General features: G+C 58.5%; 897 protein-coding genes and 16 tRNA genes (2 of these 913 running past the window's edge). 431 read left to right on the top strand and 482 right to left on the bottom strand.

Annotation, left to right across the window (positions count from 1 at the left end):
• Positions 1-266, top strand: partial view of a thiol peroxidase gene (gene tpx / locus GBK02_RS10825; RefSeq protein WP_203466685.1) — the 3' portion only. 238 nt of this gene lie to the left of the window's left edge; only the last 266 of its 504 coding nucleotides appear in the window; its start codon lies beyond the left edge, outside the window; it ends in the stop codon at positions 264-266.
• Between the two features lie 43 nt (positions 267-309).
• Here the strand turns inward: tpx and GBK02_RS10820 are convergent, their stop codons facing one another.
• On the bottom strand, positions 310-1,209 hold the full coding sequence (locus GBK02_RS10820) for a LysR family transcriptional regulator (protein WP_203466684.1): 900 nt from the start codon (positions 1,207-1,209) through the stop codon (positions 310-312).
• Positions 1,210-1,301: 92 nt separating this feature from the next.
• Between GBK02_RS10820 and GBK02_RS10815 the strand changes: the two genes are divergently transcribed.
• A complete protein-coding gene (locus GBK02_RS10815; protein WP_203466683.1) occupies positions 1,302-2,075 on the top strand; it encodes a sulfite exporter TauE/SafE family protein in 774 nt (257 codons plus the stop codon).
• A gap of 88 nt (positions 2,076-2,163) precedes the next feature.
• Here GBK02_RS10815 and fabI read toward each other — a convergent pair whose 3' ends face one another.
• Complete coding sequence (gene fabI / locus GBK02_RS10810; RefSeq protein ID WP_203466682.1) at positions 2,164-2,961, bottom strand: enoyl-ACP reductase FabI; 798 nt, start codon at positions 2,959-2,961, stop codon at positions 2,164-2,166.
• Positions 2,962-3,004: 43 nt separating this feature from the next.
• A complete protein-coding gene (locus GBK02_RS10805) occupies positions 3,005-4,651 on the bottom strand; it encodes an electron transfer flavoprotein-ubiquinone oxidoreductase (RefSeq protein ID WP_203466681.1) in 1,647 nt (548 codons plus the stop codon).
• Positions 4,652-4,740: 89 nt separating this feature from the next.
• On the opposite strand from GBK02_RS10805, the gene GBK02_RS10800 reads away from it, so the two are divergent.
• The 3 genes from GBK02_RS10800 (at position 4,741) to GBK02_RS10790 (ending at position 7,087) form a co-directional block, all read left to right on the top strand.
• On the top strand, positions 4,741-5,151 hold the full coding sequence (locus tag GBK02_RS10800; RefSeq protein ID WP_203466680.1) for a thioesterase family protein: 411 nt from the start codon (positions 4,741-4,743) through the stop codon (positions 5,149-5,151).
• A gap of 21 nt (positions 5,152-5,172) precedes the next feature.
• On the top strand, positions 5,173-6,516 hold the full coding sequence (gene dgt / locus GBK02_RS10795; protein WP_203466679.1) for a dGTP triphosphohydrolase: 1,344 nt from the start codon (positions 5,173-5,175) through the stop codon (positions 6,514-6,516).
• A gap of 112 nt (positions 6,517-6,628) precedes the next feature.
• On the top strand, positions 6,629-7,087 hold the full coding sequence (locus tag GBK02_RS10790; protein ID WP_203466678.1) for a DUF1178 family protein: 459 nt from the start codon (positions 6,629-6,631) through the stop codon (positions 7,085-7,087).
• 44 nt (positions 7,088-7,131) lie between these two features.
• Here GBK02_RS10790 and GBK02_RS10785 read toward each other — a convergent pair whose 3' ends face one another.
• Positions 7,132-7,404: a GIY-YIG nuclease family protein gene (locus GBK02_RS10785; protein WP_203466677.1), complete on the bottom strand. Its 273-nt coding sequence runs from the start codon at positions 7,402-7,404 to the stop codon at positions 7,132-7,134.
• Positions 7,405-7,611: 207 nt separating this feature from the next.
• On the opposite strand from GBK02_RS10785, the gene GBK02_RS10780 reads away from it, so the two are divergent.
• Both GBK02_RS10780 and phnD read left to right on the top strand, forming a co-directional pair.
• Positions 7,612-8,466 (top strand): hypothetical protein, encoded by an 855-nt coding sequence (locus GBK02_RS10780; RefSeq protein ID WP_203466676.1) that lies wholly within the window; start codon positions 7,612-7,614, stop codon positions 8,464-8,466.
• Positions 8,463-9,314 (top strand): phosphate/phosphite/phosphonate ABC transporter substrate-binding protein, encoded by an 852-nt coding sequence (phnD, locus tag GBK02_RS10775; protein WP_203466675.1) that lies wholly within the window; start codon positions 8,463-8,465, stop codon positions 9,312-9,314. Before GBK02_RS10780 ends, phnD begins: the two co-directional genes overlap by 4 nt.
• A gap of 12 nt (positions 9,315-9,326) precedes the next feature.
• Here the strand turns inward: phnD and GBK02_RS10770 are convergent, their stop codons facing one another.
• From GBK02_RS10770 to GBK02_RS10760, 3 genes are read right to left on the bottom strand one after another with little or no spacing between them, the layout of a single operon-like run.
• Positions 9,327-9,854, bottom strand: coding sequence for a hypothetical protein (locus GBK02_RS10770; protein ID WP_203466674.1), 528 nt, complete (start codon positions 9,852-9,854; stop codon positions 9,327-9,329).
• Between the two features lies 1 nt (position 9,855).
• Entirely contained in the window at positions 9,856-10,155 is a 300-nt protein-coding gene (locus GBK02_RS10765; protein WP_203466673.1) for a cytochrome c, read from the bottom strand.
• Between the two features lie 33 nt (positions 10,156-10,188).
• Positions 10,189-11,199 carry an MBL fold metallo-hydrolase gene (locus GBK02_RS10760; RefSeq protein ID WP_203466672.1) on the bottom strand — a complete coding sequence of 337 codons (1,011 nt, stop codon included), beginning with the start codon at positions 11,197-11,199 and terminating at the stop codon, positions 10,189-10,191.
• 159 nt (positions 11,200-11,358) lie between these two features.
• Here GBK02_RS10760 and GBK02_RS10755 point away from each other — a divergent pair, with 159 nt between their 5' ends.
• Positions 11,359-11,976, top strand: a complete 618-nt coding sequence (locus GBK02_RS10755) for a cytochrome c (protein WP_203466671.1) — start codon at positions 11,359-11,361, stop codon at positions 11,974-11,976.
• A 63-nt stretch (positions 11,977-12,039) separates the two neighbouring features.
• Here the strand turns inward: GBK02_RS10755 and GBK02_RS10750 are convergent, their stop codons facing one another.
• Positions 12,040-13,320, bottom strand: a complete 1,281-nt coding sequence (locus GBK02_RS10750) for an NAD(P)/FAD-dependent oxidoreductase (protein WP_203466670.1) — start codon at positions 13,318-13,320, stop codon at positions 12,040-12,042.
• Between the two features lie 12 nt (positions 13,321-13,332).
• Positions 13,333-13,638 carry a c-type cytochrome gene (locus tag GBK02_RS10745; RefSeq protein WP_203466669.1) on the bottom strand — a complete coding sequence of 102 codons (306 nt, stop codon included), beginning with the start codon at positions 13,636-13,638 and terminating at the stop codon, positions 13,333-13,335.
• A 182-nt stretch (positions 13,639-13,820) separates the two neighbouring features.
• Here GBK02_RS10745 and GBK02_RS10740 point away from each other — a divergent pair, with 182 nt between their 5' ends.
• From GBK02_RS10740 to GBK02_RS10690, 11 genes are all read left to right on the top strand, one after another.
• The gene (locus GBK02_RS10740; RefSeq protein ID WP_203466668.1) at positions 13,821-14,153 is read left to right on the top strand and encodes a helix-turn-helix transcriptional regulator; all 333 of its coding nucleotides are present in this window, start codon (positions 13,821-13,823) and stop codon (positions 14,151-14,153) included.
• 45 nt (positions 14,154-14,198) lie between these two features.
• Positions 14,199-15,536 (top strand): sulfite dehydrogenase, encoded by a 1,338-nt coding sequence (gene soxC, locus GBK02_RS10735; RefSeq protein WP_239002974.1) that lies wholly within the window; start codon positions 14,199-14,201, stop codon positions 15,534-15,536.
• On the top strand, positions 15,520-16,569 hold the full coding sequence (locus GBK02_RS10730) for a c-type cytochrome (protein WP_203466666.1): 1,050 nt from the start codon (positions 15,520-15,522) through the stop codon (positions 16,567-16,569). The genes soxC and GBK02_RS10730 overlap by 17 nt, the downstream gene beginning before the upstream one ends.
• A 23-nt stretch (positions 16,570-16,592) precedes the next feature.
• On the top strand, positions 16,593-17,060 hold the full coding sequence (gene soxY, locus GBK02_RS10725) for a thiosulfate oxidation carrier protein SoxY (RefSeq protein WP_203466665.1): 468 nt from the start codon (positions 16,593-16,595) through the stop codon (positions 17,058-17,060).
• 34 nt (positions 17,061-17,094) lie between these two features.
• Positions 17,095-17,406, top strand: coding sequence for a thiosulfate oxidation carrier complex protein SoxZ (soxZ, locus tag GBK02_RS10720; RefSeq protein ID WP_203466664.1), 312 nt, complete (start codon positions 17,095-17,097; stop codon positions 17,404-17,406).
• 69 nt (positions 17,407-17,475) lie between these two features.
• On the top strand, positions 17,476-18,288 hold the full coding sequence (gene soxA, locus GBK02_RS10715) for a sulfur oxidation c-type cytochrome SoxA (protein WP_203466663.1): 813 nt from the start codon (positions 17,476-17,478) through the stop codon (positions 18,286-18,288).
• 14 nt (positions 18,289-18,302) lie between these two features.
• Positions 18,303-18,947: a sulfur oxidation c-type cytochrome SoxX gene (gene soxX / locus GBK02_RS10710; protein WP_203466662.1), complete on the top strand. Its 645-nt coding sequence runs from the start codon at positions 18,303-18,305 to the stop codon at positions 18,945-18,947.
• A gap of 57 nt (positions 18,948-19,004) precedes the next feature.
• Entirely contained in the window at positions 19,005-20,726 is a 1,722-nt protein-coding gene (gene soxB, locus GBK02_RS10705; protein ID WP_203466661.1) for a thiosulfohydrolase SoxB, read from the top strand.
• A gap of 83 nt (positions 20,727-20,809) precedes the next feature.
• The gene (locus GBK02_RS10700; RefSeq protein WP_203466660.1) at positions 20,810-21,415 is read left to right on the top strand and encodes a rhodanese-like domain-containing protein; all 606 of its coding nucleotides are present in this window, start codon (positions 20,810-20,812) and stop codon (positions 21,413-21,415) included.
• A gap of 165 nt (positions 21,416-21,580) precedes the next feature.
• Complete coding sequence (locus GBK02_RS10695; RefSeq protein ID WP_203466659.1) at positions 21,581-22,096, top strand: RNase H family protein; 516 nt, start codon at positions 21,581-21,583, stop codon at positions 22,094-22,096.
• A complete protein-coding gene (locus GBK02_RS10690) occupies positions 22,090-22,797 on the top strand; it encodes a hypothetical protein (RefSeq protein WP_203466658.1) in 708 nt (235 codons plus the stop codon). The genes GBK02_RS10695 and GBK02_RS10690 overlap by 7 nt, the downstream gene beginning before the upstream one ends.
• Before the next feature lie 14 nt (positions 22,798-22,811).
• On the opposite strand, the gene GBK02_RS10685 is transcribed toward GBK02_RS10690, so the two are convergent.
• Genes GBK02_RS10685 through mltG form a run of 6 tightly spaced genes read right to left on the bottom strand, consistent with a single transcriptional unit; the run spans position 22,812 to position 27,251 of the window.
• Positions 22,812-23,471 (bottom strand): ankyrin repeat domain-containing protein, encoded by a 660-nt coding sequence (locus GBK02_RS10685; protein ID WP_203466657.1) that lies wholly within the window; start codon positions 23,469-23,471, stop codon positions 22,812-22,814.
• On the bottom strand, positions 23,468-24,250 hold the full coding sequence (locus GBK02_RS10680) for a TatD family hydrolase (RefSeq protein WP_203466656.1): 783 nt from the start codon (positions 24,248-24,250) through the stop codon (positions 23,468-23,470). Before GBK02_RS10680 ends, GBK02_RS10685 begins: the two co-directional genes overlap by 4 nt.
• Positions 24,251-24,259: 9 nt before the next feature.
• On the bottom strand, positions 24,260-24,622 hold the full coding sequence (locus tag GBK02_RS10675; RefSeq protein ID WP_203466655.1) for a PilZ domain-containing protein: 363 nt from the start codon (positions 24,620-24,622) through the stop codon (positions 24,260-24,262).
• Between the two features lie 6 nt (positions 24,623-24,628).
• Positions 24,629-25,648 (bottom strand): DNA polymerase III subunit delta', encoded by a 1,020-nt coding sequence (holB, locus tag GBK02_RS10670; RefSeq protein WP_203466654.1) that lies wholly within the window; start codon positions 25,646-25,648, stop codon positions 24,629-24,631.
• The gene (gene tmk / locus GBK02_RS10665; RefSeq protein WP_203466653.1) at positions 25,645-26,259 is read right to left on the bottom strand and encodes a dTMP kinase; all 615 of its coding nucleotides are present in this window, start codon (positions 26,257-26,259) and stop codon (positions 25,645-25,647) included. The genes holB and tmk overlap by 4 nt, the downstream gene beginning before the upstream one ends.
• A complete protein-coding gene (mltG, locus tag GBK02_RS10660) occupies positions 26,256-27,251 on the bottom strand; it encodes an endolytic transglycosylase MltG (RefSeq protein ID WP_203466652.1) in 996 nt (331 codons plus the stop codon). The genes tmk and mltG overlap by 4 nt, the downstream gene beginning before the upstream one ends.
• Before the next feature lie 91 nt (positions 27,252-27,342).
• Between mltG and GBK02_RS10655 the strand changes: the two genes are divergently transcribed.
• The gene (locus tag GBK02_RS10655; protein ID WP_203466651.1) at positions 27,343-28,362 is read left to right on the top strand and encodes a folate-binding protein YgfZ; all 1,020 of its coding nucleotides are present in this window, start codon (positions 27,343-27,345) and stop codon (positions 28,360-28,362) included.
• Between the two features lie 12 nt (positions 28,363-28,374).
• A complete protein-coding gene (locus GBK02_RS10650) occupies positions 28,375-29,124 on the top strand; it encodes an NRDE family protein (RefSeq protein WP_203466650.1) in 750 nt (249 codons plus the stop codon).
• Here GBK02_RS10650 and GBK02_RS10645 read toward each other — a convergent pair.
• Genes GBK02_RS10645 through guaB form a run of 4 tightly spaced genes read right to left on the bottom strand, consistent with a single transcriptional unit; the run spans position 29,094 to position 33,241 of the window.
• Entirely contained in the window at positions 29,094-29,576 is a 483-nt protein-coding gene (locus GBK02_RS10645; RefSeq protein ID WP_203466649.1) for a L,D-transpeptidase, read from the bottom strand. The two genes, GBK02_RS10650 and GBK02_RS10645, sit on opposite strands and share 31 nt — an antisense overlap.
• On the bottom strand, positions 29,573-30,088 hold the full coding sequence (gene tadA, locus GBK02_RS10640) for a tRNA adenosine(34) deaminase TadA (RefSeq protein WP_203466648.1): 516 nt from the start codon (positions 30,086-30,088) through the stop codon (positions 29,573-29,575). The genes GBK02_RS10645 and tadA overlap by 4 nt, the downstream gene beginning before the upstream one ends.
• The gene (gene guaA, locus GBK02_RS10635) at positions 30,085-31,719 is read right to left on the bottom strand and encodes a glutamine-hydrolyzing GMP synthase (RefSeq protein ID WP_203466647.1); all 1,635 of its coding nucleotides are present in this window, start codon (positions 31,717-31,719) and stop codon (positions 30,085-30,087) included. The genes tadA and guaA overlap by 4 nt, the downstream gene beginning before the upstream one ends.
• A 58-nt stretch (positions 31,720-31,777) precedes the next feature.
• A complete protein-coding gene (gene guaB, locus GBK02_RS10630; RefSeq protein WP_203466646.1) occupies positions 31,778-33,241 on the bottom strand; it encodes an IMP dehydrogenase in 1,464 nt (487 codons plus the stop codon).
• Positions 33,242-33,304: 63 nt separating this feature from the next.
• On the opposite strand from guaB, the gene GBK02_RS10625 reads away from it, so the two are divergent.
• Positions 33,305-33,799 carry a DUF4124 domain-containing protein gene (locus tag GBK02_RS10625; RefSeq protein ID WP_203466645.1) on the top strand — a complete coding sequence of 165 codons (495 nt, stop codon included), beginning with the start codon at positions 33,305-33,307 and terminating at the stop codon, positions 33,797-33,799.
• 21 nt (positions 33,800-33,820) lie between these two features.
• On the opposite strand, the gene GBK02_RS10620 is transcribed toward GBK02_RS10625, so the two are convergent.
• Together GBK02_RS10620 and GBK02_RS10615 are read right to left on the bottom strand one after the other, a co-directional pair.
• Entirely contained in the window at positions 33,821-34,147 is a 327-nt protein-coding gene (locus GBK02_RS10620) for an RnfH family protein (protein ID WP_203466644.1), read from the bottom strand.
• Positions 34,140-34,583, bottom strand: a complete 444-nt coding sequence (locus GBK02_RS10615) for a type II toxin-antitoxin system RatA family toxin (protein WP_203466643.1) — start codon at positions 34,581-34,583, stop codon at positions 34,140-34,142. Before GBK02_RS10615 ends, GBK02_RS10620 begins: the two co-directional genes overlap by 8 nt.
• Before the next feature lie 58 nt (positions 34,584-34,641).
• Here GBK02_RS10615 and smpB point away from each other — a divergent pair, with 58 nt between their 5' ends.
• The 3 genes from smpB to GBK02_RS10600 are packed head-to-tail and all read left to right on the top strand — an operon-like array spanning position 34,642 to position 36,398.
• Complete coding sequence (gene smpB, locus GBK02_RS10610; RefSeq protein WP_203466642.1) at positions 34,642-35,091, top strand: SsrA-binding protein SmpB; 450 nt, start codon at positions 34,642-34,644, stop codon at positions 35,089-35,091.
• A 1-nt stretch (position 35,092) separates the two neighbouring features.
• A complete protein-coding gene (locus GBK02_RS10605; protein ID WP_239002973.1) occupies positions 35,093-35,719 on the top strand; it encodes a trimeric intracellular cation channel family protein in 627 nt (208 codons plus the stop codon).
• A gap of 31 nt (positions 35,720-35,750) precedes the next feature.
• A complete protein-coding gene (locus GBK02_RS10600; protein WP_203466641.1) occupies positions 35,751-36,398 on the top strand; it encodes a DsbA family oxidoreductase in 648 nt (215 codons plus the stop codon).
• Between the two features lie 50 nt (positions 36,399-36,448).
• On the opposite strand, the gene GBK02_RS10595 is transcribed toward GBK02_RS10600, so the two are convergent.
• A tRNA-Asp gene (locus GBK02_RS10595) sits at positions 36,449-36,525 on the bottom strand.
• Between the two features lie 121 nt (positions 36,526-36,646).
• Between GBK02_RS10595 and menD the strand changes: the two genes are divergently transcribed.
• From menD to GBK02_RS10580, 3 genes are all read left to right on the top strand, one after another.
• Positions 36,647-38,260: a 2-succinyl-5-enolpyruvyl-6-hydroxy-3-cyclohexene-1-carboxylic-acid synthase gene (gene menD / locus GBK02_RS10590; protein ID WP_203466640.1), complete on the top strand. Its 1,614-nt coding sequence runs from the start codon at positions 36,647-36,649 to the stop codon at positions 38,258-38,260.
• A 95-nt stretch (positions 38,261-38,355) separates the two neighbouring features.
• Positions 38,356-40,899 carry a DNA mismatch repair protein MutS gene (gene mutS / locus GBK02_RS10585; RefSeq protein WP_203466639.1) on the top strand — a complete coding sequence of 848 codons (2,544 nt, stop codon included), beginning with the start codon at positions 38,356-38,358 and terminating at the stop codon, positions 40,897-40,899.
• Positions 40,896-41,813: a hypothetical protein gene (locus GBK02_RS10580; protein ID WP_203466638.1), complete on the top strand. Its 918-nt coding sequence runs from the start codon at positions 40,896-40,898 to the stop codon at positions 41,811-41,813. The genes mutS and GBK02_RS10580 overlap by 4 nt, the downstream gene beginning before the upstream one ends.
• Here GBK02_RS10580 and GBK02_RS10575 read toward each other — a convergent pair.
• The 7 genes from GBK02_RS10575 to GBK02_RS10545 form a co-directional block, all read right to left on the bottom strand.
• The gene (locus GBK02_RS10575) at positions 41,807-42,307 is read right to left on the bottom strand and encodes a peptidylprolyl isomerase (protein WP_203466637.1); all 501 of its coding nucleotides are present in this window, start codon (positions 42,305-42,307) and stop codon (positions 41,807-41,809) included. The two genes, GBK02_RS10580 and GBK02_RS10575, sit on opposite strands and share 7 nt — an antisense overlap.
• A gap of 394 nt (positions 42,308-42,701) precedes the next feature.
• Positions 42,702-43,184 carry a peroxiredoxin gene (locus tag GBK02_RS10570; protein WP_203469363.1) on the bottom strand — a complete coding sequence of 161 codons (483 nt, stop codon included), beginning with the start codon at positions 43,182-43,184 and terminating at the stop codon, positions 42,702-42,704.
• Between the two features lie 99 nt (positions 43,185-43,283).
• Positions 43,284-43,568 (bottom strand): cell division protein FtsB, encoded by a 285-nt coding sequence (ftsB, locus tag GBK02_RS10565; protein ID WP_203466636.1) that lies wholly within the window; start codon positions 43,566-43,568, stop codon positions 43,284-43,286.
• Positions 43,569-43,574: 6 nt separating this feature from the next.
• A complete protein-coding gene (gene eno, locus GBK02_RS10560; protein ID WP_203466635.1) occupies positions 43,575-44,858 on the bottom strand; it encodes a phosphopyruvate hydratase in 1,284 nt (427 codons plus the stop codon).
• Between the two features lie 36 nt (positions 44,859-44,894).
• Positions 44,895-45,203, bottom strand: coding sequence for a DUF1330 domain-containing protein (locus GBK02_RS10555; RefSeq protein WP_203466634.1), 309 nt, complete (start codon positions 45,201-45,203; stop codon positions 44,895-44,897).
• A complete protein-coding gene (gene kdsA / locus GBK02_RS10550) occupies positions 45,200-46,036 on the bottom strand; it encodes a 3-deoxy-8-phosphooctulonate synthase (protein WP_203466633.1) in 837 nt (278 codons plus the stop codon). The genes GBK02_RS10555 and kdsA overlap by 4 nt, the downstream gene beginning before the upstream one ends.
• Positions 46,033-47,673 (bottom strand): CTP synthase, encoded by a 1,641-nt coding sequence (locus tag GBK02_RS10545; protein WP_203466632.1) that lies wholly within the window; start codon positions 47,671-47,673, stop codon positions 46,033-46,035. Before GBK02_RS10545 ends, kdsA begins: the two co-directional genes overlap by 4 nt.
• Before the next feature lie 158 nt (positions 47,674-47,831).
• Here GBK02_RS10545 and GBK02_RS10540 point away from each other — a divergent pair, with 158 nt between their 5' ends.
• The 27 genes from GBK02_RS10540 (at position 47,832) to GBK02_RS10410 (ending at position 78,583) form a co-directional block, all read left to right on the top strand.
• A complete protein-coding gene (locus tag GBK02_RS10540) occupies positions 47,832-48,776 on the top strand; it encodes a dialkylrecorsinol condensing enzyme (RefSeq protein ID WP_203466631.1) in 945 nt (314 codons plus the stop codon).
• Complete coding sequence (locus tag GBK02_RS10535) at positions 48,766-49,920, top strand: beta-ketoacyl-ACP synthase III (RefSeq protein ID WP_203466630.1); 1,155 nt, start codon at positions 48,766-48,768, stop codon at positions 49,918-49,920. The genes GBK02_RS10540 and GBK02_RS10535 overlap by 11 nt, the downstream gene beginning before the upstream one ends.
• Positions 49,910-50,305 carry a hypothetical protein gene (locus GBK02_RS10530; RefSeq protein ID WP_203466629.1) on the top strand — a complete coding sequence of 132 codons (396 nt, stop codon included), beginning with the start codon at positions 49,910-49,912 and terminating at the stop codon, positions 50,303-50,305. Before GBK02_RS10535 ends, GBK02_RS10530 begins: the two co-directional genes overlap by 11 nt.
• Positions 50,305-51,297, top strand: a complete 993-nt coding sequence (locus tag GBK02_RS10525; protein WP_203466628.1) for a BtrH N-terminal domain-containing protein — start codon at positions 50,305-50,307, stop codon at positions 51,295-51,297. The genes GBK02_RS10530 and GBK02_RS10525 overlap by 1 nt, the downstream gene beginning before the upstream one ends.
• On the top strand, positions 51,297-52,208 hold the full coding sequence (locus GBK02_RS10520) for an ABC transporter ATP-binding protein (RefSeq protein ID WP_203466627.1): 912 nt from the start codon (positions 51,297-51,299) through the stop codon (positions 52,206-52,208). Before GBK02_RS10525 ends, GBK02_RS10520 begins: the two co-directional genes overlap by 1 nt.
• A gap of 3 nt (positions 52,209-52,211) precedes the next feature.
• Positions 52,212-53,444, top strand: coding sequence for an ABC transporter permease (locus GBK02_RS10515; RefSeq protein WP_203466626.1), 1,233 nt, complete (start codon positions 52,212-52,214; stop codon positions 53,442-53,444).
• Positions 53,441-53,710, top strand: coding sequence for a phosphopantetheine-binding protein (locus GBK02_RS10510; protein WP_203466625.1), 270 nt, complete (start codon positions 53,441-53,443; stop codon positions 53,708-53,710). The genes GBK02_RS10515 and GBK02_RS10510 overlap by 4 nt, the downstream gene beginning before the upstream one ends.
• A complete protein-coding gene (locus GBK02_RS10505) occupies positions 53,707-54,795 on the top strand; it encodes a beta-ketoacyl synthase N-terminal-like domain-containing protein (protein ID WP_203466624.1) in 1,089 nt (362 codons plus the stop codon). Before GBK02_RS10510 ends, GBK02_RS10505 begins: the two co-directional genes overlap by 4 nt.
• A complete protein-coding gene (locus tag GBK02_RS10500) occupies positions 54,792-55,466 on the top strand; it encodes a hypothetical protein (protein WP_203466623.1) in 675 nt (224 codons plus the stop codon). The genes GBK02_RS10505 and GBK02_RS10500 overlap by 4 nt, the downstream gene beginning before the upstream one ends.
• Before the next feature lie 18 nt (positions 55,467-55,484).
• On the top strand, positions 55,485-56,342 hold the full coding sequence (locus GBK02_RS10495; protein WP_203466622.1) for a tetratricopeptide repeat protein: 858 nt from the start codon (positions 55,485-55,487) through the stop codon (positions 56,340-56,342).
• A 71-nt stretch (positions 56,343-56,413) separates the two neighbouring features.
• On the top strand, positions 56,414-57,313 hold the full coding sequence (locus GBK02_RS10490; protein ID WP_203466621.1) for a histone deacetylase: 900 nt from the start codon (positions 56,414-56,416) through the stop codon (positions 57,311-57,313).
• Between the two features lie 170 nt (positions 57,314-57,483).
• On the top strand, positions 57,484-59,739 hold the full coding sequence (locus tag GBK02_RS10485) for a TonB-dependent hemoglobin/transferrin/lactoferrin family receptor (RefSeq protein WP_203466620.1): 2,256 nt from the start codon (positions 57,484-57,486) through the stop codon (positions 59,737-59,739).
• A gap of 81 nt (positions 59,740-59,820) precedes the next feature.
• The gene (locus GBK02_RS10480; protein ID WP_203466619.1) at positions 59,821-60,084 is read left to right on the top strand and encodes a hypothetical protein; all 264 of its coding nucleotides are present in this window, start codon (positions 59,821-59,823) and stop codon (positions 60,082-60,084) included.
• Between the two features lie 27 nt (positions 60,085-60,111).
• Positions 60,112-64,068, top strand: coding sequence for a cobaltochelatase subunit CobN (gene cobN, locus GBK02_RS10475; protein ID WP_203466618.1), 3,957 nt, complete (start codon positions 60,112-60,114; stop codon positions 64,066-64,068).
• On the top strand, positions 64,065-66,191 hold the full coding sequence (locus tag GBK02_RS10470; RefSeq protein WP_203466617.1) for a TonB-dependent siderophore receptor: 2,127 nt from the start codon (positions 64,065-64,067) through the stop codon (positions 66,189-66,191). The genes cobN and GBK02_RS10470 overlap by 4 nt, the downstream gene beginning before the upstream one ends.
• A 38-nt stretch (positions 66,192-66,229) precedes the next feature.
• Positions 66,230-66,712 carry a MotA/TolQ/ExbB proton channel family protein gene (locus GBK02_RS10465; protein ID WP_203466616.1) on the top strand — a complete coding sequence of 161 codons (483 nt, stop codon included), beginning with the start codon at positions 66,230-66,232 and terminating at the stop codon, positions 66,710-66,712.
• Positions 66,709-67,038: a DUF2149 domain-containing protein gene (locus GBK02_RS10460; protein ID WP_203466615.1), complete on the top strand. Its 330-nt coding sequence runs from the start codon at positions 66,709-66,711 to the stop codon at positions 67,036-67,038. Before GBK02_RS10465 ends, GBK02_RS10460 begins: the two co-directional genes overlap by 4 nt.
• A gap of 32 nt (positions 67,039-67,070) precedes the next feature.
• On the top strand, positions 67,071-67,838 hold the full coding sequence (locus tag GBK02_RS10455) for an EAL domain-containing protein (RefSeq protein WP_203466614.1): 768 nt from the start codon (positions 67,071-67,073) through the stop codon (positions 67,836-67,838).
• A gap of 319 nt (positions 67,839-68,157) precedes the next feature.
• The gene (rpsD, locus tag GBK02_RS10450; protein WP_203466613.1) at positions 68,158-68,775 is read left to right on the top strand and encodes a 30S ribosomal protein S4; all 618 of its coding nucleotides are present in this window, start codon (positions 68,158-68,160) and stop codon (positions 68,773-68,775) included.
• 14 nt (positions 68,776-68,789) lie between these two features.
• Complete coding sequence (hemP, locus tag GBK02_RS16985) at positions 68,790-69,008, top strand: hemin uptake protein HemP (RefSeq protein ID WP_203466612.1); 219 nt, start codon at positions 68,790-68,792, stop codon at positions 69,006-69,008.
• A gap of 75 nt (positions 69,009-69,083) precedes the next feature.
• Entirely contained in the window at positions 69,084-71,006 is a 1,923-nt protein-coding gene (locus GBK02_RS10440) for a TonB-dependent siderophore receptor (RefSeq protein ID WP_203466611.1), read from the top strand.
• 178 nt (positions 71,007-71,184) lie between these two features.
• A complete protein-coding gene (locus GBK02_RS10435; protein ID WP_203466610.1) occupies positions 71,185-73,242 on the top strand; it encodes a TonB-dependent receptor in 2,058 nt (685 codons plus the stop codon).
• Positions 73,243-73,263: 21 nt separating this feature from the next.
• On the top strand, positions 73,264-74,256 hold the full coding sequence (locus GBK02_RS10430) for an ABC transporter substrate-binding protein (RefSeq protein WP_239002972.1): 993 nt from the start codon (positions 73,264-73,266) through the stop codon (positions 74,254-74,256).
• Complete coding sequence (locus tag GBK02_RS10425) at positions 74,253-75,068, top strand: ABC transporter permease (RefSeq protein WP_203466609.1); 816 nt, start codon at positions 74,253-74,255, stop codon at positions 75,066-75,068. Before GBK02_RS10430 ends, GBK02_RS10425 begins: the two co-directional genes overlap by 4 nt.
• Complete coding sequence (locus GBK02_RS10420; protein WP_239002970.1) at positions 75,038-75,796, top strand: ABC transporter ATP-binding protein; 759 nt, start codon at positions 75,038-75,040, stop codon at positions 75,794-75,796. The genes GBK02_RS10425 and GBK02_RS10420 overlap by 31 nt, the downstream gene beginning before the upstream one ends.
• The gene (locus GBK02_RS10415; protein WP_203466608.1) at positions 75,793-77,043 is read left to right on the top strand and encodes an NnrS family protein; all 1,251 of its coding nucleotides are present in this window, start codon (positions 75,793-75,795) and stop codon (positions 77,041-77,043) included. The genes GBK02_RS10420 and GBK02_RS10415 overlap by 4 nt, the downstream gene beginning before the upstream one ends.
• A 46-nt stretch (positions 77,044-77,089) precedes the next feature.
• On the top strand, positions 77,090-78,583 hold the full coding sequence (locus GBK02_RS10410; protein WP_203466607.1) for an NAD(P)H-hydrate dehydratase: 1,494 nt from the start codon (positions 77,090-77,092) through the stop codon (positions 78,581-78,583).
• Here GBK02_RS10410 and GBK02_RS10405 read toward each other — a convergent pair.
• Complete coding sequence (locus GBK02_RS10405; protein ID WP_203466606.1) at positions 78,549-80,030, bottom strand: FMN-binding glutamate synthase family protein; 1,482 nt, start codon at positions 80,028-80,030, stop codon at positions 78,549-78,551. The genes GBK02_RS10410 and GBK02_RS10405 overlap by 35 nt on opposite strands.
• A gap of 54 nt (positions 80,031-80,084) precedes the next feature.
• On the opposite strand from GBK02_RS10405, the gene nadC reads away from it, so the two are divergent.
• Complete coding sequence (gene nadC, locus GBK02_RS10400; RefSeq protein ID WP_203466605.1) at positions 80,085-80,948, top strand: carboxylating nicotinate-nucleotide diphosphorylase; 864 nt, start codon at positions 80,085-80,087, stop codon at positions 80,946-80,948.
• Between the two features lie 81 nt (positions 80,949-81,029).
• Here nadC and GBK02_RS10395 read toward each other — a convergent pair whose 3' ends face one another.
• Complete coding sequence (locus GBK02_RS10395; protein ID WP_203466604.1) at positions 81,030-81,512, bottom strand: bacteriohemerythrin; 483 nt, start codon at positions 81,510-81,512, stop codon at positions 81,030-81,032.
• 204 nt (positions 81,513-81,716) lie between these two features.
• Between GBK02_RS10395 and GBK02_RS10390 the strand changes: the two genes are divergently transcribed.
• Entirely contained in the window at positions 81,717-82,850 is a 1,134-nt protein-coding gene (locus GBK02_RS10390; RefSeq protein WP_203466603.1) for a PleD family two-component system response regulator, read from the top strand.
• A gap of 32 nt (positions 82,851-82,882) precedes the next feature.
• On the opposite strand, the gene thrC is transcribed toward GBK02_RS10390, so the two are convergent.
• The 3 genes from thrC to GBK02_RS10375 all read right to left on the bottom strand — a co-directional run bounded on the left by thrC (position 82,883) and on the right by GBK02_RS10375 (position 85,869).
• A complete protein-coding gene (gene thrC / locus GBK02_RS10385) occupies positions 82,883-84,310 on the bottom strand; it encodes a threonine synthase (RefSeq protein WP_203466602.1) in 1,428 nt (475 codons plus the stop codon).
• 32 nt (positions 84,311-84,342) lie between these two features.
• The gene (locus GBK02_RS10380; RefSeq protein WP_203466601.1) at positions 84,343-85,476 is read right to left on the bottom strand and encodes a hypothetical protein; all 1,134 of its coding nucleotides are present in this window, start codon (positions 85,474-85,476) and stop codon (positions 84,343-84,345) included.
• Between the two features lie 123 nt (positions 85,477-85,599).
• Complete coding sequence (locus tag GBK02_RS10375) at positions 85,600-85,869, bottom strand: DUF2249 domain-containing protein (protein WP_226409180.1); 270 nt, start codon at positions 85,867-85,869, stop codon at positions 85,600-85,602.
• A gap of 218 nt (positions 85,870-86,087) precedes the next feature.
• Between GBK02_RS10375 and GBK02_RS10370 the strand changes: the two genes are divergently transcribed.
• Positions 86,088-86,327: a hypothetical protein gene (locus tag GBK02_RS10370; protein WP_203466600.1), complete on the top strand. Its 240-nt coding sequence runs from the start codon at positions 86,088-86,090 to the stop codon at positions 86,325-86,327.
• A gap of 48 nt (positions 86,328-86,375) precedes the next feature.
• Here GBK02_RS10370 and GBK02_RS10365 read toward each other — a convergent pair whose 3' ends face one another.
• Positions 86,376-86,705 carry a hypothetical protein gene (locus GBK02_RS10365; protein ID WP_203466599.1) on the bottom strand — a complete coding sequence of 110 codons (330 nt, stop codon included), beginning with the start codon at positions 86,703-86,705 and terminating at the stop codon, positions 86,376-86,378.
• A 186-nt stretch (positions 86,706-86,891) separates the two neighbouring features.
• Between GBK02_RS10365 and GBK02_RS10360 the strand changes: the two genes are divergently transcribed.
• A complete protein-coding gene (locus GBK02_RS10360; protein ID WP_203466598.1) occupies positions 86,892-88,334 on the top strand; it encodes a PLP-dependent aminotransferase family protein in 1,443 nt (480 codons plus the stop codon).
• A 109-nt stretch (positions 88,335-88,443) separates the two neighbouring features.
• Positions 88,444-89,214, top strand: coding sequence for an ABC transporter substrate-binding protein (locus GBK02_RS10355; RefSeq protein ID WP_203466597.1), 771 nt, complete (start codon positions 88,444-88,446; stop codon positions 89,212-89,214).
• Positions 89,215-89,261: 47 nt separating this feature from the next.
• On the opposite strand, the gene GBK02_RS10350 is transcribed toward GBK02_RS10355, so the two are convergent.
• A complete protein-coding gene (locus tag GBK02_RS10350; protein ID WP_203466596.1) occupies positions 89,262-89,789 on the bottom strand; it encodes a hypothetical protein in 528 nt (175 codons plus the stop codon).
• Between the two features lie 189 nt (positions 89,790-89,978).
• On the opposite strand from GBK02_RS10350, the gene GBK02_RS10345 reads away from it, so the two are divergent.
• The gene (locus GBK02_RS10345) at positions 89,979-90,224 is read left to right on the top strand and encodes a hypothetical protein (protein ID WP_203466595.1); all 246 of its coding nucleotides are present in this window, start codon (positions 89,979-89,981) and stop codon (positions 90,222-90,224) included.
• A 168-nt stretch (positions 90,225-90,392) separates the two neighbouring features.
• Here GBK02_RS10345 and GBK02_RS10340 read toward each other — a convergent pair whose 3' ends face one another.
• Positions 90,393-90,836: a DUF2846 domain-containing protein gene (locus tag GBK02_RS10340; RefSeq protein ID WP_203466594.1), complete on the bottom strand. Its 444-nt coding sequence runs from the start codon at positions 90,834-90,836 to the stop codon at positions 90,393-90,395.
• Positions 90,837-91,145: 309 nt separating this feature from the next.
• Between GBK02_RS10340 and GBK02_RS10335 the strand changes: the two genes are divergently transcribed.
• The 3 genes from GBK02_RS10335 (at position 91,146) to GBK02_RS10325 (ending at position 92,617) form a co-directional block, all read left to right on the top strand.
• Positions 91,146-91,871, top strand: coding sequence for a hypothetical protein (locus tag GBK02_RS10335; RefSeq protein WP_203466593.1), 726 nt, complete (start codon positions 91,146-91,148; stop codon positions 91,869-91,871).
• A 62-nt stretch (positions 91,872-91,933) separates the two neighbouring features.
• Positions 91,934-92,113 (top strand): hypothetical protein, encoded by a 180-nt coding sequence (locus GBK02_RS10330; protein ID WP_203466592.1) that lies wholly within the window; start codon positions 91,934-91,936, stop codon positions 92,111-92,113.
• A gap of 297 nt (positions 92,114-92,410) precedes the next feature.
• Positions 92,411-92,617 carry a hypothetical protein gene (locus GBK02_RS10325; protein ID WP_203466591.1) on the top strand — a complete coding sequence of 69 codons (207 nt, stop codon included), beginning with the start codon at positions 92,411-92,413 and terminating at the stop codon, positions 92,615-92,617.
• 550 nt (positions 92,618-93,167) lie between these two features.
• On the opposite strand, the gene GBK02_RS10320 is transcribed toward GBK02_RS10325, so the two are convergent.
• On the bottom strand, positions 93,168-93,437 hold the full coding sequence (locus GBK02_RS10320) for a hypothetical protein (protein ID WP_203466590.1): 270 nt from the start codon (positions 93,435-93,437) through the stop codon (positions 93,168-93,170).
• Between the two features lie 364 nt (positions 93,438-93,801).
• On the opposite strand from GBK02_RS10320, the gene GBK02_RS10315 reads away from it, so the two are divergent.
• Together GBK02_RS10315 and GBK02_RS10310 are read left to right on the top strand one after the other, a co-directional pair.
• Positions 93,802-94,032 carry a hypothetical protein gene (locus tag GBK02_RS10315; protein WP_203466589.1) on the top strand — a complete coding sequence of 77 codons (231 nt, stop codon included), beginning with the start codon at positions 93,802-93,804 and terminating at the stop codon, positions 94,030-94,032.
• The gene (locus tag GBK02_RS10310; protein WP_203466588.1) at positions 94,029-94,364 is read left to right on the top strand and encodes a hypothetical protein; all 336 of its coding nucleotides are present in this window, start codon (positions 94,029-94,031) and stop codon (positions 94,362-94,364) included. Before GBK02_RS10315 ends, GBK02_RS10310 begins: the two co-directional genes overlap by 4 nt.
• Before the next feature lie 80 nt (positions 94,365-94,444).
• Here the strand turns inward: GBK02_RS10310 and GBK02_RS10305 are convergent, their stop codons facing one another.
• The 9 genes from GBK02_RS10305 to GBK02_RS10265 all read right to left on the bottom strand — a co-directional run bounded on the left by GBK02_RS10305 (position 94,445) and on the right by GBK02_RS10265 (position 99,571).
• Positions 94,445-95,659: an integrase arm-type DNA-binding domain-containing protein gene (locus GBK02_RS10305; protein ID WP_203466587.1), complete on the bottom strand. Its 1,215-nt coding sequence runs from the start codon at positions 95,657-95,659 to the stop codon at positions 94,445-94,447.
• A 206-nt stretch (positions 95,660-95,865) separates the two neighbouring features.
• Positions 95,866-95,951: transfer RNA gene (locus GBK02_RS10300), tRNA-Leu, on the bottom strand.
• A 75-nt stretch (positions 95,952-96,026) separates the two neighbouring features.
• Positions 96,027-96,102 (bottom strand) — tRNA-Gly (locus GBK02_RS10295).
• Between the two features lie 51 nt (positions 96,103-96,153).
• Positions 96,154-96,229 (bottom strand) — tRNA-Gly (locus GBK02_RS10290).
• 7 nt (positions 96,230-96,236) lie between these two features.
• Positions 96,237-96,310 (bottom strand) — tRNA-Cys (locus GBK02_RS10285).
• A gap of 49 nt (positions 96,311-96,359) precedes the next feature.
• Positions 96,360-96,435, bottom strand: a tRNA-Gly gene (locus GBK02_RS10280).
• 54 nt (positions 96,436-96,489) lie between these two features.
• The gene (pgsA, locus tag GBK02_RS10275; RefSeq protein ID WP_203466586.1) at positions 96,490-97,068 is read right to left on the bottom strand and encodes a CDP-diacylglycerol--glycerol-3-phosphate 3-phosphatidyltransferase; all 579 of its coding nucleotides are present in this window, start codon (positions 97,066-97,068) and stop codon (positions 96,490-96,492) included.
• Positions 97,069-97,072: 4 nt separating this feature from the next.
• A complete protein-coding gene (uvrC, locus tag GBK02_RS10270) occupies positions 97,073-98,884 on the bottom strand; it encodes an excinuclease ABC subunit UvrC (protein WP_203466585.1) in 1,812 nt (603 codons plus the stop codon).
• Positions 98,885-98,896: 12 nt separating this feature from the next.
• A complete protein-coding gene (locus GBK02_RS10265) occupies positions 98,897-99,571 on the bottom strand; it encodes a uracil-DNA glycosylase (RefSeq protein ID WP_239002968.1) in 675 nt (224 codons plus the stop codon).
• Here GBK02_RS10265 and earP point away from each other — a divergent pair.
• The 4 genes from earP (at position 99,570) to GBK02_RS10245 (ending at position 102,598) form a co-directional block, all read left to right on the top strand.
• Positions 99,570-100,652: an elongation factor P maturation arginine rhamnosyltransferase EarP gene (gene earP / locus GBK02_RS10260; protein ID WP_239002966.1), complete on the top strand. Its 1,083-nt coding sequence runs from the start codon at positions 99,570-99,572 to the stop codon at positions 100,650-100,652. The two genes, GBK02_RS10265 and earP, sit on opposite strands and share 2 nt — an antisense overlap.
• A 39-nt stretch (positions 100,653-100,691) precedes the next feature.
• The gene (efp, locus tag GBK02_RS10255; RefSeq protein ID WP_203466583.1) at positions 100,692-101,249 is read left to right on the top strand and encodes an elongation factor P; all 558 of its coding nucleotides are present in this window, start codon (positions 100,692-100,694) and stop codon (positions 101,247-101,249) included.
• Between the two features lie 142 nt (positions 101,250-101,391).
• Positions 101,392-102,342 (top strand): N-acetyl-gamma-glutamyl-phosphate reductase, encoded by a 951-nt coding sequence (gene argC / locus GBK02_RS10250; protein ID WP_203466582.1) that lies wholly within the window; start codon positions 101,392-101,394, stop codon positions 102,340-102,342.
• A 64-nt stretch (positions 102,343-102,406) separates the two neighbouring features.
• Positions 102,407-102,598, top strand: a complete 192-nt coding sequence (locus GBK02_RS10245) for a hypothetical protein (RefSeq protein WP_203466581.1) — start codon at positions 102,407-102,409, stop codon at positions 102,596-102,598.
• Position 102,599: 1 nt separating this feature from the next.
• Here the strand turns inward: GBK02_RS10245 and nagZ are convergent, their stop codons facing one another.
• Genes nagZ through rpoE form a run of 13 tightly spaced genes read right to left on the bottom strand, consistent with a single transcriptional unit; the run spans position 102,600 to position 112,741 of the window.
• Entirely contained in the window at positions 102,600-103,619 is a 1,020-nt protein-coding gene (gene nagZ, locus GBK02_RS10240) for a beta-N-acetylhexosaminidase (RefSeq protein ID WP_203466580.1), read from the bottom strand.
• Entirely contained in the window at positions 103,616-103,993 is a 378-nt protein-coding gene (gene acpS / locus GBK02_RS10235; protein ID WP_203466579.1) for a holo-ACP synthase, read from the bottom strand. Before acpS ends, nagZ begins: the two co-directional genes overlap by 4 nt.
• Positions 103,990-104,745, bottom strand: a complete 756-nt coding sequence (locus GBK02_RS10230; RefSeq protein WP_203466578.1) for a pyridoxine 5'-phosphate synthase — start codon at positions 104,743-104,745, stop codon at positions 103,990-103,992. The genes acpS and GBK02_RS10230 overlap by 4 nt, the downstream gene beginning before the upstream one ends.
• Entirely contained in the window at positions 104,742-105,470 is a 729-nt protein-coding gene (gene recO, locus GBK02_RS10225; protein WP_203466577.1) for a DNA repair protein RecO, read from the bottom strand. The genes GBK02_RS10230 and recO overlap by 4 nt, the downstream gene beginning before the upstream one ends.
• The gene (era, locus tag GBK02_RS10220; protein WP_203466576.1) at positions 105,467-106,351 is read right to left on the bottom strand and encodes a GTPase Era; all 885 of its coding nucleotides are present in this window, start codon (positions 106,349-106,351) and stop codon (positions 105,467-105,469) included. Before era ends, recO begins: the two co-directional genes overlap by 4 nt.
• Positions 106,348-107,016, bottom strand: coding sequence for a ribonuclease III (gene rnc, locus GBK02_RS10215; protein WP_203466575.1), 669 nt, complete (start codon positions 107,014-107,016; stop codon positions 106,348-106,350). Before rnc ends, era begins: the two co-directional genes overlap by 4 nt.
• A 3-nt stretch (positions 107,017-107,019) precedes the next feature.
• Complete coding sequence (locus tag GBK02_RS10210; RefSeq protein WP_203466574.1) at positions 107,020-107,373, bottom strand: DUF4845 domain-containing protein; 354 nt, start codon at positions 107,371-107,373, stop codon at positions 107,020-107,022.
• A gap of 8 nt (positions 107,374-107,381) precedes the next feature.
• On the bottom strand, positions 107,382-108,170 hold the full coding sequence (lepB, locus tag GBK02_RS10205) for a signal peptidase I (protein WP_203466573.1): 789 nt from the start codon (positions 108,168-108,170) through the stop codon (positions 107,382-107,384).
• An 11-nt stretch (positions 108,171-108,181) separates the two neighbouring features.
• Positions 108,182-109,972, bottom strand: coding sequence for a translation elongation factor 4 (gene lepA, locus GBK02_RS10200; RefSeq protein WP_203466572.1), 1,791 nt, complete (start codon positions 109,970-109,972; stop codon positions 108,182-108,184).
• A gap of 60 nt (positions 109,973-110,032) precedes the next feature.
• Entirely contained in the window at positions 110,033-110,278 is a 246-nt protein-coding gene (locus GBK02_RS10195) for a glutaredoxin family protein (protein WP_203466571.1), read from the bottom strand.
• Entirely contained in the window at positions 110,268-111,686 is a 1,419-nt protein-coding gene (locus tag GBK02_RS10190) for a DegQ family serine endoprotease (protein ID WP_203466570.1), read from the bottom strand. Before GBK02_RS10190 ends, GBK02_RS10195 begins: the two co-directional genes overlap by 11 nt.
• 21 nt (positions 111,687-111,707) lie before the next feature.
• Positions 111,708-112,145: a SoxR reducing system RseC family protein gene (locus tag GBK02_RS10185; protein WP_203466569.1), complete on the bottom strand. Its 438-nt coding sequence runs from the start codon at positions 112,143-112,145 to the stop codon at positions 111,708-111,710.
• Positions 112,142-112,741, bottom strand: a complete 600-nt coding sequence (gene rpoE, locus GBK02_RS10180) for an RNA polymerase sigma factor RpoE (RefSeq protein WP_203466568.1) — start codon at positions 112,739-112,741, stop codon at positions 112,142-112,144. The genes GBK02_RS10185 and rpoE overlap by 4 nt, the downstream gene beginning before the upstream one ends.
• A 170-nt stretch (positions 112,742-112,911) precedes the next feature.
• On the opposite strand from rpoE, the gene nadB reads away from it, so the two are divergent.
• Positions 112,912-114,489 (top strand): L-aspartate oxidase, encoded by a 1,578-nt coding sequence (gene nadB / locus GBK02_RS10175; protein ID WP_203466567.1) that lies wholly within the window; start codon positions 112,912-112,914, stop codon positions 114,487-114,489.
• Here nadB and GBK02_RS10170 read toward each other — a convergent pair.
• The 9 genes from GBK02_RS10170 to GBK02_RS10130 all read right to left on the bottom strand — a co-directional run bounded on the left by GBK02_RS10170 (position 114,464) and on the right by GBK02_RS10130 (position 121,038).
• A complete protein-coding gene (locus GBK02_RS10170; protein ID WP_203466566.1) occupies positions 114,464-114,901 on the bottom strand; it encodes a protein YgfX in 438 nt (145 codons plus the stop codon). The two genes, nadB and GBK02_RS10170, sit on opposite strands and share 26 nt — an antisense overlap.
• A gap of 26 nt (positions 114,902-114,927) precedes the next feature.
• Positions 114,928-116,163, bottom strand: a complete 1,236-nt coding sequence (fabF, locus tag GBK02_RS10165; protein ID WP_203466565.1) for a beta-ketoacyl-ACP synthase II — start codon at positions 116,161-116,163, stop codon at positions 114,928-114,930.
• 72 nt (positions 116,164-116,235) lie between these two features.
• Complete coding sequence (gene acpP, locus GBK02_RS10160; RefSeq protein WP_203466564.1) at positions 116,236-116,472, bottom strand: acyl carrier protein; 237 nt, start codon at positions 116,470-116,472, stop codon at positions 116,236-116,238.
• A 73-nt stretch (positions 116,473-116,545) separates the two neighbouring features.
• The gene (fabG, locus tag GBK02_RS10155; protein ID WP_203466563.1) at positions 116,546-117,286 is read right to left on the bottom strand and encodes a 3-oxoacyl-ACP reductase FabG; all 741 of its coding nucleotides are present in this window, start codon (positions 117,284-117,286) and stop codon (positions 116,546-116,548) included.
• 2 nt (positions 117,287-117,288) lie between these two features.
• On the bottom strand, positions 117,289-118,215 hold the full coding sequence (gene fabD, locus GBK02_RS10150; RefSeq protein WP_203466562.1) for an ACP S-malonyltransferase: 927 nt from the start codon (positions 118,213-118,215) through the stop codon (positions 117,289-117,291).
• A gap of 16 nt (positions 118,216-118,231) precedes the next feature.
• Positions 118,232-119,191, bottom strand: a complete 960-nt coding sequence (locus GBK02_RS10145; RefSeq protein ID WP_203466561.1) for a beta-ketoacyl-ACP synthase III — start codon at positions 119,189-119,191, stop codon at positions 118,232-118,234.
• On the bottom strand, positions 119,192-120,223 hold the full coding sequence (plsX, locus tag GBK02_RS10140; RefSeq protein WP_203466560.1) for a phosphate acyltransferase PlsX: 1,032 nt from the start codon (positions 120,221-120,223) through the stop codon (positions 119,192-119,194).
• Between the two features lie 53 nt (positions 120,224-120,276).
• Positions 120,277-120,456 (bottom strand): 50S ribosomal protein L32, encoded by a 180-nt coding sequence (rpmF, locus tag GBK02_RS10135; protein WP_203466559.1) that lies wholly within the window; start codon positions 120,454-120,456, stop codon positions 120,277-120,279.
• 18 nt (positions 120,457-120,474) lie between these two features.
• Positions 120,475-121,038 (bottom strand): DUF177 domain-containing protein, encoded by a 564-nt coding sequence (locus GBK02_RS10130; protein ID WP_203466558.1) that lies wholly within the window; start codon positions 121,036-121,038, stop codon positions 120,475-120,477.
• Between the two features lie 36 nt (positions 121,039-121,074).
• Between GBK02_RS10130 and GBK02_RS10125 the strand changes: the two genes are divergently transcribed.
• Together GBK02_RS10125 and GBK02_RS10120 are read left to right on the top strand one after the other, a co-directional pair.
• Positions 121,075-121,656 carry a Maf family nucleotide pyrophosphatase gene (locus GBK02_RS10125; protein WP_203466557.1) on the top strand — a complete coding sequence of 194 codons (582 nt, stop codon included), beginning with the start codon at positions 121,075-121,077 and terminating at the stop codon, positions 121,654-121,656.
• Positions 121,656-122,363: an SAM-dependent methyltransferase gene (locus tag GBK02_RS10120; protein WP_203466556.1), complete on the top strand. Its 708-nt coding sequence runs from the start codon at positions 121,656-121,658 to the stop codon at positions 122,361-122,363. Before GBK02_RS10125 ends, GBK02_RS10120 begins: the two co-directional genes overlap by 1 nt.
• 4 nt (positions 122,364-122,367) lie before the next feature.
• On the opposite strand, the gene GBK02_RS10115 is transcribed toward GBK02_RS10120, so the two are convergent.
• The 4 genes from GBK02_RS10115 to GBK02_RS10100 are packed head-to-tail and all read right to left on the bottom strand — an operon-like array spanning position 122,368 to position 125,324.
• A complete protein-coding gene (locus tag GBK02_RS10115) occupies positions 122,368-123,330 on the bottom strand; it encodes a S49 family peptidase (protein ID WP_203466555.1) in 963 nt (320 codons plus the stop codon).
• A complete protein-coding gene (locus GBK02_RS10110) occupies positions 123,323-123,682 on the bottom strand; it encodes a Rieske 2Fe-2S domain-containing protein (RefSeq protein WP_203466554.1) in 360 nt (119 codons plus the stop codon). The genes GBK02_RS10115 and GBK02_RS10110 overlap by 8 nt, the downstream gene beginning before the upstream one ends.
• A complete protein-coding gene (locus tag GBK02_RS10105; protein WP_203466553.1) occupies positions 123,661-124,311 on the bottom strand; it encodes an HAD family hydrolase in 651 nt (216 codons plus the stop codon). The genes GBK02_RS10110 and GBK02_RS10105 overlap by 22 nt, the downstream gene beginning before the upstream one ends.
• Positions 124,308-125,324 (bottom strand): RluA family pseudouridine synthase, encoded by a 1,017-nt coding sequence (locus GBK02_RS10100; protein ID WP_203466552.1) that lies wholly within the window; start codon positions 125,322-125,324, stop codon positions 124,308-124,310. The genes GBK02_RS10105 and GBK02_RS10100 overlap by 4 nt, the downstream gene beginning before the upstream one ends.
• Before the next feature lie 398 nt (positions 125,325-125,722).
• Between GBK02_RS10100 and GBK02_RS10095 the strand changes: the two genes are divergently transcribed.
• A complete protein-coding gene (locus tag GBK02_RS10095; protein WP_203466551.1) occupies positions 125,723-128,419 on the top strand; it encodes an Rne/Rng family ribonuclease in 2,697 nt (898 codons plus the stop codon).
• Between the two features lie 68 nt (positions 128,420-128,487).
• On the opposite strand, the gene GBK02_RS10090 is transcribed toward GBK02_RS10095, so the two are convergent.
• Positions 128,488-128,970: a low molecular weight protein-tyrosine-phosphatase gene (locus GBK02_RS10090; protein WP_203466550.1), complete on the bottom strand. Its 483-nt coding sequence runs from the start codon at positions 128,968-128,970 to the stop codon at positions 128,488-128,490.
• Between the two features lie 105 nt (positions 128,971-129,075).
• Here GBK02_RS10090 and GBK02_RS10085 point away from each other — a divergent pair, with 105 nt between their 5' ends.
• The 14 genes from GBK02_RS10085 to GBK02_RS10020 all read left to right on the top strand — a co-directional run bounded on the left by GBK02_RS10085 (position 129,076) and on the right by GBK02_RS10020 (position 140,391).
• Positions 129,076-130,110, top strand: a complete 1,035-nt coding sequence (locus GBK02_RS10085; RefSeq protein WP_203466549.1) for an integrase family protein — start codon at positions 129,076-129,078, stop codon at positions 130,108-130,110.
• Between the two features lie 327 nt (positions 130,111-130,437).
• Entirely contained in the window at positions 130,438-130,704 is a 267-nt protein-coding gene (locus GBK02_RS10080; RefSeq protein WP_203466548.1) for a hypothetical protein, read from the top strand.
• On the top strand, positions 130,701-133,334 hold the full coding sequence (locus GBK02_RS10075) for a DUF5906 domain-containing protein (protein ID WP_203466547.1): 2,634 nt from the start codon (positions 130,701-130,703) through the stop codon (positions 133,332-133,334). The genes GBK02_RS10080 and GBK02_RS10075 overlap by 4 nt, the downstream gene beginning before the upstream one ends.
• A 343-nt stretch (positions 133,335-133,677) precedes the next feature.
• On the top strand, positions 133,678-134,169 hold the full coding sequence (locus tag GBK02_RS10070) for a DUF1441 family protein (protein WP_203466546.1): 492 nt from the start codon (positions 133,678-133,680) through the stop codon (positions 134,167-134,169).
• 122 nt (positions 134,170-134,291) lie between these two features.
• Positions 134,292-134,717: a hypothetical protein gene (locus GBK02_RS10065; RefSeq protein ID WP_203466545.1), complete on the top strand. Its 426-nt coding sequence runs from the start codon at positions 134,292-134,294 to the stop codon at positions 134,715-134,717.
• 16 nt (positions 134,718-134,733) lie between these two features.
• Positions 134,734-135,225 carry a hypothetical protein gene (locus GBK02_RS10060; protein ID WP_203466544.1) on the top strand — a complete coding sequence of 164 codons (492 nt, stop codon included), beginning with the start codon at positions 134,734-134,736 and terminating at the stop codon, positions 135,223-135,225.
• A 10-nt stretch (positions 135,226-135,235) separates the two neighbouring features.
• Positions 135,236-135,664, top strand: a complete 429-nt coding sequence (locus GBK02_RS10055) for a hypothetical protein (protein ID WP_203466543.1) — start codon at positions 135,236-135,238, stop codon at positions 135,662-135,664.
• The gene (locus tag GBK02_RS10050) at positions 135,657-135,896 is read left to right on the top strand and encodes a hypothetical protein (protein WP_203466542.1); all 240 of its coding nucleotides are present in this window, start codon (positions 135,657-135,659) and stop codon (positions 135,894-135,896) included. The genes GBK02_RS10055 and GBK02_RS10050 overlap by 8 nt, the downstream gene beginning before the upstream one ends.
• Complete coding sequence (locus GBK02_RS10045) at positions 135,889-136,110, top strand: hypothetical protein (RefSeq protein WP_203466541.1); 222 nt, start codon at positions 135,889-135,891, stop codon at positions 136,108-136,110. The genes GBK02_RS10050 and GBK02_RS10045 overlap by 8 nt, the downstream gene beginning before the upstream one ends.
• A 38-nt stretch (positions 136,111-136,148) precedes the next feature.
• Entirely contained in the window at positions 136,149-136,388 is a 240-nt protein-coding gene (locus GBK02_RS10040; protein ID WP_203466540.1) for a hypothetical protein, read from the top strand.
• 10 nt (positions 136,389-136,398) lie between these two features.
• On the top strand, positions 136,399-139,524 hold the full coding sequence (locus GBK02_RS10035; RefSeq protein WP_203466539.1) for a tape measure protein: 3,126 nt from the start codon (positions 136,399-136,401) through the stop codon (positions 139,522-139,524).
• 2 nt (positions 139,525-139,526) lie between these two features.
• The gene (locus GBK02_RS10030) at positions 139,527-139,853 is read left to right on the top strand and encodes a hypothetical protein (protein ID WP_203466538.1); all 327 of its coding nucleotides are present in this window, start codon (positions 139,527-139,529) and stop codon (positions 139,851-139,853) included.
• A 132-nt stretch (positions 139,854-139,985) separates the two neighbouring features.
• Positions 139,986-140,186 (top strand): hypothetical protein, encoded by a 201-nt coding sequence (locus tag GBK02_RS10025; protein ID WP_203466537.1) that lies wholly within the window; start codon positions 139,986-139,988, stop codon positions 140,184-140,186.
• Positions 140,179-140,391 (top strand): hypothetical protein, encoded by a 213-nt coding sequence (locus GBK02_RS10020; protein ID WP_203466536.1) that lies wholly within the window; start codon positions 140,179-140,181, stop codon positions 140,389-140,391. The genes GBK02_RS10025 and GBK02_RS10020 overlap by 8 nt, the downstream gene beginning before the upstream one ends.
• Positions 140,392-140,469: 78 nt before the next feature.
• Here the strand turns inward: GBK02_RS10020 and GBK02_RS10015 are convergent, their stop codons facing one another.
• Together GBK02_RS10015 and GBK02_RS10010 are read right to left on the bottom strand one after the other, a co-directional pair.
• Positions 140,470-141,177 (bottom strand): hypothetical protein, encoded by a 708-nt coding sequence (locus GBK02_RS10015; RefSeq protein WP_203466535.1) that lies wholly within the window; start codon positions 141,175-141,177, stop codon positions 140,470-140,472.
• A 248-nt stretch (positions 141,178-141,425) separates the two neighbouring features.
• Complete coding sequence (locus tag GBK02_RS10010) at positions 141,426-141,833, bottom strand: hypothetical protein (protein WP_203466534.1); 408 nt, start codon at positions 141,831-141,833, stop codon at positions 141,426-141,428.
• A gap of 112 nt (positions 141,834-141,945) precedes the next feature.
• Here GBK02_RS10010 and GBK02_RS10005 point away from each other — a divergent pair, with 112 nt between their 5' ends.
• Positions 141,946-142,344, top strand: a complete 399-nt coding sequence (locus GBK02_RS10005; protein ID WP_203466533.1) for a bacteriohemerythrin — start codon at positions 141,946-141,948, stop codon at positions 142,342-142,344.
• 150 nt (positions 142,345-142,494) lie between these two features.
• On the opposite strand, the gene uvrB is transcribed toward GBK02_RS10005, so the two are convergent.
• Positions 142,495-144,558 (bottom strand): excinuclease ABC subunit UvrB, encoded by a 2,064-nt coding sequence (gene uvrB, locus GBK02_RS10000; RefSeq protein WP_203466532.1) that lies wholly within the window; start codon positions 144,556-144,558, stop codon positions 142,495-142,497.
• Between the two features lie 75 nt (positions 144,559-144,633).
• On the opposite strand from uvrB, the gene GBK02_RS09995 reads away from it, so the two are divergent.
• Positions 144,634-145,839, top strand: coding sequence for an amino acid aminotransferase (locus GBK02_RS09995; RefSeq protein ID WP_203466531.1), 1,206 nt, complete (start codon positions 144,634-144,636; stop codon positions 145,837-145,839).
• A gap of 58 nt (positions 145,840-145,897) precedes the next feature.
• Here the strand turns inward: GBK02_RS09995 and GBK02_RS09990 are convergent, their stop codons facing one another.
• Positions 145,898-147,376, bottom strand: coding sequence for a hypothetical protein (locus GBK02_RS09990; RefSeq protein WP_203466530.1), 1,479 nt, complete (start codon positions 147,374-147,376; stop codon positions 145,898-145,900).
• A gap of 234 nt (positions 147,377-147,610) precedes the next feature.
• On the opposite strand from GBK02_RS09990, the gene GBK02_RS09985 reads away from it, so the two are divergent.
• Positions 147,611-147,686, top strand: a tRNA-Asn gene (locus GBK02_RS09985).
• Positions 147,687-147,776: 90 nt separating this feature from the next.
• On the opposite strand, the gene GBK02_RS09980 is transcribed toward GBK02_RS09985, so the two are convergent.
• Positions 147,777-148,304 carry a superoxide dismutase family protein gene (locus tag GBK02_RS09980; protein WP_203466529.1) on the bottom strand — a complete coding sequence of 176 codons (528 nt, stop codon included), beginning with the start codon at positions 148,302-148,304 and terminating at the stop codon, positions 147,777-147,779.
• A 210-nt stretch (positions 148,305-148,514) separates the two neighbouring features.
• Between GBK02_RS09980 and moaA the strand changes: the two genes are divergently transcribed.
• The gene (gene moaA / locus GBK02_RS09975) at positions 148,515-149,486 is read left to right on the top strand and encodes a GTP 3',8-cyclase MoaA (RefSeq protein WP_239002964.1); all 972 of its coding nucleotides are present in this window, start codon (positions 148,515-148,517) and stop codon (positions 149,484-149,486) included.
• Positions 149,487-149,502: 16 nt separating this feature from the next.
• On the top strand, positions 149,503-151,404 hold the full coding sequence (locus GBK02_RS09970; RefSeq protein ID WP_203466527.1) for a bifunctional diguanylate cyclase/phosphodiesterase: 1,902 nt from the start codon (positions 149,503-149,505) through the stop codon (positions 151,402-151,404).
• Positions 151,405-151,571: 167 nt separating this feature from the next.
• On the opposite strand, the gene typA is transcribed toward GBK02_RS09970, so the two are convergent.
• The 3 genes from typA to GBK02_RS09955 all read right to left on the bottom strand — a co-directional run bounded on the left by typA (position 151,572) and on the right by GBK02_RS09955 (position 156,091).
• A complete protein-coding gene (gene typA / locus GBK02_RS09965; protein WP_203466526.1) occupies positions 151,572-153,413 on the bottom strand; it encodes a translational GTPase TypA in 1,842 nt (613 codons plus the stop codon).
• A 70-nt stretch (positions 153,414-153,483) separates the two neighbouring features.
• Positions 153,484-153,873, bottom strand: coding sequence for a group II truncated hemoglobin (locus tag GBK02_RS09960; RefSeq protein ID WP_203469358.1), 390 nt, complete (start codon positions 153,871-153,873; stop codon positions 153,484-153,486).
• A gap of 91 nt (positions 153,874-153,964) precedes the next feature.
• A complete protein-coding gene (locus tag GBK02_RS09955) occupies positions 153,965-156,091 on the bottom strand; it encodes a YgiQ family radical SAM protein (RefSeq protein WP_239003279.1) in 2,127 nt (708 codons plus the stop codon).
• A 164-nt stretch (positions 156,092-156,255) separates the two neighbouring features.
• Here GBK02_RS09955 and GBK02_RS09950 point away from each other — a divergent pair, with 164 nt between their 5' ends.
• Genes GBK02_RS09950 through GBK02_RS09940 form a run of 3 tightly spaced genes read left to right on the top strand, consistent with a single transcriptional unit; the run spans position 156,256 to position 159,691 of the window.
• Positions 156,256-156,603, top strand: coding sequence for an STAS domain-containing protein (locus GBK02_RS09950; RefSeq protein WP_203466524.1), 348 nt, complete (start codon positions 156,256-156,258; stop codon positions 156,601-156,603).
• Positions 156,600-157,562 carry an MBL fold metallo-hydrolase gene (locus GBK02_RS09945; protein WP_203466523.1) on the top strand — a complete coding sequence of 321 codons (963 nt, stop codon included), beginning with the start codon at positions 156,600-156,602 and terminating at the stop codon, positions 157,560-157,562. Before GBK02_RS09950 ends, GBK02_RS09945 begins: the two co-directional genes overlap by 4 nt.
• Complete coding sequence (locus tag GBK02_RS09940) at positions 157,559-159,691, top strand: CHASE2 domain-containing protein (RefSeq protein WP_203466522.1); 2,133 nt, start codon at positions 157,559-157,561, stop codon at positions 159,689-159,691. The genes GBK02_RS09945 and GBK02_RS09940 overlap by 4 nt, the downstream gene beginning before the upstream one ends.
• On the opposite strand, the gene GBK02_RS09935 is transcribed toward GBK02_RS09940, so the two are convergent.
• The 6 genes from GBK02_RS09935 to GBK02_RS09910 all read right to left on the bottom strand — a co-directional run bounded on the left by GBK02_RS09935 (position 159,678) and on the right by GBK02_RS09910 (position 166,657).
• Complete coding sequence (locus tag GBK02_RS09935) at positions 159,678-160,262, bottom strand: OmpA family protein (RefSeq protein ID WP_203466521.1); 585 nt, start codon at positions 160,260-160,262, stop codon at positions 159,678-159,680. The genes GBK02_RS09940 and GBK02_RS09935 overlap by 14 nt on opposite strands.
• On the bottom strand, positions 160,255-160,713 hold the full coding sequence (locus tag GBK02_RS09930; RefSeq protein WP_239002962.1) for a FecR domain-containing protein: 459 nt from the start codon (positions 160,711-160,713) through the stop codon (positions 160,255-160,257). The genes GBK02_RS09935 and GBK02_RS09930 overlap by 8 nt, the downstream gene beginning before the upstream one ends.
• A gap of 65 nt (positions 160,714-160,778) precedes the next feature.
• Positions 160,779-163,265 carry an ABC transporter permease gene (locus GBK02_RS09925; RefSeq protein WP_203466520.1) on the bottom strand — a complete coding sequence of 829 codons (2,487 nt, stop codon included), beginning with the start codon at positions 163,263-163,265 and terminating at the stop codon, positions 160,779-160,781.
• Between the two features lie 39 nt (positions 163,266-163,304).
• On the bottom strand, positions 163,305-164,663 hold the full coding sequence (gene radA, locus GBK02_RS09920) for a DNA repair protein RadA (RefSeq protein ID WP_203466519.1): 1,359 nt from the start codon (positions 164,661-164,663) through the stop codon (positions 163,305-163,307).
• Positions 164,664-165,758, bottom strand: a complete 1,095-nt coding sequence (gene alr, locus GBK02_RS09915) for an alanine racemase (protein ID WP_203466518.1) — start codon at positions 165,756-165,758, stop codon at positions 164,664-164,666.
• Positions 165,755-166,657 (bottom strand): LysR family transcriptional regulator, encoded by a 903-nt coding sequence (locus GBK02_RS09910; RefSeq protein ID WP_203466517.1) that lies wholly within the window; start codon positions 166,655-166,657, stop codon positions 165,755-165,757. Before GBK02_RS09910 ends, alr begins: the two co-directional genes overlap by 4 nt.
• A 293-nt stretch (positions 166,658-166,950) precedes the next feature.
• Between GBK02_RS09910 and lplT the strand changes: the two genes are divergently transcribed.
• Positions 166,951-168,216 (top strand): lysophospholipid transporter LplT, encoded by a 1,266-nt coding sequence (lplT, locus tag GBK02_RS09905; protein WP_203466516.1) that lies wholly within the window; start codon positions 166,951-166,953, stop codon positions 168,214-168,216.
• 26 nt (positions 168,217-168,242) lie between these two features.
• Here the strand turns inward: lplT and GBK02_RS09900 are convergent, their stop codons facing one another.
• The 4 genes from GBK02_RS09900 to GBK02_RS09885 all read right to left on the bottom strand — a co-directional run bounded on the left by GBK02_RS09900 (position 168,243) and on the right by GBK02_RS09885 (position 170,671).
• Positions 168,243-169,049, bottom strand: coding sequence for a uracil-DNA glycosylase family protein (locus GBK02_RS09900; protein WP_203466515.1), 807 nt, complete (start codon positions 169,047-169,049; stop codon positions 168,243-168,245).
• Positions 169,046-169,507: a ribosomal protein S18-alanine N-acetyltransferase gene (gene rimI / locus GBK02_RS09895; RefSeq protein ID WP_203466514.1), complete on the bottom strand. Its 462-nt coding sequence runs from the start codon at positions 169,505-169,507 to the stop codon at positions 169,046-169,048. The genes GBK02_RS09900 and rimI overlap by 4 nt, the downstream gene beginning before the upstream one ends.
• Positions 169,504-170,193 carry a tRNA (adenosine(37)-N6)-threonylcarbamoyltransferase complex dimerization subunit type 1 TsaB gene (gene tsaB, locus GBK02_RS09890; protein WP_203466513.1) on the bottom strand — a complete coding sequence of 230 codons (690 nt, stop codon included), beginning with the start codon at positions 170,191-170,193 and terminating at the stop codon, positions 169,504-169,506. Before tsaB ends, rimI begins: the two co-directional genes overlap by 4 nt.
• 148 nt (positions 170,194-170,341) lie before the next feature.
• Positions 170,342-170,671, bottom strand: coding sequence for a DUF3106 domain-containing protein (locus tag GBK02_RS09885; protein ID WP_203466512.1), 330 nt, complete (start codon positions 170,669-170,671; stop codon positions 170,342-170,344).
• Between the two features lie 159 nt (positions 170,672-170,830).
• Between GBK02_RS09885 and ompR the strand changes: the two genes are divergently transcribed.
• The gene (gene ompR, locus GBK02_RS09880; RefSeq protein WP_203466511.1) at positions 170,831-171,559 is read left to right on the top strand and encodes a two-component system response regulator OmpR; all 729 of its coding nucleotides are present in this window, start codon (positions 170,831-170,833) and stop codon (positions 171,557-171,559) included.
• Complete coding sequence (locus GBK02_RS09875; RefSeq protein ID WP_239002961.1) at positions 171,556-172,860, top strand: ATP-binding protein; 1,305 nt, start codon at positions 171,556-171,558, stop codon at positions 172,858-172,860. Before ompR ends, GBK02_RS09875 begins: the two co-directional genes overlap by 4 nt.
• Here the strand turns inward: GBK02_RS09875 and GBK02_RS09870 are convergent.
• The 6 genes from GBK02_RS09870 to ispD form a co-directional block, all read right to left on the bottom strand.
• A complete protein-coding gene (locus GBK02_RS09870; protein WP_203466510.1) occupies positions 172,850-173,692 on the bottom strand; it encodes an HDOD domain-containing protein in 843 nt (280 codons plus the stop codon). The two genes, GBK02_RS09875 and GBK02_RS09870, sit on opposite strands and share 11 nt — an antisense overlap.
• Positions 173,689-174,009: a hypothetical protein gene (locus GBK02_RS09865; RefSeq protein WP_203466509.1), complete on the bottom strand. Its 321-nt coding sequence runs from the start codon at positions 174,007-174,009 to the stop codon at positions 173,689-173,691. The genes GBK02_RS09870 and GBK02_RS09865 overlap by 4 nt, the downstream gene beginning before the upstream one ends.
• The gene (locus tag GBK02_RS09860; protein ID WP_203466508.1) at positions 174,006-176,927 is read right to left on the bottom strand and encodes an EAL domain-containing protein; all 2,922 of its coding nucleotides are present in this window, start codon (positions 176,925-176,927) and stop codon (positions 174,006-174,008) included. The genes GBK02_RS09865 and GBK02_RS09860 overlap by 4 nt, the downstream gene beginning before the upstream one ends.
• Positions 176,928-176,951: 24 nt before the next feature.
• Entirely contained in the window at positions 176,952-178,178 is a 1,227-nt protein-coding gene (locus GBK02_RS09855; RefSeq protein WP_203466507.1) for an HD-GYP domain-containing protein, read from the bottom strand.
• Between the two features lie 110 nt (positions 178,179-178,288).
• The gene (gene ispF, locus GBK02_RS09850; RefSeq protein ID WP_203466506.1) at positions 178,289-178,777 is read right to left on the bottom strand and encodes a 2-C-methyl-D-erythritol 2,4-cyclodiphosphate synthase; all 489 of its coding nucleotides are present in this window, start codon (positions 178,775-178,777) and stop codon (positions 178,289-178,291) included.
• Positions 178,774-179,460 carry a 2-C-methyl-D-erythritol 4-phosphate cytidylyltransferase gene (ispD, locus tag GBK02_RS09845; protein WP_203466505.1) on the bottom strand — a complete coding sequence of 229 codons (687 nt, stop codon included), beginning with the start codon at positions 179,458-179,460 and terminating at the stop codon, positions 178,774-178,776. The genes ispF and ispD overlap by 4 nt, the downstream gene beginning before the upstream one ends.
• Before the next feature lie 41 nt (positions 179,461-179,501).
• On the opposite strand from ispD, the gene GBK02_RS09840 reads away from it, so the two are divergent.
• Together GBK02_RS09840 and GBK02_RS09835 are read left to right on the top strand one after the other, a co-directional pair.
• Positions 179,502-180,758 carry an MgtC/SapB family protein gene (locus tag GBK02_RS09840; RefSeq protein WP_203466504.1) on the top strand — a complete coding sequence of 419 codons (1,257 nt, stop codon included), beginning with the start codon at positions 179,502-179,504 and terminating at the stop codon, positions 180,756-180,758.
• A gap of 22 nt (positions 180,759-180,780) precedes the next feature.
• Entirely contained in the window at positions 180,781-181,374 is a 594-nt protein-coding gene (locus GBK02_RS09835; RefSeq protein WP_203466503.1) for a hypothetical protein, read from the top strand.
• A gap of 12 nt (positions 181,375-181,386) precedes the next feature.
• On the opposite strand, the gene GBK02_RS09830 is transcribed toward GBK02_RS09835, so the two are convergent.
• Positions 181,387-181,575, bottom strand: a complete 189-nt coding sequence (locus GBK02_RS09830) for a hypothetical protein (protein WP_203466502.1) — start codon at positions 181,573-181,575, stop codon at positions 181,387-181,389.
• A 15-nt stretch (positions 181,576-181,590) separates the two neighbouring features.
• Positions 181,591-181,782 carry a hypothetical protein gene (locus tag GBK02_RS09825; RefSeq protein ID WP_203466501.1) on the bottom strand — a complete coding sequence of 64 codons (192 nt, stop codon included), beginning with the start codon at positions 181,780-181,782 and terminating at the stop codon, positions 181,591-181,593.
• Between the two features lie 141 nt (positions 181,783-181,923).
• On the opposite strand from GBK02_RS09825, the gene mfd reads away from it, so the two are divergent.
• The 4 genes from mfd (at position 181,924) to serB (ending at position 188,130) form a co-directional block, all read left to right on the top strand.
• Positions 181,924-185,361, top strand: coding sequence for a transcription-repair coupling factor (gene mfd, locus GBK02_RS09820; RefSeq protein ID WP_203466500.1), 3,438 nt, complete (start codon positions 181,924-181,926; stop codon positions 185,359-185,361).
• Positions 185,362-185,364: 3 nt separating this feature from the next.
• Entirely contained in the window at positions 185,365-186,438 is a 1,074-nt protein-coding gene (locus GBK02_RS09815) for a 3-deoxy-7-phosphoheptulonate synthase (protein ID WP_203466499.1), read from the top strand.
• Positions 186,439-186,528: 90 nt separating this feature from the next.
• Positions 186,529-187,257, top strand: coding sequence for a hypothetical protein (locus tag GBK02_RS09810; RefSeq protein ID WP_203466498.1), 729 nt, complete (start codon positions 186,529-186,531; stop codon positions 187,255-187,257).
• Positions 187,258-187,290: 33 nt separating this feature from the next.
• Positions 187,291-188,130: a phosphoserine phosphatase SerB gene (serB, locus tag GBK02_RS09805; protein ID WP_203466497.1), complete on the top strand. Its 840-nt coding sequence runs from the start codon at positions 187,291-187,293 to the stop codon at positions 188,128-188,130.
• 46 nt (positions 188,131-188,176) lie between these two features.
• Here the strand turns inward: serB and GBK02_RS09800 are convergent, their stop codons facing one another.
• The 12 genes from GBK02_RS09800 to cysE all read right to left on the bottom strand — a co-directional run bounded on the left by GBK02_RS09800 (position 188,177) and on the right by cysE (position 197,917).
• Complete coding sequence (locus GBK02_RS09800) at positions 188,177-188,827, bottom strand: ribonuclease HI family protein (RefSeq protein WP_203466496.1); 651 nt, start codon at positions 188,825-188,827, stop codon at positions 188,177-188,179.
• A gap of 112 nt (positions 188,828-188,939) precedes the next feature.
• The gene (locus GBK02_RS09795) at positions 188,940-190,274 is read right to left on the bottom strand and encodes an FAD-dependent oxidoreductase (protein ID WP_203466495.1); all 1,335 of its coding nucleotides are present in this window, start codon (positions 190,272-190,274) and stop codon (positions 188,940-188,942) included.
• Between the two features lie 260 nt (positions 190,275-190,534).
• Positions 190,535-190,729 carry a Fe-S cluster assembly protein IscX gene (gene iscX / locus GBK02_RS09790; protein ID WP_203466494.1) on the bottom strand — a complete coding sequence of 65 codons (195 nt, stop codon included), beginning with the start codon at positions 190,727-190,729 and terminating at the stop codon, positions 190,535-190,537.
• The gene (fdx, locus tag GBK02_RS09785; protein WP_203466493.1) at positions 190,726-191,070 is read right to left on the bottom strand and encodes an ISC system 2Fe-2S type ferredoxin; all 345 of its coding nucleotides are present in this window, start codon (positions 191,068-191,070) and stop codon (positions 190,726-190,728) included. The genes iscX and fdx overlap by 4 nt, the downstream gene beginning before the upstream one ends.
• Positions 191,067-192,947 carry a Fe-S protein assembly chaperone HscA gene (gene hscA / locus GBK02_RS09780; RefSeq protein ID WP_203466492.1) on the bottom strand — a complete coding sequence of 627 codons (1,881 nt, stop codon included), beginning with the start codon at positions 192,945-192,947 and terminating at the stop codon, positions 191,067-191,069. The genes fdx and hscA overlap by 4 nt, the downstream gene beginning before the upstream one ends.
• Before the next feature lie 3 nt (positions 192,948-192,950).
• The gene (hscB, locus tag GBK02_RS09775) at positions 192,951-193,475 is read right to left on the bottom strand and encodes a Fe-S protein assembly co-chaperone HscB (protein ID WP_203466491.1); all 525 of its coding nucleotides are present in this window, start codon (positions 193,473-193,475) and stop codon (positions 192,951-192,953) included.
• Positions 193,475-193,798: an iron-sulfur cluster assembly protein IscA gene (gene iscA / locus GBK02_RS09770; protein WP_203466490.1), complete on the bottom strand. Its 324-nt coding sequence runs from the start codon at positions 193,796-193,798 to the stop codon at positions 193,475-193,477. Before iscA ends, hscB begins: the two co-directional genes overlap by 1 nt.
• A gap of 2 nt (positions 193,799-193,800) precedes the next feature.
• The gene (iscU, locus tag GBK02_RS09765; protein WP_153149973.1) at positions 193,801-194,184 is read right to left on the bottom strand and encodes a Fe-S cluster assembly scaffold IscU; all 384 of its coding nucleotides are present in this window, start codon (positions 194,182-194,184) and stop codon (positions 193,801-193,803) included.
• Positions 194,185-194,195: 11 nt separating this feature from the next.
• Positions 194,196-195,407 (bottom strand): IscS subfamily cysteine desulfurase, encoded by a 1,212-nt coding sequence (locus tag GBK02_RS09760; RefSeq protein WP_203466489.1) that lies wholly within the window; start codon positions 195,405-195,407, stop codon positions 194,196-194,198.
• 25 nt (positions 195,408-195,432) lie between these two features.
• Positions 195,433-196,590, bottom strand: coding sequence for a cysteine desulfurase family protein (locus GBK02_RS09755; protein WP_203466488.1), 1,158 nt, complete (start codon positions 196,588-196,590; stop codon positions 195,433-195,435).
• 8 nt (positions 196,591-196,598) lie between these two features.
• Positions 196,599-197,105 carry a Fe-S cluster assembly transcriptional regulator IscR gene (gene iscR, locus GBK02_RS09750; RefSeq protein ID WP_203466487.1) on the bottom strand — a complete coding sequence of 169 codons (507 nt, stop codon included), beginning with the start codon at positions 197,103-197,105 and terminating at the stop codon, positions 196,599-196,601.
• A 56-nt stretch (positions 197,106-197,161) separates the two neighbouring features.
• On the bottom strand, positions 197,162-197,917 hold the full coding sequence (gene cysE / locus GBK02_RS09745) for a serine O-acetyltransferase (RefSeq protein ID WP_203466486.1): 756 nt from the start codon (positions 197,915-197,917) through the stop codon (positions 197,162-197,164).
• A gap of 140 nt (positions 197,918-198,057) precedes the next feature.
• On the opposite strand from cysE, the gene GBK02_RS09740 reads away from it, so the two are divergent.
• Positions 198,058-199,824, top strand: a complete 1,767-nt coding sequence (locus GBK02_RS09740) for a serine hydrolase (protein ID WP_203466485.1) — start codon at positions 198,058-198,060, stop codon at positions 199,822-199,824.
• A 3-nt stretch (positions 199,825-199,827) separates the two neighbouring features.
• Positions 199,828-200,097 carry a phosphopantetheine-binding protein gene (locus tag GBK02_RS09735; protein ID WP_203466484.1) on the top strand — a complete coding sequence of 90 codons (270 nt, stop codon included), beginning with the start codon at positions 199,828-199,830 and terminating at the stop codon, positions 200,095-200,097.
• Between the two features lie 39 nt (positions 200,098-200,136).
• Here the strand turns inward: GBK02_RS09735 and lexA are convergent, their stop codons facing one another.
• Positions 200,137-200,742, bottom strand: a complete 606-nt coding sequence (lexA, locus tag GBK02_RS09730; RefSeq protein ID WP_203466483.1) for a transcriptional repressor LexA — start codon at positions 200,740-200,742, stop codon at positions 200,137-200,139.
• Positions 200,743-200,864: 122 nt separating this feature from the next.
• Between lexA and GBK02_RS09725 the strand changes: the two genes are divergently transcribed.
• From GBK02_RS09725 to GBK02_RS09695, 7 genes are all read left to right on the top strand, one after another.
• Positions 200,865-201,170 (top strand): hypothetical protein, encoded by a 306-nt coding sequence (locus GBK02_RS09725; RefSeq protein ID WP_203466482.1) that lies wholly within the window; start codon positions 200,865-200,867, stop codon positions 201,168-201,170.
• A 106-nt stretch (positions 201,171-201,276) separates the two neighbouring features.
• The gene (locus GBK02_RS09720; RefSeq protein ID WP_203466481.1) at positions 201,277-201,723 is read left to right on the top strand and encodes a universal stress protein; all 447 of its coding nucleotides are present in this window, start codon (positions 201,277-201,279) and stop codon (positions 201,721-201,723) included.
• Positions 201,723-204,500: a phosphoenolpyruvate carboxylase gene (gene ppc / locus GBK02_RS09715; RefSeq protein WP_203466480.1), complete on the top strand. Its 2,778-nt coding sequence runs from the start codon at positions 201,723-201,725 to the stop codon at positions 204,498-204,500. Before GBK02_RS09720 ends, ppc begins: the two co-directional genes overlap by 1 nt.
• A gap of 107 nt (positions 204,501-204,607) precedes the next feature.
• Positions 204,608-206,152 (top strand): CHASE2 domain-containing protein, encoded by a 1,545-nt coding sequence (locus GBK02_RS09710; RefSeq protein WP_203466479.1) that lies wholly within the window; start codon positions 204,608-204,610, stop codon positions 206,150-206,152.
• Positions 206,131-206,496, top strand: coding sequence for a hypothetical protein (locus tag GBK02_RS09705; RefSeq protein WP_203466478.1), 366 nt, complete (start codon positions 206,131-206,133; stop codon positions 206,494-206,496). Before GBK02_RS09710 ends, GBK02_RS09705 begins: the two co-directional genes overlap by 22 nt.
• Positions 206,493-207,941, top strand: coding sequence for a M48 family metallopeptidase (locus GBK02_RS09700; protein WP_203466477.1), 1,449 nt, complete (start codon positions 206,493-206,495; stop codon positions 207,939-207,941). The genes GBK02_RS09705 and GBK02_RS09700 overlap by 4 nt, the downstream gene beginning before the upstream one ends.
• Before the next feature lie 54 nt (positions 207,942-207,995).
• Positions 207,996-208,808, top strand: a complete 813-nt coding sequence (locus tag GBK02_RS09695; RefSeq protein ID WP_203466476.1) for a pyruvate, water dikinase regulatory protein — start codon at positions 207,996-207,998, stop codon at positions 208,806-208,808.
• Between the two features lie 66 nt (positions 208,809-208,874).
• On the opposite strand, the gene GBK02_RS09690 is transcribed toward GBK02_RS09695, so the two are convergent.
• From GBK02_RS09690 to rfbD, 17 genes are all read right to left on the bottom strand, one after another.
• Positions 208,875-209,645 (bottom strand): RNA methyltransferase, encoded by a 771-nt coding sequence (locus GBK02_RS09690; RefSeq protein ID WP_203466475.1) that lies wholly within the window; start codon positions 209,643-209,645, stop codon positions 208,875-208,877.
• Positions 209,642-210,232 (bottom strand): ribonuclease HII, encoded by a 591-nt coding sequence (rnhB, locus tag GBK02_RS09685; protein ID WP_203466474.1) that lies wholly within the window; start codon positions 210,230-210,232, stop codon positions 209,642-209,644. The genes GBK02_RS09690 and rnhB overlap by 4 nt, the downstream gene beginning before the upstream one ends.
• Positions 210,220-211,368 (bottom strand): lipid-A-disaccharide synthase, encoded by a 1,149-nt coding sequence (gene lpxB, locus GBK02_RS09680; protein WP_203466473.1) that lies wholly within the window; start codon positions 211,366-211,368, stop codon positions 210,220-210,222. Before lpxB ends, rnhB begins: the two co-directional genes overlap by 13 nt.
• Positions 211,368-212,138, bottom strand: coding sequence for an acyl-ACP--UDP-N-acetylglucosamine O-acyltransferase (gene lpxA / locus GBK02_RS09675; RefSeq protein ID WP_203466472.1), 771 nt, complete (start codon positions 212,136-212,138; stop codon positions 211,368-211,370). Before lpxA ends, lpxB begins: the two co-directional genes overlap by 1 nt.
• Before the next feature lies 1 nt (position 212,139).
• Positions 212,140-212,574, bottom strand: a complete 435-nt coding sequence (gene fabZ, locus GBK02_RS09670; protein WP_203466471.1) for a 3-hydroxyacyl-ACP dehydratase FabZ — start codon at positions 212,572-212,574, stop codon at positions 212,140-212,142.
• 4 nt (positions 212,575-212,578) lie between these two features.
• Entirely contained in the window at positions 212,579-213,622 is a 1,044-nt protein-coding gene (gene lpxD, locus GBK02_RS09665) for a UDP-3-O-(3-hydroxymyristoyl)glucosamine N-acyltransferase (RefSeq protein WP_203466470.1), read from the bottom strand.
• A complete protein-coding gene (locus tag GBK02_RS09660; RefSeq protein WP_203469355.1) occupies positions 213,622-214,092 on the bottom strand; it encodes an OmpH family outer membrane protein in 471 nt (156 codons plus the stop codon). Before GBK02_RS09660 ends, lpxD begins: the two co-directional genes overlap by 1 nt.
• Before the next feature lie 48 nt (positions 214,093-214,140).
• The gene (gene bamA, locus GBK02_RS09655; RefSeq protein ID WP_203469354.1) at positions 214,141-216,423 is read right to left on the bottom strand and encodes an outer membrane protein assembly factor BamA; all 2,283 of its coding nucleotides are present in this window, start codon (positions 216,421-216,423) and stop codon (positions 214,141-214,143) included.
• A 3-nt stretch (positions 216,424-216,426) separates the two neighbouring features.
• Positions 216,427-217,794, bottom strand: coding sequence for an RIP metalloprotease RseP (gene rseP, locus GBK02_RS09650; protein ID WP_203466469.1), 1,368 nt, complete (start codon positions 217,792-217,794; stop codon positions 216,427-216,429).
• Positions 217,791-218,981, bottom strand: a complete 1,191-nt coding sequence (gene ispC, locus GBK02_RS09645) for a 1-deoxy-D-xylulose-5-phosphate reductoisomerase (RefSeq protein WP_203466468.1) — start codon at positions 218,979-218,981, stop codon at positions 217,791-217,793. Before ispC ends, rseP begins: the two co-directional genes overlap by 4 nt.
• Positions 218,978-219,817 (bottom strand): phosphatidate cytidylyltransferase, encoded by an 840-nt coding sequence (locus GBK02_RS09640; RefSeq protein WP_203466467.1) that lies wholly within the window; start codon positions 219,815-219,817, stop codon positions 218,978-218,980. The genes ispC and GBK02_RS09640 overlap by 4 nt, the downstream gene beginning before the upstream one ends.
• Complete coding sequence (gene uppS, locus GBK02_RS09635) at positions 219,810-220,571, bottom strand: polyprenyl diphosphate synthase (protein ID WP_203466466.1); 762 nt, start codon at positions 220,569-220,571, stop codon at positions 219,810-219,812. Before uppS ends, GBK02_RS09640 begins: the two co-directional genes overlap by 8 nt.
• Positions 220,572-220,602: 31 nt before the next feature.
• The gene (gene frr / locus GBK02_RS09630) at positions 220,603-221,160 is read right to left on the bottom strand and encodes a ribosome recycling factor (protein WP_203466465.1); all 558 of its coding nucleotides are present in this window, start codon (positions 221,158-221,160) and stop codon (positions 220,603-220,605) included.
• A gap of 11 nt (positions 221,161-221,171) precedes the next feature.
• Positions 221,172-221,888 (bottom strand): UMP kinase, encoded by a 717-nt coding sequence (pyrH, locus tag GBK02_RS09625; protein ID WP_203466464.1) that lies wholly within the window; start codon positions 221,886-221,888, stop codon positions 221,172-221,174.
• A gap of 15 nt (positions 221,889-221,903) precedes the next feature.
• The gene (gene tsf, locus GBK02_RS09620) at positions 221,904-222,803 is read right to left on the bottom strand and encodes a translation elongation factor Ts (protein WP_203466463.1); all 900 of its coding nucleotides are present in this window, start codon (positions 222,801-222,803) and stop codon (positions 221,904-221,906) included.
• A 55-nt stretch (positions 222,804-222,858) separates the two neighbouring features.
• The gene (rpsB, locus tag GBK02_RS09615; RefSeq protein ID WP_203466462.1) at positions 222,859-223,608 is read right to left on the bottom strand and encodes a 30S ribosomal protein S2; all 750 of its coding nucleotides are present in this window, start codon (positions 223,606-223,608) and stop codon (positions 222,859-222,861) included.
• 188 nt (positions 223,609-223,796) lie between these two features.
• On the bottom strand, positions 223,797-224,708 hold the full coding sequence (gene rfbD, locus GBK02_RS09610) for a dTDP-4-dehydrorhamnose reductase (RefSeq protein WP_203466461.1): 912 nt from the start codon (positions 224,706-224,708) through the stop codon (positions 223,797-223,799).
• Positions 224,709-224,826: 118 nt separating this feature from the next.
• Between rfbD and map the strand changes: the two genes are divergently transcribed.
• Both map and GBK02_RS09600 read left to right on the top strand, forming a co-directional pair.
• Positions 224,827-225,627 carry a type I methionyl aminopeptidase gene (map, locus tag GBK02_RS09605; protein WP_203466460.1) on the top strand — a complete coding sequence of 267 codons (801 nt, stop codon included), beginning with the start codon at positions 224,827-224,829 and terminating at the stop codon, positions 225,625-225,627.
• The gene (locus GBK02_RS09600) at positions 225,627-228,185 is read left to right on the top strand and encodes a [protein-PII] uridylyltransferase (protein WP_203466459.1); all 2,559 of its coding nucleotides are present in this window, start codon (positions 225,627-225,629) and stop codon (positions 228,183-228,185) included. Before map ends, GBK02_RS09600 begins: the two co-directional genes overlap by 1 nt.
• 105 nt (positions 228,186-228,290) lie before the next feature.
• Here GBK02_RS09600 and GBK02_RS09595 read toward each other — a convergent pair whose 3' ends face one another.
• From GBK02_RS09595 to smc, 10 genes are all read right to left on the bottom strand, one after another.
• On the bottom strand, positions 228,291-228,854 hold the full coding sequence (locus GBK02_RS09595) for a transposase (protein WP_203466458.1): 564 nt from the start codon (positions 228,852-228,854) through the stop codon (positions 228,291-228,293).
• 643 nt (positions 228,855-229,497) lie between these two features.
• Entirely contained in the window at positions 229,498-230,349 is an 852-nt protein-coding gene (locus GBK02_RS09590; protein WP_203466457.1) for a hypothetical protein, read from the bottom strand.
• Between the two features lie 133 nt (positions 230,350-230,482).
• Positions 230,483-231,541, bottom strand: coding sequence for an ATP-binding cassette domain-containing protein (locus tag GBK02_RS17015; protein ID WP_305852111.1), 1,059 nt, complete (start codon positions 231,539-231,541; stop codon positions 230,483-230,485).
• Positions 231,542-231,808: 267 nt separating this feature from the next.
• Complete coding sequence (locus tag GBK02_RS09580) at positions 231,809-232,579, bottom strand: S-methyl-5'-thioinosine phosphorylase (protein WP_203466456.1); 771 nt, start codon at positions 232,577-232,579, stop codon at positions 231,809-231,811.
• Position 232,580: 1 nt separating this feature from the next.
• On the bottom strand, positions 232,581-233,282 hold the full coding sequence (locus GBK02_RS09575) for a bifunctional 2-polyprenyl-6-hydroxyphenol methylase/3-demethylubiquinol 3-O-methyltransferase UbiG (RefSeq protein WP_203466455.1): 702 nt from the start codon (positions 233,280-233,282) through the stop codon (positions 232,581-232,583).
• A complete protein-coding gene (locus GBK02_RS09570) occupies positions 233,282-233,827 on the bottom strand; it encodes a hypoxanthine-guanine phosphoribosyltransferase (protein WP_203466454.1) in 546 nt (181 codons plus the stop codon). The genes GBK02_RS09575 and GBK02_RS09570 overlap by 1 nt, the downstream gene beginning before the upstream one ends.
• Entirely contained in the window at positions 233,828-234,697 is an 870-nt protein-coding gene (gene galU, locus GBK02_RS09565) for a UTP--glucose-1-phosphate uridylyltransferase GalU (protein WP_203466453.1), read from the bottom strand.
• Positions 234,694-237,081, bottom strand: coding sequence for an NAD-dependent DNA ligase LigA (ligA, locus tag GBK02_RS09560; RefSeq protein WP_203466452.1), 2,388 nt, complete (start codon positions 237,079-237,081; stop codon positions 234,694-234,696). Before ligA ends, galU begins: the two co-directional genes overlap by 4 nt.
• Positions 237,081-238,334, bottom strand: coding sequence for a cell division protein ZipA C-terminal FtsZ-binding domain-containing protein (locus GBK02_RS09555; RefSeq protein WP_203466451.1), 1,254 nt, complete (start codon positions 238,332-238,334; stop codon positions 237,081-237,083). The genes ligA and GBK02_RS09555 overlap by 1 nt, the downstream gene beginning before the upstream one ends.
• Complete coding sequence (gene smc / locus GBK02_RS09550) at positions 238,335-241,844, bottom strand: chromosome segregation protein SMC (RefSeq protein WP_203466450.1); 3,510 nt, start codon at positions 241,842-241,844, stop codon at positions 238,335-238,337. It abuts the gene before it with no gap.
• A gap of 139 nt (positions 241,845-241,983) precedes the next feature.
• Here smc and GBK02_RS09545 point away from each other — a divergent pair, with 139 nt between their 5' ends.
• Positions 241,984-242,457: a nucleoside deaminase gene (locus GBK02_RS09545; RefSeq protein WP_203466449.1), complete on the top strand. Its 474-nt coding sequence runs from the start codon at positions 241,984-241,986 to the stop codon at positions 242,455-242,457.
• Between the two features lie 30 nt (positions 242,458-242,487).
• On the opposite strand, the gene phaR is transcribed toward GBK02_RS09545, so the two are convergent.
• The 4 genes from phaR to phaC all read right to left on the bottom strand — a co-directional run bounded on the left by phaR (position 242,488) and on the right by phaC (position 246,444).
• The gene (gene phaR / locus GBK02_RS09540) at positions 242,488-243,039 is read right to left on the bottom strand and encodes a polyhydroxyalkanoate synthesis repressor PhaR (RefSeq protein ID WP_203466448.1); all 552 of its coding nucleotides are present in this window, start codon (positions 243,037-243,039) and stop codon (positions 242,488-242,490) included.
• Between the two features lie 124 nt (positions 243,040-243,163).
• Positions 243,164-243,907 (bottom strand): acetoacetyl-CoA reductase, encoded by a 744-nt coding sequence (gene phbB, locus GBK02_RS09535; RefSeq protein WP_203466447.1) that lies wholly within the window; start codon positions 243,905-243,907, stop codon positions 243,164-243,166.
• A gap of 44 nt (positions 243,908-243,951) precedes the next feature.
• Complete coding sequence (gene phbB / locus GBK02_RS09530) at positions 243,952-244,692, bottom strand: acetoacetyl-CoA reductase (protein WP_203466446.1); 741 nt, start codon at positions 244,690-244,692, stop codon at positions 243,952-243,954.
• Between the two features lie 24 nt (positions 244,693-244,716).
• A complete protein-coding gene (gene phaC, locus GBK02_RS09525) occupies positions 244,717-246,444 on the bottom strand; it encodes a class I poly(R)-hydroxyalkanoic acid synthase (protein ID WP_239002960.1) in 1,728 nt (575 codons plus the stop codon).
• A gap of 357 nt (positions 246,445-246,801) precedes the next feature.
• On the opposite strand from phaC, the gene GBK02_RS09520 reads away from it, so the two are divergent.
• Positions 246,802-247,032: a hypothetical protein gene (locus tag GBK02_RS09520; RefSeq protein ID WP_203466444.1), complete on the top strand. Its 231-nt coding sequence runs from the start codon at positions 246,802-246,804 to the stop codon at positions 247,030-247,032.
• Positions 247,033-247,041: 9 nt separating this feature from the next.
• Here GBK02_RS09520 and GBK02_RS09515 read toward each other — a convergent pair whose 3' ends face one another.
• From GBK02_RS09515 to rluD, 3 genes are read right to left on the bottom strand one after another with little or no spacing between them, the layout of a single operon-like run.
• Positions 247,042-247,809, bottom strand: coding sequence for a ZIP family metal transporter (locus GBK02_RS09515; protein ID WP_203466443.1), 768 nt, complete (start codon positions 247,807-247,809; stop codon positions 247,042-247,044).
• 30 nt (positions 247,810-247,839) lie between these two features.
• Complete coding sequence (gene pgeF / locus GBK02_RS09510) at positions 247,840-248,583, bottom strand: peptidoglycan editing factor PgeF (protein WP_203466442.1); 744 nt, start codon at positions 248,581-248,583, stop codon at positions 247,840-247,842.
• Complete coding sequence (gene rluD / locus GBK02_RS09505) at positions 248,576-249,532, bottom strand: 23S rRNA pseudouridine(1911/1915/1917) synthase RluD (RefSeq protein ID WP_203466441.1); 957 nt, start codon at positions 249,530-249,532, stop codon at positions 248,576-248,578. Before rluD ends, pgeF begins: the two co-directional genes overlap by 8 nt.
• Between rluD and GBK02_RS09500 the strand changes: the two genes are divergently transcribed.
• Complete coding sequence (locus GBK02_RS09500) at positions 249,531-250,358, top strand: outer membrane protein assembly factor BamD (protein WP_239002959.1); 828 nt, start codon at positions 249,531-249,533, stop codon at positions 250,356-250,358. The two genes, rluD and GBK02_RS09500, sit on opposite strands and share 2 nt — an antisense overlap.
• Here GBK02_RS09500 and GBK02_RS09495 read toward each other — a convergent pair whose 3' ends face one another.
• The 4 genes from GBK02_RS09495 to GBK02_RS09480 are packed head-to-tail and all read right to left on the bottom strand — an operon-like array spanning position 250,359 to position 257,841.
• On the bottom strand, positions 250,359-252,740 hold the full coding sequence (locus GBK02_RS09495; RefSeq protein WP_203466440.1) for a serine/threonine protein kinase: 2,382 nt from the start codon (positions 252,738-252,740) through the stop codon (positions 250,359-250,361).
• Positions 252,737-253,168, bottom strand: a complete 432-nt coding sequence (locus GBK02_RS09490; protein WP_203466439.1) for a DUF3293 domain-containing protein — start codon at positions 253,166-253,168, stop codon at positions 252,737-252,739. Before GBK02_RS09490 ends, GBK02_RS09495 begins: the two co-directional genes overlap by 4 nt.
• On the bottom strand, positions 253,152-254,486 hold the full coding sequence (locus tag GBK02_RS09485) for a DNA recombination protein RmuC (RefSeq protein ID WP_203466438.1): 1,335 nt from the start codon (positions 254,484-254,486) through the stop codon (positions 253,152-253,154). The genes GBK02_RS09490 and GBK02_RS09485 overlap by 17 nt, the downstream gene beginning before the upstream one ends.
• 7 nt (positions 254,487-254,493) lie before the next feature.
• Complete coding sequence (locus tag GBK02_RS09480) at positions 254,494-257,841, bottom strand: DUF748 domain-containing protein (RefSeq protein ID WP_203466437.1); 3,348 nt, start codon at positions 257,839-257,841, stop codon at positions 254,494-254,496.
• Positions 257,842-257,915: 74 nt separating this feature from the next.
• Here GBK02_RS09480 and GBK02_RS09475 point away from each other — a divergent pair, with 74 nt between their 5' ends.
• Entirely contained in the window at positions 257,916-258,314 is a 399-nt protein-coding gene (locus GBK02_RS09475; RefSeq protein ID WP_203466436.1) for a hypothetical protein, read from the top strand.
• Positions 258,315-258,379: 65 nt separating this feature from the next.
• Positions 258,380-258,739, top strand: a complete 360-nt coding sequence (locus tag GBK02_RS09470) for a response regulator (protein ID WP_239002958.1) — start codon at positions 258,380-258,382, stop codon at positions 258,737-258,739.
• A gap of 9 nt (positions 258,740-258,748) precedes the next feature.
• Here GBK02_RS09470 and gloB read toward each other — a convergent pair whose 3' ends face one another.
• Positions 258,749-259,507: a hydroxyacylglutathione hydrolase gene (gene gloB / locus GBK02_RS09465; protein ID WP_203466434.1), complete on the bottom strand. Its 759-nt coding sequence runs from the start codon at positions 259,505-259,507 to the stop codon at positions 258,749-258,751.
• Here gloB and GBK02_RS09460 point away from each other — a divergent pair.
• The 6 genes from GBK02_RS09460 to GBK02_RS09435 are packed head-to-tail and all read left to right on the top strand — an operon-like array spanning position 259,488 to position 264,155.
• A complete protein-coding gene (locus tag GBK02_RS09460) occupies positions 259,488-260,252 on the top strand; it encodes a class I SAM-dependent methyltransferase (protein WP_371810487.1) in 765 nt (254 codons plus the stop codon). The two genes, gloB and GBK02_RS09460, sit on opposite strands and share 20 nt — an antisense overlap.
• Complete coding sequence (rnhA, locus tag GBK02_RS09455; protein WP_203466433.1) at positions 260,242-260,700, top strand: ribonuclease HI; 459 nt, start codon at positions 260,242-260,244, stop codon at positions 260,698-260,700. The genes GBK02_RS09460 and rnhA overlap by 11 nt, the downstream gene beginning before the upstream one ends.
• The gene (gene dnaQ / locus GBK02_RS09450) at positions 260,697-261,410 is read left to right on the top strand and encodes a DNA polymerase III subunit epsilon (RefSeq protein WP_203466432.1); all 714 of its coding nucleotides are present in this window, start codon (positions 260,697-260,699) and stop codon (positions 261,408-261,410) included. Before rnhA ends, dnaQ begins: the two co-directional genes overlap by 4 nt.
• Positions 261,411-261,413: 3 nt before the next feature.
• Positions 261,414-262,304 (top strand): triacylglycerol lipase, encoded by an 891-nt coding sequence (locus GBK02_RS09445; RefSeq protein ID WP_203466431.1) that lies wholly within the window; start codon positions 261,414-261,416, stop codon positions 262,302-262,304.
• Positions 262,301-263,602 carry a M18 family aminopeptidase gene (locus GBK02_RS09440; protein WP_203466430.1) on the top strand — a complete coding sequence of 434 codons (1,302 nt, stop codon included), beginning with the start codon at positions 262,301-262,303 and terminating at the stop codon, positions 263,600-263,602. The genes GBK02_RS09445 and GBK02_RS09440 overlap by 4 nt, the downstream gene beginning before the upstream one ends.
• 1 nt (position 263,603) lies before the next feature.
• Positions 263,604-264,155 (top strand): isoprenylcysteine carboxylmethyltransferase family protein, encoded by a 552-nt coding sequence (locus tag GBK02_RS09435; protein ID WP_239002957.1) that lies wholly within the window; start codon positions 263,604-263,606, stop codon positions 264,153-264,155.
• Here GBK02_RS09435 and GBK02_RS09430 read toward each other — a convergent pair.
• Together GBK02_RS09430 and GBK02_RS09425 are read right to left on the bottom strand one after the other, a co-directional pair.
• On the bottom strand, positions 264,148-264,498 hold the full coding sequence (locus GBK02_RS09430; RefSeq protein WP_203466429.1) for a hypothetical protein: 351 nt from the start codon (positions 264,496-264,498) through the stop codon (positions 264,148-264,150). The two genes, GBK02_RS09435 and GBK02_RS09430, sit on opposite strands and share 8 nt — an antisense overlap.
• Positions 264,495-265,157, bottom strand: coding sequence for a c-type cytochrome (locus GBK02_RS09425; RefSeq protein ID WP_203466428.1), 663 nt, complete (start codon positions 265,155-265,157; stop codon positions 264,495-264,497). The genes GBK02_RS09430 and GBK02_RS09425 overlap by 4 nt, the downstream gene beginning before the upstream one ends.
• Positions 265,158-265,243: 86 nt before the next feature.
• Between GBK02_RS09425 and GBK02_RS09420 the strand changes: the two genes are divergently transcribed.
• Together GBK02_RS09420 and GBK02_RS09415 are read left to right on the top strand one after the other, a co-directional pair.
• Positions 265,244-266,503, top strand: coding sequence for an ATP-binding protein (locus GBK02_RS09420; RefSeq protein ID WP_203466427.1), 1,260 nt, complete (start codon positions 265,244-265,246; stop codon positions 266,501-266,503).
• Entirely contained in the window at positions 266,500-267,033 is a 534-nt protein-coding gene (locus tag GBK02_RS09415; RefSeq protein WP_203466426.1) for a response regulator transcription factor, read from the top strand. Before GBK02_RS09420 ends, GBK02_RS09415 begins: the two co-directional genes overlap by 4 nt.
• 16 nt (positions 267,034-267,049) lie before the next feature.
• Here the strand turns inward: GBK02_RS09415 and GBK02_RS09410 are convergent, their stop codons facing one another.
• The 15 genes from GBK02_RS09410 to GBK02_RS09340 all read right to left on the bottom strand — a co-directional run bounded on the left by GBK02_RS09410 (position 267,050) and on the right by GBK02_RS09340 (position 279,525).
• A complete protein-coding gene (locus tag GBK02_RS09410) occupies positions 267,050-267,760 on the bottom strand; it encodes an ABC transporter ATP-binding protein (RefSeq protein ID WP_203466425.1) in 711 nt (236 codons plus the stop codon).
• Positions 267,757-268,512 carry an ABC transporter ATP-binding protein gene (locus GBK02_RS09405; protein ID WP_203466424.1) on the bottom strand — a complete coding sequence of 252 codons (756 nt, stop codon included), beginning with the start codon at positions 268,510-268,512 and terminating at the stop codon, positions 267,757-267,759. The genes GBK02_RS09410 and GBK02_RS09405 overlap by 4 nt, the downstream gene beginning before the upstream one ends.
• Complete coding sequence (locus GBK02_RS09400; protein WP_203466423.1) at positions 268,505-269,452, bottom strand: branched-chain amino acid ABC transporter permease; 948 nt, start codon at positions 269,450-269,452, stop codon at positions 268,505-268,507. The genes GBK02_RS09405 and GBK02_RS09400 overlap by 8 nt, the downstream gene beginning before the upstream one ends.
• Positions 269,453-270,385, bottom strand: coding sequence for a branched-chain amino acid ABC transporter permease (locus GBK02_RS09395; RefSeq protein ID WP_239002956.1), 933 nt, complete (start codon positions 270,383-270,385; stop codon positions 269,453-269,455).
• A 113-nt stretch (positions 270,386-270,498) separates the two neighbouring features.
• Positions 270,499-271,665, bottom strand: coding sequence for an ABC transporter substrate-binding protein (locus tag GBK02_RS09390; protein WP_203466422.1), 1,167 nt, complete (start codon positions 271,663-271,665; stop codon positions 270,499-270,501).
• A gap of 167 nt (positions 271,666-271,832) precedes the next feature.
• Positions 271,833-271,909, bottom strand: a tRNA-Pro gene (locus tag GBK02_RS09385).
• Between the two features lie 35 nt (positions 271,910-271,944).
• Entirely contained in the window at positions 271,945-272,322 is a 378-nt protein-coding gene (locus tag GBK02_RS09380; protein ID WP_203466421.1) for a MerR family transcriptional regulator, read from the bottom strand.
• Entirely contained in the window at positions 272,306-272,608 is a 303-nt protein-coding gene (locus GBK02_RS09375) for an integration host factor subunit alpha (protein WP_203466420.1), read from the bottom strand. Before GBK02_RS09375 ends, GBK02_RS09380 begins: the two co-directional genes overlap by 17 nt.
• A 14-nt stretch (positions 272,609-272,622) precedes the next feature.
• The gene (gene pheT / locus GBK02_RS09370) at positions 272,623-275,007 is read right to left on the bottom strand and encodes a phenylalanine--tRNA ligase subunit beta (protein ID WP_203466419.1); all 2,385 of its coding nucleotides are present in this window, start codon (positions 275,005-275,007) and stop codon (positions 272,623-272,625) included.
• On the bottom strand, positions 275,004-276,050 hold the full coding sequence (pheS, locus tag GBK02_RS09365) for a phenylalanine--tRNA ligase subunit alpha (protein WP_203466418.1): 1,047 nt from the start codon (positions 276,048-276,050) through the stop codon (positions 275,004-275,006). The genes pheT and pheS overlap by 4 nt, the downstream gene beginning before the upstream one ends.
• Positions 276,051-276,189: 139 nt before the next feature.
• Positions 276,190-276,549 carry a 50S ribosomal protein L20 gene (rplT, locus tag GBK02_RS09360; RefSeq protein ID WP_203466417.1) on the bottom strand — a complete coding sequence of 120 codons (360 nt, stop codon included), beginning with the start codon at positions 276,547-276,549 and terminating at the stop codon, positions 276,190-276,192.
• An 11-nt stretch (positions 276,550-276,560) separates the two neighbouring features.
• Entirely contained in the window at positions 276,561-276,758 is a 198-nt protein-coding gene (gene rpmI / locus GBK02_RS09355; protein WP_203466416.1) for a 50S ribosomal protein L35, read from the bottom strand.
• Positions 276,759-276,848: 90 nt separating this feature from the next.
• Positions 276,849-277,370 (bottom strand): translation initiation factor IF-3, encoded by a 522-nt coding sequence (infC, locus tag GBK02_RS09350; protein WP_203469348.1) that lies wholly within the window; start codon positions 277,368-277,370, stop codon positions 276,849-276,851.
• Positions 277,371-277,396: 26 nt separating this feature from the next.
• The gene (gene thrS, locus GBK02_RS09345) at positions 277,397-279,313 is read right to left on the bottom strand and encodes a threonine--tRNA ligase (protein ID WP_203466415.1); all 1,917 of its coding nucleotides are present in this window, start codon (positions 279,311-279,313) and stop codon (positions 277,397-277,399) included.
• A gap of 135 nt (positions 279,314-279,448) precedes the next feature.
• Positions 279,449-279,525: transfer RNA gene (locus tag GBK02_RS09340), tRNA-Val, on the bottom strand.
• A 268-nt stretch (positions 279,526-279,793) separates the two neighbouring features.
• On the opposite strand from GBK02_RS09340, the gene GBK02_RS09335 reads away from it, so the two are divergent.
• Positions 279,794-279,997 carry a SlyX family protein gene (locus GBK02_RS09335; protein ID WP_203466414.1) on the top strand — a complete coding sequence of 68 codons (204 nt, stop codon included), beginning with the start codon at positions 279,794-279,796 and terminating at the stop codon, positions 279,995-279,997.
• 2 nt (positions 279,998-279,999) lie between these two features.
• Positions 280,000-280,998, top strand: coding sequence for a DHHA1 domain-containing protein (locus GBK02_RS09330; protein ID WP_203466413.1), 999 nt, complete (start codon positions 280,000-280,002; stop codon positions 280,996-280,998).
• A gap of 15 nt (positions 280,999-281,013) precedes the next feature.
• Here the strand turns inward: GBK02_RS09330 and GBK02_RS09325 are convergent, their stop codons facing one another.
• Positions 281,014-281,940, bottom strand: coding sequence for a bestrophin family protein (locus GBK02_RS09325; RefSeq protein WP_203466412.1), 927 nt, complete (start codon positions 281,938-281,940; stop codon positions 281,014-281,016).
• Between GBK02_RS09325 and GBK02_RS09320 the strand changes: the two genes are divergently transcribed.
• The 4 genes from GBK02_RS09320 (at position 281,917) to GBK02_RS09305 (ending at position 283,443) form a co-directional block, all read left to right on the top strand.
• A complete protein-coding gene (locus GBK02_RS09320; RefSeq protein ID WP_203466411.1) occupies positions 281,917-282,219 on the top strand; it encodes a hypothetical protein in 303 nt (100 codons plus the stop codon). The genes GBK02_RS09325 and GBK02_RS09320 overlap by 24 nt on opposite strands.
• Before the next feature lie 41 nt (positions 282,220-282,260).
• Positions 282,261-282,680 carry a hypothetical protein gene (locus GBK02_RS09315; RefSeq protein ID WP_203466410.1) on the top strand — a complete coding sequence of 140 codons (420 nt, stop codon included), beginning with the start codon at positions 282,261-282,263 and terminating at the stop codon, positions 282,678-282,680.
• Between the two features lie 104 nt (positions 282,681-282,784).
• Complete coding sequence (locus GBK02_RS09310; protein WP_203466409.1) at positions 282,785-282,976, top strand: hypothetical protein; 192 nt, start codon at positions 282,785-282,787, stop codon at positions 282,974-282,976.
• Complete coding sequence (locus GBK02_RS09305) at positions 282,904-283,443, top strand: DUF1870 family protein (protein ID WP_371810486.1); 540 nt, start codon at positions 282,904-282,906, stop codon at positions 283,441-283,443. Before GBK02_RS09310 ends, GBK02_RS09305 begins: the two co-directional genes overlap by 73 nt.
• Here the strand turns inward: GBK02_RS09305 and GBK02_RS09300 are convergent, their stop codons facing one another.
• The 32 genes from GBK02_RS09300 to GBK02_RS09145 form a co-directional block, all read right to left on the bottom strand.
• Positions 283,444-283,926 (bottom strand): hypothetical protein, encoded by a 483-nt coding sequence (locus tag GBK02_RS09300; RefSeq protein ID WP_203466407.1) that lies wholly within the window; start codon positions 283,924-283,926, stop codon positions 283,444-283,446. It abuts the gene before it with no gap.
• A complete protein-coding gene (locus GBK02_RS09295) occupies positions 283,923-284,414 on the bottom strand; it encodes a TIGR02594 family protein (protein ID WP_203466406.1) in 492 nt (163 codons plus the stop codon). The genes GBK02_RS09300 and GBK02_RS09295 overlap by 4 nt, the downstream gene beginning before the upstream one ends.
• Positions 284,404-284,748: a hypothetical protein gene (locus tag GBK02_RS09290; RefSeq protein ID WP_203466405.1), complete on the bottom strand. Its 345-nt coding sequence runs from the start codon at positions 284,746-284,748 to the stop codon at positions 284,404-284,406. Before GBK02_RS09290 ends, GBK02_RS09295 begins: the two co-directional genes overlap by 11 nt.
• Entirely contained in the window at positions 284,738-285,118 is a 381-nt protein-coding gene (locus tag GBK02_RS09285; protein ID WP_203466404.1) for a hypothetical protein, read from the bottom strand. The genes GBK02_RS09290 and GBK02_RS09285 overlap by 11 nt, the downstream gene beginning before the upstream one ends.
• On the bottom strand, positions 285,111-285,515 hold the full coding sequence (locus GBK02_RS09280) for a transglutaminase domain-containing protein (RefSeq protein WP_203466403.1): 405 nt from the start codon (positions 285,513-285,515) through the stop codon (positions 285,111-285,113). Before GBK02_RS09280 ends, GBK02_RS09285 begins: the two co-directional genes overlap by 8 nt.
• On the bottom strand, positions 285,505-285,672 hold the full coding sequence (locus GBK02_RS09275; protein WP_203466402.1) for a hypothetical protein: 168 nt from the start codon (positions 285,670-285,672) through the stop codon (positions 285,505-285,507). Before GBK02_RS09275 ends, GBK02_RS09280 begins: the two co-directional genes overlap by 11 nt.
• Complete coding sequence (locus GBK02_RS09270; protein WP_203466401.1) at positions 285,669-286,028, bottom strand: hypothetical protein; 360 nt, start codon at positions 286,026-286,028, stop codon at positions 285,669-285,671. Before GBK02_RS09270 ends, GBK02_RS09275 begins: the two co-directional genes overlap by 4 nt.
• A gap of 7 nt (positions 286,029-286,035) precedes the next feature.
• The gene (locus tag GBK02_RS09265) at positions 286,036-287,544 is read right to left on the bottom strand and encodes a hypothetical protein (RefSeq protein ID WP_203466400.1); all 1,509 of its coding nucleotides are present in this window, start codon (positions 287,542-287,544) and stop codon (positions 286,036-286,038) included.
• Positions 287,541-287,834, bottom strand: a complete 294-nt coding sequence (locus tag GBK02_RS09260) for a hypothetical protein (RefSeq protein ID WP_203466399.1) — start codon at positions 287,832-287,834, stop codon at positions 287,541-287,543. The genes GBK02_RS09265 and GBK02_RS09260 overlap by 4 nt, the downstream gene beginning before the upstream one ends.
• Positions 287,834-289,348 (bottom strand): phage portal protein, encoded by a 1,515-nt coding sequence (locus tag GBK02_RS09255; protein WP_203466398.1) that lies wholly within the window; start codon positions 289,346-289,348, stop codon positions 287,834-287,836. Before GBK02_RS09255 ends, GBK02_RS09260 begins: the two co-directional genes overlap by 1 nt.
• Positions 289,345-289,578 carry a hypothetical protein gene (locus GBK02_RS09250; protein ID WP_203466397.1) on the bottom strand — a complete coding sequence of 78 codons (234 nt, stop codon included), beginning with the start codon at positions 289,576-289,578 and terminating at the stop codon, positions 289,345-289,347. Before GBK02_RS09250 ends, GBK02_RS09255 begins: the two co-directional genes overlap by 4 nt.
• A 76-nt stretch (positions 289,579-289,654) precedes the next feature.
• The gene (locus GBK02_RS09245) at positions 289,655-293,482 is read right to left on the bottom strand and encodes a host specificity factor TipJ family phage tail protein (RefSeq protein WP_203466396.1); all 3,828 of its coding nucleotides are present in this window, start codon (positions 293,480-293,482) and stop codon (positions 289,655-289,657) included.
• A complete protein-coding gene (locus tag GBK02_RS09240; protein WP_203466395.1) occupies positions 293,470-293,859 on the bottom strand; it encodes an NlpC/P60 family protein in 390 nt (129 codons plus the stop codon). Before GBK02_RS09240 ends, GBK02_RS09245 begins: the two co-directional genes overlap by 13 nt.
• Before the next feature lie 11 nt (positions 293,860-293,870).
• Positions 293,871-294,371 (bottom strand): DUF1833 family protein, encoded by a 501-nt coding sequence (locus GBK02_RS09235; RefSeq protein ID WP_203466394.1) that lies wholly within the window; start codon positions 294,369-294,371, stop codon positions 293,871-293,873.
• Positions 294,368-294,823 (bottom strand): hypothetical protein, encoded by a 456-nt coding sequence (locus GBK02_RS09230; protein WP_203466393.1) that lies wholly within the window; start codon positions 294,821-294,823, stop codon positions 294,368-294,370. Before GBK02_RS09230 ends, GBK02_RS09235 begins: the two co-directional genes overlap by 4 nt.
• Positions 294,820-297,516: a phage tail length tape measure family protein gene (locus GBK02_RS09225; RefSeq protein ID WP_203466392.1), complete on the bottom strand. Its 2,697-nt coding sequence runs from the start codon at positions 297,514-297,516 to the stop codon at positions 294,820-294,822. Before GBK02_RS09225 ends, GBK02_RS09230 begins: the two co-directional genes overlap by 4 nt.
• Positions 297,506-297,751, bottom strand: a complete 246-nt coding sequence (locus tag GBK02_RS09220; RefSeq protein ID WP_203466391.1) for a DUF1799 domain-containing protein — start codon at positions 297,749-297,751, stop codon at positions 297,506-297,508. Before GBK02_RS09220 ends, GBK02_RS09225 begins: the two co-directional genes overlap by 11 nt.
• 104 nt (positions 297,752-297,855) lie before the next feature.
• Complete coding sequence (locus tag GBK02_RS09215) at positions 297,856-298,164, bottom strand: phage tail assembly chaperone (RefSeq protein ID WP_203466390.1); 309 nt, start codon at positions 298,162-298,164, stop codon at positions 297,856-297,858.
• 1 nt (position 298,165) lies between these two features.
• A complete protein-coding gene (locus GBK02_RS09210; protein ID WP_203466389.1) occupies positions 298,166-299,131 on the bottom strand; it encodes a phage tail tube protein in 966 nt (321 codons plus the stop codon).
• 113 nt (positions 299,132-299,244) lie between these two features.
• On the bottom strand, positions 299,245-299,634 hold the full coding sequence (locus GBK02_RS09205; protein ID WP_203466388.1) for a DUF3168 domain-containing protein: 390 nt from the start codon (positions 299,632-299,634) through the stop codon (positions 299,245-299,247).
• Positions 299,631-299,915, bottom strand: a complete 285-nt coding sequence (locus tag GBK02_RS09200) for a hypothetical protein (protein WP_203466387.1) — start codon at positions 299,913-299,915, stop codon at positions 299,631-299,633. The genes GBK02_RS09205 and GBK02_RS09200 overlap by 4 nt, the downstream gene beginning before the upstream one ends.
• Positions 299,916-299,918: 3 nt before the next feature.
• Positions 299,919-300,245: a DUF2190 family protein gene (locus GBK02_RS09195; RefSeq protein WP_203466386.1), complete on the bottom strand. Its 327-nt coding sequence runs from the start codon at positions 300,243-300,245 to the stop codon at positions 299,919-299,921.
• 52 nt (positions 300,246-300,297) lie between these two features.
• Positions 300,298-302,346 (bottom strand): ClpP-like prohead protease/major capsid protein fusion protein, encoded by a 2,049-nt coding sequence (locus GBK02_RS09190; protein ID WP_203466385.1) that lies wholly within the window; start codon positions 302,344-302,346, stop codon positions 300,298-300,300.
• A 70-nt stretch (positions 302,347-302,416) separates the two neighbouring features.
• Entirely contained in the window at positions 302,417-302,728 is a 312-nt protein-coding gene (locus tag GBK02_RS09185) for a Mor transcription activator family protein (RefSeq protein WP_203466384.1), read from the bottom strand.
• Positions 302,725-304,689, bottom strand: a complete 1,965-nt coding sequence (locus GBK02_RS09180) for a phage terminase large subunit family protein (protein WP_203466383.1) — start codon at positions 304,687-304,689, stop codon at positions 302,725-302,727. The genes GBK02_RS09185 and GBK02_RS09180 overlap by 4 nt, the downstream gene beginning before the upstream one ends.
• Positions 304,689-305,174: a DUF1441 family protein gene (locus GBK02_RS09175; RefSeq protein ID WP_203466382.1), complete on the bottom strand. Its 486-nt coding sequence runs from the start codon at positions 305,172-305,174 to the stop codon at positions 304,689-304,691. The genes GBK02_RS09180 and GBK02_RS09175 overlap by 1 nt, the downstream gene beginning before the upstream one ends.
• Positions 305,171-306,055 (bottom strand): hypothetical protein, encoded by an 885-nt coding sequence (locus GBK02_RS09170; protein ID WP_203466381.1) that lies wholly within the window; start codon positions 306,053-306,055, stop codon positions 305,171-305,173. Before GBK02_RS09170 ends, GBK02_RS09175 begins: the two co-directional genes overlap by 4 nt.
• Positions 306,052-306,255 (bottom strand): hypothetical protein, encoded by a 204-nt coding sequence (locus tag GBK02_RS09165; RefSeq protein WP_203466380.1) that lies wholly within the window; start codon positions 306,253-306,255, stop codon positions 306,052-306,054. Before GBK02_RS09165 ends, GBK02_RS09170 begins: the two co-directional genes overlap by 4 nt.
• Entirely contained in the window at positions 306,256-306,606 is a 351-nt protein-coding gene (locus GBK02_RS09160; RefSeq protein WP_203466379.1) for a hypothetical protein, read from the bottom strand.
• 272 nt (positions 306,607-306,878) lie between these two features.
• Positions 306,879-309,491: a DUF5906 domain-containing protein gene (locus GBK02_RS09155; RefSeq protein ID WP_203466378.1), complete on the bottom strand. Its 2,613-nt coding sequence runs from the start codon at positions 309,489-309,491 to the stop codon at positions 306,879-306,881.
• A 185-nt stretch (positions 309,492-309,676) separates the two neighbouring features.
• Positions 309,677-310,240, bottom strand: coding sequence for a hypothetical protein (locus GBK02_RS09150; protein ID WP_203466377.1), 564 nt, complete (start codon positions 310,238-310,240; stop codon positions 309,677-309,679).
• 138 nt (positions 310,241-310,378) lie between these two features.
• Positions 310,379-310,603: a helix-turn-helix domain-containing protein gene (locus GBK02_RS09145; protein ID WP_203466376.1), complete on the bottom strand. Its 225-nt coding sequence runs from the start codon at positions 310,601-310,603 to the stop codon at positions 310,379-310,381.
• A 78-nt stretch (positions 310,604-310,681) separates the two neighbouring features.
• Between GBK02_RS09145 and GBK02_RS09140 the strand changes: the two genes are divergently transcribed.
• Complete coding sequence (locus tag GBK02_RS09140; protein WP_203466375.1) at positions 310,682-311,176, top strand: hypothetical protein; 495 nt, start codon at positions 310,682-310,684, stop codon at positions 311,174-311,176.
• Between the two features lie 604 nt (positions 311,177-311,780).
• The gene (locus tag GBK02_RS09135) at positions 311,781-312,128 is read left to right on the top strand and encodes a hypothetical protein (protein ID WP_203466374.1); all 348 of its coding nucleotides are present in this window, start codon (positions 311,781-311,783) and stop codon (positions 312,126-312,128) included.
• A 10-nt stretch (positions 312,129-312,138) separates the two neighbouring features.
• Here the strand turns inward: GBK02_RS09135 and GBK02_RS09130 are convergent, their stop codons facing one another.
• Entirely contained in the window at positions 312,139-313,293 is a 1,155-nt protein-coding gene (locus tag GBK02_RS09130) for a type I restriction endonuclease (RefSeq protein WP_203466373.1), read from the bottom strand.
• A 207-nt stretch (positions 313,294-313,500) separates the two neighbouring features.
• Here GBK02_RS09130 and GBK02_RS09125 point away from each other — a divergent pair, with 207 nt between their 5' ends.
• From GBK02_RS09125 to GBK02_RS09020, 22 genes are all read left to right on the top strand, one after another.
• The gene (locus tag GBK02_RS09125) at positions 313,501-313,674 is read left to right on the top strand and encodes a hypothetical protein (protein ID WP_203466372.1); all 174 of its coding nucleotides are present in this window, start codon (positions 313,501-313,503) and stop codon (positions 313,672-313,674) included.
• A 12-nt stretch (positions 313,675-313,686) separates the two neighbouring features.
• On the top strand, positions 313,687-314,304 hold the full coding sequence (locus GBK02_RS09120) for a DUF1566 domain-containing protein (RefSeq protein WP_203466371.1): 618 nt from the start codon (positions 313,687-313,689) through the stop codon (positions 314,302-314,304).
• Between the two features lie 80 nt (positions 314,305-314,384).
• Positions 314,385-314,951, top strand: coding sequence for a hypothetical protein (locus tag GBK02_RS09115; RefSeq protein WP_203466370.1), 567 nt, complete (start codon positions 314,385-314,387; stop codon positions 314,949-314,951).
• A 109-nt stretch (positions 314,952-315,060) separates the two neighbouring features.
• Positions 315,061-315,330, top strand: coding sequence for a hypothetical protein (locus GBK02_RS09110; protein WP_203466369.1), 270 nt, complete (start codon positions 315,061-315,063; stop codon positions 315,328-315,330).
• Positions 315,331-315,379: 49 nt separating this feature from the next.
• Complete coding sequence (locus GBK02_RS09105; protein ID WP_203466368.1) at positions 315,380-315,556, top strand: hypothetical protein; 177 nt, start codon at positions 315,380-315,382, stop codon at positions 315,554-315,556.
• A gap of 149 nt (positions 315,557-315,705) precedes the next feature.
• Positions 315,706-316,305 (top strand): hypothetical protein, encoded by a 600-nt coding sequence (locus tag GBK02_RS09100; protein WP_203466367.1) that lies wholly within the window; start codon positions 315,706-315,708, stop codon positions 316,303-316,305.
• Positions 316,302-316,568, top strand: a complete 267-nt coding sequence (locus tag GBK02_RS09095; protein WP_203466366.1) for a hypothetical protein — start codon at positions 316,302-316,304, stop codon at positions 316,566-316,568. The genes GBK02_RS09100 and GBK02_RS09095 overlap by 4 nt, the downstream gene beginning before the upstream one ends.
• Positions 316,565-316,882 carry a hypothetical protein gene (locus GBK02_RS09090; protein ID WP_203466365.1) on the top strand — a complete coding sequence of 106 codons (318 nt, stop codon included), beginning with the start codon at positions 316,565-316,567 and terminating at the stop codon, positions 316,880-316,882. Before GBK02_RS09095 ends, GBK02_RS09090 begins: the two co-directional genes overlap by 4 nt.
• On the top strand, positions 316,879-317,409 hold the full coding sequence (locus tag GBK02_RS09085) for a hypothetical protein (RefSeq protein ID WP_203466364.1): 531 nt from the start codon (positions 316,879-316,881) through the stop codon (positions 317,407-317,409). Before GBK02_RS09090 ends, GBK02_RS09085 begins: the two co-directional genes overlap by 4 nt.
• Positions 317,406-317,687, top strand: a complete 282-nt coding sequence (locus GBK02_RS09080) for a hypothetical protein (protein WP_203466363.1) — start codon at positions 317,406-317,408, stop codon at positions 317,685-317,687. Before GBK02_RS09085 ends, GBK02_RS09080 begins: the two co-directional genes overlap by 4 nt.
• A gap of 21 nt (positions 317,688-317,708) precedes the next feature.
• Entirely contained in the window at positions 317,709-318,068 is a 360-nt protein-coding gene (locus GBK02_RS09075) for a DUF1566 domain-containing protein (RefSeq protein ID WP_203466362.1), read from the top strand.
• 27 nt (positions 318,069-318,095) lie between these two features.
• On the top strand, positions 318,096-318,572 hold the full coding sequence (locus GBK02_RS09070; RefSeq protein WP_203466361.1) for a DUF1566 domain-containing protein: 477 nt from the start codon (positions 318,096-318,098) through the stop codon (positions 318,570-318,572).
• A 17-nt stretch (positions 318,573-318,589) separates the two neighbouring features.
• Positions 318,590-318,964 (top strand): four helix bundle protein, encoded by a 375-nt coding sequence (locus GBK02_RS09065; RefSeq protein WP_203466360.1) that lies wholly within the window; start codon positions 318,590-318,592, stop codon positions 318,962-318,964.
• A 104-nt stretch (positions 318,965-319,068) separates the two neighbouring features.
• Positions 319,069-319,362 (top strand): hypothetical protein, encoded by a 294-nt coding sequence (locus tag GBK02_RS09060; RefSeq protein ID WP_203466359.1) that lies wholly within the window; start codon positions 319,069-319,071, stop codon positions 319,360-319,362.
• A gap of 41 nt (positions 319,363-319,403) precedes the next feature.
• Positions 319,404-319,670: a hypothetical protein gene (locus tag GBK02_RS09055; protein ID WP_203466358.1), complete on the top strand. Its 267-nt coding sequence runs from the start codon at positions 319,404-319,406 to the stop codon at positions 319,668-319,670.
• A gap of 71 nt (positions 319,671-319,741) precedes the next feature.
• Positions 319,742-320,446 (top strand): hypothetical protein, encoded by a 705-nt coding sequence (locus tag GBK02_RS09050; RefSeq protein WP_203466357.1) that lies wholly within the window; start codon positions 319,742-319,744, stop codon positions 320,444-320,446.
• Positions 320,447-320,471: 25 nt separating this feature from the next.
• The gene (locus GBK02_RS09045) at positions 320,472-320,825 is read left to right on the top strand and encodes a hypothetical protein (RefSeq protein ID WP_203466356.1); all 354 of its coding nucleotides are present in this window, start codon (positions 320,472-320,474) and stop codon (positions 320,823-320,825) included.
• 75 nt (positions 320,826-320,900) lie between these two features.
• Positions 320,901-321,110, top strand: a complete 210-nt coding sequence (locus GBK02_RS09040) for a hypothetical protein (RefSeq protein ID WP_203466355.1) — start codon at positions 320,901-320,903, stop codon at positions 321,108-321,110.
• 87 nt (positions 321,111-321,197) lie between these two features.
• Entirely contained in the window at positions 321,198-321,440 is a 243-nt protein-coding gene (locus tag GBK02_RS09035; protein ID WP_203466354.1) for a hypothetical protein, read from the top strand.
• A complete protein-coding gene (locus GBK02_RS09030) occupies positions 321,440-321,622 on the top strand; it encodes a hypothetical protein (protein ID WP_203466353.1) in 183 nt (60 codons plus the stop codon). The genes GBK02_RS09035 and GBK02_RS09030 overlap by 1 nt, the downstream gene beginning before the upstream one ends.
• 72 nt (positions 321,623-321,694) lie before the next feature.
• Positions 321,695-321,979: a hypothetical protein gene (locus tag GBK02_RS09025; protein WP_203466352.1), complete on the top strand. Its 285-nt coding sequence runs from the start codon at positions 321,695-321,697 to the stop codon at positions 321,977-321,979.
• 73 nt (positions 321,980-322,052) lie between these two features.
• Positions 322,053-322,352: a hypothetical protein gene (locus tag GBK02_RS09020; protein ID WP_203466351.1), complete on the top strand. Its 300-nt coding sequence runs from the start codon at positions 322,053-322,055 to the stop codon at positions 322,350-322,352.
• 29 nt (positions 322,353-322,381) lie between these two features.
• On the opposite strand, the gene GBK02_RS09015 is transcribed toward GBK02_RS09020, so the two are convergent.
• Together GBK02_RS09015 and GBK02_RS09010 are read right to left on the bottom strand one after the other, a co-directional pair.
• Positions 322,382-323,380 (bottom strand): site-specific integrase, encoded by a 999-nt coding sequence (locus GBK02_RS09015; protein WP_203466350.1) that lies wholly within the window; start codon positions 323,378-323,380, stop codon positions 322,382-322,384.
• Positions 323,381-323,518: 138 nt separating this feature from the next.
• A tRNA-Leu gene (locus GBK02_RS09010) sits at positions 323,519-323,603 on the bottom strand.
• A 53-nt stretch (positions 323,604-323,656) separates the two neighbouring features.
• Here GBK02_RS09010 and hpnC point away from each other — a divergent pair.
• The 3 genes from hpnC to hpnE are packed head-to-tail and all read left to right on the top strand — an operon-like array spanning position 323,657 to position 326,544.
• On the top strand, positions 323,657-324,466 hold the full coding sequence (hpnC, locus tag GBK02_RS09005) for a squalene synthase HpnC (protein ID WP_203466349.1): 810 nt from the start codon (positions 323,657-323,659) through the stop codon (positions 324,464-324,466).
• A gap of 4 nt (positions 324,467-324,470) precedes the next feature.
• Positions 324,471-325,304, top strand: a complete 834-nt coding sequence (hpnD, locus tag GBK02_RS09000; protein WP_203466348.1) for a presqualene diphosphate synthase HpnD — start codon at positions 324,471-324,473, stop codon at positions 325,302-325,304.
• Positions 325,305-325,311: 7 nt separating this feature from the next.
• Positions 325,312-326,544 carry a hydroxysqualene dehydroxylase HpnE gene (hpnE, locus tag GBK02_RS08995; protein ID WP_203466347.1) on the top strand — a complete coding sequence of 411 codons (1,233 nt, stop codon included), beginning with the start codon at positions 325,312-325,314 and terminating at the stop codon, positions 326,542-326,544.
• A 24-nt stretch (positions 326,545-326,568) separates the two neighbouring features.
• Here the strand turns inward: hpnE and GBK02_RS08990 are convergent, their stop codons facing one another.
• A complete protein-coding gene (locus tag GBK02_RS08990; RefSeq protein WP_203466346.1) occupies positions 326,569-326,733 on the bottom strand; it encodes a hypothetical protein in 165 nt (54 codons plus the stop codon).
• A gap of 165 nt (positions 326,734-326,898) precedes the next feature.
• Between GBK02_RS08990 and GBK02_RS08985 the strand changes: the two genes are divergently transcribed.
• Positions 326,899-327,111, top strand: a complete 213-nt coding sequence (locus GBK02_RS08985) for a hypothetical protein (protein ID WP_203466345.1) — start codon at positions 326,899-326,901, stop codon at positions 327,109-327,111.
• A 55-nt stretch (positions 327,112-327,166) separates the two neighbouring features.
• Positions 327,167-327,739: a DUF2242 domain-containing protein gene (locus GBK02_RS08980; protein ID WP_203466344.1), complete on the top strand. Its 573-nt coding sequence runs from the start codon at positions 327,167-327,169 to the stop codon at positions 327,737-327,739.
• Here GBK02_RS08980 and GBK02_RS08975 read toward each other — a convergent pair.
• Positions 327,728-328,402 (bottom strand): ABC transporter ATP-binding protein, encoded by a 675-nt coding sequence (locus GBK02_RS08975; RefSeq protein ID WP_203466343.1) that lies wholly within the window; start codon positions 328,400-328,402, stop codon positions 327,728-327,730. The genes GBK02_RS08980 and GBK02_RS08975 overlap by 12 nt on opposite strands.
• Here GBK02_RS08975 and GBK02_RS08970 point away from each other — a divergent pair.
• Both GBK02_RS08970 and mnmH read left to right on the top strand, forming a co-directional pair.
• Positions 328,401-329,003 (top strand): arylesterase, encoded by a 603-nt coding sequence (locus GBK02_RS08970; protein ID WP_203466342.1) that lies wholly within the window; start codon positions 328,401-328,403, stop codon positions 329,001-329,003. The genes GBK02_RS08975 and GBK02_RS08970 overlap by 2 nt on opposite strands.
• A 4-nt stretch (positions 329,004-329,007) precedes the next feature.
• Positions 329,008-330,069, top strand: a complete 1,062-nt coding sequence (mnmH, locus tag GBK02_RS08965; protein WP_203466341.1) for a tRNA 2-selenouridine(34) synthase MnmH — start codon at positions 329,008-329,010, stop codon at positions 330,067-330,069.
• On the opposite strand, the gene GBK02_RS08960 is transcribed toward mnmH, so the two are convergent.
• Positions 330,042-330,569 (bottom strand): class I SAM-dependent methyltransferase, encoded by a 528-nt coding sequence (locus GBK02_RS08960; RefSeq protein WP_371810485.1) that lies wholly within the window; start codon positions 330,567-330,569, stop codon positions 330,042-330,044. The genes mnmH and GBK02_RS08960 overlap by 28 nt on opposite strands.
• A gap of 10 nt (positions 330,570-330,579) precedes the next feature.
• Here GBK02_RS08960 and GBK02_RS08955 point away from each other — a divergent pair, with 10 nt between their 5' ends.
• Positions 330,580-330,987, top strand: a complete 408-nt coding sequence (locus GBK02_RS08955) for an OsmC family protein (RefSeq protein WP_203466339.1) — start codon at positions 330,580-330,582, stop codon at positions 330,985-330,987.
• Between the two features lie 90 nt (positions 330,988-331,077).
• Positions 331,078-333,771 (top strand): bifunctional acetate--CoA ligase family protein/GNAT family N-acetyltransferase, encoded by a 2,694-nt coding sequence (locus tag GBK02_RS08950; RefSeq protein WP_203466338.1) that lies wholly within the window; start codon positions 331,078-331,080, stop codon positions 333,769-333,771.
• A gap of 62 nt (positions 333,772-333,833) precedes the next feature.
• Here the strand turns inward: GBK02_RS08950 and GBK02_RS08945 are convergent, their stop codons facing one another.
• The 3 genes from GBK02_RS08945 to GBK02_RS08935 all read right to left on the bottom strand — a co-directional run bounded on the left by GBK02_RS08945 (position 333,834) and on the right by GBK02_RS08935 (position 336,178).
• On the bottom strand, positions 333,834-335,597 hold the full coding sequence (locus GBK02_RS08945; protein ID WP_203466337.1) for a tetratricopeptide repeat protein: 1,764 nt from the start codon (positions 335,595-335,597) through the stop codon (positions 333,834-333,836).
• Positions 335,598-335,685: 88 nt separating this feature from the next.
• Positions 335,686-335,895: a DUF3460 family protein gene (locus GBK02_RS08940; protein WP_203466336.1), complete on the bottom strand. Its 210-nt coding sequence runs from the start codon at positions 335,893-335,895 to the stop codon at positions 335,686-335,688.
• 49 nt (positions 335,896-335,944) lie between these two features.
• Positions 335,945-336,178: a DUF3567 family protein gene (locus GBK02_RS08935; protein WP_203466335.1), complete on the bottom strand. Its 234-nt coding sequence runs from the start codon at positions 336,176-336,178 to the stop codon at positions 335,945-335,947.
• 224 nt (positions 336,179-336,402) lie between these two features.
• Here GBK02_RS08935 and GBK02_RS08930 point away from each other — a divergent pair, with 224 nt between their 5' ends.
• From GBK02_RS08930 to GBK02_RS08915, 4 genes are all read left to right on the top strand, one after another.
• Complete coding sequence (locus GBK02_RS08930; protein WP_203466334.1) at positions 336,403-337,053, top strand: sigma-70 family RNA polymerase sigma factor; 651 nt, start codon at positions 336,403-336,405, stop codon at positions 337,051-337,053.
• Between the two features lie 38 nt (positions 337,054-337,091).
• Positions 337,092-338,219, top strand: a complete 1,128-nt coding sequence (locus GBK02_RS08925; protein WP_203466333.1) for an aminotransferase class V-fold PLP-dependent enzyme — start codon at positions 337,092-337,094, stop codon at positions 338,217-338,219.
• A 96-nt stretch (positions 338,220-338,315) separates the two neighbouring features.
• Positions 338,316-339,512 (top strand): efflux RND transporter periplasmic adaptor subunit, encoded by a 1,197-nt coding sequence (locus tag GBK02_RS08920; RefSeq protein ID WP_203466332.1) that lies wholly within the window; start codon positions 338,316-338,318, stop codon positions 339,510-339,512.
• A 10-nt stretch (positions 339,513-339,522) separates the two neighbouring features.
• Positions 339,523-342,606 carry an efflux RND transporter permease subunit gene (locus GBK02_RS08915; RefSeq protein WP_203466331.1) on the top strand — a complete coding sequence of 1,028 codons (3,084 nt, stop codon included), beginning with the start codon at positions 339,523-339,525 and terminating at the stop codon, positions 342,604-342,606.
• Here GBK02_RS08915 and GBK02_RS08910 read toward each other — a convergent pair.
• Positions 342,603-343,829 (bottom strand): threonine/serine exporter family protein, encoded by a 1,227-nt coding sequence (locus GBK02_RS08910; RefSeq protein WP_203466330.1) that lies wholly within the window; start codon positions 343,827-343,829, stop codon positions 342,603-342,605. The genes GBK02_RS08915 and GBK02_RS08910 overlap by 4 nt on opposite strands.
• Positions 343,822-344,604: a DUF1684 domain-containing protein gene (locus tag GBK02_RS08905; RefSeq protein WP_203466329.1), complete on the bottom strand. Its 783-nt coding sequence runs from the start codon at positions 344,602-344,604 to the stop codon at positions 343,822-343,824. The genes GBK02_RS08910 and GBK02_RS08905 overlap by 8 nt, the downstream gene beginning before the upstream one ends.
• 106 nt (positions 344,605-344,710) lie before the next feature.
• On the opposite strand from GBK02_RS08905, the gene GBK02_RS08900 reads away from it, so the two are divergent.
• Positions 344,711-345,010: a DUF2502 domain-containing protein gene (locus tag GBK02_RS08900; RefSeq protein WP_203466328.1), complete on the top strand. Its 300-nt coding sequence runs from the start codon at positions 344,711-344,713 to the stop codon at positions 345,008-345,010.
• 65 nt (positions 345,011-345,075) lie between these two features.
• Here GBK02_RS08900 and clpB read toward each other — a convergent pair whose 3' ends face one another.
• Positions 345,076-347,667, bottom strand: a complete 2,592-nt coding sequence (gene clpB / locus GBK02_RS08895) for an ATP-dependent chaperone ClpB (protein ID WP_203466327.1) — start codon at positions 347,665-347,667, stop codon at positions 345,076-345,078.
• Between the two features lie 160 nt (positions 347,668-347,827).
• Here clpB and GBK02_RS08890 point away from each other — a divergent pair, with 160 nt between their 5' ends.
• A complete protein-coding gene (locus GBK02_RS08890) occupies positions 347,828-349,462 on the top strand; it encodes a methyl-accepting chemotaxis protein (protein ID WP_203466326.1) in 1,635 nt (544 codons plus the stop codon).
• Between the two features lie 59 nt (positions 349,463-349,521).
• On the opposite strand, the gene moaE is transcribed toward GBK02_RS08890, so the two are convergent.
• The 16 genes from moaE to GBK02_RS08810 all read right to left on the bottom strand — a co-directional run bounded on the left by moaE (position 349,522) and on the right by GBK02_RS08810 (position 365,190).
• A complete protein-coding gene (gene moaE, locus GBK02_RS08885) occupies positions 349,522-349,983 on the bottom strand; it encodes a molybdopterin synthase catalytic subunit MoaE (protein WP_203466325.1) in 462 nt (153 codons plus the stop codon).
• Positions 349,984-349,985: 2 nt separating this feature from the next.
• On the bottom strand, positions 349,986-351,560 hold the full coding sequence (locus GBK02_RS08880) for a peptide chain release factor 3 (RefSeq protein ID WP_203466324.1): 1,575 nt from the start codon (positions 351,558-351,560) through the stop codon (positions 349,986-349,988).
• 63 nt (positions 351,561-351,623) lie between these two features.
• A complete protein-coding gene (locus tag GBK02_RS08875) occupies positions 351,624-352,355 on the bottom strand; it encodes a DUF2189 domain-containing protein (protein ID WP_203466323.1) in 732 nt (243 codons plus the stop codon).
• A 67-nt stretch (positions 352,356-352,422) separates the two neighbouring features.
• Entirely contained in the window at positions 352,423-352,791 is a 369-nt protein-coding gene (locus tag GBK02_RS08870; protein WP_203466322.1) for a hypothetical protein, read from the bottom strand.
• Positions 352,792-352,798: 7 nt separating this feature from the next.
• A complete protein-coding gene (locus GBK02_RS08865) occupies positions 352,799-353,281 on the bottom strand; it encodes a DUF411 domain-containing protein (RefSeq protein ID WP_203466321.1) in 483 nt (160 codons plus the stop codon).
• Between the two features lie 15 nt (positions 353,282-353,296).
• On the bottom strand, positions 353,297-353,680 hold the full coding sequence (locus GBK02_RS08860; RefSeq protein WP_203466320.1) for a hypothetical protein: 384 nt from the start codon (positions 353,678-353,680) through the stop codon (positions 353,297-353,299).
• 53 nt (positions 353,681-353,733) lie between these two features.
• The gene (locus tag GBK02_RS08855) at positions 353,734-356,862 is read right to left on the bottom strand and encodes an efflux RND transporter permease subunit (protein ID WP_203466319.1); all 3,129 of its coding nucleotides are present in this window, start codon (positions 356,860-356,862) and stop codon (positions 353,734-353,736) included.
• Between the two features lie 10 nt (positions 356,863-356,872).
• Positions 356,873-357,979 (bottom strand): efflux RND transporter periplasmic adaptor subunit, encoded by a 1,107-nt coding sequence (locus GBK02_RS08850; RefSeq protein ID WP_203466318.1) that lies wholly within the window; start codon positions 357,977-357,979, stop codon positions 356,873-356,875.
• Entirely contained in the window at positions 357,976-358,470 is a 495-nt protein-coding gene (locus GBK02_RS08845) for a hypothetical protein (protein ID WP_203466317.1), read from the bottom strand. The genes GBK02_RS08850 and GBK02_RS08845 overlap by 4 nt, the downstream gene beginning before the upstream one ends.
• Before the next feature lie 11 nt (positions 358,471-358,481).
• On the bottom strand, positions 358,482-359,690 hold the full coding sequence (locus GBK02_RS08840; RefSeq protein ID WP_203466316.1) for a TolC family protein: 1,209 nt from the start codon (positions 359,688-359,690) through the stop codon (positions 358,482-358,484).
• 101 nt (positions 359,691-359,791) lie between these two features.
• On the bottom strand, positions 359,792-360,172 hold the full coding sequence (locus GBK02_RS08835; RefSeq protein WP_203466315.1) for a hypothetical protein: 381 nt from the start codon (positions 360,170-360,172) through the stop codon (positions 359,792-359,794).
• 84 nt (positions 360,173-360,256) lie between these two features.
• Positions 360,257-362,449: an OsmC domain/YcaO domain-containing protein gene (locus tag GBK02_RS08830; protein WP_203466314.1), complete on the bottom strand. Its 2,193-nt coding sequence runs from the start codon at positions 362,447-362,449 to the stop codon at positions 360,257-360,259.
• Positions 362,450-362,607: 158 nt separating this feature from the next.
• Complete coding sequence (locus GBK02_RS08825; RefSeq protein ID WP_203466313.1) at positions 362,608-363,072, bottom strand: hypothetical protein; 465 nt, start codon at positions 363,070-363,072, stop codon at positions 362,608-362,610.
• Between the two features lie 7 nt (positions 363,073-363,079).
• On the bottom strand, positions 363,080-363,916 hold the full coding sequence (locus tag GBK02_RS08820) for a pentapeptide repeat-containing protein (RefSeq protein WP_203466312.1): 837 nt from the start codon (positions 363,914-363,916) through the stop codon (positions 363,080-363,082).
• A gap of 67 nt (positions 363,917-363,983) precedes the next feature.
• Positions 363,984-364,832 carry a D-hexose-6-phosphate mutarotase gene (locus tag GBK02_RS08815; RefSeq protein WP_203466311.1) on the bottom strand — a complete coding sequence of 283 codons (849 nt, stop codon included), beginning with the start codon at positions 364,830-364,832 and terminating at the stop codon, positions 363,984-363,986.
• A complete protein-coding gene (locus GBK02_RS08810; RefSeq protein WP_226408816.1) occupies positions 364,816-365,190 on the bottom strand; it encodes a DUF3301 domain-containing protein in 375 nt (124 codons plus the stop codon). The genes GBK02_RS08815 and GBK02_RS08810 overlap by 17 nt, the downstream gene beginning before the upstream one ends.
• On the opposite strand from GBK02_RS08810, the gene GBK02_RS08805 reads away from it, so the two are divergent.
• Positions 365,189-366,034, top strand: coding sequence for a 23S rRNA (adenine(2030)-N(6))-methyltransferase RlmJ (locus tag GBK02_RS08805; protein WP_203466310.1), 846 nt, complete (start codon positions 365,189-365,191; stop codon positions 366,032-366,034). The genes GBK02_RS08810 and GBK02_RS08805 overlap by 2 nt on opposite strands.
• A 62-nt stretch (positions 366,035-366,096) precedes the next feature.
• On the opposite strand, the gene GBK02_RS08800 is transcribed toward GBK02_RS08805, so the two are convergent.
• Together GBK02_RS08800 and GBK02_RS08795 are read right to left on the bottom strand one after the other, a co-directional pair.
• Positions 366,097-367,830, bottom strand: coding sequence for a cation:proton antiporter (locus tag GBK02_RS08800; RefSeq protein WP_203466309.1), 1,734 nt, complete (start codon positions 367,828-367,830; stop codon positions 366,097-366,099).
• A gap of 61 nt (positions 367,831-367,891) precedes the next feature.
• Entirely contained in the window at positions 367,892-368,248 is a 357-nt protein-coding gene (locus GBK02_RS08795; protein ID WP_203466308.1) for a nucleotide pyrophosphohydrolase, read from the bottom strand.
• Positions 368,249-368,350: 102 nt separating this feature from the next.
• On the opposite strand from GBK02_RS08795, the gene GBK02_RS08790 reads away from it, so the two are divergent.
• Complete coding sequence (locus GBK02_RS08790) at positions 368,351-369,598, top strand: dicarboxylate/amino acid:cation symporter (RefSeq protein ID WP_203466307.1); 1,248 nt, start codon at positions 368,351-368,353, stop codon at positions 369,596-369,598.
• Here GBK02_RS08790 and GBK02_RS08785 read toward each other — a convergent pair.
• A complete protein-coding gene (locus GBK02_RS08785) occupies positions 369,595-369,963 on the bottom strand; it encodes a hypothetical protein (RefSeq protein WP_203466306.1) in 369 nt (122 codons plus the stop codon). The genes GBK02_RS08790 and GBK02_RS08785 overlap by 4 nt on opposite strands.
• 59 nt (positions 369,964-370,022) lie before the next feature.
• On the opposite strand from GBK02_RS08785, the gene dapC reads away from it, so the two are divergent.
• The 6 genes from dapC to GBK02_RS08755 are packed head-to-tail and all read left to right on the top strand — an operon-like array spanning position 370,023 to position 376,164.
• Positions 370,023-371,213 (top strand): succinyldiaminopimelate transaminase, encoded by a 1,191-nt coding sequence (dapC, locus tag GBK02_RS08780; protein ID WP_203466305.1) that lies wholly within the window; start codon positions 370,023-370,025, stop codon positions 371,211-371,213.
• A 14-nt stretch (positions 371,214-371,227) separates the two neighbouring features.
• Positions 371,228-372,046 (top strand): 2,3,4,5-tetrahydropyridine-2,6-dicarboxylate N-succinyltransferase, encoded by an 819-nt coding sequence (gene dapD / locus GBK02_RS08775; protein WP_203466304.1) that lies wholly within the window; start codon positions 371,228-371,230, stop codon positions 372,044-372,046.
• 30 nt (positions 372,047-372,076) lie between these two features.
• Positions 372,077-373,246 (top strand): PilT/PilU family type 4a pilus ATPase, encoded by a 1,170-nt coding sequence (locus GBK02_RS08770; RefSeq protein ID WP_203466303.1) that lies wholly within the window; start codon positions 372,077-372,079, stop codon positions 373,244-373,246.
• 9 nt (positions 373,247-373,255) lie between these two features.
• Positions 373,256-374,389 carry a succinyl-diaminopimelate desuccinylase gene (gene dapE, locus GBK02_RS08765; RefSeq protein ID WP_203466302.1) on the top strand — a complete coding sequence of 378 codons (1,134 nt, stop codon included), beginning with the start codon at positions 373,256-373,258 and terminating at the stop codon, positions 374,387-374,389.
• On the top strand, positions 374,386-375,285 hold the full coding sequence (gene prmB, locus GBK02_RS08760; RefSeq protein ID WP_203466301.1) for a 50S ribosomal protein L3 N(5)-glutamine methyltransferase: 900 nt from the start codon (positions 374,386-374,388) through the stop codon (positions 375,283-375,285). The genes dapE and prmB overlap by 4 nt, the downstream gene beginning before the upstream one ends.
• A 9-nt stretch (positions 375,286-375,294) precedes the next feature.
• Positions 375,295-376,164 (top strand): spermidine synthase-like protein, encoded by an 870-nt coding sequence (locus tag GBK02_RS08755; RefSeq protein WP_203466300.1) that lies wholly within the window; start codon positions 375,295-375,297, stop codon positions 376,162-376,164.
• Here the strand turns inward: GBK02_RS08755 and GBK02_RS08750 are convergent.
• Positions 376,161-377,642: an aminoacyl-histidine dipeptidase gene (locus tag GBK02_RS08750; protein WP_203466299.1), complete on the bottom strand. Its 1,482-nt coding sequence runs from the start codon at positions 377,640-377,642 to the stop codon at positions 376,161-376,163. The two genes, GBK02_RS08755 and GBK02_RS08750, sit on opposite strands and share 4 nt — an antisense overlap.
• A gap of 168 nt (positions 377,643-377,810) precedes the next feature.
• Here GBK02_RS08750 and GBK02_RS08745 point away from each other — a divergent pair, with 168 nt between their 5' ends.
• Positions 377,811-378,458 (top strand): hypothetical protein, encoded by a 648-nt coding sequence (locus GBK02_RS08745; protein WP_203466298.1) that lies wholly within the window; start codon positions 377,811-377,813, stop codon positions 378,456-378,458.
• Positions 378,459-378,534: 76 nt separating this feature from the next.
• Here the strand turns inward: GBK02_RS08745 and GBK02_RS08740 are convergent.
• A tRNA-His gene (locus tag GBK02_RS08740) sits at positions 378,535-378,610 on the bottom strand.
• 165 nt (positions 378,611-378,775) lie between these two features.
• Between GBK02_RS08740 and tig the strand changes: the two genes are divergently transcribed.
• The 6 genes from tig (at position 378,776) to GBK02_RS08710 (ending at position 385,985) form a co-directional block, all read left to right on the top strand.
• The gene (tig, locus tag GBK02_RS08735; RefSeq protein ID WP_203466297.1) at positions 378,776-380,080 is read left to right on the top strand and encodes a trigger factor; all 1,305 of its coding nucleotides are present in this window, start codon (positions 378,776-378,778) and stop codon (positions 380,078-380,080) included.
• A 72-nt stretch (positions 380,081-380,152) separates the two neighbouring features.
• The gene (gene clpP / locus GBK02_RS08730; RefSeq protein WP_203466296.1) at positions 380,153-380,782 is read left to right on the top strand and encodes an ATP-dependent Clp endopeptidase proteolytic subunit ClpP; all 630 of its coding nucleotides are present in this window, start codon (positions 380,153-380,155) and stop codon (positions 380,780-380,782) included.
• 15 nt (positions 380,783-380,797) lie between these two features.
• Positions 380,798-382,060: an ATP-dependent Clp protease ATP-binding subunit ClpX gene (gene clpX / locus GBK02_RS08725; RefSeq protein WP_203466295.1), complete on the top strand. Its 1,263-nt coding sequence runs from the start codon at positions 380,798-380,800 to the stop codon at positions 382,058-382,060.
• A 67-nt stretch (positions 382,061-382,127) separates the two neighbouring features.
• Positions 382,128-384,542 carry an endopeptidase La gene (lon, locus tag GBK02_RS08720; protein WP_203466294.1) on the top strand — a complete coding sequence of 805 codons (2,415 nt, stop codon included), beginning with the start codon at positions 382,128-382,130 and terminating at the stop codon, positions 384,540-384,542.
• Between the two features lie 164 nt (positions 384,543-384,706).
• Positions 384,707-384,979 carry an HU family DNA-binding protein gene (locus GBK02_RS08715; RefSeq protein WP_203466293.1) on the top strand — a complete coding sequence of 91 codons (273 nt, stop codon included), beginning with the start codon at positions 384,707-384,709 and terminating at the stop codon, positions 384,977-384,979.
• A 127-nt stretch (positions 384,980-385,106) separates the two neighbouring features.
• Positions 385,107-385,985 (top strand): HDOD domain-containing protein, encoded by an 879-nt coding sequence (locus tag GBK02_RS08710; RefSeq protein WP_203466292.1) that lies wholly within the window; start codon positions 385,107-385,109, stop codon positions 385,983-385,985.
• Positions 385,986-385,990: 5 nt separating this feature from the next.
• On the opposite strand, the gene GBK02_RS08705 is transcribed toward GBK02_RS08710, so the two are convergent.
• On the bottom strand, positions 385,991-386,752 hold the full coding sequence (locus GBK02_RS08705) for an RNA methyltransferase (protein ID WP_203466291.1): 762 nt from the start codon (positions 386,750-386,752) through the stop codon (positions 385,991-385,993).
• Between the two features lie 66 nt (positions 386,753-386,818).
• On the opposite strand from GBK02_RS08705, the gene GBK02_RS08700 reads away from it, so the two are divergent.
• On the top strand, positions 386,819-387,631 hold the full coding sequence (locus tag GBK02_RS08700; protein WP_203466290.1) for an inositol monophosphatase family protein: 813 nt from the start codon (positions 386,819-386,821) through the stop codon (positions 387,629-387,631).
• A 72-nt stretch (positions 387,632-387,703) separates the two neighbouring features.
• Here GBK02_RS08700 and GBK02_RS08695 read toward each other — a convergent pair whose 3' ends face one another.
• Positions 387,704-388,150, bottom strand: coding sequence for a cytochrome c (locus GBK02_RS08695; protein WP_239002954.1), 447 nt, complete (start codon positions 388,148-388,150; stop codon positions 387,704-387,706).
• A gap of 127 nt (positions 388,151-388,277) precedes the next feature.
• Here GBK02_RS08695 and GBK02_RS08690 point away from each other — a divergent pair, with 127 nt between their 5' ends.
• Positions 388,278-389,279: a diguanylate cyclase domain-containing protein gene (locus GBK02_RS08690; protein WP_256435904.1), complete on the top strand. Its 1,002-nt coding sequence runs from the start codon at positions 388,278-388,280 to the stop codon at positions 389,277-389,279.
• 44 nt (positions 389,280-389,323) lie between these two features.
• Here GBK02_RS08690 and GBK02_RS08685 read toward each other — a convergent pair.
• The 11 genes from GBK02_RS08685 to acs all read right to left on the bottom strand — a co-directional run bounded on the left by GBK02_RS08685 (position 389,324) and on the right by acs (position 403,419).
• Positions 389,324-389,414: transfer RNA gene (locus tag GBK02_RS08685), tRNA-Ser, on the bottom strand.
• A 303-nt stretch (positions 389,415-389,717) separates the two neighbouring features.
• Positions 389,718-389,969, bottom strand: coding sequence for a DUF4212 domain-containing protein (locus tag GBK02_RS08680; protein WP_203466288.1), 252 nt, complete (start codon positions 389,967-389,969; stop codon positions 389,718-389,720).
• Positions 389,966-391,993 carry a sodium:solute symporter family protein gene (locus tag GBK02_RS08675; protein WP_239002952.1) on the bottom strand — a complete coding sequence of 676 codons (2,028 nt, stop codon included), beginning with the start codon at positions 391,991-391,993 and terminating at the stop codon, positions 389,966-389,968. The genes GBK02_RS08680 and GBK02_RS08675 overlap by 4 nt, the downstream gene beginning before the upstream one ends.
• A 19-nt stretch (positions 391,994-392,012) precedes the next feature.
• Positions 392,013-392,708 carry a PolC-type DNA polymerase III gene (locus GBK02_RS08670; RefSeq protein ID WP_203466286.1) on the bottom strand — a complete coding sequence of 232 codons (696 nt, stop codon included), beginning with the start codon at positions 392,706-392,708 and terminating at the stop codon, positions 392,013-392,015.
• Positions 392,709-392,710: 2 nt separating this feature from the next.
• Positions 392,711-394,651 carry a DUF294 nucleotidyltransferase-like domain-containing protein gene (locus tag GBK02_RS08665; RefSeq protein WP_371810516.1) on the bottom strand — a complete coding sequence of 647 codons (1,941 nt, stop codon included), beginning with the start codon at positions 394,649-394,651 and terminating at the stop codon, positions 392,711-392,713.
• Between the two features lie 44 nt (positions 394,652-394,695).
• The gene (locus GBK02_RS08660) at positions 394,696-395,757 is read right to left on the bottom strand and encodes a DUF294 nucleotidyltransferase-like domain-containing protein (RefSeq protein WP_203466285.1); all 1,062 of its coding nucleotides are present in this window, start codon (positions 395,755-395,757) and stop codon (positions 394,696-394,698) included.
• A gap of 1 nt (position 395,758) precedes the next feature.
• Positions 395,759-397,921 (bottom strand): exonuclease domain-containing protein, encoded by a 2,163-nt coding sequence (locus GBK02_RS08655; RefSeq protein ID WP_203466284.1) that lies wholly within the window; start codon positions 397,919-397,921, stop codon positions 395,759-395,761.
• 68 nt (positions 397,922-397,989) lie between these two features.
• Complete coding sequence (locus GBK02_RS08650) at positions 397,990-398,361, bottom strand: response regulator transcription factor (RefSeq protein WP_203466283.1); 372 nt, start codon at positions 398,359-398,361, stop codon at positions 397,990-397,992.
• Positions 398,362-398,378: 17 nt separating this feature from the next.
• Entirely contained in the window at positions 398,379-401,090 is a 2,712-nt protein-coding gene (locus GBK02_RS08645) for a sensor histidine kinase (protein ID WP_203466282.1), read from the bottom strand.
• A 1-nt stretch (position 401,091) separates the two neighbouring features.
• Positions 401,092-401,286 carry a hypothetical protein gene (locus GBK02_RS08640; RefSeq protein WP_203466281.1) on the bottom strand — a complete coding sequence of 65 codons (195 nt, stop codon included), beginning with the start codon at positions 401,284-401,286 and terminating at the stop codon, positions 401,092-401,094.
• A 171-nt stretch (positions 401,287-401,457) separates the two neighbouring features.
• Positions 401,458-403,419, bottom strand: coding sequence for an acetate--CoA ligase (gene acs / locus GBK02_RS08635; RefSeq protein ID WP_203466280.1), 1,962 nt, complete (start codon positions 403,417-403,419; stop codon positions 401,458-401,460).
• A 253-nt stretch (positions 403,420-403,672) separates the two neighbouring features.
• On the opposite strand from acs, the gene GBK02_RS08630 reads away from it, so the two are divergent.
• The 7 genes from GBK02_RS08630 to menC all read left to right on the top strand — a co-directional run bounded on the left by GBK02_RS08630 (position 403,673) and on the right by menC (position 412,589).
• Positions 403,673-404,209, top strand: a complete 537-nt coding sequence (locus GBK02_RS08630) for a TIGR00645 family protein (RefSeq protein ID WP_226408763.1) — start codon at positions 403,673-403,675, stop codon at positions 404,207-404,209.
• A gap of 13 nt (positions 404,210-404,222) precedes the next feature.
• The gene (locus GBK02_RS08625; protein ID WP_203466278.1) at positions 404,223-405,755 is read left to right on the top strand and encodes a fumarate hydratase; all 1,533 of its coding nucleotides are present in this window, start codon (positions 404,223-404,225) and stop codon (positions 405,753-405,755) included.
• Between the two features lie 167 nt (positions 405,756-405,922).
• Positions 405,923-408,430 carry a diguanylate cyclase domain-containing protein gene (locus GBK02_RS08620; RefSeq protein ID WP_203466277.1) on the top strand — a complete coding sequence of 836 codons (2,508 nt, stop codon included), beginning with the start codon at positions 405,923-405,925 and terminating at the stop codon, positions 408,428-408,430.
• 307 nt (positions 408,431-408,737) lie between these two features.
• Positions 408,738-410,408 carry an acetolactate synthase large subunit gene (gene ilvB, locus GBK02_RS08615; RefSeq protein ID WP_203466276.1) on the top strand — a complete coding sequence of 557 codons (1,671 nt, stop codon included), beginning with the start codon at positions 408,738-408,740 and terminating at the stop codon, positions 410,406-410,408.
• A 1-nt stretch (position 410,409) separates the two neighbouring features.
• Positions 410,410-410,721, top strand: a complete 312-nt coding sequence (ilvN, locus tag GBK02_RS08610) for an acetolactate synthase small subunit (protein WP_203466275.1) — start codon at positions 410,410-410,412, stop codon at positions 410,719-410,721.
• 75 nt (positions 410,722-410,796) lie between these two features.
• A complete protein-coding gene (menB, locus tag GBK02_RS08605; RefSeq protein WP_203466274.1) occupies positions 410,797-411,624 on the top strand; it encodes a 1,4-dihydroxy-2-naphthoyl-CoA synthase in 828 nt (275 codons plus the stop codon).
• Positions 411,621-412,589, top strand: coding sequence for an o-succinylbenzoate synthase (gene menC, locus GBK02_RS08600; RefSeq protein WP_203466273.1), 969 nt, complete (start codon positions 411,621-411,623; stop codon positions 412,587-412,589). The genes menB and menC overlap by 4 nt, the downstream gene beginning before the upstream one ends.
• Positions 412,590-412,645: 56 nt before the next feature.
• On the opposite strand, the gene GBK02_RS08595 is transcribed toward menC, so the two are convergent.
• Genes GBK02_RS08595 through GBK02_RS08580 form a run of 4 tightly spaced genes read right to left on the bottom strand, consistent with a single transcriptional unit; the run spans position 412,646 to position 420,074 of the window.
• On the bottom strand, positions 412,646-414,763 hold the full coding sequence (locus GBK02_RS08595; RefSeq protein ID WP_203466272.1) for an EAL domain-containing protein: 2,118 nt from the start codon (positions 414,761-414,763) through the stop codon (positions 412,646-412,648).
• The gene (locus tag GBK02_RS08590; RefSeq protein WP_203466271.1) at positions 414,760-417,486 is read right to left on the bottom strand and encodes an ATP-binding protein; all 2,727 of its coding nucleotides are present in this window, start codon (positions 417,484-417,486) and stop codon (positions 414,760-414,762) included. The genes GBK02_RS08595 and GBK02_RS08590 overlap by 4 nt, the downstream gene beginning before the upstream one ends.
• The gene (locus tag GBK02_RS08585; RefSeq protein ID WP_203466270.1) at positions 417,483-418,025 is read right to left on the bottom strand and encodes a YfiR family protein; all 543 of its coding nucleotides are present in this window, start codon (positions 418,023-418,025) and stop codon (positions 417,483-417,485) included. The genes GBK02_RS08590 and GBK02_RS08585 overlap by 4 nt, the downstream gene beginning before the upstream one ends.
• Before the next feature lie 6 nt (positions 418,026-418,031).
• Positions 418,032-420,074, bottom strand: a complete 2,043-nt coding sequence (locus tag GBK02_RS08580) for a TonB-dependent siderophore receptor (RefSeq protein WP_203466269.1) — start codon at positions 420,072-420,074, stop codon at positions 418,032-418,034.
• Positions 420,075-420,280: 206 nt separating this feature from the next.
• Here GBK02_RS08580 and GBK02_RS08575 point away from each other — a divergent pair, with 206 nt between their 5' ends.
• The 3 genes from GBK02_RS08575 to ppk1 all read left to right on the top strand — a co-directional run bounded on the left by GBK02_RS08575 (position 420,281) and on the right by ppk1 (position 425,142).
• Positions 420,281-421,573, top strand: coding sequence for a class I adenylate-forming enzyme family protein (locus GBK02_RS08575; protein WP_203466268.1), 1,293 nt, complete (start codon positions 420,281-420,283; stop codon positions 421,571-421,573).
• Positions 421,570-422,910, top strand: coding sequence for an isochorismate synthase MenF (locus GBK02_RS08570; protein WP_203466267.1), 1,341 nt, complete (start codon positions 421,570-421,572; stop codon positions 422,908-422,910). Before GBK02_RS08575 ends, GBK02_RS08570 begins: the two co-directional genes overlap by 4 nt.
• A gap of 150 nt (positions 422,911-423,060) precedes the next feature.
• Complete coding sequence (gene ppk1 / locus GBK02_RS08565) at positions 423,061-425,142, top strand: polyphosphate kinase 1 (protein WP_203466266.1); 2,082 nt, start codon at positions 423,061-423,063, stop codon at positions 425,140-425,142.
• 75 nt (positions 425,143-425,217) lie between these two features.
• Here ppk1 and GBK02_RS08560 read toward each other — a convergent pair whose 3' ends face one another.
• On the bottom strand, positions 425,218-426,555 hold the full coding sequence (locus GBK02_RS08560; RefSeq protein ID WP_203466265.1) for a DEAD/DEAH box helicase: 1,338 nt from the start codon (positions 426,553-426,555) through the stop codon (positions 425,218-425,220).
• 103 nt (positions 426,556-426,658) lie between these two features.
• Complete coding sequence (locus GBK02_RS08555) at positions 426,659-427,069, bottom strand: bacteriohemerythrin (protein WP_203466264.1); 411 nt, start codon at positions 427,067-427,069, stop codon at positions 426,659-426,661.
• 201 nt (positions 427,070-427,270) lie between these two features.
• Between GBK02_RS08555 and GBK02_RS08550 the strand changes: the two genes are divergently transcribed.
• Together GBK02_RS08550 and GBK02_RS08545 are read left to right on the top strand one after the other, a co-directional pair.
• A complete protein-coding gene (locus GBK02_RS08550; protein WP_239002951.1) occupies positions 427,271-427,879 on the top strand; it encodes a cytochrome c oxidase subunit 3 family protein in 609 nt (202 codons plus the stop codon).
• A gap of 3 nt (positions 427,880-427,882) precedes the next feature.
• The gene (locus tag GBK02_RS08545; RefSeq protein WP_203466263.1) at positions 427,883-428,188 is read left to right on the top strand and encodes a hypothetical protein; all 306 of its coding nucleotides are present in this window, start codon (positions 427,883-427,885) and stop codon (positions 428,186-428,188) included.
• A gap of 3 nt (positions 428,189-428,191) precedes the next feature.
• Here GBK02_RS08545 and GBK02_RS08540 read toward each other — a convergent pair whose 3' ends face one another.
• On the bottom strand, positions 428,192-430,414 hold the full coding sequence (locus tag GBK02_RS08540; RefSeq protein WP_203466262.1) for a bifunctional (p)ppGpp synthetase/guanosine-3',5'-bis(diphosphate) 3'-pyrophosphohydrolase: 2,223 nt from the start codon (positions 430,412-430,414) through the stop codon (positions 428,192-428,194).
• A 106-nt stretch (positions 430,415-430,520) separates the two neighbouring features.
• Here GBK02_RS08540 and GBK02_RS08535 point away from each other — a divergent pair, with 106 nt between their 5' ends.
• Positions 430,521-431,405 carry a DMT family transporter gene (locus GBK02_RS08535; RefSeq protein WP_203466261.1) on the top strand — a complete coding sequence of 295 codons (885 nt, stop codon included), beginning with the start codon at positions 430,521-430,523 and terminating at the stop codon, positions 431,403-431,405.
• Positions 431,405-432,184, top strand: a complete 780-nt coding sequence (locus tag GBK02_RS08530) for a zinc-dependent peptidase (RefSeq protein ID WP_203466260.1) — start codon at positions 431,405-431,407, stop codon at positions 432,182-432,184. The genes GBK02_RS08535 and GBK02_RS08530 overlap by 1 nt, the downstream gene beginning before the upstream one ends.
• Here the strand turns inward: GBK02_RS08530 and GBK02_RS08525 are convergent.
• Genes GBK02_RS08525 through GBK02_RS08505 form a run of 5 tightly spaced genes read right to left on the bottom strand, consistent with a single transcriptional unit; the run spans position 432,118 to position 439,202 of the window.
• Positions 432,118-432,891 (bottom strand): alpha/beta fold hydrolase, encoded by a 774-nt coding sequence (locus GBK02_RS08525; protein WP_203466259.1) that lies wholly within the window; start codon positions 432,889-432,891, stop codon positions 432,118-432,120. The two genes, GBK02_RS08530 and GBK02_RS08525, sit on opposite strands and share 67 nt — an antisense overlap.
• The gene (locus GBK02_RS08520) at positions 432,888-433,742 is read right to left on the bottom strand and encodes an alpha/beta fold hydrolase (RefSeq protein ID WP_203466258.1); all 855 of its coding nucleotides are present in this window, start codon (positions 433,740-433,742) and stop codon (positions 432,888-432,890) included. Before GBK02_RS08520 ends, GBK02_RS08525 begins: the two co-directional genes overlap by 4 nt.
• Before the next feature lie 37 nt (positions 433,743-433,779).
• The gene (locus GBK02_RS08515; protein WP_203466257.1) at positions 433,780-436,101 is read right to left on the bottom strand and encodes a DNA internalization-related competence protein ComEC/Rec2; all 2,322 of its coding nucleotides are present in this window, start codon (positions 436,099-436,101) and stop codon (positions 433,780-433,782) included.
• Positions 436,102-436,158: 57 nt separating this feature from the next.
• A complete protein-coding gene (locus GBK02_RS08510) occupies positions 436,159-438,450 on the bottom strand; it encodes a response regulator (RefSeq protein ID WP_203466256.1) in 2,292 nt (763 codons plus the stop codon).
• Positions 438,451-438,452: 2 nt separating this feature from the next.
• Positions 438,453-439,202 (bottom strand): PhnD/SsuA/transferrin family substrate-binding protein, encoded by a 750-nt coding sequence (locus GBK02_RS08505; protein WP_203466255.1) that lies wholly within the window; start codon positions 439,200-439,202, stop codon positions 438,453-438,455.
• Between the two features lie 354 nt (positions 439,203-439,556).
• Between GBK02_RS08505 and GBK02_RS08500 the strand changes: the two genes are divergently transcribed.
• Complete coding sequence (locus tag GBK02_RS08500) at positions 439,557-440,090, top strand: DUF2062 domain-containing protein (RefSeq protein WP_203466254.1); 534 nt, start codon at positions 439,557-439,559, stop codon at positions 440,088-440,090.
• Here GBK02_RS08500 and GBK02_RS08495 read toward each other — a convergent pair.
• From GBK02_RS08495 to GBK02_RS08480, 4 genes are all read right to left on the bottom strand, one after another.
• Complete coding sequence (locus tag GBK02_RS08495; protein WP_239002950.1) at positions 440,080-442,095, bottom strand: methyl-accepting chemotaxis protein; 2,016 nt, start codon at positions 442,093-442,095, stop codon at positions 440,080-440,082. The two genes, GBK02_RS08500 and GBK02_RS08495, sit on opposite strands and share 11 nt — an antisense overlap.
• Before the next feature lie 121 nt (positions 442,096-442,216).
• Entirely contained in the window at positions 442,217-444,232 is a 2,016-nt protein-coding gene (locus tag GBK02_RS08490) for a methyl-accepting chemotaxis protein (RefSeq protein WP_203466253.1), read from the bottom strand.
• A 37-nt stretch (positions 444,233-444,269) separates the two neighbouring features.
• Positions 444,270-444,950: a lipoprotein-releasing ABC transporter ATP-binding protein LolD gene (gene lolD / locus GBK02_RS08485; RefSeq protein ID WP_203466252.1), complete on the bottom strand. Its 681-nt coding sequence runs from the start codon at positions 444,948-444,950 to the stop codon at positions 444,270-444,272.
• Positions 444,943-446,190: a lipoprotein-releasing ABC transporter permease subunit gene (locus tag GBK02_RS08480; protein ID WP_203469342.1), complete on the bottom strand. Its 1,248-nt coding sequence runs from the start codon at positions 446,188-446,190 to the stop codon at positions 444,943-444,945. Before GBK02_RS08480 ends, lolD begins: the two co-directional genes overlap by 8 nt.
• Positions 446,191-446,265: 75 nt before the next feature.
• On the opposite strand from GBK02_RS08480, the gene GBK02_RS08475 reads away from it, so the two are divergent.
• Positions 446,266-447,303 (top strand): hypothetical protein, encoded by a 1,038-nt coding sequence (locus GBK02_RS08475; RefSeq protein ID WP_203466251.1) that lies wholly within the window; start codon positions 446,266-446,268, stop codon positions 447,301-447,303.
• Positions 447,300-448,988 (top strand): single-stranded-DNA-specific exonuclease RecJ, encoded by a 1,689-nt coding sequence (recJ, locus tag GBK02_RS08470; protein WP_203466250.1) that lies wholly within the window; start codon positions 447,300-447,302, stop codon positions 448,986-448,988. Before GBK02_RS08475 ends, recJ begins: the two co-directional genes overlap by 4 nt.
• A gap of 60 nt (positions 448,989-449,048) precedes the next feature.
• On the opposite strand, the gene GBK02_RS08465 is transcribed toward recJ, so the two are convergent.
• Both GBK02_RS08465 and GBK02_RS08460 read right to left on the bottom strand, forming a co-directional pair.
• A complete protein-coding gene (locus tag GBK02_RS08465) occupies positions 449,049-449,525 on the bottom strand; it encodes a VF530 family DNA-binding protein (protein ID WP_203466249.1) in 477 nt (158 codons plus the stop codon).
• 103 nt (positions 449,526-449,628) lie between these two features.
• On the bottom strand, positions 449,629-450,600 hold the full coding sequence (locus tag GBK02_RS08460) for an AraC family transcriptional regulator (RefSeq protein WP_203466248.1): 972 nt from the start codon (positions 450,598-450,600) through the stop codon (positions 449,629-449,631).
• Between the two features lie 215 nt (positions 450,601-450,815).
• Here GBK02_RS08460 and GBK02_RS08455 point away from each other — a divergent pair, with 215 nt between their 5' ends.
• Genes GBK02_RS08455 through GBK02_RS08440 form a run of 4 tightly spaced genes read left to right on the top strand, consistent with a single transcriptional unit; the run spans position 450,816 to position 455,131 of the window.
• Positions 450,816-451,274 carry a (2Fe-2S)-binding protein gene (locus GBK02_RS08455; RefSeq protein WP_203466247.1) on the top strand — a complete coding sequence of 153 codons (459 nt, stop codon included), beginning with the start codon at positions 450,816-450,818 and terminating at the stop codon, positions 451,272-451,274.
• A gap of 11 nt (positions 451,275-451,285) precedes the next feature.
• A complete protein-coding gene (locus GBK02_RS08450) occupies positions 451,286-453,544 on the top strand; it encodes a xanthine dehydrogenase family protein molybdopterin-binding subunit (RefSeq protein ID WP_203466246.1) in 2,259 nt (752 codons plus the stop codon).
• A gap of 1 nt (position 453,545) precedes the next feature.
• Complete coding sequence (locus tag GBK02_RS08445) at positions 453,546-454,544, top strand: XdhC family protein (protein WP_203466245.1); 999 nt, start codon at positions 453,546-453,548, stop codon at positions 454,542-454,544.
• Positions 454,541-455,131, top strand: coding sequence for an NTP transferase domain-containing protein (locus tag GBK02_RS08440; RefSeq protein ID WP_203466244.1), 591 nt, complete (start codon positions 454,541-454,543; stop codon positions 455,129-455,131). The genes GBK02_RS08445 and GBK02_RS08440 overlap by 4 nt, the downstream gene beginning before the upstream one ends.
• 30 nt (positions 455,132-455,161) lie before the next feature.
• On the opposite strand, the gene GBK02_RS08435 is transcribed toward GBK02_RS08440, so the two are convergent.
• The 5 genes from GBK02_RS08435 to GBK02_RS08415 form a co-directional block, all read right to left on the bottom strand.
• Positions 455,162-456,172 carry a dihydroorotate dehydrogenase-like protein gene (locus GBK02_RS08435; protein WP_203466243.1) on the bottom strand — a complete coding sequence of 337 codons (1,011 nt, stop codon included), beginning with the start codon at positions 456,170-456,172 and terminating at the stop codon, positions 455,162-455,164.
• Positions 456,165-459,788 (bottom strand): pyruvate:ferredoxin (flavodoxin) oxidoreductase, encoded by a 3,624-nt coding sequence (gene nifJ, locus GBK02_RS08430; RefSeq protein WP_203466242.1) that lies wholly within the window; start codon positions 459,786-459,788, stop codon positions 456,165-456,167. Before nifJ ends, GBK02_RS08435 begins: the two co-directional genes overlap by 8 nt.
• A gap of 192 nt (positions 459,789-459,980) precedes the next feature.
• Positions 459,981-462,116 carry a bifunctional diguanylate cyclase/phosphodiesterase gene (locus GBK02_RS08425; RefSeq protein WP_239002949.1) on the bottom strand — a complete coding sequence of 712 codons (2,136 nt, stop codon included), beginning with the start codon at positions 462,114-462,116 and terminating at the stop codon, positions 459,981-459,983.
• A gap of 19 nt (positions 462,117-462,135) precedes the next feature.
• Positions 462,136-463,035 carry a nitrate- and nitrite sensing domain-containing protein gene (locus tag GBK02_RS08420; RefSeq protein ID WP_203466241.1) on the bottom strand — a complete coding sequence of 300 codons (900 nt, stop codon included), beginning with the start codon at positions 463,033-463,035 and terminating at the stop codon, positions 462,136-462,138.
• 7 nt (positions 463,036-463,042) lie between these two features.
• On the bottom strand, positions 463,043-464,044 hold the full coding sequence (locus tag GBK02_RS08415) for a methyl-accepting chemotaxis protein (protein ID WP_203466240.1): 1,002 nt from the start codon (positions 464,042-464,044) through the stop codon (positions 463,043-463,045).
• 447 nt (positions 464,045-464,491) lie between these two features.
• On the opposite strand from GBK02_RS08415, the gene prfB reads away from it, so the two are divergent.
• Positions 464,492-465,596, top strand: a protein-coding gene (gene prfB / locus GBK02_RS08410) for a peptide chain release factor 2 (protein ID WP_203466239.1) whose coding sequence is annotated in 2 segments (ribosomal slippage) — positions 464,492-464,572 and positions 464,574-465,596 — 1,104 coding nt in all. Because the reading frame shifts where the segments join, the coding sequence is not laid out codon by codon here.
• On the top strand, positions 465,593-465,931 hold the full coding sequence (locus GBK02_RS08405; RefSeq protein ID WP_203466238.1) for a cupin: 339 nt from the start codon (positions 465,593-465,595) through the stop codon (positions 465,929-465,931). Before prfB ends, GBK02_RS08405 begins: the two co-directional genes overlap by 4 nt.
• Here GBK02_RS08405 and GBK02_RS08400 read toward each other — a convergent pair.
• On the bottom strand, positions 465,919-468,216 hold the full coding sequence (locus GBK02_RS08400; RefSeq protein ID WP_203466237.1) for a response regulator: 2,298 nt from the start codon (positions 468,214-468,216) through the stop codon (positions 465,919-465,921). The two genes, GBK02_RS08405 and GBK02_RS08400, sit on opposite strands and share 13 nt — an antisense overlap.
• A gap of 171 nt (positions 468,217-468,387) precedes the next feature.
• Between GBK02_RS08400 and lysS the strand changes: the two genes are divergently transcribed.
• From lysS to GBK02_RS08375, 5 genes are all read left to right on the top strand, one after another.
• Positions 468,388-469,893: a lysine--tRNA ligase gene (gene lysS / locus GBK02_RS08395; protein WP_203466236.1), complete on the top strand. Its 1,506-nt coding sequence runs from the start codon at positions 468,388-468,390 to the stop codon at positions 469,891-469,893.
• A 110-nt stretch (positions 469,894-470,003) separates the two neighbouring features.
• Positions 470,004-470,804 (top strand): hypothetical protein, encoded by an 801-nt coding sequence (locus tag GBK02_RS08390; protein WP_203466235.1) that lies wholly within the window; start codon positions 470,004-470,006, stop codon positions 470,802-470,804.
• A 1-nt stretch (position 470,805) separates the two neighbouring features.
• The gene (locus GBK02_RS08385; protein WP_203466234.1) at positions 470,806-471,306 is read left to right on the top strand and encodes a hypothetical protein; all 501 of its coding nucleotides are present in this window, start codon (positions 470,806-470,808) and stop codon (positions 471,304-471,306) included.
• The gene (mnmC, locus tag GBK02_RS08380) at positions 471,306-473,204 is read left to right on the top strand and encodes a bifunctional tRNA (5-methylaminomethyl-2-thiouridine)(34)-methyltransferase MnmD/FAD-dependent 5-carboxymethylaminomethyl-2-thiouridine(34) oxidoreductase MnmC (RefSeq protein ID WP_203466233.1); all 1,899 of its coding nucleotides are present in this window, start codon (positions 471,306-471,308) and stop codon (positions 473,202-473,204) included. Before GBK02_RS08385 ends, mnmC begins: the two co-directional genes overlap by 1 nt.
• Positions 473,205-473,287: 83 nt before the next feature.
• Positions 473,288-474,571, top strand: a complete 1,284-nt coding sequence (locus tag GBK02_RS08375; RefSeq protein ID WP_203466232.1) for an O-acetylhomoserine aminocarboxypropyltransferase/cysteine synthase family protein — start codon at positions 473,288-473,290, stop codon at positions 474,569-474,571.
• A gap of 63 nt (positions 474,572-474,634) precedes the next feature.
• On the opposite strand, the gene GBK02_RS08370 is transcribed toward GBK02_RS08375, so the two are convergent.
• The 15 genes from GBK02_RS08370 to GBK02_RS08300 form a co-directional block, all read right to left on the bottom strand.
• Positions 474,635-476,362, bottom strand: a complete 1,728-nt coding sequence (locus GBK02_RS08370) for a bifunctional diguanylate cyclase/phosphodiesterase (RefSeq protein ID WP_203466231.1) — start codon at positions 476,360-476,362, stop codon at positions 474,635-474,637.
• A 101-nt stretch (positions 476,363-476,463) separates the two neighbouring features.
• Positions 476,464-476,709, bottom strand: a complete 246-nt coding sequence (locus tag GBK02_RS08365; RefSeq protein WP_203466230.1) for a hypothetical protein — start codon at positions 476,707-476,709, stop codon at positions 476,464-476,466.
• Positions 476,706-477,521 carry a hypothetical protein gene (locus tag GBK02_RS08360; protein WP_203466229.1) on the bottom strand — a complete coding sequence of 272 codons (816 nt, stop codon included), beginning with the start codon at positions 477,519-477,521 and terminating at the stop codon, positions 476,706-476,708. Before GBK02_RS08360 ends, GBK02_RS08365 begins: the two co-directional genes overlap by 4 nt.
• 10 nt (positions 477,522-477,531) lie before the next feature.
• Positions 477,532-478,650, bottom strand: coding sequence for a cell division protein ZapE (gene zapE, locus GBK02_RS08355; RefSeq protein WP_203466228.1), 1,119 nt, complete (start codon positions 478,648-478,650; stop codon positions 477,532-477,534).
• 85 nt (positions 478,651-478,735) lie between these two features.
• Positions 478,736-480,955, bottom strand: a complete 2,220-nt coding sequence (locus GBK02_RS08350; protein WP_203466227.1) for an EAL domain-containing protein — start codon at positions 480,953-480,955, stop codon at positions 478,736-478,738.
• Between the two features lie 105 nt (positions 480,956-481,060).
• Positions 481,061-482,485, bottom strand: a complete 1,425-nt coding sequence (lpdA, locus tag GBK02_RS08345; RefSeq protein WP_203466226.1) for a dihydrolipoyl dehydrogenase — start codon at positions 482,483-482,485, stop codon at positions 481,061-481,063.
• 76 nt (positions 482,486-482,561) lie between these two features.
• Entirely contained in the window at positions 482,562-483,788 is a 1,227-nt protein-coding gene (gene odhB, locus GBK02_RS08340; protein ID WP_203466225.1) for a 2-oxoglutarate dehydrogenase complex dihydrolipoyllysine-residue succinyltransferase, read from the bottom strand.
• A gap of 24 nt (positions 483,789-483,812) precedes the next feature.
• Positions 483,813-486,650 (bottom strand): 2-oxoglutarate dehydrogenase E1 component, encoded by a 2,838-nt coding sequence (locus tag GBK02_RS08335; protein WP_203466224.1) that lies wholly within the window; start codon positions 486,648-486,650, stop codon positions 483,813-483,815.
• Between the two features lie 105 nt (positions 486,651-486,755).
• A complete protein-coding gene (gene gltA, locus GBK02_RS08330) occupies positions 486,756-488,054 on the bottom strand; it encodes a citrate synthase (RefSeq protein ID WP_203466223.1) in 1,299 nt (432 codons plus the stop codon).
• A gap of 84 nt (positions 488,055-488,138) precedes the next feature.
• Positions 488,139-488,381: a succinate dehydrogenase assembly factor 2 gene (locus GBK02_RS08325; protein WP_203466222.1), complete on the bottom strand. Its 243-nt coding sequence runs from the start codon at positions 488,379-488,381 to the stop codon at positions 488,139-488,141.
• A complete protein-coding gene (locus GBK02_RS08320; RefSeq protein WP_066882612.1) occupies positions 488,381-489,091 on the bottom strand; it encodes a succinate dehydrogenase iron-sulfur subunit in 711 nt (236 codons plus the stop codon). The genes GBK02_RS08325 and GBK02_RS08320 overlap by 1 nt, the downstream gene beginning before the upstream one ends.
• Positions 489,092-489,103: 12 nt before the next feature.
• Positions 489,104-490,888, bottom strand: a complete 1,785-nt coding sequence (sdhA, locus tag GBK02_RS08315) for a succinate dehydrogenase flavoprotein subunit (protein ID WP_203466221.1) — start codon at positions 490,886-490,888, stop codon at positions 489,104-489,106.
• A 2-nt stretch (positions 490,889-490,890) separates the two neighbouring features.
• Positions 490,891-491,238, bottom strand: coding sequence for a succinate dehydrogenase, hydrophobic membrane anchor protein (sdhD, locus tag GBK02_RS08310; RefSeq protein ID WP_203466220.1), 348 nt, complete (start codon positions 491,236-491,238; stop codon positions 490,891-490,893).
• A complete protein-coding gene (gene sdhC, locus GBK02_RS08305) occupies positions 491,235-491,621 on the bottom strand; it encodes a succinate dehydrogenase, cytochrome b556 subunit (protein ID WP_203466219.1) in 387 nt (128 codons plus the stop codon). Before sdhC ends, sdhD begins: the two co-directional genes overlap by 4 nt.
• Before the next feature lie 138 nt (positions 491,622-491,759).
• Positions 491,760-492,515, bottom strand: a complete 756-nt coding sequence (locus GBK02_RS08300; RefSeq protein ID WP_203466218.1) for a GntR family transcriptional regulator — start codon at positions 492,513-492,515, stop codon at positions 491,760-491,762.
• A gap of 199 nt (positions 492,516-492,714) precedes the next feature.
• Between GBK02_RS08300 and GBK02_RS08295 the strand changes: the two genes are divergently transcribed.
• The 3 genes from GBK02_RS08295 to GBK02_RS08285 all read left to right on the top strand — a co-directional run bounded on the left by GBK02_RS08295 (position 492,715) and on the right by GBK02_RS08285 (position 495,500).
• On the top strand, positions 492,715-493,701 hold the full coding sequence (locus GBK02_RS08295; RefSeq protein ID WP_203466217.1) for a malate dehydrogenase: 987 nt from the start codon (positions 492,715-492,717) through the stop codon (positions 493,699-493,701).
• An 88-nt stretch (positions 493,702-493,789) separates the two neighbouring features.
• Positions 493,790-494,773, top strand: coding sequence for a CoA ester lyase (locus tag GBK02_RS08290; RefSeq protein WP_203466216.1), 984 nt, complete (start codon positions 493,790-493,792; stop codon positions 494,771-494,773).
• Positions 494,766-495,500: a tRNA pseudouridine(65) synthase TruC gene (locus GBK02_RS08285; protein ID WP_239002947.1), complete on the top strand. Its 735-nt coding sequence runs from the start codon at positions 494,766-494,768 to the stop codon at positions 495,498-495,500. The genes GBK02_RS08290 and GBK02_RS08285 overlap by 8 nt, the downstream gene beginning before the upstream one ends.
• On the opposite strand, the gene GBK02_RS08280 is transcribed toward GBK02_RS08285, so the two are convergent.
• The 5 genes from GBK02_RS08280 to GBK02_RS08260 form a co-directional block, all read right to left on the bottom strand.
• Positions 495,494-495,934, bottom strand: a complete 441-nt coding sequence (locus GBK02_RS08280; protein WP_203466214.1) for a cyclic nucleotide-binding/CBS domain-containing protein — start codon at positions 495,932-495,934, stop codon at positions 495,494-495,496. The genes GBK02_RS08285 and GBK02_RS08280 overlap by 7 nt on opposite strands.
• A 172-nt stretch (positions 495,935-496,106) precedes the next feature.
• A complete protein-coding gene (locus tag GBK02_RS08275; protein ID WP_203466213.1) occupies positions 496,107-496,538 on the bottom strand; it encodes a hypothetical protein in 432 nt (143 codons plus the stop codon).
• 4 nt (positions 496,539-496,542) lie between these two features.
• The gene (locus GBK02_RS08270) at positions 496,543-497,697 is read right to left on the bottom strand and encodes a porin (protein ID WP_203466212.1); all 1,155 of its coding nucleotides are present in this window, start codon (positions 497,695-497,697) and stop codon (positions 496,543-496,545) included.
• 138 nt (positions 497,698-497,835) lie between these two features.
• Positions 497,836-498,324, bottom strand: a complete 489-nt coding sequence (locus GBK02_RS08265) for an ankyrin repeat domain-containing protein (protein ID WP_203469248.1) — start codon at positions 498,322-498,324, stop codon at positions 497,836-497,838.
• A 128-nt stretch (positions 498,325-498,452) separates the two neighbouring features.
• The gene (locus GBK02_RS08260) at positions 498,453-499,706 is read right to left on the bottom strand and encodes a nitronate monooxygenase (RefSeq protein WP_203469247.1); all 1,254 of its coding nucleotides are present in this window, start codon (positions 499,704-499,706) and stop codon (positions 498,453-498,455) included.
• A 185-nt stretch (positions 499,707-499,891) separates the two neighbouring features.
• Here GBK02_RS08260 and GBK02_RS08255 point away from each other — a divergent pair, with 185 nt between their 5' ends.
• The 5 genes from GBK02_RS08255 to GBK02_RS08235 all read left to right on the top strand — a co-directional run bounded on the left by GBK02_RS08255 (position 499,892) and on the right by GBK02_RS08235 (position 503,894).
• On the top strand, positions 499,892-501,043 hold the full coding sequence (locus GBK02_RS08255; protein ID WP_239003227.1) for an NnrS family protein: 1,152 nt from the start codon (positions 499,892-499,894) through the stop codon (positions 501,041-501,043).
• The gene (locus tag GBK02_RS08250) at positions 501,043-501,495 is read left to right on the top strand and encodes a YaiI/YqxD family protein (RefSeq protein WP_203469245.1); all 453 of its coding nucleotides are present in this window, start codon (positions 501,043-501,045) and stop codon (positions 501,493-501,495) included. The genes GBK02_RS08255 and GBK02_RS08250 overlap by 1 nt, the downstream gene beginning before the upstream one ends.
• A gap of 52 nt (positions 501,496-501,547) precedes the next feature.
• A complete protein-coding gene (rlmF, locus tag GBK02_RS08245; RefSeq protein WP_239003226.1) occupies positions 501,548-502,645 on the top strand; it encodes a 23S rRNA (adenine(1618)-N(6))-methyltransferase RlmF in 1,098 nt (365 codons plus the stop codon).
• 84 nt (positions 502,646-502,729) lie between these two features.
• Entirely contained in the window at positions 502,730-503,581 is an 852-nt protein-coding gene (gene asd, locus GBK02_RS08240) for an archaetidylserine decarboxylase (RefSeq protein ID WP_203469244.1), read from the top strand.
• Positions 503,582-503,588: 7 nt separating this feature from the next.
• A complete protein-coding gene (locus tag GBK02_RS08235; RefSeq protein ID WP_203469243.1) occupies positions 503,589-503,894 on the top strand; it encodes a hypothetical protein in 306 nt (101 codons plus the stop codon).
• On the opposite strand, the gene GBK02_RS08230 is transcribed toward GBK02_RS08235, so the two are convergent.
• Together GBK02_RS08230 and GBK02_RS08225 are read right to left on the bottom strand one after the other, a co-directional pair.
• A complete protein-coding gene (locus GBK02_RS08230; RefSeq protein WP_239003225.1) occupies positions 503,891-505,126 on the bottom strand; it encodes a GGDEF domain-containing protein in 1,236 nt (411 codons plus the stop codon). The two genes, GBK02_RS08235 and GBK02_RS08230, sit on opposite strands and share 4 nt — an antisense overlap.
• A 13-nt stretch (positions 505,127-505,139) precedes the next feature.
• A complete protein-coding gene (locus GBK02_RS08225; RefSeq protein ID WP_203469242.1) occupies positions 505,140-506,234 on the bottom strand; it encodes an ABC transporter substrate-binding protein in 1,095 nt (364 codons plus the stop codon).
• A gap of 256 nt (positions 506,235-506,490) precedes the next feature.
• Between GBK02_RS08225 and GBK02_RS08220 the strand changes: the two genes are divergently transcribed.
• The gene (locus GBK02_RS08220) at positions 506,491-506,871 is read left to right on the top strand and encodes a cupin domain-containing protein (protein WP_203469241.1); all 381 of its coding nucleotides are present in this window, start codon (positions 506,491-506,493) and stop codon (positions 506,869-506,871) included.
• 153 nt (positions 506,872-507,024) lie between these two features.
• Here GBK02_RS08220 and acnB read toward each other — a convergent pair whose 3' ends face one another.
• Positions 507,025-509,613 (bottom strand): bifunctional aconitate hydratase 2/2-methylisocitrate dehydratase, encoded by a 2,589-nt coding sequence (gene acnB, locus GBK02_RS08215; protein ID WP_203469240.1) that lies wholly within the window; start codon positions 509,611-509,613, stop codon positions 507,025-507,027.
• Positions 509,614-510,027: 414 nt separating this feature from the next.
• On the opposite strand from acnB, the gene GBK02_RS08210 reads away from it, so the two are divergent.
• The 10 genes from GBK02_RS08210 to GBK02_RS08170 all read left to right on the top strand — a co-directional run bounded on the left by GBK02_RS08210 (position 510,028) and on the right by GBK02_RS08170 (position 517,933).
• Positions 510,028-510,423 carry an HPF/RaiA family ribosome-associated protein gene (locus tag GBK02_RS08210; protein ID WP_203469239.1) on the top strand — a complete coding sequence of 132 codons (396 nt, stop codon included), beginning with the start codon at positions 510,028-510,030 and terminating at the stop codon, positions 510,421-510,423.
• Positions 510,423-510,551, top strand: coding sequence for a hypothetical protein (locus tag GBK02_RS16975; protein WP_256435919.1), 129 nt, complete (start codon positions 510,423-510,425; stop codon positions 510,549-510,551). The genes GBK02_RS08210 and GBK02_RS16975 overlap by 1 nt, the downstream gene beginning before the upstream one ends.
• 7 nt (positions 510,552-510,558) lie before the next feature.
• A complete protein-coding gene (gene can / locus GBK02_RS08205) occupies positions 510,559-511,194 on the top strand; it encodes a carbonate dehydratase (protein WP_203469238.1) in 636 nt (211 codons plus the stop codon).
• 422 nt (positions 511,195-511,616) lie between these two features.
• Positions 511,617-512,390: an ABC transporter substrate-binding protein gene (locus GBK02_RS08200; RefSeq protein ID WP_239003224.1), complete on the top strand. Its 774-nt coding sequence runs from the start codon at positions 511,617-511,619 to the stop codon at positions 512,388-512,390.
• 13 nt (positions 512,391-512,403) lie between these two features.
• Entirely contained in the window at positions 512,404-513,162 is a 759-nt protein-coding gene (locus GBK02_RS08195; protein ID WP_203469237.1) for an amino acid ABC transporter permease, read from the top strand.
• A gap of 36 nt (positions 513,163-513,198) precedes the next feature.
• Positions 513,199-513,930, top strand: coding sequence for an amino acid ABC transporter ATP-binding protein (locus tag GBK02_RS08190; RefSeq protein WP_371810515.1), 732 nt, complete (start codon positions 513,199-513,201; stop codon positions 513,928-513,930).
• A gap of 52 nt (positions 513,931-513,982) precedes the next feature.
• Positions 513,983-515,383, top strand: a complete 1,401-nt coding sequence (locus GBK02_RS08185; RefSeq protein WP_203469235.1) for a DcaP family trimeric outer membrane transporter — start codon at positions 513,983-513,985, stop codon at positions 515,381-515,383.
• Positions 515,384-515,450: 67 nt separating this feature from the next.
• Positions 515,451-516,047, top strand: a complete 597-nt coding sequence (locus tag GBK02_RS08180; RefSeq protein WP_203469234.1) for a MarC family protein — start codon at positions 515,451-515,453, stop codon at positions 516,045-516,047.
• 16 nt (positions 516,048-516,063) lie between these two features.
• The gene (gene rocF / locus GBK02_RS08175) at positions 516,064-516,999 is read left to right on the top strand and encodes an arginase (RefSeq protein WP_203469233.1); all 936 of its coding nucleotides are present in this window, start codon (positions 516,064-516,066) and stop codon (positions 516,997-516,999) included.
• A 34-nt stretch (positions 517,000-517,033) separates the two neighbouring features.
• Positions 517,034-517,933 (top strand): DMT family transporter, encoded by a 900-nt coding sequence (locus GBK02_RS08170; RefSeq protein WP_203469232.1) that lies wholly within the window; start codon positions 517,034-517,036, stop codon positions 517,931-517,933.
• A 36-nt stretch (positions 517,934-517,969) separates the two neighbouring features.
• Here GBK02_RS08170 and GBK02_RS08165 read toward each other — a convergent pair whose 3' ends face one another.
• The 3 genes from GBK02_RS08165 to GBK02_RS08155 all read right to left on the bottom strand — a co-directional run bounded on the left by GBK02_RS08165 (position 517,970) and on the right by GBK02_RS08155 (position 519,905).
• Positions 517,970-518,173, bottom strand: a complete 204-nt coding sequence (locus GBK02_RS08165; RefSeq protein WP_203469231.1) for a 4-oxalocrotonate tautomerase family protein — start codon at positions 518,171-518,173, stop codon at positions 517,970-517,972.
• Between the two features lie 309 nt (positions 518,174-518,482).
• On the bottom strand, positions 518,483-518,653 hold the full coding sequence (locus GBK02_RS08160) for a hypothetical protein (protein WP_203469230.1): 171 nt from the start codon (positions 518,651-518,653) through the stop codon (positions 518,483-518,485).
• A 28-nt stretch (positions 518,654-518,681) separates the two neighbouring features.
• A complete protein-coding gene (locus GBK02_RS08155) occupies positions 518,682-519,905 on the bottom strand; it encodes a porin (RefSeq protein WP_239003223.1) in 1,224 nt (407 codons plus the stop codon).
• Between the two features lie 567 nt (positions 519,906-520,472).
• Between GBK02_RS08155 and GBK02_RS08150 the strand changes: the two genes are divergently transcribed.
• The 7 genes from GBK02_RS08150 to GBK02_RS08125 all read left to right on the top strand — a co-directional run bounded on the left by GBK02_RS08150 (position 520,473) and on the right by GBK02_RS08125 (position 526,022).
• Positions 520,473-521,084, top strand: coding sequence for a hypothetical protein (locus tag GBK02_RS08150; RefSeq protein WP_203469229.1), 612 nt, complete (start codon positions 520,473-520,475; stop codon positions 521,082-521,084).
• Between the two features lie 108 nt (positions 521,085-521,192).
• Positions 521,193-521,630 (top strand): T6SS immunity protein Tdi1 domain-containing protein, encoded by a 438-nt coding sequence (locus GBK02_RS08145; RefSeq protein ID WP_203469228.1) that lies wholly within the window; start codon positions 521,193-521,195, stop codon positions 521,628-521,630.
• A gap of 114 nt (positions 521,631-521,744) precedes the next feature.
• Entirely contained in the window at positions 521,745-523,511 is a 1,767-nt protein-coding gene (locus GBK02_RS08140; RefSeq protein WP_203469227.1) for a hypothetical protein, read from the top strand.
• Positions 523,512-523,611: 100 nt separating this feature from the next.
• On the top strand, positions 523,612-524,088 hold the full coding sequence (locus tag GBK02_RS08135; RefSeq protein ID WP_203469226.1) for a hypothetical protein: 477 nt from the start codon (positions 523,612-523,614) through the stop codon (positions 524,086-524,088).
• Between the two features lie 536 nt (positions 524,089-524,624).
• A complete protein-coding gene (gene yidD / locus GBK02_RS08130) occupies positions 524,625-524,957 on the top strand; it encodes a membrane protein insertion efficiency factor YidD (protein WP_203469225.1) in 333 nt (110 codons plus the stop codon).
• The gene (locus GBK02_RS17060; protein WP_371810511.1) at positions 524,921-525,025 is read left to right on the top strand and encodes an excalibur calcium-binding domain-containing protein; all 105 of its coding nucleotides are present in this window, start codon (positions 524,921-524,923) and stop codon (positions 525,023-525,025) included. Before yidD ends, GBK02_RS17060 begins: the two co-directional genes overlap by 37 nt.
• Positions 524,979-526,022, top strand: coding sequence for a dienelactone hydrolase family protein (locus tag GBK02_RS08125; protein WP_203469224.1), 1,044 nt, complete (start codon positions 524,979-524,981; stop codon positions 526,020-526,022). The genes GBK02_RS17060 and GBK02_RS08125 overlap by 47 nt, the downstream gene beginning before the upstream one ends.
• 140 nt (positions 526,023-526,162) lie before the next feature.
• Here the strand turns inward: GBK02_RS08125 and GBK02_RS08120 are convergent, their stop codons facing one another.
• The gene (locus GBK02_RS08120) at positions 526,163-528,292 is read right to left on the bottom strand and encodes a TonB-dependent receptor (protein WP_239003220.1); all 2,130 of its coding nucleotides are present in this window, start codon (positions 528,290-528,292) and stop codon (positions 526,163-526,165) included.
• A 245-nt stretch (positions 528,293-528,537) separates the two neighbouring features.
• Here GBK02_RS08120 and GBK02_RS08115 point away from each other — a divergent pair, with 245 nt between their 5' ends.
• Positions 528,538-528,939, top strand: coding sequence for a hypothetical protein (locus GBK02_RS08115; RefSeq protein ID WP_203469223.1), 402 nt, complete (start codon positions 528,538-528,540; stop codon positions 528,937-528,939).
• Positions 528,940-529,020: 81 nt separating this feature from the next.
• Entirely contained in the window at positions 529,021-529,497 is a 477-nt protein-coding gene (locus GBK02_RS08110) for a GNAT family N-acetyltransferase (RefSeq protein WP_203469222.1), read from the top strand.
• A gap of 33 nt (positions 529,498-529,530) precedes the next feature.
• Here the strand turns inward: GBK02_RS08110 and GBK02_RS08105 are convergent, their stop codons facing one another.
• The 6 genes from GBK02_RS08105 to GBK02_RS08080 are packed head-to-tail and all read right to left on the bottom strand — an operon-like array spanning position 529,531 to position 536,292.
• Positions 529,531-530,178, bottom strand: a complete 648-nt coding sequence (locus GBK02_RS08105; protein ID WP_203469221.1) for a response regulator — start codon at positions 530,176-530,178, stop codon at positions 529,531-529,533.
• Complete coding sequence (locus GBK02_RS08100) at positions 530,175-531,539, bottom strand: HAMP domain-containing protein (RefSeq protein WP_203469220.1); 1,365 nt, start codon at positions 531,537-531,539, stop codon at positions 530,175-530,177. The genes GBK02_RS08105 and GBK02_RS08100 overlap by 4 nt, the downstream gene beginning before the upstream one ends.
• Positions 531,539-533,845 (bottom strand): TonB-dependent receptor, encoded by a 2,307-nt coding sequence (locus tag GBK02_RS08095; RefSeq protein WP_203469219.1) that lies wholly within the window; start codon positions 533,843-533,845, stop codon positions 531,539-531,541. The genes GBK02_RS08100 and GBK02_RS08095 overlap by 1 nt, the downstream gene beginning before the upstream one ends.
• A complete protein-coding gene (locus GBK02_RS08090) occupies positions 533,842-534,609 on the bottom strand; it encodes an energy transducer TonB (RefSeq protein ID WP_203469218.1) in 768 nt (255 codons plus the stop codon). Before GBK02_RS08090 ends, GBK02_RS08095 begins: the two co-directional genes overlap by 4 nt.
• Positions 534,587-535,525 (bottom strand): quinoprotein relay system zinc metallohydrolase 1, encoded by a 939-nt coding sequence (locus GBK02_RS08085; protein ID WP_203469217.1) that lies wholly within the window; start codon positions 535,523-535,525, stop codon positions 534,587-534,589. The genes GBK02_RS08090 and GBK02_RS08085 overlap by 23 nt, the downstream gene beginning before the upstream one ends.
• Positions 535,522-536,292, bottom strand: a complete 771-nt coding sequence (locus GBK02_RS08080) for a quinoprotein dehydrogenase-associated SoxYZ-like carrier (protein WP_203469216.1) — start codon at positions 536,290-536,292, stop codon at positions 535,522-535,524. Before GBK02_RS08080 ends, GBK02_RS08085 begins: the two co-directional genes overlap by 4 nt.
• A gap of 422 nt (positions 536,293-536,714) precedes the next feature.
• Between GBK02_RS08080 and GBK02_RS08075 the strand changes: the two genes are divergently transcribed.
• Positions 536,715-538,499 (top strand): PQQ-dependent methanol/ethanol family dehydrogenase, encoded by a 1,785-nt coding sequence (locus GBK02_RS08075; protein ID WP_203469215.1) that lies wholly within the window; start codon positions 536,715-536,717, stop codon positions 538,497-538,499.
• A 73-nt stretch (positions 538,500-538,572) separates the two neighbouring features.
• Positions 538,573-539,424, top strand: coding sequence for a cache domain-containing protein (locus GBK02_RS08070; RefSeq protein ID WP_203469214.1), 852 nt, complete (start codon positions 538,573-538,575; stop codon positions 539,422-539,424).
• Positions 539,425-539,532: 108 nt separating this feature from the next.
• Here the strand turns inward: GBK02_RS08070 and GBK02_RS08065 are convergent, their stop codons facing one another.
• From GBK02_RS08065 to GBK02_RS08055, 3 genes are all read right to left on the bottom strand, one after another.
• Entirely contained in the window at positions 539,533-542,181 is a 2,649-nt protein-coding gene (locus GBK02_RS08065) for a response regulator (protein WP_203469213.1), read from the bottom strand.
• The gene (locus tag GBK02_RS08060) at positions 542,181-543,293 is read right to left on the bottom strand and encodes an ABC transporter substrate-binding protein (RefSeq protein ID WP_203469212.1); all 1,113 of its coding nucleotides are present in this window, start codon (positions 543,291-543,293) and stop codon (positions 542,181-542,183) included. The genes GBK02_RS08065 and GBK02_RS08060 overlap by 1 nt, the downstream gene beginning before the upstream one ends.
• Positions 543,294-543,368: 75 nt before the next feature.
• Positions 543,369-543,740 carry a hypothetical protein gene (locus GBK02_RS08055; RefSeq protein ID WP_203469211.1) on the bottom strand — a complete coding sequence of 124 codons (372 nt, stop codon included), beginning with the start codon at positions 543,738-543,740 and terminating at the stop codon, positions 543,369-543,371.
• On the opposite strand from GBK02_RS08055, the gene GBK02_RS08050 reads away from it, so the two are divergent.
• The 4 genes from GBK02_RS08050 to GBK02_RS08035 all read left to right on the top strand — a co-directional run bounded on the left by GBK02_RS08050 (position 543,739) and on the right by GBK02_RS08035 (position 546,418).
• Positions 543,739-545,259 carry an aldehyde dehydrogenase family protein gene (locus GBK02_RS08050; protein WP_203469210.1) on the top strand — a complete coding sequence of 507 codons (1,521 nt, stop codon included), beginning with the start codon at positions 543,739-543,741 and terminating at the stop codon, positions 545,257-545,259. The two genes, GBK02_RS08055 and GBK02_RS08050, sit on opposite strands and share 2 nt — an antisense overlap.
• A 78-nt stretch (positions 545,260-545,337) precedes the next feature.
• Positions 545,338-545,709: a DUF779 domain-containing protein gene (locus GBK02_RS08045; protein WP_203469209.1), complete on the top strand. Its 372-nt coding sequence runs from the start codon at positions 545,338-545,340 to the stop codon at positions 545,707-545,709.
• Between the two features lie 14 nt (positions 545,710-545,723).
• Positions 545,724-546,050, top strand: a complete 327-nt coding sequence (locus GBK02_RS08040; protein WP_203469208.1) for a c-type cytochrome — start codon at positions 545,724-545,726, stop codon at positions 546,048-546,050.
• A gap of 185 nt (positions 546,051-546,235) precedes the next feature.
• Positions 546,236-546,418 (top strand): hypothetical protein, encoded by a 183-nt coding sequence (locus GBK02_RS08035; protein ID WP_203469207.1) that lies wholly within the window; start codon positions 546,236-546,238, stop codon positions 546,416-546,418.
• 21 nt (positions 546,419-546,439) lie between these two features.
• Here GBK02_RS08035 and GBK02_RS08030 read toward each other — a convergent pair whose 3' ends face one another.
• From GBK02_RS08030 to GBK02_RS07995, 8 genes are all read right to left on the bottom strand, one after another.
• Positions 546,440-546,655 (bottom strand): hypothetical protein, encoded by a 216-nt coding sequence (locus tag GBK02_RS08030; RefSeq protein WP_203469206.1) that lies wholly within the window; start codon positions 546,653-546,655, stop codon positions 546,440-546,442.
• A gap of 42 nt (positions 546,656-546,697) precedes the next feature.
• On the bottom strand, positions 546,698-547,474 hold the full coding sequence (locus GBK02_RS08025; RefSeq protein ID WP_203469205.1) for a ferredoxin--NADP reductase: 777 nt from the start codon (positions 547,472-547,474) through the stop codon (positions 546,698-546,700).
• Positions 547,475-547,500: 26 nt separating this feature from the next.
• Complete coding sequence (locus tag GBK02_RS08020; RefSeq protein WP_203469204.1) at positions 547,501-548,193, bottom strand: response regulator; 693 nt, start codon at positions 548,191-548,193, stop codon at positions 547,501-547,503.
• Complete coding sequence (locus GBK02_RS08015) at positions 548,190-549,677, bottom strand: DUF4118 domain-containing protein (RefSeq protein WP_239003216.1); 1,488 nt, start codon at positions 549,675-549,677, stop codon at positions 548,190-548,192. The genes GBK02_RS08020 and GBK02_RS08015 overlap by 4 nt, the downstream gene beginning before the upstream one ends.
• A 151-nt stretch (positions 549,678-549,828) precedes the next feature.
• Positions 549,829-550,116: a DUF3325 domain-containing protein gene (locus GBK02_RS08010; RefSeq protein ID WP_203469203.1), complete on the bottom strand. Its 288-nt coding sequence runs from the start codon at positions 550,114-550,116 to the stop codon at positions 549,829-549,831.
• Positions 550,098-551,561 carry a PepSY domain-containing protein gene (locus GBK02_RS08005; protein ID WP_203469202.1) on the bottom strand — a complete coding sequence of 488 codons (1,464 nt, stop codon included), beginning with the start codon at positions 551,559-551,561 and terminating at the stop codon, positions 550,098-550,100. Before GBK02_RS08005 ends, GBK02_RS08010 begins: the two co-directional genes overlap by 19 nt.
• Complete coding sequence (locus GBK02_RS08000; protein WP_203469201.1) at positions 551,558-551,830, bottom strand: hypothetical protein; 273 nt, start codon at positions 551,828-551,830, stop codon at positions 551,558-551,560. The genes GBK02_RS08005 and GBK02_RS08000 overlap by 4 nt, the downstream gene beginning before the upstream one ends.
• Positions 551,831-551,907: 77 nt before the next feature.
• A complete protein-coding gene (locus tag GBK02_RS07995) occupies positions 551,908-553,902 on the bottom strand; it encodes a TonB-dependent receptor domain-containing protein (RefSeq protein WP_203469200.1) in 1,995 nt (664 codons plus the stop codon).
• Positions 553,903-554,086: 184 nt separating this feature from the next.
• Here GBK02_RS07995 and GBK02_RS07990 point away from each other — a divergent pair, with 184 nt between their 5' ends.
• Positions 554,087-555,043, top strand: a complete 957-nt coding sequence (locus GBK02_RS07990; protein WP_203469199.1) for an AraC family transcriptional regulator — start codon at positions 554,087-554,089, stop codon at positions 555,041-555,043.
• Between the two features lie 56 nt (positions 555,044-555,099).
• On the opposite strand, the gene GBK02_RS07985 is transcribed toward GBK02_RS07990, so the two are convergent.
• From GBK02_RS07985 to pedF, 4 genes are read right to left on the bottom strand one after another with little or no spacing between them, the layout of a single operon-like run.
• Positions 555,100-555,633 (bottom strand): cytochrome b, encoded by a 534-nt coding sequence (locus tag GBK02_RS07985; RefSeq protein WP_203469198.1) that lies wholly within the window; start codon positions 555,631-555,633, stop codon positions 555,100-555,102.
• Positions 555,630-556,568, bottom strand: coding sequence for a beta-propeller fold lactonase family protein (locus tag GBK02_RS07980; RefSeq protein WP_203469197.1), 939 nt, complete (start codon positions 556,566-556,568; stop codon positions 555,630-555,632). The genes GBK02_RS07985 and GBK02_RS07980 overlap by 4 nt, the downstream gene beginning before the upstream one ends.
• 7 nt (positions 556,569-556,575) lie before the next feature.
• Complete coding sequence (locus GBK02_RS07975; protein WP_203469196.1) at positions 556,576-557,421, bottom strand: ABC transporter substrate-binding protein; 846 nt, start codon at positions 557,419-557,421, stop codon at positions 556,576-556,578.
• A complete protein-coding gene (pedF, locus tag GBK02_RS07970; protein ID WP_239003215.1) occupies positions 557,411-557,839 on the bottom strand; it encodes a cytochrome c-550 PedF in 429 nt (142 codons plus the stop codon). Before pedF ends, GBK02_RS07975 begins: the two co-directional genes overlap by 11 nt.
• A 266-nt stretch (positions 557,840-558,105) precedes the next feature.
• Between pedF and GBK02_RS07965 the strand changes: the two genes are divergently transcribed.
• Positions 558,106-560,091, top strand: coding sequence for a sigma-54-dependent Fis family transcriptional regulator (locus tag GBK02_RS07965; RefSeq protein ID WP_203469195.1), 1,986 nt, complete (start codon positions 558,106-558,108; stop codon positions 560,089-560,091).
• A gap of 60 nt (positions 560,092-560,151) precedes the next feature.
• On the opposite strand, the gene GBK02_RS07960 is transcribed toward GBK02_RS07965, so the two are convergent.
• The 3 genes from GBK02_RS07960 to GBK02_RS07950 are packed head-to-tail and all read right to left on the bottom strand — an operon-like array spanning position 560,152 to position 562,096.
• Positions 560,152-560,466, bottom strand: a complete 315-nt coding sequence (locus GBK02_RS07960) for a YkgJ family cysteine cluster protein (RefSeq protein WP_239003214.1) — start codon at positions 560,464-560,466, stop codon at positions 560,152-560,154.
• On the bottom strand, positions 560,463-561,140 hold the full coding sequence (locus GBK02_RS07955) for a tRNA (guanosine(46)-N(7))-methyltransferase TrmB (protein ID WP_203469193.1): 678 nt from the start codon (positions 561,138-561,140) through the stop codon (positions 560,463-560,465). Before GBK02_RS07955 ends, GBK02_RS07960 begins: the two co-directional genes overlap by 4 nt.
• Entirely contained in the window at positions 561,137-562,096 is a 960-nt protein-coding gene (locus tag GBK02_RS07950; protein WP_203469192.1) for a tRNA-dihydrouridine synthase, read from the bottom strand. The genes GBK02_RS07955 and GBK02_RS07950 overlap by 4 nt, the downstream gene beginning before the upstream one ends.
• Before the next feature lie 51 nt (positions 562,097-562,147).
• Between GBK02_RS07950 and GBK02_RS07945 the strand changes: the two genes are divergently transcribed.
• Together GBK02_RS07945 and GBK02_RS07940 are read left to right on the top strand one after the other, a co-directional pair.
• Positions 562,148-562,567 carry a putative toxin-antitoxin system toxin component, PIN family gene (locus GBK02_RS07945; RefSeq protein ID WP_203469191.1) on the top strand — a complete coding sequence of 140 codons (420 nt, stop codon included), beginning with the start codon at positions 562,148-562,150 and terminating at the stop codon, positions 562,565-562,567.
• Positions 562,568-562,575: 8 nt separating this feature from the next.
• Positions 562,576-562,932 (top strand): hypothetical protein, encoded by a 357-nt coding sequence (locus tag GBK02_RS07940; protein ID WP_203469190.1) that lies wholly within the window; start codon positions 562,576-562,578, stop codon positions 562,930-562,932.
• A gap of 50 nt (positions 562,933-562,982) precedes the next feature.
• Here the strand turns inward: GBK02_RS07940 and GBK02_RS07935 are convergent, their stop codons facing one another.
• On the bottom strand, positions 562,983-563,300 hold the full coding sequence (locus tag GBK02_RS07935; protein WP_203469189.1) for a YggL family protein: 318 nt from the start codon (positions 563,298-563,300) through the stop codon (positions 562,983-562,985).
• Here GBK02_RS07935 and GBK02_RS07930 point away from each other — a divergent pair.
• Both GBK02_RS07930 and GBK02_RS07925 read left to right on the top strand, forming a co-directional pair.
• Positions 563,299-563,556, top strand: a complete 258-nt coding sequence (locus GBK02_RS07930; RefSeq protein WP_203469188.1) for a hypothetical protein — start codon at positions 563,299-563,301, stop codon at positions 563,554-563,556. The two genes, GBK02_RS07935 and GBK02_RS07930, sit on opposite strands and share 2 nt — an antisense overlap.
• A gap of 475 nt (positions 563,557-564,031) precedes the next feature.
• Complete coding sequence (locus GBK02_RS07925) at positions 564,032-564,256, top strand: hypothetical protein (protein ID WP_203469187.1); 225 nt, start codon at positions 564,032-564,034, stop codon at positions 564,254-564,256.
• A gap of 41 nt (positions 564,257-564,297) precedes the next feature.
• Here GBK02_RS07925 and GBK02_RS07920 read toward each other — a convergent pair whose 3' ends face one another.
• The 19 genes from GBK02_RS07920 to GBK02_RS07830 form a co-directional block, all read right to left on the bottom strand.
• Entirely contained in the window at positions 564,298-564,984 is a 687-nt protein-coding gene (locus GBK02_RS07920) for a hypothetical protein (RefSeq protein WP_203469186.1), read from the bottom strand.
• Positions 564,985-565,473: 489 nt separating this feature from the next.
• Positions 565,474-565,884: a hypothetical protein gene (locus GBK02_RS07915; RefSeq protein ID WP_203469185.1), complete on the bottom strand. Its 411-nt coding sequence runs from the start codon at positions 565,882-565,884 to the stop codon at positions 565,474-565,476.
• Positions 565,885-565,897: 13 nt separating this feature from the next.
• Positions 565,898-566,122: a hypothetical protein gene (locus GBK02_RS07910; RefSeq protein ID WP_203469184.1), complete on the bottom strand. Its 225-nt coding sequence runs from the start codon at positions 566,120-566,122 to the stop codon at positions 565,898-565,900.
• A gap of 70 nt (positions 566,123-566,192) precedes the next feature.
• On the bottom strand, positions 566,193-566,759 hold the full coding sequence (locus tag GBK02_RS07905; protein ID WP_203469183.1) for a hypothetical protein: 567 nt from the start codon (positions 566,757-566,759) through the stop codon (positions 566,193-566,195).
• Between the two features lie 18 nt (positions 566,760-566,777).
• A complete protein-coding gene (locus tag GBK02_RS07900) occupies positions 566,778-567,680 on the bottom strand; it encodes a hypothetical protein (RefSeq protein ID WP_203469182.1) in 903 nt (300 codons plus the stop codon).
• A 203-nt stretch (positions 567,681-567,883) separates the two neighbouring features.
• A complete protein-coding gene (locus GBK02_RS07895) occupies positions 567,884-568,231 on the bottom strand; it encodes a hypothetical protein (RefSeq protein WP_203469181.1) in 348 nt (115 codons plus the stop codon).
• A 105-nt stretch (positions 568,232-568,336) separates the two neighbouring features.
• Positions 568,337-568,684 (bottom strand): hypothetical protein, encoded by a 348-nt coding sequence (locus GBK02_RS07890; RefSeq protein WP_203469180.1) that lies wholly within the window; start codon positions 568,682-568,684, stop codon positions 568,337-568,339.
• A gap of 115 nt (positions 568,685-568,799) precedes the next feature.
• Positions 568,800-569,933 (bottom strand): tetratricopeptide repeat protein, encoded by a 1,134-nt coding sequence (locus GBK02_RS07885; RefSeq protein ID WP_203469179.1) that lies wholly within the window; start codon positions 569,931-569,933, stop codon positions 568,800-568,802.
• 90 nt (positions 569,934-570,023) lie between these two features.
• On the bottom strand, positions 570,024-570,701 hold the full coding sequence (locus GBK02_RS07880) for a hypothetical protein (RefSeq protein ID WP_203469178.1): 678 nt from the start codon (positions 570,699-570,701) through the stop codon (positions 570,024-570,026).
• 107 nt (positions 570,702-570,808) lie between these two features.
• Positions 570,809-571,951, bottom strand: coding sequence for a DUF4189 domain-containing protein (locus GBK02_RS07875; RefSeq protein WP_203469177.1), 1,143 nt, complete (start codon positions 571,949-571,951; stop codon positions 570,809-570,811).
• Positions 571,952-572,008: 57 nt separating this feature from the next.
• Complete coding sequence (locus GBK02_RS07870) at positions 572,009-572,500, bottom strand: hypothetical protein (RefSeq protein WP_203469176.1); 492 nt, start codon at positions 572,498-572,500, stop codon at positions 572,009-572,011.
• Positions 572,501-572,594: 94 nt separating this feature from the next.
• A complete protein-coding gene (locus tag GBK02_RS07865) occupies positions 572,595-573,950 on the bottom strand; it encodes a caspase family protein (RefSeq protein WP_203469175.1) in 1,356 nt (451 codons plus the stop codon).
• Positions 573,938-575,053 (bottom strand): hypothetical protein, encoded by a 1,116-nt coding sequence (locus GBK02_RS07860; RefSeq protein ID WP_203469174.1) that lies wholly within the window; start codon positions 575,051-575,053, stop codon positions 573,938-573,940. Before GBK02_RS07860 ends, GBK02_RS07865 begins: the two co-directional genes overlap by 13 nt.
• Positions 575,053-575,811, bottom strand: coding sequence for a hypothetical protein (locus tag GBK02_RS07855; RefSeq protein ID WP_203469173.1), 759 nt, complete (start codon positions 575,809-575,811; stop codon positions 575,053-575,055). Before GBK02_RS07855 ends, GBK02_RS07860 begins: the two co-directional genes overlap by 1 nt.
• 30 nt (positions 575,812-575,841) lie before the next feature.
• Complete coding sequence (locus tag GBK02_RS07850) at positions 575,842-576,117, bottom strand: hypothetical protein (protein ID WP_203469172.1); 276 nt, start codon at positions 576,115-576,117, stop codon at positions 575,842-575,844.
• Positions 576,118-576,713: 596 nt separating this feature from the next.
• Positions 576,714-577,637: a hydrolase or metal-binding protein gene (locus GBK02_RS07845; RefSeq protein WP_203469171.1), complete on the bottom strand. Its 924-nt coding sequence runs from the start codon at positions 577,635-577,637 to the stop codon at positions 576,714-576,716.
• Positions 577,638-577,721: 84 nt separating this feature from the next.
• Positions 577,722-578,729, bottom strand: a complete 1,008-nt coding sequence (locus GBK02_RS07840) for a YqaJ viral recombinase family protein (RefSeq protein ID WP_203469170.1) — start codon at positions 578,727-578,729, stop codon at positions 577,722-577,724.
• A gap of 99 nt (positions 578,730-578,828) precedes the next feature.
• On the bottom strand, positions 578,829-579,797 hold the full coding sequence (locus tag GBK02_RS07835; RefSeq protein WP_203469169.1) for a DUF932 domain-containing protein: 969 nt from the start codon (positions 579,795-579,797) through the stop codon (positions 578,829-578,831).
• A gap of 128 nt (positions 579,798-579,925) precedes the next feature.
• On the bottom strand, positions 579,926-580,300 hold the full coding sequence (locus GBK02_RS07830; protein ID WP_203469168.1) for a hypothetical protein: 375 nt from the start codon (positions 580,298-580,300) through the stop codon (positions 579,926-579,928).
• Between the two features lie 746 nt (positions 580,301-581,046).
• Here GBK02_RS07830 and GBK02_RS17055 point away from each other — a divergent pair.
• Both GBK02_RS17055 and GBK02_RS07820 read left to right on the top strand, forming a co-directional pair.
• Positions 581,047-581,283 (top strand): AlpA family phage regulatory protein, encoded by a 237-nt coding sequence (locus tag GBK02_RS17055; protein WP_203469167.1) that lies wholly within the window; start codon positions 581,047-581,049, stop codon positions 581,281-581,283.
• A 177-nt stretch (positions 581,284-581,460) separates the two neighbouring features.
• The gene (locus GBK02_RS07820) at positions 581,461-582,561 is read left to right on the top strand and encodes an inovirus-type Gp2 protein (RefSeq protein ID WP_203469166.1); all 1,101 of its coding nucleotides are present in this window, start codon (positions 581,461-581,463) and stop codon (positions 582,559-582,561) included.
• Between the two features lie 8 nt (positions 582,562-582,569).
• Here the strand turns inward: GBK02_RS07820 and GBK02_RS07815 are convergent, their stop codons facing one another.
• The 4 genes from GBK02_RS07815 to GBK02_RS07800 form a co-directional block, all read right to left on the bottom strand.
• Positions 582,570-583,181 (bottom strand): hypothetical protein, encoded by a 612-nt coding sequence (locus GBK02_RS07815; RefSeq protein ID WP_203469165.1) that lies wholly within the window; start codon positions 583,179-583,181, stop codon positions 582,570-582,572.
• A gap of 37 nt (positions 583,182-583,218) precedes the next feature.
• Positions 583,219-584,430: an integrase arm-type DNA-binding domain-containing protein gene (locus tag GBK02_RS07810; protein ID WP_203469164.1), complete on the bottom strand. Its 1,212-nt coding sequence runs from the start codon at positions 584,428-584,430 to the stop codon at positions 583,219-583,221.
• A gap of 164 nt (positions 584,431-584,594) precedes the next feature.
• Positions 584,595-584,679, bottom strand: a tRNA-Leu gene (locus GBK02_RS07805).
• Between the two features lie 4 nt (positions 584,680-584,683).
• Positions 584,684-584,759, bottom strand: a tRNA-Val gene (locus GBK02_RS07800).
• Positions 584,760-584,902: 143 nt separating this feature from the next.
• Between GBK02_RS07800 and GBK02_RS07795 the strand changes: the two genes are divergently transcribed.
• Positions 584,903-585,577 carry a hypothetical protein gene (locus tag GBK02_RS07795; RefSeq protein WP_203469163.1) on the top strand — a complete coding sequence of 225 codons (675 nt, stop codon included), beginning with the start codon at positions 584,903-584,905 and terminating at the stop codon, positions 585,575-585,577.
• A 24-nt stretch (positions 585,578-585,601) separates the two neighbouring features.
• Complete coding sequence (locus GBK02_RS07790; RefSeq protein ID WP_203469162.1) at positions 585,602-586,009, top strand: flagellar protein FlaG; 408 nt, start codon at positions 585,602-585,604, stop codon at positions 586,007-586,009.
• Between the two features lie 67 nt (positions 586,010-586,076).
• Here GBK02_RS07790 and yaaA read toward each other — a convergent pair whose 3' ends face one another.
• The gene (gene yaaA, locus GBK02_RS07785) at positions 586,077-586,850 is read right to left on the bottom strand and encodes a peroxide stress protein YaaA (protein ID WP_203469333.1); all 774 of its coding nucleotides are present in this window, start codon (positions 586,848-586,850) and stop codon (positions 586,077-586,079) included.
• Positions 586,851-586,928: 78 nt separating this feature from the next.
• Here yaaA and GBK02_RS07780 point away from each other — a divergent pair, with 78 nt between their 5' ends.
• From GBK02_RS07780 to bioD, 7 genes are read left to right on the top strand one after another with little or no spacing between them, the layout of a single operon-like run.
• Positions 586,929-588,101 carry a DUF2863 family protein gene (locus GBK02_RS07780; protein ID WP_203469161.1) on the top strand — a complete coding sequence of 391 codons (1,173 nt, stop codon included), beginning with the start codon at positions 586,929-586,931 and terminating at the stop codon, positions 588,099-588,101.
• A complete protein-coding gene (bioA, locus tag GBK02_RS07775; protein ID WP_203469160.1) occupies positions 588,101-589,450 on the top strand; it encodes an adenosylmethionine--8-amino-7-oxononanoate transaminase in 1,350 nt (449 codons plus the stop codon). The genes GBK02_RS07780 and bioA overlap by 1 nt, the downstream gene beginning before the upstream one ends.
• A 30-nt stretch (positions 589,451-589,480) precedes the next feature.
• On the top strand, positions 589,481-590,350 hold the full coding sequence (locus tag GBK02_RS07770; protein WP_203469159.1) for a putative RNA methyltransferase: 870 nt from the start codon (positions 589,481-589,483) through the stop codon (positions 590,348-590,350).
• A 40-nt stretch (positions 590,351-590,390) separates the two neighbouring features.
• Positions 590,391-591,557 (top strand): 8-amino-7-oxononanoate synthase, encoded by a 1,167-nt coding sequence (gene bioF, locus GBK02_RS07765; protein ID WP_203469158.1) that lies wholly within the window; start codon positions 590,391-590,393, stop codon positions 591,555-591,557.
• Positions 591,554-592,267: an alpha/beta fold hydrolase gene (locus tag GBK02_RS07760; protein WP_203469157.1), complete on the top strand. Its 714-nt coding sequence runs from the start codon at positions 591,554-591,556 to the stop codon at positions 592,265-592,267. The genes bioF and GBK02_RS07760 overlap by 4 nt, the downstream gene beginning before the upstream one ends.
• Positions 592,260-593,051 (top strand): malonyl-ACP O-methyltransferase BioC, encoded by a 792-nt coding sequence (gene bioC / locus GBK02_RS07755; RefSeq protein ID WP_203469156.1) that lies wholly within the window; start codon positions 592,260-592,262, stop codon positions 593,049-593,051. The genes GBK02_RS07760 and bioC overlap by 8 nt, the downstream gene beginning before the upstream one ends.
• Positions 593,048-593,716, top strand: a complete 669-nt coding sequence (gene bioD, locus GBK02_RS07750) for a dethiobiotin synthase (RefSeq protein ID WP_203469155.1) — start codon at positions 593,048-593,050, stop codon at positions 593,714-593,716. The genes bioC and bioD overlap by 4 nt, the downstream gene beginning before the upstream one ends.
• On the opposite strand, the gene GBK02_RS07745 is transcribed toward bioD, so the two are convergent.
• Genes GBK02_RS07745 through GBK02_RS07735 form a run of 3 tightly spaced genes read right to left on the bottom strand, consistent with a single transcriptional unit; the run spans position 593,699 to position 598,244 of the window.
• Positions 593,699-594,052, bottom strand: coding sequence for an Hpt domain-containing protein (locus tag GBK02_RS07745; protein WP_203469154.1), 354 nt, complete (start codon positions 594,050-594,052; stop codon positions 593,699-593,701). The two genes, bioD and GBK02_RS07745, sit on opposite strands and share 18 nt — an antisense overlap.
• 25 nt (positions 594,053-594,077) lie before the next feature.
• Complete coding sequence (locus tag GBK02_RS07740) at positions 594,078-597,176, bottom strand: PAS domain-containing hybrid sensor histidine kinase/response regulator (RefSeq protein ID WP_203469153.1); 3,099 nt, start codon at positions 597,174-597,176, stop codon at positions 594,078-594,080.
• 15 nt (positions 597,177-597,191) lie between these two features.
• Positions 597,192-598,244 carry an HD-GYP domain-containing protein gene (locus GBK02_RS07735; protein ID WP_203469152.1) on the bottom strand — a complete coding sequence of 351 codons (1,053 nt, stop codon included), beginning with the start codon at positions 598,242-598,244 and terminating at the stop codon, positions 597,192-597,194.
• Positions 598,245-598,298: 54 nt separating this feature from the next.
• Here GBK02_RS07735 and GBK02_RS07730 point away from each other — a divergent pair, with 54 nt between their 5' ends.
• The 5 genes from GBK02_RS07730 (at position 598,299) to nosD (ending at position 601,662) form a co-directional block, all read left to right on the top strand.
• Positions 598,299-598,907, top strand: coding sequence for a septation protein A (locus tag GBK02_RS07730; protein ID WP_203469151.1), 609 nt, complete (start codon positions 598,299-598,301; stop codon positions 598,905-598,907).
• Positions 598,907-599,209 carry a YciI family protein gene (locus GBK02_RS07725; RefSeq protein WP_203469150.1) on the top strand — a complete coding sequence of 101 codons (303 nt, stop codon included), beginning with the start codon at positions 598,907-598,909 and terminating at the stop codon, positions 599,207-599,209. The genes GBK02_RS07730 and GBK02_RS07725 overlap by 1 nt, the downstream gene beginning before the upstream one ends.
• A complete protein-coding gene (locus tag GBK02_RS07720) occupies positions 599,206-599,472 on the top strand; it encodes a BolA family transcriptional regulator (protein WP_203469149.1) in 267 nt (88 codons plus the stop codon). The genes GBK02_RS07725 and GBK02_RS07720 overlap by 4 nt, the downstream gene beginning before the upstream one ends.
• A 37-nt stretch (positions 599,473-599,509) precedes the next feature.
• Complete coding sequence (locus tag GBK02_RS07715) at positions 599,510-600,301, top strand: peptidyl-prolyl cis-trans isomerase (protein WP_203469148.1); 792 nt, start codon at positions 599,510-599,512, stop codon at positions 600,299-600,301.
• Positions 600,302-600,501: 200 nt separating this feature from the next.
• Positions 600,502-601,662, top strand: coding sequence for a nitrous oxide reductase family maturation protein NosD (gene nosD / locus GBK02_RS07710; RefSeq protein ID WP_239003213.1), 1,161 nt, complete (start codon positions 600,502-600,504; stop codon positions 601,660-601,662).
• Here nosD and GBK02_RS07705 read toward each other — a convergent pair.
• Positions 601,654-602,499, bottom strand: coding sequence for an HDOD domain-containing protein (locus GBK02_RS07705; protein WP_203469146.1), 846 nt, complete (start codon positions 602,497-602,499; stop codon positions 601,654-601,656). The genes nosD and GBK02_RS07705 overlap by 9 nt on opposite strands.
• Positions 602,500-602,564: 65 nt before the next feature.
• Positions 602,565-603,506 carry a CysB family HTH-type transcriptional regulator gene (locus GBK02_RS07700; RefSeq protein WP_203469145.1) on the bottom strand — a complete coding sequence of 314 codons (942 nt, stop codon included), beginning with the start codon at positions 603,504-603,506 and terminating at the stop codon, positions 602,565-602,567.
• An 81-nt stretch (positions 603,507-603,587) separates the two neighbouring features.
• Here GBK02_RS07700 and GBK02_RS07695 point away from each other — a divergent pair, with 81 nt between their 5' ends.
• From GBK02_RS07695 to GBK02_RS07670, 6 genes are all read left to right on the top strand, one after another.
• A complete protein-coding gene (locus GBK02_RS07695; protein ID WP_203469144.1) occupies positions 603,588-604,364 on the top strand; it encodes a sulfite exporter TauE/SafE family protein in 777 nt (258 codons plus the stop codon).
• A 9-nt stretch (positions 604,365-604,373) separates the two neighbouring features.
• Entirely contained in the window at positions 604,374-606,047 is a 1,674-nt protein-coding gene (locus GBK02_RS07690; protein ID WP_203469143.1) for a nitrite/sulfite reductase, read from the top strand.
• Complete coding sequence (locus tag GBK02_RS07685) at positions 606,047-606,559, top strand: DUF934 domain-containing protein (RefSeq protein WP_203469142.1); 513 nt, start codon at positions 606,047-606,049, stop codon at positions 606,557-606,559. The genes GBK02_RS07690 and GBK02_RS07685 overlap by 1 nt, the downstream gene beginning before the upstream one ends.
• A 9-nt stretch (positions 606,560-606,568) precedes the next feature.
• Positions 606,569-607,294 carry a phosphoadenylyl-sulfate reductase gene (locus tag GBK02_RS07680; protein ID WP_203469141.1) on the top strand — a complete coding sequence of 242 codons (726 nt, stop codon included), beginning with the start codon at positions 606,569-606,571 and terminating at the stop codon, positions 607,292-607,294.
• Between the two features lie 110 nt (positions 607,295-607,404).
• The gene (locus GBK02_RS07675) at positions 607,405-608,700 is read left to right on the top strand and encodes a porin (protein ID WP_203469140.1); all 1,296 of its coding nucleotides are present in this window, start codon (positions 607,405-607,407) and stop codon (positions 608,698-608,700) included.
• Positions 608,701-608,702: 2 nt separating this feature from the next.
• Entirely contained in the window at positions 608,703-609,137 is a 435-nt protein-coding gene (locus GBK02_RS07670; RefSeq protein ID WP_203469139.1) for a hypothetical protein, read from the top strand.
• Here the strand turns inward: GBK02_RS07670 and GBK02_RS07665 are convergent.
• On the bottom strand, positions 609,113-611,377 hold the full coding sequence (locus GBK02_RS07665) for a response regulator (RefSeq protein WP_203469138.1): 2,265 nt from the start codon (positions 611,375-611,377) through the stop codon (positions 609,113-609,115). The genes GBK02_RS07670 and GBK02_RS07665 overlap by 25 nt on opposite strands.
• 271 nt (positions 611,378-611,648) lie before the next feature.
• Here GBK02_RS07665 and GBK02_RS07660 point away from each other — a divergent pair, with 271 nt between their 5' ends.
• The 3 genes from GBK02_RS07660 to GBK02_RS07650 all read left to right on the top strand — a co-directional run bounded on the left by GBK02_RS07660 (position 611,649) and on the right by GBK02_RS07650 (position 617,658).
• On the top strand, positions 611,649-613,970 hold the full coding sequence (locus GBK02_RS07660; protein ID WP_203469137.1) for an acetate/propionate family kinase: 2,322 nt from the start codon (positions 611,649-611,651) through the stop codon (positions 613,968-613,970).
• 225 nt (positions 613,971-614,195) lie between these two features.
• Positions 614,196-617,102, top strand: coding sequence for an ATP-binding protein (locus tag GBK02_RS07655; protein ID WP_203469136.1), 2,907 nt, complete (start codon positions 614,196-614,198; stop codon positions 617,100-617,102).
• Between the two features lie 16 nt (positions 617,103-617,118).
• Entirely contained in the window at positions 617,119-617,658 is a 540-nt protein-coding gene (locus tag GBK02_RS07650) for a M48 family metallopeptidase (RefSeq protein WP_203469135.1), read from the top strand.
• A 4-nt stretch (positions 617,659-617,662) separates the two neighbouring features.
• Here the strand turns inward: GBK02_RS07650 and GBK02_RS07645 are convergent, their stop codons facing one another.
• Both GBK02_RS07645 and GBK02_RS07640 read right to left on the bottom strand, forming a co-directional pair.
• Positions 617,663-618,154 carry a hypothetical protein gene (locus GBK02_RS07645; protein WP_203469134.1) on the bottom strand — a complete coding sequence of 164 codons (492 nt, stop codon included), beginning with the start codon at positions 618,152-618,154 and terminating at the stop codon, positions 617,663-617,665.
• 86 nt (positions 618,155-618,240) lie between these two features.
• Positions 618,241-618,837 carry a hypothetical protein gene (locus tag GBK02_RS07640; protein ID WP_203469133.1) on the bottom strand — a complete coding sequence of 199 codons (597 nt, stop codon included), beginning with the start codon at positions 618,835-618,837 and terminating at the stop codon, positions 618,241-618,243.
• Between the two features lie 163 nt (positions 618,838-619,000).
• Here GBK02_RS07640 and GBK02_RS07635 point away from each other — a divergent pair, with 163 nt between their 5' ends.
• The 4 genes from GBK02_RS07635 to GBK02_RS07620 are packed head-to-tail and all read left to right on the top strand — an operon-like array spanning position 619,001 to position 624,690.
• The gene (locus GBK02_RS07635; protein WP_203469132.1) at positions 619,001-620,077 is read left to right on the top strand and encodes an efflux RND transporter periplasmic adaptor subunit; all 1,077 of its coding nucleotides are present in this window, start codon (positions 619,001-619,003) and stop codon (positions 620,075-620,077) included.
• Positions 620,077-623,163, top strand: a complete 3,087-nt coding sequence (locus GBK02_RS07630) for an efflux RND transporter permease subunit (protein ID WP_203469131.1) — start codon at positions 620,077-620,079, stop codon at positions 623,161-623,163. Before GBK02_RS07635 ends, GBK02_RS07630 begins: the two co-directional genes overlap by 1 nt.
• Entirely contained in the window at positions 623,156-623,458 is a 303-nt protein-coding gene (locus tag GBK02_RS07625) for a DUF3240 family protein (RefSeq protein ID WP_203469130.1), read from the top strand. The genes GBK02_RS07630 and GBK02_RS07625 overlap by 8 nt, the downstream gene beginning before the upstream one ends.
• Positions 623,455-624,690: a TolC family protein gene (locus tag GBK02_RS07620; protein WP_203469129.1), complete on the top strand. Its 1,236-nt coding sequence runs from the start codon at positions 623,455-623,457 to the stop codon at positions 624,688-624,690. The genes GBK02_RS07625 and GBK02_RS07620 overlap by 4 nt, the downstream gene beginning before the upstream one ends.
• Here GBK02_RS07620 and pcaC read toward each other — a convergent pair.
• The gene (gene pcaC / locus GBK02_RS07615) at positions 624,687-625,079 is read right to left on the bottom strand and encodes a 4-carboxymuconolactone decarboxylase (protein ID WP_203469128.1); all 393 of its coding nucleotides are present in this window, start codon (positions 625,077-625,079) and stop codon (positions 624,687-624,689) included. The genes GBK02_RS07620 and pcaC overlap by 4 nt on opposite strands.
• Before the next feature lie 190 nt (positions 625,080-625,269).
• Between pcaC and GBK02_RS07610 the strand changes: the two genes are divergently transcribed.
• The 7 genes from GBK02_RS07610 to GBK02_RS07580 all read left to right on the top strand — a co-directional run bounded on the left by GBK02_RS07610 (position 625,270) and on the right by GBK02_RS07580 (position 630,422).
• Complete coding sequence (locus GBK02_RS07610) at positions 625,270-626,526, top strand: SpoIIE family protein phosphatase (protein WP_203469127.1); 1,257 nt, start codon at positions 625,270-625,272, stop codon at positions 626,524-626,526.
• 127 nt (positions 626,527-626,653) lie between these two features.
• Positions 626,654-627,058, top strand: coding sequence for a DUF1924 domain-containing protein (locus GBK02_RS07605; RefSeq protein ID WP_203469126.1), 405 nt, complete (start codon positions 626,654-626,656; stop codon positions 627,056-627,058).
• Position 627,059: 1 nt separating this feature from the next.
• A complete protein-coding gene (locus tag GBK02_RS07600; RefSeq protein WP_203469125.1) occupies positions 627,060-627,521 on the top strand; it encodes a diheme cytochrome c in 462 nt (153 codons plus the stop codon).
• A gap of 3 nt (positions 627,522-627,524) precedes the next feature.
• Positions 627,525-628,130 carry a cytochrome b/b6 domain-containing protein gene (locus GBK02_RS07595; RefSeq protein ID WP_203469124.1) on the top strand — a complete coding sequence of 202 codons (606 nt, stop codon included), beginning with the start codon at positions 627,525-627,527 and terminating at the stop codon, positions 628,128-628,130.
• 14 nt (positions 628,131-628,144) lie between these two features.
• A complete protein-coding gene (locus GBK02_RS07590; protein WP_203469123.1) occupies positions 628,145-628,804 on the top strand; it encodes a response regulator transcription factor in 660 nt (219 codons plus the stop codon).
• On the top strand, positions 628,801-630,141 hold the full coding sequence (locus tag GBK02_RS07585; protein ID WP_203469122.1) for an ATP-binding protein: 1,341 nt from the start codon (positions 628,801-628,803) through the stop codon (positions 630,139-630,141). Before GBK02_RS07590 ends, GBK02_RS07585 begins: the two co-directional genes overlap by 4 nt.
• A 44-nt stretch (positions 630,142-630,185) precedes the next feature.
• Positions 630,186-630,422, top strand: coding sequence for a VF530 family DNA-binding protein (locus tag GBK02_RS07580; protein ID WP_203469121.1), 237 nt, complete (start codon positions 630,186-630,188; stop codon positions 630,420-630,422).
• A 3-nt stretch (positions 630,423-630,425) separates the two neighbouring features.
• Here the strand turns inward: GBK02_RS07580 and GBK02_RS07575 are convergent, their stop codons facing one another.
• A complete protein-coding gene (locus GBK02_RS07575) occupies positions 630,426-630,659 on the bottom strand; it encodes a hypothetical protein (RefSeq protein WP_203469120.1) in 234 nt (77 codons plus the stop codon).
• A 92-nt stretch (positions 630,660-630,751) separates the two neighbouring features.
• On the bottom strand, positions 630,752-631,162 hold the full coding sequence (locus tag GBK02_RS07570) for an FKBP-type peptidyl-prolyl cis-trans isomerase (protein WP_203469119.1): 411 nt from the start codon (positions 631,160-631,162) through the stop codon (positions 630,752-630,754).
• 135 nt (positions 631,163-631,297) lie between these two features.
• On the opposite strand from GBK02_RS07570, the gene GBK02_RS07565 reads away from it, so the two are divergent.
• Entirely contained in the window at positions 631,298-631,939 is a 642-nt protein-coding gene (locus GBK02_RS07565; protein ID WP_203469118.1) for a TetR family transcriptional regulator C-terminal domain-containing protein, read from the top strand.
• A 30-nt stretch (positions 631,940-631,969) separates the two neighbouring features.
• Positions 631,970-632,953 (top strand): MDR family oxidoreductase, encoded by a 984-nt coding sequence (locus GBK02_RS07560; protein WP_203469117.1) that lies wholly within the window; start codon positions 631,970-631,972, stop codon positions 632,951-632,953.
• Positions 632,954-632,996: 43 nt separating this feature from the next.
• Here the strand turns inward: GBK02_RS07560 and GBK02_RS07555 are convergent, their stop codons facing one another.
• Together GBK02_RS07555 and GBK02_RS07550 are read right to left on the bottom strand one after the other, a co-directional pair.
• Entirely contained in the window at positions 632,997-635,756 is a 2,760-nt protein-coding gene (locus tag GBK02_RS07555; protein ID WP_203469116.1) for a PAS domain-containing sensor histidine kinase, read from the bottom strand.
• Positions 635,731-636,798, bottom strand: a complete 1,068-nt coding sequence (locus tag GBK02_RS07550; protein ID WP_256435922.1) for an ABC transporter substrate-binding protein — start codon at positions 636,796-636,798, stop codon at positions 635,731-635,733. The genes GBK02_RS07555 and GBK02_RS07550 overlap by 26 nt, the downstream gene beginning before the upstream one ends.
• Positions 636,799-637,065: 267 nt before the next feature.
• On the opposite strand from GBK02_RS07550, the gene GBK02_RS07545 reads away from it, so the two are divergent.
• The 3 genes from GBK02_RS07545 to cysN all read left to right on the top strand — a co-directional run bounded on the left by GBK02_RS07545 (position 637,066) and on the right by cysN (position 641,131).
• Entirely contained in the window at positions 637,066-638,715 is a 1,650-nt protein-coding gene (locus tag GBK02_RS07545; protein ID WP_203469114.1) for a methyl-accepting chemotaxis protein, read from the top strand.
• Positions 638,716-638,918: 203 nt separating this feature from the next.
• A complete protein-coding gene (cysD, locus tag GBK02_RS07540; RefSeq protein WP_203469113.1) occupies positions 638,919-639,848 on the top strand; it encodes a sulfate adenylyltransferase subunit CysD in 930 nt (309 codons plus the stop codon).
• Positions 639,848-641,131 (top strand): sulfate adenylyltransferase subunit CysN, encoded by a 1,284-nt coding sequence (gene cysN / locus GBK02_RS07535; RefSeq protein ID WP_203469112.1) that lies wholly within the window; start codon positions 639,848-639,850, stop codon positions 641,129-641,131. Before cysD ends, cysN begins: the two co-directional genes overlap by 1 nt.
• An 87-nt stretch (positions 641,132-641,218) precedes the next feature.
• Here the strand turns inward: cysN and GBK02_RS07530 are convergent, their stop codons facing one another.
• A complete protein-coding gene (locus GBK02_RS07530) occupies positions 641,219-643,228 on the bottom strand; it encodes a TonB-dependent siderophore receptor (protein ID WP_239003211.1) in 2,010 nt (669 codons plus the stop codon).
• 225 nt (positions 643,229-643,453) lie between these two features.
• Between GBK02_RS07530 and GBK02_RS07525 the strand changes: the two genes are divergently transcribed.
• The gene (locus GBK02_RS07525) at positions 643,454-644,128 is read left to right on the top strand and encodes a DUF4124 domain-containing protein (RefSeq protein ID WP_203469111.1); all 675 of its coding nucleotides are present in this window, start codon (positions 643,454-643,456) and stop codon (positions 644,126-644,128) included.
• On the opposite strand, the gene GBK02_RS07520 is transcribed toward GBK02_RS07525, so the two are convergent.
• Complete coding sequence (locus GBK02_RS07520) at positions 644,129-644,443, bottom strand: hypothetical protein (RefSeq protein WP_203469110.1); 315 nt, start codon at positions 644,441-644,443, stop codon at positions 644,129-644,131. It abuts the gene before it with no gap.
• A 130-nt stretch (positions 644,444-644,573) separates the two neighbouring features.
• On the opposite strand from GBK02_RS07520, the gene GBK02_RS07515 reads away from it, so the two are divergent.
• Positions 644,574-650,258, top strand: coding sequence for an MG2 domain-containing protein (locus tag GBK02_RS07515; RefSeq protein ID WP_203469109.1), 5,685 nt, complete (start codon positions 644,574-644,576; stop codon positions 650,256-650,258).
• A 133-nt stretch (positions 650,259-650,391) separates the two neighbouring features.
• A complete protein-coding gene (locus tag GBK02_RS07510) occupies positions 650,392-651,171 on the top strand; it encodes a DnaJ domain-containing protein (RefSeq protein ID WP_203469108.1) in 780 nt (259 codons plus the stop codon).
• Between the two features lie 24 nt (positions 651,172-651,195).
• Here the strand turns inward: GBK02_RS07510 and GBK02_RS07505 are convergent, their stop codons facing one another.
• On the bottom strand, positions 651,196-651,579 hold the full coding sequence (locus tag GBK02_RS07505) for a DUF302 domain-containing protein (RefSeq protein WP_239003210.1): 384 nt from the start codon (positions 651,577-651,579) through the stop codon (positions 651,196-651,198).
• Between the two features lie 109 nt (positions 651,580-651,688).
• On the opposite strand from GBK02_RS07505, the gene GBK02_RS07500 reads away from it, so the two are divergent.
• Both GBK02_RS07500 and GBK02_RS07495 read left to right on the top strand, forming a co-directional pair.
• Positions 651,689-653,152 carry a leucyl aminopeptidase family protein gene (locus GBK02_RS07500; protein ID WP_203469106.1) on the top strand — a complete coding sequence of 488 codons (1,464 nt, stop codon included), beginning with the start codon at positions 651,689-651,691 and terminating at the stop codon, positions 653,150-653,152.
• A 109-nt stretch (positions 653,153-653,261) separates the two neighbouring features.
• Complete coding sequence (locus tag GBK02_RS07495) at positions 653,262-653,834, top strand: DUF1415 domain-containing protein (protein WP_203469105.1); 573 nt, start codon at positions 653,262-653,264, stop codon at positions 653,832-653,834.
• Here the strand turns inward: GBK02_RS07495 and GBK02_RS07490 are convergent.
• On the bottom strand, positions 653,826-655,052 hold the full coding sequence (locus GBK02_RS07490) for an MFS transporter (RefSeq protein ID WP_203469104.1): 1,227 nt from the start codon (positions 655,050-655,052) through the stop codon (positions 653,826-653,828). The two genes, GBK02_RS07495 and GBK02_RS07490, sit on opposite strands and share 9 nt — an antisense overlap.
• 88 nt (positions 655,053-655,140) lie before the next feature.
• Between GBK02_RS07490 and GBK02_RS07485 the strand changes: the two genes are divergently transcribed.
• The 7 genes from GBK02_RS07485 to GBK02_RS07455 all read left to right on the top strand — a co-directional run bounded on the left by GBK02_RS07485 (position 655,141) and on the right by GBK02_RS07455 (position 663,502).
• Entirely contained in the window at positions 655,141-656,778 is a 1,638-nt protein-coding gene (locus tag GBK02_RS07485; RefSeq protein WP_203469103.1) for an NAD(P)/FAD-dependent oxidoreductase, read from the top strand.
• Between the two features lie 47 nt (positions 656,779-656,825).
• Entirely contained in the window at positions 656,826-659,057 is a 2,232-nt protein-coding gene (gene pbpC / locus GBK02_RS07480) for a penicillin-binding protein 1C (RefSeq protein WP_203469102.1), read from the top strand.
• 72 nt (positions 659,058-659,129) lie between these two features.
• Complete coding sequence (locus GBK02_RS07475; RefSeq protein WP_203469101.1) at positions 659,130-660,068, top strand: chromate resistance protein ChrB domain-containing protein; 939 nt, start codon at positions 659,130-659,132, stop codon at positions 660,066-660,068.
• Entirely contained in the window at positions 660,065-661,441 is a 1,377-nt protein-coding gene (gene chrA / locus GBK02_RS07470) for a chromate efflux transporter (protein WP_203469100.1), read from the top strand. The genes GBK02_RS07475 and chrA overlap by 4 nt, the downstream gene beginning before the upstream one ends.
• A gap of 35 nt (positions 661,442-661,476) precedes the next feature.
• On the top strand, positions 661,477-661,836 hold the full coding sequence (locus GBK02_RS07465; protein WP_239003209.1) for a hypothetical protein: 360 nt from the start codon (positions 661,477-661,479) through the stop codon (positions 661,834-661,836).
• On the top strand, positions 661,833-662,288 hold the full coding sequence (locus GBK02_RS07460) for a chromate resistance protein ChrB domain-containing protein (RefSeq protein ID WP_203469098.1): 456 nt from the start codon (positions 661,833-661,835) through the stop codon (positions 662,286-662,288). The genes GBK02_RS07465 and GBK02_RS07460 overlap by 4 nt, the downstream gene beginning before the upstream one ends.
• On the top strand, positions 662,285-663,502 hold the full coding sequence (locus GBK02_RS07455) for an MFS transporter (protein ID WP_203469097.1): 1,218 nt from the start codon (positions 662,285-662,287) through the stop codon (positions 663,500-663,502). The genes GBK02_RS07460 and GBK02_RS07455 overlap by 4 nt, the downstream gene beginning before the upstream one ends.
• Before the next feature lie 182 nt (positions 663,503-663,684).
• Here GBK02_RS07455 and GBK02_RS07450 read toward each other — a convergent pair whose 3' ends face one another.
• From GBK02_RS07450 to GBK02_RS07430, 5 genes are all read right to left on the bottom strand, one after another.
• Complete coding sequence (locus GBK02_RS07450) at positions 663,685-664,311, bottom strand: LysE family translocator (RefSeq protein ID WP_203469096.1); 627 nt, start codon at positions 664,309-664,311, stop codon at positions 663,685-663,687.
• Positions 664,312-664,412: 101 nt separating this feature from the next.
• Positions 664,413-665,168, bottom strand: a complete 756-nt coding sequence (gene modA, locus GBK02_RS07445) for a molybdate ABC transporter substrate-binding protein (RefSeq protein WP_203469095.1) — start codon at positions 665,166-665,168, stop codon at positions 664,413-664,415.
• Between the two features lie 24 nt (positions 665,169-665,192).
• Entirely contained in the window at positions 665,193-666,005 is an 813-nt protein-coding gene (locus GBK02_RS07440) for a TOBE domain-containing protein (RefSeq protein WP_203469094.1), read from the bottom strand.
• 2 nt (positions 666,006-666,007) lie between these two features.
• Positions 666,008-666,634: a nitrogen fixation protein NifQ gene (locus GBK02_RS07435; RefSeq protein WP_203469093.1), complete on the bottom strand. Its 627-nt coding sequence runs from the start codon at positions 666,632-666,634 to the stop codon at positions 666,008-666,010.
• Positions 666,635-666,723: 89 nt separating this feature from the next.
• Positions 666,724-668,190, bottom strand: a complete 1,467-nt coding sequence (locus GBK02_RS07430; RefSeq protein WP_203469092.1) for a PLP-dependent aminotransferase family protein — start codon at positions 668,188-668,190, stop codon at positions 666,724-666,726.
• Between the two features lie 94 nt (positions 668,191-668,284).
• Here GBK02_RS07430 and GBK02_RS07425 point away from each other — a divergent pair, with 94 nt between their 5' ends.
• Entirely contained in the window at positions 668,285-668,956 is a 672-nt protein-coding gene (locus GBK02_RS07425) for a pyridoxamine 5'-phosphate oxidase family protein (RefSeq protein WP_203469091.1), read from the top strand.
• Between the two features lie 4 nt (positions 668,957-668,960).
• On the opposite strand, the gene GBK02_RS07420 is transcribed toward GBK02_RS07425, so the two are convergent.
• Positions 668,961-669,185, bottom strand: a complete 225-nt coding sequence (locus GBK02_RS07420) for a DUF3079 domain-containing protein (RefSeq protein WP_203469090.1) — start codon at positions 669,183-669,185, stop codon at positions 668,961-668,963.
• 237 nt (positions 669,186-669,422) lie between these two features.
• Here GBK02_RS07420 and GBK02_RS07415 point away from each other — a divergent pair, with 237 nt between their 5' ends.
• From GBK02_RS07415 to GBK02_RS07390, 6 genes are all read left to right on the top strand, one after another.
• Positions 669,423-670,271 (top strand): DMT family transporter, encoded by an 849-nt coding sequence (locus GBK02_RS07415; protein ID WP_203469089.1) that lies wholly within the window; start codon positions 669,423-669,425, stop codon positions 670,269-670,271.
• Between the two features lie 48 nt (positions 670,272-670,319).
• Complete coding sequence (locus tag GBK02_RS07410; protein ID WP_203469088.1) at positions 670,320-671,006, top strand: DUF599 domain-containing protein; 687 nt, start codon at positions 670,320-670,322, stop codon at positions 671,004-671,006.
• Between the two features lie 12 nt (positions 671,007-671,018).
• Positions 671,019-671,906: an EamA family transporter RarD gene (gene rarD, locus GBK02_RS07405; protein ID WP_203469087.1), complete on the top strand. Its 888-nt coding sequence runs from the start codon at positions 671,019-671,021 to the stop codon at positions 671,904-671,906.
• Positions 671,906-673,243: a fused MFS/spermidine synthase gene (locus GBK02_RS07400; protein WP_203469086.1), complete on the top strand. Its 1,338-nt coding sequence runs from the start codon at positions 671,906-671,908 to the stop codon at positions 673,241-673,243. Before rarD ends, GBK02_RS07400 begins: the two co-directional genes overlap by 1 nt.
• A 110-nt stretch (positions 673,244-673,353) precedes the next feature.
• Positions 673,354-674,160 (top strand): ABC transporter substrate-binding protein, encoded by an 807-nt coding sequence (locus tag GBK02_RS07395; protein WP_239003207.1) that lies wholly within the window; start codon positions 673,354-673,356, stop codon positions 674,158-674,160.
• 7 nt (positions 674,161-674,167) lie between these two features.
• Positions 674,168-676,114 (top strand): GGDEF domain-containing protein, encoded by a 1,947-nt coding sequence (locus tag GBK02_RS07390; RefSeq protein WP_203469085.1) that lies wholly within the window; start codon positions 674,168-674,170, stop codon positions 676,112-676,114.
• Position 676,115: 1 nt separating this feature from the next.
• On the opposite strand, the gene GBK02_RS07385 is transcribed toward GBK02_RS07390, so the two are convergent.
• Positions 676,116-676,733 carry a TetR family transcriptional regulator gene (locus tag GBK02_RS07385; protein WP_203469084.1) on the bottom strand — a complete coding sequence of 206 codons (618 nt, stop codon included), beginning with the start codon at positions 676,731-676,733 and terminating at the stop codon, positions 676,116-676,118.
• Between the two features lie 131 nt (positions 676,734-676,864).
• Here GBK02_RS07385 and GBK02_RS07380 point away from each other — a divergent pair, with 131 nt between their 5' ends.
• Genes GBK02_RS07380 through GBK02_RS07370 form a run of 3 tightly spaced genes read left to right on the top strand, consistent with a single transcriptional unit; the run spans position 676,865 to position 682,599 of the window.
• A complete protein-coding gene (locus tag GBK02_RS07380) occupies positions 676,865-678,034 on the top strand; it encodes an efflux RND transporter periplasmic adaptor subunit (protein WP_203469083.1) in 1,170 nt (389 codons plus the stop codon).
• Positions 678,035-678,043: 9 nt separating this feature from the next.
• Positions 678,044-681,178: an efflux RND transporter permease subunit gene (locus GBK02_RS07375; protein ID WP_203469082.1), complete on the top strand. Its 3,135-nt coding sequence runs from the start codon at positions 678,044-678,046 to the stop codon at positions 681,176-681,178.
• Entirely contained in the window at positions 681,175-682,599 is a 1,425-nt protein-coding gene (locus GBK02_RS07370) for an efflux transporter outer membrane subunit (RefSeq protein WP_203469081.1), read from the top strand. Before GBK02_RS07375 ends, GBK02_RS07370 begins: the two co-directional genes overlap by 4 nt.
• Positions 682,600-682,671: 72 nt before the next feature.
• Here the strand turns inward: GBK02_RS07370 and GBK02_RS07365 are convergent, their stop codons facing one another.
• The 4 genes from GBK02_RS07365 to GBK02_RS07350 form a co-directional block, all read right to left on the bottom strand.
• On the bottom strand, positions 682,672-683,424 hold the full coding sequence (locus tag GBK02_RS07365; protein ID WP_203469080.1) for an ABC transporter substrate-binding protein: 753 nt from the start codon (positions 683,422-683,424) through the stop codon (positions 682,672-682,674).
• Between the two features lie 99 nt (positions 683,425-683,523).
• Entirely contained in the window at positions 683,524-684,447 is a 924-nt protein-coding gene (locus tag GBK02_RS07360) for a DMT family transporter (protein WP_203469079.1), read from the bottom strand.
• The gene (rlmB, locus tag GBK02_RS07355) at positions 684,422-685,153 is read right to left on the bottom strand and encodes a 23S rRNA (guanosine(2251)-2'-O)-methyltransferase RlmB (RefSeq protein ID WP_203469078.1); all 732 of its coding nucleotides are present in this window, start codon (positions 685,151-685,153) and stop codon (positions 684,422-684,424) included. The genes GBK02_RS07360 and rlmB overlap by 26 nt, the downstream gene beginning before the upstream one ends.
• 75 nt (positions 685,154-685,228) lie before the next feature.
• Complete coding sequence (locus tag GBK02_RS07350) at positions 685,229-685,537, bottom strand: hypothetical protein (protein WP_203469077.1); 309 nt, start codon at positions 685,535-685,537, stop codon at positions 685,229-685,231.
• A gap of 453 nt (positions 685,538-685,990) precedes the next feature.
• On the opposite strand from GBK02_RS07350, the gene GBK02_RS07345 reads away from it, so the two are divergent.
• A complete protein-coding gene (locus GBK02_RS07345; protein ID WP_203469076.1) occupies positions 685,991-686,782 on the top strand; it encodes an HDOD domain-containing protein in 792 nt (263 codons plus the stop codon).
• A 14-nt stretch (positions 686,783-686,796) separates the two neighbouring features.
• Here GBK02_RS07345 and rnr read toward each other — a convergent pair whose 3' ends face one another.
• The gene (gene rnr, locus GBK02_RS07340; RefSeq protein ID WP_203469075.1) at positions 686,797-689,202 is read right to left on the bottom strand and encodes a ribonuclease R; all 2,406 of its coding nucleotides are present in this window, start codon (positions 689,200-689,202) and stop codon (positions 686,797-686,799) included.
• A gap of 38 nt (positions 689,203-689,240) precedes the next feature.
• Between rnr and GBK02_RS07335 the strand changes: the two genes are divergently transcribed.
• From GBK02_RS07335 to GBK02_RS07325, 3 genes are all read left to right on the top strand, one after another.
• Positions 689,241-689,325 (top strand) — tRNA-Leu (locus GBK02_RS07335).
• Between the two features lie 196 nt (positions 689,326-689,521).
• Positions 689,522-689,606 (top strand) — tRNA-Leu (locus GBK02_RS07330).
• Positions 689,607-689,794: 188 nt separating this feature from the next.
• Positions 689,795-690,184: a hypothetical protein gene (locus tag GBK02_RS07325; RefSeq protein ID WP_203469074.1), complete on the top strand. Its 390-nt coding sequence runs from the start codon at positions 689,795-689,797 to the stop codon at positions 690,182-690,184.
• A gap of 44 nt (positions 690,185-690,228) precedes the next feature.
• Here GBK02_RS07325 and GBK02_RS07320 read toward each other — a convergent pair whose 3' ends face one another.
• From GBK02_RS07320 to GBK02_RS07215, 22 genes are all read right to left on the bottom strand, one after another.
• Positions 690,229-691,536: an adenylosuccinate synthase gene (locus GBK02_RS07320; RefSeq protein ID WP_203469073.1), complete on the bottom strand. Its 1,308-nt coding sequence runs from the start codon at positions 691,534-691,536 to the stop codon at positions 690,229-690,231.
• Positions 691,537-691,541: 5 nt separating this feature from the next.
• Positions 691,542-692,696 (bottom strand): ATP phosphoribosyltransferase regulatory subunit, encoded by a 1,155-nt coding sequence (locus tag GBK02_RS07315; protein ID WP_203469072.1) that lies wholly within the window; start codon positions 692,694-692,696, stop codon positions 691,542-691,544.
• Entirely contained in the window at positions 692,693-692,878 is a 186-nt protein-coding gene (locus tag GBK02_RS07310; RefSeq protein ID WP_203469071.1) for a DUF2065 domain-containing protein, read from the bottom strand. The genes GBK02_RS07315 and GBK02_RS07310 overlap by 4 nt, the downstream gene beginning before the upstream one ends.
• Complete coding sequence (gene hflC, locus GBK02_RS07305) at positions 692,875-693,762, bottom strand: protease modulator HflC (RefSeq protein WP_203469070.1); 888 nt, start codon at positions 693,760-693,762, stop codon at positions 692,875-692,877. Before hflC ends, GBK02_RS07310 begins: the two co-directional genes overlap by 4 nt.
• On the bottom strand, positions 693,759-695,057 hold the full coding sequence (gene hflK, locus GBK02_RS07300; RefSeq protein ID WP_203469069.1) for an FtsH protease activity modulator HflK: 1,299 nt from the start codon (positions 695,055-695,057) through the stop codon (positions 693,759-693,761). The genes hflC and hflK overlap by 4 nt, the downstream gene beginning before the upstream one ends.
• Positions 695,058-695,094: 37 nt before the next feature.
• Entirely contained in the window at positions 695,095-696,252 is a 1,158-nt protein-coding gene (gene hflX, locus GBK02_RS07295) for a GTPase HflX (protein WP_203469068.1), read from the bottom strand.
• A 63-nt stretch (positions 696,253-696,315) separates the two neighbouring features.
• Entirely contained in the window at positions 696,316-696,552 is a 237-nt protein-coding gene (gene hfq / locus GBK02_RS07290; RefSeq protein WP_203469067.1) for an RNA chaperone Hfq, read from the bottom strand.
• Positions 696,553-696,629: 77 nt separating this feature from the next.
• Positions 696,630-697,961: a ribosome biogenesis GTPase Der gene (gene der / locus GBK02_RS07285; RefSeq protein ID WP_203469066.1), complete on the bottom strand. Its 1,332-nt coding sequence runs from the start codon at positions 697,959-697,961 to the stop codon at positions 696,630-696,632.
• Positions 697,958-699,118, bottom strand: a complete 1,161-nt coding sequence (gene bamB / locus GBK02_RS07280; protein ID WP_203469065.1) for an outer membrane protein assembly factor BamB — start codon at positions 699,116-699,118, stop codon at positions 697,958-697,960. Before bamB ends, der begins: the two co-directional genes overlap by 4 nt.
• Entirely contained in the window at positions 699,118-699,756 is a 639-nt protein-coding gene (locus GBK02_RS07275) for a tetratricopeptide repeat protein (RefSeq protein ID WP_203469064.1), read from the bottom strand. The genes bamB and GBK02_RS07275 overlap by 1 nt, the downstream gene beginning before the upstream one ends.
• A gap of 4 nt (positions 699,757-699,760) precedes the next feature.
• Positions 699,761-701,059 carry a histidine--tRNA ligase gene (gene hisS, locus GBK02_RS07270; protein WP_203469063.1) on the bottom strand — a complete coding sequence of 433 codons (1,299 nt, stop codon included), beginning with the start codon at positions 701,057-701,059 and terminating at the stop codon, positions 699,761-699,763.
• On the bottom strand, positions 701,056-702,285 hold the full coding sequence (ispG, locus tag GBK02_RS07265) for a flavodoxin-dependent (E)-4-hydroxy-3-methylbut-2-enyl-diphosphate synthase (protein WP_203469062.1): 1,230 nt from the start codon (positions 702,283-702,285) through the stop codon (positions 701,056-701,058). The genes hisS and ispG overlap by 4 nt, the downstream gene beginning before the upstream one ends.
• A 3-nt stretch (positions 702,286-702,288) precedes the next feature.
• Positions 702,289-703,218, bottom strand: a complete 930-nt coding sequence (locus GBK02_RS07260) for a helix-turn-helix domain-containing protein (RefSeq protein ID WP_203469061.1) — start codon at positions 703,216-703,218, stop codon at positions 702,289-702,291.
• Complete coding sequence (gene pilW / locus GBK02_RS07255) at positions 703,218-704,015, bottom strand: type IV pilus biogenesis/stability protein PilW (RefSeq protein WP_203469060.1); 798 nt, start codon at positions 704,013-704,015, stop codon at positions 703,218-703,220. Before pilW ends, GBK02_RS07260 begins: the two co-directional genes overlap by 1 nt.
• Positions 704,012-705,106 (bottom strand): 23S rRNA (adenine(2503)-C(2))-methyltransferase RlmN, encoded by a 1,095-nt coding sequence (rlmN, locus tag GBK02_RS07250; RefSeq protein ID WP_203469059.1) that lies wholly within the window; start codon positions 705,104-705,106, stop codon positions 704,012-704,014. Before rlmN ends, pilW begins: the two co-directional genes overlap by 4 nt.
• Before the next feature lie 10 nt (positions 705,107-705,116).
• Positions 705,117-705,545, bottom strand: coding sequence for a nucleoside-diphosphate kinase (gene ndk, locus GBK02_RS07245; RefSeq protein ID WP_203469058.1), 429 nt, complete (start codon positions 705,543-705,545; stop codon positions 705,117-705,119).
• Between the two features lie 72 nt (positions 705,546-705,617).
• Positions 705,618-706,304 carry a hypothetical protein gene (locus GBK02_RS07240; protein ID WP_203469057.1) on the bottom strand — a complete coding sequence of 229 codons (687 nt, stop codon included), beginning with the start codon at positions 706,302-706,304 and terminating at the stop codon, positions 705,618-705,620.
• A gap of 63 nt (positions 706,305-706,367) precedes the next feature.
• On the bottom strand, positions 706,368-707,183 hold the full coding sequence (locus tag GBK02_RS07235; protein WP_203469056.1) for a type IV pili methyl-accepting chemotaxis transducer N-terminal domain-containing protein: 816 nt from the start codon (positions 707,181-707,183) through the stop codon (positions 706,368-706,370).
• A 156-nt stretch (positions 707,184-707,339) separates the two neighbouring features.
• Complete coding sequence (locus tag GBK02_RS07230; RefSeq protein WP_203469055.1) at positions 707,340-708,623, bottom strand: TRAP transporter large permease; 1,284 nt, start codon at positions 708,621-708,623, stop codon at positions 707,340-707,342.
• Positions 708,620-709,330, bottom strand: coding sequence for a TRAP transporter small permease (locus GBK02_RS07225; protein ID WP_371810510.1), 711 nt, complete (start codon positions 709,328-709,330; stop codon positions 708,620-708,622). Before GBK02_RS07225 ends, GBK02_RS07230 begins: the two co-directional genes overlap by 4 nt.
• Positions 709,331-709,389: 59 nt before the next feature.
• A complete protein-coding gene (locus tag GBK02_RS07220; RefSeq protein ID WP_203469054.1) occupies positions 709,390-710,394 on the bottom strand; it encodes a TRAP transporter substrate-binding protein in 1,005 nt (334 codons plus the stop codon).
• 176 nt (positions 710,395-710,570) lie between these two features.
• Positions 710,571-711,920 carry a dicarboxylate/amino acid:cation symporter gene (locus GBK02_RS07215; protein WP_203469053.1) on the bottom strand — a complete coding sequence of 450 codons (1,350 nt, stop codon included), beginning with the start codon at positions 711,918-711,920 and terminating at the stop codon, positions 710,571-710,573.
• A gap of 154 nt (positions 711,921-712,074) precedes the next feature.
• Between GBK02_RS07215 and GBK02_RS07210 the strand changes: the two genes are divergently transcribed.
• The 6 genes from GBK02_RS07210 (at position 712,075) to GBK02_RS07185 (ending at position 718,532) form a co-directional block, all read left to right on the top strand.
• Positions 712,075-714,060, top strand: coding sequence for a PAS domain-containing sensor histidine kinase (locus GBK02_RS07210; RefSeq protein ID WP_203469052.1), 1,986 nt, complete (start codon positions 712,075-712,077; stop codon positions 714,058-714,060).
• Positions 714,057-714,659 (top strand): response regulator transcription factor, encoded by a 603-nt coding sequence (locus GBK02_RS07205; RefSeq protein ID WP_203469051.1) that lies wholly within the window; start codon positions 714,057-714,059, stop codon positions 714,657-714,659. Before GBK02_RS07210 ends, GBK02_RS07205 begins: the two co-directional genes overlap by 4 nt.
• Positions 714,660-714,763: 104 nt before the next feature.
• Positions 714,764-715,090, top strand: coding sequence for a thioredoxin TrxA (gene trxA, locus GBK02_RS07200; RefSeq protein ID WP_203469050.1), 327 nt, complete (start codon positions 714,764-714,766; stop codon positions 715,088-715,090).
• A 153-nt stretch (positions 715,091-715,243) separates the two neighbouring features.
• The gene (gene rho / locus GBK02_RS07195) at positions 715,244-716,503 is read left to right on the top strand and encodes a transcription termination factor Rho (RefSeq protein ID WP_203469049.1); all 1,260 of its coding nucleotides are present in this window, start codon (positions 715,244-715,246) and stop codon (positions 716,501-716,503) included.
• Between the two features lie 112 nt (positions 716,504-716,615).
• Positions 716,616-716,837, top strand: coding sequence for a 50S ribosomal protein L31 (gene rpmE, locus GBK02_RS07190; protein WP_203469048.1), 222 nt, complete (start codon positions 716,616-716,618; stop codon positions 716,835-716,837).
• A 60-nt stretch (positions 716,838-716,897) separates the two neighbouring features.
• Positions 716,898-718,532, top strand: coding sequence for a glycosyltransferase family 39 protein (locus tag GBK02_RS07185; protein WP_203469047.1), 1,635 nt, complete (start codon positions 716,898-716,900; stop codon positions 718,530-718,532).
• Between the two features lie 65 nt (positions 718,533-718,597).
• Here GBK02_RS07185 and orn read toward each other — a convergent pair whose 3' ends face one another.
• Positions 718,598-719,158: an oligoribonuclease gene (orn, locus tag GBK02_RS07180; RefSeq protein WP_203469046.1), complete on the bottom strand. Its 561-nt coding sequence runs from the start codon at positions 719,156-719,158 to the stop codon at positions 718,598-718,600.
• A 56-nt stretch (positions 719,159-719,214) separates the two neighbouring features.
• Here orn and GBK02_RS07175 point away from each other — a divergent pair, with 56 nt between their 5' ends.
• The 6 genes from GBK02_RS07175 (at position 719,215) to GBK02_RS07150 (ending at position 731,157) form a co-directional block, all read left to right on the top strand.
• Entirely contained in the window at positions 719,215-720,459 is a 1,245-nt protein-coding gene (locus GBK02_RS07175) for a M48 family metallopeptidase (RefSeq protein WP_203469045.1), read from the top strand.
• Entirely contained in the window at positions 720,456-721,325 is an 870-nt protein-coding gene (rsgA, locus tag GBK02_RS07170) for a ribosome small subunit-dependent GTPase A (protein ID WP_203469044.1), read from the top strand. Before GBK02_RS07175 ends, rsgA begins: the two co-directional genes overlap by 4 nt.
• A 117-nt stretch (positions 721,326-721,442) precedes the next feature.
• Entirely contained in the window at positions 721,443-722,528 is a 1,086-nt protein-coding gene (locus GBK02_RS07165; protein WP_203469043.1) for a two-component system response regulator, read from the top strand.
• A gap of 30 nt (positions 722,529-722,558) precedes the next feature.
• On the top strand, positions 722,559-726,194 hold the full coding sequence (locus tag GBK02_RS07160; protein ID WP_203469042.1) for a PAS domain S-box protein: 3,636 nt from the start codon (positions 722,559-722,561) through the stop codon (positions 726,192-726,194).
• Complete coding sequence (locus GBK02_RS07155) at positions 726,191-729,508, top strand: ATP-binding protein (RefSeq protein ID WP_203469041.1); 3,318 nt, start codon at positions 726,191-726,193, stop codon at positions 729,506-729,508. The genes GBK02_RS07160 and GBK02_RS07155 overlap by 4 nt, the downstream gene beginning before the upstream one ends.
• The gene (locus GBK02_RS07150; protein ID WP_203469040.1) at positions 729,499-731,157 is read left to right on the top strand and encodes a bacteriohemerythrin; all 1,659 of its coding nucleotides are present in this window, start codon (positions 729,499-729,501) and stop codon (positions 731,155-731,157) included. The genes GBK02_RS07155 and GBK02_RS07150 overlap by 10 nt, the downstream gene beginning before the upstream one ends.
• Here the strand turns inward: GBK02_RS07150 and GBK02_RS07145 are convergent.
• The 6 genes from GBK02_RS07145 to GBK02_RS07120 all read right to left on the bottom strand — a co-directional run bounded on the left by GBK02_RS07145 (position 731,124) and on the right by GBK02_RS07120 (position 743,287).
• Complete coding sequence (locus GBK02_RS07145) at positions 731,124-732,032, bottom strand: response regulator (protein WP_203469039.1); 909 nt, start codon at positions 732,030-732,032, stop codon at positions 731,124-731,126. The two genes, GBK02_RS07150 and GBK02_RS07145, sit on opposite strands and share 34 nt — an antisense overlap.
• Positions 732,033-732,039: 7 nt before the next feature.
• Entirely contained in the window at positions 732,040-733,260 is a 1,221-nt protein-coding gene (locus GBK02_RS07140; protein WP_203469038.1) for a TIGR03862 family flavoprotein, read from the bottom strand.
• Entirely contained in the window at positions 733,260-734,213 is a 954-nt protein-coding gene (locus GBK02_RS07135; RefSeq protein ID WP_203469037.1) for a transglutaminase family protein, read from the bottom strand. Before GBK02_RS07135 ends, GBK02_RS07140 begins: the two co-directional genes overlap by 1 nt.
• A gap of 2 nt (positions 734,214-734,215) precedes the next feature.
• The gene (locus GBK02_RS07130) at positions 734,216-736,735 is read right to left on the bottom strand and encodes a circularly permuted type 2 ATP-grasp protein (protein WP_203469036.1); all 2,520 of its coding nucleotides are present in this window, start codon (positions 736,733-736,735) and stop codon (positions 734,216-734,218) included.
• 78 nt (positions 736,736-736,813) lie between these two features.
• On the bottom strand, positions 736,814-740,131 hold the full coding sequence (locus GBK02_RS07125) for a DUF2126 domain-containing protein (protein ID WP_203469035.1): 3,318 nt from the start codon (positions 740,129-740,131) through the stop codon (positions 736,814-736,816).
• A 156-nt stretch (positions 740,132-740,287) separates the two neighbouring features.
• Positions 740,288-743,287 (bottom strand): HD domain-containing phosphohydrolase, encoded by a 3,000-nt coding sequence (locus tag GBK02_RS07120; protein ID WP_203469034.1) that lies wholly within the window; start codon positions 743,285-743,287, stop codon positions 740,288-740,290.
• Positions 743,288-743,459: 172 nt separating this feature from the next.
• Here GBK02_RS07120 and GBK02_RS07115 point away from each other — a divergent pair, with 172 nt between their 5' ends.
• The gene (locus GBK02_RS07115; RefSeq protein WP_203469033.1) at positions 743,460-745,616 is read left to right on the top strand and encodes a CHASE2 domain-containing protein; all 2,157 of its coding nucleotides are present in this window, start codon (positions 743,460-743,462) and stop codon (positions 745,614-745,616) included.
• A 44-nt stretch (positions 745,617-745,660) separates the two neighbouring features.
• Here GBK02_RS07115 and GBK02_RS07110 read toward each other — a convergent pair whose 3' ends face one another.
• On the bottom strand, positions 745,661-746,254 hold the full coding sequence (locus GBK02_RS07110; RefSeq protein WP_203469032.1) for an OmpA family protein: 594 nt from the start codon (positions 746,252-746,254) through the stop codon (positions 745,661-745,663).
• A gap of 3 nt (positions 746,255-746,257) precedes the next feature.
• Positions 746,258-746,695, bottom strand: coding sequence for a FecR domain-containing protein (locus tag GBK02_RS07105; RefSeq protein WP_203469031.1), 438 nt, complete (start codon positions 746,693-746,695; stop codon positions 746,258-746,260).
• 168 nt (positions 746,696-746,863) lie between these two features.
• On the opposite strand from GBK02_RS07105, the gene queF reads away from it, so the two are divergent.
• Entirely contained in the window at positions 746,864-747,706 is an 843-nt protein-coding gene (gene queF / locus GBK02_RS07100; RefSeq protein WP_203469030.1) for an NADPH-dependent 7-cyano-7-deazaguanine reductase QueF, read from the top strand.
• A 48-nt stretch (positions 747,707-747,754) separates the two neighbouring features.
• On the opposite strand, the gene GBK02_RS07095 is transcribed toward queF, so the two are convergent.
• The 7 genes from GBK02_RS07095 to GBK02_RS07065 form a co-directional block, all read right to left on the bottom strand.
• Positions 747,755-748,702, bottom strand: coding sequence for an alpha-E domain-containing protein (locus GBK02_RS07095; protein ID WP_203469029.1), 948 nt, complete (start codon positions 748,700-748,702; stop codon positions 747,755-747,757).
• A 2-nt stretch (positions 748,703-748,704) separates the two neighbouring features.
• Positions 748,705-750,117, bottom strand: coding sequence for a circularly permuted type 2 ATP-grasp protein (locus GBK02_RS07090; protein WP_203469028.1), 1,413 nt, complete (start codon positions 750,115-750,117; stop codon positions 748,705-748,707).
• Positions 750,118-750,320: 203 nt separating this feature from the next.
• Positions 750,321-751,502, bottom strand: a complete 1,182-nt coding sequence (locus GBK02_RS07085) for an acetyl-CoA C-acyltransferase family protein (RefSeq protein ID WP_203469027.1) — start codon at positions 751,500-751,502, stop codon at positions 750,321-750,323.
• Positions 751,503-751,525: 23 nt separating this feature from the next.
• A complete protein-coding gene (locus GBK02_RS07080) occupies positions 751,526-752,449 on the bottom strand; it encodes a CobD/CbiB family protein (RefSeq protein WP_203469026.1) in 924 nt (307 codons plus the stop codon).
• A gap of 62 nt (positions 752,450-752,511) precedes the next feature.
• On the bottom strand, positions 752,512-753,105 hold the full coding sequence (locus tag GBK02_RS07075; protein ID WP_203469025.1) for a CoA pyrophosphatase: 594 nt from the start codon (positions 753,103-753,105) through the stop codon (positions 752,512-752,514).
• Positions 753,102-753,359 (bottom strand): hypothetical protein, encoded by a 258-nt coding sequence (locus GBK02_RS07070; protein ID WP_203469024.1) that lies wholly within the window; start codon positions 753,357-753,359, stop codon positions 753,102-753,104. Before GBK02_RS07070 ends, GBK02_RS07075 begins: the two co-directional genes overlap by 4 nt.
• A 9-nt stretch (positions 753,360-753,368) precedes the next feature.
• Entirely contained in the window at positions 753,369-754,004 is a 636-nt protein-coding gene (locus tag GBK02_RS07065; protein WP_239003206.1) for a TIGR02281 family clan AA aspartic protease, read from the bottom strand.
• 25 nt (positions 754,005-754,029) lie between these two features.
• Between GBK02_RS07065 and GBK02_RS07060 the strand changes: the two genes are divergently transcribed.
• Entirely contained in the window at positions 754,030-754,752 is a 723-nt protein-coding gene (locus GBK02_RS07060; protein ID WP_203469023.1) for a type 1 glutamine amidotransferase, read from the top strand.
• Between the two features lie 66 nt (positions 754,753-754,818).
• Here the strand turns inward: GBK02_RS07060 and GBK02_RS07055 are convergent, their stop codons facing one another.
• From GBK02_RS07055 to GBK02_RS07030, 6 genes are read right to left on the bottom strand one after another with little or no spacing between them, the layout of a single operon-like run.
• Positions 754,819-755,313 (bottom strand): YajQ family cyclic di-GMP-binding protein, encoded by a 495-nt coding sequence (locus tag GBK02_RS07055; RefSeq protein WP_203469022.1) that lies wholly within the window; start codon positions 755,311-755,313, stop codon positions 754,819-754,821.
• A 5-nt stretch (positions 755,314-755,318) separates the two neighbouring features.
• Positions 755,319-755,636: a pyrimidine/purine nucleoside phosphorylase gene (locus tag GBK02_RS07050; RefSeq protein ID WP_203469021.1), complete on the bottom strand. Its 318-nt coding sequence runs from the start codon at positions 755,634-755,636 to the stop codon at positions 755,319-755,321.
• On the bottom strand, positions 755,637-755,861 hold the full coding sequence (locus GBK02_RS07045; protein WP_203469020.1) for a DUF2788 domain-containing protein: 225 nt from the start codon (positions 755,859-755,861) through the stop codon (positions 755,637-755,639).
• 3 nt (positions 755,862-755,864) lie between these two features.
• A complete protein-coding gene (locus GBK02_RS07040; RefSeq protein WP_203469019.1) occupies positions 755,865-757,100 on the bottom strand; it encodes an argininosuccinate synthase in 1,236 nt (411 codons plus the stop codon).
• A gap of 10 nt (positions 757,101-757,110) precedes the next feature.
• A complete protein-coding gene (argF, locus tag GBK02_RS07035; protein WP_371810509.1) occupies positions 757,111-758,034 on the bottom strand; it encodes an ornithine carbamoyltransferase in 924 nt (307 codons plus the stop codon).
• Positions 758,035-758,036: 2 nt separating this feature from the next.
• Positions 758,037-759,209, bottom strand: coding sequence for an aspartate aminotransferase family protein (locus GBK02_RS07030; RefSeq protein ID WP_203469018.1), 1,173 nt, complete (start codon positions 759,207-759,209; stop codon positions 758,037-758,039).
• Positions 759,210-759,346: 137 nt separating this feature from the next.
• On the opposite strand from GBK02_RS07030, the gene GBK02_RS07025 reads away from it, so the two are divergent.
• Positions 759,347-760,108, top strand: coding sequence for a ParA family protein (locus tag GBK02_RS07025; RefSeq protein WP_203469017.1), 762 nt, complete (start codon positions 759,347-759,349; stop codon positions 760,106-760,108).
• 1 nt (position 760,109) lies between these two features.
• Here the strand turns inward: GBK02_RS07025 and GBK02_RS07020 are convergent, their stop codons facing one another.
• Positions 760,110-760,340, bottom strand: a complete 231-nt coding sequence (locus GBK02_RS07020) for a hypothetical protein (RefSeq protein WP_203469016.1) — start codon at positions 760,338-760,340, stop codon at positions 760,110-760,112.
• Between the two features lie 181 nt (positions 760,341-760,521).
• On the opposite strand from GBK02_RS07020, the gene GBK02_RS07015 reads away from it, so the two are divergent.
• Positions 760,522-760,830, top strand: a complete 309-nt coding sequence (locus tag GBK02_RS07015) for a DUF3579 domain-containing protein (RefSeq protein ID WP_203469015.1) — start codon at positions 760,522-760,524, stop codon at positions 760,828-760,830.
• A 91-nt stretch (positions 760,831-760,921) separates the two neighbouring features.
• Here the strand turns inward: GBK02_RS07015 and rpsT are convergent, their stop codons facing one another.
• From rpsT to GBK02_RS06985, 6 genes are all read right to left on the bottom strand, one after another.
• Positions 760,922-761,191, bottom strand: coding sequence for a 30S ribosomal protein S20 (gene rpsT, locus GBK02_RS07010; RefSeq protein ID WP_203469014.1), 270 nt, complete (start codon positions 761,189-761,191; stop codon positions 760,922-760,924).
• A gap of 136 nt (positions 761,192-761,327) precedes the next feature.
• Positions 761,328-762,254, bottom strand: coding sequence for a 4-hydroxy-3-methylbut-2-enyl diphosphate reductase (gene ispH / locus GBK02_RS07005; protein WP_203469013.1), 927 nt, complete (start codon positions 762,252-762,254; stop codon positions 761,328-761,330).
• Positions 762,255-762,683 carry a peptidylprolyl isomerase gene (locus tag GBK02_RS07000; protein ID WP_239003205.1) on the bottom strand — a complete coding sequence of 143 codons (429 nt, stop codon included), beginning with the start codon at positions 762,681-762,683 and terminating at the stop codon, positions 762,255-762,257.
• Complete coding sequence (gene lspA / locus GBK02_RS06995; RefSeq protein WP_239003204.1) at positions 762,683-763,168, bottom strand: signal peptidase II; 486 nt, start codon at positions 763,166-763,168, stop codon at positions 762,683-762,685. Before lspA ends, GBK02_RS07000 begins: the two co-directional genes overlap by 1 nt.
• Positions 763,161-765,959 (bottom strand): isoleucine--tRNA ligase, encoded by a 2,799-nt coding sequence (ileS, locus tag GBK02_RS06990; protein ID WP_203469011.1) that lies wholly within the window; start codon positions 765,957-765,959, stop codon positions 763,161-763,163. The genes lspA and ileS overlap by 8 nt, the downstream gene beginning before the upstream one ends.
• Before the next feature lie 9 nt (positions 765,960-765,968).
• Positions 765,969-766,889, bottom strand: a complete 921-nt coding sequence (locus GBK02_RS06985; RefSeq protein WP_203469010.1) for a bifunctional riboflavin kinase/FAD synthetase — start codon at positions 766,887-766,889, stop codon at positions 765,969-765,971.
• Between the two features lie 153 nt (positions 766,890-767,042).
• Between GBK02_RS06985 and GBK02_RS06980 the strand changes: the two genes are divergently transcribed.
• Positions 767,043-768,095, top strand: a complete 1,053-nt coding sequence (locus tag GBK02_RS06980) for a GGDEF domain-containing protein (protein WP_203469009.1) — start codon at positions 767,043-767,045, stop codon at positions 768,093-768,095.
• Positions 768,096-768,101: 6 nt separating this feature from the next.
• On the opposite strand, the gene GBK02_RS06975 is transcribed toward GBK02_RS06980, so the two are convergent.
• Complete coding sequence (locus tag GBK02_RS06975) at positions 768,102-769,454, bottom strand: N-acetylmuramoyl-L-alanine amidase (RefSeq protein WP_203469008.1); 1,353 nt, start codon at positions 769,452-769,454, stop codon at positions 768,102-768,104.
• Positions 769,388-769,903 carry a tRNA (adenosine(37)-N6)-threonylcarbamoyltransferase complex ATPase subunit type 1 TsaE gene (gene tsaE / locus GBK02_RS06970; protein ID WP_239003203.1) on the bottom strand — a complete coding sequence of 172 codons (516 nt, stop codon included), beginning with the start codon at positions 769,901-769,903 and terminating at the stop codon, positions 769,388-769,390. Before tsaE ends, GBK02_RS06975 begins: the two co-directional genes overlap by 67 nt.
• Here tsaE and queG point away from each other — a divergent pair.
• A complete protein-coding gene (gene queG, locus GBK02_RS06965) occupies positions 769,898-770,959 on the top strand; it encodes a tRNA epoxyqueuosine(34) reductase QueG (RefSeq protein ID WP_203469007.1) in 1,062 nt (353 codons plus the stop codon). The two genes, tsaE and queG, sit on opposite strands and share 6 nt — an antisense overlap.
• 54 nt (positions 770,960-771,013) lie before the next feature.
• On the opposite strand, the gene GBK02_RS06960 is transcribed toward queG, so the two are convergent.
• The 4 genes from GBK02_RS06960 to GBK02_RS06945 all read right to left on the bottom strand — a co-directional run bounded on the left by GBK02_RS06960 (position 771,014) and on the right by GBK02_RS06945 (position 774,287).
• Entirely contained in the window at positions 771,014-771,853 is an 840-nt protein-coding gene (locus GBK02_RS06960) for a sulfurtransferase (RefSeq protein ID WP_203469006.1), read from the bottom strand.
• Positions 771,850-772,197 (bottom strand): STAS/SEC14 domain-containing protein, encoded by a 348-nt coding sequence (locus GBK02_RS06955; protein WP_203469005.1) that lies wholly within the window; start codon positions 772,195-772,197, stop codon positions 771,850-771,852. Before GBK02_RS06955 ends, GBK02_RS06960 begins: the two co-directional genes overlap by 4 nt.
• Before the next feature lie 39 nt (positions 772,198-772,236).
• Positions 772,237-773,088: a DMT family transporter gene (locus GBK02_RS06950; protein WP_203469004.1), complete on the bottom strand. Its 852-nt coding sequence runs from the start codon at positions 773,086-773,088 to the stop codon at positions 772,237-772,239.
• Between the two features lie 65 nt (positions 773,089-773,153).
• A complete protein-coding gene (locus GBK02_RS06945; RefSeq protein ID WP_203469003.1) occupies positions 773,154-774,287 on the bottom strand; it encodes an aromatic ring-hydroxylating dioxygenase subunit alpha in 1,134 nt (377 codons plus the stop codon).
• Between the two features lie 105 nt (positions 774,288-774,392).
• Here GBK02_RS06945 and xseB point away from each other — a divergent pair, with 105 nt between their 5' ends.
• From xseB to GBK02_RS06895, 10 genes are all read left to right on the top strand, one after another.
• The gene (xseB, locus tag GBK02_RS06940; protein ID WP_203469002.1) at positions 774,393-774,632 is read left to right on the top strand and encodes an exodeoxyribonuclease VII small subunit; all 240 of its coding nucleotides are present in this window, start codon (positions 774,393-774,395) and stop codon (positions 774,630-774,632) included.
• Entirely contained in the window at positions 774,629-775,522 is an 894-nt protein-coding gene (locus GBK02_RS06935; protein WP_203469001.1) for a polyprenyl synthetase family protein, read from the top strand. The genes xseB and GBK02_RS06935 overlap by 4 nt, the downstream gene beginning before the upstream one ends.
• Before the next feature lies 1 nt (position 775,523).
• Positions 775,524-777,377, top strand: coding sequence for a 1-deoxy-D-xylulose-5-phosphate synthase (gene dxs / locus GBK02_RS06930; RefSeq protein ID WP_203469000.1), 1,854 nt, complete (start codon positions 775,524-775,526; stop codon positions 777,375-777,377).
• Between the two features lie 18 nt (positions 777,378-777,395).
• On the top strand, positions 777,396-778,193 hold the full coding sequence (folE2, locus tag GBK02_RS06925) for a GTP cyclohydrolase FolE2 (RefSeq protein ID WP_203468999.1): 798 nt from the start codon (positions 777,396-777,398) through the stop codon (positions 778,191-778,193).
• Positions 778,194-778,362: 169 nt separating this feature from the next.
• On the top strand, positions 778,363-779,805 hold the full coding sequence (locus GBK02_RS06920) for a hypothetical protein (RefSeq protein ID WP_203468998.1): 1,443 nt from the start codon (positions 778,363-778,365) through the stop codon (positions 779,803-779,805).
• A gap of 137 nt (positions 779,806-779,942) precedes the next feature.
• Entirely contained in the window at positions 779,943-782,072 is a 2,130-nt protein-coding gene (locus GBK02_RS06915; RefSeq protein WP_203468997.1) for a TonB-dependent siderophore receptor, read from the top strand.
• Between the two features lie 8 nt (positions 782,073-782,080).
• Complete coding sequence (locus tag GBK02_RS06910) at positions 782,081-783,490, top strand: hypothetical protein (protein WP_203468996.1); 1,410 nt, start codon at positions 782,081-782,083, stop codon at positions 783,488-783,490.
• An 81-nt stretch (positions 783,491-783,571) separates the two neighbouring features.
• Entirely contained in the window at positions 783,572-785,176 is a 1,605-nt protein-coding gene (locus GBK02_RS06905; protein WP_203468995.1) for a ShlB/FhaC/HecB family hemolysin secretion/activation protein, read from the top strand.
• A gap of 10 nt (positions 785,177-785,186) precedes the next feature.
• Positions 785,187-786,689: a filamentous hemagglutinin N-terminal domain-containing protein gene (locus GBK02_RS06900; protein WP_203468994.1), complete on the top strand. Its 1,503-nt coding sequence runs from the start codon at positions 785,187-785,189 to the stop codon at positions 786,687-786,689.
• Positions 786,690-786,742: 53 nt separating this feature from the next.
• Complete coding sequence (locus GBK02_RS06895) at positions 786,743-787,270, top strand: hypothetical protein (RefSeq protein WP_203468993.1); 528 nt, start codon at positions 786,743-786,745, stop codon at positions 787,268-787,270.
• A 104-nt stretch (positions 787,271-787,374) separates the two neighbouring features.
• Here the strand turns inward: GBK02_RS06895 and rplS are convergent, their stop codons facing one another.
• From rplS to rpsP, 4 genes are read right to left on the bottom strand one after another with little or no spacing between them, the layout of a single operon-like run.
• Positions 787,375-787,755, bottom strand: a complete 381-nt coding sequence (gene rplS, locus GBK02_RS06890; protein WP_203468992.1) for a 50S ribosomal protein L19 — start codon at positions 787,753-787,755, stop codon at positions 787,375-787,377.
• Between the two features lie 26 nt (positions 787,756-787,781).
• Positions 787,782-788,546: a tRNA (guanosine(37)-N1)-methyltransferase TrmD gene (gene trmD, locus GBK02_RS06885; RefSeq protein ID WP_203468991.1), complete on the bottom strand. Its 765-nt coding sequence runs from the start codon at positions 788,544-788,546 to the stop codon at positions 787,782-787,784.
• On the bottom strand, positions 788,543-789,055 hold the full coding sequence (gene rimM / locus GBK02_RS06880) for a ribosome maturation factor RimM (RefSeq protein WP_239003202.1): 513 nt from the start codon (positions 789,053-789,055) through the stop codon (positions 788,543-788,545). Before rimM ends, trmD begins: the two co-directional genes overlap by 4 nt.
• A gap of 12 nt (positions 789,056-789,067) precedes the next feature.
• Positions 789,068-789,322 (bottom strand): 30S ribosomal protein S16, encoded by a 255-nt coding sequence (gene rpsP, locus GBK02_RS06875; protein WP_203468990.1) that lies wholly within the window; start codon positions 789,320-789,322, stop codon positions 789,068-789,070.
• Between rpsP and GBK02_RS06870 the strand changes: the two genes are divergently transcribed.
• On the top strand, positions 789,321-790,994 hold the full coding sequence (locus GBK02_RS06870; RefSeq protein WP_203468989.1) for a hypothetical protein: 1,674 nt from the start codon (positions 789,321-789,323) through the stop codon (positions 790,992-790,994). The two genes, rpsP and GBK02_RS06870, sit on opposite strands and share 2 nt — an antisense overlap.
• Here the strand turns inward: GBK02_RS06870 and GBK02_RS06865 are convergent.
• The gene (locus GBK02_RS06865) at positions 790,966-791,799 is read right to left on the bottom strand and encodes a YihY family inner membrane protein (protein WP_203468988.1); all 834 of its coding nucleotides are present in this window, start codon (positions 791,797-791,799) and stop codon (positions 790,966-790,968) included. The genes GBK02_RS06870 and GBK02_RS06865 overlap by 29 nt on opposite strands.
• Before the next feature lie 21 nt (positions 791,800-791,820).
• On the opposite strand from GBK02_RS06865, the gene wrbA reads away from it, so the two are divergent.
• Both wrbA and GBK02_RS06855 read left to right on the top strand, forming a co-directional pair.
• Positions 791,821-792,417: an NAD(P)H:quinone oxidoreductase gene (gene wrbA, locus GBK02_RS06860; protein ID WP_203468987.1), complete on the top strand. Its 597-nt coding sequence runs from the start codon at positions 791,821-791,823 to the stop codon at positions 792,415-792,417.
• Positions 792,414-792,785: a DUF2069 domain-containing protein gene (locus GBK02_RS06855; RefSeq protein WP_203468986.1), complete on the top strand. Its 372-nt coding sequence runs from the start codon at positions 792,414-792,416 to the stop codon at positions 792,783-792,785. The genes wrbA and GBK02_RS06855 overlap by 4 nt, the downstream gene beginning before the upstream one ends.
• A 28-nt stretch (positions 792,786-792,813) precedes the next feature.
• Here GBK02_RS06855 and GBK02_RS06850 read toward each other — a convergent pair whose 3' ends face one another.
• The 5 genes from GBK02_RS06850 to ilvB (GBK02_RS06830) all read right to left on the bottom strand — a co-directional run bounded on the left by GBK02_RS06850 (position 792,814) and on the right by ilvB (GBK02_RS06830) (position 798,536).
• Entirely contained in the window at positions 792,814-794,355 is a 1,542-nt protein-coding gene (locus GBK02_RS06850; protein WP_203468985.1) for a 2-isopropylmalate synthase, read from the bottom strand.
• A 16-nt stretch (positions 794,356-794,371) separates the two neighbouring features.
• Positions 794,372-795,124 carry a CDP-diacylglycerol--serine O-phosphatidyltransferase gene (gene pssA, locus GBK02_RS06845; RefSeq protein ID WP_203468984.1) on the bottom strand — a complete coding sequence of 251 codons (753 nt, stop codon included), beginning with the start codon at positions 795,122-795,124 and terminating at the stop codon, positions 794,372-794,374.
• Positions 795,125-795,281: 157 nt separating this feature from the next.
• Entirely contained in the window at positions 795,282-796,298 is a 1,017-nt protein-coding gene (gene ilvC / locus GBK02_RS06840; RefSeq protein ID WP_203468983.1) for a ketol-acid reductoisomerase, read from the bottom strand.
• A gap of 24 nt (positions 796,299-796,322) precedes the next feature.
• A complete protein-coding gene (ilvN, locus tag GBK02_RS06835; protein ID WP_203469324.1) occupies positions 796,323-796,814 on the bottom strand; it encodes an acetolactate synthase small subunit in 492 nt (163 codons plus the stop codon).
• A gap of 21 nt (positions 796,815-796,835) precedes the next feature.
• On the bottom strand, positions 796,836-798,536 hold the full coding sequence (gene ilvB / locus GBK02_RS06830) for a biosynthetic-type acetolactate synthase large subunit (RefSeq protein ID WP_203468982.1): 1,701 nt from the start codon (positions 798,534-798,536) through the stop codon (positions 796,836-796,838).
• Positions 798,537-798,610: 74 nt separating this feature from the next.
• Between ilvB (GBK02_RS06830) and GBK02_RS06825 the strand changes: the two genes are divergently transcribed.
• From GBK02_RS06825 to GBK02_RS06810, 4 genes are read left to right on the top strand one after another with little or no spacing between them, the layout of a single operon-like run.
• Positions 798,611-799,219, top strand: a complete 609-nt coding sequence (locus tag GBK02_RS06825) for an RNA polymerase sigma factor (RefSeq protein ID WP_319002849.1) — start codon at positions 798,611-798,613, stop codon at positions 799,217-799,219.
• Positions 799,216-799,602, top strand: coding sequence for a DUF3619 family protein (locus GBK02_RS06820; RefSeq protein ID WP_203468981.1), 387 nt, complete (start codon positions 799,216-799,218; stop codon positions 799,600-799,602). The genes GBK02_RS06825 and GBK02_RS06820 overlap by 4 nt, the downstream gene beginning before the upstream one ends.
• Positions 799,572-800,105, top strand: coding sequence for a DUF3106 domain-containing protein (locus GBK02_RS06815; RefSeq protein WP_239003201.1), 534 nt, complete (start codon positions 799,572-799,574; stop codon positions 800,103-800,105). Before GBK02_RS06820 ends, GBK02_RS06815 begins: the two co-directional genes overlap by 31 nt.
• Complete coding sequence (locus tag GBK02_RS06810; protein ID WP_203468979.1) at positions 800,106-800,528, top strand: RDD family protein; 423 nt, start codon at positions 800,106-800,108, stop codon at positions 800,526-800,528.
• 2 nt (positions 800,529-800,530) lie between these two features.
• Here the strand turns inward: GBK02_RS06810 and lptG are convergent, their stop codons facing one another.
• Positions 800,531-801,616 carry an LPS export ABC transporter permease LptG gene (gene lptG / locus GBK02_RS06805; protein WP_203468978.1) on the bottom strand — a complete coding sequence of 362 codons (1,086 nt, stop codon included), beginning with the start codon at positions 801,614-801,616 and terminating at the stop codon, positions 800,531-800,533.
• Positions 801,616-802,698: an LPS export ABC transporter permease LptF gene (gene lptF / locus GBK02_RS06800; protein WP_203468977.1), complete on the bottom strand. Its 1,083-nt coding sequence runs from the start codon at positions 802,696-802,698 to the stop codon at positions 801,616-801,618. The genes lptG and lptF overlap by 1 nt, the downstream gene beginning before the upstream one ends.
• Positions 802,699-802,769: 71 nt before the next feature.
• Here lptF and GBK02_RS06795 point away from each other — a divergent pair, with 71 nt between their 5' ends.
• From GBK02_RS06795 to GBK02_RS06775, 5 genes are read left to right on the top strand one after another with little or no spacing between them, the layout of a single operon-like run.
• Positions 802,770-804,266: a leucyl aminopeptidase gene (locus GBK02_RS06795; protein ID WP_203468976.1), complete on the top strand. Its 1,497-nt coding sequence runs from the start codon at positions 802,770-802,772 to the stop codon at positions 804,264-804,266.
• Positions 804,263-804,685: a DNA polymerase III subunit chi gene (locus GBK02_RS06790; RefSeq protein WP_203468975.1), complete on the top strand. Its 423-nt coding sequence runs from the start codon at positions 804,263-804,265 to the stop codon at positions 804,683-804,685. The genes GBK02_RS06795 and GBK02_RS06790 overlap by 4 nt, the downstream gene beginning before the upstream one ends.
• A 10-nt stretch (positions 804,686-804,695) precedes the next feature.
• Positions 804,696-805,055 carry a hypothetical protein gene (locus GBK02_RS06785; protein WP_203468974.1) on the top strand — a complete coding sequence of 120 codons (360 nt, stop codon included), beginning with the start codon at positions 804,696-804,698 and terminating at the stop codon, positions 805,053-805,055.
• A gap of 52 nt (positions 805,056-805,107) precedes the next feature.
• Complete coding sequence (locus GBK02_RS06780; protein WP_203468973.1) at positions 805,108-807,948, top strand: valine--tRNA ligase; 2,841 nt, start codon at positions 805,108-805,110, stop codon at positions 807,946-807,948.
• Positions 807,949-807,963: 15 nt separating this feature from the next.
• Positions 807,964-808,440 carry a hypothetical protein gene (locus GBK02_RS06775; RefSeq protein ID WP_203468972.1) on the top strand — a complete coding sequence of 159 codons (477 nt, stop codon included), beginning with the start codon at positions 807,964-807,966 and terminating at the stop codon, positions 808,438-808,440.
• Positions 808,441-808,500: 60 nt separating this feature from the next.
• Here the strand turns inward: GBK02_RS06775 and pabB are convergent, their stop codons facing one another.
• The 3 genes from pabB to GBK02_RS06760 form a co-directional block, all read right to left on the bottom strand.
• Positions 808,501-810,081, bottom strand: a complete 1,581-nt coding sequence (gene pabB, locus GBK02_RS16845) for an aminodeoxychorismate synthase component I (protein WP_239003198.1) — start codon at positions 810,079-810,081, stop codon at positions 808,501-808,503.
• 158 nt (positions 810,082-810,239) lie between these two features.
• Complete coding sequence (locus GBK02_RS06765; RefSeq protein WP_203468971.1) at positions 810,240-810,467, bottom strand: sulfurtransferase TusA family protein; 228 nt, start codon at positions 810,465-810,467, stop codon at positions 810,240-810,242.
• Positions 810,468-810,505: 38 nt separating this feature from the next.
• Entirely contained in the window at positions 810,506-811,954 is a 1,449-nt protein-coding gene (locus tag GBK02_RS06760) for a M48 family metalloprotease (RefSeq protein ID WP_203468970.1), read from the bottom strand.
• 66 nt (positions 811,955-812,020) lie between these two features.
• On the opposite strand from GBK02_RS06760, the gene moaC reads away from it, so the two are divergent.
• The 3 genes from moaC to soxZ (GBK02_RS06745) are packed head-to-tail and all read left to right on the top strand — an operon-like array spanning position 812,021 to position 813,306.
• Positions 812,021-812,503, top strand: a complete 483-nt coding sequence (gene moaC / locus GBK02_RS06755; RefSeq protein WP_203468969.1) for a cyclic pyranopterin monophosphate synthase MoaC — start codon at positions 812,021-812,023, stop codon at positions 812,501-812,503.
• Positions 812,504-812,517: 14 nt separating this feature from the next.
• Positions 812,518-812,988 (top strand): thiosulfate oxidation carrier protein SoxY, encoded by a 471-nt coding sequence (gene soxY, locus GBK02_RS06750; protein WP_203468968.1) that lies wholly within the window; start codon positions 812,518-812,520, stop codon positions 812,986-812,988.
• 6 nt (positions 812,989-812,994) lie between these two features.
• Positions 812,995-813,306: a thiosulfate oxidation carrier complex protein SoxZ gene (gene soxZ, locus GBK02_RS06745; RefSeq protein ID WP_203468967.1), complete on the top strand. Its 312-nt coding sequence runs from the start codon at positions 812,995-812,997 to the stop codon at positions 813,304-813,306.
• Between the two features lie 72 nt (positions 813,307-813,378).
• On the opposite strand, the gene GBK02_RS06740 is transcribed toward soxZ (GBK02_RS06745), so the two are convergent.
• Positions 813,379-813,582: a cold-shock protein gene (locus GBK02_RS06740; protein WP_203468966.1), complete on the bottom strand. Its 204-nt coding sequence runs from the start codon at positions 813,580-813,582 to the stop codon at positions 813,379-813,381.
• Positions 813,583-813,821: 239 nt separating this feature from the next.
• On the opposite strand from GBK02_RS06740, the gene clpS reads away from it, so the two are divergent.
• From clpS to rraA, 3 genes are all read left to right on the top strand, one after another.
• Complete coding sequence (gene clpS / locus GBK02_RS06735; protein ID WP_203469322.1) at positions 813,822-814,130, top strand: ATP-dependent Clp protease adapter ClpS; 309 nt, start codon at positions 813,822-813,824, stop codon at positions 814,128-814,130.
• Entirely contained in the window at positions 814,130-816,388 is a 2,259-nt protein-coding gene (gene clpA / locus GBK02_RS06730; RefSeq protein WP_203468965.1) for an ATP-dependent Clp protease ATP-binding subunit ClpA, read from the top strand. Before clpS ends, clpA begins: the two co-directional genes overlap by 1 nt.
• 65 nt (positions 816,389-816,453) lie before the next feature.
• Complete coding sequence (gene rraA, locus GBK02_RS06725; RefSeq protein WP_203468964.1) at positions 816,454-816,945, top strand: ribonuclease E activity regulator RraA; 492 nt, start codon at positions 816,454-816,456, stop codon at positions 816,943-816,945.
• 33 nt (positions 816,946-816,978) lie between these two features.
• On the opposite strand, the gene GBK02_RS06720 is transcribed toward rraA, so the two are convergent.
• Positions 816,979-818,775 carry a methyl-accepting chemotaxis protein gene (locus GBK02_RS06720; RefSeq protein ID WP_203468963.1) on the bottom strand — a complete coding sequence of 599 codons (1,797 nt, stop codon included), beginning with the start codon at positions 818,773-818,775 and terminating at the stop codon, positions 816,979-816,981.
• Positions 818,776-819,101: 326 nt separating this feature from the next.
• Here GBK02_RS06720 and aceA point away from each other — a divergent pair, with 326 nt between their 5' ends.
• A complete protein-coding gene (gene aceA / locus GBK02_RS06715; protein ID WP_203468962.1) occupies positions 819,102-820,400 on the top strand; it encodes an isocitrate lyase in 1,299 nt (432 codons plus the stop codon).
• Between the two features lie 255 nt (positions 820,401-820,655).
• The gene (locus GBK02_RS06710) at positions 820,656-821,750 is read left to right on the top strand and encodes an alkene reductase (RefSeq protein WP_203468961.1); all 1,095 of its coding nucleotides are present in this window, start codon (positions 820,656-820,658) and stop codon (positions 821,748-821,750) included.
• Positions 821,751-821,841: 91 nt separating this feature from the next.
• Here the strand turns inward: GBK02_RS06710 and GBK02_RS06705 are convergent, their stop codons facing one another.
• The gene (locus GBK02_RS06705) at positions 821,842-822,195 is read right to left on the bottom strand and encodes a YbaN family protein (protein ID WP_203468960.1); all 354 of its coding nucleotides are present in this window, start codon (positions 822,193-822,195) and stop codon (positions 821,842-821,844) included.
• Positions 822,192-823,094, bottom strand: coding sequence for a LysR family transcriptional regulator (locus tag GBK02_RS06700; protein WP_203468959.1), 903 nt, complete (start codon positions 823,092-823,094; stop codon positions 822,192-822,194). The genes GBK02_RS06705 and GBK02_RS06700 overlap by 4 nt, the downstream gene beginning before the upstream one ends.
• A gap of 103 nt (positions 823,095-823,197) precedes the next feature.
• On the opposite strand from GBK02_RS06700, the gene aceB reads away from it, so the two are divergent.
• The 7 genes from aceB (at position 823,198) to GBK02_RS06665 (ending at position 832,404) form a co-directional block, all read left to right on the top strand.
• A complete protein-coding gene (gene aceB / locus GBK02_RS06695) occupies positions 823,198-824,796 on the top strand; it encodes a malate synthase A (RefSeq protein WP_203468958.1) in 1,599 nt (532 codons plus the stop codon).
• Between the two features lie 147 nt (positions 824,797-824,943).
• Entirely contained in the window at positions 824,944-825,879 is a 936-nt protein-coding gene (locus tag GBK02_RS06690) for a nucleoside recognition domain-containing protein (RefSeq protein WP_203468957.1), read from the top strand.
• A gap of 15 nt (positions 825,880-825,894) precedes the next feature.
• Entirely contained in the window at positions 825,895-826,254 is a 360-nt protein-coding gene (locus tag GBK02_RS06685) for a CidA/LrgA family protein (RefSeq protein ID WP_203468956.1), read from the top strand.
• Positions 826,251-826,976 carry an LrgB family protein gene (locus GBK02_RS06680; RefSeq protein ID WP_203468955.1) on the top strand — a complete coding sequence of 242 codons (726 nt, stop codon included), beginning with the start codon at positions 826,251-826,253 and terminating at the stop codon, positions 826,974-826,976. The genes GBK02_RS06685 and GBK02_RS06680 overlap by 4 nt, the downstream gene beginning before the upstream one ends.
• Before the next feature lie 105 nt (positions 826,977-827,081).
• Positions 827,082-829,322: an EAL domain-containing protein gene (locus GBK02_RS06675; protein ID WP_203468954.1), complete on the top strand. Its 2,241-nt coding sequence runs from the start codon at positions 827,082-827,084 to the stop codon at positions 829,320-829,322.
• Positions 829,323-829,451: 129 nt separating this feature from the next.
• A complete protein-coding gene (locus GBK02_RS06670) occupies positions 829,452-831,803 on the top strand; it encodes a PAS domain S-box protein (RefSeq protein ID WP_203468953.1) in 2,352 nt (783 codons plus the stop codon).
• Positions 831,796-832,404, top strand: a complete 609-nt coding sequence (locus tag GBK02_RS06665) for a response regulator transcription factor (protein WP_203468952.1) — start codon at positions 831,796-831,798, stop codon at positions 832,402-832,404. Before GBK02_RS06670 ends, GBK02_RS06665 begins: the two co-directional genes overlap by 8 nt.
• A gap of 6 nt (positions 832,405-832,410) precedes the next feature.
• On the opposite strand, the gene GBK02_RS06660 is transcribed toward GBK02_RS06665, so the two are convergent.
• A complete protein-coding gene (locus tag GBK02_RS06660) occupies positions 832,411-832,692 on the bottom strand; it encodes a hypothetical protein (protein WP_203468951.1) in 282 nt (93 codons plus the stop codon).
• Between the two features lie 162 nt (positions 832,693-832,854).
• Here GBK02_RS06660 and GBK02_RS06655 point away from each other — a divergent pair, with 162 nt between their 5' ends.
• A complete protein-coding gene (locus GBK02_RS06655) occupies positions 832,855-834,171 on the top strand; it encodes an MFS transporter (RefSeq protein WP_203468950.1) in 1,317 nt (438 codons plus the stop codon).
• Here the strand turns inward: GBK02_RS06655 and GBK02_RS06650 are convergent.
• Positions 834,165-835,148: an ankyrin repeat domain-containing protein gene (locus GBK02_RS06650; RefSeq protein ID WP_203468949.1), complete on the bottom strand. Its 984-nt coding sequence runs from the start codon at positions 835,146-835,148 to the stop codon at positions 834,165-834,167. The genes GBK02_RS06655 and GBK02_RS06650 overlap by 7 nt on opposite strands.
• A 94-nt stretch (positions 835,149-835,242) precedes the next feature.
• Here GBK02_RS06650 and GBK02_RS06645 point away from each other — a divergent pair, with 94 nt between their 5' ends.
• Together GBK02_RS06645 and GBK02_RS06640 are read left to right on the top strand one after the other, a co-directional pair.
• Complete coding sequence (locus GBK02_RS06645; protein ID WP_203468948.1) at positions 835,243-835,770, top strand: energy transducer TonB; 528 nt, start codon at positions 835,243-835,245, stop codon at positions 835,768-835,770.
• Between the two features lie 102 nt (positions 835,771-835,872).
• On the top strand, positions 835,873-837,501 hold the full coding sequence (locus GBK02_RS06640) for a methyl-accepting chemotaxis protein (protein ID WP_203468947.1): 1,629 nt from the start codon (positions 835,873-835,875) through the stop codon (positions 837,499-837,501).
• Positions 837,502-837,517: 16 nt separating this feature from the next.
• On the opposite strand, the gene GBK02_RS06635 is transcribed toward GBK02_RS06640, so the two are convergent.
• The 5 genes from GBK02_RS06635 to GBK02_RS06615 all read right to left on the bottom strand — a co-directional run bounded on the left by GBK02_RS06635 (position 837,518) and on the right by GBK02_RS06615 (position 843,949).
• Positions 837,518-838,777, bottom strand: coding sequence for a CaiB/BaiF CoA-transferase family protein (locus GBK02_RS06635; RefSeq protein ID WP_203468946.1), 1,260 nt, complete (start codon positions 838,775-838,777; stop codon positions 837,518-837,520).
• Positions 838,719-839,504, bottom strand: coding sequence for a glutamate racemase (gene murI, locus GBK02_RS06630; RefSeq protein ID WP_239003193.1), 786 nt, complete (start codon positions 839,502-839,504; stop codon positions 838,719-838,721). The genes GBK02_RS06635 and murI overlap by 59 nt, the downstream gene beginning before the upstream one ends.
• 123 nt (positions 839,505-839,627) lie before the next feature.
• On the bottom strand, positions 839,628-840,131 hold the full coding sequence (locus GBK02_RS06625) for a hypothetical protein (RefSeq protein ID WP_203468945.1): 504 nt from the start codon (positions 840,129-840,131) through the stop codon (positions 839,628-839,630).
• Positions 840,132-840,227: 96 nt separating this feature from the next.
• Complete coding sequence (gene icd / locus GBK02_RS06620) at positions 840,228-841,469, bottom strand: NADP-dependent isocitrate dehydrogenase (protein ID WP_203468944.1); 1,242 nt, start codon at positions 841,467-841,469, stop codon at positions 840,228-840,230.
• Between the two features lie 239 nt (positions 841,470-841,708).
• Positions 841,709-843,949 (bottom strand): NADP-dependent isocitrate dehydrogenase, encoded by a 2,241-nt coding sequence (locus GBK02_RS06615; protein ID WP_203468943.1) that lies wholly within the window; start codon positions 843,947-843,949, stop codon positions 841,709-841,711.
• Positions 843,950-844,168: 219 nt separating this feature from the next.
• Between GBK02_RS06615 and aceK the strand changes: the two genes are divergently transcribed.
• The 5 genes from aceK (at position 844,169) to GBK02_RS06590 (ending at position 850,077) form a co-directional block, all read left to right on the top strand.
• Positions 844,169-845,941, top strand: a complete 1,773-nt coding sequence (gene aceK, locus GBK02_RS06610; protein ID WP_203469320.1) for a bifunctional isocitrate dehydrogenase kinase/phosphatase — start codon at positions 844,169-844,171, stop codon at positions 845,939-845,941.
• Positions 845,942-846,007: 66 nt separating this feature from the next.
• On the top strand, positions 846,008-847,135 hold the full coding sequence (locus GBK02_RS06605; protein WP_203468942.1) for an NAD(P) transhydrogenase subunit alpha: 1,128 nt from the start codon (positions 846,008-846,010) through the stop codon (positions 847,133-847,135).
• The gene (locus tag GBK02_RS06600) at positions 847,135-847,419 is read left to right on the top strand and encodes an NAD(P) transhydrogenase subunit alpha (protein WP_203469319.1); all 285 of its coding nucleotides are present in this window, start codon (positions 847,135-847,137) and stop codon (positions 847,417-847,419) included. Before GBK02_RS06605 ends, GBK02_RS06600 begins: the two co-directional genes overlap by 1 nt.
• Entirely contained in the window at positions 847,419-848,789 is a 1,371-nt protein-coding gene (locus GBK02_RS06595) for an NAD(P)(+) transhydrogenase (Re/Si-specific) subunit beta (protein WP_203469318.1), read from the top strand. The genes GBK02_RS06600 and GBK02_RS06595 overlap by 1 nt, the downstream gene beginning before the upstream one ends.
• 58 nt (positions 848,790-848,847) lie before the next feature.
• The gene (locus GBK02_RS06590) at positions 848,848-850,077 is read left to right on the top strand and encodes a methyl-accepting chemotaxis protein (RefSeq protein WP_203468941.1); all 1,230 of its coding nucleotides are present in this window, start codon (positions 848,848-848,850) and stop codon (positions 850,075-850,077) included.
• Positions 850,078-850,124: 47 nt separating this feature from the next.
• On the opposite strand, the gene dut is transcribed toward GBK02_RS06590, so the two are convergent.
• Both dut and coaBC read right to left on the bottom strand, forming a co-directional pair.
• The gene (gene dut, locus GBK02_RS06585; RefSeq protein WP_203468940.1) at positions 850,125-850,574 is read right to left on the bottom strand and encodes a dUTP diphosphatase; all 450 of its coding nucleotides are present in this window, start codon (positions 850,572-850,574) and stop codon (positions 850,125-850,127) included.
• Positions 850,574-851,764: a bifunctional phosphopantothenoylcysteine decarboxylase/phosphopantothenate--cysteine ligase CoaBC gene (gene coaBC, locus GBK02_RS06580; RefSeq protein ID WP_203469317.1), complete on the bottom strand. Its 1,191-nt coding sequence runs from the start codon at positions 851,762-851,764 to the stop codon at positions 850,574-850,576. Before coaBC ends, dut begins: the two co-directional genes overlap by 1 nt.
• A gap of 47 nt (positions 851,765-851,811) precedes the next feature.
• On the opposite strand from coaBC, the gene radC reads away from it, so the two are divergent.
• From radC to rpmG, 3 genes are all read left to right on the top strand, one after another.
• Positions 851,812-852,492, top strand: a complete 681-nt coding sequence (radC, locus tag GBK02_RS06575) for a DNA repair protein RadC (RefSeq protein ID WP_203468939.1) — start codon at positions 851,812-851,814, stop codon at positions 852,490-852,492.
• Between the two features lie 84 nt (positions 852,493-852,576).
• Positions 852,577-852,810 (top strand): 50S ribosomal protein L28, encoded by a 234-nt coding sequence (rpmB, locus tag GBK02_RS06570; RefSeq protein ID WP_203468938.1) that lies wholly within the window; start codon positions 852,577-852,579, stop codon positions 852,808-852,810.
• A 19-nt stretch (positions 852,811-852,829) separates the two neighbouring features.
• The gene (gene rpmG, locus GBK02_RS06565; protein WP_066883653.1) at positions 852,830-852,997 is read left to right on the top strand and encodes a 50S ribosomal protein L33; all 168 of its coding nucleotides are present in this window, start codon (positions 852,830-852,832) and stop codon (positions 852,995-852,997) included.
• A gap of 77 nt (positions 852,998-853,074) precedes the next feature.
• Here rpmG and GBK02_RS06560 read toward each other — a convergent pair whose 3' ends face one another.
• Positions 853,075-853,569, bottom strand: a complete 495-nt coding sequence (locus GBK02_RS06560; protein WP_203468937.1) for a disulfide bond formation protein B — start codon at positions 853,567-853,569, stop codon at positions 853,075-853,077.
• Positions 853,570-853,691: 122 nt separating this feature from the next.
• Between GBK02_RS06560 and GBK02_RS06555 the strand changes: the two genes are divergently transcribed.
• The 4 genes from GBK02_RS06555 to GBK02_RS06540 all read left to right on the top strand — a co-directional run bounded on the left by GBK02_RS06555 (position 853,692) and on the right by GBK02_RS06540 (position 858,337).
• Positions 853,692-854,396: a winged helix-turn-helix domain-containing protein gene (locus GBK02_RS06555; RefSeq protein WP_203468936.1), complete on the top strand. Its 705-nt coding sequence runs from the start codon at positions 853,692-853,694 to the stop codon at positions 854,394-854,396.
• Complete coding sequence (locus tag GBK02_RS06550) at positions 854,383-855,819, top strand: ATP-binding protein (RefSeq protein WP_203468935.1); 1,437 nt, start codon at positions 854,383-854,385, stop codon at positions 855,817-855,819. The genes GBK02_RS06555 and GBK02_RS06550 overlap by 14 nt, the downstream gene beginning before the upstream one ends.
• Before the next feature lie 255 nt (positions 855,820-856,074).
• Complete coding sequence (locus tag GBK02_RS06545; protein WP_203468934.1) at positions 856,075-856,254, top strand: hypothetical protein; 180 nt, start codon at positions 856,075-856,077, stop codon at positions 856,252-856,254.
• 196 nt (positions 856,255-856,450) lie between these two features.
• Entirely contained in the window at positions 856,451-858,337 is a 1,887-nt protein-coding gene (locus GBK02_RS06540) for a methyl-accepting chemotaxis protein (RefSeq protein WP_203468933.1), read from the top strand.
• Between the two features lie 27 nt (positions 858,338-858,364).
• Here GBK02_RS06540 and GBK02_RS06535 read toward each other — a convergent pair whose 3' ends face one another.
• Positions 858,365-858,934, bottom strand: coding sequence for a sigma-70 family RNA polymerase sigma factor (locus GBK02_RS06535; RefSeq protein WP_203468932.1), 570 nt, complete (start codon positions 858,932-858,934; stop codon positions 858,365-858,367).
• 119 nt (positions 858,935-859,053) lie between these two features.
• On the opposite strand from GBK02_RS06535, the gene GBK02_RS06530 reads away from it, so the two are divergent.
• The 6 genes from GBK02_RS06530 (at position 859,054) to GBK02_RS06505 (ending at position 861,976) form a co-directional block, all read left to right on the top strand.
• On the top strand, positions 859,054-859,233 hold the full coding sequence (locus tag GBK02_RS06530) for a zf-HC2 domain-containing protein (RefSeq protein WP_203468931.1): 180 nt from the start codon (positions 859,054-859,056) through the stop codon (positions 859,231-859,233).
• A 33-nt stretch (positions 859,234-859,266) separates the two neighbouring features.
• Entirely contained in the window at positions 859,267-859,578 is a 312-nt protein-coding gene (locus GBK02_RS06525; protein WP_203468930.1) for a hypothetical protein, read from the top strand.
• A 68-nt stretch (positions 859,579-859,646) separates the two neighbouring features.
• On the top strand, positions 859,647-860,483 hold the full coding sequence (locus GBK02_RS06520; protein WP_203468929.1) for a DUF692 domain-containing protein: 837 nt from the start codon (positions 859,647-859,649) through the stop codon (positions 860,481-860,483).
• Positions 860,470-861,213, top strand: coding sequence for a DUF2063 domain-containing protein (locus GBK02_RS06515; RefSeq protein ID WP_203468928.1), 744 nt, complete (start codon positions 860,470-860,472; stop codon positions 861,211-861,213). Before GBK02_RS06520 ends, GBK02_RS06515 begins: the two co-directional genes overlap by 14 nt.
• Complete coding sequence (locus GBK02_RS06510) at positions 861,210-861,704, top strand: DoxX family protein (protein WP_203468927.1); 495 nt, start codon at positions 861,210-861,212, stop codon at positions 861,702-861,704. Before GBK02_RS06515 ends, GBK02_RS06510 begins: the two co-directional genes overlap by 4 nt.
• A gap of 125 nt (positions 861,705-861,829) precedes the next feature.
• A complete protein-coding gene (locus GBK02_RS06505) occupies positions 861,830-861,976 on the top strand; it encodes a hypothetical protein (RefSeq protein ID WP_203468926.1) in 147 nt (48 codons plus the stop codon).
• A 47-nt stretch (positions 861,977-862,023) separates the two neighbouring features.
• Here GBK02_RS06505 and GBK02_RS06500 read toward each other — a convergent pair whose 3' ends face one another.
• The 6 genes from GBK02_RS06500 to GBK02_RS06475 are packed head-to-tail and all read right to left on the bottom strand — an operon-like array spanning position 862,024 to position 867,553.
• Positions 862,024-863,292, bottom strand: a complete 1,269-nt coding sequence (locus GBK02_RS06500) for a mechanosensitive ion channel family protein (protein WP_203468925.1) — start codon at positions 863,290-863,292, stop codon at positions 862,024-862,026.
• Positions 863,289-864,551 (bottom strand): RsmB/NOP family class I SAM-dependent RNA methyltransferase, encoded by a 1,263-nt coding sequence (locus GBK02_RS06495; RefSeq protein ID WP_203469316.1) that lies wholly within the window; start codon positions 864,549-864,551, stop codon positions 863,289-863,291. The genes GBK02_RS06500 and GBK02_RS06495 overlap by 4 nt, the downstream gene beginning before the upstream one ends.
• Before the next feature lie 49 nt (positions 864,552-864,600).
• Positions 864,601-865,554: a DUF3108 domain-containing protein gene (locus tag GBK02_RS06490; protein ID WP_203468924.1), complete on the bottom strand. Its 954-nt coding sequence runs from the start codon at positions 865,552-865,554 to the stop codon at positions 864,601-864,603.
• A 6-nt stretch (positions 865,555-865,560) separates the two neighbouring features.
• Entirely contained in the window at positions 865,561-866,208 is a 648-nt protein-coding gene (purN, locus tag GBK02_RS06485; protein WP_203468923.1) for a phosphoribosylglycinamide formyltransferase, read from the bottom strand.
• A complete protein-coding gene (locus tag GBK02_RS06480) occupies positions 866,205-866,912 on the bottom strand; it encodes a hypothetical protein (protein ID WP_203468922.1) in 708 nt (235 codons plus the stop codon). Before GBK02_RS06480 ends, purN begins: the two co-directional genes overlap by 4 nt.
• On the bottom strand, positions 866,912-867,553 hold the full coding sequence (locus GBK02_RS06475) for a DedA family protein (RefSeq protein WP_203468921.1): 642 nt from the start codon (positions 867,551-867,553) through the stop codon (positions 866,912-866,914). Before GBK02_RS06475 ends, GBK02_RS06480 begins: the two co-directional genes overlap by 1 nt.
• Positions 867,554-867,608: 55 nt before the next feature.
• Between GBK02_RS06475 and mutL the strand changes: the two genes are divergently transcribed.
• A complete protein-coding gene (gene mutL, locus GBK02_RS06470; protein ID WP_203468920.1) occupies positions 867,609-869,462 on the top strand; it encodes a DNA mismatch repair endonuclease MutL in 1,854 nt (617 codons plus the stop codon).
• 40 nt (positions 869,463-869,502) lie between these two features.
• Entirely contained in the window at positions 869,503-869,895 is a 393-nt protein-coding gene (locus tag GBK02_RS06465) for a hypothetical protein (protein ID WP_203468919.1), read from the top strand.
• Positions 869,896-869,903: 8 nt separating this feature from the next.
• On the opposite strand, the gene GBK02_RS06460 is transcribed toward GBK02_RS06465, so the two are convergent.
• From GBK02_RS06460 to GBK02_RS06450, 3 genes are read right to left on the bottom strand one after another with little or no spacing between them, the layout of a single operon-like run.
• Positions 869,904-870,401: a TPM domain-containing protein gene (locus GBK02_RS06460; protein WP_203468918.1), complete on the bottom strand. Its 498-nt coding sequence runs from the start codon at positions 870,399-870,401 to the stop codon at positions 869,904-869,906.
• The gene (locus tag GBK02_RS06455) at positions 870,402-871,277 is read right to left on the bottom strand and encodes a YgcG family protein (RefSeq protein ID WP_203468917.1); all 876 of its coding nucleotides are present in this window, start codon (positions 871,275-871,277) and stop codon (positions 870,402-870,404) included.
• 7 nt (positions 871,278-871,284) lie between these two features.
• On the bottom strand, positions 871,285-871,896 hold the full coding sequence (locus tag GBK02_RS06450) for a LemA family protein (protein ID WP_203468916.1): 612 nt from the start codon (positions 871,894-871,896) through the stop codon (positions 871,285-871,287).
• 194 nt (positions 871,897-872,090) lie between these two features.
• Here GBK02_RS06450 and GBK02_RS06445 point away from each other — a divergent pair, with 194 nt between their 5' ends.
• Positions 872,091-873,179 (top strand): calcium:proton antiporter, encoded by a 1,089-nt coding sequence (locus tag GBK02_RS06445; RefSeq protein ID WP_203468915.1) that lies wholly within the window; start codon positions 872,091-872,093, stop codon positions 873,177-873,179.
• Between the two features lie 66 nt (positions 873,180-873,245).
• On the opposite strand, the gene GBK02_RS06440 is transcribed toward GBK02_RS06445, so the two are convergent.
• Positions 873,246-874,109, bottom strand: coding sequence for an MBL fold metallo-hydrolase (locus GBK02_RS06440; RefSeq protein WP_203468914.1), 864 nt, complete (start codon positions 874,107-874,109; stop codon positions 873,246-873,248).
• A gap of 106 nt (positions 874,110-874,215) precedes the next feature.
• Here GBK02_RS06440 and GBK02_RS06435 point away from each other — a divergent pair, with 106 nt between their 5' ends.
• A complete protein-coding gene (locus GBK02_RS06435) occupies positions 874,216-875,118 on the top strand; it encodes a LysR family transcriptional regulator (protein ID WP_203468913.1) in 903 nt (300 codons plus the stop codon).
• On the opposite strand, the gene GBK02_RS06430 is transcribed toward GBK02_RS06435, so the two are convergent.
• Positions 875,112-875,345: a hypothetical protein gene (locus GBK02_RS06430; protein ID WP_203468912.1), complete on the bottom strand. Its 234-nt coding sequence runs from the start codon at positions 875,343-875,345 to the stop codon at positions 875,112-875,114. The genes GBK02_RS06435 and GBK02_RS06430 overlap by 7 nt on opposite strands.
• 71 nt (positions 875,346-875,416) lie before the next feature.
• Between GBK02_RS06430 and miaA the strand changes: the two genes are divergently transcribed.
• Complete coding sequence (miaA, locus tag GBK02_RS06425; protein WP_203468911.1) at positions 875,417-876,361, top strand: tRNA (adenosine(37)-N6)-dimethylallyltransferase MiaA; 945 nt, start codon at positions 875,417-875,419, stop codon at positions 876,359-876,361.
• Here the strand turns inward: miaA and GBK02_RS06420 are convergent.
• The 4 genes from GBK02_RS06420 to GBK02_RS06405 form a co-directional block, all read right to left on the bottom strand.
• On the bottom strand, positions 876,351-877,478 hold the full coding sequence (locus tag GBK02_RS06420; protein WP_203468910.1) for a PleD family two-component system response regulator: 1,128 nt from the start codon (positions 877,476-877,478) through the stop codon (positions 876,351-876,353). The genes miaA and GBK02_RS06420 overlap by 11 nt on opposite strands.
• Before the next feature lie 111 nt (positions 877,479-877,589).
• The gene (locus tag GBK02_RS06415; protein ID WP_203468909.1) at positions 877,590-878,249 is read right to left on the bottom strand and encodes a septal ring lytic transglycosylase RlpA family protein; all 660 of its coding nucleotides are present in this window, start codon (positions 878,247-878,249) and stop codon (positions 877,590-877,592) included.
• Between the two features lie 4 nt (positions 878,250-878,253).
• Entirely contained in the window at positions 878,254-879,294 is a 1,041-nt protein-coding gene (gene purM, locus GBK02_RS06410; protein ID WP_203468908.1) for a phosphoribosylformylglycinamidine cyclo-ligase, read from the bottom strand.
• Positions 879,295-879,412: 118 nt separating this feature from the next.
• The gene (locus GBK02_RS06405) at positions 879,413-880,336 is read right to left on the bottom strand and encodes a LysR family transcriptional regulator (RefSeq protein ID WP_203468907.1); all 924 of its coding nucleotides are present in this window, start codon (positions 880,334-880,336) and stop codon (positions 879,413-879,415) included.
• Between the two features lie 98 nt (positions 880,337-880,434).
• Here GBK02_RS06405 and GBK02_RS06400 point away from each other — a divergent pair, with 98 nt between their 5' ends.
• The 4 genes from GBK02_RS06400 to tyrS all read left to right on the top strand — a co-directional run bounded on the left by GBK02_RS06400 (position 880,435) and on the right by tyrS (position 884,881).
• A complete protein-coding gene (locus GBK02_RS06400; RefSeq protein WP_203468906.1) occupies positions 880,435-881,739 on the top strand; it encodes an MFS transporter in 1,305 nt (434 codons plus the stop codon).
• Positions 881,740-881,783: 44 nt separating this feature from the next.
• The gene (ttdA, locus tag GBK02_RS06395) at positions 881,784-882,683 is read left to right on the top strand and encodes a L(+)-tartrate dehydratase subunit alpha (protein WP_203468905.1); all 900 of its coding nucleotides are present in this window, start codon (positions 881,784-881,786) and stop codon (positions 882,681-882,683) included.
• Positions 882,680-883,288 (top strand): L(+)-tartrate dehydratase subunit beta, encoded by a 609-nt coding sequence (gene ttdB / locus GBK02_RS06390; protein WP_203468904.1) that lies wholly within the window; start codon positions 882,680-882,682, stop codon positions 883,286-883,288. Before ttdA ends, ttdB begins: the two co-directional genes overlap by 4 nt.
• A gap of 318 nt (positions 883,289-883,606) precedes the next feature.
• A complete protein-coding gene (gene tyrS / locus GBK02_RS06385; protein WP_203468903.1) occupies positions 883,607-884,881 on the top strand; it encodes a tyrosine--tRNA ligase in 1,275 nt (424 codons plus the stop codon).
• Positions 884,882-884,922: 41 nt separating this feature from the next.
• On the opposite strand, the gene GBK02_RS06380 is transcribed toward tyrS, so the two are convergent.
• A complete protein-coding gene (locus tag GBK02_RS06380; RefSeq protein ID WP_203468902.1) occupies positions 884,923-885,570 on the bottom strand; it encodes an SOS response-associated peptidase in 648 nt (215 codons plus the stop codon).
• 134 nt (positions 885,571-885,704) lie between these two features.
• On the opposite strand from GBK02_RS06380, the gene hda reads away from it, so the two are divergent.
• The 10 genes from hda to GBK02_RS06330 all read left to right on the top strand — a co-directional run bounded on the left by hda (position 885,705) and on the right by GBK02_RS06330 (position 893,592).
• Positions 885,705-886,394, top strand: a complete 690-nt coding sequence (gene hda, locus GBK02_RS06375) for a DnaA regulatory inactivator Hda (RefSeq protein ID WP_203468901.1) — start codon at positions 885,705-885,707, stop codon at positions 886,392-886,394.
• Positions 886,394-887,068, top strand: a complete 675-nt coding sequence (locus tag GBK02_RS06370) for an HAD family phosphatase (RefSeq protein ID WP_203468900.1) — start codon at positions 886,394-886,396, stop codon at positions 887,066-887,068. The genes hda and GBK02_RS06370 overlap by 1 nt, the downstream gene beginning before the upstream one ends.
• Complete coding sequence (locus GBK02_RS06365; protein WP_203468899.1) at positions 887,068-888,591, top strand: mechanosensitive ion channel family protein; 1,524 nt, start codon at positions 887,068-887,070, stop codon at positions 888,589-888,591. The genes GBK02_RS06370 and GBK02_RS06365 overlap by 1 nt, the downstream gene beginning before the upstream one ends.
• An 83-nt stretch (positions 888,592-888,674) precedes the next feature.
• Positions 888,675-890,018 carry a polynucleotide adenylyltransferase PcnB gene (gene pcnB / locus GBK02_RS06360; protein ID WP_203468898.1) on the top strand — a complete coding sequence of 448 codons (1,344 nt, stop codon included), beginning with the start codon at positions 888,675-888,677 and terminating at the stop codon, positions 890,016-890,018.
• Complete coding sequence (gene folK / locus GBK02_RS06355; RefSeq protein ID WP_203468897.1) at positions 890,015-890,491, top strand: 2-amino-4-hydroxy-6-hydroxymethyldihydropteridine diphosphokinase; 477 nt, start codon at positions 890,015-890,017, stop codon at positions 890,489-890,491. Before pcnB ends, folK begins: the two co-directional genes overlap by 4 nt.
• Positions 890,488-890,850, top strand: a complete 363-nt coding sequence (locus GBK02_RS06350; protein WP_203468896.1) for a DMT family protein — start codon at positions 890,488-890,490, stop codon at positions 890,848-890,850. Before folK ends, GBK02_RS06350 begins: the two co-directional genes overlap by 4 nt.
• A complete protein-coding gene (gene panB / locus GBK02_RS06345; protein ID WP_203468895.1) occupies positions 890,851-891,669 on the top strand; it encodes a 3-methyl-2-oxobutanoate hydroxymethyltransferase in 819 nt (272 codons plus the stop codon).
• An 18-nt stretch (positions 891,670-891,687) separates the two neighbouring features.
• Positions 891,688-892,512: a pantoate--beta-alanine ligase gene (panC, locus tag GBK02_RS06340; protein ID WP_203468894.1), complete on the top strand. Its 825-nt coding sequence runs from the start codon at positions 891,688-891,690 to the stop codon at positions 892,510-892,512.
• 90 nt (positions 892,513-892,602) lie between these two features.
• On the top strand, positions 892,603-892,986 hold the full coding sequence (gene panD, locus GBK02_RS06335) for an aspartate 1-decarboxylase (protein ID WP_066882792.1): 384 nt from the start codon (positions 892,603-892,605) through the stop codon (positions 892,984-892,986).
• 96 nt (positions 892,987-893,082) lie between these two features.
• Positions 893,083-893,592 (top strand): hypothetical protein, encoded by a 510-nt coding sequence (locus GBK02_RS06330; protein ID WP_203468893.1) that lies wholly within the window; start codon positions 893,083-893,085, stop codon positions 893,590-893,592.
• A 37-nt stretch (positions 893,593-893,629) separates the two neighbouring features.
• Here GBK02_RS06330 and GBK02_RS06325 read toward each other — a convergent pair whose 3' ends face one another.
• Entirely contained in the window at positions 893,630-894,997 is a 1,368-nt protein-coding gene (locus tag GBK02_RS06325; RefSeq protein ID WP_203468892.1) for an NYN domain-containing protein, read from the bottom strand.
• Positions 894,998-895,190: 193 nt separating this feature from the next.
• Here GBK02_RS06325 and GBK02_RS06320 point away from each other — a divergent pair, with 193 nt between their 5' ends.
• The 9 genes from GBK02_RS06320 (at position 895,191) to GBK02_RS06280 (ending at position 902,760) form a co-directional block, all read left to right on the top strand.
• Entirely contained in the window at positions 895,191-895,619 is a 429-nt protein-coding gene (locus tag GBK02_RS06320; RefSeq protein ID WP_203468891.1) for a cytochrome c, read from the top strand.
• Between the two features lie 19 nt (positions 895,620-895,638).
• Positions 895,639-897,015, top strand: a complete 1,377-nt coding sequence (locus GBK02_RS06315) for a cbb3-type cytochrome c oxidase subunit I (RefSeq protein WP_203468890.1) — start codon at positions 895,639-895,641, stop codon at positions 897,013-897,015.
• A 113-nt stretch (positions 897,016-897,128) separates the two neighbouring features.
• The gene (locus GBK02_RS06310) at positions 897,129-897,731 is read left to right on the top strand and encodes a cytochrome c oxidase subunit 3 family protein (protein ID WP_203468889.1); all 603 of its coding nucleotides are present in this window, start codon (positions 897,129-897,131) and stop codon (positions 897,729-897,731) included.
• A complete protein-coding gene (locus GBK02_RS06305) occupies positions 897,731-898,000 on the top strand; it encodes a cytochrome C oxidase subunit IV family protein (protein WP_203468888.1) in 270 nt (89 codons plus the stop codon). The genes GBK02_RS06310 and GBK02_RS06305 overlap by 1 nt, the downstream gene beginning before the upstream one ends.
• Positions 897,997-898,779, top strand: coding sequence for a CbbQ/NirQ/NorQ/GpvN family protein (locus GBK02_RS06300; RefSeq protein ID WP_203468887.1), 783 nt, complete (start codon positions 897,997-897,999; stop codon positions 898,777-898,779). The genes GBK02_RS06305 and GBK02_RS06300 overlap by 4 nt, the downstream gene beginning before the upstream one ends.
• Positions 898,760-899,179, top strand: a complete 420-nt coding sequence (locus GBK02_RS06295) for a hypothetical protein (RefSeq protein ID WP_203468886.1) — start codon at positions 898,760-898,762, stop codon at positions 899,177-899,179. The genes GBK02_RS06300 and GBK02_RS06295 overlap by 20 nt, the downstream gene beginning before the upstream one ends.
• On the top strand, positions 899,176-900,147 hold the full coding sequence (locus GBK02_RS06290) for a 4Fe-4S binding protein (RefSeq protein ID WP_203468885.1): 972 nt from the start codon (positions 899,176-899,178) through the stop codon (positions 900,145-900,147). Before GBK02_RS06295 ends, GBK02_RS06290 begins: the two co-directional genes overlap by 4 nt.
• A 3-nt stretch (positions 900,148-900,150) precedes the next feature.
• On the top strand, positions 900,151-901,992 hold the full coding sequence (locus GBK02_RS06285; RefSeq protein WP_203468884.1) for a nitric oxide reductase activation protein NorD: 1,842 nt from the start codon (positions 900,151-900,153) through the stop codon (positions 901,990-901,992).
• A 72-nt stretch (positions 901,993-902,064) separates the two neighbouring features.
• On the top strand, positions 902,065-902,760 hold the full coding sequence (locus GBK02_RS06280; RefSeq protein WP_203468883.1) for a Crp/Fnr family transcriptional regulator: 696 nt from the start codon (positions 902,065-902,067) through the stop codon (positions 902,758-902,760).
• A gap of 119 nt (positions 902,761-902,879) precedes the next feature.
• Here the strand turns inward: GBK02_RS06280 and GBK02_RS06275 are convergent, their stop codons facing one another.
• Positions 902,880-914,543, bottom strand: the 3' portion of a protein-coding gene (locus tag GBK02_RS06275) for an Ig-like domain-containing protein (protein WP_203468882.1). The gene runs 6,420 nt beyond the window's last position; only the last 11,664 of its 18,084 coding nucleotides appear in the window; the start codon falls outside the window, past its right edge; it ends in the stop codon at positions 902,880-902,882.

Raw genomic sequence — 914,543 nt, 5'->3', positions numbered from 1 at the left:
TCCTTTGTATTTCTGCCGATCTGCCATTTGCCCAGAGCCGGTTTTGTGGTGCCGAGGGGTTGGCCAATGTCCAGACGCTGTCAACCATGCGCGGCGCCGATTTTTTACAAGCCTACGGCGTAGCAATCGCAACCGGGCCGTTAGCTGGCCTGGCTGCGCGTGCCGTCGTTGTTCTCGATGAAAACAACCATGTTTTGCACAGCGAGCTGGTCGGTGAAATCAAGAGTGAGCCGGATTACGCCGCTGCATTGAATGCGCTTGCCTGATTGAGGGCTGTGCTCTGGATAAACGGGCCCGGGTGGCCCGTTTTTATTTTGTTTCCGGTTTCCAGTAATTTAGGGCGAGATCGATGAAGCGTTGTGCCAGGGGAGTTGGCGTGCGGGCGGTCACCAGGGCGCTGGCCGCATCAGCATCTTCGTCGGTGAGTTGAATACAGGTCAGGCCGGGGATTTTTTGGCGTGCTATTCCTTCGGGGATGACCGCAATCCCAAAGCCTGCCGCAACCAATGCAAGCATCGAGGTTTTTCTTGAAATAACGGCGGCTAGCTGCGGAACAAATCCGCGGGCCAGGCAGAGATCGGTGACTCGCCGCGCCAAGCCTCCACGTTCGCGGTGGACGGCTGATACAAAGCGAAAATCAGCGAGCTGCTGCAAGGTCGTGGTTTCACTTCCGGCCAACTGATGGTTTTCAGGCACCGCAACCCAGAGGCGTTCAGGTGGCAATGGAATGATTCGGACATCGGGATCACGCCGTAGCACCGGTAAGCGAATCACACCGGCATCGGCTTTGCCCTGCGCAATTTCGCTGATTTGCAACTCGGATGAAATTCGATCCAGATCGATTCGTGCTTGTGCTGCTTCCCCGGTAAATTGGTGAATTATCGGGAGTAATGAATCCATGGGGATTGAGCTTGAGTGAAGGAGACGCAGAACACCGGATTGTCCCTGGTCGAGTTGCTTGCCTTCTTCTATGGCTGAGGCGATGGTTTTTTCGAGACTGGAAAAGCGTTCGTAAAGCAGGGCGCCGGAGGGCGTCAGGCTGACACCACGCGGTTCTCGCTTGAAGAGCAGGAAGCCGACAGTTTCTTCAAGCAGGGCAATTTGGCGGCTGAGTGCCGGCTGGGCAACAAATAGGGTGTTTGCGGCTGACGTGAAACTGCCGAGTTCGGCGACAGTCAGGAAGTAGCGAATCTGGCGTTGGCTTGGCATGCTTTTTATGTATGGTAAGTTAATTAATTTGATATTTGTTGTATAGCTTACGCCAAATCACAATCATCGCCTTACTTCGATGAGATCGTGACATGCCATTTTTACCCATCAATCCTGATGTTGACCCGCTGCTTGCCATTGGACTGGCTGGGCTTGCCGTTATCGTCGCCTATACCTTATTTACGCTGGTCGGCTTTGGCTCAGCATTGCTGGCCAGTCCGCCATTGGCGCAAATAATGCCGGTGGCCAGCGTGATTCCCTTGCTCGCATTGCTTGATTGCGGAGGTTCAATTGTTCGTGCGTGGAATTCGCGGCGAGAGGTTGCAATCTCCGAACTTTATCTTCTGGTGCCGGGAATGCTGATCGGGCAGGTGCTGGGTGTGAGTATCCTGGCCATGCTTCCTGCAGCGATCATGGGCGTGTTGCTGGGCTGTTTTGTGATTGGCTACGGTGTGCGCAATCTTCTGTTGAGCTGGAAACCTGTTCAGCGTCCTGTCAGGGCAATGCATGCCATTCAGCACGGTATTTTTGGCGGCCTCCTGGGTGGTGCTTTTGGCAGTGGCGGTTTTATCTATGCCAGTTATCTGCAAAGCAAGCTGGAAAGTCGTTCGGCATTTCGTGCGACTCAGGCGGTGATGATCGGGTTATCAACCGCCTGGCGTCTGGGGCTTTGCGCTGTGGGCGGATTGCTAAACGGCAAGCTCTTCCTGATGGCGCTGCTGATGTTGCCGGCCGCATTACTTGGTGGTGTTCTCGGTCGACACATCGACCTTCGGCTATCGCGCGAGGGGCTCGGGCTAGTGTTGAACTTTCTGCTCTTGCTGGGCGGGGTACTCTTGGTTGTACGTCATGTTCCACAGTTCTGAGTGACAGAAAAGCAGGATGAAAAAAAGCCGACCCGTTGTTTTGGTCGGCTTTTTCGCGTAGACCGCGAAATCTCTCGGTATCGAAAGCTTAGGCGGGCAAGGGGTCGGCGTTGCCGAGGGCAACCGTATTCATGCCGCCATCGACGTACATGATTTCACCGGTAACACCGCTGGCCAGATCGGACAGCATGAAGGCGGCGGCGTTGCCAACTTCCTCGATGGTCACGTTGCGGCGCAACGGGGCATTGTGGGAGTTGTAAGCCAGCAGCTTACCAAAGTTACCAATGCCGGAGGCAGCCAGGGTCTTGATCGGGCCGGCCGAAATGGCGTTGGCACGAATGCCTTCAGGGCCGAGGCAGAAAGCCAGGTAGCGTGTTGCAGCTTCCAGGCTGGCCTTGGCCAGACCCATGGTGTTGTAGTTCGGCATGGTGCGTTCGGCGCCAAGGTAGGAGAGGGCCAGCGCGGCGCTCTTGCGACCTTGCATCATCGGACGTGCTGCCTTGACCAAGGCCGGATAGCTGTACGAAGAAATTTCGTGGGCGATACGGAAGGCGTCACGTGTGATGCCCTCAAGGAAGTCACCTTCAATGGCTTCAGTCGGTGCGTAGGCGATGGAGTGAACCAGGCCATCCAGACCATCCCAGCGTTTGGCCAGTTCGGTGAACAGATTGTTGATCTGCTCATCGCTGCTGACGTCGACCGGAATGGTGATGTCGCTACCGAATTCGGCAGCAAATTTTTTGATGCGGTCTTCAAAACGCTCGTTCTGGTACGTGAAGGCAAGTTGAGCGCCTTCACGATGGCAGGCCTTGGCAATGCCGTAGGCAATGGAGTGCTTGGAAAGCAGACCGGTGATCAGAATTTTTTTGTCGGCGAGAAAGCCCATATATTGTTCTCCCTAAGGGGTTTAGCCTCAGGATTATAAAGCATCACATGTTCGGATAGGTTGGTCCTTCGCCACCTTGTGGCACCACCCAGTTAATATTTTGTGTCGGATCCTTGATGTCGCAGGTTTTGCAATGCACACAATTTTGGGCATTAATCTGCAATCGCGCGTTGTTACCCGACTCGTCACGCAGGATTTCATAAACGCCTGCCGGACAGAAACGCTGTTCCGGGGCGTCATAGCGCGCCAGGTTAATGCTAATCGGCACACTGGCATCCTTGAGCTGCAAGTGGCAAGGCTGGTCTTCCTCGTGATTCGTGCTCGACAGGAAAACCGAGGACAGGCGATCGAAGGTCAGTACGCCATCCGGTTTCGGATAGCTGATCGGCTCGCATTCAGACGCTGGCTTGAGTTTGGCGTGATCAGGTGTCGTGTTGCGCAGCGTCCATGGTGCCTTGCCGCCGAGAATCAATTGGTCGATGCCGAACATGATTGAACCCAGTTTCAGGCCCTTGCTCATCCATGGCTTGAAATTGCGGGCCTGATGCAATTCTTCGTGCAGCCAGCTGTTCTTGAAGGCGCTTGGATAGGCCGCCAGTTCATCGTGTTGCCGCTCGGTGCTCAGCGCTTCGAAGCAGGCTTCGGCTGCGAGCATGCCGGACTTGATGGCGCAGTGCGAGCCCTTGATGCGTGCTGCATTGAGGAAGCCTGCATCATCGCCAACCAGGACGCCGCCCGGGAAGGCAAGCTTGGGCAGAGACTGGATGCCACCAGCGGTAAGCGCCCGTGCGCCATAGGCGACGCGTTTGCCTCCCTCAAGAAACTTGCGGATCTCAGGGTGTGTCTTGAAGCGCTGGAATTCTTCGTAGGGTGAAAGATGCGGATTGCTGTAGCCCAGGCCGACGACAAAGCCCACGGCAACCTGGTTGCCTTCAAGGTGATAAAGAAAACCGCCACCGTAGGTATCAGGCTGCATCGGCCAGCCTCCGCTATGGACGACCAGGCCGAGTTGGTGTTGCTCGGGCTTGATTTCCCAGAGTTCTTTGAGACCGATGCCGTAGGTTTGTGGATCTACGCCATCGCGCAGATTGAATTTTTCTTCGAGTTGTTTACCCAGGTGGCCGCGGCAGCCTTCGGCAAAAAAGGTGTATTTGCCGTGGAGCTCCATACCCATCTGAAAATTGGGGCCTTCGGAGCCATCGTGCAAACGGCCCATGTCGCCTGTCGCCACGCCCTTGACCGAGCCATCATCGTTGAACAGGACTTCCGAACCGGCAAACCCCGGATAGATTTCGACACCCAGTGCTTCTGCCTGCTCGCCTAGCCACCGACAGACGTTGCCCAGTGAAATGACGTAATTGCCTTCGTTGTGGAAACATTTGGGCAATAGACTGTTCGGAACCTTGGTTGAGCCTGTTTCTGAAAGAATGAAGAAACGGTCTTCGCTGACGGGGGCATTGAGGGGCGCACCATCTTCTTTCCAGTTGGGAAATAGTTCGGTCAGTGCCCGGGGATCCATGACAGCGCCGGAGAGAATGTGGGCGCCAATTTCTGCGCCTTTCTCGATCAGGCAGACCGAAATTTCCTGTCCTTTTTCGGCGGCAAGCTGTTTGAGTCGAATGGCCGAGGCCAGCCCGGCCGGGCCGCCGCCAACGACGACGGCGTCAAATTCCATGGCTTCGCGTTCCATGATGTCTCCTTGGTTTTATATTGTGACGTTGTAAACAATACGGTACAGTATGGAATAACTTAGATCAACCCCTTCGAATTATCAAGGATATGGAACACAGCAAGAAACTTATTCACGTCACGAAAATGCCAATTCGCTGGGGCGACATGGATGCTTACGGGCACGTTAACAACACGGTCTATTTTCGTTACATGGAGCAAGCCCGGGTCGAGTGGCTGGAAGATTTGAAGGTCGAAGTACGTCCAGGTGGGTTGGGGCCAGTCATTATCAATGCCAGCTGTACCTTCCTTGTGCCGCTGAATTATCCGGGCATGGTCGAGGTTCGTACCTTTGTTGGCGTACCGGGGCGATCCAGCGTCCAGACTTATGTCGAGATGCGACTCGAAGGCAATGAAACCCTGTATGCCGAAGGGGCTGCCAAGGTCGTCTGGATGGATACGCAAACCGGCAAATCGGCGCCGATTCCGGATCATGTCAGAGCGGTGATCGAAGCAGCCTGAAGCTCAGGTAAACTGGCGCTCATGAGCCAAAGAAAAATCTGGGAAAAACTTTTGTCTGCTGATCGTCCAGGGGCTGGAAAAGCACCTGGAACGCCTGAGCGTACCCCGTTTCAGCAGGATTATGATCGCATCGTCTTTACCTCGGCCTTCCGGCGCATGAAGGACAAGACGCAGGTTTTTCCGCTGTCCAAGAGCGATTATGTCCGGACCCGGCTGACGCACAGCCTTGAAGCCAGTTGTGTCGGGCGTTCGCTGGGGGCTGTGGTTGGTCGCGAGATCATCGCCCGGCATGGCCTGCAGCATGTCGAATCAGGCGACTTCGGGGCGATTGTTGCCGCCGCTTGTCTGGCGCACGATATTGGTAATCCGCCTTTTGGCCATGCCGGCGAAGACGCCATCCGCGAGTGGTTTCGAACCTCCGGGTTGCTTGAGCGCCATCCTTTTACGCCTGCCCAGCGCGCTGATTTCGAGCTTTATGAAGGTAATGCGCAGGGGTTCCGGATCGTGACCCGTCTTCAGAACCCGGCGAACCCGGGGTTGCAGTTGACGAGTGCGGTTCTGGCGACATTTACCAAATATCCACGGCCATCACATCTTGAAACATCGCTGGATGGGAAAAGCAGCAAGAAATTCGGCTTTTTCCAACAGGATGCGGCTGCTTTTGAAGGCGTTGCGCGGTCGACGGGGCTGGTTGAGCGAATTCCAGGACAAGCCTGGCGGCGCCATCCCCTGGCTTTCCTTGTCGAAGTGGCTGACGATACCTGTTACCTGATTGTCGATCTTGAGGATGCTGCCAAGCTTGGTTTCGTGCCTTATCGCGATGCCGAGTGCTTGCTGGCCGATCTGGCAGGTAACTCGGTCAGCGGTGGCCGGATGGATCGCTTGCATGACCCGAAAGAAAGGCTTGAGTATTTGCGTGCCAAGGCGATTGGTCGCTTGCTCGACAGTGCGGCCGCTGTGTTCCTTGAAAATGAGGAGGCTATCCTGAATGGTCGGTTTGATGATGAATTGCTTGAGCAATCCCCGATCGCCATTCCGCTTCAGGCCGTGCTGAAGCTGGCCAAGGAAACCATTTATACCGCGCGACCTGCGCTGGAAATTGAAACGGCTGGTTTTGAAGTGCTGGGTGCCTTGCTTGGCTTGTTCAGCAATGCGGTAGAGGCGAAGGCCGGGCATGCCCGATTTACCACGCGCGAACGAATGCTTCTTAAACTCCTGCCGGCCCAGTTCCTGGGGCACGGTGGCGAGCCGGATGCAGACCCGTATGTCCGTCTGCTGCAAGTTGCCGATTTTGTGGCCGGCATGACCGATTCGTATGCGGTCGACATGTACCGGAAATTGAAGGGCTTTGCGCTGCCCAGCTGAATCTCGGAGCATGAGTGCTATGATCGCGCCCCCCGCCTGAAGGTGGGGGCCTTTGCGGTGCATGATGTTTGCCCCGGAGAGCGCCTGAACTCCCGATTTAACTGCCGACCACATGATTATTTACGATTTGAGCTGTTCCAACGACCATCGTTTCGAGGGGTGGTTTCAAAGTGCCGATGATTTTGTTTCGCAACAAAATCGCCGACTGGTGACCTGTCCTTGCTGCGATAGCCACGATGTACGCCGCCTGCCATCGGCTGTTGCAATAGCGACGCATCGTTCCACGCCGGTCGAAGCACCTGTTTCTTCGCCCAAGAGTGCGCCAAGCTCCGCGATGATGCCTGCCGGTGCGCAGGCCATGGCCTTGTATCAGCAACTTGTTCAAGCCATGGCTGCCGAGAGCGAGAATGTCGGGACGGCTTTTGCTGAAGAGGCGCGAAAAATCCATTACAACGAAGCTCCTGAACGTGCAATTCGCGGTCAGGCTACCGAGGATGAGTGCGAAGCTTTGCGTGATGAGGGAATTCCGGTGCTTCGCTTGCCGACCGTCAAGGATGAGGACTTGAACTGAGCCGCACAGGCTTTGCTGCGGTCAACTTCCCGTAGAAGGGAAAATCAATCGGCTGGCAACGTCAGTCGATCTGCGTATTTACGCTTCTCTGTCGCCGAGAGTTTCTTGATCCGGTATTCCGCTTTCGATGCGGATGAGCGGTCCGGGTGTGATTCGTAGCCGAGGAGTCTGAGCGGCGGGTGCGCACGTGTATAGCGAGCCCCTTTTCCTTGTGCATGCGCAGCGTACCGTGCAGCAATATCAACGGTAATTCCCGTGTAGATACTGCCATCGACACATTCGATCAAGTAGAGAAACCAGGGCTTGGCAGCTTTCATGCAAGGGGCCGCGTTTGACTGGCTTCCAATGGATTGCCGTTCACCATCCAGTGCAAAAGAGCGTGCATCCGATCGACCGCCAAGTCGGTGCTGTCGATGTTCAAACGACGGTGTCTTTCATTTGACGATTTCATAAATCGATCTTGACCATGCCAGCCTGTTTGTCTAACGTGGAAGCACTTATGCATTTATCAAATCGAGTTGCTCATGGCCGACAAGCTTGCTTTGCAGGAAAGTAAAGAATTTCAATTGAAGGTTCTGTGGTCTGGGACAGAGGGTGTTCCCGGTGTGACGGATCGTGAAATATTCATGCGGGTGACTCAGGTGATTGCCGAGTGTGTACTTCGCCTGGCGAGGGGAGGGGAAACCACCCTGGCGTTCAATGAAACTTCCTGGCTGCGCGAGGGTATCCGTTTCGATACGGCAGGGAAAGCATTTAAGCAGCAGAATCTGACGCTGGCCATTGAAGCGACTGACCAACAGACCAAGCTCAAGTGCAAGCAACATCAATTTGTCCCTGAGCTGTTATTCGACAAGCCCAAGCATTCCGCCTGCTTTCCGAACCTTGTGGCGGCTGCCCAATACAAAAAGCACGCGACAAAATTCAAGCTTGAGCAGGATCTGCATTTCAGCAACCTGAAATACTGTGCATCCGGCTCGCTGTTTCTTAAAGGACGTCAGACGAACGTCAAAAAAATGGGGTTCTTTGCCGATTATTTTCCAGCACTTGCTCAGATAGCCTCGCCACAAACCAAACTCGAAGAAGTTTCCCATTGGGATGAGTTTGTCTTTGATGACATGCGTACAGCGTGGGGCGGTGCGGATCTGACCTCCTGGATGCTGGTTAATCGCTGGCAACACAACAGCAGCAAGTTACTGGAGTCGGAACTATCCTTCAAGGTCGAAAAAACAATGCAGGGTAATTGGGATTACAAGCTTCTCAAGCAGGCTTCTACGCTTTATCTCGCACTGCAACAGTCCGGCATTTTCCAAGCTGTGCCGCCGATATTTTTCTACGACGATCCGGTTTCATCACGGCCCATCATGCTGGTCGAAGCATGATCACCCAGGCTTTCCGACGAATTGATGCAGTCCTGGCCTTACTTTTTTGCCTGACGGCAGTGCCTGCAACTGCAGCTGAATTTGTGCTGCGTTTTGCCAGCTACGCTACGGAGCGTCCGTCGGAGGAGTTGCGCAAAATGGAGCCGTTCCAGAAGGAGGTCGAGCGTGGCTTGCGGGAGAGGGGCGTGACTGCGAAGGTCGAAGTACGGATTTACCCGACGTACGATGAGGCGATTCAGGCCCTGCATCTGGGCGAGGTTGATTTTTCCCGTCTGGGGCCGGTCAATTACGTCCTGGCAAAACAGAAAGCGCCAAAACTGATCTTGTTGGCATGCGAAGGCCATGGCGGAGACAAAGCGTTTTCTGGTGTCATCGTTGTGTCGAATACTTCAAACATTCATTCGATTGCCGATTTGCGAGGCAAAAAATTTGCTTTTGGCGATCCAACATCAACGACTGGGCGTTATTTACCTCAGGCCGAACTGGTCAAGGCGGGCTTGACCATTCGTGATCTGGCCTCCCATGATTATTTGGGGCGTCACGACAAAGTGGTTTTTGCCGTTGCAGCGGGTGCGTTCGATGCTGGTGCAACCAATGAGCGAACCTTTCAAAAATATGCGGTCGACAAGGGATTGCGCGAACTCGTCCGCTTTCCATCGCCAACCCAGGCCTGGGTTGCACGGGGGGAGCTGGATCGCGAGGTCGTCAAGGCATTGCGGTCTACCCTTTTTTCGATGAAAGGAGCAGCCTTGGAATACATTGACCGCAATGGTTTTTTGCCAAGCAACGATAGCGACTACGATGAATTGAGGAAGACGATGAAGCTCGTTCGGGCTTTTGGAGGGTAAAAGCGCTGTTGTTCAGCGGCTTCGGGACAGATCCCGACTGATGGCGCCAAGCATGTCTGCTGATTTGTCGATCGCATCTTCAAGATAGCCTTGATAAAAATCGGGCAAACGCAATCCGACGATCGGTGTAGCAAGCGGCTCGCCACCGGGGCCATAAAAAGCCACCACCGGGACAAAACCTATTTTTTCCTGGCGGGTAAATGTGGCGTGAGTCGATGATCGACCGTTGAAATCCGTCAGTGGCATCCCGCTGCCCTGGTCTATTTGCCGGATGACAATCCTGTTTTTATAACGGGGGTCCTGCAACAGTGGTTTCAAGTGATCTCGCCTGACAATCTCGCAAAACTTGCAGTCCTGGCGACTGAACAGAATGATGAGTGGCCCTCTTTTTTGGTAGGCAAGGCGAGATTCACTTTGCAGATCATGTGCTTTGTCGATTTGAGTTACCTGCGCAAAAGCCGAGCAGAGGCCGGCTGTCAGGCAACAGAACAACAAAGAACAGATCAGGAAGTGCCGAGGCTTGCAGGGCTTTTGCAGCATTTCAGTTGTCGAACCGGTAGTAGTGCTTGTTTAACCAGTCTGCGACGCTTTCTTCCTCTTCCGGGAACCAGCCGGCGTTGACCGTGGCATTGCATGAAGCAACCCGTTGTTGTATCTCCAGTTTATTGGAGAGCAGACGACCGTCACGGGTGTACATCTTGCTGCCATCCTGACCATACATGCGGATGTGGCAACTGGTACAGGATTTGTCATGAAGTAGTTTGGCAGCCTGTAGTTTCGGGGTTTCGGCCTGTGCGCCGAAGGTGGTCATCAAGGCGATCAGCAAGGTTATCAATCGCATGTGTTTTCTCTTTGAGGATGAATAAGGGAAGGGTCAAAATCCGGCAGCTTCTGCTTCAAGGTAGGCCAGGCTCACATATTTTCCGATGTTGCTGTCAAAACCTTTGGTGTCGAGCGAGCGGCTGGCAACACGCGAATCCTTGAGAACCAGTTTCTTGGCTTCTTCAAGTCCCAGGCCATCCTTGATGGCTTGCTCGCACGGACGATAAATGCCCTCGAATAATTCGCGATTCCATTGCAGAACCTGGGCGCTGGCTTTTCCATGCCCGGGAAGCCAGAGATTGGCGCCTGTCTTTTCCAGTCCTTCGTAGGCTTTCAGCGTACCGAGATAAGAGCCATCGTCCATGTTGGCAATTCGCCGGTCCATTGCGACATCACCCACCAGTACCAGTTTGTCCTCCAGCACCTCGACACACAGATCATAGGGGGTGTGCACGGTTCCGAAGTGATGCATGCGCAGCGTTACGTCACCGTATTTCAATTCGCTGCCATGTTCCAGAGGATGAGTTGGTGGCACCACGCGTGTACCCAAGGTGGCCTGGTTCGTCCATTGCTCCATCAAAGTTCGCCACATGTTGCCTTGAACCCCTTGTACCGCCTTGATTGTTCCTGGATGGGCGTAGATCGGGAGGCTTTCACCGTAAGTTTCAACGTAAGCGTGATTGCCGAGCCAATGATCGCCGTGGTAATGGGTGTTGATGATTGCCACGACAGGCTTCTTGAAGGCCTGCCGAGCTTGCCTGATGGCCATCTCGCCGATTTGTACCGAGGCCCCGGAGTCCACGACGATCAACCCTTTGGCGGTATTCACAAAAGTGATGTTGCACATCATCCCCTGGTTTTCCGGGGTAGGGAAACCATCGGGTGAGTGGATCATCCAGACATGTTTCGAGACTTGCACGAGCGGATGGTCTTTCACGACCGGACCGCGGACAAAATCATCAACCTCCCTGGCAAATGCACTGATTGTTTGCCAAGGCGTGAATTCAATCGTTGAGAGGGTTGAAAAAGCAGCTGTACTTTGAAGAAAACGACGGCGGTTCATCAATGTCTCCTGGCAATCGCAGCGTAAAATTCGTACTTGATTGTCTGAATGGTATTTTTGCTGGTAGCGGAAGCTTTTTCCGTATTCGATTGAAAGCTAAGTGTAAGCGAATTATTATTTAATAATAAACAACTAATATTTAATCAATGGGGTGGCTGCATGGGAAATAAAAAAACTCTTCTGTTATGTGCAGGGGCCTTGCTCTCCGTACTGAATGCCCCTGTTTTTGCTGATGCAAAGGCGGACCAGGCAAGGGCTACGGAGATCGTTTCCGGGCGCTGTTTTCTTTGTCACGGACTCGAAGGTGAGTCTGCCAGCGCGGTTTTCCCGAGACTGGCCGGACAGCACTCCGAGTACATTGCGAAGCAATTGGGCGACTTCAAGTCCGGCAAGCGCAAGAGCGACACGATGAAGCCGCAGGCTGACGAACTGACGCCGGAGGAAATGAAGTCACTCGGTGCTTTTTTTGAAGGCAAGACAGCCAAGCCCAGGCAAGGTAAGGATGCCGAATTGCTTGCCGTCGGAAAATTCATCTTTACCCGCGGCAACCAGTTTTCCGGTCTGCCTTCCTGCGCCAGTTGCCATGGTGCCAAGGGCTACGGTACGCCGCTGTTGCCACGCCTGGCTGGGCAGCACCCACGTTACATCGAAGACCAGTTGAAGCAGTTCAACAAGCGGGAACGCACCAACGACAATGCGGTGATGCACACCATTGCATCCAAACTCTCGGAACTCGAAACGCATGCTGTTGCCGAGTACATCGCAACGCTGGATTGAGATTCAAGACAGTCGACAAAAAAGGCCGCATTTGCGGCCTTTTTCAATGGCTGCGACCCGCGTTCAGGTCAGCATGTCAGCCCAGATATTTTTTGCCCAACCCATGGCAACCTTGCCTTCCAGTTCGTTGCGTGCCGCAGAGACTCCACCGGCTCCCTTGACTGGTTGCACGGTCTTGGTCGCAGCGTCGTACTGGTGCACGGATGCAACGTGAATCACGTTTTTGGCATCGACGAAGCTGTAGCAGGTATTCATCACCACGGGGGCCGGATTAGGTTCCAACCCGGCCATCAGGTTAAGGATGGCTGCAGCAGCCAGCTTGCCGTGTTGATTTGCCATGTGGCCGGATTTCGGCATCGTTGGGGCAGGGAAGATGGCATCACCCAGGACATGAATTCCTGGCGTACTGGTGGACTCCATGCTCAGCCAGTTGATATCGACCCAGCGATTGTTGATCAGCTTGATGCCTGATTTGTGGGCGATATCGCCAGCACGGTGCGGTGGGATGACGTTCAGCACATCCGCCTTGAACTTGTCGAATTCAAGGATTGCGGTGTTGCTGGCCACTTCAACGTCTTTCACCTCACTGTTGTTGCGATACTCGATCATGCCTTTGTAGAGATCGCCCCAGGCCTTGGTGAACAGGGCCTTTTTGGACATGACGTCCTCATTGGCGTCAAGAATGACAACCTTTGATTTGGGTTTGTTCTTTTTGAAATAATCGGCAACCAGGCAAGCGCGCTCGTAGGGGCCGGGCGGGCAACGGTAGGGTGCTTTGGGAATGGAGATGGCGTAGGTGCCGCCATCTTTCATCGATTCCAGCTGTTTGCGCAGGGCAACTGTCTGCGGGCCAGCTTTCCAGGCATGCAGAATTTGGGCTTGAGCATCCGCGCCTTTGAGGCCGGGGATTTCATCACACATGAAATCGACCCCCGGTGAGAGTACGAGGCGATCGTAATTCAGGGAGGCGCCGGATTTGAGCGAAACCGTGCGTTTTGCCGCGTCGACCGCGAGAACCTCATCCTGGACGACACGTACGCCCCATTTGCTTTTGAGGTTTTCGTAACTGACGGTGATGTCTTCCATCGTTTTTGTGCCACCGATGACCAGATTGGAAATCGGGCATGAAATAAACGTCGGATTACGTTCGATCAGCGTGACGTGCACGCCGCCCTCGCTCCACATGCGCAGATACTTGGCGACAGTTGCACCGCCATAGCCCCCACCTACCACGACTACATGACCGTTTGCCTTGCCACCCATGGCGCCGCAGCCGTACATCGAGGCCATCGCGCTGGCTGCTGCCCCCATTTTCAGGAAATCACGTCGTTTCATCAGCATCATTTTGTTCTCCCCTTATTTTTGTGCGGCGAAATAGGTGGCAATCAGGTCCAGTTGCTCGTCGGTGTAACCCTTGGAAATCTGGTGCATGATCGATGCGGGTTTGTCGCCATTCTTGAAATCAGCCAGTTTCTGGAGAGTCTTGTCTTTGGGGATGCCGGCCAGAGAATCCAGTCCGGCGCCCTTGACTGCGTTGCCGTTGGTGCCATGACAATTTGCACAGGTGGCAGCCAGATTGCGACCAAGGTTGGGATCAGCAGCGTATGCCACGCTACTTGTGGCAATCAGGCACACCGCAGCGGCGGTAGATAGCAGTTTCATCGAGACATCTCCTCTGAGTGATGGTGACAGGGTTTATAGCCGATTTTTGTTTTTCTGGATCAGCACAGGCTCAAGGGTAAAGCCCTTTAGCCCAAATTGCATGCTACATCGCAACATATTAGTAGTTGACTATATAAGTATGCAGTTATACATTGATTGTTAATCTAAATCAAAAAAACGGCATGGACGAAGCTCTTCAGGTCTACGAACAGGTGGCGCATTACTTTGGATTGCTGGCCGATCCGACGCGTCTGCGCATCCTTTCCTGTCTTTGCATGGAGGAGCGGCCGGTTCACGAAGTCGTTGAAAAAATCGGTCTGACGCAAGCCAACATTTCTCGCCACCTGAACATTCTTTATCGCGCCGGCGTGGTTGAACGGCGGCGGGAAGGAAGTTCAGTTCTGTACCGCGTGATCGATCCAAATTTTGTTGATATTTGCCGGACGGTCAGCATCACGGTGGCAAGTCGGGACCTGGGCGAACAGATGGGATTGAGCAGCCGCAACAAGCGGTAATTCAAATTCAATAAACGGAGGGGGATCAACTCTATGGTCGATATAGTGAAACAACCTGGGCGCCTGAAGCATGCCCCGGAAAACTTTCTGTCGGAGGCGCAGGTCAAGGCTGTGGCTGCGGGGCGACGTGATTTTCTGCGCAAAAGTTTTATGGCTGCAGGGGCAACCCTGGCCATGCCGCTGGCGGCGCGTGCGGCCAGCGAAGGGGATCGCAATATCCTGGAGCTGCCGGAATGGTCCACGACTCTTGGCAAACCGGTAGCAACCAATCCTTATGGCATGCCGTCGAAATTTGAAAGCCAGCTTCTGCGTCGTGAGTCTCCCGGATTGGCACGAGTGGGCGGTGCTTCGGTTTCATTTGCACCGCTACAAGGGCTGTTTGGCATCATTACACCGTCTGGACTGCATTTTGAGCGCCATCACCAGGGCTGGCAGGATGTCGATCCGGCCCGGCATCGCCTGATGATCAATGGTTCTGATGATTCGCTGCTGAAAAAGCCCAAGGTTTACACGATGGATGAACTGATGCGCCTGCCTTCGGTATCGCGCATTCACTTTATCGAATGCGGCGCGAATACCGGGTTGGAGTGGGGCAATGTTGCCGTTCCGACCGTGCAATACACCCATGGCATGCTGTCCTGTTCAGAGTTTACCGGGGTGCCGCTCAAACTGCTGCTCGAAGACTGTGGCGTCGATTACAAGAAAGCCCGCTATGTGCTGGCCGAAGGCGCCGATGGCTCGTCGATGACGCGGACCATTCCGATGGAAATGGTCGAGTCCGGTGAGGTTTTCGTTGCTTATGGTCAGAATGGTGAAATGCTGCGGCCGGAAAACGGTTATCCGCTGCGCCTCATCGTGCCTGGCGTTCAGGGGGTTTCCTGGGTCAAATGGCTGCGTCGCATCGAAGTCGGTGACAAGCCGTATGCGACCAAGGATGAAGCTGTGCATTACATCGACCTGCAGCCGAATGGCCTGCATCGTCAGTACAGTTCCATCCAGGAAGCCAAGTCGGTGATTACCTCGCCATCGGGCGGTCAGACGCTGCTCGACAAGGGGTTCTACAACGTCACCGGTCTGGCCTGGTCGGGCCGCGGTCGCATCAAGCAGGTTGATGTTTCTTTCGATGGCGGCATCAACTGGCAGACCGCACGGATCGAAGGTCCGGTGCAAAACAAGGCGCTGACCCGCTTCAACATCAACTGGGTGTGGGATGGTAAACCGGCGATCTTGCAGTCGCGGGCAATCGATGAAACCGGCTATGTCCAGCCGAGTTATGGCCAGCTTCGCAAGGTACGCGGGACCAAGTCGATTTATCACAACAACGCCATCCAGTCCTGGAAAGTCATTGAAAGCGGGGAGGTCACCAATGTCCAGGTTCTCTAAATCGGTTCTCGTTTTAGCCATTTTCGGGGTGTCGACCGCAGCATTGCCTTTCGATAACTTCAAGGGAGTCGGGCGCCAGGCGACGCCGGCTGAAGTCAAGGCTTGGGACATCGACGTACGCCCAGACTTCAAGGGCTTGCCGAAGGGCAAGGGTAATGTCGAGCGCGGCCAGGAGGTTTTCGAAGAAAAATGTGCTTCGTGCCATGGTTCGTTCGGTGAGTCGAACGAGGTATTCACGCCGCTGGCCGGCGGCACGACCAAGGACGATATCAAGACCGGCCGGGTCAAGGGGCTGTCTTCCGGTGAGTTGCCGCAGCGTACGACGTTTACCAAGGTGGCTACCATTTCAACCGTTTTCGACTATATCCAGCGCGCCATGCCCTGGACGGCACCGAAGTCGCTGAAACCGGACGATGTCTACGCCATCCTGGCTTACTTGCTGAATTTGCAGGAAATCGTCCCCGGCGATTTCGAGTTGTCCGACAAGAATATGGGCGATGTGCAAAAGCTGCTGCCCAACCGTAACGGCATGACGACCGACCACGGCATGTGGCCGGGTGCTTCGGCCCAAAAAGGCGGTATCGGCAACGGCGGCACGCCGGACGTCAAGAACACGGCCTGCATGAAGAACTGCAAGAGCGACGTGCTGATCGGTTCCACCTTGCCGGATTATGCCCGCACAGCCCACGGCGAACTGGCCGATCAATACCGCTCCTTCGGCCCGGTGCGTGGCACCCGCACGCTTGGTTCGCCGGCAGCGACAACCAAACCGGCGGCCAATCCGGCGATGGAAATAGCGACCAAGAACGGCTGCATGGCCTGCCATGGCGTCAATAACAAGATCGTTGGTCCTGGCTACAACGAAGTGCTGGCCCGCTACAAGGACCAGCCCGATGCAGAGGATCGCCTGGTGGCCAAGGTCAAGGCTGGCGGGCAGGGCGTCTGGGGGGCGGTCCCGATGCCGCCGAATGGGCACCTGAAGGATGAGGACTTGAAGACACTGGTCAAGTGGATTCTGTCCGGCGCGAAGTAAATCAATTTCTGAGAGGAGAAGTTATGAACAAGCAACGTCGCAATGTATTGAAGGCTGGTTCGGGCGCTGCCCTGATGAGCATTCTCGCCGCCGCAGGCATCATCACTCCGGGCATGGCTCTGGCTGACTGGAACAAGGCGGCTTTTGACGCCAAGAGCATGGCCGATACGCTGAAGGCGCTGGGTGCCGGTGCGCCGGCCGATAGCAAGGATGTCCAGGTGACCGGCCCGGATATTGCCGAAAACGGTGCTGTCGTACCGGTTGGCGTGGCGTCCACGCTGCCCAACGTGACCATGGTTGCCATCCTGATCGAAAAGAACCCGAATGCGCTGGCCGCCAGCTTCAATCTGCCGGAAGGCACCGAAGCCAATGTCCAGACCCGCGTCAAGATGGGCCAGACGTCGAACATCTATGCCCTGGTCAAATCGGATGGCAAGTTCTTCATGGCGACCAAGGAAATCAAGGTCACCCTGGGCGGCTGCGGCGGCTGATCGGTAACGACATTTAAAAATTTAGGAGATCGATATGGCAAATCCAATGAAAATCCGCGCCGCCAACAAGGATGGCGTGACCGAAGTCAAGGTACTGATCAGCCACGAAATGGAAACCGGCCAGCGCAAGGATGCCGCCGGGGCCATTGTGCCGGCCTGGTTCATTACCGAACTGACGGCCAAGCATAACGACAAGGTCGTGCTGTCCAGTGAGTTTGGCCCATCCGTATCCAAAAATCCGTACATGGCATTCAAGTTCAAGGGCGGCGCCAAGGGCGACAAGATTGTTGTTTCCTGGAAGGACAACAAGGGCGATAGCCGGACAGATGAGGCAGCGATCAACTGATTGCAGCAAAAATGGCAGCTAAACGGCGTAGACCGTAGCTGCCCGTTTTATCCCCACGGAGGAGTGAAAATGATCCGTCGATTACTTGCTTATTCGGTTGGAGTGGCACTTTCTGCCTGTTTTTCGGGGCCGCTGATGGCCCAGGACAGAGTTGCCGATGAACTGGCCAAATATCGTGAAGCGCTGGCCGATGGCAATCCGGCTGATTTGCTCGAAGTGAAAGGCGAGGGCTTGTGGTCCGAAAAGCGCGGGCCAAGGAATGCTTCGCTCGAACAATGCGACATGGGCCTTGGTCCAGGCAAGCTGGATGGTGCTTATGCCCAGTTGCCCAAGTATTTCAAGGATACCAACAAGGTGATGGACGTCGAATCCCGTCTGGTGCATTGCATGGTCACCTTGCAAGGATTCAAGCAGGAGGAGGTGACAAGAAACTGGTATTCAAAGCCGGGGACTGAGTCGGATATCGAGGCGCTAGTGACTTTCATCGGGGCAAAATCGAATGGCAAGCCGATCAATGCCCCTGCCATGCATCCCGCTGAAGCAAAGATGGCCAAGATGGGCGAGTATATTTTTTACCGTCGCGCCGGGCCGCAGGATTTTTCCTGCGCAATCTGCCATGGTCAGGAAGGCAAGCGTATTCGATTGCAGGAACTCGGCAACCTGACCACCCAGGAAGGCGCCGGCACGGCAATGAAGACATGGCCATCCTATCGCGTCTCCCAGGGGGCGGTGTGGACCATGCAGCGTCGGCTGATCGACTGCATGCGTCAGGCTCGCTGGCCGGAGCCCAATTATCTGGCTGATTCGGTCATCGCCCTGGAAACCTATCTGCAAAAAACGGCGACTGGCACGGTCATGGAAACGCCGGGCATCAAGCGTTGAAAAGGGAGATGACCATGAAATTGAAAATTGCCATTTTTTCCTTGTTGACCGCAGCAGTCACCCCCGTTTTTGCTGGCAGTCCAGCGGATGCTCCTGGGGGCAAGCATGCCGGGGAGGCTGAGCGGATGTTCCTGGGTTCGTTCCGGGCCGACAATCCAAAATACTGGATGACGCGCCTGGTGCAGGATGAAACGATGAAAACCTGTGGTGAGTATCGCGATAATCCGCCTCGAAAAATCGGCGAGAAGCTTGAGAAACTCAACAAAGCCACAATTCGCTACCCGGTCGATGGCAAGTTGATTGGCGACTGGAAAGAGGGCGAAAAGCTGGCAGCCGTCGGTACCGGCGGGCACATTGGTTTTATCCAGCCTGATCCTGCTGACCGTGTGCGAGGCGGGAATTGCTACGCTTGCCATGCGTTGGCCAAGAAAGAAGTGGCCTACGGGACGATAGGCCCGAGCCTGCACCATTTCAGCAAACTGCGCGGCACCTCCGACGAAATCGTCAAATACGCCTACGACAAAATATACAACTCGAACTCGTTCACGGCTTGTACCAACATGCCCCGTTTCGGCCTGCACAGCTGGCTGACACCGGAGCAGATCACTCACCTCGTGGCTTTCCTGGTTGATCCGGAATCGCCGGTCAATAAAGACTGAGACTTGTGTCGTTAGCCTGGCCGGTACTTCGGCCGGGCGTTTTTCAAGGATAAGAAAATGAGCATGAATCGTCGGGAGTTCCTGCAGGTCATGGCCGTCGCTGCGGCCGGTGGCATGAGCCTGCACAGTGATTTCGCCCTGGCCGAGAAGGGCGCGGCCAAGTTGTACGACCTGCCCAAATTTGGCAACGTCAGCCTGCTGCACATTACCGACTGCCACGCCCAGCTATTGCCGATCTATTTCCGTGAGCCGAACGTCAATCTCGGCTTTGGCGATCAGTTCGGCAAAGTGCCGCATCTGGTTGGGGACCATTTGCTCAAGCACTTCGGCTTTAAACCGAACAGCATCGAGGCGCATGCCTACACTTATCTGAATTTCGAAAAAGCCGCCCAGACCTATGGCAAGGTCGGCGGCTTTGCGCATCTCGCCACCTTGGTCAAGCGCATGAAGGCAACCCGGCCTGGGTCGCTGCTGCTTGATGGTGGTGACACCTGGCAAGGTTCCGGCACCGCCCTGTGGTCGAATGCCCAGGACATGGTCGATGCCTGCAAGGCGTTGGGCGTCAACGTGATGACCCTGCACTGGGAATCGACCTATGGCGAGGAGCGGGTCAAGGAAATCGAGGAAAAGGATTTCGCCGGTCAAATTGATATCGTTGCCCAGAACGTCAAAACGACTGATTTTGGAGATCCGGTTTTCAAGCCATTCGTGATGAAGAACATGAACGGCGTGCCGGTGGCAATCATCGGCCAGGCTTTTCCCTATACACCGATCGCCAATCCGCGCTGGCAGACGCCCAATTGGAGCTTCGGCATCCAGGAAGATAACATGCAGAAAACGGTTGATGCCGCTCGTGCTGCCGGAGCCCAGGTTGTTGTCGTGTTATCGCATAACGGCATGGACGTCGATTTGAAGATGGCTTCGCGCGTGCGCGGCATCGACGCCATCATGGGCGGCCACACCCATGATGGCATGCCGGCGCCAGTCGTCGTGAAGAACCCCGGCGGCCAGACGCTGGTGACCAATGCCGGCTCCAATGGGAAGTACCTTGGTGTGCTCGATTTCGATGTCAAAAACGGAAAAATTGCTGATTTCCGTTACAAATTGCTGCCCGTCTTCGCCAATCTGCTGCCAGCGGACAAGGAAATGCAGGCGCTGATCGACAAGGCGAGGGCGCCTTATCTTTCTAAACTGGGTGAGAAACTGGCGATTACCGAAGGCACTTTGTATCGCCGGGGGAATTTCAACGGCACTTTCGACCAGCTGATTCTTGATGCGCTGATGAAGGTAAAAGATGCTGAAATTGCCTTCTCTCCCGGTTTTCGCTGGGGAACCTCATTATTGCCGGGACAACCGATCCTGATGGAGCATGTCCTGGACCAGACGGCAATTACCTACCCGTGGACAACCGTCACCAACATGAGCGGGGCGATGATCAAGACCGTGCTTGAAGATGTTTGCGACAACTTGTTCAACCCCGATCCTTATTACCAGCAGGGCGGTGACATGGTTCGCGTGGGCGGCCTGCAATATACCTGTGATCCAACCGGGAAAATGGGCAGCAGAATCCAGAACATGATGTTGCGCGGTCAACCGGTAGATCCGGCCAAAATCTATAAAGTTGCCGGCTGGGCACCTGTCTCGGAAGAGGCCAAAAATTCTGGTGAACCAATCTGGGATGTGGTGGCGACCTATCTTCGTGACATCAAGACCGTCAAGCCAGTGCACTTGAATCTACCGTCACTTAAAGGCGTCGTGAACAATCCGGGAATGGTCTGATGGGGCGATTGATCTGAGTCAACCGGCTGCTGGTGGCATCTGTTTAGCATGTCGCCTCAGCCTTTTAATCTTCAGGGACATTCATGAAACGTACGCTTTGTATTCTTTCGCTGGCTTGTCTGGCCACGGTTTCCCACGCCCAGGAATGGAAGCAGGGCGCAAGCGACTGGGCCAATCTGCCGACCGTCAAACAATCCCGACAGGGGCTTTACCTGACACCGCAGCAAGCCTATGAAATGGTTCAGAAGGAAGGAAAAAACACGCTTTTTCTGGATATACGCACGCGTGCAGAAGCCATGTATGTTGGTATGCCGAGCGCCGTTGATGCCTTGGTTCCTTACGTCGAGCATCAGGAAATCATGGGTGAATGGGATGACAAGCGGAATATTTATGTGCTCGAACCGAATGTCGATTTTCCCAAAGAGGTTGAACGTCGTCTGACAGATAAAGGACTCAACAAACAATCGCGCATCATTCTGATCTGCCGTTCCGGTGATCGGAGTGCCAAAGCATCTGACTTGTTGGCCATGAGCGGCTTCTCGTCGGTTTACAGCATTGCCGAAGGATTTGAAGGCGACATGGGCAAAGAAGGCCCATCCGCCAACCGCCGTACGGTCAACGGCTGGAAGAACACCAATCTGCCGTGGTCCTACAAGCTGGATAAGACAAAAATGTATTTTCCGAAATAGACCGGATGGCAAACTGGTGTGCTCAAGAGGAAATCAAAGATCGAATTTGATTTCTTTTTGTTTTAATAATTTTACATAATACAAATTATACGAAGTTATAAAGACAAGCTTCCAAAGGATTTGCACGCGGCAAAACAAGAAGTCAGTTTAAGATTCGGGCATCTTGTGATCCACCTTCATCCGGCTGAAATGTCGCGCAGAAAACCGAAGAAGAAAATACGCGTCATTTATCAGTCGGCTGGCCCGTTACCGCAGCGTATTGCTCATCTCTACGCTGGACAGTTGCTTGTTTTTACCGATGCCAGTCATCAACGGCACGGCGGTCTGGCTGCCGTACTGTTCTCCAGCCCGGAGGCTGAGCCAATTATCGAAACTCGCACGGTTCCAGCTCTTGGAAGCAGTACCTTGGAGTTGCATGCCGTCCTGTTCGGCTTGCTTCAGGCCGAGATCCATTGCCCGGAAAGTCCGCTGACGGTGTTCAGCGATAACCTTGATGCGGTCAACGCCTTGAAACAAGCAAAAACCAACGGCGTTCAAAACTTGGATGCGCTGCCTGCCGAGTTTTCTCTGTCGATTATCGAGATGGTGTTGAGTCGTGCGGAGTTCCGCTGGGTCAAAGGCCATTCGTATTGCCGAGGCAATACGCTCGCTGATCTGCACGCAGGAAATGCCGCATGCTGAATGGTCTGCTGCGCTTGATCCGCTTACTTGCGCTTGCCGGATTATGGGTTCGGATAGCTGTTGTCACGATCGGATTTTCTCCAGCCGGATTGCTGGCTGATGAGTGTGAAAAACTGCCGGCTCCGGCGGTCGTGATCAAACGTCTTGAAGAAAAAATATCGCTCAATTTCCAGTATGGCTACCGGTCATTGACCAATATTGGCGCGGGATCGATGAAGCCTGGCAGTCTTGTGTTGGGGCTGACTCGTGGCAATGCCAGTGTTCAGTTTTCAAGCCAGACACCGGGATATGTCGACCAAAGCGGGCGCTGGGAATGCATCAGCCCGCAAATTACGCTGACCTATGGATTCAGCCCCATGACAGTCTATGTGGCGCGTGAGTTTCCCGAAGGTAGTTGTGCCTACAAGGAAATTTATGAACATGAATTACGCCATGTGAAGGCCTACCAAAGCCATATTGCCGCTATTGAGAAGGATGTCGGCGAGATGCTTACCCGCCGGTTTGCGACGGGTGATGTTTGGCGCGGTCCGGTTGGCTTGGCACGAACGCGTCTGCAACAGGAGTTGGAGGAGCGTTGGGTGCCCTATGTCCAACGTGAGATCAAGCGAGTCGATGCTGCACAGGCGCTGATAGATACGCCGGAAGAATACGAGCGGCTGGCCAATAGCTGCGATGGCGCGGTGAAAAAAGCAACGCGCTGAAGATACAGATCTGCTTATTTGACCTGAATAGTTACGCTGCGCCCGGAATGCCCCCCTACTCCTCTCAGCAGTTCAGCGATATCCGTATTTTGGGTTTTCAGCGCGAAATCGATCGCCGTTTCCCCTGACTCAACGGTTTTGTTGGGTTCGGCATTGTTGGCCAGGAGGAGTTTGACGATTTCAATATGCCCACCACGTGCAGCAGCAATCAACGGCGTTGTTCCGTTTTCGCTGGCGGCATTGATGTTGGCGCCGGACTTGATGAGCAGGCGGGCAACCTCGGTTTGGCCGTTGAAAGCTGCGTAGGCTAGCGGTGTCCAGCCCGGCATATTAACGTTCGCGCCGCCGGCAATCAGCAACTCTGCCGCTTTCAGGTGTCCACGAAAGGCTGCCAGGCGCAATGCGGTATCACCGGCAGCATTGCGTGCATTGACCTTGGCGCGTTGCTTGATCAGAAAATCGACCAATTCGTTATGACCATCCCGGGCGGCAAGCATGAGCAGCGTGTTCCCGTCGATATCCGTGGTGTCTACCGAAGCGCCTTTGTTGACGAGTGCGGCGATATCCCTGGTGTCGCCCAGCTTGGCTGAACTGATCAGGTCATCATAGGTGCCGGCACTGGCGATGAGTGGAAAACAAGCGGCAAATACTACGGTCAACAGTCGTTTTTTCATGATTCCCACGGCCGGCTGGCATGTTTGAACAGCGTAAAGAAATTGTTGCTGGTTGCTTCGGTGACGGCTTCGGAAGAAATGGAACGCAAGCGGGCTATTTCTTCTGCCACGTGGCGAACGTAGGCCGGCTGATTTTGCTTGCCGCGATACGGAGCCGGCGCCAGATAAGGCGAATCGGTTTCGACCAGAATGCGGTCAAGGGGGCATTTTTGGGCCACTTCCTTGACGATGTTGGCGTTCTTGAAGGTGACGATCCCGGAAAATGAAAGATGAAATCCGAGATCCAGGGCGTCGCGGGCGATATCCCAGTTTTCGGTAAAGCAATGCATGACCCCGCCGACCGTATCGGCCCCCTCCTCCCGCATCAGGCGCAGCGTGTCGGCGGCAGACTCACGGGTATGGATGATCAGGGGTTTGCCGCAGGTCTTCGCAGCCCTGATGTGCGTACGGAAACGTTCGCGCTGCCATTCCGGTTTGTCTTTTTGCCAGTAGTAATCCAGCCCCGTTTCACCGATTCCGATCACTTTGGGGTGTGCCGCCAGCTTGAGCAATCCTGCTTCGGTGGGTTCTTCGACATCCGTGTATTCCGGATGGACGCCAACCGTGGCGTACAACTGATGATGTGCTTCAGCCAGGGCGAGAACCTTTGGAAAGTCCTCAAGATTGACGCCAATGCAGACCGCGCAACCGACCGCATTTTCCTGCATACGCTGCAGGATGTCCGACACTTGGCTGGCCAGGTCGGGAAAATCGAGATGACAGTGGGAGTCGACCAGCATCGGGGTCGTTTACAGCGTGTGCGTCGGACGGGCAGACTGCATGACGCCGCCGAGCAGGCCTTCAATTTTGCGGCGAGCTTCTTGTCCGCTTTCGTCATTATTGAAGTGCACGCCGATGCCCTGTGCTCGCCCATTTTGGGCGCCTGCCGGTGTGATCCAGATGACGGTGCCGGCGATCGGCAGTTTGGCCGGGTCGTCCATCAGCGAAAGCAGCATGAAAACTTCGTCACCAATGTTGTAACCGCGCGTTGTTGGAATGAAAATCCCGCCGCAGCGCAAATGGGGCATGTAGGCAGCGTAGAGCGCAGACTTCGAGTTGATGTTCAGCGAGAGAACGCTCGGACGTTGCGGAGCGGATTTAACTTCACTCATCGTTGATCAATTGGCAAACAGGGCTCGATAGTCAAGAAAGATACCTTCCAGAAAAAGACGCGCGTTCAGCGGCTGCTCGGCTTCCTGGCGGCGTGAAATCATGTGGCGGTAACAATGTAATAAACGCACAGCAGGAATCATATCAGCCAAGCCGGTCATTGTGGCCTGCTGAGGTAGAAAATATCGAGTCGGCATGCCGTTTTTGGCCAGGTTCAAATCGATCAGCCACTTTTGCAGTGCTTCAACTACGGTTTTGAGTAGCAGCTTGCCCTTGCTGTCCTTGACTGCTTTTTCCAGTTCGGCCGCCATGGCCAACGGATCAGCATGGCGACCTGCGGACAGTCGTTTGACCAGCAGTTCCAACCATGCCCCTTGCCCTGATGTTGCCAGTTCAATTGCCAGGCTGGGCGAACCTCCTGCCAGGGCCAGCCAGCGCGCTGCATCGGGAATGCCATCGTCGGCCAGTACTTGTGCCGCAACCTTGCTTGATGGAAGGGCGACCGGCATTGTCTGGCATCGGCTCCTGATGGTTGGTAACAAGCGAAGCGGTTCGCTTGAAACCAATAAAAACAATGTATTTGGCGCAGGTTCTTCGAGTGTTTTGAGAAGTGCGTTTGCGGTGTTTCGATTCATTGCTTCTGTCGGGTTGACCACGACAATACGCAATCCGGCCCGATGGGTGCCGACAATCAGGAAGTCATCAAGGCCCCGAACCTGGTCGATGGTGATCTGCTGGCTGGGTTTCTTTTTACCCTCTTCCGCTTCCAGGTCCGCCGAGAGCGCTTCGGGTTGCAGCAGGCGAAAATCAGGATGGTTGCCTTGGCTGTACCAGTTGCACGCGAGACAGGCGCCACACGGAATACCTGTGTGCTGCGGTTGTTCGCAAAGCAGGCTGGCAGCAAACAGCTTGGCGAGTTCAAATTTGCCGATCCCTTTTTGACCGACAAGGAGTAGTGCATGGGGAAGCTTTTGACGCCTGCCCTGAAGATCGCTCCAGACTTGTTCGTGAAGTTTTAATATGTTCATAAACAGGCTTCTAGAACTGTTTTCTCAATTTTTACTTTAATTTCTTCAAGGCTGTGGCTGGCGTCAATGGTGCGAATCCTGAGCGGGTTTGTGCTGGCCCTCTCGAGATAGGCCTGGCGGACTCGTTCGTGAAAATCGGCGCGTTCCTGCTCGAAACGATCGAGTACCCGACTTGCCCGGGCAATGCGTTCACGTGCAACATCGAGCGGCAGATCGAACAGCAAGGTCAGGTCAGGTTGCACATGTTCGTGAACCCAGTGTTCCAGCGCCAGGAATTTGGCACGATCCAGTCCTCTGCCGCCGCCCTGGTAGGCATACGTGGCATCGCTGAAACGGTCGCAGACAACCCACTCGCCGCGCGCGAGTGCAGGTTCGATCAGGCGTGCAAGATGTTCGCGACGTGCGGCGAACATTAATAGCGTTTCTGTTTCGAGGTGCATCGGGTCGTTGAGCAGCAATGTGCGCAGCTTTTCGCCGAGTTCGGTACCGCCGGGCTCGCGGGTGACATGAACCGTTTTCCCTTGGGTGCGCAGCCAGTCGGCCAGCCATTCAACATGACTGCTTTTGCCGGCACCATCGATGCCTTCGAAAGTGATGAATTTACCTTTCACTTCCCACCTCTCTGATATTTATTGACGGCCCGATTGTGTTCGTCGAGCGTCCGTGAAAATTCGCTGCTGCCGTCGCCGCGAGCAACAAAGTAAACAGCGTCGCTTGCCGCCGGATGCAGCGCTGCATGCAGTGAAGCAAGGCCTGGCATGGCTATGGGTGAAGGCGGCAAGCCGGCGCGCGTGTAGGTATTGTACGGTGTATCCGTTTGCAGATCGCGCTTGCGCAGATTGCCATCAAACGCTTCGCCGATGCCGTAGATGACGGTCGGGTCTGTTTGCAGCAAGATTCCCTTGCGCAGGCGATTGACGAATACCGCCGCGACCAGTGAGCGATCTGCTTCCCGGCCCGTTTCCTTTTCGACGATCGAGGCCATGACGAGTGCCTCGTCGGCATTTTTGTAAGGCAATCCAGAGGTCCGCCCAGCCCATTCGCTATCAAGCTTGCGTTGCATTGCCCGGGCTGCCCGGGCGATCAGTTCCAGGTCGCTGGATTGCTTGTCGAACAAATAAGTATCGGGAAACAGCCGGCCTTCGAGTTGGGTGGTTGTCAAGCCGAGGCGTTCAATGATCTGGCTTTCAGTCAGGCCACGCGTCTGGTGATCGAGGTCCGGGTGCTTGTCGAGGCGGGTGCGCCACTGCTTGAAGGTCCAGCCCTCAACCAATGTCAGTTCGCCTTGTGTTACCTCGCCGCGTGTCAGTTTACCGAGTAATTGGATCGGCGTTATGCCTTGGCTGATCGAGTAGCTGCCAGCCTTGATGCCGGTTTCCTGCTTGTTGATCCGGGCCAGCAGGGCGAGCAGCGTTGGTTCGACGCTGACTCCGGCTTCGTGCATCTGACCGATTGCCGAACGCAGGCTGCTGCCGGGGGTAATACGGAAATCGAGCGGCGATGAGCGCAGGCTCAGCGCTTGGTTTGACCACCACCAGCCAGCCCCGGTCAGGGCGCCCAGCAGCAATAAAAGCAGCAAAAATGATCTAAATAGTTGTCGCACGGGAACTCGTTTGCAGCAGGCTGGTCTTGCCCGTGTAGAACGAGCACCTTAATCGGGCGATATAATATCCCAAACCCCCACTGGAGCCCCCATGAACCCCACCTGGCGCAGCTTTCTGGAAACCGCCGCAGGCGTTTTCGACACTGAGTCCTCCCCTATTCTTCTGAGCTTTGGCGATGCCGTCGGAGAGCTTCAGGCCGCAGACGGACAAACCATTCTTGTTCCGCTCACCCATCTTGGGCAGCTCGATGTTTCCGGTGAGGATGCCAAGTCCTTCCTGCACAGCCAGTTCACGAGCGACATCAACCATCTCGGTGCGGGCCAGGTTCAGCACAGCGGCTGGTGTACGGCCAAAGGCCGCATGCAGGCGAGCTTTCTGGCCTGGCGCGATGGAGAGCGCTATCAATTGGCCATTTCAGCCGATTTGCAGGAAGCCGCGCAAAAGCGCCTGCAGATGTTCATTCTCCGTTCCAAGGTCAAATTGGCCTCGTTGACCGACAGCACGATTCTGCTTGGCCTGGCCGGCCCTCTTGCTGCCGAACTGCTGGCAGATGCCGCGCTGCCTTGTCCGGATGCAGCCATGACCAGCTTGCAGACCGATGGTGTCACTGTGATTCGTCTCGATACCCAGCGTTTCCTTGTGGCAGCACCTGATTCAGCTGCGGCTGCGCTGTGGGCAAAACTCTCAGCCAAGGCTCGACCGGCAGGCATTCCAGCCTGGCGCTGGCTGGATATCCAGGCCGGCTATCCGCTGGTTACCTTGGCCACCAAGGAAGAATTTGTTCCTCAAATGGCCGATTTCGAAAAAATCGGCGGAGTCAGTTTTCACAAGGGCTGTTACCCAGGGCAGGAGATCGTTGCCCGGACCCAATATCTGGGCAAGGTCAAGCGCCATCTGTATCGCCTGAGCAGCCCGGTTGCCTTAAGCGCGGGCGATGTGCTGCACTCGCCGGACAATCCCGATCAGTCTTGCGGCATGGTGATGACTGCAGCCCCCTCCCCGACTGGTGGTTATGAGGGGCTGGGCGTTGTGCAATCGAATTACGCCGGTAATGTTCGCCTGGGGGCCTTGACGGGGCCCGAGGTGAAGGCCGTCGCGGTCAACCCGTAAAAACGGCCCAATATGTGCCTGATTGTTCTGGGTTGGCAGGCACATGCCGAGTTTCCGCTACTCGTTGCAGCCAATCGCGACGAGTTTTATGCCCGGCCAACAGCCTTTGCGGCGCGTTGGCCGGATACGCCGCAGGTGATTGGCGGCCTGGATCTTGAGGCAGGCGGTACCTGGCTGGGCGTGACTGAGTCCGGGCGTTTTGCGGCAGTGACCAATGTGCGCGAGCCGGGAGTGAGCAAGGGGCGGCGTTCGAGAGGCGAACTGACGCGTTTATTTCTGCAGTCCGACATTTCGGCCGAGCACTATATTGCCCAACTCGACATGAGCGAATTTTCGGGCTTCAATCTCTTCGTCTCGGACGGCCATAGCCTGTATTACTGCTCAAACCGCCACGCCCAGGCCCAACGGTTGTTACCGGGAATCTACGGGGTTTCCAACCATTTGCTCGACACTCCGTGGCCGAAGTTGGTCAAGGCACGCCAAGCATTTGCCGATGCCTTGCCCTATTTGCCGGACGAAACCCGATTTTTTGATTTGTTGGCCGATCGGGAACAGGTCGATGATGCGCGCCTGCCGAATACGGGGGTGCCACTGGCCTGGGAGCGCCTGCTCTCATCGATATTCGTTCAGTCGGAAAATTATGGAACGCGGGCGTCGACCGTGCTTCAGCAAAAAATCGATGGTTCTTTACGCTTGAGTGAGCGTAGTTTCGGCCCCAACGGGCAGGTACTTCAGTCTTCTGTTATTTCGACAAGCGTGTAGCACGGCACCAGGTCGAACAACTCGACAATATCGACATTACGCATGCGAATACAACCATGCGATCCGGGGATGCCCATTTCTGCACTATCAGGGCTACCGTGAATGTAGACGTAACGCCGCATGGTATCGACGTTGCCGCAACGGTTGCGGCCAGGTTCGCAGCCGGATAGCCAGAGGATTCGGGTCAGTATCCAGTCGCGTCCGGGAAAGGCTTCGGAGAGTTCCGGGGTCCAGATTTCACCCGTCGGGCGTCGGCGCACAAAAACGGTATTGGCTACCTGTCCTGCTCCGATTTTGGCTCGAATCAGATGTTGACCGCGCGGCGTCTGGTAACTGCCCGACACTTCTCCAACGCCGGCCTTGGCCGTTGAAATCGAATACTCGCGGATCAATTCGCCATGTTCATCAAAGACGCTCATGTGCTGACGGGCGACGGAAACCAGCAGTTTCATGCGTTTTTCTTGCGTCGACCGGCGAAAAACTGCGACAGCATGCTGCTGCACTCGGTTGCCAGAACCCCACCTTCGACCGTCGCGTGATGATTCAGGCGCTCGACGCCGAACAGGTCGACGACGCTGCCATGTACGCCGGTCTTGGCGTCGCGCGCGCCGTAGATGACGCGGCTGATGCGGGCGTGCATGATGGCGCCGGCGCACATCGCGCAAGGCTCCAGCGTTACGTAAAGCTCGCAACCGGGCAGGCGGTAATTGCCGAGCGCGCGTGCTGCATCGCGCAAGGCGGCGATTTCGGCGTGTGCCGTCGGGTCGCTTTCACCAATCGGCGAATTGAAGCCGCGCCCGACGATTACGCCATCACGCACGACGACGGCGCCAACCGGCACTTCGCCCAGGCATTCAGCCGCACGCGCCAGCGAAATCGCCTCGCGCATGAAATACTCGTCGCCGAGACCGTTGACCGGCTCGGCGACGTCCGTCTCGAAGAAAGGCTCGAACGCTTCGCTCATTCCCACTCGATGGTGGCTGGCGGCTTGCCCGAAACGTCGTACACGACGCGGTTGAGGCCGCGCACTTCGTTGATGATGCGGTTCGACACCTTGCCGAGCAGTTCATACGGCAGGTGCGCCCAGTGCGCAGTCATGAAATCGCTGGTCACCACGGCACGCAGCGCGACGACGTTCTCGTAGGTACGGCCATCGCCCATCACGCCGACGCTCTTGACCGGCAGGAAAACGGCAAAAGCCTGGCTGGTCAGGTCGTACCAGGTCTTGCCGATGTCGGCTTCGGTGCAGGCACCGGCCGCGACATCGCGTTCGGTGGCAACCGTCGCGCGCAGTTCGTCGATGAAGATCGCATCGGCACGCTGCAGCAGGTGTGCCGCCTTCAGCGTCACTTCGCCGAGGATGCGCACACCCAGGCCCGGACCGGGGAAAGGATGGCGATAGACCATCTCGCGCGGCAGGCCGAGCGCGACGCCGAGTTCGCGCACTTCATCCTTGAACAGTTCGCGCAGCGGCTCGAGCAGCTTGAGGTGCATGTCTTCCGGCAGGCCGCCGACATTGTGGTGGCTCTTGATGGTATGGGCGCCCTTTTTGCCCTTGCCGGCCGATTCGATCACGTCCGGGTAGATCGTGCCCTGGGCCAGCCATTTGGCGGAAACCAGTTTTTTCGATTCAGCCTGGAAGACCTCGACGAACTCCTTGCCGATGATCTTGCGCTTCTGTTCCGGATCGGAAACGCCGGAAAGCTTGCCCATGAAGGCGTCGACCGCGTCAACGCGAATTACTTTGACACCAAGGTTGCGCGCGAACATGTCCATGACCATGTCGCCTTCGTTCAGGCGCAGCAGGCCGTGATCGACGAAGACGCAGGTCAGCTGGTCGCCGATGGCGCGGTGGATGAGCGCGGCGGCAACGGAGGAATCGACACCACCGGACAGGCCGAGGATGACGTCGTCGCTACCGACCTGGGCGCGGATCGCGGCCACCGCTTCGGCGATGTAGTCGCCCATGACCCAGTCGGTGCCGCAACCGCAGATGCCATGCACGAAACTTTCGAGAATGGCGCGGCCCTGCACGGTGTGCGTGACTTCCGGGTGGAACTGGACGGCGTAGAACTTGCGGCTCTCGTCGGCCATGCCGGCGATCGGGCAGGATGGCGTCGAAGCCATGGTCTTGAAACCGGCGGGCAGTTCCATGACCGAATCACCGTGACTCATCCAGACTTTGAGCATGCCGTGGCCTTCGGCCGTCGTAAAGTCAGCGATATCCTTCAACAGCGCGGTATGGCCGTGGGCACGGACTTCCGAATAACCAAACTCGCGTGCCTTGCCGGCTGCTTCAGCGGTCATCACCTTGCCGCCCAGTTGCTGCGCCATGGTCTGCATGCCGTAGCAGATGCCGAGTACCGGCACGCCCAGGTTGAACACAACTTCCGGTGCGCGCGGCGTATCGCCTTCTGTCACCGAGCTCGGGCCGCCGGACAGGATGATGCCCTGTGCGCCATAGCTGCGGATGAACTCTTCGGAAACATCGTACGGATGAATTTCGCAGAACACCTTGGCTTCGCGCACGCGACGGGCGATCAATTGGGTGACTTGTGAGCCGAAGTCGAGAATGAGGATTTTCTGGTGAGCCATTTCAGAACCTTGAAAGAACAAGGGCGGCTCGGAGCCGCCCTCTGGGACACGGAATTAATCAGTCGAGGTGGTAGTTCGGTGCTTCTTTGGTGATCTGCACGTCGTGAACGTGAGATTCGCGGATGCCAGCCGAAGTGATTTCGACAAAACAGGCGTTGTCGTGCATGTGGGCAATCGTCGGGCTGCCGAGGTAGCCCATCGAGGAGCGCAGACCGCCGACCAGCTGGTGGATGACGGCGAGCACCGAACCCTTGTAGGGCACGCGACCTTCGATACCTTCCGGCACGAATTTGTCGACGTTATTGGTGTTTTCCTGGAAATAACGATCCGACGAACCGGCCTGCATCGCACCCAGCGAACCCATGCCGCGGTAGGACTTGTAGGAGCGGCCCTGGAATAGTTCAACCTCGCCCGGCGCTTCCTCGGTACCGGCGAACAGACCGCCGAGCATGACCGTGTCGGCACCGGCAGCAATCGCCTTGGCGATGTCGCCGGAGTAGCGAATGCCGCCGTCGGCGATCATCGGCACGCCGGTACCCTTGAGGGCTTCGGAAACGTTCTGGATGGCGGTGATCTGCGGTACGCCGACACCGGCGACGATACGCGTCGTGCAGATCGAGCCGGGACCGATGCCGACCTTGACGCCGTCGGCGCCCATGTCAACCAGTGCACGTGCTGCATCGGCCGTGGCGATGTTGCCGCCGATCACTTCGATCTGCGGGAAGTTTTTCTTGACCCACTGAACACGGTCGAGCACGCCCTGCGAGTGGCCGTGTGCGGTATCGACAACGATCACGTCAACGCCAGCTTCAGCCAGCGCTTCGACACGCTCTTCGGTACCGGCGCCAACGCCGACTGCTGCACCGGCACGCAAGCGACCCGTCGCATCCTTATTGGCCAGCGGGTGTTCGGTGGACTTGAGAATGTCCTTGACAGTGATCAGGCCGCGCAGGTGGTACTGGTCATCGATGACCAGCACACGTTCCAGGCGATGCTTGCGGATCAGTTCCTTGGCGTCTTCGACGCTGGCTTCTTCGTTGACCGTCACCAGGCGCTTGCGCGGCGTCATGATCATCCGGACTTGCTGGTCGAGATTGGTTTCGAAGCGCAGGTCGCGGTTGGTCACGATGCCGACCACCTTGCCGGCCTTGTCGATGACCGGCAGGCCGGAGATCTTGTGCTGACGAGTGATTTCGATCACATCGCGCACCGTCATCAGCGGCGACACGGTAATCGGGTCGCGCAGGATGCCGGATTCAAAGCGCTTGACCTTGGCTACTTCGGCCGCCTGGGCCTTGGCAGAAAGGTTCTTGTGGATGATGCCGATACCGCCTTCCTGAGCCAGGGCAATGGCCAGGCGACCTTCCGTCACGGTATCCATGGCGGCGGACAGCAGCGGCAGGTTCAGGGTGATGTTGCGGGTCAGACGTGTGGCCAGGCTGACATCGCGTGGCAGAATCTGAGAATGTGCGGGGACGAGCAGGACGTCGTCAAAAGTAAGGGCTTTTTGCAGAATGCGCATGGCCTTTAATCCAAGGTCACAAAATCGTATTATACAGAAAACCTGCAAAAACCCGGATAGCCCATGAAAAGACTCTTGATTATTGCTTTCGCCATGACGTCGACCGCAGCAAGCTTGTGCGTGCAAGCCCAGACTTACCAGTGGAAGGATGCCAACGGCAGAACGATCATTTCCGACACACCGGGCCCCGGCTCTGCCAAAACCTCGCGCTCAACTGGAAATCCGGCACCAACACCCACGCCAGCGACTGAAAAAGCCGGCGAAGCGGTGAAGGCCGCCCCGCCTCCGCAGCAAAAGTCGATTGCCGATTTGAATCTTGAATTCAAGAAGCGTCAGCAGGACGCCAAGGAAAAGGCCGACAAGGACGCCAAGGATCAAGCGGCTCGCGCCGAGAATCAGGAAAATTGCGAGCGGGCCAGAAGAACGCTGACTGCCTTGCAGAATGGTCAGCCGATGGCGCAGTTGAACGAAAAGGGTGAAAGCCAGTTGATGGACAACAGCCAGCGCGAACAGGAAATGGAGCGCGCCCGTCGTTTCGTCACCGAGGCTTGCCGATAGCGAACTATCCGCCGATATTGATCAGGTCTCGGAGGCGTCGGTATCACCGGCGCCTTTTTTCATGACCTTGCCTTCGGCTGCACGCTGTTTGCGCACTTCTTTCGGGTCGGCGATCAAGGGGCGGTAAATTTCGACACGATCCCGGTCGCGCAGTACGGCGTCGGTTTTCGACAGCTTGTTCCAGATGCCGAACTTGTTTTTCTTCAGGTCGATTTCGGGGTGTTTTTCAAGTAGACCGGAAGATTCGAGGGCTTGCTGCAGTGTGGCGCCAAGCGGCAATTTGACACTGACCAGGGCCTGTTTTTCGAGTTGCGCATAGCACACTTCGATATTGATCATTTCAGCCATGGCTGGCTCCATAAACTTGGGCGGCACGACGCACGAAGGCGTCAACAAAAGTATTGGCAATATGGCTGAACACCGGGCCAATGACTTTTTCGAATAATTTGCTGGAAAACTCGTAGTGCAGTTGGAATTCGATCTTGCAGGCATTGTCGGCCAGTGCCTTGAAGTGCCATGCCCCCTCCAGGCGACGGAAAGGACCATCGACCAGACGAATTTTCATCAGCTTCGGCTGATCCTTGTCGTTTTCCGTCGTAAACGAGGATTTGACCGCGTGGTAGTTGATGTGCAGCGTCGCTACCGTTTTCAGCGCATCGCGAAACTTGACTTCGGTCTTGCTGCACCAGGGCAGAAAAGCCGGATAGTCTTCGCAGGCATCGACCAGCGCAAACATGCGCTCGGCGGATTGCTCGATGAGTACTGTTTTTTCGACCAGAGCCATGCGGCAGCCACGTTCCTGTATCCTGTAGAATTCACGATTTTAATGGAACACCGGCAGCATGAGCATTACGGCCAACAAAAAAGCCTTTCACGAATACTTCATTGAAGAGAAGTACGAGGCGGGTATTGCCCTCCAGGGATGGGAGGTCAAGGCGATTCGTGCTGGCCGGATGAACATCAAGGAATCCTACGTCATCATCAAGAATGGCGAAATTTTCCTGATTGGCATGCACATCACCCCCCTTCCTACAGCGTCGACGCATGTCAATCCGGACCCGACCCGGACTCGCAAGCTGCTGCTGCATGCCGCCGAAATCAACAAATTGATCGGCAAGGTCGAGCGGGCCGGCTTTGCCCTGGTGCCGCTTGACCTGCACTACTCACGCGGCCGGATCAAGCTCGAGGTTGGCCTGGCCAAGGGCAAGAAGCAGCACGACAAGCGCCAGGACGAGCAGGAAAAAGACTGGACGCGCGAAAAAGAGCGTTTCCTGAAAGAGCAAAAAAACTAAAGTGAGCGTTGATGCCCTGCTCTACTGGGTCGGCATGGCGGCTGTTGCCGTCAATGCGTTGACCGGAGTGCTCGATTCAAGGCGCAAGGAAATGGACCTGATTGGCGCCTTGCTGGTCGGTGTTGCGACCGCGCTGGGTGGCGGTACGATTCGTGATTTGCTGCTCGACCGGAATGTTTTTTGGGTCGTCGACCAGACTTACCTGGTCGCTGCGCTGATCACCGGATTGCTCAGTTTTTTCATTGCCCGCGCCTTCGATATTGCCCCACGGCTGTTCTTGATTCCCGACGCCATCGGCCTCGCGCTTTTCGCCATCGTCGGTACCCAGGTTGCCTTGCAATGGCACACCCCCTGGTTGGTCGCCAGTCTGATGGGGGTCATCACCGGCGTGTTGGGCGGGGTTCTGCGCGATATCCTGTGCAACGACGTGCCCAGCATCTTCCTCAAGGGCGAGCTTTATGCTTCGGCCGCATGGTTCGGCGCCCTGGCGCTGATTGGTTTGCAAGCCATCGGAATGTCGCCTGTCGCGGCAACCTGGATGGCCATGGCGCTGGTTCTGGCGTTGCGCTTGCTAGCCATGCGCTTCCACATCACCTTGCCGGCTTTTGGCCAGGCCAGAGCGCGTTGAAGCGCCCTTCCATCAATTACTCCGGAATCCCATGCTGAATATCGACATTGTTGCCGACATCGTTTGTCCCTGGTGCTTCATCGGCAAGCGCCGGCTTGAAACGGCGATTGAACTGGTACGTCGGGAGCTGCCCAATTTTGAATACAGCACCTGCTGGCGCCCTTTTTTCCTGAACCCAGATACGCCGCCGGAAGGTGAGCCTTACCTGCCTTTTCTTGAGCAGAAATTCGGTGGGCCGGCTGCTGTGGAAGCTTTGTTCGAGCGTGTTCGTGAGGCTGGACGGGCCTACGGCATCGACTATGCTTTCGAGAAAATCAGCCTGCGTGCCAATACTTTTCAGGCGCATCGATTGCTTTACTGGGCGCAGCAACACGGCAGTGCCGATGCCTTGATCGAGCGCCTGTTTGTTGCCCAGTTCCAGCGCGGCGAGCAAGTGGGGGGTGGCGCGGTACTGGTCAATATTGCGGCTGAGTGCGGTTATCCGGCCGCGGAAGTTGCCGCTTATCTGACGTCGACCGCAGATGCCGCACTCGTTCTGGCCGATGCGCAGGAAATTCGAGCGATGGGCGTGCGCATGGTGCCAACCTTTATTCTGGAAGATCAGCACGTCATCGTGGGGGCTGAAGATCCGGCCGTATTGGCCAATGCCATCCTGCAACTGGCTGGCGCCGCGAAATAAATTGCTGAAAACAAAAAAGCCCTGATTGCTCAGGGCTTTGATGATGTTGTTGGCGGAGTGGACGGGACTCGAACCCGCGACCCCCGGCGTGACAGGCCGGTATTCTAACCAACTGAACTACCACTCCATGTTGCGTGCCGGGAAACCCCTGCACTGCGAACGGGGCGCATCATAGCACGGTCTTTGCGAACGGGAAGGCCTGCTCGCATTGCAGAATGATCTTTTTGGGGTAGCAGGGAAAGAAATAAATGAGCACGATCGGCAATCTCAACTATCGATGGTCGCAGGCTTTGGTCAGCGGTTTTGTTGCGGCCGGTGTGGCGCGTGCGGTGATTTCGCCTGGTTCGCGTTCGACACCGCTGGCGCTGGCCATGCTGCGCCAGCCCGGTCTGATCTGCGATGTCGCGGTCGACGAGCGTTGTGCGGCATTTTTCGCGCTTGGCCAAGCCAAAGCCAGCCGACAGCCGGTTTTGTTGCTGGCGACATCGGGAACGGCGCCGGCCAATTGGTTGCCGGCCGTGATCGAGGCCAGTCAGTCCGGGGTTCCACTGATTTTGCTGTCGGCCGATCGTCCACCCGAGCTCCAGCAATGCGGCGCCAATCAGACCGTCAATCAGAGTGCGATGTTTTCACCTTATGTTCGTGCTGCACATTTGCTCGGTGCGCCTGATGCCGGCTTTGATCCTGGCTGGCTGCACCGGCTGGCGGCCCAGATGTGCGAACAGGCAAGCTGGCCCCGCCCCGGCCCTGTCCACCTCAACCAGCCATTCCGCGAACCCTTGTTGCCGAGCGAGCCGCTGCCGGATGCTCCGGATTTGCCGCGCATCCATACCAGCCAGCCCGTCATGGCGCCGGAGCCGCAGGCGATCGCCGACCTGGCCAGGACCATTTCCGGGCGTCCCGGGCTGATCGTCGCAGGTGAGTCACCATTCGATTCCGGCTATGCCGAGGCGTTGACCGCGCTGGCCGGTCAACTGGATTGCCCGATTCTGGCAGAGCCTTTGTCCAATCTGCGTTTCGGAACGCATGACCGTTCCCGCTTGTGTGTTCGCTACAACCGCTGGCTGGCTGACCCGGTATTGGCCAGGCGCTGTCGACCCGAATGGGTGCTGCGTTTTGGCGCCACGCCGGTCACCCGTCATCTGCAACAATACCTTGCTTCGCTTTTAGGCACGCATGCCTGGATCGAGCCGACACCTGGCTGGAGCGATCCGGCGCATCGTCTGACGCATCTGCTGCGCGCCGATCCGGCAGCGGCTTGCCGGGCTCTGCTGGCAGCGGTGCCCGCAGCGGCTGCCCCCGCCTGGCGAGAAGCATTCGTCGCTGCCGAAAGGCAGGCCGAGGCAGATCAGGCTGCACCGCACATTGCTGCCTTGATCGCCGAATTGCCGGATGATTGCGCCGTATTCGTCGGCAACTCACTGGCCATTCGTCAGTTGGACAGCAATTCCGGCGGTGCCGACAAGGCCTTGTGCTTCTACGGCAATCGCGGGGCGAGCGGTATTGACGGCAATATCTCGACGGCCGCGGGGATTGCCGCAATTCATGGTCGTGTCGTTGCGCTGCTTGGCGATCTGACTTGCCAGCACGATCTGGGCGGACTGGCTTTGCTGCAGGGTCGAAATGCTGTCGTTGTCGCGGTCAACAACGCAGGTGGCGGCATTTTCGATTATCTGCCGCAAGCTGCGCTCGCTGAGTTCGAAACCGGTTGGCGAACGCCCCAGCAAATCAGTTTCCGCCATGCGGCACAGACTTTTTCCCTGGGCTACCACGCGGTAGAAAGCATCGATGCCTTTGGCCAATCGCTGCGGGCCGCTTTCCAGTCTGGCGGACCGCAGTTGATTGAGCTGCGCCTTCCCTGAATCCTGCGGTTGATGGGACAATTGCGCCCCTGCCGTATCACGCAAAGCACCGAGTAATGAGCAAAGAAGCGCCCGATCTATCCAAGCACACTCCAATGATGCGCCAATACCTGGCGCTGAAAGCCCAGCATCCGACGACTATTCTGTTTTATCGGATGGGCGATTTTTACGAGCTGTTTTTCGAGGATGCGGAGAAAGCGGCGCGGCTGCTCGATATTACGCTGACGACTCGCGGCCAAACGGCTGGTGTGCCGATCAAGATGGCCGGGGTGCCCTTTCATTCGCTTGAGCCTTACCTGGCGCGGCTGGTCAAGCTCGGAGAGTCGGTTGTTATTTGTGAGCAGGTTGGTGATCCGGCGACGAGCAAAGGCCCGGTCGAACGTGCCGTCAGCCGCATTGTCACGCCGGGGACGCTGACCGATGCGGCGCTGATCGACGACAAGCGCGATATCTGGCTGCTCGCGCTGACCACGACGCGCAACACGGCAGGCCTGGCGCGGCTCAACCTGGCGAGCGGCGAATTCATCCTGACCGAAGTGCCGAGCGACCAGATCGCGGCAACGCTGGAACGTATCCGCCCGGCCGAAATTCTGTATCCAGAAACCTGGACGCCCGATTTTTCAATCGATGCCGCCCGTACGCGCCAGCCCGACTGGTATTTTGAGTACGACTCAGCCAAACGCTTGCTCTGCGAGCAATTCAAGGTTGCCTCGCTGGCCGGTTTCGGTGCTGAAGGCTTGCGCCCGGCGATTGCTGCCGCGGGCGCCCTGCTGCAGTACGCCCAAGCAACGCAGACCGGTAGTTTGCCGCATTTGCGCGCGTTGACCGTGGAACTCGAAGGCGCTTACCTCGGCCTCGATCTGGCGACGCGGCGCAATCTTGAATTGACCGAAACGCTGCGCGGGCAGCCTTCGCCGACCCTCTGTTCGCTGCTCGACAATTGCGTGACCAGCATGGGCTCACGCCTGCTCCGCCACACCCTGCACCATCCGCTGCGCGAACGCGGCATTCCTGCGGCCCGCCACGGCGCCGTCGAGTCGCTGCTCGAAGACTACGGCCGGATGGCTGGCGAGGTGCGCCGCGAGTTGCGCGGCATCGCCGATATCGAGCGCATCGCCGGCCGGATTGCGTTGCGCAATGCCCGGCCACGCGACCTGGCCAGCTTGCGTGAATCGCTTCTGCGGCTCGACCCGCTGCGCCAGCCACTCAATGGAGCAATTTCCCCGCTGCTCGGTCAATTGCTTGAAGCCCTGCAGACGCCGGCCGCTGCGCTTGATCTGCTGATTCGCTCGATCGCCGCCGAACCTGCCGCCCAGGTGCGTGATGGCGGCATCATTGCGCCGGGCTACGATGCCGATCTCGATGAACTGCGCTCGCTGAATGACAACTGCGGTGCCTTCCTGGTCGATATGGAAATTCGCGAACGCGAGCGCACCGGCATTTCCAGCCTCAAGGTCGAATTCAACAAGGTGCATGGCTTCTATATCGAAGTCACCCACGCCAATACGGACAAGATTCCCGAGGATTATCGCCGTCGCCAGACGCTGAAAAATGCCGAGCGCTACATTACCCCGGAGTTGAAGGCTTTCGAGGATAAGGCGCTGTCGGCCCAGGAGCGTTCGCTGGCCCGTGAAAAACTTCTTTACGAAGCCATTCTCAGCGAGTTGCTGCCGGTTGTTCCCGTTCTCCAGACCATCGCCCGTGCCGTGGCGCAGCTCGATCTGTTGGCCGGTTTTGCCGATACGGCGCTCAAGCGCAACTGGAGCCGACCGGAATTCAGCGATGAAATCGGGTTGACCGTGACAGGCGGCCGTCATCCGGTTGTTGAAGGCGAAATGGCCAACAGTGCCGAAACCTTCATCGCCAATGACTGCAGATTGGCCGAAAATCGTCGCCTGTTGCTGATCACCGGCCCGAACATGGGCGGTAAATCAACCTATATGCGGCAAACGGCCTTGATTGCCCTGCTCGCCCATATTGGCAGCTATGTACCGGCCGAGCGTTGCGTACTCGGCCCGCTGGACCGTATCTTCACCCGGATTGGTGCCTCGGACGACCTGGCCTCAGGCCGTTCAACCTTCATGGTCGAAATGACCGAAGCGGCGGCCATCCTGCATCACGCCACGGCCAACAGCCTGGTCCTGATGGATGAAATCGGTCGCGGCACCTCGACCTTTGACGGTATGTCGCTGGCCTTTGCCATCTTGCGTCACCTGATCGACAAGAACCGATGCCTGACGCTGTTTGCCACCCACTATTTCGAATTGACCCGCCTGTCGCATGAATACAGCGAACTGGCCAATGTGCACCTCGACGCGGTCGAGCACAATGACCGTATCGTCTTCATGCATTCGGTTGAGGAAGGCCCGGCCAACCAAAGTTACGGTATCCAGGTTGCGGCACTGGCCGGCATTCCGAACACCGTTGTGCGCGCGGCCCGCAAACAATTGCGTGAGTTCGAACAACGTGCGGCAATCGATCCACTGCAGCCCGATCTGTTTACGCTGAGCGATCCGGAGCCGCCGGAGGCCGAGCCGCATCCGGCACTCGATCAATTGGCTGGCATCGATCCGGATAGCCTGACCCCGCGCGAAGCGCTCGATGCCCTGTACGCCCTGAAAGCCATGTTGCGGCCATGAGCAGATGGCTGTTCATGCTGGTTTTGCTGGCCACGGGTGTCGAGGCTGAAACCTGGCGTTTCGGCCTGATCGGCGATGTTCCCTACTCTGATTACGAGCGTCGCGAACTGCCCCGCATGATCGAAGCGATGGCCGATACGCACCTTGATTTCATTGCTCACATCGGCGACATCAAGCACGGCAAGGATCGCTGCGACGACAGTTTGTTCGACGATCGTTACCGCCTGTTCAACGCCTCCAAAGTACCATTTGTTTTTGTGCCTGGCGACAACGAATGGACCGATTGCGACCGCCCTTCAAACGGCGCCTACGACCCACTTGAGCGACTGGATGCCTTGCGTCGCCTGTTCTGGAAGGATGGGTATTCGCTCGGCCAGAAGAAAGTGGCGCTGGAAAAACAGGCCGGAAAATATGTCGAGCACACTCGTTTCCGGCTTGGTCCGGTCTTGTTCGTGACATTGAATGTGCCGGGCAGCAACAACAACTTCGGTTTGACGCAGGAAGCGAAGCCGGAATTCCTCGCCCGCAATCCGGTCGTGCTGCAGTGGATCAAGGATGGTTTTGCCCTAGCCAGACGTGAGCAACTGGCGGGTATTGTGCTGATGTTTCAGGCCAATCCAGGTTTCAGACACTTTTCACAAAACCTGACCCACCTGGCGTACAAGGATTTTCTGACCACCTTGAACGACGAAATGCTGCATTTCCCCGGTCAGGTTGTTGCTGTGCATGGTGACACGCACATCAGTCGCATCGATCATCCCCTGCGGGATGGCAATGGAAAGCCCATCGAACGGTTTACCCGCGTTGAAACTTTCGGTTATCCGCAGATGGGCTGGACGCGCGGGGTCATCGATACCGACTCCCCGGCGCTTTTCCGTTTTGAAAATTATCGCTGGCCAGCCAGGGCTCAGTGACAGGTTTCCTCGTCATCGTCCGGATCATGGACGTGACCGTGTTCGATTTCTTCTGCGCTGGCCGGGCGAACGGCCGTGACCGTGCAGGTGAAAACCAGTGCCATGCCGGCCAGTGGGTGATTGCCATCTAGCACAACCTTGTCATCAGCGATGTCGGTGACACGGTAGATGACGAAATCCTCGTCGCTGCCCTCTTCGGGGCCGCCTTCAAACTGCATGCCAACCTGCAGTTCCTTCGGGAAATCCTTGCGCGGCTCGATTTGCACGAGTTCGGCGTCGTAGTCCCCGAAAGCTTCATCCGGCTGAAGCTTGACCTTGATCGTTTCGCCGACTTTCTTGCCTTGCAGGGCTTCTTCGATCAGCGGAAAAATATCGTCGTAACCGCCATGCAGGTATACGAGCGGCTCGCGGCCTTCATCGACGACCTCGCCATCGGGATCGGTAACGTGGTAATCGAGCGTAATAACGCTATTCTTGGCAACCTGCATATTCATGAGTTCAATTCCTTGACGAGGCACAACACGTCCAGTGCGTGACTCATATTGTGACGTTGTAGAGGAGCTGGCCAATCACGCCAGACCGGGCGAAATTGTACCTCAGCACACGCGGCTTTGCCGGTTTGCAATATTTCGGGAACTACTGGAAAAGGCTTTGTCTAATCGCCCTCAAAACTCGAATATCAACCAACCAACAGAGGGTATCAAATGGATGAATTTTCCTGGGTAGGCGCTGGTTTTGCAGCCTTCATCGTGTGTTTTGCCACGTTCATGATTTTCAACATGGGCAAAAATGTGAATGACGAAATCTGCTGAACCTGTTTTTGTTTCACGCCATGCCGGCAGTGTGCCGGCATTTTTTTTGGCGGTTGTATCCGGCCGCGATTGTCGTTCAGGTGCCGTCTTCCCGCGATAGTGCCTTGACCAGTTGCAGCACTTCCAGTGCGTGACCCTTGTAATTGACGTTGTACAGCGCGTGGCGGATCGTGCCGTGGCGGTCGATGATGAAGGTCGAGCGAAGAATGCCGTACTTGCGATGCCCGTCGACTTCCCTGGCTTGCCAGACGCCGTATTGCTTGCAAACGACCCCCTCCGCATCTGACAGCAATTCAAGTCCGATGCCTTCCTTGTCACGAAACTCGGCGTGTTTCAGGCAATCATCGCGGCTGATCCCGAACAGGACGCAGTCTTGCGCCGTGAAATCGTTTTCATGGTCGGAAAAATCGGTCACTTCCTTGGTGCAGCAAGGTGTTCCATCCTTGGGGTAGAAGAATAGAACGATCAGTTTTTTGCCCTGGTAATCGGCCAGGTCGACAGTCGCCATGTCGGCATCCGGCAAGGCAAATGCGGGTGCTTTTTCTCCAACCTTGAGCAGCATGATGTTCTCCTGAAGCGCTCTGCGTGGGGGACTGCTGAGAGCGATTCTAGCGGAGTGAAAACCCGGTGACTACTGCGGTCGACCGTAAAATTCCGGCTATTTTCCGGGAACTTTTTCCGGAATTTGGACGAAGCTTTCGTCCTGTTTGATCATGCCCAATTCGAAGCGCGCACGCTCTTCGATGGCTTCGTAGCCCTGTTTCAAGTCGCGGACTTCGGCGTCGAGGCCCGCGTTCCTGATTTCCTGCTTTTTGGTGACATCCTTCTGCTGCTGCAATTGACGGTCGTACTCCCATACCTTCAGCCAGCCGCCCTTACCCACCCACAGGGGGTACTGGAGCAGGCCGATGGCTGCGAGGAGGCCGACCGTCAGCCAGCGCATCTGCGTTTAGCGCAGGTTGTAGAAGGTTTCGCGACCCGGGTAGGAGGCGGTATCGCCCAGATCTTCCTCGATGCGGATGAGCTGGTTGTACTTGGCGATACGGTCTGAGCGCGACAGCGAACCGGTCTTGATCTGACCAGCATTCAGGCCAACAGCGATGTCGGCAATGGTGCTGTCTTCGGTTTCACCCGAACGATGCGAGATAACTGCGGTGTACCCGGCGCGCTTGGCCATTTCGACCGCAGCGAAGGTTTCCGACAGGGTGCCGATCTGGTTGATCTTGATCAGGATCGAGTTGCCGATGCCCTTCTTGATGCCTTCCTTGAAGATGCGGGTGTTGGTGACGAAGATGTCGTCGCCAACGATCTGCACCTTGTCGCCAAGGCGGTCAGTCAGCAGCTTCCAGCCATCCCAGTCAGCTTCGGACATGCCGTCTTCGATGGAAACGATCGGGAACTGGTCAGCCAGGTTGGCCAGGTAGTCGACGAACTGGGCAGAAGTCAGTTCCAGACCTTCGCCAGCCAGCTTGTACTTGCCGTCCTTGTAGAACTCGGAAGCAGCGCAATCGAGCGCCAGCAGCACGTCCTGGCCCGGTACATAACCGGCCATTTCGATGGCTTCCATGATGATCTGCAGGGCTTCGGCATGGCTGCCGAGGTTCGGGGCGAAGCCGCCTTCGTCGCCGACGGCGGTCGAGTGGCCCTTCTTGTTAAGCAGTTTCTTCAGTGCGTGGAAAATTTCAGCGCCGCAACGGATGGCTTCGCGAATGTTCGCGGCACCGACCGGCATGACCATGAATTCCTGGATGTCCAGGCTGTTGTTGGCATGTTCGCCGCCGTTGATGATGTTCATCATCGGGACCGGCATCTGCATCGGGGCCATGCCGCCGAAGTAGCGGTAAAGCGGCATGCCGGATTCTTCGGCAGCAGCCTTGGCGACGGCCATGGAGACGGCCAGGATGGCGTTGGCGCCGAGGCGGGACTTGTTGTCGGTGCCGTCGAGGTCGATCATCGTCTGGTCGATGAAGGCTTGTTCCTGAGCGTCGAGGCCGATGATGGCTTCAGAGATTTCGGTGTTGATGTTTTCAACAGCCTGCATCACGCCCTTGCCGAGGTAGCGGCTGGCATCGCCATCACGCAGTTCGATGGCTTCGCGGGTGCCGGTCGAGGCGCCGGACGGAACTGCGGCGCGGCCCATGACGCCGCTTTCGAGCAGCACATCAGCTTCAACGGTGGGATTGCCGCGGGAGTCAAGAATTTCCCGTGCTACAACATCAACGATGGAACTCATATTTCTTCCTTGTTATCAAAAGGTTGAAAGGATTAATTAAACCAGATTATCAACGCCGGCAATAACCAGCATATTCATTTCGGCGGCAGTTTCGCGCGCCTTGCGTGCCGCCTGATATTCAGTCGAGTGGTAAAAGCGTCGGGCTTGTTCGATGGATTCGAATTCGACGATGACCATGCGTTGCGGCGGCGTCCATTTGCCTTCAAGAACTTCGGAATTGCCGCCGCGTACCAGATATTGCCCGCCGTAATGCGCAATGGCAGCCTGCGCCAAGCCTTTGTAAATATCGTAGGCAGCCAGGTCGGTGACCTTGGCTTCGGCGATCAGGTAGCCTTTTTGACTCATTTCAGTTCTTCAAAGCCAGCCGATTTGACGGCCTTGTCGAGCGCGACCAGGGTTGCCAGCAGGCTTTCCATGCGGGCTAGCGGCCAGCTGTTCGGGCCATCCGACCAAGCCTTTTCAGGACAGGGGTGGGTTTCCATGAACAGGCCGGAAATGCCGACCGCAACGGCGGCGCGCGCCAGAACAGGAACGAACTCACGCTGACCGCCGGAGGTCGTGCCCTGCCCGCCCGGCAACTGGACCGAGTGGGTGGCATCGAAGACAACCGGGCAACCGGTTTCGCGCATGATCGCCAGGCTGCGCATGTCGGAAACAAGATTGTTGTAACCGAAGGAAGCGCCGCGCTCGCAGACCATGATGTTGTCTGTGCCATTATTGACTTCGCGTGCCTTGTCGACGACGTTTTTCATGTCGCCCGGCGCAAGGAACTGCCCCTTTTTGATATTCACCGGCTTGCCACAAGTTGCCACGGCGTGGATGAAATCGGTCTGGCGGCAGAGGAATGCGGGGGTCTGCAGTACATCGACGACACTGGCCACAGCCGGAATGTCTTCAATGGTGTGCACGTCGGTCAGTACCGGTACACCGATCTGGCGCTGCACTTCCGAAAAAATCCGCAAGCCTTCTTCAAGACCGAGGCCGCGCACCGATTTACCCGAACTGCGGTTGGCCTTGTCGTAGGACGCCTTGAAAATGTACGGAATACCGAGTCGACCGCAAACTTCCTTCATGTGGCCGGCCACATCGAGGCAGAGTTGTTCGGATTCGGCCGTGCAAGGACCGGCGATCAGGAAAAAAGGCTGGTCAAGACCAGCCTCGAAACCGCATAGTTTCATTTGCCTTTGACCTGCTGATTGGTCAGTGCTGCCTTGACGTAAGACGTGAACAGCGGGTGACCCTGACGTGGATTGGAGGTGAATTCCGGATGGAACTGGCAAGCCACGAACCACGGATGCACGTCGGCCGGCAGTTCGACCATTTCACACAGGTCGGTGCCCGGGGCGCGACCGGCAACGATCAGGCCCTTGGCTTCGAGCTGGGCAAGCAGCGTGTTGTTAACTTCGTAGCGATGACGATGGCGCTCGGTGATTTCTGCTGCGCCGTAGATCTGGCGAGCCAGCGAACCTTCGGCCAGTTTGCAGACCTGACCGCCGAGACGCATCGTGCCGCCGATATCGGAATCTTCGCTGCGCTTTTCAACCTTGCCGGAAGCGTCATGCCATTCGGTGATCAGGCCGATCACCGGGTACGGCGTGTCCTGGACGAATTCGGTCGAATGCGCTTCGGCCATGCCGGCCACGTCGCGGGCAAACTCGACCACGGCCAGCTGCATGCCGAGGCAGATGCCAAGGTAAGGCACCTTGTTTTCGCGGGCATAGCGAATGGCGGCAATCTTGCCTTCCGTGCCGCGACGACCAAAGCCGCCCGGGACCAGAATGGCGTCGAGATCTTCGAGCACGCCGGTGCCGTTCTTTTCGATATCTTCGGAATCAAGATAAACGATATTGACCTGGCTGCGCGTATGGATGCCGGCATGCTTGATCGCTTCGATCAGCGATTTGTACGACTCGGTCAGGTCGACATACTTGCCGACGAAGGCGATCTTGACCTGGTGCAGCGGGTGCTCCAGCGAAATGATCAGGTTTTCCCAGACGGTCAGATCGGCTGCCTTGGCCAGGATGTTCAGCTTGTGGCAGACGATCTCGTCGAGCATTTGCTCGTGCAGCATGCCCGGGATCTTGTAGATCGAATCGGCATCGAGACACTCGATGACGGCTTCCGGCATGACGTTACAGAACAGCGCAATCTTGCGGCGCTCTTCAACCGGGATCGAGCGGTCGGCGCGGCACAACAGGATGTCCGGCTGGATACCGATTTCGCGCAGTTCCTTGACGGAGTGCTGGGTCGGTTTGGTCTTCAGCTCGCCGGCGGTCGGGATGTAGGGCAGCAACGTGAGGTGCATGTAGCAGACGTTGTTGCGGCCTTCTTCGATGCCCATCTGGCGGATGGCTTCGAGGAAGGGCAGCGATTCGATATCGCCAACCGTACCGCCGACTTCGACGATGGCCACATCGGCACCTTCGGCGCCGGCCTTGATCTTGAACTTGATCTCGTCGGTAATGTGCGGAATGACCTGCACGGTCTTGCCGAGATACTCGCCACGGCGCTCTTTCTTGAGCACGGTGTCGTAAATCTGGCCGGTCGTGAAGTTGTTGCGCTTGGCCATCTTGGCGCTGGTGAAGCGCTCATAGTGACCAAGATCAAGGTCGGTTTCGGCGCCGTCTTCCGTGACGAATACTTCGCCATGCTGGAAGGGGCTCATCGTGCCGGGGTCGACGTTGATGTAGGGGTCGAGCTTGAGGTGGGTAACTTTAATGCCGCGGGATTCCAGAATGGCCCCGAGCGACGCGGCGGCGATGCCTTTGCCCAGAGAGGACACGACACCACCCGTAACGAAAACAAATTTGGTCATGGAAAGACAGGCTGCGGGAAAGCCGAATGATAGCCGAAAAGGGTGAAAACCCCCAAGCCCGTCGACACAAATCGATATTCCCGATGCCATTTATGCGTACACCGTAAGTCCTTTACTCTTTGCTAAAATTCCGGGTTAGCCAGCCACCAGACACGCCATTGAAAAACATTCTCGTCGTCAATTTTTCGCAAACCGGGCAACTTTCGGCGATTACCGAACAGATGATCGGGCCCTTGCGGGCGGCGGGACATCGGGTGCATCTGGAAACGCTGGTGCCGCAGGCAGCCTTCCCTTTTCCGTGGTCGCTGGTCGATTTTGTCGATGTCTTTCCCGAGTCGGTCCAGCTTGATGCGCCGCCGCTCGAACCGCTCGGCATCCCGGCGGATGCCGATTTCGATTTGATCATTCTGGCCTACCAGGTGTGGTTTCTTTCACCGGGATTGCCGATGACGGCCTTTCTGCGCAGCCCGGAAGGTCGCTGTCTGATTGCCGGCAAGCCTGTAGTCACCGTTGTCGCCTGTCGCAACATGTGGCTTTCTGCCCAGCAAACAATGCAGCGCCTGATCGCTGAAGCGGGCGGGCAACTGCGTGACCATATCGCTTTTACCGACCAGGGGCCTGCTCTGGCAACTTTCATCACGACACCGCGCTGGGTGCTGACCGGCAAGCGCGATCGTTTTCTTGGCTTGCCGCCTGCCGGCGTCGCGCCGGAGGCAATTCGCGGCGCCAGCCGTTTTGGCCGCGCCCTGGGTGATGCGCTGACGCAGGATGGCGAAAAATCGGGGCAAGCCATGCTCACCGGCTTGCGCGCCTGCAGCGTCAATCCACGACTGGCGATCAGCGAGCGTGCCGGCATGCGCGCTTTTCGCGTCTGGTCCAAACTGATTCGTTGTTTCGGGCAGCGTGGCCAGTGGCGCCGTCGCCCGCTCCTGCTAGTTTTTGCGATTTATCTGATTGCCATGGTGTTAACCGTCGTTCCAACAAGCCTGTTGTTACAATGGCTGCTTTCTCCCCTGCTCAAACCGCGACTGGCACGGCTACGCGCCGAACTGGAGCGCCCATCGGGTTCGCAGGACCATAACTTGCAAAAATATGAACAATAGCGGCAAGGTTTATATCACCGGCACTTCGACATTTCTGCCCAATGCACCGGTCGGCAATGATGAAATCGAAAACATTCTCGGCATGGTCGGCGGCAAGCCCTCGCGTGCCCGGCGTATCGTTCTGCGCAATAACGGTATCCGCCAGCGTTACTACGCCATTGACCCGGCCACCGGCCAGGCGACACATACCAATGCGGCGCTGACGGCGGAAGCGGTGCGTCGGCTGGGCGACATCGGGCCGATCGATTGCCTGGCGACCGGTACTTCAAGGCCGGACCAGTTGATGCCCAATCATGGCGTGATGGTGCATGGCGAATTGGGCATTTCGGCCTGCGAAGTCGTGTCGACCGCAGGCATCTGCGTTTCCGGCCTGACGGCGCTCAAATATGCCTATCTCGCCGTGCTTGCCGGCGATGCTCAAAATGCGGTTGCCACCGGCTCCGAGTTGGCCTCGGCCGGTCTGCATGCTCGCAATTTCGAGGCGGAACTGGAACATCGGATTGCCGAGCTCGAAACGAATCCTGAAATTGCCTTTGAAAAGGACTTTCTGCGCTGGATGCTGTCCGACGGTGCGGCTGCCTTCAACTTGCGCAATCAACCGGCGGCCAGCGGCTTGTCGCTGCGCATCGAATGGATCGACATCCTGTCGCAAGCCGGCCAGATGGATGTTTGCATGTACGCCGGCGGTGAGAAGCTGGCGGATGGTTCGCTCAAGGGCTGGCAGGCTTTTCCGTCGGCTGAATGGGCCGGACGGTCGATTTTTTCGGTCAAGCAGGATGTTCGCCTGCTGAATGACAACGTCGCTTATCAGACGATCGGGAAAATGCTCGAAAAAGTCACGCTCAGTCGCAGATTGACGCCTGCTGCGGTCGACTGGTTCTTGCCGCACATGTCTTCCGAATATTTCCGCCAGCCGATGGCGGACTGCATGCAGGCGCTGGGTTTCGCTGTGCCGCAGGAAAAATGGTTTACCAATCTGCAGAGCAAGGGCAATACCGGGTCGGCCTCGATTTTCATCATGATCGACGAACTGTTGCGCAGCGGCCGCCTCACGAATGGTGATCGCCTGCTTTGTTTCATCCCCGAAAGTGGCCGCTTCACCGGTTCGCTGATGTACCTGACGGCGGTCGACCATGCTGGATAACGAAGTTCCCCAGGAAGGCAATGTGACGCTCGGCGGTCACCGCAAGGCACTTTACGCCCGCGGCGCCGATGGCAAACTGCACATTGTCCAGTCGGCCGGCTGGGAAGTTGAGGAAATCGTCACCCTGCAGGCTGTTGCAGACCTCAATCGTCTGGCCGAGGAGGCTCGCCAGCGCGTTGCCGCCGGCCTGACTTCGCCGCTCGAATACCACATGCACAAGGTTCGTATGGATGTGCCCCTGCTGTCGCAGGTCAGCGGCATCTGGCAATGGCGGATTCGCCGGCATTTCCGGCCGGCCGTTTTCGCCGGTTTGTCGGACCGCTTGCTCGGCCGCTACGGCGAAGCCATGGGGCTGAGCCTCGAACAACTGAAAAAGATCGATTGATGACCTTCCAGCACAGCCAGGCTTCACACTGCGAAAGCGGCGTCATGTCCGCCATGTTGCGCCATCAGGGCTTGCCGATGTCGGAAGCGATGGCTTTCGGCCTGTCGTCGGCGCTCTCCTTCGCCTACCTGCCTTTCGTCAAGATCAACGGCCTGCCGCTGGTTGCCTACCGCATGCCGCCGAAATTCATCATCAAGGGCCTGCAAAAGCCGCTCGGCCTGAAAATGCGCTTTGAAACTTTCCGGACGCCGCAAGCCGGCGCCCGTCGGCTCGATGAGTTGCTCGACGACGGCCAGCTGGTCGGGATGCAGACCTCGGTTTTCTGGCTGCCTTACATGCCGGAAGACCTGCGTTTCCATTTCAATGCCCACAATGTGCTGGCCTTTGGCCGTGATGCAGCGAGCGGCGATTACCTGTTGTCCGATCCGGTCGTTGAAACCACCGTGACCTGCCCGGCTGATGCGCTGCAGCGGGCCCGCTTCGCCAAGGGCGTACTGGCCCCGAAAGGCCTCATTTATTACCCGGTCGGCAAACCGGTCGAGCCTGACTGGCACAAGGTCTTGCCGGCTGCGATCAAGAAAACAACGCGCATCATGCTCGATACGCCGCTGCCGATCATTGGCGTGCGCGGCATCCATCGACTGGCCAATGCCATCGAGCGGCTGGAGAAAAATACCGATCCGGCTGCCAGCAAGATGTTCATCGGCCAGGTTGTCCGCATGCAGGAAGAAATCGGCACCGGCGGTGGCGGTTTCCGCTTCATTTACGCTTCGTTCCTGCAGGAATCAGCCGATTTGCTCGGTCGACCGCAGCTTGACGAGCTTTCTGAACAACTGATCGATATCGGCGATGAGTGGCGCGAATTTGCGCTCTCCACAGCACGCATGATCCGCGACCGCGAGCCGCTCGTTCCGGCGGCGCTGGCCGACAAGTTGCGCCGGATTGCCGGGCGCGAACAAGCCTTCTTCCGCGATCTGCGTCGCGCCGCCTGATGCTGCAGATCGACGGTGTTTCATACCGTTACCGCAATGCTGCACAAGCGGCGCTGCAGGATGTCTCGCTGAGCATTCCATCGGCTGGCATCTACGGCTTGCTCGGCCCGAACGGTGCCGGCAAGACCACGCTGATTTCCTTGCTCGCCGGGCTGTTGACCGCGACACAAGGTCGTATCGTCTTCGATGGCCAGGCGCTCTCCGATATCCGGGCAGCACAGCCGCGCAGCATTGCCCTGGTGCCGCAGGATTACGCGTTTTACCCGATGCTGACGGTGGCCGAAAACCTGCGATTCTTTGCCGGTGTACTTGGTCTGAAGCATGCCGAGCTGGCGGCCGAATGTACCGCCGCGATTGATTTCGCCCGGCTCGAACAGGTGGTCGATCAACGGGCCGAACAGCTTTCCGGCGGTTTGCGCCGGCGTCTCAACCTGGCCATCGGCCTGCTCGGCAAGCCACGCCTGCTGCTGCTCGATGAACCGACCGTCGGTGTTGATCCACAATCGCGCAGCTTCCTGCTTGAATCCATTGCCGCCCTGCCCGCTGCCGGCACCACGGTGATCTATACCAGTCACTACATGGAAGAGGTCGAGGCCATCTGCCAGAAAATCGCCATCATCGACCACGGCCAGGTGCTGATCGAAGGCGGGCTGGATGCGCTGCTGTGTTCCCCTGAACCGGTGCTTGAACTGACGCTGGATGGTGCTTTTCCAGCCGGATTGGCCGAGCGTTACCCCGTGCTTGCCGGGCGCAGCGGCGAATATCGCCTCAAACTGGCGTCGACCGCAGCCTTGCCGCGTTTGCTCGATGAACTGGCTGCAGCCGGCGTCGAGGTCCGTCAGCTCAACCTGGGTCATCATGATCTGGAACAGGTCTTCATGCGCCTGACGCAACGTTCGCTGCGCGACTGAACGATGTCACCTCGCCTGCTCGCTCTCTGGCTCAAGGAAACCATCGCGCTGCTGCGTGACCGGCACGGCCTGCTTGCCCTGTTCATCATGCCGACCGTGTTCATCCTGGTCATGACCATGGCGCTACGCGATGCCTTTTCGCCGGGCGTGACGATCGATGCGGCCTATGTCGTGGTCGACCTCGACCATAGCCCGCATTCGGGTGCGCTGATTAAGCGTCTCGACAAGACCGCCGCTTTCCGCCGGCTGCCGCTGGAAGACAGCCCCGATGCCGCTCGCCAGGGCATCCTGCAAGGTCGCCAGACGCTGGCGCTGGTGCTACCCAAGGGCTTCGGCGAACGCCTGCTGACTCCTTCCGGGGCCGACGGGCAAGCCAGCGAACCGTTGCAGTTGCTGCTTGACCCGACGCTCAGTCCGGCGCTGCAACTGGCTTTTCGCAATCAGGTGATGGCCGCCCTCGGCGCCTTGCGGGCCGACGAACTGACGCGCAAGGCCGGCAAGCTTTTCGGTCTGCCGGTCGCCCCTGGCAGCGATGGTGAGAAAGACTGGCCGGATGAAATCCGCAGCGAAGCCGTGCGCAGCGACGCGAATCCCGGCATTCCCTCGTCGGTCCAGCAGAATGTGCCGGCCTGGCTGATCTTTGCGATGTTCTTCGTTGTCATCCCGGTTTCGTCGATTTTCATCATTGAGCGCCAGCAAGGCACGCTGCAACGCCTGCGCGCCATGGGCGTGCCGTTCCATCTGCTGCTCGCCGGCAAGTTGCTGCCATTTTTCATCGTCAATCAGCTGCAGGCGCTGCTCATGGTGCTGATCGGCATTTATCTCGTGCCGCTCTTCGGCAGCGAAGCGCTCGACATGCCGGGCAAGCTGCCGCTGCTTTTCAACTGGTGGATTGTTTCGGCCGCCGTCAGCCTGGCCGCCGTGGCCTGGGCGCTGCTCGTCGCCAGCCTGGCCCGGACCTCGGAACAGGCGACCATTGTCGGCGGCGTCGGCAACATCCTGATGGGTGCGATCGGCGGCATCATGGTGCCCAAATTTATCATGCCGGCGGCAATGCAGACCCTGGCAGGCTTTTCGCCGATGGCCTGGGGGCTGGAAGGTTTCCATATCGTGATGCTGCGGCATGGCAGCCTGGGGGATCTGTGGCCCAGCCTCGCCCGCCTGCTCACTTTCGCCGCCCTGTCGCTGCTCGCTGCCATGTGGCTCAATCACCGTACCCGAACTGCCCAATCATGAACGCTGCCCTCTGTCTTGAACTCAAGGAACTGATCGTCGAAGCCTGCGACAAGGATTGCGATCCGGCCAGCATCGGTGACGACGAACTGCTGTTCGGGCCGGAAGCCGCGCTGCAGCTCGATTCGCTCGATGCCCTGCAGGTTTCGATGGCGATCAAGAAAAAATACGGCCTGCGCCTGCCGGACAGCAAGGAAACGCGGCGCATTCTGTCGAGCGTCGGCAACATGGCCGAGCACCTCGACGCCTGGCTCGCCAGCCGGGCATGAAGCGTCCCGTTCTGATTACCGGCAGCGCCCTGCTTTGCGCCCGGGGGACAACCCCGCAAGCTGTTGCCCAGGCGCTGTGGGATGGCGAATGCACTTCGCAGATGCGCCTGCTGGGGGAGCGCAGCTTTCCTTTCTTTGCCCTGCCGCTCGATGACGCGGACTGGATGACACGGGCCGAGCAGGCCGTGCGCCGGGTTGTTGCGCAGCTTGGGCCGTTGGCACCGGAAACGCCCTTGTTCATTGCCTCTTCGTCCTACCAGATCGGCCATTTCGAGCAGCAGGCCAGGGCCGGGCAACTGGACATGCCGCCGGCCAGCGCCTCGTTCAGTCGGCAGATTGCTGACTGGGCCGGGCTGAGCGGGCCGTGCAGCAGTATTTCCAACGCCTGCATTTCGGGATTTTCGGCCATCGATGCGGCCCGCAGCCTGATCGCTGGCGGCTGGATCGACGAGGCCATCGTGCTCGGCATTGAGTTGGCCAACGACAGCACGCTGGCCGGCTTTGCCGCAATGGAACTGCTGGCCCGTCGCAGTTGCATGCCGTTTGCGCCGCAACGCGATGGTCTGGTGCTGGGCGAGGCCGTCTCGGCCATCTGGCTTTCTGCCGCGCCGGGGCGCTGGCGCATCGCCGGCCTGCGTACCGGTATCGACGCCTATTCGACGACGGGGCCGGACCCGGATGGCGGCCCGATTGCCCGTCTTGCGGTCGACTGCCTGAACGAGGCAGAAATGAAACCGGCCGATATCGAGCTGCTCAAACTCCAGGCCGCCGGTTCGCCCGGCACCGATCTGGCCGAAGCCAATGCCCTGCGCCGGATTTTCGGCAATGCCGTGCCGCCGCTGATTTCCTTCAAACCGTCTTTCGGCCACACGCTGGGCGCCAGCGGCATTGCCGAACTGGCGACGCTGATGGCTTGTCTCGATGGTGAGAAAATCCCGGCAACACCCGGTTTCTCGCAAACCGACCCCGAAATCGGCCTGCAATTGATGGTCGACCGCAACAATGCCTATGTCGAGCGGGCCATGCTCAATCTAGTCGGTTTCGGCGGCGGTCTGGCAACGATGATCATCGAGCGTCAAGCATGAACTACCTGAACGCAGCATGCAGCCAGTCTTATGCGCCGAAAGATCTACCTGCGGTGGTGCGCGCCGTGCTCGGCAAGCCCTTGCGCCGGGCTGCCGGACTGACCCAGCTGGCATTGCTCGGGGCGCTGGCCTGCATTCCACCGGAACGACGCAAACAGCCGACCGCCCTGCTCTGGCAATCCAGCCACGGCCCCCGGCTGGAAACGCAGGCCTTGCTCAAGGAAGTCTGTCACGGTACGGCCGAACCGCTGCCTTACGATTTCCTGGCGACCCAGCCGGCGATTGCGGCGGCACAAATCCAGCCTTTCCTGCCGGGCTTGGTGTCGGCGACTCATTTTCCGCTGGCCGAAGCCGGCGGCGCTCACTGGGCGATGCTGCTGGCGCTCGCCGACCACTGGCTGACCGAAGGGCGCTACGCACAGGTACTGGTCGCCCACCTCGATGCGCTGGCCGATGTCGCGGCCGGTGAATGGCTGCTGCTCAGCCGCGAACCCCTTGAAAACTCGCTCTGCCGCCTCCAGATAGATAGCCCGCCGTTGCCGGAAACACTGGCCGACAGCCCCAATTTTCCCGCCTTGCTGTGCCGCCAACTGGCGACTGGCAATGCGTCCAGCTTTCAGATTGCCTCGTCTGGCCTGCCCGGCCCGGCACTGGCATTTGCCCGACTTTAACTTTTACAGGCTCAAACCATGTCCCAATTCCACTTTGACGTTTCCCTCGAAGAATTCGAAAGCAAGGTTCTCGCGCTGGCGCAGGAAGTGCCGGTTGTCGTCGATTTCTGGGCGCCATGGTGCGAACCGTGCAAGACCTTGAAACCCTTGCTGGAAAAGCTGGCCGAGGAATATGCCGGTCGTTTCCTGCTGGCCAAGGTCAATGCCGATGAATCGCCCGAACTGGCCCAGCACTTCGGCGTGCGCAGCATTCCGACAGTCAAGGTCCTGTTCCAGGGGCAACTGGTCGATGAGTTTACCGGCGCTTTGCCGGAAGGCCAGATTCGCGCCTTTCTCGACCGCTTTGCCCTGCCGCCGGTCGCCGGCAGCAACCCGCGCGAGGAAGCGGCAGAACTCTGTGCCAACGGCCAGTTCGAAGAAGCATTGGCCAAGCTGATCGAAGCCAGCCGTGCCAAACCGGAAGATCAGGCGATCCAGCTCGATGCCGTCGAAGTCCTGATGCATCTTGGCCGCAACGACGAAGCCGGCGAACTGCTCGGCGGCGAATACAGCCAGGAAGTCGATCGGGCCAACGCCCTGCGAGCGCGCCTCGCGCTGACCGCTGGTGCCGCCGATACGGCCGAGATCGAAGCCCGACTGGCGGCCAACCCGGCCGATCATGCTGCCCGTCTCGAACTATCGCGCGCCTATGCCGCACAAAGCCGTTTCCGCGAGGCGCTCGAAGCGGCGCTCGAAGTGGTCATCCGCGACCGCAGCTTCGACGAAGGTGCCGGTCGCAAGGCAGTACTGCAATTGTTCGAAGCACTCGGCGGCAGCGATCAATACGACGATCTGATCCGTGAATTCCGGCGCAAGATGTCGGCCGCGCTGAACTGAGCGGTCGCTGCGACCGATGGCGCAAAGCAGGCCCGTGCGGTTTGCTTTGCGCTGAATGACAGCGTTCAGCCATGAAACTGTTCTACACCGATATTTTTGTTCTCCCGCTACCGGACGGCCATCGCTTTCCGATGGAGAAATATTCCCGCTTGCGCGCTGCCCTGCTCGACAGCGGCCTGTTTGCCGAAACCGATTTTCACCTGCCGGCAGCGGCCAGCGATGAAGCGTTGGCCCGGGCGCATGATCTTGAGTACATCCGGCGTGTTTGCCGCGGTCAACTGAGCGAATCGGAGCAAAAAGCCATCGGCTTTCCGTGGAGTGCGGCCATGGTTGAACGCTCCCGCCGCTCGGCCGGAGCGACGCTGGCAGCCTGCCGTGCCGCACTTGACGATGGCGCAGCCGCCAACCTGGCCGGCGGCACGCATCATGCCTTCCGCAATCGCGGCGAAGGTTTTTGCGTTTTCAACGATGCGGCAGTGGCGGCGCGAGCCATGCAGGCCGAAGGGCGTGCCAGACGGGTGCTGATCATCGATTGCGATGTTCATCAGGGGAATGGCACGGCCAGCATCCTGGCTGGCGATGACAGCATTTTCACTTTCTCGATGCATGGGGCGCACAATTTCCCGTTCACCAAGGAAATCAGCGACCTTGATATCGAACTGCCCGATGCTTGCACCGACCAGGCTTATTTGTTGCGCCTGGCCGATGGCCTTGACCTGGCGTTCGATTTGTCGCGCCCGGATCTGGTCATTTATCTGGCTGGCGCCGATCCTTATCACGACGACCGTTTCGGCCGCCTGAGTCTCAGCTTCGATGGCCTGGCCGAACGCGACCGGCGCGTTTTCGAACATTGCCGACAGCATCAGGTCGCGGTGGCTGTTGCCATGGCTGGCGGTTATGCACGGCGTATCGAGGACACAGTCCAGATTCATTGCGCAACGATCAAGCAGGCTTTTCGGCTGTTTCCATAGTCCGGACCGTGCGTGTGTCGATTGACAAAACCATCTCTTCAATTGATAATGATTCTCGTTATCTGCTTGTGATCAGCGCAGCGCAGATGATTTTGTCCGATTTTCATTAGCCAGCCACCCACGGTACCTACCCAGGCAGCTCGCCAGATCTGATTACTCTGGGGATTTTCATGGGTCATACCGTCGTTGCGCCGCATGCTCACTCGCGTCGCCATCTTTCCGTTGCTGTCAGCCTGATTTGTGCCGGCCTGATACCGAATGCCTTTGCCGAAACGGAGCTCGCAACAGCCAGGAATGACCGGCCAAACGCACTGCAACTGGCAGATATCGTTGTTTCGGCAACGCGCACCGAGCAGGATGTGCACGATGTGGCCAACACCATCACCAGTATTTCAGACAAGCGTATCGAGCAGGAGCAAGCGGCCGACATCAAGGACATGCTGCGTTATGAATCCGGTGTGTCGGTGCGCTCGGAACCGAATCGGGCTTCCGGCGTGTTCCGTGCTACTGGCCGGAGCGGTAACGAAGGGATCAATATTCGTGGGCTTGAGGGTAATCAGGTCCTGCTGCAAGTCGATGGCGTCCGCCTGCCGGCCAGTTATGCCAGCGGTCCTTATGCAGCCGGGCGCGGCGACTATATCGATATTGAAGCTTACAAACGGGTTGAGATCCTGCGCGGCCCTTCATCAACCCAGTTTGGCAGCGATGGGCTGGCTGGTGCCGTTTCTTTCCTGACCAAGGATCCCGGCGATCTGCTGACGCTGGGCAAGTCTTCGCAGGCAGCACTCAAACTCGGCTATTCCACGGTCGACAACAGCTGGACCACCGTTCCCTCGTTCGCCTATGCCGATGAAACAGTCGAAGCCATGTTGCTGGCCAGCTTGCGGCGTGGCCATGAGACGGACAACAAGGGCGACAACCACGCCAGTAACGTGACACGGACGGTACCGAACCCGCAGGATACGCAGTCGAATTACGTGCTCGGCAAAGTCGTCATCAAGCCGAACAGGAATCACAGAATCAAGCTGACAGCTGAAAACCTCGATCGTCAGGTCGATACGACTGCGCTCAGCTTTCTCGGCGATGCCTATGCGGCCGCCGGGCTGAATCAAGTGGCTTTGCGCGAGGATATTACGCGTCGCCTGTTCAAGCTCGACTACGACTACAACAATATCGACAATCCGCTATTCCAGCGGATGACGGCCGCCTTGTACAACCAGCAATCGGAAAACCGCCAATGGGGCCTGGAAGGCAAGAGCACCTCCAGTTCATGGGGGACTTCGCGCTGGCGCGACACCCGGTATGGCGAAGAGGTGATTGGCGGCAGCCTGCAACTGGAAAGCAATTTCGGTGAATACATCAGCCACCGGATCATCTACGGCATTGATGCCAGCACAACCGAGGTCACCTCGCTCAAGGATGGCTACAACAGCGCCGGGGCAGCCTTCGTCAAAAACAAGAGCTTCCCGGATACCGACTACAGCCTGCTCGGCGCCTTTGTCCAGGATGAAATCGGCATCGGTCCATTCAGCCTGATTCCCGGTGTACGTTTTGACAGCTTCAAGATGACGCCCAAGGCCGACAGCCTGTACCGCGTCAATAACACGACCGAACCGGCCAAGCTCGATGGGCGCGAGGTTTCACCGAAATTCGGCGTGATCTGGAAGCTCGACCCGATGGCCAACCTGTTCGCCCAGTACGCACACGGTTTCCGCGCACCGACGCCGACTCAGGTCAATGGCGGCGTCACCAATCTGACGGCCGCCGATCCTTATACTTCGATTGGCAATCCTGAACTCAAGCCGGAAACCAGCGATTCGGTTGAAATCGGGATACGCGGCAGGAGCCAGTCGGTACGGTATAGCGCCAGCGCCTTCCGCGGCGAGTACAAGAATTTCATTGCGAGCAACGTGCTGGTCGAATCGAACGCAGCCCCGACGCCGGATGTTTACAAGACCATCAACCTGAGCAACGTCGAAATCAGCGGCTACGAATTTCGCGGCGACTGGGCGTTTCATCGTGACTGGAGCGCTTCGGCCAGTTATGCCCACACCATCGGTGATGCCCGGCAGAACGGTGTAAAAACGCCATTGGCAACGATTGATCCGGACAAGGTCGTTCTTGGCTTGCGCTATGACAACGGCCAGCAATACGGTTCGCAGTTGATGTTGACCGCAGTCGAGCGCAAAAAACGCAATCCGGACACCAGCACGAGCTACAACACTGGTGGTTTTGCGATTCTCGACCTGACGGCTTACTACCAGATCAGCCAGAACCTCACGCTGAACGGCGGCATCTTCAACCTGTTCGATCGCAAATATTTCCTGTGGGCCGATGTCCGCAATCAGTCGCCGACGTATGCCCAGATCGATGCCTTCAGCCAGCCGGGACGCAATGCTTCGGTCAGCCTGAAATATCAGTTCTAGCCGGCAGCCCATTACTCAACCAGTCCGCTTTGCGCTGGCAGCCCGATCGTCAAGGTTGCCAGCGTCTTTTTTGGAATTTCCATGTCTGCAAAAAAACCCGAAGCCGATGCCTTGATCGGCGCCCTGCTGTCGCAAATGACCGAATTCTCATGCCTCGGTTGTCCGCAACAGGCGCTCGACATACGTCGTCAGCTGGCTCGCTTGCAACGCTATCCGGATAGCGAGATTGCCCCGTCGCTGAAACAACTGGGGCGACATCTCGAACAGGAATGGACACAGCTTCATTTCGCCATCGCCGATGATCTTTCCCCCGATACCGGCGACCAGCTGGCCGTCTTCCACTGATTCAACCGATTGCCCGCCAGGAAACGCATGTCTTTGTTAAGCCGCATTTTGCTCGTTGCGACCCTGCTGTTTGCCCAGTGGGCGTCGGCTGAGTCCATTCTCATCATCACCACCTCTCCGGTACCCCCTGCCAAATTCAGGATGGTTGCCGAAATCGGTGCGGCACATGGTTTCAAGGTCGAAGCGCATTTTGCCGAACGATTGCCCGTCGAGCAGATCGATACCTTGTTCAAGGGCCACGATATCGTGCTTTTCGATGCCGCGCGCAGTCACATGCAGGATGCTGTCAAAGGCAAACTGGCCAAGGTGCTGCCCGGACTCAAGGCGCCGCATATCTGGATGCGCGACAACGGACCGCTGGCAGAAGGTTTTCCCAAGGCGGTCGCTGACCGCCTGCATGCCTATTACACCAATGGCGGGAAACACAATTTTGAAGGGTTTTTCAAAACCCTGGCGGCGCACCGACGCGGCCAGCCTCTGGACGCTATCGCACCGCCCTTCATCTTTCCGGATGCTGCGGTCTACCACCCGAAAGCACCGAATACCGTTTTTGCCACGCCTGCCGAGTATTTCCGCTGGAAAGGCATCGACCTTGAAAAACGCCCGCCGACGGTCGCCATCGCTTTCCACCAGATCTACATCGGTGCCGAGCAGACGGCATTCATCGACGACATGATTCGCCGCATCGAGGCCGGTGGCGCCATCGCACTCCCCTACTACGCCGGGGTTCTCGGTCCGCACGAAGCGATGCTGACGGTGGGCGGCAAAGTGGTGGCCGATGCGGTGATCAACACCCAGATCGTGCTTGACCCGGAAGGCCGGCGCAGCGAGTTGGCCAAGCTCGGCATCCCGGTGATCCAGGCGCTGGCCTACCGCAAGGGCGACGAAGCTGCCTGGCGGGTAGATCCGCAAGGCTTGCCGCTGATCGACGTGCCTTTTTACCTGGCCCAGGGCGAATACGCCGGGATTATCGATGCCGTGGTGACCAATACGACGCGCAAGCCGGATGGCGAAACCCATGTCATCGCCGAACAGACTGCCGCCGTGACCAACAAGGCGTTGAATCTGGTTCGTCTGCAGCGTCTGAACAACGCCGACAAGAAAGTGGCCGTGTTCTACTGGAACTACCCACCGGGCGAAAAGAACCTGTCGGCCTCCTACCTCAACGTCACCCGCAGCGCCGTTGCTACCTTGAAAAGGCTGCAGGCTGCCGGCTACGACACGCGCGCCGACGAAGAAACCGTGCTGATCAACAACCTGCAGCGCCTGCTCGCCCCCTACTACCGCGATGGCGAACTGCAGTCTTTGCTCAATGACGGGCTGGCCGAGCGCCTGCCGGTCAAGACCTACCGCGCCTGGCTGGATGGACTGCCGCCGGCTGTGCGCAACGAATTGAACGAACGCTGGGGAGCACCCGAAAAATCGGCCATGGTCATCGTCGACCGCGGCGAAGCGGTGTTCGTCATCCCGCGCTTTGCCGCCGGCAAAATCATCTTCACGCCGCAGGCCCCGCGCGGCGAGCGCTGGGAAGAAAAGGAAAAAGCGCTCTACCACTCGACCAAGGCCGCCCCGTCGCATTTCTACATGGCCCAGTACCTGTGGGCGCGGGCCGGGTTCAAGGCCGACGCCATCGTCCATTACGGCACGCACGGCTCGCAGGAGTGGCTGCCCGGCAAGGAGCGCGGCCTGTCGATGTCCGACTACCCGATGCTTGCCGTCGGAGATGTGCCCGTCGTTTATCCCTACATTGTCGACAACATCGGCGAAGCGCTGCAGACCAAGCGTCGCGGCCGGGCTGTCACCGTCAGCCACCAGACGCCGCCCTTCGCGCCGGCCGGACTGCACGATGTGCTGACCAAAATCCACGACCTGCTGCACGCCTGGCTGGCCCAGGACGATGGCTCGGTCAAGGGAAAGATCGCAGTCGACCTGAAAAAACAGGTCAAAACCGAACGCATCGGCAAGGACATGGGCTGGAGTGACGAGCGCATCGAACGCGAATTCCCGCTTTTCATCAACGAACTGCACGACCATCTGCACGAGCTGGCGCAAACCGCCCAGCCGCTCGGCCTGCACACTTTCGGCACGCCGCCGCTCGAAAAGCATCGCCTCGGCACCGTCCTGCTGATGCTCGGCAAGCCCTACTGGGAAGCCGCTGCGCGGGCCGCCGGGGTCAAGGAGGACGATCTCGACGAAACATTCGTCGGTGACTACCAGAAACTGGCCGAATCGGCCCCGTGGAAACTGCTCGCCAGCTACCTGACCGACGGCAAGGTGCCGGCCGATGCCAAGCTGGCCGGGCAACTGGCCCAAGGCCGGCGCTGGTATGCCGATCTCGGTGCGGCCGGCGAAATGGATGGCCTGCTTTCGGCGCTGGCCGGCCAGCATCGGCCGACTTCTTACGGCGGTGATCCGATGAAGAACCCGGATGCACTGCCGACCGGGCGCAACCTGTACGGCTTCGACCCGTCGCGCGTGCCGACCGAACAGGCCTGGGCCGCCGGCAAGGACGCCGCCGAAGCGCTGATCGCCGCGCACCGGGCGAAAGCCGGAAAAGCGCCGAAGAAGCTCGCCTTCTCGTTGTGGTCGGTCGAAACCATGCGTCACCAGGGGCTGCTCGAAGCGCAAGCCTTGTGGGCGATGGGCGTCGAACCGGTGTGGGATAGCGGCGGCCGGGTGATCGACGTCAAGCTGGTGCCGCGCGAACAATTGCAGCGGCCACGGGTCGATGTCGTGCTCTCGGCCACCGGCCTCTACCGCGACCATTTTCCGAACGCCATGAAGCAACTGGCCAAGGCGGTCGAACTGGCCGCCCGGGCCGAAGAAGCCGACAACCCGATGTACGCCAACAGCCGTGCCATTGCGGCTCGCCTGGTCAAGCAAGGCGTCCCGGAAGCGGCGGCGAAAAAAGCCTCGGAAACGCGCATCTTCTCCTCCGAATCGGGCCGTTACGGCACCGGCCTGGATGATGCGGCACTGGCCACCGACACTTGGAAGAACAAGGCCGAAGGCGACCGCAAGCTGGCCAACCTCTACCTGTCGAAAATGCAGTTCGCCTACGGCACCGACGAATCGACCTGGGGCAGCAAAGGCATTGCCGGCAGCGACGGCAAGGGCGGCCAGGTCAATCTCTACGCCGAGCACCTGAAAGGCACCGAAGGCGCCGTTCTGTCGCGCACTTCCAACCTCTACGGCATGCTGACCACCGACGATCCATTCCAGTACCTCGGCGGCATCGGCGCCGCGGTTCGCCAGCTCGACGGCAAGGCGCCGGAACTCTACATCTCCAACCTGCGTGGCAGCGGCTCGGGCAAGGTCGAGGGTGCCGCCCAGTTCCTCGCCAAGGAACTGGCCACCCGCAACTTCCACCCCGGCTACATCAAGGGGCTGATGGATGAGGGCTATTCCGGCACGCTGCAGGTGCTCGACTCGGTCAACAACTTCACCGGGTGGACCACAGTGTCGCGTGAAATCGTTCGCGACGATCAGTGGCAGGAGTTCGTCGATGTCTACGTCCGCGACAAGCACAAGCTCGGCCTGAAGCAGTGGTTCGAGCAGAACAACCCGCACGCGCTGGCCCAGAGCATGGAAAAAATGCTGGAAATGGCTCGCCAGGGTTACTGGCAGGCCGACGCCAAGACGGTGGCCGAACTCAAGGAACGTTATCGCGAACTGGCCAAGCGCCACGATGTACAGAGCAGCAACGCCGCCTTCGAAAAATTCGTTGCGCCCGGCTTCGGACTGGCTGCCTCACTGCCGTCAGCGCCCTCGCCGACCCAGTCGCAGCGCGCCGCCGATCTGGTCCCGCCGCCGGCTGCGCCGAAACCGCCACCGATCCAGGGCATGCGGCTGGAAAAAGTCGAAAACACGCCACCACCGGCACCGCCGGCCGTACTGGCCTTGCTCGGTTCGTCGCTTCTGTTGCTGGCGACTTGCGGTGGCGGCTTGTCGGCCTTGCGCCGCCAGAATCGGAGTCATCGATGATCAAGCAGATGGCGCATCGACTATTGGCCGGATTGTTGCTGCCGTCGCTGGCACTGGCCGAAGTTGCACCGACCCTCCGCGAGGTGACTGTTGGTGCGCGCAGTGATGGCGATGAAGAGCGGCGTGCCGCAGTGACCCAGAAAACCGTGCTCGACAAGACAGAAATCGAGGCTTTGGGCGGGTTGACCGTCGGCGAGGTGATTCGCAAGCTGCCGGGCATCGAAGCCGGGGCACACAACGGCGATGGCGGCCCGACCGCCAACGCGCGCGGCATGGGGCGCGATGCGGTGCAGTTCCTGGTCGATGGCGAACGCCCCTCGGCCAATGCCCGCTACGCGCTGACCACGGTCGGCCGCTTGCCATCGGGTGAGCTGGAGCGCATCGAAATCCTGCGCGGCGCCTCGGCCGAACATGGCGGCTCGGCCCCGCTAACGGTCAATCTGGTTCTGCGCAAAGCGCGTCCGCAAGACTCGGCCAATATCAAGCTGGCCGTCGGCCAGCGCGGCGATGAAACCAACACGCAATTGACTGCCAGCCTGGGCGGCGGCGACAAGACGTTCTCATGGATTTTTCCGGTGACCGTCAATCATCACGGCATGCCGCTCGACAAAAAGAGCGCCCGCCAGGTGTCGACCGCGGGAAACCGGACGTTGTGGCAGGAAGAGCGCGAACAAGGCAACTATCAACTCGACGAACTGATCCTCTCGCCACGCCTCAGCTGGCGCGAAGCAAGCCACAGCCTGACCCTGTGGCCCAGCCTTTATCACAACCAGGGCGAGCGACGGACGACCCTTACCCGCCAGGCTTACAGCAGCCCGGCCAGCGGCAGCGGACTAATAGCCGATGGTGGTCGCCGGGAAGATGAAAACAGTCGCTTGACCATTGCCCGTTTGCGGGCCGAAGGCGAAACCCGGCTGGCCGCCGGCAAACTCTCGGCGCGCGCAGCGGTGATGGACAGCCAGCGCCGCAGCGATACCGACCGTCGCTGGACGGATGCCGGCGGAAGCAGCAGCGCCGCCCGCGAAGCATTGGCGCGTGATGAAAACGAGTTCTCTTCAGCCATCCGGCTTGATCGCAACATCGGCGAAGGCCTGTTCTCGCTCGGTCTGGAACAAGGCTGGCTGCGCCGCGAGGAGCGGCAGGCGGTGAACGGTACGAGCAACTACCACAGCCAGCATCAGGCTGAAGCCCGGCAATGGACGGCCTGGCTGCAGCACGAATGGTCTGCGACCCAGTCACTGACGCTGACCGGCGGTTTGCGCGGCGAAACGATCCGGCTTGAAACCGATGGACGCAGCCAGAATGCCGGACAAGTCGCGCCTTCGCTGGCTGCCCGACTTGAACTGACGCCTGGCCTGATTTTCCGGACCTCGCTCGGGGCCGGCATCAAAGCCCCGAAACTGGATGAAATTTCCGGGTTGACCGTGCAAGGCAGCGGCTACAACAGCCCGCTTGAAGCCGACCGAGCCGGTAACCCGAATCTTGTCGCCGAACGCAATATCAACTGGGAGGCGGCGCTTGACCAGCAGTTGCCGAACGATGCCGGCAGCGTCGGGGCCAACATCTACTTGCGGCGCACCGAAAATTTCATCGAACGGCGCACGCAGCAGGAAGCCGGACGCTGGGTCGATCGCCCCTATAACGAAGGAACGGCAGAACACTACGGGCTGGAGATCGACAGCAAGCTTAAGGGCGACGCTTTCGGCTTCAAGGGCAGCACGCTGCGTAGCCACCTGACCCTGCCGCAAGGCCGGGTGGATGATGAGCGCCTGGGTATCCGGCGCGATGTGCGCGACCTGCCGCGTTACCAGCTGACCCTCGGCTTCGATCAAAGCCTGCCCTTCCTGCAGGCAACGGCCGGCTTCCAGCTCAATCAATTCGGTCCGACCCGCAGCGCCGTGGCCGATGAACTGAACAGTCGGCAACAAGCCCGTACCTTGCTCGATCTCTATGCCGTTCGCCGCGTCACGGCGCAACTCAACCTGCGCCTTGAGGCCCAGAACCTGCTGCGCGCCGATAACCGCCGGGTGGCCGATGCCCGTTATGCGACCGACTGCTGGCAACTGAATACCACCGAACGCGGCCAACGAACCTTGATGGTTTCGCTGGAAGGCAAATGGTAAGCCACTTCATATCCACCCCATTTTTTCACGGAGTCCTTATGTCCAATCTCGTAGAACTGTCGATGTACCAGATTTCGCAGCTGTTCCTGCTGCCCACCCTGGCCCTGATTGCCGGCCTTTTCCTTTACGCCTTCTGGGTGCTGGGCGAATTCCTGCTGCTCGCGATGTATCGGAAAAAAGGCCTGGGCCGGCCGCTGGTCAGCGATTTTCGCCAAAATCCGGCGTTGACCGCAGACCAGCTCGACCTGCTCGCCCACAAGGCGCTGGAGAACCCGCGCATCGCCAGCCGGGTGACGCCGATGCTTGGCCTGGTGGCGACGATGATCCCGATGGGGCCGGCGCTGAAATCGCTATCCGACGGCAACCTGGCCCAGGTATCGGAAAACCTGACCATCGCTTTCTCGGCCGTCATCCTGGCCTTGATCGCAGCCTCGATCACCTACTGGGTGGTCAATGTGCGCCGCCGCTGGCTGGCCGAGGAAATGCTGGAAATCGAGAGTTTGCGCGGAGCCGCAGCATGAGCCTGAAACTGTTGCACGAACCGGAAACCGAGGACCCGATCCTGTCGGTGGTCAACCTGATCGACATCTTCCTCGTCATCATCGCCGCGCTGCTCATCACTGTCGCCCAGAACCCGCTGATCAATCCCTTCAACAAGCAGGACGTCACCGTGATCACCGATCCCGGCAAGCCGAGCATGGAAGTGATGATCAAGAAGGGCGAAAAGATCGAGAAATACAAGGCCAACGGCAACATCGGTAGCGGCGACGGCGAAAAGGCCGGCGTCGCCTACAAAATGAAGGATGGCTCGATGGTCTACGTCCCCGAGGGCGTACCGGCCAATTAGTGCTGTTATTCCATGAACCTCTGAAAGCCAATGTGCCGCAACCCAAAATTCATCCGCATCGCATTCTTGAGTGTCTGAACAGTCGCCGCTTCGGCGTCGAGTACCAGCCGCTGGTGTCGACCCGTACCGGCGATGCGCAGTGCCATGAAGCACTGGCCCGTTTCATCGACACGACCGGCCGCACTTTGCCGCCTGACCATGTATTCGAGGCCCTGCACGCCAATCCCCTGCTCCTGCTGCATGCCGAACTGGAAATGAAACGCCTGCAACTGGCCGAGGCACCGCAGCATGGCTTGCTCTTCGTCAACCTCGATCCGGACAGTTATGCCGTGGGTGAAGCCGAGGATGGTGAAAACGTTTTCCTGCCCGTTTTGCGGCAGCAACGCAGCCGGCTGGTGGTCGAAGTGATCGAGAACCTGCATTTACAGGACGTCGATCTTTCCGAGCGCATGATGCGCCAGCTCGACCAGGAAAAGATTCGCCTGGCGATCGACGACCTGGCTTCGTCACGCGGCCTGGTTTCCTATGCCGCACTGATGCACGCCGCCTTCCTGAAATTCGACCGCTCGTGGCTGGTCGGCGAAATGTCGGCCAAGCAGCGCACCATCCTGACCTGGGCACTGGCCCAGGCGGCCGATCTCGGGCTGACGACGGTGCTTGAAGGGATAGAAACCGAGGATCACCTGGCGATGGCCCGACAAATGGGATTTGATCTGGTGCAGGGCTTCCTTTTCCAGGATCGCTTCATCCGGCGTGGCTGCCTGATCAAGCCTGCCGACCGGCAGAAACAAACAGCCTGATGGGTCATATTGCTTGACCCGAATCGCTTTATTGATAATAATTCTTATTTAGATCGAAAGCGTCATTCCTTGATCCGGACCGACGCTTTCCCTTCCCGATTCAGCCAGCCATCCGGGTATCCGGCCAGCCAGCCAGTTTTTGTCAAAACGTCTGGAGTGCCTCATGGATAACACCGACCTGTTTGCTGAATGCCGGCGATCAGCCGCGACCCAACCGCTTTCCGCATCAGTCCCTGTTTCTCGGCGTCATCCGCCGCGGGTTTTGTCATTTTTGGCCCGTTGACCGCAGCAGACCGTCAAATTAACTGAAAGAAAAAATATGTCCCGTTACACCGGCCCCCGTCTCAAGGTTTTGCGCGCTCTGGGCGTCGATCTGCCCGGCCTGAGTCGTAAAACGATGCAGGATCGACCGCAGCCTCCCGGCCAGCATGGCGCACGCAAGCTGAGCAGCCGCAAGTCCGAATTTGGTTTGCAACTGATGGAAAAGCAAAAGTTGCGCTACAACTACGGACTTTCCGAGCGTCAACTACGCCGCGTCGTGCTCGATGCTAAAAAGGACCGCGGTGCGACCGGCGACAAGCTGGTCGAACTGCTCGAACGTCGCCTCGACAACCTCGTGTTTCGGGCCGGTTTCGCACCCACCATCCCGGCGGCCCGGCAACTGGTCAGCCACGGTCACTTCGCCCTCAATGGCCGGCGCGTCACCATTCCATCGATCCGCATCCGCGTCGGCGACGCCTTCGGCCCGACCGAGCAAGGCGGCAAACTCACCGCCATCCGCAGTGCCCTCGAAAGCCCGGCGCTTGAACGCCCGGAATGGATCGCACTCGACAGCACGACACTGACCGCCCGTCTCAGCCATCTGCCGGATGGTACGTCAGCCCCCTTCCCGATCGACTTGCAGCGCATCGTCGAGTATTACGCCACCCGAATGTAAGGATGAGCCATCCCATGCAACACCAGAAACAAACCGTCAAAACGCCGTTCAACCGACACTTGCGTCACTCGCAGGACAATCTTCCGGTCAGCCCGCTGGCAAGCCGGAGCGATGGCCACAGAATCAGCAGCCAGAGCCTGTTCGGCAATCACCAGGAGATCAGCATCATGCATGGCGGCGAACGCTACAGTTTGCGAATCACTCGCCTGGACAAGCTGATTCTGACCAAGTAACCATCGGCCCAGACCGCTTTGCCAGCCACCTGAAGTGCAGGAAGCCAGCCTATTTCCATGATTTCAGGAGGCTTCATGTACCCCACTCATCCCCGCTTCAAACTGCGCGTCTGCACGCTTGCCATCCTCAGCGCGCTTGGCGGCTTCGCGCAGGATGGCTTGACCGAAGAAACAACGCTGAAACAAACCGTGGTCAGCGCCACCTTGTCCGAACACGAAACCCGCACGGCACCGGCATCAATCAGCGTGATCAGCCGTGAAGAGCTTGAAGAGCGCAACGCCACCGATTTGCTCGATGCCGTACGCGGCAGCCCCGGCATCACGCTTTCGCCACGCCAGGTCGGCGGTCGCAAGACGCTGGCGTTACGCGGGCTGGAAGGAAAACACACGCTGACGCTGATCGACGGGCGCCGCATTGCTCCCTCCGACGATGTCGTTGGCCATTCCGACTACCAGTACGGCTGGCTGCCGGTTTCAGCCATCGAACGGGTTGAAATCATTCGCGGCCCGATGTCTACCCTGTATGGTTCAGAGGCGCTCGGCGGGGTGATCAATCTGATCACCCGCCAACCCAAGGACAAATGGATCGGCTCGTTGATGCTCTCAGGGTCGGCCCTGGCCGACAACGATGGCGGCCAGGCAACCCAGGGCTCGGTTTTTGCCGCCGGCCCGGTCGGCGAACGAGTGACGCTGCGCGTCAATGGCGAGAGCACCCAACGTGCTGCCGTCGCCAACAAGGACGACCGGCGCTATTCCGAAATCGAGGGACGCAAGACACGGACTGCCGGTCTGGGCGGTACCCTCAAGTTGACTGAGTCGCAAAGTGTCGATGTCCAGTGGAGCAAGGGCGACGAGGTGCGCACTTACGATGATGTGAGCAGTGCCGGTAAAGCTTACGAGAATCGCTACGACATCGAAAAATCCCAAGCCAGCGTGGCCTGGAAAGGCGAGTTCGGTGCCTGGCGCAGCCAGGTCCGGGCCTATCGCAGCGAAATCGACGTGACCAATACGCGAACCAATGGCGTCAGCGCAACCCGGCCGCAAAACATGAGCGACGAGGTTGTCGATGCCTTTGCCGCGATCAAGCTGGGTGGCCAGATCATCACGATTGGCGGCGAACACCGGACGGAATCTCTGAAAAATAGCGGCCTGATCGGCGGCAAGGACAGCGCAACGCACAAGGCACTGTTCATCCAGGATGAAATCGCACTCGGCAGCAGCGTGATGCTGACCGCCGGTGTACGTGGTGACGAACACGAACTGTTCGGCTCGGAAGCCAGCCCGCGCGCCTACCTGGTCTGGGAAGCCAGCCCGGAACTGGTCATCAAGGGGGGCTACGGCCACGCCTTCAAGGCGCCGACGCTGAAGCAGATTTCGCCCAGCTATATCGGTGCCGAAGGGCCGCATACTTTCCTGGGCAACGGCAACATCCAGCCCGAGAAATCCGACTCGCTCGAAATCAGCGCCGACTGGAAGCGCGGCCCGCTGAATCTGCGGGCCACCTTGTTCCACACCAAGGTTGACGACCTGATTACCTATCGCCTGATCAAGACGGTCGGCATTCGCCGCACCTATCTTTACGACAACGTCGACAAGGCAACGATCAACGGTCTGGAAACCGGCTTTAGCTGGAATGTCAGCAGCAATTTGCTGTGGAACACCAACCTGACCCTGCTCGATACCCAGGATGAAACAACCGGCAAGGCATTGAACGACCGGCCTAGAATTTCGTTGGCTTCAACCGTCGATTGGACCATCGGCCAAGGCTGGAGCAGTCGCGGCGGGGTCGAATACTATGGCGATCAAAGCAGCAGTGCCGGCGACCTGCCCGCCTACGCCTTGTGGAATGCCAGTGTCGGCAAGCGTTTCGACCAGACGTTCAGCCTCCGGGCCGGCGTCAACAACCTGACCGATGTCCGGCTGGCCGAAAAATCAGCCAATTTCGGCTATGCCGAGCTGGGTCGCAATCTGTATGTGACGTTACGCGCCGATTTCTGAAGCCAGCCAGCTCAGCGCGCCCGGATGCGATCAGTCGCTCCGGGCGTTTTACTTTGTACGACAAAAATGACATCAATCAAATTAACAATCATTCTCATTTGGTAAAATGTTAGCGTTTTCTGATTAACGATCAGGCAAGCCAGCCTACGCCAGCCAGCCGCATTCACTGGAGTTGTTCATGGACTTGCCTCGTCTTAGTACCGTCACGATTGCCCTGCTTGTTGCCTTTTCCGCGGTCAACGCCCAGGAAAGCACACTTTCTGCCGTCAATGTCACCGCCAAGGGTTATGCCGCCAACGATCTCGATACGCCGCTATCGACCACCACGCTCGACCGTGAGGACATTGCCCGGCGCGGTGCCGCGAATGTCGGCGATGCCTTGCGCGGCGAGCCCGGTATCGCCGTTTCGAACGACAGCGCCCAGGGGCAGAATCCGGTGATTCGCGGCCTTGGCAAGGAAAGCACCGTATTGCTGGTCGATGGCATGCGCTTCAATTCGGCCCAGCCGGCCGGCGCGATTGCTTCATTCATGACGCTTGGCCTGGCTGAACGGGTTGAGGTGATCAAGGGGGGCGCTTCGGTCCTCTACGGCACCGGTGCGATTGGCGGTGCGATCAACGTTCTGTTGCCGCAAGCCCGGTTTGTTCCCGGTTTCGGACTGGAAACCGGCGCCAGTTTCGACAGCGCCAGTAAGGGCATGCGCGGTACGGCCGTGCTCAACGCCAGCGCCGCTGATCATGCGTTGATGCTCGGCGCTTCGCTGGCCAGGATCGATGATTACAAATCGCCGGAGGGTACGGTCGCCCGCACCGGCTATGACTCGGACGCCTTGATCGGCCAGTACCGCTTCAGGATCGATGCCCAGCAGCAATTGCGCATTTCAGCCCAAATGCACAAGGATGAAGACGTCTGGTACGCCGGTTCGACCAAGCCGCATGCCAGCCCGCTGGTCGGCAGCACCACCGTGCATTCGCCGGAACAGGAGCGCCGCCTGCTTGAGATCGGCTACAACCGCCGGGGCACAGGCGAAGCGCCGGTCAATCTGGATCTCCGCGTCTATCGGCAGGAAATGGAGCGCAACATCAATTCCTGGGCCAACAATCTGAATCGCGACATCGTCACCAACCGGGTCACTTTCGAAACCAACGGTTTCGATGCCAAGGCCGACTGGCTGGTTCATCCGCAGCATCTGCTGTCCTTCGGCGTCAATGCCTGGGAAATGAGCGGCAATCCGGATCGCAAGATGGTCAGCGCGGCGCCCTTCACCACGCTGAATGCCAACAATCCTTTCCAGGACGCCAGAATCAAGGCGCTCAGCTTTTACGTCCAGGACGACATGCGCTTCGGCCGGCTCAACCTGCTGGCCGGATTGCGCTACGACACGGTCAAGAGCGAGGCCGCCAGCATGGGCAACGGCGCCCGGACGACCGGTCTCGACGGCTCGGACAGCGCTGTTTCCGGCAGCCTTGGCGCCATTTACGAAGTCGCCCCGCTGTTCCGCCCCTACGCCAACTACGCTCGTGCCTTCCGGGCGCCGGGGATGCGTGAACGTTACGAGTCCGGCTTGCGCGGCGATGGCTATTTCTATGCCGGCAGCCCTGAAGTCGAGGCCGAAAAGGCCGATCAGTTCGAGATTGGCATCAAAGGAGCGAATGCCACGGTCGACTATGGCATTTCGGCCTTTTACAACCAGATCGACAACTACATGACCGGCCAGATTCTGAGCGGTGCAGCCGCCACAGCTGCTTGCGGTGCGCCGAATGCCGGCAACTGCAAAAAAACGGTCAATCTCGGCAGCGCCACGCTCTACGGTATCGAAGCGCACGCTCGCTGGCAGTTTGTCGCCGGCCAGTGGCTGAGTGCCGGCTACTCGCGTATTCGCGGCGAAAACGACGATCTCAACGAACCCCTGTTCCAGATGCCGGCCGATGAGGTGTCGCTCGGCTGGATGGGGCGCGTCATGCCTGGCGTGAAGGCCGACTTCACGCTGCGTTTGGTCGACCGCCAGGACCGGGTGGCGACGCAATTCACGCGTGGCGCCGAAAACGCGACGGCCGGTTTCGTCACCGCCGATCTGGGCGCCAGCTGGCAATTTGCCAAAAACCAGAGCCTGCGTTTTGCGGTCAGGAACCTGGCTGACAAGATTTACCATGAGCACCTGACCGAAGGTGTTTCCGGTGCTGAAATCAAGGCGCCCGGCCGTAGTGTCCAGCTTGCCTGGCGCGGTAGTTTTTAATCCTTTTCGAGACCCTGCCCCGTGAAATCCTGCTTTGCCCGCTTTACCGCCCTCGCCCTTCTCGGTTGGCTTGGCCTGACACCGGCCCAGGCCGAGCGCTTGCCCCGGCTGGTTCTGTCAGGCCCGCCGGCAGCGGTCTCGACGCCGCTGATCCACATGATCGACAGCGGTGCCTTGAAAGACATTGCCGACCATGTCGAATTCCAGACCTGGAAAGATCCGGATCAGTTGCGTGTGCTGGTGCTCGGCGGCAAGGCAGATTTCGTGGCGATGCCAAGCAATGTCGCTGCCAATCTGTATAACCGCGGCGTCGGGCTCAAGTTGCTCAACATCTCGACCTGGGGTGTTTTGTGGATGGTCTCGCGTGACAAGACGGCAAAAACGCTGAGCGATTTCAAGGGCAAGGAAATCGCCATGCCTTTCCGGGCCGACATGCCGGACATCGTTTTTGAATTGATCGCCGAGAAACAGGGACTCGACGCCAAGAAAGATTTCAAGCTGCGTTATGTCGGTTCGCCGCTCGATGCCATGCAATTGCTGGTCAGTCGGCGGGTCGACCATGCCTTGCTGGCCGAGCCGGCCGTATCGATGGCGCTGCGCAAGACCCAATCCTTCCCGGTCAGCCTGATTGCTCCCGAGTTGCATCGCAGCGTCGACCTGCAACAGGAATGGGGCCGCCTGTTCAAGCGTGAAACCCGCATTCCGCAAGCCGGCATTGCGGTCATCGGCAAAGCCCTGAAAGACGAAGCGCTGCAGGCGAAGATCATGGCGGCTTACGAACAGTCGCTGCTCTGGTGCCAGAAAAATGCACTCAAATGCGGTGAAATGGTCGCCAAACGGATTGACCTGCTCAGTCCGGAAGCGGTAGCCGATGCCATGGCCGTTAGCCAGACGCGTCATGTGACGACGGCGCAAGCCAGGCCGGAACTCGAGTTTTTCCTCGGCCAATTGCATGCCAGGAACCCGGCCCTGGTCGGCGGCAAAATGCCGGATGACGCTTTCTACGCCCGATGAGTCAATCCGGGCGCAACGTTATCGGCGAGTGGCTGGCCGCCACCGGCCACTATCTGTGGAGCGGCTGGGGTTCGTTGGCCAGCCTGTGCATTTTCATGGCGGTCTGGACGTTGACCGCGGAAGCCTTCGGCCCGCTGATCCTGCCAACCCCGCTCGAAGCCTTGAGCACGCTGGGTGGCTTGTTGAACGATGGCCGCGCGTGGACTGAAATCGGCATCACGGCCCGCCGGGCGCTGGCCGGTTTCGGGCTTTCGGTCGTGGTCGGCAGCCTGCTCGGGCTCGCTGCCGGGGTTTCGATGACGGCATCGATGATGTCGCGCCCGATCATCACCGTGCTGGTCGGGATGCCGCCGATCGCCTGGCTGATCCTGGCGCTGCTCTGGTTCGGGGCGGGCGACGGCACGCCGATCTTCACCGTTTTCATCGCCTGCTTCCCGATCATCTTTGTCGGTGCGATGCAAGGCACGCGCACGCTGGACGGCCAGTTGAAGGAACTGGCCCGGATGTTCGGGCTGTCGACCTGGATGAAGCTAACCGACATTTATCTGCCGCACGTTGTTTCCTACCTTTTCCCGGCCTGGATCGCGGCGCTCGGCATGTCGTGGAAGATTGTCGTGATGGCCGAATTGCTGTCGACCGAGGACGGTATCGGTGCGGCGCTTGCCGTATCGCGCAGCCATCTCGACACGGCGGCGTCGATGGCCTGGATCGTGGCGCTGGTCGGCACCTTGCTGGCCATCGAATATCTGTTGCTCGAACCGGTCAAGCGCAAGGTCGAGTCGTGGCGGGAGTTGGCATCATCAAGCAATTAAGCATTTCGGCGCTGAATCATCGCTTCGGCTACCAGCGCGTCCTCGACAACATCAACCTGACCGTTCATGCCGGCGAAGCCGTCGCCCTGGTCGGCCCGTCCGGCTGTGGCAAGACGACCTTGCTCAACCTGGCCGCCGGCCTGCTGGCGCCCTGGGAAGGCCGGATCGACAACGGTTTTTCTCGGCCGGCGATGATGTTTCAGCAACCGCGCCTGCTGCCCTGGAAACGGACGCTGGAAAACATCGCCCTCGGCCTCAAGGCCCAAGGCATCGCACGACCCGAGCGAACAAGCCGGGCGCGGCAACTGGCCTTGAGCATGGGGCTGGACGAAGATGATCTCGATAAATTTCCCGGTGCGCTTTCCGGCGGCATGCAAAGCCGGGCGGCCCTGGCCAGGGCCTTTGCTGTCCAGCCCGATCTGCTGCTGCTTGACGAGGCTTTTTCGGCACTCGACATCGGCCTCAAAAGCGAGCTCTACGATCTACTGGCCAGGGAGCGCGCGGCGCATGCCAGCGCTGTATTGATGATTACCCACGACCTGATGGAAGCGATCCGCCTGGCCGACCGCATCTTGATCATGACCGGCTCGCCGGGGGCCATCGTGGCCGAACACCGCCTTGAAACGCCGGTCACCGAGCGTGATGAAAGCTGGGTCTTCGCCCATACCGCCGAGTTCATCCAGTGGCCGGATGTCCGTGCTGCCTTTGCCCTGGTGGCGCGAAAATGAAATTCAATTTTGCCCGTTTTCCCCGGTTGACCGTGGCAGGCGGCGAACCCGCCCCGCTGGCCGCCCTCTGGTGCTGTCCGTTCCGCCCGTTCTTCCTGCTCACCGTGCTCTCCGCCTTGCTTGCCATGAGCTACTGGCTGGGCATTTTGGGTGGCCTTTTGCCACAGCCCGACTTGCCGGGCGGCCCCGTCGTCTGGCATGCCCACGAACTGATCTTCGGTTTTGCCGGCGCATCGATTGCCGGCTTCCTGCTCACCGCCATCATCGAGTTTACCGGGACGGCACCGGTCCGCCCGAACACCGTTCGCCAACTGCTCGCGCTGTGGTTCGGCGGCCGCCTGGCCTATCTGCTGGCCGGCTGGATCGGCGTGATGCCGGCAGCGATCCTCGACCTGAGCTTCCTTATCCTGCTGACCATCCGCTTGAGCGGCCCGCTGTGGCGCGACCCGAATCGCCGCCACCTTGCCTTTTTCCACGCCTTGCTTGGCTTGATCGTCGTGCATGGCGGCTTCTATGTCGCTCTTTTCCGTCAGGCTGACGCGATGGCCTGGTTGCGGCTGAGCGTCGGCTTGATGATGATCCTGATCGTCGTCGCGCTGTCACGTATCTCGATGCGCCTGGTCAATGACGTACTCGATGCCCAGGGCGGCATGGCGGCGCCTTATCTGGCCCGTCCGCCACGCCGCAACCTGGTCATTTTCAGCATTGCCGCCTACAGCCTTGCCGAATTTCTGCTCCCCGGCAGCCATGCCAGCGGCTGGCTGGCGCTGGCCGCTGCGGCCGGCATATTCAACCTGCTCAACGACTGGCACGTCGGCCGTGCCCTGTTGCAACGCTGGGTGCTGATTCCCTATCTGGTCTACGGCTGCATGGCGCTTGGCTACGCCACGATAGGACTCGGCCTGCTCAGCGGCCACAACCTGATCAGCGCCGGTCATCACCTGCTTTTGGCCGGTGCGCTCAGCCTCTCGATACTCATCGTGATGGCTGTTGCCGGCCGCCTGCACAGCGGGCACGGGCTGGATCAGCGCCGCTGGCTGTTGATTTCAGCCGGCTTGCTGCTCAGCGCGGCGCTGATGCGTGGCAGCGCTGGTCTGCCGGCTTTTTCCGCGGCCTATCCCTTGCTCATCCTGCTGGCCGGCGTGAGCTGGCTGGGCTGCTGGATGCTCTATCTGGCTTACGCGTGGAAGGTGCTGGCCGGGCCTCGCCCCGACGGCGGCCAGGGCTGTGATGAAGCGGTGAAATAGGGGCGGCGCAAAATCCTGCCGATTCATTTCGGCTAGAATGAAATCCATGAATACAGCCCTTTACCTGAGCAGTACCTTGCGTCAAATCGAATCCCGCCATCGCGATGAACCGCTGATGCAACGAGCCGGTATAGCCGCTGCCGCCTGGGCAATCGAGTTGGTCAGCGATGATGGACTACCGGTGCTGGTGCTGGCCGGTCCGGGCAACAATGGTGGCGACGCCTTTGAAGTAGCGCGACTGTTGCGTCAGCGTTTCTTGACCGTGTATCTGGTTTTTTCGGGGCAAGTCAGTAGTCTGCCGGACGATGCCGCTGCCGCTTTTCAACGCTTTAGTTCGGCCGGCGGCACATTGCTTGAACAAATCCCCGAACAACAGCACTGGGGACTGATCGTCGATGGCTTGTTCGGCATCGGCCTGAGCCGGCCACCGAGCGGCAGACATGCGGCACTGATCGAGTCGGCGAATCGCCTGCAGCGGCGCGACAACTGCCCCTTGCTGGCACTCGACTGCCCCTCCGGGCTGAATGCCGATACCGGCCAGGTCTTCGAACCGGCCATCGAGGCCACGCACACGATCACCTTCATTTCGGGCAAACCGGGCTTGTTGACCGCAGCAGGGCCGGATCATTGCGGGGAAGTCCGGGTGGCGAATATCGGCATCGATCCGTCGATCAATTTCCCGCCGACCGCCTGGCAACTGGCCCGGATGCACTTCGCCGGCTGTCTGAAGCCACGCCGGAAAGACAGTCACAAAGGCAGTTTTGGCAGCGCCGGGATACTCGGTGGCGCCCATTCGATGGTCGGCGCAGCTTTATTGAGCGGACGTGCGGCGCTCAAGCTCGGGGCCGGACGCGTCTATCTCGGCCTGCTCGACAGCACGGCGCCCGCCTGCGATCTCCAGCAGCCGGAATTGATGCTGCGTACGGGCAAGGACCTGTTGCTCACCGAACTGGCCGCCCTCGCCTGTGGCCCCGGTCTGGGCATGTCGTTGCAGGCTGGCGAATTGCTGGAGGCGGCGATCAGCCTCGATCAACCGCTGGTCCTCGATGCCGACGCCCTCAACCTGATCGCCCGCGAAGGCAATCTGCAGGTTGCGCTGGCCAGCCGTTCCAACCCGGCAATCCTGACCCCGCATCCCGCCGAAGCCGCCCGTCTGCTGGCCTGTTCAACCGAAGCGGTGCAGGCTGCCCGCCTTGATGCAGCGTGTGGTCTGGCCGAACGTTATCGCTGCCACGTGGCGCTGAAAGGCTGCGGTACGGTGATTGCTGCGGTCGACGGGCGTTTCTGGATCAATTCCACCGGCAATCCGGGCATGGCCACCGCCGGCATGGGCGATGTGCTGACCGGGCTGATCGTGGCCCTGCTCGCTCAGGGGTGGCCGGCGCTCGAAGCCTTGCTGGCCGGGGTGCACCTGCACGGTGCTGCAGCCGACCGTTTGCTGGCCCAGGGCTGTGGCCCGATCGGCATGACGGCCGGCGAAACGATAGCGCCGGCCCGCCAGTTGTTCAACGAATGGGTGGGTACGGGTAGAGCATATTGAGTGAAATGCTCTGGCCGTTGGGCTGGACCATGCGTACGTGCTCCCGCTTGAACTCCCCGGCATGCTTCAGGCCGCAGGCGTGGGCGATCATTTCGATTTCCTTGTTCATGTTGCGTGTATAACCGGCCACCCGTTCGGCCTTGTCCTCGACCACCAGGCCACGCTGCAGGCGCGGGTCGTGTGTCGTGATGCCGGTCGGACAACTGTTCTGGTGGCAACGCAGGGCCTGGATGCAGCCGAGCGAAAACATGTAACCGCGCGCCGTATTGACCAAATCGGCGCCACAGGCCAGCGCCCAGGCCACCTTGGCCGGGGTGATCAGCTTGCCGGACGCAATCACCTTGATCCGGTCGCGCAAACCGCTTTCGATCAGCGCATCGACGACACGGGGCAAGGCTTCGTTGATCGACAGCGCCATGTGATCGGCCAGTGCTTGCGGCGCAGCCCCTGAACCGCCTTCGCCGCCGTCGATGGTCAGGAAGTCCGGCGCACAGTAGAGGCCGCGTCGACGAACTGCTTCGATCAGCTCATGCATGAATTGCCAGCCGCCAATCGCAGTTTTGATACCGACCGGCTTGCCGGTGATTTCACGCACCTGGACCACCATATCGAGCAATTCATCCATGTTCCCGGTTTCCGGGTGACGATTCGGCGAAATCGAATCGACGCCGAAGGCAATGCCGCGGATCCGGGCAATTTCTTCGGTAACCTTGGCTGCCGGCAAGACGCCGCCTTTGCCCGGCTTGGCACCTTGCGAAAGCTTGATTTCAAAGGCACGTACCGTTTCGTGCGCCGCCATTTCACGCAGCTTGGTCGGGTCGAGCTTGCCCTGGCTGTCGCGCACCCCATACTTGGCCGTGCCAATCTGAAAAATCACATCGCAGCCACCTTCAAGGTGGTAAGGGCTCAGGCCGCCCTCGCCCGTATCCATGTAACAGCCGGCCATGGCCGCACCGCGCGACAGGGCCTGGACGGCCGGACGGGAAATCGCGCCATAGCTCATGCCGCTGATGTTGATCCGCGAGCGGGCTGAAAACGGCTTGTCGCACCAGCCGTCACCAATCAGTACCGGAGGTGTCGGTTGATGGTCGGCTTCCAGCACAGGGAAAGCGGCATTGACGAAAATCAGTGCCCCGGATTGATTGATGTCGTAAGTCGAGCCGAAGCCGAGAATGCCGCCTTCGTTCTTGGCCAGACGATAGACCCAGGCCCGTGTCGCCCGGTTGAAGGGCATTTCCTCACGGTCGCCGAGAAAGAAATATTGCCGGAAATACTCGCCCAGACTCTCGAAAAAGAACCGCAGATGGCCGATGACCGGGAAGTTGCGCAGAACGGTATGACGCTTCTGGGTGATGTCGCGCAGATACCAGTAGCTGAGCAGGATGGCCAGAATCAGCGCAACAAGCACGCCGATGCTGACATGAAAAACACCGATCATCTCGGACATGCAGGCTCCTCAAACGGTACAATTCCGCTCCCAGCATGCCGACTCAACGCTTCCATGTCCATCGAATTTGATTTCCCGCTCGCCTCTGAAATTACCCGCAACGTCGATGCCGCCCTGCTTGAGGATATCGGTGCCGGCGACATTACCGCCGAACTGGTTCCCGCCCGGCGCATTGCCCAGGCCACCGTGGTTTCCCGCGAGCCAGGCGTTTTGTGCGGCACGGCCTGGTTCGATCAGGCCATTCTCAAGCTTGATCCGAATGCGACTGTCGTCTGGTGTGCTGCCGATGGTGACCGGATTGCCGCCAACCACGTTCTTTGCCAGATCAGCGCCAATGCCCGCGCCCTGCTTTCGGCAGAACGTACTGCCCTGAATTTCCTTCAACTACTCTCGGCGGTTGCTTCCAAGGCCCGGATTTACGCCGATGCGATCGAAGGCACCAAGGCCCAGGTTGTCGATACCCGCAAGACCCTGCCGGGTTTGCGTATCGCCCAGAAATACGCCGTTCGTGCCGGTGGCGGCGGCAACCATCGGCTTGCCCTGTGGGATGCAATCCTGATCAAGGAAAACCATATTCACGCCGCCGGCAGCATTGTCGGTGCGCTGACCGAAGCCCGACTGGCGGCCGAACGCGCCGGTTCGCGCTGTAAGTTCATCCAGATCGAGGTCGAATCGATCCGCGAACTGGAAACTGCCCTTGATGCCGGGGCCACGATGATCCTGCTCGATAATTTCTCACTCGGCATGATGCGCGAAGCGGCCCGGATCAATACCGGCCGTGCGGTGCTCGAAGCTTCCGGCAACGTCACGCTGGAAACCATTCGTTCCATTGCCGAAACCGGCGTCGACCGTATCTCGGTCGGTGCCTTGACCAAGGATGTCAAGGCGCTCGATCTCTCGATGCGCTTTATTGACTGAACCCTTCCCGGCCTGCAGTTTCTCTGCGGCCCCAAGGCCGCCAGCCTCGTACAGGCCGGGCGGCCCGGAATTCTCCGGGTTCTAGCGGAAAAAGCGCCCGAGCAGCCCTGAAATGATGCCGGGCTTGCTGCTTTGTACCGGTGCCTGCGGCGCAGCCGCAACCGGTTCTGCATTCACCATCTGCTTGACGAGTACGGCGTAATCCCGGTCTTCGTTGGCAATGTGGTTGAGCAGCCATTTCGCCAGCATGCTGTGCAATTCATCGGCAATATCTTCACCCTTGGCTGCCCGCATGGTGAATTCGGTAATGCGCTTGATGAACAGTTCATGCACTTTCTTGTGCGGCTTCAAAAACTTGTAGCCAGCCTCTTCCAGCATGGCTTCCTCAAAACCGAAGTGCGACTGGGTGTAATCAATCAACTGCTCGATCACTTCCGTCACCAGATGCCGGTCGCCCTTCTGCTTGGCGATTTCCAGATCGTTGATGTAACCGACGATTCTCTTGTGCTGGGCATCGATGACTTCAATCCCGGTATCCAGTCTGCTATCCCATGTAATAGGCACTTTTGTTCCCCTTTGATTCTTTGCCGGTTATCAGTCCGGCAATCCTTTAAATCGAGGTAGCAAGTAAATATCACTTTAGTCATGTCACTATTGACCTTAGTCAATCGACTGTTGCATGGCATAAGGAATAGTCCTGATAAAACACAGGTTTGATTTATCAAAAATTACATTTGTGCTAATATTTTCGAACAAAAAGGAGAGGCGATGAACAGCAAACACCGGATTGCGATTATTGAAGACAACACGCCGCAACGTGTCATCCTGAGTCGCCTGCTCTGCACCGATTACGAAGTCACGGAATTTTCCGGCGGTGAGGAGTTCCTGGCTTGTCATGAGCAGTTCGATGTTTTACTGCTCGATATCGAGATGCCGGACATCAACGGTTACGACACCTGCCGTGCCTTCCGCGCTCGGCCGGGAAGCGGCAACATCCCGGTCATTTTTGTCTCGGCGCACGACACGGCGCCCGAGCGTGTTGCCGCCTACGAGGCCGGCGGTGATGACTTCGTGACCAAACCGATTGCCGTGCATGAGCTGAAGCACAAGATCAAAGGGGTCATCGATCAGGGCGATCGCCTGCGCCAACTGGCCGATCAGTCTTCAAACGCACAAAAGATAGCCTTTGCCGCAATGACCGGCATGAGCGATCTGGGGGTAGTCATTGAGTTCCTGCGAGAATCCGCCAGTGGGCACAGCTATGACTGCATCGGGCGACAGCTGATTCAGGCCATGAAGGCTTGGGGGCTCAAAGGAGCCGTCCAGATTCGCGGTTGCAATGAGCTGCTTGTTCTCTCGACCGAGGGAGAAATGTCGCCTTTGCAATCCTCCGTGCTCGATACGCTGAAGGATATCGGTCGCATTTTTGAGTTCGGCTCGCGGGCGGTGCTCAATTACGCGCATGTTTCATTACTCGTGCAGAACTTGCCCACCGACAACCCGGAAAAAGTCGGACGTTTGCGCGATAACCTGGCTGTCCTGGCGGAAAGTGCGGATATCAGGATTGGCGGACTGGATGCCAGCAAGGAACGCGACTTGCAGAAACTGGGCATCGAAGGCGTGCTGGCTGAGTTGCGTGGTGCGTTGGCGCGAATCAATGACAAGTCGCGCGACAATCGCAGCAATGGCCAGCACCAAATGGTCGAAATGATCGAAGGCCTGAGCCGGACCATCGTGACGCTTGGCCTGACCGAAAGTCAGGAAAGCTATGTAGAGGACTTGCTCAAGGAGGCACTGGATGAAACACACCGATTCTTCGATCAGGCCATTTCGATCGAAGGCGAGTTCTCGGAAGTTCTTGCCCGCCTGCAGCGGCTGGCCGCTTCGGATTACCGCGTATAAAAAAAGGGGCCGCAGCCCCTTCTTCCAATTGCTTAAACGCGTTCGACCAGGAAGCGCTTGATCGCTTCGACATCGGGCGCCATGACCACGACGTGCTGGGACAGATTCTCGATCCCGGCCAACTCCGCCGGACGAACCGGCTCGGTACCCAGTGCCTCGCGAATGGTTTCCTCGAACTTGGCCGGTTGAGCCGTTTCCAGCACGATCATCGGGAGCCCCGGCTGGCGATGCTCCAGCGCCACCTTCAGGCCATCGGCCGTGTGGGTGTCGAGCATGACGTTGTAGCGACCCTGTGCGAAACGGATGGTATTGATCCGGTCGACATGCGTGCTCTTGCCGGAGACAAAACCGAATTCGGGCATGTTTTTCCAGTAGACCGTGGCAGACAGGTCGAAAGCCTCGCCCTTGTCGACCTTGGCCCACAGTGCCTTGACAACCGCCGGGTCGCGGCCGACCAGATCGAACACAAAGCGTTCGAAATTGGAGGCCTTGGAGATGTCCATCGACGGACTGGAGGTCACGCTGGTTTCAAGCGAGGTGCGCGGACGATAGACGCCGGTGCGGAAGAACTCGTCGAGCACGTCGTTTTCGTTGGTGGCGAGCACCAGTTGCTTGATCGGCAGTCCCATCTGGCGGGCGATGTGCCCGGCGCAGATGTTGCCAAAGTTACCGGACGGCACGGTGAAGGCAACCTGCTCGTCGTTCGATTTGGTAGCCAGGAAGTAGCCCTGGAAGTAATAGACGATCTGCGCCGCGACGCGGGCCCAGTTGATCGAATTGACTGCGCCGATCTTGTATTTGGCCTTGAACTCGGCGTCGTTGGAGACGGCCTTCACGATGTCCTGCGCATCGTCGAACATGCCGGTGACGGCGATGTTGAAGATGTTGGCGTCCTGCAGCGAATACATCTGGGCACGCTGGAAGGCGCTCATCTTGCCATCCGGCGAGAGCATGAAGACCTTGACGTTGTGCTTGCCGCGCATGGCGTACTCGGCGGCCGAGCCAGTATCGCCGGAGGTCGCGCCGAGGATGTTGATCGCCTCACCGCGCTTGTCGAGCACGTACTCGAACAGGTTGCCGAGCAGTTGCATGGCCATGTCCTTGAAGGCCAGCGTCGGGCCATTCGACAGTTCCTGCGTGTAGAGCCCCTCTTCCAGCTTGGTCAGCGGCGTGATTTCGGCTGCGTTGCCGCCGTTGCGGGTATGGCGATAGACATCGGCCGTGTAGGTCTTGGCAACCAGCGCCTTCAGATCGGCGGCCGGAATGTCGGTGATGAATTTGGCGAGGATTTCGTAGGCCAGATCGGCGTAAGACAGCTTGCGCCAGGCGTCCAGTTCGGTACGGCTGATCTGCGGATAGCTTTCCGGCAGATAAAGGCCGCCATCCGGCGCCAGACCGCCGAGGAGGATGTCGCAGAAAGCCTGGGGCGCGGCGTGACCGCGAGTCGAAAGATAGCGCATGGCGAAAACCTGAAAAGCGAAAAACGGTGATTTTACCGCGTCGACCGCGAGACGCGCATAGCTTGCAGCAGGCCAAATGCAAAGAGCAGTACGCCAGCCATCAAAAATACCCCGGCCAACGCATCCTGATTGGCCAGAAGCGCAATCGCCGAGAGGATGAACAAGCCTCCCCGCCAGGCGCCACTCGCGGCCAGTTTCTGGCGCATGATCGGCCGGGCCGGCAACATCGGGCCGGGCCAGCGCCAGACGGGCAGCAATTGGCTGAGCGCCCCGGTGATCAACGGCAACAGGAAGCCTGCCCCCCAGGCATAAAGGCTGGGCCGCCCCTCAAGCAAACCGGCACCGTGGGCGACGCCGGCAGCAAGGGTCAGCAATAACCCGCAGACCGCGGCGAGCAGTGATGCAGCAACACCGTCGGCCAGCATTTCGCGCAGGCCGAAACGTCTGGCCCACTGGCCGATCAGGCCGAGAGCGGCGACCAGCAACAGCGCTGCGCCAGGGACGGCAAAAGGCCACAGGATTGCGGTGCCGGAACCAATGACCAGCGCACCGCCGGCCACCAGCCAGAGCCGCCGCCGCAACCAGCCGGCGGCTTCGGGGTCGGGCTTGCCGAGTGCCGTTGGCAGCAGGACCGGCAGCGTTCCCAGTGCCGCCAGACCGACCAGGCCAATGGTGTTGAGATGCAGGTGAAAAAGACGCAAGGCTCGCCAGTAGGCAGGAAAGAATCCGATAAGGATAGCGGCCAGCAAGGCCAGCATCAGGCAGCCGAGAGCGGCGCCATACCAGCGCCAGCCGGGATGAGGTGACCCCAGGGTTGCTCTCGCCCGCCCGGCAATCCAGTTGAGCAAAATGGCGGCCAGCGCGAGGTCGACCGTGGCGGCCAGATAAAGCAGGCTGCGCGGCAACCAGCCCTGCATCGAAAGCACAGCCACGCCACCAACGATCTGGGCGAGGAATGGCAGGCGAATTATCCAGCGACTGGGGTCGCCCGTACGGGTCAGCACGGGCACAAAATGGCTCATCGCAGCGAAAATCAGCGGGACGATACCGATGGCGAAAGCCAAGTGAGCCACCGCCAGTGGCGTTCCCCAGCCGGCCAGTGTGCACACGGCACTGCCGAGCAAGGCAAGAAGCGACAAGCCAGCAAGGGCAAGGAGTCTGTTCACGGTGGGGTAAGCGTTGCCGGTCGGTTTTACCGGCTCAAGTCGTCAAGGCGTGCACAGTAACATTGCCCGGGGTCGGGCGGCGGAGGGCCGCCCGCCGGAGAGCAAAGATCAGTTGCCGGGTGTTCAGGCGACAACGGCAAAATCGATCACGATGGCACCCGGTTCGCGCTGCTTGTACTCGATGCTCAGGCGTGCGCCGTAACGTTGTTGCAATTGGGCAAGCAGCGGCAAGGGATCGTGGTCATTGCAGAAGCGCATCGTCTCGCCCGGCATCAGCGCATCGAGTGCACCGAAGATGGCGGCGTGACGAAAGCGCTTGGCGATACCTCGAGCGTCGAACGGATAAAGCGCTTCCGGGGTGGTGTGGTTGCAGGCGTGGATGGGTTGCATCATGGTTCCTTTGAAGGGCATGCCGGATTGGCATTCAGGAAGGATTGTGCCGAGCGGCGCAGATCATTTCCTTGATCCGAATCGGAATAAACATGACTGTTGTGGGGGCTTCAAATCACTCCGATATTTCCCCGGGAAAAACTGCCTGTCGCTTTTCCGGGAGCCTGCTATAAAAAATGAACGAGGGGATTTTTCAACGATCCGGATACAAGGAGCCAGTCATGTTCAGCGAACTGCTCAAAAAAATCGGTTACCACGGTATCGAGGATGCCGTTGAATTCCTGATGTGCGGTATCGCCATCGTTCCGGCACTCCTGATGCTGTCCGGATTCATGCTTGGCGGCGCGATTTCGATGGTTGTCCTGCTGCTTCTGACCATGCTGGTGGGCATGCAGGCACCGCCGCTTCCGCCACGAGCTGAAAAGAAGGATGAGCGCCCGGACCATTTCCCACGGCGCTGAGCAACCGGACGATTGTGTCGCCCGGTTGCCAGGCATCGTGGCGTTCAATTACTTTGCTGCGGTCAACCGCCTGTTTGCGAGCATTTTCTCCAGGCTACGCAGCAGTGACGACCACAAGGGCTGCGTGTCGGGCGGGAGGATGACAAACTGCGCGGCGGTCCGGCCCGTCAGTTCGATCCAGCCGCCCTGCTCGACCGGCACACTGTTTTCTGCATCCAGTTGCGTCTGTGCCTGATGGATATTTTCTGCCAGCCAGCAAAATGGGCTGCGCACTTCAGCGCAGCCGCTCAGCAATAGCAAGGTGCTGCCGCCTTCGACCAGGATCTGCCTGGACTCGCCTGCTGCAAGTTCGATTTTCATCATCTGCTGGTCACCCATGTTGCCACTCCTTGTCGCTATCCCGATCACCGGGAGATGACACATCGTAGCCAGCCCGACTGCTGCAAAACAGCGACAGAAAACATGTGTCTGAACCGAAGCAGATATGAATTTTTGCAACTGCTATGGTTCAATAAACTCCCATCTATATCTGTTCCACGATTTGTCGCCAAGGGATGATCAGGCATGGACAAGCTACCGATTTATCGCCGTCTGGCACAGCACTACCAGGAAGCCATCGAAACCGGCACATTGCGTCAGGGAGATCGTTTCCCGTCGATTCGGGTACTCATGGCGCGACACGAGATCAGCCTGTCCACTGCGCTGCAAACCTGTCGGCAACTTGAAAGCGATGGCTGGCTTGAGGCTCGGCCGCGGTCGGGAAATTTCGTCCGCCAACCCCGTCGCCTCAGTGCGCCAGCGCTTGAGGAACCTCGCCACGGTCAACCGCTTGATCCGGCCCAATATGTCGGCATTCATGCGCGGGTCTCCGATTTCGTGGCCCGTGGCCGCCAGTACCCGGTCAAGGTTAATTTCTCCAGCGCCCGTAGCGCCCCGTCGCTGTACCCTGGCGAAGCCCTGAAAAATGCCGCGACACGTGCCTTGCGCCTGAATCCGGATCTATTGGTCAAACCGGCCCCGGCAAACGGCAACGCGGCATTCCGCACCGTTCTGGCCAAGCGGGCGATGATGAACGGCATGGTGCTTGCGCCGGAAGAAATCGTGGTTACCCAGGGCTGTATCGAAGCGCTCAACCTGGCATTGCGCGCCGTGACCCAGCCCGGCGATATCGTCGCGGTGGAATCGCCCACTTTTTATGGCTTGCTGCAGGTCCTCGAGACACTCGGTTTGCGGGCGCTGGAGATTCCGACCAGTCCGCACAGCGGCATTTCACTGGAGGCGCTTGAACTGGCGGCCCGGACTCACGAGCGCATTAGTGCCATGGTTGTGGTCCCTGTCCTGCAAAACCCTCTCGGCAGCATCATGCCGGATGCCAACAAGGCAAGACTGGTCGAATTCTGCGCCGCACAGGATATCGCCCTGATCGAGGACGACACCTACAGTGCACTGACCAATGGCGATATCCCGCAGCGCGCACTGAAGAGTTGGGATCGCAACGGAAATGTCATTCATTGCGCCTCGCTGCACAAAATTCTTGCCCCGGGAATGAGGCTGGGCTGGATGAACGCCGGCCGCTGGCACTCCCGGGTAGAAATGCTCAAATACGTACAAAGCCGGAATAATGAAGAACTGGCTCAACTGGTTGCTGCCGAATTCATGGCATCCAGCGCCTACGATCGCCACCTGCGCCACCTGCGCAGCAACCTCAAGTCGCAACGCGAACGGAGCGCTGAAGCGATTGCCGCCTATTTTCCGGAAGGCACGCGCCTGACCGAACCGGCCGGCGGACTGGCGCTGTGGGTTGAATTACCTGCCGGCTGTTCGTCGAAGCGCATATTCGATGCCGCATTGGCCGAGGGCATTTTCATTGCGCCAGGGCTGATGTTTTCCAATTCGAACCGCTTTGATGGCTACATTCGCCTCAATTGCGGTGCCCCGTTCACCCGTGAAATCGACAGCGCACTCAAGCAACTGGGGAAAATCATCACTCTCTCCGCGTCCCTTTGATGCGCTAGCAAGCCTGGTAGCTAGGCTTGCTGCGGTCAACATGCCGTTTGGTCATAAAACCGACTCGTCGCTGTTTTATACTCGCAAGAACATCACCCGTCGGAATTCCATGAATCTCAGGCATCGGCTTTTCGTTGTTTTGCTCACCTCGCTCGTCGGCCTTGCTCCTGCAAGCCAGCTGGCAGCCGTAGAGTTGAACGCCTTGACGGAGCCTTTGCCCCCACTCAATTACGAGCAGAACGGCAAAATTGTCGGTTTCTCCAGCGAGCTGCTCGACATGCTGGCGAAAGACTGCGGCCTGACCCTGCACAAAAATATCCTGCCCTGGGCCCGTGCCTATCAAATGGCCCAGCAGCAAAAAAACACCATACTTTACTCACTGGTTCGGACCCCCGAGCGCGAATCCCTCTTTCAGTGGGTCGGGCCGATCAGCAAAAGGCGTATTTACCTCTACAAATCAAGCCGGAGAACTGACATCTCGCTGGCCTATATCGAAGATGCAAAACGCTTTCAGATCGGCGCCGTTCAGGAGTCAGCCGCAGTAAAAACCTTGCTCAAGCGAGGTTTTCAGGTCGGCAAGGAACTCGATCTGGCGATTGATGACGATAAAAACATGCGCAAGTTCAAGGCCGGTCGCTTCGATCTTTTGCTGTCGCTCGATTGGGCGGCGATGTACAACGCCAAGCAAAACAACATGAATGTCGATGAACTGGAGCCTGCCATCCTGGTTGATGACAGCTCAGAGTACTGGTTTGGTATCAGCCTTGAAACCAGTCCCCAAATCGTTGCCCAACTCAACGGTGCATTGCTGCAGGCAAAAAAAGACGGCCGTTTGACCGCCTTGACCCGACGCTATCTGCCCGAAAACAAAACACATTGAACCTCGCCCACCGGGGTTTGGTGTGGCTCCCCCGGATTTGCAGCGAATTATTTTTGTGCGGACACTTCGGCAATGACTTCATTCCACGCCGAATCAATCGCTCCCATCAGCATGCCAGGGGCGCTACCGCCAAACCCACCCATCCGCAAAGAGCCCTTGGCGTTCTTCGAGGTGATCAATTTTCCGGACGCGGACTCCACTGCATCGATTGTCACGTCTGCGCTAGCCTTGCCGGCGCCACCGATCCCACCAATCCATCGCAATGCACGATTGCCTGCATTGAAAAGTGCTTTGGTGTTGATGATTAACAGTCGCTCGTTATTGGAATCGGGCGCTTCCGCAACCGTGTAGCCCTCACCCTTGAACCATTTGGCCAGATTTGCAGTTGCCTCTGTTTCCAGGTCTTCGTAATACTTGACTTCATCCGGGCTATTTCTATCCATATCCGCCTCAATGGCCACCTTGGCGACATATACAGCCTGGTATCGTTTGCTGGAATCTTGCTCGCCAGACCAAGCGCAGGTCATCGACAGGGTTGCCAGGAAAGCAATTACGAATTTCATCAACTTGTTCATGGGGCTTGCTCGCGAGGAGAAAAGAGAGAGGGGAGATTCTCTGCGGACACTTACCCATTCAGCAATTGTCCAAAGGTCATAGAGGGCAAGCGGAATGAATAACTTGCCGTCGCAACAAGCACTTGGGTGCTGCATTGGCTGGCATTGAAGTAAGGTTGGAATGATGCTGTGCGTAAAAATGGGGAGTGCATGCCGATGCTCCGACGGAAAAAAACACGCATTGATGCGGCTTTTTGGCGTATCGACAAATCAAGTGGTGCCGGATCGGGAATAAAACAAACCGCGAAAACTATTGCAGCAGAGTCATCTTCAATTTATAACTTTTCGATATACCCCCAAAGTTACCCCCGCGTGAACGGCGTTGCCCCTTCTCTGCCCAATCTTGATGTCAGCACGCCGCTGGTTTTTATTTCTCGCAATCTCACAATCTCATAGCCATCTCTCCATCATTTCGCCAAGTTGTTCAGTTGGCGCTGTGGCAATGGCAGCAAGGCGATGGTCAGCAGACCAATTAGGAGCCAGGTCGATTCCTGAGTTTTTCAAAGCGGGATTACGGTCGAAGGCGACCGCATGATGGCAAAAATGCAGGCTCGTCAGTTGCTGCTACCGTTGCGCTGTCTCGAGTAGCTCACCAGCGGTAACGCACTCTTTTCCCGCCTTTGGGTCAATCTCATCAATGATTCCCCACCCCGATAGGACTCCTAGGGAGATCCAAGTCTGGAAGAACTTCTGTTCTCCTGCGGCAATCGTGAATGGCATCTTCGAATCGTGCTCTAGAGTCTTCACAACTAGGGTGTGTGTTCCTGGCTTAACCTCCTGATAGAGGTAGGTGCTACGAGGAATGATGGCTACTTGCTTCCCATCAAGCTCGACGTCGGGACGAATCCCCATGCCCATCGTCCTGCTGTTCCGGCAAACGTAGATTTGGGCCAGTTCGGATTTGGGTTCGAATTTTTTAATCTCAGCACTTCTAGCCGGATCCCCCATCGGTACATTTGCACACCCGGTGACAGTTAGCACTGCCGCAGCAACCAGTAATGAACGCATTTTTAGCCTCCCCCTCGATTTGTGAGGCCGAAGGTTACTGAAATTATGTGAGGCTGGAAATCAGCCAAAGGTTATAGCCTGCATCGCTTCACCATAGTCTGATGTTAGTGCGACCTTAGTGTTACCTCGGGGTAACCTTGGGGTGTAACTGGCTGTGTAACTTAGCTCAATGAATGTAAAACGCGCCAACCTGACTTTGTACCGAGGGCGCTTTACACCACCGCCAGAAGGAATCTATGACTTTTGTAAGCGATTGTTTGACTCAACATCTCAAGGCATTATTTCTGTAGATGACAAACAGGAGGCGGGATGAACAATCTAGACATTGCAAAAATAATTCTTGAGACCGCAAATACTGAACTGCATGTCGATGAGATTGCAAAAAAAGCACTTGAAGGTGCATTAATTCAAGGCATCTCATTGGATAGTCTTGCCAGCAAACTATCCTCCGCACTTTCGTTAAGTGTTAAGCGCACTACAACGCCCTTCGCCAAAGTAAAAAACAAAGCGGGTGGCTTTAAACGAGGCGTTTATCGGCTAAAGCGCACTCGACCAACCACTATCGAACCATCGATTCCTGAACCGAGCGCGGTAGAGGACACTGGATTTATAGGCAAAGGTGGCGAATATGCAGTCATGTCGGAACTTCTTTTCCGCGGATTTAATGTGTCATTGATGTCCGTCGACAAGGGGATTGACATCGTTGCCGCGAACGAAAAAGACAAGTATTTTCACTTGCAAGTAAAGACAGCCAATCCTAAAGATGGAATTTTTCAGTTTGGCATTCGACGTAAATCTTTCGATGCCAATCATTCAAGCCAAACTTTTTACGTCTTCGTTTTGCGCAAAGAGTTTAGATGTGACTATGTCATCATGCCGAATAGCCAGATTGCCAATTTCGTTGCTCTCGGAGTAATTCGAGGGCAAGACACGCTATCGATGCGAATCACTTATGACAGTAAAACTCGAAAGTACTCACTAAACAATAGTCAAGACATCAGCATTTTTGTAAACCGTTTCGGACAAATTTGTTAAATTCGCCTTACCTACCGATCAATCTTCTTGATCGGGCTCAAGACCAGAATAGGCGTTTTATCATGGATGCCAATCACAAGCAGAAGCCTTTAATTATCTTCCAGCGTCCTCAAGGAGCGTGGCCGAAGGTTGGTCAAGAGATGACGCCGGAAGCTCAGTTGTTCATGGATCAAGTAACGGAGATGTTCAAGGAAACAGGGCCGTACTACACCACAGATATTCCAGTACCGCCAACGAAGTAAAATAGGACTTCAATCTGCTGGCATCTGGCACCATCTATTCATACGCAACGTAGCAATGGCGCTTTGTTAGGGACCTTATTGGCCATTTTCCCATCGGGAAAACTAAGGGCTAGGCAATGAAATCCTGTACAGATTTATGTGCAGATTACTGTACTTAGCAAGAACACCTATTGACCTCAGCTACTCCCGTTTCTTAGCCGATTAAATGTCCGATTACCTAGCCGATTAGGCTATAAATCTCCCTCATTTAACGCCAGTCTAGCTCCTAACGGGAGGCGACAAAACACAGGGAATTTCATGACCACCACCAAGAAAAACCTAGTGCCTTCAATGGACGACCCGAAGTGGAGCAAACCGCAAGTGTTTCCACGAACATTCGGGCCGATAACGGAATTGGTAGTATTCGACGGAGACAGGGAAATGTTCTTGCAAGCGGAGTCTCCGCAGGCTGTCGAGAAAAACCAGCAAAATACGAACAATAATGCGCACAAAAAAACGGAGTGAAAAGCAGTTGATACGCCCACTGGACAGCTTAGCCATTACTGCCCACTAAAACCAATAGGTCATACGGCATCGCCAAGTGATCACAACGTTCAATCTGATTTCACCGATTGGGTGGTAACCAAAATTGGTAACCGGCTAGGATTAACTTGCAATCCGTCGACCAGAGCACTGTCGCTATGAGGCGGGGCGCTACGATACTTGGCCACTGCCTTCACGAATGCCGTTACATCCGGGCAGTTAAGCAACCCCGCCGCTTTGCAGCAACCTAACGGGGCCTCATAGAAAAAAATCAAACCACTGCGACTAGGTACTCTGGAGTGGGGCGTCCGTTCCCACTGTTGCATCCGGTGCTAACTCGCTTGCTGAATCGTCGCCTATGCCGGTGCGACAACCACGATGACTCCGAGCCAGAGCAAAAGTATTATAGATCATGGTGGCTGGCGGGAGGGACAGCAGATGCTGGATCAAGCCAGCTATTCCCTCCGAAGAGACTCACGCGGAAGCTGATTTACCGAACGTTCCACCAGTTTCAGAAGTATATCAAAGGACTTTATCCATACTTATTGACACCTCGAACATACGCCATAAGGAATGAATCGAGCGAACCTGCCTGTTCAAACTGGTAGATGTGCCTACATTCATGGGCCAGCAATCTTTCGGAATAGTGACCTTCGCGGATCAAAATCCCGTAACCAAGGGTAATTCCAATTACTCCGTTACCTAACAGCCCCATTGCCTTGACGGCATCACCAAGGAGCCGGTCTTCCGGAAAAGGGAAATCTGTTACTTGCAGCACCTTTACCAAGTCTGTGTTCTTCACGCCGATAGGCACCGCCTTCTACCTCACAAACGCAAACGCCCCGAGGACTGCAATCCAAGGGGCGCTCTAACCGAAACTGACTAAAGGAGTAATCAGTATGGCTACTGTCAATAATAACGCAGCACATCAAGCACCGGCCCCCGATGGGAAGCCGTTCGTCTTTCTGGGCAAGCATCTTGCTTCATTCATTGGCGCAGAGGTGAATCATGGCTAACACCACCCCTGGCGCATGCCAAGCAGCCAGGTGTGCCGCAACGCAATGTCTTCGCCTGGAAGCAGGAGAAGCATCAACCAGCAGCATTCCTGCCCTCGTTGAATCCATCCAGCGCATGGCTGGAAAACTCTCAAACATTGGAGTGACGCAATGATCCGCTCCGTAGAAATCAACACCAGCAAGCACGAAGATGGCCTGATGTGCATCCAGTGCGCAGAAGGCATCATTTCAACGCTATCCAATCTGTGCTTGAACCAGAATGGCGGAAGTATTCAGATCAACTCAGAGATGCTCGGCGAAGCGCTGCACGGCATTGATATGCTGCTTATAAAAGGTCGCAAAATGATCGAAAAAGCTGTTGCTCGCGAGGTGAAGAAATGAGCGACTATCGTGTACGTGACATGATCTTCAACTTGTTTAAAAAAGCACAAGACAAGCTGAGCGATGATGAATTGAAAAACATTTCGATGATTGCTTGTGACGAAGCAAAAGGGAGTGTTTCCAATCTCAAAACTACTGTTGAAGGGATTGCCAGCCTAATTGCTAACGACTCCAATCACAACCCGGTTGATGCATCAGGAGCTTTTATCGATGACAAAAATATTCATCGGCTTTTATATTCGATTGCATCTCAACTTGAGTTTGTTTTGACGCTGCAAGAGCTTGAGTGTGAAGCGGATATGAATCTATTCATAAGAAGCAGTAAGCCCTAAGAAAAACACCCTTGCCCCCGCCCACTGTGGCGGGTTTTGCATTTAAGACGCTGACGCATCATCAGCGCCTGGAGGTCGCTCTATGCTGCACTAGCGTGTAAAGAGACGACATCTGTGCCCGCTTTGAGCTTATCCAGATAGTCCGCCCATAGCTGCATCATCGCTTTGCGCTCCTTGAGGAACTTGGTTCGGTTGTAAGCTGTGCCGTTAGCGTCAGGCACTTTGTGGGCCAACTGATGTTCAATCACTTCCGGCTTTACATGCAGTTCTTCGTGAAGGATCGTCCGAGCCATAGCCCTGAAGCCGTGCCCGGTTATTTCGGTCTTGGTGTCGTACCCCATGCGGCGTAACGCTGCATTGACTGCGGCCTCGCTCATTGGCTTCTGGGGGTCACGTCCGGGGAAAACGTGGCGTCCGTGTCCTGTCAAAGCATGAAGCTCTCGTAGGGTTACTACAACTTGTGACGCGAGCGGCACCAAGTGTTCTGTCTTGGTTTTTGTGACGAAGTAGCGCCATTCAGCTTTATCCAAGTCAAACATTTCCCATTCGGCTTTTCGCAACTCACCGGGCCGAACAAATACCCTCGGCGCAATCTCCAGGGCGCACTTGACCACAAACGTGCCTCTGAATGCTTCAAACGAGCGGAGCATGTCGCCAACCTCGCGAGGATCGGTGATGCTGGCGAAATTTCCCGAGACTGCTGATGGAATAGCACCTTTCAAGTCAGGGCATGGGTCACGCTCTGCCCTGCCTGTCGCTATCGCGTAGCGCATTACCTGACTAATCTGCCCCCGGCATCGATGGGCGGTATAGCGAGCGCCTCGCGCATCGATGCGACGAATGACCGACAACACATCTGGAGCGGAAATTTCGGTGACAGGCTTTGCACCAAGCCACGGGAAAACATCATTCTGCAGGCGAGCCAAGGTCTTATCGTACTGCCCGGAGGTGACTAGAGACTTCTGCCCTTCAAGCCACTCCCTGGCTATAACTTCAAAGCTGTTGGCGTTTAGCTCTTGCCTGGCTGCTTTCTGTGCTTTTCGATTCTCAGCCGGATCAACGCCTGCAGCCAGCAGCTTACGGGCTTCGTCTCGCTTGTTTCGTGCGTCCTTCAATCCGACATCGGGATAAGTGCCGAATGAGAGCAGCTTTTCTTTCCCATCAACCCTGAACTTCAATCGCCACCATTTGGCCCCATTCGGATTGATCAACAGGAAGAGGCCCTTCTCGTCGGTGAGCTTGTAGGGCTTTTCGGTCGGCTTGGCGGTGCGGATCGCTGTATCGGTCAAAGGCATTGGGGTAACTCCATCCCTGAATCGGTGTCAATCCGAGGTGTTTGGGGGTAACAGAACTCAGGATTTGCCCACCTACCCCCATGGTTACCCCCATCAATGCCCGGATGGTGTTGGACGATACTACACTCAGAAAAACAAAAATCCAATAAAAAACCCGCACTTAGGCGGGTTTTCTGGACTTGCTTGGATCACGTTAAACGCTTGATTGGTGCCCGGAGCGGGAATCGAACCCGCACAGCCATAAGCCGAGAGATTTTAAGTCTCTTGTGTCTACCGATTTCACCATCCGGGCTGGCTGGCCGATTATATCGATCGGTGCCGGGATATGAAAAAGGGAAAGCATGCGTGCTTTCCCTTTTTCTATATTTGGAGCGGCAGAAGAGTCTCGAACTCTCGACCTATACCTTGGCAAGGTATCGCTCTACCAACTGAGCTACTGCCGCATATTCTTTCGGTACAACTTTATTGCACCAAAATTCATGCTACTGAATTTTTGGAGCGGCAGAAGAGTCTCGAACTCTCGACCTATACCTTGGCAAGGTATCGCTCTACCAACTGAGCTACTGCCGCATCTTTTTGGAGGCGCGAGCCGGAGTCGAACCGACCTACACGGATTTGCAATCCGGTGCATAACCGCTTTGCTATCGCGCCTTCGCACTACTTTTACTGCTTTGGAAAAGCCGAGCTTTCCCGGTGAAACTGGAGCGGCAGAAGAGTCTCGAACTCTCGACCTATACCTTGGCAAGGTATCGCTCTACCAACTGAGCTACTGCCGCGTCAAACAGAGCGCGCATTATAGGCCAAGGGCGCGCGATGTCAACAGCGTCTTGCTATTTTTCTCCACTACGGCGGGCAATCTCGGGCCAGGCCATGCGCATGTAATATCCCATCGACCACAGAGTCAGCAATGCTGCGATCCACATCAACCAGTTACCCAATTGCTTCACATCCACGCCGAACAGGGGGACGTAGTAAAGCAAGAGCGGAATCGCCAGCATTTGTGCGGCGGTCTTGATCTTGCCGAGCATCGAAACGGCAACGCTCTTGGCTGCACCTATCTTGGCCATCCATTCACGCAGTGCAGAAATGGTGATTTCGCGGCCGATGATGATTGTCGCAACGATGGCGTCTGTTCGCCCAAGCTGAACAAGGATGATCAGCGCTGCGGCAACCATCAACTTGTCGGCAACCGGGTCAAGAAAGGCACCGAAAGCCGAGGTCTGATTCAGTTTGCGCGCCAGGTAACCATCTGCCCAGTCAGTCAGCGCCGCTGCCATGAAAATCAGTGTTGCCGCCACATCCCGCTCGCTGAGCGTGGCCCATGGCTCGGGCATGTAATAGACGGCGATCAGCAGCGGTATCGCAAGGATACGCAGCCATGTCAGCAGGATGGGTAAATTCAGGGGCATGCGTTCAGTGTAGCGCTATATAAATTTTTTCGGCCAATTCCCGACTGATGCCAGGCACTTCTTCCAATTGATCCATGCTCGCCGCCAGCACGCCCGGCAGGCCGCCGAAGCGGGCAACCAGTGCTTTTCTGCGAGCCGGACCAATCCCCGGCAAGCTTTCCAGCGTCGACGTCTTGCGTGCCTTGCTGCGCTGAGCCCGCATGCCCGTAATGGCAAAGCGATGGGCTTCGTCGCGAACTTCCTGAATCAGGTGCAGCGCAGGGTGGTCCGGGGGCAATTGTAGCGGCTCGCGCTGGTCAGGAAAAATCAGGGTCTCAAGCCCGGCCTTGCGCCCTTCCCCCTTGGCCACGCCTATCATCGGCAAGTGGGCCAAACCGAGATCCGCCAGAGCAGCATGTGCGGAAGCCACCTGCCCTTTGCCGCCGTCGATCAAGATCAGGTCGGGAGCCACGCCATCACCATTGGCGACTGCGTCGTAGCGGCGAAAAACAGCTTGTCGCATGGCGGCGTAGTCATCGCCGGGCGTGATATCGCGAATATTGAAACGACGGTAATCGGCTTTTTTCATCCCGTTACCGTGATAAACAACGCACGACGCCATCGTTGCCTCACCTTGCGTGTGGCTGATATCGAAACACTCGATACGGACAATCGCCTCTGGCAGACCCAGGGCATCCTGGAGCGCGGCAAGCCGTTGCTCTTGCTGGGCCGTTGCCTGGTTACGCGCCAGAATTGCCAGCTGGGCATTTTGCTTGGCCATATCCACCCAGGCACGATGCAGTACGGAGCGACCTTCCTGAATGGGCACTGGCCGACCAGCCAGTTCTGCCATGGTGCTTTCTGTTTCAGCGCGCTCTTCATCCTCTGGCAACGGAGATACCAGCAAGCGGGCCGGTGCCGGATGCGCGGCATAGTGCTGGTGAATGAAGGCCGTTGCGGCATCGGCGGCCGACGATTCCCCCGCATTGCTGGGAAACAGCGGCCGGTCACCGAGATGTCGCCCACCACGGACCATCGCCAGGTTGACGCACAACTGCCCGGCTTCCTTCAGGGCGACGATGATGTCAACGTCCTCGCCCTTGCTGCTGGAGATGAACTGCTTTTCCTGGACCTGGTGCAAGGACTGGATCTGGTCGCGATAGATCGCTGCCAGTTCAAAAGCCAGCCGGGCCGAAGCTTCCTCCATCGCCGCATTGAGGCGTTTGGTGACTTCCTGTTGTTTGCCAAGCAGGAACATTGCTGCCATCTGGACGTCGCCGGCGTAATCCTCGGGTGAAACATGCGCCACACAAGGACCGCTGCACCGTTTGATTTGATAGAGCAGACAGGGGCGCGAGCGATTGGCGAATACCGTGTCTTCACAAGTGCGCAGCCGGAACATTTTCTGCAGCAGGTGAATGCTGTCGCGCACTGCCCATGAAGAAGGATATGGCCCGAAGTAATCCGCCTTGCGATCCGGGTTGCCCCGGTAAAAACCCAGCCGAGGGTATTCGTCACGCGTCAGAACGATATAGGGGTAGGACTTGTCGTCGCGAAACAGGATGTTGTAACGCGGCGCCAGTGACTTGATCAGGTTGTTTTCAAGCAGCAGCGCTTCGGCTTCGGTACGCGTTGCAGTTGTTTCGATATGGTCGATCTGGCTGACCATGTGCGCGATCCGCAGGCTCGGCAGATTCTCGCGAAAATACGAAGTCACCCGCTTCTTGAGATTCTTGGCCTTGCCGACGTAAAGTACCGTGCCTTCCGCATTGAGCATGCGGTAGACGCCGGGCAATTCCGTCAGGGTGGCCAGGAAGGCCTTTGCATCGAAACTCATGGAGCGATAGGGCTAGCCGAGAAAAGCCTTGATATCGGCAAAAACGCCCTCGAAGCTTTCGCGCGTCAAGCGTCCGGTCCGCCAGTTGTAACCACTGCAATGGTAACTGGCCACCAGACGGCGGCCATCCGGCAAGGTGTGGGTGACGTTGTGACCGAAGGGGTAATCCTTGACCTTCAGGCCGTAGGTCCAGAGCAGCGCCTGATGGGCAATGGCGCCCAGCACGATGATCACTTTCAGGTTGGGCATGGCGGCCAACTCTGCCTTGAGATGGCTATTGCACTGGCGAATTTCCGCCGTTGTCGGCTTGTTGGCCGGCGGCAGGCAGCGCACCGCATTGGTAATTCGGCAATCGGTCAGGCTCATGGCCGGATTGGCCCACATATCCTTGCCCAGTGGCTCGCCTGCACTGGCGTAGCCAAAGCGATGCAAAGCCGGATAAAGCAGCTCACCTGCCACGTCGCCAGTGAATGGCCGGCCGGTGCGATTGGCGCCTTTTTCACCCGGCCCGAGGCCGACAACGAGCAAGCGGGCATCGAGCGAGCCGAAGGCGGGAACGGGAAGTGCGTGCCACTCAGGGTCACGTCGGCGGATATTGGCAAGGTGCTCGGCCAGCCTTGGGCAGGCGGTGCAGTCTCGGGGATCTTTGAACTCAGGCATGGCCGGAATGTTAGCATGGCGCCCCATGAAGCCTCATTGGGACATCTTTTGCCGGGTCATCGACAACTTCGGCGACATCGGCGTGTGCTGGCGCCTTGCCCGGCAACTGGCGGCCGAACATCATCTGGCGATCCGCCTGTGGGTCGATGACCTGAACAGTCTGAAGCCGCTTTGCCCGATGCTGGATACCGAGCTCCCGGCGCAAAACATCGCCGGTGTCGAAATTTGCCAATGGACGGCAGATTTCGCGGTCGACCGCGTTGCCGGGGTCATTATCGAAGCGTTTGCCTGCGAACTACCGGCTGCTTATATCGAAGCAATGGCTGGGGCGACGCCGAAGCCGCGCTGGATCAATCTTGAATACCTGACAGCAGAAAGCTGGGCTGACGGTTGTCACGGCATGGCCTCTCCCCACCCTTCCCTGCCGCTGGTCAAACATTTTTTCTTTCCCGGATTTACTGCTGCGACAGGCGGGCTGTTGCGCGAAAAAGGATTACTCGCCGCATGCGCCGCGACAGCCGCAAAAAAGACAGCGGATGAGCCGCTTGAAATCAGCTTGTTTTGCTACGACAGTGCACCTGTTGCCGAGCTGATCGATCTAATGGCCGGTTCGGCGCGGCCGATTCGCTGCCATGTTTCGCCCGGCAAACCCCTGGCTGCAGTGACGGCACACCTCGGCGGCAGCGGCCCGTGGCGATTGGGGCAGCTGTCGGTCGAGCCAATTCCGTTCTTGCCTCTGGATGAATATGACCGGCTGCTCTGGCGCTGCGATATCAATTTCGTGCGCGGCGAAGACTCTTTCCTGCGCGCCCAGTGGGCCGGCAAACCGTTTGTCTGGCAGATTTACGAGCAGGAAGACGAGGCGCACCTGATCAAGCTGGAGGCTTTCGTCCAACGCTACACCGAGGCCTTGCAGCCCGATCTTCGATCCAGTCTCAAGACAATTTTTAGCGCCTGGAATACCGGCCAGGGACTTGCTTCAGCCTGGGCTGACTTTCTCGCCAATCAGGCTGAAATCGAAGCCCACACCCTGGATTGGGCGGCAGGGCTGGCAAAAAGCCCGGATCTGGCGACCGCACTCGTCAATTTCTGCCGCCCCAAGGTATAATTTAACGTTTTTCTTTTTTCAGCTTTCGGGAATCTCAGTATGAAAACCGCAATGGAACTCCGCTCCGGCAACGTCATCATGGTCGGCGCCGACCCGCTCGTCGTCCAAAAGACCGAGTACAACAAGTCCGGCCGCAACGCTGCGGTCGTCAAAATGAAGCTCAAGAACCTGTTGACCGCAGCAGCTTCCGAAGCTGTTTACAAGGCTGACGACAAGTTCGAAGTTGTTCAGCTCGACAAGAAGGAAGTGACCTACTCCTACTTCGCCGACCCGATGTACGTTTTCATGGACGCCGACTACGAGCAGTTCGAAGTCGAAGCCGAAAACATGGTCGATGCGCTGAAGTACCTGGAAGACGGCCTGGCCTGCGAAGTCGTTTTCTACAACGGCAAGGCAATTTCCGTCGAACTGCCGAACAGCGTCGTTCGCGAAGTGGTCTACACCGAACCGGCCGTCAAGGGCGACACCTCCGGCAAGGTCATGAAGCCGGCCAAACTGGCTACCGGTTTCGAACTGCCGGTCCCGGCTTTCGTTTCGATCGGCGACAAGATCGAAATCGACACCCGTACCGACGAATACAAGAACCGCGTCAAGTAATCCAGCGGTTTTCGGCAGTGCGATCGGGCAGCTTCGGCTGCCCGATTCTTTTTTACTTGGCTGAATTGTCGGCTGTCACCAAACTGACCTGTTTTTCTGCCAGAATTCCGCTTTCGAACAACACCAGACTCTCGGATTCAAGATGACCTATAAAGTCTTTGTCGATGGACAGGAAGGCACGACCGGCCTGCAGATCAACGAATATCTCGCCAAGCGTGCCGATATCACGCTGCTCAAGATTGATGCCGACAAGCGCAAGGATGTCGCCGAGCGCAAACGCCTGATCAACGAATCCGACATCACCTTCCTCTGTCTGCCGGACGACGCTGCCAAGGAATCGGTCGCCCTGGTCGACAACCCGAACACTTGCGTTATCGATGCATCGACGGCGCACCGGATCAATCCGGAGTGGACGTTCGGCCTGCCCGAAGTTGCCAAGGATCAGCGCGAGAAAATTCGCCGCAGCAAGCGTATCGCCAATCCGGGTTGCCATGCCTCGGCCTTCATCCTGGCGCTCAAGCCGCTGGTCGCGGCTGGCCTTCTCCCGGTCGACACGCAAATTGCGGCCAATTCCATCACCGGCTATTCCGGTGGCGGCAAGAAGATGATCGCCGACTACGAGGCGGCCAGTGCCAGCGCGACACAACTGAAGGCACCGCGCTCTTACGCCCTGGCATTGAGCCACAAGCATCTGCCGGAAATGTGCGCCTACACCGGGTTGACCGTGGAACCGATCTTCCAGCCCATCGTCGGGCCGTTCTACAAGGGTCTGGCCGTCACTGCCTACCTGCACCCGAAGCAATTCACCCGCAAGGTCACGCCGACCGATGTCCAGAAGATCATTGCCGACTACTACGCCGGCGAAGCCTTCATCCGCGTCCTGCCGGTCGATCTGGAAGCCACGACCGAAGGCGGTTTCTACAACGTCGAAGCGAATAACGACACCAACCGGGTCGATATCGCCGTATTCGGCAACGAAGAGCGCATGCTGATCATTGCCCGCCTCGACAACCTGGGTAAAGGCGCCTCGGGCGCTGCAGTCCAGGCCATGAACGTGCATCTGGGCGTTGATGAAAGCCTTGGGCTGGTTTGATCGCTGATTGATCACTTGACCCGCCGCAGCGTTAGCTCCGGCGGGTTTTTATTTGCTGAACGTAATGAATACCGACTCTCCGGCACAGGCGCCCAACTGCATGCGTTGCCGCCACCATCTGATCACCTACGACACCCATTTTCCTTATGCCTGTCAGGCGCTGGGTTTCCGCAGCCGTCGCCAGCCCAGTCGCGACGTGCTGGAAAACTCCGGAATGATCTGCCAGTGGTTTGAGCCGCGCCAAGCGCGACCCTGACTCAGCCCTGAGCGGCAAACAATGCGCTGGCAACCGTCTGCGCAGCGAGCAGACGATCTGGTGGGAACGCGATGTCCTGCCCGGCATTGGCCGCCAGTCGCTCGACCCGTTGCCGGCGTACCGGGTCAATTTCCGGATGCCAGTTTTCAAGGACCAGCGCAACCGAGTCCGGTGAATTGCAGACCAGCAACATGTCGCAACCGGCGCCATACGCTGTTTGCACGCGAGCCAGCATGTCCCCCACCACGCCAGCCCCGGCCATTGATAAATCGTCGGTAAAGACGACGCCATTAAATTTAATGTTATTTCTTAGATAATCTATCCATCTATTTGAAAAAACAGCAGTATTGCAATCAAAACATTCATAAATAACGTGCGCCGCCATGACTGCATCAAGCGGCAAATGGCGGTACGGCAAGAGATCATCCTGCATCGCATCCAGCGGACGATCATCGATCGGCAACTCGACATGCGAATCCGGAATGACGTAACCATGCCCCGGATAATGCTTGCCGCAAGTACCCATACCACCCAGCTTCAAGCCCTCACCCAAGGCGCTTGCCAGGGCAATGATTACAACTGGATCACGGTGGAAGGCACGGTCGCCGATAACTCGCGAAGGGCCGTAATCGAGATCGAGCACCGGGGTGAATGAGTAATCGACACCGCAGGCACGCAATTCAGCGGCCAGCACAAAGCCGACATCGCGCGTCGCAGACAGGCCGGCTTCGGGATCACGGTCGTAAAGCTGGCCCAATGTCCGCATCGACGGCAGGCGGGTAAAACCTTCGCGGAAGCGCTGCACCCTGCCCCCTTCATGATCGACGGCGATCAGCAGTTTGGGTTGGCGCAGCGCATGAATTTCTCGGGTGAGCGCGGTCAACTGCTCACGATCGGCATAATTGCGCGAAAACAGGATGATGCCGCCGACCAGCGGATGACAGAGTCGCTCGCGATCCAGATCGGTCAATGCGTGGCCGTCAATATCGATCATCAGCGGACCGAGCGGAATATGCTTCATGCGTGCTCCAGAATGACATGGGCGATGGCGTAATCCGCTTCATCGCTGATCGATAGGTGGGCCTTGAGTTGCTTGTTTTTGATCATTTCAGCCAGTTGACCGTGAAAAACCAGCGTCGGCTTGCCGAGTTCGTCATGCCCGACGGCAATGGCAGGTAAAACGGCTGGCGGACGCACACCGGTGCCGAGTGCCTTGCTGAAGGCTTCCTTGGCCGCAAAGCGTTTGGCGAGAAAACGCCCCTTGTCGGCAGCTCGCTCGAAATCAGCCCGTTCATCGGGCGCCAGCAGTCTGTCCAGCGCCTTCTCGCCGTGCCGGTCCCACATGCCTTGCAGGCGGGCAATGGCAACGATATCGGTGCCGATGCCGTAAATCATTCGCCGCGCTGCGCCGCTTCGCGCATCAGTTGTTTCATTTCACGAACCGCTTCGCGCAGGCCGACGAAAACCGAGCGGCTGACGATGGAATGACCAATGTGCAGTTCGCGAATACCTTCCAGTCGGGCGACCGGCTGAACGTTGTAGAAATTCAGTGCATGCCCGGCGTTGAAGCGCATGCCGAGTTGCCGGATGGCAATACCGGCCTGACGGATTTTTTCCAGCTCGGCCAGCACGGCCGGCGCTTCGGCATCGCGCCCATGCGCATGAAAAGCGTGGGCGTAGGGGCCAGTATGGATTTCGCAGACACGGGCACCAATCCGGGCGGCAGCCTCGATCTGGGCCTCTTCGGCATCGATGAAGACGCTGGTCACGATACCCGTATCGGCCATGCGCCCGATCACGCCTTTCAGGCGCGCCTCCTGGGCGAGCACATCGAGACCACCTTCGGTCGTCACCTCATGCCGTCCTTCCGGGACCAGCATGGCCATTTCCGGCTTCAAGCCACAGGCAATGCCAACCATTTCATCCGTTGCCGCCATTTCGAAATTAAGCTTGATCTGCGTCGTATCGCGCAGGCGGCGGACGTCGTCATCCTGGATGTGACGGCGGTCTTCACGCAGATGCACGGTAATCCCGTCGGCTCCGCCGAGATGAGCCTCGACGGCCGCCCAAACCGGGTCCGGCTCGTAGGTCATGCGTGCCTGACGCAGCGTGGCAACGTGGTCGATATTGACGCCAAGTTCGATCATAGTTCCTGTAACTCCTTGAATATCTTTCGTGTTTCGAGTTCGATACCGGCCAGGTAATAGGCCATCAGGCTGCGCATCAGCATTTTTGCCTCGCTGCGCGAACGCGGATTGGAAAAATCCTCTGCTTCAAGATCGAGCAAGGTTTGGCCGCCAACAATTTGTGCCGCAGCCTCATCGTGCGCCATGCGCACAGGCCCTTGCTCCATCCGGTAGCTGTAGAAAGCATCAGGCACAATCGCCTGGCCTTCGCTATCGTGATTCAGGGTCAGGCCATAACCCAGTTCCTGCAGCAAGGCCTTTTCAAAACTGCGCAGGTTGGCTTCGCGTACTTTGCCGGTCGGATCGGCCGCAAGGCGAGCGAGCATGTCGCCATAGCGCTCGAAAAGATGCTCATGGGCATCTTCACGGGGCAACAGGTGCATCAGCAATTCATTGAGGTAATAGCCGCAAAACAGGGCTTCGCCGGCCAGTAGCGGCAAGCCGCCCTGCCATTCGGCCTTCATCAGCGTCAGGACTTCGCCCTTGCCGGCCCAAGCTACTTCAATCGGCTGAAAAGCCATCAGCAGCCCGCGAATCGCGGCGCGCGGGCGGCGGGCACCACGGGCCAGCAGCGACATCCGCCCGAAGTCGCGGGAAAACACTTCAACGATGAGACTGGTTTCCCGAAACGGGTAGGTGTGCAAGACGTAGGCCGGCTGGCCGTCGACTTTGCCGCGCAGGTTCATTCGTAACCGAGACTCTTGAGCAAGCGTTCGTCGTCGTTCCAGCCGGATTTCACCTTGACCCAGATTTCAAGGTAAACCTTGCCGTCGAACAAGCGCTCCATGTCCTGGCGGGCTTCGCTGGCGATACGCTTGAGCGACTCGCCGCCCTTGCCGATAACGATGGCCTTGTGGCCTTCGCGGTCGACAACGATGGCGGCGAAGATTCGACGCAGGTTGCCTTCGGTCTCGAATTTCTCGATTTCGACGGCAGTGGCATACGGCAACTCATCGCCGAGCAGACGGAAAACTTTTTCGCGAATGTATTCCGAAGCCAGAAAACGTTCGCTCTTGTCGGTCAGTTCATCCTCGGGGAACATCAAGCCTTCATTTGGCAGATGCTTGCGTGCGGCGGCCAGCAAATCGTCGGTCTGACGGCCCTTGGCAGCACTGACCGGCACGACTGCCGCGAAATCGTATTCGGCCGAAACCATGGCAACGAAGGGATACAACTCGGTCCGATCCTTGATCTGGTCGGTCTTGTTGATCACCAGGATGACCGGCCGGTCTTTCGGCAACAGGCGAATGACCGCTTTGTCCTTGTCGTCGAAACGACCAGCTTCAACCACGAAGAGAACGACATCGACGTCCGCCAAAGTTTGCGTCACACCACGGTTCATCGTGCGATTCAGCGCATTCGAGAACTTGGTCTGGAAGCCCGGTGTATCGACGAAGACAAACTGGGCATCGTCGTTTGTCACGATGCCGGTGACGCGGTGGCGGGTAGTTTGCGCCTTGCGCGAGGTGATGCTGATTTTTTCGCCCACCAGGCGATTCAGAAGGGTCGACTTCCCGACATTCGGGCGACCGACGATGGCGATATAGCCGGAGTGCATTTTTTTCATGCCTTGAGTACTTTCAGTGCGTTGTCAGCGGCAACTTGCTCAGCGATACGGCGACTGGTGCCGTGACCGATCGTACGCAAGGGCGGATTTTCGATTTCGCAGGCAACTTCGAAACGCTGTTCGTGCGCAGCGCCCGTCGCTTCAAGCAAGTGATATTTGGGAAGAGCTTTCTTGCGCCCCTGAAGCCATTCCTGCAGACAGGTCTTGGCGTCCTTCTTGACCTCGCCGGGCGTCAGCGCCTCGAACAGGGGCTGATAGAGGCGATTGATCACCGCATCGACCGCTTCGAAACCGGCATCGAGATAAATCGCACCGAACAGGGCTTCCAGAGCATCGGCCAGAATCGATGGACGTTGGGCGCCACCGCTTTTGAGCTCCCCCTCGCCCAGACGAAGATATTCGCCGACCTTGAGCTTGAGGGCCAGGCCATGCAGCGCATCTTGCCGGACAAGATTGGCTCGCTGACGTGACAAATCGCCTTCCGGCATCGCAGGAAAACGCCTGTATAAGGCGGCGGCAACCACGCAATTCAGCAAGCCATCACCGAGAAACTCAAGTCGCTCGTTATTCGGCGAGCCGAAACTACGATGCGTCAGTGCCGTCTTGAGCAAGCTCGGGTCGGCAAATCGGTGACCGATGGCCTGGGCCAATGCAACGGCGCTCATGCCTTAGTTTCCAGCGGTCGTTCCCTTGTAGTCGATCAGCAGGCTGACGTTCGCAAAGAGAGGAATACGTTTTTCATAGGCAAATTCGATCACGATCTTGCCGCCATCCTTGAATATTTCGAGTTGGCTTGACGGCATGGCCAGATGATCGATCTCGGCATATTTGTCAAAAGCCTTGCGCACATCGGTCACGCTGGCATCCGGCGCTACTTGTGCAACGACAGCCTTCGTATCCTTGAGCGTCTTGGCGTACTCGATGTAGGTCGGAGCAACCTTCATCCCCAGAACAGCCACAAGCACCAGAACAATGCTCCAGAACAGCAAACCGGAAAGCGCAACGCCACGTTGTTTTTTCATATTCACTCTCAGCGGAATGAACCGATACGGCTCAGATCACTTAAATTCAACCAGATAAAGAACGCTCTGCCAACGATATTTTCTTCTGGCACGAAACCCCAGGCACGGCTGTCCCGGCTGTTGTCACGATTGTCGCCCATCATGAAGTAATGGCCTGCCGGAACTTTGCAAACAACGCCTGCGGCATTGTAGGTACAGTTTTCACGATGAGGAAAATGTGCCGGGTCAGGGATGAAAGCCGGTGCATCCTTGTCGTTCAGGAAACGGTGTTCGACCTCGCCAAGTTTCTCGCTGAACTGATCGGAGAAATAAAGGCGTTCCTTATGCTCGAAATCGGCCTGTTTGCTTGCGTCGACCGCCTGACCGTTAATCGTCAGTCGCTTGTTCTGGTAGGCAATCGTATCGCCAGGCAAGCCGACAACACGCTTGATGTAATCCAGCGAAGGATCTTCCGGGTAGCGGAAAACCATCACATCGCCGCGCTGCGGATCGTTGATGCTGATGATTTTCTTGTTGATCACCGGCAGGCGGATGCCGTAGGTGAATTTGTTCACAAGGATGAAATCACCCACCAGCAAGGTCGGGATCATCGAACCGGAGGGGATCTTGAACGGTTCGAACAAAAAGGAACGCAGCACGAAAACGATCAGGATGACCGGAAAGAAGCTGGCGCCCCACTCCACCCAGAGCGGTTCCGGTGCATTGCGAGCCCGCAATTTACGGCATTTGAGGACGTCGACCGCGTAAAGTGCACCCGTGATCAACAGCAGGACAAAAAGAATCAGCGCAAAGTTCATCGTTCGGTTTCTTAGTTATCGACGCGCAAAACGGCAAGGAAGGCTTCCTGCGGGATTTCAACACTACCCACCTGCTTCATCCGTTTCTTGCCGGCCTTTTGCTTCTCAAGCAGCTTTTTCTTCCGGCTGATGTCGCCGCCATAACACTTGGCCAGCACGTCCTTGCGCATTGCCTTGACGTTTTCACGCGAGATGATGTGCGAACCAATCGCTGCCTGGATAGCCACGTCATACATCTGGCGGGGAATCAGCTCGCGCATCTTGGAAGCCAGCTCACGTCCGCGATACGTCGCATTGGAGCGGTGCACGATGAGCGACAGGGCATCAACCTTCTCGCTGTTGATCAGGATATCGAGCTTGACCACATCGGCCGCACGATATTCCTTGAAGTCGTAGTCGAGCGAGGCGTAGCCTTTGGAGCAGGACTTCAGCTTGTCGAAGAAATCCATCACCACTTCGGCCATCGGCATTTCATAGACCAGTTTGACCTGGCGGCCGTGGTAATGCATGTCGACCTGATTGCCACGCTTCTGATTGCACAGCGTGATGACGTTGCCGAGGTAATCCTGCGGAACGAAGATGGTCGCCGTGATGATCGGCTCGCGGACCTCTTCCGTCTTGGTGATTTCCGGCAGCTTGGCCGGATTTTCCACCTGGACCACGGTGCCGTCACGCAAAACAACTTCATAGACGACAGTTGGGGCCGTCGTGATCAGATCCTGGTCAAACTCGCGCTCAAGACGTTCCTGGACGATTTCCATGTGCAGCAAACCGAGGAAGCCACAACGGAAACCAAAACCGAGCGCTTGTGACACTTCCGGCTCATATTGCAGGGAGGCATCATTCAGCTTGAGCTTTTCAAGCGATTCGCGCAGTGAGTCGTACTGGTTCGATTCAACCGGATACAAGCCGGCAAACACCTGCGGCTTGATTTCCTTGAAACCGGGCAAAGCTTCGCTCGCCTTGCGGTCGACCGTGGTAATCGTGTCACCGACCTTGGCGGCTTTCAGTTCCTTGATGCCGGAAATGACGAAACCAACCTCGCCCGCACGCAATGAGGGACGCTGCTCGGATTTGGGGGCAAAAACGCCAACCTGTTCGCACAACTGAATCGCCTCTGTGGCCATGAAGAACAGCTTGTCTTTCGGCTTCATTTCGCCTTCGACCACGCGTACCAGCATGACCACGCCGACGTAGTTGTCGAACCACGAGTCGATGATCAAGGCCTTGAGTGGCGCGCTACGATCGCCCTTGGGCGGCGGCACACGGGCAATCACGGACTCAAGGATGTCGGCCACACCGAGACCGGTCTTGGCTGAGCAAAGCACCGCATCGGTTGCATCGATCCCGATCACATCCTCGATTTCCTGACGGGCATTGTCCGGATCGGCCGATGGCAAATCGATCTTGTTCAGTACCGGCACGACCTCGACATCAAGATCGAGCGCCGTGTAGCAGTTGGCGACTGTCTGCGCCTCAACGCCTTGAGAAGCATCGACAACAAGCAGCGCTCCCTCGCAGGCTGACAGCGAACGGGAAACTTCGTACGAGAAGTCGACGTGTCCCGGCGTATCAATCAAATTGAGGTTATAGACCTTGCCATCCCGCGCCTTGTATTTCAGGGCGGCAGTCTGGGCCTTGATGGTAATGCCGCGCTCGCGCTCGATATCCATCGAGTCAAGCACCTGCGCTTCCATTTCGCGATCGGAAAGGCCACCACAAAGGTGGATGATGCGATCTGCCAGCGTCGACTTGCCATGGTCGATATGCGCGATGATCGAAAAGTTTCTAATTAGATCCATTGATGCTAGTAAAAAAGGGCGCTTTCACGGCGCCCTTCCCTGTTCAGAAGACCCTGAATTTTAGCGGATTTTGGTCAAATATTCACGGACTTTAGGGGCGTCCAGGAAGTAATGGCAGAGTTCAACCTCGCCATGCAGCAACACAGGCACCAGTTCATCGTAGCGAGCTTCCAGTTCAGGATACGCATCGACATCGATAACGAGCACCGTCGCCGCGAATTCAGCGGCGATCGGGGCCAGGGCCACTTCCATGTCATGACAGAGATGGCAGTAGCTGCGACTCAACAATTTGAGTTCAATTGCCATTCAAGCCCTTTATGGTTACAAAAGTCTGCATTTCACCGCGCCGAATCAGCAACGTTACGTTGCTACCCTTCTCAAACTGGGCAAGCAACTTGTTGAATTGCTCAACGGTGCGGGCCTCCGTGGTTGCTCCCTTGCTGATCAGCGCAACGATGATGTCCCCCGCCCGAAGTTCAGAACGTGCTCCGGCACCACGAATATCCTCGATAAGCAAGCCTGACTGGAGTTTCAACTCGCGCTTTTGTTCAGGCGTTAGTTCGCTGACCACCAGACCAAGTCGATTCGCCGCCTGTTCTGCTGGCTTGATGCCACGCTGCGGTCGACTGGCCGCTTGTTTCTCGTCAGCCATTTCACCGACAACGACCGGAATGTCGCGTGTTGCGCCCTTGCGCCAGACTTGAAGCACCGAACGCGTACCCGGCCGCGTTGCACCGACCATGCGTGGCAGATCGGCTGAATTGCCGATTACCTTGCCCTCGAAACGGAGAATGACATCGCCCGCCTCCAAGCCGGCCTTGTCTGCCGGCCCGCCTTTTTCGACGGCATTGACCACAGCCCCCATCGGCTTGCTCAAGCCGAGCGAGTCAGCCAGCTCCTTGCTGACTTCCTGGATCACAACCCCCAGTCGACCGCGACTGACCTTGCCCGAGGCGCGCAATTGATGCTGGACATCCATCGCCACATCGATCGGAATAGCAAACGAAACACCCATATAACCGCCGCTGCGGCTATATATCTGCGAATTGATGCCTACCACTTCGCCACGCATGTTGAACAAGGGGCCACCAGAGTTACCCGGATTGATGGCCACGTCAGTCTGGATAAACGGCACGTAATTCTCTTGCGGCAGCGAGCGCCCCTTGGCCGAAACAATCCCGGCCGTCACCGAGTTATCGAAACCAAAAGGGGAACCGATCGCCACCACCCACTCGCCAACCTTCAATTGCGCCGGGTCGGCCAACTTGACGACAGGCAGATTGCTGGCCTCAATCTTGATCAACGCCACATCCGTCCGTTTGTCGGCACCAATGATTTTGGCTTTGAATTCACGCTTGTCCGTCAGGCGAACGGTGACCTCATCCGCGCCATCGACAACGTGAGCATTGGTCAGGATGTGCCCGTCGGCACTGATCACGAAACCGGAACCGAGCGACTTGTTCTCAAACTCCCGAGGCGCATTCCCACCGGGAGCGCGTGGGATGAATCGCTTGAAAAACTCGAAGGCCGGGTCGCTTTCATCGAACGGGAAAGGCGTTGCCTGAGCATTACGCGCCACTTGTGTCGTACTGATATTGACGACTGCTGGCCCCTGCTTCTCAGCCAGTTCGGAAAAATCCGGCAAACCGCGAGACTGTGCGCTGGCCAGAGAAAAGAACAGACAAAGGGAAATCAAAACCATGAAACGTTTCATGGGCAGTTACCTCCTGATCAACTAGGAACGGGAAATAATATGGGGACGAGCCGCGTAATTTCCAGCGCCGTCCCGCGAACGAAAACGAACGTACAGCACCGCGAGCAGCAATGCGGAAACTGCGCCGAGCATCGAGCCGACATCGCCATATTGAGCGCCGAATGCGGCGCCGGCGATTGTCGCGGTCAACGGCACGCCATAAGCCAGATTGGCCACTCGACGCACACTGCCCGGTGCAATGGCAACGGTGACCCGATCACCAACGGAAGCCCCGATTGCGTTATCGACACGATAGGTTTTGGGACCGGCACAAAACATCTGTGTCAGATTCTGGCCGCCACAGCCCCCTTCTTCATGGCAGCGACCACAACCGCCGGACTCAACCTCAACAACGGCCTGCGTTGCATCCAGCGCCCGAACAACCGCCCGGACGGTACTCGACTCGGTCGGCGCGCTCACCAGCGACGATCCGGCGCAATATCGAGCAAGGGCCGCAATTTGGCAGCCACAGCTTCGCGTGCCCGGAAAATGCGGGAGCGAACAGTACCTATCGGACAATCCATGATCTCGGCAATCTCATCGTAGGACATGCCGTCGATTTCGCGCAGAACGATGGCCTGGCGCAACTCATCGGGCAAGGCATCCATGGCGGCATTGACTGTCTGACCGATTTGTTTCGACAGTAAAAGGCTTTCCGGCGTGTTGATATCACGCAACAGGCCCGCATCCTCGAAAGTTTCGGCCTCCTCGCTATCGAACTCGGTACTGGTCGGCGCACGCCGGCCTTGTGATACCAGATAGTTTTTTGCGGTATTGATACCGATCCGGTAGAGCCAGGTATAGAAAGCACTGTCCCCCCGGAAGGAGGGCAAGGCACGGTAAGCCTTGATGAAAGCCTCTTGGGAGACGTCCTCCACCTCGGCCGGATCGCGAATAAAGCGCGACAGCAAACGCCCCAGCTTTCGCTGATATTTGCTAACCAACAGGTCGAAGGCGTGCTTATCTCCGCCTTGCGCCTTCTCGACCAGTTTTTGATCGACCTCGCGCTCAGTCATGGCTCTCGTGTTTCCCGGGGAAATCATTGGTATGTTTATGGAGCGCAGTATAGCGCAGGCGTTTTATGGCTGCCGATAGGTAATTATCCTTAATTGTGACTTTATGTAACGGGATGAATCGTTGGCTGCGTGCTATATTTCGCGCGAAATAAACCCACCAAAGAACAGCCGTGCAGAATTTTGATGTCCTTATCATTGGCAGTGGCCTTGCCGGTCAGTCAGCCGCTCTTCGCCTGGCAAAGCATTGCCGCGTGGTTCTTGTCAGCAAACGGAGTCTCGAAGACTCTGCATCCGGCTGGGCCCAGGGCGGCATTGCCGCGGTCCTCGACAGCCAGGACTCAATCGAAGCACACATCCTTGACACACAAATCGCCGGTGCCTGGCTCAACGATGAGCCGGCAACCCGCTTTGTCGTTGAAAACGGTCGTCGTGCAATCGATTGGCTGATCGAACAGGGCGTTCCCTTCACCAAGGATGCCGCCGGCTACCACCTGACCCGCGAAGGCGGCCATAGCGCACGTCGGGTCATTCACGTCGCGGATGCTACTGGTTTTGCCGTGCAGGACACGCTGACTAAAAAAGTCCGCGCCAACCCAAACATCACTATTCTTGAAAGCCACATTGCCATCGACCTGATCACCGGCGACAAACTCGGCACGGGCGAAAATCGGTGCTTTGGTGCCTATATACTAGATAGCCGCAGCGGCGATGTGATCACGATCGGCGCGAACAATACACTGCTTGCCACGGGCGGCGCCGGCAAGGTTTATCTCTATACGACCAATCCGGATACTTCGACGGGGGATGGCATTGCCATGGCCTACCGTGCCGGATGCCGCGTTTCGAACATGGAATTCATCCAGTTCCATCCCACCTGCCTGTATCACCCGCAAGCCAAATCATTCCTGATCTCGGAGGCTGTACGCGGTGAAGGCGGTCTGCTTCGCCTGCCTGACGGCACTCGTTTCATGCTCGACCATGACGAACGCGCCGAACTGGCACCGCGTGACATCGTGGCGCGAGCCATCGATTTTGAAATGAAAAAACGCGGCCTCGATTGCGTTTTCCTCGACATTTCACACAAAGGCGAAGAGTTCATTCGCACCCATTTTCCAAACATTCACGCCCGTTGCCTCGAACTCGGTATCGACATCACCAGCCAACCGATTCCTGTCGTTCCTGCCGCGCACTACACCTGCGGCGGCATCGTCAGCGACCTGCATGGCCGTACCGATGTTGCCGGCCTGTATGTCGCCGGCGAAGCATCGTGCACCGGCTTGCATGGAGCGAATCGCCTGGCCTCGAACTCCCTGCTTGAATGCCTCGTTTTTGCCGAAGCTGCGGTCAACGACATTCTGGCAAGTAAAACCATGGATGCCCCTGCACTTCCCCAATGGGACGAGAGCCGGGTCACGGATGCCGACGAAGAAGTCGTCATTTCACACAACTGGGACGAATTGCGTCGTTTCATGTGGGATTACGTCGGGATTGTCCGGACAACCAAGCGCCTGAAGCGTGCCAAACACCGTATTGGCTTGTTAAAACGTGAAATTGACGAGTTTTATGCCAACTTCCGGGTCAGTCACGACCTGATCGAGTTGCGCAACCTGGTGGTAACGGCTGATTTGATTGTCCGCTGCGCCATGCAACGCAAGGAAAGCCGCGGCCTGCACTTCTCGCGCGACTACCCGGAAATGCTGTCAAAAGCAAAAAACACCGTTCTCAAGCATCGTCGCTCGGGGCATTGAACGAAGCCCGCCAGCGCAAAAAAGTGCGCAGGCGGCGAAAATTTTGCTTATCAAGGCTGTCGACCGTGGCAATCATCACGATCGCTCCGGTTTGCCCGGATTTCAAACGAAATACCGTCAGCCACGGATGGACAATAGCGCCGGGCAATAATTGCATGGTGACAGCCTCTGCCTCTGACACCGAAAGCAGGTTTATATCGCCGTTATGTTCAAGGCGAATGCACGGTATCGGTGTTTTGTAGCAACGCCATGCGGTGATGCCCAATGCGCCGATCACTGCCAATCCAGCCAGACGAAATGCCAGGTCCACGGGCATCAAAAAGACCGTGATACCTGCCAGCACAGCAGTAAATTGGAGCGCGATACCGATAAAACGAGAACGGTGCAGCCCGATGGTGATCGGAAGCTGCACCGTTCTATTCCTTTCGGAAACCGCTTTTAGATACGCTTGAAAACCAGCGATCCGTTGGTCCCACCAAAGCCGAAGTTGTTCTTCAGCGCATATTCAATATTCATTGGTCGTGCCGTATTGGCACAGTAATCAAGATCGCACTCCGGATCCTGATTAAAGATATTGATTGTCGGTGGGGAAATCTGGTTATGTAGTGCCAGCACGGTAAACAGCGACTCGATACCGCCCGCACCACCCAGCAAGTGACCAGTCATCGACTTCGTCGAATTGACCACCAGCTTGTAGGCAGCATCACCAAAGGCAGCCTTGACTGCATCCGACTCGTTCTTGTCGCCCAAAGGCGTCGACGTACCATGGGCATTCAGGTACTGAACATCGGATGGAGCAATACCGGCATTCTTCAGTGCATTGACCATGGAACGACGTGGGCCGTCCATGTTCGGTGCGGTGATGTGATAAGCATCGGCACTCATGCCGTAGCCAACCAGTTCGGCATAGATCTTGGCGCCGCGGGCCTTGGCGTGTTCGTACTCTTCAAGAACAAGAACACCGGCTCCTTCACCCAGCACAAAGCCATCGCGATCCTTGTCCCACGGACGACTAGCCGTGCTGGGATCATCGTTGCGCGTCGACAAGGCGCGAGCGGCACAGAAACCGCCCATGCCGAGCGGCGAAACGGTTGATTCAGCACCGCCGGCCACCATCACGTCGGCATCACCGTATTCGATGATACGTGCAGCATCACCGATTGAATGTGTTCCTGTAGTACAAGCGGAAACCAGGGCGATATTCGGCCCCTTGAACCCGTATTCGATCGACAGATTGCCGGAAATCATGTTGATGATCGAGCCAGGCACAAAGAACGGCGATACCTTGCGGACACCACCGGCTGTGTACTCTTCCTTGGTTTGCTCGATCAGCGGCAAACCGCCGATGCCCGAACCAATGGCTACACCGACGCGTTCCAGATCGACAACGTTTTCCTTGTCCAGACCTGCATCACGTACAGCCTGCATGCCGGCAGCCAGGCCGAAATGGATGAAATCATCCATTCGCCGCGCATCCTTGGCAGAAATGTATTGGGTGATATCAAAGTTCTTGACCTCACCGCCAAACTGAACCGGGAAGGTGGATGTATCGAACTTGGTGATGGGGGCAATACCGGAACGACCTGCCAGAATATTCTGCCAAGCTTCTTCGACGGTATTTCCGACCGGACTGACAATGCCCAGACCGGTGACTACGACTCTGCGACGCGCCAAGGTGCACTCCGAAAGCAAATGTAGCAAGGCCGGCCATGGGGGCCGGCCTTGCCTGGTTCAACCAGAATTGGATTACTTCTTGTTGGCGAGGATGAAATCGACAGCCTGTTGAACCGTCGTGATCTTTTCAGCCTGGTCGTCCGGAATTTCGGTCTCGAATTCCTCTTCCAGTGCCATGACCAGTTCAACGGTGTCCAGGGAATCCGCGCCCAGATCGTCCACGAAGGAGGACTCGTTCTTGATGTCCGCTTCGTTCACGCCCAGTTGTTCGGCGACGATCTTCTTGACGCGCTCTACGATGTTATCCATTAGAAAAGCTCCTTCCCCTGAGGGGTACGAAAAAAAACGTTATAAGTTTACCAAAAGCCGGGGCTTCGGGGAATTAATCCATGAACATGCCGCCATTCACATGCACTGTCGTGCCGGTGACATAGGCAGCTGCCGGGGATACGAGGAAACTGACGGCACCGGCGATATCCTCCGGTGTGCCAGCACGGCCAAGCGGAATGGAAGCCAGCATGGCTTCCTTCTGCTTGTCATCGAGTGCATGCGTCATGTCGGTTGCAATAAAGCCCGGCGCAACGCAGTTGACCGTGATGTTGCGGCTACCCAGTTCACGTGCCAGCGAACGGGACATGCCAGCGACGCCAGCCTTGGCGGCGCAATAGTTGGCCTGCCCGGCATTGCCGGAGTAGCCCACCACGGAAGTAATATTAACAATACGGCCAAAACGGGCTTTCATCATGCCGCGCATGACACCGCGCGAAAGCCGGAATACCGCTTTCAGGTTGGTATCGATGACGGCATCCCACTCATCGTCACCCATGCGCATGGTCAGATTGTCACGAGTAATTCCGGCGTTATTGACCAAAATCCCGATCGCGCCAAATTCCTTGGAAATATCAGCCAGTGCCGCATCAGTCTGCGGTACATCGCAGACATCGAGTGCAATACCCTTGCCCTTGATACCTGCTTCAGCCAGATAGGCAGAAATTTTTTCTGCGCCATCGGCACTGGTTGCAGTACCAACGACAGTTGCGCCCTGCTTTCCCAGTTCGAGTGCAATGGCACGCCCGATACCGCGGGTGGCACCGGTAACCAGTGCAATTTTATCGTTCAACATGATTATTCCAGCCCAAGATTTGCTTCGATCGAGGCGGCATCAGCCAGTGCGACGCCACTTACCCCGTCGGCACAGCGCTTGGTTAGGCCAGCAAGAACTTTGCCCGGACCGCATTCGGCGACGGTGGTCACGCCCAGCGCAGCCATGGCCTGAATGGTTTCCACCCAGCGAACAGGGTTGTAAGCCTGGCGAATCAGGGCATCCTTGATGCAGGCTGGATCGTTTTCGATGGCAACATCAACGTTGTTGATTACCGGAATATTCGGTGCGTTCAGTGTCAATTCAGCCAGACGTGCGGCCAGCTTGTCGGCGGCAGGACGAATCAGCGAAGAATGGAACGGGGCAGAAACCGGCAATGCCTTGGCCATTTTTGCCCCACGGGCTTTGCAGGCCTCCATGGCGCGTTCGACTGCCGCCTTGTGGCCGGCAATTACGGTCTGACCATTGGCGTTGAAGTTAACTGGTTCGACAACCTCGCCCTGTGCTGCCTCAACGCAGGCTGCGACGATACCGGCATTATCAAGCCCCAGTACTGCGGCCATTGCACCGGTACCCACCGGAACGGCTTCCTGCATTGCGGCGGCGCGCAGACGCACCAGCGGCACAGCATCCTTGAACTCAATCACGCCAGCAGCAACCAGTGCGGAGTATTCGCCCAGGCTATGTCCGGCGAGAACAGCAGGTTGGCGGCCGCCTTTTTCCAGCCACAAGCGCCATGCAGCGATTGCTACGGTCAACATGACTGGCTGCGTATTAACGGTTTGGGTGAGGATTTCAGCCGGACCTTCGGCAACCATGGCCCACAGATCATCGCCCAATGCCGCCGAGGCTTCGTCAAAAGTGGCGCGGACAACGGCTGCATCGCCGTAGGCGGCCATCATGCCAACACTTTGTGAGCCTTGGCCGGGAAAAACGAAAGCAAAAGACATTCTTCGGTCTCCTGTATCAGAATTCAAGCAGGGCTGCGCCCCAGGTGAAGCCGCCACCGACGCCTTCAAGCAAAACTTTCTGGCCGCGCTGGATGCGGCCATCGCGCACAGCTTCATCGAGAGCTAGCGGCACCGAAGCAGCCGAGGTATTGCCGTGGCGGTCGACGCTGACAATCACTTTGCTGCGATCAATTCCCAGGCGCTTGCCGGTCGCTTCGATGATGCGGATATTGGCTTGATGCGGAATCAACCAATCGACATCGTTCGTTGCGCAATTCGCAGCAAGACAGACTTCTTCGGCAATATCAGCCAGAACGCGCACGGCAAACTTGAAGACAGCCTGCCCGTCCATGCGCAGGAAAGGATCGCCAGTCACTTGCCCGCCACAAATCTGGCCTGGCACGTTGAGAATTCCGTTCTGGCTGCCATCGGCATGCATTGCAGTTGCAAGAATGCCGGTTTCTTCGGAGGCTTCAAGAACAACCGCACCCGCACCATCGCCAAAAAGCACGCAGGTGCCGCGATCATTCCAGTCGAGAATACGCGAAAAAACTTCTGCACCGATCACAAGCGCCCGCTTGTGACTGCCGGAACAAATGAATTTTTCAGCAATGCCGAGCGCGTAGGTGAAGCCGGCACAAACAGCCTGGACATCGAATGCCGCAGCCCCCTTGTTACCCAGGTTGCCCTGAATCAAACAGGCGGTGCTCGGGAAAATAAAGTCCGGCGTCGATGTGGCAACGATAATCAGATCAAGATCGCCGGCTGATACGCCCGCCATTTCGAGCGCACGTTGTGCAGCAATAAGACCCAATTCACTCGAGGTTGCACCCGGCGTGGCCAGGTGACGACTGCGAATACCGGTCCGCGTCACAATCCATTCATCGTTCGTATCGATGCCACGTGCTGCGAGGTCGTTGTTGCTGACAGGCTCACCGGGCAGGTAGCTACCAGTACCGATCAATCGTGCAAACATTCAGATACTCTCTCCGGCTTCAGCCGGTGCAGCGCTGGTCATCTCGGCGATACGACCGGCGATTCGCTCCAGGACACGGTTCTCTGCAGCGTCGTACGCCCGGCCAATCGCATTGCCGAATGACAGAACGTCAGCCGAACCATGACTTTTGACGGAAATGCCCTTCAAACCAAGCAGGATCGCACCGTTATAACGACGATGATCGAAACGGCGTTTGAAATTATTCAACACGGATATGGCGATCAGTGCGGCAAATTTGGTCAGCCAGTTGCGCTTGAATTCGCTGCGCAAGGAAGACGCCAGCATCTGCGCCAGGCCTTCCGATGTTTTAAGTGCCACGTTACCCACAAAGCCGTCACAGACAATGACATCTGCTTCACCCTTGTAGATGCCATCACCCTCAACATTGCCAATGAAGTTCAGATCGGAGGCGCGGAGCAGTTCAGCCGCCGCCTTGACGACCTCGTTGCCCTTGATTTCCTCGGTGCCAATATTGAGGATGCCGACGCTTGGCCGGTCCTTCTGCTCCATGGCAGCAACCAGCATGGCCCCCATGATGCCGAACTGAAGCAAGTGCTCGGGGCCGCAGTCAACGTTGGCCCCCAGGTCAAGCATGTGGGTATGGCCGTTAACCGTCGGCAGAGGCGCGCAAATTGCAGGGCGCTCAATGCCTGGCAGCATTTTGAGAACAAAGCGTGAAATCGCCATCAGTGCGCCAGTATTGCCCGCAGAAACGCAGGCGTCCGCCTCGCCGGACTTGACGAGATTGACGGCGACACGCATGGACGAGTCTTTTTTGTTGCGCATGGCGAGCGCGGGCGATTCGTCCATCTCCACTACTTCGGAGGCGTGAACGATGCGCAGACGCGGATTTTCGGCATCAACACCAAGCAATGGACGCAAAACGTCCTCCTGACCAACGAGGATCAGATGAGCTGCCGGATGCTGTGCCAGAAATTGGGTAGCCGCAGGTACCGTCACTGACGGACCGTGGTCTCCCCCCATGCAATCAATAGCGATGCGGGATGTCATGGCAAAATAAAAGGCAGGCGACCCATCAGAGTCGCCTGCCCTTCAATGAACGATTACTCGCCCTTGGCCTTCAGGACCTTCTTGCCACGGTAGAAACCGTTGGGGGAAATATGGTGGCGCAGGTGCGTTTCGCCGGTCGTCGGCTCAACAGCCAGCGGCGGGGCAACCAGGAAGTCGTGTGCGCGGTGCATGCCACGCTTGGAAGGGGATTTTTTGTTCTGTTGAACGGCCATGTTGATACTCCAATAAAATCAGTTCGGCTTGCCTTTAAGCCCAGCCAGCGTGGCAAACGGGTTAATCCGCTCACCAGCATCGGCTGCACCAGGCAAACCACATTTTTCATGCCTCGGTGCGAACGGCAGCGTCAGAAGAATTTCATCCTCTACCAATTCGACCACATCAAGTTCGCCTGCCACCGGCAGGAAATCACGGGTGTCGTCTTCCAGTTCGTCTTGCGACATGTCGGCGCCTTCCGGGATCAGCTCCAGCAGACTATCGACATCAAGCTCAAATGGAATTGCCTGCAGGCAGCGCTGGCATGCCAGCGGGAGAATCCCGCTCACTTCCAAGTGCAGCATGTACTTTCCGTGCTCGGCCTTGTAGCCATGAAGCTGGAATTCCAGATCACCAGTCGTTTCAACCAGCAAATCTTCCAAGCGTTCAAAGCTCGAGACAGGTAGCGTTCCCTTGAGAACTCGACCATCCCGGGCAAAGACAAAAGCGTCAGTAATTCTTTTCAATCTCGAACCGTTACGACTTAAACGCGAGATGATATTATTTTTGGCTTTCCAAGTCAAAACAAAGTGCTGCTTCAAGAAGTCGGCGCAACACATTGTTGTAACTAAACTTTCATGACCCAGCCACTTATTCTCGCCTCAACCTCCCCATATCGCCGCGAACTTCTGGAGCGACTTGGCCTGCCATTCACCGTCGCCAACCCCCAGACCGACGAAACCCCCCTTCCCGACGAGGCTCCACAGGCGCTTGCCCTGCGCCTGTCCGAAGCCAAGGCACGGGCTGCCGCCGCAAACCATCCTGGCGCACTGATTATTGGCAGCGACCAGGTTGCCACGGTCGACGGCAAAATCTATGGAAAACCCGGCACGCACGAGCGCGCCGTTGAACAGTTGCGTGCACTCTCGGGAAAAACCGTCAATTTCTTTACCGGCCTTTGCCTGTACAACGCTCGCACCGATCAAGCCGAAGTGCGCGGTGTTTCGACACTGGTCAGCTTTCGTGAACTCAGCGACAACGAAATCGACAACTACCTGCGCCGCGAGCCTGCCTATAACTGCGCCGGCTCGGCAAAATCCGAAGGACTGGGGATCGCATTACTCAAAAGCATGCAGGGTGACGATCCGAATGCATTGGTTGGCCTACCCCTGATCGCCCTCTGCGACCTGCTGCGCCAACAAAACGTGGCCATCCTGTAATGCCCGGCACGCTATATCTCATTCCGGTACCGCTCGGCCCAACAGCGCCGGAGCACTCTTTGCCAGCCAATGTTCTGGATACCATTCGCCCGCTCGAATATTTTGTCGTTGAGCAGGCAAAAACCGCCCGCGCTTTTCTCAAAGCAGCCGGGACGAACAAGGCGCTCCAGGAGTTGCAACTTGAAGAACTCAACGAGCACACCAAATCTGATGCCCTTGATCGCCTGCTTGCCCCGCTGCGCCTCGGGCTCGATGTAGGTCTGCTTTCCGAAGCTGGCTGCCCGGCTGTCGCCGATCCGGGGGCAAATCTCGTAGCCCTCGCCCAGAAAGAAGGAATCCGCGTTGTTCCACTGATTGGCCCATCGTCGCTACTCCTGGCATTGATGGCCTCTGGCCTTAACGGCCAGCGTTTTGCCTTCCAGGGATATCTGCCCACCAAGGAAGTCGACCGCAGCAAGGCGCTGCGCGACCTTGAAAGCGAATCCCGAAAGCGTCAGCAGACTCAGTTGTTTATCGAAACACCCTACCGCAACCGGGCGATGTTCGATGCAATCCTGCAAACCTGCCAGCCGGCAACCCGCCTTACCGTTGCCACCGACCTGACACTGCCGAGCGAGTCAGTCCTGACACGAACAATTGCCCAGTGGAAAAAACAAACGCCGCCCGAAATCGAGCGGCGTCCAACTGTTTTTCTGATGCTAGCCTGAAGCCTTAACGAAAGCGTGCATCCTGTGCGCTTTCGGAAATGCCTTTCCATAAGCCGTTGACCGCGCCAGCCCCAAGACGCTTGGCAAAACGCTCGGCGATATTGTCCTTGACCGAATAATCGAGGACTTTTTCCGCCTTGATGACATCGCGCGCCACGGAATCGACGCTACCAAACTGATCGGCCAGACCCAGCTGGATACTCTGTGCGCCGGTCCACATCAAACCGGAGAACATATCCGGAGACTCCTTGAGACGCTTGCCGCGCCCGGTCTTGACGACATCGATGAACTGCGCGTGAATATCGTTAAGCAAGGACTGAGCATGTTGCTTGTGCTTCTCAACCTGCGGCGAGAATGGATCAAGGAACCCCTTGTTCTCACCGGCAGTCAGCAAACGACGCTCGACACCAAATTTATCCATCACGCCATTAAAGCCGAAACCATCCATCAGCACACCGATCGAGCCGACGATGCTTGCTTTGTTGACGTAGATCGAATCTGCCGCGACAGCCACGTAATAGCCACCCGAGGCACACATATCCTCGATCACCGCGTAGATCGGCTTATCCGGATACTTGGCCCGCAAACGACGAATTTCGTCGTTGATCATCCCGGCCTGCACCGGGCTTCCGCCGGGGCTGTTGATGCGAAGAATGACGCCGGCCACATTCTTTTCTTCGTAGGCGGCATGCAAGGCGGCAATCAGGTTTTCGGCCGTAGCCTCGCCTTTTGATTCGATGACGCCCGACAGATTGATCAGTGCGGTATGGCGCTCCTCGTGCTGAGCGCCGGATCCCCAATCAACAACTGCAAAAAGCACAACCAGCAAATAGGCAAAGCCCAGAGCTTTAAAAAAAATCCCCCAGCGACGCTTGGCTTTTTGCTCATCGAGCGCAGCAAAGGCGAGTTTTTCGAGCGTCTGACGCTCCCATGTGGGGGTATTGCCGGGGAGTTGGGAATTATCCATTTATCGTTTCTTGATCCAAAAAAACCTGCCCGTTAATTTCGCAGACCACCAAGGGTTTCAAACCCCTACCCTGACAGCGTCCACCCAGGCAGCGCCCGGTTTCAGGAGCATAAAGCGCGCCATGTATCGAGCAGATCAAGTATAGCTTGGAATCATCAAAGAACTCACCGGGCTGCCAATCCAGCTGCGCCGGAACGTGCGCACATTCATTGAAATAAGCAAAGACGCCTCCCCGGTAGCGAATCACGAAGGCCGGCACGGTTCGGCCGTAACGCTCGACAGAAAAGCGAACGCCTTTGCCCGACTCGATCACCGCCGAGCCATCGCAGATCAGCCGTAAGTTTTCAGCCACTGATCGAGTTCCCGAACATCGTGCAAACAAGCTTTGGGTTGGCACTCCTGCAAATGCACCAGCGGATGGGCGCCATAAGTCACAGCCAGGCCGTCGACGCCTGCATTTTTTGCCATTAGCAGATCATGCGAGGTATCACCGATCATCACGGTCGACTCGCTCGCAACGCCAAATTCGGCCATCAACTCCTCAAGCATTTGCGGATGCGGTTTCGAGTGACACTCATCGGCGCAGCGCGACGCCTGGAACAATGCTCCCAAGCCCGAATGCTCGAAGGCACGATTCAGTCCGAGGCGACTTTTACCTGTCGCAACCGCCAGCACGTGTCCCGCGACCTGCAGGCGAGCAAGCATTTCGCAAACGCCGGGAAATAGCACCAGTTGATGATCGGCGGAAAGATAATGGAAGCGATAGCGCTCAACCATTTCGTGAATCCGCTCAGGCGGCAGGCTTGGCACGGCGTGCCGCATGGCATCCGCCAGCCCGAGGCCGATCACATGCCGCGCCTGCGCATCGCTTGGCTCTTCCAGGCCAAGGTCGCGACACGAGGCCTGAATCGCATTGACGATAGCCCCTGCGGAATCAAGCAATGTGCCATCCCAGTCAAAAACAACAAGTTGGTATTTCATGAATTCGAATTCTGCCGAGAAAGAATCTGCTCGTAATTGTCCGCCGTGAATTCCCTCACGTTTTGCGCGTCGACCGCAGCAATATAGCTGCGAATGCCATCCGGCATGGGCGCAAACGATTCGAGCGGATCACCGGTTAACGGATGCTTGAATGCCATGCGCCAAGCGTGAAGCGCCATGCGTTTCAATCCATCGCGCTTGAGCACTTTGTTGAGTGAAAAATCACCATACTTCTCGTCGCCGAGAATGGGAAATCCCAGATGCGACAAATGGACGCGAATCTGGTGTGTCCGGCCAGTCTTCAACTGAGCCTCAATCAAGCTCACGCCCGGCCAGCGAGCCAGCAGGCGGAAAACCGTGTGCGACGCCTTGCCGTCATCGCGCACCATGACGCGACGCTCACCGCCTTCGGTCAGATATTTGTACAAAGGCAGCTTGACGTGCTGGGTGTTGTTCATCCAGCGCCCCTTGACCAATACCAAGTAGCGCTTGTCGGCACCGGCACCGTGCTCGCGGAACATGTCATGCAGCGCCGTCAGCGCCAACCTCTTCTTGCCGACCAGAAGAATGCCCGATGTTTCACGATCGAGACGGTGCGCCAATTCAAGAAACTTGGCTTGCGGACGTTGGCGGCGAAGCGCCTCGATCACACCAAAGCTGACACCGCTGCCGCCATGAACAGCAATTCCCTCCGGCTTGTCGATAATCAGCATTGCGTCATCTTCGTAGATGATCGGCAAATCGGTACGCTGTTTGGCGGCTTCGTCGACTTCATTCTGTGGACGCTCGGCAATCCGCATGGGCGGAATACGGAGATTGTCGCCGGTACACAGGCGATAAGTTGCATCAACCCGGCGGCTATTCACCCGCACTTCGCCGCTGCGCAAAATGCGATAAAGGTGGCTCTTCGGCACCCCTTTGCAGCGTCGTATCAAAAAGTTGTCAAGGCGCTGGCCCTGCTCTTCTTCACTGATTACCACATAGGCAACCGAATTGTTCCCAGCACCATTCATTTTCTAATATACTGCCTACGTTTTGCGTCTCGGTTTGCAAGAGATCCTGAACCGTCAGACCGTTTGCCTCGCGCTACAAGCGCGACCGCCATGCGGCAGGCTCCGAAGTCTCACTTGCGCCACTTGCACAAGCCAGACCAACGCAAAACGACTGGTTAAGTTCACTCACCAAAAGTAGTGATGTTAATGGATTAGCCCGCCTTAAGCACGCACGGATTGCCCGTTGCAGGAATTATCAGGTTGCGAATTTCAATAAAAAACACGCAGCCATTTGTTGATCAGCACTTTCTTCGTCGCCTTTTGCCATTTACTTTATGACGCAATCCGCTAACTGAAACTGTCGCTGCCTGAACGGGCGCTTCCTTGTCGTGACCCCAAGCGCGCTGGAGCCCCAATAAATGAAACGCATGCTTTTCAATGCGACACAGGCTGAAGAACTCCGTGTCGCCATTGTCGATGGTCAGAAACTGATTGATCTCGACATTGAGTCAGCCGCCAAAGAGCAACGCAAGAGCAATATCTACAAAGGGGTCATCACCCGTATCGAGCCATCTCTCGAAGCCTGCTTCGTGGACTATGGTGCAGACCGGCATGGTTTCCTTCCTTTCAAGGAAATTTCCCGCTCTTATTTCCAGCCCGGCGTCGACGTAGGTCGCGCCAAGATCAACGAGGCCCTGAAAGAAGGCCAGGAATTGATCGTTCAGGTCGACAAGGACGAACGTGGCAACAAGGGCGCCGCCCTGACCACCTATGTTTCCCTGGCTGGCCGCTATCTGGTCCTGATGCCGAACAATCCGCGTGGTGGCGGTGTTTCCCGCCGCGTAGACGGTGACGAGCGCGCTGAACTGCGTGAAACCATGGATCAGCTCGCCGTACCGCAAGGCATGAGCCTGATCGCCCGCACCGCAGCCATTGGCCGCCAGGCTGAAGAACTGCAGTGGGACTTGAACTACCTGCTGCAGCTGTGGACCGCCATCGAAGGCGCCGCCAAACAGCAAAATGGCGCCTTTCTGATCTACCTCGAAGGTAGCCTGGTCATCCGCGCCATTCGCGACTATTTCCATTCCGAAATCGGCGAAATCCTGATCGATACCGACGATGTTTACGAGCAGGCTCGTGCCTTCATGGGTACCGTCATGCCGGGCAACGTCAATCGCGTCAAACGCTATCGCGACGATGTCCCTCTCTTTTCGCGTTTCCAGATCGAACATCAGATCGAAACCGCCTTCGTGCGCCAGGTCAACCTGCCGTCCGGCGGCGCCATCGTCATTGACCATACCGAAGCACTGGTCGCTGTCGACGTGAACTCCGGTCGTGCCACCAAGGGCGCCGACATTGAAGAAACCGCCTTCAAGACCAATCTGGAAGCCGCTGAAGAACTGGCCCGCCAGCTTCGCCTGCGCGACCTGGGCGGCCTGATCGTGATCGACTTCATCGACATGGAAAACCAGAAGAACCAGCGTGAAGTCGAAAATCGCCTACGCGATGCGCTGCGTTTCGACCGCGCCCGCGTCCAGATGGGCAAAATCAGCCGCTTTGGCCTGATGGAGCTGTCACGCCAGCGTCTGCGTCCGGCCCTGGCTGAAACCAGCTACATTTCCTGCCCGCGCTGTACCGGCACCGGTCACATCCGTTCTACCGAATCTGCCGCACTGCACATCCTGCGCATCCTCGAAGAGGAAGCCATGAAGGAAAACACGGCAGCAGTCAATGTTCAGGTTCCGGTCGATGTTGCCACCTTCCTGCTCAACGAAAAGCGCCCGGATATCCAGGCCATCGAATTGCGCCACAAGGTAACGATCCTGCTGATTCCGAACATCAATCTGGAAACACCGGCACATACCATTGTCCGTCTGCGCCATGATGACCTGAACAATGATGATGCGCGCGCACCGTCCTACCGGATGGTTGATGCACCTGTCGAAGAAGTCACCAAACTTGGCAGCAGCAAGGACGATACCGCCAAGCCGCGCCAGGAAGCAGTCATCAAGGGCATCGCACCGGAACAGCCGGCACCGAACCTCCCGGAAAAGACACAGGAACAAGCTGCTCCGGTCAACAAGTCGGAGCCGGGTCTTTTGGCCCGCATTGCATCCTGGTTCCGTAGCGAACCCAAAGCCGAAGAGCCTGCACCGGCACCGCAACCCGCCCAGAAAAAGGGGCGTGACGGACGCAGCGAAGGTCGTCGCGAAAGAGGCGAAGGTCGTGACGGCCGCCGCGGCGGTCGCAACAACCGTCGTGACGAAGAACGTGGCGAACGTCAGGAACGTGGCAATCGCAACGAGCGCAATTCGGCCGAGAAATCACCGCGTGAAGATAGCGCACCGACCGCCAATACCGAACCGCGCCAGGAGCGTCGTCCGCGTGGCGAGCGCAAGGAACGCAAGGAGCGTGTACAAGTCGAGTCAGCCGAAATCAGCAAGCTGAACGCCGACGTTGCTGCACTCGAGGTTTCCGCACCCGTTGCAACTGCCGCTCCGGAGTCATCCGGCGGTGAAGAGCAAGGCAGCCGCCGTCGCGGTCGCCGTGGTGGCCGCGGACGTGGCGAACGCCGCAACGAAGCCGAAGGTACCCAGTCTCAGCCGGAAGCTCTGGATGCAACCTCCCCTGAATTTGCCCCCGCAATCAATCAGGAACCGGTTGTTGTCATCATTCCTGCAGCAGAACCAGCACCGCAACCCGTAGAGGCAGCCCCTGCCGTCGTTATCGCCGTCGAACCGGCAGTTGAAGCCGCTCCGGCGCCGGTATTCGAACCGGTAGTTGAAATCGCTCCGGTGATCCAAGCTGCTGCTCCGGTTGAGATCACAGCACCGGTCGAAGCTGTAGCTCCAGTTGAAGTACCGGCGCAGGTTGCTACGGTCGACGTGCCTGTCGAGCCTGAAATCACGCCAGCCGCACCTGTTTCGACGCCGGCACCGCAGCCTGTTGATCTTGAGAAGACGTTGAATGACAGTGGTCTGGTCATGGTTCAAACAACATCGGCCGCCGTCGTTGCCCAACCGGAAGCTCCAGTCAAGCTGGGACGCCCGCGCAAGCCGAAGGCTGTTGTTGAGCAGGCTGAAGAAGCACTGGTCATGGTTGAAACCGGCAAGTAAGCGGTCCATGCATGAAACAAAAAGGGGCACCAGCTGGTGCCCCTTTTTTATTACTCAACTCTGAAAAATCAGCGGCGCCCCAACGTTGCCTTGATTTCCTCAACCAGCCCTTTTGAAGCATCCTCGACCATATCGAGCACTAAATCAAAACCATGGCCCAAGCCATAATAAGGATCAGGCACCTCTTCATCGTCGAAATTCTTTGAGTAGTCCATGAACAGCTTGATCCTGCCTTGCTGCTCAGGGGTCGCCAATCGCATCAGGTTATCCAGATTGCTTTTGTCCATCGCCAAAATCAGATCGAAATAATCCAGATCCTGCCGTGCCACTTTTCGGGCGCGCAACTGCGATAGGTTATAGCCGCGAACCATGGCCGCACGCTGGGTTCTTGAGTCTGGCGCCTCTCCTACGTGGTAACCATGCGTTCCTGCAGAATCAACCTCAACCTTGTCGCCCAGATTATTGGTCCGTATGAAACTTCTCAACACCCCTTCAGCAGTTGGTGAGCGACAGATATTGCCCATGCAGACCAGTAGAACGCGAAAAGTCATGTCTACTCCATAAAATCATATAGTTATTATCAGTAAAGTCCGGTTAATTTCGGTAAATCCTCTGCTAGGTATACACTGACTGCTACACAACAAATCTGCCGTCAGATGAAACTAACCGAAACTGCACTGCGGGCCTTGAAGGCTCCCGAAAAGCACGAACTTCTAAGCGATGATGCTACACAGGGCCTCTACCTCAAACTCTACACCAGCGGACGGAAATCGTGGTTATTCCGAACGAGAAAAGGTGGTGCATGGCGCGTAGTCACTTTGGGTCAATGGCCGACGATGGCGCTTGCACAGGCAAGGCAAAAAGCCCTCGAAATGTCCGGTAACGATATACCGGAGGCGATGACATTTGGTGCATTGCTCGATAGGTGGTACGACCTGCGAATTGAGCCGCGTTACAAAGTCACAGCGAATATTCAAACCTACGTTGCCAAGGGCAAGCAGTGGCTTGGACACACGCAGTTAGTCCGCCTCACCACTTCGGCCATGGTATCCAAGCTGCAGGAATATGCCGAATCCGCTCCCGTATCGGCCAATCGATGCCTGAGCAACTGGAAACTTGCACTCGACTACGCTTGTGAAATTGGCGCCCTGGACAACAACCCGCTAGCTCGGACGACAAGCCGGGTAGTTGGTGGCGAAGAGAAGACGCGGGATCGGACGCTATCCGACAGCGAAATCCGGACAGTTTGGAATTCCGGCGAAACGATAATGCGGTTTTTGCTGCTGACCGGACTACGGATAAGCGAGGCCCAAAAAGGAACGCAAGAGCAGGACAAGTGGCACCTCGATAGCACCAAAAACGGCGATCCGCATTGGGTGCACCTAACCCCCCTTGCAAGCAGCCAGATAGAACCCTGGACCACATCGCCGACAAGTATTCAGTCAAAGCTAAAACGTTGGTGCGAGCGCGAGAAGGTACAACCATTTACCCCCCACGACTTGCGCCGTACCTTTGCGACCAGACTCGCCGGGATTGGTATTGCGCCGCACGTTATCGAGAAGTGCCTAAATCATCGGATGCAAGGCGTAATGGCTGTCTACAACCGGCACGACTACGCCGCCGAACGCATCGCGGCCGCCGAACAGTGGTCAACCGAGCTTGAGCGCATCCTGGCCGGGAGTGGGAGCTAATTGCATGCACAGGCCGAAAATATTTAACTATATCTACCGACATTAACTGCAATTTATTTGCTAAAGTTCTCGCACTGCATTATTCAACGCCACCGGGCAACGCGCCCTCCCGACCCGGTTCTCGAATGTAGGTAGGTGGAGACGCTCGCAACAGCGAGCGCTGTTCAAAAAGCCCGCACCCCTGCCGGACGGCGGTATGTTGAACAGTTAAACCCCCCGGAAACGGTGTGGCGGTGGTGGCGAAGAGGACCGGCAGACATTTTAATGTGTCTGCCATTGCGCCCAACGTATTAGCCACTTGGCAGACAATTATCAGGAATATCGATAATGTCTGACGCACTACACCACCCCCTACCTTCAGCCGTCGATTTGATGGCGAAACCCGCCCTCTCTTGGTCTGAATTTTGGCTCGGGATTCTTGGCATCCCGGAAGCCACTGGGGAAGAACTCGTCCGCGAGAAGGACGGTCCCAAATTCTTTTTACTTGGCCGCCGTCGATATATCCGCAAGGCTGACGCACTCGCCTGGATCGACCAAATGGCCGCCCGCGCCGCCTATGTGCCACGTCGCTACAATCGTCGGGGTGTCCAATGAACGCGGGCGAAAAAAGGCTTCGACCTCGCAGTTTGCCGGCAAGCGAGGCCGAAGAAATTGAAATCCAACGGAATGATGCAACGGTACCAGCTACCGCCGCCGCTTCCTATTCAGGACAATCTCACCCCACCCCCTACGGCGCCCTTCCCGGTGAATGGGAAAAGCTCGGCGCGCTTGGATTGATAGACGACCTACTCCCGGTCGTGTCAGACCCGACCGCCGTACCGGCACCGGAAAGCACCATTAAGCAGCCCGGCAAGCTGCCCAGCACTTACCGGCGCGACGGCCATATGGTCGGCTTCGCCAAGTGGACCGAACACCACACCACGCCCCGCGATGTTGCCAAATGGTCCAAGGATGACCGGCTAGGGATTTGCCTAAATACCAGGCTCGTCCGTGCGATCGACGTTGACGTTGAGGATTTGGACGAGGCCATTGATATTGAAATCGATATAGCCAAGTTTTTAGGCGTGGCGTTACCTATCCGCCGCCGGTCGAATTCATCTAAGTTTTTGGTCCTGTTCAAGATGCCGGGTGATTTCACCAAGCGCCGCTTCAAAACGGCCGGCGGGGTTATTGAATTCTTAGCAGGGAGGCAGCAGGCGGTTGTTTGCGGCACCCATCCGTCAGGCGTGCGGTATGAATTCGACGGCGGTTTGCCCGACCATATCCCGCAATTGTCTGACCAGCAATTCGAGGACTTGTGGGCATTGTTGAATGCGAAATTCGGGACCGAGGCGAGCGTAGAAGCTCGCAAAGGTATCGCGCCGGTTAAGCCTCGCAGCATGGACGACGTGAACGACCCGTTAGTCGACTACCTAGAGGCCCGCGGCCTTGTGTTGGACTATCACCGCTCGGGGCGCCTGGACATTACCTGCCCTTTCGCCGACGACCATACGACCGACACCGGCGATACCGCTACCAGCTACTACCCTGCCGGGGTCGGCGGATTTGACAGAGGCCACTACAAATGCCTTCACGCGCACTGCATGAACAGAACGGACGGCGAATTCAAGGACGCAATCGGCTGGTCTATCGAAGGCTTTGAGGAACTGCCTGAACCGACACCGGAAGAAGCGGACGAGCAGGCCGAAATCATGCGGCGCAATAATCTGCAAGCCGAACGCATGGCACAGAAGGCAATCGACAAGGCCAAGTTCACCGAAGGGCGCGACGCATTGGAGAACGCCCGCCGCGAACACCAAAGGAGGGAAAACGAACAAATCGGCGAGGGCGAACACAAGATCCCGACCGCCGAAGTTATCTCGCTTGAAACCGCCCTGCACCGCTACGTTTTTCTGTCTGACGGTTCGCGGGTAGCGGATATTTTCAACCCGCATTACGACATGGCTCTAAGCGATTGGAAATCAACCTATGCGGCATCAAAGGAAATCTTCCCCCAGCCTGACAAGGTACTAGCCGGCGGGCGAAAGGAAAAAGTAGCCGACAAGGAAATCCCGGTTGCCCGCTTGTGGGTGGAATCACCCCGCCGGCAAACAGCCGTTTGCAGAACGTTCAAGGCAGGCGGCCCGCTTATCCTGCTCGACCCCGAAGGCAGGCCCGCCGTTAATTCGTGGCGGCCCTACAGCCGCTCTATTGCGGTTCCCGACCCGGTGGCGGCCGGGGTCAATTTGTTTATCGACCACATCCGGTTTTTGTTCGGCCTGGATGCTGACCGCTTTCTCGATTGGCTCGCCCACATTGAACAATCCCCCGGCATCCTGCCGCACACCGCTTGGCTGCATATCGCTAAGAATTTTGGCATGGGTCGCAACTGGCTTGCGTCCGTACTCGCTCGGGTGTGGGCTGGTTCAGTGGCGCCAAACCTCGATCTGGTCGAAATGTTCGACAAGGGGTTTAATGGCCGCCTTTCCCGCAAGGTAATAGCGATTGTCGACGAGATACGAGAAGGCGGACGCGATACCCAATGGGCGCACGCCGAGAAGCTGAAAAGCATTATTACCGAAGAATCACGGCTGATTAACCCGAAGTACGGCCGGCAATCTGTCGAATACAACGCATGTCGCTGGCTCATGTTCAGCCAGCATTTGAGCGCGATTCCGATGGAAAAAGGCGACCGGCGCATTGAGGTTGTTGTCACCGAGGGACAGCCGAAAACGCCCGCCTATTACAGCACGCTCTATGCGGCCCTCAACAATCCTTTGTTTATTGCGGCCGTAGCCAAATTTCTAGGCGAACGCGACATATCGACGTTCAACCCCGGCGCCCATGCAACGAACAACGAGGCGAAGCAGCAAGCGACGAAGGCGAGCCAAACCCCGATGGCCGCGCAATGTGAGGCGCTGGTCAAGTATTGGCCTAGCGACCTGATTACGGCGGCTGACCTCTACTCGGTATTGGAACAGCGGCACGCGGTGGACGACACAAAGCGCTGCCTCACGTCGGCGCACCGCAAGACCCTGGAACAGTACGGCATCGTCGCACTCGGCAAACCGATAAAGGTTGATGCTAACCCCGTTCGGCTTTCCATTGTCCGCAATAAAGCGAAGTGGCAAGGCGCTGATAACGATTTGCTACGCGAAGAGTTGAGGAAGGCAGAAAGCGAGAACGACGCACTCGACGTTCTAGAGACGCGGATTGCCGAACAGGAAGAGGACGCCCACCGCTGACTTGGTGCGGTTACGCTGGTTACGCTGGTTACGCTGGTTACGCTGGTTACGCTGGTTACGCTGACTCTAGACGAGAGCAAAACGATAAACCGTTAAAAGTCATGCTTGGAGTTCTCCCCCATAGCGTAACCAGCGTTACCAGCGTTACCGGACAGCGGGGGCGCGACCCTCGAACACTGCACCGGCGAGCCAGCGATCAACAAACCAAACCCTTGAAAAACACCGGAGGCTCCTGTAGCCGCAAAAGTACGTGCGGGACCATAGACGCTCGATGAATCCAAGAAATTTGCGGCCCCCTAGCCACCACACCTTATAAACCATATTGCATATTTGAAAGCGAAAAATGAACAACTCAACGACCTTTAGTGAACTGCCGGCCATGTCTATCCGCGGCTTGTCTCAATTGCTGGACATTGACCGGGACACGGTGCGCAGCACAATCGAACGTGCCGGCATTCAACCGTCAAGCAGACGAGGCGGATATCCCGCCTACGCCCTACGCGACGCCCTGCGCGCTATGTTCTCCCGGCGAGGCGCCGACCTCGACCCGGCGACCCTCTCCCCCGCTGACCGGAAGAACCTGGCAGACGCCAAGCTGAAAGAGCAGCAACTACATATCCGTACCGGCGAGTACATGCTGCGCGACGCCTACAAGAACGCGACGGCCACCGCATACGCGACATGCGCACAGGCGATTTTGAGCCTTCCCGACAACCTAGAACGCAAATGCGGCCTGTCGTCAGATCAAGTCGAAACGGTAGAAAACATCGTGACAAACATACTCGACACGCTCTATTCAGACATGAAACGGGCGCACGAAACCGCGACAGAATAACCACATTGCATTACGCCATTTCCCTATCAGACCACGGTCAAATAGGGAAATGGCGCTAGGTATCGGGGTGAGAATATTGCGAATAAATTAGGGGCATCCATTCAAAACAAGGAGCCCTAGAAATGAGCAATATCGATAAATTCCGCAAGAGTGACTGGCAAATCACTGCAGAGGCAAAAATGCTCCGCCTCGAATCCGTCGTCAGCACCTTCACAGCCGCCGCCGAAGTGATTTATCAAACCGAGGTATTCGGCCCCTCGATGGCACTGCAGAAACTACAGGATCGGCGTAAGGAGTTAGCCGCCACCCCCATCCCCCGCGGCAGCGTATCCGAGAAAGTCTACCCGGATGTATTCAACGCCCAGATCGAAACCATGATCTCCGGCCTTGATGCTGTGATTGAAGCCCACTCCGCGCAAATAGCCGAAGCAAAAACCCGCCAGAACGAGGCACTCGAGAAGGCAAAAGACGCCAGGGCACTGAAAGAGCGCGCCTTGTTTGCCTATCAACGCGCCACCGGAAATATCCGCTACGGCAATTTCAATTAACCCCAGGGAAACGACCATGAAAAATCTTCAAAAAATCCGCGCCAAAGTTTCCGAACTGACGGCTGAGATCAAACGCGTTAACGCTACCCGCCCGCCTCTCGACGAACTCGAAGCCGAACTTCGGCAGCACCTCGAAATCATGGCGCGCCCTATGTCGGCATTGATCGAAAACTCTGTCGACTCGCTGACCTCCGGGAGCTTTACCTACCTTACCCCCGAAACACCGGCCGGAAAGACTGATTTCGCTATCGGCCTGGCCCTCGCCGCGCTGGGCGTGGACCACATCGTCGGGGTAGCCGTTGCCCAGGTTTCCCAGATGGAAGGCGCACCGGAACGCATGCCCGTGAGTGAGAAGGAAGCCAAGCTCGCCGACCTCAAGCGCGAGCGTTATTCGATCGAACTCGAAGAGCAGACCGTTATCGGTACCGAGCCGCAACGGGCCGACGTTTCGGGGGCGGCATACATCGGCGTGCCGTTGGATATCGCTATCGAGTGCGAGCTGGTTTGAGGTGGCAGCGATGGCAATTAAAACCAACTTCAAGACCGCCAGCCGCATTTGTGACGTAATCGGCCTGCCCGGCACCATGGCTATGTGCGGCTTTTTCGGCAAGGCCGGGCAGCGTGTCTATATCCCGACCACGGCGAAACCGGAGCACCTGCTTAAAAAACTGGTCGGGGAACACGATTTCAACCGGCTGGTGGACGCCTTTGGTGGCGAATATCTGGAAGTCCCGGAAGTGGACCTGTCCGCACTCCGGCGCGCTGGAATTATCTATCGCCTGAGTAACCGCGGGGTGCCGGTGCATGATATCGCGCACTTGGTTGGTGCTGCGCCGCGCAGCGTTAAGGCGATCCGCGCAGAACTCCGCCTTGAAGGTTTCACAGACCTGGCGGACACACTGCAGGTCGAGGAAATCACTGAAAGCGAAGGGGGCCACCATGACTAAGGCAACCGACCTGCAGGAAACCATTTCCCGCACCCTCGCCAGCCCCAAGGTTATGAAGGCCGCCGACCGTGTAACCGAACACATGCGCGACCAGCAAGACCCGAGAACGCTAAAAGCGGCCGTCCAATGTTCGGACCTGCAAATTCAGGAATTCCCGAAGGTCAAGTTATGCGCGGCTTGGCGGAAAACTTTGAACGCCATTAAGGCGAGCAACGGCGGTCGCAATGAGTGATACGAGCCTGCAAAACATCCTCAAGGGTGATTTGGTTAGCGAAACCATCTGCTATCACGGCGAAGCCGACCCAGGCGCCGAAGATCACGAACCCGTTTGGCGTATCAAGCGAATCGAGTTTTTGCTGGCCGGGGGCGTCACTGAAAAGTTCGCCAACGGGGATTCCAATTTCGTCCATGCATGGGCGGACAGAAACTCGCTTACCTACAGCTAGCCGGCAGCTAGGGCGCGAAAACCAACGGATTAGCAGCAATGAACAACGATCTAACCACCTTCAAAAAGCGAGCACGGGAAGAGCAACAAAAAATCATCAGCCTTTCCCGCCGCTTCGCTGCAATGGCGGCCCGTGAATTCCCAGGCGAGATATCCGAATTCGACCTGCGAGAAGCGGTTTGCCGTTGCTTGTGCACTGAGCTTTTCGACACCCGGACGCTGTGGATTGAGGTCTATCGGAACCTCTACACGGAAGAAGAAATCCTGAACCTAAATTGAGGTACCAAAAATGGCTGGCAATAATTCCAGGACCGTAACATTAACCCTTAACGCGCAGACGCAAGGTGCTGAAAGCGTTAATGCCCTGGCGGCAGAAATTCGCAAATTAGGCACAACAGCCGGCGGCACTTCCCCCGAATTCGAGCAGATGGCCCGAAGGCTTGAGGAAGCGACCACCGCGGAAGGTCAGCAGGCCAAAACAGCACGGGACGCGGCTATCGGCCTGCAGGCGGCCAAACAAAGCGCCCTGGAGGCCCGCGCCGCGGTTTCCAGCTACACGGCAGCTATCGGCGGCACCAAAGCCGCAACGGCAGAGCAGACGGCCCAGCTTGCCAAACTCAACCAGGCGGTGCGAGACACTAAGGCCGGATACGATTCGGCCCGCGCAGCAGTCGCAGCAACCGCGCCGGAATTCTCCCGGCTGAAAGCAGCCACAGCAGACGCCGTAGCCGAGGCCGAACGCCTGAAAGCGGCCATGGTTAAAACCGCCGATTCGGCCCAGGAAGCGGGAAAGAAAACCGAGGGCGCATTCTCCGGCATGGCGCGATCTATCCGCGGCTTGGTGGCACCCCTGGCCGCAGCTTTCGGCGTGGATCAATTTCTCAAGGCCAACACGGGCGCCGAATCCCTCCGGCGTACCCTGGAATTGATGACCGGCAGCGCCACGGCCGCCGCCAAGGAAATCGAATACCTCAAGAGCGCATCTAACCGGCTGGGGATCGATGTACAGGAAGCCGGCCGGGCATATATCGGCCTGACCGCCGCCGCCAAAGGCACGACCATGGAAGGCGCCCAAACACGGGCGATTTTTGAGGCCGTAGCCGGTGCAATGTCGAAACTCGGGAAGTCGTCAGCCGAAACAGAGGGCGCACTGCAGGCCGTTTCACAGATGATGTCTAAGGGCGTCGTCAGCATGGAAGAAATGCGGCAACAATTGGGCGAGCGACTGCCCGGCGCCATGCAAGCAACGGCGGACGCGGTAGGCGTGACAGTGGACGAGCTTGTGCAGATGATCGGCACCGGCCAGGTACTCGCCAGCGACCTGCTCCCGAAAATGACCGAGGGTTTGCAAAAGCTGTACGGCACCGACACCCAGGTGGACGGCCTTACGTCGTCATGGGCAAGGCTGAAAAACGCAATCACCGAAACCATGGAATTTCTCGGTGATTCGGGCGTCGTTACCTTCCTAGTGGCGGCATTAACTCAACTTGGCTTTGCAGTGCGCGGCCTTACGGGCGCCTTCGATCTTCTCGGCAAAATAATCGGTATCACGTTCGGCGCCATTGCATCGTTTGATTGGAAACACCCGATTGACTCGGTCAATCGCTGGAAGGAAGCAGTAAGCCAAGCAGGCGACGATATCCAAAAGAAGCTGGACGCAGCACGCGGCGCCGCCGACAAAACGGCAGTAGCTCAAGCCAAACTTGCGGACAGTGGGCAGCAGGCCAGCAAGAGCGCAGATAGCCAGGCGGTTTCATGGCTCGCCGTGGTCAATGCATATAGCAAAGTGACCACGGCGGCCGAACAGTCGACAAAGCTGGCAGAGAAAAACGCAGCAGCCAAGGAAGCGGAAGGCAAAGCCGCCCTGGACTTGGCGCAGGCGTTCGGCACTGAAACCGAGAAGCGCGAAACCGCGCTTAACGTTGCGAAGGCCAACACCGCCGCATTGCAGGCCGTAGCCGCCGCCCGCCGTATCGAATCCGAAACGGCAGCAAGTAACGTTGCCGCCTTGTCCGAAGCTGCCAAAGCCGAAGAAAAGGTAAGCGAGGCCAAGCTGAAAGCCATACAGGCCGCCCAGGACAGTGCGACCGCGAAGCAATCCGAAGCCGACCAGGCAGCGGCCGCCGCCCTCGCCTCTCAACAGCACGCCGCACAACTGGCAACCGAAGCCGCGGCGATTACTGATAACTCCGGCCGCGTGACCGAACTCAAAACAGCTTATGAGGCAACCGCCGCGACCCTTGAGAACGTCAAGCTATCGCGGGAAATGGGTATCGCCACCCTGGCCGACGAACAGGCCGCCGCAATCGCAGCCGGCGAAGCCGCATACCTCTACCGGGACGCACTGAACGACCAAACCAAGGCGGTAGAGCAAAACGCGACGGCCAAGCAGTCGCAATTCAAGGTCGACCAGGCGGGCATTAGCCTGGCTATCCAGCAGCAGCAAACCATTTATCAAGTAGCCCGAGCGCGTGGCGACGAGTACGCGGCCAGCGCCGCACTGCTCGAAATCAAGCGCCTCGAAATCAAACTTGCCGAATTGACGGCCCAGGCCAAGCGCGCCGAAGCCGAGGCGGCCATGCTGACCGTTGCCGCCAAGCGTGCCGAACTACAAGCCTCCGGCCAACTCACGGCGGCCAAGGAAGCTGAACTCAAGGCCCAGGAAGCCGCCGCCAAGGTCAAGAAAGTGGAAGCGGATATCTCCGCCGAACTGGCGAAGCGCGCCCGCGATCTGGCCGCCGTAACCAACACCGCGGCTGGCGCCTCTCGCAATGCTGTGGGGAGCCACGAAGTCCTCATAGCATCGCTGCAGGGTGTAGCCGAAGCGGCAGGCCAGGCCGTTGCCGCAATGAGCGATTTGGACAAGTACGAGGCCAACAAATATTCCGACCCGAAAAGCTCCGGCAGCTTCCTTGACGGCGGCCACCAGGCGGACAAGAGCGTGGATGTAGCCGCCCTTATGTACAAGAAAGGCGCCACGATTGAGGAAGTCAGGGCCGCACAGAAGTATTACGGCGAACTGTATCAGCGCAATTCGGCCACCATGCTTACCGGCAATCTCGGGAACGCCTCCAACGCGACGGCCATGACGAACATGGCGAGCAACCAGGCTATCGAGCAGGCGCTTGAACTGGCGCGCTCTGAACTGCAGACCGGCAAGGCGGTGGACCTTGGCACATCGGTTAGCGATCTGCAGGCCCAGGCGCTCGCAAAAATCGGATATCACTCGGGCGTGGATGGCGTCCAAGTACAGACCGCGGCAATCAAAAACGCGGGCAATGAGGCGAAGGCCCAGCCGGTGCACATCACCATCGGCGGCAAGACTCAGGCGGTGAACATGGCAACAACCAGGGACGCCGCTGCGCTTACGGGCATTCTCCGGCAGCTTGAAGCTGATTCCGGGAGGGCGTACTAACCATGGAAAAGGCCAAATTCACCGCGGCGCACATCCTGTTTTTGGTTGATGGGATGCTGCACACCATCGAACGCGACCGAAAAACCTTCACGACCGGAGACACGCCGGAAAAAATAATTATCGAGGGAATTTACCGTTCGCTAAATCAGATTCGACTAAACCACACAGCGCACAGCGTCACCCTCCCCGATTTATCGCTGATTTCGGATTACATCGCCGAAGGGCTGAAAACCGCATATCCAGAGGGTACGGCGGAAGGCACGCCCGAATTATTGACCCTATTTAAGCTGCAGGGTTTAGCCAACTCCGGGAAAAGCCAAACTATTTAGTTTTTACTAAAAGAGTTTAGATAAGAATAAATACCGGGTATTTCTACCAAGTCATATGAAAAATTATTATTTGGCGGATATATCCGGCGCCCCTTAATCTCCGCTCCGAACCAAAACACGGGAGGAAAACAAATGATTATCGGAAACACCCAGAAAATAACCGAAGCCCGCACCACCCTGGCCGCGGCAATCGAACAGGACGCCGCAATTCATGGTGCAAACTGCAGACTGCGCTACTCGACCATACCGGCACTAGAGGATGCACTGCGCACCGCTGAAATCGGCGCCATCGCCGACCGCATTTACCAGACCCAGGGGGCGCACCATGGATAACGTAATCGTCCGCGCCAAGGTCGATGAAGGGTTAAGCCTGCTCTCTAAGGATGGCCGCCCGCTAACCCTGGCCGTGCTAGATGCTTCGGGGCGCATTCTGGCATCCGGCCCAACCGTCAATGCCGCCGTGTTTGCGTCGTCCGTGGATGCCTATGACAACTTTTGGCAGGGTAACGGACACCTGACCGCGGTAGAAATTATCTGAAAATAAAACGATGGGATCATGGAAAAGCCCAATAAAAAAGCTCCTCTATTCGGGAGCCTTTTTAGATTTCAAAACAAATCAGCTTTTTTTAAACACTCGTGCTTGAAGTTTATTTAGATAAGCGCTTGTTTCTTGCAATTTCTGAGCGGAAAAAATAGCTTCACCCATTCCCGGAAAAGGTGCAGAGGCGACAACTGATCCGTTCGAGATGCCACGAACCAACTCAGCGACTTCAGGAATGCTGCGAACCTCGCTAAGCGGGCGCTGATTGGAGTAAGTAGTCTCTATCTTTTCCATTACATTTCCTTTTAGCAGGGCTTGAAGCAAGCCTTCAATCGTCCCTGTCTCTGAATTGTGCGTCCTGCTGCGAAGGCAAGTAGTGATAGTCTTGCCTCCTGTACGTGAATCATTATCCATTGCAGCTTGAATTGCAAGCATGGGGTCTAGATAAGCCATCCAGCACTGGTGCGCTGAGCTTGAGCCACTCCCGGCAAACAAGGCATCAATATCATCTCCGCACTGTTTTGACCCCGAACCAACAATCAACGGGGGAAACTCATCCGGAAAGTGAAGACCTTCCACAAGTCCGTTGGACAAATCCACAGTAAAGAACGTGAATCTAGCCCGTTCGGGGATATCTGGGTGTGGCACACCTTTGGGGGCATCTAGCACCAACCACGTTTTAAATTGATCTACTAGGTCCGCATCGCCGGTGAAAGCGAATGCAACCCCCATTTCATCGGACACGCATATTTTGTCAAAATATGCATCATCAGTGAAAAGCATGTAATTTCCGCAAGAGGAAATCGCCGACCACCTAGAATCAGACGCAAGACATGCCTGATCCTTGTCATATACATTGGTAGTCATCGAAACACTGCTCCTCCTTGCAAAAGGCCGCGCATGATATCGGATTACATTGTCCTATGTCCATTCATTCCGTCATACTTTTACACTGCCTTAAACAACCCGCACCACTTGCAATCCATCCCAGGACGTTGCGCCCCCAGGCGATAGATTGCCACAACAGGCGACTAGTACGTCCTGGGGAAGCTCTTAGGGGTATGCGTGGAGCCACTAAGTCCGCCAACAAACCCAAAGACCATGAAGCCAACGAAGATCAAAATGATAACGGCCGGAATGGTCGCTATAGCCCACTTGACCATGAACCAGACCATCGACCAAAACTTCATGTCGATATCCACGATACGAACAGACGCGGGGGCAACAACGCTAGCCGGACTTGATGGGCGGTAAACGTCGGTATCCGCAACCATGCGAGGGGCATCCTCGGTACGCCAAGCCTCCGGCATTTCGGGCTCTTTACGCGTCGCGTCCTCAACCTTTGCGTAAACGATGCCGCACTTAGGGCATTCGTACTCCGGCGCATTATCCCCCGCGGTGCGCACATAACCGCATCGCTTGCATTCTTTTCCCATCATTCCAACTCCCTATGAATTGGCTGCATTTTCGCCGGCCTAAAATCCAATTGGAATACTGACAAAAGTAATAGCCGCACTCCGCTATAATTTGTCCCCTTACGGAGTGAATGCAATGACCGAACAAGTAGTTGTCCCGCTGACGGGTATCGAGGAAATCGACCAACAACACACCCAATTGGTTAAATGCCTGGATGATCTACAGGACTACATCGGCAGTTCTTACGGCTTCGCCGCGGGGTTTACTGCACTCAACACACTAATGGATTACACGCGCTTCCATTTCGCCTTTGAGGAACAGCTACTCGGGCAGTGGAACTACCCCCACCTAGACAACCACATTGCAGAACACAAGGCGATTGCTGACGATGTGGCGGCCCTTTGGGACGGGATAGAGGCAGGCCAGGAAATAGACGAAAAAATGGTCCAGACAATCCGGGGGTGGATTCTGGACCACATCAAGGCCGAAGATTTGCAGTACGCCAATTTCTTAGCAGACAGCGCCCTGCCGTAACTATCCTGGCTGGCAACTAGACGGTGGATATGTAGCAAACGGCAAAATCGATACCCAAACCGCTACACAAAACACCGGAAAGCATTGCGTTTACTGGACTTTTTCTTTGCTGCCCATGCAAACGAGCAGAACGCGAAAAGTCATTTTGTCTCATCCTCCGTCAGGGTCGTGCGGTACTACGCCGAATATCCGCTCCCTGAGCCGGAACAAATCGTCGCGGGCCGCCGCCGCTTTTTCGAATTCAAGGTTCTTGGCACACTCGAGCATCAATTTTTCGAGGCGCTTGATCTCCCTGGCTACCGTTTTCTCATCCATTGCCTCGTAGGCAGCCTGTTGCTGCGCAGCCTTGAGCTCGGTCTGGGCTGACTCGGCATCGTACACGCCGTCGATGATGTCCTTGATCTTCTTGGATACACCGCGTGGCGTAATGCCATGTTCCGCATTGAACCGGACCTGCTTTTCGCGCCGCCGTTCCGTCTCGGCAATCGCTCGCTGCATGGATTTGGTAATCGTATCAGCATAGAGGATGGCTGTGCCATTGATATGGCGTGCCGCACGACCGATTGTCTGAATCAATGAACGCTCTGAACGCAGGAAGCCTTCCTTGTCGGCATCGAGAATGGCAACCAGTGACACTTCAGGAATGTCCAGCCCTTCACGCAGAAGATTGATCCCTACCAGAACGTCAAATTCACCAAGGCGCAAATCACGGATGATTTCGACACGCTCAACGGTGTCGATGTCCGAATGCAGATAGCGCACCCGAATTGCGTTATCCGCCAGAAAGTCGGTCAGATCCTCGGACATCCGCTTGGTCAGCGTCGTGACCAGTACGCGCTCCCCGGCATCGACCCGCAGCTTGATCTCAGACAACAGATCGTCGACCTGCGTCGAGGCAGGTCGAACCATGATGTTCGGGTCGATCAGCCCGGTCGGTCGGACCAGTTGCTCAACCACTTGCCCGGCATGAACATTTTCGTATTCGGAAGGCGTTGCCGAGACAAAAACTGTCTGGCGTAGATGCGCCTCGAATTCGTTGAACTGCAACGGCCGGTTATCAAGCGCCGACGGCAGGCGGAAGCCGTAATCGACCAGATTTTCCTTGCGTGACCGATCGCCCTTGTACATGCCGCCCACCTGGCCGATGCTGACATGCGACTCGTCGATGAACATCAGCGCATCGGCAGGCAAGTAATCGATCAGCGTCGGCGGCGCCTCCCCGGCCTTGCGCCCGGAGAAATGACGGGAGTAGTTTTCGATCCCCTTGCAAAAACCGATCTGATCGAGCAATTCCAGATCGAAACGGGTACGTTGCTCGATACGCTGCGCCTCAACCAGCTTGTTGTTGTGGGTGAAATAATCAATGCGTTGGCTCAACTCGCTCTTGATCGCCTCGATGGCGCGCACCACCGTATCGCGCGGTGTCACATAGTGCGAGGCTGGAAAAACCGTGAAGCGGAGCGCCTTGTGGAGCAGATGACCGGTCAGCGGATCGAAAAACTGCAGACCTTCAATTTCATCATCGAACAAGGAAATACGAATGGCGTGCTCGGCGTGCTCGGCCGGGAAGACATCGATGATGTCGCCACGCACCCTGAAGGTGCCGCGGTGAAAATCGACATCGTTGCGCTCGTACTGCATCTCGGTCAGTCGCTTGACGATGGCGCGCTGATCGAGTCGATCACCGACACGCACGGTCAGGATCATGTTGTGGTATTCATCGCGATCGCCGATGCCGTAAATGCAGGAGACGGTCGCAACGATCACCACGTCACGCCGTTCGATCAGGCTTTTCGTCGCCGAAAGGCGCATCTGCTCGATATGGTCGTTGATCGAACTGTCTTTTTCGATGAACAGATCGCGCGACGGTACATAGGCTTCCGGCTGATAGTAGTCGTAGTAGGAAACAAAATACTCGACGGCATTTTCAGGGAAGAACTCCTTGAACTCCGAATACAACTGTGCCGCCAGCGTCTTGTTGGGGGCCAGGACAAGCGCCGGCCGCCCGGTTCTGGCGATGACGTTGGCCATCGTGTAAGTCTTGCCCGAGCCGGTCACGCCAAGCAAGGTCTGGAAAGAAAGTCCGTCATCGATTCCCTCGACCAGTAGGCGAATCGCTTCGGGTTGATCACCGGCCGGAGGAAAGGGTTGGTGTAGTCGATATGGGCTGCCTTCGTGGCAGACGACCGGTGTGCTGGCTGTGGTTTCTATCATGCTAAAATTGTACGGTTTTTCTCGTGCAGCAAGGTTGCTGCACGAACAATGTGCCTATTATTCCATGGAGTCTTTATGTCCTCTTCGATCTTTGCTGCGGTGGAAATGGCCCCGCGTGATCCGATCCTCGGCCTGAACGAGTCTTTCAACGCAGATACCCGCAGCACCAAGGTCAACCTCGGTGTTGGCGTCTATTTCGACGACAACGGTAAGATTCCCCTGCTGGCTGCCGTCAAGGCTGCCGAAGACGCACGTGTCAAATCAGCCCTGCCGCGTGGCTACCAGCCGATCGAAGGTTCCCCGGCTTACAACCAGGCCGTCCAGAATTTGCTGCTGGGCAAGGATTCCGCCCTGATCGCCAACGGCCAGGTCATCACCGCCCAGGCTCTCGGCGGCACCGGCGCCCTGAAAATCGGCGCTGACTATCTGAAGCGCCTGTCTCCGAACGCCAAGGTCTACATCAGCGATCCGTCCTGGGAAAACCACCGCGCCCTGTTTGAATCGGCCGGTTTCGTTGTTGAAAACTATCCGTACTACGACGCTGCCACGCGCGGCGTGAACTTCACCGGCATGAAGGCTTGCCTGAACAGCCTGGATGCCGGCTCGATCATCATCCTGCACGCCTGCTGCCACAACCCGACCGGCGCCGATCTGTCTGATGCACAATGGCAGGAAGTGGTTGATGTCTGTCGCGAACGCGGCCTGGTTCCGTTCCTTGACATGGCTTATCAGGGCTTTGCCGATGGTATCGATGCCGACGCTGTCGCTGTTCGCGCCTTCTCCGCCTCCGGCCTGCAGTTCTTCGTCTCCAGCTCCTTCTCGAAGAGCTTCTCGCTCTACGGCGAACGCGTTGGTGCACTGTCGATCATCACCGCAGGCAAGGACGAAGCCGGCCGCGTCATGTCGCAAGTCAAGCGCGTCATCCGCACCAACTACTCCAACCCGCCGATTCACGGTGGCGCCCTGGTTGCTGCCGTGCTTTCCTCACCGGAACTCCGCCAGCAGTGGGAAGACGAACTTGGCGGCATGCGTGACCGCATCCGCGCCATGCGCACCGGTCTGGTTGAAGCAATCAAGGCCCAGGGCGTTGCCCAGGACTTCTCCTTCGTCATCAAGCAGCGTGGCATGTTCTCCTACACCGGCCTGACGGCTGCCCAGGTGGAGCGCATGAAAGACGAATTCGGCATTTACGCAGTGTCGACCGGGCGGATCTGCCTGGCGGCGCTGAACACCAAGAATGTCGATTACGTTGCCAAGGCCATTGCCGCAGTGATCAAGTAAGCAACACAAGACTCCTGAAGGAGTTTGAGCAAGGGCAGGACTTCGGTCCTGCCCTTTTTTATTTACCGTTCACCACACTCAATTCAGGAAGTTGCCCCTGAACATGCAGCGGAATTCTCAAGGTGGACACGGATGTCTGCAGGGTGACCATCAATGCTGCATCAACTTGCCGATCCTTGGCCGAAAACTGCCCGGCAGCAGTCATCATGCCGGACTCAAGTCGAAGGTCGCGCGCCGAGACTCGGCCCGGAGCCACGGCCAGAACAGCAAGAAATCGATCAAATTTTGTCGCACCGGCACGCACAACCGAGCCAGGCCCTTTTCGCGTAGCCTCACCCAAATCGACACCGTGCAGCAAGCCCCTGGAAATATCGACATCAAGCGTCGCTTCAACATGCCCCAACAGCTCAGCCCAATTGCTCCCTCGGCCACGCAAGGCCAGATTCCCACTGAAGTCACCCTCCAGTTTCAATGACGGTGCAAAGGCGTTTGTAACCCGCCGACTATCGAGCAAGCGGAAAGCACCATCCCCCGCGGTGACCAAATCACTGCTCCAGTCAAGCAGCCAGGTTCCCTTGAAAGTCCCGCCCAGCAAAAAGGCATCAATACTTTGGATCAGCAATCGATCCTTCAGAAGCAGTCCTTTGGCTTGCAATGACTCGAATTTCAACGGCGTACCGGGGATAGCCAGCACCGCACCTTCGATATTCAGGGCAATCCCCTGAACTGTTGGCACAGCCTCCAGGGAAATGCTGCGGTCAACTGTCTGTAGTGACGTCTTTTCAAGATGCCCGTCTGATTTGAAAAGCAGATCCCCCGAAAGATCGCTGATTGACAGGTCGCGTGCATTGACCTGCATTCGTTCAATTCTGACTCGACCAATACCCGGCACCGGATTGGCCGCGATACCAAACATCGGCAAACCAGCAAGCTTGTGAACGCCGACTTTGACCTCGGACAATTCAACCCTTGGAATTACCCGCTTGCCAGAAAGCAGTAGGGATGCCGGAGAATCAACGCGCGCTTCGTGGATATAAAAATCATTACCGCCTCCGATCGTCAGGCCGCCCAGGACCAATTGCGGCCGCGGCCAAAGCACCACCCCGACTTTTTCAATAACAACCCTGTCTTGCAACCAGCGCCCTGCCGCTGCCTCCAAATCAGGCTTGAAGCGATCATAAGGAAACAACAGAACGATAACCAGCAGCCCCCCAAGGAGCAAAACCACGCCGGCCAGCAACCGGAAAACAAGGGATCGCCCGTGCCTTACCGGTGATTCAGAAAGAGGCTCAGGCTCAAGCTGAGGCGGTGGAATCTGGACATCAGGCGCGCGCAGAACGGAAAAACGACTCCTCGCGTCAAATTTTTCCTTGGTTTCATAAGACAACGTCGATTTTGGGACGAATCCCGAAAATCTGGATGATGCAGACAGCGTTCCGTCAGCCTCCATCCGGCTGTGCTCCCAGACAGCCACCGCACTTTCCGATGGTGCAACCAGGCCGCGCTGCTCAAGATCAGCCAAAGCCCCCTCGACCATGACCCGATTGCCAAGCTTGGCCGCAAGCTGCTCAACGGTCACCTTGCCATCAACCTGAACGAGGACCATCCGGAGCTCGCGCTTGACGACATGGGCACTTTGCCTGATCGCCTCATCGCCGGTCGGCGTTTTCACATAGATAAGCTTGGGATCCATAAATCAGTATTTATTCTTCTAAATCGATCAGATTATTTGACGAGCAGCAATCTTACCCCTATAATGCGCACCTTCTGTTCCTCGATAGCTCAGTCGGTAGAGCGCCGGACTGTTAATCCGTAGGTCCCTGGTTCGAGCCCAGGTCGGGGAGCCAGTATTATAAAGGCCAGCACGAAAGTGCTGGCCTTTTTCATTTGCAAAACAAAAGACATTGACATTGCATCAAGGCAATGCCAATCAGTTCTTATCGGGCAAGCACTACCCCGCAAGCCTGGCGCGCACCGGAGTTTCCAGTTGGTTGAGTTTTAAAATCATCCGGCGCCGCATGGACAATAACCCCCCGCCCGACAATACCGGAGGGCCCCTCGGCAATAAGCACGCCATCGAGATAAGCCGTCAGGCGAGCTGTACCATTCGCCCCAGCAACAAGTTGCGGCATATCTCCAGCATGGTGTTCCGCATGATCCGGATTGCCGTGCGAACGCCCGGCCGGATTGAAGTGACCACCGGCGCTTGTGCCGTCCGGCGCGCTGCAATCACCTTTGTCGTGAATATGGAAACCATGCATCCCAGGCGACAACCCCTGCACTTCAGCGACAACCCGAACCTTGTCCCCGGCCTGCGTAAACGAAACAACGCCCGAAACGGCATTGCCCTGCGTTGCGTTCAACACAGCTTCGGCACGTAGCGGAGCACTACTGACCAGCCCTCCGTGACACCCGGCCAGCAAGCCGCTGGCGCCCAGCATTAGAGGAAAAATGAACTTTTGCATTTTTGATGTCTCCACTTGTCTGTTGGCATTTGAAAATCGATAATCCAGAGTCCGACACTACTGGCCGGGCTCCGACATTCTGGGCCGCTAAACAAACCACCGCAAGCCATGCACAACGAAACACTGAGGCCGGAATCATCACCTGCCGGATTGGCCGAATTCAAACCAGCCGTAAATTTTGGCGAGCTTAAACACGCGCCTGGAACGCTGGTGGACAAGTACGGCCGGCACATCACCTACATCCGGCTATCGATCACAGACCGTTGCGATTTTCGTTGTACGTATTGCATGGCAGAAGAAATGACCTTCCTGCCACGCAATGAAGTCATGAGTCTGGAGGAATGCCTGCGCGTTGCATCGACTTTCGTTGAACTGGGTGTCAGCAAGGTACGATTGACCGGAGGAGAGCCGCTGGTTCGCAAGGATGCGATGTGGCTGATCGAAAGACTGGGCGCCCTGCCCGGCCTCGAAAATCTTGTCCTGACCACCAATGGCTCCCAACTGGAGCGTTTTGCCACACCACTCCGCAACGCAGGGGTCAAACGCCTGAACATCAGCTTGGACACACTGCGTGCCGATCGCTTCAAGGCAATCACCCGGATTGGCGATATCAGCAAAGTACTCAGCGGCATTGAGGCAGCCCAGGCAGCGGGATTTCGGCGAACAAAACTCAATACCGTGATGATGCGCGGCACCAACGATGATGAGTTCAATGATCTGGTGCAATTTGCAATCGACCACGAACTTGATATTTCATTCATCGAAGAAATGCCACTCGGCGACATTCATGGGCGGGAAAACACCTATATTTCATCCGAAGAGGCGCGAAAGATCCTGAGCGAGCGCTTTGCGCTCATTCCATCAACCGAATCCTCCGGTGGCCCGGCCCGCTACTGGCGCGTCGCAGGTTCGGAGTCGCGCATTGGTTTCATTTCGCCGCACAGCCACAATTTCTGCGACACCTGCAATCGCGTCAGGATCACTGCCAAGGGAGAGCTTTATCCTTGCCTAGGGCAGAATGATGCCAGCCAGCTGCTGCCACTGCTACGCACGGAGAAAAGCAATGACGCCTTGCGCCAGGCAATTGTTGAAAGCATGGGAATAAAGCCGTACGGTCACGATTTTTCGCAACAAATGAACTCCCCGCAAGTCGTCCGCTTCATGTCCATGACCGGCGGCTGACGGAACCGGTCCGCTGATGCCACGCTTACGCCACGGCTGGATATCATCGCTGCAAAGTAGCCCAGGAAATCGCCGTCCCCAAACGCTCGCCCTGATTGCAGCAACGCTCGCCAGCCTCGCAGCGATTTTCATTGTGCCAGGCATGCCGGCCAGCCTCTTGATGCTGGCAACGCTCGGCGGACTAAGCTGGCTGGCCTACAGTGAAAAACGGCACTTCCAGTCCATTCAGCGGGCTTACAACATGGCCATGCTGGCGGCTCACGACGGATTCTGGGAGTGGAATCCGATCTCAAAAAAATTGCACGTCGGAACACGCCTGCTTGAGATTCTCGGTTATCAGGAGGATTTCCTGCCCGACACCCACGCCTGGTTGAGACTGGTTCACCCCGACGATATCGCAAATTACAACGCTGCCGTTGCTCGACACCTGAAAGGTGAAAGCGAATACTTCTACTGTGAGTACCGGGTTATGTCGAGCAGCGGCCTGTACCGCTGGATCGCCTCGCGCGGCCTTGCCGTTCGTGACCGCCATGACAAGGCATACCAGATGGTGGGTTCGGTTACCGACATCACCGAAAGACGACAGCACCAGGAAGAAATGGAGTTTCTTGCCCAGCACGATGTGCTGACCGGTTTGCCCAACCGCCTGCTTTTTGCCGAGCAACTCCAGGAAGCCATTCGCCACGCCAAAACGAAAAATCATCGCCTGGCAGTCCTGTTCATCGACCTCGATCGCTTTAAAAATATCAATGACACTCTCGGGCACCGTGCTGGCGACCAATTACTTCAACTGGTTGCTCAACGCCTGCGCAGCGAAATGCCCGAAGGTTGCGAGCTGTATCGCCAAGGCGGTGACGAGTTCATTGTCCTGATCAACCCGATTGCCGATGCGCATGTCGCGGTCGACACCGCCATTCTCCTCAAAGAGCTGATCACAGCGCCACTCAGTGGCGGCGAGAATGATTTCTTCACCAGCGCGAGCATCGGGATCAGTCTCTTCCCCGAAGATGCCGGCGATGGTGAAAGCCTGCTTCGCCACGCCGATACAGCCATGTACGAAGCCAAGGCTGCCGGCGGTAATGCCATCCGGGCACATACGCCGATGATGAATCAACGCGTCACTTTCCGGATGTCACTCGAAACCAGGCTGCGCCGCGCCCTGCACGAAGGGCAACTCGACCTGCATTTCCAGCCCCAGGTTGATGCTCACAGCGGCAAGCTGATTGGCGCCGAAGCACTGATTCGCTGGCACGATGGTGAAGCCCAGATACCGCCGGATCACTTCATTCCAGTCGCCGAGGAATGCGGGCTGATCATTCCCATCGGAGAATGGGTCATCGAGCGGGCCATCGCGCAAATTGCCGAATGGCACCACCGCTTTGGAGAAATTCCGCCGATTGCGATCAATCTTTCACCCCGTCAGTTCTGGCGCCCCTCCGTCTCCCGCTTCATTCTCGGCAAGCTCGAACAAGCCGGACTGCCTTGCTCGGCACTCGAAGTCGAAGTGACCGAATCGGTACTGCTCGATGCCGATGGCGGCAGCATCGAGGAATTGCTCCAACTACGCAACGCCGGGATTGCAATTGCGCTGGACGATTTTGGCACAGGCTATTCATCGCTCTCATACCTTCAACGCTTGCCGATCGGCACCCTGAAGATCGATCGATCCTTCATCAACAACCTAATACTTGACGACGGATCGATCGGCAGCGAGCCCCTCGTTCGGGCCATCATCGCCATGGCTAAAAGCCTGTCGTTCAGGGTGATTGCCGAAGGGGTTGAAACCCTGCCCCAGCAGCGCCACTTGCAGGCACTGGAATGCGATGTCATTCAGGGCTACCTGATTAGCCGCCCGCTGCCGGCCCATGAATTTGCCGAGAAATTCCTGGTTGACCGCAGTATGAGCCAAGCCGTCTAGACTCAGCGATACAACCCACAATCCCCCGGTTGGGCAGGCAAGACAGGTAATGTAGTCCCCAACGCCAGCAGACACAAAATCAGCAGCAACAAAAAAGCGACCCATCGGGTCGCCTTTTCATGTTGCCTTACCCAGTGACGACAGGGCTGGCAGAGTTTCATTGCTTTTTACAGACCGCGCACAGCACGCTTGCGTTCGATTTCGGTCAGGTAACGCTTACGCAGACGAATCGACTTCGGCGTCAACTCGACCAGTTCATCTTCCTCGATGAACTCGACAGCAGCTTCCAGGCTCAACTGAACAGCTGGCACCAGGCGGACAGCTTCGTCAGTACCTGAGGCACGAACGTTGGTCAGTTGCTTGCCCTTGATCGGGTTAACAACGAGGTCGTTTTCACGGCTGTGGATACCGATGATCATGCCTTCGTACAGCTTGTCACCCGGCACGACAAACATGCGGCCGCGATCCTGCAGCTTCCACAGTGCGTAGGCGACGGCTTCGCCGTTGTCCTGGGAGATCAGCACGCCATTGCGACGCTCGGCAACATTACCGTCCTTGATCGGCGCATATTCGTCGAACACGTGGCTCATCAGGCCGTTACCGCGGGTCAAGTTCATGAACTCGCCCTGGAAGCCGATCAGACCACGGGCCGGGATACGGTATTCGATACGGACGCGACCACGGCCATCCGGCACCATGTCCGTCAGGTCGCCCTTGCGCATGCCCAGGCTTTCCATGACGCCACCCTGGGTGTCTTCTTCGACGTCAACCGTCAGCAGCTCATACGGTTCGCACTCGACGCCATTGATCGTCTTCTTGACGACACGCGGACGACCGACGGCCAGTTCATAGCCTTCACGACGCATGTTTTCAAGCAGGATGCCGAGGTGCAGTTCGCCACGGCCGGAAACGTCGAAGACGTCACCGTTGCCCGTGTCATGCACGCGCAGCGCCATATTGGTCAGCAGTTCTTTGTGCAGACGATCGCGAATCTGGCGGCTGGTAACGAACTTGCCTTCGGTGCCGGCCAGCGGGCTGGTGTTAACCATGAACTGCATGGACAGCGTCGGCTCGTCGATCTTGAGCAGCGGCAGGGATTCCGGCTGTTCCGGATCGGTCACGGTACAACCCAGCACCAGATCTTCGATACCGGTGATCTGGACGATATCGCCAGCGTGGCCCTCTTCCAGTTCGATCTTGTTCAGACCCTTGTAGCCGAAGACCTGGCCAATCTTGGCCTTGATCGGGGTACGTTCGTGTTCGGCAGCTTCTTCTTCGGTACCGAACATGACCAGCACGTTCTGGCCGGTCTTGACCTTGCCGCGATTGATCTTGCCGACGCCGATACGACCAACGTAGGAGGAGTAATCGAGCGCGGTAATCTGCAACTGCAGCGGTGCATCGATATCGGTATCCGGTGCCGGCACATGGCGCAGGATGGTATCGAACAGCGGCTTCATGTTTTCACGCGGCTGGTCGAGTTCCATGGCAGCCCAACCATTCAGGCCGGAAGCGTACACAATCGGGAAATCGAGCTGCTCGTCGGTTGCACCCAGCTTGTCGAACAGGTCGAAAGTCAGATTGACTGCCTGGTCCGGATCGGCACCGTCGCGGTCAACCTTGTTAACCAGCACGATCGGACGCAGACCGAGGGCCAGCGCCTTCTTGGTCACGAAACGGGTTTGCGGCATCGGGCCTTCAGCGGCATCGACCAGCAGGACCACGCCATCAACCATGCCCAGCACGCGCTCGACTTCACCACCGAAGTCCGCGTGACCCGGGGTGTCGACGATGTTGATGTGTACACCTTCGTACTCGACCGCAGTGTTCTTGGAAAGAATCGTGATACCACGCTCTTTTTCCAGGTCGTTGGAGTCCATGACGCACTCGACCAGCTGCTGGTGAGCGGCAAAAGTACCGGACTGACGGAGAAGCTGGTCAACCAGGGTAGTCTTACCGTGGTCAACGTGAGCAATGATGGCGATGTTGCGAATCGGACGAGCGGACATGGGAAGGCCTGAAAAATCAAAGGCGAGATTCTACCACCCCATGCTGCAACGCAACATCCCCAAGCTGCTTTTATCCTTCTTTATTACGCATGAAATCAGCAGTGTTGAAGAAGTTTTCCAGCAGCTTGGCCCGAATACCTTCTTCAATACCAACCGACTCCATGGCCAGCACCATGCAGGCAACCCACTGATCGCGCTCCTTGACGCCGATGGCGAAAGGCATGTGACGACCGCGCAGACGGGGATGACCGAACTTTTCGACAAACAGATCAGGGCCACCGAACCAGCCGGAAAGGAACATGTAGAGCTTGTCGCGCGACCCTTGCAGGTCTTCAGGGTGCATGGAACGCAATTCGCTGAATTGCGGCACGCTGGCCATGAATTCGTAAAAACGGTCGCAAAGCAGTGCAACGGCGGCATCGCCGCCAATTTTCTCGTAGGTTGTCGTGCTGTTGTCCATCATCCTGCTCTCAATAATTCAAACAATCCCAACATCATTACCGCTGGCGGATTTTTACACAATACTGCGGTCGACCGCAGTATTGTGTCCATTAACGCACCTTTGGCTTGCGGGCCGGCAAGTTACGGGCTGCTGCCAGGGCCGGGCGTCCGGGGCGCTGCGGCTCGCCGCGTTTGGGCGGCGTCGGTTTGCGCAAACCACTCGAAGCGACAGCGCCACCGCCGCACTTACCCACGGTACCGGCCGGCTGCCAGGCCGGAATCAGATGCTTCTTGCCGTTGCCGATCAGGTCGGCACGCCCCATTTCCTTGAGTGCCTCACGCAACAGCGGCCAGTTGGCAGGGTCGTGGTAACGCAGGAAGGCCTTGTGCAATTTGCGCTGACGGCCATTGCGTACCGTACCGACAATTTCGCTGGCACGATTGACCTTGCGCAGCGGATTGCGCTCGCTGTGGTACATGGTCGTCGCCATTGCCATCGGCGTCGGGATGAAAGTCTGTACCTGATCGAGCCGGAAGTTATTCTTCTTGAGCCAGAGCGCCAGATTGAGCATGTCTTCATCCTCGGTTCCCGGATGGGCCGCGATGAAATACGGAATCAGGTACTGCTCCTTGCCCGCCTCGCGCGAAAAACGATCGAACAGTTGCTTGAAGCGATCATAGGAGCCAATGCCCGGCTTCATCATTTTCGACAAAGGGCGCTCTTCGGTGTGCTCCGGCGCAATCTTGAGATAGCCGCCAACGTGGTGCGTAACCAGTTCCTTGATGTATTCGGGAGAACGAACAGCAAGGTCGTAACGCAGCCCGGAGCCGATCAGCACCTTCTTGACGCCTTTCAGGGCTCGCGCCTTGCGATACAGGGAAATCAGCTTGCTGTGATCGGTTCCCATGTTCTCGCAAATATCCGGATAGACACAGGACAAGCGGCGACAGGCCGACTCGATCTTTTCGTCCTTGCATTTGAGGTGGAACATATTGGCCGTCGGGCCGCCGAGGTCGGAAACAATCCCCGTGAAACCGGGCGTTTTGTCGCGCATTTCCTCTATTTCGCGGATGACGGAATCCTCCGACCGACTCTGGATGATGCGCCCTTCGTGCTCGGTAATAGAACAGAAAGTACAGCCGCCAAAACAGCCGCGCATGATATTGACCGAGAAGCGGATCATTTCCCAGGCCGGGATCTTCGCCTCACCGTAAGCCGGGTGCGGCCGACGGGCGTAGGGCAATTCATAGACACCGTCGAGTTCTTCGGTGGTCAGCGGAATCGGCGGCTGATTCAGCCAGACATCACGCTCGCCATGCGCCTGGACCAGGGCCCGCGCATTGCCGGGGTTCGATTCAAGGTGGAAGGTGCGCGAGGCATGGGCATAGAGCACCGGGTCGTCTTTGACCTGCTCGTAGGATGGCAGGCGGATCACGGTATGAGCCCGACGCTCGCGACGCCCCGCCAGACGCTCTTCACGCGACACAATACGCACGGCTTGCTCGCCAGGCTTTGTCGCTGCGGTCGACGTGCCGTTCTGGCCGGTTTCCATGGCATACGGGTCGGGATGACTGATCAGCGGCCCCGGCGTATCGACCGAGCTTGAGTCCATGGCCTCCCACTCGCTGGAAGGCAGCCAGCCGGACGGCACCATGAAGGCAGTCCCGCGCAGGTCACGGATGTCGCCGATCTTCTCGCCCTTGGCCAGGCGATGCGCCAATTCGACGATGGCTCGCTCGGCATTGCCGAAAAAAAGCATGTCCGCCTTGGAGTCCGGCAACACCGAACGACGAACCTTGTCGGACCAATAGTCAAAATGGGCAATACGCCGCAAACTGGCCTCGATCGAACCGACGATCACATTGCAGCCGGGAAAAGCCTCGCGGCAACGCTGGGCGTAGACGGTCACCGCCCGGTCGGGCCGCTTGTTCGGCTCACCATTCGGGGTATAGGCGTCATCGGAGCGAATCTTGCGGTCAGCCGTGTAGCGATTGACCATCGAGTCCATATTGCCGGCAGTCACTCCATAAAACAGATTGGGTTTGCCGAGCTTCTTGAAGTCGACCGCAGAATTCCAGTCGGGCTGGCAAACGATGCCGACGCGAAATCCCTGCGCTTCAAGCAGGCGACCAATCAGGGCCATGCCAAAACTCGGGTGATCGATGTAGGCATCGCCGGTCACCAGAATAATGTCGCAGGAATCCCAGCCTAAAGCATCCATTTCCTTGCGGGACATGGGAAGAAAGGGGGCCGGGCCAAAACGCTGGGCCCAGAATTTACGATGGCCAAACAGCGGGCGTGAAACAGAATGAGTCGAATCCATGCGCTATTTTACCCGAGCCCGCCAGCCCTCAGGGCATGGCATAATCACACGACAAGTCACAACATCTCCAAGAAACAATGATTTTTCCAACCCGCGAGCAATCCGGTGTATTGATCCTCGCCATCAGCGGCCGTATTGACCACGTTGGCAGCGAAACGTTCGCGACATCGCTCGATCCCTTCCTCGAACAATGCATGCCGGGCAAACCCGGCGTATTGCTTGATTTCTCGGCGGTCGACTATGTCAGCAGCGCCGGCTTGCGCGCCCTGATGCTGGCGTCGCGCCGCGCCAAGATACAAGGGGGCGTTTTCGCCATTGCCTGCCTGCAACCCCTGGTTCAGGAGGTTTTCTCGATCAGCCGCTTCAACCTGATCATGCCTTGCTATCCCAACATCGAACTGGCCTGCAAAGTCATGGGTTCATGAAAAAAGTTACTTTCTGGGGGACGCGCGGCTCTTTGCCCGTATCGCTGTCAAGCCGCGACATTCGTGAAAAAATCATCGCTGCACTCACCGCCGCCAACGGCAAGAATTTCAAGACGCCGGCAGCATTGGCCAGTTTCGTAGACACACTGCCTTTCGCCACGAACAGTACATTTGGCGGCAATTCCTCGTGCGTCGAAATTATCGGCAACAGCACGGAACATGTCATTTGCGACATGGGCAGCGGCGCCCGTCCGCTAGGCAATGCCAGGATCGCCCAGTTCGGCGTCAGCCAACCGCAGACCTATCACATCTTCATGTCCCATCTCCACTGGGATCACCTGATGGGCTTTCCGTTTTTTGCACCGATGTATATTCCGGGCAACCGGATCATCGTTCATGGCTGCCATCATCAGCTCGAAGAAGCCATACGCCTGCAGATGCGCACGCCCTGCTTCCCGGTCGACTACTCGCAAGCCGGCGCCAGCATCGAATTCGACATCATGACACCCGGCCAGACTTATGAAATTGCCGGGATGAAGGTCACCGCCAAACAGCAACTCCATGCCGGAAAGTCATTCGGCTACCGTTTCGAAAGCGACAACCGCAGCGTGGTTTATTCGACCGATTCGGAGCACAAGCTCGAAGATATCGCTGAATACGAAGCCTTCGTCCACTTCTTTGCCAAGGCCGACCTGGTGATTTTTGATGCCATGTATTCACTGGCAGAAGCCGTCTCGGTCAAATCGGACTGGGGACATTCAAGCAACGTGATCGGTGTCGAACTGTGCCAGGCGGCGGCAGCACGTCGGCTCGCCCTCTTTCACCACGAACCGGTCAATGACGACAAGCAGCTCAGTCGCTTGCTGGCGGAAACACGTCGCCTGGAAGAAATAACCCGGGGCGGCAACGCGGCACTCGAAGTCATCTCGGCCTACGACGGCCTGACCATCGACTTGTGAGCCAGGCCACCCGGATCATTCTTGCCCTGATCCGGGCCGGTCGTGGCCGTGCCCTGCCCCTGGTTTTCCTGGCGCTGGTCAGCCTGGCGCTGGTTCAGATCGACCGGACACCCCTCGCCAGCCTGCGCAACGCCCAGTTTGACCGCTACCAACGCCAGATGCCGCGGCCTCGACTCGACGAACCGGTCATTGTCGTCGGTATCGACAGCAACAGCCTGCACCAATACGGCCAATGGCCCTGGCCGCGCGACCTGATGGCGCAACTGGTCACCACGATACAAGCCAGCCAGCCGCTGGCCATCGGCCTGGATATCATCTTTGCCGAACGCGATCGCTACAGCCCGGACATACTCGCCGCCAGAATGCCCCATCTGAATCGGGAATCCTTGAGCCGGCTGCCAAAACCGGACGAATTGCTGGCTGAGGCACTCAAAGGAAAAGCACCCACCGTCCTGGCGCTGGCCGGATTGAACAATCCACTACCCGGCGCCCGCCTGCCCGGAAAACACCCCGCCATACCTGCGCTGGACGAAAAAACCCGCGCCGCACTGAGCCGCTATGAAACCGCCTTGAGCAGCCTTCCCGGACTTGAAACTGCGGCCAGCGGCGTCGGCTTGATCAATAGTGGCCCGGACAGGCTTCATCAGGAAAACGAACGCGGCATTGTCCGGCGCGTGCCGGCACTGGCCATGGTCGGTGATCGCCCCCTGCTCTCCCTGCCACTGGAGATGGTTCGGCAGGCACTCGGCGAGGACAGTTCGCCCATCGTGGAGTTCGACCGGCATGGCATGACGGCAATCGCGCTTGGCAGTTACCGCCTGCCGACTCAAAGCAATGGAGAGCTGTTGCTGCACTATGGGCGGGCCAATTCGAATTACTACCTTTCGGCGGCCGATGTTCTGGCCGGCAACTACTCTCCTGATTTTTTCCAGTCGCGTTTCGTGATCATCGGCTTCAACACCACCGGCCTGCAGGATCGCATCATCACCCCGCTGGGCGACAGTTTGCCGGGCATCGACATCCACGCACAGGTCATCGAGAGCTTGCTCAGCGGCTCGGCACTGCAACGCCCCTTCTGGATGGAGAAACTTGAACTGATCACCTTGTTGCTCGGCGGAGTTTTCCTGATCCTGGCGGTCCCGGCACTCAAGCCGCGCTATGCCATTTTCAGCTTTGCCGGATTGGGCGGCCTGATCATTGGCGCCGGTTATCTCGCCTTCTTCAGGGGGCAATGGCTGTTCGATGGCCCGACACTGACCCTGTTGCTCAGCCCGGTATTCACCTCGCTACTGAGCAATACACTGATCACGGCCGACGCTCAGCGGCGCGACAACGCACGCCAGTTACAGGCAAGCCGTGAGGAAGCGGCCAGAATCAATGGCGAACTGGATGCCGCACGACGTATCCAAATGGGTTTGCTGCCTGATCCGCAGCGTCTTTTTGGCAATGAACCGCGCTTCTCGATCGCTGCCCTGCTTGAGCCGGCTCGTGCTGTCGGAGGAGATTACTACGACTGCTTCATGCTCGATCCACAGCACCTTTGCCTGGTGATCGGCGACGTATCCGGCAAGGGGGTGCCGGCCAGCCTGTTCATGGCCATTTCGAAAACACTGACCGGCACATTGACACGTCAGGGTACAGCGCTGGCCGAGGCTGTGCGGCATCTTGAAGCCGAACTGAGCAGAGCCAACCCGGAATACCTTTTCGTGACCTCGTTCATGGCTGTTCTGGATGTCGAATCCGGTTGGCTCGACTATGTCAGCGCCGGCCACGATGCGCCGCTCCTTGTCCGCCGGGGATGCATTTCACGACTAGACACCGCCGAGTTGGGCGGCCCGCCGCTCTGTGCGCTCGGTGACTATCCATTCGAATCGGCCCGTACCCGACTGGAAACCGACGATTTGCTCTGCCTGTTCACCGATGGCATTACCGAAGCTGGCAACGGTACAGCCATGTTCGGCAGTCAACGTCTTGAAGAACAATTGCTGGCAGCAAGCGACCACGATCTTGTCGAGCTTGCCGGCCAGCTACGCGACAGCGTCCGGGCATTCGAGTCAGGCCAGCCGGCAGCGGATGACCTGACGCTGATGCTCTTACGCTGGCACGGTCGACCGCTCAGCGAACGCTGATTTCAACGCGCCGGTTTTTGGCTTCGGCTACTTCATCTTCCGTTGCAACCAGCGGATCACGCTCGCCTCGCCCGATGGCTTCGAGTTTCTCGGCAGGAACGCCGGCCTCGATCAACAAACCGCGCACAGCCTCCGCCCGTTTAGCTGACAGACTGTCATTGGCCTGCAGGCTGCCGACGCGATCGGTGTGGCCGATGACCATCACCTCAACCGCAGGACGCTCGGCAATCTCCTGGCGGACACGGGCAAAATCAGCCTGCGACTCGGGGGTCAGGACATTGCCGCCTTGCTGGAAATAAAGCAGGTAGCTGCTCGGACGGATCGGCTGGGCGGCCAGTGCGGCCCCAAAGCGCTCCTGGACCTCTTCAGGTGTCGAGCGATAGCTGTCATTGCTTCCACCCCGGCGATAAGTCCCGGCATAAGGCTCATTGAGCAACAACTCACCCTTGGCATCACGCACGACCACCGCACTCGGACGACCATCGGCAGACGGCAACAAAACCACTCGCTCGCTGGTGCACGCCGCCAGCAGCAGGCTCACCAGGCACATCGGCACAAGAATCTTATTCATCGTCACTCCCATCAACCTCGATGACGAATTCCGTGCCGCGCACGCCCAGCACTGAAGTTGGCGTATGGAAATCGACCGACTCCGGTGTCTGCTTGGCTATCCGGCCAGAAGCCACAAGCAAGGTACCTTTGCGGATCAGGATGGACATCGCGCCAGCCTGCGTCGTGTTGTCAAAATTGAATTTATCGACCGCGACCAGCGAGTTCGGCCCTGCCGAAAGAATGGTCTGGTCGCGCAAGGTGACACCGACCGAACCATCGCTGCCGGTACGCAAGCGATCCGACTGATACACCGGCGTACCTACCGCTGCGGCCAGCTTCTGGCCTGAACGCTCGATATTGACGGTGCCGTTGGCCGTCTTGACCATCCCGGCCGGCACCTCGGCCAACGCCGGCTGGGCGCACAGCGCCATACCGACAGCCGTTGCGCAAAGTACTTGCTTCATTGTCATGCTCGACTCCAAATCTATTCAGCCCGTTATTTTACGGACAATACGGCCATAAACTATTCAAGCTTTCAAAGCCCGTTCCGCAAGACCTGCAAAGGCGGCGTCGCCAACAAGGCGCGCAGGGCCAGCCAGCCCGTTGAAGTCGACAAGGCCGCACCGATCAGGGCCGCCCCAAAAAACAAAGTGAAATTGGTCGCCAGCGCCATCTGAAAAACCTGCCTGGCGATCAGTTGACCGAGCAACTCGGCCCCCAGGGCTGCAATCAAACCAGCCAACGCGCCCGTTGCGGCCAATTCGACGATCATCGCCTGGCGCAATTGCCGGCGCTGCGCACCGAGCGCACGCATCAGCGCCAAGGCATGCCGACGTTCATCAAAGGCGCTGAACAGGGCTGAATACAGGACTACGCCACCCGCCACCAAGGTAAAGAGAAAAATGAACTGGATGGCCGCAGACACCTGGGACATGACCGTTTCAAGCTGGCGTAACAGGGCACTGACATCGATCAAGGTGATATTGGGAAATTGCGACAGCAGTTGGCCATTCAAAGTGCTGTTCCCGGGCGGCAAATGGAAACTGGTGATATAGCTTGTCGCCACTTCATCCATGATGCCCGGCGGTGTCAGAACGAAAAAATTGACCCGCATCGACTCCCAGTCGAGCTTGCGCAAATTGACCACCCGAAGTTTTTTCTCGACACCGGCAACGCTGAACAGCAAATCGTCACCAAGTTGTATCCTCAGCGTCTTGGCTAAGCCGGCCTCGACCGAAGCGACGCCCTGCCCCAACTCTTCGGTCGAAAACCAGCGACCGGCCGCGAGCGAGTTCCCTGGTGGCAGGCTTTGCCGCCAGGACAAATTGAACTCGCGCTCAACCAGTCTTTGTGCCCGCTCATCCTCGGGAAAACTGGCCGCACTGACGCGCCGCTCGCCGATTTGCAACAAACGGGCCCGCGCCATCGGTGCCAGTTCGGCCTGAATGCCGGCATCAGCCAGCAAACGGGCCAAGGCATCGCGTTGGTGCGGCTGGATATTGATCAGGAAACGATTCGGCGCATCCGGCGGCGTTGCCTTGCGCCAAGCATCAAGCAATTCGACCCGGGTCACCGTCAACAACAGCATGGCCATCAAGCCGATCGCCAGTGCAACAATCTGGATACTGCTCGCTGTGCCATGCCGTGAAAAATTGGCCAGTCCCTGACGCCAACCAAATCCGCCGCCATGTCGGAATGGCGCAGCAGCACGCACCGCCAGCCGGGCAATCAGCCAAAAAACACCGAAGGCACAAGCAAAGCCGGCAAAAGCCAGACCGCCCATGCGCCAATCGCCGGCGACCAGAACGACCAGCGCCGCCAGCCAGGCCAGGCCGAACAAATAAGCACCCAGCAAGGAAGCCTTGGGCGCACCCAGTTCGCGGCGCAGGACCCGCAAAACGGGCACCTGCCCCAGTTGGATCAACGGCGGCAAGGCAAAACCGAACAACAGGACAGCCGCAACGGCGCATCCCTGCCAGACCGGAAGCCAGCCCGGCAATGGCAGGCTGATGCCCAGCCAACTGGACAGTGACTGGAGCAAAGCAAAATGGGCAAGGAATCCAAGCAGACACCCGCAGGCCGCCGCCAGAATGGCCAGGCCGCAATAAATCAGGAAATGCAGGCCGACCAGGCGCCGTTGCGTCAAGCCCAGGCAGCGCATGACGGCGCAGGCATCAAGATGGCGCTGCATGTAGCGCCGAGCCGCCAAAACCACCGCCACGGCAGCGAGTATCACGGTCAACAGGGTCGCTAGGCCCAAAAAGCGCTGCGCCCGATCCAGCGCGCTGCGAATTTCAGGCCGGGCATTTTGCGTGTTTTCAAGACGTTGACCGCGCAACAAGCGCGGCTCCAGCCAGTTTTTGAAAGCCGCAATGCGCTCGGATTCGCCGGCCAGTAACAAGCGGTAGCTGATGCGCGCACCTTCCTGAATCAAGCCACTCGCCGGCAAGTCATCCTGGTGCATCATCAGGCGCGGCGCCAAGGTAAAGAAATTGACGCCACGATCCGGCTCCTGGAGCAGGATGCCGCCCACCTTCAGGCGGAGTAATCCGACGGTCAACGTTCCCCCGACATCAATTTTCAGCGCACCGGCCAGACGCTCGTCGAGCCACACGAAACCGGGCTCGGGGCCATGGTCGACCGCAACACTCTCGGCCCCGGCCCGTGTTGTCACAGACAACTGCCCGCGCAAGGGATAGCTGCTGCCGACCGCCTTGATATCGGCCAGTTGTACTTGCTCGCCAGTCATGACCATGCTGGGGAAAATCAGGGTTTCAGCCAGTTGCAACCTCTGCTGCCGCGTTTCACCGAGCACCTCGGGCGACCAGGCCTGATCAGCGATCAACAACAAATCGCCGCCCATCAGTTGCTGCGCCTCACGCTCAAGCGCCAGCCGAATCCGGTCGGCAAAAAAGCCGACGGCCGTCACCGAAGCAACCGCAATGGCCAAGGCAGCAAACAACAGGCGCAGCTCGCCGGAGCGCAGTTCGCGCCCGAGAAGCCGCCAGGCCAGACGGATCATCGACCGGCTCCGGGCCAGCCCGGCAGCAATGCGGTGGACTTAATCAAGCTCGCGCAGCCGCGTCACGGCCTCTTCAACACGGCGCACGGCAATCACTTCCATGCCGGGAATCGCCTGTTTCGGACGATTGGCTTCGGGAATCAAGGCACGGGTAAAGCCGAGCTTGGCAGCCTCCTTGAGACGCTCCTGGCCACGCGGAGCCGGGCGCACCTCACCCGCTAGACCAACCTCACCAAACACAATAAGTTTCGATGGCAATGCCTTGTTTTTCAAGGAAGATGTGATTGACAAAATCACCGCCAAATCAGCGGCTGGCTCGGCAATCTTGACCCCACCGACCGCATTGACGAAGACATCCTGATCAAAGCAAACCACGCCGGCATGGCGATGCAGCACCGCCAGCAACATAGCCAGCCGTTGCGCATCCAGCCCGACAGTCAGGCGACGCGGATTGCCATGCGCAGTATCGACCAATGCCTGAATTTCAACCAACAACGGTCGCGTTCCTTCCTGCGTCACCATCACGCAGGAGCCGGGTACATCCTGACCATGCTGCGACAAGAACAGGGCCGAGGGATTGTTCACCCCTTTCAATCCCTTGTCGGTCATGGCGAAGACCCCGAGTTCGTTGACCGCGCCAAAACGGTTCTTAACAGCCCGGACCAGGCGGAAACTCGAATGCGTATCGCCTTCAAAATACAGCACGGTATCAACGATGTGTTCGAGCACGCGCGGCCCGGCCAGCGCCCCATCCTTGGTGACATGCCCGACCAGAATAATCGTGATGCCGGCCTGCTTGGCCAGCCGGGTCAGCTGTGCGGAACACTCGCGCACCTGGGCAACCGACCCCGGTGCACTGGACAATTGATCGGACCACAAGGTCTGGATCGAATCGATCACCGCCACCTGGGGTAGCTCGGCCTGCAGGGTGGACAGAATTCGCTCCAGATTGATCTCGGCCATCAACGTCAGTTTCCGGGTTTCGAGACTCAGGCGCCGGGCGCGCAAGGCGACCTGCTCGCCGGATTCCTCGCCGGTGACGTAAAGCACCTTGTTCGATTCGGCCAGGTGAGCCAGCGCCTGCAACAGCAAGGTGCTTTTGCCGATGCCGGGGTCGCCACCGATCAGCACGACGCCGCCCGGTACCAGACCGCCGCCCAGCGCCCGGTCGAATTCGCTGATTCCAGTCGGAATACGTTCGGTTTCGCGTGCTTCGATCTCCGAAAGATTCTGCAACCGGGCCGTCGGTGCCAGTGACTCGAAGCGATGTCCGGTCACTTTCTCGGCCACGCTCTCGACCAGGGTATTCCATGCGTTACAGCCGGGACACTGGCCTTGCCATTTCGGACTCGTGGCACCGCATTCGGTGCAGCTATAAATCGACTTCGCCTTGGCCACTCAAATATCCCCAACGCTGACCGGCACGCGGGATGCCAGTGCACAAAACAGTTCGTAGGCAATCGTACCGGCTGCCGCAGCAACCTCGTCAGCCGGCAACTCGCCGGCAATGCCGCGCCCCCAGAGCGTCACCGGCGAACCGAGACCGGCCGCTGGGATGTGACTCAGGTCGCAGGCCATCATATCCATCGAAACCCGGCCGACGGTCCGCGTCCGCTGGCCCATGACCAGCATCGGCGTACCGCTGGGCGCATGCCGCGGATAACCATCGGCATACCCACAAGCAACGATACCAATGCGCATCGGCTGGTTCGCAGTAAAACTACCGCCATAACCGACCCGATCTCCCGGAAGCAGGTTCTGGATACCGATGATGGCACTTTCCAGCGCCATTGCCGGCTTCAGCCCAAGCTCAACCGCAGTTTGATCATCAAACGGACTGGCACCATAAAGCATGATGCCTGGCCGGACCCAGTCGGTATGGCTTCCCGGATGGCGCAGAATGGCCGCCGAATTCGCCAGGCAAACCGGCCCCGGCCAGTTTCCGGCCATGGCTGCGAAGCGCTCCAACTGCCAATCGATACCCCGCTCACCATCGGCTTCGGCAAAGTGACTCATCAAGGTGACCGCAATGCCGGGAAAGCCAGCTAGCACCGTGAGCGCTGCCTGCAAGCCCGGCGCATCGAATCCCAGACGATTCATCCCCGTATTCAGCTTGAGACAGATATCAAGGCGGGTTTCCGATGTAGCCGAACCGAGCAGCATCTCAAGTTGCTCGGCACAATGAATGACTGTCGTCAAACGATGCTCGATCACCGCGCGAACATCACGCGCACTGAAAAACCCTTCAAGCAGCAAAATCGGCTGCGTGATGCCGGCTTCACGCAAAGCCAGCGCGTTTTCGCACTCAAGCACGGCAAAACCGTCAGCCACCTCGCGCAATGCCTCGACGGCACGCCATTGACCATGGCCGTAGGCATTGGCCTTGATCACCGCCCAGGCTTTCGAGGCGGGCGCGATTTTTTTGGCCAGTTGGTAATTGTGACGAATGGCCTCCGGAGAGATTCGGGCACGGATCGGACGAGATGTTTTCATGAAGCCAGTTCTTTCAGCTTGCTCTTGGCAAATTCGATAAAGGTGCCGGTCACCCGGGACTGGAAACGGTCGTTCGGATGAACCAGATAGAGACTGCGTGTCAGCGGTGGATCGAGAGGAACCGAAGCAAGCACGCCCAGTTGTGTTTCCTTGTCGACCACGGCACGCGAGACGATGGCAAAACCGAGCCCGGTGGATACAACGCCCTTGAGCGCCTCCGGGCTGCCAAGTTCCATCTGGACCTTGAGCCCTTCCGGCGCCACCTTGTTGCGACGAAAGTAATCATCGGTAATTTCACGCGTCCCGGAGCCCGGCTCGCGGGAGATATATTCGTAATCGGCCAGCATGCGCGGAGTGACCGATTTTTTATCGGCCAGAGGATAGTCCGGGGCACAAATCACCTGCAACTCATCCTCACAACAGATCTGGCTGCTCAAACCGGCGATTTTGGCCGGCGCCTCAATCAGGCCGACATCCAGTGTATGTTCGGCAACACGACCTTCAATACTTTCCGAATTGGCAACGATCAGTCGGGCCCGAACCTGGGGATACAACGCATTGAATTCGCCAAGGACGCGCGGCAGCATGAATTCGGCAATCGTCGTACTGGCGCCAACCAGCAAGGGGCCACGCATTTCGCCGGTCATTTCCGACAGGCGGGTTTCCATTTCGTCCGACAACGCAAGGATCTTGACGGCATAACCCAGCACCAGCTCGCCGGCCGGCGTCAGGGAAATGCTGCCGTGGCGGCGCTCGAAGAGACGCGTGGCAAATTGTTCTTCCAGTTGCTTGATCTGGAAAGTAACCGCCGGCTGGGTCATGAACAAGGCATCGGCCGCCCGGGTAAAACTCAAGTGCTTGGCTACGGCATGAAAAACCTGCAAACGCCGATCGGCCATGGCTGAATCTCCTCGTGAATACGCGCATCGGGCGCGCCCGCTATTCAATCACAAGAGCCCGCGAAGTGACCACAGAATCACCATTGCAAGATCAAAATTGGCCTTGATCGAATGTCGACCGCGGCAATCCCGCCAGCCAGGCATCCTGCCGCAGCGCCAGCAATTTGCGGTACATCAAATGGTGTGCGACAGACTTTGAACCGTGTTGAACAACTCACCGCTCGGCAAGCCTTGCATCCTGCCAAAACCGTGGTATAACCCTGCACCAAAGTCATAACGAGACAAGAGTTCCTGTGCCTTTCGGCTTCTATATCATCATGGCCGCGCAATTTTTTTCCGCGCTGGCCGACAATGCCCTGCTCATTGCTGCTATTGCTGCGCTGCGTGAAATGCACGCACCGAGCGAATACGAGCCATTGCTCAAAACTTTTTTCACCGTTTCCTACGTCCTGCTGGCCGCCTTCGTTGGCGCCTTCGCCGACTCGATGCCCAAGTGGCGCGTCATGTTCATCAGCAACGGGATCAAGATTGCCGGTTGCAGCATGATGTTCTTTGGTGCTCACCCACTGCTTGCCTACGCCGTCGTCGGCCTCGGTGCCGCGGCCTACTCGCCGGCCAAATACGGCATTCTCACCGAATACCTGCCAGCCCGCCTGCTGGTCGTTGCCAATGGCTGGATCGAGGGTCTGACCGTCGGAGCGATCATCCTTGGCGTCGTTATCGGCGGCACGCTGATCCGGCCTGATATTGCCCAGCATCTGCTTGCCTTTGATTTCCCGCTGATTGACACCGGGGTGGACACCACCGGCGAAATGGCCTTGAGCATCGTTGCCGTGCTCTACATTCTGGCCTCGATCTTCAACCTTTACGTCCCGGATACCGGCGTAGACCACAAGCAGCTGAAGAAAAATCCGCTCTTCCTGATTCATGAATTCAATCACTGCCTTGCCCTGCTCTGGCGCGACAAGCTCGGCCAGATTTCACTGGCAGTCACCACGCTCTTCTGGGGGGCCGGCGCGACCCTGCAGTTCATCGTCATCAAATGGTCGGAAGTCGCCCTCAATCTTGACTTGTCAAAAGCATCGATGCTGCAAGGTGTTGTTGCGGTCGGCGTCGCTGCCGGAGCGATCATTGCGGCGAAATTCATCACCCTGAGAAAATCCGTTCGCGTCATCCCGCTCGGTATCGCCATGGGCCTGATCGTTCTGGTGATGAATTTCGTTCACAGCCTCTGGCTGGCCGTTCCCCTGCTTATCCTGATTGGTGGGTTGTCGGGCTTCTTCGTCGTGCCGATGAACGCACTGCTCCAGCATCGCGGCCACATCCTGATGGGCGCAGGCCATTCGATCGCCGTTCAGAATTTCAACGAAAACATTTCCATCCTGATCATGACCGGCTTGTATTACCTGATGATCAAGATGAACCTGTCAATCTACTGGGTTGTGACGCTCTTCGGCATCTGTGTCAGCGGCCTGATGTATCTCATCCGGCAACGCCATCTTGCTAATCAGGCGCTGCGTGATGATGTCCAGCATCTTGATGACAGCACTCACCACTAGTCACGCCCCGAGACCTTCCTAAGCGCCTAGAACGGCAAGTTCGGCGAAGCGGCCTGACGCAGGATTCGACGGGCAAACAGCAAATCTTCCCAGGCTTTGGCCTTTTCGGGAAGATTGCGCAGCAGGTAGGCCGGGTGATAAGTCACCACCACAGGCACACCGCCATACTCGAATGGCTGGCCACGTAACGATGCCAGCGATTTGTCCTCGCCAAGCACGGCATGTACCGCAGCCTTGCCCAGCAGAACGATGATTTTGGGTTTGAGCAGTGCGATCTGGCGCTCAAGATATGGCCGGCAACTGGCCATTTCACCTGCTTCCGGCGTTCGATTGCCGGGCGGACGGCACTTTACGGCATTGGCGATATAAACCTTGTTGCCGCGTGCAATATCGAGCGATGCCAGCATGGCATCAAGCAACTTGCCGGCCTGGCCGACAAAGGGCTCGCCCTTGACGTCCTCATCGGCGCCAGGCCCTTCACCAACGAACAGCCAGTCAGGATTGAGGTCACCAACGCCCAGCACGGCCTGCTTGCGCTGCTCGCACAAGGTACAGGCACGACAGTTGGCCACCGTATGAGCCAAATCCGGCCAATCCAGACCGTCGACCGCGACACTGGATGGCGACACCTGCGGCGCCTTGCGAGAAACCGGCATGGCCACCGGAACAGCTACTTCAGGTGCGCTCACGGAAACCGGGACAGGCTCGGCAACAACAGTGCACTGATCAGGCTGATCGGGCACTGCCGCCGGCCGCAACGGAGAGTCCTCACGCAGCACCCAGCGTGGCGTAATGCCCATCTCGGCCAGCATTTGCTCGCGGCTCAGGCTCATGCCAGATCCTTGTCAAAAATCAGTGCATCCTCACGTCCATCGACCGCCGGGTAATACCCCTTGCGCAAACCGATCTGGCGAAACCCGAAATGGCGGTACAAGGCAACCGCACGCTCATTCGATGGACGAACCTCCAAAAACAGTTTCCCCGCTCCGCCCAGTCGAGCCGTTTCCATCGCATGACGAAGCATCCGCCCCCCGTAACCCTGCCCCTGGTAACGACGGTCAATGCCGATCGTCAGCAAGTGCGCTTCATCAATCACCGACATGACGACCGAGAAGCCAACCAGATCGCCGCCCAGGCGACATACCCAGACGCTATGCCCCGCCACCAGCGAATCGGCAAAATTGGCCCGCGACCAGGGGAACGCCTGCAACGATGCTTCAAGCGCAGCGACGCTATCGAGATCGCGCTCATTCATCGGAAAGAATTCGGCAGAAAACATCACTTCGCTCATGCCCGCCCTCCCTCGCTCAAGCGTTCGGCTACTGTTTTGGCCACCTTGTTGCGCACATAAAGCGGCGCGGCATCCGCCGCACCGATCCATTCGCCGCGCTCGGCCCGTTCGGCTGCCAAGTGAGCCAGAATAGCCGCCTGCGGCATGACGCCACGGCGCACAGGAATGTCGGCATCGTCGAGCCCTTGCTGCAAAAGCGGATAGGCTTCCGGGCCATTGCCACACGCCAGCCAGCCGGCTCCTGCCGGAAAAACAAGTTCGGCTGGTGGGGAAACGCGAATATCGCCCAGCAGCGAGTATTTCCCGTCGGCCAACTGATAACACCCGGCGTAAACCTCGCCCATACGCGCATCAAGCAGGGCCAGCACGCGCTCGGCGCCCACCGCTGCGGCCATGGTTTCAAGACTGGAAACGGGGATCACCGGGAGATCGGCCGCTACGGCCAGGCCTTGTGCGGCAGCACAAGCCACGCGCAACCCGGTGAATGCACCGGGGCCGGCCCCAAAAGCGATCGCGTCGAGTTGCGCCAGCTTCAAGCCAGCGTCGGCCAGCAACTCGCGCACCAGTGGCAACAAGGTTTCGGAGTGCGAACGACCCAGCGGGCAAATTCGCTCGGTAATTTCACCGTCGCGCCAAAGGGCGCACGAACCAAGTTCAGTCGAGGTTTCCAGAGCAAGGATAAGCATAGACGGATATTTTACCGGAGCTTCAGCCCGGCATGCCGCCTGGCGCTCAGGATTTCAGGCAAAAGCCTGCGGTCGCAACACCCGTCAGTCCAAGCCCAGCGCTATCCCCAAAGGCGAGCGGAACATCTTGCGAATGCTGAAGCCGGAGTTAATAGCGATTGCCACCCAAGCTGTTTTGCGGTCCATGACGCTGCGAACCGCCATCGGGACTTTCCCGGCGGCTGCGTAACTCGTCACGCAAACGACTACGATCATCCGGTGCCATTTGCTGAAAACTTTCCCGGCGCTCTTGGCGTTGTTCGCGCCAGCGCTGCCGATCCTCCGGTGGCAACTCACGCCAGTGCTCGCGCATTTGCTGACGCATTTGACGGCGTTCATCGGGCGGTAGCTCCCGCCAGTAGCCTTGCGCCCAGACGCTGTCAGCCGAGCCAAGCAGGCTCAGAAGCAGCAGAATCAGGGGAATGGAACGGCGTTTCATGGCGATGGCTTTGTACGGTGATCCAGTGCTTGTCATTGTCCATCGCCAACCGACGGGCAAGAACGGTTATTTGTAAGAAAATGTTTCATGACCGGCCTGGGCAATGCCTTGTTACCAATTGACTCGCTTCATTCACTTTCTGCATTTATGCTTCGCAGCATGAACGAAAACAGCAACCACATACTTGTTGTCGACGACGACACCCGCCTGCGCGAACTGCTGACCCGCTACCTGGGAGAACAAGGTTTCGAGGTCAAGGCCGTGGCCGATGGACAGCAGATGGACAAACTGCGCAGTCGTGAGCATTTTCACCTGATCGTGCTCGACCTGATGATGCCCGGCGAAGACGGCCTGACCATCTGTCGCCGCCTGCGCGGCACCGGCGACCAGACACCGATCATCATGCTGACGGCCAAGGGTGACGAAGTCGACCGCATCGTCGGACTTGAAATGGGCGCCGACGATTATCTGCCGAAGCCCTTCAACCCGCGCGAACTGCTCGCCCGCATTCACGCCGTGCTGCGTCGCCAGGGCAACCGCCCGCCAGGCGCCCCCGACGAAGAAAGTGAAACGATCCGTTTCGGCAACATCGAAGTCGATCTTGCCGCACGAACACTCAAGCGCGGCGAGGAATCCCTGCCCCTGACCACCGGCGAATTCGCTGTTCTCAAGGTCTTGCTGCATCACCCGCGCCAGCCGCTATCGCGCGACAAACTGATGACGCTGGCGCGTGGCCGCGAACAGGGGCCGTTCGATCGGGCGATTGACGTTCAGGTATCGCGCCTGCGCAAACTGATCGAAAGCGACCCGACCCAACCGCGCTACCTGCAAACAGTCTGGGGATTCGGTTACGTTTTCGTTCCGGACGGCACCAGTCGCGAGGCATGATGCCACGCACCCTGCTGGCCCGTACCTTTTTGTTGCTGGCAACGCTGGTCCTGTTGACCACCGCTGCCTGGCTCAGCCTTTTTCGCTATATCGAGGCTGAACCACGAGCGCGCGAAACCGCGCAACTGGCCGCTTCCGCGGTCAACCTGATCCGCGCATCACTTTTCGCTGCCGCACCTGAAAAACGCTTGGGCCTGTTCAATGAGTTTTCGACGCGTGAAGGAATTCGCCTGCTGCCGGCGGAACCAGAGGACGAGATCGAAACCATGCCGGACCACCGTTTTGTCCGCCTGCTGCAACGCGAACTGAGCGCCAGACTCGGCCCGCACACCCGGATTGCCGCCAGCGTCGACGGCGTCAACGGTTTCTGGATCAGTTTCCGGCTCGACGAGCACGATGATGAAGAATACTGGCTGGTTCTGCCCAGCGAACGAGCGGCACGCAATATCGCCGGACATTGGCTGATCTGGGGAACGCTGGCCTTCATCCTGGCTCTTGGCGTTGCCTGGTTGATTGCTTCGCGCATCAGCCGGCCGCTCAAGGCCATGGCCCGTTCAGCCGAAGCTGTTGGACGCGGCCTGATTCCGACGCCGTTGCCGGAAAACGGCGCCGAAGAACTTTCCCGGCTGGCCTCCGCCTTCAACACCATGGCAGACGACCTGGCACGCCACGAAAAGGATCGTTCCGAAGTACTGGCCGGAATTTCGCATGACTTGCGCACGCCGCTGACCCGACTACGTCTCGAAGCCGAAATGAGCATCGCTGACAATACGGCTCGTCAGGCTATCGTTTCCGACATCGAACAGATGGATACCGTGATCTCGCAGTTCATGGATTACGCCCGTACGGAATCCGGCGAGACGCCTGTCACCTGCGACCTGGCCGCACTTTTGACGACCATCGGCGAGCGCCAGGGTTATCTTGGCCGGCACTTGACCATCGAAGCCGAGTCGCTGCCGACAATTTCAGCCCGCCCCATCGCCTTGGGCCGAGCGATCGGCAATCTGATCGACAATGCCTGGAAATACGGCGCCACGGAGATCCGCCTGCACGCTGCTACGGTCGACGACCAAATCCGCATCGAAATCATCGACAACGGCCCGGGAATTCCAGCAACTGAAGTTGAGCGCCTGAAACGGCCATTTACACGGCTCGACAACGCACGCACCAATGCCAGCGGCACCGGACTGGGGCTGGCCATCGTCGAACGCATTGCACGTTTGCATGGTGGCCAGCTCAACTTGCTGCCGGCGCCCTCAGGCGGACTGCTGGCCCGCCTGAGTATTCCTGTCAGGCATTGAGCGCCTGGCAGGTTTCATCCATATCAGCCACCACCTGGGTCAATACACGGGTCAACTTTTCGCTATTCAGCCCCAGGCGTAACCAGGCAGTCGGATCAACCGGCATGACCATTTCATCCGACGAATTGGCCAAGCCGAGACCATGCGTCATGGCATCGGCCAGATGGATGAGATCGGCCAGCGAACCTGCCGCGGAAGCGGCCGGCGCATGGTGCTCGGCCACCGCTTCATAAAGCGCCGGCGGGAAACGCCAGGCTTCAGCCAGCAAACCGCCCACTTCGGCGTGATCCATACCGAGGACATCGCGCTCGGCAAGCACCATGAAACAATCGTGCTTCTTGCGATACGCCAGCGTTTCAGCGTACTGCGCCGAAAAATTGGAGGCCAGGACCAGTTTGCCGATATCGTGCAGGATGCCGCCGGTAAAGGCCAGTTCCGGATTATGGCCGGTCAACTGGGCCAGACTGCGTGCCGCCAGACCAACACCGACGCAATGCCGCAAATAAGCCTGCGCATCGAATCCCGGACATTGATCAACGCGCAGCACGCTGTTCATGCCAACGGCCAGGACCATGCTGCGTACCGCCCGGAAACCGAGCACAACCACCGCATCGTTGATCGTTCCAACCTTGCTTTGCAAACCGTAGAACGAAGAATTGGCAACCCGCAGGACTCTGGCGGTCAGCCCCTGGTCACGCGATATCTTGTGGGCAATTTCACCGATATCGACATCCTCGTTGCCGAACGAAGCCAGCAGTTCGGAAACGGCAGATGGCAGAGAAGGAAGCTGCTTGAGCTTGGTGACAACCTGGTCACGGTTCAGCAAGGTCATGAACGATGCTCCAGACGAAAATCGAGAATGGCCTGATACAGGATGCGGGTTTCCTGCCCTTCGCCGGCCTTGCGAAACAAGGGATCGAGCCGGGCAACCAGTTGCGCCCTGTACGCTTCACGTTCGGCCGGATCCTCCTCGACGTCGCGCTCGACCGTCACCTCGGCCACATCACGCCGAATCAGGCTGTGCAGCATGCTTTCACTGATTTCAGCACCAATCGGCACCAATACCCGCCCGCCCTCGTCAGTCACGGCCTGGGCGATGTGCATGCCGGGCAGCACGTCGCCAATGGCCAATGTCTCTACTATTTTCATGTTCTTTTTTCCTCGAGCAAGAGCAGGCGTCCGCTGGCCGAACTGCCAAGCATGACACGTCGCGAGCGATACGAATATTTACGGCCGCCTGCTTGCAGGCATCCATTGTCACAAAACAGGCTCACCCCTGGCAATAATTCATCGAGCGGCATACCTGGGTAAGCAGCAAGACAGGCCTGCGCTGCATCATTGACCAAGACCACCATATTGTCGTCATCGAGACCGATCACCGGGTTGGCAAGCTCGGCAAGAACTTCCTGGAGAATCTGGTAGCCCTGCCCCTCGCGCTCCTGCAAGGCGGCATTCTCGCTGGCCAGTCGACGACGCTCCTCTTCGATGCGTACCAGTTCCCGTTCGGCAATTTCAACCTCGTGCGACAAGCGTTGGTATTCGTCGCTGACATGGCGCCGGGCAAGCGCATCTTCGACAACTTGCCGAAAAGCCTCGACAGCGACCGGCAGGTGAATGGTTCGATGAATCAGGCTGGAGCACGCCAGCGCGCTGACTGCCTCATCGGCCTGCCGCGCTGTGCTGGTGACCAGAATGCGCTCACAAAGCGGCTGGAGTTGCTCCGCACGCAGAATGACCGCGGCCGCATCGAAATCGGCACTCGGCTCGGCGCAAACCAGGACATCGGCCACGTTATCACCCAGCCAAGTCATCGCTGACGGATAGTCTGCGGCGACGCAGACGCGATGACCATCGCGCTTGAGCAGCGAAATCACCTCGTCAAAGCCGTCGACCGCGACAAACAGCACCATCGGCGAACGAGTCGTCGAACGCAACAAATTGGTCGGCAAGCGCTTGTCTTCGGCCAGCAGCAAAGCCAGTGCATCGGCAGCCAGCGGACGGGAGAAGAAATACCCCTGGATCATGTCGCATTGATGCGAGATCAACAGGGCCAGTTGCTCCGAGGTTTCGACGCCTTCGGCAATTACCTTGAGCTTGAGGTGATGCGCCATGGTGATCACGGCCCGCGTGATTGAAGCATCGTCCGGATCGGCCGCAATATCCTGGACGAAGGAGCGATCGACCTTGAGTGCGTCGAGCGGAAAGCTCTTGAGATAGGCGAGACTCGAATAACCTGTTCCAAAATCATCGAGCGAAAGCGTGACCCCCATGCGTTTCAGCGCATTAAGCCGATTGATCGCAGCCTCTGCGTTCTGCATCAACATGCTCTCGGTGATTTCCAGATCGAGGCAAGCGGCATTCAGCTCACTGAGCGCCAACGCCTCGGCCACATCGTCGATCAGCGTATCCGACTGCAACTGGCGGGCCGACAGATTGACCGAAATGCCTGGCAGGTTGTAACCCATGCCTTGCCAGGCAGCCAGCTGACGGGTGGCCTCCTCGATGACCCAGCGCCCGACCGGCACAATCAAGCCGGTTTCCTCAAGCAGCGGAATGAAATGGTCAGGCGGAACCAGGCCACGCTGCGGATGATGCCAGCGGATCAATGCCTCGACCCCGGTGATCCGGCCACTGCCGCAGCAGACCTTGGGCTGATAGTGCAACACGAATTCCTGTCGCAAAACAGCATTGCGAACTTCCGTTTCAAGAAACAGGCGGTCGCGAAGATCCTCATGCATCATCGCCGAATAAAACTGGAAACCGTTGCGTCCAAGGCTTTTGGCATGACGCATGGCAATTTCGGCATTGCTTACCAGTTCGTGGGTGTCATGCCCGTCCTGCGGATGAAAGACCACGCCGACACTGGCCGTCGCAAAAATCTCATGTCCTTCAATGCACACCGGTTGCGTCAACGTTTCAATCAGGCGACGAACCACAATGCCTGCCTGGGCGGAATCACTGACATCCGGCAGGAGAATCGAAAACACATCCCCGCCGAGACGCCCCAGAATGTCCGACTCCCGCAAGGACTCACCCAGGCGTCCGGCCACCTGGCGCAGGAATTCATCGCCCGACGTGCGACCGAGCATCTGGTTAACATCGTGGAAACGATCAAGATCGATCACCACCAGCCCAACCGGCAGTTTCTTGCGCTTGGCGAGTGCGATCAGGCGACGCGCCTGATCGTAGAACATCAACTGGTTGGGTAGCGCGGTCAACGCATCAAAATGGGCAAAATCGTGCACTTGCTTGTGGTCGCCAAGCAAGCGGGTAACGTCACTGGCGATACCGCCGACACTGACAATCAGACCTTCTTCATCGCGCACCGCAAAGTTGCGGGCATGCAGCCAGCGAATCTGCTCGCCGGGGCGCAACACCCTGAAATTGAGGTCCATGCCACCCAGTCGATGAACGTGCATTGCATCGCTCAAACGCTGGCGATCCTCTTCATGAACGAAGGTGTACCAGTCCTGATTATCGGCATAAAGCGACTCGACGCGGTGCCCCCAGATCTGCTCATAGGCTTTGCTGACATAGGTGACGCGTTGCGTTTCGGCATCGACCAGCCAGTAGCATTCCGGGCTGTTGCTGGCCAGTTGCATGAAACGCGCCTCACCCTCGTCGATGTGGGCAGACGAGCCGTGTGCGCCGCCACGCCGGTCGCTGACCCGACGCAACATCAGGCCGGGACACTCGCGGCGGATGGCCGCCAGCAACCGGGTCGGATTCGATTTGAAAGCAAAATCGCGCGCCCCGCCTTCGAGCACATCGCCGGGAAAGGTAGTCGATCCCCGTTCGATGGTCAGGACAACCGGTGTCGTCGGAACCATCCGGCGCAGCAGGTCCATCGCTTGCGTTGGTGTCAGGTCGGGCAGATCGCAACTGAGCAGGATCAGATCCCAGGTCTCGGCAGTCAGTGCAGCCTCGATGTCTGCACGCCGGTCGTGCCGCCGAAAGTGCACGATATAGCCATTGTCGCGAAGGATGGCCAGCCATGGCTCACCCTCCCCCTCGATCAGAAGAACCCTGAGGGGGCCGGACAATTCGTGCTGCGGATGGACCTCCAAACCCTCTCCTTTCCGGCTCAAGTGCTAAAGCAAAAAGCGTGAGACGTCGATGCCCAGTTTGTCCGGTATCTCGTAACCGACGATCCGGTCCGCCCCGCCTGCACCCATTGGCCGCGAAAGATCTACCACCTCCGGCGCAATGTAGTGCATGCGTTTTGCATCGTACATGACCCGGACGCGTGGCGTCAGCAAATGCGCATCGGACTGCTCGATCACCACCCCAAGACGCCCGCTTTCCAGCCGGACCAGCGTCCCGACAGGGTAAATCCCGACGCTCTTGACGAAAACCTGGGTCAATGCCGGATCGAAGTGAAACTTGCTCCACTCGAAGAGTTTCTGGACAGCAGCGGCAGGCGACATGCCCTTGCGGTACACCCGGTCGGAAGTAATCGCATCATAGACATCGACAATGCCCGACATCCGGCCAACCTGCGAAATTTCATCGCCTTTCAGGCCGCGTGGATAACCACTGCCGTCATAGCGTTCGTGGTGCAACTCCAGCGGCTCAAGCGCCAGCGCCGGAATGCCCGGCAACTGCCGGATATAGTCGGAGCCGAGGACAACGTGCGATTTCATGTGCCGATATTCTTCTTCCGACAGACGCGCGGGCTTATTGAGCACAGCCTGCGCGACACGCATCTTGCCCACGTCATGGACCAGTGCACCGAGCGCCAGATCGTGGATGGCGTTCATTTCCAGATCGACCACCTTCGAGAAGGTGACCAGCATGGCGCAGACGCTGACCGAGTGGAGAAAGGTGTAGTCATCCAGGCTTTTCAGCCGGCGCATGGTCATCATCGCATTGCTGTTGCGCATGACCGAGGCGACGATTCTTTCAACCGTCGGTCGGGTCGAAGCCAGTTCGACCTGATGGCCGAGACGGATGTCATCCATCAAATTGCGAATGACGCGGGTCGCCTCGCCGTATGCCACGTGAGCGCGATTCATTTCCTCAGCCAGCGAAACTCTCGCCTCGGCAACCACGGGACGACTGGTCGTTGCCATCCGGTCAAGCTGTTCGGCACTTTCGCGAGAAGCTTCGGCCGCCGTGGGTACACCATCGCCGACATCCCGCCCTCGGTCCGTGTCAATGAAGAGCTCACGGATACCCGCCGCCCTGACCTTGGCAAGATCAGCCTCGCTGTTGATCAGCATGCTGTTGAAAGCAAACGGATGGTTCAGCCAGCCCGCATTGAAGTCGCTGACATACATGCCAGGCTCAAGCAGATGGACAGGGATTTTCTTGATCATGAAACCGGTCGGAACTCTGTAAAGGTCAGCGATTCTGAAAAGAAAGCAGAATCGACAGCGTACCAGAACACATGCAGCTCAGGGCTGGCATGGCACATCAGTACGAGCGACTAGCCGCCGGGAATCTTTTCGACCAGTACCACGGCCTGGGCCTCGATCGCTTCTTCGCGTCCGAGATAACCGAGTTTTTCGTTGGTTTTTCCCTTGATATTGACCGAATCGACCGAAATACCGAGGTCGACCGCGACATTGGCCACCATCGCCGCTGCGTGCGGTGCAAGTTTCGGTTGCTGGGCAATCAGCGTCGCATCGACATTGACCGGACGCCAGCCCTTTTCGGCCAGCAAGGCGACCGCTCCACGCAGCAGCACACGACTGTCAGCGCCTTTATAGCGCGGATCGGTATCCGGAAAATGGCGACCAATATCGCCTAGCGCGACGGCGCCGAGCAAGGCATCGGTAATCGCGTGCAGCAATGCATCAGCGTCGGAGTGACCGAGCAAACCAGTGGCATGCGGAATTTCGACGCCGCCGAGAATCAGCTTGCGGCCGGCAACCAGTTGGTGAACGTCGTAACCCTGCCCGACCCGGATGTTCATTTTCTTCCCCTGAGAATCATGGCGGCCAACACCAGATCGGCCGGATAAGTCACTTTCAGATTGGTCGCATCGCCGCGCACCAGTTTCGGCTGGAAACCAAGGGCTTCGATGGCACCGGCCTCATCGGTGACTTCGCGGCATTTTTCGAGTGCTTCGAGCAGTCGACCGTAGCGGAACATCTGCGGCGTCTGCGCCTGCCACAAGCCGTCACGCGGCTCGGTTGCGGCGACGCGTTGTCCGGCATCGGCCCGTTTCAGCGTATCGGCGACCGGCACGGCAAGAATGCCGCCAACCGGATCATCGGCCAGCTGGCTGAAAAGTGCAGCCAGCATTTCGGCACTCAGACAGGGGCGCGCCGCATCATGGACCAGCACCCAGTCTTCCGGTGAGGCGACCATGGCCGCGGCCTGCAAGCCATTATTGACGCTGTCGGCCCGGGTTGCCCCGCCGCAGCGCAGCGTTTCGAGCTTGGCACCGAGATCGGACCAGTCGTACTGGCCCCAGTAAGGATCATCCGGCGAGAGCACGACCCAGACGCGGTCGATATCCGGACAGGCAACCAAGGCGGCCAGCGTGTGATAGATCAGCGGTCGGCCGAGCAGGCTCAAGTACTGTTTGGGTTTTTCTGCGCCGAAGCGGGAGCCGCTACCGGCAGCGGGTACGATTGCGAAATGACGTGGCATGGCTTAATTTTACTGAATAACGCCCACAAAAGAGGAATCGCATGAGTTTCGTCGTTCCGGAACTGGCCGCACCCGTTCAAGCCTTTGCAACGGCGCTCGGCCTTGGTCTGCTGATCGGCCTCGAACGCGAGCGTCGGCCGGACTCGGCTGCCGGCCTGCGGACATTTGCGCTGGTCGCGATGCTCGGCTGCCTGTTTGCCCTGCTCAGCGAAAGAACCGGTGGGCCATGGATGCTGGCAACCGGACTGCTGGTCGTCGCCGGCGCAATGATCGCCTCGAACTTTTCGACGCAACAGGAAGAACAATATCGCGGCTTCACCTCGGAAGCGGCCATCGTCATTACCTACGGACTGGGTGCCGCCACCTGGTATGGTTACGCAACGCTGGCCGTGATGCTGGCCATCGCGACGACCATCCTGCTTTATTTCAAGGCGGAGTTGCGTCGATTCAGTGAGCGGACAACGCCGAAAGACCTGAATTCGATACTCCAGTTTGCCGTACTGTCACTGGTCATCCTGCCGATCCTGCCGAGCGCCGACTTTGGCCCTTACAACGCCATCAATCCACGTCAAATATGGTGGATGGTCGTACTGATCTCTGGCCTGGCGCTTTCCGGCTACCTCGCACTGCGCATCATTGGCGCCCGTCACGGTGCGGCCCTGCTCGGCATTTTCGGCGGCCTGGCCTCGTCGACCGCAACCACCATGATGTTTTCGCGCCACGCCCGCGATCACAACCACTTGATCCGCATGTCGGCCATCGTCATCCTGATCGCCAACGTCATGGTCATGCTGCGCCTCGGCCTGATTTCCAGCGTTGTCGCCCCTAACCTGCTAGCCCAGATTGCCGTCGTTTTTGCCTGCGGCATCATCCCTGGCGTACTGATGGCGCTCTATGGCTGGAAGGTCCTCAATGCCGGGGGCGAACTGCCGATGCCCGAAGTCAAGAATCCAACCGAACTGAAAACAGCCATTTCCTTCGGCCTGCTTTACGCCTTCGTCCTGCTCGCCTCAGCCTGGCTGCAGGATGTGGCCGGCAACAGCGGCCTGTATATCGTCGCCCTCGCCTCCGGTCTGACCGACGCCGATGCCAGCGTGCTGTCCACGCTGCGCATGTTCAATCTCGAAAAAATCTCCAGCGGACAAGCCGTCATCGCCATCACCCTGGCCCTGCTGGCCAATCTGGTCTTCAAGATCGGGCTGGTCATCAGTATCGGCGGACAAAAGCTGGCGCGCCATGCGCTGCCCGGCCTCCTGGCCATCGGCGCCGGTATGGCTGGCGGCTTGTTGCTGGTCTGAAAAACAGAAACGCCCGAATACCATGAACCAGAATCTTACGATCCAGACCCCCCAAGGCCCGCTGCATGGTCATATCGACATGCCGGACAATCCCCACGGATTGATCCTGCTGGCCCGCGCCCATCATGCACCGGCCGACATCTTCATTACCGCCAACTTGGCGGCCCGCGGCTACGCAATATTCTTCATGGAATTGCTGTCAGCCCGCGAAGCGCAGTTTGCCGACGCATCGCAAAATGTACCGAAATTGACCCAGCGTCTGCTCGACATGCTCGATCTGATTCGTACCCACGGCGCCACACAGGATTTGCCGCTGGCTATCTTTGCTTCGGGCGACGCCACCCCGGCGGCAATCCGTGCGGCAGCCCAGCGCGACATTCAAGTCAGAGCGCTTGCCGGACACGGCGGCATTGTCGACCGCGCCGGATTACAGGCGCTCAATCTCCTGAGTGCGCCGTTGATGATGCTGTTTGACAGTGATGACAGCCCAGGGCGCAATGCATTTCAGCGCGCTGTACCGCATTTGACCTGCGCCCATGAAATGCACACGCTGAATAGCGGTGATGATCCGGTTCCCCATGTGGCAGCGTGGCTGTCGCTGCATCTGGGCAATTGACCAAGGACGGATTTATTGCCCGCCCTGCGGCTCTTCCGGACGGGGAGCCCGCAACCAGTCGTGGAGACTGAAAACCTCGATATTGAACAAACGGCGCTCGATGTTGATCCGCCGTTCGGTACAACCAGCCGGCGGCCCGATGTTCTCCCGGCAACGCCTATCCACCTTGCGCCGTTCGCTGTTCTTTGCCTTATCGACCATGCCAATCCGCCTTTTTCATTGCTCAAATCCTTCCATCGGGTTTCCCTGCTGGTAGCGAGCAAAATGCGACGCCCATTCCCTGAACGAAATTTCGCTGATCGTTGTCTGGCGTCGCTCGCTTTGCCGCCGCTCCTTGAAGTCATACGGAATTTTTTCACTGCGCTGACGACGATCCCATCCCCGCCTTTTTTCATCAACGATTGACATGAACCACGATCCGGAAAGTCAAAAATCAGCCGCGGATAATAACACCATTGCATATGCATTTATCCTTTTACTGCGCTCAAAAAAACGGCGCGTTCCGAAGCAGCTATAATTCCAGCCCCGCAACGCTGCGCCTGCGCCACCGTGCCTGCCTCCAAATCCCTGCTTTCCCTCCCCGCCCTGCCCAAGCCCGGCGCCCGCATTGACCTGCCGGCCCTTTCCGGCTCATCGGATGCCCTCGCCCTGGCTGAACTGGCTGCCCGGAGCAAGGGCCAAACACTGGCGGTCGTCACGGCCAGTGCAGCCGATGCGCAACGTCTGCTGGAGGAAATTCCATGGTTTTCATCCAGCCTGAAAGTTCGCCTGCTGCCTGACTGGGAAACGCTGCCCTACGATCATTTCTCGCCACACCAGGACCTCGTTTCCGAGCGCCTGGCGACCCTGTGGGCCGCCCTGCAAGGCGAAGTCGACATCCTGCTGGTTCCCGCCTCTACCGCGGTCAACCGCCTTGCACCGCCGGAATTCATGGCGGCCTACACCTTCGAGTTCAGCAAGGGCCAGAAACTGGACGCCGAGAAATTCCGCAGCCAGGTCACGCTGGCTGGCTATGCTCATGTGACGCAAGTTGTTTCGCCCGGTGAATACTCGATTCGCGGCGGATTGATCGACCTCTTCCCGATGGGCTCGCAACTGCCTTACCGGCTCGACTTGTTCGACGATGAGATCGAAAGCATCAAGACCTTCGATGTCGATACGCAGCGCACGGTTTACCCGGTCGCCGACGTACGCCTGTTGCCGGCCCGTGAATTTCCGATGGACGACAAGGGCCGCACCCATTTCCGTCAGGCGTTCCGCGAAAAATTCGAAGGCGACCCGGCCAAATCGGGCGTCTACAAAGATATTTCCACCGGCATTGCCAGTGCCGGCATCGAGTATTACCTGCCGCTGTTTTTTGACGACACGGCAACGATCTTCGATTACCTGCCAAAAGATGCGCTGTTCGTCACCCACGGCGACGCGCCGGCCGCGATTGCGGCGTTCTGGAACGACACCCGCTCGCGCTACAACCTGCTGCAGGGCGACAAATCACGGCCGCTGGTTCCGCCCGAAGAATTGTTCCTGAGCGACGAAGCCTTTTTCACCGCCGCCAAATCCTACGGTCGACTGGCGCTGGACGGAAAAAATGCCAACGCCGGAAAACTGCCCAATGTCGCGGTCGACCGCCGCAGCGACGACCCGATTGGCGCGCTCAAGAACCATCTGGCCAGCTTCAAGGGGCGTGTGCTGCTCGTCGCCGAAACCGCCGGACGGCGCGAAACGCTGGCCGCGATGTTCGCCGAGCACGATCTCAGGCCGGCCACCAGCACCGATCTGGCCGCTTTCCTGGCAAGCGACGCCAAGCTGGCGCTCGGCATCGGGCCACTGCAAACCGGCTTCGCACTCGACACGCTGGCCTTCATCACCGAAACCGAGCTGTTTGCCGGATCGCCGCGCCGCACCCGGCGCGAAGCCGCCAAGAAGGCGAGCTTCGACAACTGGCTGAAAGATCTGACCGAGCTCAAGGTCGGCGACCCGGTCGTCCATGAAAGCCACGGCATCGGACGCTATCGCGGCCTGGTGCGAATGGATCTCGGTCTCGGCGAGCAGGAATTCCTCGAACTGCATTACGCCAACGAAGCCAAACTCTTCGTGCCGGTCGCCCAGCTTCACGTGATTTCCCGCTACTCCGGAGCCGATCCGGAAAGCGCCCCGCTACACACGCTGGGTTCCGGCCAGTGGGAAAAGGCCAAGCGCAAGGCCGCCGAACAGGCACGCGATACCGCCGCCGAACTACTCGCGCTCTACGCCGCCCGTGCTGCGCGTCAGGGCCATGCCTTTGCCTTTGAGGAAAACGATTACGAAGCCTTCGCCGACGGTTTCGGCTTTGAAGAAACGCACGATCAGGCCACCGCCATCGCAGCGGTCATCGAGGACATGCGCTCCGGCAAGCCGATGGACCGCCTGGTCTGCGGCGACGTCGGTTTCGGCAAGACCGAAGTTGCATTGCGCGCCGCCTTCTGCGCCGTGGCCGGTGGCAAGCAGGTCGCCGTACTCTGCCCGACCACGCTGCTCTGCGAACAGCATTACCAGACCTTTGCCGACCGCTTTGCCGACTGGCCAGTCAAAATTGCTGAAATATCCCGGTTCAAGACTGCCAAGGAAACGGCGCAAGCCCTGCATGAGCTGGCGGAGGGAAAGATCGACATCATCATCGGTACTCACAAGCTGATCAGCAAGGACGTCAAGTTCAACCGTCTCGGCCTGGTGATCATCGACGAGGAGCACCGTTTCGGCGTACGCCAGAAGGAAACGCTGAAATCGATGCGTGCCGAGGTCGATGTCCTGACCCTGACCGCAACGCCGATCCCGCGCACCTTGGCGATGTCGATGGAAGGCCTGCGCGACTTCTCGGTCATTGCCACCGCGCCGCAAAAGCGCCTGGCGATCAAGACCTTCGTCAGCAAGTTCTCCGACGGCATCATCCGCGAAGCCGTGCTACGCGAACTCAAGCGCGGCGGCCAGGTTTACTTTCTGCACAACGAAGTCGACACGATCGACAACATGCGCGAGAAGCTGGAAAAGCTGGTACCGGAAGCACGCATCGTGATCGGCCACGGCCAGATGAACGAGCGCGAACTGGAGCGCGTCATGCGCGACTTCACCGGCCAGCGCGCCAACGTGCTGCTGTGTACGACGATTATCGAAACCGGGATCGACAATCCGCACGCCAACACCATTCTGATCAACCGTTCGGAAAAATTCGGCCTCGCCCAATTGCACCAGTTGCGCGGCCGGGTCGGTCGCTCGCATCACCAGGCTTACGCCTACATGCTGGTGCAGGATGAAAAAGCGCTGACCAAGCAGGCCAAGCTCCGCCTCGAAGCGATTCAGGCGATGGAAGAACTCGGCTCAGGTTTCTTCCTCGCGATGCACGACCTCGAAATCCGCGGCGCCGGCGAAGTGCTCGGCGACAACCAGTCGGGCGAAATGCAGGAAGTCGGTTTCACGATGTTCAGCGAAATGCTCAACCGGGCCGTCGCCCATCTCAAGCAAGGCAAGACGATTGACGCGGTCGACCTGACCCAGCCGCTCGGTATTGGTAGCGAAATCAACCTGCGTACCCCCGCTCTGCTGCCTGATGGCTACTGCCCGGACGTCCATGAACGCCTGACGCTCTACAAACGCCTGGCCAATTGCGAGGCCGACGACGAAATCGACGTCCTCCAGGAAGAACTGATCGACCGCTTTGGTGAAATGCCGCTCCAGACACAGTCGCTGCTCGCCACGCACCGCCTGCGTTTGCTGGTCAAGCCGCTGCTCATCCAGAAGCTCGATGCGACCAGCGACCAGATCACGCTGCAGTTCAGCCCGGAATTCTCGAAGAATCCGCCTATCGAACCGATCAAAATCATCAATTTGATCCAGAAAAACCGCAGCTATAAGCTGGCCGGACAGGATAAAATTTCTCTTTTACGCCACTGCCCGACGCTCACCGACAAGGTCGCCGCAGTGAAAGACATGATTCGACAGCTGACAAACTAGATTATGACGACTCCAGACATCGACAACGTAAACGTAGCCGCCTTCGACACCATGCCGACGCCGGCCGACATCCAGGCCCACCAGCCGCTCAGCGCCAAGGCGGCCAAGACGGTCACGCACGGCCGCAACCTGCTGCGCAAGATCATCGACCGCAAGGATCATCGCCTGTTCGTTGTCGTTGGTCCGTGCTCTATCCACGACCCGGTGGCCGGCCTGGATTACGCCCGCCGCCTGAAAAAGCTGGCCGATGAAGTCGGCGACACGCTGCAGATCATCATGCGCGTCTACTTCGAAAAACCGCGCACCACCGTGGGCTGGAAAGGCTACATCAACGACCCGTTCATGGATGACTCCTTCCAGGTCAATATCGGCATGGAAAAGGCCCGCCAGTTCCTGCTCGACGTCAATGAACTCGGCCTGCCGGCCGGCACCGAGGCGCTCGACCCGTACGGCCCGCAATACTACGGCGACCTGATCACCTGGACGGCAATCGGCGCACGCACCACCGAGTCGCAGACGCACCGCGAGATGTCCTCCGGCCTGTCCACCCCGGTCGGCTTCAAGAATGCGACCAGCGGCGACCTGACGGTGGCGACCAACGCCATCCTCTCGGCCTCCAACCCGCACTCCTTCCTCGGCCTGAACAGCGAAGGCCGCGTCGCCATCGTGCGCACCAAGGGCAACGCCTACGGCCACGTCGTGCTGCGCGGTGGCGACGGCAAGCCGAATTACGACACCGTTTCCGTTGCCGTTGCCGAACAGGCGATGGCCAAGGCCAAGCTGCCAGCGAATATCGTGGTCGACTGCTCGCACGCTAACAGTTCCAAGAAGCCGGAACTGCAACCGTTGGTCATGGCTGACGTGGTCAGCCAGATCCGCAATGGCAACAAATCCTTGCTCGGCGTGATGATTGAATCAAATATTGAAGCCGGCAACCAGCCGATTCCCGCCGATCTGTCGCAGCTCAAGTACGGCTGTTCGGTGACCGATGGCTGCGTCGATTGGGATACGACCGAGAAAATGATTCGCGATGCGGCCGTGATGCTGCGCGATGTGCTGCCGGAACGTATTGCCTAAATCCGGGCTTACCAACTGGCCACCATAAAATTGCGTGAGTTGTTGTGACTCTTTGGCAAATCTTAGTACTTCAAGTGTCAACTAATCTCTATGAAAAAATTCTCTGGAACTGTGCTCCAAATCATCGCAGCACTCTGGATCATCAATGGCGTGGCTGGCATAGCCCTATCGTTTGTCGAGACGGGGTCGGGTGGAGCGTTCATCAGAGGTGTTGTCTCTGCGCTCCTAGGATGGGGATTATTTCAATTCGGGACATGGTTGAAAACCCAAAAGAGTGGAGTAATCGCCCAGCGAGTAGCAAATACTTGGTGGGGGGCAGACCAAGGATTCCGCCTTTCCATCTTTATTGGAATTTTGTGGGTAATTGGCATATATATTTGGCATGACAGTTATAGCCGCGACTTAGGCATTGTGTTCACACCACCTATCGGACTAGTCATAGCTTATTTCGCTTATCGTAAATTTGTGGTCATACCGCCTTCGGCGTTCGCCGAAGAGAATGATTACAACGTTGAGTCCGATGAAGAATTTTCGAAAGCAATTCGCACAAGCGATCTGAACACAATGAAACGACTACTAGAGAGTCGGACTATTTCTCCACATGGAAAAAACAAACATGGACGGGGTTGGCTTCAACTTGCAACTCTGGCGAGTGCCGTCGAACCATGCAAGTTATTGCTCGAATACGGTGCATTTCCTTTAGACAAAGACGATATCGGCACGTCGGCATCGGTACATGCTTCGGCTACTGGCAACAAGGACTTGATCGCGTTGTACTCAACAGTCCTTCAAAAGTCCGAGTCGGCGAATAGTAATTAGGGACAACCCACGTTTTCATATCTAACGGAACACATGAACCTGATCATCCAGGGCGGCGCCCTCCCGACTTTTCTTCTCGACCGCATCAAGGCAGCCACCGTTGCCCGCTCAGTGGAGCCGCGCCCGCCGCAGGTGGTGCGTTTCGCCGGGGCAAGCCGGACGCCCGAGTTCGATGCGCTGATTCCCTTGATCGAAGCTGAGAAGCTCGACTGGGCCTTCATCGAAGCCGGCAAAAAATTTTCGGACTTCGGCCTGATCTGCTTCGATATGGATTCAACGCTGATCACGATCGAATGCATCGACGAACTGGCTGACTTCGCCGGCAAGAAGGAAGAGGTTTCAGCCGTTACCGAAGCAGCCATGCGCGGCGAAATCGATTACCGCGAAAGCCTGCGCCGCCGGTTGTCGCTGATGGCCGGTCTGGATGCCCGTGTTCTGGCTCGCGTTTATGGCGAACGCCTGCTGCTCTCCGACGGTGCGCGCGAGCTACTCGAAGCAGCGCAGAATGCCGGCCTGCGGACGGCCATCCTGTCGGGAGGCTTCACCTACTTTACCGAGCGCTTGCGTATTGAACTCGGCTTCGACTTCGCCACCTCGAACGAACTGGAAATTTCCGGCGGCAAGCTGACCGGCCGGGTTGTCGGCGATATCGTTGATGCTGCGGCCAAGGCGCACCATCTCGCTCGCCTGACCGATGAACTGGGCCTCAAAAAGGAACAGGTCATTGCCTGCGGCGATGGTGCCAACGATTTGATGATGATGGCCCAGGCCGGATTGTCGGTCGCTTTCCACGCCAAGCCGGCAACACGCGCCAAAGCTGACGTCGCGATCAATTTTGGTGGCCTGAACTCTCTGCTCAACCTGTTCGACTAAGTCACGATCAGCCCTGGCTGACCGCCAAGCGTGTCAGTCAGGCCGATCAATCGAGCAGCATGGCTTCCCTGAGTGCGGCAGGAAGCAGTTTGCGGTGCCAGAAATCCTCGTGCCCAAAGTTGTTCTCCACCCTCAGGGCACACCCTTTGTCCAGCGCCAGTTGCGTCGGCTTGCCACCTTCGCGCAACTTGGCTGCATCCATCCGTTTGCCCAAGGCCACGCCGGACAAACCGAAGGGTTTCCCGATCTCGGTAATCTTCATCCACACCGTCCGATCGAGCGGCATCGCAGCAACCACCCCGATCGCACGCTTTGAAAGCGCATCAGCCTCGATATTCTGCTCGCGTGGAATCCAGCGCAAATGTACCTCGGGAATCTGCGCTTTCAGCTTAAGCACGGTCTTGCACAGCGGTACCAGGCTCTCGGCATTGATCAACCACTCGCCACTGACCTGCTTGATGACCAGCTGACTATCACCATAAACGACAAGACTTTTTACGCCGGCGTCTGCTGCCGCATCCAGCACCGCCATCAGTGCACAGTATTCGGCCTCATTGTTCGTACCGTGACCGATTTCCTGGGCAATTTCGACAAGCTCGCCGGCAGGCCCCTTCAGAATGGCACCAATACCCCGTATTCCCGGATTGGCATTTTTCGTTGCCCCGTCAAACCAGGCCTGCCAGGTCATCGTGTCCATCTGATTCTTTCTCCTTCGGTGAGCCCGCTACGGCGGGCCAGCATGCCGGACAATCCGGCGCGTGCAACAAGCGTCCGCCGCATGCGGCGACGAACGCTCTTGCTACAGCAGATCAGCCGAACATGTCCTCGTACATCCGACCCGCCCAGGCAAAGTCTTCGGTCACCAGTTCATCGCGCCGCAGATTATCGTCGTCCTGATCCTGGATGATGATGCCCTTGTCGTTGACGTAGTACTTGAAGCGCACAGCCACATCTTCGCGCGGCGCCGTATTGACCATCATGAAACACAGATTATCAGGCAAGGCGTACTTCGGCTCGCGGCCCTTGACGCGTTCGCTGATGTATTTGGCAACGATCTTGGCATGGGCGTTGGCGACGTGGCCGGCCTTCGGATAGAAGTTGAACTGCGGCGAGACGACACCGACCGCATCGCCGATCACGTACACATCCGGGTCATCCTTCATGTTCAGGAAGAAAGGATCGACGCCGGCCCAGCCGGTCGGCTTGCCTTCGGCATTCTTGCCGATCAGCCCGGCCTTCCAGGCCATGTCGCCGGCCTGGTGCGGGGCCATCAGGATGCTGTGGTCGAAGTTGAAGTCGCCGACTGCGGTCTTGATTTTCTTGTTGAATGGGTCGACTTCCTTGATCACCGCCTTGGGCACGTAGACAATCTGATCCTTGTACAGGTTCTCGAAAGCCTCCTGAAAGCCGCCGGTAATCGGCATTGGACTGGGTTTTGGGTCGAGGATGGTGACCTTGCCCTTGATGCCACGTTCCTTGATCAGCCCGGCGATCAAACAGGCGCGCTCGTACGGCGACGGCGGGCAACGATGCGGCGGGGGCGGCAGCGTCATCACCAGGTCGCCGCCCTTGAAGTTCTGGATACTCTGCTTGAGCTGGAAATGTTCGGCATTCGGAATGTAGGCCGCCGGAAAATGCGCCCGGGTGTACTCCGCAGCCTTGCGGTCATTGCCGAACCAGGCTTCATAGTTGTAGCGAATGCCGGCACCGACGATCAGGTAGTCGTAATCGATCCAGCCCTGGGCGGTAATGACCCGCTTCTTGTCGCGCTCAAAAGCAGTGACTTCGGTCTGGATGAATTTGTAGTCGTATTTTTGCGCGACCTTGAGGTAGCTGAACGTCAGAAAATTGGTGTCGACGACATCGACCAGCCACTTGTTGCTCATCGGGCAGGAGAAAAATACCGGGTTACGTTCGAGCACGACGACGTCAAGTGTCGGGTCGAGTTTCTTCAGATGTTTGGCGGCGCTGATCCCGCCCCAGCCACCACCACAAACAACGACGCGTTTGCCATTGGCTTTCGGCAACAGCGGGTCGGACTGCATGGTGATCAGGAAGGGCAGCGGACTGGTCGGCTGGGCTATGGCGGCAGTGGCGCCCAGCACCGAACCGGCGGCCAGAAACTGGCGGCGGTTGAAGGTCATGAATGTCTCTCCATTTTATGAACCATCCGGACACGGAGATGCCCGGATTTACAGTAGCGTCAGTGACGCGCGGAATACAGCAGGTCGTACGCAGACGGCCATCAAGGCTGCTTTGAGCATTGTAAACAAGAAAACGGCCGGATCACTCCGGCCGCTTCAAGTGCATTCATTTTAGTGCTTTGATCGAGGTTGACCGCAGCTTTCCGGCGCTGACTGAAAACGTGCAGCCTGTTTTGAGTCAGTTCCGGCCAGCGTGAATTTCACGAAACCTCGTCGATCCAGGCCTGCTGGATGGCTTCGAGGATTTTCTCGCCCGAGCGGTTAGGTTCGTCGTCAAATCCAGGCAAAGCCATCACCCAGTTACGCAGGTCGACAAAATTGAGCTTGAGCGGATCCTTGTCCGGATGTGCCTCGCTCAGCTCGATGGCGATATCGTTGATGTCGGTCCATTTCATTTGCGGTGCCCCTCTTTCGCCATGTTCAGGCTATATCTCGGAATTTCGACAACCAGCGGCGTCTTGCCGACAATGGCCTGGCAACCCAGACGGGAATTTGGCTCCAGGCCCCAGGCCTTGTCGAGCAGGTCTTCCTCGGCATCCTCGGCGGCTTCGAGCGTATTGAAACCCTCACGCACGATGACGTGGCAGGTCGTGCAGGCGCAAGACATTTCGCAGGCATGGTCGAGTTCGACGCCATTGGCCAGCAGGTTTTCGCAAATCGACTTGCCCTCTTCCGCCTCGATGACGGCACCGTCCGGGCAGTTTTCGAGGTGCGGCAGAACGATCAGTTGAGTCATGCGTCTTCTCCCATTTTGATGTCGTCGACCTTGCGACCGGACAGCACTTTCTTGATGCTCTGATCCATCCGGCGATGGGCAAAGGCCTGTGTTTCGTAGCCGAGATCGTCCATGGCGATGTTGATCAGACGGCGATTGTCGCCCTTCATCGTCTCGGCCAGCTTGGCGATCGTGTCGTTGATCTTGGCCGTTTCGGCCGCGTCGAGCAGGTGCGGATCTTCCTTCAGCGCCGCTTCGGTCGCCTCGATCATGCGCTGGGCTTCGACGATGGCTTCCTTGAGGGCACGGTTGATCGCGTCATCCTTGGCGTGCTCCATCGAATCCTTGAGCATGCCGGCAATTTCATCATCGGACAGGCCGTAGGATGGCTTGACGGTAACGTTGGCTTCCACACCCGTCGTTTGCTCGCGCGCGCTGACCGAGAGCAGGCCATCGGCATCGACCTGAAAAGTAACGCGAATACGTGCCGCACCGGCAACCATCGGCGGAATGCCGCGCAGTTCGAAGCGGGCCAGCGAGCGACAGTCGGAGACAAGTTCGCGCTCGCCCTGCACGACGTGAATCGCCATCGCCGTCTGGCCATCCTTGAAGGTGGTGAACTCCTGGGCGCGGGCGGTCGGGATGGTGGAATTGCGCGGAATAACCTTCTCGGTCAGGCCACCCATCATTTCAAGACCGAGCGACAGCGGAATCACATCAAGCAACAGCCAGTCGTCCTTGCCGGTCTTGTTGCCGACCAGCAGATTGGCCTGGGTCGCGGCGCCGAGCGCAACGACCTTGTCCGGATCGAGATTGGTCAGCGGCTCCTGGCGGAAGAAATCGCCGACTGCCTTCTGGATTTGCGGCATGCGCGTTGCGCCGCCAACCATGACGACACCCTTGATGTCTTCGGCACGCAGACCGGCATCGCGCAATGCCTTCTTGACCGGCTGCAGTGTTTTCGAAATCAACGTCTGGGTAATGGCCGCGAAGGTCGCGACATCAAGCTTGATATCGACCATTTCGCCGGTGGACAAGCGAGCCGTGATCGGCGCTTCCGGGTTGTTGGTCAGAAACTCCTTGGCTTCGCGGCAACGCATCATCAGCAGGCGGCCGTCTTCCGGCGAAAGCGGCTGCAACTTGCCCTGCTCGATCACCCAGCAGAAGATACGGTGATCGAAATCGTCACCGCCGAGCGCGGAGTCGCCGCCCGTCGCCATGACTTCGAAAACACCCTTGGTCAGCTTCAGGATGGAAATATCGAAAGTGCCGCCACCCAGGTCGTAGACCGCGTAAACGCCTTCCGCGCCATTATCGAGCCCGTAGGCGATGGCGGCAGCGGTCGGTTCGTTGAGCAGGCGAAGCACATTGAGGCCGGCCAGGCGGGCGGCATCCTTGGTGGCTTGGCGCTGGGCGTCGTCGAAATAAGCCGGCACGGTAATCACGGCACCGACCAATTCACCGGCCAATGCCGTTTCCGCACGGGCTTTCAGGGCTTTCAGAATGTCGGCCGAAACTTCGACCGGGCTCTTGATGCCGGCAATCGTCCGGACCTTGACCATGCCCGGCGCTTCGATGAAGTCGTAAGGCATCGACTCGACATGCGAGATATCCTTCAGGCCGCGCCCCATGAAACGCTTGACCGAAACAATGGTGTTACGCGGATCAATGGCCTGCTTGGTTTGTGCGTCGTAACCGACCTCGGTGCTGTTGTCAGCATGGTAGCGCACGACGGACGGCAGTAGCGGACGCCCCTGCTCGTCGCTCAGGCAGATCGAGATGCCGCTGCGCACGGTGGCGACCAGCGAGTTGGTTGTCCCGAGATCGATCCCGATAGCGAGTTTGTGCTCATGCGGTGCAGCCGACTCACCCGGTTCGGCAATTTGAAACAAGGCCATTTTCTAGTCTTCCAGCGACGCCAGTGCGTCGTCGATTTCGTACAGCAGTTTTTCCAGGAACATCAACCGGCGGACCAGGTCGGTCGCCTCGGCATAGTCAGAGGCATCGAGCAACTGGCCGATTTCGTCGTAATGCGCGTTGATATCGCCACGCAAACGATTGTGCAGATGTTCCAGTTCATGGTGATCGCCACCCTGACGGGCGTCCATCACCGCCTCGCGCCACTCCATCTGTTCCATCAGGAACTCGGGCGCCATTGCGGTATTGGTTTCAGCCTGAATATCGTGACCGGCCAGATGCAGCAGGTATTTCGCCCGCTCAAGCGGCTTCTTCAGCGTCTGGTAAGCCTCGTTGGCCCGCGTCGCCCACTGCATCGACAGGCGTTTGTCGGCCTCGCCGCTGCTCGCGAAGCGGTCCGGATGAACCTGGACCTGGACGTCGCGATAGCGCGAATCAAGGTCTGCCGCGTCGATCTTGAACTGACGCGGCAGATTGAACAGAGCAAAGTGGTCTGAATTGAAATCCATCAGACGTTGAAGGATTCGCCGCAGCCGCACTGATCCTTGACGTTCGGGTTATTGAACTTGAACCCTTCGTTCAGGCCTTCACGGGCAAAGTCGAGCTCCATGCCTTCGAGATACGGCATGCTCTTGGCGTCAACAAACACCTTGACGCCGTTGCTCTCGAAAACCAGATCCTCGGGACTCACCTCGTCGACAAATTCCAGCTTGTAGGCCATGCCGGAACAGCCGCTGGTCCGTACGCCGAGGCGCAGGCCGATGCCCTTGCCGCGTTTGGTCAGGTAGTTGGCGACGTGCTTGGCCGCCTTGTCGCTCAAGGTGACACCCATGCTTATTCTCCGTGCTTTTTCTTGTAATCCGCCACGGCTGCCTTGATGGCGTCCTCGGCGAGAATCGAACAGTGGATTTTAACCGGCGGCAGTGCCAGTTCTTCAGCAATTTCGGTGTTTTTGATGGCCAGCGCCTGGTCCACGGTCTTGCCCTTGACCCATTCGGTCACCAGCGAAGACGAAGCGATGGCCGAACCACAGCCGTAGGTCTTGAACTTGGCATCTTCAATCACGCCGGACTTGTTCACCTTGATCTGCAACTTCATCACGTCGCCGCAGGCTGGTGCGCCGACCATGCCGGTACCGACGCCGTCGTCTTCCTTGCCGAAGGAGCCGACGTTACGCGGGTTTTCGTAGTGATCAATGACTTTTACGCTATAGCTCATGTGTATTCTCCTTAGTGCGCGGCCCACTGGACGGTGTCCAGATCGATGCCGTCCTGAACCATTTCCCACAACGGGGAAAGTTCACGTAACTTGCCAACTTTGGCTTTCAACAGATTGATTGCATAGTCAATTTCTTCTTCCGTCGTGAAGCGACCGATGCTGAAACGGATCGAGCTGTGAGCCAGTTCGTCGTTGCGGCCAAGGGCGCGCAGCACGTAGGAAGGTTCCAGGCTGGCCGAAGTACAGGCCGAACCGGAAGAAACGGCCAGATCCTTGATCGCCATGATCATCGACTCGCCTTCGACATACGCAAAGCTGATATTCAGATTATGGGCGACGCGCTGCGTCATGTCGCCGTTGATGTAAGTGTGCTCCATGTCCTTCAGGCCATTGAGCAGGCGGTCGCGCAAGGCACCGACGCGGGCATTCTCTTCGGCCATTTCTTCCTTGGCCAGACGGAAGCTTTCGCCCATGCCGACGATCTGGTGCGTCGCCAACGTGCCGGAACGGAAACCACGCTCGTGACCGCCGCCGTGCATCTGGGCTTCGAGGCGAATACGCGGCTTGCGACGCACGTACAGCGCGCCAATACCCTTCGGGCCATAGGTCTTGTGGGCCGAGAAGCTCATCAGGTCGACCTTGAGCTTGCTCAGGTCGATCTCGACCTTACCGGTAGCCTGCGCCGCATCGACGTGGAAGATGACGCCCTTCTCGCGGCAGATCTCGCCGAGCTCGGCGATCGGCTGGATGACGCCGACTTCGTTATTGACGAACATCACCGAGGCGAGCACGGTATCGGGACGAATCGCCGCCTTGAAAACCTCCAGATCGAGCAGGCCGTCTTCCTTGACGTCGAGATAAGTTGCCTCGAACCCCTGGCGTTCCAGTTCGCGCACGGTGTCGAGCACGGCCTTGTGCTCGGTCTTCACCGTGATGATGTGCTTGCCCTTGGTACTGGCGTAGAAATTGGCGGCACCCTTGATCGCGAGATTGTTCGACTCGGTTGCACCGGAGGTCCAGACGATTTCCTTCGGGTCGGCGTTGACCAGCGTCGCGACCTGCTCGCGTGCTTCTTCAACGGCAGCGTCTGCGACCCAGCCAAAGCTGTGCGAACGCGATGCCGGATTGCCGAAATCCTCACAGAGGAACGGAATCATTTTGGCCGCGACACGCGGGTCGACCGGCGTCGTTGCCGAGTAATCCAGATAGATGGGGAGTTTCATCTTTATTCTCGCTAAGTCGGGTTATTCAAACGGCAATTGCCGTCAGTCCCTGCAGGCGTCCGACTGTAACCCGCAAGGCGTTAATAAACTGTTCCACATCAGTCTCGGTATTGCTTGCCCCAAGACTGACTCGTACTGCACCGCGCGCTACTTCCGGCGCCACACCCATGGCCTGCAAAACATGCGACGGCTCTGGATTGGCACTCGAACAGGCCGCTCCGCTGGCAACGGCAAATCCTGCACGATCCAGCTTGCCGACCAGCGTTTCGCCATCAATATCCGGCAAGGCAAAATAACTCGTATTCGGCAGTCTTTCGGCGTCGACCGCGAAAATCCGCGCACCCAGCGCCACCAGCCCAACTTCCATATTTTCCTGCAAGACACGCATGCGGTGCGGCAATTCGGCAACGCGTCGCGCCGCAAGTTCCGCAGCAATACCAAATCCGACGATTGCCGGCACATTTTCAGTGCCCGACCGCAAGCCTCGCTCGTGGCCACCGCCGGCAATTTGCGCCTGTAATTCGACACGTTTATCGACCACCAACGCAGCCGCCCCTTTGGGACCGTTGATTTTGTGTGCCGACAGGGTCATTGCATGCAGCCCCGCAGCATTCAGGGTCCGAAAATCGAGCGCCATTTTACCGAAAGCCTGCACTGCATCGCTATGAATCCAACTGCCAGCAGCCTTTGCTACCTGCAACAGAAGATTCATATCCTGAATGACACCGGTTTCGTTATTGGCCGTCATGATTGAAACCAGACGCGGCCGCTGCGCAAGCAGCGCTTCGAAACCAGGCAAATCGATACGACCGGCGGCGTCGACCGCGATATGCCGAAGATCCCACCCCTGCCGCACCAACTGCGCAGCCGGACGGGTAACACAGGGATGCTCGGTTGCGCCAATGGCAATCAGACCGGGCTTCAACGATGCCGCAGCACCTTTGATGAAGAGGTTATTGGCCTCGCTGCCGCCGCTGGTAAAGACGATTTCGGTCGGGTGCGCATTGACTGCCGCGGCAACTTGCTGACGAGCCTGATCGATCGCACTGCGCGCCGCCCGACCATACTCATGCCGGCTGGAGGCATTGCCGCAGCACTGTTCGAGCCATGGCAACATGGCCGCCAGCGCCGCAGGATCAAGCGGTGTCGTGGCGTTATGATCGAGGTAGACAGGTTGAAACATGATGGCGATCAGGCCAGAACGCCAGCCTTTTCCCGAACAACCCGGGCGCGAGGTTGCGGCCCGAGGCGACGCTTGTCTTCAATCACGACTTGTCCGACACCGGCAAGCTTGGCTTTCTGCTTTTCAACCAGTTCGGCCAGCGTCACCGACGAGAGATATTCGTACATCTTGGCATTGAGCGTAGACCACAGATCATGCGTCATGCAGCGATGTTCATCGTGGCAATTTTCACGCCCACCGCATTGCGTTGCATCAAGCTGCTCGTCGACCGCACGAATGATGTCGGCCACAGCCACCTGGTCAATCGGGCGGGCAACACAATAACCACCCCCCGGGCCGCGCACGCTATCAACCAGCTTGTAGCGGCGCAACTTGCCAAACAGTTGCTCAAGATACGAAAGAGAAATCTTCTGACGCTCGCTGATGCTGGCCAAAGTCACCGGGCCATCGTCACAACGCAGCGCCAGATCGATCATTGCCGTGACGGCAAATCGCCCTTTGGTAGTAAGTCGCATGATATCTCCTGCCTATAACCGAGTATTATGGTCAACTATACAGAAAGCCGACAAAATCAGTCAACTATTTTGCTCAGATACTGGGCATCGAAAGAATCAGCCAACTGCACCTCCTGGTCACACTTCACGCCTTGCTGTTCGAGTTCCCTGAGCAGCGAAGCGAGACGCCGATCGGTCTCGGCGGCATGATCAAGCAGACCATGAATGGCCTTGGCCAGGGGATCATCCTGATCGCGCCCGACCGCATAGGCAGAAAAACCCATTTTTTCGGCCTGCTCTTCGCGCTGCTTGCTCTGCTCGGAATGATCGAGAATGCGTGCCGGATTGCCGACTGCAGTCGCTCCGGCCGGTAAAGGCTTGGTCACGACGGCATTCGACCCGACCTTGGCGCCAGCCGAAATCGTGATCGGCCCAAGCACCTTGGCCCCCGCTCCGATCACGACGCCGTTTTCCAGCGTTGGATGACGCTTGCCCTTGTTCCAGGACGTACCGCCCAGCGTAACACCGTGATAAAGCGTGACATCGTCACCGATCAGCGCTGTTTCACCGATCACAACGCCCATCCCGTGATCGATGAAAAAGCGACGACCGATGGTTGCGCCGGGGTGAATCTCGATACCGGTAAAGAAGCGGGAAAGATGCGCGGTGAAGCGAGCCAGCCAGCGCAGACGATGGCCCCACAGCCAGTGCGCGACACGGTGCAGGATCAGGGCATGAATGCCGGGGTAACAAGTGAGCACTTCCCAGAACGAACGGGCTGCCGGGTCACGGTCGAAAACCGCACGGATATCCTCACTCAACTGCCGGAACATGAAGCTGAATCTCCCTTTTTTTCCAAGGGTGAATTTTAAAATACTCGACTGAATTTGTCAGCTATTTTGCCGAAAGGTGGCCGATTCATCTGACTTATAATCGCGCCTTGCTGTGCTTGCCCATCTTGCCGAAAGCCCCCATGTTCTGCCATCGAATCATTTCCGCTGCCTGCGCCCTGCTCCTCCTGGGCGCCTGCGCCACACCGCCGCCGGTTTCCGGAGGCAGTGTCCGTGGAGATTACCGATATGTCGAAAAATACCTGGATTGGCTGGTCGACCGTGAAATGTCGGACAACGACATCACCGGCCTGAGCATTGCACTGGTCGACGATCAAAAAGTGATCTGGCAAAAAGGCTACGGGTACGCCGACCTGGAAAACAAGATTCCGGCCACGCCGGAAACCGTTTATCGCGCCGGCTCGATCGCCAAGGTTTTTACCGCGGCAGCAACCATGCAACTGGCCGAGCAAGGCAAGCTCGACATCGACCAACCGCTGGTGGCCGCCTTGCCTGATTTCGCCATCAAGACCCGCTTTCCCAAAGCCGGCCCGGTCACGCCCCGCAACATCATGACGCATCACTCCGGCCTGCCATCGAACTTCCTGCGCGGCATGTTCGTGCGCGATCCCGGCCATTTCGAAACTGTCGTTGACGGGCTGCGCGAAGAGCACCTGACTTTTCCGCCCAACTACGTATTTTCTTACTCCAACGTCGGCATGGCACTACTCGGAGCAACCGTCCAGAAAGTCAGCGGCGAACCCTTCGAAACCTACATGACTGAACACTTCTTCAAACCGATGGAGATGAATCAGAGTCGTTTTGCATCGCGCGCAGTGGCAAAAGCATACGAAAACAACAAGGAAATCGAAGTTTTCTCTTTACGCGACATGCCAGCGGCTAATTTATTGAGCAGCGTGGTCGACCTCGGTCACTTCCTCAAAATGCAATTTGCCGATGGGCACTACGGCGGCAAAAACATCTTGTCACCCAGATCAGCCCATGAAATGGTGCGTATCCAGAACGCCAGCTTTCCCCTCGCCTTCAATTCCTACGTCGGACTCGGCTGGATGATGCACGGCATCGAAGTCCCCGGTGGAGGCCCGGTGGCCAGTCACGGTGGCTCGCTGCCCGATTCGCACAGCATGATGGCGATCCTGCCTGAACACAAACTAGGCGTTGTCGTCCTCTCGAACTCCGCCAGCGCCCACCTTGCCGTCTCGAAAATCTCGGCCGAAGCTCTCCGCCTGATGCTCGAAGCCAAAACCGGCATTCATCAGGCGCCGGCCAAAACGGCAAAAACCAAAGAACGCGAACCGACCCCGGAAGAATTGCGTCAATTCAACGGTTACTTCGACACCCTGGTCGGCCTGAGCAAGATTTCGACAGACTCCGGCAGCATCGACGTCGACGTGGTTGGCCATCGCTTTCGCCTGATCGCCCATGAAGATGGACTGTTCAGCCTGAAATACAAGCTCTTCGGCATCATGCCCGTCAGCGTCGGTGCTTTTGAAGATATCCGTGTTTCGATGACCACCATCGATGGCCGCCAGATCGTTGTCGGGCGCCTCGGCGGCGAATCAATGATGTTCGGTGAAAAACTCAAGCCAGGCATCATTCCCGAACAATTCCTGCAGCGCATCGGGAAATATGAAATCGTCGAGAAAATCGACGGCCCAACCCCCGAACGCATTGAACTGAAAGAAGAAAACGGCTTGCTGGTCGGCGAAGTACGTTTCGCTGAAAAACCGGACTTGCTGCTGCGGATCGGTTTCCAGCCGGTATCCGAAAACGAGGCCGTCACTGCCGGCCTGGGGAGTGGGCGCGGCGATACGCTGCGCCTGATTTATCAAGATGACGAAGCGCGCCTGGGATTTTCAGGCCATCAACTTCGCAAAAAACTGAACTGAACCATGACCAACCTGCACCTTGAACTCAAGCAATTCATCATTGAAGCCATGAATCTCGAAGACATCGCAGTCGACGACATTGGAGATGACACGTCGCTTTTTGGCGATGACGGCCTGGGCCTCGACTCGATCGATGCACTTGAACTCGTCCTTGGCCTGAAGAAAAAATACGGCATTGTGATTGAAGCCGGGGATGAAAAAACCCGACACTACCTGCGCTCGGTCAATACGCTGGTTGAGCTGATTCAATTGCGTGGCTCGACCGCAGCCTGACCCCAGTCAAAACACGACGCGGGGCCGGCTGCCACCTGTTCAGGACAGGGTGCTGATGGCTCCGCGAATCAAGCCGACTGCAATGCCTTCGATGGCAAAATCGATTTCTTCGGGATTCACGATGATTGGCTGGTAATCGGGGTTTTCTGCGATCAGTTCAATCACGCCGTTCTTGCGCTGCAATCGCTTGACGGTGACCTCTTCATCAAGACGGGCAACAACAATCTGGCCATCGCGTGCCTGATTCGTCTTGTGCACGGCGATCAGGTCGCCGTCGAAAATTCCGGCGTCGATCATCGACAAGCCACGCACCTTGAGCAGAAAATCAGCCCGCGGACTGAAGAGCTGGGCATCAAGTGCATAGCGCCCCTGAACGTTCTCCACGGCAAGGATCGGAGAGCCCGCCGCAACGCTGCCAATCAGCGGCAAACCCAGTTGTTCGATCAGGCGAATACCGCGAGCCGAGCCTGGCTCCAGTGTAATGGCCCCTTTTTTGGCCAGCGCCTTGAGGTGATCTTCAGCCGCATTCGGTGAAGCAAAGCCAAAGGCGGTGGAAATTTCCATGCGGGTTGGCGGTGCGCCAAGAACCTCAAGCGTATTTTTGATGAAATCGAGAATTTCCTGCTGCCGCGGCGTAAGTTTCATGGCCTGATCCCGTAAAATCCATTGGCTGTATTTTTGTACAGTATCGTTTTTTTGGCAAGCAAAGAATCCACTTCCGGGCAAACTGCTACCATTTCCAGCCCAGCGCTCCTGAACTTACAAACATGAAACTGCACGATATCGCGACAGGCTCCCGGTTCGAATACGACGGCCAGATTTTCGTCAAAACCGGCCCGTTGACCGCGGCATCCGAGAATGGCGGCCAACGGATCATTCCGCGCTATGCCGTGCTCAAACCACTCGACACCGGCACCCCGGCAAGCGCGGCCGCGGCCCGTGGAAAACTCGACAAAAAAACCGTTCTGGCAGCTTTCGATCATTTCTACCAACGCTGCAGCCCTTTGGTTGATAGTGCAGCGCTCCCGGAACTGGAAAGCGCTCGCCAGCGTTTCATTGCCGCACTCAAATAGCTCCTGCGAACCGATCCAGGCCGCATGTTGAGGATTTCCCTAACTGGCGGCCGGCTTTTCTTTTGCTAAGGTATGCGCCAAGCAAAAACTTAACTGGAGAACTGCCATGTACAAAACCATTCTGGTCGCCATTGACGACAGTGAAACCTCGCGCAGTGCCCTGGCGGAAGCCCTGCACATTGCTCGCACCAGCAATGCCAAGCTCTACATCAGCCACGTTGCCGATGAAACGATGCTCAATATGCACGGCCACGCGCTGACCAATGTCGTCAACCTTGAAGGCGCCGTTGCCAACATTATCCAGGCCGGACGTACCCTGCTCGACAAAGCCATGGCCCAGGCCGAAGGCGTCAATGCCGAGGCGCTGATTCTCGAAACACGCAACCGCCGCGTTTCCGAAACCATTGCTGAAAAAGCCAAGGAACTCAATATCGACCTGATCGTCATCGGTCGCCACGGTCAACGCGGCCTGGCCACCCTTATTCTCGGCTCGGTTGCCGAACAACTGGCTAAAATCGCCGACGCCTCCGTACTTCTCGTCAGGAAACACTAATGCCCCAGGACGCACGCCACAACGATCAAGACAACTTTTCCAAGGACGAACCGCTGCGCACCGACATCCGGCTGCTCGGCCGGGTGCTCGGCGACACCGTCCGCACCCAGGAAGGCGATTCCGTCTTTGATATTGTGGAGCGCGTCCGCCAGACGGCCGTTCGCTTCGCCCGCAACGGTGACCCCGCTGCGCGTGACGAACTGGCTGCCCTGCTTGACCCGCTGCCGCGCGATACGACCCAGTCCGTCGTCCGCGCTTTCAGCTACTTTTTGCAACTGGCCAATATTGCCGAAGACGAGCACCACATCCGTCGTCGCCGGGCCCATGATCTGGCCGGTTCACCGCCGCGAGAAGGCAGCCTGATTTTTGCCCTTGACGCGCTGTCGACCGCGAAAATCTCACCCGAAGCCATTGCCGATTTCTTCGCCCATGCCTTGGTTGCGCCGGTGCTCACCGCGCACCCGACCGAAGTCCAGCGCCAGAGCCTGATCCGCAATCACCGCGATATCGCCCGCTTGCTCGACCAGCGCGAGCGTCTGCAGATGACGCCGGAAGAGGAAGCCGAGAATGATCTCGGGCTGGCCAATGCCGTACTCACGCTGTGGCAGTCGCGCATGCTGCGCCCGGTCCGCCTCAAGGTGCTCGACGAAGTGCGCAACGGCGTCACCTATTTCAAGGAAACGTTCTTTACTGAACTGCCGCGCCTGTACATCCAGGCAACGCAGCAATTACAGAAACGTTACCCGGAAAAAATATGGGCCCTGCCGCCCTTCTTCCGCGTCGGCAGCTGGATCGGCGGCGACCGCGACGGCAACCCTTTCGTGACCGCCGAGATTCTGCGTGAAGCCCTGCGCCTGCAATCGGCTGCGGCACTCAATCACTATCTCGAAGAAGTTCATGAGCTGGGTGGCGAATTGCCGCTTTCCGACCTGCTGATCAAGGTCACACCGGAACTCGTGGCACTGGCCGAGCACTCGACCGACCATTCGCCGCAGCGTGCCGACGAACCCTATCGCCGCGCCCTTTCCGGCATTTACGCCCGCCTCGCTGCAACGGCCCGCAGTCTCGACCAGGTCGAACCGGTGCGTCATGAAATCGGCCACGCCACCGCCTACGAAACCCCGGAAGCCCTGCGCGCCGATCTCAAGGTACTGGCCAATTCGCTCAAGCTGAATGGCAGCGCCCAACTGGCTGGTGGTCGCCTGCGCCGCTTGCTGCGTGCCGTCCAGGTCTTCGGTTTCCACCTGGCGCCGATCGATCTGCGCCAGAACTCCGAAGTACACGCCCGCAGCGTCGCCGAACTGCTCGCCGGTGCCGGTCGCTGCGCCGATTATGAGGCACTGGCCGAGGTCGACCGCATCAAGCTGCTGGTTGAAGAAATCGCCACGCCGCGTCCGCTGTATTCGCCCTACCTGAATTATTCGGAAGAAACGCAGGGCGAACTGGCCATCTTCTTTGCTGCACACGAACTGCGCCAGCGTTACGGTGCGGCCGCGTTGCCGAACTGCATCATCTCGAAAACCGACGGCGTTTCCGACCTGCTTGAACTGGCACTGCTGCTCAAGGAATCCGGCCTGCTGCTGCCCGGCGCGACGCCGCGCCTCGACGTGAATATCATCCCGCTGTTCGAAACCATCGAAGACTTGCAGAAGAGCGCGGCGACGATGGCCGGCGTTTTCGACATTCCAGCCTACCGTGCCTTGATCGCCGGTCGGGGCGACGAGCATGAGGTCATGCTTGGTTACTCCGACTCCAACAAGGATGGCGGCTTCCTGACCTCGGGTTGGGAACTCTACAAAGCCGAAATCGAACTGGCCCAGGTTTTTGCCCGACACCAGGTCCGCCTGCGTCTGTTCCATGGCCGCGGTGGCTCGGTCGGTCGCGGCGGCGGCCCGACCTATCACGCCATCCTGGCTCAACCGGCCGGCGCTGTTTCCGGCCAGATCCGCCTGACCGAACAGGGTGAAGTCATTTCGACCAAGTACGGCAACCCGGATACCGGCCGCCGTAATCTGGAAGTCCTGCTCGCCGCCACGTTGGAAGCCAGCCTGACCGACCATGAAAACCAGGTCGAGCCAGCCCAGCAATTCCACGTTGTCATGGATGAACTGTCGGCCCGCGCCTTCAACGCCTATCGCGGCCTGGTCTATGAGACGCCAGGCTTTACGACCTATTTCCGCCAGTCGACCGTTGTTTCTGAAATCGCCTCGCTGAACATCGGCAGCCGCCCGGCCTCGCGTAAGGCTTCCGAACGCATCGAAGACCTGCGGGCCATCCCCTGGGTGTTCAGCTGGGCACAGTGCCGCCTGATGCTGCCCGGCTGGTACGGTTTCGGTTCCGCGGTCGACGGCTATTTGCAGGGCAATTCCGATGGCCTGGCAACGCTGCGCCGAATGGTCAAATCCTGGCCGTTCTTCAAGAGCCTGCTCTCGAACATGGACATGGTGCTGGCCAAAACCGATCTTGCCATTGCTTCGCGCTACGCCGAGCTGGTCACCGATGCCGGCTTGCGCCAGCGCATCTTCAGCCGGATCGAAACCGAATGGGCGCTGACCCGCAAGCACCTGCTGGCCATCCTGGAACAGGACGATCTTCTGGCAGAGAATCCAATGCTCAAGCGTTCGCTGCAACTGCGCTCGCCCTACATGGACCCGCTCAACCACCTGCAAGTCGAACTGCTCAAGCGCCACCGCGCCGGTGACACCGACGAACGACTGGCTCGGGGCATCCATCTGTCGATCAACGGTATTGCTTCTGGCTTGCGTAACAGCGGTTAAACCGTCATTTTGTTACGGATATTTGATAATTCCGCATTTCCCTGAATATTTGTTTGGTTTATGCTCACGCGCTAACAAAAAACAATATTCAGGGAGCGTCGGCGGTCATGGTCAATCACAAGACCACCCGTTGGGTACGGGTACTGCTGCTAGCCACGATTGGCTACGGCTTTTTTGTCTTCCACGGGCTGTCCAGCCATCTCAACCCATGGTCGCAGGCACTGATCAATGCTGCGGCCAAATACATCTACCCCGATGACGGACAAAAAGAGATCAGCGTTCTACTCTTTCGCGAAGAGAATCTAGCCGAATTAGGTACGCACTACCCTGTCCCTTACAAGCTTCACGCTGAAATTATCGAATCCCTGGCCAGCTATGGTCCAAAAGCAGTTTTCATCGACTTCGCATTCGTTGACAACCGCGACGACAAGAGTATTCGTGAGCTTTCTGCAGCACTGTGCAACCTGCACAACTCCGAACGCAAACCCAATATCTACCTGGCCGCACCAGTCCTTGCCGATGGTTCGCTCAACATTGCCAGCGAACTACTCGATTGCGTCATTCCGGTCACCCCGGAAATGGATAGCAAAACAGGAGAAAGTGGGGTCCTGACTTATTTCAATGGTCGTGAACCGGACAAAAAATCTGGAAAATTCGTTCCCTCCGCAGCATTTGCCCTGGCCGAAGATCGTATCGGCCCTGCCAGCAAGGATTCTGAAAAACTGGAAATCGTCTGGGGTAAAGGCGTCGCACCATTGAATCTGAAGTGGATGGACTGTCGTGAAAAAGCCGACTGGGAATTAATCAAAGGCCTGCTTTCCGACAACCCGAGCACGAACAAACTGCTCTGTCCCTACCATCGCACGCTGAGCGTCAACCACTTGCTCAACTCTGCCGGCGACAAAGACATCGAGGCCGCGCTTGAAGGTAAAACAATTTTCTACGGTGCCGGCTTCCGGTTTACCGGGGATCGCGTCGAATCGCCGGTCTATGGCGAAATGCCGGGCGTTTACCTGCATGCCATGGCCTACGACAACCTTCTCACGCTGGGCAACGATTACAAGCGCGCCGAACGCCACGGACTATGGGTCGGCCTGGTCGATGGCATCCTGCTGTTCACCGCCGCCTGGCTGCTGGTTTTCTTTCCTGCAGAGAAGGTTTCCGAATCGGACACATTGATCAAATTCCTGAAATCGGCCCGCAAAAACCTGGTCGGATTAGCCATTGGACTCATCACCATGTTCAGTGCGATCCACTGGGGGGGACTGGATATTGCGGCCCTGACGGCCGCCGCCCTCTACCTTGCCTTCCGGATTGGCCTGCAACGTGACTGCGCCTTCGCCATCCTGGCTTTTTTGACACTAGCCACAACCATTCTTTGCTACGTGGCACTCAATCTGGGGCCACGCAACATTCTGGCCTTTCTCGCTTTTTTTGAAATTGTCGGCCACGCTCAGGAGTTTGCCGTAAAGCGGGCCGAAACTTACTTCAGTCTTCGCCTGCGCTACGACAATCGCACAGACGGGAAGGAGTCCGCACTACCCAGAAAATGGGTACGGTGGGATTACGTTGTCAGCCATTTTTTTTCGATTTTCCATTCACCCGAAGACCATCAGTCGAAAGCTCAGCCATGCAAAAAATTGCCTACTTGATCGCCCTCGCCCTGATCACTGCCATTGCGGCGCCAGCCCACGCTAGTGAGCCTGTCAAAGTCACCAAGTTGCGTAGTGCCAAAGTCATTATTTTTGATGCGCCGGAAGGCACGCAGATTGGCGAAGCGCTCCGCGAACAGTACACACCGGGTACCTGGACAGTCCGTAGCGAACCACAACGCGGCTACGTCCAGATCGCAGGCAATGGCACGACTTTCTGGGTCAAAAATTTCGCCATCGATACTGACCGCCGGATTTCTTCAAGTGCAGAGTGCGGCGTCAAATTGGCCGGCAGTGAGCGCAAGATGGGTGCCACCCGGGGCTTGGGTGAGGAATGCAAATGATTCGCCGCTTGCTGCCACTACTCGCCGCAGTATCACTGCTCGGCTGTGCAGGAAAAGGCGGAGGAAAAATCGAAATTCCGCTGCTCGATCCCCCCGGTAGCAAGGCCCCCATATTCACCCAGCTGACCCCTGGCAAACATGAAGCTTCGATCATGGCCATCGGCGGAGACCGTGACCTGGCCCGTGGTCAGAACGGCAGCCGCCACACCATGGGTTACATCAATAACAATGATATCGAAACCTACCTGAACGGCATTCGAAATCGGTTTGTGGCTGTCTCAGGCGTCACCGATGTCCCCGGCAAGGTAAAACTGACAGCCGACCTGACACATGGAGCCAAAGCATCAGCCGATGGCAATATTTTCATTCCTATTACCTGGCTGCTGGATACGGAAACCGAGGATGCCCTGGCAGCCGTCATCGCTCACGAACTCAGCCATGTCCTGCTAAAACACCAAAGCACGGATATCGTTGGCAGCATCCAGAAGAAACTGCAGAGCGGCCACGAGATGCTGCTTGGCCTGAAAATGGATGTCCGCAAAACGACTCAGCTTGGCAAAAAAGACAATAAAGCCCTGTTGGCCGCCCAAGTTTCGGTTGCTTTGGTCGACAACCTGATCATGCCCTCCTGGAACCGACGCCAGGAAACCGAGGCCGATCTTCTCGCAGTCGATTTGATGATTCGTGCCGGTTATACACCGGATGGCATGGATGACATGTTGCAAACCATGAAAACCAGCGAGGACAAGCAACAAAAATCCAGGGCTGATATTGAAAGCCAATTGAAGCAATTGGCTCTCCAAAATCCTGAACTTGCCGTAAAAAAAGCCATAAGCACACTGGTTGAGGATTTAAGTAACACTCACCCAGAAACCGAGAAGCGGCGGGAGGCCATCACTGACTATCGGGACAAGCATTACGCCGAAGCCCCCATCCCTGACTATTCATCCAGTGCGATGAAAAAACTGAAGGCCATGCACTCGGTCGGCCCACTGCTGAACAATTACCGGCACACACTGAAAGCACGAAACCGTCTCGATGAAGGCAACGCTCAGCAGGCTTACAGCGAGGCCTTGCTGGGAGTCAAAGCACCAACTGCCAAAGACGCGATACCCAACTGGATACTTTGGAAAACTGCCGATGCCACAGGTAAAAGAGGACGCCATCAGGATGCCCTGAAAAACGTTCTGAACAATTCCGAACCGATCAAAGCAGTCTATGAGGAAATAATTGCTTTCGAGGAGCAGGCCGGACACCATCAAATCGCACTGAATTATGTCATCAAGGCGCAGAAGGTTTTCGGTGACGATCCTGAATGGACGCCCCACAAAATAAGGTTGTTAAGCAAGCTTGGCCGTAAGGATGAAGTAAAACTCGAAACGGCAAAGTGCATTCTTGACACGCCGGAGCAAAAGCACAAGTGTCGTGAAGCAGCCAAATCCTAGACCGCCCAAGATTAGCGCTATCATTCCATTTCCCTGGTTTTACGACAGTTTCCAATGATGCTCAAACGCACCGTATTTTTCGTGTCCGACGGCACCGGCCTGACCGCCGAGGCCCTTGGTCACAGTCTGCTGACCCAGTTCGAGGAAGTCGAATTCCGGCAAATCCGGATTCCCTTTCTCGACAGCATCGAAAAGGCCCAGGATGCGCTGGCCCGGATCAATGCCCAGAGCGAAGCCGATGGCATGCGCTCCATCGTATTCACGACACTGGTCAATCCGGAACTGGCCAACATCGTCCATCAGGCCGATGCTTTCTGCCTGTCGTACTTTGAAAGTTTCCTGGCCCCGCTGGAAGCCGAACTCGGGCTGAAATCGAGCCATACGGTTGGCCGTTCGCATGGCTCGGCCGAAAGCTCCGAGTACAAAAAGCGGATCGAGTCGATCAATTACACCCTGGCGCACGATGACGGCATTACCGACCGCGATCTTGAGGAAGCGGATGTCATTCTGGTCGCCGTGTCGCGCTGTGGCAAAACGCCGACCTCGCTCTACCTGGCCATGCAGTTCGGTTTGAAAGCAGCTAATTTCCCGCTCATCCCGGAAGACTTCGACCGCGGTCGACTGCCTGGAACGCTCGAAAAGCATCGCACAAAACTGTTCGGCCTGACCATTCAGCCGGAACGCCTCGCCCAGATCCGCGAAGAACGCCGTGCCGGCAGCAAGTACGCATCACTCGCCAACTGTCGGTTCGAAATTGCCGAGGCTGAAAAGATGATGCGCCGTGAAGGTATTCGCTGGCTCGACTCCTCAACCAAATCGATCGAAGAGATTTCGACCACGATTTTGCAGGAACTCAATCTGCGCTGATTGTTGGTCGTTGATCTATCAGCCATAACGCCGGCCTTCAGCGCCGGCGTTGTTCATTCGGGCAAGTCAATCAAGCCGGCGGCGCAGAGCCTCGAAAAGACAAATCGCCGCAGCAGCACCGACATTGAGCGACTCGACGGCACCCGGCATGGGAATCTTGATGCGCAGGTCGGCAGCAGCGATCAGCTCAGGACTGACGCCCAGGCCTTCGGCACCGAAGATCCAGGCCAGAGGCGCTTGCCAACGAGCTTCATAAAGAGAAACGGCACCATCCAGGCAAGTCACGGCAACCGTACCGCGATAATCGCGGACAGCCGCGACAAGATCGGCATCCTCGACGATATCGAGCACAAAATGAGCCCCCTGCCCGGCACGCAGGACTTTCGGCGACCAGGCTGCGGCACAGGCACTCGACAGCAGCACTTGCCGGACCCCAGCGGCAGCAGCCGTGCGCAACAGCGTGCCGACATTGCCCGGATCCTGCACACCATCGAGCAAAACAGCATCATTTTCGAGGTCGACCGCGGCAAGCGATTTCGGCTGGGCAACAACGGCCAACAAGCCACTCGGTGTATCAACCAAGCCAATTTCGCGCATCAGGCTATCCGCCAGAACAACGATGTCGCGCCCTGCGGTCAACCGGGAAATTTCGTCAGTTTCCAGCGCTGATTCGGCGACCACCAGCGTTTCCACCGGGCCACGTGCAGCCTCAAAAGCCTCAACCAGATGTACGCCATCAAGCAACGTCAGGCCAGTCTTGCGTCTTTCCCGACCGGACTCGGCGAGTTTCTTGAGTTGCTTGAAGAAAACGTTATCGCGTGACTGAATCAGTTTCATAGCAACGACAGCTGTTTGGCGACTGGCCCGAAACTCTTGCGATGTACCGGCGATGCGCCATGTGCTTCGAGTGCGGCAAAATGCGCAGCGGTCGGATAACCCATGTGCCGGTCGAAACCGTATTGCGGATATTGTGCGTGCAAGGCCAGCATTTCACCATCACGTACGGTTTTGGCGAGAATCGAGGCAGCGGCAATCGAGGCGATCTTGCCATCGCCTTTGACGACCGCTTCAGCCGGAATATCGAGGGACGGACACCGGTTGCCATCGACCATCGCGCTGCTTGGCCGCACTGTCAAACCAGCTACAGCCCTCTGCATCGCCAGCATGGTCGCATGCAGGATGTTAAGGCGGTCGATTTCCTCGACCGAGGCCGAGGCCACACACCAGGCGACGGCACGCTCGCGAATCAGGATGGCCAAAGCATCGCGCTTTTTCTCGCTGAGCTTTTTAGAGTCGTTCAGCCCGAGGATTGGTTTGGCAGGATCAAGGATCACGGCGGCAGCCACCACCGTCCCGGCAAGCGGCCCGCGCCCGGCTTCGTCAATGCCACAAACCAGGCCGGGCGGGATGATCAGTTCAAGCATGCAATGACGGCATTGGCCGCCTTTTCCGCCGTGTTCTGACGCAACTGGTAGTGAATGTCGGTAAACGCCTCGGCGACGGCTTCGGCATTCTCCTTGTCTTCATACAACTTGATCAGTGCCTCGGCCAGATTTTCCGGTGTTGCCTGGTTCTGAAGGATTTCCGGCACGACTTCACGACCGGCCAGTACATTGGGCAGGCCGACAAAGGGCTGGTAGGCCATACGTTTCATGATCCAGTAGGAAAGCTTGGCAATTTTGTAGGTAATCACCATGGGCCGCTTGATCAGGGCTGCTTCCAGCGTCGCCGTGCCGCTGGCGACCAGCGAGACATCCGCCGCACCCAGTGCGTCCTGAGCGTGACCAAAGAGCAGGCGGAACGGCACATCACCCGCTTGCTGCTTGTAAATCGCCATTTCAAACTGCAATCGTGTTTCACGCGTGGTCAACGGCACGACAAACTGTGCATTGGGCAAAAAACGCTCGCGAATAATGCGCGCCGTTTCGACGAAAGTTTCGGCCATTGCCTCAAGTTCGCCGCGACGACTGCCGGGCAGCAAGGCGAAGACCGGCACATCCTGCGGCATCTGCAGCTTTTCGCGCACAGCCCGTTTGTTGGTTTCCATCGGGATGATGTCGGCCAGCGGATGGCCGACATAAGTCACCGGAATCCGGGCCTTTTCGTAAAGCGGCGGCTCCATGGGAAACAGCGCCAGAACACGGTTGACCGCGCGACCGATTTTTTTGATGCGACCGCCGCGCCAGGCCCAGATCGAGGGGCTGACATAATGCACGGTTGGAACCCCTGCAGACTTCAAACTGGTTTCCAGACCCAAGTTGAAATCAGGCGCATCGACACCAATAAAAATATCCGGCCGCTGGTCCAGCAGACGCTTTTTGAGTTGGCGCCGGATACCTGAAATTTCACGATAGTTTTTCAAGGCATCGACATACCCCATGACCGACAGCGATTCCATCGGCCACCAGGCATCAAAGCCCTGCCCTTGCATTTTCGGCCCGCCGATACCGAAGAAAACAGCATTCGGCAGCTTGGCCTTGAGCGCAGCAATCAAATGGCTGGCCAGCAGATCCCCTGAGGGCTCTCCGGCCACCATCGCAATTCTCACTACGCCAGCCATCAGCGAATGATGCCGCGCTTCGACATCTCGAGGAAATCGACAAAACGCTGCACATCGGGCTGAGTCTTGGCATCCTCGAACAACTTGGCCTTCGCCTCTTCAAGCAACAAACCGGACTTGTAGAGCGTCCGGTAAGCCCGCTTCAAGGCAAGCAGGGATTCTGCCGTGAAGCCACGACGCTTGAGCCCTTCAACGTTGATACCGTATGGCTGGGCAGTATTCCCGGCCGCCATCAGATAGGGCGGGACATCCTGAAGAATGACCGTACCGACAGCCGTCATGACATGCGCCCCGACGCGACAGAACTGATGCACCCCGGTGTAGCCACCAAGAATTGCCCAGTCTTCGACAGTCACGTGTCCGGCCAGCTGCGCATTGTTGGCGAAGGTAGTTTTGTTGCCGACCTGGCAATCGTGCGCGATATGCACATAGGCCATGATCCAGTTATCGTCACCGATCTTGGTCACGCCTACGTCCTGGATAGTACCCAGGTTGAAGGTGCAAAACTCGCGGATCGTGTTGCGGTCGCCGATTTCCAGACGCGTCGGCTCACCGGCGTATTTTTTGTCTTGCGGCACTTCGCCAAGCGAACAGAACTGGAAAATCCGGTTGTCGCGGCCAATCCGGGTATGTCCCTTGATCACGACATGCGAACCGATGACGGTGTTGTCACCGATCTCGACATTCGGGCCGATCAGGGAAAAAGGACCGATCTCGACATTGGCGCCGATTCTGGCACCCGGATCGATGATGGCTGTCGGATGGATCATCTCAGACATCCCGCTTGGCACACATCAAGGTTGCTTCGGCAACAACCTGGCCATCGACACGAGCTTCCGCCTTGTACTTCCAGATGCCGCGCATCTGGCGAAGAATTTCGACATGCAGATGCAATTGGTCGCCAGGCATGACCGGCTTCTTGAAGCGGCACTCGTCAATCCCGACAAAGTAGAAAACCGAATTGGGATCAGGCTTGGATTCCATCGTCTTGAAAGAAAGAATGCCAGCCGCTTGAGCCAGCGCTTCCATGATCAGGACGCCAGGCATGACCGGGTGATGCGGAAAATGGCCGACAAAATACGGCTCATTCATGGTGATATTTTTGTAGGCGTGAATCGATTTGCCGGCTTCCACGTTGACCACACGGTCGACGAGCAGGAAGGGATAACGATGCGGCAGGTGCTCTAGAATTTCATGAATATCCATTTAATCAACCCTCTACATTAATATTTTTAAGTTTTTTCTCAAGTTCGGAGACACGCTCGGCCAACTTGGCGAGATGCCTGATCTGAGCTGCGTTGTGCAGCCAGTTGCCATGCTCTTCCAGCGGAAAAACGCTGGTGTATTGCCCAGGCCTGGTGATGTTCTTCATTACCAGGGAGCCGCCGGAAATTACCGCACCGGAAGCAATCGTCACGTGCCCTGCAATCATTGCCGCACCGCCAACGATTACCTTGTCCTGCAAGGTCACACTGCCGGCGATTGCCGCACAGGCAGCGATGACGCAGTGCTTGCCGATGATGCAGTTATGGCCGATCTGAATCTGGTTATCAATCTTGCAACCATCACCGATCACCGTATCGTCAAGCGCACCGCGGTCGACCGTGGTACTGGCCCCGATTTCAACATCATTCCCGATAATCACCCGGCCGATTTGAGGAATCTTGACCCATTCCCCTTTGTCCGGTGCAAAGCCAAATCCATCTGCCCCGATAACGACACCGGAATGGAGAATCGTATTACATCCGATTTCACATCCCTGATAAATGCTGACATTGGGGTACAACACGCAACCATCACCGATTTTCACATCATCGGCAATCACACAGCCGGCATGAATCGTCACGTTCTCGCCAAGCACCACACCGAAACCGATGCTGACCTGCGGCCCAATGCTCGCCGAAGCCGGCACAGCAGATGCTGAGCATGCACTCGGATGAATCCCTGGCGACAACGAGGAGCGTGGATTAAGCAAGGTGGCAACGCGCGCATAGTAAGCGTACGGATTTGCCGTAACGATACGTGGCCGATCGATAGAATCGGCGAACTCGGGCGCGACAATGACGGCTGCAGCACGCGTCGTCTGCAATTGGCTTTTGTATTTCAGGTTGGCCAGAAAGCCAATTTCGCCCTCACCGGCAGAGGCCAGTGTAGCAACCTGATGGATCACCGTTTTGGCATCACCAAATACATCGCCGCCCAAAAGGGCGGCGATTTCAGCCAGGGAAAGAGCAACACCCCGGGCTGCAGGCATTACTTGCCTTCAGCAAGTGCCTTGATCACGCGCTCGGTGATGTCCAGCTTGGGGCTGACCCAGACTACATCCTGAAGAATCAGGTCGTATTTGTCGGACTCAGCGATCTGCTTGATGGCCTTGTTGGCCTTCTCGATCACCGCAGCGTTCTCTTCGTTCTGACGCAGATTCAGGTCTTCACGGAATTCACGCTGTTTGCGCTGGAATTCGCGCGACAACTCGCCAAACTCTTTTTCCTTGGCGCGGCGGTCGCTTTCAGCCATGGTGACAGAGTTTTTCTCGAGATTTTCCTGCAGCCCTTGCAATTGCTTGGCCATACGCTGCAAATCCTGATCCCGCTTGGCAAACTCACCTTCAAGCTTCTTGGCTGCCTTCTGGGCAGCGGGTGCATCACGGAAAATGCGCTGCGTATTGACGTAACCGACCTTCAACTCGGCTGCACTCGCACCCGTGACAAACAAGGCAGACATCAACGATGCCAGAACAAGGCTTTTAACTTTCAACTTGAGACTCCTGAATCAAAAAGTGGTACCCAGCTGGAACTGGAAAGACTCGGTCTTGTCCGTATCCTGCTTGTTGATGGGCATACCATAACTGAACTTTAACGGACCAATCGGCGAAACCCAAGCTGCGGACAGACCCGTAGAGTAACGCAAATCGCTGACTGCCATCGTTTCACCCTTGCCGTAGACCTGGCCTGCATCAAAGAACCAGCCCATACGGAAATTCTTCTCCATGCCCGGAACGCTCCAGAGCAGTTCAGCGTTACCAACCAAGCGCCGATTACCGCCGATGCGATATTGCGAACCATTGGAATCGGTCGTGATGGGACCAAGACTCGATGTCTTGTAGCCGCGAACAGAAGCAACGCCACCGCCGTAAAAGTTCTTGTAGAACGGCAAACCGTTTCCACCGAATCCATCCGCATAACCGACTTCACCATTGAGCATGATCGTAAAGACCTTGTTCAAGGGAACATACTGCTGCAACTGATAGCTGGCACGGTAGTAAGTCAGGTCACCACCCGGCACGGCAACTTCGATACCGGCCTTCTGGAAGGTACCCTTGGTTGGGAAAAAATAGCTGTCCTTACCGTCACTCACCCAGTTCGCAGTCACAGGAATGGAGAGATTGGTATCCCCGAATTCCTTGACGAAATCCTTGTAGTACTGAGGACTATCGCTATAAGTCGTAATCGATGTGGTATCAAGACCAACGCCGAAACTCAGCGATTCCTTTTCGCCGATCGGGAAACCGAAACGCAATCCACCGCCAGTCGACGCCGAGCTATAGGTAGCAATTGCCGTTGACGTTGTGTTCACCGTACGGTGATAGACATCGAACCCCTGGCTGATGCCATCCAGCGTGAAATAAGGATTGGTGTATGAGAATACGTAAGTCCGGTACGACTTGGCAGAATTGACCTGGATGGCAACATTATTGCCACTACCGAGAAAATTGTTTTGCGCCACGGATGCCGAAAGAATTACCTTGTCCGTGCTCGAGGTACCAAGGCCAAGCATCAAGTTTCCGGTTGGCTTCTCAACCACGTTGAGATTGACATCAAGCTGGTCGGCAGTTCCCGGCACAGCAGGTGTCTCAACAGCCACTTCGGTGAAGAAGCCCAGCTTGTCAAGACGCTGCTTGGAGGTCGTAACACGGTCTGCATCATACCAACCGCCTTCCATCTGGCGGATTTCACGGCGGATAACTTCATCTCGCGTTTTGGTATTGCCGGTCACATTGATCCGCCGCACATAAACCCGCTTGCCCGGATCAACGAAAATGGTGAAAGCAACCTTGCGCTTTTCCTTGTCGATTTCCGGGGAGGCATTGACATTAGCGAAGGCATAACCTTCCTTGCCCAGACGATCGGCAATGGCCTTGGTCGAATCATTCAGGCGTTCGCGAGAAAAAACATCGCCCGCCTTGACTGTCACCAACTTGCGCAGTTCAGCTTCGCTCAGGGTGAAATCACCCGCCAACTTGACTGACGACACCTGGTAGCGATCGCCTTCATTCAGATTGGCAGTGATGTATACATCCTGCTTGTCCGGAGAAATGGAAACCTGCGTTGATTCAACGGCAAATTCCAGATACCCCTGATTCATGTAGAACGACTTCAGCTTTTCCAGGTCAGCAGAAAGCTTCTGGCGGGAATACTGGTCATTCTTCGTGTACCACGTCAACCAACCCGGCGTGGTCAGTTCAAATTGCTTGAGCAACTCTGTCTCGGTGAACGCCTTGGCACCGACAAAATTGATTTGTTTGATCTTGGCGGCAGCACCTTCTTCGATATTGAAGTTGATACCGACCCGGTTGCGCTCGAGCGGCGTCACGGTGGTCGTGATATTCACACCGTACTTGCCGCGAGTCAGGTATTGCCGCTTCAGTTCCTGCTCGGCCTTTTCAAGCAAAGCACGGTCGAAAATCCGCCCTTCGGCAATCCCGGTCTCCTTGAGCGCCTTGACGATGACGTCCTTGTCGAATTCTTTCAGGCCGACAAAATCGAGTTGGGCAATTGCCGGTCGTTCCTGCAGGACGACAACCATGACGTTCCCATCGACCTCGATGCGAACGTCCTTGAAAAACCCGGTCGCAAACAGGGCCTTGATCGACTGTGCAGCTTTTTCGTCATCCAGCGTATCGCCAACCTTGACCGGCAAATAGCTGAACACGGTACCAGCTTCGGTACGCTGTATCCCTTCAACACGGATGTCCTTGACCGCAAAGGGTTCGAATGCCAGCGCGGGCATGGCAAAAACGCTGGCGATCAGGACTGACAACAGGGATTTTTTCATCATTCAGCCGAAAAACAGGCGGTTCAGGTCGTTAAAAAATGCGAAAGCCATCAGGATAAAAAGAAGGGACATTCCAACTCGCTGTCCTATCTCCATCGCACGCTCGGATAACGGCCTGCGCCTGACGACTTCAATCATATGATACATCAAATGCCCACCATCAAGCACCGGGACAGGCAGCAGATTCAGCACACCAAGACTGATGCTGACCAGTGCCATGAACTTGATGTAATAGTCGAATCCAAGCTTGGCTGACTGACCGGCGTAGTCTGCGATAGTGACCGGACCGGAAAGGTTCTTCCACGAAACCTCTCCCGTCAACATTTTGCCCATCATGACCAGGCTGAATACAGACTTATCCCAAGTTTCAACCAGCGCCTTGCTTCCCGCTTTGAAGAAATCATAACGGACAAATGCACGCACCTCGCGATGCGCCTCCCCTGTCTCAGCCACACCAATACCAATTTTTCCCACGCTACGACCGTGCTCGGAAACCAGCTCAGGCTGAACATCAAGCATCAGTTGACCGGACGGCCGCTGGACCTCGAAATGCAGTAGACGGCCATCGGAGTCACGAATTTTCACAACCAGTTCATACCAGGTTGAAATTGGCTGACCATCGACGGCGAGAATGCGGTCTCCGCTCAGCAGACCAGCCCGCTCAGCGATACCGCCACCGAGGACCTTGCCAATCACCGGCGGCAGCTTGGGACGATAAAAATTAATCCCGAGGCGCTCAAGCGCGTCCCCTTCCCAGCCCTTGTCGGAAGCTGCCGACAAGGCAAGACGACGCACACTGATTTCCTGCTGCTCATTGATGACTTCAAGTTCAACGCTTTCCTGCTCCACCGTTTTTTGCAGCAAAGCCCAGCGCAAATCATTCCAGGTTGCTACTGGCTGACCATCGAGTGCGCGAACCTGATCGCCATTGTTGATGCCAGCCATGGCAGCCGGGGTTCCGGCGGCTGGCATCCCGAGAACCGGCAACAACTCCTGGTTCCCGGTCATGAATGTCACCCAGTAAAGCAGGATGGCCAGTACAAAATTCGCCAGAGGTCCGGCAACAACAATCAGACTGCGCCGACCGACCGTTTGGCGATTAAACGTACGGTGCAGCTCGTCGGCGGGGACATCGCCCTCTCGCTCGTCAAGCATCTTGACGTATCCCCCCAAGGGGAAAATGCTGACTGCCCATTCGGTACGATCAGCCCCGCAGCGCTTTTGCCAGAGAACCTTGCCGAAACCAAGGGAAAAACGAAGAACCTTGACACCACAGAACCGCGCCGCCAGGTAATGGCCCAACTCGTGAACGGCAATAAGAACAGCCAGAACGAGCACAAAGGCAGCAAGATAAAACAGGAAATTACTCACGCGAAGCGCTGTTCCAGAACCATTTTCGTTGCCAGCGCACGAGCATTGGCATCGGCCTCCAGCACATCTGCCAGACTTCCCTCCGGACCGGCCGGCAAGGCATTCAGCACAGCCTCATTGAGCCGGGCGATTCCCAGGAAAGGCAATTTCCGGGACAGGAAAGCGTCGACCGCAATCTCGTTGGCGGCATTCAGGATGGCGGATGCTGTTCCACCTTGATTGAGAACATCGTATGCCAGCTGCAAACAACGGAAACGCTGAAAATCGGGTTCTGAGAAATCTAGCCGGCCGATCCTGAATAAATCAAGCGGCTCGACGCCAGCATCAATCCGCTCGGGGTATGCCAGCGAATAAGCGATCGGAGTCCGCATATCCGGATTACCCAATTGAGCCAGCACGGAACCGTCGGCATACTCAACCGCCGAATGAATCACACTCTGCGGATGCACCACAACCTGAATGGATGCTGGCGAAGCAGCAAACAGCCAATGCGCCTCGATGACCTCCAATCCCTTGTTCATCATCGTTGCCGAGTCGACTGAAATCTTCCGCCCCATCACCCAATTCGGGTGTGCACACGCCTGTTCGGGCGTGACATTCGACAACGCCTCAAGCGGCGTATTGCGGAAAGGGCCTCCCGAGGCGGTCAGCAAAATCCGGCGTACGCCGCAAGCACTCAGTCCACGCGAGAAATCAGCCGGCAATGCCTGGAAAATGGCATTGTGTTCGCTGTCGACCGGAAGAAGCGTCGCGCCATGTTCGCGCACCGCGTGCATGAACAATTCGCCGGCCATGACCAGCACTTCCTTGTTGGCCAGCATGATTTTTTTACCGGCGCGCGCAGCGGCCAGTGTCGGCTCAAGGCCCGCAGCACCGACAATCGCCGCCATGACAGCATCGACTTCGGGCAGCGAAGAAAGCTCGATCAGCGCATCAACACCGTACAACACTTCAGTGGCAAGCCCGGCAGCCTGGCAGCGCTGACGCAAGTCACCCGCCAGGGCAGCATCGCGCAATACGGCAAAACGCGGCTTGAACTCCAGACATTGCTCGAACAGCTTATCGACCTGACTATGCGCACACAGCGCAAAGGCCCGATATCGATCCGGATGGCGTCGAATGACGTCGAGAGTACTGACGCCAATCGATCCAGTGGCGCCCAGCACGGTGATATTTTGCATTTTCATGATGCGCCGTGACTGATCAGCAACCAGAGCAATGCAACTACCGGCAACGTTGAAGTCAGGCTGTCGATCCGGTCAAGCACGCCACCATGGCCTGGCAAAACATTGCTACTGTCCTTGATGCCAGCCTTGCGCTTGAGCAGCGATTCATACAGGTCGCCAATGATGCTGATCGCGGTAACGCCGAGGAGGAGCAGAACCCACAGAGGCAAAGCCGGCGATTCCAGCGAAAAAGCAGCACGAACGACCAGACCGTAGATCACGACGCCAACAGCAGCCCCCACTGCCCCTTCCCAGGTTTTTCCCGGACTGATGGTAGGTGCCAGCTTGTGCTTGCCGAAAGCCTTGCCTGAAAAATAAGCAGCGATATCAGCCATCCAGACAACGGCAAAGATCGCCAACAAAACCGCCGGGCCGAGAATGCGTAACTGGACCATGGCCAGCCATGTCGGCAACAACACGACAGCACCAACCAGCAAGCCGACCACGCCTCCCTGAAGCGCCCATTTGTTGCGCAACCAGAATGGCATGACCAGACACCAGAAGATGGCGGCAAGGCCATAAAACAGGAAAACCCAGGGTTGAGCGACGTCGACCGTAGCCCCCACCCCCATGGCCCCTGGAAAAGCAAACGAAACCGCGGCGCAGATCAGGGCGGTTGCGACACCCAATGTGCGCCGTGCAGACTCCTGCCAACCGAGCAAGGCGCCCCACTCCCAAGCAGCGACACCGATAAAGGCAGCAACCAGCAACGCCCAATCCGCCTGCGGCAACATGAAGATGCTCGGCAAAAGAAGCGCCATCAAAGCCAGCGCCGTGATCACACGGGTTTTAAGCATTGTTTTTTTCCACCAGCTGCTCGCTGGTTCGACCGAAACGGCGTTCGCGCTGCTGATAGGAAGCTATCGCCTTGTCAAATTCAGCAGTGTTGAAATCCGGCCAGAGTGTCGGCGTGAAATAAAGCTCGGTGTACGCCAATTGCCAGAGGAGAAAATTACTGATTCGCTCTTCGCCGCCAGTGCGAATGAAAAGATCCGGTTCCGGCGCGTAGCTCATCGACAGCCAGGGTTCCAGATCAGCCTCTGTCCAGCCGGCACATTTTTCCGGCTGCGCTGCCAGCATGCGATTGACGGCCTGCATGATGTCCCAGCGGCCACCATAATTGGCTGCAATCGTCAGTTCAAGACGGGTGTTAACTGCCGTCTTGTCCTGAGCATCGAGAATCAACTGCCGGAGGCGTGAATCAAAAGGCGAAAGATCGCCAATAATCCGCAGCCGGACACCATTTCGATCCAGCTTCTCGACTTCCTGCTCGAGCGCCTTGACGAAAAGCTGCATCAACAGGGAAACCTCATCCTGCGGTCGACGCCAGTTTTCAGAGGAAAATGCAAACAGGGTCAGGTGCTGGATGCCGCGCTCAAGACAGGTGCGGACCATTTCCCGGACCAGTTCGACGCCTTTGACATGACCGGCAACACGCGGCAAAAAGCGTTTTTTGGCCCAACGGCCGTTGCCATCCATGATAACGGCGACGTGCCGTGGAACGGCAGCCGCCTCGGGAACCTGACGTGTCGAACTGGAGAATAGTGCCATCAAGTCGAAACCGACTGAGTCAGCAAACGACTCAAACCTGCATCAGCTCGGCCTCTTTCGCGGCGAGCATCTTGTCGACTTCAGCAATGGATTTATCGGTCAACTTCTGTACGTCGTCCTGGGCACGACGCTCGTCATCCTCAGGAATTTCGCCCTTCTTCAGCGCATCCTTGAGGTGATTGTTGGCATCACGGCGCAGATTGCGAATCGCGACCTTGGCAGCCTCGCCTTCGGTCTTGACAACCTTGATCAGGTCACGACGACGCTCTTCGGTCAAAGCCGGCATCGGGACGCGAATCAGATCACCCTGGGACGAAGGATTCAAACCGAGATCGGAGTCACGAATGGCCTTCTCGACCTTCTGTGCCATACCTTTTTCCCAAGCTTGGACACCGATGGTACGTGCATCAACCAAGGTCACGTTGGCAACCTGATTAACCGGCACCATCGAACCATAGTAATCGACCTGAACGTGGTCAAGCAGGCCAACGTGGGCGCGACCCGTACGGATTTTCTGGAGATCGTTCTTGAGCGATTCCAGGGTTTTGAGCATCTTGCCTTCGGCAGTTTTCTTGAGTTCAGCAATCATCTTGTTCTCCCTCAGCAATAGACCAGCGTACCTTCATCTTCACCGCAGACCACGCGCTTCAGCGCGCCGGACTTGAAAATGGAGAATACATTGATCGGCAATTTTTGATCGCGGCAAAGCGCGAAAGCGGTTGCATCCATCACCGCCAGATTCTTGGAGATCGCTTCATTGAAGCTGATCTTGTCATAACGCGTGGCCGACGGGTCTTTTTTCGGGTCAGCCGAATAAATACCGTCCACCTTGGTAGCCTTGAGCACGATTTCCGCGCCAATTTCCGAGCCGCGCAATGCTGCAGCGGTATCGGTTGTAAAAAACGGGTTGCCGGTCCCGGCACCGAAGATGACGACCTTGCCTTCTTCGAGATAGCGAATCGCCTTGCCGCGGATATAAGGCTCAACCACTTGTTCAATATTCAGAGCCGACTGCACGCGGGCGTTCAAACCACCCTGGCGCATTGCATCGGACAAGGCCATGGCATTCATCACCGTGGCCATCATGCCCATGTAATCGGCGGTAGCGCGATCCATCCCGGTGGCCGTACCGGCCATGCCGCGAAAGATGTTGCCGCCGCCAATCACGACGCCAATTTCCACACCCATGTCAGACACCCCCTTGATCTCCGCGACAATACCCGCAATCACTTGCGGATTGATGCCGTAGGCGTCATTACCCATCAGGGCCTCGCCGGAGAGTTTCAGGAGAATGCGCTTGTACTTGGGTGCGGTCATGGCGTTATTCCTCGATTACTTCTTGGCAGCAGCGGCAGCAGCTTGAGCAGCAACTTCAGCAGCGAAGTCGTCAACCTTCTTCTCGATGCCTTCGCCCACCAGGAACAGGCTGAAGCCAGCGACGGAAGCGCCCTTGGCCTTGAGCAGCTGCTCGATGGTTTGCTTGCCGTCTTCAGCCTTGACGAACACTTGGCCCAGCAGGGTCACGTCCTTCAGGTACTTCTGAACGGTACCTTCGGCGATCTTTTCGAGCATCGCTTCCGGCTTGCCGGCTTCGCGGGCCTTTTCGATGGCAACGCGACGCTCGGTATCGAGCAGGTCAGCGGAGACACCGGAGGCATCCAGGGACTTCGGCTTGGAAGCAGCGATATGCATCGCCAGATCCTTGCCCAGTTGTTCGTCGCCACCGATCACATCAACCACGACACCAACCTTGGCGCCACCGTGGATGTAAGACTGCAGCTTGCCCTTGGCTTCGAAGCGGACAAAACGACGGATCGTCATGTTTTCGCCAATCTTGCCAACCAGCGCGGAACGGGTCGACTCAACCGTGCCTTCGCCCATCGGCAGAGCCGACAAAGCTGCGACGTCAGCCGGATTGTTGCTGGCAACCAGAGCAGCACTGCCGTTGGCCAGAGCGATGAATTCGTCGTTCTTGGCAACGAAATCGGTTTCGCTGTTAACTTCGATCATGGCACCGGTCTTGCCGTCAGCGCTGAGGCTGACTGCGACGATACCTTCAGCCGCGATACGGGCAGCAGCCTTGGAGGCCTTGTTGCCCAGCTTGACGCGGAGGATCTCTTCAGCCTTGACCATGTCGCCATCGGCTTCGGTCAGGGCTTTCTTGCATTCCATCATGGGTGCGTCGGTCTTGCCGCGCAGTTCTGCCACCATGCCTGCGGTAATTGCTGCCATATTATTCTCCTGAGCTTTTAAAACAGGCGGAGCTTAGCGCTCCGCCATTGCAACCTTATTGCGCTGCTTCTTCCTGGACTTCGACGAACTCGTCGTCGCCACCAGCAGCAACAATTTCCTGAACCACCTGGTTACGGCCTTCGAGGATGGCATCAGCCACGCCGCGGGCGTACAACTGGATAGCGCGGGAAGAGTCGTCGTTACCCGGGATAACGTAGGAAACGCCTTCCGGAGAGTGGTTGGTGTCAACCACGCCGATGACCGGGATACCCAGCTTTTCAGCTTCGGTAATGGCAATTTTGTGGTAGCCGACGTCGATGACGAAGATAGCATCCGGCAGGCCGGCCATATCCTTGATGCCGCCGATGGACTTCTGCAGCTTTTCCATTTCGCGACGGAAGGTCAGCGCTTCCTTCTTCGGCATGCGCTCGATTTCACCGGCTTCAACGGCGATTTCCATATCCTTCAGGCGCTTGATCGAGGTCTTGACCGTCTTGAAGTTGGTCAGCATGCCGCCGAGCCAGCGCTGATCAACGAACGGTGCGCCAGCGCGCTGGGCTTCCTGAGCGAGGATTTCGCGAGCTTGACGCTTGGTGCCAACGAACAGGATGTTGCCGCGGTTGGCGGACAGCTTCTTCACGAAAGCCATGGCTTCGTTGTACTTGGCCAGGGTCTTTTCGAGGTTGACGATGTGAATCTTGTTGCGAGCACCGAAGATATACGGGGCCATCTTGGGGGACCAGAAACGGGTTTGGTGACCGAAGTGGACACCGGCTTCCAGCATTTCGCGCATGGTAACGGACATAGTAAAACTCCTTAAGGGTTGAACCTCCACCCGCCAGAAACGCCTGCCAAATCAATAAATTGGCAAACACCCTTAATCGGCGGATGTGTGGATTTGATCGCATGCACCACGCATACGACCTGTTTTTTCGGGCATTACCGCCCAGAAAAACCCGACGATTATAGCAGCAGAACCGTCGACTTTAAAGCTCAATAACCATTTTGCTTGAGCGCCAGCAACTGCAGCATGCGCGCCAGATAAGGTCGCCAGTCGGGCATTTGCAAACCAAAGTCGGATTCCAGACGGGAACAGTCGAGCTGCGAATTGGCCGGCCGCGTGGCCGGCGTCGGATATTCCGGCGTCGTAATCGCACGAATAGCATCCGGCTTGAGGCGCAAAACGAATCCGGGGGTCTGTTCGGCCAACTGAAGAATCGTTGTCGCAAACGCATGCCAACTCACCGGATTCGAAGCGGCCAAGTGATAAAGACGATTTTCGCCCTTTTCTAGCCGTTGACCGCAACGTGTCATCGCCAAGGCGATGCCGCTGACCGTGGCAATCAGCGCCGCCGGCGTTGGCGAACCGACCTGGTCATCAACCACGCCCAGGGAGTCACGTTCGCGGGCAAGACGTAAAATGGTTTTGACGAAATTATTGCCGCGCGCACCAAACACCCAACTGGTGCGGAAAATCAGCGATTTGCCGCCTGCCGCCCGAATCGCATCCTCACCAGCCAGCTTGGTATGTCCATAAACGCTTTGCGGCGCCGTCGGGTCGGACTCGACATAGGCTGAGGCCTTGCGCCCGTCGTACACATAATCGGTCGAGTAATGGACCAGCAAGGCATCAAGCCGCAACGCCTCTTCTGCCAGAACAGCAGGCGCTTCGGCATTGATCCGGTGCGCCAGATCCGGCTCGGATTCAGCCTTGTCGACTGCGGTATAGGCCGTTGCGTTGACGATCACTGCCGGACGGGCCGCCCTGACGACGGCGCGAATCTGATCAGGATCGGCCAGATCGCACTCGGCACGACCGCAGGCAACGACCTTGCCGTGCGGCGCAAGCGAGCGTTGCAATTGCCAGCCGACCTGGCCATCCTTGCCGAGCAGCAGAATACTCATCGTCACCACCTGCGTTCTTGAAAGGCCGGAAGTATGCCATTACAAGGCGCCCCTTGCTTTGAGAAACAGGAGGCATCCTTTATCCTTGGGACTTCCCCAAACGTTTGATAGAACAGCCATGAGCATCAGCATCAAGACGCCTGAAGAAATCGAAAAAATGCGCGTCGCCGGGCGCCTCGCCTCCGAAGTTCTCGATTACATCGAGCCTTTCGTCAAGGTCGGCGTCACCACCGAAGAACTCGACCGCCTCTGCCACGACTACATGGTCAATGTGCAGGATTGCATTCCCGCACCACTCAACTACGCACCGTCAGGCTACGACCCTTATCCCAAGTCGATCTGCACCTCGATCAACCAGCAAGTTTGCCACGGTGTGCCGAGCGACCGCGTGCTCAAGAACGGCGACATCGTCAATCTCGACATCACGACGATCAAGAACGGTTACCACGGCGACACCAGCCGGATGTTCATCGTCGGTGAAGGCTCGATCCAGGCCAAGCGGCTTTGTGAAATCACCTTCGAATGCCTGTGGCTGGGAATTTCGGTTGTCCGGCCCGGCGCCTTCCTGGGCGATATTGGCGCAGTCATCCAGAAGCACGCCGAGAAGAACGGCTACTCAGTCGTTCGCGAATTCTGCGGTCACGGCATCGGGGCCAACTTCCACGAAGACCCGCAAGTCGTGCATTACGGCAAGGCCGGCACCGGTCCGCGTCTTGAGGCCGGGATGATGTTCACCATCGAGCCGATGATCAACGCCGGCAAGGCGGCCATCCGCGAGATGAATGACGGCTGGACCATTGTCACCAAAGACCGCAGCCTGTCCGCGCAATGGGAACACACCCTGCTGGTCACACCCACCGGCTATGAAATCATGACACTGTCGGCTGGCTGCCGCCCGAAACCGGACTGGATCGGCTAATGAGCATCGATGTCGGCGCCCTGCGCGAAGAAGTCAAAGCCTTTCGCAAAACCCTGCAGGAAAACTATGCCAGGGACGGCGACGCGCTCGCCTTGCTGCATGCTCGCAGCAACCAGGTCGATAGCGTACTGACCCGGCTGTGGCAGGCGCAGGATTTTCCGGCTACGCTGACACTGGCTGCCGTTGGCGGCTATGGCCGCGGAGAGCTTTACCCGGCCTCCGACATCGACTTGCTGATCCTGTTGCCGCAGGAACCCAATGCCCAACTCCAGGAAAAACTCGAACGCCTGATTGGCTATTTCTGGGACATCGGCCTGGAAATCGGCCACAGCGTCCGGACCATCCAGGAGTGCCTGGACGAAGCAGGCAACGACATCACCGTCCAGACCGCGCTTCTTGAAGCACGCTTGCTGACCGGCAACGAAAAGCTGTTCTCGACCTTTCAAAAGCGCCTGCGCGGCAATCTCGATCCGCTGGTGTTCTTCGAAGCCAAGCGTCTTGAGCAGCAGGAGCGCTACCTGCGCTTCAACGAAACCCCCTACAGCCTCGAACCCAACTGCAAGGAGTCGCCTGGCGGTCAACGCGACCTGCAGGTCATTTTCTGGGTTGCTCAAGCCGCCGGTTACGGCACCACTTGGGCTGACCTGGAAAAATACGGCTTCCTGACCGTCGAAGAAATGGCACACGCCGAGCAGTGCGAGGAATATCTCCGCCACCTGCGCATTCACCTGCATTTCACCGTCGGCCGGCGCGAAGATCGCCTGCTCTTCGACTACCAAAATACGCTGGCCACCCAGTTCGGCCTGGCCTCCAATGAAGCGCGGCGAGCCTCGGAACAGCTGATGCAGGGCTACTACCGCAATGCCAAGGCGGTCACGCTGCTCAACACCATCCTGCTGCAGAACATCGGTGCCGCTCTCGCGCCGGAAAACGAGCAGATGCCGCAAGGCCTGGACGATGATTTCCAGACCATCGGCAACCTGCTCGATATCCGTGACGAAACCCTGTTTGCCCGCCAGCCGGAATCGATTCTCGATTGTTTCCTGGTCATGCAGGAAAACACCGAACTGCACGGCATGACCGCCCGCACATTGCGCGCCCTGTGGCGTGCCCGCGAGCTAATCACCCCGGAGTTCCGGGCCGACCCGATCAACCGCTCGGCCTTCCTCAAGCTGTTCCAGAGCGAACGCGGCGTCGTGCACGAATTCCGCCGGATGAACCAGCTCGACATCCTCGGCGCCTATCTGCCGAACTTTGGCCGCATTGTCGGCCAGATGCAGCACGACCTGTTCCACGTCTACACCGTCGATCAGCACATCCTGCAAGTCCTGCGCAACATCCGCCGCTTCACGATGAGCGAATTCGCCCACGAATATCCACTCTGTTCGCGCGTCATGAGCGAACTCGACCGTCCCTGGTTGCTCTACATCGCCGCCCTCTTCCACGACATCGCCAAGGGCCGCGGCGGTGACCACTCGGTGCTTGGCACGGTCGACGCCGAAGAATTCTGCAAATCGCACGGCCTCGACGACGAAGATACCGAACTGGTTGTCTGGCTGGTTCGCAGCCATCTGACGATGTCGCAAGTTGCCCAAAAAGAAGACCTCTCCGACCCGGACGTCATTGCCAATTTTTGCCGCCTGGTCGGCGATGCCCGTCACCTGGCCGCACTCTATCTGCTGACTCACGCCGACATTCGCGGCACCAGCCCGAAAGTCTGGAACCAGTGGAAAGGCAAACTGCTCGCCGATCTCTACTATCAAACGCTGCATCACCTCAGCCAGGGCGAAGCACCGGCACCGCAAGGCATCATCGCCGAACGCCAGGCCGAAGCGATGCGCCTGCTGCGCTACTTTGCCCTCTCGGCAACCGTGCATGAGCGCCTGTGGAAGCAACTCGACACGGTTTATTTCCTGCGCCATTCGGCTGAAGAAATTGCCTGGCACACCCGCGCCCTGCACTACCGGATATTCAACAACCAGCCCGTCGTCCGCGCCCGCCTGCACCAGGAAGGCGAAGGCTTGCAGGTCATGGTGTACACGCAGGATCAGCCTGACCTCTTTGCCCGCGTCGTCGGTTTCTTCGCCCGGGCCGGCTACAGTATCGTCGATGCCAAGATTCACACCACGGCACACGGCTACGCGCTCGACAGCTTCGTCCTGCTCGACATTGAAAAACGCGACAACAACCGCGAAATGCTGGCCTATATCGAGCACGAACTGGAGCAGCGCCTGATTCACCAGACGCCGCCCGAAGCCCCATCAAGCGGCCGCTTGTCGCGCCAGGTCAAGCACTTCCCGATCAAACCGGAAGCCGTCATCCGCAGCGATGAAAAAGGATCGCACTTCATCCTCTCGCTGATGGCTGCCGACCGCCCCGGCCTGCTCTACACCGTGGCCAACGCCCTCGCCGCGCACGGTGCAAATCTGCACACCGCCAAAATCATCACGCTCGGCGAACGCGCCGAAGACGTTTTCCTGATTAGCGGCGGCGACCTGCAGGAAAGCGCCAGCCGCATCCGGCTCGAAACCGAACTGATGGAACAGCTGAAGGTTTAGTCAAACGCGGACTGAATCAGAAATTTTCATGGCGAGCGCGGAAGCAATTCTGTTTCCGCGCTCTATACCATCGATTGCCACGCCCCTCTGCATCGTGATCACGCTTCAACTAAGCCGTTTCCACTCAATAGCGCACCACCGCTCCCGACCCGCCTCATGCCAAGCCTTGCGTACCGGAAACAACAAATACTCCATCACCGTCGGGCTCAGACGAACGTCGATCTCTCCCAACCCATTAGCCCGATAGCTTGACCAGCGGTACTGCCCAGGATCAGCCACCATGCCTGCCCGTACCGGATTGAGTTCGATGTAACGCTGGCAAGCCAGCAGATAGCTTTCGGCTTGCACAACGCTCGATTTGTAGCGCTCTTCCCACAGGCTGCCGGTGCGCCGATAGAAACGGTTGGTGTATTGCACGTAGCGCCTTCCCAGCGATTGCATTAGTCGCGATGGCGCACCGTCTTCTTGCGGGGTGAGCAGCAGATGAACGTGGTTGCTCATCAGCACATAGGCATGAATGGCGCAGCCACAAGCGCGAGCCGACTCTTCCAGCCAATGGAGATAACAGTAGTAATCTTCATCAGTGAAAAAGCACGGCTCGCGGTTGATGCCGCGCTGAACGATGTGCAGCGGGTAATTAGCGAGAAGAACACGAGGACGACGAGACATGGTTAGTGGCTTAGCTCAGAAAGCAAAATGTCTCTGACCCCTTTGGTTTTTGGCTTGTGCATCAGGCATTTGTGAACCTCCAGAGGTATAGTTTAAAAATAAAAATCGCAAGCAGAGTTCCATATAGGAACATCGCGATTAATTCACAGAAAACAAAAACAACAATTGCTTGCACGCTCTCATTTTTTGCCGACTTAATCGAATAACTTTCTTGAATAAGCGTTGTGGTATTTCTGGGTAAGTTGAGTCCGTACACACTAAGACTATTGTCCTTGCCAAGCGCACGATCCTTTATTAAGGAAAGCAAGAGCGCGAATGCAAATATCAAAAATAGGCAGCCATATATGGATATATACGACCCCAAAAACCTATAATTTATAAAATAAACGCTCGTTAAGTGACCAATAAAAATATCACCAATCATGAGAAGCAGTGGCAAAAAAACACTTACAAACTCAATGGGCTGAAGTTTTTGTATTAAACAACCTAAAAAATATTTGGCTGCCAATTTGTTTCTTGTGTGCATGGTTTATGGTTTAAATGTAGTTCAGAAAGCAAAATGTCTCTGACCCCTTTGGTTTTGCTGCAGCCATTTGCAGGTTGGCGTATTTGAGCATTTCAGCAACGGTTGGTGCAGCCATGATTATTTCTCCCTCTTCGGAATCAGAATTTGGTCTACGAAATGGCGGGTTCTTGCACCATCGGGTCCATTCATCGTTGGGCAAACGGAGTGATTCAGCCACGGCATGGAATTCCGTGGGGCGTGGATGTAGCTCATCGCATAGCGGGTCATTTCACCCAGCACCTCGTTGGTCTTGAGGTCGAGCACCTTGACCGTGCTGCTCGCCACCCACAGGGCGCGCTCTTCGGGGACGACGTGGTCTTCGAAGGTGACGGCGTAGCGCGGCGGGGTTTTACTGGGGCTGGGGGTTTTGTCGAGCGACCACTGATAGACGTTCATGTCGTAGTTGGGATTCTTCCTCAACTCCAACTGCACGTTGTAGGCCGTCGGGTCTTTCTTGCCGGTGACCTTGTCTGAGCCGGTGTACCGATAGCGCTGGCCGTCCTTGGGGTCGGGGACTTCGACCCAGCGGTAGCCGGGGAGGCTGCCAGGATTATGCCCAACGTTGATGTAACCTCTATGCTCAGCATCAATAGGCCCTTGAGCGGGATGCTCATCTCCAAGGAAGGAGCGGATATACGAATCACCATAACCCTCCCGCCCAAACGCCGCCCCCGGCCAGTTGGGATCGGCCAGCTCCCGGTCGGTCCGCTCCGGGCGGATCTTCATCAGCAGCACGCCCTCCACGTCCGGCACGGTTTTGTAGATCTTGATGCCGGCGACATTTTCGCACTTCCCCTTGTGGAGCGCTTCGGCCTGCTTGATCCTGGCGAGGTATTCCTCGCGGTTGAGCGGGTTGTAGCTCCAGGCCACTGTCGCCCACAGGCCGGCGAGCAGGAGGGCGGCGAGGCGGGTTTTGAAGGTGGGTTTCATGCGGCTTGCCTTTCGTTTTGGGCATTCGCGATGTCACTTACTTCCCGCAGGGAAGCCGATTGTCGTTTTGGGGTATTTTTTCCGGTTGACCGCGGAAACTCCGATTTCCTACCTTGACTGATATTTCCCATCCTCACTTTTCCTCCTCCACGACTTTCATCTGCCGGGTCGTATTCGTTCCAAGCTCAATCACCTCATCCACCTGCAACCCTCGCGGAATCTGATGCGTAATAAACAGCATCGTCACCTTCCCCTTGAGCTTGTTGATGGTTCGTGCAAAATGCTCCGCCGTCTGTTGGTCGAGGTTAGAAACTGCCTCGTCGAAAACCAGAATCTTCGGCCGCTTGAGTAGCGCTCGTGCAATGGCAATTCTCTGTCGCTGCCCACCCGATAGCCCAGTCCCACGTTCGCCGATTTCCGTCTGGTAGCCGTCCTTAAGGGTTTCGATGACTTGGTGGATTTCCGCTGCCTTGCAGGCCTGGATGACGTTCTCGAAGCTGGCATGCAACCCAAAGGGGTCAGAGACATGTCCGGCGAACATCTGGAAAGCGACCAGCATGCCGACGGTGAAGCCATCGTTCTGCATGACCAGCAGGGCCCCGACAATCAGGATGGCCAGGGTCATCACCTGTTCCAGACCATTGCTGATGACGTTGTAGGTATTGCCGACTTGTTTGGTGCAGAAACTTGCGGCGAGATATTGGGCGAGGAAGTCACCATACTTCTTGTCGATGTCGGCTTCCATCTGCAGGGATTTCACGGTGGCCATTCCTGAGACGTATTCGGTCAGGAAAGACTGGTTTCTCGCGCCGAGCATGAGCTGATGATTGAGATTGTCACGGAAGACCGGGGCAACCAGAAAGCTGATGAAGGCGATGGTGCGACCGCCCCCCAAGGGGGCTTGCTTCGTGGCATCCACTTTAAGGATCAGAACCGGAATGGTCAGGACGGCATCCTTGGAAGGCGTTTCTGGCACGGCTCGCAGGAAGGCGATGGCAGGGAGCGGTAGCTTTTGCCAATCGGCAGGGTGGGTGCTTTGACCGGTCTTGAAACCGATAGCGCGAGCGGCTTCGTGGAAGGTGGCGAGATTGTGCGGTGGTGGACAGTCCTGCTCGACCAGTTTGGGGTCGAAGGGAATGCGATAGAGGCTACACAGGCTACCGAGCAGCCAAAGTATGTCCTGATGCGCCATTACTGCCTGAGATGCCACCGAATCCCGCCTCATCATTAAATCGAGGGACGATGATGGCAAGCAGCCCGCACCTGGTCAATAATCAATATTCATTTTTAATACCGAATAAATAATGCATTTGACACAAAAATCAGATCAAGCAAGCAAAAACACAAGAAACACCAACTGCATCAAATAAAAATTGCAAATCAAGACCATATAAAAGCGAGTCTCTCGGTGCTTTGAGAGACTCGCTGTGTTTTCGACTACATCAAGACGTAGATCGTCTTAAACCGACAAGCCCAACGGCGTGCAGTTATCCTGGCAACCGACCAGACGTTCGATCACTGAACGGACGCGGCCCATGGCTTCCTGCAGGACGACTTCGAGGCTTTCGAAATGGATGCCGTTGGCACTGCTGCCGCGACCGGCAGCGTGATTGGCGATGACGTTGATCGCCGCGTAAGGCAGGCCGAGTTCGCGGGCCAGCGCCGCTTCCGGCATACCGGTCATGCCGACCAGATCAGCCCCGTCGCGCTCCAGACGGTTGATCTCGGCCGCGGTTTCAAGGCGTGGCCCCTGGGTGGCGGCATAGACACCGCCGACTTTCATTTCAACCCCCAGTTGCTCGCCAGCTTCGCGGATACGACGACAAAGTTCGCGGTCGTAAGGCTCGGTAAAGTCGATGTGGGTCACCGGCGTACCGACACCATCAAAGTAGGTCGATTTGCGACCCCAGGTGTAGTCGATGATCTGGTGCGGCAGAACGATATCGCCCGGCTCCAGATCACCGCGTATACCGCCGACCGAAGCGACGGAAATGACGCCGGTGGCCTTATGGTGATGCAGCGCCCACAGGTTGGCGCGGTAATTGACCATGTGCGGCGGAATGGTGTGACCATAGCCGTGGCGCGGCAGGAACATCGCCGGCTTGCCGCAGATTTCGCCGAAAACGACAGCCCCGGAGGGTTCGCCATAAGGCGTGCGGACGACTTCGCGATGCGAAACGTCGAGATTGGAAAGGGTCGTCAGACCGCTACCGCCGATAATTGCCAGCATGTTATTTCTTCCTTTCAGCCAGCAATGAAGCCAGCACGGGCACCACATTCTTGAATGAAGGGTGCAGATGTCTCTGTGGTGCCAGATCGGTCACTTTATCGCCCAGCTTGCGATAGAGCGCGTTGTTGCGCGTACCGGCCAATGGCAGGTCGAGCAGGGTTTTGCTGCCATGGTAGCTGACCAGTGTATCGCGTCCGATGTCCTTGGCCTGCCAGGCAATTGCGGTGCGATCAACTAGATGCAGCGCCAGCACGCTCGGCAAGGCCGCGGCCAGTTCGGCAACGCTGCGGTGAATTTTTTCACGATAGGCTGCCACGGCCCGTCCAGCATCGCTTGCGCTGGCACCGGTCACATCGGCCGGTGCGCCCATCAGCCAGCAAACCACCGTTTCCGGGGCAAAGCTTTCGATCTGTTCGCGTTGTTCCACGCTCAGGGCGGTCAAATCGGCCTGAAGCAGCGTTGCCGCCCTGCCCTGCAGCCGGGCTTCGGTCGCGGACAGGCATTCCGGCAGAGAATCAATCGCCAGCACATCCAGCTTGCGGTCGACCAGCGCCTGTGTGCCAAAACCGATGCCGCAGCCAATTTCCAGAACGCGTTGCCCCGGCACCAGCGCGGCCATCCAGGCGTAATCGCCACGCCGGACGTAAGCCTGCCCCTCGCCTTCCCAATAGGCGATGAACTCGGCAACCGTCGCACCGCTCATCAGTCGTCCTTCATGGCGTAAATCGCCGGCAGATTGCGCCAGGCACCATCGACATCCATGCCGTAGCCAAAGACAAAGCGATCCGGCACGGTCAACCCGACAAAATCGGCTGAAATGGGTTTCTGCTTGCCGTTTTCCTTGTCGGCAAATACCGCCAGCATGACTTCGGCTGCGCCAAGGCGGATCAAGCTTTCCTTGACAGCGGCAAGTGTCACGCCTTCATCGAGAATGTCATCGATCACCAGCACCGAGCGGCCCTTGACCGAGGTCCACGGGGCCATGCGCCAGGAAATCTTGCCGCCCTGCGTTTCCGGGCCGTAGCGCGTCGCGTGGAGGTAGTCGAAATCGAGCGGAAAATCGAGCTTGGGCAGCAGTTGACCGCAAAAGATCACGCCACCGGTCATCACGCAGAGTACCAGCGGATTTTTCTCGGACAAACGCTGGCGAATGGCACCGGCCACCTCGACCAGCGCGCCTTGAATTGCCGCTTCGGAATGAATCAATTCGGCATTGGCGAGCAGTGCACGGGCTTTGTTCGGCTCCATTTATTTCACCATGTTCTTCAGGTAAGCATCGAAAGCCGGGCCAACTTCTGGGTGGCGCTGGCCGAAAACCATGGTCGCCTGCAGATAGCCGAGCTTGGAGCCGCAGTCATAGCGGGTACCGTCGTAACGATAAGCCAGAACCTGCTCTTCGCTGAGCAGCGAGGCAATGCCGTCGGTCAGCTGGATCTCGCCACCGGAACCCGGCTTGACGTTTTCCAGATGATGGAAAATGCGCGGCGTCAGAATGTAGCGGCCAACAACGGCCAGCGTGGACGGCGCATCTTCCGGCTTCGGCTTTTCGACGATGGCATTGACCTGCTCCAGACGATCGGCGACACGACGCGCATCGACGATACCGTAGCTCTTGGTATCAGCGCGCGGCACATCCTGCACGCCGAGCACCGAACAACGGTAGTAATCGTAGGTGTCGGTCATCTGCTTCATCACCGGCGTTTCGCCATCGAGCAGATCGTCGGCCAGCAGCACGGCAAACGGCTCATCGCCGATCACCGGCTTGGCGCACAGCACGGCATGGCCGAGGCCGAGCGCTTCGGCCTGGCGGATGTAGATGCAGTTGATGTTCTTCGGGATCATGTTGCGCACGAAATCGAGCAATTCGCTCTTGCCGCGCGCTTCGAGTTCGCTTTCCAGCTCGTAGGCCTTGTCGAAATGATCTTCAATCGAGCGCTTTGAGCGCCCGGTGACGAAAATCATGTCGGTAATGCCGGCGGCAACTGCTTCTTCAACGGCAAACTGGATCAGCGGCTTGTCGACGATAGGCAACATTTCCTTCGGGCTGGCTTTGGTTGCCGGCAGGAAACGCGTTCCCATGCCAGCCACCGGGAATACCGCTTTGCGGACTTTTTTCATGATTCGACTCCCTCTTCGAGCAATTTCAAAAATTCTTTTTCATCGAGCACCGGCACACCCAGTTCGAGTGCTTTCTCCAGTTTCGAGCCGGCCTCTTCGCCGGCCACGACATAATCCGTTTTCTTTGAGACCGAACCGGCCACTTTGCCGCCTGCCGCTTCAATCATGGCTTTTGCCTGATCGCGTTTGAGCGTCGGCATGGTGCCGGTCAGCACGAAAGTCTTGCCTTCAAGCTTTGCCGCCACCGTCTCCTGTGCGCCGACTGCCGGCAAAGCGGCCAGCAGTTCCTTGCGCCGGGTTGCAACGGCGGCCAGCAAACCGCGATTGCCGCGCGCCTGCAACCAGTCGCCCAGCGCCGTAATGACCTCGCCCGGAATGCCGGCACCGGAAAGCGTTGCTGCGTTGATTCCCTGTATTGCCAAGGTTTCACCATCAATCACCGATGCCAGTTGCCGGGCTCGTACTGGCGTCAAGCGCGGCACGCCAAGCACGGCGTAAAGCTCGCTCCAGCCCAGTCGTTCGGCCAGCGCGCTACGCGGCGCATGCTCGTCAGCCGGCGCCACGCCGATTTCAGGGCACAGCAGCTCGTCGACCGCGAGAACGTTGCGTTCCTCGGCAAAAAAATCGGCAATTGCCGCCGCGACTGTCGCGCCGATATCGGGCAATACGGCAAGCAACGGCGCCGGGGCTCGGCGCACGCGGTCGACGCTGCCCAGCCAGTCAGCCAGTGTTTTCGCGGTCGACTCGCCGACATGGCGAATTCCCAACGCAAACAACAAACGGGCCAGGCTGGGCCGACGGCTGGCAGCAATGCCGTCGAGCAGGTTTTCAGCCCAGCGGGTCGGTGTCTGGCCGGCCTTGACCGTTTCCGGCACCGTGCCGTCGCGCTCGTCGGCCCGGCGCTTCATTTCGAGCAGATCGTCCAGCTTGAGACGGTACAGGTCGGCAATGCCATGCACGTAGCCGAATTCGACCAGGCGCTCGACATAACGCTCGCCCAGCCCGTCGATATCCATCATCCGCCGCCCGGCAAAATGCAGGATCGCCTGGGTGCGCTGCGCACTGCAGGCAAAGCCGCCGGAGCAACGCGTCACCGCCTCGCCCGGCTCGCGCACGACATGCGAGCCGCACACCGGGCAGGCTTCAGGCATTACGAATGCCTGCGCATCGACCGGCCGACGTTCGGCAACGACGCCAACCACCTCGGGAATGACATCGCCGGCACGGCGCACGATCACCGTGTCGCCAACGCAGATACCGCCCTTGCGCTCGACTTCGTCAGCGTTGTGCAAGGTGGCATTGGTCACCGTGACGCCGCCGACAAAGACCGGAGCCAGACGGGCCACCGGCGTCAGCGCCCCGGTCCGGCCCACCTGGATGTCGATCGCCTCGACCACGGTCAACGCCTCTTGCGGCGGATATTTGTGTGCCACGGCCCAGCGCGGCTCGCGGGTACGAAAACCGAGACGGGCCTGCAAGGCCAGACTATTGACCTTGTACACCACACCGTCGATATCGAACGGCAGGCTGTCGCGCAACTCGGCAATGCGACGGTGGAAACCGGCCAGTGCCTCGCCCCCCTGCAGCACCGCACGATGCTCGCAGACCGGCAAACCGAACGCTGCCAGGGCATCGAGCACGCCGGCATGGGTTTCGGGCATATTCCAGCCGTCGACCGCACCCAGGCCGTAAGCGAAGAAACACAAGGGCCGGCTGGCGGCAATTGCCGGATCAAGCTGGCGGATACTGCCAGCCGCTGCGTTGCGCGGATTGACCAGCGTCTTTTCGCCACGCGCCAAGGCCGCTGCGTTGTAGCGTTCAAGATCGTCGCGCCGCATGTAGGCTTCGCCGCGCACTTCGAGCAAGGGTGGCGCCTCGCCGCTGAGACGCAGGGGAATCTGGCGCAGCGTGCGCAAATTCTGCGTCACATCCTCGCCGTTCACGCCATCGCCGCGCGTCGCACCACGCACCAGCACACCGTGCTCGTAGCGCAAGCTGATCGCCAGGCCATCGAATTTCAACTCGGCGGCATAGTCGATGACCGGCGCTGAACCGGGCAATTCGAGTTCGCGCCGGACGCGCGCATCGAAATTCAGGGCACCGGAAGACTCGGTGTCGGTTTCGGTCTGGATCGACAACATCGGCACGTCATGGCGCACTGAGGCGAATTCAGCCAGCGGCCGACCGCCAACGCGCAGCGTCGGGGAATCGGCGGTCTGCAATTCGGGAAACAGCTGTTCCAGCGCCTGCAATTCGCGAAACAGCTTGTCGTATTCGGCATCAGGAATGCTCGGCGCATCCTGAATGTAATAAGCCTCGTTGTGACGTTCGATTTCAGCGCGCAGAGCGGCTGCGCGCTGAATATCCTGCTGCGCTGCGGGCATCAGGAAAACAGCCGGAGCGCCTGGGCCGAACCGGCGGGCAGGCCGAAACTGGCCATCGTCGCCTGCGGCTTGCCAATGAATTCGCGGCGGATGTGTTCGAGCTGCGAATCGGAAAGCGGCTGCCGGTTGTCATCGACCAGCGCGCCTTGCAGGGTTTCGGCAAAACGCTTGGCCAGCTCGGTCATCTGCATGAAAACACGTTCGCCGTGGTCAACGCGCGGCACATCAAGCAGGAAGGTCAGGCCGTGCGTGCTCAGGGTACGCACCGTATCCGGCGTGAACTGGGCTGTTTCGTAATTCTGCAGACTGAATTGCGGACGACCTTCATCGTCATAACGGGTAAACAAGCCATCGATGCCGAGCACCATGCCGGCTGCTTCAGCCAGGGCGCGAATCTTGGTGCCGGAAAAAGCACTGGCCCGGCTGACCAGATTGATGCCGATTTCGAGGTCGACCGCAGCACAGAAGCGATCGATCTCCGCAGCCTGATCGAGCACACGAATATCCGGCATGTCAGCCACGGCCATCAGTTCGTCGGCCAGGGCCTGCATGGCGTTGGTGAATAGCGTGAAATCGCCCTCGGAAACCGGCCCCAGGCGATTGACCAATTGCAGGCCGACGCGCAGGCGGCGCACCGGCAAATTGCTGTCCGGCGGCAGGCGCTCCCATTCCCGGGTACGCTCGTTGAAGCCCAGCCAGTGCACCGGCTTGCTCAGACGCTGCAGGTACTCACGCTGCGAATGCAGGATCTGGCTGGCCGAAACGGCTTCGACCATATCCATGGCAACGACAAATTCAAGACGCGAATCAAGCAACTCGGCCGGTACCGGTACCGACTGCAGCGGCTGTTCTTCCTCGACGACGGGCAGCGGCTCAGGTTCCTGATCGGCGGCAAAGGGAGAGTCATCAATTTCCGGAGGCGGTGCCGGCGCCGGATCAACCGCTGGATAGCGAAGCTCCGGCAGAGGTTCCGGTTCCGGCTCGACTGCCTGCGGCGCATCGACGAACATCGGTTCGATGCGTTCAACAGGCGCCACAGGTTCGTCGACACGCATTTCCGGCTCGTGCCGTACGACAGCTTCGACCTTGCGTGCCGCTTTCGGTGCATCACCGAGCAGGACATCATCGTGATGCGGCTGGAAAACCGCTTCTGCCAGCTTGCGATGACGATATTCCTGCCATTTGTTGTACGCGAACACGCCGACCACGGCGGTGCCCCCCAAAGCGATCAATCCAATCTGAAGCTCGGTCATTTAAGCCGCATCCCTCATTTTCAAGGCTTCCTCAATATCGACTTCCACCACGCGCGAAACGCCGGATTCCTGCATCGTAACGCCGACCAGTTGCTCGGCCATTTCCATGGCGATTTTATTATGGGAAATAAATAAGAATTGCGTATTGGCCGACATTTTCTTCACCATGCCGCAAAAACGCTCGGTATTGGAATCATCCAGCGGTGCATCGACCTCGTCGAGCAGACAGAATGGCGCCGGATTCAACTGGAACATCGAAAAAACCAGCGCAATCGCGGTCAATGCCTTTTCGCCGCCGGACAGCAAATGAATGGTCGAATTCTTTTTACCTGGCGGCTGGGCGATCACTTGCACGCCGGAGTCGAGAATTTCGTCGCCGGTCATCACCAGTTCAGCCCGGCCACCACCGAACAACTCCGGGAAAAGCTGGCCAAAATGGCCGTTGACCGTGTCAAAGGTCGATTTCAGCAAATCGCGGGTTTCACGGTCGATTCGGCGAATGGCGTTTTCCAGCGTTTCCATGGCTTCGGTCAGGTCGGCCGACTGGGCATCGAGATAGCCCTTGCGCTCGGTCGCCGTTTCCAATTCCTGCAAGGCGGCGAGGTTGACCGCGCCAAGCTCGGTGATGGCGTTGCCGAGGCGGGTAATTTCACCTTGCAGGCTGGCCGGCCGGGCGTTGCCCAGCTCAGGCAGCAAGGCAGCTTCGTCAGCCCCGGCTTCAAGCAACTGCTGGGCGTATTGCTCAGTGTTGAGCGCTGCCGCCTGCTCCTTGAGTTTCAAGTCGCCGATCCTGATCCGTAAAGGCTCCAGACCTTGCTCGATTTTCAGGCGCTGCTCTTCCAGGGCGCGCAAGGCATTGGTGGCCGCCTCCAGCGCATCACGCTGGTCGGCCAGTGCCTTTTCCTTTTCCTGGCGTAACTCAAGCGCTGCCTGGAGATTGTCTTCCATGACATCAGGCGGGGCTGCCTCGACCTGCTCGGCGCACTGGCTGCGGTCTTTTTCGATGCGATTCAACTCGCGCTGGGCGGTGGCTTGCTGGACGAACACATCCTGCAGCTTGCTGTCGCACTCGCGCAGCGAATACTGGGCTTCGCGCAAGGCCCGGTCGAAATCGGAATTGCGCTCGCGCTCGGCCCTAACGGCCCGTTCGGCTTCGTCGAGCCGGGATTGGGCACCGGCGACCAGCACGCGAATCCGGCCCAGGCCGTCGCGTACTTCGGCGATTTTTTCCTCCGCCGCCATGTCGCGTTCGCGCTCGGTTTCTTCTTCCTCGGCGAGTTCGGCCAGTTGCTCCTGTAGACGCTCTTTTTGCTCGCGGTAGCGCTCGATCGCCTGACTCAGCTTGAGCACGTCGAGTTGAACGGTATGAATGCGCTGCTGACGGTCGGTGATGTAATGCCGGGTCTCGGTCATTTCCTCACGCTTGTCGTCGAGCTGTTCGTCGAGCATCTGCAACTGCTCGCGGATGCTTTCGGATTTTTCCTCGAAGGCGGCGATGCCTTCAGCCAGCGTTTCGATTTCACGCTGGCGCTCAAGCAAGCCGTGTTCGCCCTTGTCTGGCGCAAAAAAGGTCAGGCTGTAGCGTGTCAGCAGATCGCCGCTACGCGTTACGACGACAGCGTTCGCCGCCAGCGTCTGGCGCATGGCCAGCGCGGCATCCAGCCCTTCAGCCGTCAGGACATTGCCCAGCCACTCGGCCAGCACAGCCTGCAGCGCCGGGTGATCCGAACGTATCCGCCCGGCCAGCGTTGCTGCGGTCGACATGCCGTTTTCGGCCAAAATGCCACCCGACAGCACAACACTCAGTCGCGCATCCGGCCGGTCGTGCAGCCATTCTTCAAGCTTGGCCGGATCATCGCAGGCGATGGCACTGAGGCGTTCGCGCAACACAGCCTCGACGGCTGACTCCCAGCCGGCCTCGACGTGGATTTGCTGCCAGAGTGGCGCAGCGCTTTCCAGCCCATGCCGACGCAGCCATTCGGGCAGTTTGCCGCTTTGCTGGGTACGCGCCTGCATTTGCTCAAGCGCCGAGCGTCGCGCCTGGCCGGCGGCCAGTTCACGCTCGATGCGTTGCAATTCCTCTTGCACCTGCTTGCGGCTGGCTTCAAATTGCGGCAATTCCTGCTGCAGTTGTTGCAGATGATCCTGGTCGCCAGCCAACTCCTCGCGCAGCATGGCGAGCTCTTCTTCCTTCTCGGCCAGGTCCATCGCATCCGGCGCATCGGCCCCACCGCCCTCCTCACGCAAACGCTCGCGGCGCTGGATGATGGATTGCAAGGCACGCTGGGCATGCGTCTTGTTGGTCAGTTCGACCTCCAGACGCTGCTCGCCGTTGGTCGTGCGGGCTTTCAGGCGCTGCAGTTCCTCAAGCGCCTGGGTGTGGCTTTCCTCGACCTGCGGGGCAATGTTCATTTGCTGGTCGAGTCGCTCTTCGGCTTCCTCGACGCGCATTTTCGCCATTTCCTGCGACTCTTCCCAATGCAGACGATCGGCCGCCAGCTTCTCGGCCATCTCGCTCCAGTGAGCCAACTCGCCCTCAAGTTGGGCGAGACGCGACTCAAGCTGACGTTGTGATTCGCGGCGATGACGGATCTCGGCTTCCAGCCGCGCTACTTCGGCATTGGCTGCATACATTTCACTTTGCGCCTGATGCAAGGCATCACCCGCCGCAAAATGAGCCTCACGCATTTCTTCGGCCCGCGCTTCCGTTTCACGCAAGGCTGCGCTCTGTGCTTCAAGCTCGGTGACCGCCCGCTCAACCTCCAGTGCAACGCGCTGGCGCTCAGCTTCAGCCTCGCGCTTGCGCAGCAACCAGAGAATCTGCTGGCGCTGGACCAGTTGTTCATTCAAGGCGTGATAGCGCCGGGCGACTTCAGCCTGAGCTTCAAGCTTTTCCATCTGGTTGCCGAGTTCGAGGCGAATATCCTCGACGCGCGTCAGATTTTCACGCGTATCTTCCAGACGGCCCTGCGTTTCCTTGCGGCGCTCCTTGTAGCGGGTAACACCAGCCGCTTCTTCAAGAAAAACCCGCAGATCATCCGGTCGCGCCTCAATGATGCGCGAAATCATGCCCTGCCCGATGATGGCGTAAGCACGCGGCCCCAAGCCGGTACCGAGAAAGAGATCGGTAATATCCTTGCGCCGGACCTTCAGGTTATTGATGAAGTAATCCGACTGTCCCTGACGGGTCAGCGTGCGTTTGACCGACAATTCAGCATACTGCGACCACTGCCCCAGGGCGCGACCGAGCAGGTTTTCGAAAATAAGTTCGACGGAGGCACGCGATACCGGCTTGCGATTGGATGAGCCATTGAAAATGACGTCCATCATCGACTCGCCACGCAGTTCGGATGCCTTGGATTCGCCCAGCACCCAGCGCACGGCATCCATGATGTTGGATTTGCCGCAGCCATTCGGTCCGACAACACCGACCAGTTGCCCGGGAAGGGAAACGGCGGTGGGGTCGACGAAAGATTTGAAGCCGGCGAGTTTGAGCTTGGTCAGTCGCATGTAAATGATCCGGCTGGCAGGCGCCGCCACTGGCGACATCCCGCGCCGTGACGGGGGTCGTATAATATCACTGACCTACTTTGGTCGATTACTTCGGCATGAACGGCAGTCGTACAGGCATGCAAAGGAGGAGCCGCACATGGATCACGATCGTTTATTCCTGACTCGTGCAGTCGAACTTGCCATGCGCAACGTCGAAACCTGCCATGGCGGCCCATTCGGCGCCGTCGTCGTATCTAACGGGAAAATAATCGGCGAAGGATCAAACCTTGTCGTGCCCAGCCACGATCCGACCGCACATGCCGAGATCCTTGCCATCCGCGCAGCCTGTGCCGCGACAGGGCATTTTCACTTGCCGGAAGCAACGTTGTATGCCTCAAGCGAACCTTGCCCCATGTGCCTGTCAGCCGCTTACTGGGCAAAAATCAGCCGGATCGTTTTTGCCAACCCGCGGTGCGATGCGGCAGCCATCGGTTTCTGTGATGCCGAACTTTACGCAGAATTGAACCTACCACTGGCTGCGCGCCAGATCAGAATGGAACACCATTCGCTACCCAATGGAAATCTTCCACTGCTGCGCTGGTTTCAACATCCTTGCCGCCAACCTTACTAAGGTTGGCAACGAGCAAGGGAAAAATTCGTTTTACTTCTCTTCTTTTTCCGGCGTGTATTGAAAGCCGGTAAACATGTTGCGCGTCTGGCTCTGCAGTTGATCCTGCATCGACTGGAACATTTTTTTTGACTGATCCATATAGGCAGTCATCATGCTCTGCATGGCTGGTTGCTGAAAATTCAGGAACTGCGCCCAGAAATCGGCCTGCATGTGAGCGTTGTCACTGCCGGCATACATGCCGCCCGTTTGTTCCTGCAGCTTGGACTGAAAATCAACAAAGGTCTTCATGTTGTTTTCAAGGTACTTGCCCAGCATACCCTGCATTGCGCTGCCATAGAAACGAATGAAGCCGGAAAGCAACTCGCTCGAGAACATCGGCATGCCACCGGTTTCTTCTTCAAGAATGATCTGGAGCAGAATGCTGCGGGTCAGATCTTCAGAACTCTTGGCATCCAGAACCTTGAAAACCTCGAACTTCAGGACCAGATCCTTGACGTCACCCAGGGTGATGTAGGCGCTTGTCTTGGTATCGTACAGACGACGATTGGGGTATTTCTTGATCAGGCGTACCGGTTCGGTCATGCAGCGATCCTTGAGAAATTTTATGTGCAGTGCAACATTATAGCTAAAAAAACAGGCGCCCGCAGGCGCCTGTTCGTGATGCAGTGCAGAAAGCCCAGAACTTTATGGACTTTCGCGACACATGTTACTGGTAGTACAAGCCACCATTGATGTTCATCGTTGCGCCGGTCATGAAGGCAGCAATGTCAGAAGCCAGGTAAGCACAGGCGCCACCGATTTCTTCCGGCTTGGCCAGACGCTTCATCGGGACGGAGTCAACGATGGTCTGCAGAACTTCCGGCTTGATGGCCATGACCATCTTGGTAGCAACGTAGCCCGGGCAGATGGCGTTAACGGTTACGCCCTTGGCGGCCAGTTCGGCAGCCAGTGCCTTGGTGAAGCCGATCACACCAGCCTTGGCAGCGGAGTAGTTGGTCTGGCCAGCCTGACCCTTGACGCCGTTGACGGAGGAGATGTTGATGATACGACCCCAGCCACGCTCGGCCATCTTGGCAGAGACTTGCTTGGTCATGTTGAACAGCGAGGTCAGGTTGGTGGCGATAACAGCATCCCAGCCATCTTTTTCCAACTTGGCGAACATGCGGTCACGGGTGATACCGGCATTATTCACCAGGATGTCGACCTGACCGAGAGCGGCTTCGGCTTCGGCAACCATTTTCTGACAATCTTCGAGCGAAGAAACATCGCCCGGAACACAGACGAAATCGCTGAAACCGGCAGCAGCCATTTCCTTCAGCCATTCTTCCTTGTTGTCGAACTGCGGGTGATAAGAGGCAACCACCTTGTGACCAGCCTTAGCCAGTTCCTGGCAAATTGCGGTACCCAGACCGCCCATAGCGCCGGTAACGAGAGCAACACGTTGCGTCATAGTCTTTCCTTCCTTATTGTTGATACTGCTAAAAAAAACACCGGTCAGAACATGTGCTGGCCGCCGTTGATGGAAATATTGGCACCGGTCACGAACGCTGCCTCATCGGAAGACAGGTAGGCCACCAGGCCGGCGATTTCTTCCGGCTTGCCCAGTCGATTGACCGGAATCTGCGGAAGAATTTTTGAATCCAGAATTTCCTGCGGGATAGCCGTCACCATTTTGGTGCCGATATAGCCCGGCGAGATGGTGTTGACCGTGACACCCTGCTTGGCCACTTCCAGTGCCAGAGCCTTGGTAAAACCATGCATCCCGGCCTTGGCCGCAGAATAATTGGTCTGCCCGAAAGCACCTTTCTGGCCATTGACCGAAGAAACATTGATGACCCGGCCCCACTTGCGCTCCAGCATGCCATCCATAACCTGCTTGGTCATATTGAAGACTGAATCGAGATTGGTGTGCATGACGGCATCCCAGTCTCCTTTGGTCATTTTCTTGAAGGTCATGTCGCGGGTGATGCCTGCGTTATTGACCAGAACATCGACCGGCCCGACCTCCGCAGTCACGACCTCGACGCAGGCTCGCGCCGAATCGAAATCGGTGACATCACACGGATACGCCTTGAAACCATAGCCCATGTTGTTCATCGACTTGAGCCAGTCAGCAACCTTGGTATTGCCTGGCGAATACGTCGTCACCACTTTATAACCCAGCGCCGCAAGCTTGATGCAGACCGCTTCACCCAAGCCACCCATACCACCTGTAACCAGTGCAACTCTCGACATTGTTTTTACCCTCCTCCAGAAGACTTAAACAGCGCGTTCCTTGACGTAGCGACCCGGTGCCGGCTCGATCGGCTTGTATTTGGTATTTCCCGGTTTGCGCGGCGCACGAAGATCGCCAGCCAGCGGTTTGAGCCAGGCAGCCCAGTCATTCCACCAGCTTCCCTTTTGCTCGGCTGCTGCGGTCAACCACCCTTCAGCATCCGATTTGACATCGTCGTTGGTCCAGTAACTGCGCTTGTTCTTGCTGGCTGGATTGATCACGCCGGCGATATGCCCGGAAGCGCCAAGTACGAAACGGATTTTACCGCCGAGAATCCGGGTGCTCTGATAAGCCGACTGCCAGGGAACAATGTGGTCTTCACGCGTGGCGAGCAGATAAACCGGCATGTCCAGCGTACCCAGATCAAGCTTGGTTCCGCACATTTCAAGCTTGCCGGCAACACGCAGACTGTTGTCGTTGTACAGATTGCGCATGTACCAGCAGGCAAACGGGCCTGGCAGGTTGGTCGAATCGGAATTCCAGTAAAGCAGGTCGAATGCCTGTGGCTTCTGGCCCTTGAGGTAATTGCCGGTCACATAATTCCAGACCAGGTCATTGGCGCGCAGGAAAGAGAAGGTATTGGCTAGATCACGCGCCGGCAACAGACCGCCCTGACCAATCGATGCCTCACGGGCAGCCAGGCCCTGCTCATCGATGAACAGGCCGATTTCACCGGTATCGCTGAAGTCGAGCAAGGTGGTCAGCAGGGTCAAGGAAGCAACGATATCTTCGCCGCGTGCCTTCAGGACACCAAGCGCCGAAGTCAGAATAGTGCCGCCGACGCAGAACCCCAGCGCATTGACCTGCTTGACCTTGCAGATGTCCTGAACGACATGCAAGGCAGCAATCGGGCCATGCTCAAGGTAATCATCCCAAGTCAAATGGCCATGATCCTCCTGGGGATTACGCCAGGAAACAAGGAATACGGTATTACCCTGCTCGACCATGAAGCGGATCAGCGAATTCTCCGGCTGCAGGTCCATGATGTAGAACTTGTTGATGCACGGAGGAACAACCAGCAGCGGACGCGTTCCCACTTTCGGTGTCAGCGGCGTGTATTGAATCAACTGCATCAATTCATTTTCAAAGACCACCGCACCTTCGGTATTGGCGATATTGCCGCCCACCTCAAAAACCGATTCATCGGTCATCGAGATACGGCCTTTTTCAAAATCCTTGATCAGATTGTTGATGCCATCGGTAATGCTCTGCCCTTTGGTATCGAGCGCACGTTGAATGAATTCGGGATTGGTTGCAGCAAAATTCGAAGGCGCCATTGCATCGGCCACCTGACGCGCCAGAAAGCGCATGCGATTCTTTGCCTTGGTATCTTCAGCCGGGATGACCTCAACCAATTCCTTCAGGTATTGGGTATTGAGCAGGTAAGCCTGGTGCAAGTAGTCATAAATCGGGCTATCACGCCACTCCGATGCAGAAAAACGACGATCGCCGGGCTCAGGGGAAACCTTGAACGAATCACCCTGCCCCTGCTGCCTGGTCAGCACCGACTGCCACAACGACATCTGCTGATCCATGAACTGCTTCTGTAATGCCGTCAGCGCCTGGGGATCAACGGCGGGAGGAACTGCCGCCGCCGGATTGCCTGCCTTGCCGAGATAATCCATGAACTGCTGCGTCATGTTCTGCCCGGCCTGCATGAACTGCATTGCGGAGCCAAAAAACGCATCGTTACTGTTCGATCCCTGTGCCATGGGCAGTCTCGTTTCTCTGTTGATCGGGGTTTGAGCTTCTGGATTCTGCATACCGACCTGAACGCTGTCAATGCTTAATCGGCATATTGCAAACCTCGCAACGACGCGGTATTTGGCTGAACTGGCGAATGCGGATCAAAAATTAACGGTCGGTCACCGTCCGAACTGGGGACAGTACTACGACTCAACCCCAAAAGACAATCATCATGACAAGCAGCGACACAATGTACGCCGGTGAAACAAAACCAGCCCCCGGACAGCGCAGCCTCGGCGCGCATTTAGATGCATAATCCCGGCTTTTCCGGGCATCAGGCTCAGGAAAACAACACCCCATTTGCCGGATTACATTTCGCTACCATGTCTTTTGTGCTGATCATTGTCATCGGCTGGCTGTACGTAACCATCCTGGTTGCCGCCAACGAACCCACCGCTGTTTCAGGCATCATTTCTTTTCTGTTTTATGGCGCACTGCCTTGCAGCGTTTTCATCTGGATGGCGGGAACCAAAGTTCGGCGCCAACGCCAGCGTTACCGGGAAGCAATGGAAAAACGCAACGCGGAAAACCAGGCCGATCAGACACAGCCCTGAGGACAGGAACTACTCACCGACCAACGCCCTAGCCAGTGCAATCGAAGCAATTCCAAGACCGATCAACAGCACCTGCTGTACCGTCGCCTTGAGCTCGGTCCGCTTATGCAAGCCGGGAATCAGGTCAGCCACCGCAACATAGATCATACTGGCAGCAGCCAGGCCGAGCAGATAGGGAATCCACTCCGACAAGCCGGCAAGCGCAAAGTAGGCCAGCATGGCGCCAAGCAAAGTAGCCAGGCTGGAAAGCAGATTGAAGACAATTGCCTTGGTCTTGCTGTAGCCGGAATGCAGCAAGATCAGATAGTCGCCGACTTCCTGCGGGATTTCATGCGCAATGATGGCCAGCGCAGTCACTATCCCCAGTTCGGTGCTTTCGAGAAAGGCAGCAGCAATCAGGATGCCGTCGACAAAATTATGGAAGGTATCGCCGACCAGAATCAGCAAACCTGAGCGACCATGGTCATGGTCACCTGCGTGTGGTTCATGCGCCTCGCAGTGATCGTGATGACAGTGACGCCATAACACCAGCTTCTCGAGCACGAAGAAAGCCAGGATGCCAAACAGCACCGTGGCGGCCATTCGATGGGGTTCGCCATGCTCTAGCGCATGCGGCAATATCTCAAGGAAAGCTGCGCCAAGCAACGCACCGATGGCATATGAAATCAGGACATTAACGCGGTTCGTACCGGCAGCAAAGGTCATTGCAGCGGCCGCAAGAACGCTCAATGCACCACCGGCCAGCGAAACGACAATAATCCAGGAAAGAGTGCTCACAAAATTCTGCTGCTTGGAGAAAGGCGCGGATTATACGCCCGAACCCGATGGCGCCAGCCAGATCAGACTTGCCATTCGTCCGGTTACGCCATCGCGGCGATAAGAAAAAAACTGCTGCGCGTCACTGACCGTGCACAAGTTGCCGCCACTGATCGATAACACACCTGCCGCATGCAATCGCAGGCGGGCCAAAAGGTAAATATCCGCCAGCCACTTGCCGGGCGAACTCACCTTGAATGCTTGCGCTGCCTCGGCATCATGCAAGACAAAAGCGGCGCGCACTTCATCGCCCACCTCGAAACAGTCAGGACCAATTGCCGGCCCGAACCAAGTCAGAATTTCGGCGGGAGGCACGGCCATCTTGGCCAGCGTGTTTTCCAACACCCCGCCAAGCAAACCGCGCCAGCCGGCATGAGCCGCAGCAACAACGGTTCCGGCCTTGTCGCAAAACAGGACCGGCAAGCAATCGGCCGTCATGACGGCACACACATGCCCCGGCAAACGGGCATAGGCAGCATCGGCTTCGGGCAAATTTGCCCCGAAATCAGCGTCGACCGCAGTTATGCCATGCACCTGCCGCAACCAGAGTGGCTCAGCAGGCAAACAGTTGCGCAATATCACCCGATTTGCGGCAACATGCGCCGGCGCATCACCAACGTGATCGCCAAGATTCAGCGTCAGCCAGGGGGTTTCGCTCACTCCGCCCAGCCGGGTTGTCTGCAATGCACGGACATTCACCGGTGCCGGCCAGTCGGGGATTAGAAAATCAGCCATAACGCAGGGTATCGAGCAGATTGCGCATATCTTCAGGCATCGGCACTTCCCATTGCACTTTCAAGCCCGTCAGCGGATGCACCAGACCCAGGCGGGTTGCATGCAAAGCCTGCCGGTGAAATGCCGGCAAGCGTGGATTTGGCTTGCCATAGACCTGGTCACCGACCAGCGGATGACCGATGGAGGCCATGTGCACCCGAATCTGATGCGTCCGGCCCGTTTCAAGCGAGCACTCGACGTAGGTACAGTAAGGAAAATTCTCCATGACCCGGAACCACGTCAAGGCGGGCTTCCCGCCACGATTCTCGGGCACGACCGCCATTTTTGTCCGTTGCACAGGATGCCGGCCAATCGATGAGTCGATACCGCCATCGCGCTTGATGACACCTGCAGCAATTGCCTGATACTGCCGACGCACGGTACGAGCCTGAAGCTGCCGGACCAGATCGGTCTGTGCCTCCAGTGTTTTGGCAACAACCAGCAAACCGCTCGTTTCCTTGTCGAGCCGATGCACGATACCGGCTCGTGGCACCTCGGCCAGTGCTGGCGCATGATGAAGCAAGGCATTCATCATCGTTCCGCTCCAGTTACCGCTTCCCGGATGCACCACCAGCCCGGCGGGCTTGTTGATGACGAGCAGGGTTTCATCTTCGAAAACAATGTTCAGCGGAATATCTTCCGGCTGCTCGGCGCTTGTCCGGGCATCATGCGGCTCGTTGATGGTCAGCCGTTCGCCGCCGAGCAATTTACGCTTCGGCTCGGCCTCAGGTTTGCCGTCAACTTCGACGCAACCTTCCCGCACCCAAGCCTGTAAGCGGTTGCGCGAGTGCTGCGGCAAAAGTTCAGCCAGTACTTGATCGAGACGACGGCCATAAGACGCGTCAGGAACCGTCAGATGGAGCGGCTCAGTTCGGCTATAATCGCCGGAATCTTCAATAGGATCGTTCATGATGCGAAGTTTACCCGCATTCCAGTCATTCCCGGCCCACTTCCGTGGTTTGCTGGCAATTTTCATTGCAATACTGATTTCCGGTTGCGGCCTTCTTCCGGCCGAACAGGACCTGACTACAGGTTGGTCAGCCGCAAAACTCTATGCTGAAGCCAAGGAAGCCCAATCCGATGGCTCCTGGGACAAGGCTGCCAAGTATCTTGAAAAGCTTGAGGCACGCTATCCCTACGGCAGATACGCCCAGCAGGCACAACTTGAGCTGGGTTACGTTTACTGGAAAGGAAGCGAACCGGCCTCCGCGCTGGCTGCTTGTGACCGTTTCATCAAGCTGCACCCGAATCATCCATCAGTCGACTACGTGTACTACCTTAAAGGCCTGATCAACTTCAATGAAGATCTCGGCCTGATGGGCTACATCAGTTCGCAAGACCCTGCCGAACGTGACCCCAAGGCGGCACGCGAAGCTTTCGATGCTCTGCGCGAACTGGCGACCCGTTTCCCGCAAAGCAAATACACGCCGGATGCGCTCAAGCGCCTGAGTTTCCTGGTCAACTCGATGGCGGCCCAGGAAGTCAATGTGGCCCGCTACTACGCCCGTCGCGGTGCGTATATTGCTGCCGCCAACCGGGCGCAACAAGCCATCAAGACCTACCCGCAAGCCCCGTCAATCGAAGAGGCAATGTTCATTCTGGTCACCTCCTACGACAAACTGGCGATGAATGATCTGCGCGACGACGCTGATCGGGTCATGCGCCAGAACTACCCGACCAGCCGCTATTACAAGGACGGCCTGGAACGCAAGGTTCCGTGGTGGCAGCTCTGGTAATCAGCCGCCCTGCTTGATCGCCAGCACAGCCTGGTTGCGCAAGGTGCGCAACAGGGACAATTCCTTCTCGGGAATTGAAATCCCGCCAGGCTCATCCCGGTCGGCATAAATCAGTGCCACCGGGCTTCCCTTGATGTTCAGGGGAAGCAGAATGAAAGAATGCGCCGGGACAGCCTTCCGGTACCAATCGGGAATTCGCTCCGCAATCTTCGGGTCGTTGATATCGCTGATCAGGATATCAACCCCTTTCGATGTCGCCGCATGAAAAATATCCGGCGTAAATGTCAGCGGAAAACGGAAGGCCTTGGCAATTTCATTGGCTTCCGGGCCAAAACCGAATCGGCCCTGCATGCAACCGGCCTTGGCATCGCGAATACAAAGCACAACACGCTTGAAACCCATTGCCCGGTACATCGTCTCTAGAATGATGCGCAGGATATCGTTCAGTTTGTAGCCTTCGACCAAGGTATTGCTGATGTCCTGAATGCCTGCGGTCAACACGGCCTGAGCATCGATTTTCGGCACGCCATCAGCGTCAACGCTCTCGACCATGGCAGCCAGCGGGTCACTTTCACCCAACAGTGTCCCGATCATCGAATCAGTACCGACTTCGGTCTTCACCGGAGCTGCGCCGCTCTGGGCGAACAGGCGCATTTGCTTGCCGAAAGTGGTTTGCCCAAGATTCAAGTGAATGATGCGGGCAAAATCAGCGGCCTCTTCAACCGCACGCCGAACCGTCTGCTCGATTTCACGCTGATCCAGCGAGACGGCATTGGCGAAACGGGCCATCAGCTTCTTCATTTCCCGATCACGCGCATCGGGCGTCGCCTGGGCAATCACCGAGCACAACTCATTGGACATGCTCGACAGGACGCGCAAGCGATCTTCCTGACTGACCGGCTTTTTAAGTTCGCCATCAGGCAAGCGCCGCAGGGTACCGACGATCAACGGCGGGAAGCCCCACTGCCGGGCAATGGCAATACCCATATCCTCGTATGAGATACCCAGCACTTGCAAAGCAGCCTTGTCCTCACTGCAGTTCTTCTGGGCCATGACCCGCCGGACTTCGTCACTTTCTTCCGGGAAATAAAACTGCGAAAGCAAACGTCCAAGACTGTGGAACAGGGAGCAGATAAACGTCTGCTCCAGATCGCGCATCTGGGCAACGGCACTAATGTCCTTGGCCAGGATGCCAGCCAGGTTGGCGCGCAGAAAATCTTCTTTCAGTTGATTGGCATTTGCCTTGTTCTGCAAGTGCTCGAACAGCAGGACGGTAATGGCGATATTGCGTACGGCCTCAAACCCCAGGACGACGACTGCGCGCGAAACCGTACTGATATTGCCGCCCCCTGCCGGCCGAAAATAAGCCGAATTGACCAGACGCAACAATTTGTTGGTCAGGGCAAAATCCTTGAGGATCGAGTTTGAAAGCTTGTTGATGCTTTCCGTTTCACTGTTGGCGATCTTGTTGATCGCGCTGACCGATTCCGACAAAGCAGGGAAATCGCTCTTGTGGCGCATCCGGCGCAGCAGGAAATCGAGCGTTGCCTGCTTTCCCTCGCCCAGCCTGGAAGCATCCTCTTCGGGTGAAAGATAGTTGTCGAGCGCCTCGGCCAATTGCAGTGCGGTCTGATAGCGCACAGCCGGATCACGGGTCAGTGCCTTGTACAAAACGCGGGTCAAACGCTCGTCGACCGCGACATTGCCGGGCAAGCGGAGATCGTCGTTGGCAATCCGGTGCATCACCTGGAAAAGATTGTCCCCGGCTACCGCCCGCTGACCGGTCAGCATTTCGAAAAGCACCAGGCCGGCTGCAAAAACATCGGAACGCTCGCTGATCTCGCGCCGTTCGATATATTCGGGCGCCATGTAGGCCGGCGTCCCGGTGTATTCCCCCGCCACATCGCTCTGACCATCAATGCGCGCCGCGATACCGAAATCCATGACCCGCGGCACGCCGTTTTCATCGAGCAGGATATTGGATGGCTTCAGATCGCGGTGAATGATGCCTTGCTGATGCGCCTGCGACACGGCATCAAGAATCGGCCGGATGATGCTGACCGCCTTGACCGGCGAAAGCGCACCGCTATCGCGCAGGAACTCAGCCAGATTCTTGCCCGGCACATATTCAAAAACCAGGTAGAGATCTCCACCTTCTTCGCCGGCTTCAAAAATAGGCACGATATTCGGATGGTGCAGATTACTGACCATCCTTGCCTCATCCAGCAGCACTTTATTCTGCACCGGATCGGGCCGGCTGAAATGCAGTGTCTTGATCGCAACCTGACGTTGCAACTGCGGATCGAAGCCGAGATAGACCACACTCTGGGCGCCACGCCCGAGTTCGCCGCGCACTTCAAAACGGCCTATTTTCTTGTTCATTGTGCTGTTGCTTCAATCCAGAGCAAATATGCCACGGCATCAGAGCCACCGACTACCACTGCATTCTGCCCGTATTCTTCACCAAGCGCACAGGCATCTTCCGGCGCAATATCGGGAATGAAACAAGTTTCCTCAGCCAGCCATGCCGGATCGTCAGCCAGGTTCTCGCCGGCATAAGGTTCATAATTGCCTTCCAGCAAATCACACTCCAGTTGTGCCTGACGTTCGGCATTCAGCGTCGGATCCAGTTTTTGCGAACCGGGGTTGTAAGCCGTCACGATGGCAAATTCGCGGCAGCCATTTTCTTCCATCCAGCCAGCCAATACCGGACAAGGCTGCCCCAACCGCAAGCGGACCACGCCGCCGGGCAGATAAACCTGATAAGTCGTTGCTTTATAAAGTGCGTCCAGTTCAGTCGTCTTCGCCATCAAATTCCACCACACCAATCAATTGTTCGGATTCTGCCACCGGCAGCGCCTCGACTTCCTTCAGCTTGCGCGTCAACTGGCGCGTCCGTGTTTCGGCCTTGGCAATGCTGTTGCTGGCCTCATCGAGTTTTTTCTTTGTATGCGCCAGCGCCTCGCCAAATTTGCCAAATTCAGTCTTGACAGCCCCCAGCACGGCCCAGACCTCCGCCGAACGTTGTTCGATCGCCAAGGTACGGAATCCCATTTGCAAGCTGTTCAGCATCGCGGCCAGCGTCGTCGGGCCAGCCAGGCTGATGCGCCAGTCGCGCTGCAGTGTTTCGGCCAGACCAGGACGGCGCAGGACCTCGGCATACAGCCCCTCGACCGGCAAATAGAGCAACGCGAAATCGGTCGTATGCGGCGGCGAGACATACTTTTCGTGAATGCTGCGTGCTTCGCTTTTCAAGCGCAACTCGATGGCCCGCGCAGCATCCTCCATCGCAGCCGGATCAACCCGGTCCTGGGCTTCGAGCAAACGCTGGTAATCCTCAATCGGGAATTTGGCATCGATCGGCAACCAGACGACAGCGCCATCGCCTTTACCCGGCAGGCGAATGGCAAAATCGACCCGCTCATTGCTCCCCGGCCGAGTCACGACATTGGCGGCAAACTGTTCGCTGGTCAGCAGTTGCTCAAGCAAGGCCGACAGTTGAACCTCGCCCCAGGTACCACGCGTTTTAACGTTGGTCAGGACACGCTTGAGATCACCAACCCCGGCAGCCAGCGTCTGCATTTCCCCCAGACCGCGATGGACTTGCTCAAGACGCTCGCTGACCAGTTTGAACGACTCGCCGAGACGCTGCTCAAGCGTGGCATGAAGCTTTTCATCGACCGTTCGGCGCATTTCTTCGAGCTTGATCGAGTTGTCCGCCTGTATCGCGGCCAACCGGCTTTCGACGGCCAATTTCAAGCGTTCGAAACGCTCATCGAGCCCGAGTGAAAAGCGATTCAGCTGACTGGCAAAGGCTTCCAGACGCTCTGCTTGCATCGAGCCGAACTGGGCGACCTGGGTCGTCACCGTCTGGCTGAGCAACGTGGACGATTGCGCCCGCTCCTCCCGATCATGAAAAGCTTCCTCGGCATCCTCGCGCCGGCTGCGCGCCAGTTCTTCGCGCAATTCGCGCTCCAGCCTGGCCATGCCTTTTTCCTGGGCTTCCTGCAGCAGGCGGAAGCGCAACTCATCATCCGGCCGCCGGTTGCCACGCATCAAAATCGCCATCTGCAACAGGATGGTGACGATGAGCCCGGCCAGCAGGGCCAGTCCCATGCTTTCGCTCATGGCCGGCTTATCTCAGCGAGAAATCGACACGGCTGGCTTTGGCTTTTTCATCAGCCTCGACCTTGGGAGGCACGAGGAAAACACGCCCAGCCGGCACTTTGCCCTGCTCGGTCAGCCAAACCTGGACGTTCTCGGCTCGCTGCTTGGCGAGTTGCCGGATATCGTCCTCAGTTGCCGGCAAATTGGCCAACATCAGTTTTTCCATTTCCTCGACCGGCAGTTCCTTCTGCATCCCGACCATATTGCGCGGCTTCGGGAACTTGGCTTCCTTGTAGGCGCGCTGCAAATAGGTTTTGTATTCCTCGGGCGCAATGTCGACATTGTCGAGAGAAGCGCCCTCGCCGCTCTTCTTGATCGTATCCTTGAGCTTTTCAGCCTTCATGGCTCGCTCGATAGCTACGCGTTTGACCCCTTCCTTGTCGCCTTCCGGATCGGCCCGACCGGTAATTTCGAGCTTCAAGGCATCGCGTGAGTTGAGCGCCTTGGCCAGCGTTTCAAGTTTTTTGCCGGCGGCTTCGCTGATATTCGAACGACCCGGTGCAAATTCGACATTCGACAGTTCTTCGCCATTGCCGAACATCGAACCAAGCAAAGCAAACGGCGAAGTCACGGCCTTAATGAAGAGATTGCCGATCACCTTGAGAATCAGGCCACCGACCGAGAACTGAGGATCGTCGAGCGAACCCGAAATCGGCAGGTTGAGGTCGATTTCACCACGGTTGTTCTTGAGCAGTGAAATCGCCAGATTGACCGGCAATTTCGTGGCATCGGGACTTTCGACCTTTTCACCGAAGGTGAATTGGTCGATGAACAGTTTGTTGTCGGCCGTCAACTGATTGTTTTCCAGCTTGTACGCCAGATTCAGCGAGAGCTTGCCCTTCTCGATGTTGTAGCCGGCATATTTCCCGGCATAAGGCGAAAAGCCGACCAGATCGACGCCGTTGACATCGGCTTTGATGTCGAGGAAAGACTTGGCGGCCAGGGGATTCAGTTTGCCGGCAATCTGAATCGGTGCCAGGTTGGCATAACTGCCACGCAAATCCATATCGGCAACGCTGTCAGCCGATGACGACAGACCGGTAACACGTCCGCCCAACTTGGTCAGATTGACGGTGTAATTCGGCTTGACGAAGAAATCGGAAAAATTGACCGTACCATTTTGCAGGGTGATCTTGGCAATTTTGAGCGGCAGCGGTGCCTTGGCCGGTTCGGCGGGTGCAGCAGCTGGTGTGGCTTTCGTGTCGGTCACCGAAACAGCCTCGGCATCCGGCTTGCGAACGATATCCTGCACATTCAGGCGACCGGCCGAGTTGAGGATCAATCGTGAGTAAAAATCGCTCAGCGCAATTTCGCCGATGTTGATCGCCATCGGATCGAGACGGAAATCAATCGCCCCCAGATAGAGGGATTTCCATTTCAGGAAATCGGCACTGTTTGCCTTGTCGACCGCGAGAAAGTCGCCCAGCGTCAGCGATCCCTTATAGGCTGCCTTGAATCCATCCTTGTCGATCAGCGCAGTCGCTTCACCCTTGTTGGAAAGCTGGCCGCGTGTCAGGGCGATATTCAGCTGCTCGGCAAAATAAGGCTGCAAGGACATCAGCGGAATGGCCAGTGTTTCGATCTTGAGGGCAACATTGAGCGGCATCAGTTGAACGGCGCCATCGACATTCAGGCTGCCCTTCTTGTTCACCTTGCTTTTGAGCGACAAGGCGCCTTTTTTACCCGGTTCGTTACCGATGTTTTCGGCATTCAGCGTAAAGCCCTCAAGCTCATGCACCGCCGCCGGGCGAGTCGACTGATCCTCGAAACGGAAAGCCAGATCCTCGATTTTCAACTTGGCCACATTACCGACCCACGGACGTTCATCCTGAACCTTGGCATCGGTTGCCCGAATGGTTTTGAGGACGGGCGAACTGACCCACTCGATCTTGCCAGCCTTGTTGCGCGACATGCGGGCTCGCGTCTGGGTGTTGATCACCTCGGCGATATCGATGCGATGTCCCGGCAAATCGACACGTATGCCTTGAGCAGCCATTTTGGCGACCCGGAAACGCTCGCCCAGATCGATCTGATAAGCCACTTCGCTGAGTTCGATCGGATCGCTCAGCTTGCTATCCACCTTGCCAAGCCGGGCATGCAAGTCACGCAGCTCCCCCATGACCGGCACCTGCGTCGATTCGTCTTTCCAGCGCACCAGCCCGTGATTCAGCTCAAAACCGGCCAGCGACCATTCGAGCGGCTTGCCTGCGCTTGCTGGCTTGGCATCGGCCGAAGAAGCCCCAGACTTGGCCATTTTCTCAAGCAGGCGCAGCACATTGAACTCACCTTGCCGATTGACCGACAGGGCAAGGTCGAGTCCATCCAGGGCGACATGCCTGACCGCCACTTTCTGGTTGATCAGATCGGCATTTTCCAGATCGACATCGAGTTTTTTCCAGCCGACCAGGTGCTGCCCGTCGCGCTCACTGACGACCAGACCCGAGACATGTGCACTGCCGACCACGGAAAGGGAAAAAACCTGGTCAGCCAGTTCCTTGAAAACGACCTTTAATTCAGAGTCGACCGTACCAGCAGCCAAACTGACGGGAATGCTATCCGGCAAATAAGCTTGCACGCCGGCCAGATCAAAACGATCCAGATCGAGATCCAGCTCACTTTCGTGCGAACCGGTAAACGGCTTGCTGCGCCCCTTCAAGGCCAGTTGCGACTCGTTGATCCTGGCTGAAAAACTCGGCTCGACCAGCACTTCAGCCTGATACGGCAAGCTGGACACAAAAGGCAGTGCCAGGTTGATGTCGCTGACCGTGTGAGTCTTGCCCTTGGGCTGATCGTCGAACACAATTTTGCCATTCAGCAACTGGATATTGTTCAGCGAAAAACGCGGCGTCCCGGTCTCCGGCTCATCCTTGGGCTTCATCCACTCATCGAGCAGGTCGGAAATATCGTAGCGTCCATCGGCAACCCGCGCCACGGCCAGACGCAAGCCCTGCAGCCGAATTTCATCGACCACCGCCGCCATCTTGAAAATCGATGCGCTCGACAAATTGATGAACAACTCATCAAAACCGGCAACCTCCTTGCCGTCCCCAGCCTTGATCGACAAACCGCTGACTTTGGCCGACAAGGCATAAGGATTGATGTCGATCCGCTCGATGCTGACATCCCGGTGCAGTTCTTTCGAGAGCTGGCTGAGCAAGACGGATTTGAGCAGTGGCGGCGCGGCAAAATAGCCAAAAAGACCAAAAACCAGCAAAAATACGCCCAGCCAACGGGCAATTTTCCGACTACGCGGTGATTTGATTGCTGCGCCGAGCATGGCGGCATTGACCGAGCCGCGTGGAGTTTGTGCTGTCATGATAATCTACCGTCGAAATTCGTCATTTCCGGCGAATTTAGCACAGACATCACCATGAAACGCGGCAGAAATACATGAAGTGGATTATTCACGACCTGAAAGAAGCGTTAGCCCAACTCAAACGCAAGGAAACCTGGCTGGTCATCACGCTTCTCGTCGGTTTCGGGATCATCACCTACACGATTCTTCAGTTTGCCTTGAAGACAGACTCGGTGCTGATGTATCTGCGCCATACCGCATCGGCTTGCCGGCAATTATCAAACGGGCCGATCATTTTCCTGTTTTGCGGCATGATCTTCTTTGTTTTTTCTTGCGCCATTACCTTTGGCGAAGTTCAGCGCTACTTTCATTTCAAGCAACGGGGCGGTCACTACCAGGCCAGCCAGTCGTTTCGGGCCGCCTTTTTCTGGCTGGCCGTTGCCATTGCCATTTCAACTGCAGGCCTGCTCTTTTTCAATGAATACTGTCGCTGACACCGGATTCACACATCGTCTAACGATACCCGAGCAATTCCATGGCTAAAAAACGCACCTCCATAATGATCGTCGATGATAACGACATGATGCGCAGCATCCTGCGCAGCATCTTGCGCGGCGAGGAATACGACGTGATCGGAGAAGCGCGCAATGGCAGCATTGCCGTCGAAATGGCCGAAAGAATGAAACCGGACATCATTTGCCTGGATGTCGTGATGCCGGAAAAGGACGGCCTTGAAGCATTGTGCGAAATCAAGGCGGCTCGCCCGGAAACGGAAATCGTCATGGTGACCAGCAATGCTGACCCAGAAACGGTTCAGGAGGCGATTCAGAATGGCGCCAGCGGTTTCATCATCAAGCCATTCAATGCGGCACGTGTACTCGACACCCTTGAAAAAGTTGCCGCCCGCCGCCGCAAATAAGACAGCGCTCTAGAAAACGTTCCGCCAGCCGCGAATGGCTGCGAAAACAGCTGTTTTTGAGCGGTCGACCGCAGCATCCCGAGACAATGCCGCTTCAATGACCGGCAGCTCAACACAACGCAAAAACGGATTGGTCGCTTTCTCTTCGGCCAACGATGAAGGAACGCTCGACTTGCCGGCCGACCTCATCTCGGCAACGCGTTGCACACGCGCCCGAATTTGAAGATTCTCCGGCTCGACCGCCTGTGCAAAGCGCAGATTGGCTTCGGTATATTCATGGGCACAGTAAATTTGCGTTTCATCCGGCAAGCCGGCGATCTTGTCCAGCGAGTCTGCCATTTGCGCCGGCGTCCCTTCGAACAGCCGTCCACAACCTGCACCGAACAGCGTATCGCCACAAAACAAGACGCCGGGTGCGTAGTAGGCAAGGTGTCCGAGCGTATGGCCGGGAACGGCCATGACGCTGACCGCCTGACCCAGCACCGAGATCGTCTCGCCGCCACTCAAGGGGCTTGTGCAGCCTGTGATAGACTCGCTGCCGGGTGCGAATACCGTGGGCTGCCAGCGTTCGGCCAAGGCGGCAATACCGCCCTGATGATCGGCGTGATGGTGAGTGATCAGGATGCTTTCCAGCACCAGCCCTGCAGACTCCAGGCGGGCAATCACCGGGGCCGGATCGCCAGGATCAACGACCGCAGCACGCTGGCCAAGGGTCAGCAACCAGATGTAATTGTCCTTGAATGCAGGAATGAGCGATATCGTAAACATGCCGGAACTATCGAGCCAGGGGCGCCGGATGTCAATTCCCGGATTTGAAAGATGGCTGGGCAGCGCCCAGGGAAACTATGTGCTCAATTGGGAGCAAACGACGCTCGATGCGACTGTCGCCGATGTCTTCGGCTTCAACGCCTTGCAGCTCGGCCTGCCGCAATTCGACTTTCTGCGCGCCAACCGCATACCTCTGCGCCAGAAAGCGGGCCCCGCAGGTGCCGTCGATACTTTTTGCGAATTCGACGCCCTGCCCTTTGCATCGCACAGCATAGATCTCGCCATCCTGCCCCATGTACTGGAGTTCCACGATGACCCGCACGGCATCCTGCGCGAAATCGAGCGCATGCTGATTCCCGAGGGGCAGATCATCATCACCGGCTTCAACCCGCTCTCGCTATGGGGCTTGAACAATCGGCTGAACCGCTCCGGCGAATACCCCTGGAATGGCAGCTACCTGTCGATCCAGCGCCTGAAGGACTGGCTGAAACTGCTCGATTTCGAGGTCGACCGCATCACGCTGGGTTGCTACGCCCCGCCTTTTTCTCAACACAAATGGCTGCAACGCAGCCATTTCATAGAAACAGCCGGGCAACGCTGGTGGCGTTTTTCCGGTGGCGTCTATTTATTGCGCGCCATCAAACGGACACATGCCATGCGGCTGATCACCCCGGCCTGGCGAAAATCACGGGTCGGCGCCAAGGCGCTGCGCCCGGTTGCACACAAGGAAGGCCATGGCCACTGAAGAAATGATCGAAATATTTACCGACGGCGCCTGCAAGGGCAACCCCGGCCCCGGCGGCTGGGGGGCTATCCTGCGCGTCGGGCAGCACGAGAAGGAAATGTGGGGCGGAGAAAAGGAAACCACCAACAACCGGATGGAACTGATGGCCGCCATTCGCGCCATTGAAGCGCTCAAGCGCCCGGTTGCCGGCAAGATTCACACCGACTCGCAATATGTCCTGAAAGGGATCAGCGAGTGGATACATGGCTGGAAGCGAAACGGCTGGAAAACGGCGGACAAGAAGCCCGTCAAGAATGCCGACCTATGGCAATTGCTCGATGCAAAGACCAAGCTGCACAAACTCGAATGGATCTGGGTCAAGGGCCATGCCGGCCACCCGGAGAATGAACGCGCCGATGCACTCGCCAACCGCGGCATCGAAGAACTGAAAAACAAGGAAGCGGCATGAGACAGATTGTTCTCGACACCGAAACCACCGGCCTCGACCCTCGTTCAGGCCACCGCATTATCGAAATCGCCTGTATCGAGATGGAAAACCGCCGTCTGACCGGCCGCCATCTGCATAAATACGTCAATCCGGAACGCGAGATCGACGAAGGCGCCCAGGCAGTACACGGCATTTCGCTCGAATTCCTCGCCGACAAGCCAAAATTTGCCGATATCGTTGATGAATTCCTTGAGTTCATCAACGGCGGCGAATTGGTCATCCACAACGCCCCTTTCGACATCGGCTTCCTCAATGCCGAACTGCGTCGCCTTGATCGGGTGCCGGTTGAAACCGTTTGCAACGGCGTGGTCGATACGCTGCGCATGGCCAAGGATCTGCATCCGGGCAAGCGGAACAGCCTCGATGCGCTGTGCGAACGCTACGAAATCGACAATTCGACACGCACCCTGCACGGCGCCCTGCTGGATACCGAATTGCTGGCTGACGTTTTCCTGGCCATGACGCGTGGCCAGAACTCGCTGATGATCGAACCGGATTCAGCCCCCCGCCCCCAACTCGGCAAAGGCGGCCTGAAAATCGAGCGTAAACCGCTCGTTGTACGCCGGGCCAGCGATGAAGAGCTGGTCGACCACCAGCGGGTTCTTGCTGCGATCGACAAGGAATCCAAAGGCGCCTGCATCTGGCTGCCGAAACCTGAAACGGCAGCCTGAGCCATGGTCCCGCTGTCGCTATTGATCTGGATTGGGCTCGAAACCGCGCTCTACCTGGCCATTGCACGGCTCGGTCTTCAGGCGGACTGGGCTTATGCCGCGGCCGGAGCGGTCGGCGGGATACTCGGCATGCGGGCCGGCATTGTTGCCATTACCTGGATGTTTGGCATGGCCTTTGCCTCACCAGCCCCGCGGCTTGGTGCAGGACGGACCGCTCGCTTGATGCTGGAAGAATATGCCGCCTTCTTGTTCACTTTCATCCTTGTTTTACCGTTTGAGCGCTTGTGGATGCCGGCCGACCGACCGCGCACCGGCCAAGAACCAATCCTGCTGGTACACGGCTACGGATGCAGCCGGGGTGTCTGGTGGCTACTGCGTAGACGGCTTGAAGCAGCCGGCCACAGCGTTGCCAGTCTGAGCCTGACGCCCCCCTATGCTTCGCTGGGCAAGCTGGAACCTCTGCTCAATGCCCGTATCGAAGCGCTCTGCAAGGCCACCGGCAGCTCGCAGGTTCAACTGCTGGCACACAGCATGGGTGGCCTGATTTGTCGTTCCTACCTCGCCCGGCATGGCCGCGACCGGGTCAGCCGCCTGCTGACGCTCGCCACCCCGCACCATGGAACTGAACTCGCTCGCCTCGGTTTCGGCCGCAATGCACGTGAAATGGAACCCGGTTCGCTGTGGTTGAGCGACATGGCCGGCGAGCCGCTCAATGGGCCGACGATCAGCCTGCGCAATGCCTACGACAATTACATCATGCCGCAGGATAATCAGCGCCTGGCCGGCGCACGCGACATCGAACTGCCCCCGGTCGGTCATCTGGCGATGCTCTACGACCGGCAAGTCGCTACCCTTCTGATTGACTGCTGTTCCGAAGGAAATAAGACCCAATGAACATTCCCGCCGCCGCACGTAGCCAAGCCGAAGATCTTCTGGCTTTCATCGATGCCAGCCCCAGTCCCTGGCATGCCGTGCAAACCTGCGAGCAGCGTCTGCTGGCTTCCGGTTTTTGCCGTCTGGACGAGGTCGACCGCTGGCAACTCACCCCCGGCGGCCGTTACTTCGTGATTCGTGGCGGCTCATCGATCATCGCCTTCATCGTCGGCCACCAGCCAGCAGCCGAAACCGGCCTGCGTCTGATCGGCGCCCACACCGATTCACCCGGCCTGCGCATCAAGCCCAAGCCGGCGGAGGACGCTGCCGGGATGATCCGGCTGGGGGTCGAAGTCTATGGCGGGCCGATTCTCGCCACATTTGCCGATCGTGACCTGTCGCTTGCCGGGCGCGTCAATGTCCGCACGGCCGAGGGCTTTACAAGCCATCTCGTACGATTTGACGAAGCCCTGCTGCGCCTGCCCAACCTCGCCATTCACATGAATCGCGAGGTCAACGAAAGCGGCCTCAAATTCAACAAGCAGACCGAACTTCCCCTCATCCTTGGCGTCACCGACGGGAACAAGGCGGATGATCGCTTCCGCCAGCCGATTGCCGACGTACTCGGTGTCGCCCCGCAAGATTTGCTGACTTGGGAGCTGAATGCTTACGACACGCAAAAAGGTGCTTTTTGGGGCGTCGACCGCGAATTCGTGGCCGACAGCCAGCTCGACAACCTGGCCTCCTGCCACGCCGCGCTGAGCGCCCTGCTTGCCACGAAAAACCCGGCAGCAAGCTGCATCTGCGCCTTTTTCGATCACGAGGAAGTCGGCAGCGAAAGCGCCGGCGGCGCCAGCGGCAGTTTTGCCGGCGATGTCATCAATCGCATTGCGGGCTGCGCCGGACTGGATGCCGAAGATCAGCGCCGCATGCTGGCACGCAGTTTTTTCATCAGTGCCGATATGGCACACGCCTGGAACCCGAACTTTCCGGGCGCTTACGAACCCTGCCACCGTGCCACGGTCAACGCCGGCCCAGTCATCAAAACCAACGCCAACCAGCGCTACAGCACCAACGCCGATACCGCCGCACGCTTCATGGCAATTTGTGCCAAAGCCGGTGTTCCCTGCCAGCAGTACGCACACCGTACGGACCTTGGCTGTGGCAGCACGATCGGACCGATTCTCGCGGCACAGCTGGGCATCCCCAGCGTCGATGTCGGCGCCCCGATGTGGTCGATGCACAGCATTCGCGAAAGTGCCGGCGTACTTGATCACGGCTACATGATTGCCGCCATGACGACGGCACTGGCGGACTGAAATGATGCGTGATCTGCTTACTTTCCTGGTCGGTTCAGCCATTCTGCTCTGGCTGTCGCGCAAGGCCATCGTCAAACCGGGCCGGCATGGCTTCTACCGCTTCTTCGCCTGGGAAGGCATCCTGGCCCTACTTGTTCTCAATCATGAACCTTGGGGAGAATCTCCATTCTCGCCCCACCAGATAGTTTCCTGGCTGCTGATGCTCGGCAGCATTCTCCTGGTCGCCCACGGTTACGCCGTTCTGAAAGAAGAAGGCAAGGCCGGCGAACAACGCGAGGACACGGCACTCTACGATTTTGAAAAAACGACCAAGCTGGTCGATTGCGGCATCTTTGCCTACATCCGTCACCCGATGTACGCCTCGCTGCTGGCACTGGCCTGGGGCGCTTTTTTTCAGGATCCGGGCTGGGCTGGCAGTGCAATTGCCAGCCTGACCTCGTTTTTCCTGTTCCTCACCGCCAAGGCCGACGAACAGGAATGCCTGCAATTTTTCGGTCCGGACTACGCTGACTACATGAAGCGTACCCGGATGTTTCTTCCCTGGCTTATTTAGCCTCGCCCTGCGGCACCTCGAATTTGGTACCCATCATTTCATTGCAGGTTGCCCGACCAAAGGTTTCGGCCTTTTTCGGGCTGGAAATCTGGGGCTCCTCGTAGATCCGCTTGATGACGTAATTGGTGATGCGCGCACCATCACCGCCATCTTCGACAAACACCTTGGCCGGACGACCTTTTTCACGATCATAGTAGGACTGCAACGCAAAATCGCGAACCCGCTCGCAAAAACGGATCTTCTGGGCATCCGGCATGCTGTCATCGATTTTCCCGGCATGGGCATGTGGCCAGGCACTCTGAGCCACCAGCAAACTGCAAGCAATCAGACTCAAGCGCTTCATTCTCCGGTCTCCTGAATCGAGGTCAGATAAGCCAGCACATCCTGGATATCGTCAGCCTTCAACTGGGTGAGCAGACCGCCCGTTCCTTCCTCGTCGTGCGGACGATCGCCCTTGAGGTAAAGGTCAATCTGCCGTTTGAGGTAGTTGGAGTATTGCCCAACGAGCATCGGGAACATGCCCCGGCCCTTGCCGGCCTTGCCATGACAAGCCGCACACTGCTTCTGGTAGATTTTTTCACCATGCTCGATATTGCCCTCGACGCGCGGCACGATCATTACCTTGTCGACCATCTGCAGGCGAGTCAGCGCATCTTCGTGGCCGGCGAAGGTCGGCATCTTGGTCGATAGTTCGATGCCGGAAAGATAGGCAGAAATATCGCGGATATCTTCATCGGACAATTCGCGTTCCTGCGTGTAGGGATACATCGGAATGTTGATCCGCGTCCGCGCCCGAAAGCTCTTCAGCTGGCTAGCCAGATAACCAGCACGCTGCCCGGCAATGCGCGGATATTCTCCTTTTTTCCCGCCGGCTCCCTGGTCGCCGTGGCACGCCGCACAGGTTCCATTGATTTCCTTGCCTTTTTCGAGGTCGACCGCGGCAGCCGGCAAGCCGAATAGCAAGCCCGCGCAAAGCACAGGGAAAAGTAAACGAAAACGCATGCGACACCACTCCAGAATCCGATGCGACGAATTGTCGCACGCTGTTAGCGACAGAAAATTGACTCAAATCACGCATAATTCGCCCCATGCCATTTATCTCCTGCACCGCCGACGGCACCGACCATCTGGCCAACTTGCGTCGCCTGGTCGCCAGCCGATGGGTTGTTCTCGCCAGCATGGCGCTGCTCGTGATGATCGTTCCCGGCGCACTGAACATCCCACTGCCACAATGGCCGTTGCTCGCCATCGTTTCTGTCGCAGCCGTTCTCAACAGCATGATCCAATGGCGCGTCCTCAAGGCAGGCAGCGCAACACCCGGCGAGTTGTTCTCCCAGTTGCTGCTGGATATCGGCGCACTGAGCGCGATTGTTTTCTTTAGCGGCGGAGCAACGAACCCACTGGTTTCCCTCCTTCTACCGCCGGTCGCCATTGCAGCACTGACCCTGCCGGTGCGGTGCGTCATGGCCATCGGCGCCATCGCCGTCGGCAGTTACTCCGCGCTGATGGTCTATTACATCCCCCTGGCCATGCCGGATGCAACACGGGCAACCCGGCTGCATCTGGTTGGCATGTGGCTGACATTCTCGGTGTCCGCGCTGATGATTGCGTGGTTTGTCGTTCGCATGACACGCCTGATTCGACAGCGCGACGCCGAGCTGGCCACTGCCCGCGAACAAGCCCTGCGCGACGAGCGCATCACGGCCATGGGAACGCTGGCCGCAGGAGCCGCCCATGAACTCGGCACTCCGCTCGCCACCATGTCGCAGATTGCCGGCGAACTGATCCACGACAATTCACTTTCCGAGGCTTGCCGTGAAGATATTGCCCTGCTCCGCCAGCAAATCGCCACTTGCAAGCAGATCATCACCGGGCTGTCGCGCAAAGCCGGCGCCGAACGACTGGAAAATGCCCATTTCCAGCCGGTCGACCGCTGGATCAACGGCCTGCGTCAGCAGTGGCATGCCACTCGGCCGAATGCCAGCAGCCGCATGACCCTCACCAGCGACGGCCCGGCCCCTGAAATATTTGCCGACCCACGGCTCGAACAGGCACTTCTCAACCTTTTGAACAATGGCGCAAATGCCAGCGATGAACCACTTGAAATCCGGCTCGGCTGGTCACCTGGCCGCTTGACGATTGATATCTGTGACCGCGGCCCCGGCTTTCCGGATGACGTTCTCAAAAATGGCGGGCATACCAGCTTCCCTGCACACGAAAGCGGAAGCGGCATCGGCTTGATGCTGACCAGCACGGCCATCCAGCAGTTGGGCGGCCAACTGACCCTGAGCAACCTCAAAGATGGCGGCGCACTTGCCCGCATCGAATTACCGCAGACAAACCAATGAATGACATTACCCTGGTAATCGACGACGACCCCAGTTTCAACGCCATCCTGGTACGCACGATGGAACGCAGGGGATACCCGGCCCGCGGGGTTCTGGATGCGGCCGAAGCGTTGCAGCTTGCACGTGAATCGGGTGCCCGGCGCATCATTCTCGATCTGAATCTCAACGGCAGCTCCGGCCTGGCCCTGATTCCGGCACTACTCGGCATCAATCCTGACTGCCGCATCATTGTGCTGACGGGTTATGCCAGCATCACAACTGCAGTCGACGCAGTCAAGCTCGGCGCGATCCAGTATCTCGCCAAGCCGGTTGAAATCGAAGCCATTCTGGGAGCATTCGAAGACGACGACATGCCGGATTTCGACCTTCCCGTTTCCGATGAGCCTCTTTCGATCGACCGGCTTGAATGGGAACACATCCAGCGCGTGCTCAACGAAAATGAAGGCAATATTTCAGCAACTGCCCGCGCCCTGAAAATGCATCGCCGCACATTGCAGCGCAAATTATCGAAACGGCCAGTCAAGACCTGACTCGGCTCACGCCTTTCTAAATGCCGAGATAGCGATGCCAGATCGCGTGATCCGCATCAAGTGCAGCGGATGATCCCTGCCAGACAACCTGGCCACGCTCCAGGATAGTGTGGCGACTGGCCAGCGGGAGCAGCTTTTCGACATACTTGTCGATGACCAGAACACTCTGCCCCGCATCGCGCAGACGGGCAAGGCAAGCCCATATTTCCTCGCGGATGAGCGGCGCCAATCCTTCGGTCGCTTCATCAAGAATGAGCAACCGCGGATTGGTCACCAATGCCCGGCCGATTGCCAGCATTTGCTGTTCGCCACCGGAGAGCTGGTTACCGAGATTCCTCGCTCTTTCCTTGAGCCGAGGAAACAATTCGTAGATCCTGGCAGGAGTCCATGCGGCCGCCGAATGCCGGCGATTGGCGAAAAAAGCCACCAGATGCTCGTCGACCGTAAGATTCGGAAAACACTGCCGCCCCTCGGGTACGAGGGCAATACCGGCCCGTCCAATACGGTCGGGGCGCCAGCCAACAATACTCTGGCCGGCAAAGCGGATCTCGCCCGCCTTGCATGGCACGAAGCCGCACAGCGTGCGTAAGGTTGTCGTCTTGCCCATCCCGTTGCGCCCAAGCAAGGTAACGACTTCCCCCTCATCCATCGTCAAATCGATGCCAAACAAAACCTGGCTGGCGCCGTAGGCAACCTCAAGTGCACCGACCTCCAGCAGCTTGCTCACAGATGGTCTCCCAGATATGCCCGACGAACAGCAGGATCGGAGCGAACTTCGTCTGGCGTACCGGTGCAGATCAATTCACCGTTAACCAATACGGAAATACGATCTGCAAGCCGAAAAACCGCATCCATATCATGCTCGACAAGCAATATCGTCACATGGCGAGCAAGATGTTCGATCAATTCGACCATGCGTGACGACTCTTCCGGCCCAGTTCCAGCCATCGGCTCATCGAGCAATAACAATTTGGGTCGGGTCGCCAGCGCCATGGCCAACTCCAGCGCCCGCTGATCACCATGCGAGAGCTGGCCGGCCATCACCATTTTTTTGGGGATCAGGCCGACTTGCTCAAGATAGTTTTCTGCCTCATCGAACAATGCACGCTCGTTCCGCACCGGCTGCCAAAAACGGAAGCTGCTTCCGGTATCAGCCCTGCCCTGAACCGCAAGTTGCACGTTATCCAGCACACTCAGGCCGAGGAATACATTGGTGATCTGGTAGGAACGCGCCATGCCGGCGCCAACGCGCTGATGCATGGCTTGCCTTGTCACCTCGCGACCGGCGAAATGGATACTCCCCGAATCGGCTTGCAAGGCACCGGATACGTGGTGAATAAAAGTTGTTTTACCCGCTCCGTTAGGGCCGATCAGTGCATGGACCTCACCCGCCGTGACATTGAAATCGACCGCTTTCAATACCTCGATGGCAGCAAAGCGCCTTGATAACCGGCGCACCTCAAGCAAGAGCTCAGTCATGTGACCTCGCAAAAAGCGCTGCTACGCCTTTGGGTGCGAAAAGCACAATGCCGAGCAATAGCAATCCCAAAATAATATGCCAGTGCTCCGTCACGCCAACCAACCCCTCTTCCAGCACCAGCAAGACGCCGGCCCCCACGACGCCGCCATACAGATAGCCAACGCCGCCAATGATCACCATCACAAGCAAAGTGCCGGACTGAACCCATTGCAACAAATTCGGGCTGGCCAGCCCGGTCTGGTTGGCCAGCAAGGCGCCGGCCAGACCGGCCAGGGCTCCGCCCAAAGCAAAGCAGACCAGACGATAACGAAAAACCGGATAGCCGAGCGCTTCCATTCGCGTTTCATTTTCCCGGATCGCCTGCACAACACGCCCAAACCTGGCTTCTGCCAAACGCCGGAACAAAAACATCACCAACGCCAGGGCTGCAAGTGCGACATAGAACAAGGAAGCATCGCCTGACAGGCTGAAGCCAGCAATCGACATGCGCCCACCCAGCGACAAACCATCATCGCCACCGAGAACGGCAGCGGAAACGAAGAGGTAGTACGCCATCTGGGCAAAAGCCAGGGTGATCATGATGAAGTAGACGCCCCGGGTACGCAGACTGATGCTGCCAACCAGCAGCGCAAATAATCCGGCGACGCCCATGGCCAGAGGAAATACCAGCAAACCTTCGCTAATCCCCGCCTGCAGGCACAGTGCCGCAACATAAGCGCCAGTCCCGAAGAAGGCAGCATGCCCAAGAGATACCATGCCACCAAAGCCCAACACCAGATTGAGACTGGTCGCTGCCAGCGCAAAAACAAGCATGCGTGTGGCGAAGCTGATGTAGAACGCCTGATCAAGCGCAGTCAGAATGGTTGGCAGAACCAGCAAGATCAGCAAGGTGACCAGGGATGCGTTTTTTTGCCAACGGGCAGGACGATAAAAAGCCATTTATGCACGCGCCGGAAAGAGGCCCTGCGGTTTAAAAAACAGAATGGCGGCCATCAGCAAGTAAATCAGAATCGAGGCGATGGCCGGACCGAGCGTCGAGGCAGCCTCGGCGGGCAGCGCAGCACGCAGCAGCAAGGGCAAAAGTGCCCGCCCCAGCGTGTCGACCGTGCCAACGATCAAGCTACCGACGAGCGCCCCGCGAATCGACCCAATCCCGCCAATGATGATCACGACAAAAGCCAGAATCAGAACCCCCTCACCCATGCCAACCTGAACCGCCAACAGGGGCCCGAGCAAGCCGCCGGCCAAGGCACAAAGCCCGGCACCGAAGGCAAAGACTGCAGTAAACAAACGCCGCACATTAATACCCAGCGCTTCCGTCATTTCCCGATTGGAGGCACCGGCTCTGACCCACATGCCGATACGGCTTTTGGCCACAAGCAAGTAAAGCAATCCGGAAACAGCCAGCCCAAAGGCAATCAATACCAGGCGATATGCGGGGTAAAAGAAACCCGCGATCTCGACTGGTCCGGCCAAAGCATCCGGTGGATTGAGCATGACGGGCTGAGCTCCCCAGATCATGCGCACGGCCTCATTGGCAATCAGAATCAGGGCGAAAGTGGCCAGTACCTGAGACAAATGATCACGCTTGTAAAGCTGGCGAAACAAGGCCAGTTCTAGCAACAAGCCAATCACGGCAGTTGCGCCAACCCCGCACCCCAGCCCGATCCAGAATGAATCCGCAGCCTGGGCACAAGCGGCCACCAGATAGGCTCCAATCATGTACAACGACCCATGGGCCAGATTAATGCAGTCCATGATGCCAAAAACCAGCGTCAAGCCGGCGGCAAGAAGAAACAGCATCAGGCCGAATTGCAGGCCATTGAGGGCCTGCTCAAGGAAAAGCTGGGTCATGTCAGGAGAAAAAAACAAGGAATAGGCTTAAGGCAGTTCCCCTCCCTGGCACAGAGGGGAAAATCAAAAGTGCCTTAACAACAAACGACGGCAGTACTCGACATCCTGCGATGATGAGCCTCAGGGATACATCATTTCATCTTGCACTGCGTCGCGTAAGCGTCCGCATGATTGCTGAAGATGGTGCCTATCGTCTTGTTCGTGACACGGCCCTGAGCATCCTTGCCGATGGCACGCAGATAATAGTTTTGCACCGGGTAGTGATTATTGTTGAACTTGAAATCACCCCGGACCGACTTGAAACGCTTGGCTTCCAGCGCCTTCTGCAAAGCAGCCTTGTCTTCGACATTGCCCTTCACATCCCTTACCGCCGAATCGATCATGAAGGCAGCGTCGTAACCTTGCGACGCATAGAGCGAAGGCAGGCGGCCATATTCACGCTGGAAATCGGCAACAAACCGCTTGTTTTCAGCGTTGTCCATATCGTGCGCCCAATGCGACGAGTTGAACATGCCCAGCATGGAATTACCAACCGCCTTGATGACATCTTCATCCGCCGAAAAACCCGGTGCAAATAACTGCGTATCGCGTGACAACCCTGCGGCAACAAATTGCTTCACAAAATTGATTCCCATGCCGCCCGGCAGGAAGAAAAACAGGGCATCCGGCTTTGCAGCACGAATTTGTGCCAGTTCGGCCGCGTAATCAAGCTGACCCAGCTTGGTATAAATCTCATCGGCAACCTTGCCCTTGTAAAAACGCTTGAAACCGGAAACAGCGTCTTTACCGCCAGGGTAATTAGGCGTCACGATGATAACGTTCTTGTAACCTTTATCCTGCACGACCTTACCGACAGCTTCATGCAAATTGTCGTTTTGCCAGGCAACGTTGAAGAAAAATGGATTGCATTGATCACCCGCATATTGCGATGGACCAGCATTTGCCGAGATATAAAAGGTTTTGTTTTCGAAGACCGTCGGACCGACAGCCAGCATGATGTTGGAGAAGACAATGCCGGTCATGAAATCGACCTTATCCCTCTTCAGCAATTTGTCAGCCGCCTGCTTGGCAACATCCGGATTCTGCTGGTCATCGGCAACGAGCACTTCAGCAGGCAAATTCCCGAGCTTGCCGTTGAGGTTTTTCATCGCCAGGTTGAACCCGTCGCGGATATCGACCCCCAGACCGGCACCTGGACCAGAAAGCGTAGACACCAAGCCAACCTTGATCGAACTGGCAGCATGAACAGAACCAGCCAGTATCAAAGCAGCAGCAAGAGCAGTCAGGCGAAGCGACATTACAATCTCCGGGTTGGCGTAAAGCGGCTGATTGTAGCTCATGAAACAAGGCAATATCGAATATCGGAAACGACGACGAACGACCAACTATGCATGCATCACGATGGTGCAGCCACAAAGCAAAAAGCCAACCCTGAGGTTGGCTAAACTGCTTGTTTCACTTTTCTTGGTCGGGGCGGCGGGATTCGAACTCGCGACCCCTTGCACCCCATGCAAGTGCGCTACCAGGCTGCGCTACGCCCCGACAAGCCGTACATTATACGGGAGAAACAAAAAGAATCAAAGCTGCAACAGCGCAATTATCGACTGCAAGTCATCGCGCAAACTCCCCGAACCCTTTGCAAGCTCGGCTTTTTCACCCGAGCCAGCAGTTGCTGCAGGTCCTTCGTCCAGCCTGTTGCGAGCACCGCTGATCGTAAAGCCCTGGTTATAGAGAAGCTCCCGGATTCTGCGTACGAGCAAGACCTCATGATGCTGGTAATAGCGCCGATTTCCTCGACGCTTGACCGGCTTCAATTGGTTGAACTCCTGCTCCCAGTAACGAAGCACGTGCGGCTTCACGCCGCACAACTCACTGACTTCGCCAATGGTGAAGTAGCGTTTTGCGGGGATCGGCGGCAGTTCGTCGCCAGATGGGGATTTAAGCCGCGGTTCCATCACAAGCCAGTTCAACGTCAGATTTCAGTTTTTGACTGGCATGAAACGTTACTACACGTCGTGCAGTAATTGGAATTTCCTGACCAGTCTTGGGGTTGCGTCCGGGACGTTGCGGTTTGTCGCGCAACTGGAAATTGCCAAAACCGGAAAGCTTCACGCCATCGCCTGTTTCGAGTGCATTGCGGATTTCCTCAAAAAACGCTTCAACCATATCTTTGGCTTCGCGTTTATTGAGGCCAACCCTCTCAAAAAGCAGGTCAGCGAGTTCGGCTTTGGTGAGCGTCATCGTTGTTTTTTCCATCAGGCACGCAGTTGAGCACCGAATGCCCGTTCGAGACAAGACACCAGTTGCTGCATAGCAGCATCAACTTCCGAATCTAGCAAAGTGCGTTGAGTATCTTGCATAACTACCCGGAATGCAAGACTTTTCTTGTTTTCAGGCACCCCTTTGCCGACATAAACATCGAACAATTGAATATCCAGAACCAAGGGAGACAACTGCCCTTTCAGACCGTCCAGCAAAGTTTGCAACTGAAGACTTTGATCCACAACAACGGCAAGATCGCGAATGACTGATGGAAATTTTGAAACCTCGGCATAAGCCGGGACGCTGGCAGCCTTGACTGCGGAAAAATCGAGCTCGAACAAGACTGGCGCAACCGGCAGATCATATTTTTGCACCCACTCCGGATGCAATTCACCGAGGCAGCCAATTTCTTTTCCATCAAACCATACTTTAGCCGAACGCCCCGGATGGAGAGCCGGGTGCGATGTTTTCTCGAAGCGCAAGGTAGCCGGAGCAAGCAAGGCCTCCAAGTCACCTTTGACATCGTAAAAATCAACCTTGCGCGAATCAGCCCCCCAGCTCTCGGGCAAAGCGGTGCCATAGGCCAGGCCAGCCAATTTCCAGGGCTGGTCAAAGCCCACCACCGGCGAACCTGCTGCAACACGGTGAAAACTGCGCCCTGTTTCAAACAGGCGAACACGATTTTGTTTGCGCTTGAGGTTGGTCTGCAAATTTGAAATCAGGCCTCCCAACAACGTCGACCGCATCACAGCCATCTGACTGGCAATCGGATTAGCCAGACGAATCAGGTCAACCTCCTCGATTTTTGCAGCAAAATCAGCCTCCCAGGCCTGTTCGACGAAAGCAAAATTGATTACTTCCTGATAACCACGGTCGACCAGTACCTGACGTACGCGCGCAGCCGGGCGCTGCGCCTCGACTTGCACCATCATCGACATATTGCCGCGCGGTGCAGGCGATGGAATATTGTCATAGCCATGCAGACGAGCGATTTCTTCGATCAGGTCTTCCTCGACCTCGATGTCGAAACGCCAGCTTGGTGGCGTCACCAGGAAATCGTCGCCTTCGCGGACGAATGGCAGCCCAAGGCCGTTGAACAGCGTCGCAATTTGCTCAGGCGAGAACGCCATGCCAATAACACTGGATGCGCGGGCAGAACGCAGACGGACCGGATTGCGCTCAGGTAACCCTGCCTTGGCCTCGACCACAGGACCAGCCGAGCCGCCACAGATGTCGATGATCAACTGGGTCGCGCGCTCAATGGCGCGGCGAGCACCGCCGAAATCGACACCGCGCTCGAAACGGTGGGAAGCATCGGAGCCAAAACCATAACGGCGCGCCCGACCGGCAATCGCCTTGGGGGCAAAAAAGGCAGACTCCAGGAACAACTCTGTTGTTTCCAGTGTGATGCCACTTTCCTCGCCACCCATGATGCCGGCCATGGCCAGCGGTTTGGCGTCGTCGGCAATAACCAGAACATCCGCATCGATCGAAATGATCTGCTCGTTCAGGAGCAGCAGCTTCTCTTCCGGCTTGGCCATACGGGCATGCACGGCGCCATCGAGCTTGGTGTTATCAAAAGCATGCAACGGCTGACCAAGCTCAAGCATCACATAATTGGTGACATCAACCAATGCAGAAATAGAGCGGATACCACTGCGCTCAAGGCGGCGCTTCATCCACTCAGGCGTAGGCGCCTTGGCATCGACATGCTTGAGAACGCGACCGTAATAAAGCGGACAAGCACTTGGCGCCTCAAGGATGACCGAACGCTGATCGGAGATGGTTGCAGCAACTTCCGGCACATTGATCAATTTGGCCTGTGCACCGGCAATCGCCGCAACTTCGCGCGCCACACCGGTCAACGACAGGCAATCGGCCCGATTCGGGGTCAGCTTGAGTTCGAACTGCTGGTCATCAAGTTCGAGATACTGGCGAATCGATTGACCAACCGGAGCATCCACGGGCAAGACTAAAAGACCGGAGGCCTCCTCGGCGATACCAAGCTCCTTGGCCGAGCAGAGCATGCCGGAGGACTCGATCCCACGCACTTTGGCAATCTTGATGGTGAAATCGCCCGGCAACTTGGCACCAGGCAAAGCGCACGGAACACGCAAGCCAACCGCAACGTTAGGGGCGCCGCAGACAATGGTCGTCGGTTCGCCGCGGCCGGTATCAACCTTGCAGACATTCAGGCGATCAGCATCAGGGTGCTTGACGACTTCGAGCACATGACCGACGACAACGTCGTTAAATTGCGGTGCAACCGGTTCCAGGCCCTCGACTTCGAGGCCGGCCATGGTCAGCAGATGGGAAAGTTCCTCGCTCGACAGTTGGGTGTCGACAAGGGTACGCAGCCAGGATTCGGAGAATTTCATGCGAATTGCCTCAGGAAACGGAGGTCACCTTCAAAAAAGAGGCGCAGGTCATTGACGCCGTAGCGCAGCATGGTCAGGCGATCCTGACCGAAGCCGAAAGCAAAACCGGTATATTTTTCCGGATCAATGCCACCCATGCGCAACACATCCGGATGCACCATGCCGCAACCGGCGATTTCCAGCCAGCGACCCTCGAGCGGGCCGCTCATGAAAGCAACGTCGATTTCGGCGGAGGGCTCGGTAAACGGGAAAAAGGAGGGACGGAAGCGAACCTTGAGATCTTCGGTCTCGAAGAAGCTCCTCAGGAAATCCGCAATGACACCCTTGAGGTCGGCAAAGGAAACGCCCTCACCCACCCACAGGCCTTCGACTTGATTGAACATCGGCGAATGCGTCGCATCGGAATCGACACGATAGACGCGACCTGGCGCGATGATGCGGATTTCAGGCATTTTATCGAGTTGACCGTAGCGCTCGACATGCGCCTTCATGTAACGCGCCTGGATCGGACTGGTATGCGTCCGCAGCAACACCTTGTCAGCTACCGTGCCATCCGGGTTCTGCAGATAGAAAGTATCGTGCATCGAACGTGCCGGGTGATCCTCTGGCGTGTTCATTGCGGTGAAATTGAAAAAATCTTCCTCGATCTCGGGACCGTCAGCCACTTCGAAACCAATGGAGCGGAACAGCGACTCGATACGTTCGAGGGTACGTGTAACCGGATGCAAACTACCGCGCGCTTCAGCGCGACCGGGCAGCGTGACATCCAATGCCTCTTCAGCCAAACGAGCCTCGAGCGCAGCTTTGCGAATCGCCTCGCGGCGTTCGTTCAGCGCAGCTTCGACAGCCGTCTTGGCAACATTGATTGCGGCACCGGCAGTTTTTTTCTCTTCGGGCGGCAATTTGCCCAAACCTTTGAGAAGCTCGGTGATCTGGCCGCTCTTGCCGAGAAAACGGGCTTTTACCTGTTCCAGCGCATCCGGGTCAGAAATGGCAGCAAATGCCACTTGGGCTTCGCTAACGATTTGATCAAGAGTATCCATAAACTTTCACCAACAAAACCACCAACAAAACGCACGTTTCAGTGAAGGCTCATATCGGCGTAGCCGACGTGAAGCCGCAAAGCGGCGGCCGAAACTAAAAAAGGAGGCTTGCGCCTCCTTTTTTTGATTACGCTTGAGCTCAGGCGCCGAGCTGTGCCTTGGCTTGAGCAGCCAGAGCAGCAAATGCCGGCTGATCGAAGACGGCCAGATCGGCCAGAACCTTGCGGTCAACTTCGATATTGGCTTTCTTCAGACCGTTCATGAAGGTGCTGTACTTCATGCCCAGCTCACGAGCTGCTGCATTGATACGGGCGATCCACAGGGAACGGAACTGGCGCTTCCTTTGACGACGGTCACGATACTGGTATTGACCAGCCTTCATTACCGCCTGCTTGGCGACGCGATATACGTTCTTGCGACGACCGCGGTAACCCTTGGCCTGAACGAGAATTTTCTTGTGACGCGCGCGCGCCGTTACACCACGTTTAACTCTAGGCATCTTCTATCTCCTTATGCGTAGGGCATCATGGCGCGGACGGATGCGACGTCGCGCTCGTTAACTGCAGCGGAACCGCGCAGATGACGTTTAACTTTGGTGGTCTTCTTGGTCAGAATGTGACGCTTGAAGGCTTGACCGCGCTTGATGCTGCCACCGGCGCGAACGGAGAAACGCTTTTTGGCGCTGCTCTTGGTCTTCATTTTGGGCATTTAGATGCTCCTTAATGACATGCTGTCAGGTGGTTCCCGGCGGGAACGCTTGCTCTACCCGAAGGCACTTATAGGTACTGCTACAACTAATTACTTCTTTTTGGCCGGCCCAATGATCATGATCATCTGGCGCCCTTCCATCTTCGGCATCTGCTCGACCACACCGACTGCTTCGAGGTCTGCCTTAATACGTTCCAGCTGGCGCATACCGAATTCCTGATGCGCCATTTCGCGACCACGGAAGCGAAGGGTCACTTTGACCTTGTCTTCTTCTTCCAGGAAACGCGTCATGTTCCTGAGCTTGATCTGGTAATCGTTTTCGTCGGTACCCGGGCGAAGTTTGATTTCCTTCACCTGCACCTGCTTCTGCTTCAACTTGGCTTCGTGAGCTCGCTTTTGTTCCTGATACTTGAACTTGCCGTAATCCATGATCCGGCAAACCGGCGGCTTGGCCATCGGTGCGATTTCTACGAGATCAACACCTGCTTCTTCTGCCATTTGCAGTGCAGCACGAATATTGACAATGCCGAGTTGTTCGCCTTCAGCGCCCTGGAGACGAATCTCCGGAACCGTGATTTCCTCGTTGAGGCGATGCGCCTTGTTCTGAGCTATGGTAAAACCCCCGAAAACAACAAAAATTAAGCCGTGCCACTCCGCGCCGCGACTTCTTCCTGAAGTCGCTTGATCAAGGCATCTACGGACATTTGTCCAAGATCCTGACCACCGCGAGTACGCACGGCTACCAGTCCGTCCGCTTTTTCCTTATCGCCCACAACGAGCTGATAAGGCAGCCGGTTCAAGCTATGTTCGCGGATTTTATAGGTAATCTTCTCGTTACGCAAATCCGACTCGACCCTGAAGCCCGCCTGATGCAGCTTTTGTGCAACTTCCGCGGCGTAATCGGCCTGTTTTTCAGAAATATTCAGCACAACTGCCTGGGTCGGCGCCAACCACAGTGGCAGCGCACCCGAGAAGTTCTCAATCAAAATACCAATGAAACGCTCCAGCGAACCCAGGATTGCGCGGTGCAACATGACCGGGACTTTGCGCGTATCGTCAGCAGCAACATACTCCGCACCGAGACGACCCGGCATGGAGAAGTCGACCTGCATGGTGCCACACTGCCAGGAACGACCAATCGCATCCTTGATATGGAACTCGATCTTCGGACCATAAAAAGCGCCCTCGCCTGGCAACTCGGTCCATTCGAGTGCGGAAGCACGCAAGCCCTGACGCAACGCATTTTCAGCCTTGTCCCACACCTCGTCGGAGCCGACACGACTCTCCGGACGCAAAGCCAGCTTGACGGCAACGTCATTGAAGCCAAAATCGGCATAGACCTTCTTGACCAGCGCATTGAAGGCGGTCACTTCGGCCTCGATCTGATCTTCGGTACAGAAGATATGGCCATCATCCTGCACGAAGCCGCGCACGCGCATCAAACCATGCAGCGCACCAGTCGGCTCGTTACGATGACACGAACCAAACTCGCCGTAACGCAGCGGCAACTCGCGATAAGAACGCAGATCGGCATTGAATACCTGGACATGACCCGGACAGTTCATCGGCTTGACCGCGTAATCGCGATTTTCCGACGAAGTCGTGAACATGTTGTCCTTGTAATGCTCCCAGTGGCCCGACTTCTCCCACAAAGTCTTGTCGAGAATCTGCGGGCAGCGCACTTCGTGGTAACCGTTATTGCGATAAACGGCACGCATGTATTGCTCGATTTCCTGCCAGACCGCCCAACCCTTGGGGTGCCAGAAAACCAGACCCGGCGCCTCATCCTGCATATGAAATAGATCGAACTGCTTGCCGAGGCGGCGATGATCGCGCTTCTCAGCCTCTTCCAGCATATGCAGATAGGCGTCGAGATCTTCCTTCTTGGCCCAGGCCGTACCGTAGATGCGCTGCAATTGTTCGTTGCGATGATCGCCGCGCCAGTAGGCGCCGGCCACCTTCATCAACTTGAAGACCTTGAGCTTGGCCGTGGTCGGCACGTGCGGGCCGCGACAAAGGTCAACAAAATCACCTTCGCGATAGAGCGAAACCTGTTGATCAGCCGGAATGGCAGCAATCAACTCAGCCTTGTATTTTTCTCCCTGATCAAGGAAGAACTTGACAGCATCGTCGCGCGCCCAGACTTCACGGCTGACCGGAATATCCTTCTTGGCGAGTTCAGCCATGCGCTTTTCAATCGCCACCAAATCTTCCGGCGTAAACGGGCGCTTGTAGGCGAAGTCGTAGTAAAAGCCGTTTTCAATGACCGGACCAATCGTTACCTGGGCATCAGGAAAGAGTTGCTTGACGGCATACGCCAGCAAGTGCGCCGTCGAATGGCGGATCAACTCAAGACCCTCAGCATCGCGATCGGTGACGATGGCCAGATCAGCATCGCGCTCGATCAGGAAAGAAGTATCGACCAGAACGCCATCAACCTTACCCGCCAGTGCAACACGGGCCAGACCGGCACCGATGCTGGCAGCGACTTCGGCAATCGTGACCGCTTGCTCAAATGAACGAATGGAACCGTCGGGCAGTTTGATATTAGGCATGGCAGAACTCTGGACGAAAAAAAAGTGCGGGTATGAGCCGCACTTTTTTGATCAAACGAATGCAAACTCGATTATTAATTCTGAACAGCAAACAGGCTAGTTCGGAAAAACATCAAATTTGCTCCGTTAGGAATTTGGTAGGCGGTATTGGAATCGAACCAACGACCTCCACGATGTCAACGTGGCGCTCTAACCAACTGAGCTAACCGCCTAAAGAGGTGCCCATTATAGACTTAATTTTCCGGACGTCAACACTTTTTTACCAAAGACACTGATTTAGTGCGGCACAACGAGGATTTGAATACCTCAGAGGAACAGAAAAAACTTGCCTGACGAACTCTAATTATCGGATAAACAATAGTTTTTTTGCTTCACCCAGACAGTTGGCATTTCATGCATCAACAAACGGGACAGGCAAAGACCAAGACAGTAATATTCGCTCCCTCAAGTCAAAATACAGTTATCAACCAGGGAAAAACCGTGGAATCAAGAATCACCGAACTCGAAATCAAGATCAGTTACACCGAAGACCTGGTCGATGAACTCAACCGTACCGTCTATCGGCAACAACAGCAGATCGATCTGCTGATCGCCCAGATCAGGGCGCTGCGTGAACAGGTTCAAACAGCCCAACCTAACGAACACCAGCACAGCCTGCGCGACGAAATTCCGCCGCACTATTAATAATGGCGAACGAGCAACCCGGCAACCCGACCACCGTCATCTATCACGCCGACTGCCTTGATGGCTTTGGAGCCGCCTATGCAGCAGCATGCCAGCTTGGCCCGTCAAGCCACTTTCGGCCGATGCACCACGGTCAACCTTGGGAAATGGCCGAAATTGCCGGACATCGGGTTTTCATACTCGATTTCTCATTTCCCCGGGAAGCACTCGAATCGATGGCCGCCATCGCCGCCTCGGTAACCCAGATCGACCATCACGGCACCGCCCGAAAACCGTGGGCCGACCTCCTGACTTGCGATGAAAATGGACTTGAAAGCTACCAGCACGACAAACTGCCGCTCAAGCTGATTTTCGACCTGAACAAATCGGGCGCTCGCCTTGGCTGGGAATATTTCCATCCGGGTAAACCGCTGCCGCTGGCACTTCAGCATATAGAAGACCAGGATCTCTGGCGCTTCGCCCTGCCCGGCACGCACGCCTTTTGCCACGCCCTGCGCCTCCAGCCCTTCGATCTGGCGCATTGGTCTACCTTGCTTACCGAAATCGAGACGACAGAAAGCGTACGCTACGGTGAAATGTTGCTTGCAGGACGTGCCATCGAACATTTTTTCAACAAGGAAATCGATCTGCTGGCCAATAGTCGCCTGGTCATGCCCGCCCGCCTGCGCGGCGAGCCTGTCGATGCCTTGCAGGCGGTCCGTCACGGTCAACCGGTCATCAGTAGCGAAAATCAGAGCTGGCATGCGCTGAGCGGCGTGGCCATCAACGCCAACGGGCTTTTTGCCTCGGAACTCGGCAACCGACTGGCGGAAAAAACAGGCGGTTTTGCACTGATCTGGCAATTGGCCGGCGACGGGGATGCCAAGGTGTCACTACGTTCAAAAGGCAGTCTTGATGTCGCCCGGATTGCCAGTCGTTATAACGGCGGAGGACATCCGAATGCCGCAGGTTTCCGCCTGCCGCTTGCGCAATTTATCACGGAAATACTCGGCCAGCCCTGAAGACTGACCGAGACATCAGGTCAGAATAAAGTTTCTGGCCTGCGGCGCTTCTCCCAGCACATCGGCGCCGACCATTTCGCAGACCGATAACTCGATGGTATGGCACATGGCATCGAGCGCCAGGTCATTGGGCTCGGTACCGAAAGGCTCCTCGATCTGCTCGCCGATAATTTCCAGCGCAAGAAAGGTGTAAGCGACAAAAGTGGCGATCAATGGTGTCAGCCAACCGATGCTGGTTGCCAGGCCAATGGGCAGCAACATGCAATAAACCATCACCGTGCGCGTCATCAAGACACGATAGGTGTAGGGAATCGGCGTGCTGGCAATACGCTCGCAAGCACCTGATGTGTCCCCCAGGACGGTCAGGGTTTTATCGATCGCCAGCCATTGCGTTTCACTCAATGCGCCTTGCCGGGCCGCATCGGCCAGCAAGTCACTCAAGGCACGAAGAATGATTTGCGGCTTGAAAGCAGCCTGATTGACCTGGGAAAGCAAAGGTTCATCGAGCCGCAGGGCAAGATCATGGCTCGCATCGCTCTGGCGCAACTGGTGTTTAAGTGCGAAGGCAAAGGCCGAAACAGCACGGACAACGGACAGCAAAAATACCGGTTTTTGACCGTCGACCGTGACACTCCCCACTTGACGAACCAGAGTGCGCGCGGCAACCAGCAAACCGCCCCACTGCTTGCGCGCCTCCCAGAAACGCTCGTAACTGACCGAGTTGCGAAAACCGAGGAAGATGGCCAGCGCCACGCCCATCAAGGTAAACGGCGGAATGCTCAAGGCCGAATCGGCATGCGCGCCCATCCACCACTCACGACTGAGTACGGCAAGGATGGAAACAAACAGGACCAGCAACAGGCGCCCGATGATGTCCGGCAGGACCGAGCCTCGCCAGACGAAAAGGAGTCGGAACCAATGGTGACGCGGACGGATGATCATGGCGCAGAAACTCTGAACAGAATCAAAAAGGCCGCCAATCCTCGGATTAAAGCGGCCTCTGAAAATTACCATGCCAATCGCAATATGCGACTGGTGCCCAAGAAGGGCCACGTGAACCGCTACAAACCGTCGTTTCAAGGCGACGTGCGTAAAAAATGGGGAGTTTGCTTAAAAATTTCAGCGGGAACCGAACCAAATCAAAAGCTGAAACATGCCCACCACTACTACAACTTCCGGTCATTTTATCAGCCTCCGCCAGCGACGAACGCTATCCAATAAGTGATATTTCGCACAGATCGCCAGTCTGGTAAGGTTTATTGATGAAAAACACTCTCTTACTGGCCAGTATCGTAGTCACCTTGTTTGGCTGCGCATCGCAACCGATGTCGAATGACGAATCGTCGCATATCCCTGCGGAACAGCGCATCAACGGTCGATTGTTCATCTCGTCACCAGGAACATCCGAAGTGACTATCAAGCGCGACAATAGTTTCGGGGTTCCGTGCTCAACAAAGGTGTTCATTGACGGCGCCCCGGTGGCCGATATTTACAAGACAGAAAAGGCCGTTGTCTGGCTACCGCCCGGGGCTTACATCTTAAGCGCCAAGACAAATGGGATTTGCGGGATAAAAACAGGAATCGTCGAGACAGGAATGACTATCAAACTCGGCGAGAAACGATCATTCAGGATTTCTTTAAGTGGCGGCGGAGAACTGAACCTGACACCTACTGCATTCTGACACCGAAATAATTTCCGAAACCCCTTGACTGTTCCGAAATCGGAACTAAAATAGAGGTCATGGAAGCAGCAATGAGTGCAGCTTCCCCACTAAGGAGAGTGAAAATGAAATTGACCGACAAAATCGAACTGATCAAGCAAGCCCACGCCGACACCGCCGGTATCGAATTCGGCCAGCGCAATCTGATCATCGCCAACATTGCCAAGCGTCTTGGCCTGAAGTCATGGATTGGCGACAAGACTTGGGACATCGCACATCCTTCCCGCAAACAGTATCTGATTTCCCTGCCGCAATGACTCCAGCAACCCTCCAGGCGCTACGGCGCCTTTTGTTTTTCTCCCGGCCAGAAGCCGCTGCAATGATCGCCGCGAGCCACGAACGCCCTGCCGGCGTTTCTGATCGCGCATGGCGCATGTGGGAAGATGGCGACAGAGCCACGCCGAACGACGTAGCCGGCAGCATCGACAAGCTGGCCGAGTGGCGTCAATCCGCCATTGACGCGGCCGTAAAACAGATCAGCGCGGCACCGGCAGAAGCCGACATCGCGCTGATCTGGTATGAGTCAATGGACGACTGGGCAACCCTGCCGGGTCGTGAACCGATCCTCTGGCGACCGCAGCAGTCTGTTTGTGCCGCCCTGGTTGCCGAGTTCCCCGGCAGGGTCAAACTTGTGTCGTTTAACGGCCATGCCTTCGCCGAATGGCTGCAGGGCAATCCAGACAACGAAACCGCACGCAGCACCTGGGCGGCGCTGCAGAAATAATCACTCCGGCCAAGCGCCTTCGCAGCGCATCACATCGGCAGCATGTCCTGCAGCTGCAGCTGCCACTTCTCGATATCTTCCTGAGCACTCTTCAAGTAGTCCTGCTGCGGCGGAGGCTGCAGCGCGACAGGCTTCGGCGGTAGCGCCGGACAGGCGCTGGCGGAAATCTCTGGCCGACTTGCGCAAGCGGTCATCAGCAGCGGCAGCAGCAGCGCGAGACAGCGCCAGTTGTTTCTCAGCTTCAATTCGGGCATTGCTCGCATCCTCCAGTTTTTTACGCCAGGCGCGCTCAGTCACAAGCGCGCCCTCCTTCGCCTCGGCCAGCGCCGCCGCATACTCGCCAGCCGCCCGGTCATAACCGATCCGCTGCTGCGCCGCGTTATGTGCGCCCCACCAGACCACCGCCAGCACGACCGCCAGCGCCACAGCGCCGGCCTTGACCAGCCACAGGTATTTATCGGGTATCCAGTCAAGCAAGCTCATGCCTCATCCCTCGAAATCTCACCCGTCGACGACATCATGATCAGCGCCGTGTGGATCGGCAGCGGCACCGAGTCCGGCCAGTAATAGCCGACGACCCTGTCCCGCTTAAATTCGCTGACCTTGACGCGGTTGCCCTGATTACCCCCCAGCACCATCAAATTCCCGCTCGTCGTGCGCCCGACCACGAACCCCACATGCCCACCGCCGGCGCGCTCAAAGACCACGACGCAGCCGTGCTCCGGTGCCGCGAGTGGGCTACCCCAGTCTGCCCACGCCTTGGCGCGCATCCAGTATTTCGGCAGCGGCAAGCCAGCCGTCTTGATGCAATGGGCGACAAAAACGCCACACCAAGGCGTTTCGTCGTCCGACCACCAAGCCGACAACCCCGCCAACCAGCGGGTAATAAAATCATTTGTTTTCGGGCCGGGGATCTCGGCAACACCTTCGTGCTTGCGCGCCTCCACCAACCACACAGGATCAACTGACATGGCCGCAGCCTCCTTTGCTATCGCATGAGCGCCGGGCGCGCGGTGCGTGCCCGGTTTTATAAAACTTGTCAGGCACGCCCTTTTCCCAGTGCTGTGCTGTGACCAGTTGGACGACCGTAATCGCGGCCAGCAACGCCAGGCCAAACAGGTCCGGCACCAACCCCCAGACCAGCGGCGCAGCGATGCCGGCGCAGGCCACCCAGCCGAGCAGCGCAAATGCCAGGCGCACGTCGGTGCGCACTTTCTCGCACGTCTTGCATGCCCGGCAGAACACCGAATACAGCAGCGCCACGCACAGCAGCTCGTGGATCGTCACAATCACATTAAGTGTCATTGCGACTACCCCCCAGGCGCGTCACCAGCGCCTGCAGCGCCGAGCCTGCCGCACCGAAGACCGCCTGCCAGCCATTGCCGAGCGCGCCAATCGCCAGCGCTACCGGGCCAAGCAGTTCGTTGGCCGGGATGGCCCAAAGCCGGTCAATCACCTGTGCGATAAACACCGTCAGCACAACCGCCGTCAGCGTGCAGCGCAGCAGCAGCCACGCGCCATCCGGCTTGGTTTCGGTCTTGTCAGCCAGCAGCGGCCACAATGCGCCGGCCAAGGCAGACAGCACGATCAGCGCGTAAGGCCCGGCCACTGAACCGAGCAGAGAAACAGAAATGATGGTCAGGCCAAGGCCCGTACTCGTCGTTGGCTCAGCCATGCTTATCCTCCTTGACGACGATTCGCCAATCCCCCCCCGCCACGTAATCACTCACCGCCAACCACGAATAATCCAGATCATCCTGCCGCTCGACCTCGCTCTGCCGGTTATCCAGCACCCACCCCTCAATTTCGCAAACCAGGTGCGACTCCCCCGCCTCGGTCAAGCAGAGAACAAACCGCGCCGGCAAACCCTGCGCCCGCGCGTGCATCACGCACAACGACGCGAAATCATCGCAATCCCCGACCACAACCCCCTGCGTCGCCAACTGCTCGCGGATCTCGGCCGGACCAATCCAATACTCAACCTTGCCGAACGCCTTGAGGTCAGCCTGGTAATAAAACTGGTGCTTCGCGGCATGAAAAAGTTGGAAGACAGCGCGAACATCAACAGTCATGACCGCGCTCCCTTGCATCGGAACAGCCAGCCGGCGGAGCCACAATCCGACCGGTGACAAACGGCGTCGGCGCGCAGCCGGCGAGAAAGCCACACAGCAGGATCAACATCGCCACAGCGAGAAGTGCAGCCGTCTGCAGAACGTGAGGCTTTTTCATGACGCCCACACCCGGAATGGATTGGTGGGCGGCGCGGGCAGCAGCACATCACCGAGCGCCGCCCGCTGCTCGTCCGACAACTCGCCCAGCAAGTTCGCGTGACAACCGGGGATCTCGGTCATTTCCGGCACCTCCAGCCCGTTGACCGTGACAACCGCACCGGTCGGCTTGCTGATCGTGCCGATCGTATCCAGCGCAAACCCGCCGGACAGCGCGAATGCCGGCTGCTCACCGACCTGCGTCGGTATGCCTTCGATGATCTCGATCACGGGGACAGTGGCTACAACGAGAATGCCGGCAGCGATCAGCGCGGCTTGCAGGGTGGCCTCATCGGCCGCTTTTAGAAAATGGTTCATGGCTGGCCTATACGGAGAGAGCTTGAAGAGCGGTACCGACAGTCGATTTCGGCAGATATTTGAATCCTGCTTCGCGACCATTGATCATGTTGTCGTACTTGCCGTGCACAAGCCTGCTCACGGCTGGCAGCCCACCGTGCGCAACAGTCGAAACTGGCCCACCATTGAGGCTGATGTACATGTTTGTGGCATCCCACGACACCGCCACTTTGAAACGCTGCCCAGCCACAAATTGGTTCGTCGTCATCACCTCAACCGGCGCATAGGAAAGCCGTTTGGCAAAAGTCACGTACCGGTTCGCGTCGACATAGCAGCCGAATCTGTTTGCGACGGAAGCATCGTCAAATTGGAATAACCCCGGCCAAATGCCGGCGGGCGTAGCGGAGACATCGCCAGTCCAGATGACGGTTCCCTTTTCCGGCTTGAACCATGGTGTTAGCGTTTCGGACGGCGGGCCATCGGCGGCGCGGGTGACTTGAGACGTCGTTGTCGGGATGTAGGGTGAGGCGAATGCGCCAACTTCGAGTTGACATGCACCGACGTATGCGTCGCTCATCACGGCAGATGAACCTTCCCACGCGCCGCTAATAATCGACGCATCGAGAGGGCCGTGCTGCACATTAATGTTTTCGGATGTTTGGCACACCCCAGAGACTATTAACCGGTACAAACCGTTCCCCATGGGGATGCTGGCAGCGGTCAGCCCTGTAAAATTGGTATTGCCGGAATAAGCAATTGCACCTGTCAGCAGGTTAATTACCGCGTCAACGCGGCGAGGGTATCCGCCAATGATTCGGAGAGCGTAATAATTACCGGTTGATTTCGCTTTGGCGTAAATAGATGCCGTGAACGTTGTTCCGGCGGTTGCTGCGAGTGTCGGACCTCCAATATAACTTGATGCGTTTGAAGTTCTGGCGACAGCCTGTAAGGACAAACCAGATTGCTGCAAAGCGTCCAGTACGACGCTGATATTGCCGGGGCAGTTGTTCCAAAAACCCACAACAAAACTGAAGTCATTGCTTTTCAGCAGCAGATTCGTCCGCTGCTCCCAAACCGAAAGCCCCAGCACCTCCCGCACATGCAGCGCCGTGACGCTGCCGCCCGGCGTAAAAGTCACATCCACCGTCCCGCTGCCGGCCGGCGTCTGAATCACGCCCGACGCCGCGCCCATCTGCGAGACATTCACGCCCGCCCCGGCCACGGCCACCGTGCCACCCACGGCCGTGATCGCATAAGTCCGATCCTTCGCCAGCGCCAAGGTCTGCGCACCCGTCCCGGTCGCTAGATTGACCGGCGAATGATCAATACACGGAACGTTCGCTGCGACGGTTTCGATCAATCCCAGCGGATTAACCCGCGTCGCGGCGCTCGGGCGTGAGAAGGTGATGATGTCGGCGAAGTTTTTCGATTGTCGATTCATGCTGAAGGCCTGTTTCAGGAAATCAAGCTCAAGCGAGGCGCGCAGCGCCATGGGCGGCGTTGCGCCGCTAAGCGACAAAGCCAGCGCGAGGCTCATTTCGCGTTGTAGGCGCGAACAGCGCCGGAGGTGAGTTGATAACCGGTGATCTTGCCGAACAGCATGACGCCGGCGGGAATGGTGAGGCCGGTCAGCGCCTGTCCAGCTGCGCCGGTTTCGGTAAAGGCCGAGAATGTCGCGTCAGTCAGCATCTGAACGCATGAAAAATTCCCGGACACGGCGGCCGTATTGGTCGTGACAGTGACGCCGAAGCTGCCGGTCTTGTCGGCCGTTGGCATCGGTGTCGCCTGCGTAACAGGGCCTTCTTTAGTGTGGATCGGCTGAGTCATTAGGGTTGCTCCTGTTGCCCGCCTGCGGGCATGTCTTTGGTTGATACGTCGTTGGCTGCGTCGCTAGAGAACTTCAGCCCTTTTTCTGCGGCCTGTTTCCGCCAGTTGTCGATCTGCTCAAGCACATCGCGCGGGTTGGCGCCGCGCTTGCGAATCACTTCAACTTCGCTGGCAAAGCCATCGTTGGTCAGTTGGTTCCAGGCCTTGGCTTCCTTGAGCGGATCGATCCACGGCATGCTCTGGGCGATGAACAACGCGTCGTCGGCGCTGTCTGGCACCACATCTGCCGGGCGAGGCACAACGCCGGAAAGGCGCGCAGCCTCTACAAATCGTTCCCAGACTGGCTGCACAAACAGGCCGGTGAATTCATCGGCCAACGTGGCGTAGTGAACCCACTGCTCGACCAGTTCCTGTCGCTGGCTTGAATACGTGCCGTCGTAGTCGCGGCTGATGCTCGAATAACTGCCGCCCAGGCCGGCAGCCACAGCGCGCAACTGCCCCTGACGGAAGGTGACCACGTTCGGGTTCGGGCGCTTGGAGTCGATCAGTCCAATTTCTTCGCCCATGCCGAGGTTGTCGATGATCATGCCGGGCTGGAATGCAATCTCGCGCGGCAGCGGGTTGCCTTCGCTGTCCTTTTCAAGTCCGTCCGGGCTGTAGAGGTCGGGCGTTCCTTTGCGGATGAACCCTGTCAGCATCGCGGCAATCTTGGCGGCGACACGCTCAGACTCTTCGTAGTCCTTGATGTCTTCGAGCCGGGTAATCACGCTGGCAAACTCGGAAACGCCGCGCACCTGGTGCATGCGATCTATCGCGGCAATATGGAGCATGTTGCTGGCTGCGACTCGCTTCAAATCGCCAATGCCCTGCCCGGCAACCCATTCACCCGGGTGCTGTTTGTGTACCCAGAATGCAACCGTCTTGCCCCAGGCGTTGAGCTCGACGCCCTGCCGAATCCTGTCGCCGTTGTTGTGGTGCATCGGGACCATGTCCGGCTCCATCAACTCCAGCGAAAATGGCACTCTGGTGCCGTGGTCAAGGCTTGGAATCTGGCCGATGATGGTCTGGGCAAACGCTTCGCCATCGCGCAGCCAGGTGCGCGCAACAAGACGCTGCGCACGCGCCCAGTGGTGCCGGTGGGTAACTTCCGGTTTCTTGCACCAATCGCGATAAGCGGAGCGCAAGGCCGCTGCATATTCGGCGTGAATAGTGCCATCGGCGCGGCGCGGTTGCGGCTCAATGCCAATGCCGCTCGGGCCGACCACGTTATTGACCAGCACCCGAAGCGCACCGCGGGCAATATCGTGATTTTGCTCAAGATGCCGTGCCTGAACGCGTACAGGAACCGCGCCGCGCTGCACATCATTGTTCGCACTGCCAGTATCCCGATGGAACTTGCGCAAGCGCCCGGGGCGGCCAGCTTCATACGCACCGAGAACGCCGCGTGCCGCCCGACGCTTCAGGCCGGCGACAGGCGAAAAGAACTCAATGATTGCGTCGACCGGGTTTTTCATCCGTCGAGCCTCGCCACAGAAAAGGTGGCGCCGCCAATCCGATTGGTCACCTTGGCGGCCGACGGGCTAGCCTCTTGGCGCACCCGGGCTTCCCATTCCTGCCGCCCTTTGCGGATCTCGGAGAGGTCTTCCATGCGCAGCATGCGGTCACCCCAGCGGGCTTCCTTGCCGTCAAGAATGGCCTGCTCGGCGGCCATGTATTTCGCGAGCATGTCGGTGGCTGTACTCATGCTCGCACGGTACAGACCGGCCTGTTTCAAGTTCAGGGACGGATGAAACAAAAACCCCGCCGAAGCGGGGTTTTGTTCAGCCCTGGTAATTGCGCACGATCACCGCGTAACTCACCTTCAGCGGCCATCCGATTTCAATGCAGTGTTTGATGCCGCCCGAGCCCTCGGCGATGCTCAATGCCTTCACGGCGCTGATGTAGATCTTGTCGCCGCTCGTCGCATCGCCCTTATCCCAGCGCGTGAAGTTGCGCACCGCAATGATCGCGTGGCCGTCCGATCCGGTATCGGCAATCGTGTGGGTTTTGTAGGTTGCCCGGCCAGAGGCGGTTACGCCGTCGCGTTCCTTGACGGTGCTGCCCGGTGCCAGCACCGCCTGAAACACCCGCTTCCAGTAGATGGGCGTCCAGTTCGCGCCCCATCCGGCGACCAGCGACTGGTGAAACTCGTTGATCTGCGGCGCAACGTCTTCAACCAGCGTCGGCAAGACAATCAGATCGGCAAAGTCGTAAGCGCGGTCAAGCGTCACTTCAATGCCGTAGGTGCCATCGGCGTTCAGCGTGGTCGGCATCCATGCCTCGCCCATCGCGACAATTGTGCCGATATTGGCCGAAATGACCGTGCTCTTTGCACCGTCTCCGCTCGTGACCTTCAAGCCGTAATTCCCTGTTGAAAGCAGGCCGAGTTTGACGCGCTCCTGCCCCATCGGGTCATTCACCCGCAGCCTTTTGGCATCCAGATCGAAGTCGACTGCGTTATCCGCCGAATGCATCCGCCCGGCGATGATTTCGCCCAGGTTGGCAACAATGGCCGAGAGGCTGGCCACGCTGATGTGCTCGGCTTGCACCGCGCCGGTATTGACGGTGATCTGGCCGCTCAGTTGCAGCCCATCTTTGCCCCACACGTCGTAAGCCCCACAGCGGATGTACCAGACCTTGTTCGGCTCCAGCGGCAACTGGCGCAACGCGCTTTTGCCTTCGTAGATCAAATTGGCCGGGCCAGGCGTGAAACCGTTTGTTTTCGAGGCATAGACCACATAACCGGCCACATCCTCAGCGCTCGGCGGCTGGCACGACCACAGCGCGCCCTGCGCCATGCTCACCAACTGGATGTTGTTGAGTTGGCCGATGGCCGGGTTGCTCACAGAAAGGGAGGAAGTTTCACCCACCCCAACACCAACCGGCGTCACGCGGATCTCGAAAGCCCGCCACGGCCCGCCGTCCTGCATGGCGTCCTCGACCGTATAGACAAAGCGCGTCGCGGTAATCGTCACCTCCCGACGCTTTACCCCGCCCTGCCACACCTCGCAGCGGTAGCCGCTGGCCCGAGCCGCCGGCGACCACTTCGTAGCGGCTTCCGATCCGGTGAACGGCGATTCAAGCGCCAGATCGACCAGGCCGCCGGGTGCTGAGACGGTGGCCCCGGAGGTGCCATGCCACTGCACCCACGGTCCACGCAGCAGGCCGACCGCCGCGACGCGAATATCCAGATACTGCCCGGCAGGAATACCGCTCACCGCCAGACTGGTACCCACCGGCTCACCTTCCCGCCGCCAGTTCATGCCGTCCGTCGTCGATTCGACGTAGTAATGGTCTGCCCCCTCGGCGGCCGGCCAGCTTGCCAGCTGCATGGGCGCAGAGGGAATACCCAGTTCGACCACATGCAGGCCTCTGACCACAGGCGCAGCCGGAATGACTGGCAGCGGGTCGGTGCCGCTGTCCGGCAAAGTGCCGGCGGCTTGATGCACCCGCTCATCATCGACCACGAATTCAATTTCGACGCCGTAGCCTTTCTTCGGGCTGATCCGCCGGACTAGCGCCGGCTTCTCCATCTGATTGGCCGGGCCGAAGGTGTAGCGCGTGCGCTCTCGCTTGATGCCCGCCGTTTCCGGCACAAAACCGGGGTTGACCGCGAGAATCACCCGATGGCTGTCGCTATGCTGGCTGACCTGAAACGGCACAGTCGGTGCGCCGTTTTTCTGCACCAGTCGAATGTAATGGTTCTGGCCGGATGTCCAGCGCGGCGGCTCGGACAATGTTGCGGTCAACGTGGCCGCATCCCAGCCGATCACATCGCCGCTTTGCCCCCAGCTGGGCACATCGTGGCAAATGCCGATCAGGTCGCCGTAGCGCGGCAAATAGCCCTCGGCCTCGGTTTCAAACTTGCCGATCCGCCGCCGATATCGGCCCTCGTTGGCAATGTGCGTGCCTTCGTCGATCACCTGTCGGCGCTGCACCATGCCGAACATATTGATGTCCTGCAGCTTGGCGGCCGCGCTGCCGGCGGCAGCACACACCACGTCGCGCTGCTTCCAGTACCGCTCATCGAAATACGTGGCGCGAATGGCGTCCGACGTGTCAGTCACGGCCGGCACATAGCTCATCGAAAACGAACCGGGCTTGATGTTGCGCGGCTGAAAAATGGCCGTTGGCAACGTTTGCGGCTGATCGCGCCAGAAGCGCACCTGACCAGCCTGCTGATACCACTTTGCACGCCCGGACCGGCATGCCACGGTCAACCCTTCGCCAACAGTCATTTTGCTATCCAGCCGGGCATCGAAGGTATCTCCGCGCGCCGTCCAGACCGCATTCAGGGCATACAGCCCGGCCAGGTCATACCGGTCATCGGCCATGTTCGCGCCGTAGCTGGCGCGGCAAATATCGGCAATCGCCCAGGCAATGCTGCGCGTGGCCACCGGTGCGGACCAACCGGTCGACGGGTGCCAGGTCGGCAACATGCGAGTCGCCGTCAAGTTGATCTTGCGGCTCGCCTGCTGCGAAAGCTGGTCAGTCGCCTTGATCCGCACGGCCAGTCTGGTAACCCCGCCGGCATCGCTTTCTTCGGGCAGATAAGCCCGCAGGCCGCCCCAATACACGGCGTTCGCCGCACGGCTGCGCGTGTCCTTGGCATTGGTGCGAATCGCCCTGATCTGGTAACGCGCCGGTGCCACCGCATAACGGTAGCTCTTGCGGATAGCGGTATTGGTCGCGCCGCTGATTGTCTCGGTACCGAGTACGATCCAGCCGCCGACCGGGTCGCCCATATCATCAACTGCCTGAGCCTCGAAACGCACAGTCACCGAACTGCCATCCAGCCCGCCCTGGTCATTGGCGTAATACAGGCCGCTCGGGCAACCCAGATCAAGGCCGATATAGTTGGCTACCTCGCCGGCCGCGCCGACGATGAAAGGCCCGGCCGCACTGGCCGTCACCAGTTCAACGCCGGTCACCGCATCCGACTGCACCACCGCCGAGGGGAACAGGGTCACCACCTGGCCGGGGCCGACAATCTCGGTTGTCACCCCGTCAAAGTTCTGAATCGGTGTGTCCTCGATGCGAATTTCTTCAACCTCGTAAGCGCCCTGACCGACGACGAACAACTGGTACAGATACTGGTCGTTGTCGCTGTATTCCTGATACGGCGTCGCGCCGTAATCCGGAAAGGCAATGTGCCGGCCGTAATGCACGGGGATCGGCTGCTCAAGGCGTGCCGCATTGCCCTGCGCGCCGATGGTGTAGGTCGGCGAAGCCGCCGCCATATCCATGCTCTGCTGCACCATCGAGGGCATTTTCGGGGTTGGCGTCATGGCCGAGATGGCGGCGCCGACCAATGTGGTGATCAACCACGTGTAGTCACCGGTATAAATCCCGTAAATCGCGGCCACAATGACGATCAGCCATTTTTGAATCCCACCGCCACCTCTTGGCCGGGCAATGAAAACAATCACATCCCCATGTTTGACGCGCCGGCCCCAGCCTTTTCTGAGCAAGGGCTTCCCGTTGTAGATGCAGATCACCGGAAAATCCGATTTCGGGCAGAGCGCCGATATCTTGCGGTTTTTCGGGATGTGCTCGACCGACCGTTCAAGCGGATCGAACGGGTTGATTTCCTTGATCAGCGTGGGCATGACTCACCCTCAAAGCGATAAAACCGCACATCTGAGAAATCATCGGTGATACGGCTCAACGGCGTGGCCATTACGCCGAACGGCTCATCGCAGTGCAGCACACGGCCGCCGTCGATATCGATCCAGACGCCGACATGGCCGGGGTTCTTGGTGCTGGCCATCCGCACACCATCGCCTTCCTGCAGTTCATCGCGGGTGATCTCGCGCCAGGCTAAACGGTGCGGGTGCGTCTCCAGCAATTTTGCCTTGGTCAACGCCCGGTAATCGCTGACAGTGACTTGTGGAATATCCCGCCCGAACTGCTCGCGCTGCACGGTTCGGAAAAAACCCCAGCAATCATGCTCGGCACGCTGCCAGGCACGGCCCATATACTTCATGGCCCAGTGCATCATCGCACCAGCCCCGGAAAGCGGCGCGGCGTGTAAAGCTCGGAAGGGAAAGGCCGGTTGGCGATCTCGCCGAATCCAATGCGCAGCGTGACGCGCACATCCTCAACTGAAATATTACGCACCTCACCCGGAACATTGCGGCCAGCCGGTGCGCTCAGATCGTCTGACCGAAAGGTGCGCATCGTGACAGACAAGGCATCGGCGCTGTCGGAGATTGCATCCAGTGCTTCGGCAATTTCAGCGGATGCACCGTCGACCGTAATCACCACCTCGGGCAAGCCTTGCGCATTGACTTCAGCCCCAACGCTTTCGAAAGCAAAGCGGGTGAACGTCACCGTTTCGGCAGTTTCCAGCGTAGCGGTCAGGTCGGCATAGTCGTTGACCAGCCGCAGCGGCGCATCGAAATCCGCGTGGTCGATCTGGATCGTCTCGAAAACAACAAGGTTGGTCGGGCATACCGCCCATGCTTCTTTCAGCGCCTCGGTCATCAAATCACTCATCCTGCTACCTCATAAATTTGGGCCAGGAAGTCGAGCACCAGCGTGGGCTCGTCATCCGGCCAGAAGTCGGTCAGTTGGCCGCGCGGCATGGCGTCCACTTCAAGTTCTGCCGTCACTTCCCACAGCCCATTGCTCAACGGTTTGGCTTTGTACGGCCCTTGCTCGCTATCGACAAAACGGCATTGCACCGTCACCATCCCGGTGCCGTTTTTCTGTGGCGCGGTAAACCAGCCAGCGCCCTCATCGACTGAGTTGTCGAACCACCACTCGAAATAGCCGAACTGCTTTTGATCGAGAATCCAGCGCTGCGGGATATGTGTCGGAACCCGGGTAAAACGTCGCCGTACCCGCGCCGGGCCGGCTTCCATCGGCGTTCTTGCCGTGCTGCTCTTGCGCTTGAGTTCGTAGCCGTCGAGGCACGAAACCGGCATGAAATCAGGCCAGATACTCATCCGTAGGCTCCGTTCGCGCGATTGATGTTGTATTGACGCTGCATGGTCTGGGCGAATTTGCCGTCACGGGTTACGTCGCTGGTTACGACATGCAGCACCATGCCTTCAAAATCGAACTCGGTATTCGCCGAGTCAATCTGCTGCTCGGTGCCGTTGTTCTCGATCACGACTCGAATCGAGCCGATTCCCTGATTGGCTGACTGCTGACCGCCCTGCGCCCTAACCCCAAGCCGACCAGATGAATCCCGCGCCAGCGGCATCACTGCCTCATCGCCCGCCTCGCCCATCACGCCGAACTTGCTGCCGTTCGCAAACTTGAAGAAAGTCGGCTCGCTGAAAATCTTGTTGGTGAAGGTGCCACCGTTGGCGAAGGCATGCAGGCCGGAAGCGCCGAATGCACCGCCCTTCGCAAAGCCGCCCATACCGGCGCTGTTGATGTCGGCACCGACAGCAGATTCCGAGGCGGTTTGCGGTCCACCACTGCCAGCACCACCGCTGAAATACGACCCAATCATGCTGAGCGCAGCGCTGAACCACTTGCCGGACGACGAAGTGACCTGGGCGGCAGCAGCCTGCATCTGGATTCTGATCAGCTGAGAAACGAAGGTGCTGGCCATGTCTGTGAAACTGACCTTTTGCCCCATGGCGAACTTGGTTCCGGCATCGGCCATGGCATTGGTCGAGGCGACAAATACTGTTTCTGCCGTCTTTGCCGCGTTGGTCGCCTCGTCTTGATAGCGCTGGAATGTCTTGGTGAACCCATACTCGAACGACCGAGACCGATCGTAGCTCTCGCTCGTGGCCGCTGAGACGCGCTCGATCTGGGATGCCAGTTCACCCTCGGCATCGGCCAGTGCCTTGGTCTTGGCGATGCCGTCCGGCATGTTCTTGATGATGTCGTTGCGGACCTTGGCGCCGTCGTCTTCGACCTTATACAAAGCCTCGGCAACAACCCTCTGGCGCTCGGTCATCAGCGACAGTTCAGATTCACGATTGATCCGCTCAACAACAACCTGGTTCTGCCGCTGGTATTCCTTGATCAGTTCTGCCGGCCGGGTGTTTGTTTCCTCGACGTCGCGCTGGTACTGCTTTTCCAGCATGACGATCTCGCGCAGGATTTCGCGCTGCCGCTCCATGAGTTGCAGTTTTTGAGCCGGCTCAAGTGCGCCCTTATCGATACGCCCCTGAATGGCGCCATACTCACTGCCCAGGCTGGCTGCATTGGTGCTGTACTTGCGAGCCAGCGATTCATCAATGCCGATTTCCTTGCGCTTGAACAGGCTGTCAATTTCATCCAGCGAATCCTTGGCGCCCTGCTTCGCACCCTTGATGCGCGAATTCATCGCCACATCAAGCGCCGATTTGTCATCGCCGCCGACGTATTTTTTCCGGATTTCAGCAATTCGCTTCTGAATCTCAAGCTCGCTGATGCCGGCCGCCAGCCCATTTTGACGGGCCTTGGCAACTTCCTGCTCCATGCGCTGACGGTTGCTCTGAAAGGCTTCTCCGTCGCGCAGCCACTTGATACCGGCTTCGTCCTTCGCGTTCTGATCAGCCTTGGCTTTGGTGACGTTATTTTCTGCAGCAACCCGCTTCTCAATGGCGGCCTGCTGTTCCAGCAACGCATTCAGTTCATCGTTCGTTACTTTGTAGGCGCGACTTCCCGGATCGAAGCGAGCTACGCCGGAGCGCTTCAGTTCGATCATGTTCTTCAGGCGCACCAGCTGGTCCTGATCGGATTCCTTGCGCCCTACCCCAAGCATGGTGTCCCAGGCGGACTTGGCCGAGCCAATGACCGAGTTCCACGCCTTTTCCAGCGTGCCGAGTTCACCGATCAAGCCCTTGCTGCGCTCGATCATTGCGTCGGCGAATGTGTTTTGGGCCAGCGCGGCCGCCTGCGTCATTTTGCCCTGCTCTTCCAGAGCCTTGATCTGGGCGTAAACGCTGGCAGTCAGGTAGTGATACTGGGTGTTCAGCCGAGCCGAAGCATCAACCGGCGATTTGCCCAGTTCGGCAAACTGCTTGACCGTTTCTTCAGACGCCTGAACGCCTGATTTTTCAAGGTAGATGGCGGCCTTGGCCACCTTGTCGAGCGCCCCTTCAGCAACCGACCCTGTCGAAACCAGCGAGGCAACTGCACCGGATACAGAGCCGTAGGTTGATTTCGTTGAATCGGCGATGCCCTTGACCCGCTCACCCATCTGGCCAGTAGTCAGGCCCATGGCATTGCCGGTCATCGTGACAGCCTTGGACATCGCCTTGGCTTCTTCCCCGGCCTGGTAATAGGCATATCCAATCGCAGCGGCAGCAGCTGCACCCGCGGTCATCGGGTTGATCATCCCGAGCACGTAACCGCCCAGTGCTTTGGCCGCAGCGCCGGCCCCGCCAAACATATCCTTGAGTTGGCCGCCCTGCTGCATGAACACTGTCATCGGGCTTTGGCCTGAGGTCAGCGAGGTGATGATGTCTGTGAACTGGGCTGGAACGTTTCTCAGCGCAGCATTCATCTGCGCTGACGACTGGCCGACCTTCTCCATCTCGCTTGAGACTTTCGAGAAGTGCGCAGCCGTACCGGTGGCCGATGTCTTTGCAGCAGCCTCGGTCTTGCCGAGCAGGCCAACCAAGCCATTCAGCGTAGTTTCAACCTGGCCGAACCCTTCTACAACAAGAGGAATTCTGATTTTATCGGTCATTCAAAACTCGCAAGACTTCCTGTTCGGCGATTCGAAGCCCGTGAAATACCGAGCTTTCGTCACGATCGGCCACGCCGATCTGTTTCATCACAAATGGCAAGACGCTGTAATCCAGCCCTAACGGCTCACCCTTCATTCCACCAACCCGCCACTGCGTCTGCATGGCCAACAACAGACTCAGCGGCGCGTCGTTCTCTGGCCACAGATCAAAAACAGCATGCCTTCCTGCATTCACAACCTGCTTGATGTCTTCCGCGCTCGCACCAAATGCTTCGAGGGCAGCAACCAGGCCATCTTTGTCGTCGCGGCCGCCACTAAGCCAGTAGCGGACGGCCGCTTTCAGTTTTTTACCGGGGCCTTGTAGATTTCGTCCCAGAATGCATCGAACAGCCCTTGTGTCGCGGTCGGGTAGTCATTCAGCAACTCTTCGAGCTTCTGAGGGCTGAAGGCCACATCGGCTTCCCGCCAGTCATTGACGATCTCAGTGAGTGCTTCAAGGTTCGTTTTGTTCGGCAGCGAGTCCGAGTACGCCTTGCGCTGCTCATGATCGAAATAGCGGAACTCGATATCGAGCTTGCCAGTGCCCTGACCGGGAACATGGATCAAGGCGGGCGCCCAGAAGGTTGGAGCGGGTTTGATCTTGAACATATCAGTGCACCACCAGCTTGATTTCGTCGTTGCCAGAGGCCGGAACGACACGCATATCGAAGCCGATCATCAATTTTCCATTGACATCCTGCTTGCTCGGATTGACCAGCTGAACCGCCGGCATGAACAACATGACCTTGCCGCCAGGCACCGTACCGTGCATCAGGCCGATTGCCTGAACTGCATTGCTCCGGACCGACGCCATAAAGCTCACTTCCTGCGCGGCAGTCAGGTCAAGCTGCACCTTGCCGTTGGCTTCTCGGTTGGTGATCTCGACCGTTTCGCCACCCAGCAGCGGCGTATGGCTGACTGAATTACCGAGCGATACTTCAAGCCCTTGCGACGGGTAGCCAAGACCACCAGTCAACGTGGGCGTGGCAGCGGTGTAAGTGCAGCCAAAAGTCACATCGCCAGTATTGGCCTCGGTGACGACCAGCGGCGTTTTGAACCCGGACAAAGCCAGTGCAGCAGGCGTTGCCGCAGACAGGCCACCATCAAGCCCTTGCAGCTTGAATGCCATCGCCGGGCGGCCGCCACTGTTCAGCTTGAACGTAACGTCGCCGCGACAGCCCTTGGCGACGTGCTTGACGCCATCGCTGAAGTAATAGACCGATACCGAATCAACGACCGGCGTCAGCAGGTTGTATTCAGTGCGAACGCCCGCCGAGACAGTCTCGGAGAACCCGCAAGCCTTCAGCAGCGGGCCATAGGCCGGCGCAGTGCCGGCCGCGCCGGAGCCTGCCAACTCAACCTCAAAGCTGAGTTCAATGTACGAAGCGCCGAGCAATTCTTCGGACCCGCCCAGATACGGACGAATCAGATCGCGCTTGACGTTTTGTGCTGCCAGCGGCGTGATCTGCGCATTGGACACGAGCAGGGCATTGGTTGCCTCGGACGGCGTCGCATCGGTACCGTAGGTCGATTCAAGCTTGGCCAGGATGGCTGTATTTCGAGTGTAACGACCCATGACTTACTCCTTGACGGGCTTTTCAGTCTTCGCAGGCTGTTCTGCCGGCGCAGGCTTGTTGTTGGATGGTTCGCCAGGACGGCGCGGTGCGTTGTTTTCGGCCATGGGACGCCTCAAAGTTCTCGATAAATGATCTGGATTCGCAGCGTGACTTCTGCGTCGTCGTAGTTTTCAAATGCCCAGTCGACACGTCGGGCTGGCATGACCTGAACGTCGCTGCCCAGCCCAAGCGTGGGCGATGCTTTCAAAATCCCCAGCACATCTGCCAGCACGCTGTCGGCGGCCTGATCAGGCGTTTCACCGGTGGCGTAAATGGCGATAGACGCGGTGAGATTCCAGTCGGAATAGCCCAGCGTTTCACCTTGGTCTTCATCTGCATCCGGACGAATCACAATCGCCGGCAAGGCCGGAAACTGCTCACGGCGGGATCGATAAACACGGCCGGAACATAAGCCGGACAAAGCCTGTTTCAGGGCGGCAAGGACAACTTCACGCTGACTCATTTGAGCCTCGCCACCAGGGCGCCGCGACCGTCCGGCATGACCGATGCGACCCGATATTCAGTGCCGGATATCGACACAACAGAATCAACTGACAGCGCTACAGACTCGGCACAGGAGAACGTAGGCGCGGTATCCGGCACAAGATCGCCAAAGGCAGCGTCAGGAATTTCATCAAAAGTGCCGTCGACCGCAACGCCGTCGATCATCGCTGTCACATTGGCAAACTTCGCCAGACAGGCAGACTTGATGCGCGACTGCATTGCGGCAAACGGCGACGGCATGGTTTAGCCGTTCAGCTTGAGGTTGACCGTGGCATCACCGCCGGCAGCTGCAGCGGCGGCGAAGCCAGCCAGCGTATTGCTGCCTACAGTCGTGGTCAGGTAGTTGTTGGCGGCATCCCAGTACAGCAGATCGCCTTGAGCCGGCGCATCGCCCGCTTTCTTGGCAATGGCGTAGACGCCGGTAACTGCGACGGAGCCGACAGCGCCTGCCGCAATGGCGACCAGCGCGACGGCAAGGCGCTTGCCGACCAGTAATACCTGGCCATTGGTCACCGCAGAGCCTGCGGTGTAGTCAAGGACGTTGCCCGGTTGAACGTATTTCGAAGTCATTTTTGATTCTCCTGGTGTTCAGCAATGGGGCCGGCGTACCGGCCCCGTCTGGTTAGGCGCCGGCCGAGGTCACAGCACCGCGATAGTCGATCGCGCCGATGCCGTAATCGAGGCGCACCTTGTAGCGCGCACCATCAACCGTGAAGCCCTGCTCCATTTCGAGGTACGGATCCTGATTGCCATCGAGGAAGGCCACCTCGATCACCGGCGCATCCATCGCATCGGCAAAGGAGTAGAAGCGCGTGCCGGATAGGCGGGCGGTATCAACGATGTCGCTGTACTGGCCGCGAACCTTGTTCGGCTTCTGGAGTTTGTTGGCGGTATCCGGATCAAACTCGGCGCCGTTGATCACAACGGCATCGCCCTTGGCTGCGGTCGGCACCAGCAGAACGCTCGGACGCAGATCGAGGAAGTCATTGCCGCCAACATTCTTCTGCAGCGCGAACTTGACGCGTACGTCATCGAACACGGAAGAAGAGATCGCGCCGGTAGCAGAAATGTTGCCGTGCGAGGCGTGGAACAGGGTTTGACCATCCTCCAGCAACGGGCCAAGACCGGAATTCAGCGCGAGCAGCGCATACACATCAGCTTCGATCGTGCGCTTGGCAGCGCGGGCCAACATCTGTGCAAGGCCGATGAAGGCGCCCAGATCATCATTGATGATGGCTTGGCGGCTGATGTTGATGATGTTGCCCTTGGTGCCGGCCTTGATCTTGGCGCGTTCACCATCCGGAATCGACTTGTTCTTGAATTCGCCGAGTTCGTTCAGCGCATCCAGATTGCCCAGCGAACCAACGCGATAGCGCGGATGGTCACGGAAATCGGAGACAGAGCCCGTCGAGCAGAAGCGCGACCAGGTATCGGGCGCCGTGGCATAAGCAGCCTGCAGCGTCTTGTGCATGGCGTTTTCCAGAAGAATCGGGAAATCGCTCGTGCCCTGGGTGAAAGCCGAGGCCACAATCTGCATCTTGTCCATGCCATCCGTGCGGATGCCAGCACGAGCCAGCGCGGCGCGGGCCATGTCGAGCAGGGAGTGGGCACGGAACGGGTTCGAGCCGTGCGCCCGGATTTTTTCACCCTTGCTGTTGCGAATGCCGGCGCGGGCTAGAATCGCTTCAACACCGGCTTCGCGCAGCTTGTCAGTTTCGTCAGCGACCGTCACGACATGGTGACCGGCCAGCGGGCTGGACTTGCTGCCCAGGTGAGCCAAGAGCTTGGCGTTGGCGGCCGTTTCATCGCAGCCGGAATCGTTCTGGCACTGCGTCATCAGTGCATTGACGCCTTCGTGCGATGCGAACGCGCCGAAGGAAGCAGCGATGGCGACACGACGAGACTGATCTGCGGCCAATACAGCGGCCTTGATCTCGTCTTCGGTTTTGGCGGTCGGTTGCGGAGCCGCCGGATTCGGATGAGGCATGGATTTCTCCTGAAAGGTTGCGGCGGCTGCCGCAGGGGTGTCTTCCGGTGCAGCCGGATGACGAAAACGGGCGATGGCTTCCGCCGAAACAACGGCGGAGGCAGAAATGGGCAGCGCCGAGACAACGGCGTCGACAAAGCCTTCTTTCAAGGCTTCTTCTGCGGTGTAGTAGTGGTCGACGCCATCGGTCAGCAGGGCCAGCATTTCGTCCTGCGGGCGGCCGGTCTTGGCGGCATAGCTGGTGCTCATGGCTGAAGCCCAGGTATCGAGCACATCGGCGGTTTCGCGCAACTGCTCACTATTGCCGCCGGCATACGTCCAGGGCGCATGAATCATGAGCAGTGCGTTGTCTGCGATCTCGACGGTATCGCCTGCCATGGCGATCAGGCTGGCAATGGACATGGCCATGCCGTCGATACAGGTTGTGACCGTCGCTTTGTGGCGCTTGAGTGCGTTGTAGATTGCCAGGCCGTCAGGAACAGACCCGCCCACAGAGTTAATGCGGACAGTCAGTTGCTCGACATCGAGCGCGGCGATTTCCTTGACGAAATCCTTGGCGGCAATGGTTTCGCCGTACCAGCTTTCGCCGATATCGCCGTAAATGAAGACTTCGGCACTGCTGCCCTGCCCGGCCTGAGCGCGGGGAGCGCGAATGCTGAACCAGCCTTTTTGTGATTGCGACATGCTCGCCTCGTGTTGAATAACTGAGGCGAGTGTCTTGTTTTCACTGTTTCAAGTTCAGGGACGGATGAAACTATCTTCGGCCCAGTGCGCGATAAACCGTAAGCCGGCCGATTCCCCACCGGCGGCAGATTTCGGCCATGTTGCGGCCGTTGAAATCGCGCCGGATGGCGTTGTCGCGCTCGTGACGCTCGCGCACACTGAGCGTTTTGGCGATGTAGATCGATTCACCAGGAAAACGGCGGCGCAGGCCGCGCATCAGCGCGTCGGCAAGCTGGCTGGCTTCTATCTCCGGGATGGTGGCTTCTTCGATGAGAATGCCGGTCAGCTCGGCATGCAGCGCAACAGCATTGTCGGTATCGATGACAGACGATGTAGTGTTCATAGACGGCTATTCCAGTCGTTACTGCCCACCGGCAAGGATTTTGCCCTTGGCGCCGGTGCGGCGGCACGTTGCTCCCTAGTGACTGGCTCCGTTGTCGGTACGTTGCCGACTTCGGTTATTTTTTGATGCTTGAAGGCCGTTATTTTAGCCTCCATTCGGTCCCATTCAGCGCGCGTGGCGCGGTGCAGGCGAAGTTCTGGGTGATGCGCGGCGGCGTAGGCATAGACCCAGGTGTCCAGCGGCTCATTGCGGGCACCACGCTTTTTTTCGAAGCGGTTTTTGCTCGGGTTGTACTGCTCTGAGATCAGGCCGGCGAAATATTCGGATGGCAATTGATCGCTGAAATGAACCAGCCTGGCGTCCTGCGCCTTATCGGCGTCGGTCGACAGCCTTGAGTACAGCAGGTGCTTAATGCCGACGGTGCCAACGTGCTGGATGAGCACGCCGCGCTTGTCGTAGCGGCCCCGCCAATCGACATCCTGCATCTTGCCTTTTGAAAGTACCGGTGCATTGTTCGGCACCGCGCCAAAGATAGCCAGCGAACGGCGAATTTTGTGGATTTTCTCGGCGCTGGATGGATCGACCACACCGGAGCGCACGAAATGTTTGACCGCCTCGGTGCGGTGGCCACCGGCGTCGATACAGGTCGCCTGAATATCCATGACCAGGCCGGATTCATGTTCGATGCCTTTGTTGATCAAGGCGGCCAGAGAAAGCCACACTGCATCATCTGCGGGATCGCCGGGCAGTTCGATGTAATCGATGATCCAGCAGGCCATGCCGCGGCCCCAGCCAACAATCTGCACAGCCAGCCGGTTATCCTGCGTATCGACCCCCGCCGTGATGGCCAGCGTGCCATAAGGTGCAATGCGAAGCTGGTACGGCTCAGCGCGGTCAGCAATGATGTTGTGCTTGACGGCACGCATGGCCGGGTCTTCCCATGGCTCTGCAAGGCGGTCATTGATGAATGTTTTCAGCTTTGCCGGGTCGTTTTGTGCTTCGAGCCACGTTTCAACCAGGTCTGCCCAACGCGGCCCCAGGCCGATCTGGTAGTAAAGCCCATTGATGTGGTAGCCGCGCGTTTTCGCGCCGGGGTTTTCTGGTATCCAGCGGCCTGCAGCGATCATGGCAGTTTTATGGTGCTCATCGATCAGCGATCCGCACTCCCGGCAGACATAGGCTACGCCAGTGCCGCCTGGCCCCCAGCGCAGACCGGACCATTCAAGATGCTGCATTTCGCCACAATGCGGGCAAGGTACAAAGTAGCGGCGCTGGTCTGACTTCAGATAGGCAAATTCAATGCGCGACATGCCGCGAATCTGCGGCGTGCTGATGTACAGACGCTTGTAGGTTGCCGGGAATGCCGATGTTCGGCCTTCGAGTAATGAAACAGGGTCGTCACCTCCCTGAAGGTTGGCCGAGAATTCATCGAGCTCATCAACAATCAGGGTTCTGACCGTGGTCGACTTGAGGCGCGCCGGGCTGCCGGCATGCTCCAGATAAAGCTGGCCGCCGTCAAAATCCTTGAACTCCCGCCGATTACTGCCGTTACGGCTGTCCGTACTGGTCAGCGTGGCGCGAACAGCCGGCGTTTCCTCGATCATCGGGTTCAGCTTCTGGGCAACCCATTTATTCATCGAGACTTCGCCTGGCAAACAGACCATGACCGGCCCCGGGTTATGGTCCATGGTGTAGCCAAGCGCATTGACGGCGACCTCTGTTTTACCGAACTGAATCGGGAACATCAGTGCTACGTCCTTGACCGTCGACCGCGCCGACAGGCAATCCATTGGCTCACGTAATGGCGGATTCCGATCTGTTCTCCAGCGCCCTGGCTCCGCACTTCCCTTGCTCGACAGCCGGCGCTCCAGATCAGACCACTGGCTGACCGTCAGCGGCTTGCGCGGCGCCAACCCGCGGGACATTGCTGCGCAAATCTGGCCGGAGGCAGAGGCGTACATTATTCGCTTCCCTTGCCCAAGGTTGATAGTTGGTGAGACAACTCAGCCAGTAGCATTTCAATGTTGTCGGCTAACAACGCACGGATCATTTGCTCATCGCCAATTGATGCGAGTTGCGGCGCAAGCGCATCCGGGAAGCTTTCCAGACGAGTTCGCAGCGTGACGATTGCACCGCTGACGACCGACAGGACTTCATCTGCTTTCATCAGTTTTCCGCAGCGTTCTTCGTAATCGAGACGCGACAGTTCGGCGGCGTAATGCTCTTTTTTGTCCCGGGCATCTGAAAACACTTTTTCGGTCACAGCAGCCCGTTCCGGCGCGCCATTGCTGCGTGCGATGCTGGCCTTGCTTTCCTCAACCAGCACTTTGTTGTCCCGATCAAGCACTAGACGACCAGCCGACTTCAGGGCAGTGACGTAGCTGCGACCGACGCCGAGAATCCTTGCAAATTCTGCCTGGGATACCGCTTTGGCTTGGTCGCTCATAGCCCGCGCTCCGTCAGCATGTTGTTCAGGTACAGGGGGAAGGCTCTGTTGAATTCAGCAACTGCGACTTTTTCGGCCACGCCGTAGAAATCAAGGCGCTTGCGGTACTTCGGCAGTTGAACAAAGTACATCAGCGCCGTGGCCCCGCCGTGTGACAAATGCGCAACCCTGGCACCGGCCGAACGGTCATAATCCTTGCGCATGTAGATGCCAGGGTGCAGCTTGCCCAACTGCTTGTCGATCACAAACAGTTCGAAGCCGCGCTGCTTCACGCCTTTGACTTTTCGCCCCTTCATGATCTGCATCTTTGTTTTGTCGGTCATGTTCTGGCGCGCCCCGGCGGTTGCCTCGAACCCCTGAAACCATGAAACGATCTGCACGATCTGGGCTGATTTCATGTTTCCGTATTGGTCGCGCTTCGCACCTGGACCAGGAACAATAGCCATGCCGGCAGGCAGTACGCCAACCCGTTGCAGCGCGAGTTCATGGCGCTTGTATTTGCGCTGACCGCCCATGATTTCGGCCAACAGGACCTTCTCGACCGTGACATTGGTTTTGTTGCCCCATTTGTCAAAGTCGATGACGGCTGTCAGTTTGTCGCTATCCAGCTGCCGATAAAGGTCTGCACCAAACTGGTCCGTTGCGCCGGGAACCCTGATGGAACTACCGGCGACGCCGGCCTTCACGTACCTGACCCCGCCTTTGACCCACGGCGTAACGCGATCAAATACGCGGTCCATCTCGCGCTTGACCTCTTCGGATCCGGCATAGGCCGATACATTCAATGCGCTGGCGGCCGCAGCCTTGATTTTCTTTTCAGCCAGCCCACGAAGGCGCGCCTGAATTGCACTGACGCCGAGCACATCAAATGCAAGTTTCATTGCTTGCGCTCCCGCCGCTGCAGGTCTTCGAGACATTCCACCCAGGCTTCGCAGGTTTTTCCGAAGCTGCTCTTGCTGGCATAGGCGCAGCCGGTGCAGATTTCGCCCGGATAGTCGCGGGCTGGCGCTGCAGCAGCATTACGCAGCGCAATATCGCGGAACATTTCTTCATGCTTTTGCGCCAGTTCAACGTCGTCCATTTATTGCTCCTTGAATTCGGCGCAGTTCGCGCCCTTGTCGCTTGGGATTTTCCGAAGCGGATGGCCTTCGCTATAGGCGTATGACAGGTCAGAACGTCCAGAACCGCAGTACCCGGCTGGTGATCCAGAGCGGCACCAGTGCGCACAGGCAGCGCAGGACGGACGCACAGCAGGCTTTTCTTGCTCGGTGCAGCGTGTGCCTACCTCATGCCCGTTTTCGCGCGCCCAGAAGGTTTGCTGACCTTCCATGCCGGCTTTGATAGGCAAGACAACCTGGTCGCCAAAGGCGGCACGGAAGTCGTCAATGAACGCCGTGATGATCGGCATGGCTGTGCGCAGGGGCTTGGTCATGACTATTCCGGGTATGGGTTTTGTATTCCGGGTACCCGGAATTCTCGAAACCGTTGTGGCACAAGAACTATTCCGGGTATTCCGGGTATTCCTTGTGTGTACACGCGGGAGAATATTTATTGAGCGCGTGCGCGAACGTGCACGTGAACGTCGCGCTACACGCACACGGGCGCATAAGCACGGAATACCCGGAATACCCGGAATACCGACCATTTGGTGGGGTTCTTCGGCATTCCGTGCACCCGGAATAGTGGTGTTTTGAACCCGGAATATCATGCCGCTGACCTTTCTTCACGGCCCGACATTGCGGATTGGAACTTTCTGGAACACTCGCCGAGCCATACAGTTGGCTTCGTGCCTACCGGGCAAGCCGTACCGTTTGCCTCCAGGACGTGCTGAGGCGGGAAGACAACCGGCTTGCCAGTCGTTTTTACGCAAACTTCGGTTAGAAATAGCTGCGCTTTTTTCTTTTCCCACCCCTGCTGATGCTCGATCGCGCCAAAAAACTGATTGCTTGGCCGGGGTCTTGACTCCCCATTTGATCGGCACCAGCGAAGATATTCGGCGTAGAGGTCTGTCGATATACAGGGGCATACCGGCAACCCGGCGTCTCCGGCGATCCAGTCATTGACGAACCGCACTTCACTGGCCGCGCTCAAGGCGATCAGCTTTTGTTTCGCCACCGTCATCGGAGGCCGCTTTTTCGGATGGAAGGCGCTGATGTCGAGCGTGATCAGGAAATGATAGAAGGCTTCGATTCCGCCGTTTTCAAGCTCGATATTCACGTCGTCGTAATACGCTTCACTGAGCGCTGGCGGCGTGTAGATAACCAGATGCCGGCGGTCATCGTTATCCAGCGGAAGCGGCTGGTTCTCGTTCGACAGGTAGCAGATGTTGACCTGGTTACGCTGGCGGTAGGCGGCGATGTTCTTCGGGTTGATCCGGATCCATTCGCCGGTGACCAATTCCTTGAGCTCGTTTTTGATGTGCCACATTTCAGCCCGTGTCACGACTTCTTCGGCCAGGATGAACAGCTTCGAGTCTGACCAGTCCGAGTTGAACTTGTCTTCAAGACCGCGCTGGTTAAGCACCGTGGCGTAATCGCCGTAAATCTTGGCAACTGTCTGGAAAACCGTTGATTTGCCGGTGCCTTGCGGGCCGTGCATGATGACCGCGCTGGCCATCTTGGCCCCCGGATTCTGCAGCGGGTAGGCTAGCCAGCAGAGCAGCCACTGGAATACTTCACGGCTGTTACTTTCTTTCCCGCAGAGGTATTCAATCAATTCGAGCAGTTTGTCGCAGCTACCCTCTTTCGGCAGCATCGGCCATCCCTGCCAGGTATTGAGTTTGACGTTGCGGTCTTTTCCGGATGGATCGAATCCGACTTGATCCAGGTAGTAGGCGCCACGACTGACCCAGTATGGGTGCCGCTTGATGTCGTCACCGCGCACGCCGGCCGGCAGCAGAGCCAGCATTTGTGTTTTCTTGGCGACCTTGTTGGTCCATGTGTCAAAGACGTAGTCGCCCGTCCCATCATCCAGCGGGACGAAACGCTCCACCACCTCATCAACCGGGAGCACGGAAACCGCTGCTCGGCGCTCACCCTTTTCCCCTCCCCCCCGTTGGGCATTCCCCGCGGTGCGGGAAGGCGTAGCCGGAGCAAGGTCGATTCCGGCGGCACGCATGGCGGCCTCGAACTGGAGCCGAACGACATCCAGACCTTCGAGGTTATGCAGGTCGTTGAAATCAGTCGGACCTTTGCGGTCGACCGGGCGGTCGACGGTGAAAACAGGGGGAAACCAACTACCGTCGATGGCGGTGGCGGCCTCGTGGCTGCGCTGTTTCCCGGCATTGGATTTTCCGTGCGGCTTGCCACAGTGTTCGCAGTTTTCGTGCTCAACTCGGGTATATGTCCCGCATTCCTTGCACTTCTGCAGCCAGTCATCATCGGCGGCCATGGCCCAGTGCGTTTTGCGGTAGGCAGATTTCAGCACCTTGGCCGCTTTCGGCATGTTTCCGGCATCGAACGCCACCGCAACCGGCTGGCCGCTGGCCATGTGCAAGGACATCGCAGTGGCGTATCCCTCGGCGACCAGACCGCAGCGGCCCGGCGTGCTGCCAATCAGCCAGTAGTTGGCATCTTTTGACAGGCCAGCTGGCCAGTATTCCTTGTCCCGGCCGGTGCGCGAGATCCGTTCTTTATGCACGGCGCGGCTGAGGATGAACTGCAGCCCGAATATTTTCCCGGCCGCATTCTGCATCGGAACGACAAGTGCCCCATGGAATGTGGCCAGGTAACTGTAGTCGTCCTTTTCTGCACCAACCAGAACAACGCCGTCGTTGCTTTCGAAGATGCGCGCACCGCCAGTACCTGTCAGCTTTTTGCGGACCAGGTAATCATGTTCGCCCGGCTCGGCATCGCGGCACTTCCGCCAGACTGCCGACGCCCACTGCGAAGCCTGGTCGATTTCATCCTGACGCTCAGCTTCGGCGCGTTTCTTGTCCTGCGCCTGCTTTTCTCGGATGGCCGCTTTCTGCTCGTCGGTCAGTTCGCGCTTTTGAATGTCCTTGCTGCCACAGCCTGGACAAACCTTCTCGCGAAATCCGATTTCACGACCGCAGCCATTGCAGCGCTTGGTCAGTTCAATCTTCAATGTTCCCGGGTCATCCCCGGAAAACACACCATAGCTGCCGACCAGCATGATCTGGCCCGAAGAATTCATCCATTCATGGATGCGGTACCAGCCGCTCTTCTCTTTCGACCCGCCATCAACCTTGCAGCGCACCGACTTTTTCGAAGTGGCAACCTTGAGCGGCAGGTCGAGGATCAGCCCCGCAGCTTCGAGTTGCTTGACCACGTCATCATAGTTGATCGCGATATTCACGCTGCGACCTCTCCCTTATTGTTCACTATGCTTCCCGCCCACTACCTACACACCAATCGGGGCGCGAATTACCCTCGATAGGGATAGCCCAGGAGGACCCACAAGCTGGCTCATTGATGTTCAGTAGCAACTGAACATCTGCTGCCACTTCGCCCATACGATCCATAGGGGAGCGGGGATTGTTGTTATGCATTCGGGGCACATCGAAGCATTAGCGACTCAACCATTGCCAAGGCTGTAGCAGTGGCGGCTGACGCTTCGGTCAGTTCGCGTTGGGCGCATACCAACTCGTCCTTGGTGGCCCCATCAATCAAGGCCGCAACAGCTGATGTTGCCTCGCCAGATTCTTTCGCGACGGCCTGCAAAACATGAGCAACGCTCGGCACGTCAACTGTTTCAATAGCGCGAACAGATAGCGCTGTTGGCAACAGGATTCGATTGACGCACTCAATACGAAGATCCATTGGCAGAGCAGCAATCACACTTGGCAGAAAGTTCGCCGGCAGATGGTTGCTGTGCTTCGTAACGTCATCGAGCCATCGCATGACGCGATCGCCATTCGATTGCATGCGCCGATGAGCATCGCTGTCGGATTCAAACGTAATCTCAGTCAGCGCATCCTGACCAAGACGGCAATGCACCTCGACAATTGATTCAACAACAGCGGCGATCGACATTCTTTCGCGCTTGCGCCAGGCATCGACAGCATCACGCACAGTTGAAATTAGAGTTTGCGGACGATCACGCATGACATTTACCTCTTTGAGACCTAAAGTGAAGTCAAGAAAAGGCCGGGATCAGCGCTAACTGACCCCGGCAAAAGACCGGAATCCGCGAGGGAGGAAACACGGACCGGGTTTGAGACAAAGGGAAAAACAATGAGCATTTCAAGCAACCTTGGCGGTGCTTCTGATGTAGGCCCAATCAATATCCGGGCGCATCGATTCACAAGAAACGACTCCGGAAGTAGCGCGCTCGATAGCTGGACAATGCGCAGCCGGAATTGGTCGATGGCCGTTTTTCCACTGGGAAACCAGTGGCGGCTCAACACCAATTTCGCTTGCCAATCTAACGACAGCGCCCCGCTCAGAAAGGTATTCGGTCAGGTTCATGCCGTTGACGATAGCAGATGCTATACGCGATAGCAATCGTGAATTTACCTTTTGCTATCGCAAGGAAACAATGCCGCCATGAAATACCCACCCACACCGAACGTCGAAATACTCAGGAAGATGGTCACTGATGCTGGCGGCCCAGCAAAATTCGCCGACCAGCATTCAAAAGATGATGCCGACAAGCAGATCGACGCGACCTATGTGTCTCAAATTCTGAATGGGCATCGGCCATTCAGGGACATCGCCAGGCGAAACATGGCAAAGCGTGCCGGTCTTCCGGAAAACGCTTTTGAAATTCAGTACTCACCCGCAGAACAGGCGCCAAAATCTGTGCATGAGCCTCATCAAATCGATGATGAGGGAAACGACAGGATTGACAGGGTCATTCGCAAACTGCTTACACTGCCAACCAACCATCCTGCCATTCAAGCTGTCGAATGGGCACTACAAAGCATCCCGGACACTGATGTCCGTCCCGCTGGAAAAACTATCGATGTTGAAAAATCGCTGGCCATGCTCCGAGCGAGTCTTTACAAAAATCAAGCCGAAAACGAAAACCACCAAAAGTAACATTGCTGTGATGTAATATTGCGGGGTCTATTACTTTTGGCCTAATCATGGCCGCCCGCCCGTGACAAAAGCCAGATTACGAGTTCACGATCTATCCCGCCGAAACCATCAAGACACCGTCGAAACTATTCTTTCCTGCGCGTCCGATGCACGGAACACTCACGCAGATGGCGTAATCGTCATTCTGGTCGACAAGACAGGGCAACCAAGCGTAAAAATAGGCGGGAAACTGGCAAAGAACGAGGCAGCACTCATGCACCTCGCCAAACTATCCATGTCAGTCATACTGGATCACGATTAACGGGGATAATTTCGCCAAGCAAAGAATAGGCGCCCCAGGGTCGCTCCACGACCCCAGCTCGCAGGACGCTGCTTGCTACTCTCCCGCCCGGGCAATGCCCGGGTTATTTTTTGACTCAATAAAATTGAGTCGCAATTATCAATAAAACATCCACCCATGCCAATTAGACGAAGGTCATATTCAAAGATGGCTTATTAGCCTATTTGCAAGGATTTCCGCCGTTTAAAAGGTAGCGTATCGCTATCATTTTTAACCAGCGTTGCGCTTGTGTTCTGACAATCAAACGACGAATACCATCGCGGCATGACTCGCAATGACATCCGTCTGACCAACTTAATCACCCTGGTTGCCGAACACGGCAGCATTACCAGCCTGGCAGAAGCAGCCGGCGTCAGTGAAAAATATCTCTCGCAAATACTCACAGGAACAAAGCTCCCATCCGGCCGAGTACGGCAAGTCGGCAATAAAATTGCGCGATCACTGGAAAGCGGATCAGGAAGAACAACCGGATGGATGGACCGCGACCACACTTCGCAAAGCGTGATTGTCGACGAAATAACCCTGTCACCAACAGAAGAAGAATTGATCCGATTGTTTAGAGCAGCCACTGCCGCAAAGCGCCGAGCGATGATGGCCGTCGCTCGGCTTTAGCACATAACAATCAGTCGACCGCCTGCCCTGCCCGCCTGAAATTGTCATCATTCTTGCAGTAACCCAAGCACTCAAGGATGAGCGGCGCCAAGCGCAGAATGTTCTCCGGAGCGCCGAGGTTAATCGTATCGCCCGTTGAAAAGCTCAAGCCAGCACGAATGACATCACTACGGCGCTCCGTTGTCATCGGCAGACAACACTGCACGGCAGGCACCTTCTTGTCACCCCAATACCGAACCAGCCAGCGGTTGCTCTTCCCGTTATACAGAGCAGCGTAATAACTTTCGGTATCTTTGCCGACGATCTCATCCTCAGGACCAACGATCTGGCGCAGCACCTCCAGCAGACGCCGTTCAGCGGCCGTTGTAACGATCTTGGCATTTTCAGGATCGACAATATCGCCATCCTCGCGGATCACCGGCGCAGCCTCTGGCTGCACAAACTGGGCAACCGGCTTTGCCGACAATCCGGAAACAACCATTGCAGAAACCGCTAACTCGACAGCCTGCTTAATCAGCGGCGTCAGGCTATCGAGAAACTTGGCATTCAATTGACGTTGCACATTGGCACGGCCAGCTATGTAGCGCACGAACTCGGCGCTCGGCTGCCGTAGCTCAGCGCTGATCAATTCCTGAAACGCCGAGATATAGACACTTTCCTCAGCCAGTGTGCGCAAGGCATCCGGCTGAAATTCATCATGCCGGAAGCGGTATAAACGATTGGCCACGGCATCATCAATGTCAGCAAACGAAAAACTGAAGAATGGCGCGCCATCCATCATGTTTTTGTTGCTCAAATCAGTGAAAAACCGCCACTCAGAGCCGTTTGTGATGGCTGCAACTGCAACTTCCGGCGTCGCATTGAAATAACGCGATAGCTGCGGCGAATGATTCGTCAGGTTTGCCCCAAACGGCTTAGCCTCGATATACATCACCGGAACGTTGTGACAGAAAAGCGCGTAATCGACCCGCTCATTATTCTTCGCACCTGGAAAGTCAGCGCCGTACTCAGCCTTGACTCGCGTCGGATCAAACGGACTAAAACCAAGAATATCGAGCAAAGGCAGGATCAGCGCCTGTTTTGTAGTCTCTTCTGTACTGCAGTGCGCCCCAACACTTTCAACATGCTTGGCATGCGCCAGCAAGCGTTCCTTAAAAGCAATCATGATTCCCCCGGAATAATTGTTCATCGAAGTTATGACAATCGTTTCTTGATGATGCGCTTGCTATCGGAATAACTCAACGCCTCACTTTCGTCATATACGCCATGGCGCCAACCGGTGCTGCCCATAAATCGCGCCCTGAAAAATAGCATTTGCTATTTGATATAGCATTTGCTATCGTTCTGCTATCGCATCAACCAGAGCAGCGACATGACCCACCACGAAGCCAAGCTGAAAGCCTTTTACCAGCGCACCGGCCTTTCGTTTTTGGGCGTCAGCTTCGGGAAGGCGATGCAAACACCGGCTATCCGCACCGCGCTTGAGTGCGGCGTGAAGGCCAGCAGTAAAGGGAAGCCGGCACCTGTTCAGCCGGTCTTGATTTAAGGGATAGATGCCATGGGAAATATCGTTGTTCTCAGCGGGCCGCAAGCAATTGGTAAGACACGCAAAAGCGGAATCCTCTGTGAAGCACTCGGCTGCAGCATGATCGCCGACAACTGGGACGGCAAGACCGACCACAAGATCAGCGCGCTTTACATCACCAATGCCGATTCGTTCGATGCTCCCGAAGGCGCTCGTGTTATTCGGGTCAGCAGCGAAGCAGATATTGATGCACTGATTGCAAACGCCGAACCAAACTCAAAGCCGGCTATGTCGAATATCGGCATTCCTGAACTTTCCGAAGGCGAGCGCTACCTCGGCGTATTTAGCGACCTGTCCGGCAACCTCCATCACACCATTCTGCTGTCGGGCGACAACGATTTCGCCAAATGGTCTGCCCAGATGGCTTGGGCAAAAAGCATCGGCGGCGATTTGCCGACACGCGCAGAACTGCTGATGGCTTACGAAACTCTTCCGGAAGCCTTTCAAAAGACCGGCTACTGGTCAAACACGACACATCGCTCCGAGTCCGGCTGGGCTTGGTTTCAGCACTTCGGCTACGGCACCCAGTACTACGGCCACAAGGACGACGAGCTCCGCGCTCGTGCCGTCCGCAGATTACCCATTCAGTAATTCATCAATTAAACCGAGCAACACGGTTTAGCCGGCCCCACCGATAGACAAGCGGGCCGGCAGCAAATTCAGGAGGGGTTATGTTTTCGACCGCTAAGTTCCTCAAAGGCCGATCGGCATCATCCAAACGCGCAGCAACCATCATTCGCGATCTGGCCAACGACAGCACGCTGACCATTGCCGACCGCGGCGTCATGCTGACCTGCGCACAGATCATTGATGGTATTGCCGCAAAAACAAGCGTTGAAGCGAAGAAGAAAAAAGCGGCCGAAGAACAATACGAGCGCGACATCACGAAGGCGCGCCGCGAATCAAATGCCCTGGTCGCCAAGCTGCCGAATGAAAGCATTCTCGACAAAGTGGCCGGCAATGCACTGCACATCAATCGCCTCGATCGGCTGACCACTGCCATTCGTACTGAATCTGACGATAAAAAATCACTGGCATGGGAACTGAACTACTGGAACGACCAGTCGCGCAGCGACCTATCCGGCCACATTGCTTACGAAATTGTCCGCCGCAAAGTTTCTGCTGAAAGCTTCGAAGCCGACCTAATGGCCAAGTTCGAAAGCAAGAAGTCAGACCCGGTCGTTATGTCAATCACTCAGCGCATGACTGAAAAGCTCGAACCCAAGGAGCCAGCATGAACATCGACTACGAACTCCAGCGCGTGCTGCACAGCGCCTATACCAACACCGATCTGGCCCGCCGGTTTGTGCTGGCCGAACTCCATGAAATGGCATCGAGGGCCGCAGCATGAAATCCGTCATCGAAAACACCTTGCGGAACGCGTTGACCGCAGTAAGCCAGCGCACCCGCTATCTGATGGCCCTGTATCAACTGCGCAGCCTTGAGATCAGCCTGCAGGGCAAGTGCGAATCACTGGCCGATGTTGCCGACAGCAAAACCCGCGCATCGATGGCCAACAGCATCAAGCAGCTGTCGCTTGCGGTAGTTGAGTCTCGCAACCAGGTGCGCCAACTGCGCCGGGCCACAGCAAAACAAAACCGCTGGAGTGCGGCATGAGCAACGAAGCCCTCCTCTTGATCGCATTCATCGTTCTTGTGGTGTCTTCATGAACGAAGCCGGCCTCTACGGCATCCGCGTCAGCAACGAAGACGCCCTGAGCGCTGTCATTGAAAGCCTCATCCAGACCAATCCTGAACTGTCGATTGACGACTGCCTTGACGCGATTTTTTCCGTTGGCCTGATTTCTGTTTCATCGACCTTAACGCTGGCACTCCCGAAATGACCTACCCAAACACCGAAACGAATATTAAGCGTGAGACCCTAGCCGGGAGTGGGGCCAATAACCCCGGCAGCGCGGTATCGACAACCTCCCAAGCAGCACCCGCAACACCTGTCGAGGACCGCGCCGGTCAAAAAACCATCGGGGCAGACGTGAAAGCGCCGGTTGCCCCGATGGCGGCCGATACCCACCGCCTCAAGATCATCGGCCTCACTGGCCCTGCCGGCGCCGGCAAAGACACCGCAGCCCTGCACCTGTGCGCCGCCTACGGCTTTGCCTCGTTCGCGCTTGCCGACCCGATCCGCAAGGGCATCATGGCCATGTTCGATATGGCCGAGGTTGAGTTGGTCGACCGCAGCAAGAAAGAGCAGCCGATCTACTGGCTAGGCAAATCTCCCCGCCAGTTGATGCAAACGCTCGGCACCGAATGGGGCCGTCAGCACGTGGCCGACGACCTTTGGCTACGCCTGGCCGACCAGCGCATCGCCCACCTGACCGCCAACGCCAAATACCTTGGCCTCAAAGGCATCGTCATCACTGACATTCGTTTTCCCAACGAAGCCGAATGGATTCGACAGCGCGGCGATCTGGTGCACATCACGCGCCAGAGCAAGTGCCTTAACCAAAGCACGGCCAAGCACGCCAGCGAACAAGGCATTGCCCCGCTTGACTGCGAATCCATCCTCATCAACGACAGCACGATTGCCGACCTGTATCGGCAAATCGAAGCCGCAATCGGATTCAACCAATGACCGCCCTCGCCCTCTTCGCAGCCACATTCATGCTGGTTCTGTTTCTCGGCCTTCAGTCGCTCAATGTCAATGGCGGCCACAAGCTGATGGCAGCAATCACCAGCTTTGGCATCAGCGCATCGAACATCATCGTGCTGAAAACCATGCCAGGCCCAACCGAAGGTCTTGAAATCGCCGCCTACTGCCTGGGCGGCCCCTGCGGAATTCTTGTTTCGATGTGGATTCATCCGTGGATGGTTCGCAAGTTCGGGAGAAAAGCATGAGCCTGACTGCAGCCATCCTGTTCCGCTCTCCACCGCCCTATTTCGCAGGCACGGTCACTACCTACAGCATGGATCGTATCAATAACCGCTGGCCATCGATTAACCCCGCTCGCCAGCGCCCAAGAGAGCAGTTGGTCAAGGATATTTTTAAGTCAATTGAACGGGGAAACAACACCGTTCGCACCATTGCTTTTGACCTCAACCTGTCCGTCGACCCTATTCAAAAAACGCTACTCACGCTGATTGGCAATGGCGCGGTAATTCGGCATGGAAAGCCATCTACCGGCTATACCTATGAGGTTAATAAACAATGAGAAAACGCTGCAAACGACGTTTCCATGTAGCAAACGGCCTGAAACTTGCCGCTCAGCCATGGAAGGTTCAATCCGTTTTTGCACCGATCGAACGCGTGCTGCACCGCATGCAGGCCGATGGCGTGATTGACTGCGCTCAAGGTCGGCCAGTCTTCCATGAAGATGGCCGCGGCGGCTGGTACGAAGTCGTCGCAGCCCTGCGCGGCGTCATCCAGTTTCATCAACTGGCCGAAGCCCGACACGGCATTGAAGCCGAGGTCGACGGCATGGTCCGACTCGCCAACAAACTCGACCTGGCCGCGCCGATCTTCGAGGAAGACATCGCCACCGTCTATGCCGACATCGAATCCTGCAAGCGCCAGGCGCTGCGGCTGACGATTGACGAAGCCACCGACATCGTCAAGACAATCCAGATCAGCGCCGCATTTGACCAGATCAAGCTGGCCCCAACTGCATCCCCCGAAAGGAGTCTGCAGGCTGCGGGAAAACAGCCAAGGGCCAGCACCCAACACCAGGAGGCAGCATGATCGCCACCACCGAAGCCGTCGTCATCATGACGCAAGCCGAACTCACCGCCATGATCAACGCCGCTGCCGACGCCGCCGTCGCAAAAGCCCGCGCCATGCTTCCCCGCCAGCACGTCGCCCGACCAGAGTCGGTTACCCAGGCCGAAGCCGCACGCATTCTCGGCAAGAGCAAGCCGACGATCGGCAGGCTGGTCAAAGCCGGCACATTCCGTTTGAACGCACTCGGAAACATCCCGATGACACAGATTGATTCGGCGATTGCCGAGTCTCGTCGATAGAAAACCAACCAAGGAGAAACCATGCAACAAATCACACTCCCACAACTTGCCGAAGGCGAAATCTACGTCGGCGCGATAGGCGACGCAGCCGGCAACCTGCAGCACGTCATTCTGCTGCCTGGCGACAACGATGATGCCACCTTCGAAGCGCAGCTCGAATGGGCCAAGAGCATCGGCGGCGATCTGCCCAACCGGATCGAGCAAGCCATGCTCTGGGCAAACCATCGCGATCAGTTCAAGAAAGACTGGTACTGGAGCAACGAGACGCACCACACCGAGTCCGGCTGGGCTTGGTTTCAGGGCTTCCGCCGCGGCCCCCAGGGCTACGGCCACAAGACCAACGAGCTCCGCGCTCGTGCCGTCCGCAGATTGCCCATTTAATCATTCAGTCATTCAAAGGACTTAGCAATGACCCCCATCACGCTTGAATCGATCAAGGCCGATGCCGATGCGCTGGCATCCAAGATCGCGACTTTTGAGGCGCAGGCCGGCAGCAAGGCCGTCGAGTTTTACTTCCCGGAAACAACCATCGAACTACGCCCAGGCGAGCACTACGCAGGGCTGATCATCGGCAAGGACGGCGAGCCGAGTTACCACCTTGTGCTTCTCCCAGGGCAGGCTGATGACATTAGCTGGGATAAGGCCATGGCATGGGCGGCGCAGCGCGGCAGCCTTGATGCTTCTGCAGGCCTGCCCACGCGCCGCGAACAAGCCCTGCTCTACGCCAACCTCAAGGATCAATTCGAGGACCACGCCTACTGGTCGTGCGAAGCCCATGAGTCCGGCTGGGCTTGGTCTCAGGGCTTCTACAACGGCGACCAGAGCGGCGTCCACAAGAGCCACGATCTCCGCGCTCGTGCCGTCCGCAGATTGATCATTGAGTAATTAAGTCATTTATCAGCATGGCCACCCACACTACCCTGGCGATCTACAAAGCGGCTTACGATCTTCTTGGCCTGTCGGCTGACATGGTCAAGAACATGAACCGTGACTACAAGCGCACGATCGGAGAAAAAATCTCTATCGAGTGCATCGAAATCACGGTACTCGTGTTTCGCGCCAATGTGGCGAAAAACAAAGAGCCGCACCTGATGGAATTGCTGGAGCGGCTGCAGGTTGCTGAGCTTCTGATTCGTCTGGCGATGGACAAACGGCTCATTCCACCGAGCGCTTACGCCCAAGCCATCGAAAAAAGCACCAGCATCGGAAAGCAGGCAAATGGGTGGCGAAAGTCCACTTCTCGCCCGCTTCATGGAGGCCAAGGCCACCATGACTGAGCGAATATTCAATCTGGTCGTGCCGCTGGCGTCGACCGCCGCCTTAACGCGACGCCCGTACGGGCGGTCGCCGTTGAAGGCACAGTTATGCAACAGGAGAAACCATGATTGAACTGATTGAAAGTGATAGTGGCGAGGTTGCCGACCAATGCCGGGCGCTTGGCATTGAAGTTGGAGACACAATCATTGGTCGCGAAGAGTCCGGAAGCTACTGGAACGAAACGAAGCTGACGCTGCTTTGGATCGGGGAAACCGTCGCCGTCTGGCGCCAAACCTACCACAGCAGCAAACGCCCAGAATGGTCCGAGCCTGAAGAATCGGCAGATTGGACGCTGGAGTTCCGCGACTGGCGCAAGGTGCATAACGCCGCCGTAACGGGCGGCGAAAGCGAAGCTTGAAGCCGTCCGAGTTGACGGCACAGTTATACATGGAGGTTGAAATGGTGACGGTAAATAAGCTGCACAAAATGCTGACTGGCTTGATTGAGTCAGGCCACGGACGGAAGCCCATTGTGATTGACAAGGAGTCGTTCCATGACCAACGGGAAAGCGACGGCTGCACCATGCTGCCGATCTCTGGCGTGAGTGGGCCGCGCTGGATTCCTGCCGCCGATGACGATGGCGGGATTAAAGAGAACGCGGACGGCACTGAAGCCGGGCGGCAAACGGTTGTGCTGTACGGGTGCAATTTTGACCCGAATGTATAACGCTGGAGGTAAGCGGAGTGACGACTAGGAGCGAAGCGACGACGGCGGCACGTCCGCTTGACCGCAATGTTATGCGCCTGGCCGCGCTGTTTGTGCAGCCGGACGGATGCTATGCGGCCCTGCCCGACGTGGATGCCTGGCCGGAGCACCGAGACGCACGGCGCTACAATGGCCCGCTGCCAGTGGTAGCGCACCCGCCGTGCCAACTGTGGGGAGCAATGGCGGTGGTGAACTACGCCCGTTGGGGCGGCGAGCACAACCGACCAGGGAATGACGGCGGATGCTTTGCCGCCGCCTTGAAAAGCGTGCGGCGGTTTGGCGGGGTGCTCGAACACCCGGCGAAGACGAAGGCATGGGCGACGCATGGCCTGGCGCGACCGGCGGCGACTGGATGGCAGCGCACCATCGATGGCGGATGGGTATGCGAGGTTTGGCAAAGCGCCTACGGCCACAGAGCGAACAAGGCGACATGGCTGTACTACCACGGCACGAACCCGCCTTTTGAATTGCGATGGGAGCGGCCAGAAGGCACGCACCAGATAGGGTTTCACGACCAGCGGGGGAAGGCGGCAAACAAGCCGACCCTCGGCAAGAGAGAGGCAAACAAGCCGACCCTCGGCAAGAGAGAGGCGAACAAGCCGACCCTCGGCAAGAGAGAGGCGAACGCCACGCCGATTGAGTTTAGGGACGAACTGATGCGCTTGGCGATGAAGGCGCATAACGCACTAGATCAGGCGGACGCCGCTTGCGGCGTGTCGCCTGGAGCGACGGGTTAGCCCGATTTTTAACGGAGAAAACGAAATGCCAATACTGCGATTTGAAGGCTATAGCGACGACACCTTTGGCGAGATAGCGCACACGAAAGACGACTACGACAACTGTGCCAGCGGGGAGCCAATTGAATACCTTGTTGCGCACAGGGAAAGTGGCATGGGCGTAGTTGTGACTGGGCAGCACTGCCCCGGCAAAAGCGGAAGCTGGATGATTGGGGTGGCGAATTGGGACCCGGATTTTGCCGACACCGATTTTCCGCGCTGGCCGATGCGCATTGAGGCGCAGGACTACCGCAACGGCTTCCAGCCTTCGCTGGTGATCGAAGCGCCGGACGGCGTAACCGTTACGTGTTTGCAACGTGGCGGGCATGACGGGGGCTAACGCTGAGGTAAGCGGGCGACCGTCAGGGCGCTCCGCTTGACCGCCGTGTTATGCGGCATTTTTGAAAGGAAGAACATGAACACCGACACCAACAACGCCAAGCCGTTGCTCCTGTTGCAGCAAGCATTCGACGCGCTGGAGGCAACTTCCGATAGCGACATTGACGATTTCGAGGACGAGGAAGAAGAGGCCGAGGCGGCTCCGGCGCAGTACGCCTGCCGAAAGATCATGGAGGCCATGGACCTGCTGCGGTCCGCGAACAGGGAGCGCTTGCTTGGCGCATAACGCTGGCAGTAACGGGCCGAGCGGCGTAGCCGCGAAGGTCAGCGTTGACTGAAATGTTGGGCGGTTGACGCCCAGAAAGGAACTGAAATGGTTACGCAACAAGAAGCCGAGAAGCTGGCACAGAAGCACGTGCAGGACTACCTGAACGCCTGTGGATTGGACACCGTTGAAGACGCCGGCAATGCCCTGATGAAGTTGTGCAGTGTGGCTGGCGTGATGATGTGCGCCACCGTTGGACAAGATGACGCGGTGGCTCGCCTTGAAGGCACTGCGGCGTTTATTGCGAAGCCGCAATTTGCTGGCAAATGGAAACAGGAAGCGGTGCAGTAATGGCGCTCTATGACCCGAGGCCGCTTTCGTGGAACGAGCGCGCGCAACTGGCGAAGAAATTGCGCGACGAAGCGGCCGGAAAGATTGCCGAGGCGCAGCGCATTGAAGACGGGATAGCCGCCGACAAAAAAGAGCTGGATGACATGTTGACCGCAGCAATGAACAAGACGCCCAACGCCTGAGATAACCGGAAGCCCGTCAGGGCTGTCCGGTTGATTGATGGGTTCGGCGGCAATTTACGAAGGAGAGAAGCAATGACCGATGAACAGAAACGGCTTGTGCATGGCGCGTTGTTTGATGCTGACCACCTTGCGACCTGCTGCGACAACATGCTGAAAGCGATGAACCGACATCACGCGGCAATTGAGCGTGGCGAGGTCGTTGATGAAACTGACATTGAGGCATGCGCGGCCGCGCTGGTTGAGTTGGAGCAAGCCGAATCGGACGTGTCCGAATACTGGCGAGCCATCCGGAGCGCGACACACGAATACCGAAAACGAGCAGAACGGGCGAGGGCTGCATTGACGCCGAACGCCTGAGATAACCGGAAGCCCGTCAGGGCTGTCCGGTTGATTGAATAGTTGGGCGTGACGCCCGGAAAGGACTAATGAAATGGACAAAAGCAAAACCTATTTCTGCCTTGGCAATGGCGAGCGTGGCTGTGATGGCTGCGGACAGGAGCACAACTGGCAGGAACTGAACAATCTGCCCGATGAGTACCGAAAACGGGTGCAGGAAGAAATGCAGCGAGTTGATGACACCGAGTGCATTTTGCGCGGACGCCCGTGGTTTGTTGCTGCACCGAAGAAACCGATTCCGACCGGAATATCGGCATTCCGCAACAAGAGCGGCGATCTCGTGAGCACATACCCCGATGGTCCAGCGCTGATTTTGACGCCCAACGCCTTATAGACACCTAAAAAGGTGTATATCAAATCAGGCTACCCTGCCCTACGACCCAACCGCTTAGCAATATCGGACGCGGTTGGGTTGTAGTAAACCATCGCCATCTTCGGGTTTGACCACCCGAACATCTTGCATAGATCAAGAACATCAATTTTCTGAGCAATCCATGTCGCCGCAGTATGCCGAGTGTCATGGAATGTGAACCCAGAAAGCCCAACTCTGTCTCTGTACTTTCTGAAGTTCGCATCAAGCGTAGATGATTTAAGACCTACCACAAAAAGCGGGTCATAGCCCTTGAGTTGCTCGATGACGCGCATCGCCTGGCGCGTCATCGCCACCTTTCTAATGCCGGTTTTTCTGCCGCCGGGCTTGTCGCCAACGGTGATGTAGTCGGCAGAAACCATATCCCACGTCAATCCGCATAGTTCACCTGCTCTTGCGCCAGTTCGGAGCGCCAAAAGCATAGTGCAGGCAACAGCATGAGAAACGCTTCGCACAGGGCCGCGCCGGTAATGAAGCGCACGAAGCATAGCCCTGATCTCACTTAACGAAATAACTCGCTCTCTATTCGGTGGCGGTGGCGGCCTGGCAACGTCTGAAACTGGATTTACAGAAATCCATCGCCACTCTTTTCGAGCGACCTCAAACATCGCCGACACCAATTTGAACTCACGAATTACCGTTGCCGGCTTGACTGTTTTAAGCCGAACATTCCTCCATTGAGCAAAATGCTCTGGCCCTATGTCGACCAGCAAAGTATCCACCGGCAAAAGATCCTCCATCGCCTTTAGCCGTTTTTGCTCCCGAACACCGCTCTCTTTTCCGGGAGACACCTCCTCGGAGTATCGCTTCATCATGTCCAGCAACGTGAGCTTCTGGGCGGGAGATTTTTTTGCATCACTCCGGAGTTCCACCTCACGGGCTGCCGCCCAGGCCGAAGCCTCACGCTTCGTCCGGAACACAGCAGAATCACGAACGCCTTGAACATACACCTGCGCGCGGTAACCATCCTTGTGCGGCTTGATCGATGCCATGCGTAATCCCGTGCGTAAAAAATGGGGAGTGCAGTGTATAAAACTATCGATAAATGAGCAAAATTCGTAACGCACAAAAAACAAAACCCACGTATTGACGCGGGTTTTGTTGTCATCGACTAACGGAGTAACATTATTTGGTGCCCAAGAAGGGACTCGAACCCCCACACCTTTCGGCGCCAGAACCTAAATCTGGTGCGTCTACCAATTTCGCCACTTGGGCAGGCGGCGCGGATTCTACCACTCAATCGGCTTCCACCCTATACTTGCGGCCCCATGCCAGTCGATCATTACGAAAACTTCCCCGTTGCCTCCCTGCTCGTGCCGCCGCAACTGCGTCGACCGATCGAGGTGATTTACCGTTTCGCCCGCAGCGCCGACGACATTGCCGACGAAGGCGATGCCACCGCCGGGCAACGCCTGGCCGATCTCAAGGCCTACCACAGCGAACTGGACCGGATCGGATCGGGCAGCCCGCCGCAAACGCCTTTGTTTGCCGATCTGGCCGACGTCATTCAGGCCCATCGATTGCCGATCCAGCTGTTTCGCGACCTGCTCGATGCCTTCGCTCAGGACGTGGTCAAACAGCGTTACGCCGACTATCCGGAACTGCACGACTACTGCCGCCGCTCGGCCAACCCGGTCGGTCGCCTGGTGCTGCATCTTTTTGGCCGGACCGAAGCGGAACATCTGGAGCAGTCGGACTGCATCTGTACCGCCTTGCAACTGATCAACTTCTGGCAGGATGTCGCGGTCGACTGGAAAAAAGACCGGGTTTACATTCCGCAAACCGATTTTCCGCATTTTAAGGTCAGCGAAGCCGATATCGCCGCCAGCCGCTGGTCGGCCAACTGGGCGGCATTGATGGACTTTGAAATAGATCGGGCACAGACACTGATGCTGCGCGGAGCGCCGCTGGTTCATGCCCTGCCCGGCCGGCTTGGCTGGGAAATTCGCCTGACGATTCAAGGCGGCCTGCGTATTCTCGAACGCCTGCGCCAGGTGCGCGGCGATGTTTTCAACCGCCGGCCCAAGCTCGGCAAATGGGACTGGGTCGTACTTGCCGGCCGTTCCTTTAGAATGTAGCCCCATGAGTCCAGAACAATATTGCCAGGAAAAGTGCGCCGCCAGCGGCTCCTCCTTCTATTACAGCTTCCTCTTCCTGCCGGTCGAGCGTCGCCGTGCCATCATGGCGCTGTACGCCTTCTGCCGCGAAGTGGACGATGTGGTCGATGAATGTCACGACATTTCGTTGGCCTCGACCAAGCTGGCCTGGTGGCGCCAGGAAGTCGAACGCGTCGCCGACGGCCAGCCGCAACACCCGGTTGGCCTGGCACTGAAAGAAGTCAGCAAGCAGTTCAACCTGCCGAAAGAGCAGTTGCTCGAAATCATCGACGGCATGGAGATGGACCTGCAGCAGTCGCGCTATCTCGACTTCAAGGGCCTGTCGCTCTATTGCTACCGGGTTGCCAGCGTGGTTGGCCTGCTCGCGGCCGAGATCTTCGGCTTCGAAGATCGCCAGACGCAAAAGTACGCCCACGACCTGGGCATGGCTTTCCAGCTCACCAACATTATTCGCGACATCGGCGAAGATGCCCGGCGCGGCCGCATCTATATCCCGATGGATGAACTCAAGCAATTCAACGTGCCGGCTGCCGACATTCTCAACGGTAAATATTCGGACAACTTCGTCGCCCTGATGAAGTTCCAGACCGAACGTGCCGAAAAATACTACGCCCAGGCATTTGCCCAGTTACCGGCCGTCGACCGCAAAAACCAGCGCCCCGGCCTGATCATGGCAGCCATCTACCGCACCCTGCTCGATGAAATCAAGGCCGAGAATTTCCAGGTACTGCACCAGCGCATCGCACTGACCCCGGTTCGTAAAATCTGGATTGCCTGCAAGACCTGGATGTTTGCCTGATCTGCCAATGAAAATCGCCGTCATCGGTGGTGGCTGGTCCGGCCTCGCTGCGGCTGTCGAGCTGACTACCGGCGGCGCACAAACCGTTCTATTTGAAGCTGGCCGCGTCCTCGGCGGACGGGCCAGGTCGACCCAGCTGGATGGCCGGACACTGGACAACGGCCAGCATATCCTGCTCGGTGCCTACAGCGAAACCCTGGCCCTGATGCGCCGGGTTGGTGCCGATCCTGACCAGCTGTTCGACCGTCGTCCGCTGCAAGTCATGGATAACCGCGGCTTCAGCATGGCACTGCCAAAACTCCCCGCACCGCTCAATGTGGCTTGGGGACTATTCGCGGCAAAAGGCGTCGGCCTGCGCGAAAAACTGGGCACCGCCCTATGGATGGAAGGTATCAAGCAACGAGGCTTTCGGGTCGATGCGCAACAAACCGTCGCCGAATGGCTCGATGCTGCCGGCCAAACTGGTGCCCTGCGCCAGCACCTTTGGGCGCCACTCTGCCTTGCCGCACTGAATACCACGGTCGACCGTGCTTCAGCCCAGCTTTTTGCCAATGTGTTACGCGACAGCCTGGGCAGTTCACGCCGTGCCGATACTGATTTGCTGCTGCCGCGCGTACCGTTTGGCGAACTCCTGCCCGAACCGGCCGAACACTGGTTACGCAGTCAGGGGGCCAGCCTGCGTACCGGTTGTCGCGTCGAATCAATCCTGGCCGACAGCAGCGGCATCACGCTGGATGGTGAACATTTCTCCGCCGCCATCCTGGCCACGGCACCGCAACACGCTGCCCGCCTCTGGCCGGCGATGGATGCCCATTACGATTACGAGCCAATTGCCACGGTCTACCTGCAATTCCGGCCAGAAACGAAACTCCCCTTTCCCCTGCAAAGCCTGAATGGAAAATACGGCCAATGGGTCGTCGACCGCGGCAATGGCCTGTTCGCCTGCGTACAAAGCGGCCAAGGCGACTGGACGCAACTCGATGACGCGACACTCGCAGCGCAATTGCAGTCCGAACTGGGGTTGGGTGAGCCGGCCAGCGGGTTCAGGGTCGTGCGAGAAAAGCGTGCCACTTTTTCATGCCGACCGGGCATCACGCGCCCGGCCTGTGCAAGCTCGCATCCCCGGCTGTTTCTGGCGGGCGACTACACCTGGGCAGAATATCCGGCCACCCTCGAAGGTGCGGTGCGCAGCGGCTTACGCGCTGCCCACCAGGTATTGAGTCGGTACGCCGAAGCCTGAAAAACGCTGGCTGCCAGAATCGGATCAGCGCTGACCGATACGGCTGCGGCGACGCCAGCAAGCCGGTATTTCAAGATTCGACACATCCGCCATTTCGTCGAAAAAAATCTCCCGGGCACGAGCCAGACGCTCCTGCTCGCCTTCGGCCACACCGGCGATCTGATCAAACCATTTTTGCAATGTTTTCATTTTGCTTGCTCCTAGCCATGAATCGGATGGTGAAGATTGCGTTTTTCGACAGCGCAAACTGCTGTTGGAAGCAGAATATCCGAATACTGTATAAATGTACAGTATTCGGATATTTAACTGCGCTGGGTTAACCTTGGCACCGTTATCAACCATGGGGGAAAGCGCATGAATAAAGGAAAGACCCACTGGTTACCGAATGCCGGAACAGTTGCCAGCTATGCCGGACGAAGCAGCAAAACCATCCGCAATGTCCGCGTTGTGGCCGAAGCCTGCGGTGGCCGGATGATCGTCGAAGCGATCGGACGTCAGGGCGTTGCGGTGCGGCTGACGGTCAAACAGGAAAATCTGGCGCCGCTTCAGCCCAGCCTGTTCGACTAGAGCGGGTAATCGGTCAATCAACGAACGCACGGCCAATGCGTTAATATCCGCGCCCATGAAGATTGAAGTTCGCCGCACAAAACAGTTCCTGCCCATCGCGCGCCTTGGCCTGACCGGTCTCGCCCTGCTGATTGCCGCCTGCTCGTCGAAACCACCTGTGGCTTACCGCACCGAGTCGTTCGATGCCGAATCGCCCTTCCAGTTTCACAGCGACCAGCCTTACACCATCGTTTGCGAACAGGGCAAACGCGCCCTGCTCAGCCAGGGCTATGAAGTCGAAACGATGAATGCGCAGACGATACGCGGTGCCAAGTTCTTTCAGCCGCAAGCGGATCAGCAGCTGCAACTGAAGATCAGCCTCGTCTGCCTGGGCAGCCGCAAGGGGGCGACCATCTACGCCAATGCGCTGCAAACACGTTACGAATTGAAATCGAGCGGCACCAGCACCGGCCTCAGCGTAGCCGGCATCGGCTCGGTTTCACTGCCCTGGCCGACGGACAAGGGCACGCTGGTCAAGGTCGGCGAAGAGACCGTGACTGACCCGGCGTTCTACCAGCGGCTGTTTGTCCTGATCGAGTCGCTCGACGACATCGCCGAACCTCCCGCAGCAGAAAAATCAGAGAAGTAGGCCGCCGCCCTGAATACGCAACGTCCGCGTGCAGCGGGCGGCGATCGCCTCATCGTGGGTCACCAGAATCAGGGTTGTGCCCTGACGGGCGTTCAGTTCGAACATCAGCTCGATGATTTGCTGGCCGGTTGCCGCATCGAGATTGCCGGTCGGTTCATCGGCCAGCACCAGCCTTGGTGAAGGGGCAAAAGCGCGGGCCAGCGCGACACGCTGCTGCTCACCGCCCGACAAGTGTTTCGGGTAATGCTTCAGGCGATGCGCCAGACCCACCTTTTCCAGCCATTCGCGCGCTGTCGCGGTCGACGTCTTCAAACCGGCCAATTCAAGCGGCAACATCACATTTTCCAGCGCATTGAGGGCCGGCAACAACTGGAATGACTGGAAAACGAAACCGAGCAACTTGCCGCGCTGAATCGCCCGATCATCTTCATCGAGTGCCGCCAGCGACAGGCCGTCGAGACGGATCTCGCCCGACGTCGGCACATCCAGTCCGGCCAGCAAACCCAGCAAAGTCGACTTGCCCGACCCCGAAGCCCCGACAATGGCCACCGTTTCGCCCGGCATGACCGAAAAGGAAATATCCTGCAAAATGGTCAGCGGCGTACCGCCGTTATCGACGGTCTTGCCCAGCCCAACGACTTCAACGACTGGTTCATTTTCCATGCGGCTTGCCCTTTTCCTGTTCGTCCTGCTGTTCTCCGCCCTGCCGGCCATGGCCGCCAAAAACATTCTCATCATGGGCGACTCGCTGTCGGCTGGCTATGGCATTCGACCGGAACAAGCCTGGCCTTCCCTGCTGGCCAAACGCCTGAGCGAGCAAGCCTCCGATTATAGCGTCGTCAATCTGTCAATTTCCGGCGAAACCTCGGCCGGCGGACTTTCCCGCCTAACACCGGCGCTCCAGCAGCACAAACCTGCCGTGGTGATCATTGTGCTGGGGGCCAACGATGGTTTGCGCGGCCTGCCGCTCAGCCAGATGCAAGACAACCTGGGCAAGATGGTTGATGCCTCACGCCGGGCCGGAGCGCGTATTTTGCTGATCGGCATGCGCCTGCCTCCGAATTACGGCATCTATACCCAGCAGTTCCAGCACAGTTTCGATCAACTGGCACAAAGCCGAAAAACAGCCCTGCTGCCTTTCCTGCTTGAGCCGGTCGCTGCACAAAGCACCTTTTTCCAGGCCGACAACCTGCACCCAACCGCCGAAGCACAACCCCTGCTGCTGAATCATCTCTGGCCGACCCTGCGCCCCTTGTTAAAATAGCCGAATGAACATTGTCCGCACCACGCTTGCCGAAATGGCCGCATTCGACGAAATCATCGATGTGCGCTCGCCCGCCGAATTTGCCGAAGACCACATTCCCGGAGCCATCAACTGCCCGGTTCTGGATAACGAACAGCGCATCCAGGTCGGCACGCTCTACAAGCAGGTGTCCCCTTTCGAGGCCAAGAAAATCGGGGCTGCGCTGGTTGCCGAAAACATCGGACGGCATCTGCGCGAGCGCTTTCTCGACAAGCCCAAAGACTGGAAGCCCCTGATCTGTTGCTGGCGCGGCGGCAATCGCAGTGGCTCGATGACCACCATTTTCCGAGCCATCGGCTGGAAAGCCTGCCAACTGGAAGGGGGTTACAAAACCTACCGCAGCCACGTTATCGCCGAACTGGAAAAGCTGCCGGCCACCTTCCGCTTCAAGGTCATCTGCGGACCGACCGGCAGCGCCAAGACGCGCATCCTGCAAGCCATTGGCCATCTGGGTGAGCAAATTCTCGACCTGGAAGGCCTGGCCAGTCATAAAGGTTCGGTACTCGGTGTGTTGCCCGGCGAACCGCAACCCAGCCAGAAATGGTTTGAAACCAGCCTGCTCCTCGCCTTGCAAAAACTAGATCAGAGCCGGCCGGTTTATGTTGAAGCCGAAAGCCGGAAAATCGGCAACCTGCATTTGCCGCAAGCCGTGATCGATGGCATCCGCGGCGGCCAATGCCTGAGCATCGAAGCCAGCCTGGCCGCCCGCGTTCGCTTCCTGCTGGTCGATTACGACTATTTCCTGACGCTGCCCGACTTGCTCGTCCAGCGACTCGACGTCCTCCAGGGCCTGCAAAGCCGGGAGACACTCACCCGCTGGCATGAACTGGTGCGCGCCGGCGATTGGCAACCATTGGTTGAACAATTGCTTGAACAGCATTACGACCCGCTTTACCGCCGCTCGCAAAACCACAACTTCGGCGGCTTGGACAAACCGACTGTTTTTGCGTCGGATGACCTTTCGCCAGCCGGCATTCAATCTCTGGCAGAACGGATCGCTCAGTCGCAGACGGCACAAACCGACTGACGCATTGCCGGCTTGGGCGCTGCGGTCAACCCTTCGGCAAAGGCCAATTCGCGTAAACCGGCGTCGGCAACCCGTTGGCGCAATTCGCCCGGCTGAAGCAAGAAATCCGGATTCGATGGTTTGCCATAAATCTCGTTGCCGAGCATGAAAGTGTCGTAAATCAGAACGCCGCCCGGTGCGAGCAGTGCCATGACATCACTCAAACGGGCGCGCCACAGGTAATTCGTCACCACGATTCCGTCAAACCGCTGGCCCTCCAACGGCCAGGCCTCCCCTTCAAGGTTCATTTCCTGCACGACAACGCCCGGCACATCACGTAAAGCAGCCAGCGCACCGGCATCGCGATCGACAGCCAGAACGGAATACCCAAGTGCCGCCAGGAAACGGCTGTGTCGCCCGCTGCCACAAGCCAGATCGAGCACCCGGCCATTCACCGGAATATGCCTGGCAAAGCGCTCAACCCACGGCGAGGGGCGTATCATTTCGGAGATTTCATTCACGGAGGCTGTCATGTCAGGTTTGGTCGTCGTAACGGAAAATGGATTGGGAAGATACCAGCAGGAAGTGCGTGCCGGCCAGCACCGCCTGATTGCCGACGAACCGACCGACATGGGCGGCGCCGATGCAGGCCCGGCACCGTTCGATTTCCTGATGTCCGGTCTGGGCGCATGCACCTCGATGACCCTGCGCATGTACGCCGAGCGCAAGGATTTGCCGCTTACCGGTATCCAGGTCGAACTGAGCCATGAAAAAATCGAGATCGACGGCAGCAAGCGCGATCAAATCAACCGGACAATCAAGCTCGATGGCCCGCTAAGCCAGGAACAGCGTCAGCGCTTACTTGAGATTGCCGGCAAATGTCCGGTTCACCGCGCGCTTTCCGGCTCGATCATGCTCCCTTGCAAGCTGGCCGAATAGTCCTTTATCCCTACGTGAAACATGGATTCAATCATCAATTTGTGCTAGGATTGTGCACTGCACAATAACAGCCTAAACAAGGGGCTCACCATGCTGGAACAGCACTATCTGACTGCTCTTTTCGAACCGAAATCGGTCGCCGTGATTGGCGCATCCGATCGTGAAAACTCGGTTGGCAACGTCATTTTCAAAAACATTCTCGGCTCGGGTTACAAAGGCCGTCTCTACGCGATCAATCCAAAGCACGAAACGATTCAGGGTCAGCCGGCCTACAAATCGATCGAGGAAATCGGTGCCCGCGTCGAAATGGCGATCATCGCCACCCGCCCGCAAACCGTACCACAGATCATCGAACAATGCGGCCGCAGTGGCGTACGCAACGCCATCGTGATTGCCTCGGGCTTCTCTGAAGCCGGCCACATCGGTGCGGCGCTGGAACGCAAGGTGCTGGAAATTGCCCGTTCCTACAATGTTCGCATCCTGGGCCCGAACTGCCTCGGCATCATTCGCCCGGAACTCGGCCTCAACGCCACCTTCACCAAGATTACCGCCAACCCGGGCAACCTCGCCCTCGTCTCGCAGTCCGGCGCCATGTGCTCCGCCGTACTCGACTGGGCCAAGGCCAACCAGGTCGGTTTCTCCTCGGTGATTTCGCTGGGCATGACAGCCGACGTCGATTTTGGCGAAATTCTCGATTACCTGATCTACGACAGCCGCACGCACTACATCCTGATGTACGTCGAAGGCATCCGTAACGCCCGCCGCTTCATGAGCGCCCTGCGCTCGGCCGCGCGCATCAAGCCGATCATCCTGCTCAAGGCTGGCCGCCACGAAGCGGGCGCCATGGCCACCGCCACCCACTCCGGCATGGCCGCCGTCTCCGATACCGTATTCGATGCCGCCGTGCGCCGTGCCGGCGTGGTCCGCGTCCAGAACGTCGGCCAACTGTTCTACGCCGCCAAGGCACTGGCCTCGAAATTCCGTCCGCAGGGCAATCGCCTGGCGATCATCACCAATGGTGGTGGACCGGGTGCGATGGCAGCCGACCGCGCCGGCGACCTTGGTATTCCGCTGGCCCAGTTGTCGAACGAGACCATGGCGGCGCTGAACAAGGTTCTGCCCAACACCTGGTCGCACAGCAACCCGATCGACATCGCCGGCGATGCAACGCCGGAGCGTTATCGCGAAACCATTCTCGCCGTGACTCAGGACCCTGGCGTCGACAGCACGCTAGTCATGCTCTCGCCGCAGGCCATGACCGAACCGATGGAAGTCGCCAAGGCGATCATCGAAGTCGCCGACAAGCTGAATCGTTCGCTGATCTGCTGCTGGATGGGCGAAGAGCAAGTCGCTGCGGCCCGCAAACTGCTCGAAGATGCCGGCATCCCGGCCTTCCGCATGCCGGAAACGGCCATTGAGCTGTTCCACCACATCTCCAAGTATTACCGCAACCAGAAGCTGCTGCTGCAAACGCCGGAGCCGACCCGCCAGCACGGCCGTCCGGAAGCCGAAGGCGCCAAGATGCTGATCGAGGCCCTGCTCGCCGAGCGCCGCAAGGTGCTTTCCGAAATGGAGTCCAAGGCCATCCTGCGCGCCTTCAAGGTACCAGTGGCGCAGACCATGGTGGCCCGCACGGCGACCGAAGCCCTGCTGCTGGCCGAGCAGATCGGTTTCCCAATTGCGATGAAGGTCGACTCCCCGGACCTGCCACACAAGTCCGATGCCGGCGGCGTGCGTCTCAACATCGTCAATGCGCCGGCTGTGCGCAATGCCTACCACGACATCATCGACACGGTCAGCAAGCGCCATCCGAATGCCAAGATCAACGGCGTTTCGATCGAACCCTTCCTGTCCCGCCCGAATGGCCGCGAACTGATGATCGGCGTTTTCCGCGACCCGATCTTCGGGCCGGTCATCACTTTCGGTGCCGGCGGTTTCGACGTCGAAATTTTCAGCGACCGCTCGGTTGCCCTGCCGCCGCTGAACAAATTCCTGGCCAAGGATCTGATCGACTCGACGCGTGCGTCGAAAATCCTCGACCAATTCCACAACATGCCGCCGGTCGACCGCGAAGCGATCAAGGAAGTCCTGCTTTGCATCTCGGAAATGGTCTGCGAACTGCCGTGGATCATGGAGCTCGACCTGAACCCGCTGATCGTCGATGAAAACGGGGCCATCGCTGCCGATGCCCGTATCGTCATCGACCATGCCGCCGGCGCCAGTGGCGACCGCTACGCCCACATGTCGATCTATCCCTACCCGGTGCACCTGATCCAGGAATGGCAGATGAACGACGGCAAGGTCGTCACCATCCGCCCGATCCGTCCGGAAGATGCCGACATGGAGCAGGAATTCGTCAAGAACATGTCCGACGAATCGCGCTACTACCGCTTCATGGATACCTTGCGCGAACTGACCCAGACGATGCTGGTCCGCTTCACGCAGATCGACTATGACCGCGAAATGGCGCTGGTGGCCACGCTGCCGGACGAAGATGGCAAGGAACAGCAAATGGGCGTCGCCCGCTACGTCGTCAATCCGGATGGCGAATCGGTCGAATTCGCGCTGGCCGTCGGCGATGGCTGGCAGAAGTGCGGCGTCGGCCGCAAGCTGATGACGGCGCTGATCGAATGTGCCCGAATGAAGGGTTATCGTGCCGTGGTCGGTGATGTCTTGTCGACCAACAGCAAGATGTTCCGCCTGATGACCAGCCTTGGCTTTACCATCCATCCGCACCCGGACGACACTGCCGTCAAGCGCGTCGTCAAGCCGCTGACCGGCTAAACAGGAAGGTAGGAAGCCCCAAAAGCCCGATGAAATTCATCGGGCTTTTTCATTTTCAAGGCTCAGACAGCAGCATCCTGGCGGCTGCCTGCGGCGTGCAGTTGATGCAGCAGATTTTCCAGGGCCCGGGCGAAACCGGGCAGATCGGTCAATGGACTTTGCCGGACTCGTACCGGCAAGGACTGTCGCATCGCTTTCAGTGCCGACGTCGATTCAGCCAGACGAACCGCTTTGTCGACATAGTCGTCAATCGAATCGGCGATCAGTTCATCAAGACCCAGCGGGCTGACAATAGTCGCGCTCATCCGTGAATGCAGCGCGTCACCGGCCAGGCAAATCAGCGGCACACCGGCAAAAAGCGTATCGAAGGTGGTGGTTCCCCCATTGCAGGGAAAGGGGTCCAGCGCGATATCGATGTCGCGGAAACGGGCGTGATATTCCTCGGATGAAATATTGGCCAGTATGTGCAGACGTTCGCTCGCGATGCCATGCTCGGCAAAACGCTGGTTCACAATATCGAAATAACGCTCATCCTGACTGTTGACCGCAAGAAACAGACGCGAATCAGGCACACGGTGCAGAATCCGCGACCAGGCCGCGACGCAGCCTGGACTGACCTTGCGGAAATTATTCAGGCTGCCGAAGCTGATTCGACCATTCTGCTCAAAAGGATGCTGCGAGCTATCCCCCGCAAAAACCTGGCTTGCTTCGCGCACGCAGTGGCAACCCGGCAAATCGACCGCCACGGCTTGTTCGCTGCACCATTCACCACGCAACAGCACGGGGTCGGAAGGGGCCAGGATGTAATCCATCGCCCGGATACCCGTCGTTCCTGTCGAACCCAGCCAACTGATCTGGACCGGCGCCGGCCTGCGCGCGAAAAGAGGCAAGCGGTTACCGGCGGTGTGACCGGAAAGATCGATCAGAATATCGATGCCATCCTGGCGAATCAGTGCGGCGACCGCATCGTCGCCCAAGGCGGCAATCGCATGCCAGGCACGAACCTGCGTTTTTGCCTGTTCGGAAAAGGCATCGGGCAATGTCGCATTGTCATAGACGAAGTGCTCGCAGCGATTGGCATCGAAGCACGCCAGCATCGGAATCACGAAGAGACCAACCGGGTGTCGGCGCAAATCGGCACTCACCCAACCGATGCGCAATTTATTTGATCGAGCCGTAAGGGGCTGTGGCAGCGCTTCTGCCGGAGGCAGCCTAGCCTCGAAAGCACGCGCCTCGGCCAGGATATCCTGCGCACTGACACGATCGGAGTGCAACATGGCCCAGAGCAGGTTGGATGCATCGTCGATCCGATGCGGCGAACCGGCCAGCACCTGCCTGAAAAGCCGAATGGCACTATCCGCCTCGCCATTCAAGCCATGAGCCGAAGCCAGCGCACTCAATGCGGCTGGACTATCCGGCTGCAGACCGAGCAGATGATTGGCTGCGGCCTGGCTTTTCTGCCATTGCCCTTGACGGGCATAGGCAACGATCAGATTGCTCCAGGCAGCGAGATTTTCCGGATTGCAGCGCAGCGCGGTTTCTAGATTTTCCTGGGCGATATCGAATTGATTGCGCAGCGAAAAAACCAGGCCCAAACCAACATACAACTCATCGGTCGCAAGACCGTATTCATGGGCCGTCGCATAAGCTTCGATCGCCTGCGACCACTGGCCGGCCTGAGCCAGCGACAAACCGAGATTGCGGTAAGCCTGCGGGTCGCGGCTACCGAGTGCGATGACCCGTTGCCATAATTCAACCGCGTCTAGCCAGCGTCCGGCGGCGGCAAGTGCCTGTGCCTCGTTGAACAGCGAGTTTTTATCTGCCAATTTTTTTCCTGGGAATCCGGAATATTTTCGACAACAAAAAAGCCAGTCAATCGACTGGCTTTCTGTCCTGGAATTTCGTGGGCGGTTTTTATTCGCCGAAAAAATTCACATCGTACGGGTAAGACTTCTGCGGCACCTTGGAAGCGGCATTGCGCGTCGAGGTATCGACATCCTGTTTTTTGTCCCACCACAGAGCGCGCCCGGCCTTTTGATCTTCAACCCAGGCCGGATTCTTTTCCAGTTGTTCGTTCATCCACTTCGTGTGATCAGACACGTAGCTCGTATTTACGTCACCCATTTGGCTGCTTTCCTCAAGCTGATCGAGACAATTCCGCGATTCTAGCACGTCAGTGGAAGACGATGGGGCGTGCCATGCCGGTGCAGTAATGATCGAGAAAGGCATCGATGGTTTCTTCGTCACGCGATGCTTCAGGGATTTCTTCCATCGCATGCCTGAAGTGCCAGGCCAATGGTCCCTGCAAGTACAGAGTTCGCAACGCTTCCTTGTCGAATAGTTCAAAACCCTGTTGCGCCGGGTAGGCCAGAATCCAGAAGTGGGCACTGCTGTAAATGACGTTCATCACACACCTCCATGATGGCGACTTGCCTGAGTGTATCTACGTCACCCGCCACGAATTCTGTAGCGCCAATGATCAGGAAAAATGCTTTTCCCGCACCGTCGGAATACAGCGAAAGGCGGCTGCACGACAGCAATTTTGAACTTTTCACGCATAATGCCTTCTTGACTGAAAACACCTGACAGCGCACCGCTTTGATCAAGCCGAGTTCCAACTCACCTGATGACTTGAACCATCGTCCGCCGGACACGATGGATGAACGCGTGCTGCTCGAAAAATACATGCCGCTGGTCAAGCGCGTCGCATCGGCACTCAACCAGATGAAGCCGGCCTTTCTCGATCAAAGCGACGTCATTCAGGATGGCATGATCGGCTTGCTGCGGGCGATTCGTTCGAACCGTCTCGATGCCGGCGAAGCCCAGTTCGCCAAATTCGCCGGGATCAATATTCGCGGGGCAATCATTGACGGCTACCGCGCCGTGGGCGGCATGTCGCGACACGAATACGACAAGGCCAAGCAAACACGCCAGGCGGTTACCGAGGGACGCGAAGTCTCGCCTGAAGAGCTTGCCAGAGCCGATGAAATGCTCAATATGGCCTGGCGGCCTGCGTTGAATATTGGTGATGAGTCACCGGATGAATTCAGCGTGGCCGACCCGCAGCCCGGGCCTGAGCAACGGGCCGAAGCCAACCAGTTGTTGCGCCGCGCCGTCGATCAACTGCAACAGACGCCGGTCCGCGATCGAACCATTTTCATTGCCTGCGAACTGCATGGCGAAAAACACAGCGAAGTCGCACACCGCTTCGAGTTGTCGAGCGGACGCGTTTCGCAAATCCTGCACCAGGTTCGCCAGGAAATCCTCAAGGCCATTGCCTGACTTTTTCACATCAAAACAGCCAACAGCGGAGACAAACCATGCCGTCACTTCTACCCCAACCCGATCCCCAAGGCTTGCTTGAGTACTCGGTGGTCTACACCGACCGCGCACTCAACCACATGTCGCAGCGCTTCCAGGGCGTCATGAAAGACATTTCGCGGATCTTGAAAAAGGTTTACAACGCCCAGGCGGCCATCGTCGTGCCTGGCAGCGGCACCTTCGGCATGGAAGCAGTTGCCCGCCAGTTCGCCACCGACCAGAAAGTCATGGTCATCCGCAATGGCTGGTTCAGCTTCCGTTGGACGCAGATTTTCGACATGGGCCGGATTCCGGCTGAAAGCATCGTACTCAAGGCCCGCCAGACCGGCAGCGGCAGTCAGGCACCGTTCGCACCCGCGCCGATCGACGAAGTCGTCGCGACCATTCGCCGGGAAAAGCCGGCCGTGGTCTTTGCTCCGCACGTCGAAACCGCCTCCGGCATGATGCTGCCCGACAATTACCTGCAAGCCGTCAGCGCAGCGGTTCGCGCGGTCGACGGCCTTTTTGTGCTCGATTGCATCGCCTCCGGCACAGTCTGGGTCGACATGCAGGCCAACGGGGTCGATGTGCTGATCAGTGCACCGCAGAAAGGCTGGAGCGGCTCGCCGTGCTGCGCGCTGGTCATGCTCGGCGAACGCGCCCGCACCAGGATAGAAACAACGACGAGCAGCAGCTTTGCCTGCGACCTGAAGAAATGGCTGCAGATCATGGAAGCCTTCGAGAACGGCGGCCACGCCTATCACGCCACGATGCCGACCGATGCGCTGGCGACGATGCGCGACGTGATGCTCGAAACCGAAGCCTATGGCTTTGACAAGGTTTGTGCCGAACAACACGAACTCGGCCGCCAGGTACGCGCCCTGCTCGAAAGCCGCGGCTTCCCCAGCGTTGCCGCAGCAGGTTTCCAGGCGCCAGGGGTCGTCGTCAGCTACACCAGCGACGCTGATATCCAGTCGTGCAAGAAATTCCTCAACATCGGCCTGCAGACTGCCGCCGGCGTACCGCTGCAATGCGATGAACCCGCCGATTTCCGGACCTTCCGCATCGGCCTGTTCGGGCTGGACAAACTGCACAACCCGGAACGCACGGTCGCTTCGCTGGCCCAGGCCCTCGACCAACTGGGCTGAGGCACACGGGGTGAAGATTGCGGTCGACTCGCAAATTCACCCTATTTTCGACCGGATCGGCAACACGGTAAAACATTCTTGACGCAACGCACTGACATGAAAAATTCAAGCAGACTGGTATTGGCAACGGCAATTGCAGCGCTGGCTGGCGGCGGATATTGGTACGCGAATACCTCCAAGGCCAACTCGACCCCCCAGCCCAAAGTCGCCGCCCCAGTTCCGGTCGCAGTTGCAACGGCACAGACCGGCGAAATGCCTATCCTGTTCGGCACAGTGGGTCGCGCCGAAGCCTACGAAGGCGTCACGCTCAAATCACGAATCGATGGCCAGGTACTCTCCGTGGCCTATACCGAAGGCCAGCAAGTCAAGCAGGGCGATGTCCTGATCCGGCTCGACCCGGCCGATTTCAATGCCAAGGCGATGCAAGCCGAAGCCCTGCTGGCCAAGGATCAGGCCCAGTTGAGCAAAGCCCATGCCGATGTCGAACGCTACCTGGCCCTCAAAGCCAAGGGATTCGTCTCCGATGAAAAGGTCAACGAAATTCGCACCAGCGAGGCAGCGGCAGCGGCCACCGTACAAGCCGACAAGGCAGCGCTCGAACTGGCTCGCCTGCAACTCTCATATGCCACCATCCGCGCGCCCTTCTCCGGCGTCATCGGTGCCCGCCTCGTCTTCCCCGGTTCATCAGTCAAGACCAACGACACGGCGCTGGCTGTGGTCAATCGGGTCAATCCGCTCTATGTCACTTTTTCGGTACCCGAAAAGCTGCTGCCCAAACTGCGCCTGGCGATGAGTCAGGGACCGATGAAGGTACAGGTCAACTTGCCCGGTAACAAGGAACAAAAGCTGGAAGGCACCGCCAAATTCATCGATAACGCGGTCGACGCCGCGAATGGCACGATTTTGATGAAAGCCATCCTGGACAACAAGGACGGCAAACTGACGCCGGGTCAGTTTCTCAATGTCGGCATGACACTCGACAAGCTGGCCGACGCGGTATTGATCCCGAACGAAGCCATCCAGCAAGGCGCCGAGGGCAATTTCCTCTACGTCGTCAAACCGGACAATACGGCCGAGGTACGAAAAATCGAGGTCATCTCGACCTATCAGGGCATGTCGGCCATTACCCAGGGCATCGCCGCCGGGGACAAGGTGGTTACCGATGGCCAGCTCCGCCTGACACCGGGTGCAACAATCAAGGCACGGCAGGAAAAAACGGCTGAAGCAGCCAGCCCGGCCACGCCGGCAGCAGCACCGACACCCGCCTCCAGCCCGGCCCCGAGCGCACGCTGAAGGTTGCCCGATGAATTTGCCTGAACTCTGCATCCGCCGGCCGGTGATGACCACGCTGATGATGGTCGCCCTGCTCATTTTCGGCCTGATCGGCTACCGTTCGCTGCCGGTTTCGGAATTGCCGGCAGTCGATTTCCCGACCATTTCGGTCAGCGCCAGCCTACCCGGCGCCTCACCGGAAACCATGGCCGCCGCGGTAGCAACGCCGCTTGAAGGCCAGTTCTCGACGATTGCCGGCCTCGACTCGATGACCTCGACCAGCGCCCAAGGCTCGGCGACGATCACGCTGCAGTTTTCGCTCGACCGCAACATCGACGCCGCAGCCCAGGATGTGCAATCGGCCATTTCCGCCGCGCTGCGCAAGCTGCCGCCGAACATGCCGACGCCACCGTCCTTCCGCAAGGTCAATCCGGCCGATTCGCCGATTTTCTACATCGCGATGTCGTCGCCGACCCTGCCGCTGTCGCTGGTGCACGAATACGCCGAAACCCAGCTGGCGCAACGCCTGTCAACCGTTCCCGGCGTTGCCCAGGTGCAGATCTACGGCTCGCAGAAATTTGCCGTACGGATTCAGGCCAACCCCGACCAGCTCGCTGCGCGCGGCGTCGGGATCGATGAACTGCAGCAGGCGATTGCCCAGAACAACGTCAACCAGCCAGTCGGCCAGCTCGACGGCCAGCGTCAAACCTTCGCCCTGAAAGACAACGGCCAGCTCTCTTCCGCCGCCGCCTATCGCCCGCTGATCGTCACCTGGCGCAATGGCGCCCCGGTTCGCCTTGAAGACGTGGCCAGCGCGGTCGACGCCGTGGAAAACGCCAAAATCGCCAGCTGGCACATCGACAAGCGCGCCATCGTGCTCGCCATCCAGCGCCAGCCGGGCGCCAACACGATTGAAACGGTCGATGCCATCAAGCGCATCCTGCCCTCCTTCCAGGCCAAGCTGCCGGCTGCCGTTGACATGAAAGTCCTGTTCGACCGCAGCCATTCGATCCGTGATTCGATCGAAGACGTGCAATTCACGCTCGTCCTCTCCGGCTTCCTGGTCATCATGGTCATCCTGCTCTTCCTGCGTAATCTCTCGGCCACCGTGATCCCCAGCCTGGCACTGCCGATTTCGGTGGTCGGCACCTTCGCCGCCATGTCGGCGCTCGGCTACAGCCTGGACAATCTTTCGCTGCTCGCCCTGACCCTGTCGGTCGGCTTCGTCGTCGATGACGCCATCGTCATGCTGGAAAACATCGTGCGTCACGTCGAAGCCGGCGAAACGCCGTTCGAAGCGGCAATCAAGGGCGCCAGGGAAATCGGTTTCACGATCATCTCGATGACCATCTCGCTGATTGCCGTTTTCATTCCGGTGCTTTTCATGCAGGGCATCGTCGGTCGCCTGCTACACGAATTCGCCGTGACCATCTGCGTCGCCATTCTGGTTTCCGGATTTGTCTCGCTGACCCTGACGCCGATGTTGTGCAGCCGTTACGTCAAGCATGCCGAGCCCGATTCGCACGGCAAGGTGTTCCAGATGTTCGAGCGCTTCTTCGACGCCCTGCTCAGCACCTACGAAAAGACATTAAGCCTGGCGATGCGCCATCCACGCACCATTCTGGCCAGCTTTTTCGCCACACTGGCGCTGACCGCCTACCTGTTCACACTGGTTCCCAAGGATTTCCTGCCGAGCGGCGACTCGGGCCAGATCATCGCCTTCACTGAAGGCGCACAGGACGCCTCGTTCAAGTCGATGGTCGAGCATCAGCGCGCGGTTGCCGAGATCGTCGCCCAGGAGCCGGACATCGCTTCCTTCATGTCGGCCGTCGGGGCTGGCGGCATCCGCCCGACCGCCAACACCGGCACCGTATTCATGATTCTCAAGCCGCGCCATGAACGGAACTCGACGCCGGACCAGATCATCCAGCGCCTGCGCCCCAAACTGGCCGCCGTGCCGGGTATCAAGGTGTATATGCAGAATCCGCCGGTGATCCGTATTGGCGGGCAGATTACCGCGGCGCAGTATCAGTACACCTTGCAGGACACCGATCTTGACGAGTTGTACCAGTGGACCGCGACACTGACCCAGAAAATCCGCCAGATGCCGGGCTTCGTCGATGTCACCAACAATCTGAACAACATGAGCCCGGTCGTCGGGCTGGATATCGACCGCGACAAACTGGCCTCGCTCGGCCTGACTTTCGGCCAGGTCGAGGATGCCTTGCAGAGTGCCTTCAGCGCCCGCCAGGTATCGACGATCTACGGCAGCACCGCGCAATACCAGGTGATTCTCGAAGTTGCACCGGAGTTCCAGGCCGATCCCGAAGCCTTGTCCCGACTCTATGTACGCGGTAGCGGCGGCAAGCTGATCCCGCTCGATACGGTTGCCCGCTTCAACAAGAAAACCCAGGCGCTGACGGTCAATCACCAGGGCCAACTGCCCTCGGTAACGATCTCGTTCAACCTGATGCCCGGCGTTTCGCTCGGCGACGCGGTCGACAAGATCAAGGCGATGGAACAGGAAATCCGCGTCCCGGTCTCGCTCAGCACCAGCCTGCAAGGCACGGCGCAAGCTTTCCAGTCATCGCTGCAAGGCCTCGGCATGCTGCTGCTCGTCGCCGTGCTGGTCGTCTATCTGGTGCTCGGCATCCTCTACGAGAGCTTCATCCACCCGCTGACCATTCTCTCCGGCCTGCCCTCGGCCGGCCTGGGGGCGCTGATCACGCTGCTCATCTTCAAGGTCGACCTCAGCCTTTACGCCTTCGTCGGCGTCATCATGCTGATCGGCATCGTCAAGAAAAACGCCATCATGATGATCGACTTCGCGCTCGAAAAGCAGCGCAAGGAAGGCGTCGCCCCGGCCGATGCCATCTTCCAGGCCAGCATTGTCCGTTTCCGGCCGATCATGATGACCACCATGGCGGCACTGGTCGGCACCTTGCCGATTGCCCTCGGCATCGGCGCCGGGGCCGAAGTCCGCCAACCGCTTGGTCTGGCTGTGGTCGGCGGACTGATGTTGTCGCAACTGCTGACGCTCTATCTGACGCCGGTGGTTTACCTCTATCTCGACCGGTTTACCGCGAAAGACAGCCTGGCCGAGCAAGCGGCCTAGTTTTTCCTTTCGCGCGCCCCGAACAACAAGGGGGCCACGTTGTCGGCGAGCAGCAAGCCAACAGCCAGGACAGCGCCGGTCAGCAGCATTTCGGTAATCAAGCCAATGCCGCTGGCGCTGTCATGGCCCATCAGGGCGTTGATGCCGCGGAAGCCCATGCTGCCGGGAACCAGCGTAATCAGGCCGGGAATCTGGACAAGAATCCCCGGTTGCCCCGAAAAATAGTGATACAAATGGCCGGCCAGCGCGACACTCAGCGCGCTGACAAAGGCACCGACCACGTTGCCCAGCAGGCTGCTGACCAGGCTATAGACAGCCCAGGCCAGCAAGCAGGCGGCAACCGAGACATGCACGGCGCGAAACGGCGCCTGGAGCACCCCGAGCAGCGACACGCCAAGCGCGGCAATGGCCGGCCAGATCACCCAGGCCGGCAGTGGCAGCGGACTGCCCGCCGGCACCAGCGGCAGCAACTGCTGGCCAATTTGCGTACCGATGGCCAAACCCGCCCCCATCATGAAGAGCAGGACGAAGGCGCCGACCAAGCGGCCGGTGCCGGCCAGCAAATTCTGTGTTGCCAGTTCGGAAAGCGCGATGGTCAGCGTAAACCCGGGCAGCAACAGAACGACGCCAGCAACCGCCGTTATGAATGTTGCCTGACCGGGAAAAACCAGACTCAAAGCCTGGGCGCAGAAAGCGGCAAGCAGACAGAGAATCACCGGCGCGGCCGGCCCGAGGCGTGGCGTCCGTGCCAGCGACTGGTAGGCGGCAACGAAAATCATGCCGACCAGGCCACCGCAGACCACCTCGACCCAGCCGCCGCGCAACAGCACAGCGACCGAAGCCGAGAGCAAAAAGCCGAAAACGACAAACGGCCAGCCGCGCCACAAGGGAGGAGCGGCCATGATGGCATTGAGCCGGGTCGCATAATCATCCAGCGCATTAAGGCTGGAAAGATCGTCAATCAAGGCTTCAAGCGCGATCAGCCGGGCCATGTTGTAGTCGTAGCCGGGCAAGCGGATCATCTCGGTATGCCGCTCGCCGGCAGGATTGACAATATTGAGGGTGAGCATCGTCAACACGGCGAAACTCTCGATCCGCACGCCAAGACGCTGCCCGATGGCATTCAGTTTGCGTTCCAGATCGTGCGCCGGCATGCCGCTGAGATGCATCGCCTCGGCCAAAGGCCGGAGAAAGCGGACCAGTTGATCGAGATTGTCAGTCATGCCGATCCACCGGCTTCTGTTCCCCGGCGGCCACTGGAAAGCCCAGCCAATTCTCGGCCGGCGGCAAGGGGCATGTGGCAAATGCCGTAAAGGCACACGGCGGGTTGTAGGCATAGTTGAAATCGAGGCAGATTTTCCCGTCGACCGCAGGCTTCGTTTTCAGGAAGCGACCGGCGCCGTAGCTCGACTTGCCGCTCGTCCGGTCGCGAAAAACGAAGAAAACCTCCTGCTCGCCAACCGACATCGGCAATAGTTCGACCGGCTGACCAGCAACGAGAAATACGGCCTTGTGCGTCACGGTGACCGGCAGGAGGTCACCGCTGACATTCGGCACGGCCATGTCGAGCGGCGGAGAAAGCTCAAGCCAGTCAGCCGTGATGCGCCACGCCGGGTCTTCGTCGAAATAAGCCAGACCACCAAATGGCCGGCTTGCCGCCCAGGTGCGGTCGCGCAGACGAACAGCCAGTTGGCCGTCGCGGTCGACGACAAAAAAAGACAGATTTTGATGATCGATCACGCTCGGCGGCCCCGCCAAATCGGTCCGCAAAGACTGCGCCGCGCCAACCACCGGCTGCCAAAGTAATGTATCGCCTTGCCAGATGACATCGCCGAGCTTCTCCGGGCCATCAGGTAGCTGGATCGCCGCGCCCTCGTGACAACCGACTTGATTGGCGCCCGGACTCAACCAGAACAAGCCAATCATCCCCAGCCAGCTGTCCGGCGCACTCAATTCAGCATGGCGCTGCGCTTGCCAGGCTTTCAGATCATTCAACATTCGGTTCTTTCCACATTCTTTTACAATCTCTTTGTTGCCCGTTCGGACAATCACGCGTTATTTGCTTACCAGTCGGTTGACCACTGCCTTTGAAAAGGAAATGACCATGAAAAAAACGCTCTTCGCAATACTCGTGGCGGCTTCGCCGCTTTTAGCCAACGCCGTGGATGTTAACGTCAATCTCGGCAATGTTCGCGTCCAGGCCCCCGGCGTCACCGTGACTTTTGGCAGCCGTAATGACCGGGGCCATTACTGGGATGGTTACGAATGGCGCGACCAGGATTACTGGAAACGCCATAACGGTCCGCGCGGGGAAAAGTACTATACCGGGCGCGGCGACAATGGCGTACCGCATCAGGGCGGCGGCCACTGCCCGCCGGGACAGGCTAAAAAAGGCAATTGCTGATCATCCCGGAACCATGAAAAATGGCGAGGCTGCGTGCCTCGCCATTTTTATGCCCGAACCCGGAATCAGTTCTTGCTAAAGCGCATGATACCGCCGGTTGCCGGATCGCAACTGACACGGATCGTGTCCTTGGCGGCAAACTTGCCTTCCAGAATGGCGCGGGCCAGCGGATTTTCGATCTGCTGCTGGATAGCCCGCTTGAGCGGCCTGGCCCCGAACACTGGATCAAACCCGGCCTGAGCCAGCTCGGCCAGAGCACTATCCTCAACAACAATCCCCATTTCAAGCTGAGCCAGCCGCTTTTCGAGATAAGCGAGCTGGATTCTGGCAATCCCGGCAATGTGTTTTTCGGCCAGACTGTGGAAGACCACGACTTCGTCGATCCGGTTGACGAATTCCGGCCGGAAATAAGTTTTCACCTCGGCCATCACCGCCATCTTGATCACGCCGTAATCGTCACCCGACATCTGTTGGATCATCTGGCTACCCAGATTCGACGTCATGACAATGACCGTATTCTTGAAGTCGACCGTGCGACCTTGTCCATCCGTCATCCGGCCATCGTCAAGCACCTGCAGCAGCACGTTGAAGACGTCCGGGTGCGCCTTCTCGACTTCATCGAGCAGGATCACGCTGTACGGCTTGCGGCGCACTGCTTCGGTCAGGTAACCGCCCTCTTCGTAGCCGACGTATCCTGGCGGCGCACCGATCAGGCGGGCCACTGAATGCTTTTCCATGAACTCGCTCATGTCGATGCGGATCAGGTGATCCTCGGCATCGAACATGAACTCGGCCAGCGCCTTGCACAGCTCGGTCTTGCCGACGCCCGTCGGGCCAAGAAAGAGGAAGGAACCGTAAGGCCGGTTCGGGTCGGACAAACCGGCCCGCGACCGGCGAATAGCATCGGCAACCAGACGCACAGCCTCATCCTGGCCGACCACCCGGTTATGCAAACGATCTTCCATCTTGAGCAACTTTTCGCGCTCACCCTGCATCATCTTGCTGACCGGGATGCCGGTTGCACGACTGACCACTTCGGCAATTTCCTCAGCGCCGACCTGGGTACGCAACAATTTATTCTTGCGCCCTTCACCTTCACCGGATTTCTCGGCAGCCTTCAACTGGGCTTCAAGTTGCGGCAGCTTGCCGTATTGCAATTCGGCAACCTCACCCAGACGCCCCTCGCGCTGCAGTCGGGAAATATCAGCCTTCAAGTGATCGATCTCTTCCTTGATATGCGCCGAACCGAGCACAGCCGATTTTTCGGCCTTCCAGATTTCCTCCAGGTCGGAATATTCCTTCTGCAGCTTGACCAATTCGTCCTCGATCAGGCCAAGGCGTTTCTTCGAAGCATCATCCTTCTCGCGCTTGACGGCTTCACGCTCGATCTTGAGCTGGATCATCCGGCGTTCAAGGCGGTCCATCACCTCCGGCTTGGAGTCGATTTCCATCTTGATCCGGGCCGCTGCTTCATCGATCAGGTCGATCGCCTTGTCCGGCAGAAAACGATCGGTGATGTAGCGATGGCTGAGTTCAGCCGCCGCGACAATGGCCGGGTCGGTGATATCGACACCGTGGTGCAATTCGTACTTTTCCTGCAGGCCGCGCAGGATGGCGATGGTCGATTCAACACTTGGCTCATCGACCAGCACTTTCTGGAAACGACGCTCAAGCGCCGCATCTTTCTCGATGTACTTGCGATATTCGTTCAGCGTCGTCGCACCGATGCAATGCAGCTCGCCACGGGCCAGGGCCGGTTTGAGCATGTTGCCGGCATCGATCGCGCCCTCGGCCTTGCCGGCGCCAACCATGGTATGAATTTCATCAATGAACAGGATGATCCGCCCGGCTTCCTGCGAAACCTCCTTGAGCACGGCCTTCAGACGCTCCTCGAATTCGCCACGATACTTGGCACCAGCCAGCAGGCCAGCCATGTCGAGGACCAGCACCTTCTTGCCTTTCAGGGTTTCCGGCACTTCATCATTGATGATGCGTTGGGCCAGGCCTTCGACAATCGCTGTCTTGCCGACCCCCGGTTCGCCGATCAATACCGGATTGTTTTTGGTCCGGCGCTGCAAAATCTGGATCGCACGACGGATTTCATCATCACGGCCAATCACCGGATCAAGTTTGCCCTGGGCAGCACGTTCAGTCAGATCGATGCAATATTTCTTGAGTGACTCGCGCTGTCCTTCGGCATCCTGCGAGTCGACGCCCTGCCCGCCGCGCACCGCCATGATTGCGGCTTCGATGGCTTTGCGGCTCAAGCCGTGCTGCTTGGCCAGTCGACCGGTTTCATTCTTGTCATCAGCCAGCACGAGCAGGAACATTTCGCTGGCAATGAATTCATCGCCACGCTTCTGCGCTTCCCGGTCGGTCAGGTTGAGCAGATTGGTCAGGTCGCGCCCCAGCGAAACATCGCCGCCATGACCGGATACCTGCGGCAAATTCTTCAGGGAACGCTCTAGGTCGTTACGCAAGCCAGGTACATTGACCCCGGCACGCGACAACAGCGAACTGGTCGCACCATCCTCCTGGCTCAGGAGCGCAAGCAAAAGATGCTGGGGTTCTATAAACTGCTGATCACCGCCCAGCGCCAGACTCTGGGCATCACCTAAAGCCTGCTGGAATTTGGTCGTAAACTTGTCGAGTCGCATTTTTCGTCCTCCGGACATGAATCGTCTGATAAATCCCATATGGGGCTGGACGATTTGTTTTCAACCGGCTGGAATTGATTCATGTCGGTGAAACTTTAAATAATCTATACTAGATTGGGCTATTACTTTCGGCATACAAAAATAACAAGGGGGATGCACCATGTCCACAAATGGAATGACGCTGCGCAGCAAGCTGCTGGCCATGACGATCGCAACGATTGCGGCACTTGTTTTCTTGTTCGCTGTCCTGCTTTCAAACGAACGGCATCAGTTGCTCGAAGACCGCCAGGACAAGGTCAGAAATCTGGTCGAGGTTGCCCATGCGACCATTGCCTTTTACGAAGGCGAAGCCCGTGCCGGACGCCTCTCGACGGAGGACGCGCAAAAAGCCGCGATGGCCGCCATCCGCGCCATGCGCTATGACAAGGTTGAATACTTCTGGATTCACAACCTCAACAACCTGATGGTGATGCACCCGATCAAGCCGGATCTTGAAGGCAAGCCACTCGACCAGCTGAAAGACAAGAACGGCAAATTTTTCTTTGTCGAGTTCAACAAAGTCGTCAATGCACAGGGGGCAGGGTTTGTCGACTACCTCTGGCCCAAGCCCGGCTCAGACGAAGGCGTGCCGAAACTGTCCTACGTTCAAGGGTTCACCCCATGGAACTGGGTCATCGGCTCAGGCATCTACATTGATGACGTTGATGCCAAGTTCCGTGCCGACGCAATCAAGCTCATGATCTGGGGGTTGGGCATCGGTGGTTTTGTGGCCATTTCGCTGCTTCTGCTGTCACGCAACATCATCCGGACGCTGGGCGGCGATCCTTCGCTTGCCTCGGCCGTCACCAAGCGCATTGCCGCCGGCGACCTGACCACCACGGTCGATTGCGCCGCAGGCGACAACGACAGTCTGCTGGCCAACATCCGAACCATGCAGCACACCCTGCGCGACATGATCTCGACCATCATCGGCAATGCCGAACAGGTTGCCACCTCGGCTGATGAATTGATGCACGCTTCGGAAGAAGTGGCTGATCGTGCGCGCCAGCAAAGCGATGCGGCCTCCTCGATGGCAGCCGCAGTTGAAGAGATGGCGGTGAGCATCGATCAGGTCAAGGAAAATGCCGATGAAGCACACGGGATTTCAATCGACGCTGGCAATATTTCCCAGGAAGGCGCGGCCGTCATTCATAACGCGGCCAATGAAATGCGCAAGATTTCGGATGCCGTCCAGTCGTCCTCCGCAATCGTCGAAGATCTCGGCCGTCAATCCGACCAGATCACCTCGATCGTCAATACGATCAAGGAAATCGCCGACCAGACCAACCTCCTCGCCCTGAATGCCGCCATCGAAGCTGCGCGGGCGGGTGAACAAGGTCGTGGCTTTGCCGTGGTGGCCGACGAGGTGCGCAAGCTGGCCGAACGGACCAGCTTGTCCACTACCGAAATCGGCGGCATGGTCGGCAAAATCCAGAACGGCACGCGCAGCGCGGTCAACAGCATGCAAGCCGGGGTGACTCAGGTCAGCAACGGCGTCGAACTGGCCAATCAGGCAGGCGATTCGATCAATCGCATCCGCGATGGCGCCCAGCGTGTCACACAGGTGGTCAACGGCATTTCCGACTCGATTCGCGAGCAGAGCCAGGCCGGCAACCAGATTGCCCATCAGCTCGAAACCATCGCCCAGATGTCGGAAGAAAGTGCGATTGCCGTTGAGCACACGACTGCAGCGGCTCGCCAGCTGCATGCGCTTTCCGCTTCGTTGCACAAGGCGGTCGCGCAGTTCAAGACCTGATCATCAAGCAACCGAAACAAAAAAAGGAGGCCTCGGCCTCCTTTTTCATGGGCGATTCATTAACCCTGTTTCGTTACCCAGCGTGCCGCGGCAGAATCATCCTTGTCGCGGGCATCGACCCAGCGGGCGCCTTCCGGCGTTGCTTCGCGCTTCCAGAACGGCGCCCGTGTTTTCAGGTAATCCATGATGAACTCACAGGCGGCAAAAGCTTCGCCACGATGCGCGCTGGTCACGGCAACCAGCACGATCTGGTCGCAAGGCTTGAGCGGCCCGACGCGATGGATAACCAGCGCATCGTAGATATCCCAGCGGCCCTTGGCTTCAACGACGATGGCTTCGAGCGCCTTCTCGGTCATGCCGGGATAATGCTCCAGCGTCATTTCGGAGACGCTGGCACCGTCGTTGATATCGCGCACCAGACCGAGAAAACTGGCCAAGGCACCCACCCGGGCATCACCGGCCCTTAGCGCGGTCAACTCCGCGCCAAGGTCAAAATCGGCTTCCTGTACCCGGACGGTCATGATCAGATCACCTCGCGCGCTTCGAGGAAGCGCAGGTTGGGATACTTTTCCTTGACCATGTTGAGATACACATTATTCGGTGCCAGATAGACCGGATCATCGGCGCCGTCGAGCGCGACATTGGCACTGTAGCGGTCGGAAAGCTGGCGCAGTTCGGCGGCATCGCCATGAATCCAGCGTGCCGTCGAACAGTTGTAGCTTTCGAAGATGACCTTGACGCCGTATTCGTTCTCCAGACGGCTGGCCACCACGTCGAACTGCAGGATGCCAACTGCACCGAGGATCATGTCAGTCCCGGAAAGCGGGCGGAACAACTGCGTCGCGCCCTCTTCCGCCAGCTGCTGCAAGCCCTTCTGGAGCTGCTTGATCTTCAGCGGATTGGCGATCCGGGCCAGACGGAAGTGTTCCGGCGCGAAGGACGGAATACCGGTGAAGCGCAGGTCTTCGCCTTCGGTGAAGGTTTCGCCGAGGCGGATGGTGCCGTGGTTCGGAATACCGATGATGTCGCCCGGATAGGCTTCGTCGGTCGTGCTGCGGTCGCGCGCCATGAAGGTAATGGCGTTATTGACCGCCAGCAGCTTGCCGCCAGCGCCCTGCTTGACCTTCATGCCGCGCTCGAACTTGCCTGAGCAGACGCGCAGGAAAGCAATGCGGTCGCGATGCTTCGGGTCCATATTGGCCTGGATCTTGAACACGAAACCGGAAAACTTGGTTTCATTCGGCTCAACCCGACGGCTCACCGCCGGACGGGAAATCGGGGCCGGCGACAGGTCGACCACGGCATCGAGCAAACTTTGCACGCCGAAGTTGTTGACCGCGGAACCGAAGAACACCGGCGATTGCTGGCCAGCCAGATAGGCATCAACATCAAAGGTGTGCGAGGCGCCGCGGACCAGTTCGATGTCGGTACGCAATTCGTCGGCCTGCACGCCGATCAGTTCGTCGAGACGCGGATTGTCGAGGCCCTTGATGATCTCGGCCGTGCCCTTCTCGGCCTGCGGGTCGAAGAAGGCGATTTCGTCGTTGTAGAGGTGATAGACACCGCGGAAACGCTTGCCCATGCCGATCGGCCAGGTCATCGGTGCGCACTGGATGCCGAGCACCGACTCGATTTCGTCGAGCAGGTCGATCGGCTCCTTGCCTTCGCGGTCGAGCTTGTTGATGAAGGTCAGGATCGGTGTGTCACGCATGCGGCAGACGTTGAGCAGCTTGATCGTCTGCGCTTCGACGCCATTGACCGAGTCGATCACCATGGTCGCCGAGTCGACGGCCGTCAGCGTGCGGTAGGTATCTTCGGAGAAGTCCTCGTGGCCCGGTGTGTCGAGCAGGTTGATCATGCATTCGCGGTACGGGAACTGCATCACCGACGACGTAACCGAGATGCCGCGCTGCTTTTCCATCTCCATCCAGTCGGAGGTCGCATGGCGCGAAGCCTTGCGGGCGCGCACTTCGCCGGCCACCTGAATGGCGCCGCCGAACCACAGCAGTTTTTCGGTCAGCGTCGTTTTACCGGCGTCGGGGTGGGAAATGATCGCAAAGGTGCGACGGCGGGCAATTTCGGTATCGAGAACAGTCACGGCAAGCTTCAAAAAGCGGAAAGACCGCGATTATACCTTTTGCCGCAATGCAACACGCCGAACTCAAGCGAGCGGCAACACTTCGCGATACAAGGCGCGGCTGGCATAAGCCATCCAGGGCAAGGTCAGCGGCAGTAGCGGCAGGAGGAAAACACTCCCGATCACTGCGGTCGACAACAAAACAGCCCACGAAATGGCGGGAATGAAATTGCTGAAAACCCCTTTCACGCTGCTGACCACGGCTTCGACCAGACCCGCCCGCTGTTCGCAAAGCAGGGGTACGGCAAAGACCGAGACACAAAACAGCAGGAAGGCCACGACGGCCCCCGAAACGGCCGACCAGCGAACAAATCGTGCCACACCATCGGCTGCCGGCTGCAGGTCGCCAAGCCAGACCGGCACGTCACCCAGCATGTAAGCGTAGAGAATTGCCGCGTCGGTGACGAAGATCATGAACAACAGGCCGCAAACCAGCGCCAGCGCCCACAAGGCACCTGACGCCCGTGAAAAACCGTGGAATATGCTGGTGATGCCTGTTTTTTCGCCCGACTCATGCGCCTGGGCAATCCCAAAGAATCCGGCCAGAATCGCCGGCCCAATCAGCATGAAGGCACCGGCCGCCGCAATGATGAACGGCGTCCAGCCCTGGCGCAGCAGCCCGCCGATGATCACCCCGCCGGCAAGTACAAAAATCAGGGAGTAGCCGATACTGACGCCACGCGTCGCATTGGCCATGCGCCAGCCTTCAGCCAGGGCGCGTTGCAGGGAGGCAAACGAAAATGGGCGAAGCAGCATGGGAACTCACAAAAAGGATGGGCGAATAACGCCCAGCCTAGCCGAAGCCACTGCCGCCGACTGCAATTCAGATCAAGGAATCGTGCAGTCGCTCGCACTCATCCATGATCGACAGGCCGATTTCCGAATGGTAGTTGTGATCGAGCGACTCCATCATTTCATGCGCCGTAAACAGCCCGGCCTCGCGTGACAGGCTGGCTTCGACCTGACGTGCCAACTGGTCGGAGAGTTCGGAAAGCCGCTTACGTTCATCCATCGGCAAGGAGCGCTTCGAACGCGACAGCCAGTCGGCGCAGAGCGTAGCGCCCTGCCCGACGGTCAGCCACTGCCCGTGTTCATAAAATGCCGATAGACGCTCGGCAACCAGGGCGTAAATCAGGGCGACACGAGTCCCTTTGTCGTTCGACGGCAGGTGTTCGGTTTTCTTCAGAATCATCCGGCGATTATGACCCGGATTGCTGATAAGACTCAAAAACCCGCGTCTTGCCATCGCGCTCGACCAGCAGCACCGAGTAAGCATCGCGCCGCCCCCGGTAAGCCGGGCCATCCATCCCAGGCGAACCGACCGGCATGCCCGGCACGGCAAGTCCGAGCACCGCCGGTTTTTCGCTCAGCAAGCGACGGATTTCACGGGCCGGCACGTGTCCTTCAAGCACATAGCCGGCCACCAGCGCCGTGTGGCATGAGCCAAGTTGCGCCGGCATGCCGAGACGGCGGCGAGCGGCTTCGTTACCGCTATCGAACAGGCGAACCTGAAAACCGTTTTCCTTGAGATGCGCCACCCAATCGGTACAACAGCCGCAATTCGGGTCTTTCCAGACATCGACCACTTGCGGCAAAGGTTTGGCCCAAGTAACAGCCGGTGCCAGTGCGAGCGCGGCCAGGCCGAGCAGCACGCTGCGACGAGTCAAATTCAATGAATCCATTGATCTCTCCCTGGCTTATTGCATCACGGCCCGCGCCTGCAGGGCCTTCTTGCCCGGCAGTTGCACATTGATCAGCAGCTTGGCACCGCTGGCAACCGGCCCAACCCCCTGCAATAGATTGCTGCCAGCCGGCGCAAGCGCAATGTCGCTTTTCACCGTACCGGCCAGCACCGTCAGCCTGCCACTCGCCCCAACCGTATCAACCGGCGCGCCATGGCTGGTGACGTAGACCGTCAATTTGCCATCCCGGGCGACGATCTCGAATTGTGCTTCGCCGGCCTCGGCGTGGATACCGCCATGTTGCGGCTGGCCGTGTTCGGCATGGGCCAGCGCCTGTGAAGCACCGAGCGAAAAGGAAAAAACGATGGATGCTGCGGTCAACAGAGTTTTGAAGTTCATTTTGATCTCCTGAAAAAGATATTTAGCAGACGATGTGAGTACAAAAACGGCCATTACAGGGCCTCGCGACTTTCCTGCGCAGCCAGGCGTTCAGCCGCTTTTCGGCCAAACAGCCAGAACAGCGCCGGGGTAATGAAGGTATCGAGCAGGGTCGAGCTGATCAGGCCGGAGAAAATCACCACAGCAACCGGATGCAGGATTTCGGTGCCTGGCTGTTCGGCCTCGAAGAGCAGCGGCGCCAGCGCGAAAGCGGCAACCAGCGCGGTCATCAGCACCGGTGTCAGGCGCTCAAGCGAACCGCGGACGATCATCGGCACGCCAAAAACCTCGCCTTCGAAGCGCATCAGGTTGAGGTAATGGCTGATTTTCAAAATGCCGTTGCGCGTCGCGATGCCGGCCAGCGTGATGAAACCGATCAGCGCCGCGACCGACAGCGGCTGGCCGGACAGCCACAAGCCCAGTACGCTGCCAACCAGCGCCAGCGGCACATTGGCCATGATCAGGCCGGCGAGTAGTGCGGATTGATAGCGGCTGAACAGAACCATGAAGATCAGCACGGTCGACCCGATTGCCAGCAAGGAAATCAATTTAGCCGCTTCCTCCTGCGCCTGGAATTGCCCGCCCAGCGTGATGAAATAACCTTCCGGCAAAGGAAAGTCAGCCACCGCTGCACGCAGGTCGGCGACCACATCGGACAGCGCCCTGCCCTGCGCATTGGCCGAGATGACGATGCGCCGCCGGCCTTCGTCGCGGGTGATCTGGTTCGGCCCATCGGCATCTTCGATGCTGGCCAGTTTGGACAGCGGAATGCGGCCGCCCGGCGTTTCGACCAGCAGGTTTTTCAAGCCTTCGAGCGAACGGGCCGACTCAGGCAGACGAACGACCAGATCGATACGCCGGTTGCCTTCGACAATCTGCGTCACCTTTTCGCCATCGACCAGCGTCTGCAGCGTGCGCGTCAGCTGGGCCGTCGAAATGCCGTAGCGCGCCGCCGCATCGAAATCGACCCGTACCTTGATTTGCGGTGCCAGCACCTGCTTTTCGATTTCCAGATCGGCCATGCCGTCGATTTTGGCCAGCCGCTCACGCAACAATCCAGCCTGGGCGCGCAGGGTATCGAGGTCTTCGCCGAACAGCTTGATGGCCATCTGCGCCCGCACGCCGGACAGCATGTGATCGATCCGGTGGGCAATCGGCTGCCCCAGACTGAGGCTGGCCGGCAGATCCTTCAAGCGCTGGCGAATGTCGGCATAAATCGCTTCCTTCGGTCGACCGCCGGATTTAAGGCGAATTTCCAGCTCGGTAACATGAACGCCCTCGGCATGTTCGTCGAGTTCGGCCCGGCCGGTACGACGACCGAGATGCTCGATTTCGGGCAGGCTGCGCAGGGCGGCCTCAGCCGTTGTCGCAATCCGGATCGATTCGGACAAGGTGGCGCCCGGATTCAGGCGCAGGCCGAGCGTGATCGAACCTTCATTGAACGGCGGCAAAAAAGTGGTTGGAAAAAACGGCACGGCCAGCATTGCCAGCACAACGGCAAAGCCGGCCAGCGCAATCGGCAGGCGCGGTGCCTGCAGCACTTTTTCCAGCGCCTGGCGGTAAGCCGCCTTGAGCCGGATGACCAGCCGCGTTTCACCGTGATCCTGCGCCACCAGCGCCGGCAGCAAGTAAGACGACAAGACCGGCGTGACAACGACCGAGACGATCAGCGAAGCCAGGATCGAAACAATGTAAGCCACGCCGAGCGGCACGAACAGGCGCCCTTCTATCCCCGGCAAGGCAAATAGCGGAACGAAGACGAGCGCGATGATCAGCGTCGCATACACAATCGCCGTACGCACTTCGAGCGAGGCATCGATCACCGTCCGGAACACCGAATACGGCTCGCCACGGGCAGCTTTCTCGCGCAAGCGACGCAGGATGTTCTCGACATCGACCACGGCATCGTCGACCAGTTCGCCAATTGCAATCGCCAGACCGCCCAGGGTCATGGTATTGATCGACAAACCCAGCCACTTGAAGACCAGCACCGCGATCAGGATGGACAGCGGAATGGCGGTCAGCGAAATCAGCATGGTTCGCAGATTGCCGAGGAAGAAGAAGAGCACGCCGGCCACCAGGCAACCGGCCATCAACAATTTCAGCTGCAGGTTGCCGATCGACGACTCGATGAAATCGGCCTGGCGGAAAATCACCTTCGGCGCAGACATCCCCTGCGGCACACTGCCCTTGAGGTCGGACAACGCGGTTTCGATACGTTTTGTCAGGTCGACCGTATCGGCCGTCGGCTGCTTCTGGATACTGAGCAGCACCGCCGGGACGCTGCCTTTTTGATCGCTGAAGCCACCATCACCGCGCTTGATCGCCGCCGAAAAACCGACTTCAGCCACCTGGCGAAGCAGAATCGGCTGACCATCGCGGGCCGTCAGGGCCAGATTCTTCAAATCATCCAGCCGGGCACTGCGCCCGAGGTGGCGAATCAGGTATTCACGACCATTCAGTTCGAGGAAGCCACCGGAGGTGTTGGCCGCAAACCCTTTGACCGCCGCTTCGATCTGATCAAGGCCGATCCCCAATGTCGCCATGCGCTGCGTATCAGGTTGCACCTGGAATTGCCGCACTTCGCCGCCCACCGGAATCACCTGCGAGACGCCGGAAATCGCCATCAGGCGAGGACGCAACACCCAGTCGGCGTATTCGCGAGCAGCCTTGGCGTTGACTGAATGGCCGGCGCTTTCCCCGACAATCGGAATCGCCACCAGCATGATTTCACCCATGATCGACGACACCGGCCCCATCCGCGGCTGGATACCCGGCGGCAACACCGATTCGAGCGCCGACAGGCGTTCGCTGACCATTTGCCGAGCGCGGTAGATATCGACGCCCCAGTCGAAACTGATATAGACGAAGGACAACCCGGCGCTCGATACCGAACGGATGCCCGACACGCCGGACAAGCCGCTCATCGTCGTTTCGAGCGGAAAACTGATCAACTGTTCGACCTCTTCCGGCGCCATGCCGCCCGACTCGGTCATCACCGTGACGGTCGGCTTGTTCAGATCGGGAAAGACATCGACCGGCAAACGGGTCGCCTGAATGCCGCCCCAGAGCATCAGGACAACGGCGGCGACCAGCACGAACAGCCGGCTGGCAAGACTTTTTTCAACAATCCACTGGAACATGTCGGCGCTCCTAGCGAATCTGCGAAATCAGGCTGGCACCCTGGATCACGACGCGCTCATCGGGCTTCAAACCGGTGCTGACCAGCACCTGAACCCCGTCGAGCGGCTGTGTCTGGACGACACGGGCTTCAAAACGCTCCGGCTGGGCCTTGACCCAGACAATCGTCTGATTTGCCGCATTGCGCGTCAGGGCGGCCATCGGCAATGGCATGCCGCGCAGCATCGTCTTCATCCTGACCTGGATCTTGACTGGCTGGCCCAGCGGCAGGGTCAATCCGGCACCGGTGGCATGGTTTTCGAAAATCAAGGGCAAGGCTTGTTCGCGCAGGCGGCGCGGCGCACCGACATAACTCAGCCTGACGCTGCGCTCACCGAGGGCAACCGTCGCCTCGGCCACCTGATCGAGCGCCAGCGGATCATAGGCAGTCGCTTCGATATGCAGGCTGTCCGGATCGATGATCTCGAAAATCAACTCGCGTGGCTCAACCACCTGACCGACGACCGCATTACTCGCCGCCAGCACACCGCCAACCGGCGCCACCAAGGCTTCACGCCCTGACAAGCCACCGCCGACAGCGGCCAGCCGGCCTTTCAGACTGGCGACCTCGCTTTCCGAGGCTTCGATTTCCTTCTTGGGCACCGTATCCGCCAGTTCATGCAGACGATTCAGACGCTTTTCAGCCAGCCCGAGACTGGCCTTCAACTCAGCCAGCAGGGCCGACTGGTTGGCTCGCTCAATGGCCCCGGCCGAGGGCACGACCCAGGCCAGCACCTCGCCTTTTTTCACCTTGCTGCCGGCGGCCGGTAAACCATGCGGTCCGGCAGCTTCGATACGGCCCGGAATCATCGCCTGAACCCGACCGCCGAGATGCGGGTCCATGATCACCCGACCGGGCAGTTCGATACTTTTCGGTAATTCCGCCTCGGCGGTTTTCAGGGTTAAAACCCCCATGCCACGCTGCGCCGACTTGGGCAGGAAAATAGCGCCATCCGGCAGACGCAGCGGCGAACTCCCGAGCACGGCAGCCGGTTTTTTCTCGTCGTCATGCCCTTCGTGCGCCATGACTGACAGATTGATCCCGGCAAGCAGCGCGGCGAAAACGATAGCCCGGCTCATTTGGCGGCTCCTTTGCGAAAGCGGCTCAGGATCAACAGGCCAAGCAAGCTGATCAATACGGCCGCGCCGGCCAGCATGCTCCCCCAGCCATCGACCTTGATTGCTGCGGTCGACTCGGCATGCACATCAAGATTCAGACTGAGCAGATCGCTTTCCTCGCCGGCCACCAGGGTCACGCCGAGCAGATGCTCTCCGGGCTGGCGCAGGGTCTTCAGCCATTCGCCGTCAGCCACCAGGTAATCGCCCTGCTCCGGACGAAAAACAGCCTTGCGGCTCACCCCGCCCTGCTCGATTTCAAGCTGGGCACCGAGCACAGGGGCGTTGCTGTCACTGCGGTCGACATAAAAGACAAGGCCTTCGGACTCAAGCCGCCCGACGACTTCGAAACTGTCGCTTTCCGCCAGTGCGACGGGAATTTCGCCAGCAGCAGCGTATCCATTGCTGGCCAGCAGCCATGCTGCGGTCAACCAGCATAAATATCGTAATTTCATCAGATAACTCCTTATTCCGGCAGCAGGCCAAGACTCTGGCGCAATTGCGAGATGGTCAGGGCCAGCGCGATGCGCGTCCGGCCCAATGCCCGTTCGGCCTCGAAAGCCTCGCTTTCGATGCGCAAGCGCGTCGGTAGATCGCTTTCGCCAAGGCGGAATGATTTTTCGTAAAAGCCACGGTTCTCAAGTGCCAGGCGACGACGCTGCTCGGCGGCCGAAAGTTGCTGCCGGGCGGCGGCAAGTTGCAATTGCACGGCGGCGGTTTCGCGTGTCATGCGCTCCTGCTCGCGTTCAAGCTCGATGCCCAGTTCGATGGCTTCGGCATTGGCCGTCGCCACTCTTGCATCCTGACGCGGGCCGGATGAGAACGGAATGCGCAAGGCCAGCGCCCAAGTCTGATCGACCGGTTCGCCGGTGGCGCTGCGGTCGCGCCGCGTCGACAAGGCGATTTCAGGATTGGCCCGGGTCTGGGCGCGAGCCAGATCGACATTGCGGCGAGCCACTTCAAGCCGTGCCTGAAGCGCCTGCAGCGCGGGATGCCGGGTAGCGGCGCCGGCCGGTACGGGCTCCGGCTGGACATTCGCCGTGTCGACCGGCTGGCCGGTCAGGCTTTCAAGGCGATAGCTGGCCGTCAGCTGTTGGGCAAGCGTTTCGGCCTGCAATGCCTGGGACTGCGCCAAGGCACCTTCCGCCTGGTTCAGATCGGCGCGCGACAAATCACCCGCGGCAAAACGGCGGGCTACGTCATCGCGCAAGCGGCGAGCCGCATTCACCCGTTCACCAGCCAGCGCGGACTCATTTTCGGCCAACTGCCAGTTCCACCAGGTTTCGCGAAAAAGCTGGGCCAGACGCAGGCGCAGGCTTTGTTCACGACCATTCAGAGCCAGCCCCTCGGCTTCGGCCAATGCCTGGCTGCTGCTGCGCTCACCGGGCAGCCAGAGCGGCAAGACCAGGCCGACTTCATGCTCCTGGGCGCCATTGCGCTGATTGAAACGATCGCTGCGCGTCGCCAGTTCAAGACTCGGCGGTGTCGCGGTCCACGCGCTGGCAGCACGTATTTGCGCCGCCACGCCACGTTCGCGCTCAGCCAGGGCGGCCGCGGCCGGCTGACGTTGCCAGGCTTGTTCAAACGCCTGGGCCAGGCGCGTTTCGGCCAGCACAGGCAGGCTGACTGACCAACTTAAAACAATAACAGGTGCGATGCTGAAAAGGCTTCGCATGGGGATTCCTCCGGTTGCAAGATTCGAACAACCGGCGGCATGCCGCATCAGGCCCGCAAAGGGCCTTCAAACATCAAGGAAAATGGGCAGACCGCCGCGGATCAGGCGGCGAATCTGGGCGGGCGTTCGAGCCCTTCGGGAATGCGCGAGGAAAAGCGGTCGGTTTGACCGTTGACCGCGAAAAGCTGCGGCAAAGGCAAAATCGGCGTCGAAATGCTCGTGATTCCACCACTCATGTGCCCCAATACGTGGCCGGGACAACAATGGTGGCGAAGATCGTCGCACGGTGCTGCCGCATGGCTGTCGCAGCCATCGCAGTCGGCGTGCGCTTCATGCGCCATATGCACATCCTGATCGGCGACCGCCATTTCTTCGTGGCCAACTGTCGCGGACACGGCTTCCCAGCCGAAACTCGGCGCGAAGACGGTGACCAGCATGACGAACAGCATGGCACGAGAGAGGGAGCGAATCAGGGAACGCATGGCCGCAATGTAACAGAAGTGTGGATTTCTGAAACCCACACGGATCAAAAGTTCTGTCGGTTACAAACGTCCGGTTCGGTCAGGTCAAGCCACCCTGCCCCGCGCCGCATGCGCCTTGCGATAGCTGTCGATCAGCCGCTGGTGTCGGTCGAGGCCTTCGAGCTGCATATTGGTCGGGGTCAGGCCGTGGAAACGGAGGCTGCCATCGACCGAGCCAAGCACGGCGTTCATACGTTCGTTGCCGAACATGCGACGGAAGTTGGGCTCGTAGTCTTCCAGTTCCAACTCGTCATCGAGCAGCACTTCCAGCACCACATTGACCGCCTGGTAGAACAGGCCGCGCTCTGCGGTGTTTTCGTTGTACTGCAGATAGGCTTCGACCTGTTCCTTGGCCGCCTCGAAATCCTGCAGCGCGAGGTTGATCAGGAGCTTGAGTTCGAGGATGGTCAGCTGCCCCCAGTCGGTGTTCTCGTCGAATTCGACACCGATCAGCGTGATGATGTCGGTGTAGTCATCGAGTTCGCTCTCTTCCAGGCGCTCCAGCAAGGCTGCCAGGCCGGCGTCGTCGAGGCTATGCAGGTTGAGAATGTCTTCGCGGAAGGCGAGCGCCTTGTTGGTGTTGTCCCAGATCAGGTCGTCAACCGGGTAGATTTCCGAATAGCCGGGCACCAGGATGCGACAGGCGTTGGCACCAAGCTGATCGTAAACGGCCATGTACACTTCCTTGCCCATGGCTTCAAGAATGCCGAACAGCGTGGCGGCTTCATCGGCGTTGGAGTTTTCACCGTGGCCGGAGAAATCCCACTCGACGAATTCGTAGTCGGCCTTGGCACTGAAGAAGCGCCAGGACACAACGCCGCTGGAGTCGATGAAGTGCTCGACGAAGTTGTTCGGCTCGGTGACAGCATTGCTTTCGAAAGTCGGCCGCGGCAGATCATTGAGGCCTTCGAAGCTGCGCCCCTGCAGCAGTTCGGTCAGGCTACGTTCAAGCGCGATTTCCAGGCTCGGATGCGCGCCGAAGGAGGCGAAAACGCCGCCGGTGCGCGGGTTCATCAGGGTCACACACATCACCGGAAATTCACCGCCCAGCGAGGCATCCTTGACCAGCACCGGGAAGCCCTGCTTCTCCAGCTCTTCGATGCCGGCGACGATACCCGGGTATTTGGCCAACACCTCGGCCGGCACATCGGGCAGCGCAATTTCACCTTCGAGGATTTCGCGCTTGACGGCGCGCTCGAAGATTTCCGACAAGCACTGCACCTGCGCTTCGACCAACGTGTTGCCGGCGCTCATGCCATTGCTCAGAAACAGGTTGTCGATCAGATTGGTCGGGAAATACACCGTCTCGCCATCCGACTGACGGACGTAGGGCAGCGCACAGACGCCGCGCTCGGTGTTGCCCGAGTTGGTGTCGTAAAGGTGCGAGGCGCGCAATTCACCGTCCGGGTTGTAGATTTCCAGGCAGTAGTCGTCAAGCAGGCCCTTGGGCAGCGCGTCTTTCTTGCCCGGCTTGAACCAGCGCTCATTCGGGTAATGCACGAAGGGCGCGTTGGCGAATTCTTCACCCCAGAACTGATCGTTGTAGAAATGATTGCAGCTCAGGCGCTCGATGTACTCGCCGAGCGCCGAGGCCAGCGCGCTTTCCTTGGTCGCCCCCTTGCCGTTGGTGAAGCACATTGGTGAATGCGCATCGCGGATGTGCAGCGACCAGACATTGGGCACCAGGTTGCGCCACGAGGCAATCTCGATCTTGATGCCCAACCCGGCGAGCAGGCCGGACATGTTGGCGATGGTCTGTTCCAGCGGCAAATCCTTGCCGGCAATGAAGGTCTGCGTCTCGGCATCCGGATTGATGGTCAGCAGCGCCTGCGCATCGGCATCGAGATTCTCGACTTCCTCGATGATGAACGCCGGGCCGGTCTGCACGACCTTTTTCACGGTACACCGGTCGATGGAGCGCAAGATGCCCAGTCGGTCCTTGGCCGAAATATCCGGCGGCAGCTCGACCTGTATCTTGAAAGTCTGCTGGTAACGGTTTTCCGGATCAACGATGTTGTTCTGCGACAGGCGGATGTGCTCAGTCGGAATATTGCGCGTGTCGCAGTACAACTTCACGAAATAAGCCGCGCACAAGGCCGACGAAGCCAAAAAATAATCGAACGGCCCCGGCGCCGAGCCGTCGCCCTTGTAGCGGATGGGCTGATCGGCGATGACCGTGAAGTCGTCGAATTTGGCCTCGAGACGAAGTTTGTCGAGAAAGTTGACCTTGATTTCCATGCGGGGCTTCCAAAATGGCGTTCAAAACGAATTGGCCGCCATTATCCGGGTTTCCCACAACAAAGCTGTACTTTCAAGCTGCTTGCAGCATTAGAAATCATGGATGATTACTGACTTCAACTTAACACCACTACCTGACTAAAAACCAGCCAGATACTTCAGGCAGTATAAAAACTTAGCTTTTCCAGAAAAACCAGAAATTCAGCTTGACTAATATTCGTATCGATTTCGAGAACAGGTATCTTTGTCGCCACCTGATCAAAAACACCATTCAAGGGCAAGCGTCGGTCTTTGATAAGCGCTAATGGCTTTACTGCTTGCAAAGCCATTGCTGCTTCCATGTGAACCCAAGGCGTAGTAACCGGACTCTCACCACAGGTCTCGGACGATTTAGGCAAGGCCATAGCCAGAACCGCATCGGAAATTTGTATCCGTGAACGAATTTCGGTAATGGCTGAGCTAACAGACTGGTGAGTAGACTTTACCGTCAGACATTCAATTCCCTTGCTTGCCAGCCACAACTCAACCGACTCAACCAGCATCTGCTGGAAATGATTTATTGGATAATTGTGCGAGAAAAAAACACGCTTGTAACTGAACAACATGGGTTGGTTTGGTGACATCACTTACTTAGTGATAGATACTCGCTGTATCTAGCCTTTTCATAATTTCAATTGGAATGCCTTTGGCCCCCTTAAATTGAGCACCTTCCAATTTACATCCATTAAACACTCCCCCCGAAAGATTGGCTTCGGCGAAATTGGCCTGCGTTAGGTCCGCTCCTTGAAAATTTGCCTCCTCCAGATTGGCATGTTTGAGCCTGGCTTTTGTCAGATTTGCTCCACGAAAATCTGCACTGGCAAAATCACCGTAGTCCATTACGCACTCCCGCATTTCAGCTTGAACAAATTTCGCCCCCCCACAATCTGCGTACTTTAGCGAAGCCTTGATCAAGGTTGCACCAAAAAAATCAAGCTCACGCAAAGACATTTGCTCAGCCGACGATTTTGCCCCAAGAAACGAATTGGACAAATCAGCACCTTGCAGGTCTACACCAGAAAGATCATTGGCATAGGCAAGACTATCGGCAAGCGCCTTTTGTACTTGCGGATCATCTTTTCCAACAGGGGTTTTAAGCAAAGCCGAAATCACACTCAATGCATCTTTTTCATAAGGACAGACAAATTTTATTTTTATTGAAAAATGCTTAATTGATTCCTTGATCAAAACCTCACTGATAGCAAACTCTCCTTCTTTATCGAAAAATCGTCGCATTCGAACAGCGGCGATCAATCTTCTCTGGGAACTGCTGCCGCTCCCTGTGTCGGTCAGCTGTTGGCTGATCGCATCGAAAGACTCACCAATCAACTTCAAGCGCTGCGCTCGTTTGGTGTTGGTAAATACTGCCGTACTCAACCATCCGACAAACGGGAGCGCCAACAATTGGATCCAATCTTTTAAATCCATAACAAAACATCTCGCTTTAATTGGTTGGCGAACTTAATACGATGACACACCCTGGAATGCACTTTACTCAAACCACAACCAGCGTCTGGCGGCCGTACCATTCTTCGCCGGCCGGCAGGCTGACCGGTTTGCGGGCAATCGCCGCTTCGACACAGAGCATGTGACGCCAGCCGTCCGGCGCCATGTCCTTAAGCTTGGCGCACTGATCGACCCACGGGTTCCAGACCACGACATCCGGGTAGCCCTGGCTCTGGATGGCCAGACTGAGGTTGGCGGCCTGAAGCAGTTGCGGGCGCTTGACGTTGTGGTAAACGCGGTCGGTTTCGCGGTCGACGCGCAATTCGGTGCCGGTTTCACGAATCACGACGTCGCCATTGGCCGCATCGCGATAGTCATGGCCATAGAGGCCTTCAAGCGCAACGTCTTCAACCTGGGTCATGCGCAGATAGGTATGCAGCGCGCCGGTGAACTCGAAGGTCTCGCCGCCGGTATTTTCGACGCAGAATTCCAGATCGATGCGATCGGCCTCCAGCATGATGGTGATCTCGGCACGGAAAGGATGCGGCCAGAGGGCGCGGGTTTCTTCGTCGTCGGAGATTTCCAGCGTAACCAGCGCGAAATCGTCGGCATGACGCTGATCGTTCAATTTCCAAGCCTTGGTCCGCAGGAAGCCGTGTTTGGGCAAATCGCCCAGATTGGAAAACTGCGGAAAGCAGACAGGAATGCCGCCGCGAATCGCCACGCTGCCGTCAAACACGGCACGCTCGGAGAGAAAGATGCGCTCGCGGCCATCCTGCGTCACCCACGACAGTACCTGGCCGCCGAGCAGGCTGACCGTTACGGTGGTGCCCTGCGGGCCGTTCAGGCGAACGGCGTCGATGCCGTGGAACTGGATGGTTTCAATGGAAGTTTTCATGCGTCTCCGGTGCCTTGGGCACAACGTAAAGGTTGGGGCGAACATGCAGGATTTCGACATCGTGGCCGAGCAGCGTGACGCTGCCCGAACGCCGGTTGTCGCCCGTGTCGCTGTATTCAAAAAGGTAGACGCGGCGCAGCCTGAGCTGGCCGGCATCGTCGCGGGCCAGGCTGGCGCGTTGACCGACGACGGTTTCGTCGAGGAATTGCAGGCCCTCTTCGGCGCAGGCGCGCTGGGCTGCCTGAATGCCGATCTCGCGTGCTTTCAGCGTATCGAGCCAGAGCCAGATGCCGGATCCGGCGAGTAACAGGAAAATGGTTTCGTAAATAGGCATGGCGGCGAAGTATACTGCGCCCATGCTCAGTTACCGCCACGCCTTTCACGCCGGCAACCACGCCGACGTACTCAAACACCTGATCCTGCTGCAGATCGCCGAATACATGGGCGAGAAACCGGCACCTTTCTGGATTATCGACACCCACGCCGGCGCCGGCCGCTACACGCTGGAGTCGGCCCACGCCACCAAGCTCGCCGAATTCCGCGATGGGGTTGGCCGCCTGTGGGACAAGAAGGGATTGCCGCCTGCCGCGGTCGACTACCTCGAATTCGTCAAAATGCTCAATCCGGATGGCCAGTTGCGCCACTACCCGGGTTCGCCCTGGCTGGCCAGCCAGATGCTGCGCGAAAGCGACCGTCTGCGCCTGTTCGAGCTGCACAGCACCGACATCAAGCTGCTTCAGGAATGTTTCAAGACCGGTGGCCGCAAGATCAGCGTCACGGCCGGCGACGGCTTTGCCGGCCTCAAGGCCCAGTTGCCGCCGCCCTCGCGTCGCGCCCTGGTCCTGATCGATCCGTCCTACGAAACCCGCGAAGACTACCAGGCCGTGGTCAAGGCCATGCAGGACAGCCTGAAACGCTTCCCGACCGGGACTTACGCCATCTGGTATCCGATGCTTTCCAAGCTCGATGCGCGCCAGTTGCCGGGCAAGCTGAAGAACCTCGGCGCCAAGAACTGGCTGCACGCCACGCTCGAAGTCAAAGCTGCCGCCCGCGACGGTTTCGGCATGAACGGCAGCGGCATGTTCATCATCAACCCACCGTGGACGCTGGAGCGCAAGCTGCACGAAACGTTGCCCAAACTGACCGAACTGATGGCCCAGGGCGAAGGCGCGAAATACACGCTGGAAAGCCAGACCGACTAAACCAGCCACCGCCCGGCATCAACCCGACTCCCTGCCCGCCTGGCGCGCAGGGAGTTTTCAATTCAGGGCTTCCCCTGCTCGGCCGAGGCATCGTAAAAACGACGTAGCGAGGCATAACGTTCGGCGCGCACAGAGCGTACCCGACGCATCGCCTGCTCGACAGGCACACCCAGTTGAACCAGTACCTCGGCGGCAATCATCAGACTGCCTTCAAGCACCTCGGGCACCACTTCGGTCGCCCCCGCCGACTTCAGCCGCGCCACCGCGCCTTCGTCGGCCACCCGAACGACAATCGGCAGCGCCGGGAAATCCTGGCGAATCAGGCGAACGACGCGCTCGGCAGAATGCACGTCGTGATAGGCGACCACGACACCTCGCGAGCGCGACAAACCCGCCGCCTTGAGCACTTCGGGACGATCGGCGCTACCAAACAGCAGTACACCATGCGGCGGCGCTGCCTGCTTGACCGTGGCGGGATTGAGATCAAGCGCGACAAACGAGATTTCCTCGGCAGAGAGGAAGCGCGCCACCCGCTCGCCTGTTTTGCCGTAACCGCAAATAATCACGTGCTGATCCATCGAAAAAGCACCCACCGCAATATCGTGAATCGCCTTCGCCTTGTGCGCCCAGTCGCCTCTGGCCAGTTGGCCGGACAACCGCGCCGCCGACTCGATCAGGAAGGGAGCGACGAACATCGAAATCAGCATGGCCGACAAGGTCACCTGAAAAACGTCGTCACCGATCAGTTTGAGTTCAAAACCCAGTTGGATCAGGACCAGACCAAATTCACCCGCCTGCGACAACTGCGCCGCAGTCCGCAAGCAAACATCCAGCGAACTGCCGGTCGACCGCGACAACAGCAGGACCACGGCTGCCTTGCCGCCGATCAGCAGCAAAACAGCGAGTAACAGCAAGGGGATGTGCGACAGGACATACGACAGGTCGAGCATCATCCCGACGGTGACGAAAAACAAACCGAGCAGGATGTCGCGAAATGGCCGGATGTCGGCTTCGACCTGATGCCGATACATCGTCTCGGAAATCAGCATACCGCCGATAAACGCGCCCAGCGCCAGCGAAAGACCTGCCGCATGCGTTGCATAACCGAGGGCCAGAACGATCCACAAGGTCGTCAGAACAAACAACTCTTCCGAGCGACGATGTGCCACCAGATCGAGCAGCATTCTCAGCGGGCGTTTGCCGAGGCCGATCAGCACAGCCAGGACCACCACGGTTTGAGCAGCGGCAATCAGGATGGCCTGCCCCAGATCATCCTGCGGACGCGCCAGCGCCGGAAAAAGAATCAGGCAGGGAACCACGGCAATATCCTGGAACAGCAGCACGCCCATGGTTTGGCGCCCGGAGCGGGAATGCAGCTCGAACCGTTCGGAAAGCATGCGGGCAACAATGGCGGTTGAAGACATGGCGACAGCCATGCCGACCACCAGCCCGGATTCCCAGCGCTGGCCATAACCGAACAAAGCCACGGCCGTCGTTGCTGCCGCGGTCAGCAAAACCTGCCCACCGCCAAAACCGAGCACCATGGATTGCATGGCGCGCAATTTGCCAATGCTGAATTCCAGCCCGATCGAGAACATCAGGAAGGCCACGCCAAACTCGGCCAGCGTTTCGACCTCGGCAGTTTCCGACAACAGCTTCAGACCGTGCGGCCCCAGTGCGATCCCCATGGCCAGATAAGCCAGCAAGGAGGGAAGATGGAACTTACGGGCGACAAAAACGACGACAAGCGCTGCGCTGAGCAGCATCAGAACGACCAGGACAGTATTCGATTGCATGAGCCGAAGTATCGCATCCAGCGGCCATTCCGGCCACGCCAGCGCAGGGCGGGCTGGCGACTCAGCCCAGACGGGTATATTTTTCGCGCGAGCCGAAGGCTTTGTCGACCGGGTACTTTGCGGCGTTCTTGAGCAGCTTGGCCTGTGCCGCCTCGATCAGGTCGATACCGCTTTTGTCGGCAATCAGCAGCAAGTAGAGAAGCACGTCGGCGCACTCATCGCGCAGTGCTTCGCGGCCAGCCGGGTCATCCGGCAAGGCATCGATTTCGACATCGCTTTTCCATTGGGTCAATTCGAGTAACTCACTCGCCTCAAGGTTGAGCGACGAGATCAGGTTGCGCAACGTGTGGAACTGCTGCCAGTCGCGTGCATCGCGAAAGGCCAGCAATGCTGCGGTCAACGCATTCAAATCACTCATTTTGCAATCCCGTTGGTTCAATTGATACCGATGATGCCAGCCTGCGCAGCTGCCGGCAATGTCGCTAAAATGCGGCGATTCCATCGTTTCGAGAAATGCACCATGCGCCGAATTTCGCTCAACGCTCAAATCCTGATTGGCTGCCTATGCGGCATTGCCTGGGGATTGTGGCTAACGACGCAAGGCCAGGCGCCGCTCGTCGGACAAACCCTGTACGGTGCAAAAGTAGTCGGTAATCTCTTCCTCGACCTGCTGCGCATGGTACTGGTCCCGCTGGTGTTTTCCTCGATTGTTGTCGGGGTGGCCAATTTGCGTGCCCACCAACAAATGCATCGCGTATGGACGACGACCCTGGGATTTTTTGCGCTGTCGATGGCGCTGGCCATCGTCCTTGGTCTGGCTGCCGCCGAAATTTTTCGCCCTGGCGAAGGCCTGCAACTGGCCATGTTCGCTGACGCAACGCGGGATTACCAGGCGCGCCAGATGCCCCTGCCCGACTACATCGCCCAGTTTCTCCGCGGCCTGTTCCAGAATCCGTTCAAGGCACTGGCCCAGGGCGACATTCTGGCGGTCGTGATCATCGCGCTGTTTCTCGGCATCGCACTGGTTATCGGCGGCGAGCGCTACAAAAACATTCGCCTCGTCGTCCAGGAACTGCAGGAACTCTGCCTGCTGATCGTCGGCTGGATCATGCGCCTGGCGCCGCTCGGCATCGCTGCGCTACTGCTCCAACTGGTCGCGACGCAGAACAGCGCCTTGCTCGGCAGCCTGATTCATTTCATCAGCGTCGTTGTCGGCACCACGCTGTTCCACGGCATCGTCGTGCTGCCGCTGCTTCTCTGGCTGGTCACCCGGATGTCACCCCTACGCTTCTGGCACGGCTCGCGAGATGCCCTGGTGACCGCCTTTGCGACCAGTTCGAGCGCCGCCACACTGCCGATCACACTGCGCTGCACCGAGCAACATCTGCACGTCAAGAAAGACATTGCCAATTTCGTCGTTCCGCTCGGTGCCACGGTCAACATGGATGGCACGGCACTTTACGAAGCGGCCGCCGCGCTTTTCGTCGCCCGGCTGGCCGGCATCGAACTCGATCTGGCGCACCAGCTGATCATCTTTTTCGTCACCATGCTGGGCGCCATCGGCGCGCCGGGCATTCCCAGCGTCGGCATGCTGAGCATGGTGCTGGTTCTCGAATCGGTCGGCCTGCCGACCGCTGCCATCGCCATCCTGCTGCCGATCGACCGCATACTCGATACTGTACGCACGGCGGTCAATGTCGAAGGCGACATGGTCGGCAGCCTGATCGTGCAAAAACTGACGGACAAGCCGGCAACGGTAAACGCCTAGCGTCGGCCGAACTGGAATTCGAAGCGGTTGCCTCGGGCATCCATGCCCCGGCCCTCAAACGAGCGGCAGGTACGCGCCTGCCATTCGAAGGAAACTTCCCGCCCGTCCGTGCAACGTAAAACGCCATCGCCCGATTCGCCTTCGCAACTGCCGGGCTGGGGCGATTGCCTGGGGGGATGAGCAGTCCCGTCACAACTCAGTCCATTGCTGCCGGCAAGCACGAAACGACCGCCGCCCGACGGCCCCGGATAAGCCTTGCCGCGCAACGACCCGGCCACATCGCTCAGGCTGCCCTGGGCAAAGTAGCCGAAGGCACAGGCTTGCAGGCTCAAGGCAGCGAACAGCAAAAGGAGGGTCTTGTTCACGAGGCAGATCCGGTTTTTTCAGGGATAATCGACATTTTTACACCCATTCGACGCCCGCCGTGAATCCGCATCTCGCCCAACTCCAGCCTTACCCCTTCGAAAAGCTGCGCGCGCTGTTCGCCGGCGTGACCCCGAACCCGCAATACAAGGAGATCAAACTCTCCATCGGCGAACCGCAACACCCGACGCCGCCTTTCATCATGGAAGCCCTGGCCAAGGGACTGAACGGCCTGGCCAACTATCCGACGACGCAAGGCATCCCGGCGCTGCGCCAGGCCATTGCCGCGTGGTGCGACCGCCGCTACGGACTGACGCTGAACGCCGAGACCGAGATTCTCCCGGTCAACGGCTCGCGCGAGGCACTTTTCTCCTTCGCCCAGACGGTGATCGATCCCAGCCGCGGTCATGTCCCGTTGGTCGTCAGCCCGAATCCGTTCTACCAGATCTACGAAGGCGCCGCCTATCTGTCCGGCGCCGAACCCCGTTTCCTGAACAATCTGCCGGACAATGATTTCGCTTTTGACTACAGCGAACTGTCGGAAGAGGAATGGGCTCGCGTCCAGTTGTTCTACGTCTGCTCGCCGGGCAACCCGACCGGCAAGGTACTGTCGCTGGCCGACTGGAAAACACTGTTCGAGCTTTCGGACAAATACGGTTTCATCATCGCCTCCGACGAGTGCTACTCGGAAATCTATTTCGACGAAGCCAACCCGCCGATCGGCGGCCTGCAGGCCGCCAAGCTGCTCGGCCGCAGCAACGAACGGCTGGTCATGTTCTCCAGCCTGTCGAAGCGCTCCAACGTGCCGGGCATGCGCTCCGGTTTCGTCGCCGGCGACGAAAAAATCATCAAGAAATTCCTGCTCTATCGCACCTATCACGGCTGTGCCATGGCCCCACCCGTGCAAACCGCCTCGGTTGCAGCCTGGAACGACGAGGCGCATGTGCTCGACAACCGCAACCAGTACCGCGAAAAGTTCGCCGCCTGCACGCCGCTGATCGGCGAAGTGCTCGGCACTGCGATGCCGGATGCCAGCTTCTACCTGTGGGCAAAAACGCCGATCGCCGATACCGAGTTCGCCCGGGGTCTGCTCGAACACTATAATGTGGTGGTTCTGCCCGGCAGCTTCCTTGCCCGTGAAATCCGGGGCGTCAATCCCGGTGCCAATTTCGTTCGTATTGCGCTGGTCGCTTCACTCGACGAGTGTCTTGAAGCCGCCGGCCGTATCCGTCAATTCGCCCAACAACTGTAATCAGAGAGAAAAACATGAGCCATCCGCTGCAAAACACCATTGATCAACTCTGGGAACGCCGCACCGAGCTGTCCCCGCAATCCGATGCCGCCACCGTTGGCGCCATCGAATCGGTCATTGCCGACCTCGACGCCGGCAAGCTGCGCGTTGCCGAAAAAATCGGCGGTGACTGGGTCACCCATCAGTGGATCAAGAAAGCCGTGCTGCTTTCCTTCCGCATCCGCGACAACCGTGTTCAGGATGGCGGCGATGTTCGCTTCTACGACAAGGTGGATACCAAGTTCCAGGGCTGGACCGAAGAGCAGTTCCGTCAGGGCGGCTTCCGCGTCGTACCGGGCACCATCGTGCGCAAGGGTTCCTACGTCGCCAAGAACGCCGTGCTGATGCCTTCCTTCGTGAACATCGGCGCCTACGTCGATGAAGCCACCATGGTCGACACCTGGGTGACCGTCGGTTCCTGCGCACAGATCGGCAAAAACGTGCACCTCTCCGGCGGCGTCGGCATCGGCGGCGTGCTTGAGCCGCTGCAGGCCAACCCGACCATCATCGAAGACAACTGCTTCATCGGCGCCCGGTCGGAAGTCGTCGAAGGCGTCATCATCGGTGAAAACTCGGTACTGTCGATGGGCGTGTACATCGGCCAGAGCACCCCGATTTACGACCGCGAAACCGGCGAAGTGACCTACGGCCGCGTGCCGCCGGGCTCCGTTGTGATCAGCGGCACCTTGCCGAAGGCCAATGGCGCCTACAGCCTGTACGCCGCGATCATCGTCAAGAAGGTTGATGCCCAGACGCGCTCCAAGACCAGCATCAACGAACTGCTGCGCCCGTAAGCGGCAGCCCAGGCCTTCGGAGGTCCAGAGATGATTCTCGACAAGCTGTTTCAGCTGATGTCGGAAAAGCAGGCGTCGGATATTTTCATATCCGCCGGCACGCCGATCCACATCAAGATTCAAGGCAATACGATGCCGATCAATCAACAGGTGATGCTGCCTGACATGATTGAGAAGATCGCCTACGAGTTGATGTCGCAGGATCAGATCAAGACCTTCGAGGCAACGATGGAGATGAATCTCTCCTTCGGCGTTCCCCAGGTTGGCAATTTCCGGGTCAATGTGTTCCGCCAGCGCGGCTCAGTCAGCATTGTTGTCCGCTTCATTCTCGGCAACATTCCTGAACTGGCTTCGCTCGGCATGCCCGGCGTGCTGACCGAACTGATCATGGAAAAGCGCGGCCTGATCCTGATCGTCGGCGCAACCGGTTCGGGCAAATCGACGACCATCGCCTCGATGCTCGATTACCGCAACGCCAACCGCAACGGCCATATCCTGACCGTTGAAGATCCGATCGAATACCTGTTCAAACACAAGAAATCGATCGTCAACCAGCGTGAAATCGGCATGGATACGATGGATTGGCACACGGCACTGAAAAACGCCATGCGCCAGGCACCGGACTGCATCCTGATCGGCGAAATCCGCGACAAGGACACCATGCAGGCGGCCATTTCCTATGCGCAAACCGGCCACCTCTGCCTCGCCACGCTGCACGCCAACAACAGCTACCACGCGCTCAACCGGATCATCAGCTTCTTCCCGGCTGAAAATCGTCCGGCGCTTTTTCTCGATCTCTCGGTCGCACTGCGCGCCATCGTTTCGCAGCGCCTGGTCAAGAAACCGGATGGCCAGCGCGTACCGAGCGCCGAGGTGATGCTCAACACCCGCCACATCAGCGAACTGATCGAGCGCGGCGAAGTCCAGGGCATCAAGGACGCCATGGAGCAAACGCTGGCGCCGGGATCGCAGACCTTCGAGCAGGATTTGTTCCGCCTTTACCACGAAGGCGTCATCACCCTCGACGAAGCTTTGGCCAATGCCGATTCGCCGACCAATCTGTCGTGGCTGATCAACAATTCCGAGATCACTTCGACCACCATCGACCAGACGATCGACACCACGCTGGAATTCGACAGCACGACGCCGAGCGGCGCTTCCTTCAAGGATTTTGCGCTCAGCCTTTCCGACTCCGACTAAAAAGACCCGATGTCCGACTCCACCCTTGAACTGCTCAAGCAGATCATGGCCTGCCCGTCCGTTACCCCGGACGACGCCGGCTGCATGACCATCATCGAAGCGCGCCTGAAGCCGCTCGGTTTTGTCATCGAATACATCAACCGCAACGGCGTGACCAATCTGTGGGCGCGACGCGGCACGAGCAAACCGCTCTTCGTCTTCGCCGGCCACACCGATGTCGTGCCGACCGGCCCGCTGGAAAAATGGACCTCGCCGCCGTTCGCTCCGGAAATCCGCGACGGCATGCTCTACGGCCGTGGCGCAGCCGACATGAAATCAGCCCTGGCCGCGATGTTGACCGCGACAGAGGCCTTTGTCGCGGCCCACCCGGATCACCCCGGCTCAATCGCCTTCCTGCTCACCTCCGATGAGGAAGGCGACGCCAACGACGGCACCATCGCCGTCATCGAAGCCCTCAAGGCTCGCGGCGAAACGCTCGATTACTGCATCATCGGCGAACCGACTTCAGTCGACACGCTCGGCGACATGATCAAGAACGGCCGGCGCGGCTCGCTCTCGGGCAAGCTGACGGTCAAGGGCATTCAGTGCCACATCGCCTACCCACACCTCGGCAAGAACCCGATCCACCACGCCGCCCCGGCTATCGCCGAACTGGCCGCAACCGAGTGGGACCAGGGCAACGAATATTTCCCGCCGACCACCTGGCAAATTTCGAATATTCACGGCGGTACCGGTGCCACCAACGTCGTGCCGGGCAGCGTCGAGATCAAGTTCAATTTTCGCTTCGCCACAGCGAGCACGGTTGAAGGCCTGCAACAGCGCCTGACCGGGATTCTCGACAAACACGGCCTGGAATACGACATCGACTGGACGCTCGGCGCCCGCCCCTTCCTGACCGGCCGTGGCCCGCTGGCCGAGGCAGCCATCGCTGCAATTCGCCAGACCTGCGGCATCGAGACTGAGCTCTCGACCACCGGCGGCACCTCTGACGGTCGTTTCATCGCCGAAATCTGCGCCCAGTTGCTTGAAATCGGCCCGGTCAACGCGACCAGCCACAAGATCGACGAATCGGTCGACATCCGTGCCCTGCCGCAACTGTCCGCCATCTACACCCACATCCTCGAACAGATTCTCGCCCAATGACCGATCCCGCCGCCCGCAGCGAACTCATCACCGTTCGCGACTACATCCGCTACGCGGTCAGCCGCTTTAATGGCGCCGGCCTGTTCTTCGGCCACGGCAGCGACAACGCCTGGGACGAAGCGGCCTATCTGACGCTGCACACACTCAACCTGCCGCTCGACCGCCTTGAACCTTTTCTCGATGCGCGCCTGCTGAGCAGCGAACGCGATGCCCTGCTCGACATTTATCGCCGCCGCTGCGAAGACCGCTTGCCGGCTGCCTACCTGACCAACGAAGCCTGGCTTGGCGAGCACCGTTTCTACGTTGACGACCGCGTCATCGTGCCGCGCTCCTTCATCGCCGAACTGCTGCTCGAACAACTGACGCCATGGATCGAAGATCCGTGGGCCATCCAGTCTGCCCTCGACCTGTGCACCGGCTCCGGCTGCCTGGCGATCCTGACCGCCCTCGCTTTCCCGGAAGCCGAGGTTGACGCGGTCGACCTGTCGGAAGATGCCCTTTCCGTGGCTGAACGTAATGTCGCCGACTACCAGTTGCAGAGCCGGCTCAATCTGATCCACTCCGACGCCTTCAGCCAACTGGCCGGCAAGCGTTACGACCTGATCGTTTCCAACCCGCCCTACGTCAATGCCGAATCGGTCGATGCGCTGCCGCCGGAATACCTGCACGAGCCGGAAATGGCACTCGGCTCAGGCGAGGATGGCCTCGATTTCACGCACATCATCCTGCGCGAAGCGAAAAAGCACCTGACGCCGGACGGCATTCTGGTCGTCGAAATCGGCCACAACCGCGACGCCCTCGAAGCCGCCTACCCGAACCTGCCCTTCATCTGGCTCGATACCGAGGCCGGCGACGAATACGTCTTCCTGCTGCGTGCCGAAGACCTGCCGAACTAAGCGGCCGGCTTGAGCAAGCTCTATGAAATGCCCAGCCCGTTCGAAATCGAAACGGGCACGGTACTGATGCTGGAACCCAACTGGGCGCGCGCCGGCGAGTTGCGCGCCCAGTTGCTCGACGAAAGCTATCCCAAGCCCTTCGTTGTCGATAACGGCAAGTCGCGTTTCCTGTACTTCAACGTCCGCCTGATGCAGAGTGAAATGTCGCTCAAGGCGCCGAACGACCTGGCGTTGCGGTACACCCAGAAAATGATGGCATTTCTGCTTTTCCACCCACGCCCGAAGCGCATCGTGCTGATCGGTCTGGGCGGTGGTTCGCTGATCAAATTCTGCTACCACCGCATGCCGGGCACGCAACTGACGGCCGTCGAACTGAACCCTGACGTGATCGCACTGCGCGACGCCTTTTCGGTCCCGCCGGACGACGCCCGGCTGCAGATTCTTGAAACCGATGGCGCTGAATTCATTGAAACGACGGAAAAAGGCATCGATGTATTGCTGGTCGATGCCTTCGACAAGACTGGTTTCGCGCCCAGCCTGGCCAATCGTCAGTTTTTCGAAAATGCCTACGAAAAACTCGCCGGCAACGGCATTCTGGTGATCAATCTGGCGGGCGAAAAAGAAACCTATGCCGGCTTGATCGGCGAGGCAATGCATGTTTTCGATGATCAGGTGATCGTCATTTCGGTGCCGGAAGATGGCAACCACATGCTCTACGCCTTCAAGGAATACTGCTTCGAGCCGCGCTGGCGCTGGCTGCACAATTACGCCAAGGAACTGCGCGCCAAGTTCGGCCTCGACTTCCCCGCCTTCGTCCAGAAAATGGAGCGCTCGACCAAACTCGGTCTGGCACGCCGGGAAGCTATTCGCGGTCGCTAGACAGAAGGCTGCGTCGCCAGTTCGCTCAAAATCGCCTGCAGCAAATGCCAGCAACGGCCGACGGATTCAATCTCGACCGCCTCACCCGGTGCATGCGCTCCACGGATAGTCGGGCCGAAGGAAACGATATCCAGCCCCGGATACTTGGCGCCGATAATGCCGCATTCCAGTCCGGCGTGAATCACCTGAACACTTGATTCTGCCTTGTACTCGCGACGATAAACTGCCTGGCAGACAGCCAGCAGCGGCGATGCCGGATTCGGCGTCCAGCCGGGGTAATAACCGCTTTTTTCGGTCGATGTCGCGGTCAACGCAAACAAACTGGCAATTTCGTCGGCCAAGGCCAGGCTGGCCGTGTCGACCAGCGAACGAACCATGAAATTGCACTCGCCGCCCTCGGCACTCAGCGCCACCATCCCCAGATTGTTCGACGTTTCGACCACTCCCGGCACCTGCTGGCTCATCCTGCGTACACCATGCGGCGCCGCGTGCAGCGAACCCAGCCAGACAGCCTGCTCGGCCACAGGCATCACGACATCGAAACGAGCTGCCTGACGGGTCAGCGACAAGCCCGCTTCAACCCCCGCCAGTTCTTCCCCCAGAACCTCTTGCAGGCGATCCAGGATGCCATCCAGGGCCATCTGCGCCTCCCGCGGCACGGCGATCAGTGCAAACGCCTCTCGCGGCAAGGCATTGCGCGCATTACCGCCCTGCAAGCCAGCCAGACGGAAAGGAATCTTGCCGGCGAGTTCGCACAATACGCGAACCAGCAACTTGATCGCATTACCGCGTTCTTCATGGATATTGACCCCGGAATGCCCACCGCGCAGGCCCCGCAAATCAATCCGGCAAGGCTCGTATCCTGCAGGCAAAGCTTCGGCCATGGCACGCCGTTCGACATTGACATCCAGGCCACCGGCACACCCCAGATAAAACTCGCCCCACACCTCGGTATCAAGATTGAGCATCAGGCTGCCCTGTAACAATTCGCTCGCCAAACCCCGGGCACCGCCCATGCCGGCTTCTTCATCGACCGTCAACAAAGCCTCGATCGGGCCATGCACCAGATCATCAGCCGCCAGAACGCCAAGAATGAGCGCCACGCCGATCCCATTGTCGGCCCCCAGGGTTGTCCCCTCCGCCTGCAACCAGCCGTCACGAATGACGGGAAGAATCGGATCACGGGAGAAATCGTGCGGCTTGTCCGCATTGTTCTGGCAAACCATATCAAGATGGGCCTGCAAGACCACGCCAGGTACCGCTTCACATCCTGCACTGGCCGCTTTGCGGATAATCAGGTTGCCAGCCTCGTCGACCGTGGCAACCAGTCCAAGGCTATTCGCCCACTGCTGAAGATACTCGCGCAACACGGCTTCATGCTTGGAGGCCCGGGGAATGGCACACAAGGTGGCAAAGTGGGACCAGACAGCAATCGGTTGCAAGCCGGAAAACACGGCAGCAGGGCTAAACGGGGACATGCAGTACTCCAAAGAAAAAACTCCCTGGCGTTTTTGGACGTTCGGGGAAATCAGGAAAAAAACGGCGGCAACGCTGACCTGCTGCACCCAATAAACAGAAAACGGTGCATTGCAGGGGATATGAAAATCAACTAACCTCCGACGACAAATGAATAAGGGAGCAAAACAATGAAACGGGCTTTGCTTACTGCAACAGCTATTACCATGTTCACAACAGGCTGCGCGACTGTAATTTCAGGCTCTACACAGACAGTCCAGATCAAGGCACCGGAAGGGGCGAAAATCGCAGTTCTTGACAATAATGGCCGGCCTGCAGCATCAGGCGTCACTGAACTCACCGCTGATTTGCCAAGAGGTACGGGATATTGGCGGGCAGCCGGCTATCAGGTCAAGGTTTCTCAGCCGGGGTACAAAGCCAAGTCGGTCGACATCCTCCCCGCCTTCAATCCCTGGTATCTGCTGACTTTGACACCATACATCGGCATCATCGGGGGATTGATCGTCGACCCGCTGTCAGGTGCTTTTTACACCTTCGACAAAGATCGACTGGATATCACGCTTGATCCGGTCAGTAACAACGTTGAGCTTGCCAACCGGATATACGAAGCCGAACAGCAAGCCAAAACGTACCCGGTTTCCCGCCATGACTACACCGCCAGGCAAGCAGCAAAGGCCGCAGGATGCCTCCCATTGGCGTCCCCGAAGGTCGACAACTACAACACCGCTTCTGAAAGACTGACGTTCCAGTGCGTCGATGGCAAAAATCTAGCACTGACCTGCTCCGGCTATACCGGCTGTGTGACCGCCAGCCACTAGCGAACCGCAGCCCAAGGCTGCCAAACCGGAGGCAGAAATGAAAATGGCCCTCATTGCTGAGGGCCATTTGAATTCTTGGGGCGACTGATGGGGCTCGAACCCACGACAACCGGAATCACAATCCGGGACTCTACCAACTGAGCTACAGCCGCCGCTGCAGGAAGGCGCGCATTTTACGAAGGATTGGCGATCCTGTCTACACCTTATTTCGAATATTCTTCTATCAGCCTCAATCTGCATGCGCCTGATCGCACTTTGATCCACCGTGATAGAATTGACAGCTTTATTTTTCGGCTCTGTAGTCACAAGGAATTCTCATGGAAGCAACCACTGCACAAGCTAACGAACTCGAACGCCGCGTCGACCTCTCCATCGCCATTGCCGATGTCGAGAAGGAAATGGAACAGCGCATCAAGCGCATGAGCAAGAACATGAAGGTTCCCGGCTTCCGTCCGGGCAAGGTGCCGTTCAGCATCGCCAAGCAGCAGTACGGCGACCAGGCTCGCCACGAAATTCTTTCCGAGCACCTGGATCGCGTTTTCGGTGAAACCGTAACCGCCCAGAAAATGCGCGTTGCCGGTTACCCGCGCATCGAGCCGAAGGCTACCGAAAGCACCACCGCTCTCGAATTCACCGCCATTTTCGAGGTTTATCCGGAATTCACCCCGGGCGACCTGTCGACCGCGGAAATCGAACGTCCGGTTCTCGAAGTCGGCGCCACCGAAATCGAGCAGACGCTGGACATCCTGCGCAAGCAGCGCGTCACCTACGTTGATGCCGACCGCGCCGCCGCCAAGGAAGACCGCGTCGTGATCGATTTCCTCGGCAAGAAGGACGGTGAGCCGTTCCAGGGCGGCCAGGCAACCGACTATCCGTTCGTTCTGGGCCAGGGCCAGATGCTGCCGGACTTCGAGAACGCCGTTGAAGGCACCAAGGTTGGCGAAACCAAGACGTTCGATCTGGCTTTCCCGGAAGATTATTTTGCCAAGGACCTGGCCGGCCAGACCGTTCAGTTCGAAATCACTGTCAAGCAGGTTCAGGCGCCGACGCTGCCGGAACTCGATGCCGAGTTCGCAACCGGCATGGGCATTGCCGACGGCGATGTGGCCAAGATGAAGGCTGAAATCGAAGCCAACCTGAAGCGTGAAGTGAAGCGCCGCATCGAAGCCAAGACCAAGGATCAGGTCATGGAAGCCCTGCTCACGGCCAACCCGATCACCGTACCGACCTCCCTGGTCGACATGGAAATCCAGCGCCTGATGCAAGCAGCCCGCCAGGACATGGAACAACGCGGCATGAAGAACAAGGATTTCCCGATCCAGCCGGAATGGTTTGCTGACCAGGCCAAGCGCCGCGTCACGCTCGGCCTGATCCTGGCTGAAGTGGTCAAGTCCGAAAAGCTGCAGGCCACCCCGGAACAGGTTCGCGCCATGGTCGAAGAAACCGCCCAGAGCTACGAGCATCCGGAAGAAGTCATCCGCTGGTACTACGCCCAACCGCAGCGCCTCGGCGATGTTGAAGGCGTAGCCATCGAAAACAACGTTGTCGCCTGGGTTCTGGAAAAAGCCAAGGTTACCGACAAGGCTGCCGTTTTTGATGAACTGATGGGTCAGAAGCAGTAATCTGACTGCCTGCCGCTCCGGCGGCAGGCATCTCCCATGCACAACGCAACAAAGCAACGAACAAGGGCTGACATGAATATCGACAACGCAAGCAACTGGGATCCGCAGGCACTCGGCCTCGTCCCGATGGTGGTTGAACAGAGCGGACGCGGCGAACGTGCGTACGACATCTATTCGCGCCTGCTGAAGGAGCGCGTGATTTTCCTGGTTGGTCCGGTCAACGACGCCAGCGCCAATCTGGTTGTCGCCCAATTGCTGTTCCTTGAAGCGGAAAATCCGGACAAGGACATTTATTTCTACATCAACTCACCGGGCGGATCGGTCACTGCCGGCATGTCGATCTACGACACCATGCAGTTCATCAAGCCGGACGTCTCGACCCTGTGCATCGGCCAGGCATGTTCGATGGGTGCCTTCCTGCTCAACGCCGGCGCCAAGGGCAAGCGCTTTGCGCTCCCCAACTCACGCGTGATGATCCATCAGCCACTCGGTGGCTTCCAGGGCCAGGCCTCGGACATTGCCATCCACGCCAAGGAAATTCTTTCCATCCGCGACCGTTTGAACCGGATCATGGCCGAACACAGCGGTCAACCGCTCGAACGGATCGAAAAGGATACCGACCGCGACAATTTCCTTTCTGCCGAAGACGCTGCAGAATATGGATTGATCGACAAAGTTTTGACCCGCCGCGAAGCGGCTTAATGATTAGAGGTTCAGATGTCTAAAGGCGGCCAGGAAAAACTGCTCTACTGCTCCTTCTGCGGCAAAAGCCAGCACGAAGTCAAAAAGCTCATCGCCGGCCCGTCGGTGTTCATCTGTGACGAGTGCATTGCACTCTGCAACGATATCATCCGTGACGAGTTGCCCGAAGAAGCCGCCAAGGCAGGTCGTTCAGACCTGCCGACGCCGCGTGAAATCTGCTCGATTCTCGACCAGTATGTAATTGGCCAGGAAGTTGCCAAGCGCATTCTTGCCGTGGCTGTATACAACCATTACAAACGCCTTCGCCACACGGCAGCCCATGCCGGCGAAGTCGAACTCTCGAAGAGCAACATTCTGCTTGTCGGCCCGACCGGTTCCGGCAAGACACTGCTCGCCCAGACACTCGCTCGCCTGCTCAACGTTCCTTTCGTGATGGCCGATGCCACCACACTGACCGAAGCGGGCTACGTTGGCGAAGACGTCGAAAACATTATCCAGAAGCTGCTGCAAAAGTGCGATTACGACATCGAAAAAGCACAGCAAGGCATCGTGTACATCGACGAAATCGACAAGATTTCCCGCAAGTCCGACAACCCCTCGATCACCCGCGACGTTTCGGGCGAAGGTGTTCAGCAGGCACTGCTCAAGCTGATTGAAGGCACCGTTGCCTCGATTCCGCCACAAGGTGGTCGCAAGCATCCGAACCAGGATTTTGTCCAGGTCGACACGACCAACATCCTGTTCATTTGTGGTGGCGCATTTGCCGGCCTCGAAAAAATCATTCTCAACCGCTCGGAACGCGGCGGCATCGGTTTTGGTGCCGAAGTGAAAAGCAAGGACGACAAGAAGGCTGTCGGCCAGGTTTTGCTTGATGCCGAACCGGAAGACTTGATCAAGTTCGGTCTCATCCCCGAACTGATCGGCCGCCTGCCCGTCGTCGCCACGCTGCAGGAACTTGAAGAGCCGGCACTGATCCAGATTCTCACCGAACCCAAGAACGCACTGGTCAAGCAATACCAGAAGCTGTTCGGCATGGAAGACGTGGAACTCGAAATTCGCCCGGGCGCCCTTTCTGCCATCGCCAAGAAGGCGCTGCAAAGAAAGACTGGCGCACGCGGCCTGCGTTCGATCATCGAACATGCCCTGCTTGATACCATGTACGAACTTCCCGGCATGGAGAATGTCGAAAAGGTCGTCATCGATGAGAACATGATCTCCGGCGACACCCCGCCGCTGCTCATTTACGCCGATCAGCCAAAGGTTTCCGGCTCTAACTGAGCCGGGACTTGAATTGCGGTTTCCCGCCCCCACGTAGGGGGCACATACCTATTTCAAAGGCATCGTAATGTCGAACCCCAACTCGCTCCCGGAAACCGTCGAACTGCCGCTGCTGCCATTGCGCGATGTCGTCGTCTTTCCGCATATGGTCATCCCCCTTTTCGTCGGCCGCCCCAAGTCGATCAAGGCCCTCGAAATGGCCATGGAAAGCGGCAAGAACATCCTGCTGGTAGCCCAGAAATCAGCCGCCAAGGATGAACCTGAACCCGAAGACCTGTACCGCATCGGCTGCCTGGCCAATATTCTGCAGATGCTCAAACTGCCGGACGGCACTGTCAAGGTGCTGGTCGAAGGCACTCAGCGCGCCCGCGTCGAAGCCATCGAAGTGCAATCTTCGGTCTTCATCGCCACCGCCCAGCCGTTGCCGCAACCGGGCGTCGAAGATCACGAAATCGAGGCGATGCGCCGCGCCGTGGTCGCCCAGTTTGATCAGTTCGTCAAACTGAACAAGAAAATTCCGCCGGAGGTTCTCTCCTCCATCGCCGGGATCGAGGACGCCGGCCGCCTGGCTGACACCATTGCCGCCCACCTGCCGCTCAAGCTTGAGCAGAAGCAGGAAGTACTGGAAATGGACAGCATCCGCGAACGCATCGACCGCCTGCTGTCACAACTCGAATCCGAAATCGACATCCTGCAGGTTGAAAAGCGTATCCGTGGCCGCGTCAAGCGCCAGATGGAGAAGAGCCAGCGCGAGTACTACCTGAACGAACAGGTCAAGGCCATCCAGAAGGAACTCGGCGAAGGCGAAGAAGGTGCCGACCTCGAAGAACTGGACAAAAAAATCAAGGCCGCCGGCATGAGCAAGGAAGGTCTGGCCAAGGCACAGGGCGAGCTGAAGAAGCTGCGTCTGATGTCGCCGATGTCAGCCGAAGCTACCGTTGTCCGCAACTTCATCGAAACCCTGATCGGCTTGCCGTGGCGCAAGAAAACGCGCATCAGCAAGGACCTGCGCGAAGCCGAGAAGGTGCTTGATGCCGACCATTTTGGTCTGGACAAGGTCAAGGAACGCATTCTCGAATACCTCGCAGTGCAACAGCGCGTCGACAAGGTCAAAGCGCCGATCCTCTGCCTCGTCGGGCCTCCCGGCGTCGGCAAGACCTCGCTGGGCCAGTCGATTGCCAAGGCAACGAACCGTAAGTTCGTTCGCATGGCGCTCGGTGGCGTGCGTGATGAGGCCGAGATTCGCGGCCACCGTCGTACCTATATTGGTTCGATGCCGGGCAAGATCCTGCAAAGCCTGACCAAGGTTGGCGTACGCAATCCGCTCTTCCTGCTCGACGAAGTGGACAAGCTCGGCCAGGATTTCCGTGGCGACCCCTCTTCCGCCCTGCTCGAAGTGCTCGATCCGGAACAGAACAACACCTTCCAGGATCATTATGTCGAGGTCGATTTCGACCTCTCCGACGTCATGTTCGTGGCAACCGCCAATACGATGAACATTCCGGCTCCGTTGCTCGACCGGATGGAAGTCATTCGCCTCTCCGGCTACACGGAAGACGAAAAGGTCAATATCGCCATGCGCTATCTGCTACCCAAGCAGATGAAGAACAATGGTGTGAAGGTTTCCGAGTTGACCGTGGCAGACACGGCTGTCCGCGATATCGTCCGCTACTACACCCGCGAAGCCGGCGTGCGGGCCCTTGAGCGTGAAATCTCGAAGATCTGCCGCAAAGTGGTCAAGACCTTGCTGCTCAAGAAGCGGGATAGCAAGATGATCGTGAACGCAAAGAATCTCGACAAATTCCTCGGGGTGCATCGCTACTCCTTCGGCATGGCCGAGAAGGAAAACCAGGTGGGTCAGGTTACCGGCCTGGCCTGGACTGAGGTTGGCGGCGAGCTGCTCACCATCGAATGCGCCAACATGCCCGGCAAGGGCAATATCCTGCGTACCGGTTCACTCGGCGACGTGATGAAGGAATCGGTAGAAGCAGCCCGCTCCGTCGTTCGTGCCCGCGCCCGTCGTCTGGGTATCAAGGATGAAACCTTCGAAAAGACGGATATCCATATTCACGTTCCCGAAGGCGCCACCCCGAAGGATGGCCCTTCAGCCGGCATTGCAATGACTACGGCGCTGGTCTCTTCTTATACTGGCATTCCGGTCCGCTGCGATGTTTGCATGACGGGTGAAATCACCTTGCGTGGCGAAGTACTGGCCATTGGCGGCTTGAAAGAAAAGCTTCTTGCAGCGATTCGTGGCGGCGTCAAAATTGCCCTGATTCCGGAAGAGAACGCCAAAGATCTCACCGAAATGCCTGAAAACATCAAGAACAAGATCGAAATCATTCCCGTCAAATGGATCGATCAGGTCCTTGAACGGGCGCTGGAACGGATGCCGGACGCACTCCCTGAGCCGTCGGCCGAAGATGCCGCGGTAAAGGCCGCAAGCGAGCCCGCCGCAGCAAAGGCTCTCCTTACTCATTGATTTACAAGGAATGCATGCTGTCACAATGGCGACAGCATGCTACCAGCCTACATACCGAGCCGGAAATCCGGCGAAAATCCGCTTGACACAAGGATTTCGCCAGAGATATAAATCCGTCCTCACTAAAATTCTGCTGTTTAAATTCATCCACCTAGGGGACCTAAATGAACAAGACTGAACTGATCGATCAAATCGCTGCATCCGCTGACATTTCCAAGGCTGCTGCCGGCCGCGCGCTCGACGCTACCGTCGAAGCCGTCAAGGCTGCCCTGAAGGCCGGCGACACCGTCAGCCTGATTGGCTTCGGTACGTTCTACGTCGGCGAACGCGCCGCCCGCACCGGTCGCAACCCGCGCACCGGCAAGACCCTTGAAATCAAGGCCGCCAAGTCGCCGAAATTCCGCGCTGGCAAGGGTCTGAAAGACGCCATCAACTAATATTGTTGATAACGTGACGCTCATACACTAGTGCGCAGCCCTTACGGGTAATGCCGGCATGTATGGCACACCAGAAATAACATCAACCCCGCTCCCGCAGCGGGGTTTTTGTTGAGACAATAGCAATATGCTAAATATCTCAAACTGCGAAGATCAAGATAAGACGGGTGCAGCACTGAAAGCACAGCGCTTCCAGATGCTTGAAGATATTGCCGCCGAACTGGGTGGGGAAGTCATTTTTCCAACACACTTTGATGCTGTGCTCCGTTTGCGCAAGGTCCTGCAAGACCCCAATCAAACGATTGGCAGCATCGCAGCCGTTGTCTCCCTGGAACCACTGATCAGCGCCAAACTTCTGCATCTGGCCAACTCGGTGGCACTGAATCCGGAAGGTCGGGAAGTATTTGACATCAAGTCAGCCATTGCGCGACTTGGCATAAACACAGTCAGAACAGCGGCCATGTCGATCGTCATGCACCAGTTGTTACGAGCCAAGGGGATGGCCGAGTTCACGGAAATCACTCGCCTGCTCTGGGATCACTCGATTCAGACTGCGGCGGCGGCTCGCATCATTGCCCGCCACACGACAAAACTGAATCCTGACGAGGCCATGCTGGCAGGCCTGATACATGACCTGGGTGCGTTTTACATGCTGTACCGGGCAACTCAATATGAAGAATTGCGTCACCGCCCGGAAAGTGTCAAATACCTGATCATCCAGTGGCATGAAAGCATTGGCGTATCGCTACTCAATGCCCTGGGCATTCCACAGGAAATTGTCCTGGCGACAGAAGACCACGACCAGGTTCGCCCTCTCCCCTGCCCCATCCGCACACTGACTGACGTACTCTACGTTGCCAATATGCTGGCTGGTGGCCACTTTGAATGGTTGATGCAGGAGCAGGCAGAGGACAGCCCGGAACTCATCCTCCTGCGTGAGACATACGGCCACCTTCAGCCGGAAATTGATGCCCTGGCGGCTGAAATGCGCTCGGGAATAGCCTGACCCGCTTACTCCTTGCGCCCGTAGCCTGTCTTGACCTGAGTCGAAGCCAGCACACCCCGCAAAATATTGACCTCATCCTTTTCAAGACGGACTCGTCCAAACAAGCGACGAATTTTTGGCATCAGTCGCCCGGGCTGCAAAGGATTGTAGAAACCCGTAGTGATCATGACTGATTCAAGATGGCCGAAAAACCCCTCGACCTCATCGTTGGTTGCAACCGGCGAGGTAAAAGGCGTAACGCCCTGGGCGACAACGGGTGGTTTCTCGGCAAAAGCACTCATCCGGCACTCATAACAAAGTACTTGAACGGCAGATCCCAGATTCAGCGAACTGAAATCCGGATTGGTCGGAATGGTCACGGCAGCCTGGCAGTGAAATATTTCATCGTTGGTCAGACCCATCGTTTCATTGCCAAAGACCAGCGCGACATCGCCCTCACCAGCCTCCTGCAGCAAACGTGCAACCGTTTCACGCGGCGCCCCGATACTCGGCCCCAAATCGCGCTGGCGAGCCGACAGCGCCACGGCGAAGACGGTTCCGACCAGAGCCTCGCTCAGGGTTTCGGTGATTTTGGCGGCCTGCAGGACGTCGACCGCGCCAGTGGCCCGAGTATCGGCCTCTGGATCAGGAAACTGCTTTGGTGCCACCAGATACAAATTCGAAAGCCCCATTGTTTTCATGGCGCGGGCTGCAGCGCCGATATTGCCAGGGTGACTCGGGCGACACAGCACGACTCTGATACGCGAAAGCAGCAGTTCGGGGTTCATAGTGTAAAATTCAGTCTTTCAAATATAAATCGGGTGGCTCTGGCCGCCCGTTAGCTCTTTAAGCCCATGCATCCAGCCCTTAATATTGCCGTCAAGGCCGCGCGTCGCGCCGGCCAGATCATCAACCGCGCTTCCAATGACCTGGATTTACTCAAGGTCACAGCCAAGCAGCCAAACGATTTCGTCACCGAAGTCGACAAGGCTGCGGAAGCTGCGATCATCGAAATCCTGCAGGAAGCCTATCCGAGCTACGGCATTCTAGCAGAGGAGTCCGGCCAGTCTGCCGGCAAGGGCGGCGATGAATCGGAATACCAGTGGATCATCGATCCGCTTGATGGCACAACCAACTTTATCCATGGTTTGCCGCAATACGCGGTTTCAATTGCCCTGGCCAAAGGCAACACTGTTGAACAAGCCGTTGTTTTCGATCCGAACCGCAATGAACTGTTTACGGCCAGCAAGGGCGCTGGCGCCTTCCTCAATGAGCGCCGGATTCGTGTTTCGAAGCGGCTCAAGCTCCAGGATGCACTGATCGGCACAGGTTTCCCCTACCGTTCATTCGAGCACATCGACACCTACATCGCCATCTTCAAGGATCTTTGCCAAAAAACAGCCGGCCAGCGCCGTCCGGGCGCAGCATCGCTCGACCTGGCCAACGTCGCCTGCGGCCGCTACGATGGCTTCTGGGAATTCGGCCTGTCTCCCTGGGACATGGCTGCCGGCGCACTGCTCATCTCCGAAGCTGGCGGTTTGGTCAGCGACCTGCGGGGCGACGCCAACTATCTGGACACAGGCAACCTTATTGCTGGCACGCCGAAAGTATTCGCCCCCCTGCTTAATCTGATCCAGGAAAAACTGCCAGCCTCTGTGCGCGGCTGAGTTTTACCTCCCCAGAAAAAAGCGCCCCGCGGGGCGCTTTTTTATTGCGCACAACAACCATCACCACGCAACTCAGTCCTTGAATGCCTTGTGGCAATCGCGACAGGTTTCGTGCACAGACTCGTAAGCCTGGGTCACCAATTTCACATCACCGCCATCGGTCGCTTTTAGCAGTCGATCCGATGCCTCAAAAAAAGCCTGGCGCTTGGTCTCGAACAATGCCGGTTCAGCCCAGACGCGACCCTTCGCATGACTCGGCGGATAATTGGTATCGGGGCCGAAATGCTGCCATGGCAGATCCCTCACTGCGACCAACTCCTTGGCATGAGCAGAAAACTGGGCAACGTCATATTGCCCCTTGCGCAACTTGACCCCCATCGGTTCGAAAGCACGCAGCATTTTTGCAAAAGCAGCCCGCCTGCTCGCCACCGGTTTACCGGGACGGTTATCTTCCGGCTCGCCACACGCTGCGACGAACAGCAGAGCCAGTACAAACATCACAATATTTTTATGGCGCATCAGGCTACCCATTCGATCAGAGGGTGCGATTATCAACCAAAAACAGATCGATACCGATAGCACTTTCACAGGAAGCCAAGCCTCGTGCTATGTTACGAATGCATCAACTCAATGATCTGCCCCAGAAATGCCAACCAAAAAACAACTCATTGATATCATTAAAATCCAGACCGAAATTGTGAAATTGGGGCTGGATGTCGGACAAGTCATGTCGCTGGTCGTTGATAAAACGGCCAAACTGCTCGGTGTCGACGGCGCCGCCGTTGAGCTGGTCGATGGCGAGGAAATGGTCTATGAAGCCGCAGCGGGCATTGCTGCCCCGCAGATAGGCTTGCGCCTGAAACGCAACGCAAGCATCTCCGGGCTCTGTATCGAGAAGCAAAGCCCACTGATTTGCAACGATTCAGAAACCGACTCCAGAGTTAACCGTGATGCCTGCAGACAGGTCGGATTACGCTCTTTACTGGTGATTCCGCTGATTCACTGTGGCGAAGCAGTCGGTGTCCTGAAAGCAATGTCCGCCAAGCGCAACAGTTTTTCCGAAGAGGATGTGGTCTTGCTCGGACTGTTGGCCGAATTGATTGCCGCATCGATGTACTTTGCTGCCTTGTACGATGAAAACGAGCTATTTCACAAGGCCACGCACGATTCAATGACTGGCCTGGCAAATCGCGGCCTGTTCATCGATCATCTGCGCAACGCCATTGCTCGCAGCAGACGGGACGGACACGCCTCCGGTGTTCTGATGATTGACATGAACTCGCTCAAGAAAATCAATGACCAGCACGGCCACCGATCCGGAGACGCCGTCCTGATCGAATTTGCAAAACGCATCCAATCCTGCGCCCGCACCTCCGATACCGTGGCACGACTGGGCGGCGACGAATTTGGTGTCGTATTGACATCAGTGGAGTCTGAAGAAAAACTAGATATGGCGATCGGGCGGTTTTATCACGAGATCAAAAAAGAGCCCTTCGAGTTCAACGGGCAGCAATACGACCTGAGTGCCAGCATCGGAGCTGCCTATATCCCCAAGGAAGGAAACGACGCACTGGAACTGCTTGAACTGGCCGACCAGCGCATGTACTCGGTCAAACAGAAGCACCATGCAAACTCGTTGAATCGGTAAGCAGAAATGAAAAACGGCCCTGAAGGGCCGTTTTTCATTTGTCTTGGCGGAGCAGGCGGGATTCGAACCCGCGGTGGGCTATTAACCCACACACGCTTTCCAGGCGTGCGACTTAAACCACTCATCCACCGCTCCAAGAGGCGCGCATTGTAGCAGGAGTTTGGGTTTGGTCAAATGAATTTTCGCAAAATGGCCAATCCAAGCCAGATTGCGAATAAAACCAGGAAGCAGAAAACAGCGACCAGGGGTTCACTCAGCGCCCGGGGCAGGAATATCCGGGCCACTTTTCTGGGTGCTGCGGTCAACAGCGAAAATAGTCGGTAAATTGGATTTACCCCTCGCCGATGCCCTAGTAGCACATACATGGCAGCCTGTGCCAGCAAGCACAGGCCCAGCATCTCGCTAATGGCCCTGACGGCCGAGAGCAGGAAAAGCAGGCTATTCGTCATCAATCCCGAATTCGCGCTCCAGGCGACGCATCTGGCGGTTGTAGAACCAGATGATCAGGAGGTAGATGAAAATCACCCCTTGCGCCCCCATATAGAAGCCCAGAGGGAAACCGAACAGGGAAAACTCGTTGAGCTCCCGGGCAAACCAGCTGGCGCCGAACGTAACAACAATCCAGACAAACAGCAAAGCGAATGTCAGGCGTCGTGTCTTGAGCCAGTAAGCCTCATCGGGATGCTTCAACGCCCACTCCTCTGTTCGGTACGCCGAATTCCCTTGAGGAAAGCGGAAGCGCTATCGCCTGACGGGGTCAGCAAACTGACCAGAATGATGGTGATGAATCCGGCGATGACGCCAAAAACACCGGCCGAGGTTGACTGGATATACAGCCACGGCTCCATGTGCAGATTGGAAATCCCCAACCAGGGAATTTCGTTGAATTCAACCCGAACGATGTAGTAAAGCGTCAACAAGGTACCGAGCACCATCCCGGCCAGGGCGCCGATCCGACTTGCCCCTTTCCAGAAAATACCGAGCACGAGCGCGGGGAAAAATGCCGACCCGGCAATCGAGAACGCCCAGGCAACCATCGAGACGATCGTTCCGGGTTTTTGCGCCGCAACCGTTGCGGCCAGCACAGCCACAACGAGCAGCAATGACTTCGAGATGACCAGACGCAACTGGGTCGAAGCATCCGGCCGAACGATGCGGTAATAGACGTCGTGCGACAGTGCGCCGGTAATGGTCAGCAGCAAGCCATCGGCCGTCGACAAGGCAGCGGCCAGCGCACCGGCGGCAACCAGACCCGATACCACGTAAGGCATGCCGGCAATTTCCGGGGTGGCCAGTACGATCACATCGGGATTCATCGACAGTTCTGCCAACTGGAGAATGCCGTCGCCGTTGATATCTTCGATGTTGACCAGGCCGACCTTGCTCCAGGCCGCAACCCAGCCGGGCAACTTGGTCAGCGGAATTTCGGCCAGATGGCTGAACACTTCGAACTTGGCGAAAACGGCGTAAGCCGGGGCGGTAATGTAAAGCAGCAAGATAAAGAGGAGCGACCAGAAAACAGACTCGCGCGCTTGCCGCACGGTTGGCGTCGTGTAATAGCGCATCAGGATATGGGGCAAGGCCGCCGTGCCGATTGTCAGGCAAAAGATGAGGGCCATGAAATTGAGCCGCATGGCCATCTGTTCGGCATCACTTTCCCCCGGAAAAGCCTCGGCATGATGCGTCGGCATCTTGCCGCGGTCGACGGCCGAAAACATCGCATTTTCCCACTGCGAACGCGCCTGATCCGGGTCATGCGGCAAATCGCGGCGCAGGCGCTCGACCGCGACGATATCCTTCATCTGCGCATCGCTGGCTTTCAGACGATTGATCTCGGCCGAGAACTTCTCCCGTTCAAGCGTCAATGATTGCGGCAATTGCATGATCTTTTGGGCGTAGAGATCGGCCCGTTCGCGATAAAGGTTGCGCACCTCGATTTCCGCCGGCGTATTGAACAGGCGATGTTCAAGGCGGGTAACCTCCTGCAGCACTTGTCCGTAAACCAGTTGCGGCACCGGGTTGCCGGTGACGTTGTAGGAAAGGATGGCTACCGGGGTAATGTAAGCGATGATCAAAATGACGTACTGGGCGACTTGCGTCCAGGTCACCGCCTTCATGCCACCCAGAAACGAACAAACCAGGATGCCGGCCAGGCCGAGGAAAACCCCGATTTCGAATTGCAGACTGACAAACCGGCTGGTGATTACCCCGACCCCATAAATCTGCGCTACGACGTACACAAAGGAGGCCAGGATAGCCGCGCCCACGGCGACGAGGCGAATTGCATTGCCGCCGTAGCGAGCCCCGAGAAAATCGGGAATGGTGTATTCGCCAAAACGTCGCAAATACGGCGCCAGCAACAAGGCAACCAGCACGAATCCGCCGGTCCAGCCGATCACGAAGGCCAGCCCCTGGTGTCCCGACAGATAAAGGGTACCCGCCAGCCCCATGAACGAGGCCGCGCTCATCCAGTCGGCCCCCGTTGCCATGCCATTGAAAAAAGCCGGCACCCGGCGACCCGCGACGTAATACTCGGAAACATCCGATGTGCGGCTCATGATGCCGATGGCGGCATAGAGAAAGATGGTGAAAAACAGGAAGGCGTAGCCGATCCAGCGCGGTGGCATGCCGTGCTGCTCAAGCACGGCCAGCACGCCGATAAACAACAGGAAACCCCCTGTGTAACTCAGGTAGTAACGTTGCAACCGGGTCATCTGGCCGAACATTCGGCGGCTAATGGGTACGACGCAGGAAACTGCTGGCGCGCGACTCTTCGACCAGGCGCAACGCCGTGTCGACATCCTTGTCCGCCGCCCGAACAAGCAGCATCTGGAAGAGACGCGCCAGCATCAAGGTGTTGTCCATCGCATCGCGCCGTCCGACCCCGGAGGCAAAGCCGAAAGCATCCAGCCACTGGTCGAGCGGCATGATGCTGTGGCTCTTTTCGGCAAACATGGCCGGCAGCAACCAGGCCATATCGACCCATTGCGGCTGAAAATCGACGCCCAGGCGCTCCTTGAACAACTGCTGCAGGAAACCGCCGACGTAGGAAACGTGATAAGTGACCAGCGGCGCCTTGGCGGCAAATTGCAAAAAAGCCATCAACTGCCGGTCGACCGCAGCACCCTGCTCCAGCCCCTCTTCCGTAGCCGCCTGATGCTGCTCCAGGCTGGTCAGATCGATAAACAAGGAATCCTCCGGCACGATCACGCCCTGCCGCACGCAGGTGGCCGCAATGCTCAGGAGCCGGTCGCTTTCCGGTTTGGTGCCGCTGGTCACGATATCGATGACGATATAGCGCGTATGAAAATGCACCTCGTCGAGTTCGGGCGGCTTGCTGGCTCGCCACTTTTCAAGCGAAAGACGAACATCTCCCGGTAAATGTTCGAGCGAACCGGCCTTGAAAAGAAATTTCTTGAGGCTGATCATGCTCAATTCACCTGGTAATCGAGTTTCAAGCGCGTCTGAAGCTTGCGAGCCTGGCGGAAAGATTCCTTGAGGATGCGTCGATCCAGCTCGTTCAAGCTATCCGGATTGATCAGGTTATCGCCCTGGGTACCCGGCTCGCCTTCGAGATACTGGTGCTGCAGGCGCAGCAACTGGATGAAGTCGAGGCCTTCAAGCACGGCATTGATCTCATCGTCACGAATCGACAGGCGCTTGGAAGCCAGGCGCAGACGCTGAATCGAATTGGTGTTGTGCACGCCGGCGGCCAGTGCGTAAATCCGGGCGACATCGACAAAGATCCGCGAACCGTATTTCTTCAGATCGATCTTGCCCGGCTGCCCCGGCTCCAGATCAGTCAGGAAATCACGCAACTTGCCGAGCGGCGGCTCGACATCGAGTGCATTCTTGGCCATCGCACGCAGGAACATCGGGCTGCTTGCGGTCTGGACCAGCAAGTGCACGCGCATCGATTCGGCCAGCGCACTCTGGCCGTAGAGCGGCCGGAAATCGAAAAAGATCGTCGCATTCAGCAAGGCGTCCGGATGCGGCATGCGCACCCAGTCGCTGAACTGCGCCTTCCATTCGTTGAGCGACAGACACCATTGCGGGTTGCTGGCCATGATGTTGCCCTTGCACAGCGGGAAACCACAGCGATCAAGGTCGTTGTTCACATCCCGGGCGAACGCCAGAAAACGCTGTTTCAGTGCGTCGACCGCGTCAGCATCGGGCGGATCGAAAACGATGCCGTTATCCTGGTCGGTGCTGAAAGTTTGCTCGTCACGCCCTTCGGAACCAAACGCCAGCCAGGCCCATTCGATACCATCGAAATTATGGTTGCCAAGATTGAGCTGGATGACGCGGCGGGTCAGCGCATCGTTGAGCGCCGAAATGAATTGGGTCAATTGCTCGGCACCCACACCCTGCGCCAGCATGTTGAACGCCAACTGACGCACATCGGCGGCGGATTGCTGCAAGCTTGTAACGTCGGGCGCACCATCGATCGACTGGCGAATCTGGCGCAGACCGACGCGTTGCAGCGCAAAGAGATCACGCTCGGAAACAACGCCGGTCAGCTTGCCTTCGGCATCCGTCACCAGCACATGGCGAATCCCGTGCGTTGCCATGGCCAGCATGGCATCGTAGGCCGTGGCATGTTCTTCAAGCATGAATGGCGTGACCGACATGACCTGGCTGATCGGTGCTTCGAGCGGCACATTGGCCAGCACGACACGGTCGAGCAGATCTGTGCGGGTAAACACACCGACCGGCTTGCTGTCCGCATCGGCGATCACCAAGGAACCGATACCAGCCTGCGACATCGTCTCCAGCGCAGTACGCAAGGCCGTATCGGGCGGTACGGTAATCGGCGAACGTGAACCAATGCCGGCCAGCGGCGAGTTAAGCGTTTGTTGCTCGTTGGCCCGCTGGGCAAACTGCAGTTGCAACTGCTGGCGCGACTGGTCGAGCAAGCTGGCGATGTAACGCGTGCAGAACAGGTTGAACTCAGGGCTGGTCTGCATCAATTGCATGAAGAACTCAGCCGGCAACTGGTAGCAGAAAGTGTCTTCCAGCGCGGTGTAGGTATTGGTCGAGGGGCGCCCTGCCGTCACCGCACCGATCGGAAAACTTTCCCCGGCTTGCAGGCTGAGAATGGAATATTCCGTAACGGTCACCTCACCGGCCTGGCGGGCCTGCACCTGACCGGACTCGATCAGGTAAAAGTAACGGACATTACCGGCATCCGGGCCGACAATCTCGCTGCCTGCCGGATAAAACGCCAGTTGCGCCTGATCGGCAAACAATTGCAGCGCGGCGCTGCCCATTTTGCTGAATGGCGCATGATTCTTGAGGAAAGCCAGGGTATTCCCGGCGACGCGACGGCGTCCTTCCTGACGCAAATTGGCTTCCACCTGGCCAACGGCCACTTGTTCGTCTGCTTGCTGCGTTCTCACGGCAACCTCAATTCTTATTAGAGTGCATAGTTTAACTTGAGACGCTGCTGCAGGCGGCGCGCCAGCTTGAGCGACTCACGCAGGATGGCCCGGTCCATTTCATGCAGGCTTGCCGGCCTCAGGCCATAACCGACAACCTTGCCACCTGCCGCATCGGCTGCTTGCTGCAACAAGCGCAGGCGTAAAACATGCGAAAAAGCGGCGTCGACCGCAGCAATCTCACTTTCGAGCAAACCGGCGGCCGGCCCTGCCCGACGCAGGCGCTCCGCGCTATTCACCGAGCGTTCGCCGCAAGCCAACGCAAAAATTCGTGCGGCATCGACAAAAATCCGGCTGCCGAATTTTTTCAAATCGACCTCACCGTGTTCCTCAAGCGCCACTTCGCCGCGAAAATTGAGCGGCACTTCGGCATGCAAGGCATTGGCCGCCATCAGGTGAAGAAACGCTGGCGTATCAACAGTCAGCGAGAGCAATAGCGTCCGCAACGATTCACCCAGTTCAAGCGTGCCGTAGAGCGGTCGCAAGTCGAAGAAAATACTGGCGTTGAGCAAGGCGGCCGGATCGGGGCGGCGTACCCAGTCGATGAATTTCTCGCGCCATTCATCCAGCGACAGGCACCAGGCCGGATTGCCAGCCATGATTTTCCCGGGACACAGCAGAAAACCGCACTCGGCCAGACGCTGATTGACAGCCTCGGCGAACGGCAAAAAAAGCTCGCGCAAGGCATCCGCCTCTTGCTGGCTGGTGGCATTGAAGATCAGGCCGTTGTCCTGATCGGTCAGGAAAGTCTGTTCCTGGCGCCCCTCCGAACCAAGCGCCAGCCAGCACCATTCGACCGGCGGCAAACGGTGATGCCGGGCGGTCAAAGCAACGACTTTCGCGGTCAACCGGTCATTCAGGCACGAAATAATACGCGTCAGTTGTGTGCCGCCGGCACTGCTTGCCGCCAGCGCCGAGGACAGCCGTCGCACCTCACCGGCCAGCCCTGCGGCCTTGGAAACATCGTCGAGCAGGGCCAGATCGCGATCGAGGCGGGTCAATTGCTGGCAAGGCAGCCACTGTTCGAGAACGTCTTTCACCTCAGTATTTGATCCGGGCAAAGTAGGTTTTTTCGGAGGCTTCGAGCGCCTGGCGAACCGTCACGATACCTTTCTGTTCCAGCAGCGGCACCAGTTTGAGGAAGACCTGCCCGGTTGCCAGCGCATCTTCGAGTGCGTTGTGGCGCGTCTCGATATGAATGCCGAGACGCTCAAGAATCACATCGAGCTTGTGCGATTCCTGATTCGGATGCACGACGGCCGAAAGCAGCAGCGTATCCAGCACCGGTTGCGAGAAACGCAGGCCGGTACGTTCTTCCTTGAGTTGCAGGAAGCGCATGTCGAAAGCGGCATTGTGGGCAATCAGCACGGTATCTTCGCAAAACTCGTGGAAGGCCGGCAGAACACCGTCAATAGTCGGCTTGCCACGCACCATGTCCTCGGTGATGCCGTGAATCGGAATTCCCTCCGGACGCAGCGGACGCTCCGGATCGATGATCTGGTCGAAGTTTTCCTGGCGCAACAGGCGATTATTGACGATCCGCGCCGCACCGATCTGGATGATTTCATCGCCATTCGACGGCTCCAGCCCGGTCGTTTCCGTATCGAAAACGGTGTAGGTCAACTCGCTCAGCTTGCGGTCGAGATCAACCGTCTTGTCCTGAAAATTGAACAGATCGAAATCGTAATATTCGGGCCGTCCGGAACCGCGCTTGCGCTCATCCTCTTCAAGCCCGGCCTCAGGAATGGCGACCGGCAGCACGAAACGGAAGAAAGCCCGATGCGCGGCCTTTTCCCGCTGATACCAGATTTCCCCGCCATGCCGGTCGATCACGTCGCGCAGCGACAATGGCGAAGTCTCGTCACCGACCTGCATCGACTCCATTTCCCAGGTGTAGAAAGTTTCGGACGACATGGCCGGGCCGGCCCAGATCAGGTCGAGGTAAGCCAGTTTCCCCTCGGATGAAAGACGGAAGCGCAGTTCGCGCGGCTCGTAGTGATCCTGCAACTTGGAAGCCAGCGAAAGCAGCGCAAAAACCAGTGAAAAACTATCGGCCTTGATCCAGAGCGCATCGTCAAGCTCTTCCGTCTTGATCGGCAATTTGAGTTTGTCTTCGATCCGCCGCTGGGCTGCGGCAATGATATCGATACCGAGAATATCTTCGAGCGGCCAGCGGGTTTTCATCGAATCGGAGAACTCGGCCATGGTCAGATCAAGCCGCTGACTCATCTTGGCAGCCTCATCGTCGACAACCCGGACAAAGCGTTCGCGCAACTCGGTTTCCATGTCCGGATAGTCGATCATGTTGGTCACCGCTGCACGAATGCTGCCAAGCGCCGAACGACTGCCCTCGGTCAGCGAATGCAGGGCCTGATCGCGCCTAGCTTCCTGCTCCATGCTGCGGGTAATGTTCTCAACCGTCAGCACGTAACCGGACATGCCGGGTTCACCTTCGCTTGCCGATGCGGCAAGCACGGGAACCATCTGGACGCGCAGCAACTGGCCACCGCGCGTTGTGGTGATGAAATTGGCCATCGCCGTCTTGCCGCCGTGCAAGCGCTGGCTGATGACTTCCTGGGCATGTTCGACCTGGTTCTTTTCGAGAATCGAAAAAATCGAGCGACCGAGACCGATCAACGCACCGCCAGCAACCGATGTCGGCCCTTGGGCCAGCGCCTTGAATTGCAGGCGTGCCCGGTTGTTGTAGAGCAGGATACGGCCATCGAGATTGCACACGACAACGGCCTGTGCCAGTTCGGACATCAAGGCGGCGAGGCGGTTTTTCTCCTCCTCGACCGAGGCTTTGGCACGCGAAATCTGGGCGTCAACGTCATCCATCAACTCGTCGCGCTGCTGCGCCAGGTCATTGGCGGCGTGAGCCAACTGCTGGACTTCCGGCGGCCCCTCCGGCGTGACGCGAAAATTGCGATTGGCGCCAAGCATCAAACGCAGTGTTTCAGCCATGCGCAACAGGCCTTCGACGTACTGCTTGAACAGCCTGTGCAGGACCAGCACGCCCAGCACGAACCCGAACAGCGTCATCACGGTACCAACCGGCAGGCGGGAAAGCAGCAGGTTGGTCAGTAACTCCCGCTCGGCATCTTTCATGTCGAGCCAGACCAGCAAGGAAGTGACGACAAACGGCCCGGTCATCAACAACCCGAGCACGACGACAGCAGCGATAAAACGGTGTTTAGCCTTCATGACAGCCAATCCGGAAAATATTCGTCGGAATTTCGGCCTGTTCCGGTGGTCGACCGGCGCAGGGCAACTCAGGCGGTGCCGAGCATGCTCTTGACGCGCGCCACCAGATCCTTGGTCGAAAATGGTTTGGTGACATAGGCATCGGCACCGATGGCCAGGCCCTTGGCGACTTCGGTGTCACGCCCCTTGGCCGTCAACATGACAATTTGCAAGGCGGCATGGGCAGGGTCGGCGCGCAAAGCTTCACACACTTCGAATCCGGATTTTTTCGGCATCATGACATCGAGCAAAATCAGATCCGGCGCAAAGCTGGCTACCTTGCCCAGCGCTTCATCGCCATCACCGGCGACCGCTACCTCGAAACCTTCCTTTTTCATCAGGAATTCGAGCGAAATGACAATATTGGGTTCGTCGTCAACGATAAGGATTTTTTTAGGCATGCGTTTTGTCTCCCTTGTTATTCCTCCGATGCCGGCAAGGGCACCGTGAAAATGAAATTCGCACCGTCTCCGGGTCGGCTTTCAACCCAGAGATTACCACCAAAAAATTCAACGATCTGCCGGCTGATCGGCAGACCCAGCCCGGTTCCCTGCGGCTTGTCGGTCAGTGTATTCCCACCCTGACGGAATTTTTCAAAAATGACATTGCATTCGTCAGCCGTCAAGCCGGGGCCATTGTCTGAAACCTCGACTCGAACCTGCCCAGTATCTGCCGTCACCCTGACACGAACCTGTCCACGTTGACCGGGAACGAATTTCACCGCATTCGATAACAGGTTGATCATCACTTGCGTCAGGCGATCCCGATCCGCCAGCACCCTCGGAATATCGGGCGCAATTTCGCTGTCGAGACGAACGCCTTTTTCGCGGAAAAGCTGGCCCAGGGACTCGATGGCTTCACGCACGACTTCACCAACATCAACCTCGCTGCTGGTCCATTCGGCATGTCCCGATTCCATCTTGGCCATGTCCAGGATCTGGTTGATCAACCGTGTCAGACGCTCGGCTTCACCAACGATGATGCCGAGAAAGCGCCGCCGTTCGACCAGTTCCAGCTTGGGATCTTCATGCAGCATTTCGGACAAGGCGCGAATCGACGTCAGCGGCGTACGCAGTTCGTGGGTCACCGTTGAAATGAAATCGTCTTTCATGCGGTCGACCTCGCGCAAACGCTCATTTGCCTCGCGCAATTCCTGAGTCGCCGCTTCCAGCTCCTGCTGCTTGATTTCCAGATCGCGGCTATAAGCCCGCACCTGCGACGCTTCATCGAGAATATCGAGCACTTCGTCCAAACCGAGATCTTCTTCCTGGGCCACCGAAGCAACCATCACCCGGGCGCTGGCCGAGCCGATCGCTCCCGCCAGCTCGGCTTCGGCAAAGCGAACGAAATCGGCATCGGCTGGCAGTTTGCGCCAGACATGCACACCACGCGACGCAGCGTAAAGATCCAGTTGTTGATGCGCACGTTGCGGCCCGAGAAAGCGCTCCAGCAATCCGACCAGCCCTTCAACCGAAACCTGGCCACGCCACAAACGCGCTTCAGCCAGCGGAGATGAATGGCGAAAGACGTCGACAAAACGTTCAGCCTGCCGAGCTTCGACGGCGCTCGGGCGCGAGCTCAGCGAAACGGCAACATACAGCCCGGTATTAACCAGCAAGCTCCACCACAGGCAGTGGGATATCTCGTCCATGCCGGCCAGTCCGAACAAAGCCTGGGCCTTCAATGCGGCGATCCCGAACAAGCCGTGTTCGACAAAATCCGGCGCGATCCAGCCCGATTTGGCAAATGAGGGAAGCAGCAGGGTATAAGCCCAAACTGCAAAGCCACCGAGCAAACCGGCGATGGCCCCTGAACGCGTCCCTTGTTTCCAGTACATGCCGCCAAACATGGCTGGCGCAAATTGGGCAACGGCAGCAAATGAAATCAAACCAATGCCGACCAGCGCATAAGCTTCACCGGCAGCCCGAAAATAGATGTAGCCCAGCAGCAGGATCAGGGCGATCGCAATTCGCCGAATGGCAATCAGCAAGCCGGACAGATCCTGGCTTTTTTCCCCTTTCAGCAGGGTCGACCGCAGCAACCATGGCATAACCAGATCGTTGCAGACCATGGTCGACAATGCGATGGTTTCGACAATTACCATCCCCGTGGCGGCGGACAAACCACCGACAAAAACCAGCAGGGCCAGTGCTTCGGCACCATGCACCATGGGCAGCGTCAGCACAAAGGTATCGGGATTGACCGTCTGTCCCTGGAAATGCAGCAAGCCGCCCAGTGCCAGCGGCAGGACAAAAATATTGATCAGCAGCAGATAGAGCGGAAACAGCCAGACGGCTCGTTTGAGATGCGCTTCATCGACGTTTTCGACCACAATGATCTGGAACTGGCGCGGCAGAAAAATGATCGCCAGCCCGGAGACCAGAATCAGCGCGGTCCACGTGCCCGAACGGGCCGAATCGTGTTGCAGCAAGCGCGCCAACTCGGGAGAAGCTGCCGCCCGGCGGAAAACGTCCGAAAAACCGTCGAACAAACTGTAGGTGACAAAAATACCAACAGCCATGAAGGCGAGCAATTTGACGACGGATTCGAAAGCAACGGCGGCCACCATGCCCTCATGGCGTTCGGTGGCATCCAGATGCCGTGTCCCGAAAAGAATGGCAAAAAGAGCCAGTACGGCAGCCACCACAAAGGTTGAATCAAGCCACCACGGCAAGAGCCCTGCATCCGAATTTGCAAACAGCACAGCAAGGCTGGCCGAAACGGCCTTCAACTGGAGGGCGATGTAAGGCACGACCCCAATGACGGCAATCACCGTGACCAGACCGGCCAGCAACTGGCTTTTACCGTAGCGCGAAGCAATGAAATCGGCAATCGACGTAATCCGCTGCGTTTTGCTGATGCGGATCATCTTGATGATCACCCCGACACACAGCAACATCAACGTCGGCCCGATATAGATGGTCAGGAATGAAAGGCCGCCAGTACTGGCCCGGCCAACGCTGCCGTAAAAAGTCCATGAAGTGCAATATACGGCCAGCGACAAGGCATAGACATTGGCCGAAATAATTGACTTGCCGGCATCCGCCCGGGCATCCCCAAAGCGAGCGACGGCAAACAGAACTGCAACGTAAACCGTGGCAACAAGCGCAATGAACCAACCCGAAAGCATCTCAGCCGCCTCGCCTTTCGGCCAGCCAGGCAGCCAGCAGAATCAGGCCGCCCCATCCCCCGAAAAGATATAGATAAGAGGCTGGCATACCCAACCAATCGCCAGACGAAAGACCGACCAGCGGGAAATTGAGCCCGGCGAAGCCCAGCATGCCAAGCGCAGCCAGGCGCTGCCGAACGGGGTTGATACGTTTCAAGCACTGGCTCCAAAAAAGGAAACGGCTGGCACGCCAAGCGTGCCAGCCGTTAAGGCGTAGCCTGTATCGACTACTTGTGGGGGCTGCCTGATGGCGCCCATTGACTCCTCCTCGCCTTTAATCGGCAGGAGAGCACGGCAAGCCGCACTCTCCACCCCGACCTTTCGCCGATCAGCCCTTGAGCTGTTCGAGAATGGCCGGATTTTCCAGCGTAGACGTGTCTTGCGTCAGTTCCTCGCCCTTGGCCAGGCCACGCAGCAGACGACGCATGATCTTGCCCGAACGGGTCTTCGGCAGGTTGTCACCGAAACGGATGTCCTTCGGCTTGGCGATCGGACCGATTTCCTTGCCCACCCAGTCAGACAGTTCCTTGATGATGCGCTTGGCGTCGTCACCGGTCGGACGCTGGCCCTTGAGCACAACGAAGGCGACGATGGCTTCACCGGTCAGGTCATCCGGACGGCCAACAACAGCGGCCTCGGCAACCAGCGGGTTGGCAACCAGCGCGGATTCGATTTCCATCGTGCCCATGCGGTGACCGGAAACGTTCAGCACGTCGTCGATACGGCCGGTGATGGTGAAGTAGCCGGTATCCTTGTCGCGGATCGCGCCGTCGCCAGCCAGGTAGTACTTGCCCTGGAAGTCTTGCGGGTAGTACGACTTGACGAAGCGCTCGTCATCGTTCCAGATCGTGCGGATCATCGACGGCCACGGCTTCTTGCAGACCAGGATACCGCCCTGGCCCCACGGCAGGTCGGCACCGGTCTCATCGACCACGGCGAACTGGATGCCCGGGAACGGCAGGGTGCAGGAACCCGGAACCAGCGGGGTTGCGCCCGGCAGCGGGGTGATCATGTGACCGCCGGTTTCGGTTTGCCAGAAGGTATCGACGATCGGGCAACGGCCGCCGCCAACGTTCTCGTAGTACCACGTCCATGCTGCCGGATTGATCGGCTCGCCAACGGAACCGAGGATGCGCAGCGAAGACAGGTCGTAGCTCTTCGGATGCACAGCGGCATTGGTGTCGGAAGACTTGATCAGCGAACGGATGGCGGTCGGTGCGGTATAGAAGATCGTGGCCTTGTGATCCTGGATCATCTTCCAGAAACGGCCTGCATCCGGGTAGGTCGGCACGCCTTCGAATACGATTTCGGTGGCGCCGCAGGCCAGCGGGCCATAGGTGATGTAGGTGTGACCGGTAACCCAGCCGATGTCGGCCGTACACCAGAAGACGTCCGACGGCTTGATGTCGAAGGTCCACTTCATGGTCATGATGGCGTGCAGCAGGTAGCCGCCGGTGGAGTGCTGGACACCCTTCGGCTTGCCGGTAGAGCCGGACGTGTAGAGCAGGAACAGCGGGTGTTCGGCTTCGACCCATTCTGGTTCGCAGACGTCGGACTGGTTGGCAACAGCGTCGTGCAACCAGGTATCACGACCGGCAACCATGTTGACTTCGGCGCCAGTGCGCTTGAAGACGATGACGTTCTTGACCGACTCGCAACCACCCATGGCGAAGGCTTCGTCAGCGATCGGCTTGAGCGGGATGGCCTTGCCGCCGCGGAATTGACCGTCGGAGGTAATCAGGGCAACAGCGCCGGCGTCGTGGATACGATCACGCAGGGACTGGGCGGAGAAACCGCCGAAAACGATGGAGTGGATGGCACCGAGGCGGGCACAAGCCTGCATGGCGCAGATGCCTTCGACGGTCATCGGCATGTAGATGACGACGCGATCACCCTTTTTGACACCCATGCCGCGCAGGGCATTGGCGAACTTGGCAACCTTGGAGAGCAGTTCCTTGTACGTGACCTTGGTCACTTCGCCGTTGTCGGCTTCGAAGATCAGGGCAACCTTGTCACCGAGACCGGCTTCGACGTTACGGTCGAGGCAGTTGTAAGAAACATTCAGTTTGCCGTCGGCAAACCATTTGAAAAACGGGGCATTGGATTCATCAAGCGACTGGGTAAAAGGCTGCTTCCAGGTGATGAATTCGCGGGCGCGCTTGGCCCAGAATTCCGGGTAGTCGGCATCCGCTTCCGCGCACAGTGCGCGGTAGGCATCCATCCCTGAAACTGCCGCGTTCTTGACCATTTCTTCTGATGGATAAATAAGCTGCACGGACTCATTCGACATATTCTTCTCCTCTGCGGTACTTCGCAATTTATGTTGAAACAACCGATCATATTCAGCAGTAAATGCTGAATGGTTAAAGCCGCGCAAGCTGGAGAACAAACCCACTCCCCTCGCCAGCGTTGAGGCGGCATTAGACGTCGATAATCTTACAAAGCGCTTACGAAAGCACGCTGCGCCGCAGCAATTTGGCATATCCCGGCATTCTGCTGGCTGCGTGCTAAACTTTCGCCCCCAATTCCAAAAGCTTTCCGTGATGCGTTCACCGATCAAATTTCTCGAATCATTCATTTTTGCCAGCCGCTGGATACAGGCCCCTCTCTACATTGGCCTGATCGTCGCCCAGATCGTTTATTGCTGGCTGTTCATGGTTGAGTTGAGCCACCTGGTACACAACGCATTTGATACAGCCCACTTCAGCGAAACCGAAGTCATGCTGGTCGTACTCGGTCTGATTGATGTGGTGATGATCGCCAACCTGCTGGTCATGGTTATTGTCGGCGGCTACGAAACCTTCGTTTCCCGCCTGGACCTCGAAGACCATCCGGACCAGCCGGAATGGCTGTCGCACGTCAACGCCGGCGTACTGAAAATCAAGCTGTCGACCGCGATCATCGGCATTTCGTCGATCCACCTGCTGAAAAGTTTCATCAATGCCGCCAATCTGAGCGAGCACACCCTGATGTGGCAGGTGATCATCCACGTCGTATTCCTTTTCTCCGCCCTGGCCATGGCGCTTGTCGACAAGACCATGACCCAGACCCTCGCCCTTCAACACCAAAAACACCACTGACCCGGAGTTGCGCATGACCGCTATCAAACAGGAAGACCTGATCCAGTCCGTCGCCGATGCTTTTCAGTACATCAGCTACTACCACCCGCTGGATTACATCAAGGCACTCGGTGAGGCCTACGACCGCGAAGAATCCCCGGCTGCGAAGGATGCGATTGCCCAGATCCTGACCAATTCGCGCATGTCTGCCGAAGGCCACCGCCCGATCTGCCAGGACACCGGCATCGGCATGGTCTTCATCAAGGTCGGCATGCAGGTCACCTGGCCGGATGCGACGATGAGCATCCAGCAGATGATCGACGAAGGCGTGCGTCGCGCCTACGGCAACCCAGACAATCCGTTGCGCGCCTCGGTGCTGGCCGATCCTGCCGGCGCCCGCAAGAACACCAAGGACAACACCCCGGCCGTGGTCCACTTCGAGCTCGTCCCGGGCCACCACGTTGAAGTCATCTGTGCAGCCAAGGGCGGCGGTTCGGAAGCCAAGTCCAAGTTTGCCATGCTCAACCCGTCCGACGACCTCGTCGATTGGGTCCTCAAGAAGATTCCGGAAATGGGTGCCGGCTGGTGTCCGCCCGGCATCATCGGCATCGGCATCGGCGGCACGCCGGAAAAGGCGATGCTGCTGGCCAAGGAGTCGATCATGGCACCGGTCGACATCCACGAACTGAAAGCAAAAGCTGCCACCGGCGCCAAGCTGACCCGTCCGGAAGAACTGCGCCTCGAACTGATGGAAAAGATCAACGCGCTCGGCGTCGGTGCCCAGGGCCTCGGCGGCCTGACCACCGTACTCGATGTCAAGGTGCTCGATTACCCCTGCCACGCAGCCAACCTGCCGGTCGCGCTGGTCCCGAACTGTGCAGCAACCCGCCACTGCCACTTCCACCTCGACGGCTCCGGTCCGGCCAAGCTGGAAGTACCGAAGCTGGAAGACTGGCCGGCCGTCACCTGGACGCCGGACCTCAAGGCGGCCACCGCTGTTGACCTGAACACCCTGACCAAGGAACAGGTTGCTGCCTGGAAGCCGGGCCAGAAATTGCTCCTCAACGGCAAAATGCTGACCGGTCGCGATGCCGCCCACAAGCGCATCGCCGACATGCTGGCCAAGGGCGAAAAGCTGCCGGTCGACTTCACCAATCGCGTCATTTACTACGTCGGCCCGGTTGACCCGGTGCGTGACGAAGTCGTCGGACCTGCCGGCCCGACCACCGGCACCCGGATGGACAAGTTCACCCGCATGATGCTGGAACAGACCGGCCTGATCTCGATGATCGGCAAGTCCGAACGCGGCCCGGTTGCCATCGAGGCGATCAAGGACAACAAGTCGGCTTACCTGATGGCTGTTGGCGGCGCTGCCTACCTGGTGGCCAAGGCCATCAAGTCGGCCAAGGTCGTCGGCTTTGCCGATCTGGGCATGGAAGCGATCTATGAATTCGATGTCCAGAACATGCCAGTGACTGTTGCGGTCGACTCCTCCGGAACCTCGGTTCACACCACCGGCCCGCAGGAATGGCAAATCAAGATTGCCAAGAAACAGGCTTCTGCCTGAACCTCGGCAACGTCAAATCAAGCCCGGCACAAGCCGGGCTTTTTTATTGGCCAAACATGATCCAGATCACGAACCTGGCTTGACGAAAAGACAGTGGAAGGCGCTGAATAGAGTTAAACAAGAAATAGCCGAAACATCGTTCCAGACTGCAAAAAGCACCTCAGGCCATGAAACTCAACCTGCCCGGAAACAGTATCCACAACCGGATCTGGATCATCGTCGTGCTCTTCCTGATCAGTACGGTTGCCGCCTACCTTGCCGACACCTCGATGTTGCGGACATCGCTGCTGCGCGAGAAAACCATTCAAACCCGGCAAGTCGTCGAAACAGCGCACGCCGTACTGGCTCACTACAGCAGCCAGGAACAATCCGGCAAACTGAGCAAAGCCGAAGCGCAGCACAATGCCAGCGAAGCTATTCGTGCCATGCGTTATGGCGACAACAATTATTTCTGGATCAACGATCTCGGCGCGCCCTTCCCCCAGATGGTCATGCACCCGGTTCAACCGGAGCTGGAGGGCTTGTTGCTGGATGGGGCAACGTTTAATTCGGCACTCCAGATCAGTTATGGCGACAGCAATGAATTCATTGACGTCGCCGGTTCGAAAAACATTTTCCATGCCTTCCAGGAGGTCGCCAATCATTCCAACCAAGGGCTGGTTCGCTACCTGTGGCACAAGCAATTGCCCGACGGAAAAATATCTGCCGAAAAATCCCCGAAGCTTTCGTTCGTCAAGAAGTTCGATGCATGGGGCTGGGTCATCGGCTCGGGAATATACATTGACGACATTGATCGAATCATTGCCGAACAAACCCGGCAGGTACTCATGCGTGCGACATTTGCCAGCCTGTTGCTGCTGATGGTTGCCAGCGCGATTGCCTACGGTATCCGCCAGATCGAGTCCGAGCTCAAAAATGCCAAAATCAGGATGCAGACGCTGATCGATGCAACCTCCGAGTCAGTTCTTCTGCTGGGTAAAAGCGGTGAAATCAAGGCAATCAACTTCTTTGGCGCCCAGCGTTTCAACAAAAAACCTGAAGAACTGCTCGGCATCGATTTTTTTGCCATCCTCCCGCCGTTGCTGGCCCAATCTCGCCGCGAAGCCTCCGAACAGGTTCTTGCTACCGGTGAACCACTGGTTCTTCGGGATGACCGCAATGGTACGCATTTTGAAAACACCATCTATCCAGTTTTTAACCAGAAAGGTGAAGCAACCAGTGTGGCCGTCTACGCCAAGGACGTCACTGAAGCACACCAGACCAAGGCCATCGATGAGATTTTTCGCCACCTGGATAGCGTGCTGCTCAAATGGCAGATGGACTCCACCATTGTTGCCCAGATTTTTTGCGACAACATCCTGCCGGTATTCAACCTGGCCGGCGCCTGGATCGGCAAGGCAGAGTGCGACGGAAGAATCACCGTCGTTGCCAAGGCAGAAATGCCCGCCCAACACTTTCTCGATACAGCCGATCTGCCGCAACACTGGAACAACCATGAATCAGGCTGGCCCCCGGTCTCGGCCGTCATTCGCAGCGGCTACCGGCAGATCAGCCACATTGATCCGAGCATTGCCGTACAACATGCCCAGGCTGCACTGGCGGCTGGCGTCCAGTCAGCCATCACGCTCCCCTTGCTGCTCGAGAAAAAAACCTGGGGAACATTGACGCTCTACAGCAAGAATGCCCCCTTGCTGGCCAATAGCCAGCAGCGTCTGGCCGGCATTGCCAGCCGCCTCTCCGTCTCGCTGGAATCAGCCTTGCAGCAAGAATGGCTCGCCCTGTTCAACACTGCGCTGACCGGTATCGAACAAGCTGTTTTCATCAGCGATGCCGAGCACCGCATCATCTGGACAAACCCCGCGTTCACCCGGATTTGTGGCTACAGCCAGCAGGATGTCCTGGAGCAGACGCCAGCCCTGTTCCAGGGCGACATGAAAAATACGGCACAGCTTTCTGAAATCAAGGAAATGACCGCAGGGGGAAATGCATTTGATGGAGAACTGATGTTCCTGCATCAGGACGGCCACGTCTTCCCGGTACACGCCATCGTCACGCCACTGGTCGATAACGACAACAAGATCAGTCACTACATCAGCATCGTTGAAGACATTTCCAGACGCCGAACCATGGAAATGCAAGTACGCCACATGGCCCACTACGATGCGCTGACCGACTTGCCGAACCGTGCGCTCTTTCATGACCGACTCCAGCAGGCGATCATTTCTGCACGACGCAACGAAACGTTTGGCGCCCTGCTCTTCATCGACCTTGATCGCTTCAAGGCGATCAACGACCAATACGGACATGCGATGGGGGATATTGTCCTGATCGAAGTCAGCCACCGGCTGCGAGGACTGGTCCGTGAAAGCGACACTGTTGCCCGTCTCGGCGGAGATGAATTCACGGTCATCCTGCAAAATCTGCACAGCAAGCAAGATGCGCTGCTCATTGCCGAAAAAATGAACACCGCACTGATGGCCCCGATCGAACTAGCCACGACAACCGCCACAATAGGCAGCAGCATCGGGATCGCCTTCTTTCCAGAAAACAACAACGATCCCGAAGCCCTGCTCAGTGCGGCAGACAATGCGATGTACCAAGCCAAGCAGGCCGGACGCAACGCCATTCGCTGCGCGAACGAGCCCCTTGCTGCGGTCGACGGATCAAACGCCTGAATTTGACCCCTTGCGCAAGGCGCTCGGCAAAGGGCTTGATTTTCTCTCCAGCCTCGGCGATAGTCTGGCCTCGCTTTTATTTTCATACCTGAAATCCCATGCCAACTTCCCGTACCCTCCGTTCAGCTGCTGCGCACGCAGTCGCCCCGGTCGTCGTACGTGTCGTCGTCAGCGTCGTCATTGCGCACGCGCCGTCGCGGGTCGGGTAAGAGAAAGAGCACAGAATCCCCAACCCCCGCCGGCGCAAACCGGCGGGGGTTTTGTTTTGGAGCCCGCCGGTTGAGCCAACAACCCAAAGGAAATCTCCATGACAGAAACTCTCAGCGGCGCCCAGATCACCATACGCCTGCTCGAACGCCAGGGCATCCGCATCGTCACCGGCTACCCGGGTGGCGCAATCCTGCCGATTTACGATGCGCTCAGCCAGTCGACCGCAATCCGCCATGTACTCGCCCGCCATGAGCAGGGGGCCGGTTTCATCGCCCAGGGCATGGCCCGTGCCACCGGTGAAGTCGCCGTCTGCATGGCCTCCTCCGGGCCGGGCGCGACCAATCTGCTGACGGCCATCGCCGATGCCAAGCTCGACTCCATTCCACTGGTCGCAATCACCGGCCAGGTACCGCGCGCGATGATCGGCACCGATGCCTTCCAGGAAGTCGACACCTACGGCCTGAGCCTGCCGATCACCAAACACAACTTCCTCGTTTCCTCGGTTGAAGAACTGCTCGACGTCGTGCCGCGCGCCTTTGAACTGGCAGCCTCCGGCCGCCCCGGCCCGGTGCTGATCGACATCCCCAAGGATGTCCAGACCCAGGCGATCGAGATTGGCCAATGGCCGGCACCGGGTCGCGCCGTGCCTTGCGCCCCGGCCGATGCCGAAGCCATCACCACAGCCGCCGCAATGATCAACGCGGCCGAACGGCCCATCCTTTACCTCGGTGGCGGCGTGGTTCACTCCGGCGCGGCGGCTGTCGCGGTCGACCTGGCTGAAAAGGCCAATTTGCCCACCGTGATGACCCTGATGGCGCTCGGCACCATGCCGGTCGATCACCCGCTCTCGCTCAGCATGCTCGGCATGCACGCCGCCCGCTACACCAATCTGGCACTCGACGAATGCGACCTGCTGATCGCCGTCGGCGCCCGCTTCGACGACCGGGCCACCGGCAAGGTCGCCGCCTTCTGCCGTAACGCGAAAATCATCCACATCGATATCGATCCGGCCGAACTCGACAAGATCAAGACGGCGCACATCGGGATCACTGCCGATGTCGGCGAAGCACTGAACCGCCTGCTGCCGGCCGTCAATCAAAATCAACGTGAAACCTGGGTCGACCGCATCAACACGCTGAAAGCCGACTTCCCGCTGAACATGCCGGAAGCCGACAATCCCCGCTCGCATTTCGGCCTGATCAAGGCAGTTGCTGCCTGCCTCGACGACCAGGCCACCGTCGCCACCGATGTCGGTCAGCACCAGATGTGGGTTGCCCAAGGCTACCCGCTGCGCCGTCCGCGTCAATGGCTGACGTCCGGCGGCCTTGGCACGATGGGCTTCGGTGTACCGGCTGCGATTGGTGCTGCCCTGGCCGAACCGCAGCGCACCGTGGTCTGCTTTACCGGCGATGGTTCGATCCTGATGAATATCCAGGAACTGGTCACGGCAGCGGAAGAAAACGTCAATCTCAAAATTGTCGTGATGAATAACGCCGTTCTCGGCCTGGTGCACCAGCAGCAGACCTTGTTCTACGGTGAACGCCTGTTTGCGTCGAAATTCAAGGGCATGCCGGATTTCATCAAGGTCGCCGAGGGTTTCGGTATGGCTGCGGTCGACCTTGATCTGGCCAGCAATCCGGCGGCTGCGCTGAAGGAAGCGATTACCCGCCCCGGCCCCTGCCTGATCCACGCCAGCATCGACGCCGAACAGAAGGTCTACCCGATGGTCCCGCCGGGTGCAGCCAACCACGACATGATTGGAAACTGAGATGAACGCCATCAACCGCAACGAACAACAAGCCATCGCCCGCGCCGTGCTGGAAATCGATGTCAATAATCATCCCGGCGTGATGTCCCACGTCGTCGGCCTGTTTTCACGCCGCGCCTACAACGTCGAAGGCATTCTCTGCATGCCGGTCGGCAACGGCGAACGCAGCCGCATCTGGCTGCTGGTCAACGAAGACTCCCGGCTGCCGCAAATGATCAAGCAAGCCGAGAAACTGGTCGATGTCATCGCGGTCCACCGCCATGCCGGCGAACATCCGGTCTTTGCTCAACTGGAGCCGTTCTTCCAGGCTTGAGACTGCTCAGTATCAAAGCCCGGGGACAAGCGGCAAGGCTATACTTGCCGCTTGTCCCATCTCTTTCGACAAACCATGCCGAACCGCACCCCCGACTGGCAAAGCGCCCAGACTTATTCCGACATCCTTTACGACACCGCCGAAGGTATCGCCCGGATCACGATCAATCGCCCGGAAAAACGCAATGCCTTCCGTCCCGAAACGGTCAGCCAGCTGATCGATGCCTTTCACCGGGCACATCACGACAACAGCATCGGTGCGATCATCCTGACGGGCGCCGGCGGCGAAGCCTTCTGTTCGGGCGGCGACCAGAAAGTGCGCGGCGATGAAGGCTATATCGACGAAGGCGGCACGCCGCATCTCAACGTGCTCGACCTGCAGATGCAAATTCGCCGCTGTCCGAAACCGGTGGTTGCGATGGTTGCCGGCTTTGCCATTGGTGGCGGCCATGTCCTGCACCTCGTCTGCGACCTGTCGATTGCCGCCGAAAACGCCCGTTTCGGCCAGACCGGTCCGCGTGTCGGCAGCTTCGATGCCGGCCTGGGCGCCGGGCTGATGGCCCGGACCATCGGCCTCAAGCGGGCCAAGGAAATCTGGCTGCTCTGCCGTCAATATGATGCCGCCACGGCGCTCGACTGGGGGCTGGTCAACGCCGTCGTACCGCTCGACCAGCTCGAAGCCGAAACGGTGGACTGGTGCCGCCAGATGCTGCAACTTTCACCGATGGCGCTGCGCATGATCAAGGCCGGCTTCAACGCCGACACCGACGGCCTGGCCGGCATCCAGGAACTGGCCGGCAACGCCACCGGGCTGTTCTACATGAGTGAGGAAGGCCAAGAAGGCCGCAATGCCTGGCTTGAACGTCGCCCGCCCGATTTCGGCAAATTCCGCAAACGCCCGTGAGACCGCTTGCGGCCGACTGGCTGCCGTACAGCCTGCCGCTCAAGCAGCCCTGGCACACCAGCCGGGGCGTTTTCCAGCACCGCGATGGGCGCCTGTTGCGCCTGAAGACGGCAGATGGCCGAACCGGCTGGGGCGATTGTGCGCCATGGCCTGAGTTCGGCATCACAGCGCAAGCCGCCAGCGACTTTGCCGAAGAATGCGCCCAGCTCGACCTCGCCGCCCAGCGCGCCAACCTGGCGCTGAACGCCTGGTTGAGTGGCCGGCCGGCTATCCAGCACGTTGCGGTCAACGCGGTACTCGGGGCAATTTTGCATACCCCGCCAGCCGCACTGAAGGATGCCGCCGATGCTGGCTTCCAGGTCATCAAGATCAAAGTCGGCAACGCCTCGCTCGATGACGAGATCGCAGCCTTGCAACAACGCTGCCAAGACTTGCCGGATGGCCTGAAGTTGCGCCTGGATGCCAACGGCGCCTGGTCGATGGCCGAGGCGCGGCACTTCATTGCCGCCTGCGCCGAATTGCCGATCGAAGGTCTGGAAGAACCTCTGCGCATGCCGACACTGGCGATGCTGGGCGAACTTCAGGCGACCAGTCGTTTCCCGATCGCCATCGATGAATCCTTCCATCTGATTGACCGGCAGTTCATGGCCGCCCCCGCCGTCCAGCGCCTGATCATCAAGCCCCCCCGCCACGGCGGCCTGCTGGCCTGTATCGAAACGGTACTGCAGGCTCACGCTGCGGGTGTCGAATGCATTTTCACCAGCAGCCTGGAAAGTGCCTGCGGCTTGCTGGCGGTAGCTCATCTGGCTGCGGCACTGACACCGGATTCGATCCATGGCCTGGCCACCGCCGACTGGTTTGCCAGCGACACCGGCGTCGGCCCGGCGATTCATCGTGGCAAGCTTGATTTACCAATGTTCGATGGACTGGGATTCCAGCCCGCGACAAGCTGGCCGGGACGCTAGATTTTGCGGTATTGCCGCGGTCGACCGCGGCAATGTTCGATATTTCGAATCGGGGCTCAGCCAAGTCCCTGACGGGCCTCGACAAAGGCCGGAAAATCACCGGCAGGCATCGGGCGGGCAAACAGGAAACCCTGGAAAATATCGCAGCCCATCTGCCGCAGCAAGCTCGCCTGCGCCTCGGTTTCGACACCTTCGGCGACGACCTCCAGCCCGAGCGCATGGCCCAGACTGATAATCGCCTGCACCAGCGCCTGCGCCGTCCGATCAGCCTCCAGATCGAGGACGAAGGAACGGTCGATCTTGATTTCATCGATATCGAAGCGGTTCAAATAGCCCAACGAGGAAAAACCGGTCCCAAAATCGTCCAGCGAAATCCGGATACCTCGCTGACGCAAGCTGGCGATCACGCGATTGGCTGCATCGGTGTCCTGCATCAGCACGGTTTCGGTCAATTCAACAATCAGTTGCGAAGGCGCCACGCCAGTTCGGTACAACACTTCATCGACAAACTGGACCAGGGTGCGATCAAAGAAGCTGTGGGCTGAAAGGTTGATGCTGATGCAGCCCAGATTCGGATTTTTTTGCTGCCAGCGTGCCAGCATTTCGCAGACATGACTGATCAGCCATTCGCTGATCGGGTGGATAAGGCCGGTTTCCTCGGCCAGTGGAATGAACTGTGCCGGGGAGACCAGCCCTTTGAGCGGATGTTGCCAGCGCAGCAGGACTTCCGCCCCCAGCACCTGGCCGGTCCGGGCCGAGATCTTGGGCTGCAGGAATGGCAACAGTTCGTTACCCTGCTCCAGCGCGACACGCAAACTGCGCTCCATGACCATGCGTTGCATCGCCTCGCGGTCATGTTCCGGATCAAAGAAATTAACCGTGGCACCTTCCGAGCGCGCGGCCCGCAAGGCGACCAGCGTCGCACGCCGCATCAGTTCCTGCGAATCTGTCGCATCTTCCGGATAGCACGAAATCCCGATGAATGGCTTGCTCAAGAACTCTTCAGCACCGAGGAAAACCGGGCGTGCCAGCGTCTCGCAGATGGCCTCGGCCAGACGGCGGATCACCTCGTGATCCTGCTGGCCGGGCAAGGCGACAATCAACGACTGCTCGTCGTAACGTGCCAGCGCAGCAGCTCCGAGCATCGCTTTGCCGGGATCTTCAGTTGATGCATCGAGCAGGCTGCTCAGCCGGCTGGCCTGCACCTTGATGACGGTATCCGCGATATCCTGCCCAGCCACCATGGCGATCTGGCGCAGGTGATCAAAATGGATGAACAGCAGGGCCAGCACATACGGCGTCTCGGCATTGTTCAGGTCACGATCAAGCAACTCAAGCAGACGATTCCGGTTGTACAGGCCGGTCAGGCTGTCATGCCAGGCCAGCTGGCGGATTTTCTCTTCCTGTTCGACGCGCTGGGTAATGTCCTGGATGAAACCGCTGGCGCCGAGATATTCGCCGACATCGCCAAAGCGCGGAAAACCCATTTCATGCACATGAAACCATGTGCTTTCATCGTGTAGACCGCGCAAACGGTAATCCAGCCGATATGAACGGCCAGATTTCAGCTCCGTCCGGCCACGGACCAGTGCCGCCCGGTCTTCGCGATGGACACGGGCGAGCAGGCGCTCCTTCGGCACGGGCAGCATGCTCGCACCGATGATGTCGAGATACTGGCGCGAGGCATTCACGACCGCGCCATGCTCATCCATCATCCAGTTGCCCAGATGGGCGATTTGCTGGGTATTGATCAGGTTTTCCTGACTATCCATCAACTCCTTGAACGCCTGGGCCGAACGCAGCAGATAGCGCACGCGGTGAGGCAGCAAGGGCATGTTCAGGGGTTTGGTGATGAAGTCGGTGGCACCGCAGCGATAAGCCTCATCGATCGAGGCCTGATCGTCGAGCGCGGTCAGCATGATGATCGGCAGATGTTCGAGATGATGCTGGCGGCGCAGGGCGCGGCAGGCGTCAAAGCCGTTCATGCCCGGCATCAGCACGTCAAGCAGCAGCAAATCCGGCAATTCTCCCCGGCCGATCAGTTCGAAGGCTTCTTCGGCCGATTCGGCAACGATCACGTCGAATTCATGCTGGGCAAGAACGGTCTGGGTGATGGTTCGCATCACCGGCTCATCGTCGACCACCAGAATGCGCTGTTTACCCGGTGAGTTCATGATTTTTCCTTCACATCGTCGACCGGCGACAGGATTTTGCCGACGGCTGCCTTGACGACGGCAAAGTCGTGCACAACCCGCTCGATAAAGGCCTTGGTCCTATCCTGATCGCCACTCCGTGCGGCCAGCTCGGCTTCCTTGCACAAACCGGAAAAACCCATGATGCCGAGTGCAGCACTGGAGCTTTTGAGGTTATGGACAATCCGGGTGATCCGTTCGAGATCAAAGTCACGGTCAACGTTGTTCAAGACCTTGATATGCGCCTCACCTTCCCTCAGATAAGACGCCAGAACAACCGGAATGACGCGTTCTGACTCGGCCCCCAGGCTGCTGCGTAATTCATTCAGATCGATCAGCGGAACACTCTCGGCGGCGCCGCCCGAATTTTCTGCCTGCAGCGCTGGCGTGCGCCGGACAGAAGGCAGCCAGCGTGCAACGGCCGAAGCAACCCGGTCGATGGTCACCGGCTTGGTGACATAGTCGTCCATCCCCGCTTGCAGACACATTTCCCGATCGCCCGCCAGCGCATTGGCAGTCAGTGCAATGATCAGTTGCCGGGTCTGCTGATTGCTGCGTTCCATTTCGCGGATGATACGGGTGGCCTGCAGACCGTCCATCACCGGCATCTGGACGTCCATCAGCACCAGATCGAAACGCTCCGCTTTCAGGGCTTCGATTGCCAGCTGGCCATTCACTGCCAGTTTGACGCTACACCCCAGCGTCACCAGTATCTGTTCGAGAATGATCCGGTTGGTATCGTTATCCTCGACCATCAGTACCTTGGCATCGAACTGCAGAATCCCCTGCTCTTCCTCCTGCTGCGGCGCTTCAGCCAGGACACCCCAGATTTCGGCCAGCTCGCAGAACAAGTCGAGGTCACTGAACGGTTTGCGAACATCCCCGGCCACCCATGCCGGCAACGGCGTGGCATCTCCCTTGTCGGTTTCAATATTGTGGATGACCAACACGGGGATGCCGGCAAAATATGCCCCATCCGAATCGAGCAAGACTTCGAAGGCCGCCGTATCCTCAAGCAGCACGGCATCGGGATGCAATTCACCGAGCAGCCCTTCAAGCTGCCCGGGTTCATGCGCCAACCGGGCCTTGATTCCCCCCCAGTTCAATAGCGTCAGCCAGTAATTGGCGCGATCGCCAGGTGTTGCGGCCAGAACCACCGAACGCCCGGCCAGAGGCGCCAGCCATTCGGGCAGGCTGCGTACCGCCTGGGCAACCTCCAGCGGCAAATCGATCGAGAACACCGACCCCTCGCCCGGCTTGCTGCTGGCGTGGATTTCACCGCCCATCAAGCCGATCAGGTCGCGCACGATCGCCAGGCCCAGCCCACTGCCACCGAAGCGGCGGCTCATGCTGTTGTCGGCCTGACGGAAAGGCGAAAAAATATCTTCCAGTGCCGTATTGTTGACGCCAATGCCGGAGTCGCGAACGGTCAGCAACAGACGCTCTGAGCCTCGGCCAAGCACCTTGACCCGGCACGAAAGACGAATGCTGCCGACTTCGGTGAATTTGACCGCGTTGTTGACCAGATTGGTCAGAACCTGACCCAGGCGATATTTGTCGCCAAAAATGTAGCCGGGCACATCCGGGTCGATATCGAACCAGAGATCGAGGCCTTTCTTGCGGGCGGCCGGGGCGAAAACCGAAATGACCTGTTCTATCGTTTCGCGTACATCAAATGGGAAGCGCTCCAGTTGCAAGCCGCCAGCCTCGATGCGTGAAAAATCGAGAATATCATTCAGCAGGTAAAGCAGCGTATCGGCCGAACTGCGCAAGGTAGTCAGCTGATACTGCTGTTTCGCGGTCAACGTGCTGGCTGCCAGCAAATCCGCCACACCGATAATGCCATTCATCGGCGTCCGGATTTCATGGCTCATATTGGCCAGAAAAGCACTCTTGGCACGATTTGCCTCCTCAGCAACTTCCTTGGCCTGCCGTAACTCCTGCGTCCGCTTTTCAACCACCTCTTCCAGATGCGCCCGATGACGGACAAGCTCGGTGTCCCGGTCGGCAATTTCAACCAGCATGGTGTTGAAGGCATCGGCCAGTTGGCCTATTTCATCATCGGAGTACTTGGTGGCGCGCTGCAGAAAGTTTTTCGACTCCGCCACATCCCGGGCCGTCTCGGTCAACGCCCCCAGGGCATTGAGCAGGGATTCCTGCATGCGCCGGGCAATCAGCAGGGCAAAAATGAAGGCCACCAGCGAACCGGCCATGAACCAGAGAAAGTCGAGCCGCGTATCGTGCCAGACGCTATCGAGGCTGGCCGTCAGTGATACGGAACCAATGACACCTTCGACGGTACGAATTGGAACAACGACGGTGACATTCGAAAAATTGATGTAACTCGCCACATCGAGATGCGCCTGGTCGGCTTGGCGTGCCTGTTCCGGAACGGGAACGGCAAGCTGGCGATAGCGGTAGCTGAAATCACTATCCACGCTGCGCATCGTTGCAGCCACAATTTCGCGATGCGGAACCAGCGATGAAAACAGGCGCTCAGCCCCACCGATATCCTGAAACTCGACCACAGCCGAGGCATTGAAAGCGATGACTTCAGCCATCGAGCGCAATTCGGTCAGTTTGGCATCGCGGCGGTGGTCGACCTGACGCAGCGCGAAGAGCAGAAATGTCAGGGCCAGCCCGACGCCGACCGAAGTGGCGATAATCGCAGCCAGACGGCGGCGGATGGGAAGCTTGTGGATCATCGGCCGCCCCCGCTCACCTGGCGGGCCAGACGCAGCATCTGAGAACTGGCCTTCAGTCCGGCGCGCCCCAGTGCATCGGTATTAATGTCAAATTGCAACCTGCCCTCCGATCGCACCAAAGCGATTACACCACCATCACGGGTAAAAATTTCGGCGTCGCTGACCGTCAGGATCGCCTGCTTGTCGGACCAGCGCAGTACTGCAGCGAAACGCGACTCCTCGGTATCTGGCACGAACAGCAACTGACAATCGGCCAATTGGTCAGGACTGGTCACTTTACGAATGCGCAATTCCCTGCCGACAATCTGCCGCCCCTCGTAAGACGCCAGATACGGTCCCAGACTATCACGGCCAAACAGGCAGATCGTCGCCGTCGACCGCGACGCCGGCCACTCGACATATTTCAGGAAATTAACTAGGTAGGCGGCCTTCAACTGCCCTTCGGACGCCACTTCGCCAAAGCTCGACGAGCCGGCCAGGCTGAGCAAAAGCACGGCGGCAAGGCTGCGAAGTGTCGAAAGAAGAGGCCGGGAGCGCATGATCAGTCAGAATTTCCAGCGCACGGACAACAACAGGGAAGGCGTGACTTCACTCTGCGGACTCGGGATGTAATCCGAAATGAACTCGATACGACGCGGCCCCAGCAAATTGCGGCCACTCAGGGCAAGCTCGACGTCCTTGCCGAACTTGCGGCCATAGCGCAGGTCCAGCGTCATGTATCCCGGCACGCGAACCAGCTCGGTATAAGGCGCATTGGCCCGGTAAAAACCGGCCGAGCCACGAATCCAGGCATCGAACTGCTGGATTGGCGAGATGTTCCATTGCGAGCGCAAAGCGCCGAAATGACGCGGTCCGCTTTTTTCATCATTTTCCGCCGTTGCATTCAAGGTTGGATTAGCCGAGCGATCAAATTCAAGCCGTGTCCAGGCATAGGAAAGCTGCAAGCGCCAAGCAGCAGACACCAGCCAGTCGGCACTGAATTCTGCACCATTGCTCCAGGCTGCCATGCAATTGTATGTCTCGACATTCTGGATGATGTTCAAGGGCAACATGCTGAAATCCTGGCTTACTGGCAGCCCGGAAATCAAATTCTTGTAGCGATAGCGGTAGACCGCAAGATCCGTACTGAAGTTGCTTGTCAGTTGCTTGCGGTAACCGAGTTCGAAACCTTCCACTTCCTCCGGTTTCAGCGTGCGCGAAGAAGGACGCGTCCGAAGAAAGACCGGCAAGCCCATGGATTCGGCCGATGGACGAACCACGCCGGCAAAGATGGTGACATCGCGTTCGGCTCTCGCCGGCACTCTGGGTGCCCGGGCGTATTTCAACCACACGCTGTCGCTGCGACCCGGCGTCCACATCAGGCTGGCGCTGGGTGAAAAAGTATTGCCGCCACGCATCGGATGATCCCAGCGCGCCCCGGCCCCCAGAACGAGACGATCGCGGATCAGCGTCCAGTCGTCATGAACGAACACCCCGGTGCTGCGATCCGTATAGTCCGGATTGGCCATCGACACCACACTGGTTGCAGAAGTCACCGAATCCGACGTTGTCCGGTGGCTCCCGCCCCACAGCAGGTCGTGCCCGGCAAATGCGTAGCGCGCCTGGTAATCAAGATCGTAGGTTGTGCGTTCTTCCTTGAAATACTCGCTGATCTCGATGCCCGAATCGGTCATGGCCATTTGCAGCGATGACTCGACACCACTATCGGACAACCAGCGATAACGCCCCATCAAGCTTTGGCTCGTATAGCTTTGCTGGATCAGATAGTTGTTCATCCCGAGAAAACTGCCGCCTCCCGAATACTGCGGATTCAGACGCCACTGATCGCCAAGCGAGGAGCGCACGGCATTGGCCCAGAGAGTCAGGTCGTGGCCGGCACCCAGATCCTTGTCCAGACGAAAATCAAGCACGCCGTTATTCAGGCGATCAACGTTCTCACCGCCTGAGGCGTAAAGTTGCGACGGCTCGGCGTGACGTCCCTGAACCGACATTTTCCAGCGAGTGTACTCATCCAGCTGTCCACCGTAACGGGCATAAAGGCCGGCCTTACCCTGCGTTCCAAGGCTGGCCACGGCCTCTCCCCCGCCCTGATGGCGGGTGTGACGACTGATGATGTTGATCACGCCATTGACGGCATTGACGCCCCACATCGCAGCTCCCGGTCCGCGAATCACCTCGACGCGCTCGATATCTTCCAGCGCGATCAGGTCAGCCTCCCACATCACCCCGGAGAAAATCGGGTGATAAACACTGCGACCATCGATCAGAACCTGCAGTTTATTGGCAAAGCGGCCATTGAAGCCGCGTGCGGTCACCGCATAGCGTGCGCTATCGATCTGCGCCACCTCGATCCCGGGCACCATCCGCAGCACATCGGGCAAGGCCTGCGCACCGGAGCGCCGGATGTCTTCGGCCGAAATCACGAACGCTGCGGCCGGCACATCGGACAGACTCTGGCTCTTGCGGGAAACCGAGGTGATATCGGCCTTGGTCAGCTCCTCAAGACCCATCTCATCCACTGCATTGCTAGCCAGTACATCGCCCCCCCAGGCCAGCAGCATAAGCGAAAGCACTTTTTTGCAGCGCATTTTCGTTTGCCGAAATTTATCGTTATTGATGTACTGATTTTCCCCACATTAAGCCTTGCAAGCAAGGTCAAGATATCCTTTTCAAACTTATTTCTGATATCTGTGTGATGCTCGGTGAAATCAGCCAAATACAGGCAATGGAAGGATCTTTTCCTTGATCTGCGTTATCCCGAAAAAACCATCTCACTGCGTATAATGGTTCGCTCATGAAGGATGCCATTTCACTCGCCGACAGCCTCTACATTCACGCCCGCCATGGACAGGCTGCACCAGCCCTGATCGCTGCCGGCCAATCCTGGAGCTACGCCGGACTACTGGCCGACGCCCAAGCAGAAAAAAGCAGCACAACAGGCGCACCCAACACACCACTGATCGCCTCAGGCAGCAGCCTGGCGCTGGCACGACAAGCGTATCGCTGTGCCATCGAAAAACGCCCTTTCTGGCCCGTCGACCGCAACAATCCGGCCGGTATCGAGAAAAACCGGGCTGCACTGCAAAACATCGAGCTTCCTGGCGAGACAGCATTGATCATTTCGACCAGCGGCAGCGAGGGCGAAGCCCGTGCCGTATTGCTCGGCAGCACAGGCATGGCCGCGGCCGCCCGGGCATCCAATCAGCACTTGCCGCTCCATCCGGGTGACATCTGGCTCAACTGCCTGCCGCTTTACCACATCGGCGGCCAGTCGATCCTGTGGCGCTGCGCCCTGGCCGGCGCCAGCGTGCTGCTGCATGAAGGCTTTAGCATCGAGAATATTGCGGTCGACCTCGAAAAATACCCGGTTTCACATATATCTCTGGTTCCGGCCATGCTGGCCCAATTGCTCGACAAGCAGATCGCCGCCCCCGCCAGCCTGCGCCACGTTCTGGTCGGCGGCGCGGCACTCACCCCTGCGCTGTACGAAAAAGCCCTCGGTGCCGGCTGGCCGGTCTCCCCCAGCTACGGCATGAGTGAAACATCGGCCCAGATTGCGACGTACCATCCGGCCGACGGCCCCTGGCAACAAGGTCTGGTTGGCAAAGCATTGACCGGCAGCGAAATTGCCATCAGCACGAATGGCCGGATCCGGGTTCGCGGCCAGCAACTCATGCTCGGCTACCTCGATGGCAGCGGGATCGATGCCGACGGCTGGCTGACAACCGGCGACCTGGGCCGGATCGATGCGGCGGGCTGTCTGACCGTGACCGGCCGGGCCGATGACATGCTGATCAGCGGCGGACGCAACATTCACCCGCTCGATGTCGAAGCCTGCCTTGCCGCTTGCCCCGGCATCATCGACATTGCCGTCACCGGCCAGCCCGACCCGGTATGGGGCGACCTGGTCGTCGCACTGATTGTTGGCACGGCCAGTGCCGAACAGATTACCCGACATGCCCGCCAGCACCTGCCCTCGGCAGCCGTACCACGCAAACTGGTTTTTCTCGACCGATTGCCACGTAACCCGACCGGAAAACTGGTCAGGGCAGAATTGCGGCGCCTGGCCGGCGAAAGCGCGTCATGAAGTCACTTCTGCACAAACTGATCAACGATCAAAGCTGGGCAGCGCAACTCGAAGCGCTGGCGACAGGCGCGCCGGCCTCGGCGCCAATCAGCATCAGCCGGCCACTGGCTGGCACAAGCGCCGACTGGCTGAGCCTGCTCCCCGAAAATGCACCATTCTGGTATCGGGCCCGTCCGCAACAGGGCGAATTCCGGCTCGGCATTGGCCATGCACTGCATCTCGGCACAGCCGGCAGCAATCGCTTTGCCGCTCTCGACAATGCCTTTCAGGGGCTGTGCCAGGAATGGCGGCACGAAGGGAGCGCCTACGCCTTTGCCGGCTTCGCCTTCGATCCGGAAACACATGATGGATTGCCCAATGCGCTGCTCGCCATTCCATCCATCCTGCTCACCTCGATCAACGGGCTAAACTCCGTCACCCTGACGATTCCCGCGGCTCGCCGCGATCAGGCACGAGCAACATGGCTGGAGCTGATCGCCCAGCCGGCAATCGCCCGCCCCGTACGCCGACTGCCGGAACGCCCGGAAACACTGGCCGAACAGGCGTGGATGGCCAGAGTCCGCGCCGCCTTGCGGGAAATTGAAAAAGGCACGCTGGACAAGTTGGTTCTCAGTCGCCAGCGCAGTATTCAGGCAAGCGCGCCTTTTTCGGCCGCAACCATTCTGCGCAACCTGATCGACCGCCAACCTGACAGCCTGATCTACGCCCACGGCCAGAGCGAACAAACCTTTCTCGGCGCCAGCCCGGAGCGCCTGCTCCGGCTACAGAACGGCGCGGTTGAAGCTGATGCGCTGGCCGGTACGGCATGGGCCGAGTCGCCCTCATTGAGCGATCCCAAAAACCGGCACGAGCAATCGCTGGTCGTCGATGCCATCATCGACGCCCTGGCACCGCTCTGCCAGACCCGCCCCCAGGCCGGTACACCGACCGAGCATCCAGCCGGCCATCTTCGTCATTTGCGCAGCCGGATTTCTGCCCGCATCAAGGAACAAACCACACTCTTCGACCTGGTCCGTGCTCTGCACCCGACACCGGCGGTTGGCGGCTTTCCCGGTCCGGCTGCCCGGCACTGGCTGAAGCAGCATGGCGAGCGGCGACCAAGCTGGTACAGCGGTGCTTTCGGCTTGCTCGATAGCCATGGCGAGGGTGAATTTTCGGTCGCCCTGCGCTCGGCGCAGATCAACGGCTGCATCGCCGAATTCCATGCCGGCGCAGGCATTGTTGCCGGTTCCGATCCACGGCAGGAACTGGCTGAAACGGAAGCCAAACTAAGCACCTTGCTCAGCGCCTTTGCTGCACCGGAAACGCCCCCGCTGACCGGTACCCTGCACGACTGACAGCGAGTTTTCCGGGAAAAACCCGGCTTTTTGGGGCGCCCCCTGCCAGCCACTTGTTTTTCAGCGCCGCCTGTCATTCAAATGAAATATTTGTGCAACAAAATGACGGGCTTACGGCATATACTTGAGAAATAACGTGGAGTGCGCGCGATGACCCATCCAAAATTACAACCCCGCTTTCCGGCTGATCAATACCTGAATCGCGAGCTTGGCCTGCTTGCCTTCAATCGCCGTGTTCTCGCCCAAGCCCAGGACGAACGTGTTCCCCTCCTTGAACGACTGCGCTTCCTTTGCATCGTTTCAAGCAATATGGACGAGTTTTTCGAAATCCGCATGGCCGGACTGAAGGAACAACTCAAGGCCAACGCTCCCGGCATTACAACCGATGGCCGCACGGCACAAGAAGCTTTCCGACTGGTTTCAGCCGAAGCCCATGCCATCGTGACCGACCAGTACCAGCATCTAAATTCGGTCATTCTTCCGGCTCTGGCCGAACAGGGCATCCACTTCCTGCGCCGCTCCAAATGGAATGAAGCACAGCGTGAGTGGATCCGCAGCTACTTCATCCGCGAAATGGTGCCGGTACTCACGCCCATCGGGCTGGACCCGTCGCATCCCTTCCCGAAAGTACTCAACAAGAGTCTCAATTTCGCCGTCGAACTTGAGGGCAAGGATGCTTTCGGGCGCAGTTCGAATGCCGCGATCGTCCAGGCACCGCGCGTCCTGCCACGCGTCATCCGCTTGCCGGAAGAACTGGCCGGGGTCGAATACGGCTTTGTTTTCCTGTCGTCCATTCTTCATGAATTTGTCGGCGAACTATTCACCGGCATGACCGTGCTCGGCTGCTACCAGTTCCGCGCGACACGCAACTCCGACTTGTTCGTCGATGAAGAAGAAGTCACCAACCTGCGCACCAAGTTGCAGGGCGAGTTGCCGCACCGTCACTTTGGCGACGCTGTGCGTCTCGAAATTGCCGACAACTGTTCAGAAGCGATGACCGAGTTCCTGCTCGCCCAGTTTGGCTTGAACGAACAGGATCTTTACCGCGTCGTCGGGCCGGTCAACCTGGTTCGCCTGATGCAGGTACCGGACTGGGTCGACCGCCCGGACATGAAATTCACGCCCTTCGTCCCCGGGCTGCCCAAGGCTGTCGGCAAGGGCATGAACATTTTTGACAGCATTCGCAAGAACGACATCCTGTTGCACCACCCCTACCAGTCTTTTGCCCCGGTCATTGAATTGCTCAACCAGGCGGCGATCGATCCGCTGGTTGTCGCGATCAAGATGACGGTCTATCGCACCGGTACCGATTCGGTGCTGATGCAATCGCTGATCCGCGCCGCCCAGAACGGCAAGGAAGTCACTGTCGTCGTCGAACTGATGGCCCGCTTCGATGAAGAGGCCAATATCGGCTGGGCTACCAAGCTTGAGGAAGTCGGCGCCCATGTGGTCTATGGCGTCGTCGGCTACAAGACCCACGCCAAGGCACTGCTCATCGTACGCCGCGAGGAAGGCGGCCTGAAACGCTACGCCCATCTGGGGACGGGCAACTACCACCCGCGCACCGCCCGGCTCTATTCCGACTTCGGCCTGATGACGGCCAATGAGGAAATCACCCACGATGTCAGTGAAGTTTTCAAACAGCTCACCGGCCTCGGCAAGGCGCGTACGCTGAAGCATCTGTGGCAAGCGCCCTTCACGCTGCAGCCCAATGTCGTTGCCGGCATCCGGGCCGAAGCCGAAACAGCACGGGCCGGCGGCAAGGCTCGCATCGTCGCCAAGATGAATTCACTGCTCGAAGCCGAAGTCATCCATGAACTCTACGAAGCCTCGAAAGCCGGCGTCGAGATCGAATTGATCATCCGCGGTGTCTGCGCACTGCGCCCGGGCGTTCCCGGCCTGTCCGAGAACATCCGCGTCCGTTCGATCATCGGTCGCTTCCTTGAGCATCACCGGGTGTTCTATTTCTACGCCGGCGGCCAGGAAACGGTCTATCTTTCAAGTGCCGACTGGATGGAGCGCAATTTCTTCAAACGGATCGAACTGGCCTTCCCCATTCTCGACCCCAAGCTGAAAAAACGCGTCATCACCGAAGGTCTGAAATTCTATCTGGCCGACAACCAGCAAGGCTGGGACATGAACAGCCAGGGCAATTACCAGCGCCGCCGCTCTCCGCGCGCCAAGCCACACAATGCGCAAGGCGAACTGATGGTCACGCTGGGAGATATCTAGGCGCGGTTTGCTGCGGTCGACCTTCGGAAAAATAAAAATGCGGCCTGAAAGCCGCATTTTTCATTTCATCAACCATCAACGTCCGCGCGGTTTGGCCGCAGGTTTGCGCCCGGCAGGCGCGGCTGCATTCCTGGCCTGGCCACGACGCCCCCGCCCGGCCGGCTGATCATCAAAACCGACCCAGTTGCTCGGCACACCTTTGCCGGAAGATTTGGGCACTTTCGGTTTTTTGGGTTTTTTCAGCACCTGACCGGCACCGTTGGTCATCGGAACGCGATGATCCGGTTCAAACCCCGGCTCTTCATGACGCACCAGCGTCTGCTTGGTCAGGGTTTCGATGGCCGACAGCAGATTGACCTCATCGGCACAGACCAGTGAAATGGCCTCGCCGGTCGCCCCCGCCCGACCGGTCCGCCCGATACGATGAATATAGTCTTCGGCGATGATCGGCAGATCGAAATTGACCACCTGCGGCAAATCGTCGATATCCAGTCCTCGGGCCGCCACATCGGTAGCGACGAGAATCTTCACCTCGCCAGCCTTGAAGCTATCCAGCGCACGCTGACGGCTGGCCTGCGGCTTGTCGCCGTGAATCGAGTCGGCACTGATCTTCATCGCCAGCAGGGTTTCAACCAGTTGCTCGACGCCCTTGCGGGTCTTGACGAAAACCAGCACCTGTCCCCAGCGCCTTTTCTTGAGCAAGTGGCAAAACAATTCGCTCTTGCGTTTCTTGTCGACCGGGACAACCCACTGTTTGACGCTCTTGACCGTCGTATTGCGCGGGCTAACCTCGATACTCAGCGGCTTGTCGAGCAGCTTGGCGGCCATCGCCCGGATTTCGTCCGAAAAAGTGGCCGAGAACAGCAGGGTCTGGCGACGCTTCGGCAAGCTGGCAAACACGGCGTTCAATTCATTGGCAAAACCGAGATCGAGCATGCGGTCGGCTTCATCCAGCACCAAGGCCTGCACCTGGGTAAATTTGACGGCATTCTGGCGATGCAGGTCGAGCAGACGACCCGGCGTCGCGACCAGCACATCGACGCCCTTGCGCAACGCCATCATCTGCGGATTGATGCTGACCCCACCGTAGACCGCGTAAGTCCGCAGTGGCAAGCCTTCGCCATATTCGCGGAAACTGGCATGAACCTGTTCGGCCAGCTCACGGGTCGGCACCAGCACCAGAACACGCACGGAATTGGCATTGACCGGCGGACCTTCGCTGACCAGACGATGCAGCAACGGCAAGGCGAAACCGGCGGTTTTACCTGTCCCGGTCTGGGCTGCGGCCATCAGGTCGCGACCGGCAAGCACCGCCGGGATGGCCTGGGCCTGAACCGGCGTTGGCGTTTTGTAGTCGAGTCTTTCGAGCGTGTGGAGAAGCGGGTCGATCAGACCGAGTGAAGCAAAAGTCATGGGAGTGGGCTGGCCGGCAAGGGCAAAAAACGGAATGGGCGGAGTTTACCCTGTCGCGAGCCGATATCCGGTGCTCGATCCGGATTGTTCAGCAATACACCCTTTACTGCTGGGCGGCCTGCGCTTGCTGCAGGTGCCGGCCAAGATTCTTGTCCTCTTCCGAAATATGGCGCTCAAACCAGTATTCGACGAAGCGGATCAGGCTGAACACATCCATTTTCCCGGCCTGCACATCGGCCAGCGTCTTGGCGATGCTCTTCAGCATTTTTCCATGCTTCACGGCATGGAGCGAAAAATCCAGCCCGGCGGCAGTCGCCAGACGCTCCTCGGTCGCACAGTGTTCGCGCAAGGCCAGCATCAGGGCTTCGGCCTCGACGACCGGCAAGGCATTCGCTGCGATGCACAGCGCCTTCAAATTGGCCAGGCGGGCAAACAGCGCAGCGTGCTGGTTGTCGATTTCCGGAACATCGATATGCAGTGCTTCAGGCAGAAAAGCGGGTGCGACGGCAGACATTGCGAACTCCTTGAATGCGGGAACCGACCAACAAAGGTGAACTCAATTATTTTTATCAGTTTATTACGAATAAGCCATTTTCAGCATGTGCTGCGGTCGACAGGCCAGAAAATCCATTTTCAGAATGTTTGATCCATGCGGCAGTATTTTCTTTCTGTGCCTGCCAGACTATCTCTTTTCGAATACCCATTGTGACGCCCCATGTCCTCTGAAGCGACGCTCGATACGATGCCGGATACGCCCTCCGCCCCTGCGGCCGGCCGGATTCCCGGCAACAAGGGGATCTGGGTTGGTATCACCTGTGAATTTGTCGAGTTTGCCGTCCTGTTCATCGTGTACTTCGTTGCCCGCTCACACTTTCCCGAAGCATTTCAACAAGGCGCCGACCGTCTTTCCCGGGTGTCCGGCACGGTCATTACGCTGCTCATGGTCACCAGCAGTTTCTTCATTGCCTGCTCGGTCACGACGATGCGCGCCGGCCGCCGCAAGGCGTCGCTGTACTGGTTGATCGCCGGCCTGATCGTCGCCCTCGGCTACCCGGTTGCCAAATATCTGGAAATCCAGTGGAACCTGGCACACGGTATCAATGGCGAGTCAGGCATCTTTTTCACGGTGTATTACTACCTGACCTTCAATCATCTGGTCCATGCCACCTGGGGAATTCTTGGCATCATCTGGGTGCTTGCCCGCCACCTGGTCGGCGGCTACACGGTCGAAGACCACGTCGGACTGGAAGCGCTGGCCAGTTACTGGCACGCAACCGACATTATCTGGCTGATCATTTTCCCGTTCTTTTACGTGCTGGCCTGAACCATGGACAATCATCCGACACCGAGCACTTCGCTGCGCCCGCTGACCGAGGCATGGCTGGTTTTATGCCTGCTGACCGTGCTCAGCCTCGGGCTGGGCCAATGGTTTCACGGCGCCCCCTGGCTTCCCTTGCTGGTCGCCGCAATTGTCTGGTTCAAGGGCATGCTGGTGGCGCATCGCTTCATCGAATCCCGGCTGGCACACCCGTTCATTGCACGGGTGCTGGCGATTTTCATCGCCTTTGCGCCAGCCGCCCTGATCCTGACCGGATTTTTCGGCACGCAGTTCGCCCGCTGGGCGAGTTTGTAAAACTCAGGCCCGGCGGACGCCGACCACCCCTTCGACTTCATGAATCAAGGCCAGCGTGCGCTGCATCTGGCGCAGGTTGGTCACTTCGACGGTGAAGCTCATGTGTGCCTTGCCCTGCTTGGACTGGGTGTTGACCCCGATCACATTCAGCTTTTCGCGTGTGAAGACTTCCGAAATATCGCGCAGCAAACCCTGGCGATCGTGGGCATCGACCACGATATCGGTCGCAAAGACGCCGGTCGTCTGAACCCCCCAGTCGGTTTCGATGACCCGCTCCGGATGCAGTGCCGCCAGGTTGGCAAAATTGGAGCAATCCATCCGGTGAATCGAAATGCCCTTGCCGCGCGTGATAAAGCCCTGGATTTCGTCTGGCGGCGCCGGTTTGCAACAGCGTGCCAGCTGGGTCAGCAACTTGTCGACACCGACGATCAGGATGCCCTGGTTACCTTCAACCGGTTTGCTCGGCTTGGTCTGGACCTCGTCCGGCAACAGGGTTTCGGCCAGCAGATCGCCCCCCCGGGCAACCGACTGGAACTGACGCTGATTGAGATCGCCCCGTGCGGCAGCGATATACAGGTCGTCAGCCTTGGAAAAGCCGAGCTTGTGCGACAGCTCCTCGATATTCGCACTGGTCTGCCCGGCCCGCTGCAACTCCTTGGCGATCAGGCTGCGTCCTTCGGACAACGTTTCTTCCAGCGCCAGGTTCGAGAACCAACTGCGCACCTTGACCCGGGCGCTCTTGGTGTGGATGTAACCCAGCGTCGGATTGAGCCAGTCGCGTGACGGCCCGCCTTGCTTGGTGGTCACGATCTCGACCTGCTGCCCGGTTTCGAGCGCCGTGTTGAGCGGCACCAGATGACCATTGACCTTGGCGCCCCGGCAACGGTGGCCAAGATCGGTATGGACCCGGTAAGCGAAGTCGACCGGCGTAGACCCTTGCGGCAGATCAACCACCTTGCCCTGCGGCGTAATCACATAGAGCGTTTCGTCGAGCGCCGCCTGCTTGTAATGATTGACCCAGTCGGAACTGTCGGCGACCTCTTCCTTCCAGGTCAGCAGTTGACGCAACCAGGCGATTTTCTCGTCGTAATCATCCTCGGAAGTCCGCTTGCTGCCTTCCTTGTAACGCCAGTGGGCGGCCACGCCGAGTTCGGCATGCTTGTGCATTTCCCAGGTGCGAATCTGGATTTCCAGGCTGCGCCCGTCCGGACAACGCACCGCCGTGTGCAGCGAGCGATAGTAGTTGCCCTTGGGATTCGAGATGTAATCGTCGAACTCCTTGGAAATCGGCGACCACAGGTTATGCGCAATGCCGAGCGCGGTATAACAATCCTTCAGATCATCGACGATGATGCGCAAGGCGCGCACGTCGTACACCTCGGAGAACTCGACGCCCTTCTTCCGCATCTTGTTCCAGATGCTGTAGATATGCTTCGGTCGACCGTAAATTTCGGCCTTTTTTACACCGGCCGCTTCCAGCTCGCTGCGCACCCTGGCGACCGCATCGACGATGAATTGCTCGCGTTCCGAGCGCTTCTCGTCGAGCATCTTGGCGATTTTCTTGTAAGTCTCCGGGTGGATGAAGCGGAAGGACAAATCCTCCAGTTCCCACTTCAGTTCCCAGACCCCGAGGCGGTTGGCCAGCGGCGAATAGAGCTCCAGCGTTTCCCGCGCCACCTGGATGCGCAGATCGTCCGGATTGGCCGCGTAGAAGCGCAGGGTCTGCGTCCGGCTGGCCAGGCGCAGCAGCACGACGCGAATGTCCTCGACCATCGCCAGCAGCATCTTGCGCAGCACTTCGACCTGCGCCTTCATCTCGGCCGGATTTGCTTCACCGGCTTCAATATTGGCCGCCACGAAGCCTTTGGTGATCGGCCGCAGCCGATTCAGGCGCGAAATGCCATTGACCAGATGCGCTGCCGGCTTGCCGAAATGCTCCTCGATCCGGGCGATGCCATGCTCGTCATGGGACGGTATGGCGAACATGATGGCCGCAATGCGCGATTCGACATCCATCCGCAAGCCGGCAATGATGACCGACATGCCGAGGGCGTGCGACCAGATACGCTCGCCGCTCCCCAGTTTTTTGTCACCATAAGCTTCCCAGGCGTACTCGACCGCCCGCTTCAGGCGCGCTGCATCGTCGGCAGCCAGACCTTCCGAAAGGGTGGCGAGAAACTGATCGAAGTCGCTCTGGGCAGCGACGGAGTGAACGACGGAAACCATAGGCCGGCATTATATGTCCGTTCCACTCAGGACCGGTGCAGATCAGCATTTTCGCGGCACAACTGATTGCTGTCCGGCCGGCAGCTTCAGGCATAATCCGGCGACCATGCCCAAACTGCTCACCAATCCCTACACCCTGCTTGTCCTGACCACTTTATTCTGGTCCGGCAACATGGTCCTCGGTCGCGGCATTCGTGCCGACGTCCCGCCCATGGCCCTGGCTTTCTGGCGCTGGGCCATCGCCCTGATGCTCGTCCTGCCGCTGGCCCTGCCGCATTTCAAAGCACAGTGGCCGCTGCTCAAGAAGGGCTGGAAACCGGTCGTCACGCTCGGCCTGCTCGGTGTCGGCTGCTACAACACCTTTGCCTACGTTGCATTGCAATACACCGGGGCGACCAATGCGGTGCTGCTCAATTCTTTCATTCCGATTGCCACCATCGCCATTTCCTGGGCCTTTCTCGGCAAGCACCTGGGCCGACTCGAAGGGCTGGGCGTAATGATTTCACTGTGCGGCGCGCTGACGATTGTGGCGCGCGGCGATCTGCAGGTTCTCGCACACCTCAACCTCAACGTCGGGGACGTCTGGATGCTTGGCGCCGTGCTGGTCTGGGCGATTTACACCGTCGGCCTGGCCTGGCGCCCATCGGGCGTTCATCCGATGCTGATGCTTGCCGCGATGACCAGTGTCGGGCTGCTTGCCCTGTGCCCGGCCTACCTCTGGGAAATCGCCAGTGGCCGGCAGATCAACGTTCACCTTGCTTCACTCGCCTCACTGGCTTACGTCGGCATTTTTCCGAGTTTCCTCGGTTATATTTTCTACAACCGCGGCGTGGCCGAAGTCGGCGCCAACAAGGCCAGCCTGTTCATCCACCTGATGCCGGTTTTCGGCACCCTGCTCTCGGCCGTTTTCCTCGGCGAGATACCGCACTGGTACCACTACCTGGGAATCGGCCTGATTTTCAGCGGTATCTGGCTGACGATGAAAAAATAATGGGCCTGTTCGACTGGTTTCGCCAGCGCCGACAGAAGATTCCGGAAAGCCTCTGGGCCGCCACCCTGGCAGCCCACCCTTTTCTGGCCGATCTTGCGGTCGACGAGCAAAAACAGTTGAAAATGCTCGCCGAAGCCTTTCTCGCCGAAAAAGAATTCAGCACGGCCGGCGGTCTGGTCTTGAGCGACGAGATCTGCGTTTCAATTGCCGCACAAGGCTGCCTGCCGATTCTCAAGCTCGGTCTCGGCGCTTACCGCGACTGGGTCGGCATCATCACCTATCCCGATGAATTCGTCGTACCACGCCAGATTGCCGACGAGAATGGCATCGTGCATGAATACGACGACATCCTCTCCGGAGAAGCCTGGGTCGGCGGACCACTGGTTGTTTCCTGGCACGATGTCCAGCTGGCAGGCAATGGCTACAACGTCGTCATTCACGAGTTCGCCCACAAGCTCGACATGCTGAACGGCGAGCCGGACGGCATGCCGGCGCTGCACTCAGGCTTGACCGCCGAGCAGTGGCAAGAAACCTTTTTTGCCGCCTACGAGGATTTCTGCCGGCGTGTCGACAACGACGAAGAGACGATCATCGACCCCTATGCCAGCGAAGAGCCGGCCGAGTTTTTTGCGGTCATGTCGGAAAGCTTTTTTGAGCTTCCCGAGGTCGTTGACCGCGAATATCCGGCACTTTACGCCTTGCTCAAAAACTACTACCGGCAGGACCCGCTCAGCCGACGGACAAAAGCGGCCAGTGCGGCCAGCACTGCAGCCTCCTGATCACGCTGCGGCGAGTGGCCGCAGTTTTCCAGCTTGAGCAATTCAGTACCCGCCACCTGCTCGGCGATCACGTCAATCTGGCGCATCGTGGCGTACTCGTCGTCGTAGCCCTGAATGGCCAACACCGGGCAGGTGATGCGCGGTAGATACGCTTCGATGTTCCAGTCCCGAAACGGTGGCGACAGCCAGGTATCGTTCCAGTCGCTGAAGACACGTGGCGCATTGGCGTGATAACGCGCCAGCTTGTTCGGCCAGTCTGTCGCGGTCCACGTCGTTTTTGCGGCCGAAATCCCGGCCAGGGTTTCCGCTTCAACGAATTCATGCGGCGCCATGACGGCGACTCCGAGCGGTCTTTCCGGAAAGGCACCGGCAAAAATCAGCGCGATGCTACCGCCATCGCTGTGGCCGACCAGGACAGGCCGCTCGATATTGAGCGCCGCCAGCAAGGCCGGCAAAGCCTTCTCGCCTTCGTGGTGCATGTAGCGCCACTCACGCACCTCGGCATAAGGCTCGGAACCACCGTAGCCAGCCCGCGACCAGACGATGACGCGACAACCCGTTGCCTTCGCCAGTTTCTCGGGAAAATCACGCCACATCGCCACACAACCCAGACCTTCATGCAGCAGCAGCAAGGTTGGCAACGCGGCATCCTGCGCCGGAAAATCACGGTATTCCAGCTTCAGGCCATCAACAACAATATGTTTCATACGCTGAGTAAAAAGTCGCGAGCAACTGAAATCTGCTCTTCGGTCATGAACATCGGCGCATGGCCGACCCCTTGAATTTCGGCCAGTCTGGCCCGTGGACCGCGCAATCCCATCGCCTGCCAGGTTTCGCGCGTCAACAAATCGGAGTCGGCGCCGCGCAAGACCAGCGTCGGACAAGCAATTTGCTCGTAGACTGGCCATAGATCGATATCCTGATCGCCAAAAGCGGCCTTGAACGGTGCGGCGATCTGCGGATCGTAGACAAAGCCCCAGCGCCCGTCAGCCCGCTGCGCCACACTGCTTTCAGTCAATGCGTACCACTGGGCCTCGGTCAGCGCCCCAAAAGGCGCGCTGACCGCTTTGACAAAAGCCAGCGCTTCGTCGAAGCCCGCCCAGGTGGGATCGGTGCCGACATAGCTGCCAATCCGCTTGAGTGATTCGACGGTAATCACCGGCCCGACATCGTTAAGCAGCAGTTTGCGGATTGGCGAGCCTTCCTGGCTGGCCAGCGCCATGCCAATCAGGCCGCCCATCGAGGTACCAACCCAATCGACCGTCTCGACGTTGAGCCGGGCAATCAGCGTCACCATGTCGGCCACGTACTGCGGAATGCCGTAACCGGCCGGATTGCGCAAACGACCGCTGCGACCACGCCCGACAACGTCCGGACAAATCACCCGGTAATGGCTGGACATGGCTTCGGCCAACTTGTCGAAATCACGCGCATTACGCGTCAAACCATGAACGCAGAGCAATACGCGGGGATTGTCGCGTTCGCCCCATTCGGTATAAGCCATCCGGTGCAAGCCGGATGGGCTGATGCATTGCACGCTGCGTTGAGTGAATTGCATATTGCCTCCTGTCCCTGACTTTATCATCACGCTGCGCTCAACGGCCATGCCAGTAACGTTGATGCATGGGTCGCCAGCCCGATACCGCCACACCGTCCTGATCAAGGGCGATGAGCACGGCGCCATCACGATCCGTCCGCCAGAGCTCGACACCGGCCGCTTCATAGCGCCCGACAACCTCTTCTTTCGGATGCCCGAAGCGGTTCCGGTAACCAACCGGAATCACTGCATGGCGGGCGCCAACGGCGGCAATGAACGGAGGCGTCGAAGAAGTCCGTGAACCATGGTGCGGGACAAGCAGGACATCGGCCTGCAGATCGGCAGGATAACGGGCAAGCAACGCAGCCTCGTCCGGCGCTTCGATATCCGAGGTCAGGAGCAAGCGATGTCCACCACTGCTGATCCGCAATACGCAGGAAATATGGTTGGCTTTGCCGTTGACCGCGTAATCCTGCAATGTCGGATGAAGCACCTCGAAATAAACGCCATCCCAGCTCCAGTGCTGGCCATCGAGACAACGCTCGCCGCCTGAATGGCTGACCGACGAAAGCAGTTGATCGACCTTGATGGCCGACTGGACAGAGGCCGAACCGCCGGAATGATCGCTGTCACGATGCGTCACCACCAGAGTATCGACACGATCGATGCCGAGCCAGCGCAAATAAGGCACCACAACGCGCTGCCCGGCATCTGATTCGGCGCTGTAGAGCGGGCCGGGATCATAAATCAAGGTATGGTGACGAGTGCGTACCACACTGGCCAAGCCCTGCCCAACGTCAAGTACGCTGACCCACACCTCACCGGGCTGAGGTTTGAGCGTTGGCCAGAATATCGCCGGAATCAGCAACGCCAGCCCCATCAACCGACCGGGTACGCCACGCGGCAACAGAATGACCAGCACGCCCAGTCCGGCGACCAACGCGACCCAAAGCGGCGGCGCAGGTGCTTGCCAGACCGGCCAGAGAGCGCACCACGCCAGAAAAACCATCAGCACATCGAACACGGCATGCGCCAGAGCCAATATCGGTGGCCAAGGCAGCACCGCACCGAGCAAGGCTAGCGGCGTCACGATAAAGCTGACCACGGGAATGGCCAGCGCATTGGCTAGCGGCGAAATCAGTGAAAATTGCTGAAAGACCAGAAGCAATACCGGCAGCGATGCCAGTGTGGCGGCCCACTGAACCAGACTCCAGGCCGCCAGGTGCTGCCGCCAGCCGACAACCCGGCCAATGCCGGCCGATCCGACATAAAGCAGCACGCCGACCGCGCTGAACGACAACCAGAACCCGGCGGCCAGAATCGCCCACGGATCAAGCAACAGCACGACCAGCAAAGCCAGGCACAGCGTCCGGCTGGGCGCGATGATGCGCCCCGAAAACATCGCCAGCGCAGCGACCAGCAACATGTAGAAAGTACGCTGTGCCGGCACGGCAAAACCAGCCAGCAAGGTATAGATGAAAGCCGCCAGGCAGGCAGCCAAGAGGCCGGTCTTCTGGGCCGGCAGGCGCAAGGCAAGCGCGGGGACTCGCCGCCAGAGTGTTGAAACAAGCCAGCCGAACAAGGCCGCAACCATCGTGACATGCAAACCGGAAATGCTCATCAAGTGTGTGGTTCCTGTCCGGTTGAAGGTCACCCACAGGTCACCGTCGATCGCCCGCTGATCGCCGATGGTCAACGCGACGAGAATGCCAGCCCAGGGATGACTGGTCGCCGGCAGCATTTCAGCGAGACGCTGCCGGGCCTTGTCGCGCAGCAGCTCGACCAGATAAGCCGGCTGCCAGACCAGCGCATCCAGGCGCTCGGCAGCCGGACTATGCCTGACATAACCGGTCGCCCGGATGTTGCGCTCAAGCAGCCAGGCTTCGTAATCGAAGCCACCGGGATTGGCGTTGCCGTGCGGCCTTTTCAAACGAACCGTCAGGCGCCAGCGTTCCCCTGGGTGAATAGCCGGCAAACCGGCGGCACCCTCCGCATCGTTCACCTGAAACCACGACAACATGATGCGTCGTGGCACACCGGATGCCACGGTCAACGTCTTTTCAACGACAAATTCAAAACGCGAACCGCGCCCAAAGCCTTGCGGCAATTCGGCAACGACACCAAGCACCTGGATATCCTGCCCCTCCAGCTCGGTGGCCAATTCATCCTGCAAACGCTGCCCAGCCGACCATGCCGCCCAGCCGAAACCAATGGCAAAACACAGGAAAATCGCCGCAATCCGGTACGCTATTGCCGGCTTTGTCCAGAGATAAGGCAGTGCGGGAACGGCCGCCAAGCAGGCAGGCATCCAGTGCGGCAAAGCGGGTTGCATTTGCAGGCACAGCACCCCGAAGGCAAAGGCAAGGATTGAACAGCGCATGACAATATAATATCCAGACATGCAGCTTTGTCCGGATATTTTGTCGGCAGATCGAAACTAGCCGGTCGATCGGACCTTGAGCAGGGAGCGATAAACCGTTGCAAACATGCGCTCCGGGTCGATCGGCTTGGGAATGAAATCCGTCATCCCGGCAGCCAGACAGACTTCACGATCTTCGGCGAAGGCATTTGCCGTCATTGCCAGGATAGGCAACGTCAGGCCATTCGGCAGGCGACGAATCTGCGCCGTGGCAGTCAGGCCATCCATCACCGGCATCTGCATGTCCATGAACACCAGCGCGTAATCATGGGTTCGACAAAGTTCGACTGCCTGCAGCCCGTTTTCGGCAAATTCCACGGTCAACCCCGTTTCGGTGAGGAATTCACCGGCGATTTCCCGGTTAATCATTTCGTCATCGACGATCAACACAGGCAATCCGGAAAAATCGCGACGAATGGCTTCGCCCGGCGGCGTTTCCGCCACGACCGGCTCGGCCTGCAAGTGCTGTCCGGCCTTGCGCAGACGAGCGGTGAACCAAAAAGTGCTGCCTTGCCCCGGAATACTTTCAACCCCAACCTGCCCGCCCATCAACTGGGCCAGGCTCCGTGTAATCGATAGACCCAGACCGGTGCCGCCGAATTTGCGGGTAGTCGAACCATCTGCCTGCTCAAAAGCATTGAACAAACGGCCAAGCACCTCCGGCGATATGCCGATGCCGGTATCGCTCACATTCAGGCGCAGGAGGACATCGACGGCGCTTTCTTCGATGACGTCGCAACTCAGGATCACCGAGCCCCGCTCGGTAAACTTGATGGCATTTCCGGCAAAATTGATCAGCCCCTGCATCACGCGTGTCGGATCGCCCAGCAGATCTGCGTCATAGCGAACCGGCATCAGTGTCAGTGCCAGCCCTTTGTCGGCGGCCCGTTCAGCCAGCATCGCCACGGTGTTATCCATCAAGGTGGGCAGGTGCAAGCGTGTTTCCTCCAGCGCCAGCTTGCCGGCCTCGATTTTTGAGAGATCGAGGATATCGTTGATCACGCTCAGCAGATGGCGTGCGGCAGCATCAATCCGGTCGAGGCGGACATGCTGCTGGACATCGATGGTATCGCGCCGCATCAGGTGCAACATGCCCATGATGGCATTCATCGGCGTACGAATTTCATGACTCATATTGGCCAGGAAAACGCTCTTCGCCTGACTTGCCTCGACAGCCACTGCACGAGCCTCTTCAAGCTGGGTGGTCCGCTCGTCAACCAAGGCTTCGAGATGGTTGCGATAGCGGTCCAGCTCGCGGGCATTCTCGCGTTTCTCGGTAATGTCCTCCTTCGTCGCCATGTAGTGGCTGATCTGGCCATCCGCTCCGCGCACCGGAGAAATCAGGCAGAACTCGGCGAACAGTTCGCCGTTCTTGCGTCGGTTGGTAAATTCCCCTTTCCAGACCTTGCCGGCCAGCAAAGTCCCCCAAAGATCGGTGTAAACCTCGGGTGGCGTCAGGCCAGACTTCAAAATACGGGGGTTTTGTCCGCGTACTTCATCGAAGGTATAGCCGCTGACTTGTGTAAAGGCGGAATTGACGTACTCGATTCCCCCCTGGACATTGGTCATCAAGATACCGACCGGACTTTGCTCGACGGCAACCATCAACTGGCGCAGCGTTTGTTCGGCCTCGTCGCGCGCCCGGTCCCGGGCATGAATGCCATCCAGCATGGTCATGAAACGTTCGCGCAGAAGATCCAGTTCATCGCCATAGACTGGCGAACCAGCGCCATGCGCGACCTGCTCGCGCAACTCCTCGGCAATGATCCGGTTGGTCAGCTTGCTCAACTTGGTCAGTCGTCGTGTGACCAGGCGGGAGACAACAAAACGCAAACTCAAGGCCAGGATGACAAAAATGACCAAGGAAGAAATGAGCAGGTCATCGACCCGGTTATTGACGATGCGCTCGAAATGCTCGGGCGAATAGACCAGTTCAAGCTCACCGAAATAACGCTTTGGCGCATCGTGCAGACCAGGCATTTCAATCGGCACAATGAATATTTCGCCCTTGGCCTGACGTTCACCGTAGTGCGCCAGGACTTTGTCCTTCTGGCGAACCTCGACGTACTGGATTTGCTCCGTTGCCCGACCCATGGTCTCCAGAGCGTACTCCAGCGCAGGGTAATCAAGGGCAACCATCGGTTCGATGACAAATGCAGCCAACGACCTGGCAACAGCCTCCCCTTGATTACGCATGATGTCGCGCAACTCACCGCTTTCCTTTTGTACCGAATACCAGGCCATCGGCAGCAAGACCAGCGTGAGCGCCAGGATCATGCCGGTAATGATTCGGGTGGAAAGCTTGATCATGATCAGCCTCCGAACTGTCGGGAAAGACGCATGGCCTTGCGCAGCTCATCGAAATAGCTTTCCCGCCCAGGCAGAAAACCATCGCGATCGATGTATTTCAAGGCATTCTGATCGACATGCAACAGCGCCGTCCGCATTGCATCGGCCAAACGCCCGTCGAGCCTTTCATTGACGACCCAGGCTTGGGTCGGCGTGACAAATGTCTTCAGCTTTTTCAATCCACGGCCGGCGTATTTTTCAATGGTCCGCTCGTTCGTCGCGCCCACATCGAAGGTCCCGGCAGCAACGGCAAGCGCAACCTTGTCATGGCGACCCAGGTATTCGAAACCACCCAGATCGCTCGCTTTGATCCCAGCCTGAACCAGTGCCGCCTGAGCCAGATACGCCCCGGTCGTCGATGTCTGCTCGCCAAAGGCGAAACGCTTGCCCTTGATATCGGCCATCGAGGTCACACCGGAATCACTCCGGGTAAATATCGCCCCTTCAAAGAAGGTATCTCCCTGGTGGCTTTCCATCACCAGCAAGCGAACCGGTGCCTTGCGTTCCCTGGCAAGCACGTAATTGGCCGGTCCGATACGGGCAAAATCGAAGTTGCCGCTGTACAGGGCTTCCTGAGCTTCGGTGTAGGTGGAAAAAATCCGCAATTCAATCCTGAGATTGAATCCTTTGGCATTCAGAACCGCTTCAACATGGCGCTGAAAAGGTTCGATCTTGCGCAACTCCTCGCTTGGGCGCTCGGCTGCGTAGGTCACGAATCGCAGTACGCGAGTTTTTTGAGTTATTGGCGGGGAGTCGACCGCAGCAACAGGCTGGCCAACAAAAATCGACAAAAACAGCAAAAGAAAAGGACACGTTCGGCGAAACCTGCACCGAAAATAACGAGCAACCGGAAGAAAAAGCATCAAGACAAAGATTTTTCGACCCCTTATACAGTGCTAGCTTGAACCACAGCCTGGAATCATTGCCCGCACATTGTTTCACAGACTATAAAGACAAGACTCTCGTCATACAACCATAAACCACCCGGCATCGGCACGAGGCGATAGATCCCCGACACACCGATCTGCAAAGACGATTATTCCCCCATCTGCTGTAATAATGCACTCATGCGCCGCACCATCAAGAAATATCTGCCGGATCACGACAGCATTCGCCGCAATCCCTGGCTGAAGCCATTTGCGTCTTCGCTGCTGCACCCCCGGTTATGGCACCTGAATCGCCATTCGGCCGCCGGAGCTGTGGCTGCCGGTCTTTTTTGCGGACTGATTCCCGGCCCTTTGCAGATGATCGGTGCCGCGATTTGTGCCTTGATATTCCGGGTCAACCTGCCGCTGGCCATGCTGGTCACGCTGTACACCAACCCGCTGACCATTGTTCCGCTGTATATCGTGGCTTACCAGATGGGGCGTTTGCTGCTCGGCGATCAATCTGGATTCGTCGCACCGCCGGCGCTGAATCCGGCTGATTTCGTGGCGTGGACCGCGGCAATGCAGTCCTGGATGCTGGAAGCAGCCAAGCCGCTCGGCGTCGGACTTTTCATCCTGGCCTGCGGCTTGGCAATTGCTGGCTACCTGATGACGCATGCAGCCTGGCGTATCTACCTGATACGTGCCAGGCAACGCCGCAGGATCAAGTCCTGAAGCGGGCGACCTCTTTACTCAAGGTTTCCGCCAGTTCGCGCAACTTGGTCGCCGTATTGGCATTGCCACAAGCGGCTGCGTTATTCTCTTCCGCCATCTGGGCAATCCGTTCGACGTTCTGGGCAATTTCCGTACTGGCGCTGGCCTGCTCGCGCAAGGCAACGGTAATTTCAGAAACTGAATCAACCACCTGGCGAGCCTGCTGCTGAACCTTTTCGATTGCATCACCGGCCAGTTGAGCCTGCTCCACACCGGTGGCCACGCGCTCGACCCCCTGCTTCATGCTGCTCACAGCCGTTGCCGTACCGGACTGAATCGAACCGATCATGCCGGCAATTTCCTGGGTCGACTTGGCCGTCCGTTCCGCCAACTTGCGGACTTCATCAGCCACGACCGCAAAGCCACGCCCTGACTCGCCAGCCCGCGCCGCTTCAATCGCCGCATTCAAGGCCAGCAGATTGGTTTGGTCGGCAATTTCCTTGATGGTCCCGACAATGGCCGAAATCTGGTCAGACTGCTGCCCAAGCGCCTCGACTGCAGCCGCAGACTGATTGACGGTCGAGGCAATTCCCTGAATCTCGTTCACGACATTTTGCACAATGCGGCTGCCATTGGCGGCCACTTCGTCGGATTCACGCGAATAACTCTGGGCGTCCTGCGCATTCCTCGCAATATGATCGACACCGACCGTCATTTCCTCGACCGAAGCCGCCATACTCGAAGCCGAATCACTCTGCGCGCCGGTGCTGGTCGAAATTTCCTGGCTCGATGTCGCCAGTTGTTCGGCTGCGCCGCGCAACTGCTGGACATCGCTCTGGATACGTCCGAGCAATTGGCGGAAAGCCGCCGCCATATCGTTGAAATCAACCCCGGCAGCATGCAGTTCATCCTGCCCTGCCGTTTCAAAATGGATGGTCAGGTCGCCATCTGCCAAACGGCGTGCACCTTGCGAGAAAACATTGACGCTGTTGATGACCGAATAATAGGTGCCGATCGAGAGGTAAGCCACGACAAGCATGACGATCAAGGCCGCCAAAGCGTTCAACCACAGAATCCGGCGCGACTCGTTGACCCGCTCGTTCAATTGCTTTTCGAACTGGGGAATCAGCACCTCGTACATCACCTTGTAGCCCAGATCGATGACCTGGGTCGTTAGTGCAAAGTATTCCTGCGGCGGAGTGGCAAATTTCTCACCCAGAATGTCGTCACGCACCAGCGCAAACACCTTCTCGGCACCATCCGAAAACTCTTTTGCCGGGCCGCTCAGGGACGGCTGAAGCGCAGGTGCCATGCGCATGACCTTTTGCAGGTTGTTGTTCTGCGCGCGCAGCGTGCTGGTCATCTGAGCCACCAGTGAAGCCACATCGACCCGCTGCTGCCCGGTCAACTCCTTCTTGGTCAGGACACCAGTGCCGCGTGCACGCGTGATCCCCAGCGGCTCAAGCATGGCAGGCATCTTGGTGACCACGGTATCCATGAAATAGTAGGTATCCATGGCCGGATCAAGCGTCAGCTGGGTTTCATCGGCCACTTCGACCATGAAAACCAGCGCCTTGTCGATCATCTGTGAGTGGCGCTTGATATTCTCGGCCGGAGTCCAGCTCAAGCCCTGGCTGCGCACAGCCTCCCAGTCATCGCGAATGGCTTTCCAGGCGGGCATTTGGCGCAAGGTGGGCGACAAGCCGGCATCGGTCGCAAGTACAGCCTCCGCCACGTCTTTTTCCTTGGCGGCACGCTTTTCCTTCATTGCCTCATTGCCATTCAGAACACCTGAAGACAAACCGCGATGTTGCTGCATGAACTGCACCATCTTGTTCATCGGCTTGAGCATCTGCAAACCGGCAATTTCCTGACGGGCCGTTTCGATATCCCGGTTCAATGTCACAAAGACCGTCAACAGCAGCGTCACAATGACACAGGAAACCGCTACGCCAAGCAACAGGAACTTGCTTGAATAACGAAGACGATTCATCAGCGCAACGGCCGGGCTGAACAGGGATTTCATGATCTCGGCTCCGAAAAAATATTAAATTTAACAATAGCCGGACTTTACCTGCAAAACACGACAACACTCAAGTAAAAAAGGCGGCCCATGGCCGCCTTGATCTACGTCAATTCCAATCAAATCAAGTGCGGAAACACGCCACCTGGCTGCTCAGTGTTTCGGCGAGTTGCAGCAAGCGACCCGCAGTTGCTGCATTGACCCCCGATGCGGCATCGTTTTCCTCTGCCATCTGGGCAATCCGTTCAACATTCTGGGCAATTTCGGTACTGGCCGCAGCCTGTTCGCGCAAGGCAACAGAAATTTCAGCAACCGACTCAACCACTTCACGCGATTGCTGCTGAACCTTGAGAATTGCCTCACCTGCCTGCTGCGCTTTCTCAACACCACTGGCGACGCGACCGACACCACGCTTCATGCTGCTGACTGCAACACCGGTACCGGACTGGATTGCACCAATCATTCCGGCAATTTCCTGGGTTGAATGTGCGGTGCGCTCGGCCAATTTGCGAACTTCATCAGCCACCACCGCAAAGCCACGCCCGGACTCCCCGGCACGAGCGGCCTCGATTGCCGCATTCAGGGCCAGCAGATTGGTCTGGTCGGCAATCTCCTTGATCGTTCCGACAATGGCCGAAATCTGCTCGGACTGCTTGCCGAGCGCTTCAACCGCCATCGCAGAATCATTGACTGTTTCGGCAATCCCCTGGATTTCATCGACCACCCCTTGAACAATCGCACCGCCATCGGCAGCGACTGCGTCAGATTGGCGAGAAGAGGATTGGGCATCCTGGGCGTTTTTGGCAATGTGATCGACACCCACGGTCATTTCTTCGACCGAAGCCGCCATGCTCGATGCTGAATCACTCTGGGCACTGGCGCTGGCTGAAATCTGGGCACTGGAAAGTGAAAGCTGTTCGGCAGATTGGCGCAACTGAATGGCTTCCTGCTGGATATTTCCCAGCAAATTGCGGAAAGCCAGGGCCATGGCGTTGAAATCCTCGCCTGCCGCATGCAGCTCATCATTGCCTTCGGTCGCAAAGCGCGCGGTCAGGTCGCCCTCCGCCAGACGCTTGGCTCCCTGGGAGAAAACACCAACACTGCCGACCACCGAGTAATACATCCCGACAGCCAGGTAGATGACGGCCAGGAGAACCCCGAGAGAAAGCAGCAGCATCAGGGAAAGGGTACGTTCAGCTTCATTCTTGCGGCTGTTGATCTGACGCTCGAACTCGACAATCAGCACATCGAACATCGTTTTGTAGCCCGAATCGATGATTCCGGTCGTCAGCGTGAAATAGTCCTGCGCCGGGGTCTGGAAGCGTTCGGTCAGGATGTCTTCACGAACCAGCGAAAAAACCTTGCCGACATTATCGGAGAACTCCTTGCCCGGACCAGAAAGCGAACCGGAAAGTGCTGGGGCAAAATGAACGACCTTGTCGAGATTGATATTCTGGGCCCGCAAGGTATTCGACATCTCAGCCAGGGTACTGGCAATGTCGATTTTCATTTGCTGGGAAATTTCCTTCTTGGCCAGCACACCGGTACCGCGCGCCCGGGTTTGGCCCAGCCGTTCGAGCATGGCCGGCATTTTGACCACGACGGTATCCATCATGTAGAAGGTATCCATGGCCGGATCCAGCGTCATTTCTGTCGCATCCGCCGTTTCCACCATGAATAGCAGCATCTGGTCGATCAAGGCATTGTGCGCCTTGATGTTGTCCGGCACGCTCCAGTTCAGACCCTGTGCTCGCAAAGTTTCCCAATCGGCACGAATTTTTTTCCAGCCCGCTCCCTGACGCAGCACGGGGAGCAGCAGGTTTTCTGTCGCCGTGATGGCATCGCCGACTTCCTTTTCCTTGGCAGCACGCTTGTCGCGCATGCCTTCGTTGCCCCCCAGCAATCCGGCCGACAGGCCACGATGTTGCTGGAGATACTGGGCCGAGCGATTGAGCGGCTTGAGCATCTGGACGCCCTGCAACTGATTCTCGGCAAAAACGATATCCCTGCTCAGGGTTTTGAATGCAAAAAGCAGCAGCATCAAGATCACAATCGATACTGCAGCCCCCAGCAAAAGAAATTTACTGGGATAACGGATCGCATTCATCAAGCGAATCGCTGGCAGGAAAATGGTTCTCATTGGTTTCTCGATCAAATGGTTATCATGATTTCCAGACTTATTGCCTGGTCAATACACCGTCATTCAAATGTAACACTTGCCCGGCTCGCTCAGCCAGTTGTCGATCATGCGTCACCATGATCAGGCTGGCATTCTGGGACTGAACCCGCTCCAGCAATAAGTCAAAAACAGCATTCGCCGTCTGGCGATCCAGATTACCTGTCGGTTCGTCGGCCAACAGACAGGAAGGTTCGCTGACCAGCGCACGGGCAATCGCGGCCCGCTGACGCTCTCCGCCGGACAACTCGCCCGGACGGTGTTCAAGGCGATGCCCAAGACCGACGGCAACAAGCATTTCCGCTGCTTTTTCCAGGGCTTCCTGACGCTCGATACGGCGAATCAGGAGTGGCATGGCGACATTTTCCTGGGCCGAAAACTCCGGCAGCAGGTGATGAAACTGATAGACGAAACCAAGATGCCGATTGCGCCAATCACCGCGGTCTACCTCACCAAGCGAGGAAAAATCACGCCCCATCAGCCGGACATGCCCGCTGGAAGGAGAGTCCAGTCCTCCCAGCAGATGCAGCAAGGTACTTTTGCCCGACCCCGAAGCACCTACGATGGCAACAGTTTCACCCGGTTGAATCCTCAGGTCGACTGCGCTCAGTACCGCAACATCCAGGCCGTTGCCACGAAAAACTTTGCCCAGCCCGGCAGCATCGAGAATCGGATCACTCATAGCGCAACGCCTCTGCCGGGTTAACCCGTGAAGCACGCCAGCTCGGATAAAGCGTGGCCAGCAGCGCCAGCACAAAGGCGATCAAGGTGACGCCCCAGACATCGCCCCACTGCAGGTCGGATGGCAGATCGGAAATGTAATAAACCTCTTTCGAGAGGAAATGCACGCCCAGAATTCTTTCTATGAACGGAACGACGACATCGATATTGAGCGCCAGAGCCACACCGCCCAACACCCCCATGCCCAGACCAATAAAACCGACCAGCGCTCCTTGCACGACAAAGACCGCCATGATCGACAAAGGCCGGGCACCGAGTGTGCGCAAAATTGCGATATCAGCCTGTTTGTCGGTCACCGCCATGACCAGCGTAGACACCAGATTAAATGCTGCCACCGCAACAATCAACGACAAAATGATAAACATCATATTTTTCTCAATTTGTACCGCGCGGAAGAAATTGGCGTGGCTTTTCGTCCAGTCGTGCAAATAAGCATCGGCATCGATATAACGCACAAGTTCCCGTGCAATGCGCGGTGCCTGAAAGAGATCGTCCACCTTGAGCCGTACGCCGGTGACACGATCATCCATCTGGTAGAGCTTTTGCGCATCCTGCAGGTGAATCAGCGCCAGCCCGCTGTCGTACTCGAACATGCCGACTTCGAAAATACCAACCACCTTGAAGGACTTCAGGCGCGGCACGACGCCGGCCGGCGTGACCGTGCCCTGCGGCGCAATCAGCGTCACCTTGTCGCCGGTAAAGACGCGCAAGGCCCGGGCCAGGTCCGCACCAAGCACGACCCCAAACTCGCCGGGGCGCAGATCGTCCAGGCTGCCGCTTTTGATCGTCTGACGAAAATCGGCAACGCGATCTTCCTGATCGGGCAGGATGCCGCGGACGAGCGATCCCTTGACGCCGCCATCGACCGTAAACATCGCCTGCGACTGGACAAAAGGCGCCGTCGCCCGCACTTCGGGATGTTTGGCAGCCTGCGCGGCAATCGACGACCAGTCGCTCAACTCGCCGGTCACGCCGGTAATCTGAATGTGCGAAGCGACACCGAGAATGCGCGTGCGCAGCTCTTTCTGGAAGCCGTTCATCACCGACAGCACAACGATCAGCGCCGCCACACCGAGTCCGATGCCGAGCATCGAAATCAGCGAGATAAATGAAATAAAGTGGTTTCGGCGTTTGGCGCGGGTGTAGCGCAAGCCGATCATCAATTCATAGGGCAAAGCCATGCGTGGTAGGCCGGTCATCAAAAGGCGCTATGGTACACTCATCCGTTCTCCCCACCCTGTCTGGCCCCGCGATCCGTGCGTCTCACCCTGCTTGTTCCTGAACTGATCTGGCCCGAGCCAGCCGACCAAATCGCCCTGGGAGAAAAGCCGACCGACGGCCTTTCCTGGCTTGAAGCACGCGCCCGTTTTTCCCGACAGGCACGCCAGCCCTTCGAACTGGCGCTGAGCAATCTGTTCAAGCCCGGCCTCGACGCTTTCGCACCGCTACGCCTGCTGGGCGAAAAATCCGGCCAAACGGCACAGGATGGCTGCTGGCTGTGTGCTGATCCGGTACATCTGCGCTTTCATCAGGAACGCATCATTCTGGCCGATGCCGGCGCATTCGACCTCGACGACGCCGAAGCGCAAGCCATTATCGCCTCGCTCAACAGTGAATTTGCCGATATCGGCCAGTTTCACGCCGCCACCTCACGTCGCTGGTATCTGCGCCTGAACAGTGCGGTCGACCATGCCGTCAAGCCGATTTCCGCCGTGGCCGGTCGCCGTGTTGATGGCGAACTATCCGGCAAAAACTCACCGCTCACCCGCTGGCTGAATGAAGTCCAGATGTTCCTGCACGGCCACCCGGTCAACGAGGCCCGCCAGAATCAAGGCAAACCGGCGGTCAACAGCCTGTGGTTGTGGGGAACCGGCAGCCTGCCAACCCTCGGCCGTCCGCCTTTCGATGCCGTCTGCACTGACAACCCACTGGCCATCGGCCTGTCTCTGGCCAGCGGCCTCAGCCCGCAAGCCTGCCCGACCGGTCTCGATGCCTTGCTTGCCAAGCACCCGACTGGCTCGTCAACACTGGTTGTACTTGATTCATTGCAATCTCCCGTCCTCTATGAAGACAGCAATGGCTGGCGTCGATCCAGCGAAGCGCTTGAGCAAAACTGGTTTGCCCCGCTGCGCAAGCAACTCGGCCGAAAAGTTGAAGCACTGACCATCATCGCCCCGACCGTTTACGGCCAGCTTGAATATCAGCTCAGCGCCGGCGACCGCTGGAAATTCTGGCGCAAGGGCCGCTCGCCAAGGCAGATTGCCGAACAACTGGCTGGAGAGAAATCGTCTTGACCCGCATCGTCACCCGCAACAGCGCACCGCGCACGGTCTGGCAACTCGAACAGCAAGGCCTGCATCCATTGCTCGCCCGCCTTTATGCGGCGCGCGGCGTGACCGACAAGGCTGAACTGGATTACGAACTGAAATCGCTGATTCCGCCGGCGGCGCTGACCAATACCGATCAGGCGGCGCACATCCTGGCCGACGCCATCGAGGCTGAAGCCCGGATGTTGATCATCGGCGACTACGACTGCGACGGCGCCACGGCCACCGCTGTCGGCATGCGCGCCCTGAAGGCGCTGGGGGCCGACGTCAATTTCCTGGTGCCGGACCGTTTCAAGTTCGGCTACGGCCTGTCGCCGGAAATCGTCGATCTGGCGGCGGAACAGTCGCCCGACCTGATCATCACCGTCGATAACGGAATTGCCAGTCTGGAGGGCGTCGACCGCGCCAGGGAACTCGGCATCGCCACGTTGATCACCGACCATCACCTACCCGCCGCAACGCTGCCGGAGGCGGACTGCATCGTCAATCCAAACCAGCCAGGCTGCGACTTTCCGTCCAAATGCATCGCCGGTGTCGGCGTCATGTTCTACGTCGCCCTCGCCCTGCGCGCCGAATTGCGCGAGCGAGGTTTTTTCAGCGACCGTCCGGAACCCAATTTTGCCGACCTGCTCGACCTCGTCGCCCTCGGCACCGTGGCCGACGTCGTCAAGCTCGACCGCAACAATCGCATCCTGGTCAGCCAAGGCCTCAAGCGCATGCGCGCCGGCCGCCTGCAACCCGGCCTCGCCGCATTGTTCAAGGCCAGCAGCCGCGATCCGAAACGCGCCTCGGCCTTCGACCTCGGTTTCCTGATCGGGCCACGCCTGAATGCTGCCGGCCGGCTGGCCGACATGCGTCTCGGTATCGAATGCCTGATCACCAACGATGCCGGACGAGCCATGCAGATCGCCCAGGAACTCGACACCCTGAACCGCACCCGGCGCGAAATCGAAGCCGGCATGCAGGATCAGGCGCTGATCCTGCTCGAAGCCATGGACATGGACAACCCGGCGGCCGGCATCGCGCTCTTCGAGCCGGAATGGCATGAAGGTGTCGTCGGTATCCTCGCCTCGCGCATCAAGGAAAAACTGCATCGCCCGGTGTTCGCTTTTGCGCGCAGCGAAGGTGGCATCGTCAAGGGTTCCGGCCGCTCGATTCCCGGCTTGCACCTGCGCGACGCGCTCGACTTGGTCGCCAAGCGTGCCCCCGGCATCCTGCTCCGTTTTGGTGGCCACGCCATGGCCGCCGGCGCGACCTTGCGCGAAGAAAATTTCGAACGCTTCGCCCAGCTTTTCGCCGAAATCGCCGGCGAACTACTCGATCCGGCCGACCTGACCCGCACGCTGGAAACCGATGGCGCACTCGAAGGGAGCTACATCTCGCTGGAAACAGCCCGGCTGCTCGAAAATGAGGTGTGGGGCCAGGGCTTCCCTGCACCGCTGTTCGTCGATGAGTTTGATGTCGAGCAACAGCGCGTGCTCAAGGAAAAGCATCTCAAATTGCGTTTGCGCAAAGGCAACGCCAAGCTTGATGCCATCCAGTTCAATTTCAGCACCCAGCCCGGCAGCCGGACCCGTGCGGCTTATCGCCTGTCGATCAATGAATACATGGGTGTCGAATCACCGCAGCTGATGATCGAATATCTGGAATGAATATATCCGGCTAAGAAATCGATCGCCGAGAATCGATTTTTAATACCGGAAAACAACGATTCACTTTCTCCACTTGGCCCATGGATCGGCATCGCCGGTCGTTGATGGCCGTGGAGAATTCGACTCCCGGTTGTTGAATCGCCGTTCACGCGGCGCATCCGAATCGTGCAGGGCAGCCTTTCGGGCACGCTTCTCCTTGAGTCGCTCGGCATCTTCCAGACTCAATTCGGCGGGAGCACCCGGTACTTGATCCGGGGGAATAACCCGATCTCTCGGTGGCAATTCAAATTGCTCGTCGGAGGCACGCGGCAAGCCCTTGAATTGATACAAATAAAAAGCTTCGACTTTCTCGCGCGCCCAATCGGTTTTCTTGAGAAACTTGACGCTGGATTCAATACTGGGATTGCTGTTGAAACAATTGATATTCAAATAGGCATATAGAATTTTAAAGCCGTAATAATTCACAATTTCGGTCAGCAATGATTTCAAACTAACGCCATGCAAAGGGTTATTTTGATAATTCACATCAGTATTCATGGATGGCAAACGCCTGAAAGTAGCAATTTCTCATTATACCTGCCGAAGCATGCACAAAATCAGCGCAGCACGCAGGCTGACGTTTAATCAAACGAATCTGCCCTTATCCTGAAACACCATCGACCGATGTGCCGGCCGCCATTAACTGGGCGACATCGCGCCCTGGTGGATAGCCAAACAAGCGACGGTATTCCCGACTGAATTGCGAGGGACTTTCGTAACCGACGCGATGCGCGGCACTGGCCGCATCATGCCGGTCGCTGAGCATCAGGCGGCGCGCTTCATGCAGGCGCAACTGCTTTTGATACTGCACCGGCGTCATCGAAGTCAGCGCCCTGAAGTGGTGATGCAGCGACGATTTACTCATGTTGGCCAGATCGGCCAGGTAGTCGATGGTGACTGTTTTTGCCAGGTTATTCTTGAGCCAGTCGATGGCCCTGACAATTTGCTGGCTATGGCTGCCGACGGTCACAGCCTGTTGCAGCAAGGAACCGAGCTGACCGGTCAGCAGGCGATAAAGCAACTCCCGCTCGATCATCGGCGCAAGTACCGGAATATCGTCCGGCGTATCCAGCAAACGCAGCAAGCGCAACGCCGCCCCCTGGATGTCGGCATCCAGAGTGCCGACCCCAAAGCCGCGGTCGACCATGTTTTTAGGCCCGTTTTTGGGGATGCTGGTAACCAGTTCGGCGATTTTAAGCGGATCGATGCTGATTGCCAGGCCAAGGTAAGGCTCGGTCGGACTGGCGATGGTGACGCGCGATGAGACCGGCAATTCGACCGAGGCAATCATGTAGTGCCGCGTGTCATAGTCATGGACCTGATCGCCCACCAAAATACGTTTTGCCCCCTGGGCAATCATCGCAAACGCCGAGTTGACCACGGCACAAGTCTGCTTGTCGGCAACACAGCCACGGAACAGCACCAGGCCGGGAATGGCCGTTTCCTGCCGGTCGACCGCGGCACAGTGACGTTCGATCAACTCGACCATCTCGCTGCGTTGCGCTGAAAAGGTCGTCATTGAGGTGCTGTTGAAACTTTCAAACGCACTCGGCGTCACAATCGACTGATCCATTGGATGTTCTTTCTGGCGGACAAATCCGGGTATTCAGGTTAGCCGCTTAGACCTCATTAGGCGAGCCGCTTCCAGAAACTTCTGGATTATTAGGCAATAAATACCAATTTTTATGTTATCGGCCAGCGCCGCGACTGCCTGACACTAGGCACCAGCAAAACGACCCGTCCGGCCATCATCGATGCCGGCCAGCCAACCCGAAGAGGACCCCGCAGATGATCAAACTCAATATCAACGGCAAAGAGGTGAACATCGATGTCGATCCGGACACCCCGCTGCTCTGGGCCCTGCGCGACACCCTGCAACTGACCGGCACCAAGTATGGCTGCGGCCAGGCACTGTGCGGCGCCTGTACGGTGCATCTCGACGGCGCCCCCACCCGCTCGTGCGTGCTGCCTGTTTCTGCGGCGGTCGGGCGCAAGGTGACCACCATCGAAAATGTAGATTCCGGCAAGGTCGGCCAGGCCGTACAAGAAGCTTGGCGCAAGCTGGATGTAGTGCAGTGCGGATACTGCCAGTCGGGCCAGATCATGAGCGCCGTGGCCTTGCTGGCCGGCAACAAGAACCCGAGCGATGCCGAGATCGATGCTGCCATGTCAGGCAATTTATGTCGTTGCGCCACCTATGTCCGCATCCGCAGCGCCATCCACGACGCCGCCAAATCCTTGGCCTGAGGAACACCCCCATGAGCAAGAAACTGAATGCATCAAGCACCGAAACCCCGGCCGGCGGCGCACTGGAAAACGTCAGCCGCCGACGCTTTCTCCAAGGCGGCACAGCGCTGACACTGGGCTTCATTCTCCCGGCCGGGGCAGCCGAAAAACTTCCGGCGGCCGGACCAGGCAAGGCGGGTATCGGTCTGGCGACGAACGTCACCTTCGAACCAAACGCCTTTCTGCATATCGGTGCAGACAACAGCGTGACCGTTATTGCCAAGCACCTTGAAATGGGCCAGGGCAGCTACACCGGACTGGCCACGATTGTTGCCGAAGAGCTTGACGCTGACTGGGCGCAGGTTCGTATCGAAGGCGCACCGGCCGATGCCAAGCGCTACAACAATCTGTTTTGGGGCCCGACCCAGGGCACCGGCGGCAGTACCGCAATGGCCAATTCCTGGGAACAATTGCGCCAAGCCGGCGCTGCTGGCCGTGCCATGCTGGTCAATGCAGCGGCTCGACGCTGGCAAGTCGGCGCAGGCGAAATCACCGTCAGCGACGGCGTGGTCAGCCATCCGGCCAGCCAACGGCAAGCCAGTTTTGGCGAACTGGCAGCAGAGGCAGCCCATGAAGCCGTCCCCAGCGACATCAAACTCAAAGACCCGAAGGATTTCAAACTGATCGGCAAGCGGGCCAACCGCAAGGACAGTGCGGCAAAAACCAACGGCACGGCACAATTCACTCAGGATATTCATCTACCGGGAATGCTGGTTGCGGTCGTTGCCCACCCGCCGCTGTTTGGCGCCCGGGTCAAGTCATTCGATGACCGCAAGGCGCGCAAGATCAAGGGCGTGGTCGACGTAGTGCAAATTCCGCAGGGCGTCGCCGTGCTGGCCAAGGACACCTGGAGCGCCAAGAAAGGCCGCGACGCCTTGAACGTGGTGTGGGACGACAGCACCGCCTTCAAGCTCGGCAGCGATGAAATCCTCGCTCGCTACAAGGCACTGGCCAAGGCGCCAGGCAAGCTTGCCAGGCAGGTCGGCAATACGGATACCGCTTTCGCCGGTGCCGCCAAGGTCATCCAGGCCAGCTACGATTTCCCTTACCTGGCCCACGCAGCCATGGAGCCGATGAATTGCGTCATCAAGTTGAACCCGGATGGTGCCGAAGTATGGAATGGCGAACAGTTCCACACCATTGACCAGGCCGTGCTGGCCAAGGTGCTTGAATTGAAGCCGGAACAAGTCAAGCTGAACATGCTCTATGCCGGCGGCAGCTTCGGGCGACGAGCCTCCAAGGACGTCGACTATCTGGTCGAGGCGGCGCATATCGTCAAAAAAACCCACGGCCGCCTGCCGGGCAATCCGGCCATCAAATTGGTCTGGATGCGCGAAGACGACATGCGGGCAGGCTACTATCGTCCGCTGTTCCACCACAACCTGCAGGCATCGATCGATGCCCAGGGCCGGCTCACCGGTTGGCAGCACCGACTGGTCGGACAGTCGATCCTGATCGGTTCGCCGTTTGAGGCATTCCTGGTCAAGGATGGGGTCGATGGCGTATCGGTCGAAGGGGCCGCCAACCTGCCCTATGCCATTCCCAACCTGACAGTCGACCTGCACACGCCGACCGATATTGCTGTGCCTGTACTGTGGTGGCGCTCGGTCGGCTCGTCGCACACGGCATTTTCGACCGAGACTTTTCTCGACGAGGTGGCACAGGCCATCGGCAAGGACCCGGTCGCACTGCGTCTGGAACTGCTCGACAAGCATCCGCGCCACGCGGCAGTGCTCAGGCTGGCCAGCGAAAAAGCAGGCTGGGCAACGCCTTTACCGGCCAAGCCGGGCGAGCGCCGCGGGCGTGGTGTTGCAGTCCATGAATCATTCAACTCCTGCGTGGCGCACGTCGCCGAAGTCACCATCCATAAAAACGGCGCAATCAAGGTAGACCGCATCGTCAGCGCGGTCGACTGCGGTACACCGATCAATCCCGACAACATCCGCTCGCAGATCGAAGGCGGCATTGGTTTCGGGCTGAGTGCGATGAATTTTGCCATCACGCTCAAGGACGGCAAGGTCGAGCAAGGGAACTTCGACAGTTTCGCACCGCTGAGAATGGGCGACATGCCGCAGGTCGAAGTTCATATTGTCCCGTCACAAGCCGCACCCACCGGCATCGGTGAACCCGGCGTGCCGCCGGTGCTGCCCGCCGTCGCCAATGCCATCGCTGCAGCCACCGGCAAGCGCCTGCGCAATCTGCCGTTCAACACTCAAGAATTGGCGGTGTGACATGGATGGTCTGGATATGCAGGTACTCGAAGCCACCCTGCGCTGGTCGGCCGGGGGCCACCGTTTCACACTGGTCACGGTGGCCCGCACCTGGGGATCGGCTCCCCGTCCGCCCGGCGCCTGGATGGTCATCCGCGACGATGGTCAGGTCATCGGCTCGGTCTCGGGCGGCTGTATCGAAGACGACCTTATCCAGCGTATCCTGGCCGGCGAATTTGCCGGCCAGACGATGCCGCGCATCGTGCGCTACGGGGTCAGCGCCGACGAAGCCCATCGCTTTGGCCTGCCTTGCGGTGGAACGCTGGAACTCGTGCTGGAACCCGCCCCCGAACAGGCCCTGCTGACCGATCTGGCGGAACGCCTGAGCGCCGGCCAACTGGCCCTGCGCAGCGTCGACCTGGGTAGCGGCTGCGTCACGATCAGCCCTGGCAGTGCCGCCGATAACCTGCAGTGGGACGGTGAGAAACTGACCACGCCACACGGTCCGGCCTGGCGATTGCTGATCATCGGCGCCGGACAAATTTCGCACTATCTGGCCACGATGGCGCTTGCGCTTGGCTACCGGGTTCATATCTGCGATCCGCGCAGTGAATACGCCGATACCTGGCAAGTTCCCGGCACACATTACGTTGCCGGCATGCCGGACGACGCCGTGATCGAACTCAACCTGGACCCGCGCAGTGCGGTCGTCGCCCTCACCCACGATCCCAAACTCGACGACATGGCCTTGCTGGAGGCACTGAAATCGCCGGCCTTCTATGTTGGCGCACTGGGCTCGCATGCCAACAATGACAAACGACGGGCAAGGCTCCTTGAATACTTCGATCTTTCCGCCTCTGAAGTCGACCGCTTGCACGGGCCGGTCGGTTTGCCCATCGGCAGCCGGACCCCGCCGGAAATCGCGGTATCCATCCTGGCTGAAATGACGTCGGAGAAAAACGGGGTGTGCGCCCGTCCGCGCATTGTGATCAACGACCCTCACGCCTGCCGTATCCCGTGAGCCCGGTAACCGGATTGCTGCTCGCCGCAGGCATGAGCCGGCGCTTTGGTAGCGACAAGCGCCGGCATTCCCTGCCGGACGGCACGCCGATGGCACTGGCGGCGGCACGTCGCCTGCACGCAGCTTGCCCGAACAGCATCGCGATTATTCGCCCCGACGATGATCAACTCGCGGCGCAATTCAGAGAAGCCGGTTTAGCCGTGGTCGTTTGCCCGACAGCGGCTGGTGGCATGGGACACAGCCTGGCAGCCGGCGTCGCCGCATCGCAGCAAGCCGCCGGCTGGCTGATTGCGCTGGCCGACATGCCGGCAATTACACTCGACAGTTACGCCGCCGTATTGCAGGCATTGCAGGCCGGCGCCCCTCTCGCCCGGACAAGCCACGCCGGTCGACCGGGCCATCCGGTCGGCTTTTCCGCCCGCTTCCGAAGCGATCTGCTCGCCTTGCAGGGCGACCACGGCGGCAAGACCATCATCGAAGCTCAGCGCGCCCTGCTGACGCTTTGCCCGGTCGACGACCCCGGTGTTCTGCTCGACATCGACTCGCCACTCGACGCGACCCACAGCCTGATCAAGGGATCGATCTGAACCGAGCGCCTCCGGGTAACAATCAACGACTCAGTAACGCACGCCGGCCGGCGGGGTGAACGCGTCGATGGCATGCAGGTAGGCCGCACGGGAAAAGTCGCTGGGATCAGGCAGATTCTGCTGGCTCATCGCGCCTTGCAACTGACCAACCGACTCGTATTCGTTGGCTTCAAGCCACAAACGCATGCCGCGCAGAATATCGGCCAGCGCCTGCGGACCGCGCTGCAACAAGGCACTGGCCAGATGCACGACATCCGCGCCGGCCAGCAGCATCTTCAATGCATCCTCGGCACAGTGCACGCCCCCCGTCGCCGCCAGTGTCAGCCGGGTCCGGCCACGCAAGATGGCAATCCAGCGCATGGTCAGCAGCACATCGGCCGAACTCGACAGCGTGACGCGGTCGACCACCGTCAAAGAGGCTAAATCGATATCCGGCTGGAAAAACCGGTTGAATAAGGACACGCCGGCTGCGCCAGCTTTTTCAACCGCCTGCACGAAATGCGGCAGCGACGAGAAAAAGGGCGAAAGTTTCATCGTGACCGGGATGCTGACCACCGATTTCAGCTCCTGCAGCAAGGAAATGTAGTGATCTTCCAGCGCCTCGCCGGAAATTTTCGGATCTCCCGGCATGTACCAGGCATTCAGCTCAAGTGCATCGGCACCGGCCGCCTGCATTTCCTTACCCAGCTCGACCCAGCCGCTGAGCGACGAGCCATTAAGGCTGGCGATCACCGGAATGGCCAGGCGCGACTTGAGCGTCTGGATCTGTTCGAGATAAGCATCGAGCCTGCTCTGGTAATCACCGGCATAAGGCAAGTGACCTGCCGCCTCGCCGAATGAATCCGGGTTGATCAGAAAACGATCGATCATCCGTTCGTCATTGCGTACATCCTCCTCGAACAAGGAATGCATGACGATGGCGGCCGCACCGACGTCCTCAAGATGCAGCATGGCATCGAGCCTGTGGCTGAGCGGCGTAGACGACGGAACCAGTGGATTTTTCAGTTTCAAGCCAAGATAATGGGTCGATAGATCAGACATGCTTCGCTCCCTGGTCATCGGCGTCGGCCACCGCTTGTGGTTCGATCGCCGTTTCCGGCAAGGCCAGCCCGGCCAGTTCGACATATTCCTGATGGCGCACGCGGGCGTTCTGCCCAGCCATGTCCATGAAGCGAGAAGCAGCTTCCGGGTGCTGTCGTTCAAGCACGGTGAAACGCGCCTCGTTGCGGGCAAAATCGCGGTACGGCACGCTCGGTGCGGCGCTATCGACCGACAACGGATTGCTCCCCTGCTCGCGCCGGCGCGGGTCGTAGCGCAGCAAAGGCCAGTGGCCGGACTTAACGGCCAGATCCTGCTGGCTGTGGTTGTGCGACATATCGACGCCGTGCGCGATACACGGGCTGTAGGCGATGATGATCGAGACGCCGGGATAACTTTCCGCATCGAGGAAAGCCTTGAGCGTATGACCATCCTTGGCGCCATAAGCGACCTGGGCGACGAAAACGTTTTCGTAGTCCATCGCGATTTTGGCCAGATCTTTCTTGCGATTCGCCTTGCCGCCCGCGGCAAACTTGGCCACGGCCCCCAGCGGCGTGGCCTTGGAATTCTGGCCGCCGGTATTGGAATAAACCTCGGTATCGAGTACCAGGATATTGACGTTCTCCCCCGAGGCGAGCACATGGTCGAGACCGCCGAAGCCGATGTCGTAGGCCCAACCGTCGCCGCCGATGATCCACACACTGCGCCTGACCAGGTACTCGGCCACCGCAGCCAGCGATGTGGCAGCCGGTGTGGCCAGCTGGCCAAGCCGGATGTGCAGTTCAGCCACCCGCTCGCGCTGTTCGTGAATGCCGGCCTCGCTGCCTTGGTCCGCATCGAGCAAGGCAGCGACCAGCTCATCGCCAACATCCTGAGCCAGCGCACGCAACTGCGTACGTGCCGCCTCGGCCAATTGATCGGTCGCCAGGCGCATGCCCAGGCCGAATTCGGCATTGTCTTCAAACAGCGAGTTGTTCCAGGCCGGGCCGCGACCATGGGCATCGGTGGTGTACGGCGTGGTCGGCAGGTTGCCACCGTAGATCGATGAACAGCCGGTGGCATTGGCGACCAGCATGCGGTCGCCGAACAACTGCGTGGCGAGGCGGATGTAAGGCGTTTCGCCGCAGCCGACGCAAGCGCCGGAAAACTCGAAGAACGGCTGGAGCAAGGCAGCGCCCGGCACCGTGCCGCGCTTGACGATGCGCCGGTCGTAATCGGGCAGCTTGAGGAAGAAATCCCAGTTCCCGGCTTCCTGCACGCGCAGCGGCGGCTGGTCGGCCATGTTCAACGCCTTGCGCGAAACATTCGATTTATCGCGAATTGGGCAAATATCAACACACAGCGTGCAGCCGGTGCAATCTTCCGGCGCGACCTGGTAGCTCATGTGCCAGCCGGCCGGATAATCCTTGCTCCGCGTCGGCATGTGCTTGAAGCTGGCCGGCGCGACATCAGCCAGTTCGGCCGGGAAGACCTTGGCACGGATGGCCGAATGCGGACAGACGAAAACGCACTTGCCGCACTGGGTGCACAGATCGGCTTCGAGAACCGGAATCTGCAAGGCCAGGTTACGTTTTTCGTATTTGGCCGTACCGGTCGGCCAGGTGCCATCAACCGGAAAGAGCGAAACCGGCAGGCTGTCGCCCTTGCCGGCAATCAACGGCAAGGTCAGCCGACGAACGAAGTCGCTGGCCTGTCGCCCGGCACTTTCAACTACCGCGGTCGACACTGTCTGCCCGGCAAAATCGACCTGATGCAGGCAGGCCACGGTTTGGTCGATGGCCCGGCAGTTCAATTCGGCAATACGCCGTCCCTTGCGGCCATAGGTTTTTTCAACCGCATGCTTGATCGCTGCAATCGCAGTTTCTTGCGGCAAGATCCCGGAAATGGCGAAAAAGCAGGTCTGCATCACGGTATTGATCCGTCGCCCCATGTCGGCTTCGAGCGCCACCTGATAAGCATCGATCACATAGAACCGGATATTTTTGGCCAGCATCTGACGCTGCATCGCCGGCGGCAGAGACGCCCAGACCTTGTCAGCCGGCAAATGCGTATTGAGTAGGAAAACCGCGCCCGGCGCGGCATGCGCCAGCAAATCATGCGTTTCGAGGAAAAGCGGCTGGTGGCAGGCGACGAATTTCGCATCGCCCTCGCCGGTCAGGTAGGCCGAGCGGATCGGCTGCGGGCCGAAACGCAGGTGCGACACGGTCATCGCGCCGGATTTCTTCGAGTCATAAACGAAGTAACCCTGGGCATACAACTCGGTTTCGTCACCGATGATCTTGATCGAATTCTTGTTGGCCGACACCGTGCCATCGGAACCCAGGCCATAGAACACGGCGGCAAAGGTTTCGTGCGCTGCCCGGGTGCGGAAGGCTGGATCGAAAGGCAGCGACAGGCCAGTCTGGTCGTCGTGGATGCCAACGGTAAACCGGCGCTTGAGCGGTGCTGTCACGGTCAACGCGGCAAAAACCGACAAAACCATGGCCGGGTTGAATTCCTTTGAACCCAGGCCGTAGCGTCCGCCAATCACCTTCGGCAGGACGGCGAAACGCGGCGCGTCGTTGGCCATGTCCTCGGCCAGCGCAACCAGCACATCCTTGTACAGCGGCTCGCCCTCGGCCCCCGGTTCCTTGCAACGGTCAAGCACGGCAATCTGCCGCGTCGTCGCCGGCAGCGCCGCGAGCAAGGCAGTCGGCGCCCAGGGGCGGAACAGGCGGATCTTGAGCAGGCCGACCTTCTCGCCCTGACGATTCAGGTGTTCAACGGTTTCCTGCACCGTTTCGGCCCCCGAGCCGATCAGGATGATGACGCGTTCGGCATCCGGCGCACCGACATAATCGAACAGCTTGTAATGGCGGCCAGTCAGTTCACCGAAACGATCCATTGCCGTCTGTACGATAGCCGGGAAAGCATCGAACCACGGGTTCTGCGCTTCACGGGCCTGGAAAAACACATCCGGATTCTGCGACGTACCGCGCAATACCGGATGCTCCGGCGACAAGGCCCGGCTGCGCAAGGCGACGATCTGTTCCTGCGGCAGCATTTTGAGCAAAACCGCGTCGTCGACCGTGGCAATCTTGGCGACTTCATGCGAGGTGCGGAATCCGTCGAAGAAATGCAGCACCGGAATACGCCCGGCGAGCGTCGCCGCCGTGGCAATCACCGCCATGTCGTGCGCTTCCTGGACCGAATTGGAGGCGAGCAGCGCAAAGCCGGTTGCACGCGTGGACATCACGTCGGAGTGGTCGCCAAAAATCGACAGCGCATGCGTCGCAATGGCGCGGGCCGCGACGTGAAAAACGGTCGGCGTCAGTTCCCCGGCAATCTTGTACATATTGGGGATCATCAACAGCAGCCCCTGCGAGGCGGTAAAGGTCGTGGCCAGCGCACCGGCCTGCAGGGCGCCGTGCACCGTGCCGGCCGCGCCGCCTTCCGATTGCAGCTCGACGACGCGGGGAACGCTGCCCCAGATATTCGGTTTGCCCTGCGCCGCCCATTCGTCGGACAGTTCGCCCATGCCGGACGAGGGGGTGATCGGGTAGATGGCGATCACTTCGGACACGCGGAATGCCACGTGCGCAACGGCTTCGTTGCCGTCGATGGTAAGCATCTGGTTCATGTGCTGTTCCCTGTTTTTGTCTGCATCTGCTCTCCGGCAGGCAGAAAAACGAACTCCGGGATAAATCGGAGCCGCCGATTGCTGCAACGCAACAATCCCATTCTACGCCGAAATGACAAAAAAATATGCGCTAGCCGGAACGCATCAAACCCAGAAAGACAGAGAAAACAGGCCGGTCACACGACCGGTCAATCAGCGCGGTAAAACCCCTTTGTCGAAACAGGCGGTTTTTGCCATCAGATACTCGTCGACCGCAGCACGTTGCATCGGTCGGGAAAAATAATAGCCTTGGAATTCATTGCATCCGCAAAGCGTCAGGATGTCACGCTCGGCAGCCGTTTCGACGCCTTCGGCCACGATGTGCAAATCGAGGCTTTTACCGAGAAAAATGATTGCGTGCGGAATGGCCATCACTGCCCCACCCTGATCGCAACCCGAGACAAAGGAGCGGTCGATTTTCAGGGTATCGATCGGCAACCGCTGCAGATAGCTCAAGGAGGAATAGCCCGTGCCGAAATCGTCGACCGCAATCCTCACGCCCAGCGCCTTGATCGAGCGCAGCACACGAATGGTGTGCTCGACATCGCCCATGATCATGCTTTCCGTGATTTCCAGTTCCAGGCACTCGGGAGGCAAGCCCGAAACACTCAGGGCATCGGCCACCAAGGCCACCAAGCCCGGTTCCTTGAGCTGCCGGGCCGAAAGATTGACTGCCACACTCAAAGCCCGGCCCTCAATCAACGGCCAACTGGCTGCCGTGCGACAGGCGGCGTACAGCACCTGCTCACCAATCGCAAGAATCTGCCCGGTTTCCTCGGCCAGTGGAATGAAGCGGTCCGGCGTGACCAGTCCTTGACCGGCGCTATTCCAGCGGACCAATGCCTCGAATCCCTGAACACGGCCCAGGCTATCGACCTTCGGCTGATAAACGACGGCCAGTTCGTTATGCTCGATGGCGGCCCGCAACGCGGTTTCAAGGGCAAAACGCTCTTGTGCCGCGAGATTCAGGTCCCGGGTATAGAAACAGTATTGTCCCTTGCCGCTCTCCTTGGCGTGATACATCGCCACGTCGGCAATCCGCAGCAGACCATCCAGATCCGTCGCGTCATCGGGATAAACGCTGACGCCGATACTGCAACTCATGCGCAAGGCGTGTCCTTCAAGCATCAGCGGCGCCTGGACCGCATCGAGAACGCGTTCGAGCAAATGCACCGTGTCCTCACGTACAGCCTGCTCGCCCATGATCAAGACAAATTCATCGCCCCCGTAGCGGGCCACGGTATCGACGCCGCGCAGGGCTGTCCGCAAACGATGGGCAATTTCGATCAACAGCTGATCGCCAACCGCATGTCCCAGGCTGTCGTTGATAACTTTGAAATTATCGAGATCAACAAAGGCCAAAGCCACTTTGCCGCCCTGCCGTTCTCCGGCCAGAACCGCCTGACCCAGCCGATCCTCAAGCAAATTCCGGTTGGGCAGCGCGGTCAGTGGATCGTGCGTCGCCTGATGCTGCAGGACGGACTGGTAGCGATGCCGCTCGGTAATGTCCTCCACCGTTCCTTCGTAGTAAGACAAGCTTCCATCGGCGGCAAAGACGGCATGGGCATTTTCCGAAATCCAGATCCTCCGGCCATCGCGACACAATATTTCCGACTCGAAATCAATCACCCGCCCATCGCGCTGGATCATGCACTTGAATTCGTCACGCCGCCGGGTATCGATATACAAACCGGTCGAAATATCGGCCAGGCTACTGATCAAGTCCTCCGGCGTCGGGTAGCGATAAAGCGTTGCCAGTGCCTGGTTGGCGGCCAGATAGCGCCCGCTCTCGGTGGTTTGAAACATGCCGACCACCGAGTTTTCAAAAATGCTGCGGTAGCGCAATTCGGTTTCAGCCAGTTGGAGATGCGCCAACACCCGATCGGTAATATCTTCCAGATAAGCTTCGAGAATACGTTCTCCAGCTTCGCCGGTAACGCCAACACCGCGCTCAAGCACCCATTTTTCTTCGCCGTCGCGACCAATGATCCGGTACTCAATCCGATAGCGCGAGCCGGTCTCCAGCGCGGCCATGATCGTTCCACGAACCACCGAACGATCCTCCGGGTGGGTCAAGGTTTCAAGCGAACAAAGCCGGTCCTGAAGCAGTTCGGCGGCGCAGTAACCGGTGAGCTCACGGCAACCGGGACTGACCGACAGCAGGGTCCAGGCCTCATCCACCCGGCAACGGAAGAGCATGCCGTCAAGCTGGGCAAACAGGGCTGCCATATCCGGCACATCATCAACGTCATCCGGGTAATCCGGACGACAGAACACAGTACGCGACAAGGCCTTGAAAAATCCGGTCTCAGACACGCTGCAACAAGACTGATTGCTGAGCACCTTGCCTCCGGAGTGACGCCTGGGTTATCTGGGTGCCGCACTCGTCAATCCATGAGAACACGCTATCGATCGCCGTCGTGGCGAGTGCAAAATACGCCGGGGCGGGCAGCGAAATGCTTGAACTGAGCAGCATCTGGGTACGTACGACACGCGCCATTTCCTGGACAGCTGCCTTTGCCTGCTCGGCCTTGCGTCCCTGCCCACCGGCTTCGGCCGCCTGGCTGAGCAAGGCCTCGGCACGCGCAATCAGGAACATCAGGCGCACACGAGCGACGGCAGAGCATCCTTGCTTGGCCGCCACACTGGTGCCCAACGCACGTGCCTGTCCCAGGCACTCGGTCAAGGCCGGCAAACGGCTGGCGTAATTGCGCACCAAGCCACGCTCACACTTTTGACCCAGCACCAGCTCGACCCTGGATTCACCAATCGCCCCCAGCCACTTGAGCAGTTGATCAACCAGGAAACTGTGCTGGGCAATGCTTTGCTCAACCGACAAACCACGCAACATGTCGCGCATTTTTGTCCAGTTGAATTGAAACAAGGAGAGCTCGTTCAATGTCAGGCAAGGATGTGCCCGCCGCCCCTCTTCGCGTGCGGCATCTCGCAGCAAGGGAATCAGGTGTTCAATCTCGCGTGCCTTTGCATCAAGCCGCGGTTTGAAGCTCTGGTCACCGGCCAGCCAGGCCGAACTTATGCCCCGATGTTGCTGAATACCGGCAATCAGGGCCAGCAGGGAACGACAGGCGGCCAGGGTCTGCTCGATCGATTGACCACTGCTCAGCCAATTGCGCTGGCGATAAATCATGAAGGAGATCAGCGCGATGAGCAGCGCCACAATCAGCATTGAGTACAGGATCAGATCCATGGCAGGCTCACTCGTATTGGTATTTTTTCAAGGCCGTATTGAGCAAGACCGCCAATTCGCTCAAGTAGCGGGACAGTTCGCTATTCGAGCGAACCAGGCATTCATTGGCATCCGCCAGGGTGGCAACCTGTTCGATGTCGCGCACCACGTCTTTCCCAGCCTCGCTTTGCTCACGACTGGCCGCCGCAATATCGTTGATCAGCGCCAAGGTCTGCCGGGCATTGCTTTCAACGCGATGCAGATCATCGACCGCTTCCCCCGCGTCGTGCAGACTCGATGCCGCACGGACGCTTGTTTCTGCCATTGAATGGATCATTTCATCGACATCGATCCGCATGCCACCGATACGCTGGCCAATATCCCTGGTCGCATTACTCGTCCGTTCAGCCAGCTTGCGCACCTCGTCGGCCACGACGGCGAAACCCCGGCCCTGCTCACCGGCGCGTGCCGCCTCGATCGCCGCATTGAGTGCCAGCAGATTTGTCTGGGCCGCAATTTCGGCGATCAACTCGACAATCGCATCGACTTCGCGTGAGCGCTGACCAAGACGCGCGGCACTATCAGAGGTTTGACGAACATTGGCCGTCAAATTATCAAGACTGGATGCCAGGGCGTTGACCCGGTCCACACCGGCGAAAGCCATTTCGCCAGAAGCTTGCGCAGCCCCGGCGGCAACTTGCGCCCGGTCGCGGGTCATGCCGAGACTGACGGTCAATTGCGCCAAGGTAGCCGATGAAGACAGCGTAATGTCACGCTGCTGACGAACACCATCGTTGCCGCCATTGGCATTGACGCTGCTCTCGGCCGCCACGCTGGATATTTCCTGCGCCATGCGTGAAAAAGTCAGAAAAAGCTCGCACAAAGAACGCGCCGTGCCATTCAGGCGCTCGGCCAACGGACCCAGCACACCGTCCGATGCAGGATCGATTCGCCCGATCAGGCGCCCAGATGAAAGCTCAAGGGCGAAGCGATCGATCGACAGCAAACCTGCCCGCAGACCGAGATGCAAGTTGATCAGAAAAAAAAACCGAGAGAAACAGCAAGCCAACGCCTAACCACTGGAGATATTCACCATTGCGCACGCACAGACCTCCAGCCACGGCCAACATCCAGGCCAGAGCCTGACGAAGGGACAGTGTCTTGATACAGGCGCGGACGCCGGCCATCACATCATCACTCGCTTGATCGATCACAAAGCACTCACACAGTCACGAAAATGTGACCATATAAGCAACTCCCTTGCCAGATCATGAAAAACAAACCAAGTCATTGAAATTAAGAAACAAATTTATTCAAGCAAAGAAAATCATTTGCCCAGCAAGCGCTTGCTCGCCCAATGAAATGCACTGCGCGGCACCAATCAGGTGCGATCCGATGCCCAAGACAAGCAGGCTGCGATAAAGGACTGGCGTAACCGCTATAATTGCGTTTTTGCTACGTATCACGAGAACAGATCATGGAAGCCGAACACATCAACAGTATCTCCAACAAGCTCGACGACCTGGCGCAGCGCGCCGCCGAGCTGCGGAGGTATCTTTGACTACGATCACAAGCGCGAACGCCTGACCCTCCTGAACAAGGAAATGGAAGATCCCAAGATCTGGGACGATCCGAAATACGCTCAGGAACTGGGCAAGGAAAAGAAAACGCTGGAAGACATCGTGCTCGTCCTCGAAGCCGTCGATAACGGCGTGGGCGATGGCCGCGAACTGTTCGCCATGGGCAAGGAAGACGGCGATGACGACACCCTGCTCGCCGTCGAGGCCGACAACGCCGAGCTGGAAACCAAGCTCGCCGCCCTCGAATTCCGCCGCATGTTCAACAACCCGTCCGATCCGATGCCCTGCTTCCTGGAAATCCAGGCCGGCGCCGGCGGTACCGAAGCCCAGGACTGGGCCTCGATGTTGCTGCGCATGTATTTGAAATATGGCGAGAAAAAAGGGTTCACCGTGGAAGTCATGGAAGAATCCGAAGGCGACGTCGCCGGCTTGAAAAGCGCCACCGTCAAATTCACCGGCGATTACGCCTACGGCACGCTGCGCACCGAAACCGGCATCCACCGCCTGGTGCGCAAGTCGCCGTTCGACTCCAACGCGCGCCGCCACACCAGCTTCACCTCGGTGTTCGTCTTCCCGGAAGTCGACGACTCGATCGAAATCGCGATCAACCCGGCTGATGTGCGCACCGATACCTACCGTGCCTCCGGCGCCGGTGGTCAGCACATCAACAAGACCGACTCGGCTGTGCGTCTGACCCACGTCCCAACCGGCATCGTCGTGCAGTGCCAGAACGACCGTTCGCAGCACCGCAACCGCGACGAAGCCTGGCAGATGCTGCGCGCCCGCCTCTACGAGTTCGAGCTGCGCAAGCAGCAGGCCGAGCAGCAGAAGCTGGAAGACGCCAAGTCCGACATCGGCTGGGGCCACCAGATTCGTTCCTACGTGCTCGACCAGAGCCGCATCAAGGATTTGCGCACCAACCACGAAACCGGCAACACGCAAGCCGTGCTCGACGGTGATCTCGACCCCTTCATCGAGGCCAGCCTCAAGCAGGGCGTGTGATCGACAACCTGTTTGCTGGATTGCCGTCGACCGCTGCGGTCGACGAGCAATTCAGCGAGCTTTTGCGCAACCCGGCGTTGCGCATCGAACGCATTGTTTCAAACGGACAGAGCAGCCCGCCCGGTTTCTGGTACAACCAACCTGAAGGCGAATGGGTTTTACTGCTGCAGGGTGAAGCCCGTCTGCGCCTGGCCGATGAGCCACAGGCACGACACCTCAAGGCGGGAGACTTCATCAACCTCGCCCCGCACTGCCGGCACCGCGTGGACTGGACACCACCAGACCAGACCACTATCTGGCTGGCAATTTACTACAACGGTACTCAAGCTGGCTGAAATTTGCCGAGCGACAACCAGCGCAGAATGGTTTCGTAAAACTCGCCAGGATTAATCGGCTTGGTCACAAAATCGTTCATGCCGGCATCGAAGCAACGCAGCCTATCCTCAGAAAAAGCGTTGGCCGTCATCGCGATGATCGGGACTTCAAGACAGGTTGGCAAAGTCCGCAGATGGCGGGTTGCTTCAAGCCCATCCATGTTCGGCATCTGCATGTCCATCAGGATCAGGTCGTAACCCGTTTGTCCGGCCTGGGCGATTGCCGCAAGACCATCCTCCGCCACGTCAATCGAAAACCCGAAATCGGCCAGCAGTTCGAGGGCAACTTCACGGTTGATGAAATCATCCTCAACGACCAGCAACCTGGCACCCTGGTAACGCTGCATCAGCACACGCTCGGCCCCGCCGGGCTGAGTGTTTTCAAGCAATGATCCCAAGCCCTGGCCGCGTTTCAGGCTGGCGGTAAACCAGAACGTGCTGCCCTGCCCGACCACGCTGGCAACGCCCGCTTCGCCCCCCATCAACTGTGCCAGTTGGCGGGTAATGGCCAAACCCAGTCCGGTACCGCCGAATTTTCGGGTCGTCGAACTGTCGGCCTGCTGAAAAGCATCGAAAATATGTTCAAGCTGTGCCGTTTCGATGCCGATGCCGGTATCGCTGACTTCAAAGCGCACCGTCATGCCGTCCTCGGTCTCGTGCTCGATCCGGGTACGCAAACTGATCACGCCCTGTTCGGTAAATTTCACCGCATTCGAGACATAGTTGAGCAGCGCCTGGGTCAAGCGGGTCGGATCGCCCATCAAGTGCTTGGGCAAAGGCTCGCTCTCGACGTGCAGACGCACCCCCTTGGCGGCCGCACGTTCATAAACCATTGAAGCCACATTACTGGCGATACTGCCGATCGAGACCGGAATCGACTCCAGCCCCAGCTTCCCGGCCTCGATCTTGGAGAGATCGAGCACGTCGCTGATGATGCCGAGCAGATGCTGACCGGCACTGTCGATCTTGTCGACCCGGTCAGCCTGTTCGGCAGACAGACCGTGTCGCTTCAGGATATGGGCCATGCCGATGATGGCATTGAGCGGCGTACGAATTTCATGACTCATGTTGGCCAGGAACTCGGCCTTCATCCGCCCCGCCCGCTCGGCAGCTTCCTTGGCCTGTGTCAGGTAGGCGGCCAGTTCAAGTTCCTTGCTGATATCACGAGTCAGCAAGGCAAACTGGCGGGCACCGTTGGCCGCTTCGATTTCCAGCGAGGACAATTCGATCGGCAGTGCTTTTCCGTCACCGCAGCGAGCCGTCAGTCGCAACTTGCTCAAACGCCCCGCATCCAGCAGTTGCCGCAACAACTGGTCGGCAATGGCCACGCCATCCCGATCTTCAAGCAAGCGCGCCAGCGGCATGCCACCATCGCGCACTTCCGGCCAGGCAAACATGCCCGAGGCATTGGCATCCATCGACTGGATCAAGCCCTGCTCGTCAATCACCGTCACGCCCAATGCCGTCGCTTCAAGCAGATGCTGGCTACGCTCGGTGGCACGTTTGCGGGATAGCAGGTTATGCAGGCGGGCGCGTAATTCGGGAGGCGAAATCGGTTTCAGGACGTAATCGTCAATCCCGAGGTGAAACAGCTCAATCCGGCGCGCCGGATTGTCAAAGGCGGTCACGGCCAGAATCGACGTGCCGCCGCGCGGCATGGCCAGACGGCGGATACGGTTGATCAAGCGGGCGCCGGTCATGTGGCCGCCGAGACAGATATCGCACAAGACCAGATCGTATTCGTTTTGCTGGAAGGCAAGCCATGCTTCATCGGCCGATGAATAGGCATCGACAGTCATGCCCCAGTCGCGCAATTGGGTATCGAGGTATTCGCGCTGGTCGCGGGCATCCTCGACGTAAAGTACACGACAGCGCATGGGCTGGTGAACTTCGAGGAAATGTCGCATGAAGGTAATCAGTTCATCGACATCCTGCTTGCGGAACAGCTCGGTAACGCCGGCAAGCATGGCTTCCTGGGCCAATTCGGCACTGGGGCTGGCGGTCAGCAAGACGATCGGTTCAACCGGCGCCTGCCCAGACTCGCGCAACCGGCGCGCCAACTCGACACCGCCACCATCGGACAGTTGCCAGGAAAGAATGTAGAACAGGAAATCCAGTGTCGCAGCCTGCTTCAGGGCAGCCTCGACCGAAGCGGCAAAAACCAGATTGATCCCGCGGTAGCGACCGAGTGCCTGTTGCACGATATCGCGGTACAGCGGTGTGTTGTCGACCAGAAGAATATTCACTGCGCGGCCCCCCGCCACGAATTCGTCACAATATAGCACTCAAACACGCCCCTCCACCGCAATCCTTTTGCATAAATGACGACCAACGCTTGTCGCTTGAAGGCAAAATCGGCGAAAATTCAGGGTTTTACGCGGTCGACCGCAGCAACCCCCATTTTCCAAGGATTCTTCATGTCCAACGCCGAACAGCAAGCCCCGGTCCAGCAAGACGAAAACCAGCTCATCGCCGAGCGTCGCGCCAAGCTGGCCGAATGGCGCAAGACCGGTCAAGCCTTCCCGAACGATTTCCAGCGTGAAAATACCGCTGCCAAATTGCACGAGGGTTACGACGAGAAAACGGCTGAAGAGCTCGAAGGCATGCCGATCGAAGTCCGTGTTGCCGGCCGCATGATGCTCAAGCGCGTCATGGGCAAGGCTTCCTTTGCCACACTGCAGGACGTTTCCGGCCGTATCCAGATTTATGTCGCACGCGACAAGGTCGGTGAGGAAGCCTACGCTGCTTTCAAAGGCTGGGACCTGGGCGACATCCTCGGTGTCGTCGGCACGTTGATGAAGACCAAGACCGGCGAACTGTCGATCCAGGCCGCCGAAATCCGCCTGCTGACCAAGTCGCTGCGCCCGCTGCCGGACAAGTTCCACGGCCTGTCCGACCAGGAACTGAAGTACCGCCAGCGTTATGTCGACCTGATCATGAACGAGGAAACGCGCTTCACCTTCCGCGCCCGTTCAGCCATCGTTTCGTCGATCCGCAACTACATGACCGGCCACGGCTTCATGGAAGTCGAAACGCCGATGATGCATCCGATTCCCGGCGGTGCTGCGGCCAAGCCTTTTGTCACGCATCACAACGCGCTCGACATGCAGCAGTTCCTGCGCATCGCACCGGAACTCTACCTAAAGCGCCTGGTGGTCGGCGGTTTCGAAAAGGTTTTCGAGATCAACCGCAACTTCCGCAACGAAGGTTTGAGCCCGCGCCACAATCCCGAATTCACGATGATGGAATTCTACGAGGCGTATGCCAACTACCACACGCTGATGGACTTCACCGAAGGCCTGCTGCGCCACGCCGCCCGTGAAGCGCTGGGCAAGGAAGTGTTCGTTTATCAGGGCCGCGAACTCGACCTCTCCAAGCCTTTCCATCGCCTGACCATCTGCCAGGCCATCCAGCGCGAACAGCCGTCCTTTACCGATGCTCAACTGGCCGACGCCGAATTCCTCAAGACCAAGATCAATGCCTTCGGCGAGAAGGTCAAGCCGGGCGGCCTCGGCAGCCTGCAACTGCAGTTGTTCGAAGCCTGTGCCGAAGCCCAGTGCTGGGAACCGACCTTCATCATCGACTACCCGGTCGAAGTCAGCCCGCTGGCCCGTGCCTCCGACAGCAACCCGGAAATCACCGAGCGTTTCGAACTGTTCATCGTCGGCCGCGAAATCGCCAACGGCTTCTCCGAGCTGAACGATGCCGAAGATCAGGCCGCCCGCTTCCAGGAGCAGATGAAGGCCAAGGATGCCGGCGATGAAGAAGCGATGTACTACGACGCCGACTTCATCCGCGCCCTCGAATATGGCCTGCCGCCGACCGGCGGCTGCGGCATCGGCATCGATCGCCTGATCATGCTGCTGACCGACAGCCCGGCGATTCGTGACGTGATCCTGTTCCCCTCGATGCGTCCGGAATGATACGTGGCTGCGCTTGGCGATACGGCGTTACAAACGACCTTGCATAGCGCAGCTATGCTGCGGTCGCTTGCGCCTTGTCTCGCCTGCGCTCGCTCACGTATCGGGCTTCTATGAACGAAAACCCTCAAGCCCTCGAAGCCGCCGCCCGGACGGCTTTGACAACCCATCACAGCCGCGCCCTCGTTTTCGAGTTTGAGGGGCAGCGTTATGTGGTCAAAAAACTGGCCGAGAAGCCGCGCAAGCTGGCGCAGACACTGTTCATGCGCTGGCTGGTCAAGCGGTTGACCGGCCAGCCGCTGCCGATGCGCACACTGGCGCTGTCGCAAGCGGCCAACGGCATGGACTTCGAGGCGCGCCGTCTGCAATCGCTGGCGGCAGCAGGCGTTCGCGTACCACGCGTGGCCTTGGTCACGCCTGAATTTTTCGTCCTTGAATTTTGCGGCACGGTTGTCGCGACGCTGCTCGAAAAATGGACTGCCGACGCCTGGCGTGGCGAATTGTCCCGTCTGGCCACCGAACTTGGCGAATTTCACAAAGCCGGCCAATGGCACGGTGGTGCCCAGATCAAGAACATCACGCAGCAGGACGGCCTGAGCTACCGCATCGACTTTGAAGAGAATTTTGGCGAATTCCTGCCGTTGACCGTGGCACAGGCTGCCGACCTCGTTCTTTTCCTCAACTCGATCTCGCTGGCCGGCCCGGTGGATGAAGCCGAATCCCGTCGCCTGCTGCCCGAATTGCTTGGCCGTTATTTCACGGCCAATCCCGACCCGGAAATCAAGCAAGTCATCCACCGGGCACTGCCACTGCTCGGCACCTTGTCGGGCATCGCCGGCTGCTTCCAGCGCTGGTCGAAAAAGGGCATTCGCCGGGTACTGATTCTGGTCGACGTACTGCGTGGGATCGACTGAAATGCCGACATTACAATTGCAGGTCACCAACAACAGTGTGCAGGATCGACTCCTCCTCCGCGTTTCAACGCAGGACAGCGAGGAGTATCGCATCTACTTCACGCGGCGCTATCTGCGCGAACTATGGCCGCACTTGACCGCCATGCTGGCCGGGCATCTGGCCAACACAGCCGCGCCCGTCACCTCGGTCGACACCAGCGAGCCAGGCGAACAGATGAGTTTCGAGCAACCTTTTCGCGAAGACAACGTGAACTATCCGCTGGGCAAGGAGCCGCTGCTCGCCAGCGAAGCCTTCCTGCGCGAAAACGGTGAAGGCGCTGCCCTGCTGACCATGGCCGAAGGCCGCGAACGCAGCTTCAAGCTCAAGCTGACCGCCGGCATCCTGCAAGTACTGTGTTCGATGCTGCGAGCCGCCAGTGAGAAGGCCGACTGGAATCTGGCACTCGATTACCACACCGCCGTCTCGCAAAGCACCCATCCCGGCAAATCCCTGCTGCATTAGTGACTCCGCTCCAACCTGCCCGTTTCGAACTGTCGTCTTACGACACGCCTTATTCGGCGGCCTACGACGATGTTTATCACTCGGCACTCGGCGGCCCGGCACAAGCCCGGCAGATTTTCATCGCCGGCAACCAACTGCCGCAGCGCTGGCAAGGGCGCGACCGCTTTGTCATCCTGGAAACCGGCTTCGGCACTGGCCTGAATTTCCTCGCCACCTGGCACGCCTGGCGCGACGATCCGCAACGTTGCCGTCGTCTACATTTCGTTTCTTTCGAAAAGCATCCCTTCCGGCTCGATGATCTTGCGACCATCCACCACTCGTGGCGCGAGTTTTCCGATCTGGCCGATGAATTGCGCCGTCACTGGCCAGCGCTGGTACCCGGTACGCACCGCATTCATCTGGATGGCGGCCAGGTTACGCTGACCCTGATTTTCGGCGATGCCACACAGCAGATTCGCGCGGTCGACGCCTCGGTCGATGCCTTTTTCCTCGACGGTTTTTCGCCCCCCAAAAACCCCGAGATGTGGTCGCCGGAATTCTGCAAAGGCTTGTCACGTCTCGCTGCTCCGGGTGCCACACTGGCCACCTGGAGCGTTGCCGGCCATGTCCGCCAAGCCTTGAGCGACGCCGAATTCGAAGTCCGCAAGCAAGCTGGTTTTACCGGCAAGCGCCAAATGCTGGTCGGCCACCTGCGCTCACGCCGCCCCGACCGCTATCCATGCCCGACCGACCGTCGAGCCATTGTCATTGGCGCCGGCATCGCCGGCAGCACCACGGCACATCGGCTGGCGGCAGCCGGCTGGCAGGTGACGGTGCTGGAAAGCCGGGCCAACGCCGGTGATGGTGCATCGGGCAATATTGCCGGCATGCTGCGCCCACTGCCCAGCGCCGACGACAACCGGCTCTCCCGCCTGACCCGCGCCGGCTATCTGGCGATACGCGCCCTGCTCGCCCAACTGCCCGAAGCGCGTTGGTCGCCTTGCGGCGTGCTGCATCTCGGACGCGAAGCCGAACACGAAGCACTTCAGAAGCGAACCGTCGAAGCGCTCGGTTTCCCGGCCGAAGTCATCCAGTTCATCGAGCGCGAAGCGGCCAGCCAGAAACTCGGTTGGCCGGTCGATACCGGCGGCTGGTTGTTTCCGGGTGGCGGCTGGGTCCAGCCACCGTCACTCTGCGCCGCCGCGCTGGCCGCGTTCCCGGAGCGCATCACACTGCGCTGCAATGCTGCGGTCGACCGCCTGAACAGGACAGAATCGGTTTGGCAGGCACTCGCCGAGGATGGCGAAACCCTTGCCGAGGCACCACTTGTAGTCATGGCCAGCGGCATCGCTGCCCCGCGCTTCAGCCAGTTTTCGTGGCTGCCGCAGGTTTCGGCGCGTGGTCAGGTCAGCCATCTACCAGCCGGCACGACGCCCGGCCTCGATGTTGTGTTGACCAAGCTCGGCTACGCCATGCCCGAAGTTGATGGCGTTCAACTGGCCGGCGCAACACTCTCCTACGACGATGAATTCAAAGACGAACGGCCGACCGATCACCAGGAAAACCTGGCTCGCCTCAACCTGATGCTGCCCGGCTTTGCTGCCGGCATCGATCCGGCAACGCTGCATGGCCGCGTCGGTTTCCGCCCGATGTCGCCGGACCGCATGCCCATCGTCGGCCCAGTACCGCTGCCGGTGGCTGCTGGCAGCAATACCCGCCTGCACAACCTGCCGCGCCATCCCGGCCTGTGGTGCGTCCAGGGCTTCGGCGCACGCGGCATCGTGTGGTCAGCCTTGATGGCCGATTTGCTGGTCAGCCAGATCGAAGGTGCGCCGTTGCCGCTGGAGAACGATCTGGTCAATGCCGTCGATCCGGGTCGCTTCCTGATTCGCCCGGCACGCCGCAACACAGCCGAATGACAAACGCCTTGATCGCCAACACGCTGCGGTCGACGCCTGCTAGACTTGCTTTTTTACCGACCTAAAACAAAGAGAGACCACGCATGAAGATCGAAACACTTGCCGTTCATGGCGGCTACTCGCCGGACCCGACCACCAAGGCCGTGGCAGTGCCGATTTACCAGACCACGTCCTACGCTTTCGACAGCACCCAGCACGGTGCCGACCTGTTCGACCTGAAGGTCGCCGGCAACATCTACACCCGGATCATGAACCCGACGCAGGACGTGCTCGAAAAGCGCGTCGCCGCGATGGAAGGTGGCATTGCCGCGCTGGCCATGGCCTCCGGCATGGCGGCAATCACCGCCTCGATCCAGACGATCGCCGAAGCCGGCGACAACATCATTTCGTCGAGCACACTTTACGGCGGCACCTACAACCTGTTCGCCCACACCTTTCCGCAGTACGGCATCGAAGTGCGTTTCGCCGATTTCAACGATCCGGCCGCCTTTGAAAAACTGATCGACAGCAAGACCAAGGCCGTTTTTTGCGAATCGGTCGGCAACCCGCTGGGCAATGTCACCGACTTCGAAAAGCTGGCTGAAATCGCCCATAAGCACGGCGTGCCGGTCATCGTCGACAACACCGTACCGTCGCCCTACCTGTGCCGCCCCTTCGAGCACGGTGCCGACATCGTCGTGCACGCGCTGACCAAGTACCTCGGCGGCCACGGCAACAGCCTCGGTGGCATCATCGTCGATAGCGGCAAGTTCCCGTGGGCCGAGCACAAGACAAAGTTCAAGCGCCTCAACGAGCCGGACGTTTCCTATCACGGGGTGGTCTATACCGAAGCCCTCGGCGCCGCAGCCTACATCGGCCGCGCCCGCGTCGTGCCGCTGCGCAACATGGGCGCTGCCATCGCCCCGTTCAATGCTTTCCTGATCCTGCAAGGCATCGAAACCCTGGCACTGCGCATGGACCGGATCTGCGAAAATTCGCTGAAAATCGCCAATTTCCTGAAGAGCCACCCGAAGGTCAGCTGGGTCAACTATGCCGGCCTGCCCGACCACAAGGACCATGCGCTGGTCCAGAAGTACATGGGCGGTCGCGCTTCCGGCATTCTCAACTTCGGCGTCAAGGGCACCAACTGCAGTGGTATCGAAGGTGGCGGCAAGTTCCAGGATGCGCTGAAACTGGTCACCCGCCTGGTCAATATCGGTGATTGCAAGACGCTGGCCTGCCATCCGGCATCGACCACTCACCGCCAGCTCTCGCCGGCTGAAATGGCCAAGGCCGGTGTCTCTGAAGACATGATCCGTTTGTCTGTCGGCATCGAGCATATCGACGACTTGATCGCCGATCTGGATCAGGCGCTGAACGCCGCCTGATTACACCTTGTCCCGATCAAAAACCCGGCCTTGCGCCGGGTTTTTTCTGGCCGTAAAAACGGCTTATGCCTGCATTCCTTCGATCCGTGCATTCCACTCACGGATGAAGGGAAGCAGTTGATCGGCCGGCAGTGGCTTGCTGTACAAGAAGCCCTGAAACAGGTCGCAACCGAGATTTTGCAGGTAATCGCGCTGGGCGGTGGTTTCTACGCCTTCGGCGACCAGATCAAGCCCCAGGCTGTGGGCCAGGACGATGGTCGCAGAACAGATCGCGGCATCCTCCCGGCTGGTATCGATGTCCTTGACGAACGTCCGGTCCAGCTTGAGGCGATGAATCGGCAAATGCTTGAGATAAGAGAGCGACGAATATCCTGTCCCGAAGTCGTCGACCGCAAGAACGATGCCCATGTCCTTGAGTTGTTCGAGAATCGCAATCGTTGCCGCCGGATTCTGCATCGCCGTGCTTTCGGTAATTTCGAGCTCCAGCTCTTCCGGCAGAAGGTCGTAGCAAGCCAGCGCCCCACGCACGACGACCGGCAGATTGTCGTGGCGAAGTTGCTGTGTCGACAGGTTGACCGCGACACGCATGTTGGTCACGCCAGCTTCCTTGAATTCCTTGAGACGGCGGCAGGCCTCCCAGAAAACCCAGTCGCCGAGCGGTTGGATCAGACCGGTTTCTTCGGCGATCTGGATGAAGCGTGTCGGCGGAATGGGGCCTAATTCGGGGTGCGACCAACGGGCCAGCGCCTCCAGGCCGGTAATCTTTCCGCTGGAAATATGTATTTGCGGTTGGAAATAAAGCTCGAATTGCGAATCCTGATTGCTGTTGATGCCTTCCAGTGCGCTGCGCAGGGCATTTTCCAGCTTGAGCCGCTCATGTGCAGCAGCGTTCATGCTGGCGGCGAAGAACTTGAAATTGTTCCGCCCCTGCGCCTTGGCGTGATACATCGCCGAATCGGCGTTCTTGATCAGCACATCCGGATCGCTGCCATCGATCGGATAAAGACTGACGCCTATGCTCGGCGTCGCATAGAGCGTGTATTCATCGACCTGATAAGCATCGGCCAGGCTGCGCTGGATCTTGCTGGCAATCGCTCCGACCGACATGGCGCTTTCAATATCCTGCAGCACCACGATGAACTCATCACCACCGAGACGGGCCACCGGGTCATTCGCCCGCACACAATCCTTGAGACGCCGGCCAACCTGGAGCAGCAGATGATCGCCAACATGGTGGCCCAGCGTGTCGTTCACCTGCTTGAAATTATCCAGATCGATCAGCAGTACGCCAACCTGATGCTTCTCCCGCTGCGCGTAGACCAGGGCATTTTGCAGCTGGACTTCAAGGGCGGTGCGATTGAGCAAGCCAGTCAATCCATCGTGGTGAGCCAGATGAAACATCCGGTCGGCGGCCTGCTTGCGCTCGGTAATATCCGAAAAACTGGCAACATAATTTTCAACTTCATGGGCCGCATTGCGAACCACCGAGATGGTCAGATGTTTCGGGTAAGTTGAACCGTCACGCCGCCGATCCCAGACCTCGCCTTGCCAGAAATCGTTTTTTTCAAGGGCCAGCCACATGTCGTAATAGACATCCGGCGAAGTTTGGCCGGAAGCCAGTACTCGCGGATTCTGACCAATCACATCGTGCGGTGCATAGCCGGTCATGCGCGTAAAAGCCCGGTTGACCGCGATGATACTGTTGGCGGCATCGGTGATGAACAATGCCTCATTGGCATACTCGAAGGCTCTGGCCTTCTGAAGCAGCGGGGAATCCGTCACATCACTCATGGGGCACGCCTCTCGGTCAGTACAACGCCACTTCAACTATGTCGATTCATCGCCCGACATCCTTGCGGGTTGCCGGGGCCACGAATCGATTTTCTTCCTGCTCAGCCGTCGACCGCAACATCTTCTTCGGGCAGGGGCGGCTGCGGCCGGCTGATAACGTATAGCACGACAGCGCAAGCGCCGAGAAAACCAACCGTGGCCAATGCACTGGGCACCCAGGTATCAGCCAGGCCACGCTCCCACCACAGCCAGATGAACAAGCCAAAAGCCGGTAAGGCCAAAGCAGCGCAGAACCCCGCCGTAGCCAACGCAACCTGCTGCCCGATATGTCGTTTCAATTCGCTCATTCAACTTCCTCTACCATCAACCAGATTGAGCGATTTTCGCGGACATCACTCGTTGAAAGACTCAGCGTTCCGCTCTGATAACCACTTGCCTGGCGACCTGTGCCGCCCACTTCAATCCATTCGCCGAGTCGTCCGGAAAGCGTGGTCGACAGGCGCTGGGTGTTGATATTACCCCGACCTTGCGCCGCCACACTGTCCGATTGCTGGCTCAGTTCCAGCGTGACGCGCTCGCCATTGAGCCGCGGCACCGCGTAGAAACCACGGCTGACATCCTGATAGACGACACTGTCTGTCACCATCGCCCCGCCCGGCCCGACCACCATCTGACGCATCGGAATGGCGAGGGACTGGCCCACTTGAATGAATGCCGGGCTGCCCTCCACCGTCTGCACCATCTGACCGGCTTTTTCATCGCGCAGACTGCGTGTGTCCCAGACGCGGGCATCGGCCTGGCTGCGCCGCGTACTGCCAAGCACGATCTGGCCGCTGGCTTCGCCCCCCCGCGACTTGCCTTCGCTTTCCCGATTCAGGCTGATCCGGATGATCAAACGCCGCGTCGGTGTATCGATTGCCGCCAGCACACGCTTGATATCCGCCCGGTTGCGCGGCGAAGCACGCAGGAAAAGCTGGTTGTTCATGCCATTCAGCGTTCCGCCCGGCTCCACCAGCGGCAGCAAGGCCGGCAACACCTGGTCGAGCGTTTTATGACGCAGTTCGATGATTTCCACCTGTTGTGCCGCAACCAGTCCGGTCCACAAGGCAAAGACCAGAGGGAGTAGCGCGGTCGACAGCATTTTCAGCATGGATTTCATCGAGCCATCCTCAGGCAGACGTAATGTGCGGCAAAGCCAGGTACTCGCGGGAGTGCATCTCGGTCAGGCGGCTGACTGTCCGGGCGAACTCGCTGGCTTGCGTCCCTTCGGTGTACAGCAATTCAGGCGCACAGTCGGCGGTCGCGATGAGCTTGACCTTGTGATCGTAAAAAACGTCCACCAGCCAGGTAAAGCGCCGGGCTTCGGAAGCCTGGTGCTGGGTCATTTTCGGAATGTGCGAAAGCAGCACGGTGTGGTAACCCCGGGCAATTTCGAGATAGTCATTCTGCGAGCGCGGCCCGCCGCACAATGTCCGAAAATCGAACCAGATGACGCCATGTCCGCGGCGCAGGGTTTCGACCTGGCGGCCGAGAATTTCAACGGTACCGCCTTTCTTGCCCTCTTCACCGGCCACCATGCGGAAATAATCGAGCATCTTGGCTTCTGCGGCCTGATCAGCCGGGTGATGATAAATCTCGACTTGTTCCAGCGCCCGCAAGCGGTAATCAATGCCGGCTTCGACCTCGAAGACATCGAGATGTTTGTTGAGCAAGGCGATGGTCGGCAAGAAGCTTTCACGGTGCAAACCGTTCGGGTAAAGCATGTCCGGCGGATAGTTCGAGGTCATGACGACAATCACGCCATGCCGGAACAAACCTTCCATCAAGCGCCCCAGGATCATCGCATCGGCGATATCGGAAACATGAAACTCGTCGAAGCAAAGCAGACGGGCCTCGCGCGATATTTGCTCGGCCACCTTGACGACGGGATCAACCTCGCCCTTGTATTGTTCCAGGTCGCGATGAATCTGCTGCATAAAGGCATGGAAGTGAATCCGCTTCTTGCGGCGATATGGCACGGATTCATAAAAGCAATCCATCAGGAAACTCTTGCCGCGCCCGACGCCGCCCCAGAAATAGACCCCTTTGGGTGGCTTTGGGGGGGACAGCAAACGCTTGAACGTACTGCTGCGGTCGACCTTGAAAGAAAGCAGATTTCCGTAAAGATTCTGCAAGGCAGTTGCAGCAGCCATCTGGGCAGCGTCTGCAACATAACCCCGCATGTCGAGCAAGGCTTCGTAGGCATCGATCATGCCCTGAGCCGAAACATTTAATTTTTTATGCGGCATGAAATCAATTTTTCTCTGTCAGCGCCCCGCCAGCGGCGGGTCGAAGCTTCGATTATCTTACGAACAGCGTTAAACACGGAAACCTTCAACGTGACTGCTGGCTCAACCAGTCAAGCAATTCATCCTCTGGCATGCCCTTGGCGTAATACCAGCCTTGGGCTTCGTCGCAACCGAGATCAATCAGCGTGTTCAATTGCTCGACCTGCTCAACCCCTTCGGCCAGCACGCGCATGCCAAGGCGCTTGCCCAATTGAATGACCATTTCGGCAATTCGCGCACCGGACTCTGAAGCATCGAGAGAAGAAATGAAGCTGCGGTCGATTTTGAGACAGTCGGCCGGCAGGCGATCCAGGTAACTGAGCGACGAGAAGCCCGTACCGAAATCATCGATCGCCACCGAAACTCCCATATCCTTGATCGCCTGCAAGCGCTCCTGCACTTGCCCCCAGCCGTACATCGCAACCGACTCGGTAATTTCGAGTTCCAGCGCCGATGGCTCGATACCCGACTCGGCAATCGCCTCTTCGAGCATGCCCAGGAAGCCCGGGTGACGAAACTGGATGGCCGAAACATTAACGGCCATGCGCAGCCTGAATCCCTGGGCAAGAAACTTTTGCTGTGCCTGCAAGGCGGTACGCAAGACCCAGGCGCCAACACCGATAATCAGACCAGAATGCTCTGCCACCGGAATGAACTGATCCGGGGGGACAAACTGCCCTTCATCATTACGCCAGCGCAACAAGGCTTCGACGCCGATGATTTTGCCCTCCGGTAAACCGAGTTGGGGCTGGTAAACAACGAAAAGACGGCGGCTATCAAAAGCCTGCCGCAAATTTTGCAGCAGGCGGACGCGCTCGCGTGTCTGGATTGCCACTTCGGCCGTGTAATAGGCCTCGTTGCCCGGTCCATCGACCTTGGCTCGCTTGAGCGCGATGGCGGCATTGCGCAAGAGATCGGCACCACTGACGCCGGCGTCGGCAACATGTACGAAGCCCAGCGAGAAGGAAATCGATTGCGGCCCAAGCTCACTATCGAAAGTATCGGCGAGAATTTCACGCAGCAACGGTGGATTAACGACGTCTTGACCGCCGCACAGGCTGAAGACATCGCCCCCCACCCGGGCCAAATAGACATCCGGCGGCATTGCCGCACGCAAGCGTCGGCCGATCGCCTGCAACTGCAAGTCGCCGAAACGGTAGCCGAAGGCATCGATCGTTTCAGAAAACTGGTCGATATCGATCAGTGCCAACACGGCGCCCTGCAGCCCACCGGCATCAAGTGCCTCGATTTGTGCGGCACGGTTGGGCAGCGAGGTCAATCCATCGACATAGGCAGTTTGGCGTAAGCGCTCGACCAGATCGACGTTATCGCCGCAAATGGCGATGTTGGCGCAAAACACTTCGAGCAAATGCCGATCCGGCTCATGAATGCTCTGCCCGGACTCGACATAAGCAGCAAAATTCCGCCCTTGCCGCCCGGGGAAATACAAGGCCAGGCCGCGCTCCGTGGCATGGTGGCACTGCTCGCTGAGGCAGGTGTCCAGAATGTCGCAAAGCTCGTGATTTTCAAGTGCAGCAACATGCTGATTGATATATTCCTGATAACGTCCGGCCGCAGCCAGAACCGTGCACTTCTGACCGATCGGGGTTTGACTGTCCGCACCAGGCGCAGCGCAGACGCACATCACGCCCTCGGGAGGAACGCCCAGCAAGGCGGCAATCTGGGTTATGACACCGGCCGCAAAAGCCTGCAAACCCTGCTCGGCAATAAAGCGATTGGCCCCATCGATAATCAGTTCCAGGCCACGCCGGCTGGCATCCAGGCGTTCAATCTGGTCGTAGGAGCGAACTGCCGCCGTTACTGCGGTGAACAGCTTGTTGCGGGTCAATTCCGACTTGGTCTTGTAATCGTTGATGTCGTATGAACTGATCGCCTCAAGCTCCGGCGCATAGCCCGGCTGTCCGGTCCGCAGAATGATCCGCAAATTGAGCAGGCCCAGTTCATTCCGGATACGCCCGATGGCTTTCAGGCCGGCATCTTCGGACTCCATCACCACATCAAGCAAGACCACCGCAACCCGCTCGGTCTGGCGCAGGACGCTGATGGCCTCATTGCTGCTCCGGGCGTGCAAGAACTCAAGGCGGCGGCCGAGAATTTCCACATCGCGCAAAGCGAATTCGGTGGCCTGGTGGACATCTTCATCATCATCAACGATCAGTAGCCGCCAGACCCCCAAGGTACTGCCAGCCGCTTGCACATCTTCATCATCATCGAGGAAAGCAATACTGTCGTCGTTACATTGCATGAATACTCCACAGGGTCTTGAACGGCACGAAAACCGAGTATGCAGATATTGTCATCAAAAAAAAAGAGCCCGGAAAGGGCTCTTGAGGTCTCTACCCAGGCTGGGTCAGAAATGCAGCGGACGCTTGTCGCAAGCCAGGGCTGCTTCGTGCACCGCTTCCGACAGCGTCGGGTGAGCGTGACAGATGCGAGCCAGGTCTTCGGAAGCACCACCGAACTCCATCGCCACGACGGCTTCGGAAATCAGCTCGGATGCATTGGCACCGATGATGTGCACACCGAGAATGCGATCGGTCTGGGCGCAAGCCAGCATCTTGACGAAGCCGGAGGTGTCGCCCATACCCAGCGCACGGCCGTTGGCCATGAACGGGATTTTGCCGACCTTGTAGGCCACGCCATCAGCCTTGAGCTGCTGCTCGGTCTTGCCGACCCAGGCAATTTCCGGCGAGGTGTAGATGACCCAGGGAATGGTATCGAAGTTGCAGTGACCGGCCTGGCCAGCCATCAATTCGGCAACCATCACGGCTTCTTCCATCGCCTTGTGGGCCAGCATCGGACCACGGACCACGTCGCCGACAGCCCAGACGCCCGGCAAGTTGGTCTTGCAGTGGCCGTCGACTTCGACAAAACCACGGGCATCCAGCTTCAGGCCAACCGCATCGGCGTTCAGGCCATCGGTGTTCGGGGTACGACCGATGGAAACGATCAGACGATCGGCATCGAGCTTCTCGGCTTTGCCATCCTTGCTTTCGTAAGCGATGGAAACGCCCTTCTTGGTGACCTTGATGTCGCCGATCTTGACACCGGTCTGGATGTTCAGACCCTGCTTGGCGAACAGCTTGGCGGCTTCCTTGGCAACATCCTGATCGGCTGCGGCGAGGAAGTCCGGCATGGCTTCGAGGATGGTGACTTCAGCACCAACACGACGCCAGACCGAGCCCATTTCCAGACCGATCACGCCGGCACCGATAATGGCCAGCTTTTTCGGCACGGATTCCTGGTTCAGGGCACCTTCGTTATCCATGACGATTTTCTGGTCGACCGGGACATTCGGCAAGTGACGGGCCTTGGAGCCGGTTGCGACGATGACTTGCTTGGCCAGCACTTCTTCAGCACCAACCTTGACCTTCCAGAACTCGCCTTCCTTGGCGACGAAAGAACCGTGGCCAGCCAGCATGGTGACCTTGTTCTTCTTGAACAGGCCCTTGATACCGGCAGTCAACTGGGTGACGACCGTATCCTTGCGGCCCTTCATGACCGGTACATCGATGCTCGGGGCGGAAACCTTGATACCTTGGGCAGCAAAGCTGTGGCCGGCTTCTTCGAACAGGTGCGAGGTGTGGAGCAGCGCCTTGGACGGAATACAGCCCACATTCAGGCAAGTGCCGCCGAGGCGCGGCTCACCCTTCGGGTCGGCATAAGGGTTGGATTCGCAGCATGCAGCGGAGAAGCCGAGCTGGGAGGCGCGAATCGCAGCCACGTAACCGCCAGGACCACCACCGATAACGAGCACGTCAAATTGCTTGGACATGTGACAACCTTTCAGAATTCAGATGTGCAAAAGCGCCAGCCCCCGTTATTGGGGAACTGGCGCCGGCAAACGTCAATTAGACGCCGAGGAGCAGACGGGAAGGATCTTCCAGAGCTTCCTTCATGGTCACCAGACCAAGAACGGCTTCGCGGCCGTCGATGATGCGGTGGTCGTAGGACATGGCCAGATAGTTCATCGGGCGCACGACCACTTGACCGTTTTCAACCATGGCGCGGTCCTTGGTGGCGTGAATGCCGAGGATCGCGGATTGCGGCGGATTGATGATCGGGGTGGACATCATCGAACCGAAGATGCCGCCATTCGAGATCGAGAAGGTACCGCCGGTCAGGTCTTCGATGGACAGCTTGCCATCCTTGGCCTTGGCGCCGAATTCGGCAATCTTCTTTTCGATTTCGGCGATGCTCATCTGATCAGCATTGCGGATGATCGGCACAACCAGGCCACGCGGCGAACCGACGGCAATACCGATGTCGATGTAACCGTGATAGACAATGTCGTTGCCATCAACCGATGCGTTGAGGACCGGGAACTTCTGCAGGGCAGCACAAGCGGCCTTGACGAAGAAGCCCATGAAGCCGAGGCGGACACCGTGCGCCTTTTCGAACTTCTCGCCGTACTGCTTGCGCAGCGCCATCATCGGACCCATGTTCACTTCGTTGAACGTGGTCAGAATGGCGTTGGTTTGCTGGGATTGCAGCAGACGCTCGGCGATACGGGCACGCAGACGGGACATCGGCACGCGCTGTTCGGTACGGTCGCCCAGGGCAACAGCAACCGGCGGCGTCGGCATGGCAGCCTTGGCGGCAGCCGGTGCAGCAACCGGACCAGCCTTCGGCGCGGCAGCAACGGCATCTTCCTTGGTGACGCGGCCACCACGACCGGAGCCGGCAACATCAGCAGCAGCAACACCCTTTTCGTCAAGGATCTTGCGCGCCGACGGGCTGGCCGTACCTGCCGGAGCAGCAGCGGCGGCAACCGGTGCCGGAGCAGCGGCAGCAGCCTTCGGTGCTTCGGCTGCCGGAGCAGCAGCGCCAGCCTTGGCTTCGGTGTCGATACGGGCGATCAGTTCGCCGGAGACAACGGTTTCACCGTCGCCCTTGACGATCTCGACCAGCACGCCGGCAGCCGGGGATGGCACTTCCAGAACGACCTTGTCGGTTTCGATATCAATCAGGATTTCGTCGCGAGCAACGGCTTCGCCGATTTTCTTTTTCCAGGATGCGAGGGTGCCTTCGGCAACGGACTCGGAAAGCTGGGGAACTTGGACTTCAATAATGCTCATGGTGACTCCACTCTGCTCTAGTTATTAGTACTCGATCTTGCCCAGTGCGGACTCGATCAGTGCTTTTTGTTGCTCGTTGTGCTTGGCCAGATAGCCCACTGCAGGCGAGGACGATGCCGGACGCGAGACCAGCAGCATCTTCTGCTTGCCACTGATCTGGGTATCCAGATGGTGGCGCGAAGCAATCCAGTACCAGGCGCCCTGGTTACGCGGCTCTTCCTGGCACCAGACGATTTCGGTCGCCTTCGGGTACTTGGCCAGTTCCTTCTCGAGATGATCCTTCGGGAAGGGGTAGAGCTGCTCAACGCGGACGATGGCAATGTTGGCGATTTTCTTCTCGCGACGGGCGGCCAGCAGGTCGTAGTAGACCTTGCCGGAACACAGGACAACACGGGTAACTTTTTTGGCATCGAGGTCGTCGATTTCACCAATGACCTGCTTGAATTCGCCATTGGCCAGTTCGTCGAGCGAACAGGCTGCATCCTTGTGGCGAAGCAGGGACTTCGGTGTCATGACGATCAACGGCTTGCGCTGCATGCGAACGGCCTGACGGCGCAGCATGTGGAAAACCTGGGATGCGTTGGACGGTACGCAAACTTCCATGTTCATTTCGGCACAAGCCTGCATGTAGCGTTCGAGGCGGGCGGAAGAGTGCTCCGGACCCTGACCTTCGTAACCATGCGGCAGCAGCATGACCAGACCACAGGCGCGACCCCACTTGGCTTCGCCGGAAGCGATGAACTGGTCGATCACGACCTGGGCACCGTTGGCGAAGTCGCCGAACTGACCTTCCCAGACCACGAGTTCGTACGGGTTGGCCGTAGCGTAGCCGTAGTCGAAGGCGAGAACCGCTTCTTCGGACAGCACAGAGTCGTAGCACTGGAAGCCGGCCTGCTTTTCCTGCAGGTTTTTCAGCGGATGGAAAGTGCCGACATCCCAGTTTTCACGATTCTGGTCGTGGAAAGCTGCATGGCGGTGGAAGAAGGTACCGCGACCGACGTCTTCACCGGAAATGCGAACGCCGTAGCCGGAAACCAGCAGCGATGCATAGGCCAGATTTTCAGCCATGCCCCAGTCGACTGGCAGCTTGCCATCACCCATTGCCGCACGATCTTCAACGATCTTCTTGACACGGGAATGCAGCGTGAAACCTTCCGGCAGCGTGGTCAGACGCTCGGCCAGACGCTTCAATTCCTTGGCCGGAACCTTGGTATCGCAATTTTCGATATAGGTCTTGGTCAGGAACGGCGTCCAGTCAATCATGTTCGGGTGCTTGTAGCCAGCCAGAACCGGGTTGTACAGCAGTTCGCCCTTATCAAGATGTTCGCGATATTCCTTGATCATCTGATCCGGACCATCGGCCGGCAGAACACCTTCGGCGATCAGCTTGTCGCCGTAAACCTTGCGGGTACCCGGGTGCTGTGCAATTTTCTTGTACATCAACGGCTGGGTGACCATCGGCTCGTCCTGCTCGTTGTGGCCGAGCTTGCGGAAGCAGACGATGTCGATCACGACATCCTTCTTGAACTGCTGACGGAATTCGACCGCAATCTGGGTAACCAGCGCAACGGCTTCCGGATCGTCACCATTGACGTGGAAGATCGGTGCATCGGCCATCTTGAAGATGTCGGTACAGTAGTGGCCGGAACGATAGTCGCGCGGGTCGCTGGTCGTGAAGCCGATCTGGTTGTTCACAACGATATGCAGCGTGCCGCCCGTGCCGTAGCCGCGGGTTTGCGCGAAGTTGATCATTTCCTGGTTCACACCCTGGCCGGCAACAGCGGAGTCGCCGTGGATGATAACCGGGAGAACCTTGGACTTGCTGCCTTCGCCACGACGAACCTGACGTGCATAGACCGAACCTTCAACCACCGGGTTGACGATTTCGAGGTGCGACGGGTTGAAAGCCAGCGTCAGGTGGCAAGGACCTTGCGGCGTCGACACGTCGGACGAGAAGCCCATGTGGTACTTAACGTCGCCGGCCGAAAGATCGCTCTTTTTCTTGCCTTCAAATTCGGAGAACAGCATGGACGGTGCCTTGCCCAGCGTGTTGACCAGCACGTTCAGACGACCGCGGTGGGCCATGCCGATAACGATTTCATCGATGCCGCAGTTGCCGCCGGAACGAATAGTTTCATCCATCGCCACGATCAACGACTCGCCGCCTTCGAGGGAGAAACGCTTCTGACCGACATACTTGGTATGCAGGTAACGCTCAAGCGTCTCTGCTGCGGTCAACCGCTCCAGCAGACGCTTTTTCTGATCAGCAGAGTAGGAAGGACGCGAGCGGATGGTTTCGAGACGTTCCTGGAGCCAGCGTTTTTCGCTGTACTCGCTCATGTACATGTATTCAACGCCGACAGAACCACAATAGGTCTGTTTCAGCGTTTCCATGATGTCGCCCAGAGAAGCTGTTTCAGGCACGCCCTTCAGTGAGCCGGTGCTGAATTTCTGGTTGAGATCGGAATCGGTAAAGCCATAAAACGAAAGTTCGAGTTCTTCGATCTTCGGCCGGGCCAGGCGCTTGAGCGGGTCAAGATCGGCCCAGCGAGTTCCGATTGAACGGTAGGCCGTAACCAGCTGACCTACTGCAGATTGCTTCTTGTTGTCGCTGGCACTGCTCGTTGCGGCCGGACGGAAACCGCCATCCTTGCCCAGCTCGGCAAAGGCGGCGATGACAGGCGCATGCGCCACATCACGAGCAACAAAGCCTGGCATCTGGGCCAGGCGATCAAAGTAGTCGCGCCATTCATCAGGCACGGCAGTCGGATTATCAAGATAGGTTTCGTACAGCTCTTCAACAAACGGCGCATTGCCGCCGAAGAACATCGTGCTGTCGAACAGGTGATTCATCGTAGTCATAGGCGTCCCCTTGAGGGTATTGTCTTTCTCTGTAGCTGCGGGTTGCGAAGCGTCACGCTCCACGGGTAAAAAAAGGGCGGCCCCACGGCCGCCCAATCTTGATTCTCAGCCGCGTTGGGCAAGCGGCACTACATCGCGCTTGGCAGCGCCAATGTAGAGCTGACGCGGACGACCGATCTTGTATTCCGGATCGGAAATCATTTCTTCCCACTGCGTCATCCAGCCCACGGTGCGAGCCAGGGCGAAGATACAGGTGAACATTTCCGTCGGGATACCAATCGCCTTCTGAACGATACCAGAGTAGAAGTCGACGTTCGGGTAAAGCTTCTTCTCGACGAAGTACGGATCTTCCAGAGCGATGCGCTCAAGTTCCATGGCCAGCTTGAACAGGCGATCATTTTCCAGACCCAGTTCAGCCAGAACTTCATTACACACCTTGCGCATCAGCGTAGCGCGCGGGTCGAAGTTCTTGTAGACGCGGTGACCGAAGCCCATCAGCTTGAAGGAGTCGTTCTTATCCTTGGCACGAGCGATGAACTCGGGAACGCGAGAAACGTCGCCGATTTCTTCCAGCATCTGCAGGCATGCCTCGTTGGCGCCGCCGTGTGCCGGGCCCCACAGACAGGCGATACCAGCAGCGATACAGGCAAACGGATTGGCACCCGAAGAGCCAGCCAGACGAACCGTCGAAGTCGACGCATTTTGTTCGTGGTCGGCATGCAACGTGAAAATGGTGTCAAGGGCACGGACCAGAACCGGATTCGGAACGTACTTTTCGCACGGGTTACCGAACATCATGCGCATGAAGTTGGCGGTATAGCTCAACTCATTGTCCGGATACATGAACGGCGCACCCGTGTTGTATTTATAAGCCATGGCAACGATCGTCGGCAGCTTGGCAACCAGGCGATTGAAGCTGACGTTACGGTGCTCGGCGTCAGAAAAGTCCATTGCATCGTGGTAGAAAGCGGACAGCGCACCGACCACACCAGTCATCACGGCCATCGGGTGAGCATCGCGACGGAAGCCGGAGAAGAACTTGGACAGTTGCTCATGCACCATCGTGTGATTCTTGATCGTGCTTTCGAAATCGCTTTTCTGCTTGGCGTTCGGCAGTTCGCCGTTCTTGAGCAGATACGTCACTTCAAGGAAGTTGCAGTTTTCTGCCAGTTGCTCGATTGGATAGCCACGGTACAGCAACTCGCCCTTGTCACCATCGATAAAGGTGATTCTGGATTTGCAGCTGGCGGTAGAAAGGAAACCGGAGTCGTAGGTAAACAAGCCGGTCTTGGCGCCCAAGGTGCGAATATCGACGCAGTCATTGCCATGCGTCGGGGACATGATCGGGAAATCGACGGGAGCCTGTCCATCGATTGTCAAAGTTGCCTTGCGTTCGGTCGTCATGGTCTCTTCCCTTTACAGGTGTTAGTAGTCACTGCACTGCCAAAAAAAGCGGTAAACGTTCCAAAGATAGAACGTTCACCTTACTCAACTCTTACGAAGCAACGCCACAATGGAAGTAATCCTAGGATCATCAATCTCGGCTTTTCCGGTGATGAGATCCCAAAGATCATAGTCTTCCATATCGGCTAATGCCACGAACGCCCGTTGCCCCTCTTCGTCCAGTTTATCGAAACCGTCATCGAGAAAACGCGTCAGCGTTACATCAAGTTCGAGCAAAGCCCGACGGATGCAACGCCAACGCAGGCGCTCATAGTCTTTTCGTTCCATCAGACGGCGCGACGAACCATCATGTCCTTGATCTTGCCGATGGCCTTGGTTGGGTTCAAACCCTTCGGACATACGTCAACGCAATTCATGATGGTGTGGCAACGGAACAGACGATACGGGTCTTCGAGGTTATCAAGACGCTCGTTGGTTGCCTGGTCACGGGTATCCGCGATGAAGCGATAAGCAGCCAGCAGGCCGGCCGGGCCGACGAACTTGTCCGGATTCCACCAGAAGGAAGGACAGGAGGTCGAGCAGCAGGCACACAGGATGCACTCGTACAAGCCATTCAGCTCTTCACGATCTTCCGGCGACTGGAGACGTTCACGCTCCGGAGCCGGGTCGTTGTTGATCAGGTACGGCTTGATCGAGTGGTACTGCTTGAAGAACTGGGTCATATCGACGATCAGGTCGCGAATGACCGGCAGACCTGGCAACGGACGCAACACGATCGGCTGTTTCAGGCTGTCAATGTCGGTCAGACAAGCCAGACCATTCTTGCCGTTGATGTTCATGGCATCGGAGCCACAAACACCTTCACGACAGGAACGGCGATACGAAATCGCATCATCCTTGGCTTTCAGCTTGGTCAGCGCATCAAGCAGCTTGCGGTCAGTCGGTTCGAGTTCGACCGAGATGTCCTGCATGTACGGCGCGTCGTCCTTGTCCGGATCGTAGCGATAGATACTGAATTGAACCATGCGTTTGCTCATTCTGGACTCCGATTAGTACGAGCGCGTCTTGAGCTCAACAGGCTCGACGGTCAGGGGTTGCATGTTGACCGGCTTGTAGCTGATCGAGTTATCAACCGGCGAGAACAGCGTGTGCTTCAGCCATTCCTTGTCGTTACGGCCATTCGGGAATTCGGCAGTATCCGGTGCATCGTCACGAACGTGGGCACCGCGGGACTCCTTGCGAGCCTCGGCGGAGATCATCGTTGCCTTGGCAACTTCGATCAGGTTCTCCATTTCGAGAGCTTCGGTCCGGGCCGTGTTCCAAGCCTGCGACTTGTCCTTGATTTCCAGGTTGCGCGCGGCTTTTTCAACTTCGAGAATCTTCTCGACGCCCTGCTTCAGCATGTCGCCGAAACGGAACACGCCAGCGTGATCCTGCATCGTGCGCTGCATGGCCAGACGGGTTTCGTGCACGTTGGCACCACCCTTGCGGTTATCCAGCGCTGCAATGCGGGCCAGGGTCTTGTCGGCAACATCCTTCGGCAAATCGCGATGAGCGCGGCCAGCCTTGAGATCTTCAACAGCCGAGTCACCCGCCGACTTGCCGAAGACCAGCAGATCGAGCAACGAGTTCGTACCGAGACGGTTGGCGCCGTGCACCGAAGCGCAGGCACACTCACCACCGGCGTAGAAGCCCGGGACAACGGCGTTCATGTCACCACCTTGCGGCATTACGACACGACCGGAGTAATGGGTCGGAATACCGCCCATCTGGTAGTGGCAGGTCGGCACGACCGGGAGCGGCTCTTTCAGGCAATCGACACCGGCGAACTGCAGGCCGATTTCGTGGATACCCGGCAGGCGCTTCATGATGGTCGCGGGGTCGAGGTGGGTGATGTCGAGCAGGACGTAGTCCTTGTTGACGCCACAGCCACGGCCTTCCTTGATTTCGGTTGCCATGGCGCGGGAAACCACGTCACGCGAAGCCAGATCCTTGGCGTTCGGCGCGTAGCGCTCCATGAAGCGTTCCTTGCTGCTATTACGCAGGATGCCGCCTTCACCGCGTACGCCTTCGGTAATCAGCACACCGGCACCGGCGACGCCAGTCGGGTGGAACTGCCAGAATTCCATGTCTTCGAGCGGGATGCCGGCACGAGCCGCCATACCGAGGCCGTCACCGGTGTTGATAAAGGCATTGGTCGAAGAGTAGAAGATACGGCCGGCACCGCCGGTTGCGAAAATCGTGGCGCGAGCGTGGAAAATCACGATCTGGCCAGTTTCCATTTCCATGGCGGTAACACCAAGGACATGACCTTCTTCGTCACGGATCAGGTCGAGCGCCATCCATTCAACGAAGAATTGGGTATTGGCCTTGACGTTGCGCTGATACATCGCGTGCAGCATGGCGTGACCGGTACGGTCAGCAGCAGCACAGGAACGACGCACCGGCTTTTCGCCGAAATTGGACATGTGGCCGCCGAACGGACGCTGATAGATCTTGCCGTCGTCGGTACGGTCGAAAGGCATGCCGTAGTGTTCGAGCTCGACGACCACTTCGTTAGCCTTCTTGCACATGAATTCGATCGCGTCCTGGTCGCCGAGCCAGTCGGAACCCTTGACGGTATCGTACATGTGCCACGTCCAGTGATCTTCCTCGGAGTTGCCCAGAGAGGCAGCAACACCACCCTGCGCCGCAACGGTATGCGAACGGGTCGGGAAAACCTTCGACAGCACGGCGGTCTTCAGGCCGGCTTCGGACAATTGGATTGCGGAACGCAGACCGGCACCACCGGCGCCAACGATTACCGCATCAAACTTGAGAACAGGAATACTCACGCTTACAGCCTCCAGAGAATCGCAGCAGCCCACGCCGTGTAACCCACCAGCGCAGCAATGGTCAGAACGTGCAAGCTGAGGCGAATGCCGGTCGGCTTGACGTAATCCATCCAGATATCACGCACGCCAATCCAGGCGTGGTAAAAAAGGCTGACAAAGAACAGGAAGGTCAGGAACTTGATGACGCCATTGGCAAAGATACCTTGCCAAGCTTCGAAAGAACCGGGACGAACAATCAGCAGAACAGCAACCATCAGCACAGAATAAATAGCCATGATGACGGCCGTAGCACGTTGTGCAATCCAGTCCTTGAGGCCGTAATGGGCACCGACAACAGTACGATTAATCACAGGAGCACCCCCCAGAGAACCAGGGTCAGCGGAATGCTGACTGCAAACACAACAGCTGCCGACTGACGCGCAGCCTCTTTCTCGATGCCGACATGCAGATCGAGCAACAGGAAGCGGATACCGGCGCAGAAGTGGTGAACAAACGACCAGAGGAGGCCCGCCGCCACAACCTTTGCCGGCAAGGAGGCCATCACCGCCTTGAAGGTAGCAAAAGTATCTGCTGAAGTCAGGCTAGCCGAAAACAGCCAGAGCAATACCGGGAGAAACAGGAACAAACCCACACCGCTGACGCGATGAAGAATTGATACCTTGCCCGGTAAAGGCAACCTGATAGTAGTCAAGTCCAAGTTTTTTGGACGTTTCTTGATGGTCATTTCTGCCATGAACGTCATCCCTCGCGTAAAGTTGCGGTTATCCGCTTGTACGTAGTTCGAAAAGAACCATAATTATACATTCAAAATCTGCCTGGAAACGCCAGCACAGGCTATTTCCGACCTAATCCCCAAGGACTACTTCTCCCGTCAGCCCAGATCGTTCCGGTAATAGTGATGACGCGTGCAATACAAACCGCGCCGCCACTCAACCGGTTTATTTCCATAGGTGTAGGCGGTACGCTCAACCAGCAACAAGGGCTCGCCCGACTGAACACCCAGCAAGCCGGCACTATAGGGATCCGCCGGAACGGCCCGCAAACGCTCCTCTGCGTTGATCATCCGGACCCCGTATTCACTCTCGAACAAACTATAGAGCGATCGTTCGCCACCACGCAGACGCTCGATGGACAAGCCCTCGAACTGATCTGCAAGCAGATAAATCTGATCAAACACAACCGGCTCGCCGCCGAAGCGCAGCAAACGCTCGACGCAAACAACACGCTCACCAACCGTCACACCGAGCGCAGTAGCCACTTCGACGGTTGCCTGCTGAATCACACAGGACAACGGGTCACTGACGGTATGCGCCACCCCACCCGCATCCGGAACCAGACGCAGGAAACGATAAAAGGAACGCGGGTCGCTATGCGTGGAAACAAAAGTCCCCTTCCCTTGCCGGCGCACCAGCATGTTTTCTGCTGCCATTTCATCAATGGCCTTGCGCACGGTTCCCTGACTGACGTTAAAACGCGCAGCCAACTCTCCCTCACTGGGAATGGCATCACCAGGCCCCCACTCGCCAGCCTCCAGACTGCTGATCAAAAAATCCTTGATCTGACGATATAAGGGGCTGAATGTGGGCGACGAAGTACGGGTTGCCGAACGGGAAGCTTCACGGGTCATAGTTTCAAATTTCAGCACATTTAAAGCCCAGCGTCCACGAAAAGTTATCTTATATAAGACACAAGATGAATTGACAGCTTTGCGCCGAACTTCTAACATCAATAGTCTCTCGCGCCCGCATACGCAAGACAACAGAACGACACGGGCGCTCTCGCAGAGTCAACAATTTCAACCACGCTGTTTCATACAGGAGCGATACATGTCCAAAGCCCCCATGCGCGTAGCAATTACCGGCGCCGCCGGCCAGATCGGTTATAGCCTGCTGTTCCGCATTGCCTCCGGCGAAATGCTCGGCAAAGACCAGCCGGTCATCCTTCAGTTGCTCGACCTGCCGCAAGCTCAGCAAGCCGTGAAGGGCGTGATGATGGAACTGGAAGACTGTGCCTTCCCGCTCCTGGCTGGCATGGTTGCCACCGATGATCCGAATGTCGCCTTCAAGGATGCCGACGTCTGCTTGCTGGTTGGCGCCCGTCCGCGCACCAAGGGCATGGAACGTGCCGACCTGCTGACCGCCAACGGCGCCATCTTCACCGTTCAGGGCAAGGCCATTGCCGAGAACGCCAAGGAAGACGTCAAGGTTCTGGTCGTCGGCAATCCGTGCAACACCAACGCCTTCATCGCCGCTGCTGCCGCCAAGAAGGTTGGCCGCACCAACCCGAACAACTACCACGGCATGCTGCGCCTCGATCACAACCGCGCCCTGTCGCAACTGGCCGCCAAGGCCGGCCGTGAAGTCTCTTCCCTGAAGAAACTGGTCGTCTGGGGCAACCACTCGCCGACAATGTACGCCGACTACCGCTACACCACCTCCAATGGCGACAGCGTCAAGGCCCTGATCAACGATCACGCCTGGAACAACGACGTCTTCCTGCCGACCGTCGGCAAGCGTGGCGCCGCCATCATCGAAGCGCGCGGCCTGTCCTCCGCTGCTTCGGCTGCCAACGCCGCCATCGACCACGTCCGTGACTGGGTTCTCGGCTCCGACGAATGGGTCACCATGGGTGTTCCTTCCGACGGCTCCTACGGCATCCCGGCCGGCATCGTGTTCGGCTTCCCGTGCGAGTGCAAGGGTGGCAAGTTCACCATCATCCAGGGCCTGGAAATCGACGAGTACAGCCGCGAGAAGATCAACTTCACGCTCAAGGAACTGACCGACGAAGCCGAAGCCGTCAAGGACATGCTGTAATCCAGCATTAGTTCTTAGCTGCACCAGAAAGGCCACGGTAAAATACCGTGGCCTTTTTATTTCTCTTCAATTGACGAAATTGACGATCATGCGCCATCCCAAAGCCGTTCTCTTCGCAGGCGAAAAGCCCCTCCCCACCCTTCCCGCGGTCGACCACTACGCCGGCTCGGAAAAGCTGATGCGCAAAGCGCTGCAGTTACAGAAGGAACTCGGCCCGATCTTCGACATCACCTGCGACTGTGAAGATGGCGCCCATGCCGGCGCCGAGCGGGAACATGCCGAAATGGTCGGCCGACTGATCATGAGCGAAGAAAATCTGTTCAATCGTGTCGGCGCACGGATTCATGACGTGACTCACCCGCACTGGCGCAAGGATCTTGAAATCCTGGTCGGCATCGCTGGCAATCGCCTGCCGTTCATTACACTTCCCAAGCCCTGCAGCGCAGGAGACGTTCTTGTCCAGATCGAAGCATTGCGCGAAATCGAACGTGAATTCAATGTCGACCGCAGCATTCCCGTCCATGTGCTGATCGAGACACACGGCGCCTTGCGCGAAGTCTGGGAGATCGCCGCCCTGCCTGGTGTCGAGAGCCTGGATTTTGGCCTGATGGATTTTGTTTCAGGCCACCACGGCGCCATCCCCGGCTCCGCCATGAAAAGTCCGGGCCAGTTCGAACACCCGCTGATCGTCCGCGCCAAATGCGAAATCAGTGCTGCAGCACTGGCCTGTGGCGTCATTCCGGCACACAACGTAACCACCGAGCTGAAGGATATCGAGTACATCCGGAACGATGCCCTGCGCGCGCGTAACGAGTTTGGCTACCTGCGCATGTGGAGCATTCACCCGAATCAGATCACGCCTATCGTTGAAGCCATGCGCCCCGATTTCTCCGAGGTTCAAGCTGCCGGAGAAATCTTGAGCGCTGCCCAGGACAAGGACTGGGGGCCGATCCAGCATGCCGGCAAACTGCACGACAGAGCCTCCTATCGCTATTACTGGGCGCTTCTCGAACGCGCCCACATCACCGGCATGCAATTGCCGGAACCGATCAAGCAGCGCTTCTTTGGCTGAACAACTCCCCATCCTCTTTCGGGATGAGCATATTGTCGTCATCGACAAGCCTCCGGGCTTGCTCGTTCACCGCTCAGAAATCGACCGCCACGAAACCCGTTTCGCCATCCAGATTCTGCGCGATCAGATCGGACAACGGGTTTGGCCGGCGCATCGACTTGATCGCGGCACATCCGGCGTACTGCTTTTTGCACTCAACCTCGAAACAGCCAGCAAACTCGGCCGTCAGTTCGAGGCCGGCACCGTCGACAAGCGCTACCTCGCAATTGTCCGTGGCATCCCACCGGAAAGCGGCGAGATTGATCACCCACTGACCCGCCAACGCGACAGCTACGAGTTCAAAGGAGAGAATTCGAGCGACGAGGCGCAGGCCGCATTAACCCACTACCGGCGCCTGGCATCGGTCGAACTGCCTTTCGCGGTCGACCGCTACCCGAGCAGCCGTTATGCACTCGTTGAGCTACTGCCGGTCACCGGTCGTCGCCATCAACTGCGCCGCCATCTGAAACACATCGCCCATCCGATCATTGGGGATGCCACACATGGCAAAGGACGCCACAACCGCTTTTTTGCCGAACATTTTGGCGCCAACCGCCTGCTGCTGGCCTGCACCGAATTAAGTTTCGACCACCCGATCAGCGGCCAGCGCGTCAACGTAAAAGCGCCAGTGTCGGGCGAATTTGCCACCACGCTGGCGCAACTGGGTTGGCTACCTGAAGCTCAGTAACCGATAGAGTTTTCCAGCTCTTCGAGACGCCGCATGTCGCGCTCAAGATCGACCAGATCCTGACCCAGCGCATCGCGCGCTGAAACCATACCCAGCGGCGCGCCCTGATCATCAACCACCGGAACATGGCGAAATCCGCCTTCCGCCATCATATGCAGGGCATAGGCCAGCGGCTTGTCGGCCCGGATTGTCTGTGGATCAGCCACCATCACGGAAGCAACCGACGTCGTATCGGGATCAAGACTCGCGGCCAGCACTTTGTTGAGTGCATCGCGCTCGGTAAAAATGCCGACAATCCCCTGATTTTCAAGAACCAGCAAGGCACCGATCCGCTTACTTGCCATCAAGCGGCATGCAGCACGAACACTGACATCCTTGGTCGTCGAAATCAGCGCGCGGCCCTGAACAAGATTTCCAACCAGTCTTTTAGGCATTTTTGTCTCCGTTATTGAATTCAATAGTAACGACATATTTACCAAAATCACCACAACAAGCAATAGCTGTTACTGCGACTTGATAACGGCAATCACAATCGCAATAAAGATGATGACCATGCCGATCAGTTCAGGGTTCAATCCAGTTTCGCCTTATTGTCGATCACCAATGTTACGGTTTGAATTCATAGATCACGCGGACCCGCGCATCTGCTTTCGCCAAATCGACAAATCCGATGCCACCTGGCTGCGTTGCAACCCACTTGATAACCTCCTCTGCATTGGCAACACGCACAGGAGGCCGCATTCGCCCGGAAAACATCTGGCGCGACCAGTAGGCATCGACATCAGCCAGATCCTTGCCGACCAGTGCCGCATAAAAACGGGCACGCTCGGGCACACCATCGACCAGGTCGACAGGCTGTGCCTCAAGACCATTAAAGAACTGCCGGTAGCGACCAAAGAAAATATTGATCACCTCGTTGCGCGTCATCGCGGCAACACCACTTCGGGCATTGACGATCACCACCAGTTCAGCCTGGGCATGGCCTGCACAACACAAGGTCAGGCCAATCAGGAGATTTTTTATTTGGCGGAGACTCATGGCGTCAGAAGATGAAATCCATGGTCAGCGAAAAAACATCCATCTTCCCGTTCCAGGCCGGCGTCTCCTTCCGGTAAGGAAGAATCGAGGCGGACTCGCCACGAATGGCATCCCACTGGGCCTTGAGGGCAACATTGCGCACGACATCCCAGCGCGCACCGACAATGGTAGTCTGCTGGTCGGCATGACTGTCAGCCATGATCGAAGCCACCACCGGGTTCAATGTCCGGCCACGGGTATCCGAAGAAACGCGGGAATAGCCAAGGTACGGCGTTACGGGACCAATGCGGTAGCCTGCCAGGGCATATCCCGAAGTCGAAGACTCGAAAGCTTCGCTACCCTGCTCGCAACGATTCAACATCAATTGCAACTGCCACGGTCCACGATCATAAATGGCACCAATTGAATAATAGTGGCTGCGGGTATTGGCCGTCGTCAAATGCGCCGCCCCCAGCTGGGCGAGCGCAGCCGGCAAATAAGCCGATAAAACATCGTTGACCGGGAGATTGCTCCGAAAACGGATATTGGCGTAGCTCAGGCGCAGCAACCAGGCCCCCGTCTGATAATCGACAAACCCGCCGGTCATTGCCGAGCCATCGATTTTCCACTGCTTGTCGGCCAGCGGCACATTGCCATCCGAAACGCCGTAATACAGCTTGCCGCGCAAGACGGAATCGCCCAATGGCAAAGTCGCCACAGCATCCGCACCATCGATGCTGTAAAACGGCAGATACCAGAAAAAATCACCTGGCGGACGCGCCGTCATGAAGGAATAACCGACCAGACGCGAGTCGGCCATCATGAAAAACTCGGTTCCCAGACGACCGGCACGCAAGCTGAGTAGCGGCGTCGGGTCATACTTCAGGTAAGCCCAGGCAATTTCCGGAGTAAAACTCTGGTCGAAGCGATAGCGACTGACGCCCTGAACAACTGCTTCCAGTTGCGGGCTGACTTGCCAATTGGCCTGCAAGCCGAGCAGGCTATCAAGACGCCCATCCCATTTTTTACGAACCCCGGTCGGCTGTGACAGATCCCGGACAAACTCAGCATCGTTGCTGGTCGTCCGCGCCATGCCGAGCGTCCCGAAACCATGCAGGCTGAAATTGCTGGCGACATCGTCAGCCAGCGCTGGCGAACCAGACAATGCAACTGCAAACATGCCGGCCAGACCCTGCTTCAACAACTTTGAGCGGGGTGCTCGAACCTGAAAAAGGGAAAATAGGCGGTTGCGCATGGCAAAAGAATAAAAATCAGAACTTGTGAATATATATCAGGCCCAACACAAAGACATCCCTGCTCAGCAAGGCTTCCCGGCTTTGCACCCTTTAAGTATCCAAAGCGAAATCACCCCCGACGCTTCGTTGGCCATCGCCTTGCGGGCCATCGAGGTTGGATCGCGCCCGGCGTTGGTCTTGGCATAAGGATCGGCACCCGCCTCAAGCAACAAGCGGGCATGACGTGCGTTTTGCGAGTAAGCCGCCAGATGCAGCGGCATCGTGCCATCGTTATCCCGTGCATTCGGATCTGCACCGGCCGCAATCAGCGTCTGCAGCGCACTAAGATCGGGATTGGTCGCCGCCAGGTGCAGCGGTGTCGAGCCCTGCGCAGTTCGTTGATCACGAGCCGCCGGCTGCGCCTTGAGCAAAGCAGCCACCTGAGCGCCGCTTCCTGTGCGTGCCGCATCGTGAATCGGCTGGTCGCGCCCGCTGGACGAGAGCTCTTCCGCCAGGCCTGCGACGCAAACCGACAAACCTGCAAGCAACAATACTGTGTTCAGAAATTTCATTTTCCACTCCGGGACAAGTCTGGTGCAATTCTAGGAATCAGGCGCCGAATCAAGAATGATTCTGATCAAGCCCCAAAAAGCAAAAAGCCCGGCGACGAATCAACCGGGCTTTCCAAAATGGAAGAGGATCAGGCCTCTTGTGCCGGCAAGGCGAGTTTTTGATCGGTACTGAACTGGTAATCCTTGAAGATGTGTTCAGCCGACAGGATCTGGTAGCTGCCATCGGCCCGCTTGTGCGTCGTATCCTTCAGACGATAAGTCAGGTGACCGCAGGTCCAGAGATCAAAATTACGCATGTGCGTGCACAGACAGGTCTTGTCCATGACCGAAATCTTGCGCTGCTCGGGATGCGCTGCCACTTCGCGGTTGTACGCCGTGACATAGGCGCATTTGCCGTTGGCATCCAGCAGGTAGCCGTAGGCTTCGCAGTTCGGACGAATTCCGTCGCCGATAGCCGGGCTGCCCTTGAGCATGCGCATCGGGTAGCCGGTCGGCGAAATCTGGTTGACCTCGATATCGTCTTCGCTGGCCTTGAAGTATTCCTGCTGGACTTTTTCCGGCAGACCACATTCCTTGGCGACAGTAAAACGCGTTGCCACTTGCACGGCGGCCGAGCCGGTTTCAAGGAAGGCGCTCGCGTCGCTGCCGGTGAAGATACCGCCGGCCGGGATAACCGGGATGTCGAGATGTTCGTTTTTCAGGAACTGGATGACTTCGGTAACGATCGTCAGCAGATCGTACTCGGCCCAATCCATGCCGAAACCAAGGTGACCGCCGGCCAACGGGCCTTCGACGACGATGTAGTCAGGTAGACGGTTGGTCCGGGCAGTCTTCTTCAGGAACAGTTGCAGCGCACGAACCGAGGAAACGATGATGCCCAGCTTGGCATCGCGGAAACGCGGGTGATCCTCGATCAGACCGAACGAGCCGAGATGCAGGCCGGCAGCCAGCGTAATGCCGTCGATACCGGCATCGAGCGCAGCCGTCATGCGAACCTTGAGCGTCTCTTTCGGGGCGTTCATGGTCAGTTTTTCCATGCAGTTCACGAAAACCAGGCCGGAGCCCTGCTTGCGTTCCATGGTGCTGGCCACATGCAGACGCGTGGCTTCGGCGATTTTGCCAAGGTCGAACTTGACCGGTGACTTGTCTTCGTTTTCTGCGTTGTATTTGTAGAGCGCGAGCTTTTCCTTGACGAATTTCGTCTTGTAGCGACGGTCTGTCACGGTTTTGATCATCGCGTCGGAGATGTGCCCGACGCCACCCAGACGGGCAGCCTCCAGAGCCAGATCGGCCGTCGAGATATCAACCCCCATGCCACCGATCATGATAGGCACAAGCTCATGCTTGCCCAACCGCAAGCGGAAATCGTCCACACGCTTCATTGCTATCCTTCAGAAGAGCAGCCGGGCCTCTATGCGATATCGCAAGCACGGCTAAGGGCGGGATTTTACGCCAATGTGACGCTTCTTGCTCGCTCACTCTGGGATAAATCAAGATCAACTTGTCCCGGCGTCGTTAAACTTGCCACTTTGCAATGCACTGTACCGAAAGGTTTTCGATGTCCCTGATGACCCATCCGCTGTGGCTGGTCGGCTTTCGTCCCTTCTTCGCACTGGCCTGCCTGGCCGGGATGATTCTGCCCTTTTCGTGGGCGCTGATCTTCAGCGGCAGTCTGCCGGCACCGGCAACAAGCTTCTCGGCCATCCAGTGGCACGCACATGAAATGTTCTTTGGTTTTGGCTGGGCAGTTCTCGGCGGCTTCCTGCTAACCTCGACGAAAAACTGGGTCAATATTCGCGGCTACCATGGTGCCGCGCTGATCTGGCTGGCGGCCGCCTGGCTGATCGAGCGCCTCGGAATGAGTTTCGGCGGACAATGGCCGGCCCCCTTGTTTGCCCTGTCGAACAACCTTTTTCTCGGCAGCATCATTGGCATGCTGTTGTGGACACTGCTGCGCCACCGCAATCGTGACAACTATCGCGACAACGCCTTTTTCATTGTCATGCTCCCCGCTTTCCTCGTCGCCAAGTACCTGATGCTCCATGGCGACCACTTTGCCGCTGGCTACAACATGGCCATTGGCCTGTTCCGGATGGCTTTCCTGGTCATGCTCGAACGCACGCTGACCCAGTTCATGAAGGCCGCCTTCCAGGTGCAAATCCTGCGCCAGCCCAAACTCGACATGGCAATCAAGCTGCTCGGCTTGTTGATGGTCATCGAATTTGCCCTGCCCCGGCCGTTGACCGCAGCAATCGCGCTGCTGCTGGCCGCGCTGCTGGGCGTGCGTTTCATCTTCTGGAAACCGCTGCTGGCCTTCAAGCGGATCGACATCGGGATCATGTATGTCGGCTACCTGGCCATCGTTGCCCAATTAATCATTGAAGCGCTCGGCCAGCTTTTCAACCAGGTCTGGATCGGCAGCCTTTCAGTCCATATCTTTACTTTTGGCGCCATGGGTACGGTCATTCCGGCCATGCTGATCCGCATTTCAAAAGGCCACACCGGGCGCAAAGTCGTTTTCGACGGCCTCGACCGGATGGCGCTTTACATCACATTGCTCGGCCTGTTCGTCCGGGTCATTGCCCCCCAATGGTTCCCCGAACGCTACCCAATGTGGATCCATCTGGCGGCCAGCTGCTGGTTGCTCACCTTCGGCATCCTTGGATGGCGGTATATTCCCATCCTTTTGCAGCCGCGAATCGACGGCAAGGAACACTGATGCAAATCTGGGTCGATGCCGACGCCTGCCCGAGCGTCATCAAGGAAATCATTTTTCGTGCGGCCGAGCGGCTCAAGATCGAGACCATCCTGGTCGCCAACCAGATGCTGCGCACGCCGCCATCACGGTACATCCGGGCAATCCAGGTGCCGTCCGGCTTCGATGTCGCCGACCGGCACATCGTCGAACAACTGACCCCGGGCGATCTCGTCATCACGGCCGACATTCCGCTGGCCTCCGGGGTCATTGAACGCGGCGGCCACGCCTTGAATCCGCGCGGCGAGCTGTACACCGAAGCCAATATCCGCGAGCGGCTGACAATGCGCAATTTCATGGAAGAACTGCGCAGCGCCGGCATTGAAACCGGGGGGCCGGCAGCCTTCAGCCAGGCGGATCGGCAAGCCTTCGGCAACACCCTGGACCGCTTTCTGGCCAAACACATGGCGGCCTGAGCGGCCGGCCGTGGGATACTTCGAGCATTCACGCCCAGAAAAAGAACGAAACATGTCCGCAAAAACCCCGCCGGCCGCCCCTCCGGGCAAGCCCGCCAAGCCTTCCAGACCGAAGGTCAGCAAGCCCGTCGTCGCCAAGGCCGAATTGCACCCGCGCAACAAGAATCTCAATGGCTACGATTTCCCGGCAATGCTGGAAGTCGCTCCAGCGCTGAAGCGATTCATCAAAACGACCCCAGCTGGCACGCTGAGCATCGATTTCGCCAATCCCGCAGCCGTCAAGGCATTGAACCGCGCCCTGCTGGCGCTGCACTACAAAACCTGCGGCTGGGAAATTCCGGCTGGCTACCTTTGTCCGCCGATTCCCGGCCGGGCCGACTACATCCACCACGCTGCCGACCTGCTGGCCAGTTGCAACAAAAAAGCCATTCCGACCGGTGCCGGCGTTCGCATTCTCGATATCGGTGTCGGTGCCAATTGCGTTTACCCCCTGGTCGGGCATGCGGAATATGGCTGGAGCTTCCTCGGTGCCGATATCGACGAAGCGGCACTGGCCAATGCCCAGATGATTCTGGGCAAAAATCCCGGGTTGACCGCAGCAGTCGAACTGCGCCACCAGACCGTCTGGGACAATATCTTCGTCGGCCTGCTGCGCTCGGGCGAAACCTTTGACCTGTCGATGTGCAATCCGCCTTTCCACAATTCGCCCGACGAAGTATTGGCCGTCAGCCAGCGCAAGTGGAACAATCTGGGCAAACCCGGCGCCCAGAAAGGGGCCAGCCAGCCGCGCCTCAACTTTGGCGGCGGCGGGACGGAACTGTGGTGCAACGGCGGCGAACGCGCCTTCGTCAAGCTGATGATCGAGCAAAGCGCAACGATTCCGAAGCGGGTCATGTGGTTCACCAGCCTGGTATCGAAAGCGGAGAATCTGGAACACATCGAACTGGCGCTGAAAAAAGCCCACGTCGTCGATTCGCGCATCATTCCGATGGGCCAGGGTCAGAAACAGAGCCGCATGGTGGCCTGGACCTTTACCGGCAACGGCGACCGCGAGAAATGGCGCAAGGCACGCTGGTCGACCGCAGCAAGCTCATTTGCCGGCACGCCGGAAGCGCAGGGCGAAGTCGCCCCCGAGAGCGCGGCTGACTGAGGCGAAAACAGCGCAACAGCATTACCCCCGCTGGAATCAGGGCTACCGGTATAATGGCCGGTCCCTATTTCAGCGAACTCCATCGTGTCCGATCGTCTCGCCGTACTGCCCCAATACCTGCTGCCCAAGCAGGCCCTGACTCTTCTGGCCGGAAAACTGGCCAGCGCCGAAGCTGGCGCCATGACCACCGGCGTGATCAACTGGTTTGTTCGCCGCTACGGCGTCAACATGGCTGAAGCAGCCAATCCGGATACAGCCAGCTACAAGAGCTTCAACGAATTCTTTACCCGCCCGCTCAAGGCCGATGCCCGACCACTGGCCGGGGCAGATTTTCTCTGCCCGGTGGATGGAGCGATCAGCCAGTTCGGCCCGATCGAGCGCGACCAGATCTTTCAGGCCAAGGGCCACACTTATTCGACGACCGCCCTGGTCGGCGGCGACCGCGAACTGGCCGCACAATTTGAAAACGGCAGCTTTGCCACGCTCTATCTCAGCCCGCGCGACTATCACCGCATTCACATGCCGGTCGATGGCCGCCTGACGCGCATGATCCACGTCCCGGGCGCATTGTTCTCGGTCAATCCGACCACCGCCCGCGGTGTTCCTGGCCTGTTTGCCCGTAATGAACGCGTCGTCTGCGTCTTTGATTCAGCCACCGGCCCGTTTGTGCTGGCCCTCGTTGGCGCGACCATTGTCGGCAGCATGTCCACCGTCTGGCATGGCGTGGTCAATCCGCCCCGCCCCGGCGTTGTCCGCGAATGGCGCTACGATGAAAATACTGCGGTCAACCTGAAAAAAGGCGAAGAAATGGGCCGCTTCCTGCTCGGCTCAACGGTCGTCATGCTCTTCCCGAAGAATGCGCTCAACTTCAACCCGGCATGGGCGCCTGCTCGCCCCCTGCGCATGGGTGAGGTGATGGGCCACAAACCGGGCTGACGCCAGCGTGGCCACACCGGAAAACAGCCTCGCCGGGCGACTGATTTCACGCTTGCTGGGGGCCGTGCTGCTCTGCGGCCTGATCTGGTACGCACTGCACAACTCCCCGGCCCCGCTCCTCGCCTTCCTGGGCATTGCTTCGGCCCTGATCTCGATTCGTATCGGCCAACGCGGCGAACAACGCTACGGTCGACGCGTCCCGGTCACGGAAATGATTGCGCTCGGTCGGCAAGGGGATCGTGCCATGCTGGTTGGCGGGATTGCCGGCTTCCTGATGCTCGGCTTTTTCGCCGCCGCCTGGTTCGCCTTCTAGGGGGACGGCAAGGTCCGGTTGCGTCCGGCCTGCTTGGCCACATAAAGCAGGCTATCCGCCTTTTGCAGCAGCACCTGAACCGAATCTCCCTCGCTATATTGGGCGACCCCGAAGCTGGCAGTGATATTCAGTGCCTTGTCATTGCAGAAAACCACTTCCCGCTCAATGGCCAGACGCAGGCGTTCTGCCGTTGAAACAGCTTCGTTAAGCCCGGTTTCGGCCAAAACGATGACAAATTCCTCGCCTCCGTAGCGAGCCACCCAATCGACATCGCTGCGCAACAAGCGCTGGAAAATACCGGCCACGGCTTTCAGGACCTGATCACCGGCCCAATGGCCGTGCAGGTCATTGACCTGCTTGAAATGGTCGATGTCGCAAAAAGCCACCGATAGCGGACGCTCGTAACGCTCGGCCCGCTCCAGTTCCTGCACGATGCGTTCATTGAACAGCCGGCGATTGAAGCAGCCGGTCAGCGAATCGACGCTCGACAGATGCTGGATCGACAGCATCGCCGTTTCGAGTTCCTGCGTACGCTGGGCAACCAACTCATCGAGATTGGCGATATAGCCATTCACGCCATCCTGAAGCACCTTGAAACCATCGACCACCAGATCGATTTCATCCCTGATATGGCCATCGGGACGTTCAAGCTTGAGTGGCGTCGTCAATCTGTCCGGCGTCAGCGTAGCGACGAAACGCGCGATGTGACGCAAGGGATCAGCCAGTTCGCGCTTGAGAAAATAGACCACCAGGGTGCAGATCAGAAAAGTCAGGATGCCGTAGCCGAGGAGCGCGACGGCAACGTTGTAGAGCATTTCACGATAGAAAGCCTGTGGATTTTCGTAGATATCCAGCCTGCCGAGATGCCCGGCTGGGCGCCCAGGCGGAGGAATATCGAAACGTACGGCAGTCCGCTTGTCGGTCGGCGGCGACTCTCCGGCCGTGAATACCTGGCCGGTTGAGACGGTCAGGGAAACAAAACCGATCTGGGGTTTTTCTGCGATGGCATCAAGCTGCCGCTGAACGATGTCGGGTTCAATATCCCAAATGCTGATCGACAGGAGCGGGATATTGGAGCGCCCGACATCCCTGACCTGCATTTCAAATTCGTTCTGAACGTGAAAATAGGAAAAAACTGCCTGAATGCTGCCGATCAGACAGGCACAAAGCGTCGCCCAGCGCCAGATGGCGCGCATCAATGAAGTGGCAATCGGACGAAAATCGACGCTCACACTTTTTTCCCGGTCAACGCAGCAATTGCTCGAAATTGAAATCGTAGCGCTTCAGCGACGGGTTCAGGACCTTGCTGTAACGCTTGAAATCAATCCGTTCAAAACGCATGTCGCCATACCGCTCAAGAAACCGGTCAGCCAGGCGCGGCGTGAAGGAGGCAAACATCGACTGATCCAGCTCCAGACCTTCCTCGGCGAAATCACGCCCGTGGTGATAGTCGTAAAGCATCACCAGCGACCATGCACCGGCGATGAAATGTCCGCCGGACAGCGCCGCCAGCCTGCCCGACTTGAGCGCATCCATCGCCTCGTTCGACGTATTGATGCCGCTGAACCAGGCATCCCTGCCGGCTTTGCCGCCTCGACTCTCCCAGGCCTGCATCGCACCGAAGGCCATCAGATCGCTGCCGGCCCAGACCAGCCGGGCATCCGGGTAACGCTGGTATAGCCAGCCCGCCTGCTCGGCCGCCTTATCCTTCGACCAGGCGGCGAACACTTCCTGATCGAGCACGACATCGGGCGCCTCGGCAATGGCTCGCCGCATCCCGGCGCTGCGTCGATGCGAACTCGGTGTCGAACGGTCACCGGCAAGCGCCAGCAAATGCAGCTTGCCATCCTTGCCTGCCGCACCGACCCGGCGCCCGGTTTCAATCAGTTTCCTGGCCGTCTGGTAACCCGCATCTTCGGCGTGAACCTCCAGCGACCCGAGCCAGCCTTTGAAGCGCGTGCGCGGTAGGCCAATGGCCAATCGGTCAGCCGGATCCGAAAGCCCGCTGTACGCCATGAAGGTCTTGATTCCCGCTGCATCGAAAAGCCGCAGCAATTCAGGCCCAGTCGCGTAATCGTTGCTGAAAACGACATAATCGGGGCGCTCCCCGGCTGGTCGGGCAATGATCTTCCGGGCGATTTCAAGCAGCCGGGTGTGCTGGCGTTCGGCGTAATGAACTTCGAAACGAATATCGAGGCTGTTCGCAGCCTGCGCCATCAAGCGCGCCGATGACAGCCAGAACGCCTCGTCAGCCTTGCCCGGATTAAGCAGTGCCACCGACATGGCCATGGCTGGCAAGGTCAACAAAAGCCCGACGAACAAAACCAGACGATGACGCATCGTAAAATCAATTAAACATTAATTAATCAGTGTAACGCAGCCTAATCCGCTTAATGGGAGAAGTAGCGCCGAAATCATGTATTTACCGCGGTCGACCGCAAAAATACGAAGCGTCTCTGACCAGCCACCGAGCATCAAGTTCAAGCCTCTTTGAACAGGCAAGCCACGATCAATCGTGATTTACTTTACAGTACCACCATTTGCCTTGACTGCCCCGCCTCATCGCCAGGCAGCACCGACTTCCCCTGGAGCCCGCATGGACAAGCACCTCAGCCGTTACGATGACGCCCAACCCTTTATCACCAAGGATGGTTCGGAAATACGCGAATTGATGCACCCGAATCACCACGGCAATCAAGCGCAAAGCCTGGCCGAGGCCACGGTGTACAGCGGTCAGCGCACCCTGCTCCACCGCCACCGCAACACGGAAGAGCTTTACCACGTCACCGCCGGCCAAGGCACGATGATTCTGGGCGACCAGCGCTTCGCAATCAGTGTTGGCGACACCATCCTGATCCCCCCCGGCACACCACACGCCCTGCACAACACCTGGCCGGTGCCGCTACGCATCCTGTGCTGCTGCTCTCCGGCATACGATGCCGCCGATACGGAAATACTCGACGACCGACAAACCTGAATCAAGGCATGCTTCGCGAACTTGCCGTGAAGCATCTCAGCCAGACAAAAGCCCCCGCCGGTTTCCCGACGGGGGCTTTTTCTTGTTTGCTACACCCCAAGAATGCTTCCTTCGGGGCGCGGTCGACCGGGAAAACCGGTCGATTTTCGCAACTTACATCTCGACGGTCGCAGCGACTTCAACGAACTCCGGAATCTGGTCGAAGTTCATGTAGCGATAGACTTCAGCTGCCTTGGCATTCACCAGCTTGATCTGCTCCATATATTCCGCCACGGTCACGATCCGACCTGCCAGCGCGCACATGGCGGCCAGTTCGGCAGAACCCAGATAAACCTGGGTGTCGATACCGAGGCGGTTCGGGAAGTTGCGGGTCGAGGTGGAGATCGCGGTGGAACCCTTGCGGATCTGTGCTTGGTTACCCATACACAGCGAGCAGCCCGGCATTTCCATGCGCGCACCGGACTTGCCGAGGACGCCGTAGTAGCCTTCTTCGGTCAGGATCAGCGCGTCCATCTTGGTCGGCGGAGCGATCCACAGACGGGTCGGGATGTCGGACTTGCCTTCGAGGACCTTGCCGGCGGCACGGAAGTGGCCGATGTTGGTCATGCAGGAACCGATGAAGACTTCGTCGATCTTGGCGCCGGCGACTTCGGAGAGGACCTTGACGTCGTCCGGATCGTTCGGGCAGGCCAGGATCGGCTCGGTAACTTCGGCCAGGTCGATTTCAATGACCGCAGCGTACTGGGCGTTGGCATCGGCCTTGAGCAGCGTGCCGTTGGCGATCCAGTCTTCCATGGCGTTGATACGACGCTTCAGGGTGCGGGCATCCGAGTAGCCTTCGGCGATCATCCACTTCATCAGGGTGATGTTCGAACGCATGTACTCGACCATCGGTTCCTTGTTCAGGGCGACGGCACAGGCGGCAGCGGAACGCTCGGCGGCAGCATCGGACAGCTCGAATGCTTGCTCAACCTTGAGGTTCGGCAGGCCTTCGATTTCGAGGATGCGGCCGGAGAAGACGTTCTTCTTGCCCTTCTTCTCGACGGTCAGCAGACCGGCCTTGATGGCGTACAGCGGAATGGCATTGACCAGATCACGCAGGGTGATGCCCGGTTGCATTTCGCCCTTGAAGCGGACCAGCACGGATTCCGGCATGTCGAGCGGCATGACGCCGGTGGCAGCGGCAAAAGCGACCAGACCGGAACCGGCCGGGAAGGAGATGCCGATCGGGAAACGAGTGTGCGAGTCACCGCCGGTGCCGACGGTATCCGGCAGCAGCAGGCGGTTCAGCCAGGAGTGGATGACGCCGTCGCCCGGACGCAGCGCAACGCCGCCACGGGTGCTGATGAAGGACGGCAGTTCGCGGTGCATGCGCACGTCGACCAGCTTCGGATAAGCGGCGGTGTGGCAGAAGGACTGCATGACCATGTCGGCGGAGAAGCCGAGGCAGGCCAGGTCCTTCAGTTCATCGCGGGTCATCGGACCAGTGGTGTCCTGGGAACCGACGGTGGTCATCTTCGGCTCGCAGTAGGTGCCCGGCAGGATGCCGGTCACGCCGCAGGCCTTGCCGACCATCTTCTGCGCCAGCGAGTAACCCTTGCCGTCGTCGGCCGGGTTCTGCGGCAGGCGGAACAGGGTGGATTGCGGCAGCTTGAGGAATTCGCGGGCCTTGGTGGTCAGGCCGCGACCGATGATCAGGGGGATACGACCGCCAGCACGGACTTCGTCGAGGATGACGAGGGTCTTGAGCTGGGATTCGGCGATGGTGGCACCGTTCTTGGTGGCAACAACCTTGCCGGTGGCCTGGTCGACGGTCAGTTCGATCTCGTCGCCCATGTCCATCTGGTCAGCAGCGATTTCGATCGGCAGCGCGCCGGCATCTTCCATCGTGTTGAAGAAGATCGGAGCGATCTTGGAGCCGAGGCAGACGCCGCCGAAACGCTTGTTCGGGACGAACGGGATGTCTTCACCGGTGAACCACAACACGGAGTTGGTGGCGGATTTGCGGGAAGAACCGGTACCGACCACGTCACCGACGTAGGCGATCAGGTTGCCCTTGGCAGCCAGCTTTTCCAGTTGCTTGATCGGGCCGCGCGAACCCGGCTCGTCGGCTTCGATACCCGGACGCGGGTTCTTCAGCATGGCCAGCGCGTGCAGCGGGATGTCAGGACGCGACCAGGCATCCGGAGCCGGCGACAGGTCGTCGGTGTTGGTTTCGCCAGTGACCTTGAAAACGGTCAGCTTCTGCGAAGCCGGGACAGCCGGGCGTGAGGTGAACCACTCGCCATCGGCCCAGGATTGCATGACGTTCTTGGCGTTGGCGTTGCCGGCCTTGGCCAGTTCAGCGACATCGTGGAAGAAGTCGAACACCAGCAGGGTCTTCTTCAGACCTTCAGCAGCAACCGCACCGCAGGTGCCGCAGCCGAGCAGGTCGATCAGCGGCTTGACGTTGTAACCGCCGAGCATGGTGCCGAGCAGTTCGGTGGCTTTTTCCTTGGAAATCAGGGCGCAGGCTTCTTCGCCCTTGGCAACCTTGGCCAGGAACTCGGCCTTGACCTTGGCGGCATCATCGACACCTGCCGGTACGCGGTAGGTGATCAGCTCGACCAGGGCAGCTTCTTCGCCCTTCGGCGGATTCTTCAGCAGGCCGACCAGTTCGGTGGTCTGTTGCTTGGACAGGGGCAGCGGCGGGATACCGAGGGCTGCACGCTCTGCTACGTGGGCGCGATAGGCTTCAAGCACGGCGACTTCCTTTCGTAAAGGGTTGCTCTGGGAAAACGAATATTTTACGACAATGGCGGCGGCCCGATGGTTCGGTTTACTGCAACCCCAAGCCGGCTCGCAAGTCTTATATATTATATATTAACCATTCGCGTTTTGCTAAGCGCGAAAGCGCCAAACGGTGCATTCAGGACGAGCCGCGCCCAAAAATCAGGCAGCGACCCAAAACCACTGTCAACTCAATGAGTTGATCGATCTGCCCAGTGCTTATCCACAGACTTACCCCGCCAAACCGGGGATAAACACGGGGATGCCTTCTCTGCCGGCAAAAAATATTTCGTAAATAACGGAACATTGATCACTTAAATCCGTCTATTTCGGAACATTGACCTGCTTTAGGATGAACTTCGTCCCAACCCGAAAAGGAAGCACATCATGCAAATCGATATTCGAGCCAAAGGTTTTGAGCTTTCTCCGGCCCTGCGCGAGCATGCCGAACGCCGCCTGGGTTTTGCCCTGAGCTGGGCGGTCTACGATGTTCGCAAGGTGGCCGTCCGGCTTTATGACATCAATGGCCCGCGCGGCGGAGAAGACAAATGCTGCCGCATCCAGATCGCCTTGCCCGGCACCAGCGATGTGGTTATCGAAGATACCGAGGCCGATCTTTATATTGCGATCAATCGTGCGGTCGACCGCGCCGAACGCTCGCTGGCCCGCCGCCTGGAGCGTCAGCGCGAGCACCGCCACGCACGCCAGCCGGTGGTCGAAATCACCGACGATGACTCGGCCGAAGAATTTGAGCAACGTGCTGACGCAGGCGTGTTTCATTGATGCGCCCTCCCCGACCTCCCGTCAAGCGCAGCGCAGGCCATGCTGCGGTCAACGAACAAAATTCCGCCAAATTCATCGTCCTCATGTCCTTCGGCCTGCTCATCGCAGCCTTGGTCACCCTGATTTAAGACAACCATGAAATATCTGCCCGAACTTTTCGAACAAAACCAGCGCTGGTCACTCCGCCAACTTCAGGATGACCCTGAATATTTCCAGCGACTCGCCGCACAACAAGCGCCGAAATACCTCTGGATCGGCTGCTCCGACAGCCGCGTTCCGGCCAACCAGATCACCGGACTGAATCCCGGGGAGGTTTTCGTTCATCGCAATATCGCCAATGTGATCGTGCATACCGATCTGAACAGCCTATCCGTCGTACATTACGCCATCCAGGTGCTGCGCGTCGAACACGTGATCGTTTGCGGCCACTACGGCTGCGGCGGCGTCAAGGCTGCACTGGAGGGTCAAAGCAACGGCATGATCGACAACTGGCTGCGCCATATCGAAGACGTGATCGAACGCCACAGTGCGGTACTGGAAAAATTGCCTGACCCCACCGCAAAATGGCGACGGTTGTGCGAACTCAATGTGATCGAACAAGTCCGCAACCTGGCCCGCTCCACGCCAGTGATCGAGGCATGGAAGTCGAACCAGGAACTGATGCTGCACGGCTGGATCTATGGCCTGGACAATGGCCGCCTGCTCGACCTGAAAACCAGCGCCCGCAACCGCCAGGAACTCGACCAGGCCTACGCTGCGGCAATCGGCTAAGCCCGAAGAAGGCTGCGAACACAGGCTGCACGAATTTGGCAAGGGTGCAGCCTGCTGTTCATTTTTTAAGCAATCGATCAAAAATCCCGCTGCGTCAAGCATCTAGCGAACTTACCCAGCGCTTATCCACAGACTTACCCGACCGAAACGGGGATAAATTCTGTTTATCCCGAATTCACGACAAAATTTGCTGAAAACGCAACGCAACAACTACGGGAAAACCCCTAGTTTTTGATTGGCGAACTGGCTGCTCAATGGCGTGGCGCGTAGAATCGCGCCCCTTTATCGAAGCCCCAAATGTACAGGGCGACGATACCGTGCTCCCGGCACGGACCCAAAATCCAACGAGCCGCCGAATGCATCAGCCTGCCGCAAGGCAAGCTGAAGATATTCCGGCCACAGTCCTAAACTCTGGAGGAATCATGCGCTTCACCGCCAAATTCGCCGCTGCCCTGCTGCCGCTTGCTTTTGCAATGATCACCGGCACTGCCCAGGCACGCGACTGGAACACCATCAAAGCCGCAGGCACAGTCATCGCCGTCACCGAAGGCTCTTTTTACCCGTTCAACTATTTCGAAGGCTCCAAGCTGACCGGTTTTGAAGTCGAAATCGCCGAAGCCGTTGTCAAGAAACTCGGGCTGAACATCGAGTGGCGCGTCGTACCGTTCGATGCCCAGGTCGCCTCGATTCGCCAGGACCGTTTCGACTTTGCCATCGCCTCGCACGGCTACACCGAAGAGCGCGCCAAGTCGGTCGACTTCACCAACCCGCACTACTGCACCGGCGGCCAGATTGCCGCACCGAAAGACGGCGCCCTGACCGCCGCTGCATTGAACGGCCATACCGTCGGTGTGCAACTGGCGACCAGCTACTACGACAGCGCCAAGAAAATCCCCGGCCTGAAAGAGCTGAAAACCTACAAGGCCGACCCGGAAGTCTTTTCGGCACTCAAAGCAAAAAAGATCGACGCCTGGATTTCCGACAAGTGGCTGATCAAGGCCACCCTCGACAAGAACCCGGATGCCGGCATCGTTGCAGGCGAGCAGGTGTTCATCGAACGCGTCTCGGCAATCATGCGCAAGAACAACAAGGAACTGATGGAGCAGTTCAACCGCGGCCTGGCCGAAGTGGTCAAGGACGGCACCTACGCCAGCCTCAGCCAGAAATACTTCAAGACCGACGTCTCCTGCCGCTAAGCGCTGAGCCAACATGAACTGGACCAAGCAACACCCGGCCTGGGCGATGTTTGCCGCGATGATCGGCCTGCTCGTTTTTCTTTGGGGCATGGCCATTCCGCTGTCGGCCGCCCCCGAGCCGATCGGCCCGGCGGCCCAGCAATTTGCCGAAGGCGCCCGGATCACCGTGCTGTTGACGCTGATCTCCGGCACGGTCGGGATCATCCTCGGCGTGCTGGCCGGCCTCGGCAAGCTGTCGTCGATTGCCGTCATCCGCTGGATCTGCGAAACCTATGTCTGGCTGATTCGCGGCACGCCACTGCTCCTGCAGATTCTGTTCATCTGGCTGGTGTCGCCACAAATCCTGCCCGATTCGATCCAGCTCTCGGACTTTGCCTGTGCCGTCGTCGCGCTGTCACTGAACATCGGGGCGTACAACACCGAATGCGTCCGCGCCGGCATCCTGGCCGTCCCGCAGGGGCAGATCGAAGCAGCCCGGGCGCTGGGCCTGTCGCCAATGCAGACTTTCATGGACATCACGCTGCCGCAAAGCATGCGTGTCGCCTTGCCGGCGCTGGCCAACAACCTGGCATCGCTGGTCAAGGACTCATCGCTCGCCTACGCCATCAGCGTCGTCGAACTGACCATGATCGGCTACCGCGTGCAGGCTGAAAGCTACCAGCCGGTACCGGTTTTCCTGACCATTGCCGTGATCTACCTGATCCTGACCACCGCCTTCACGACGCTGACTTCCGCTTTGGAAGCCCAGCTCGACGTTGGCCGCAAACGCTGAGGAGGCTGCATGACCACAACTCAAAATGCCCGCCCGATCATCGTCGCCCGCCACATCGACAAGCACTTCGGCACTTTCCATGCGCTCAAGAATGTTTCGGCCAGTTTCAGCGAGGGTCAGGTAACGGCGATCATCGGTCCTTCCGGCTCGGGAAAATCGACTTTCCTGCGCACGCTCAACCGGCTCGAAGCGCACGACAGCGGCAGCATCCAGATCGACGGCATCGAGCTGAACGATGACCTGAAGAATCTCGACGCCATCCGTCGTGAAGTCGGCATGGTCTTCCAGAGCTTCAACCTGTTCTCGCACCTCTCCATTCTGCGCAATGTCGCGCTTGCCCCGATGCGGGTCCGCAAGATGTCGCGTCCGGATGCGGAAGCCAAGGCGCTGGCCTTGCTTGAACGGGTCGGCCTGAAAGCACACGCCCACAAATATCCGGTGCAACTGTCCGGCGGCCAGCAGCAGCGCGTTGCCATTGCCCGAGCGCTGGCGATGGACCCGAAGGTACTTTTGTTCGATGAGCCAACTTCGGCCCTCGACCCGGAAATGGTCAATGAAGTGCTCGCCGTCATGCGCGAATTGGCCCACACCGGCATCACCATGCTCGTCGTCACGCACGAAATGGGCTTTGCCCGCGAAGTCGCCGACCGCGTGATCTTTTTCGATCACGGGACGATTCTCGAAGATTCGACGCCGGAAGCATTTTTCACCAATCCCGATCACGAGCGCGCCAAGGCTTTCCTGACCCAGGTTCGCCACGGCTTCTGATCGCGCGGCGGCCCACGCGCCGCCCATTTTCATGATTATTTAGAGGTAGACCATGCAACTCAAACCTATCGCCCTGGCGCTGATCGCTTTCGGCGCCGCCGGCTTCGCACAGGCCAACGACAACAGCCGCATCGCCCAGCTCGAAGCCCAGCTCAAGGCTATGCAGGCACAGATCGAAGAACTGAAGAAAGTCCAGAAGGAAGAAATCACCCAACTGCAGGATCAAGTCACCGCCCAGGGCAAGGAAGCCGTCGTGATCGGCGATTTGCCGAATTCCTACCGCCTGGCCAACTCCGATGTCTCGATCCGTCTCTACGGCATCGCCGAAGCCAACCTGGTGCACGAAACACGCGGCAGCAACGCCGACAGCGACTACTCGACCTTCATGCCCTACGCGCCACTCAATGGCAGCAATGAAGCCAATCGCCGCGGCCAGACCTATATGCACGCCCGTACCTCGCGCCTCGGCGTCGAAGCCGCCATGCCGACCGCCTACGGCCAGTTGACCGCGAAAATCGAGGGCGACTTCAACAACGACCCGCGCACCGGCAATTCCGCGGTCTACGGCTCGCTGAGCAATATTTACACGCAACAAGCCACCAACAGCTATGACTTCCGCCTGCGCCACGCCTACGTTCAGGTCGGCTCCTGGCTGGTCGGCCAGACCTGGTCGAGCTTCATGGACGTCGATGCAACGCCGGAAGTGGTCGACTTCAACGGCCCGATCGGTTCGACCTTCATTCGTCAGCCGCAAGTCCGCTATACCTACGTGACGCCAAACTACGGCAATTTCACCGCTGCCATCGAAAACTCGGTCAGCTACGTTCTCGAAAAGAAGGCGGGCGAAGACCCGGCTGCGACCAAGAATGGCTTCTCGCGCACGCCCGACCTGATTCTCCGCTGGGACAAGCCCTTCACCTGGGGCACGCTCAGCCTGCGCGGCGTGACGCATGAGCACCGGATCGACAACGGCGACAGCATCGATGCCTCGCGTCGCGGTTACGGCCTGGCTGCCAGCGGCACCTACAAGCCGACCGGCGACGACACCCTGAGCTTCATCGCCACCGGTGGCGAAGGCATCGGCCGCTACTTCAACTACATCGAAGGTGCTGCCTACAACGCGACCAACAACTCGATCGCGATGGAACGCGCAGCCGGTCTGGTGCTCGGCTATCAGCACAAATTCAGCGATACGCTGCGCATGAACCTGGCCTATGGCATGCAACGCAACTTCAACAACGCCTACACCGACCTGGCACTGACCCAGGGTTTCGGTGGCGGCCGTTTCGGGGTCAATCGCCGTGTCTCGCAAATGCATGTCGGCGGTATCTGGAACCCGATCAAGTTTGTTGATATCGGCGCTGAATGGATCTATGGTCAGCGTGAAACGCTGATCGGCGAGAAGGGCGAAATGTCCCGTCTCAACCTGATGGCCCGCTACAACTTCAACTAAGCCTCACTATTTTCCCGGGGCCGGCAGCACTGGTCCCGGGCCAGATGCCGGCCCCGCAGAGAAACTCATGAACCAGGAACTCTTTTCCTCCGTTTTCATTCTGCTGCTGGTCCTTGACCCGCTCGGCAACGTGCCCTTCGTGCTGTCGCTGCTGCGCGAACTGCCCGCTGCCCGCAAACGACAGATCATCCTGCGCGAATGCGCCATCGCCACCGGCGTGCTGATCGCCTTTCTCTTCGTCGGCGACTGGCTGCTGGCCGCCATGCGCCTGTCCGATCCGGCCCTTGAAATATCGGGCGGACTGATTCTCTTCCTGATCGCCCTGCGCATGGTTTTTCCGGCCGCCGGTCATGCTGCAGCCGAGACCGAACCGCGCAGCGAACCCTTCATCGTGCCGCTCGCCGTGCCGATGATCGCCGGCCCTTCGGCACTGGCCATGGTGCTGCTCGCCTCCCGCCAGTCCGGCGAAATGCTGCCGTGGATGGCTGCTGTCCTGCTGGCCTCGGCGGCCAACACCGCCATACTGCTGATGTCGGACCCACTGGCCCGCCTTTTCGGACGTTCCGGCATGGCCGCCATGGAACGCCTGATGGGACTGGTACTGACGACAATGGCCGTGCAAATGCTGATTTCCGGCATCAAGGTGGCCTTTGGCAACCCATGAAAAGGGCGCTACAACAATGATCAAAACCAATACCCGTCTGCACGTCAGCCTGATCGGCGCCCCCACCGACGTCGGCGCAGGCACGCGCGGCAGCAGCATGGGGCCGGAAGCCCTGCGCGTTGCCGGCATCGCTTCGGCCCTCAGCGCCTTTGGCGTCGATGTCCGCGACTGCGGCGATCTGGTCGGCCCGCCCAACCCCGGCCTGCCGGCGGTTAACGGCTTGCGCCACCTGCCGGAAGTGATTGCCTGGAACACCCTGCTGCACGACGCCGTGCATGCCGAACTGTGCGCCGGCCGCTTGCCCGTCACCCTGGGCGGCGATCACTGCCTGGCGATCGGCTCGATCAGCGCCGTTGCCCGCCATTGCCGCGAACAGGGACGCAAGCTGCGCGTCCTCTGGTTCGACGCCCATGCCGACCTGAACACCGCAACGCTGACGCCTTCGGGCAATATCCACGGCATGCCGGTCGCCTGCCTGTGCGGCCACGGCCCGCGCGAACTCAACGAAATCGGCGGCCATGTGCCGGCGCTTGCTGCGGTCGACATCCGCCAGATCGGCATTCGCAGCGTTGACGAAGGCGAAAAACAATTTCTCCGCCAGTTGGGCATCGAAGTGTTCGACATGCGCTATGTCGACGAACACGGCATGCGCGCCGTGATGGAAAAGGCGCTGGCCGGCATCGATGCCGAGACGCATCTGCACATCAGCCTCGACGTCGATTTCCTCGACCCCGACATCGCCCCCGGCGTCGGCACAACAGTCCGCGGCGGCCCGACTTATCGCGAAGCCCAGTTATGCATGGAAATGATCGCCGACAGTGGCCGTCTGGCTTCGCTCGACATTGTCGAACTCAACCCGGCGCTCGATCATCGCAACCAGACCGCCGAGCTTGCGGTCGACCTGATTGAAAGCCTGTTTGGCAAAAGCACGCTTTGCCGCATTCACCGCTAGCCCCCGGCGGCATCCAACATTATTCAAAGAAAAAATGACGAGAACACGCGCCAACCTGACTCTTCTGCTGGTCGCCCTGATCTGGGGCACCACCTTTGTCGCCCAGCAACTGGTCATGAAAGACCTCGGCCCCTTCATCTACACCGGCTCACGCTTCCTGCTCGGCGCCTTGATCATCGTCCCCATGGCGCTGCGCGAATACGCCCGCCTGAGCGACCGCGGCGTGCGCATCAAAGCCGCCGACCTGCTCGCCTGGTGCGGCCTCGGCGGCCTGCTGTTCGGCGGCATCATCCTGCAGCAGATCGGCCTCGGCGCAACCACCGTGACCAACGCCGGCTTTCTGACCGCACTCTACATGCCGCTCGTTCCGGTACTTTCCTGGCTGATGCTCCGCCAGCGCCCACATCTCTCGGTCTGGGCCGCGGTCATCGGCAGCCTGGTTGGTACGCTGCTGCTCAGCGGCGGCGAGCTTTCCGCCCTGGCGGAAGGCGATTACTGGGTGATCGGCAGCACCATTTTCTGGGCCCTGCACGTCCTGTTTGTCGGACGCATCGCCGCCGACAAAGGCACGCCGATTCTCGTCGCCCTCACCCAGTTCATCGTTTGCGGCCTGCTTTCCATCGTCTGGGGCGGGTTGACCGAGACAATCGAGGCAAGCAGCCTGTGGGCCGGGCTGCCGGCCATTCTCTACGGCGGCATTCTCTCGGTCGGCGTTGGTTTCACGCTGCAAGTCGTCGCCCAGCGCCACACCCAGGCCGCCGATGCCGCCGTCCTGCTCTCGGCCGAAACCCTGTTTGCCGGGCTGGCCGGCGCGTTGATTCTCGGCGAACGACTGACCGCCATCCAGTTCACCGGCTGCGCACTGATCTTCATCAGCATTCTGGCCGTACAACTTCTGCCAATGTGGCTGCAAGCCCGGTCTAAAACGAACTGAGCGACAGCCCGGTTCGTCGCCGGGCAGACCGCAGGGTCAGCTTCCCCGACTGCGACGGACCGTCACGCTCTCGCCGCCAATCCCCCAGTTGTCGGTCTCCACTTCATCGATCACGACAACGGTGGTTTGCGGGTTCTTGCCCAGCACATCGCGCAACAGCGCGGTGACGCCGCTGATCAGCTCGGCTTTTTGCTCGGGCGTGGCCCCTTCGCGGGTAATCTTGATATTGACGTAAGGCATGATCGGCTTCTCCTGAATGGCTTGCCAGCTTAGCCAAGCATTGCAGCGCCGTAAATTGGATTAATTCGATCAATCGCATCTCGAAACGAGAACAAAAGCCCCTTGACAGGGCTTGCCGAATCGCCAGAAACGGCCTTGGCACAAGCGAATCAACGAAATCGCCCATTTTTTAGGCAAAGCGATTTTCATCAATTGCAACAAGCGCTTGGCGCATTCATCCCGAGCTTATCCACAGACTTACCCAAACAAAACGGGGATAAAGAACACTTATCCCCGTTTTTCCTATCAAGCGCCCAAAACGGCGCCAATCTAACGTTGAGCCGTCGCCATATGGCTCACGACAGATGCCCGGGAAGCCATGTTTTCCGCCGGAAAAACGTCGGGAATCAGGCAAAAAGCCAGCACCATGACCACCCAGCGCGCCATGACGGCGAGGAACGGCCCTCCGGCCGATACCTCCCACGATTCATTGAACACCATCAACGCCTCTCGGAGAGTTGCCGGTTGATCAGAAGAAAATCAGGCCGCCAAACGACAGGGTGCGATTCTTGTTGTCGAAATTGGTATCCGACACATTGGTCACCTTTTCGTCATTGAACTCACCGACCAGCGTGATGAACTTGTTCAGCGAGTGATAGACGCCCAGCGTGTAAGCCCGGTTCTTGATGCTGTTGAGCGGGCTGGTGCCGGTCAGCGCAAAACCGTCCTTGTCCTTGTTTTCACCGTAGTTCAGGCCCACCTTGGTATCGCCGAACTTGTAGGTACCCTGCAGGAAATAGCCGTCCGACTCAGTCTTGTTGCCACGGTTGTTACTGCCGCCGTAAAACTGCGCACCGACGGTGGACAAGCCCAGACCGCTGCCGGTGAAGGCGTAGGCCACCGCTTCGAAATTGCCGTAGCCGGCCTTGGCTCCCAGCTCAAAACCATTCGCCGTATAGGAACTGGTCGCACAGGGGCTGACGGCGCAACTGGTCGTCTGGCTGACCGCACCGGTCCACACCTTGCCGCTGGCTTCATTGCGCTTCCAGTCATAGGTGGCGACCCCCTGGAAACCCGGTGCCTTGGTTTCATCGCCGGCAAACTTGCTCGGCTGGAAGATGCCGACCGACGCCTGAAAACCACCAACATTCGGCGTCGTGTAAGTGATCTGCGGCTGGAAGCCGGTGTACATGTAACCGTGGCCGATCATGCCGAACGTGGTGTTGTACGGAATGCCGGCATTGCTCGTACCGCCGACGCCGAGCAGCGTCATGTCGGAAAGGATGATGTCGCGGCCAAACAAGCCGATGTCGCGGCCAAACTTCAGCGACCCCCAGTTATTGTTGCCGAACTGGAAATACACATTGCGCGTATCGATTTGGCTGTAAGGATTGGTCGTCCCTGCCCCGCCGGCGTTATTGCCGATCGGCAAACCCACCGTCTGCGAATTGTTGTTGATGCCCGGCGCAAAGCTGAAATGCGCCTTGATGTCCTGGCCGTTGGCCTGCGTCGTCGCCACGAAATTGATCCAGCCCGGCAACAAACCGTTGGTCAGTGCGCTGTTGTTCGTCGTCGTCGTTGCACCGGTCGAACGGTTGATCGTCTTGGCTTCACGATTGACGTAAAAGCCGTTGATCGTGCCATTGATATCGAGCGTGACATCGTTCTGGGTAAAACTGACCGCCTGGCTACCGGTGCTGGCGCAGGCCAGCAAAGCCAGGACGAGCGGACGAATGGACATGGAATTGTGCATGGAATGTCTCCGAATATTTTGATTGTGATAAACCCTTCGGCCGGCAAAAAGCCGACCATTAACCCCCCGCCATCGCGAGGATGGCTTGGTGCCGGAGACACCGCGAAGCCCATGCCAGGGCTGCGAAAATCAATCAAATTTCGCGGTCGACCGCGACAGAACGGGGATTTCGGCAGATTGAGCAGTTGCAGCGACAAGGCAACCGTCCCACAAAAACCCGTTCAATTTCCGGACAGCTGTTGATTGCCTGAGCCGAAACGCAACAGGCTGGAACAGGTGAAAGATGGGCGTTGGTGATCAGCAATCAAAGGCTGCTGGAGAGCCATTTTTCCTGTTCGAATTACGGAACAGCGCCACAAAAATGACAAAGGCGTTGCGAGCAGGCAGAATGCCAAGATCATTGGACCACGCCGCGTATGACTGCCATCTATTCTCGTAAATATTTGCCCGACACGGCTGAAACACTCGCAGGGAAAGCGATTTGGGCTGCCGTGTTGACTGGCGTATACGGCGCTTGGCCAGCTTATATGGCGGTTTTGCCGTCTACTTCACGTTAGGGCTTTGCACATGCGCCTGCTGACATTTTTTTGTTTTCTGCTTTGCATCTTCCATGCATCTGTTTCGCTTTCAAAAGAAGTAGATGTGTGTAAAAAATACAACTATGCAAGTCCTGAATTACCGAGCTGCCGAGGCAAAAATTGCCCGAAACTATTTCAAACCCCGCCATCTCAATTTAGAAATCTCAAGTTAGCTGCCGCTTGCAATTATCAAATAATGGATGAGACACCAGGTAACAACAGGGAAGTTGGTGCATTCTTCTTTCAAGGAGAGCAAATAGTTTCCGGTGTCTTAAGGCGCGAACCTTCAGAGTTCATCAATGAGTTCACGCTCCGTGGAGAAAAAAGGACTCCATGGCCAGAAAAGACACCTGTGTTTTTTAGGCACGAAATCTACCTGCAATTCGTAGACGAATCTGTAGCTGAAAGAGCATTCAAAACACCTAAAACAAACAAAAGAACGTCGTGCTGGGAAGCAAAAGTCAAACTCAAAATTACGGAAATCCAATCAATTTTCGGTTGGGATAATACAGAGGGCGACTACCCGCTTAAGTACAAGGTGCTGGAGGTTGGCCCCTATCAAAAGTGTTTGAATCCGACGCCAGACCCCTTTGCCCAATGACGCCTCTACGCCCTAACACTGCGGTCAAGGCCGCTCCCTCCGGTCGCTGGACACTGCGCGATAAAGCGCCGCGCAGCGCCCCTTACCTACAACGTTATGTGTCATTACATGAGCCTCGTTGAAGAAATTCGCCAGTATTGGGGTTGGGTTGGCATTCAGCCTGTTGAGGTCGTCGGCGAAAACGACTTCGGCAATCTCATCATCAAAGACGAGGATGGGAAGTTTTGGCGCATGTGCCCGGAAGAGTGCTACTGCAAAGCAATTGCCGCCAACCGCACAGAGCTTGATTCACTTTCAACTAACCGAGAGTTCCTTCAAGACTGGTACATGAGTGAGCTTGTCTCCTTGGCAAAAGACCAGTGCGATCCTTTGACTGAGGGGAGAAAATACTGCCTCAAAACTCCTGGCGTTTTGGGTGGTGCATACGGAGGCGGCAATCTCGCCACTGCGCCGCAAATCGAACTAGTGCGCTTTTCCGGAGATATTGCTCGCCAGATCGAGGAGCTTCCCGATGGCGCACAAATCAAGCTGCGGGTGGTCGAGTGACGCATAACATTTCAATCCACCGGACCGTCAAAAAGCTACGCTTTTTGCCGTCCGGTGATTTCCAACGTTAGGGCTATCTTCGAGCTTGGTCCTTCACACAAGGATTTCCTTAAAATGATTAGAAATTTAAGCTTAAGCAAGAACGTTCAGTTTTTTAAGCTGAATAAAGCACTTACCAAAAAGTCTATCGAAGTTACCTTTAAAGAAATATCTAAACACCGCATTGGGAACTATCTATTAAATTATTCAAAAGTCAACCATACAACAACTTCAGGAAACGCGGTTATATACTCAATTATTTCATATAAAATTGAGGCGGAACCTTCGTTTTTAGCGGGAACCACTGTTAAAGAGCAAAAATACGCCTATTTATTATTAATTGAGTGCAATGATTCCTTGGCCATCCTGAAGAAACACGTCGATTCGCCAGAAAAATATATTTCTTCTTTTATAGATGAATTTGATTATGAGAAATTCTGTCATTTCCATGGCAACAAAAATCCTGAATATGAAAAAATTACCATGAAAAGCATGAGCATATCAAATTCCATTATAAGATCACGATCATTAGAAGCCAAAAACTTAAATGGAATTCTCCCCTCAAATTCGTCAAGTCGATCAATACCAAGCAATTTTCGAATGAAAGTCGGAGAGGATTCGTACACTTTAAATCCAAGCTCTTCTAGAGTTAGTCACAGGGATAAAAAAACGTCACTTGACGAACTGATTGATTGGATTATTGACACCAAAGAAGAAATTAAAGCAACCACCAATCAAAGCGAATTTCTTCGTAATTTTGCTTCTCCAATTTGTTTGAAAGAAATTATAGAGTCAGGTCATAAAGTCGTTGCCATCCTCATAGATTTGACTGAAATAGAAAAAAAGGTTTTGGAAGGGGAGGCGGTTTTAAGCAAAGGAAATGGAAGTAATTTGAATAGCAGGGAAATCACCAAGCTATTTAATTTCCTAAAATCACCTATCGCAGTCAATAATAATTCACTGTCGGTTAAAGGCGTAACCTTACCTGGAAATATTTCATGCTCAAAAAATTTAATTACAATTAGAAGCAAACTTCTTGATAGCATTTCCGTAACTGAAAATGGCTCTGAAAATTACACGATAGGCGCATATATAAACAAAGAAAAACCATTTTCCGCTGTATTTGACTCACCCAATTATTCATATTACTCAAAGTCATGCTTTGAAGACAAGCACTTAATAAATAACATTCAGTCAATACTCAACGTATTTAATGATAATTACAACCTTAGTGGCTCGCTGAGTGAAAAAGAGAAGCCACACGATGCAAGCCTAACTCGATTCCCAATTAATTCTCTATTCAGAAAAGTAGAAGATCAATATTGCACAGGCCATAACATTGTCATTTGTGACGACATGAATGATGAATGGGCTGATCATATTGCAATAGATAGTAACAGCACAATCCCATCCATCTCATTTATACACTCTAAATTTACTGACAAAGATACATACGGCGCCAGTGCTTTTCATGATGTAGTTGCTCAGGCGCTAAAAAATATTGGCCGAACTCAGGCCGAAAAACAACTATTTAAGAATAAATACGATAATGAGTGGCAACGAAATTATGAAAACACCAATATTAAAAGAATTACTGGAGCTAAAAATTGGCAAGAAATAGAAATAGCTCTTGACAAAATAAATCAAAATCCAAATTCCATAAAGAAAATTGTACTCGCAACCCCTTTTTTGGAAAAATCAAAACTGACAGCCGAATTAAATAAACTAGCTTCAGGACAAAAATGCAAACCACACTATGTACAGTTAATATGGCTAATAAATACGTTTATAAGTTCATGTAAAGATTTTGGGGTTCAAGCTCACATTTTGTGCAAGCCATAGCCCTAACCTTTCAATCAAGTCGGGACGGCCAAAAGCAAGCTTTTGGCTCCCCTCGCAGGCGCTCGGCGCCCCTTATTTCGAACGTTAGGAGTCTATTTCAATGTATCTACGCGCACCTTTGTATCTCAAGTGGGCATATGCCTTGGTGGTTCTTAGTGCTGTACTCCCGATCGGCTTGGCAAGTTCGGGCTGGGTGGCCTTGGCAACGGGAGGCACATCTTTGGGCGTCCCATTTTTGGGACCAATCGTCCTTCTTGTCATAGGGCTATACCGGGTGTTTCTTGTAGCAAAGACTCCGGGTACTCTTGATGCCCCCGAGATAGCAGGGTTCGGGAATGCACTCCGTAAGGTCGGCATTTTTCTACTTATTTTCGGTGCCGCTATTGGGGCGCTCAATCTCATTTCACGGCCACTATTGCTGGCGGTGCCATCGCGTTACACAAACGGTGCGCCAGTCTTTTTCGTCGTTGGCATGTATTTGTCCATGCTTGGCGGCCTTGGTTTGCTTGGCTTAACTATGTTCGAGCTCAGTCGCCTTCTAGGTTTCGAACAATATGCGCGCAAACAAAACTCCTAACCCGGCGCTCAACCTCGCTCCTTTCAGTCGCTGGACACAGCTTAATGAACGCTGAGGTCATCTTTTTCATCTGTGTAGTCCTAGTGATTTTTCCGCTTGCAGTGCCTTGGAGGAAGCCCTTTATTGTCGTTTGGTTTGTTATCTGGTTCTGCTTATGGACTTTGCTATTTGCTTATTCTGACAAAGAGGTAAACCAGCTTACGACAGGCATCTTCTCTGGCTCCGCTGTCTTGGGTATTCTCATTTCTGTATTCGCCGTTGCCAGCTTTATCCGGCTGCTCTTTCAGGGGGTTTTTCTTTGGCTAGCTCGTCGCTCACCGCATAAAGAACCATGCCCAACAAATCATTCCACCGGACCAGAGTAAAAAAGCTGCACAGGTCCGGTGAATTCAAACGTTGAGGCTGCAGAAAAAACACTTCCCAGCCTAATTTCCGGCAAAAAAATGGTGCAGTTTTGATCTACGCCATTTTCGTTTTGAGACATTTTTTTGAGTCGACCGTAGCATCCTCATTGAGATCAAACACCAGGCACCACCATGCTTCGCTATGCCGCAGCTCAAGCCATTGGTTCATACCAACGCCACATTTCCCCGAAAAAAGGGTTTGCATGCGCATTTCGCGTCCACACCGGGCATTGCTCGTGTTCTGAGTTTGCTCGCCGATTTGTTCTTCGCGCTGGTGTGTGGCGGCTTCTACATGTTTTGCCACGGCGCTTCATCAAATGTCGAAATGCATCTATCGCCTTGTCAGAAAGCCAAGCTAAGGAGCCAGGAGAAAATGGCACCGGGCATGATCCCTACCCCAAGGATTGCGCTGTAATAGGTGCCGCAGAATGTGGCTCAAATGCATGTTGTTTCTGGCCATTTTGAGTTACCGCCTAAACAAAATGGATGGAAACAACGACGGCATGCCCTGCGAGAAACAATGGTGTAAATAATCAAAGCACCCGCATGCCTGCAATTCAAAATCGTCTCTCAAAGAACATTTTTATTGAATCGAAGTGCCAAAAAGCAACGTATCGTTATCTCAACGCTGCTTTCTCAGCGACAATCGCCTCCACGATGCGAAAAAACCACCTGTTACTCGTTCTGGCACTTGTGATCCCCAGCCTGTCGCTGGCCGCTATTGTCGAGGAGGTGCTCGATGTTCCGGTCAGCGTCAAAACGATGTACGGGCAGCAGGTCAATCAAGCCATCAAGGTGACGGTTTTTCGTGATGACCAGCGGGAGAAAGCGCCGTATCTGGTTTTGAATCACGGCAGGCCGGCCACTGTGGCTGGTTTTGCCGGCATGAAACGACAGCGCTATTCCGACAACTCGCGCTACTTCGTCGCTTTGGGTTTCGTCGTGCTAGTTCCTACCCGCGTCGGCTATGGAGAGACAGGCGGGCCGGATGTGGAAGATTCCGGGCGTTGCGAGAGCCGGAACTTTCCGCCGGCTTACGCGGTGGCCGCTGACCAAACGGCAGCCGTACTCGATTTTGCAGCCGATCTGGCCTATGTCGACCGGTCGCGCGGCGTGGTGGTCGGTCAATCATTCGGCGGGATGACGTCGATCACGCTTTCAACCAGGCAATTACCCGGCTTGATCGCTGCCGTCAATTTTGCCGGCGGAGGCGGCGGCAACCCGGCAAGCCGCCCGGCCAATCCCTGCAGCTATCATCGCCTCGCGGCGCTGTTCGAGGATTACGGCAGAGCATCCAGAATCCCGACGCTCTGGTTCTACAGCGAGAACGACCGCTATTGGGGCGCCGAACTGCCCAAAGAATGGTTCCAGGCGTTCAGCAAGGCCGGCGGCAAGGGAAAATTCGTTGAACTGCCACCCTACAAGGACGATGGACACGGCATTTTCAGCGGCAACCGCGATGCGTGGAAATCTGAATTTGAAACATTTCTGCGCGATACCGGATTCACGATTCCGGCATCAGCCCGATAGATCAGTACACCGGGGCTTGCGCCAGAAACCGGACCAGACCGGTAGATTCGGATCTCCCGGCCCTTTTCTCAAAGTACGTCGGTCTGCACGCCAACAAAAAAACCCGCCAAAGGCGGGTTTCTTGTTTCAGCTGGAATATTTCAAAACGCGTACTTGGCATTCACCCCAAGCAGCCAGTTCCGGCCGGGGGCCGATTCGTAGAAGCGGCCGTTGCCGTCGCCGACGACGACCGAGCCAACGTACTGGCGGTCAAAAATATTGTCCAGACGGGCAAAGGCACGCATTTTGAGCGACCCGACCTGTTGATCGACGCCCATGCGCAGATTGGCGATGGTGTAGGCCGGGGCGGCTTGCTGGCTGTTGCTGTCTTCGACATAAACCTTGCTGCGTGCGATGCCTTCGGCGGCGATGTGGAAGCCGCTCGGCGCATGGCGCCAGGCCAGTTCGCCAAACAGCGTCTGGGCGGCGACGCCGGGCAAACGGCTGCCGGCATCGACCGGTGTGGAAACACCGAGAACCGTGGTGGTGAATGCTTCGTCGTAACGCGCATCCAGCAGGGTGTAGGCCAGACGGCTGGTGAAACCGAGGCCCCAGCGGCTGTCGACCGCAGCTTCGATGCCTCGGCGCAGGGTCTGGCCGGCGTTGCGGTAGCTGGTCCGTCCACCAGAGCTGGAGGCGACGACCAGTTCGTCGCTCGTCCTGATCTGGAACAGCGCAACATCCACCCGGCTGTCGTCACCGACCAGCGCCTTGAGGCCGGTTTCGAAATGCGTGCTGGTGGCCGCCTTGAGGTCGAAGCTGAAGCTGCTGTTCGGGCCGGAGTAGAACAGTTCATTCATGGTCGGCGTTTCGAAGCCGCGGGCCGCACTGGCGTAAAGATTGATTGTCGGCGTCAGGCGATAGAGCGCGGTGAGCATCGGCGTAGTTTTTTCGTAGCTGACGCTGCCGCTGTCGTCGCCATTGCCGGTCGTAATGTAGCTGTCGCTCACCTTGAAAGCCACCCGGCTGTGGCGCAGGCCACCGGTGAAATTCCAACGCTCGCCCTGCCATTCGGCCTGGGCGTACTGGTCGAAGGTGGTGACGCGATCTTCTTCCTTGCGGCGCAGTGAGCCGGCCAGGCCAAGCGTCGTTCCGATGTAATTCTCGTAGCCGCGCCGCTGATCGACCGACTGCTCGTACTCGACGCCGACGGTGGTCGTCAGCTTGCCGCCGGCCAGATCGTACTTGCCGGTCCAGCGACCGGAAACGCCGGAGAAATCGCGATCAAAATCGATCACCCCGCCGGAGCTGCGACGGTTCAGTGAATTGGCCGGCGTCGCACCGGTCACCAACTGCGTCGACCGCGGAATCGACTGGTACTGGATCACCGTACGCTGGCCGGCATAAGCTGAAACCTGCACGCTTTGCTCGCCAAAGCGACGTTCATAGCTCACGCCGCCCTGCATGTGATCGATGCTTTTGCGCGTGTTGTACTGCTCGGCCACCGTTTCGACACTGCGCGGATTGCTGCCAAAGCGCCCCCAAGTCACGCCCAGCGGATCGTCTGCCGTCTGGGTAAAGGCATTGGCGACCAGCATCAAGCGGCTGTCGGCATCCGGCGCAAAAGTCAGCTTGGCCGAACTCTGGTCGCGCTGGGCGCTGCTGTGCGCCCGGTAGCCATCGGTCGAAAAGCGCGAGGTATCTAGCACATAACCCATCCCGGCCGCTTCGCCCTGGGCCGAAAGATCAGCCTTCCACATGCCGTAGCTGCCGGTCACCAGACCGCCTTCGATGCTCGGCGCACCCTTGCCGTCGGCGGTAAACATCTGGATCACCCCGCCAGCGTGATTGCCGTAGATCGACGACATCGGGCCACGCATGACTTCGATGCGTTCGGCCCGATCAAGATTGAAGGTGGCCGCCTGCCCCTGACCATCCGGCATCGAGGCTGGAATGCCATCGGCCATCAGACGAATGCCGCGCACGCCAAAGGCCGAACGGGCGCCAAAGCCGCGCGAGGAAATCTGCAGGTCCTGCGCGTAGTTCTGGCGGTTCTGCACCGAAATTCCCGGCACCCCGGCCAGCGCCTCGGAAACATTGACCTTCGCCTGATCGGCCCCGATTCTGGCCGCATCGACGACGTCGACCGCAGCAGCCAGGTCGAACGTATTGTGTTCGATCCGGCTGCCGGTCACAGCAACGGGATCAAGCATCACATCGGCAGCCCAGGCTGTACCGAGCGAAAAAATCGGGGTCAATGCAGCGGCAATGCAGCTCAGACGGTGTTTCATGGCAGGTGTCTCGTTGGTGTCGTTATAAGGCACATCATCGGCTGCCACGCCCCCCCGCCGCGCCATCACATTCGCCAAAGCCAGCTCATGAAAATCATGAGATGCCGGTCACAAGCAGAATCGTCAACAGTTCAGCGATAATGCGGCCTGCTCATGGATCAACTTCACCACGCCTGAAAGCGCCATTTTTCCGGACCTGGATGAAGCCGCGCAGGCCGACAATTTACGTACTATAAAATCAGGACATGGACATTACGGGCATTCTTCTTACAGTGCTGACCACCGGCGGCCTCCTGGCTTACCAGCTACTGCGCGGCTATCGCTACAAGGCCAGCCACCGCCCTGCCGCCCTCGCTGCATTCGCCGCACAGTCTATCTATCCAGATAATGCCCTCGTTCAATTCGATGGCAAAACAGCACAACTCATGCAGGAAAAAGAAGTCGTCGAGCAAATTAAAGGCTCGTTTTTAGCCTACACCCTGACAAGAATTGCCAGGAATGCATCCGGTGAATACTTCTGGTTTTATTTCCGTACAGATTCACCGCTTCAGTTCAAACACATTGAGCAGAGCAAGGCCAAAGTGTTACTGAAAGATAAATATCTTGCCCCCGATCATCCCGGCAAAATATCCAGGGGTGAGCGATAAACGAAGTTCATCTTCCGTTTTATGCTCCGCCTCCTGCCGTAATCTACTCTCTGAACCACCGAATTCACCAACGTACCCAGCATGCTCACCATTCGACAAGCCCGCTTCCCGGATGAACACGACGACGTTATTTCGATTTTCCGCGAGTACGTCAAAAGCCCGACTGTCAGCCTCGATTTTCAGGATTACGAGACGGAGTTTGCAGGGCTACCGGGCAAGTATGCGGCGCCGGAGGGGCGTCTTTTCCTGGCGCGCCAAGGAGATGCCGTTCTCGGCTGCGCCGCCCTGCGCCGGATTGATGCGTCGACCTACGAAATGAAACGGGTTTATGTTCGCCCATCGGCGAGAGGCCAACAACTCGGCCGCAAACTCGTCGAGCAGCTGATCGCCGAAGCCAGGCAGGCCGGTTATCGGCGCATCTGTCTCGACGTTTTACCGGAGTTCGTGGCGGCGCAGAAGCTTTACGAATCGCTCGGCTTTTCGGTCGCCGAACCGGTCAGCTTCAACCCGGTGCCCGGCACACAATACCTGGCCTTAGCCCTGCAAGACCCAGCATAAACCGGGGTCTGGCCGTTGCCAGAAAATCAGCCATCAGGCTTCGATCAGCCCGTTGCGCACGGCGACCAGCGTCAGTTCGGCGGCGTTCTGCAAATTGAGCTTTTGCTTGATGTGATAAAGGTGCGTCCCGACCGTGCTCGGACTGAGGCAAAAATCGCTGGCCACGTCGTTGACCGAGCGCCCTTCGGCCAGTTTGAGGAAAACGGCCAGTTCCTTTTCGGTCAGGCTGTCGACCGGATTGGCTGAACCAGAGAGCTGGGCCAGCGCGACGTTCTGCGCCAGTTCAGGATCGATGTAGCGCCGCCCGGCCGCAACCTGCCCGACCGCCCGCAGGAATTCTTCCGGCGCGGCACGCTTGCACAGGTAGCCACTTGCGCCGAGACGCAGGGCGCGGACGGGAACGATGTCGTCGTGGTGTGCCGACAACATCAGCACCTGCGCTTTCGGCGCCCAGACGAGCAGCCGTTCGAGCGCCGCCAACCCGCCAATGCCGGGCATCGACACATCCATCACCACCAGATCGGGCGTGGACTCGGCATAAAGCCGGATGGCGCTTTCGCCGGTTTCTGCCTCACCGACCACTTCGGCTCCGGCCCCTTCGAGCAGCAGCCGAAAACCCAGGCGGACGATGGCGTGATCGTCGGCCAGCATGACGCGAATGCCGTGCAGACTGGAATTCATGATGCTTCCTCCATGATTTCGTGATGATGCGGCAGGCAAACCTGCAAACAGAAACCGCCGGCCGCCGGCCGTGCCATTGTCAGCACACCGCCGAGTTCGGCAATGCGCTCGGCCATGCCGGCCAAGCCAAAGCCGCAACCGGCTTGCGGCGAACGCCGGCCATCGCAACCGCGGCCGTTGTCGCTCAGCAACAGCCTGATCTGCCCGGCGGCTTCGCCAAGCAGCAGTTCGACCTGGCTGGCTGCAGCGTGGCGGGCAACGTTGGTCAGCCCTTCCTGGACGATGCGGATCAGGGTTTGGGCCACGGCATCGCTCAACCGGGCGTGTTCAAGCTCGATTGTTGCGCGCAGTTCGATGCTTTCATGCTGCATCCGCCAGGCGACCAGCAGCCGTTCGAGGCCGGCTTCAAGCCCGGCGGCAGAGGCCGGCCGCAGACGCTGGAGAATATGCCTGACGCCCTGCTGCATCTCGCCGGTCACGGCAACAATGCTTTCGGCCGGCAGCTTGAGTCCCGGCTGATCGCTGCTGCGCTGGACGATGGCCCCGGCCAGCGCCCGCACGGCGGTAATGCCCTGGGCCAGTTCATCGTGCAACTCGCGGGCAATCAACTGGCGCTCCTGCTGCAGGCGGCCTTGCATCTGCTCAGCGACTTCATGCTCGGTTTCCAGCCGTACATTGTCGTTGACCGCAGCATTCAGGCGGTCGGCCATGCCATTGAAGGCACGCGACAGACGGCCCAGTTCCGGCGTGGCAAACACCGGCAGGCGGGTATCGAAACGTCCTGACCCCGTTCTTTCCAGCGCCTGCATGACCTGGGCCAGCGGGCGCAGGGCGCGGTCGAGGGCGTAGCGGCTGATCAGGAACAAGCCAACGAGCAGCAGCACGGCCCAAGCAGCCATGCGCTGCAGATCGTCCCAGGCATCGATCACCGAACGCGAGGCGTCGGGATGGAGCACCAGTTGCAACTCACCCAGCGCAACGCGCCGCGCTTCGAATTCGGGCGTCAGCAGTCCGGCAAACCAGGCCGGCACCTGGCGTCCGGCCTTGTAGGTCGGGGCCGGCGAACGGTAAAGCAGGCGGCCGTCGGCGGCGATCACTTCCAGTTCGTTGGCGCGAATCCGGCCGAGCGGCTTGACCACGCCGAGCACCCGTTCGGGCAGCACGGCCGGCGGCAGCTGACGCATTTCACCGGCCATCGCCCGCAACCACTGCTCGGCCACCCGGCTGGCTGCTTCGACCTCTTCATGCGTCGCATTGCGCGCGCCGTGCGACCACAAGGCGGCGAGGACCAGCAGCAGGCTGGCCGCCAGCCCGGTAAAGACCAGGCCGACGCGGGTGTGAAGGCTGAGCCGGCGCATCATCAGTTGCCGAAGGCGTAGCGCAAGCCGATCCAGGCCGCGCGCGGTGCGCCCGGTGCGACGAAGGTTTCGCGCCGCCAGTTGCCCGAGTCGATCTGGAAGCTGCCACCGGCAAAGGGGTTTTCAGCCAGCGCGGCAGCCGTTGCATAACGCTTGTCGAAAACGTTATTGACCTTGGCAAACATCTGCCAGCCGCCGCCCAGCCGGGCTTCGCCATTCAGGTTGAGGATGGCGTAGCCGGCCGTCTTGCCCGGACCGTCGAAAGTCCGGGTATTGCCCAGCGCATCGGTGAAGGTGCCTGACTGGTGCTGGTTGTTTTCGTTGCCCCGGGCGTACTGGCCGGAGAAAGCCTGGACATCGCCGCCGAGACGCAGCCAGTCGGTCGTCCGCCAGCTCAGGCCGAACTTGGCGCTGTGATTTGGCAAGCCGGGCAAGCGGTCGCCCTTGCGCACCAGAATTTCGTCATCCTGCCCGCCTGCCGTGCATTCCGGCGCGGTGCCGCGCGAGCTGTTGTTGGCGCCGAGCAGACAGGCGCTCGATTGATAGGTGGCTTCCAGGTAGCTGTAATTGGCGAACCAGTCGACACGACTCAGGCGGCCGTTCAGGCCCAGTTCCAGCCCCTGACGTTGCGTCTTGCCAAAATTGGTGAAATAACCGGCGCTGGTCGAGGTGCCGACGAAAATGATGTCGTCGCTCGAAATGCTGCGGTAGACCCCGGCATTCCAGCCAATATCGCCAGCCAGCTTGCCGCGCAGGCCGGCTTCGACGGTTTGCGTGACGACCTGTTTCAGATAGGGATCGGAAGCCATCGAATTGGGCAAGGTGCAGGGATTGGCCCGGTCGGCGCAACCCAGCTCGATCGGCGTCGGCACCCGGTTACCCTGGCTGAAACCGGCGTAGGCATTGAGCGCCGGGACGACCTGCCAGCTCAGCCCGAAGGCCGGATTGAGTTTGCGGTAGCTGTGGTCGCCGTCGAGATTCGGCGCGGCGCGATTGAGTTCGTCAAACGTCGTGACGCGGCTCATGTTGTAGCGGGCCGAGCCGGTCAGGTGCAGATTGGGCAGCAAGGCATAGGTTTCGGTGCCGAATACGCTGGCGGTCTGCGTCGTGCCGCGCAGCCGGTTTTCTTCCTGCTCGGCAGCCAGATCAGTGATGCCGCGCGTCGCATCGAGGGTGCCGATCTGCTGCGTCTGGCGAAAATCCATCCGGGCGTAATCGAAGGAGCTGCCCACCGTCAGTTGATGCTGGCGGGTGCTGAGATTCCACTGCCCGCTGACGCCGCTGCCCTGCTGCCGCGTCCGGGTCCGGTTATTGGCGCCCGATTCCTGATTGGCCACACCGTCGAATGCCCCGCCTTCGAAATCGTTGTTTAGATCGCCATTCAAGGTCCGTGTCGTGCTCCGCCGGTGATAGACATTGCCGCTCAGGCTCTGGCTGTCGTTCAGCCACAGACGACCGCTGAGCGCGATCTGGGTCAGGTCGTTACGCGTCTGGTCGGGGTGGGTGAAAATCTGGTCGCGCCGCTCGGCGAACATCGATAGCGGCAGCAGGCCGTTGCCGGTCATCTTGGTCACTGCACGAGTCAGCGTCAGATCGGCCTCGCCGGCGGCGCTTTTGTGCGACAACTTGCCGAAGAACTGCTTGGCCTCGGATTTCGAGTAATCGCGCCAGCCGTCTTCACTGAAGGCGTCAGCCGCCATATACCAGCCGAGCGAGCCGGCGTTGCCGCCATGCTCGATCTCGACATTGCGCCGCCCGAAGCTGCCGCCGGACAGTTCAATTTTGCTGCCAGGATGACTGAAGCCGCTCTTGGTACGGATCGCCAGCGCGCCGCCCAGCGTGTTCAAGCCGAAAACCGGGTTGGAACCGGGCATCAGGTCCATCCCGGCAATCGCCGAATGCGGCAGCAAATCCCAGTTGACCGTGTCGCCGAACGGTTCGTTGATGCGCACGCCATCGAGATAGACCGACAGGCCCTGCGCCGTACCGAGCAGTGGCGAGGCGGTGAAACCGCGGTAATTCAGGTCAGCCTGGAAAGGATTGCCCTGAATCTCGTTGAGATTGACGCTGGGCAACTGGCGCAGCATCGCTTCCGGCAGATTCAGGCTTTCCTGCTCCTCCATCTGGCTGGCGCTGATCGACTGGACATTGGCCGGCAAGTGCAGGCGCGGCACGCCGACCCCGGCGAGCGGCGTACTGCCGACGACTTCGACGGTTTCGGCCTGGATTTCGCGGTCGACCGCACCAGCCTGGCCAAAAGCGGCGGCCAGCGCCAGGGCGAGCAAAGTGGGCTTGGGATGTTGTCTCATGTTGTTTTTTTGAGTTTGTAGTTGATTGGAACGACGACTTGAATTTCGTTGGCTTCCAGCGCCTCGGGCAGCGGCGGCAAGCCGGCCAGCGCTTCGAGCATGGCCAGCGCGTGCTGGTCGAGCACCTCGAAACCGCTGCTGCGGTCGACCTGCACGCCAAGCAGATTTCCCTTGCGCGCCACTTTCAGACGCAGCCGGACTTCACCCTCCCAGCCGCGCAGGGCGGCAACGCGTGGGTATTCCTGGTGACGCGCCAGCAGTTCGCCGAGCCGACGACGATAGGCATCGAGCACCTCGCTCTGCGGCTTGGCCGGCGGAGTTGCAACTTCGCGGCTGGCCAGCGCTTCGCTCGGCGCCGCCACGGCAGCCGGTGGCGAATACGTTGCCTCGCTCGATGCAGCAGACGTGGCAACGGTGGCCGGCACGGCCGGAGCGATGTTCCGTCCGCTGCCTTTTTCAAGCGGACGAACCGGCTCCGGCCTTGCCTTGGGGGGGAGTGCAGCGGCGGGCGACGCTTGGACGACGGCGCTGGCTCCGGATTCTGGCGTGCTGGCCGGGCGCAGCACGGCGATGATCGTCGGCAAAACGGGCGGCACACTCTTGCGCTGCCAGCTGATCAGCCCGAACAGCACGGCATGGAACAGCAGCGACAAGCCGAGCAAGGCGACAAATCGGCGACTCAAAGCAGCCGGCACAACGGGCAGGCGCAGTTCCGGCTGAAAGTTGATCGCCATCGCCATTTCAGCGCCCTGCCCCGAGCGCATCCTGCTCCGCCGCCGGAAACAGGTGGCCGACCGAGCGGCGATATTCGCTGGCCGCCACCGGCAGATCGGCGAACTCGGCTGGCAGCGGCAGGGCCAGCACCTCGTTCATGTCCAGCCCTTCGCGCGCCGCGGTCTGCATCGCGGCTTGCAGCCAGCGCAACCAGGCGCGGGTCTGGCGAATTGGCGCGGCGTCACGCGTCACTGCGCCGTGACCGGGGACCAACACGGCAAAACCGGGCTCGCGGGTGATCGTCTCCAGCCGGTCGAGCGCGGTCAACCAGTGGGCGATATCGGCGTGCGGCGTAGTCGGGGTGCGGCCGTTGAACACCAGATCGCCGGCAAACAAAACGCCGCTTTTTTCGTCGTAGACCGCGAGATCGGCCCCGGTATGGCCATCCAGCCCGATCAGGCGCAGGCGGCGACCGGCGATTTCGCTTGTGCCGGCAGCCAGCGCACGGTTCGGCACGAGCACCTCGGTGCCTTTCATCCAGTCGCCACTCATCCGGAACAGGTTTTCGGCAAAGGCGTTGCCCTCGGCCGCAATGCCTTCGATGGTCGCCGGCAGCGCGGCGATGGGGATGCCGGCAAATGCCTGGTTGCCGAGAAAATGGTCAGGATGGTGGTGCGTGTTGATGACCAGCGCCAACGGTTGGCCGCTGATCCCGGAAATCGCCCGGCGCATCTGCTCGCCGTAGCGCAGCGACGGGCCGCTGTCGATCACGACAATGCCGCCCGGACCGGCGATGAAAGCGGTATTGACGATATTTCCGCCGTTGACCGTGGAAAAGTCCTCGTTGCGTCCGATGAAAACGTAAACCTGCTCGGCAACCGACTGGGCTTGCAGGCCGTAGTCGAAATCGGCGGCGCCGGCCGAGGCCGACAAAAACGTGGCGACGAGTGCGATCAGGCGCTTCATTGTTCGATCTGCGCCTTGAAGGTATTGCCGTTGTTGTCGCGCCCGCGCGCTTCGACCGGCCCGCTAACCGCACCGCGATTCAGCGTGAACACCGGATTTTCGGCGACCGGTTCGTAAGTCTGCAGGCGCATCAGGCGCTGGCCAGCGGCGTCGCTCAATTCGACTTCTTCAAGATGAAAGGCCGGCGTGCCGGCAACCAGCCCGGTATCCATCGGATGCACGATGCTCAAGCGGACGCGGCCGCTGTACGGGCCTTCCGACCACTGCCGGCCGCTGACCATGTTCAGTTTCTGCTGCCAGGCTTTCGAGGCCGATGCGCCGGACGGTGCAGTGCAGCCGCCGCCTACCGTATTGACCCAGGTGCCGCCGACATGCCAGACGCCATCCGCCGTGCGCACGGCAGCGCGCACCGGTGTCGATTGTTGCAACTTGACGCGGAAACCGAGGTAGGCGCCACTGGCTTCGGGGAAGAAACGCAGCACCTGGACGATCGGATTGAAATCGGCAAAGACCAGCACTTCCTGCACGCCGGGCAAGGCCGTGGCGTCGATCGTCACCGGCACCTGCATCGGGTTCTCGGCGGTCGACGGGGCGATCACCTTGACGCGCGGATCAAACAGCACCGGCGCATTGCCGAGCAGGCTTTTCTGCATGTCGCCCCAGCGCGCCGAAGCGAGCGGATCACCGCTCTCTTTCAGCGCGGCGGCATCGGCTGGCGACATCAGCGCGGCCAGCGCAATGGCGGCAATGGTCAAAGGAAATTTCATCGTGTCTCGCTCCAGTCGCCCTGCGGGCTGTTTGGGCAAGACTGGCGCAAAGGCCGTGCCAAAGCCCGAACCACCAGCGGAAACGACCGCGCCAAGCGTGATTCGGCGTTTTTGCCAAAAAACTGGCGTCGACCGCAGCAGAACGGTTGCGCAACTTTGGAGCAGTTGTGTTCATTTGGAACAGGCGGCCTGAACGCCTGGCCAAGCCGGCGCAATGCCGCCAAATACCCCTCCAAGGCCGGTGGACGGGCCGATTCAAGCGGCTGGCACGGTCGTGGCACAGGGCTTGCAGATCGCCTGTCCGGCCAGGGGGGAAATTTCAGGGAATGGACGGTCTCCCCCGGTTTTCATGCCACGGCACCGCGGCTGAACGCCCTTTGCCGGACAGCAGGAATCAATGCATAAACCAAGGAGACAAATCCATGCATCGTCACACCCGCCCCCAGCGGCGCACACTCGGCATCGCCCTGCTTGTTGCAGCGGCCTTTGCCGGCAGCCCGGCCAGCGCCGAAGTTACCGACGCCGATATCCTCAATGATGCCAAGACCACCGGCGACGTCGTCAGCTTTGGCCTCGGCACGCAGGGCCAGCGTTTCACGCCGTCGACCCAGATCAACACCAAGACGGTGAAGAATCTGGTCCCGGCCTGGTCGATGTCCTTCGGCGGCGAAAAGCAGCGCGGCCAGGAATCGCAGCCAGTCATCCATAACGGCAAGATGTTCGTCACCGCGTCGTACAGCCGCCTTTTCGCGGTCGACGCGAAAACCGGCAAGAAATTGTGGAAGTACGAACACCGCCTGCCCGACGGCATCATGCCGTGCTGCGACGTGATCAACCGTGGTGCCGCCCTGTACGGCAACCTGGTCATCTTCGCCACGCTCGACGCCCAGCTGGTCGCCCTCAATCAGGACACCGGCAAGGTCGTCTGGAAGGAAAAGCTCGGCGACTACGCCGCCGGCTACTCGGCCACCGCTGCCCCGATTGTCGCCAAGGGCAAGCTGATCACCGGCATTTCCGGCGGTGAATTCGGTGCCGTCGGCCGCATCGACGCGCGCAACCCGCTGACCGGCAAGCTGATCTGGACGCGTCCGACGGTCGAAGGCCACATGGGCTACAGCTACGATGCCGAAGGCAAGGCCATCGAAAACGGCATCTCCGGCACGACCAATGCCACCTGGGAAGGCGACCTGTGGAAGACCGGCGGCGCCGCCACCTGGAACGGCGCGACCTACGATCCGGAAACCAACCTGATCTTCGCCGGCACCGGCAACCCGGCCCCGTGGAACAGCCACCTGCGCCCCGGCGACAACCTGTTCTCGTCATCCACCGTGGCGATCGATGCCGATACCGGCAAGATCACCTGGCACTACCAGAACACCCCGCACGACGGCTGGGACTTTGACGGTGTGAACGAATTCGTTTCCTTCGACTACAAGGATCCGAAGACCGGCAAGATCATCAAGGCTGGTGGCAAGGCCGACCGTAACGGTTTCTTCTTCGTCAACGACCGGACCAACGGCAAGCTGATCAACGCCTTCCCGTTTGTCAAGAAGATCACCTGGGCCACTGGCTACAACCTCGAAACCGGCCGTCCGAACTACATCGAAGAAGGCCGCCCGGGCGACCCGACGCAAGGTGTTGATGGCAAGAAGGGCAAGGTCGTCTTCTCGGCACCGTCCTTCCTCGGCGGCAAGAACCAGCAGCAGATGGCCTACAGCCCGCAGACCGGCCTGTTCTACGTGCCGGCCAACGAGTGGTCGATGGACATCTGGAACGAGCCGGTGTCCTACAAGAAGGGCGCCGCTTACCTCGGTGCCGGCTTCACCATCAAGGCGCTGAACGAAGACCATATTGGCGTGCTGCGCGCGATGGACCCGCAGACCGGCAAGATCGTCTGGGAAAACAAGAACTACGCCCCGCTCTGGGGTGGCGTGCTGACCACCGCCGGCGGCCTGATTTTCTACGGTACGCCTGAGGGCTTCCTGAAGGGTGTTGACGCCAAGACCGGCAAGGAACTGTGGTCCTTCCAGACCGGCACCGGCATCGTTGCACCGCCGGTCAGCTGGGAACAGGATGGCGAGCAGATGATCGCCGTGACCACCGGCTGGGGCGGCGCTGTTCCGCTCTGGGGCGGCGACGTTGCCAAGCGCGTGAACTTCCTCGAACAGGGTGGTTCGGTTTGGGTGTTCAAGCTGCACAAGGGCTGATCCTTGCCAGGGCGGGACGTCGCACAGGCGTCCCGCCTTCTGAGAATGATCGACCAGACCAGAGGAGAATCCGATGTACCCGAGAACCATCCGCCTTGCCCTTGCCGGCCTCGCCATCAGCCTGAGCGGGCTGGCCGGCGCCGCCGGGCATGCCACCCCGCGCGAAGCACAGGTGCTGTTTGACCAGGCGGTCAAATACCTGCAGGCCAACGGACCTGAAAAATCCTGGGCTGCCTTCAACAACAAGAAGGGCCCCTTCGTCAAAAAAGACCTCTACGTCTATGTGATCGACCGCCAGGGCACGTATATCGCCAACGGCGCCGCACCGGACAGCCTGATCGGCCTGAAGGTGCTCGACAGCGTCGACGCCGCCGGCAACCCGCTGTTCCGCCAGATGATTGCCGTCACCGACAAGCAGCAGGAAGCGCGCATTCGCTATGTCTGGCTCAACCGCCAGAGCAACCACGTCGAGCCGAAGGTGGCCTGGCTGCACCGCGAAGGCGAATACATTCTCGGCGTCGGTTACTACGCGCCGCGGTCGACGGCTGAAAATGCCCGAAAACTGCTTGATGCGGCCAGCGCCCAGATCAAGAAGCAAGGCATGGCCAAGTCGCTGGCCAGCTTCAACGACCCGCGCGGCCCGTTCGTCCATGACGATCTCTACGTTTTCGCGATCAATCTGGCGAGCGGCAAGTTCGAAGCGCACGGCATGAATCCGAAATGGACCGGGACCAACGCCAGCGACCTGCACGATGTCGAAGGTCACCCGCTGGTCAAGGAAATGCTCGAACAGGCCAAGACTACGGGCGAAGGCACCGTCGATTATGTCTGGCGCAACCCGGTCACCAACGCGGTCGAAAAGAAACGTACCTTCATCCGCCGCGAAAACGGCAGCCTGATCGGCGTGGGTTTCTACACCGAGTAAGGTTTGATTTGGCTGTACCGCCGACTTTTGCGGTCGACTGCCCGGCAGGGCAAAAAACAAAATGGCGCATCGTCCGGATGCGCCATTTTTCAATCGGCCAACAAAGGCTCAATCGTTCGTCATTTGGCCCGACAGGCAGGCCAGCAGGACGGTGTACAGCACGTCCGGATCGATCGGCTTGGTCGTGAAGTAATCCATGCCCGCCGCCAGGCAGCGCGCCTTGTCCTCGGCGAAGGCATTGGCCGTCATGGCGACGATAGGCAATGCCGTACCGCCCGGCAACTGGCGGATGCGCCGGGTAGCCTCCAGGCCGTCCATGCGCGGCATCTGCATGTCCATCAGCACGACATCGTAATGTTGCTGGCTGGCAAGCCTGACGGCTTCCTCGCCATCTTCGGCGCTATCGATGACCAGACCGACTTCATCGAGCAGGATCTGGGCAATTTCGCGATTGACCGGTTCGTCTTCAGCCAGCAGGACACGACGGCCGGCAAAAGCGGCTTTCAGACGTTCGCCGGCATCCGGCTGCTGCATCGGGCTGCTTTGATCCGGTAGCCGGTGTTTCTTGAGGCGCACGGTCAGCCAGAAAGTGCTGCCCTGCCCCGGCGTACTGCTGACACCGACCTCACCACCCATCGCTTCGGCAATCTTGGCGGTAATCGCCAGCCCCAGGCCGGTACCGCCGTATTTCCGGGTCGTCGAATTATCGGCCTGCTCAAAGGCTGAAAATAGCCGGGCCTGCGCTTCCGGTGCGATCCCGATGCCGGTATCGCCAACCTCGAAACGCAACACGACATGGTCAGCCTCTTCGGCCAGAACAGCGCCGCTCAGGCTGACGCTGCCCCGTTCGGTGAACTTCACGGCATTGCTGGCATAGTTGAGCAAGCCTTGCTGCAAGCGGGTCGGGTCGCCCACCACGCTGGCCGGCAGATTGCCCGTCCGGACGACCAGTTGCAGCTGCTTTTCAGCCGCCCGCTCCTGCAGCATCGAGGCGACATTCTCGAACAGGCTGGCCGGACGGAATACCGTCTCTTCGAGGACCAGTTTGCCGGCTTCGATTTTCGACAGATCGAGCACCATGTTGATGATTTCAATCAGGTGCCGACCAGCCGCTTCAAGCTTGTCGAGCCGGCCGATCTGCTCGGGCGGCAAACCGCCGCGACGAATCAGGTGGGCCATGCCGCTGATCGCGTTGAGCGGCGTGCGGATTTCGTGGCTCATGTTGGCCAGGAACGCGGTTTTGGCACGGCTGGCGACTTCGGCTGCTTCCTTGGCAATCGACAGGGCGGTTGTCCGTTCGCTGACCCGCGCTTCGAGATCGCTGTTCAGCTCGCGCAGTTCCTGTTCGATGCGGCGGAACTCGGTAATGTCTTCCAGCGCCCAGACCAGGAAGCGCTGGCCGCCCAGTTCAAGCGGCTGGACGATGATCCGGCAGAGCAGCAACTGGCCGTCGCCGCAACACAGCCAGGCTTCGGTCAGGACATTGCCACGCGCCACCTGGGCGACGACCGCCAGCCGCTCGGCCTCGGAATGCCAGATGCCGATTTCGCCGCCGGTGCGCCCGATCACATCCTCGCGCTGGCGCTTGAACTGCTTGACCCAGGCTGGATTGATATCGGCAATGCGCGGTTCGCCCTCCAGCTTGCTGAACAGCATGGGAACCGGCGAGGCATTGAAGATGGCTTGCGCCTTTTGCTCGCGCTCCAGAATCGCACTGGCCATGTGACCGATGTCGCCCGAAAGATGGTTGAACTCACTGATCCGGCCACGCGGCCAGGCCAGGATCTGCTCGCCCTGCGCGACTTGATGCGCCTGTTCGACAATCCGGGTGAGCGGCCGCAACAGCCGGGATGCGCCGTACACCGCGAGAAACGCGCCGATCAGCAGCGAAGCCAGAAAACCGCCGCAGACGATGAACACCGTCATGCGAATTTCCGGGTGATCCAGCCCGGCCGCCTCCCGGGCGATGAACGACCAGCCGAGTGCGCTGGAGCGTGCGCCGCCGACGTAGTAATCACGGCCGTCGAAGGTGAATTTCATCGGTAGCGGCTTGCCGTCGAGCACCGCCTTGAGCAGCGGCGAGGAATACAGGTTGAGGCTGCCGATCTGGCGCTGGTTTTCGGTATCGGCGAGCAGTTCACCGCGCTGGTCGATAACCCAGATCGAACGTTGCTGACCGCCCTCCGTCTGGCGGACGACATTGACCAGGTAAGACAAAGGCACTTCGGCGAGCAACACCTTGCCTTGTTCCAGCGGCAGCGCCAGGCCGACGGTCACGACGCCGGTCAGCGATGAAAGGTATTTGTCGCTCCAGACCGGCGTCTGGCGATTTTTGACATCAAGGAACATCGGTGCGGCGGAAAGATCGCTACCGAGGACCTCATCGCGCAATTTTCCGTACTGCGGCGCCAGCCCGGCGGCCATCACCCGCCCCTCGGGTGAAAGTACATAGAGCGCGCGGAAGGTCTGGCCGTTGCCTACCGCGCGATTGATCAGGCTGCGCGTCGAACCACCGCTCTGCAGCGCCTCGCCGATCAGGGCCAGCTGATCCTGCAGGGCCCCCATCTGCAATTCGATGCGCAAGGCCAGTTCATGGGCATCGCCCTCGGCGCGGGTACGAATTTCGTACTCTAGCTGGGGAATGCGATTGAGCAGGAAGATCGAGCCGACGATCAGGAAGGTCAGCACCGAAGTCACGGCGAGCAGTCCGCCGAGGTAGGCGCGCAGCGGCCATTCGCGTTGCATGGCAGGCGTCATTATTTGATCTGCACGAAGCGTCCACCGCGAATTTCGGTGAAGAACACCTGGCGCGCAGCATCGCCGTTGGCATCGAAGACGATGCTTTGCTGGGCGCCCCGGTAAGGGCCGTACTTGAGCAAGGCTGTCTTGATATCTTCATTGCCCTGGCGCTTTTGCATGGCTTCGATCACGACATTGGCCGTATCGTAAGCGAGCAAGGAAAAAGAGCCGAATTCGCGCTGGAAACGGGCCTTGAAGGCCGAGCGGAACGATTGGTAAGGCGCCCGCGGATCATCCCGGTCGTAGGCATGGGCGATCAGCAGGCCGTCGACCGCATCCCCGCCCATTTCGCTGAGCAGTTCGGCCGATGCCGCCCACTCGGTCGAACTGAGCGGCAAGGATGGCGCCAGTCGCCGCGCCTGCTGGCTCAAACGAGCGGTATCGAGCGAACTGGCGACAAAGAGCAAGGCGCCCGGTTGACTGGCCAGCAAGGGCTTGAGCACATCGGCAAAACTGGGCGATGCCGTGGAATCGAACCCTGCACTGGCCGTCACCTTGCCGCCCAGCTTTCCGAAATGACGGGTAAATTCCTCAACCCAGGTATTGGAATACGGTCCATTCGATGCGTCGAAGGCCAGCGCCACACGCCGGACATGGCGCGCGAAAAGAACCTCGGCGTGCTGCCGCGCCGCTTCATGCGTCGTGCGGTTCACACGGAAAAAATTGTCATCCTTGCCGTAGAAGTCGGGCGAAGCAACGGTCGGGCTGATCATCACCAGACCCGCCTGGCTCAGCATCGGCTGGACAACGACGGCCATCGAACTGGTTACCGGGCCTATCACGATATCCGGCCGCAGGGCGATCAACTCGTTGGCCGCCTTGATCGCCTGTTCGCGCTCCTGACCGTCGTCGCGCACGACCAGCTCGATCATCCGGCCATGAATGCCGCCGGCCTGGTTTTGCTGCTCGACCGCGAGGATGACGCCATTGCGGACGCTTTCGCCAAAATCCGAACCACGATCGGAGAGACCGGCCAGCAAGCCGATCCGGATCGGTTCCTTGGGTGTGCAGCCGAGTAATACGAAGGCGAGCAGCAGCGGGCTGACGACCCTCAGAATGCCTCGTTTCATTCAACGCTCCCCGAACTCTATGACTTTAGTTTTAATTTATTTCCTGTTTTACCACTCGCCCCATAGAGGGTCAAATCAAACTTTTTCAGTCTGAAATTGACGCGGCGCAGCATTTTTCTGGGAAAACGAGGGGTTTTGCATTTTTCTCACGGTCGACCGCGAAAAATTGAATAGCGCCAAAACACTGTGCTCCAGATTTGAACAACTGTTGCGCATTTGATCGCTCACGACTTGTTCATGGGCATCGGTCAATTTCAGACAATTCGAATAATCCATTGATTTAAATGGATTAAAAATCATGGCACGAAGGCAGCCCAAGGCTGGCACACGGCATGCACTTATTCCGGCACGAGTCACGGCAGGTACCAATGCTCCAGTGAGAGCCACGACCTGCCGGTCTTGAATAAATCGTCCGCAAACATCATTCAAGAAACTGGAGACAAACATGCTTTATGCCGCCCCCGGTGCCGCTGGTGCCAAGATCGCCTACAAGGCCAAGTACGACAATTTCATCAATGGCAAATGGGTCGCCCCGGTCAAGGGCGAATATTTCGATGTCGTGACCCCGGTCAATGGCAAGGTTTACACCAAGGCTGCCCGCTCCACCGCCGACGACGTCGAACTGGCGCTCGACGCTGCGCACGCCGCTTTCCCGAAATGGGGTAAGACCGATGCCGCAACGCGCTCCAACATCCTGCTCAAGATCGCCGACCGCCTCGAAGCCAACCTCGAACTGCTGGCTTATGCCGAGACCGTCGATAACGGCAAGCCGATCCGCGAAACGCTGAACGCCGACATCCCGCTCGCCGTCGATCACTTCCGTTACTTCGCCGGCTGCCTGCGCTCGCAGGAAGGCGGCATCTCGGAAATCGACGAAAACACCATGGCTTATCACATCCACGAGCCGCTCGGCGTCGTCGGCCAGATCATCCCGTGGAACTTCCCGATCCTGATGGCCGCCTGGAAACTGGCCCCGGCCATCGGTGCCGGCAACTGCGTCGTCCTGAAGCCGGCCGAATCGACCCCGATCTCCATCCTGATCCTGGCCGAACTGATCGCCGACATCCTGCCGGCTGGCGTGCTCAACATCGTCAACGGTTTCGGTCGCGAAGCCGGCATGCCGCTCGCCACCAGCAAGCGCATCGCCAAGATCGCCTTCACCGGCTCGACCTCGACCGGCCGCGTCATCGCCCAGGCCGCCGCCAACAACCTGATTCCGGCCACGCTGGAACTGGGTGGCAAGTCGCCCAACATCTTCTTCGCCGACGTCATGGACAAGGATGACGCCTTCCTCGACAAGGCAATCGAAGGCATGGTGCTGTTCGCCTTCAACCAGGGCGAAGTGTGTACCTGCCCGAGCCGTGCGCTGATCCAGGAATCGATCTACGAGAAGTTCATGGAACGTGCCCTCAAGCGCGTTGCCGCGATCAAGCAAGGCAGCCCGCTCGACACCGACACGATGATGGGTGCCCAGGCTTCGCAGGAACAGATGACCAAGATCATGTCCTATCTGGACATCGGCAAGCAGGAAGGTGCCGAAGTACTGATCGGCGGCGACCGCGCTCACCTCGGCGGCGACATCGAAGGCGGTTACTACATCCAGCCGACGCTGTTCAAGGGCCACAACAAGATGCGCATCTTCCAGGAAGAAATCTTCGGGCCGGTGCTCGCCGTGACCACCTTCAAGGACGAAGCCGAAGCGCTGGCGATCGCCAACGACACCATCTACGGCCTTGGCGCCGGTGTGTGGAGCCGTAACGGCAACGTCGCCTACCGCATGGGTCGCGCCATCCAGGCCGGCCGCGTGTGGACCAACTGCTACCACGCCTACCCGGCACACGCTGCCTTCGGCGGCTACAAGGAATCCGGCATCGGGCGCGAAACCCACAAGGTCATGCTCGACCACTACCAGCAAACCAAGAACCTGCTTGTCTCCTACTCCGAGAACAAGCTGGGCTTCTTCTAACCGTTGTAGCTCCTCCCTGGCCCAGTTGCGGGCAACTCTTCGGGGGCGGGCAACCGCCCCCTTTTTTCAGGAGAAATCATGGTCGACCGCGTCATTGCCACACCCGCCACGCTCGAACTGATCGCCACACTGAAACAAAGCTACGGCCCGGCGCTGATGTTCCACCAGTCCGGTGGCTGTTGCGACAACAGCGCCGCCAACTGCTACCTGCCAACCGACCTGACCATCGGCCCTTACGACGTGCATCTCGGCAACATCGGCGATGTGCCGTTCTACATCAGCGCATCGCAGTACGAATACTGGAAGCACACGCAGCTGATCATCGATGTGATCGACGGCCAGGGCGGCACCTTCTCGCTCGAAGGCAACACCGGCAAAGCCTTTCACACCCGCTCGCGACTGTTTACCGATGATGAATGGGCCGAGTTGCAGGCCGCCGGCCTCGTTTAACCCAAGGATTTTCCATGAACAAAACCAGCCTTACCCTGCTCCCCCTGATCGCTGCCGCCGTCCTGTGCGTCACCAACCCGGTCCGCGCCAGCGAAGAAATCGTCAAGAAAGCCCGCTGCGTTGCCTGTCACACCGTCGATAGCAAGCGTGTCGGCCCGGCCTACAAGGATGTTGCCGCCAAGTACCGTAACGACAGCAGCGCCCCGGGCAAGCTGTTCGACAAGGTACGCGCCGGCGGCAGCGGCAACTGGGGTGAAATCCCGATGCTGCCGCATGGCACCGACAAGATCAGCGATGACGATCTGAAGGCCGCGATCAAATGGGTCTTGTCACTCAGCTGAGCCACGGCGACCAGACGAACAAGTCAAACAAGAAGACCGGGGAGAGCAGCACCCCGACTCGCCAGCCATGCCGCTGACAAACGACAAGGTCGATTGTCCCGGCATGGCTGGACGATCAAATTAGCCGCTCGTGGCGCATTGCAGGTAAAGTTCACGCCCTTCGAATGTTACCGACAAGCCCCGCAATGAAAACCGCAAAACGTCGCACCAATTACCCGGCTCTCTCGATGGCCGCTGAAATCCAGGCTGTGCTGGATGCCGATATCGAACGCCAGGGTTACAGCAACTATCCGCCGGCCATGGAAGCCTGGGCTGAATGGCTCTCGCGCTCGATCGCCTTTGAGCGCAAGCAGGCTACCGGCCGCTGAGCCTCACATGGCGGGCCGGGCTCAGGGTTTGGGCCAGGCTTTTTCAGCCAGTTGTAGCAACTGGTGCAGCGATGGCATGGCCTCCCGCTGCCATGCCGGCAACTTCATCGCCCCCTGCTCCCAAGCCATAGCCTGTTCAGGCGAACCGGTTTCGTAATTCAGCAAGGCTCGCTGCAGTTCATCCCACCCGGTAGCCGCAAGATCGGGGCTGCCGGATGGATCGAGCCTTTCGCCCATCGGCGAAGGCTCGGAACAACGTGCTTTCCGCAGCACGTCTAATTACTGCTCGACGAAAGCCCGTTCAATCACGTAGTCACCCATTTCGCCAATACGGTGCGAAATCTGGAAGCCGAAGCTATCCAGCATGCCGGAAATTTCCTTGAGCATCGCCGGGCTGCCGCAAATCATGCCGCGGTCGGTTTCAGGGTTGAGCGGCTCGATGCCGAGATCCTCGAACAGTTTTCCGGACAGGATCAGATCGGTCTGGCGCCCTTCGTTGCGGAAAGGTTCGCGCGTCACCGTGGGGTAATAGACTAGTTGTTCACGGATCAGGTCGCCCAGGTATTCGTGGTCGCGAAGATCCTGCTCAATGTAGTCGTGATAAGCCAGCTCGCTAGTCCAGCGGACGCCGTGGATCAGGATGACCTGTTCGAAACGCTCATAGGTTTCCGGTTCATGGATCAGGCTCATGAACGGGGCCAGGCCCGTCCCTGTGGCAAACATGAACAAACGCTTGCCCGGCTTGAGGTCGCGCAGCACCAGCGTACCAGTCGGCTTGCGGCTGACCAGGACGGGATCGCCGACCTTGAGGTGTTGCAGACGTGAAGTCAGCGGGCCGTTCTCGACCTTGATGCTGAAAAATTCAAGGTGCTCTTCGTGGCTGGCACTGGCGATGCTGTAGGCACGCGTCAGCGGACGACCATCAACCTCCAGCCCGATCATGACGAATTGGCCACTGGTAAAGCGCAAGCTGGAACCGCGCGTGCAACGGAAGCTGAAAAGGGTGTCGTTCCAGTGGTGAACGGACAGGACTGTTTCGGTGGAATAGGCGCTCATGACAATATTTCAATGAAAGAAAGCAATCAGGGTTGGAAACGGTAGCCAACGCCAATTTCGGTCAGGATGTGGCGAGGCTGAGTGGGGTTGTCTTCGATTTTCTGCCGCAGGTGCCCGACATAAACGCGAAGGTACTGGGGGTTTTCGACCGCCTGCCCGCCCCAGACTTGCGACAGGAGGTGGCGGTGGGTCAGGACGCGGCCGGGATTGGCCGCGAAGAAGGCGAGCAAGCGATATTCGATCTGCGAAAGATGGATCGCCTGGCCATGCCGGGTGACGCTACGATTGACGCAATCAATCGTGTATTCACCGAACAGCAACGTGGCCTGCGGCTCATCGTTGGGCGAGAACTGGCGGCGGCGTAGCAGGGCTCGAACTCGCGCAAGCAATTCGGCAATGCCGAAAGGCTTGGTCAGATAATCATCGGCGCCGGCATCCAGCGCATCGACCTTGCTGCGCTCTTCGCTGCGCGCAGAGAGGATCAGGATGGGGGTGGACGACCATGCCCGGTAATCGCGAATGAATTCGACGCCATCGCGGTCCGGCAACCCCAGGTCGAGGATGACCAGCTGGTGCTTGTGCGTCGCCGCCTGCACTGCTGCGTGGCTGGCGCTTCCGGCCTGGCGCACATGGAATCCTTCGCTCTCCAGTGCCATGGCCACGGCTTCTCGGATTTGCTGTTCGTCCTCGACGATCAGGATGGTTTCCATTTCGCTCATTCCCTGTCGTCCATTTCATCAAAAACGGGAGGATTCCCGAGCGGCAGCTGAATCTGGAAACAACTTCCCCTGCCGTTCCGGTTACGTGCCGAAATCCTGCCGCCATGCGCTTCGACAATGGTCTTGGCAATCGAAAGCCCCAAACCGACGCCCGGCACTTCGGACTCGACCTTGCCGCGCTGGAAGACTTCGAACAACGCTTCCCGTCGACTCAAATCGATGCCCGAGCCGTGGTCGCAGACGTTGATCTCGATATGCTCATCGCTGCGTTTGACCCCTATTTCGATCTCGGCGTGGTCCGGTGAATACTTGATTGCGTTCTCGACCAGATTCCACAAAACGCGCTCAATGAGCACCGCATCGATATTCACCGGCGGCAGGTCCGGCTCCATGCTCACCCGGATTTTCCGGCTGGGCCACTGAAACTCCGCCTGTTGCAGGGTCGCCCCAAGCACCTCTTCAATCGGTTGCCAGTCGGAATTGAGCTCGAATTTGCCGGCACTGAGCTTGGCCATATCGAGCAGATTGGTCATCTGCTGGCTGATCGACAGTGCCTGATTGCGGATCGCTTCGAGCAAGGGCTTCTGGCGTTCGACCGGGGCTTTACCGAGGGCAAGCGCTTCAGCCATGCCGACCAGCGCGGTCAGCGGCGTGCGCAAATCATGCGACAAGGCCGAAAGTATCGAGCTGCGCAATGCCTCGGCCGCGTGCTTGATTTCGGTTTCGCGCGCCTTGGCGGCAAAGAACGATCGCTCCATCGCAACGGCGATAACCGATGCCACCGTTTCAATATATTCGACGGCTTGTTCCGAACCGAGCACCTGGGCCTCGACCTCCAGACCCAATACACCCTGAACCCCACTTGCTGCGGTCAACGGCATCACGGCATAAAAATGCCCGGCCCCGAGCGGACGTGAAAGCAGCTGGCCATAATCCACGCACTTTTTCAACAAAGCCGGAGTCACCGGGTCTTCCGCAGCCTCGAATTCGTCCGGCAAAAACACCCTGACCTGCCGTGCCAGGCGGGCATCGATAAAAAACCGGCCAGCCAGCGCAATGACCGAATCCGGTGTCGTCGCACTGGCCAACGCCTGGGACAACTCGTAGAGCTTGGTGCTCTCCGTGGACTTCTGATCGGCGTAATCGGCGTGCCGCTTCAAGCGCGACGTCAGGTGGCCAACCATCAAGGCAACACCCAGCATGATGACGGTTGCCAGCAAATATTGGGCTTCGGTGATCGCCAGCGAGAAATGCGGCGGGACAAAAAAGTAGGCGTAGCACAACGAGCTGAACAGTGCGCTGAGTACCGCGGGCCCGCGGCCGTAAGTGACCGCCACCAGCACGACGGCCAGAACGTAGAGCAGTGCCACGTTCGACAGATCGACGAGATTGTGCAGGGGGCTGAGCAACAGGCTGCCGAGTGCCGTTCCCAGAACGGCCCACGAATAGCCCACTGCCGGCATCCATTGCTTGATGTTGCGCATAACCCGGAATGCTATGAAACCGGGTATAAAAATGCTATCAAAACCGTGAGCACCCAGCCCTGGGAAATCAACTTACCCGAAAACCTGCCTGGCCGTTTTCGAGTTTTTGGAGAGGTCGACCGCAGTAAGCGTCCAGTAGCGAGACCGCCATTCAGCGCCCCTGCGCCAGATAGAGCGCCACCGCGATCACCCCGGCGGCCAGCAGGCCACTCCACAGCACGATGCCAATCGCCACGCCCCAGCCGGCGATGCAGGGCAGCAGGGCCAGGCCGAGCAGCACCCTGCCGGCGCCGCGCCACCAGTGCAGCACACCGGCCGCCGGCGGATGCCGGAAGACTTCCTGGAAATGCCTCGCCATGCCGAGCGCCAGACCGGCCATGCCGGCGACGATCAGCAACAAGGCCAGCACAAACAGCAGCATCATCGCTCGGTCTCCCATCCGAAAAAGCGCCAGCCGATCATCAGCAACAAGCCGCCGAGCAGCACGGCGGCCAGATCGAAGCCCTGGCGCATGACATCCGGCCCACCGCCGGTGAACTGGTCAAGCGGCAGGATCAGCACAGCGAGCAGGCCGGCCAGCATGAACTGCTCGCACCACGCCGCCCGGCCGCGCCAGCCGGCATGGGCCAGCGCCGCAATCCAGACGGCGAAAAAGGCGGCCACTTCGTAGCCGGCCCGGCCATCCAGCGCCACCGGCAGCAGCCGGTTGCTCCAGAAATAGCCGAGACAGGCGAGCAGGCCGCCGCTGACCGAGGCGATACCGAATGCTTCCAGCCAGCGCTGGCTGGGCTCGGCGCCATGCCGCTGGCGGCGCTTGCGCAGGAAAAGTACGGTGCCGGCCGCCATCATCGCCGCGCCGAGCAGGCCGGAAACGAAATACAGCCAGCGCAGCGCCGAGCCACCGAAATGCACGACATGCAGGCCGACCTGCGCCCGGTAGGCGTAGGCCATCGGGTTCCAGTCCACCTGCTTGCCGAACACTTCTCCGCTCACCGCATCGAAGGTGACATGGTCGGCCACCGCCGACAGCCGGTCATTGACATGGCGATAAGCTTGGACCAGGCCGTTGCGGTCGGCGGGGTTGCGGATCAGCAGGTTGCTGATCGTGCCCGCCCCCAGTTCGCGCTCGGCGGCAGCAAGGTGTTCGGCCAACGGCCGCAACCGGCCCGCTTCGCCGCTCGCCTTGCGCTCGAAGGATTTCAGCACCTCGGCCCGGTTGGCGCGCGGCTTGCCCTCGTAGAGCGCGTAGGTGGCGGCCGGCATGAAGGCTTCGGCGAGGATGACAACGCCGGTGTAGGTGATCATCAGCAGGAAGGGCAAGGTCGCGACACCGACCAGGTTATGGACGTCGAGCCAGGCCCGGCGGCGGTTGGCGCGCGGCCGCAGGGTGAAGAAGTCGCGCAGGATGCGGTGATGGATCAGCACACCGGAAACCAGCGCCGCCAGCATGAAGATGCCGATGGCGCCGACAATCCACTTGCCCGACGTGTCGAGCAGCAACTCGGCGTGCAGGTCGGTGAACAAATGGCCGCCCTTGGTGGCCCGGATCTGCAGCGGCTGGCCGCTGACCGCATCGAGGGTTTCTTCCTGCAGGGCGCGCGGGTTCTTGCCCCAGCCAATGCCAATGCTCGGCGCCCGCTCGTTGGGCAGGCGCAGCCGCCAGACGGCGGCGTCGGCCCCGACCTCGCGCAGGCGGGCCTCGCCGAGCATGGCTGCGGTCGACTGCGAAAAATCGGCAAATTTCACTTCCGGCCGCATCCAGTGGCTGATTTCCGGCTCGAAGACAGCCAGGCTGCCGGCGACGAAAATCGGCACCAACAACCACGAAAAGACCATGCCGCCCCAGGCATGCAGCCCGAGCAGCGCCTTGCCGAGCGCATTCATGCCAGCCCCCCGAACAAGGCAATGGCGGCCGCCCAGAGCAGCGGCCAGCCCAGCGCCCGCCAGACCGACCGGCTGACGAAGGCCCAGAGCAGGACGCCGACAAAAGGCAGCGGCGCCAACTGGCCGGTCAGGTACCAGACGGTGGCCTTTTCATAAGGCAGCCAGCGGCACAACGAGTAGAAAATCGCCCAGCACAGGGCGTAGCCGCCGAACGCGGCGGCCAGGATGCGCAGGCACAGGCGAGCCGTGTCAGCGGAAAGTAAAGACATGGAAATACCCATTAAGCGTGCCGAAAAATGCAAAAGCCCCCGGCTGCAAAGCCGGAGGCTGTCACTATTGGAAAGGGTCAGAACTTCCAGCTCAGGTCGAGGCGAACGTCGCGGCCCGGTTCGGCATAGCCGTAATAAACCGTGCTGCCGGTGTTGCTCAGGTAAGCGTAGGTCCCCTGATCGTAGTAGAACTTGTCGAACAGGTTGCGCACGCTGAAGGTGACACGCATACGGTCCTTGCCGAGCGGCAGCCAGTTGGCGTAGATGTCATGCACCGCGTAGCCGTCCTTCGACTTTTCGACCTTCGTCAAATCGGTGTACTTGTGCTCCTCGACCAGGCGGCTGGTCCAGCCAAGATCGAGATTCCACGCCGCAATGTCGTAGCCGGCATTGAAACTCCAGCTACGGCCGGTCGATACGCCGAGGCCATCGTTGGTTTCGCTGAGGTCGTAGCCATTCAGCTTGGGCTTGGCATGGGCCACACTGGCACCGACGCGGAAGGCACCACTGCGCCAGCCACCGCCCAGTTCGTAACCCTTCGAGACCATATCGCCGACATTGGTGATGTAGGTGCCGGTACCGGTCGTGATGAAGTCCTCGATGTTTAGTCGGAAGATGGAACCCTTCAGGCTCCACGGGCCGCTACCGTAGTTGAAACCAAGCTCGTAGTTGCTGGCCTTTTCTTCCTTTAGGTTCGGATCGTTCTTCCAGGTCGTGCTATCGATGAAGAAAGCCTCCTTCAACCCGGCCCCGCGCATCGTTCGCGATGCGGCAGCGCGGAAACTGAGTGCGTCGGTGGCCAGCCAGGTCAAACTGCCACTGGGACTCAGGCCATTGCTGGAGAGATTCTGATTGTGGTTATCGGTGTAGCTGTACCAGTCGTAACGGGCGCCTGCGCCGATGATGAAGCGATCGGCAAGCGGCATGTCCCCCTCGACGAACAGACCGCTGACACCGCTTTTCTCGTTGCCGGTACTGGTCTTGTCAACCGGTCGTGAATTAATCGCGTGCGACTCGAAGCGATGATGATTCAAGCCGTAACGGAAGGTCGCCCCACCCAGTTTCGAAGTCAGCAACAGATTGGCACCCTGCGCATCGATCTGCTCGCCCCAGGTGTAACCAGCCGGTTTGTTGAAGCGTGTTTGCGTTGTCGGCGTTGTCCGCTCGACCGTCATTTTGTCCGAGAAAACATTCAATTCGACAGCCGGTGCGCTACCACTGCCATCGTAGCGATAGGTTGCCGTCAGCGTATCGCGCTCGCTTTTTTGCGGCATTGCCGGGCCATTATTGGCCCCCAGCCCCCACATGTTCGGTCGCAGGAAACGAACGCCTTCATCCTGCACGGCCTGGTAGCCCACCGCCAGGCTATGCCCCGGCGCCATCCGCCAGTTGAATTTGGCCAAGCCACTCTTTTGCGTCGAGCCACTGTTGACCTGCGTCTTGCCGTTGCCGTCCTTGTAATCATCGGTATTGTTTTGATTGCCGGAGAGCAGGAAATCAAAATCATCGCCGGCCAGACCATACACCGAAGCACCGAAACGTTCACCGTTGTTCGACGAAACACCGCCACGGACGATGCCGCCCAGCTTCTGGTCCGGGCGCAGCAGATCGCGGCCATCCTTGGTCGTCATGCGCAGCGAACCGGCCAGCGCGCCCGGCCCGGCACTGGCCGCCGAGCTGCCCCGATCCAGTTCGACCTGCTTGACCAGATCCGGATCGATCATCAAGCGCGATTGGTGATGAAAAGCCCGGCCAGTTTGTGGCGCACCGTCGAGCGTCGTGCTCAACATCGTGTCTTCGACACCGCGAACATAGACTTTCTGGGCAATCGCCGGTCCACCACCCACGGTGACACCCGGCTCATCCTGCAGGACTTCACGCAAATTACGGGCGGCCCGCTTGACGATAGCGTCGCTCAGGATCACTGAAGTTGCCTCCGGGACCATTTTTTCACTCACCACCATCGGGGCCAGCGTCTGCTCGTCGGCCGCCAATGCCGATAGTGAAAAAATCCCCAACAAGGCCAGTGCGACCGGCTTGATACGCGATACATCATTTCCTACTGACTGCATGCAGAACCCCTCTGAAAAGCAAACGCCGATAAATACCCATCGGTCAATTGCGAATAGTTTTCATTTGTAACAAAGGGCGCTAGTATCGCAAAAACCTTCAAATCATTTGTTTGCGAGAACAACAAAGATGTTTGCCGCCAAGAAAATTTACCCGCCTCCATTCAATCCAGGACAGCCGGCCTCATTGCCATCAAGCGCGGTGATTGATCTGGTCGCGCTGAGCCAACGCATCGGTCGAGGCCATCAGGCGGAGAGCAAGGTACAAGCAGCCGACGCAGCCGTACTTGAAGGCAGCTTCTCCCTTGACCGGCTACGCGAGGGGTTTTTTCTGCATTGCACGAATGTCACCCATCTGCACGACATGACGGTCCACTTTCCATTACTCCAGCCCGGAATCAAGGTGCTGCTCAAACTGGAAGGGAATGCCGAAGTCAGTTTCGGCGGCACACCGCTGCCGCTCGATGCCGGCCAAGGCAGCAGCGCAACACCGCGCGGCGCTATCGTCACACTGAGCCAAGCTGAGGATTTCAAACGATGCAGCCGGGCCGGCACTCGCGAGCGCATGGTCGTCATCACGTTGACCGCCGACTGGTTTGCCTCAGCCGGGATTGATCCGGAACCGTTCAAACCTCATTTGTCGATCCGCAGCTGGCAGCCTTCGGCCCGTGCCATCGGGATTGCCGAACAATTGGTTCGGCCAAGTTCATTTACCGGTCCAATGCACGCTCTTTACCAGGAAAGCCGCGCCCTCGAACTGGTTGCCGAGGCCCTCGCCCAGGCCGACAGCCAGCCACGAGAAGCTCCAGCCGGGCTACGCCCGGGTGAATACCAGAGGATCTGCCGCCTGCAGCAATTTCTTGATAGCGGAGCGGCCAACCATCTTGATCTGACAGCCATCGCCCAGGAAATGGGCTGCAATCCGAATACGCTGCAGCAGCAGTTTCGTCTGGCCTTTGGCCAGACCATCTTCGACTACCGGCGCCAACGCCGGCTCCAACACGCGGCTGCCGAATTGCAGCAAAGCGGCATCAGTGTTGCCCGCGCCGCCGAAATTGCCGGCTACAGCAGCCAGGCCAATTTTTCGACAGCCTTCCGGCGCCATTTCGGTGTCGCCCCAAAACAAGTGCGCCTGAAAATCTAGTGGCGCACTTGGTGTCCTGGGTCAGCGGAACAATCGCTCCAGGCTGGAGCAGGTGTTCATTTATGGAACAGTTTTTCGGGCAGCATGCGCGCCAGCGTTCCGTCGCGCATTAGCGCATGTTTGATTGCCCCGGCAATATGCAGTGCGATCAAGCCGGCCATTGACCAGACGAGAACCAGGTGCAGTTGCTTGAAAACGCCATTCAGCACTTCGTCCTGCCAGAACAGCCGCGGCGTTTCGATGCCGAAAAACTTGATCGCATAAGGCGTAAAGGATGAGGCCAGATAGCCGGCCAGCGGCGCAAGCAACAGACAGGCATAGAGTGCGTGGTGCGTCGCTGTCGCCAGATAGGCTTCACGCCCCTGAGCCAGCGCCGGCGGCGGTGGATTGCGCCGACGCCAGAAAAGACGCACGGCGAGCACCAGCAAGGCCAGCAAGCCAAGCGACTTGTGCAAGCCATACGCCGCGCTGCGTTCTGCCCCCTTGGGCAGATCGGTCATCGTCCAGCCCAGCCACAGCAACCAGGCAATCAGGATCGCCTGCGCCCAATGCAGCGCCATGGCCTGCCAGCTATAACGTTGGATACTCATTGGATAGTCACTCCCCAGGGCAATTCGCCAACCTCGACATCCCGCAAGCGGGTGAAGCTGGCGGTATCGATGACCGACAGGCTGTTCGACCGCCCGTTGGCGACATACAGTTTGCTGCCATCCGGCGTCAGCGCCATATTCCATGGCCGTTTGCCAACTTCCACCGTGGCCACCACTGCATTGCTCGCCACATCGATCGCCATCACGCTGGGGTCGCGCCCATTCGAAACGAAAATCCGCTTTCCATCGGGGTGGACCGCGACACCGTTGGGATATTGGCCGGCGACGATTTCAGCCAGCACACGCCGTTCGGCAACATCGATCACATAGACCTTGCCGGCCAGTTCGCTGGCGACATAGGCCCGACGCCCATCGGGCAGGAAAGCGATGCCCCGCGGCCGTTTGCCAACCGCGATGCTGGCCACCTGACGCCGCGCCGCGACATCGATTACATCGACCTGCTCCGCCTCTTCGGCACTGACGTAGAGCCAGCGGCCATCCGGGCTGAACACGGCATGCTCCGGATTTTTTCCCTGCACCTTGATGCGCGCCATTTCCTTGCCCTGCGGTGCGCTCAGCAAGACAACGCTGTTATCGTCCTCGACCGCCACGGCGAGCAGTTTGCCGTCGCTTGAAAGACTGACGCCTTCGGGCGAATCGCCGACCCGAACCGTGCGTTCCAGCTGGCCGGAACGCTTGTCGACAATCAGCAGACTGCCGGTCTTGCCGTCCGTCAGGTAGAGCCGCTGCGCATCGCCGGCAATACCGCGCGGTCGCTGGCCGATGGGAATATCACGCAGACGCTGGTCATCAGCCGTATCGATCAGGCTGATGCTGGCCGATTTTTCATTCGGCACATAAGCCAGCGGACCGGCCTGCACCGCAGAGCAAAAGACCAGCAGCCAGACGGCCACGGGAAGCAAACGATGAGTCATGGCAACCTCAGGCAGGCAGATGGGAAATGCCGTGGCGCTTGAAAATCGCCGCCACAGTACCGTTGCGCTTCAATTCGGCCAGTGCGCCGCCGACAGCCTCGGCCAGCGCCTGCTCTTCAGCCTTGACCGCCATGCCGAGCGGCCAGCCTTCGATCTTCAACTCGGCCATCTTCGGCGTTTCAAGTACCAGCCGGGAATTGTCTTTCAGCGCCCCTTCCAATTCGCCGCGCGGGGCGAGAACCGCCGCCACCTGTCCAGCCGCCAGCGCTTTCGCCGCCTCGCCGACATTGCTGAAATGCACCACGTTTTCACGCAAACGGCCGTTCAGCACGCTGAGCAGGAAAGAATCGGCCAACGATGCCGTTTCAACCCCGATTTTCTCGCGGGTAAACACTTCCAGCGCCATCGCCGCCGAACCGGACAGCACCTGAATGCGCCCCGGATCGCGTGCCAGCGCCAGCGTTTCGCGGTGATACGCGCCAAAAATGCGGACCTTGTCGTTGGCTTTGGCCAGATGCTCGTCGACCGGCACATGCATCATCACATCGGCCGGCTGGGTACCGAGGTAATGCCCCTTCCAGACCATATTGCGCAGGTCGTCGTTCATGTCCTCATCGGCATTGAAGCCGACGATTTCCGGTGCCAGGCCCAGCTTTTCAGCGATGGCCCGGGCGATATCGGCATCGATCCCCTTGCCGCCGGCCTGACCGTAAGGCGGGAAATCGTTATAGATGGCGACCCGCAGCCGACCGCGCTGACGTATCGTTTCGAGGCCATCGGCGCGGGCCGGAACGGCAGCGGCGATGGGCAAGGCGGCCAGCGCCTTGAGCCAGAGGCGGCGATCAGTCTTCATGGACAGTTTCCAGCCAGGTACGAATCGCCCACATGGCCTCCTGGCTCAGCGTGCCTTCGAACGGCGGCATGTAGACACGACCGTCGCGCACCGCGCCCTTGCGGATACGCTGCAGGAAAACTTCATCGCCCTCATCACCGAGTGGCAGGAAACGCAGATCCGGCGCAATACCACCGGAAATGGCGCCGAGACCGTGGCAACGGGCACAATTCTGGTTGAATGCGGAGTCGCCGATACGAATCGCCGTTTTGTCCTTGCGGTACGGATTGCTCGCCAGGAAATCAGCACCCAGATTCTTCAGGCCGGTCGTATCGACCGCCTGCGGCACCACATCACCGTGGGCAAAAACCTGGGGCGCCGCCGCGCCGATAGCCAGAACAACGGCCAGGGCCGCGAAATGTCGCAAATTCTTTTTCACAATGTCTCCTTTATTAATGACTGGGAAGCTCCCCTGTACCGGGCAGTCTGCAAGGCCTGTGCCAGGTCGCTAAAAAAGTCATCAATTCGCTGCCGAGGAACGAAACTGGGACAAGATGGTCAGAACAGCGCATTTGAAACAAGGCTTGGCACGTCAATTGCTGTACTGTTGTTGAACAGCTTTGAGCACATTGCTGACAAAATAGTCAGGTGCATCGTTATGAAACAAAAAATACAAAAAGCAGACTTTGGGACACCGGAGGAGAGATGGGACAAGTACAACTTCCGGCCGAGACGCATGATTTGCGACTGCGTCAGGCCAGGCAGCTATTTTTCGAACAGGGCAGCGTGCCCGACGGGCTGGTCACGCAACAAATCGTCCGTTCGTGGGAACGTTGCCGACGCTTCGGCCTGACCGAAAACAATGCCCTGCCGATTGTCGAAGCACTCGACCGGATGGCCCTGAAAACCGAACAGGATCGCAACCGCTACCTGTTGCAACAGGGTCGGCCGATCATGGAGCATGTTTTCGAGCACATCCGTGAATCCGGCAGCATGGTCATCCTGGCCGACGCCAACGGGCTGCTCCTGGAAACCGTCGGCGATGCCGAGTTTCTCGACCGGGCCGACCGTGTGGCGCTGGCCGCTGGTGCGTCGTGGGATGAAAACCAGCGCGGCACCAACGCCATCGGCACGACATTGCTCGAAGAAACGCCGATTGAAGTACTGGGCGGCGAACACTTCCTTGAAAGCAATGGTTTCCTGACCTGCTGCGCCAGCCCGATCTTCGGGCCGGACGGCCGGCTGATCGGCGTCCTCGACATTTCCGGCGATTACCGCGCCCCACAGCGCCATACGCTGGGCCTGGTCCGGCTGTCTTCGCTGATTGTCGAAAAACGCCTGTTCGAATCGATCCACGCCCGCGACATCATCGTCTGCTTCCACGAACGGGCCGATTACCTCGGCAGCCCGAAAGAAGGCCTGGCCGCCGTTTCACCGGATGGCCAGGTGCTGGCGATCAACCGCAACGGCACCGATATCCTCGGCATCCGCCAGGTCGACGCCGTGCGCCGCGATTTCTCAATGGTTTTCGAGAGCAACCTGTCGGCACTGGTCGACCGCTTGCGCAACCACCCGCAGGCCAGTTGCGAAATCAAGGTCAATGGCCGCGCTCTGCACCTCCAATTGCGCGGCCAGTTGCCGCCACAGACGGTGGCCGGCCGGGTCTACGACGAAGCGCCGGCGATACGCCCTCCCCGGCGCGCCGAGACCGTTGCTCCGCCGAAGCTCACGCTCGACACCCTGAACACCGGCGATACCCGCCTGCAGGCTGCAATCGATCGTTCGCGGCGCATCCTCGGCCGCGACATTCCGATTCTGATTCAAGGCGAATCGGGTGCCGGCAAGGAAATGTTCGCCAAGGCCTTTCACAACAGCGGTCCGCGCCAGAGCGAGCCGTTTGTCGCACTCAACTGCGCCTCGATTCCGGAAACCCTGATCGAATCGGAACTCTTCGGTTACCAGGGCGGCGCTTTCACCGGCGCCCGCAAGGAAGGCGCACCGGGCAAGATCCAGCAGGCCCACGGCGGCACCCTCTTCCTCGACGAAATCGGCGACATGCCGCTCAATCTGCAAGCCCGGCTGCTGCGCGTGCTGCAGGAACGCTGTGTCACGCCGCTTGGCAGCACGCGCTCGATCCAGGTCGACATCTCGCTGGTCTGCGCCACGCACCGCAAGCTGCGCGAAGAAGTCGCCCGCGGCACTTTCCGCGAAGACCTGTACTACCGGCTGAACGGCATGTGCGTCACGCTGCCGGCCCTGCGCGAACGAACCGACATTCGCCAGATGGTCAGCAAGATTGCCGCTGCCGAATGTAGCGGCCGGGCGCCGGTCAAGTTCTCCGAAGACGCCCTGCGGGCTATCGAGCAATACACCTGGCCGGGCAACATCCGCCAGTTGTTCAACGTTATCCGGGTCGGCATTGCCTTGCTCGACGACGACGAAATCCTGATCACCCCCAGCCATTTGCCGGAGGAATTGTTCGAGCAGGAATACAGCAAGCCAAGCCCGGCAGCTTCAGTCAGCCAACCCAGTCCGACCGCCCCGGTCGAGCAAGGCGCAGGCAGTCTTGAAGAAATCGGCCGCCTCGCTGCGCAACGTACCCTCGAAGCAGCCGGCGGCAACATCTCCGCGGCGGCCCGGCAACTGGGGATCAGCCGCAACACCCTGTATCGCAAGCTCGGCCGGCTTTAACCCGGCTCACGGGAGGCGCAGCGAAGCAACCGGACAAGCGGCTTCGCTGCTGCCCTGCGTTTACAGCGGGGCCAGCCCGTGACGCTGGCGCGCCCGGTTGCAGGCGGCGTGCTCGACATCGAATTCGCGGCAAGGCGACGGTCGACCGTGGTAAATGGTGCAATTCACCTGCTGGCCGATTTCGCCGGCCAGTGCGACGCAGCGCGGGGCGGCGCTATCGGTGCCGCACATGCGGACCATGTTCGGCGTCAGCCTGACAGTCATGTCGACGGGAACGCCGCCATCCCATGCGAAATTGCCACCGGCCAGTTCAGCCGGATGAAAATCGACGCGAAACGCGGCGCAGCAGGCGCCACAGCTCTGGCAAACACTCATTTCAGCGAAACCCGGCAGCGCCATAGTTCGTGACCGGAAGCGAGATATTTTTTCTCGAACGGCGTCATCGGGTCAGCCGTCTGCCACGGCTCGGCGACGACCGGCTGGCCGGTCAGCTGGGTCAGCGCCAAGGCCATTTCCTCGATATAGATGTGCCAGTTGCTGCGGCACTCGATTTCGCCGCCCAGCTCGCGCCAGACGGGAAAAACGGCATGGCCCTGCCAGCGCCGGGCGAGATGCCCGATTTTCGGCCAGGGGTTGGGATAAAGATTGTAGTGGCGCGCCAGACGCACGCCGCTCTCGGCCAGAAGACGCCAGAAATCGACCAGATCAGCCCGGATCAGCACGGCATTGGCCGGCATCGGCAGCGGTTTGCCGCGACTGATGCGGTCGACCGACTGATCGACGCCAAAAACAAAATGATCGGGATAAGTCTCGGCAATGCGTTGCGTACTCCAGCCGACACCGCAACCGGCATCGAGGATCAGCGGCGCATCCGGCCGCCAGGCATCACGTGCCGCCATCGCCGCAGCGTAGGCTGCGCGGTTGTAGTCGAGTATCGGCTTGCGAAACGGGTGCGCCATATGGCGGGCGAGCAGCGCTTCGAGATCGCGGTGCGGGCCTTCCTGGGCGCTGCTGATGAAGCGCGAGTTGCCTGTGCTTTCCGGGTTCATCCGAGCTGCGGCCTTTCCTTTAAAACACCGGCCGCGAGCAGCGCCGTATCGATATCGCCAGCCTCCTTGATCGGGCGCAGCACGTCGTACAACGCACCGGCTTCAGGATAATTGCGCCGGAGCAGCGCCAGCCACTGCTTGATCCGCCCGCCGGCATGGCCCGGCACGACTTTCTGGCGTACGCCGAGCCAGTAGGCGGCGACGCCGGGCTGGACTTCTTCCCAGCCGCCAACCTGATCGCCGCGCACACGCCGGGCCAGCAAGGGGTCGGCAATCGCCCCGCGCCCGATCATGATGTCCTGGCAACCGGTCGCCACCTGGCAATTGCGAAAATCCTCGACGGTCCACACCTCACCGTTGGCAATCAGCGGAATACCGATCGCGTTGCGCACGGTATCGATCCATTCCCAACGCGCCGGCGGCCGATAGCCGTCAACCTTGGTCCGGCCATGTACGATCAGTTCGTCGATGCCGCCGGCTTCGAGCGCCTGGGCGCATTCGACGGCCTTGCTGGTGTCGTTGATGCCGAGCCGCATTTTGGCCGTAAACGGGATGTCGACCGGGACAACCGCCCGCACCGCGCAAACAATGGCATGGAGCAGCTCCGGCTCGCCCAGCAAGGCGGCGCCGCCGCGATGCCGATTGACCGTCGGCGCCGGGCAGCCGAAATTGATATCGATCCCGGCCGGATTGAGCGTCACCAGACGGGCAGCATTCGCCGCCATGAAGTGCGGATCGGAGCCAAGCAACTGGACGCGCATCGGCGTCCCGGCCTGGGTCTTGCCGTCGTTGAGCAGTTCCGGACAAATCCGCTGGTAGGTCTTGACCGGCAGCAGGCTGTTGGAAACCCGGACAAATTCGCAGATGCCCCAGTCGTAGCCCCCGATATCGGTCAGCACGCCGCGCAGCAGATTGTCGGCGAGCCCCTCCATCGGGGCGAGAATAATACGGGACATGAAAGGTAATCCGGGCAAGGCGCTGAAGAGTCGCGCATTATAATCCGCCCCATGCTGCGCTTAGTCCTCGATACCAACGTCGTCCTCGATCTCTTCCATTGGGCCAACCTCGATGCCGTGCCGATCATGGCCGCGCTGGAGGCCGGCCGGATCGAATGCTTCGCCGACGAGCGAACGCTCGACGAACTCCAGCGGGTGCTGACCTACCCGCAACTCAAATTGACGCCGGAAATGATCGTCGAGCGTTATCAACGCTACAGCGCGCTGATCAAGCTTGTCCCACCCGGCGAAGCCCCACCACTGCCGCGCTGCAAGGACCGCGACGACCAGAAGTTCCTCGAACTCACCGCCCGCTGCGGTGCCGACATCCTGGTCAGCAAGGACAAAGCGCTGCTCCGCTTGCGCGGCCGGACCAAGCTGGGCTTTCAGATCATGAAACCGGATGCAGCCTCGGCCTGCCTGACGGCCTGAGAATCCGGATGGACGCTTGTCCGCACTGTGCCGCACAAAGTATCAGCCTCCGCGCAAAAATCAGCGCTGACCCGGCCAGCCCAGCCCGCTGCCCGGCTTGCCAGGGCAACAGCTACGTGGCCAACAAGGTCTCGACCAGCATCAGCGTCGGCATCGTCTTGCTCGGCTGCACCTGGGGCCTGGTCGCCGCGCTGACCAACTCCCCGCTACCGCTTTACGCCATCATCCCAAGCATAGCCTGGTTCTTTTTCCGCACCTGGCGAAGCGCCGAACTGCTGCCCATCGATGCCGACACAGTGGAAAAGCATCGACGCACACGCCAAACGGTGACGTTACTCGCCTTCCTGCTCAGTTTTTTCATGTAAAAAAGTCCGCACGCAGCGGACTTTTTTACAACAGCAAAACAACTGCCGATTTATCGCCAGGCATCCACCAGTTCGCTGACACTTGCCGACTGCACTTCGCTACGCTGGGCCAACCATTCGCGAACGGCAGTACGGTCTTCCTCACTGGCGTCGGCGCGTGTATCGCGACAAACGAAACCATACGAGAAGCTGCCGCCGTACATCAGCTTGCGCACTTCGATGACCTGACCGACAAATGCATCAAGGAAAGCATCCTGGGCGGCATCAGACAAGCCCTCGACAAACTGGATTTCGACCGTAAAGCCGAGTTCCTTATATTCCCCAATATGGAGCTTCTTGCGCTGGCGGTGGTTATGGCGTGTGGTCATGGAAATTCCTGGACTGTGCTGCGAGGAAACAGCAAACGGTGCGGCAATGATGGAAATAAAAAAACCCGCCAAGTGCGGGTTTGATAACGCGGTCGGAGGTGACCGATTTCCAAATGGTGCCTGGGCGGGCATCGAACAAACCCAGGAAATCATTGTGGTTCAAGCGTTTCAATTTTTACAAAATCCCGTATACCCCTATTTGTACCCCCTAACTGTTGCAGCAAGGAATTTGTGTGGAGCACAGGGCAAACTATAGCAGAGGCTGGCACATCGAAAAACCAGGGTTTGATCTACACACAAGTGCGCTGCTCAGGCAGCGCACTTGTGTGTAGATTGCGTAGGAACTGTCTGCTCGTTGGTGTGGCGCTCAGTGGAATGCTGTAGTCTCCTGGCATTTTACTGCGACCTGACGTCTCTACTCTACTAAACGGTTTCCCGTCAGCCCACCGTTCGGCGATGGTTGCATGGTAGCTTTGCCCGATATCTACTCTATTGCTAGCGACAACAGGCAGCTGCTCGGCCTGAACGGTCATTCGAGGAATGCCGCCTGTACGACCGCAGTTAACATTGAACCGGCCACTGACTGAACTATTTCCCCGGATAGCTGCTTTCATTGTTAGCCAATGAGTGCTGCGTGCCCATACCTGACCGTGGGCAGCTAAACAGTATCAGGCGGTAAACCCCATAGTCGTTTTTCCCTGATCGCCAGCGTGGTCATTCCGACAAAGATTATGTCGATCACCGTGAAGACAACGTATCTGAAGCTAGTAGAAAGCATCGCCGAGAAAATCGAGAAACCCATTGAGCACGGCAAACGGCAAGACCAAGGTGTTGATGGGGATCAGGTGGTCCCTCAGGAATGCGGATGTTTTCGTGAACATGTTGCCCCGGATTGGTTGGCAGATTTTGATTTATGCACGGCAAACCGGATTGTTGATGGCGTAAAACAAGGCTAATAAAAATGGCGAGGGGTTCGGAACCTCTTTCCCTGCGTTGGCTAGCGCCCCTTGCTGAGGTCGGCTGTCACTTTCAGGAACATCGATTGGTATTCGCGGATCGCCTTGTCCGACAAATCTGTGGCTGCTTGCGGCGAACCCGGGCGATCTTCATCCACTCCATAAAGGATTCCGTGGCGCATCTTGCCGGAGCCTTTGATCGAATCGATGGCATAAAGCAGCGCCTTGTCACCAACCGAGCAGGACGAGAAGAAGGCCGCGCCTTGCGCTGTTTGAATCAAAACAGCTTTTTCCGGAATCGATTCGGCCGTCAGCTTCTCCTTGTCCTTGCAGGTCGTTTCGCGGAAGGTTTTCAGCAGGCGAGATCCGAACTCCACGTCCGAATCCATCTTGTCCGAAGAGACCACCAGCATCCGCGCGCGTTTTCCGCTTTGATCGTCGGACGGTGCCAACTGGAACATGCCTTGGCCCTCGCTCGACAGAACAACCCACGAACCCTTCACCTCCAGCGCATCGCCACCGGCCAGAGGAAACACGCTCGTCACTTTCCCCGGCTTCAAATGGTCCGGCATCGGCACCAGATTCATCCGTTCAAGCGGGGTCACCGCTTCCTGCGCCTGTTCGGCCTGGACGGGTTGCTTTGGTTCTTTTTCAAGCGTCTCCTGAGCAGCGAAAGTTCCGCCGCTCAGGCAGGCGCAGGCTACAGCCAGCAGGATGGATTTCTTCATTGTGTTTTTCCTCGGTTCATAGGGGCTGCCCCCATTTGCTCCATCTCCGACAAGAAAACGGCGTTCCGAGTTTGCTTGCTCGCTTTTGGCAGAAAACCGGTATCGGCAAGACAGAGTTGTTTCATCGATTTCATCAGTTTCGTGGTCGCTATGACAATGGCCCTATTTTCACAAATTCCGCTTAATGACGGTTAATTATGCAGAGTTTCCCAAGTATGTTAATAGAGGCCTCTCCCCCCTTTTTGTTCACTGTTCATGTGGTTTCCGTTGAGCGTTCGATCGGCGAATTCCAACGCGCGGTGGCCAGCTCCCGGCTTCGGCAATGCGGACCGATGGTGCCACATCGTGGGCAGCAAACCGCCCAGCGGCCCTGATCGATCTCGATGTCGCCTATCTGGTCGGAGCTGCAAAACGGACAATGCTTCAAGGTTTCGCTCTTTTGGCCAACCTCAACTTGGCCGGTGTCGCCGGCCCCCGGCTCGGTGCAAATCACGCAGCACATGACGACATAGCCTCTTGCTGCACCAGAACTTTCTGATTCGCCCGCATGAAGCGCCGCTCTGCCTTGTGGCTCTCGTGGATGGTCCACAACCGTCCGACGATATCGATGAACACCGAAATTCCAAGCAGCTTGGAATCGATTACGAAGGCGTACAACAGCGGTGCCAGCCGCCAGAAAATCGCCTCGTACTGCGCCCGATGGCAAAAATCGCCCTTGCCGGCCTTGCCGTGGCGATAGCGCAGTAACTGCCGGATGTGCGGCCGGATCACCAGGATCGCGGCCAGTGCGTAGAAGCCATACACAAGTTTCCCGAGCGATGACAGCGAGGCGACCAGGGCCAGCTCGTTGTGAAACTCCTGGGTCAGAAGGATGGCGATGCTTTGCGTCAGGTTGGTCATTGAAGTTTTCGCATTAGTTGGATAACAGCGCTATGTCACCGGCAAACTTGCCCGTCATCTCGCGATTAATGCAGTCATCAATGCCCCCGCAGCCTTCGTTCTGCAACATTTGCTGGAAGTTCTGGGTGCCATTTCCCAGTTTGGTCTCGAGATCGAGCATATTGGCTCCTGTCTTGTCAGTTTCTACCTGCTCACCCTGAGCGCGGTTTCTGCTGATAAAACGGAGACTGGCGAACATTTTTGAAAAATGCCGAAAAATATCCCAACGGGAATCTGTGGTAATTCAGTCCGGGGCGGAAGAGCCTCGTTCAATCCTCAATGATCAAAAGCTTTTCCCCGCGCAATTCCGCCTTTTTCCGCATTGGCGGAAAAACCTCTTTCGCGAACCAGCGATGCAAGCGCAAGGTTTGATAATCCAGCGATTGCGAACGGCGATGCAGCCAATCCAGAAGGGCCGATTCACCGAACCACCAATGCCCTCGCCAGTCCTTGAAAAATCCATTCTCCCCGTAGTGCAAGGCCAGTCGCCGCAACAGAGTGGCATCGGTTTGATGACGGAGGATGTCGAACACATCCGCTGCCAGCGTTTGGCAATCGCCGTCTTGCCAGCGAACGCAGACAGGATGGTCGTGGAAAGCGTGGTGGATGCCTTGCTGGTCGCTGAGCGCCATGCGCTTGAGCCAGCGAAACGCTCCGCCGGCGCCGTGTTTCACGACAAAAACCGAAACTGCGACGCCGATAATGGGCGTGATCACGACAAAGCCGATCAGCCAGCCAAAGAAAAACCGGGCATAGGCGTACAAGGCAATAAACGCAGCGATACCCAATAGCCAATTAACCAGAGCTTTCTTCCTGGCGTCTTCGTCAAAGGACATGGCGATTTATCCTCGGCATTACTTGCTCAGGTAATTCAGTGCCCATCGGTATTGCGCCAGTAACTCAGGATTTTCACCCGTCTCGGGCATCGTCTGCACCCGCCTTTCCAAAGACTCGCGAACAAGAGCCGACTTGCACAGGCGCTTGAATGTCTCAGCCTTCTCGGGCTGGTCGGGACGTAGGTTGTGCATATACATGCCCAGATACATCGTAATTTCTTGCGAACCGGCTCCCTGTTTATTGATGCAGGCGCTTTCGTCGGTGAACATTTCCTCGGTCAGCAGAGCGGCGATCTTCGCATCCCAATAACTATCCAGCAGAAACCCAAGTGGCTCCGGCTGATCCACCCGCAGCCTGGCAGCAGAGAAAAGCGCTACCGCCTCTTCATCGCGCTGCTTGATGGCCTCAAACAATCCATGTGAAGTCACCTCATAGCCACGCGATTTCAGTTGCGCACGCGGGTTTTCCATTTGCCGCGAAATTTTCTCTACCCCGTCCTTGATCACGGTGGTATCCGCCTTGACGTCCAGCAACACGCCGAGCATGGCCTGCTGCACATCTTTCAGCGGAGGATAAGCATTTGCCGCCACCCCACCCTTGCTCGCATAGGCCAGCGAAATACCGCCGAACAACGCAGAAGCGCCAAGCAAGGCGGCTAATACTCTGGTGAATGGACGATTCCAGCGAGCGGGCGCTTGCTCGGCAAGCCCATTGGCTTGGGCGGCTTGCCGTTTTTCCTTGATCGCCAGCGTGGTCATCACGATGAAGATCATGCCGATCACCGTAAAGACAACGTACCTGAGACTCGTGAAAGCATCGCCGAGAAAATCGAGAAACCCATTGAGCACGGTAAACGGCAAGACCAAGGTGTTGATGGGGGTCAGGTGGTCCCTCAGGAATGTGGATGTTTTCGTGAACATGTCACCTCAAATACGTTTGGTTTTCGCAAACAGGCCGCTAATGTCCATAGTTGCGCTGGTCACAATTGAGGCGAGCCTCAAAACGCCAACCCAAATATCCGTCATGGCCATGATTTTCTGTGGAATAACTAGTATGTTAATAGGGGTCTGCCCCTATCTGTTACTGGCGTCATCGTCAAAATGAGATTTAATGCCGCACCAACCTAAACTCGGTTGATGAACCAGGGAAGGATTTTGAAAAGCACAAAGAATCTGAGTGCAATCCCTCCATACAACCCAAGAGTCCAAGCTGTATCTTCCTTTGCCCCCAAGAACATAAAGACGTAAGCAACAACGACATAACAAAGCATGAAAAAGAACAAAACCCAAAAACCAAGAATCGATAAATCGACAAGTTTTTTCTTTGAATGGCTGACAACAAATCTTAACAATATGGGGAGAATCGTAAATAAACCTACAAAATCGCCTATTAATGGAACGACCATAAAGAGCCTGACAAGGGGTGAGACTTGACCAAAAACCCATGCTCTATCCGATTGAACTTCTGACATTTTATTCCTTTCGCTGTTTGTTTTTAGTGATTAATTAGGCTGAAAATTTTTATAAAAATTCTGGCAATTTTCAATAGGAATCTGCCCCCATTTATTTGGTACAAATCAAGTCGTGCGGCGGAGGTGAACCACTATAAATGACATGGCAATGCTTGTTGCCATTAGCGGAATCGCTATGGAATAGCCAAAAACTGTGTCACCCACGGCTAATGCAAGCCCTCCACAAGCACCAGTTGTCCATACGATCAGACTCGAGATGCGTGCAGCAACAGGATTGCGCTCCTGTTTTTGGGCCTGCGACGCCATTGCCGCAATGGCCAGGATAGCGAAGTAAGCGGCCTCAACGTAACCGTTGAAATGCAACCACCCCACAAACACGAACGGTAAGAAAACCAGGATAGGCAAGAGCACGAAAAAGACCAGCCAACGCCATTGCAAAACGGGCAAACTCATTGGGAACCTCCTGTTGGCCGCTAGTGTTTTCTGGAAAGGCTATCGGTGCGCTGGGTACAAATAGCCTTTCCGATTCGTACCAAATTGGTTTGGTTTTACAGTTCAGGTCGCGTTATTACGCCCCGTTATTTGTATCGGCCATACGCTGCCAACGGGCGGCTTCCTTCAAATTTTTCTTTACACCGAGGCCTTGGGTATAGAGATCAACCAGCATGAGTTGGCTATCTTTATCACCCAACTCAGCTGCCTTGCGGTACCAGAGGGCGGCTACAGCCATATCCTTTTTGTAACCAGACTCACCGTTCTCGTAATAGGTGCCAACGTTGTACATTGCTATAGGACTACCCGCGTCGGCGGCTTTCTGATACCACTTGGCCCCCTCGTTTTCATCCTTCTTTAAGCCGGCTAGCCCAAGACGATGAAACCGGCCAATATTGAACAAGGCGTCAGCGTTACCGGTATCCGCAGCTTTTTGGTACCATTGATATGCGGTTTTTTCGTCTTTTTTATAGCCAAACTCACCGTTTTCGTAGCAGTTCGCTATTGAATTCATCCCGGCAGGATTGCCCTTATCTGCCGCTTTTTGGTCCCATTTAACCGCTTCAACTGGATCATTCTTCTCTGTGTAATAGATTCGAGCAATCGTAAGCATGGCATCGGTTTGGCCCGCTTCTGCTGCCTTGGTTAGCCACTGCATTCCTTTTTCCTGATCGGTTTTGACGCCCACGCCATAAAAATATTTTTGGCCAATCATTTCTTGGGCCAGTGTATTTCCTTGTGCCGCAGCCTGTTCCTGCAGGCTTGCTGCCTTGGCTATGTCTTTTTTCTGCCCGCCGACGCCCAACTCATAACAGCCTGACAACGCCACTTGGCCTGCTGCATTGTTCTGCTCAGCAGCAAGACGGTAAAGACGGCAGGCCTCCTTATAATCCTGCTGAACACCCACGTCGCCACCCCAATAGACTCCGCCAAGAGCGGCTTGCCCTTCTGGATTGCCTTGCGCATTGGATTTCTTGATCCATTCCAGTGCCTTGGCACTGTCGGCTGCCACCCCCTCACCCTTGAGGTAAGCACGTCCTACCAGCGCCTGGGCTGTGGCGTCGCCCGCTTCAGCTTTTTTCAGGTTTTCGGTGAAATTTGAACCTATAGTTTCTTTGGCGCTGGCAGCGGCTTGCTTGTCGTTTCCGCAGGCGCTGACAAAGAGAATTGCCAAAACAATTGCAATGATTTTTTTTGATACAGCAGACATTTGATATTCCCTTGGTGATTTCTGATACGGTGTTTATTACTTACAGTGAAGTAAGCAAGGTATAAAAATGGCGGAGCTGGCTTACCGGACTTATTCAACCTTGATCTGGAAAAGTTCCTTCATGCGTCGAGCCGACGCCCCGGGATCGTGTCGAGCTTCATTAATTGCGCTGGAGTTGATTCTGTATTTGGCGAAGCGGGGATCAACCGGTTCCGGCTTGGCTTCGGTGTAACGCAAAGGGATCAAGTCGCCGTTATAGCGCTTGTATTTCTGATATTGGTCAATCTTGCTGCTGTCGGACAGTGAATACGCGGGTTGGGTGTTGTTCGTCCAATAAAGCGGGAGCAGGTCGCTTTTCGACAGGGTGATATAGCCTTCCGGGTTATCCCGGTATTGGGCGCAATCCTTGACCGATCTCTCTCCGGTTTCTCTATCTACCCAGTATGAGATGACCTCGGTGCAGTAATTGTCGTGCTGGCCAATCACGGTCACTTGGTTGCCCTTCACCTTGCGCACGATGAAGCCGGGTAGATCTCCGCCTGTACTGGAGCGTTCCAATATGGCATTGGTCGTGACGACGACAGCCCCCTTGGGCATATTGGCACGCCAGCTTTGCAGTTTATCGGACATCTGTTGGTAATAGGCCTCGGGGTTAGCCTGAGTTTTGCCCGATCCCATGTCGAGGATTTTGTTCTGGGCATGAGCCATCGAAAAACAGCCCAGCAGTACAAGAGCTCCCATCGATAGGGGAAGACATGATTTCGACATTCAATTTCTCCTTTGTCCTAATTTCCCAGAAGGATTGCTTCAAAATTCTTCATGGCCTTGGTTTTCTAAGAATTTAATAGGGAGCCGACCCCATTTATTATTTATTTTTAATTACCACAGGCCGCGTCAACATTAAGCTCGCAGGCCTTCTTTAAAAAATAGGCCGCTTTCTGTTTATCCTGGCGACCACCACTACCATCGTCATACATCAACCCGACAGCGTAGCAACCAGCTCCAACCTTCAAACTACAGGCCTTGTCGTAATATTGAAATGCTTTCTGTTTGTCCTGACGAGCATCATTACCTTTACGATAAATATTCCCTAGGTTGTAGCAGCCTTTTCCATCCCCCAAACCACAGCCCTTATCGTAAGACCGAACTGCTTCCTCCTTGTCCTGACTGACGCCCTCCCCCTTGTAGTACATCACCCCGAGGTTGTAGCAGCCTGCCCCGTCGCCGGAATCACAGGCTCTTTGATTAGTAACTACACCAGCGTTCTGATGACGCCCTTGTTCTGGAGTAACCGCTGCTGCCTTGTTGGTGCTCCAACCATTTTGCTTGGCCGCTAATTCATATTGTTCCAGATTCAAAAAACCGTATTTCACTGCCTCCCTCGCCGCATCTTGGCGATTAAGCATCGCATGGGCCGCTTCTCGACTCATTTCTTGGTTGCTTGTCTTTTGCCCCACCGTATACATGCAAATAATCTCAATTCCCGAAAGTTGTTCCATGTATTTTTCGTAACTCATTTCGCCGCTGACAATTTTGTCCAATTTTGCCGTTGGGTTTGTCGTAACGCATGCGCAGGGATGGTCCTGAACAAAACACTGTGTTGTTGCTTCTTGGCTGGATGCAGGAAGCTGGCGAGGCTGGCCTTCTTGCCACTCCTGCGCCAACTGGCAGCTAGCCCGGTAATAGGCTTCACACTCCCGCTTGCCATCGATCCGCGCCTGCTCCGCCGTAGGGCGCCCCGTTACCGCAGTGACGCCGCAGGTCTTGGCGCAGGTGGCGTAGAGCGCGACGAATCCGGGCTCATCGGTGACTTTGAAGACCTGGCAATCCGCACCGCCACCGCTCTTTTTACAATCGGCAATAGCCGCTGAAATGGCTGCTTCCTTGGTCGGCGCATTCTTGACCGATCCGCCTTTTTGCCCGGACTGGCTCCAGGCGATGGCCGTGAAGGCGTTGGCCACGCAGGGGGCGGTGCTGAGAAGTAATAATGTGGCTATACCGAATACTGTGCGTTTCATGGTGTCTCCCTTGGTTGTCGCACTGCTATAACGCCTGTGATTTCATTTTTTGAAAAATTATTGCCTTGAACCGAAGTGAGCGCCGGGCAGCAGGCTGCCGCGCTTCAAGCCGGTCAGAGCGTAGTAGCGACTCGCGCTGCGCTCATCCATCAAGTGAAGTCCCTTCAGTGACCAGGCGATGGCGGCCTCCCGATCTACCGGCAAGCCCCAAAGTCCGCGCTCATAGCCGAAGGCAAGGTAGTCGAAAGCTTGTCGTTCGCCTTTCTCGGCTGCGGCAAGCAGATACTGGCCCGCCGCTTTTCTATCCAGTTCAAATCCGGGGATGGGCTTGCAAGGGCTGCTGGCATCTTGGCAAAGTATCCCGCCGATAAAAGCCGCTTTCATGTAAAGCCCCCAGGCATTGCCGGCGCTGGCCAGCTGCTCGGTTTCCTGTTTGACGACCGGCCAGTTGGCTTGCTTGATGGCCTCTAGCAATTCACGCTCGCCGGCTTGTGCCGGTACGCACATTGGCAAAACAGTTAGTGCCAGGATCAGTCTGAACAGACGCACAACGCCCCCTTGAGCAAAATGATTCGATCATAACGTACATGCCAATAAGATTTTTGGCTTGTACCTATTTTGAAGTCGATGAGCCGACATGGTGTTATCGCCTCTCCTCTGGAACAGCCGCCGCCCTTTTGCTTACGCCGCCCAGATAGGGGTCGCGTGCTGCCTCCATGGCCGACAGCAGAGTGTCCAGTTGAAGCAGATCCAGCCGGGCACGGGTGTAGCGCACGTGGTTGGCCTGTTCTATCCAGCGGCGGGCGGTGTCGAGATTGCGGTCGACGCCATGGCCGGCGAAATACATTTCACCCAGCTCCACCTGGGCAATGGGGAATCCGGCCTCAGCCGCCTGGGCCAGCCATTTGAGCGCCTTGGAGTTGTTGGCGTTGTAGCGCGTGACTTTGCCGCTGCCCGGTTCAATGGCCTTTTCGACGCCTTCGCGATAGGCAAGCGCCAGCGTGGTTTGGTGCACCAGGCTGCCGCCTTCGGCCTTGTGTTCGAGCGCGGGGAGTTCGTCGGCGGTCAGGCGTTCGACGCGCTGCTGGATTTCCCAATCGAGCATGTCCCATTCCTGCACGCTGAGATCGTTGAACCAGTTGAGCGATGGCGGGGTTTCTCCCCGAACCTTGCGCCCCTCCCGCCCCAGTCGGGCGAACTGGAGGGGTTTGCCGGCCGCCACGGTGACGCCGTCCGGCGGCTGGAAATAGTAGTCGTCGGTTAGTGACGACTCATACCAGGGAATCTGGTCGTCCAGGCTTTGCCGGCGGACGAGGCTGCCAACCTTGTTGAAAATGTCGCGTATTTCAAGTTGCGGTTCGAGCAGCGTTCGGGCCAGCGTTTCGCTGTAAACGCTGTTTTTGCCCTGGCCTTCGGGCGCCTGCTGCCCGGGGGAGGCGGAATAGGCGATCAGCGTGCCGCGCGGGGTATGTTCCCGGGCGAGGCCCAACGCGTTGAAACTGCGGTAACGGACCGCGCCGGCCGGCAGGAAAGGATTGTTGCGGCAGGCGTCAAGGATCAGGATGTTGACCGCGCTACGGGCCAGCGCCAGGCGTTCGAGCAAATGGCGCACCGGATAGGCCTTGAGCGGGACGCTGGCTTCGCCGGTCAGTTGCATGTCGATGGGGGTCAGGTAATTGCCGCCGCCCACCTGCATGCCATGCCCGGCGTAGTACACCAGTGCGGTCGCTCCTTCCGGCAGTCCATCGGTGAAGCGGGCCACGACTGCCATCATTTCTTCGCGGGGCAAGTCGGTGCGTTCGGTCACGGCAAACCCCAATTGCCGCAGTGTCTGAGCCATCAGCTTGCCATCGCGCAGGGCATTGGGCAGCGCATCGCGGCTATATCCGCCATTCGCCAATACCAGCGCATGCTTTACCGCCTGGTTGCCTGCGGCACTGACGCTGGCGCCGCAACTTAGCAGCAAAACCAAGAATATCAGGCGAATCAGGGCTGGCATGCCGTTTCCTTTGTCTCGACGACGATTACATCTGCCACCAACGGGCTGTTGCGCAACTGTGCCAAAGCTTCTTTTACTGAAGCATCCGCAGGCAGGCTGAGCCACCATTCGCCGATTTCCGAGGGGCCGCTGACGACGCGTGCCTCAGCCTTGCGCAGCAGCAACACCACGGTTTCCTGTGGCGCATTGGCCTTGAAGACGACGCGCAGGCGGGCAACTGCCGCGCAGGGCGTCGTGACCTCGCTGTGGCCCCGATAGCGCAGGGTTTCATCGTCGCCGACGTTGAGCCACAGATTCTGGACAGCGATGACAGCAATCAAGGCCGCCAGGACCGGCGCCGGAGCCCAGTGGCGACTGAACAGCCAAGCGAAGAATCCGCTACGGATCGGCTGTTCTTTGGTCTGGGGGGCCACCGCCTCGGCTGTGCTGCTCATTTCGTCGGCCAATTGCTGGTGGAGGGCACGATAGGCGTGGCGTGGATCGCCGGGGCCGCCGAGCGGCGAGCCGGTGATGCCGACATGCTCGGCGTCGAGGTCGCGGGCGAAGATATGTCCTGGCCGGGGGGGAATCGGCTCGGCACCGTCCGGCGCTTCAGCCAGTGCGATAACGGCCCCCAGGCGCGCCGGGGACAGCTTGGCGAGAATCGGCGCGTCGCCCGGGATGATGGCTCGCAACGGCAAGCGGGTCATGACCATGCCGGCTTGCGGGTCAGCGGGGCCGTCGTCTTCCTCGATCAGCAAGTCCCGGTCGGTGGCGTAATCGGTATCGGCCGTCACCAACCAGCCTTGCCATTGCTGGCCGCCCAAGTGGGCACCGAGCAGCACGCCGACATTGCGGCCAAGCGGTCGGGAATTCTGCTTGTTTATCGCGTTGACTGCAGACAAGGCACGAATTTGCCCAACAGCCGGAGCGCTCGGCACATGTGCAAGTTGTGCGGCCACCGTGCGTGCGATGTGTTCGCGGATGAAGTCGGGCATGGGCGGCGGCGTATCTGGCTGGGCAGCATCCAGGTCAGGAAGGAACTCAGATGATTCCGGTGACACAGGGGAATCGAAAAGCTCCCGGCGCAAGCGTTCGAGCGGGGGATAGAGCCGGCGCTGCATCACGTTTCCCCCATGGTTTTCTGAACGCGCAAGCACAGGAGATTCAATAGTGCGACCAATTCCCGGTGCCATTCCGGAGAAATTTCTGCCCGCAGTTTTGTCAGCCAGCCGCCGAGCAAGGTGTTTTCATAACCTTGAAAAAAGCCGCCCTTCTGCCCGGTGATTCCCAACTTTTTGGCCTTGTAGTGGTAGCTGGCGATCTGCCAGCGTTTGGCGATTGCGTCCATCGGCAGACGTGCCTCATCTTCGGCACAAGTGTGATGACGTAGCATCCGTCGCTCACCTTCGCCCAAGGTGGCGAGAAAACGATCCGCTTCGGCATTGGCTGTCGCCACATCGATGCCGGCTTCAGCCAGGAGGTGCAAGTCGTCGTGGGAAAGCGCCACGGCACATGCCTCCACCACATCGGTGAAGACATCTTCTTCGTCAGCAACGTATTCGTCTATTTCCACCAGTCCGGCCTGTTCGCGTATTTCATCTTGTGCAAAGCGCTTCAGGTAACCGTGCAGAACATGCGCATTTTCCAGATCGCCCGCCTGGGTTGTCCGGGCGTTTTGCAAAATCTTCTGCACGAAAAAAGCATGGATCAGATCCTGCCGCGCCTCGGTGTCGGCATATTCCGCCGGCAACCGGGTGCGTATCAGCAGGCGGGTGACCTTTTGATAGAAATCCGCCCATTCCGCCTCTGACAGGCCAGGTGAAAGTTTGCGTCGGCGCCAGTAACCAAGAATCGCCTGATTGTCGGGGAGAGTTGCCATGAGATGGGGTCAGGATTGAAGCGAACGCCATTATGCCGTGGGGGATTGGCTGTCGGCGAGGAGGGATTCGATAACCGTCACGGCTTTCTTGAGGAAAACATTCCAGGGACCATACTCGGTCGCCACATCGAGGGTATGGTGACCTTCCGGCAAAAATACCTCGAGGGCAAATTTTCCTGGGTCGCCAAGTTCCAGAAAATAGCTGCTTTCACAGGTGATGAGCGCAAGAAGTTTTTTGCTGCCGCTGGGGTACACCCCAACCATGTAACGGTATTCGATGGCACAGACTCCAGATTGGCGTAGCACTCGATGCGCATCGTTCCATCATCATGGCTTTGAATGACATCGGCGGATTCAACAGGGGGCGGGCAATGCCACTGCGGGGCGGGGCGGGGCGGGGGAGATCATGGCAAAGATTTTCTCGGGGCTGATGTCTCCATAACTGCTCAGGAAAATATTTTTGAAATTTTGCAGTTCCTTAGGTCTGCTAATTGGCTGATACCGGCCTTACTATCGAAATCTGCTGTAAGACCGCTATGGCCGAGGTGCTGTCAGTACTGCAACTACTCCACCCACTACTGATTTTTCGGGAAACTGTCGAAGCGACCCGTTAATTAATGGAAATGGGAAGATGCCGCCGGATAATCTAGCGATCATCGTAGTCATGTTTAATTTTGTCAGCGTGCTCGCAAAATAAGGGCTCCATTGACGGCCTGATAACGCTGTTAGGTATTGCGCACACAGCCCTTTTCGTACCCAAATCACAAAAAAATTTCCGACGAAAATTAAGACAGGAGGTGGCATCCCCACCGCCTGTCTCAGTTCAAATCAGAACCTGCACAATATGACGCCCTGCCGTACTTAAACTGTACTCAAGCCAATCGATGATTCGCGCGCGTTGATCAGGAAACGAGTGAATCAGCCTTGGCATCCAGCTTTGTCGCGAGCGATGACTTTCCTTGCACGACCAAATCAGGTTTTCCCCCATCCGAATCAAGCTTCGATGGAAGTTGCTGAGCCGATTGTGTGTCGCTGAAAAACTCTTCGACCACAACGCTGCCATCCTCATCGCTTTCCTCAAATGCCCCGTTGCCCAAACCTAGCCGAGCAGCAATGTCCAAGGCCGCTTGATCAAAACCTGCCAACTGTCGATCAGCGTCCTTTCGCCTGGCATCAGCCAACATCTCTTCGATGGTCATGCCGCTTCTCGGGGTGATATCGACATAGAAAATCGGCGCGCCATGACTCTGCCGTGTGGATTTGCCGCGCAATCTCAACTCCAGCGGCAGACAGGAGAGTCGATCACCGGAAATGGCCTGGAAGTAACGCAAGCGTGCCACGAGCGTCCGAATACTGTTGAATCCAGTCGTCCGAAACACAAAACAACCCAATGGATCATCGTCACCGACGCTCACATTCAGACGAGCATACGGCTTACACGCATGACCCTGCGCCAAAGGACAACCAACCGGTGAAGGACACGGCAAACTCTGTATCCCCTCTTCGCTTCGCCGTTTGCAGGTTTCGCCATTACCAACGCACAGTGGCCGGCCGGTATTTCGGTCGAACAGGCTGTACTCCGCCCTAAAACTCAATTCTGGATCGTTGAAAAGGAGTTGAATCGGGATGCTGCGTATCTTGCCGCCCTGCCCTTTGCGTAAGCCCTCATCAAAGGGGTGAGGCAACCAGCCATCCTTTCCTTGAACCTGGCTCGTAATGGTGAATTGATCGTCTTTCTCCGGTAGTCGCTTGCCGTTGCGCTCGACGACCTTGCCAATGGAAATTCGCCCGAGTACCGGCGGCGTGATGACCAAACCTTTCAGCATGATTTTTACTCCTTCTATCAATAATTGCCCGCACACGAGCGCCCCGGATGATTCCGGCGGCGGTCGTGTTTGGGTGAATGGGGTTCAAGCGATCAGAAACCGCCTGCTGCCAGCCTTCGTCGTGGCATAGCGCTGTTGGAGATCGGGGTGATCGGCCAGGAGTCGGGCAACGTCCGCTGCCACGCTGTCCTTGCTCCGTTTCCAGGTGACGCAACCCGTTTCAAAATGTGCCCCGCTCGCCTCACCGATGGCCTGCTGCAGGCGCTGCTTCAACTGCGCTTCCAGCTTCTCCTGCTCCGTAATGGACTGACGGACCGCCAGCAAATCCGCGAAGCTGGCCGAGAGGTTCCGATCCTGGGTGAAATCCAGCATCTGTCCGTGATCCTTCGGGTACAGACAACGCAAACTCTTCTCAGCAGATTCGGAGCCATCGGCGGGTGGTGGTGTATCGGTTTCAACGTAGCGCCAGAATTGGCGTTCCAGTTCGATCAAGCGCCGGATCAACGTTTCATCTCGTTCGATACGATGGATTTCCAGGTGCTGACCACCGAGCAGGACGGCCACATCAGCGGCTTGCTTGCCCGTCACGGCCAATTGGTGATGGACCTGCAACTGGACATATTCCGGAACACCTTCCTTCCAGAGACGTGCACCGTTAATCCCGGCTGTTTTGCATTCCAAGATCTGAACATCGCTGGCCCCCGTCACTTCACGGTCGATATTCGCCAGCATCCAAGCGAGTGTTGGATCTGGATGTTGCAGTACAGAGTTAATGCGCCGCACCCGGTGGCCGGTCCGTTTGGTGTAGTGCGCCGCCACAATCGGTTCGAGGATGTTGCCCCAATAGGCTGGGCTTTCCTCATCCTGGGGATCTGCTTTGGGCATGCTGCCATCTCGTCCAGTTTTCTCAAGCCAGAGTTCGAGTTGGGACTTGTAGGGATTGAGCCCCACCGCAGCGGCCGCATCGGAACTGCCGATCCCTTGTTTGCGAACGGCTAGCCAATCGTCACGCGGCAGTTCCTTGGTACCCACCAGGCGCAATGCCGGGCGAGGTTTAGCCGAACTGACCAGTGGCAAGACTTGGGTTTGCATGATGTGTTCCTTTCAGAAACGACAACGCCCAGTCAGCATTTGCTGAACCGGGCGTTGTCTGTGGAGGCGTAAAAGGTAAAAGCTGGGCTGGCGATGAATTCAGGCGGCAAGCAGTAAAGCGGTATCCAGAGCCCGTTGTTTAATCACGGCTCCTTGACCGAACCAGGCAGAATCCATCCGGTACTCGGTACTTCTAGCACGCCGCTCATGATCAACGTACTCAGTCACGGCGTTCAGCAAGCCCCAGGCTGTGCCTTTGGCCGCTTCAAGTTCCGCACCTCGCCCTTGACCATCGTAGAGGCTATGGACCTTTTTCAACGCCCGTTCATTGGACAGGACAGATAAATCACCGGGAACCGGCTGGGCATCACACAGCACGCGCAGGAAGTAGTTCATCGCCTCATGTGATTTCACCTTACGCTCAGCCAGAGTCTTCATGCGATACATGAAGCCATCCCACTGGGAAACGGCAATACCCAATTGCTGTTTGACCAACTGGGCGTCAAAACGCGTGCTGTGCGGCACCTTGATCGCTTGCGTTGCGCCATTCACGGCAATGGTCAGGGTGTTATTGCAGACCACCCGTATCGTCGTGGGGGTTGCTGTTGTGGCCAGGGTGCCATCACAGGAAGTGGCCAGCAGCAGATAGCCATTGACCTGGTCATTCCCCTTCAAAGTAGTCGACTGTCCTGTTCGCGCCAACGCCCAAAACTTCTTCCCGCCTTTCAAAACCCCTGCCGTCTCCAACTGATAACCAGAGATTTCCGTGAGATCGCGATAAAACTCCAGTACCTCACGCGGCTGAATGACCTGATAGCGTTGTGAGACCACAGAAAGCGCTTCCTTCGTATCCGAACGATACAAGACCTTCTGTTCCGGAAACGAGTGAATCGAGCCTAACGAACCGATACTGTCCGACATGAAGCGAACCGGCGACTCATTGATCTGCCAATTCATGCCGGCTTCCTGTTGCCAGACTTCTAAAGGCTGTTTGCTTGGAAGGCGATTGCCCAAGCCGTGCCACGGCTCTTCACCGACGTAGGCCATTTGTTGCACGAGATGTGCCATTGAAACTCTCCTAAACGGATCGAGGATGTAAAAGTGGAATATGGATGAACGATCGATGGATCAACGGACTACAGGCGTCCCGTCATGCCGTAAGCACTGGACGCACCGGGGTGAATCCGAACAAGGGCTCAGCGATGGAGTGGCAGTCGCGCGCGCTGATTATGCTGATCGTCCTGGGAGTCGTTGCTGAATGTGTGGCCACAATTCAGGCAGCGGTTGTTCTCCAAGTAGCGTTCATCGATTGCTTGACCAATCTTGGCACCTGCCGCACCACCTGCTGATCCGCCCAAAATGGCTCCAATAATTGCCCCGGCAATACCGCCAATACCGATCCCAACAGGCCCTACGACGGCACCGACGCTCGCACCCAGCCGAGCACCACTCATGGCCCCGGCGGCACCGCTCGCTGCGCCACCTACAACGCCGATCGTGGCGCCCGTCTTTTTGCCGTAATCGAACGTTTCAAGTTTTCTGGATTTGCACACTGGGCATTTCAAAGTCATGGTTTTTCTCCTGCGTTCATTGAGGAAGGACAGATGAGCCAATGGCCGGAGCATCTGCTGTTAGCTGAACTACTCGGAAAGCACATACAGAAAAGCCCACTCCGTCAGCAACGGAGTGGGCTTCTTGTGAATATGCAGAGACTTGCCAATTCGACACTCCGAAGACAGTTCTCTCAGGTTTCCAATTCAGATATACGTGGCTCAGATACTTTAGAAACAGGATCGGGCGGGAGCCTTCTCAATTCACGGGCTGGTTCAGCAGCTGAAATAATTTTGGAACAGGAGCCCCTAGCAAAGACCCGTGCTGAGTGGGTGTAGAACCAACTCGACTGTGCCAGGGGAACTAAGTTGCCCTGTCGTCAATTACTCAAAAGGCTACATGAAGGAAGTGACGTGATCACGGGGCGTCCTTGCCGGTGTGCGGCAGCTTGCTCCGTAGGTTCAGGCTTTCTCACAGCAAATCCGGTAAGTCTTCTTGTGATTGATTAGCCAGTCTTCGCACCGCAGCTGTATTGACCCAGCAGCACCTGGATGCATTCAACACCGTAGCGAATCTGAATGGCCACAAACTCCCGAACTCGCTGCCTTTCGGCATGGTCGTCCGGCAGTTTGTCTTAGGCGGCCCCTGCGTTGGTGGTTAAGCGTGGCTTTAGCTAAGCACAAATCAACCAAGCTTGGCTAAAGCTCTACGACAACTGAAATTATTTTTTATATTTGTCGTTGTCCAAAAACAAACAGGGGAAACAATGATGAACGATATTGATGTGATAACAAAGCCGGCGCGGGTCATTCGTATAAAAGACCTGCAGTCAATGATAGGAATAGGTCGATCAACAATTTACGACTGGATTAATCCAAAATCTCCGAGATTTGATCAAACATTTCCTGCGCCATTCAAGTTAGGAGGAGCTTCTGTTGGGTGGTTGTTGGAGGAGGTTTGCGAGTGGATACAGGCCCGATCTGAAGTCGGGAGGATTAGGTAGAAAAACGGCGATATTTTCAATTCTACTGCGGAGAATTTTGCGTGATTGTTTTACTTGATTTCACATTACTATTTAAGATACAAAACCATCCTACAGAGAAGTGCGGGGGTGCTTTTGAATTATTTACAACAGGTTCCGGTTGTTTTTATTTAAATGTTTTGTCAAGTTGGTGTTGTCATGAGTAAAGATCGGGTTGCCTGTCTGAGTGACTGGGTCGGGAGAAACGCATGGACAGGGGGTGATATCAGCTCTAATGGAGAGGGAGCTGGTCGCCCTGATTGCGATGCGGTCAAGGCACTTCGAAGGTGCTTGGACTCACTGACGGATTTGTTGCTTTTTGATGGGAATGTCTTTGATGTCTTGAGAAAAAACAAGGATGGAAAATATGCGATAGCATCAAGGGGGGATAGCAATTTGATGAATTTGTTTGAGAATATACTGCAGAGAGATTTGCGGCGCGTTATGGCAGATTTTTCATATCATGATCTCGATCCAATATTTAAGCTTTTCGTTGATTTACTATCAAAAGATTCGGTGTTGAAATCATATTTCAATTTTTACAATACCAGCACAATGGATAAGAAGGTATTTGCGTATGATGCATTCAATAAGTTTATAAATAATTTCAGGGAGCAATCTTCTGGTGCGGATTTTACAAAGACAGTTAAAAACAGACGCAGAGCTGCTAGTAAGAATGCAAGAAGCGCATTGAATTTGATCAATAATCTTTTTGATATCCACTCGCGACTTTTGGTTGTTCGTGTCGATCTATCTTATGTGAATGGATCAATTCTTTGCTCTGATAATTGCAAGAGCGCGCACTTGGATTTGGAAAAGTGGCTTCGGCATATCCGTTCCGGAGAAAAATTCAGCGCATTTGTAGGATATATTTGGAAACTGGAGTTTGGTCCGTCACGAGGCCTTCATTTTCATGTCATGCTTTTTTTTGATTCATCAAAAGCACGCAATGATATAAACCTAGGAAAAATGGCGGGGGAGACTTGGATTAATTTAACGAATAAAAAAGGTGCGTACTGGAATTGCAATGCTAACAAGCCGTATTACGAAAAAAGAGGGGTTCTTGGAATTGGTTCTATAAGCCACGATAATGCGATTTTACGTAAAAACCTACTAAAATCGGCGGGTTATCTGGCAGAGGTGGATTACTATGTGGCGCTATCCGGAGTGGTCGGAAGAACCTTTGGCAGATCTGAACTTAAGGTGGTTGTAAAAAAGGGGGGGCGTCCTCGAAAAAATCAAAGTGCTGTGTGTCACTAAAATCTGAATTAATTAGCCTTGAATGCGTCCTTTAACTCCGGGAGTGGTGCGCCGGAATTAATCCATTTTGTTACTGTTTTTCTAAGATTGGATGTTGCGAAGTTGTATTTTTTTAGAGAATTTTCTTGCTCAATTTTTTCCATGTTGATTTCAAGGAAATGATTTATGCTCTCCCATCCTTCCTTGGGTTTTGTTGAGTCCACTAGTTTTTTTATGAATTTCGCAAAATCTTTTGATTTTTTAGTTCTTGCTTCGCCGCCCTTTGCTGCAGCTTCTTTTCTTTTTGTTGTTGCTTCTATTACGGAAGTTAGATCATCTTTGTAGAACTTGCACATTTTTTTATAGTGCATGTATTCTGCATGGTCATTTATAATCTCCAAGATTGCATTGCTCAGGGGGTACCGTTGTATTATCGTTGCGTATAGCTCGTAGAGTTTTTTGTAGTGGACGCATCTTTCTTCGGCCGGTGTTGTTCTTGCTTTGACAATTGTGAGTGACAATTCACGGTCTAAATCAAATTCTTTAGCCAAATTCGTCATCGCATCCGCAAGTGAACTGGATTTCATTATTTCAGCGAGCTGGACTAAATTAGTTGGGTATGCATTATCATATATTCCCATTTTTCACCTCAAAATTTAAATAACTAGTTAATGCAATCTAAGCAGCAGGCGTAAATTCCAATACTTGTGCTCCAGATTTCAGCTTGTCTAAGTAGTCGGACCAAGATTGCATCATCACACGACGTTCTTTGAGAAACTTGGTGCGGTTATAGGCTGTACCTAAACTATCAGAAACGGAGTGGGCCAGCTGGTGCTCAATGACTTCAGGCTTCTGATGTAGTTCTTCATGCAGGATAGTGCGGGCCATTGCACGGAATCCGTGCCCAGTGATTTCTGTCTTTGTGTCGTATCCCATACGACGTAGTGCCGCATTGATGGCAGCATCGCTCATGGGAAGTTTGGGGTCACGCCCTGGAAAGACATAGGGGCCGTGGCCTGTCAGGGCGTGTAGTTCCCGTAGCGTTGAGACAACCTGGCTGGCGAGCGGGACGAGGTGTTCAGTTTTTGTCTTGGTGATGAAGTAACGCCATTCGCCCTTGTCGAGGTCGAAATCCTCCCACTTCGCTTTTCTCAACTCACCTGGACGGACAAATACTCGTGGTCCGATCTCAAGGGCGCATTTCACAACGAATGTGCCCTTGAAACCATCTATCGCTCTAAGCAACTCACCCACTTCTTTCGGATTGGTGATTGAGGGAAGGTTTTCGGTCTTTGCCGGAGGAATTGCGCCTTTGAGGTCCGGGCAGGGGTCGCGTTCCGCTCGGCCGGTAGCGATGGCAAAACGGAAGCATTGACTGATTTCGCTCTTTGCTTTGTGGGCAGTGTAGCGAGCTCCCCGTGCATCAATCCGGCGAAGTACGGCCAGAATTTCAGGGGCGGAAATCTCAGAGATTGGTCTGGTACCCATCCAGGGGAAGACATCCTTCTCCAATCGGGCGAGAGCCTTTTTGTATTGAGCTTCTTCGATGTTGCTGCGCTTGTACTCTAGCCATTCGCGGCAGATGATTTCGAAGCTGTTGGCAACGATGGCTTCCCGGGTAGCTTTGGCTGCTTTTCGATGTTGGCTGGGATCAACCCCATTGGCCAATTGCTTTCGGGCTTCGTCTCGGCGTTCTCGGGCCTCCTTGAGACTGATGTCAGGATAGACCCCTTGAGCAAGCGTTTTTTCTTTGCCGTCAAATCGGTATTTCTGGCGCCAGTACTTTGAGCCATTTGGGTGCACCAGAAGGAAAAGACCTTTTTCGTCAGCAAGCTTGTAAGCCTTGTTTGCAGGCTTTGCGCTACGTACTGCGGTGTCGCTCAGTGCCATTGGGGGTATCTCCTCTAGGCGTGTAGCCTTGTACCCCTGTTTATACCCCTCTGTACCCCCGGATTGCAATAGATCGCTTTGGACTTCCGTGGACGCAAAAAAAGCCAGAAACCTTGTATTTGCTTGGTTTTCTGGCCTTATTTGGACTGCTTTAGAACTATTTTTGGTGCTCTGGGCGAGACTCGAACTCGCACACCTTGCGGCACTACCCCCTCAAGATAGCGTGTCTACCAATTTCACCACCAGAGCAATTTGGTGCGTCCTGACGGGCTCGAACCGCCGACATTCTGCGTGTAAGGCAGACGCTCTACCAACTGAGCTAAGAACGCGAGGGGGCGCATTATAGCCTTGCCCACCCATACCGAGTCAATACATTTTTTGATTTTATAAAATTACAAAAAAATTCCTCAAGTTCCCCTAAAACCTGCCGTTGATGAACACGTGACTGCATCGTGCGTCTCGGGAGATGATCATGGACATCAGTAATATCAACAGCAGTACAGTCAGCACCCTCCGCAATAGCGATATCGCGGCCAGTCGTATTGAACGCGAAGGGCGCAAAGATCAGGAAGCACAGGTACGCGTCCCTGAAAACAAAGCCGGCCAGTTACTCAAGGCACTGGAAAAAACACTCGATCAGTCAGGCCTGGCGCCGGCCGCGTCATCGCGCCCCCCGGTTGCAACCGAGACACAAGCCAATGATGCGGAAAGTGCGAGTTCAAAAACCGCCCAGAATGCCGGACAGGCCCTGCCCGAATTCATGAACGCGCTTTTCCAGGCACTGAATGCGACCGGCAACAGTGCGCAACGTACCGAATCGAGTGAAGCAAGCGAGGATGGCAATACCGTTTCCGCCTCACGCCGGACGGATGCTTATAGCGACCTGGCCGGGCGTTTGCAAAATCTTGCCCAATCCCTGGGAACACCGACCGACAGCGGCACCAGCACTACGGGAAGCAGCAAGACCAGCGACCTCGAAACTTCATTCCAGAATCTTGCGCTGGCGCTTCAGGGAAAAACCAGCCCGGAAACCACCACCCAAAGTGCGCCTGACCTGCAAAGTTTTCTGAAAACACTGGCCCACAATCTAAAAAGCGCAGGCAGCAGGCTCGACAGTGCCGGCAATCTTGTCAACACCCAAGCATGAGCGCTGTTTTTTGGAGTATTTGCCATGAGTGAAATGAAACTGAATGCGCCGCTGCCCACACAGGGAACGCAAGCCCTGCGGCAAGGAATGGCGCCCACCGAAGAAAAGCGGATCACGGCCAGTGACAACGCACGCCTGGCAGCCAACGAGGCGAGCAAGGAAGAGAAGTCCGGCGAAACGAAGCAAACCCTGAATCCCAAGCCGAACGCCAAGGAATTGAAGCAGCTGACCGAGGAGTTGCAACGCCGGGTTGGTGGCGCAGGTTCTCAGCTTGAGTTTTCGATCGACAAGGAAAGCGGCGAATCCGTCGTCAAGGTTCTCGATCGCCAGACCAAGGAAGTCATTCGCCAGATTCCTTCCGAGGAAATGCTGCGCATTGCGCGCGGCCTGGACCGTTACAAGGAAGGTCTGCTGATTAACAGCCAGGCTTGAAGCAAACATAAAAGGCCCGCCGGCGCTGAATGCCGGCGGGCCTTTTTGATTTCAGACAGCCAGAAATTCAGCTTTCCCGACGACGGAAAACCCAATGTTTTTCGTCCGACACATCCGGCGCATAGGCGTAGCCGTCGCCATCGAAATCCTTCAGCCCTTCCGGATCGCTCAGGCGATTCAGTACGGCATAGCGCGTCATCAGGCCGCGCGCCCGCTTGGCGTAGAAACTGATGATCTTGTACTTGCCGTTCTTCCAGTCTTCGAAGACCGGCTGGATCAAGCGACCGTTGATCTTGCGCCCGACCGCCGCCTTGAAATACTCCTCGGAAGCGAGGTTGACCGCGACAGGATGGGCCATGGCGCCGAGTTCGGCATTGATCGCGTCAAGCAGCGTTTCACCCCAGAAGGTGTAGAGATCCTTGCCTGCCTTGTTGGCGAACTTGGTGCCCATTTCCAGCCGGTAGGGCTGAATCAGGTCGAGCGGCTTGAGGATGCCGTAGAGACCGGACAGGATGCGCACCTGGCTTTGCGCAAAGTCGAGATCGGCGGCGCTCAGGGTCTTGGCGCTCAGGCCATCGTAGACGTCGCCGTCGAAAGCAAGCACCGCCTGCTTGGCATTGTCCGGGGAAAACGGCAGCGACCACTCGGCATAACGATTGAAATTGAGCAGCGCCAACGGGTCGGACAAATCCATCAAATTGGCGATATCGGCCGGCGACAGCTTGCGCAACTGCTTGATCAGCGTCTCGGATTGTTTCAAGTAAGCCGGCAGCGTATGCGTGGCAACGTGCGGCGGCGTCTTGTAGTCGAGCGATTTGGCGGGGGAAAGGAAGATCAGCATGAGGTGAATTTTGTGCATTGCGATACGCCGGATTTTACCGGCTGGTAAAATCCTGTCTTTGTATTTTCTGGAACACCCATGAAACGAACCCGCTTCGGCTCGCGCGACCGTCTTTCCCGCGATGCTGCAGAACTCCAGCGTCTGGCCACCGGTCTTTCCGAATCCGGCGGCAAGCTGGAAGACAGTTACTGGGAAGCCCAGCTTGCTGAAACCGTCGACAGCCTGCTCAAGAATGGCGCTGAAGACGACATTAATACCGCCCTGGATCGCCTGTTCGAAGCCAATCCGCGCGCCCATGACGAACTGGCCGACATGGTCGAGTCACGCGCCGAAACCGGACAACTCGAATTCAAGGGCATCGATTTCGATATCCAGCTTTTTGCCGCCCCGGTACTGGCCTGGTCGCGCTTTTCGATTCCGGCCTGTTCGCTGCCCAAAGCCACGCTTGAAGCCCTGAAAGTGCAACTCGGCGCCCACGTTTTCGGCGGCGATGTGCGTATTGCGCTGGCCGATTTCCTGTTCAGCCCGGACCAGTTGCCGCGCAGTTTCTGCGACACCTGGCAACTGACCCGGACGCTGGGCCACGCCACGCTGGCCGGTGAGCATGTCACGGTCGACACGCAGGGCATGGCCGAAACCAACCGTTTCCTGTCCGATGTCCGTTACCTCGTCGGCGCCATTGCCGTGCCGCGCGGCAAAGCGCTGTTCCGCTGGAACGAGAAGGATGGCAACAAGGAAGCCGCGCTCAAGGAATGGATCAAGCAAGGCAGCCCGAACCTCGAACCGCTGCTCACCGGTTGCGCCTGGCAACCACTGCTGGCCGATGCTTACCACGCCGCCTGCCGCAATGCCGACCGCCTGTCGCGCCCGTACTCGCTGAAAGCCTCGGTTGCCTTCCTGCAAACCATGCTCGGCCTGATGCCGGCCGACATCCGCGCTGTCGTCGGCCCATGTTACGACCGCCGGATGGAGGAATACCGCGTCGGCCTCGGCCCGAAGGACAAGGACGACACTTACCACGGCATCGTCTGGCCGCTGCTCGGCGCCGAAGACGAAGCAACCGATGCGGCCGGCGAAATCGAAGCTGTGCTGCGCGAATGCGGCGTCAAGGACGTGCTTTTCCTCGACCACCATTTCCCGATGGAATTCTGCGACGACTGCGGCGCCCCGCTCTTCCCCAACCGGGAAGCCGAGCTGGTGCACGCCGAAATGCCGGAACAAGCCGGCGAAAGTTCGCAAGCGCTGCACTGATGAAAAAAACGTCGAATCAGGACTGGCTGGCGCGCAGCCAGGCCGCCGTCTGGCACCCATGCACGCAGATGCAGCACCACGCGCAGACGGCCTCGCCGTCGCATCTGCCGCTCGTCCCGATTGCCCGCGGCAGCGGCGCCTGGCTCTATGACTTTGACGGCAAGCGCTACCTCGACGGCATCAGTTCGTGGTGGACCAACCTCTTCGGCCACGCCAATCCACGCATCAATGCCGCATTGCGCGATCAACTGGAGACGCTTGAGCACGTCATGCTGGCCGGCTTCACGCACCAGCCGGTGGTCGAGCTTTCCGAGCGTTTATCGGCGTTGACCGCAGGATCGCTCGGCCACGCCTTCTACGCCTCGGACGGTGCCTCGGCGACCGAGATCGCGCTGAAGATGAGTTTTCATTACTGGCGCAACGTCGGCCGCCCGGAGAAGGCCGAATTTCTCTGCCTGGCCGGCAGCTACCACGGCGAAACGGTCGGTGCGCTGGCCGTCACCGACGTTGCCATTTTCAAGGACGCCTACGCGCCGCTGGTGCGCCACGCCGCGCACGTCCTGCCCTCGCCCGACTTCCGCCTCGGCGAACCCGGCGAAACACCGGCCGACGTCGCCCGCCGCGCCGCCGCCGGCCTCGCCGACTGGCTGGAGAAAAACGGCGAGCGCACCGCCGCGCTGATCGTCGAACCGCTGATCCAGGGCGCCGCCGGCATGGCTATGTACGACCCGGAATACCTGCGCCTCGCCCGCCAACTCTGCGACCAGCACGAAGTGCACCTGATCTGCGACGAAATCGCCGTCGGCTGCGGCCGTACCGGGACCTTCTTCGCGCATGAACAAGCAGAAATCCGGCCCGACCTGATGTGCCTGTCGAAAGGCATTTCCGGCGGTTATCTGCCGCTCTCCATCGTGCTGTCGAGCGACACGATCTACAACGCCTTCCTCGATGATTCGGTGGCTCGCGCCTTCCTGCATTCGCATTCCTACACCGGCAATGCGCTGGCCTGCCGGGCAGCGCTGGCCACGCTCGACATCTTTGCCGAAGACGACACTATCGCGGTCAACCGCCAGAAATCGGCCAAAATCGCCGCCGCCCTCGCCCCGCTGGCCGACCATCCGCAAGTCCGCCATCTGCGCCAGCGCGGCATGATCGCTGCCTTCGACGTGATCAGTGACGACCCGCACTTCTCGCGCCGCTTCTATCGCGCTGCGCTGGAGCGCGAAGCGCTGGTCCGGCCGATGGGCAACGCCCTCTACCTGATGCCGCCCTACATCGTCAGCGACGAAGAAATCGCCCACCTCGGCGAGGCCGTTGCCGGCGCACTGGCTGCGACATTGGCCGGCTAAGGCAAGCACGCATCCGGCCAGACATCGTCCATGACCATTGCCGCCTTCACCCACCTCGCCTGCCCACTCGACGGCGCACCGCTACATTGCCACGGCACCGCCTGGCGCTGTGCTTCCGGACACAGTTTCGACGTCGCCAGCCAGGGCTACACCAACCTGCTGCCGGTCCAGAACAAGCGTTCGCTCGACCCGGGCGACAGCAAGGAGATGGTCGCCGCCCGCCGGCGCTATCTCAATGCCGGCTACTACCAGCCGATTGCCGAACTGCTCAGCCGAGCCGTGCTGAACCAACTGCCGCCGAACACGACGCTGAACTGCCTCGACGCCGGCAGCGGCGAAGGCTACTACCTGCGCCAACTGGCGGCCGCTGCCGAAAATCAGGGGCAATCGCTCAATCTGCTCGGGCTGGATATCTCGAAATGGGCCGTGCTCGCCGCCGCCAAGCAAGACAAGCGTCCCGGCTGGGTGGTCGGCAGCAACGCCAATCTGCCGGTGCTGCCGAGCACGCTGGATCGCGTGCTGTGCCTGTTCGGTTTCCCGGTCTACAGCGAATTTGCCCGCGTTTTGAAACCCGGCGGCCAGTTGATCCAGATCGATGCCGGACCGGACCACCTGCGCGAACTGCGCGAAATCATTTACCCGCAACTCAAAGCCGAGCGGCCATCCGAAAACATCGTCCCGGCCGGATTCTGCGCCCTGCCCGGCGACAGCGTCCGTTTCTCGCTGAGCATCAGCGGCCGGGAACCGATTGCCGACCTGCTGGCGATGACGCCGCACCTTTATCGGGCCAGCGCCGAAGGCCGCGCCCGAGCCGCCGCGCTGAGCGAACTGAGTTTCACCGTCGATGTCCGCCTGACGCGCTTCTCTCGCGACATGGCTGACGGACTGAGCGACGCGTGATCTGAGCGACAATAGACGATGCCCCGGACCCGGAAAACCCATGACCATTGAATCCAGACTGCGCAGCGAACTCGACGAACTGGCCGACCTTGGCCTGACCCGCCGCCGCCGCGTGCTGGCCTCGCCTTGCGGTCGGATGGCCACGGTCGACGGCCGGCAACTGCTCAATTTCGCCAGCAACGACTATCTTGGACTGGCCGGCAACCCGATCATCGCGCAGGCCATGGCTGACGGCGCATTGCGCTGGGGAGCCGGCAGCGGCGCCTCGCACCTGGTCAGCGGTCACCTGGCGCCGCACGAACAGATCGAACAGGAAATCGCCGGCTTTCTCGGTTTTCCACGCGTCCTGACCTTCTCGACCGGCTATCTGGCCAACCTCGCCACCGTCCCGACACTGGCCGGCCGCGGCGCCGCCGTATTCGCCGACAAGCTCAATCACGCCTCGCTGATCGATGCCGTGCAACTGGCCAAGGTGCAGGGTGCCGAGAGCCACCGCTACGCGCACAACGATGTCGCGGCGCTCGAACGACTACTCGCCGCCAGCAATGCACCGACCAAGGTCATCGTCACCGATGCCGTGTTCAGCATGGACGGCGACCTGGCCCCGCTGCCGCTGATTCTCGAACTGGCCGAACGTTACGACGCCTGGCTGGTGATCGATGACGCACACGGTTTCGGCGTACTCGGCGCACACGGCAAAGGCAGCCTGGCACACTTCAACCTGCCGGCCTCGCCGCGCATCCTGCTGATGGGCACGCTCGGCAAGGCGGCCGGCGTCGGCGGTGCGTTTGTCGCCGGCTCCGAAATCGCCATCGAATACCTGCTGCAACGCGCCCGCAGCTATATTTTCACGACGGCAGCACCGCCGGCCGTCGCCTGCGCACTGTCTGCCAGCCTGGAAATCATCCGTCAGGGCGACGCCCTGCGCAGCCATCTGATGGCCCGCATCGGCCAGTTGCGCCAGGGCCTGCATGGTCTGCCATGGACGCTGCTGGCCTCACCGACCGCCATCCAGGCACTCATCGTCGGCGAGAACGAAGCCGCACTGACCCTGTCGAAAGCGCTCTGGGAACGCGGCCTGTGGACCCCGGCGATTCGCCCGCCCACCGTCCCGAAAGGCACGGCGCGCCTGCGTATTTCGCTGTCTGCTGCCCACACGGCAGCCGATATCGAGCAACTGATCAACGCACTCAAGGAACTGGCATGACCGCTCCGCTTGTTTTCATTCCTGGCTGGTGCCTCGGCCGCGGGCCGCTCAATGCTGCGGTCGACGCGCTAAACGGCCGTTTTTTCGACCTGCCCGGCTATGGCGACGCCCCGCTGATCGAAGATTTCGACGCGGCAGCCGCCGATGTCGCAGCGCGTCTGGCACCCGGCAGCACGCTTTGCGGCTGGTCGCTCGGCGCCCAGCTGGCGCTTGCCGTTGCCGCACTGGCGCCGGAGAAGGTCGGCAAACTGGTCCTGGTCGCCGGCACAGCCTCTTTCGTTCAACGCGACGGTTGGCCGCACGGCATGCCCCTGCCGATGCTGGCCGAATTCACCGCCGCCATCGCAGCCGACCCGGAAGCCATGCTGCCGCGCTTCGTCGGTGGCTTCAACCGCGGCGATGCCAAGGCCAAATCGGTCACCCACGACCTGCTTCAACTGGCTGATCCACGCCCGTCCGGCCAGGTACTCGGCACCGGCCTGGCCTGGCTGCGCGACGTCGATCTGCGGCAAGCCGCCGGACAGGTCAAGGCGCCAAGCCTGCTGCTCAACGGCTCGGCCGATCCGCTGATGCCGCTGCCGGCCGCCCAGGCCTTGAGCGCACTGATTCCCGGCGCCCGTCTTGAAGTATTCAACGACTGCGCCCACGCGCCATTCATCTCGCAACCCGACGAATTCATCGCCCGGATATCGACCTTCCTGAATGACTGATTTTCCGCCATCCGCAACGGACAAGCACCCGCCCAAGCGCCGCATCCGCCAGTCCTTCGAACGCGCCGCGGCGACTTACGACAGCGCCGCCGATGTCCAGCGCCGCATCTGCTGCCGCCTCGTTGCCGGACTGCCGGCAGGGCTCGCCCCCAGCCGCCTGCTCGACGCAGGCTGCGGCACGGGTTATGCCCGTAGCCTGCTTGAAACACGCTTTCCCGCTGCCGACTACATCGGGCTCGACCTGTCGCCCGGCATGCTGTCCCGAATCGATGCCGACAAGCTGCGCATCGCCGGGGATCTGGAACATCTGCCGCTGACCGATGCCTGTGTTGATCTGTACTGGAGCAGCCTGGCTGTGCAATGGTGCGAATTGTCCAAAGCCCTGAGCGAAGCCCGCCGCGTGCTGCGCCCCGGCGGCCGGATCGCGCTGGCCAGTCTCGGTCCGAAAACCTTCCACGAACTGCGCCAGGCTTTTGCCGGCGTCGATGAATACCGCCACACGCTGGCCTTTCATACGGCGGAGGAAATCGAAAAACTGGCCCAAGCCAGCGGTCTTGTTGCGGTCGACGTGCAAAACAGCACGGAAATCGCCCATTACCCGGATTTCCGCAGCCTGCTCAAGGCCGTCAAGGCGATCGGCGCCAATCAGTTGGGCGATGGCCGGCGCACCAGCCTGATGAGCCGCAGCAGCTTCAATCGCGCCGAAGCCGCTTTCGAAGCCAGCCGCACGCCGGCCGGATTGCCGCTGACCTACGACGTACTCACCCTTTCAGCCCAGACATGAGCCCAGCCTACTTCCTGACCGGGACCGATACCGAAATCGGCAAGACCTTCATCACCTGCGCCCTGCTCCACAAGGCGGCGCAATCCGGCCTCAAGGCAGCCGGCCTGAAACCGGTCGCGGCCGGTACCGATGCGGCCGGTTTGAATGAAGACGTGGAGAACATCCGGGCCGCCAGTTCGCTCAAATTGCCGCTCAAGGTCGTCAATCCCTACTGTTTCAAGGCCGCCATTGCACCGCACATTGCCGCCGCAGAAGAAGCCGTCGAAATCGATTTCTCCGTGATCAAGGCCGCTTGCCGCGAGGCCGGATCGCAGTCCGACCTGCTGATCGTCGAAGGTGTGGGCGGATTTCGCGTTCCGCTGGGTGTCGACCGCGACAGCGCCGATCTGGCCGTGGCGCTCAATCTGCCGATCATTTTTGTCGTCGGCATGCGCCTCGGCTGCATCAACCATGCCTTGCTGACGATTGATGCGATTGCGGCACGCGGCCTGAGCGTCGCCGGCTGGGTTGCCAACCGGATCGACCCGGCCATGTCACGCTTCGACGAAAACCTGGCCACCCTGGAAAAGCTGATCCCGGCACCGCTGCTTGGTGTCGTGCCGCATGCACCGGCCGGCGGCGCTGCCGGCGCGGCGACTTTCCTGCAATTACCCGGCGACGCCTGATTCAGCCTGCAGGACGCCGGCAACTTCCAGCAGGCGGGCGCGCAGGGCGGCCACGTCGTCGGTCAGAACGACCGTATTGCCGAACTTGGCTTTCTGCTCGATGGCGAATGCCATGGCTGCGCCTGCATCATCGGAAAATGTCGAGAGCAGGCCCTTGATCGTATGTGCTTCGCGCTGCAGGGTTTTTGCATCGCTCGCAGCCATGGCGGCATCGAGCGCCGCACAATTGTTGTCGACATCCTGCAAATACATGTCGAGCATCATTGCGAGAATATCCTGATCGCCCCCAAGCCGATCGAGAATGACGCGACGATCCAGTACAAATGCTTCAGCCACTATCTCTCTCCCGCTCGGCAATGCTTTATGCAATTTGTTGAGTGTAGCAGGCCGCAATGGCCGCCAGCAATTCGTCCAGCCGGATGGGTTTTGAAACATAACCATCCATGCCGCCGGCAAGGCAACGCTCACGGTCGCCCGCCATCGCATTCGCCGTCATCGCAATGATCGGCACATGCTTGCCGCTGCCGGCTTCGCGCCGCCGAATTTCTGCGGTCGCGGCCAGGCCATCCATGACCGGCATCTGAAGGTCCATCAGGATCACATCGAAATCCTGCCCAGCGGAGCGGTCGACCGCGACAGCACCGTTTTCCGCCACGCTCAGGCGGTGACCTTGTTTGCGCAACAGGGCGAGCGCCAATTTTTGATTGACCGGGTTGTCTTCGACCAACAGGATATTCAGGCCGTCCAACGGCGGCACAGCGCTCGGCAACGATGCTTCGACGCCTGCCACGTCCTTCGTTTTTTCAAGCATGCCGGCCAGCGTTTCAAACACCTCATCGCAAACCAGCGGTTTGGTCAGGAAAGCCGGCACGCCCAGTTCGCGACAACGCTGCGCATCGCGCCCGAATGTGGTCGCCGGAATCATCATCAGCACAGGCGGCGCAAAGGAAAGCTCGGCCAGGGCACCCAGCAGCGCAAAACCGTCTCCGTCGGGCAGCGCCGAATCGAGCACGATCAGGCAAAACGGATCAGCCGCGTCAAATGCCTGACGCAGCGCCGCCGGCACCGCTTGCGTATGGTCGAATAGCGTCGTCGTGAATCCCCAGGACTGCAGCATGCTGCCCATCGCTTCTCGCGTCGCCGCCAGATCATCGACAACCAGCACACGCCGCCCCTGGAATCCGGCCGGCAAAGCCTGTGCTGGCGGTGCGTTGCGTGGCTGCCCGGCGGTCAGGGTAAAGCTGAAATCGCTGCCCTGCCCTTCCGTACTCTCGACCCAGATACGCCCGCCCATCAGGCTGACCAGCTTGCTGCAGATGGTCAGCCCCAGCCCGGTCCCACCGAAGCGGCGGGCCACCGATGAATCCGCCTGGGAAAAAGCTTCAAAAATTGTCTCCAGCTTGCCAGCAGGAATGCCGATGCCGGTATCGCTGACCGTAAACCGCAGGCACAGCCCGCCGTTCTCTTCGCCATCCAGGCTGACCTTGAGCCGGATATGGCCACGATCGGTGAATTTGATGGCATTGCCCAGCAGATTGATGATCAGTTGCCGCAAACGTCCGGGATCACTTTCGATCCATGTCGGCACCGCCGGGTCGATATCGACGACCAGTTCGAGTTTTTTCTGCTCGCAGCGCAAGCCGAGCGGCTTGACCACTTCGCGCAGCAAGGCCGGCAACGGGAAGCGAATCTGCTCGACGGTCATCTTGCCCGCCTCGATTTTGGAGAAATCGAGAATATCGTTGATCAACACCAGCAAGGCATCGGCCGATGAGCGGACCATTTCGAGGTATTGCCGCTGCTCGTCGTCCAGCCGTGTTTCCAGGGCCAGCGCGGTCATCCCGATGATGCCATTCATCGGCGTGCGAATTTCGTGGCTCATGTTGGCGAGAAAATCGCTTTTCGCCCGATTGGCCGTCTCGGCGACATCGCGGGCTTCACGCAACTCTTCCGCCGCCAGCTTGCGGCCGGTGATGTCGTGGAACAGCCAGAGATGGCCACGACAATCTTCCGGCTGCGGATGGAAGGGGAAAAGATAAATCGGGAAATATTCGAAAGCCAGAATCCGGCCATCGGCCAGTTGCAGCTCGCGTTCGGTCGACAATTCGCCCGCCTCGACGATCCTGACCGCGTCCTCAAGAAAACCTGGGGCGTCGAGAACGCTATCCCGACATGCTTCGAACAGTTCTCGCGACGGCTTGCCGGCAATATCCATCGAGATGTCGTCGATGCCGAGGAGGCCGAACAAAGCCTGGTTCGCCATCACCGTCCGGTGCTGCTCATCTTCGACCAGCACCCCGGAATGCATGCTTTCAATCAAGGCCGACAGACGCGAACTGGTCGACAGCAAATACTCTTCATCCCGCTTGCGCAGCGTGATGTCCTGGAAGGCAACGACCGTACCGGCAAACTGCCCGTTTTCAAAAAGCGGTACCGAGACAACCGAAATCGGGAAGACATGGCCATCGCGCGCGGTGAAGGCGTCGAATTCGGAACGGAAAGGATGGCATGCGGCAACCGGGGCGTGCATCGGACATTCATCGCGACTGAGCGGCAAGCCGGAAGCCGTCTTGAAATGAATCGCGGCATGCAGGTCCTGCCCCAGCAACTCATCGCGCGACCAGCCAAGCAGCCGTTCGGCTTCGGCGTTCATGAAGGTGCAACGCCCTTCGGCATCCGCCGCAACCACCCCTTCGCCGAGCGCATCGGTCAGGCTTTTCAGGAAGAGATTCTGCTTCTCGATGTGAGCTTCCTGATGCATCAAGCGAATGGAAACGCGATTCAAGGAAGCAACCAGGCTGCCGATTTCCAGATTGCCGTGGAAGACCGGTAACTGTTTGCCGCGGTCAACATCGAGCCGGGCGGCAAATTGGGCTGCCGCCTCAAGCACCCGCATCGACCGGGCAAGCAGGAGCAGCAGCAGCAAGACGGAAGCGACAATCGCCAGCGCACCGGCGACCAGGCTGTCGCGCCACATGTGGCTGCGTTGTTCGTCAAGCCGGGCCAGGCTGATTTCGATACGCACCCAACCAACCGCCCCTTCGCCCGGCAAAGGCTGCCAGACAACCTTCTGGCCGGCGATCTCTTGTTCATGGCCGGCACTGGCCGGCAAATCGAATGCCTTGTTGCTGATGTCGGAAAAAACCTGGCCATCATCTTCTTTGCGGACACCGGCCAGCGAACGTCCATCCGGACCGATGACATGGATCGCGCGGGCATCCGGATAAGTCGCAATCGGGGAAAGCAGGCGGTTCAGTTCGCCACGACTGGCCCGCGCAAGATCGGCGGCAATGATTTCTGCCAGACTGCGCGCCAGGACTTCGGTCTGGCGCGTCATCATTTGTTCACCGTTTTCGCTCTGCTCGTTTACCGTGTAGGCGGTATATAACGCCACGATAAGAACGAACAGCATGGAAACGACCAGCGCAATCTGGTGGCTGAAGCGACGCAGGATCAACACAAGCGCTCCCGGGGCCTAGATCATCGGGACTTCTTCATCCCTGAAGCGCTGCCGGATATCGAGAATCTGATCCTTGCAGGCCAGGAAGGCTTCGACACACATCGGGTCAAAGTGCAAACCTCGCCCATCTTCAAGAAACTTGCAGGCATCCTCAATCGGCCATGCTTTTTTGTAGGGCCGCTCGGAAGTCAGCGCATCGAACACATCGGCCACGGCAACGATACGGCCGAAAATGGGAATCTTGTTCCCCTGCAATCCGTGCGGGTAGCCCGTCCCATCGAATTTTTCATGGTGTGAAATGGCGACCTCGGCCCCGGCCCGCAGAATCTCGGAACCACTGTCCTTGAGCAATTCATAACCGAGACGGGCATGCCCCTTCATGACTTCGAACTCCTCCGGCGTCAGCTTGCCTGGCTTGAGCAGGATGTAATCGGGAATGCCGATCTTGCCGACATCATGCATCGGCGCGGCTTCGAGAATCAGTTTCTGGGCATTGGCATCGAGCCCGAGAGCCCGGGCGATGACCTGCGAATAGTGAGCCATGCGCTGGATGTGGGCGCCCGTTTCCGGATCACGGAACTCGGCTGCACGCGACATGCGGAAAATCAGCTCTTTTTCACGATCGCGAATTTCACGGGTTTGTTCGTCCACCAGCGACGCCAGATGCTCGGCACGGTCAGCCAGGAATTTCTGGCCACTGCGCAGCGAAAGCATGTTGCGGGCGCGGGCTGAAAACTCGATGCGGTCGATCGGCTTGGTCAGGAAATCGTTGGCACCGCCGAGCAAGGCTTCGTAGCGGATATCCCGCTGGTCATTCGCCGTGACCATCAAGACCGGGATTTCATTGCGCCCATGCAAGGCACGGAAGGCGTTGATGAATTTCAGGCCGTCCATATCCGGCATCATGTAATCGACAATCACCAGATCGGGAATGTTTTCCCGGCACCAGTCGAGCGCCTTGAGCGGATTTTCGAAAAGGATGGGATTGCATTCCCCCAGCTTGAGCACCAGCGCCTTGATCAGGGTCAGGTTGATATCGCTGTCGTCGATGATCAGGACGGTGTGCATGGACGTACTCGCTCGCGCAATGAGGTGAAGAAGCGCAGTATATAATGCTCCGCCATGAAACTGCTTTTCGACCTTTTCCCCGTCATCCTCTTCTTTGTCGCCTTCAAGTATTCGGAAAAAAATCCCGAACTTGCGGCCGGCTGGGTAGCCTCGCTGCTCGGCTCTGCTGCGGTCGACATCAAGCAGGCCCCCATTTTACTCGCCACGGTCGTCGTCATCGCGGCAACGGTCGCCCAGATTGCCTGGGTCTGGTTCAAGCACGGCAAAGTCGACAAGATGCTCTGGGTCAGCCTGGTGCTGGTCGGCGTGTTCGGCGGCATGACGCTGATTTTCCAGAATGAGAATTTCATCAAGTGGAAACCGACCATTCTTTACTGGGTATTCGCCGGCAGCATGGCGTTTTCCGCGCTGGTCCTGAAGAAAAATGCGATCAAGGCGATGCTCGGCGAGCAAATGAAATTGCCTGAAACCATCTGGGCCCGGGTCAATCTTTCGTGGGTCGCCTTTTTCACTTTCATGGGCTGCCTGAATCTCTTTGTGGCCTTCAATTTCACGACCGATACCTGGGTCAATTTCAAGCTCTTCGGCGGCATGGGCCTGCTGTTTGTATTCGTACTCGGCCAGGGCATGCTCCTATCCAAATACGTTGAGGAAGAAAAATAATGCTTTACGTCATCATCGGTGAAGATCGCCCCGGCTCGCTCGACCAGCGCATGGCTGCTCGCCCGGCACATCTCGAACGCCTGCATGCCCTGCAGGCCGAAGCCCGCCTGGTACTGGCCGGCCCCTGCCCGGCAATCGACTCGCCGGACCCGGGCCCGGCCGGTTTTTCCGGCAGCATCATCATTGCCGAATTCAGCTCGCTGGCTGCCGCACAAGGCTGGGCCGACGCCGACCCGTACATCGCCGCCGGCGTCTACGAAAAAGTCACCGTCAAGCCGTTCAAGAAAGCCCTGCCGGCGTGAGCAGCGAAACCGTCGTACACCTGCGGGAGCGGCTTGCCAGCCTGCAACCGCTGTCGATCGAGATCGAAGATGAATCGCATCGCCACGCCGGACACGCCGGTGCCAAAGATGGCGGACACTACCAAGTAACGATTGTTTCCAGTGCTTTTAGCGGGAAAAATACGGTTGCCCGGCATCGGCTGGTTTACGATGCGGCAGGTGACTTGATGCGCGGTCGTATTCATGCGCTCGGCATCCATGCTTTTGCACCGGGCGAAGTATAATTTTCCGGTTACCCCCTTCCACCCAAGGATCAACTACATGTTCAAGATTTCCCGTCTGGCTGCCCTGCTGATTGGTAGCGCCCTGATTTCCGCCCCGGCCTTTGCCGTTGAAAAGGGCAAACCGTTTGCCACGGTCAACGGCCAGCCGATTTCGCAAACCGTCTACGATGCTTTCTACGCCGAGCAAAAAACCCAGGGCGCCCCGGATGGTGCCGAGCTCCAGAATGCCGTCAAGGAAGAACTGGTCCGCCGCGAAGTCCTCGCCCAGGAAGCCAAGAAAAAGGGCCTCGACAAGAAGACCGACATCCAGGGTCAGATCGAACTGGCCAAGCAGGCCGTGCTGATCCGTACCTACCTGTCGGATTACGTCCGTGCCAACCCGATCACCGAAGCCCAGCTCAAGGCTGAATACGACGGCATCAAGGCCAACCTCGGCAATACCGAATACAAGGCCCGCCACGTTCTGGTCGAAAAGGAAGATGAAGCCAAGGCCATCATCGCCAAGCTCGACAAGGGTGAAAAATTCTCCGAACTGGCCAAGCAATCCAAGGACCCAGGTTCCAAGGACAAGGGCGGCGACCTCGGCTGGAGTTCACCGAACTCCTACGTCAAGCCGTTTGCCGACGCACTGTCCAAGCTGAAGAAGGGTGAGTACACCAAGGCCCCGGTTCATTCCGACTTCGGTTATCACGTCATCCAGCTCGAAGATTCCCGTCCGCTGACCCCGCCGCCGTACGACCAGGTCAAGCCGCAGCTTCAGCAACGCGCCAGCCAGCAGCAGGTTGAAAACCTGGTCAAGGAACTGCGCAACAAGGCCAAGGTTAACTAAAACCGGCCCCGCCCGATCAATGCCCACCCGAGCGGTGGGCATTTTTTTGCCCACTCTCCGGTACGGCACAAGACAAAACTAAAGCAAACTTGATCCATATCCATGCCAACTCACCACCCGAATCGCTATATTCGGTAACGATGAAATACCTTGGTTTTTTCCTGATAACACTCTGCTGCGCCTGCCTCAACAGCCAACTCATGGCCGCGCAGCCGCTCCAACCCTGGCTTGATACTGCGCTGCCCGGCGCAAGCATTCGCCTGCCTCCCGGCACCTACCAAGGGCCGGCAATCATCAACAAACCGCTGACCCTGGAAGGTAACGGCAAGGTCATTATCGAAGCCGGCGGTCGCGGAACGGTACTGAGCGTCAAAGCCGACCACGTCACATTACGTGGCCTGACCCTGCGCGGCAGCGGCGATTCACACGATGCGATCGATGGTGGCCTGATGGCCGAAGGCAATCACCTGCTGATCGAAGATAACCGGATCGAGGATGTCCTGTTCGGGATCACGCTCCACCGCAGCAACGATAGCGTTATACGCGGCAACCGGGTGCGTTCGCGGCCGGTCGATTCTGCCGAACGCGGCGATGGCATACGCCTCTGGTACAGCACCGGCAATCGCATCGAAAACAACGACATTGCGCAGATTCGCGACATTACGGTGAGCAATTCACCCCGCAACCGGTTTACCGGCAATGTCGTCAAGGACAGCCGGCGTGCCTTGAATTTCCTGTTTGCCAATCGAACACTGGTTGAAAACAATCATTTCGAAAACAACTCGACCGGAATCATTGCGCTCAACTCCGATGGCCTGATCATCCGCCGCAACCGGATCATTCACTCGATGGATGCCTCGGGTGCCGGCGTGGCGCTCAAGGAAACCTCCTCCGCCCTGATCGACAGCAATGAGATCGTGCACTGCGCCCACGGCATCATGGCCGATTCGCCAATGAACCCGATCAACCGGATCGTTTTCATCAATAACCTGATTGCCCACAACATTACCGGGATTTATTTCTACGGTGCCAAGGGGGGTCACATGGCGATCAACAACACGATTCGCAACAATCTCTGGCCGGTCAGCATCATCGGGGATGGCGATCCGATGAACGACACCTGGTGGGGCAACATCTGGGACGACTACGAAGGATTTGATCTCAACGGCGACGGTTTCGGCGACAAGCCGCACGAACTGTACGCGTACGCCGACCGAATCTGGATGGACACGCCCGCCGCCAAGTTCTTCAGAAATTCGCCCGTTCTCGAATTACTCGACTTCCTGGAACGCCTGGCCCCGTTCTCGGCACCTTCGCTGATCCTGCGCGATACGGCGCCACGCATGAAAGCCTTACGCTAGCCACTCCAGCATGTCTTCGATCAGATCGTCGACCGCCCCCAGCGACAGCTGAAAATACTGGCAGGCAGCAGAAGCAGCCTTGGCCCATTCATGTTCGCCATCACCCTGGTTGTGCAGACGGATGATGTGCTCGGCCAGGACGCAGATGGCGATCAGTCCGCGCGCGTCATCGGAAACACGCCCGGGATTGGCAAGGACGCTGTAATCGTGGTGATGAAGAATGCCTTCCGCAACGAAATCCGGCAGATGCCAGCGACGGGCCAGGAAATAGCCGACAACCGCGTGATTGGTGCCCAGCGCCCTGTCTTCGACTTCGGTAAATTTCAATTCTTCTGTTGCATTGGCTTCAGCCAATACTTCGCGACACTGTGGAAAGCGTTTCATGATCAGCGGAATCCCGCAATCGTGAAACAGGCCGAAGGTGTAGGCCACATCCGGCCGGACACAGCGCAGCCGACGAGCCAGCTCGGCAGAAAGATTGGCCGTCTGGGCCGATGATTCCCAAAAACGATCCATCGAAATTCCCGAGGAATCCGACAACGCGGCCTTCATCAGTTGCGACACCAGCAGATTGAATATCTGCTGGGTTCCCAGGACGTTCAGTGCCTGGAGAATCGACGTCAGCTTATGCCCGCCCGAAAATGCCGGCGAATTGGCAATCCGCATCAATTGGCCGGAAAGCGCCACATCCTTGCTGACCAGGCGAACGATATCCCGCTGGTCAGGCGCATCCTTCTTCAATTCGGCATCCAGTGCAATCAGGACTGCCGGGCAAGGCGGAATATCGACACCCTGCAATAAAAGTTGCAACTGCTTTTCTTCGGAAACGGCGTTCATCGGGAAGCTCCTGAGCGGACGTTGAAGCTTACGCTGCGCCAGAACCCCTGAAAATCAGACAAAAGTCATAACTGATACTCATCGCCGCCGCCCTGCATCGCCATCTCGACCACTCGCTTCGACAGATGCGGCGCAAACAAGCCAATAAAATCATAATCGTAGCGTCGCAGATAGGTCCCGCGCCGCAAGGCCAGCCGGGTCGTGTTGGATTCGAACAAATGTGCAGCGTCGACCGCGACAAGGCCGCTGTCTCGTTGCGCATCGAATGCCAGCGCAGAAATGATGCCCAAGCCAAGCCCGAGGCTGACGTAGGTCTTGATCACATCGGCATCCAGCGCCGTGAGGGCGATGTTCGGCTGGGCAGAGATCCGCTCGAAAGCGCGATTGATCCGCGAACGTCCGGTAAATGCCGTGTCATAGGTAATCAACGGCCAGCGCACCAGTTCGTTGAGCGACAGCGGCACAGTCTTCAAAATGGGATGCGCCTCCGGGGCGATCACGCAATGGCTCCACTGCCGGACCGGCAATGTCACCAGTTGCGGGTACTGATCAAGCGACTCGGTTGCGATCCCGATATCGGCTTCACCGGCCGCCACCCATTCGGCGATCTGGGTTGGGCTGCCTTGGTGCATTTCCAGCTTGACGGTTGGATGCTGGGCGACAAAATCGCGCACCACCACCGGCAAGGCGTAACGCGCCTGGGTGTGGGTTGCCGCCAGAATCAGTCGCCCGCTGTCACCGGTGGCAAATTCGGCACTGGCCCGCTTGAGATTTTCCGCCTCGCGCAAAATGCGTTCGGCAATCCCGAGCACCACCTTGCCGGGTTCGGTCACACCGGTAAAACGCTTGCCACTGCGTTCGAAGATGGAAATACCCAGCTCATCTTCAAGCAATTTGACCTGCTTCGAGATGCCTGGCTGCGAGGTGTACAGAGACTCGGCAGCCTCTGAAACATTGAGGCCTTGACGCTGGATTTCAACGATGTAGCGAAGCTGCTGGAGTTTCATGGATAGACTAATAACTAAAATTTATAACAATCTAACTCAATATTCTTTTTGTTTCAAATCGCCCCCTGTACGATGCGCGCCATGGATATTCTTTACACTCTTTCCGGCTTTGCAGTCGGCGCGATTGTCGGCCTCACCGGTGTCGGCGGAGGCTCGCTGATGACGCCGCTGCTCGTGCTGGTTTTTGGCGTTCACCCGGCTACGGCAGTAGGTACCGACCTGCTTTATGCCGCCATGACCAAGGCCGGTGGCACCGTGGCACACGGTCGCAAGGGACATATCGACTGGACGATTACCGGCCGCCTGGCACTCGGCAGCATTCCGGCAGCGGCCATCACGCTGTGGATTCTTTCGCAACTGCCCAAAGGCAGCAACACGATCGGGGCAATCATTGCCAACGGCCTGGGTTTCGCGCTGTTGCTCACGGCCGTTGCCATCCTGTTTGGCCGCAAATTGCGCGATTACGCCGCGCAGCATGATGACTCACCGCTGCGCCAGTGCTGCCTTGGCAAGATCACGGTGGCCGTCGGTGCCATTCTCGGCGTGCTGGTGACCATTTCTTCGGTGGGTGCCGGCGCGCTGGGCGTGGCTGCCCTTTTCTTTCTTTACCCCAAACTTTCTCCGGTCAAGATTGTCGGATCGGATGTTGCCCATGCCGTGCCACTGACCCTGGTTGCCGGCCTCGGCCACTGGATGCTCGGCGGTGTCGATTGGGCACTGCTCGGCAGCCTGCTGCTTGGTTCATTGCCCGGAATCTGGCTTGGCACGCAAGTTTCTGCCAAGGTCCCGGAACACATTCTTCGCCGGATTCTGGCCTCCATGCTTGTCCTCATCGGCAGCAAGCTGGTCTTTGCTTAAGGAAATACCATGTACAAATACGATGCCATCGATCGCCAGCTCGTCAATGAGCGCGTGGCCCAGTTCCGTGATCAGGTTCGTCGCTGGAAAGCCGGCGAACTGGCCGACGACGAATTCCGTCCGCTGCGCCTGCAAAATGGCCTTTACATCCAGCGCCATGCGCCGATGTTCCGGGTTGCCGTGCCCTACGGCATGCTCAATTCTGCCCAGATGCGTACGCTGGCCAGCGTGGCCCGCAAATATGACCGTGGCTACGGCCATTTCACGACGCGCCACAATCTGCAGCTGAACTGGCCGAAGATCGAGGATGTGCCGGAAATCATGGCCGAGCTGGCCGAAGTCGAGATGCATGCCATCCAGACCTCCGGCAACTGCCTGCGCAACATCACCACCGACCCGTTTGCCGGCGTTGCCGCCGATGAAGTGATCGACCCGCGCCCGCTGGCTGAAATTCTCCGCGAATGGACCACCTTCCATCCGGAATTCGCCTTCCTGCCACGCAAGTTCAAGATCGCCATTTCCGGCACGCAGGAAGACCGCGCCGTCACCTGGTTCCACGATATCGGCCTGCACCTCAAGCAGCAGGATGGTCAGGTTGGCTTCAGCGTCATCGTCGGCGGCGGCCTTGGCCGGACACCGATCCGCGGCCAGATCGTTCGTGATTTTCTGCCCTGGCAGGACATTCTTTCCTACTGCGAAGCCATCCTGCGCGTGTATAACCGCTACGGCCGCCGCGACAATGCCTACAAGGCGCGCATCAAGATTCTCGTGCAAGCCCTGGGCATCGACGCTTTCCGCGAACAGGTCGAAGCTGAATGGGTGCATGGCAAGGGCGGCCCGATGACGATTCCGCAAGCCGAATACGATCGTGTGGCAGCGCATTTCACCGCGCCGGCATACGCCTCGTGTCCCGACTGCACCCTGCCGGATGAAAAAGCCTTCCTTCGTTGGGTAGACCGCAACACGCATGCGCACAAGGTCAACGGCTACAGCGCGGTGATCCTGTCGCTCAAGCAGCATGGCATCGCTCCGGGCGACATCACTTCCGAACAAATGGAAATCGTCGCCGACCTGGCCGACCAGTACAGCTTCGGTGAACTGCGCATCAGCCACGAACAGAATGTCATCCTGGCCGATGTCAGGAAATCCGACCTCTACGAAGTCTGGCAAAAAGCCAAGGCTGCCGGCCTGGCAACACCGAACATCGGCTTGCTGACCGGCATGATCTGCTGCCCAGGCGGCGATTTCTGCGACCTGGCCAACGCCAAGTCGATCCCTATCGCCAACGCCATCCAGGCTCGTTTCGACGATCTCGACTATCTGTTCGACATCGGTGAGATCGACCTCAATATCTCAGGCTGCATGAATGCCTGCGGTCACCACCACGTTGGTCACATCGGCGTGCTCGGCGTCGACAAGAATGACTCCGAGTTCTACCAGGTGACCCTCGGCGGCCGCCAAGGCAACGATGCCAAGCTGGGCAAGGTGATCGGCCCGTCTTTCGCCGCTGATGAAATGCCGGATGTTGTCGAGAAAATCATCCAGGTTTACCTTGAGAACCGCCACGAAGATGAGCGTTTCCTCGATACCTTTGATCGCATCGGCATCGACCCGTTCAAGAACCGCGTTTACGAAGGCCGCGCGCATGGCAAGGCCAAGGCTGCACAAAAGGAGACCGCATAATGGCCCAACTGATCAAGGATTCGGCACAAGTCACGGTCGACACCTGGACAACACTCGAATTGGCCGAAGGTGAAACACCGGAAACCGTTGCCCTGCCTGCCGGCGAAATCATTTTCCCGTTCGCCGTATGGCAGGCGCGCCAGGCCGAGATCATCGCGACCCATAAGCGCATCGGCCTGTTGATCCAGCCCGACGAACGCATCGAAGACGTCAGCGAAGCGTTGAGTCATTTCGCGCTGATTGCCGTCAACTTCCCGAAATTTGTCGATGGTCGCGGCTATTCGACAGCCAGCCTGCTGCGCCAGCGCTACAACTACCAAGGTGAATTGCGCGCCGTCGGCGATGTCTTGCATGACCAACTGTTCTTCATGAAGCGCGTCGGTTTCGACAGCTACGCGCTGAAGGACGGCAAGAATGCAATCTACGCACTGGAAGCCGCATTCACCCCGTTCAGCGACGCTTACCAAGGCTCGACCAACCAGCCGCAACCTTTTTTCCGCCGTCGTCACTGAGAGCCCGCCATGACGCCCAGCCTGCTCAACATCACCCCGGAACTGACCGCCAGCGTCGCGGCCAAGACGACTGCAGCACAGTCGCTACTGGCCGACATCGCCGGTAACTGGTCGCCGGCCACCTTCGCCAACAGCCTCGGGGCTGAAGACATGGTGCTGACCGATCTGATTGCAAAATCCGGCCTGCCGATTGAAATCTTCAGTCTCGACACCGGTCGTCTGCCGCTCGAAACCTATGACCTGATGGCTGCGGTCGACCAGCATTACGGGCTGAAATTGAAGATTTATTTCCCGCAAAGCAGCGCCGTCGAGACATATGTCCGGACCAACGGCATCAATGCCTTCTACCAGTCGATCGAACTGCGCAAAGCCTGCTGTTTTGCCCGCAAGGTAGAACCGTTACAACGCGCCCTGGCCGGCAAGAAAGCCTGGATCACCGGCCTGCGCGCCCAGCAGGCCGCCACCCGCGTCGGTCTGCCAAGCCGTGAATACGACGAAGGCAACAAGCTGGAAAAATTCAATCCGCTGGCCGACTGGACCGAAAAGGAAGTCTGGACCTATATCAAACAGAATGCCGTGCCGTACAACGCGCTGCACGACAAGTTCTACCCAAGCATCGGCTGCGCCCCATGCACCCGCGCCATCAGCCTTGGCGAGGATGTACGCTCCGGCCGCTGGTGGTGGGAATCGCCTGAACTGAAGGAATGCGGCCTGCACATCAAGGCGGCAAGCTGACCTGAAAAAGGCCGGGCCGCATTCTTGGCTCGGCCGCCTGGCCGCAAAACTTTATGCAAGGCGTGTATCGGTGCTACGATACCGTACGCATAGACCAGACGAGACACACCGTGCCAGGGAAGACAAGCCGGACAAGCGCCGCACAGACAGGGCAAAAATGGCTCAGCCGCGCATTGTGCGCCAGCTTTGCGCTGACGACGCTTCAGTTCATTTCTCCGGCCCACGCGGCAGCCGAGCCCGGCACGATACAAGACCGATTCGAGTTCAGCGGTTTCGGAACGCTCGGCATCGCGCGCAGCGACACCGACGACGCCCGCTTCGTCCGCGACCAGACCCAACCCAGGGGCATCGGTAAATCACCCAACGCCAAGCTGGATTCCTTGCTCGGTCTACAAGCCTACTTCCGGGCCACCGACTCGCTCGAACTGGTCGCCCAGGCGATCAGTCGTTACGGTGCGCAGGATGATTTCCGCCCCGAATTGTCGTGGGCCTTTGCCAAATACAGCATCACCCCGAACCTCACGCTACGTGGCGGGCGAATGGGAACCGAGTTCTACATGCTGGCCGACTCCCGGCACGTCGGCTACTCCTACCTGACAGTACGCCCCCAGGTCGACTTCTTTGGGGCGCTGGCCTTTCATCACGTTGACGGCGCTGATTTGACCGGCACCGTTGCACTGGGCGACGGGATCGTCAAAGGCAAGGTTTTTGCCGGCCGGGCCAACGAAGTCACACCGATCGGCAGTGAACTCTTCAGCCTGCGCGGCAATCCAATGGCAGGCGGCTACCTCGATTACCAGCAAGGCAATTGGCAATGGCGAGCCACTTTTGCCCAGATGACCTTCAAGCATGATCTACCTCGCCCAGTCGCCGATCTGCGTGCCGCCCTGCTGGCAACGGGTATTGCCAGCGCAGCCAGTGCCGCAGAACAAATTGCGCTGGAAGACACCCGCTCACGCTTTTACTCGGTAGGAGGCGTCTACGATCGCGGCCCGCTCCAGGTCCAGGCGATGCTCAGCCGGATTCGCCATGAAAGCGCCAGTTATCAGGATTCGCAGTCAGGCTATGTACTGGCTGGTTATCGACTCGGCCAGGTCACGCCGTTCGGCGGCTATTCCTGGACGCGCTCGAAAGCGAAGGAAGTCAGCTCGGGCCTGCCCAACTTTGTCCCCGCCTTTGCCCAGATCAATGATGGACTGGCAGGTTCGCTGGCCCGCGTTCATACCGACCAGAAAACCTACACGCTGGGCGCCCGCTGGGATTTCCGCCAGAACATGGCCCTGAAAGGCCAGCTCGACATGATTCGCGGCAAACCGGATTCGATTTTCCTCTACCCGACAAGCAATCCCGGAGCATTTGATGGAAAACTGAATATTCTCAGCCTTGCCCTCGATTTTGTCTTCTGACCATGGGCTACCTGCCGCGACTTCTCCTGCTGCTGCACATCGCCCTTGCTTCCGGCGGGGCTCAGGCTGATCTCGTCGTCGTCACCAGCCAGAAAAGCGGCATTGAGCATTTGAGCCGCCAGGAAGTGGTCAATCTGTACATGGGACGTTTGCGCACCAATACGGCAGGCAATGCAGCTACGCCACTCGATCTTGCGGTCGACACCCCGGAACGGGTCGAATTCTATCGCTTGCTGGTTAACAAGGAATCTGCGGATATCAAGGCATACTGGTCGCGACTGGTTTTCTCGGGCGGCGCCCGCCCGCCTCAATCGGCAGAGAACATTGACGAACTGATCCGGATGATCAGCCAGACCCCCGGCCTGGTAGGCTACTTGCCACGCAAACAGCTGGATAACCGGCTCAAGGTCATCTACGAGTTTTCAGTTTCGCCCTGAGCCCCTTGCAGTTCGGCAGAGAAAGCCATCAGTTCTACCTCGGCGCGCTGCCAGCCAGCTTCGATTTCCCGCACGAGTTCACCAAGCAGCGGAACATCGCCGCACTTTGCCGCACTTTCAAGCCGATCCAGCAATTCCCCCAGATTGGCAGCGCCCATGCTCTTCGAAGAAGACTTCAGCCGGTGCGCCGTGCGGGCGAGCTGTTCAATATCCCCGGCTAACAGCGCTGGGCCGAGTTCCGCTACGCCGGATGCCGTCGACCCGAGGAAATTTTGCACGAAGCGCAATATCTTCACCGTATCGTTTTTAACCAGTTTGCGGATCACCGCCGTATCGACCTCGGCAATATTACTGACCACGGATCGCGGCAACATCGCCGATTCCGTGGCCGCAAGCGGCGCATCGGCCACTGGTTTGACCCATTTCATCACAATCCTGAAAAACTGGACGGGATCAACCGGCTTGCTGATGAAATCATTCATCCCGGCAGCAAAACATTCATCGCGATCCTCGGTTCGTGCATTGGCCGTCATCGCAATGATCGGCAGATCGGCGAACAAAGGGTTTTGACGGATACGATGAGTCGCCTCGATGCCGTCGAGTTCCGGCATGCGAACATCCATCAGTACACAATCGAAATGCATTCGTTCCAACAACGCCAGGGCCTGCAAACCATTGCTGGCCGCCGAAACCTTAACACCGTATTCCTCAAGCAATTCAATCGCAATTTGCTGGTTGATCAAATTATCTTCGGCCAGCAGGATGTGCATACCGGAAAGATGAATCTCGTTCCCGCCCAGCCATGATGAGTCTGCCGCTTCATGCGCTACAGCGTCATCCGGTGCGATCCCCAGACGCAGGGTCGCCCAGAAAGTACTGCCGCAACCGGGCGCACTTTCAACACCAACCTCGCCGCCCATCAGATCGGCCAACTCCCGACAAATGGCCAGCCCCAAGCCTGTCCCGCCGAATTTTCGCGTTGTCGAGATATCGGCCTGTTCGAACGACGCGAAAAGGCGTTTCATCTGCTCACCAGACAGGCCGATCCCGGTATCGCTGACAGTAAAGCGGAGGCAGCAAACCTTCTCGTCCTTGCTGACCAGAGTGGCCGACAGCCTGATCGTCCCCTTGTCGGTGAATTTGATGGCATTGTTCAGATAGTTGATCAGTATCTGACCAACCCTGAGTTCATCGCCATTCAGGCAAACCGGAATGTTACGGTCGACATCGACTTCAAGCTGCAATCCCTTTTCATCGGCCCGCAATGAAGCAACGCCCTCAAGACGCCGGATCATGTTCGGCAGGCTGAAAGGCACATTTTCGAGCGTCAATTTACCCGCTTCGATCTTGGCAACATCGAGCACATCATTGACCAGATCAAGCAAGTGGCTGCCGGAAACCCTGATCTTTTCGAGGTAATCCCGCTGTTTCGCGGTCAACCCGGTTTTCAGTGCCAAATGAGCCATACCCACCACGGCATTGATCGGCGTACGAATTTCATGGCTCATGTTGGCCAGAAAATCGCCTTTCGCCCGGTTGGCCCGCTCGGCCTGCTGGCGAGCCAGCGCCAAATGCGCCGTCAAATCATTGACATCCCCGACCAGACGACCTATCTCGGTTGTTTCGTGGCCTTCGGGCACACTCAGGACGCCGCCATCTTCCTCCTTGCTCATCCGGTGCAAATGATCCGACATGTGTTTCATGGGAAAGACGATCCAGCGCAATGCGGCATAAATGGCCGCCACCGTAATGGCAATCAGCTGGAGCAACAGGACGGAACCGGTATAGAGCAACTCTTCATTGTTCAGGCGTTTCAGTTCGCTGAGATTCGGCTCGATCAACATCTCGCCAACAGCCAGATCCGGGTCGAATGGCGAGAATATTTTCCGGCTGATGCCTGTATTGCGTACTTTATCGGCATCGAGCAGCGCCGGACCACGGGAAAGATTGGTTAGTTCGCCAGCGGAGGAAAGGATGACCACGCCCTGAACAATCGTGTTTTTCAGCAAACCCTGGGCAATATCCTTGGCCAGTCCATGGTCCTCAACGAAACAGGCGGCGCTGGTTGTACTGGCAACCGTGTCGATCAGCCCCTGCAGACGCTGGGCAACTTCTCCGCGCGTCCGTTCAAAAGCCAAGTAGCCGACCAGGGCCATCAGCAGCACACCGGCAAGAAGTGCAAAACCGATCACGGCCTTGGCGGCCTGGAAAGCAATGCCTCGTTTGACTGGAGCGATCATCTAACCTCTCGTGCCTTGTCTCTCTGCCACGGGTTAAAGAATCAAAGCAGCGTTGACCGTGGCATTCATACTTCATTTGTCATTCTGGCACGATTTCCGATTCGTGCCTGTCATTTATCAAAGGCATCTCCGGAAGAGCATTTGCTGCCTCAACAGCGCGCCAACAAACCTCCATTATTGTCACAAAAACTTTACCGGGCAGCACTTTGCTGCATTGCAGCAAAGTGGTAGTCTCTCACCTTATAAAAACCCGTATCAAGCGAGTAACAGCATGAGTGAAATTGACCTCAAACGATTTTTTCTTGAACAAGTTCGCCTGTTCGAAAACTTCCCGGCCGACAAGGTCGAGGAAATCGTCATCAAGTCCCGCCTGGCGACTTACGAAGGCAACGAAGCAATCCTCGAAACCGGTGACGAAGGGCGTTTCATCGGCGTCATGATCAGCGGCCACGCCGAAATCTCGATGACCGACAACACCGGCACACGCGCCGTCATCAGCCAGCTTGAAACCGGCGATGTCTTCGGCGTGATGTCGCTGCTCACCGGCGACCGTATCGTTGCCGACGTGATCGCCGGAAACCGCTGCTTCGTGCTGATGATTCCGCAAGAAGTTTTCAACGCCTACATCCTGACCAACCCCAAGGCCGTCGGCTACCTCTCACGCCTGCTGGCCGACCGGACGCGCGCCATGTCGGTTGATCTGGTCACCGCCCAGGCCCGTGCCGTCACCAAGTCAGCCGACCCCTACTCGCTGTCGCTGCACACCAATACGCCGGGCAAGGTTGTTGTGCTCAACGTCGGCATCAGCCAGATTCACTTCGGTATTTACGATACGCACGAAAGCGGTGCCGATGTGCACGGCATCATCGATAACGCCGACAAGCAGATGGCCCACGTGACGGTCATGGTCGGCACGCAGGTCAAGACGGCAGAACATACGCCGTTCAAACTGTCCGACCTGTTCAAGGTGATGCAGGAAACCACCGCCTTGCTCGGCAGCGCCTTCACCTTCCACCCGGAAGACGTGACGGCCATCGGCCACCGCGTCGTCCATGGCGGCAACAAATTCTCCAGCTCGGTCGTCGTGACGCCGGCAGTGATCAGCGACATCGAGGAACTGGCGATCTTCGCTCCGCTGCACAATCCGGTGAACGTGGCCGGCATCCGCGTCGCGCTCAAGCAATTCCCGACCATTCCGCACGTCGCCGTATTCGACACGGCTTTCCACCAGACGCTGCCGCCGTATGCCTATCTTTACGGTCTACCGTACGATTTGTACAAAAAAGACGGCATCCGTCGCTACGGTTTCCACGGCACCTCGCACCGCTATGTTTCGCTCAAGGCAGCTGAAGTCGTCAAGCGTCCGCTCGGCGAACTGGAAATCATCTCCTGCCACCTTGGCATCGGCGCTTCGCTGTGCGCCATCGACCACGGCCGCTCGGTCGACACCACGATGGGCATGACCCCGACCGATGGCCTGATCATGCCGAGCCGTTCCGGCAGCATCGATCCGGCGGTGATGATTCACCTGATGGAACATCACAAGATCCCGGCCGATCAGCTGTCCAGCATGATCAATACCGAAAGCGGCCTGAAGGGTATTTCCGGCATTTCGAGCGACATCCACGAAATCGAGGCGGCGGCGCATGAAGGCCACCACCGCGCCCTGCTCGCTCACAAAGCCTTCTGCTACCAAGTGCGCAAGAATATCGGCGGCTATGTCGCTGCAATGGGCGGCATCGATGTCCTTGCCTTCACCGGTGACATCGGCGAAAGCAGCGCCACCGTGCGCAGCCTGGCTTGCCAGGGCCTGAACTACATGGGCATCAAGCTCGACGAGGAAAAGAACCGCAATCTCGGCAAAATCAACGGCCACGCCGTCATTTCAGCCGACGATTCACCGGTCACCATTCTCGTCGTGGCCAATGACGACGAGCGCCTGGTAGCTTGGGAAACCTTGCGTGCCATCGAACGCAACCAGTTGCTGCTCGAAGCCAAGGCCGAACACGACCTGCCGATTCCGGTCGAGATTTCTGCTCACCACGTCCATCTGTCGCAAGCCGATGTCGAAAAGCTGTTCGGCCCCGGCCACCAGCTGACCCCCAAGCACGAGCTGTCGCAGCCGGGCCAGTATGCCTGCGCCGAACAGGTGCATCTGGTTGGCCCGAAGGGGCGCATCGCCAATGTCCGCGTTCTCGGCCCGACCCGCAAGGAAACCCAGGTCGAGATCGCCATGACCGAGCAGTTCAAGGTCGGCATCCAGCCGCCGATCCGTCAGTCGGGCGACCTGGTCAACACGCCGGGCATCACGCTGGAAGGCCCGTACGGCAGCAGCACGATCGAACGTGGCGTCATTTGTGCCCAGCGCCACATCCATATGTCGCCGGAAGATGCCATGCGCTTCCGCGTGCGTGACAACTACGTCGTCCGCGTTCGCGTCGAAGGCGAGCGCGAGCTGATCTTCGGCGACGTCGTGGTTCGTGTAAACCCGGCTTTCCGCCTGGCGATGCACATCGATACCGACGAAGGCAATGCCGCCAACATCCGTACCGGCATGCTCGGCTACATCGAGGAAATCCAGAGTCGTCACTGATCGATTCGAAGATTCCTGAAGCAAAAATCAAATGACCGGCCAAGGCCGGTCATTTTTTTTGGCGCACCGGACTGCATTCAGGCTATGCCAAAAGCAGTAGAATCCATCTGTGCAGCTAAATCAGAAAAACATGAAACAGGGTAGAACAGCGTGAGCAGTAGCGGACGAACCCCCGCGCGAAATCTTCGCCGGCTTTTACTGGCAGGCTTGGTATGTTCCAACGCCTTGGTCATTTTTCTGTCGGCTTACTCGATCCAGCAAAGCCGGGAGCAATACGACCAACGTGCCGAGGCATTGACGCAGACGGTTGCCAGCGCCCTTGAGCAAAGCCTTTCGAACAGTATCGACAAGATTGACCTGGCCTTGCGCACGGTCGCCGATGAACTGGAACGCCAACTAGCCACCGGTCGCCTCGATGAAGTGACGATGAACGCCTTCATGGCCCGACAAAAACGACGCCTGCCGGAGCTGGAAGCTTTTCGCGTTGCAGATGCCCAGGGCTTCGTGATCCTCGGCGATGGGGTCGACAAAAATGCACGCGTCAGCTGGGTTGACCGCGACTATTTCATGCATCACCGGGAACATACGGAGCGCCAGCTATTCATCTCGAAACCGGTCTTTGGCCGCGTGGCGAAAAAATACATCGTCGGTTTTGCCCAACGTTACAACTACCCGGATGGCCGCTTTGCTGGCGTCATTTCGGCACCGATTGCAATTGATCATTTCGACAGGATTCTCTCGCACTACGACGTCGGTCCGCACGGCACGATCATTGTGCGCGATGCCAATCTTGGCCTGATCAGCCGCAAGCCGGCCATTCCCGATCACCCTGCGGGAAAAATCGGCAATACAACCATTTCTGCTGATGCACGGGCTCTTTTCGAGTCTGGGGTCAGCACGGCAACCTTCCACACGACAACCAGCGGAGATGGTTTTCAACGAACCATTTCGTTCAGCCGACTAAGCAATGCACCGATCATCGCCATCGTCGGTGCAGCCAGCGAGGACTACCTTGGCAACTGGTACGCCGAGGCATACAAAACTGCGACGCTGGCCGCCGGTTTCCTGCTGCTTTCTCTCGTTCTGGGAGTCGCCCTGCTGCGCCTGCTTGGCCAGGCGGAAAAACGCCAGCAGGCGCTGGCTGAACGGGAAGATCAGCTCAAGACAGTGATCGAAGCCGTACCCGATGCCATCCAGTTCAAGGATGGCGAAGGACGCTGGCTGGTTGCCAACAGCGTTTGTCTCAAACTGTTCGGCCTGCAGGATAGCGCCTGGCTCGGCCTGACCGACCGTGAAATCGGCCAGTGCCAGCCGCATCTGGCCGCCACCCTGACGGCCTGCGAAGTGAGCGATGCCACTGCCTGGGCCAATGGCAGAGTGACGCGCCACGAAGACATCATGCACGACGAACTGAACGGTTTGCTGCATTTCGAGGTCATCAAGGTGCCGCTTTTTGATGAAAATGGGGCACGCCGGGCGATGATCGCAGTGAGCCGCGACATTTCCGAACGCAAGCGCAACGAAGTTGAACTCGAAAATCACCGCCGCCATCTGGAAGAGCTCGTTCTTGAGCGAACGGCGGCCTTGATGGAAACCGAAGCTCGCGCCACCCACATCCTGAATTCAAGCGCCGATGGGCTTTACGGTATCGACCGCAAGGGCACGATCACCTTCATCAACCAGGCTGCCTGCAATCTGCTGGGCTATCGGGCCGAGGATGTGATCGGGCGCGATGCCCACTCCCTGTTCCATCACAGCCGCCCGGACGGCACGCCCTATCCGCCGCACGAATGTCCAAGCCGGAATACGCTGACCCTGGGTCAGAATGTCCGGGTCGATGATGAAGTTTACTGGCACGCCGACGGCCACCCCATCCCGGTCATGTACGCGACACACCCGATCCTGCTGGATCAAGAAATCACCGGCTCGGTCACCAGCATGGTCGATATCAGCCAGCAACGCGCCACCGCCGAGGCACGCGAACGCGCCCTGCTGGCCGCCGAAAACCTGGCACGGGCAAAGAGTGATTTCCTGGCCAACATGAGTCACGAAATCCGCACCCCGCTGAACGGCGTGCTCGGTTTTGCCGAAATCGGCCAGCGCCACAGCCACAACCCCGAGCGTTCGGCCGATGCGTTCAACAAGATACTGGCCTCCGGCAAACGCTTGCTCGGCGTGATCAACGACATTCTGGATTTCTCCAAGATCGAAGCCGGCAAACTGCGCATCGAACAAACCACCGTCGTCATCAGCGAAGTCATCGAACACGCCGTTGAACTGGTGCGCGACCGGGCCCAGGCCAAGCAGATCAAGCTCGATGTCGAGCTGGCCGACAATCTGCCGGCAACCTGCCTGGGCGACTCATTGCGTACCGGACAAGTCCTGCTCAACCTGCTCTCGAACGCCGTCAAATTCACCGAAACCGGCAATGTCACCTTGCATGCCCAGCGCGAAACCGAGCAACTGCTGTTCACCATTACCGACACCGGCATCGGGATGGATGAAGCTCAGCTGGAACAGCTTTTCGATCCCTTCCAGCAAGCCGATGCATCAGCCAGCCGACGTTTTGGTGGAACAGGACTCGGCCTGGCCATCTGCAAGCGCATCCTGGAATTGATGGGTGGCGAAATAGCGGTCGAAAGCCAGCTGGGGCGTGGAACGACCGTTCGGGTCAGCCTGCCGTTCCTGCCTGCCGGCCTGATCGCACCGACCACGCCACCCACATCGGCCAGCCAGCGCCCGGCCGCCAAGCCACTCGCCGGTCTCCGCATCCTGCTGGCAGAAGACGATCTGATCAACCAGAAAGTGCTGGTGGCCAACCTGATCGACAATGGCGCACACGTCACGCTGGCAAATAACGGCAAAGAAGCCGTCGACCGCGTCATTGCCACCGGACGCAGCGCTTTCGACATTGTCCTGATGGACATCCAGATGCCGGAAATGGATGGCTACGAAGCAGCCCGACGCATACAGGAACTGGCCCCGGAGCTGCCGATCATCGCCCAGACGGCTCATGCCATGAGCGATGAACGTGAAAAATGCTTTGCAGCCGGCATGGTCAACCACATTGCCAAGCCGATCAAGCTGGATGAACTGCTCCGCCTGATCGTCCAGCACGTTCAGACCGACTAAGCCCCTGGCCAGCCCGATGCGCCCAAGATCCGCCCCGAATTACCTAGCCGGCTATCCGCCAGCACTTGCCGAATCGATCATCGAATTGATCGAAACCAACCGGCTGGCCGATATCCTGCGCTCAAAATATCCGGCAGCACACGATGCGCGAACCGACAAGGCGCTTTACGACTACGTCCTGGCCTTGAAAAACGATTTTCTGAAAAATGCGCCACAACTCAGCAAGGTCGCCTACGACAGCACGCTGAAAATTCTCCGGCAAGCACTCGGCACACACACCACCATCGCCCGGATACAAGGCGGCAAACTCAAGGCGAAACGCGAGATTCGCATCGCCAGCATTTTCCGCGAAATGCCTGAGGCATTCCTGCGCATGATCGTCGTACACGAGCTGGCGCATCTCAAGGAACGCGAGCACGACAAGGCTTTTTACCAGCTATGCCGGCACATGGAAGCCGACTACCACCAGCTTGAACTGGAACTGCGGGCTTATCTGGCCTACCTTGCCGCCGGCGGCAAGGCCCTGTGGTCGCCTGCTGCGGTCGACGTGCCGTAAGCGATCAATCCTTGCGGCGACGGGCCGGCATCGGTTTGCGCTGGCGCTGGCCGGGACGGCTCTTCGAGGTATCGACCGACTTGGGTTTGGGCACCAGCAGGTTCTTTGCCGTACTCGCCGCCGCAGCCTTGTGCACGACCAGTGCAGCAGCAACCTCTTCGGGGGCGACGATAACCGGCGGCTGATCGGCCGGCATCGCGTAGACAGAAAGCTCATCCTTGATGAGGAACAGGCGCTCGGCCGCCTCGGCCTTGCGCGGCAAACCGGCGATGATTTCTTCAGCCGCTTCGCTCAGCCGGTAAGCACCATCGACCGCCTGAATCAGGCCATGGCGCGACAGGCGCTCGAAGGCCTCGATCAGTTTGGCATCGGCCGGCACGGCCTCCTGGATCAGATCGACGGCAGCCATGATGTCGACCAGACCGGCCGGCCGCCGTTTGGCAGACAGACCAAGCGCAAGGAGAAGCAGAGCATCGACATCGTGAACCGGGTGCATGGATAACCTTTGAATAAGCAGAATGGCGCCGCGCGACAGATTGTCGGCAGCGGATCAGGGCCGGAGTGTACCTGTTTGCCAGCCGATCAGGAGAACTTGTTCCGATGCGCTTCGACAGCCTTGAGACGGGCTGCCTTGAGACGCTCGAGAACCGGCCCGGACAGGTCGTCACCCGGGTCGGGAACCTGATTCAGGGCATGTACTTCCAGCGCTTTCAGCCGGGCCATCAGCAAACGCAGGCGGACGTAAGGCGAGAGCGCCGGTGCATCGTCGGCTTCGTCGGCATCCGAAATCAGTTTGGGGCGACTGTAGGAGCGGTGGAAATCGAGTTCATCCGGACCGCCCTGGAAATCATCATTCGGATTGTAGGAGTGGCCGGGCAAGCCGGGCTCGCCACTCTTGCTGTCGGCCACCAGAATCTGGGCCTGACGCCGTTCGGTTCGGCTCAGCATCATCACCGGCAGCGATTTTTTCTTGGCCAGACGCTGTTTCCTGACCGCAGCCGAGCTATCCGGCTGGATCACCTCGATGACCGGCATCGGCGCCGGAATGGCTGAAATGGTCACGCCGGGGGCAGCCTCGGGCAGCGCGGCAACCGACGAGATTTCGTCGACCGCAACGTCGAGGGCATAAATTTCCAGCGGAGAGAAAGCGGCAAATACCGCGACCCATATCCAGCGCATGATGATCAAACGAACGGCAATCAATTCAGGAACAGGGAGACATTATATTGCACCGCACAAAATCCTGATCGCTTTACGCCCCCTTGGCCGGCGAAAATAAATGTTAAGAAAGCCTTAATCGTGCCTCGCTAGACTCGCCGACATCTCCCAAACGAGTCGTTTCATGCCTGCTTTCCGAATTCTTCTACCGCTGCTCCTCAGTCTGTTGTCGCCTGCCTCAGGGGCAAGCGAAGGAATGACGCTGAATGCGCTGCAAATAAAATCGCTCGGTCTGGAAAGCGTGTTGGCCGGCCAGGATTCAGGCACCGGCGGCGGTACGCTGCCGGCACGCGTCATGGTGCCGAACAGCCAGATGCGGGTCATCACGGCACCGGTTGGCGGCATGATCGAAATGCTGGCCGTGGCTCCGGGGGAAACGGTGCGGCGCGGCCAGGTCGTCGCTCATCTGGCCAGCCCGCAGGCACTCGAACTGCAGCGCGATGCCTTGCAGTCAGGCAGTCAGTCGGCGCTGCTGCAACAAAATCTCAAACGGGACGAACAGCTTTTTGCCGAAGGCCTGATCGCTGAAGCGCGCCTGCAAGCGACCCGCAGCGCAGCCAGCCAGGCCGCGGCCCAGGCCAGCGAACGACGCCAGGGGCTGGCCCTGGCCGGCGTTACGCCAGGCAAACTGGGCGGTCCGCTGGCGTTGACCGCAGCGATCGATGGCGTCGTGCTCGAACAGGGTGTCCAGTTAGGGCAGCGCGTCGACAGCGCGGCCTTGATCTACCGCATCGCTCGCCTGTCGCCTCTCTGGCTGGAAATACAGGCACCGCTGGCGCTGGCCGAAACGCTCAGGCCGGGGACGCCGGTCAAGCTCGGCGGCAGCACGCTGCAAGGCAAGCTGGTCGCCATCGGCCGGGCAGTCGACCCGGCCAGCCAGACCGTCTTGCTGCGGGCTGAAGTCAGCCAGGGGGCCGACAGTCTGCGTCCCGGCCAGATGCTTGAAGTGGTCATTGCCACGCCAAACGGCAGCTTGCAGCGCCTGCCTGCTTCAGCTTTGGTGCGCCATCAGGGCAAGACGCTGGTTTTCATCCAGAACGCAACGAATGAAAAAGGCAGCACCTTTACACCACGCCAGGTACGCGTCGTCAGCCAGGGGGGCGGCAGCTTCGTTGCCGAGGGTGTGGCCGCCGGTGAACGCATCGTCAGCCACGGCGTTTCCGGCCTGAAAGCGATGTTGACCGGGGTAGGCGCCGAATAATGCTCGCTGCACTGATCCGTTTCTCGCTGACCCAGCGCCTGCTGCTGCTCGTACTGACCGCCATTCTTGCCGCCGCCGGCATCCAGGCTTTTGCGGATTTGCCGATCGATGCGTTCCCGGATGTCTCGACCACCCAGGTCAAGATCATTCTGAAAGCACCGGGCATGACGCCGGAAGAAGTCGAAACGCGCATTGCTGTACCGGTTGAACAGGAATTGCTCGGCATTCCGCAGCAGCGTTTGCTGCGGTCGACATCGAAATATGCGCTGACCGACATCACCCTCGATTTTGCGGATGGCACCGATATTTACTGGGCTCGCCAGCAGGTTGGCGAACGACTGGCCGCGGCGATCGGCAATCTGCCGCCCGGCGTCAGTGGCGGCATGGCGCCGATCACCACGCCGCTCGGCGAAATGTTCATGTTCACTATCGACGGCGATTTGCCGCTGGCCGAACGGCGCGCTCTGCTCGACTGGGTGATCCGTCCGCAACTGCGCACCGTGCCCGGCGTGGCTGACGTCAATAGCCTGGGCGGTGAAGTCCGCACCTTCGAAGTCGCCCCGAACCCGCAATTGCTTGCCGCACGTGATATCAGCCTCAAGGATCTTCAGGCCGTACTGGAAGCGAACAATCGCAATGATGGCGCGGGCCGCCTGAATGATGGCGAAGAAGCCTTGCTGGTTCGGGCCGAAGGGGCCATCCGCCAGCTCGATGACGTGCGGGCAATTGTTGTCCAGGCCAAGAACGGCCACGTCGTCCGGGTCGGCGATGTCGCCGAGGTTCGTCTTGGCGCCCTGACCCGCTACGGTGCCGTGACGCACAATGGCCAGGGCGAGACGGTACAGGGGCTGGTGCTCGGCTTGCGCGGCGCCAATGCCCGTGCCGTTGTCGCTGGCGTCAAGCAGCGTCTGGCCGAAATCGCGCCCAGCCTGCCGCAGGGCGTCAGCATCGATGTGTTTTATGATCGCAGCAACCTGGTCGACCGCGCGGTCGGCACGGTATCGAAAGCCCTGCTCGAAGCGATTGTGCTGGTCGTCGTGCTGCTCCTCGCCTTTCTCGGCAACCTGCGGGCAGCCTTGGTCGTTGCGCTGATGCTGCCACTTTCGGCCCTGGCCACCTTCATCCTGATGCGCCTGTCCGGTCTCTCAGCCAACCTGATGAGCCTTGGCGGGCTGGCCATCGCCATCGGCATGCTGGTCGATGCCGCCGTCGTCGTCGTCGAAAATGTCGAAAGCCAGCTGGCCGACGCCCCGGAAAATCTGCCGACACTGCACCTGATTTACCGGGCCGCCCGTGAAGTGGCCGCGCCGGTCACCTCGGGCATCGTCATCATCATCATCGTCTTCCTGCCGCTGCTCACGCTGCAGGGCCTGGAAGGCAAGATGTTCGGCCCGGTTGCGCTGACCATCGTCTTTGCGTTGTCCGCCTCGCTGCTGCTTTCGCTGACGGTGGTGCCGGTTCTCGCCTCCTACTTGATCAAGCGCGGCGTGCATCACGAACCCTGGCTGGTCGGCAAGCTGGCCGCCATTTACGACCGGGTGCTGGCCAGTGCGCTGCTTCACAGCCGGCGTTTCATCCTGGCGGCGCTCCTCGCACTGGCAGGCGCGGCAGGCGCCTTCCTGCTGCTCGGCAAAAGTTTCATGCCGACGATGGATGAAGGCGACATCATCATGCAGCTTGAAAAACTGCCATCGATCGGCCTGGAGCAAACGCTCAACATCGACAGCCGTGTCCAGCAGGCGATTCTCGCCCAGGTGCCGGAAGTCAAAGCCATCGTGGCCCGCGCCGGCTCGGACGAACTCGGCCTCGATCCGATGGGCCTCAACCAGACCGACACCTTCATGGTGCTCAAGCCACGCGAAACCTGGCGCAACCCCGATCCGGCCTGGCTGGCCGATCAGTTGCGGGCGGTGATGGCCGACTTTCCCGGCATCGGCTTTTCGTTTACCCAACCGATCGACATGCGCGTCGCCGAAATGCTGACCGGCGTGCGCGGCGATCTGGCCATCAAGATCTACGGCCCCGACCTGGCGACGCTCAACCGGCTGGCCGGCGAAGTCGAGACGAGCGTCAAGAAAGTCAGCGGCGCCGAAGACACCTTCACCTTGCGCAATGATGGCGTGCAATACATGAATCTTGCGGTCGACCGGCTGGCTGCCGGCCGTTTCGGGCTCAATGTCGATGCGATCCAGAATGACCTGAAAGCCCTGCTTGAAGGCCGCACAGTCGGCACGGTGCTCGAACAGGGACGACGGATTCCGGTCGTACTGCGCGGCCCGGCCGACTTGCGCAACTCGCCGACCGATTTTGCGGCGCTCCGTCTCAGCCTGCCGGACGGCGGCAGCGTTCCCCTGCCGGCGATCACCAAACTTGAGCGAATCGACGGTCCGGTCAAGGTCGACCGCGAAAATGCCCAGCGCTATGTGGTCGTCCAATCTAATGTCCGGGGACGCGATCTGGTCGGTTTTGTCGACGCGGCCAGGGAGGCTGTGGCCCGCGAGGTCAAGCTGCCGCCCGGCTACCGGCTGGCCTGGGGCGGCCAGTTCGAGAACCAGCAACGGGCCGCGGCCCGGCTGGCCGTGGTTGTCCCCGTTGCCTTGCTGCTGATTTTCTTCCTGCTCTTCTCGACTTTCGGATCAGTTCGCCAGGCACTGCTCGTCCTGTCGAATGTACCTTTCGCCATGATCGGCGGCATCTTCGGCCTGCTCATATCCGGCGAATACCTGTCCGTCCCGGCCTCGGTCGGCTTCATCGCCCTGCTCGGCATCGCCGTGCTCAACGGCGTGGTGATGGTGACCTATTTCAACCAGTTGCTGGCCCGCGGCATGGCGATAGGCGAGGTCGTCGTCGAAGGCGCCAAGCGCCGCCTGCGACCGGTCATGATGACAGCCAGCATCGCCGCCTTCGGCCTGGTGCCGATGCTCTTCGCCAGCGGCCCCGGTTCGGAAGTCCAGCGACCGCTGGCCATTGTCGTCATTGGCGGGCTGCTCACCTCGACGGCACTGACGCTCGTGCTGCTGCCTATTCTTTTCCGTCGCTTCGGCCTCAAGCCGCCGACCGCTTTCCTGGACCCCAAGCATGCCTGATCTCCTGCTTTCCCTGATCACCCCGGACGATGTCGCCCAGCACGTCGAAGACCTGCTGCTCAGCCGGCCCGACCTGGTACGCGGTTTTACTTCGGGCCGGGTCAATGGACACGGAGCGGCCATTCAATTGGTCGAAGCAGCCGAACTGGTCAGTGGACATTCGCCGCGGATACAAATCCAGACAGTCGGCCCGGAACCGGACATGCACGCAGTGCTGGCGCTGATCAAGCAGGCCTTGCCGCAGGCCAATGTGTTTTACTGGCTGCTCCCGGTCGTGGCCATGGGGCGTTTATGAAATATCTGTTTCCTGTCCTGATGGCACTTTCCGGCAGCACACTGGCCACCGAAACGCTGCCCAACCTGCCGCCAACCACGGCCGTCATCCAGGTATTGCGCGCCCAGCCCCTGGTGCAGGCGGCTGACAGCCAGATTCAAGTCGAAACGGCCAACCGCAAGCGTCTGGAAGCCGGCAATCACGAATGGTCGCTACGCCTTGGCGGGCAACAGCGCAAGGCCAACCCCAACGGCAGCCCGAACGAACGCTTCACCGAATGGAATGCCGCCCTGGAAAGTCCCTTGCGCCTGCCCGGCAAGGCGGCGCTGGATGCCGAAATCGGCAATCTCGGTGTCAGCCTGGCCGAAACGGCGCATGGCGACACGCTGCATGAAAGCAGTCGCAATCTGCTCAAAACATGGTTTGTCTGGCTGCGCGAAACGGCGAGCGCGACACAGTGGCGCGAGCAATCCGCCTTGCTCGACCAGCAAGGCAAGGCGCTCAAACGCCGCTTGCAACTGGGCGACACCAGCCGGCTCGAACAAATCCAGGCCGAGGCTGCGCAAGCACAGGCACAAGCCCAACTGGCCCAGGCCCGCACCCGCCAGCGCAATGCGTATGAAGACCTGCGCCGCCGTTTTCCCGGTCTACCGCTCCAGGAGCAGGAAATCATCGCCGCACCGCAAGCAATCGACGGCACGGCCGAGACGTGGATCAATGTCATTCTGGAGCACAACCACGAACTCGCGCTGGCGCGCGGTGAAGCCCAGCGCGCCCAAAGCCTGGCCGGACGCAGCAGCCGCGAACGTGTCCCCGACCCGACCGTGGGCGTGCAGTTTTCACGCGAGCGCAGTGGCGAGGAAAATGTCATGGGCGCCTACATTTCAATTCCCTTGCCTGGCTCTGCCCGTCTGGCCGCCAGCGATGCGAGCCGGGCCCAGGTCGCCGTAGCCAGCAGTCGCGAAGCGGCCGTCAGGCAACGGATCGAAGCCGAAGCGGCCCAGCTTCATGCAACGGCGGTCGCAGCCATCGACAGCTGGCAAGCAAGCCGGGTTGCGGCTGAGCAACTGACCCGTGCCGCCGAGATGACGGCGCGCAGTTATCAGCTTGGCGAAGGAAGCCTGAGCGAGCTGCTGGCCAGTCGCCGGCTGGCCAACGAGGCAGCGCTGGCGGCTCGCCTGATGCAGCTCGAGGCGCTCGAATTGCGCTACCGTTTAATGCTCGATGCCCACCGGCTCTGGGATTTCGACTAGGCCGAAGCGACCAGCCCCATGTCTTTCAGGACTTCATGGGCCGAACGGAAGGCGTCGATCGCCAAGGGCATACCGCAGTAGATGGCGGCGTGCAGCAATACTTCCTGAATTTCTTCCGGCGTTGCGCCATTATTGACGGCACCACGCACATGGCCCTTGATTTCAGTCGCCCGGCCCAGCGCCGTCAGCATCGAGAGCGTCAGCAAGCTGCGGGTTTTCAGGTCGAGCCCATCGCGGCACCAGGTCGTTCCCCAGGCGTTGCGCGTCACGAACTCCTGCAACGGTGCCGTAAAGGCATCGACATTGGCAAATGCCTTGTCGACAAAGGCCTCGCCCATGACCTGCTTGCGTCGCTGCAAACCCCGCTCGAACTGCTCGTCCCGACTCATCGTTTTCCTCCGGAAGTGATCGATTTCCGGCCTGATTGCCGGTCGACCGCGATTTGAACATGGATTGAGCAGCGCGAAAACCGCTCATCGGCCAATCAATACTCATCCGAAATATTCCGTCGCACAGCGCATGGCTGTGGGATATTCTTTACCCTGCACGGCAACGATCAAAATAAAAACGGAGACAAGCATGACGCTGGGAATGATTTCGCCAACCGGAACAAAACCTGCCCCACAGGAAAACCACCTGAACTTCGCGATTACCCTGATGGAACACTTGGTCGTCCCCACCTTCGTTCTTGATGCCGATTGCCGCGTGGTCATCTGGAACCGTGCCTGCGAACGTCTGACCGGCCTGCCGGCCAGCCAGGTGATCGGCACGCGGGAACACTGGCGTGCCTTCTACGACAGCCCGCGCCCCTGCCTGGCCGATCTGGTGGCCAGCGCCGATTACACCCGGATCGAACACCTCTACAGCTTGCATGACGACCCATCACAACCATCTTTCGGCGTCCATGCCGAAAACTGGTGCGTCATGCCGCAACTTGGCCAGCGCCTTTACCTGGCCGTCGATGCCGGCCCCGTTTACGACGAGAGCGGGCGCCTGATCGCCGTTGTCGAAACCTTGCGCGACATTACCGAAAAGCATCTCGCCCAGAACAAGATTGCCGAACAGGCCGGCATCCTCAAGGCCCACTACGACGAGCACCAGCGCGAGGCCGACCTGGCGCGCCGCATCCTCGCACACCAGATCAGGACCGACCTGATGGCGGAAACCGGCATCAGGCACTCGGTCACGCCGGCCACACAATTCTCCGGCGACATGATCCTGGCCGCCCGCTCGCCGCGCGGCAAGCTCTACGCTACCCTGGCCGATGCCACCGGTCATGGCCTGGCCGCAGCGGTCAGCGTGCTGCCCATGGTTCAGGAGTTCTATCGACTGGTTGAACTCGACCACCCGCTGATCAGCATGGTCGAGTCGATCAACTTCATGCTGGTCAATTCGCTGCCGCTCGGTCGCTTCGTGGCCGCCAGCTTCATCTGTATCGACGAGACGACACAGCGTGGTGAAATCTGGGTCGGCGGCATGCCGGATGCGCTACTTCTCGATGTCTCCGGCGAGGTGCTCCAGCGCTTCACGTCGAAAAACCTGCCGCTCGGCGTCAGCGCCGCCAGCGAAACGCTGAGTATTCCGGAAACTTTCGACTGCGCCAGCACCGCACACCTGGTTCTGGTATCGGATGGCGTCATCGAGGCAAGCAGTCCGGGCGGGACGTTGTTCAATGAAATCAGCCTGCTTTCAGCCCTCACCCAGGCGCCCTCATCCGATGCGATGATTGCCTCGATCCACCAGGCGCTGGACGCCCATCTGCACGGCGGTGCCGCCCACGACGACATGTCGGTCCTGATCATCGATTGCCCGTCCCGCCAGCGAGCGCAGCACTGAAGAAACAAACCGTGGGAAACGGCCGGCGCACAGCGTCGACCGCGTTAATCCTGCCTTAAGCTCGCCTAATCCAGCGTTAAGACTGGCCGCCTAGACTCCATTCAAGACAAATGAAAGGAGTCTTCCAATGCGCATCCACATCGCCCTTTGCCTGCTTGCTGCCAGCAGCGCCACGCTGGCCGAAACCCCGCCACAGATTCGCCAGGCCTATACGGCCGAAGCGATGGCGGCCGACAAAAATTTCTCGGCTTCGGCCAAACGCGGTGAAACCCTGTTCCGCCAGCGTTTCGCGATCAATGACAAGATGCCGGCGTGCACGACTTGTCACACCGACAACCCGGCCGCAACCGGCAAACATGCAATCACCGGCAAGGACATCAAACCCCTGGCGGTGCAAGCCAATACGGAACGCTTCAGCGACCCGGCCAAGGTTGAAAAATGGTTTGGCCGCAACTGCCGGGAAGTTGTCGGACGACTCTGCACGCCGGCCGAGAAAGCCGATGTCGTGGCTTACCTCAGCGAGGTGCGCTGACATGAAAAACCAACTCTCCGCTCTCCTCCTGATCGTCGCCCTGCCGGCCATGGCCGACAGCCTGCCTTTGCCGAAGGACACGCCAGCCAGCTACCGCAGCGAATGCGGCAGTTGCCACCTGCCGTTTCATCCCGCCCTGCTCGCTGCCAGCGACTGGCAGCAGACGCTGAATCAGCTCGACAAGCATTTTGGCAGCGATGCCGCGGTCGACCGCAAAACCCGGCAGGAAATCAGCCAGTTCCTCGAACGCTACGCCGGCGACCCGGCGCGCCTGGGCCCGGCCGGCAATCCGCCGCGTCTCACCCAGACCAGCCGCTTTATCCGCAAGCACCGGGAAATTTCGGCCAAAACCTGGAGCGATCCGCGCATCAAGTCAGCCGCCAATTGCGAAGCCTGTCACCGCAATGCCGCCAGCGGTCGATTCAGCGAACACGAAATCAGCATTCCGGGCCTGGGGAAGTAAGCCATGCAAAAGATCCTCGTCTGGGACTGGCCGGTTCGCATCGGCCACTGGTTGATGGCCACCGGTTTCGGCCTGGCCTGGCTGACGGCCGAAAGCGAAACCTTCCGGCTGGTCCATGTCATTTCGGGTGCAACCGTTTTCGCCATCGCTACCTTCCGCCTGATCTGGGGCGTGGTCGGTACGCGTTACGCCCGCTTCGGCGACTTCGTATTCGGTCCGCAGGCTGTCCGGCATTATCTGGCATCGCTGCGCCGCGGCCAGCCGGAACACCGGACAGGCCACAACCCGGCCGGTGGCTGGGCCATCGTCGTCCTGCTCGGCCTCGGCATCCTGACCAGCGCAAGCGGCTGGGCGATCTACAACGATTTCGGCGGCCATCTGCTTGAAGAGCTGCACGAAGGGCTGGCGGCAACCCTGCTGACGGTCGTCGTCATCCATCTGGCGGGTGTCATTTCAGGCAGCCTGCTGCATGGTGAAAACCTGGTTCGGTCGATGATCACCGGCTGGAAAAACGGCCAGCCGGGCGAAGCCATTGCTTCAAGCCGCCCGCTCGCCGCCCTCGTGCTGCTGATCTGGATAGGGCTGGCCGGCTGGCTCGTCATCAACTGATAGAATCGTTCCCCATGCGCATACTCCTCGTTGAAGACGACCTCCAATTGGGCGACGGTTTGACCGTCGGCCTGCGTCAATCCGGTTTTGCGGTCGACTGGGTGCGCGATGGCGAAATGGCCGATCTGGCCCTGAGCACGGAAACCTTCGATCTCCTCGTTCTCGACCTCGGTCTGCCCAAACTGTCCGGCATGGAGGTGCTCAAGCGCTTGCGCGGCCGCAGCCAGATGCTGCCGGTACTGATCCTGACGGCGCGCGACGCAACCGGCGACAAAGTCCTCGGACTCGACGCCGGGGCCGACGATTACCTGGTCAAGCCGATCGATCTCGATGAACTGGCCGCCCGCATCCGAGCCCTGACGCGGCGCACTGCCGGTCGTGCCGCCCCCTTGCTGACGCACGGCGATCTGGCGCTCGACCCGGCGGCACATACCGTCACGCTGGCCGGCCAGATCGTCGAACTGTCGTCCCGCGAGTTTTCGCTGCTGCAGATGCTGCTCGAAAATACCGGCCGCGTACTCAGCCGCAGCCAGCTCGAACAGTCGGTCTACGGCTGGCACGACGAGCCGGAAAGCAACGCCCTCGAAGTGCACATTCACCATCTGCGCAAGAAACTGGGCAGTCATCTGATCCGCACGCTGCGCGGCGTCGGCTACACCATCGCCAAGCCATGACCACGCTCTGGTTTTCACTACGCCGCCGTTTGCTCGGCCTGTTGCTCGGCGGCGTTTCAGCCGCCTGGCTGGCCACCATGGTGTTCAGCTATGTCGATGCCCACCACGAAGTCGATGAGCTGTTCGACGCCCAACTCGCTCAGGCCGCGCAAGCCCTGCTCGCCCTGGCCAGCCACGAGGATGGCGAGGATATCCAGGATATCGGCGATGCGGCCCACAAATACCAGCGCCGCTTGCGTTTCCAGATCTGGCGCAGCGACGGCATCCTGCTGCTGCATTCGAATAATGCCCCGAAAGAACCGTTGACCGCAGCACCCGGCTTTTCGGAAACGCACGACGATGACGGCCACTGGCGTCATTTCAGCCAGTGGAACCAGCAGCACAGCTTGCAGGTCCAGGTCAGCGAAGATCACCACATCCGCGACGACCTGATTGGCCACATCACCTGGCGCCTGATTTTTCCCGCCCTCTTCGGCCTGCCGCTGATCGGCCTGTGGGTCTGGCTGGCCACCCGTCATGGCCTGGCGTCGCTGGACGGCATTGCCAGCCAGATCGCCAGCCGGGAACCGCAGCAATTGCAGCCCTTGACGCCGGCCTCGGCGCCGGTCGAACTGAAGCCGATTCTTGTCGCGCTCAATGGCCTGTTCCAGCGCGTCGAGGCAACGCTCGATGCGGAACGGCGCTTCACCGCCGATGCCGCCCACGAATTGCGCACGCCGCTCGCCGCACTGCAGGCGCAACTGCAAGTCACCCAGCGCGCCCGCAACGATGACGAACGCCAGCAATCCCTTGAGCAATTGCAGGTCGGCCTGAGCCGCTCGGTGCACCTGATCGAACAAATGCTCCAGCTCGCCCGGCTCGATCCCGAATCTGGCCTGCCCACGCCCCAAACCGTCGATCTGGCACCGCTGGCCGAAGCCGTCTGTGCCGAGCTGGGGACGCAAATCCTGGATCGCGACCTCGATTTCGAACTGGATGCCTTGCCGGGCAGCCGGGTTACCGGTCAGCCGGAATGGTTGCGCGTCCTGATCCGCAACCTGGTCGACAATGCGATTCGCTATACCCCGGCCGGTGGCCGCATTCGCGTCACCCTGCAACGCGATGGACAACAGGTTCTGTTCGCCGTGACCGACAGCGGCCCGGGCATTCCGCTGGCCGAGCGCGAGGCCGTGCTGCGCCGCTTCCATCGACTGAACCAGGGCGACCAGCCGGGCAGCGGGCTCGGCCTGTCGATTGTCCTGCGCATTGCCGAACTGCATGCGGCGCCGCTTGCGCTGGATGATGCGCCGGAGGGCGGGCTGCGCGTCAGTCTGCGCTTTGCTGCGGTCAACGGCTGAAAATCTGTAAAAATGGCCGGGTATAGATTCCGGCCATCAAAATCATGTCAGAAACGCAAGCCAACAACCCGCTGCACGGCATCACCCTGGAAATGATCCTCAACCAGCTGGTTGCCCATTACGGCTGGGAAAAGCTCGGTCGGGAAATTGAAATCCGCTGCTTCAACCTTGATCCGAGCATTGCCTCCAGCCTGAAATTCCTCCGCCGCACGCCCTGGGCGCGCGAGCGGGTCGAGTCGCTCTACGTACACATGCTGAACGTCAAGGCCCGCCAGAACTAAGGCTCAGGCCTCGGGCCTGCCGCCATCGGTGTCGGTGATCGAATGGCCTTCCTCGTCGGCGGCCTGCAACAACCAGCACAGATCGCTGCCCTGCACGGGCATCGGAATCATCTGGTTCTTGCGCCAGCGAAAAACCGGCCCGAACGGAATGTAACGAGCCAGCACATCGCCCTGCGGGCTGACGCCAAAAAACGGCCACGGGGAAGTTACCGCGTTTTTCAATTGTTCATTGGTCATGCTTGTCGCTCCCAGGCGCACTTCGCCTGTCTCTCAGTGTGCGCCGGATCAAGCCGGACAGGCAAGCCCGCCCGGTTTGATCGCCGCCCGGCTTAACGGGCGATTTCCAGCAACTCGACTTCGAAAATCAACGGCGCATCCGGCGGAATCGTTCCCGGAATGCCGCGGCTGCCATAAGCCAGGTTGGACGGGCAAAGCAGCTTGGCCTTGCCGCCGATTTTCAACTTCTGCACGCCTTCGGTCCAGCACGGGATAACCCGGTTCAGCGGAAAAGTGGCCGGCTGGCCGCGACGGTAGGAACTGTCGAATTCAGTGCCGTTTTCCAGTGTACCGCGGTAATGCACGCGGACCGTGTCGGTCGCCTTTGGGCTGGCACCCTCGCCTTCCTTGAGCAGGGTGATGACGATACCGGAAGCGGTCTTTTCTTCTTTCGGCGTCGCCTGAGCCGACAGCGAAACAGCAAGAAGCAGCGCAGCGGCGCCGGTAGTAAGGATTTTTTGCATGAACAGGCCTTTAGGCGATGGTAATCAGTGGGGCCGTACGGTAACGCGATTCGCCCTTTGAGCTCAAGCCATGCAAATCAAACATCCGGTGAAAAAGATTTTGATATTTATAGACAACCGGTCTAATATTTTCCGATGCCTTCATCTCCCCCACTTCCGCGCCGCCCACGTGGCCGCCCCGCTCGCAACGGCACTGGTTTTGCCGATACCCGGACGCTGCTCATCCGGCGGGCGATCGAAATGCTCACCGAACGCGGCGTCAGCGCAACGGCCCTGGATGACATCCTGAAATCGGCCCAGGTTCCGAAAGGCTCGTTCTATCACTATTTCGCCAGCAAGGACGAGTTCGTCGCCGCCGCACTGGATGCCTATGCCGACTACTTCGCCGACAAGCTCGACCGGCACTTTCTGGATGCCACCCGCTCTCCGCTGGACCGTCTCGCCGCCTTCGTCGACGACGCCTGCCATGGCGTGGCGCGACACGATTTTTGCCGCGGCTGCCTGGTCGGCAATCTCGGCCAGGAAGTCAGTACGCTGGACGACAAGCTGCGCCTGAGGCTGGAAGCGATTTTCAACGACTGGGAACAACGCCTCGGCCGCTGCCTGTCGGCCGCCGTGGACGCCGGGGAGTTGGGCGTCGGCAGCGATTGTCCGGCACTGGCCCATGCCTTCTGGGTCGGCTGGGAGGGCGCCATCCTGCGCGCCCGATTGCTGCGGTCTACCGCACCGATGCAGGCTTTTTTCAAATTTTTCCAGGCCGCGCTGCCCCGGCCCTGAAACCCCCTATTCACGTCAAGGAGAAACACCATGTTCAAAGGCATTCTGATCACCAAGGATGGCGCCGGCTACCGCGCGGAAGTACAGCAGATCGACGAAGCCGTCTTGCCGGATGGCGATGTCACCGTGCGTGTCGAATGGTCCACGCTGAACTACAAGGATGGCCTGGCGATTACCGGAAAATCGCCCGTCGTTCGCCGTTTTCCGATGATCCCAGGGATCGATTTCGCCGGGACGGTGACTCAGAGCAGCCACCCGGACTGGCAAGCGGGCGACAAGGTCGTGCTCAACGGCTGGGGCGTGGGCGAAACCCACTGCGGCGGACTGGCCGAGGTGGCACGCGTCAAGGGCGACTGGCTGGTCCCCTTGCCGAAAGCCTTCACGACGCGTCAGGCCATGGCGATCGGCACCGCCGGGTATACCGCGATGCTCTGTGTCCTGGCCCTGGAAAAGCACGGCATCAAGCCGGCGGACGGTGAAATCCTGGTCACCGGCGCAAACGGCGGTGTCGGCAGCGTGGCCATCGCCCTGCTCGCCCGGCTCGGCTATACGGTCGTTGCCTCAACCGGCCGGCCGGCCGAGGCGGAACACCTGAAAGCGCTCGGCGCCGAAACCCTGATCGAACGGAGTGAACTGGCCGCGCCGGGCAAGCCGATTGGCAAGGAACGCTGGGCCGGGGTGATCGATACGGTCGGTAGCCACACGCTGGCCAACGCCTGTGCCACAACGAAATACCGTGGCGCGGTCGCTGCCTGCGGCCTGGCGGGCGGCATGGATTTTCCAGCCACCGTGGCGCCTTTCATCCTGCGCGGCATAACGCTCTACGGCATTGATAGCGTCATGGCACCACGCTCCGTTCGCCAGGAAGCTTGGGAACGACTGGCTCGCGACCTTGATATTGGCAAGCTCAACAGCGTCACACGTGAAATCGGGCTGGCTGAAGCCATCCAGGTCGGGGCCGAATTGCTCGACGGCAAGGTACGCGGCCGTGTCGTGGTCAACCTCGCCCAATAGGCAATTTTGAAAACCGGTCCGGGAGCGGGCCGGTTTTTCAGTTTCAAGCAGGTGAGCGCGGAAGCACCATGACGAATTCGGTGCCTTGCCCTTCGTGGCTCGTCACCCGGATCGTGCCGCCCAACACCTTGCTGACCACACCAAAGACGACATGCAGACCGAGTCCGGTCCCGCCTCGCCCCATGCGTGTGGTGTAGAAGGGATCGAAGATCCGGCCGACACGGTCGGCCGGAATGCCCTTGCCGTCATCCCTGACGCTGATCGCCACCTGGTCAGTAGAAAAAGCTTCGGCAACAATTTTGATCCGTCCTTCATGCCGTCCGTCAAAACCGTGAATCACGGCATTGTTGATCAGATTGGCCAGCGCCTGACCCAGGGGGCCGGGATAACTGTCGAGCATCAAGCCGGAAGGAACATCCGTCTCGACAATGAACGGCGTACGTTTCAGGGTTGGTTTCAGTGTCAGCAAAATTTCGTCGACCACCTCGGCGACCTCGAAAGCCCGGCGTTGCGAACTGGTCTGATCGACAGCCACCTGCTTGAAGCTGGTCACCAGTTCAGCCGCACGACGCATATTACGTTCGGCAATATCGCTCCCGGCATCGACACCCGCGACAAATTCATCAAGGACGGAACGACGCAATCCCGCCGCACTGGCCTGGCGGAACTGGCCGAGATTGTCGCGCATGGTGGATACCGCCATCAGACCATTGCCGATTGGCGTGTTCAACTCATGGGCGATGCCGGCCACCAGATTCCCCAGCGAAGCCAGCTTCTCGGACTGGACAAGCTGCTCCTGCGTGGCTTTCAGGTTTTCGACCGTCGCCTCCAACTCATCATTGGCCTGCGACAACTCCTCCGTACGTTGCATCACCCGCTCTTCAAGCTCGCTGTTGAGCAAGCGTATCTCGGATTCGATGCGGCGCTGTTCGGTAATATCGGTCGCCATCATCAGCATCAGCCGATCATCGCCGACCTCGGCCACCATCGATGAAATCCGGCACAACAGGTGCTGACCGTTACCCGTCACCAAGTCGGCCTCGATATCGTCAACGCGGCCATCTTCGAGCAAGTGCGCGAGGAAATCGACACGCAGCGCAGGATCGGCCCACAAACCGATTTCCAGGCCACATTTCCCGATCACATCAGCCCGCTGACGGGCAAACTGTCTTTCCCAGGCCGCATTGACGGTCACAATGGAAAATCCGTTATTGATATCGGACACGGACATCGGCGCCGGGGAAGCGTTGTAAATCGCCTCCAGCTTCTTTTCACTGCGTTTCAGCGCACGTTCAACCTGCTTGCCGTGCGTGATATCGACATCCATGCAGACAAAAATCGAGGCCCCGTTTTCTCCTGGAATTTCAAAAGTACTGGCCAGCACCATGACAACGCGCCCCGATTTATGGCGCAAGGGATATTCCGACAAAGGCAGGGGCTTGCCCGACTGCCTGATTTCAGCCAGGCCATCCATGAATGCCCGGACCTGATCGGCATCCATGTACAGCAGTGTATGGTCGGTAATGCTCTTACCCACCACCTCTTCCGCCGTGAATCCGTACATCACCTCGGAAGCCTTGTTCCAGTACAGAATCCGGCCGCTTGCGTCATACCATTGCACGGCAACGGACGGCGTTCCCTCCAGCGTCGCCCGAAGCCGCTCTTCGCTACGCTCCGTATCGTATTCCCGCGAACGGATCACCGAAACCATGCTGGCCAGGTCGTTCGATAACTGATTCAGCTCGGCAACCGTCCCTTTCTTGGGCCAGGCTGACAGGTAATCACCCGCACTGGCCGCATGGGTGCGAGCGATCAAGGCGTTCAGCGGACGAACCATGCGTGCCGACCAGAGCGGAGCGAGAATCAGGCTGATCAGCAATGCACCAAAAAACCCACCAATGACCAGTACGATGACCACCCGGTAACTCGGATTTGCCCACCCCCCCGGCGTCGCACTGACCACCACCCATTCCAGCTTGGCTGACTGGACGCCGCCGAGCACCATGCTGCGCCCCATGAACAACTCGTCATCCGAAACCTCGCGGCCGGAAAGCACCGTCTTGAACAACGGAAAACCGCTGAAATCGATGAATCGCCCCGGTGGATTGCTCGCCCTGGACGAAGAAGCCAACCATTGGCCATTACGATCGATGATCGTGGTCAACGGCCATTCTTCCTCCGTCGACTCCTTCAAGACGCTGAGGATGTGCTCTGTTGACACTTCGGCGACCAGGGTCCGCTCACCGGCAGAAAGCGCAATTCCCACCGTGTTCTTGCCGCCCAGGGCCGAGAGATATTTATCGCTCCAGATGGGTCGTGCCGCCTCCCCGTTCGCCTTGGCAATCCGGGCCAGGCGAAATACCCGGTTGCGTGAAAAATCAGCTCCGCGCAACTCGCCTGCAACCGCCGCATGCCGGGGTGGCAGGCTGATCGATTCGACAATGCCGTCGCCCGCCACCACAAAGACGGCTTCAAATCGTTCGCCGTTCCCGACAATTGCATCGGTGTAGCGTCGCAACGTGTCACGCGACAGAGTCGGTGCCATGTTGGCCAGCGGATACAGTTCAGCTTCGATGCCGCTGGTCACGAAATCGATCAACCGCGAGGTATTTCTTGCCTTTTCGAGCATTGATGCCCGGGTTTGCCCATCCAGTTGAGGCAATCGATAAACCAGGATGCCGCTGCCGATGATCCCGAAAGTCAGCATCACGCTGACGATCATCAATGTAATCAGCCAGGTTCTCAGGCGATATTCAGGGGCGCCGGATGAGTTGCGGTTATTTGACAATCGAAAGTCGGCCATTATTTACCACGGTCATATAGGTTGCGCGCTGAGCATCGCCATAACGATCAAATTGCCATTTTTGTTGCAAACCATCGAACGTCGTACCTGACAGCAGAACAGCTTTCAATGCAGCGCCACCCTGACCTGAAGACTGAGTCAGCCCGCCCAGCGTGGCACGCGTCGCATCGTAGGCTGCAACACTGGCAAAACCCGGTTCCTGCTTGAAGCGCGCCCGGAAAGTATCGGCAAATTTCCGATAGCCGGGCGAACTGTCCGAACGATCAAAAAACTGGGTCAGCGTCACACCCTCCACCGTTCTCCCGCCCAGTTCGATGAAATGCTCGGTCGCCGCCCACGGAGATGTCGTCACAGGCAAATTGAGGCCGCGGTTACGCACAATCTGGATCAATCTGACCGTATCAACCGCATTCGAGATAAAAAGAAAGGCATCCGGCCGGGCATCGATCAATTGCTGGACCGCATGGCCATAGCCCTGTTCATCGCCGGAAGTAAACGTCGCCTCGGCAACAACCTGTCCGCCCAGCCCGGCAAAGTCACGCCGGTACTGTGCCACCCAGTCAGCACTGAACGCCCGGTTGCTCAAATCGTAGGCAATGGCCAGACGACGGGCGCCTCGATCGAAGAGATGGCGTGAACTGATTCGGGTGTTTTCTGAGATCGGTGGCGCCACCTTGAAAAACAGGTCGTCCTTTCCGGAAAGCGACGTGGACGTGACCGTCGGGCTGACAGTCACGATGCCGGCACGTTCGATCGTCGGCAGAATGGTCTCGGCAACGGAGCTGGTCATGGGGCCGATAATCGCCGAAACACCCGCGGCAACCAGTGCATCAACCGCATTCAGCGCACTTTCCTGCTGTTGGGCATCATCCTGAACAATTAACTCGACCTTGCGCCCATTGATCCCCCCCAACCCATTGATTTCCTCAACGGCAAGCAAGGCACCGCTACGCCCGGCTTCTCCCAGATCGGCCACTCGCCCGGAAAGCCCGCCGAGATACCCAATTTTCAGAGGCTCTGGCGGCGCACAGCCAAAGAGCATGAGCGACAAAACAAAACATGCAGAGAATTGCCTCGATCTCATTTCTCCTCCCGGCATCCATCCTCCTGGCCAGTCACGATTCAAGACATGACTGGAAATTTACTGAAACATAATTCCCGAAAGCATGCGAATCACACAAACATGGCATAAGTCATTGAGCTGACGAAACTTTACATATCTGCGCCACATTGTATATAGTCGATCCACTCTTGCAAGGCACACCGGCAAGCTTCCAGATGAATTGATTCAGCAAGCAGGGAGTCGCAAATGCACCTCCAGATCAAACAAAAACTGGTTCTTCTTGTCGTGCTGGCCTTGTTTGCCTTGCTCAGCGTCGGCACTTTCGCATTTATTCAGGCCAGCAAGCTCAACACCGCACTAACCGGTGCCATCGAGCGTCACGCACTCATTGTCGACGCGGTCGACAAGGCACGAGCCGGGCAAGTGCACTTCAAGACGCAAGTCCAGGAGTGGAAAAACATTCTGCTGCGGGGCAAGAATGCAGAAGCCTTTGCCAAGCACATGCAAGGCTTTGACGGCGAAGAAAAGAAGGTCCGGGAGTTGCTGGCACAGGTACGCACCACGGCAAGCAAGCTCGGCATTGCCGAACGACTCAAGATTGATGACGTCATCGCCAATTTCGACAAGCTGGGGCCCAATTACCGCGAAGCGATCAAACAATATGATCGTAGCCAAATCGACCCCGCCAGCACGATTGACAAACTGGTTCACGGCCTGGACCGTGCGCCAACCAAGGCAATCGACGATCTGGTCATCGAGATGCAAAAAATCTCCACTGAATTCAATGCCAACGAGGCGATCCAGGCAGACGAAGTATTTTCTGCGGTGAAAGTCGGACTGGTCAGCTTCTCATTCGGTGCGATGGTGATTCTGGTTGTACTGGCCGTTTTCTTCATCCGCTCGATCACACACCCCTTGAGTGCGCTGGAAAATACGATGAGCCACATTGCTGCCAGCGGCGATCTGACGCAAAGAGCCGGAATCGTTCATCAGGATGAAATCGGTCGCATGGCCTCTGCGTTCAACATCATGATGATGCAGTTGCAGAAGATCATCGGCGAGGTGAACGGGGCGAGCCAGATGGTCAGCAGCGCCTCCGAGAATTTGGCGGAATCTTCGCAGGCCCTGGCTAATGTTTCGGAACAACAGTCCAACGCGGTAGCGAGCAGTGCGGCTGCCATTGAAGAATTGACGGTCGCCATCACCTCGGTTTCCGAAACAGCGGCAGACGTCCATCAACAGACCCAGGAAAGTGTCGACCAAACCGTTCATGGCTCCCAAAAAGTGTCTCATTTAGTCGGCGAGATTGAACACATCCAGCAAAACATGAATGACATTTCACGTACCGTTCATGAGTTTGTCCGAAGCACCCGGATCATCACTGACATGACCAAGGAAGTCAGGGATATTGCCGACCAGACCAATTTGCTGGCACTCAATGCAGCCATCGAGGCTGCCCGCGCAGGCGAGGCCGGTCGTGGATTTGCCGTTGTTGCCGACGAAGTCCGCAAACTGGCTGAAAAATCAGGCAAATCTGCGGTCGAGATTGATACGGTGACACAGCAGATCATGCTGCAATCGGATGCCGTTCAGGCGGCCATCCAGGCTGGGGAGCAGTCGATTTCAGCCAGCACCAGGCTGGCTGCAGAAGTTGAGAGCGTGCTCGATCACTCACGCAGTTCCGTCGAGCAGTCGCGTTCCGGCGTGACCGAAATCAACGATTCGGTCACCGAGCAAAAAATTGCCTCGACCGATATTGCCCAAAGCATGGAAAGAATCGCCAACATGGTCGAGGAAAACAATGCTGCAGCCCAAAGCATCAGTCGCTCGACCAGCGAACTCCGGGAATTGTCGCAAAACCTGTCGTTGACCGTAGCAGGCTTCCGTGTCGCCTGACGCAGGCTCAATGATTCCAGGTTGAAGGTGTTACAGGTAAATTGAGTAAACAATGGCCGCTGGCAACAAAGCGGCCATTATCTTGAGTCCCCCGGGCCGACTTATTCCTATTCGAAATAACACAATGCGCACTTGTTCTTAATCGAATATTAAGGACTTGCTACAATAGCGCCCATTCGACAATCCCCGCGGATTACCCAGCAATGACTCAACGCAACACACTCTCTCACCTCGACTGGCTCGAAGCCGAAGCCATCCACATCATGCGCGAAGTGGCCGGCCAGTGTTCCAACCCGGTGCTGCTTTTCTCCGGTGGCAAGGACTCGATCTGCATGCTGCGCCTGGCTGAAAAGGCCTTCCGCCCGGGCAAGTTTCCCTTCCCGCTGATGCACATCGACACCGGCCACAATTACAAGGAAGTCGTTGCCTTCCGCGACAAGCGTGCGGCCGAACTCGGCGAGCGTTTGATCGTTCGCTCCGTTGAGGATTCGATGAAGCGCGGCACGGTTGTTCTCAAGCACGAAGGCGAATCGCGCAACAAGCACCAGTCGGTAACCCTGCTCGAAGCCATCGAAGAATTCGGCTTTGACGCCTGCATCGGCGGCGCCCGCCGCGACGAGGAAAAGGCCCGCGCCAAGGAACGTATCTTCAGTTTCCGCGACGAATTCGGCCAGTGGGACCCGAAGAATCAGCGCCCGGAACTGTGGAGCCTGTACAACGCGCGCAGCCACAAGGGCGAGAACATCCGCGCCTTCCCGATCTCGAACTGGACGGAAATGGACGTCTGGCAATACATCGAGCGCGAAGGCCTGGAACTGCCGTCGATCTATTTCGCCCACAAGCGTCCGATCGTCATGCGCCAGGGCGCTATCGTGCCGGTCAATGTGCCGCTGGTTGACGGCGGCATCGCCAATCCATCCAGGGACGGTGAAGAAATCATCGACCTGCAGGTCCGTTTCCGCACCGTCGGCGACATTTCCTGCACGGCGCCGGTTGAATCCGATGCCGACAACGTCAGCAAGATTGTTTTCGAAACCGCCACCACCACCATCACCGAGCGCGGCGCTACCCGTCTGGACGACCAGACCAGCGACGCCTCCATGGAACAACGCAAGAAAGAGGGTTATTTCTGATGAGCGCCCATCAAGTTGAACGAGTTTACGAAGATGCCGGCCTGCTCCGCTTCCTGACCTGCGGCAGCGTCGATGACGGCAAGAGCACGCTGATCGGCCGCCTGCTGTACGACACCAAGACCATTCTTGCCGACACCCTGTCGGCCATCGCCAAGACCTCGGAAAAGCGCGGCCTCGGCGCCGTCGACCTGTCGCTACTGACCGATGGCCTGCAAGCCGAGCGCGAGCAAGGCATCACGATCGACGTCGCCTACCGTTATTTCAGCACCGGGACGCGCAAGTACATCATCGCCGATGCGCCGGGCCACGAGCAGTACACCCGCAACATGGTGACCGCCGCGTCGACCGCCAACCTGGCCATCATCCTGATCGATGCGCGCAAGGGTGTCCTGACCCAAACCCGCCGCCACTCCAAACTGGCCGCACTGGTTGGCATTCCGCACCTGATCGTCGCGATCAACAAGATGGACCTGGCCGATTACTCGCAGGAAACCTACGAGCGCATCAAAGCTGAATACCTCGAATTCGCGGCCAAGGTCGGCATCGAAGACATCCGCTTCATCCCGTTGTCAGCCCTGAACGGCGACATGATCGTCGACCGCGGCGACAAGCTGAACTGGTACGACGGCCCGACCCTGCTGGAAATGCTCGAAGCCGCTCCGGCCGCACACACCGAGCACACCGAGAAGTTTCGCTTCCCAGTCCAGTACGTCTGCCGCCCGCAGGATTCGGCCAACCCGGAACTGCACGACTACCGTGGCTTCATGGGCCGCGTCGAAGCTGGCTCGATCAAGGTTGGCGACGCCGTCACCGTTTTACCCTCCGGCCGCGAGTCGACCGTGAAAGCGGTTCAATTGGGTGGCGTCGATATCGGCGAAGCTTTCACCGAACAATCGATCACCCTGCTGCTGGCCGATGAAATCGACACCTCGCGTGGCGACATGATCGTCAAGTCCAATGAAGTGCCGGCCGCCGTCAAGCAGATCGAAGCCACTGTCTGCTGGATGGCCGAACAACCGATGGACCGCGCCCGCACCTACCTGATCCGCCACACGACGCGCGACTCCAAGGCCAAGCTGGCCGCCATCGACCATCGTCTGGATGTGAACACCCTGGAAAAAGTCCCGGCCGAAAAGCTGGCGATGAACGACATTGCACAAGTGACGTTCAAACTCGCCCAACCGCTGTTCGCCGATCCCTACCTGGAAAACCGCGGCACCGGCGCTTTCATCATCATCGACGAAAGCAACAACAACACCGTTGGCGCCGGGATGATTCTCTGACCCCTGGCGGGCAAACGCTCCAAACAAAAGCCTCCGGAATCCCCGGAGGCTTTTTTACGCCGACGACACAATCAGCGGTCGGCGCAACTACAAATCGTAATTCAGTTGGAACCAGTAAGTCCGGCCATCCATGCGCAGCGAATCCTGGGGATAGCCACTGTCGGGGCGCCAGTCGAAAGGCGAAACGGCATCGTATTTCTTGTCGAACAGATTGCGGATGCTGAACGAAGAAGACAGTCCGTACCATTTCCGCTCACTGGAAAAAGTCAGGTTGGCCAGCGTGACACTCGACAGGCGCTGCCGCTCCAGGGTCTGGCGCGCCCCCGTGTACTGCGCCTCGATACCCGTCCGCAAGGCATTCGCAACGATGGGGAATGTCAGATTGAACTTGCCCAGCAAATTGGGGGAATTGACGGCATCTTCGCCATTCACATCCTTGGAGCTCTGGAAAGCCACGCTGCTGCGCAGGCGGGTTCCGTTTTCCCAGGAACGCTCCAACTCAAGCTCAACGCCCCTGGTGTAGCTCGAACCAGCATCGACATAATCGTTCAGTGCATCGTTGAATACTATCTGCCGGGTACGGTGATAGCGATACACCGAGCCGGTCAGGCGGGTTTGGGGCGACAGATCGTGCTGCACGACCAGTTCACTGGCCGTGACGAATTCCGGCGCGGCGGCGGCACCGTAGAAAGAGCGTTCATAGGCGTGCGGCATGCGGAAAGCTTCGCTCCAGGAGGCTTTCACGGTCGTACTCAGGCTGGGATGATAAATCGCGGCCAGGCGCGGGCTCCAGTTGCCGGCCAGATCGCTGGCGTTATCGTGGCGCGCGCCAACATTGAGCGACCATCGATCGTTGATCCGGAATTCGTCGGTCAGGTAAAAGCTGGTCGTCCGCCGGGCATACATTTCCTCGCTTTCCCGCACAGTCACCCGCGACGGGGAAAGGTAGCTCCAGTGAAAGCGCTGGCGAAAATCATTGCGATACTCGAAGCCAAAAACGATTGAGTGGCTGGCAAACCAGTTGCCAACAAATTTCTGATCGATGCCCCACCAGTCGGCATCGAACTGGCGACGCCCGAATTTCTCACCATCGCTGAAATCGGCAAACTGGCGAAAACCGTCGTAAGCGTAGTGTCCGTAGTAAAAACGCGAAGCGGAATGCAGCTTGTGGGCCAGATCGGTTTCGTAGCGCGCATTCAGGAAGGCGTTGGTATCCTGCACGGTAAAGGGCGTATTGAATGCGGTATAGGCATTCGGATTGGTCGGCACCGTCTTTTTTCGGTCCACATAAGCCGCTTCGACCGTCCAGCCGTCATAGGAAAACTTGCCGAACAGACGATTGTTATGCTCTGCATCGACATTCTGCGCCATGCCGTTGTTGGTGGCCGGCGTGTCGTAGGCCGGGAAATAGAGGCTCTGGCCGCGTGCATCAAGCGCCGAGGCAGACAACAGCAAATCCGCCCCATTGTCGAAATACTTGCCGTAGGTCACACGCTGTTTCCGCCCGCCGTGGCTGGCGATCTCGCCGGACAACTGGGTGGCGTTGAAATCGCGCCCATGCCGGGTAACGACGTTGATGATGCCGAGCAAGGCATTATTGCCGTAGGTCACCGAACCGGTGCCCGGCACGTACTCGACACGCTCAACCAGTTCGAGATCGATCAGGCCACCTTCGTCGATATAAGCCTGGTTGAACAGGCTGTCCTGGGTCGCATAGCCGTCGATCAGCAGCATCACCCGGCCAGCGTAATCCTCCGGAGCGCCAAAGCCACGTCCGCCCATGTATTGATAGCGGCGATCGTTGGTCGTGTACAAGCCCCGCATGCTATTGATCACATCGGCCAGCGTCCGGTAACCGTAAGCCCGGATATCGGCAGCCGTGACAATCGCCACGGCCGAGGGCGAGTCGCTGACCTGGCGGGCAATTTTCGAGGCCCAGATCACTTCCTGCTGCGTCAGTTGTTCGAGCGTCAGATCCGCCAGGGCACCGGCCGAATCGGTCGCCTGCAGACCGCTGGAAGCCAACAGCAGAAGCATGCCCAGCACGCTCAGGCGGCATGGTTTTTCGCGGTCCGCCCGTAACAGCCCGGACATCATGCGCAACTCCGGCAGGACAGAACGAAGCTGACTGAACTCATATTTCTGACACGAAGTGGAAAAGTCTGAAATTCGACGACATGGCCGATCATAGCAAGAAGATCGGGAACCTGCTGAGCGACATCCGTGTCGACGAGGAAAACACCGCAGACCGGCTTCTTCCTGGTCACAAACCAGCCGCTTCAGGCTAGGATTCAGTCACGCAGCATTCAACAGGGATCGACGATGACCACTCCGATACGCAAATCAGTTCTCATGGTGCTGCTCGCGCTATCGATTGATGCGGGCGCCGAGGTTTACAAGTGCCGGCTGCCCGATGGCCAGATGGAAATCACCAACGCCCCCTGCCCGAAGGGAAGTGGCACCGTCACGGTTCGCCCGGATGAAAAAGTATCCGAGGCCGACCGCTTGCAAGCCGAACGTGAAGTCGAGCGGATGCGTCTGCAGGCGGATCGCATGGAAGCAGCGCAACGCGCGGCCGAAACCGAGCGGATCGCGGCACAAAAGCGGAATCCTGCGGTCAACGCGCCGCCTGCAGCCGAAACGAGAACGGTCGAAGAATGCCTGCACGATGTCGGACAGCAGGCGCTGGACGCCCACCAGCGTGCCGAACAGGAAGCAGCCTGCCGCGCCGGCGGACGAAGCAGCCAGCCGGTTTATGTCCCGGTGCCGGTCTATGCCGGCAATCCGATCAGCATCTGCATTGAAAACGTATTGCGACTGAAACTGCCGCCCGCCGAACAAAGCCAGCGACTGGCCCAGTGCCAGGGCCACCTGGCGCCCCCGCCGCCGACAATCAGCCAGCCGGCACCGTCGACGCCACCGAAACCGGCAGGGCCGGCGCCGGTCGAAAGTTCGCGGGTGATTTGCCCGCCCAACAACAAGAACTGCGTACGCTGATCAGGCGACTTCGTGCTTTTCGCCGTCCTTGCTCTGGCTACCCAGCGTCAGTTCGCTGTTTTCGCTGAGCGCGAAGAAAAAGGCATCGACCGCCTTCGGTTCGCCTGAAGCAGCAAAAGTCGTCTGGCCGCATTCGCACTGGCCGACCCAGATCGCTTCAATACCGCGCAGGCCACGCGTGTCGACCGGATGGATCGTCGTCACATCAGCACCGCAACCGTTGCAAACCAGCTTTTCCGGGCGCGTCGCCTCGATCTTGGCCTGTGCCTTTGCAATGCGTTCGGCCTGGCTGCCGCGTAGTTTTGCCTGTCCCATCGAATTCCCCGGAATAATCGCTCAAAACGCGGAGGATAGCCGCCCGCGCCCAGGCTGTCGAATGCTTCGCCTTCTGTGGCACACTCGGCGATGCTTCGGGCATGACCGCCCCTGATCGAAGAATTCGCCCATGAAAACAAAAACCCTCCTTCTTGCCGGCCTGCTGCTGGCCAGCACCGCCAGCCAGGCCGCCAGCGTCCAGCAATTCATGCCGCAAGGCAAAGTTGCCGACCAGACGCGCGTCACCGTGCGTTTCAATGCGGCCATGACCAAGCTCGGCGAGACCGGGGGCGCTGCGCCGTTCAGCATCGACTGCCAGAACATTGCCGGCGAAGGTCGCTGGATCGACGAGCGTAGCTGGGCCTGGCAAATGAGCCGCCCCCTGCAACCGGGCGAACGCTGCGTTTTTGCCCTGAAAAGCGGGTTGACCGCAGCAAATGGCGAAGCTGTCAGCGGCAAGAACCGCTTCGAGTTTTTCGGCGCCGCTCCGCGTCCCTGGGCGATTCGCCCGGCCCCCGGTTCAGGTATCGAGGAGGATCAGGCTTTCGTCATCAACGGCGGCGGCCCGCTCAATGCGAAATCGCTCGAAAACAACCTGTGGTGCGAAGCCGATGGCGTCGGCCAGCGCATCCCGGCCCGGCCGGTCAGCCAGGCCATCCGCAACGAGGTGCTCAACCAGATCGGCGGACTGGGATCGGCGCCCATCGTCATCACCTGCGCCGAGCGTCTGCCGGCTGGCAGCAAGATGAAACTGGTCTGGGGCAAGGGCATTCAGGCGGCCAACGGCACGCCGGGCGAAAAGGATGAAAGCTTCGTGTACAAGGTGCGCGAACCGTTCAAGGCGACGCTGAGTTGCGAACGCGAAAAAGCCGGCGCGCCCTGCTCGCCCTTGTCGGCCATCAGCCTGAGCTTCAACGCGCCGTTCGAGGCCAAGCTTTTAAGCAAATTCCGCCTGTTGACCGCGGAAGGCCCACGTAGTCCGGTAGATCCGAACAAGGACAGCAGCCATCAGGAGCCGAGTTTCCAGTCGATCAGCTTCGCCGGCCCCTTGCCGCAGAACGCCGAATTGACCGTCGAAATTCCGTCCGGCTTCAAAGATGAAACCGGGCGGCCGCTGAGCAATGCGGCGAGTTTTCCCCTCAAGACCAAGACCGGCAGCCTGCCGCCGCTGGCCAAGTTTCCCGGCAATTTCGGCATCATCGAGTTGAAGGAAGGCGGCCTCTTGCCGGTCACGCTGCGCAACGTCGAAGCCAGCCTGAAAAACAAGCAGCTCGCCCTGCCCGGCAGCCACCGTTTCAGCGAGCAGCGGCTGACTGAAGATGCCGACGTGATCGCCGCGATGCTGGCGCTGCAAAAATTCGAGCAGCAGACGCAGCAGGTCAAACTGAATGTCGATGGCGAAATGCGCACCGTCACCGACCCGTATTACGCCCGCGAACTCTCCTTCCTTGCCAAGCGCAATGGCGTCACCCGCCAGGAACTACCCAAGCCGGGCGGCAGCAGCGAATTCGAGGTGGTCGGCATTCCGCTCGCCAAGCCGGGTTATCACATTGTCGAAATCGAAAGCCAGTTGCTCGGCAAGGCGCTGCTCGCCACGCCCAAGCCAATGTATGTCCGCGCAGCGGCGCTGGTCACCAACATGGCGGTGCATCTCAAAACCGGCAAGGACAATGCGCTGGTCTGGGTCACCGCGCTCGACAGCGGCAAGCCGGTAGCCGATGCCGAGGTGCGCGTTTCGGGCTGCGACGGCAAGTCGCTGTGGCAGGGCAAGACCGACAGCCAGGGCCGGGCGGCAATCAACCAGCGGCTGAAAAACAAGAACTGCCGCGATGCTTATTTCCTGTTCGCCAGCGCCCGACTGAACGGCGATTACAGTTTTGTCCGCTCCGACTGGAACGAAGGCATCGAACCGTGGCGCTTCGGCGTCGAAACCTGGGGCGAGACCGGCGATTTCAAGATCCACAGCATTGTCGACCGCAGCCTTTTCCGCCTCGGCCAGACGGTATCGATGAAACATCTGGCGCGCAGCCGCGACAGCCGGGGTTTCCAGTTGCCCGAAGCGAGCGGACTGCCGACCAAGCTGGTCATCCGCCACCGCGAAAGCGGCACCGAATTCACCCAGCCGGTCCAGTGGGATGCGCAGGCTTCTGCGGTCAACAGCTGGAAAGTGCCTGAATCGGCCAAGCTCGGCACTTATGAAATCGCCCTGAGCGGCGGCAAGCGCGGCGAAATCTACAGCGGCGAAATTCGCGTCGCCGACTTCCGCCTACCGGTGTTTACCGGCAGCGTGCAAGGCGTTCCAAGTCGCCAGATCGCCCCAGCCAAGGTGCCGCTGGCGCTCGGCCTGTCCTTCCTCAACGGCGGCCCGGCCAAGAACGCCGAGGTGCAGGTTTCCGCCACGCTGCGCCCGCGCTGGCCGACCTACAAGAATTACGAGGCTTACAATTTTCATATCGATTTCGACGATGCGGCGATGGCCGCCTTCAAGGTCGATGCCGGCCGCGAGGAAGAAAGCCTGATTCTCGACAAGCAGGCGCTCAAGCTCGACAAGGCCGGCGCCGGCAAGCTCGATGTGGTGTTGCCCGACAAACCGAAAGGCCCGAGCGAGGTCTATGCCGAAATGACTTTTGCCGACCCGAACGGTGAAATCCAGACCCTGCGCGGTCTGGTCGAACTGTGGCCGGCCGGCGTTACGCTCGGCATCAAGGTCGCCGACTGGGCTTCGGCCGGCGGCAAGAACCGGGTTGAAGTCGTCGTCCTCGACACGGCCGGCAAGCCGCTCGCCGGGCAGGCGGTCAGCGTCAAGGGCAAGCGCCGGATCGACACCAGTCATCGCCGGCGCATCGTCGGCGGCTTCTACGCTTACGAAAACAATGCGGAATACAAGGATATCGGCGACGTCTGCAGCGGCACCACCGATAGTCGCGGTCTACTGCTCTGTGAGCCGAAATCCGGTGAATCCGGTTCGATCTACCTGCTGGCCGAAACCAAGGATGCGTCGGGCAATATCGCCCGCGCCAGCACCAGTTATTGGGTCACCGGGGCCGGCGACCTGTGGTTCTCCGCCGGCAACCAGGACCGGATCGACGTCATTCCCGAGAAGAAAGCCTGGAAGCCCGGTGAAACCGCCCGTTTCCAGGTGCGTACGCCGTTCCGCGAGGCGACGGCGCTGATCTCGGTCGAAGCCGGCGGCGTGATCGACACTTTCGTCCAGCCGCTGTCACGCTTCAAACCGACGATTGAACTGCCGGTCAAGGCCGAATGGGGGCCGAATGTTTTCGTCTCGGTGCTCGCCGTGCGCGGCCGCGTCGAGCCGCTGAAATGGTATTCGCTGTTCCAGTGGGGCTGGCGCGAGCCGGTCGCCTGGTTCAAGGAATGGTGGAGCCCTGAACAGCCGACCGCCATGGTCGACCTGGCCAAGCCGGCCTATCGTCTCGGGCTGGCCGAAATCGCTGTCGGTACCGACGGCTTCAAGCTCAAGGTGGATATCAGCAGCGACAAGACCGACTACCGTCCGCGCGAAGAAGCGACGGTCAGGATCAAGGTCACGACGCCAGATGGCAAACCCGCCCCGGCCGGTACCGAAGTCGCTTTCGCCGCGGTCGATCAAGCGCTGCTCGAACTGCGCCCGAACGACAGCTGGAACCTGCTCGATGCGATGCTGCAAAAGCGCGGCTACGAAGTCGAAACCGCGACCGCCCAGTCGCAGGTCATCGGCAAACGCCACTTCGGCAAGAAGGCCCTGCCACCGGGTGGTGGCGGCGGTCGTGCGCCGGCCCGCGAACTGTTCGACACCCTGCTCAAATGGCAGCCGCGCGTCGTCCTCGATGCGACCGGCAGCGCCACGCTCAAGGTGACGATGAACGACTCACTCAGCGAATTCAAGCTGGTCGGCATCGCTACTGCCGGCGCCGGCCTGTTCGGCACGGGGAGCAGCAGCGTCAAGACCCGGCAGGATTTGCAGATCATCTCCGGCCTGCCGCCGCTGGTCCGCGAGGGCGACAGCTTCAAGGCGATGCTGACGCTGCGTAACGGCACGGCGCGCAAGATGGTGATTGCGGTCAACGGCAAAAACGGGGCCAATTCGCTGACTGAGCAAAAGCTGACGCTGGAACCGGAAGGGGCCGGTGAACTGAGCTGGCCGCTCAAGGCCGCCGAAGGCGTCAGCAGCCAGCAATGGGAGTTCAGCGCCAAGGAAGAAGGCGGCAACGCTCAGGACACGCTGCGCATCACCCAGCAGATCGCGCCCGCCGTCCCGGTCACCGTGCAACAAGCAACGTTCACGCGCATCGCCGGCAGTTTCGCCGTCCCTGTGATGCAGCCGACCGGCGCCCTGCCCGGCAAGGGCGGGCTGGAGATCAGCCTGTCGCCCAGACTGGCCACGCCGCCGCCCGGCCTGACGCGCTTTTTCGAGGAATATTCATTCAGCTGCCTGGAACAGAAAACCTCGGTCGCCGTCGGCCTGCATGACGAAAAACGCTGGCAAGCGATTGCCGAAACCCTGCCCGGCTATCTCGACCACAACGGGCTGGCCAGTTATTTCCCCGGCAGCAGCGGTAGCACCACGCTGACCGCTTACCTGCTCGATCTGGTCACGCTGGCCGGTTTCACCGTGCCGGAGGACAGCCGCCAGCGCATGTTGCAAGGCCTCAGCGCCTACGTCGAAGGGCGCATCAAGACCGGCGAATGGGCGCCGTCCTACGCTGGCGACCCGCTGCTGCAACGCCGCCTGAACGCCTTGCAGGCACTGACCCGCCAGGGTCTGCAACCGACCCGTGCGGCAGCTGCGCTGGAAATCGACCCGCTGCGTCTGTCGACCGCGGCATTGATCGACTGGACACAGATTGTCCGCCGCCTGCCTGATCTGCCGCAACGCGACAAGAAACTGGCCGACGCCCGACAGGAGTTGCGCAACCGCCTGAGCTACGCCGGCAGCCGCCTGTTATTCACCACAGAACGCGACGACTACAGCTGGTGGCTGATGCTCAACGCCGATGCCAACGCCTTCCGGCTGATCGAAGCCATGCTCGATGATGCCGAATGGAAGGACGATCTGCCGCGTCTGCTGCAAGGCGCCATGGAACGCCAGGTACGCGGCCGCTGGCTGACCACCACGGCGAATGCCTGGGCGCGCGTCACGCTCGACCGCTTTGCGCAAAAGTTCGAGCGCGAGACGGTCAGCGGCACGACCGTCGCCACGCTGGGCAAGGTACGCACAGAACTCGACTGGAAAAAAACCGCCAGCGAAACGCTCAAGCCGCTTGCCCTGCCCTGGCCTGCCGCACCGGCCAGGGACGACAAGCTGGACATCCGCCACAACGGCAGCGGCCAGCCCTGGGCCACAGTCCAGGTACTCGCCGCGATTCCGGATGGTCCGGCGCGCAATGCCGGTTACCGGATCACGCGCAAGGTCACGCCGATCCAGGAAAAAAATGCCGGCAAGATCAGTCGCGGCGATCTCTGGCGCGTCACGCTGACCGTCGACGCCGACAACGACATGAGCTGGGTGGCACTGAGCGACCCGATTCCGGCCGGCAGCCGGATCATCGGCGACGGCGACGGACGCGATTCGAACCTCGCCAGCCTCGGCGAAAACCAGCAGCAGCGCGGCACTTCACCGACTTACGTCGAGCGCAGCTTCAGCGCCTACCGGGCTTATTACGCGATGCTGCCGAAAGGTCGTTTCAGCATCGAATACACCGTACGCCTGAACAACGCCGGCAATTTTGCCTTGCCGCCCACCCGGATCGAAGCGATGTACGCTCCCGATATGTTTGGCGAGGTGCCGAACGGACGCATCGTGGTGGGCGACTGAGCGTCATCCGCCGCCTCGGCCAAACACCCGAACTGCCCGCCCCAAGGGCGGTTCGGGTCAGGCGAATATCCCTTAGGTCATATTGAGCAAGATTTTTCTTGTCGGTATCATGCGCGCACCACAAGGAATCGCCATGAAAACATCCCACTACGACACACTTCAGGTCAGCACCCGGGCCAGCACCGAAATCATCGACGCCGCCTATCAGCGACTCAAGCCCAGCCTGACTGAAGCAGCCAGGAATGGCGATTTTGAAGCGCGCAACCAGCTTCTTTTCCTTGAAGAAGCCTACAGCGTACTGGCGTCACCCGAGAAGCGTGCCGCTTACGATGCCGCCCAGGCGCCGGCCTCGGCCCAGGCGCCGGCCTACCAGCGCACTTATGCCTACGAAGCGGCCAGCAGCGCGCCAAGCGGCATGTTCGCTTCAGGCACGGCACGGCTGGTACTCGGCCTTGGCCTGTGCGCGGCAGTTTTTTCAGCGTACAAATTCATCGGTCAAAGCGGCCAGCAAAAAAACCAGGCCAACCAGATCGAAGCCAGCGCCCAGCGCGGCGTTGGTGAAGTGCGCAACGATGCCTACCGGGCTGAAAATGAACGCATGCTCGTCCAGGGTACGGTGCATAACCAGGGCAAGCAGATCGACAACTCCTACAACATTGCCGACCGTGAAGCCGAACGTCGTCAACGGGAACTCGACTACAGGGCCAATGCCGATGCCCAGGTGCTCGACATGCAGCGCCGCCGACTGGAAGCGCAGCAACAGCAACAGCAATGGCAGCAGGAGCAGTACGAAAAGGATCGCAAGCTGCGCGAAGCGAAAATTGCAGCCGATGCGCCGAAAAAGCAGCTGTGCAACATGTACGCCCTGAGCGGCAACACGCGCGACGCCCGCGCCGCCGGTTGCTACTACTGAAACGTCCCGGCCAAGGTCATCGGTCTAGCGGGTCTCGTCCACAATCTGGATCAGCTTTTCCTCGACTTCGGCCAGCACTCGGGCCAAAACCGGGTTTTCATCCAGACGCTCGGTAAGCGACGCCGGCCGGACTATCCCCAGTTTGGTCGCACCGTCTTCGGTAAATACCGTAATCCGCCAAGGCAGGGTCAGTGCCAGCCGGATGTCGATGGCCAGTATTTTTTCCATCTGGCGGTAATTGCACACGTCAAAAACCTGGCATTCCTCGTCCAGATCGATTTCCTTGCGGCGCAGCATCTCGCCCGTATCCTGCACATTCAGGATGACAAAGCCCAGACGCTGAACGACCGGCGGCAAATCGAAGGTGGCTTCGTAGAATGACTTGCTGCTTTCGACAATGTAAAACACGCGCTTTCCTTGTGACAAAAACCTGAACAAGTGCGAATAATAGGGCCTGCGAAACATTCACGCTCGCCCCTTGCCTATAATGACGTCGCCCCCAGCCCCGGAAAACGCCATGCTCGCCAGCCTGCAGACTTGTTTCGAACTGCCCGACCACGCCGCACTTGCGGCCATGAGTCACGTTCTGATCGCACTTCCGGCCAGCACCGACCTTCCCGAAGACTGCCCCGAGCGCGCCCTGCTGCTCTCCACCCTTGCCCGCCGCCGGCTCGACCCCGAAGCACTGGCCGACGAACCGGTCATGGCCAACTCGGCCGAAGGCGGCTTGCGTGTCTGGCTGATGCTCGACCGCAAGCAATCGACCTTCGCCAACCACAGCCTGCTGTGCGATGGCATGGCGATTCTGCTCGACGAAGAGCCTGCTGCGGTCGACCTGCTGATTTGCGGCAAAACCGGCGATGCCGACTGGATGGCGGAACACGCCGGCTATGTCGCGCTGGCCAACGGCACGCCGCTGCCCAACCAGAAAAAGAAGGATGCGCCGCGTCGCCTCGAACAACTGAACATCCGGGGCGTCAAGCCACTCCCCGAACGCCCGCGCTCGCTGGCCGCAGGCAATCTGCTGGCGCGCACCCTGATTGCGCTGCCGCCCAACAGCCTGACGCCCAGCGCCTACCGGACACGGATCGCCACGCTGGCCAACGAAAACGCCTGGCAAGTCGAGGAATTCGATCTCTCCCGCTTGCGGGCCATGGGCGCCGGCGCCTTCGTCTCGGTTGCCCAGGGCAGCGAAGCCAACGATGCGGCGATTGTCCGCATTTCCTTCATCCCCCCGCAGCCGCAAGGCCACATCGCCCTGGTCGGCAAGGGAATTTGCTTCGATACCGGCGGCCACAACCTCAAATCGGCTGAGGCGATGATCGGCATGCACGAAGACATGGCCGGCTCGGCCACCGTCCTCGGCATCCTGCTTGCCGCCACCAGGCTGGCCCTGCCGCTGCGCATCGATGCCTGGCTGGCATTGGCCAGCAACGATATCTCGCCGCGCGCCAGCCGCCAGGGCGACGTCGTCACGGCGCTCGACGGAACGACCATCGAAATCGTGCATACCGATGCCGAAGGCCGCATGGTCCTGGCCGACACACTGGCGCTGGCCGGGCGCAGCGAACCCGATCTGATGGTCGATTTCGGCACGCTGACCTACACCATGATCCAGGCCCTCGGCTGCCGCTATTCCGGCGTCTTTGCCAGCAGCGACGAACTCGCCGGCCTCGCCGTTCAAGCCGGCAGCCGCAGCGGCGAACGCGTCGCCTGTTTCCCGATGGACGACGACTACGAGGAAGCCCTCGACAGTACGCTGGCCGACATCTGCCAGTGCAGCCTCGACGACGACGCACCGGACCACATTCACGCCGCACTTTTCCTCAAGCGTTTCGTCGGCGAACTCCCCTGGCTGCACGTCGATCTGTCGGCCGCCAGTTGTGACGACGGCCTCGGCGCCATCGCCACCGACCAGACCGGATTCGGCGTCGCCTGGGGCGTTCAGCTGTTGCAAGATTGGCTGCAAACGAGCCGTTGATCGCAACAAACCGCACTGCCTGCAGCGATCTGAACTCCCAGAGCCGGACAGGCCGGTACGTTAAACTCTTCCATCCAGCGCGCTCCGCGCCGACTCAGCGAACACACTCATGCCCCAGACCCTGACGCCCTACACCGATACCACCGCCGCCGAGCAAGTCATCGACGAAACAAAAACCTGGCTGGAACGCGCTGTCATCGGGCTGAATCTCTGTCCGTTCGCCAAAAGCGTCTTCGTCAAAAAGCAGGTTCGGTACGCGTTGACCGCAGCAAGCACGGCTGACGAACTGCTCGCCGAGCTGGAGCGCGAATTGACCCGCCTGGCCGAAACCGATCCGGCCGAACTGGATACCACGCTGCTGATCCACCCGCTGGCGATGACCGATTTTCTCGACTATCACTTTTTTCTCGCCGAGGTCGATGCACTCAACCGCAACCTTGGCTACGACGGTGTTTTCCAGATCGCCAGCCTGCACCCGCAGTACGAGTTCTCCGGCAGCGAACCGGACGACATCGCCAATTTCACCAACCGCTCGCCCTACCCGACCCTGCATCTTCTGCGCGAAAGCAGCATCGACCGGGCCGTGGCCGCCTTTCCCGATGCGGCAGACATTTTCGAACGCAATATCGAAACCATGGAACGGCTCGGCCACGCCGGCTGGAAAAAACTCTGGCTAAGCTGAGCGCCCGGCAACCATCCGGTCACGCCCGGCCAACTCGGGAAACAACCTGATCCAGCCAGCCGCCACCAGCAAGGTGCCGACGCCGCCGAAAACCACCGAACCAACGGCACCGAACAAGGCCGCAGTGGCTCCCGACTCGAATTCGCCAAGCTGGTTGGATGCACCGATGAAAATCGAATTGACGGCGGAAACCCGACCGCGAATTTCATTCGGCGTTTCCAGTTGAACCAGCGTCAGGCGCATCACGACGCTGATGTTATCGGCCGCTCCGCTAAGCACCAGCGCGCCGAGCGACAGCCAGAAGGAATTCGACAGGCCGAAAACCACCGTCGCCAGCCCGAATATGCCGACCGAGCCAAACAGCCAGCGACCGACCCGGCGCTGAATCGGCCAGCGCAGCAAGGCCAGCGACATGAGCAAGGCCCCGACCGCCGGGGCGGCGCGCAACAGGCCCAAACCTTCCGGCCCGACATGCAGGATGTCGCGGGCAAAAATCGGCAGCAGCGCCGTCGCCCCGCCAAGCAGCACGGCAAACAGGTCGAGCGAGGTGGCACCGAGCAGCAGCTTGTGGTTCCAGACAAACTCGACGCCGGCCAGGATGCTGCGCAAACCGGGTGGTTCAGTCGATGGCTGGTGCGCTTCATGCACACCGAACATCAAGCTGAAAGCAAGCATCAACAAGCCGGCCGATGCGGCATAAACCACCGTTGCCCCGCCGACATACAACAAACCACCCAACGCCGGGCCGCAGATAACGGCAGCCTGCATGCCGGTCGAGCCAAGCGTCACGGCACGCTCGAGCAGGTGCACCGGAACCAGCATCGGAATCAACGCCTGCTGGGTCGGCATCTGGAAGGCACGCGCCGCGCCGAGCACGACGGAAAGCAGCAAAATCAGCTCGCGCGACAGGAATCCGCCTTGCGTACCGCCGACCAGCAACAAAGCCACCGAGGCCTGCGCCAGCATGCACGCAGCAAAAATCCGGCCGCGCCGCCAGCGGTCTACCAGATGGCCGGCCGGCAAGGTCAGCAGCAGGGCGGGAACAAACTGGAACAGCCCGACCAGACCGAGATCCCAGGCGCTTCCGGTGATGTCGTACATCTGCCAGGCCAGTGCAACCATCAGCATTTGCTGGGCCAAAACACCAGCCAAACGGGCCAGCCAGAAAAACATGAATTGCCGCTGGGCAAACAGTTCGGTCAGTGTGGGACGGGTCATCGGCGAAGCATAACAAACCGGGCTGCGCCCGAAGCGATGGGGCGGGTTAAAATACGCCCCCCATTAAGCGCCCCCACGGATAGACACCATGCTGCGCCTGACAGAGATCAAGCTCCCGCTCAAGAAATACACCGACGACGATCTGCGTGACGCCATCGTCGAACGCCTGGCCATTGCCCCGGTCGACCTGCTGAATTTCACGGTTTTCCGCCGTGGTTACGATGCCCGCAAGCGCAGCAACATTTTTTTCGTGTTCACGCTCGATGTCGAACTGAAGGATGAAGCCGCCGTCGTCAAGCGCCTCAAGGCGGCCAATAACGACGCCCACATCGGCCCGACACCGGACACGCGCTACAAATTCGTCACCCAGGCGCCGGCCAATCTGCAGAGCCGTCCGGTCGTCATCGGTACCGGCCCCTGCGGCCTGCTGGCCGGGCTGATCCTGGCCCAGATGGGCTTCCGCCCGATCATTCTCGAACGCGGCAAGGCCGTGCGCGAGCGGACCAAGGACACCTGGGGCCTGTGGCGCAATAACAAGCTGAATCCGGAATCGAACGTCCAGTTCGGCGAAGGCGGTGCCGGCACTTTCTCGGATGGCAAGCTCTACAGCCAGATCAAGGACCCGCAGCACCACGGCCGCAAGGTGCTGGAAGAGTTCGTCAAGGCCGGCGCGCCGGAAGAGATCATCTACGTCAGCAAACCGCACATCGGCACCTTCCGGCTGGTCAAGATGGTCGAGGCGATGCGCACGACGATTACCGAACTGGGCGGTGAAATCCGCTTCGGCAGCAAGGTCGACCGCGTCATCATCGAGAACGGTCAGGTCGAGGGCGTCGAACTGGCCGGCGGCGAAACAATTGCCAGCCAGCATGTCGTGCTGGCGATCGGCCACAGCGCCCGCGACACTTTCCAGATGCTGCACGACCAGGGCGTTTATATCGAAGCCAAGCCCTTCTCGATCGGTTTCCGCGTCGAACACCCGCAGGCCCTGATCGACAAGGCGCGTTTCGGCCCGAATGCCGGCAACGAACTGCTCGGCGCGGCCGACTACAAGCTGGTCCATCACTGCGCCAACGGCCGTTCGGCCTACAGTTTCTGCATGTGTCCGGGTGGCCAGGTGGTCGCGGCAACGTCCGAAGAAGGCCGCGTCGTGACCAACGGCATGAGCCAGTATTCGCGCGCCGAGCGCAATGCCAACGCGGCGCTGGTGGTGAACGTCAATCCCGAGGATTTTCCCGGCGACTTCAAGACCAATCCGCTGGCCGGCATCGACTTCCAGCGTCAGTGGGAATCGGCCGCCTTCGTTGCCGGTGGCAGCAGCTATGCCGCGCCGGCCCAGCGGATCGGCGATTTCCTGGCTGGCCAGCCGTCGACCGCGCTGGGCGAGGTCGATCCGTCCTACCAGCCGGGCGTGCATATGACCGATCTGGCGAGTTGCGTGCCGCCTTACGTGATCGAAGCGCTGCGCGAGGCGATCCCGGCCTTCGACAAACAGATTCGCGGTTTCGCGATGGCCGATGCGGTATTGACCGGCGTCGAGACACGCACCTCGTCGCCGATCCGCATCACGCGCAATGCCGAATGCCAGAGTCTGAACACACGCGGTCTCTACCCGGCCGGCGAAGGTGCCGGTTACGCCGGCGGCATCCTGTCTGCCGCGGTCGACGGCATCAAGGTGGCCGAACAGGTGGCCTTGAGCATCGTCGGCCAGAAATCCGCCGGCTAAGACCCCGGACAGGCCTGCCTCGGGTGCCGGCATTCAACGGACAAGACGTGCGCCCGCCGGCCCGGCCGATCTTGTCCGGGCAGCGTGCGCTTCCCCTGCGGCTGGCGCTGCTCTTGGCTCTGCCGCTGCCAGCGCTGGCCCTGCCCGGTTTTGCCGAGGTCAAGGCCGGCTACCGAACGTCCGATGCCACTTTGCTGGCCCGCGACGGCCAGCCGCTGCACCGCTTGCGGCTCGATAAATCGGTTCGCCGCCTGGACTGGACGCCCCTCAAGGAAATCTCGCCGGCCCTGCTCCGCGCGGTGATTGTTTCCGAAGACAAACGCTTCATGGAGCACGACGGGATCGACTGGCAGGCGGCCGGCAAGGCGGCGTGGACCAACTTCTGGGGCGGCCGGACACGCGGCGCCAGCACGCTGACCATGCAACTGGCCGGGCTGCTCGACGAAGATGGCCAACGGCGCGGTCGACGCAGCTTTTTGGGCAAAATCAGCCAGTCGACCGCAGCACTGCGCCTGGAAGGTTTCTGGCGCAAACAGCAGATTGCCGAGGCTTATCTCAACCTGGTCAGCTTCCGCGGCGAACTGGTTGGGGTCGGCGCCATGAGCCGCCAACTATTCGGCAAATGGCCGCACGGCCTCGACGAACGCGAAGCAGCCCTGGCCGCCGCCCTGCTCCGCTCGCCGAACGCAGCGCCGGCACTGGTCGTCAAACGCGCCTGCAATCTGCTCAAGGAAATGAACCGGGCCGGGGAATGCGAGGGACTCGACGGTTTTGCCACGCAGGCGCTGAGCGGAAATCTCCGCGCCACCGAGGTCGACCGCAGCGAACTGCCGCAAAGTGCGCCCCATCTCGCCCGCAAACTGCTCAAGCAGCCCGGCGAGCAAATTCGCTCAAGCCTTGATGCCGATTTGCAGCAATTTGCCGGCGATGCCCTGCGCCGCCACCTCGCGGCACTGCGCCGGCAAAATGTGGAAGATGGCGCCGTACTGGTACTCGACAACGCCAGCGGTGAAATTCTCGCCTGGGTCGGGTCAAGCGGTGATCTCTCCGGGGCCGCCGAGGTGGATGGGGTCACGGCGCTGCGCCAGGCCGGCTCGACGCTGAAACCGTTTCTCTACGCCCTGGCTTTCGAACGCCGCAACCTGACCCCGGCCTCGCTGCTTGAAGATGCGCCGCTGACGCTCGATGCCGGCAACGGCCTCTACGCCCCGCAAAACTACGAGCCTGATTACAAAGGCTGGATCTCGGTCCGCCGGGCACTGGGCGGTTCGCTCAACGTTCCGGCGGTCAAAACGCTGGTCCGCCTCGGGCCGGAACGTTTTCATCAGCGACTCAAGCAAACCGGCTTCGCCAGCCTGAAGGAGAGTGGCGACTGGTACGGCTACAGCCTGGCGCTCGGCTCGGCCGATATTTCCTTGTTGATGCTGGCCAATGCCTACCGCACGCTGGCCAATGCCGGCCAGTGGGGGCCGCTGCGCACCACGCCGGGCAAGACAACCAGCCCGCCCCCCTGCCAGCGCGAAGGGTGCAGCGGCGTGTTCAACACGCCGGTTCGCGCGGTCTACAGCCCGGCCAGCAGTTTTTTGATCGGCCACATCCTGTCCGACCGCAGCGCCCGGGCCGGCACTTTCGGGCTGGAATCGTGGCTGGCAACGCCCTACTGGACAGCCGCCAAGACCGGCACCAGCAAGGACATGCGCGATAACTGGTGCGCCGGCTGGTCACGCCGCTACACCGTCGCCGTCTGGGTCGGCAATGCCGGCGGGAGCCCGATGCACGATGTTTCCGGCGTCAGCGGCGCGGCGCCAGTCTGGCGCGAGGTGATGGACTGGCTGCATCGCGGCGATGCCCGGCACGGCCGTTCAAAAATCGACAGCCGCCCGCCATCGCCACCGCCCGGCGTGCTCAGTCGCCATATCCGCTTTGAGCCGCCGCGCGAACCGGCACGCGAGGAGTGGTTCATGGCCGGCACCGAAAGTAGCCTGATCCGTGCGGCCGACAACCGCGCACTGGCCCGTATCGCCTACCCGGCCGAGGGCAGCATCATCGCGCTCGACCCGGATATTCCGCCGCAGCACCAGCGCATCCCGCTCCGTCTGTCGGCCCCGGCAGGCAACAACTGGCGCTGGCAACTCGATGCACAACCGCTCGGCCCGGCCGACCGCCTCAAACACTGGCTACCGCAACCCGGCAAGCACCGGCTGACCCTGCGCGACGCCCAGAACACCCTCATCGACAGCGTCACCTTCGAAGTCCGGGCCCTGCGCAGCCGTCGCTGAAGCTGCCGTATCGACCAATATAAAATATGAACAAATTTGTAGAATAATCTACATTTTATTAAACTAGCTTCCATGAACACATGGATTGCACTGATCACCAGCCTGCCCACCGAAAACGCGACGGCACGCATGCGCGCCTGGCGCAGCCTCAAGGCCTCCGGTGCCGCGGTTCTCCGGGATGGCGTCTATCTGATGCCGGAGCGGCCAGATTGCCGGGCAACGCTAAGTACCGTGGCCGCTGAAATTCGTGAGGCGGCAGGAAGCGCGCTGATGACTCGTCTTGACGAACCCGACAACGGGAATTTCGTGGCGCTCTTCGACCGTAGCGCGGATTTTGCGAGCCTGCAGGGCGACATTTCGCTGGCCGATGACGGACTGAACGCAGACTCAGCCAACGAGATCCAGAAGCAGGCGCGCAAACTGCGCAAGACGTTCGTCCATCTGGCAGCGATTGATTTTTTCCCCGGCGAAGCCCAGAAACAGGTCGACGAATCATTGCGCCAACTCGAACAGCGGACAGCCCGGGCCTTGTCGCCCGATGAACCGCATCCGGTCGATCAAGCCATCGTCCGCTTGAATCGGCAGGATTACCAGGGACGGCTCTGGGCAACGCGGCAACGCCCCTGGGTCGACCGGCTGGCCTGCGCCTGGTTGATCCGCCGGCAAATCGACCCGCATGCCGAAATCCACTGGCTGGCGACACCGGCGGATTGCCCGGCCGAGGCGCTGGGCTTCGATTTCGACGGTGCCCGGTTCACGCATGCCGGCGCCCGAGTCAGCTTCGAAGTGCTGCTGGCCAGCTTCGATCTGCAAACACCGGCCCTGCAACGACTGGGGGCCTTGGTCCATTTTCTTGACGTGGGCGGCATACAGCCGCCAGAAGCAGCCGGCATCGAAAGCGTACTGGCCGGTTTGCGCGACACCATTCCCGACGACGATCGGCTTCTGGCCATGGCCAGCAATATTTTCGATGGATTACTGACCTCCTTCGAGAAAGACCGGCAATCATGACCCCGCCCCTGAACGACAAAAACGACGCACAAGCAATACAAGCCGCCGAGGTCAGCCTCTGGCAAGCCTTCATGTTCTGGCTGAAGCTGGGCTTCATCAGCTTTGGCGGCCCGGCCGGGCAGATCGCCATCATGCATCAGGAGCTGGTCGAGCGCCGACGCTGGATATCGGAACGCCGCTTCCTGCATGCGCTCAACTATTGCATGGTGCTGCCGGGGCCGGAGGCTCAGCAGTTGGCCACCTACATCGGCTGGCTGATGCATCGCACCTGGGGCGGCATCATTGCCGGCGGCCTGTTCGTGCTGCCTTCGTTGTTCATCCTGATCGGCTTGTCATGGGTCTATATCGCCTTTGGCGACATGCCGCTGGTCGCCGGCCTGTTCTACGGGATCAAACCGGCCGTCACCGCCATCGTCGTTCAGGCGGCACACCGCATTGGCTCGCGCGCCTTGAAGAACAATGTGCTGTGGGCCATTGCCGCAGCCTCCTTTGTCGCTATCTTTGCCCTCAATGTCCCGTTTCCGGCCATCGTCGCGGCTGCCGCAGCCATTGGTTACTGCGGTGGACGCATTGCACCGGGCAAATTCCAGGCCGGCGGCGGACATGGCCAGAGCCACAAATCCTTTGGCCGGGCGCTGATCGACGACGATACGCCAACCCCGGAACATGCCTTGTTCGCCTGGCACAAGATGATCAAGGTCGCCCTGATCGGCTGCCTGCTGTGGCTGGTGCCGATGGGAATGCTGACGGCCGCTTGCGGTTGGGAGCACACCCTGACGCAGATGGGCTGGTTTTTCACCAAGGCGGCGCTACTGACTTTCGGTGGCGCTTATGCCGTGCTGCCTTACGTCTATCAAGGAGCGGTCGGTGGCTACGGCTGGTTATCCCCGACCCAGATGATCGACGGTCTGGCGCTCGGTGAAACGACGCCGGGACCGTTGATCATGGTCGTCACTTTCGTCGGCTTTGTCGGGGGCTACCAAAGTGCAGAAATACGGGCGGCATTCGGCCCGGATGGCCTGTTTCTGGCCGGTGCCGTCGCAGCCACGCTGGTCACCTGGTTCACCTTCCTGCCGTCCTTCGTTTTCATCCTGATGGGCGGACCTTTCATCGAAACGACCCACAACGACCTGAAATTCACCGCACCGCTGACCGCCATCACGGCGGCCGTCGTCGGCGTCATCCTCAATCTGGCGCTGTTCTTTGGTTACCACGTCCTGTGGCCGAAGGGATTCGAAGGTTCGTTCGAGTGGCTGTCCTCACTGATTGCGCTGGGAGCCGCCATTGCCCTGTTCCGCTTCAAGGCGAACGTCATCCATGTGATTGCCGGGTGTGCCGTGATCGGCTTCCTGGTGAAAACATTCGTCCTGTGAGCCACGGTATGCGAGCTGTGCGATGGCTCATCGCTGTGGCAACCCTGGCGGTCGTTTTCCATGCGAGAGCAACCGACCATAGCTGGGTGACGCTGCGCGGCAACGCGCTCACCCAAGCCTTCGCCAACCGGGACTTCGGCGATGGCGTGCATTTCGGCTATCAATTCCTGGTGAATGGGGAATTACGAGGCATGAACATGGGCAAGCCTGCCCAAGGACATTGGCGGGTTACCGGCAATCAGCTTTGCTGGCGCTGGGCGAAGTCCAAAGACCCCGAGGAATGCTATGAGGTTCGCCAGCAAAACCAAGCTGTCCGCTTATTCCTGGATGGCCAGGAAATGCTGTCCGGCAACCTGACCCCGCTTCCCCCCAACTCGATGGAGCAGCTCCGATGAAATGGATTACACGCGAACGCCCCAAGATTGACCGCATCGCCTGCCCCTGGCTGGTCAGCCGGTTTGTCGATGAACGCCCGGAATTTCTCTACGTGCCGGCCGGCGACGTGATGCGGATTGCGACCGAGAGCGGAGCCATTCCCTACGACGTGCCCAACGTCGAGTTGGGTCACCATGGCGACCAGTGCAGCTTCGATGCGTTTATTGCCAAGTATCAACTGCAGGATACGGCACTCAACAAGCTGGCGCTCATCGTGCGCGGTGCCGATTGTGGACAGCCTGAGCTGGCCAAGGAAGCGGTTGGTCTGCTGGCTATTTCCAAGGGACTGTCGCTCAACTTCACCGACGACCATGAGATGCTGGCCCACGGCATGGTCATCTACGATGCGCTCTACGCATGGTGCGGCGATACGCCCTTGAAGCAAGTCGGCCGGTTCCTGGGGCTCAAATGATTGGTCGATGGTTGCTGCCTGAGGGTGTTGACCGTGCAGTTCTGCCACTTCTGGTGGGTAAAGCACTGAGGGCCTTTGCCGATGGCTATGTAGCGGTGTTGCTGCCGGCCTATCTGTTGACGCTCGGCTTCGGCACGCTGGAGGTGGGTATCCTGAGTACGGCCACTTTGCTGGGGTCGGCGCTGGCCACACTGGCGGTAGGCGCATGGGGCCATCGTTTCCATCACCGTCGCCTGCTACTTGGCGCGGCGCTACTCATGCTCGGTACCGGGCTATCCTTCGCCAGCGTGTCGACATTTTGGCCACTGCTCCTGGTCGCTTTCGTAGGCACTTTGAATCCAAGCTCGGGGGATGTCAGCGTGTTTCTGCCACTGGAACATGCTCGATTGGCCGAGTCCAGCCAAGGTGCGGCGCGAACCGCCCTGTTCGCCCGCTACTCCTTGCTGGGTGCTCTGTTTGCCGCACTGGGTGCGCTGGCCTCCGGCGTGCCGCAACTGCTAATGACGACCCTTGGTATCGAACAACTGACAGCATTCCGCGTGATGTTCGTGTTCTATGGCCTGGTTGGCGGCGTGGTCTGCTTGCTCTATCGCAGCTTGCCGGCACCAGAGCATGAAGTCGAGGCACCGCCACCACAGCCGCTTGGCGAATCGAAGGACATCGTTGTCCGTCTGGCGCTGCTGTTTTCGCTGGACTCCTTCGCGGGGGGTCTAGCCATCAACGCCTTGATGGCGCTTTGGTTCTTTCAACGCTTCGACCTGACGCTACTGGCCGCGGGCAGCTTTTTCTTCTGGGCCGGGCTATTGTCTGCGATGTCGCAGTTGATTGCACCGAAAGTGGCCGAGCGCATTGGCTTGGTGAATACGATGGTGTTCACCCATATCCCGGCCAGCATCTGCCTCATCGCGGCGGCATTTGTACCAAATCTCGAACTGGCGTTTGCACTGCTATTCATTCGGGCCTTGTTGTCGCAGATGGATGTGCCGGTACGCAGTGCCTTCGTGATGGAGGTGGTGACACCGGCAGAGCGCGCAGCGGCGGCAAGCTTTACAGCAGTTCCCCGCAGCCTAGCCTCGGCCATCAGCCCAACGATAGGTGGTGCACTGTTTGCGGCAGGCTGGCTTGCCGCCCCCTTGGTCGCTTGCGGAGTTTTGAAGATTGGCTATGACCTGATGCTTTGGAAGGCATTTCGACAACACGATCAAGGCGCTTGAGATTCGGCAGCCGGAATGTTTTATGGCAACAATAGGCACTGACGCCGACCTGGCCCAATCAGGGCTGGAATACCCGAGATGGGTCGATTCAAGCCAGCCAAGTCGGATCCAATTCGACGCTCAACAAAACGCAACTTCACCTCCGCCACCCCGGGAGCCAGACCAAGGCGACCAAAGGGTGCTTACCGGCTGGCCATCAAGCGCAGGCCCAGTCCGACAAAAATCACGCCGGTCAGGCGATCCAGCGCTACGCCGACACGCGGGCTGGCATTGACCCACTGGCCGACCGCCCCGGAGAAATAGCCCAGCAGGCCAAAAATGACTGCCGCTTGCAGGGTGAAGAGAATGCCCAGCATCGCCATCTGCAGGGTCACGCTGCCATTGGCGGGGACAACGAACTGGGGCAGGAATGACAGGAAAAACAGGATGACTTTCGGATTGATCACGTTGGCCAGAATGCCTTTCAGAAACAGCGCTCCCGGTGTCTTTCGATCGCCGCCATCGCCCCTGATGCTTGCGCCCCCTGCACTGCGCAGCGCATTGATACCCAGCCACACCAGGTAAAGCCCGCCGCAGATCTTGAGTACGGTAAAAGCCTCGACGGAAGAGGCGATCAGCGCGCTGACACCGACAACCGCCAGCAGGGTGTGACTGAGGCAACCCAACGCACAGCCCAATCCGAAGGCAATCCCTTCCCGGCGCCCCTTGGACATGCCGATGCCCAGGACCATCAGGTTATCCGGGCCCGGTGCAAGGGTAATCAAGGAGGCGGCCAACAGGAAGCCGAAAAACTGTTCGACGGATAGCATGGTTAACTCGGCACGAATGAATCCGGCCAGTGTAACGTTTCTTCCCTTGGCGCAGGATCAGGTCCCGAACCGGGCATTAGCCATCCGTCACAAGTTTGCATTTACAGCTCGTAACCGAAGGAGCGAATGATGCCTCTCGCTTTCTCACCCTTCAGATAGCCGATCAACGCCACGGCGCCCGGATTGTTGCGCCCCTTGTTCAAGAGCACCGCATCCTGGCGAATCGGCGAGTAATGCCTGGGCGGCACGATCCACGCCGAGCCGCCCGTCAGGGTGCCATCCTTGAAGACCTGCGAAAGGGCGACAAAGCCGAGTTCGGCGTTGCCCGTGCTGACGAACTGATGCGTCTGGGTAATATTTTCTCCCTGGACCACCCTGGCTTGCACCTTGTCGGCAAGCCCGATGGCTTTCAGGGTTTCCATCGCGGCAGCGCCGTAAGGTGCCGTTTTGGGATTGGCCAGCGCAATGTGCCTGAAATTCCCTTTGGCCAGAACATCCCCCTGATTATCGACATAACCGGGGGCAGCAGACCAAAGCACAAGCTTTCCGATCGCGTAGGTAAAGCGCGTCCCCTTGACGGCCTGGGCTTCGTTTTCGAGCCTGGCCGGGGTCTCGTCGTCAGCCGACAAGAACACTTCGAAGGGCGCGCCGTTGGTGATCTGGGCGTAGAACTTGCCGGTTGCACCGAAGGCCAGCGTTACCTTGTGGCCCGTATCCTTTTCGAATTCGCTGGCGATTTTCTGCATGGGCGCGGTGAAATTGGCCGCTACGGCAAGCGAAACCTCCTCGGCCGTGGCTGCTTGAGCCATCAGAAAAGTCGTCGCCAGGACTGAAATGGTTGAGTGAAAATGGATCATGGCTATTTTTTCCTTACGAAATATTCAGGCCGGAACGCCAAGAATGACGCTCGATGCCTTGAAGACAGCGACTGCGTCGACACCGACCGCCAGCTCGAGACAGGTGACACTTTCATTAGTCACCATCGCCGTGATGCTGGTGCCACCGGGCAGCTCAATCAGCACTTCGGTGTTGACGGCCCCGGGATGCAGGCGGGAAACCTTGCCGGCCAACTGGTTGCGCGCCGAGAGTCGCAACCCGGCATGCGGCAACATGACCATCACCGATGGCGCCTTGATCAGCGCGTAGACCTCGCTTCCCACGGTCAACACCAGATTTTGGGTACTTTCGCTGGTGATGGTGGCCACCAGGCGTTCGCCACCGGGCAGTTCGATATCAATCTCGTCATTGACCGCCCCGGGTTTGATGGCGGCGACGATGCCGAGGAACTGGTTGCGTGCGCTAGTTTTCATGCTAAGTCTCCTGATCAGGATAAAGTCATCCACGAGGCCTTGAGCCTGCGCGCTGAGTTGCTCGATGAAGCGTTTATGCTCTTCCTCGATCTGGCGAAAATTGGTGATCAGTTGGCGGCCGCGTTCGGTCAGCCGCGTCGATCCGCCCCCCTTGCCGCCTGTCGTGCGCTCGACGAGGGATTCTCCGGCCAGTGAATTCATCTGGTCGATGGCGTCCCAGGCGGCCTTGTAGCTCATCTTCATCGCCTTGGCCGCCTTGGTGATCGATCCCAGTTCGGCAACCAGGGCCAGCAGTTGAACCCGTCCGTGTCCACCGAAACTCTGCTCACCGACCGACATCCAGAGGTTGCCCTTCAGGGCAATAGCTTGTGCGTCATCCATCATGCTCAATTCCCTGAAAAACAAGTTCGATACGAATCACAGTCCCCGCAAGCGGGAGGCCGCAGCCCCGGCTGGCCTTGGCGTTTTCCCAGTTGCTCGAACAGGAAACGCTTCCATTTCAAATCCCGATTGTTCAGGCGGGCCAATCCCGGAAACCATTGGCCGATCAGGCGCGACACATCGTCCCTGCTGTTGAAGCCAAGGTCCTGCCACAAATGCTGACGACCGTAGCACGCAGCAGCAAGCGTATGGCTGAGCCATCGAGCCAGCCGATCATCGCTTGCACGGTAAGACCAAAGCAGGGAAACCAGCGGCAGAAACTGCTCGGGCAACCAGGCATCGAGCAATTCTGGAGGAAGCCTGGGAGACAGAAACTGCACATCCTCATGCAGCAGTTCCTGAAATTCATCTGCCGTCAGCCCAAGCGTCGCGGCGAAAAGCGGCAAATCGCCCAGATGTGCCGAGCGAATCACCTGAGCCATGGCCCGCAGCGCATGCCGGCTTGCCGGTTTTGACAAAGGCACGGAAAAATGTCGCGGCTGCACGCTGCTGAGCGAGCGCAACTTGAACATTGGCCACAAAGGTGCTGCCTTGCCTTGGTTGAACCCATCGGGATTCAGCGCAACAAGCATGATGAACGGCCTCCGGCGTTTCGTTATATACAACATGATATAACGAAATCCAGCCAAGGCAATGCCAAGCCGCAATCAATCGATCCTGATCAACGCTCGGCCGCAGCCTGGGTACTGGATGCAATCGCCTTGACCAATCGCTGCACGCACGCTGCGATCATGCCTTCCGCAAGATTTCCGTAGCCGAGCACAAGCCCGTTGCAACGCAGCGGCGCACGCGTGTAGTCACCCAGCGCGCGAACGCCCAGCCCCAAACCCGCCGCATGCCTGACCACTTCGGCATCGTGTATCTCGTTCGGCAACCACATCACCAGATGCAGGCCGGCTTCACCGCCCGAGAGCTCGAGGGATGGCCCGAAGGCATCGCGCAGCGCCGTGCGCAATGCCATTTGTCGCGCCGCATAACGTGTGCGCATGCGGCGTAAATGCAGGGTGTAGTAGCCACGCAGGATGAAATCGGCCAGTGCGCGCTGTTCAACCCCCTGTCCGGCACGTGTCGCCTGACCGGCGGCCCGGGCGAAGTCGGCCGCCACGGCACGGGGCAGCACGAGGTAGCCGAGACGCAGGCCGGGGTACAGTGTCTTGCTGAACGTACCGACGTACACGACAGGGGCATCCGCTTGCAGGCCGAACAGTGCGGGTGGCGCCGGGCCGGCACGACGAAACTCGCTGTCGTAATCATCCTCGATGATCCACGCACCGGTGCGCTGCGCACGCTCGATCAATGCCAGGCGGCGGGCCAGCGACATGACGCGGCCGGTGGGATACTGGTGTGATGGCGTGATCGTGATCAGGCGGGGAGGATGCGCGTCCCAGTCATTTTCGTCAGGAGCCAAGCCTTCGGCATCGACCGGGACGTCATGCACACGCAGCCCGGCCAGACCGAATGCAACACGGGCGGCAAGATATCCGGGATTCTCGGCCCAGACGATATCGCCGTGGTCGCCGAGCAGTCGGGCACAGAGATCGAGGGCCGCCTGCGTCCCGCTGGTAATGACGATTTGCGCGGCGTCGACCGCGAAACCGCGCACCGTGGTGAGATGGCCGGCCACCGCCGCACGCAATACCGGGTCACCGCCGTACGCCGCATAGCCTAACTGGCGCCAACCGGCATCATGCCACGCACGCTCCAGACAGGCGCGCCAACGGCGGAAGGGAAAGGCGCCATAGTCCGGCACACCGGGCGCAAAGGGCAACACCGCAGCCTCACGCGCCGGCTCGGGTTGCAATGCGGCAGCAGCACGGCGGGAGAGTTGCAGCGTGGAGGCAGGCGCCGCCGGACTATCCGGCGAGGCAAGGCCCCGGCGCGGAAACGAAGCCACGCGCGTCCCCTGGCGATCAGCCAGCAGGCACCCTTCGGCAAGCAGTTGCTCGTAGGCAAACAGCACGGTGTTGCGCGCAATTTTCAACGACGCGGCCAGGCTTCGACTGGCAGGCAGACGCGTACCCGACACGAGTTGGCCCGACAGGATGGCGTCACGCAAACGGTGATAAATCACGCGTTGGCGCGACATGCTTTCGGGTAAAGGCGGGGCAAGCAGCCAGTCAAGCTCCATCGTGGCTCCATAAACAAGCAGAATCGTGGCACTGCAAAAGGTACCACGATCTCCTTAGAGTACGGCCATCGACACCTCTTGGAGCACTACCATCATGTCTGACAAATCCGCCGCCCCATCGCCACGTACCCGCATCCGCCGGATGCCCGAGCGCGCCAGCTACGACACCGACGCCATCGCAGCCATCGTCGACGCCGCGCTGATGTGCAACGTTGCCTTCCAGATCGATGGATCGGTACACGCCATTCCAACGTTGCACTGGCGCGACGGTCAACACCTGTACATCCACGGCGCCAAGGCATCACGCATGCTCAAGGCGCTGACCGAAGGCGAGGCCTGCCTCACCATCGCGCTGGCCGATGGCCTGGTGCTGGCACGTTCAGCCTTGCACCACTCGATGAATTACCGCTCGGTGGTGATTTATGGACGCTTTGAAGCCGTCACCGACCCTCGGGAAAAACAACGCAGCCTGCAAGCGCTGATCGATGGCCTGTATCCCGAACGGTGGGAGACGCTGCGCCCGATCAACGACAAGGAACTGAACGCCACCAGCGTGTTGCGGATAGCGCTGGACGAAGCCTCGGCCAAGGTACGCAACTGGGGCGTCAAGGACGACGCAGAAGATCTGGCCTGGCCTGTCTGGGCCGGCGTGATTCCGTTGAACACACGGCTCGGCAGACCGCTCGCGGAGCAAGACAGCAAGGTCAGTGAAGTTCCCGCCACCCGCTTTGACTGCCGGAGCGAAAACTCATTTGAATCCGAATGAATGCTCAGGCTTTTGGCGTATCGGTGGCGGAGGAATCTGCCGTTGGGTCCGGGGCATCCTCGATGCCCCAATCGCCCCACAGGTACCAGTCGTCCCCCAGCATTTCAGCCGGATGCTGGGTACGTCCCGAACCATTTCCACACTGCAGATCCTTGGTCGGGCAATATTTATCGCACCCCCAGCAAATGCGTTCAGGGTGTTTGGGATGGAGGGGAAATTTCTTGGCCATCGGGTGCTTTGAATATCCGGCAGAGGAGACTTTCAATCAACCCGGAAATACTAAACCGGTCTTGCTGCAAAAGATTTGATACTCGACACAAAACAGGATGTAACTCACAAACCCCCGAATATCTGTATCTTCACAAATTCGACACGGCCTTGACCGAAGGATATTGCCAGCCTTGATGGCACTGTTCCGCGCACAACCTTCAGGATTTGACCGCCACACTAGCCAAGGATTTTCGCCATGCCGCATCACCGACGCCTGATTTTTCTGGTTGCCCTGGCCATGACGGCTTTTGCCGCCAATTCGCTACTCTGCCGACTGGCGCTGAAAACAAGCGGCATCGATGCCGGCAGCTTTACCGGCTTGCGCCTGGCCAGCGGGGCGCTGGTGCTCTGGCTGATCGTCCGCTGGCGCGGCCCGGCCGGTCCGGCTGGCGGCAGCTGGGCGGCAGCAACGGCACTCTTCATCTACGCCGCCGGTTTTTCTTATGCCTACATCCAGTTGCCGACCGCGACCGGCGCCTTACTGCTGTTCGGGGCCGTGCAGGTAACGATGATTGGCGTCGGCCTGTGGCGCGGCGAGCGTTTGCATGGCTGGCAAATGGCCGGGCTGGGACTGGCCGTCAGCGGCCTGCTGGCCCTGCTGACCCCGGGACTAAGCGCACCGCCCCCCGACAGTGCGGCCCTGATGCTAAGCGCCGGCGTGGCTTGGGGAATTTACTCCCTGCTCGGCAAGCGGCTGGGCAACCCGACCCTGGCGACGGCCGGCAACTTCCTGCGTACCCTGCCGTTTGCCGCCCTGCTCAGCCTGGCCACACTGCCGCTGGCCCGCCTCGACAGTGCTGGCGTGATCTATGCCCTGGCCTCGGGCGGCCTGGCTTCCGGCCTCGGTTACGCACTGTGGTATGCCGTATTGCCGGGCCTGGCTGCAACCCACGCGGCCACGGTGCAACTGAGCGTGCCAGTGCTCGCCGCTCTTGGCGGCATCCTCTTTCTCGGCGAGACGGTCAGCTGGTCTCTGGCCCTGAGTTCGGCGGCAATTCTTGGCGGCATTGCACTGGTCATCGGCGGCAAGGAGCGCCCACGCTGAACCGAAACGGGCTGCGCGGCCTGCCTGCCTTGTGGCACACTGCCGGCCATGCATGCACTTCCTCACCTTTCTGCGGTCGACTGGCTTTCGCTGGCCATTTTCTTTGGCAGCTGGGCCGGTTACGGCTGGTTTTCCGAACATAGCCGCTGGGGCGCCAAGGGGCTGATCGGCACCAGCCGGAACTTTCGCCTGCAGTGGGCTTACCAGATGCTGGCGCGCGATACGCGAGTGATGGATTCAACGCTGATCGGCAATTTGATGACCAGCGTTTCCTTTTATGCCAACACGACGATCTACATCATCGCCGGCATGGTGGCGGCACTGGGCGCCGCCGACAAGCTGATCAGCGTCACCGCCGAACTGCCTTTCGGCGGCGCGGGCAATCGCGAACTGCTTGAAATCAAGCTGATGTTGCTGCTCGCCAGCTTTGTGTTTGCCTACTTCAAATTCACCTGGTCGCTGCGCCAGTTCAATCTGCTCTCGATCCTGGTGGGCGCCGCGCCGATGGGGCAGCAAGGCGATCCAAAAATCGATGCTTACGCACAGCGAGTTGCCGGTGCCAATAACCTGGCCGGCGACGACTTCAATCGCGGCATCCGCGCCTACTATTTCGGGCTGGCCGGATCGGGCTGGCTGCTCCACCCCGCCCTGCTCGGTGCGCTGGCCATCGGCGTCCTGATCATTCTCTACCGGCGCGACTACGCCTCGCCGGCCCTGGCCGTACTGCGCGACTAGGCCGGCAACGCCGTGAATTCGAAAACCCATCTGGCCGGCATCGGCTTCGGTCTGCTGGCCTACGGCATCTGGGGCTTTTTCCCGCTCTTCTTTCGCCAGCTGGCGCATGTTTCGCCGATGGATGTACTGTCGAACCGCGCCGTCTGGGCCTGCCTTTTTGTCGGCCTGCTGCTTTCGCTGCGCGGCAACTGGGGCAAGGTCCGCGCCGTTTTCCGCCAACCCCGACAGTTCGCCATGCTCGCCCTGGCCGCCCTGCTGGTCGGCAGCAACTGGCTGGTTTTCCTGTGGGCCGTGGCCAACCAGCAAGTCGTTGCCTCCAGCCTCGGCTATTTTCTGACACCGCTGGTCAATGTGCTGCTCGGCCTCGCTGTCCTCAAGGAAAGACTGAACCGGCTGGAGTGGATTTCAGTCGGGCTGGCCCTGGCCGCCATCGGCAATGAAATCATCACGCTCGGCAGCCTGCCCTGGGTCTCGTTGATTCTGGCCGCCACCTTCGGCACCTACGGGCTGGTGCGCAAGCAAGTGCCGGTCGATGCCTTGTCCGGACTATGGCTCGAAACCCTGGCGATGCTGCCGGTCTGCCTGCTGTATACGCTGTGGCAAAGCCAGCAGGGCCACAGCGTTTTTGTCACAGCGGACACGTCGACCGCGCTATTGCTGGTCGGCGCCGGAATTCTGACCGCGCTACCGCTGATGGCTTTCGCCGCCGCGACGCAACGACTCGACCTGGCCACGGTCGGCATGCTGATGTACATCAACCCGACGATGCAATTCCTCACCGCCGTCTGGGTGTTCGGCGAGCCGATGCAAAGTGCGCGGCTGATCAGTTTCGGCCTGATCTGGATCGGCCTGTTTTTCTTCAGCTGGAGCGCCTGGCAGAAATACAGGAAGCTCGGCTGATGTCGCCCCGCCTGATCTACGCCATCGTCTTCATCGAGGGATTCTGCTCGCTCGGCGCCGAAGTCATTGCGCTGCGCCGGCTGCTTCCGCACATCGGCAGTTCGATCATTGTCACCGCACCAACCATCGGCTTCTTCCTGCTTGCGCTGGCCCTCGGTTACGCCGCCGGGGCGCGCGTTACCGGCAACTACAGCGCCATCGTCGGACGCAATTTCCTGATCGCTGCACTACTGGCCGGACTAGGCCTGGCCAGCATCAGCGTCGACTGGCTGTTTGCCCACCTGCAACCGGTACTCGTCGCTTACCTGTTTTTCATCGGCGGCATCCTCTGCCCGCTCGCCTGGCTGCTCGGCCAGACCGTGCCCATCCTGACCAACCTGATGCAGCACGCCCGAACCGGCGAAGCCAGCGGCACGGCGCTTTACTGGTCCACACTCGGCTCCTTCCTCGGCTCACTCAGCCTGTCGCTGCTCGTCATGCAATGGCTCGGCGTCTCTGCCGCCATCCTGGCCTGTACGCTGTGCCTGCTGATCGGCGCCGGGCTGCTCGAACGTGGAAAGCCGAAATTTGCCCTGGCGGCAGCGTTGACCGCGGCACTCGCCATCGGCTTCAACATCCAGCAGCCGGTCACCGCCGACACGGCCTATGCCGATTACACGATCAGCCCGGTCGACCTGCCAAAACAGCAAAATCCGCGCGCTTTCTGGGTCAATCAATCGGCCGCCTCGCTGATCGACGACAGCGAGCCACCCAACTACACGCGCTATATCCGACATCTGCGCCAGATCCTGCTCGACGACCTGGGCTTCAGGGACAAACGCATCCTCGTCCTCGGCGCCGGCGGTTTCACGCTGTCGCACCGCGAGCCGCTCAACCACTACACCTACGTCGATATCGACCCGGCTATCCGCGAGATTGCCGAAAAACACTTCCTGCACGAAGCCGCACGCGGCGAGTTCATCGTGGATGATGCCCGACGCTTCATCGCCACGACAGACCAGCGTTTCGATGCCGTCGTGGTCGACGTTTTCAGTTCGCACACCTCGATCCCCAGCCACCTCGTCACCCAGGAGTTCTGGCGCGCGACACGCCGCGTCATGGCACCGGATGGCGTATTGCTGGCCAACCTGATCCTCGACGGCAAGCTGGAAACACCGTACGCCCGCAATCTGCTGGCAACCATCGAACATGTTTTCGGACGTTGCGCGGTCGACGTGCTGCACAAGGCAAAAACGCTGGCGAACGTTGAACTCACTTGCTTTGCCTCCAGCCAGCCGATTGCCACCGGCATTTATGCTGACGAAAAAAACCGGGCCGACCTCGACCGCCTTCGCTGAACCGCCCGAAACAAGGGAAATCGCCAATTGACGCGCCCGGCAAGGCTCATGGATACTTAAGCAACGCCTCCATGACTCACCCTGTTTTCGGCCCGTGAAAGGTGTTCACCGTGACGATCTGCTTTCTGACTGCGAAGCGCCTGGTTCGCCCGCTCCTCGGTGCAGCGCTGCTGGCTCTTTCGCTTGGCGCCAGCGCAGCCGGCCCCGATTGCTCGCGCAGCTACACGCTCGCCCTGCACGACCACGGCCTGCTCTATTCGGCCGACACCAATAGCGGCATCGACAAGGATTTTTCCGACGAACTGATCCGGCGCAGCGGCTGCAAAGTCACGGTCAGCCTGATGCCACGCGCCCGTATCTGGCAATTGATCGAATCCGGCGCACTCGATTTCAGCCTCTCCGGCATCACCAACCCGGAGCGCAAGCGTTTCGCCGGTTTCGCCTGGTATTTCACCAACAAGTATTACCTGCTGGTTCGCAAGGACAGCGGCGTTCGGACGCTGGCCGATTTTGAACGCAACGACAAGCTTCAACTCGGCATCATCCGCAGTTTCCGCTACAGCGAAACGGCCAACATCCTGGTCGACCGCCTGCTCGAAGCCCGGCGCGTCACGCAGGCCGGCGGACTGTCTCCGCTGTATCAGACCTTGATGCTCAACCACATCCAGGGAATGATCATCGAACCTTTCGATTATCCGGCACTCGAAGAACGCAATATCCGCGACCAGAGCCAGATCATCGAATTTCCCGACCCGCCCGTCCTGCATGGCCTGATCATGTCGAACAAGGCGCTTTCTGCGGCAGAACAGGCGCAGTGGAAAGCCCTGGTCGATGCGATGCGGGCTGACGGCAGCGTCCGGAAAATATTCGAAAAATACTTCAAGGCCGACCTGGCCGCCGCCTTGGTCAATTTCTGAAACCACCATGCGTTCCTGGCGCCTGATCCTCTTACCCTGGCTGATACTGGTTGCGACGCTCGGCACCACCTGGCTGAGCTGGAATCACGAACAGCAGGCCGCCGACAAGGAGTTGCGCTCACGCTTTGATTTTGCCCTGCGCGATGCCGGCAGCCGGATCGAACAACGCATGGCCGCCTACGAACAGATGCTGCGCGGCGTCCAGGGCTTGATCGCCGCAACCGGCACAATCAATCGCCAGGTATTTCGCAATTATGTCGACGCCCTGCGCCTGGATGCCAATTTCTCCGGCGTCCAGACCATCGGGATTGCCGAACTGGTCACCGCCGCCCGCAAGGAAAGTCATATTGCCGCGATGCGCCAGGCCGGATTTGCCAATTACCGCATCGAACCGGACGGCGCGCGCGACATGTACACCCCGGTCATCCAGCGTGAACCCTATATCGGACGCAACCAGATCAATCCCGGATTCGATCCCTGGTCAGATCCGATCCGCCGGGAAGCACTGGCCAGAGCGCGCGACTCGGGCACGGCAGCCATTTCCGGCAAGGTCAGGCTGGCGGTGGACAACGATACCGACGTTCAGCCCGGCTTCATCATGTACATCCCGATCTACGCCCCCAACCAGCCGACCGAAAGCGTCGATCAACGCCGGGCCGCCCTGATCGGCTGGGTTTTTGCCTCATTCCGGCTGAACGACCTGATGGCCAGCCTTTATGGCGAACAAGCGGCAGGACTTTCCCTGACCCTGCACGATGGCGTGATTGCCACCGATGCCACCCTGCTTTTCCGTTCAGGACAACCCGACCGTGCCGCGCAAAACAGCACACTCAAGGCACAGGAATACCTGGTCATCGCCGGCCATAGCTGGACCTTGAGCATGAGCGCCAGCGAGCAATTCAAAAACCACTTCGGGCGCGATGCCGCCCAGTTGATTGCACTGGCCGGCATTTCACTCAGCTTCCTGCTGACGCTGCTGGCCTGGCTGCTCGCCAGCGGCAAGGCCCGCGCTGTCGCACTGGCGGCAACGATGACCAATGAACTGCGTGAAAGCGAGCGGCGCTGGGCTTTTGCCCTCGAAGGTGCGGGTGACGGCGTGTGGGACTGGAACCTGAACAGTCGCCAGGCCCTGACCTCGCAACGCTGGGATGAAATCCTCGGATGCCCGCCCGGCACGGCTCACAGCATCGATGAATGGACCGAGCGCATGGCGCCGGATGAACGGACGAACGTCATGGCGGCGATCGATCAATGCCTGTCCGGCCCGCCAGTCCGGGATGCCACCTGTGTCATCGAACACCGGATTCGCTGCGATGACGGAACATGGAAATGGATCCTGTTCCGCGGCATGGTGGCCGAGCGCGACGCCGATGGAACACCGCTGCGGATGATCGGCACCATTTCCGACATCAGCCAGCGCAAGGCCAGTGAAGAACGCATCCGCCACATGGCCCAGCACGATGCACTAACCGATTTGCCCAACCGGGCCTTGTTCAGCGACCGCCTGCAACTGGAGCTTGAGCGCGCCAAACGGCACGGCGAGCAAGTCGGGCTGATCTTTCTCGATCTCGATAACTTCAAGCCGATCAATGATCATTTCGGCCACGCCGTCGGCGACCGCGTGCTGCAAACCGTGGCTCATCGCCTGAAAGAATCGATCCGCGCCTCCGACACAGCCGGCCGGATCGGTGGCGACGAGTTCATCATCTTGCTACCCAGCCTGAGTCATGCCAATGATGCGGCAGCCCTGGCCGAAAAAATCCGCCTCGCCTTGCGGCAGCCTTTCGCGGTCGACGGTTTGGAAATGCGGATTTCCTGCAGCCTCGGCGTGGCGGTTTTCCCAGAGGATGGCGAGGATGAAGTCACGCTGACCAAACACGCCGACCAGGCGCTTTATCGCGCCAAGGAAAACGGTCGGGACGGCATCGAACTGGCAGCCAACCGCAGCCACTGAATCAGCAGCGACGCAGCGCCATGTGCGTCGAAATCATCTGCGGAATCTGACGAACCATTTCGCTGTCGAGCTTGCAACCCAGCAACAAGTGCAACAAACCGCTGGTAAACGCCCAGGTGTCGCGTGCGGTGGTCGCCGGATCAAGTCCGGCGCGTAACGTTCCCTTATCGGCGGCCCGGAAATAAACCCGCTGAATACGTTCGAGATATTCAAGCGCCGGGCGATTGGCTTCAACCTGGACACCGGCAAACTCGGCGACATACTCGCAACGCAGGATCATGATTTCAAAAACTTCGCGGACAACCGGGCAATCTTCAAGCACGCGGAAAAATTCGATCTGCGACGCCTCGATGGCATCCAGTGGATTTTCGTAGTTCTCTGAAAACAGGATCGCGTCGATCCGCTCGTGCATCGGCACGAACACATCTTCGCGCATGGCAAAGAACAATTCCGCTTTGTCCTTGAAATGCCAGTAGACCGCACCGCGCGTCACGCCAGCAGCTTGAGCGATCTTCTCCAGAGTCGACCGGCCAACGCCATGCTGATGAAAAACGGCACGCGCTGCATCGATAATCTGTTTACGGGTTTTTTCCGCTTCTTCCTTGGTTTTACGGACCATTTTTTTCTCCCTGCAGCACTATTTCAGCTAGGCTTGCTCAAATCTTAAGCCATACCAGCATGACTATCGAAACATTTACATACATCCCTGAATGTATATAATAAGCGAAAACAACGTTTGGAGTAATCCCCATGAATGTCGCAAACCTGCCACGCCGTAGCACTCTTTCGCTCATCATCAGCGCCGCACTCGGTGCCGCCGTGCTGGTCGGCTGCTCCGACAACAAAGCGCCGGCCGCCCCACCGCGCGGTCCGATGCCTGTCACCGTGCTGGAAGTACAACCGCAGCGCGTGCCCAGTTCGATCGAGATCATGGCCCAGACCGAAGGCGCACGCGAGACCGAAGTCCGCGCCCGCGTCGGTGGCATTCTGGTCAAGCGTCTTTATCAGGAAGGCGAAACCGTCAAGGCCGGCCAGCCACTTTTCCAGATCGACCGTTCAACGTATGAAATCGCCCTGGCCGATGCCAAGGCCAAGGCTGAGCAATCTGCCCGTGAAATGAACCGCCTGAAAGGCCTGATCGAAGCCAAGGCGATCAGTCAGAAAGATTACGACGACGCCGTTTCGGCCAATGCAATTGCCCAGACCGCACTGCGCCAGGCTGAGCTGAATCTGTCGTGGACGACCGTGACCGCCCCGGTCAGCGGCACCACCGGCCGTGCCGCCAAGTCGGAAGGCAACCTGATCAGCATCGGTGCCGACAGCCTGTTGACCTCGATTTACCAGATGAATCCGCTGTGGGTCCGCTTCAGCCTTGGCGAAAGCGATCTGGCCAAGTTCCCGAACAGCCGCCTGACGAGCAAGAACGTGACCGGCGTTGAACTGATCCTGCCGAATGGCGAGGTTTATCCGAATCCGGGCAAACTGAATTTCCTGGCCAGCAATATCGATACCACGCTCGGTACCCAGCAATTGCGTGCCGAATTTGATAATGCCGACAATCAGTTGCTGCCCGGCCAGTTCGTCCGCATTCGCCTGCTCACCGGCGAACGCGACGGCGTCTTCCTCGTTCCGCAACCGGCCGTGATCCAGACCGAACAAGGTCCGATCGTCATGCTGGCCGGCGCCGAAGACAAGGTTGCTCCGCGTCCGGTTCAGCTCGGCGAATGGCGCGGCAAGGACTGGATCGTCCTCGGCGGCCTGAAGGCTGGCGACAAGGTGATTATCGACAATCTGATGAAGCTGCGTCCGGGTGCACCGGTGGCACCGCATGGCCCGGGCGAAAAGCCGGGCGCACCGGCACCGGCGGCTGCACCGGCCAAGGAAGCACCGGCTGCTGCCGCCCCGGCGAAGAAAGACTAAGGAGCAGTCATGTCCAGATTTTTCATCAACCGACCCATTTTTGCTTCGGTCATCTCGATCATCATCGTGATTGCCGGCCTGGTTGCTTCGCAGGTATTGCCGATTGCGCAGTATCCGCAAATCGCGCCGCCCACCGTCCTGATCACCGCCACCTACCCGGGTGCCTCGGCCGAAACGCTGGCCCGCACCGTCGCTGCCCCGATTGAAGAGCAGCTCAACGGGGTCGAGAACCTGAGTTACTTCACCTCGTCGGCTGCGGCAAACGGTGTCGTGACGATCACGGCAACCTTCGATGTCGGGACCAATGTCGACATTGCCTCGGTCAACGTCAATAACCGGGTCAAAGCGGCCGAGCCGCGTCTGCCGGAAGAAGTCCGCCGCAACGGGGTGATTGTCCAGAAGCGTTCGAACGACATTCTCCAGGTGGTTGCACTGGAGTCGGACAAGGGCAAATACAACACCCTCTTCCTGTCCAATTACGCCAGCCTGAACATCGTCGATGAACTGAAGCGGGTCAAGGGCGTCGGTGACGTCACGATTTTCGGCGCCCAGGATTACTCGATGCGTGTCTGGCTGAAGCCGGACCGCATGGCGCAACTGGGTTTGACGACCAGCGACGTGTCGACCGCGATCAAGGCGCAGAATGCCCAGAATGCGGCTGGCAAGATCGGCCAGGAACCGGCGCCGGGCGACCAGATGCTGGTCTATACCGTGACCGCCAAGGGCCGCCTGCTGACACCGGAAGAGTTCGGCAATATCGTCATTCGTGCCAGCGGCCCGAGCGGCGTGCTGCGCTTGAAGGATATCGCCAATATCGAACTCGGTGCCTACAGCTACGACCAGCAGGTCACGCTTGACGGCCAGCCGACCATCGCCATGGGTGTTTTCCTGCAGACCGGCGCCAATGCGCTGGAAGTGGCCGAAAAGGTCACCAAGCGGATGGACGAACTGAAGAAGAAATTCCCGGAAGGCATGGGTTATGTCATTCCGTTCGACACGACACGCTTCGTCTCGGCCTCGATCAACGAAGTGGTCAAGACGCTGATCGAAGCCATGGTGCTCGTTCTCGCCGTGGTCTACATCTTCCTGCAAAGCTGGCGCGCCACGCTGATTCCGATGGTTGCCGTGCCGATTTCGCTGATCGGCACCTTCGCCGGCCTGTGGCTGTTCGGTTTCTCGATTAATACGCTGACCTTGTTCGCGATGGTTCTGGCGATCGGTATCGTGGTCGATGATGCGATCGTCGTGCTTGAAAACGTCGAACGCCTGATGGCCGAAGAAAAGCTGCCTCCCCGGGAAGCGGCGATTCGGGCCATGCAGGAAGTTTCCGGCGCACTGGTCGCCATCGTGCTGGTGCTCTGCGCGGTGTTCATCCCGGTCGCCTTCCTCGGCGGCATCGCCGGCCAGCTGTACAAGCAGTTTGCCGTAACCGTGGCCGTTGCCGTGGTGCTTTCCGGTGTCGTCGCACTGACCCTGACGCCGGCGCTGTGCGCCCTGCTGCTCAAGGCCCAGCACACGGAAAACAAGCTGTTCGCTCCCTTCAACCGGGCCTTCGAGCGTTTCACCGAAAGCTATACCAAAACGGTCGGCCTGACGCTGCGCCACGGCATCATCGGCACGCTGATTTTTGCCCTGGTAATCGGGTCGACCGCGCTGTTCTTCCGCATCATTCCGGGCAGCTTCGTTCCCTCGGAAGATCAGGGCTACCTGATTTCTGCACTGATGCTGCCGGACGGTGCAACCTTGAAGCGCACCCAGAAAATGGGTGAGAACATGCGTCAGATGGTGGCCAGCGATCCGGCCGTCAAGCACACCTTCGTCGTTTCGGGCTTCGACCTGATCGGCGGCGGCAACAAGCCGAATGCCGGCACCATGTTCATTCCGCTCAAGGACTGGAGCGACCGTGAAGCCAAGGCGCAGGATCTGGCCGGCAAGTTCATGGGCATGGGTATGATGCAGTCGGATGGCATGGGTCTGGTCTTCAATCCGCCCCCGATCATGGGCCTGGGTACTGCAGGTGGTTTCGAGGTCTATGTCCAGAATCGTGTCGATGGCGATGCAGCCAAGCTGAACGAAGTCACGCAGGCCTTCATGGCCGCCTTGCAGACGCACCCCGAGTTCACCCGGGTCAGCACCTTCTTCCGCCCGACGGTGCCACAGCTTTTCGTCGAAGTGGACGAACCCAAGGCACTGGCGCTCGGCATTCCGCTGGCCAGCATCTATGAAACCCTGCAGAGCACGATGGGTGCCCTCTACGTCAATGACTTCAACAAGGCCGGTCGCGTCTATCGCGTTCAGCTCCAGGCGGAACAGAATTACCGCATGAAGCCGGACGATCTGGGCAAGGTCTATGTGCGCAGCACGACAAGCAATGCGATGATTCCGCTGTCCGTCGTCAGCAAGATCAAGAACGTCGTCGGCCCGGAACAGGTCGAGCGCTTCAACGGTTTTGTTGCGGCCAAGGTGATGGGCGACAGCAAGCCGGGCGTCAGCTCGGGCGATGCGATCCGTATTGTCGAAGAAGTTGCCGCCGAAGCACTGCCCAGCGGTTATGAAATCGCCTGGACCGGCCAGGCCTTCCAGGAAAAGCGCAGTTCCGGCTCTTCGCTGCAGGCCTTCGGCTTCGCCATCATCATGGTCTTCCTGATTCTGGCCGCCCAGTACGAAAAATGGTCGCTGCCGATCGCCGTCGTGATGGCCGTGCCGTTCGCCTTGATGGGCGCCCTGACCGCAATCTGGCTACGCGGCATGCCGAACGACATCTACTTCCAGATCGGTCTGGTCGTGCTGATTGGCCTGGCCTCGAAAAACGCCATCCTGATCGTCGAGTTCGCTGCCCAGAAATACGCTGAAGGCATGAGCGCGGCAGAAGCCGCACTCGAAGCGGCCCGTCTGCGTCTGCGTCCGATCATCATGACCTCGCTGGCCTTCGTGCTCGGCGTATTCCCTTTGGTCAAGGCCAGTGGTGCTGGCGCCTCGGCCCGTCAATCGATGGGGACCGGTGTTTTCGGCGGGATGCTCGCAGCCACATTCATCGCTACCATTTTCGTCCCCCTCTTCTTCAAGTGGCTGGAACGCGGCAAGCAGATGTCGCCCTCCCACCTGACCGAAGAACCGAACGTCGCCAAGGAAGAACAGGCATGAAATTGATTTCCACTCCCCTCGCCTTGGCCATCAGCCTGGCACTGAGCGGTTGCGCCATCGGCCCGGACTACCTGCGCCCGAGCAGCCTGCTGCCTTCTGTTTTCAGCAAAGCCTCGCCGGAACCGGTCAGCCTGCCGGAGTCGACCATCGTTGATACCGCCTGGTGGCAGCGTTTCGGTGACAGCACCTTGAACAGTCTGGTTGAACAGTCGCTCGAACAAAACGCCAATGTACGCACGGCCGTCGCCCGCCTGGAACAGGCCGAAGCGGCCGCTCGCGAAGCCGGCGCGGCATTCCTGCCGGAAATCGATGGGCAAGCCAGCGGCAGCAACAACAAACTGAGTACCAAAACAGCCACCTGGTCGGCCAATTCACCCAAAATCGTGCATTCGCGGGGTGCCTCACTGACGACATCCTACGAGTTGGATGTCTGGGGCCGTGTCCGGCGCAGCAATGAGGCGGCGCGAGCCAGCCTGCTGGCCAGCCGCTATTCGCGCGATTCCATCCGGTTGACCGTGGCAGGCCAGGTGAGCAGCAATTACCTCGCGCTGCGCGCCGCCGATGCTGAAATTGCCATCACCACCGCCTCGCTGGAAAGCCGCCAGGAAAGCCTCAAGCTGGTCAAGACGCGGGTCGATGCCGGCCTGGTTTCGCCACTCGACCAATATCAGGCTGAGGGTGCGCTCTCGGCGATGCAGGCGCAGATCGCCGACCTGCGTCGTCAGCGTGCCTTGTTTGCCCATCAACTGGCCTTGCTGAGCGGTAATCCCGAACTGGAAATCCCTGCCGGCGACCTGCGCCAGTTGCCGATGCCGCCGATTCCGCCGGAAGGTTTGCCTTCGGCACTGGTCGAAGGCCGACCGGATGTCCGTCAGGCAGAAGAAAACCTGATCGCCGCCAATGCCGGCATCGGTATTGCAAAAGCCGGTTACTTCCCCCGGTTTTCGCTGACCGGCAGCCTGGGCAGCGAAAGCAAGAGCCTGTCCGACCTGTTCGGTGCTGGTGCCGGCACCTGGTCGCTCGGACTTGGCCTGCTCATGCCGGTAATCGACTTTGGCCGCACCTCTGCCCGCGTCGACCAGGCGGCAGCAATCAACAAGCAGTCCCTGATCAGCTATCAGAACACCTTGCAGACTGCATTCAAGGAAGTCCGCGATGCACTGGTCAGCCTGCGTGAAAATGCCGACAGCGACAACGCTCAGACCCGTCGTGTCGAAAGTACGGGAAAGGCACTGGATCTGGCCCAGAGACGCTATGCCGCGGGTTACTCCGGCTATCTGGAAGTACTCGATGCGCAGCGCAGCAACAACGATGCCCAACTGGCCATGATCGCTACCCGTCAGGCTCGCCTGGCGTCTGCCGTTGATCTGTTCAAGGCCATCGGTGGCGGCTGGAAGGATGACGCGGCAAACAGTCGCTGAATCCGGACACCCGGTCGATTCGCCGCCTGTTTCGCGGTCGACCGGGCCAATCGGCCCAAAACCGGGGCGCTTTCAATTCACCCGAAAAGGCAAGAACTCGGAATTGATCCGGTCATAGACGCCATTCCGCTTGATCTTGTCGATCGCCTCGTCGAGCGGCCCTTTCAGGTCAGCCCGGCGCAGATTGATGCCATAGCAGGCCAGACCATCCAGCTCGGCCACCTGCATCACCCTGGGCGTCAGCCCAAGCTTCAGAAAACGCGGATCCTTTTGCAGGTTGAGGAGGGTCATCAAGGGCGCAATGACGGCCTGCGCAACACCAGCCCCCAGCTGATCAACCATCTGGATATCGGTATGCGCCCCAACCACGTCCCAGCCCCGCATCCGGGCATAATTTTCCTGCGCCGACCCCTTGAAGGCGGCAACCCGCATTCCGGGCTGGCCGGGTTCGGCTCCGGCACGTGCCAGCCAGACAGTCACCGAGCGATAGACCGGTTTGGTAAAAGCGATTTTTTGACGGCGCTCCGGCGTGTTGAGCAAACCGACTGCCGCAATATCGAAATGCCCGGCGGCGAGATCATCCACCAGGTAATCGAGCCGGGTCACGATCAATTCGCAGCGCACACTCAATTCGGCGCACAGCGCCTGCGCAATTTTGATACTGAAGCCGGTTAGCTGGCCGTTAGCATCGCGATAAGCCAATGGCGGCGCATCCTCCAGCACGCCAATCCGCAGCGCAGATACGACCTCAGCCCTAGCTGCCGACAATGAGAGCAGCGGCAGCAAAGAAATCAGAAAGAAGCGGACAAACCGACCGGGAGTCATCTATCGCTAAGGTCATAGGGGGATGGGCCGAGTATATCCCGGATATTTCCTGCCGCCTATCGCGATTCAAAATTCGAAAAGATGCCGACAGGAACAGTATCAATTAGCCCGACGCAGCCCCAGCACTTCGTTCATCACCAATGCGCCCAGCACCAGTGAGCCACCGAGCAGAACAGGGTTTGAAGGCTGCTCGCCCGCCCCCAGCCAAGCCCAGGCTACGCCAAAGATGACTTCGAGGAGCGCCAGCAAGGCAATTTCCGGCGCCGGTAACTGGCGACTAAGGCGAACCATCAGCAGGCAGGGAATGGCCAGCTGAAAGACACCCAGCAGAGCCAACCAACCCAGATCGTGCACGGTGGTATCGAGCGGCCAGGCCACCGGCAAGGTTGCCGCGGCTGAGAGCAAGGCCCCGATAAAAACAGCAGGCAACATATCCGGCGCCCCGGCACCCCGGCGACTGACGCGTTGCAAAAGCGTCAGGTTGACCGAGCCGGCCAGCGGCACAATTGCCGCAACCAGAACCCCGCCTTGAGAAACGCCACTGACGGCTTGTCCGCCAAACATCCAGACGATTCCCAGAGCCGCAATAAAGATTGCGGACCAGGTACGCATGGGCAACGCCTGCTTGAGGAAGAGACGCGAGAAAATGGCAGTGACCATCGGGCCCAGCGCCATGGTCAGCAAGACATTGGCGACCGTAGTCAAGGTCAGGGCCAGCATGAATGCCGTAAACATCAAGGCCCAGCAGACGCCCGACATCCAGACAACGGGATTGGCCCGCAGCAACTCGCGCCAGACCACCGGACCGCGCATTGCACTCAAGGCGACGATCAATGCCAGGGCATTGAAAATACTGCGCCAGAAAGTGACCTCAAACCCGTGGGCCGACTGGAGCTGCCGGGTAACCACGCCCGCAATACTCCATAACAAGGTGACCAGCACCATCAGCGCCACCGCGCGGCGATGTGTCATCCGGCAGAGCCTGGCCAGCAGGCGATCATGGGCGGCGACGCCGTGCCTCATAGAGACATACGCCGGCAGCAACCGAAACATTCAGGCTCTCGACACTGCCGTGCATCGGAATACTGACTAGCTGATCACAATTCTCACGTGTCAGACGGCGCATGCCCTCGCCTTCGGCGCCGAGCACCCAGGCCGTCGCAACAGGCCAGTCGGCCGCATAAAGATCGCTCGGTGCCTCGCCGGCTGTTCCGAGAACCCAGATATCGCGCTCCTTGAGTTCCCGCAGCGTCCGGGCCAGATTGGTCACCATCACGTAGGGCACGCTCTCTGCCGCACCACAGGCGGTCTTTGCCGCAACATCGGTCAGGCCGACGGCCCGGTCTTTCGGTGCGATCACGGCGTGGACGCCGGCAGCATCCGCGACACGAAGACAGGCGCCGAGATTGCGCGGATCGGTAATGCCATCGAGAACCAGAAGAAATGCCGGCTCCTCCAGGGTATCCAGCACATCGTCGAGATGAGCCACTTTTCGACTGCCTTCAACCCGTGCAATCACCCCCTGGTGCTTTGCCCCCGGCGCCATGCCGTCAAGCCGCTTGCCATCACTGCCGATAATCTTGATGCCTTGCAATTCGGCATGCTGCAACAAATCACGCACCCGCGCATCCTGCCGGGAAGCATCAATAATGATTTCCTTGAGCGATTCAGGATCATGGCGCAACTTGGCGGTTACGGCATGAAAGCCGTAAATCAGGCGGGAAGACATGGAAACTTTCGAGGTAATGGAAGGCTGATTTTAACGCCTGGCACTCGATTCAGTGCCGCGGATTGAATCGTCGGGCTACTTCTGGCGAAGGACGGAGTCCTCGCGTTCAACCCAGCGAGCCAGAATATTGTCGTGCAGGGCCATATGATTATTCAGCCACTGCTCAAGCAGAACATCAAGCTGACGAATACGCCCCACCGTGTTGAGGGGATCGAGCGCAGCAACGATCTCAAGCACTTTTCCGGAAATTGCGGCGTGGTCTTCCATGTGGGCTTCGCAAATTTCGCGGTCGACGACCAGCAACAGGGAATCCCGCATGATTTGCGTTTCAACCTTGAAGTGATCGAGCACGAAGGCCAGCAAATCCCCCAGCATGCTGACCAATTGATCTTCACACTTGACCCGCGCTCCGCCACCGCACCCGGCGCATGACCGGAAATTCCGGTGATCGATGCAAATTCGACGCAGGCCCTCGACGCAAGCCAGCAAGTGCGCGTGACCGGCATCAAGGAGCGGGTGCCCGGTTTTCAGGTCAGCCGGCAGCGCCTGACTTGACAAAAAAAATGGCAAATCGGCGCAGTCAGCACTGACCCCTGACTCTGCTTTCGCAAGAATCCGAGTCAATTGAATTTCCGCCATGCTGGACACCCATATCTCAGAATCTTTCTATTTTATCGTTTACCCCTAAAAAAAGAGACTTTTCCTACAGTTATCACAACTTTTTACGTTAACCTGAACAGGCGATCAACAACGAGAAGACGCTTGATCAAGGAACACCAACGACGCTGGGGCGTGGATCAATGGGCCGCTTATCTGAGTGGGCACCCGTTGCCTTGCATGCCCAGATCGAAGATCCAGTTACTGGAACTCGAATCCAGCCAAGGCGAAAAGCTTTCGCCACTCGAACTGGCTGACATCGCCGCAGCCGATCCTTTTCTGTGCCTGCGCCTGCTGCGAGAAGCCGAAGGACGACGCGTCCAGCGTCTTGCCCACGAAACAACAACCCCTCTTGCCGCCGTAATGCAGCTCGGCTCGGATACCTTCCGAAAATTATTGATGGCCTGCCCGGAAACCAATGAAGCTAATCCAGGCCTGGCCGAATGCGAAGCACGCTCGCACCTTGCCAGTCGCCTGGCCTTGCGCTGGGGGGGGGCCAGAGCAGATATATCGCCAGATGAAATAGCCATGGCAGCCCTGCTGGCGGAAATAGGTGAACTGCTGCTTTGGTCGTTTGCGCCGGAACTGCCGATGGCAGCTCAGGCCGCACTCCGCTCAGGCCACTCGCCTCGCTCGGTTCAAGCGCAGGTCGACAGCTGCGGCTTTCGCTTCAAGGATCTGACGCTGAAATGTGCTGCCATCTGGAACCTGCCATCACTGCTCCCCCAGCTGATTCGAGGCATTGAAAGCCCCCGGGCCAATCTTGCACGAATCAGCATCGACGCCGCTCGCCATCTTTCAACGGAAGGCCCGGACAGCCCAGCCTTGCCGGCAGACATTGCCGAAGCCAAGCATGTCATCCCAAGCGCTTCACTGGAGTGGCTGACAGAACAGCTCCCGGGACTGGACAGCGAACAGGTGTCGCGTATTGCATTCAAGGCGTCGGATCTGATCGACCCGACGCATCTTTGACCCGCTTGCTACGGTCAACGCCGCTTGGCTGCCTTTTTTGATGCCGGCTTGGCAACGGCCTTGCCTGAGCGTTTGGGTGCCGCCTTGCCTGTTGATTTTGCTTTCGGCAAGGCCTTGGCCGGACGTTTTACCGGCGTCTCTGCCTGCACCTTGCGTACCGGCTTGACAGAGGCCTTGAGCGGCGCCCGGGCGCTGACTTTCTGCCCTCCTCTGGCCACAGACTTGTGCCCGTTGGCAGGTTGCCCCTCACGAATCAGGACAAAATCGATCTTGTTCGTTTCAAGATCAGCCCTGACCAGCTTGACCTTGACCCGGTCGCCAAGCCGGAAGCGCTCACCGGTTCGCTCACCGAGCATTTGATGCTTGATGTTGTCGAACTGGAAATAGTCCTGGCCCAACTCTGAAACATGGACCAGCCCCTCGACATACACTGCATCGAGCGCGACAAAAATACCAAAGGCGGTGACGGCCGAAATTGTCCCGTCGAACACCTCTCCGACACGCTCCTTCATGTAGAAGCATTTCAGCCAGTTCTCGACATCACGGGTTGCTTCATCAGCCCGCCGTTCGGTACCGGAACAATGCAGGCCGATATCCTCCCAGCTTTCATCCGGCACGTACTTTTCCTTGGCCAGCACCGCCTTGATCGCCCGATGCACCAGCAAATCCGGATAGCGCCGGATCGGTGAAGTGAAGTGGGTATAGTGCTCGTAAGCCAGACCAAAATGACCAACGTTGTCCGGGCTGTACATTGCCTGCCGCAACGAACGCAACATAACCGTTTGCAGCAGATGGAAATCCGGGCGCTGTTTCACTTTTTCAAGCAAAACAGCGTAGTCCTTGGCACGCGGATCGTCGCCCCCGCCCAGTGCCATACCAAACTCACCCAGGAAGGCACGCAGGTTCTTGAGCTTTTCATCGCCCGGTGCTTCGTGAATTCGGTACAGGCAAACCTGTTTGTTCGTGGCCAAAAAGTCTGAAGCACAGACATTGGCTGCCAACATGCACTCTTCGATGATGCGATGTGCGTCATTACGGACAACCGGCACGATATTCTCGATCTTGCCCTGCTGATTGAACAGCATCTGCGTTTCGGTCGTTTCGAAATCGATGGCTCCGCGCAAACCACGCGCCTTGTGCAAGGCGGCATAAAGCTTGTACAGATTTTTCACCTGCGGCTGAATGGCGATGTGAACCTCGCTCTCCGGCACCACGTCACCTGACAACCATGACCAGACCTGGTTATAGGTCAGCCGGGCATGCGAACGGAAGACTGCCGGGTAAAAACGATACTCGCCTATTTTCCCGGCTGCGCTGATATCCATGTCGCAAACCATGGCCATCCGTTCAACATCGGGATTCAGCGAGCAAATGCCGTTCGACAGCTTTTCCGGCAGCATGGGAATGACGCGACGCGGAAAATAAACGGAATTGCCCCGCTCCCTGGCCTCCTTGTCGAGCGCCATGCCTGGCCTGACGTAATGGGAGACATCGGCAATCGCTACAACCAGACGCCAGCCACGGCCTTTCTTTTCGCAGAATACGGCATCATCGAAATCGCGCGCCGTTTCACCATCGATGGTCACCAGCGGCAATTCGCGCAGATCTTCACGCCCCTTGATATCCGTTTTCTTGACTTTGTCAGGCAAGGCCTTGTTTTCCGCCAGCACAGCCTTGGAAAACTCAAACGGCAGATCATGCTTGCGCAAGGCAATCTCGATCTCCATGCCCGGATCGGCGTAATTGCCCAGGACTTCGATGATGCGACCAATCGGCTGCGAGAATTTGCTCGGCTGCTCAATAATCTCAACCATCACCACCTGGCCTGACTCAGCCTTGATTTTTCCCTTCTTTTCAGGCGGCACCAGAATATCCTGGGCAATCCTCTTGTTCTCGGGGATGACAACAACTACGCCATGCTCAATCAGGACGCGACCGACAACGCGCGAATTGGCTCGTTCAGTCACCTCGACAATCGAGCCTTCCGGACGACCGCGCCGGTCCAGGCCGGTAACCCGAACCAGGGCACGATCCCCGTGGAGAACTTTGCCCATCTGGTGCTGATCGAGAAAGATATCGGCACCTCCATCATCCGGCACCAGAAAACCATAACCATCCTGATGCCCCTGAATTTTCCCCGGGGTCAAACTCGCCCGTTCAGGCAGGATGTAATCACCTTTGCGATTGCGTAAAAGCTGCCCTTCACGTTCCATAGCCCCCAGGCGCCGCAGAAACATTTCGCGCTCACTCGGTGCAATATCCAGCAACTCAACCAGATCGTCGAACAACAAAGGGCGCCCCGCATCAGTCATCACTTGAGTGACGTACTCCCGGGATGGCAACGGAAAATCATAGCGTGCCGATTCACGCTCAAAAAACGGGTCTGACTTACGAATCTTTGAAAGTTTTTTTCTTGACATCAACTACTGTTCCTTTATAATTTCGGCTCTTCGCACCTGCCCAGGTGGCGGAATTGGTAGACGCACTAGTTTCAGGTACTAGCGGGTAACTCCGTGGGGGTTCGAGTCCCTTTCTGGGCACCAGTAATATTGATTGAAGGCCTTGTTCAAACAAGGCCTTTTTTCATTTCTGCTCAGGTTTCGTGGCACGGGAAAGATTGTCTCACACTCCTCCAGTCTCTCACGACAAAAGAAAAGTTTTTGCCTGGAATAGTCGACCACCGCACAAGCAGGACTTGCCCACTCTGAAAATCCATGTATAATTGCGGTCTTCACACCTGCCCAGGTGGCGGAATTGGTAGACGCACTAGTTTCAGGTACTAGCGGGTAACTCCGTGGGGGTTCGAGTCCCTTTCTGGGCACCAGTAATATTGATTGAAGGCCTTGTTCAAACAAGGCCTTTTTTCATTTCTGACCACACTGACAGCAGCCTCACTAATATCCGAAACGCTGCGCCCGAGTAACAATTACTCACACTTGCTTACGCAACAGCGGTCATCGAACTCTTTCGTGCAGCGTTAATTGGCTATCGCAACCGATATTGCAGCCAATCATGAAAAAGACCATCGCCATTAGCCTTGCCTTCAGCCTCGCACTTGGCAGCGTCACCACTGCCCATGCCGACCGGGGCCGACACGAACGCGATTACCGCCACGATCGCCATGACTACTATGGCCACCGCCATCAGGAGCATCGCAGAGGACCCGGCTGGGCCGGTCCGGCAGCCCTGCTGGCAATCACAGGACTGGCCATTGGAGCAGCAGCTTACAGTCAAGCCAACGCGGCACCGGTCTACGCCGCGCCGGCATACACCCCGCCACCGCGCCCGGCTCAGATTCAGCCGGAGACAGGCAGCTGGTATTACTGCGGCTCATCCGGCCAGTATTATCCGTATGTCCGCTACTGCCCGGAAGGATGGCAAGCCGTCATGCCTCCGCGCTAAAAAAAACGGGCCCATCGGGCCCGTTGACCGCAGCACTGACAAAATCAGTTAAACGGATGCTGCTTCAGAATCGTTTCATCACGCTCCGGGCCGGTTGAAACGATCGCAATGGGTACCTGGCAAAGCTGCTCAAGACGATTCAGATAATTCTGCGCATTGAGCGGCAAATCTTCCCAGCGCTTGACGCCAAATGTCGTGTCGCTCCAACCCGGCATGGTTTCGTAAATAGGCTCGCAACGGGCAACCTCATCAGCACCAATCGGCAAAAGGTCGATCACCTTGCCGTCGAGCTTGTAGCCGGTACAAATGTTGAGTTCCTTCATACCGTCCAGCACATCGAGCTTGGTGATGCACAGACCAGTAAGGCCGTTGATTCGTCCTGAACGACGCAAAGCTGCCGCATCGAACCAGCCACAACGGCGTTTGCGCCCGGTCACGGTGCCAAATTCACGACCAACCTGAGACATCTGGTAACCCGGGACGCCTTCGGTTTCAATATCAAGCTCACTTGGGAAGGGGCCGCCACCGACACGCGTGCAGTAAGCCTTGGTAATACCCAGAACGTAATGGAGCATGCCCGGACCGACACCGGAGCCCGCAGATGCCTGACCTGCAACACAGTTCGATGAAGTAACGAACGGATAGGTGCCGTGATCGATATCCAGCAGCGTACCCTGCGCGCCTTCGAACAACATGTTCTGACCGGCTTGATTCGCTTCATACAGTGCAGCAGAAACATCAGCCACCATCGGCTTGATCTGCTCGGCATCAGCCAGAGCCTGCTCAAGCACAGCCTGATAATCAACGGCTGGCGCCTTGAAATACTGGGTCAATACGAAATTGTGATACTCCAGGACTTCCTTGAGCTTCTCGGCAAAACGCTCTGGATTGAACAGGTCGTAAACACGCAGGCCACGACGCGAAACCTTGTCTTCATAAGTCGGCCCAATCCCCTTGCCGGTCGTGCCGATCTTCTTGTCTTCAGACTTGGCACATTCGCGCGCCTTGTCGATGGCTGAATGGTACGGAAGGATAACGGGGCATCCCGGGCTGATTTTCAGGCGCGAACGAACGTCGATACCACCTTTTTCCAACTCGGCAATTTCGGATAGCAGGTGGTGAATATCAAGCACGACACCATTACCGATATAGCACTGCACCCCATCACGGACAATACCGGAGGGCACCAGATTCAGTTTGTAAACCTGCTCGCCAACGACCAGCGTATGACCGGCATTATGTCCGCCCTGAAAGCGAACCACGCCCTGCGCATGATCCGTCAACCAGTCGACGATCTTGCCCTTACCCTCGTCGCCCCACTGGGTTCCCACCACGATGACATTCTTGGCCATTTTTATTAATCCTCTTGTATTGCTTCAATAATCCATTGCCCACCGACCTGGGCGAGTTTTCTGTCACAGAGCGGGCCTTCGCAGGCAGACTCACCCGGCAGCAACTCGACAACAATTTCGTCTTGTGCACGCAAGGCTGCAATGTGAGCAGCCAGTACCTTGTCATGCGCCGCATAACTAGCCAGAATTGCCCCTTTGGATCCGTTTGGCGCGACGAGACGCGCAACCTCACGCAAATCCATCGAAAACCCGGTTGCCGGACGTGCTCGCCCAAAAGTTTGACCCGCGCCATCATAACGACCACCCAGAGCAATGGCAGCCGGATAACCGGGGCAATAAGCAGCAAAGACCACACCATTATGGTAGTGATAGCCACGCAAATCCGAGAGATCAATCGAGAACGGCAGCTCGGGTGCAGCCTCAAGAAGATACTGCAAACCATCAAGCGCAGCAGTAATTTCAGGCAATGCAGGCAGCTCTGCACGAGCACGAGCCAATGTTTCAGCGCCACCATAAAGCATAGGCAAAAGCTGCAGCGCTTCACGATAAGGGACCGGCACTTCGGCGCACGCCTCGATCAAGCCGGGGACATCCTTTGATTGAAGCAGGCTAAGGACATTCTCCTCGGCCTCACGCGGCAATCCCGCAGCTTCAGCCAGCGCACGGAAAATACCGACATGCCCCAGATCAATCCGGCTGATCGACAAACTGATGCGATCAAACCCTGTCGCCATGAGACGGATGATATCGAGATCAGCCTCGATACCGGCATAGCCATACAATTCAGCGCCGATCTGCAGCGGCTCACGCCCCGCAGAAATACTTGCGGGCAAAGTATGCAGAACGCTACCGCAATAGCTCAGGCGGGTGACGCCTTCGTGGTTAAGCAGATGCGCATCAATTCGAGCAGCCTGCGGCGTAATGTCGGCGCGCACACCCATCGTCCGTCCGGACAACTGATCAACCAGCTTGAATGTTCGCAAGTTCAGATCCTGGCCTGCGCCAGTCAATAGCGAATCAAGATACTCAAGCATCGGTGGCATGACGTACTCAAAACCGTGAGTACGGAAATGATCGAGTACGCTGCGACGAAGGGATTCAATACGAGCAGCTTCAGCCGGCAAGGCGTCGGCAAGGTATTCAGGTAACAACCAGTTCATGCAAAGACCATGAGCAGGACAAGACCGACAATCATCGACGTGAGGCCGACAAAACGGACTTGTCCATCCGAGAATTGAATAAGGCGGCGAAAGGTTTCACGCCAAGCCGCCGGGGCGATAAAAGGCATTATGCCTTCAAGCACCAACATCAGTGCGAAGGCCAACAGCAAGGTCGAGGTCATTTACCTTTGTCGTTCCCGCGGCCGATACTCTTCATGTACTTGAAGAAGTCGGAATTGGGCTCAACAACCATGACATCATTTTTACTCTTGAAGCTACCGCGGTAAGCCTCAAGACTGCGGTAAAACGCGTAAAACTCAGCATTCTGGCCAAAAGCCTGACCATAGATTGCCGTCGCCTTGGCATCGCCTTCACCCTTGATTTTCTGGGCGTCACGATAAGCGTCGGCAACGATGACTTCGCGCTGGCGATCCGCATCGGCACGAATTTTTTCTGCCTCAGCCGAACCTTCGGAACGCAGCTCGTTAGCCACGCGCTTGCGCTCGGCTTCCATCCGGCGATAAACCGCTTCGCTGACTTCGGTCGGCAGTTCAACGCGCTTCAGGCGGACATCAACAATCTGAACACCGATCTTGCGAGCATCGGCATCTGCTTTCTCGCGCATCTGGTCCATGATTCGCTCACGCTCACCGGAGATGACATCATGCACCGTGCGCTTACCGAATTCTTCACGCAAACCAGCGTTGACCGTCTGATTCAGACGCGTCTTGGCCCGCGACTCATCTCCGCCGACTGAAATGTAATAAAGCTTGGGATCGATGATCCGCCACTTGATGTAGGAGTCGACCAGGACGTTTTTCTTTTCGGAAGTAATGAAGCGCTCCGGCTCGTTGTTGTCCAGCGTGATGATCCGCTTTTCAAAGAACCGGACGTTCTGAATCAACGGAATCTTGAAACTCATGCCGGGCTCAGTGATGACCTGCTTGACCTCTCCCAACTGGAAAACAACGGCATACTGGCGTTGATCAACAGTAAAGACCGACATCGCCACCACGATAAATAGGGTGACAACAATCAAACCAAGAATATTGCTACGCGGGCTCATGGGCGGCTCTCCCGATCACGCGAACGCAACGGAGGTTCGCGTCGGGGTGGATTATTCAATGAATTATCCAATTGCGGCGGCGCCTCATTGGATAAAGGTGCGATTGTTTTGGCGCCAGACTGCTGGGTCGATGCAATTTCCGATGCGCCAGCTTGCGACTGGACAAGCGGCACAGTTGCCTGCATCAGCTTGTCGAGCGGCAAATAGAGCAGATTACCCTGCCCCTTGGCATCAACCATGACCTTGCTGGTATTCGAGTAGATCTGTTGCATCGTTTCCAGGTACATGCGCTGACGCGTCACTTCCGGTGCCTTGGCATATTCGGCCTGAACCTGCTTGAAGCGCGAGGCATCACCTTCCGCCGTTGCAATGACGCGCTGACGGTGACCATTGGCTTCTTCCATCAAGCGTGCAGCCGTTCCCTTGGCTTTCGGAATGACGTCATTGGCGTAGGCCTGGCCCTCGTTTTTCTGCCGCTCACGATCCTGACCTGCCTTGACGGCATCATCAAAAGCGGACTGAACCTGCTCCGGCGGCTGAGCATTCTGCATCGTGACCTTGGAAATCAGGATGCCGCTCTTGTAGCGATCGAGAATGTCCTGCATCAACTTGGCAGCCTGGGTCGCAATTTGCTCGCGGCCCTCGTAGAGCACGAAGTCCATCTTGCTCTTGCCGACGATTTCGCGCACGGCAGTTTCAGCCGCGCCCATGACAGCTTCATCGGGATGACGGTTGTTGAACAGGTATTCGACCGGATCTTTCAGGATGTACTGAACGGCAAACTGGATGTTCACGATGTTTTCATCATCCGTCAGCATCAGTGCTTCCTTCAGCACCTTGTTGCGTTCGCTGCCGCGATAGCCGATTTCAATCGTCCGTACGCCGGTCAGATTGACCAACTCATGTGACTGGATCGGATATGGAAGACGCCAGCGCAAGCCAGGCTCCGTCGCTTCCTTGTAGCTGCCGAACTGGAGCACGATACCGCGCTGCGAAGCATCGACAATGTAGAAACCGGAAGCCAGCCAGACAACGGCGACCAAACCGGCAATCAGGCTAAGCCCGCCGCCGAGAAATTTGGGGCTGAAGTCAAACTGCGGCATCCGCGGACCGTCACCACCGCCGCCATTGTTGTTGCCGCCCCCTTTTTTGCCAAACATATCGGAAAGCTTGCGGTTGAAATCACGCCACAAATCTTCAAGATCAGGCGGGCCATCATTTGGCCGGCGTGGACCGCCGGATTTGTCACCGTCATTACCGCCACGGTTACCCCACTGCGGGTCATTAAGCGACATGAAAATACCTAGGGTCGGAATCATGGATATTGGGGATTCAGCTTATGTAATCGTATTGTCGGGCTTCGAGCTCTGCTACCGCCATTTCGTTCCGGCGACTTTCAGCTTTTGCCCGGGCATATCCGGCCAAGGATTCACGCAACAAATCCAGACCATCACCTGAGCGCGCACTGAGGCGAACGCGCGCGATATTACCATACTCGTCCTGCTCCACTCCCGGAGAGGCTTCGGTCAAGTCTATCTTGTTCCAGATAATAACCTGACGTACATCACGGGCACCGATTTCCTCAAGAACCTTGTTGACCTCACTGATCTGCTCATCGCGCGCATGACTGGCACTATCCACGATATGCAACAGAAGGTCAGCATCGGTCGCCGCCTCGAGCGTGGCATGAAACGCATCGATCAAGGCGTGAGGCAAATCCCGAATAAAACCCACCGTATCGGAAACCACGATATTGCCGGCGCCTTCAATCCACAGTTTGCGGGACGTGGTATCAAGTGTGGCAAATAACTGATTGGCAGCAAAAACACCTGCGTGGGTCAAGGCATTGAACAAAGTCGACTTGCCGGCATTGGTGTAGCCAACCAGCGAAACACTCAGCACATCACCCCGCGAACGGGCCTTGCGCTGAACGCCACGCTGACGGGTCAGGCGCGCCAGACGTTCCTTGAGCAGCTTGACACGGTTTCCCAACAACCGACGATCGGTTTCCAGCTGCTTTTCGCCCGGGCCACGCATGCCGATGCCACCACGCTGACGCTCCAGGTGAGTCCAACCGCGAACCAGGCGAGTCGAAAGATGCTCGAGCTGTGCCAGTTCAACCTGCAACTTTCCTTCGGCACTGGATGCCCGTAAGGCAAAAATATCAAGAATCAGGCTCGTTCGGTCAACAACCCGACATTTGAGTTCCCGCTCAAGATTGCGTTGCTGGGCCGGTGAAAGTTCATGGTTAAAGATAACCAGATCGGCATCGGCTGCTGCCAGCATTGCAGCCACTTCCTGAACCTTGCCTTTGCCGGCAAATAATTTGGGATCGGGGCTTTGCCGTCGGCCGCCAATTTCAGCGGCAACAATACCGCCAGCCGACTCCGCCAGCAATCGGACCTCCTCCAACTGATCCTCAAGATCAGGTTGTCCGAGATCCAGCTGAACGATGACCGCACGTTCGCCGCCAGCCGGCCGTTCATTCATGATTTTTTGTAGCTATCGGGAGAAACAGCCCGCCCGAAGGGCGGACTTGTCGACAGGCAGGAATTACTCTGCTGCCTGATCTTGCTGCAGGCTGACCGGGCGAGCCGGTACAACCGTGGAGATGGCGTGCTTGTAAACCATCTGGGTGACGGTGTTCTTGAGCAGAACAACGTACTGGTCAAACGATTCAACCTGGCCCTGCAATTTGATCCCGTTGACCAGGTAAATCGAAACGGGAACGTGCTCGCGACGAAGAGCGTTGAGGAAGGGGTCTTGTAAAAGTTGCCCTTTGTTGCTCATGGTGTGGACTCCATGTGTGTTGTTATGAGGTGCCTAATGTACCGAAAATTACTTCAGCGTGGCGAAGAATTTGCTGATTACTTTTTATCCTTGTCAGCAAACGGATTTTTTGCCGTAACAAATTGAATCCGCAAAGGAGTTCCCTGCAATTTGAAGGCTTCGCGGAAAGTATGTTCGAGATAACGACGATAACTGTCAGCGATCTGATCCACCGCGTTACCATGCACCACGATGATCGGCGGATTGGATCCCCCCTGGTGCGCATAGCGCGGCTTGGGACGAAATACACCATGCTTCGGCGGCGCCTGCTTGGCAACGGCATCGGCCAGAACACGGGCCAGACGCGGCGTCGACATCTTGGTCATGGCGGCGGCAAATGCGCTATCAACCGAGCGGAAGACAGATTCCAGGCCAATATTTTCCTTGGCCGAAACAAAATGGAATTTGGCAAAGCTGAGGAATTTCAGTTTGCGCTGCAGCGTTTCACGCGTTTGTTCACGCGTGTAGGCATCGAGGCCATCCCACTTGTTGACCGCGACAACCAGGGCTCGGCCAGACTGCACGATGAAGTCGGCAATGTGCGCGTCCTGATCGGAAACGTCGGCCTGGGCATCGACCATCAAGATGACGACATTGGCATCTTCAATCGATTGCAGGGTTTTAACCACCGAAAATTTCTCGATCGACTCGAAAACCTTGCCGCGCTTGCGCATCCCGGCCGTATCAACCAGCACATACTGTTTGCCGCCACGCTCGAAATCAATTTCGATCGAGTCCCGCGTGGTCCCCGGCGCATCAAAAGCGATGACCCGCTCTTCACCCAGCAGCGTATTGATCATTGTTGATTTGCCAACATTCGGACGACCGACGATGGCGACGCGAATGGCGGACGATTGCTCTTCATGCTCATCCGGCTCAGGGAAGGCTTCAAGTGCCAGCTCGACCAAACCACGGACACCTTCGCCGTGTGCTGCCGAAATCGCATTCGGCTCACCCAGACCCAGCTCATGAAAATCCGCTTCGACCATGCCGGAATTCATGCCTTCGGCCTTGTTGACCGCGACAAACACCGGGCGAGCCAGGCGGCGCAATTTATTGGCAATTTCCTTGTCGTGCGGCGTCAGGCCGGTGCGACCATCGACGACAAAAATGACCGCGTCGGCTTCCGCGATGGCCTGCTCGGTCTGGCGCGCCATTTCATGCAGGATGCCTTCCTTGACCAGCGGTTCGAAACCACCGGTATCAACAACCAGATAGGGCTTTGTCCCTAATTTGCCGTGACCGTAATGTCGGTCACGCGTCAACCCGGGCATATCGGCAACGATCGCGTCGCGCGATTTGGTCAGGCGATTGAAAAGAGTGGATTTACCGACATTGGGTCGGCCCACGAGAACGATAGTAGGCTTCATTGAGGCTCGATCAGGCTCACGTTGCCGCCACTGGTTTGCACCAGAAAGCCGGAACCGAGCGGTTGTACGGAAGTACGGACAGGAGTGCCATCAGTTTTCTGACGGGCAACGAAACTGCCATCTTCGCGGGAAAGGAAGTGCACGATACCTTCGGCGTCGGCCACTGCCACATTACCGCGCCGAACAGCTGGCGCAGATACTCGGCGATTCAGCAATTTATCCTGTTTCCACAGGCTGCTGCCGGAAAGCCGGTCAAGTGCGTGGACCGCGCCACGCTCATCGGTTACGAAAAGGTAGCGGCCATCAAGGGCCAAACCGGCGGCCGACGAAACGTCGCGCGACCAGATCATTGCGCCACCCTGGCTCATGTCAAAGCAGGCAACGCGCCCTTGAAAGGCCACGGCACAAATCTGGGTGCCATCGATGACCGGGGTTGCCACAATATCGGCAACCCGATCAAGTTCGGTCGCGCCTTTCGGCAAGGCCACAGCGCCTTCCCAGACAGGCGCGCCGTTCTGGATGGCCAGGGCAACCAGTTTCCCACCAGGGAAACCGACAAAAATAAAACGGTCGGCAAAAATCGGGGCACCGGCGCTGCGGACCGACAAAGCCGGGGTGGATCGCTGATAAACCCACTTGCGCCCGCCATCGGCAGCATCCAGCAGGAAGACACGATTATCGCCGCTCTTTACAGCAACGCCCTCGGCACCGACGACGGGTGCGGCCAGAACTTCGCTCGACACCGGAGCGCGCCACAACAGCTTCCCATCCTCTGCAGAAAAAGCCAGGACTTCACCCTTGGGCGTTCCAACGACAACCAGGCGTTCGTTGGCACCGACACCGGCAGAGACCGGCTGGCCTGCGTTGACTTTCCAGACCGCCTTGCCGGCAACCAGCTTCTGGATGGCTCCATCGCGCCCGGCCACATAAACCGCGTCGCCAACCACGGCTGGTGCAAAAGTGTAATCACCGGCCTTGCCGGCGCTGGCTGACCAGACTGTCCGCACATCCAGACTGGCCACAATCGGCTTGAGTTCGGCCTTCTTGGGGCCGGCGCTCGTGAACGGATTCAGCGAATCAACCGTATCGAAAATTGTCGCACAACCGGACAGCACGAATCCGGCAGCGGCCAGCAAGGACATCAGGCGCGGGGACATCAGGCGGCCTCACCCAGGCTGTCGAGCTTTTGTTGCAGCAATTCGCGCGCAGGACCCGGCTTTTCCTCTGTTTTTCCGAGAGCAGCCTTGTAAGCAGTCCGCGCATCGGCCTTTTTGCCTTGGGCCGCAAGAACATCGCCCTTGAGTTCCTGGAAACGTGCGTCAAATGCAGGTGCATGGGCTACATCGAGGTTTTTCAACGCATCATCGTAGGCTTTTTCATCAAGCTGGATTGCCGCCAAACGCAGACGTGCCATATCCTTCAACTCATCTTTGGCGTTGTCGGCTGCCCAGGACAATTGGGCAATCGCCGTCTTGTTGTCGCCCGCATCGAAAGACTGGCGGGCTGCCTGCAAAGCGCCCAGTGCGGCATAGCTGGTCCGGCCGAATTTTTCAGCCAGCTCACCCGCTGCTGCCTTGACTTTGGCTGCATCGCGCACGGCAACAGCTTGTTCGAGGACAGCATAAACCGCCGAGGCTTGTGCCGTCTGATTGCGCTGATACCAATTCCAGCCTTGCCACCCGATCACGGCAACGGAAGCAGCCACCACCACGGTAGTGACCAGATTGCCATACATGTTCCACCAGGTTTTCAGGGTTTCAATCTGTTCCTGCTCTTCGAGGTCGTAATGCGCCATGAGCTTATTCCTCTTCGCTATCTTCGTCTGAATCGATCAACTGACCGATGATGGCTTCCGCCAGATCATCGACCTTGAGTTTTTGCTGCGCAACACCTTCGGCACGCAACGATTTAAGCTGGGCTTCCCCGGTCGACGCTTCATCATCGCCAATAATGACAGCAAAACCGGCACCGCTGCCATCGGCCTTTTTCATCTGCGACTTGAAACTGCCGCCACCGCAATGCAGCAGCACATCAATGCCCTGATCGCGCAGCCCTTCAGCAACGCGGAAAGCCAGACGACCGGCCGCCTCGCCCTGATGCACCAGATAGACATCCGGCGCAGGTGCTGCTGGCTCACCACCGGAATCCTTGATCAAGGCGATCAGGCGTTCGATGCCCATGGCAAAGCCACAGGCCGGCGTCGGTTTGCCGCCCAGCTGTTCGACCAGGCCGTCGTAACGGCCGCCGGCACAGACCGTCCCCTGGGCGCCAAGCTTGTCGGTGACCCATTCGAAAACAGTCAGGTTGTAATAATCGAGGCCGCGAACCAGACGCGGATTCACCGTGAAAGCGATACCGGCATCGCGCAGGATGCGCTGAACGCCTTCGAAATGGGCCAGCGATTCAGCCCCGAGATAATCAATCAGCTTCGGTGCCGCGGCACAGAGTTCCTGCATGGCCGGATTCTTGGTATCAAGAATGCGCAACGGATTGGTGTGCAAACGACGCTTGGCGTCTTCGTCGAGCAGGTCGGCACTGGCTTCAAAATAGGTGATCAGCGCAGCACGATGCTGAGCACGCTCGGCCGGCTGGCCCAGGCTATTGATCTGCAACGCAATATCTTCCAGGCCGAGATCGGCCCACAGGCGTGCCCCCATCAGGATCATTTCGGCATCGATATCCGGCCCGGCAATGCCGAAAGACTCGACCCCAACCTGGTGGAACTGGCGGTAGCGCCCTTTTTGCGGCCGCTCGTGGCGGAACATCTGGCCGATGTAGTAAAGGCGCTGCGTCTGGCGTGCGGCCAGATTGTGCTCAATCACGGCGCGGACGCAACCGGCTGTACCTTCCGGGCGCAGGGTCAGTGCTTCGCCGTTCAGGCCGTCGATGAAGGAATACATTTCCTTTTCAACGATATCGGTCACTTCGCCAATGGCGCGCTTGAACAGCGGCGTCGGCTCGACGATGGGCATGCGGATCGGGCGATAGCCATAGGCTTTCAACCACGAACGGATGGTGTCCTCGAACAGTTCCCAAAAGGCGGCTTCGTCGGGCAGGATGTCGTTCATCCCGCGCACGGCTTGCAATGTTTGACTCATGACTTCAGTTTCTTGGTGTAGGTGCGCTCAACATAGCGCTCGATGATTTGCTTGAATTCGTTGGCGATATTGTCGCCCTTGAGGGTGACCGTCTTTTCGCCATCTTCGTAAACTGGGGCCGAAGGGGCCTCGCCGGTACCTGGCAAGGAAATGCCGATATTGGCATGCTTCGACTCGCCCGGACCATTGACGATACAGCCCATGACGGCCAGCGTCATGTTTTCGGCACCGTCATATTGCAGCTTCCATTCTGGCATTTTGGCGCGCACAAAGTCCTGCACCTCGCCGGCCAGTTCCTGGAAGAAGGTCGAGGTCGTCCGGCCGCAACCGGGGCAGGCCGCAACCATTGGCGTGAAGGCTCGCAGCCCCATGGTCTGCAGGATTTCCTGGGCGACGATGACTTCCTGCGAGCGCGAACCGCCCGGCTCCGGCGTCAGCGAAACGCGAATGGTGTCGCCGATGCCTTCCTGCAGCAAAACGGATAATGCCGCGGTCGACGCGACAATACCCTTGGATCCCATCCCGGCTTCGGTCAAGCCGAGATGCAGGGCGTAATCGGCCCGCTTCGACAATTCGCGGTAAATCGCGATCAGGTCCTGAACGCTGGACACCTTGCAGGAGAGAATGATTTTTTCCTGCGCCATGCCGACTTCTTCAGCCTTGGCAGCAGATTCAAGTGCCGAAGTAACCATCGCATGACGCATCATCTGGGTTGCATCGAGCGGTTCGGCCTTGCGGCTGTTTTCATCCATGATGCGCGCCAGCAGCTCCTGGTCAAGACTTCCCCAGTTCACCCCGATGCGCACCGGTTTATCGTATTTGCAAGCCAACTCGACCATTTGGGCAAACTGCTCGTCCTTCTTCTTGCCGAACCCGACATTTCCCGGATTGATCCGGTACTTGGCCAGCGCTTCGGCACAGGCAGGATACTCGGTTAGCAGGCGATGGCCGTTGTAATGGAAATCACCAATCAACGGCACATTGCAATTCATCCGGTCAAGATGCTCTCGGATACGGGGAACAGCCGCCGCTGCCTCAAGCGTGTTCACCGTGATACGCACCAACTCTGAACCAGCACGGGCCAACTCGGCACACTGGATGGCGGTGGCCAGATAGTCGGCAGTATCGGTATTGGTCATCGACTGGACGACAACTGGCGCATCGCCGCCCATTTTTACATGGCCGATCGCAGTCGACCGCGTCAAACGCTTGCTCAAAGCGGACATAACTTACTCCAGCACCAGACGGGCCACATCGCCACGGGTATGCGGGACCAGATCAATCAACTCTCCGCGCCAGTAGAGCTTGACGCCCGGCGCATAACCAATCACCAGAGAAAGCGGCCCCTGCCCTGCAACCTGGCGCTCGGCACCACTTCCCGGACGCTGGGAAAAGATGATCCGGTCGTCACGGTCGCGGACCTCAACCCAGGATTCTTTATCGAAAACAAAACGCAGCTGTGCCGCACCGGCAACCGGTGCTTTTTGCTCGCTGGCAGCTGCAGCCACCGGCGTTGCGGCAGGAGCGGCAGGTACAGCCACTTCGGCTGGCGCTGCCGGCATGGGCTCAGCTTGCGGATTCATGATTTGCTGCGGCGTCGAACCCGGCGGAAAAACCGGTTCCGGCGCAGAGGCAGGAGCGACCGGCGCGGGCGCTTCCTTGCGGGCAAAAGAGTCGAGCAAACCCTGCGTACTTTCGCGCAACGAAGACAAATCATGCGGCAGGAGGAAGTAAACCAGCGCAGCCACGGCAACCAAGCCGATTCCAGAGAGAATGACGGCACGGTCACGACGTGAAATCGAGCCACCGGTCTGCGGCATCGAGCCCAGACGGCCTTCAGGCACAGCCAGTGTCTTGGCCGGTTTTTCAAGAATGCTGTCGAGTTGCAGCATCAGCGGCCCCGCATCGACCTGAAGCAATCGTGCGTAATTGCGCACGAAACCGCGGATGAAGGTTTGTCCTGGCAAGCCCTGCCAATCGCCATTTTCAAGCGCTTCAATCTGACGCACGCCCAATTTCAGCGTCTGCGCCACATCGGGCAAGGCAAGGCCACGGGCCAACCTTGCACTACGCAACTGCTGGCCGACACTGACCGTCGGCGGTGCCTCGGCTTCAATATTGAGGACAGGAATTTCTCCCTCGTTAAGCTGCTCACTCATTAAAAATTACCTTTGAGGAATTCCTGATATTCGGGCGATGTCGGGTGACGACTACGCAATTGCGCCGCATAACTACCTTCGGCAACCCGATTGCCGAGCTTGCGCTCAAGGCGGACACCGAGCCACAGGGCTTCGGCGGAAGGTTGCCCCATCATTTTCAAAGAGTCGGTCAGATAAACCCGTGACTCTTCAAGATTTCCGCGCTGGTAAAACAGACTGGCCAGTTGGAAGCGGGCAGAAACAGCCTCGTCGCGCGCAAAACGTAATGCTTGCAGCAAATAATTCTGTGCCCCGTCAAGATCACCGGCCTTGAGTGCGCAAGTTCCGGCATTGGTATAAGCCCGGTCCGGCGTTTCGTAGAGGGAGCTCTTGAGAGCATTCAGGAAGTAGGCAATCGACTGCCGTTCCTTGCCCGTCTCGCACAGATACCAACCGTAGTTGTTATTGACCTCAGGGTCGTTCGGCGCAATTTCCAGCGCCCGCCTGAAATCGGCTTCAGCGCGGGCATATTCCTTGAGATTGGCATACACCAGGCCACGCACACTGTAGGCTTGCACGTATCCCGAATCGGCTTCAAGGGCAATGCGCAACTCATCGAGTGCCACCGACATGTTGCCGCCCTGGAAATACATGGAGCCCAGTTCAGTATGGATTTTTGCCCGATTCTTGGGGTCGCTTGAACTTTGATTACGCGGATTGGAAGGCGCGTCAAAATTACTCTGCGCCTGGACCCCGAAGACACACAAGGCCAGCAGGCAGGCTCCGGCCGCGCGCCGGGACAAAGAGAACAGTTTCACGCGCTTTCCTCCTTGATTCGAATAACACGTCCGGCCGTCCGCTTGGTCTTGTCCTGAACCTGCCCGGCCAACTGGCCGCATGCGGCATCGATATCATCACCCCGCGTCTTACGCGTCGTCGTAATGATGCCAGCCTGCATCAGGATATCGGCAAAACGGCGCACCCGCTCGGCCGGGGAGCGCTTGAATGGCGAACCCGGGAAGGGATTGAAGGGAATCAGGTTGAACTTGCACGGCACATGCTTGACCAGCGCCAGCAATTCGCGGGCGTGGGCATCGCTGTCGTTGATACCGTCGAGCATGACGTACTCGAAGGTAATGAAATCGCGTGGCGCCTTTTCCAGATAACGCTGGCAGGCGGCCATCAGTTCCTTCAGCGGATACTTCTGGTTGATCGGCACCAGTTCGTCGCGCAGCTTGTCATTCGGCGCGTGCAGTGAAACTGCCAGGGCGACCGGGCATTCGTCGCGCAGTCGATCCATCACCGGCACCAGACCGGACGTCGAGACCGTAACGCGGCGACGCGACAGACCGTAAGCGTTGTCGTCGAGCATCAGCTTCAAGGCGGCAACGGAATTCTCGAAATTAGCCAGTGGCTCGCCCATGCCCATCAGCACGACATTGGAAATGACCCGTTCGTCACCGTGGACCGCGCCAAGCGCATTGTTGGCCTGCCACACCTGACCGATGATTTCGGCCACCGTCAGGTTACGGTTGAAACCTTGCTTGCCGGTTGAACAGAAGGCGCAATCGAGCGCACAACCAGCCTGGGTCGACACGCACAGCGTGCCGCGATCGTCTTCGGGAATGAATACCGTTTCAACGGCATTATTGTTGCCAACATCGATCAGAAACTTGCGCGTGCCGTCATCCGACAGCTTGTCGGAGACGACGGCAGGCGGCGCCACGACCGCCGTCGCCTTGAGCTTCTCGCGAAGACTCTTGGCGATATCGGTCATGGCGTCGAAGTCCGCCACCCCGGAACGATGCATCCAGCGCAACACTTGCTTGGCCCGGAAGGGTTTTTCACCCTGCTCGGCAAACCAGGCAGTCAGGCTTTCGCCATCGAAATCCAGCAGATTGACGGTCATCGATTACTGCTTAGCGGCCAGCGTAAACGTTCAGGCCCGGGAAGAAGAACGCAACTTCAACAGCGGCGGTTTCCGGAGCGTCAGAGCCGTGCACGGCGTTGGCGTCGATCGACTCGGCGAAGTCAGCACGGATGGTGCCCGGTGCGGCTTCCTTCGGGTTGGTGGCGCCCATCAGTTCGCGATTCTTGGCGATGGCGTTTTCGCCTTCGAGCACTTGAACCATGACCGGACCGGAGGTCATGAAGGAGACCAGATCCTTGAAGAACGGACGGGCCTTGTGCACGGCGTAGAACTGGCCGGCTTCCTGTTCGGACAACCAAACCATCTTGGAAGCAACGATCTTCAGACCGTTGGATTCAAAACGGGAATAAATCTTGCCAATAACGTTCTTGGCAACAGCATCGGGTTTGATGATGGAGAGGGCGAGTTCGATAGCCATTTAATTGCTCCGCAAAAGCTAGTCAGTTGAAAAACCGGTAATTTTAGCAGATAAGCGGCAGAAAAACCCGGCTCACTGACCGGCCGTTTTGCCGACCTCAAGGCTGCGCAAGGGCTCACGCAAGGAAGCAAAATCACGCGGTGCAACGTACTGAAGCAATTCCTTGCCATCCGTATCGACCACGACATCCAGACCGCGCTGCGGATAAAGCAGATGCACCCGCTTTTCGGAGACAACAAGACGCTCATCCGGCTGACCAAAACGCTGGACGATCGTTGCTTCGTCCAGATTGATCGTCGGCACCACGCTGATCGCCTTGATGCGCATGCTGCCGGCCGAAGCCAAGTCATCAGGATGGAGCGTGATCTTGCGTGTCGTACTTTCCATATGCTTGGCCTTCAGGGCGCGTTCGCGCATGGCAGAAATCGCATCAGCCGGCAGGTCGACCGTGACAATCACCTTGGCCATGACGAAACCCAGCGAAACCTGGGCGTAGTAACCTTCGAGCATCCCGACTTCATTGGGCTCGGCAACGATTGCCACCTCGATTTCGTTACCCAGCTGACGACGAACATCGGCCAGGGTGCTACCCCCAGGCTGCAGACCGAAAACACGGCTCCCGCCCTGACCATCCGTCTCGATTTGCCAGGGCAGATTGCTGTTCGGGTCCACACCTTCCACCTTGCCGGTGGCCGGCAGGAAAAATGGAACAATCAGCGCAACAAGTACAAAGGCAATCAGCGAGAGGGCAAATTTCATGATCTGTCGATTCGGTTCGGGACGCCGGATTGTGCCACAGCAACCCCCTGCCCTCCGCGCCAATCAGCGGGCTGACCGCGCGACCGGATAATCCAGCAGATACTGGGCGGTCACGGCAGCGAGCATCTCCTGGATACGCTCGCTGCTACTCGCCACATCCCTGGCGGCCCGGCCATCTGCTGAGCGAACGCGCAACTGACTGACCGCCGCATCGAGAAAAACCCACTGGTTCTTGGCCAGAACCAGCGCATCGCGGCTGGCCGGAGAGCTTTCGGCGGCAGATTCGATGGCACTCAACCCGGAGGCGAATTCCTTGCGCGTCTGCTCGAGGTCGACCAGCAAGCCTTGCGACTGATCGCCGGCCTGAACCTGCATGTAGAGTCGAGCCAAACGCTGGGCCAGCATGTTTTGCCGGGAAGAAAGATCGAGCAAGCGGCCAACCGGCGTTTCCGCCTCGGCCTCGATCTGCATCGCCAGTTTTCCGGCATGAATCGACAACTCTTCAGCCAGCTGAGTAGCGCGCTCGGCATTGCTTCTCGACACTTGCCGGACGACCACCTGGCGCAGCTCTTGCCAAGCCGCATCGCAACGCCCGAAAGTTCGCTGAACGCCAGGTTTTCTGGCATATCCGTCAAGCCGTCGAAGTTCGGCATCAACCTGGACGATGGCCGAGTCAATCTGTCGCTGGGCAGCAACTTCGCCAACCTTCAATCCAAGCTGCAAATAAAGCTTGGCAATCCGCTGCGCCTGCATGCGGAGCGAGCCTGCGCTGGCAATATCCCGTGCGATCGGAGAAGCATCTGCGGCATGCGACAGCGAGCTACCCAGCAAAGCCCAGCAGATGCCTGCGATAAAAACACACAAAAAACGAGCATTCATGACGACACCGCACCGGCAAAGGGCGGCAATTTGACCATGCACGGATTACATTTTTGTGACATCGCCGGAAATCGGACCAATTCCGCATGTCGACCGCAAGAGAACCAACATAAAAAAGCCCCGGCCGCAGCCGGGGCTGAACGAGTCCATCGATGACTAGAGCATGCCCATGGTGCGCGGCAGCCACAAGGACAAGTCTGGCCAGTAGGTCACAACAACCAGGAAACCGAGCATCGACAGCAGCCACGGCCAGACCGCGATGGTCAGCTCGGTAATCCCCATCTTGGTAATCCCGGAAGCCACGTAGAGATTGAGACCAACCGGCGGGTGACACATGCCGACCTCCATGTTGACCACCATCAGGATGCCGAAGTGCACCGGATGGATACCAAGTGCCACCGCAACCGGGAAAAGGATGGGCGCGAAGATCAGCACGATCGACGACGGTTCCATGAAATTACCGGCAAGCAGCAGGATCACATTCACCGCGAGCAAGAAGGTGATGACGCCCAGACCATTGCCCAGCATCCAGTCGGCCAGCGCCTGCGGGATGTTTTCATTGGTCATGATGAAAGAGAACAAGACGGCATTGGTGATGATGTAGAGCAGCATCGCCGACATGTTGGCCGAATTGAGCAGCACCTTCGGCACATCCTTCAGACCCAGATCCTTGTAGATGAAAACGGCGCAAATAAAGGCGTAGACCGCGGACATTGCTGCCGCTTCGGTCGGTGTGAAGACGCCGGAGTAAATCCCGCCCATCACGACGACGATCAGCAACAACCCCCAGACCGAAGCGCGGAAAGACGCCCAGCGCTCACCCCAGGTTGCCTTCGGCTGACGCGGATAGTCAAACTTCTTGGCGCGATACCAGGTCACACCGCCCAACACCCCAGCCAGGGCCAAACCTGGAATCACCCCGGCCATGAACAGGGCGCCGACCGAGGTATTGGTCGCCACCGAGTACATCACCATGACAATGGACGGCGGGATCAGGATGCCGAGCGCCCCCGAGGTGGCAATGACGCCCGCCCCGAACTTGTTCGGAAAGCCCGCCTTGACCATCGCCGGCAGCAGGATCGAACCGATCGCCACCACCGTTGCCGGGCTGGAACCCGAAACCGCAGCGAACAGCGCACAGGCCAGCACGCCAGCCAGACCGAGACCGCCATACCAGTGACCGACCATCGACGTGGCGAAATTGATCATCCGCTTGGCCACCCCGCCGTGGGTCAGGAAATTCCCGGCCAGGATGAAGAAGGGAATGGCCATGATCTCGAACTTCTCGATGCCCGTGAACAGCTTGAGTGCAACCGACTCAAGCGGCACCTGGGTCATCGTGAACAGGAAGCTGAGCACCGTCAAACCCAGCGAAATCGAGATCGGCATGCCGGTCAGCATGAGCACTGCCAGCAGGGTAAAAATCACAAGGGCGTTCATGATTGGTCGCTCCCTTTTTTGTCATTCTGGCGCTCACCAACCATCGGATGCTTGAGATCGTGCATGTGCAGATTGTCGTCCATGCCGTAAAGATTGACGTTAACCGGTGGTTTTTCATCCTCCAGGCCATCGACATGACCGTGATCGTGGTGCGGCAACTCTCCGGTTTTCAGGAAACTCCAAGTCACCTGCAGGAAGCGGAAGCTCATCAACGACGAGCCCAGCGGAATGGCGCTATAAACGATCCAGGTCGGCCACTCAAGGTCAGGCGTCGTCGGCCCTTCGTAGTTGTCGCCGGTATCAATCCCGAAAAATTGGAAAATGGCGTAGTGCGCACCGTTTTCCCAGACAAAATTCGCACCAAGGGTGGCCACGATACCGGTGAAGGTCGCACCAGCCAGCAGGCCGAAAACGATGAATTTCCCACGCATCTTGTCATCAAGCCGATTGATCAACACATCGACGCCAACGTGGATGCCGGTCCGCACGCCATAAGCGGCACCAAACTTTGCCATCCAGACAAACATGATGATGCACAACTCCTGCGCCCAACTGAAATTGAGCGTCAGCAGCCAATCCTGCAAGACAGGAATTTCGACGCCAGCCATGTAACGGTGCGCCACCGAGATGAAGATGATGACGGTCGCCGCGCCCATCAGCAGCGTGACCAGCAACTCTTCAAGATGATTGAGTGCCCTGTTCAACATAGGTTATTCCCCCATTCGTGACTCGGGGGCCTGCGCCCCCGATTTTGTTGCACTGGCGCTTAGAGACTGTCTGGCTTGAAGCCGGTGTCCTTGTAGACCGCTTGAATGACATCCTTGCCAACGCGACCTTCCATCTTCTGATGGACCGGCACCAGGGCTTTCTTGAAAGCCAGGCGCTCTTCCTTGGTCGGCACGTAGACCGTCGTCTTGCCACTCTTCTTCACCGCTTCGAGGGAACTTTCGTTTTCAACCTTGGCGATCTGGTTGGCATAACGCGTAGCCTGCTCCATGGCATCTTCCAACTGCCCGCGCACATCCGCCGGCAAACCGTCCCAGAACTTCTTGTTCACGATGACGGCGTAGCCCAGGTAACCATGCTCGGTCAGCGTCAGATGCTTCTGGACTTCATGCATTTTCTGGGTGTAAAGATTGGAAATCGGGTTTTCCGTACCGTCGACCACGCCAGTCTGCAAAGCCTGATACACCTCGGAGAAAGCCATTACCTGTGGCAGGCCACCAAGCGCGCGCACTTCCTCTTCGAGCACCTTCGAGGACTGGATACGCAGTTTCTTGCCTTTCAGATCAGCCGGGGTCTTGACCGGTGTGTTCAGAGAGAAGGACTTGAAACCATTGTCCCAATATCCCAGACCGCGGATACCCTTGGGTTCGAGCTTGGCCAGCAGTTGCTTGCCGACGGCGCCATTGGTCACCTTGCGCAGCGCATCGTAGTCACTGAAGATAAACGGCAAGTCGAAGACTTCGAATTCCTTGACGCCAAGCGGCCCAAACTTGGCCAGCGACGGCGCCAGCATCTGGACGGCGCCCAGTTGCAAGGCCTCCATTTCTTCCTTGTCCTTGTACAAGGTTGAGTTGGCATAAACCTCGACCTTGACCTTGCCCTTGGTCAGTTCGCCAGCCTTTTTGGCAAACATTTCGGCGGCCTTGCCCTTTGGCGTATCGGCAGCCACAACGTGGCTGAACTTGATCACGATCGGCTGCTGGGCATAAGCGGCAATCGACACCATACCGGCGAACAGCCCGATCATCAGTTTTGAAATTTTCATATTTTTCTCCTCCAGAGAGTAATAGCGCTGCATTTAGACTTGCAGCTGAGTGAAAGTATTACTAAATATATAACCGGCGCGTATTGTGGTTATCCACAACATCCTGCCGCCACGCAAATTTCAGGCATAAAAAAACCGCCGGACCAGCCGGCGGTTTTATCTGACGCTTGAATGTCTTAATGGTGCTCGACAATCGGGCGCGGACTATGAGGAATCGGCGGGATATCGTTATCGTCCAGCACCAGTTCGGGGTAGTCAGCCTCATCCTGCGTTTCGCCATTAAGCACGGCATCGAGCTTTTCGGCATCCAGCGCCTTGCACCACTTGGCAACAACCAGCGTTGCCACGCTGTTGCCGATGAAGTTGGTCAGCGCACGTGCTTCGGACATGAAACGGTCGATACCCAGGATCAGGGCCAGGCCGGCCACTGGCACGGTACCGACGGCAGACAAGGTTGCCGCCAGAACGATAAAGCCACTCCCTGTAACGCCAGCCGCACCTTTTGAGGTGAGCAGCAAAATGACCAGCAAAGTGATCTGGTGCTGCAAGTCCAGCGGGGTATTGGTTGCCTGGGCGATGAAGATGGCGGCCATCGTCAGATAGATCGAGGTGCCATCGAGATTGAAGGAGTAGCCGGTCGGCACAACCAGACCGACGACCGATTTTTCAGCACCGGCATTTTCCATCTTGGCCATCAGACGCGGCAAAGCGGATTCCGAAGAGGAAGTGCCAAGCACCAGGAACAACTCTTCCTTGATGTACTTGATCAGCTTGATGATCGAGAAGCCATGGAATGCAGCAATACTACCCAACACGCCAAAGATAAAGATGACGCAGGTCAGGTAGAAAGCGCCCATCAGACTGGCCAGCTGGGTCAGGCTGCCGACACCATGCTTGCCGATGGTATAAGCCATCGCACCGAAAGCACCGATCGGAGCCACTTTCATGATCACACCGACAATGCCGAACAGCACGTGCGACAGTTTTTCGATCAATTCAAAAACCGGCTTGCCCCGTTCACCAAAAGCATGCATCGAGTAACCGAACAGGATCGAGAAAAACAGGACCTGCAGCATGTCGCCCTTGGCAAAAGCATCAACCACGCTGGTCGGGATGATGTTCATCAGGAAGTCGGTGGTCGACTGCATCTGGCCCGGTGCAGCGTACTTGGCAATTCCCTTGGTATCGAGTGTCGAAGGATCGACATTCATGCCAACACCCGGCTGCCAGAAATTGACGACGATCAGGCCGATGACCAAGGCAATCGTGCTGACGACCTCAAAGTACAAAACGGCGAGACCACCCGTCTTGCCGACTTTTTTCATGTCTTCCATGCCGGCAATGCCGACCACGATGGTACAGAAGATGATCGGTGCGATGATCATCTTGATCAGCTTGATGAAGCCATCGCCGAGCGGTTTCATCGCCGCACCGGTTTCGGGGTAGAAATGCCCCAGCGAAACACCAATGATGATCGCGATGATCACCTGAAAATATAGACTTTTATAAACCGCTTTTTTTGCCATGGAACCTAGCCCCTTTGGTGACAACCCTCGAATAACTCACGATTTTGCGGGCGCAAGTATCGTCAGATGCAACTCATTTCACCATTGTGGATATCCGTATTGTGGATACCCACAATAGGCAGCAAGACAAACTGCGTGGTGTACCATTTGCGCCATGAGTTCGAGCACCCCGATCATCCCTCCCGGCACCCGGCGCCTGCGCATTCTGCTGGCGCTTCCAAAACTTGGCGTCGTCTTGCTTTTGGCTGCGGTTGTCGCGCTACTTTGGCTGCTCCAGCAAAATGAAATAGACGAGGAACGCACCAGCCTGATCAAAGATGTTCTCTGGCTCGAACAAAACGTCCGCTTCCATCTCAGCGGCACAGAAGAACAAATGCAGGAACTGGCCTCGGAATTAAGCATGGGGGCCGAATCAAAGAAAACATTCCGGCTGCGCGCCGGGCACATACTCAAGAACAACTCCGATGTATCGCAAATTCTGTGGTTCGACAAACGCCGCAATGTGGTCGATGCCATTCCGGCCGCCGGCCCACCCGATGGAGAAATCGAATCGTTCGGCCCTCCCGTCACGCAAAAAGCATTCGAACTGGCCGCCCGGCTTGGCAAGCGCATTTACAGTGAACCGTTCCTGCTGACCGGCAATACAGCACACTTTGAAATTGCCGTACCAATCTTCGTCGACCGCGAGTTTGTCGGCGCGCTGGTTGCTGTGTACAGCTTCGACACCCTGCTGGCCGATCTCGTACCCTGGTGGTTTGCCGAAAAATATCAAGTCACCATCATTGACGACAACGATATCCAGTACGCCGCAAAATCGAATATTCAGGGCACACCACACATCAGCTACAACCTGCCGTTCGAACCCCCTGGCTATGGCTTGCAATTTCGCGTCACCAGCTACCAGACAGCGGCCAATCCCCTGCAACGCCTGCTGGCTGGTGCCATCCTTCTCCTGGCTGGCGGCGTATTCTGGAGCCTCTGGCTGGTCCGCGATCTGATGAAAAAACGCTCGCGAGCAGAGGAGGCGCTCAGAGCTGAACACGCCTTTCGTACCGCCATGGAAAACTCACTGACGGTTGGCATGCGCGCTCGCGACCTGAAAGGCGAAGTCATCTACGTTAACCCTGCCTTCTGCAAGATCACCGGTTTCAGCAGCGAAGAGCTGGTCGGCAAAGTTCCACCAATGCCCTACTGGGTACCAGAGCAGATCGACGAAACGTTTGCCGTCCATCAGGCCGTCATGGCCGGCGAAGCCCCGCCCGACGGCTTCGAGATGACTTTCATGCGCAAAAACGGCGAGCGTTTTCACGCACTGGTTTACGAAGCAAAACTGATTGACGGCAACGGCCTGCACACCGGCTGGATGGCATCCGTACTCGACGTCACCGAGCGCCGGCGAGCCGAAGAACTGGCTCGGCAACAACAGGAACAACTGCAGTTCACTGCCCGCCTGGTCACCATGGGTGAAATGGCATCGACGCTGGCCCACGAACTGAACCAGCCACTCGCCGCCATTGCCAGCTACAACAGCGGCTGCCTGAACTTGCTCGAACGCCCCAACGTTGCGGCGCAAGAAATCCGGCCCGCACTCGAAAAACTGGGCGTCCAGGCGCAGCGAGCCGGCAAGATCATCCGCCGGGTCCATGACTTCGTCCGCAAGAGCGAACCCAAGCGCGCCCCCTGTGCCATCGGCGAAGTCATCGAGGACTGCCTCGGCTTTGTCGAGGCGGATGCCCGCAAGTACCACATCCGGATCGACTGCGAGATTCCCCGTCTCCCGCCCATCCCGGCAGACCGTCTGATGCTCGAACAGGTGCTGCTCAACCTGATCCGCAACGCCATGGAAGCCATGAGCGCCACCCCGGAACCACATCGTATCCTGCGCATTGCCACGGAACTCAGCGAAACCGAATTGAGCGTCAGCGTCAGCGATCACGGCAGTGGCATCAGCCAAGAAATCCGCGACAAGCTATTCACCGCTTTCTTCACAACCAAGCCCGAAGGCATGGGCGTTGGCCTCTCGATCTGTCGCTCGATCATTGAATTTCATCGCGGTCGACTGTGGGCGGAAGACAATATTCAATCTCCCACAGGCACCGGCACGATATTTACGTTCACACTTTCCCTGGAAGCCGCATGAACACGCCCCAAGCCCATCTGGTCGATGACGACGAAGCCATCCTTGACGCGCTGGCCTGGTTACTTAAAACACGGGCCATTCCCTGCACCACCTACGCATCGGCCGAAGCATTCCTGGCCGCCTGGAGTCCAAGTACGAATGGCTGCGTCGTACTCGACATGCGCATGTCCGGGATGAGCGGCCTCGATTGCTTTGATCAGTTGCGCGAACGCCAATCCACACTCCCCGTCATTTTCCTGACCGGCCACGGCGACGTCCCCCTGGCCGTAGCCACGCTGAAAAAAGGCGCCTTCGATTTCTTCGAGAAACCGCTGAACGACAATGAACTGGCGACGCGCATTGAACAAGCCATGGAGCTTGATGCGCGACAACGCGCAGCCAATGCCACGGTCGACTCGGTCAAAACCCGACTTTCCAGCCTGACAACACGCGAGCGCCAGATCATGGAACTGGTCCTGGCCGGCAAGTTCAACAAGGTCATTGCCGACGAACTGAATATCAGCATGCGCACCGTCGAAGTACATCGCGCCAACCTTTTCGACAAAATGCAGGTCAAGACCGCAGTCGAGCTGGCCAATTTGCTAAAACCCGGACAGTAACGCTTCCCTAAGCCCTTTTTTTTCGCTAGCATCTTGCCAAATTGACCCGCGCCCTCCCGGGCGCAAACCTGATATTAGTCACACCCCATCCCACGAGGCATTTAATGAGCGAGCACATCCATTACGTCACCGACGACACCTTTGAAGCCGAAGTGCTGCAGGCGCAGCAACCGGTTCTGGTCGACTACTGGGCAGAATGGTGCGGTCCGTGCAAGATGATTGCACCCATCCTCGACGAAATCGCCAACGAATACGCTGGCAAACTCAAGGTCACCAAGGTCAACATCGATGACAACCAGGCCACCCCGGCCAAGTTCGGCATCCGTGGCATCCCGACCCTGATGATCTTCAAGAATGGCAATGTCGAAGCAACCAAGGTTGGCGCACTGTCCAAGTCGCAACTTGCCGCATTTATTGACAGCAACCTGTAATCTCCGTAGTCTCCCGGCCTGAAGGTGCGTTCTGTACCTTCAGGCAGACGCTAGAGCCACCGGCCGGCGTCAATCACTCCCCTCTCCAGGAAAATCGCACCCCCTCCGGCCCGGATTCCGTCCGTCCCGCCCAGGTGCCACATATTCGCACACATGCAACTTTCCGAACTAAAGACGCATCACGTCAGCAAACTGCTCGACATGGCCACCGAGGCCGGCATCGAGAATGCCAACCGGATGCGCAAGCAAGAACTGATTTACGCCATCCTCAAACACGAAGCCAAAAAGGGCGTCACCATCTACGGCGACGGCACCCTTGAAGTGCTCTCCGATGGTTTCGGCTTCCTTCGCTCGCCGGATACGTCATACCTGGCCAACACCGACGACATCTACGTCTCTCCCTCCCAGGTCCGCCGTTTCAACCTGCGGACTGGTGACACCATCGCCGGTGAAATCCGGACGCCGAAAGATGGCGAACGCTATGTCGCGCTGACCAAGCTTGAATCGATCAATGGCTTCCCGCCGGAAGCCAACAAGAACAAGATCATGTTCGAGAACCTGACGCCGTTGCATCCGACGCGTCATCTCAAGCTCGAACGCGACATCAAGTCCGAAGAAAACATCACCAGCCGCGTCATCGACATGATTGCCCCGATCGGCTGCGGCCAGCGCGGCCTGCTCGTCGCGCCGCCAAAGACCGGCAAGACGGTGATGCTGCAAAATATCGCGCACGCCATCACGGCCAATCATCCGGAAGTCGTCCTCATCGTCCTGCTGATCGATGAGCGCCCGGAAGAAGTGACTGAAATGACCCGCACGGTGAAGGGTGAAGTCGTCGCCTCGACCTTCGACGAGCCGGCCTCGCGCCATGTCGCGGTCGCCGAAATGGTCATCGAGAAGGCCAAGCGCCTGGTCGAACACAAGAAGGATGTCGTCATCCTGCTCGACTCGATCACCCGCCTCGCCCGCGCTTACAACACCGTCCAACCTGCTTCCGGCAAGGTGCTGACCGGCGGCGTCGACGCCAACGCCCTGCAGAAGCCGAAGCGCTTCTTCGGTGCGGCGCGCAACATCGAGGAAGGCGGTTCACTGACCATCCTCGCCACGGCGCTGATCGACACCGGCTCGCGCATGGACGAAGTGATCTACGAAGAATTCAAGGGCACCGGCAACTCGGAAATCCACCTCGACCGCCGCATGGCCGAGAAGCGGATGTACCCGGCGGTCAACGTCAATCGCTCCGGCACGCGCCGCGAAGAGCTGCTGCTCAAGCCGGACGTGCTGCAGAAGATGTGGGTCCTGCGCAAGCTCTGCTACCCGATGGACGATCTGGAAGCCATGGAATTCCTGCTCGACAAGGTCAAATCGACCAAGGGCAACCAGGAATTTTTCGACGCCATGCGTCGCGGCTAAGCCCAGCAAAAACCATATCCCGATTTATATTGCAAGCGCGTGATTATTAGAGGATAATCACGCGTTTTCCAGGTCGGCCACATCCGCCGGTCGCGTAACGAAAGGACACAAAATGAAAGCCGCCATCCATCCTGAATACAATGATCTGAAGGTTTCCTGCTCCTGTGGCAGCAACTTCACGACCAAGTCGACCATGAAGAAAGACCTTCACGTCGAAGTTTGCTCGCTCTGCCACCCGTTCTACACCGGCAAGCAGAAGATCGTCGACACCGCCGGTCGCGTTGAAAAGTTCAACCAGAAATTCGGCGCCATGCGCGGCAAGGCTGCTGCCTGATCGCTCTGAACAGGACGCAAAAAGGCAGCCATTCGGCTGCCTTTTTCATTTGTGCAAAAAATGCCTGATCACACCACACACCCGCTCTCGCTGATCCGGCGTGGCATCAGCCTGCCTCCGGCGGGCTGGGTGCTGGCTGCAATCCTGGCTTTTTATGTGCTGGCCGGTCTGTTTGGCCGCGACCCATGGAAAGGCGAAGACGCCATTCACATCGGGACAGCCTGGCACATGCTGTCCTACAGCGACTGGCTATCGCCCGACCTGGCCGGCCGCGCTTTCCACGAACCCCCGCTCTATTACTGGAGCGCCGCACTGACCGGCAAGCTGTTCGGCTGGCTGCTGCCGCTGCATGAGGCCATGCGACTGGCCAGCGGCATCTGGGTCGCCCTCGCACTGACCGGCCTGTACTATGCCGGCCGCGAACTGTACGGCCAGGACAGTGCCGCGGCCAGTCCGCTGCTGCTGGCGGGTTGCGCCGGCCTGCTTTTCCATGCCCACGACGCCCAGCCGATGCTGATCGGCTTGGCGGCTTATGCCGGCACACTGGGGGCACTGGCGGCGATTGGCCGCCGCCCACGACTGACCGGCGTTTTCTACGGTGTCGCAATTGCCGGCTGCCTGCTAGGTACCGGTATCGCCCCAACGCTCCCGCTGCTTGCCATCGCCCCGCTCGCCTGGTGGCTCTCGCCGGATCGCCCGAAAGCATTGCAGACGCTGCTTGTCGGCCTAGTCATTGCCGGGTTGCTAATCCTGCCCTGGCCGACCCTGTTACTTTACTTTGAACCGGCCCGTTTTCATGGCTGGCTAGCCACCGAACTGGCACCACTGAAAACGCCATTTTCACCAGGTGGAGCCGGTCGCTTCCTCTCCATGCTGCCCTGGTTTGCCTTTCCTGCCCTGCCCCTGGCCGGCTGGACGCTATGGACCCGACGCAAAGCCATCTCGGCCGCACCGCAACTGCTGCCCCTGGTGTTTCTGCTGATTACATTATTACTGCTCGCCCTGGCTTACCGCCCGCGTGAAATTCCTGCCTTGCTGATGCTGCCGCCACTCGCCCTGCTTGCCACACCGGGCGCGCTCACACTGCGCCGTGGTGCAGCCAATGCATTTGACTGGTTTGCAATGATGACCTTCAGCCTGTTTGTCGGGCTGGTCTGGCTTTGCTGGTCGGCCATGGCACTTGGCTGGCCAGCCAAACTGGCCACTCGCGTCACGGTCTTGCGCCCTGGCTTTATCGGCCATCTCGACTGGATCGCCTTGCTCATCGGCCTGGTCGCAACGCTCTGGTGGGCCTGGCTGATCATCACCGCACCGCGCTCACCCTATCGCAGTCTGACACACTGGACACTGGGCTTCACGACCTTGTGGCTGCTGGCAACAACACTGATTCTGCCGTGGTTCGACTATGGCAAAAGCTACCGCCCGGTTGCCCAGGCCATCGCCCACGCCCTGCCAGATGACCATGGCTGCCTGGCCGAACGCGGCCTGACCGATGCCCAACGCGCTTCGCTCGCCTACTTCGTCGGCATTGAACCGGCATCATTCGATACGCCAGCCGGAAAATCCTGTGACTGGCTGCTTGTCGGAGGAGACACCAAACGCGAACTGGCCGCACCGGGAGTCCACTGGACCAAGGTGTGGGAAGGCAGCCGTCCGGGTGACCGCAAGGAAAAATTCCGCTTGTTGCAGCGTTGACCGCAACCGAACACCCCAAAAAAAATTCCCGCCGCAGCGGGAATCCTGATTTCAGCAAACGACGATCACTGGCCACCTTGCGGCTTGGCCAGGAAATGCTCCCGGTAATACTTCAACTCATCGATCGACTCGTAAATATCGGCCATCGCCGTATGTTTGCTCTTCTTCTTGAAGCCCTTGTAAATCTCGGGCTGCCAGCGCTTGCACAACTCTTTCAAAGTGCTGACATCAAGATTGCGATAGTGGAAGAAGTCTTCCAGGGTTGGCATATAGCGCGCCATGAAACGGCGATCCTGGCCGATTGAATTGCCGCACATCGGCGAATTTCCCTTGGAGGAATACTTCTTCAGGAACTCCAGTGCGGCCTGCTCGACCTCAGCCTCGTTCATGGTCGACGCCTTGACCTTGTCGATCAACCCGGAACGGCCGTGCGTCTTCTGGTTCCACTCATCCATCGCCGCCAGTCGCTCATCGGACTGATGCACCACCCACGAAGGCGACTCTGCGACCATTTCAAGCTCGGAATTGGTCACCACCATGGCCATTTCGATGATCCGGTCGCCATCCGGATTCAGGCCGGTCATTTCCATATCCAGCCAGACGAGGTTGTTTGCATTCCCTGCCATATAATTGCCCGAATTCGTAAAAACCCAGATTTTCTCACAGCTTCGGCCTTCACTCAGTGACATCCCAATTTACCCTCCTGTTTCTTGCCGCCTTCACGCTGACCCTGTCGGCCCGCCTGTGGCTGACCCTGCGTCACATCCGCTTTGTCAGCGCCCACCGCACCAATGTACCGGGTGAATTTGCCGAACGCATCAGCCTGCCGGCTCATCAAAAAGCAGCCGATTACACCGTCGACCGCAGCAAATTCAGTTTGCAGACCACGCTGGTCGATGCAGCCCTGCTCCTCGCCCTGACACTGGGCGGCGGACTGGCATGGCTGCACGATTTCTGGACGATCCGGCTGGATGGCCTGAGCTACGGACTGGCCATCATTTTCAGCGTCATGTTTGTCTCGGCAATCATCGACCTGCCATTTTCGCTTTATCGCCAGTTCATCATCGAAGCCCGCCACGGCTTCAACCGGATGAGCCTCGGCCTGTTTTTCTCCGACCTGCTCAAGCAAAGCCTGATCGGCCTGCTGATCGGCACGCCGGTCATCCTGGCCGTACTCTGGCTGATGACCGCCATGGGCAACGCCTGGTGGTTTTACGTCTGGCTCTTCTGGTCCGCTTTCAACCTGCTGATCATGTTCATCTACCCGACCTGGATCGCGCCGCTGTTCAATAAATTCTCGCCACTCGAAGAGGGTGAGATGAAAACCCGGATCGAAGCTCTGCTGGCCCGTTGCGGCTTTCGCTCGAGCGGCCTGTTCGTGATGGACGGCTCGAAACGCTCAAGCCACGGCAACGCCTACTTCACCGGGTTCGGCAACAACAAGCGCATTGTCTTCTTCGACACCCTGCTGTCGCGTCTTGCACCGACCGAGGTCGAAGCCGTTCTAGCCCACGAACTGGGCCACTTTCGCAAACGCCACATCCTCCAGCGCATCGTGCTGATGTTTGCCGTCTCGCTCGGCTTCCTCTGGCTGCTCGGACAACTGATCGACGCCACCTGGTTTTATAACGGCCTCGGCGTACCTGCCCAGAACACGGCGCTGGCGCTGGTCCTGTTCTTTCTCATCATCCCGGTCTTCACCTTTCCGCTGGCCCCGCTCGGCAGCTACCTGTCGCGCCGCAACGAATTCGAGGCTGATGCCTACGCCGCCGAACACGCCAGTGCCGGCGACCTGGTCCGGGCGCTGGTCAAACTGTACGAAGACAATGCCTCGACACTGACGCCCGATCCGCTGCACTCGCTGTTCTATGATTCGCACCCACCAGCCGCCCAGCGCATCGCCCACCTGCAGGGAGCCGCACAATGATGGAAGGTCGCGTCATTGCCGCCCATGGCCGCCAGTACGTGGTCGAACTACCCGATGGCACACGCCTGCCCTGCGTGCCGCGCGGCAAGAAAAGTGAAGTCGTCTGCGGCGACCGGCTCGATATCGAGCGCACCTCCGACAATCAAGGCGTCATCGAAGGCATCCAGCCTCGCTCCAGCCTGCTGCACCGCTCGAACGAGCACAAACAGAAGCTGATCGCCGCCAATGTCGATCAACTGGTGGTCGTCGTGGCGACCGAACCGGCTTTTTCCGACGAGTTGCTGACACGGGCGCTTCTGGCCGCCGAGAGTGAAGAAATTCGCCCGCTCATCGTCCTCAACAAGTGCGATCTGAGCGACAAGCTCCCGGCCGCCCGTGAGCGCCTGAAAATATTTGCCGAGATCGGCTACCCCATTCTCGAACTCTCAGCCCTGGCACACGCCGAAGATCTCCGGCCGTCGCTGCACGGCGTCACCAGCGTGCTGGTTGGCCAGTCCGGTATGGGCAAATCGACACTGGTCAACGCACTGGTCCCGGAAGCCAACGCCGCAACCCGTGAAATTTCGCTGGCGCTGGATTCCGGCAAACACACGACAACGCACGCCACGCTTTACCACCTCGACAGCGAAAGCCACCTGATCGACTCCCCCGGCCTGCAGGAATTCGGCCTGGGCCACCTGGATCGCCAGGACATCGAATATGCCTTCCGCGAATTTCGGCCCTTCCTCGGCCAGTGCCGCTTCCGCGACTGCCAGCACAACCGCGAACCCGATTGCGCCCTGACTGCCGCGGTCAACGCCGGAAAAATCAACGAAAGACGCTTTGCGGTTTATCACCGGCTGATGGGAACACTACGCCCAAGCTGAAAATATCTGGCAAATCATCAGCGCAAAGATAAAGCAACTTCGATCAGTAGCAATATTGGCAGTTCAAGGTGATAATTCTGACAAAGTCGCCACTCTTGGCATGACTGGAGAAAACACATGGCCGCCAGGCAGCCGACCGTACTGATTGTCGATGACACACCGGAGAATCTCAGCGTTCTCGGTGAGCTGTTGCAACCGGCCTACCGCGTCCGTGCCGCCAACTCTGGCCGGCGGGCACTCCAGATTGCCCACGGCACGCCACAACCGGACCTCATCCTGCTGGATGTGATGATGCCGGAAATGGATGGCTACGATGTACTTGCAGCACTGCGCACCGACCCCGAAACCCGCCACATTCCGGTCATTTTCGTCACCGCGATGGATGCGACCGAGGATGAGGAACACGGACTGGCCTGCGGCGCCGTCGACTACATCACCAAGCCGCTGCGCCCGGCCATCGTGCTGGCACGCATCAGGACCCACCTTGAACTCAAGCAGGCGCGCGATTTCCTGAAAGACCAGAACAGTTTTCTCGAAGCCGAAGTCTCGCGCCGGATGGGTGAAAACCAGCTGATCCAGCAAGTCAGCATCCACGCCCTGGCCCGACTGGCCGAAACGCGCGACCCGGAAACCGGCAATCACCTGCGCCGAACCCAGGAATACGTTCGTACCCTGGCCAACAGCCTCAAATACCACCCGCGCTTTGCCGGCTACCTCGACGACCGGACGATTGATGCGCTCGCCAAGTCAGCGCCTCTGCACGACATCGGCAAAGTCGGAATTCCCGATCATGTGTTGCTCAAACCGGGCAAGCTGACGCCGGAAGAATGGGAAATCATGAAAACGCATGCAATTCTGGGGAGCAATGCCATTGCCCAAGCAGAAAAGGATGCGGAAAAGCCCGTTGAATTTCTTGCCATCGCCAAGGAAATTGCGCATTTCCATCATGAAAAATGGGACGGCAGCGGCTACCCGGAAGGGCTTTCCGGCGACAGGATTCCCATTGCGGCAAGACTGATGGCCCTCGCCGACGTATTCGACGCCCTCATCTGCCAGCGCGTCTACAAGCCGCCCATGCCTTACGAACAGGCACGTCAAATCATTCTTGAAGGCAGCGGCAAGCATTTCGATCCTGATATCGTGACCGCATTCAATCAGGAATTCGAGAAATTCACGATGATCGCCAACACCTACGCGGAATAAACCCGCCGGACGAGCAAGGGATACGTGACGATGAACGAACGCCCGCTCAAGGGATCGAACACAACCGGCGAGATATTGCTGGTCGTCGTGCCTTACGTCGTCTTTTCTGCGCTCTGGATCCTCATTTCGGATCAACTGGCCGAACAACTGTTCCCCGATCCCAAGCAGCACGTCCTGGTCAACATCTTGAAAGGCTGGCTTTTCATCGCCATCACGGCAAGCCTGCTTGTCCTGCTGATCCGGCGCCTGCTCGGGCGCAGCGAACGCCGCCAGCAAGGCGAACTGGCCGCCCGCGAGCTGGCCGACCGTGCTGCCGAGGAACTCGATGCCGAACGAGCCCAACTGCGCACCCTGCTCGACACCCTGCCCGATTTGATCTGGCTGAAAGATCCTGACGGGATTTATCTCAGCTGCAACAAGCGCTTCGAACAATTCTTCGGCGCCGACGAGGCGAGCATTATCGGAAAAACCGATTTTGACTTCGTCGACCGCGAACTGGCCGAGTTTTTCCGCGCCAACGATCAGGCCGCGCTGCATGCCAACGGCCCGCGCAGCAATGAAGAATGGGTCAGCTTTGCCTGCGACGGCCATCGCGAATTGCTCAATACGACCAAAGCGCCGATGCGCGATGGCGAAGGTCGCCTGGTCGGCGTTCTCGGCATCGGCCGCAACATGACCCAGATGCGCGAGTTGCAGGAGCGCTTTGAAGTTGCCTTCAACGCCAGCCCGGCGGCTGTTTCGCTGAGCACGGTGGAAGAAGGAATCTATCTTGAAGTCAATACGCGCTACGCCGACCTGATCGGCTGCAAGAGCGACGCACTGATCGGCCGCAGCGCCCCCGAACTCAATCTCTGGCACAACGCAGAAGAGCGCAATCACTGCCGTACAGCGCTGAAAGCAAGCGGCCGGATACAGGATTACCAGACCGAATGGTTAAGGACCGATGGCCGCGTGATTTTTGTCAGCATTTCTGCCGAAATCGTCACCCTGAGTAATACGCCCTACGTCCTTGCCTTCATTCTCGACATTTCCGAACGCAAGCGCGCCGAAGCTGCCGTTTCCGATTTGCAGAAACGACTGGCCACTGCCTTTCGTGCAGCACCGGTGGCTTCATGCATCACGCGCATGAGCGACGGCAAGCTGGTCGATGTCAATGAACGCCTGCTGCGCGAATATGGCTGGACACGTGAAGAACTGCTCGGCAAGACGACCACGGAAGCGGGCCTCTGGGGTAGCCCGGAAGAGCGCCGCAAAATGGTGGAAATTCTCCGCCGCGACAAGCGTGTGCTCAATTTTGACAGTGTCGGCATCGGCCGTGACGGACGCAAACGCCTGATCAGCCTGTCGGCCGAAATGGTCGACATGGAAGGCGTACCGCATCTGGTTGTTTATATCGATGATATTTCCGAGCGCCGGGCGGCCGAAGAAGCCCTGCGCGAACGCGAAGAACTGTATCGCAGCATTGTGACGCACGCACCGGACGGCATTTGCCTGATCGATCCGGAAACGCTGGAATTCCTCGAAATCAACGAATCGGCGACGCGCAGCCTGGGCTATACCCGGGAAGAGTTTGCCGGCAAGAATCTGCTCGACATTCAAGTGGACCTCGATGAAGCAGCCGTGCGCGGCTACCTGAAAGAAATCATCGTTCATGGCCGGCAGGTCTTTGAAAATCACCATATGCGCAAGGATGGCAGCATTCAGATCGCCCGAATCGGCGTCGCGGTCGTCGATGTTGGCGGCAAGCCGATGATCAGCTCGATCTGGCAGGACATCACGGTTCAAAAGCAGAACCAGCAGGAACTGGAAAATCATCGCAATCACCTTGAAATGCTGGTCAGCGAACGCACTGCGGAGCTGGCCGCCGCAAAGGAAGCCGCCGAACAAGCCAGCCAGGCAAAAACCACGTTCCTGGCCAACATGAGCCACGAAATCCGCACACCGATGAATGCCATCATCGGCCTGACGCATCTGGCCGAACGCAACACGCAGGACAAGAACCAGCTACATCGCCTCAACAAGGTCAGCGATGCGGCGCGCCACTTGCTGACGATCATCAACCAGATTCTCGATATTTCAAAAATCGAAGCCGGCAAGCTCGAACTCGAACCACTTCATTTCAGCCTCAACCAGATCGTCGACCACAGCACCCAGATGATCATCGATCGCTTGCAGTCGCGCGGTCTCGAATTCACCAAAACGATCGATCCAGCCTTGCCCGAAGTCTTGTTCGGCGACCCCCTGCGAATTCGCCAGATACTGCTCAACTACCTGACCAATGCGATCAAATTCACCGAGCGCGGGAGCATTTCGCTGAGCATCAGCCTGGTTTCGCAGACAGGCAACGACTTGCTCGTCCGCTTTGCCGTCAGCGACACCGGGATCGGTATTCCCGATGCCCACCAAGCTCGCATTTTCGATGCCTTCGAGCAGGCAGACAGCTCGACAACACGACGCTTTGGCGGTACCGGCCTCGGCCTGGCCATTGCCCGGCGGCTGGCAGAGTTGATGGGCGGTGAAACCGGCCTGAACAGTCGTGCCGGTCGAGGCAGTACGTTCTGGTTCACCGTTCGACTGCAGTGCGGGCAATCCGGGCAGCAAGAAAGCCTGCCCGCCTTGATGGACGATGCCGACCAGATTCTGGCCGACCACTTCCGGCAATCCCGCATCCTGCTGGCCGAGGACAACCCGATCAATCAGGAGGTCGCCCTCGACCTGCTGCGCAGCGTCGGCCTGCAAGCCGATCTCGCGGTCAACGGGGCAGAAGCCGTCGAAATGGTGGGGAAAAACGACTACGACCTGATCCTGATGGACATGCAAATGCCGGTCATGGACGGCATCACCGCGACACGCCACATTCGCCAGCTACCGGTCGGTCGCCGCATTCCGATTCTGGCCATGACCGCCAATGCCTTCGACGACGATCGAAACACCTGTCTCGCCGCAGGCATGAACGACCACATTCCGAAGCCGGTCAATCCGGATGTATTGTTTGCTGCACTGGCCCACTGGCTCTCAACCGACCTCACCCCGCCGCCCCCGGAAGCGAGCAGCGCAGCCGTCGTCTTTGCACCCGCCACCCTGGCCGAGATTCCTGGTCTTGACTACGCTTTCGGCCTGAATGCCGTACGTGGCCGGGTTGCCAGTTACGAGCGGCTACTCGGCAAATTTGCCAGAAACCATACGGGCGATTTCGATCTGATTCGCCAGCATCTACGCGATAACAACATCGATGAAGCACGCCGGTTGGCACATTCCCTGAAGGGAGCCGCCGGCGCACTGGGGGCTGCTGAGGTACAGAAAATCGCCGCCCAACTCGAAATGGCGATTCGCGACAAAGTTGAAATATCCGCCACCGAAGTCCTGCTCAAAAACACCGAACAACTCTACGGCACGCTCAGCCAGCAGTTGCATGCCCTGCTCGACACGGCCGCCCTGCCCGACCCTGAACAGGCCCTGCCGCAGCACCATGCCCGTCTGCTGGCCGATCTGCGCAAGCAACTGCACGAAGGGGAAATGAGCGCCCAGGAGTTGATCGAGCATCAGACCGAAACGCTGCGGGCGCTGTTCGGCCCACGTTTTCGCCTGTTCGAAGAAAAGGTTTCGGCCTTCGATTTCGAAGCAGCCCTGGCGCTGCTTGACGAAATCACGGGGAAAAACGCTTGACCAAGAACACAATCGACTCCGTTCCAATCGGACGCTGGGCACTGCCGGCACTGTTCGCCATTTGCAGCTTTCTGCTGATCGGCGGCATCCTGCTTTACCAGGCCGAACGTCAATACCAGTTGCACCAGGTCGGCGCCCAGTTGCAGGCCATCAGCGAACTCAAATCAGAGCAGATTACCAACTGGCGCAATGAACGCATCGCCGATGGCCAGGTCTTGACCGAAAGCGAATATTTCATTGCTGCGGTCGACGCCTTCCTGCAAGGCAAAACCAATGCCGACAGCCTGCGCCGCCACATGACGTCGCTCAAGAACAACTATCGTTACAGCGATATCCTGCTACTCGACGCCAACGGCGAAGCACGGCTCAGCCTGAATGCGCGGAATATCGCCATTCCCGACAGCATTCACCTGGTCCTGGAAGTTTCCCACCACATTCATCACGCCACACTGAGCGACCTGCACATTGCCCCGGATAACGGTCAGGTGCATGCCGACGTGGTTGTTCCGCTGCAGTCGGGACAGGGCAATTCGGCACGCCGGGTCGGTACGCTGTTGATGCAGATCGACCCCAGCGTCCATCTGTTTCCGATATTGAACGCATGGCCGCACCCCAGCCCAAGCGCGGAAACGCTGCTGGTCAGGCGCGACGGCGACCATGTGCTGTTTCTCAATGAGTTGCGCCAACGCAGCGGCTCCGCCCTGCGTCTCAGGCTGCCCGACAGCCGTCAGGATATTCCCTCCGTGATGGCCGTATTCGGCGGCATTCGCGGCATTGTCGAAGGCATCGATCACGAAGGCAGCCCAGTACTGGCCTCAATCCAGCCGGTTCCTGACACCAGTTGGTACATGGTCGCCAAGATCGCCCGGGATGAGGCGCTGGCCGAGTGGCAATACGCCTCGCGCCTGATCATTGCACTGACTGCCGGCCTGCTGCTCACTGCCATCATCGCCACGGCCTTCATGTACCAGACCCGCGGTCTACGCCGCTACCGGATGCTGTTTGAAACCGAGGCAGCAACCCGGGCCGAGCACCAGCGTTTCCAGGTTGCCTTCAACTCAAGCCCGCTCTGCGCCTCGATCACGCGGCTTGGCGATGGTCGGATTGTCGATGCCAACGATAATTTCCTGAGCAACTTCGGCTGGCGAAGAAGCGAAATGATCGGTCTGACCTCGATGGACGTCGGCCTCTGGCCAAACACTGAAATTCGCCAGGATTTTCTCGATTCGCTCGGCCCCGATGGACGTGTGATCAATCATGAAAGCATCTGGAAAGACCATTACGGCAAGATTCACCATGTCGAAATTTCCGCATCCTTGATCGACATTGCCGGTACGGCACACATCCTCGCCTTTACCGCCGACGTCACCGAACGCCGTCTGGCACAAGCCGAGCTGGAACATTATCGGCGCCGTCTCGAAGCCATGGTCGACGAGCGGACTTACGAACTGGCCATTGCCAAGGAGCACGCCGAACGGGCCAGCCGGGCCAAGAGTTCCTTCCTGGCCAACATGAGCCACGAGATCAGAACGCCGCTCAATGCCGTGATCGGACTGACGCACCTGATGCTGCGCGACTCGGACGACCCTCACCAACAGGAAAGGCTGGGCCGGATCACCGAGGCTGCGCGCCATCTGCTCAGCGTGATCAATGACATTCTCGATATCTCGAAAATCGAAGCCGAGAAACTGGAGCTTGAAGAAACCGATTTCTCGACCCAGCAAGTCATCGATGAAACACTGAAGATGGTCGAATTCAAGGCGCGCGACAAAGGGCTCGCCTTGATTGCCGAAATCTCCCCCGATTTGCCGCCCGGCTTGCATGGCGATCCGCTGCGGGTGCAACAGATTCTGCTCAATTTCCTGACCAATGCCGTCAAATTTACCGAACGCGGCCACGTTCGCTTGCGGGTTCGTGTCGTCAGCCGACAGGACAGCGAAATCATGCTGCGCTGCGAAGTTGAGGACACCGGCGTCGGCATTCCGGCGACCATCCGACCGCGCCTGTTCAAACCCTTCGAGCAGGCCGACGACTCAACGACACGCCACTTCGGCGGCACCGGGCTGGGTCTGGCGATTTGCCGTCGGCTGGCCCAGAAAATGGGCGGTGAAGCAGGCGTTGACAGCACGCCTGGCGAAGGCAGCACCTTCTGGGTCACACTCCGCCTGCAGCTTGCCAAACATGCCTTGATTGCCCGGAACACCACGGCCAACAATGATTGCGAAGCCGAGATTCGCGAAACGCGCAGCACCGCACGCATCCTGCTGGCCGAAGACAACCCGCTGAACCAGGAAGTGGCGCTCGACATGCTGGCCCATGCCGGCCTGATCGCCGATCTGGCCGAAGATGGTCAGCAAGCCGTCGCCATGGCCAGTGAAACCGATTACGACCTGATCCTGATGGATATTCAGATGCCGGTGATGAACGGACTGGAAGCGGCACGAACCATTCTGGCCCTGCCCGGACGGTCGACCGCAACAATCGTCGCCATGACCGCCAATGCCTTTGCCGAAGACCGGCTGGCCTGTCTCGCCGCCGGCATGGTCGATCACCTGGCCAAGCCGGTCGAACCGGCGGCACTGCACGATCTGCTGCTGCGCTGGCTGCCGGCCACAGAAGTACGCCAACCGGCAGCTGCGGCCGCCCCGCTGCTTGAAGTCCACGTCGCCAGCGGCCCCGAGAAAATTGTCAGCCAACTGGCCGCCCTGCCCGGTTTCGATACAGTCACAGGCCTCGCATCGCTGAATGGCAAGCCGGACAAATACGTCAAGCTGCTCGAACACTATCTGCAACATCACACGGATGTAGACCGCGCCATTCGCCAGGCACTCGACAACGGCGATTACCCGGCCGTACGTCACCAGGCGCATACGCTGAAAGGGGCGGCAGCCGCACTCGGGCTGAGCGACACCCGACAGGCGGCAGCCGAGCTGGAACAGGCGGTACGTCACGAAGAACCGTTGGAAAAACTGGAGACGCTGTTTGCTGAGCTGAGCGTCCGGCATGCCGCGCAGCGCGAAGCGCTGGCCGGCGTTCTCGGACAATCGCCCATCGTCCCGAAAACAACCGACCAGAACCCGGAAAGCGCATTGGCGGTCCTCCGGCAGATCGGCACCCTGCTGGCCGAAGACAATATCCGCAGCATCGAACTCGCCCGCGACAACGAATCGCAACTGCGCAGCCTGCTCGGCAAGGATTACGCACGAATGATTGATCATCTCGAAACATTTGACTTCCCGGCTGCCCTGAAAATCTTCAAACACTATCTGGCGGCACACCCGGAACTGGCAGAGGAAGCAACGACATGGCACTGATGAACTGGAATGCCCACTTTGTTACCGGCATTTCCATCGTCGACGAACAACACCAGCATCTGGTTCGCCTGATCAATCAAAGCGCGCCGGTTCTGGCACTGTCCTATGCCCGCAACCCCGACAAGGCCGAATCGCTGCTCGCCGAACTGACGCATTACGCGATCTATCATTTCCAGAACGAACATGAACTGATGGCGCAACACGGCATCGACCCGCGGCACCACCAGCATCACCTGAAATCGCACGGGGAATTCGCCACCACGGTGGCCGCCATGAAGGAAATGTACCAACGCGGCGAAGAAATCACCGGCGGCAAGCTGCTCAGCTTCCTGGCCAACTGGCTGGTCTTCCATATTCTGGGCGAAGATCAGGCCATGGCCCGCCAGATTCATGCCATCAGCAGAGGCATGAAACCGGTCGACGCCTACGACAGCGCCGAAGGCTATCGTAACGATCCGAAGCAGGAGGCGCTCACCCAGGCGCTGGTCGATCTCTACGCCTTGATGACCGAACAGAATCGCAGCCTGCTGGAGCTGAATCACGAACTGCGCGAGCACCGCGAACATCTGGCCGAACTGGTCAGCCAGCGCACGCACGAGCTGGAAATTGCCCGTGATGCAGCCGAAGCAGCCAATCGGGCAAAAAGCCGCTTCATCGCCAATCTGTCGCACGAAATCCGTACGCCGATGAACAGCATCGTCAGCCTCGGCTGGATACTGCACGAAAAAATCATCGATCCGGAGCAGCGTGAAAAGCTCCAGCAAATGAGCGGCGCAACGCAGCAACTGCTCAGCGTCATCAATGATCTGCTGGATATTTCACGCATCGAATCCGAGCAACTGAAACTGGAAACGCTCGATTTTTCGCCTCACCGGATGATCGAGCAGCTGATTGCCGACCACAAAGGTCGAGCCCTCCAGAAAGGCATCGCCTTCCAGGTCAAGCTACCGGAAAAGCTGCCGCTGCTCTTGCATGGCGACCCGATCCGGATTGGTCAGATCATCGGCAACTTCGTCAGCAACGCCATCAAATTCACGAATCAGGGCGAAGTCACGCTCAGTCTCCAGCAAAAACCGGGGCATCGGCCGGATCGCACGCTACTGCACTTTGCCGTACGCGATAGCGGCAGTGGTATTGCCGAGGAATTCCAGGAACGCCTGTTCCAGCCATTTGAGCAAGGCGACGTCTCATCGCGCCGAAAGCATGGCGGAACCGGCCTCGGGCTAGCCATCTGCAAACGCCTGAGCGACATGATGGGCGGAGAAATCGGGGTCAGCAGCACACTCGGCGAAGGCAGCATTTTCTGGTTTGAAATCGAGTTGACCGTGGTAGCCGCTGCCGCCACTTCGCCGGACAGCAAAGCGCCCGACCAGTCATCCGAGGTGTCCGCTCCGGCCACGATCCACTGGCAACGCATCAACGAAGCACTACGGCGCCTTGAACGACTGCTGGCGGAAGACGACATCCAGGCACTGACATTGTGGCGCGACATGGCGGATCAGTTTCACCCAGCGCTGGGTAGCGATGCCGTCCGTCTGGAAGGGGAAATCAAACGCTATGCCTTTGATGGCGCCCTGCTCGTCATCCGGTCGATCCTGGCAAAACTGCCAAACGATCAAGTCGACAAGGGCAACCGGACAGACGCCTGAACCTCGTTGCCGCAACCGCGATAATCGAGCTGGTCAAAGCTGACCATGGCCGACATGGCAATACCGCGCCCGTGCGTATCGAAAACACGCTCAGGACTCATTTCAAGATAAGGCCGCCAGTCAAAACCGGCGCCCTGATCGCGAATCAGGAAATGCAAGGCCTGTTCACTGCGACTGATTTGCAGCTCGGCGACACGGTCGCGGTAAGCCGGCAAGGCCAGGCGGCGCCGGATTTCGGCATTCAGGTCACCACTGTCGATCAGCGCTGATTTACCGACATAACCAATCGCCAGATTGCCATGCTCGATGGCGTTATCCATCAGTTCCGACAAACCCAGCGCGACGCGGGCCGGCTCGGGGGCTGCATTGGCAACCAGCGCGGCCAGATTGCGCGCCTCTTCCGGCGTGCGAAAGGCAAAGCGTCCTTCGATCAGGCCGGCCAGCCTCCGGTCCTGGGCCATGACCTGCTCGGTCAAGGCCTGATAGCCCCGGTAATCGCGCGTTGCAGCAGCCACGATAGCCAGCAGCGTGAAGGCTGAAAACGGCTTGATCAGGTAATAGTAAGCCCCCGCCTGCAAGCCATCGAGCACATCGCTTTCGCTGCCCATGGCGGTCTGCATGATGACCGGCACATGCATCATGTCCGGCCGCAGCTTGAGGCGACGCAAGATCTCGATGCCATCCATGTCGGGCATCATGCGGTCCAGCAGGATGGCACTGAAGCGCCCCGGACAAGCGTCGATCAACTGCCATGCTGCCGCGCCACTCCCGGCATCGGCCACGATGTAGCCGCTGTCCTGCAGATTATCGACCAGGATTTCCCGGCTGACCGGTTCATCATCGACAACCAGAATGCAAGGCGGCGTCATCGGCATGCTTTGTTCAGCACCTTCCCTGCAACCAGTCAGCCATGCCCAGACCGGCCTGTCGGCCGCTGGCCAGGCAGGCGGTCAGCAGATACCCCCCGGTCGGCGCTTCCCAGTCGAGCATTTCACCAGCGCAAAAGACACCGGGCATCTGGCGGAGCATCAGTTTTTCGTCCAAGCCTTCGAAACGCACACCACCCGCTGTACTGATCGCTTCGTCAATCGGCCGCGTCGCCGTGACCGGCACAGGCAGGGCCTTGATGCCGGCAGCCAGCAGGTTTGGCACGGTCAACGCCTCGGCTGGCAGCAATTCGCGCAGCAGCCCGGCCTTGACCCCTTCCAGCCCGATCCTGCGGCGCAGATGGTTGGCCAGCGAATCACGGCCCTGCGGACGCGACAGTTCGGCGCTCAAACGTTCAAGCGAACGCCCGGGGGCCAGGTCGAGATACAGGATCGCCTGCCCATCCCGCTCCAGCGCATCGCGCAGCGGCGCCGAGAGGGCATAGATCAAGCCGCCTTCAATACCACTGGCCGTGATGTTGAACTCGCCCTGCTGGGTACAGGCAGCCACCGAAGCGACGACCGGCTTGACCGGCTGGCCGGCAAAACGACGGCTGAAATGATCGCTCCAGGCGACATCGAAGCCGCAATTGCTCGGGCGCAATGGCGCGATATCGACGTCGCGTGCAGCCAGCAACGGCAGCCAGGCGCCATCGGAGCCGAGCTTGGCCCAACTGCCGCCGCCCAGCGCCAGGATCACCGCATCGGCAACGACATCGCGCTCGCCATCGGGTGTCGAAAAACGTAGCGCACCATCCGCCGTCCAGCCCTGCCAGCGATGCCGGACATGGAAATGGATACCCGCCAGGCGCAGTCGATGCAGCCAGGCACGCAACAACGGCGCGGCCTTCATTTCGGTAGGAAAAACCCGCCCCGAGGTACCGACGAAAGTATCGATGCCGAGGCCATGAATCCACTCACGCAGCGCCTGCGGATTGAACGCATCGAGCAGGCGGGCAATCTCCTGCTGGCGAGTGCCGTAACGACGGACAAAATCCGGCAGCGCTTCGGCATGCGTGATATTCATCCCGCCCTTGCCAGCCATCAGGAACTTCCGGCCGACGGAAGGCATGGCATCGAAAACGGCAATTTCCAGCCCGTCGACCGCAGCATCGGCCAGCACCTCGGCCGCCATCAGGCCGGCCGGGCCGCCGCCGATAATGGCAACGCGGCGCATTATTCGGCCTCCTTGACGATTTCGGCAAGGTTGTCCGGCAACGCTTCTTCGTCGAGCGGAATCACCGTGACGGCTACTTCCGGCTCGGCCCCGCCGCCACCGAGAATGATGCCGCGCAAAGGCGAAATGTCGCCAAAATCACGGCCGATGGCGATGGTGATGTGCTCGGTATCCGGCAGCAGGTTGTTAGTCGGATCGAAATCGACCCAGTTGCCGGGAAAACCCGGCGCATAGACCGAAACCCAGGCATGCGAGGCATCGGCACCGATCAGGCGCGGCTTGCCGGGGGGCGGGCGGGTCAGCAGATAGCCGCTGACATAACGTGCCGGCAAACCCAGGGCGCGCAGGCAAGCAATCATCAGATGGGCAAAATCCTGGCAGACGCCGCGTTTTTTTTCCAGCACTTCCATGACCGGCGTGGACACCGTCGTTGCCTCGGGATCGAACTTGAATTCGCGGAAAATCTTGGCCATCAGGGCTTCGGCCCCGACCAGCACCGGCCTGTCCGGCGGAAAACAATCGGCCGCGTACTCGGCCAGTTCATGCTTGATGCGGACATGGGCGCTTTCGAACAGGAAACGCGTCGCCGCAATATCATCCGGGTCCGGCTCGGTCGCATCGTAAGCCAGGCGATCGCGCAAGGTCTCCCACTCGACCGATTGCTCAAGAGCCTCGGGCCGGTGCGGTGTGACGGCCACACGCATCGACGAACGGATGCACAAGTTTTCATGCGGGGCATGAAAGGCAATCCAGCTCACCGGGTTGCCAAAAGCATCCAGGCCATCCCGCCGCCAGTTGGGCGGTGGATCGATCTCGATGCGCTGCTCCACGATCTGCTGCCAGTCAAGGATGCGGGGCGAAAGATGCAGTTGCTGCTGCGACAACGATACCGGGCTGCCGTAGTCGTAACTTGTCTCGTGCAGGACATGATAGCGGACGGGTGAATCTGCCATGCTCACAGTGCCATGGTCTGTCGGCTGACATCGCCGACATGGGTAAAGTAGTGACGGCCCAGCCAGTCGGACAATTGAACGGCAGCCGCATCGAGTTCCTGCAGCAGGTCGGCCAGCTCATCGCAAGGCGAGCCGCTGCGGCATTGGCTGAACGGCTGTTGCTCAAGGCGTTCAAGATCGAAGGCACGAAGTCGCTCAAGCATTTCGGGCAGGCGGCTTTCGCTCCTTTCATCCAGTTCGCGGGCCATCCGATCGAGATAGCGGGCCAGTACGCTGGCCTGGAAGACAACGCCGTGCGGATTGCTGTCGTCGAAAACCAGCAGATCGAGCACCGGCAACAACTCCGGCAGACGCGAATAACGCGAACGGTAGGTGATGATCGAATCGGTCAGTTCAAGCAACCATTCCAGGCTGCCCGGCCCGCGGCTCGACTGCATGCGCAGGAAATGCGCCAGGCCGTTGCACAGGAAGGACAAGCGTTCGAGGCGACGGCCGATAATCAGGAAACGCCAGCCGTCATCGCGCGTCATGTTATCCATCGCGAAGCCGGTCAGCGAGGAGGAAACACCAAGCACGCGATCAAGGAAGGCGATTGCCTCGGTCAAGGTCGGATGCGCCTTGAGCGCGGCCTGTTGCTCGCGCTGCAGACGATTCAGCGAATGCCAGTGATCGAGCGACAGACATTCGCGCACATGGGTCGCCGACCACATCAGGCTGCGGATATTGCCGGCCAGGCTGCCCGGCTGGTTCGGGTCGTAAATCGCTTCAAGCAGCACATGTTCGCTGCCTTCGCGCGCCTTTTCGTCCTCTTCCGGGCTGGGCAGGATACCGAGATGCAGGGCCAGTTCCATGGCTGAAGCAACTGCGGGGGTTTTGGCGCCACCAGCTTCAACCACACGGCTCAGCGCAACCCGCAGCATCCGTGCGCTGTCATCGAAACGTTCGGAATAACGACCGAGCCAGAACAGGTTTTCGACCACGCGCGAGGTCAGGTTGGCCCCGGCCCGGACCAGATCGCGCACACCCAGCGACGGCTTGAGCAGGGTAAATTCGCTGACCGGGCCGTCGGTCAGCACCCAGGCATCCTTCGAGGCGCCACCGCGCTGCATCGAGATGATCCGGGCATTGGCCCCGGTTGCAACCCGTGCCAGACCACCTGGCATCACCGAGTAACCATCCGGTGAAGCGACAGCATAGACGCGCAGGCCGACCGGGCGGGCCAGCAGACGACGTTCGTGCGAACGGCTCCAGGTCGGCCCCTGTGACAGATTGACCATTTCCTGGGCGACGTAGGCATGCGGCCGGGCTTCGATGCGGCGCAACATTTCTTCGCGCTCCTTGCCCTTCAGTTCATGGCCAAAAATCGGGTCCATGCGCTGCGTCGGGTAGGTCGGCTTGATGACCAGGTCGTCGAAATTCTCGCGAACATATTCGAGGGCCGGTTTTTCACCGCACCACCAGGTGGCGACGGAGGGCATGGCCAGTTCCTCGCCGAGCAGCTTGCGGCAGATCGCCGGCAGAAAGCCCATCAGCGCCCCCGAAGCCAGCAAGCCGCTGCCCAGGGCATTGGCGATGACGACGCGGCCGGCACGGGCGACGTTGAGCAAACCGGGAATGCCCAGTGCCGAACCGCCGCGCAGCTCAAGCGGGTCGCAATAATCGTCATCCTGCCGGCGCAGCACGACGTGCACGCGCTTCAAGCCACGCAGCGTCTTGAGATACAGCGTGTCGCCACGCACCGTCAGATCCTGCCCCTCGACCAGCGGGAAACCAAGATAACGGGCCAGGTAGGCGTGTTCGAAATAGGTTTCGTTGTACGGCCCCGGCGTCAACAAAACGATATGCGGCTGTTCGTCGCCGTCGACCGGGGCAAGCGCCGTCAGGCCATCCTGCTGGTCGTGGAAAAAATCGGCCAGATGCTGGACGCGCAGGTCGCGGAACATTTCCGGGAAAACATGCGAGACGACCAGCCGGTTTTCCAGCGCATAGCCGGCACCGGAAGGCGCTTGCGTGCGGTCGGCAATGACCCACCACTTGCCATCCGGCGAGCGCGCCAGATCAACCGCATACTGGTGCAGCCAGACGTCGCCCGGCGGCTTGATGCCCTGGCACGGCCAGAGATAACCGTGCTGGCCGTAAATCAGCGCCGGCGGCAGCATGCCTTCGTTGAGCAAACGCTGCGGGCCGTAGAGATCGGCCAGCATGGCATTGAGCAAGGTGGCCCGTTGTGCGACGGCAGCCGAAATTTCGGCCCATTCGTCCGGCGGAATGATCAGCGGCAGCGGGTCGAGCGCCCAGGGGCGATCCGCCCCGGACGGATCGGCGTAAACGTTGTAAGTAACGCCATTTTCCTGAATCCGCCGGTCGACGAAATCGAGGCGGCGATGCATGTCATCCGGCGCAATCCCGTCCAGATGCGAGAAAAACTGCTGCCAGTGCGGACGCACCTCGCCCTCCGCCGTGAGCATTTCATCGTAGCGGCGGGCGTTGTGCGGGTAAATGGCGAGGAGTGTGCGGGCCATGCAGCCTGGGAAGCAGTGCGGGCGGGCCTTGATGGCCCTATGCTGCGGCGCTTGAGGCCGCAACCCGCATTCGGGGGATTAGAAACGGCGCAAGTCTAGCGTAAACGGGTGCTCGGCGCTGTGCTCCGGCGCCCGGACCTGCATCCGCCCGGGGCTATGCCCAAAACGGAAGAAGCGGGCCAGGCGGCGACTTTCAGCTTCGAAGGCGTTGACCGGGAAAGTATCAAAATTTCGCCCCCCGGGATGCGCCACATGGTACTGGCAACCGCCGAGCGAACGCTGCATCCAGGTATCGACCAGATCGAAAACCAGCGGCACATGCACGCCAATCGTCGGATGCAGGCACGACGCCGGCTGCCAGGCCCGGTAGCGGACCCCGGCGACGAACTCGCCGTTGATGCCGGTCGGCTGGAGTGGCACGGCGACGCCGTTGCAGGTCAGCTGGTAACGGTCAGGCGGCAAGCCGCGCAGTTTGACCTGGACGCGCTCGACCGAAGAATCGACGTAGCGCACGGTACCGCCCGGTGCGCCCTCCTCGCCCATGACATGCCAGGGTTCGAGCGCGTGACGCAACTCGAACTCGATGCCCTTGACGGCGAAATCGCCGTATTTCGGGAAACGGAATTCAAAATGCGGCGCAAACCATTCGGCCTTGAAGGGATAGCCGGCGGCGCTCATTTCTTCCATCACATCACGGAAATCCTGCTCGGCGTAATGCGGCAGCATGAAACGATCATGCAACTCGGTGCCCCAGCGCGCCAGGCGGGCCGGCTCGTAAGGCGTTTCCCAGAAACGGGCGATCATGGCGCGAAGCAGCAACTGCTGGGCCAGCGACATGCGGGCGTGCGGCGGCATTTCGAAGGCGCGCAGTTCAAGCAGGCCGAGGCGACCGGTCGGGCCGTCCGGCGAGAAGAGCTTGTCGATGCAAAATTCGGAACGGTGCGTATTGCCGGTCACATCGGTCAGCAGATTGCGCAGGATGCGGTCGACCAGCCAGGGCGGCACATTTTGGCCAGCCGGCGGAATTTGCTTGAAGGCGATTTCCAGTTCGTAAAGACTGTCGTTGCGCGCTTCGTCGAGACGCGGTGCCTGGCTGGTCGGGCCGATGAACAGGCCGGAGAACAGGTATGAAAGGCTGGGATGGTTGTGCCAGTAGGCGATCAGGCTCTTGAGCAGATCCGGCCGGCGGAGGAAAGGCGAATCGTTCGGTGTCGCACCACCGAGCACGAAGTGATTGCCGCCGCCGGTGCCGGTGTGGCGTCCATCGACCATGAATTTCTCGCTGGTCAGCCGCGAATGGTGCGCCGCGTCGTACAGGTGCGTCGTTTGCTCGACCAGTTGGTCCCAGTTGCGTGAGGGATGAATATTCACTTCGATCACGCCGGGGTCGGGCGTGACGCGGAAATTGGTCAGGCGCGGGTCGGACGGCGGCTCGTAACCTTCGATGATGACCGGCATGGCGAGGTCTTCCGCGGTCGACTCGACGGCCGCGAGCAATTCCAGATAATCCTCAAGGCAGCCGGTTGGCGGCATGAAGATGTAAAGCCGGCCATTGCGTGCCTCGGCACACATCGCCAGACGCGTGATCCAGCCGGCCGATTCCTTGAAACCCGGCCGGCTGTCGCTGGCTCGCCCCTTGCCTGAAACGGTGGCGTTGCCCGGAACGACGCGCTGCGCCGCCGCACCGAACTGACGGCGAATCTCGGCATGGCTGCGCAGCGGGGCCAGCGGCTGGCTCGAGTCGACCGGATTAACGTAGGGATAATCGCCCTGCGTTGCCCACGGTTGCGAATCGAGCGGCAGGCGATAACCCATCGGCGAATCGCCCGGATGCAGATAGCAACGCTCGGCACGCAGGAACCACGGCCCGGTCTGCCACTGGCCAGCCGTATTCTTCATGATCGGAAAAACGTGGCCGACGGTGTGCGTCAGGCCCTGGGTAAACACCTTCATCAGCCGTTCGCGCTCCAGCGCATCGTCCAACCGCGAATCGAAGGGATCGACGTTGCCCGGCAAGCGGCGCTCGCGCCACAGGTAGTAGTAACTGTCCTCGAAGGTCGGGAAAACATGCTGCGGATCGAGTTCGAGCTTTTCGGCCACACGGCGCATGAACTGCACCGAATGGGCGCTGGTCGCACCGTAATCGAGTTTTTCGCTGGCGTAGAGCGTCGGCTTGTTCCACAGCGGCTCGCCGTCGGTCCGCCAGAAGCAGGACAGGCTCCAGCGCGGCAGTTGTTCGCCGGGATACCACTTGCCCTGGCCGAAATGCATCAGGCCGTACGGCGCATATTTTTCGCGCAGACGGTGGAACAGGTCGGCCGCCAGCAAACGCTTGGTCGGGCCCATCGCCGCCGTATTCCATTCTTCGCCATCCGGGTCGTCGACCGCGACAAAGGTCGGCTCGCCCCCCTGCGTCAGGCGGACATCCATGGCCTGCAGTTTTTCGTCGATCCGGTGGCCCAGCCCCTCGATCTCGACCCATTGTTCATCGGAATAAGGCTTGGTGACGCGTGGCGCTTCCCAGATGCGAGTCACCTGCATGCGATGCTCGAATTCGGTTTCGCATTTGTCGATGCCGCCGGTCACCGGGGCAGCCGAGGCCGGTTCGGGGGTACAGGCGAGCGGGATATGGCCTTCACCGGCAAACAGACCGGATGTCGGATCAAGACCGACCCAGCCGGCGCCCGGCAAATAAACCTCGCACCAGGCGTGCAGGTCGGTGAAATCGGCTTCCGGCCCGCTCGGCCCATCAAGCGATTTGACGTCCGCGGTCAACTGGATCAAATAACCCGAAACGAAACGCGCCGCCAGGCCGAGGTGGCGCAGTATCTGGACCAGCAACCAGGCTGAATCACGACACGATCCGGTCCGCTTGGTCAGCGACTCTTCCGGCGTCTGGACGCCGGGTTCGAGACGGATGGTGTAGCCGATGTCGGCCTGGACACGGGCATTGAGGGCGACCAGAAAATCGACGCTCGGCGTTTTTTCGAGCGCAATGCTGTCCACGTATTTCTTGAACAAGGGCGTTGCCGGCAGTTTGTAGAGATAAGGCGTCAGCTCGTGACGCTGCCAGTCCTCGTAAGCAAAGGGAATGTGTTCGGCGTGCGGCTCGAGGAAGAAGTCGAAGGGGTTGATCACCGACATTTCGGCGACCAGATCAACCTCAATCCGGAATTCCTTCGTTTTTTCCGGAAAAACCAGGCGAGCCAGGTAATTGCCCTGCGGATCCTGCTGCCAGTTGATGAAATGCGTTTCCGGCCCGATTTTCAGCGAATACGACAAGATCCGGCTGCGCGAATGCGGGCAGGGGCGCAGACGAATGATTTGCGGACCCAGATTGACCAGGCGGTCGTAAGTGTAGTGAGTGACGTGATTCAGGGCGACGTGGATCGACACGGGCTTGCTCCGGAGAGATGGATTACCTCCCTCAAAGCAAGACACGAACCAGCCCATAAGCCACTGATTTAATTGAGCCTAAATCAGGTTCCGCACCAATCCAAGGAGCATTTTACCGAGCAGCGCACCAAACACGGGCGCCCTGCCATCCGGTGATCAGCCGATGAAGCGGGAAATATCGACGTCGTCCACCTGCTCCGGCTTGAGGAAGCGCTGGCCATAAAGCCGGTAGGCGCCGGAGGTCAGGAAAAGATCGAACAGCTCCGGGTCGATGTGCCGGTCTTTCTTGAAGAAGGAAAGAATCTTGATCGCCTCGGACAAGGTCTTGCCCTTCTTGTAGGGCCGGTCCGACGCGGTCAACGCCTCAAAAATATCGGCAATCGCCATGATGCGCGACGGAATCGACAGGCTTCCGGCATCCAGCCGACGCGGATAACCGGTGCCAATCATCGTTTCATGGTGCGTCCCGGCATATTCCGGAACACGGCGCAGATGTTTCGGGAAAGGCATCTGATCGAGCATGACGATCGTCTGCATGATGTGTTCGTTGATTTTGAAGCGCTCTTCTTCGGTCAGCGTTCCCTTGCCGATGGCCAGGTTGTAAAGCTCGCCGAAGTTGTAAAGATTTTCCGGCACGGTCACCTGGAAACCGTGCCTGGCGTCGAACTGTGCACCACGCAGCCGCGGCACGACATGCCACGGCTTGTCGGCCAGCAAGGTTTCGACGGCCGGCGTTGCGACAGGCGCCAGTTCGGCATAGCGCATCAGTTCATCGTTGCTCAGACCGAGGCGGTCATCGAAATGGCGCACCCAATGCCGGGCGCCGATCTGTTTGATGCGGTCGACGCGCTCCGCAGCCATGAATTCGCCGCCGACATTGCATTCGGCAACGAAGGCGAAATCATCGAGCAATTGCTGTTTGCGCTCAGCAAACTCGGCCGCTGCCCGGTTTTCCGGACAACCGGCCTGCAGCGCTTCGAGTTGCGCAATCCGGGCATCGCGCAGCAGCACCTCGAAGCGGGTACGAATTTCGTGAATCCGGTTGTAGATCGTTTCCAGCTTGGTGGCTTTGTCGACCACGAATTCCGGCGTCGTCACCTTGCCGCAATCGTGCAGCCAGGCACCGATTCTGAACTCACGCCACTCGTCATCCGTCTTGAAGCTGAACTCGGCCAGGCTGCCGGTCGTCGCCTCGCATGCCGCTTCGGCCAGCATCACGGCCAGTTCGGGCACTCGTTCGCAATGCCCGCCGGTATAAGCACTCTTGGCGTCGATTGCTCCGGCGATGATCTTGATCAGCGAGTCCATCAGGACTTTCTGCGCCTCCAGCAAATTCTGGTTTTCCAGCGCGACGGCCGATTGGGCAGCCAGGGCCTCGACATAGCCGACGATGTCGGGATGGAACGGGATCACCTCGCCGGTTTCCGGATCAAGCGCATTGAGCAACTGGATCAGGCCGATCACCTCGCCTTCGCGCGGCGACAATGGCACGGTCAACATCGAAACCGTGCGGAATCCGGAATCCTCGCTGAATCGCCGGGTACCGCTCAGGTCGAACCGGGTTTCGGCGTAGACATCGTCAATGATCACCGTCTGGTTGCGCAAGGCGGCGTGGGTGACGACGTAGTGTTCGTTCGGCGCCCCGCTGAGCGGATCAAAGAGCGGAATTTCCTGCGCCGGCAGTTCGTCGTCGCTGGTCCGCAAGGCAAAACGCAGCGTGTTCTGCTCGGTTTTAAGGTACAAGGTCGCCGCAGCACAGTGGGCGATATCGCGCGCACCGAACAGGATGTGCTTGAGCAGGACGGTGCGGTCCTGCTCCCTGGAAAGCAGCAAACCGTTATCAACCAGGCTGGCCAGCTTGTTTTGCGCCTGCTCCAGGGCGGTCGTGCGTCGCCGGATCGCCTCCTGCATCACCACCTGCGCTTCGCCAAGCGCCTGTATTTCGTAGAGGAAGGTATCCGGCTGGTGCGGCTGGCCGGAGAAATCAAGCCGCTTGATCCGTTCCGAATCGCCGGCCATGGCCACCAGGGAACGGGACACCTGCCGCGAACCGATCAGGGAAAGTGGCAACAGTAGAATCAGCAACAGCCCGGAAACGATCAGCACATTGCGTTCGGCCCGCATGAACGGCTCGGAAAAATCGCTCAGCGGCGCCAGGACGACCACCCTGAACGCCTGCCCCCCAAGAACCTCGGAGCGATATTCGGTGACCACGAATTTTTCGTTGGCACGCCCCTCGCCCAGACGCATGACCGATGCCCCACCCAGGCTGATGCCGCTCTGCAGAAAACCGAGATAGGGACTGCCAAGGCTGTCCGGCAGACTCAAGGCAGCCGGGGAAAGTGCGGAGAACCGTTCGCCCTTACCATGAAAGGCAAGCAAGCGCCCGGCACTGTCCTGCATCAGGATGGCCGCATTGGGCGAAAGGCTCAGGCGGGAAAGAAAGCCCTGCAAGGAATCCAGGCTGAGATCGGTGGCCAGCACGCCAGCCTTTTCCGGCAAGGGCGTCGAGACGGTGATCCCCAACTGACCGGTCGAGGCAAAAAGATAGGGCTCGGTCAGCGCAATGCTGCCTCGCTGCAAGGCGCCGTTGTACCACGGACGCGCAGTTGGCAGAAAAGTGGCCACGGCCTCGCGCCGTGACAGGTAGCGGCGGTTGGCATCCAGGAATTGCCAGTTTTCCTGACGCCCGCCCTGCACGCTGCGCGTGATGCGCCGGACCGCAAAAGCTGCCTGTTCAGGAGCGCCGACTGCCTGGCGGATACGCGCCTCGTCGCGCATGGCGATGACTTGCAGGAATTCATCGTTGGCCAGGCCGAAATGGTGCGAGTAAAGACTGGTATCGGCCTCCAGCGAACTGATGAAGGTTGACACCATATCCCGCTGGTTGAGCTGGCCGTGCGTCACGAACTGATCGAGGTCGGCACGGGCCTGAGTGGCGACGAAGCGGGCATTGTTGTTCAACAAGGTTTCCAGTTGCATCGACGCCTGCCGGGCGATCAGGGAAAACTGCGTGACTGCGTTTTCCTCGGAGATATGCGAAAAACTGCCGACCAGGGTGACCAGGAATGCCGCGGTCAACAAGCCGACAAGCAATGTTGTCGTGCCTAGAACCCAATTTTGGAAACTGATGTTGAATCGCGACAGGATCGACACTTTTGATTTTTTCTCGCGGCAGAAATCAAGCAACCATCAAATTGCAACAAGAACAATCTGACCGAAAAACCACAATTTTCAGAAAAATAGCATTACCCAAAATAAATGTATAAATGAATTTACAATTCTCCGATCGAGAAAAGTCACCACTACGAATCAAGGCCCATCGCCCATGAACAAAATCCACGGCAGCCGCCTGGCGTTGCTTTTGCCCGTTCTGCCGGCGCTCTGCGGACTGCTGCTGTTGACTCTCGATCCCCTGCCCTTGCAGGCCCTGCGCAATAACCTGTTCGACCAGTATCAGCGCTGGTCGCCCCGCGCATACCAGGCTGCACCTGTCCGCATCATCGATATCGACGACGACAGCTTGAGCCACCTGGGTCAATGGCCATGGCCGCGGACCCGCATGGCCGAGATGGTCGACCGGCTCAGTGAGGCTGGTGCGGCAGCCATTGTCTTTGATGTGATGTTTGCCGAAGCCGACCGGACTTCGCCGCAAATCGTTTCGGCTCACTGGCCGCTGAATGAGCGGCAAGCCCGGGAAATTGCCGCATTGCCGGATCACGACACGATATTTGCCAAACATATCGAACAAGCCGGCGTCGTACTCGGTTTTGCCACGACGCAAAACGATTTCCCGGTTAATGCAGCGTCGACCGCAGCAGCCGACGCTTCGCCCAAAGCGGCACGCTTTGTCTATGCCGGCGATCCGCCAGGCCACTGGTTGCACGCTTTCGACAATCCAATCAGGGCCTTGCCGGTTCTTGAACAGGCCGCACAAGGCAACGGCGCCGTCAGCTTTGTGCCGGATAGCGACGGCGTGGTCAGGCGCGTACCGCTGGTCCTCCAGATTGCCGGACAAGTCCGTCCCACACTGGCCAGCGAAGCCTTGCGCGTTGCCCAAGAGACGCACAACATCATTCTCAAATCCGCCGGCCATGGCGCCGGGCTGACGCAAATACGGATTGGCGAGCAAATCATCCCGACCACTGCCCACGGCGAAATCTGGGTGCATTACAGCCGCCCGGTTCGCGAGCGCTACATTCCGGCCTGGGAACTGTTCGACGAACGGATTCCGGCCAACAAACTGGCCGGGCACATCGTGCTGATCGGCAGCTCGGCCCAGGGCCTGATGGATCTGCGCTTCAGTCCGCTCGGCCATATCATTCCGGGAGTCGAAGCGCATGCCCAGGCGCTCGAACAAGTCCTGACCGGCCATTTCCTGCAACGACCGGGCTGGGCCCGTGCCATCGAAGCCATCGTCTTGCTCGCCTGCTGCCTGCTTGTCGGCCTGCTCGCCCTGCGCATGCGCGTTCTTTACGCCGCTGCCGCCAGCCTGCTTCTGCTGACCGCACTGCTCGGCGCAGGCTGGCACGCCTTTGCCGACTATCAACTACTGCTCGATTCGGCCACCCCGGCGATCGGACTGATCCTGAGCTTTTTCCTGTGCAGCCTGTTTCAGCACTTCACCAGCGAGCGCGAACAGCGTTGGATCAAAACCGCCTTCACCCGCTACGTTTCACCCAACCGGGTATCGCATTTGATTGAACACCCCGACGCCATGGCACTCGGCGGGCGACGTCAGGAATGCAGCTTCATTTTCACCGACCTGGCCGGATTTACCCATTTGATGGAAAGCATCGATCCAGCCGATGCGGTAACACTGCTCAACGACTACCTCGATGCAATGATTGCCATCGCCTTCCGTTACGAAGGCACCCTCGACCGGATTGTCGGGGACGCGGTCGCCATCATGTTTTCCGCCCCCGTGTTCCAGGCCGACCACCAGGCCCGCGCCCTGGCCTGCGCGCTGGAGATGCAGGCTTTTGCCAGCCACTACGCCAGCGAGCAGCAAGCCCGGGGAATCGCCTTCGGCCAAACCCGGATCGGTGTGCATTCCGGCGAAGTCATCGTCGGCAACTTCGGTGGAAAAACGATGTTTGATTACCGGGCGCTCGGTGACGCGGTCAACACGGCATCGCGGCTGGAAAGCGTCAACAAGCACCTGGGGACGCGCATATGTTTGTCGGCCACAACGCTGGCCGGTTGCCCGAATGCCCGGACCAGGCCGATCGGACGAATCATTCTGCTGGGCAAGAGCGAAGCACTGAGCGTCCATGAGCCACTGGGTGCCGATCTTGCACCTTGCCAGGCACCGGAAGAGGCTTATCGAACCGCCTTTGAGGCGATGCAGCAAGAACGGCCGGAAGCGACGGCGCTATTCAACCAGCTGGCCACCGACTTCCCCGATGATCCTTTGGTCAGACTGCATTCGAACCGCCTGAACCATGGAGAAAGCGGCGACCTGATTGTGATGCGCCAAAAATAAAGCCCGGTCGAAACCGGGCCTGGCTGCCTTGTCCTGTCGCCGTTTCAGCGGACAGAAACCTCGACGCGGCGGTTTTTGGGCTCCTGCGTATTGTCTGGCGTCTTGATCAGTTGATTACGTTCGCCATGCGACTCGACCGTCAGTTCGCGGGCTTTCAAGCCTTTTTCCTTGAGCATGTCCGCCACGGCCTTGGCACGTTTCAGGGAAAGTGCCTCGTTGGTCTTGTCGTTGCCCGCCGTATCGGTGTGACCAATGACTGAAATATCGGGGGCCGGGCGTGTGTTCGCATCCTCAAGAATCTTGGCAAGCAAGGCCTGCGACTCCTTGGTCAGCTTGATGCCGCCACTTTCGAAGTAGAGCAGGAAATGGGCCGGCAGTTTGGGGCGAGCCGCCATGGCATCGCCAAAATCCTTTTCGAGCTTGACCAGATCAACAGCAACCGGCGGTGCCGAACCATCGGCCGGAACAGCATGGCGCGCAGTGCTGATGACCTGCTCGCCCTTTTGTCCCTTGACGATGACCTGCCCCGTCGTACCATCCGGACTTTCCAGCAGGACGACATAGGATTTCGGTGCGCAGGCGGTCAGGGCAAGAATGCATGAACCGGCCAGAAAGAGTTTGATGAGTTTGGTCGGCATGGCTTACTCCTCGACCTTGACCAGAAACTGGGTTCCGCGAACCCCGATCGAACCGCTGGGCGTGGCAATCGTCACGGCATCCGGCTTGAGCTTGGCAATCACGCCGGACACATAATTCAGGCTGCCCTTGCCCAGTTTGCTGCCCATTTTCAACTTACCCTGGGCCGGTGCGTAGAGATATTCATCGACCGTCAATTCACTGTCGGCGCCGAGCGACATCATGGTTTCATCCTTGAAAGTCACGCCCATGCTGCTTTTCGGGCCGGTCTTGAGCTTGCTGCCGAGCATGACCGGCGTGCCAACCTCGGCCTTGACCTGCTTGCCGGCCGTCGTGACGCTTGCCTCGCCTGTCACAGTTTTGACATAAGCAATCACCGCATCGTCTGCCCAGACAGAAAAAGCGGAAAGCAGGATCAATACAAAAGCAAGAATATGCCGCATGGCATCCTCCATGGATTAGCAAACCAGCCGCCGGCCAAGCATCTACAGCTTGCGCATGGCAAACGGCATATTCGACAACAGCATGATTATGCACATTTCACATTGTTTCGCCATCAGATCGATTCGCCGGACACGGCACAAATCGCGCCGAGCCGCTAAAATTGCCTGATGAACGAAATCCGTATCGACCCCAGCCAGAACTCTCCTCTGGGCAAAACCACGGCCTACCAGGCTGAATACACCCCCGAACTGCTTTTCCCCATCCCGCGCCAGATCAAGCGCGACGAGCTGGGTATCGCCCCCGGCCCTCTCCCCTTTGTCGGCGAAGACCTGTGGAATGCCTACGAACTTTCCTGGCTCAATCCGAAAGGCAAGCCGGTCGTCGCCCTCGCCACCTTCCGGGTCCCGGCCGACAGTCCGCACCTGATCGAGTCGAAATCGTTCAAGCTCTACCTGAATTCGCTCAACCAAACACGCTTCGATTCGACGGAAACACTGGCAGCGACCTTGGTCAAGGATCTCTCCACCGCTGCCGGTGCAGCGATCAGTGTAAAAATCGAAGAACTGGGCAGTCGACCGCAAGTCGAGGTCGGTTATCCGCAAGGTGAATTGCTCGATACCCTGGATATTGCCTGCGACAGTTACCAGCCGATGCCGGAAGCACTTGCCACGGTCGACGGCCCGATTGTTGAAGAAACGCTGTATTCGCACCTGCTCAAGTCGAATTGCCTGGTCACCGGCCAGCCGGACTGGGCCATGGTCGTCATCCGTTATCGCGGCAAACCGATCGACCGCGCCGGCCTGCTGCGCTACATCATTTCCTTCCGCGGCCACAACGAGTTCCACGAACAGTGTGTCGAACGCATCTACACCGACCTCCAGCGCCAGTGCGCGCCACAGTCGCTGGCCGTGTACGCGCGCTACACCCGGCGCGGCGGGTTGGACATCAACCCGTTCAGAAGCAGCGGCGAATTTCCGGCACCGGGCAACCAGCGCGAAGTTCGCCAATAAAAAAGGGAGGTCGCGGTCGACCTCCCTTTTTATGTCAATTTGACTGGCTCAGGCGGCTTCGGCCATCGGCACCAGGAAATCCTTGCTGATCCCGTCTCCCAGCGCGTAGATACGGTCCATAAAATCGGTCAGCCATTCGTGCAGACCTTCAGCCAGAATATCCTCGACCCGGGCGTAGTGCAGCTGGGCGTGCAGCAAGCCAGCCTGACGCTGCGTTTCGCCGGAATGACGGTTGGCGATCAATTCAAGGTTTTTGACCACGCCATTCATGCAGAAATGCAGCGAACGCGGCATGTCATTGCGCAGGATCAATAGCTCGGTGACCCGCTCCGGCGTGATGACGTCGCGGTAAACCTTGCGATAGACCTCGAAAGCAGACACCGAGCGGAGCAAGGCGCCCCACTGGTAGAAGTCGGTCGCCCCTTCGTCGCCGTGCGGCCGCAGGACGTGGTATTTGATATCGAGGATACGTGCCGTGTTATCCGCCCGCTCCAACAACGTCCCCAGGCGAATGAAGTGGAAGGCTTCGTCCTGCAGCAAGGTTCCGATGGTCACGCCACGCGACAGCGAGGAGCGCATCTTGACCCAGTCGAAGAACTCGCCGATGCCGGCATTGAGAATCTGCTCGAAACTCTTTTCACGCGCTTCCAGCCAGGTTGAATTCAGCGTTTCCCACATTTCGCTGGTGACCGTGCCACGCACGGCATGGGCATTTTCGCGTGCCAGGCGCAGGCAGCTGTAGATCGACGAATAATTGTTCGGATCGGTGACCATGAAACGCAGCACATTTTCGGCGTTGACCGTATCGTAGTGCTCGGCATAAGCCGCTTCCAGACTGTTCAGCGCGATGATCGCATTCCAGTTCTGGTTGGCTGCATCGAGCGATTGCGGGACGAGCGACATTTGCCAGGTGACATCGAGCAAGCGGGCGAGGTTCTCGGCCCGTTCGATATAGCGGGACATCCAGAACAGGTGGTCGGCAGTACGGGAAAGCATGATCAGTCCTCCAGAATCCAGGTGTCTTTGGTACCGCCACCCTGAGATGAATTGACGACGAGGGAGCCCTCGGTCAGCGCAACGCGCGTCAAGCCGCCCGGCACCATGTTCACGCACTGGCCGGAAGACAGTACGAAGGGGCGCAGGTCGAGATGGCGCGGGGCAATTCCCGACTCGACGAACGTCGGGCAGTTGGACAGGGCCAGCGTCGGCTGGGCAATGTAGCCATCCGGTTTGGCGATCAGCAACTGGCGGAAACGCTCGATTTCATCCTTGCTTGCGGCCGGACCGACCAGCATGCCGTAACCACCGGCACCATGCACTTCCTTGACGACCAGCTTGGGCAGATTGGCCAGCACATAAGACAACTCATCCGGCTTGCGGCACATATAGGTCGGCACATTGTTCAGCGTCGGCTCTTCACCGAGGTAGAAGCGGATCATCTCCGGCACATAGGGGTAGATCGACTTGTCGTCAGCCACACCGGTCCCGATGGCATTGGCCAGCGTCACATTGCCGGCCTGGTAGGCGCGCAGGATGCCAGGCACGCCAAGAGCGGAATCGGCCCGAAAAACAAGCGGATCGAGGAAGTCATCGTCAATCCGGCGATAGATCACATCGACGCGCTGCGGACCTTGCGTCGTCTGCATGTAGACGACTTCATCCTTGACGAAGAGGTCGCGCCCTTCGACCAGTTCGACACCCATCTGCTGGGCCAGGAAAGTGTGCTCGAAATAGGCGCTGTTGTAGGCGCCAGGCGTCAGCACGACAACCGTCGGGTCACTCACGCCATTCGGCGCCACGGCACGCAGCTTCTCCAGCAACAGGTCCGGATAATGCTGAACCGGCGCCACCTTGTGTTTGGCAAACAACTCGGGGAAGAGGCGCATCATCATCTTGCGGTCTTCCAGCATGTAGGAAACACCGGAGGGAACGCGCAGATTGTCTTCGAGCACGTAAAACTCACCGGCGCCGGCCCGGACGATATCGACGCCGGCAATGTGGGCATACACCCCACCCGGCACATCGACGCCCTTCATGATCGGGCGATACTGGGCATTGTTCAGGATCTGCTCGGCAGGAATCTTGCCCGCCTTGAGGATTTCCTGATCATGATAGATATCGTGCAGGAACATGTTCAGCGCCTTGACCCGCTGGCGCAGGCCTGCCTGCATGGCCTTCCATTCAGCCGATGGAATGATGCGCGGAATGATGTCGAAAGGAATCAGCCGCTCTTTACCGGCTTCTTCACCGTAGACCGCGAAAGTAATGCCGACCCGGTGAAAAGCCAGGTCCGCCTCCGCCCTCTTCCGGGCAATACGCTCTGGCGGCGTCGCCTTGAGCCATTCATCGTACCCTTGGTAATGGGCTCGTACGCCGCCGTTGGCGTCGATCATTTCGTTGTAGAAGTTCATAGTGGACTCTTCGCTGAGGATGCTCTCATCAGGGATTCAGCAGGTTCCATGCCACTGTCAAAAACATCGACAAATCAATATATTAGAATTCAAAGCCGGAGACTGATGCCCCATGGCAGTGCGCGCACAGATCAAACTGGTGCAAATAAAAAACCCGCCGGATCGCTCCGGCGGGTTTTGGGTAAAGCAGCTTGCAGGAGCGATCAGGCGCGTTCGAAAATAACCGCGATACCTTGACCACCACCGATACACATCGTGACCAGTGCGTACTTGCCGCCAACGCGTTCCAGTTCGTACAGCGCCTTGGTGGCGATGAAGGCACCGGAACAGCCAACCGGGTGACCGAGAGCGATAGCGCCGCCGTTCGGGTTCGTCTTGGCAGGATCGAGGCCGAGCAGCTTGGAAACAGACAGAGCCTGGGCAGCGAAAGCTTCGTTCGACTCGATGACATCCATCTGGTCGAGCGTCAGGCCAGCCTTTTTCAGCGCCAGCTTGGTGGCCGGAACCGGACCTTCGCCCATCACATCGTTCGGCACGCCGGCAACAGCGTAGGAAGCGATACGGGCCATGGCCTTCTGGCCAGCCTTGGCAGCCACGTCAGCAGCAGCCAGCACGAAGAAGGCAGCGCCGTCGTTGATACCGGAAGCGTTACCGGCAGTAACCGTACCGTCCTTCTTGAAAGCCGGCTTCATCTTGGCCAGGGATTCCAGCGTGGTACCGGCCTTGACGTATTCGTCGGTGTCGAACACCACGTCGCCCTTGCGGGTCTGCTTGACGATAGGAACGATCTGCGACTTGAAGTGGCCGGCAGCAATGGCGGCGGCAGCACGACGCTGCGATTCGACAGCGAAAGCATCCTGGGCTTCACGGGTAATACCGTGCTTGGCAGCCAGATTTTCAGCCGTGATACCCATGTGGCCGACGCCGAACGGGTCGGTCAACACGGCAACCATCGAGTCAACTGCCTTGGTGTCACCCATGCGTGCACCGGAACGCAGTGCCGGCATCAGGTAGGCGGCCTTGGACATGACTTCAACGCCACCGCCGATACCGTAGTCGGCATCACCCAGCATGACGTTCTGGGCGGTGGTGACAATGCCTTGCAGGCCGGAAGCGCACAGGCGGGAAACCTGCATGGCGACGGAGTCCATCGACAGGCCAGCCTGGATGGAGGCAACGCGCGAAACGTAAGCGTAACGGGAGTCGGTCGGCATCGTCGTGCCAACAGTTACATAATTGATTTGCTGCGGATCAACGTTGGAACGGGCAACCGCTTCCTTCATGACGATACCGGCCAGTTCGGTCGATTCGAAATCAGCCAGGGAACCACCAAAAGAACCAATCGGGGAACGAACTGCACTCAGAACGACAACATCTCTGCTCATGTAAACCTCCTGAAAAGAATTATTCAGCCCACCAGACTGGCAAGCCCCAACAAAAACAGCAACAACATCCACAGCACCGTGGCTCGCCAGACGAGACCGACGGCACTTTGCATGAAATCCACATCGGCCGGATCACCCAGACCAAGTTCGGCACGGTCGGAAACCTCGCTGTCATCGACCACTGGCCGGCCAAGCTGCACACCGAGCGCACCTGCACCGGCGGCCAGAACGATACCGAGATCACGATCCGGCCACTGCCCCGCCTGAGTACGCCAGCAATAAGCGGCATCCTCAAAATCGCCCACAATGGCGAAGGCTGCGGCAGTTGCGCGAACGGGCAACCACTCGATCATACCGAAAACCTGTCGCGAGAACACGGAGAAATCATTCCCTTCGACTAGATGGTTCTTCTTCCACTGGACATAAACGATGGCGGAGATACGGTAAAGAACCGCTCCACACGGGCCTGGCAGCAAGACAAACCAGAGCAGCACGGCAAAAACGTGGCGATGCGAAGCAGCCAATGCGCCCTCGATCGACAATCGGGTAATATCCTCCGAGCCAAGCCCCTCCGCCGAGCGCCCCTGCCACTGGGCGAGCAGGCTACGCGCCCGCTCAAGCTCCCCCAGCCGCAAAGCAAGCTGGATTTCAGTGTAATGGTGGCTGAACTGGCGGAAACCCATTGTCAGGTAAAGCACCCCCACATTGAGGCCCAAAGCAAACAAGGGATTCAATGAATACAACAAGCCATAAAGCAGAGCGACCAGCCCAACCGGGAGCAAGACAGCCAGACACCAGGCCAGGACGCCGTGGCGATAAGCGCCGGCATTGCAACGCGATTCGACAAAATCAGCCCACGCGGCAAGCGGGTCGGCAACCACGCGACGATAATGCAGGGGCTGTAGCTGTTCGATGAGGAAAACGGCGATCAGCGAGAGAAGGCTCATGGGGGACGAAAATGCCGTACTCGGCTTATTTTCTTATGCTAAAACGCCACGATACCACAAGCTCAGGCCGGATGCAGGCCAAGCCGGGCGGTCAGGGAGCGGATCATGCCGGCCGTGGCTCCCCAAATGAAATACTCTCCGTACGGCATGGCAAAAAAGTGGCGCAAAGCCCCACGGTAGTGCAGAGAATGGCGTTGATGATTGGCCGGATCGAGTAAAAAGGCCAACGGCACCTCAAACACCTCGGCAACTTCGAAAGGATCGGGAGCCAGATCGAAAGGCGGTTGCACGAGGCCAACCACGGGAACGACCCTGAACCCGGTCCCTGTCCGATATTCAGGCAGGAATCCAAGGATTTCGATTTTCTCGCGCGTCAGACCGATTTCTTCTTCCGTTTCTCGCAAGGCCGTATCGGCTGGCGACAAATCATCGTCCTCGACGCGTCCGCCAGGAAAGCTGATCTGCCCGGCATGATCCTTGAGGTGAGCCGTGCGCTGGGTCAGCAGCACGGTGTAGCCGGTGGCATGCATGACAATCGGCACAAGCACCGCCGCCGGGGTTAGCGGCTGATCCTCGGCGCCATCTTCGACAACGAAATGACCAGACTGCGCCTCAGGCAGCAAACTGGCCCGCAAATGCTCTAGATCGACACTCATGCGCCCGGCAATTCATCCTCAATTTCAGCGTTGACCGCAGACAAGGCATCCTGCAGCGTTTCTTCCGACAGGCAGTTGATCGACGTCGCCAGCATATCGGCGGCCTCGACCGCGCCCACCGGCAGACGCTTGCTGTCGAGCGAGGCAATCAGCGCAGCAGAGATACCGACAACGCGCAAAATAGCCTGTCGCTCTCTCATCAGCATTTCAAGCTCTTCGCGTAAAAGCGCTATTTCCTGATCACGTTGCGGCATTTTTCTCTCCTAGAATCGTTTTTTAAGTGTCATTGTTCCGCCGTCGCGCTGCATTTCCATCCGGTTAAGGAAACTCATGCCCAGCAGCGCTGGTTGCATGTCGTGCCCCATGACCACCGCATCGACGTTGTACAAGGTGATGTCACCGACACGCACTGTATCGAGTTTCAAGCGGGTGACAGTCGTCCGACCGTTGGCCGTACTCACCGTCCCTTGCTCCCCGCGGCTCGTATCGAGCCCGATCCGGCGAGCATCGGAAGCGCCGATGGCGATCGACGTAGCCCCAGTATCCACCATAAAGCTGAGCGATGTGCCATTAACTTGCCCGGTGGTCACGAAATGGCCGCGAGCATCTGCCGTCAGGCTGACTCTACCGGAACCATCGCCCAGATTGGCACCGACGGCATGCTGACCGATGCGCAGCGGCCGCTTTTTGCCGCCGACTTCGACAATGGCCTGGTCTCCCTGGATAGCGATCAACTTGACGCCATCGAGCGATTGCCCAATGGCAACGGCCTGCGGCTCGCCACCATTGATCATCAGCATCGCCTTGCTCCCCATCAAGCCAGCCAGGCCCACATTCTGGGCGGCTGCCAAGCCCGAAAAAAACAATAAAGCGCAGGCCAGCACCGTAGAATGACGCATCACTTTTCCCGACATTTGTCCTGCCATGAAACCTGTCGCCATCTTTCGCCACTCCCCAACTGAAGGTCCGGGCTATTTTGCCATATTCCTTGAACAGCAAGGGATTCCATGGACATTGATCGCCATTGATGAAGGCGAATCCGTCCCTGCTACGGTCGACGGCTTTTCCGGCCTGTGCTTCATGGGCGGCCCGATGAGCGTGAACGATGCCCTTCCCTGGATTTCCCCCGTCTGCGAACTGATTCGCCAGGCCGTTGCAAGCGACATTCCGGTCCTTGGACATTGCCTGGGCGGGCAACTGATCAGTAAAGCGCTGGGTGGCGCTGTGACACGCAATCCAGCCAAGGAAATCGGCTGGAGCGAAGCCTTTTCCGCGGACGACGATATTGCCCGACACTGGCTGGGCCGTTTTGCCAGAGAAAAGAGCACCGTGTTCCATTGGCACGGAGAAACATTCAGCCTGCCGTCGGGGGCAACACGCCTTTTATCGACGAATTACTGCACCAACCAGATGTTCGCGCTCGGCCCCCATCTCGGGATGCAGTGCCATGTTGAAATGACGCCGGAAATGATCACCACCTGGTGTGATGACTGGGTCAATGAAATCATCGCTGCCAGTGATCAACCCAGCGTCCAGCCACCGGCAACGATACTGGCCGAAATCAGCCTGCGCCTGCCAAGCATGCGCCAACTGTCCGAACAGCTTTACTCGGTGTGGATCAAGGGGCTGTCTCGCCAACCCGACTAAAAAAAACGGGCAGCGCCTGGCTGCCCGTTTTTACCTGGTTTTCGCGGTCGACCGCGAAAACCAGCCTTAATCGCGGAAGTTGCCGTACTTGATCGGGAAGTCGGTAATCGACTTGGTGATCAGCGCGATACAACCCTGCAGATCATCCCGCTTGGCGCCCGTGACACGCACGGTATCGCCCTGGATGGCAGCCTGGACCTTGAGCTTGCCATCCTTGATCAGCTTGACGATCTTCTTGGCCAGATCGCTGTCGATCCCGTCCTTGATCTTCATTTCCTGCTTGACCTTGTTGCCTGAAACGCTGACCACCTTCTGGTGATCGAGGCGCTTGACGCTCTCTTTTTCCTTCTTTTCCATGGCGGGGAAAAGCAGGTCCCTGATCTGGTCCAACTGGAAATCAGAATCCCCCCACAGGGTGATGACCTTGTCCTTCTCGTTCAACTCGACCTTGGCCGAGGTGCCCTTGAAGTCATAACGATTGTCGATCTGGCGCGCAGTCACGTCGATGGCGTTCTTCAACGCCACCAGATCCGCTTCGGAGGTGAAGTCAAAGCTCGGCATGGCGCTTACCCGAAATGACAGACGTAGTGGTAAGCATCGCCTTCAGCGACGGAAATCTCGAAAGACGAGTTGCCCGGCACATTGAAGGACTGGCCTTCGCCCCAGGTCGTCCATTCGGTTTCGCCCTTGAGCTTGACCTTGCACGAGCCACCGACGCCTTCCATGATTTCCGGCGCGCCGGTGTTGAAGGTCAGCGCGGACGGCAGGATCACGCCGACCGTCTTCTTCGTGCCATCAGCCAGCACCACGGTGTGGCTGACACATTTGCCATCAAAATAAACATTGGCCTTCTTGACCACGGAAACGTTGTCGTATTGCGACATTTAAATACCCCAGAGTTTTTGAATGATGCCTTTGGCGACAAAACCGACCATGCCGAAAGCCAGCACGAAGAACAGGACAAACGTCCCGGTCTTGCCAGCCTTCGACTTCCAGGCGATCTCGCCAATGATGAAGAGCATGAACAGGATGAAAGCGGCAACACCCCAGGTTGAGCCGAAATCCGCAATCTGTTCTTCGGTCAGGCCAAAAAGAGTGCTGCCTTCCATCGCTTAGGCCTTCCCGTTCTTGGCGCGCAGGTTGGCGGCAATGCGCAGGCGCAGCGCGTTGAGCTTGATGAAACCGGCCGCATCCTTCTGGTCGTAGGCACCGGCATCGTCCTCGAAGGTGGCGATGGTCGGATCGAACAGCGAATCGGTCTTGGAATCACGGCCAACGACGATAACGTTGCCCTTGTACAGCTTGACGCGAACGAAGCCGTTGACGACGCTTTGCGTGTGGTCGATCAGCGTCTGCAGCGCGATGCGTTCCGGGCTCCACCAGTAGCCGTTGTACACCAGGCTGGCGTAACGCGGCATCAGGTCGTCCTTGAGGTGGGCGACTTCGCGGTCGAGACAGACGGATTCGATGGCACGGTGGGCACGCAGCATGATCGTACCGCCCGGGGTTTCGTAGCAGCCGCGCGACTTCATGCCGACGTAGCGGTTTTCGACCAGATCGAGACGGCCGATGCCATGCTGACCACCCAGCTTGTTCAGCGTGGCAAGCACCTGGGCCGGCGTCATGCGCTGACCGTTCAGGCCGACGATGTCACCCTTCTCGTATTCGATATCGAGGTATTCGGCCTTGTCCGGCGCAGCTTCCGGGGAAACCGTCCAGCGCCACATCGACTCTTCGGCTTCAGCCGCCGGGTTTTCCAGGTGACGACCTTCGTAGGAGATGTGCAGCAGGTTGGCGTCCATCGAGTACGGCGAACCGCCCTGCTTGTGCTTCATATCGACCGGAATGCCATGTTGTTCGGCATAGGCCATCAGCTTCTCGCGGGACAGCAGATCCCACTCGCGCCACGGGGCGATGACTTTGATGCCCGGCTTCAGCGCGTAGGCGCCAAGCTCGAAACGAACCTGGTCGTTACCCTTGCCGGTTGCGCCGTGCGAAATGGCATCGGCACCGGTGGCATTGACGATCTCGATCAGACGCTTGGCGATCAGCGGACGGGCAATCGAGGTACCGAGCAGGTACTCGCCTTCATAGACCGTATTGCAACGGAACATCGGGAAGACGAAGTCGCGCACGAACTCTTCGCGCAGGTCGTCGATGAAGATGTTTTCCGGCTTGATGCCGAATTGCAGCGCCTTGGCGCGTGCCGGCTCAAGTTCTTCGCCCTGGCCAAGGTCGGCGGTGAAAGTCACCACTTCACACTGGTAGGTATCCTGCAGCCATTTCAGGATCACGGAGGTATCGAGACCACCGGAATAGGCCAGCACTACTTTCTTGACGTCGCTCATTTCTGTTCCCTTACTTCGTTTCAATCCTGCCCAGGAGCAGGTATTCCATTAATGCTTTTTGTACGTGCAGACGATTTTCAGCCTCATCCCAGACCACGGATTGCGGCCCGTCAATCACTTCTGCAGTGACTTCCTCGCCACGGTGAGCCGGCAGGCAGTGCATGAACACCGCGCCTTCGTTGGCGATACGCATCATGTCGCCATCGACACACCAGTCGGCAAAAGCCTTCATGCGCGCTTCGTTTTCGGCCTCGAAGCCCATCGACGTCCACACATCGGTCGTCACCAGATCGGCACCGCGACAGGCATCCATCGGGTCGGCAAAAACCTCGTAGTGCGCAGCGTTGACGCCCTTGATCAGATCAGCCTGCAGCTCGTAGCCCGGCGGGGTCGAGACATTGACCTTGAAATCAAGAACTTCAGCCGCCTGCAGCCAGGTGTTGCACATATTGTTGGCATCACCCACCCAAGCCACCGTCTTGCCCTGAATGCAGCCACGATGCTCGATGTAGGTGTAAATATCGGCCAGGATCTGGCACGGATGGTATTCGTTGGTCAGGCCATTGATCACCGGCACGCGGGAATTGGCGGCGAAACGCTCGATGATCTCCTGCTCGAAGGTACGGATCATCACGATATCGCTCATGCGCGAAATAACCTGTGCCGCATCCTCGACCGGCTCGCCGCGTCCCAACTGGGAATCACGCGTGTTCAGGTAAATCGCGGCGCCACCCAACTGGTGCATACCGGCCTCGAACGACAGGCGCGTGCGAGTGCTGGCCTTTTCGAAAATCATGACCAGCGTACGGTCGCTCAGCGGCCAGTACTTCTGGTAGGACTTGAACTGGTTCTTGATGCAGCGCGTACGCTCGAAGACGTATTCGAGTTCGTCGCGCGAAAAATCGTTGAATTGCAGGAAATGTTTGATCGCCATAATCAGGCCGCCAGGAAGTCCTTGATGAGGGGAGCAACGCGGTCAACCAGCTCGCGCGCCTCTTTTTCGCTGAAAATCAGCGCCGGCAACAAGCGAACCACCTTGTCTGCCGTGACATTGAGCAGCACACCAGCCGCCATCGCTTTTTCAACCAGTTCGCCACAGGGACGATCCAGTTCGATACCGATCATCAGGCCATGACCCCGAATTTCCTGGACGCCCTTGCTGCCAGCCAGTGCCTCAGCCATCCATTGCCGGATCAGCCCACCGATACGCTCGGCATTGGCCATCAGACCATCCTGCTCGATGGTATCGATCGTCGTCAGCGCTGCCGTACAAGCCAGCGGGTTGCCACCGAAAGTGGAACCGTGGTTACCCGGCCCGAACAGGCCTGCGGCCTTGCCGCTTGCCATGCAGGCACCGATCGGCACTCCGGAACCCAGGCCCTTGGCCAGTGTTGCGATATCCGGCTGAATGCCGGCATGCTGATAGCCAAACCATTTGCCGGTCCGGGCCATGCCGCACTGGACTTCATCGCAGATCAACAGCCAGCCTTGTTCGTCGCACAACTTGCGCAGGCTCTTCTGGTAATCCAGAGAAGCCAGATGAATGCCACCTTCGCCCTGAACGATTTCAAGCATCACGGCAACGATATTCTTGTTGTGTTCGGCGACCGCCTTGACGGCATCCAGATCATCGTAAGGCACACGCACGAAGCCAGAGACCAGCGGTTCGAAACCAGCCTGTGCCTTGCGGTTGCCGGTCGCGGAAAGAGTGGCCATGGTCCGGCCATGGAATGCCTTCTCCATCACGATGATGGTCGGCGACTCAATCCCCTTCTTGTGTCCGTAAAAACGGGCCAGTTTGATGGCCGCCTCATTGGCTTCGCAGCCGGAATTGCAGAAAAAAATCTCCTGCATGCCGGAAACTGCGGCGAGACGCTCAGCGAGTTGTTCCTGTTCGCGAATTTGATACAGATTTGAGGTATGCAGCAGGCGTCCAGCTTGTGCAGCAATCGCCGAAACAAGTTTCGGGTGCGCATGGCCCAGCGTGGAGACAGCAATCCCGGACAAAGCATCGAGATATTCCCGACCTTCGACATCGGTCATCCGGCAGCCTTCACCGTGACTGAAAGTCACCGGCAACCGGGCATAGGTATTCATGACGTGCGACATGGTCATCGACCCCAAAAACGAAAACGGCGGCCATCGCCGCCAGAACGACTACCCCTCAAACGGGAAATATTCCCGAAAGAGTTGCAGAAAGCTGAATGTTAAGTGAAAAATAGAGCCTTGTATAGAACGACCAGACCATGCGTATTGCCATATTCAACCAGAAAGGCGGCGTTGGAAAAACAACGACTGCACTCAATCTCGGCGCTGCGCTGAACCGTGCCGGCACGCCTCCGTTGCTGCTTGATCTTGACCCCCAGGGGCACCTTTCGAGTATTCACGGCCAAGCTCCGATGGAAGCCAATCGCAGCCTGTTTGCCTTTTATCAGGATCTGCGTGGACTCGACCAACTGGAACTTGACTGGGAGCACATTGGCCAACTGATCCCCGCACACCAGCAACTGATCAAGGTCGACTCGATCTTCGGCAAGGGCCCGGCCATTCTCAACAAGCTCAGACACGGCCTGGAACAACTCGAAAGCACCACCGCTCCACGCCATTGCATCATTGATTGCTGCCCCTACATTGGCGTCCTGGCGCTCAATGCCATTTTTGCCTGCGACCGTCTTCTGATCCCGATCTCGACGGACTATCTATCCCTGCAGGCAGCCGACCACATCACCCGCACCCTGCAGGTACTCGAACCCGTTCTCAAACGTCGTGTCGAGCGTCGTTACCTGCTAACCCGGTTTGACCGGCGGCGGCGCATGAGTGACGATGTACGCAACAAATTGCGTGAGCGCTACGGCACCGACGTCCTCGAAACGGTGATTGCAGAAAACGTCGCTGTTGCGGAGAGCCCATCCCTGAATCAGGATGTTTTCCGCCACAATGCATCAAGCTCGGGTGCCCATGACTATAAAAACCTGCTGGCTGAACTGGTCGACCGCAGCGATTTGTAGCTCAAGCTGAAATGATCAGGTCAACGACATCCTCGTAATTCAGATGACTGCCGCGACCTAGAACACTGGACTGCACCAGTTGGCAATCCAGAATTTCGCAATCCTTGTACATTTGACGCAACTTACAGCCAGCCTCATCTTCTGACTTGCCAAAAATGGCAAGATTTTCGACGATCGCCCCGGTGCGCGTACGGATGCGGAAGTGATACTTGGTAATCGAGGAAGCCAGCATAGAACCCCCATCAGATCAAAGCGATAGGGCCAGTATATGCAAGCGTTTCTGGAAAAACAACGTATCGCATTCAGGGAAAAGAAGTTTTACCCCTCAAGATGGCAAGTACGCCACAGCCGGAAGGCTTCTGCTAGAATGCGGCAACCAGAGGTCGCAACGCCCGCTAACGCAGAGTAGAACAATGACAATACAAGAATCGACCACCTTCATCATTGTTGGCCTGACCAAACAGGGACGCAAATTCCGCCCCAGCGACTGGGCCGAACGACTCTGTGGCGTGATGTCAGCCTTCGGCGCAGAACGCAAGATGAAATACTCCCCTTACGTCGGCCCAGGTGACTACAACGGCGAAAAAGCTGTTTTCGTCGATGGCCGTCTCGGCGAAATCGAGCCGATGGCCTACCGCTTCATGCTGAATTTTGCCCAGGACAACGACCTGCAAATCATCGATGGCGTCTGTTCGCTGGAAGACAAGAAAAGCGCCAGCTAAAACATCGCAAGACCCGGTAAATCCGGCGTTAAAACACCAGAAACAAAAAAGGCACCCGAAGGTGCCATTTTTATTTCAACCACCAGCAGGATCAGGCTGCAGCAAGTGCCTTGATCTGTGCAGACAGGCGGCTCTTGGTACGAGAAGCCTTGTTCTTGTGGATGATTTTCTTGTCAGCGATGCGATCAAGCACGGCGACGGAGGTCTGGAAGACACCCTGAGCGGCGGCCTTGTCACCGGCTTCGATCGCCTGACGAACACGCTTGATCGCGGTACGCAGGGTCGAACGCAGGCTGGCGTTGTGGGAGCGCTGCTTGTCAGCTTGACGGGCGCGCTTGCGGGCTTGTGCGCTATTGGCCATAAAGTTTCCGAAAGACGGTGAAAAGTAAAACGAGGATTATAGAGTAAAACCGGATCGACAATCAAGCAAAAAATCACAGCTAGATGTTCGCATTGAAGTGATGCCAATCCATCCCGGATGAGAAAACCGCCCTCCCTCAACCAGCAAGCAATTCCTTCGGCAAGGGGAACGACACCCCCTCTTCGACACCCGCCAGTTGCTCAACCGACGCCCCGGTCAGCAGCTTGACGCGATCAACCACGCGCTCGACGAGAATTTCCGGGGCGGAAGCGCCTGCGGTCACGCCAACCCGTGATTTGCCGAGCAGCCAATCGGCCGAAATTTCCTCGGGCCCATCGACCAGGTAGGCATCAACCCCACGAGCCAACGCCACTTCCTTGAGGCGACGAGAATTGGAACTGTTCGGACTGCCCACAACGATCAGCATGTCACACTGCTCGGTCAGCGCCTTGACGGCGTCCTGACGATTTTGCGTCGCGTAACAAATATCATCCTTTTTCGGCCCCTGAACCTCCGGGAACTGAGCCCTGAGGGCATCGATCACGACCGAGGCATCATCAACCGACAGGGTCGTCTGGGTCACAAAGGAAAGCTGGTCCGGTGAATTGACCTTGAGGCGACGGACATCGTCCGCCGTTTCCACCAGATACATGCCATCCTTACTCTGCCCCATGGTTCCCTCAACTTCGGGATGCCCCTTGTGGCCGATCATGACCACCTCACGGGCCTGGTGGCGCATCTTGCCGACCTCGACGTGCACCTTGGTGACCAAAGGACACGTTGCATCAAACACTTTGAGCCCGCGCGTTTCAGCCTCGTCACGCACGGCCTTTGAAACACCGTGGGCACTGAAAATCACCGTGCTGCCGGACGGCACTTCATTGAGTTCCTCGATGAACACGGCGCCTTTGGCACGCAAGTCATCGCAGACGAACTTGTTATGCACGACCTCATGCCGCACATAGATCGGCGCACCAAATTTCTGAAGCGCCCGTTCGACAATAGCAATAGCCCGCTCGACACCAGCACAGAAGCCACGGGGATTGGCAAGAATGACCTGCATTTACATGATTCCGATAATTTCCACCTCGAAGCGGATCGTTTTTCCAGCCATCGGGTGATTGAAGTCGAACAAACCATGCGTTGCATCCAGCTCACGCAGGAAGCCCGCAAACGTGCCACCGTTAGGGGCGGTGAATTCGACGACGGAATTCTCCTTGAGTTCCATTCCGGCCGGCAGACCGGCCCGGGCAATGCGCTCGACCAGACGCGAATTATGCTGACCGAAAGCCTCGTTCGGCTCCAGCTGGAAAACAAAGCGCTCATGCGCCGGCAGCCCGATGAGTACGGACTCCAGATTTTCCGCCAACTGGCCGCTACCCATCTGCAAGGTTGCCGGGCTCATGTCGAAAGTCGACAGAAATTCCTCGCCCTCGAGCGTGGTAATGCGGTAGTGCAGCGTCAGGAAGCTATCGGAACGAACAGTAGTCATCAGGTATTTTCCCCGGTTTTCTTGGCTGCTGCGGTCAACTGCTCGACCACCAGCAAAATGGCCCCGACCGTGATGGCCGAATCGGCAACGTTGAAGGCCGGCCAGTAATAGCCGGCAACGTGCCATTGAATGAAGTCGACGACCGCACCAAAACGAACGCGATCGATCACATTACCCAGCGCACCGCCCATCACCAGGGCCAAGGCCAGCGAGAGCAGCTTGAGCTCAGGATGTTTGCGGAGCTCGATGGCAATCCAGCCTGACACACCCAGCGCCAGCGCGGTAAAGAACCAGCGCTGCCAGCCCGGCTGATCTGCCAGGAAACTGAAGGCCGCACCCGGATTCCAGGTCAGCACCCAGTTCCAGAACGGTGCGACGTAGATCGTCTGGCCAAACTGGATGCTGTCCAGCACGACCCACTTGCTCAACTGATCAAGGATGACGATCAGCACCGCCAGGGCGTACCAGCGCTTGACATCAGGCACTGCGACGCACCTCGCCCTCGCCGTGCAGGTTGCTGACGCAACGCCCACACAAGCCGGGATGTGCCGCATCGGCCCCGACATCCTCGCGGACGTGCCAGCAGCGCTCGCACTTGGCATGCGCCAGCGGCGTTGCCAGCACTTGCTCGGCCTCAGCCTGGACCACCGCGGTCGACGAGCAAATAAAGACAAATTTCAGATCGTCGCCCAAAGCGGACAACGCCTCGAATTTTTCGCCGGCACAATGAATTTCAACCGCGGCCTGAAGTGCCGAACCAATTTTCCCGGCTTCGCGCTGCGCTTCCAGTGCCTTGGTGACATCGGCCCGCGCCGTACGAACCAAGGCCCACTTGGCCAGCAGACCGGCCTCGCCTTCCGGCTTCGGCAGATCGTGCCAGAGCTGGAACATCACCGAATCATCGGCCTTGCCACCCAGCACCTGCCAGACTTCTTCGGCAGTAAAGGCAGTGATCGGCGCCAGCAGACGCACGAAGCTCTGCGTGATGTGCCACAAGGCCGACTGGGCCGAGCGGCGGGCCTGCGATTTGGGTGCCGTGGTGTACAGACGATCCTTGAGGATGTCGAGATAGAAGCCGCCGAGATCTTCCGAACAGAAGGTTTGCAGCGCCTGGACGACGCGATGGAACTCGTAGCGATCGTAATCGGCACGGCAGCCATCCTGCAGCTGACGGGTCAGGGCCAATGCATAGCGATCGATTTCCAGCCACTCGCCGACCGGCAGCATGTCAGCCACCGGATTAAAGTCGGACACATTGGCCAGCAGGAAACGCAGCGTGTTACGGATACGGCGGTAACCTTCGACGACGCGCTTGAGGATTTCGTCGGAAATGGTCAGTTCACCGGAGTAATCGGTCGACGCCGTCCACAAACGCAGGATGTCGGCCCCCATCTTGTCGGAAACCTGCTGCGGCGCAATGACGTTGCCCTTCGACTTGGACATCTTGTGGCCCTTGCCGTCGACCACGAAACCGTGGGTCAGCAGCGCCTTGTAGGGCGCCCGACCATCGATCGCACAGCCGGAGAGCAGCGAGGACTGGAACCAGCCGCGATGCTGATCGGAACCTTCGAGATACAGATCGGCGACGTAGCCCAGATCGGCCACATGCGTACCGCGCAGCACATGCCAGTGCGTCGTGCCGGAGTCGAACCAGACGTCGAGCGTATCCTTCATCTTGTTGTACTGATCGGCCTCGGCACCGAGCAACTCAGCAGGATCGAGACTGAACCAGGCTTCAATGCCGGCCTTCTCAACCCGCTGGGCAACCTGTTCGACCAGTTCAGCCGTGCGCGGATGCGGCAAGCCGGTTTCCTTGTGCAGGAAGAACGGGATCGGCACGCCCCAGTTACGCTGACGCGAAACGCACCAGTCCGGGCGGGTCTTCATCATGCCTTCGAGACGGGCGCGGCCCCAGGCCGGGAAGAACTGGGTTTCATCAACGGCACGCTCGGCGATCCAGCGCAGCGTCGGCTCGCTTTCGCTCTTGCGATTCTCCATGCCGATGAACCACTGCGTCGTGGCGCGGAAAATAATCGGTGTCTTGTGGCGCCAGCAGTGCGGGTAGCTGTGCTGGATTTTCTCTTGTTTGAGCAGTCGACCGCGCAATTCGAGTTCCTGCAAAACCAGCGGATTGGCTTGCCAGACAGTCAGACCGGCCAGAGCGCCAACCGATAGCGCCGGGGTGTTGCCGAGGAACTTGCCGTCGTTGCCGACCGGATTGTTCACCGGCAGACCATATTTCCGGCCAATGTTGTAGTCGTCCACACCATGCGCCGGCGCCGTATGCACCAAGCCAGTACCGGCCTCGGTCGTCACGTGCGTACCGCAGATGATCGCCACGTCGCGTTCCTGGAACGGGTGCTTGAGCAGAATCTGGTCGAGCTTGTCGCCGGTCGTCGAGGCAACTGTCGTGCCTTCCAGCGCGTAGCGCTTGAGCGCCGACTCAGCCAGTTCACGGACCAGGATCAGCGCGCCCTTTTCGGTTTCGATCAGGTCGTAAGTCAGTTCCGGATGGACGCTGACCGCTTCGTTGGCCGGCAACGTCCACGGCGTCGTCGTCCAGATCACGGCGAAGGCCGGGCCGCGCAAATGCGTCAGGCCGAAAGCCTTGGCCAGCTTTTCGGCATGATTGGCATGCACTTCGAAAGCCACGTCGATCGCCGGCGAAGTCTTGTCTTCGTACTCGACTTCCGCCTCGGCCAGCGCCGAACCACAGTCCAGACACCAGTTAACCGGCTTCAGGCCCTGATACAGGTAGCCTTGTTCGAGAATCTTGCCCAGCGCGCGGATTTCGCCGGCTTCGGCTGCGTAATTCATCGTCAGGTAAGGATTACCCCAGTCACCCAGCACACCGAGGCGGATGAAATCCTTCTTCTGGCGCTCGACCTGCTCGGCCGCATAGGCGCGCGACAATTCGCGAACCTTGTCGGCCGGAATGGCCTTGCCATGCAGTTTTTCAATCTGATGCTCGATCGGCAAGCCGTGGCAGTCCCAGCCCGGCACATAAGGGGCATCAAAGCCGGACAAGGTTTTCGAACGGACGATAATGTCCTTCAAAACCTTGTTGACCGCGTGACCGATGTGAATATCGCCATTGGCATAGGGCGGACCATCGTGCAGCACGAAACGCGGACGACCGGCGCTGATCTCGCGAATGCGCTGATAAAGCTTCTTTTCCTGCCACAGGGCAACCCATTGTGGCTCCCGCTTGGGCAGATCGCCACGCATCGGGAAAGCCGTATCCGGCAGGTTCAGGGTATCTTTGTAATCAGCCATTTTGCATGCTCACAGCTTGAAAAACGTCCGGGCCGCTGCGGCATCTGCCGCAATCTGTGCCTTCAGGGCGTCAAAATTGGGAAAACGTTGTTCGTTGCGCAGCTTGTGCACAAAGCGAACGGAAATATGCGTACCGTAGATATCACGGTCAAAATCAAACAAATGCACTTCCAGCAAAGGACGCGTTCCGCCCACCGTAGGGCGGATACCCAGGTTGGCAACCCCGCACAGCGGAGCCTCACCCAGACCGCTCACCTGAACGGCAAACACGCCGGTCATCGGCAAGGGATTGTGGCGAATGCGAATATTGGCAGTTGCAAAACCGAGCTGGCGACCGATCTTGTCGCCATGAGCCACCTGGCCATCAATGATATAAGGACGACCCAGCAGGCGGGCTGCGTGCGCCATATCTCCATCGGCCAGCGCACGCCGCACACCGGAACTGGACACGCGCTCGTCGTCGACCGTGACACTCTGCATCGACTCGACGGTAAAGCCATACTGCAGTCCCGCAGCCTGAAGCAGCGAGAAATCGCCAACCCTGCCGCGCCCGAAACGGAAATCGTCACCAATGATCAGGTGCTTGACCCGAAGCGCGCCAACCAAAACCTGCTCGATGAACTGATCTGCCGACAACGCCGCAAAAGCAGCGTTGAAGGGGCACACCATGACCTGTTGCACACCGGCGTCGGCCAGCAATTCAAGCTTTTCACGGAGCGTGGTCAAACGGGCAGGCGCCGACTGCGGCGCAAAAAACTCACGCGGGTGCGGCTCGAAAGTCAGCACCGCCGGCTGGACCTGAAATTTCCCAGCCGCAGCGAGCAGTTGCTCCATGAGCGCAGCATGTCCCAAGTGCACGCCATCGAAATTGCCAATGGCGAGAACAACAGGATCGGGAACGGGACGCGAATAGCCGCGAAAGACGCGCATGGAATTGCTAGCGAAAAACGTTGGATTATAACGGTCTACATCAAATAGCGGGGGGCCGGAAACTCATTAAATTTCAACCATTCAGGCCGAAATGTCATAAACATTTGGCTATAATCCTTCACCGCACTCAAGGCAAGCAGCACACAAAGCGTCATGCTTCAACTTATCGGCCATATTGTTAAAATTTCAGCACGCAGGGATCGCACCGAGATCAATGCTGCCATGGTCGACGCGCTGCTTGAGCTGTTTTCCCCACGCCGCCTGACCATTCACCGTTGCTACATGACCAAACGGAAAATGGTTGTCTTTGCCTGCGCCGGGATATCGCCCGAAGGCCGCTTTGTCCGCAACGCCTACCTTCCCGACCGCCACTACTGCCAACCTATCAGCAACAATCCCCTGCTGGCCCGCTGTGCCCGGGAAATGTCGGTCGTCATGGAAATCCAGCACAACGGCGATCACCGCCTGGTTTTCCCGGTAATGAGCCAAGACCACCCGTTGTACATGGTGGACTTGATCCTGTCGGATGATTTTCCCGCCGACCAGCGCATCAGCCTGATGGGCTTGATCGAGTATTTCGGCAACCACATTGCGCTGCTCGACTACGGCGAAGCAGATACGCTGACCGGCCTCTTGAGCCGCAAGACATTCGACAAGCACCTGTTCGAACTGCTCGGACAGGCCGACAGCGATGAAACCCGATTCCTCGGAACACACAGCGACGAACCGCTTCGTCGCAAGAATTCGACCGATAGTTGCCACTGGCTGGCGGTCTGCGACATCGATCACTTCAAGCAGGTCAATGACAACTTCGGCCACCTGATCGGCGACGAAGTGCTCATCATGATCGCGCAAGTCATGCGCCAATCCTTTCGCTTCGACGACCAGCTCTTTCGTTTCGGCGGCGAAGAGTTTATTGCCTTGCTCCAACCGGCCAGCATGGAATCCGCCGTCAGCACGCTGGAGCGTTTCAGGCATGATGTCGAAGCGCAGCGCTTCAGCCGCGTCGGCCATGTCACCGTCAGCATCGGCTTCAGCCAGCTGCTACCCAATGACACGCCAACCGATGTGATTGATCGTGCTGACGAGGCGCTCTATTACGCCAAGCAACACGGACGTAACCGGATCGAAAGCTACGAAGCACTCATTTCCGGCGGCCAACTGACCGCCAAGGATCTCAACAAGGGTGAAGTCGAGTTGTTTTGAGCGCGCTCAACCCAACGAGGCCAGCTTTGATTTTGGCCCGGGGGGATGCTTGATGAAATACTGCCGAATCCCCCTGACAATCGCCTCAGCCAACTTTTCCTGATAAGCATCGTCATTCAGCCGACGCTCTTCCTCGGGATTCGAAATAAAGGCTGTTTCAATCAGCGCAGACGGAATATCGGGGGCTTTGAGAACGGCAAAACCGGCCTGTTCAACATTGTTCTTGTGCAGGGTATTGATTGTGCCCAATTCGCCCAGCAAGTATTTGCCGAGTTTCATGCTGTCGTTGATCGTTGCCGTTTGTGACAAGTCGAGCAACGTCCGCGCCAGAAAGAGATCCTTCGCACCGAGATTGACACCACCGACCAGATCCGCCTCATTTTCGCGCTGGGCCAGCAAGCGGGCTTGCGTGCTCGATGCCCCCTTTTCGGACAGCACAAAAACCGACGAGCCTCGCGCATCCGGCTTGATCCAGGCATCGGCATGAATCGACAGGAACAGATCGGACTGCACACGGCGCGCCTTCTGCACTCGCATCTGCAGCGGCACAAAGAAGTCGGAATCACGCGTCAGCACGGCGCGCATATTTGGCTCGGCATCGATCCGGGCCTTGAGGCGCTTGGCCACTTCGAGCGTGACGTTTTTCTCGTACGACCCCCCCTTGCCCACGGCACCGGGGTCTTCGCCACCATGACCGGGATCCAGGGTAATCGTCACCAAGCGATCGACAATCGGTTTGCCCGATTTCTTGGTGGTATGTACCTCGGGAGCTTCCGGCAATTTTTCAGTACGCTCTGCACGCTTCGACAAATCTTCGGCTGGTTTCTCTGCTGCCCGAAAATCCTGATCCATCTTCAGCGGTTCAACCGCATCCTTGCGTCCCTCAAGCAGGGCCATCAAGGGATCGGGCGGATTCAGCGGATAGACATCAAGAACCAGTCGGTGACCATATTCGCCAACCGGCTTGACTTCAAAAACCTGCGGATTGACGCGGGTCTTGAGCTCCATGACCAGGCGCACCACACCGGGCTTGAAGCGGCCGGCACGCAACAGCTTGATATAGGGATCGTCGGTAGCCACCTTACGCGCCAGGCTATCCAGCACGCTATTGAATTCGACCCCTTCGATATCGACCACCAGACGATCCGGGTTTTCCACCGTGAAATGGGTGTACTTGAGCGGGCCGTCGTGTTCAAGGGTAACGCGCGTGTAATCGGCAGCCGGCCAGATGCGGACCGCCAGCACCGAGGGCAGCTTGGCCGCAGCGCCCGCCAGCGGCGAAACCGAGAGGATCAGCGAGGCGCCGGCATAGCGGAGGAGTTGTCGTCGCCCCAGGCTGAGGTGAGCGCCTTTATACATTGCGCCCCTTCCGGTGTATCTGCCACGGCTTCGAGGACACGCCCGAAACCTGCATAATGAAGGCGCAGCCGCAGGTCTGGCGACGGAACGCAGCCTTCAGCACGCTCCGGCCACTCAACCAGGCAGACTGCATTTTCATTAAAGTATTCACTAAAGCCCGCATCGAGAAACTCCTCGGGTGACTCGAAACGATAAAAATCAAAGTGATATAAGTATAAGCTCGAAATTACGTAAACTTCAACCAGAGAATAGGTCGGGCTTTTGACCGGCCCCGCATGCCCAAGCGCCCGAATCAGCGAGCGGGCCAACGTTGTTTTACCGGCCCCGAGATCGCCTTCAAGAAAAACGACCCGACCACCACTCAACAAAGGGGCAAGACATTCGCCCAGTCGCTGGGTCGCAGGTTCGTCGGGCAATTGGAAAACAGCGGTAACATCGGGGCTATGCACGATCAGGACTCCAAAATCGATTACGCGGCACTCAAGGAAAAAATCCGTCAGGCCGGAGAAAAACTGGGCTTTGCCGTTGTCGGCGTGGCCCGCGCCGAAGTCAGTCAGGCCAGCGAACACCTGCGCGCCTGGCTAGCTGCCGGCTGTCACGGCGAGATGAATTATATGGCTCGCCATGCCGATTTGCGCGCCGATCCAGCGGCACTTCAACCGGGAACCCTGACGGTTGTCTCTGTCGCGGTCGACTACCTGCCACATGACAAAATGGCCGACGATCCGCAGCAGGCGGCCATTTCACGTTACGCCCAAGGTCGCGACTACCATAAGGTCGTGCGCAGCCGACTGCAAAAAATGGCCGATGCCATTGCGACACTTGCCGGCCCTTTCGGCTACCGCGTCTTTTCGGATTCCGCACCGGTCATGGAAGTCCATTTTGCAACCCAGGCCGGCATCGGCTGGCGCGGCAAGCACACTTTGCTGCTTTCCAAGCAGGGTTCCTGGCGTTTTCTGGGGGAAATTTACTGCGACCTGCCGCTGCCGCCCGACGAGCCGATCAAGGATCATTGCGGCAGTTGCAACGCCTGCCTCGACGCCTGCCCGACGCAGGCCATCATTGCGCCCTACAAGGTTGATGCCCGCCGTTGCATTTCGTACCTGACCATCGAACTGCCCGGCGCCATTCCGGCCGAGTTCCGTGATTTGATCGGCAACCGGATCTATGGTTGCGACGACTGCCAGACCTGCTGCCCATGGAATCGTTTCGCCCAACTCGGCGACAGCGAATTCCAGCCGCGCCACCGACTCGACTCAGCCAGCCTGATCGAACTGTTCGCCTGGACTGAAAGCCAGTTCAACGACCGTCTGGCCGGCAACCCGATCCGCCGTATCGGCCATGAGCGCTGGCTGCGCAATATCGCCATCGCACTGGGCAACGGCCCTACCACGGTCGACGCCCTGAATGCCTTGAAAATGCGACAGGATGACGCCTCGCCGCTGGTCAGGGAACACATTGAATGGGCGCTGACCAAACTGGAAAACAGCTTGCAGCCGAGCTAAATCAGCAGCAACCCGACGGCAGCCGACTAAAAAATTCCCAGCCACGAAAATCAGTCAGCGCACCACCGGGCGCGCCGGATCGGCACACCATTCACTCCATGAGCCGGCATAGAGCCGGGAAGCGGTCAGTCCGGCCACTTCCATGGCCAGCAAATTATGGCAGGCAGAAACGCCGGAGCCGCACTGATGCACCACCTGCTCCGGCGCCACGCCATCCAGCATGGCCAACCACTCGGTACGCAATTCGGCCGCCTGCTTGTAGCGCCCGTCAGCCTGCAAATTGTCCCGAAAAAAACGGTTGACCGCGCCGGGGATGTGCCCTCCGACCGGATCCATCGTCTCGTTCTCGCCGCGAAAGCGATCAGGGCTGCGCGCATCGACCAGGCAGATCTGTGCAGCCTCAAGGCCGGCCGATACATGTTGCGCATCAACTGGCGGCAAACCTTCGCCACGCACAAAATGCTTCGGCTGCAAAACCGGGTGCTCCGCATCCATCGCCCCGCCTGCCGCCAACCAGGATTGCAAACCACCGTCGAGCAAAGCCACACGGTCGTGCCCCAGCCAGCGCAACAACCACCACAAGCGGCCGGCAATCATGCCCTGGACATCGTCATAAACCACCACCTGCGTGGCGGCATCGATACCGATCTCGCCCAGTCTCCGAACTAGCACTTCGACATCCGGCAGCGGATGACGACCGTTAATACCGGTCATCGGCCCCGACAAATCACGGTCGCAGTGCAGGAAAATTGCACCGGGGATATGCGACTCGGCGTACAAGCGCTCACCGTAGCCGGTATCCGCCAACTGGTGGCGAACATCGACGACCAACCACGCCGGGTCATCAAGATATGCCGCCAGCGTGGTGGCATCAACCAGCGTGGTATGGCTCATTCAGCGTCGAGCCAGGCCTTGGCCTCATCGACATTGGCGAAGACTTCCACATCGGCATTGACGAAGGTCTGCGACAACCAGGCGCTCCAGGTGACCCACTGACTGTCGGTAACAACGGCAACGCGCTTGAAATCGTTGGCATGGGCACGCGAAAACTTGATTTCTTCCAGTGCCACATCAATGGTCAGGTCAGCCATCTGGCTCAGGTCAAAGGAAAGGTCGACCGGACCTTCAAACTTGACCTTGTAATTGACGAGTTCTTCGAATTCCTTGTAATCGGCCAGGGTGAATTCACCAAAGACGGAAACGCTGACGCGGCTGGGTTGGTGGTCGATAACGATCATGATCAGACTCCCTTGTTGTTTGTCTCAGTTTAACGCCGTTTAATCCTGTTCCACCGGGCTGGCGCGGGAAAAATGCGTTGCCGCGATGCCCGACAGGATAATCAGTCCGATGGCGAACCAGGCCGAGGCATCCATCACCTCGCCCCAGAAAACGGCACCGAACAGACTGGAAAAAATCACCGTGCTGTAGGCCAGTGCGGCGGACATCAAGGTCTTGCCACGCGTATAGGCGCGCGTCATGGCCAACTGCGCTACCGTCGCAAAGCTGGCGACGCCGAGCAAAAGCAGGCCGCTGCGCAGGTCGACCGCATGCAGGCTACTGAAACCCAGCCAGATGCCGGCGCAAATCGACGACACCAGGGAGAAATAAAAAACGGTACGCGTTTCCGGCTCGCCGCGCGCCCCAAGTTCGCGCACGCTGAAATAGGCCATCCCGGCCACCACGCCGGAAGCCAGACCAATCAGTCCGCCAACCAGTTGATCGGCATTGAGCGTCGGTTTGAGCAGCAGCACGACGCCTACCAAGCCGACCGCCAGCGCACCGAGAATACCAAGGCGCATTTTCATCCCGGCCAGCGCCAGGTAAAGCGCCAGGAAAATGGCCGAGGTGTAGTTCAGCGTCACAGCAGTCGCCAGCGGCAACAGGGTAATCGCGTAGAAATAGGCAAACAACGCGCTGAATCCGACGATGCCGCGACTGATCTGCCAGCGCCAGTGCGGCGTGGCGAGCGGCACACGCTGCAGGCGAACCAGCCCGAACATCAGGATCAACGAAATGAAGCTGCGGTAAAAAGTGATTTCAACCGCCGAGTGGGTTTCCACAGCAAATTTGACGCACACCCCCATACAGGCGAACAGCAGGCTGGCGACCAGCATCCAGAGGGATTGCATGCGTGAATAGGCTCAAATAAAAAAGGCATCGGATTCTACCCCGATGCCTGTGTCGACCGTGACGTTCAGCGCGTTTCGATCGCCGACTGCATGATCCGTCGATAGAACTCGTGGAAGTGCTGCATGCCATCTTCCATCGGGCTCTGATAGGGACCAACCTCGCTGCGCCCTTCCTTCATCAGCGCGTAGCGACCGCGATCCATGCGTTCGCCGATATCGTCGTCCTCGATGGCGGTTTCCATGTAGGCGGCGCGTTCGGCTTCGATGAAATCGCGCTCGAAATCGACAATTTCTTCCGGGTAGTAGAACTCGACGACATTCAGCGTCTTGTTAACACCTTGCGGAATCAGCGTTGACACGACCAGCACGTGCGGATACCACTCGACCATGATGTTCGGGAAGTAGGTCAGCCAGATGGCGCCATGCTCCGGCGTCTTGCCTTCGGCGCCGTAGATGTCGCGGACCGCCTTCTGCCAGCGCTCGTAAGCCTTGGAGCCGGATTTCTGCAACGAAGTAATGCCGACGCGCTGCACCGAATACCAGTCGCCAAATTGCCAGGTCAGGTCGTCACAGGTGACGAAATTGCCCAAGCCCGGGTGATACGGCGCAACGTGGTAATCCTCCAGATAAACCTCGATGAAGGTTTTCCAGTTGTAATTGCACTCGTGCATCTCGACGTGATCGAGCTTGTAGCCGGTGAAATCAAGCTCCGGTGCGACCTTCATGCCGGCCAGGTCGGCATTGGCCGAGCGCGGGCCTTTGAAGAGCAGCCCGTTCCAGTTTTCCAGCTTCGCCTTGTTCAGGTTGAGACAGGGGTTCTGGGGGAAATGCGGCGCCCCGATCAGTTGACCGCCGGTATCGTAAGTCCAGCGATGGATCGGACAGACAATCGGCCCGCTCAACGTGCCGGAGCCCTGCAGCATGATCGCCTGGCGATGACGGCAGACGTTCGACATCTGCCAGTTGCCGGCATTCGGCCCTTCGCTGCCACCGTTGAGCAGCATCTGGCCGTGATCTTTCCATTCGAGCGAACGATAATTGCCCGCTTCCGGCACCATCAGCTGGTGACCGACGTAACCCGGCCCGGCATCGAAGATGAGCTTTTTCTCCAGCTCAAAAATCTTTTCATCGAAATACCAATCGACCGGCAGTTGGGAAACTGCTGGGGCCAAACGGGACAAGGTGGCCACGTCGGACATTCCACGCCTCCAGCGGGTTGAAAAAACAGGATTTTACCCTTCCCTCAATTTGACCAGAAGCCCCCAGATGGAGTATTTTCGCGTGTTTCCCCGAACCCCGTTGACATGGATCAATCCCCCATCGCCGGCATGAAATTCGAGACCGCCCTGAGTGAGCTCGAAAACATCGTTTCCAGCATGGAAGGCGGCAAGCTCGAACTTGAAGCCTCCATCGCCGCCTATCGTCGCGGCATGGCGCTGATGAAGCACTGCCAGACACAACTGAACGACGCCGACGAACAGATCCGCATCCTTGAAAATGGCGAGTTCAAGGACGTTGACCGCGACACGCTGGAAGCACCATGAACCCAAGCCCGTTTGCCGAATGGATGGCAGCCACCCAGGCTCGCGTCGAAACCGCCCTGGCCCGACACCTGCCCGGCGCCGAGAGCATTCCCGCCCGCCTGCATGAAGCGATGCGCTACGCCACGCTCGGCGGCGGCAAGCGCGTCCGCCCGCTGCTCGCCTTCGCCGCCGGCGAACTGACCGGCGCCCAGCCCGAACAACTCGACACCGTGGCCTGTGCCGTCGAACTGATCCACGCCTATTCGCTGGTCCATGACGACCTGCCGTGCATGGACGATGACGTACTGCGTCGCGGTCGACCGACCTGCCACGTCGAATTCGACGAACCGACCGCCCTACTGGTCGGCGACAGCCTGCAAACGCTGGCCTTCGAACTGCTCGCCAGCCAGCCGCTTGGCGACGCCCGCCAGCAACTCGAAATGATCAACCTGCTGGCCCACGCCAGCGGCTCGCGCGGCATGGCCGGCGGCCAGGCGATCGATCTCGGCTCGGTCGGCAAGGCGCTGAACCAGCCCGAACTCGAATTGATGCACGCGCTCAAGACCGGCGCCCTGATCCGCGCCGCCGTCCTGCTCGGCGCCCTCGCCGGCCAGCCGCTCTCGGCCGACGAACGGAGCAACCTCGACCGTTTTGCCAAGCGCGCCGGCCTGCTTTTTCAGGTGGTCGACGACATCCTCGACTGCACGGCCAGCACCGCCACGCTCGGCAAGACGGCCGGCAAGGACGAAGCGGCCGACAAGCCGACCTACGTCAGCCTGCTCGGCCTCGACGCTGCCCGTCAATACGCCGACGAACTGCGCAACGATGCACTGGAAGCACTATCCATCTTCGGCGAACGCGCCGGCCGGCTGACCCAGCTCGCCGACTTCATCTGCCATCGGCAATTCTGAAATGACCGCCTTCTCCCTGCTTGAAAGCATCGACAGCCCGGCCGACCTGCGCCGCCTGGACCGCAAGCAATTGCCGCAACTGGCAACCGAACTGCGGGCCTTCCTGATCGACTCGGTCTCGCAGACCGGCGGCCACCTGTCGTCCAACCTCGGCACCATCGAATTGACGATTGCGCTGCATACCGTGTTCAACACCCCCGAAGACCGCCTGGTCTGGGACGTTGGCCACCAGTGCTATGCCCACAAGGTACTGACCGGGCGCCGCGCGGGCATGAGCACGCTGCGCATGCACCATGGCGTCTCCGGTTTCCCGAAGCGCAGCGAAAGCCCGTACGACACCTTCGGCGTCGGTCATTCATCGACTTCGATCTCCGCCGCACTGGGCATGGCGCTGGCCGCCAAGCTGAAAGGTGAAGACCGCAAGGCGGTGGCCATCATCGGTGACGGCGCGATGACCGCCGGCATGGTCTTCGAGGCGATGAACAATGCCGGCGTCGGCGATACCGACATGCTGGTCATCCTCAACGACAACGAGATGTCGATCTCGCCGCCGGTCGGCGCGCTGAACAACATCCTGACGCGCCTGATGTCGGGCAAGACCTTCAATGTCGCCCGCTCGGCCGGTCGCCACATGCTCGGCTTCGCGCCGCCGCTGCTTGAACTGGCGCGCCGCGCCGAAGAGCACGTCAAGGGCATGATTGCCCCGGGCACGCTGTTCGAGGAATTTGGCTTCCATTACTACGGCCCGATCGACGGTCACGACCTCGACGCACTGATTCCGACGCTGGAAAACCTGCGCGACCTCAAGGGTCCGAAGTTCCTGCACGTCATCACCAAGAAAGGCCAGGGCTACAAACTGGCTGAAGCCGACCCCATTCTTTACCACGGCGTTGCCAAGTTTGCCCCGGATGAAGGCATCAAGGCCGGCAAGGCCGGCAAGCTGACCTACACCCAGGTTTTCGGCGACTGGCTGTGCGATCAGGCCAAGGCCGATTCGCGCCTGATCGGCATCACCCCGGCGATGCGTGAAGGCTCCGGCCTGCTGCGCTTCTCCAGCGAATTCCCGGATCGCTACTACGATGTCGGCATCGCCGAGCAACACGCCGTCACCTTCGCGGCCGGTCTCGCCTGCGAAGGTCTGAAGCCGGTCGTGGCAATTTATTCAACCTTTTTGCAACGCGCTTACGATCAACTGATCCACGATGTCGCCCTGCAGAATTTACCGGTCATTTTCGCGGTCGACCGCGGCGGCCTGGTCGGTGCCGATGGCCCGACCCACCACGGCACCTTCGACCTGTCGTTTGTCACCTGCATCCCGAACATGGTCGTCATGGCACCGGCCGACGAAAACGAATGTCGCCAGATGCTGTCGACTGCCTACAGCCTTGATTGCCCAAGCATGGTGCGCTACCCGCGCGGCGGCGGCACGGGCGCCACGCCCGGAAACGACCTTGAGACACTGCCCCTTGGCAAAGGCGAAATCCGCCGCCAGGGTAAGGATATCGCCCTGCTCGCCTTCGGCAGCATGGTCCCGACCGCACTCGCTGCCGGCGAAGAGCTGGATGCCACCGTGGCCAACATGCGCTTCATCAAGCCGCTCGACATCGACCTGATTGTCGAACTTGCCGGGAACCATTCGCTGCTTGTCAGTATCGAAGAGAACTCGGTCATCGGTGGCGCAGGCTCGGAAATCGAACGCGCCCTCGCCGAACGGGGCATCCAGATACCCTTCCTGCAACTCGGCCTGCCAGATCGCTTCATCGATCACGGCGAGCAAGGCCAGCTGCTGGCCGAACTGGGCCTCGACAAAAATGGCATTGTGCGCGCCATCCAAGCCCGCACCTCAACACAATAAATCAACGAAGAACAGCTTATGACAACCCCCACCCCGATTCCTGACGTTCAAAACTCTGCCGATACGCGCCAGATCGCAATCAACAAGGTCGGCATCAAGTCGATTCGCCACCCGGTCAAGGTCCAGGACAAATCGTCCGGCATCCAGCACACCATTGCCGTCTTCAATATGTACGTCGGGCTGCCGCACAACTTCAAGGGCACCCACATGTCCCGCTTCGTGGAGATCCTGAACAGCCACGAGCGCGAGATCTCGGTCGAAAACTTCCCGGCCATGCTCAGCGACATGGTGGTCAAACTCGAAGCCGAAACCGGCCACATCGAGATGAACTTCCCGTTCTTCATCAACAAGACGGCCCCGGTTTCCGGCGTGCAGAGCCTGATGGACTACGATGTCACCTTTATCGGCGACATCTGCCACGGCAAGGTCACCACCTCGGTCAAAGTCGTTGTACCGGTCACCAGCCTGTGCCCCTGCTCCAAGAAAATTTCCGAGTACGGTGCCCACAACCAGCGCTCACACGTCACCGTAACGGCCCGGACCAACGACTTCATGTGGATTGAGGAAATTGCCCAACTGGTCGAACAGGAAGCCTCCTGCGAGCTGTATGGCCTGCTCAAGCGCCCGGACGAGAAATATGTCACCGAACGCGCCTACGACAATCCGAAATTCGTCGAAGACATGGTGCGCGACGTGGCAGCACGTCTCAATGCAGAAAAGCGCGTCGACGCCTACGTCGTCGAATCGGAAAACTTCGAATCGATCCACAACCACTCGGCTTACGCCCTGATCGAGAAGGACAAAACGGCCGCCTAAAGCCGGTTACCGCGGTCGACTGGAAACACGGCCAAAATAAAAATCCAAGATGGGACGCTCCAGAGCGTCCCATTTTCATTCCTGCGCAACAGATACAAGCGATACATTCGACTCATCCCACTGGTGTCCAATTGCCGGTTTCATCATCGGCAAAGATCAGGGGGATGCTTTGAAGAAGACTATCCGCAACTATCGCTTCCATGCCGTCCTGCTCGCCGCTCTAAGCTTGGCGGCCTGCAAGACCGTCCCGCCGACGCAGCGGACCGGCCAGGAAGGTGAGGCTGGGGCGCCCCAAGCAACCGCCCCCGCGCCGGAAGCAAAACAAGCCGCCCGGAAAGCAGCACCGGAACGTTCGCGTTCATCGAACGCCAAAAAACTCAATTTCACCGATGCCGGCGGCTGCTCCGGGCAATTGAAATACAGCTATGGCGACCTGGAACGCAGCCCGCGCTTCCGCTTCACGCACAACTGCCCCGGCGGTCAGGCCAACGGCGACGGCTTCATCGTTCAGATGACGCAGGACGGCTTCCCCACGATGATCAGCCCCTATACTTTTGCCAGCGGCCGGGAAACCAATCGCGACCACACCGCCTGGCGCGAGGAATATTTGATCGACGGCAGCCCCGACCAGGGCGGAACCAACCAGAAGATACTCCGCACCCTGAATACAAGCAGCGCGATGAAACCAGGCGCTGTCGGTGACGTACTGCTCCGCACGCTGGCCAACGCCAGCGCCGAAAGCAGCGGGCGGGCGAAGCAATCGCTGGCCTGGCTAGCGGACAATGCCGATGCCCCCCTGCTGGCGCAACTGAAGCCCTACCTGCCCACCGGCAGCGCCACGGCGCAACGCATCGAGCAACGCAGCGTCGCCAACAAGGCCACCTGCAATACCGAAGCCCTTGAAGCGTATTCCAACGACTACCTGCGCATCGTCAATTACAAGGTGAAGAACGGCCAGGCCTACGACTCGCTCGCCCAGGCGCTTGAAATTCGCCTGTCCAAGGAAGCGCAGCGCGACCAGATGCAGAGCGACCTGCGGCTTGCCGAAATGAAGAGCGGCGTCGCCAAGGTGCGTGCCTGGCTGCGCGGAGCCAAGCAGGCTGCCGGTACCCCACCGACGCTGGAATGCAGCTTCGTTACCGTCTGGAGCGACAAGTATTCGGGCTTTGCAACCAGCAGCATGAATACCTACGGCTACAACAAACTCAGCTTGGGCGTCAGCCGAGATGTCCTGGGCAACCAGGGCGTCGTCCCGGTCGTCGTTGCACCGCCCACCCACCTTTGGGCGCAACAGGTTCGGGAAAAGACAGGGCTGCAGCCTGAAGCCAGGGATTTTGCTGTTGAAGACTCGTTCAAATACCCCAGCTACTGCCAAAACGGCTGCCGGGAGACGACCCAGCACCGGATCGCCTTTTCGCCGATCACGCCGGAACAGGCGCGGGCGATCCGAGAGATCGCCATGGCGGCCAAAGGACAGCACCTCGGCGTCAAAACTATGGGACCACCAGACACTGCCATCAAATTCCAGATCGTCGAACAAGTCACTTTCTTCAATCCGGATAACCCGGCGCAACAACTGACGCTAAAGGGGGTTTCCGGAAAAGTCGACTGAGCCCTGGACGAATCCGGCACCGACTCACACGCCGGGTTCACGGTCGACTGGGAAAATCAGTGAAAAACGGAAAGGCACAAGTCCGAGGGCATGGCATCATATGCTGTTTGTCATAACAAAAATCAAAAGGGAGCAACATGGAAAGGAAATGCCGCCTCCAGAATAACCGACATACTTATCTCGGCTGGTTGCGGCGTGCCAGCTGGACGGCCAAGACCTGCCTGGCGGTGCTGGTTGCCGATTGTCCCGCAGGCATCGCCGAAACCCTGCCCACCGTCATCGTTACAGAGGAACGCCTGCGCGAAACTGAAAGCGCAGTTGCGACGCTAACACCGACACCCCTGCTGGAATTGCCCTTGTCGGCCACGCACCTGACTACCGAGGCATTTGCCGAACGGCTGCCCGCCGACATCGCCGATCTGACCGATTATTCGCCCGGCATCTCCCGCCGCTCCAATTACTGGGGCCTGAATTCCCCGACCTTCCAGTTGCGCGGCTTCAACACCGGCTCATCCACCGCCTATTACCGTGATGGTTTCCGCTACCAGTCGCTCGGGCCGATGGCAATGGCCAACATCGAAGGTATCGAGATACTGCGCGGCCCAGTCGGCGCGCTGTACGGCTGGGCCGACCCGGGAGGCGCGGTATATGTCCGCACCAAGCAGCCGGTCGCCACGCCGCTGGCGGAAGCGACCGTGTGGACCAACTCCTGGGGCCGTACCGGCCTCTCCGGCGATTTCGGCGGCCCGACTGGCGCGGCGTCGCGCTACCGCCTGGTCGTCTCGCGCGAGGAAGGCGGCAGTTTCCGGGATCGCCAGACGCTCGAACAAACGCTGGTCGCACCGTCGTGGTCGGTCGATCTCGGCGGTGGGAGAAATTTCTCGGTCGCACTCGAATGGCTAAACGACCGGCGGACGACTGACTACGGCATTCCGGCGATCAACGGCCGGCCGGCACAAGTTCCCATCGACCGGGTCTATGGCGAAAGCTGGGGCCGCCAGCATTCACAATCGACCCGCTTCGCGGTGCGCTGGAGCCAGCCGTTGGCCGAGGGCCGATTGAATTTCGCCTGGTCGTGGTACAACTTCCGGTACCGCGAATACCACGACGCCGAATCAAATGCAGTCTCCGGCACGACACTCCGCCGCTGGTACGAAACTTACCCCGAACACTATCGCTGGACGACCGCCTATCTCGACTGGACGCGCGACTTCGCCACCGGCCCATTGGCCCACCGTTTCCTGGCCCGCCTCGAATCGGCCAATGAAACGCGTAGCATCGTCGGCGGCGAGTTCGGCAACTACGCTCCCATCGACGTCTATGCACCGGTTTACGGCCAGGCATGGACACCGGGGAGCGACTTCACCCGCTTCGACCAATGCTGGCAATTCCGCAGCCTCGGCCTCACGGTGCAGGACGAGATCCGGATCGGCACCTGGACCTGGCTGTTCGGCCTACGCTACGCCGACCTGAAGCAAACCTACGACTACACCGAAACCCAGCCAAACCAGCTGGAATTGCACCCTCGGCAGTCAGATACGGCGCTGATGGGGCGCATCGGCGCCAGCTGGCGCCTAGCTGCCGGCTGGTCGGTCTACGGCAACTTTGCCGCCGGCGCCTTGCCGACGCTGCCCCAGACCCGGGCCTGGAATAACGATCCCTTCGCCCCGGTCACCGGAAGGCAGACCGAATTCGGCGCCAAGTACGAGCCGGCCGGTGGCCGCTGGATCGCCACACTGGCCCGGTTCGACATCCGCCGGCAGAACGTGCGAACCAGCGACCCGGACCACCCCGGCTACACCATCACCACCGGCGAACAACGCTCACAGGGGCTGGAACTCGCCTGGCAGGGCCGCCTTCCACATGGCTGGCGGATCACCGCGCAAGGCACCTGGATGGACGCCGTCGTTACCCGCGACAACCGCTACCCCGTCGGCAACCAACTGCCCTATGCGCCGGAATGGTCGGCCTCGGCCTGGCTATCCCGTCAATTCGCTGCAACCGATGGCGGACACTGGCAGGTCGGCGGTGGTGCCGTGCACGTCGGTTCGCGCCACGCCGATTTCGCCAATACGACGCGCTTGCCTGGCCACACCCGCTTCGATGCCGGGGCCACCTACAGACGTGCCGACTGGTCAATCACCGCCAGTGTAGAAAACCTGTTCGACCGGATCTACTACGCCAGCGGCGTCGAGAACCGGCCGGCGGTGATCTACCCCGGCGCACCGCGTACCCTGAGCTTGCGGCTGACGCACCGCTTCCAATGAACCGCCCGATGCCTCTCGTCATCGACCCGCAAGCTAACGCCGCCACATTCGGCACGGCGACCCACCACTTCGGCCGGCGCTGGGAGGCGACCTTCATCGCCTTGCTCGCCTCGCCGGCGGCAGCGCGCCAGCCGCTATCCCACGAGACGCTGACGGGCGAATTGGCCCGCCGCGGCCAGAACCGGCCGCTCAACCGGAGCCAGATGCAGCGCCTGCTCGACAGTCTGCGCGCCTATCTCGACACCTTGCCCGGCCAACCACTGGCTATCGAACACCCACCGCGCAAGGCGACCACCGGGCCGTGGCAACTGCACTACCGACAGCCACTCGCCATCGTCGTCTCGGCAGCCGACGGCGGCAGAGTGCAGGCAGCTACCGAACCACCCAGCCCGCACCTGCTCGAAACCGATTGCCCCGTCACCTGCCGGCAACTGCTCGAAATCATGATGGTCGCCGACGGCTTCGCCGCACATGGCAAATACATCGAAGCCATCGAAAGCCTCACCCCGGCCAAGGTGCTGCCGATCACCCCCGATTTCCGCTGCCTGGTGCAATTGCGCGCCATCCGCCACGAAAACCTGCTTGGCAACCACGCCGAGGCCCATCGCCTGCTAGTGAGCCTGCTCCAGTCCCCCCCCTCGCCGCTCGCCGACCCCGGCCTGCTGCCCTATGCCCGTTTCCAGCTCGACCGCATCGACTACGACCGCTCCCCCGGCCGGCATTACCACCGGCTGTGGACGATGGGTGAGCCACTGGCACCGCGCCTCGGCGTCGACCCGCTGCATGCCGGCGAATGGCACAACCTGCGCGCCCTGCTCGCCCGCCGGATGCTGCACGAAAATGCTGCGTCGACCGGCCGCCCTGATGAGCACGGCTTGGCCCTCCATCGGGCGGCGCTCGGCCACCTGCAAAGCGCCCTGTACTGGATGCTGTCTCAACGCAACTGGGAGCGCCTGCAAGCCTTCGCCGCCAACTACGCATTCCATTTGCAAAGCGTCATTCCCTACGGACTGGCGACGCCGCTCGAAACCTACGCCTGGCACAGCCTCGAACATGCTTATTACGACAAGCTCGACGCCGGCAAGGAAAGCGCCTGGGAACTGATTTTTCTCGGCCAGTTCTGGCTGGATTACGAAACAGAACTCGCTGACGCAACACCGCCTACAGCCATTCTCGACAACCATCATCCCGGCGAAGCCGCCTTTTACCTACATGCCATCCGTAGCGTCGAGCAAATCGGCGATGCCCGCCAGGTCGCACTCGGCTGGATCAACTACCGCCGCTTCGCTGCTCGTCATCTCGAACAGAAAGAAAGCCTACGCGCCGAACGCGCGCTATCGGGGCTGCTCACCACCCACGGCGAACTACGGGCAACGCTCGAAGCTGAAGGCTACGGCCCGAATCTCCCACCCGGCTAATACAACGGATACATTGCCCGGCAACCCGCTCGGTATAACCCATTCTTCATGCACAACAAACGAAATGAAGTGGGAGACATTTTGCACAAGACAAGAAAGACAGCCATCGGCTGCTGGCTGCTCGTCGCGCTCGGCACGGCCGCCGCGGCACCGGAGCAAGGTGAAACGGCCAGACCACCGGCCACGCAACACCCGGCCACGACACAACAACGTTTCCCCATCCCCGCCTTCCGCCTGAGCGGCAACCGGGCCATCGGCGACGATGAACTCCAGGCCCTACTAGCACCGCTCACCGGCCTGCAACGCGATGCCCGCCACCTGCTCGCGGCGCGCGACCAGGTCGAAGCGCATTACCACCAACGCGGCTACCCGCTGGTCAAAGTTGCACTGCCGGAAACACTTGTGCCCGGTGAAGCTATCCCACTGACTATCATTGAAGCCCGTACTGGCCCAATTACCGTTTCGGGCGCTAAGCACTTTTCTACTGCGCCAGTCCAGGAGGCTCTCTCCGCCGACCAGCCACGCGGCGAAATCATCCGCCTGGCGCTGTTCCAGGCCCAGCAGGTACTCAACCAAAACCCGGCACGCGGCGTCGGCCTCAAGTTCGTCGGCGAACCGAACGGCGAGACCCGCATCGAGGCCATTGTACAAGATGAAAAGCCGTGGTCCGTTGGCCTTGATCTGGACAACTCAGGTAGCGCCATTACCGGCCACACCCGCCTCGGCATCAACGCCCAGCATGCCGACCTGTTCGACCGAGGCATCGTCGGCAGCGCCAACTACGTCGTATCGCCAGAAAAGCCGGATGCCGCGCAAGCCGTCTTGGGTAACCTCACGCTACCTTTCCCTACAGCCGGCGGCCTGCTCGGCGTTCAAGCCAGCTACAGCCAGGGTGACACCCTCAACGTCGCCAATGTCTTCGGCATCCACGGCAAGCACCATTTGCTCGGCTTCAACTGGCAACATCTGCTACCAGCGCCTGCAGTCGAATTGCCAGCCACCCGACTGCAGGCCGGCCTCAGTTGGCGCCATTACCAAAATGGACTGGACTTCCTCGGCACGCCGGTCAACGACAATCGGGTCGGCGCCGCGCCACTCGCTCTCGGTGTAGTTCGCTCGCTGGATGCCGGCAATGCCTCGGCACTCGTCTCGCTCGGCCTAACCGCCAATATCCCCGGCCTCGGCGCTGACAACGATAACGCCAGCTACGCGGCAATGCGTGCCGATGCCAAAGCGCAATGGGCTGTATTTCGCGCCACCATCGCCTATGCCAACCGCTTTTCCGGCGGCGGCACGCTAGATATCGCCTTCAGCGGCCAGTTAGCAAGCGGCCCGCTGATCCCGGCCGAACAGTTTGGCCTCGGCGGTAGCCTGGCCGTGCGCGGCTTTAATGAATTCGACAGCGCCGGCGACCATGGAGCCCGCCTCAACTTCGAACTCACCTCCGCTCCGTGGTTCGGTCACAGCCGGCTGGCAGCCTTTGCCGATGCCGGCTGGCGCCAGCGCCTACAAGCCCAGGCACTGGAGAAATCCGAAGAAAGCATCGCCAGCATCGGTATCGGTTACCGGTTGACGCTCGACCGGAATCTCAGCCTCAAGCTCGATGCCGCCCACGTCCTCGATGGCAGCGAAACCACCCGCGCAGGCGAAAACCACGTTCACGCCCGCCTGCAACTCCGGTTTTAAGGAAAAAACCATGTTGACCGCAAAATATCTCAAACTGCCGCTGCTGCTCTCCCTGGCGCTCACCTTCGAATACGGCCATGCCCAAAGCACGCCGTTCAGCGGCCTCGTCTCGCCGACCGTGATGGGCCAGGGCTCAATGCAGGTGAGCACCAACGGCAATACTCGCACGCTGACGACGGCGCCAGGCACCATCATCAACTGGCAGCAGTTCTCCATCGCTGCCGGTGAAACTGTTCATTTCGCCCAGGCCAGTGCCGGCAGCGCCGTCCTCAACCGCGTCACTGGCACCAACGCCACCTCGCAGATTCGCGGCACATTGACCTCGAACGGGGTCGTCTTTCTGATCAATCCATCCGGTATCATTTTTCACAACGGCTCGCTGGTCAGCACAGCATCCTTCATCGCATCTACTCAGGACATTACCGACAGCGACTGGCGTACCGGCACCTACCGCTTCGCCGGTCCGGCCGTCCGTCCAAACGGCCAGACCAAGCCGATTACCGTGCATCCCGGCGCCCAGATCATCGCCACCGAAGCACTCAACGGCAATATCTGGCTGATCGGCGGCTACATCACCATCGGCGATCAGTTGGGGGGAAGCAACAGCACCAATCCTGTCACCCTGACCACGGGTAGCAACGGCACCCTCATCCTTGCTGCCGGCTCACGCGTCACAATAGAACCGGGCAGCGCCCCCAACGATACCCGCGTCAAGACGGAAACCGATATCGACGGCACCGAAACCGGCTACATGATCTGGAACAACCGCCAAAACGCCCAATCGAACATCAATCTCACGCCGGGCGCGGTCGTACTCGCCGAAAGCAATAGCCTAGCCGGCCTGAACGACAATAACTTTATTCACGGCACCGTCTACCGCAGCACAGGCACCAACGCCATCCTGGAAACCGACACGATACGCATCGCACCGCTTCCGGGCGTCCCCAACTACAACGGAGGTTCATCGGGTTTATCAGGCTCATCAGGCTCCGGCACAAGCACAACGCCAGGTTGGTCGTCTGCCGAGTTCAACAGCAGCTATGTCGGCAATCGTCCTCTGCTTGAGTCCACCGTTGGCGGCAACCAACGTCCTGTCGAGCAATATACCCAGGTCGGTATTACTGACAGCCTTTACACAGGCTGCGGGCCATCCTGCCAGTTCGGGATGACCAATCCCTGGCGACCGACCTCGGATTATCTGGCTTTTGAATATTCCGGCAGGCCACCGCTGAAGGCCAGCTATTCCTTCCTGAAAGCCGACGACATCAAATCTCCCGCTTCCTTGAGTCTCAGCATCGCGCCAGGCGAAAGCCCGTATCTGGTCAACAGCACAACAGTGGTCACTGCAAACGGCGCGATCAATCTTCCGGAAAACACGGTCGTCCGGATCGAATATGCCACCACCGCTCCGCAACCGAAGCTCGGCATCTGGGAACGCCTGATCCGCCCATTCACGCAAAGCTCAGGCTTCACCGTGGAAAATGGCGAAATGGATCCCGGGGTCAGGGGTTAACCAGATATCAGGATGAGTATTCCAAGCAATCAACCACATTCGAGACGAAGAAAATGCACAAGCCCCTCCCTCTACTTTCCCACTCCTTCTGGCATGGCACCGCACGATTGATTGCTACTCTCGCCATCGCTAGTCCACTCGCCGCCCAAGCCGCCTCCTCCATCGAAGAAAAGCTCTTCCTCGGAAAACTACTCAAGCACATCGCACCGCATGTGTGCAGCGTCAAAGACCCTTACGGCGAGGCCGGTGACGGCGGCGCCAAACCGACGAAAGTCGAGTTCCGGGATACAACCTTCCGCTGGGAAAACAAGGGTAGCGGCCGAATGTCGGTCGGAACGCTCGCGAAGTTCCACTTCCCGAGCGGCCACGAGGCGACCCACCAAGTTTTCGTAAGCATCCAACCCAAGGGCGGCATGTTCGCCGCCAAGGGGCCGTGGTACTTTGCCGGCGACCTAGACTACGACCTGAGTATCGGCAACAATCTGGGCGGCAAGGGTGCATCCTGTTATTGGATAACCGGCATGCGCGCTACGCACAAGAAGATTCCGCCGCTGGAGTTTAACGTGGGCTATAAGGAGTAAGCCGCTCCTGGCACCAAACCCACGGTCAACTGGAAACTCCAGCCAGAATCGAGATAAATAAAAAGGGCGCCGAAGCGCCCTTTTTTGCAATCTCAAACTGCTGATTAAGCAGCTGCGACCGGCTTTTCCTTGCGAACCAGCTTTTCCTTGATACGTGCAGACTTGCCCGAACGCTCACGGAGGTAGTACAGCTTGGCACGACGCACATCACCGCGACGCTTGACTTCGATCGAAGCAACCAGCGGGGAATAGGTCTGGAAAGTACGCTCGACGCCTTCACCGGAAGAAATCTTGCGGACGGTGAAACCGGAATTCAGACCACGGTTACGCTTGGCGATAACGACGCCTTCGTAAGCCTGCAGACGCTCGCGATTGCCTTCCTTGACCTTGACCTGCACAACGACGGTGTCGCCCGGTGCAAATTCAGGAATGGTCTTGCCCAGACGGGCGATTTCTTCTTGCTCGAGTTGTTGAATCAGGTTCATGTGAGATCCTTAAATTTTATAAACACTTACTCACCGCATTGCTCCTCTCCGGAAATTTCCGTGAGTAGTTGCGTTTCCTCCGCAGACAAGCTGCGGTGCGCCAGCAAATCCGGCCGGCGCTTCCGGGTCCGCGCCAACGACTGCTTGAGTCGCCAACGACGAATTTTTTTGTGGTCACCTGACAGCAAAATCTCCGGCACCGCCTCACCCTCATAGACCTCGGGGCGGGTGTAGTGCGGACAATCAAGCAAACCACCAACAAACGAATCTTCAACCGCCGAAGCAGCATCACCAAGCACTCCCGGCAACTGGCGGACAACGGCATCAATCAAGGCCATCGCCGGCAACTCGCCACCGGAAAGCACAAAATCTCCGATCGAAATTTCTTCATCAACGCAACGCTCGATCAGACGCTCGTCAATTCCTTCATAGCGGCCACAGAGAAGAATCACCCCTTCTCCGCCCTGCGCCAGCTGCATTACCCGCTCATGAGTAAGCGGAGCACCTTGCGGCGAGAGGTAAATAACCCGGCTTTTCGCCAGTCCTGCCTCCTGCTGCTGCGCTTTTGCAGCCATGATCGCTTTTTCCAGTGGCCCAGGCTGCATCACCATGCCAGGCCCGCCACCAAAGGGACGATCATCCACCCGTCGCCAGGCATTTTCGGCAAAATCACGAGGATTCCAGCCCTGCCATACCCAGCGCTGCTCTTCGAGCGCCCGACGGGTAATACCGCACTGCGTCACGGCAGCAAACATCTCCGGAAACAGCGTGATGCAATCAAACCGGATCACCAGTCGATGCCCCACTCCACCCGAACAATCCCTGCCTCTTTTTCAACGGCTAGAACCACCGCTGAAACGAACGGCAAAAGACGCTCTACCTCGTCATCACCGACAACGCGCAGAACGTCATTGGCACCGGTTTCAATCAGCCCGGCAACTTTACCGAGTGTTTCACCAGCACTATTCACCACTTCCAGGCCGATCAGATCGTCCCAGTAATACTCACCTTCTTCGGGAACCGGCAGTGCATCTTTCGGCGCACCAACCAGAACACCTTTCATGGATTCAGCGGCCGTACGATCGTTGACACCATCGAGCAGCACAACCAAACCATGACCGTGGACTTTTAGGCCTTTCAGCCCGCATTCGCGCCACGGCTCACCTTCCCTGCAGATCCACCAGACAGGCATTTCAGCCCAGTCCAGCGGGTCATCGCCAAAGGCATGCAGCTTGAGCCAGCCGCGAATTCCGTAGGGGTCGGCAAGCCGCCCCAGGACAACGATCTCGCTGCTGGTCAAAGCGGATACGACTTAAGCAGCCTGCTGGGCAGCGTGTTGCTTGACCAGACGGGCAACGGTCGGCGACAGCTGGGCGCCGTTTTGCTGCCAGTAGGACAGACGATCAACGGCAATACGCAGGGACTCTGCATTACCGGAGGCAACAGGGTTGTAGAAACCGATGCGCTCGACGAAACGGCCATCACGGCGGTTACGGGAGTCGGTCACGACCATGTTGTAGAAGGGACGCTTCTTGGCGCCGCCACGGGCAAGACGGATAACAACCATGGTAATTCTTTCGTTGCTTGAAAAAAGACCCGAGATTATAGCGCTTTATCAAGGAAAAACAAGCCACTTAGAATACTGTCCACGCATCGGAAAAATCACGCCGCCTGGCGCCCGACCAAAGGCAAAGCGAGGTTTTTTTGCTATTCTGCAGCGCACAATGAACAGCACACTGGAAAAATCCTTGCCCGTCACCGCTGAAGCCAACATCAAGAGCATTCTTGAATGGCTTGCGCTGGCGCACGGCCACCACGGCCCTGAGTACATCGATCAACTGCTGCGCCAGCTGCTCCTACTGCGCGAGACGCCTGTTCCCAACTCCCAGCGGACAAAATTACTTGACCTGCTTTACGCCCAGGCCGAACGGATTGTCTGTGCAGAATTGCCGCTATTGCACGAAGTGTCATTGCCGATTTCCCGGCGACTTCGTTTGCGTGTTCGACTCATCCTCGAGCTTCTTGAAATGCTCACCCAGGATTATTTCAACACGCTCTCCGAACTGTTCGACCCGCTGAGCAGCGCACCATCACGCTCGCCGCAAACCTCGCTACGCCGCGTCATGCATTGCATTGCATGGCAAATAAAGGTCAATCACCTGGTTGCCGCGCCAAGCTGCCTGGGTTTGTGGCAACAATTGCACGCAGCTTACGGCACGGCTCGCCGCCTTGGACTGGCCAACTCACCGGAAACATCCAGCACCCAGTCAATCGAGCGAATCTATCTTTCGATCCTGCTGGCAGCCATTGCCCAACCAGCATCGTTTTGCTCGGCCGAACTCGAGTTCATTGCCCAGTACATCGATCAAATCGACAAACTTCCAACACTATCGGACACGCCCCCCGAAGACAGCGAAAGTGTCTTCTGGATTGATCTCGACAAGGACATTCCTGCGCATGCGCTGATTCGTCGCTCGCCGGGCGCCGAAACCCAGGCCCTGTATTTCTCCTGCAGAGCCATCGCAGAACACGCACTCGCCCAGCGCAAAGAACTCAACAAGGGACGCACGACAGCCGAATTGGGCATTCCTGCTTTTGCCGAAAATCATGCCGGACGCGGCGTTCTGCTCCGACTGCATCACCTGTGGGGCCAACCGGCAAAACGACGCTTCCCGCGCCGCCGCCAATCCTACCGGGCAAATCTGTGCTCAGGCCTGGCACAACTCTGGTTACTGAGCAAAGCTCCAGCCAGCGCAATCGAACACAGCGAATGGATGGTCACCAACGAAAGTCCGGAAGGCTATGCGTTGATGCATATCGCCGGCGATACTGAAAACCTCAGGGTTGGCGACATTATTGCCCTGCAGTCCCAGGATGAAGCCTCTGACAACAATCAGGCTTGGCGGATATGCATTATTCGCTGGGCCATATCAGAGAATCCCGAGCACGTTGAACTGGGTCTGCAACTACTCGCATCCAGCGCAATTGCAGCGGAAATTTTCCTCCCCAAGACCCCCGATGCCGGCAAAATTGCGGCACTCATGCTGCCCGAGACGCCGCCACTGCGCCCTTACCCGGCACTTGTTGTGCCGACCGACACACTCAAGGAAAACTCTGAAAGCATCATCGTCCTGATTGAAAATGCGAATCTGGAAATCCGTCAGGTCCGCACCACCCACATCGATGAACAAACCAGCAGCATTGAGGTCTTCAGCGTTTTGCCGGACGACTCACAGTAGCCGCGATCAATCCGCCAAAAAGCACGACCGCCCATGAAAGATGCAGCCAGACTAGAAACACCGGGAATGCTGCAAATGCTCCGTATATGTTTTTGAGCATTGCCGAGCTACCGAGATAAAACTCGAATATCTTCTGCATGCCAGAAAATGCGAGCGCTGCAAAAACACCGCCACAAAACGCTGCACGCCGCGACACATCGGCATTCGGCACCGCGTAGTAGAGAAACGAAAAGAACAGGCCAAGCATCGCGACTGAAACACCTTTCAGTGCAACACGCCTCATCCAGGCCGGCTCATCGAACAAGCCCAGCGAACTGGTTACGGCAAAAGACACCGCCAGGGCGATCGCCCCAAGGATGAAAGGCCAGACAGCCATAACAAACGCATACAGGCGCAAGCGCGCCAAAAAGGGACGCGGCTCGACCAACCACAGATGATTGAAGGCGCGCTCTATCGTATTCATCAACAAAAATGCCGTAACGCCGAGGACAGCCAGGCCTGCCACGGTCAACTGCTGCGCCTTGTGCGAAAAGCTGCTGATACTACCGGCGATCGCCCCCGCCGCGCCTGCCGGCAACAAGGTCTCACGGATCAATAGATCAAGGCGCTTGGTCAACAGATCAAAATAGGGAATGGCACCGGCCACCGACAAAACGACGGTAACCAGCGGAACAAGCGCCATCAATGTCGTAAATGCGAGCGCCGAACTGGTCTGCAGCATGTTTTCATTCAGAAAACGCTGAAAGATACTGGCCGTCTTGCCTGGCCTGGCCTTGGTGCGGCGATAACGAGAGTGCGTCGGCATGGGGCCGTATAATAGCCCACCATGCAAGATATCCTCGTTCTCTATTACAGCCATCGCGGGTCGGTTCGCAGCCTGGCGGAACGCATTGCCTGCGGTATCGAATCGGTGCCCGGCATGCAGGCCCGACTACGCACCGTGCCGCGCGTTTCAACGGTCTGCGAAGTCAGTGAGGCAGCCATTCCCGAGAGTGGCGCCCCATACGTCGAAGCACGCGACATTGAAGAATGTGCCGGACTCGCCCTGGGCAGCCCGGTCCGTTTCGGTAACATGGCGGCCCCCATGAAATACTTCTGGGACGGCACGATTGCCGCTTGGCAAAATGGCTCACTGGCCGGCAAACCAGCCTGCGTATTTACCTCGAGCAGCAGCCAGCATGGGGGTAACGAAACAACACTGATCTCGATGATGCTGCCACTGCTTCATCACGGCATGCTGCTGATGGGATTGCCCTTCACCGAAACCGATCTTTCATCCACCACAAGTGGCGGAACGCCTTACGGCCCAAGCCATATCGCAGGCCACGACGGCAATCCGCGACTCTCCGAAACAGAAAGTCGCCTCGCCTTCGCCCAGGGAAAACGCCTGGCCATTCTTGTTCAAAAACTGAGTCGACCGTGACAGCATCCCGATATCAATTCATTGCCAGCACCAGCCTGATTGCCCTGATTTTTCTTTGTCTCGCCTGGGAAGCCTGGCTCGCACCACTCAAGCCGGGCGGTTCCTGGCTGATCCTCAAGGCCGTATTTCTTCTTGCGCCACTGTTCGGCATCCTGCGCGGCAAACGTTACACCTACAAATGGGTGTCGCTGTTCATCCAGTTCTACCTGCTGGAAGGACTGACCCGTTCAACCAGCGAACACGGCCTGTCGCAATGGCTGGCCGCTGGCGAGACAGTGCTGGCGCTCATCCTGTTCACATCGACCATTCTTTACATCCGCGCGACGCGCCCGGTCCTAGACGAAACAAAGGCCGCCCAGCAAAGCTGAAGCGGCCTTTGGCAGAGACTACAGGCGATCAGACGTCGCCCTGTGCCTTGACCTTGTCCAGCGTCGAATGCAGCTTGTTGAGTGCATTCAGGTAAGAACGGGCCGATGCAATCACGATATCCGTATCGGCACCATTGCCATTGACGATACGCCCGCCCTTGGCCAGGCGGGTCGTTACCTCGCCCTGCGCATCAGTCCCGGTCGTAATCGCATTGACCGAATAAAGCAGCAATTCGGCACCGCTGCCGACAATCCCCTCGATTGCCTTGAATGTCGCATCAACCGGCCCGCCACCATCGGCCTCACCTGACTGCTCGACACCGCCGACACTCATGATCACCTTGGCGTGAGGCATTTCACCGGTTTCGGAACAGACCTTGGAATAAAGCAGCTTGAAGTGCTCTTGCTCCGGAGCGACCACATCATCGGAAACCAGCGCATGCAAATCCTCATCGAAGATTTCATGCTTGCGGTCAGCCAGCTCCTTGAAGCGAGCAAAAGCCGCATTCAGCGCCTCATCCCCTTCAAGCTCAATCCCGAGCTCCAGCAGACGACTCTTGAAGGCATTGCGCCCGGAATGCTTGCCAAGAACAAGCTTGTTCTGCGTCCAACCCACGTCCTGCGCACGCATGATCTCGTAGGTTTCGCGATGCTTGAGTACGCCGTCCTGGTGAATGCCCGACTCATGCGCAAAGGCATTGGCACCGACGACCGCCTTGTTCGGCTGCACTGGATAGCCTGTAATCTGGGAAATGAGCTTCGAGGCAGGCACGATCTGGGTCGTCTCAATGCGCGTCTCAACGGGAAACACGTCGGCGCGCGTCCGCACGGCCATGACAATCTCTTCCAGCGCCGCATTCCCAGCTCGCTCGCCCAGACCATTGATCGTACATTCGACCTGCCTTGCACCGGCCAGCACGGCAGCCAGTGAGTTGGAAACGGCAAGCCCCAGATCGTTATGACAATGTACCGACCAGATCACCTTGTCAGAATTCGGCACCCGCTCAATCAGCTGACGCATTGTTTCAGCGTACTGAGAAGGGATGTTATAGCCAACGGTATCCGGCACATTGATCGTCGTGGCACCGGCCTTGATAACCGCATCGAAAATCCGGCACAGGAAATCAATGTCAGAACGCCCGGCATCCTCGGCGGAGAACTCGACATCGTCGGTATATTCCCGCGCCCAGGCAATCGATTTGACCGCCTGCTCGACGACCTGATCGGGCGTCATGCGCAGCTTCTTTTCCATGTGGATCGGCGAGGTGGCGATAAAGGTATGAATCCGGCCGGAATTGGCTGGCTTGATCGCTTCACCGGCACGGTGAATATCGTTTTCATTGGCCCGCGCCAACGAACAGATGGTTGAATCCTTGATCGCCTGGGCGATCGCATGAATGGAATCGAAATCACCAGGCGATGCGGCAGCAAAACCTGCCTCGATCACATCAACCCGCATTTTTTCAAGCTGGCGGGCAACGCGCAGCTTCTCTTCCTTGGTCATCGACGCACCGGGGCTCTGCTCGCCGTCGCGCAAGGTCGTATCAAAAATTACCAGATGCTGCTTCATGTTTTGCTCCGACAAGTCAGGCAGTCTTGCGCTTGAACAAACTCAGCGCGGCCAGCACGTAGCCAGACAGACCGTAAAGTACAAAGAAACCGAACAAGGCGATCTCAGGACTATAGGCAACCAGAGCGAAGCCGAGAGCAATTGCTGCAATCACAAAAAACGGCACACTCTTTTTCAGATTGACGTCCTTGAAACTGTAATAACGGACATTCGACACCATGGTCACACCGGCAAAAATGGTCAAACCACACGCCAGTGCACGCACGTCGCTACCTGCAACACCCGTTGTAATCATCACCCAGACCAGGCCGGCAACCAGTGCCGCAGCTGCCGGCGATGGCAACCCCTGAAAGTAACGCTTGTCCATCACCTCAAGGGTCGTATTGAAGCGTGCCAGACGCAAGGCCGCACCGGCGCAGTAAATGAAGGCAGCAATCCAGCCAAGGCGGCCGAGATCACGCAAAGCCCACTCGTAAACGACCAAGGCAGGCGCTGCACCAAAGCTGACCATATCGGAAAGAGAGTCATACTCGGCACCAAAAGCAGACTGGGTGTTGGTCATGCGAGCTACCCGCCCGTCAAGCCCGTCAAGCACCATGGCAATGAAAATCGCCATGGCTGCACGCTCGAAATCTCCCTGCATCGCCTGAACGATGGCAAAGAAACCAGCAAAGAGCGCTGCAGTCGTAAATAGATTGGGCAGCACATAAATGCCACGCCGTTTGAGTTCGGGATTGAACAGGGCTTTACGGGGCTTGAGTTCGGTCATTGATCACTAAAATCCAGCCAAATGGGGAATTGAAGAATACACCCAATCACCCAAGGCTCTTTCCGGAAATAACAAGGGCGGTGCGGAAAACCACACCGCCCGAAAGCGAAGACCGGGTCAGGCAAAAGCGCACTGCCCCGGCGAGCTGACAACCAGATTAGTTCTTGGTCTGGTCAACCAGCTTGTTCTTCTTGATCCACGGCATCATGTCGCGCAGCTGGCCGCCAACCGTTTCGATCGGATGCACGGCATTCAGGCGACGACGAGCCGTCATGCTCGGGTAGTTGGTACGACCTTCGAGGATGAACATCTTGGCGTATTCGCCGGTCTGAATGCGCTTCAGAGCATTACGCATAGCAGCACGGGACTCTTCGTTGATGACTTCCGGACCGGTCACGTACTCACCGTACTCGGCGTTGTTCGAGATCGAGTAGTTCATGTTGGCGATGCCGCCTTCGTACATCAGGTCGACAATCAGCTTCAGCTCGTGCAGACACTCGAAGTAGGCCATTTCCGGCGCGTAGCCAGCTTCGGTCAGGGTTTCAAAGCCCATCTTGACCAGTTCAACAGCACCGCCGCACAGAACAGCCTGTTCGCCGAACAGGTCGGTTTCGGTTTCTTCGCGGAAATTGGTTTCGATCACGCCACCCTTGGTGCCGCCATTGGCAGCAGCGTAGGACAGAGCGATATCCTTGGCCTTACCGGACTTATCCTGGTAAATGGCGATCAGGGAAGGCACGCCGCCACCCTTCAGGTACTCGGAACGCACGGTGTGGCCTGGACCCTTCGGGGCAACCATGATCACGTCGAGGTCGGCACGCGGCACAACCTGGTTGTAATGCACATTGAAGCCGTGAGCGAAAGCCAGGGTAGCGCCCTGCTTGATGTTCGGCTCGACGTCGTTCTTGTAAACCTCAGGAATGTTCTCGTCCGGCAACAGAATCATGACCACATCGGCAGCAGCAACAGCGGCAGCGACTTCGGCAACCTTGAGGCCAGCGCCTTCGGCCTTGGACCAGGAAGCACCGCTCTTGCGCAGACCAACCGTCACATTGACGCCGGAGTCGCGCAGATTCTGGGCGTGGGCATGGCCTTGGGAACCGTAGCCAACGATGGTGACGTTCTTGCCCTTGATGAGGGAGAGATCGGCGTCCTTGTCGTAATAAACTTTCATGAAATCCTCTTTATAAATAAATAGTTAGATCTTGAGAATACGATCGCCACGACCAATGCCACAGACACCGGTACGGACGGTTTCGAGAATCAGGCCGGCATCAAGCGCGGCGATGAAGGAATCGAGCTTGGAGCTTGCCCCGGTCAACTCGATAACATAGGTCGATTCCGTAACATCGATGATGCGGCCACGGAAAATATCGGCCATACGCTTCATCTCTTCGCGGTCCTTGCCGGTTGCACGAACCTTGATCAACATCAGTTCGCGCTCGACGTGAGCAGCTTCGGAGAGATCGACCACCTTGACGACATCAACCAGCTTGTTGAGCTGCTTGGTGATCTGCTCGAGCACTTCGTCGGAGCCCGAGGTCAGGATAGTCATCCGGGACAGCGAGGGATCTTCCGTCGGTGCCACGGTCAGCGATTCAATGTTGTAACCACGTGCAGAAAACAGGCCTGCAACGCGGGAAAGAGCACCTGACTCGTTTTCGATCAGGATGGAAATGATGTGTTTCAACATGTTTTTTTCCTTCCCCGCTTACAGATCTTCAGCGAGGATCATTTCGGTCAGGCCCTTGCCGGCAGCCACCATCGGGAAAACATTAGCCCCCGAATCGATGATGAAGTCGAGGAAAACCAGGTCATCCTTGTGTTCAACAAAAGCCTTGCGCAGTGCCGGTTCGACATCCTCTGGACGCTCGACCTTGATGCCGACGTGACCGTAGGACTCGGCCAGCTTGACGAAATCAGGCAGCGAGGTGACATAGGACTGGGAGTAGCGCTTGGAATAGAACATCTCCTGCCACTGACGCACCATGCCGAGCATGCCGTTATTCAGATTGATGATCTTGATCGGGAAACCATATTGCTTGCAGGTCGAGAGTTCCTGGATACACATCTGGATCGAGCCCTCGCCCGTCACACAGGCAACCTGCGCATCCGGATTGGCCATCAGCACGCCCATGCCGTACGGCAGGCCGACGCCCATGGTACCCAGGCCACCCGAGTTGATCCAGCGGCGTGGCTGGTCGAACTTGTAGTACTGCGCGGCAAACATCTGGTGCTGACCAACGTCGGAAGTGATGAAGGCCTTGCCCTCGGTCACTTCGTAGAGTTTTTCGATGACGAATTGCGGCATGATGTTGCCCGTCTGCTTGTAACGCAACGAGTCGCGGCCACGCCAGCCGTCGATCTGCTTCCACCAGTCCGCCACTTCAGGATTGGTTTTGAAGCTGCCATCCATCAACTTGAGAATTTCGTCGAGTACATCGGAAACATTGCCAACAATCGGCACATCGACCTTGACCCGCTTGGAAATCGACGACGGATCGATATCGATGTGAATGACGCGACGCTTTTCTTCGCCAAAGTGTTCCGGATTACCGATCACGCGGTCGTCGAAACGAGCACCGACGGCGAGAATCACGTCGGAATAATGCATTGCGTTATTGGCTTCGAAGGTACCGTGCATGCCGAGCATGCCGACGAACTGCTTGTCGGTTGCCGGATAACCGCCCAGACCCATCAAGGTGTTGGTCACCGGGAAGTTCAGCTTGCGGGCCAGTTCGGTGAGCTTTTCAGCCGCATCGGACAGAATGACACCGCCGCCGGTGTAAATGATCGGGCGCTTGGCTTCCTGCAGAATCTGGACAGCCTTCTTGATCTGGCCGAGATGGCCCTTGACGACCGGATTGTACGAGCGCATCTGGATCGACTTCGGATAGTCGAACTCGAACATCTGGGCCGTAATATCCTTGGGGATATCAACGACAACAGGGCCCGGACGACCGGTAGCGGCGATATGAAATGCCTTCTTGATCGTTACCGCCAGATCCTTGACATCCTTGACCAGGAAGTTGTGCTTGACGCAAGGCCGGGTAATACCGACGGTGTCGCACTCCTGGAAGGCGTCCTGACCGATGTACTGGGTCGGCACCTGGCCACACAGCACAACCATCGGAATCGAATCCATATACGCGGTCGCAATCCCCGTCACCGTGTTGGTTACACCAGGACCTGAAGTCACCAGCGCCACACCGACTTTCTGTGAGGAACGCGAATAGGCATCAGCCGCGTGCACGGCCGCCTGCTCATGGCGGACGAGAATGTGCTTGACCTGATCCTGCTTGAAAAGTGCATCGTAAATGTGCAAAACGGAACCACCCGGGTAACCGAAGACACAATCGACCTTTTCTTCCTGCAGGCACCTGATTACAATTTCTGCACCGCTGATCATCATTCTTGAGCCCAAAAAAGCTGTTGCCTAAAAGGGCGTAACCTTAATCGACCGCCCCTTTTCGGTCAAGGTTTGGCATCATAGCCACTTCTTGCTCAAGACAATTACTGGAAGAGACGACCCTGGCAACACCCCGAGAGTTATCAAGCTTTCTTGAATCCGTAGAACGCCGAGCCTTCAAGCAAGCCATGTTTGCAGTCCGCGAGGAAGAAGCCGCCCTGGATATCGTCCAGGACAGCATGCTCAAACTCGCCGAAAAATACGGCGACCGCCCAGACGAAGAGTTTCCCATGCTCTTCCAGCGCATTCTGCAAAACACCATTCGTGACTATTACCGGCGCAGCAAAGTCCGGTCGATGTGGACCACCCTCCTGTCGGCCTTCTCGTCCGACGATGACGATGATCACGACCCACTGGAAACACTGGCGGCAGACGAGGATGATGCAGGACCGCGCACCCCTGAAAGTAAGCTGCTGCAAGCGCAAACACTGAATGCGATTGACGATGAAATAAAAAAATTGCCGGCACGTCAACGGGAAGCCTTCCTGATGCGTTATTGGGAAGACATGGACGTAGCCGAGACCGCGGCTGCGATGGGCTGCTCAGAAGGCAGCGTAAAAACCCATTGCTCGCGCGCCACTCACGCGTTGGCAGCCGCCCTGTCGGCGAAAGGCATAAAACTATGAACGAAGAACGTTTCGCATCCCGTATCAGACAAGCGCTCAATCACGGCGCCAAGGACATCCCTCCTGCCGCCGCACGACGCCTGGAGGCTGCGCGCCATATCGCGCTATCCAAGCAAAAACAGCCTGTCGCCCAACTCAGCCTTGCAGGCTCTGGCACATCCACGCTCAAGAACGGCGGACACAACGCCCCTTACCTGAAACAGATATTGGCCATACTGGCTCTTCTGCTCGGCATGTGGATTTCTTTTTACTGGCACAGCGTCCAGTACATCACGGAACTGGAAGAGGTGGATAGCGCCCTGCTGTCTGACGACCTTCCGCCGGAAGCTTTCATGGACAACGACTTCTTCGAATGGCTAAAAGACGACACATCGGAGGAGTAATCCTCTGTTTGGCGCTAGCCTGCCCTATCCAGGCTGCCCCACCCACCACGGCAGTCATTGGCACCCCTCCGCAACCCGGCTGGGGCCAGCTGAATAGCGAGCAAAAAAAGACGCTCGCACCACTCGCCAGCGAGTGGGACACAATGGAAAACATTCGGCGCAAAAAGTGGTTGGGGATCGCTGACCGCTACCCAAAGATGACGCCGGACGAGCAACAACGCATGCAGGACCGGATGCGTGAATGGGCATCCCTCAAGCCCGAGCAAAGAGCAAAAGCCCGCGACACGTACAAAGACTTCAGCAGTTTGCCCCCCGAGCAAAAGCAGGTCATGAAACAAAAGTGGGAGGCCTATGCCAATCTGCCACAAGACGAAAAGCAGCGAGTTCGCGAAAGTGGGAAGTCGGCAAAACTACTGAATCCTCCGGTCGACCTCACAAAAACAGCAAATCCTGAGCAACCAGAAAATACGCCACAGCCTGTGAGCGACCCTCAAAAACAATAAATGAACAACAAAACTCCCGGCCTGGGTCGTCGCCTCGCCAGCATGCTGTATGAAAGCCTCGTCGTATTTGCAATATTGCTCATCGGATTTCTGATGCCGCAAATTGTTTTCTCCGGTTTTGGCTTCAGCGCGACATCCCAGTTTCTCTGGGTTCACGTCATCGCCCTGCTGATGTTTTATTTTGTGTGGTGCTGGCTGCACGGCGGACAAACCTTGCCCATGAAAACCTGGAAATTGCAGGTTGTGAATGCAAATGGCAGCCCGCTACGCCCGATGCAGGCAGTTCTTCGCTACTTGGCCGCCTGGCCGAGCATTCTGTTTTTTGGGGTTGGTATTTTTTGGGCTGTTTTTGATCGCGACAAACAATTTCTGCACGACCGAATTGCAGGCAGTTGCATCATTACGATTCCGCCACAAGCTTGAGGCTAGCGCCGCTCGACCCACCACAACATACCCGCAGCGGCCAGCATGAACAAAGCTGACGGTGCGGTTGCGCTGGCAAAGGGTGGCCAGGCGTTGATGATCCCCAGATTCGAGAAAAGTCCGTTCAGGGCGTAGAAAAGTATCCCGAGCATGACGCCGGCGAATATTTTGAGACTAACCCCTCCGACGCGATCATGCGAATAGCCGAATGGCAAGGCCAAGGCCACCATGACCAGAGCGGCCAACGGGTAGATGATTTTCTTCCAGATCGCAATTTCGTAACGTTCGGTCTGCTGCTTGTTTTCGGACAAATGCTGCCGGTAATTCAACAAACCAAGCAGAGACATGCGCTCAGGAGAAACCATCAGCACCGAGAGCAAGTCCGGGTTGACCGCAGAATGCCACTCTACCGTTTCGCGACGCTCGACCCATGAGTTGTCAGCTTCAAGAACAGTCCGAACGACACCACTCAGCAGCCAGCGATCAGGCTGCTGAAAAACCGCATCCTCCGCCTCCATGACCGACTCCAGCGTATTGGCCGATGTGAACTTATAAATCCGGACGCCTTTCAGGCTGGAATCGGGCATTGCCTTGCGGATATTGATGAAGCTCCGCCCATCCTTGATCCACAATCCCGTTTCAAAACCTTGCTGAGCGATCACTTTGCTCAAGGCTCGTGCCCGTAGTTCCTGAGCAGTTCTCTCGGCAAAAGGCACCAACCCTTCGCCAACGAAAAGCGTCAGCAGTGCAAGCAAGCCCGCGACACGAAACAAAGTCATCAGCAAATCTTTGGTTGCCAGCCCCGACGCGCGCAGCACAGTGATTTCAGAATGGCGTGCCAACGTCGAGAGGGCGTAGAGACTGCCAATCAAGGTAGCAATCGGAATCAATTCATAAATCAGCCCTGGCAGGCTGAGTGTGACAAAAAGCAAGGCATGGTTCAGCTGATAACCGCCTCGCCCGACACTGCGCAGCTCATTGATCAGATCGAAAAAACTGAACAGCGCGAGAAATGCCGCAAGCACCAGAAACACAGCCGCAAAAACTTCGCGCATCAAATAGCGCTGATACAAAGCGATACGGAACATCAGCTGTTTCTCCGCTGCCAGGGCATGCGAATGGCAATTCTGCGATAAAAGAGCAGGACCAGGGGCAGCAGCATGACGACATGCACGGCCCAGACGCCGATCCAGAAAGACAACTTACCTTGCGCCACCCAAGCCTGGCTCACCGAAATCAGATTGCTGTAGATGGCGTAGATCAGAATCGCGATCAACATGTTGGCCGAACGCCCGGCCCTCGGGTTGACGTACGACAGCGGAATTGCCAGCAAGGCAAGGATCAGGGCCGAGACAGGCACGCCAATGCGCCACAGCAACTCTCCGCGAGCCGGAGCACTGTCATCAAACAATAAATCGGTGATGGGCAAGCGATTTGGCGAACGATCCGCTGGCCTGGCCTCACCATCCTCGGTACGAACCTTGTAGCGTTCGAACTCCATGACTTTGAACTCAGGCGTACCCGGCTCTACCTCGTAGCGGCGGCCATGTTCGAGAACAACGAATTTATCGCCATTGGCCGCCACTTCCTGGTGCCCGGCATCGGACATGACGACACCTAATTTCCCATCCTGGAAAGAGGCGACAAAAACATTGCCCATCTGGCTTGCGTCTTCAGTCACCGCCTCGACAAAAAAGACCCGCTGCCCACGCTTTGCTTCACGAAAAGCCCCTGGAGCCACTTGTGAAACATCGCTACGGGCAGAAAGCTTCTGCTTGTACTGTGCCGTGCTGTAGTTCGCCCACGGCGAAAGAAAGCCAGAGAGGGCGGCAATAGCCAGGACAATCGGCAAGGCAAATTTGAGTACTGGCGAAACCCATGCGGTCAACGAACGACCGCACGAGAACCAGACCACCATTTCCGAATCGCGATAGGCGCGCGACAAACTGAGCAGAATGGCGACAAAAAGCGTCAGGGAAAGCAAAACCGGCATGAAATTCAGCGCGGCAAACCCAAGCAGGGAGGCAACGGCTTCGGGCGCAATATGCCCACCCGCCGCATCTTTCAGCAAGCGGATTAATTGTGTGGAAGTCAGGATGGCCAGCAAGGCAACACTAATGCCAGCAGCTGCCTGAGCGAACTCACGCCTGAGGGCGCGCTCAAATATCATGCTTTGACGAAACCGAAAAAATGCGGTGATAATCCCGCGGATACTGATATTTCCCTGAACAGGAGCAGCCTGTGGAATTTAGCATAAAAAATGGTAGCCCGGAAAAACAGCGCGGCAGCTGTGTTGTTGTCGGTGTTTTTGAACCCGGCAAACTGACCTCTCCGGCAGCACTGCTCGACAAGGCAAGCAACGGTTTCATCTCCAAGATCATCCAGCGCGGCGACATGGAGGGCAAGCCGGGCAGTACACTGCTGCTCCACGATGTACCGGGCGTACTCAGCGAACGCATCCTGCTGGTCGGCCTGGGCAAGGAAAAGGATTTCCGCGACAAGGAGTTCACCAGCGCTGTCCGCAGCACATTCAAAAAACTGAACGAGATCGGTTTGCCGGACGCAACCCTGTACCTGACTGAACTGGCCGTCAAAAAACGGAGTGTTGCCTGGTGCGTTCGCCAAGCAGCAAGCATTGCACTGGATGCAACTTACAAATTCGAGCAATTCAAGACCCAAAAGAGCGAACCCCACCGCCAACTGGAAAAGCTCAGAATCGGCATTGAGCGACGCCGTGAACTTGCCGAAGCAACGACAGGCCTGGAGCAAGGCATCGCGATCGGGGAAGGTATGGCGCTGGCCAAAAACCTCGGCAATCTCCCACCCAATATCTGCCACCCCAGCTATCTGGCAGAGCAAGCCCAAGCCATGGCTGCAGAATTCAAACTGGAATGCAGCGTTCTCGAGCGCGCCGACATGGAACAACTCGGCATGCACTCACTGCTCGCCGTGGCCAAAGGCTCGCACCAACCGCCCAAGTTGATCATCCTGAATTATCGAGGCGCCAAAAACAGCCAGAAACCGATTGTTCTGGTTGGCAAGGGCGTCACTTTCGACACAGGCGGCATTTCTCTCAAGCCAGGTGCCGAGATGGATGAAATGAAGTACGACATGTGCGGTGCAGCCAGCGTTTTGGGGGCACTTCATGCTGTCGCACGGATGGCCCTGCCGATCAACCTGACGGTCATCGTACCGGCCACCGAGAACATGCCGGGTGGCGCAGCCACCCGACCGGGCGACATTGTCACTTCGATGTCCGGCCAAACCATTGAAATCCTCAATACCGACGCCGAAGGTCGCCTGATTCTGTGCGACGCACTGACCTATGCCGAACGTTTCGAGCCGGAGACGGTGATCGACGTTGCCACGCTGACGGGCGCCTGCGTTGTCGCTCTCGGCAACATTGCCACCGGCCTGTTTGCCAACAAGGACGACCTGGCCCGCGAACTGCTGGACGCCGGTGACGAAGCTTTCGACCGTGCCTGGCACATGCCGCTTTGGGATGATTACCAAGACCTCCTGAAAAGCCCGTTCGCCGATATGGCCAACATTGGCGGGCGCTGGGGCGGCGCGATCAGTGCCGCCTGCTTCCTCTCGCGCTTCACCAAGAAATTCGCCTGGGCTCACCTCGACATCGCCGGCACAGCCTGGAAATCAGGCAGCGACAAAGGCGCAACCGGCCGCCCAGTTCCACTGCTGACGCACTACCTGCTGCAACGCGCTGGAAAGCTCAATTGACCCAAGTCTTCTTTTATCACGGCGCAACCGACAAGATAGCCGCTGCCTGCGCGCTGCTCGGTGGCGCCTACGCCAAAAAGAAAGCCATGCTGGTCTACGCCACCGACAAGGAAATTGCCGGTGGCGTAGACCGCTGGCTGTGGACGCACCCCGCACTCAGCTTCGTCCCGCACTGCCGGGCTGATTCGCCGCTGGCTGCAGAGACGCCGATCCTGATTACCGACCGATTGGACAGCCCCGCCCAGCAGGAACGCCTGATGAACCTCAGCCACGACATCCCCCCAGGCTATGCACGTTTTCAGAACCTGATTGAAGTGGTCGGACAAAGCGATGAAGACCGTTCGGCGGCTCGTGAACGTGTCAGGTTTTACAAGGAACACGGCTGCGAAGTCCGCTACTTCGACCTGAGCGAACGTTAAGGAGCGCAGCGTGCCCAGCCCCATCCTTGCCCGAGCCGACGCCCTGATGCAACGGCGTCGTGCCAACACACCAGAAGGCGAAGACGTTCCCATCCTGACCGATGCGATTGTCGAGGACGATGATTTTCCCGTTCTGCTCGACATCGAGACGCCGGCGGACGTCGCATCGTCAGTTCAAGCAACACAGGAAGACCCGCCCCCATCGATCGATGCGGCCATGCTCGACATCATCACGCACGAATTGACACGACGGATCAATGAGCGTCTCGCCGCTGAACTCCCCGGCATGATCGCGGATACCGTCCGCGATTTTCTGGCCGAGCGGGAAGAACTGGCCAGACTCCAGCCTACCGAGCCAGATCCCATCTGAACCGGGGCTATGCTCCGGTATAATTGTCGGTTTCCCCATTTCCGACAAGCCCATGGAACTCGCCAAAGCCTTCGAACCAGCCGATATTGAACGCCGCTGGTACCCCGAGTGGGAATCTCAAAATTACTTTGCTGCCGGCGTCGACCGCAGCAAAGCTCCTGACGAAAATTTCTGCATCCTGCTGCCGCCGCCCAATGTGACCGGCACGCTGCACATGGGCCATGGCTTCAACCAGACAATCATGGACGCGCTCACCCGTTACTACCGGATGCGCGGCCACAACACGCTGTGGCAGCCGGGCACCGACCACGCCGGCATCGCTACGCAGATCGTCGTCGAGCGCCAACTGGATGCCCAAGGCATTTCGCGCCACGATCTCGGCCGCGAGAAGTTCCTGGAAAAGGTCTGGGAATGGAAGGAATACTCCGGCAACACGATTACCAAGCAGATGCGCCGCATGGGCACCAGCCCGGACTGGAAGCGCGAGCGTTTCACGATGGATGCCGGCCTCAACACGGTGGTCAACGAAACCTTCGTCCGCCTGTTCAATGAAGGCCTGATCTACCGCGGCAAGCGCCTGGTGAACTGGGACCCGAAGCTCAATACCGCCGTGTCCGACCTCGAAGTCGTGCAGGAAGAAGAAGACGGCTTCATGTGGCACATCCGCTACCCGCTGGCCGATGGCAGCGATAGCCTGGTGGTCGCCACCACCCGTCCGGAAACCATGCTCGGCGACACCGCCGTGATGGTCCACCCGGAAGACGAACGCTACAAGCACATGATCGGCAAGCTGGTGAAACTGCCGCTGACCGGCCGTGAAATCCCGATCATCGCAGATTCCTACGTCGATCTCGAATTCGGCACCGGCTGCGTCAAGGTCACGCCAGCGCATGACTTCAACGACTACGCGGTCGGTCAACGCCACGGCCTGCCGATGATTTCGATTCTGACGCTGGACGCCAAGATCAATGAGAGCGCCCCGGAAAAATACCGCGGCCTCGACCGCTTCGACGCCCGCAAGGCCGTCGTTGCCGACCTCGAAGCCGAAGGCATCCTGATCAAGGTCGACAAGCACAAACTGAAGGTGCCGCGTGGCGACCGGACCAATGTCGTCATCGAACCGATGCTCACCGACCAGTGGTTCGTCGCCATGAGCAAGCCAGGCGAAGACGGCAAGTCGATCACCGAAAAAGCACTCGATGTCGTGCACTCGGGCGAGATCAAGTTCTACCCGGAAAACTGGGTCAACACCTACAACCAGTGGCTGAATAACATCCAGGACTGGTGCATCTCGCGCCAACTGTGGTGGGGCCACCAGATTCCCGCCTGGTACGGCGACAATGGCGAAATCTTCGTCGCCCGCAACGAGGAAGAAGCCCGTGCCGAAGCCAGCAAGCAGGGTTACACCGGCTCGCTCAAGCGCGACGACGACGTCCTCGACACCTGGTTCTCCTCCGCCCTGTGGCCGTTCTCGACCCTGGACTGGACCGGCGACGAAGCGATCGACGCGGCCAACCCGATTTTGCAGCAATATTTGCCGTCGACCGTGCTAGTTACCGGCTTTGACATCATCTTCTTCTGGGTCGCACGCATGGTCATGATGACCAAGCAGATCACCGGCCAGATCCCGTTCAAGCACGTTTATGTGCACGGCCTGATCCGCGATGGCGAAGGCCAGAAGATGTCGAAATCAAAGGGCAACGTGCTCGACCCGATCGACCTGATCGATGGCATCGATCTGGAAAAACTGATCGAGAAGCGCACCACCGGCCTGATGAACCCCAAGCAGGCCGAAAGCATCGCCAAGAAGACCAAGAAGGAATTCCCGGAAGGTATCGCCTCTTTCGGCACCGACGCCCTGCGCTTCACCTTCGCTTCGCTCGCCTCGCCGGGCCGCGACATCAAGTTCGACCTGAATCGCTGCGACGGCTACCGCAATTTCTGCAACAAGCTGTGGAACGCCACGCGCTTCGTGCTGATGAACGTCGAAGGCCACGACCTGGCCCTTGATCATAAACAAGGCGGCGATGGTGCTTGCACGGTCGACGGCGAAAAACGCCTCAAATTCAGTTTTGCCGACCGCTGGATCGTCAGCCAGCTGCAGCGCGTCGAACAAGAAGTCGAGCGTCACTTCACCGACTACCGTTTCGACCTGATCGCCCAGGCCATCTACAAATTCGTCTGGGACGAGTTCTGCGACTGGTACCTGGAAATCGCCAAGGTCGAGATCCAGACCGGTGACGAAGCACAACAGCGCGGCGCCCGCCGGACCCTGATCCGCACGCTGGAAGCCGTGCTGCGCCTGGCCCATCCGCTGATCCCGTTCATCACCGAAGAGCTGTGGCAGACCGTGGCGCCGATCGCCGGCCGCAAGACGCACGACTCGATCATGCTCGCCGACTATCCGCGCGCCGACCTCACCCGCCTCGACCCGGCCTCAGAAGCCAAGGTCGAGCGCCTCAAGGCGCTGGCCTACGCCTGCCGCAACCTGCGCGGCGAGATGAACGTCTCGCCGGCCCTGCGCATGCCGCTGCTGGTTGCCGGTGGCGGCGACGAGATGGCCGATTTCGCCCCCATCCTGCAAGCTCTGGGTAAGCTCTCCGAGGTACAACTGGTAGACGACATGCCAACCGATGCCGTGGCACCGGTCGCCGTGGTCGGCGAAACCCGCCTGATGCTCAAGGTGGAAATCGACGTTGCGGCTGAAAAGGTACGTCTGGCCAAGGAAATCGAAAAGCTCGAAAAACAGATCAGCATCGCGCAGAACAAGCTGGGTAACGAAGGTTTTGTTGCCCGCGCTCCGGCTGCCGTGATCGATCAGGAAAAGCAGCGAGTTGCCGATTTCACGGCCACGCTGGAAAAACTCAAGCCCCAGCTTGCCAAGCTGGGCTAAACAAAAAGGAAAGCAATGTCCGAAGACAAACGCGGTTTTTTTGCCAAGATATTCATCGCCTTGATGATTTTTACCGCCTTGGTATGGGCCTGGACGGTGGCCTTCATCATTTCATGGCCCTGGGAAAAGAACTCGACCTGGAAACCGGAATTCCGTGTTGCCGCAGTGTGTGCCAACAAGGAACCCTGCGGACTGGCTTACAGCGAATTGGCCGAAGCCAAGGCCAAGGGCCTGTACACCACGCTTGAAATGCCAGAACCGGCCGGCGATATCGAGGAAGCCGCCAATTGGCTGAAGTGGAAGAAGGAAAACGGCATTTATGAAGTCAAGGCGTCTTCCTGGCACTTCCAGACCACCATCCGCTACAAAGTCGAAGATGACGTACCGGTCCTGGTTGAATATCAGGACGTCGCGGCCAAGGCTTTCTATTACGGTGTGGCAGCAGGCCTGTTCTCGCTGATCGGTATTTACTTGCGCAAATTGCGCAACTGACCTGCGTTACTGCGGTCGACGGCCTGGAAACGAAAGTTTTCAGGCCGTTTTCTTTGGGCGCTATTGTTCCAGCTCAACCCGGAGCAAACCGCGCAGCGAATTGCCCAGCCAGAATCCGGCCGCCAGATCTTCCGGCCTGAGCACGGCTTCGCGAGCACGCCCGGCAGCCAGCAATTCAGCCCGCAACACCCCCGGCAGACAGCCGCTGCTCAGAGGTGGCGTCAGCAACACGCCATCCCGCTCGACAAAGATGTTGCTGCGCGCACCTTCCGCCAGTTCGCCGCGCTCGTTGAGAAAAATCACATCGAATACTGCCGAGTCGGGCGACAACGAGGCCAGCGCCGTGTCGTAAATCTGGCGCTCGGTGGTTTTATGGCGGCGCAGAATACTGCCGGAATCAATCGTCTGCAGCGCAATTCGGGCCAGATGGCCTGTCTCTGGCAGATCAACAAGCGGGAAAGCAGCCACTTCCAGATTGCCCGCCTTGTCCAGCGTCAATCTGACACGCCAACATCCATGTGTCGGCTGTGCCTCAAGTTGCCGAGACAACTCGGCAACATCCAGCTTGAATCCGAAACATTGAGCAGAATGCTGCAAACGGCTCAGATGCAGGGCTCGGCGCAGATAAACCCCGTCTTCCAGACGCAGTGTCTCGATCAGCTTCAAACCGGGATCACAACGATGCAAGAACTGGCTTTTCAACAAGCATTCCTGCCACTCGGCTTCGGCCACCGAGTCAGCCACGATCCCGCCGCCTACACCCAGCTTGCCACGACCATCGGCGGCAAGTTCCAGTGTCCGGATCGCCACGTTGAGCCGAAAATCGCCATTCGGCGCCAGCCAGCCCAAGGCACCGGTATATAAACCGCGCGGGGCAAATTCAAGCTCGGCAATGATTTGCATGGCACGAATTTTTGGCGCACCGGTAATCGAGCCGCAGGGAAAAAGCGCCGCCAGCACATCCGCCAGGCTGGACAGGCCGATCCGGGCAGAGATTTCCGAAACCATCTGCCAGACGGTCGGGTAATCCTCGATATCGAACAAACGGTCGACCGTGACACTGCCGGGTTCGGCAATACGCCCAAGATCATTGCGCAGCAGATCGACAATCATCAGATTCTCGGCCCGATCCTTGGCCGATGTACGCAAAACCTCCGGCGCCTTCGAGCGGGCAGCGGTCCCCTTCATCGGACGCGTCACCAGGCGTTCGCCCTGCCGCTCGAGAAACAGTTCGGGAGAAAGCGAAACGATGGCCTCCCGATCATGGCCGACAAATCCGCCATAGCGTACCGGCTGGACGGCCCGCAAACGGGCATAAAGCGCCAAGGCCGAGCCGAACCAGGAAAAGTCGGTGGGAAATGTCAGATTGACCTGATAGCAATCGCCATCCGAAATCAGTCGTTTGATGCGGTCGACCGCAGCAGCATGCTCATTTTGCGAAATACACGGACGAATTTCGCCGACGCCACCCGCCGCCAAAGCGACCTGCCCGGCCAGCCAGGCATCGGCTTCGGAAGCAGTCAGCGGGGTACATCGTGCAAAATGCCAGAATCTGGCCAATGGGCGCTCGACCGCAGCCTGCCACGCTGCTGGCGCAGCTTTCGGTTCGAAAACATAGCCCAGCTCGTAATCCAGCGCCACGACGCGCCAACCCGGCTTGTCTTCCAGTTCAACCAGTGCACGGCCGAGCGTTGCCGCGTCGTGCGCCTCCCGAGAATCGACCAGATCCTCGAAAAGCCAAGCGGCGGGCTCACCGGGAGGCGCCCGCCTGTCTTCAAGAAAAGCGTAAAACAGGGGAATTACTTGCGCTTGAGGTAAAACTCGAAAATGCGATTTTCCTCTTTGTGTGCCAGCAGTTCGTTATCGGTCTGCTTGGCGAAAGCCGGAAAATCCTTGAGCGCACCGGGGTCGGTCGCCAGGACACGCAACACCTGTCCTGATTCCATCTCGGCAAGAGCCTTCTTGGTCCGCAAAATGGGCAACGGGCAATTCAGCCCTTTAACGTCGAGATCGCGATCAAATTCCATGGTCGATTGGCCAGTTGATGAGGGTAGGAATTTTACCCTTAATTACGGCGTTCCTTGAGTTCATCCAGCTGGCGACGTTTCATTTCACGCAGACGAGTGTCAATCACCGACATCTCATAAAAATTGGCATCGCCCGCCCGCTGCGCCAGCTGCAACTGCTCGATGGCCGCTGCCGTCTGCCCCTGCAGGGAAAATGATTCGGCCAGGGCCTGGTGTTGCTGGGCACGGCGCCCCTGCCCGGCAAAGCTCTCGGCCCGCATCTTGTGCAAACGAATATCCTGCGGATAGCTCTGCAACTGGGTTTCGACAAAACGTAGCGCATCGTCAAAACGCCGGGCGCCAATCAAGGCACTGGCATAACCGTAGAGCAGCCCCTGATGGAAGGGATAGCGCTGCATCGCCTCGCGGTACAGGGCCAGGCCGGCATCCGCGTTTCCCTGGGCAATTTTTATCTCGGCCAGCATGCGTTCAAGTATGGCCGATGAAACCTTCAGCTTGCGGGCCAGCAAAATCTCCTGCTCGGCCCCGGCCCAATCCCGGGAACGAAACAAGGCATACGCCAGGCCAAAATGCACAGAAGCCTCGGAGGCATATTTCTTCTCGCGGACAAGCTCGTCGAAATCTTTCACCGCTTCGCGTGGCGTCCCCTGCATGGCGCGCAATTTTGCACGCACCAACTGAAAATCAGGACTATCGACATACTGGCGATAAGCCACCGATTGCTCGCGGTTCTGCATATCGGTCAGGCGCTCGCTGCTCAGCGGGTGGGTCCGCAAATACGCTGTCGCATTGTTTTCATACAAGCGAACCGCCTTTTGCAGGCGCTCGAAAAACAAGGACATGCCGCGGACATCAAAACCGGCACGCCGAAGAATTTCGAAACCGAGGCGATCAGACTCCCGTTCGAAATCACGGGAAAACGCCAGCTGGGCAGAAATCGCCCCGGCCTGCGAAGTAGCAATTGCCGCCCCCGCGACCTGCGAGCTGGAACGTGCCGCCAGCAGCGCCAGCCCCATGGCCAGCATCGAAGCCATGCTCAGTTTTTTCGACTGGAATACCTGGCGGGCGATATGGCGCTGGGTGACGTGTGAAATTTCATGCGCCATGACGCCGGCCAGTTCCGACTCGCTCTGGGCCGACAACAAAAGACCGGTATGAATCCCGATGTACCCGCCCGGCATGGCAAAGGCGTTGATGCTCGGATCATTGATCGGAAAAAACACGAACCCCATGCCCGGATCGTTGCTTACGGCCGTGAGACGCCCACCAAGCTGATTCAGATAGGATTCGACATCGGCATCATCGAGATACGCATGATCCCGCCAGCGAATCTCGTTCATGATCTGCTGGCCGATTTTCTTCTCGGTCGCCAGGGAGAGATCATTGCTCGCCACATCGCCCAATTCCGGCAGATCGTCGGCCAGCACAGGCTGAGTCAGCAGGGACAGGGCGAGCAGGCCGGCGACAAGGCGTTGAGCGAAGGGCATGGTGCTATGATAGCGCAGCCTCTCGAATCGACGCTTCCGCCGCAACGTAACCCTTTGTAATCTCCCGTGACGAACCAGCCTCTTACCCATTTCAACAGCGCCGGCCAGGCTCATATGGTCGACGTCGGCCAGAAGGCCGAAACCGCACGCACCGCACGCGCCGGCGGCAGCATTTTCATGAACCCTGAGACGCTGCAACTGATTGCCGGTGGCAGCGCAAAAAAAGGGGATGTCCTCGGCATTGCCCGCATCGCCGCCATCCAGGCGTCAAAGCGGACAGGCGACCTGATTCCGCTCTGCCACCCCATCGCACTGACGCGCGTCACCGCCGACTTCGTCATTGATCAAGCGAACGCCGCAGTTCATTGCGAAGTCACCGCCGAATGCTTTGGCAAAACCGGCGTTGAAATGGAAGCGCTGACTGCCACCTCGGTCGGCCTGCTGACCATTTACGACATGTGCAAGGCCGTAGACCGCGGCATGCGTATTGAAAACGTCCGCCTGCTTGAGAAAAAAGGCGGCAAATCGGGCCACTGGCTGGCCGACTGAACGTCAGAAACCTCATGCTTGAATTACGCCGCAAACTACTCAAAGGTGCCAGTGCCACACTGCTCGCACCGCTTATCGGCAGTGGCCTGCTCATGCCTGGCAGGCTGATCGCAGCCGAGTGGAACCGCAATGCCTTTACCGCACGCACCATTAACGATGCACTGAAGGCACAGGGCTACGCCGGGGCAACCGAATCACGCGACATTCTGATCACTGCACCGGAAATCGCCGAGAACGGTGCCAAGGTTGAAATCGACATCACCAGCAATATTCCCAACACACGCAGCCTGGCACTTTTTGCCGACAAAAACCCAATGCCGCTGTGCAGCAATATTGACTTCACCCCACCTGCGTTGCCCTACGCTCGCATCCAGATCAAACTCGCCGAAACCACGCGTCTGCGCATTGCCGTGAAGACCGGCGACGGCAAAACCCATATCGCTTTCAGGGAAGTCAAAGTCACCCTGGGCGGTTGCGGAGGGTAATCAAGCATGGCCGACCAGATCAAGATCCGCACCCTGACTCAGGGCGAAATCACCGACATCCGGGTACTCATGCAGCACCCGATGGAAACAGGACAGCGCAAGGATGAACGAGGCCAGACATTGCCGCTTCATTTCATCCAAAATTTCACGGTCAACCTGAATGGCAAGCCACTTATTGATGGCCAGCTGAATACATCGGTCTCGAAAAATCCGCTATTCACCTTCAAGGCCAAAGGCATCAAGGCCGGCGACAAGCTGACAGTGAGCTGGATGGACAACACCGGCGACAAGCGCCAGGACGAAATAACCGTCGGCTGAACGCTGTTCTGACGGATACAAAAAAAGCCCGCCTGGCAACAGGCGGGCTTTTAGTTTGGTGCTATTCGGTGCTTAGGCGCGCTGAATGTTGGACGCCTGCTTGCCCTTGGGGCCTTGCACGACATCGAAAGAGACTTTGTCGCCTTCTTTCAGGGTCTTGAAACCATTCATATTGATGGCGGAGAAATGTGCGAACAGATCTTCGCTGCCATCATCAGGAGTGATAAAGCCAAAACCTTTGGAATCATTAAACCACTTGACGGTGCCAATTGCCATGTCTGAAACTTTCTTACAAAAAACTATAAATTACGGGTCTCCCCGACTCCCTGTTTGAGTTCAGCGACCCGGCGCCTTGGGCAATCCCGGTACAAATGAATCCAAACACGATTGCTTTCTACGCGACTTGAATTGCAGCGTCAACGACTTTCGATGCCGCAATGCAGCATAACCAAAGCATAAAGTCAGACTTATTTTTCCCGGTTGCACAATGGACCGGACTGTATAGAATCGAACGCATGGCTACAAAGTATCAGGAAGATGGACTCCACGAGGCACAACGCGCCGGACTGGAACCTCCAAAGATGTTCAAAGTGATGTTGCTGAACGACGATTTCACACCGATGGAATTTGTCATTACCGTACTGCAGCGTTTTTTTTCTCTGGACACTGAACAAGCGACGCGAATCATGCTCAAAGTTCACAACGAAGGCCGTGGCGTGTGCGGGATATTCACTCGTGACGTAGCGGCTACCAAGGTGGAACAGGTGAGCGCCTTCGCCCGCCAGCACCAGCATCCGCTTGCTTGCATCATGGAGGAAAACTGATGATTGCCCAGGAACTCGAAGTCAGCCTGCACATGGCTTTTGTCGAGGCGCGTCAAAAACGCCACGAGTTCATTACCGTTGAACACCTGCTACTGGCGCTGGTCGATAACCCGTCAGCCGCGGATGCCTTGCGTGCCTGTGGTGCGAAACAGGATTTGCTGCGCAAGGACCTGAGCAATTTCATCATTGAACATACGCCGACCGTTTCAGGTGAAGACGACATCGACACCCAGCCGACGCTCGGTTTTCAGCGGGTCATCCAGCGCGCCATCCTGCACGTCCAATCTTCGGGCAAGAAGGAAGTGAACGGTGCCAACGTGCTGGTTGCCATCTATGGCGAGAAAGACTCACACGCTGTTTATTTCCTTCAAAAGCAAGGCGTTACACGACTTGATGTAGTGAATTACATCTCGCACGGCATCAGCAAGGTGCCGCAACAAAAAGCCCCGACCGAAGGCGAACCGGAAGCCGAAGGTGAACAGGCTCAGGCCGGCCCGCTCGAGCAGTACACGATCAATCTCAATGCGCTCGCGCTGCAAGGCAAGATCGATCCGCTGATCGGCCGCGACAAGGAACTCGAACGCGTCATCCAGACCTTGTGCCGCCGGCGCAAGAACAATCCCCTGCTGGTCGGTGAAGCCGGCGTCGGCAAGACGGCCATTGCCGAAGGCCTGGCCCGCCGCATTGTCGAGGGCGACATTCCGGACATTCTTGCCAAAGCGAATGTGTACGCACTCGACATGGGGTCATTGCTGGCAGGCACCAAATACCGTGGCGATTTCGAGCAGCGACTGAAGGGCGTGCTCAAGGCGCTGCAGGAAAACCCGAACGCGATCCTGTTCATTGACGAAATCCATACCCTGATCGGTGCCGGCGCCGCATCCGGCGGCACGCTGGACGCTTCCAACCTGCTCAAGCCGGCGCTTTCCTCGGGCCAGTTGAAGTGTATCGGGGCAACCACCTATACCGAGTTCCGCGGCATTTTCGAAAAGGACAGCGCACTTTCTCGCCGCTTCCAGAAGATCGATGTCAACGAACCGTCGGTGGCTGAAACGATTGAAATCCTCAAGGGTTTGAAAGCCCGCTTCGAGGCCCATCACGGCATCAAGTATTCGGCAACGGCACTCTCTTCCGCAGTCGAGCTGGCCGCACGCTACATCACCGATCGCCATTTGCCGGACAAGGCCATCGACGTGATCGACGAAGCCGGTGCAGCACAACGCATCCTGCCGAAATCGAAGCAAAAGAAAGTGATCAACAAGACCGACATCGAGGAAATTGTCGCCAAAATCGCCCGTATCCCGTCGCAGCACGTGTCACTGGATGATCGCGGCGCGCTGAAAAACCTGGATCGCGATCTGAAGGCCGTGGTTTTTGGTCAAGACAAAGCCATTGACGCACTTGCCAAAGCCATCAAGATGGCCCGCTCTGGCCTGGGCAATCCGGGCAAGCCGATTGGCTCCTTCCTGTTCAGCGGCCCGACCGGCGTCGGCAAAACCGAAGTGGCCAAGCAACTGGCTTACTGCCTGGGCATCGAACTGACTCGCTTCGACATGTCGGAATACATGGAGCGTCACGCTGTTTCGCGACTGATCGGCGCCCCGCCGGGTTATGTCGGATTTGACCAGGGCGGCCTGTTGACCGAGGCAGTGACCAAGAAGCCTTATTGCGTACTGCTGCTCGACGAAATCGAAAAAGCGCATCCGGACATCTACAACATCCTGCTGCAGGTCATGGATCACGGCACACTGACCGACAACAACGGACGCAAGGCGGACTTCCGCAACGTCGTCATCATCATGACGACCAATGCCGGCGCGGCTGATCTCCAGAAGTCGAGCATGGGTTTCACGGCCAACAAACAGTCCGGCGACGAGATGGCCGAGATCAAACGCCTGTTTACGCCGGAGTTCCGCAATCGCCTGGATGCGACCATTTCCTTCGCGCCACTCGATCGGGAAATCATCCTCCGCGTGGTCGACAAATTCCTGATGCAACTGGAAGAGCAGTTGCACGAGAAAAAAGTTGAAGCGCACTTCACCGAAGCCGTCAAAAACATGCTCGCCGACAAGGGCTTCGACCCGCTGATGGGCGCCCGGCCGATGTCGCGCCTGATTCAGGACACGATTCGCTCAGCACTGGCCGACGAATTGCTGTTCGGCAAGTTGGCCAGTGGCGGTCATGTCACGGTCGACCTCGATAAAGAGGGCAAAATCAAACTCGATTTCGAGGAAGAAAAAGCCGAAGCAACTGTCTGACAATTGCCAGCCACCCCGAAAGCCGTGCAAGATTGCACGGCTTTTTTATTTCCGGAGACAAACCCATGAGCTTCAAGACCCCCGACCTATGCGACGAATTCGAAAGCGACATCGGCAAAAGCCTGCGTATCGTGAGCCCGATGTTCCAGCGTTATGGCGCTCGCGCCACTTTTAGCGGCGAAATCGTTACCCTGAAAATTTTCGAGGACAACTCCCTGGTCCGCACTGCTTTTGCAGAGGACGGCAAGGGCAAGGTCCTGGTGATTGATGGTGGCGGCTCCTTGCGTTGCGCCCTGGTCGGCGATCAGTTGGCCATCCTGGCCCAGAAAAATGGCTGGGAAGGTGTCGTGGTTTATGGCTGTATCCGTGACTCGGTCGACATCAACGGGATCGATATCGGTGTTCGTGCGCTGAACACGCATCCCCAGAAAAGTATCAAGAAAAATGTCGGCGACCGCGACATTGCCGCCACGTTTGGCGGCGTGACCTTCAATCCGGGCGAGTGGCTTTATGCCGATGAAGATGGCGTCCTGGTTTCAAGCAAACCGCTGATCTAAAACGATCAAGGGGGCCTGAGCCCCCTTTTTCAATCAACCGTCGAGCAGCACGCTGCTTTCGCAGCCGACACGCAGGCCACCCCAGTGACGGCCATCGACAATGATCGGCAAATTGATTTCCGAAAGCACCTCGCCCGTATCCCGTGCGTAAGTCTGGAGCAGTAGCGGCTGGGTGTTCTTGGCAGCGCGCTGGCCCGTCTGGTCGTCCCAGATCCGCCGGGTACGATTACCGACCAGATCGGCCTCATAATTTCCGGTCAGCGGCTTCGAGTATTTCAGATTGTGAATCGCGCCGTAGCCGCGCAAGTCGATCATCAGCGCGTATACGCCCCCCTTCAGGTTGGCCAGCGCCTCTTCGGCGAGCGGCTGGATGTCCCGTTCAAATGCTGCGGCATAGGAAACGTCGTATTTCTGGGGACTGGTTTTCGGAATCGGACGATAGTTCTGATCCCAGATATCGACGCCCTGCTGCGACAACGCAGACATTTTGGCCTGCATGCGCTCAAGCATCCGGCGCGCCTGATCAACGTTGAAGTCAAAAGACCCACGACCGATCTTGAAGCGCGAAACCAGTTCCTGAACGCTTTCTGTCGCCCGGCTCAGCGTGAGCGTCGATGTTTCCGAGGACTTCATGCTGCCCGATACTTCGTCGGACAGGGTATGAACCTGCATCACCGCTTCATGCACCTGGCCGTTTGTCGCGGTCAACTGCTCCATCGCGGCAGCAATCTGGTTCAACTGATCGCCCGTCCGCTCGAAATTGCTGACCATCCGGTTGAACTCGGACGACGATCGCTCGACCACTTCGCGGGTTTGCTGAATATCGCCATTGATGACGTCATTTTCGCGCTGGGTATCGCGGACCAGGGTAATCATGCCGCCAATGTTGTCGGTAATTTCCTGTGTCGCCACATTGACCCGCTCGGCCAGTTTGCGCACTTCGTCAGCCACCACGGCAAAGCCTCGACCCATTTCCCCGGCGCGGGCAGCCTCGATCGCGGCATTCAGTGCCAGCAGATTGGTCTGGTCGGCGATGTCCTTGATCAGGCCGGCAATCTGGCGAATGCTGTCCGAACGCTGCGCCAGATGCCCGACGGTGTCATTGAATGATGAGAGCTTGGCACTCACATTCTGCACCTTGCTCACAATCTCGAACATTTCCCCCAGAGAACCGCGCGCAGTCTGCAGATTGGCTTCCGTCGACTGCGAAATCAGCTCGGCCGAGGCTGAAACTTCATCAATCGCCTTGATCGCCTCGGTGCTGGCCCCAAAAACCGCATTGGCAATATCCCCCTGCCGGGTGGCCTTCTCTGCCGTGGAAGCGACCGTTTTCTTGACCAGCACGGCCTCACGGGCAATATTCACACTCATCTTGCGTACTTCACTGATGATTTCACGCATCTTGTCGGCGAAGCGGTTGTACGACTCGGCCAGAGTCCGCAGTTCATCATGCGAGATGGTCGGCAAGTTGCGCGAAAAATCGCCTTCGCCGCGCGCGATTTCGTCAAAGATCGTTGAAATGATGCGTACCGGACGCAGAATCAGATGACGAATATAAAGAATCTGGAGCACATTCCAGAGCAAGGCAAACGCCGTCATGGCGATCATCAAGCTCAGGCCGTAATCCATGCCGCTGGAAATGCGCTGCATCACCGCGCTGCTGACCTCGCCATTCCTGAGTGCTTCGGTCACCAGGTTTTTCTGATGGATGTAGATACCGAGGTACACCACGTCGATAAAGAACAAGAGCAGGAAACTCATCAATTTCTTGGTGAGAGAGTTCCAGAAAGTACGCTCGTTCCATTCGTATAAACGTCGCAGTGTCTCCATTTTGTGTCCCAATTGTTATTTAGTGGGTCGCATTCAACAACCATCCGACTAGGGCGTCAAGCACGCCAAATTCCGGAATATCCGAACGTCACATCAGCAAATCGACCGACAAATGCTGCATTGCATTTCACAAACGCAAACAATATTCCACATTATGAAATCTCAAAAGCAATACATTGTTTACAAAAAGAAAAATATTGTCTTATGTCTTATATAAGACTATTGCTGCTCCGCAAAAACTTCTCTATACTTTCTCACATCGGCGCTGCACCTGAACATTGGGCAAGAAAGCCGTAACCCCAACTAAATCTCTTGAGGAATTCACCATGAGCACACGCGAACAGCAAATCGCCGAACTGGAAAAAGACTGGGCAACCAACCCCCGCTGGAAGGGTATCAAGCGCGGTTACTCCGCTGCTGACGTCGTCCGCCTGCGCGGTTCCTTCCAGGTTGAGCACACCCTGGCCCGTCGCGGTGCCGAGAAGCTGTGGGATCTGGTCAACAACACCCCGTACGTCAACTGTCTGGGCGCCCTGACCGGCGGTCAAGCCGTTCAGCAAGCCAAGGCTGGCATCAAGGCCATCTACCTGTCCGGCTGGCAAGTTGCTGCCGACAACAACGAATACGCCGCCATGTACCCGGACCAGTCCCTGTACCCGGTTGACTCCGTGCCGAAGGTTGTCGAGCGCATCAACAATGCCTTCAACCGTGCTGACGAAATCCAGTGGTCCAAGAACATCAACGCTGGCGATGCCGGCCATGTCGAATACCACCTGCCGATCGTGGCTGACGCTGAAGCCGGTTTCGGCGGCGTGCTCAACGCCTACGAACTGATGAAGGCCATGATCCGCGCTGGCGCTGCCGGCGTGCATTGGGAAGACCAACTGGCTTCCGTCAAGAAGTGCGGCCACATGGGCGGCAAGGTTCTGGTTCCGACCACCGAAGCCATCCAGAAGCTGATCGCTGCCCGTATGGCTGCTGACGTCTATGGCGTGCCGACCCTGGTTATCGCTCGTACCGATGCTGAAGCTGCTGACCTGCTGACCTCCGACTACGACGAGAACGACAAGCCGTTCCTGACTGGCGAGCGCACTGCCGAAGGCTTCTACAAGACCAAGAAGGGTCTGGACCAGGCCATCTCCCGCGCCATCGCCTACGCTGACTACGCCGACCTGGTGTGGTGCGAAACCGGCACGCCGGATCTGGAATTCGCCCGCAAGTTCGCCGAAGCCGTGCATAAGGTTCACCCGGGCAAGATGCTGGCCTACAACTGCTCGCCTTCCTTCAACTGGAAGAAGAACCTGGACGACGCCACCATTGCCAAGTTCCAGAAGGAACTGGGCGCCATGGGCTACAAGTACCAGTTCATCACCCTGGCTGGCATCCACAACATGTGGTACCACATGTTCGACCTGGCCCAGGACTACGCAAAGCGCGGCATGTCGGCCTACGTCGAGAAGGTTCAAGAGCCGGAATTCGCAGCTCGCGACCGTGGCTACACCTTCGTGTCGCACCAGCAAGAAGTTGGTACCGGTTACTTCGACGACGTCACCACCGTGATCCAGGGTGGCAAGTCCAGCGTTACCGCGCTGACCGGCTCGACCGAAGAAGAACAGTTCCACTAAGAACTGACCGCTTAAGCTTGCTGCCTCACCCGGCAGCAATAAAGGCCGGCTCCCACAAGGGGCCGGCCTTTTTCATTTTCAGGGGCCCGGCACGGTCGACCGCAAAATACTGCTCGTTATCAAGCCAAGGCTGAAATTTTCAACATTTCATTGAATATGATTCGCCACGCATCCGGTTAATAAAAAAGCAAAAGTCATCGATGATCGCTACATCGGCGATTCGTTCGCTTGCCATCCAATCGGAGGAAGCTGTCCATGAACTACCCCCATCTATTCCAGCCACTTGCGCTTGCCAACATCGACCTGGCGAGTCGCATCGTCATGGCCCCGATGACCCGCGCACGGACCAATCAACCGGGAAACATCCCCAATGAAATGATGGCCGAGTATTACGCTCAACGTGCCAGCGCAGGGCTGATCATCAGCGAAGCAACCCAGATATCGAATCAGGGCCAAGGCTACAGTTTCACGCCGGGGATTCACTCAGCCGAGCAGATTGCCGGCTGGCGCAAGGTAACAAACGCAGTTCACGCGGCCGGCGGGAAGATCATATTGCAGCTTTGGCACGTTGGACGGATGTCTCATCCGATCTTTCACAATGGAGGCCTGCCGGTTGCTCCTTCTGCGCTTTCACCTGAAGCCCAGGTCTGGGTTGTGGACGATAGCGGCGTCGGCAGGATGGTGGACTGCCCTGCTCCACGGGCTCTGGAAACGGACGAAATTCACGGCATTGTGAACGACTTTCGTCTCGGGGCGGCCAATGCCATCAAAGCCGGGTTCGATGGTGTCGAGATTCACGGCGCCAATGGTTATCTGATCGACCAGTTTCTGCGCTCGACCTCCAACCTGCGGACCGACGAATATGGCGGCAGTCTCGAAAACCGGGTTAATTTCCTTGAGGAAGTGACACGCGCGGTGGCCACTGAAGTCGGCCCGGAACGCACCGGGATTCGGCTGGCGCCCTACATCACGGCTCGCGGCATGGCCTGCCCGGAAATCATTCCAGCCATTCTGGAAGCCGCTCGGCGCCTCGACCAGCTGCACATTGCCTACATCCATCTGTCCGAGGCGGACTGGGATGATGCACCGCAGGTTCCGGAAGCGTTTCGTCACGAACTGCGCGATGCTTTTGGCGGCGCAATTATTGTTGCCGGCGGCTACGACGCCGAACGGGCCAACCGAATCATTGGCGATGACCTTGCCGACCTGGTGGCTTTCGGCCGGCCATTCATCGCCAATCCAGACCTCCCGGCGCGCCTTGCCAAAAACCTGCCGCTGGCAGGCTTCGATGGAAAGACCTTGTTCGGCGGCGGTAGCGCAGGCTACATCGACTATCCTCCCGCTGATTGACTTGGCGGCCGACCTCATCGGGTCGGCCACACACCAGGCCAGCCTCCCATGAAAACCTGTCCACACCGCAGCGGCTTGCCGGATTTTCCCGTTACACCGACGGCCGGGTCCACATCCAGGACAAAACGCATACACCGATCGCAAGCGGCAGATAACACCAGGGAGAAGGCAGCGTCAGCAAGCCGCCGATGGCACTGATGGCCATCAACAGCGTGGCCAGTCGTTTGGCCAGCAGGGGAATCGCGCCGTGGTCGCGCCAGGCCCGGATCGCCGGCCCAACCGTTGGATGAGCCAGAAGCCTGGCTTCCCACTCCGGATGCGAGCGGGCAAAAAAATAGGCGGCCAGAATCATGAACGGTGTTGTCGGCAACAAGGGCAGGACGGCACCGATCACCCCCAACACCACAGAAACCACGCCAAGCGCCCGATAAACCGGTCGTTTCATCTCAACTCCCAATAACTGGCGCGGCTGTAGTTGTCTTTCAGTAAATCGATAAAAAAACGAACGCGCAGCGGCAGGTGGCGACGTTGCGGAAAGACTGCGTAGATGCCCATAGGCGGCGCCTGCCAGGCATCGAGCACCGAGGCCAGACGGCCTTCCTTGAGGTCCTGCCCGACCTCCCACAATGAACGCCAGGCCAATCCACGCCCGGCCAGCGCCCACTCATGCAACACCGCGCCATCGTTGCATTCAAAGCTGCCACCGACCTTCCAGTTCTGCACCTCGCCACTCGCCGGATCCTTGAAAATCCAGCCACGCTGCTGGCCCAGTGACAGGCAATTATGGCCGACCAGATCGGCTGGTTCGCGTGGTACGCCATGGGCGACAAGATAAGCCGGGCTGGCAACGACCATCCGGCGCATTTCGCCGAGACGCACGCTGACCATGCTCGAATCGGTCAGCTCGCCGATACGGATCGCGCAGTCGATATTTTCGTTAATCAGATCGACCAATCTGTCGCTCAAACCAAGGTTGACCGTGACCTCCGGATTGGCCTGCATGAACTCGCCGACCAGCGGCGCAACATGGCGGCGACCAAAGCCCGCCGGCGCAGAAACGCGCAAGTAGCCATTGGCCTGCAAACCGCCGAGCGAAACGGCCGCTTCGGCATTCGCCAGATCGTTGAGCAAGCGCTGGCAATCCTCCAGGAAAGCCTGCCCCTCGAAGGTAATGGTCAATTTGCGCGTCGTGCGCAGCAAGAGCTTGACGCCCAGGCGCGACTCCAGCGCATCCAGCCGGCGGCCGATCATTGCCGGCGTTACGCCTTCGGCCCGGGCTGCGGCAGAAAGGCTGCCGCGCGTCGCCACCGAGGTGAACGCTTCGATCTGTTTGAGCTTATCCATTTGATACTTGAAGTACAAAATGAAATGATTTTATCCCTATTTTTCCTAACTCAAATGATCAATACAATGCACTTCATCGTAATATTTTCCCCAAGGAGTTGTCATGAGCCTCAACCTGCCCGCTGGTGTTCAGATCACCGCCCCCCTTCAGCCCGGTTACGAATCCGTCCTGACCTTCGAAGCCCTCGAACTGGTCGCCAAGCTGCATCGCGCCTTCGAAGGCCGTCGCCAGGAACTGCTCAAGGCCCGCGTTGAGCGCCAGGCCCGCATTGATGCCGGCGAAATGCCGGATTTCCTGCCGGAAACCAAGCACATCCGCGAAGGCGACTGGAAAATTGCTCCGCTGCCGAAAGCGCTGGAGCGCCGCCGCACCGAAATCACCGGTCCGGTCGAAGCCAAGATGATCATCAACGCCTTCAACTCGGGCGCTGACTCCTACATGACCGACTTCGAGGATTCCAACTCGCCAAACTGGGACAACCAGATTCAGGGTCAGATCAACCTCTACAAGGCCATTCGTCGCGAACTGTCGTTCAAGAACGAGAACGGCAAGGAATACAAGCTGAATGACCAGATCGCCACGCTGCAGATTCGTCCGCGCGGCTGGCACCTCGACGAAAAGCACGTGCTGATCGACGGTCAACGCGTTTCCGGCGGCATTTTCGACTTCGGCGTGGTGCTTTTCCACAATGCCAAAGAACAGATCGCCCGCGGCGCCGGCCCCTTCTTCTATCTGCCGAAGATGGAAAGCCACCTCGAAGCCCGCCTGTGGAACGATATTTTCGTCATGGCCCAGGATCACATCGGCCTGCCGCAGGGCACCATCAAGGCCACTGTGCTGGTTGAAACCATTCTTGCCACGTTCGAAATGGAAGAGATTCTGTACGAACTGCGCAACCACTCGGCCGGCCTGAATGCCGGTCGCTGGGACTACATCTTCTCGTGCATCAAGAAGTTCAAGAAAAACAAGGATTTCTGTCTGGCCCAGCGCAGCGCCATCACCATGGAAGTGCCGTTCATGCGCGGCTACGCCCTGGCGCTGGTGCAGGCCTGCCACAAGCGCGGCGCTCCGGCGATGGGCGGCATGTCGGCCCTGATCCCGATCAAGAACGACCCGGTCGCCAACGAAAAGGCCCTGGCCGGCATCCGCCACGACAAGACCCGCGACGCCAACGATGGCTTCGACGGCGGCTGGGTGGCTCACCCGGGCCTGGTTGCCATCGCCCACGAAGAATTCGTCAAGGTGCTCGGCGATCGCCCGAACCAGTGGGACAAGCAGGTTTCCGGCAACTTTGGCCCGGCCCAGTGGCTCGACTTCCAGCCTTCCACCCCGATCACCGAAGCCGGCCTGCGCAACAACATCAACGTCGGCATCCACTACCTCGGTTCCTGGCTGGCCGGCAACGGTTGCGTGCCAATCCACAACCTGATGGAAGATGCAGCGACCGCTGAAATCTCCCGCTCGCAAGTGTGGCAGTGGGTGGTTTCGCCGAAGGGCATCCTCGACGACGGCCGCAAGGTCACCGTTGAAATGGTTCGCCCGATGATTGCCGAAGAACTGGCCAAGGTGAAGACCACCGTCTCCGCCCAAGGCGAGGACACCGCCTCCTACGACCAGGCAGCCGTCATTTTCGACCAGATGTCGCTGACCCCGGAATACCCGGAGTTCCTGACCCTGCCGCTGTACGAAGCAATGGCCTAAGTCTCGCGGTCTACGCCCGGTAACGGGCAAAAATGAAAACGGCGCGAGGGCAACCTGGCGCCGTTTTGTCTTCATCGGGTTGTCCGCAATAGCGCCCCCCGCCCAGGCCATCCGATACTCTGGCTCTACCCACCTCGACGACGCATCATGGAAATCCTCATCGACATCATTCTGAAAGCCGGCCGCTCGGCCGTCGAGCTTTCACTTTTCGTCCTGCTGCCGGTGATGGTGGTCATGCTCTCGCTGATGCGCTTGCTCGAAGCACGCGGCGTCCTTGATCGACTCGTCGTTCGCCTTGCTCCTTTGCTCAAACCCTTCGGCCTGACTGGCCTCGGTGTTTTTGCTGCGCTGCAGATCAACTTCGTCAGCTTCGCAGCACCGATGGCGACGCTGACCATGATGGATCAGCGTGGTACCTCGGACCGCCACATCGCCGCGACGCTGGCCATGGTCTTTGCCATGTCGCAAGCCAATGCCGCCCTGCCGATGATGACCATGGGCCTTGATTTCGGCCTGACACTGACTTGGTCGCTGCTTGGCGGACTGGCCGCCGCCGCCAGCACCTATTACCTGTTTGGACGGACGCTCTCGGGCATTGAAGGGCAGCTTGACGAAACCTTGCATCACCCGGTAGCCGAAAGCGCCAAGGGCATTCTCGACGTCATCAACCGGGCCGGTGCCGAAGCCTTCAAAATTGCCGTTGGCGCCATTCCGATGCTGGTTCTATCACTGGTCGCCGTCACCGCACTCAAACGCTTTGGCGCACTCGATCTGCTGACCGCCTGGCTGACGCCGCTGCTTCGGCTGGCCGCGATCGATCCGATCCTGATTCTCCCGGCGCTGACCAAATACCTGGCCGGCGGGACGGCGATGATGGGCGTCATGGATGACATGCGACGGGCCGGCCAGGTCAGTGTCGAGCTGCTCAACGCCAGCGCCGGTTTTCTCATTTCCCCTTTCGATTTACCTGGTGTCGCCGTGCTGATTTCAGCCGGCCGCCGTGTTGCCGCCGTCTGGAAACCGGCCGCCTGCGGCGCCTGTATCGGCATTGCGGTGCGCACCCTTGGCCATGTTGTTTTCTGAACGGAGAGAAGCTGCATGCTTTCAGCCCTGACCCAACTCCTTTTATGCCAGCTAGCCGGGGAAGTCATTGCCCGCGGCCTGGATCTCCCTGTCCCCGGCCCGGTACTCGGCATGTTGCTGCTTTTTCTTGTGCTGACCCTGCGCGGCGGGCCGGGGCACGATCTGCAGACAACCAGCCAGACCCTGCTTCAACACCTGTCGCTACTCTTCGTGCCGGCCGGCACCGGCATCATGGTGCATCTGCACCGTGTCGCCGATGAGTGGCTTGCACTATCGATTTCACTACTGGTCAGCACCTTGATGACCTTGCTGGTCACCGGGCTGGTCATGCAGCTCTGCGCCCCGCGCAGCACGGCCCCGGGAGAAAATCCATGACCCCGCGCATCAACGAACTCTGGGTTTATCTTTCAGCCTCGCCACTACTCGGTCTGACTATCACGCTGCTGGCTTACCAAGGGGCATTCTGGATTTACCGGCGCTCCGGCAATCATCCACTGGCCAATCCGGTGCTCATCGCCGTCAGCGTTTTGGTCTGTTTTTTACTGTCGACCGGGACAAGCTACGAAACCTATTTTGCCGGCGCCCAATTCGTCCATTTTCTGCTCGGACCGGCTACTGTCGCACTCGCCATCCCGCTATATACGCAACTCAAGCGCGTCAAGGCCATGTGGCTGCCTGTCCTGGTCGGCCTGCTGGTCGGCAGCCTGAGCGCCGCACTTTCGGCAGTGGCCATTGGCCGGCTGTTCGGCGCCAGCCTGCCCAGCCAGCTCTCGCTGGCCCCCAAATCGGTCACGACGCCGATTGCCATGGGCATTGCCGAACGAATCGGCGGCATACCTTCGCTCACCGCCGTTCTGGTAATCGTCACCGGCATTATTGGTGCCGTTGCCGCACGCTACGTTTTCGATGCGGTGCGCCTGCGCGACCCGGCAATTCGCGGCTTTGCCATCGGAATCGCCTCACACGGCATTGGCACCGCCCGCGCATTCCAGGTCAATGAGCAAAGCGGAGCCTTCGCCGCATTGGCCATGGGATTGAATGGCGCTCTGACGGCATTGCTGGTGCCATTGATCGCCCGCTGGATCGAACTTGGCTAAATCTTGCACAGCGCAGGCGCTTGGCGCAAACTGCTCGGAACAAATCAGGTTATTTTGAAAATAACGGGAAAACCCCGGCCACATCCACACCACTAAGGATTGCCCATGAACCCGTCGGCCAGCGACGATCTGGTTTTCATCGAAGACGAGCCAATCCCGGAGAAATGCCAGGCGGAGGATTCGCGGTGGCGGATATTGGTCGTCGATGATGATCCCGATGTTCATGAGGCCACCGAGTTTGCCTTGGCCAGCATCCGCATCCTTGGCCGACGCCTGGAAATTCTCCATGCACACTCCGGCCGCGAAGCCATCAAGCTGCTGACGCATGAAGACGATGTCGCGCTGATTTTGCTCGATGTCGTCATGGAAAGTGAAAATGCCGGCCTGCAGACGGTGGATGCCATCCGTAACGAACTGCTGCTGGTCAATACCCGGATCATTTTGCGCACGGGCCAGCCCGGCCATGCGCCTGAAGCGGAAACGATCACCCGTTACGACATCAACGATTACAAAACCAAGAGCGAACTGACCCACAGCAAATTATTCACGACACTGACGACGGCAATTCGCTCGTATCAGCAATTGCAGCGCCTCGATGCCAGTCGCAGCGGGCTGGAAAAAATCGTTGCGGCAAGCAATCAGTTCATGGCCGAACAGGGACTGCAAGCCTTTGCCGAAGGCGTCATCACCCAGATTGCCGGGCTGATCGGCGTTTCACCGGAAGGACTGGTCTGTGCGGCAGCCGAGTCGGCGGAAAGCGGCCCCCGCTTGCAGGAATACCGAATCATTGCGGCAGCGGGTCCCTATCGTCACCTGATCCAGCGTCGCCTGTCCGAAATCAATGATTCGCATCTGGTACACAATCTGAATCAGGCGCTACGCAATCGCCACAGCATCATTGGCGAACACGATGTCACCCTTTATTTCCGTAAATCCCCCGGCGAGGGCTTTGCCGCTTTTATCAATGCCAGCCAGCCGATTTGCGAAGTCGACCAGCATTTGCTCGAAGTTTTCTGCACCAACATTGCGTTGTGCGCCAAAAATGTCGATCTGGTATCCGCCCTGCGTCAGGATGCTTTCTTCGATCGCCAAATCGGCCTGCCGAATCGTGTCGCCCTGATCGCCGAACTCGACGAGCGCATTGCCCGTCAGGCACAAGATGACACCATTCTGGCCTTGATTGATATCGACCAGTTTTCGACGACCAACGACATTCTCGGCCACCAGTATGGCGACGGTTTGCTCAAGCTGGTCGCCAAGCGCCTGCGCACGCTGTTCGACCCGACGGTTTATCTGGCGCGCCTCTCGGCCGACACCTTTGCCCTGCTCGGCAAGCAAGGCCAGATCGGATCCGCCCAGATTCAAAAATGCTTTACCCTGCCGTTCATCGTTGAAGAAGTCGAACATGCCATTTCGATTTCAATCGGCCTGGTCGTTGTCGACCAGGCGTACCAATCCGGTGCCGAGATACTCAAGGACGGTTATCTCGCACTACGCCGCGCCAAACGCCAGGGCATGGGGCAGAGCATCACCTTTTCGCGCGACATCGGCGCCGAAGCCCGCGAACGCGCCCAGTTACTGCGCGATCTGCGCTCCGCCTTTGACAACCGGCAGCTTTTTCTCGCCTATCAGCCGCAAGTCGATCTGCTCAGCGGTCGCCTGCTCGGTGTCGAAGCCCTGCTCCGCTGGCGCCTGCCGGATGGCAGCTTCGTCCCGCCGGATCGCTTCATCCCGATTGCCGAACAATCCGGGCTGATTGTCAGTCTTGGCAACTGGCTCCTGCACGTGGCGCTCCACACGCTGAAACGCTTTCAGGCAGCCGGCTTTCCCGACCTCAAGATGGCCGTCAATATTTCGCCCGTCCAGATTCGCCAGCCGGGCTTTCAGGAAAGCATCCTGCAGGCCCTGCAAGAAACAGGCTGCTCGCCATCCTGCCTTGAACTTGAAGTTACAGAATCCGTCGCCCTGGCCGGCCTCGATGCCGCCATTGCCACATTGACCGCCTTGCGCCAGCAGGGAATCGGTATCGCGATCGACGACTTTGGAACCGGCTATTCATCGCTTTCCTACCTTGACCAACTACCTGCCAACCACCTCAAGATCGATCGCAGCTTTGTCTCTGCCCTGAGCAAGGAAGGGCACGGGGCACGTATCGCCAGAACGATCATTATTCTCGGTCACGAACTGGGCATGCGGGTCATTGCCGAAGGAGTCGAGGATGAAGGCGTCGCCAGCACCCTGCTCGAACTGGGCTGCAATGAAGCGCAAGGCTATTACTACGGTCGACCGATGCCGGAAGCCGAATTCATCGCCTGGCTGGCTGAACCGACGAGAAAAAGGGCCTAAGCCCTTGTTGCCGCGGTAGACCGACAAATGCCGCCTGATTTGAAAAAACAGCCTGTGCTGCAATGACCCTGCCCTGAGTTAGGGTAAGTACCTATGGTCGACCGGCCCCGGTGGGCGAAAAATCAAGCCATGTTCATCCGCCCCCCTCCCAGCCAGCCCAAGCAAACCTGGCTCTGGTTCGCCCCCTACATTGCCATCGGCATTTTTTCCATTGCCATGCTGGTCGTCACCGCGCTACTGCAGTGGCGTGAGCAGGACACCGCCCACTCGGCGCTTGAAGGCGACATGCACTGGGCCGAACGGACCATTGAGAATCGCCTCCACGCGCATCAGGATTTTCTGGCGGAACTTGGGCGCGAACAGGAATTCAAGCAGCTGACCTACGAAATCTTTCAGGTCCGTGCGTCACGCTATGTTCGGGACAATCCAGAGCTGGCAGCCATTGTCTGGGTCAGCACCGAAGGCAAGGTCGAATGGGTCTCGCCGAACGAGTCGACCGCGACATTTGTCGGCGAGCAACTGACCGACACTCGCCTGGCCGCCCTGCAGGAAGCACTGCGCACACGTCGCACCTTGTTCAGCAGCAATTATCCCGATGCCTACCAGCGTCAGGCCAACGACCTGATTTTCCCGGTCCAGCAAGGCAGCAGCGACCTGGGCGCCTTCATCGCCCTGCAATCGCTCGAGACACTGCTGCGCGCGACCTTGCCGGCGGTGTTCACGGCGCGCTACAGCCTGACGGTTGTCGATGCAACGAACCAGGAGGTTTACAGCAACTCCTCGGTCAAGCCGACCGACCGCAAGATTTCCGGCAGCATCAGCCTCGACATGCCGGGCAATCGGCTGGGCCTGAACATCATCGCCTATCGCGGCGGCGGGGCCTGGCTGCCCTTTGTACCGGCCGGCCTGATCGTCATTTTGACGCTGATTGCGACGGCCACACTGGTTCAACTTCGGCGCCACGCCCATCGCCGGGCAGAAACAGAAGAGCAACTGCGCGCCGCCTATGCCTTCCGCCAGGCGATGTCCCAATCGCTGATCACCGGCATGCGCGCCATTGATCTCGAAGGCCGGATCACCTTCGTCAATGCCGCGTTCTGCCGCATGACCGGTTTTGACGAGTCAGAGCTGGTCGGCATCGCCCCGCCCTACCCTTACTGGCCCGATGAAGAATTCGACCGCCTGCAGAACAACATCGACCAGGCACTGGCCGGTCAGGCGCCGGCAGCCGGTTTTGAAATGCGCATCATGCGGAAAAATGGCGAACGCTTCGATGTCCGCCTCTATTTCTCGCCACTGATCGATGCCAACGGCCTGCAAATCGGCTGGATGGCTTCGATGAACGACATTACCGAGCCGAAACGCGCACGCGTCGAACTGGAACGGGCGCACGAACGTTTTGTCACGGTGATCAACGGTCTGGATACCGCTGTGCACGTCGCCGACGCCGACTCAGGCGAAATCCTCTTCGCCAACCGCGCCTTCCAGAACATCTTTGGCTTCGATACCGTCGGGCGCGACTCGGCCCAGGTGACCGCAGCCTGCCGCCCGATGAACGAAGCCTTGAGCGCCAACCCGGCCGAACTGTCGAGCGAGGAATTGCCCTGCGAAATCTACGACGGTGAAATCCAGCACGCCCTCTCGGGACACTGGTACCACCTGCACGAACGGGCAATCCGCTGGGTCGACGGACGCACAGTCCGGGTCCAGATTGCCGCCGACATCACCGACAAGAAGCACATCGACGAAGTCAATCTGCAACAGCAGAAACGTCTTGAGCAGACCTCGCGCCTGATCACCATGGGCGAAATGGCATCCTCGCTGGCCCACGAGTTGAACCAGCCTCTGTCGGCCATCGCCAATTACTGCGCCGGGTGCATCAAACGCATGCAAGCCGGCAACTATCGCTTCGAAGACCTGCTGGCGGCCATGCAAAAAGCAGCCGACCAGGCTGAACGGGCCGGCAAGATCATTCGCCGGATGCGCGACATGGTGAAAAAGAGCGACCCGAAACGCGAACCCATTTCACTCGACGAACTGGTCGACGAAGCACGCGCCTTTGCCGACATCGAAGCCCAGCGAACAGGCACGCAGATCATCGTTGAATTGCCTGAAAATCTGCCCAAAATCGTGGTCGACCGCATCATGATTGAACAAGTGCTGCTTAATCTGGTGAAAAATGGCATCGAATCGATGCACAATATCCCCTTTGAACGTCGTCGCCTGTTGATCAATGCCCGATTGGCCGATGAGCGTATGCTGGAAATCAGTGTCGCCGACCAGGGACACGGGCTGGCCGAAGAAGATGTCGAGAAGATTTTCGCCCCTTTCTACACGACCAAACCGGAAGGGATGGGGATCGGGCTGGCAATCTGCCGCTCGATCATCGAATTCCACCAGGGCCGGCTTTGGCTGGAACCACGCCGGGAAGGCGGCACGACCTTCCGTTTCACCGTACCGATAGAGGAAGAACATGAGTGAGTTGCCGCAAACGATTTTTGTCGTCGATGACGACGAGGCCATGCGTGACTCGATGACCTGGCTGCTTGAAGGGGAAGGCTACCGGGTAGCCTGCTTCGACTCGGCCGAAAACTTTCTGGTGGCACGCCATGACAAGATGCGCGGCTGCCTGGTGCTGGATGTCCGGATGCCCGAGATGAGCGGGCTCGAATTACACGAAAAACTCGATGGGCTCGGTTCGGAACTGCCCGTCATCTTCGTCACTGGCCACGGCGACGTGCCGATGGCAGTCGGCGCCCTGCAACGAGGCGCCTGTGACTTCATCGAGAAACCCTTCCACAACGAAGACCTGCTTTCGCGCATTCGACGCGCGCTCGAACTGGATAGCGAAATAGCGGCGAGGCGTCAGCGGGACAGCGCCATCTCGCTGCGCATGGAGCAACTGACCCAACGCGAGCGCGAAGTAATGACGCTCGTTGTAGCCGGCAAGCTGAACAAGCAGATCGCCGACGAACTCGATATCAGCATGAAGACCGTCGAGGCGCACCGCGCCCGGGTCATGGAGAAAATGGGCGTCCGCACGCTGGCCGAACTGGTCAAGGCCGTGATGACCCTGAATTAATCGCCCTTAAAGCTGGATGATGTCGTCGTTGCCCATCCGGAAAGCACCGTCGTCATATTGCTTTTCGCGGATTTCCTTGCGGCGCAACAGCTTTTCCTGAACCTTGGGCGGCAGGTCGGTAAACAGGATCAGATCCTTCGACATCAACAGCTCGATCATGTCCTCGATGACGCGAACGAATTCGCGGTCAAGCTGATCCAGCTCATTTTGCCGCCACCGCTCGTGGATGAACTGCAGCACTTCGGGATTATCTGCCGGCAAAGCCTCATGCGCGTCGCCCACTGCCATGGGATGCAATTCACAAATTTGCCCGGCACTGTCTCTTGACACATAAAGCATGCACAACCCCTCCTTGTTGATCGGCGAAGTCTGCATCAGGAAACGACGCTTGGCAATTGGATCGGCAAGCAAGGCGGGCGATAATGCCTCTTTTTTCGCCCCGGAAAATCCATGAGCCCGCCTGAATCAACCAAGAGCATCCAGAAAAAAGTGGTGATCTCCGCCTGCTTCGGCACATTTCTGGAATGGTATGACTTCCTGACCTTTGCTTCACTGGCCATTTATTTCAGCGTGCTCTTCTTCCCAGCCGATGATCCGGTTGCCGCACTGCTCGCCAGCCTCGGCACATTTGGCGTCGGCATGATCGTACGGCCACTCGGGGCTGCCATTTTTGGCTCGCTCGGCGACCGCCACGGTCGACGTACCATTTTCCTCGCCACGATTGTGCTGATGGGCGTCTCAACCGTTTGTGTCGGGCTGTTGCCAACCTACGAACAGGTTGGCTTGCTGGCCCCGGCCCTGCTGCTTGTGCTGCGCATGCTGCAAGGCCTGTCGGTCGGTGGAGAGGTCGGCGGCGCTGCGGTCTACCTGACGGAACACGCACCCGAAGGGAAACGGGGGATTTACACCAGCATCCTGCAATTGATGGGGCCGCTGGGCATGATGGCCTCGACCTTGCAAATCGTCGTCCTGCAGCACTTTCTCAGCGAAGCCGACTTCAAATCCTGGGGCTGGCGAATTCCTTTCCTGCTCTCGGCCTTGTTGCTGGCCATCTCGATCAAGAGTCGCCTGAGCCTGCACGAATCACCGATTTTCAGTCAATTGCGCACCAGGAATGCATTGGCCAAAACCCCCCTGCGCGAATGCTTTACCGACCGACATACGCTGGGCCGGATGGGGCTGCTTTTTTTCTGTATTTCAGCCGGCGGTTCATTGCTCTTTTTCTCGGCCCAGGTTTATACCGGCGTTTTCCTGAAAACGGTGGTCAACCTGCCCGCCTCGCAAGCCAGCATGCTGGTCATGATATCGACCCTCGCCCTGTTCCCGGCAACCCTTTTCTGCGGCTGGCTATCGGACCGAATTGGCCGTCGCCCGGTCTTGCTGACCGGCCTGATCACCGGTGCCATCACCATCCTGCCGGTTTTTCACGGACTGCTGCATTACGGCAAACAAGCTACACCTGACACGATGATGATCACGCTACTTCTACTGGTCCTGGTCATCCCGCTGGCGTGCATTACCGGACCACAGACAGCGACCCTGCCCGAACTTTTTCCGGCACGCACCCGCTACACCGCCGTCGCCCTGCCCCACAACCTGTCGGCCGGCTGGATCGGTGGCATGTCCCCCTTGATGGTCACTTGGCTTGGTGTTCATTTTGGCGATCCATTGGCTGGCCTGTGGTACCCGGCGGGGCTGCTCATTCTGGCCAGCCTGATCGGTCTGCGTTTCATGCCTGAAGTACGAAACCGGCCACTCGATCAGTAACCTCGGATGTTCCCGGCCGGCGGCATTTTCGGCTTCCCGAAATAGGTTGCCGGCGGGACCTTGTAGCCGCTGGGTTTGCCGTTTTCATCGTAAACGATATTGGCCGACTGCTCGCCCGGCTTCTTGCGGCTAGCAGTAATTTCCATCGTCGCAGCCTTGGCCGGCTTGTTCGATCGATCCATTTCACTGCGCACAATACGGACCCGCTCGGCAGCAATTCGCTTATCGATGGCCTCGGTCGACAATTTGCGCTCAAGCAGCGTTTCCCGCATTTTCAACAAGTTTTCCAGCTCCTTGGACATGCGCATCGAACGTTGCGGCTCCCCCCATTTTTCCTTGGGCTGGCTGACCGCAATGTTGAACTCTTCAGGATTGGTCAGCATCCGGGCGATATTCAAGTGGTTGTAGCGCATCGACCACTCCAGGGCACCATCGCCCCAATCATTGCGGGGGGTGCGATCGGCACCTTTTTCGATGAGCATTCTGGCCAGGTCTTCACGTCCCTCATAAATCGCCATCATCAGGACGCTGGAGCCATTCGTGCTTTTGGCATTGATATCCGCCCCTTGCGCCAGCAAATAATTGGCGACTTCCGTGTGCCCGGCAAAAACGGCGTAATGCAGTGCCGACCAGTGGCGTTCCGGCGCATTGATCTTGGCGCCTCGCTCAAGCAACCATTTGACAGCATCGAGATTGCCACGCCAAGCCGCGAAAACAATGGCTGACTCGCCATTGGCATTGAGCCGGTCAATATCGGCCCCACGCGAAATGAAAAGGCGCATCAGTTCCAGATTCCCTTCCCAGGCACCGATCATCAGGCCGGTTCCGGTTCGGCTGCCCATGAAGTCGACGGGCAATCCGGCATCAAGCCAGGCTTCCGCCTGCCTGACATCCCCCAGTTCCATGCTGTGCACAAAAGAAAGTGGCGTCGGCAAAATGGCGGCAGCCTGACCGGCTACCGGCAAAATCAGGCCCATCCCGATTATCATTGCAGCCAGACTTTTTCTGACCAAGCACTTTGTTGCTCTTTTCATTGCGAATTTCATCCCTCAGGCCAGCCCGCATTTTCTCATGACCCGGACCAATTTCCGACTTCTGCTGGCCCTGACGCTTTCTCTGCTGCTGCACATCGCTCCATTCATCCGCGATTTTGTGCCGCAACCCAAAAAACAACCGCCGCCCACACTGCAGGCAAGCCTGAAACCCGCCCACCCGGCTCCGCCGCCTGTGCCACTAACCCTTGAAAAGCCGGCCCCGGCAGCCAAAGCCGAACCCAGCAAAAAACCAGTAACAACAAATTCATCAAAAACTCCAGCGGAAACAAAAAAATGGCTGGATAATGTCAAGCAGCAATTAAAGAAACAGCACGAACGTGGGGAGTTTTATCCTGCCGAAGCCATTGCTCAAGGGCTGGAAGGTGAAGTGCTGGTATTGATGCTTCTCGATAACGATGGTCAGGTTGCAGCAAGCCGGGTCGAACAAAGCAGTGGCTACAAAATCCTCGACAATGCGGCCCTGCAAGCGGTTCGTGCCTTGCGCTCGGTACCTGCCGATGCCCCCCGGGAAACATTGCTGCCGGTACGCTTCCGCCTGCGCTAAACTGGGCAAATTCGCGACAGCCCCTGCGTATCAGGTGCACTAAAAGTCAGCTTCGGGATGCTGCGGTCGACCATCCCTGAGGAACAAAAAGAGGAGAGAACAATGTTCAACTTTAGCCAAACCCGCATTTCAACGCGCATGCAGTCGCTCATTGGACTGGCTTTGCTTGGGCTACTGGCACTTTGCTTGACGGCACTATTTCAGCTCAAATCGACAATGCTGGAAGACCGCAAGGCAAAGACCCGCAATCTGGTCGAAATCGGTCTTGGCGTACTTGCCCATCACCAGAAGCTGGCCGCCAGCGGCAAGATGACTGACGATGAAGCCAAGAAAGCCGCCAAGGAAACCCTGCGCGGCATTCGCTATGGCAGCAACGATTACTACTTCATCGTAGACACCGACCACAACTACGTACTGCTCCCGCCCAAACCCGAAGGTGAAGGCCAGAATCGAGCAGACATGAAAGACGCCAACGGCAAGTTCCTGATCCAGGAAATCGTCAAGGCAGGCAAGGCCGGCGGCGGTTTTGTCGATTACTGGTTTCCGCGAGCCGGTCAGCAGATACCCGAACCGAAACTGTCTTACGCCAGCGTGTTCACCCCGTGGAACTGGGTCATTGGTACCGGGATTTATATCGACGACATCGATCGTGAATACAAGGCAAATGCAATGTTGCTCGGTGGCATTGCGGCCGGCCTGCTCGTTCTGCTCAGCCTGATCGGCTGGCAGGTCAGCAGCAGCATCCTGCGCCAGCTCGGCGGAGAGCCGAAGGATGCGGCCGAAATCATGCAGCGCGTCGCCGGCGGCGACCTGACCGCTCGACTCGATCATGCGCCAGCCGGCAGCCTGCTCAGCGCACTTGGCAACATGGTAGCTTCGCTGCGCCAGCTGGTGAATGAAATCAACAGTGACGCCAACCGTCTGGTGACCAATGCCGAACAGATCGCCAGCGCTTCGGATGATGTCGCCCGCGCCGCCGAACACCAAACCGACTCGACTTCTGCGATGGCAGCAGCCATTGAGGAACTCACTGTCAGTTCGAATCACATTTCCGACAGCGCCCGCGAAACCGCCCGTGAGACCAACGAAGCAGTTCAACTGGCCGATCAGGGCAGCGACCGGGTACAACGCGCCTCCGAAGCCATCCAGAAAATCTCCGGCACGGTCAGCAGCACCTCCGAACGCATCAAAGCTCTTGAGGAACGCGCCAACCAGGTTTCCTCGATTGCCAACGTGATCAAGGACATCGCCGGGCAAACCAACCTGCTGGCACTGAATGCCGCCATTGAAGCGGCTCGCGCCGGTGAGCAGGGGCGTGGTTTTGCGGTGGTTGCCGACGAAGTGCGCAAGCTGGCCGAACGTACCTCCTCGGCCACGCTGGAAATCGAACAGATGATCAGCGGCATCCAGAACGACACGATCGGTGCCGTTTCGGCAATGAGCGCGGTCCTGCCGGAGGTTCAGGAAGGCGTTGATCTGGCAGGAGCGGCTGCAGAGTCGCTCAGGGCAATTGAACAAGGTGCGCACCGGACGCTGGCACGCGTTGGCGAAGTTGCCGATGCAACGCAGGAACAAAGCACGGCCAGCACCTCGATCGCCCAGCGCGTCGAACAGATCGCCAATATGGTCGAAGAAACGACGACGACCATTCGCGGCACGGTCGAAACGGCTCACCAGCTTGAAGCCATCGCCAACAACCTCAAGCGGCAGATCGAGAAGTTTTCGGTTTAACCGACAACGGGGCGGCTCAGACCGCCCCGTTTTCTTTCAGGGCCGCAATCTCTTCCGCCGTATAGCCCAGGGCCGACAACACCTCGACGGTGTGCTCGCCCAAGGCCGGACCAATCCACTCGGTACCACCGGGCGTCGCCGACAACTTGGGCACGATGCCCGGCATCTGGAACGGTTTGCCATCCGGCAAGGTGGCCTGGGCAAACATCTGGCGGGCGATGAATTGCGGGTCAGCGAACATGTCGACCGCAGAATAGACGCGCGACGACGGCACCTCGGCGGCAGCGAGAATGGCCAGTACATCTGCTTCGTCACGGGCGGCACACCAGGCGTCGATCAGACTGTAAATTTCATCGCGCCGCGCATCCCGCCCGGCATTGTCGGCCAGCCCCGGATCGTTCGCCAGATCATCGCGCCCCATCGCTTTCATGAAGCGCTTGAAAATGGCATCGCCGTTGGCACCAATGGTGACGTGCTTGCCGTCACGCGTGGTGTGCGTGTTGGAAGGCGTGATACCCGGCATGATGTTGCCGGTCCGTTCGCGGACGAAACCGAACACGTCGAACTCGGGAACCATCGATTCCATCATCGCGAAAATGGCCTCGTAAAGCGCCACATCGACCACCTGCCCGGCACCGCCATTCACTTCCCTGTGCCGCAAGGCGATCAATGCACCAACGGCGCCCCACAGTGCGGCAATCGAATCACCGATTGAAATGCCGGTACGCACCGGCGGCCGATCCGGAAATCCGGTGATATAACGCAGCCCACCCATCGATTCGCCGACCGCACCAAATCCGGGCTGGTCCTTGTACGGCCCGGTCTGGCCGAAACCCGACAGACGCACCATGACCAAGCCTGGATTGAGTACCTTGAGCTCATCCCAGCCCAGCCCGAGTTTCTCGAGCACGCCGGGACGGAAATTTTCGACCAGGATGTCGGCCCCGGCAATCAGCTTGCGGACAAACTCACGGCCTTCCGGATGTTTGAGATTAGCCGTGACCGACTTCTTGTTGCGCGCCTGGACGTACCACCACAGCGACGTTCCCTCATGGAGCTTGCGCCACTGGCGCAAGGGATCGCCACCCTCCGGCGCTTCAACCTTGATAACCTCGGCACCGAATTCGGCCATGATCCGGGTACAGAACGGCCCGGCGATCAGCGTACCAAGCTCGACGACCTTCAGGCCGGCCAACGGTTTTTGCGTTTCGTTCAACTCACGGCTCCCAATGTTCAACGGGCAAACTCTCGCCCCACAAGCGGTTGACCGTGGCATTGACGGTCGCCGGTGCGCCGCTCGTTGCGACCGCCAAACGGCCATGACCGCCGCCCAGCAAATGGCTGGCCGAAAGCAGGCGTTCCAGCTGGCGGGCAACCGGTTCGCCGGTATCCAGCAGGCGAACACCGAGCGGCATGCGTCGGGCAATCGCCTCGGCCACCCAAGGGTAATGTGTGCAACCAAGCACTACCACATCGGCTTCGGCGGCCGCTAACGGCGCGACGAAAGCATCGAGCAAGCCGGCTACGACAGCGCTTTCCGGTCCTTCACTCTCGATGGCCTCGGCCAGACCGGGGCAAGCCACCGGAATGACCTTGAGGTGCGCTGCGTGATTGCCGACCAGGCGCTGAAAACGCTCGCTGGCCAAGGTTCGGGTGGTGGCAAGAACGCCGATCACCCCGCTGCGGGTTTGCCCGACGGCCGGTTTGACGCCCGGTTCAAGAGCGACAATCGGTAAATCGACGGCCGCCCGAATCGCTTCAGCCGCTGCCGCCGTGGCCGTATTGCAGGCAATCACCAGCGCCTTGGCGCCACGCTTGGCCAAAGCCTCGGCAATCAACACGCCACGCTGCTTGAGAAAAGTTTCCGGTCGATCGCCGTAAGGCAGAAAACGGGTGTCGGCGAAATAGAAAAAATCTTCCTGCGGCAGTCGACCGCGCAAGGCACGCAACACCGTCAGGCCACCAAGGCCGGAATCGAAAACAGCAATCGGTTGAGTGTTCACGGGAACATCCAGGGGAAGAAGCGAGAGCGGATCATTTTTCGCGGTCGACCGGGGCAAGGAGGCAAGTTTACTCGGGAATCAAGCGGCCAGCCTGCTTCGTCATGCAAATTGCCGGGCTGGCGTTCAATCCGGCGTACGGAATTCGTCCTCGATCCAGGCCCGTGCGCTGCTCGCGCTGAGCTTGAAATCGGGGCCGACACGGACTTCGGCCAGCACTTCGCCGGCCGCATCCTGCGCCCCCAGCGTGGCGTAGGGATCATCCTCATCGGCGACGATGTCGAGCGTCACCAGAATCGGCCCGTTTTCGCTGTCGACCGTGACTTTCTTGTGCAACATCGCATGCAACTGGTGCTCATGCCGGCGCAGCACCTCGGAAGCGGTCTTGACCAGCGTCTGGAAAGATGGGGGATCGAGCGGCTTGGGATTTTTCTTGTCCCGCCCCATGGTCCACGGCCCGACCAGCGCCGGCTCGGACTCGCCTTCCTTGATCATTTCAACCGCCCAGCCTTCGTCATCTTCATTCTTGATGACACGCGCCGTCCAGCCGTTGCTGCGCCACAGGCGTGGCTCATTGATCTCTTCGGGCAGATCGCCCTCACCGGCCTCGTTGATTTCGCTCACTGTCATACCTTGCTTTGCTTCCTGCCGCCGGGCCGGCACATGTTGTGCCCGGAAAAACAGAAGCCCCCAAGCGGGGGCTTCGAGTCGCCGAAAAGCGGCCTATTACATGCGTTCGATCATCGCGTCGCCAAACTCGGAGCACGACAACTCATCGGCACCATCCATCAAGCGGGCAAAGTCGTAGGTCACCTTCTTATCGCCGATTGTCGCTTCCATCGCCTTGATGACCCGATTGGCCGCCTCTTTCCAGCCGAGGTGGCGCAGCATCATTTCAGCGGAAAGAATCAGCGAACCCGGATTGACCTTGTCCAGCCCGGCATACTTCGGCGCGGTGCCATGCGTTGCTTCAAAACAGGCGTACTGGTCGGAAATATTGGCGCCGGGCGCAATCCCGATACCGCCGACCTGGGCGGCCAGCGCATCGGAAATGTAGTCGCCGTTCAGGTTGGTCGTCGCGATCACATCGTACTCGGCCGGGCGCAGCAGAATCTGCTGCAGGAAGGCGTCGGCAATCGAATCCTTGACCGTCACTTCACGGCCGGTGTTCGGGTTGGTGAAATGGCACCATGGGCCACCGTCGATCAACTCGGCACCGAACTCCTCCTTGGCCACCTGGTAGGCGATGTCACGGAACAGACCTTCCGTGAATTTCATGATGTTGCCCTTGTGCACGATGGTCAGCGACTTGCGGTCGTTGGCGATGACGTACTTGAGCGCAGCACGCACCAGGCGGGTGGTGCCTTCGACGGAAATCGGCTTGATGCCGATGCCGGAGGTGGCCGGGAAACGGATTTTCTTGACGCCCATTTCGTCCTGCAGGAACTTGATGACCTTCTTTGCCTGCTCGGAATCAGCAGCCCACTCGACGCCGGCGTAGATGTCCTCTGTGTTCTCGCGGAAGATAACCATATTGGTCAATTCCGGGTGCTTGAGCGGCGACGGCACGCCCTTGAAATACTGGACCGGGCGGACGCACTGGTAGAGGTCGAGCTCCTGGCGCAACGCCACGTTGAGCGAACGGATACCACCGCCGACCGGCGTCGTCATCGGCCCCTTGATCGAGACGGCGTATTCCTTCAGCGCATCGAAGGTTTCCTTGGGAAACCATTCGTCCGGGCCGTACAGACGCGTCGATTTTTCGCCGGCGAAAACCTCCATCCAGTGAATCTTTCTTTCACCGCCATAAGCCTTGTCGACCGCAGCATCGATCACCTTGATCATGACCGGCGTGATATCGACACCGATACCGTCACCCTCAATGAAAGGAATGATCGGATTGTTCGGGACCGGCTGGCCGGGAACGATTTTCTGGCCGCCTTGCGGAATCTTGATGTGCGATGTCATAGCCACTCCATGTCTGTTTGTGATCGGACAATCTGAATTTGCCTCGCCGGCCCTTTTCGGGCGGTGTCCGGCATCCGATAGTGGCGGCAATTATGCGACAGAAAACGGGACACTGTCAGGCAATTCTCCCGTTTTGAAGCGCAAGCCACGCTTCGCATCCGGTTCTGAAGACGAAAAAAAACGAAGGCCGTAAAGGCCTTCGTTTCTGGTTTTGGGCAGGTCCGCAGACCGCCCGGCAATCAACCGGCGCGTGCTGCCTTCAGTGCGGCGTTGAGCGTCGGGCTCGGACGCATCACAGCCTTGCACTTCTCCGGATCAGCCTTGTAGTAGCCACCGATATCAACCGGCTTGCCTTGCACCGTCTTCATTTCGGCAACGATCTGACCTTCGTTGTCAGACAGGGTCTTGGCCAGCTTGGCAAAGTGAGCAGCCAGTTCCTTGTCCTCGGTCTGTGCAGCCAGCTCCTGCGCCCAGAACATGGCGAGGTAGAACTGCGAACCGCGGTTGTCGAGTTCACCGGTTTTCGGCGACGGCGACTTGTTGTTGTCGAGCAACTTGCCGGTCGCGGCATCCAGGGTCTTGGCCAGCAGCTTGGCGCGGGCGTTGTTTTCCTTGATGCCCAGCTCTTCCAGCGAAACAGCCAGAGCCAGGAATTCGCCGAGCGAATCCCAGCGCAGGTGGTTTTCCTGGGTCAGCTGTTGTACGTGCTTCGGTGCCGAGCCGCCGGCACCGGTTTCGTACATGCCGCCGCCGTTCATCAGCGGTACGATCGACAGCATCTTGGCCGAGGTGCCCAGTTCCATGATCGGGAACAGGTCGGTCAGGTAGTCGCGCAGGATGTTGCCGGTCACCGAGATGGTGTCCAGGCCGCGGGCGACACGCTCCAGCGTGTAGCGCATGGCACGGACCTGCGACATGATCTGGATGTCGAGACCGCTGGTGTCGTGATCCTTGAGGTACTTCTGGACCTTCTTGATCAGCTCGTTTTCGTGCGGACGATAGGCGTCCAGCCAGAAGATCGCCGGCATGCCGGACTGGCGGGCGCGCGTGACGGCGAGCTTGACCCAGTCGCGGATCGGCGCATCCTTGACCTGGCACATACGCCAGATATCGCCAGCTTCGACGTTCTGCGTCAGCAGCACTTCGCCGGTGGCGTTGTCGACGATGTTGGCGATGCCGTCTTCGGCAATCTCGAAGGTCTTGTCGTGTGAACCGTATTCCTCGGCCTGTTGGGCCATCAGACCGACGTTCGGCACAGTGCCCATGGTCTTCGGATCGAAGTTGCCATGCCACTTAACGAAATTGATCATTTCCTGATAGATGCGGGCAAAGGTCGATTCCGGCATGACGCACTTACTGTCGTACGTTTTGCCGTCGGCACCCCACATCTTGCCGCCCTGACGGATCATCGCCGGCATCGACGCGTCGACGATGATGTCGTTCGGCGAATGGAAATTGGTAATGCCCTTGGCCGAGTCGACCATGGCCAGACGCGGACGGTGTTCCTGGCAGGCGTGCAGGTCGCGGATGATCTCGTCACGCTTGGATTCCGGCAGGTTCTTGATCTTGTCGTAGAGATCGACCATGCCGTTATTGACGTTGATGCCCAGTTCGTCGAAGGTCTTGCCGTGCTTCTCGAAAGCGTCCTTGTAGTAGATCTTGACGCAGTGACCGAAGACGATCGGATGCGAGACCTTCATCATCGTTGCCTTGACGTGCAGCGAGAAGAGGATGCCGGACTCGCGGCAGTCTTCCAGTTGGGCTTCGTAGAAGTCGCACAGCGCCTTCTTGCTCATGAACATCGAGTCGATGATCTCGCCTTCGAGCAGGGAAAGCTTCGGCTTCAGCACGGTCGTCTTGCCGCCCTTGGCGATCAGTTCCATGCGGACTTCGCGCGCCTTGTCGAGGGTCAGCGACTTTTCGCCGTGGTAGAAGTCACCGTGTTCCATGTGGGAAACGTGGGTCTGCGACCATTGCTTCCATTCGCCCATCGAGTGCGGGCGCTTCTTGGCGTAATTCTTGACGGCACCCGGCGCGCGGCGGTCGGAGTTGCCTTCGCGCAGCACCGGATTGACGGCGGAGCCAAGACACTTGCCGAAACGGGCCTTGAGCGCCTTTTCTTCGTCGGTATTGGCTGCTTCGGGGTAATCGGGAACCGCGTAGCCTTTTTCCTGCAGCTCCTTGACGCAAGCCTTGAGCTGGGCAACGGAAGCCGAAATGTTCGGCAGCTTGATGATGTTGGTGTCCGGCAACAGACATTTCTTGCCCAGTTCGCCCAGCGTATTGGGCATTTTCTGGTCATCCTTGAGGAATTCGGAGAACTCGGCCAGGACGCGGGCGGAAACGGAAATATCAGCCTTTTCGACTTCGATGCCGGCCGGGCCGGTGAAGGTGCGGATGATCGGCAGGAATGCGCAGGTAGCCAGCAGCGGCGCCTCGTCCGTAAGTGTATAAATGATCTTCGACTTCCCAGCTGCCATGCTACCCCCTCAAAAGAAATTGAAAAAAGCCGGCGGACTTTACGCCTCACGCCTTGCGCCATGCTTACAAAATCATCGGCAACCGGTGTCGGCAAAAGCCGTTTAGAACAGCCGGATAATGTAATTATGGATTACTCGCAATTATCGGTGATTTGCTGTCATAACGGTAGCGACATAAGGCAAATGCTAGAATCCGAAGCCTATTTCGGAGCGATGACGATGAAGATTTCGGTCGGCCTCTACGGCACGAATGCCCACCAGATCGCCTTGGCCTTGATTCAGGGCTTCAACAAGCATTACACGCTGTTTCGTGCCGCCAGCCGGGAAGCCAAAACCCGCTTTGAAAATGCGGACTGGCTGGCCGTCCACACAGCGGTCAAGGAGCGCATCCGGTTCTACGACGACCGCGTCGACGAATGTGTCGAGCGGCTGCACCGTGATTTCGATGCCAGCCAGATCGACCAGCCGACCTGGCAACAAATCAAATTGCTCTACATCGGGCTGCTGCTCAACCACAAACAGCCCGAGCTGGCCGAAACCTTCTTCAATTCGGTCACGACGAAGATTCTCCATCGCCATTACTTCCACAACGATTTCATTTTCGTTCGTCCAACCGTGTCGACCGAGAATATCGAAGCGGATGGCCCGCCGACCTACCGTAGCTATTACGCCAGGGAAGATGGCTTGCGCGGCACGATCCGCCACATCGTCGCAGACTTTGACTGGCTGCGTCCATTTGCCGATCTTGAGCGCGATGTCGACCACGTTTACCACGCGACTCGCCGCTTTTTGAAAGGCATGCCGCAGCGTGAGGTAAATTTCCAGATACAAGTGCTGGCCTCGGCCTTTTATCGCAACAAGGCGGCCTACATCATCGGCAAAGCCATCAACGGTCCAGTTGAATACCCGTTTGCGATTGCCGTCCTGCACGATGAAAGCGGACAACTCTATCTTGACACCGTGCTGCTCGATGCCTGGCGCATCGGCCTGCTGTTTTCGCTGTCGCGCGCCTATTTCATGGTCGACATGGAAGTTCCCTCGGGCTACGTCCAGTTTCTGCGCTCAATCCTGCCCAACAAGCCACGCTCCGAGATTTACATCATGCTCGGCCTCGGCAAGCAGGGAAAAACCATGTTTTTCCGCGACTTCATCTACCACCTGCATCACTCGGAAGACAAATTCATCATGGCCCCCGGCATCCGGGGCCTGGTCATGCTGGTTTTCACGCTGCCCTCCTACCCTTATGTGTTCAAGTTGATCAAGGATGTTTTCGGCAGCTCGAAAAACATGGACCGGGCAACGGTCAAAAAGAAATTCATGATGGTCAAGCAAGTCGACCGCGTCGGTCGGATGGCCGACACGCTGGAGTTTTCCAACGTGATGTTCCCACGCGACCGCTTCGCCCAGGAAGTACTCAACGAACTGGAAACCCTGGCGCCTGACTGCTACGAGATAGATGGCGACCAGCTGATCATCAAGCACCTCTATATCGAACGCCGCATGGAACCACTCAACATCCACCTCGACCGGATGGAGCGCAGCAACAACATCGACGGACTGGAGCATGCCATCAAGGAATACGGCAGTGCCATCCGTGAAATGGCGCTGGCCAACATTTTTCCCGGCGACATGCTATGGAAAAATTTTGGCGTGACACGCTACGGCCGCGTCGTGTTCTACGACTACGATGAAATCGAGTACATGACTGACTGTAATTTCCGGAAAATCCCGCCGGCACCGGACTATGAAACCGAAATGTCGGGCGAGGTCTGGTATCCGGTCGCCAGGAACGATGTCTTTCCGGAAGAGTTCAGCACCTTCCTGCTCGCCTCGCCGGTGCTGCGAAAAATTTTTCGCAAACATCATGCCGACCTCTTGACCCCGACTTTCTGGCAAACTGCACAACAAAAAATTCGCCAAGGGCATGTTGAAGACTTTTTCCCCTACCCTGAGGAAATTCGTTTTCGTCACGGCAAGCCCGATGCGAGCTAAGTACGACCGTTTTACCTACTAATCAAATAACAAGGGCATCAAGCCCACCTCTCTGGAGAAACAGCCATGCCGTTAACCATTGCGGTTGCGCGGGAGCGCGCGCCCGGCGAACACCGGGTCGCCCTCGTTCCCGAAACCGCCAAAAAATTTGCCGCGCTCGGCGCCAGCCTGCGCATGGAGCAAAGCGCCGGTACCGACAGCCACCTGCTCGACCCCGACTACACCGATGTCAGCATGGTGAACGGCATTGCCGAAGCCTATGGCACGGCACAACTGATTTTGCGCGTTACGCCACCGTCGACCGAGGAAATCAACGCCATACCCGAAGGAGCGGTGCTGATTGGCCTGCTCAAGCCTTTCGAGGACAAGGCCCGGCTAGCTGCACTCAACGCCCGGAAAATCACCGCTTTCGCACTTGAACTCCTGCCACGCATTTCGCGCGCCCAGAGCATGGATGCGCTTTCCTCGCAAGGCTCCTGCGCCGGCTACCAGTGCGGACTGATTGCCGCCGCCCGGTGCACCAAGTTTTTCCCGATGCTGACCACCGCTGCCGGCACCATCCGCCCAGCCCGCGTACTCGTCATCGGCGCCGGGGTGGCCGGTTTACAGGCGATTGCCACCTGCAAGCGTCTTGGTGCCATGGTTGAAGCCTACGATGTCCGCGCTGCCGCCAAGGAGCAAATCGAGTCGCTCGGCGCCAAATTCGTGGACACCGGTGTCTCGGCCGATGGCGCTGGCGGTTACGCCCGGGAACTGACCCCGGAAGAAAAAGCGGCGCAGGCAGAAAAACTAGCCAAGGCCGTCGCCATGTCGGATGTCGTCATCACGACAGCCGCGATTCCCGGCAAGAAAGCGCCGGTGATTATCACGGTCGACATGATCAAACGCATGAAATACGGGGCGATCATTGTCGATATGGCCGCTGAATCGGGCGGCAATTGCGCACTGACCCAGCCGGGCGAACATGTCGTTGCCAATGATGTGAACATCCATGGCCCGCTCAATTTGCCGTCACGCATGCCGACGCATGCTTCCGAGCTGTACGCGAAGAATCTCTACAACTTCCTCTCGCCGTGGATCAAGGACAGCAGCCTCCAGTTCGACTGGAGCGACGAAGTCGTTGCCGGCACCTTGTTGTGCAAGGATGGCGCAACGGTGCATGCCACCGTGAAACAGGTCATGGGAGACGCATGATGGACGGTTTGCTCGCTTTATATATTTTCATGCTCGCGGCTTTTACCGGCTACGAGATCATCGCCAAGGTACCGGTCATCCTGCACACGCCGTTGATGTCCGGCTCCAACTTCATTCACGGTGTCGTCGTGGTCGGGGCGATGATCGCGCTCGGCTCGGCTGAAACGGTTGTCGAACAAGCCATCGGCTTCTTCGCCGTCGCCCTCGGCGCAGCCAATGCGGCCGGTGGCTATGTGGTTACGGAACGCATGCTGGCCATGTTCAAGAAAAAGGAAGGTGCATGATGAACTTGCCCGCCTACGTTCAAGGCGCCTGGTTTCTCGGCGCACTGCTCTTCATTCTCGGCCTCAAGGGTATGAGTTCCCCGGCCAGCGCCCGCAAGGGGATCGTCTGGGCCGGTTACGGCATGCTGATTGCGATTGCCGGTACATTCCTCATCCCCGGCCTGAAAAACATCGCCTTGATGGCATTGGCGCTGGTCATTGGCTCTGCTGCTGCCTGGATCTCGGGCAAGCGGGTCAAGATGACCGACATGCCGCAGATGGTTGCCATTTATAACGGCATGGGTGGCGGTGCCGCTGCCGCCATCGCGGCGATCGAATTCGCCCGCGGCGAAACACACAGCCTGGTCACGATCATCCTTGCCGTTATCGGCGCATTGATCGGCGCGGTGTCCTTTACCGGCTCCTGCGTTGCCTGGGCAAAACTACAAGGTGTGCTCAAGAAAGCTTACCGGCTGCCGGCACAAAATGCGGTCAACGTCGTTCTGGCCGGTATTTCCGTTGCGCTGGGCATCGCCATGGTCATGTTGGCGCCAGCCAATCCCGAGCTGATTTACGGCTTTTTCATCGTCGCACTGGTCCTTGGCTTGATCGTCACCCTGCCGATCGGCGGCGCCGACATGCCGGTCGTGATTTCCCTGTTCAACGCTTTTACCGGCCTGGCAGTCGGCTTTGAAGGCTACGTCCTGGGCAATCCGGCGCTGATCATCGCCGGCATCGTCGTCGGAGCGGCCGGAACGCTGCTCACCCAGCTGATGGCCAAGGCGATGAATCGTCCGATTTCCAACATCCTGTTCACCCCGATGGTGGCCAGCGGTGGCGGCGAAGCGATTGCCGGAACGATGAAGGAAGTCGGCGCGATCGATGCAGCCGCCATGATGCGCTACGCCAGCAAGGTCATCATCGTGCCGGGCTATGGCATGGCAGTCGCCCACGCCCAGCACAAGGTCTGGGAAATGACCTCGATCCTGGAAGAAGCCGGGGTCGAAGTGAAATTTGCCATCCATCCAGTCGCCGGCCGCATGCCGGGCCACATGAACGTACTGCTGGCCGAAGCCGGCGTGCCTTACGACAAGATTTTCGACCTTGAGGAAATCAACGGTGAATTTGGTCAGGCTGACGTTGCATTGATCATCGGCGCCAACGATGTGGTCAATCCGAGTGCGCGCACCGACAAATCAAGTCCAATTTACGGCATGCCGATCCTGAATGCCGACCAGGCCCAAAATGTCATCGTGATCAAGCGCGGCAAGGGTACCGGTTACTCCGGTGTCGAAAATGCCTTGTTTTATACCGACAACTGCCGGATGCTCTATGGCGATGCGCAGCCAATGGCTGGCGAAATCATCCAGCACCTCAAAACAATGGGCTAAAAATAACCGATAGCCGCCTTACAATGGCGGCCTATCGGCTGCTTTCGGAAAACAACGAATGAAACGAATCGACGACCTGCTGATCTGGATTGCAACAGCGCTCTGCCTGGCAATCTGGGGATGGTCACAAACCGGCGGCGGCGTTTCGCCCCATTTGTTTCTCCTCGTTGCGGCGACGCTGGCGGGCGCAGTCCTGCTTTCTTTCGGAGAGCGCAAGCGCTGGAAAACAAAACAGCAAAGATACATTGCCGAACTCGACAAGGTCATGTCCGAATATCACACGCTATCAAGCGATGCGATGGCCCATGCCGAGATGCAGTTCTCCTCGCTCGAAAGAGAAATGGTCGATGCGCAGGAAATTATCAGGGCCTCGGTCAGCAAACTTTCCGGCAGCCTGACCGGCCTGGAATCGCAATCATCCGACCAGCGCCAGATCCTGCGCTCACTGATCGACGAAATGCTGCAGATGACGGGCTCCGAAAATAGCCATATTCAGGAACAAGCCGGACTGCAGCGCTTCTTCGACGAAACCAACGCACTGATCGGCGAATTCGTCCGCAAGATGGTTCAACTCCGGACGACCAGCCTGGGCATTGCCAGCAGCTTCGAGCAAATGCAGAACCAGGTCTCGCTGATCAACACGATGCTCAACGATGTGGCCGGGATTACCAAACAGACCGACCTGCTCGCGCTCAATGCCGCCATCGAAGCAGCCCGCGCCGGAGAAGCCGGCCGCGGTTTTGCCGTCGTGGCCGATGAAGTCCGTAATCTCGCCGCCCGAACCGGCGACTTCAATACTGACATCCGCAAGGCATTGGCAGATATTCTCGGTTCGCTGCACGATGTAGGCACGCAGATTACCGAAGCCAGCCAGATGGACATGAGCATCGCCGACAAATCCCAAGCCATGTTGCGTGATCTCGGCAATGAATTGATGGAATTGACCGGCAAGGCTCGCGAACACTCCCAGCACATCACCGAAGTCACCGAACAAATGCATCACCTGACCCAGGAAGGGGTGATGGCCATGCAGTTCGAGGACATCGTCACCCAGATGATGTCCCGTATCAGCCAGCGCACTCTGAATGTCGGCGAGTACATGCACGCCTTCCTCAGCCTGCACGACGACCAAAACCAGACGGACGGATTGCAGCGTTTCCGTACGCGCAGCCAGCGCCTGGTTGAGTTGCTGGTCAACTCGCATGTCAAAACCGATGCCATTCGTTCGGGAGGCAGTTCTGCCGCAGCCTCCGGTAGCAGCAACGATGGCGATATCGAACTTTTCTAGACATAAAAAAAGCGCCTGAACGGCGCTTTTTCGGCAACAGTCGAATTTCAGGACTTGCCGGTACTGCCAAAGCCACCCTCTCCGCGCTTGCTGGCATCGAACTCATCGACGATATTGAAGCCAACCTGCAGGACAGGGACAACCACCAGCTGGGCGATACGATCAAGCGGATTGAGCGTGAATGCATCGCTGCCGCGATTCCACATCGAAACCATCAATTCCCCCTGGTAATCGCTGTCGATCAGACCGACCAGATTACCCAACACGATACCGTGTTTATGGCCCAAGCCCGAACGCGGCAGAATCATTGCCGCCAAGCCTGGATCAGCCAGATGAATGGCCATCCCGGTACGCACCAGGATCGTTTGCCCCGGAACAATTTCAAGCGGTGCGTCAACGCAGGCTCGCAGGTCGAGGCCGGCAGAACCCGGCGTGGCGTATTGCGGTGGGTTGTCGCGCAAACGATCATCGAGAATTTTTACATCGATACGGTGCATCAGTTATTTCCTGTCAAATGAGCAATGTGTTGGATCAACTGGCGGGCCAGCACTGATTTGGGAGCCGGCGCCAGAGGATGAACCCCGGCATCATCGAACAAAACCAGCCGATTGTCGTCACCGCCAAAGCCATCCTGAATCAGATTGCCGGCAATCAGCGGAATCTTCTTCTTGCGCCGCTTGGTCTGGGCGTACTCCTCCAGATTACGACTTTCCGCTGCGAAGCCAACGCAGAACGGGCCATCCGGCAAGGCCGCCACTTCCGCCAGGATATCCGGATTCTCGATCAGCTCGATCGGCGGGATTCCGCCACTATCCTTCTTGAGCTTGTGCTCGGCCGAGTTAGCGACGCGATAATCAGCAACCGCCGCCACGGCAATAAAGATATCGGCCGTGCCGGCATGCGCCATGACGGCGCGATGCATATCGAGCGCACTCCGCACATTGATGCGGTCGACACCCTGCGGAGCGGCAAAACCAACCGGTCCCGAAACCAAGGTCACTTCAGCCCCCGCCTGGCGTGCAGCACGAGCAAGTGCGTATCCCATGCGTCCGGAAGACAGATTGGTAATGCCGCGCACAGGATCGATGGCTTCGAAAGTCGGCCCGGCGGTCAGCAGGACCTTTTTCCCGGCCAGCACCTTTGCAGCAAAGAAGGCAATCATCGACTCGACAATCTCTTCAGGCTCCATCATTCGGCCCGCACCAACCTCGCCACACGCCTGTTCGCCACTGTCCGGACCAAGAATGCTCACCCCATCGGCCGACAATTGGGCCACATTGCGCCGGGTTGCCGGGTTTTCCCACATCTGGCGATTCATCGCCGGCGCAACCAGCAATGGGCAATCGCGGGCCAGCACCATGGTGGCCAGCAGGTCGTCGGCCTGCCCCTGCACGGCACGAGCCAGAAAATCGGCCGATGCCGGGGCGACAAGAATGCAGTCGGCCTGGCGCGACAAATCAATATGCGCCATCGCATTCGGCATCCGCGCATCCCATTGATCCGTAAAGACCGGTTTGCCGGAAAGCGCCTGGAAGGTCGTCTGGGTCACGAAATGCGTCGCACCCTCCGTCATCGCCACCTGAACATCAGCACCTTGTTTACGTAAAAGACGAACCAGTTCGGCTGCCTTGTAGGCGGCAATCCCGCCCGTCACACCGAGAACGATACTTTTTCCCTTTAATTCCATTGTCATTAACACTAGAATGATAGCCTGACCATTCTACTGGAATTAGCATGGCAATCACCGATTGGCCGGCCGGCGAACGCCCACGGGAGCGCCTGCTTTCACATGGCCCCGAAGCCCTGTCGGATGCGGAGTTGCTGGCTATCTATTTGCGGGTTGGCGTCCGCGGCAAAAGTGCCGTCGATCTGGCGCGTGATTTGCTGCTGCGTTTTGACGGCAATCTGAATGCACTGGCCGAAGCAACGCCTGCGCAACTATCCAGTGTCTCCGGCATCGGAATCGCCAAGGCCGTCCAACTCAAGGCAAGCTTTGAGTTGACCCGGCGGGCGCTCACGCAGGAAATGGTCAAACGCGACAGTTTCTCCTCTCCTGGACAGGTTCGCGACTGGTTGCGTCTGAAACTGGCCAACCGGCAACACGAGGTTTTCATGGCGCTCTGGCTCGATGCGCAAAATCGTCTACTAAGAGCCGACGAATTATTTACCGGCAGCCTGACGCAAACCAGCGTCTATCCACGTGAAGTGGTCAAGACTGCCCTCGCCCACAATGCGGCAGCCGTCATTCTGGCCCACAACCATCCATCGGGCGTCGCCGAGCCATCGAGAGCCGACGAATTACTCACCAAAAACCTCAAAGACGCCCTTGCCATGGTCGATATCAAACTTCTCGACCACTTCATCGTGGCCGGAAATCAGGCCCCGATTTCATTCGCCGAACGTGGACTTATCTAACAATACGCAAAAATAGCTTGAAACAAACAGGGTTTATTCGTTAAAATCGCGGGCTTTCTTCTAGCGAATTCTGGAGCACCAATCATGGCGCGAGTCTGCCAAGTAACGGGAAAAGCCCCGATGGTTGGGAACAAGGTTTCCCACGCCAACAATAGAACGAAACGCCGCTTCCTGCCGAATCTGCAGTATCGTCGTTTCTGGGTCGAATCTGAAAACCGCTTCGTGCGCCTGCGTGTATCCAACGCCGGCCTGCGTATGATCGACAAGAACGGTATCGACTCCGTCCTCGCCGACCTGCGCGCACGCGGCGAAGTTTGATTAAGGAAGGATAAATAAAATGGCTAAAGGCGGTCGCGAAAAGATCAAGCTTGAATCCACGGCAGGTACCGGTCACTTCTACACCACTTCCAAGAACAAGCGTACTACGCCTGAAAAACTGGAAATGATGAAGTATGACCCGAAGGCCCGCAAGCACGTTGCTTACAAGGAAGTGAAGCTGAAGTAATCAGCCTCCCTCCAGCTTTCGACAAACCCGCCTCTGGCGGGTTTTGTTTTTTCTGGCCGGGAAATTACCGCATTCGCTCAGCGCCACTTCCGACGCAACAGAATGACAGCGTAGGCAGCGATTCCGGCAAAGACAAAGAATGACCAGTTGGCCATCGAAAGCCCGAGGAATACCCATTCCTTACTGGTGCAGAAACCGGTTGCCAGGAAAAGAGATGGCCACTGCATGCCAAGCATGTCGACCAGACGTTCAAGCAAAGTGGGATCGGTAAAACCGCACTCGGTCGCCAACTCGGGAAAAGCCTGCATCCAGCTTTGCTGTGCAGCCACCCCGGCACCTAGCAGGGCAAACCCGGCAACGAGCACAAGCCAGAGAGGATGAGCGGCGGGCAAGACAAAACCGAGCAATGCCAGCACACCAATCACCAGGTAAAGCAAACGCTGGAAAATGCACATCGGGCATGGCGACAGACGCAACAAGGCCTGCAACTGCATGCCGAAAGCGACCAGACCGAAACAGCCCAGCGACAATGTCGCAAACCAGGCACGCAAGGGAACTTTTGAAAAAATCATGCGGAGTGTCCAGATTGAAATCGAGTCCGGGCATTCTAAGGCAAGCCACCGAAAAACAGGCTGCCCAGCAGGTCGACCGCGACAAAGTGGACCGGCAGGCCGCGCCTCGTTAAGATTGGCACATGAATACACGCATCCTTCTCGTCGAAGACGACGAACGCCTGGCCGAACTGACTGCCGAATACCTGACCAAGAACGACCTGCAAGTCAGCATCGAGCCACGCGGCGACACTGCCGAAGCTCGCATCCTGAACGAACAGCCGGATCTGGTCATCCTTGATGTCATGCTGCCCGGCAAGGATGGCTTCGAAGTATGCCGCGCCGTACGCCCGCATTACCGCGGCGTCATTCTCATGCTGACTGCGCGCGACGAAGATTTCGACCAAATTCTCGGCCTTGAAATGGGCGCTGACGACTACATCGCGAAACCGGTTCAGCCACGCGTCCTGCTCGCCCGTATCAAGGCATTGCTGCGTCGACTGCCTGCTCCGGCCGAAGGCGGCAGCACGGATGCCGAGCAGATGGTTTTCGGGCAATTCAGAATCAGCCAGGCAACCCGTACCGCAGCACTGAGCGGTGAAACAATCGATCTGACGACAGCAGAATTCGACCTGCTCTGGCTGCTCGCCTCACATGCCGGCAATGTGCTGTCGCGCGACGATTTGCTGCAGGAACTTCGCGGCATTGGTTTTGACGGCCTGGATCGTTCGATCGATGCCCGGATTTCCCGTCTGCGCAAAAAGCTCAATGACGATCCGGAAAATCCGACCCGGATCAAGACCGTGCGCGGCAAGGGCTATCTGTTCAGCAAGCATGACTGGAACTGATCTCCCCGGTCGGACCAAGGGCGAGAAAGAACACAACCAGGGCCTGGCCCGCTCGCTCTTCCGCGTCACCCTGCCGCGCTGGCGCGGTGGCCGCTATAGCCTGTCGAAACTGTTTTTCAATTTCTACCTGCTGGCGATGGGCTCGTTCGTCGCCATCGCCTTCACTGCCGACTTTGTCATCTCGACCGCCCAGCGCGGCATTACCGATGACTACGCGCGTCGCTTCATGCGCGGCACGATCACCCTGATTGAAGATGAACTGTTTCGCCAGCCACGCAGCACCTGGCCGCGCAAGATTCGCGAACTGGACGAAAAATTCTCCTACAAGCTCGGCATTGTCGAACGCATCAGTCTCGACCGGACGCTGACGCCGACACAAGTCGACAAGCTTGACTCCGGAGATATCGCAATCGACCACGATGGCGACATCATGTACCACCGCCTCGGCACCAGCAGTCAGGTACTAGTCGTCGGCCCGCTGGCCTCGAACCGCAACCCGGAACTGAAAGACAGATTGCCGCTCGAATTGCGCCTGCGCCTGCTGACCTGGAGCTTGACCGGGCTGATTTTCGGTATCGCACTGTGGTTCTGGGTTCGCCCCGTCTGGCGCGATCTCGAAGCACTGCGCCAAACGGCACGCGACCTGGGAGACGGCAACTTCGAAGCGCGCTCTCCAGCGGCTCGCAGCCAATTGTTCGCCCCACTCTCCGACACCATGAACAACATGGCGGAGCGCGTCCAGCAACTGCTGGCCACCCATCGCGAGCTTGCCTGCGGGATTTCACACGAATTGCGCACCCCGATTGCACGCATGCGCTTTGCGCTCGAAATGCTGACCGAAACGGATGAGCTGGCCGAACGCGAACGCCTGTGGGCGATGATGGAAGGTGATCTCGAAGAACTCGACCACCTGATCGATACCAGCCTGACCTATGCCCGCTTCGAGCGCGAAGCCCCCGAGCCGCACTTCTCCAGCGTCCAGTTTGCCAGCTGGCTGGTCGCGGAAGTCGATGCCGTTCGCCTGCTCGGCCGCAACCTCGATATCACGGTCGACACCTCGGAATTGCCGGAAAAGCTTTGCGTCGACCTCGACCGGAAGGCCATGCCCTATGCACTGCGCAATCTGCTGCGCAATGCCTTCAAGTATGCCAGCAAGGAAATCCGGGTCAGCGCGGAAATACTGGCCGAGCAGATTCTCATCCACGTCGATGATGACGGGATTGGCATTCCGCCCGAAGAGCGCGAGCACATATTCTCCGCCTTCACGCGACTCGATCGTTCGCGCGACCGCTCGACCGGCGGTTACGGCCTGGGCCTGGCAATCACTCGCCGCGTCCTTGAACTCCATGGCGGAACGGCCATCGCCGGCGCTTCGCCGCAAGGCGGCGCACGTTTCACCCTGAGCTGGAAAGCCTGCCAGTAACGGCCTTGACAGCCGTTACAAAGCGTCACAGACGATCATTGGCTGTTACCTCCAGCCCACGCTTGCGCAACAGACAGCTTGACCATGCATCTCTAGAATGCGATGCATGGATCAACAGCAAGCCCGTAAAGAGGAGAAACTCAAAATGACCGAAACGAATATCAAGCAATTTCTTGCCGCAGCCCGCAGCTACTTCTTTGAACTGATGCCGACGCAGCCGATGCTGGCCAGCATCCCGACCCGGTCAATCCGCTAATGGCTTTTGCCGACAACCTGCCGATCAATGAAAGCCTCGGTGTTTTCATTGGTGTCGCCGGTTTTGACTGGCTCGCCGAAGGTCAGGCCGAACCGCTGAAAGCCATTGCTGCCGCAGTCGCCACAGGTGCCGTCATTGTTGCAACCCGCCACTGGCTGAAGAAACGCCGTCGCGACTGAAGGAACAGATTTACCCTCCTCTCGAAACTCCCCCGTTCGAGAAACTCCCTGTTACCCCGCCCTTGAGGCGGGGTTTTTTTTGCCCAAATATTACAAGCAGCAATAATGTATCAACAGTAACAAAAGTGGGTGATAATCCAAGGACAATATGCCCCGCCAAGGGGCAACCCAATCAAACCTCATGGGGAGACACACCATGTTTCGCTCCTTGCAATCTCGCTTGCTGGCCTTTTTGATGGTACTGCTCGTCGGCACCGTGCTATCGCTTGGCATACTGTTTTACCAACAACTTCGCGGTCTACTGCTTGAAGACATCGAAAACGAAGCGCGCAGTTCAAGTAATGGCTACGCCTTTGCGGTCAGCGAATGGCTGGCAACACGTTCGGCAATGATCGCTTCACTGCGCCCGGTGGTCGGACGCAACGATGCCCCGGAAATCTTTGCCCGTTACGCCGAAGCAGGTGGATTCGACCTGGTCTATGCCGGCTCGCCCGACAAGCGCATGGTGTTTTCCAAACCGCAGAACGTCCCGGCCGGCTATGACCCGACACAACGGCCGTGGTACCAGGGCGCTGAAAAAATCGGCCCCAAGTCGGTCTTTGTCTCCAAACCTTATGTCGATGCCTTTACCGGCAGCCTGATTCTTTCCCTGGCCGCAGTCGTTCAGGAAGATGGCAAAACCAAGGGCGTCGTGGCCAATGACATGTCGATTGCCCAGGTTGCCAAGGAAATCCTCTCGGTGCGCCTGCCAGGCGAAGGATATGCCTACATCCTGCACAAAGACGGGACGGTGCTTGTGCACCCGAACAAGGATGCGATTCTCAAACCAGTATCGAGCATTGCCCCGGAACTAACCCCGGAGCGCCAGGCCAAGGCGGTGGAAGAAGGCAAGCTGTTCAGTATCATCCGCGAAGGCGAAGAGCGTTTCCAGTTTCTGACACCTGTAAAGAACAGCGACTGGGTGCTCGGCGTTTCGCTGTCAAAGAAAATTGTGCTTGAGCCGCTCAACCGCCTGCTTGTCACGCTGGCCGGCGCACTGCTTGTCGTCGTCGCGGTTGCCGCATTACTGGCTGGCACGATCACCAGCCGGATGCTCTCTGGCTTACGCCAGATTCGCGACCGGATGCAAGACATCGCCAAGGGTGGCGGTGACCTGACGGTTCGCCTGCAGATCGACAGCAAGGATGAAATCGGCGAAACGGCCAGCGCCTTCAACCGCTTCCTCGAACAACTCGGCCAGATGTTCGCCTCCTTCCGCACCGAAGCCAACAGCCTGGCCGAAGGTGTGCAGCGGCTCAATCAAGTCATCGACACGATTGCCAATGAATCGATGCACCTTTCCGAAACGGCCAGCGCCAATGCGGCATCGATCGAACAGATTACCGTCGCTGTGTCGCACATTGCCGACAATGCCGAAGATGTCGATCGCATGATGCGCGATACAGGCAGCCTGTCACGCGCCAGTGTTGCAGAAATCGCGGCGGTATCGACGGATGCCGAACGCTCGGTATCCCAGGTTGAAGAAATGTCGAGCATCCTGCACAGCCTGGATTCCCGCTCGCAGGAAATTCACGGCATCGTCAATGTGATCAAGGGCATCGCCGACCAGACCAATCTGCTGGCGCTGAATGCCGCTATCGAAGCAGCACGGGCCGGCGAACAAGGCCGCGGCTTTGCCGTGGTGGCCGACGAGGTACGGAAGCTGGCCGAAGGCACGGCCAAGGCCACCGTGGAAATTGCCGGGATGATCGATGCCGTCCGCAACGAAACGTCGCAAGCCGGCAAGACAATGACGGCCACCGTGGAAACCGTTCGCCGCGGCGTCGACATGTCGCGCGAAGCAGCCAGCCGGATCACCGAAATCGAGCAGAAAATCCACGAGGCCGTCGAGCGGGTCGGCGATATTGCCTTGTCGACCAATGAGCAGCGCGGGGCGACCACGGCCATGGCGCAGACCACCGAGCACATCAACAACCGGGTCATGGCCGAGGATGAAGCGATCCAGATCGCCCGCCAGGAACTGGCCCAACTGGCTCGTACCGCAGGCGACACGCGTCAGCTACTGGCCGGCTTCAGGCTTTAGGGCATGCGCCATTCGGTGAGGCTGCCCTCAGGCAGCTTCACCGAACCAGTTACCCCCCAGGCAGGCACGCAGCGCGAGCCGTGCGCGGTGCAGCTGGACCCAGCAGTTGCTGTTGGTGATGCCCAGCGTCTGGCAGATTTCGTCGGTATCGAAGCCCATCACCTCACGCATCGTGAAAATACGGGCGCTGGCTTCCGGCAAGCGATACAGGCACGTCTCGAAAACTTCCCAGAAGCGCTTGTTTTCCATCGACTGATCCGGCGTAGCCCAGCTTGATGGACGCGTATCTTCGGCCCAATGTTCGCGATCATCGAAATAGGCATTCAAATCGCTGTCGTTTTCGGCGTCGACCATGACATCGTCGCGCACGCGCTGGCGCAGGGTGTCGACAATCTTGTTTTTGAGGATGGCCAGCACCCAGGTGCGCAGCGATGCTTTTGAAGCAAATTTCTCGCGTCCCTGGAATGCTGCGGTCAACGCCTCCTGCACGGCATCTTCTGCCTGCGCCTTGTTGCGCAGTTGAAGATCGGCAAAACGGACCATGTCACGACGCAGGCTGCCGAGAAACTCCGGGTCGAGCAAAGGGTCTGTTTTCATTTCGAGGGACAGCCATGAAGAGGTGGCCGATAATACTGTAAAAATATTTGTAAGGTTTTTGGCATCGCTCCGACTAATCGAACAGGCACCCCGCCTGCGTTGCACCCACAGGAACAGAAATGATCAGTTGCAAGGAAGCAACCCGTCTGGCGTCACTACAACTCGAACGCAAACTCAGCTTCTGGGAACGCATTCAGTTTCGGTTTCATCTGGCGTATTGCGCAAGCTGTCGACTGACCGAAAAACAATTTCAGTTCCTGCGCAAGGCAACGGGAGCCTGGATCAATCATCAGGATTGATCCACCTCACCTCGACCACAACGGAGATAAATCATGAAAACCAAGCACATCCTTTCCCTCGCCATCGGCTCCGCCTTTGCCGCCGCCACCCTGAGCCCGGTTGCTCACGCCGCAGACAATCCGTTCGGCGCGACCCGACTGGAGGCCGGCTACCAACTGGCCCAGGCCGACACCAAAGGCAAGGATGGCAAGTGTGGCGAAGCCAAGTGCGGGGCTGACAAGAAAGCGGCTGAAAAGAAAAAAGACGGCAAGTGCGGTGAAGCGAAATGTGGTGCCGACACAAAAGCCGACAAGAAGAAGGATGGCAAATGCGGCGAAGCCAAGTGCGGGGCTGACAAGAAGTAATTGCAGCATCAGGCTGGCGGTGCAGGCTACGGACCTGACCGCCGCCCCCCACTGGCCAGGAGCAATTCATGACACACCGCCCGCTCGGCGGCGCCGGTCTCGGCTTTCGCCGTGAACTGATCGACGCGCTGAAGACTCACGTCCCCGAGGAAATCGGCTTCTTTGAACTGGCACCGGAAAACTGGGCCGGCATGGGGGGCAAATCCGCCAAGGACTTGCGCTACTTTACCGAGCGCCACGCCTTTGCCTGCCATGGGCTGTCGCTCTCGCTCGGCGGCATTGCCCCGCTCGACATCAAGCTGTTGCAACAGATCCGGCGTTTCATGAACGAACACGGCATGACGCTGTACACCGAGCATCTTTCCTGGTGCACCGACGACAGCCATCTCTACGATCTGCTGCCGATTCCGATGACGGAAAAAGCCGTTCGATGGACGGTCGACCGCATCAAACAAACGCAGGACATTCTCGAGATGCAGATCGGCATCGAAAATGCCTCGTACTATTTTTCACCGCCCGGCGCCGAGATGAGCGAGCCGGAATTCATCAGCCGCATCGTGCACGAAGCGGACTGCCTGCTGCATCTCGACGTGAATAACATTTACGTCAATAGCCGGAATTTCAGTTTTGATCCGGCCACATTCATGGCCGCCCTGCCGCTCGAAAAAACCTGCTACATCCATGTTGCCGGCCATTACGTCGAACCCGATGGATTGCTCGTCGACACACATGGCGCCACGGTCATCGACCCGGTCTGGCAACTACTGGAAACAGCGTATCAGCGCACCGGCGTGGTTCCCACCTGCCTCGAACGCGATTTCAATATCAACGATTTGGCGACGTTGACCGCGGAAGTCGCCCACATCGCACGCCTGCAAGCCGGGGCCAAAAATGAGCACACCTGACTTTCAAACGTTCCAGCGCGCCCTCGGCCGCCATCTGCGCGACCCGCGGCGCAGCCCGCGCCCGGCCGGCATCCCGGCCCGCCGGATGGCGATCTACAACGAGTTGCTGTTCACCAATATCTGCGGCTTTCTTGATCAATGTTTTCCTGTATGTCGCGCCACGCTCGGCGAACAACGCTGGCGCCGCCTGAACCGCAACTTCTTCCGCGACTGGCCCAGCCATACCCCCTGGTTTCGAGAAATTCCGCAGGAATTTGTCCGCTATCTGCAAGCAGCAGAAATTCGCCAGCCGCTTCCGGCGTGGTTCACCGAGCTGGCCCATTACGAATGGGTGGAGCTTGCGGTCGACATCATGGATCGCCCGATTCCGCCGCACGATCCGGCCGGCAATCTGCTGATCGGCCAGCCGCTGCTCAATCCGACGCTGATGAACCTGGATTACCAGTGGCCGGTGCACCTGATCGGCCCGAACTACAGGCCGCGCAAGATCCAACCCAGCCAGTTGCTGGTTTTTCGCGACCGAGAGGACAAGGTCCGGTTTGTCGCCAGCACCCCGGTCACCTCGCGCCTGCTCAAGCTGGTTGGCGAGCGCGGACTGAACGGTCGTGCCGCCTGCCTGCACATTGCCTCAGAGTTGCACCATCCGGCCCCCGAAGCATTGGTCAGCCACGGCCACGCCATGCTCAGCCAATTGCGTGAGCAAGGCATCATCCTGGGAACAAAATCATGAAAACCATGCTCGCTCGTAGTTTTTCCGCCCTTGACTGGCTCGGACTATGGCTTGCCATGCTCAGCCTGCGCATCCTGCTCGGCTGGGATTTCTTCGAATCGGGCCTGGAAAAACTCACCGGTGAAAACTGGTTCATGGACATCCAGGAACGTTTCCCCCCCCCGTTCAACCTGATTCCGCCGGAGATCAGCTGGCAGATGGCCACCTGGTTCGAACTGCTCGGCGGGCTGGCCCTGGTCATCGGGCTGGCCACCCGCTTTTTCTCGATCTCGCTATTCGTCCTGACGCTCGTCGCGATTGCCAGCGTGCACTGGCCGGATAGCTGGGCGACCTTGAGCCAACTGATGCAGGGTTATGGATTTACCGACCAAGGCTTTGGCAATTTCAAGCTCCCGGTCCTCTTTCTCGGCATGCTGTTGCCCCTGATTCTTGGCGGGCCGGGGAAACTATCGCTTGACCACTACCTGCGCCGACGCTGGCTCAAGTCGTGAAACAAAGCGGCTACAAACCAGAAACAACCGTCAGTCAAGGTTACAAAGCCCATCCACAAGCAGAACAGACGCCGGCTGCCCGGTTCGCTACAGTGATTTCACCCTCAAACACTGAAGGAGAAATCATGGAAAAGACCCGCAACAAGGTTCGCAAGTTTCTGAAACTGGACAAACTCGGTCAGCGTGTCGCGCAGGCGGCACGTTCCATCAACCGGCAGCGCAAGGAAAGGGCGATCCGGGCGTTTGAGCGCAGCCTGATGCCGATTGCCTGAGCCACGCCCCCTCTCCCTGAACCGATGGCGGACAACCCGAAACCGGGTTATTCCGCCGTCGTCGTATTGAGCAGGCGCACTTCACGCTGGGGAAAGGGAATCTCGATCCCGTTCTCGCGGAAACTGCGCCAGATACCGAGATTGATGTCCGACAACACGTTGCCACGCCCCTCTTCCGGGTCGGCGATCCAGAAACCGAGTTCAAGATTGATGCTGCTGTCGCCAAACTGGGTCAGCATGACGCGCGGTGCCGGATCAGCCAGTACCCGCGCCTGGGCGCTCGCTACATCGGTCATCAGTTGCATGACCCGATCGAGATCGCTGTTGTAAGCCACCCCGACCGTCGTCGCCAGACGCATCCGGCTGTCGGAATAAGTCTGGTTCTGGACCACGCTGCCGATCAACGTTTCATTCGGCACGATGAACTCCGTCCCGCCGGGATGCTTGAGCACCGTGTAGCGCGTCGTGATCTGGGTAACCTGCCCGCTATCCGCGCCCACCTGGACGATGTTGCCCAGTTTGATCGAGCGATCGAGCAGGATGATGAAGCCGGAGACATAATTGCTGGCGATTTTCTGCAAGCCCAGCCCCAGGCCAACACCCAGCGCACCGGTAAAAACCGAAAGCGCAGTCATGTCGATCCCGACCAGCGACAAGCTGGTGACAATTGCGAGAACCGTGAGCAGCGCCTTGGCCAGGCGCACGCCGACAATCCGCAGGCTGGAGTCGAGACGATCGAGGCGCATCAGCTTCGCTTCGATCAGACCGGCAATCCAGAGCGCCAGCACGACGGTCAGGAAGACCGTGACAATACCGTGCAGGATCATCCACAGATTGATCCGCTGCTTGCCAATCGCGAACTCGACCTGTTCAAGCGAATCGATCACATACGGTGCAACATCGGTGATGTAAAGCGCCAGCCAGCCCCAGACCACGGCGGCAATAATCCGCTCCCAGGCCGACAACCAGGCGGCGCGGGGAAAAGCCTGGCGCAAGACGAAAATGACGCTGCGTACCAACGCCATCGAACCGAGCAAGGGCAAAGCCAGCTTGAGCAGATTGACGTGAAAGAACGGCTTGAGCGCCAGCCTTGCCACACCGACCAGCACCATGCCGGTGACCGGAAAGACCAGACGGGCACCAGCATCGCTCAGGCGACCGGCGCCCTCCTGGTGACGCCCGTGCCAGAAGCGGGCAAACAGATAAGCCCCGCCCAGACAGCAAAGCAAGGCCAGCACCTGCCAGATGAAATTCGGATCGTTGATATCCGCCCAAATATCATTGAGCAACTGCAACGCCGGATTATTCTGGCTCATGCCTTCTTGTCCAGCACGGCAGCAAAGAAACCGTCGGTCAAATGCTGATGCGGCAGCAAACGCAGCAAATCCCCGTCCAGCGAAACGCCGTGGCGAGCCAGTACGGTCGACGCCGGAACCAACTCGAAATCGGGATGGCTAGCCAGGAAGGCTTCGATGATCGCATCGTTTTCCGCGGTCAACAGGCTGCAAGTGGCATAAACCACACGCCCGCCCGGACGCACCAGCTTGGCAGCGGCGGCAAGGATGGAAGCCTGCTTGACGGTCAATTCGGCGACCGATGCTTCGCTCTGACGCCATTTCAGATCGGGATTGCGCCGCAAGGTACCCAGGCCGGAACACGGCGCATCGACCAGCACGCGATCGACCTTGCCGGCCAGACGCTTGATCTTGGTATCGCGCTCGTGCTCGATGCGGGCCGGATGCACATTCGACAGGCCGGAACGAGCCAGACGCGGCTTGAGATTGCCCAACCGCTTGTCGGAGACATCGAAGGCGTAAAGACGGCCGGTATTCTTCATCAAGGCACCCAGCAGCAGCGTTTTGCCGCCGGCACCGGCGCACAGGTCGACGACCATTTCGCCACGCTTCGGCTCCAGCAGGTAACCGAGCAACTGGCTTCCTTCGTCCTGCACTTCGAACGCCCCTTCGAGGAAGAGCGGGTGCTTGGCCAACGCCGGCTTTTCACGCAGGCGGATGGCGGTCGGCGACAAGGTACCGGCCGCACCTTCAATGCCATCTGCTGCGAGGCGCTCAAGGACGGCATCACGGTTGCTCTTGAGGGTATTGACGCGCAGGTCGAGCGGTGCCGGCTGGTTCAGGGTGCGCGACAGGGCCAATACTTCATCGGCCCCGAACTGGGCTTCCAGGCGCTCGTACAGCCAATCCGGCAGATCGCAGCGCACAGCCGGGGCAAAGTCGGTTTCCGGCATCGACTTGGCCGCGGCCAGCCATTCTTCCTCGCTCGCCTTGAGCACGGGCGCCAGTTCGCGCTGGCTCCAACCACGTGTCACAGCCAGCGCAACCAGCAACAGGCGACGGTCGGAAATCTGGCCGGCGCAGCGTGCCTCCAGGCTGCGGCCACGGCGCAGCACGGCAAAAACCGTTTCGGCGACAAAGGCCCGGTCGGCATGACCCAACTGACGATTTTCGCGGAAATAGCGCGAAACAACGGCATCAGCCGGGTGATCGAAGCGCAGCAACTGGCCGAGAACGGTTTCAGCGTGGGCGAACAGGGCGGGAGTGAAACGAGCTTTCATCATTTTCCTAAATCAACAGCTGTGGTTGGGCACCACGGGTACTAAAACATCAAGGGTTGGCCGGCAGGCCGATTTCGGCGGCCATCTGGGAATAGCTGTCGCCTTTTTTATCCGTAAACCGGATTTTAACCGGCAAGCGGTGAAGATCGAGCGCAATCCAGATTTCTGTCGTGTTATCGGTCATCGCGCGCAGGTGCAGCGTACGAAAACGGCCAGCTGGCGTCTCGATTTCTTCTTCGCCCAGCGAGTCGAGGCTGTAACGCTCATACTTCTTGCCGGTCACCACACCAAGCGCCGTGCCGGCCTCCAGGTGGGCGACGTAGGCCAGTTGGTAATTGAGCGACAGGATGTCCTGCGTTCCCGGTGCGATTTCGCGCACGCTGCCATCGCGCGACAACCTGACAAGCGCGGTCGACCAGTCAAAATCGGCATTTTCATTGGCGTCGACACCATTCTTCAAGCTGCGGAATGTTTCTGGCTGCAAACCCCCAGCCACCAGCCGGCCCCGGCTTTCAATCTCGAGACGCACCGGCTTGAGCAAGGCGGCCAGACCGCTGGTTTCCGTCGTCCCGGAAAGGCGGTAGCTGCCATCGGCGGCAAATTCCCAGCGATGCTCGGCGCGCCCGACCTGCAGATCGAGCGAATCCTTGAAGATGACGAAACGAATCGCCCCTTGCGTCGGCAGGAGAGGCTGGGCCGGCTCGGGGGCCGCCACTTCCGCGGTCGACGTTTGTTCCGGGGCGATTTCCACGGCCGGCTCGGGTTGAGGGGCAATCGACTGGGCTGTCGCTTGTGTGCTGCTCAGACGCCTTGGTACAGGCTTTCTGGCGACCCGTCGGGGCGCTTCAGGCTTCGCGGCGGGCGCTGCCGGCAAAGGCCGCAACTCGGCTTCCAGCCTGGGCGACTCAGCCCCCTGGCCGGGCAAGACCAGATCTGTACCGAACAAGGCCGCGGCATGCAGCACCAGCGACCCGGCGAGGGCGACCAGCAGCGCAATCGGCATCGTGCTTCAGCGCACCTCGGGCGAAATCAGGACCGATTGATCGACCAGATCGGCCGCCAGCCTGACCCGGCCGTTTTCAAGCCGCAGCTTGTCTTCGGCAAACCAGCGCACGGCCTGCGGGTAGACCTTGTGTTCCTGAATCAGAATGCGGGCTGCCAGCGCCGCTTCATCGTCGCCATCGAGCACCGGCACGGCAGCCTGGATGACGACCGGGCCATGATCCAGCTCGGCCGTGACGAAATGCACCGTGCAACCGTGGATCCGCACACCTTCTTCAAGCGCCCGCTGATGCGTGTGCAAACCGGGGAAGGATGGCAGCAGCGACGGGTGGATGTTGAGCAGGCGACCTTCGTAATGACGCACGAAATCGGCCGTCAGAATGCGCATGAAACCAGCCAGCACGACCAGATCGGGTGCAAAACCGTCGATGCATTCAGCCAGCGCGGCATCGAAGGCTTCGCGCCCGGCAAATGCCTTGTGGTCGATGTAATGCGTTGCGATTCCTGCCTTGGCGGCCGTCTCCAGACCTTTGGCATCCGGCCGGTTGCTGATCACGGCAGCGATATTGACCGGCAGATTGCCGGCATCGCGGGCGGCGATCAGCGCTTCCATATTGCTGCCACGGCCGGAAATCAGGATGACAATATTCTTCATTTCAAAAAACTCACAGGCAAAAAGATCGTGCTGACTACCGTTTGAGTCAGCCGTGAAAGAGTGCGGCCATTGCGATCGGCAACCACCTTGGCCATCAGGTCGAGCAAGCCCATCAAACGGCCGAATTCGCGTTCGAAAGACAGATTGCGATTGGCCGGATCAAGTTCATTCGAGAGCAGGTAAAGCTCTCCGCCGGGCATCCGGTCATTGCCCAGCTTCCAGACAGCGACTTCCATGTTGCGGGCGCAATTGAACAGTTTCAGCTCATTCAGGCTATCCAGCACATAAAACTCTTCCCTGTGCTCGAACGCCGCATCAGCCATGGTCAACAAGCCCAGCATCAGCGCGGCAACCCGGTCGCCGCCATAATTTTCACTGAAAGCCAGCGCAGCCGCCTGTCCTTCGCGCAAGCCGCCGAGTTCGGGCAGGCTGCGGTAGTGACGCATGCGCAAACGTTCCAACGCTGCTTCCCGGCTGACTACACCGGCTTTTTTCCATTCCTTTGGATTACGACGGTACAGCTTGTCGGCAATCAGCATCAAACCGGCCATCACCTCCGCCCGGTTGGTATCGGCGATGCGGTCGACTTCCGATTTGGCCAGATATTTGATGTCGACCGCAGTTTCCGTCCGTCCATCCTTCCCCAGTTTCGTCGTGCACGCCATCAGGCCGAGCGCGACGAGAAGGAGGAAGAACCAGCGCATCAGGCTTCCCGCGTTTTCAGATAACCGACACCAATCGGAATCAGCGAAGAAACGATGATGCCGACGATGATCAGCGACAGATTGGTTTTAACCCAGGGAATATTACCCAGCCAGTAACCGGCGGCACACAGCGAAACCACCCAGCCCATCGCACCGATCAGGTTGAAGAGCGTGAATTTGGCGTAGGACATTTCACCGATTCCCGCGACAAACGGCGCGAACGTGCGGAACAGCGGCAGAAAACGGGAAAGCACCAGCGTCTTGCCACCATGTTTCTCGTAAAAAGCGTGCGTCTTGATCAGTGCATTGCGATTGAAGAAACGCGAGTTTTCCCAATGAAAAACCTTGGGGCCCAAAAAGCGGCCGATCTGGTAGTTCAGCATGTTGCCGAGAATTGCGGCGGCCGAAAGCACGCCGATCAGCACGAAGATATCCATGCCGCCCTCGCCCAGCGCGGCCAGCGCGCCGGCCACGAAAAGCAGCGAATCGCCCGGCAGGAAGGGGAAAACGACAAACCCGGTTTCGGCAAAGACGATGAAGAAAAGAATGCCGTAGATCCACAAGCCGTGTTGCTGCACCAGCAAAGCCAGATGCTTGTCGAGATGAAGCACGATGTCGAGAAACTGCGCGAAGAATTCCATGCGGCAAGGCCAAGGCGGATAAAGGCGTCATTTTACCTCAAGGTATAATCGCGCCATGCCCACGATTGCCCGCCTCCCCGACCTGCTGATCAGCCAGATTGCTGCCGGCGAAGTCGTTGAACGTCCCGCCTCGGTTCTCAAGGAACTGCTCGAAAACAGCCTCGACGCCGGCAGCAAGGCCGTCCAGGTGCATCTGGAAGAAGGCGGCGTCAAACTGATCCGCATCACCGATGACGGTTGCGGCATTGCCAAGGAACAACTCGCCCTGGCCTTGACTCGCCATGCCACGTCGAAAATTGTCTCGCTCGATGACCTCGAACGGGTTGGCACGCTCGGTTTTCGCGGTGAAGCACTGGCCTCGGTCGCCTCGGTCGCCCGGCTGGCAATCAGCAGCCGCGAACGCGGCGCCAGCCACGCCTGGAAGCTGAAAGCCGAAAATGGCGCCGAGCCGGAACCGGCAGCGCTGATGGCCGGCAGCGTGGTCGAAATGCGCGACCTGTATTACAACACCCCGGCCCGGCGTAAATTCCTCAAGGCCGAGGGTACCGAATTCGCCCATTGCACCGATGCCGTCAAACGCCTGGCACTGACCCGGCCGGATGTCGCCTTCAGCCTGACCCACAACGGTCGCAACCTGTTCCAGCTGGCGCCGGCCGACAGTGCCCGCCGCATCGCCGATATTCTCGGCGACGACTTTCTCGGTGCGGCTCGCGCGGTCGACGCGGCCAGCGGGCCGATTTCCATCGCCGGATTCGCCATTGACCCGACCCGCGCCAGCGATGCCAAGGATGGCCAGTACGTCTTCGTCAATGGCCGCTTCGTGCGCGACAAGATCATCAGCCATGCACTGCGCGAAGCCTACCGCGACGTACTGCACGGCAGCCGCCAGCCGGCTGTCTGCCTGTTCGTCAGCATCGATCCGGCGCTGGTCGACGTCAATGTGCATCCGGCCAAGACCGAGGTCCGCTTCCGCGACTCACGCGCCATGCACCAGTTCGTTTTCCACGCCATCCAGCGCACGCTGGCCGCGCCGGTACAGAACGATAATCGCGACCTGGCCGTGCCGGCCGATACCCTGCCCGGCGGTTCGCCACAGGCCTACACCGTCACCCCGTCACCAACGACCGGCCACAGCGCCGCCCCGGCTTACGCCCAATACGCGCCGCCCCTTCGCCATCAGGGCAGCCTGGGTGTGGCCGAACCGGCAGCCGCCGCTTACCTGGCCTTCGCCAAGGCCACGCAAAATATCGGGACAACGACCTACGCTTCAGGCAACCCGGCAAGCACGCCCCAATTCAGCCCGAATGAGACAGTCGACCGCGACGGTCCGCCGCTCGGCTACGCCCTCGCCCAGTTGCACGGTATCTACGTGCTAGCCCAAAACGCACGCGGCCTGGTCCTGATTGACATGCATGCGGCGCACGAGCGCATCCTCTACGAAAAGCTGAAAACCGCTTTCGACAATCGCCAGATCGCGACGCAAGCGCTGCTCATCCCCGCCGTTTTCTCGGCCGAGCCGCTCGATATCGCCGCCGTCGAGGAACACAGCGAAGCGCTGGCCGAACTCGGTTTCCAGATCACCGCACTCGGCCCGAACCAGCTCGGCGTGCGCAGCGTGCCGGCCTTGCTCCAGTCCGGCGATCCCGCCGCGCTGGCCCGTTCGCTGATCGGCGAACTGCGCGAGCACGGCATCACCCAACTGGCCACCGCCCGCCGCAACGAACTGCTCGCCACCATGGCCTGCCACGGCGCGGTGCGCGCCCGTCGCCAGCTCAGCGTGCCGGAAATGAACGCCTTGCTGCGCCAGATGGAAGAAACCGAACGGGCCGGCCAGTGCAACCACGGTCGCCCGACATGGACCGAATTGCCACTGGAACAGCTCGACAAGCTCTTCCTGCGCGGCCAGTAAACGCCCCGCCCCCGCCCTTCAACATACCGAGAAAAATTCCATGGCGATTTCCTGGCTGACCGTACTGCAAAGCGTTCCCTGGTCCGACGTGATCAGCAATGCCCCGAAAGTGGCCGACGGCGCAAAAAAACTGTGGGGCTCGATGGGCCGGAAGTCCGGTGCGACGGCGCCAGCTGGCAGCGACCTGAGCGCGGCCGAAGAACAAAGCATCGCTTCGCTGCATGCCCGTCTGCTTGCCGTCGAGGCAGAACTGGCCAGCCAGCATGAGCAATTGCTCGCTTCGTCCGAACTGATCAAGGAATTGGCCGAACAGAATGCGTTGCTGATTGCCCGGGCCGAAGCGGCACGGGTCCGCATCGGGCGACTCTGGATCAGTGCGCTGCTGCTCGGCATCACCGCCGCAGCCGGCGTGGCACTGCATTTCATCCGCTAAAGACGCGGTTAAAGAATCAACGGGCGATCCGGCAATTCGTTCGGATTGCGTTCGCCAGCCGGAAAATGTCCGGCCAGCAGGTTACCAGCCTGGCGAATGGCCCCTAACGCGCCGTCACGATAGTCGCCGGCCTTGAAGGCGGCTTCCATGCCACGACAAATGGCGTCCCACTCGGCCTGTACCACTTTGGCGGCAATGCCGCGATCAGCCAGGATTTCGACCTGCCGGTCGACCAACTGGACGTAAATCAGCACGCCGCTGTTGCCCTCGGTATCCCACACCCCCAGACGGGCAAACAGCTCTGCCGCGCGCTGTCGCGCAGTGCGCCCCCGCCGCAAATCGGCCCAGGGCATCGGTCCTTCGACGACGAAACGGATTTCACCGCGCTGCCCCGCTTCGGCCACCTCGACTGCAGCGCCGATTTCCGCCGACAGTGCCGGACCGAAGCGCCGGGCCGCCAGCCAGGGCGGCGTCAGCAGATGCTTGAAAATTCTTCCAAAATTCATTTACCAGCTCCCCGAGGCACCACCGCCTCCGCCCGAACCACCGCCCCCGCTGAAGCCACCACCGCCCCCCGAGCGACTGTTCAAGATGCCGCTGAGCAAGATATCCAGTCCGAAGATCGCCAGCAGAATGCCGATCACCGCCCCGCCGACCACCCCGGCCAAACCGCCGACCAGCAACCAGCCCAGCCCGGCGCTCAAGCCACCGGCTACCGTGCAGCCGAGCAAATTGCCAAGCAACTGACGCAGGATGGTGCCACCGACCACGATGACCAGCGCCACGCCGATCAGCATGACTTCCGGAATATCGGCCAGCCGCCCGAATGAAGGCCCGCTGCCTTGCGGCGCAGAAGGCTCCGGCAATGATTCGCCATCCACCACTTTGAGGATGGCATCGACACCAGCTTCGATACCGCCGGGAATATCACCGGCCTTGAACTGCGGCGTGATGGTTTCCGCAATGATCCGCTTGGCGGTCGCGTCATTCAGCGCACCCTCCAGGCCGTAACCGACCTCGATGCGCAGCCGGCGATCATCCTTGGCAACGATCAGCATCACGCCATCGTCAATCCCCTTACGCCCGACTTTCCAGGCATCGAACAGGCGTATTCCGAATTGCTCGATCGTTTCCGGCTGCGTACTCGGCAACACCAGGACGACGACCTGCGCCCCTTTTCTGGCCTCGAAAGCAGCCAGCTTCTGCTCCAGGCCGGCACGCCGACCGGCATCCAGCGAGCCGGTCAGATCGGTCACCCGCGCCGTCAGGCCGGGCAGCGCAACCAGCCCGGCTGTTTCCGGTGCCGCCCAGGCGAATACCGAAAACAGACAGAACAGCAGCGCTACGAAATGGCCGCCCAAACGGATACCGACGGATTTCACTCAGGCCTTACTGCGCAGGAGCCGGCTTTGGCGCGTTGAAATCGATCTTCGGTGCGGAACTGATCGCTTTTTCATCGTCGACCGTGAAATTGGCCTTGGCCTTCCAGCCCATCACCATCGCCGTCAGATTGTTCGGGAAGGTACGCACTGAAATGTTGTATTCCTGAACCGCCTTGATGTAACGATTGCGCGCCACGGCGATGCGGTTTTCGGTCCCTTCGATCTGCGCCTGCAGATCGCGGAAATTGGCATCGGCCTTGAGTTGCGGGTAATTCTCGGACACCACCAGCAAACGACTCAGTGCGCTGGACAATTCGCCCTGAGCTTTCTGGAAGCGGGCAAAGGCGGCTTCGTCATTGACCAGCTCCGGTGTCGCCTTGATGCCGCCGACACTGGCACGTGCCTCGGTCACCCGGGTCAGTACTTCCTTCTCGTGGGCTGCATAGCCCTGGACGATGGAGACCAGGTTGGGCACCAGATCGGCCCGCCGCTTGTACTGGTTGAGTACCTCGGACCAGGCGGCATTGACGCCTTCGTCATTGGTCAGTATCTGGTTGTAGCCACAACCTGAAAGCAGCGAGCTAATCATGGCAATCAGGGCAAACAGGCGAAATTTCATGGCGGAACACTCCCGGTAACAAAATCAATGCGATCAATATGGGGCAGGCCCGGGCAAAGCTCAAGATCATCCGTGTAACGTTTCGTATGACCGATACGGCGTTTTCCGGCAGGAAGCCGGGTTGACCGCAGCAGTCCAAAGAGGATGGCATCGTTTATCATCAAGCCTCTGCCATTGCTCCGGAATCACTCGCCATGCCCCGCCCAACCCTCCTTGGCCTGCCGCCAAGTACTGTTGCCACCCCACTGGTCGCTTGCGCCCTGCTGGCCGCAAGCTGGGGACAGGCGCTGGGCTGGATGATGCTGCTGGTCGTTTCCGGCGTGTTGATCGCAACGGTCCTGGTCGCCGTCTTTCACGCCGAAGTAATCGCCCACCGCGTCGGCGAACCTTTGGGAACGCTGGTGCTGGCACTGGCGGTCACTGTCATCGAGGTTTCGCTGATCGTATCGATGATGCTTTCCGGCGGCGAAAACGTCGCTGCGCTAGCCCGCGATACTGTCTTCGCCACCGTCATGATCATCTGCAATGGCGTGATCGGCCTTTGTCTCTTGGCTGGCGCCATCCGCCACCGTTTTGTTTCCTTCCGGGTCGAGGGCACCAGTTCGGCCCTCTCCGTGCTTGCCGCCCTGACCACGCTGACCTTGATTCTTCCCGAGTTCACGACGACCACGCCCGGTCCAACCTACGCACCGTCGCAACTGGCTTTTGCCGGGCTGATGTCCTTGTTGCTCTACGGCGTCTTTGTGTTCGTCCAGACCGTTCGCCACCGGGATTTCTTCCGTCTCCCCGACGGCATGACCGAAGAGGAGGATCATGCTACCCCCGCGCACGGCAGCCTGTCACTCAGCCTGGGCCTGCTGCTCGCCTCGCTGGTCGCCGTCGTCGGGCTGGCCAAGATGCTCGCCCCGGCGATCCAGCACGGCGTCGAAGCGGCATCAGCGCCGGCCGCCGTGGTCGGCATCGCCATCGCCATGCTGGTCCTGCTGCCGGAAACCTGGGCGGCACTGCGCGCTGCGCTGCGCAATCGCATGCAGACCAGTCTCAACCTTGCGCTCGGCTCGGCGCTGGCGACGATCGGCCTGACCATTCCCGCCGTCGGATTGCTCTCGATCATGCTCGACGTTCCACTGGTCCTCGGTTTGCCAGCCAAGGAAATCGTCCTGCTCTTCCTCACCCTGCTGGTCAGCACGATCACGCTGGCCAGCGGCCAGGCCACCGTACTACAAGGGGCCGTTCATCTCGTCCTGTTTGCGGCCTTTCTTTTCCTCGCCATCATTCCCTGATCGCGAGCCAAGGGCCGCGGTCAAACTGCACCGCGGCCTCCTTGCCTTACCGCTTCGTATCGCGGCTTACCACTTCATTTCGCCTTTATTGACCTTGGCGCCGATATCGAGCGCAATCCCGAGACCGGCCTTCGGATAGGCGGTTTTCATCGTTTCGATCAGAGCGGCAGCATTGCTGCTGCTTGCTGCGGTCGACTCGAACTTGACCAGGTAATTCCGCGTGTAATTGATGGCCGACGCATCGAGCGGCGTACCGGCTTGCATGTGACCGGGGACGACGACCGCCGGTTGCAGCGCGGCCATTTCATCCAGTTGGGCGAGCCAGGCCTGGCGTTCGGCCGGCTTCTGGGTGTCTGCGGTCCACACATGCAGATTCCCGAAAACGCCGATGTTGCCGACCACCGCCTTGAGTGACGGAATCCAGACGTAGGGACGATGCGCCAGCAGACCTTCGCTGCCGCGGATTTCAATCGTTTCACCGTCGACCGTCAGGCTGTGACCGCTGAAGGCTTGCGGCAGCACCGCTTGCCGGGGCGCATTGGCCCCCATCTTCGGCCCCCAGAAAGCCACCTTGCCCTGAACCTTGGCCTTGATTTTCTCCAGCACAGCGGGGCTGGTCAGCACCTCGGCCTGCGGAAAAATCTCCTTCAGCACTTCGACGCCGAAGTAATAATCGGGATCGGCCTGGCTGACGTAAATCGTTTTCAGCTGCTTGCCGCTATCGAGCACATTGGCGGCAATCCGGTAGGCATCGGCACGGGTAAAACCGGCATCGATCACCACTGCTTCCTTTTCGCCGGTCACCAGCACCGAATTGACATGAAAGCTGCCGGCTTCGGCGTTGTACACCTTGAGTTGCAGCGGTTGGGCAGCTTCGGCACCAGCAAAGGACAGAGCCAGCGTGGCGGCGATGAGGGTTTGGCGAATCATGGTGAGCTCCTTGGGTTGAATGTGTTGCGACGGGAGCCACTTTAATTTCAAATAACGGACAGATAAATGCGGTAATCTGCGCATAATTATTTCAAAAATTAAAACAATGGACAGACTGAGCGCCCTGCACATCTTCAGCGACATTGCCGAAACCGGCAGTTTCACCGCCACGGCGGAACGCCTGGAACTATCGCGAGCCATGGTCACGCGAGCCATCGCCGAACTTGAGCAATGGCTGGGCGCCCGCCTGCTGCAGCGAACCACCCGACGCGTCACGCTGACGGAAGCCGGCATCCAGTGCCTGCGCCGCAGCCAGCAAATGCTGGCGCTGCGTCAGGACATGGAAGAGGAAATCGCCCCATCCGACGGAGAGTTGCGCGGTCAACTACGCCTGACCAGCAGCATGTCCTTCGGCCATGCACATCTGGCGGCGGCGCTGGGGGATTTTCTTGAGCTGCATCCGCAACTCAAAATCGACCTCGACGTCGGCGACCGTGCGGTCAATCTGGTCGAAGCGCGCATCGACCTTGCCATCCGGATCAGCGCCGAGCCCGATCCAGCCTTGATCGCCCGGCCGTTGGCCGAGTGCACATCGATGCTGGTGGCTTCCCCTGGCTACCTGGCACAACATCCGGCCATTCTCCAGCCCGGCGATCTGTTGCAGCACCGCTGTCTCGGCCACAGCAATTTTGGCCGCAGCGAATGGCGGCTCAGCCGCGCCGAAGAAAACATCGAAATCGCGGTCAGTTGCCGCTTTACGGCCAACGAAGCAACCGTGCTGCGGGAAGCCGCCTTAGCCGACAGCGGCATTGCCTTGCTACCGACTTACCTGGTTGCTCCGGCAGTCAGTGCTGGCCATTTGGTCCAGGTCCTGCCGGCCTGGCAACTGCCCCGGCTGACCATCCATGCCTTGTATGCCTCGCGCCGCCATCTCTCCCCGGCAGTCCGGGCCTTGGTCGACTTTCTGGTCGAGCGTTTCGCCACACCGCGTTGGCAAGAGGCTTATTGAGGCGGTTTGGCGAGCTGGGCCTTGACGATAGGCCCGACCGAATTCCAGACCCAGGAACTGGCCCCGACCACCAGTGCCGTACCGACGATCAGTTGAATCAGCAAAACGATCAAATCATGCTGCTGGCGGCTGAGTTTGCGCGCCGGATTGGTTGCTCCGCATCCCGGACAAGCTTCGGCAGAGGTATCGACTTTGTGGCCGCAGGCGCGGCAAGGAACGAGGGACATGGCTACTCCACTGGGTTTTGCCCGATTATAGGCCGGAGCTCGGCGCCCGGTGCGTGGTAGCATTCGCCGCCATGAATTCGTCTCGTCTGCCTCCTGCCATCCTGATCATGGGCCCGACTGCCTCGGGCAAGACCGCGGCCGCCATGGCGCTGGCCGACCGTTTTCCAGTCGAACTGATCAGCGTCGACTCGGCCCAGGTGTTCCGCGACATGGACGTCGGTACCGCCAAGCCGGACAAAGCCACGCTGAGCCGCTATCCGCACCACCTGATCGACCTTATTTCGCCGGAAGAAAGCTATTCGGCAGCCCGTTTCCGGGCCGATGCGCTGGCCGCCATGGAGCAGATCACGCAAGCCGGCAAAATACCCGTTCTGGTCGGCGGGACGATGCTTTACTTTCGCGCCCTGCTCAATGGCCTGGCCGAGCTGCCGCAGGCCGATGCCGCACTGCGCGCCGAGATCGATGCCGAAGCGGCACGCGAAGGCTGGCCGGCAATGCATGCCAAATTGGCCCTGCTCGACCCGTCGACCGCGGCACGCCTGCACACGACCGACAGCCAGCGCCTGCAACGGGCACTCGAAGTCTGCCGCCTGAGCGGCCGGCCGATGTCCGAACTGCTGGCCGAGAGCGAACAGCAAAAACCGGCCTACGATTTTCTCTCGATCGGCCTGCTGCCGTCAGACCGTGCCGTACTGCACGAACGCATCGCCCGGCGCTTCGATGAAATGCTGCTCGGGGGACTGGACGAAGAAGTCCGGTACTTGCGCGAAAAATACGCACTGAATCTCGGCCTGCCGTCGATGCGCTGCGTCGGTTATCGCCAGACCTGGGAAGCCCAGGACGGCCTGTTGCCGAAGAAGGAATTGCGCGACCGCGGCATCTTTGCCACGCGCCAACTGGCCAAGCGACAAATCACCTGGCTGACCAACTCGTTCGAATCCGAACAGTTTGACTGCCTCGATACCGCGCTGAGCGAGCAAGTCGCCCGGCGCGTCAGCGAATTCCTTACTTCCTGAGCAAACCCTCCAGGCTCTTGGCCAAGGCTTCAAGCTGGCCGACGATCTGCAGGCTTTCGTCCTGCGTCCCGACCATGCGCTGCATGAACTCGCTGGCCATCGCCGTCATGCGCTCCTCCTGGTCTTCGGTCAGGCCGAGGTGCACATAGGATTTCATCAAGGCTTCCTGAAACTCGATCATCACCTGGGTCAGCGAGAAGCAGTTGCGCCGGTAATTCGACTGCACCGCATCCAGCGTGTCATGCAGGCGCGGCAAGGCTGACTCGATGCCACTGCGTCGGCGCTGGGTCAGGATTTCCAGCTCAATGGCGCGCAGGCGGGCCTCGGCACCTTCGGCCAGCAAAGCGCCGTTATCGCGAATCCGGCCGCAACGGTCGGCATCGTCGACCGGCATGTTGTTCACCATCAAGGTGACCTGCCCGTAATTGAAAACGCAACGCGATTTGAAGTGAAAAATCCGGCCGGAATGCTGTACATGGTTGAGCACCGACACCTCAAGCGGCAGATTGACCCCGTTCTGACTGACCGACAACACGTCGTCCCCCAGCCGGAACTGAACCGCTGCCTGCAAATCGTATTGCTGCATCGCCTCAAGCACGGCGGCGGCCAGCTCATCAGCCGTGGCACAGGCAAAGGACTTGCTCAGGAATTGCAGCACAACCCCCAGTTCGCCCATGCTGACCATGGCTGACATGGCGGTTTTCTGGGCATAGCCGGCTTGCTCGTGCAGCGCCTTCTTTTCAGCCAGCAAACGCCCGGCAACTGCCAGCTTGCTCTGTAGTTCGGCTGGTTCGAAGGGCTTGACGATGAAATCATCGCCCCCCGCTTCGTAACAAATCAGGCGCGTCTCGATATCGTCATGGCCGGACACGAAATAAACCGGGATGTCCTGTGTGTCCCAATCTTCCTTGAGATGACGACACAGGGCATAACCGTCGATTTCCGGCATCGACACATCCAGCAGAAAGAGATCGGGCTTTTGTTCGGCGACGCGTTTCAGGCAAAGGTCACCGGAACTGAAGGTTTCAAGCTGGCAAAAACCATCAAGAATACCCGTCAGAATATCGAGAATCAGTTGATCATCGTCGACGGCATAAACACGCAATGCAGCATCCATTGAAAGCCTCGGCAAAATGACTTTGGAAAATCCATTTTCCTTTGCTTGGCCGCACCTGACAAGCTGTTTTGTCAAATTAGCCAAATTTTCAATAGACCACTTACATACGACTTATTCCCGCCCCGGTGCCTCTGTACCGATTTCCGGCAAACGCGGCGGTCGACCGCAGGAAAGGCACTCTTTTTCAAGCTCGAATGCTGCATGACATGCCGCCATGCCCTGCCTTTCCCAACCATGTTTCATGGCTGCAACCCGCACCAGCACGACACCGGCGCGCAGCATCTCGAGGTATTCCGCAACGCCGCGCGACACATCGATGACACGTTGTCGGTGTTTCGCGTGCATCCGGTCATTGACCTTGACGATGGCGCACAGGTCATTGTCGAGGCGACGCACCGCCACCATCGAACCAAGCGGGAAATGATTGCTTGCCGCGGTGAACTTCCTGACATCGAAGGATTCGCCGGTCGAGGTTTTACGCCCCCGAAAACCATGGCCGTAAAAGCTGGCGGAACCTTTCAGTCCGACGCTTTCCGACTCAATGATGTCGGCCTGCCCGACTTCGGCAAAGGTCGCCCTGGCCGCACGCTGGTTTTTTTTGGTTTTTTTTGATGCTTTGACCGCTGACGGCCTGGTGACCGTCCTGCCTGCAACGGCCTTGACGGATTTACCAACCACCGGCCTGGCCGGTGGTTTCTTGTTCGCGGCCCAGACGGCCGGCGAACCATTCAGTAACAGCAGGCCGCAGACGAATGCCGCAACCCACCGCAACCGGTCAGACCACGAGGGTCTGCGCTTCGTCACCCTGGCGGGCCCGAATGACACCAATTTGATAAACCGCTTCGCCCTGCGCCTTCAGTTCGGCCAATGCAGCCTCTGCATCAGCCGCTGCAACGACAACGACCAGACCGATACCGCAGTTGAAGGTGCGGTGCATTTCGTTTTCGGCAACGTTGCCTTCCTTCTGCATCCAGTCGAACAGCTTCGGACGCGGCCAGGCAGCCTTGGTCAGTTCGGCCACGGTGTTTTCCGGCAGCACGCGCGGCACGTTTTCAAGCAGGCCGCCACCGGTGATGTGAGCCATGCCCTTGATATTGACCTTCTCCATCGTCGCCAGCACCTGCTTGACGTAGATGCGGGTCGGCGCCATGACGACGTCGGCCAGCGAACGGTCGCCGTCGAACGGAGCGTTCATGTCCGGATTGGAGCGTTCGATGATCTTGCGGACCAGCGAGTAGCCATTGGAGTGAGCGCCGGAAGAAGCCAGGCCCAGCACAACGTCACCCGGCGCAATGGTCTTGCCGTCGATCGCCTTGGATTTTTCGACAACGCCGACCGCAAAACCGGCCAGGTCGTATTCGCCAGCCGGGTACATGCCCGGCATTTCGGCGGTTTCGCCACCGATCAGTGCGCAGCCGGCCAGTTCGCAACCCTTGGCAATACCGCCGACGACGGAAGCGGCGGTGTCCACATCGAGCTTGCCGCAGGCGAAGTAATCGAGGAAGAACAGCGATTCGGCGCCGAGCACCAGGATGTCATTGACGCTCATGGCGACCAGATCCTGGCCGACGGTGTCATGGCGATTCAGTTCGAAAGCCAGCTTGAGCTTGGTGCCGACGCCATCGGTACCGGACACGAGCACCGGCTCCTTGTAGCGCTTTGGCACTTCGAACAGGGCGCCAAAACCGCCGATGCCGCCGAGCACGCCTTCGCGCAGGGTTTTCTTGGCAAGCGGCTTGATACGATCGACGAGGGCATCGCCCGCATCGATATCGACGCCGGCATCACGGTAGGAAAGGGAAGTAGTCTGGTTCATGGTCGGGAGAAATCTGCCAGGCGCGGAAGAAGTCCGCTGGGAAAAAAAAGTGATTTTACCCGAAACCGACTGTGCGCCCTAACTGACTGGCAGACAAAGGAAAAAAGCAGGAACCCGATTACCAGCTGGAACGGCTCTGATTCGGACTATCGGCATGCTGGCTCAGGTAATCGCGCAGATGCTCGACAAAATAAGCCACCTTGGCCGACAGGTTGAGACGTTCGAGATACACCGCATAAACGTCGGCAGCGGGCGTATCGTAATCCGCCAGCAATTGCACCAGGCGGCCGCTGCGCAGATATTTGGCAACATCCCATTCGGCGCGCATCAGGATGCCGTGCCCTTCCAGCGCCCAGTTGAGCGCGACTTCGCCATCATTGGTGCTCAACTTGCCGTGCACCTTGATGGTTTCCGTCTGTTTTCCCTTGATCAAGCGCCAGTGACCGTAGGCTGATTCGTTCTGGCGCAGGACGATGCAGCGATGTTGCGTCAGGTCGTGCGGGTAGACCGGCTGGCCAGCCGCACGCAAATAAGCTGGCGAGGCGCAGAGCAATCGTCGATTGGCAGCAACCTTCTTGGCAATCAGGCGCGAGTCAGGCAGATCACCGAAACGGATCGAGACGTCGACCGCCTCGTCCGGCAAGCTGATCGGACGGTCGGTCAGGTGCAGTTGAACCTCGACATCCGGATACATCCTCGTAAATACCGAAATTGCCGGGCCAATGTAGGAACGGCCGAAACCCAGCGGTGCGTTGACCCGCAGCAAGCCTTTCGGGGCCGCCCGGCTGCTTGAAACCAGGCGTTCCATGTCGTCGATATCGCTCAGGATGCGTTGCGCATTTTCGAAATAAACCTCCCCCTCGCTGGTCAGGCTGATCCGCCGTGTCGTCCGGTTCAGCAGACGTACGCCAAGACGCTCCTCCAGTTGTGTCAGCCGACGAGAGACCGCCGGCGGCGTCAGGTTCAGCTCTCGCGCTGTTGCTGCAAGGCTGCCCTGTTTGATCAGCAGACAGAAAAACGCCAGTTCGGAATCGGTATTCATTATTAAGTTTTTTGCAATGATGAATTAACTTTACATCGATTCATCTATTTTCCAAAGATCCTAATCTCCGCTCCACGCCACATATAACGGAGACAAAAATGGAAATGGATATCGAGAAGAGAACCTTGCGCCGAATTACCTGGCGCATCGTGCCCTTCATCATGCTGCTGTATTTCGTTGCCTACCTGGATCGGGTCAATATCGGTTTTGCGGCCCTGACCATGAAGCAGGACCTGGGTTTTACCGCATCCATCCTCGGCTTTGGTGCAGGCATTTTTTTCTGGGGTTACTTCATGTTCGAAGTCCCCTCCAACATCATTTTGCACAAAGTCGGCGCACGACTCTGGATTGCCCGCGTGATGGTCACTTGGGGGATCATTTCCGGCTGCATGGCCTTCGTCGAGGGGCCAACCAGCTTCTACGTGATGCGCTTCCTGCTCGGCGCGGCTGAGGCCGGTTTCTTCCCCGGCATCATCCTTTATCTCAGCTACTGGTTCCCGGCCCGGCATCGGGCTGGCGTCACGGCCTTCTTCATGGCGGCGGCACCGATCTCGACCGCACTGGGTTCTCCGGTTTCCGCCGCACTGCTCGAAATGAACGGCGTGATGGGGCTGGCCGGCTGGCAATGGATGTTCATCCTCGAAGCGATTCCCGCCCTGATTCTCGGTGTGGTGGTGTTCTTCTACATGACCGACCGCCCGGAAAAGGCCAAGTGGCTGCCTGACGACGAACGTGCCTGGCTGGTCAATGCGATGAAAGAAGAAGACGCCGCCAAGGGTGACGGCGCCAAACACGGTGTCCTGGCTGGCCTGGCCAATCCCCGCGTACTCGCCCTGGCGATGATCTATTTCGGGACCTCGGCCGGCTTGTACACACTCGGTATCTGGGCACCGCAGATCATCAAGCAACTCGGCGTTTCTTCGATGACCGTCGGTTTCCTGAACGCCATTCCACCCATCGTCTCGGTCGTCGCCATGGTTTTGTGGTCACGCCATTCTGACCGCACCGGCGAACGCACCTGGCACGTCATCCTGGCTTGCCTGACCGCGGCCATCGGCCTGGTCGTCGCCGCCGGCGCCAACAGCATCGTCGGCCTGATTGCCGCCCTGACCATCGTCAACGTCGGCATCAGCTGCGCCAAGCCGCCGCTGTGGAGCATGCCGACCCTATTCTTGTCCGGCGCCGCAGCCGCCACCGGGATCGCCACCATCAATTCGATCGGCAACCTCGGCGGCTTCGCCGGCCCGGCGATGATCGGCTGGGTCAAGGATCAAACCGGCAGCTATGCCGGCGGCCTCTACTTCGTCGCCGGCCTGCTCGTGATTTCCGCAGTCCTGACGCTGCTGCTCGGCCGTTCGCAGAAAACGGCAACCTCCGTCACGGCCGCAGCTGCTGCGCACTAAAACACAACTACCCCACACCCAGACAAATCAAAAAGGAGCATCAAATGGACAAGGAAGCAGCAGTACAGTCCTTGACGGACACCATGGCCAAATTCACGTCCTACATCGGCAAGCGTCTGCCCAAGGATGTGAAGGCAAAGCTGGCCGACCTGAGGACGATGGAAACCAACCCGCTGGCCAAGTCGATCTACGACTCGATGCACGGCAACCAGGAAGCAGCGGACAAGTTGAATCGCCCGAGCTGCCAGGACACCGGCGTCATCCAGTATTTCATCGAGGCCGGGGCCAATTTTCCGCTACTCGGCGAGCTGGAAGACATCCTGCGCGAGGCGACGGTCGGTGCTACCGCGATGGGGCCGCTGCGTCACAACGCGGTCGAAACCTTTGACGAAAAAAATACCGGGACCAACACCGGCACGCAGATTCCCTGGCTCGACTGGCGCATCACGCCGGGGCTAGATAGCTGCACCATCGACGTGTACATGGCCGGCGGCGGCTGCACGCTGCCCGGCGCAGCCAAGGTGCTGATGCCGGGCCAGGGTTACGAAGGCGTCGCCGAGTTCGTGATGGATGTCATTACCGAACGCGGCGTCAATGCCTGCCCGCCGCTCTTGGTCGGCGTCGGCGTTTCGACCTCGGTCGAAACGGCGGCCCGCTTGTCCAAGCTGGCGATTCTTCGCCCGGTCGATTCGAAGAGCTCAAATGCCAAGGCGGCGCTGATGGAAGAATTGCTTGAACAGGGCCTAAACGAAATCGGCATCGGCCCGCAAGGCCTGACCGGCAACAACAGCGTGATGGGCGTCAATATTGAATCCTCTGCCCGTCATCCCTCGACCATCGGCGTCGCCGTCAATACCGGCTGCTGGGCGCATCGCCGCGGCAAGATCAAGATCAACGCCGACATGTCCTACGAAATCATTTCCCACGAAGGAGTCGTCCTGTGAAAAAAATTCTGACCACCCCCATCAAGGACGAAGACCTGGCCAACCTCAACGTCGGCGATGTGGTTTATCTGACCGGCCGCCTGGTGACCTGCCGCGACGTGGCACACCGCCGCCTGATCGAGCAGGGTCGCGAACTGCCGGTCAACCTCGAAGGCGGGGCGATTTTCCACGCCGGGCCAATTGTCCGCAAAAAGGACGACGGCAATTTCGAGATGGTCTCCATCGGCCCGACGACCAGCATGCGGATGGAAAAATTCGAGCGTGAATTCATCAAGCAGACCGGCGTCAAACTGATCGTCGGCAAGGGCGGCATGGGACCGGAAACGGTCGCCGGTTGCCAGGAAGGCGTCGCCGTCCATGCGATTTTCCCGGGCGGCTGCGCCGTACTCGCCGCAACGCAGGTCGAGGAGATCGAAGGTTACGAGTGGCCCGACCTCGGCATGCCTGAAACGCTGTGGATCAACCGGGTCAAGGAATTCGGGCCGCTGATCATCTCGATCGACACCAAGGGCAACAACCTGATCCAGCAGAACAAAGTCGGCTTCAACGAGAAGAAGAAACCGGTGCTTGAACGGATCAGCAAGCAGCTCAGCTTTATCAAATAAGAGAACAAGATGGCGGGCAAGCGAGCTGCCACTTGCCCGCCATCTTGATAAAAAAAGCTGAGTCACTCAAAAACAGGCAAAAGCCCTGATCAATCGACACCAACCGACGCAGTTGGATTACTGAATTTCAGCCTCGAAAAGTCCTGATTTGCCGAGAAGTCGGCGCAAAGTCATTGCCAAGGCCAGTCGCCCAAGCCACAACCCGAAATCGTGCGCCAGACTCCGGTCGACCGTGGCAGGCTCTGCTAAAATCGCGGGTCCGAATTTTTCGGCGCCCGCGACTTTCAGCGAGCGCCTGTCCCAGTGGAGAGTTTTGCCATGTACCAATCCCCCCTCATCCAGGATCTGCACGAGCGCGGCCTGATCGCCCAGATCACCGACGCCGAGACGCTCGACAAGCTGTTGATTGAGGAATCGGTAACGCTCTATTGCGGCTTCGACCCGACGGCAGACAGCCTGCACCTCGGCCACCTGGTGCCGGTGCTGATCCTGAAGCGCTTCCAGGAAGCCGGCCACAAGCCGATCGCCCTGGTCGGCGGCGCCACCGGCATGATCGGCGACCCGAGCTTCAAAGCCACCGAACGCAAGCTCAACACGCCCGACGTGATTGCTTCCTGGGTCGGTAACATCCGCGAACAGGTCAAGCCCTTCCTCAAGTTTGAAGGCGCCAATCCGGCGATCATGGCCAACAATTACGACTGGTTCGGCGGCATGAACTGCCTCGAATTCCTGCGCGACATCGGCAAGCATTTCTCGGTCAACGCCATGATCAAGAAGGAATCGGTGCAGCAGCGCCTGACCCGCGAAGACCAGGGCATCTCCTACACCGAGTTCTCCTACAGCCTGCTCCAAGGCTACGACTTCGCCGAACTCTACAAGCGCCACGGCTGCGTGCTGCAGATCGGCGGCTCCGACCAGTGGGGCAACATCGTCGCCGGCACCGACCTGACCCGCCGCCTGCACCAGAAGCAGGTCTACGGCCTGACCCTGCCGCTGATCACCAAGGCCGACGGCACCAAGTTCGGCAAGACCGAATCCGGCGCCATCTGGCTCGACCCGAAAAAGACCTCGCCCTACGCCTTCTACCAGTTCTGGCTCAACACCAGCGACGCCGACGTCTACAAGTTCCTCAAATTCTTCACCTTCTTGCCGGTCGACCGTATCGCCGAAATCGAAGCCACCGACAAGGCCAGCGGCACCAAGCCAGAAGCCCAGCGCATCCTGGCCGAGGAAGCGACCCGACTGGTACACGGCGAAGTCGCGCTGATGGCCGCCCGGCGCATCACCGAATGCCTGTTCAGCGGTCAACTCGCCGATTTGACCGAAAACGACCTCGAACAGCTGGCGCAGGACGGCATGCCCGGCGTGCAGATCGACAAGGCCAATGCCGGCCTGATCGATGCGCTGGTCGCCGCCGGCCTCGCCAAGTCGAAATCGGAAGCGCGTACCTTCATCCAGAGCGGCAGCGTCACGATTAACGGCAACAAGGCCGAGGCGCTCGACCACGTGGTCAGCGGCGACGAACTGCTTTACGGCCGGTTCACCATCCTGCGGCGTGGCAAGAAGAACTACGGCCTGATCAGCTGGATCTGATCGGGGCCGAATGCGGGGAGGCGGCCAGTGGCACCTCTCCGCTAGCCGAAGGACAGAGCGAGCTGGGGTGAAATATCCGCCTGGCTCACCACTTCGGCTTTCAACTCGCAAGACGAAGGATTCTCCAGCAACGCCGCAAAAGCTTCGGCTGGAAAATCAGGATAAGCACCGAGCCAGAAGGCACTTTCCTGCGCATTGAGGATCAGGGGCATCCGGCCATGCACCGCCCCAACCAGCGCATCGGCCGGCGTAGTCACCATGGCACAGGTCGTTCCGGCCTGCGGATGGTGATCAAACACCCCGGCAAACATCAGCGCCTTGCCGCTCGCTGAACTGAAACGAACTTGCTGCCGGTGACCATCGGCCAGTACCTGCCATTCAAAAAACGCCGTCGCCGGCATCAGGCAGCGATTTTTTTGCAAAGTCTTGCTATAAAAAGGCTTGGCAACCAACCCCTCGGCACACAAGGTACTCGGCGGGCGCAGCGGTTCGGCATTCAGGAAACTGCCGACTAGGCCCCAGCGCGCCCGGCATGCAACATGGCCTTCTGCTTGGCGAGCCAGCATCAACACCGGTGCAGCCGGCCGCATCTCGTCGCCATAAGGCAGATCGCGCCTGGGCAGATCCAGGTCGCGGCAATACCTGAGCAGATCCCTGGTGCTCGCCTTGAGCTCGTAGCGACCACACATGAAGCACCTCCCGCATTACGATATACAGTACTTTATACAGTATATTGCAAACGATCAACCTAACCTGTTCACCTGGCACATACCCGCCCGCCGATTTATTCCGGGTTGAGAAGCCCGGGCCGGGTGCAGGACAAATGCTAAAATCGCATCCCCTGTTTCGTTCCAATGCTCCGATGCGCCAGCTGATTCTCGATTTGCTGCCAGAAAGCCCTCCGACGCTGGATAACTTCGTCGCCGGCGGCAATGTGGAAACGGTTGCGGCATTCACTGAATGGCTGGCCGGTGGGCTGAGTGCAACCTCATTCTGCCTTTATGGCGAATCCGGCTGCGGTCGCTCGCACCTGCTGCTGGCCAGCGGCTTCAGCCTGATCGACGCCGGGCTCAATCCCGGTCTGAGCGGCGTCACCGCCAGCGATCAACTGGCCATCGACAATGTCGACCTGCTCAATGCCGACGGCCAGATTGCCTTGTTCGCGCTGTTCAACCAGATCAAATTGGCCGGTGGACAGTTGTTGACCGCAGCAATCCAGCCGCCGGCCCACCTTGCCTTGCGCGAAGACCTGCGGACCCGACTCGGCTCGGGCCTGATCTACCGCCTGCAACCCTTGACCGACGCCGAAAAGGCTGAAGCCATCGCCGCCCAGGCTCGTGAACGCGCCCTCAAGCTCTCGCCGGAAGCAATCAACTACCTGCTGCGCCACGCACCGCGCGACATGCGTACGCTGTCGATGCTGGTCGTCGCACTCGATCAATACACCCTCGAACAAAAACGCCCGGTCACGCTGCCGCTGCTGCGCGAACTGCTCAACATGGAAACCGCCTGATGAATCTCGCTCTCTTCGACCTCGACAACACCCTGCTCTCCGGCGACTCGGATTTCGAATGGGCGCAGTTTTTGATCAGCAAGGGCGTCGTCGACCGCGAAATTCAGGAAGCGAAAAACGTCCAGTTCTACGAGCAATACAAGGCCGGCACGCTCGACATCCATGAATTTCTCGCCTTCCAGCTCGCCCCGCTCGCCCGCCACAGCCGCGCCGAGCTCGATGCCTGGCACGCCGAGTACATGGAAAAGCACATCCGCCCGATCATCAGCACCGAGGCGCTCGATATCGTCCGCCAGCACCTCGACAACGGCGACCTGTGCGCCATCGTCACCGCGACCAACACCTTCGTCACCGGCGCGATTGGCCGCGCTTTCGGCATTCCGCACCTGATCGGCACCATTCCCGCGGTCGACGTGCAAAGCGGCGCATTTACCGGCGCCTCGAGCGGCGTGCCGTCGTTTCGCGAAGGCAAGATCGTCCGCGTCGAAGCCTGGCTCGAATCGCTCGGCCTGTGGTGGGGCAGCTTCGAGGACAGTTTCTTCTACAGCGATTCGCACAACGACCTGCCGCTGATGGGCAAGGTCAAGACGCCCGTCGCGGTCGATGCCGACGAAAAACTGCAGGCTCACGCCGACGCGCACGACTGGATTTCGCTCAGCCTGCGCAACGCCTGATGCTGCGCATTCCCTTGCTCAGCCATGAAGCGCCACTCAGTTTCGTGGTGCTGGCGCTGTTGCTGCTGTTCATCTGGCAGCCGCTGAAACCTCTGCGCCGTTCGCTGATCAACACCAGTGTCTTTTACGCTGCCTGCCTGTGCGGGGATCTGCTGGCCGGCATCCTGCTCGCCGACCACAACATGACGGCGGCAGCCAGCTGGCTGCGCCAGATGACCGTCTTCGGCGAAGGCCTGGCCGTCATCCGTTTTGCCGGCCTGGCCCTGTTCAACGTCGCCCTGCCGCGCATCCATATCCACATCGCCGGCATCCTGGCCGACATCCTGGTCATCATCGGCTACATCGGCTGGGGCTTCTTCCGCCTCAACCAGGCCGGGGTCGAGTTGACGCACCTGTTCGCCACCTCGGCCATCCTGACCGCCGTGCTGGCGATATCGATGCAGGATACGCTGGGCAACCTGCTCGGCGGTCTGGCGCTGCAGATGGACAACTCGCTGGAAATCGGCGACTGGATCAAGATCGACGATCTTTCAGGCCAGGTGACCGACATCCAGTGGCGCTACACGGCGCTGCTCACCCGCAGCGGCGAAAAAGCCATCGTCCCGAACAGCCAGTTGATGAAGGGGCGCTACTACGTGATTTGCGACAAGCACAGTGCCAATCCGGTCTGGCGACGCAGCATCGACTTCAACGTCGACCTCGCCGTGTCGCCCGGGCGCATCGTGCAGATGATCGAAGCCGACATTTCGGCCGCGACCATCCCCAATGTCGCCGGCACGCCCGCACCGAGTTGCGTCCTGCTCAATTTCGGTCCCGGCTACGCGCACTACGTGCTCCGCTACTGGCTGCAGAATCCGCAACTGGACGATCCGACCGACTCCGACGTGCGCACGCATATTCTGGCCACGCTGCAGCGCAACGGCATTCGCCTCGCCACGGATGACCACACCATCCACCTCGTCGAGGAAGGCGCCGCACACCGCGAAGATGTGCAGAACCGCGAGCTCAAGCGCCGGCTTCAGGCAATCAACTCGATCGAACTGTTTGCACGTCTCGACGACAACGAGAAACAGCACCTCGCCGAGCACCTGATCAACGCCCCTTTCGCACCCGGCGACATCCTGACCCGCCAGGGCGCCATCGCCCACTGGCTGTACATCATGGTCAATGGCGAAGCCGAAGCCTGGTGGCAACCGCCGGAAGGCCCTCGTCGCCTGCTCGAAAAACGCGGCCCGGGCAGCGTGTTCGGCGAAATCGGCCTGATGACCGGTGCACCGCGCCGGGCGACGGTCATCGCAACCAGCAATGTCGAAGCCTATCGCCTGGACAAGGAAGGCTTTCAGGAGATCATCCGGCAACGTCCGGCACTGGCCGACAGCCTGTCCGGCATCCTTGAAGCGCGCCTCCAGCGCTTTGCGGAACTCGAACAGGGTTACCACCAGGGACGCAACGAAACTCAGCAAAAAGTCCCCGGCAGTGCCGCAATCGGCAAGAAAATACGCGAGTTCTTTGGGCTCGACTGAGGCCAATCCAATGGAAAATCATCGCTTTGCGGTAGAATTCCTTCTTTTCCGCAGCGCAGCAAGCGCTCACTGAACGGTAATTCGTGATCCGCAAATTCATTTCCCGCGTCCTTGGCGGCAAAAAACCCAAGGCAGGCCACAACGAGCCCGCCATCATTCCTGTTTCCACCCACGGCATTACCCGCGACCGTATCAGTTCGGGTAGCCGGCGTGTCTGCGAAACCCTGCAGCAGCACGGCCACAAGGCTTATGTCGTCGGCGGTGCCGTGCGCGACCTGCTGATCGGCGCCGACCCGAAGGACTTCGACATCGCCACCGATGCAACGCCGGAAGAGGTTCGCCGCCATTTCCGCCGCGCCCGCATCATCGGCCGCCGCTTCCAGATCGTGCATGTGATGATGGGCCAGGAGACGCTGGAGGTCACCACCTTCCGCGGCACGCTGGACGAAAAGACCAAAACCGACGCACATGGCCGCGTGCTGCACGACAACGTTTTCGGTTCACATGCCGAAGATGCCGAGCGCCGCGACTTCACAGCCAATGCGCTGTATTACGACCCGGCCAGCGAAGCAGTGATCGACTACCACCGTGGCGTCGGCGATCTCAAGCAGAAAACCCTGCGCATGATCGGCGAACCGCGCACCCGCTACCGCGAAGATCCGGTGCGCATGCTGCGCGCCGTGCGCCTCGCGGCAAAACTCGGACTCACGATCGATCCGGAAGCCAGGAAACCGATCCGCGAAATGGCCGGCCTGCTTGAAAATGTACCGGCGGCCCGCCTGTTCGACGAAATGCTCAAACTGCTGACCTCCGGGCACTCGGTCAAATGCATCACCCAGTTGCGTAACGAAGGCCTGCATCACGGCCTGTTGCCACTGCTCGACGTCATTCTTGAACAACCGATGGGCGAAAAGTTCGTCATGCTTTCGCTGGCCAACACTGACGACCGCGTGCGCAAGAACAAGGGAATTTCGCCCAGCTTCCTGTTCGCCACCCTGCTCTGGCACGAAGTATTGGCCAACTGGGAAAAGATCAAGGCCAAGGGCGCACCGAAAACCCCGGCGCTCTACGAAGCGATGGACGACGTGCTCAGCGTGCAGGGCGAAAAACTGGCGATCACCCGCCGTATCGCCGGCGACATCAAGGATATCTGGGCCCTGCAGCCGCGCTTCGAACAACGTGCCGGCAAGCGCCCTTACGCCCTGCTCGAACAGCCACGTTTCCGCGCCGGTTACGACTTTCTCGTACTGCGCGCCGAATCCGGTGAGATCGACCGCGAAGTGGCCGACTGGTGGACGCGCTTCCAGAATGTCGATGGCGATGAGCGGGCCGAAATGCTGATGCCTGAACAACCGGGCGACAAGAAAAAACGCCGGCGCCGCAAAAAACCGGCCGCCAGCAACGTCGACCACGGCAACACCGAATGAACCTGGCCTACGTCGCGCTCGGTGCCAATCTTGGCGACCCGGCCAGTACCGTGCGGGCAGCCTTCGGCGCCCTGGCCAACCTGCCGGAAAGCCGTGTCGTACATTGTTCCTCGCTGTACCGCACGGCACCGGTCGGGATTACCGAACAGCCTGATTTCATCAATGCCGTTGCCGCACTCGAAACGACCTTGGCACCCGAAGCCCTGCTCGATGCACTGCTCGACCTCGAACAACGCTTCGGTCGCATCCGGGCCGAACGCAACGGCCCGCGCACCCTCGATCTTGACGTCCTGCTCTACAACGACCTCGAAATCGACCTGCCACGCCTGACCCTGCCGCACCCGCGCCTGCATCTCAGGGCATTCGTCCTTCAACCGCTGGCCGAAATCGCACCCAAGCTGCAACTGCCACGGCGCGGCCCGATTTCCGCCTGGCTGCCCGCCGTCGCCAATCAGGGCTGTACCCGGCTGTGAACCTGTTCGGTTTCAACATCCCGGTGCTCTGGCAGACCGTGGTGCTGCTGGCGCTATCGAATGTCTTCATGACTTTCGCCTGGTACTCGCACCTCAAGAACCTGAACGACAAGCCATGGTGGATCGCGGCCCTGGCCTCCTGGGGCATCGCACTGTTCGAATACCTGCTGCAGGTACCGGCCAACCGTATCGGCCACAGCGAGCTTGATCTCGGCCAACTGAAAATACTGCAGGAGGTGATCACTCTTGCGGTTTTCGTCCCTTTTGTCGTTTTCTACATGGATCAACCGCTCAAGCTTGACTATTTATGGGCGGCCCTGTGTATCCTTGGCGCCGTCTATTTCGTTTTCCGTTCATAAATGTCCGCTCAAACCATTACCCGCCGCCTGACCCAGGCCGACCTCGCCAAGTTGTACCAAGCGGGCGAGAAGGTCGTCATGTTCACTTGCTACGACGCCAGCTTTGCCCGTCTGCTCGATGATGCCGGCGTTGAAACCTTGCTCATCGGCGACTCGCTGGGCAATGTCATTCAAGGGCACGACACGACGTTGCCGGTCACGGTCAGCGATATCGCCTATCACACGGCTGCGGTCAAACGCGGTTCCAGCCGCGCCTTCATCATCGCCGACATGCCTTTCGGCAGCTATCAGGAATCGCCGGAACAAGCCTTCCGCAACGCCGTAACGCTGATGGCGGCCGGCGCCCAGATGGTCAAGCTGGAAGGCGGCCGCGAAATGGCGTCGACCGTGGCATTCCTCGTACAGCGCGGCATTCCGGTTTGCGGCCACATCGGCCTGACACCACAATCGGTGCACGCCTTGGGCGGCTACAAGGTGCAGGGCAAGGGCGAAGCTGCGGCGCAACGCTTGAAGGACGACGCCCTGGCACTGCAGGAAGCCGGCGCAACAATGATCGTCATCGAGGCTGTGCCGGCGGCACTGGCCACCGCCGTGACGGCCAGCCTGCACATCATCACCATCGGCATCGGCGCCGGCAAGGAAACTTCCGGCCAGGTCACCGTACTGCACGATGCTTTCGACATCCCACCGGGCAAGAAAGCCAAGTTCGTCCGCAATTTCATGGACGGCGCAAGCAGCATTGCCGATGCTGCCGCCCGCGCTGTAACCGCCATCAAGGATGGCAGCTACCCCGGCCCGGAACATACCTACGCCGGTTAATCCTCCAGCGAGCCTGACATGCAAATTCACTCCAGCATCGCCGACCTGCGTTCGGCGCTCAAGGGACGCGGTCGCGTCGTTTTCGTTCCCACCATGGGCAACCTGCACGCCGGCCACATCAGCCTGATGCAGCAAGCCCGGGCGCACGGTGACACCGTGGTGGCCTCGATTTTCGTCAATCGGCTGCAATTCGGGCCGAACGAGGATTTCGACAAATACCCACGCACCTTTGCCGACGACTGCGCCAAGCTCGAAGCCACTGGCGTCGACGTGCTGTTCGCACCGACCGAAACCGACCTCTATCCGGAACCCCAGGAATACACAGTCGAACCGCCGGCCATCCAGAATGTGCTCGATGGCGAATTCCGCCCCGGTCACTTCCGCGGCGTCGCCACCGTCGTGCTCAAGCTGTTCAACATCGTCCAGCCGCAGACCGCATTGTTCGGCAAGAAGGATTACCAGCAGCTGATGGTCATTCGCAACATGACGCGCCAGTTCGCCCTGCCGATCGAGATCGTCGGCGGCGAGACGGTGCGTGCCGACGATGGCCTGGCCCTGTCTTCACGCAACGGCTACCTGACGCCGACCGAACGGGCCGAAGCGCCGCGCCTCAGACAAGAGCTGGAGAAAGTTCGCTCGGCGTTGCGCAACGGCGAGTCGGATTGCGTCAAACTGGAAAATGCCGCGATCGAAGCGTTGACCGCAGCAGGCTGGAAAACCGATTATGTTGCGGTGCGACAACAGTCCGACCTGGCCAGGCCAAACAGCGTAAACGTCCCACTGGTGGTGCTTGCCGCCTCCCGGCTTGGCGCAACGCGGCTCATTGATAACATTGAGATTTGACGAAGCGACAATCCTCATAATTACGCGCGTTGACACTAGGGATTTTGTCGTTACAATGCGCTTCCCCCAACCTTCTGGATGATTGAAACCATGCAGAGAACGATGTTGAAATCCAAGCTGCACCGTGTAACGGCCACCCATGCCGATCTGCACTACGAGGGTTCCTGCGCCATCGATGAAGACCTGCTCGAAGCGGCCAACATCAAGGAGTATGAACAGATCGACATCTGGAACGTGAACAACGGTGAACGTTTCACGACCTATGCGATCCGCGCCGAACGTGGTTCAGGCGTCATCTCGGTCAACGGTTCGGCAGCCCGCCGCGCCGCACCTGGCGACATCCTGATCATCGCCACCTTTGCGGTGTACAACGAAATCGAACTGGCCAAATACGAGCCGGACCTGATTTACGTAGATTCGCAAAATCGCATTACCCGTCGCGGTCACAAGATCCCGACACAAGCCGCCGCCTGATTTTCCGGCCCGCGCTGACCCAGAAACCCGCCCTCCGGCGGGTTTTTCTTTTTCTGTACAATGCCTGCACAATTACAAATCCACCGGAGACAAACGATGGGCGTTGCATTCGCCAAGACCCCGAAGGGGCAGGCAGAAATCACCAGCAAAACGGGCGGGCTGACACCACGTCAGCGACGGGTCCTGATCATGATCGATGGCAAGCGTACGGTTGATGAACTGCGCGACATGCTGCAATCTGACGATCTGCAGCACACCCTGGGCATGCTCGAAGAAGATGGCTACATCATGGCCGCCAGCGTGACGGATTCGAGTGGCGCCAGCCAGAAGCTGTCCGCGCCCCTGCCGCCAATCACGGCCTTCCGCGAACTTTCCGGCGCAACCGATCCACTCAAATTGCAGCAGGCGCGCAATTTCATGAGCAACACCCTGAACGCTTTTGTCGGCACGCTCGGCAACAGCTCACTGCTCGGCAGGATAGAACAGGCAGAAGGCCACGCCGGACTGCGCGCCCTGTACGACGAGTGGTACCACGCACTGGTCATGTCACGCGAGGGCAAGCGCGAAGCAGAAGCGCTGCGCGCCAAACTGTTACTTGTCATCTGATCCGGGGACGGCAATCGATGCCGCCCCGGAAGCCTTGTTACTCGCTGACCGCCTTCGGCTTGCGGGCCCGCGGTGCGCGCTTGGGTTTGGGGGCAACAACCTCGACAACCGCCGCAGCCACTTCCTGAACCGGCGCGCTTTCTTCTCCCGCCGGCTTGCGGGAACGACGCACCCCGCGTCGTGCCGGGGCTTTGGCCGGTACGGTCTCTTCAACAGGGGCAACAGCAACGACTGGCGATTCAGCGGGTGATGCCGAGTCTGTTGCGGTCAACCTGCTTTCAGGCTCTTTTTTACCGTTGCGGCGTCCACCACGACGGCGCGATGCCGCTGGAGGCACTTCTTCGGCCGCAGCCGGCGCCGCCTCTGGCTGAAGTACCGGCTCGACGACAGGAGACACAGGAGCAACGGGATCAAGCGGACGGGCTGCACGGGTATCGCCATCCTTGCGGGTCCGACGACCACCGCGACGACGCGCATTGCCGCTCGTTCCCGACTCGGCCGCTGGCTCCATTTTGGGCTCGACAAGCACGTCGACCGCAGCAACCTCAAGTGCAGACTCCGGCTTGGCCGCTTCGTTCTCGACAACGACCGGCCGAGGCTGCGCCCGTGTCACGTAAGCACCGGACTTGTCATCGCGACCGAAACCCAGCAAACCGCGATTAGCGGCCTCTTCAAGCAGATTGCCAAAACTGCGGAAGCCATAATAATTTTCATTGAAGCCCGGATTGCGGCGCTTGATCACTTCCTTGAGCACCGATGCCCAGATCCGCTCGGTATCGCCACGATCGGCGAACAAATCGGCAAACGTTGTCGTCGCCAGCTCGATCGCCTTGTTCTTGCGCGCCTCAAGCTTCTCGCGCCGACCATTTTCCTCTTCCGGCGTACGGCGCGGCGAGGGCTCACGATTTTCGCGGCGCGAGGCCGGACGATCGCGGACCAGATCGTCGTAATAAATGAACTCGTCGCAATTGGCGATCAGCAGGTCGGAACATGACTGCTTGACGCCCACACCGATAACCCGCTTGGCGTTTTCGCGCAATTTGGAAACCAGCGGCGAGAAGTCGGAATCGCCGGAAATGATCACGAAGGTATCGACGTGTGATTTGGTATAGCAAAGATCGAGTGCATCGACGACGAGGCGGATATCTGCCGAATTCTTGCCCGACTGGCGGACATGCGGAATTTCAATCAGCTCGAAGTTGGCTTCGTGCATGGCCGACTTGAAGGCCTTGTAGCGATCCCAGTCGCAGTAGGCCTTCTTGACGACGATACTGCCTTTGGCGAGCAGACGTTCAAGCACAGGCTTGATGTCGAATTTTTCATACTGAGCATCGCGCACACCGAGTGCGACATTCTCGAAATCACAAAAAAGCGCCATGCTGGCGGTATCGGCTGGTGCGGCCATGGAATGCTTTCAACTTGAGGAGGGCGCAGTATACCGCCCCTCGGCAAAATGACCGCCACACCACCATCCCAGCCAATTCGACCGGGATATATATTCTTCGGCAATCGAGGTTTTTTAGCAGGCATCAAAGCCCGCCAACCCCGCTTGAAACTAACATCGGCGCGCCAAACAATTTCCGAAAGGGGGAAAAACAATGAGTGGCGCTTTCACCAAATCGATGGCGCGGAACATTTTCTACGGGGGGACGACGTTCTTCTTCCTGCTGTTCCTTGCGCTGTCATTCGATACCCATTCGCAACTTCCCAAACGTGACATGCGGCAGAACATTACGCCACAAGTCGTCGAAGGCAAGAAGCTGTGGGAAGTCAATAACTGTATCGGTTGCCACACCCTGATGGGTGAAGGTGCCTACTTTGCCCCTGAACTGGGCAATGTAATCGTTCGCTACGGTGACGAAGGCGTCAAAGCCTTCATCAAGAGCCGTCCGAAAGATGGCATCCCGGGTCGCCGCAGCATGCCTCAGTTCAACTTCACCGACGAGCAACTGGATGCCATCGTGGCCTTCCTGAAGCACGTCAATTCGATCAACGATGCTAACTGGCCGCCTAACAGCCAGGGCTGATCGAGAGGAGATACTGAACATGCAATTCAAATCCCAAGCGGTTGCAAAACCCTACTTCATCGCGGCAATCGGTCTGTTTGTCGGTCAAATCCTGTTCGGCCTGATTCTTGGCCTGCAGTATGTGCTCGGCGACTTCCTGTTCCCCGCCATCCCGTTCAACGTGGCCCGCATGGTCCACACCAACCTGCTGATCGTGTGGCTGCTGTTTGGCTTCATGGGCGGCGCGTACTACATGATCCCGGAAGAATCCGAGACCGAACTGTTCAGCCCGAAACTGGCGCTGCTGATGTTCTGGATCTTCCTGGTCGCTGGTGCAGCAACGATCGTCGGCTATCTGGCCGTCCCGTATGCCACGCTGGCTGAACTGACCGGCAACAACATCCTCGAAACGATGGGTCGCGAGTTCCTCGAACAGCCGCTGCCGACCAAGCTCGGCATCGTCGTCGTGGCACTGGTATTCCTGTTCAACATCACCATGACGGTGCTGAAGGGCAAGAAGACCTCGATTTCGATCGTGCTGCTGCTCGGCCTATGGGGTCTGGCTGTCTTCTTCCTGTTCTCCTTCTACAACCCGGCGAACGTCGTTCTCGACAAGTTCTTCTGGTGGTGGACGGTGCACCTCTGGGTAGAAGGCGTGTGGGAACTGATCCTCGGCTCGTTCCTGGCCTTCGTGCTGATCAAGACGACCGGTGTTGACCGTGAAGTGATCGAAAAATGGCTGTACGTCATCGTCACCCTGACGCTGATCACCGGCATCATCGGTACGGGTCACCACTACTTCTGGATCGGTACGCCGGAATACTGGCAGTGGTGGGGTTCCATCTTCTCCGCTCTGGAACCGATTCCGTTCTTCGCCATGACCGTCTTTGCCTTCAACATGGTAAACCGTCGTCGTCGCGAACATCCGAACAAGGCCGCCGTTCTGTGGGCTCTGGGTACCGGCGTGATGGCTTTCCTGGGCGCTGGCGTGTGGGGCTTCCTGCACACCCTGGCTCCGGTCAACTACTACACCCACGGCACGCAGATCACCGCTGCTCACGGTCACATGGCTTTCTATGGCGCCTACGCCATGGTCAACCTGATGATGATCTCCTACGCCATGCCCATCCTGCGCGGCCGTGCTGCCAACAGCAACAAGTCGCAAGTGCTGGAAATGTGGTCGTTCTGGCTGATGACCACGGCAATCGTGTTCATCACCCTGTTCCTGACCGCCGCCGGTATCCTCCAGGTCTGGCTGCAACGTGTTTCCGACACGCCGCTGCCGTTCATGGTGGCTCAGGACAAGATCGCATTGTTCTACTGGATGCGTGAATGGGCCGGTGTGGTCTTCCTGATCGGTCTGATCATCTATATCGCCAGCTTCTTCGTTGGCGGCAAGGAAGAAAAGGCTGCATAAGCCCTCTCCTCCGCTAGCACGCTAGCCAAAGGCGCAGATCGAAAGGTCTGCGCCTTTTTCCATTTTTGGGCCATATCAAGTTCCGCTGATGCGCCTGCCGCTACCATAGTCGCATGAGTGAAACACAGACCATCACCGGCACGACAACCGGTCCAGCTCCTGCCAGAAAACTCCCCGGCGATCTTGCCATCTGGTTTTTCATCCTGGCAGAAATGCTGGCCTTTGCCGTTTTTTTTGCCTCCTACGCCTTTGCCCGGGCGCACGATCCGGCACTGTTCAATCTTTACCAGCAGACGCTGGACCGGAACGCCGGAGCGCTGAATACCGTACTGTTAATCACCGGCTCATGGTTTGTCGTACTCGCAGTCCAGGCAGCACATCGTGACGACAGCCCTGCCGTGGCACGCAACATCCTGCTCGGTTTCCTCTGCGGCGGCGGTTTTCTGGTCGTCAAAGTATTCGAGTACGCGGCCAAGTTTGGCGCCGGCATTTCAATGTCGACCAATACTTTCTACATGTTTTATATTTCACTAACCTTTTTTCACTTCATGCACGTCATACTCGGCATGGTGATTCTTGCTGTCCTCTGGTTCCAGGCACGTCAGGGTGCGTACACCAGCCAAAACGCCAACGGGCTGGAAAGCGGCGCGGCGTACTGGCACATGGTCGATCTGCTGTGGATCATTCTTTTTCCGCTTGTTTATGTGATGCGCTGATGAGTCACCTGCTTAACAACCCCGCCCATCGAGCCTGGCTCGTTCTTCTTGTCGCCACGGCGCTGACCTGGTATCTCGGCGAAGTCGGCGCAGCCGGCACCTGGGCGATTGTCACCATGCTGCTCATCGCCTTTATCAAAGGCCGGCTGGTCATTCTCGATTTCATGGAACTGCGCGAGGCGCCCCTGATGTGGCGCCTGCTGCTCGAAGGCTGGCTGATTTTTGTTTCCAGCCTGATACTCTTGGCTTACTGGATCTCTCTCAAATGAACGAACTACCTTTCTACGAACCGTCCGGCAACGAAATCGCACTGTTCGAACACGCCTACAAGCAACGCCTCCCGCTGCTGATCAAGGGACCGACCGGCTGTGGCAAGACGCGCTTTGTGGCGCACATGGCTGCCCGCCTCAAGTTGCCGCTGTACACCGTCGCCTGTCACGATGACCTGACGGCGGCCGACCTGGTTGGCCGCCACCTGATTTCGGACAGCGGCACCTACTGGTCCGACGGTCCGTTGACCCGTGCCGTACGTGAAGGCGGTATCTGCTACCTCGATGAAGTGGTCGAAGCACGCAAGGACACCACCGTCGTGCTGCACCCATTGGCTGATGATCGCCGTATCCTGCCGATCGACCGGACCGGTGAAACGCTGGAAGCACCGGACAATTTCATGCTGGTTGTTTCCTACAACCCTGGCTACCAGAATCTGCTCAAGGGCCTGAAACCCTCAACCCGTCAGCGCTTTGTCTCGATGCGCTTCGATTTCCCCGGAGCAGAACGGGAAATTTCGATCTTGATCGGGGAAACCGGCTGTGACGCCGATCTCGCCAAGCGTCTGGTAGGTATTGCCAAGGCTTTCCGTGCGCTCAAGGACCGCGACCTGGAAGAAGTAGCCAGCACCCGTTTGCTGGTCTACGCCGCAACGCTGATCAAATCCGGCTTCGACATCAGCGCAGCCTGCCGCGCTTCGCTGGTCGAAAGCCTGACCGATGATGAAGAAACGGTCGAAGCACTGATGGAAATCGTCAATGCCACATTCGGACGATAGTTTCGGCAACGAGGACAGCACGCCGGGACTCAGCCTGGCCGTGCTGTCCGAAGCCCTCTATCTGGCCAATCTCCTGCTCGCGCCAGGCATTGCCTTCGGGCTGCTTGTCTGGCTCTGGCTGAAATATAAAGACAGCGCCCCTCCGCTTGCCAAGCACCACCTCCGGCAAACAACTTTTGTCAGCCTGTATGGCGGCATATTGATCACCGTGCTCTCGGCCATTTTCATCCTGGCCGGCGGCCTCGACTGGGAATGGACCTGGGTCATGGTGATCATGTATTTCACCTGCATTCATTCAACCTTGGTCATGTTCGGCATGTTCGGGCTGGCCAAAGCCATGGCCGGCCAGATCTGGCGCTTTCCGTTGATTGGTCCTGCGGTCGACCGCGACAAGCAATGAAAAAACCAGCGCTTCAACGTTACCGCCTGTTTGCGCAGATGGCGTTCTTCGCCTTGTTCACCGTCACGCCGATTTTCGACCTGTTTCGTTACGACCTGACTGAAAAACACGCCTACTTCCTGACCTTTCCCTGGCACTTGGGAATCGACGAATTGATCGCTGGAACAGGTGACCCCCGGTCTGCTGCGGTCAACATCATTCTTTACCTGTTTTTGCCGGTACTCGGCACCTTGGCCGCCATCATCGCCGTTGCCTGGAAATGGGGCCGACTCTACTGCGGCTGGCTTTGCCCGCACTTTTCAGTCGTCGAGACAATCAACCGGCTGATGCTTTTTGCGACCGGCAAACACTCAGTCTGGGACAAGAAACAAACGCCGCCCTGGGAGCCGGATGGCACGCCCGCGCCGCGCGACAAACGTTACTGGCTGGTCGTCGTTCCCGCTGCCATCGGCTTTGCCTTTGCCTGGGCGGTCGTCGGACTGACTTACCTGATGCCGCCGTTTCAGGTTTACCACGGACTATTCACTTTCAACTTATATCGTGGCGAAGTGATTTTCCTGAGCGCGGCAACGACGGTATTGAGCCTGGAATTTCTTTTCGCACGCCATTTATTTTGCCGCTACGGCTGCGCCATCGGCATTTTCCAGAGCTTCGCCTGGATCGTGAACAAGAAAGCGATGGTCGTCGGCTTCGAACGCAAACGTGTGCTCGACTGCGCCAACTGCCTTGAAGGCCGCGGATCAGCCTGTGATGCAGTTTGTCCGATGCGACTCAAACCGCGCAACGTCAAACGCTGGATGTTTGCCTGCACCCAGTGCGGCCAGTGCATTTCAGCCTGCGGCACCGTCAATCGCGACAATCCTCAGGGACAACTGCTGCGCTGGGTCAGCAATGACGCAGCCAAGCGGAATGAAGCCGGTTTTTCATCGCTATCAAATACCGACGAAGACGCCGGTGGGAAAATTTAGGTCATGGAAGAATTCATCGGAAAACTCTGGCACAACTGGGTGACCAAGGCAGCCGCCGGGCATTACCCGGAAGCCGCAGTCAAACTGGCCGAAGTTGAAAAAACGGCAGGTATTTTGTTTCGAGCCTTTGGTGGCGACCCCGGGCTCAAAGTGGCCGCAGCAACCATGGACACACATGGCGCCCGTCGACGCTGGTTGCAGCGTCTGGCAGCCAGCGGTGAGAAAGTTGCACAGGCCCGACGCGACGCCGAAACCCTGCGTCTGCCGCCAGAAATCGCGGCCTTTCCAGACAAATCCCTGAACCGCGACCTTTACCTCTGGCTTGCCGCACTGGCGGCCAGCGATGTGGCGCCCGATCGCCCATGGTTCATTCGTAATCAACTGGCCACCCAGGCTGCGCTTGAAAAATACCCTGGGCTGCGTTCACGTTACGAACGTCTCGTCACCGCTCACATTGCCGGGCGAATCGACCCGGATGAACTGCAACCTGATGAAGCTGCGCAAGAAACAGCCATCCGCCAGGCGCTGCTCACACCCACTGCGGTCGACGGGCTGCCACCGCTGAATTCGCGCAAATCCCGGCCACCACAGCCTGTACTCCTGTGGATGATCGAAGTTGAAGAACGTCCGGCCGGCAAACTCGATGCCGAATCGGGCAACAACCTGCCGCACGAAGGCAGTGGCAATAACGCCGAACCAGAAAAGGACGCCCACAAGGCCGAGCAGGTTGATACGCCGGACAACAAGAATCCGATGCTGGCCATGTTCCGCGCCGAGAGTTTGCCGACCTGGGCGGAATATGTCCGGGTCAACCGGGCTTTTGATGATGATGAAGATCCCAATGCCCGCAACGCGGCCAAGGATCTCGATCAACTGTCGCTGATCCGCGATGCAGAAACCTCGGTCTCACGCGTCAAGTTTGACCTTGACCTCCCTTCGGCGGCAGAAGATGACACCCCGGTTGGCCCCGGCATCCCGCTGCCCGAGTGGGATTACCGCAAAACCGTGATGCTGGCTGACCACTGCCGCTTGCAGCCGATGATCGCTCAGGATGCACTGCCGGCCGGCCTGCCGGAGGAACTGGTTGCCACGGCCAAAAAACTGCGCGGCCAGTTCGCTGCCCTCGCACCGCAACGCCGCTGGCTCAAGGCTCAGGCCGATGGTTCGGAGCTTGATGTTGAAGCCTGCGTACGCAACCATGCCGATCGCGCCTCAGGTCATACGCCAGAAAGTGGCAACTACCTGGCTCAGGCACGTTGCGAACGCGACCTGGCCTGCCTGCTGCTGGCAGACTTATCAATGTCAACGGACGCCTGGATCTCGGATACGCACCGGATTGTCGATGTCGTCCGCGACTCGCTTTTGCTCTTCTCCGAAGCGTTGACCGCGACAGGCGACCGTTTTGGGATCTACGGCTTTTCATCATTGCGTCGGCAGAACATCCGCTTCCATTTGCTCAAGGATTTCAACGCCCGTTACGATGCCGCCGCTCGTGGCCGAATTCTGGCCATCAAACCCGGCTTCTACACCCGCATGGGTGCCGCACTGCGCCAATCGGCCAAAATACTCTACGAGCAACCGGCCAGCCGTCGCCTTCTGCTGATCATCACCGACGGCAAGCCCAACGATCTCGACCTGTATGACTCACGCTACGGCATCGAAGACACCCGAATGGCCGTACATGAAGCTCGACGCATGGGACTCACCCCATTCTGCGTCACTATTGACCGTGAAGCAGGTGCCTACCTGCCCTACCTGTTCGGACCCGCAGGTTTTTGCGTCATACGAAATCCGGAAGAGCTGCCGCGCCGGCTACCACTTCTTTATGCACAACTGACTCGGTAGTAGTTATTATTGCGTATTGCCGGTGGATTACCCCGATGCCACCATCGGCCAGCTTTTTTAACGAGTCCAGCTATGCAGTCGAACCACCCGATCAATGTCGAAGCACTACTCACCCACATCCCGCTTTTCAATGGCCTGGCGCCAGAGGAAATTGCGCGGATCGCCCGTTCAACCCGTGAAATTCACATCAGCAAGGGCGACATCCTGTTTCACAAGGGCGACCCCTGCAATGGTTTTCACCTGCTGGTTTATGGGCAGGTCAAACTCGCCTTCACTTCCCAGCAAGGCAGTGAGAAAGTCGTCGAAATCCTGACACAGGGCCAGAGCTTCGGCGAGGCCGTGATGTTCATGGAAAAGCCTTACATTGTCTTCGCCCAGGCGCTGACCGACTCACTCCTGTTGCATGTATCCAAAGCTGCCGTTTTTGACGAGCTTCAGCGCGACCACAACCTCTGTCGCAAGATGCTGGCCGGCATGGCCATGCGCCTGCACCAGCTGATGAATGATGTCGAGTCGTATTCGCTGCACTCCGGCAAACAGCGCATCATTGGCTACCTTCTGCGTGAACTGCCTGATACAGAGCTGAACGGCACTAACGTAGTCATCACCTTGCCAACCAACAAGGGGGTCATTGCCTCACGACTGAACCTGACCCAGGAACATTTCTCCCGCATCCTGCACGAACTCTCCGAGCTTGGCCTGATCGTGGTCGAAGGCCGCAAGATTCACATTCCCTGCGTCGCCAACCTGCGCAAGCACGAAGGCTGAAATCCAGCACATCGTTTCAAGGGACGGCTTTTGCTGTCCCTTTTTTGTTTTCCCATGACTTGCACAACATAAAAAGGGCGGAAAATCCGCCCTTTTTATGTGCCCAAAGTGCTAAGTGCTTAATCAGTCACCAGCTTACCGTTGGTCAGCAGGTTCTGGATAATTGCCTGATCACTGGTAAAGGAACCAACCAGATTCACCCCGTTTAGGGTAATTATCTGATCCGGCCCGGTCTGGCTCATACCATGACTCTTGACTTCGATGGTTGTAGCGAGTGTCGTCGAGTTGTAGCTAAAGTGCAGATAATCTGCCAGATTACCTGCACTCGTACCACTATGTACTTCACCCTGCAACAAATCACGCAGATCAAGGTTCTCGCCAGCAGTGGAGTTGAAGGCAGCACCATCAGTAATCGTATCTCGCGCCGGAACTGCAACAGTGCCCTCGTCACCCAAGACCCACTTGAATGTATCTGCACCGCCACCGCCGGTCATGGTGTCGTTACCGGCTCCACCAATGATTACATCATTACCAGCACCGCCGATTTCCGTATCATTTCCGCCCAGGCCATTAAGGAAGCTACCTGCCGCGACAGCTGTCTGCGTCTCACCCGAAGCTGTTCCATTAAGAATGCTGGCTGGCGAATCAACGATATCAGCAGAAATAATGGTTCCAATAGCAGGAAGTACATGGATACCAACCTCTTGATGGGTGGTAGTGACCGAGTTACCAGCCAGATCGGTTTCTGTCGCTGAGACGCCAATATGCAGGTCACCGGTGAAAGAGCCAGCAACGCGCAGAACTGCAGCACCCAAATCGCTGCCTAACATGCTGACAGTTCCATCTGCAGCCACAGTATAGGTATGGGTCCCTGAGATGATCTGTGCGCCGACCGGAAGGCCATCAAAGGACAGCAAGAAACTATCTGCTGCGCTGGAAGCCGTCGCAGTGATATAGGTGGCAAGGGCTATATCGGTCGCCCCCCCCACTCCACTACCTGCAGCCACACCCTGATAACCATTGAAGGAAATATCATCGACCATCGCACCACGCCCAGCCGGATCAACAGCAGTGGGGTCAGTCAAAATAGTCAGCGTATGCGTCTTCCCGTCCCCCATGAAATCGAGTTTTAGGTTTTTCCAGTCCAGAGAAGTCATCGGACTGGTATTGGCATAACTGGCCACCTTGACACCATCCAGCAGGATAGAGATGTTGGTATAAGTTGTGGCAAACCCAGGGCGACCAGCGTAATCCAGAGACAACTGGTAAACCATGCCAAGAGCAGTGGTTACCTGACGGGAAATACCAATCGTCTGGGCAATACTATTAGAGTCGTTCAGTTCCAAGAAATTGGACCCATTACCTGGTGCTGCAGTAATGGTATTCATGTTCGTATCTTGGCGCGCCTGGGAATCGCCGGTTGACCAAATTTCGAAACCATTGGTGCCACCAGCCGAAACTTCTGGTGAATCGACGCGGGTCCAGCCTTCAAAAGCCGTCGAATTAACGACATCCGAAGTGTTACTGGAATTAGGAGCAGTTTCCCAACTCGTACTGAACACTTGAGTATCGGCCTTATTAACAACGGTCAGCGTCGGAAGCCCTGGCGGAGTTGTATCAAGCACCGCTGTATCCGTCCCTGCCAGCGAGGTATTCCCCGCCGCATCAGTCAGGGTAGCCGAGATTGTCAGCGTACCGCCTTCAGCCGGTTTGGCAAACGTCGTATTGTACACACCAGCAGTCACTTCTGCGGCTGTCAGGACATGCGTCTGCGGGTTAATGCCATCGGTAATCAGCAGCGTATCGCCTGCTTTCGCACCGACCGGCAGGCCAATCCGCACCCCATCCGTCGTCGCCACACCTTGCTCGACTGCGCTGATATAACCGTTGTTATTTGCATCTGTTGTGATTGTCACCGTCGGAGCAGACGTCGCAGTCGTATCAACCACTGCACTATCGGTACCCGCTGGTGTGGCATTCCCTGCCGAATCAACAATCACAGCAGAGACCGTCATCGTGACGCCCTCGGCAACCGGCGAGAAGCTCGTCGTCACGAAACCGGCCGTCTTGTCTGCCGCTGTAATCGTCACGCTATTTGTCACGCCACCCGAGGTGACCTGCACCACATCACCCACTGCAACCTTGGTTCCATCGAACGCCACCTTCACGTCGGCATTACCGACTGCTTCAGTCTTGTTGATCCAACCGTCGTTGTTGGTGTCTTCCGTGATCGTCACGGTCGGAGCCACACCACCATTCGGTGGGGTGGTATCAACCACTGCACTGTCAGAACCATCAGGCGTACTGTTACCTGCTGCATCAACAATCTTGGCCGTCACGGTCATCGTGGCGCCCTCGGCAACCGGCAAGAAGCTCGTCGTCACGAAACCGGCCGTCTTGTCTGCCGCTGTAATCGTCACGCTATTTGTCACGCCACCCGAGGTGACCTGCACCACATCACCCACTGCAACCTTGGTTCCATCGAACGCCACCTTCACGTCGGCATTACCGACTGCTTCAGTCTTGTTGATCCAACCGTCGTTGTTGGTGTCTTCCGTGATCGTCACGGTCGGAGCCACACCACCATTCGGTGGGGTGGTATCAACCACTGCACTGTCAGAACCATCAGGCGTACTGTTACCTGCTGCATCAACAATCTTGGCCGTCACGGTCATCGTGGCGCCCTCGGCAACCGGCAAGAAGCTTGTCGTCACGAAACCGGCCGTCTTGTCTGCCGCTGTAATCGTCACGCTATTTGTCACGCCACCCGAGGTGACCTGCACCACATCACCCACTGCAACCTTGGTTCCATCGAACGCCACCTTCACGTCGGCATTACCGACTGCTTCAGTCTTGTTGATCCAACCGTCGTTGTTGGTGTCTTCCGTGATCGTCACGGTCGGAGCCACACCACCATTCGGAGGGGTGGTATCAACCACTGCACTGTCAGAACCATCAGGCGTACTGTTACCTGCTGCATCAACAATCTTGGCCGTCACGGTCATCGTGGCGCCCTCGGCAACCGGCAAGAAGCTCGTCGTCACGAAACCGGCCGTCTTGTCTGCCGCTGTAATCGTCACGCTATTTGTCACGCCACCCGAGGTGACCTGCACCACATCACCCACTGCAACCTTGGTTCCATCGAACGCCACCTTCACGTCGGCATTACCGACTGCTTCAGTCTTGTTGATCCAACCGTCGTTGTTGGTGTCTTCCGTGATCGTCACGGTCGGAGCCACACCACCATTCGGTGGGGTGGTATCAACCACTGCACTGTCAGAACCATCAGGCGTACTGTTACCTGCTGCATCAACAATCTTGGCCGTCACGGTCATCGTGGCGCCCTCGGCAACCGGCAAGAAGCTCGTCGTCACGAAACCGGCCGTCTTGTCTGCCGCTGTAATCGTCACGCTATTTGTCACGCCACCCGAGGTGACCTGCACCACATCACCCACTGCAACCTTGGTTCCATCGAACGCCACCTTCACGTCGGCATTACCGACTGCTTCAGTCTTGTTGATCCAACCGTCGTTGTTGGTGTCTTCCGTGATCGTCACGGTCGGAGCCACACCACCATTCAGTGGGGCGGTATCAACCACTGCACTGTCGCTGCCTTGCGTCGACACATTCCCCGCAGCATCAACAATCACCGCCGTCGCCGTCATCGTCGTACCGCTCGCCTGCGCCGCAAAGCTGGTCGTCACAAACCCGGCGGCCTTGTCCACCGCCGTGATCGTCACATCATTCGTCACGCCACCCGACGTGATCTTCACCACATCGCCCACCGCAACCTTGCTGCCGTCAAACTCAACCTTCACGTCCGCATTGCCCACCGCTTCGGTACGGTTGATGAAACCATCGTTGTTCGCATCTTCCGTGATCGTCACCACCGGCGCATTGCCATCATTCGGCACCGTGGTATCAACCTTCGCGCTGTCGCTGCCTTCCGCGCTGCTGTTCTGCGCCGCATCCACAATCTTCGCCGTCACCGTCATCGTGCTGCCATCAGCCGGTTGGGCAAAGTTCGTCGTCACGTAGTTGTTGGCCTTGTCCGCCGCCGTGATCGTCACCGTGTTCGTCACACCACCCGAGCTGACCAGGACCTTGTCGCCCACATCAACCTTCGTGCCGTCAAACGACACCTTCACGTCTGCATTACCAACCGCTTCCGCTTTGTTGATCCAGCCGTCGTTGTTCGCGTCTTCCGTGATCTCGACCACCGGGGCTGCACCACCATTCGGTACCAGCGTATCCACCTTCGCGCTGTCCGACCCAATGCCGCCCAGATTGCCAGCCACGTCCTTCACCTGGGCTGTCACGGTCAACGTTGCGCCTTCGCCCGGATTCTGAACATTCGGAATCGAAATGCTGTTCTTGTCGATATCGGCCTGGGTCAGAACAATCGGCGCCAGCGGCGTACCGTTGATCGTCACCAGCATGCTGTCGCCAGCCTTGGCCGTCGCCGGAACGCTGATCGAGACGTCGATCGGCCCGTTCAACTCGGCCTTGTTGATGAAGCCGTCGTTGTTCGCGTCTTCGTCAATCGTCACGATCGGGGCGCCCGGAGCCGTCAGTTGCAGGCGTGCCGTGTCGCTGACCGGACCGGCACTGTTGCCGGCCGCATCAACGATCGAGGCCTTCGCCACAAAGTCGGTGTTGTTGCCCGTCGGATTGAACGAGACATCAATGTAGCCCGTCGCCAGTTGCGCTGCGGTCAACACGAAAGTCTGCGCCACATTGCCCGAACCTTCAACCGTCAGCGTGTCACCCACCGCCGCACCGGCCGGCAGGGCAACGCGAACGCCAATGTCGTTCCCCTTCAGTTCCGACTGGCTGATGAAGCCGTCGTTGTTTTCATCTTCAGTGATGCTGATCGCAAGACCCGTGAAGTTGGTGATATCCACCTTCGCAACGTCACTGCCCTGAACGGTGCTGTTGCCAGCAGCATCCACAATGATCGCGGTGACCGTCATCGTCGTGCCGTCGGCCTGGGCCGGGAAGGTCGTCGTCACAAAGCCGTTGGCCTTGTCGGCGGCCGTGATCGCCACATCGTTGGTCACGCCGGCCGAGGTGATCTTGACGATGTCACCCACATTGACCAGATTGCCGTTGAACGACACTTTGACGTCGGCTGCACCTTGCGCTTCGGCACGGTTGATCCAGCCGTCGTTGTTGGCGTCTTCCTTGATCTCGACCGTCGGGGCTGCACCGTTGTTCGGCACGCCAGAGTCGATGGTCAGCGGCACCGTCGTGCTGATGCTGTTGCCGGCCGGGTCGGTTTCCTTCACGTTGACCACGATCGGACCTTCCGGAACGTCCTGGGTCGGCGTCACCGTCCAGCTGCCGTCCGGCTTCACCGTCGTCGTCAGTTTCTCGCCAGTCGGCATCGTCACTTCGATCTTCGCGCCCGGATCACCCGTCCCGCTGATCGTCGGGGTCTTGTCGTTCGTGATGCTGTCGCCCTTCGTGCCGCTGTCCGAGGTCGGATCCAGCTTCGCCGTCAGCGTCTGCGGGGCGATCGTGTCGATCGTCGCACTGTCGCTGCCCGTCGCACCGGTATTGCCAGCGGCATCCTTCACCGCAGCGGTCACGGTCAACGTCACGCCTTCGCCCGGATTCTGAACATTCGGCAACGAGATACTGCCCTTGTCGATATCGGCCTGGGTCAGAACGATCGGGGCCTGGTCGGTCCCGTTGATCGTTACCAGCATCTTGTCGCCCGCCTTGGCGGTCGCCGGAACGCTGATCGATACGTCAATCGGCCCGTTCAGTTCCGTACCGTTGATCCAGCCGTCGTTGTCGCCGTCTTCCGTGATCGTCACGATCGGAGCGCCCGGGGCGCTCAACTGCAGACGGGCCGTATCTTCGACCGGACCCAGTTTGTTGCCGGCCGGATCAGCGATCGAGGCGGTCGCCTTGAAGTCGGTGTTGTTGCCGGTCGGGTTGAAGGTGACATCAATGAAGCCGGTCGCCAGTTGGGCGGCCGTCAGCGTGATCACCTTGTCCACATTGCCGGAACCGCTCACCGTCAGGGTGTCGCCCACGGCGGCACCCGCCGGCAGTACAACGCGCACACCAATGTCGTTGCCCTTGAGTTCCGCCTGACCAATGAAGCCGTCATCATTCTCGTCTTCGGTAATGCTGATCGCCAGACCGCTGAAGGTCGTGGTGTCAATCTTGGCGCTATCGCTGCCCACGGCACCCAGGTTGTTGGCCACATCCTTGACTTGGGCCGTCACGGTCAACGTGCTGCCTTCGCCCGGATTGGTCACACCGGTAATCGCCACGCTGCCGGTACTGATGTCCGCAGCCGTCAGTACGATCGGCGTACGTGCCACGCCATTGACCGAGACCAGCAGGCTGTCGCCCGCCTTGGCCGTACCCGGCAGTTCGACGCTGACGCCAATCTCGCCATTGAGTTCGCCCTTGTTGATCCAGCCGTCGTTGTTGGTGTCTTCGGTGATCGTCACCTTCGGCGCACCAATGTCGTCGGTCGCGATCGTCGCCTTGTCGCTGGCCACTGCGGATTCGTTACCGGCCGGGTCCTTGACCTGGGCCGTCACGACCATTTCGGTGCCGCTACCCGGCGCCGTCAGTTCGACGATCACCTGGCCGGCGTCAATCTGCGATTGCGTCAGAATGATCGTCTGCGTCGCATTGCCCGTCGCCGTGATCGTCAGCGCATCACCGGCAACCGCCGTCGCCGGCAGCTTGATTTCTGCACCCACCGTCCCTTGCAGTTCTGCCTTGTTGATGAAGCCGTCGTCGTTCGCGTCTTCCGTGATTTTCACGGTCAACCCGTCCAGCGGGCTCAAATCCAGCTTGGCGCTGTCGCTGCCTTCTTGCGTCGTGTTGCCTGCCGTATCAACGATCACGGCGGTCGCCGTCACCGTCGTGCCTGCCGCTTGTTGCGGGAAGTCCGTCGTCACAAAGCCATTGGCCTTGTCCGTCGCCGTAATCGTCACGTCCTTCGTGACGCCAGCTGACGTGATCTTGACGATATCGCCCACATTGACCAGGTTGCCGTTGAACGACACCTTGACGTCGGTCGGTCCTTGAGCTTCGACGCGATTGATGAAGCCGTCGTTGTTGGCATCTTCCGTGATCGTCACGGTCGGTGCGGTGCCGTCGTTCGGCACGCCCGAATCGATCGTCAGCGGCACCGTCGTGCTGATGCTGTTGCCGGCCGGGTCGGTTTCCTTCACGTTGACCACGATCGGGCCGTCCGGAACGTCCTGGGTCGGCGTCACCGTCCAGCTGCCATCCGGCTTCACCGTCGTCGTCAGTTTCTCGCCAGTCGGCATCGTCACTTCGATCTTCGCGCCTGGATCGCCCGTCCCGCTGATCGTCGGGGTCTTGTCGTTCGTGATGCTGTCGCCCTTCGTGCCGCTGTCCGAGGTCGGATCCAGCTTCGCCGTCAGCGTCTGCGGGACGATCGTGTCGATCGTCGCACTGTCGCTACCCGTCGCACCGGTATTGCCAGCGGCATCCTTCACCGCAGCGGTCACGGTCAACGTCACGCCTTCGCCCGGATTGCTGACCCCCGTCAGCGCGACTTTGCCACTCAGAATGTCTGCCGCGGTCAGAACAATCGGCGTCTGGGCAACGCCGTTGATGCTCACCAGCAGGGTTTCGCCTGCCTTCGCGCCCGTGCCGGCCAGGCTGACCGTCACACCAATGTCGCCACTCAGTTCGGCCTGGTTGATCCAACCGTCGTTATTGCCGTCTTCGGTGATTTCAACCACTGGGGCGCCCGGGGCTTGCGTATCAATCACCGCGCTGTCGCTGACTTCTGCCGACTTGTTGCCAGCCGGGTCCGTCACCTGCGCCTTGACCACCAGGGTTTCACCATTGGCCGGCGCCGCCACTTCAAAGATCACGCTATGGGCATCAATCTGCGCCTGCGTCAGCGTAATCGTCTGCGCCGCACTCCCGGTCGCGTTCAGCGTCAACAAATCTCCCGCCACCGCGCTCGCCGGCAGATCAACACGCACACCCACCGTCCCCTGCAATTCCGCACTGTTGATCCAGCCGTCGTTGTTCACATCTTCCGTGATCGTCACCGCCAAACCTTCCAGCGTGCTCAAATCAACCTTCGCACTGTCGCTGCCTTGCGTCGACACATTCCCCGCAGCATCAACAATCACCGCCGTCGCCGTCATCGTCGTACCGCTCGCCTGCGCCGCAAAGCTGGTCGTCACAAACCCGGCGGCCTTGTCCACCGCCGTGATCGTCACATCATTCGTCACGCCACCCGACGTGATCTTCACCACATCGCCCACCGCAACCTTGCTGCCGTCAAACTCAACCTTCACGTCCGCATTGCCCACCGCTTCGGTACGGTTGATGAAACCATCGTTGTTCGCATCTTCCGTGATCGTCACCACCGGCGCATTGCCATCATTCGGCACCGTGGTATCAACCTTCGCGCTGTCGCTGCCTTCCGCGCTGCTGTTCTGCGCCGCATCCACAATCTTCGCCGTCACCGTCATCGTGCTGCCATCAGCCGGTTGGGCAAAGTTCGTCGTCACGTAGTTGTTGGCCTTGTCCGCCGCCGTGATCGTCACCGTGTTCGTCACACCACCCGCGCTGACCAGGACCTTGTCGCCCACATCAACCTTCGTGCCGTCAAACGACACCTTCACGTCTGCATTACCAACCGCTTCCGCTTTGTTGATCCAGCCGTCGTTGTTCGCGTCTTCCGTGATCTCGACCACCGGGGCTGCACCACCATTCGGTACCAGCGTATCCACCTTCGCGCTGTCCGACCCAATGCCGCCCAGATTGCCAGCCACGTCCTTCACCTGGGCTGTCACGGTCAACGTTGCGCCTTCGCCCGGATTCTGAACATTCGGAATCGAAATGCTGTTCTTGTCGATATCGGCCTGGGTCAGAACAATCGGCGCCAGCGGCGTACCGTTGATCGTCACCAGCATGCTGTCGCCAGCCTTGGCCGTCGCCGGAACGCTGATCGAGACGTCGATCGGCCCGTTCAACTCGGCCTTGTTGATGAAGCCGTCGTTGTTCGCGTCTTCGTCAATCGTCACGATCGGGGCGCCCGGAGCCGTCAGTTGCAGGCGTGCCGTGTCGCTGACCGGACCGGCACTGTTGCCGGCCGCATCAACGATCGAGGCCTTCGCCACAAAGTCGGTGTTGTTGCCCGTCGGATTGAACGAGACATCAATGTAGCCCGTCGCCAGTTGCGCTGCGGTCAACACGAAAGTCTGCGCCACATTGCCCGAACCTTCAACCGTCAGCGTGTCACCCACCGCCGCACCGGCCGGCAGGGCAACGCGAACGCCAATGTCGTTCCCCTTCAGTTCCGACTGGCTGATGAAGCCGTCGTTGTTTTCATCTTCAGTGATGCTGATCGCAAGACCCGTGAAGTTGGTGATATCCACCTTCGCAACGTCACTGCCCTGAACGGTGCTGTTGCCAGCAGCATCCACAATGATCGCGGTGACCGTCATCGTCGTGCCGTCGGCCTGGGCCGGGAAGGTCGTCGTCACAAAGCCGTTGGCCTTGTCGGCGGCCGTGATCGCCACATCGTTGGTCACGCCGGCCGAGGTGATCTTGACGATGTCACCCACATTGACCAGATTGCCGTTGAACGACACTTTGACGTCGGCTGCACCTTGCGCTTCGGCACGGTTGATCCAGCCGTCGTTGTTGGCGTCTTCCTTGATCTCGACCGTCGGGGCTGCACCGTTGTTCGGCACGCCAGAGTCGATGGTCAGCGGCACCGTCGTGCTGATGCTGTTGCCGGCCGGGTCGGTTTCCTTCACGTTGACCACGATCGGACCTTCCGGAACGTCCTGGGTCGGCGTCACCGTCCAGCTGCCGTCCGGCTTCACCGTCGTCGTCAGTTTCTCGCCAGTCGGCATCGTCACTTCGATCTTCGCGCCCGGATCACCCGTCCCGCTGATCGTCGGGGTCTTGTCGTTCGTGATGCTGTCGCCCTTCGTGCCGCTGTCCGAGGTCGGATCCAGCTTCGCCGTCAGCGTCTGCGGGGCGATCGTGTCGATCGTCGCACTGTCGCTGCCCGTCGCACCGGTATTGCCAGCGGCATCCTTCACCGCAGCGGTCACGGTCAACGTCACGCCTTCGCCCGGATTCTGAACATTCGGCAACGAGATACTGCCCTTGTCGATATCGGCCTGGGTCAGAACGATCGGGGCCTGGTCGGTCCCGTTGATCGTTACCAGCATCTTGTCGCCCGCCTTGGCGGTCGCCGGAACGCTGATCGATACGTCAATCGGCCCGTTCAGTTCCGTACCGTTGATCCAGCCGTCGTTGTCGCCGTCTTCCGTGATCGTCACGATCGGAGCGCCCGGGGCGCTCAACTGCAGACGGGCCGTATCTTCGACCGGACCCAGTTTGTTGCCGGCCGGATCAGCGATCGAGGCGGTCGCCTTGAAGTCGGTGTTGTTGCCGGTCGGGTTGAAGGTGACATCAATGAAGCCGGTCGCCAGTTGGGCGGCCGTCAGCGTGATCACCTTGTCCACATTGCCGGAACCGCTCACCGTCAGGGTGTCGCCCACGGCGGCACCCGCCGGCAGTACAACGCGCACACCAATGTCGTTGCCCTTGAGTTCCGCCTGACCAATGAAGCCGTCATCATTCTCGTCTTCGGTAATGCTGATCGCCAGACCGCTGAAGGTCGTGGTGTCAATCTTGGCGCTATCGCTGCCCACGGCACCCAGGTTGTTGGCCACATCCTTGACTTGGGCCGTCACGGTCAACGTGCTGCCTTCGCCCGGATTGGTCACACCGGTAATCGCCACGCTGCCGGTACTGATGTCCGCAGCCGTCAGTACGATCGGCGTACGTGCCACGCCATTGACCGAGACCAGCAGGCTGTCGCCCGCCTTGGCCGTACCCGGCAGTTCGACGCTGACGCCAATCTCGCCATTGAGTTCGCCCTTGTTGATCCAGCCGTCGTTGTTGGTGTCTTCGGTGATCGTCACCTTCGGCGCACCAATGTCGTCGGTCGCGATCGTCGCCTTGTCGCTGGCCACTGCGGATTCGTTACCGGCCGGGTCCTTGACCTGGGCCGTCACGACCATTTCGGTGCCGCTACCCGGCGCCGTCAGTTCGACGATCACCTGGCCGGCGTCAATCTGCGATTGCGTCAGAATGATCGTCTGCGTCGCATTGCCCGTCGCCGTGATCGTCAGCGCATCACCGGCAACCGCCGTCGCCGGCAGCTTGATTTCTGCACCCACCGTCCCTTGCAGTTCTGCCTTGTTGATGAAGCCGTCGTCGTTCGCGTCTTCCGTGATTTTCACGGTCAACCCGTCCAGCGGGCTCAAATCCAGCTTGGCGCTGTCGCTGCCTTCTTGCGTCGTGTTGCCTGCCGTATCAACGATCACGGCGGTCGCCGTCACCGTCGTGCCTGCCGCTTGTTGCGGGAAGTCCGTCGTCACAAAGCCATTGGCCTTGTCCGTCGCCGTAATCGTCACGTCCTTCGTGACGCCAGCTGACGTGATCTTGACGATATCGCCCACATTGACCAGGTTGCCGTTGAACGACACCTTGACGTCGGTCGGTCCTTGAGCTTCGACGCGATTGATGAAGCCGTCGTTGTTGGCATCTTCCGTGATCGTCACGGTCGGTGCGGTGCCGTCGTTCGGCACGCCCGAATCGATCGTCAGCGGCACCGTCGTGCTGATGCTGTTGCCGGCCGGGTCGGTTTCCTTCACGTTGACCACGATCGGGCCGTCCGGAACGTCCTGGGTCGGCGTCACCGTCCAGCTGCCATCCGGCTTCACCGTCGTCGTCAG

The organism is Dechloromonas sp. TW-R-39-2 (assembly GCF_016864195.1).
GTDB lineage: Bacteria > Pseudomonadota > Gammaproteobacteria > Burkholderiales > Rhodocyclaceae > Azonexus.
This window is presented reverse-complemented; position numbering and strand designations above follow the sequence as displayed.

Coding starts and splice junctions, on each gene's coding strand:
- GBK02_RS10820 (WP_203466684.1), bottom strand. CDS start 1,209: ATGCCAAGCCAACGCCAGATTCGCTACTTCCTGACTGTCGCCGAACTC.
- GBK02_RS10815 (WP_203466683.1), top strand. CDS start 1,302: ATGCCATTTTTACCCATCAATCCTGATGTTGACCCGCTGCTTGCCATT.
- fabI (WP_203466682.1), bottom strand. CDS start 2,961: ATGGGCTTTCTCGCCGACAAAAAAATTCTGATCACCGGTCTGCTTTCC.
- GBK02_RS10805 (WP_203466681.1), bottom strand. CDS start 4,651: ATGGAACGCGAAGCCATGGAATTTGACGCCGTCGTCGTTGGCGGCGGC.
- GBK02_RS10800 (WP_203466680.1), top strand. CDS start 4,741: ATGGAACACAGCAAGAAACTTATTCACGTCACGAAAATGCCAATTCGC.
- dgt (WP_203466679.1), top strand. CDS start 5,173: ATGAGCCAAAGAAAAATCTGGGAAAAACTTTTGTCTGCTGATCGTCCA.
- GBK02_RS10790 (WP_203466678.1), top strand. CDS start 6,629: ATGATTATTTACGATTTGAGCTGTTCCAACGACCATCGTTTCGAGGGG.
- GBK02_RS10785 (WP_203466677.1), bottom strand. CDS start 7,404: ATGAAAGCTGCCAAGCCCTGGTTTCTCTACTTGATCGAATGTGTCGAT.
- GBK02_RS10780 (WP_203466676.1), top strand. CDS start 7,612: ATGGCCGACAAGCTTGCTTTGCAGGAAAGTAAAGAATTTCAATTGAAG.
- phnD (WP_203466675.1), top strand. CDS start 8,463: ATGATCACCCAGGCTTTCCGACGAATTGATGCAGTCCTGGCCTTACTT.
- GBK02_RS10770 (WP_203466674.1), bottom strand. CDS start 9,854: ATGCTGCAAAAGCCCTGCAAGCCTCGGCACTTCCTGATCTGTTCTTTG.
- GBK02_RS10765 (WP_203466673.1), bottom strand. CDS start 10,155: ATGCGATTGATAACCTTGCTGATCGCCTTGATGACCACCTTCGGCGCA.
- GBK02_RS10760 (WP_203466672.1), bottom strand. CDS start 11,199: ATGAACCGCCGTCGTTTTCTTCAAAGTACAGCTGCTTTTTCAACCCTC.
- GBK02_RS10755 (WP_203466671.1), top strand. CDS start 11,359: ATGGGAAATAAAAAAACTCTTCTGTTATGTGCAGGGGCCTTGCTCTCC.
- GBK02_RS10750 (WP_203466670.1), bottom strand. CDS start 13,320: ATGATGCTGATGAAACGACGTGATTTCCTGAAAATGGGGGCAGCAGCC.
- GBK02_RS10745 (WP_203466669.1), bottom strand. CDS start 13,638: ATGAAACTGCTATCTACCGCCGCTGCGGTGTGCCTGATTGCCACAAGT.
- GBK02_RS10740 (WP_203466668.1), top strand. CDS start 13,821: ATGGACGAAGCTCTTCAGGTCTACGAACAGGTGGCGCATTACTTTGGA.
- GBK02_RS10730 (WP_203466666.1), top strand. CDS start 15,520: ATGTCCAGGTTCTCTAAATCGGTTCTCGTTTTAGCCATTTTCGGGGTG.
- soxY (WP_203466665.1), top strand. CDS start 16,593: ATGAACAAGCAACGTCGCAATGTATTGAAGGCTGGTTCGGGCGCTGCC.
- soxZ (WP_203466664.1), top strand. CDS start 17,095: ATGGCAAATCCAATGAAAATCCGCGCCGCCAACAAGGATGGCGTGACC.
- soxA (WP_203466663.1), top strand. CDS start 17,476: ATGATCCGTCGATTACTTGCTTATTCGGTTGGAGTGGCACTTTCTGCC.
- soxX (WP_203466662.1), top strand. CDS start 18,303: ATGAAATTGAAAATTGCCATTTTTTCCTTGTTGACCGCAGCAGTCACC.
- soxB (WP_203466661.1), top strand. CDS start 19,005: ATGAGCATGAATCGTCGGGAGTTCCTGCAGGTCATGGCCGTCGCTGCG.
- GBK02_RS10700 (WP_203466660.1), top strand. CDS start 20,810: ATGAAACGTACGCTTTGTATTCTTTCGCTGGCTTGTCTGGCCACGGTT.
- GBK02_RS10690 (WP_203466658.1), top strand. CDS start 22,090: ATGCTGAATGGTCTGCTGCGCTTGATCCGCTTACTTGCGCTTGCCGGA.
- GBK02_RS10685 (WP_203466657.1), bottom strand. CDS start 23,471: ATGAAAAAACGACTGTTGACCGTAGTATTTGCCGCTTGTTTTCCACTC.
- GBK02_RS10680 (WP_203466656.1), bottom strand. CDS start 24,250: ATGCTGGTCGACTCCCACTGTCATCTCGATTTTCCCGACCTGGCCAGC.
- GBK02_RS10675 (WP_203466655.1), bottom strand. CDS start 24,622: ATGAGTGAAGTTAAATCCGCTCCGCAACGTCCGAGCGTTCTCTCGCTG.
- holB (WP_203466654.1), bottom strand. CDS start 25,648: ATGAACATATTAAAACTTCACGAACAAGTCTGGAGCGATCTTCAGGGC.
- GBK02_RS10655 (WP_203466651.1), top strand. CDS start 27,343: ATGAACCCCACCTGGCGCAGCTTTCTGGAAACCGCCGCAGGCGTTTTC.
- GBK02_RS10650 (WP_203466650.1), top strand. CDS start 28,375: ATGTGCCTGATTGTTCTGGGTTGGCAGGCACATGCCGAGTTTCCGCTA.
- GBK02_RS10645 (WP_203466649.1), bottom strand. CDS start 29,576: ATGAAACTGCTGGTTTCCGTCGCCCGTCAGCACATGAGCGTCTTTGAT.
- tadA (WP_203466648.1), bottom strand. CDS start 30,088: ATGAGCGAAGCGTTCGAGCCTTTCTTCGAGACGGACGTCGCCGAGCCG.
- guaA (WP_203466647.1), bottom strand. CDS start 31,719: ATGGCTCACCAGAAAATCCTCATTCTCGACTTCGGCTCACAAGTCACC.
- guaB (WP_203466646.1), bottom strand. CDS start 33,241: ATGCGCATTCTGCAAAAAGCCCTTACTTTTGACGACGTCCTGCTCGTC.
- GBK02_RS10625 (WP_203466645.1), top strand. CDS start 33,305: ATGAAAAGACTCTTGATTATTGCTTTCGCCATGACGTCGACCGCAGCA.
- GBK02_RS10620 (WP_203466644.1), bottom strand. CDS start 34,147: ATGGCTGAAATGATCAATATCGAAGTGTGCTATGCGCAACTCGAAAAA.
- GBK02_RS10615 (WP_203466643.1), bottom strand. CDS start 34,583: ATGGCTCTGGTCGAAAAAACAGTACTCATCGAGCAATCCGCCGAGCGC.
- smpB (WP_203466642.1), top strand. CDS start 34,642: ATGAGCATTACGGCCAACAAAAAAGCCTTTCACGAATACTTCATTGAA.
- GBK02_RS10600 (WP_203466641.1), top strand. CDS start 35,751: ATGCTGAATATCGACATTGTTGCCGACATCGTTTGTCCCTGGTGCTTC.
- menD (WP_203466640.1), top strand. CDS start 36,647: ATGAGCACGATCGGCAATCTCAACTATCGATGGTCGCAGGCTTTGGTC.
- mutS (WP_203466639.1), top strand. CDS start 38,356: ATGATGCGCCAATACCTGGCGCTGAAAGCCCAGCATCCGACGACTATT.
- GBK02_RS10580 (WP_203466638.1), top strand. CDS start 40,896: ATGAGCAGATGGCTGTTCATGCTGGTTTTGCTGGCCACGGGTGTCGAG.
- GBK02_RS10575 (WP_203466637.1), bottom strand. CDS start 42,307: ATGAATATGCAGGTTGCCAAGAATAGCGTTATTACGCTCGATTACCAC.
- ftsB (WP_203466636.1), bottom strand. CDS start 43,568: ATGCGCTGGCTGACGGTCGGCCTCCTCGCAGCCATCGGCCTGCTCCAG.
- eno (WP_203466635.1), bottom strand. CDS start 44,858: ATGAGTTCCATCGTTGATGTTGTAGCACGGGAAATTCTTGACTCCCGC.
- GBK02_RS10555 (WP_203466634.1), bottom strand. CDS start 45,203: ATGAGTCAAAAAGGCTACCTGATCGCCGAAGCCAAGGTCACCGACCTG.
- kdsA (WP_203466633.1), bottom strand. CDS start 46,036: ATGAAACTATGCGGTTTCGAGGCTGGTCTTGACCAGCCTTTTTTCCTG.
- GBK02_RS10545 (WP_203466632.1), bottom strand. CDS start 47,673: ATGACCAAATTTGTTTTCGTTACGGGTGGTGTCGTGTCCTCTCTGGGC.
- GBK02_RS10535 (WP_203466630.1), top strand. CDS start 48,766: ATGAACAATAGCGGCAAGGTTTATATCACCGGCACTTCGACATTTCTG.
- GBK02_RS10530 (WP_203466629.1), top strand. CDS start 49,910: ATGCTGGATAACGAAGTTCCCCAGGAAGGCAATGTGACGCTCGGCGGT.
- GBK02_RS10525 (WP_203466628.1), top strand. CDS start 50,305: ATGACCTTCCAGCACAGCCAGGCTTCACACTGCGAAAGCGGCGTCATG.
- GBK02_RS10520 (WP_203466627.1), top strand. CDS start 51,297: ATGCTGCAGATCGACGGTGTTTCATACCGTTACCGCAATGCTGCACAA.
- GBK02_RS10515 (WP_203466626.1), top strand. CDS start 52,212: ATGTCACCTCGCCTGCTCGCTCTCTGGCTCAAGGAAACCATCGCGCTG.
- GBK02_RS10510 (WP_203466625.1), top strand. CDS start 53,441: ATGAACGCTGCCCTCTGTCTTGAACTCAAGGAACTGATCGTCGAAGCC.
- GBK02_RS10505 (WP_203466624.1), top strand. CDS start 53,707: ATGAAGCGTCCCGTTCTGATTACCGGCAGCGCCCTGCTTTGCGCCCGG.
- GBK02_RS10500 (WP_203466623.1), top strand. CDS start 54,792: ATGAACTACCTGAACGCAGCATGCAGCCAGTCTTATGCGCCGAAAGAT.
- GBK02_RS10495 (WP_203466622.1), top strand. CDS start 55,485: ATGTCCCAATTCCACTTTGACGTTTCCCTCGAAGAATTCGAAAGCAAG.
- GBK02_RS10490 (WP_203466621.1), top strand. CDS start 56,414: ATGAAACTGTTCTACACCGATATTTTTGTTCTCCCGCTACCGGACGGC.
- GBK02_RS10485 (WP_203466620.1), top strand. CDS start 57,484: ATGGGTCATACCGTCGTTGCGCCGCATGCTCACTCGCGTCGCCATCTT.
- GBK02_RS10480 (WP_203466619.1), top strand. CDS start 59,821: ATGTCTGCAAAAAAACCCGAAGCCGATGCCTTGATCGGCGCCCTGCTG.
- cobN (WP_203466618.1), top strand. CDS start 60,112: ATGTCTTTGTTAAGCCGCATTTTGCTCGTTGCGACCCTGCTGTTTGCC.
- GBK02_RS10470 (WP_203466617.1), top strand. CDS start 64,065: ATGATCAAGCAGATGGCGCATCGACTATTGGCCGGATTGTTGCTGCCG.
- GBK02_RS10465 (WP_203466616.1), top strand. CDS start 66,230: ATGTCCAATCTCGTAGAACTGTCGATGTACCAGATTTCGCAGCTGTTC.
- GBK02_RS10460 (WP_203466615.1), top strand. CDS start 66,709: ATGAGCCTGAAACTGTTGCACGAACCGGAAACCGAGGACCCGATCCTG.
- rpsD (WP_203466613.1), top strand. CDS start 68,158: ATGTCCCGTTACACCGGCCCCCGTCTCAAGGTTTTGCGCGCTCTGGGC.
- hemP (WP_203466612.1), top strand. CDS start 68,790: ATGCAACACCAGAAACAAACCGTCAAAACGCCGTTCAACCGACACTTG.
- GBK02_RS10440 (WP_203466611.1), top strand. CDS start 69,084: ATGTACCCCACTCATCCCCGCTTCAAACTGCGCGTCTGCACGCTTGCC.
- GBK02_RS10435 (WP_203466610.1), top strand. CDS start 71,185: ATGGACTTGCCTCGTCTTAGTACCGTCACGATTGCCCTGCTTGTTGCC.
- GBK02_RS10425 (WP_203466609.1), top strand. CDS start 74,253: ATGAGTCAATCCGGGCGCAACGTTATCGGCGAGTGGCTGGCCGCCACC.
- GBK02_RS10415 (WP_203466608.1), top strand. CDS start 75,793: ATGAAATTCAATTTTGCCCGTTTTCCCCGGTTGACCGTGGCAGGCGGC.
- GBK02_RS10410 (WP_203466607.1), top strand. CDS start 77,090: ATGAATACAGCCCTTTACCTGAGCAGTACCTTGCGTCAAATCGAATCC.
- GBK02_RS10405 (WP_203466606.1), bottom strand. CDS start 80,030: ATGTCCGAGATGATCGGTGTTTTTCATGTCAGCATCGGCGTGCTTGTT.
- nadC (WP_203466605.1), top strand. CDS start 80,085: ATGTCCATCGAATTTGATTTCCCGCTCGCCTCTGAAATTACCCGCAAC.
- GBK02_RS10390 (WP_203466603.1), top strand. CDS start 81,717: ATGAACAGCAAACACCGGATTGCGATTATTGAAGACAACACGCCGCAA.
- thrC (WP_203466602.1), bottom strand. CDS start 84,310: ATGCGCTATCTTTCGACTCGCGGTCACGCCGCGCCCCAGGCTTTCTGC.
- GBK02_RS10375 (WP_226409180.1), bottom strand. CDS start 85,869: ATGATGCAACCCATCCACGCCTGCAACCACACCACCCCGGAAGCGCTT.
- GBK02_RS10370 (WP_203466600.1), top strand. CDS start 86,088: ATGTTCAGCGAACTGCTCAAAAAAATCGGTTACCACGGTATCGAGGAT.
- GBK02_RS10365 (WP_203466599.1), bottom strand. CDS start 86,705: ATGGGTGACCAGCAGATGATGAAAATCGAACTTGCAGCAGGCGAGTCC.
- GBK02_RS10360 (WP_203466598.1), top strand. CDS start 86,892: ATGGACAAGCTACCGATTTATCGCCGTCTGGCACAGCACTACCAGGAA.
- GBK02_RS10355 (WP_203466597.1), top strand. CDS start 88,444: ATGAATCTCAGGCATCGGCTTTTCGTTGTTTTGCTCACCTCGCTCGTC.
- GBK02_RS10350 (WP_203466596.1), bottom strand. CDS start 89,789: ATGAACAAGTTGATGAAATTCGTAATTGCTTTCCTGGCAACCCTGTCG.
- GBK02_RS10345 (WP_203466595.1), top strand. CDS start 89,979: ATGCCGATGCTCCGACGGAAAAAAACACGCATTGATGCGGCTTTTTGG.
- GBK02_RS10340 (WP_203466594.1), bottom strand. CDS start 90,836: ATGCGTTCATTACTGGTTGCTGCGGCAGTGCTAACTGTCACCGGGTGT.
- GBK02_RS10335 (WP_203466593.1), top strand. CDS start 91,146: ATGAACAATCTAGACATTGCAAAAATAATTCTTGAGACCGCAAATACT.
- GBK02_RS10330 (WP_203466592.1), top strand. CDS start 91,934: ATGGATGCCAATCACAAGCAGAAGCCTTTAATTATCTTCCAGCGTCCT.
- GBK02_RS10325 (WP_203466591.1), top strand. CDS start 92,411: ATGACCACCACCAAGAAAAACCTAGTGCCTTCAATGGACGACCCGAAG.
- GBK02_RS10315 (WP_203466589.1), top strand. CDS start 93,802: ATGATCCGCTCCGTAGAAATCAACACCAGCAAGCACGAAGATGGCCTG.
- GBK02_RS10310 (WP_203466588.1), top strand. CDS start 94,029: ATGAGCGACTATCGTGTACGTGACATGATCTTCAACTTGTTTAAAAAA.
- GBK02_RS10305 (WP_203466587.1), bottom strand. CDS start 95,659: ATGCCTTTGACCGATACAGCGATCCGCACCGCCAAGCCGACCGAAAAG.
- pgsA (WP_203466586.1), bottom strand. CDS start 97,068: ATGCCCCTGAATTTACCCATCCTGCTGACATGGCTGCGTATCCTTGCG.
- uvrC (WP_203466585.1), bottom strand. CDS start 98,884: ATGAGTTTCGATGCAAAGGCCTTCCTGGCCACCCTGACGGAATTGCCC.
- earP (WP_239002966.1), top strand. CDS start 99,570: ATGAAGCCTCATTGGGACATCTTTTGCCGGGTCATCGACAACTTCGGC.
- GBK02_RS10265 (WP_239002968.1), bottom strand. CDS start 99,571: ATGGGGCGCCATGCTAACATTCCGGCCATGCCTGAGTTCAAAGATCCC.
- efp (WP_203466583.1), top strand. CDS start 100,692: ATGAAAACCGCAATGGAACTCCGCTCCGGCAACGTCATCATGGTCGGC.
- argC (WP_203466582.1), top strand. CDS start 101,392: ATGACCTATAAAGTCTTTGTCGATGGACAGGAAGGCACGACCGGCCTG.
- GBK02_RS10245 (WP_203466581.1), top strand. CDS start 102,407: ATGAATACCGACTCTCCGGCACAGGCGCCCAACTGCATGCGTTGCCGC.
- nagZ (WP_203466580.1), bottom strand. CDS start 103,619: ATGAAGCATATTCCGCTCGGTCCGCTGATGATCGATATTGACGGCCAC.
- acpS (WP_203466579.1), bottom strand. CDS start 103,993: ATGATTTACGGCATCGGCACCGATATCGTTGCCATTGCCCGCCTGCAA.
- GBK02_RS10230 (WP_203466578.1), bottom strand. CDS start 104,745: ATGATCGAACTTGGCGTCAATATCGACCACGTTGCCACGCTGCGTCAG.
- recO (WP_203466577.1), bottom strand. CDS start 105,470: ATGAACCTGCGCGGCAAAGTCGACGGCCAGCCGGCCTACGTCTTGCAC.
- era (WP_203466576.1), bottom strand. CDS start 106,351: ATGAAAAAAATGCACTCCGGCTATATCGCCATCGTCGGTCGCCCGAAT.
- rnc (WP_203466575.1), bottom strand. CDS start 107,016: ATGAGCGCCGTTGCATTGGCCCAGGCCATCGGTCACCGATTTGCCGAC.
- GBK02_RS10210 (WP_203466574.1), bottom strand. CDS start 107,373: ATGAAAAAACAACGTGGCGTTGCGCTTTCCGGTTTGCTGTTCTGGAGC.
- lepB (WP_203466573.1), bottom strand. CDS start 108,170: ATGAACTTTGCGCTGATTCTTTTTGTCCTGCTGTTGATCACGGGTGCA.
- lepA (WP_203466572.1), bottom strand. CDS start 109,972: ATGGATCTAATTAGAAACTTTTCGATCATCGCGCATATCGACCATGGC.
- GBK02_RS10195 (WP_203466571.1), bottom strand. CDS start 110,278: ATGGCAATTGAACTCAAATTGTTGAGTCGCAGCTACTGCCATCTCTGT.
- GBK02_RS10190 (WP_203466570.1), bottom strand. CDS start 111,686: ATGAAACGTTTCATGGTTTTGATTTCCCTTTGTCTGTTCTTTTCTCTG.
- rpoE (WP_203466568.1), bottom strand. CDS start 112,741: ATGACTGAGCGCGAGGTCGATCAAAAACTGGTCGAGAAGGCGCAAGGC.
- acpP (WP_203466564.1), bottom strand. CDS start 116,472: ATGGATAACATCGTAGAGCGCGTCAAGAAGATCGTCGCCGAACAACTG.
- fabG (WP_203466563.1), bottom strand. CDS start 117,286: ATGTTGAACGATAAAATTGCACTGGTTACCGGTGCCACCCGCGGTATC.
- fabD (WP_203466562.1), bottom strand. CDS start 118,215: ATGTCTTTTGCTTTCGTTTTTCCCGGCCAAGGCTCACAAAGTGTTGGC.
- GBK02_RS10145 (WP_203466561.1), bottom strand. CDS start 119,191: ATGTTTGCACGATTGATCGGTACTGGTAGCTACCTGCCCGGTGAGCCT.
- plsX (WP_203466560.1), bottom strand. CDS start 120,223: ATGACATCCCGCATCGCTATTGATTGCATGGGGGGAGACCACGGTCCG.
- rpmF (WP_203466559.1), bottom strand. CDS start 120,456: ATGGCCGTTCAACAGAACAAAAAATCCCCTTCCAAGCGTGGCATGCAC.
- GBK02_RS10125 (WP_203466557.1), top strand. CDS start 121,075: ATGACCCAGCCACTTATTCTCGCCTCAACCTCCCCATATCGCCGCGAA.
- GBK02_RS10120 (WP_203466556.1), top strand. CDS start 121,656: ATGCCCGGCACGCTATATCTCATTCCGGTACCGCTCGGCCCAACAGCG.
- GBK02_RS10115 (WP_203466555.1), bottom strand. CDS start 123,330: ATGGATAATTCCCAACTCCCCGGCAATACCCCCACATGGGAGCGTCAG.
- GBK02_RS10105 (WP_203466553.1), bottom strand. CDS start 124,311: ATGAAATACCAACTTGTTGTTTTTGACTGGGATGGCACATTGCTTGAT.
- GBK02_RS10100 (WP_203466552.1), bottom strand. CDS start 125,324: ATGAATGGTGCTGGGAACAATTCGGTTGCCTATGTGGTAATCAGTGAA.
- GBK02_RS10095 (WP_203466551.1), top strand. CDS start 125,723: ATGAAACGCATGCTTTTCAATGCGACACAGGCTGAAGAACTCCGTGTC.
- GBK02_RS10090 (WP_203466550.1), bottom strand. CDS start 128,970: ATGACTTTTCGCGTTCTACTGGTCTGCATGGGCAATATCTGTCGCTCA.
- GBK02_RS10085 (WP_203466549.1), top strand. CDS start 129,076: ATGAAACTAACCGAAACTGCACTGCGGGCCTTGAAGGCTCCCGAAAAG.
- GBK02_RS10080 (WP_203466548.1), top strand. CDS start 130,438: ATGTCTGACGCACTACACCACCCCCTACCTTCAGCCGTCGATTTGATG.
- GBK02_RS10075 (WP_203466547.1), top strand. CDS start 130,701: ATGAACGCGGGCGAAAAAAGGCTTCGACCTCGCAGTTTGCCGGCAAGC.
- GBK02_RS10070 (WP_203466546.1), top strand. CDS start 133,678: ATGAACAACTCAACGACCTTTAGTGAACTGCCGGCCATGTCTATCCGC.
- GBK02_RS10065 (WP_203466545.1), top strand. CDS start 134,292: ATGAGCAATATCGATAAATTCCGCAAGAGTGACTGGCAAATCACTGCA.
- GBK02_RS10060 (WP_203466544.1), top strand. CDS start 134,734: ATGAAAAATCTTCAAAAAATCCGCGCCAAAGTTTCCGAACTGACGGCT.
- GBK02_RS10055 (WP_203466543.1), top strand. CDS start 135,236: ATGGCAATTAAAACCAACTTCAAGACCGCCAGCCGCATTTGTGACGTA.
- GBK02_RS10050 (WP_203466542.1), top strand. CDS start 135,657: ATGACTAAGGCAACCGACCTGCAGGAAACCATTTCCCGCACCCTCGCC.
- GBK02_RS10045 (WP_203466541.1), top strand. CDS start 135,889: ATGAGTGATACGAGCCTGCAAAACATCCTCAAGGGTGATTTGGTTAGC.
- GBK02_RS10040 (WP_203466540.1), top strand. CDS start 136,149: ATGAACAACGATCTAACCACCTTCAAAAAGCGAGCACGGGAAGAGCAA.
- GBK02_RS10035 (WP_203466539.1), top strand. CDS start 136,399: ATGGCTGGCAATAATTCCAGGACCGTAACATTAACCCTTAACGCGCAG.
- GBK02_RS10030 (WP_203466538.1), top strand. CDS start 139,527: ATGGAAAAGGCCAAATTCACCGCGGCGCACATCCTGTTTTTGGTTGAT.
- GBK02_RS10025 (WP_203466537.1), top strand. CDS start 139,986: ATGATTATCGGAAACACCCAGAAAATAACCGAAGCCCGCACCACCCTG.
- GBK02_RS10020 (WP_203466536.1), top strand. CDS start 140,179: ATGGATAACGTAATCGTCCGCGCCAAGGTCGATGAAGGGTTAAGCCTG.
- GBK02_RS10015 (WP_203466535.1), bottom strand. CDS start 141,177: ATGCTTTTCACTGATGATGCATATTTTGACAAAATATGCGTGTCCGAT.
- GBK02_RS10010 (WP_203466534.1), bottom strand. CDS start 141,833: ATGATGGGAAAAGAATGCAAGCGATGCGGTTATGTGCGCACCGCGGGG.
- GBK02_RS10005 (WP_203466533.1), top strand. CDS start 141,946: ATGACCGAACAAGTAGTTGTCCCGCTGACGGGTATCGAGGAAATCGAC.
- uvrB (WP_203466532.1), bottom strand. CDS start 144,558: ATGATAGAAACCACAGCCAGCACACCGGTCGTCTGCCACGAAGGCAGC.
- GBK02_RS09995 (WP_203466531.1), top strand. CDS start 144,634: ATGTCCTCTTCGATCTTTGCTGCGGTGGAAATGGCCCCGCGTGATCCG.
- GBK02_RS09990 (WP_203466530.1), bottom strand. CDS start 147,376: ATGGTCGAGGGGGCTTTGGCTGATCTTGAGCAGCGCGGCCTGGTTGCA.
- GBK02_RS09980 (WP_203466529.1), bottom strand. CDS start 148,304: ATGCAAAAGTTCATTTTTCCTCTAATGCTGGGCGCCAGCGGCTTGCTG.
- GBK02_RS09970 (WP_203466527.1), top strand. CDS start 149,503: ATGCCACGCTTACGCCACGGCTGGATATCATCGCTGCAAAGTAGCCCA.
- typA (WP_203466526.1), bottom strand. CDS start 153,413: ATGTCCGCTCGTCCGATTCGCAACATCGCCATCATTGCTCACGTTGAC.
- GBK02_RS09960 (WP_203469358.1), bottom strand. CDS start 153,873: ATGGACAACAGCACGACAACCTACGAGAAAATTGGCGGCGATGCCGCC.
- GBK02_RS09955 (WP_239003279.1), bottom strand. CDS start 156,091: ATGTCCCGCAAGGAAATGGATGCTTTAGGCTGGGATTCCTGCGACATT.
- GBK02_RS09950 (WP_203466524.1), top strand. CDS start 156,256: ATGATTTTTCCAACCCGCGAGCAATCCGGTGTATTGATCCTCGCCATC.
- GBK02_RS09945 (WP_203466523.1), top strand. CDS start 156,600: ATGAAAAAAGTTACTTTCTGGGGGACGCGCGGCTCTTTGCCCGTATCG.
- GBK02_RS09935 (WP_203466521.1), bottom strand. CDS start 160,262: ATGAATAAGATTCTTGTGCCGATGTGCCTGGTGAGCCTGCTGCTGGCG.
- GBK02_RS09930 (WP_239002962.1), bottom strand. CDS start 160,713: ATGACAATGAAGCAAGTACTTTGCGCAACGGCTGTCGGTATGGCGCTG.
- GBK02_RS09925 (WP_203466520.1), bottom strand. CDS start 163,265: ATGATCCGTCTGGCCTGGCGGCTTCTCGGGCGCGAACTGCGCTCCGGC.
- alr (WP_203466518.1), bottom strand. CDS start 165,758: ATGAAAACATCTCGTCCGATCCGTGCCCGAATCTCTCCGGAGGCCATT.
- GBK02_RS09910 (WP_203466517.1), bottom strand. CDS start 166,657: ATGGCCGATCGGCGTTTGCAGGTTTTTCATGCCGTAGCCAAGCACTTG.
- GBK02_RS09900 (WP_203466515.1), bottom strand. CDS start 169,049: ATGAGCCTGAGCCGCGAGCAAATGCTGGCCGAGATGGGCATTACGCCA.
- rimI (WP_203466514.1), bottom strand. CDS start 169,507: ATGAGCGAAGTGATGTTTTCTGCCGAATTCTTTCCGATGAATGAGCGC.
- tsaB (WP_203466513.1), bottom strand. CDS start 170,193: ATGCTTATCCTTGCTCTGGAAACCTCGACTGAACTTGGTTCGTGCGCC.
- GBK02_RS09885 (WP_203466512.1), bottom strand. CDS start 170,671: ATGAAACGCCGTTCCATTCCCCTGATTCTGCTGCTTCTGAGCCTGCTT.
- ompR (WP_203466511.1), top strand. CDS start 170,831: ATGAACGAAAACAGCAACCACATACTTGTTGTCGACGACGACACCCGC.
- GBK02_RS09875 (WP_239002961.1), top strand. CDS start 171,556: ATGATGCCACGCACCCTGCTGGCCCGTACCTTTTTGTTGCTGGCAACG.
- GBK02_RS09870 (WP_203466510.1), bottom strand. CDS start 173,692: ATGACCTTGCTGAACCGTGACCAGGTTGTCACCAAGCTCAAGCAGCTT.
- GBK02_RS09865 (WP_203466509.1), bottom strand. CDS start 174,009: ATGAAAATAGTAGAGACATTGGCCATTGGCGACGTGCTGCCCGGCATG.
- GBK02_RS09855 (WP_203466507.1), bottom strand. CDS start 178,178: ATGATCAAGAAAATCCCTGTCCATCTGCTTGAGCCTGGCATGTATGTC.
- ispF (WP_203466506.1), bottom strand. CDS start 178,777: ATGAACATCCGGGTCGGGCAGGGTTACGACGTTCACCAACTGGTTGCC.
- ispD (WP_203466505.1), bottom strand. CDS start 179,460: ATGCCACGTCATTTCGCAATCGTACCCGCTGCCGGTAGCGGCTCCCGC.
- GBK02_RS09840 (WP_203466504.1), top strand. CDS start 179,502: ATGAGTTTCGTCGTTCCGGAACTGGCCGCACCCGTTCAAGCCTTTGCA.
- GBK02_RS09835 (WP_203466503.1), top strand. CDS start 180,781: ATGAACCAGAATCTTACGATCCAGACCCCCCAAGGCCCGCTGCATGGT.
- GBK02_RS09830 (WP_203466502.1), bottom strand. CDS start 181,575: ATGGTCGATAAGGCAAAGAACAGCGAACGGCGCAAGGTGGATAGGCGT.
- GBK02_RS09825 (WP_203466501.1), bottom strand. CDS start 181,782: ATGTCAATCGTTGATGAAAAAAGGCGGGGATGGGATCGTCGTCAGCGC.
- GBK02_RS09815 (WP_203466499.1), top strand. CDS start 185,365: ATGACGACTCCAGACATCGACAACGTAAACGTAGCCGCCTTCGACACC.
- GBK02_RS09810 (WP_203466498.1), top strand. CDS start 186,529: ATGAAAAAATTCTCTGGAACTGTGCTCCAAATCATCGCAGCACTCTGG.
- serB (WP_203466497.1), top strand. CDS start 187,291: ATGAACCTGATCATCCAGGGCGGCGCCCTCCCGACTTTTCTTCTCGAC.
- GBK02_RS09800 (WP_203466496.1), bottom strand. CDS start 188,827: ATGGACACGATGACCTGGCAGGCCTGGTTTGACGGGGCAACGAAAAAT.
- GBK02_RS09795 (WP_203466495.1), bottom strand. CDS start 190,274: ATGACCTTCAACCGCCGCCAGTTTCTGGCCGCCGGTTCGGTGCTGGGC.
- iscX (WP_203466494.1), bottom strand. CDS start 190,729: ATGAAATGGACCGACATCAACGATATCGCCATCGAGCTGAGCGAGGCA.
- fdx (WP_203466493.1), bottom strand. CDS start 191,070: ATGACTCAACTGATCGTTCTGCCGCACCTCGAAAACTGCCCGGACGGT.
- hscA (WP_203466492.1), bottom strand. CDS start 192,947: ATGGCCTTGTTTCAAATTGCCGAACCGGGTGAGTCGGCTGCACCGCAT.
- hscB (WP_203466491.1), bottom strand. CDS start 193,475: ATGGATTTCAATTCAGACCACTTTGCTCTGTTCAATCTGCCGCGTCAG.
- iscA (WP_203466490.1), bottom strand. CDS start 193,798: ATGGGTGTCACCTTGAGCGACAAGGCGGCCAAGCACGTCGCCAACTAC.
- iscU (WP_153149973.1), bottom strand. CDS start 194,184: ATGAGCTATAGCGTAAAAGTCATTGATCACTACGAAAACCCGCGTAAC.
- GBK02_RS09760 (WP_203466489.1), bottom strand. CDS start 195,407: ATGAAACTCCCCATCTATCTGGATTACTCGGCAACGACGCCGGTCGAC.
- GBK02_RS09755 (WP_203466488.1), bottom strand. CDS start 196,590: ATGTTTCAACCTGTCTACCTCGATCATAACGCCACGACACCGCTTGAT.
- iscR (WP_203466487.1), bottom strand. CDS start 197,105: ATGCGACTTACTACCAAAGGGCGATTTGCCGTCACGGCAATGATCGAT.
- cysE (WP_203466486.1), bottom strand. CDS start 197,917: ATGTTCCGGCAGTTGAGTGAGGATATCCGTGCGGTTTTCGACCGTGAC.
- GBK02_RS09740 (WP_203466485.1), top strand. CDS start 198,058: ATGTTCTGCCATCGAATCATTTCCGCTGCCTGCGCCCTGCTCCTCCTG.
- GBK02_RS09735 (WP_203466484.1), top strand. CDS start 199,828: ATGACCAACCTGCACCTTGAACTCAAGCAATTCATCATTGAAGCCATG.
- lexA (WP_203466483.1), bottom strand. CDS start 200,742: ATGAAACTTACGCCGCGGCAGCAGGAAATTCTCGATTTCATCAAAAAT.
- GBK02_RS09725 (WP_203466482.1), top strand. CDS start 200,865: ATGAAACTGCACGATATCGCGACAGGCTCCCGGTTCGAATACGACGGC.
- GBK02_RS09720 (WP_203466481.1), top strand. CDS start 201,277: ATGTACAAAACCATTCTGGTCGCCATTGACGACAGTGAAACCTCGCGC.
- ppc (WP_203466480.1), top strand. CDS start 201,723: ATGCCCCAGGACGCACGCCACAACGATCAAGACAACTTTTCCAAGGAC.
- GBK02_RS09710 (WP_203466479.1), top strand. CDS start 204,608: ATGGTCAATCACAAGACCACCCGTTGGGTACGGGTACTGCTGCTAGCC.
- GBK02_RS09705 (WP_203466478.1), top strand. CDS start 206,131: ATGCAAAAAATTGCCTACTTGATCGCCCTCGCCCTGATCACTGCCATT.
- GBK02_RS09700 (WP_203466477.1), top strand. CDS start 206,493: ATGATTCGCCGCTTGCTGCCACTACTCGCCGCAGTATCACTGCTCGGC.
- GBK02_RS09695 (WP_203466476.1), top strand. CDS start 207,996: ATGATGCTCAAACGCACCGTATTTTTCGTGTCCGACGGCACCGGCCTG.
- GBK02_RS09690 (WP_203466475.1), bottom strand. CDS start 209,645: ATGAAACTGATTCAGTCACGCGATAACGTTTTCTTCAAGCAACTCAAG.
- rnhB (WP_203466474.1), bottom strand. CDS start 210,232: ATGCTTGAACTGATCATCCCGCCCGGCCTGGTTTGTGGCATTGACGAA.
- lpxB (WP_203466473.1), bottom strand. CDS start 211,368: ATGGCTGGCGTAGTGAGAATTGCGATGGTGGCCGGAGAGCCCTCAGGG.
- lpxA (WP_203466472.1), bottom strand. CDS start 212,138: ATGATCCATCCGACAGCCATCATCGATCCGGGTGCCAGAATCGGCGCC.
- fabZ (WP_203466471.1), bottom strand. CDS start 212,574: ATGGATATTCATGAAATTCTAGAGCACCTGCCGCATCGTTATCCCTTC.
- lpxD (WP_203466470.1), bottom strand. CDS start 213,622: ATGCCTGCAGCCCGGGGTGTTGCTCTTTCCCTGGCTGAAATCGCCGCC.
- GBK02_RS09660 (WP_203469355.1), bottom strand. CDS start 214,092: ATGTCTGCCTTGTTTGTCACGGGTGCGAGTGCAGCCGAGTTGAAGGTC.
- bamA (WP_203469354.1), bottom strand. CDS start 216,423: ATGAAAAAATCCCTGTTGTCAGTCCTGATCGCCAGCGTTTTTGCCATG.
- ispC (WP_203466468.1), bottom strand. CDS start 218,981: ATGAAAATGCAAAATATCACCGTGCTGGGCGCCACTGGATCGATTGGC.
- GBK02_RS09640 (WP_203466467.1), bottom strand. CDS start 219,817: ATGCTTAAAACCCGTGTGATCACGGCGCTGGCTTTGATGGCGCTTCTT.
- uppS (WP_203466466.1), bottom strand. CDS start 220,571: ATGGCACTATTCTCCAGTTCGACACGTCAGGTTCCCGAGGCGGCTGCC.
- frr (WP_203466465.1), bottom strand. CDS start 221,160: ATGATTGCTGAACTCAAGAAAACTGCCGAAGGCAAGATGCTCAAAACC.
- pyrH (WP_203466464.1), bottom strand. CDS start 221,888: ATGACCGCACCCAAGTACAAGCGCATTCTCCTGAAACTCTCCGGCGAG.
- tsf (WP_203466463.1), bottom strand. CDS start 222,803: ATGGCAGCAATTACCGCAGGCATGGTGGCAGAACTGCGCGGCAAGACC.
- rpsB (WP_203466462.1), bottom strand. CDS start 223,608: ATGTCCGTTACCATGCGCGAAATGCTGGAAGCCGGTGTCCACTTCGGT.
- rfbD (WP_203466461.1), bottom strand. CDS start 224,708: ATGAGTATTCTGCTGCTCGGCAAGGATGGCCAGGTCGGCTGGCAATTG.
- map (WP_203466460.1), top strand. CDS start 224,827: ATGAGCATCAGCATCAAGACGCCTGAAGAAATCGAAAAAATGCGCGTC.
- GBK02_RS09600 (WP_203466459.1), top strand. CDS start 225,627: ATGAGCATCGATGTCGGCGCCCTGCGCGAAGAAGTCAAAGCCTTTCGC.
- GBK02_RS09595 (WP_203466458.1), bottom strand. CDS start 228,854: ATGTCTCGTCGTCCTCGTGTTCTTCTCGCTAATTACCCGCTGCACATC.
- GBK02_RS09590 (WP_203466457.1), bottom strand. CDS start 230,349: ATGAAACCCACCTTCAAAACCCGCCTCGCCGCCCTCCTGCTCGCCGGC.
- GBK02_RS17015 (WP_305852111.1), bottom strand. CDS start 231,541: ATGGCGCATCAGGACATACTTTGGCTGCTCGGTAGCCTGTGTAGCCTC.
- GBK02_RS09580 (WP_203466456.1), bottom strand. CDS start 232,579: ATGCTGGCAATTATCGGCGGTAGCGGTCTGACGACCCTTTCCAATCTC.
- GBK02_RS09575 (WP_203466455.1), bottom strand. CDS start 233,282: ATGAGCGGTGCGACGGTTGCCGAGTTCATCGCCTATTGGGAAGGCGAG.
- GBK02_RS09570 (WP_203466454.1), bottom strand. CDS start 233,827: ATGGAGCCGAACAAAGCCCGTGCACTGCTCGCCAATGCCGAATTGATT.
- galU (WP_203466453.1), bottom strand. CDS start 234,697: ATGAAAAAAGTCCGCAAAGCGGTATTCCCGGTGGCTGGCATGGGAACG.
- ligA (WP_203466452.1), bottom strand. CDS start 237,081: ATGCCCGCAGCGCAGCAGGATATTCAGCGCGCAGCCGCTCTGCGCGCT.
- GBK02_RS09555 (WP_203466451.1), bottom strand. CDS start 238,334: ATGACCGAGCTTCAGATTGGATTGATCGCTTTGGGGGGCACCGCCGTG.
- smc (WP_203466450.1), bottom strand. CDS start 241,844: ATGCGACTGACCAAGCTCAAACTCGCCGGCTTCAAATCTTTCGTCGAC.
- GBK02_RS09545 (WP_203466449.1), top strand. CDS start 241,984: ATGGATCACGATCGTTTATTCCTGACTCGTGCAGTCGAACTTGCCATG.
- phaR (WP_203466448.1), bottom strand. CDS start 243,039: ATGACCGAACCGGTACGCCTGATCAAGAAATACCCCAATCGTCGTCTG.
- phbB (WP_203466447.1), bottom strand. CDS start 243,907: ATGACGCAACGTGTTGCTCTCGTTACCGGCGCTATGGGCGGTCTGGGT.
- phbB (WP_203466446.1), bottom strand. CDS start 244,692: ATGTCGAGAGTTGCACTGGTTACAGGTGGTATGGGTGGCTTGGGTGAA.
- phaC (WP_239002960.1), bottom strand. CDS start 246,444: ATGGCACAGGGATCGAACAGTAACGATGCGTTTTTTGGCTCCGCAATG.
- GBK02_RS09520 (WP_203466444.1), top strand. CDS start 246,802: ATGTCTTTTGTGCTGATCATTGTCATCGGCTGGCTGTACGTAACCATC.
- pgeF (WP_203466442.1), bottom strand. CDS start 248,583: ATGGCTGATTTTCTAATCCCCGACTGGCCGGCACCGGTGAATGTCCGT.
- GBK02_RS09500 (WP_239002959.1), top strand. CDS start 249,531: ATGATGCGAAGTTTACCCGCATTCCAGTCATTCCCGGCCCACTTCCGT.
- rluD (WP_203466441.1), bottom strand. CDS start 249,532: ATGAACGATCCTATTGAAGATTCCGGCGATTATAGCCGAACTGAGCCG.
- GBK02_RS09495 (WP_203466440.1), bottom strand. CDS start 252,740: ATGAACAAGAAAATAGGCCGTTTTGAAGTGCGCGGCGAACTCGGGCGT.
- GBK02_RS09490 (WP_203466439.1), bottom strand. CDS start 253,168: ATGGCGAAGACGACTGAACTGGACGCACTTTATAAAGCAACGACTTAT.
- GBK02_RS09485 (WP_203466438.1), bottom strand. CDS start 254,486: ATGAGCGAAAGCATGGGACTGGCCCTGCTGGCCGGGCTCATCGTCACC.
- GBK02_RS09480 (WP_203466437.1), bottom strand. CDS start 257,841: ATGACAGCACAAACTCCACGCGGCTCGGTCAATGCCGCCATGCTCGGC.
- GBK02_RS09475 (WP_203466436.1), top strand. CDS start 257,916: ATGAAGTGGATTATTCACGACCTGAAAGAAGCGTTAGCCCAACTCAAA.
- GBK02_RS09470 (WP_239002958.1), top strand. CDS start 258,380: ATGATCGTCGATGATAACGACATGATGCGCAGCATCCTGCGCAGCATC.
- GBK02_RS09460 (WP_371810487.1), top strand. CDS start 259,488: ATGAGCGATATCGTAAACATGCCGGAACTATCGAGCCAGGGGCGCCGG.
- gloB (WP_203466434.1), bottom strand. CDS start 259,507: ATGTTTACGATATCGCTCATTCCTGCATTCAAGGACAATTACATCTGG.
- rnhA (WP_203466433.1), top strand. CDS start 260,242: ATGGCCACTGAAGAAATGATCGAAATATTTACCGACGGCGCCTGCAAG.
- dnaQ (WP_203466432.1), top strand. CDS start 260,697: ATGAGACAGATTGTTCTCGACACCGAAACCACCGGCCTCGACCCTCGT.
- GBK02_RS09445 (WP_203466431.1), top strand. CDS start 261,414: ATGGTCCCGCTGTCGCTATTGATCTGGATTGGGCTCGAAACCGCGCTC.
- GBK02_RS09440 (WP_203466430.1), top strand. CDS start 262,301: ATGAACATTCCCGCCGCCGCACGTAGCCAAGCCGAAGATCTTCTGGCT.
- GBK02_RS09435 (WP_239002957.1), top strand. CDS start 263,604: ATGATGCGTGATCTGCTTACTTTCCTGGTCGGTTCAGCCATTCTGCTC.
- GBK02_RS09430 (WP_203466429.1), bottom strand. CDS start 264,498: ATGAAGCGCTTGAGTCTGATTGCTTGCAGTTTGCTGGTGGCTCAGAGT.
- GBK02_RS09425 (WP_203466428.1), bottom strand. CDS start 265,157: ATGCGTTTTCGTTTACTTTTCCCTGTGCTTTGCGCGGGCTTGCTATTC.
- GBK02_RS09420 (WP_203466427.1), top strand. CDS start 265,244: ATGCCATTTATCTCCTGCACCGCCGACGGCACCGACCATCTGGCCAAC.
- GBK02_RS09415 (WP_203466426.1), top strand. CDS start 266,500: ATGAATGACATTACCCTGGTAATCGACGACGACCCCAGTTTCAACGCC.
- GBK02_RS09405 (WP_203466424.1), bottom strand. CDS start 268,512: ATGACTGAGCTCTTGCTTGAGGTGCGCCGGTTATCAAGGCGCTTTGCT.
- GBK02_RS09400 (WP_203466423.1), bottom strand. CDS start 269,452: ATGGCTTTTTATCGTCCTGCCCGTTGGCAAAAAAACGCATCCCTGGTC.
- GBK02_RS09390 (WP_203466422.1), bottom strand. CDS start 271,665: ATGTCGCTTCGCCTGACTGCTCTTGCTGCTGCTTTGATACTGGCTGGT.
- GBK02_RS09380 (WP_203466421.1), bottom strand. CDS start 272,322: ATGGAACCGCGGCTTAAATCCCCATCTGGCGACGAACTGCCGCCGATC.
- GBK02_RS09375 (WP_203466420.1), bottom strand. CDS start 272,608: ATGACGCTCACCAAAGCCGAACTCGCTGACCTGCTTTTTGAGAGGGTT.
- pheT (WP_203466419.1), bottom strand. CDS start 275,007: ATGAAATTCTCCGAATCCTGGCTGCGTACCCTTGTCGACACCCAACTG.
- pheS (WP_203466418.1), bottom strand. CDS start 276,050: ATGGATACTCTTGATCAAATCGTTAGCGAAGCCCAAGTGGCATTTGCT.
- rplT (WP_203466417.1), bottom strand. CDS start 276,549: ATGCCTAGAGTTAAACGTGGTGTAACGGCGCGCGCGCGTCACAAGAAA.
- rpmI (WP_203466416.1), bottom strand. CDS start 276,758: ATGCCCAAAATGAAGACCAAGAGCAGCGCCAAAAAGCGTTTCTCCGTT.
- thrS (WP_203466415.1), bottom strand. CDS start 279,313: ATGCCTAATATCAAACTGCCCGACGGTTCCATTCGTTCATTTGAGCAA.
- GBK02_RS09330 (WP_203466413.1), top strand. CDS start 280,000: ATGGCGAACGAGCAACCCGGCAACCCGACCACCGTCATCTATCACGCC.
- GBK02_RS09320 (WP_203466411.1), top strand. CDS start 281,917: ATGGTGACGCGGACGGATGATCATGGCGCAGAAACTCTGAACAGAATC.
- GBK02_RS09325 (WP_203466412.1), bottom strand. CDS start 281,940: ATGATCATCCGTCCGCGTCACCATTGGTTCCGACTCCTTTTCGTCTGG.
- GBK02_RS09315 (WP_203466410.1), top strand. CDS start 282,261: ATGAAAAACACTCTCTTACTGGCCAGTATCGTAGTCACCTTGTTTGGC.
- GBK02_RS09310 (WP_203466409.1), top strand. CDS start 282,785: ATGAAATTGACCGACAAAATCGAACTGATCAAGCAAGCCCACGCCGAC.
- GBK02_RS09305 (WP_371810486.1), top strand. CDS start 282,904: ATGGATTGGCGACAAGACTTGGGACATCGCACATCCTTCCCGCAAACA.
- GBK02_RS09300 (WP_203466407.1), bottom strand. CDS start 283,926: ATGAGCTTGCTTGACTGGATACCCGATAAATACCTGTGGCTGGTCAAG.
- GBK02_RS09295 (WP_203466406.1), bottom strand. CDS start 284,414: ATGTCAGTTGATCCTGTGTGGTTGGTGGAGGCGCGCAAGCACGAAGGT.
- GBK02_RS09290 (WP_203466405.1), bottom strand. CDS start 284,748: ATGACACTTAATGTGATTGTGACGATCCACGAGCTGCTGTGCGTGGCG.
- GBK02_RS09285 (WP_203466404.1), bottom strand. CDS start 285,118: ATGGCTGAGCCAACGACGAGTACGGGCCTTGGCCTGACCATCATTTCT.
- GBK02_RS09280 (WP_203466403.1), bottom strand. CDS start 285,515: ATGACTGTTGATGTTCGCGCTGTCTTCCAACTTTTTCATGCCGCGAAG.
- GBK02_RS09275 (WP_203466402.1), bottom strand. CDS start 285,672: ATGAAAAAGCCTCACGTTCTGCAGACGGCTGCACTTCTCGCTGTGGCG.
- GBK02_RS09270 (WP_203466401.1), bottom strand. CDS start 286,028: ATGAACCATTTTCTAAAAGCGGCCGATGAGGCCACCCTGCAAGCCGCG.
- GBK02_RS09265 (WP_203466400.1), bottom strand. CDS start 287,544: ATGAGCCTCGCGCTGGCTTTGTCGCTTAGCGGCGCAACGCCGCCCATG.
- GBK02_RS09260 (WP_203466399.1), bottom strand. CDS start 287,834: ATGACTCAGCCGATCCACACTAAAGAAGGCCCTGTTACGCAGGCGACA.
- GBK02_RS09255 (WP_203466398.1), bottom strand. CDS start 289,348: ATGAAAAACCCGGTCGACGCAATCATTGAGTTCTTTTCGCCTGTCGCC.
- GBK02_RS09250 (WP_203466397.1), bottom strand. CDS start 289,578: ATGAGTACAGCCACCGACATGCTCGCGAAATACATGGCCGCCGAGCAG.
- GBK02_RS09245 (WP_203466396.1), bottom strand. CDS start 293,482: ATGCCCACGCTGATCAAGGAAATCAACCCGTTCGATCCGCTTGAACGG.
- GBK02_RS09240 (WP_203466395.1), bottom strand. CDS start 293,859: ATGAAGTATATGGGCCGTGCCTGGCAGCGTGCCGAGCATGATTGCTGG.
- GBK02_RS09235 (WP_203466394.1), bottom strand. CDS start 294,371: ATGAGTGATTTGATGACCGAGGCGCTGAAAGAAGCATGGGCGGTATGC.
- GBK02_RS09230 (WP_203466393.1), bottom strand. CDS start 294,823: ATGAGTATCTGGCCTGATTTCATGCCGGTTTCGTGCCTCGACGGCTAC.
- GBK02_RS09225 (WP_203466392.1), bottom strand. CDS start 297,516: ATGACCGATAAAATCAGAATTCCTCTTGTTGTAGAAGGGTTCGGCCAG.
- GBK02_RS09215 (WP_203466390.1), bottom strand. CDS start 298,164: ATGTTCAAGATCAAACCCGCTCCAACCTTCTGGGCGCCCGCCTTGATC.
- GBK02_RS09210 (WP_203466389.1), bottom strand. CDS start 299,131: ATGGGTCGTTACACTCGAAATACAGCCATCCTGGCCAAGCTTGAATCG.
- GBK02_RS09205 (WP_203466388.1), bottom strand. CDS start 299,634: ATGAGTCAGCGTGAAGTTGTCCTTGCCGCCCTGAAACAGGCTTTGTCC.
- GBK02_RS09200 (WP_203466387.1), bottom strand. CDS start 299,915: ATGCCGTCGCCGTTTGCCGCAATGCAGTCGCGCATCAAGTCTGCCTGT.
- GBK02_RS09195 (WP_203466386.1), bottom strand. CDS start 300,245: ATGACTTCGAAATACGTTCAACCGGGCAACGTCCTTGACTACACCGCA.
- GBK02_RS09190 (WP_203466385.1), bottom strand. CDS start 302,346: ATGTCGCAATCACAAAAAGGCTGGTTCAGCATTCGCGCTCCCCGCGCT.
- GBK02_RS09185 (WP_203466384.1), bottom strand. CDS start 302,728: ATGAACACTACATCGTCTGTCATCGATACCGACAATGCTGTTGCGCTG.
- GBK02_RS09180 (WP_203466383.1), bottom strand. CDS start 304,689: ATGTACGCCTCTGCCTCCGGCCAGATTTGCGCAGCAATGTCCCGCGGG.
- GBK02_RS09175 (WP_203466382.1), bottom strand. CDS start 305,174: ATGAGCGACCAAGCCAAAGCGGTATCCCAGGCAGAATTTGCAAGGATT.
- GBK02_RS09170 (WP_203466381.1), bottom strand. CDS start 306,055: ATGAAACTTGCATTTGATGTGCTCGGCGTCAGTGCAATTCAGGCGCGC.
- GBK02_RS09165 (WP_203466380.1), bottom strand. CDS start 306,255: ATGGACGACGTTGAACTGGCGCAAAAGCATGAAGAAATGTTCCGCGAT.
- GBK02_RS09160 (WP_203466379.1), bottom strand. CDS start 306,606: ATGACCAAGCCCCTGCGCACAGCCATGCCGATCATCACGGCGTTCATT.
- GBK02_RS09150 (WP_203466377.1), bottom strand. CDS start 310,240: ATGCGTGATCGTCCGCAAACTCTAATTTCAACTGTGCGTGATGCTGTC.
- GBK02_RS09145 (WP_203466376.1), bottom strand. CDS start 310,603: ATGAACCTGACCGAATACCTTTCTGAGCGGGGCGCTGTCGTTAGATTG.
- GBK02_RS09140 (WP_203466375.1), top strand. CDS start 310,682: ATGAAATACCCACCCACACCGAACGTCGAAATACTCAGGAAGATGGTC.
- GBK02_RS09135 (WP_203466374.1), top strand. CDS start 311,781: ATGACTCGCAATGACATCCGTCTGACCAACTTAATCACCCTGGTTGCC.
- GBK02_RS09130 (WP_203466373.1), bottom strand. CDS start 313,293: ATGATTGCTTTTAAGGAACGCTTGCTGGCGCATGCCAAGCATGTTGAA.
- GBK02_RS09125 (WP_203466372.1), top strand. CDS start 313,501: ATGACCCACCACGAAGCCAAGCTGAAAGCCTTTTACCAGCGCACCGGC.
- GBK02_RS09120 (WP_203466371.1), top strand. CDS start 313,687: ATGGGAAATATCGTTGTTCTCAGCGGGCCGCAAGCAATTGGTAAGACA.
- GBK02_RS09115 (WP_203466370.1), top strand. CDS start 314,385: ATGTTTTCGACCGCTAAGTTCCTCAAAGGCCGATCGGCATCATCCAAA.
- GBK02_RS09110 (WP_203466369.1), top strand. CDS start 315,061: ATGAAATCCGTCATCGAAAACACCTTGCGGAACGCGTTGACCGCAGTA.
- GBK02_RS09105 (WP_203466368.1), top strand. CDS start 315,380: ATGAACGAAGCCGGCCTCTACGGCATCCGCGTCAGCAACGAAGACGCC.
- GBK02_RS09095 (WP_203466366.1), top strand. CDS start 316,302: ATGACCGCCCTCGCCCTCTTCGCAGCCACATTCATGCTGGTTCTGTTT.
- GBK02_RS09090 (WP_203466365.1), top strand. CDS start 316,565: ATGAGCCTGACTGCAGCCATCCTGTTCCGCTCTCCACCGCCCTATTTC.
- GBK02_RS09085 (WP_203466364.1), top strand. CDS start 316,879: ATGAGAAAACGCTGCAAACGACGTTTCCATGTAGCAAACGGCCTGAAA.
- GBK02_RS09080 (WP_203466363.1), top strand. CDS start 317,406: ATGATCGCCACCACCGAAGCCGTCGTCATCATGACGCAAGCCGAACTC.
- GBK02_RS09075 (WP_203466362.1), top strand. CDS start 317,709: ATGCAACAAATCACACTCCCACAACTTGCCGAAGGCGAAATCTACGTC.
- GBK02_RS09070 (WP_203466361.1), top strand. CDS start 318,096: ATGACCCCCATCACGCTTGAATCGATCAAGGCCGATGCCGATGCGCTG.
- GBK02_RS09065 (WP_203466360.1), top strand. CDS start 318,590: ATGGCCACCCACACTACCCTGGCGATCTACAAAGCGGCTTACGATCTT.
- GBK02_RS09060 (WP_203466359.1), top strand. CDS start 319,069: ATGATTGAACTGATTGAAAGTGATAGTGGCGAGGTTGCCGACCAATGC.
- GBK02_RS09055 (WP_203466358.1), top strand. CDS start 319,404: ATGGTGACGGTAAATAAGCTGCACAAAATGCTGACTGGCTTGATTGAG.
- GBK02_RS09050 (WP_203466357.1), top strand. CDS start 319,742: ATGCGCCTGGCCGCGCTGTTTGTGCAGCCGGACGGATGCTATGCGGCC.
- GBK02_RS09045 (WP_203466356.1), top strand. CDS start 320,472: ATGCCAATACTGCGATTTGAAGGCTATAGCGACGACACCTTTGGCGAG.
- GBK02_RS09040 (WP_203466355.1), top strand. CDS start 320,901: ATGAACACCGACACCAACAACGCCAAGCCGTTGCTCCTGTTGCAGCAA.
- GBK02_RS09035 (WP_203466354.1), top strand. CDS start 321,198: ATGGTTACGCAACAAGAAGCCGAGAAGCTGGCACAGAAGCACGTGCAG.
- GBK02_RS09030 (WP_203466353.1), top strand. CDS start 321,440: ATGGCGCTCTATGACCCGAGGCCGCTTTCGTGGAACGAGCGCGCGCAA.
- GBK02_RS09025 (WP_203466352.1), top strand. CDS start 321,695: ATGACCGATGAACAGAAACGGCTTGTGCATGGCGCGTTGTTTGATGCT.
- GBK02_RS09020 (WP_203466351.1), top strand. CDS start 322,053: ATGGACAAAAGCAAAACCTATTTCTGCCTTGGCAATGGCGAGCGTGGC.
- GBK02_RS09015 (WP_203466350.1), bottom strand. CDS start 323,380: ATGGCATCGATCAAGCCGCACAAGGATGGTTACCGCGCGCAGGTGTAT.
- hpnC (WP_203466349.1), top strand. CDS start 323,657: ATGCCAGTCGATCATTACGAAAACTTCCCCGTTGCCTCCCTGCTCGTG.
- hpnD (WP_203466348.1), top strand. CDS start 324,471: ATGAGTCCAGAACAATATTGCCAGGAAAAGTGCGCCGCCAGCGGCTCC.
- hpnE (WP_203466347.1), top strand. CDS start 325,312: ATGAAAATCGCCGTCATCGGTGGTGGCTGGTCCGGCCTCGCTGCGGCT.
- GBK02_RS08990 (WP_203466346.1), bottom strand. CDS start 326,733: ATGAAAACATTGCAAAAATGGTTTGATCAGATCGCCGGTGTGGCCGAA.
- GBK02_RS08985 (WP_203466345.1), top strand. CDS start 326,899: ATGAATAAAGGAAAGACCCACTGGTTACCGAATGCCGGAACAGTTGCC.
- GBK02_RS08980 (WP_203466344.1), top strand. CDS start 327,167: ATGAAGATTGAAGTTCGCCGCACAAAACAGTTCCTGCCCATCGCGCGC.
- GBK02_RS08970 (WP_203466342.1), top strand. CDS start 328,401: ATGCGGCTTGCCCTTTTCCTGTTCGTCCTGCTGTTCTCCGCCCTGCCG.
- GBK02_RS08975 (WP_203466343.1), bottom strand. CDS start 328,402: ATGGAAAATGAACCAGTCGTTGAAGTCGTTGGGCTGGGCAAGACCGTC.
- mnmH (WP_203466341.1), top strand. CDS start 329,008: ATGAACATTGTCCGCACCACGCTTGCCGAAATGGCCGCATTCGACGAA.
- GBK02_RS08955 (WP_203466339.1), top strand. CDS start 330,580: ATGTCAGGTTTGGTCGTCGTAACGGAAAATGGATTGGGAAGATACCAG.
- GBK02_RS08950 (WP_203466338.1), top strand. CDS start 331,078: ATGCTGGAACAGCACTATCTGACTGCTCTTTTCGAACCGAAATCGGTC.
- GBK02_RS08940 (WP_203466336.1), bottom strand. CDS start 335,895: ATGGGTGACGTAAATACGAGCTACGTGTCTGATCACACGAAGTGGATG.
- GBK02_RS08935 (WP_203466335.1), bottom strand. CDS start 336,178: ATGAACGTCATTTACAGCAGTGCCCACTTCTGGATTCTGGCCTACCCG.
- GBK02_RS08925 (WP_203466333.1), top strand. CDS start 337,092: ATGCCGTCACTTCTACCCCAACCCGATCCCCAAGGCTTGCTTGAGTAC.
- GBK02_RS08920 (WP_203466332.1), top strand. CDS start 338,316: ATGAAAAATTCAAGCAGACTGGTATTGGCAACGGCAATTGCAGCGCTG.
- GBK02_RS08915 (WP_203466331.1), top strand. CDS start 339,523: ATGAATTTGCCTGAACTCTGCATCCGCCGGCCGGTGATGACCACGCTG.
- GBK02_RS08910 (WP_203466330.1), bottom strand. CDS start 343,829: ATGACTGACAATCTCGATCAACTGGTCCGCTTTCTCCGGCCTTTGGCC.
- GBK02_RS08905 (WP_203466329.1), bottom strand. CDS start 344,604: ATGTTGAATGATCTGAAAGCCTGGCAAGCGCAGCGCCATGCTGAATTG.
- GBK02_RS08900 (WP_203466328.1), top strand. CDS start 344,711: ATGAAAAAAACGCTCTTCGCAATACTCGTGGCGGCTTCGCCGCTTTTA.
- clpB (WP_203466327.1), bottom strand. CDS start 347,667: ATGCGACTCGACAAGTTTACGACCAAATTCCAGCAGGCTTTAGGTGAT.
- GBK02_RS08890 (WP_203466326.1), top strand. CDS start 347,828: ATGTCCACAAATGGAATGACGCTGCGCAGCAAGCTGCTGGCCATGACG.
- moaE (WP_203466325.1), bottom strand. CDS start 349,983: ATGACCGTCCGGGTACAGGAAGCCGATTTTGACCTTGGCGCGGAGTTG.
- GBK02_RS08875 (WP_203466323.1), bottom strand. CDS start 352,355: ATGCTGCTTCGCCCATTTTCGTTTGCCTCCCTGCAACGCGCCCTGGCT.
- GBK02_RS08870 (WP_203466322.1), bottom strand. CDS start 352,791: ATGATTCTGAAGAAAACCGAACACCTGCCGTCGAACGACAAAGGGACT.
- GBK02_RS08865 (WP_203466321.1), bottom strand. CDS start 353,281: ATGGATTCATTGAATTTGACTCGTCGCAGCGTGCTGCTCGGCCTGGCC.
- GBK02_RS08860 (WP_203466320.1), bottom strand. CDS start 353,680: ATGAACTTCAAAACTCTGTTGACCGCAGCATCCATCGTTTTTTCCTTT.
- GBK02_RS08855 (WP_203466319.1), bottom strand. CDS start 356,862: ATGTTCCAGTGGATTGTTGAAAAAAGTCTTGCCAGCCGGCTGTTCGTG.
- GBK02_RS08850 (WP_203466318.1), bottom strand. CDS start 357,979: ATGAGCCGGGCTATCGTTTTCGCCGCGCTGCTTGCCGGGATCAATCTG.
- GBK02_RS08845 (WP_203466317.1), bottom strand. CDS start 358,470: ATGAAATTACGATATTTATGCTGGTTGACCGCAGCATGGCTGCTGGCC.
- GBK02_RS08840 (WP_203466316.1), bottom strand. CDS start 359,690: ATGCGAAGCCTTTTCAGCATCGCACCTGTTATTGTTTTAAGTTGGTCA.
- GBK02_RS08835 (WP_203466315.1), bottom strand. CDS start 360,172: ATGCGTTCCCTGATTCGCTCCCTCTCTCGTGCCATGCTGTTCGTCATG.
- GBK02_RS08830 (WP_203466314.1), bottom strand. CDS start 362,449: ATGGAAATCAAGGTCAACTTTCTCGACAAACTTCGTCTCGAGGCCAAA.
- GBK02_RS08825 (WP_203466313.1), bottom strand. CDS start 363,072: ATGTCACCAAACCAACCCATGTTGTTCAGTTACAAGCGTGTTTTTTTC.
- GBK02_RS08820 (WP_203466312.1), bottom strand. CDS start 363,916: ATGGATTTAAAAGATTGGATCCAATTGTTGGCGCTCCCGTTTGTCGGA.
- GBK02_RS08815 (WP_203466311.1), bottom strand. CDS start 364,832: ATGAAAACTTCCATTGAAACCATCCAGTTCCACGGCATCGACGCCGTT.
- GBK02_RS08805 (WP_203466310.1), top strand. CDS start 365,189: ATGCTCAGTTACCGCCACGCCTTTCACGCCGGCAACCACGCCGACGTA.
- GBK02_RS08810 (WP_226408816.1), bottom strand. CDS start 365,190: ATGGGCGCAGTATACTTCGCCGCCATGCCTATTTACGAAACCATTTTC.
- GBK02_RS08800 (WP_203466309.1), bottom strand. CDS start 367,830: ATGCAATCGAATACTGTCCTGGTCGTTCTGATGCTGCTCAGCGCAGCG.
- GBK02_RS08795 (WP_203466308.1), bottom strand. CDS start 368,248: ATGAGTGATTTGAATGCGTTGACCGCAGCATTGCTGGCCTTTCGCGAT.
- GBK02_RS08790 (WP_203466307.1), top strand. CDS start 368,351: ATGCGCCGAATTTCGCTCAACGCTCAAATCCTGATTGGCTGCCTATGC.
- dapD (WP_203466304.1), top strand. CDS start 371,228: ATGAGCCATCCGCTGCAAAACACCATTGATCAACTCTGGGAACGCCGC.
- GBK02_RS08770 (WP_203466303.1), top strand. CDS start 372,077: ATGATTCTCGACAAGCTGTTTCAGCTGATGTCGGAAAAGCAGGCGTCG.
- dapE (WP_203466302.1), top strand. CDS start 373,256: ATGTCCGACTCCACCCTTGAACTGCTCAAGCAGATCATGGCCTGCCCG.
- prmB (WP_203466301.1), top strand. CDS start 374,386: ATGACCGATCCCGCCGCCCGCAGCGAACTCATCACCGTTCGCGACTAC.
- GBK02_RS08750 (WP_203466299.1), bottom strand. CDS start 377,642: ATGTCCCCGTTTAGCCCTGCTGCCGTGTTTTCCGGCTTGCAACCGATT.
- GBK02_RS08745 (WP_203466298.1), top strand. CDS start 377,811: ATGAAACGGGCTTTGCTTACTGCAACAGCTATTACCATGTTCACAACA.
- tig (WP_203466297.1), top strand. CDS start 378,776: ATGGAAGCAACCACTGCACAAGCTAACGAACTCGAACGCCGCGTCGAC.
- clpP (WP_203466296.1), top strand. CDS start 380,153: ATGAATATCGACAACGCAAGCAACTGGGATCCGCAGGCACTCGGCCTC.
- clpX (WP_203466295.1), top strand. CDS start 380,798: ATGTCTAAAGGCGGCCAGGAAAAACTGCTCTACTGCTCCTTCTGCGGC.
- lon (WP_203466294.1), top strand. CDS start 382,128: ATGTCGAACCCCAACTCGCTCCCGGAAACCGTCGAACTGCCGCTGCTG.
- GBK02_RS08715 (WP_203466293.1), top strand. CDS start 384,707: ATGAACAAGACTGAACTGATCGATCAAATCGCTGCATCCGCTGACATT.
- GBK02_RS08710 (WP_203466292.1), top strand. CDS start 385,107: ATGCTAAATATCTCAAACTGCGAAGATCAAGATAAGACGGGTGCAGCA.
- GBK02_RS08705 (WP_203466291.1), bottom strand. CDS start 386,752: ATGAACCCCGAACTGCTGCTTTCGCGTATCAGAGTCGTGCTGTGTCGC.
- GBK02_RS08700 (WP_203466290.1), top strand. CDS start 386,819: ATGCATCCAGCCCTTAATATTGCCGTCAAGGCCGCGCGTCGCGCCGGC.
- GBK02_RS08695 (WP_239002954.1), bottom strand. CDS start 388,150: ATGCGCCATAAAAATATTGTGATGTTTGTACTGGCTCTGCTGTTCGTC.
- GBK02_RS08690 (WP_256435904.1), top strand. CDS start 388,278: ATGCCAACCAAAAAACAACTCATTGATATCATTAAAATCCAGACCGAA.
- GBK02_RS08675 (WP_239002952.1), bottom strand. CDS start 391,993: ATGACCCGGTTGCAACGTTACTACCTGAGTTACACAGGGGGTTTCCTG.
- GBK02_RS08670 (WP_203466286.1), bottom strand. CDS start 392,708: ATGATCAGCCTCAAGAAATTTCTTTTCAAGGCCGGTTCGCTCGAACAT.
- GBK02_RS08655 (WP_203466284.1), bottom strand. CDS start 397,921: ATGAAGGCTAAACACCGTTTTATCGCTGCTGTCGTCGTGCTCGGGTTG.
- GBK02_RS08650 (WP_203466283.1), bottom strand. CDS start 398,361: ATGCCTAAAAAAATCCTTATCGTTGACGACGAACCCAATATTGTCATT.
- GBK02_RS08645 (WP_203466282.1), bottom strand. CDS start 401,090: ATGCTTTCGGGTTGGTTCATTGCGCTTGTTGCCACGGTTTACGTTGCA.
- acs (WP_203466280.1), bottom strand. CDS start 403,419: ATGTCGAATGAGTCCGTGCAGCTTATTTATCCATCAGAAGAAATGGTC.
- GBK02_RS08630 (WP_226408763.1), top strand. CDS start 403,673: ATGCGTTCACCGATCAAATTTCTCGAATCATTCATTTTTGCCAGCCGC.
- GBK02_RS08625 (WP_203466278.1), top strand. CDS start 404,223: ATGACCGCTATCAAACAGGAAGACCTGATCCAGTCCGTCGCCGATGCT.
- GBK02_RS08620 (WP_203466277.1), top strand. CDS start 405,923: ATGAAACTCAACCTGCCCGGAAACAGTATCCACAACCGGATCTGGATC.
- ilvB (WP_203466276.1), top strand. CDS start 408,738: ATGACAGAAACTCTCAGCGGCGCCCAGATCACCATACGCCTGCTCGAA.
- ilvN (WP_203466275.1), top strand. CDS start 410,410: ATGAACGCCATCAACCGCAACGAACAACAAGCCATCGCCCGCGCCGTG.
- menB (WP_203466274.1), top strand. CDS start 410,797: ATGCCGAACCGCACCCCCGACTGGCAAAGCGCCCAGACTTATTCCGAC.
- GBK02_RS08595 (WP_203466272.1), bottom strand. CDS start 414,763: ATGAACTCACCGGGTAAACAGCGCATTCTGGTGGTCGACGATGAGCCG.
- GBK02_RS08590 (WP_203466271.1), bottom strand. CDS start 417,486: ATGATCCACAAGCTTCCCATCCGCCGCCGTCTGGCTGCGATTATCGCC.
- GBK02_RS08585 (WP_203466270.1), bottom strand. CDS start 418,025: ATGCGCTCCCGGCCTCTTCTTTCGACACTTCGCAGCCTTGCCGCCGTG.
- GBK02_RS08580 (WP_203466269.1), bottom strand. CDS start 420,074: ATGCGCTGCAAAAAAGTGCTTTCGCTTATGCTGCTGGCCTGGGGGGGC.
- GBK02_RS08575 (WP_203466268.1), top strand. CDS start 420,281: ATGAAGGATGCCATTTCACTCGCCGACAGCCTCTACATTCACGCCCGC.
- GBK02_RS08570 (WP_203466267.1), top strand. CDS start 421,570: ATGAAGTCACTTCTGCACAAACTGATCAACGATCAAAGCTGGGCAGCG.
- ppk1 (WP_203466266.1), top strand. CDS start 423,061: ATGACCCATCCAAAATTACAACCCCGCTTTCCGGCTGATCAATACCTG.
- GBK02_RS08560 (WP_203466265.1), bottom strand. CDS start 426,555: ATGACTTTTGCTTCACTCGGTCTGATCGACCCGCTTCTCCACACGCTC.
- GBK02_RS08555 (WP_203466264.1), bottom strand. CDS start 427,069: ATGTCTGCCGTCGCACCCGCTTTTCTGCCTGAAGCACTGCATATCGAT.
- GBK02_RS08550 (WP_239002951.1), top strand. CDS start 427,271: ATGTCCTCTGAAGCGACGCTCGATACGATGCCGGATACGCCCTCCGCC.
- GBK02_RS08545 (WP_203466263.1), top strand. CDS start 427,883: ATGGACAATCATCCGACACCGAGCACTTCGCTGCGCCCGCTGACCGAG.
- GBK02_RS08540 (WP_203466262.1), bottom strand. CDS start 430,414: ATGGTTTCCGTCGTTCACTCCGTCGCTGCCCAGAGCGACTTCGATCAG.
- GBK02_RS08535 (WP_203466261.1), top strand. CDS start 430,521: ATGCCCAAACTGCTCACCAATCCCTACACCCTGCTTGTCCTGACCACT.
- GBK02_RS08530 (WP_203466260.1), top strand. CDS start 431,405: ATGGGCCTGTTCGACTGGTTTCGCCAGCGCCGACAGAAGATTCCGGAA.
- GBK02_RS08525 (WP_203466259.1), bottom strand. CDS start 432,891: ATGAAACATATTGTTGTTGATGGCCTGAAGCTGGAATACCGTGATTTT.
- GBK02_RS08520 (WP_203466258.1), bottom strand. CDS start 433,742: ATGCAATTCACTCAACGCAGCGTGCAATGCATCAGCCCATCCGGCTTG.
- GBK02_RS08515 (WP_203466257.1), bottom strand. CDS start 436,101: ATGCGCTGTTCAATCCTTGCCTTTGCCTTCGGGGTGCTGTGCCTGCAA.
- GBK02_RS08510 (WP_203466256.1), bottom strand. CDS start 438,450: ATGATCAAGCTTTCCACCCGAATCATTACCGGCATGATCCTGGCGCTC.
- GBK02_RS08500 (WP_203466254.1), top strand. CDS start 439,557: ATGCGCCGCACCATCAAGAAATATCTGCCGGATCACGACAGCATTCGC.
- GBK02_RS08495 (WP_239002950.1), bottom strand. CDS start 442,095: ATGAAATCCCTGTTCAGCCCGGCCGTTGCGCTGATGAATCGTCTTCGT.
- GBK02_RS08490 (WP_203466253.1), bottom strand. CDS start 444,232: ATGAGAACCATTTTCCTGCCAGCGATTCGCTTGATGAATGCGATCCGT.
- lolD (WP_203466252.1), bottom strand. CDS start 444,950: ATGAGTGATCCGATTCTCGATGCTGCCGGGCTGGGCAAAGTTTTTCGT.
- GBK02_RS08480 (WP_203469342.1), bottom strand. CDS start 446,190: ATGGCTTTGCCCTATGAATTGATGATCGGCTTGCGCTACACCCGCGCC.
- GBK02_RS08465 (WP_203466249.1), bottom strand. CDS start 449,525: ATGAATACTGATGTGAATTATCAAAATAACCCTTTGCATGGCGTTAGT.
- GBK02_RS08460 (WP_203466248.1), bottom strand. CDS start 450,600: ATGGATCAGTCGATTGTGACGCCGAGTGCGTTTGAAAGTTTCAACAGC.
- GBK02_RS08455 (WP_203466247.1), top strand. CDS start 450,816: ATGATCAAACTCAATATCAACGGCAAAGAGGTGAACATCGATGTCGAT.
- GBK02_RS08450 (WP_203466246.1), top strand. CDS start 451,286: ATGAGCAAGAAACTGAATGCATCAAGCACCGAAACCCCGGCCGGCGGC.
- GBK02_RS08445 (WP_203466245.1), top strand. CDS start 453,546: ATGGATGGTCTGGATATGCAGGTACTCGAAGCCACCCTGCGCTGGTCG.
- GBK02_RS08435 (WP_203466243.1), bottom strand. CDS start 456,172: ATGTCTGATCTATCGACCCATTATCTTGGCTTGAAACTGAAAAATCCA.
- nifJ (WP_203466242.1), bottom strand. CDS start 459,788: ATGAACCAGATGCTTACCATCGACGGCAACGAAGCCGTTGCGCACGTG.
- GBK02_RS08420 (WP_203466241.1), bottom strand. CDS start 463,035: ATGGATCTGATCCTGTACTCAATGCTGATTGTGGCGCTGCTCATCGCG.
- lysS (WP_203466236.1), top strand. CDS start 468,388: ATGTCCAACGCCGAACAGCAAGCCCCGGTCCAGCAAGACGAAAACCAG.
- GBK02_RS08390 (WP_203466235.1), top strand. CDS start 470,004: ATGAACGAAAACCCTCAAGCCCTCGAAGCCGCCGCCCGGACGGCTTTG.
- GBK02_RS08385 (WP_203466234.1), top strand. CDS start 470,806: ATGCCGACATTACAATTGCAGGTCACCAACAACAGTGTGCAGGATCGA.
- GBK02_RS08375 (WP_203466232.1), top strand. CDS start 473,288: ATGAAGATCGAAACACTTGCCGTTCATGGCGGCTACTCGCCGGACCCG.
- GBK02_RS08370 (WP_203466231.1), bottom strand. CDS start 476,362: ATGAGTGATGTGACGGATTCCCCGCTGCTTCAGAAGGCCAGAGCCTTC.
- GBK02_RS08365 (WP_203466230.1), bottom strand. CDS start 476,709: ATGAGCGAATTGAAACGACATATCGGGCAGCAGGTTGCGTTGGCTACG.
- GBK02_RS08360 (WP_203466229.1), bottom strand. CDS start 477,521: ATGAAATCCATGCTGAAAATGCTGTCGACCGCGCTACTCCCTCTGGTC.
- zapE (WP_203466228.1), bottom strand. CDS start 478,650: ATGCCGCATAAAAAATTAAATGTTTCGGCTCAGGGCATGATCGATGCC.
- GBK02_RS08350 (WP_203466227.1), bottom strand. CDS start 480,955: ATGCAATGTAACGACGACAGTATTGCTTTCCTCGATGATGATGAAGAT.
- lpdA (WP_203466226.1), bottom strand. CDS start 482,485: ATGTCCAAGCAATTTGACGTGCTCGTTATCGGTGGTGGTCCTGGCGGT.
- odhB (WP_203466225.1), bottom strand. CDS start 483,788: ATGAGCATTATTGAAGTCCAAGTTCCCCAGCTTTCCGAGTCCGTTGCC.
- GBK02_RS08335 (WP_203466224.1), bottom strand. CDS start 486,650: ATGACTACGATGAATCACCTGTTCGACAGCACGATGTTCTTCGGCGGC.
- gltA (WP_203466223.1), bottom strand. CDS start 488,054: ATGACGACCGAACGCAAGGCAACTTTGACAATCGATGGACAGGCTCCC.
- GBK02_RS08325 (WP_203466222.1), bottom strand. CDS start 488,381: ATGGAACGAAAAGACTATGAGCGCCTGCGTTGGCGTTGCATCCGTCGG.
- GBK02_RS08320 (WP_066882612.1), bottom strand. CDS start 489,091: ATGAGCAAACGCATGGTTCAATTCAGTATCTATCGCTACGATCCGGAC.
- sdhC (WP_203466219.1), bottom strand. CDS start 491,621: ATGGCAGAAATGACCATCAAGAAACGTCCAAAAAACTTGGACTTGACT.
- GBK02_RS08300 (WP_203466218.1), bottom strand. CDS start 492,515: ATGACCCGTGAAGCTTCCCGTTCGGCAACCCGTACTTCGTCGCCCACA.
- GBK02_RS08295 (WP_203466217.1), top strand. CDS start 492,715: ATGTCCAAAGCCCCCATGCGCGTAGCAATTACCGGCGCCGCCGGCCAG.
- GBK02_RS08290 (WP_203466216.1), top strand. CDS start 493,790: ATGCGCCATCCCAAAGCCGTTCTCTTCGCAGGCGAAAAGCCCCTCCCC.
- GBK02_RS08280 (WP_203466214.1), bottom strand. CDS start 495,934: ATGCCTAAAAGACTGGTTGGAAATCTTGTTCAGGGCCGCGCGCTGATT.
- GBK02_RS08275 (WP_203466213.1), bottom strand. CDS start 496,538: ATGAGTCTCCGCCAAATAAAAAATCTCCTGATTGGCCTGACCTTGTGT.
- GBK02_RS08270 (WP_203466212.1), bottom strand. CDS start 497,697: ATGTTTGCAGTTGCATTGTCTGGTTCGCCAGCGCTGGCTGACGATGTC.
- GBK02_RS08265 (WP_203469248.1), bottom strand. CDS start 498,324: ATGAAATTTCTGAACACAGTATTGTTGCTTGCAGGTTTGTCGGTTTGC.
- GBK02_RS08260 (WP_203469247.1), bottom strand. CDS start 499,706: ATGAAGCGTGTGGACGATTTCCGCTTGCGGTTGGGCAAGCATGAGCTT.
- GBK02_RS08255 (WP_239003227.1), top strand. CDS start 499,892: ATGACCCATCCGCTGTGGCTGGTCGGCTTTCGTCCCTTCTTCGCACTG.
- GBK02_RS08250 (WP_203469245.1), top strand. CDS start 501,043: ATGCAAATCTGGGTCGATGCCGACGCCTGCCCGAGCGTCATCAAGGAA.
- rlmF (WP_239003226.1), top strand. CDS start 501,548: ATGTCCGCAAAAACCCCGCCGGCCGCCCCTCCGGGCAAGCCCGCCAAG.
- GBK02_RS08225 (WP_203469242.1), bottom strand. CDS start 506,234: ATGCGTCATCGTCTGGTTTTGTTCGTCGGGCTTTTGTTGACCTTGCCA.
- GBK02_RS08220 (WP_203469241.1), top strand. CDS start 506,491: ATGGACAAGCACCTCAGCCGTTACGATGACGCCCAACCCTTTATCACC.
- GBK02_RS08210 (WP_203469239.1), top strand. CDS start 510,028: ATGCAAATCGATATTCGAGCCAAAGGTTTTGAGCTTTCTCCGGCCCTG.
- GBK02_RS16975 (WP_256435919.1), top strand. CDS start 510,423: ATGCGCCCTCCCCGACCTCCCGTCAAGCGCAGCGCAGGCCATGCTGCG.
- can (WP_203469238.1), top strand. CDS start 510,559: ATGAAATATCTGCCCGAACTTTTCGAACAAAACCAGCGCTGGTCACTC.
- GBK02_RS08200 (WP_239003224.1), top strand. CDS start 511,617: ATGCGCTTCACCGCCAAATTCGCCGCTGCCCTGCTGCCGCTTGCTTTT.
- GBK02_RS08195 (WP_203469237.1), top strand. CDS start 512,404: ATGAACTGGACCAAGCAACACCCGGCCTGGGCGATGTTTGCCGCGATG.
- GBK02_RS08185 (WP_203469235.1), top strand. CDS start 513,983: ATGCAACTCAAACCTATCGCCCTGGCGCTGATCGCTTTCGGCGCCGCC.
- GBK02_RS08180 (WP_203469234.1), top strand. CDS start 515,451: ATGAACCAGGAACTCTTTTCCTCCGTTTTCATTCTGCTGCTGGTCCTT.
- rocF (WP_203469233.1), top strand. CDS start 516,064: ATGATCAAAACCAATACCCGTCTGCACGTCAGCCTGATCGGCGCCCCC.
- GBK02_RS08170 (WP_203469232.1), top strand. CDS start 517,034: ATGACGAGAACACGCGCCAACCTGACTCTTCTGCTGGTCGCCCTGATC.
- GBK02_RS08165 (WP_203469231.1), bottom strand. CDS start 518,173: ATGCCTTACGTCAATATCAAGATTACCCGCGAAGGGGCCACGCCCGAG.
- GBK02_RS08160 (WP_203469230.1), bottom strand. CDS start 518,653: ATGGTGTTCAATGAATCGTGGGAGGTATCGGCCGGAGGGCCGTTCCTC.
- GBK02_RS08155 (WP_239003223.1), bottom strand. CDS start 519,905: ATGCACAATTCCATGTCCATTCGTCCGCTCGTCCTGGCTTTGCTGGCC.
- GBK02_RS08150 (WP_203469229.1), top strand. CDS start 520,473: ATGCGCCTGCTGACATTTTTTTGTTTTCTGCTTTGCATCTTCCATGCA.
- GBK02_RS08145 (WP_203469228.1), top strand. CDS start 521,193: ATGAGCCTCGTTGAAGAAATTCGCCAGTATTGGGGTTGGGTTGGCATT.
- GBK02_RS08140 (WP_203469227.1), top strand. CDS start 521,745: ATGATTAGAAATTTAAGCTTAAGCAAGAACGTTCAGTTTTTTAAGCTG.
- GBK02_RS08135 (WP_203469226.1), top strand. CDS start 523,612: ATGTATCTACGCGCACCTTTGTATCTCAAGTGGGCATATGCCTTGGTG.
- yidD (WP_203469225.1), top strand. CDS start 524,625: ATGCTTCGCTATGCCGCAGCTCAAGCCATTGGTTCATACCAACGCCAC.
- GBK02_RS17060 (WP_371810511.1), top strand. CDS start 524,921: ATGTGGCTCAAATGCATGTTGTTTCTGGCCATTTTGAGTTACCGCCTA.
- GBK02_RS08125 (WP_203469224.1), top strand. CDS start 524,979: ATGGAAACAACGACGGCATGCCCTGCGAGAAACAATGGTGTAAATAAT.
- GBK02_RS08120 (WP_239003220.1), bottom strand. CDS start 528,292: ATGAAACACCGTCTGAGCTGCATTGCCGCTGCATTGACCCCGATTTTT.
- GBK02_RS08115 (WP_203469223.1), top strand. CDS start 528,538: ATGGACATTACGGGCATTCTTCTTACAGTGCTGACCACCGGCGGCCTC.
- GBK02_RS08110 (WP_203469222.1), top strand. CDS start 529,021: ATGCTCACCATTCGACAAGCCCGCTTCCCGGATGAACACGACGACGTT.
- GBK02_RS08105 (WP_203469221.1), bottom strand. CDS start 530,178: ATGAATTCCAGTCTGCACGGCATTCGCGTCATGCTGGCCGACGATCAC.
- GBK02_RS08100 (WP_203469220.1), bottom strand. CDS start 531,539: ATGATGCGCCGGCTCAGCCTTCACACCCGCGTCGGCCTGGTCTTTACC.
- GBK02_RS08095 (WP_203469219.1), bottom strand. CDS start 533,845: ATGAGACAACATCCCAAGCCCACTTTGCTCGCCCTGGCGCTGGCCGCC.
- GBK02_RS08090 (WP_203469218.1), bottom strand. CDS start 534,609: ATGCGCTCGGGGCAGGGCGCTGAAATGGCGATGGCGATCAACTTTCAG.
- GBK02_RS08085 (WP_203469217.1), bottom strand. CDS start 535,525: ATGAAGCGCCTGATCGCACTCGTCGCCACGTTTTTGTCGGCCTCGGCC.
- GBK02_RS08080 (WP_203469216.1), bottom strand. CDS start 536,292: ATGAAATTTCCTTTGACCATTGCCGCCATTGCGCTGGCCGCGCTGATG.
- GBK02_RS08075 (WP_203469215.1), top strand. CDS start 536,715: ATGCATCGTCACACCCGCCCCCAGCGGCGCACACTCGGCATCGCCCTG.
- GBK02_RS08070 (WP_203469214.1), top strand. CDS start 538,573: ATGTACCCGAGAACCATCCGCCTTGCCCTTGCCGGCCTCGCCATCAGC.
- GBK02_RS08065 (WP_203469213.1), bottom strand. CDS start 542,181: ATGACGCCTGCCATGCAACGCGAATGGCCGCTGCGCGCCTACCTCGGC.
- GBK02_RS08060 (WP_203469212.1), bottom strand. CDS start 543,293: ATGAAACGAGGCATTCTGAGGGTCGTCAGCCCGCTGCTGCTCGCCTTC.
- GBK02_RS08050 (WP_203469210.1), top strand. CDS start 543,739: ATGCTTTATGCCGCCCCCGGTGCCGCTGGTGCCAAGATCGCCTACAAG.
- GBK02_RS08055 (WP_203469211.1), bottom strand. CDS start 543,740: ATGTTTGTCTCCAGTTTCTTGAATGATGTTTGCGGACGATTTATTCAA.
- GBK02_RS08045 (WP_203469209.1), top strand. CDS start 545,338: ATGGTCGACCGCGTCATTGCCACACCCGCCACGCTCGAACTGATCGCC.
- GBK02_RS08040 (WP_203469208.1), top strand. CDS start 545,724: ATGAACAAAACCAGCCTTACCCTGCTCCCCCTGATCGCTGCCGCCGTC.
- GBK02_RS08035 (WP_203469207.1), top strand. CDS start 546,236: ATGAAAACCGCAAAACGTCGCACCAATTACCCGGCTCTCTCGATGGCC.
- GBK02_RS08030 (WP_203469206.1), bottom strand. CDS start 546,655: ATGGGCGAAAGGCTCGATCCATCCGGCAGCCCCGATCTTGCGGCTACC.
- GBK02_RS08025 (WP_203469205.1), bottom strand. CDS start 547,474: ATGAGCGCCTATTCCACCGAAACAGTCCTGTCCGTTCACCACTGGAAC.
- GBK02_RS08020 (WP_203469204.1), bottom strand. CDS start 548,193: ATGAGCGAAATGGAAACCATCCTGATCGTCGAGGACGAACAGCAAATC.
- GBK02_RS08015 (WP_239003216.1), bottom strand. CDS start 549,677: ATGCGCAACATCAAGCAATGGATGCCGGCAGTGGGCTATTCGTGGGCC.
- GBK02_RS08010 (WP_203469203.1), bottom strand. CDS start 550,116: ATGGGAGACCGAGCGATGATGCTGCTGTTTGTGCTGGCCTTGTTGCTG.
- GBK02_RS08005 (WP_203469202.1), bottom strand. CDS start 551,561: ATGAATGCGCTCGGCAAGGCGCTGCTCGGGCTGCATGCCTGGGGCGGC.
- GBK02_RS08000 (WP_203469201.1), bottom strand. CDS start 551,830: ATGTCTTTACTTTCCGCTGACACGGCTCGCCTGTGCCTGCGCATCCTG.
- GBK02_RS07995 (WP_203469200.1), bottom strand. CDS start 553,902: ATGCAGTCAGTAGGAAATGATGTATCGCGTATCAAGCCGGTCGCACTG.
- GBK02_RS07985 (WP_203469198.1), bottom strand. CDS start 555,633: ATGAGTATCCAACGTTATAGCTGGCAGGCCATGGCGCTGCATTGGGCG.
- GBK02_RS07980 (WP_203469197.1), bottom strand. CDS start 556,568: ATGACTCATCGTTTGCTTCCCGTGGCCGTCTGGCTGCTGGTCTTTTGC.
- GBK02_RS07975 (WP_203469196.1), bottom strand. CDS start 557,421: ATGAAGACTGATCGCCGCCTCTGGCTCAAGGCGCTGGCCGCCTTGCCC.
- GBK02_RS07965 (WP_203469195.1), top strand. CDS start 558,106: ATGGGACAAGTACAACTTCCGGCCGAGACGCATGATTTGCGACTGCGT.
- GBK02_RS07960 (WP_239003214.1), bottom strand. CDS start 560,466: ATGAGTGTTTGCCAGAGCTGTGGCGCCTGCTGCGCCGCGTTTCGCGTC.
- GBK02_RS07955 (WP_203469193.1), bottom strand. CDS start 561,140: ATGAACCCGGAAAGCACAGGCAACTCGCGCTTCATCAGCAGCGCCCAG.
- GBK02_RS07950 (WP_203469192.1), bottom strand. CDS start 562,096: ATGTCCCGTATTATTCTCGCCCCGATGGAGGGGCTCGCCGACAATCTG.
- GBK02_RS07945 (WP_203469191.1), top strand. CDS start 562,148: ATGCTGCGCTTAGTCCTCGATACCAACGTCGTCCTCGATCTCTTCCAT.
- GBK02_RS07940 (WP_203469190.1), top strand. CDS start 562,576: ATGGACGCTTGTCCGCACTGTGCCGCACAAAGTATCAGCCTCCGCGCA.
- GBK02_RS07930 (WP_203469188.1), top strand. CDS start 563,299: ATGGAAATTCCTGGACTGTGCTGCGAGGAAACAGCAAACGGTGCGGCA.
- GBK02_RS07935 (WP_203469189.1), bottom strand. CDS start 563,300: ATGACCACACGCCATAACCACCGCCAGCGCAAGAAGCTCCATATTGGG.
- GBK02_RS07925 (WP_203469187.1), top strand. CDS start 564,032: ATGTCGATCACCGTGAAGACAACGTATCTGAAGCTAGTAGAAAGCATC.
- GBK02_RS07920 (WP_203469186.1), bottom strand. CDS start 564,984: ATGAAGAAATCCATCCTGCTGGCTGTAGCCTGCGCCTGCCTGAGCGGC.
- GBK02_RS07915 (WP_203469185.1), bottom strand. CDS start 565,884: ATGACCAACCTGACGCAAAGCATCGCCATCCTTCTGACCCAGGAGTTT.
- GBK02_RS07910 (WP_203469184.1), bottom strand. CDS start 566,122: ATGTTCGCCAGTCTCCGTTTTATCAGCAGAAACCGCGCTCAGGGTGAG.
- GBK02_RS07905 (WP_203469183.1), bottom strand. CDS start 566,759: ATGTCCTTTGACGAAGACGCCAGGAAGAAAGCTCTGGTTAATTGGCTA.
- GBK02_RS07900 (WP_203469182.1), bottom strand. CDS start 567,680: ATGTTCACGAAAACATCCACATTCCTGAGGGACCACCTGACCCCCATC.
- GBK02_RS07895 (WP_203469181.1), bottom strand. CDS start 568,231: ATGTCAGAAGTTCAATCGGATAGAGCATGGGTTTTTGGTCAAGTCTCA.
- GBK02_RS07890 (WP_203469180.1), bottom strand. CDS start 568,684: ATGAGTTTGCCCGTTTTGCAATGGCGTTGGCTGGTCTTTTTCGTGCTC.
- GBK02_RS07885 (WP_203469179.1), bottom strand. CDS start 569,933: ATGTCTGCTGTATCAAAAAAAATCATTGCAATTGTTTTGGCAATTCTC.
- GBK02_RS07880 (WP_203469178.1), bottom strand. CDS start 570,701: ATGTCGAAATCATGTCTTCCCCTATCGATGGGAGCTCTTGTACTGCTG.
- GBK02_RS07875 (WP_203469177.1), bottom strand. CDS start 571,951: ATGAAACGCACAGTATTCGGTATAGCCACATTATTACTTCTCAGCACC.
- GBK02_RS07865 (WP_203469175.1), bottom strand. CDS start 573,950: ATGCCAGCCCTGATTCGCCTGATATTCTTGGTTTTGCTGCTAAGTTGC.
- GBK02_RS07860 (WP_203469174.1), bottom strand. CDS start 575,053: ATGCAGCGCCGGCTCTATCCCCCGCTCGAACGCTTGCGCCGGGAGCTT.
- GBK02_RS07855 (WP_203469173.1), bottom strand. CDS start 575,811: ATGGCAACTCTCCCCGACAATCAGGCGATTCTTGGTTACTGGCGCCGA.
- GBK02_RS07845 (WP_203469171.1), bottom strand. CDS start 577,637: ATGCTGAAAGGTTTGGTCATCACGCCGCCGGTACTCGGGCGAATTTCC.
- GBK02_RS07840 (WP_203469170.1), bottom strand. CDS start 578,729: ATGCAAACCCAAGTCTTGCCACTGGTCAGTTCGGCTAAACCTCGCCCG.
- GBK02_RS07835 (WP_203469169.1), bottom strand. CDS start 579,797: ATGGCACATCTCGTGCAACAAATGGCCTACGTCGGTGAAGAGCCGTGG.
- GBK02_RS07830 (WP_203469168.1), bottom strand. CDS start 580,300: ATGACTTTGAAATGCCCAGTGTGCAAATCCAGAAAACTTGAAACGTTC.
- GBK02_RS17055 (WP_203469167.1), top strand. CDS start 581,047: ATGATGAACGATATTGATGTGATAACAAAGCCGGCGCGGGTCATTCGT.
- GBK02_RS07820 (WP_203469166.1), top strand. CDS start 581,461: ATGAGTAAAGATCGGGTTGCCTGTCTGAGTGACTGGGTCGGGAGAAAC.
- GBK02_RS07815 (WP_203469165.1), bottom strand. CDS start 583,181: ATGGGAATATATGATAATGCATACCCAACTAATTTAGTCCAGCTCGCT.
- GBK02_RS07810 (WP_203469164.1), bottom strand. CDS start 584,430: ATGGCACTGAGCGACACCGCAGTACGTAGCGCAAAGCCTGCAAACAAG.
- GBK02_RS07795 (WP_203469163.1), top strand. CDS start 584,903: ATGGACATCAGTAATATCAACAGCAGTACAGTCAGCACCCTCCGCAAT.
- GBK02_RS07790 (WP_203469162.1), top strand. CDS start 585,602: ATGAGTGAAATGAAACTGAATGCGCCGCTGCCCACACAGGGAACGCAA.
- yaaA (WP_203469333.1), bottom strand. CDS start 586,850: ATGCTGATCTTCCTTTCCCCCGCCAAATCGCTCGACTACAAGACGCCG.
- GBK02_RS07780 (WP_203469161.1), top strand. CDS start 586,929: ATGAAACGAACCCGCTTCGGCTCGCGCGACCGTCTTTCCCGCGATGCT.
- bioA (WP_203469160.1), top strand. CDS start 588,101: ATGAAAAAAACGTCGAATCAGGACTGGCTGGCGCGCAGCCAGGCCGCC.
- GBK02_RS07770 (WP_203469159.1), top strand. CDS start 589,481: ATGACCATTGCCGCCTTCACCCACCTCGCCTGCCCACTCGACGGCGCA.
- bioF (WP_203469158.1), top strand. CDS start 590,391: ATGACCATTGAATCCAGACTGCGCAGCGAACTCGACGAACTGGCCGAC.
- GBK02_RS07760 (WP_203469157.1), top strand. CDS start 591,554: ATGACCGCTCCGCTTGTTTTCATTCCTGGCTGGTGCCTCGGCCGCGGG.
- bioC (WP_203469156.1), top strand. CDS start 592,260: ATGACTGATTTTCCGCCATCCGCAACGGACAAGCACCCGCCCAAGCGC.
- bioD (WP_203469155.1), top strand. CDS start 593,048: ATGAGCCCAGCCTACTTCCTGACCGGGACCGATACCGAAATCGGCAAG.
- GBK02_RS07735 (WP_203469152.1), bottom strand. CDS start 598,244: ATGCACACCGTCCTGATCATCGACGACAGCGATATCAACCTGACCCTG.
- GBK02_RS07730 (WP_203469151.1), top strand. CDS start 598,299: ATGAAACTGCTTTTCGACCTTTTCCCCGTCATCCTCTTCTTTGTCGCC.
- GBK02_RS07725 (WP_203469150.1), top strand. CDS start 598,907: ATGCTTTACGTCATCATCGGTGAAGATCGCCCCGGCTCGCTCGACCAG.
- GBK02_RS07715 (WP_203469148.1), top strand. CDS start 599,510: ATGTTCAAGATTTCCCGTCTGGCTGCCCTGCTGATTGGTAGCGCCCTG.
- nosD (WP_239003213.1), top strand. CDS start 600,502: ATGGCCGCGCAGCCGCTCCAACCCTGGCTTGATACTGCGCTGCCCGGC.
- GBK02_RS07705 (WP_203469146.1), bottom strand. CDS start 602,499: ATGAACGCCGTTTCCGAAGAAAAGCAGTTGCAACTTTTATTGCAGGGT.
- GBK02_RS07700 (WP_203469145.1), bottom strand. CDS start 603,506: ATGAAACTCCAGCAGCTTCGCTACATCGTTGAAATCCAGCGTCAAGGC.
- GBK02_RS07695 (WP_203469144.1), top strand. CDS start 603,588: ATGGATATTCTTTACACTCTTTCCGGCTTTGCAGTCGGCGCGATTGTC.
- GBK02_RS07690 (WP_203469143.1), top strand. CDS start 604,374: ATGTACAAATACGATGCCATCGATCGCCAGCTCGTCAATGAGCGCGTG.
- GBK02_RS07685 (WP_203469142.1), top strand. CDS start 606,047: ATGGCCCAACTGATCAAGGATTCGGCACAAGTCACGGTCGACACCTGG.
- GBK02_RS07680 (WP_203469141.1), top strand. CDS start 606,569: ATGACGCCCAGCCTGCTCAACATCACCCCGGAACTGACCGCCAGCGTC.
- GBK02_RS07670 (WP_203469139.1), top strand. CDS start 608,703: ATGGGCTACCTGCCGCGACTTCTCCTGCTGCTGCACATCGCCCTTGCT.
- GBK02_RS07665 (WP_203469138.1), bottom strand. CDS start 611,377: ATGATCGCTCCAGTCAAACGAGGCATTGCTTTCCAGGCCGCCAAGGCC.
- GBK02_RS07660 (WP_203469137.1), top strand. CDS start 611,649: ATGAGTGAAATTGACCTCAAACGATTTTTTCTTGAACAAGTTCGCCTG.
- GBK02_RS07650 (WP_203469135.1), top strand. CDS start 617,119: ATGCGCCCAAGATCCGCCCCGAATTACCTAGCCGGCTATCCGCCAGCA.
- GBK02_RS07645 (WP_203469134.1), bottom strand. CDS start 618,154: ATGCACCCGGTTCACGATGTCGATGCTCTGCTTCTCCTTGCGCTTGGT.
- GBK02_RS07640 (WP_203469133.1), bottom strand. CDS start 618,837: ATGCGCTGGATATGGGTCGCGGTATTTGCCGCTTTCTCTCCGCTGGAA.
- GBK02_RS07635 (WP_203469132.1), top strand. CDS start 619,001: ATGCCTGCTTTCCGAATTCTTCTACCGCTGCTCCTCAGTCTGTTGTCG.
- GBK02_RS07630 (WP_203469131.1), top strand. CDS start 620,077: ATGCTCGCTGCACTGATCCGTTTCTCGCTGACCCAGCGCCTGCTGCTG.
- GBK02_RS07625 (WP_203469130.1), top strand. CDS start 623,156: ATGCCTGATCTCCTGCTTTCCCTGATCACCCCGGACGATGTCGCCCAG.
- GBK02_RS07620 (WP_203469129.1), top strand. CDS start 623,455: ATGAAATATCTGTTTCCTGTCCTGATGGCACTTTCCGGCAGCACACTG.
- pcaC (WP_203469128.1), bottom strand. CDS start 625,079: ATGAGTCGGGACGAGCAGTTCGAGCGGGGTTTGCAGCGACGCAAGCAG.
- GBK02_RS07610 (WP_203469127.1), top strand. CDS start 625,270: ATGACGCTGGGAATGATTTCGCCAACCGGAACAAAACCTGCCCCACAG.
- GBK02_RS07605 (WP_203469126.1), top strand. CDS start 626,654: ATGCGCATCCACATCGCCCTTTGCCTGCTTGCTGCCAGCAGCGCCACG.
- GBK02_RS07600 (WP_203469125.1), top strand. CDS start 627,060: ATGAAAAACCAACTCTCCGCTCTCCTCCTGATCGTCGCCCTGCCGGCC.
- GBK02_RS07595 (WP_203469124.1), top strand. CDS start 627,525: ATGCAAAAGATCCTCGTCTGGGACTGGCCGGTTCGCATCGGCCACTGG.
- GBK02_RS07590 (WP_203469123.1), top strand. CDS start 628,145: ATGCGCATACTCCTCGTTGAAGACGACCTCCAATTGGGCGACGGTTTG.
- GBK02_RS07585 (WP_203469122.1), top strand. CDS start 628,801: ATGACCACGCTCTGGTTTTCACTACGCCGCCGTTTGCTCGGCCTGTTG.
- GBK02_RS07580 (WP_203469121.1), top strand. CDS start 630,186: ATGTCAGAAACGCAAGCCAACAACCCGCTGCACGGCATCACCCTGGAA.
- GBK02_RS07575 (WP_203469120.1), bottom strand. CDS start 630,659: ATGACCAATGAACAATTGAAAAACGCGGTAACTTCCCCGTGGCCGTTT.
- GBK02_RS07570 (WP_203469119.1), bottom strand. CDS start 631,162: ATGCAAAAAATCCTTACTACCGGCGCCGCTGCGCTGCTTCTTGCTGTT.
- GBK02_RS07565 (WP_203469118.1), top strand. CDS start 631,298: ATGCCTTCATCTCCCCCACTTCCGCGCCGCCCACGTGGCCGCCCCGCT.
- GBK02_RS07560 (WP_203469117.1), top strand. CDS start 631,970: ATGTTCAAAGGCATTCTGATCACCAAGGATGGCGCCGGCTACCGCGCG.
- GBK02_RS07555 (WP_203469116.1), bottom strand. CDS start 635,756: ATGGCCGACTTTCGATTGTCAAATAACCGCAACTCATCCGGCGCCCCT.
- GBK02_RS07550 (WP_256435922.1), bottom strand. CDS start 636,798: ATGCTCTTTGGCTGTGCGCCGCCAGAGCCTCTGAAAATTGGGTATCTC.
- GBK02_RS07545 (WP_203469114.1), top strand. CDS start 637,066: ATGCACCTCCAGATCAAACAAAAACTGGTTCTTCTTGTCGTGCTGGCC.
- cysD (WP_203469113.1), top strand. CDS start 638,919: ATGACTCAACGCAACACACTCTCTCACCTCGACTGGCTCGAAGCCGAA.
- cysN (WP_203469112.1), top strand. CDS start 639,848: ATGAGCGCCCATCAAGTTGAACGAGTTTACGAAGATGCCGGCCTGCTC.
- GBK02_RS07530 (WP_239003211.1), bottom strand. CDS start 643,228: ATGATGTCCGGGCTGTTACGGGCGGACCGCGAAAAACCATGCCGCCTG.
- GBK02_RS07525 (WP_203469111.1), top strand. CDS start 643,454: ATGACCACTCCGATACGCAAATCAGTTCTCATGGTGCTGCTCGCGCTA.
- GBK02_RS07520 (WP_203469110.1), bottom strand. CDS start 644,443: ATGGGACAGGCAAAACTACGCGGCAGCCAGGCCGAACGCATTGCAAAG.
- GBK02_RS07515 (WP_203469109.1), top strand. CDS start 644,574: ATGAAAACAAAAACCCTCCTTCTTGCCGGCCTGCTGCTGGCCAGCACC.
- GBK02_RS07510 (WP_203469108.1), top strand. CDS start 650,392: ATGAAAACATCCCACTACGACACACTTCAGGTCAGCACCCGGGCCAGC.
- GBK02_RS07500 (WP_203469106.1), top strand. CDS start 651,689: ATGCTCGCCAGCCTGCAGACTTGTTTCGAACTGCCCGACCACGCCGCA.
- GBK02_RS07495 (WP_203469105.1), top strand. CDS start 653,262: ATGCCCCAGACCCTGACGCCCTACACCGATACCACCGCCGCCGAGCAA.
- GBK02_RS07490 (WP_203469104.1), bottom strand. CDS start 655,052: ATGACCCGTCCCACACTGACCGAACTGTTTGCCCAGCGGCAATTCATG.
- GBK02_RS07485 (WP_203469103.1), top strand. CDS start 655,141: ATGCTGCGCCTGACAGAGATCAAGCTCCCGCTCAAGAAATACACCGAC.
- GBK02_RS07475 (WP_203469101.1), top strand. CDS start 659,130: ATGAACACATGGATTGCACTGATCACCAGCCTGCCCACCGAAAACGCG.
- chrA (WP_203469100.1), top strand. CDS start 660,065: ATGACCCCGCCCCTGAACGACAAAAACGACGCACAAGCAATACAAGCC.
- GBK02_RS07460 (WP_203469098.1), top strand. CDS start 661,833: ATGAAATGGATTACACGCGAACGCCCCAAGATTGACCGCATCGCCTGC.
- GBK02_RS07455 (WP_203469097.1), top strand. CDS start 662,285: ATGATTGGTCGATGGTTGCTGCCTGAGGGTGTTGACCGTGCAGTTCTG.
- GBK02_RS07450 (WP_203469096.1), bottom strand. CDS start 664,311: ATGCTATCCGTCGAACAGTTTTTCGGCTTCCTGTTGGCCGCCTCCTTG.
- modA (WP_203469095.1), bottom strand. CDS start 665,168: ATGATCCATTTTCACTCAACCATTTCAGTCCTGGCGACGACTTTTCTG.
- GBK02_RS07440 (WP_203469094.1), bottom strand. CDS start 666,005: ATGATGGATGACGCACAAGCTATTGCCCTGAAGGGCAACCTCTGGATG.
- GBK02_RS07435 (WP_203469093.1), bottom strand. CDS start 666,634: ATGCTTGTTGCGCTGAATCCCGATGGGTTCAACCAAGGCAAGGCAGCA.
- GBK02_RS07430 (WP_203469092.1), bottom strand. CDS start 668,190: ATGGAGCTTGACTGGCTGCTTGCCCCGCCTTTACCCGAAAGCATGTCG.
- GBK02_RS07425 (WP_203469091.1), top strand. CDS start 668,285: ATGTCTGACAAATCCGCCGCCCCATCGCCACGTACCCGCATCCGCCGG.
- GBK02_RS07420 (WP_203469090.1), bottom strand. CDS start 669,185: ATGGCCAAGAAATTTCCCCTCCATCCCAAACACCCTGAACGCATTTGC.
- GBK02_RS07415 (WP_203469089.1), top strand. CDS start 669,423: ATGCCGCATCACCGACGCCTGATTTTTCTGGTTGCCCTGGCCATGACG.
- GBK02_RS07410 (WP_203469088.1), top strand. CDS start 670,320: ATGCATGCACTTCCTCACCTTTCTGCGGTCGACTGGCTTTCGCTGGCC.
- GBK02_RS07400 (WP_203469086.1), top strand. CDS start 671,906: ATGTCGCCCCGCCTGATCTACGCCATCGTCTTCATCGAGGGATTCTGC.
- GBK02_RS07390 (WP_203469085.1), top strand. CDS start 674,168: ATGCGTTCCTGGCGCCTGATCCTCTTACCCTGGCTGATACTGGTTGCG.
- GBK02_RS07385 (WP_203469084.1), bottom strand. CDS start 676,733: ATGGTCCGTAAAACCAAGGAAGAAGCGGAAAAAACCCGTAAACAGATT.
- GBK02_RS07380 (WP_203469083.1), top strand. CDS start 676,865: ATGAATGTCGCAAACCTGCCACGCCGTAGCACTCTTTCGCTCATCATC.
- GBK02_RS07375 (WP_203469082.1), top strand. CDS start 678,044: ATGTCCAGATTTTTCATCAACCGACCCATTTTTGCTTCGGTCATCTCG.
- GBK02_RS07370 (WP_203469081.1), top strand. CDS start 681,175: ATGAAATTGATTTCCACTCCCCTCGCCTTGGCCATCAGCCTGGCACTG.
- GBK02_RS07365 (WP_203469080.1), bottom strand. CDS start 683,424: ATGACTCCCGGTCGGTTTGTCCGCTTCTTTCTGATTTCTTTGCTGCCG.
- GBK02_RS07360 (WP_203469079.1), bottom strand. CDS start 684,447: ATGAGGCACGGCGTCGCCGCCCATGATCGCCTGCTGGCCAGGCTCTGC.
- rlmB (WP_203469078.1), bottom strand. CDS start 685,153: ATGTCTTCCCGCCTGATTTACGGCTTTCATGCCGTAACCGCCAAGTTG.
- GBK02_RS07345 (WP_203469076.1), top strand. CDS start 685,991: ATGCCCAGATCGAAGATCCAGTTACTGGAACTCGAATCCAGCCAAGGC.
- rnr (WP_203469075.1), bottom strand. CDS start 689,202: ATGTCAAGAAAAAAACTTTCAAAGATTCGTAAGTCAGACCCGTTTTTT.
- GBK02_RS07325 (WP_203469074.1), top strand. CDS start 689,795: ATGAAAAAGACCATCGCCATTAGCCTTGCCTTCAGCCTCGCACTTGGC.
- GBK02_RS07320 (WP_203469073.1), bottom strand. CDS start 691,536: ATGGCCAAGAATGTCATCGTGGTGGGAACCCAGTGGGGCGACGAGGGT.
- GBK02_RS07315 (WP_203469072.1), bottom strand. CDS start 692,696: ATGAACTGGTTGTTACCTGAATACCTTGCCGACGCCTTGCCGGCTGAA.
- GBK02_RS07310 (WP_203469071.1), bottom strand. CDS start 692,878: ATGACCTCGACCTTGCTGTTGGCCTTCGCACTGATGTTGGTGCTTGAA.
- hflC (WP_203469070.1), bottom strand. CDS start 693,762: ATGAGCCCGCGTAGCAATATTCTTGGTTTGATTGTTGTCACCCTATTT.
- hflK (WP_203469069.1), bottom strand. CDS start 695,057: ATGTCGCTTAATGACCCGCAGTGGGGTAACCGTGGCGGTAATGACGGT.
- hflX (WP_203469068.1), bottom strand. CDS start 696,252: ATGAATGAACGGCCGGCTGGCGGCGAACGTGCGGTCATCGTTCAGCTG.
- hfq (WP_203469067.1), bottom strand. CDS start 696,552: ATGAGCAACAAAGGGCAACTTTTACAAGACCCCTTCCTCAACGCTCTT.
- der (WP_203469066.1), bottom strand. CDS start 697,961: ATGAAGCCTACTATCGTTCTCGTGGGCCGACCCAATGTCGGTAAATCC.
- bamB (WP_203469065.1), bottom strand. CDS start 699,118: ATGTCCCCGCGCCTGATGTCCTTGCTGGCCGCTGCCGGATTCGTGCTG.
- GBK02_RS07275 (WP_203469064.1), bottom strand. CDS start 699,756: ATGGCGCATTACGACCTCGAAGAGCAGGAACAGATTGAAACCCTGAAA.
- hisS (WP_203469063.1), bottom strand. CDS start 701,059: ATGAGTCAAACATTGCAAGCCGTGCGCGGGATGAACGACATCCTGCCC.
- ispG (WP_203469062.1), bottom strand. CDS start 702,285: ATGTCCGCTTTGAGCAAGCGTTTGACGCGGTCGACTGCGATCGGCCAT.
- GBK02_RS07260 (WP_203469061.1), bottom strand. CDS start 703,218: ATGAGTGAGCAGCTTAACGAGGGAGAAATTCCTGTCCTCAATATTGAA.
- rlmN (WP_203469059.1), bottom strand. CDS start 705,106: ATGACCGTCAATCTGCTGGATTTCGATGGCGAAAGCCTGACTGCCTGG.
- ndk (WP_203469058.1), bottom strand. CDS start 705,545: ATGGCTATCGAACTCGCCCTCTCCATCATCAAACCCGATGCTGTTGCC.
- GBK02_RS07240 (WP_203469057.1), bottom strand. CDS start 706,304: ATGAAATTTGCCCTCTCGCTGATTGCCTTTGTACTTGTTGCGCTGATT.
- GBK02_RS07235 (WP_203469056.1), bottom strand. CDS start 707,183: ATGAATGCTCGTTTTTTGTGTGTTTTTATCGCAGGCATCTGCTGGGCT.
- GBK02_RS07230 (WP_203469055.1), bottom strand. CDS start 708,623: ATGAACGCCCTTGTGATTTTTACCCTGCTGGCAGTGCTCATGCTGACC.
- GBK02_RS07225 (WP_371810510.1), bottom strand. CDS start 709,330: ATGTTGAACAGGGCACTCAATCATCTTGAAGAGTTGCTGGTCACGCTG.
- GBK02_RS07220 (WP_203469054.1), bottom strand. CDS start 710,394: ATGAAAATTTCAAAACTGATGATCGGGCTGTTCGCCGGTATGGTGTCG.
- GBK02_RS07215 (WP_203469053.1), bottom strand. CDS start 711,920: ATGGCAAAAAAAGCGGTTTATAAAAGTCTATATTTTCAGGTGATCATC.
- GBK02_RS07210 (WP_203469052.1), top strand. CDS start 712,075: ATGAGTTCGAGCACCCCGATCATCCCTCCCGGCACCCGGCGCCTGCGC.
- GBK02_RS07205 (WP_203469051.1), top strand. CDS start 714,057: ATGAACACGCCCCAAGCCCATCTGGTCGATGACGACGAAGCCATCCTT.
- trxA (WP_203469050.1), top strand. CDS start 714,764: ATGAGCGAGCACATCCATTACGTCACCGACGACACCTTTGAAGCCGAA.
- rho (WP_203469049.1), top strand. CDS start 715,244: ATGCAACTTTCCGAACTAAAGACGCATCACGTCAGCAAACTGCTCGAC.
- rpmE (WP_203469048.1), top strand. CDS start 716,616: ATGAAAGCCGCCATCCATCCTGAATACAATGATCTGAAGGTTTCCTGC.
- GBK02_RS07185 (WP_203469047.1), top strand. CDS start 716,898: ATGCCTGATCACACCACACACCCGCTCTCGCTGATCCGGCGTGGCATC.
- orn (WP_203469046.1), bottom strand. CDS start 719,158: ATGGCAGGGAATGCAAACAACCTCGTCTGGCTGGATATGGAAATGACC.
- rsgA (WP_203469044.1), top strand. CDS start 720,456: ATGATGGAAGGTCGCGTCATTGCCGCCCATGGCCGCCAGTACGTGGTC.
- GBK02_RS07165 (WP_203469043.1), top strand. CDS start 721,443: ATGGCCGCCAGGCAGCCGACCGTACTGATTGTCGATGACACACCGGAG.
- GBK02_RS07160 (WP_203469042.1), top strand. CDS start 722,559: ATGAACGAACGCCCGCTCAAGGGATCGAACACAACCGGCGAGATATTG.
- GBK02_RS07150 (WP_203469040.1), top strand. CDS start 729,499: ATGGCACTGATGAACTGGAATGCCCACTTTGTTACCGGCATTTCCATC.
- GBK02_RS07145 (WP_203469039.1), bottom strand. CDS start 732,032: ATGCCGATGACGCCGCCTTGCATTCTGGTTGTCGATGATGAACCGGTC.
- GBK02_RS07140 (WP_203469038.1), bottom strand. CDS start 733,260: ATGCGCCGCGTTGCCATTATCGGCGGCGGCCCGGCCGGCCTGATGGCG.
- GBK02_RS07135 (WP_203469037.1), bottom strand. CDS start 734,213: ATGGCAGATTCACCCGTCCGCTATCATGTCCTGCACGAGACAAGTTAC.
- GBK02_RS07130 (WP_203469036.1), bottom strand. CDS start 736,735: ATGGCCCGCACACTCCTCGCCATTTACCCGCACAACGCCCGCCGCTAC.
- GBK02_RS07115 (WP_203469033.1), top strand. CDS start 743,460: ATGAACAAAATCCACGGCAGCCGCCTGGCGTTGCTTTTGCCCGTTCTG.
- GBK02_RS07110 (WP_203469032.1), bottom strand. CDS start 746,254: ATGCCGACCAAACTCATCAAACTCTTTCTGGCCGGTTCATGCATTCTT.
- GBK02_RS07105 (WP_203469031.1), bottom strand. CDS start 746,695: ATGCGGCATATTCTTGCTTTTGTATTGATCCTGCTTTCCGCTTTTTCT.
- queF (WP_203469030.1), top strand. CDS start 746,864: ATGAACGAAATCCGTATCGACCCCAGCCAGAACTCTCCTCTGGGCAAA.
- GBK02_RS07095 (WP_203469029.1), bottom strand. CDS start 748,702: ATGCTTTCCCGTACTGCCGACCACCTGTTCTGGATGTCCCGCTATATC.
- GBK02_RS07090 (WP_203469028.1), bottom strand. CDS start 750,117: ATGAACTTCTACAACGAAATGATCGACGCCAACGGCGGCGTACGAGCC.
- GBK02_RS07085 (WP_203469027.1), bottom strand. CDS start 751,502: ATGAGCAGAGATGTTGTCGTTCTGAGTGCAGTTCGTTCCCCGATTGGT.
- GBK02_RS07080 (WP_203469026.1), bottom strand. CDS start 752,449: ATGAGCCTTCTCTCGCTGATCGCCGTTTTCCTCATCGAACAGCTACAG.
- GBK02_RS07075 (WP_203469025.1), bottom strand. CDS start 753,105: ATGAGTGTCGATCTAGAGCATTTGCGGGCCAGTTTGCTGCCTGAGGCG.
- GBK02_RS07070 (WP_203469024.1), bottom strand. CDS start 753,359: ATGCCGCAACGTGATCAGGAAATAGCGCTTTTACGCGAAGAGCTTGAA.
- GBK02_RS07065 (WP_239003206.1), bottom strand. CDS start 754,004: ATGCGTCATTCTACGGTGCTGGCCTGCGCTTTATTGTTTTTTTCGGGC.
- GBK02_RS07060 (WP_203469023.1), top strand. CDS start 754,030: ATGAAACCTGTCGCCATCTTTCGCCACTCCCCAACTGAAGGTCCGGGC.
- GBK02_RS07055 (WP_203469022.1), bottom strand. CDS start 755,313: ATGCCGAGCTTTGACTTCACCTCCGAAGCGGATCTGGTGGCGTTGAAG.
- GBK02_RS07050 (WP_203469021.1), bottom strand. CDS start 755,636: ATGTCGCAATACGACAACGTTTCCGTGGTCAAGAAGGCCAATGTTTAT.
- GBK02_RS07045 (WP_203469020.1), bottom strand. CDS start 755,861: ATGGAAGGCAGCACTCTTTTTGGCCTGACCGAAGAACAGATTGCGGAT.
- GBK02_RS07040 (WP_203469019.1), bottom strand. CDS start 757,100: ATGAGCGACGTCAAGAAAGTAGTGCTGGCCTATTCCGGTGGTCTCGAT.
- argF (WP_371810509.1), bottom strand. CDS start 758,034: ATGGCGATCAAACATTTCCTGCAATTCAACGATTTTTCGCGCGACGAA.
- GBK02_RS07030 (WP_203469018.1), bottom strand. CDS start 759,209: ATGTCGCACGTCATGAATACCTATGCCCGGTTGCCGGTGACTTTCAGT.
- GBK02_RS07025 (WP_203469017.1), top strand. CDS start 759,347: ATGCGTATTGCCATATTCAACCAGAAAGGCGGCGTTGGAAAAACAACG.
- GBK02_RS07020 (WP_203469016.1), bottom strand. CDS start 760,340: ATGCTGGCTTCCTCGATTACCAAGTATCACTTCCGCATCCGTACGCGC.
- GBK02_RS07015 (WP_203469015.1), top strand. CDS start 760,522: ATGACAATACAAGAATCGACCACCTTCATCATTGTTGGCCTGACCAAA.
- rpsT (WP_203469014.1), bottom strand. CDS start 761,191: ATGGCCAATAGCGCACAAGCCCGCAAGCGCGCCCGTCAAGCTGACAAG.
- ispH (WP_203469013.1), bottom strand. CDS start 762,254: ATGCAGGTCATTCTTGCCAATCCCCGTGGCTTCTGTGCTGGTGTCGAG.
- GBK02_RS07000 (WP_239003205.1), bottom strand. CDS start 762,683: ATGACTACTGTTCGTTCCGATAGCTTCCTGACGCTGCACTACCGCATT.
- ileS (WP_203469011.1), bottom strand. CDS start 765,959: ATGGCTGATTACAAAGATACCCTGAACCTGCCGGATACGGCTTTCCCG.
- GBK02_RS06985 (WP_203469010.1), bottom strand. CDS start 766,889: ATGCGCGTCTTTCGCGGCTATTCGCGTCCCGTTCCCGATCCTGTTGTT.
- GBK02_RS06980 (WP_203469009.1), top strand. CDS start 767,043: ATGCTTCAACTTATCGGCCATATTGTTAAAATTTCAGCACGCAGGGAT.
- GBK02_RS06975 (WP_203469008.1), bottom strand. CDS start 769,454: ATGTATAAAGGCGCTCACCTCAGCCTGGGGCGACGACAACTCCTCCGC.
- queG (WP_203469007.1), top strand. CDS start 769,898: ATGCACGATCAGGACTCCAAAATCGATTACGCGGCACTCAAGGAAAAA.
- GBK02_RS06960 (WP_203469006.1), bottom strand. CDS start 771,853: ATGAGCCATACCACGCTGGTTGATGCCACCACGCTGGCGGCATATCTT.
- GBK02_RS06955 (WP_203469005.1), bottom strand. CDS start 772,197: ATGATCGTTATCGACCACCAACCCAGCCGCGTCAGCGTTTCCGTCTTT.
- GBK02_RS06950 (WP_203469004.1), bottom strand. CDS start 773,088: ATGCAATCCCTCTGGATGCTGGTCGCCAGCCTGCTGTTCGCCTGTATG.
- GBK02_RS06945 (WP_203469003.1), bottom strand. CDS start 774,287: ATGTCCGACGTGGCCACCTTGTCCCGTTTGGCCCCAGCAGTTTCCCAA.
- xseB (WP_203469002.1), top strand. CDS start 774,393: ATGGATCAATCCCCCATCGCCGGCATGAAATTCGAGACCGCCCTGAGT.
- GBK02_RS06935 (WP_203469001.1), top strand. CDS start 774,629: ATGAACCCAAGCCCGTTTGCCGAATGGATGGCAGCCACCCAGGCTCGC.
- dxs (WP_203469000.1), top strand. CDS start 775,524: ATGACCGCCTTCTCCCTGCTTGAAAGCATCGACAGCCCGGCCGACCTG.
- folE2 (WP_203468999.1), top strand. CDS start 777,396: ATGACAACCCCCACCCCGATTCCTGACGTTCAAAACTCTGCCGATACG.
- GBK02_RS06915 (WP_203468997.1), top strand. CDS start 779,943: ATGGAAAGGAAATGCCGCCTCCAGAATAACCGACATACTTATCTCGGC.
- GBK02_RS06910 (WP_203468996.1), top strand. CDS start 782,081: ATGCCTCTCGTCATCGACCCGCAAGCTAACGCCGCCACATTCGGCACG.
- GBK02_RS06900 (WP_203468994.1), top strand. CDS start 785,187: ATGTTGACCGCAAAATATCTCAAACTGCCGCTGCTGCTCTCCCTGGCG.
- GBK02_RS06895 (WP_203468993.1), top strand. CDS start 786,743: ATGCACAAGCCCCTCCCTCTACTTTCCCACTCCTTCTGGCATGGCACC.
- rplS (WP_203468992.1), bottom strand. CDS start 787,755: ATGAACCTGATTCAACAACTCGAGCAAGAAGAAATCGCCCGTCTGGGC.
- GBK02_RS06870 (WP_203468989.1), top strand. CDS start 789,321: ATGGTAATTCTTTCGTTGCTTGAAAAAAGACCCGAGATTATAGCGCTT.
- rpsP (WP_203468990.1), bottom strand. CDS start 789,322: ATGGTTGTTATCCGTCTTGCCCGTGGCGGCGCCAAGAAGCGTCCCTTC.
- GBK02_RS06865 (WP_203468988.1), bottom strand. CDS start 791,799: ATGCCGACGCACTCTCGTTATCGCCGCACCAAGGCCAGGCCAGGCAAG.
- wrbA (WP_203468987.1), top strand. CDS start 791,821: ATGCAAGATATCCTCGTTCTCTATTACAGCCATCGCGGGTCGGTTCGC.
- GBK02_RS06850 (WP_203468985.1), bottom strand. CDS start 794,355: ATGAAGCAGCATCTGGTAATTTTTGATACGACCTTGCGCGACGGCGAG.
- pssA (WP_203468984.1), bottom strand. CDS start 795,124: ATGACCGAACTCAAGCCCCGTAAAGCCCTGTTCAATCCCGAACTCAAA.
- ilvC (WP_203468983.1), bottom strand. CDS start 796,298: ATGAAAGTTTATTACGACAAGGACGCCGATCTCTCCCTCATCAAGGGC.
- ilvB (WP_203468982.1), bottom strand. CDS start 798,536: ATGATGATCAGCGGTGCAGAAATTGTAATCAGGTGCCTGCAGGAAGAA.
- GBK02_RS06820 (WP_203468981.1), top strand. CDS start 799,216: ATGAACGAAGAACGTTTCGCATCCCGTATCAGACAAGCGCTCAATCAC.
- GBK02_RS06815 (WP_239003201.1), top strand. CDS start 799,572: ATGGCTAAAAGACGACACATCGGAGGAGTAATCCTCTGTTTGGCGCTA.
- GBK02_RS06810 (WP_203468979.1), top strand. CDS start 800,106: ATGAACAACAAAACTCCCGGCCTGGGTCGTCGCCTCGCCAGCATGCTG.
- lptG (WP_203468978.1), bottom strand. CDS start 801,616: ATGTTCCGTATCGCTTTGTATCAGCGCTATTTGATGCGCGAAGTTTTT.
- lptF (WP_203468977.1), bottom strand. CDS start 802,698: ATGATATTTGAGCGCGCCCTCAGGCGTGAGTTCGCTCAGGCAGCTGCT.
- GBK02_RS06780 (WP_203468973.1), top strand. CDS start 805,108: ATGGAACTCGCCAAAGCCTTCGAACCAGCCGATATTGAACGCCGCTGG.
- GBK02_RS06775 (WP_203468972.1), top strand. CDS start 807,964: ATGTCCGAAGACAAACGCGGTTTTTTTGCCAAGATATTCATCGCCTTG.
- GBK02_RS06765 (WP_203468971.1), bottom strand. CDS start 810,467: ATGGAATTTGATCGCGATCTCGACGTTAAAGGGCTGAATTGCCCGTTG.
- GBK02_RS06760 (WP_203468970.1), bottom strand. CDS start 811,954: ATGCCCTTCGCTCAACGCCTTGTCGCCGGCCTGCTCGCCCTGTCCCTG.
- soxY (WP_203468968.1), top strand. CDS start 812,518: ATGCTTGAATTACGCCGCAAACTACTCAAAGGTGCCAGTGCCACACTG.
- soxZ (WP_203468967.1), top strand. CDS start 812,995: ATGGCCGACCAGATCAAGATCCGCACCCTGACTCAGGGCGAAATCACC.
- GBK02_RS06740 (WP_203468966.1), bottom strand. CDS start 813,582: ATGGCAATTGGCACCGTCAAGTGGTTTAATGATTCCAAAGGTTTTGGC.
- clpS (WP_203469322.1), top strand. CDS start 813,822: ATGGCTACAAAGTATCAGGAAGATGGACTCCACGAGGCACAACGCGCC.
- clpA (WP_203468965.1), top strand. CDS start 814,130: ATGATTGCCCAGGAACTCGAAGTCAGCCTGCACATGGCTTTTGTCGAG.
- rraA (WP_203468964.1), top strand. CDS start 816,454: ATGAGCTTCAAGACCCCCGACCTATGCGACGAATTCGAAAGCGACATC.
- GBK02_RS06720 (WP_203468963.1), bottom strand. CDS start 818,775: ATGGAGACACTGCGACGTTTATACGAATGGAACGAGCGTACTTTCTGG.
- aceA (WP_203468962.1), top strand. CDS start 819,102: ATGAGCACACGCGAACAGCAAATCGCCGAACTGGAAAAAGACTGGGCA.
- GBK02_RS06710 (WP_203468961.1), top strand. CDS start 820,656: ATGAACTACCCCCATCTATTCCAGCCACTTGCGCTTGCCAACATCGAC.
- GBK02_RS06705 (WP_203468960.1), bottom strand. CDS start 822,195: ATGAAACGACCGGTTTATCGGGCGCTTGGCGTGGTTTCTGTGGTGTTG.
- GBK02_RS06700 (WP_203468959.1), bottom strand. CDS start 823,094: ATGGATAAGCTCAAACAGATCGAAGCGTTCACCTCGGTGGCGACGCGC.
- aceB (WP_203468958.1), top strand. CDS start 823,198: ATGAGCCTCAACCTGCCCGCTGGTGTTCAGATCACCGCCCCCCTTCAG.
- GBK02_RS06690 (WP_203468957.1), top strand. CDS start 824,944: ATGGAAATCCTCATCGACATCATTCTGAAAGCCGGCCGCTCGGCCGTC.
- GBK02_RS06685 (WP_203468956.1), top strand. CDS start 825,895: ATGCTTTCAGCCCTGACCCAACTCCTTTTATGCCAGCTAGCCGGGGAA.
- GBK02_RS06680 (WP_203468955.1), top strand. CDS start 826,251: ATGACCCCGCGCATCAACGAACTCTGGGTTTATCTTTCAGCCTCGCCA.
- GBK02_RS06675 (WP_203468954.1), top strand. CDS start 827,082: ATGAACCCGTCGGCCAGCGACGATCTGGTTTTCATCGAAGACGAGCCA.
- GBK02_RS06670 (WP_203468953.1), top strand. CDS start 829,452: ATGTTCATCCGCCCCCCTCCCAGCCAGCCCAAGCAAACCTGGCTCTGG.
- GBK02_RS06665 (WP_203468952.1), top strand. CDS start 831,796: ATGAGTGAGTTGCCGCAAACGATTTTTGTCGTCGATGACGACGAGGCC.
- GBK02_RS06660 (WP_203468951.1), bottom strand. CDS start 832,692: ATGGCAGTGGGCGACGCGCATGAGGCTTTGCCGGCAGATAATCCCGAA.
- GBK02_RS06655 (WP_203468950.1), top strand. CDS start 832,855: ATGAGCCCGCCTGAATCAACCAAGAGCATCCAGAAAAAAGTGGTGATC.
- GBK02_RS06650 (WP_203468949.1), bottom strand. CDS start 835,148: ATGGGCCTGATTTTGCCGGTAGCCGGTCAGGCTGCCGCCATTTTGCCG.
- GBK02_RS06645 (WP_203468948.1), top strand. CDS start 835,243: ATGACCCGGACCAATTTCCGACTTCTGCTGGCCCTGACGCTTTCTCTG.
- GBK02_RS06640 (WP_203468947.1), top strand. CDS start 835,873: ATGTTCAACTTTAGCCAAACCCGCATTTCAACGCGCATGCAGTCGCTC.
- GBK02_RS06635 (WP_203468946.1), bottom strand. CDS start 838,777: ATGCCACGGTCAACCGCTTGTGGGGCGAGAGTTTGCCCGTTGAACATT.
- GBK02_RS06625 (WP_203468945.1), bottom strand. CDS start 840,131: ATGACAGTGAGCGAAATCAACGAGGCCGGTGAGGGCGATCTGCCCGAA.
- icd (WP_203468944.1), bottom strand. CDS start 841,469: ATGACATCGCACATCAAGATTCCGCAAGGCGGCCAGAAAATCGTTCCC.
- GBK02_RS06615 (WP_203468943.1), bottom strand. CDS start 843,949: ATGGCAGCTGGGAAGTCGAAGATCATTTATACACTTACGGACGAGGCG.
- aceK (WP_203469320.1), top strand. CDS start 844,169: ATGAAGATTTCGGTCGGCCTCTACGGCACGAATGCCCACCAGATCGCC.
- GBK02_RS06605 (WP_203468942.1), top strand. CDS start 846,008: ATGCCGTTAACCATTGCGGTTGCGCGGGAGCGCGCGCCCGGCGAACAC.
- GBK02_RS06600 (WP_203469319.1), top strand. CDS start 847,135: ATGGACGGTTTGCTCGCTTTATATATTTTCATGCTCGCGGCTTTTACC.
- GBK02_RS06595 (WP_203469318.1), top strand. CDS start 847,419: ATGAACTTGCCCGCCTACGTTCAAGGCGCCTGGTTTCTCGGCGCACTG.
- GBK02_RS06590 (WP_203468941.1), top strand. CDS start 848,848: ATGAAACGAATCGACGACCTGCTGATCTGGATTGCAACAGCGCTCTGC.
- dut (WP_203468940.1), bottom strand. CDS start 850,574: ATGCACCGTATCGATGTAAAAATTCTCGATGATCGTTTGCGCGACAAC.
- coaBC (WP_203469317.1), bottom strand. CDS start 851,764: ATGGAATTAAAGGGAAAAAGTATCGTTCTCGGTGTGACGGGCGGGATT.
- radC (WP_203468939.1), top strand. CDS start 851,812: ATGGCAATCACCGATTGGCCGGCCGGCGAACGCCCACGGGAGCGCCTG.
- rpmB (WP_203468938.1), top strand. CDS start 852,577: ATGGCGCGAGTCTGCCAAGTAACGGGAAAAGCCCCGATGGTTGGGAAC.
- rpmG (WP_066883653.1), top strand. CDS start 852,830: ATGGCTAAAGGCGGTCGCGAAAAGATCAAGCTTGAATCCACGGCAGGT.
- GBK02_RS06560 (WP_203468937.1), bottom strand. CDS start 853,569: ATGATTTTTTCAAAAGTTCCCTTGCGTGCCTGGTTTGCGACATTGTCG.
- GBK02_RS06555 (WP_203468936.1), top strand. CDS start 853,692: ATGAATACACGCATCCTTCTCGTCGAAGACGACGAACGCCTGGCCGAA.
- GBK02_RS06550 (WP_203468935.1), top strand. CDS start 854,383: ATGACTGGAACTGATCTCCCCGGTCGGACCAAGGGCGAGAAAGAACAC.
- GBK02_RS06545 (WP_203468934.1), top strand. CDS start 856,075: ATGGCTTTTGCCGACAACCTGCCGATCAATGAAAGCCTCGGTGTTTTC.
- GBK02_RS06540 (WP_203468933.1), top strand. CDS start 856,451: ATGTTTCGCTCCTTGCAATCTCGCTTGCTGGCCTTTTTGATGGTACTG.
- GBK02_RS06535 (WP_203468932.1), bottom strand. CDS start 858,934: ATGAAAACAGACCCTTTGCTCGACCCGGAGTTTCTCGGCAGCCTGCGT.
- GBK02_RS06530 (WP_203468931.1), top strand. CDS start 859,054: ATGATCAGTTGCAAGGAAGCAACCCGTCTGGCGTCACTACAACTCGAA.
- GBK02_RS06525 (WP_203468930.1), top strand. CDS start 859,267: ATGAAAACCAAGCACATCCTTTCCCTCGCCATCGGCTCCGCCTTTGCC.
- GBK02_RS06520 (WP_203468929.1), top strand. CDS start 859,647: ATGACACACCGCCCGCTCGGCGGCGCCGGTCTCGGCTTTCGCCGTGAA.
- GBK02_RS06515 (WP_203468928.1), top strand. CDS start 860,470: ATGAGCACACCTGACTTTCAAACGTTCCAGCGCGCCCTCGGCCGCCAT.
- GBK02_RS06510 (WP_203468927.1), top strand. CDS start 861,210: ATGAAAACCATGCTCGCTCGTAGTTTTTCCGCCCTTGACTGGCTCGGA.
- GBK02_RS06505 (WP_203468926.1), top strand. CDS start 861,830: ATGGAAAAGACCCGCAACAAGGTTCGCAAGTTTCTGAAACTGGACAAA.
- GBK02_RS06500 (WP_203468925.1), bottom strand. CDS start 863,292: ATGAGCCAGAATAATCCGGCGTTGCAGTTGCTCAATGATATTTGGGCG.
- GBK02_RS06495 (WP_203469316.1), bottom strand. CDS start 864,551: ATGAAAGCTCGTTTCACTCCCGCCCTGTTCGCCCACGCTGAAACCGTT.
- GBK02_RS06490 (WP_203468924.1), bottom strand. CDS start 865,554: ATGCCGATTGCGCTGCTGGTCGCCCTCGCCGGGTCGCTGGTGCTGCAT.
- purN (WP_203468923.1), bottom strand. CDS start 866,208: ATGAAGAATATTGTCATCCTGATTTCCGGCCGTGGCAGCAATATGGAA.
- GBK02_RS06480 (WP_203468922.1), bottom strand. CDS start 866,912: ATGCGCTGGTTCTTCCTCCTTCTCGTCGCGCTCGGCCTGATGGCGTGC.
- GBK02_RS06475 (WP_203468921.1), bottom strand. CDS start 867,553: ATGGAATTCTTCGCGCAGTTTCTCGACATCGTGCTTCATCTCGACAAG.
- mutL (WP_203468920.1), top strand. CDS start 867,609: ATGCCCACGATTGCCCGCCTCCCCGACCTGCTGATCAGCCAGATTGCT.
- GBK02_RS06465 (WP_203468919.1), top strand. CDS start 869,503: ATGGCGATTTCCTGGCTGACCGTACTGCAAAGCGTTCCCTGGTCCGAC.
- GBK02_RS06460 (WP_203468918.1), bottom strand. CDS start 870,401: ATGAATTTTGGAAGAATTTTCAAGCATCTGCTGACGCCGCCCTGGCTG.
- GBK02_RS06450 (WP_203468916.1), bottom strand. CDS start 871,896: ATGAAATTTCGCCTGTTTGCCCTGATTGCCATGATTAGCTCGCTGCTT.
- GBK02_RS06445 (WP_203468915.1), top strand. CDS start 872,091: ATGCCCCGCCCAACCCTCCTTGGCCTGCCGCCAAGTACTGTTGCCACC.
- GBK02_RS06440 (WP_203468914.1), bottom strand. CDS start 874,109: ATGATTCGCCAAACCCTCATCGCCGCCACGCTGGCTCTGTCCTTTGCT.
- GBK02_RS06435 (WP_203468913.1), top strand. CDS start 874,216: ATGGACAGACTGAGCGCCCTGCACATCTTCAGCGACATTGCCGAAACC.
- GBK02_RS06430 (WP_203468912.1), bottom strand. CDS start 875,345: ATGTCCCTCGTTCCTTGCCGCGCCTGCGGCCACAAAGTCGATACCTCT.
- miaA (WP_203468911.1), top strand. CDS start 875,417: ATGAATTCGTCTCGTCTGCCTCCTGCCATCCTGATCATGGGCCCGACT.
- GBK02_RS06420 (WP_203468910.1), bottom strand. CDS start 877,478: ATGGATGCTGCATTGCGTGTTTATGCCGTCGACGATGATCAACTGATT.
- purM (WP_203468908.1), bottom strand. CDS start 879,294: ATGAACCAGACTACTTCCCTTTCCTACCGTGATGCCGGCGTCGATATC.
- GBK02_RS06405 (WP_203468907.1), bottom strand. CDS start 880,336: ATGAATACCGATTCCGAACTGGCGTTTTTCTGTCTGCTGATCAAACAG.
- GBK02_RS06400 (WP_203468906.1), top strand. CDS start 880,435: ATGGAAATGGATATCGAGAAGAGAACCTTGCGCCGAATTACCTGGCGC.
- ttdA (WP_203468905.1), top strand. CDS start 881,784: ATGGACAAGGAAGCAGCAGTACAGTCCTTGACGGACACCATGGCCAAA.
- tyrS (WP_203468903.1), top strand. CDS start 883,607: ATGTACCAATCCCCCCTCATCCAGGATCTGCACGAGCGCGGCCTGATC.
- GBK02_RS06380 (WP_203468902.1), bottom strand. CDS start 885,570: ATGTGTGGTCGCTACGAGCTCAAGGCGAGCACCAGGGATCTGCTCAGG.
- hda (WP_203468901.1), top strand. CDS start 885,705: ATGCTAAAATCGCATCCCCTGTTTCGTTCCAATGCTCCGATGCGCCAG.
- GBK02_RS06370 (WP_203468900.1), top strand. CDS start 886,394: ATGAATCTCGCTCTCTTCGACCTCGACAACACCCTGCTCTCCGGCGAC.
- GBK02_RS06365 (WP_203468899.1), top strand. CDS start 887,068: ATGCTGCGCATTCCCTTGCTCAGCCATGAAGCGCCACTCAGTTTCGTG.
- folK (WP_203468897.1), top strand. CDS start 890,015: ATGAACCTGGCCTACGTCGCGCTCGGTGCCAATCTTGGCGACCCGGCC.
- panB (WP_203468895.1), top strand. CDS start 890,851: ATGTCCGCTCAAACCATTACCCGCCGCCTGACCCAGGCCGACCTCGCC.
- panC (WP_203468894.1), top strand. CDS start 891,688: ATGCAAATTCACTCCAGCATCGCCGACCTGCGTTCGGCGCTCAAGGGA.
- panD (WP_066882792.1), top strand. CDS start 892,603: ATGCAGAGAACGATGTTGAAATCCAAGCTGCACCGTGTAACGGCCACC.
- GBK02_RS06330 (WP_203468893.1), top strand. CDS start 893,083: ATGGGCGTTGCATTCGCCAAGACCCCGAAGGGGCAGGCAGAAATCACC.
- GBK02_RS06325 (WP_203468892.1), bottom strand. CDS start 894,997: ATGGCCGCACCAGCCGATACCGCCAGCATGGCGCTTTTTTGTGATTTC.
- GBK02_RS06320 (WP_203468891.1), top strand. CDS start 895,191: ATGAGTGGCGCTTTCACCAAATCGATGGCGCGGAACATTTTCTACGGG.
- GBK02_RS06315 (WP_203468890.1), top strand. CDS start 895,639: ATGCAATTCAAATCCCAAGCGGTTGCAAAACCCTACTTCATCGCGGCA.
- GBK02_RS06310 (WP_203468889.1), top strand. CDS start 897,129: ATGAGTGAAACACAGACCATCACCGGCACGACAACCGGTCCAGCTCCT.
- GBK02_RS06305 (WP_203468888.1), top strand. CDS start 897,731: ATGAGTCACCTGCTTAACAACCCCGCCCATCGAGCCTGGCTCGTTCTT.
- GBK02_RS06300 (WP_203468887.1), top strand. CDS start 897,997: ATGAACGAACTACCTTTCTACGAACCGTCCGGCAACGAAATCGCACTG.
- GBK02_RS06295 (WP_203468886.1), top strand. CDS start 898,760: ATGCCACATTCGGACGATAGTTTCGGCAACGAGGACAGCACGCCGGGA.
- GBK02_RS06290 (WP_203468885.1), top strand. CDS start 899,176: ATGAAAAAACCAGCGCTTCAACGTTACCGCCTGTTTGCGCAGATGGCG.
- GBK02_RS06285 (WP_203468884.1), top strand. CDS start 900,151: ATGGAAGAATTCATCGGAAAACTCTGGCACAACTGGGTGACCAAGGCA.
- GBK02_RS06280 (WP_203468883.1), top strand. CDS start 902,065: ATGCAGTCGAACCACCCGATCAATGTCGAAGCACTACTCACCCACATC.